The organism is Pseudarthrobacter sp. KH_020_B (assembly GCF_057840185.1).
In genome coordinates, this window is record NZ_CM174506.1 from 906,009 (window position 1) to 1,828,754 (window position 922,746).

Annotated in this window: 805 protein-coding genes, 7 tRNA genes, 3 rRNA genes, 23 pseudogenes and 6 riboswitches (2 of these 844 running past the window's edge); of the genes and pseudogenes, 503 read left to right on the forward strand and 335 right to left on the reverse strand. The window is 65.5% G+C overall.

Annotated features, from left to right (window positions below; all coding sequences use genetic code 11):
* The 11 genes from AC3IT0_RS04345 to AC3IT0_RS04395 all read left to right on the forward strand — a co-directional run.
* Window positions 1-13, forward strand: the final stretch of a protein-coding gene (locus AC3IT0_RS04345; protein WP_489322559.1) for a Gfo/Idh/MocA family protein. Its footprint begins 1,199 nt before the window's first position; only the last 13 of its 1,212 coding nucleotides appear in the window; its start codon lies beyond the left edge, outside the window; the stop codon is at window positions 11-13.
* Between the two features lie 2 nt (window positions 14-15).
* Complete coding sequence (locus tag AC3IT0_RS04350) at window positions 16-1,041, forward strand: LacI family DNA-binding transcriptional regulator (RefSeq protein ID WP_489322560.1); 1,026 nt, start codon at window positions 16-18, stop codon at window positions 1,039-1,041.
* Between the two features lie 75 nt (window positions 1,042-1,116).
* On the forward strand, window positions 1,117-2,049 hold the full coding sequence (locus AC3IT0_RS04355; protein WP_489322561.1) for a hydroxyacid dehydrogenase: 933 nt from the start codon (window positions 1,117-1,119) through the stop codon (window positions 2,047-2,049).
* On the forward strand, window positions 2,046-3,095 hold the full coding sequence (locus tag AC3IT0_RS04360) for a Gfo/Idh/MocA family protein (RefSeq protein ID WP_489322562.1): 1,050 nt from the start codon (window positions 2,046-2,048) through the stop codon (window positions 3,093-3,095). Before AC3IT0_RS04355 ends, AC3IT0_RS04360 begins: the two co-directional genes overlap by 4 nt.
* Complete coding sequence (iolG, locus tag AC3IT0_RS04365) at window positions 3,085-4,098, forward strand: inositol 2-dehydrogenase (RefSeq protein WP_489322563.1); 1,014 nt, start codon at window positions 3,085-3,087, stop codon at window positions 4,096-4,098. Before AC3IT0_RS04360 ends, iolG begins: the two co-directional genes overlap by 11 nt.
* Before the next feature lie 3 nt (window positions 4,099-4,101).
* On the forward strand, window positions 4,102-4,887 hold the full coding sequence (locus AC3IT0_RS04370; protein WP_489322564.1) for an SDR family oxidoreductase: 786 nt from the start codon (window positions 4,102-4,104) through the stop codon (window positions 4,885-4,887).
* Window positions 4,884-5,771 (forward strand): sugar phosphate isomerase/epimerase family protein, encoded by an 888-nt coding sequence (locus tag AC3IT0_RS04375; protein WP_489322565.1) that lies wholly within the window; start codon window positions 4,884-4,886, stop codon window positions 5,769-5,771. The genes AC3IT0_RS04370 and AC3IT0_RS04375 overlap by 4 nt, the downstream gene beginning before the upstream one ends.
* Window positions 5,768-6,793, forward strand: a complete 1,026-nt coding sequence (locus AC3IT0_RS04380; RefSeq protein WP_489322566.1) for a Gfo/Idh/MocA family protein — start codon at window positions 5,768-5,770, stop codon at window positions 6,791-6,793. Before AC3IT0_RS04375 ends, AC3IT0_RS04380 begins: the two co-directional genes overlap by 4 nt.
* Window positions 6,794-6,795: 2 nt before the next feature.
* Window positions 6,796-8,289, forward strand: a complete 1,494-nt coding sequence (locus AC3IT0_RS04385; protein ID WP_489322567.1) for a CoA-acylating methylmalonate-semialdehyde dehydrogenase — start codon at window positions 6,796-6,798, stop codon at window positions 8,287-8,289.
* Window positions 8,290-8,489: 200 nt separating this feature from the next.
* The gene (locus AC3IT0_RS04390; RefSeq protein ID WP_252611423.1) at window positions 8,490-8,792 is read left to right on the forward strand and encodes a DUF4193 domain-containing protein; all 303 of its coding nucleotides are present in this window, start codon (window positions 8,490-8,492) and stop codon (window positions 8,790-8,792) included.
* Between the two features lie 236 nt (window positions 8,793-9,028).
* On the forward strand, window positions 9,029-9,577 hold the full coding sequence (locus tag AC3IT0_RS04395) for an AMIN-like domain-containing (lipo)protein (protein ID WP_489322568.1): 549 nt from the start codon (window positions 9,029-9,031) through the stop codon (window positions 9,575-9,577).
* 106 nt (window positions 9,578-9,683) lie between these two features.
* Here the strand turns inward: AC3IT0_RS04395 and AC3IT0_RS04400 are convergent, their stop codons facing one another.
* The 3 genes from AC3IT0_RS04400 to AC3IT0_RS04410 are packed head-to-tail and all read right to left on the reverse strand — an operon-like array spanning window position 9,684 to window position 13,360.
* The gene (locus AC3IT0_RS04400; protein ID WP_489322569.1) at window positions 9,684-11,225 is read right to left on the reverse strand and encodes an APC family permease; all 1,542 of its coding nucleotides are present in this window, start codon (window positions 11,223-11,225) and stop codon (window positions 9,684-9,686) included.
* A 12-nt stretch (window positions 11,226-11,237) separates the two neighbouring features.
* Window positions 11,238-12,263, reverse strand: a complete 1,026-nt coding sequence (locus AC3IT0_RS04405; RefSeq protein ID WP_489322570.1) for an agmatine deiminase family protein — start codon at window positions 12,261-12,263, stop codon at window positions 11,238-11,240.
* Window positions 12,260-13,360 carry a nitrilase-related carbon-nitrogen hydrolase gene (locus AC3IT0_RS04410; RefSeq protein WP_489322571.1) on the reverse strand — a complete coding sequence of 367 codons (1,101 nt, stop codon included), beginning with the start codon at window positions 13,358-13,360 and terminating at the stop codon, window positions 12,260-12,262. Before AC3IT0_RS04410 ends, AC3IT0_RS04405 begins: the two co-directional genes overlap by 4 nt.
* 213 nt (window positions 13,361-13,573) lie before the next feature.
* Here AC3IT0_RS04410 and AC3IT0_RS04415 point away from each other — a divergent pair, with 213 nt between their 5' ends.
* Window positions 13,574-14,053, forward strand: coding sequence for a Dps family protein (locus AC3IT0_RS04415; RefSeq protein ID WP_489322572.1), 480 nt, complete (start codon window positions 13,574-13,576; stop codon window positions 14,051-14,053).
* A 12-nt stretch (window positions 14,054-14,065) separates the two neighbouring features.
* Here AC3IT0_RS04415 and AC3IT0_RS04420 read toward each other — a convergent pair whose 3' ends face one another.
* Window positions 14,066-15,649 (reverse strand): MFS transporter, encoded by a 1,584-nt coding sequence (locus AC3IT0_RS04420; protein WP_489322573.1) that lies wholly within the window; start codon window positions 15,647-15,649, stop codon window positions 14,066-14,068.
* 66 nt (window positions 15,650-15,715) lie between these two features.
* On the opposite strand from AC3IT0_RS04420, the gene AC3IT0_RS04425 reads away from it, so the two are divergent.
* From AC3IT0_RS04425 to AC3IT0_RS04445, 5 genes are all read left to right on the forward strand, one after another.
* Window positions 15,716-16,255 carry a TetR/AcrR family transcriptional regulator gene (locus AC3IT0_RS04425; RefSeq protein WP_489322574.1) on the forward strand — a complete coding sequence of 180 codons (540 nt, stop codon included), beginning with the start codon at window positions 15,716-15,718 and terminating at the stop codon, window positions 16,253-16,255.
* A 95-nt stretch (window positions 16,256-16,350) separates the two neighbouring features.
* Window positions 16,351-16,448, forward strand: a riboswitch (glycine riboswitch).
* Window position 16,449: 1 nt separating this feature from the next.
* Window positions 16,450-16,595: riboswitch (glycine riboswitch) on the forward strand.
* Between the two features lie 40 nt (window positions 16,596-16,635).
* Window positions 16,636-19,506, forward strand: coding sequence for an aminomethyl-transferring glycine dehydrogenase (gcvP, locus tag AC3IT0_RS04430; RefSeq protein WP_489322575.1), 2,871 nt, complete (start codon window positions 16,636-16,638; stop codon window positions 19,504-19,506).
* Window positions 19,507-19,689: 183 nt separating this feature from the next.
* On the forward strand, window positions 19,690-20,763 hold the full coding sequence (locus tag AC3IT0_RS04435) for a lipid II:glycine glycyltransferase FemX (RefSeq protein WP_489322576.1): 1,074 nt from the start codon (window positions 19,690-19,692) through the stop codon (window positions 20,761-20,763).
* A gap of 85 nt (window positions 20,764-20,848) precedes the next feature.
* Window positions 20,849-22,165 (forward strand): peptidoglycan bridge formation glycyltransferase FemA/FemB family protein, encoded by a 1,317-nt coding sequence (locus tag AC3IT0_RS04440; protein ID WP_489322577.1) that lies wholly within the window; start codon window positions 20,849-20,851, stop codon window positions 22,163-22,165.
* 38 nt (window positions 22,166-22,203) lie between these two features.
* Window positions 22,204-23,691, forward strand: coding sequence for a threonine/serine exporter family protein (locus AC3IT0_RS04445; protein WP_489322578.1), 1,488 nt, complete (start codon window positions 22,204-22,206; stop codon window positions 23,689-23,691).
* A 22-nt stretch (window positions 23,692-23,713) separates the two neighbouring features.
* On the opposite strand, the gene AC3IT0_RS04450 is transcribed toward AC3IT0_RS04445, so the two are convergent.
* Complete coding sequence (locus AC3IT0_RS04450) at window positions 23,714-24,553, reverse strand: siderophore-interacting protein (RefSeq protein WP_489322579.1); 840 nt, start codon at window positions 24,551-24,553, stop codon at window positions 23,714-23,716.
* A 14-nt stretch (window positions 24,554-24,567) separates the two neighbouring features.
* Window positions 24,568-25,338 carry a uracil-DNA glycosylase gene (locus AC3IT0_RS04455; protein ID WP_489322580.1) on the reverse strand — a complete coding sequence of 257 codons (771 nt, stop codon included), beginning with the start codon at window positions 25,336-25,338 and terminating at the stop codon, window positions 24,568-24,570.
* A 114-nt stretch (window positions 25,339-25,452) separates the two neighbouring features.
* On the opposite strand from AC3IT0_RS04455, the gene AC3IT0_RS04460 reads away from it, so the two are divergent.
* From AC3IT0_RS04460 to groL, 5 genes are all read left to right on the forward strand, one after another.
* Window positions 25,453-25,782: a DUF3263 domain-containing protein gene (locus tag AC3IT0_RS04460; RefSeq protein WP_489322581.1), complete on the forward strand. Its 330-nt coding sequence runs from the start codon at window positions 25,453-25,455 to the stop codon at window positions 25,780-25,782.
* Between the two features lie 51 nt (window positions 25,783-25,833).
* The gene (locus AC3IT0_RS04465) at window positions 25,834-26,451 is read left to right on the forward strand and encodes a LytR C-terminal domain-containing protein (protein WP_489322582.1); all 618 of its coding nucleotides are present in this window, start codon (window positions 25,834-25,836) and stop codon (window positions 26,449-26,451) included.
* A gap of 158 nt (window positions 26,452-26,609) precedes the next feature.
* The gene (locus tag AC3IT0_RS04470) at window positions 26,610-26,816 is read left to right on the forward strand and encodes a cold-shock protein (RefSeq protein WP_141139551.1); all 207 of its coding nucleotides are present in this window, start codon (window positions 26,610-26,612) and stop codon (window positions 26,814-26,816) included.
* Window positions 26,813-28,093, forward strand: coding sequence for an ABC transporter substrate-binding protein (locus tag AC3IT0_RS04475; protein ID WP_489322583.1), 1,281 nt, complete (start codon window positions 26,813-26,815; stop codon window positions 28,091-28,093). The genes AC3IT0_RS04470 and AC3IT0_RS04475 overlap by 4 nt, the downstream gene beginning before the upstream one ends.
* Window positions 28,094-28,384: 291 nt before the next feature.
* A complete protein-coding gene (gene groL / locus AC3IT0_RS04480; protein ID WP_489322584.1) occupies window positions 28,385-30,013 on the forward strand; it encodes a chaperonin GroEL in 1,629 nt (542 codons plus the stop codon).
* 88 nt (window positions 30,014-30,101) lie between these two features.
* On the opposite strand, the gene AC3IT0_RS04485 is transcribed toward groL, so the two are convergent.
* Window positions 30,102-31,412 carry an ABC transporter substrate-binding protein gene (locus AC3IT0_RS04485; RefSeq protein WP_489322585.1) on the reverse strand — a complete coding sequence of 437 codons (1,311 nt, stop codon included), beginning with the start codon at window positions 31,410-31,412 and terminating at the stop codon, window positions 30,102-30,104.
* 211 nt (window positions 31,413-31,623) lie between these two features.
* On the opposite strand from AC3IT0_RS04485, the gene AC3IT0_RS04490 reads away from it, so the two are divergent.
* Window positions 31,624-32,631 carry an RNase H family protein gene (locus AC3IT0_RS04490; RefSeq protein ID WP_489322586.1) on the forward strand — a complete coding sequence of 336 codons (1,008 nt, stop codon included), beginning with the start codon at window positions 31,624-31,626 and terminating at the stop codon, window positions 32,629-32,631.
* 20 nt (window positions 32,632-32,651) lie between these two features.
* On the opposite strand, the gene AC3IT0_RS04495 is transcribed toward AC3IT0_RS04490, so the two are convergent.
* The 7 genes from AC3IT0_RS04495 to AC3IT0_RS04525 all read right to left on the reverse strand — a co-directional run bounded on the left by AC3IT0_RS04495 (window position 32,652) and on the right by AC3IT0_RS04525 (window position 40,855).
* Window positions 32,652-32,939 carry a WXG100 family type VII secretion target gene (locus tag AC3IT0_RS04495; RefSeq protein ID WP_056347304.1) on the reverse strand — a complete coding sequence of 96 codons (288 nt, stop codon included), beginning with the start codon at window positions 32,937-32,939 and terminating at the stop codon, window positions 32,652-32,654.
* Between the two features lie 109 nt (window positions 32,940-33,048).
* Window positions 33,049-34,536, reverse strand: coding sequence for a sensor histidine kinase (locus tag AC3IT0_RS04500; protein WP_489322587.1), 1,488 nt, complete (start codon window positions 34,534-34,536; stop codon window positions 33,049-33,051).
* 2 nt (window positions 34,537-34,538) lie between these two features.
* On the reverse strand, window positions 34,539-35,252 hold the full coding sequence (locus tag AC3IT0_RS04505) for a response regulator transcription factor (RefSeq protein ID WP_056346636.1): 714 nt from the start codon (window positions 35,250-35,252) through the stop codon (window positions 34,539-34,541).
* 122 nt (window positions 35,253-35,374) lie between these two features.
* On the reverse strand, window positions 35,375-36,016 hold the full coding sequence (locus AC3IT0_RS04510) for a M23 family metallopeptidase (protein ID WP_489322588.1): 642 nt from the start codon (window positions 36,014-36,016) through the stop codon (window positions 35,375-35,377).
* Window positions 36,017-36,144: 128 nt separating this feature from the next.
* A riboswitch (cyclic di-AMP (ydaO/yuaA leader) is annotated at window positions 36,145-36,315 on the reverse strand.
* 146 nt (window positions 36,316-36,461) lie between these two features.
* Entirely contained in the window at window positions 36,462-38,108 is a 1,647-nt protein-coding gene (locus AC3IT0_RS04515) for a DNA repair helicase XPB (protein ID WP_489322589.1), read from the reverse strand.
* 13 nt (window positions 38,109-38,121) lie between these two features.
* Window positions 38,122-40,611: a helicase-associated domain-containing protein gene (locus AC3IT0_RS04520; protein WP_489322590.1), complete on the reverse strand. Its 2,490-nt coding sequence runs from the start codon at window positions 40,609-40,611 to the stop codon at window positions 38,122-38,124.
* A 10-nt stretch (window positions 40,612-40,621) separates the two neighbouring features.
* Window positions 40,622-40,855, reverse strand: a complete 234-nt coding sequence (locus tag AC3IT0_RS04525) for a hypothetical protein (RefSeq protein ID WP_489322591.1) — start codon at window positions 40,853-40,855, stop codon at window positions 40,622-40,624.
* A 245-nt stretch (window positions 40,856-41,100) separates the two neighbouring features.
* On the opposite strand from AC3IT0_RS04525, the gene AC3IT0_RS04530 reads away from it, so the two are divergent.
* The 3 genes from AC3IT0_RS04530 to AC3IT0_RS04540 are packed head-to-tail and all read left to right on the forward strand — an operon-like array spanning window position 41,101 to window position 43,437.
* Window positions 41,101-41,484 (forward strand): cold-shock protein, encoded by a 384-nt coding sequence (locus tag AC3IT0_RS04530; RefSeq protein ID WP_489322592.1) that lies wholly within the window; start codon window positions 41,101-41,103, stop codon window positions 41,482-41,484.
* 9 nt (window positions 41,485-41,493) lie between these two features.
* The gene (locus AC3IT0_RS04535; RefSeq protein ID WP_489322593.1) at window positions 41,494-42,057 is read left to right on the forward strand and encodes a DUF3027 domain-containing protein; all 564 of its coding nucleotides are present in this window, start codon (window positions 41,494-41,496) and stop codon (window positions 42,055-42,057) included.
* 45 nt (window positions 42,058-42,102) lie between these two features.
* Window positions 42,103-43,437 (forward strand): MFS transporter, encoded by a 1,335-nt coding sequence (locus AC3IT0_RS04540; RefSeq protein ID WP_489322594.1) that lies wholly within the window; start codon window positions 42,103-42,105, stop codon window positions 43,435-43,437.
* Window positions 43,438-43,539: 102 nt separating this feature from the next.
* Here AC3IT0_RS04540 and serC read toward each other — a convergent pair whose 3' ends face one another.
* Window positions 43,540-44,670, reverse strand: a complete 1,131-nt coding sequence (serC, locus tag AC3IT0_RS04545) for a phosphoserine transaminase (RefSeq protein WP_489322595.1) — start codon at window positions 44,668-44,670, stop codon at window positions 43,540-43,542.
* A 277-nt stretch (window positions 44,671-44,947) separates the two neighbouring features.
* Between serC and AC3IT0_RS04550 the strand changes: the two genes are divergently transcribed.
* From AC3IT0_RS04550 to AC3IT0_RS04595, 10 genes are all read left to right on the forward strand, one after another.
* Entirely contained in the window at window positions 44,948-45,643 is a 696-nt protein-coding gene (locus AC3IT0_RS04550) for an iron-dependent transcriptional repressor DtxR (RefSeq protein WP_489322596.1), read from the forward strand.
* Between the two features lie 175 nt (window positions 45,644-45,818).
* Window positions 45,819-46,038, forward strand: a riboswitch (cyclic di-AMP (ydaO/yuaA leader).
* 3 nt (window positions 46,039-46,041) lie between these two features.
* Entirely contained in the window at window positions 46,042-46,866 is an 825-nt protein-coding gene (locus tag AC3IT0_RS04555) for a M23 family metallopeptidase (protein WP_489322597.1), read from the forward strand.
* Between the two features lie 149 nt (window positions 46,867-47,015).
* Window positions 47,016-47,179, forward strand: a riboswitch (cyclic di-AMP (ydaO/yuaA leader).
* Window positions 47,180-47,249: 70 nt separating this feature from the next.
* Complete coding sequence (locus AC3IT0_RS04560) at window positions 47,250-47,924, forward strand: C40 family peptidase (RefSeq protein ID WP_489322598.1); 675 nt, start codon at window positions 47,250-47,252, stop codon at window positions 47,922-47,924.
* 171 nt (window positions 47,925-48,095) lie between these two features.
* Entirely contained in the window at window positions 48,096-48,842 is a 747-nt protein-coding gene (locus tag AC3IT0_RS04565) for an NlpC/P60 family protein (protein ID WP_489322599.1), read from the forward strand.
* A gap of 236 nt (window positions 48,843-49,078) precedes the next feature.
* On the forward strand, window positions 49,079-49,579 hold the full coding sequence (locus AC3IT0_RS04570; protein WP_104062827.1) for an HNH endonuclease: 501 nt from the start codon (window positions 49,079-49,081) through the stop codon (window positions 49,577-49,579).
* A 72-nt stretch (window positions 49,580-49,651) separates the two neighbouring features.
* On the forward strand, window positions 49,652-50,377 hold the full coding sequence (mobA, locus tag AC3IT0_RS04575; protein WP_489322600.1) for a molybdenum cofactor guanylyltransferase: 726 nt from the start codon (window positions 49,652-49,654) through the stop codon (window positions 50,375-50,377).
* Window positions 50,374-50,667: a DUF6457 domain-containing protein gene (locus AC3IT0_RS04580; protein ID WP_489322601.1), complete on the forward strand. Its 294-nt coding sequence runs from the start codon at window positions 50,374-50,376 to the stop codon at window positions 50,665-50,667. The genes mobA and AC3IT0_RS04580 overlap by 4 nt, the downstream gene beginning before the upstream one ends.
* Entirely contained in the window at window positions 50,633-52,069 is a 1,437-nt protein-coding gene (locus AC3IT0_RS04585) for a molybdopterin molybdotransferase MoeA (protein WP_489322602.1), read from the forward strand. The genes AC3IT0_RS04580 and AC3IT0_RS04585 overlap by 35 nt, the downstream gene beginning before the upstream one ends.
* A gap of 126 nt (window positions 52,070-52,195) precedes the next feature.
* Entirely contained in the window at window positions 52,196-53,143 is a 948-nt protein-coding gene (gene fdhD / locus AC3IT0_RS04590; RefSeq protein WP_489322603.1) for a formate dehydrogenase accessory sulfurtransferase FdhD, read from the forward strand.
* 140 nt (window positions 53,144-53,283) lie between these two features.
* Complete coding sequence (locus tag AC3IT0_RS04595) at window positions 53,284-56,319, forward strand: alpha-mannosidase (RefSeq protein WP_489322604.1); 3,036 nt, start codon at window positions 53,284-53,286, stop codon at window positions 56,317-56,319.
* A 353-nt stretch (window positions 56,320-56,672) separates the two neighbouring features.
* Here the strand turns inward: AC3IT0_RS04595 and AC3IT0_RS04600 are convergent, their stop codons facing one another.
* Window positions 56,673-57,410 (reverse strand): hypothetical protein, encoded by a 738-nt coding sequence (locus AC3IT0_RS04600; protein ID WP_489322605.1) that lies wholly within the window; start codon window positions 57,408-57,410, stop codon window positions 56,673-56,675.
* Window positions 57,407-58,153 (reverse strand): hypothetical protein, encoded by a 747-nt coding sequence (locus AC3IT0_RS04605; RefSeq protein WP_489322606.1) that lies wholly within the window; start codon window positions 58,151-58,153, stop codon window positions 57,407-57,409. The genes AC3IT0_RS04600 and AC3IT0_RS04605 overlap by 4 nt, the downstream gene beginning before the upstream one ends.
* Before the next feature lie 253 nt (window positions 58,154-58,406).
* Here AC3IT0_RS04605 and AC3IT0_RS04610 point away from each other — a divergent pair, with 253 nt between their 5' ends.
* Both AC3IT0_RS04610 and AC3IT0_RS04615 read left to right on the forward strand, forming a co-directional pair.
* Window positions 58,407-60,071 carry an ABC-F family ATP-binding cassette domain-containing protein gene (locus AC3IT0_RS04610; protein ID WP_489322607.1) on the forward strand — a complete coding sequence of 555 codons (1,665 nt, stop codon included), beginning with the start codon at window positions 58,407-58,409 and terminating at the stop codon, window positions 60,069-60,071.
* Entirely contained in the window at window positions 60,068-61,981 is a 1,914-nt protein-coding gene (locus AC3IT0_RS04615) for an ABC transporter ATP-binding protein (protein ID WP_489322608.1), read from the forward strand. The genes AC3IT0_RS04610 and AC3IT0_RS04615 overlap by 4 nt, the downstream gene beginning before the upstream one ends.
* On the opposite strand, the gene AC3IT0_RS04620 is transcribed toward AC3IT0_RS04615, so the two are convergent.
* From AC3IT0_RS04620 to AC3IT0_RS04630, 3 genes are all read right to left on the reverse strand, one after another.
* Window positions 61,978-62,397: an NUDIX hydrolase gene (locus AC3IT0_RS04620; RefSeq protein ID WP_489322609.1), complete on the reverse strand. Its 420-nt coding sequence runs from the start codon at window positions 62,395-62,397 to the stop codon at window positions 61,978-61,980. The genes AC3IT0_RS04615 and AC3IT0_RS04620 overlap by 4 nt on opposite strands.
* A 33-nt stretch (window positions 62,398-62,430) precedes the next feature.
* Entirely contained in the window at window positions 62,431-62,907 is a 477-nt protein-coding gene (locus AC3IT0_RS04625) for a DUF6314 family protein (protein ID WP_489322610.1), read from the reverse strand.
* 1 nt (window position 62,908) lies between these two features.
* Window positions 62,909-62,981 (reverse strand) — tRNA-Arg (locus AC3IT0_RS04630).
* Window positions 62,982-63,064: 83 nt separating this feature from the next.
* Here AC3IT0_RS04630 and AC3IT0_RS04635 point away from each other — a divergent pair.
* The gene (locus tag AC3IT0_RS04635; RefSeq protein WP_489322611.1) at window positions 63,065-63,838 is read left to right on the forward strand and encodes a DUF998 domain-containing protein; all 774 of its coding nucleotides are present in this window, start codon (window positions 63,065-63,067) and stop codon (window positions 63,836-63,838) included.
* Window positions 63,839-63,908: 70 nt separating this feature from the next.
* On the opposite strand, the gene AC3IT0_RS04640 is transcribed toward AC3IT0_RS04635, so the two are convergent.
* Window positions 63,909-64,556, reverse strand: a complete 648-nt coding sequence (locus tag AC3IT0_RS04640) for a hypothetical protein (RefSeq protein WP_489322612.1) — start codon at window positions 64,554-64,556, stop codon at window positions 63,909-63,911.
* Window positions 64,557-64,588: 32 nt separating this feature from the next.
* Here AC3IT0_RS04640 and AC3IT0_RS04645 point away from each other — a divergent pair, with 32 nt between their 5' ends.
* The 5 genes from AC3IT0_RS04645 (at window position 64,589) to sucD (ending at window position 71,294) form a co-directional block, all read left to right on the forward strand.
* Complete coding sequence (locus AC3IT0_RS04645) at window positions 64,589-65,434, forward strand: inositol monophosphatase family protein (RefSeq protein ID WP_489322613.1); 846 nt, start codon at window positions 64,589-64,591, stop codon at window positions 65,432-65,434.
* A gap of 104 nt (window positions 65,435-65,538) precedes the next feature.
* Window positions 65,539-68,088 (forward strand): DNA helicase PcrA, encoded by a 2,550-nt coding sequence (gene pcrA, locus AC3IT0_RS04650; protein WP_489323716.1) that lies wholly within the window; start codon window positions 65,539-65,541, stop codon window positions 68,086-68,088.
* 192 nt (window positions 68,089-68,280) lie between these two features.
* Window positions 68,281-68,988, forward strand: coding sequence for a hypothetical protein (locus AC3IT0_RS04655; protein WP_489322614.1), 708 nt, complete (start codon window positions 68,281-68,283; stop codon window positions 68,986-68,988).
* Between the two features lie 222 nt (window positions 68,989-69,210).
* Window positions 69,211-70,380, forward strand: a complete 1,170-nt coding sequence (gene sucC, locus AC3IT0_RS04660; RefSeq protein WP_489322615.1) for an ADP-forming succinate--CoA ligase subunit beta — start codon at window positions 69,211-69,213, stop codon at window positions 70,378-70,380.
* Between the two features lie 11 nt (window positions 70,381-70,391).
* A complete protein-coding gene (sucD, locus tag AC3IT0_RS04665; protein WP_489322616.1) occupies window positions 70,392-71,294 on the forward strand; it encodes a succinate--CoA ligase subunit alpha in 903 nt (300 codons plus the stop codon).
* Window positions 71,295-71,425: 131 nt separating this feature from the next.
* On the opposite strand, the gene AC3IT0_RS04670 is transcribed toward sucD, so the two are convergent.
* Window positions 71,426-71,875, reverse strand: coding sequence for a MarR family winged helix-turn-helix transcriptional regulator (locus AC3IT0_RS04670; protein WP_489322617.1), 450 nt, complete (start codon window positions 71,873-71,875; stop codon window positions 71,426-71,428).
* A gap of 170 nt (window positions 71,876-72,045) precedes the next feature.
* Between AC3IT0_RS04670 and AC3IT0_RS04675 the strand changes: the two genes are divergently transcribed.
* Window positions 72,046-73,260, forward strand: a complete 1,215-nt coding sequence (locus AC3IT0_RS04675; RefSeq protein WP_489322618.1) for an MFS transporter — start codon at window positions 72,046-72,048, stop codon at window positions 73,258-73,260.
* A 169-nt stretch (window positions 73,261-73,429) separates the two neighbouring features.
* On the opposite strand, the gene AC3IT0_RS04680 is transcribed toward AC3IT0_RS04675, so the two are convergent.
* Complete coding sequence (locus AC3IT0_RS04680; protein WP_489322619.1) at window positions 73,430-73,912, reverse strand: SRPBCC family protein; 483 nt, start codon at window positions 73,910-73,912, stop codon at window positions 73,430-73,432.
* Window positions 73,909-74,268, reverse strand: coding sequence for an ArsR/SmtB family transcription factor (locus AC3IT0_RS04685; RefSeq protein ID WP_489323717.1), 360 nt, complete (start codon window positions 74,266-74,268; stop codon window positions 73,909-73,911). The genes AC3IT0_RS04680 and AC3IT0_RS04685 overlap by 4 nt, the downstream gene beginning before the upstream one ends.
* 172 nt (window positions 74,269-74,440) lie before the next feature.
* Between AC3IT0_RS04685 and AC3IT0_RS04690 the strand changes: the two genes are divergently transcribed.
* The 9 genes from AC3IT0_RS04690 to AC3IT0_RS04730 all read left to right on the forward strand — a co-directional run bounded on the left by AC3IT0_RS04690 (window position 74,441) and on the right by AC3IT0_RS04730 (window position 85,097).
* Window positions 74,441-74,845 carry a tautomerase family protein gene (locus AC3IT0_RS04690; RefSeq protein WP_489323718.1) on the forward strand — a complete coding sequence of 135 codons (405 nt, stop codon included), beginning with the start codon at window positions 74,441-74,443 and terminating at the stop codon, window positions 74,843-74,845.
* 184 nt (window positions 74,846-75,029) lie between these two features.
* Window positions 75,030-76,064, forward strand: coding sequence for a 5-dehydro-2-deoxygluconokinase (gene iolC / locus AC3IT0_RS04695; RefSeq protein WP_489322620.1), 1,035 nt, complete (start codon window positions 75,030-75,032; stop codon window positions 76,062-76,064).
* A complete protein-coding gene (locus AC3IT0_RS04700) occupies window positions 76,061-76,984 on the forward strand; it encodes a Cgl0159 family (beta/alpha)8-fold protein (RefSeq protein WP_489322621.1) in 924 nt (307 codons plus the stop codon). Before iolC ends, AC3IT0_RS04700 begins: the two co-directional genes overlap by 4 nt.
* A 6-nt stretch (window positions 76,985-76,990) precedes the next feature.
* Window positions 76,991-78,940, forward strand: a complete 1,950-nt coding sequence (iolD, locus tag AC3IT0_RS04705) for a 3D-(3,5/4)-trihydroxycyclohexane-1,2-dione acylhydrolase (decyclizing) (protein ID WP_489322622.1) — start codon at window positions 76,991-76,993, stop codon at window positions 78,938-78,940.
* 45 nt (window positions 78,941-78,985) lie between these two features.
* Window positions 78,986-80,497: a CoA-acylating methylmalonate-semialdehyde dehydrogenase gene (locus tag AC3IT0_RS04710; RefSeq protein ID WP_489322623.1), complete on the forward strand. Its 1,512-nt coding sequence runs from the start codon at window positions 78,986-78,988 to the stop codon at window positions 80,495-80,497.
* A 146-nt stretch (window positions 80,498-80,643) separates the two neighbouring features.
* Window positions 80,644-81,555: a sugar phosphate isomerase/epimerase family protein gene (locus tag AC3IT0_RS04715; RefSeq protein WP_489322624.1), complete on the forward strand. Its 912-nt coding sequence runs from the start codon at window positions 80,644-80,646 to the stop codon at window positions 81,553-81,555.
* A 66-nt stretch (window positions 81,556-81,621) separates the two neighbouring features.
* Window positions 81,622-82,635 carry a Gfo/Idh/MocA family protein gene (locus tag AC3IT0_RS04720; protein ID WP_489322625.1) on the forward strand — a complete coding sequence of 338 codons (1,014 nt, stop codon included), beginning with the start codon at window positions 81,622-81,624 and terminating at the stop codon, window positions 82,633-82,635.
* A 114-nt stretch (window positions 82,636-82,749) separates the two neighbouring features.
* Window positions 82,750-83,622 carry a sugar phosphate isomerase/epimerase family protein gene (locus AC3IT0_RS04725; RefSeq protein ID WP_489322626.1) on the forward strand — a complete coding sequence of 291 codons (873 nt, stop codon included), beginning with the start codon at window positions 82,750-82,752 and terminating at the stop codon, window positions 83,620-83,622.
* Window positions 83,623-83,654: 32 nt separating this feature from the next.
* A complete protein-coding gene (locus tag AC3IT0_RS04730) occupies window positions 83,655-85,097 on the forward strand; it encodes a sugar porter family MFS transporter (RefSeq protein ID WP_489322627.1) in 1,443 nt (480 codons plus the stop codon).
* Window positions 85,098-85,279: 182 nt separating this feature from the next.
* Here the strand turns inward: AC3IT0_RS04730 and AC3IT0_RS04735 are convergent, their stop codons facing one another.
* From AC3IT0_RS04735 to AC3IT0_RS04745, 3 genes are all read right to left on the reverse strand, one after another.
* On the reverse strand, window positions 85,280-86,302 hold the full coding sequence (locus tag AC3IT0_RS04735) for a Gfo/Idh/MocA family protein (protein WP_489322628.1): 1,023 nt from the start codon (window positions 86,300-86,302) through the stop codon (window positions 85,280-85,282).
* Between the two features lie 106 nt (window positions 86,303-86,408).
* Complete coding sequence (locus tag AC3IT0_RS04740) at window positions 86,409-87,428, reverse strand: sugar phosphate isomerase/epimerase family protein (protein ID WP_489322629.1); 1,020 nt, start codon at window positions 87,426-87,428, stop codon at window positions 86,409-86,411.
* Complete coding sequence (locus AC3IT0_RS04745; protein ID WP_489322630.1) at window positions 87,425-88,612, reverse strand: Gfo/Idh/MocA family protein; 1,188 nt, start codon at window positions 88,610-88,612, stop codon at window positions 87,425-87,427. Before AC3IT0_RS04745 ends, AC3IT0_RS04740 begins: the two co-directional genes overlap by 4 nt.
* Before the next feature lie 154 nt (window positions 88,613-88,766).
* Here AC3IT0_RS04745 and AC3IT0_RS04750 point away from each other — a divergent pair, with 154 nt between their 5' ends.
* The 10 genes and pseudogenes from AC3IT0_RS04750 to AC3IT0_RS04795 all read left to right on the forward strand — a co-directional run bounded on the left by AC3IT0_RS04750 (window position 88,767) and on the right by AC3IT0_RS04795 (window position 98,420).
* Complete coding sequence (locus AC3IT0_RS04750; protein ID WP_489322631.1) at window positions 88,767-89,777, forward strand: LacI family DNA-binding transcriptional regulator; 1,011 nt, start codon at window positions 88,767-88,769, stop codon at window positions 89,775-89,777.
* 148 nt (window positions 89,778-89,925) lie between these two features.
* On the forward strand, window positions 89,926-90,921 hold the full coding sequence (locus tag AC3IT0_RS04755) for a substrate-binding domain-containing protein (protein ID WP_489322632.1): 996 nt from the start codon (window positions 89,926-89,928) through the stop codon (window positions 90,919-90,921).
* Window positions 90,922-90,974: 53 nt separating this feature from the next.
* Entirely contained in the window at window positions 90,975-92,024 is a 1,050-nt protein-coding gene (locus tag AC3IT0_RS04760) for an ABC transporter permease (protein ID WP_489322633.1), read from the forward strand.
* A 13-nt stretch (window positions 92,025-92,037) separates the two neighbouring features.
* A complete protein-coding gene (locus tag AC3IT0_RS04765) occupies window positions 92,038-92,964 on the forward strand; it encodes an ATP-binding cassette domain-containing protein (RefSeq protein WP_489322634.1) in 927 nt (308 codons plus the stop codon).
* Between the two features lie 146 nt (window positions 92,965-93,110).
* Complete coding sequence (locus AC3IT0_RS04770) at window positions 93,111-94,109, forward strand: Gfo/Idh/MocA family oxidoreductase (protein ID WP_489322635.1); 999 nt, start codon at window positions 93,111-93,113, stop codon at window positions 94,107-94,109.
* Window positions 94,106-94,279: a hypothetical protein gene (locus AC3IT0_RS04775; RefSeq protein ID WP_489322636.1), complete on the forward strand. Its 174-nt coding sequence runs from the start codon at window positions 94,106-94,108 to the stop codon at window positions 94,277-94,279. The genes AC3IT0_RS04770 and AC3IT0_RS04775 overlap by 4 nt, the downstream gene beginning before the upstream one ends.
* Before the next feature lie 44 nt (window positions 94,280-94,323).
* A pseudogene (locus AC3IT0_RS04780) lies at window positions 94,324-95,538 on the forward strand (ISAzo13 family transposase); the annotation flags it as partial.
* Window positions 95,539-95,605: 67 nt separating this feature from the next.
* Window positions 95,606-96,472, forward strand: coding sequence for a Gfo/Idh/MocA family protein (locus AC3IT0_RS04785; protein ID WP_489322637.1), 867 nt, complete (start codon window positions 95,606-95,608; stop codon window positions 96,470-96,472).
* Window positions 96,473-96,507: 35 nt separating this feature from the next.
* Window positions 96,508-97,623 (forward strand): Gfo/Idh/MocA family oxidoreductase, encoded by a 1,116-nt coding sequence (locus AC3IT0_RS04790; RefSeq protein WP_489322638.1) that lies wholly within the window; start codon window positions 96,508-96,510, stop codon window positions 97,621-97,623.
* Window positions 97,623-98,420: a TIM barrel protein gene (locus AC3IT0_RS04795; RefSeq protein ID WP_489322639.1), complete on the forward strand. Its 798-nt coding sequence runs from the start codon at window positions 97,623-97,625 to the stop codon at window positions 98,418-98,420. The genes AC3IT0_RS04790 and AC3IT0_RS04795 overlap by 1 nt, the downstream gene beginning before the upstream one ends.
* Before the next feature lie 27 nt (window positions 98,421-98,447).
* Here the strand turns inward: AC3IT0_RS04795 and AC3IT0_RS04800 are convergent, their stop codons facing one another.
* Window positions 98,448-99,470 (reverse strand): LacI family DNA-binding transcriptional regulator, encoded by a 1,023-nt coding sequence (locus AC3IT0_RS04800; RefSeq protein WP_489322640.1) that lies wholly within the window; start codon window positions 99,468-99,470, stop codon window positions 98,448-98,450.
* A gap of 134 nt (window positions 99,471-99,604) precedes the next feature.
* On the opposite strand from AC3IT0_RS04800, the gene AC3IT0_RS04805 reads away from it, so the two are divergent.
* Window positions 99,605-100,645: a Gfo/Idh/MocA family oxidoreductase gene (locus AC3IT0_RS04805; RefSeq protein WP_489322641.1), complete on the forward strand. Its 1,041-nt coding sequence runs from the start codon at window positions 99,605-99,607 to the stop codon at window positions 100,643-100,645.
* 74 nt (window positions 100,646-100,719) lie between these two features.
* Here the strand turns inward: AC3IT0_RS04805 and iolB are convergent, their stop codons facing one another.
* Together iolB and AC3IT0_RS04815 are read right to left on the reverse strand one after the other, a co-directional pair.
* A complete protein-coding gene (gene iolB, locus AC3IT0_RS04810; protein ID WP_489322642.1) occupies window positions 100,720-101,613 on the reverse strand; it encodes a 5-deoxy-glucuronate isomerase in 894 nt (297 codons plus the stop codon).
* Between the two features lie 14 nt (window positions 101,614-101,627).
* Complete coding sequence (locus tag AC3IT0_RS04815) at window positions 101,628-102,368, reverse strand: GntR family transcriptional regulator (protein WP_489322643.1); 741 nt, start codon at window positions 102,366-102,368, stop codon at window positions 101,628-101,630.
* 265 nt (window positions 102,369-102,633) lie between these two features.
* Between AC3IT0_RS04815 and AC3IT0_RS04820 the strand changes: the two genes are divergently transcribed.
* From AC3IT0_RS04820 to AC3IT0_RS04835, 4 genes are all read left to right on the forward strand, one after another.
* Window positions 102,634-103,341, forward strand: a complete 708-nt coding sequence (locus tag AC3IT0_RS04820) for a FadR/GntR family transcriptional regulator (RefSeq protein WP_489323719.1) — start codon at window positions 102,634-102,636, stop codon at window positions 103,339-103,341.
* Window positions 103,342-103,538: 197 nt separating this feature from the next.
* Entirely contained in the window at window positions 103,539-104,924 is a 1,386-nt protein-coding gene (locus AC3IT0_RS04825; RefSeq protein WP_489322644.1) for an MFS transporter, read from the forward strand.
* Between the two features lie 26 nt (window positions 104,925-104,950).
* Window positions 104,951-105,724: an SDR family NAD(P)-dependent oxidoreductase gene (locus tag AC3IT0_RS04830; protein WP_489322645.1), complete on the forward strand. Its 774-nt coding sequence runs from the start codon at window positions 104,951-104,953 to the stop codon at window positions 105,722-105,724.
* A 93-nt stretch (window positions 105,725-105,817) separates the two neighbouring features.
* Window positions 105,818-106,951 carry an LOG family protein gene (locus AC3IT0_RS04835; RefSeq protein WP_489322646.1) on the forward strand — a complete coding sequence of 378 codons (1,134 nt, stop codon included), beginning with the start codon at window positions 105,818-105,820 and terminating at the stop codon, window positions 106,949-106,951.
* Here the strand turns inward: AC3IT0_RS04835 and AC3IT0_RS04840 are convergent.
* On the reverse strand, window positions 106,948-107,286 hold the full coding sequence (locus AC3IT0_RS04840; protein WP_489322647.1) for a YciI family protein: 339 nt from the start codon (window positions 107,284-107,286) through the stop codon (window positions 106,948-106,950). The genes AC3IT0_RS04835 and AC3IT0_RS04840 overlap by 4 nt on opposite strands.
* Window positions 107,287-107,360: 74 nt before the next feature.
* The gene (locus tag AC3IT0_RS04845; protein WP_489322648.1) at window positions 107,361-108,500 is read right to left on the reverse strand and encodes a VIT1/CCC1 transporter family protein; all 1,140 of its coding nucleotides are present in this window, start codon (window positions 108,498-108,500) and stop codon (window positions 107,361-107,363) included.
* Window positions 108,501-108,768: 268 nt separating this feature from the next.
* On the opposite strand from AC3IT0_RS04845, the gene AC3IT0_RS04850 reads away from it, so the two are divergent.
* Window positions 108,769-108,993, forward strand: coding sequence for a hypothetical protein (locus AC3IT0_RS04850; protein ID WP_489322649.1), 225 nt, complete (start codon window positions 108,769-108,771; stop codon window positions 108,991-108,993).
* An 81-nt stretch (window positions 108,994-109,074) separates the two neighbouring features.
* On the opposite strand, the gene AC3IT0_RS04855 is transcribed toward AC3IT0_RS04850, so the two are convergent.
* Entirely contained in the window at window positions 109,075-110,616 is a 1,542-nt protein-coding gene (locus tag AC3IT0_RS04855; RefSeq protein WP_489322650.1) for a sodium:solute symporter family protein, read from the reverse strand.
* Between the two features lie 284 nt (window positions 110,617-110,900).
* On the opposite strand from AC3IT0_RS04855, the gene AC3IT0_RS04860 reads away from it, so the two are divergent.
* From AC3IT0_RS04860 to AC3IT0_RS04910, 11 genes are all read left to right on the forward strand, one after another.
* Window positions 110,901-111,476: a helix-turn-helix domain-containing protein gene (locus AC3IT0_RS04860; RefSeq protein WP_489322651.1), complete on the forward strand. Its 576-nt coding sequence runs from the start codon at window positions 110,901-110,903 to the stop codon at window positions 111,474-111,476.
* A gap of 176 nt (window positions 111,477-111,652) precedes the next feature.
* Window positions 111,653-112,717, forward strand: a complete 1,065-nt coding sequence (gene speB / locus AC3IT0_RS04865; protein WP_489322652.1) for an agmatinase — start codon at window positions 111,653-111,655, stop codon at window positions 112,715-112,717.
* A 5-nt stretch (window positions 112,718-112,722) separates the two neighbouring features.
* Entirely contained in the window at window positions 112,723-114,417 is a 1,695-nt protein-coding gene (locus AC3IT0_RS04870; RefSeq protein WP_489322653.1) for a thiamine pyrophosphate-binding protein, read from the forward strand.
* Between the two features lie 209 nt (window positions 114,418-114,626).
* Entirely contained in the window at window positions 114,627-115,148 is a 522-nt protein-coding gene (locus AC3IT0_RS04875; RefSeq protein WP_489322654.1) for a MarR family winged helix-turn-helix transcriptional regulator, read from the forward strand.
* Window position 115,149: 1 nt separating this feature from the next.
* Window positions 115,150-116,769, forward strand: coding sequence for an MFS transporter (locus AC3IT0_RS04880; protein WP_489322655.1), 1,620 nt, complete (start codon window positions 115,150-115,152; stop codon window positions 116,767-116,769).
* A gap of 280 nt (window positions 116,770-117,049) precedes the next feature.
* A complete protein-coding gene (locus AC3IT0_RS04885) occupies window positions 117,050-118,783 on the forward strand; it encodes an ABC transporter ATP-binding protein (protein ID WP_489322656.1) in 1,734 nt (577 codons plus the stop codon).
* Window positions 118,780-120,852: an ABC transporter ATP-binding protein gene (locus tag AC3IT0_RS04890; protein ID WP_489322657.1), complete on the forward strand. Its 2,073-nt coding sequence runs from the start codon at window positions 118,780-118,782 to the stop codon at window positions 120,850-120,852. The genes AC3IT0_RS04885 and AC3IT0_RS04890 overlap by 4 nt, the downstream gene beginning before the upstream one ends.
* Window positions 120,853-120,899: 47 nt before the next feature.
* The gene (locus tag AC3IT0_RS04895; protein ID WP_489322658.1) at window positions 120,900-121,316 is read left to right on the forward strand and encodes an acyl-CoA thioesterase; all 417 of its coding nucleotides are present in this window, start codon (window positions 120,900-120,902) and stop codon (window positions 121,314-121,316) included.
* Window positions 121,317-121,399: 83 nt separating this feature from the next.
* Window positions 121,400-121,651 (forward strand): PLDc N-terminal domain-containing protein, encoded by a 252-nt coding sequence (locus AC3IT0_RS04900; RefSeq protein ID WP_489322659.1) that lies wholly within the window; start codon window positions 121,400-121,402, stop codon window positions 121,649-121,651.
* Between the two features lie 71 nt (window positions 121,652-121,722).
* Window positions 121,723-123,969, forward strand: coding sequence for an McrB family protein (locus tag AC3IT0_RS04905; RefSeq protein ID WP_489322660.1), 2,247 nt, complete (start codon window positions 121,723-121,725; stop codon window positions 123,967-123,969).
* A 76-nt stretch (window positions 123,970-124,045) separates the two neighbouring features.
* A complete protein-coding gene (locus AC3IT0_RS04910) occupies window positions 124,046-125,296 on the forward strand; it encodes a 5-methylcytosine restriction system specificity protein McrC (protein ID WP_489322661.1) in 1,251 nt (416 codons plus the stop codon).
* On the opposite strand, the gene AC3IT0_RS04915 is transcribed toward AC3IT0_RS04910, so the two are convergent.
* Window positions 125,293-126,948: a sensor histidine kinase gene (locus tag AC3IT0_RS04915; protein ID WP_489322662.1), complete on the reverse strand. Its 1,656-nt coding sequence runs from the start codon at window positions 126,946-126,948 to the stop codon at window positions 125,293-125,295. The two genes, AC3IT0_RS04910 and AC3IT0_RS04915, sit on opposite strands and share 4 nt — an antisense overlap.
* 100 nt (window positions 126,949-127,048) lie before the next feature.
* On the opposite strand from AC3IT0_RS04915, the gene AC3IT0_RS04920 reads away from it, so the two are divergent.
* Window positions 127,049-127,819, forward strand: coding sequence for a response regulator transcription factor (locus tag AC3IT0_RS04920; protein WP_489322663.1), 771 nt, complete (start codon window positions 127,049-127,051; stop codon window positions 127,817-127,819).
* On the opposite strand, the gene AC3IT0_RS04925 is transcribed toward AC3IT0_RS04920, so the two are convergent.
* The 3 genes from AC3IT0_RS04925 to AC3IT0_RS04935 all read right to left on the reverse strand — a co-directional run bounded on the left by AC3IT0_RS04925 (window position 127,792) and on the right by AC3IT0_RS04935 (window position 129,352).
* Complete coding sequence (locus AC3IT0_RS04925; RefSeq protein WP_489322664.1) at window positions 127,792-128,202, reverse strand: Hpt domain-containing protein; 411 nt, start codon at window positions 128,200-128,202, stop codon at window positions 127,792-127,794. The genes AC3IT0_RS04920 and AC3IT0_RS04925 overlap by 28 nt on opposite strands.
* Window positions 128,203-128,469: 267 nt before the next feature.
* Window positions 128,470-128,898, reverse strand: coding sequence for a very short patch repair endonuclease (locus AC3IT0_RS04930; protein WP_489322665.1), 429 nt, complete (start codon window positions 128,896-128,898; stop codon window positions 128,470-128,472).
* A gap of 19 nt (window positions 128,899-128,917) precedes the next feature.
* A complete protein-coding gene (locus AC3IT0_RS04935) occupies window positions 128,918-129,352 on the reverse strand; it encodes a pyridoxamine 5'-phosphate oxidase family protein (RefSeq protein ID WP_489322666.1) in 435 nt (144 codons plus the stop codon).
* 463 nt (window positions 129,353-129,815) lie between these two features.
* Between AC3IT0_RS04935 and AC3IT0_RS04940 the strand changes: the two genes are divergently transcribed.
* The 3 genes from AC3IT0_RS04940 (at window position 129,816) to AC3IT0_RS04950 (ending at window position 132,433) form a co-directional block, all read left to right on the forward strand.
* Window positions 129,816-130,244 (forward strand): DUF6318 family protein, encoded by a 429-nt coding sequence (locus AC3IT0_RS04940; protein WP_489322667.1) that lies wholly within the window; start codon window positions 129,816-129,818, stop codon window positions 130,242-130,244.
* A 16-nt stretch (window positions 130,245-130,260) separates the two neighbouring features.
* Window positions 130,261-131,217, forward strand: a complete 957-nt coding sequence (locus AC3IT0_RS04945) for a PKD domain-containing protein (protein ID WP_489322668.1) — start codon at window positions 130,261-130,263, stop codon at window positions 131,215-131,217.
* 142 nt (window positions 131,218-131,359) lie between these two features.
* On the forward strand, window positions 131,360-132,433 hold the full coding sequence (locus AC3IT0_RS04950) for an alkene reductase (protein WP_489322669.1): 1,074 nt from the start codon (window positions 131,360-131,362) through the stop codon (window positions 132,431-132,433).
* A gap of 204 nt (window positions 132,434-132,637) precedes the next feature.
* On the opposite strand, the gene AC3IT0_RS04955 is transcribed toward AC3IT0_RS04950, so the two are convergent.
* Window positions 132,638-132,934, reverse strand: coding sequence for a hypothetical protein (locus tag AC3IT0_RS04955; protein WP_489323720.1), 297 nt, complete (start codon window positions 132,932-132,934; stop codon window positions 132,638-132,640).
* Between the two features lie 137 nt (window positions 132,935-133,071).
* On the opposite strand from AC3IT0_RS04955, the gene AC3IT0_RS04960 reads away from it, so the two are divergent.
* Window positions 133,072-135,534: a Tex family protein gene (locus AC3IT0_RS04960; protein ID WP_489322670.1), complete on the forward strand. Its 2,463-nt coding sequence runs from the start codon at window positions 133,072-133,074 to the stop codon at window positions 135,532-135,534.
* A 43-nt stretch (window positions 135,535-135,577) separates the two neighbouring features.
* Here AC3IT0_RS04960 and AC3IT0_RS04965 read toward each other — a convergent pair whose 3' ends face one another.
* The 4 genes from AC3IT0_RS04965 to AC3IT0_RS04980 form a co-directional block, all read right to left on the reverse strand.
* Window positions 135,578-137,020, reverse strand: coding sequence for an HNH endonuclease signature motif containing protein (locus AC3IT0_RS04965; RefSeq protein WP_489322671.1), 1,443 nt, complete (start codon window positions 137,018-137,020; stop codon window positions 135,578-135,580).
* A gap of 138 nt (window positions 137,021-137,158) precedes the next feature.
* Window positions 137,159-138,019, reverse strand: coding sequence for an NAD-dependent epimerase/dehydratase family protein (locus AC3IT0_RS04970; protein WP_489322672.1), 861 nt, complete (start codon window positions 138,017-138,019; stop codon window positions 137,159-137,161).
* Window positions 138,020-138,175: 156 nt separating this feature from the next.
* Window positions 138,176-138,967 (reverse strand): nuclease-related domain-containing protein, encoded by a 792-nt coding sequence (locus AC3IT0_RS04975; protein ID WP_489322673.1) that lies wholly within the window; start codon window positions 138,965-138,967, stop codon window positions 138,176-138,178.
* Between the two features lie 115 nt (window positions 138,968-139,082).
* The gene (locus tag AC3IT0_RS04980; protein ID WP_489322674.1) at window positions 139,083-139,997 is read right to left on the reverse strand and encodes an MSMEG_6728 family protein; all 915 of its coding nucleotides are present in this window, start codon (window positions 139,995-139,997) and stop codon (window positions 139,083-139,085) included.
* Between the two features lie 251 nt (window positions 139,998-140,248).
* Between AC3IT0_RS04980 and AC3IT0_RS04985 the strand changes: the two genes are divergently transcribed.
* Window positions 140,249-140,788: a hypothetical protein gene (locus AC3IT0_RS04985; RefSeq protein ID WP_489323721.1), complete on the forward strand. Its 540-nt coding sequence runs from the start codon at window positions 140,249-140,251 to the stop codon at window positions 140,786-140,788.
* Window positions 140,789-140,943: 155 nt separating this feature from the next.
* Here the strand turns inward: AC3IT0_RS04985 and AC3IT0_RS04990 are convergent, their stop codons facing one another.
* On the reverse strand, window positions 140,944-141,606 hold the full coding sequence (locus AC3IT0_RS04990) for a transglycosylase family protein (protein WP_489322675.1): 663 nt from the start codon (window positions 141,604-141,606) through the stop codon (window positions 140,944-140,946).
* Between the two features lie 289 nt (window positions 141,607-141,895).
* Between AC3IT0_RS04990 and AC3IT0_RS04995 the strand changes: the two genes are divergently transcribed.
* From AC3IT0_RS04995 to AC3IT0_RS05010, 4 genes are all read left to right on the forward strand, one after another.
* Window positions 141,896-142,960 (forward strand): adenosine deaminase, encoded by a 1,065-nt coding sequence (locus AC3IT0_RS04995; protein WP_489322676.1) that lies wholly within the window; start codon window positions 141,896-141,898, stop codon window positions 142,958-142,960.
* Between the two features lie 240 nt (window positions 142,961-143,200).
* Window positions 143,201-144,106, forward strand: a complete 906-nt coding sequence (locus AC3IT0_RS05000) for a pullulanase X25 domain-containing protein (RefSeq protein ID WP_489322677.1) — start codon at window positions 143,201-143,203, stop codon at window positions 144,104-144,106.
* Between the two features lie 99 nt (window positions 144,107-144,205).
* Complete coding sequence (locus tag AC3IT0_RS05005) at window positions 144,206-144,751, forward strand: YceI family protein (RefSeq protein WP_489322678.1); 546 nt, start codon at window positions 144,206-144,208, stop codon at window positions 144,749-144,751.
* A gap of 5 nt (window positions 144,752-144,756) precedes the next feature.
* A complete protein-coding gene (locus tag AC3IT0_RS05010; protein ID WP_489322679.1) occupies window positions 144,757-145,101 on the forward strand; it encodes an acylphosphatase in 345 nt (114 codons plus the stop codon).
* Here the strand turns inward: AC3IT0_RS05010 and AC3IT0_RS05015 are convergent.
* The 3 genes from AC3IT0_RS05015 to AC3IT0_RS05025 all read right to left on the reverse strand — a co-directional run bounded on the left by AC3IT0_RS05015 (window position 145,088) and on the right by AC3IT0_RS05025 (window position 151,307).
* Entirely contained in the window at window positions 145,088-146,293 is a 1,206-nt protein-coding gene (locus AC3IT0_RS05015) for an MFS transporter (RefSeq protein ID WP_489322680.1), read from the reverse strand. The two genes, AC3IT0_RS05010 and AC3IT0_RS05015, sit on opposite strands and share 14 nt — an antisense overlap.
* A 41-nt stretch (window positions 146,294-146,334) precedes the next feature.
* Window positions 146,335-150,021: a TM0106 family RecB-like putative nuclease gene (locus AC3IT0_RS05020; RefSeq protein ID WP_489322681.1), complete on the reverse strand. Its 3,687-nt coding sequence runs from the start codon at window positions 150,019-150,021 to the stop codon at window positions 146,335-146,337.
* Between the two features lie 89 nt (window positions 150,022-150,110).
* The gene (locus tag AC3IT0_RS05025; protein ID WP_489322682.1) at window positions 150,111-151,307 is read right to left on the reverse strand and encodes a TerC family protein; all 1,197 of its coding nucleotides are present in this window, start codon (window positions 151,305-151,307) and stop codon (window positions 150,111-150,113) included.
* A 137-nt stretch (window positions 151,308-151,444) separates the two neighbouring features.
* Here AC3IT0_RS05025 and AC3IT0_RS05030 point away from each other — a divergent pair, with 137 nt between their 5' ends.
* Window positions 151,445-153,772 (forward strand): FdhF/YdeP family oxidoreductase, encoded by a 2,328-nt coding sequence (locus AC3IT0_RS05030; protein WP_489322683.1) that lies wholly within the window; start codon window positions 151,445-151,447, stop codon window positions 153,770-153,772.
* 104 nt (window positions 153,773-153,876) lie between these two features.
* Here the strand turns inward: AC3IT0_RS05030 and AC3IT0_RS05035 are convergent, their stop codons facing one another.
* Entirely contained in the window at window positions 153,877-154,206 is a 330-nt protein-coding gene (locus AC3IT0_RS05035; protein WP_489322684.1) for a DUF6457 domain-containing protein, read from the reverse strand.
* 206 nt (window positions 154,207-154,412) lie between these two features.
* On the opposite strand from AC3IT0_RS05035, the gene AC3IT0_RS05040 reads away from it, so the two are divergent.
* The gene (locus AC3IT0_RS05040; RefSeq protein WP_489322685.1) at window positions 154,413-155,600 is read left to right on the forward strand and encodes a serine hydrolase domain-containing protein; all 1,188 of its coding nucleotides are present in this window, start codon (window positions 154,413-154,415) and stop codon (window positions 155,598-155,600) included.
* Window positions 155,601-155,664: 64 nt separating this feature from the next.
* Window positions 155,665-156,012 carry a GNAT family N-acetyltransferase gene (locus AC3IT0_RS05045; protein ID WP_489322686.1) on the forward strand — a complete coding sequence of 116 codons (348 nt, stop codon included), beginning with the start codon at window positions 155,665-155,667 and terminating at the stop codon, window positions 156,010-156,012.
* 28 nt (window positions 156,013-156,040) lie between these two features.
* Here the strand turns inward: AC3IT0_RS05045 and AC3IT0_RS05050 are convergent, their stop codons facing one another.
* Window positions 156,041-157,225, reverse strand: coding sequence for a metallophosphoesterase family protein (locus AC3IT0_RS05050; protein ID WP_489322687.1), 1,185 nt, complete (start codon window positions 157,223-157,225; stop codon window positions 156,041-156,043).
* Between the two features lie 144 nt (window positions 157,226-157,369).
* On the opposite strand from AC3IT0_RS05050, the gene AC3IT0_RS05055 reads away from it, so the two are divergent.
* Window positions 157,370-157,837: an SRPBCC family protein gene (locus AC3IT0_RS05055; protein WP_489322688.1), complete on the forward strand. Its 468-nt coding sequence runs from the start codon at window positions 157,370-157,372 to the stop codon at window positions 157,835-157,837.
* Window positions 157,838-157,867: 30 nt separating this feature from the next.
* Window positions 157,868-158,383, forward strand: a complete 516-nt coding sequence (locus tag AC3IT0_RS05060) for a hypothetical protein (RefSeq protein WP_489322689.1) — start codon at window positions 157,868-157,870, stop codon at window positions 158,381-158,383.
* 76 nt (window positions 158,384-158,459) lie between these two features.
* Here AC3IT0_RS05060 and AC3IT0_RS05065 read toward each other — a convergent pair whose 3' ends face one another.
* The 3 genes from AC3IT0_RS05065 to AC3IT0_RS05075 are packed head-to-tail and all read right to left on the reverse strand — an operon-like array spanning window position 158,460 to window position 161,592.
* Window positions 158,460-159,968: a tripartite tricarboxylate transporter permease gene (locus AC3IT0_RS05065; RefSeq protein ID WP_489322690.1), complete on the reverse strand. Its 1,509-nt coding sequence runs from the start codon at window positions 159,966-159,968 to the stop codon at window positions 158,460-158,462.
* Window positions 159,968-160,615, reverse strand: a complete 648-nt coding sequence (locus AC3IT0_RS05070) for a tripartite tricarboxylate transporter TctB family protein (protein ID WP_489322691.1) — start codon at window positions 160,613-160,615, stop codon at window positions 159,968-159,970. Before AC3IT0_RS05070 ends, AC3IT0_RS05065 begins: the two co-directional genes overlap by 1 nt.
* Window positions 160,612-161,592 (reverse strand): Bug family tripartite tricarboxylate transporter substrate binding protein, encoded by a 981-nt coding sequence (locus tag AC3IT0_RS05075; RefSeq protein WP_489322692.1) that lies wholly within the window; start codon window positions 161,590-161,592, stop codon window positions 160,612-160,614. The genes AC3IT0_RS05070 and AC3IT0_RS05075 overlap by 4 nt, the downstream gene beginning before the upstream one ends.
* A gap of 195 nt (window positions 161,593-161,787) precedes the next feature.
* On the opposite strand from AC3IT0_RS05075, the gene tcuA reads away from it, so the two are divergent.
* Together tcuA and AC3IT0_RS05085 are read left to right on the forward strand one after the other, a co-directional pair.
* Complete coding sequence (gene tcuA / locus AC3IT0_RS05080) at window positions 161,788-163,281, forward strand: FAD-dependent tricarballylate dehydrogenase TcuA (RefSeq protein ID WP_489322693.1); 1,494 nt, start codon at window positions 161,788-161,790, stop codon at window positions 163,279-163,281.
* A 51-nt stretch (window positions 163,282-163,332) separates the two neighbouring features.
* Window positions 163,333-164,022, forward strand: a complete 690-nt coding sequence (locus AC3IT0_RS05085) for a GntR family transcriptional regulator (RefSeq protein ID WP_489322694.1) — start codon at window positions 163,333-163,335, stop codon at window positions 164,020-164,022.
* 5 nt (window positions 164,023-164,027) lie between these two features.
* Here AC3IT0_RS05085 and AC3IT0_RS05090 read toward each other — a convergent pair whose 3' ends face one another.
* Window positions 164,028-164,345 carry a hypothetical protein gene (locus AC3IT0_RS05090; RefSeq protein WP_489322695.1) on the reverse strand — a complete coding sequence of 106 codons (318 nt, stop codon included), beginning with the start codon at window positions 164,343-164,345 and terminating at the stop codon, window positions 164,028-164,030.
* A 200-nt stretch (window positions 164,346-164,545) separates the two neighbouring features.
* On the opposite strand from AC3IT0_RS05090, the gene AC3IT0_RS05095 reads away from it, so the two are divergent.
* Together AC3IT0_RS05095 and AC3IT0_RS05100 are read left to right on the forward strand one after the other, a co-directional pair.
* Complete coding sequence (locus AC3IT0_RS05095) at window positions 164,546-164,875, forward strand: ArsR/SmtB family transcription factor (protein WP_489322696.1); 330 nt, start codon at window positions 164,546-164,548, stop codon at window positions 164,873-164,875.
* Complete coding sequence (locus AC3IT0_RS05100) at window positions 164,865-165,842, forward strand: TIGR03086 family metal-binding protein (protein WP_489322697.1); 978 nt, start codon at window positions 164,865-164,867, stop codon at window positions 165,840-165,842. Before AC3IT0_RS05095 ends, AC3IT0_RS05100 begins: the two co-directional genes overlap by 11 nt.
* Here the strand turns inward: AC3IT0_RS05100 and AC3IT0_RS05105 are convergent.
* Window positions 165,829-167,007, reverse strand: coding sequence for a glutamate--cysteine ligase (locus AC3IT0_RS05105; RefSeq protein WP_489322698.1), 1,179 nt, complete (start codon window positions 167,005-167,007; stop codon window positions 165,829-165,831). The two genes, AC3IT0_RS05100 and AC3IT0_RS05105, sit on opposite strands and share 14 nt — an antisense overlap.
* Window positions 167,008-167,312: 305 nt before the next feature.
* Between AC3IT0_RS05105 and AC3IT0_RS05110 the strand changes: the two genes are divergently transcribed.
* Window positions 167,313-167,693: a VOC family protein gene (locus tag AC3IT0_RS05110; protein WP_489323722.1), complete on the forward strand. Its 381-nt coding sequence runs from the start codon at window positions 167,313-167,315 to the stop codon at window positions 167,691-167,693.
* A 168-nt stretch (window positions 167,694-167,861) separates the two neighbouring features.
* On the opposite strand, the gene AC3IT0_RS05115 is transcribed toward AC3IT0_RS05110, so the two are convergent.
* A complete protein-coding gene (locus AC3IT0_RS05115) occupies window positions 167,862-168,299 on the reverse strand; it encodes a nuclear transport factor 2 family protein (protein WP_489322699.1) in 438 nt (145 codons plus the stop codon).
* Between the two features lie 130 nt (window positions 168,300-168,429).
* Here AC3IT0_RS05115 and AC3IT0_RS05120 point away from each other — a divergent pair, with 130 nt between their 5' ends.
* The 3 genes from AC3IT0_RS05120 to AC3IT0_RS05130 all read left to right on the forward strand — a co-directional run bounded on the left by AC3IT0_RS05120 (window position 168,430) and on the right by AC3IT0_RS05130 (window position 170,547).
* Complete coding sequence (locus AC3IT0_RS05120; protein ID WP_489322700.1) at window positions 168,430-169,314, forward strand: alpha/beta fold hydrolase; 885 nt, start codon at window positions 168,430-168,432, stop codon at window positions 169,312-169,314.
* 13 nt (window positions 169,315-169,327) lie between these two features.
* The gene (locus AC3IT0_RS05125; RefSeq protein WP_489322701.1) at window positions 169,328-169,834 is read left to right on the forward strand and encodes a GNAT family N-acetyltransferase; all 507 of its coding nucleotides are present in this window, start codon (window positions 169,328-169,330) and stop codon (window positions 169,832-169,834) included.
* Window positions 169,835-169,911: 77 nt separating this feature from the next.
* A complete protein-coding gene (locus AC3IT0_RS05130) occupies window positions 169,912-170,547 on the forward strand; it encodes a hypothetical protein (RefSeq protein ID WP_489322702.1) in 636 nt (211 codons plus the stop codon).
* Window positions 170,548-170,595: 48 nt separating this feature from the next.
* Here the strand turns inward: AC3IT0_RS05130 and AC3IT0_RS05135 are convergent, their stop codons facing one another.
* Window positions 170,596-171,234: a hypothetical protein gene (locus tag AC3IT0_RS05135; RefSeq protein WP_489322703.1), complete on the reverse strand. Its 639-nt coding sequence runs from the start codon at window positions 171,232-171,234 to the stop codon at window positions 170,596-170,598.
* Window positions 171,231-171,938 carry a hypothetical protein gene (locus AC3IT0_RS05140; protein ID WP_489322704.1) on the reverse strand — a complete coding sequence of 236 codons (708 nt, stop codon included), beginning with the start codon at window positions 171,936-171,938 and terminating at the stop codon, window positions 171,231-171,233. The genes AC3IT0_RS05135 and AC3IT0_RS05140 overlap by 4 nt, the downstream gene beginning before the upstream one ends.
* Window positions 171,939-171,997: 59 nt before the next feature.
* On the opposite strand from AC3IT0_RS05140, the gene AC3IT0_RS05145 reads away from it, so the two are divergent.
* From AC3IT0_RS05145 to AC3IT0_RS05155, 3 genes are all read left to right on the forward strand, one after another.
* Window positions 171,998-172,654: a TetR/AcrR family transcriptional regulator gene (locus AC3IT0_RS05145; RefSeq protein WP_489322705.1), complete on the forward strand. Its 657-nt coding sequence runs from the start codon at window positions 171,998-172,000 to the stop codon at window positions 172,652-172,654.
* 69 nt (window positions 172,655-172,723) lie between these two features.
* On the forward strand, window positions 172,724-173,059 hold the full coding sequence (locus tag AC3IT0_RS05150; RefSeq protein WP_111908677.1) for a cupin domain-containing protein: 336 nt from the start codon (window positions 172,724-172,726) through the stop codon (window positions 173,057-173,059).
* A 46-nt stretch (window positions 173,060-173,105) separates the two neighbouring features.
* Window positions 173,106-174,053, forward strand: a complete 948-nt coding sequence (locus tag AC3IT0_RS05155; RefSeq protein ID WP_489322706.1) for a 2-hydroxyacid dehydrogenase — start codon at window positions 173,106-173,108, stop codon at window positions 174,051-174,053.
* A 16-nt stretch (window positions 174,054-174,069) separates the two neighbouring features.
* On the opposite strand, the pseudogene AC3IT0_RS05160 reads toward AC3IT0_RS05155, so the two are convergent.
* Window positions 174,070-174,348, reverse strand: a pseudogene (locus AC3IT0_RS05160) (hypothetical protein); the annotation flags it as partial.
* 274 nt (window positions 174,349-174,622) lie between these two features.
* Here AC3IT0_RS05160 and AC3IT0_RS05165 point away from each other — a divergent pair.
* The 7 genes from AC3IT0_RS05165 (at window position 174,623) to AC3IT0_RS05195 (ending at window position 181,464) form a co-directional block, all read left to right on the forward strand.
* A complete protein-coding gene (locus AC3IT0_RS05165) occupies window positions 174,623-174,889 on the forward strand; it encodes a type II toxin-antitoxin system Phd/YefM family antitoxin (protein ID WP_489322707.1) in 267 nt (88 codons plus the stop codon).
* Window positions 174,873-175,148, forward strand: a complete 276-nt coding sequence (locus tag AC3IT0_RS05170) for a type II toxin-antitoxin system RelE family toxin (protein WP_489322708.1) — start codon at window positions 174,873-174,875, stop codon at window positions 175,146-175,148. Before AC3IT0_RS05165 ends, AC3IT0_RS05170 begins: the two co-directional genes overlap by 17 nt.
* Window positions 175,149-175,347: 199 nt before the next feature.
* Complete coding sequence (gene fdhA / locus AC3IT0_RS05175; RefSeq protein ID WP_489322709.1) at window positions 175,348-176,559, forward strand: formaldehyde dehydrogenase, glutathione-independent; 1,212 nt, start codon at window positions 175,348-175,350, stop codon at window positions 176,557-176,559.
* A gap of 460 nt (window positions 176,560-177,019) precedes the next feature.
* Window positions 177,020-177,691 carry a hypothetical protein gene (locus tag AC3IT0_RS05180; RefSeq protein ID WP_489322710.1) on the forward strand — a complete coding sequence of 224 codons (672 nt, stop codon included), beginning with the start codon at window positions 177,020-177,022 and terminating at the stop codon, window positions 177,689-177,691.
* Between the two features lie 300 nt (window positions 177,692-177,991).
* On the forward strand, window positions 177,992-178,900 hold the full coding sequence (locus AC3IT0_RS05185; RefSeq protein ID WP_489322711.1) for an ABC transporter ATP-binding protein: 909 nt from the start codon (window positions 177,992-177,994) through the stop codon (window positions 178,898-178,900).
* Window positions 178,900-180,519 (forward strand): ABC transporter permease, encoded by a 1,620-nt coding sequence (locus tag AC3IT0_RS05190; RefSeq protein ID WP_489322712.1) that lies wholly within the window; start codon window positions 178,900-178,902, stop codon window positions 180,517-180,519. Before AC3IT0_RS05185 ends, AC3IT0_RS05190 begins: the two co-directional genes overlap by 1 nt.
* A gap of 69 nt (window positions 180,520-180,588) precedes the next feature.
* Window positions 180,589-181,464, forward strand: a complete 876-nt coding sequence (locus tag AC3IT0_RS05195; RefSeq protein WP_489322713.1) for a potassium channel family protein — start codon at window positions 180,589-180,591, stop codon at window positions 181,462-181,464.
* A gap of 84 nt (window positions 181,465-181,548) precedes the next feature.
* Here the strand turns inward: AC3IT0_RS05195 and AC3IT0_RS05200 are convergent, their stop codons facing one another.
* The 7 genes and pseudogenes from AC3IT0_RS05200 to AC3IT0_RS05230 form a co-directional block, all read right to left on the reverse strand.
* Window positions 181,549-182,055, reverse strand: a complete 507-nt coding sequence (locus AC3IT0_RS05200; RefSeq protein WP_489322714.1) for a methyltransferase family protein — start codon at window positions 182,053-182,055, stop codon at window positions 181,549-181,551.
* Between the two features lie 32 nt (window positions 182,056-182,087).
* A complete protein-coding gene (locus AC3IT0_RS05205; protein WP_489323723.1) occupies window positions 182,088-182,456 on the reverse strand; it encodes an alpha/beta fold hydrolase in 369 nt (122 codons plus the stop codon).
* Window positions 182,431-182,910 (reverse strand): annotated as a pseudogene (locus AC3IT0_RS05210) (alpha/beta fold hydrolase); the annotation flags it as partial. The gene AC3IT0_RS05205 and the pseudogene AC3IT0_RS05210, both read right to left, overlap by 26 nt.
* A 181-nt stretch (window positions 182,911-183,091) precedes the next feature.
* Window positions 183,092-184,111, reverse strand: a complete 1,020-nt coding sequence (locus tag AC3IT0_RS05215) for a siderophore-interacting protein (RefSeq protein ID WP_489322715.1) — start codon at window positions 184,109-184,111, stop codon at window positions 183,092-183,094.
* Window positions 184,108-184,995 carry an ABC transporter ATP-binding protein gene (locus AC3IT0_RS05220; RefSeq protein ID WP_489322716.1) on the reverse strand — a complete coding sequence of 296 codons (888 nt, stop codon included), beginning with the start codon at window positions 184,993-184,995 and terminating at the stop codon, window positions 184,108-184,110. The genes AC3IT0_RS05215 and AC3IT0_RS05220 overlap by 4 nt, the downstream gene beginning before the upstream one ends.
* Window positions 184,992-186,086, reverse strand: a complete 1,095-nt coding sequence (locus tag AC3IT0_RS05225) for a FecCD family ABC transporter permease (protein WP_489322717.1) — start codon at window positions 186,084-186,086, stop codon at window positions 184,992-184,994. The genes AC3IT0_RS05220 and AC3IT0_RS05225 overlap by 4 nt, the downstream gene beginning before the upstream one ends.
* Window positions 186,083-187,117 carry a FecCD family ABC transporter permease gene (locus AC3IT0_RS05230; protein ID WP_489322718.1) on the reverse strand — a complete coding sequence of 345 codons (1,035 nt, stop codon included), beginning with the start codon at window positions 187,115-187,117 and terminating at the stop codon, window positions 186,083-186,085. Before AC3IT0_RS05230 ends, AC3IT0_RS05225 begins: the two co-directional genes overlap by 4 nt.
* Before the next feature lie 146 nt (window positions 187,118-187,263).
* Between AC3IT0_RS05230 and AC3IT0_RS05235 the strand changes: the two genes are divergently transcribed.
* A complete protein-coding gene (locus AC3IT0_RS05235; RefSeq protein ID WP_489322719.1) occupies window positions 187,264-188,280 on the forward strand; it encodes an ABC transporter substrate-binding protein in 1,017 nt (338 codons plus the stop codon).
* Window positions 188,281-188,304: 24 nt separating this feature from the next.
* Here the strand turns inward: AC3IT0_RS05235 and AC3IT0_RS05240 are convergent, their stop codons facing one another.
* The 3 genes from AC3IT0_RS05240 to AC3IT0_RS05250 are packed head-to-tail and all read right to left on the reverse strand — an operon-like array spanning window position 188,305 to window position 192,465.
* The gene (locus tag AC3IT0_RS05240) at window positions 188,305-189,126 is read right to left on the reverse strand and encodes an alpha/beta fold hydrolase (protein ID WP_489322720.1); all 822 of its coding nucleotides are present in this window, start codon (window positions 189,124-189,126) and stop codon (window positions 188,305-188,307) included.
* A gap of 54 nt (window positions 189,127-189,180) precedes the next feature.
* Window positions 189,181-189,777 carry a dihydrofolate reductase family protein gene (locus AC3IT0_RS05245; RefSeq protein ID WP_489322721.1) on the reverse strand — a complete coding sequence of 199 codons (597 nt, stop codon included), beginning with the start codon at window positions 189,775-189,777 and terminating at the stop codon, window positions 189,181-189,183.
* A 21-nt stretch (window positions 189,778-189,798) separates the two neighbouring features.
* The gene (locus tag AC3IT0_RS05250) at window positions 189,799-192,465 is read right to left on the reverse strand and encodes a PEP/pyruvate-binding domain-containing protein (protein ID WP_489322722.1); all 2,667 of its coding nucleotides are present in this window, start codon (window positions 192,463-192,465) and stop codon (window positions 189,799-189,801) included.
* 605 nt (window positions 192,466-193,070) lie between these two features.
* On the opposite strand from AC3IT0_RS05250, the gene AC3IT0_RS05255 reads away from it, so the two are divergent.
* The 3 genes from AC3IT0_RS05255 (at window position 193,071) to AC3IT0_RS05265 (ending at window position 194,995) form a co-directional block, all read left to right on the forward strand.
* Complete coding sequence (locus AC3IT0_RS05255; RefSeq protein ID WP_156380336.1) at window positions 193,071-193,214, forward strand: hypothetical protein; 144 nt, start codon at window positions 193,071-193,073, stop codon at window positions 193,212-193,214.
* 117 nt (window positions 193,215-193,331) lie between these two features.
* The gene (locus AC3IT0_RS05260) at window positions 193,332-193,718 is read left to right on the forward strand and encodes a hypothetical protein (RefSeq protein WP_489322723.1); all 387 of its coding nucleotides are present in this window, start codon (window positions 193,332-193,334) and stop codon (window positions 193,716-193,718) included.
* Window positions 193,719-194,083: 365 nt separating this feature from the next.
* Window positions 194,084-194,995, forward strand: coding sequence for an aminoglycoside phosphotransferase family protein (locus AC3IT0_RS05265; RefSeq protein WP_489322724.1), 912 nt, complete (start codon window positions 194,084-194,086; stop codon window positions 194,993-194,995).
* A 51-nt stretch (window positions 194,996-195,046) separates the two neighbouring features.
* Here AC3IT0_RS05265 and AC3IT0_RS05270 read toward each other — a convergent pair.
* A pseudogene (locus tag AC3IT0_RS05270) lies at window positions 195,047-195,214 on the reverse strand (ArsR family transcriptional regulator); the annotation flags it as partial.
* Window positions 195,215-195,606: 392 nt separating this feature from the next.
* Here AC3IT0_RS05270 and AC3IT0_RS05275 point away from each other — a divergent pair.
* Window positions 195,607-197,934: a PEP/pyruvate-binding domain-containing protein gene (locus AC3IT0_RS05275; protein ID WP_489322725.1), complete on the forward strand. Its 2,328-nt coding sequence runs from the start codon at window positions 195,607-195,609 to the stop codon at window positions 197,932-197,934.
* 95 nt (window positions 197,935-198,029) lie between these two features.
* Here the strand turns inward: AC3IT0_RS05275 and AC3IT0_RS05280 are convergent, their stop codons facing one another.
* Window positions 198,030-198,545 (reverse strand): alpha/beta fold hydrolase, encoded by a 516-nt coding sequence (locus tag AC3IT0_RS05280; protein ID WP_489322726.1) that lies wholly within the window; start codon window positions 198,543-198,545, stop codon window positions 198,030-198,032.
* 527 nt (window positions 198,546-199,072) lie between these two features.
* The gene (locus AC3IT0_RS05285) at window positions 199,073-200,839 is read right to left on the reverse strand and encodes a hypothetical protein (RefSeq protein WP_489322727.1); all 1,767 of its coding nucleotides are present in this window, start codon (window positions 200,837-200,839) and stop codon (window positions 199,073-199,075) included.
* Between the two features lie 146 nt (window positions 200,840-200,985).
* On the opposite strand from AC3IT0_RS05285, the gene AC3IT0_RS05290 reads away from it, so the two are divergent.
* Complete coding sequence (locus tag AC3IT0_RS05290) at window positions 200,986-201,150, forward strand: toxin-antitoxin system HicB family antitoxin (RefSeq protein WP_489323724.1); 165 nt, start codon at window positions 200,986-200,988, stop codon at window positions 201,148-201,150.
* A gap of 13 nt (window positions 201,151-201,163) precedes the next feature.
* Here AC3IT0_RS05290 and AC3IT0_RS05295 read toward each other — a convergent pair whose 3' ends face one another.
* The gene (locus AC3IT0_RS05295) at window positions 201,164-202,741 is read right to left on the reverse strand and encodes a serine hydrolase domain-containing protein (RefSeq protein WP_489322728.1); all 1,578 of its coding nucleotides are present in this window, start codon (window positions 202,739-202,741) and stop codon (window positions 201,164-201,166) included.
* Between the two features lie 247 nt (window positions 202,742-202,988).
* Here AC3IT0_RS05295 and AC3IT0_RS05300 point away from each other — a divergent pair, with 247 nt between their 5' ends.
* Window positions 202,989-203,309, forward strand: coding sequence for a GYD domain-containing protein (locus tag AC3IT0_RS05300; RefSeq protein WP_489322729.1), 321 nt, complete (start codon window positions 202,989-202,991; stop codon window positions 203,307-203,309).
* An 87-nt stretch (window positions 203,310-203,396) separates the two neighbouring features.
* Here the strand turns inward: AC3IT0_RS05300 and AC3IT0_RS05305 are convergent.
* Window positions 203,397-203,525 (reverse strand): annotated as a pseudogene (locus AC3IT0_RS05305) (ArsR family transcriptional regulator); the annotation flags it as partial.
* A gap of 120 nt (window positions 203,526-203,645) precedes the next feature.
* Between AC3IT0_RS05305 and AC3IT0_RS05310 the strand changes: the two are divergent.
* Together AC3IT0_RS05310 and AC3IT0_RS05315 are read left to right on the forward strand one after the other, a co-directional pair.
* Window positions 203,646-203,999, forward strand: a complete 354-nt coding sequence (locus AC3IT0_RS05310) for a helix-turn-helix transcriptional regulator (protein WP_489322730.1) — start codon at window positions 203,646-203,648, stop codon at window positions 203,997-203,999.
* 238 nt (window positions 204,000-204,237) lie between these two features.
* Entirely contained in the window at window positions 204,238-204,600 is a 363-nt protein-coding gene (locus AC3IT0_RS05315) for a hypothetical protein (protein WP_489322731.1), read from the forward strand.
* 40 nt (window positions 204,601-204,640) lie between these two features.
* On the opposite strand, the gene AC3IT0_RS05320 is transcribed toward AC3IT0_RS05315, so the two are convergent.
* From AC3IT0_RS05320 to AC3IT0_RS05390, 15 genes and pseudogenes are all read right to left on the reverse strand, one after another.
* Entirely contained in the window at window positions 204,641-205,396 is a 756-nt protein-coding gene (locus tag AC3IT0_RS05320; RefSeq protein ID WP_489322732.1) for an ArsR/SmtB family transcription factor, read from the reverse strand.
* Between the two features lie 53 nt (window positions 205,397-205,449).
* Window positions 205,450-205,764 (reverse strand): TetR-like C-terminal domain-containing protein, encoded by a 315-nt coding sequence (locus tag AC3IT0_RS05325; protein WP_489322733.1) that lies wholly within the window; start codon window positions 205,762-205,764, stop codon window positions 205,450-205,452.
* Between the two features lie 136 nt (window positions 205,765-205,900).
* Window positions 205,901-206,026: pseudogene (locus AC3IT0_RS05330) on the reverse strand (hypothetical protein); the annotation flags it as partial.
* A complete protein-coding gene (locus AC3IT0_RS05335; RefSeq protein ID WP_489322734.1) occupies window positions 206,019-206,783 on the reverse strand; it encodes a tyrosine-protein phosphatase in 765 nt (254 codons plus the stop codon). The gene AC3IT0_RS05335 and the pseudogene AC3IT0_RS05330, both read right to left, overlap by 8 nt.
* A gap of 304 nt (window positions 206,784-207,087) precedes the next feature.
* Window positions 207,088-207,174, reverse strand: a pseudogene (locus tag AC3IT0_RS05340) (ArsR family transcriptional regulator); the annotation flags it as partial.
* Window positions 207,162-208,226: a DUF4862 family protein gene (locus AC3IT0_RS05345; protein ID WP_489322735.1), complete on the reverse strand. Its 1,065-nt coding sequence runs from the start codon at window positions 208,224-208,226 to the stop codon at window positions 207,162-207,164. The gene AC3IT0_RS05345 and the pseudogene AC3IT0_RS05340, both read right to left, overlap by 13 nt.
* Window positions 208,227-208,239: 13 nt before the next feature.
* Complete coding sequence (locus AC3IT0_RS05350; protein WP_489322736.1) at window positions 208,240-209,190, reverse strand: sugar kinase; 951 nt, start codon at window positions 209,188-209,190, stop codon at window positions 208,240-208,242.
* On the reverse strand, window positions 209,187-209,600 hold the full coding sequence (locus AC3IT0_RS05355; protein ID WP_489323725.1) for a bifunctional 4-hydroxy-2-oxoglutarate aldolase/2-dehydro-3-deoxy-phosphogluconate aldolase: 414 nt from the start codon (window positions 209,598-209,600) through the stop codon (window positions 209,187-209,189). Before AC3IT0_RS05355 ends, AC3IT0_RS05350 begins: the two co-directional genes overlap by 4 nt.
* Window positions 209,501-209,872, reverse strand: coding sequence for a hypothetical protein (locus AC3IT0_RS05360; RefSeq protein WP_489322737.1), 372 nt, complete (start codon window positions 209,870-209,872; stop codon window positions 209,501-209,503). The genes AC3IT0_RS05355 and AC3IT0_RS05360 overlap by 100 nt, the downstream gene beginning before the upstream one ends.
* Before the next feature lie 81 nt (window positions 209,873-209,953).
* Window positions 209,954-211,345, reverse strand: a complete 1,392-nt coding sequence (locus tag AC3IT0_RS05365) for an MFS transporter (RefSeq protein ID WP_489322738.1) — start codon at window positions 211,343-211,345, stop codon at window positions 209,954-209,956.
* Between the two features lie 76 nt (window positions 211,346-211,421).
* On the reverse strand, window positions 211,422-212,474 hold the full coding sequence (locus AC3IT0_RS05370; RefSeq protein ID WP_489322739.1) for an NAD(P)-dependent alcohol dehydrogenase: 1,053 nt from the start codon (window positions 212,472-212,474) through the stop codon (window positions 211,422-211,424).
* A complete protein-coding gene (locus tag AC3IT0_RS05375; RefSeq protein WP_489322740.1) occupies window positions 212,471-214,003 on the reverse strand; it encodes a mannitol dehydrogenase family protein in 1,533 nt (510 codons plus the stop codon). Before AC3IT0_RS05375 ends, AC3IT0_RS05370 begins: the two co-directional genes overlap by 4 nt.
* A 3-nt stretch (window positions 214,004-214,006) precedes the next feature.
* Entirely contained in the window at window positions 214,007-215,224 is a 1,218-nt protein-coding gene (manD, locus tag AC3IT0_RS05380) for a D-mannonate dehydratase ManD (protein ID WP_489322741.1), read from the reverse strand.
* Window positions 215,221-216,201 (reverse strand): 2-hydroxyacid dehydrogenase, encoded by a 981-nt coding sequence (locus AC3IT0_RS05385; protein ID WP_489322742.1) that lies wholly within the window; start codon window positions 216,199-216,201, stop codon window positions 215,221-215,223. The genes manD and AC3IT0_RS05385 overlap by 4 nt, the downstream gene beginning before the upstream one ends.
* 2 nt (window positions 216,202-216,203) lie before the next feature.
* Window positions 216,204-217,193 carry a LacI family DNA-binding transcriptional regulator gene (locus AC3IT0_RS05390; RefSeq protein WP_489322743.1) on the reverse strand — a complete coding sequence of 330 codons (990 nt, stop codon included), beginning with the start codon at window positions 217,191-217,193 and terminating at the stop codon, window positions 216,204-216,206.
* A 313-nt stretch (window positions 217,194-217,506) separates the two neighbouring features.
* On the opposite strand from AC3IT0_RS05390, the gene AC3IT0_RS05395 reads away from it, so the two are divergent.
* From AC3IT0_RS05395 to AC3IT0_RS05405, 3 genes and pseudogenes are all read left to right on the forward strand, one after another.
* Window positions 217,507-218,685, forward strand: coding sequence for a methyltransferase (locus AC3IT0_RS05395; RefSeq protein ID WP_489322744.1), 1,179 nt, complete (start codon window positions 217,507-217,509; stop codon window positions 218,683-218,685).
* A 59-nt stretch (window positions 218,686-218,744) separates the two neighbouring features.
* A complete protein-coding gene (locus AC3IT0_RS05400) occupies window positions 218,745-219,422 on the forward strand; it encodes a hypothetical protein (protein WP_489322745.1) in 678 nt (225 codons plus the stop codon).
* A gap of 10 nt (window positions 219,423-219,432) precedes the next feature.
* A pseudogene (locus tag AC3IT0_RS05405) lies at window positions 219,433-219,606 on the forward strand (MFS transporter); the annotation flags it as partial.
* 31 nt (window positions 219,607-219,637) lie between these two features.
* On the opposite strand, the gene AC3IT0_RS05410 reads toward AC3IT0_RS05405, so the two are convergent.
* The 3 genes from AC3IT0_RS05410 to AC3IT0_RS05420 form a co-directional block, all read right to left on the reverse strand.
* Entirely contained in the window at window positions 219,638-220,057 is a 420-nt protein-coding gene (locus AC3IT0_RS05410) for a hypothetical protein (protein ID WP_489322746.1), read from the reverse strand.
* Between the two features lie 258 nt (window positions 220,058-220,315).
* Window positions 220,316-221,263, reverse strand: a complete 948-nt coding sequence (locus AC3IT0_RS05415) for an Ltp family lipoprotein (RefSeq protein ID WP_489322747.1) — start codon at window positions 221,261-221,263, stop codon at window positions 220,316-220,318.
* 325 nt (window positions 221,264-221,588) lie between these two features.
* Window positions 221,589-222,353 carry a FadR/GntR family transcriptional regulator gene (locus AC3IT0_RS05420; RefSeq protein WP_489322748.1) on the reverse strand — a complete coding sequence of 255 codons (765 nt, stop codon included), beginning with the start codon at window positions 222,351-222,353 and terminating at the stop codon, window positions 221,589-221,591.
* A 95-nt stretch (window positions 222,354-222,448) separates the two neighbouring features.
* On the opposite strand from AC3IT0_RS05420, the gene AC3IT0_RS05425 reads away from it, so the two are divergent.
* From AC3IT0_RS05425 to AC3IT0_RS05455, 7 genes and pseudogenes are all read left to right on the forward strand, one after another.
* Window positions 222,449-223,327, forward strand: a complete 879-nt coding sequence (locus AC3IT0_RS05425; protein WP_489322749.1) for a carbon-nitrogen hydrolase family protein — start codon at window positions 222,449-222,451, stop codon at window positions 223,325-223,327.
* A gap of 9 nt (window positions 223,328-223,336) precedes the next feature.
* Window positions 223,337-224,686, forward strand: a complete 1,350-nt coding sequence (locus AC3IT0_RS05430; RefSeq protein ID WP_489322750.1) for an APC family permease — start codon at window positions 223,337-223,339, stop codon at window positions 224,684-224,686.
* A gap of 46 nt (window positions 224,687-224,732) precedes the next feature.
* Window positions 224,733-225,512 (forward strand): carbon-nitrogen hydrolase family protein, encoded by a 780-nt coding sequence (locus AC3IT0_RS05435; RefSeq protein WP_489322751.1) that lies wholly within the window; start codon window positions 224,733-224,735, stop codon window positions 225,510-225,512.
* A gap of 19 nt (window positions 225,513-225,531) precedes the next feature.
* Window positions 225,532-225,942, forward strand: a pseudogene (locus tag AC3IT0_RS05440) (hypothetical protein); the annotation flags it as partial.
* Entirely contained in the window at window positions 225,939-227,303 is a 1,365-nt protein-coding gene (locus tag AC3IT0_RS05445) for an MFS transporter (protein WP_489322752.1), read from the forward strand. The pseudogene AC3IT0_RS05440 and the gene AC3IT0_RS05445, both read left to right, overlap by 4 nt.
* Window positions 227,304-227,657: 354 nt before the next feature.
* Complete coding sequence (locus AC3IT0_RS05450) at window positions 227,658-228,917, forward strand: GmrSD restriction endonuclease domain-containing protein (RefSeq protein ID WP_489322753.1); 1,260 nt, start codon at window positions 227,658-227,660, stop codon at window positions 228,915-228,917.
* A 46-nt stretch (window positions 228,918-228,963) separates the two neighbouring features.
* A complete protein-coding gene (locus AC3IT0_RS05455) occupies window positions 228,964-229,635 on the forward strand; it encodes an excalibur calcium-binding domain-containing protein (protein ID WP_489322754.1) in 672 nt (223 codons plus the stop codon).
* Window positions 229,636-229,924: 289 nt separating this feature from the next.
* Here AC3IT0_RS05455 and AC3IT0_RS05460 read toward each other — a convergent pair whose 3' ends face one another.
* A complete protein-coding gene (locus AC3IT0_RS05460; RefSeq protein ID WP_489322755.1) occupies window positions 229,925-230,881 on the reverse strand; it encodes a lipid kinase in 957 nt (318 codons plus the stop codon).
* Between the two features lie 276 nt (window positions 230,882-231,157).
* Between AC3IT0_RS05460 and AC3IT0_RS05465 the strand changes: the two genes are divergently transcribed.
* Window positions 231,158-231,445, forward strand: coding sequence for a hypothetical protein (locus AC3IT0_RS05465; RefSeq protein ID WP_489322756.1), 288 nt, complete (start codon window positions 231,158-231,160; stop codon window positions 231,443-231,445).
* 617 nt (window positions 231,446-232,062) lie between these two features.
* Here the strand turns inward: AC3IT0_RS05465 and AC3IT0_RS05470 are convergent.
* From AC3IT0_RS05470 to AC3IT0_RS05485, 4 genes are all read right to left on the reverse strand, one after another.
* Window positions 232,063-232,689, reverse strand: coding sequence for a 4Fe-4S single cluster domain-containing protein (locus AC3IT0_RS05470; protein ID WP_489322757.1), 627 nt, complete (start codon window positions 232,687-232,689; stop codon window positions 232,063-232,065).
* Window positions 232,686-233,480: a ComEA family DNA-binding protein gene (locus AC3IT0_RS05475; protein ID WP_489322758.1), complete on the reverse strand. Its 795-nt coding sequence runs from the start codon at window positions 233,478-233,480 to the stop codon at window positions 232,686-232,688. The genes AC3IT0_RS05470 and AC3IT0_RS05475 overlap by 4 nt, the downstream gene beginning before the upstream one ends.
* A gap of 220 nt (window positions 233,481-233,700) precedes the next feature.
* A complete protein-coding gene (locus tag AC3IT0_RS05480; protein WP_489322759.1) occupies window positions 233,701-234,129 on the reverse strand; it encodes a hypothetical protein in 429 nt (142 codons plus the stop codon).
* 5 nt (window positions 234,130-234,134) lie between these two features.
* Window positions 234,135-235,760: an AAA family ATPase gene (locus AC3IT0_RS05485; RefSeq protein ID WP_489322760.1), complete on the reverse strand. Its 1,626-nt coding sequence runs from the start codon at window positions 235,758-235,760 to the stop codon at window positions 234,135-234,137.
* Window positions 235,761-236,152: 392 nt separating this feature from the next.
* On the opposite strand from AC3IT0_RS05485, the gene AC3IT0_RS05490 reads away from it, so the two are divergent.
* On the forward strand, window positions 236,153-236,482 hold the full coding sequence (locus AC3IT0_RS05490; RefSeq protein WP_489322761.1) for a DUF4234 domain-containing protein: 330 nt from the start codon (window positions 236,153-236,155) through the stop codon (window positions 236,480-236,482).
* Between the two features lie 86 nt (window positions 236,483-236,568).
* On the opposite strand, the gene AC3IT0_RS05495 is transcribed toward AC3IT0_RS05490, so the two are convergent.
* Both AC3IT0_RS05495 and AC3IT0_RS05500 read right to left on the reverse strand, forming a co-directional pair.
* The gene (locus AC3IT0_RS05495) at window positions 236,569-238,239 is read right to left on the reverse strand and encodes a thiamine pyrophosphate-binding protein (protein ID WP_489322762.1); all 1,671 of its coding nucleotides are present in this window, start codon (window positions 238,237-238,239) and stop codon (window positions 236,569-236,571) included.
* Window positions 238,240-238,359: 120 nt separating this feature from the next.
* On the reverse strand, window positions 238,360-238,863 hold the full coding sequence (locus AC3IT0_RS05500) for an Lrp/AsnC family transcriptional regulator (RefSeq protein ID WP_489322763.1): 504 nt from the start codon (window positions 238,861-238,863) through the stop codon (window positions 238,360-238,362).
* A gap of 93 nt (window positions 238,864-238,956) precedes the next feature.
* Between AC3IT0_RS05500 and hisC the strand changes: the two genes are divergently transcribed.
* A complete protein-coding gene (hisC, locus tag AC3IT0_RS05505; RefSeq protein WP_489322764.1) occupies window positions 238,957-240,066 on the forward strand; it encodes a histidinol-phosphate transaminase in 1,110 nt (369 codons plus the stop codon).
* A 43-nt stretch (window positions 240,067-240,109) separates the two neighbouring features.
* Window positions 240,110-241,522, forward strand: a complete 1,413-nt coding sequence (locus tag AC3IT0_RS05510; protein ID WP_489322765.1) for an amino acid permease — start codon at window positions 240,110-240,112, stop codon at window positions 241,520-241,522.
* Window positions 241,523-242,279: 757 nt separating this feature from the next.
* On the opposite strand, the gene AC3IT0_RS05515 is transcribed toward AC3IT0_RS05510, so the two are convergent.
* Together AC3IT0_RS05515 and AC3IT0_RS05520 are read right to left on the reverse strand one after the other, a co-directional pair.
* Window positions 242,280-243,101 carry a reverse transcriptase family protein gene (locus AC3IT0_RS05515; protein ID WP_489322766.1) on the reverse strand — a complete coding sequence of 274 codons (822 nt, stop codon included), beginning with the start codon at window positions 243,099-243,101 and terminating at the stop codon, window positions 242,280-242,282.
* 505 nt (window positions 243,102-243,606) lie between these two features.
* Complete coding sequence (locus tag AC3IT0_RS05520) at window positions 243,607-245,076, reverse strand: phosphoribosyltransferase-like protein (RefSeq protein WP_489322767.1); 1,470 nt, start codon at window positions 245,074-245,076, stop codon at window positions 243,607-243,609.
* A 230-nt stretch (window positions 245,077-245,306) separates the two neighbouring features.
* On the opposite strand from AC3IT0_RS05520, the gene AC3IT0_RS05525 reads away from it, so the two are divergent.
* Window positions 245,307-248,444, forward strand: coding sequence for a DEAD/DEAH box helicase (locus AC3IT0_RS05525; RefSeq protein ID WP_489323726.1), 3,138 nt, complete (start codon window positions 245,307-245,309; stop codon window positions 248,442-248,444).
* Window positions 248,445-249,058: 614 nt separating this feature from the next.
* On the opposite strand, the gene AC3IT0_RS05530 is transcribed toward AC3IT0_RS05525, so the two are convergent.
* The 7 genes and pseudogenes from AC3IT0_RS05530 to AC3IT0_RS05560 all read right to left on the reverse strand — a co-directional run bounded on the left by AC3IT0_RS05530 (window position 249,059) and on the right by AC3IT0_RS05560 (window position 257,845).
* Window positions 249,059-250,933 carry a GmrSD restriction endonuclease domain-containing protein gene (locus AC3IT0_RS05530; protein WP_489322768.1) on the reverse strand — a complete coding sequence of 625 codons (1,875 nt, stop codon included), beginning with the start codon at window positions 250,931-250,933 and terminating at the stop codon, window positions 249,059-249,061.
* A gap of 294 nt (window positions 250,934-251,227) precedes the next feature.
* On the reverse strand, window positions 251,228-251,542 hold the full coding sequence (locus AC3IT0_RS05535; RefSeq protein ID WP_489322769.1) for an IS110 family transposase: 315 nt from the start codon (window positions 251,540-251,542) through the stop codon (window positions 251,228-251,230).
* Between the two features lie 294 nt (window positions 251,543-251,836).
* A complete protein-coding gene (locus AC3IT0_RS05540; RefSeq protein ID WP_489322770.1) occupies window positions 251,837-252,979 on the reverse strand; it encodes a hypothetical protein in 1,143 nt (380 codons plus the stop codon).
* A gap of 168 nt (window positions 252,980-253,147) precedes the next feature.
* On the reverse strand, window positions 253,148-254,914 hold the full coding sequence (locus AC3IT0_RS05545; RefSeq protein ID WP_489322771.1) for an IS1634 family transposase: 1,767 nt from the start codon (window positions 254,912-254,914) through the stop codon (window positions 253,148-253,150).
* A gap of 58 nt (window positions 254,915-254,972) precedes the next feature.
* Window positions 254,973-255,473 carry a hypothetical protein gene (locus AC3IT0_RS05550; RefSeq protein WP_489322772.1) on the reverse strand — a complete coding sequence of 167 codons (501 nt, stop codon included), beginning with the start codon at window positions 255,471-255,473 and terminating at the stop codon, window positions 254,973-254,975.
* A gap of 252 nt (window positions 255,474-255,725) precedes the next feature.
* Window positions 255,726-256,377: pseudogene (locus tag AC3IT0_RS05555) on the reverse strand (DeoR/GlpR family DNA-binding transcription regulator); the annotation flags it as partial.
* Window positions 256,378-256,468: 91 nt separating this feature from the next.
* Window positions 256,469-257,845, reverse strand: coding sequence for a GAF domain-containing protein (locus AC3IT0_RS05560; RefSeq protein WP_489322773.1), 1,377 nt, complete (start codon window positions 257,843-257,845; stop codon window positions 256,469-256,471).
* Window positions 257,846-257,935: 90 nt separating this feature from the next.
* Between AC3IT0_RS05560 and AC3IT0_RS05565 the strand changes: the two genes are divergently transcribed.
* Window positions 257,936-259,726 (forward strand): NAD(P)/FAD-dependent oxidoreductase, encoded by a 1,791-nt coding sequence (locus AC3IT0_RS05565; RefSeq protein ID WP_489322774.1) that lies wholly within the window; start codon window positions 257,936-257,938, stop codon window positions 259,724-259,726.
* 342 nt (window positions 259,727-260,068) lie between these two features.
* Here the strand turns inward: AC3IT0_RS05565 and AC3IT0_RS05570 are convergent, their stop codons facing one another.
* Entirely contained in the window at window positions 260,069-260,866 is a 798-nt protein-coding gene (locus AC3IT0_RS05570) for an FxLYD domain-containing protein (protein ID WP_489322775.1), read from the reverse strand.
* A 281-nt stretch (window positions 260,867-261,147) separates the two neighbouring features.
* On the opposite strand from AC3IT0_RS05570, the gene AC3IT0_RS05575 reads away from it, so the two are divergent.
* Window positions 261,148-261,669, forward strand: coding sequence for a hypothetical protein (locus AC3IT0_RS05575; protein WP_489322776.1), 522 nt, complete (start codon window positions 261,148-261,150; stop codon window positions 261,667-261,669).
* A 185-nt stretch (window positions 261,670-261,854) separates the two neighbouring features.
* On the opposite strand, the gene AC3IT0_RS05580 is transcribed toward AC3IT0_RS05575, so the two are convergent.
* Together AC3IT0_RS05580 and AC3IT0_RS05585 are read right to left on the reverse strand one after the other, a co-directional pair.
* Window positions 261,855-263,078, reverse strand: coding sequence for a neutral zinc metallopeptidase (locus tag AC3IT0_RS05580; RefSeq protein ID WP_489322777.1), 1,224 nt, complete (start codon window positions 263,076-263,078; stop codon window positions 261,855-261,857).
* Between the two features lie 331 nt (window positions 263,079-263,409).
* On the reverse strand, window positions 263,410-263,577 hold the full coding sequence (locus AC3IT0_RS05585) for a hypothetical protein (RefSeq protein WP_489322778.1): 168 nt from the start codon (window positions 263,575-263,577) through the stop codon (window positions 263,410-263,412).
* 125 nt (window positions 263,578-263,702) lie between these two features.
* On the opposite strand from AC3IT0_RS05585, the gene AC3IT0_RS05590 reads away from it, so the two are divergent.
* Complete coding sequence (locus tag AC3IT0_RS05590) at window positions 263,703-264,215, forward strand: alpha/beta fold hydrolase (RefSeq protein WP_489322779.1); 513 nt, start codon at window positions 263,703-263,705, stop codon at window positions 264,213-264,215.
* Window positions 264,216-264,357: 142 nt separating this feature from the next.
* Window positions 264,358-264,780, forward strand: a complete 423-nt coding sequence (locus AC3IT0_RS05595; RefSeq protein ID WP_489322780.1) for a hypothetical protein — start codon at window positions 264,358-264,360, stop codon at window positions 264,778-264,780.
* Window positions 264,781-264,801: 21 nt separating this feature from the next.
* On the opposite strand, the gene AC3IT0_RS05600 is transcribed toward AC3IT0_RS05595, so the two are convergent.
* A complete protein-coding gene (locus AC3IT0_RS05600; protein WP_489322781.1) occupies window positions 264,802-265,371 on the reverse strand; it encodes a hypothetical protein in 570 nt (189 codons plus the stop codon).
* A 298-nt stretch (window positions 265,372-265,669) separates the two neighbouring features.
* On the opposite strand from AC3IT0_RS05600, the gene AC3IT0_RS05605 reads away from it, so the two are divergent.
* The 3 genes and pseudogenes from AC3IT0_RS05605 (at window position 265,670) to AC3IT0_RS05615 (ending at window position 267,391) form a co-directional block, all read left to right on the forward strand.
* Complete coding sequence (locus tag AC3IT0_RS05605) at window positions 265,670-266,140, forward strand: DUF6416 domain-containing protein (RefSeq protein ID WP_489322782.1); 471 nt, start codon at window positions 265,670-265,672, stop codon at window positions 266,138-266,140.
* A gap of 24 nt (window positions 266,141-266,164) precedes the next feature.
* Window positions 266,165-266,682, forward strand: a pseudogene (locus AC3IT0_RS05610) (helix-turn-helix domain-containing protein); the annotation flags it as partial.
* Between the two features lie 56 nt (window positions 266,683-266,738).
* Window positions 266,739-267,391, forward strand: a pseudogene (locus tag AC3IT0_RS05615) (S8 family serine peptidase).
* A gap of 144 nt (window positions 267,392-267,535) precedes the next feature.
* Here AC3IT0_RS05615 and AC3IT0_RS05620 read toward each other — a convergent pair.
* Window positions 267,536-268,111, reverse strand: coding sequence for a hypothetical protein (locus tag AC3IT0_RS05620; RefSeq protein WP_489322783.1), 576 nt, complete (start codon window positions 268,109-268,111; stop codon window positions 267,536-267,538).
* 2 nt (window positions 268,112-268,113) lie between these two features.
* Complete coding sequence (locus AC3IT0_RS05625; protein ID WP_489322784.1) at window positions 268,114-268,827, reverse strand: hypothetical protein; 714 nt, start codon at window positions 268,825-268,827, stop codon at window positions 268,114-268,116.
* Window positions 268,828-269,044: 217 nt separating this feature from the next.
* On the opposite strand from AC3IT0_RS05625, the gene AC3IT0_RS05630 reads away from it, so the two are divergent.
* Window positions 269,045-269,248 carry an antitoxin MazE-like protein gene (locus tag AC3IT0_RS05630; protein ID WP_058929780.1) on the forward strand — a complete coding sequence of 68 codons (204 nt, stop codon included), beginning with the start codon at window positions 269,045-269,047 and terminating at the stop codon, window positions 269,246-269,248.
* On the forward strand, window positions 269,245-269,571 hold the full coding sequence (locus tag AC3IT0_RS05635; RefSeq protein WP_489322785.1) for a type II toxin-antitoxin system PemK/MazF family toxin: 327 nt from the start codon (window positions 269,245-269,247) through the stop codon (window positions 269,569-269,571). Before AC3IT0_RS05630 ends, AC3IT0_RS05635 begins: the two co-directional genes overlap by 4 nt.
* A 136-nt stretch (window positions 269,572-269,707) precedes the next feature.
* Here AC3IT0_RS05635 and AC3IT0_RS05640 read toward each other — a convergent pair.
* The 5 genes and pseudogenes from AC3IT0_RS05640 to AC3IT0_RS05660 form a co-directional block, all read right to left on the reverse strand.
* A pseudogene (locus AC3IT0_RS05640) lies at window positions 269,708-270,353 on the reverse strand (alkaline phosphatase D family protein); the annotation flags it as partial.
* A gap of 479 nt (window positions 270,354-270,832) precedes the next feature.
* Entirely contained in the window at window positions 270,833-275,125 is a 4,293-nt protein-coding gene (locus AC3IT0_RS05645) for a PKD domain-containing protein (protein ID WP_489322786.1), read from the reverse strand.
* A gap of 508 nt (window positions 275,126-275,633) precedes the next feature.
* On the reverse strand, window positions 275,634-276,614 hold the full coding sequence (locus AC3IT0_RS05650) for a metallophosphoesterase family protein (RefSeq protein ID WP_489322787.1): 981 nt from the start codon (window positions 276,612-276,614) through the stop codon (window positions 275,634-275,636).
* Window positions 276,615-276,634: 20 nt separating this feature from the next.
* Window positions 276,635-277,963: a DUF4241 domain-containing protein gene (locus tag AC3IT0_RS05655; RefSeq protein ID WP_489322788.1), complete on the reverse strand. Its 1,329-nt coding sequence runs from the start codon at window positions 277,961-277,963 to the stop codon at window positions 276,635-276,637.
* Window positions 277,964-278,111: 148 nt separating this feature from the next.
* Window positions 278,112-278,834 carry a hemerythrin domain-containing protein gene (locus tag AC3IT0_RS05660; RefSeq protein ID WP_489322789.1) on the reverse strand — a complete coding sequence of 241 codons (723 nt, stop codon included), beginning with the start codon at window positions 278,832-278,834 and terminating at the stop codon, window positions 278,112-278,114.
* A 312-nt stretch (window positions 278,835-279,146) separates the two neighbouring features.
* Here AC3IT0_RS05660 and AC3IT0_RS05665 point away from each other — a divergent pair, with 312 nt between their 5' ends.
* The gene (locus tag AC3IT0_RS05665) at window positions 279,147-279,884 is read left to right on the forward strand and encodes a hypothetical protein (protein ID WP_489322790.1); all 738 of its coding nucleotides are present in this window, start codon (window positions 279,147-279,149) and stop codon (window positions 279,882-279,884) included.
* A 25-nt stretch (window positions 279,885-279,909) separates the two neighbouring features.
* Here AC3IT0_RS05665 and AC3IT0_RS05670 read toward each other — a convergent pair.
* Window positions 279,910-280,095: pseudogene (locus tag AC3IT0_RS05670) on the reverse strand (alkaline phosphatase D family protein); the annotation flags it as partial.
* A gap of 118 nt (window positions 280,096-280,213) precedes the next feature.
* Between AC3IT0_RS05670 and AC3IT0_RS05675 the strand changes: the two are divergent.
* Both AC3IT0_RS05675 and AC3IT0_RS05680 read left to right on the forward strand, forming a co-directional pair.
* On the forward strand, window positions 280,214-281,269 hold the full coding sequence (locus tag AC3IT0_RS05675) for a 2,3-butanediol dehydrogenase (protein ID WP_489322791.1): 1,056 nt from the start codon (window positions 280,214-280,216) through the stop codon (window positions 281,267-281,269).
* Window positions 281,270-281,343: 74 nt separating this feature from the next.
* Window positions 281,344-282,603, forward strand: coding sequence for a S8 family serine peptidase (locus AC3IT0_RS05680; protein ID WP_489322792.1), 1,260 nt, complete (start codon window positions 281,344-281,346; stop codon window positions 282,601-282,603).
* Here AC3IT0_RS05680 and AC3IT0_RS05685 read toward each other — a convergent pair.
* The 3 genes from AC3IT0_RS05685 to AC3IT0_RS05695 all read right to left on the reverse strand — a co-directional run bounded on the left by AC3IT0_RS05685 (window position 282,558) and on the right by AC3IT0_RS05695 (window position 285,035).
* A complete protein-coding gene (locus tag AC3IT0_RS05685; protein WP_489323901.1) occupies window positions 282,558-282,764 on the reverse strand; it encodes a hypothetical protein in 207 nt (68 codons plus the stop codon). The two genes, AC3IT0_RS05680 and AC3IT0_RS05685, sit on opposite strands and share 46 nt — an antisense overlap.
* Window positions 282,727-284,223, reverse strand: a complete 1,497-nt coding sequence (locus AC3IT0_RS05690; RefSeq protein ID WP_489322793.1) for an APC family permease — start codon at window positions 284,221-284,223, stop codon at window positions 282,727-282,729. Before AC3IT0_RS05690 ends, AC3IT0_RS05685 begins: the two co-directional genes overlap by 38 nt.
* A 404-nt stretch (window positions 284,224-284,627) precedes the next feature.
* Window positions 284,628-285,035 carry a cupin domain-containing protein gene (locus AC3IT0_RS05695; protein ID WP_489322794.1) on the reverse strand — a complete coding sequence of 136 codons (408 nt, stop codon included), beginning with the start codon at window positions 285,033-285,035 and terminating at the stop codon, window positions 284,628-284,630.
* Window positions 285,036-285,514: 479 nt separating this feature from the next.
* On the opposite strand from AC3IT0_RS05695, the gene AC3IT0_RS05700 reads away from it, so the two are divergent.
* The 3 genes from AC3IT0_RS05700 to AC3IT0_RS05710 all read left to right on the forward strand — a co-directional run bounded on the left by AC3IT0_RS05700 (window position 285,515) and on the right by AC3IT0_RS05710 (window position 288,052).
* Window positions 285,515-285,895: a cupin domain-containing protein gene (locus AC3IT0_RS05700; RefSeq protein WP_489322795.1), complete on the forward strand. Its 381-nt coding sequence runs from the start codon at window positions 285,515-285,517 to the stop codon at window positions 285,893-285,895.
* 72 nt (window positions 285,896-285,967) lie between these two features.
* Window positions 285,968-287,368, forward strand: coding sequence for a trimethylamine monooxygenase (locus AC3IT0_RS05705; protein WP_489322796.1), 1,401 nt, complete (start codon window positions 285,968-285,970; stop codon window positions 287,366-287,368).
* A 96-nt stretch (window positions 287,369-287,464) separates the two neighbouring features.
* Window positions 287,465-288,052: a TetR/AcrR family transcriptional regulator gene (locus AC3IT0_RS05710; protein WP_489322797.1), complete on the forward strand. Its 588-nt coding sequence runs from the start codon at window positions 287,465-287,467 to the stop codon at window positions 288,050-288,052.
* Between the two features lie 135 nt (window positions 288,053-288,187).
* On the opposite strand, the gene AC3IT0_RS05715 is transcribed toward AC3IT0_RS05710, so the two are convergent.
* Window positions 288,188-289,198 (reverse strand): Gfo/Idh/MocA family protein, encoded by a 1,011-nt coding sequence (locus AC3IT0_RS05715; RefSeq protein ID WP_489322798.1) that lies wholly within the window; start codon window positions 289,196-289,198, stop codon window positions 288,188-288,190.
* Window positions 289,199-289,364: 166 nt separating this feature from the next.
* Between AC3IT0_RS05715 and AC3IT0_RS05720 the strand changes: the two genes are divergently transcribed.
* Complete coding sequence (locus tag AC3IT0_RS05720; protein WP_489322799.1) at window positions 289,365-290,621, forward strand: S8 family serine peptidase; 1,257 nt, start codon at window positions 289,365-289,367, stop codon at window positions 290,619-290,621.
* Window positions 290,622-290,693: 72 nt separating this feature from the next.
* Here the strand turns inward: AC3IT0_RS05720 and AC3IT0_RS05725 are convergent, their stop codons facing one another.
* A complete protein-coding gene (locus AC3IT0_RS05725) occupies window positions 290,694-291,146 on the reverse strand; it encodes a DUF6036 family nucleotidyltransferase (protein ID WP_489322800.1) in 453 nt (150 codons plus the stop codon).
* Window positions 291,136-291,681 carry a hypothetical protein gene (locus AC3IT0_RS05730; RefSeq protein WP_489322801.1) on the reverse strand — a complete coding sequence of 182 codons (546 nt, stop codon included), beginning with the start codon at window positions 291,679-291,681 and terminating at the stop codon, window positions 291,136-291,138. Before AC3IT0_RS05730 ends, AC3IT0_RS05725 begins: the two co-directional genes overlap by 11 nt.
* A gap of 196 nt (window positions 291,682-291,877) precedes the next feature.
* Here AC3IT0_RS05730 and AC3IT0_RS05735 point away from each other — a divergent pair, with 196 nt between their 5' ends.
* A complete protein-coding gene (locus AC3IT0_RS05735; protein ID WP_489322802.1) occupies window positions 291,878-293,104 on the forward strand; it encodes an ATP-binding protein in 1,227 nt (408 codons plus the stop codon).
* 41 nt (window positions 293,105-293,145) lie between these two features.
* On the opposite strand, the gene AC3IT0_RS05740 is transcribed toward AC3IT0_RS05735, so the two are convergent.
* The 4 genes from AC3IT0_RS05740 to AC3IT0_RS05755 are packed head-to-tail and all read right to left on the reverse strand — an operon-like array spanning window position 293,146 to window position 299,897.
* A complete protein-coding gene (locus AC3IT0_RS05740; RefSeq protein ID WP_489322803.1) occupies window positions 293,146-294,432 on the reverse strand; it encodes a Wadjet anti-phage system protein JetD domain-containing protein in 1,287 nt (428 codons plus the stop codon).
* Entirely contained in the window at window positions 294,413-297,838 is a 3,426-nt protein-coding gene (locus tag AC3IT0_RS05745; protein ID WP_489322804.1) for an ATP-binding protein, read from the reverse strand. The genes AC3IT0_RS05740 and AC3IT0_RS05745 overlap by 20 nt, the downstream gene beginning before the upstream one ends.
* A complete protein-coding gene (locus AC3IT0_RS05750; RefSeq protein WP_489322805.1) occupies window positions 297,835-298,458 on the reverse strand; it encodes a DUF4194 domain-containing protein in 624 nt (207 codons plus the stop codon). Before AC3IT0_RS05750 ends, AC3IT0_RS05745 begins: the two co-directional genes overlap by 4 nt.
* Complete coding sequence (locus AC3IT0_RS05755; protein ID WP_489322806.1) at window positions 298,455-299,897, reverse strand: DUF3375 domain-containing protein; 1,443 nt, start codon at window positions 299,895-299,897, stop codon at window positions 298,455-298,457. The genes AC3IT0_RS05750 and AC3IT0_RS05755 overlap by 4 nt, the downstream gene beginning before the upstream one ends.
* 871 nt (window positions 299,898-300,768) lie before the next feature.
* On the opposite strand from AC3IT0_RS05755, the gene AC3IT0_RS05760 reads away from it, so the two are divergent.
* Together AC3IT0_RS05760 and AC3IT0_RS05765 are read left to right on the forward strand one after the other, a co-directional pair.
* The gene (locus AC3IT0_RS05760) at window positions 300,769-302,202 is read left to right on the forward strand and encodes a DUF6531 domain-containing protein (protein WP_489322807.1); all 1,434 of its coding nucleotides are present in this window, start codon (window positions 300,769-300,771) and stop codon (window positions 302,200-302,202) included.
* Window positions 302,203-302,614: 412 nt separating this feature from the next.
* Window positions 302,615-304,105 (forward strand): hypothetical protein, encoded by a 1,491-nt coding sequence (locus AC3IT0_RS05765; RefSeq protein ID WP_489322808.1) that lies wholly within the window; start codon window positions 302,615-302,617, stop codon window positions 304,103-304,105.
* Here AC3IT0_RS05765 and AC3IT0_RS05770 read toward each other — a convergent pair.
* Together AC3IT0_RS05770 and AC3IT0_RS05775 are read right to left on the reverse strand one after the other, a co-directional pair.
* Window positions 304,090-305,304: pseudogene (locus AC3IT0_RS05770) on the reverse strand (ISAzo13 family transposase); the annotation flags it as partial. The gene AC3IT0_RS05765 and the pseudogene AC3IT0_RS05770 sit on opposite strands and share 16 nt — an antisense overlap.
* 184 nt (window positions 305,305-305,488) lie before the next feature.
* Window positions 305,489-306,700, reverse strand: coding sequence for an IS4 family transposase (locus AC3IT0_RS05775; protein ID WP_489322809.1), 1,212 nt, complete (start codon window positions 306,698-306,700; stop codon window positions 305,489-305,491).
* A gap of 51 nt (window positions 306,701-306,751) precedes the next feature.
* Here AC3IT0_RS05775 and AC3IT0_RS05780 point away from each other — a divergent pair, with 51 nt between their 5' ends.
* Both AC3IT0_RS05780 and AC3IT0_RS05785 read left to right on the forward strand, forming a co-directional pair.
* Window positions 306,752-307,459, forward strand: coding sequence for an RHS repeat-associated core domain-containing protein (locus AC3IT0_RS05780; RefSeq protein WP_489322810.1), 708 nt, complete (start codon window positions 306,752-306,754; stop codon window positions 307,457-307,459).
* Window positions 307,449-308,333, forward strand: coding sequence for a leucine-rich repeat domain-containing protein (locus tag AC3IT0_RS05785; protein WP_489322811.1), 885 nt, complete (start codon window positions 307,449-307,451; stop codon window positions 308,331-308,333). The genes AC3IT0_RS05780 and AC3IT0_RS05785 overlap by 11 nt, the downstream gene beginning before the upstream one ends.
* A gap of 396 nt (window positions 308,334-308,729) precedes the next feature.
* Here the strand turns inward: AC3IT0_RS05785 and AC3IT0_RS05790 are convergent, their stop codons facing one another.
* From AC3IT0_RS05790 to AC3IT0_RS05805, 4 genes are all read right to left on the reverse strand, one after another.
* Window positions 308,730-309,449: an IS110 family transposase gene (locus AC3IT0_RS05790; RefSeq protein ID WP_489322812.1), complete on the reverse strand. Its 720-nt coding sequence runs from the start codon at window positions 309,447-309,449 to the stop codon at window positions 308,730-308,732.
* An 88-nt stretch (window positions 309,450-309,537) separates the two neighbouring features.
* Window positions 309,538-309,930, reverse strand: a complete 393-nt coding sequence (locus tag AC3IT0_RS05795; RefSeq protein WP_489322813.1) for a type II toxin-antitoxin system VapC family toxin — start codon at window positions 309,928-309,930, stop codon at window positions 309,538-309,540.
* Window positions 309,927-310,193: a type II toxin-antitoxin system Phd/YefM family antitoxin gene (locus AC3IT0_RS05800; protein WP_489322814.1), complete on the reverse strand. Its 267-nt coding sequence runs from the start codon at window positions 310,191-310,193 to the stop codon at window positions 309,927-309,929. The genes AC3IT0_RS05795 and AC3IT0_RS05800 overlap by 4 nt, the downstream gene beginning before the upstream one ends.
* A 47-nt stretch (window positions 310,194-310,240) precedes the next feature.
* Window positions 310,241-311,023 carry an alpha/beta fold hydrolase gene (locus AC3IT0_RS05805; RefSeq protein ID WP_489322815.1) on the reverse strand — a complete coding sequence of 261 codons (783 nt, stop codon included), beginning with the start codon at window positions 311,021-311,023 and terminating at the stop codon, window positions 310,241-310,243.
* Window positions 311,024-311,261: 238 nt separating this feature from the next.
* On the opposite strand from AC3IT0_RS05805, the gene AC3IT0_RS05810 reads away from it, so the two are divergent.
* The 3 genes from AC3IT0_RS05810 (at window position 311,262) to AC3IT0_RS05820 (ending at window position 313,748) form a co-directional block, all read left to right on the forward strand.
* Entirely contained in the window at window positions 311,262-311,465 is a 204-nt protein-coding gene (locus AC3IT0_RS05810) for a cold-shock protein (RefSeq protein WP_024365339.1), read from the forward strand.
* 127 nt (window positions 311,466-311,592) lie between these two features.
* On the forward strand, window positions 311,593-312,285 hold the full coding sequence (locus AC3IT0_RS05815) for a hypothetical protein (RefSeq protein WP_489322816.1): 693 nt from the start codon (window positions 311,593-311,595) through the stop codon (window positions 312,283-312,285).
* A 35-nt stretch (window positions 312,286-312,320) separates the two neighbouring features.
* Window positions 312,321-313,748, forward strand: coding sequence for a plasmid pRiA4b ORF-3 family protein (locus tag AC3IT0_RS05820; protein WP_489322818.1), 1,428 nt, complete (start codon window positions 312,321-312,323; stop codon window positions 313,746-313,748).
* On the opposite strand, the gene ctaD is transcribed toward AC3IT0_RS05820, so the two are convergent.
* Together ctaD and AC3IT0_RS05830 are read right to left on the reverse strand one after the other, a co-directional pair.
* Entirely contained in the window at window positions 313,648-315,399 is a 1,752-nt protein-coding gene (gene ctaD / locus AC3IT0_RS05825) for an aa3-type cytochrome oxidase subunit I (RefSeq protein WP_489322819.1), read from the reverse strand. The two genes, AC3IT0_RS05820 and ctaD, sit on opposite strands and share 101 nt — an antisense overlap.
* A 94-nt stretch (window positions 315,400-315,493) precedes the next feature.
* On the reverse strand, window positions 315,494-316,228 hold the full coding sequence (locus AC3IT0_RS05830) for a FadR/GntR family transcriptional regulator (RefSeq protein WP_489322820.1): 735 nt from the start codon (window positions 316,226-316,228) through the stop codon (window positions 315,494-315,496).
* A gap of 189 nt (window positions 316,229-316,417) precedes the next feature.
* Between AC3IT0_RS05830 and AC3IT0_RS05835 the strand changes: the two genes are divergently transcribed.
* Together AC3IT0_RS05835 and AC3IT0_RS05840 are read left to right on the forward strand one after the other, a co-directional pair.
* Window positions 316,418-316,981 (forward strand): gluconokinase, encoded by a 564-nt coding sequence (locus AC3IT0_RS05835; protein ID WP_489322821.1) that lies wholly within the window; start codon window positions 316,418-316,420, stop codon window positions 316,979-316,981.
* A 50-nt stretch (window positions 316,982-317,031) separates the two neighbouring features.
* Window positions 317,032-318,435 carry a GntP family permease gene (locus AC3IT0_RS05840; RefSeq protein WP_489322822.1) on the forward strand — a complete coding sequence of 468 codons (1,404 nt, stop codon included), beginning with the start codon at window positions 317,032-317,034 and terminating at the stop codon, window positions 318,433-318,435.
* A 104-nt stretch (window positions 318,436-318,539) separates the two neighbouring features.
* Here AC3IT0_RS05840 and AC3IT0_RS05845 read toward each other — a convergent pair whose 3' ends face one another.
* Both AC3IT0_RS05845 and AC3IT0_RS05850 read right to left on the reverse strand, forming a co-directional pair.
* Window positions 318,540-319,244 carry a hypothetical protein gene (locus AC3IT0_RS05845; protein ID WP_489322823.1) on the reverse strand — a complete coding sequence of 235 codons (705 nt, stop codon included), beginning with the start codon at window positions 319,242-319,244 and terminating at the stop codon, window positions 318,540-318,542.
* A 145-nt stretch (window positions 319,245-319,389) separates the two neighbouring features.
* Window positions 319,390-319,767 (reverse strand): TfoX/Sxy family protein, encoded by a 378-nt coding sequence (locus AC3IT0_RS05850; protein ID WP_489322824.1) that lies wholly within the window; start codon window positions 319,765-319,767, stop codon window positions 319,390-319,392.
* 177 nt (window positions 319,768-319,944) lie between these two features.
* Between AC3IT0_RS05850 and AC3IT0_RS05855 the strand changes: the two genes are divergently transcribed.
* The 3 genes from AC3IT0_RS05855 to AC3IT0_RS05865 all read left to right on the forward strand — a co-directional run bounded on the left by AC3IT0_RS05855 (window position 319,945) and on the right by AC3IT0_RS05865 (window position 322,448).
* A complete protein-coding gene (locus AC3IT0_RS05855; RefSeq protein ID WP_489322825.1) occupies window positions 319,945-320,592 on the forward strand; it encodes a DUF6318 family protein in 648 nt (215 codons plus the stop codon).
* Between the two features lie 54 nt (window positions 320,593-320,646).
* On the forward strand, window positions 320,647-321,558 hold the full coding sequence (locus AC3IT0_RS05860; RefSeq protein WP_489322826.1) for a hypothetical protein: 912 nt from the start codon (window positions 320,647-320,649) through the stop codon (window positions 321,556-321,558).
* Window positions 321,559-321,629: 71 nt separating this feature from the next.
* Complete coding sequence (locus AC3IT0_RS05865) at window positions 321,630-322,448, forward strand: SDR family NAD(P)-dependent oxidoreductase (RefSeq protein WP_489322827.1); 819 nt, start codon at window positions 321,630-321,632, stop codon at window positions 322,446-322,448.
* A gap of 22 nt (window positions 322,449-322,470) precedes the next feature.
* Here the strand turns inward: AC3IT0_RS05865 and AC3IT0_RS05870 are convergent, their stop codons facing one another.
* Complete coding sequence (locus AC3IT0_RS05870; protein ID WP_489322828.1) at window positions 322,471-323,088, reverse strand: FMN-binding negative transcriptional regulator; 618 nt, start codon at window positions 323,086-323,088, stop codon at window positions 322,471-322,473.
* A gap of 4 nt (window positions 323,089-323,092) precedes the next feature.
* Entirely contained in the window at window positions 323,093-324,085 is a 993-nt protein-coding gene (locus AC3IT0_RS05875) for a DMT family transporter (protein WP_489322829.1), read from the reverse strand.
* Between AC3IT0_RS05875 and AC3IT0_RS05880 the strand changes: the two genes are divergently transcribed.
* The gene (locus AC3IT0_RS05880; protein ID WP_489322830.1) at window positions 324,084-325,496 is read left to right on the forward strand and encodes an aminotransferase-like domain-containing protein; all 1,413 of its coding nucleotides are present in this window, start codon (window positions 324,084-324,086) and stop codon (window positions 325,494-325,496) included. The genes AC3IT0_RS05875 and AC3IT0_RS05880 overlap by 2 nt on opposite strands.
* A gap of 13 nt (window positions 325,497-325,509) precedes the next feature.
* Here the strand turns inward: AC3IT0_RS05880 and AC3IT0_RS05885 are convergent, their stop codons facing one another.
* Entirely contained in the window at window positions 325,510-326,061 is a 552-nt protein-coding gene (locus tag AC3IT0_RS05885; RefSeq protein WP_489322831.1) for a dihydrofolate reductase family protein, read from the reverse strand.
* A gap of 233 nt (window positions 326,062-326,294) precedes the next feature.
* Here AC3IT0_RS05885 and AC3IT0_RS05890 point away from each other — a divergent pair, with 233 nt between their 5' ends.
* A complete protein-coding gene (locus tag AC3IT0_RS05890; protein ID WP_489322832.1) occupies window positions 326,295-326,756 on the forward strand; it encodes a hypothetical protein in 462 nt (153 codons plus the stop codon).
* A gap of 3 nt (window positions 326,757-326,759) precedes the next feature.
* On the opposite strand, the gene AC3IT0_RS05895 is transcribed toward AC3IT0_RS05890, so the two are convergent.
* The 12 genes and pseudogenes from AC3IT0_RS05895 to AC3IT0_RS05950 form a co-directional block, all read right to left on the reverse strand.
* The gene (locus AC3IT0_RS05895; protein ID WP_489322833.1) at window positions 326,760-327,671 is read right to left on the reverse strand and encodes a GGDEF domain-containing response regulator; all 912 of its coding nucleotides are present in this window, start codon (window positions 327,669-327,671) and stop codon (window positions 326,760-326,762) included.
* Window positions 327,668-331,168: a PAS domain-containing hybrid sensor histidine kinase/response regulator gene (locus AC3IT0_RS05900; RefSeq protein WP_489322834.1), complete on the reverse strand. Its 3,501-nt coding sequence runs from the start codon at window positions 331,166-331,168 to the stop codon at window positions 327,668-327,670. The genes AC3IT0_RS05895 and AC3IT0_RS05900 overlap by 4 nt, the downstream gene beginning before the upstream one ends.
* Window positions 331,169-331,267: 99 nt before the next feature.
* Window positions 331,268-332,593, reverse strand: a complete 1,326-nt coding sequence (locus AC3IT0_RS05905) for an MBL fold metallo-hydrolase (RefSeq protein ID WP_489322835.1) — start codon at window positions 332,591-332,593, stop codon at window positions 331,268-331,270.
* A 38-nt stretch (window positions 332,594-332,631) separates the two neighbouring features.
* The gene (locus AC3IT0_RS05910) at window positions 332,632-334,773 is read right to left on the reverse strand and encodes a putative bifunctional diguanylate cyclase/phosphodiesterase (RefSeq protein ID WP_489322836.1); all 2,142 of its coding nucleotides are present in this window, start codon (window positions 334,771-334,773) and stop codon (window positions 332,632-332,634) included.
* 133 nt (window positions 334,774-334,906) lie between these two features.
* Window positions 334,907-336,310, reverse strand: coding sequence for a UDP-glucose dehydrogenase family protein (locus tag AC3IT0_RS05915; protein ID WP_489322837.1), 1,404 nt, complete (start codon window positions 336,308-336,310; stop codon window positions 334,907-334,909).
* Entirely contained in the window at window positions 336,307-337,476 is a 1,170-nt protein-coding gene (locus AC3IT0_RS05920; protein WP_489322838.1) for a glycosyltransferase family 4 protein, read from the reverse strand. The genes AC3IT0_RS05915 and AC3IT0_RS05920 overlap by 4 nt, the downstream gene beginning before the upstream one ends.
* An 88-nt stretch (window positions 337,477-337,564) precedes the next feature.
* Complete coding sequence (locus AC3IT0_RS05925) at window positions 337,565-337,813, reverse strand: hypothetical protein (RefSeq protein WP_489322839.1); 249 nt, start codon at window positions 337,811-337,813, stop codon at window positions 337,565-337,567.
* On the reverse strand, window positions 337,806-339,239 hold the full coding sequence (locus tag AC3IT0_RS05930) for a flotillin family protein (protein ID WP_489322840.1): 1,434 nt from the start codon (window positions 339,237-339,239) through the stop codon (window positions 337,806-337,808). The genes AC3IT0_RS05925 and AC3IT0_RS05930 overlap by 8 nt, the downstream gene beginning before the upstream one ends.
* Window positions 339,240-339,369: 130 nt before the next feature.
* A complete protein-coding gene (locus AC3IT0_RS05935; RefSeq protein ID WP_489322841.1) occupies window positions 339,370-340,188 on the reverse strand; it encodes an HNH endonuclease in 819 nt (272 codons plus the stop codon).
* 125 nt (window positions 340,189-340,313) lie between these two features.
* Window positions 340,314-340,646, reverse strand: coding sequence for a ferredoxin (gene fdxA / locus AC3IT0_RS05940; protein WP_489322842.1), 333 nt, complete (start codon window positions 340,644-340,646; stop codon window positions 340,314-340,316).
* 6 nt (window positions 340,647-340,652) lie between these two features.
* Window positions 340,653-341,267, reverse strand: a pseudogene (locus tag AC3IT0_RS05945) (aldehyde dehydrogenase family protein); the annotation flags it as partial.
* 267 nt (window positions 341,268-341,534) lie between these two features.
* The gene (locus AC3IT0_RS05950) at window positions 341,535-341,993 is read right to left on the reverse strand and encodes a DUF4383 domain-containing protein (RefSeq protein ID WP_489322843.1); all 459 of its coding nucleotides are present in this window, start codon (window positions 341,991-341,993) and stop codon (window positions 341,535-341,537) included.
* Window positions 341,994-342,111: 118 nt separating this feature from the next.
* On the opposite strand from AC3IT0_RS05950, the gene AC3IT0_RS05955 reads away from it, so the two are divergent.
* The 8 genes from AC3IT0_RS05955 to AC3IT0_RS05990 all read left to right on the forward strand — a co-directional run bounded on the left by AC3IT0_RS05955 (window position 342,112) and on the right by AC3IT0_RS05990 (window position 349,443).
* Window positions 342,112-342,312, forward strand: a complete 201-nt coding sequence (locus AC3IT0_RS05955; protein WP_489322844.1) for a hypothetical protein — start codon at window positions 342,112-342,114, stop codon at window positions 342,310-342,312.
* Between the two features lie 165 nt (window positions 342,313-342,477).
* Window positions 342,478-342,873 carry a hypothetical protein gene (locus tag AC3IT0_RS05960; protein WP_489322845.1) on the forward strand — a complete coding sequence of 132 codons (396 nt, stop codon included), beginning with the start codon at window positions 342,478-342,480 and terminating at the stop codon, window positions 342,871-342,873.
* A 239-nt stretch (window positions 342,874-343,112) separates the two neighbouring features.
* Window positions 343,113-343,418, forward strand: coding sequence for a heavy-metal-associated domain-containing protein (locus AC3IT0_RS05965; protein ID WP_489322846.1), 306 nt, complete (start codon window positions 343,113-343,115; stop codon window positions 343,416-343,418).
* 62 nt (window positions 343,419-343,480) lie between these two features.
* On the forward strand, window positions 343,481-345,607 hold the full coding sequence (locus AC3IT0_RS05970; RefSeq protein WP_489322847.1) for a copper-translocating P-type ATPase: 2,127 nt from the start codon (window positions 343,481-343,483) through the stop codon (window positions 345,605-345,607).
* Window positions 345,608-345,706: 99 nt separating this feature from the next.
* The gene (locus AC3IT0_RS05975; RefSeq protein WP_489322848.1) at window positions 345,707-346,186 is read left to right on the forward strand and encodes a hypothetical protein; all 480 of its coding nucleotides are present in this window, start codon (window positions 345,707-345,709) and stop codon (window positions 346,184-346,186) included.
* Window positions 346,187-346,329: 143 nt separating this feature from the next.
* Entirely contained in the window at window positions 346,330-346,932 is a 603-nt protein-coding gene (locus AC3IT0_RS05980) for a DUF305 domain-containing protein (RefSeq protein WP_489322849.1), read from the forward strand.
* An 83-nt stretch (window positions 346,933-347,015) separates the two neighbouring features.
* Window positions 347,016-347,894: a F510_1955 family glycosylhydrolase gene (locus AC3IT0_RS05985; protein ID WP_489322850.1), complete on the forward strand. Its 879-nt coding sequence runs from the start codon at window positions 347,016-347,018 to the stop codon at window positions 347,892-347,894.
* Window positions 347,895-348,126: 232 nt separating this feature from the next.
* A complete protein-coding gene (locus AC3IT0_RS05990) occupies window positions 348,127-349,443 on the forward strand; it encodes a cell division protein PerM (protein WP_489322851.1) in 1,317 nt (438 codons plus the stop codon).
* A gap of 31 nt (window positions 349,444-349,474) precedes the next feature.
* On the opposite strand, the gene AC3IT0_RS05995 is transcribed toward AC3IT0_RS05990, so the two are convergent.
* Window positions 349,475-349,903, reverse strand: a complete 429-nt coding sequence (locus AC3IT0_RS05995; RefSeq protein ID WP_489322852.1) for a hypothetical protein — start codon at window positions 349,901-349,903, stop codon at window positions 349,475-349,477.
* Between the two features lie 39 nt (window positions 349,904-349,942).
* On the opposite strand from AC3IT0_RS05995, the gene purN reads away from it, so the two are divergent.
* Window positions 349,943-350,509, forward strand: a complete 567-nt coding sequence (purN, locus tag AC3IT0_RS06000) for a phosphoribosylglycinamide formyltransferase (protein WP_489322853.1) — start codon at window positions 349,943-349,945, stop codon at window positions 350,507-350,509.
* Window positions 350,510-350,541: 32 nt separating this feature from the next.
* On the opposite strand, the pseudogene AC3IT0_RS06005 reads toward purN, so the two are convergent.
* A pseudogene (locus AC3IT0_RS06005) lies at window positions 350,542-351,756 on the reverse strand (ISAzo13 family transposase); the annotation flags it as partial.
* A 438-nt stretch (window positions 351,757-352,194) separates the two neighbouring features.
* Between AC3IT0_RS06005 and AC3IT0_RS06010 the strand changes: the two are divergent.
* Complete coding sequence (locus AC3IT0_RS06010) at window positions 352,195-352,890, forward strand: hypothetical protein (RefSeq protein WP_489322854.1); 696 nt, start codon at window positions 352,195-352,197, stop codon at window positions 352,888-352,890.
* 69 nt (window positions 352,891-352,959) lie between these two features.
* Here AC3IT0_RS06010 and AC3IT0_RS06015 read toward each other — a convergent pair whose 3' ends face one another.
* Window positions 352,960-354,312, reverse strand: a complete 1,353-nt coding sequence (locus tag AC3IT0_RS06015) for an MFS transporter (protein ID WP_489322855.1) — start codon at window positions 354,310-354,312, stop codon at window positions 352,960-352,962.
* Window positions 354,313-354,453: 141 nt separating this feature from the next.
* Here AC3IT0_RS06015 and purH point away from each other — a divergent pair, with 141 nt between their 5' ends.
* Window positions 354,454-356,139, forward strand: a complete 1,686-nt coding sequence (purH, locus tag AC3IT0_RS06020) for a bifunctional phosphoribosylaminoimidazolecarboxamide formyltransferase/IMP cyclohydrolase (protein WP_489322856.1) — start codon at window positions 354,454-354,456, stop codon at window positions 356,137-356,139.
* Between the two features lie 254 nt (window positions 356,140-356,393).
* Here the strand turns inward: purH and AC3IT0_RS06025 are convergent, their stop codons facing one another.
* Window positions 356,394-357,359 carry a trypsin-like serine peptidase gene (locus AC3IT0_RS06025; RefSeq protein ID WP_489322857.1) on the reverse strand — a complete coding sequence of 322 codons (966 nt, stop codon included), beginning with the start codon at window positions 357,357-357,359 and terminating at the stop codon, window positions 356,394-356,396.
* A 244-nt stretch (window positions 357,360-357,603) separates the two neighbouring features.
* On the opposite strand from AC3IT0_RS06025, the gene AC3IT0_RS06030 reads away from it, so the two are divergent.
* Window positions 357,604-357,828, forward strand: coding sequence for a hypothetical protein (locus AC3IT0_RS06030; protein ID WP_489322858.1), 225 nt, complete (start codon window positions 357,604-357,606; stop codon window positions 357,826-357,828).
* A gap of 226 nt (window positions 357,829-358,054) precedes the next feature.
* On the forward strand, window positions 358,055-360,274 hold the full coding sequence (locus tag AC3IT0_RS06035) for an NADP-dependent isocitrate dehydrogenase (protein WP_489322859.1): 2,220 nt from the start codon (window positions 358,055-358,057) through the stop codon (window positions 360,272-360,274).
* Window positions 360,275-360,396: 122 nt separating this feature from the next.
* On the opposite strand, the gene AC3IT0_RS06040 is transcribed toward AC3IT0_RS06035, so the two are convergent.
* The 11 genes and pseudogenes from AC3IT0_RS06040 to AC3IT0_RS06090 all read right to left on the reverse strand — a co-directional run bounded on the left by AC3IT0_RS06040 (window position 360,397) and on the right by AC3IT0_RS06090 (window position 372,898).
* Window positions 360,397-360,861 carry a hypothetical protein gene (locus AC3IT0_RS06040; protein ID WP_489322860.1) on the reverse strand — a complete coding sequence of 155 codons (465 nt, stop codon included), beginning with the start codon at window positions 360,859-360,861 and terminating at the stop codon, window positions 360,397-360,399.
* Window positions 360,858-362,072, reverse strand: coding sequence for a serine/threonine-protein kinase (locus tag AC3IT0_RS06045; protein WP_489322861.1), 1,215 nt, complete (start codon window positions 362,070-362,072; stop codon window positions 360,858-360,860). Before AC3IT0_RS06045 ends, AC3IT0_RS06040 begins: the two co-directional genes overlap by 4 nt.
* A 270-nt stretch (window positions 362,073-362,342) precedes the next feature.
* A complete protein-coding gene (locus AC3IT0_RS06050; protein WP_489322862.1) occupies window positions 362,343-363,308 on the reverse strand; it encodes an LPXTG cell wall anchor domain-containing protein in 966 nt (321 codons plus the stop codon).
* Window positions 363,309-363,393: 85 nt separating this feature from the next.
* Window positions 363,394-363,999 carry a hypothetical protein gene (locus tag AC3IT0_RS06055; protein ID WP_489322863.1) on the reverse strand — a complete coding sequence of 202 codons (606 nt, stop codon included), beginning with the start codon at window positions 363,997-363,999 and terminating at the stop codon, window positions 363,394-363,396.
* A 490-nt stretch (window positions 364,000-364,489) separates the two neighbouring features.
* Window positions 364,490-365,560 carry a Gfo/Idh/MocA family protein gene (locus AC3IT0_RS06060; protein WP_489322864.1) on the reverse strand — a complete coding sequence of 357 codons (1,071 nt, stop codon included), beginning with the start codon at window positions 365,558-365,560 and terminating at the stop codon, window positions 364,490-364,492.
* A gap of 34 nt (window positions 365,561-365,594) precedes the next feature.
* Window positions 365,595-366,284 carry an ABC transporter ATP-binding protein gene (locus AC3IT0_RS06065; protein ID WP_489322865.1) on the reverse strand — a complete coding sequence of 230 codons (690 nt, stop codon included), beginning with the start codon at window positions 366,282-366,284 and terminating at the stop codon, window positions 365,595-365,597.
* A gap of 2 nt (window positions 366,285-366,286) precedes the next feature.
* Window positions 366,287-367,323: pseudogene (locus AC3IT0_RS06070) on the reverse strand (ABC transporter permease).
* Between the two features lie 216 nt (window positions 367,324-367,539).
* Window positions 367,540-368,637, reverse strand: a complete 1,098-nt coding sequence (locus AC3IT0_RS06075; RefSeq protein WP_489322866.1) for a substrate-binding domain-containing protein — start codon at window positions 368,635-368,637, stop codon at window positions 367,540-367,542.
* Between the two features lie 50 nt (window positions 368,638-368,687).
* Window positions 368,688-369,971, reverse strand: a complete 1,284-nt coding sequence (gene mmsB, locus AC3IT0_RS06080; RefSeq protein WP_489322867.1) for a multiple monosaccharide ABC transporter permease — start codon at window positions 369,969-369,971, stop codon at window positions 368,688-368,690.
* Between the two features lie 48 nt (window positions 369,972-370,019).
* Entirely contained in the window at window positions 370,020-371,576 is a 1,557-nt protein-coding gene (mmsA, locus tag AC3IT0_RS06085) for a multiple monosaccharide ABC transporter ATP-binding protein (protein ID WP_489322868.1), read from the reverse strand.
* A gap of 131 nt (window positions 371,577-371,707) precedes the next feature.
* A complete protein-coding gene (locus AC3IT0_RS06090; RefSeq protein ID WP_489322869.1) occupies window positions 371,708-372,898 on the reverse strand; it encodes an ROK family transcriptional regulator in 1,191 nt (396 codons plus the stop codon).
* 207 nt (window positions 372,899-373,105) lie between these two features.
* Between AC3IT0_RS06090 and AC3IT0_RS06095 the strand changes: the two genes are divergently transcribed.
* A complete protein-coding gene (locus AC3IT0_RS06095; protein WP_489322870.1) occupies window positions 373,106-373,900 on the forward strand; it encodes a carbon-nitrogen hydrolase family protein in 795 nt (264 codons plus the stop codon).
* 11 nt (window positions 373,901-373,911) lie between these two features.
* Here AC3IT0_RS06095 and AC3IT0_RS06100 read toward each other — a convergent pair.
* Window positions 373,912-375,520: pseudogene (locus AC3IT0_RS06100) on the reverse strand (PucR family transcriptional regulator).
* Window positions 375,521-375,679: 159 nt separating this feature from the next.
* Between AC3IT0_RS06100 and AC3IT0_RS06105 the strand changes: the two are divergent.
* A complete protein-coding gene (locus AC3IT0_RS06105) occupies window positions 375,680-377,218 on the forward strand; it encodes an amino acid permease (RefSeq protein ID WP_489322871.1) in 1,539 nt (512 codons plus the stop codon).
* Window positions 377,215-378,909: a flavin monoamine oxidase family protein gene (locus AC3IT0_RS06110; protein WP_489322872.1), complete on the forward strand. Its 1,695-nt coding sequence runs from the start codon at window positions 377,215-377,217 to the stop codon at window positions 378,907-378,909. Before AC3IT0_RS06105 ends, AC3IT0_RS06110 begins: the two co-directional genes overlap by 4 nt.
* On the opposite strand, the gene AC3IT0_RS06115 is transcribed toward AC3IT0_RS06110, so the two are convergent.
* From AC3IT0_RS06115 to purU, 3 genes are all read right to left on the reverse strand, one after another.
* Entirely contained in the window at window positions 378,906-379,424 is a 519-nt protein-coding gene (locus AC3IT0_RS06115; RefSeq protein ID WP_489322873.1) for a gamma carbonic anhydrase family protein, read from the reverse strand. The two genes, AC3IT0_RS06110 and AC3IT0_RS06115, sit on opposite strands and share 4 nt — an antisense overlap.
* An 82-nt stretch (window positions 379,425-379,506) precedes the next feature.
* Window positions 379,507-380,166, reverse strand: coding sequence for a class I SAM-dependent methyltransferase (locus tag AC3IT0_RS06120; RefSeq protein WP_489322874.1), 660 nt, complete (start codon window positions 380,164-380,166; stop codon window positions 379,507-379,509).
* Window positions 380,167-380,176: 10 nt separating this feature from the next.
* Window positions 380,177-381,037 carry a formyltetrahydrofolate deformylase gene (gene purU / locus AC3IT0_RS06125; protein WP_056347250.1) on the reverse strand — a complete coding sequence of 287 codons (861 nt, stop codon included), beginning with the start codon at window positions 381,035-381,037 and terminating at the stop codon, window positions 380,177-380,179.
* Window positions 381,038-381,294: 257 nt separating this feature from the next.
* On the opposite strand from purU, the gene glyA reads away from it, so the two are divergent.
* Together glyA and AC3IT0_RS06135 are read left to right on the forward strand one after the other, a co-directional pair.
* Window positions 381,295-382,593: a serine hydroxymethyltransferase gene (glyA, locus tag AC3IT0_RS06130; RefSeq protein ID WP_489322875.1), complete on the forward strand. Its 1,299-nt coding sequence runs from the start codon at window positions 381,295-381,297 to the stop codon at window positions 382,591-382,593.
* An 8-nt stretch (window positions 382,594-382,601) separates the two neighbouring features.
* Window positions 382,602-383,495, forward strand: coding sequence for a bifunctional methylenetetrahydrofolate dehydrogenase/methenyltetrahydrofolate cyclohydrolase (locus AC3IT0_RS06135; RefSeq protein ID WP_489322876.1), 894 nt, complete (start codon window positions 382,602-382,604; stop codon window positions 383,493-383,495).
* Window positions 383,496-383,580: 85 nt separating this feature from the next.
* Here AC3IT0_RS06135 and AC3IT0_RS06140 read toward each other — a convergent pair whose 3' ends face one another.
* A complete protein-coding gene (locus AC3IT0_RS06140) occupies window positions 383,581-384,021 on the reverse strand; it encodes a CHRD domain-containing protein (protein ID WP_489322877.1) in 441 nt (146 codons plus the stop codon).
* A 150-nt stretch (window positions 384,022-384,171) separates the two neighbouring features.
* Here AC3IT0_RS06140 and AC3IT0_RS06145 point away from each other — a divergent pair, with 150 nt between their 5' ends.
* The 5 genes from AC3IT0_RS06145 to AC3IT0_RS06165 are packed head-to-tail and all read left to right on the forward strand — an operon-like array spanning window position 384,172 to window position 388,262.
* Window positions 384,172-384,735 carry a hypothetical protein gene (locus AC3IT0_RS06145; RefSeq protein ID WP_489322878.1) on the forward strand — a complete coding sequence of 188 codons (564 nt, stop codon included), beginning with the start codon at window positions 384,172-384,174 and terminating at the stop codon, window positions 384,733-384,735.
* A gap of 10 nt (window positions 384,736-384,745) precedes the next feature.
* A complete protein-coding gene (locus AC3IT0_RS06150) occupies window positions 384,746-385,579 on the forward strand; it encodes an exodeoxyribonuclease III (protein WP_489322879.1) in 834 nt (277 codons plus the stop codon).
* Window positions 385,580-385,599: 20 nt separating this feature from the next.
* Entirely contained in the window at window positions 385,600-386,643 is a 1,044-nt protein-coding gene (trpS, locus tag AC3IT0_RS06155; protein WP_489322880.1) for a tryptophan--tRNA ligase, read from the forward strand.
* Between the two features lie 4 nt (window positions 386,644-386,647).
* Complete coding sequence (locus tag AC3IT0_RS06160; RefSeq protein ID WP_489322881.1) at window positions 386,648-387,259, forward strand: 2'-5' RNA ligase family protein; 612 nt, start codon at window positions 386,648-386,650, stop codon at window positions 387,257-387,259.
* Between the two features lie 37 nt (window positions 387,260-387,296).
* Entirely contained in the window at window positions 387,297-388,262 is a 966-nt protein-coding gene (locus tag AC3IT0_RS06165) for a YihY/virulence factor BrkB family protein (RefSeq protein WP_489322882.1), read from the forward strand.
* Here AC3IT0_RS06165 and AC3IT0_RS06170 read toward each other — a convergent pair.
* From AC3IT0_RS06170 to sdhC, 5 genes are all read right to left on the reverse strand, one after another.
* Window positions 388,219-388,989 carry an alpha/beta hydrolase family protein gene (locus tag AC3IT0_RS06170; protein ID WP_489322883.1) on the reverse strand — a complete coding sequence of 257 codons (771 nt, stop codon included), beginning with the start codon at window positions 388,987-388,989 and terminating at the stop codon, window positions 388,219-388,221. The two genes, AC3IT0_RS06165 and AC3IT0_RS06170, sit on opposite strands and share 44 nt — an antisense overlap.
* Window positions 388,990-389,083: 94 nt before the next feature.
* Window positions 389,084-389,866, reverse strand: coding sequence for a succinate dehydrogenase iron-sulfur subunit (locus AC3IT0_RS06175; RefSeq protein ID WP_058929685.1), 783 nt, complete (start codon window positions 389,864-389,866; stop codon window positions 389,084-389,086).
* Between the two features lies 1 nt (window position 389,867).
* Window positions 389,868-391,667 (reverse strand): succinate dehydrogenase flavoprotein subunit, encoded by a 1,800-nt coding sequence (gene sdhA, locus AC3IT0_RS06180; protein WP_489322884.1) that lies wholly within the window; start codon window positions 391,665-391,667, stop codon window positions 389,868-389,870.
* Between the two features lie 104 nt (window positions 391,668-391,771).
* Window positions 391,772-392,233 carry a succinate dehydrogenase hydrophobic membrane anchor subunit gene (locus AC3IT0_RS06185; protein ID WP_489322885.1) on the reverse strand — a complete coding sequence of 154 codons (462 nt, stop codon included), beginning with the start codon at window positions 392,231-392,233 and terminating at the stop codon, window positions 391,772-391,774.
* A 3-nt stretch (window positions 392,234-392,236) separates the two neighbouring features.
* Entirely contained in the window at window positions 392,237-392,572 is a 336-nt protein-coding gene (gene sdhC / locus AC3IT0_RS06190) for a succinate dehydrogenase, cytochrome b556 subunit (RefSeq protein WP_056347392.1), read from the reverse strand.
* A gap of 300 nt (window positions 392,573-392,872) precedes the next feature.
* Here sdhC and AC3IT0_RS06195 point away from each other — a divergent pair, with 300 nt between their 5' ends.
* The 24 genes from AC3IT0_RS06195 to AC3IT0_RS06310 all read left to right on the forward strand — a co-directional run bounded on the left by AC3IT0_RS06195 (window position 392,873) and on the right by AC3IT0_RS06310 (window position 417,987).
* A complete protein-coding gene (locus tag AC3IT0_RS06195) occupies window positions 392,873-394,006 on the forward strand; it encodes a mannose-1-phosphate guanylyltransferase (RefSeq protein WP_489322886.1) in 1,134 nt (377 codons plus the stop codon).
* Window positions 394,007-394,093: 87 nt separating this feature from the next.
* Window positions 394,094-395,293 (forward strand): amidohydrolase, encoded by a 1,200-nt coding sequence (locus AC3IT0_RS06200; RefSeq protein WP_489322887.1) that lies wholly within the window; start codon window positions 394,094-394,096, stop codon window positions 395,291-395,293.
* 304 nt (window positions 395,294-395,597) lie between these two features.
* Window positions 395,598-396,032 (forward strand): MarR family winged helix-turn-helix transcriptional regulator, encoded by a 435-nt coding sequence (locus AC3IT0_RS06205; protein ID WP_489322888.1) that lies wholly within the window; start codon window positions 395,598-395,600, stop codon window positions 396,030-396,032.
* A gap of 45 nt (window positions 396,033-396,077) precedes the next feature.
* Entirely contained in the window at window positions 396,078-396,509 is a 432-nt protein-coding gene (locus AC3IT0_RS06210; protein WP_489322889.1) for an organic hydroperoxide resistance protein, read from the forward strand.
* Window positions 396,506-397,528: an NADP-dependent oxidoreductase gene (locus tag AC3IT0_RS06215; RefSeq protein WP_489322890.1), complete on the forward strand. Its 1,023-nt coding sequence runs from the start codon at window positions 396,506-396,508 to the stop codon at window positions 397,526-397,528. The genes AC3IT0_RS06210 and AC3IT0_RS06215 overlap by 4 nt, the downstream gene beginning before the upstream one ends.
* A 298-nt stretch (window positions 397,529-397,826) precedes the next feature.
* Window positions 397,827-398,933, forward strand: a complete 1,107-nt coding sequence (locus tag AC3IT0_RS06220) for a BMP family lipoprotein (protein ID WP_489322891.1) — start codon at window positions 397,827-397,829, stop codon at window positions 398,931-398,933.
* A gap of 178 nt (window positions 398,934-399,111) precedes the next feature.
* Window positions 399,112-400,749, forward strand: coding sequence for an ABC transporter ATP-binding protein (locus tag AC3IT0_RS06225; protein WP_489322892.1), 1,638 nt, complete (start codon window positions 399,112-399,114; stop codon window positions 400,747-400,749).
* Complete coding sequence (locus AC3IT0_RS06230; protein WP_489322893.1) at window positions 400,742-402,109, forward strand: ABC transporter permease; 1,368 nt, start codon at window positions 400,742-400,744, stop codon at window positions 402,107-402,109. The genes AC3IT0_RS06225 and AC3IT0_RS06230 overlap by 8 nt, the downstream gene beginning before the upstream one ends.
* Window positions 402,106-403,431, forward strand: a complete 1,326-nt coding sequence (locus tag AC3IT0_RS06235; protein ID WP_489322894.1) for an ABC transporter permease — start codon at window positions 402,106-402,108, stop codon at window positions 403,429-403,431. Before AC3IT0_RS06230 ends, AC3IT0_RS06235 begins: the two co-directional genes overlap by 4 nt.
* A gap of 57 nt (window positions 403,432-403,488) precedes the next feature.
* The gene (locus AC3IT0_RS06240) at window positions 403,489-403,860 is read left to right on the forward strand and encodes a cytidine deaminase (protein WP_489323727.1); all 372 of its coding nucleotides are present in this window, start codon (window positions 403,489-403,491) and stop codon (window positions 403,858-403,860) included.
* Entirely contained in the window at window positions 403,835-405,148 is a 1,314-nt protein-coding gene (locus AC3IT0_RS06245) for a thymidine phosphorylase (protein ID WP_489322895.1), read from the forward strand. Before AC3IT0_RS06240 ends, AC3IT0_RS06245 begins: the two co-directional genes overlap by 26 nt.
* A gap of 5 nt (window positions 405,149-405,153) precedes the next feature.
* Complete coding sequence (locus tag AC3IT0_RS06250; protein ID WP_489322896.1) at window positions 405,154-405,804, forward strand: DedA family protein; 651 nt, start codon at window positions 405,154-405,156, stop codon at window positions 405,802-405,804.
* Window positions 405,805-405,887: 83 nt separating this feature from the next.
* Window positions 405,888-406,616, forward strand: coding sequence for a DedA family protein (locus AC3IT0_RS06255; protein ID WP_489322897.1), 729 nt, complete (start codon window positions 405,888-405,890; stop codon window positions 406,614-406,616).
* 39 nt (window positions 406,617-406,655) lie between these two features.
* Entirely contained in the window at window positions 406,656-407,807 is a 1,152-nt protein-coding gene (locus AC3IT0_RS06260; RefSeq protein WP_489322898.1) for an adenosine deaminase, read from the forward strand.
* Between the two features lie 61 nt (window positions 407,808-407,868).
* A complete protein-coding gene (locus AC3IT0_RS06265; RefSeq protein ID WP_489323728.1) occupies window positions 407,869-408,468 on the forward strand; it encodes a MazG nucleotide pyrophosphohydrolase domain-containing protein in 600 nt (199 codons plus the stop codon).
* Between the two features lie 132 nt (window positions 408,469-408,600).
* A complete protein-coding gene (gene eno, locus AC3IT0_RS06270; RefSeq protein ID WP_489322899.1) occupies window positions 408,601-409,881 on the forward strand; it encodes a phosphopyruvate hydratase in 1,281 nt (426 codons plus the stop codon).
* A 135-nt stretch (window positions 409,882-410,016) separates the two neighbouring features.
* The gene (locus tag AC3IT0_RS06275) at window positions 410,017-410,682 is read left to right on the forward strand and encodes an FtsB family cell division protein (RefSeq protein ID WP_489322900.1); all 666 of its coding nucleotides are present in this window, start codon (window positions 410,017-410,019) and stop codon (window positions 410,680-410,682) included.
* Window positions 410,683-410,710: 28 nt separating this feature from the next.
* Window positions 410,711-411,382 (forward strand): DUF501 domain-containing protein, encoded by a 672-nt coding sequence (locus AC3IT0_RS06280; RefSeq protein WP_489322901.1) that lies wholly within the window; start codon window positions 410,711-410,713, stop codon window positions 411,380-411,382.
* Window positions 411,379-412,326 (forward strand): Ppx/GppA phosphatase family protein, encoded by a 948-nt coding sequence (locus AC3IT0_RS06285; RefSeq protein WP_489322902.1) that lies wholly within the window; start codon window positions 411,379-411,381, stop codon window positions 412,324-412,326. Before AC3IT0_RS06280 ends, AC3IT0_RS06285 begins: the two co-directional genes overlap by 4 nt.
* 34 nt (window positions 412,327-412,360) lie before the next feature.
* Window positions 412,361-413,737, forward strand: a complete 1,377-nt coding sequence (locus AC3IT0_RS06290; RefSeq protein ID WP_489322903.1) for a S8 family serine peptidase — start codon at window positions 412,361-412,363, stop codon at window positions 413,735-413,737.
* A 38-nt stretch (window positions 413,738-413,775) separates the two neighbouring features.
* Window positions 413,776-415,275 carry an NAD(P)/FAD-dependent oxidoreductase gene (locus AC3IT0_RS06295; protein ID WP_489322904.1) on the forward strand — a complete coding sequence of 500 codons (1,500 nt, stop codon included), beginning with the start codon at window positions 413,776-413,778 and terminating at the stop codon, window positions 415,273-415,275.
* Between the two features lie 108 nt (window positions 415,276-415,383).
* Window positions 415,384-416,328 carry an N-acetyltransferase gene (locus AC3IT0_RS06300; RefSeq protein WP_489322905.1) on the forward strand — a complete coding sequence of 315 codons (945 nt, stop codon included), beginning with the start codon at window positions 415,384-415,386 and terminating at the stop codon, window positions 416,326-416,328.
* A gap of 20 nt (window positions 416,329-416,348) precedes the next feature.
* A tRNA-Leu gene (locus AC3IT0_RS06305) sits at window positions 416,349-416,422 on the forward strand.
* Between the two features lie 224 nt (window positions 416,423-416,646).
* A complete protein-coding gene (locus AC3IT0_RS06310) occupies window positions 416,647-417,987 on the forward strand; it encodes an ABC transporter substrate-binding protein (protein ID WP_489322906.1) in 1,341 nt (446 codons plus the stop codon).
* Between the two features lie 120 nt (window positions 417,988-418,107).
* Here AC3IT0_RS06310 and AC3IT0_RS06315 read toward each other — a convergent pair whose 3' ends face one another.
* From AC3IT0_RS06315 to AC3IT0_RS06330, 4 genes are read right to left on the reverse strand one after another with little or no spacing between them, the layout of a single operon-like run.
* On the reverse strand, window positions 418,108-418,881 hold the full coding sequence (locus AC3IT0_RS06315; RefSeq protein WP_489322907.1) for an ABC transporter ATP-binding protein: 774 nt from the start codon (window positions 418,879-418,881) through the stop codon (window positions 418,108-418,110).
* A complete protein-coding gene (locus AC3IT0_RS06320) occupies window positions 418,878-419,870 on the reverse strand; it encodes an ABC transporter ATP-binding protein (protein ID WP_489322908.1) in 993 nt (330 codons plus the stop codon). Before AC3IT0_RS06320 ends, AC3IT0_RS06315 begins: the two co-directional genes overlap by 4 nt.
* Window positions 419,867-420,838, reverse strand: coding sequence for a branched-chain amino acid ABC transporter permease (locus AC3IT0_RS06325; RefSeq protein WP_489322909.1), 972 nt, complete (start codon window positions 420,836-420,838; stop codon window positions 419,867-419,869). Before AC3IT0_RS06325 ends, AC3IT0_RS06320 begins: the two co-directional genes overlap by 4 nt.
* Before the next feature lie 12 nt (window positions 420,839-420,850).
* A complete protein-coding gene (locus AC3IT0_RS06330) occupies window positions 420,851-422,131 on the reverse strand; it encodes a branched-chain amino acid ABC transporter permease (protein WP_489322910.1) in 1,281 nt (426 codons plus the stop codon).
* A 499-nt stretch (window positions 422,132-422,630) separates the two neighbouring features.
* Between AC3IT0_RS06330 and AC3IT0_RS06335 the strand changes: the two genes are divergently transcribed.
* Window positions 422,631-423,530, forward strand: coding sequence for a Bax inhibitor-1/YccA family protein (locus tag AC3IT0_RS06335; RefSeq protein ID WP_489322911.1), 900 nt, complete (start codon window positions 422,631-422,633; stop codon window positions 423,528-423,530).
* Window positions 423,531-423,629: 99 nt separating this feature from the next.
* Here the strand turns inward: AC3IT0_RS06335 and galK are convergent, their stop codons facing one another.
* Both galK and galT read right to left on the reverse strand, forming a co-directional pair.
* Window positions 423,630-424,796 (reverse strand): galactokinase, encoded by a 1,167-nt coding sequence (gene galK / locus AC3IT0_RS06340; RefSeq protein WP_489323729.1) that lies wholly within the window; start codon window positions 424,794-424,796, stop codon window positions 423,630-423,632.
* 35 nt (window positions 424,797-424,831) lie between these two features.
* Window positions 424,832-426,004, reverse strand: a complete 1,173-nt coding sequence (galT, locus tag AC3IT0_RS06345; RefSeq protein ID WP_489322912.1) for a galactose-1-phosphate uridylyltransferase — start codon at window positions 426,002-426,004, stop codon at window positions 424,832-424,834.
* A 152-nt stretch (window positions 426,005-426,156) separates the two neighbouring features.
* Between galT and AC3IT0_RS06350 the strand changes: the two genes are divergently transcribed.
* Genes AC3IT0_RS06350 through AC3IT0_RS06365 form a run of 4 tightly spaced genes read left to right on the forward strand, consistent with a single transcriptional unit; the run spans window position 426,157 to window position 430,377 of the window.
* Window positions 426,157-427,116 carry an aldose 1-epimerase family protein gene (locus AC3IT0_RS06350; protein WP_489322913.1) on the forward strand — a complete coding sequence of 320 codons (960 nt, stop codon included), beginning with the start codon at window positions 426,157-426,159 and terminating at the stop codon, window positions 427,114-427,116.
* Window positions 427,117-427,156: 40 nt separating this feature from the next.
* The gene (locus tag AC3IT0_RS06355; RefSeq protein ID WP_489322914.1) at window positions 427,157-428,470 is read left to right on the forward strand and encodes an AI-2E family transporter; all 1,314 of its coding nucleotides are present in this window, start codon (window positions 427,157-427,159) and stop codon (window positions 428,468-428,470) included.
* A gap of 42 nt (window positions 428,471-428,512) precedes the next feature.
* Complete coding sequence (gene ilvA / locus AC3IT0_RS06360; RefSeq protein WP_489322915.1) at window positions 428,513-429,751, forward strand: threonine ammonia-lyase; 1,239 nt, start codon at window positions 428,513-428,515, stop codon at window positions 429,749-429,751.
* Window positions 429,752-429,759: 8 nt separating this feature from the next.
* The gene (locus AC3IT0_RS06365; RefSeq protein WP_489322916.1) at window positions 429,760-430,377 is read left to right on the forward strand and encodes a rhomboid family intramembrane serine protease; all 618 of its coding nucleotides are present in this window, start codon (window positions 429,760-429,762) and stop codon (window positions 430,375-430,377) included.
* 51 nt (window positions 430,378-430,428) lie between these two features.
* On the opposite strand, the gene greA is transcribed toward AC3IT0_RS06365, so the two are convergent.
* Together greA and AC3IT0_RS06375 are read right to left on the reverse strand one after the other, a co-directional pair.
* The gene (gene greA, locus AC3IT0_RS06370; protein WP_056343498.1) at window positions 430,429-430,923 is read right to left on the reverse strand and encodes a transcription elongation factor GreA; all 495 of its coding nucleotides are present in this window, start codon (window positions 430,921-430,923) and stop codon (window positions 430,429-430,431) included.
* Window positions 430,924-431,074: 151 nt separating this feature from the next.
* On the reverse strand, window positions 431,075-431,533 hold the full coding sequence (locus AC3IT0_RS06375) for a DUF4307 domain-containing protein (protein WP_489322917.1): 459 nt from the start codon (window positions 431,531-431,533) through the stop codon (window positions 431,075-431,077).
* Window positions 431,534-431,681: 148 nt separating this feature from the next.
* On the opposite strand from AC3IT0_RS06375, the gene mca reads away from it, so the two are divergent.
* Both mca and AC3IT0_RS06385 read left to right on the forward strand, forming a co-directional pair.
* Window positions 431,682-432,587 carry a mycothiol conjugate amidase Mca gene (mca, locus tag AC3IT0_RS06380; protein ID WP_489322918.1) on the forward strand — a complete coding sequence of 302 codons (906 nt, stop codon included), beginning with the start codon at window positions 431,682-431,684 and terminating at the stop codon, window positions 432,585-432,587.
* A 115-nt stretch (window positions 432,588-432,702) separates the two neighbouring features.
* Complete coding sequence (locus AC3IT0_RS06385; protein WP_489322919.1) at window positions 432,703-433,062, forward strand: hypothetical protein; 360 nt, start codon at window positions 432,703-432,705, stop codon at window positions 433,060-433,062.
* A gap of 40 nt (window positions 433,063-433,102) precedes the next feature.
* Here AC3IT0_RS06385 and trhA read toward each other — a convergent pair whose 3' ends face one another.
* Entirely contained in the window at window positions 433,103-433,825 is a 723-nt protein-coding gene (trhA, locus tag AC3IT0_RS06390; RefSeq protein ID WP_489322920.1) for a PAQR family membrane homeostasis protein TrhA, read from the reverse strand.
* Between the two features lie 154 nt (window positions 433,826-433,979).
* On the opposite strand from trhA, the gene AC3IT0_RS06395 reads away from it, so the two are divergent.
* Window positions 433,980-434,741, forward strand: a complete 762-nt coding sequence (locus AC3IT0_RS06395) for an isoprenyl transferase (protein WP_489323730.1) — start codon at window positions 433,980-433,982, stop codon at window positions 434,739-434,741.
* Window positions 434,742-435,015: 274 nt separating this feature from the next.
* Window positions 435,016-436,446: an RNA 5'-3' helicase PhoH2 gene (phoH2, locus tag AC3IT0_RS06400; RefSeq protein ID WP_489322921.1), complete on the forward strand. Its 1,431-nt coding sequence runs from the start codon at window positions 435,016-435,018 to the stop codon at window positions 436,444-436,446.
* 198 nt (window positions 436,447-436,644) lie between these two features.
* Here the strand turns inward: phoH2 and AC3IT0_RS06405 are convergent, their stop codons facing one another.
* Together AC3IT0_RS06405 and AC3IT0_RS06410 are read right to left on the reverse strand one after the other, a co-directional pair.
* Complete coding sequence (locus tag AC3IT0_RS06405) at window positions 436,645-437,292, reverse strand: GNAT family N-acetyltransferase (protein ID WP_489322922.1); 648 nt, start codon at window positions 437,290-437,292, stop codon at window positions 436,645-436,647.
* Window positions 437,293-437,374: 82 nt separating this feature from the next.
* The gene (locus tag AC3IT0_RS06410; RefSeq protein WP_489322923.1) at window positions 437,375-438,169 is read right to left on the reverse strand and encodes a hypothetical protein; all 795 of its coding nucleotides are present in this window, start codon (window positions 438,167-438,169) and stop codon (window positions 437,375-437,377) included.
* A 59-nt stretch (window positions 438,170-438,228) separates the two neighbouring features.
* On the opposite strand from AC3IT0_RS06410, the gene AC3IT0_RS06415 reads away from it, so the two are divergent.
* A complete protein-coding gene (locus AC3IT0_RS06415; protein WP_489322924.1) occupies window positions 438,229-438,786 on the forward strand; it encodes a prepilin peptidase in 558 nt (185 codons plus the stop codon).
* A gap of 248 nt (window positions 438,787-439,034) precedes the next feature.
* Here AC3IT0_RS06415 and AC3IT0_RS06420 read toward each other — a convergent pair whose 3' ends face one another.
* The 3 genes from AC3IT0_RS06420 to AC3IT0_RS06430 all read right to left on the reverse strand — a co-directional run bounded on the left by AC3IT0_RS06420 (window position 439,035) and on the right by AC3IT0_RS06430 (window position 441,837).
* Window positions 439,035-440,456, reverse strand: a complete 1,422-nt coding sequence (locus AC3IT0_RS06420) for a class II fumarate hydratase (RefSeq protein WP_489322925.1) — start codon at window positions 440,454-440,456, stop codon at window positions 439,035-439,037.
* 76 nt (window positions 440,457-440,532) lie between these two features.
* A complete protein-coding gene (locus tag AC3IT0_RS06425; RefSeq protein WP_489322926.1) occupies window positions 440,533-441,147 on the reverse strand; it encodes a carbonic anhydrase in 615 nt (204 codons plus the stop codon).
* A 9-nt stretch (window positions 441,148-441,156) separates the two neighbouring features.
* Window positions 441,157-441,837, reverse strand: coding sequence for a DUF4245 domain-containing protein (locus AC3IT0_RS06430; RefSeq protein WP_489322927.1), 681 nt, complete (start codon window positions 441,835-441,837; stop codon window positions 441,157-441,159).
* 220 nt (window positions 441,838-442,057) lie between these two features.
* Here AC3IT0_RS06430 and glpX point away from each other — a divergent pair, with 220 nt between their 5' ends.
* A complete protein-coding gene (glpX, locus tag AC3IT0_RS06435; RefSeq protein WP_181037131.1) occupies window positions 442,058-443,080 on the forward strand; it encodes a class II fructose-bisphosphatase in 1,023 nt (340 codons plus the stop codon).
* A gap of 63 nt (window positions 443,081-443,143) precedes the next feature.
* Here the strand turns inward: glpX and AC3IT0_RS06440 are convergent, their stop codons facing one another.
* The 6 genes from AC3IT0_RS06440 to AC3IT0_RS06465 all read right to left on the reverse strand — a co-directional run bounded on the left by AC3IT0_RS06440 (window position 443,144) and on the right by AC3IT0_RS06465 (window position 449,970).
* The gene (locus AC3IT0_RS06440) at window positions 443,144-444,073 is read right to left on the reverse strand and encodes a hypothetical protein (RefSeq protein WP_489322928.1); all 930 of its coding nucleotides are present in this window, start codon (window positions 444,071-444,073) and stop codon (window positions 443,144-443,146) included.
* A gap of 190 nt (window positions 444,074-444,263) precedes the next feature.
* On the reverse strand, window positions 444,264-445,238 hold the full coding sequence (locus AC3IT0_RS06445) for a lipid II:glycine glycyltransferase FemX (protein ID WP_489322929.1): 975 nt from the start codon (window positions 445,236-445,238) through the stop codon (window positions 444,264-444,266).
* A 3-nt stretch (window positions 445,239-445,241) separates the two neighbouring features.
* Window positions 445,242-446,492 carry a mannose-6-phosphate isomerase, class I gene (gene manA, locus AC3IT0_RS06450; protein ID WP_489322930.1) on the reverse strand — a complete coding sequence of 417 codons (1,251 nt, stop codon included), beginning with the start codon at window positions 446,490-446,492 and terminating at the stop codon, window positions 445,242-445,244.
* Window positions 446,493-446,577: 85 nt separating this feature from the next.
* Window positions 446,578-448,233, reverse strand: coding sequence for an LCP family protein (locus AC3IT0_RS06455; RefSeq protein ID WP_489322931.1), 1,656 nt, complete (start codon window positions 448,231-448,233; stop codon window positions 446,578-446,580).
* A 10-nt stretch (window positions 448,234-448,243) separates the two neighbouring features.
* Complete coding sequence (purE, locus tag AC3IT0_RS06460; protein WP_489322932.1) at window positions 448,244-448,825, reverse strand: 5-(carboxyamino)imidazole ribonucleotide mutase; 582 nt, start codon at window positions 448,823-448,825, stop codon at window positions 448,244-448,246.
* Complete coding sequence (locus AC3IT0_RS06465) at window positions 448,822-449,970, reverse strand: 5-(carboxyamino)imidazole ribonucleotide synthase (protein WP_489323731.1); 1,149 nt, start codon at window positions 449,968-449,970, stop codon at window positions 448,822-448,824. Before AC3IT0_RS06465 ends, purE begins: the two co-directional genes overlap by 4 nt.
* A 219-nt stretch (window positions 449,971-450,189) precedes the next feature.
* On the opposite strand from AC3IT0_RS06465, the gene AC3IT0_RS06470 reads away from it, so the two are divergent.
* Window positions 450,190-450,762 (forward strand): GtrA family protein, encoded by a 573-nt coding sequence (locus AC3IT0_RS06470; RefSeq protein WP_489322933.1) that lies wholly within the window; start codon window positions 450,190-450,192, stop codon window positions 450,760-450,762.
* Window positions 450,763-450,787: 25 nt separating this feature from the next.
* Here AC3IT0_RS06470 and AC3IT0_RS06475 read toward each other — a convergent pair whose 3' ends face one another.
* Window positions 450,788-451,486, reverse strand: a complete 699-nt coding sequence (locus AC3IT0_RS06475; RefSeq protein ID WP_489322934.1) for a TIGR03089 family protein — start codon at window positions 451,484-451,486, stop codon at window positions 450,788-450,790.
* Between the two features lie 413 nt (window positions 451,487-451,899).
* Between AC3IT0_RS06475 and AC3IT0_RS06480 the strand changes: the two genes are divergently transcribed.
* From AC3IT0_RS06480 to AC3IT0_RS06490, 3 genes are read left to right on the forward strand one after another with little or no spacing between them, the layout of a single operon-like run.
* The gene (locus tag AC3IT0_RS06480) at window positions 451,900-452,445 is read left to right on the forward strand and encodes a WhiB family transcriptional regulator (protein WP_185262954.1); all 546 of its coding nucleotides are present in this window, start codon (window positions 451,900-451,902) and stop codon (window positions 452,443-452,445) included.
* 29 nt (window positions 452,446-452,474) lie between these two features.
* On the forward strand, window positions 452,475-455,807 hold the full coding sequence (locus tag AC3IT0_RS06485) for a glycosyltransferase family 2 protein (RefSeq protein WP_489322935.1): 3,333 nt from the start codon (window positions 452,475-452,477) through the stop codon (window positions 455,805-455,807).
* Window positions 455,800-457,392 (forward strand): DUF5719 family protein, encoded by a 1,593-nt coding sequence (locus AC3IT0_RS06490; RefSeq protein ID WP_489322936.1) that lies wholly within the window; start codon window positions 455,800-455,802, stop codon window positions 457,390-457,392. Before AC3IT0_RS06485 ends, AC3IT0_RS06490 begins: the two co-directional genes overlap by 8 nt.
* A 4-nt stretch (window positions 457,393-457,396) precedes the next feature.
* Here AC3IT0_RS06490 and AC3IT0_RS06495 read toward each other — a convergent pair whose 3' ends face one another.
* The gene (locus AC3IT0_RS06495; RefSeq protein ID WP_489322937.1) at window positions 457,397-457,912 is read right to left on the reverse strand and encodes a metallopeptidase family protein; all 516 of its coding nucleotides are present in this window, start codon (window positions 457,910-457,912) and stop codon (window positions 457,397-457,399) included.
* A gap of 121 nt (window positions 457,913-458,033) precedes the next feature.
* Between AC3IT0_RS06495 and AC3IT0_RS06500 the strand changes: the two genes are divergently transcribed.
* The 4 genes from AC3IT0_RS06500 to AC3IT0_RS06515 all read left to right on the forward strand — a co-directional run bounded on the left by AC3IT0_RS06500 (window position 458,034) and on the right by AC3IT0_RS06515 (window position 461,503).
* Window positions 458,034-458,423: a DUF3499 domain-containing protein gene (locus AC3IT0_RS06500; RefSeq protein WP_489322938.1), complete on the forward strand. Its 390-nt coding sequence runs from the start codon at window positions 458,034-458,036 to the stop codon at window positions 458,421-458,423.
* Window positions 458,424-458,501: 78 nt separating this feature from the next.
* Window positions 458,502-458,726 (forward strand): Trm112 family protein, encoded by a 225-nt coding sequence (locus tag AC3IT0_RS06505; protein ID WP_489322939.1) that lies wholly within the window; start codon window positions 458,502-458,504, stop codon window positions 458,724-458,726.
* The gene (gene ahcY, locus AC3IT0_RS06510; protein WP_489322940.1) at window positions 458,723-460,201 is read left to right on the forward strand and encodes an adenosylhomocysteinase; all 1,479 of its coding nucleotides are present in this window, start codon (window positions 458,723-458,725) and stop codon (window positions 460,199-460,201) included. The genes AC3IT0_RS06505 and ahcY overlap by 4 nt, the downstream gene beginning before the upstream one ends.
* Before the next feature lie 63 nt (window positions 460,202-460,264).
* Window positions 460,265-461,503: a L,D-transpeptidase gene (locus AC3IT0_RS06515; RefSeq protein ID WP_489322941.1), complete on the forward strand. Its 1,239-nt coding sequence runs from the start codon at window positions 460,265-460,267 to the stop codon at window positions 461,501-461,503.
* Here the strand turns inward: AC3IT0_RS06515 and AC3IT0_RS06520 are convergent.
* Window positions 461,500-462,300, reverse strand: coding sequence for an RDD family protein (locus tag AC3IT0_RS06520; RefSeq protein ID WP_489322942.1), 801 nt, complete (start codon window positions 462,298-462,300; stop codon window positions 461,500-461,502). The genes AC3IT0_RS06515 and AC3IT0_RS06520 overlap by 4 nt on opposite strands.
* Before the next feature lie 68 nt (window positions 462,301-462,368).
* Here AC3IT0_RS06520 and AC3IT0_RS06525 point away from each other — a divergent pair, with 68 nt between their 5' ends.
* Both AC3IT0_RS06525 and AC3IT0_RS06530 read left to right on the forward strand, forming a co-directional pair.
* The gene (locus AC3IT0_RS06525) at window positions 462,369-463,361 is read left to right on the forward strand and encodes a stage II sporulation protein M (protein ID WP_489322943.1); all 993 of its coding nucleotides are present in this window, start codon (window positions 462,369-462,371) and stop codon (window positions 463,359-463,361) included.
* Window positions 463,362-463,484: 123 nt separating this feature from the next.
* Window positions 463,485-464,588, forward strand: a complete 1,104-nt coding sequence (locus AC3IT0_RS06530; RefSeq protein ID WP_489322944.1) for a TIGR01906 family membrane protein — start codon at window positions 463,485-463,487, stop codon at window positions 464,586-464,588.
* Between the two features lie 56 nt (window positions 464,589-464,644).
* Here the strand turns inward: AC3IT0_RS06530 and AC3IT0_RS06535 are convergent.
* Both AC3IT0_RS06535 and AC3IT0_RS06540 read right to left on the reverse strand, forming a co-directional pair.
* Window positions 464,645-466,066: pseudogene (locus tag AC3IT0_RS06535) on the reverse strand (AMP-dependent synthetase/ligase); the annotation flags it as partial.
* Between the two features lie 65 nt (window positions 466,067-466,131).
* A complete protein-coding gene (locus AC3IT0_RS06540) occupies window positions 466,132-467,790 on the reverse strand; it encodes a dolichyl-phosphate-mannose--protein mannosyltransferase (RefSeq protein ID WP_489323732.1) in 1,659 nt (552 codons plus the stop codon).
* A gap of 69 nt (window positions 467,791-467,859) precedes the next feature.
* On the opposite strand from AC3IT0_RS06540, the gene rsmI reads away from it, so the two are divergent.
* Entirely contained in the window at window positions 467,860-468,819 is a 960-nt protein-coding gene (rsmI, locus tag AC3IT0_RS06545) for a 16S rRNA (cytidine(1402)-2'-O)-methyltransferase (protein ID WP_489322945.1), read from the forward strand.
* 173 nt (window positions 468,820-468,992) lie between these two features.
* Window positions 468,993-470,492, forward strand: coding sequence for an NAD-dependent succinate-semialdehyde dehydrogenase (locus AC3IT0_RS06550; protein WP_489322946.1), 1,500 nt, complete (start codon window positions 468,993-468,995; stop codon window positions 470,490-470,492).
* 79 nt (window positions 470,493-470,571) lie between these two features.
* Here the strand turns inward: AC3IT0_RS06550 and AC3IT0_RS06555 are convergent, their stop codons facing one another.
* Genes AC3IT0_RS06555 through AC3IT0_RS06565 form a run of 3 tightly spaced genes read right to left on the reverse strand, consistent with a single transcriptional unit; the run spans window position 470,572 to window position 475,581 of the window.
* Window positions 470,572-473,058 carry a transglutaminase TgpA family protein gene (locus AC3IT0_RS06555; protein ID WP_489322947.1) on the reverse strand — a complete coding sequence of 829 codons (2,487 nt, stop codon included), beginning with the start codon at window positions 473,056-473,058 and terminating at the stop codon, window positions 470,572-470,574.
* Entirely contained in the window at window positions 473,055-474,458 is a 1,404-nt protein-coding gene (locus AC3IT0_RS06560) for a DUF58 domain-containing protein (RefSeq protein WP_489322948.1), read from the reverse strand. Before AC3IT0_RS06560 ends, AC3IT0_RS06555 begins: the two co-directional genes overlap by 4 nt.
* 13 nt (window positions 474,459-474,471) lie before the next feature.
* A complete protein-coding gene (locus tag AC3IT0_RS06565) occupies window positions 474,472-475,581 on the reverse strand; it encodes an AAA family ATPase (protein WP_489322949.1) in 1,110 nt (369 codons plus the stop codon).
* 229 nt (window positions 475,582-475,810) lie between these two features.
* On the opposite strand from AC3IT0_RS06565, the gene AC3IT0_RS06570 reads away from it, so the two are divergent.
* The 6 genes from AC3IT0_RS06570 to AC3IT0_RS06595 all read left to right on the forward strand — a co-directional run bounded on the left by AC3IT0_RS06570 (window position 475,811) and on the right by AC3IT0_RS06595 (window position 483,834).
* The gene (locus tag AC3IT0_RS06570) at window positions 475,811-477,385 is read left to right on the forward strand and encodes an IS1182 family transposase (protein ID WP_489319853.1); all 1,575 of its coding nucleotides are present in this window, start codon (window positions 475,811-475,813) and stop codon (window positions 477,383-477,385) included.
* A 212-nt stretch (window positions 477,386-477,597) separates the two neighbouring features.
* Entirely contained in the window at window positions 477,598-478,521 is a 924-nt protein-coding gene (locus AC3IT0_RS06575) for a TatD family hydrolase (protein WP_489322950.1), read from the forward strand.
* Between the two features lie 259 nt (window positions 478,522-478,780).
* Entirely contained in the window at window positions 478,781-479,953 is a 1,173-nt protein-coding gene (locus AC3IT0_RS06580; RefSeq protein WP_489322951.1) for a resuscitation-promoting factor, read from the forward strand.
* A gap of 184 nt (window positions 479,954-480,137) precedes the next feature.
* The gene (gene rsmA / locus AC3IT0_RS06585; RefSeq protein ID WP_489322952.1) at window positions 480,138-481,010 is read left to right on the forward strand and encodes a 16S rRNA (adenine(1518)-N(6)/adenine(1519)-N(6))-dimethyltransferase RsmA; all 873 of its coding nucleotides are present in this window, start codon (window positions 480,138-480,140) and stop codon (window positions 481,008-481,010) included.
* Window positions 481,007-481,969 carry a 4-(cytidine 5'-diphospho)-2-C-methyl-D-erythritol kinase gene (locus tag AC3IT0_RS06590; RefSeq protein ID WP_489322953.1) on the forward strand — a complete coding sequence of 321 codons (963 nt, stop codon included), beginning with the start codon at window positions 481,007-481,009 and terminating at the stop codon, window positions 481,967-481,969. The genes rsmA and AC3IT0_RS06590 overlap by 4 nt, the downstream gene beginning before the upstream one ends.
* 38 nt (window positions 481,970-482,007) lie before the next feature.
* Window positions 482,008-483,834: an ABC-F family ATP-binding cassette domain-containing protein gene (locus tag AC3IT0_RS06595; protein ID WP_489322954.1), complete on the forward strand. Its 1,827-nt coding sequence runs from the start codon at window positions 482,008-482,010 to the stop codon at window positions 483,832-483,834.
* 869 nt (window positions 483,835-484,703) lie between these two features.
* On the opposite strand, the gene AC3IT0_RS06600 is transcribed toward AC3IT0_RS06595, so the two are convergent.
* The gene (locus tag AC3IT0_RS06600; protein ID WP_489322955.1) at window positions 484,704-485,348 is read right to left on the reverse strand and encodes a TetR/AcrR family transcriptional regulator; all 645 of its coding nucleotides are present in this window, start codon (window positions 485,346-485,348) and stop codon (window positions 484,704-484,706) included.
* Between the two features lie 148 nt (window positions 485,349-485,496).
* On the opposite strand from AC3IT0_RS06600, the gene AC3IT0_RS06605 reads away from it, so the two are divergent.
* From AC3IT0_RS06605 to sufU, 9 genes are all read left to right on the forward strand, one after another.
* Window positions 485,497-485,568: transfer RNA gene (locus tag AC3IT0_RS06605), tRNA-Gln, on the forward strand.
* A gap of 128 nt (window positions 485,569-485,696) precedes the next feature.
* Window positions 485,697-487,175 (forward strand): bifunctional UDP-N-acetylglucosamine diphosphorylase/glucosamine-1-phosphate N-acetyltransferase GlmU, encoded by a 1,479-nt coding sequence (gene glmU / locus AC3IT0_RS06610; protein WP_489322956.1) that lies wholly within the window; start codon window positions 485,697-485,699, stop codon window positions 487,173-487,175.
* The gene (locus AC3IT0_RS06615) at window positions 487,175-488,155 is read left to right on the forward strand and encodes a ribose-phosphate diphosphokinase (RefSeq protein WP_489322957.1); all 981 of its coding nucleotides are present in this window, start codon (window positions 487,175-487,177) and stop codon (window positions 488,153-488,155) included. Before glmU ends, AC3IT0_RS06615 begins: the two co-directional genes overlap by 1 nt.
* Window positions 488,156-488,383: 228 nt before the next feature.
* A complete protein-coding gene (locus AC3IT0_RS06620; RefSeq protein ID WP_489322958.1) occupies window positions 488,384-488,968 on the forward strand; it encodes a 50S ribosomal protein L25/general stress protein Ctc in 585 nt (194 codons plus the stop codon).
* Between the two features lie 80 nt (window positions 488,969-489,048).
* The gene (gene pth / locus AC3IT0_RS06625) at window positions 489,049-489,639 is read left to right on the forward strand and encodes an aminoacyl-tRNA hydrolase (protein ID WP_489322959.1); all 591 of its coding nucleotides are present in this window, start codon (window positions 489,049-489,051) and stop codon (window positions 489,637-489,639) included.
* A 118-nt stretch (window positions 489,640-489,757) separates the two neighbouring features.
* Entirely contained in the window at window positions 489,758-492,496 is a 2,739-nt protein-coding gene (locus tag AC3IT0_RS06630; RefSeq protein ID WP_489322960.1) for a LuxR C-terminal-related transcriptional regulator, read from the forward strand.
* A 79-nt stretch (window positions 492,497-492,575) separates the two neighbouring features.
* Window positions 492,576-495,203, forward strand: a complete 2,628-nt coding sequence (locus AC3IT0_RS06635) for a LuxR C-terminal-related transcriptional regulator (RefSeq protein WP_489323733.1) — start codon at window positions 492,576-492,578, stop codon at window positions 495,201-495,203.
* 387 nt (window positions 495,204-495,590) lie between these two features.
* Window positions 495,591-496,916, forward strand: coding sequence for a SufS family cysteine desulfurase (locus tag AC3IT0_RS06640; RefSeq protein ID WP_489322961.1), 1,326 nt, complete (start codon window positions 495,591-495,593; stop codon window positions 496,914-496,916).
* Window positions 496,917-496,940: 24 nt separating this feature from the next.
* Window positions 496,941-497,390, forward strand: a complete 450-nt coding sequence (sufU, locus tag AC3IT0_RS06645) for a Fe-S cluster assembly sulfur transfer protein SufU (RefSeq protein WP_489322962.1) — start codon at window positions 496,941-496,943, stop codon at window positions 497,388-497,390.
* Window positions 497,391-497,432: 42 nt separating this feature from the next.
* Here sufU and nhaA read toward each other — a convergent pair whose 3' ends face one another.
* From nhaA to AC3IT0_RS06660, 3 genes are all read right to left on the reverse strand, one after another.
* Window positions 497,433-498,746 (reverse strand): Na+/H+ antiporter NhaA, encoded by a 1,314-nt coding sequence (gene nhaA, locus AC3IT0_RS06650; protein WP_489322963.1) that lies wholly within the window; start codon window positions 498,744-498,746, stop codon window positions 497,433-497,435.
* A gap of 71 nt (window positions 498,747-498,817) precedes the next feature.
* Window positions 498,818-499,039: an SCO4848 family membrane protein gene (locus tag AC3IT0_RS06655; RefSeq protein ID WP_489322964.1), complete on the reverse strand. Its 222-nt coding sequence runs from the start codon at window positions 499,037-499,039 to the stop codon at window positions 498,818-498,820.
* Between the two features lie 4 nt (window positions 499,040-499,043).
* Window positions 499,044-499,541 carry a DUF2505 domain-containing protein gene (locus AC3IT0_RS06660; protein ID WP_489322965.1) on the reverse strand — a complete coding sequence of 166 codons (498 nt, stop codon included), beginning with the start codon at window positions 499,539-499,541 and terminating at the stop codon, window positions 499,044-499,046.
* Window positions 499,542-499,759: 218 nt separating this feature from the next.
* On the opposite strand from AC3IT0_RS06660, the gene mfd reads away from it, so the two are divergent.
* Window positions 499,760-503,440: a transcription-repair coupling factor gene (mfd, locus tag AC3IT0_RS06665; protein WP_489322966.1), complete on the forward strand. Its 3,681-nt coding sequence runs from the start codon at window positions 499,760-499,762 to the stop codon at window positions 503,438-503,440.
* A 6-nt stretch (window positions 503,441-503,446) separates the two neighbouring features.
* On the forward strand, window positions 503,447-504,268 hold the full coding sequence (locus AC3IT0_RS06670) for a metal-dependent hydrolase (protein WP_489322967.1): 822 nt from the start codon (window positions 503,447-503,449) through the stop codon (window positions 504,266-504,268).
* A 102-nt stretch (window positions 504,269-504,370) separates the two neighbouring features.
* Here AC3IT0_RS06670 and AC3IT0_RS06675 read toward each other — a convergent pair whose 3' ends face one another.
* The 6 genes from AC3IT0_RS06675 to nirB all read right to left on the reverse strand — a co-directional run bounded on the left by AC3IT0_RS06675 (window position 504,371) and on the right by nirB (window position 511,399).
* Entirely contained in the window at window positions 504,371-504,616 is a 246-nt protein-coding gene (locus AC3IT0_RS06675; RefSeq protein WP_489322968.1) for a hypothetical protein, read from the reverse strand.
* Window positions 504,617-504,668: 52 nt separating this feature from the next.
* The gene (gene deoC, locus AC3IT0_RS06680; RefSeq protein ID WP_489322969.1) at window positions 504,669-505,394 is read right to left on the reverse strand and encodes a deoxyribose-phosphate aldolase; all 726 of its coding nucleotides are present in this window, start codon (window positions 505,392-505,394) and stop codon (window positions 504,669-504,671) included.
* Window positions 505,395-505,495: 101 nt separating this feature from the next.
* On the reverse strand, window positions 505,496-506,356 hold the full coding sequence (locus tag AC3IT0_RS06685; RefSeq protein ID WP_489322970.1) for an FAD-dependent oxidoreductase: 861 nt from the start codon (window positions 506,354-506,356) through the stop codon (window positions 505,496-505,498).
* Window positions 506,357-506,562: 206 nt separating this feature from the next.
* Window positions 506,563-507,717 carry a uroporphyrinogen-III synthase gene (locus AC3IT0_RS06690; RefSeq protein ID WP_489322971.1) on the reverse strand — a complete coding sequence of 385 codons (1,155 nt, stop codon included), beginning with the start codon at window positions 507,715-507,717 and terminating at the stop codon, window positions 506,563-506,565.
* A gap of 14 nt (window positions 507,718-507,731) precedes the next feature.
* Window positions 507,732-508,766, reverse strand: coding sequence for a uroporphyrinogen-III C-methyltransferase (gene cobA, locus AC3IT0_RS06695; RefSeq protein ID WP_489322972.1), 1,035 nt, complete (start codon window positions 508,764-508,766; stop codon window positions 507,732-507,734).
* Window positions 508,767-508,768: 2 nt separating this feature from the next.
* On the reverse strand, window positions 508,769-511,399 hold the full coding sequence (gene nirB, locus AC3IT0_RS06700; protein ID WP_489322973.1) for a nitrite reductase large subunit NirB: 2,631 nt from the start codon (window positions 511,397-511,399) through the stop codon (window positions 508,769-508,771).
* Window positions 511,400-511,662: 263 nt separating this feature from the next.
* On the opposite strand from nirB, the gene nirD reads away from it, so the two are divergent.
* On the forward strand, window positions 511,663-512,025 hold the full coding sequence (gene nirD, locus AC3IT0_RS06705) for a nitrite reductase small subunit NirD (RefSeq protein ID WP_489322974.1): 363 nt from the start codon (window positions 511,663-511,665) through the stop codon (window positions 512,023-512,025).
* Window positions 512,026-512,136: 111 nt separating this feature from the next.
* Here nirD and AC3IT0_RS06710 read toward each other — a convergent pair whose 3' ends face one another.
* Window positions 512,137-513,957 (reverse strand): phospho-sugar mutase, encoded by a 1,821-nt coding sequence (locus AC3IT0_RS06710; protein ID WP_489322975.1) that lies wholly within the window; start codon window positions 513,955-513,957, stop codon window positions 512,137-512,139.
* Window positions 513,958-514,069: 112 nt separating this feature from the next.
* Between AC3IT0_RS06710 and AC3IT0_RS06715 the strand changes: the two genes are divergently transcribed.
* Entirely contained in the window at window positions 514,070-514,558 is a 489-nt protein-coding gene (locus tag AC3IT0_RS06715) for an RrF2 family transcriptional regulator (protein WP_489322976.1), read from the forward strand.
* Window positions 514,559-514,589: 31 nt separating this feature from the next.
* Here the strand turns inward: AC3IT0_RS06715 and AC3IT0_RS06720 are convergent, their stop codons facing one another.
* Window positions 514,590-515,408: a purine-nucleoside phosphorylase gene (locus AC3IT0_RS06720; protein ID WP_489322977.1), complete on the reverse strand. Its 819-nt coding sequence runs from the start codon at window positions 515,406-515,408 to the stop codon at window positions 514,590-514,592.
* Window positions 515,409-515,535: 127 nt separating this feature from the next.
* On the opposite strand from AC3IT0_RS06720, the gene AC3IT0_RS06725 reads away from it, so the two are divergent.
* On the forward strand, window positions 515,536-516,951 hold the full coding sequence (locus tag AC3IT0_RS06725) for an NAD(P)H-quinone dehydrogenase (protein WP_489322978.1): 1,416 nt from the start codon (window positions 515,536-515,538) through the stop codon (window positions 516,949-516,951).
* 23 nt (window positions 516,952-516,974) lie between these two features.
* The gene (locus AC3IT0_RS06730; RefSeq protein WP_489322979.1) at window positions 516,975-517,160 is read left to right on the forward strand and encodes a PspC domain-containing protein; all 186 of its coding nucleotides are present in this window, start codon (window positions 516,975-516,977) and stop codon (window positions 517,158-517,160) included.
* 25 nt (window positions 517,161-517,185) lie between these two features.
* Here the strand turns inward: AC3IT0_RS06730 and AC3IT0_RS06735 are convergent, their stop codons facing one another.
* The 5 genes from AC3IT0_RS06735 to AC3IT0_RS06755 form a co-directional block, all read right to left on the reverse strand.
* On the reverse strand, window positions 517,186-517,881 hold the full coding sequence (locus AC3IT0_RS06735; protein WP_489322980.1) for a hypothetical protein: 696 nt from the start codon (window positions 517,879-517,881) through the stop codon (window positions 517,186-517,188).
* 271 nt (window positions 517,882-518,152) lie between these two features.
* Window positions 518,153-518,677, reverse strand: coding sequence for a hypothetical protein (locus AC3IT0_RS06740; protein ID WP_489322981.1), 525 nt, complete (start codon window positions 518,675-518,677; stop codon window positions 518,153-518,155).
* Between the two features lie 366 nt (window positions 518,678-519,043).
* Window positions 519,044-520,606 (reverse strand): FAD-dependent oxidoreductase, encoded by a 1,563-nt coding sequence (locus tag AC3IT0_RS06745; protein WP_489322982.1) that lies wholly within the window; start codon window positions 520,604-520,606, stop codon window positions 519,044-519,046.
* Window positions 520,603-522,828: a molybdopterin oxidoreductase family protein gene (locus AC3IT0_RS06750; RefSeq protein WP_489322983.1), complete on the reverse strand. Its 2,226-nt coding sequence runs from the start codon at window positions 522,826-522,828 to the stop codon at window positions 520,603-520,605. The genes AC3IT0_RS06745 and AC3IT0_RS06750 overlap by 4 nt, the downstream gene beginning before the upstream one ends.
* A gap of 1 nt (window position 522,829) precedes the next feature.
* The gene (locus AC3IT0_RS06755) at window positions 522,830-524,305 is read right to left on the reverse strand and encodes an MFS transporter (RefSeq protein ID WP_489322984.1); all 1,476 of its coding nucleotides are present in this window, start codon (window positions 524,303-524,305) and stop codon (window positions 522,830-522,832) included.
* A gap of 271 nt (window positions 524,306-524,576) precedes the next feature.
* Here AC3IT0_RS06755 and AC3IT0_RS06760 point away from each other — a divergent pair, with 271 nt between their 5' ends.
* The gene (locus AC3IT0_RS06760) at window positions 524,577-525,989 is read left to right on the forward strand and encodes an MFS transporter (protein ID WP_489322985.1); all 1,413 of its coding nucleotides are present in this window, start codon (window positions 524,577-524,579) and stop codon (window positions 525,987-525,989) included.
* Window positions 525,990-526,136: 147 nt separating this feature from the next.
* Here the strand turns inward: AC3IT0_RS06760 and AC3IT0_RS06765 are convergent, their stop codons facing one another.
* From AC3IT0_RS06765 to AC3IT0_RS06800, 8 genes are all read right to left on the reverse strand, one after another.
* Complete coding sequence (locus tag AC3IT0_RS06765) at window positions 526,137-526,868, reverse strand: glutamine amidotransferase (RefSeq protein ID WP_489322986.1); 732 nt, start codon at window positions 526,866-526,868, stop codon at window positions 526,137-526,139.
* 43 nt (window positions 526,869-526,911) lie between these two features.
* Window positions 526,912-527,352 (reverse strand): YybH family protein, encoded by a 441-nt coding sequence (locus AC3IT0_RS06770; protein WP_489322987.1) that lies wholly within the window; start codon window positions 527,350-527,352, stop codon window positions 526,912-526,914.
* A 20-nt stretch (window positions 527,353-527,372) separates the two neighbouring features.
* Window positions 527,373-529,193, reverse strand: a complete 1,821-nt coding sequence (locus AC3IT0_RS06775; protein ID WP_489322988.1) for an acetyl/propionyl/methylcrotonyl-CoA carboxylase subunit alpha — start codon at window positions 529,191-529,193, stop codon at window positions 527,373-527,375.
* A 129-nt stretch (window positions 529,194-529,322) separates the two neighbouring features.
* Window positions 529,323-529,997, reverse strand: a complete 675-nt coding sequence (locus AC3IT0_RS06780; protein WP_489322989.1) for a Maf family protein — start codon at window positions 529,995-529,997, stop codon at window positions 529,323-529,325.
* 180 nt (window positions 529,998-530,177) lie between these two features.
* A complete protein-coding gene (locus tag AC3IT0_RS06785; RefSeq protein WP_489320393.1) occupies window positions 530,178-531,176 on the reverse strand; it encodes a transposase in 999 nt (332 codons plus the stop codon).
* Between the two features lie 32 nt (window positions 531,177-531,208).
* A complete protein-coding gene (locus tag AC3IT0_RS06790; protein WP_489320394.1) occupies window positions 531,209-531,613 on the reverse strand; it encodes a hypothetical protein in 405 nt (134 codons plus the stop codon).
* Window positions 531,614-531,711: 98 nt separating this feature from the next.
* Window positions 531,712-534,237 carry an MMPL family transporter gene (locus AC3IT0_RS06795; protein ID WP_489322990.1) on the reverse strand — a complete coding sequence of 842 codons (2,526 nt, stop codon included), beginning with the start codon at window positions 534,235-534,237 and terminating at the stop codon, window positions 531,712-531,714.
* A 1-nt stretch (window position 534,238) separates the two neighbouring features.
* Window positions 534,239-534,919 carry a TetR/AcrR family transcriptional regulator gene (locus tag AC3IT0_RS06800; RefSeq protein ID WP_489322991.1) on the reverse strand — a complete coding sequence of 227 codons (681 nt, stop codon included), beginning with the start codon at window positions 534,917-534,919 and terminating at the stop codon, window positions 534,239-534,241.
* Window positions 534,920-535,080: 161 nt separating this feature from the next.
* On the opposite strand from AC3IT0_RS06800, the gene AC3IT0_RS06805 reads away from it, so the two are divergent.
* A complete protein-coding gene (locus AC3IT0_RS06805) occupies window positions 535,081-535,650 on the forward strand; it encodes a hypothetical protein (protein ID WP_489322992.1) in 570 nt (189 codons plus the stop codon).
* Between the two features lie 66 nt (window positions 535,651-535,716).
* Here AC3IT0_RS06805 and AC3IT0_RS06810 read toward each other — a convergent pair whose 3' ends face one another.
* The 4 genes from AC3IT0_RS06810 to AC3IT0_RS06825 form a co-directional block, all read right to left on the reverse strand.
* Window positions 535,717-537,180, reverse strand: a complete 1,464-nt coding sequence (locus AC3IT0_RS06810) for a dicarboxylate/amino acid:cation symporter (RefSeq protein WP_489322993.1) — start codon at window positions 537,178-537,180, stop codon at window positions 535,717-535,719.
* Between the two features lie 166 nt (window positions 537,181-537,346).
* A complete protein-coding gene (locus tag AC3IT0_RS06815; RefSeq protein WP_489322994.1) occupies window positions 537,347-539,032 on the reverse strand; it encodes a DUF885 domain-containing protein in 1,686 nt (561 codons plus the stop codon).
* Window positions 539,033-539,041: 9 nt separating this feature from the next.
* The gene (locus AC3IT0_RS06820) at window positions 539,042-539,266 is read right to left on the reverse strand and encodes an acyl-CoA carboxylase subunit epsilon (RefSeq protein ID WP_489323734.1); all 225 of its coding nucleotides are present in this window, start codon (window positions 539,264-539,266) and stop codon (window positions 539,042-539,044) included.
* A 77-nt stretch (window positions 539,267-539,343) separates the two neighbouring features.
* Window positions 539,344-540,927, reverse strand: a complete 1,584-nt coding sequence (locus AC3IT0_RS06825) for an acyl-CoA carboxylase subunit beta (RefSeq protein ID WP_489322995.1) — start codon at window positions 540,925-540,927, stop codon at window positions 539,344-539,346.
* A 235-nt stretch (window positions 540,928-541,162) separates the two neighbouring features.
* On the opposite strand from AC3IT0_RS06825, the gene AC3IT0_RS06830 reads away from it, so the two are divergent.
* The 20 genes from AC3IT0_RS06830 to AC3IT0_RS06925 all read left to right on the forward strand — a co-directional run bounded on the left by AC3IT0_RS06830 (window position 541,163) and on the right by AC3IT0_RS06925 (window position 572,330).
* Entirely contained in the window at window positions 541,163-542,065 is a 903-nt protein-coding gene (locus AC3IT0_RS06830; RefSeq protein WP_489322996.1) for an SDR family oxidoreductase, read from the forward strand.
* Window positions 542,066-542,133: 68 nt separating this feature from the next.
* Complete coding sequence (locus tag AC3IT0_RS06835; RefSeq protein WP_489322997.1) at window positions 542,134-543,042, forward strand: biotin--[acetyl-CoA-carboxylase] ligase; 909 nt, start codon at window positions 542,134-542,136, stop codon at window positions 543,040-543,042.
* Window positions 543,035-543,634, forward strand: coding sequence for a PH domain-containing protein (locus AC3IT0_RS06840; protein WP_489322998.1), 600 nt, complete (start codon window positions 543,035-543,037; stop codon window positions 543,632-543,634). Before AC3IT0_RS06835 ends, AC3IT0_RS06840 begins: the two co-directional genes overlap by 8 nt.
* Window positions 543,624-544,748 (forward strand): adenylate/guanylate cyclase domain-containing protein, encoded by a 1,125-nt coding sequence (locus tag AC3IT0_RS06845; protein ID WP_489322999.1) that lies wholly within the window; start codon window positions 543,624-543,626, stop codon window positions 544,746-544,748. Before AC3IT0_RS06840 ends, AC3IT0_RS06845 begins: the two co-directional genes overlap by 11 nt.
* A 237-nt stretch (window positions 544,749-544,985) precedes the next feature.
* The gene (locus tag AC3IT0_RS06850; RefSeq protein WP_489323000.1) at window positions 544,986-551,114 is read left to right on the forward strand and encodes an Ig-like domain-containing protein; all 6,129 of its coding nucleotides are present in this window, start codon (window positions 544,986-544,988) and stop codon (window positions 551,112-551,114) included.
* A gap of 52 nt (window positions 551,115-551,166) precedes the next feature.
* A complete protein-coding gene (locus AC3IT0_RS06855) occupies window positions 551,167-552,138 on the forward strand; it encodes an AAA family ATPase (protein ID WP_489323001.1) in 972 nt (323 codons plus the stop codon).
* Between the two features lie 50 nt (window positions 552,139-552,188).
* On the forward strand, window positions 552,189-553,520 hold the full coding sequence (locus AC3IT0_RS06860) for a DUF58 domain-containing protein (RefSeq protein WP_489323002.1): 1,332 nt from the start codon (window positions 552,189-552,191) through the stop codon (window positions 553,518-553,520).
* Window positions 553,517-556,000: a transglutaminase TgpA family protein gene (locus AC3IT0_RS06865; protein WP_489323003.1), complete on the forward strand. Its 2,484-nt coding sequence runs from the start codon at window positions 553,517-553,519 to the stop codon at window positions 555,998-556,000. Before AC3IT0_RS06860 ends, AC3IT0_RS06865 begins: the two co-directional genes overlap by 4 nt.
* The gene (locus tag AC3IT0_RS06870) at window positions 555,997-557,421 is read left to right on the forward strand and encodes an RDD family protein (protein WP_489323004.1); all 1,425 of its coding nucleotides are present in this window, start codon (window positions 555,997-555,999) and stop codon (window positions 557,419-557,421) included. Before AC3IT0_RS06865 ends, AC3IT0_RS06870 begins: the two co-directional genes overlap by 4 nt.
* Window positions 557,418-558,320 (forward strand): PP2C family protein-serine/threonine phosphatase, encoded by a 903-nt coding sequence (locus AC3IT0_RS06875; RefSeq protein WP_489323005.1) that lies wholly within the window; start codon window positions 557,418-557,420, stop codon window positions 558,318-558,320. Before AC3IT0_RS06870 ends, AC3IT0_RS06875 begins: the two co-directional genes overlap by 4 nt.
* Window position 558,321: 1 nt before the next feature.
* Window positions 558,322-559,986, forward strand: a complete 1,665-nt coding sequence (locus tag AC3IT0_RS06880; protein WP_489323006.1) for an FHA domain-containing protein — start codon at window positions 558,322-558,324, stop codon at window positions 559,984-559,986.
* The gene (locus AC3IT0_RS06885; RefSeq protein WP_489323007.1) at window positions 559,983-561,758 is read left to right on the forward strand and encodes a protein kinase domain-containing protein; all 1,776 of its coding nucleotides are present in this window, start codon (window positions 559,983-559,985) and stop codon (window positions 561,756-561,758) included. Before AC3IT0_RS06880 ends, AC3IT0_RS06885 begins: the two co-directional genes overlap by 4 nt.
* 61 nt (window positions 561,759-561,819) lie before the next feature.
* The gene (locus AC3IT0_RS06890; RefSeq protein WP_489323008.1) at window positions 561,820-562,524 is read left to right on the forward strand and encodes a hypothetical protein; all 705 of its coding nucleotides are present in this window, start codon (window positions 561,820-561,822) and stop codon (window positions 562,522-562,524) included.
* Window positions 562,521-566,966: a type VII secretion EssC family protein gene (locus AC3IT0_RS06895; protein ID WP_489323009.1), complete on the forward strand. Its 4,446-nt coding sequence runs from the start codon at window positions 562,521-562,523 to the stop codon at window positions 566,964-566,966. The genes AC3IT0_RS06890 and AC3IT0_RS06895 overlap by 4 nt, the downstream gene beginning before the upstream one ends.
* Window positions 566,967-567,088: 122 nt before the next feature.
* Complete coding sequence (locus AC3IT0_RS06900; RefSeq protein WP_489323010.1) at window positions 567,089-567,652, forward strand: hypothetical protein; 564 nt, start codon at window positions 567,089-567,091, stop codon at window positions 567,650-567,652.
* A 240-nt stretch (window positions 567,653-567,892) separates the two neighbouring features.
* Complete coding sequence (locus tag AC3IT0_RS06905; RefSeq protein WP_489321766.1) at window positions 567,893-568,156, forward strand: WXG100 family type VII secretion target; 264 nt, start codon at window positions 567,893-567,895, stop codon at window positions 568,154-568,156.
* A gap of 163 nt (window positions 568,157-568,319) precedes the next feature.
* Window positions 568,320-570,554 carry an NAD-dependent DNA ligase LigA gene (gene ligA / locus AC3IT0_RS06910; protein ID WP_489323735.1) on the forward strand — a complete coding sequence of 745 codons (2,235 nt, stop codon included), beginning with the start codon at window positions 568,320-568,322 and terminating at the stop codon, window positions 570,552-570,554.
* Window positions 570,551-571,369, forward strand: a complete 819-nt coding sequence (locus AC3IT0_RS06915) for an inositol monophosphatase family protein (protein ID WP_489323011.1) — start codon at window positions 570,551-570,553, stop codon at window positions 571,367-571,369. The genes ligA and AC3IT0_RS06915 overlap by 4 nt, the downstream gene beginning before the upstream one ends.
* A gap of 26 nt (window positions 571,370-571,395) precedes the next feature.
* Entirely contained in the window at window positions 571,396-571,908 is a 513-nt protein-coding gene (locus tag AC3IT0_RS06920) for a GNAT family N-acetyltransferase (protein WP_489323012.1), read from the forward strand.
* A gap of 38 nt (window positions 571,909-571,946) precedes the next feature.
* Window positions 571,947-572,330, forward strand: coding sequence for a RidA family protein (locus AC3IT0_RS06925; RefSeq protein ID WP_489323013.1), 384 nt, complete (start codon window positions 571,947-571,949; stop codon window positions 572,328-572,330).
* A 94-nt stretch (window positions 572,331-572,424) separates the two neighbouring features.
* Here the strand turns inward: AC3IT0_RS06925 and AC3IT0_RS06930 are convergent, their stop codons facing one another.
* Together AC3IT0_RS06930 and AC3IT0_RS06935 are read right to left on the reverse strand one after the other, a co-directional pair.
* Window positions 572,425-573,087 carry a response regulator gene (locus AC3IT0_RS06930; protein WP_489323014.1) on the reverse strand — a complete coding sequence of 221 codons (663 nt, stop codon included), beginning with the start codon at window positions 573,085-573,087 and terminating at the stop codon, window positions 572,425-572,427.
* On the reverse strand, window positions 573,080-574,825 hold the full coding sequence (locus AC3IT0_RS06935; RefSeq protein WP_489323015.1) for a sensor histidine kinase: 1,746 nt from the start codon (window positions 574,823-574,825) through the stop codon (window positions 573,080-573,082). The genes AC3IT0_RS06930 and AC3IT0_RS06935 overlap by 8 nt, the downstream gene beginning before the upstream one ends.
* A gap of 164 nt (window positions 574,826-574,989) precedes the next feature.
* Between AC3IT0_RS06935 and AC3IT0_RS06940 the strand changes: the two genes are divergently transcribed.
* The 5 genes from AC3IT0_RS06940 to AC3IT0_RS06960 all read left to right on the forward strand — a co-directional run bounded on the left by AC3IT0_RS06940 (window position 574,990) and on the right by AC3IT0_RS06960 (window position 580,784).
* Window positions 574,990-576,462: a CitMHS family transporter gene (locus AC3IT0_RS06940; RefSeq protein ID WP_489323016.1), complete on the forward strand. Its 1,473-nt coding sequence runs from the start codon at window positions 574,990-574,992 to the stop codon at window positions 576,460-576,462.
* Window positions 576,463-576,607: 145 nt separating this feature from the next.
* Window positions 576,608-576,904 (forward strand): Asp-tRNA(Asn)/Glu-tRNA(Gln) amidotransferase subunit GatC, encoded by a 297-nt coding sequence (gatC, locus tag AC3IT0_RS06945; protein ID WP_056348187.1) that lies wholly within the window; start codon window positions 576,608-576,610, stop codon window positions 576,902-576,904.
* Between the two features lie 2 nt (window positions 576,905-576,906).
* Window positions 576,907-578,466 carry an Asp-tRNA(Asn)/Glu-tRNA(Gln) amidotransferase subunit GatA gene (gatA, locus tag AC3IT0_RS06950; protein WP_489323017.1) on the forward strand — a complete coding sequence of 520 codons (1,560 nt, stop codon included), beginning with the start codon at window positions 576,907-576,909 and terminating at the stop codon, window positions 578,464-578,466.
* Complete coding sequence (gatB, locus tag AC3IT0_RS06955; protein WP_489323018.1) at window positions 578,466-579,974, forward strand: Asp-tRNA(Asn)/Glu-tRNA(Gln) amidotransferase subunit GatB; 1,509 nt, start codon at window positions 578,466-578,468, stop codon at window positions 579,972-579,974. Before gatA ends, gatB begins: the two co-directional genes overlap by 1 nt.
* Window positions 579,975-580,184: 210 nt before the next feature.
* A complete protein-coding gene (locus AC3IT0_RS06960; protein WP_489323019.1) occupies window positions 580,185-580,784 on the forward strand; it encodes a hypothetical protein in 600 nt (199 codons plus the stop codon).
* Between the two features lie 81 nt (window positions 580,785-580,865).
* On the opposite strand, the gene AC3IT0_RS06965 is transcribed toward AC3IT0_RS06960, so the two are convergent.
* Entirely contained in the window at window positions 580,866-581,780 is a 915-nt protein-coding gene (locus AC3IT0_RS06965) for a LysR family transcriptional regulator (protein WP_489323020.1), read from the reverse strand.
* A gap of 136 nt (window positions 581,781-581,916) precedes the next feature.
* On the opposite strand from AC3IT0_RS06965, the gene tdh reads away from it, so the two are divergent.
* The 5 genes from tdh (at window position 581,917) to AC3IT0_RS06990 (ending at window position 587,581) form a co-directional block, all read left to right on the forward strand.
* Window positions 581,917-582,963 carry an L-threonine 3-dehydrogenase gene (tdh, locus tag AC3IT0_RS06970; protein WP_489323021.1) on the forward strand — a complete coding sequence of 349 codons (1,047 nt, stop codon included), beginning with the start codon at window positions 581,917-581,919 and terminating at the stop codon, window positions 582,961-582,963.
* Between the two features lie 8 nt (window positions 582,964-582,971).
* Window positions 582,972-584,168: a glycine C-acetyltransferase gene (locus AC3IT0_RS06975; RefSeq protein WP_489323022.1), complete on the forward strand. Its 1,197-nt coding sequence runs from the start codon at window positions 582,972-582,974 to the stop codon at window positions 584,166-584,168.
* Between the two features lie 160 nt (window positions 584,169-584,328).
* Complete coding sequence (locus tag AC3IT0_RS06980; protein WP_489323023.1) at window positions 584,329-585,456, forward strand: NAD(P)/FAD-dependent oxidoreductase; 1,128 nt, start codon at window positions 584,329-584,331, stop codon at window positions 585,454-585,456.
* A 12-nt stretch (window positions 585,457-585,468) separates the two neighbouring features.
* Window positions 585,469-586,680 carry an imidazolonepropionase gene (gene hutI / locus AC3IT0_RS06985; protein ID WP_489323024.1) on the forward strand — a complete coding sequence of 404 codons (1,212 nt, stop codon included), beginning with the start codon at window positions 585,469-585,471 and terminating at the stop codon, window positions 586,678-586,680.
* A gap of 112 nt (window positions 586,681-586,792) precedes the next feature.
* Entirely contained in the window at window positions 586,793-587,581 is a 789-nt protein-coding gene (locus AC3IT0_RS06990; RefSeq protein WP_489323025.1) for a DeoR/GlpR family DNA-binding transcription regulator, read from the forward strand.
* A gap of 18 nt (window positions 587,582-587,599) precedes the next feature.
* Here AC3IT0_RS06990 and AC3IT0_RS06995 read toward each other — a convergent pair whose 3' ends face one another.
* Complete coding sequence (locus AC3IT0_RS06995; RefSeq protein ID WP_489323026.1) at window positions 587,600-588,256, reverse strand: histidine phosphatase family protein; 657 nt, start codon at window positions 588,254-588,256, stop codon at window positions 587,600-587,602.
* Window positions 588,257-588,424: 168 nt separating this feature from the next.
* Between AC3IT0_RS06995 and AC3IT0_RS07000 the strand changes: the two genes are divergently transcribed.
* The gene (locus AC3IT0_RS07000) at window positions 588,425-589,204 is read left to right on the forward strand and encodes a CPBP family intramembrane glutamic endopeptidase (protein WP_489323027.1); all 780 of its coding nucleotides are present in this window, start codon (window positions 588,425-588,427) and stop codon (window positions 589,202-589,204) included.
* A 120-nt stretch (window positions 589,205-589,324) separates the two neighbouring features.
* On the opposite strand, the gene AC3IT0_RS07005 is transcribed toward AC3IT0_RS07000, so the two are convergent.
* Window positions 589,325-589,963, reverse strand: a complete 639-nt coding sequence (locus AC3IT0_RS07005) for a VOC family protein (RefSeq protein WP_056348211.1) — start codon at window positions 589,961-589,963, stop codon at window positions 589,325-589,327.
* A 154-nt stretch (window positions 589,964-590,117) separates the two neighbouring features.
* Window positions 590,118-590,232, forward strand: a riboswitch (SAM riboswitch).
* A gap of 11 nt (window positions 590,233-590,243) precedes the next feature.
* On the opposite strand from AC3IT0_RS07005, the gene metX reads away from it, so the two are divergent.
* Entirely contained in the window at window positions 590,244-591,359 is a 1,116-nt protein-coding gene (gene metX / locus AC3IT0_RS07010; protein ID WP_489323028.1) for a homoserine O-acetyltransferase MetX, read from the forward strand.
* A gap of 98 nt (window positions 591,360-591,457) precedes the next feature.
* On the opposite strand, the gene AC3IT0_RS07015 is transcribed toward metX, so the two are convergent.
* Genes AC3IT0_RS07015 through AC3IT0_RS07025 form a run of 3 tightly spaced genes read right to left on the reverse strand, consistent with a single transcriptional unit; the run spans window position 591,458 to window position 594,141 of the window.
* Entirely contained in the window at window positions 591,458-591,991 is a 534-nt protein-coding gene (locus AC3IT0_RS07015; RefSeq protein ID WP_489323029.1) for a hypothetical protein, read from the reverse strand.
* 13 nt (window positions 591,992-592,004) lie between these two features.
* Window positions 592,005-593,246 carry a winged helix DNA-binding domain-containing protein gene (locus tag AC3IT0_RS07020; protein WP_489323030.1) on the reverse strand — a complete coding sequence of 414 codons (1,242 nt, stop codon included), beginning with the start codon at window positions 593,244-593,246 and terminating at the stop codon, window positions 592,005-592,007.
* A 46-nt stretch (window positions 593,247-593,292) separates the two neighbouring features.
* The gene (locus tag AC3IT0_RS07025) at window positions 593,293-594,141 is read right to left on the reverse strand and encodes an SGNH/GDSL hydrolase family protein (RefSeq protein ID WP_489323736.1); all 849 of its coding nucleotides are present in this window, start codon (window positions 594,139-594,141) and stop codon (window positions 593,293-593,295) included.
* Window positions 594,142-594,236: 95 nt separating this feature from the next.
* Here AC3IT0_RS07025 and AC3IT0_RS07030 point away from each other — a divergent pair, with 95 nt between their 5' ends.
* A complete protein-coding gene (locus AC3IT0_RS07030; RefSeq protein WP_489323031.1) occupies window positions 594,237-594,887 on the forward strand; it encodes an alpha/beta hydrolase in 651 nt (216 codons plus the stop codon).
* A gap of 86 nt (window positions 594,888-594,973) precedes the next feature.
* Here the strand turns inward: AC3IT0_RS07030 and AC3IT0_RS07035 are convergent, their stop codons facing one another.
* Window positions 594,974-595,207, reverse strand: a complete 234-nt coding sequence (locus tag AC3IT0_RS07035; RefSeq protein ID WP_489323032.1) for an RNA-binding S4 domain-containing protein — start codon at window positions 595,205-595,207, stop codon at window positions 594,974-594,976.
* A gap of 33 nt (window positions 595,208-595,240) precedes the next feature.
* On the opposite strand from AC3IT0_RS07035, the gene AC3IT0_RS07040 reads away from it, so the two are divergent.
* The 3 genes from AC3IT0_RS07040 to AC3IT0_RS07050 all read left to right on the forward strand — a co-directional run bounded on the left by AC3IT0_RS07040 (window position 595,241) and on the right by AC3IT0_RS07050 (window position 598,799).
* Window positions 595,241-596,254, forward strand: coding sequence for a DMT family transporter (locus tag AC3IT0_RS07040; protein WP_489323033.1), 1,014 nt, complete (start codon window positions 595,241-595,243; stop codon window positions 596,252-596,254).
* Between the two features lie 128 nt (window positions 596,255-596,382).
* A complete protein-coding gene (locus AC3IT0_RS07045) occupies window positions 596,383-597,768 on the forward strand; it encodes a glycine--tRNA ligase (protein WP_489323034.1) in 1,386 nt (461 codons plus the stop codon).
* Window positions 597,769-597,770: 2 nt separating this feature from the next.
* Window positions 597,771-598,799, forward strand: coding sequence for a GNAT family N-acetyltransferase (locus AC3IT0_RS07050; protein ID WP_489323035.1), 1,029 nt, complete (start codon window positions 597,771-597,773; stop codon window positions 598,797-598,799).
* A gap of 57 nt (window positions 598,800-598,856) precedes the next feature.
* Here AC3IT0_RS07050 and AC3IT0_RS07055 read toward each other — a convergent pair whose 3' ends face one another.
* Window positions 598,857-599,681 (reverse strand): DUF1295 domain-containing protein, encoded by an 825-nt coding sequence (locus tag AC3IT0_RS07055; RefSeq protein WP_489323036.1) that lies wholly within the window; start codon window positions 599,679-599,681, stop codon window positions 598,857-598,859.
* Window positions 599,678-600,418 (reverse strand): alpha/beta hydrolase, encoded by a 741-nt coding sequence (locus tag AC3IT0_RS07060; RefSeq protein WP_489323037.1) that lies wholly within the window; start codon window positions 600,416-600,418, stop codon window positions 599,678-599,680. The genes AC3IT0_RS07055 and AC3IT0_RS07060 overlap by 4 nt, the downstream gene beginning before the upstream one ends.
* A gap of 82 nt (window positions 600,419-600,500) precedes the next feature.
* Here AC3IT0_RS07060 and AC3IT0_RS07065 point away from each other — a divergent pair, with 82 nt between their 5' ends.
* The 6 genes from AC3IT0_RS07065 to AC3IT0_RS07090 all read left to right on the forward strand — a co-directional run bounded on the left by AC3IT0_RS07065 (window position 600,501) and on the right by AC3IT0_RS07090 (window position 606,823).
* On the forward strand, window positions 600,501-601,964 hold the full coding sequence (locus AC3IT0_RS07065) for a YibE/F family protein (protein ID WP_489323038.1): 1,464 nt from the start codon (window positions 600,501-600,503) through the stop codon (window positions 601,962-601,964).
* Between the two features lie 74 nt (window positions 601,965-602,038).
* Window positions 602,039-603,217 (forward strand): tRNA dihydrouridine synthase DusB, encoded by a 1,179-nt coding sequence (gene dusB, locus AC3IT0_RS07070; protein WP_489323039.1) that lies wholly within the window; start codon window positions 602,039-602,041, stop codon window positions 603,215-603,217.
* Window positions 603,201-604,499, forward strand: a complete 1,299-nt coding sequence (locus AC3IT0_RS07075) for a deoxyguanosinetriphosphate triphosphohydrolase (RefSeq protein ID WP_489323040.1) — start codon at window positions 603,201-603,203, stop codon at window positions 604,497-604,499. Before dusB ends, AC3IT0_RS07075 begins: the two co-directional genes overlap by 17 nt.
* Before the next feature lie 52 nt (window positions 604,500-604,551).
* Window positions 604,552-606,498, forward strand: coding sequence for a DNA primase (dnaG, locus tag AC3IT0_RS07080; RefSeq protein ID WP_489323041.1), 1,947 nt, complete (start codon window positions 604,552-604,554; stop codon window positions 606,496-606,498).
* Window positions 606,499-606,552: 54 nt separating this feature from the next.
* A tRNA-Asn gene (locus AC3IT0_RS07085) sits at window positions 606,553-606,625 on the forward strand.
* A gap of 125 nt (window positions 606,626-606,750) precedes the next feature.
* Window positions 606,751-606,823: transfer RNA gene (locus AC3IT0_RS07090), tRNA-Asn, on the forward strand.
* 52 nt (window positions 606,824-606,875) lie between these two features.
* Here AC3IT0_RS07090 and AC3IT0_RS07095 read toward each other — a convergent pair.
* From AC3IT0_RS07095 to AC3IT0_RS07105, 3 genes and pseudogenes are all read right to left on the reverse strand, one after another.
* Window positions 606,876-607,283: a hypothetical protein gene (locus AC3IT0_RS07095; protein ID WP_489323042.1), complete on the reverse strand. Its 408-nt coding sequence runs from the start codon at window positions 607,281-607,283 to the stop codon at window positions 606,876-606,878.
* 84 nt (window positions 607,284-607,367) lie between these two features.
* Window positions 607,368-607,556, reverse strand: coding sequence for a hypothetical protein (locus tag AC3IT0_RS07100; protein WP_489323043.1), 189 nt, complete (start codon window positions 607,554-607,556; stop codon window positions 607,368-607,370).
* Window positions 607,557-607,572: 16 nt separating this feature from the next.
* Window positions 607,573-608,825: pseudogene (locus AC3IT0_RS07105) on the reverse strand (multidrug effflux MFS transporter).
* Between the two features lie 158 nt (window positions 608,826-608,983).
* Here AC3IT0_RS07105 and AC3IT0_RS07110 point away from each other — a divergent pair.
* From AC3IT0_RS07110 to AC3IT0_RS07135, 6 genes are all read left to right on the forward strand, one after another.
* Window positions 608,984-609,838 (forward strand): phage holin family protein, encoded by an 855-nt coding sequence (locus tag AC3IT0_RS07110; protein ID WP_489323044.1) that lies wholly within the window; start codon window positions 608,984-608,986, stop codon window positions 609,836-609,838.
* 41 nt (window positions 609,839-609,879) lie between these two features.
* Complete coding sequence (locus tag AC3IT0_RS07115; protein WP_489323045.1) at window positions 609,880-610,503, forward strand: CDP-alcohol phosphatidyltransferase family protein; 624 nt, start codon at window positions 609,880-609,882, stop codon at window positions 610,501-610,503.
* Entirely contained in the window at window positions 610,503-611,411 is a 909-nt protein-coding gene (locus AC3IT0_RS07120) for a DMT family transporter (protein WP_489323046.1), read from the forward strand. The genes AC3IT0_RS07115 and AC3IT0_RS07120 overlap by 1 nt, the downstream gene beginning before the upstream one ends.
* Window positions 611,412-611,536: 125 nt before the next feature.
* Window positions 611,537-612,733 carry a glycosyltransferase gene (locus AC3IT0_RS07125; protein ID WP_489323047.1) on the forward strand — a complete coding sequence of 399 codons (1,197 nt, stop codon included), beginning with the start codon at window positions 611,537-611,539 and terminating at the stop codon, window positions 612,731-612,733.
* A 158-nt stretch (window positions 612,734-612,891) separates the two neighbouring features.
* Window positions 612,892-612,968, forward strand: a tRNA-Ile gene (locus tag AC3IT0_RS07130).
* Window positions 612,969-613,151: 183 nt separating this feature from the next.
* Window positions 613,152-614,342 carry an acyl-CoA dehydrogenase family protein gene (locus tag AC3IT0_RS07135; protein WP_489323048.1) on the forward strand — a complete coding sequence of 397 codons (1,191 nt, stop codon included), beginning with the start codon at window positions 613,152-613,154 and terminating at the stop codon, window positions 614,340-614,342.
* A gap of 47 nt (window positions 614,343-614,389) precedes the next feature.
* On the opposite strand, the gene AC3IT0_RS07140 is transcribed toward AC3IT0_RS07135, so the two are convergent.
* Complete coding sequence (locus AC3IT0_RS07140; protein ID WP_489323049.1) at window positions 614,390-614,887, reverse strand: M23 family metallopeptidase; 498 nt, start codon at window positions 614,885-614,887, stop codon at window positions 614,390-614,392.
* A gap of 403 nt (window positions 614,888-615,290) precedes the next feature.
* Between AC3IT0_RS07140 and rpsB the strand changes: the two genes are divergently transcribed.
* The 6 genes from rpsB (at window position 615,291) to AC3IT0_RS07170 (ending at window position 620,307) form a co-directional block, all read left to right on the forward strand.
* Window positions 615,291-616,193 carry a 30S ribosomal protein S2 gene (rpsB, locus tag AC3IT0_RS07145; protein ID WP_056348267.1) on the forward strand — a complete coding sequence of 301 codons (903 nt, stop codon included), beginning with the start codon at window positions 615,291-615,293 and terminating at the stop codon, window positions 616,191-616,193.
* A gap of 129 nt (window positions 616,194-616,322) precedes the next feature.
* Window positions 616,323-617,159 carry a translation elongation factor Ts gene (gene tsf, locus AC3IT0_RS07150; RefSeq protein ID WP_489323050.1) on the forward strand — a complete coding sequence of 279 codons (837 nt, stop codon included), beginning with the start codon at window positions 616,323-616,325 and terminating at the stop codon, window positions 617,157-617,159.
* Between the two features lie 127 nt (window positions 617,160-617,286).
* Window positions 617,287-618,024, forward strand: coding sequence for a UMP kinase (gene pyrH / locus AC3IT0_RS07155; protein ID WP_489323051.1), 738 nt, complete (start codon window positions 617,287-617,289; stop codon window positions 618,022-618,024).
* Window positions 618,025-618,149: 125 nt separating this feature from the next.
* A complete protein-coding gene (frr, locus tag AC3IT0_RS07160; protein WP_489323052.1) occupies window positions 618,150-618,707 on the forward strand; it encodes a ribosome recycling factor in 558 nt (185 codons plus the stop codon).
* Window positions 618,707-619,630 (forward strand): phosphatidate cytidylyltransferase, encoded by a 924-nt coding sequence (locus tag AC3IT0_RS07165; RefSeq protein ID WP_489323053.1) that lies wholly within the window; start codon window positions 618,707-618,709, stop codon window positions 619,628-619,630. Before frr ends, AC3IT0_RS07165 begins: the two co-directional genes overlap by 1 nt.
* 92 nt (window positions 619,631-619,722) lie before the next feature.
* A complete protein-coding gene (locus AC3IT0_RS07170) occupies window positions 619,723-620,307 on the forward strand; it encodes a DivIVA domain-containing protein (protein WP_489323054.1) in 585 nt (194 codons plus the stop codon).
* 37 nt (window positions 620,308-620,344) lie between these two features.
* Here the strand turns inward: AC3IT0_RS07170 and AC3IT0_RS07175 are convergent, their stop codons facing one another.
* From AC3IT0_RS07175 to AC3IT0_RS07190, 4 genes are read right to left on the reverse strand one after another with little or no spacing between them, the layout of a single operon-like run.
* On the reverse strand, window positions 620,345-621,811 hold the full coding sequence (locus AC3IT0_RS07175) for a sodium/solute symporter (RefSeq protein WP_489323055.1): 1,467 nt from the start codon (window positions 621,809-621,811) through the stop codon (window positions 620,345-620,347).
* A gap of 7 nt (window positions 621,812-621,818) precedes the next feature.
* Complete coding sequence (locus tag AC3IT0_RS07180) at window positions 621,819-622,166, reverse strand: DUF485 domain-containing protein (protein WP_489323056.1); 348 nt, start codon at window positions 622,164-622,166, stop codon at window positions 621,819-621,821.
* Entirely contained in the window at window positions 622,163-622,888 is a 726-nt protein-coding gene (locus AC3IT0_RS07185; protein WP_489323058.1) for a LytR/AlgR family response regulator transcription factor, read from the reverse strand. Before AC3IT0_RS07185 ends, AC3IT0_RS07180 begins: the two co-directional genes overlap by 4 nt.
* 46 nt (window positions 622,889-622,934) lie before the next feature.
* A complete protein-coding gene (locus AC3IT0_RS07190; RefSeq protein WP_489323059.1) occupies window positions 622,935-624,125 on the reverse strand; it encodes a sensor histidine kinase in 1,191 nt (396 codons plus the stop codon).
* Between the two features lie 179 nt (window positions 624,126-624,304).
* Between AC3IT0_RS07190 and AC3IT0_RS07195 the strand changes: the two genes are divergently transcribed.
* The gene (locus tag AC3IT0_RS07195) at window positions 624,305-624,685 is read left to right on the forward strand and encodes a DUF485 domain-containing protein (RefSeq protein ID WP_489323060.1); all 381 of its coding nucleotides are present in this window, start codon (window positions 624,305-624,307) and stop codon (window positions 624,683-624,685) included.
* Window positions 624,682-626,298, forward strand: a complete 1,617-nt coding sequence (locus tag AC3IT0_RS07200; protein WP_489323061.1) for a solute symporter family protein — start codon at window positions 624,682-624,684, stop codon at window positions 626,296-626,298. Before AC3IT0_RS07195 ends, AC3IT0_RS07200 begins: the two co-directional genes overlap by 4 nt.
* 103 nt (window positions 626,299-626,401) lie before the next feature.
* Here the strand turns inward: AC3IT0_RS07200 and AC3IT0_RS07205 are convergent, their stop codons facing one another.
* From AC3IT0_RS07205 to AC3IT0_RS07220, 4 genes and pseudogenes are all read right to left on the reverse strand, one after another.
* A complete protein-coding gene (locus tag AC3IT0_RS07205; protein ID WP_489323062.1) occupies window positions 626,402-626,989 on the reverse strand; it encodes a hypothetical protein in 588 nt (195 codons plus the stop codon).
* Between the two features lie 6 nt (window positions 626,990-626,995).
* Window positions 626,996-627,169, reverse strand: a pseudogene (locus AC3IT0_RS07210) (DUF4383 domain-containing protein); the annotation flags it as partial.
* A 166-nt stretch (window positions 627,170-627,335) separates the two neighbouring features.
* Complete coding sequence (locus AC3IT0_RS07215; protein ID WP_489323063.1) at window positions 627,336-627,911, reverse strand: hypothetical protein; 576 nt, start codon at window positions 627,909-627,911, stop codon at window positions 627,336-627,338.
* Window positions 627,912-628,051: 140 nt separating this feature from the next.
* Entirely contained in the window at window positions 628,052-628,525 is a 474-nt protein-coding gene (locus tag AC3IT0_RS07220) for an Lrp/AsnC family transcriptional regulator (protein WP_463860475.1), read from the reverse strand.
* 195 nt (window positions 628,526-628,720) lie between these two features.
* Here AC3IT0_RS07220 and pdhA point away from each other — a divergent pair, with 195 nt between their 5' ends.
* The 3 genes from pdhA to AC3IT0_RS07235 are packed head-to-tail and all read left to right on the forward strand — an operon-like array spanning window position 628,721 to window position 632,210.
* Window positions 628,721-629,830, forward strand: coding sequence for a pyruvate dehydrogenase (acetyl-transferring) E1 component subunit alpha (gene pdhA, locus AC3IT0_RS07225; RefSeq protein WP_489323064.1), 1,110 nt, complete (start codon window positions 628,721-628,723; stop codon window positions 629,828-629,830).
* Entirely contained in the window at window positions 629,830-630,840 is a 1,011-nt protein-coding gene (locus AC3IT0_RS07230; RefSeq protein ID WP_489323065.1) for an alpha-ketoacid dehydrogenase subunit beta, read from the forward strand. The genes pdhA and AC3IT0_RS07230 overlap by 1 nt, the downstream gene beginning before the upstream one ends.
* Before the next feature lie 8 nt (window positions 630,841-630,848).
* Complete coding sequence (locus AC3IT0_RS07235; protein WP_489323066.1) at window positions 630,849-632,210, forward strand: dihydrolipoamide acetyltransferase family protein; 1,362 nt, start codon at window positions 630,849-630,851, stop codon at window positions 632,208-632,210.
* A 112-nt stretch (window positions 632,211-632,322) separates the two neighbouring features.
* On the opposite strand, the gene AC3IT0_RS07240 is transcribed toward AC3IT0_RS07235, so the two are convergent.
* Complete coding sequence (locus AC3IT0_RS07240; protein ID WP_489323737.1) at window positions 632,323-632,982, reverse strand: SACE_7040 family transcriptional regulator; 660 nt, start codon at window positions 632,980-632,982, stop codon at window positions 632,323-632,325.
* Window positions 632,983-633,183: 201 nt separating this feature from the next.
* Here AC3IT0_RS07240 and AC3IT0_RS07245 point away from each other — a divergent pair, with 201 nt between their 5' ends.
* The 7 genes from AC3IT0_RS07245 to AC3IT0_RS07275 are packed head-to-tail and all read left to right on the forward strand — an operon-like array spanning window position 633,184 to window position 641,159.
* Complete coding sequence (locus tag AC3IT0_RS07245) at window positions 633,184-634,791, forward strand: carboxyl transferase domain-containing protein (protein ID WP_489323067.1); 1,608 nt, start codon at window positions 633,184-633,186, stop codon at window positions 634,789-634,791.
* Between the two features lie 7 nt (window positions 634,792-634,798).
* Window positions 634,799-637,003: an acetyl/propionyl/methylcrotonyl-CoA carboxylase subunit alpha gene (locus AC3IT0_RS07250; RefSeq protein ID WP_489323068.1), complete on the forward strand. Its 2,205-nt coding sequence runs from the start codon at window positions 634,799-634,801 to the stop codon at window positions 637,001-637,003.
* 2 nt (window positions 637,004-637,005) lie between these two features.
* A complete protein-coding gene (locus AC3IT0_RS07255; protein WP_489323069.1) occupies window positions 637,006-638,169 on the forward strand; it encodes an acyl-CoA dehydrogenase family protein in 1,164 nt (387 codons plus the stop codon).
* A gap of 20 nt (window positions 638,170-638,189) precedes the next feature.
* On the forward strand, window positions 638,190-638,984 hold the full coding sequence (locus AC3IT0_RS07260; RefSeq protein ID WP_489323070.1) for a CoA transferase subunit A: 795 nt from the start codon (window positions 638,190-638,192) through the stop codon (window positions 638,982-638,984).
* Window positions 638,985-638,986: 2 nt separating this feature from the next.
* Window positions 638,987-639,754 carry a CoA transferase subunit B gene (locus AC3IT0_RS07265; protein ID WP_489323071.1) on the forward strand — a complete coding sequence of 256 codons (768 nt, stop codon included), beginning with the start codon at window positions 638,987-638,989 and terminating at the stop codon, window positions 639,752-639,754.
* The gene (locus tag AC3IT0_RS07270; protein WP_489323072.1) at window positions 639,751-640,323 is read left to right on the forward strand and encodes a MaoC family dehydratase; all 573 of its coding nucleotides are present in this window, start codon (window positions 639,751-639,753) and stop codon (window positions 640,321-640,323) included. Before AC3IT0_RS07265 ends, AC3IT0_RS07270 begins: the two co-directional genes overlap by 4 nt.
* Window positions 640,320-641,159, forward strand: coding sequence for an HpcH/HpaI aldolase/citrate lyase family protein (locus AC3IT0_RS07275; protein ID WP_489323073.1), 840 nt, complete (start codon window positions 640,320-640,322; stop codon window positions 641,157-641,159). Before AC3IT0_RS07270 ends, AC3IT0_RS07275 begins: the two co-directional genes overlap by 4 nt.
* Window positions 641,160-641,172: 13 nt before the next feature.
* Here AC3IT0_RS07275 and AC3IT0_RS07280 read toward each other — a convergent pair whose 3' ends face one another.
* Window positions 641,173-642,639: a lipase maturation factor family protein gene (locus tag AC3IT0_RS07280; protein ID WP_489323074.1), complete on the reverse strand. Its 1,467-nt coding sequence runs from the start codon at window positions 642,637-642,639 to the stop codon at window positions 641,173-641,175.
* A 46-nt stretch (window positions 642,640-642,685) separates the two neighbouring features.
* Here AC3IT0_RS07280 and AC3IT0_RS07285 point away from each other — a divergent pair, with 46 nt between their 5' ends.
* The 9 genes from AC3IT0_RS07285 (at window position 642,686) to AC3IT0_RS07325 (ending at window position 650,449) form a co-directional block, all read left to right on the forward strand.
* The gene (locus AC3IT0_RS07285; RefSeq protein ID WP_489323075.1) at window positions 642,686-643,432 is read left to right on the forward strand and encodes a TSUP family transporter; all 747 of its coding nucleotides are present in this window, start codon (window positions 642,686-642,688) and stop codon (window positions 643,430-643,432) included.
* A 34-nt stretch (window positions 643,433-643,466) separates the two neighbouring features.
* Window positions 643,467-644,651 carry a 1-deoxy-D-xylulose-5-phosphate reductoisomerase gene (dxr, locus tag AC3IT0_RS07290; RefSeq protein WP_489323076.1) on the forward strand — a complete coding sequence of 395 codons (1,185 nt, stop codon included), beginning with the start codon at window positions 643,467-643,469 and terminating at the stop codon, window positions 644,649-644,651.
* Window positions 644,652-644,669: 18 nt separating this feature from the next.
* Complete coding sequence (locus AC3IT0_RS07295; protein WP_489323077.1) at window positions 644,670-646,001, forward strand: M50 family metallopeptidase; 1,332 nt, start codon at window positions 644,670-644,672, stop codon at window positions 645,999-646,001.
* A gap of 48 nt (window positions 646,002-646,049) precedes the next feature.
* Window positions 646,050-646,745, forward strand: coding sequence for a hypothetical protein (locus tag AC3IT0_RS07300; protein WP_489323078.1), 696 nt, complete (start codon window positions 646,050-646,052; stop codon window positions 646,743-646,745).
* Window positions 646,746-646,832: 87 nt separating this feature from the next.
* Window positions 646,833-647,498: a MarR family transcriptional regulator gene (locus AC3IT0_RS07305; protein ID WP_489323079.1), complete on the forward strand. Its 666-nt coding sequence runs from the start codon at window positions 646,833-646,835 to the stop codon at window positions 647,496-647,498.
* Complete coding sequence (locus AC3IT0_RS07310) at window positions 647,495-648,034, forward strand: hypothetical protein (RefSeq protein ID WP_489323080.1); 540 nt, start codon at window positions 647,495-647,497, stop codon at window positions 648,032-648,034. Before AC3IT0_RS07305 ends, AC3IT0_RS07310 begins: the two co-directional genes overlap by 4 nt.
* 55 nt (window positions 648,035-648,089) lie before the next feature.
* Window positions 648,090-648,383 (forward strand): YciI family protein, encoded by a 294-nt coding sequence (locus AC3IT0_RS07315; RefSeq protein WP_489323081.1) that lies wholly within the window; start codon window positions 648,090-648,092, stop codon window positions 648,381-648,383.
* 46 nt (window positions 648,384-648,429) lie between these two features.
* Window positions 648,430-649,596, forward strand: coding sequence for a flavodoxin-dependent (E)-4-hydroxy-3-methylbut-2-enyl-diphosphate synthase (ispG, locus tag AC3IT0_RS07320; protein ID WP_108600185.1), 1,167 nt, complete (start codon window positions 648,430-648,432; stop codon window positions 649,594-649,596).
* Window positions 649,559-650,449 carry a GNAT family N-acetyltransferase gene (locus tag AC3IT0_RS07325; protein ID WP_489323738.1) on the forward strand — a complete coding sequence of 297 codons (891 nt, stop codon included), beginning with the start codon at window positions 649,559-649,561 and terminating at the stop codon, window positions 650,447-650,449. The genes ispG and AC3IT0_RS07325 overlap by 38 nt, the downstream gene beginning before the upstream one ends.
* Before the next feature lie 33 nt (window positions 650,450-650,482).
* Here AC3IT0_RS07325 and AC3IT0_RS07330 read toward each other — a convergent pair whose 3' ends face one another.
* The 3 genes from AC3IT0_RS07330 to AC3IT0_RS07340 all read right to left on the reverse strand — a co-directional run bounded on the left by AC3IT0_RS07330 (window position 650,483) and on the right by AC3IT0_RS07340 (window position 652,715).
* The gene (locus tag AC3IT0_RS07330) at window positions 650,483-651,031 is read right to left on the reverse strand and encodes a TetR/AcrR family transcriptional regulator (protein WP_489323739.1); all 549 of its coding nucleotides are present in this window, start codon (window positions 651,029-651,031) and stop codon (window positions 650,483-650,485) included.
* A 143-nt stretch (window positions 651,032-651,174) separates the two neighbouring features.
* The gene (locus AC3IT0_RS07335; protein WP_489323740.1) at window positions 651,175-651,918 is read right to left on the reverse strand and encodes an ABC transporter permease; all 744 of its coding nucleotides are present in this window, start codon (window positions 651,916-651,918) and stop codon (window positions 651,175-651,177) included.
* Between the two features lie 8 nt (window positions 651,919-651,926).
* Window positions 651,927-652,715, reverse strand: coding sequence for an ABC transporter ATP-binding protein (locus tag AC3IT0_RS07340; protein ID WP_489323082.1), 789 nt, complete (start codon window positions 652,713-652,715; stop codon window positions 651,927-651,929).
* 449 nt (window positions 652,716-653,164) lie between these two features.
* Here AC3IT0_RS07340 and AC3IT0_RS07345 point away from each other — a divergent pair, with 449 nt between their 5' ends.
* From AC3IT0_RS07345 to AC3IT0_RS07355, 3 genes are all read left to right on the forward strand, one after another.
* The gene (locus tag AC3IT0_RS07345) at window positions 653,165-654,973 is read left to right on the forward strand and encodes a proline--tRNA ligase (RefSeq protein ID WP_489323083.1); all 1,809 of its coding nucleotides are present in this window, start codon (window positions 653,165-653,167) and stop codon (window positions 654,971-654,973) included.
* A 9-nt stretch (window positions 654,974-654,982) separates the two neighbouring features.
* Window positions 654,983-655,777: a sulfite exporter TauE/SafE family protein gene (locus tag AC3IT0_RS07350; RefSeq protein ID WP_489323084.1), complete on the forward strand. Its 795-nt coding sequence runs from the start codon at window positions 654,983-654,985 to the stop codon at window positions 655,775-655,777.
* Between the two features lie 65 nt (window positions 655,778-655,842).
* Entirely contained in the window at window positions 655,843-657,240 is a 1,398-nt protein-coding gene (locus tag AC3IT0_RS07355; RefSeq protein WP_489323085.1) for a pyridoxal phosphate-dependent decarboxylase family protein, read from the forward strand.
* Between the two features lie 43 nt (window positions 657,241-657,283).
* Here AC3IT0_RS07355 and AC3IT0_RS07360 read toward each other — a convergent pair whose 3' ends face one another.
* The 3 genes from AC3IT0_RS07360 to AC3IT0_RS07370 form a co-directional block, all read right to left on the reverse strand.
* Complete coding sequence (locus AC3IT0_RS07360) at window positions 657,284-658,297, reverse strand: aminoglycoside phosphotransferase family protein (protein ID WP_489323086.1); 1,014 nt, start codon at window positions 658,295-658,297, stop codon at window positions 657,284-657,286.
* Between the two features lie 14 nt (window positions 658,298-658,311).
* Window positions 658,312-659,040: a VIT1/CCC1 transporter family protein gene (locus tag AC3IT0_RS07365; RefSeq protein ID WP_489323087.1), complete on the reverse strand. Its 729-nt coding sequence runs from the start codon at window positions 659,038-659,040 to the stop codon at window positions 658,312-658,314.
* Window positions 659,041-659,127: 87 nt separating this feature from the next.
* Window positions 659,128-660,306, reverse strand: coding sequence for a DUF4439 domain-containing protein (locus AC3IT0_RS07370; protein WP_489323088.1), 1,179 nt, complete (start codon window positions 660,304-660,306; stop codon window positions 659,128-659,130).
* Between the two features lie 106 nt (window positions 660,307-660,412).
* Here AC3IT0_RS07370 and rimP point away from each other — a divergent pair, with 106 nt between their 5' ends.
* The 5 genes from rimP to rbfA all read left to right on the forward strand — a co-directional run bounded on the left by rimP (window position 660,413) and on the right by rbfA (window position 666,360).
* The gene (gene rimP / locus AC3IT0_RS07375; RefSeq protein WP_489323089.1) at window positions 660,413-661,027 is read left to right on the forward strand and encodes a ribosome maturation factor RimP; all 615 of its coding nucleotides are present in this window, start codon (window positions 660,413-660,415) and stop codon (window positions 661,025-661,027) included.
* A complete protein-coding gene (nusA, locus tag AC3IT0_RS07380; protein WP_489323090.1) occupies window positions 661,027-662,007 on the forward strand; it encodes a transcription termination factor NusA in 981 nt (326 codons plus the stop codon). The genes rimP and nusA overlap by 1 nt, the downstream gene beginning before the upstream one ends.
* Before the next feature lie 188 nt (window positions 662,008-662,195).
* Window positions 662,196-662,558, forward strand: a complete 363-nt coding sequence (locus AC3IT0_RS07385; protein WP_489323091.1) for a YlxR family protein — start codon at window positions 662,196-662,198, stop codon at window positions 662,556-662,558.
* Window positions 662,559-662,710: 152 nt separating this feature from the next.
* Window positions 662,711-665,605, forward strand: a complete 2,895-nt coding sequence (infB, locus tag AC3IT0_RS07390; RefSeq protein ID WP_489323092.1) for a translation initiation factor IF-2 — start codon at window positions 662,711-662,713, stop codon at window positions 665,603-665,605.
* Between the two features lie 245 nt (window positions 665,606-665,850).
* A complete protein-coding gene (rbfA, locus tag AC3IT0_RS07395) occupies window positions 665,851-666,360 on the forward strand; it encodes a 30S ribosome-binding factor RbfA (RefSeq protein ID WP_489323093.1) in 510 nt (169 codons plus the stop codon).
* Between the two features lie 77 nt (window positions 666,361-666,437).
* Here rbfA and AC3IT0_RS07400 read toward each other — a convergent pair whose 3' ends face one another.
* Window positions 666,438-667,535 (reverse strand): ScyD/ScyE family protein, encoded by a 1,098-nt coding sequence (locus tag AC3IT0_RS07400; protein WP_489323094.1) that lies wholly within the window; start codon window positions 667,533-667,535, stop codon window positions 666,438-666,440.
* A 181-nt stretch (window positions 667,536-667,716) separates the two neighbouring features.
* Between AC3IT0_RS07400 and AC3IT0_RS07405 the strand changes: the two genes are divergently transcribed.
* A complete protein-coding gene (locus AC3IT0_RS07405) occupies window positions 667,717-668,202 on the forward strand; it encodes a nucleoside deaminase (protein ID WP_489323095.1) in 486 nt (161 codons plus the stop codon).
* A gap of 12 nt (window positions 668,203-668,214) precedes the next feature.
* On the opposite strand, the gene AC3IT0_RS07410 is transcribed toward AC3IT0_RS07405, so the two are convergent.
* Window positions 668,215-669,381 carry a pyridoxal phosphate-dependent aminotransferase gene (locus tag AC3IT0_RS07410; RefSeq protein WP_489323096.1) on the reverse strand — a complete coding sequence of 389 codons (1,167 nt, stop codon included), beginning with the start codon at window positions 669,379-669,381 and terminating at the stop codon, window positions 668,215-668,217.
* 69 nt (window positions 669,382-669,450) lie between these two features.
* Here AC3IT0_RS07410 and truB point away from each other — a divergent pair, with 69 nt between their 5' ends.
* The 10 genes from truB (at window position 669,451) to AC3IT0_RS07460 (ending at window position 679,470) form a co-directional block, all read left to right on the forward strand.
* Window positions 669,451-670,419, forward strand: coding sequence for a tRNA pseudouridine(55) synthase TruB (gene truB / locus AC3IT0_RS07415; RefSeq protein WP_489323097.1), 969 nt, complete (start codon window positions 669,451-669,453; stop codon window positions 670,417-670,419).
* A gap of 2 nt (window positions 670,420-670,421) precedes the next feature.
* Entirely contained in the window at window positions 670,422-670,775 is a 354-nt protein-coding gene (locus AC3IT0_RS07420; RefSeq protein ID WP_489323098.1) for a hypothetical protein, read from the forward strand.
* Window position 670,776: 1 nt separating this feature from the next.
* Window positions 670,777-671,235, forward strand: a complete 459-nt coding sequence (locus AC3IT0_RS07425) for a hypothetical protein (protein ID WP_489323099.1) — start codon at window positions 670,777-670,779, stop codon at window positions 671,233-671,235.
* Between the two features lie 142 nt (window positions 671,236-671,377).
* Complete coding sequence (locus AC3IT0_RS07430; RefSeq protein ID WP_489323100.1) at window positions 671,378-672,361, forward strand: bifunctional riboflavin kinase/FAD synthetase; 984 nt, start codon at window positions 671,378-671,380, stop codon at window positions 672,359-672,361.
* A 40-nt stretch (window positions 672,362-672,401) separates the two neighbouring features.
* The gene (gene kynA, locus AC3IT0_RS07435; protein WP_489323101.1) at window positions 672,402-673,256 is read left to right on the forward strand and encodes a tryptophan 2,3-dioxygenase; all 855 of its coding nucleotides are present in this window, start codon (window positions 672,402-672,404) and stop codon (window positions 673,254-673,256) included.
* 8 nt (window positions 673,257-673,264) lie between these two features.
* Window positions 673,265-674,512 (forward strand): kynureninase, encoded by a 1,248-nt coding sequence (gene kynU, locus AC3IT0_RS07440; protein WP_489323741.1) that lies wholly within the window; start codon window positions 673,265-673,267, stop codon window positions 674,510-674,512.
* A 239-nt stretch (window positions 674,513-674,751) separates the two neighbouring features.
* Window positions 674,752-675,021 (forward strand): 30S ribosomal protein S15, encoded by a 270-nt coding sequence (rpsO, locus tag AC3IT0_RS07445; protein ID WP_056348417.1) that lies wholly within the window; start codon window positions 674,752-674,754, stop codon window positions 675,019-675,021.
* A gap of 248 nt (window positions 675,022-675,269) precedes the next feature.
* The gene (locus AC3IT0_RS07450) at window positions 675,270-677,522 is read left to right on the forward strand and encodes a polyribonucleotide nucleotidyltransferase (protein WP_489323742.1); all 2,253 of its coding nucleotides are present in this window, start codon (window positions 675,270-675,272) and stop codon (window positions 677,520-677,522) included.
* Between the two features lie 111 nt (window positions 677,523-677,633).
* Window positions 677,634-678,977, forward strand: a complete 1,344-nt coding sequence (locus AC3IT0_RS07455; RefSeq protein WP_489323102.1) for a M16 family metallopeptidase — start codon at window positions 677,634-677,636, stop codon at window positions 678,975-678,977.
* A gap of 31 nt (window positions 678,978-679,008) precedes the next feature.
* Window positions 679,009-679,470, forward strand: a complete 462-nt coding sequence (locus tag AC3IT0_RS07460) for a DUF1579 domain-containing protein (RefSeq protein WP_489323103.1) — start codon at window positions 679,009-679,011, stop codon at window positions 679,468-679,470.
* 115 nt (window positions 679,471-679,585) lie between these two features.
* On the opposite strand, the gene AC3IT0_RS07465 is transcribed toward AC3IT0_RS07460, so the two are convergent.
* Window positions 679,586-679,867, reverse strand: coding sequence for a hypothetical protein (locus tag AC3IT0_RS07465; RefSeq protein ID WP_489323104.1), 282 nt, complete (start codon window positions 679,865-679,867; stop codon window positions 679,586-679,588).
* A 208-nt stretch (window positions 679,868-680,075) separates the two neighbouring features.
* On the opposite strand from AC3IT0_RS07465, the gene AC3IT0_RS07470 reads away from it, so the two are divergent.
* Window positions 680,076-681,215 carry a helix-turn-helix transcriptional regulator gene (locus AC3IT0_RS07470; RefSeq protein ID WP_489323105.1) on the forward strand — a complete coding sequence of 380 codons (1,140 nt, stop codon included), beginning with the start codon at window positions 680,076-680,078 and terminating at the stop codon, window positions 681,213-681,215.
* 138 nt (window positions 681,216-681,353) lie between these two features.
* On the opposite strand, the gene AC3IT0_RS07475 is transcribed toward AC3IT0_RS07470, so the two are convergent.
* From AC3IT0_RS07475 to moaA, 3 genes are all read right to left on the reverse strand, one after another.
* A complete protein-coding gene (locus AC3IT0_RS07475) occupies window positions 681,354-682,901 on the reverse strand; it encodes an HNH endonuclease signature motif containing protein (RefSeq protein WP_489323106.1) in 1,548 nt (515 codons plus the stop codon).
* Between the two features lie 189 nt (window positions 682,902-683,090).
* Complete coding sequence (locus AC3IT0_RS07480; protein WP_489323107.1) at window positions 683,091-683,357, reverse strand: MoaD/ThiS family protein; 267 nt, start codon at window positions 683,355-683,357, stop codon at window positions 683,091-683,093.
* Between the two features lie 4 nt (window positions 683,358-683,361).
* Window positions 683,362-684,492 (reverse strand): GTP 3',8-cyclase MoaA, encoded by a 1,131-nt coding sequence (gene moaA / locus AC3IT0_RS07485; RefSeq protein ID WP_489323108.1) that lies wholly within the window; start codon window positions 684,490-684,492, stop codon window positions 683,362-683,364.
* A gap of 250 nt (window positions 684,493-684,742) precedes the next feature.
* Here moaA and AC3IT0_RS07490 point away from each other — a divergent pair, with 250 nt between their 5' ends.
* The 7 genes from AC3IT0_RS07490 to AC3IT0_RS07520 all read left to right on the forward strand — a co-directional run bounded on the left by AC3IT0_RS07490 (window position 684,743) and on the right by AC3IT0_RS07520 (window position 690,396).
* The gene (locus AC3IT0_RS07490; RefSeq protein WP_489323743.1) at window positions 684,743-686,275 is read left to right on the forward strand and encodes a molybdopterin-dependent oxidoreductase; all 1,533 of its coding nucleotides are present in this window, start codon (window positions 684,743-684,745) and stop codon (window positions 686,273-686,275) included.
* A 23-nt stretch (window positions 686,276-686,298) separates the two neighbouring features.
* Window positions 686,299-687,543, forward strand: coding sequence for a molybdopterin molybdotransferase MoeA (locus AC3IT0_RS07495; protein ID WP_489323744.1), 1,245 nt, complete (start codon window positions 686,299-686,301; stop codon window positions 687,541-687,543).
* On the forward strand, window positions 687,531-688,025 hold the full coding sequence (gene moaC, locus AC3IT0_RS07500) for a cyclic pyranopterin monophosphate synthase MoaC (protein ID WP_489323109.1): 495 nt from the start codon (window positions 687,531-687,533) through the stop codon (window positions 688,023-688,025). The genes AC3IT0_RS07495 and moaC overlap by 13 nt, the downstream gene beginning before the upstream one ends.
* Window positions 688,022-688,579: a MogA/MoaB family molybdenum cofactor biosynthesis protein gene (locus AC3IT0_RS07505; protein WP_489323110.1), complete on the forward strand. Its 558-nt coding sequence runs from the start codon at window positions 688,022-688,024 to the stop codon at window positions 688,577-688,579. The genes moaC and AC3IT0_RS07505 overlap by 4 nt, the downstream gene beginning before the upstream one ends.
* Entirely contained in the window at window positions 688,569-689,030 is a 462-nt protein-coding gene (locus tag AC3IT0_RS07510) for a molybdenum cofactor biosynthesis protein MoaE (protein WP_489323111.1), read from the forward strand. The genes AC3IT0_RS07505 and AC3IT0_RS07510 overlap by 11 nt, the downstream gene beginning before the upstream one ends.
* 112 nt (window positions 689,031-689,142) lie before the next feature.
* Window positions 689,143-689,913, forward strand: coding sequence for a 4-hydroxy-tetrahydrodipicolinate reductase (gene dapB / locus AC3IT0_RS07515; RefSeq protein WP_489323112.1), 771 nt, complete (start codon window positions 689,143-689,145; stop codon window positions 689,911-689,913).
* A 3-nt stretch (window positions 689,914-689,916) separates the two neighbouring features.
* Window positions 689,917-690,396: a hypothetical protein gene (locus AC3IT0_RS07520; RefSeq protein ID WP_489323113.1), complete on the forward strand. Its 480-nt coding sequence runs from the start codon at window positions 689,917-689,919 to the stop codon at window positions 690,394-690,396.
* Window positions 690,397-690,457: 61 nt separating this feature from the next.
* Here AC3IT0_RS07520 and AC3IT0_RS07525 read toward each other — a convergent pair whose 3' ends face one another.
* Entirely contained in the window at window positions 690,458-691,693 is a 1,236-nt protein-coding gene (locus AC3IT0_RS07525) for a heparan-alpha-glucosaminide N-acetyltransferase domain-containing protein (RefSeq protein ID WP_489323114.1), read from the reverse strand.
* Between the two features lie 259 nt (window positions 691,694-691,952).
* Here AC3IT0_RS07525 and AC3IT0_RS07530 point away from each other — a divergent pair, with 259 nt between their 5' ends.
* Genes AC3IT0_RS07530 through AC3IT0_RS07540 form a run of 3 tightly spaced genes read left to right on the forward strand, consistent with a single transcriptional unit; the run spans window position 691,953 to window position 695,389 of the window.
* Window positions 691,953-693,101, forward strand: a complete 1,149-nt coding sequence (locus AC3IT0_RS07530; RefSeq protein WP_489323115.1) for a site-specific integrase — start codon at window positions 691,953-691,955, stop codon at window positions 693,099-693,101.
* Complete coding sequence (locus AC3IT0_RS07535) at window positions 693,088-695,025, forward strand: tyrosine-type recombinase/integrase (RefSeq protein WP_489323116.1); 1,938 nt, start codon at window positions 693,088-693,090, stop codon at window positions 695,023-695,025. The genes AC3IT0_RS07530 and AC3IT0_RS07535 overlap by 14 nt, the downstream gene beginning before the upstream one ends.
* Window positions 695,015-695,389, forward strand: a complete 375-nt coding sequence (locus tag AC3IT0_RS07540) for a DUF6262 family protein (RefSeq protein WP_489323117.1) — start codon at window positions 695,015-695,017, stop codon at window positions 695,387-695,389. The genes AC3IT0_RS07535 and AC3IT0_RS07540 overlap by 11 nt, the downstream gene beginning before the upstream one ends.
* Before the next feature lie 82 nt (window positions 695,390-695,471).
* On the opposite strand, the gene AC3IT0_RS07545 is transcribed toward AC3IT0_RS07540, so the two are convergent.
* The 4 genes from AC3IT0_RS07545 to AC3IT0_RS07560 all read right to left on the reverse strand — a co-directional run bounded on the left by AC3IT0_RS07545 (window position 695,472) and on the right by AC3IT0_RS07560 (window position 700,544).
* Window positions 695,472-697,475, reverse strand: coding sequence for an ABC transporter ATP-binding protein/permease (locus AC3IT0_RS07545; RefSeq protein ID WP_489323118.1), 2,004 nt, complete (start codon window positions 697,473-697,475; stop codon window positions 695,472-695,474).
* A gap of 3 nt (window positions 697,476-697,478) precedes the next feature.
* Window positions 697,479-698,630, reverse strand: coding sequence for a hypothetical protein (locus tag AC3IT0_RS07550; RefSeq protein ID WP_489323119.1), 1,152 nt, complete (start codon window positions 698,628-698,630; stop codon window positions 697,479-697,481).
* Between the two features lie 70 nt (window positions 698,631-698,700).
* Window positions 698,701-699,564, reverse strand: coding sequence for a hypothetical protein (locus AC3IT0_RS07555; RefSeq protein ID WP_489323120.1), 864 nt, complete (start codon window positions 699,562-699,564; stop codon window positions 698,701-698,703).
* Between the two features lie 326 nt (window positions 699,565-699,890).
* The gene (locus AC3IT0_RS07560) at window positions 699,891-700,544 is read right to left on the reverse strand and encodes a ScbR family autoregulator-binding transcription factor (protein WP_489323121.1); all 654 of its coding nucleotides are present in this window, start codon (window positions 700,542-700,544) and stop codon (window positions 699,891-699,893) included.
* Window positions 700,545-700,624: 80 nt separating this feature from the next.
* Between AC3IT0_RS07560 and AC3IT0_RS07565 the strand changes: the two genes are divergently transcribed.
* The gene (locus AC3IT0_RS07565; protein ID WP_489323745.1) at window positions 700,625-700,996 is read left to right on the forward strand and encodes an NAD-dependent epimerase/dehydratase family protein; all 372 of its coding nucleotides are present in this window, start codon (window positions 700,625-700,627) and stop codon (window positions 700,994-700,996) included.
* A gap of 335 nt (window positions 700,997-701,331) precedes the next feature.
* A complete protein-coding gene (locus AC3IT0_RS07570) occupies window positions 701,332-701,679 on the forward strand; it encodes a hypothetical protein (protein WP_489323746.1) in 348 nt (115 codons plus the stop codon).
* On the opposite strand, the gene AC3IT0_RS07575 is transcribed toward AC3IT0_RS07570, so the two are convergent.
* Window positions 701,676-703,352, reverse strand: coding sequence for a hypothetical protein (locus AC3IT0_RS07575; protein ID WP_489323122.1), 1,677 nt, complete (start codon window positions 703,350-703,352; stop codon window positions 701,676-701,678). The genes AC3IT0_RS07570 and AC3IT0_RS07575 overlap by 4 nt on opposite strands.
* A gap of 124 nt (window positions 703,353-703,476) precedes the next feature.
* Here AC3IT0_RS07575 and AC3IT0_RS07580 point away from each other — a divergent pair, with 124 nt between their 5' ends.
* The 9 genes from AC3IT0_RS07580 to AC3IT0_RS07620 all read left to right on the forward strand — a co-directional run bounded on the left by AC3IT0_RS07580 (window position 703,477) and on the right by AC3IT0_RS07620 (window position 715,516).
* A complete protein-coding gene (locus tag AC3IT0_RS07580) occupies window positions 703,477-705,051 on the forward strand; it encodes an IS1182 family transposase (protein ID WP_489323123.1) in 1,575 nt (524 codons plus the stop codon).
* A gap of 202 nt (window positions 705,052-705,253) precedes the next feature.
* On the forward strand, window positions 705,254-706,000 hold the full coding sequence (locus AC3IT0_RS07585) for a carbon-nitrogen hydrolase family protein (protein WP_489323124.1): 747 nt from the start codon (window positions 705,254-705,256) through the stop codon (window positions 705,998-706,000).
* A gap of 125 nt (window positions 706,001-706,125) precedes the next feature.
* Complete coding sequence (dapA, locus tag AC3IT0_RS07590) at window positions 706,126-707,034, forward strand: 4-hydroxy-tetrahydrodipicolinate synthase (RefSeq protein ID WP_489323125.1); 909 nt, start codon at window positions 706,126-706,128, stop codon at window positions 707,032-707,034.
* Window positions 707,035-707,074: 40 nt separating this feature from the next.
* A complete protein-coding gene (locus AC3IT0_RS07595) occupies window positions 707,075-708,766 on the forward strand; it encodes a ribonuclease J (RefSeq protein ID WP_489323126.1) in 1,692 nt (563 codons plus the stop codon).
* 625 nt (window positions 708,767-709,391) lie between these two features.
* Window positions 709,392-710,768 carry a group II intron reverse transcriptase/maturase gene (gene ltrA / locus AC3IT0_RS07600; RefSeq protein ID WP_489323127.1) on the forward strand — a complete coding sequence of 459 codons (1,377 nt, stop codon included), beginning with the start codon at window positions 709,392-709,394 and terminating at the stop codon, window positions 710,766-710,768.
* A 105-nt stretch (window positions 710,769-710,873) separates the two neighbouring features.
* Window positions 710,874-713,777, forward strand: coding sequence for an FtsK/SpoIIIE family DNA translocase (locus AC3IT0_RS07605; protein ID WP_489323128.1), 2,904 nt, complete (start codon window positions 710,874-710,876; stop codon window positions 713,775-713,777).
* A 9-nt stretch (window positions 713,778-713,786) separates the two neighbouring features.
* Window positions 713,787-714,422 carry a CDP-diacylglycerol--glycerol-3-phosphate 3-phosphatidyltransferase gene (gene pgsA / locus AC3IT0_RS07610; protein ID WP_489323129.1) on the forward strand — a complete coding sequence of 212 codons (636 nt, stop codon included), beginning with the start codon at window positions 713,787-713,789 and terminating at the stop codon, window positions 714,420-714,422.
* Between the two features lie 9 nt (window positions 714,423-714,431).
* Window positions 714,432-714,911 (forward strand): CinA family protein, encoded by a 480-nt coding sequence (locus AC3IT0_RS07615; RefSeq protein WP_489323130.1) that lies wholly within the window; start codon window positions 714,432-714,434, stop codon window positions 714,909-714,911.
* Window positions 714,912-715,063: 152 nt separating this feature from the next.
* Window positions 715,064-715,516, forward strand: coding sequence for a helix-turn-helix domain-containing protein (locus AC3IT0_RS07620; protein WP_111906474.1), 453 nt, complete (start codon window positions 715,064-715,066; stop codon window positions 715,514-715,516).
* 74 nt (window positions 715,517-715,590) lie between these two features.
* On the opposite strand, the gene AC3IT0_RS07625 is transcribed toward AC3IT0_RS07620, so the two are convergent.
* The gene (locus AC3IT0_RS07625; RefSeq protein WP_489323131.1) at window positions 715,591-716,160 is read right to left on the reverse strand and encodes a MarR family winged helix-turn-helix transcriptional regulator; all 570 of its coding nucleotides are present in this window, start codon (window positions 716,158-716,160) and stop codon (window positions 715,591-715,593) included.
* A gap of 41 nt (window positions 716,161-716,201) precedes the next feature.
* On the opposite strand from AC3IT0_RS07625, the gene AC3IT0_RS07630 reads away from it, so the two are divergent.
* The 6 genes from AC3IT0_RS07630 to dapF all read left to right on the forward strand — a co-directional run bounded on the left by AC3IT0_RS07630 (window position 716,202) and on the right by dapF (window position 721,861).
* Window positions 716,202-716,426 carry a DUF3046 domain-containing protein gene (locus tag AC3IT0_RS07630; RefSeq protein WP_463917474.1) on the forward strand — a complete coding sequence of 75 codons (225 nt, stop codon included), beginning with the start codon at window positions 716,202-716,204 and terminating at the stop codon, window positions 716,424-716,426.
* A gap of 235 nt (window positions 716,427-716,661) precedes the next feature.
* Window positions 716,662-717,720 (forward strand): recombinase RecA, encoded by a 1,059-nt coding sequence (gene recA / locus AC3IT0_RS07635; RefSeq protein ID WP_489323132.1) that lies wholly within the window; start codon window positions 716,662-716,664, stop codon window positions 717,718-717,720.
* Between the two features lie 175 nt (window positions 717,721-717,895).
* Window positions 717,896-718,399, forward strand: a complete 504-nt coding sequence (locus AC3IT0_RS07640) for a regulatory protein RecX (RefSeq protein WP_489323747.1) — start codon at window positions 717,896-717,898, stop codon at window positions 718,397-718,399.
* Between the two features lie 60 nt (window positions 718,400-718,459).
* On the forward strand, window positions 718,460-720,007 hold the full coding sequence (gene miaB / locus AC3IT0_RS07645; RefSeq protein WP_489323133.1) for a tRNA (N6-isopentenyl adenosine(37)-C2)-methylthiotransferase MiaB: 1,548 nt from the start codon (window positions 718,460-718,462) through the stop codon (window positions 720,005-720,007).
* Window positions 720,008-720,010: 3 nt separating this feature from the next.
* A complete protein-coding gene (gene miaA, locus AC3IT0_RS07650; protein WP_489323134.1) occupies window positions 720,011-720,907 on the forward strand; it encodes a tRNA (adenosine(37)-N6)-dimethylallyltransferase MiaA in 897 nt (298 codons plus the stop codon).
* A gap of 9 nt (window positions 720,908-720,916) precedes the next feature.
* Window positions 720,917-721,861, forward strand: a complete 945-nt coding sequence (gene dapF, locus AC3IT0_RS07655) for a diaminopimelate epimerase (protein ID WP_489323135.1) — start codon at window positions 720,917-720,919, stop codon at window positions 721,859-721,861.
* Here dapF and AC3IT0_RS07660 read toward each other — a convergent pair.
* Window positions 721,842-722,456, reverse strand: coding sequence for a class I SAM-dependent methyltransferase (locus AC3IT0_RS07660; RefSeq protein WP_489323136.1), 615 nt, complete (start codon window positions 722,454-722,456; stop codon window positions 721,842-721,844). The two genes, dapF and AC3IT0_RS07660, sit on opposite strands and share 20 nt — an antisense overlap.
* 440 nt (window positions 722,457-722,896) lie before the next feature.
* On the opposite strand from AC3IT0_RS07660, the gene hflX reads away from it, so the two are divergent.
* Complete coding sequence (gene hflX, locus AC3IT0_RS07665; RefSeq protein WP_489323137.1) at window positions 722,897-724,462, forward strand: GTPase HflX; 1,566 nt, start codon at window positions 722,897-722,899, stop codon at window positions 724,460-724,462.
* Complete coding sequence (locus AC3IT0_RS07670; protein ID WP_489323138.1) at window positions 724,455-726,512, forward strand: ATP-dependent DNA helicase; 2,058 nt, start codon at window positions 724,455-724,457, stop codon at window positions 726,510-726,512. The genes hflX and AC3IT0_RS07670 overlap by 8 nt, the downstream gene beginning before the upstream one ends.
* A 48-nt stretch (window positions 726,513-726,560) precedes the next feature.
* On the opposite strand, the gene lexA is transcribed toward AC3IT0_RS07670, so the two are convergent.
* Window positions 726,561-727,307 (reverse strand): transcriptional repressor LexA, encoded by a 747-nt coding sequence (gene lexA, locus AC3IT0_RS07675; RefSeq protein WP_489323139.1) that lies wholly within the window; start codon window positions 727,305-727,307, stop codon window positions 726,561-726,563.
* Between the two features lie 349 nt (window positions 727,308-727,656).
* Here lexA and AC3IT0_RS07680 point away from each other — a divergent pair, with 349 nt between their 5' ends.
* The 8 genes from AC3IT0_RS07680 to AC3IT0_RS07715 all read left to right on the forward strand — a co-directional run bounded on the left by AC3IT0_RS07680 (window position 727,657) and on the right by AC3IT0_RS07715 (window position 733,962).
* Window positions 727,657-728,097 (forward strand): LysM peptidoglycan-binding domain-containing protein, encoded by a 441-nt coding sequence (locus tag AC3IT0_RS07680; RefSeq protein WP_489323140.1) that lies wholly within the window; start codon window positions 727,657-727,659, stop codon window positions 728,095-728,097.
* A 78-nt stretch (window positions 728,098-728,175) separates the two neighbouring features.
* Window positions 728,176-729,294, forward strand: coding sequence for a histidinol-phosphate transaminase (locus AC3IT0_RS07685; RefSeq protein ID WP_489323141.1), 1,119 nt, complete (start codon window positions 728,176-728,178; stop codon window positions 729,292-729,294).
* A gap of 82 nt (window positions 729,295-729,376) precedes the next feature.
* The gene (hisB, locus tag AC3IT0_RS07690) at window positions 729,377-730,003 is read left to right on the forward strand and encodes an imidazoleglycerol-phosphate dehydratase HisB (protein WP_489323142.1); all 627 of its coding nucleotides are present in this window, start codon (window positions 729,377-729,379) and stop codon (window positions 730,001-730,003) included.
* Complete coding sequence (gene hisH / locus AC3IT0_RS07695) at window positions 730,000-730,731, forward strand: imidazole glycerol phosphate synthase subunit HisH (RefSeq protein WP_489323143.1); 732 nt, start codon at window positions 730,000-730,002, stop codon at window positions 730,729-730,731. The genes hisB and hisH overlap by 4 nt, the downstream gene beginning before the upstream one ends.
* Window positions 730,732-730,890 carry a hypothetical protein gene (locus tag AC3IT0_RS07700; protein WP_489323144.1) on the forward strand — a complete coding sequence of 53 codons (159 nt, stop codon included), beginning with the start codon at window positions 730,732-730,734 and terminating at the stop codon, window positions 730,888-730,890.
* A 58-nt stretch (window positions 730,891-730,948) separates the two neighbouring features.
* A complete protein-coding gene (priA, locus tag AC3IT0_RS07705) occupies window positions 730,949-731,695 on the forward strand; it encodes a bifunctional 1-(5-phosphoribosyl)-5-((5-phosphoribosylamino)methylideneamino)imidazole-4-carboxamide isomerase/phosphoribosylanthranilate isomerase PriA (protein WP_489323145.1) in 747 nt (248 codons plus the stop codon).
* 9 nt (window positions 731,696-731,704) lie between these two features.
* Window positions 731,705-732,601, forward strand: coding sequence for an SseB family protein (locus AC3IT0_RS07710; RefSeq protein WP_489323146.1), 897 nt, complete (start codon window positions 731,705-731,707; stop codon window positions 732,599-732,601).
* Between the two features lie 56 nt (window positions 732,602-732,657).
* Window positions 732,658-733,962, forward strand: a complete 1,305-nt coding sequence (locus tag AC3IT0_RS07715) for an MFS transporter (protein WP_489323147.1) — start codon at window positions 732,658-732,660, stop codon at window positions 733,960-733,962.
* 179 nt (window positions 733,963-734,141) lie between these two features.
* Here the strand turns inward: AC3IT0_RS07715 and AC3IT0_RS07720 are convergent, their stop codons facing one another.
* On the reverse strand, window positions 734,142-734,528 hold the full coding sequence (locus tag AC3IT0_RS07720) for a DUF1844 domain-containing protein (protein WP_489323148.1): 387 nt from the start codon (window positions 734,526-734,528) through the stop codon (window positions 734,142-734,144).
* Between the two features lie 387 nt (window positions 734,529-734,915).
* Between AC3IT0_RS07720 and infC the strand changes: the two genes are divergently transcribed.
* The 4 genes from infC to AC3IT0_RS07740 all read left to right on the forward strand — a co-directional run bounded on the left by infC (window position 734,916) and on the right by AC3IT0_RS07740 (window position 737,788).
* Entirely contained in the window at window positions 734,916-735,965 is a 1,050-nt protein-coding gene (gene infC, locus AC3IT0_RS07725; protein ID WP_489323149.1) for a translation initiation factor IF-3, read from the forward strand.
* Between the two features lie 116 nt (window positions 735,966-736,081).
* Window positions 736,082-736,276: a 50S ribosomal protein L35 gene (rpmI, locus tag AC3IT0_RS07730; protein ID WP_009358635.1), complete on the forward strand. Its 195-nt coding sequence runs from the start codon at window positions 736,082-736,084 to the stop codon at window positions 736,274-736,276.
* Window positions 736,277-736,395: 119 nt separating this feature from the next.
* On the forward strand, window positions 736,396-736,845 hold the full coding sequence (rplT, locus tag AC3IT0_RS07735) for a 50S ribosomal protein L20 (protein ID WP_489323150.1): 450 nt from the start codon (window positions 736,396-736,398) through the stop codon (window positions 736,843-736,845).
* A 49-nt stretch (window positions 736,846-736,894) separates the two neighbouring features.
* Window positions 736,895-737,788 (forward strand): TrmH family RNA methyltransferase, encoded by an 894-nt coding sequence (locus AC3IT0_RS07740; protein ID WP_489323151.1) that lies wholly within the window; start codon window positions 736,895-736,897, stop codon window positions 737,786-737,788.
* A gap of 76 nt (window positions 737,789-737,864) precedes the next feature.
* Here AC3IT0_RS07740 and AC3IT0_RS07745 read toward each other — a convergent pair whose 3' ends face one another.
* A complete protein-coding gene (locus tag AC3IT0_RS07745) occupies window positions 737,865-738,140 on the reverse strand; it encodes a GlsB/YeaQ/YmgE family stress response membrane protein (RefSeq protein ID WP_489323152.1) in 276 nt (91 codons plus the stop codon).
* 250 nt (window positions 738,141-738,390) lie between these two features.
* Window positions 738,391-739,599, reverse strand: a complete 1,209-nt coding sequence (locus AC3IT0_RS07750; protein ID WP_489323153.1) for an MFS transporter — start codon at window positions 739,597-739,599, stop codon at window positions 738,391-738,393.
* A gap of 67 nt (window positions 739,600-739,666) precedes the next feature.
* On the opposite strand from AC3IT0_RS07750, the gene AC3IT0_RS07755 reads away from it, so the two are divergent.
* Window positions 739,667-740,125, forward strand: coding sequence for a (deoxy)nucleoside triphosphate pyrophosphohydrolase (locus AC3IT0_RS07755; protein WP_489323154.1), 459 nt, complete (start codon window positions 739,667-739,669; stop codon window positions 740,123-740,125).
* A gap of 40 nt (window positions 740,126-740,165) precedes the next feature.
* Window positions 740,166-740,483 (forward strand): ATP-binding cassette domain-containing protein, encoded by a 318-nt coding sequence (locus AC3IT0_RS07760; protein WP_489323155.1) that lies wholly within the window; start codon window positions 740,166-740,168, stop codon window positions 740,481-740,483.
* A gap of 75 nt (window positions 740,484-740,558) precedes the next feature.
* Here the strand turns inward: AC3IT0_RS07760 and AC3IT0_RS07765 are convergent, their stop codons facing one another.
* The 3 genes from AC3IT0_RS07765 to AC3IT0_RS07775 all read right to left on the reverse strand — a co-directional run bounded on the left by AC3IT0_RS07765 (window position 740,559) and on the right by AC3IT0_RS07775 (window position 742,962).
* Window positions 740,559-741,686 carry an Rv2578c family radical SAM protein gene (locus AC3IT0_RS07765; RefSeq protein WP_489323156.1) on the reverse strand — a complete coding sequence of 376 codons (1,128 nt, stop codon included), beginning with the start codon at window positions 741,684-741,686 and terminating at the stop codon, window positions 740,559-740,561.
* Window positions 741,687-741,820: 134 nt separating this feature from the next.
* The gene (locus AC3IT0_RS07770) at window positions 741,821-742,477 is read right to left on the reverse strand and encodes an SIMPL domain-containing protein (protein WP_489323157.1); all 657 of its coding nucleotides are present in this window, start codon (window positions 742,475-742,477) and stop codon (window positions 741,821-741,823) included.
* 2 nt (window positions 742,478-742,479) lie between these two features.
* On the reverse strand, window positions 742,480-742,962 hold the full coding sequence (locus AC3IT0_RS07775; protein WP_489323158.1) for a hypothetical protein: 483 nt from the start codon (window positions 742,960-742,962) through the stop codon (window positions 742,480-742,482).
* 202 nt (window positions 742,963-743,164) lie between these two features.
* Between AC3IT0_RS07775 and pheS the strand changes: the two genes are divergently transcribed.
* From pheS to AC3IT0_RS07790, 3 genes are read left to right on the forward strand one after another with little or no spacing between them, the layout of a single operon-like run.
* Window positions 743,165-744,226, forward strand: coding sequence for a phenylalanine--tRNA ligase subunit alpha (gene pheS, locus AC3IT0_RS07780; RefSeq protein WP_489323159.1), 1,062 nt, complete (start codon window positions 743,165-743,167; stop codon window positions 744,224-744,226).
* A 2-nt stretch (window positions 744,227-744,228) separates the two neighbouring features.
* The gene (pheT, locus tag AC3IT0_RS07785) at window positions 744,229-746,772 is read left to right on the forward strand and encodes a phenylalanine--tRNA ligase subunit beta (protein ID WP_489323160.1); all 2,544 of its coding nucleotides are present in this window, start codon (window positions 744,229-744,231) and stop codon (window positions 746,770-746,772) included.
* 33 nt (window positions 746,773-746,805) lie between these two features.
* The gene (locus tag AC3IT0_RS07790) at window positions 746,806-747,513 is read left to right on the forward strand and encodes a 4'-phosphopantetheinyl transferase family protein (RefSeq protein WP_489323161.1); all 708 of its coding nucleotides are present in this window, start codon (window positions 746,806-746,808) and stop codon (window positions 747,511-747,513) included.
* A gap of 28 nt (window positions 747,514-747,541) precedes the next feature.
* On the opposite strand, the gene AC3IT0_RS07795 is transcribed toward AC3IT0_RS07790, so the two are convergent.
* The 4 genes from AC3IT0_RS07795 to AC3IT0_RS07810 form a co-directional block, all read right to left on the reverse strand.
* Window positions 747,542-748,921, reverse strand: a complete 1,380-nt coding sequence (locus AC3IT0_RS07795; RefSeq protein WP_489323162.1) for a M1 family metallopeptidase — start codon at window positions 748,919-748,921, stop codon at window positions 747,542-747,544.
* A 52-nt stretch (window positions 748,922-748,973) separates the two neighbouring features.
* A complete protein-coding gene (locus AC3IT0_RS07800; RefSeq protein ID WP_489323748.1) occupies window positions 748,974-752,834 on the reverse strand; it encodes a Pls/PosA family non-ribosomal peptide synthetase in 3,861 nt (1,286 codons plus the stop codon).
* 185 nt (window positions 752,835-753,019) lie between these two features.
* Complete coding sequence (locus AC3IT0_RS07805; protein ID WP_489323163.1) at window positions 753,020-753,982, reverse strand: quinone oxidoreductase family protein; 963 nt, start codon at window positions 753,980-753,982, stop codon at window positions 753,020-753,022.
* A 171-nt stretch (window positions 753,983-754,153) separates the two neighbouring features.
* Window positions 754,154-755,245 (reverse strand): fatty acid desaturase family protein, encoded by a 1,092-nt coding sequence (locus AC3IT0_RS07810; RefSeq protein WP_489323164.1) that lies wholly within the window; start codon window positions 755,243-755,245, stop codon window positions 754,154-754,156.
* 172 nt (window positions 755,246-755,417) lie between these two features.
* Here AC3IT0_RS07810 and argC point away from each other — a divergent pair, with 172 nt between their 5' ends.
* The 9 genes from argC (at window position 755,418) to AC3IT0_RS07855 (ending at window position 765,077) form a co-directional block, all read left to right on the forward strand.
* Window positions 755,418-756,449 carry an N-acetyl-gamma-glutamyl-phosphate reductase gene (argC, locus tag AC3IT0_RS07815; protein WP_489323165.1) on the forward strand — a complete coding sequence of 344 codons (1,032 nt, stop codon included), beginning with the start codon at window positions 755,418-755,420 and terminating at the stop codon, window positions 756,447-756,449.
* Window positions 756,446-757,612 (forward strand): bifunctional glutamate N-acetyltransferase/amino-acid acetyltransferase ArgJ, encoded by a 1,167-nt coding sequence (argJ, locus tag AC3IT0_RS07820; protein ID WP_489323166.1) that lies wholly within the window; start codon window positions 756,446-756,448, stop codon window positions 757,610-757,612. The genes argC and argJ overlap by 4 nt, the downstream gene beginning before the upstream one ends.
* 43 nt (window positions 757,613-757,655) lie before the next feature.
* On the forward strand, window positions 757,656-758,612 hold the full coding sequence (gene argB / locus AC3IT0_RS07825) for an acetylglutamate kinase (RefSeq protein ID WP_489323167.1): 957 nt from the start codon (window positions 757,656-757,658) through the stop codon (window positions 758,610-758,612).
* 107 nt (window positions 758,613-758,719) lie between these two features.
* Window positions 758,720-759,943: an acetylornithine transaminase gene (locus AC3IT0_RS07830; protein WP_489323749.1), complete on the forward strand. Its 1,224-nt coding sequence runs from the start codon at window positions 758,720-758,722 to the stop codon at window positions 759,941-759,943.
* A complete protein-coding gene (gene argF / locus AC3IT0_RS07835) occupies window positions 759,940-760,974 on the forward strand; it encodes an ornithine carbamoyltransferase (RefSeq protein ID WP_489323168.1) in 1,035 nt (344 codons plus the stop codon). Before AC3IT0_RS07830 ends, argF begins: the two co-directional genes overlap by 4 nt.
* A complete protein-coding gene (locus tag AC3IT0_RS07840) occupies window positions 760,974-761,504 on the forward strand; it encodes an arginine repressor (protein ID WP_489323169.1) in 531 nt (176 codons plus the stop codon). Before argF ends, AC3IT0_RS07840 begins: the two co-directional genes overlap by 1 nt.
* Before the next feature lie 42 nt (window positions 761,505-761,546).
* Window positions 761,547-762,752: an argininosuccinate synthase gene (locus tag AC3IT0_RS07845; RefSeq protein WP_489323170.1), complete on the forward strand. Its 1,206-nt coding sequence runs from the start codon at window positions 761,547-761,549 to the stop codon at window positions 762,750-762,752.
* 6 nt (window positions 762,753-762,758) lie between these two features.
* Complete coding sequence (argH, locus tag AC3IT0_RS07850; protein ID WP_489323171.1) at window positions 762,759-764,198, forward strand: argininosuccinate lyase; 1,440 nt, start codon at window positions 762,759-762,761, stop codon at window positions 764,196-764,198.
* A 141-nt stretch (window positions 764,199-764,339) separates the two neighbouring features.
* A complete protein-coding gene (locus AC3IT0_RS07855; protein WP_489323172.1) occupies window positions 764,340-765,077 on the forward strand; it encodes a maleylpyruvate isomerase family mycothiol-dependent enzyme in 738 nt (245 codons plus the stop codon).
* A 2-nt stretch (window positions 765,078-765,079) separates the two neighbouring features.
* On the opposite strand, the gene AC3IT0_RS07860 is transcribed toward AC3IT0_RS07855, so the two are convergent.
* Entirely contained in the window at window positions 765,080-765,601 is a 522-nt protein-coding gene (locus tag AC3IT0_RS07860) for a methylated-DNA--[protein]-cysteine S-methyltransferase (RefSeq protein WP_489323173.1), read from the reverse strand.
* On the reverse strand, window positions 765,598-767,124 hold the full coding sequence (locus tag AC3IT0_RS07865; RefSeq protein ID WP_489323174.1) for a DNA-3-methyladenine glycosylase 2 family protein: 1,527 nt from the start codon (window positions 767,122-767,124) through the stop codon (window positions 765,598-765,600). The genes AC3IT0_RS07860 and AC3IT0_RS07865 overlap by 4 nt, the downstream gene beginning before the upstream one ends.
* 78 nt (window positions 767,125-767,202) lie before the next feature.
* On the opposite strand from AC3IT0_RS07865, the gene AC3IT0_RS07870 reads away from it, so the two are divergent.
* Window positions 767,203-767,853: a DNA-3-methyladenine glycosylase gene (locus AC3IT0_RS07870; protein WP_489323175.1), complete on the forward strand. Its 651-nt coding sequence runs from the start codon at window positions 767,203-767,205 to the stop codon at window positions 767,851-767,853.
* Here the strand turns inward: AC3IT0_RS07870 and AC3IT0_RS07875 are convergent.
* The gene (locus AC3IT0_RS07875) at window positions 767,823-768,458 is read right to left on the reverse strand and encodes a GNAT family N-acetyltransferase (RefSeq protein ID WP_489323176.1); all 636 of its coding nucleotides are present in this window, start codon (window positions 768,456-768,458) and stop codon (window positions 767,823-767,825) included. The two genes, AC3IT0_RS07870 and AC3IT0_RS07875, sit on opposite strands and share 31 nt — an antisense overlap.
* A 153-nt stretch (window positions 768,459-768,611) precedes the next feature.
* Between AC3IT0_RS07875 and AC3IT0_RS07880 the strand changes: the two genes are divergently transcribed.
* From AC3IT0_RS07880 to AC3IT0_RS07955, 16 genes are all read left to right on the forward strand, one after another.
* Window positions 768,612-770,840 (forward strand): HelD family protein, encoded by a 2,229-nt coding sequence (locus AC3IT0_RS07880; RefSeq protein WP_489323177.1) that lies wholly within the window; start codon window positions 768,612-768,614, stop codon window positions 770,838-770,840.
* A 79-nt stretch (window positions 770,841-770,919) separates the two neighbouring features.
* On the forward strand, window positions 770,920-772,233 hold the full coding sequence (gene tyrS, locus AC3IT0_RS07885; protein ID WP_489323178.1) for a tyrosine--tRNA ligase: 1,314 nt from the start codon (window positions 770,920-770,922) through the stop codon (window positions 772,231-772,233).
* A 501-nt stretch (window positions 772,234-772,734) separates the two neighbouring features.
* Window positions 772,735-774,260: ribosomal RNA gene (locus AC3IT0_RS07890) — 16S ribosomal RNA — on the forward strand.
* A gap of 490 nt (window positions 774,261-774,750) precedes the next feature.
* Window positions 774,751-777,891: ribosomal RNA gene (locus AC3IT0_RS07895) — 23S ribosomal RNA — on the forward strand.
* Window positions 777,892-778,111: 220 nt separating this feature from the next.
* Window positions 778,112-778,228 (forward strand): 5S ribosomal RNA (gene rrf / locus AC3IT0_RS07900).
* Together the 16S, 23S and 5S rRNA genes form the textbook arrangement of a ribosomal RNA operon.
* 517 nt (window positions 778,229-778,745) lie before the next feature.
* Window positions 778,746-780,656, forward strand: a complete 1,911-nt coding sequence (locus tag AC3IT0_RS07905) for a tetratricopeptide repeat protein (protein ID WP_489323179.1) — start codon at window positions 778,746-778,748, stop codon at window positions 780,654-780,656.
* A 6-nt stretch (window positions 780,657-780,662) separates the two neighbouring features.
* Window positions 780,663-781,652: an HAD-IIA family hydrolase gene (locus AC3IT0_RS07910; protein WP_489323180.1), complete on the forward strand. Its 990-nt coding sequence runs from the start codon at window positions 780,663-780,665 to the stop codon at window positions 781,650-781,652.
* Between the two features lie 9 nt (window positions 781,653-781,661).
* Complete coding sequence (locus AC3IT0_RS07915; protein ID WP_489323181.1) at window positions 781,662-781,892, forward strand: hypothetical protein; 231 nt, start codon at window positions 781,662-781,664, stop codon at window positions 781,890-781,892.
* Between the two features lie 2 nt (window positions 781,893-781,894).
* A complete protein-coding gene (locus AC3IT0_RS07920) occupies window positions 781,895-782,707 on the forward strand; it encodes a TlyA family RNA methyltransferase (RefSeq protein WP_489323182.1) in 813 nt (270 codons plus the stop codon).
* Between the two features lie 13 nt (window positions 782,708-782,720).
* Window positions 782,721-783,746 carry an NAD kinase gene (locus tag AC3IT0_RS07925; protein WP_489323183.1) on the forward strand — a complete coding sequence of 342 codons (1,026 nt, stop codon included), beginning with the start codon at window positions 782,721-782,723 and terminating at the stop codon, window positions 783,744-783,746.
* A 3-nt stretch (window positions 783,747-783,749) separates the two neighbouring features.
* Entirely contained in the window at window positions 783,750-785,489 is a 1,740-nt protein-coding gene (gene recN, locus AC3IT0_RS07930) for a DNA repair protein RecN (RefSeq protein WP_489323184.1), read from the forward strand.
* An 88-nt stretch (window positions 785,490-785,577) separates the two neighbouring features.
* Window positions 785,578-787,323 (forward strand): CTP synthase, encoded by a 1,746-nt coding sequence (gene pyrG, locus AC3IT0_RS07935; RefSeq protein ID WP_489323185.1) that lies wholly within the window; start codon window positions 785,578-785,580, stop codon window positions 787,321-787,323.
* 25 nt (window positions 787,324-787,348) lie between these two features.
* Window positions 787,349-788,011, forward strand: coding sequence for an NUDIX domain-containing protein (locus AC3IT0_RS07940; protein WP_489323186.1), 663 nt, complete (start codon window positions 787,349-787,351; stop codon window positions 788,009-788,011).
* The gene (gene xerD, locus AC3IT0_RS07945; protein WP_489323187.1) at window positions 788,011-788,994 is read left to right on the forward strand and encodes a site-specific tyrosine recombinase XerD; all 984 of its coding nucleotides are present in this window, start codon (window positions 788,011-788,013) and stop codon (window positions 788,992-788,994) included. Before AC3IT0_RS07940 ends, xerD begins: the two co-directional genes overlap by 1 nt.
* Window positions 788,995-789,215: 221 nt before the next feature.
* Window positions 789,216-790,130 carry a sigma-70 family RNA polymerase sigma factor gene (locus tag AC3IT0_RS07950; protein ID WP_489323188.1) on the forward strand — a complete coding sequence of 305 codons (915 nt, stop codon included), beginning with the start codon at window positions 789,216-789,218 and terminating at the stop codon, window positions 790,128-790,130.
* 50 nt (window positions 790,131-790,180) lie between these two features.
* A complete protein-coding gene (locus AC3IT0_RS07955) occupies window positions 790,181-790,666 on the forward strand; it encodes an 8-oxo-dGTP diphosphatase (RefSeq protein WP_489323189.1) in 486 nt (161 codons plus the stop codon).
* A gap of 119 nt (window positions 790,667-790,785) precedes the next feature.
* Here the strand turns inward: AC3IT0_RS07955 and AC3IT0_RS07960 are convergent, their stop codons facing one another.
* The 4 genes and pseudogenes from AC3IT0_RS07960 to AC3IT0_RS07975 form a co-directional block, all read right to left on the reverse strand.
* On the reverse strand, window positions 790,786-791,925 hold the full coding sequence (locus AC3IT0_RS07960; protein ID WP_489323190.1) for a bifunctional 2-methylcitrate synthase/citrate synthase: 1,140 nt from the start codon (window positions 791,923-791,925) through the stop codon (window positions 790,786-790,788).
* 35 nt (window positions 791,926-791,960) lie between these two features.
* Window positions 791,961-792,866: a methylisocitrate lyase gene (gene prpB / locus AC3IT0_RS07965; protein WP_489323191.1), complete on the reverse strand. Its 906-nt coding sequence runs from the start codon at window positions 792,864-792,866 to the stop codon at window positions 791,961-791,963.
* A 33-nt stretch (window positions 792,867-792,899) separates the two neighbouring features.
* Window positions 792,900-794,420: an MmgE/PrpD family protein gene (locus AC3IT0_RS07970; RefSeq protein ID WP_489323192.1), complete on the reverse strand. Its 1,521-nt coding sequence runs from the start codon at window positions 794,418-794,420 to the stop codon at window positions 792,900-792,902.
* A pseudogene (locus AC3IT0_RS07975) lies at window positions 794,413-795,073 on the reverse strand (GntR family transcriptional regulator). Before AC3IT0_RS07975 ends, AC3IT0_RS07970 begins: the two are co-directional and overlap by 8 nt.
* 173 nt (window positions 795,074-795,246) lie before the next feature.
* Between AC3IT0_RS07975 and AC3IT0_RS07980 the strand changes: the two are divergent.
* From AC3IT0_RS07980 to AC3IT0_RS07990, 3 genes are all read left to right on the forward strand, one after another.
* A complete protein-coding gene (locus tag AC3IT0_RS07980) occupies window positions 795,247-797,145 on the forward strand; it encodes an AMP-binding protein (protein WP_489323193.1) in 1,899 nt (632 codons plus the stop codon).
* A 234-nt stretch (window positions 797,146-797,379) separates the two neighbouring features.
* Window positions 797,380-798,969, forward strand: a complete 1,590-nt coding sequence (locus AC3IT0_RS07985) for an NCS1 family nucleobase:cation symporter-1 (protein ID WP_489323194.1) — start codon at window positions 797,380-797,382, stop codon at window positions 798,967-798,969.
* A gap of 42 nt (window positions 798,970-799,011) precedes the next feature.
* On the forward strand, window positions 799,012-800,109 hold the full coding sequence (locus tag AC3IT0_RS07990; protein ID WP_489323195.1) for a pyridoxal-phosphate-dependent aminotransferase family protein: 1,098 nt from the start codon (window positions 799,012-799,014) through the stop codon (window positions 800,107-800,109).
* An 18-nt stretch (window positions 800,110-800,127) separates the two neighbouring features.
* On the opposite strand, the gene AC3IT0_RS07995 is transcribed toward AC3IT0_RS07990, so the two are convergent.
* Window positions 800,128-800,841 (reverse strand): response regulator, encoded by a 714-nt coding sequence (locus tag AC3IT0_RS07995; protein WP_489323196.1) that lies wholly within the window; start codon window positions 800,839-800,841, stop codon window positions 800,128-800,130.
* The gene (locus AC3IT0_RS08000) at window positions 800,838-802,478 is read right to left on the reverse strand and encodes a sensor histidine kinase (protein ID WP_489323197.1); all 1,641 of its coding nucleotides are present in this window, start codon (window positions 802,476-802,478) and stop codon (window positions 800,838-800,840) included. The genes AC3IT0_RS07995 and AC3IT0_RS08000 overlap by 4 nt, the downstream gene beginning before the upstream one ends.
* 141 nt (window positions 802,479-802,619) lie before the next feature.
* Between AC3IT0_RS08000 and AC3IT0_RS08005 the strand changes: the two genes are divergently transcribed.
* From AC3IT0_RS08005 to AC3IT0_RS08050, 10 genes are all read left to right on the forward strand, one after another.
* A complete protein-coding gene (locus tag AC3IT0_RS08005) occupies window positions 802,620-803,966 on the forward strand; it encodes a cation:dicarboxylate symporter family transporter (protein ID WP_489323198.1) in 1,347 nt (448 codons plus the stop codon).
* 246 nt (window positions 803,967-804,212) lie between these two features.
* Entirely contained in the window at window positions 804,213-805,112 is a 900-nt protein-coding gene (locus AC3IT0_RS08010) for a ParA family protein (RefSeq protein ID WP_489323199.1), read from the forward strand.
* Between the two features lie 6 nt (window positions 805,113-805,118).
* The gene (locus AC3IT0_RS08015) at window positions 805,119-805,931 is read left to right on the forward strand and encodes a segregation and condensation protein A (RefSeq protein WP_489323200.1); all 813 of its coding nucleotides are present in this window, start codon (window positions 805,119-805,121) and stop codon (window positions 805,929-805,931) included.
* 35 nt (window positions 805,932-805,966) lie between these two features.
* Window positions 805,967-806,590 (forward strand): SMC-Scp complex subunit ScpB, encoded by a 624-nt coding sequence (gene scpB, locus AC3IT0_RS08020; RefSeq protein ID WP_489323750.1) that lies wholly within the window; start codon window positions 805,967-805,969, stop codon window positions 806,588-806,590.
* A 108-nt stretch (window positions 806,591-806,698) separates the two neighbouring features.
* Window positions 806,699-807,943, forward strand: coding sequence for a pseudouridine synthase (locus AC3IT0_RS08025; protein ID WP_489323201.1), 1,245 nt, complete (start codon window positions 806,699-806,701; stop codon window positions 807,941-807,943).
* 3 nt (window positions 807,944-807,946) lie between these two features.
* Window positions 807,947-809,056, forward strand: a complete 1,110-nt coding sequence (locus AC3IT0_RS08030) for a prephenate dehydrogenase (protein WP_489323202.1) — start codon at window positions 807,947-807,949, stop codon at window positions 809,054-809,056.
* Window positions 809,056-809,769 carry a (d)CMP kinase gene (gene cmk / locus AC3IT0_RS08035; protein ID WP_248761688.1) on the forward strand — a complete coding sequence of 238 codons (714 nt, stop codon included), beginning with the start codon at window positions 809,056-809,058 and terminating at the stop codon, window positions 809,767-809,769. The genes AC3IT0_RS08030 and cmk overlap by 1 nt, the downstream gene beginning before the upstream one ends.
* Before the next feature lie 31 nt (window positions 809,770-809,800).
* Window positions 809,801-810,493 (forward strand): lysophospholipid acyltransferase family protein, encoded by a 693-nt coding sequence (locus tag AC3IT0_RS08040; RefSeq protein ID WP_489323751.1) that lies wholly within the window; start codon window positions 809,801-809,803, stop codon window positions 810,491-810,493.
* The gene (gene der, locus AC3IT0_RS08045) at window positions 810,490-812,040 is read left to right on the forward strand and encodes a ribosome biogenesis GTPase Der (protein ID WP_489323203.1); all 1,551 of its coding nucleotides are present in this window, start codon (window positions 810,490-810,492) and stop codon (window positions 812,038-812,040) included. Before AC3IT0_RS08040 ends, der begins: the two co-directional genes overlap by 4 nt.
* 147 nt (window positions 812,041-812,187) lie before the next feature.
* A tRNA-Pro gene (locus AC3IT0_RS08050) sits at window positions 812,188-812,264 on the forward strand.
* A 169-nt stretch (window positions 812,265-812,433) separates the two neighbouring features.
* On the opposite strand, the gene AC3IT0_RS08055 is transcribed toward AC3IT0_RS08050, so the two are convergent.
* A complete protein-coding gene (locus tag AC3IT0_RS08055; RefSeq protein WP_489323204.1) occupies window positions 812,434-813,303 on the reverse strand; it encodes an Fpg/Nei family DNA glycosylase in 870 nt (289 codons plus the stop codon).
* A gap of 4 nt (window positions 813,304-813,307) precedes the next feature.
* Entirely contained in the window at window positions 813,308-813,943 is a 636-nt protein-coding gene (locus tag AC3IT0_RS08060) for a hypothetical protein (RefSeq protein ID WP_489323205.1), read from the reverse strand.
* A 118-nt stretch (window positions 813,944-814,061) separates the two neighbouring features.
* Here AC3IT0_RS08060 and gcvH point away from each other — a divergent pair, with 118 nt between their 5' ends.
* The 5 genes from gcvH (at window position 814,062) to AC3IT0_RS08085 (ending at window position 817,145) form a co-directional block, all read left to right on the forward strand.
* Window positions 814,062-814,445: a glycine cleavage system protein GcvH gene (gene gcvH / locus AC3IT0_RS08065; protein WP_489323206.1), complete on the forward strand. Its 384-nt coding sequence runs from the start codon at window positions 814,062-814,064 to the stop codon at window positions 814,443-814,445.
* Window positions 814,446-814,590: 145 nt separating this feature from the next.
* A complete protein-coding gene (locus AC3IT0_RS08070; protein ID WP_489323207.1) occupies window positions 814,591-815,067 on the forward strand; it encodes an FHA domain-containing protein in 477 nt (158 codons plus the stop codon).
* Between the two features lie 23 nt (window positions 815,068-815,090).
* On the forward strand, window positions 815,091-815,807 hold the full coding sequence (gene ftsR, locus AC3IT0_RS08075) for a transcriptional regulator FtsR (protein ID WP_489323208.1): 717 nt from the start codon (window positions 815,091-815,093) through the stop codon (window positions 815,805-815,807).
* Window positions 815,807-816,310: a bifunctional nuclease family protein gene (locus tag AC3IT0_RS08080; protein WP_489323209.1), complete on the forward strand. Its 504-nt coding sequence runs from the start codon at window positions 815,807-815,809 to the stop codon at window positions 816,308-816,310. The genes ftsR and AC3IT0_RS08080 overlap by 1 nt, the downstream gene beginning before the upstream one ends.
* Window positions 816,311-816,548: 238 nt before the next feature.
* Window positions 816,549-817,145, forward strand: coding sequence for a MerR family transcriptional regulator (locus tag AC3IT0_RS08085; protein WP_489323210.1), 597 nt, complete (start codon window positions 816,549-816,551; stop codon window positions 817,143-817,145).
* A 113-nt stretch (window positions 817,146-817,258) separates the two neighbouring features.
* Here the strand turns inward: AC3IT0_RS08085 and AC3IT0_RS08090 are convergent, their stop codons facing one another.
* Window positions 817,259-818,080, reverse strand: coding sequence for a ParA family protein (locus tag AC3IT0_RS08090; RefSeq protein ID WP_489323211.1), 822 nt, complete (start codon window positions 818,078-818,080; stop codon window positions 817,259-817,261).
* A 301-nt stretch (window positions 818,081-818,381) separates the two neighbouring features.
* Here AC3IT0_RS08090 and AC3IT0_RS08095 point away from each other — a divergent pair, with 301 nt between their 5' ends.
* Entirely contained in the window at window positions 818,382-821,783 is a 3,402-nt protein-coding gene (locus tag AC3IT0_RS08095) for a pyruvate carboxylase (RefSeq protein WP_489323212.1), read from the forward strand.
* 81 nt (window positions 821,784-821,864) lie between these two features.
* Here AC3IT0_RS08095 and AC3IT0_RS08100 read toward each other — a convergent pair whose 3' ends face one another.
* Window positions 821,865-823,673, reverse strand: a complete 1,809-nt coding sequence (locus tag AC3IT0_RS08100; RefSeq protein ID WP_489323213.1) for an AMP-dependent synthetase/ligase — start codon at window positions 823,671-823,673, stop codon at window positions 821,865-821,867.
* 178 nt (window positions 823,674-823,851) lie between these two features.
* On the opposite strand from AC3IT0_RS08100, the gene AC3IT0_RS08105 reads away from it, so the two are divergent.
* Window positions 823,852-824,940, forward strand: coding sequence for an ROK family glucokinase (locus AC3IT0_RS08105; protein ID WP_489323214.1), 1,089 nt, complete (start codon window positions 823,852-823,854; stop codon window positions 824,938-824,940).
* 10 nt (window positions 824,941-824,950) lie between these two features.
* On the opposite strand, the gene AC3IT0_RS08110 is transcribed toward AC3IT0_RS08105, so the two are convergent.
* Genes AC3IT0_RS08110 through AC3IT0_RS08120 form a run of 3 tightly spaced genes read right to left on the reverse strand, consistent with a single transcriptional unit; the run spans window position 824,951 to window position 827,203 of the window.
* Window positions 824,951-825,598 carry a hypothetical protein gene (locus AC3IT0_RS08110; RefSeq protein ID WP_489323215.1) on the reverse strand — a complete coding sequence of 216 codons (648 nt, stop codon included), beginning with the start codon at window positions 825,596-825,598 and terminating at the stop codon, window positions 824,951-824,953.
* Window positions 825,591-826,385 (reverse strand): alpha/beta hydrolase, encoded by a 795-nt coding sequence (locus AC3IT0_RS08115; protein ID WP_489323216.1) that lies wholly within the window; start codon window positions 826,383-826,385, stop codon window positions 825,591-825,593. Before AC3IT0_RS08115 ends, AC3IT0_RS08110 begins: the two co-directional genes overlap by 8 nt.
* Window positions 826,382-827,203: an alpha/beta hydrolase gene (locus AC3IT0_RS08120; protein ID WP_489323217.1), complete on the reverse strand. Its 822-nt coding sequence runs from the start codon at window positions 827,201-827,203 to the stop codon at window positions 826,382-826,384. Before AC3IT0_RS08120 ends, AC3IT0_RS08115 begins: the two co-directional genes overlap by 4 nt.
* A 111-nt stretch (window positions 827,204-827,314) precedes the next feature.
* Between AC3IT0_RS08120 and AC3IT0_RS08125 the strand changes: the two genes are divergently transcribed.
* Both AC3IT0_RS08125 and AC3IT0_RS08130 read left to right on the forward strand, forming a co-directional pair.
* Window positions 827,315-828,094 (forward strand): lysophospholipid acyltransferase family protein, encoded by a 780-nt coding sequence (locus AC3IT0_RS08125; protein WP_489323218.1) that lies wholly within the window; start codon window positions 827,315-827,317, stop codon window positions 828,092-828,094.
* 71 nt (window positions 828,095-828,165) lie between these two features.
* Entirely contained in the window at window positions 828,166-829,557 is a 1,392-nt protein-coding gene (locus AC3IT0_RS08130) for a class II 3-deoxy-7-phosphoheptulonate synthase (protein ID WP_489323219.1), read from the forward strand.
* Between the two features lie 52 nt (window positions 829,558-829,609).
* Here the strand turns inward: AC3IT0_RS08130 and pknB are convergent, their stop codons facing one another.
* Together pknB and AC3IT0_RS08140 are read right to left on the reverse strand one after the other, a co-directional pair.
* Entirely contained in the window at window positions 829,610-831,682 is a 2,073-nt protein-coding gene (pknB, locus tag AC3IT0_RS08135; protein ID WP_489323220.1) for a Stk1 family PASTA domain-containing Ser/Thr kinase, read from the reverse strand.
* Window positions 831,683-831,795: 113 nt separating this feature from the next.
* On the reverse strand, window positions 831,796-833,199 hold the full coding sequence (locus AC3IT0_RS08140) for a lytic transglycosylase (RefSeq protein ID WP_489323221.1): 1,404 nt from the start codon (window positions 833,197-833,199) through the stop codon (window positions 831,796-831,798).
* Window positions 833,200-833,439: 240 nt separating this feature from the next.
* Between AC3IT0_RS08140 and AC3IT0_RS08145 the strand changes: the two genes are divergently transcribed.
* On the forward strand, window positions 833,440-833,793 hold the full coding sequence (locus AC3IT0_RS08145; RefSeq protein WP_489323222.1) for an Rv2175c family DNA-binding protein: 354 nt from the start codon (window positions 833,440-833,442) through the stop codon (window positions 833,791-833,793).
* 59 nt (window positions 833,794-833,852) lie between these two features.
* Here the strand turns inward: AC3IT0_RS08145 and AC3IT0_RS08150 are convergent, their stop codons facing one another.
* Complete coding sequence (locus AC3IT0_RS08150) at window positions 833,853-834,947, reverse strand: polyprenyl synthetase family protein (RefSeq protein ID WP_489323223.1); 1,095 nt, start codon at window positions 834,945-834,947, stop codon at window positions 833,853-833,855.
* The gene (locus AC3IT0_RS08155; RefSeq protein WP_489323224.1) at window positions 834,944-835,471 is read right to left on the reverse strand and encodes a hypothetical protein; all 528 of its coding nucleotides are present in this window, start codon (window positions 835,469-835,471) and stop codon (window positions 834,944-834,946) included. The genes AC3IT0_RS08150 and AC3IT0_RS08155 overlap by 4 nt, the downstream gene beginning before the upstream one ends.
* Before the next feature lie 140 nt (window positions 835,472-835,611).
* On the opposite strand from AC3IT0_RS08155, the gene dinB reads away from it, so the two are divergent.
* The 23 genes from dinB to dnaE all read left to right on the forward strand — a co-directional run bounded on the left by dinB (window position 835,612) and on the right by dnaE (window position 862,558).
* A complete protein-coding gene (dinB, locus tag AC3IT0_RS08160) occupies window positions 835,612-836,769 on the forward strand; it encodes a DNA polymerase IV (protein WP_489323752.1) in 1,158 nt (385 codons plus the stop codon).
* Between the two features lie 263 nt (window positions 836,770-837,032).
* Complete coding sequence (locus AC3IT0_RS08165; protein ID WP_489323225.1) at window positions 837,033-837,407, forward strand: DUF3040 domain-containing protein; 375 nt, start codon at window positions 837,033-837,035, stop codon at window positions 837,405-837,407.
* 395 nt (window positions 837,408-837,802) lie between these two features.
* Complete coding sequence (gene mraZ, locus AC3IT0_RS08170) at window positions 837,803-838,231, forward strand: division/cell wall cluster transcriptional repressor MraZ (protein ID WP_489323226.1); 429 nt, start codon at window positions 837,803-837,805, stop codon at window positions 838,229-838,231.
* A 169-nt stretch (window positions 838,232-838,400) separates the two neighbouring features.
* Window positions 838,401-839,393: a 16S rRNA (cytosine(1402)-N(4))-methyltransferase RsmH gene (gene rsmH / locus AC3IT0_RS08175; protein ID WP_489323227.1), complete on the forward strand. Its 993-nt coding sequence runs from the start codon at window positions 838,401-838,403 to the stop codon at window positions 839,391-839,393.
* A complete protein-coding gene (gene ftsL, locus AC3IT0_RS08180; protein WP_489323228.1) occupies window positions 839,390-840,097 on the forward strand; it encodes a cell division protein FtsL in 708 nt (235 codons plus the stop codon). Before rsmH ends, ftsL begins: the two co-directional genes overlap by 4 nt.
* A gap of 56 nt (window positions 840,098-840,153) precedes the next feature.
* Entirely contained in the window at window positions 840,154-841,956 is a 1,803-nt protein-coding gene (locus tag AC3IT0_RS08185; RefSeq protein WP_489323229.1) for a peptidoglycan D,D-transpeptidase FtsI family protein, read from the forward strand.
* Between the two features lie 89 nt (window positions 841,957-842,045).
* Window positions 842,046-843,686 carry a UDP-N-acetylmuramoyl-L-alanyl-D-glutamate--2,6-diaminopimelate ligase gene (locus AC3IT0_RS08190; RefSeq protein ID WP_489323230.1) on the forward strand — a complete coding sequence of 547 codons (1,641 nt, stop codon included), beginning with the start codon at window positions 842,046-842,048 and terminating at the stop codon, window positions 843,684-843,686.
* A gap of 6 nt (window positions 843,687-843,692) precedes the next feature.
* A complete protein-coding gene (locus AC3IT0_RS08195; protein WP_489323231.1) occupies window positions 843,693-845,159 on the forward strand; it encodes a UDP-N-acetylmuramoyl-tripeptide--D-alanyl-D-alanine ligase in 1,467 nt (488 codons plus the stop codon).
* Complete coding sequence (gene mraY / locus AC3IT0_RS08200; RefSeq protein ID WP_489323232.1) at window positions 845,156-846,265, forward strand: phospho-N-acetylmuramoyl-pentapeptide-transferase; 1,110 nt, start codon at window positions 845,156-845,158, stop codon at window positions 846,263-846,265. The genes AC3IT0_RS08195 and mraY overlap by 4 nt, the downstream gene beginning before the upstream one ends.
* Window positions 846,247-847,824, forward strand: coding sequence for a UDP-N-acetylmuramoyl-L-alanine--D-glutamate ligase (gene murD, locus AC3IT0_RS08205; protein WP_489323233.1), 1,578 nt, complete (start codon window positions 846,247-846,249; stop codon window positions 847,822-847,824). The genes mraY and murD overlap by 19 nt, the downstream gene beginning before the upstream one ends.
* Before the next feature lie 2 nt (window positions 847,825-847,826).
* Window positions 847,827-849,200 (forward strand): putative lipid II flippase FtsW, encoded by a 1,374-nt coding sequence (gene ftsW / locus AC3IT0_RS08210; protein WP_489323234.1) that lies wholly within the window; start codon window positions 847,827-847,829, stop codon window positions 849,198-849,200.
* Window positions 849,201-849,206: 6 nt separating this feature from the next.
* Window positions 849,207-850,307 carry an undecaprenyldiphospho-muramoylpentapeptide beta-N-acetylglucosaminyltransferase gene (murG, locus tag AC3IT0_RS08215; protein ID WP_489323235.1) on the forward strand — a complete coding sequence of 367 codons (1,101 nt, stop codon included), beginning with the start codon at window positions 849,207-849,209 and terminating at the stop codon, window positions 850,305-850,307.
* Entirely contained in the window at window positions 850,304-851,680 is a 1,377-nt protein-coding gene (gene murC, locus AC3IT0_RS08220) for a UDP-N-acetylmuramate--L-alanine ligase (protein WP_489323236.1), read from the forward strand. The genes murG and murC overlap by 4 nt, the downstream gene beginning before the upstream one ends.
* Window positions 851,673-852,596, forward strand: coding sequence for a cell division protein FtsQ/DivIB (locus AC3IT0_RS08225; protein WP_489323237.1), 924 nt, complete (start codon window positions 851,673-851,675; stop codon window positions 852,594-852,596). The genes murC and AC3IT0_RS08225 overlap by 8 nt, the downstream gene beginning before the upstream one ends.
* Window positions 852,597-852,783: 187 nt before the next feature.
* Complete coding sequence (gene ftsZ, locus AC3IT0_RS08230) at window positions 852,784-854,016, forward strand: cell division protein FtsZ (RefSeq protein ID WP_489323238.1); 1,233 nt, start codon at window positions 852,784-852,786, stop codon at window positions 854,014-854,016.
* Window positions 854,017-854,024: 8 nt separating this feature from the next.
* Window positions 854,025-854,714 carry a purine nucleoside phosphorylase YfiH/LACC1 family protein gene (locus AC3IT0_RS08235; RefSeq protein WP_489323239.1) on the forward strand — a complete coding sequence of 230 codons (690 nt, stop codon included), beginning with the start codon at window positions 854,025-854,027 and terminating at the stop codon, window positions 854,712-854,714.
* On the forward strand, window positions 854,707-855,447 hold the full coding sequence (locus tag AC3IT0_RS08240) for a YggS family pyridoxal phosphate-dependent enzyme (protein WP_489323240.1): 741 nt from the start codon (window positions 854,707-854,709) through the stop codon (window positions 855,445-855,447). Before AC3IT0_RS08235 ends, AC3IT0_RS08240 begins: the two co-directional genes overlap by 8 nt.
* A gap of 88 nt (window positions 855,448-855,535) precedes the next feature.
* Complete coding sequence (locus AC3IT0_RS08245; protein WP_489323241.1) at window positions 855,536-856,066, forward strand: cell division protein SepF; 531 nt, start codon at window positions 855,536-855,538, stop codon at window positions 856,064-856,066.
* A 120-nt stretch (window positions 856,067-856,186) separates the two neighbouring features.
* Window positions 856,187-856,474, forward strand: a complete 288-nt coding sequence (locus tag AC3IT0_RS08250) for a YggT family protein (RefSeq protein ID WP_489323242.1) — start codon at window positions 856,187-856,189, stop codon at window positions 856,472-856,474.
* A 177-nt stretch (window positions 856,475-856,651) separates the two neighbouring features.
* A complete protein-coding gene (locus tag AC3IT0_RS08255) occupies window positions 856,652-857,347 on the forward strand; it encodes a DivIVA domain-containing protein (protein ID WP_489323243.1) in 696 nt (231 codons plus the stop codon).
* Between the two features lie 93 nt (window positions 857,348-857,440).
* The gene (gene lspA / locus AC3IT0_RS08260) at window positions 857,441-858,031 is read left to right on the forward strand and encodes a signal peptidase II (protein WP_489323244.1); all 591 of its coding nucleotides are present in this window, start codon (window positions 857,441-857,443) and stop codon (window positions 858,029-858,031) included.
* Complete coding sequence (locus tag AC3IT0_RS08265) at window positions 858,024-858,950, forward strand: RluA family pseudouridine synthase (protein WP_489323245.1); 927 nt, start codon at window positions 858,024-858,026, stop codon at window positions 858,948-858,950. Before lspA ends, AC3IT0_RS08265 begins: the two co-directional genes overlap by 8 nt.
* Window positions 858,951-859,000: 50 nt before the next feature.
* Complete coding sequence (gene dnaE / locus AC3IT0_RS08270) at window positions 859,001-862,558, forward strand: DNA polymerase III subunit alpha (RefSeq protein ID WP_489323246.1); 3,558 nt, start codon at window positions 859,001-859,003, stop codon at window positions 862,556-862,558.
* A 10-nt stretch (window positions 862,559-862,568) separates the two neighbouring features.
* On the opposite strand, the gene AC3IT0_RS08275 is transcribed toward dnaE, so the two are convergent.
* Complete coding sequence (locus AC3IT0_RS08275) at window positions 862,569-863,066, reverse strand: flavin reductase family protein (RefSeq protein WP_489323247.1); 498 nt, start codon at window positions 863,064-863,066, stop codon at window positions 862,569-862,571.
* Window positions 863,067-863,226: 160 nt separating this feature from the next.
* Between AC3IT0_RS08275 and AC3IT0_RS08280 the strand changes: the two genes are divergently transcribed.
* From AC3IT0_RS08280 to nrdR, 3 genes are all read left to right on the forward strand, one after another.
* Entirely contained in the window at window positions 863,227-863,760 is a 534-nt protein-coding gene (locus AC3IT0_RS08280; RefSeq protein WP_489323248.1) for a hypothetical protein, read from the forward strand.
* Window positions 863,761-863,769: 9 nt separating this feature from the next.
* Window positions 863,770-865,146 (forward strand): histidinol dehydrogenase, encoded by a 1,377-nt coding sequence (gene hisD / locus AC3IT0_RS08285; protein WP_489323249.1) that lies wholly within the window; start codon window positions 863,770-863,772, stop codon window positions 865,144-865,146.
* A gap of 152 nt (window positions 865,147-865,298) precedes the next feature.
* Window positions 865,299-865,805: a transcriptional regulator NrdR gene (gene nrdR / locus AC3IT0_RS08290; RefSeq protein ID WP_489323250.1), complete on the forward strand. Its 507-nt coding sequence runs from the start codon at window positions 865,299-865,301 to the stop codon at window positions 865,803-865,805.
* Window positions 865,806-865,875: 70 nt separating this feature from the next.
* Here nrdR and ppgK read toward each other — a convergent pair whose 3' ends face one another.
* Window positions 865,876-866,679: a polyphosphate--glucose phosphotransferase gene (gene ppgK / locus AC3IT0_RS08295; RefSeq protein ID WP_489323251.1), complete on the reverse strand. Its 804-nt coding sequence runs from the start codon at window positions 866,677-866,679 to the stop codon at window positions 865,876-865,878.
* Window positions 866,680-866,736: 57 nt separating this feature from the next.
* Complete coding sequence (gene map / locus AC3IT0_RS08300) at window positions 866,737-867,615, reverse strand: type I methionyl aminopeptidase (RefSeq protein WP_489323252.1); 879 nt, start codon at window positions 867,613-867,615, stop codon at window positions 866,737-866,739.
* 120 nt (window positions 867,616-867,735) lie between these two features.
* Here map and AC3IT0_RS08305 point away from each other — a divergent pair, with 120 nt between their 5' ends.
* Window positions 867,736-867,900 carry an SPOR domain-containing protein gene (locus AC3IT0_RS08305; protein WP_489323253.1) on the forward strand — a complete coding sequence of 55 codons (165 nt, stop codon included), beginning with the start codon at window positions 867,736-867,738 and terminating at the stop codon, window positions 867,898-867,900.
* A gap of 133 nt (window positions 867,901-868,033) precedes the next feature.
* Window positions 868,034-868,609 carry a YceI family protein gene (locus AC3IT0_RS08310; protein WP_489323254.1) on the forward strand — a complete coding sequence of 192 codons (576 nt, stop codon included), beginning with the start codon at window positions 868,034-868,036 and terminating at the stop codon, window positions 868,607-868,609.
* Window positions 868,610-868,689: 80 nt separating this feature from the next.
* Here AC3IT0_RS08310 and panB read toward each other — a convergent pair whose 3' ends face one another.
* Window positions 868,690-869,595, reverse strand: coding sequence for a 3-methyl-2-oxobutanoate hydroxymethyltransferase (panB, locus tag AC3IT0_RS08315; protein ID WP_489323255.1), 906 nt, complete (start codon window positions 869,593-869,595; stop codon window positions 868,690-868,692).
* Between the two features lie 264 nt (window positions 869,596-869,859).
* Here panB and glnA (AC3IT0_RS08320) point away from each other — a divergent pair, with 264 nt between their 5' ends.
* The 4 genes from glnA (AC3IT0_RS08320) (at window position 869,860) to AC3IT0_RS08335 (ending at window position 875,254) form a co-directional block, all read left to right on the forward strand.
* Window positions 869,860-871,200: a type I glutamate--ammonia ligase gene (gene glnA, locus AC3IT0_RS08320; RefSeq protein WP_489323256.1), complete on the forward strand. Its 1,341-nt coding sequence runs from the start codon at window positions 869,860-869,862 to the stop codon at window positions 871,198-871,200.
* A gap of 6 nt (window positions 871,201-871,206) precedes the next feature.
* A complete protein-coding gene (locus tag AC3IT0_RS08325; RefSeq protein ID WP_489323257.1) occupies window positions 871,207-874,218 on the forward strand; it encodes a bifunctional [glutamine synthetase] adenylyltransferase/[glutamine synthetase]-adenylyl-L-tyrosine phosphorylase in 3,012 nt (1,003 codons plus the stop codon).
* Between the two features lie 65 nt (window positions 874,219-874,283).
* Window positions 874,284-874,727, forward strand: coding sequence for a VOC family protein (locus tag AC3IT0_RS08330; protein ID WP_489323258.1), 444 nt, complete (start codon window positions 874,284-874,286; stop codon window positions 874,725-874,727).
* The gene (locus tag AC3IT0_RS08335) at window positions 874,706-875,254 is read left to right on the forward strand and encodes a GNAT family N-acetyltransferase (protein ID WP_489323753.1); all 549 of its coding nucleotides are present in this window, start codon (window positions 874,706-874,708) and stop codon (window positions 875,252-875,254) included. The genes AC3IT0_RS08330 and AC3IT0_RS08335 overlap by 22 nt, the downstream gene beginning before the upstream one ends.
* Before the next feature lie 268 nt (window positions 875,255-875,522).
* On the opposite strand, the gene glnA (AC3IT0_RS08340) is transcribed toward AC3IT0_RS08335, so the two are convergent.
* A complete protein-coding gene (glnA, locus tag AC3IT0_RS08340) occupies window positions 875,523-876,947 on the reverse strand; it encodes a type I glutamate--ammonia ligase (RefSeq protein WP_489323259.1) in 1,425 nt (474 codons plus the stop codon).
* 284 nt (window positions 876,948-877,231) lie between these two features.
* Here glnA (AC3IT0_RS08340) and AC3IT0_RS08345 point away from each other — a divergent pair, with 284 nt between their 5' ends.
* Window positions 877,232-877,669 carry an RDD family protein gene (locus tag AC3IT0_RS08345; RefSeq protein ID WP_489323260.1) on the forward strand — a complete coding sequence of 146 codons (438 nt, stop codon included), beginning with the start codon at window positions 877,232-877,234 and terminating at the stop codon, window positions 877,667-877,669.
* A 70-nt stretch (window positions 877,670-877,739) separates the two neighbouring features.
* Here AC3IT0_RS08345 and AC3IT0_RS08350 read toward each other — a convergent pair whose 3' ends face one another.
* From AC3IT0_RS08350 to lipB, 4 genes are all read right to left on the reverse strand, one after another.
* Window positions 877,740-878,096, reverse strand: coding sequence for a DUF3817 domain-containing protein (locus AC3IT0_RS08350; protein WP_489323261.1), 357 nt, complete (start codon window positions 878,094-878,096; stop codon window positions 877,740-877,742).
* A 100-nt stretch (window positions 878,097-878,196) separates the two neighbouring features.
* Window positions 878,197-878,949, reverse strand: coding sequence for a DUF4191 domain-containing protein (locus tag AC3IT0_RS08355; protein ID WP_489323262.1), 753 nt, complete (start codon window positions 878,947-878,949; stop codon window positions 878,197-878,199).
* 87 nt (window positions 878,950-879,036) lie between these two features.
* Complete coding sequence (lipA, locus tag AC3IT0_RS08360) at window positions 879,037-880,044, reverse strand: lipoyl synthase (RefSeq protein WP_489323263.1); 1,008 nt, start codon at window positions 880,042-880,044, stop codon at window positions 879,037-879,039.
* On the reverse strand, window positions 880,041-880,709 hold the full coding sequence (gene lipB, locus AC3IT0_RS08365) for a lipoyl(octanoyl) transferase LipB (RefSeq protein WP_489323264.1): 669 nt from the start codon (window positions 880,707-880,709) through the stop codon (window positions 880,041-880,043). The genes lipA and lipB overlap by 4 nt, the downstream gene beginning before the upstream one ends.
* A 137-nt stretch (window positions 880,710-880,846) precedes the next feature.
* On the opposite strand from lipB, the gene AC3IT0_RS08370 reads away from it, so the two are divergent.
* A complete protein-coding gene (locus tag AC3IT0_RS08370) occupies window positions 880,847-882,730 on the forward strand; it encodes a serine/threonine protein kinase (protein WP_489323265.1) in 1,884 nt (627 codons plus the stop codon).
* A gap of 42 nt (window positions 882,731-882,772) precedes the next feature.
* Here AC3IT0_RS08370 and AC3IT0_RS08375 read toward each other — a convergent pair whose 3' ends face one another.
* Window positions 882,773-883,666 carry a TIGR01777 family oxidoreductase gene (locus AC3IT0_RS08375; protein ID WP_489323266.1) on the reverse strand — a complete coding sequence of 298 codons (894 nt, stop codon included), beginning with the start codon at window positions 883,664-883,666 and terminating at the stop codon, window positions 882,773-882,775.
* Between the two features lie 74 nt (window positions 883,667-883,740).
* Here AC3IT0_RS08375 and AC3IT0_RS08380 point away from each other — a divergent pair, with 74 nt between their 5' ends.
* The gene (locus tag AC3IT0_RS08380; protein ID WP_489323267.1) at window positions 883,741-887,259 is read left to right on the forward strand and encodes a S41 family peptidase; all 3,519 of its coding nucleotides are present in this window, start codon (window positions 883,741-883,743) and stop codon (window positions 887,257-887,259) included.
* A 101-nt stretch (window positions 887,260-887,360) separates the two neighbouring features.
* On the opposite strand, the gene AC3IT0_RS08385 is transcribed toward AC3IT0_RS08380, so the two are convergent.
* From AC3IT0_RS08385 to AC3IT0_RS08410, 6 genes are all read right to left on the reverse strand, one after another.
* The gene (locus AC3IT0_RS08385; RefSeq protein WP_489323268.1) at window positions 887,361-887,789 is read right to left on the reverse strand and encodes an OsmC family protein; all 429 of its coding nucleotides are present in this window, start codon (window positions 887,787-887,789) and stop codon (window positions 887,361-887,363) included.
* Between the two features lie 200 nt (window positions 887,790-887,989).
* Window positions 887,990-888,340 (reverse strand): hypothetical protein, encoded by a 351-nt coding sequence (locus AC3IT0_RS08390; protein ID WP_489323269.1) that lies wholly within the window; start codon window positions 888,338-888,340, stop codon window positions 887,990-887,992.
* Window positions 888,341-888,502: 162 nt separating this feature from the next.
* On the reverse strand, window positions 888,503-890,212 hold the full coding sequence (sucB, locus tag AC3IT0_RS08395) for a 2-oxoglutarate dehydrogenase, E2 component, dihydrolipoamide succinyltransferase (RefSeq protein WP_489323270.1): 1,710 nt from the start codon (window positions 890,210-890,212) through the stop codon (window positions 888,503-888,505).
* Window positions 890,213-890,335: 123 nt separating this feature from the next.
* On the reverse strand, window positions 890,336-891,718 hold the full coding sequence (gene lpdA / locus AC3IT0_RS08400) for a dihydrolipoyl dehydrogenase (protein ID WP_489323271.1): 1,383 nt from the start codon (window positions 891,716-891,718) through the stop codon (window positions 890,336-890,338).
* 282 nt (window positions 891,719-892,000) lie between these two features.
* A complete protein-coding gene (locus AC3IT0_RS08405) occupies window positions 892,001-893,527 on the reverse strand; it encodes a leucyl aminopeptidase (RefSeq protein ID WP_489323272.1) in 1,527 nt (508 codons plus the stop codon).
* A gap of 11 nt (window positions 893,528-893,538) precedes the next feature.
* Window positions 893,539-893,763, reverse strand: coding sequence for a hypothetical protein (locus AC3IT0_RS08410; RefSeq protein WP_489323273.1), 225 nt, complete (start codon window positions 893,761-893,763; stop codon window positions 893,539-893,541).
* A gap of 24 nt (window positions 893,764-893,787) precedes the next feature.
* On the opposite strand from AC3IT0_RS08410, the gene AC3IT0_RS08415 reads away from it, so the two are divergent.
* The 4 genes from AC3IT0_RS08415 to AC3IT0_RS08430 all read left to right on the forward strand — a co-directional run bounded on the left by AC3IT0_RS08415 (window position 893,788) and on the right by AC3IT0_RS08430 (window position 899,065).
* Window positions 893,788-894,726 carry a proteasome assembly chaperone family protein gene (locus tag AC3IT0_RS08415; RefSeq protein ID WP_489323274.1) on the forward strand — a complete coding sequence of 313 codons (939 nt, stop codon included), beginning with the start codon at window positions 893,788-893,790 and terminating at the stop codon, window positions 894,724-894,726.
* 70 nt (window positions 894,727-894,796) lie between these two features.
* The gene (locus AC3IT0_RS08420) at window positions 894,797-896,146 is read left to right on the forward strand and encodes an MFS transporter (RefSeq protein WP_489323275.1); all 1,350 of its coding nucleotides are present in this window, start codon (window positions 894,797-894,799) and stop codon (window positions 896,144-896,146) included.
* 93 nt (window positions 896,147-896,239) lie between these two features.
* Window positions 896,240-897,502: a DUF4192 domain-containing protein gene (locus tag AC3IT0_RS08425; RefSeq protein WP_489323276.1), complete on the forward strand. Its 1,263-nt coding sequence runs from the start codon at window positions 896,240-896,242 to the stop codon at window positions 897,500-897,502.
* Between the two features lie 264 nt (window positions 897,503-897,766).
* Entirely contained in the window at window positions 897,767-899,065 is a 1,299-nt protein-coding gene (locus AC3IT0_RS08430) for an RNA polymerase sigma factor (RefSeq protein ID WP_489323277.1), read from the forward strand.
* Window positions 899,066-899,240: 175 nt separating this feature from the next.
* Here AC3IT0_RS08430 and AC3IT0_RS08435 read toward each other — a convergent pair whose 3' ends face one another.
* The gene (locus tag AC3IT0_RS08435; protein WP_160670061.1) at window positions 899,241-899,462 is read right to left on the reverse strand and encodes a DUF7455 domain-containing protein; all 222 of its coding nucleotides are present in this window, start codon (window positions 899,460-899,462) and stop codon (window positions 899,241-899,243) included.
* 257 nt (window positions 899,463-899,719) lie between these two features.
* On the opposite strand from AC3IT0_RS08435, the gene AC3IT0_RS08440 reads away from it, so the two are divergent.
* Complete coding sequence (locus AC3IT0_RS08440; protein ID WP_489323278.1) at window positions 899,720-901,828, forward strand: DNA gyrase/topoisomerase IV subunit B; 2,109 nt, start codon at window positions 899,720-899,722, stop codon at window positions 901,826-901,828.
* A gap of 148 nt (window positions 901,829-901,976) precedes the next feature.
* Here the strand turns inward: AC3IT0_RS08440 and AC3IT0_RS08445 are convergent, their stop codons facing one another.
* Window positions 901,977-903,002, reverse strand: coding sequence for a M56 family metallopeptidase (locus AC3IT0_RS08445; protein ID WP_489323279.1), 1,026 nt, complete (start codon window positions 903,000-903,002; stop codon window positions 901,977-901,979).
* A gap of 6 nt (window positions 903,003-903,008) precedes the next feature.
* Window positions 903,009-903,395 carry a BlaI/MecI/CopY family transcriptional regulator gene (locus AC3IT0_RS08450; RefSeq protein WP_489323280.1) on the reverse strand — a complete coding sequence of 129 codons (387 nt, stop codon included), beginning with the start codon at window positions 903,393-903,395 and terminating at the stop codon, window positions 903,009-903,011.
* Window positions 903,396-903,656: 261 nt separating this feature from the next.
* On the opposite strand from AC3IT0_RS08450, the gene AC3IT0_RS08455 reads away from it, so the two are divergent.
* The 3 genes from AC3IT0_RS08455 to cydD are packed head-to-tail and all read left to right on the forward strand — an operon-like array spanning window position 903,657 to window position 909,794.
* Window positions 903,657-905,249: a cytochrome ubiquinol oxidase subunit I gene (locus AC3IT0_RS08455; protein ID WP_489323281.1), complete on the forward strand. Its 1,593-nt coding sequence runs from the start codon at window positions 903,657-903,659 to the stop codon at window positions 905,247-905,249.
* A 22-nt stretch (window positions 905,250-905,271) separates the two neighbouring features.
* The gene (gene cydB / locus AC3IT0_RS08460; RefSeq protein ID WP_489323282.1) at window positions 905,272-906,321 is read left to right on the forward strand and encodes a cytochrome d ubiquinol oxidase subunit II; all 1,050 of its coding nucleotides are present in this window, start codon (window positions 905,272-905,274) and stop codon (window positions 906,319-906,321) included.
* A gap of 5 nt (window positions 906,322-906,326) precedes the next feature.
* Window positions 906,327-909,794, forward strand: coding sequence for a thiol reductant ABC exporter subunit CydD (gene cydD / locus AC3IT0_RS08465; RefSeq protein ID WP_489323283.1), 3,468 nt, complete (start codon window positions 906,327-906,329; stop codon window positions 909,792-909,794).
* 60 nt (window positions 909,795-909,854) lie between these two features.
* On the opposite strand, the gene AC3IT0_RS08470 is transcribed toward cydD, so the two are convergent.
* Window positions 909,855-910,373 carry a DinB family protein gene (locus tag AC3IT0_RS08470; RefSeq protein WP_489323284.1) on the reverse strand — a complete coding sequence of 173 codons (519 nt, stop codon included), beginning with the start codon at window positions 910,371-910,373 and terminating at the stop codon, window positions 909,855-909,857.
* 9 nt (window positions 910,374-910,382) lie between these two features.
* A complete protein-coding gene (locus AC3IT0_RS08475) occupies window positions 910,383-912,893 on the reverse strand; it encodes a DNA gyrase/topoisomerase IV subunit A (RefSeq protein ID WP_489323285.1) in 2,511 nt (836 codons plus the stop codon).
* Between the two features lie 111 nt (window positions 912,894-913,004).
* On the opposite strand from AC3IT0_RS08475, the gene AC3IT0_RS08480 reads away from it, so the two are divergent.
* From AC3IT0_RS08480 to AC3IT0_RS08490, 3 genes are read left to right on the forward strand one after another with little or no spacing between them, the layout of a single operon-like run.
* Window positions 913,005-915,689: a bifunctional acetate--CoA ligase family protein/GNAT family N-acetyltransferase gene (locus tag AC3IT0_RS08480; RefSeq protein WP_489323286.1), complete on the forward strand. Its 2,685-nt coding sequence runs from the start codon at window positions 913,005-913,007 to the stop codon at window positions 915,687-915,689.
* 42 nt (window positions 915,690-915,731) lie between these two features.
* On the forward strand, window positions 915,732-916,478 hold the full coding sequence (locus tag AC3IT0_RS08485; protein WP_489323287.1) for a DUF5998 family protein: 747 nt from the start codon (window positions 915,732-915,734) through the stop codon (window positions 916,476-916,478).
* 1 nt (window position 916,479) lies between these two features.
* Entirely contained in the window at window positions 916,480-917,724 is a 1,245-nt protein-coding gene (locus tag AC3IT0_RS08490; protein WP_489323288.1) for an alkaline phosphatase family protein, read from the forward strand.
* Between the two features lie 4 nt (window positions 917,725-917,728).
* Here the strand turns inward: AC3IT0_RS08490 and sepH are convergent, their stop codons facing one another.
* Window positions 917,729-919,111, reverse strand: coding sequence for a septation protein SepH (gene sepH / locus AC3IT0_RS08495; protein WP_489323289.1), 1,383 nt, complete (start codon window positions 919,109-919,111; stop codon window positions 917,729-917,731).
* A 184-nt stretch (window positions 919,112-919,295) separates the two neighbouring features.
* On the opposite strand from sepH, the gene AC3IT0_RS08500 reads away from it, so the two are divergent.
* Window positions 919,296-919,595 carry a DUF4193 domain-containing protein gene (locus tag AC3IT0_RS08500; RefSeq protein ID WP_489323290.1) on the forward strand — a complete coding sequence of 100 codons (300 nt, stop codon included), beginning with the start codon at window positions 919,296-919,298 and terminating at the stop codon, window positions 919,593-919,595.
* A 10-nt stretch (window positions 919,596-919,605) separates the two neighbouring features.
* On the opposite strand, the gene AC3IT0_RS08505 is transcribed toward AC3IT0_RS08500, so the two are convergent.
* Window positions 919,606-920,094: a DUF3093 domain-containing protein gene (locus AC3IT0_RS08505; RefSeq protein ID WP_489323291.1), complete on the reverse strand. Its 489-nt coding sequence runs from the start codon at window positions 920,092-920,094 to the stop codon at window positions 919,606-919,608.
* Between the two features lie 115 nt (window positions 920,095-920,209).
* Here AC3IT0_RS08505 and dut point away from each other — a divergent pair, with 115 nt between their 5' ends.
* The 4 genes from dut to AC3IT0_RS08525 all read left to right on the forward strand — a co-directional run bounded on the left by dut (window position 920,210) and on the right by AC3IT0_RS08525 (window position 922,699).
* Window positions 920,210-920,752 (forward strand): dUTP diphosphatase, encoded by a 543-nt coding sequence (gene dut / locus AC3IT0_RS08510; RefSeq protein WP_489323292.1) that lies wholly within the window; start codon window positions 920,210-920,212, stop codon window positions 920,750-920,752.
* 105 nt (window positions 920,753-920,857) lie between these two features.
* Window positions 920,858-921,595 carry a DUF3710 domain-containing protein gene (locus tag AC3IT0_RS08515; RefSeq protein WP_489323293.1) on the forward strand — a complete coding sequence of 246 codons (738 nt, stop codon included), beginning with the start codon at window positions 920,858-920,860 and terminating at the stop codon, window positions 921,593-921,595.
* A complete protein-coding gene (locus AC3IT0_RS08520) occupies window positions 921,588-921,950 on the forward strand; it encodes a single stranded DNA-binding domain-containing protein (RefSeq protein WP_489323294.1) in 363 nt (120 codons plus the stop codon). Before AC3IT0_RS08515 ends, AC3IT0_RS08520 begins: the two co-directional genes overlap by 8 nt.
* On the forward strand, window positions 921,947-922,699 hold the full coding sequence (locus AC3IT0_RS08525; RefSeq protein WP_489323295.1) for a DUF3159 domain-containing protein: 753 nt from the start codon (window positions 921,947-921,949) through the stop codon (window positions 922,697-922,699). The genes AC3IT0_RS08520 and AC3IT0_RS08525 overlap by 4 nt, the downstream gene beginning before the upstream one ends.
* Here the strand turns inward: AC3IT0_RS08525 and AC3IT0_RS08530 are convergent.
* Window positions 922,666-922,746, reverse strand: partial view of a potassium channel family protein gene (locus tag AC3IT0_RS08530; RefSeq protein WP_489323296.1) — the final stretch only. Its footprint extends 669 nt past the window's final position; the window shows 81 of its 750 coding nt (coding positions 670-750); its start codon lies off the right edge, out of view; it ends in the stop codon at window positions 922,666-922,668. The genes AC3IT0_RS08525 and AC3IT0_RS08530 overlap by 34 nt on opposite strands.

A 922,746-nucleotide genomic window follows, 5' to 3' on the forward strand; every position in this document is an offset into this window, starting at 1 on the left:
GGCGCGGGTCTAGCCATGGCCATTGCATCCGCCCGGCGGCCAACGATCAAGGACGTGGCCGAACGCGCCGGCGTATCAAAGTCCCTGGTTTCCCTGGTTCTGCGTGACTCTCCCCGGGTCAGCGCGGAACGCCGCCAGCGGGTGCTGGAAGTCATGGAGGAGATGGGCTACGAGCTCAACATGGCAGCCAGGTCACTGGCAACACGCAGCAACGGAACCATCGGTGTGCTGGTCAGCGACCTGCACAACCCCTGGGCCTTCGACGTCGTCGACGCCGCCCGGCCGGTGCTGGAAGAGGCCGGCCACACCGTGCTCTTCAGCGCGGTCACGGCGTCGGCGTCGGCCGGGGGGGTGGACCTGTCCATCCTCCAGGCCTTCCGTGATCTGCGCGTAGCCGGTCTCCTCGTGATCGGAACCGTCCCGGACAAGGCTCCGTTCAGCCGCGTTGTTTCGGGCGGATCGGTGGTGTTCGCCGGCGGAGGTCCGGACTACATCGACACAGCCGATGTGGTCCGAAGCGACGATGCCCACGGCATCTCCATGGTGGTGGACCACCTTGTCGCCCAGGGCCACGAACGCATCGCCCACGTGGGTGGGCTCGGCGGTTCCGTCGGGGCGGCGCGCGTCATCGGCTACACCGAGGCCATGGAAAGCCATGGACTCGGGCGGAACATCCACATCGTTGAAGCCGACTTCTCGCAGGAATCCGGGTACGTTGCAGCCCAACGGGCGCTCGGAGCGTCCGGCCGGCTGCGGCCCACGGCCCTGGCCTGCATCAACGATTTGGCGGCACTCGGAGCGATGACGGCAGCCGATGAACGCGGACTTCAGGTCGCGATCACGGGGTACGACAACATCTCGCTCGGCGCCATGCCCCGGCTCGGGCTGACTACTGTCGATCCGGACAGTTCCGGTATTGGCGTCGCGGGGGCAAAAACGCTCCTTCAACGCATCGAGGACCACGACTTCGGCGGCGGCTTTGTCCACCGGCCCATCGAGCCCGAACTGGTCGTCCGCACGTCCAGCCTCCTCGGCCTCTAACCCACCACCCATACAGTCACCCCGCGGCACCCCAAGCCGTTGCGGGAGTGCACCCCCACATCTTCAAGGATGACGATGGCTTCCATAACCACACCCCAGACAGTCGTAGCTCTCGGCAGCGTAGAGGCCGGCCTGGTCGAACCGATCCTGGCCCCGCACCAGCAAATGATCCACAACCCCACGGACGAGGACCTCGCCCGCGCCGATGCCGCCATCGTCCGCGCCGCGTACCGCGTGGACCGCGAACTCCTGGACCGCATGCCAGCACTGAAAGTGATCGCCAGGACCGGCGTCGGTACCGACCTTGTCGACGTCGCCGAGGCGAACCGCCGCGGCATCCCCGTGGTCATCACGCCTGGAAGCAACACTGCGTCCGTCGCCGAAGGGGTGTTCTCCCACCTGCTGGCACTCGTCAAGAAACTGTCCATGTTGACCTCGCTTGTCAGGGAGGGCCGCTGGGAGGAACGGTCAGACGTGGCCGTCGGCGACCTGGAAGGATTCACCCTGGGCATCATCGGATACGGACGCATCGGGCGCCGGGTCGCCCGGATCGCCGAGGCCTTCGACCTCAACGTCCTGGCCTTTGATCCGTTTGCCGACGTACCCGCCGCCGTCCGCTGCGAAACTGTTGATGAGTTGATGAGCCGGAGCGATTTCGTCACCCTGCACGTGCCGTTGACACCGGAAAACCACAACATCATCAATGCCGAGCGCCTGGCGCTGATGCCGGCCGGCGCCGTCCTCATCAACTGCAGCAGGGGCGGGTTGGTGGACCTGGACGCAGCCCAGGACGCCCTTGCCTCCGGGCAGCTGGCCGGACTCGGACTGGACGTCTACGATCCCGAACCGCCAGCCCACCACCCCGTCTTTGATCACGAGAACGTCGTCCTGACGCCACACCTGATGGGGTTCACCCGTCAGGGAATGGTCCACACGGTCCGTGACGCCGCTAAGGGCGCCGTGGAGGTCCTGGCCGGCCGCTCGCCGGCGGCGGTGGCCGCGCCATGACGGTGCGGATCGGCGTCATCGGAGCCGGCGTTATGGGCAGCGACCACGCCCGCACCCTGCAGGGCAGCGTCTCAGGGGCAACCGTGACCGCCATTGCCGACCCGGTCCAGGACCGGGCGCGCGCCCTGGCCGCGGAAACGGGTGCCCGCTGCTTCAGCTGGGCCGAAGAACTCATCGCCTCACCGTTTGTGGACGCTGTCCTGATCGCCTCCAACGACAGCGCACACGCCGAACAGGTTATAGCTTGCCTGGAGCACGGTAAACCGGTTCTCTGCGAAAAGCCCCTGGCGCCAACGGTCCAGGAATGCCAGGACCTCGTTGACCGGCAGAATGCCATCGCCGCAGGAATTCCGCTCATTTCGGTGGGCTTCATGCGCCGCTTCCACCCCGCCTACCGCGAACTGAAAACCCTGTTGGCGGAGGGCGCCATCGGCCAGCCGCTGATGGTCCTGAGCTCGCACCGCAACAGCACATGCCCGCCCGGCGGAAACTCGGCCGCCACCATCACCAACTCGGGCATCCACGAAATCGACATCACCGCCTGGCTGCTGAATTCACCCATCGAATCCGTCAGCTGGCATGCCCCGAGGTCCACCGCCCTGGACACCAGCAGGCAGGATCCGCAGGTGCTGCACCTGCGCACAGCAGACGGAGTCCTGACGGCCGTTGACCTCTTCCTGAACGCGCATTACGGCTACGACGTGCGCTGCGAAATCGTTGGAGAACTGGGCACAGTCGAGCTCGCACGGCCGCACCTGACCACAACCAGCCGGGCACTCACGGAATCAAAAACCTATGCGGCTGACTGGAGACCCGTCTTCGCCGACGCCTACCGGCTGCAATCCCAGGCGTGGGTGGACGCCCTGATCTCGGGAACCCGGCCCCCGCTTGCCACCGCCGAGGAAGCCCTCGCCGCGGCCCGCGTGGCGCAGGCCCTGGTGGATTCCATGAACAGCGGCGGCGCCACCATGACTGTCAATAACCCAGCCGCAGGCGAACCATTCGCCGGCGGAACACACGAAAGGACCCTCACCCATGTCCGCTGACCGACCACTCAAGGTTGCACTCTTCGGATCCGGCCGTATCGGCCAGGTCCACGCCCGCAATATCGCCGACCACCCTGACCTGGAACTGGCATGGATCGCGGACCCGTTCATTAAGGGCGCCCAGGCGCTCGCCGCCACGACCGGAGCGCAGGCCGTCGAAACCGCTGATGAGGTTTTCGCCAACAAGGACCTGGACGCCATCATCATCGGGTCCCCGACGAGCACCCATGTCGAGCTGATCTCCCGGGCGGTCGCCGCCGGCGTCGCCGCCCTGTGCGAAAAGCCCATCGATCTGGACATCGACCGCGTCCGCGCGTGCCGGGACCAGATCCGCGGCACCAGCACCCCGCTGATGCTCGGGTTCAACCGGCGCTTCGACCCGAACTTCGGCTCGCTGCGCGCACGGGTTGAGGCCGGCGAAATCGGGCGCCTGGAGCAGCTGACCATCATCAGCCGCGACCCCGCCCCCGCGCCCAAAGAGTACATCCTCACGTCCGGCGGGATCTTCCGGGACCAGAGCATCCACGACCTGGACATGGCCCGCTTCTTCGTCCCGGACATCATCGAGGTCTCGGCCACCGGTTCGAACCTGTTCTGCGACTACATCGAAGAGGCCGGGGACTTCGATTCGGTGGTCATCAACCTGCGGGGACGCGGCGGCGAGCAAATCACCATCATTAACTCCCGCCACAGTGCCTTTGGCCACGACCAGCGGCTGGAAGCCTTCGGCAGCGAAGGCCTGCTGACCGCCGGCAACATGACCCCGACCACCGTGCGAAAGTACACCGCCGCAGGCACCGAAGAGTCCGACCCCTACCTGCCGTTCTTCCTGGAGCGCTACGGCCAGGCCTACCGCAACGAGCTGGACAGCTTCGCCAAGTCCATCCGCTCCGGCACGGCGTGCAGCCCCGGCTTCGACGACGGCGTGATGGCACTCGTCCTGGCCAACGCGGCCGAAGAGTCCGCCAGGTCCGGCCGTGTCGTCAAAATCGGGAAAGAGTAAGGCATGAACAGCCCGCTCCTTAAGGACAAGGTTGTACTTGTCAGCGGCGGCACCCAAGGGCTGGGCGCCGGCATTGCCAGGCGGGCGGCGGCCGAAGGCGCCGCCGGCGTGGCAGTGACCGGGCGCAATGCCGACTCCGGTGAGCAACTGGCGGCCGAACTGACGAAGTCCGGCGTCGCCGCACGTTTCATCAAAACTGACCTCGCCGACGTCGAACAGGCCCGTGCCTCAGTGCTGGACACGATCTCCACGTTTGGCAGGATCGACTGCGCGGTCAACGCCGCCGGCCTGACAACCCGCGGAACCATGCTGGATACAACACCGGAACTCTTCGATGCGCACATCGCCGTCAACCTGAAGTCGCCGTTCTTCATCATGGCCGAAACGATCAAACACCTCACGGCACGCGGAGCATCCGGCAGCATCCTGAACGTCATCTCCATCGCCGAACTCGGCGGCCAACCCTACCTGGCCCCGTACGTGGCGGCGAAGGCCGGACTGGCCGGAGCCACCCGGAACGCGGCACACGCCCACCGTTGGGACAAGATCCGCATCAACGGTCTCGACATCGGCTGGACCGCCACGGAGGGCGAAGCGGAAACGCAGCGAAAATTCCACGGCGCGGGGGATGACTGGCTGGAGAAGGCCAACGCATCCGTGCCCATGGGCAAACTCGGACAGGTTGACGAGATTGCCGAATTTGTAGTTTTTCTCCTCTCCGACAGGAGCGGGGTAGTCACCGGCTCAGTCATCGACTGGGATCAAAACGTTTATGGAGGATCAGATTGAGCAACATCACCAGCCGCCTTGCCGCCGCCCCCATCTCGTGGGGCGTCTGTGAAGTCCCCGGATGGGGCCACCAGCTGGAGGCCAGCCGGGTGCTGTCCGAAATGACAGACCTGGGCATCGCCGCCACGGAATTCGGCCCGGCGGGATTCCTGCCCGAGCAGGCGGCCGAACGCGCAGACGTCCTCAAGCGGCACAACCTCCAGGCAATCGGTGGCTTCTTTCCGATCCTGCTGCATGACCCCGCGAAGGACCCGCTGAAAGCGGTGGCGGCAGAGCTGGACGCCTACGAAGCAGCGGGCGCCGGCGTTATGGTCCTGGCTGCCGAGACCGGGGTGGACGGCTACGACCAGCGCCACGAACTCGACGCCGAGGGCTGGAACCTCTTCGGCCGCAACCTCGACATCATCGTCAAGGCTGCCGCGGACAAGGGCATCCAGGCAGTGGTCCACCCACATGTCGGCACCATGATTGAGTCCACATCGGATGTCAACCGGGTCCTCAACGACACCGCAGCCAACCTTTGCCTCGACACCGGACACCTGCTGATCGGCGGGACAGACCCCGGCCAGCTTGTCCGGGACTACGCCTCACGGATCGGCCATACCCACCTCAAGGACGTGCGCAAAGCCATCGCCAGCCGCGTCCAGTCCGGTGAGATCTCCTACACCGACGGCGTGAAGTCCGGCATGTACGTGCCGTTGGGACAGGGCGACGTCGGCATCGCCAGCATTGTCAGCCACCTCCTCGACAGCGGCTACGACGGCTGGTTCACCATGGAACAGGACACCATCCTCGAAGGTGTCCCCTCCGGCGACGGCCCCGTAGCGGACGTCCGGCAGTCCGTGGCCTTCCTGCGGGCCCTGGAAGTGGAGCTCTCGCAATGAGCGCTGTGCGCTGGGGCATCCTGACAACGGCCCGGATCGCCCAGGACAGGTTCCTGCCGGCGATGCGAAAGGCCCGCAACGCCAGCGTTTTTGGAATCAGCAGCCCCAACGGACGTGCCGCCGAGGTCGCGGAACGCTTTGGGATCCCGGAGGCATACACATCCCATGAGGATCTCCTGGCCGACCCCAACGTAGAGGCCGTCTACCTTCCCTTCCCCAACGGGCTTCACGCCGAATGGATCATTGCGGCCGCCGAGGCGGGCAAGGACATCCTGTGTGAAAAGCCGCTGGTGGGAAGTGCCGAGGATTACGCCCGGGTGGTGGAGGCCTGTGAGCGGAACAACGTCAGCATGATGGAAGCCTTTATGTACCGGTTCCACCCGCAGCACCAGAAGGTCCGGGAGTTCATCGACGCAGGGCGGATCGGCCGGATTGTTTCGTTGCATGCGCGCTTCCATTTCGTTATGGACCGCACAGCCGGCGAAGTCCGGCTGCAGACCGGCCTGGAAGGCGGCGCTGTCAACGATGTCGGCTGCTATGCCATCGACATCATGAACATGGTTATGGGACGGGCGCCCATCAGCGTGTATGCGAAGGGGACCAGCCCGTCCGACCCCGTGGAAACCAGCGTGGCAGGCATCCTTGACTACGACGGCGTCATCGGAACCTTCGATTGCGGCTTTGAAGGACCTCGTACCCACACGCTCCAAATCATCGGAACCGAAGGCCAGATCACGCTCGACAAAGCGTTCGATCCGGACCCGGACGAAGCAGCTCGGGTCACGGTGGGACTCCGCGACGGGCGCTCCGAGGTCTTCGACATCCATGAGGACCAGTTCAAGTTGGAGATCGAAAGGTTCAGCACGTGGGTGCGAAGCGCACGCCACGAAGTGGTCCACCGCGAACTTACCGAGCAGAACCTCGCCGTCCGGCTGGCCGTGCATGAATCCCTGGCCTCCGGGCTCCCGCGCACCGTCACGCCTGTGCACCCCGTCGAACACCGTTTACTACAGGAGCAATAACCATGACCACCATCAATCACTTCATCCGGGGAGCGGAAGCCGCAGGCTCCGGAACCGGGACCAAGCCCGTCTACAACCCGGCCACCGGCGCAGTCTCCGCGGAGCTGCGCCTGGCCACCCGGGAAGACCTGGACGCCACCGTCGCGGCAGCCCGTGCCGCCGCCGATTCCTGGGGCGATATCTCCCTGGCCAAGCGCACCGCCGTCCTGTTCAAGTTCCGCGAGCTTGTCGCGTCCCACGTTGACGAGCTCGCCGAACTGATCACCGCCGAGCACGGCAAGGTTCTCTCCGATGCCAAGGGCGAGATCGGCCGCGGCCTGGAGGTCATCGAGTTCGCCTGCGGCATCCCGACGCTGCTCAAGGGAGAGTACTCGGACCAGGTCTCCACCGGCATCGACGTCTTCTCCTTCCGCGAACCGATCGGCGTGGTAGCCGGGATCACCCCGTTCAACTTCCCCGTGATGGTGCCGCTCTGGATGGCTCCGATGGCCATCGCCACCGGCAACGCCTTTATCCTCAAGCCCTCCCACCGGGTTCCGTCCGCAGCGATGCTGCTGGCCAAGCTGTTCAAGCAGGCGGGCCTGCCCGACGGCGTTTTCCAGGTCCTGCACGGCGACCGCGAGGTTGTCTCCGGTCTCCTGACCCACCCGGACGTCGACGGCATTTCCTTCGTCGGATCCACCCCGGTTGCCAAGCACATCAACGAGGTAGCCACTGCGCACGGCAAGCGGGTCCAGGCCCTCGGCGGTGCGAAGAACCACGCCATCGTGTTGCCCGACGCCGACCTCGACAATGCGGCAGACCACCTCGCCGCCGCCGCCTTCGGCTCCGCCGGCCAGCGCTGCATGGCGATCTCTGTGGCTGTCGCCGTCGGCGACGCCGCCGATCTTCTGGTCAAGAAGGTCGAAGAGCGTGCCCTGGCAGTGAAGGTCAAGAACGGCACCGAGCCCGACGCCGACATGGGTCCGGTGATCAGTTCAGATTCCAGGAACTTCATCGTCAGGACCATCGCCGAGGCCGAGGCCGCGGGCGCCGCGATGGTGGTGGACGGCCGCGACCTGGTGGTCCCCGGCCATGAGGAAGGGTTCTGGGTTGGCCCCACGGTCATCGACCACGTCAAGACCGAGATGACGGCCTACACCGAGGAAATCTTCGGACCGGTCCTGGTGGTGGTCCGCGTTGAGGACCTGGACGCTGGAATTGCCCTCATCAACGCCAACCCGTACGGCAACGGCACCGCGATCTTCACATCGTCAGGAGCGGCGGCCCGGAAGTTCCAGCGCTCCGTCGACGTGGGTATGATCGGCATCAACGTCCCGCTGCCGGTTCCCGTGGCGTACTACTCCTTCGGGGGCTGGAAGGCCTCGCTGTTCGGGGATAAGCACATCTACGGCCCGGAAGGTGTGTCCTTCTACACCCGCGGCAAGGTAATTACTTCGCGCTGGCCCGAAGCAAGCCACGCCTCCGGCGCCTCGTACAACTTCCCGTCCAACTGACCCCACCACACACGATCGATTGCTCCGTAGCCGCCGTTTTGAGCGTCCAAAAGGGCGTTTACGGAGCAGTCGATGCGGGGAAAAGGACAGGACGCAATTTTCCTGGTTGCCCAGTGTTGCCCAAGTAGCGGCATAATGACCTAAACTGCTTCACTGAGGCGCCTGAAATGGTGCCGTGCAGCGACGAAAGTGAACACGCCATGGCTACCGATTACGACGCTCCACGCAAGACTGACGACGAGGCCTCCGCCGAGTCGCTTGAGGCGCTGCAGGCATCCCGCAGCGGCAGTGCCCAGACCGCAGTCATCGACGTTGAGGAGACCGACACCGCCGAAGGCATCGACCTTCCCGGAGCCGATCTCTCCGGCGAAGAGCTGACCGTGATTGTGGTTCCCGAACAGTCCGATGAGTTCACCTGCTCCTCCTGCTTCCTGGTCCGGCACCGGTCCCAGATTGCACGCGAAAAGAACGGCCTGAAGTACTGCATCGAGTGCGAAGGCTGAACTCCCGACGCCGGCGCTCCGGTGAGGCGCGCCGGCGTCGTTATTATGCATAACGGCAGGGTGCAGAAACGGTGTTAATAGCGTTTCGATGGCCCCGTTAAGTGCTTCAGAATTACGCCCGCGTGACCGGAAGCAAGGCCGTTTAACGGTTCCGCGCCGAAGCGGCAACAACCCTTTTGAGAGGCCCCGGAGGCTCATACGCTTGAGCTACCTAATCACTCGAAGGGTGGCCCACAATGAAAAAGATTCATACGTGGCTGACAGTCATTTTGATGGCTGTCGGATTGGGTTTCCTGGCTCCGGGGCCCGCCTCGGCAACCACATCCTATTGCGGGCTCGTCTGGGGGTCACTGGCTGAATCAGACCGTGACATGAGCACCGCATCCGTCACCAACGTCCGGACGGGGCAGCACTACTGCTTTGACCGGATGGTGGTTGACCTCAACGGCCCTGTTGCCGGCTACACGGTCCAGTACGTACCCATGGCGGTACAGGACGGTTCAGGTTTTGGCATCCCGCTGCGGGGTGGCGCGTTCCTCCAAGTCACGGTGAACGCACCGTCCCACGACAGCAACTACGAGGAGACGTACAAGCCGGCGAACAAGGCCGAACTTACTAACGTTTCAGGATACCAGACCTTCCGTCAGTTGGCTTACGCAGGCAGCTTCGAAGGCTACACCAGCATCGGCCTCGGCGTCCGTGCCCGGCTTCCGTTCCGGGTCTTCACCCTGGACGGCCCCGGATCCGGATCGCGCATGGTGGTGGATGTAGCGCACTTCTGGTGACCCGCGGTTCGCTGCCGAACCGCAGTTGAGACAGGATCAGGAAACCGAAACAGCGCCCTGCCCGGAGACTTTCCGGGCAGGGCGCCGTGCTGTGCTGTGGGGGCAGCTACTCCGGGACCACCAGCGCGGGGGTATCCCGGCGGATCGTCTCGCCGCGGAAGAAGCCGGGGCGGAGGCGTGCCATGACCACCATGAGCACGGCCCCGAGCAGCAGGATCCCGATGCCCAGGATAAACACGAGCCCCACGCCGCCGATTTCCGAGCCGCTGCCGAACTCCGGATCCCAGCTGTCCACAGCGGTCTGCAGGAACACCACGAACAGGCCTACGCCGCCCAGTACCGGGCACAGGAGCCGCAGGACGAAGTTGCGGACGCTGCTGAACACGCTCTCCCGGAAGTACCAGGAGCAGGCGATGGCGGTCAGGCCGTAGTAGAAGCAGATCATCAGGCCAAGGGCCAGGATGGTGTCGTTGAGGACGTTCTCGCTGATGACGTGCATGACGGCGTAGAACCCGGCGGACAGGACGCCGGCCGCGACGGTGGCGAAGCCCGGCGTCGAGAACTTCCTGCTCATGTGGGCGAACGGCGCGGGCAGCGCCCCGTAGTGCGCCATGGCCAGCAGGCTGCGCGACGGCGAGGTGAACGTCGACTGCAGCGAGGCCGCCGAGCTGGACAGCACCGCGAGGGACATCAGGATGGCGAACGGTCCCATGACGGGGGAGGCCAGCGCCGTGAAGACGTTGGCGCTGTTTTCTTCGTTGTTCAGGCCGATCCCGGTATCCCCGACGCCGGCGAACATCATGGTGGCGATGGTGACTACCAGGTAGATGCCCAGGACGACGACGGCGGTGAGCGTGCCGGCGAGGCCGGCGGTCTTCTTGCCGTTGGCCGTCTCTTCGTTGACGGTCAGGCAGACGTCCCAGCCCCAGTACACGAAGATCGACAGGGAGATGCCGGCGGCGATCTGCCCGAAGGTCTCGATTTTGGTGACGTCGAACCACTCCCAGCTGAACGGGATGGCAGTCTCGGACGTGGACCAGTTGGCGAAGGCCATGGCCACGAACAGGCCCAGGACCAGCAGCTGGAAGCCCACCAGCCCGTACTGGACGATCTTGGTGGTGTGCAGGCCCCGGTAGCTGATCCACACGGCCAGCGCCACGAACACGAAGCACGTGGCCACGTTGAGCGGCTTGTTGGCGGCGAGATCCGCGAGTTCCGGGGCGCCCGTCAGCTGCGCCAGGAACAGGTAGAAGAAGTCCACCGCCACGCCGGCCAGGTTGGACAGGACGATGACGTTGGCCGCGAGCAGTCCCCAGCCGCCCATCCAGCCCACCCACGGCCCGAACGCCTTGGTCACCCAGGTGAACGTGGTGCCGCTGTCCGGCGAATCGGCGTTGAGTTCGCGGTAGGCGAGCGACACCAGGATCATCGGGATGAAGCCGATGAGGAAGATGACCGGCAGCTGCAGTCCGGCCGCGTTGACGGTGGGGCCGAGCGCGCCGGTCAGCGTGTAGGCCGGCGCAACGGTTGAAATGCCAAGGACGACGACGGCGAGGAGGCCCAGCTGCCCGGCCTTCAGTCCCTTGCCGGATATGTCGTGCGACGTGCCGGCGGCCGTTTTGCTGTCCTGGCTGATTGTTTGGATCATGGTGGGCCCTTTCTACGAGGCAGCAGGCTGCTGTTGGGTGATGCAGTGGATGCCGCCGCCGCGGGCGAACAGTTCGCGGGCGTCGATGCCGACCACGCGGCGGCCGGGGTAGGCCTCCGCCAGGATCTGCAGCGCCTTGTCATCGTTGGGGTCCCCGAACGTACAGGCGATGACGCCGCCGTTGACCACAACGTGGTTGATGTAGCTGTAGTCCACAAATCCTTCGTCATCCCAGAGCACTTCAGGGGCGGGGACTTCGATGATGTTCCACTCGCGTCCGGCCGCGTCCCTCGTGGTGCGGAGGTGCTCGATGATGTCGCGGCTCACCTGGAAGTCCGGGTGGCGGGGGTCCTGCTGGGAATGCACCAGCAGTGTGCCGGGGGAGGGGATGGCGGCCACGATGTCCACATGACCGCGTGTGCCGAACCGTTCCGAATCCCTGGCCAGCCCGCGGGGGAGCCAGACCACCTGGGTTGCGCCGATGGTCCGGGCGAGCTCGGCTTCCACGTCCTCGCGGCTGAGTCCGGGGTTGCGGCCCGGATCCAGCTGCACGGTTTCGGTCACCAGGACGGTTCCCTGGCCGTCCACCTGGATGCCGCCGCCTTCGTTGACCAGCGCGGACGCGATGTGCGTGGCGCCGGCGCGGGTTGAGACCTCGCCGGCGATCAGCGCGTCCTTGTCCCAGCGCGCCCAGTCCTGGGCGCCCCAGCCGTTGAAGACCCAATCGACGGCGCCGAGGCGTCCGTCCTCACCGAGCACAAAGGTGGGGCCGATGTCCCGCATCCACGCATCGTTGAGCGGGGCGGCAAGCACCTCGACGTCCGGGTGCAGATAGCGGGCGGCCATGCCGACGTCGTCGGGGTCCACCACCACGGTGACGGGCTCAAATTCGACGGCGGCGTTGGCCACCGCTGCCCAGGTGGACCGGGCAGCGTGGGCAGCTTCCTCCGTGTCGCCCAGCGTGTAGCCGCCAGTGGGAAAGGCCATCCACAGCCGCTCCTGCGGAGCGGTTTCGGCAGGCATGCGCCACGTGTTCATGCGGTCACTTCCTGACCGGTGATTGAGCCTGAGGCCACGACCGCAGGGTTCCCTGGCCGAGCTTGCGAGGTTAGGGGGCGGGTGGGGAGCGAAATCCCCGCTTCTTCCCCGCCCAGCGGCTGGTCACGTCGTACGGGTTCCGCGAGCCGGCCATACGTATCGGGGCGGCGCGTGGCCAGGAAGGGGAAGAGTGTCAGCCAGTCCCGCCGCTGGCCCAGGTCCAGGTCTGCCACCAGCACTGCGGAGGCATTGCGCGGGGCCTGCACCAGAACGCGGCCGTACGGATCGGAGATGAAGGAGGAGCCGTAAAAGTTCAGTGTTCCTTCATCGCCCCAGCGGTTGGGCGCCACCATAAAGAGCCCGTTGGCGATGCCGTTGCCGACAATCACCTGCTGCCACAGTGGCTGGGTGTCGAAATCCGGGTGGTCCGGCTCAGAGCCGATGGCCGTGGGGTAGACCAAGATCTCTGCGCCACCGAGGGAGTAGAGCCGGGCCACCTCCGGAAACCATTCGTCCCAGCAGGTGGGCATGCCCAGCCGGGCGCCGCCCAGTTCCGCAGGCGCATGGACCTCGTAGGCATCCGCTGCCGCGGGCCCCTGGCGGAAGAACTTGTCTTCGTAGTAGCCGGCCGTGACCGGGATGTGGAGCTTGTGCGTCCGGGCCAGCAGTTCACCTTCGGGGGAAACCAGGATGGCGGTGTTCAGTCCCAGGCCGTCGTCGCTGCCGTCAGGGTTCTCCGCCTGCTGGTACAGCGAGGCATGGACAGCCACGCCGTGGCGACGGGCTGCCTCGGCAGCAAACCGGAAGGTGGGACCGGTGAGGAGGTCCTCAGCGGTGTCCGACGGGCGGACGCCGGCAGCCTGGTTGTTTTCCGGGCGCGTGTCCGCGGGGTAGCGGGAAAGGGTGAGTTCGGGCAGGAAAACGACCGAGGCACCGAGCCTGGCGGCCCGGCCGATTCCTTCATCGAGTTCGGCCTGCAGGACGGCAGTGTCGGCATGCCAGCGGTGCTGCACAACGCCTACCCGAAGGGCAGGGCGGACGGACGGCGTTGTCCGGGCCAGGGAGGTGGGGGAGTCGAGGCAGGAAATTTCAATCATGGGCTTACTTCCAGTGAGACGACCGTCACTAAATGAATGACGTTCATTTAGTATGGAGGGTAGACGGCCTTCGCGCAACGGTTTAAATGAATCCCGTTCTTTTATGACGCTCCGGCGACATTAATAAGCTCGCTGGGAAATTTGCATCCGGCCTGCAGCGATCGAGACCGCGGCTGATAGCGTCGGCGTTACTGGACCAATCGAGGAGGATTCATGAAAGCTTCACCGACCCTGACCAACAACCTGCAGGCCGTCCTGGCGGACCTGATCGAGCTGCACCTCCAGGGCAAGCAGGCGCACTGGAACATTGTGGGGACCAACTTCCGGGACCTGCACCTGCAGCTGGACGAAATCGTGGACGCCGCCCGGCAGTTCGCGGACGATATGGCCGAGCGGATGCGCGCCCTCCACGCCCTGCCGGACGGCCGCAGCGCCACGGTGGCCAAGTCCACGTCCCTGGCCCAGTTCCCCGGGGGCCTCATCAACACCAAGGACGCCATTGAGCGGATCGTTGCCGCGCTTGAGGCTGCCGTGGGCACCATGCGCAAGGTCCATGACGAAGTGGACGACGAGGATCCCACCACCGCGGACCTGCTCCACGAATTCATCGCCAAGCTGGAGCAGTACGCGTGGATGGTCAACGCGGAGACCATGAAGGCCTCCGCCAGCGTCACCGCCCCTGACGCCAAGTAGGCACCGTCAGTCCTAGTCCGCCGTCGGAACTTTCCGGAGTACGACGGCGGCAAGGACTGCCGCGCCCGCCATCAGTACCAGCGCAATTGCCGCAGTGGTGTGGACGCCCGAATCAAACGCCAGGCGTGCTGCGCCGCGGAGCGCTTCGGCCAGCGGAGCCGGCAGGCTGACGGACAGTTCCACAGCGCCCGCCAACGTCTCACCCGCGTGGTGCACCGCCGTTCCATACGCAGTTTCTTCCACACCGGCCGGCATGAGGAGATTGCGCTGGTAGGAAGCGGTCAGGATGGAGCCCAGCACTGCCGTCCCCAGCAGGGATCCCACCTCATACCCCGTTTCCGAGATGGCGGCCGCCGCTCCGGATTTCTCCGCCGGCACCGAGCCCAGGATGAGGTCATTGGAAATGGTTTCCGCTGTGCCCACGCCCAGGGCGAGGATCAGGAGCGCGGCCAGCAGGAGGGCCGGGCCGGAGCCGTGATCACCGAAGACTACGATGCCGTAGCCGGTGGCGCTCATGGCCAGGCCGCTCGCCACCACAAAGCCCGGACGCACTTTCCGGACCAGCGGCACCACTGCCAATCCGGCCACCACTGTCGCTACCAGGGCCGGGATCATGGCTATTCCGGCGGCCGACGGCGTCATCCCGTCCAGGAGCTGCAGGTGCTGGGCGAGGAACAGGATAAAGCCGTTGAACGAGAACAGGGCCAGCACGTTGGCCGTGATGGCGGTGCTGAAGACCCGGTTGCCGAACAGGGACATGTCCAGCAGGGGGCTGGCCAGCCGCTGCTGGCGGCGGACAAAAACGACGCCCATGGCGAGGCCAAAGGCCACGAACCCCACCGGGGCGGCCCCGAAACCTTCGGTCACCAGCTCCTTGATGCCGTACACAACGGGCACCATCACCAGCAGGGACAGCGCGATGCTGGGCACGTCCACCCGTCCGGGGCGCGGATCCCTTGATTCAGGGATGAAGGCCGGGCCGAGCACCAGCAGGGGCAGCATGATGGGCACGGCGACCAGCAGGATGGCGCCCCACCAGAAATGCTCCACCAGCCAGCCCCCGAAGATGGGACCCAGCGCTGCGCCACCGGAGAAGCCAGCGGCCCAGATCGCAATGGCAAGGCGGCGCCGGTTAGGGTCCGGAAAAATGTTGCGGATCAGCGACAGGGTGGACGGCATCAGCATGGCGCCGAAGAATCCCAGCGCCGCCCGTCCCGCAATCAGCCACTCGGCGCTGGGGGCGAAGGCCGTTGCCGCCGAGACCACGGCAAAGCCGACACTGCCGGTCAGCAGGAGCCGGCGCCGCCCGATCCGGTCACCCAGGCTGCCCATGGCAACCAGCAGCCCTGCAAGCACCAGGGGGTAGGCGTCCACGATCCACAGCAGCTGGACGCCGGTTGCCTCCAGGCTGCTGGCGATGGCCGGAAGCGCAAACGTCAGCGCGGTGTTGTCCACCGCAACCAGGAGCACCGGAAACATCAGCAGGGCCAGCGCGAGCCAGTCGCGCCACGGCGCCCGGGAGGGCCCCGATGGCCGCAGGCCTGCGGGGATGGGTGTGCTGTGCGTGTTCTGGTTGGACTGTGCGGACAACGTCATGCGGATAACTGTACCGTCTGGACGGTATAGTTAAGAAATCGCCGCCCAGCATGCATGATTGAAGCCATGCCCAGAAAACCCGTAGCCCGAGATGCAGTGCTCGACGCATTTGAAGAACTCCTGATTGATGTGGGGGAGCGGGCTGCCACGTTGGACGCGGTGGCCAAGCGGGCCGGGGTGTCCAAAGGTGGCCTGCTGTACCACTTCCCCAATAAGGAAGCGCTGATCGCCGCCATGCTTGAGCGCCTGGACCGCTTGGCTGTGGAAGACCTTGAGGTCATGGCCGGTGCGGCTGAAGGTGCGGCGGCGTACTTCATCCGTTCCTCGCTCTGGTCCGATACGCCGATGGACCGCTCCTTCGTGGCCGCCACCCGGCTGGCCGAGGTGGCGCATGACGGTGCGCGCCGGAGATTTGCCGCCATCCAGCAGCAGTGGCTGGACCTGATCGCGGCCGACGTCGGCCAGGCCATGGCCAAGGCCGTCCTGTATATGGGGGATGGGCTGTACTTCAACGCCATGTGGGAGAGCGGCCCCACAGGGAACGGCGGGGGTAGGCACAGCGACGTTGAGGAGCTCCTTGCCGCCGTGGAGCGGCTGCGCGGCTGAACCCCGACGGCTTCATTTGCCCGGCGGCCCGGGGCGTAGGAGAATTGGACATCGTGGCGACCATCTGCGGCCGGCACAAAATCTGAATATGCCTTTGATCTGCGGCGGGAGAGTTCTGTTAGTAGGTACAACAGGCGCCGTAGGAGCAAATCCTCCCCAGGAATCTCTCAGGCCCACGTACCGCCGCGGCCAGGCAACTCTGGAAAGTGGCAGGCCGTCCGCCTGAAGCGTCCCGGATCACTCCGGAATGTCAGGACCGCTGTGCCCACCGACGGTGCAAGCGCAGCCTAGCGGAAGCAGGCTGCGCGGAAACTCTCAGGTCCCAGACAGAGCGGGGAGGAACCCGAGTCGATGTGGCGTACCCTGCGCCCGCCTTAGTAATGGAGTTCCTTGTGAGTGTTAATTCGGCCTCGGCCACTTTCGTTGACCGGCATATTGGCGCCCGCCGCCAGGCCGATACCGACTCCATGCTTAAGGCAGTCGGCTACGGCACTGTGGACGCGCTGGTGGATACTGCCGTCCCCAACGGCATCCGGCAGGATGTGGCCCTCCGCCTCAAGGACGCCCTGAGCGAGGTTGAGGTCCTTGCGGAGCTGCGGAAGCTCGCGGGCAAGAACAAGACGGCTGTGCAGATGATCGGCCAAGGCTACTACGACACCGTCACCCCCGCCGTGATCCGCCGGAACATCCTGGAGGCCCCGGCCTGGTACACCGCCTACACGCCGTACCAGCCCGAAATCTCCCAGGGCCGGCTGGAGGCGCTCCTGAACTTCCAGACCATGGTCCAGGACCTCGTAGGACTTCCGATCGCGAACGCTTCCCTGCTGGACGAAGCCACCGCGGTGGCCGAGGCCGTCCTGATGATGCGCCGGGCGAACAAGAACAAGGCCGCCCACGACGGCAAGACCGTCCTGGATGCTGACTGCCTGCCGCAGACCATCGCGATCGTGAAGGGCCGCGCCGAGGCCCTCGGTTTCGAGGTGGAGGTCGCTGACCTCTCCGCCGGGCTGCCCGACGGCGTCATCAACGGCATCGTGCTCCAGCAGCCGGGCGTGTCCGGCCGGGTCTTCAACCACGCCGACTTGATTGCCGCGGCCAAGGAGCGCGGCGCCCTGGTCACCGTTGCCGCCGACCTGTTGGCGCTGACGCTGATCACCCCTCCCGGGGAGCAGGGCGCGGACATCGCCGTCGGTTCGACCCAGCGTTTCGGTGTGCCGCTGTTCTTCGGCGGACCGCACGCCGCGTACATGGCGGTGGCCAAGGGGCTGGAGCGGTCCATGCCCGGCCGCCTCGTCGGCGTGTCCAAGGACGACGCCGGTGTCCCCGCGTACCGTCTGGCGCTGCAGACCCGCGAGCAGCACATCCGCCGTGAGAAGGCCACGTCCAACATCTGCACCGCGCAGGCCCTGCTGGCCATCGTCTCCTCCTTCTACGCCGTTTACCACGGCCCCGACGGCCTCAAGGCAATCGCCGAGACCACACACCGCCACGCTGCAACCATCGCCGCGTCCCTGAAGGCGGCCGGCCTGGACGTCCTGCACACGAGCTTCTTTGATACCGTCACGGTTTCCGTGCCCGGCAAGGCTGCCGCCATTGTTGCCACCGCGGAGGCCAAGGGCATCAACCTGCGCCACATCGACGGCGACACGGTCGGCGTGTCCGCCGACGAAACCACCACCCCGGCCATCGTTGCCGGTGTGCTGGAAGCCTTTGGTGCCACGGCGGTGGGCGCGGACGCCGGCCCTGACACTGGGTTCGCGCTGGATGCCGCCGTCGAACGCTCCTCCGGTTACCTGCAGCACCCTGTGTTCAATACCCACCGTTCCGAGACGCAGCTGCTGCGCTACATCCGCCGGCTGAGTGACCGCGACCTGGCGCTGGACCGGACCATGATCCCGCTGGGTTCGTGCACCATGAAGCTGAACGCCACGGCCGAGATGGAAGCCATTTCCTGGCCGGAGTTCGCCTCGATCCACCCGTTCGCCCCGGATTCCCAGACCGTGGGCTGGCGCGAACTCATCACCGATCTCGAAGACCAGTTGACGGAGATCACGGGCTACGACCAGGTGTCCCTGCAGCCGAACGCCGGTTCGCAGGGCGAGCTCGCGGGCCTGCTGGCGATCCGCGGCTACCACCTGTCCCGCGGCGATGACCAGCGCACGGTCTGCCTGATTCCGGCCTCGGCGCACGGCACCAACGCCGCCTCCGCTGTCCTCGCCGGCATGAAGGTAGTTGTCGTCGCCACCGCACCTGACGGCAGCATCGACCACACCGACCTGTACGCCAAGATCGAGGCCAACAAGGACGCCCTCTCGGCGATCATGATCACCTACCCATCCACGCACGGTGTCTATGACGCTGATGTCCGCGAGGTGTGCGATTCGGTGCACGCCGCCGGTGGCCAGGTGTACGTCGACGGTGCCAACCTGAACGCGCTTGTGGGCCTGGCGCAGCCGGGCAAGTTCGGCGGCGACGTTTCGCACCTGAACCTGCACAAGACCTTCTGCATCCCGCACGGCGGCGGCGGCCCCGGTGTAGGCCCGGTTGCGGCCAAGGCGCACCTGGCGCCGTTTATGCCGGGTAACGCGGCTACCTGGACCGAAGGCAATGACGTCCCGATCTCCGCCTCACGGTTCGGCTCCGCCGGTGTCCTGCCGATCTCCTGGGCATATGTGAAGCTCATGGGTGCCGAAGGCCTGACCGAGGCCACGAAGTCGGCGCTGCTGGCAGCGAACTATGTTGCAGCGCGGCTGAACGAGTACTTCCCGGTCCTCTACACGGGCGAGGGCGGGCTGGTGGCGCACGAGTGCATCCTGGACCTCCGCGACCTGACGGCGAAGACCGGCGTCACCGCCGAGGACGTGGCCAAGCGCCTGATCGACTACGGTTTCCACGCCCCCACCCTGGCGTTCCCGGTTGCCGGCACGCTGATGGTGGAGCCCACGGAGTCCGAGGACCTGGTGGAGATCGACCGTTTCATCGACGCGATGATCACCATCCGGAAGGAGATCGACCAGGTGGCCAACGGCGACTTCACCGTGGAGAACAGCCCGCTGCGCCACGCACCCCACACCGCGTCCGCCGTCGTATCTTCCGACTGGACCCGTCAGTACCCGCGTGAGCAGGCCGCGTTCCCGGTCCACCACCTCAAGCAGGACAAGTACTTCCCGCCGGTCGGCCGCATCGACGGCGCAGCAGGGGACCGCAATCTGATCTGCTCCTGCCCGCCCCTGTCCGAGTTCGAAGACTAACGGTGGTTGAGCCGGGCCCACGACCGCAGGGTTCCCTGACCGAGCTTGCGAGGTTAGGGAGCGGTTGGGGAGCGAAACCCTGGATCTCGACAAGCTCGATCACCGGGCCGGCGGGGACCTGCCGCCCCAACCGGAGGCTTTAGACTTGTGGCTACGCAACCCCTGAGATTGGACACGGCCCCCTTGCGAGAATTCACCGCCCGCTTTGCCACAGCGGAGGAAATTGAGAACTGGGACAAGCACGTCACGGCCAACCCGAACGGCGGCAACATGCTGCAGTCTGCCGCCTACGCGTCCGTGAAGAACGGCAGCGGCTGGACCGCCCGCTTCCTGGTCCTGGAGTCTGCCGGAACCGCCAGCTACAACCTGGTGCTGGAGAAGAAATTCCCCATGCTGGGCCGCCTGTGGTACCTGATCAAGGGCCCTGACCTGGGTGCCGTCGAGGACCTCAAACCGGTCCTGGACGCGTGCGCCGCATTCGCCCGGAGCCGGAAGCTCAACGTCTTCACCATCAAGATTGAACCTGATATCGTGAGCGCCCCGGAAGCCCGGGCACAGCTCGCCGCCGCCGGCCTGGTGAAGGCCCCGAACATCCAATCCAATGACTCCACCGCGCTGCTGGGCATCGCGGCACCGGAGAACCAGGTGTTCCGGTCCATCTCCTCCCGCGCCCGCAACGCGGTCCGCCGGGCAGAACGCGAAGGCTGCGCGGTGGTGCAGCAGGAGCCAGGCCCGGAAACGTACCGGGCGCTGTATGACCTGATGGCGGACACCGTGAACGCCAAGGGTTCCATGCCGCTGCGCAGCCTCGAGTACTACACCCGGTTCTGGGACGAATTCTGCAGCCGCGGCCAAGGCAGCTTCTTCTTCGTTTATGAGGACGGCAAACCCAGTGTGGGAGCCTTTGTGATCAACTACGGATCCAAGGCAACCTACAAGGACGGCGGCTCCACCCAGAACAGGAAGCAGTACGGCGATTCGCACCTGGTCCAGTGGTCAGCCATCCGAAGAATGCAGGAACTCGGGTGCACCGAGTACGACTTCTGCGGGACGCCGTCGGCTGACCGGATCAAGGACAAATCCCACAACCTGTATGGCATGGGCATGTTCAAAACGAGCTTCACCAAGACGGTCACGGACTTCGTCGGCTGCTACGACTACGTAGTTTCTCCCATCAGGCATGCCCTGTGGGTCAAGGGCGCGGAACGGATCTTCCGCCGGCTCGAAACCGCACGCACCGGCCAGCAGTTCTACTGACCGCCCACCAGCCACGCTCACCATCCACACCACGACGGCCAGCGCATGCCCAGGCAGCGGCGCAGCCATAGATGAGGTTATTTCCGTGAATCCAACCAAGGCCGGCACCGGACTCGAGTTCGGCGTCCTCAGCGATGCCGAGTTCGAATCCTTCGCCCTCAACCACCCGCAAAACAGCTTCATCCAGTCCGCCGACTTCACGCGCTTCCAGCGCGCCCGCGGACAGGCAGTGGAACTGTTCGGTGTCAGGCGCGACGGCGATCTGGTCGCCGCCGGGAAGCTGATCTACACCACCAACCGCTGGGGCTACAAAGTGTGCGAGTGCGCCAAGGGCCCCCTCCTGGACTACACGGACCCCGCCCTGGTGCGTGACGTCGTCGGACTTCTCAAGGAACGTGCCGCGGAACGCAAGGCGGCCGAACTGCGGATTTCGCCGAACCTGACGTACATCGCCCGCGATGCCGACGGCGCCGAACACCCCGAGATCGTGGACAACAGGCCGCTCGTTGCGGAACTGGCCGGCCTGGGTCTTGAACACCAGGGCTCGGAGATGAACTTCGCCAACGTGAACTGGATGTTCATCAAGCAGCTCGGCGGCGTCCCGGACGCAGAGGAGCTCATCATGGGCACCAGCTACCGGACCCGGAAGGCCATCCGGAAGGCGGAAAAGAACGGTGTGTTCCTGGAGCAGGCCACCCTTGAAACCCTCGACGAGTTCTACAACGCGCTGAGCATGGCCGGGGACGAGAAGGGCTTCTTCTACCGGGAGCGCGAATACTACGAGCAGCTCCTGCGGACCACCTCGGCCGAGTTCACCAAGCTCATGATGGCCAAGATCGACATCCCCGCGTACCGGAAGTCCATCACCGAACGCCTGGAAGCGGAATCCGCGTCCGCGGCCGAACTCCGCCGTGAGGTTGAAGAGACCGGCAGCAAAAAGAAGGCCAACCGCCTCAAAGTAGTCCAGGACCTCGTGGACAGCTACGAGCGCAGCCTCAGGGACATCGAGCGGTTCCCGGACTCGGTGGGTGTGGCAACCGTGGCCGCCATCCACTTCGTCTGCTTCGGGGACGAGGTGGTCTGCGTTATCGGCGGCACCAAGCAGGACTACATCTACTTCAACGGCGCCACGTCCCTGTACTGGGGGATGATGCTGCACGCGCTGGAGAAGGGCTACTCGCGCTACAACTTCTACGGCACCTTCGGCATCCAGGGGCAGGACGAAGAAGGCCACGGCGGCTACGAGTTCAAGAAGGGCTTCGGCGGCGACGTGGTCCAGCTGCTGGGTGACTTCGTGATGCCCGTGCGGCCGGTAGCCTTCCAGACCAACCGCCTGGTCCGCGCGGCCATCGCCGCGGCCCGCACCCTGCTGGGCAAACTGCCCCTGAAGCGCCAGGCCTGACACCAATCCACGAACTGCCATAAGGGAGGAGCACCAAGGTGAACGATCGACCTGAAAATCCACGGCGCAGGCCTCCCACCGACGGTTTGCCGAAAACCGAGCCGCTGACACCCTCCCAGCTCCGCCAGGATGTCGCGGCCAAGAGGATGCTGCGGCGCCTGGTACGCGGGGAGAACCCGCCGACGGCGCCACTAAGCATTGTGGACAGGCTCGCCGGCAGCCCCTACGCCAACCCCATGATCCAGGTGGGAGGCGTGGACACCTCCGCACGCAAGACCCTGGACTTCTCCCTGCACCTGGCCGAGACCATGTTCCGGTACGGGGCAGGCGCCCTGGAGGTGGAGACCAGCATTATTGCCGTCACCGCGGCGCTGGGGCTGAAAAACATCGAAGTGGACATCACCAACCAGTCGGTGGCCATCAACTATGCGCCCAAGGACCAGACGCCCATCTCGCTGCTCCGGGTGGTGCGGTCCTGGACCAATAACTATGCCGGGCTGGCCAAGGTCCACCGGCTGGTAACGGACATCGTGGCCGGGGGAGTGGGCCGCGATGAGGCCATCCGCCGGCTGGACGAGGCCATCACCAGCCCCAAACCCTTCCCGCGCTGGATGGTCACCATAGCCTTCGGCGTGTTCGCCGGAGTCTTTGTGGGCGTGCTCGGCGGAGGCCCGGCGTCCTCGGGCATTGCCTTCGTGGCCAACATCGGCGTCAGCCTGCTCGCCCGCCAGCTGGGCCGGTGGCGGGTTCCGGACTTCTTTACGACGGCGGCATGCTCCTTCGCCGTCACGCTCACCGCGCTGCTGTTGTGGCGCTTTGACCTCACGAACGCACCGGCGATTGTAGTGGTGGGCGGAATCCTCCTGCTCCTGCCCACCGGGCGGCTCGTCTCCTCGGTCCAGGACGCCATCAACGGCTTCCCTGTGACCGCTGCGGGCCGGTTCCTGTCCACCTTGCTGACTTTCGGCGCGATTGTGGCCGGGATCGCCGTGGCCTTCGTAGTGGGCGCGATGACCGGAATGCAGCAAATTGATGTCACCGAGACGTTCCCGCCTGCCTACGACCTCTGGGTCCTGGTGATCTTTATCGCCGTGGCCGTGATGGCCATCGGTGTGACGGAGCAGACCTCGTGGGAGCTCCTGCTGCCCACCGCAGGCGTGGGCGTGGTGGGCTATTTTGTGCTGTTGGGTGCCTCGTCCCTCGGCGTCGGTGACCGGTTCTCGCCGGCGCTCGCCGCCGTCGTGATTGGCCTGCTGGCGCGCGTGGTGGCGCTGAAGATGGGCGCTCCCCAGTTGGTGGTGGCCGTCCCGGCGGCCCTGATCCTACTGCCCGGGCTGACCATTTTCCGGTCCATGTATGTGCTGACCATCGAGGAATCCGAAATCATCTTCGGCGCCGGCGGTATGCTCAACGCCGGCGCGATCGTCCTGGGCACGGCCGGCGGCATTGTCCTCGGCGACACCCTGGCCAGGCCGCTGACACGCAGCCTGGCCAGCAACGAACGCCGCCGCGCCCGGCGCCGCTAGGTACTGCTCAGATTTTCCCTGCTTAGATCTTCCCGACGGGCAGTTTTTTCTCGGCCTGGAAGTCGTCCTCCACCCGGCCCTGGGCCCAGTAGCCGGACAGTGAAACCTGGCTCCGTTCAAGGCCGCGCTGGACGAAAAACACGTCCCGCAGTCTCTTCATGTAGCCGCGCTCGCCGTGGGCAAAAACGTCAACCCGGCCAGCGGGCCACTCGGCGTCGGCCACCGCTGAAATGAGGAGGTCCCCGAAGCCCGCAGGAGCGCCGTTGCGGCGGAGCCAGGTCACCTGGAGCCCCGCCGGGGAGCCGATGGGCTGGACGTCGGCATCGCTGTCCACCTCGACAAACGCCAGGCCACGCGCTTCCGCCGGCAAGGATTCGATGGCGGCGGCGATGGCGGGAAGTGCGGCTTCATCACCGGCAAAAAGGTACCAGTCGGCGTCGGGCGCCGGGTTGTACGCGCCGCCCGGGCCGGTAAAAGTGAAGGCGTCGCCGGGCTGCGCGGCAGCCGCCCAGGGACCGGCCAGCCCCTCGTCGCCGTGGATCACAAAGTCGATGGCGAGTTCCTGCGCCTCGGTGTCCACCCAGCGGACCGTGTACGTGCGGGTGTAGGGCCACTGCTCGCGGGGCATGGTTTCGCGGATGGTCCACAGGTCCAGGGGCTGGGCATAGTCAACGCCGGGCTGTGGGAAGACAATTTTGATGTAGCGGTCCACGAAGCTGTTGTTCACGTAGGCGGCAAAACCTTCGCCGCCGGCCACGATCCTGACCATGTGCGGCGAGAGTTCCTCCCGTCGAATGACCGTGAGATCGATCTGCGGACGTGTCTTTTTCGTGGCGTTGGTGGCGGCCGGAAGAGTGCTCATAAGGTAACCCTAAGCTAAGGAACCGGGGGGAGGTCCCAGGTTACGCCCGGGCAACCCTGGTCCTGCAGCAGCCGGTTGACGGTGCTGAAGGGCCGGGAGCCGAAGAACCCGCGCGACGCCGACAACGGGCTGGGGTGGGCGCTGGACACGGCCGCCGCGCCCGACAGGAGCGGGCGGACATTCTCCGCGTCCTTGCCCCACAGCAGCGCCACCAGCGGCGCCGGGCCGCCGTCGGACGTGCGCCGGTTGGCAACCGCGGTGACTGCCGCCGTCGTGATGGCCTCCCAGCCTTTGCCGCGGTGGGAGCCGGCGGCCCCGGCGCGGACGCTCATGACCCGGTTCAGCAGCAGGACCCCTTGGCTGGCCCAGGCGGACAGGTCGCCGTGGACGCGCGCGGGAAGGCCCAGATCGGCCTCCAGCTCGCGGTAGATATTCGCCAGGCTCCGCGGGATGGGGCGGGTCCGCCCGTCAACGGCGAAGGACAGGCCGATCGCGTGGCCCGGCGTCGGGTAGGGGTCCTGGCCCACCACCAGGACCTTCACACCGGCCAGCGGCTGCCGGAAGGCGCGCAGAACGTTCGACGGCGCCGGCAGGACTTGGTGCCCCGCGGCAACTTCGGTGGCCAGGAAGCCCAGGACGCCGCGCAGCTCACTCTCCAAGGGGCCCAGCGCCTCCGCCCAGTCGGCGGCCATCAGCTCACTGAGCGGCAAGGCGGCAAGCTCGGCAAAGCCAACGGCCTCCGCCGGGTCCGCCGTCAGTTCGAACAGCGCGTCAGAATCAAACACGCTCCCATTCTCGCAGGGTTACCGGCCGCTGCAGCCGGGGCGCAAATGACAATGATGTTATTCACGCCGTAACATGGGAGGAGACTTTCTACTCAACCAGCGAAGGGATGTGCCGTGGCGGAGCCTGCTCGGGAACATATGCCGGAGCCGGAGGAGCGCGGCACTTTGCTAGCGGATTTTGCGCTCCGCGACTCCCCATTAAGCGAGCGCGACCAGCAGATGCTGGCATTGGAGCGGCAATGGTGGAAGTACGCGGGGGCCAAGGAACAGGCCATCAGGGAGCTGTTCGATCTGTCCGCGACCCACTACTACCAGCTGCTCAACGCCCTCATCGACACCGAGGCTGCACTGGCCCACGACCCCATGCTGGTGAAGAGATTGCGTAGACTACGTACGTCGCGTCACCGGGCACGCACTGCACGACGCCTGGGTTCCGACGCCTGACCACGCTCGTGCTGAGCCATCAGCAGCAATCAACAAGGACGTCTCCCCACCATGACCAAATACGCTCGGGATGAATTCGATAAGGTTCCGGAGTCCGCCTCGCGGCAGGGCGTCCACCGTGCGGCCTCGGCGCCTGCCCGCCGCAAGCTGTGGCCCATCCTCGCGGTGGGGATTGTGGCATTGGCCATCGGAGTGGTGTCCTTCCTGATCCTTCCCAAGCTCGGGTTCACCCAGGCCGGCAGTGAAGCCTCCACCAGCCTGGAATCACCCGCGGCGCCCGAGGCAAGCGCGGCACCGTCGGCCACCACCGAATCTTCCGCGGACCCGGAGCCCTCTGCGAGCGCCGACGCCGAGCCCAGCGCTTCGCCCAGCAACATTCCCTCCGCGGTTGGGCTGGACAAGACCCAGGGCGTGGCCATCTACAACGCCGCCGGTACGGCCGGGCTCGCCGGACGCATCAGCTCGATGGTCCAGGCCGATGGCTGGACGCTGGGCCAGGTGGGGAACTGGGGCGGCGCACCGCAGCAGACATCCGCAATCTTCTATGCAGGACCGGCGCAGAAAGCCAACGCCGAAGCAGTCTCCGAACTCCTAAGCATCCCTACCCTGGTGGAGAGCCAGGAGTTCCAGGTTCCGCTGGTTGTTGTCCTGGGCCCGGACTACCGGTGACACTTCGGCGGTTACGCCTGAATAACTTTTGGGCACCGGAGCGGCCGTGTGGCTCGGCCCGCCGGTTGGCTTGTCGCTAGAGTGATTTCAGGCTTCGGTCCGTAACAAGCGGCACACTTCCGCCGGGGACCGACGGCACGACGGAAAGAGTGGACATCATGGCATTGGGAACGGTTAAGTGGTTCAACGCCGAAAAGGGCTACGGCTTTATTACGGTGGACGGCTCCGGGGACGATGTCTTTGTGCACTGGTCAGCCATTGAGGGCGAGGGCTACCGGGCCCTGGATGAGGGACAGCGCGTCGAGCTTGAAGTCGGCGAAGGCGAGAAAGGCCCGCAGGCAGAAAACGTCCGGCCCGCGCAGTGACCTCCCGCAGTTTGCGTTCAATAATCCTCCGCTCAGCTACAGGCACGGCACTCCTGGTGGCACTGGCCGGCTGTGTCGGAGCCGGCGGCAACGCCCGCGTTGAATCCGCTGAAGCATCCGGTGACGGCACGCTGCGGATCGGGCTGATCCAGGACAGCACAGGGGAGCAGGCCTTCCTCAACGACTCGCAGCTCGCCGCGGCCCAGCTTGCCATCAAGGAGATCAATGCGGCCGGCGGTCACAAGGGCAGGCCCGTCGATCTGGTGGTCGGCGACGGTGATGGAACGGATGCCCAGGCCAGGAATCTGGCCTCAGCCAAGGTTGATGCGGTCATTGGACCCACGGATTCGAGTCACGCGGCCGCCGCCATCGACGTCCTCTCGGCTGGCCGCGTCCCGCTCGTCTCGCCGGCCAACTCCGCTGCCGGCCTGTCCCGCTACAAGAGCGGCGGCTATTACTTCAGGACGGCGGCGGCGGACGTTGCCCAGGCCTCGGTGCTGGTGAAACTCGCCAAGGACGGCGGCGCAAAGAGCCTTGCCGTGGTCCATCAGGAGAGCGCCTACGGCAAGGACGTAGCTGCCGCGGTGGCCGGCGCTGCCAAGAACGCAGGCCTGGAGACTGTCTCCACCACCGCATTCAAGCCCGGCGCCGCCGGGAACGCCGCCGCCGCTGCCAAGGCCGCCACGCCTGACGCAGTGGTGCTGATCGCCAGGGACGACGCCCAGGGCGCCATCGCAGAACTCAATAACGCGGGACTTTCGGGCAAGCGCATCATCCTGAGCGACGGTGCCTTCGCCCAGTACGGTTCGGGGCTGGGATCCAAGGCCCTCGACGGCGCGCGTGCAGTGGTGCCTGGTGTGCTGCCGTCCGCGGACTTCCAAGCCCGCCTTGTGTCGGTCAACCCAGCATTGAAAGACCTTTCGTTCGCCGCGGAGACCTACGACGCCGTGAACCTCGCGGTCCTGGCGGCAGCGAAGGCTGACGACGATGCCGGCCGCTCCATCGCCGCGAACCTGATCGCCGTGTCCGGCGGGACAGCTCGCAGTCAGCCCGGCGCGCAGGCCACTGGCCCGGCCACCAAGCCGTGCCTGTCCTACCCCGACTGCCTCGCGGCCCTGAAGACCGGAGCGGACATTAATTACGACGGCGAATCGGGGCCGGTTGCCTTCGATTCCAACGGTGACATCACCACGGCCAACTACATGGTGTTCACCTACGGCGCAGACAACAGGGCAGTGCTCAGCGGCCGTGAGGCGGCAGGGCGGGCCACCGGCTGATCGCCGGTGGCGAACGGGCTGCCCTGACAAGGCGATTTGCGGGACCTTTCGCTTGCACTCTCACCTAGGGAGTGCTAATTATTGACTTAGCACTCCTACGTACCGACTGCTAAAGCAACGTCCGGTTTATCCGGCAGCGGAGCTTGGCGGCGGTCGTGGAGCGAGAGAAATACCTAGCTGGAGTGAGATCCCCAGCCGCGGCATACAGAGGCCGCCGGTGAAGGATCGTCCGTCGCGGGCACTGCAGTGAGGTTCATTCTTAACGACTGTCCCGAAAGGACTACTGCCGTTATGGCCAAGATCATTGCATTTGATGAAGAGGCACGCCGCGGTCTTGAGCGGGGCCTGAACATCCTCGCCGACGCCGTCAAGGTCACCCTCGGCCCGCGTGGACGCAACGTCGTCCTCGAAAAGAAGTGGGGCGCCCCCACGATCACCAACGATGGTGTTTCCATCGCCAAGGAGATCGAGCTGGACGACCCTTACGAAAAGATCGGCGCCGAGCTGGTCAAGGAAGTTGCCAAGAAGACGGATGACGTCGCGGGCGACGGCACCACCACGGCTACCGTGCTGGCCCAGGCCCTCGTCAAGGAAGGCCTGCGCAACGTTGCGGCCGGCGCTGACCCGCTGTCCCTCAAGCGCGGCATCGAGAAGGCTGTAGCGGCCGTCACGGTTGAACTGCTGGCCTCCGCCAAGGAAATCGAAACCAAGGAAGAGATTGCGGCTACGGCTTCCATCTCCGCCGGTGACGACGAAATCGGCGCCCTGATCGCTGAAGCCCTGGACAAGGTGGGCAAAGAAGGCGTTATCACCGTCGAGGAGTCCAACACCTTCGGCCTGGAGCTCGAGCTCACCGAAGGCATGCGCTTCGACAAGGGCTACATCTCGGCCTACTTCGTCACCGACACCGATCGCCAGGAAACGGTCCTTGAGGATCCCTACATCCTGATCGTCAACTCCAAGATCTCCAACGTCAAGGAACTGGTTGCTGTCCTGGAAAAGGTCATGCAGTCCAGCAAGCCGCTGCTGATCATTGCCGAGGACATCGAGGGCGAGGCCCTGGCCACCCTGATCGTCAACAAGATCCGTGGCACGTTCAAGAGTGTTGCCGTCAAGGCTCCGGGCTTCGGCGACCGCCGCAAGGCCCAGCTGGCCGACATCGCTGTCCTCACCGGTGGCCAGGTCATCGCCGAGGAAGTCGGACTCAAGCTGGAGACCGCCGGACTGGAACTCCTGGGACGCGCCCGCAAGGTTGTTGTCACCAAGGACGAGACCACCATCGTTGAAGGTGCCGGCGACGCCGACCAGATCGCTGGCCGCGTTTCCCAGATCCGTGCCGAGATCGAAAACTCCGATTCGGACTACGACCGCGAGAAGCTGCAGGAACGCCTGGCCAAGCTGGCCGGCGGCGTTGCAGTCATCAAGGCCGGTGCCGCAACCGAAGTTGAGCTCAAGGAACGCAAGCACCGCATTGAGGACGCTGTCCGCAACGCGAAGGCTGCTGTTGAAGAAGGCATCGTCGCCGGTGGCGGCGTTGCACTGATCCAGGCCGGCGCCAAGGCGTTCGCCAACCTGCAGCTCCAGGGTGACGAAGCAACGGGCGCCAACATCGTCCGCGTTGCCATCGACGCCCCGCTGAAGCAGATCGCCTTCAACGCCGGCCTCGAGCCTGGCGTTGTTGTCGACAAGGTCCGCGGCCTGCCTGCAGGCCACGGCCTGAACGCAGCAACCGGCGAGTACGTCGACCTGCTTGCTGCCGGCATCAACGACCCCGTCAAGGTAACCCGCTCTGCCCTGCAGAACGCGGCTTCCATTGCCGGACTGTTCCTCACCACCGAGGCCGTTGTGGCCGACAAGCCGGAGAAGCACGCTCCGGCCATGGGCGGCGGCGACGACATGGGCGGCATGGGCGGCTTCTAGTCCCCAGCGCCCGGAATACGTTCCGCGCAAACCAAAATGCGGCCCCCTCCACTGGAGGGGGCCGCTTTTTTGTTTTTGCCTGGCTCCGTTACTTGCGGGCCGTGGCCAGCATTCCTTCGACTTCCTTCTTGAACGCTTCGGCCGCCGCCTGCGGAGTCATCCGGTCGTAGAGGACTTCATCGGTGAACCGTTTGATGACGTTCTGGACGCTGCCGGCACCCACCGGCGGGACGGGAGGCGCGTCGGCGATATCCGGAGCGATGTCCTTCAGGAAGGCCACCACGGTGGTGTCTGCCGGCTTGAGGTCCGGGGTGATGCCCTCGACGATCTCCGAGTTGCTGGGCACTCCGCGGTCTGTCATAAGGATGGCGCCCGCCGCGGGGCTGTTGGCCAGGTAGTCGATAAAGGTTGCGGCTGCCTCCGGGTGCTTGGACCGTGACGACGCAGACCAGAACATGGTGGGCTTGTAGTACATGCCGTTAGCCGCAGACTTCCCGCCGGTGCTGGGGGCGCGGAGCATCTTGATACTGCTGCCCGTGGTGGTTTCCAGCGATCCCAACTGGTTGGTCCACCACCAGGCCATGCCTACCCGGTTGGTGCCGAACAGGCTCTCCTCAAGGCCTGCGCCGGAGTCTTCGGTGGCCACCGTGGCAGGCGGGCTTGCCTGGGAGTCACGCTGTTCCTTCAGCCGCTCCCAGAACGAAGCGGCCGTAGCGGTGTCGAAATCCAGTTTTCCGTCCTGGGAGTAGAGGTTCTCGCCGTGCTGCCGAAGCCAGATAATGAGGTCAGCCTCGTTGCTGCCATAGGCTGCGCCGTAGCTCTTCCCGTTACCGGCCGCGCTGAGTTTCGCGGCGGTGTCCATGAAGTCGTCCCAGGTCCACGTGGTGTCGTCGGGGACGGGAACGTTGGCAGCCTCGAAGACCTTGGTGTTCGCCATGATGACGTACGCGTTCTTCCCGGTGCTCAACCCGTACTGTGCGTCGTCGTATTGGCCAGACGCCAGTGATTCCTTGTCCAGCTTGGAGGTGTCGATCCCGCCCTGTTTGGACAGGTCCAGCAGCGCCCCGCGGCCACCGTATTCGGCGATGTATTTCTGGTCCATCTGGATGACATCCGGTGCGTCATTGGCGGCGGTCGTGGTGGCCAGTTTGTCCCAGTAGCTGGCCCATTCGCCCGGCTCGGATTCGATCTTGATGTTGGGATGTTCCGCCTCGAACGCGTCGATGACTCGCTCTGTTTGGGCGTTCAGGTACTCATTGCCCCACCAGGCGAACCGCAGCGTGACTTCGTCATTTTCGCTGGAGCCTGCGGGTGCGCCGCAGCCTGTGGCAAGCAGTGAAACAGCGACGGCGACTGCGCCGAACTGTAATCTCCTGCGGCTGATGGCCCGAATCTTCATTGATGTGCCTTCCTCAAAAGGGTGGAGGTCCACCCCGCGCGTGTCCCCGTGACGGCGTCGGTGCCGGTGGGGAAGCCTCGACTGAGAAAGCGCTTTCCCGGTCAGGATTCCGATTCTTCCGCGCTTCGACTTCGGCGTCAAGACTTTTCGGTAAGCGGTTTCCCAAAGGCTGGCTGAACCGGTTGTCGGCGCCATCTGGCAGGATGGTTCCGTGACAATTACTGCAGCGGCCGACGGTTCGGCTTTAGGAAATCCCGGCCCGGCCGGTTGGGCCTGGTATGTAAACGACGACTGTTGGCGCGCTGGGGGATGGCCGCACGGCACCAACAACCAGGGCGAGCTGATGGCCGTCCTGGACCTGTTCCGCGCCACGGCCCACGTCCCGGAGGAGGACCTGAGGGTCCTGTGCGACAGCCAGTACGTGATCAACTCCATCACCAAATGGATGCCGGGCTGGAAGCGCAAGGGCTGGCGCAAGGCCGACGGCAAGCCCGTCCTGAACGTGGAGCTGCTCAAGGAAATCGACCGGGAAATCGCCGGCCGGAAATACACCTTCGAGTGGGTCAAGGGCCACGCAGGCCACGACCTCAATGAGGCCGCCGATGTCCGTGCGCGTGACGCCGCCACCGCGTACCAGCAGGGTGTGGCTGCCCGTTCCGGCCCAGGATTCGCAGGAGCCCCGGCAGCAGGCGCCCCGGTCGCGGTCAGCCCTGTGGCGGTCAGCCCCGCGGCCGCCAGCACAGCCGGCGGTGCTCGCTCAGACGGTCAGGGCTCGTACGGCCAGGACCTCTTCAACCAAGGCCCCTACGACGAGCCGGACCTCTTCAGCGAACTGGAGAGCGACTCCTTCGCCCCGTCGGAGTCCGCCGGGGCTGAGGCCAGCCCCGAAGCGATCGTCGAGGCCCTCGAACGTGAATTGTCGGGCCCGGACATCCGTGGCGACATCGGCCGCATCGGCGTCCTCCTGCACCCTGATTTTATGGAGATCGGAACCTCGGGCAGGGTATGGACCCGTGACGCCACGATGATGGCGCTGGAAGAGGAACCGGGCCAGCACACTGAACTGGAGATCCTGGGTGCGGACCGCATCGGGACCAGCGCGATCCTGCTGACGTGCCGTAGCTACTCGCGCTCCGGCACGGCTCTCCATAGCTCACTGTGGGTCTTGGACGGCAACAGATGGCGGCTCCGCTTCCGCCAGGGGACGCCGGAGGCTTAGAGGCCATTTCGGCTGCGGACTCAGCTGAAGCGCTGGGTGTTGCCCTGCTCGGCCTGGGCGTAGGTTGAGGCTGCCGATGCAAGAGCCATGTTGATGGATGCCAGCGACGCCTCCACCTTGCCCTGGGTGAGTGTCCACTCGGTCACCAGGGCCTGGAAGTTGTTGGCCGCCGAACCCCGCCAGGTGGACTGCAGTTCGTCGAGGCCGCGCTTCATGGCCTGGACGTCCGAGCTGATCCGGTCCACGGTTGCTTTGACGTTGGCCGACTTGAGCTGAAGGAGTTCGGTGTCGACGGAAATGATGCTCATGGCTTGCTGCCTCTCGAAGTAGTGGGACAGCATCTGCTGCCCGCCCGGCTGCTCCGGGCCACTACAGCGAGCCTACGGACCGGCACTGCCCGCCCGCCACGCTCCGTGGCTATATGTGGATAACCTTGCCATTGCCGTGGCTTCCGTCCAACGGAGCCGCATCGGTGGCGTCGTCCCGGACAGGCAGGCTGACCACCAGGGTGGCCCCGCCGCCGTCGGTCTTCTCCAACCTGACGGACCCGCCGTGCGATCCCACAATGGCGGCCACAATCGCGAGCCCCAGGCCGCTGCCGCCGGTCTCACGCGTCCGGGACGTGTCCGCGCGGTAGAAACGCTCGAACACCTTGGACGCGTCCTCTTCGGAGATGCCGGGGCCGTGATCACGGACCTCGATCACGGCGATCGGCTTCCCGCCGTCGGAGGTCCGGACCCCGACGGCGAGTTCGATCGGGCTGCCGTCCGGCGTGTAGCGCAGGGCGTTCCCTACGAGGTTCCCCACCACCTGTCGCAGTTTTGCTTCGTCACCGAGCACCGGTGCGGGGGCGGGCGGATCGTCGCCAAGGCCGGTCAGGGAGATGGGGCGTGAGCGGTCGCTTGCCTGCGTGTCCACCACTGCATCGTGGGCAACCAGCTGCAGGTCAACGGGCTTTTGCTGGAGCGGGCGCTGTTCGTCCAGGCGCGCCAGCAGGAGGAGGTCCTCCACCATTGAACCCATCCGTTTGGCTTCACTTTCGATCCGCCCCATGGCCGTGGCCACGTCCTCGTCGGTGTCCAGGGCACCGTGGCGGTAGAGCTCGGAGAACCCCCTGATGGTCACGAGCGGCGTACGCAGCTCGTGGGAGGCGTCGGCCGCGAACCGACGCATTCTGCCCTCGGAGGCTGTCCGGGCGGCGAAGGCGGTCTCGATATGGGCCAGCATGGCGTTCAGCGAGCTGCCGAGCCGCCCCACTTCGGTGCCGGGATTATCGACATCCACACGCCGGGAAAGATCGCCGGCGGCGATGGCAGCTGCGGTCTTTTCCACCTTGGCCAGCGGCCGGAAGGACCGGGACACGGTCCAGCTGGCAATCAGGGAGGCCAGCAGCAGGGTGAGCAGGCCGACGCCGGTGACCACCAGGGTGGCGTGCTTGAGGACGTCATCGACGCTTTGCAGCGGCAATCCGATCACAACCACGGCAGGACGGCCGATATAGAGCACGGTGACAGCGACCACTCGCCAGTTCTGACCGTCGGTGCCGCGCACCTGGTAAGGACGCGCGCCCCGGTCCTGGGCCTCCTCGACGGAGATGGTTGAGATGTCGGGGCGCTCATCCGGATCGCCGCCCAACAGCTGGGGGTCCTCACCAGGGGTGTAAAGAATCAGGGAGTAGTCCGTGGGAACCATCGGGTTGGTGGGTGCCTGCAGCTGGGTGAACGAGCGCTGCTTGCTGGCGAGGTCGACGGCGGCGTACAGCTTGTCATCCACCTGTGCCTGGAGGTAGCTGTGCAGCAGCGTCAGGGTTCCGGCGCCGGTCGCAGTCAGCGCAACAATCAGCAGTGCCATGATCATGGCCACCAGCTGGGACCTCAGTGAGGCCGATTTCCACCGCTGCAGCAAGATCAGCGCTTCTCGGCCGTCCGGAGCACGTAGCCCACTCCGCGTTTGGTCTGGATCAGGGCCGGTGCGTCCGGATCAATGTCCACCTTGCGCCGGAGGTAGGAGATGTAGGACTCCACGATCGAGGCGTCGCCGTTGAAGTTGTACTCCCAGACATGGTCCAGGATCTGGGATTTTGACAGCACCCGGTTGGGGTTCAGCATGAGGTACCGGAGGAGCTTGAATTCCGTGGGGGACAGTTCAATCACGGTGCCGCCGCGGCGCACCTCGTGGGCGTCGTCGTCGAGCTCCAGGTCGTCCACCCGGATCACGGCATCGTCGTCGTCGAGCAGGGGCTGCGTGCGGCGCAGGACCGCGCGGATGCGGGCCACCACCTCGTCCAGGCTGAACGGCTTGGTGACATAGTCATCCCCGCCCACCGTGAGGCCGGTGACCTTGTCCTCGGTGTCGTCCTTCGCTGTGAGGAACAGGACCGGGAAGTGCTTGCCCGAAGCCCGCAGCTTGCGGGTGACGGTGAAGCCGTCCATGTCCGGCAGCATCACGTCCAGCACCGCCAGATCGGGCGCGTGGAGCTCGGCGGCGGCCAGCGCGTCACGGCCGTTGGCGGCAGAGACCACCTCGAAGCCTGCGAACCGGAGCGAGGTGGACAGCAGCTCGCGGATGTTGGGTTCGTCATCAACAACTAGCAGCTTGGCTTCTGGGCCGGTCTTCTTCATGCTCCCATCATGCTCCCAGAATCTGTGAGTTTTCTGGATGGATGGTGGGTGTTCCATGGATTCTCGATGCGATCGGCTGCGAGCCCTCTGCCCGGACTTACGCGGGAGCGGGGAAGCTTCGCTCAGATAAAGGTGGCCGGGTCGACGGTTTGGTCATTGACCATAACCTCAAAGTGGAGGTGGTTTCCGGTCGAGTTCCCGGAGCTGCCCACTCCGCCGATCTGCACGCCCTGGGCGAGGGTCTGCCCGACGGAAACACCGATGGTAGCCAGATGGTTGTAAGTGGTTTTCAGGCCGTTGCCGTGGTCCACCACAATCCTGTTCCCGCCGCCATACTGGCTCCATCCTGCTTCGGTCACTGTCCCTGCGCCAGCGGCGAGCACGGGTGTGCCCGCCGCCGTGGCCACGTCCACCCCTGTGTGCAGTTCACCGGCTGCGCCGGTCACGGGGTTGCCTCTGTATCCGAAGGGAGAGTTGACGTTCATCGCGGCAAGTGGCTCCCGCAACCCCGTGGCCGGTGCGGCTGGTGCTGGTGGAGCCTGGACCGGCCCTGACGACTGGGCCGCGATCGCCGGAGAAGGTTCCGGCGCGGGTGCGGAGCTGACCTCGGGACGGTCAAACGCCAGGCCGGCGTCTGCATCCGCTGCGGGCTGTGCGGCTGCGGAGGATTCTGATGCGGCAGGACGAGCGGCCAGCAGGCCGGGGTCCGCCTGCGCTGCGGACAGTGCGGTCACGGCAATCAGTCCCGTGACCGCGGCTGCCACACCAAGCTGCTGTCCGCGGCTTCCCCGGGTTGGCTCGGTAAGGACAGCTGCACGGCGGCGGCCCCTGTTCGGCGAAGACGGGGAAACGGCACGGCGGAGGCCGTGTTTGAGGTGGGAAAGCAAAATGTGGGTCCTCTCGGCGCCGGCGAAGTTAGCTGTCGGATTCGGACGAGTGGACTGTCCGGCCTTCCCTGCTGGACGCCTCACGGGCGTTCTCTCACAGGGCCGGCTTCACCCCAAGGTGCACCATGGCACCGTCTATGGGTCCTCCGCCCCCGCCTGGAGACTGAATGTTCATGGGGCGCCGGCGGGGTTTGGCGAAGCGGCCACACGCATGCCCGTTGAAAGCATGTATTCCATCAACCCTAACCAACGACGCGCAAAAGTTACAAATTCGTTATCAAGAGATCAGCGTGCGCAGCTGTTAGGCCGGCTGGAAATGTGGTCAGCCCGCCGTATCCACATCCTTGGCGTCCATGATCCGGTAGGCATACCCCTGCTCTGCCAGGAAGCGCTGGCGCTTAGCCGCGAAATCCTGGTCCAGGGTGTCCCGCGCCACCAGCGAGTAGAAGCGGGCCGCCCGGCCGTCCTTCTTGGGGCGGAGCAGCCGGCCCAGCCGCTGGGCTTCCTCCTGCCGCGACCCAAAAGAACCCGAGACCTGGATGGCCACCGAGGCCTCCGGCAGGTCGATGGAGAAGTTGGCTACCTTGGACACCACCAGGGTGTTCACGTCGCCGGCGCGGAAGGCATCAAAGAGTTTCTGCCGTTCCTTGACGGACGTGTCGCCCTTGATAACGGGAGCCTGCAGGCGCTCGCCGATCTCATCCAGCTGATCGATGTATTGCCCGATCACCAGCAGCTGCTCGCCCACGTGCCGGGCCACCAGCTGTTCCACGATCAGGGTCTTGGACTCGGACGTGGCGCACAACCGGTACTTGTCCGCGTCCTCGGCCATGGCATAGGCCACGCGTTCGTCCCGGGGCAGGTCAATGCGGACCTCCACACAGTCCGCGGGGGCGATGTAGCCCTGGGCTTCGATGTCCTTCCAAGGCGCGTCGTAGCGTTTGGGCCCGATGAGGCTGAAGACCTCGCCTTCGCGGCCGTCCTCGCGGACCAGCGTGGCGGTGAGGCCCAGCCGGCGGCGGGCCTGCAGGTCCGCGGTCATCCGGAAGATCGGCGCCGGCAAGAGGTGCACTTCGTCATAGATGATCAGGCCCCAGTCGTGACCGTCCACCAGTTCCAGGTGCGGGTACAGGCCGCCGCGTTTGGTGGTGAGGACCTGGTACGTGGCGATGGTGACCGGGCGGACCTCCTTGACCGCGCCCGAGTACTCGCCGATTTCATCCTCCGTCAGGGACGTCCGCTTGAGCAGCTCATCCTTCCACTGCCGGGCTGCCACCGTGTTGGTCACCAGGATCAGCGTTGTGGTGGAGCTCGTGGCCATGGCCGCGGCACCCACCAGCGTCTTGCCCGCCCCGCAGGGCAGCACCACCACGCCGCTGCCGCCGGCCCAGAAATTCTCGGTGGCGAGCTGCTGGTACGGGCGAAGCTTCCAGCCGTCCTCGTTCAGGGCGATCAGGTGGGGTGTGCCGTCCACGTAGCCGGCCAGATCCTCCGCCGGCCACCCGATTTTCAGGAGCAGCTGCTTGAGCTGGCCGCGCTGTGAGGAGTGGACCACAATGGTTTCGCCGTCGATCCGCGGCCCGAGCAAGGGCTGGATTTTCTTGGACCGGATGACCTCCTCCAGCACCGGGTAGTCGTCCGTGCGCATCACCAGGCCGTGCTGCGGGTCCTTCTCCAGCCGCAGCCGCCCGTACCGGGACATGGTCTCTTCGACGTCGATCAGCAGCGAATGCGGCACCGGGAACCGCGAGTATTTGAGCAGCGTGTCCAGGACCTTCTCCGCGTCCAGGCCGGCGGCGCGTGCATTCCACAGGCCCAGGGGCGTCAGGCGGTAACTGTGCATGTGCTCGGGGGCGCGTTCCAGTTCGGCGAAGGGGGCGATGGCGTGGCGCGCCTCGGTGGCCAGTTCGTGGTCCACTTCGAGCAGGATGGTCTTGTCACTTTGGACGATCAGCGGGCCGTCGTTCACGCGGGGGAGTCCTTCACTGGCGCAGTTCTTCTGCGGCCTCAATATCGATAATGCGGTGGATGGAGAGCACTCGCTCGGTTTCCTTGGCAGGATCGAAGACCCTGACGCGTCCGCCGTTCACGGAAAGGGGAACAACTGTCTCCAGGCAGGAATTCCCCTGGCTGTCCACCACGTTCATGCTCACGCGCTGCTTGAGCCGGATAGCCCGCTGCAGGGTCTCCAGCCCAAGCTGGGTCGCAGCTTCGCCGGAGCCAGGCACCGCGCCTGTGTGGTTTCCGGAGGCTTCAGGCCGCCTGTTCCGCAGGACGGCCAGCTGCGCGGCGACGTCGTCCTCGGCGGGTGCGGTCCGCGGTGCCGTGTAGACGGGGCGGGCGCTGCCGGGAACACTTGTGGTGCGGCGGAGCCGGACCACTCCGGGCTCGGACTGGTCCACAGACGGCGAGAGGCCCAGCCCGCGCAGGACCTGGGCTGTTTCCTTTGGCGGAGCAGTGGAGATCAGCACCGTGGGCGCAATCCGGGCCAGTCCCAGGCCGGCCGCCTTGGATTCCGCTGCCAGTTCCAGCACCGTTGCCTCATCGTCGCTTTGGATAAAGCTGGCGGCCGTTCCCACCCGGAGCCGGCCGTGCCGGGACGCGGTGTCCTCCACCAGGTATTCCAACGGTTGGGGCACCGCCGTGGCCGAATGCTCACGCAGGAACTCCAAGAGGCTCGACGCGTCGTGCCCGGCGTCCAGCGCCCGACGAACCGACTTGGCGGAGAACCGGTAGATGGTGGCGGGCCCCTGCCCCTCGGCGTCGGCCATCACCAGGAGTTTTTCGGCCAGCTCCGGAGCCAGGTAGCCCGGGGCAACTGCGGTCAGGTCCGCCTGGAGCAGGACGTGGTTCAGCGCCGCAGGCAGATGCTCGCCCAGGATGCCCAGGGCTTCGTCCGGGTTGTCTTCGGCAATGGCGCTGCCGAGCTGACTCAACGCACCGGACCCGATCAGTCCCAGCAGCTCCGCTTCCGCCAGCACACCCCTGATCAGGGAACTGAACCGCCGGGCCATCCGCGGCTGCGTCCATTCAGCCCGTTGGAGCACGGCCGCAGCATCCAGGACCGGTGCCGTGCCGTCCGCCGCGGCAGCCTCCTGGGTGAGCTCCTCCAGAATTTCCAGGATCCGCTTCCTGACCACCGGGGCGTCCGGCCGCTGCGCCTCGGCTGAAAGGGCATTAACGGTGTTCCCGGCCAGGGCACGGTGCGCGGTGGGGACGCCGCTGGGGCCGTTAACCGGCTGACCCACCAGCGAGGGCACACGCTCACTCGCGAGCCAGGCGTTGACCAGCCACAGCCACTGCTCCTGGCGGGGGAGGGCCAGCCATTCCAGCTGCGGGGGCTGCACCCAGGAGGACGAGTCCACATCAAGGCGCAACAGGCCGGAGAGGGCGCTGAGCTCCAGCAGCAGGCCCGCCCGGTGCTGGTCGATGCGCAGCGTCTCGGCCAGCCGCTTCATTTCCCGGACACCCACGCCGCCGCTGCGCAGCGTAGCCAGCGGCTGTTCGCGGACGGCATGGAGGAGATCACCCACCAGCCGGAGGGTTTCAGCGATGGCGCCCAGCGCCGCGTTCCGGCGAAGCGCAGCGGTGGTGCTGCCCAGCTCCGGAACCGGCGGGGACAGGGAGAAGTCATTGATGATGGCCCCGCCACGCAGCGACAGCCCCACGCTGTGCGGCAGTTCCACGTGTGCGGCGTCCAGGGGGACCAGCAGGCCGCGGGCCAGGAGCCAGTCAACGGGCCCGACGTCGGCGCCCTGGTTCGTGACCGACGCTTTCCGTTGCGCCTGGGGGACGGCACCCATGGCCCAGTTGCGGAATTTGGCGAGCAACGCCGTCGTGCGTTCCGGGGCCCCGGCCAAAGCCTCGCCGAGTGCCTCGGGAGAGGACGTCCAATGCTGCAGCGCGAGCGCTGCCTCCATGGGGGTGGTGGCGTTCTGGATGGAGACGCCGCTGCGGTGCAGCTCGGCTACGAGCTGGACTGCCCGCTGGGCAAACGCGGGCTGAAGCCTGACCAGTTCGGTGTAGCTGCGCCCCAGCCCCGCAGGATAGATTCCCACCACGTCCTTGAGGCTTCCCACCGGCAGGTAGTAACGCTGCCGGTGGGCCGAAGCCACCGTTCCATGCGGCGGCACTGCCCGGTGCACCAACGCCAGTTCCTGGAGCGAGGCCAGGATGCGTTCCAGCGCCGCCACCGTGGACCCTGCAATGAGTTTCCGGACGCCCGCCGCAGATGCGCTGTGCTCGGTGTCCGTGTTCGTGCAGAGGTGCAGGGTTTCCAGCACCTGCATCTGCGGCCTGTTAAGCCGCTCGAGCGCGCGCTGGACGCTGACCCGCGCGCTTGCCCGGGCGGCCAGGGCGGAAAAGTCAGGAACTGCGGGGGACATAAGGTCCGGCCGCGCCGCGAAAAGCGCCCGCAACGAGTCATCGCTGCGTGCTTCCAGTTCTTTGCTGAGCGCGCGGATAAGGGACATCAGTCCAACGTTACCGTCCGCTGGACTTTCCTGCCCGGCGCCGGCCGGCCACGCTGTCCAGGACCAGGAAGAGCATCAGAAGGAACGCCACAGGCAACCCGTACAGGGCAGTGGCGGTGACCCAGGCGGGAGCCGCGGAGCCTGCGAAGGCCAGGGCCATGACGGCTCCTACCGCCACGAGGGAAAACATGGCAACAACCGCTGCGCAGATCATCAGTGGGCGCCGGTATCGCGAGGGTGTCATACAGGTAACGCTAACAGCCGGGCGGCCGGTGGTGGCGCCACAGGCAGCCGTGAGCCGCGGGCGCACAGCCGCGGCAGGCGGCAGGACGAAGGGTGCGTGAAAGCAGGATTCCGGGCCCCGGCAGGATAACCTTGAGGAACAGACCAACACGGTCCGTCGCTGTCATACCCTGGACCCGCACATCAGTGCGGATGCGGTGACGGAGGGCCGTGTCAGAAGAGCTCAGAACGAAGAAGGTTGATTACGTGCCTACCGGCAAGGTCAAGTGGTATGACAAGGAAAAAGGCTTCGGATTCCTCGCAGGCGAGGACGGCCAGGAAGTCTTCCTGCCCAAATCATCGCTGCCCGAAGGCATCACGGAGCTGAAGGCCGGCACCCGGGTTGAGTTCGGCGTTGCCGATGGCCGCAAGGGTGCACAGGCCCTGGGCCTGCGCATCCTGGACAAGACGCCGTCCATCGCCAAGGCCAAGCGGCCCAGCGCCCGGGACCTCGCGCCGCTCGTCCAGGACCTGGTCAGCGTGCTGGACAACCTCTCCGGAACCCTGTCCGCGGGCAAGTACCCGGAAGGCAACAAGGGCAAGGCCATCGCGGCTGCCCTGCGTAAGGTTGCCGACGAGCTGGACGTCTAGGCCTTGGCCATGAACGCGGAAGCTGAACAGCCGGGCACCACGGCAGCGGAGAAGGCGGGCCCCAAAGCCGAGGCCAAGCGCCGTACCGGCGTGCCCGTGTGGCGTACCGGAAAGCCGGATGCCTTCCTCGCGGCTGCCGTCGGCGAAGCACGAACCGCCATCGAAGGCATCACGGCGGCGTCGGACATCGGTGCGCACCTGGCGGCCAAAAGTGAGGGCGACCGCCTGGTCACACACCTCTTCGAATCAAAAATGGCCGGGTACCACGGCTGGCAGTGGTACGCGGTCCTGACCCGGAACTCCCGCTCCAAGGTGGTCACGGTCAGCGAGCTTGGCCTCCTGCCGTCGGAGGACTCCATCCTCTCCCCGGAGTGGGTGCCGTGGGCCGAGCGTGTCCGCCCCGAGGACGCGCAGACTGCAGAGGAAGAGGAGTCACCCGCGGCGGAGGCCCTCACTGCGGAGCCGGACGCTTTGCAGGCCGAGGCTGACACTCCCGGGTCCGAAGACGAGGACGAAGAATCCGAAGACTCCGAAGAATCGGACGACGACGACCCCGCCGGCGAGGCTGACTAAGCAGTTGACAATGCGCAGGGTTGAAAACCACGAAGGCCGGAACTGATGTCCACCTTCAAATCCCTGCACATCCTCAACTACCGGATCTGGTTCCTCGGCGCGCTGGTTTCCAACATCGGAACCTGGATGCAGCGGACGGCCCAGGACTGGCTGGTGTTTGACCACCTCACCGATCACGACGCCGGGGCCATGGGCATCACCATGGCACTGCAGCTGGGGCCACAGCTGTTCCTCGCACCGGTGGCCGGCCTCGTGGCGGACCGGTACAGCCGCCGGCAGCTGCTCATCATCACGCAGTCGATGATGGCCCTCCTGAGCACCGGCCTGGGCGTCCTGGTGGTGCTCGGCGCCGGCCAGCTGTGGCACGTTTACGGCTTCGCCCTGCTGCTGGGCATGGTCTCAGCCCTCGATGCCCCGGTGCGGCAGACCTTCGTATCGGAACTCGTGCGGGACGACTACCTGCCCAACGCTGTGGCCCTGAACAGTGCCTCCTTCAACGTCGCCCGGATGATCGGGCCCGCCGTGGCCGGCGTCCTCACCGTGGCGGTCGGTCCCGGCTGGGTGTTCCTGATCAACACCTGCACCTTCCTGGCCATGCTCCTGAGCCTGTGGAAGATTCCGACGGCGTCCTTGCGGCAGCTTCCGCGCGCGGCGCCGGGCAAGGGCCGGATCCGGGAGGGGCTGCGCTATGTGCGGTTCCGGCCGGACATTGTGGTGGTCCTCGTGGCCGTGTTCATCGTGGGAACACTCGGGCTCAATTTCGTGCTGTTCATCGCCGCGATGGTGGGCACGGAATTCGGGCTGGACGCCAGCGCCTTCGGGCTGATGAATTCCATCATGGCCATCGGTTCCGTGGCAGGCGCGCTGCTCTCCGCCGGCCGCGGTAAGCCCCGGTTGCGGATGATCTTCGGCGCGGCGGCCGCCTTTGGCGTGACCTCGGGACTGGCCGCGCTTGCCCCGGACTACTTCTGGTTCGGCGTCGCGCTGGTGCCGGTGGGCCTGTTCGCGATCACCATGATGACCAGTGCCAACGGCTACGTCCAGACCACCACCGATCCCGTCATGCGGGGCAGGGTCATGGCCCTGTACATGGCCATCTTCATGGGCGGCACACCCATCGGCGCCCCACTTGTGGGATGGGTGGCCAACGTCGCCGGCCCCCGGTGGTCACTTGCCGTGGCGGCAGCCTCCGGGATCATCGCCGCCGTGATCGGAATGATCTGGATCATCCGCGCCCAGCAGCTCCGGCTCACCTTCAACCGGCGCGCCCGCGGCCTGCGGTACTTCGGTGTGGTCTCCCACCTGGGCGTCCAGCAACCGGGGGACAACGCAAACGGCGCCGCCCGGGACGAAAACCCGGACGACGCCGTCGGACGCTGACAACTGGCGTCACCACAAACCTGGCGCCACCACAAAACAGCGCGAACGGACACTTGGGGCCCCGGTTCCTGGGCCTCAAGTGTCCGTTCGCGCCCGGGGGAGCTACTTGCGCAGTTCGCCCACCACGTAGTCGATGCTTGCCAGCAGCGCGGAGACGTCAGCCGGCTCGATGGCCACAAACGTGGCGATCCGGAGCTGGTTGCGGCCCAGCTTGCGGTACGGCTCGGTGTCCACGATGCCGTTGGAGCGCAGCACCTTGGCGATCGCGGCAGCATCGATCGAGTCGTCGAAGTCGATGGTGGCGATGACGTTGGACCGGTCCTCCGCCTTGGCCACAAACGGGGTGGCGTACTCGGAGGCCTCGGCCCAGGAATAGATCCGGCCGGCGGAGTCAGCGGTGCGCTTGCTGGCGAAGTCGAGCCCGCCGTTGCTGTTCAGCCACTGGACCTGGTTGTCGAGGGTCACCAGGGTGGAGAGCGACGGCGTGTTGTACGTCTGGTTCAGCCTGGAGTTATCGATGGCGGTCTGGAGGTCCAGGAAGTCCGGGATCCAACGGCCGCTGGCCTTGACCCGGGCGGCGCGTTCCACCGCGGCGGGGGAGAAGAGGCCCAGCCACAGGCCGCCGTCGGACGCGAAGTTCTTCTGCGGGGCGAAGTAGTAGACATCGGCTTCGGAGACGTCCACGTCCAGGCCGCCGGCCGCTGAGGTGGCGTCCACCAGGACCAGGGAACCGGCGTCGGCTCCCACAACGCGCTTGACCGGAGCTGCGACACCGGTGGAGGTTTCGTTCTGCGGCCAGGCGTAGACGTCCACGCCGGCCTCGGCGGCGGATACCGGGCGCGTGCCGGGCTCGGACTTGATGATGGAGGAGGCGTCCAGGAACGGGGCCTTGTTGGTGGCTGAGGCGAACTTGGAGCCGAACTCGCCGAACGACAGGTGCTGGGCCTTCTTCTCCACCAGGCCGAAGCTGGCGACGTCCCAGAAAGCGGTGGAGCCGCCGACGCCGAGGACCACTTCATAGCCCTCGGGGGCCCGGAAGAACTGGCTGAGGCCGTCACGGACGGAGCCTACGAGGTTCTTGACCGGAGCCTGGCGGTGGGAGGTGCCCAGGATGGTCCTGGACGCCGCCGAGAGTGCTTCGAGCTGCTCCGGCCGGACCTTGGACGGTCCTGCGCCGAACCGTCCATCCTTTGGCAGGAGTTCGGCAGGAATAGTGATGCTGGTTTCGCTCACGGGGGCTCCAATTTCGGCATGGACGTGGCTCACGTCCGGACGGTGGGGTGGCCGGTAGTCGGCGGTGACTGCATAAGGACCTCCTTTATTCTGCCCGAACCCTCGATTGGGCGGGAACCGGCGCCGTCATAAGTCCGGCCAATGAGACCATTTGTCCCCGCCCGGGGATTATCCAGACAAATTCAAAATAGGCTAAGCTTTTTAGCGGACCTCGCCGCTGCGCGGGACGCGATACGGTGGGACAACGCAAGGTACTGCGCTCGAGGAGCTGAGCTGGATGACGGATCTGATCGATACTACGGAGATGTATCTTCGGACCATTTTGGAGCTTGAAGAAGAGAACATCGTTGCTCTTCGCGCACGCATCGCCGAACGGCTGAGGCATTCCGGGCCCACGGTGTCCCAAACCATCGGCCGGATGGAACGCGACGGACTGGTGGTGGTCTCCGGAGACCGTCACCTGGAGCTGACCGAAGCCGGACGGAAACGCGCCACGGAAGTGATGCGCAAGCACCGGTTGGCGGAACGGCTTCTGGCGGATGTGATTGGCCTGGACTGGGCCTACGTCCACGATGAAGCGTGCCGCTGGGAACACGTGATGAGTGAACGCGTTGAGCAGCGCATCTACGAATTGCTCAACCATCCCACCGAGTCCCCGTACGGCAACCCCATTCCCGGGCTGGCCGCCCTGGGCGGACCCGCGCCTGCGCTCCCTGACGCTGGTGTGATTAATCTCCTTGATGCGATGCAGGGCTACGGGCCGGCGTCGAGCGTGACAGTCAGCCGGCTGGCTGAGCCCATCCAGGTGGAACCTGAGCTGCTGGTCCAGCTGGACGAAGGCGGGATCAGGCCCGGTGCCTCGGTGTCCCTGGAGCGCGTGGGGGAGTACATTTCGGTGCGGGTTCCGGGAATAGAAGGGGCGCTCGAGCTGCCCCCGGAAGTGGCATCCCACGTCTTTGTGTCCGTCCGCTGACGGGGGCGGCAGTCTCCCGCTAACAGGACGGCGGCCCCCTTGTGGTGCCGCGCCGTAGCGCAGTGACGCCAGTTCCGCAAAGATAACGGAATTGTTACTGTCCAAGTTAATCACCTATAGTTGCAACTCAGCGTCGATACAAAAGCGTTACCTGATCCGGAGCCGAGCTCTGCCAGCGGATCAGGTGCACGAGTCACCAACTGGCAGAGGCGGGGGAACCACAACCGGCAGTCGCAAGACTGCCTTGGGGTGAAGTCCGTCAGCAGCAAGCCTCTTCCAGCGAAGGATCCTCACGGGATATCTCTGCGCCAAAGTGCTTGTTACGGCGGACCGGGTCTTTGAACTCTCTGACCCGAATCCGACAGCTAACTTCGCAGGCTATCCAGAGAGGAACATTCTTGACCACGCAATACTCCAGGGGCCGCCGTCGCGCGGTGGGTCCCGCTTCGGCGCCCAGAGTGGCCGAGGATTTCACCGCGGAGAGGCCCCGCGACCCACAGCGGGAAGCACGCCGCCGCCGGGGACCATTCCGGCAGATGACGGATTTCGCCGCCGCCAGTGGCCTCGGCCAGAAGGCGGGCATCGCTTTGGCAGCCACAGGCCTGGCACTCACCGTGACGGTTCCTGTGACCGGCCCCGTGATGGCCACGCCGGCACCCGGCCAGCCGGCGTCAGCCGTTTCCGCTGCTCCGCAGCCCGAAGTTACTGCCGAAGCCGCCGCCCAAATTGATTTCAGCCGCTCGTCCGTGGTTACCCAGGGTGATCCCGACGGCAAGCTGAAGCAGCTGCTGAGCGCCCAGTCCGCGGGATCCATTACCCGCGCCGCCTCTGCCGGAAGCCTCGGCTCGCCGCTGGCCCAGCTGGCTACGGCCTCACCCTTCGGATTCCGGATCAGCCCCATCACCGGCGGTTCCGGCGACTTCCACCGTGGCCAGGACTTCATGGCACAGTGCGGAACCTCTGTCCTGGCTGCTGCCAGCGGCACCGTGACCTTCGTGGGCTGGCACCAGTACGGCGGCGGCAACCGCGTGGTGGTGGATCACGGCAATGGCCTTGAAACCACGTACAACCACCTCTCCTCCGCCAGCGTCAGGGTAGGCCAGACGGTCAGCCGCGGCGACGTCGTAGCCCTCAGCGGCACCACGGGCGCTTCCACGGGCTGCCACCTCCACTTCGAGGTCCAGATCAACGGCGAAGTCGTTGACCCCACCGGCTGGCTCTGATTCAAAATGATGGCAAACTCTCAAATCGCAGCGACATGCCGTGACCTGAATGTGACATTGGCTCGGAACTCCTGTAACGTCTAAAGCGCGTCAACTTTTCCGAAGTTGACGTTCTTGAGTGGATTGCCTAGCTCTGCCACCGCTCAAGGTCCGTTCGCATGACATCGTCTGGCAGGGGCGGGGGAACCAATTTTGGTCTTCGAATTTTGAAGGCCTTGGGGTTAAGTCGCAAAGCTTCCACCGTGAAGCAGCGCGGCCGGGTGACTCCCATCCGAATCCGACAGCTCACCTCGCAGGCATTGGGAGAGGCTACCTTCGTGTCTTCACGCCATACTTCTGCGCGTCACCGCGCACAACCGGTTCGCACTAACCCCTTGGGCTCCGTGTCCAAGGCCGTCAGTGCCAACGCCGGGACCGTAGGTCGCCAGGCTGCTGTTATCGCAGCTGCATCAGGTCTGATCCTGAGCATGGGGCTTCCGGCCAACGCCGCGGACACCACCGCCGGCGTATCCGCCTCCAGCGAGTCCGGTTCCGCGCAGACGGCACTTGCCGTAACTGCCGCGCCCACGGCTACTGTTTCCTTCGAACGCCCCGTTATCAAGACGACGCCGGCGCCGAAGGTTGAGACGGTCCGTGCGCAGTCCACGGCCTCCGAAACCGGGGCCCAGGGTGCTGCCGCAACCGAGGCCGCGGCCTCCAAGCTCGCGGACACTGTCTCCTCCGCTGCCGCTTCGGGTCTGGCAGCACTTGCCTACACCGGTATCGGCCACCCCTACCTCTGGGGCGGCACCACTCCCAATGGCTGGGACTGCTCCGGCTTCACCCAGTGGGTCTACGCCCAGGCCGGCATCAGCATTCCCCGCACCAATGCCTGGACCGCCATGCGGCCCACCGCCACACCGGCTCCCGGTGACCTGGTCATGCAGAATGGCGGCGCACACGTTGGCATCTACGTCGGCAACGGCATGATGATCAGCGCACTGAACCCGTCCCAGGGCACGCTGCTCCACTCCGTGGCATCCACGGGCGGCGGATCGTTCTTCACGATGGCCCCGTAGTTTCCTCCAATCCAGCAGTTCCGCAGCCCTGTGCTGCCGGAACCGTTTCTTCGCGAGAAACTCTTCGCTAAATCCCCGTTCGGGGCGTGCCGGCGTACCCCCAAGATGCCGGCGCGTCCAAAGCCCTTGGGCTGCCCACGCGGTCCTGAGGAAAACGAAAGAGAGAAATTAATGACTACACGCGCAACTGTTGCACGGCACCGCGCCGAGGTCGCCAAGACCAACTCGCTGGCTGTCATTGCCAAGGCTGTCGGCGACAACGCCGGCGGCGTGGGCCGTCAGGCAGCGGTTATCGCTGCTGCTTCCGGCCTTGTCCTGACCAGTGGTATCGCTGCGAACGCTGACACCGGCGTCCAGCGTGAAGCTGCTTCCGCTTCGAACCTTGAGGTTGAGGTTTCCGCCCCCGCCATCATTTCGGCTGCTTCCACTATTGCCATCTCCTACGAGAAGCCCGCCGTGACCACCACGCCGGCTCCGGTTGAGGCTCCCGCACCTGTTGTTGAAGCTCCGGCTCCGGCTCCGGCTCCGGCCAAGGCCGCTGCCACCGTCAACGTAGCGGCGGCCGCTCCGAAGGCGCCGGTTGCTGCCAGCGGCAAGGGCCAGGCCATCCTGTCCGCCGCGTACGCCCAGCTGGGTGTTATGCAGGACTGCACCATGCTGGTAACCAACGCCCTGGCCGCCGTGGGCATCAACTACCACGGCTGGCCTGCAGGCTACCTGTCCCTGGGACAGACCGTGAGCGCCGCCGAGGCCCAGCCCGGCGACCTGATCTACTACGCCGACGGCGGCGCGGGCGTGGCCCACATTGCCGTATACGCCGGCAACGGCCAGGCAGTGCACGGCGGCTACAACGGCAACCAGACCGTTGTCTTCAGCGCCAACGTTGGCTCAGGACCGGTCTTCATCCGCGTGTCCTAGCAGCTGACTCAGCCTTCGAAGGACCCTCGCCTCACGGCGGGGGTCCTTTGCTGTCTGCGGGCTTTTTGCACGGATCCGGACGGCTGCCTGGCCCGACACGTGACCGCGGCCACGTCCGGGATTAGTTGATCCCGGGATTCTTTGTTTACTCTTGTGGTGTCGATCCATAGCCCGGATATGCCGGGGGCAGCCGGCCCTCGTGCCCCTGACGGGTGCGGCCACAAAGAGGTACGTGCATGCGCACTCTCGTTCTGAATGCTGGATATGAACCGCTGGCGGTAGTCACCTTCCGCCGGGCGCTGGTGCTTGTGCTCACGGGCAAGGCCAGTGTCATTGCCGAGGGCGATGATCCTGTGGTGGGACCGCAGGAGATTCTGGGCCGGCCGTCAGTGATTCTCCTGAACCGCTACATCCGCCCCAGATACAACCAGGGGACCGCAGTCAGCCGCCGCGGAGTCCTGCGGCGGGACGGTCACCGGTGCGCGTATTGCGGCAAAGGTGCCCACACGATCGACCATGTGCAGCCCAAATCACGTGGCGGCGCCGACTCCTGGGAGAATCTGGTGGCCGCGTGCCTCCGGTGCAACAACACCAAGGGCGACCACACGCCGGCTGAAATGGGCTGGAAGCTCAGGTTTGTCCCGGAACCACCGCATGGCACCATCTGGCAGATCAAGGAACTTGAGAAGCCCACGCCGGCCTGGGATCCCTTCCTGCTGCCGGAACGGGCCGCCTGACCGGGCCGTCTGACCGGCCGCCTGAAGTCCAGCCCCGCGCGGTATTCGAGCCCGCGCGGTTAAGCTAGGAGGGTGGACGCTGACCCCCTCGACTTCGATGCCGTCATCCTCGCCGGCGGCCGTTCGTCGCGGCTCGGTGGTGTGCCCAAGCAGAGTCTGATGTACGACGGCGACTCCCTGTTGCGCCGCTCCGCCACCGCTGCCGGGGGAGCCCGGGCCGCCGTCGTGGTTGGTCCGGAGGCCGGGAAAGTGCCTACTGGGGAAGTCCCTGCCGGGTTTCTCCGCTGCCGCGAAGAACCGCCGTTTGGCGGTCCGGCGGCCGCCATCGCGGCCGGGCTCGCAGCCCTGGCCGCTGCGGGCGGCAACCGCCCCGGTCTGACGCTGGTGCTGGCCTGCGACATGCCCAACGTGGGGCAGGCGGTGGCGGCGCTGAAGGCTGCGTTGCGCTCAGGAGGCCCCGCCGCCGGGAAACACTCCGCCGGAACGCCGGCAGGCTTGGAGTCGGACGGCGTGGTGGCGGTCTCGGACGATGGCCGCCGCCAGCCACTGGTCGGTTTTTATAGCACGGCCGCGCTACAACGTTCCGTGGCGGAACTGGAAAGCACAGGACGCTTAATCAACGGTTCGGTGAGGGCACTCCTTGCTAGTCTGGACGTGCAGCTTGTCGCCGTTCCGGCCGGCTCCACGGCCGACGTGGACACCTGGGACGATGCCGCCGCACTTGGAGTAGCCGGCCCGGATCCCCTAGCCGGGCTCCGGGGCAACACCGCCGCAGATGAATTGGGAGGCAGAGCGTGAAAAGCCAGGACGAGACGCTGGAAGAGTGGTGCAGGGCCTTGCTCCAGGCGTATGAACTGGAGGACGTCCAGATCGACGTCAACACCATCCTGTCGCTGGCCGGCGTGGCAGCCCACTCAGTGGTTCGCCCGGCCGCCCCGCTCACCACCTTTATTGCCGGTTTCGCCGCCGGCCTGGCCGCGGGATCGGGACAGGCCACTAACGCCGCTGCCATGACCGCCGCCATGGACCGTGCCCGCACCCTTGCCGCAGACTATGACGCGGAATCCGCCGGAACCCCCGTCGAATGACTCCCGTTCAGTGACCGCCGCTCCCGGCGACGCATCCGAAAACCCCCAGCAGGAGACAGCCCCGGCAAAGCACCTTGCCCACACCTGGGACGAGGCTCGCAAAGCCGCCTTTGACATCGCAACGCCGATTCCGCCGGGCCGGGTTCCCCTGGGCCAGACCCTGGGCAGGGTCCTGGCCGAGGACATCACCGCGCTGCACGACATGCCGCACTATGCGTCGTCTGCGATGGACGGCTGGGCCGTCAACGGCAGCGGCCCGTGGATCGTGGCGGAGGCTGGCCAGCGGCTGGCACCGCACCAGGCCAGTCCCATTGTCACCGGCGGACTGATCCCGCCCGGCGCCAAAGCGGTCCTGCGCAGCGAAAGCGCCGTGCTTGGAACGGACGACGACGGCCTGCCGCTGCTGATGACCGGCGGCACCGCCCGCCCCGGCGAACCCGGGAACGGGCAGCATATCCGCAAGGCGGGGGAGGAAGCTGAAGCGGGGGAGGTGCTGGTCAAGGCCGGCGTAACACTGAACCCGGCCCACCTGGCGGTCGCGGCCCTGGCCGGTCATGATGACCTGCTGGTCCAGGGCAAGCCGGTGGTCAAACTCCTGCTGACCGGCTCCGAAGTTGTGGCCCAGGGGTTGCCGGTCCCCGGACAGGTCCGGGACACCTTCGGCCCGCAGCTCGCGGCCGTTGTGGAAATGCTCGGCGGCATCGACGGCGGCCAGGAACGGATCGGCGACTCCTATGCGGAGTGGCTCGACGGCCTGGCCGACCTCCCGCCCGAGGTGCCGGACCCCTCCGCGCTGCCGGCCGACGTCGTAATCACCACCGGCGGCACCGGCCGCTCGGACACCGACCACCTCCGCCGAGCGGTGGCGGAACTGGGTGGCCGGCTGGTGATCGATGGCATCGCCATGCGCCCCGGCCACCCGGCTGTCCTGGCCGAGCTCCCCGACGGGCGCTTTGTCCTTGGCCTCCCCGGGAACCCCCTGGCCGCCATGATGGCATTGTCCACGGTGGGCGAACCGCTGCTGGCCGCGCTGGGCCACGGCACCATGCCGCCGGTGCAGGAGGTCCCGTGCGGCACCACGCTCGAACCGGAGCCGGGCCGGACCAGGCTGATGCCCTTCCGCCTGCTGTACGGGATGGCCTCACCGGCCAAGCACACGGGGCCCGGGATGATGCGCGGGCTGGCGTCGGCGCACGGGGTGATGGTTGTTCCGCCGCATGGCGTGCAGCTGGGCGAACCCGTCCCGGCGTTCGCCTTGCCGTGGGGGCCGCCGGTGCCCATGCCTGAGCAGCCGGGTACCAAGCCCAAGGGCCGGCCCGCCGCCAAGGCAGCGACCCGGGCGGCAGGCAAGGATGCTTCGAAGCCCGCCGGCCCGGTGGACTGGAGTGCCCTGCTGGGGTAGGCGCCGTGCTGCGGGGTCACAGACTCCGCAGGCCCGCCCGTGGTGCGATGATGGACTTATGAACAGTCCCAACCGGCAGGTCCGGAACGTCCACGGGGTCCTGCGAAACAGTCGGGCAGGCGGCTGATGGGGCGGGTGACCCAGCGCCGCAAGGTGCACAAATACGTCCTGGATGGCTCGGCGAATGCCCTTGAGTTCCCGGTGCGCCACCGCGAAGACGTCCTGGCTGTCGAAGAGCCGCTGGAAATCCGGATCGGCGCGCTGTCGTTTTCAGTGACCATGCGGACGCCCGGGGACGACTTTGACCTGGTGGCCGGCTTCCTGGTGTCCGAGGGGATCATCTGGGCTCCCGAGCAGCTGGTTTCACTGCGGTTCTGCGCCGGCGAGGACGAAAACGGCGTCCAGACCTTCAATGTGGTGGAAGCCCAGCTGCGGCCCGACGTCGAACTCCCGGCGAAGGGACGGAACGTCTTCACTTCAAGTTCCTGCGGTATCTGCGGCACGGACTCGATCGAGGCAGTGCGCAAGTCCTCCCATTTCAGCCCGGCGGCGGATCCGTTGACCGTACCGGCCGACGTTTTGGCTTCCCTGCCCGGGCGGCTCCGCGAAGCCCAGGACGTATTTGACGTCACCGGCGGAGTGCACGCCGCGGGCCTCTTCCGCATAACGGACGACGGCGGCGTGCAGCTCTTGTGCCTCCGCGAGGATGTGGGACGCCACAACGCCGTGGACAAGGTGGTGGGCTGGGCACTGCGGGAGCGGTTGCTTCCGCTGACCGGGCTGGTCCTTCAGGTCTCGGGCCGCGCGTCGTTTGAACTCGTCCAGAAAGCAGCATTGGCGGGCATTCCCGTGCTGGCGGCGGTGAGCGCGCCGTCGAGCCTGGCAGTGGAGCTGGCGGAGGCCAGCGGCATGACCCTGGCAGGTTTCAGCCGGGGCACCAGCCTGAATATCTACGCCGGGCAGGGCAGGATCACGCTGCCCGCGGCACCGGTTCCCGCGCCGGTTGCCGTGCAGGTTCCCGCGCCGGTTCTTGGGGAGGCCACGGCGGAGGAATGCGCGAAAGTGCCGGGATAAAAACGGCGCGAGCACCTTCGGGTGAAGATTTCCGGTGACGCTTGGCTATTGAGCTACTAGCCGGTAGATTTTATCCATCGATTGGACGCGTTTGGTCCGGATTCGAGTACTCCAGTTTCAAGCACCTAAGAGGGTTTACATTGCATGACGACCGCCGGATCACCGAAGTCCGCCTGGACCGGTTTGTCCGCGAGCGGATCATTCCCGCCGTTTACGCCCGCACCGTTCCCCTGAACCTGAGCAGCTGGGATGCGCCCGGCGAACCTGTGTCCGTGATGGAAGCCTTGCGGAATAACTTCGCGCCGCAGGAACACGGTGCTGCCTGGGGCCGCCCGTGGGGAACCAAGTGGCTGCGCCTGCAGGGCGATGTCCCGGAGGCGTGGGGCACCGGCCCTGACACCGCGGTGGAAATCGTGGTGGATCTCGGCTTCATCAACGAAGCCCCGGGCTTCCAGTGCGAGGGAATCGCCTGGCGCCCCGACGGCACCATCATCAAGGCCATTTCGCCCCGGAACCAGTACATTCCCCTGAAGCTCCTGGGCAGCGGCATGTCCGTCGACTTTTACGTTGAAGCGGCCGCCAACCCGGACATGGCGCAGGGCTGGACCTTCGCCGCCACACCGTACGGGGACAAGGCAACGGCAGGCACGGCACCGCAATACCGGCTGGGCAGGATCGCCATCGCCGAACTCAACCAGACGGTCTGGGAACTCCAGCAGGACATCTGGACGCTCGCCGGGCTGATGCACGAACTGCCCCCGGAGCAGCCGCGGCGCCATGAGATCCTCCGCGCGCTGGAGCGCATGATGGACCAGATGGATCCCGACGACGTCCCCGGCACCGCCGCAGCCGGGCGGGCAGCCCTGGCCGAGGTCCTGTCCAGGCCCGCCTACGCTTCCGCTCACCAGTTGGTGGCTACCGGCCACGCCCACATCGATTCCGCGTGGCTCTGGCCGGTGCGCGAAACCATCCGCAAATGTGCGCGGACGTTCTCCAACGTGGTGGCGCTTATGGATGAGGATCCGGGCTTTGTGTTCTCCTGCTCGTCAGCCCAGCAGCTGGCCTGGATGAAGGAGTACTACCCGGAGCTTTTCGGCCGGATCCGGGAGAAGGTCAAGGCCGGGCAGTTCGTCCCGGTGGGCGGGATGTGGGTCGAGTCGGACACCAACATGCCCGGCGGTGAGGCCATGGCCCGGCAGTTCATTGAGGGCAAGGGCTTCTTCCTCGACGAGTTCGGCGTCGAATGCCGCGAAGCCTGGCTTCCGGATTCCTTCGGCTACTCCGCGGCCCTGCCACAGATCGTCAAGGCGGCAGGCAGCCGCTGGTTCCTCACGCAGAAGATCTCGTGGAACCAGGTCAACCGCATGCCGCACCACACCTTCAACTGGGAAGGCATCGACGGCACCCGGCTGTTCACGCACTTCCCGCCCGTGGACACCTACAACGCCGAGCTCAGCGGACGCGAGCTGGCGCACGCCGAGCGGAACTTCCGCGACCACGGCCGCGGCAACACCTCGCTCGTCCCGTTCGGCTACGGCGACGGCGGCGGCGGGCCCACGCGTGAAATGCTGGCGGCCGCCAGCCGCACCGCAGACCTCGAAGGGTCGCCCAAAGTCCGCGTGGGTTCCGCCGAGAGTTTCTTCACCCACGCAGAGGACGAGTATTCCTCCCTGCCCGTCTGGGTGGGGGAGTTGTACCTGGAACTCCACCGCGGCACGTACACCAGCCAGGCCCAGACCAAACGCGGCAACCGGCGCAGCGAACACCTGCTCCGCGAGGCCGAACTCTGGTGTGCCACCGCTGCTGTCCGCAGCGCCGGCTCCTTCGAGTACCCGGCGGCCGAGCTGAAGCGGCTCTGGCGGCTGGTGCTCCTGCAGCAGTTCCACGACATCCTGCCCGGCAGCGCCATCGCCTGGGTCCACCAGGACGCGGAACGTAACTACGCCGCCATCAGCGCCAGCCTCGAAACCCTCATTGGGCAGGCAGCGGCCGCACTCCTCGGTGACGGTTCGCGGACCTTCCTGCTCAACGCCGCACCGCATGCGCGCAACGGTGTTCCGGCCTTGGCTGCCGCAGAGCTTTCGCCGGCGGGCCAGCCGGTCCAGGCGACCGCCGTGGACGGCGGATATGTGCTGGACAACGGCATCATCCGGGCAGTCCTGGACGCCGATGGCCTGATTGCTTCCCTCACCGACTACGCCACCGGACGCGAAGCCATCGCGTCCGGAGCACGCGGCAACCTGCTGGAACTGCACCGGGACACCCCCAACGAGTGGGACGCCTGGGACATCGATGAGTTCTACCGCCGCAACGTCACCGCCCTCACGGCGGCGCAGGCCATCCGGCTGGAGCACGCCGGAACCAGCGCCGTTGTGGTGGTGGAAAGGATCGCTGGCTCGTCGCCGCTCACCCAGCGGATCACGCTGGATGCCGGCAGCGGCTCCCTCACCATCACCACGGCCGTGGAGTGGCAGGAGAGCGAGAAACTGCTCAAGCTGGGCTTCCCGCTGGACGTCAGGGCGGACCGCTCCGCCTCGGAGACCCAGTTCGGGCATGTCTTCCGTCCCACCCACGTCAACACCTCGTGGGAGGCCGCCAAGTTCGAGATCTGCGCGCACCGCTGGATCCACGTGGCCGAGCCCGGCTACGGCGTCGCGATTTCCAATGCGGCCACCTACGGGCACGATGTCACCAGGAGCGTGCGGGATTCCGACGGCGGGACCACCACGGTGGTGCGCCTGTCCCTGTTGCGGGCGCCGAAGTTCCCGGACCCGACGGCGGACCGGGGCCATCAGGAACTGACCGTGACCATCCGCCCCGGCGCCGGGATCGCCGAAGCTGTGGAGGAGGGGTACCGCATCAACCTTGCACCCCGACTGGTGCAGGGCGCCCGCGGTGTGGAGCCGCTGTTCGCCGTGGACAACCCGGCCCTGGTCATCGAGGCGGTCAAGCTTGCCGAAGACGGCTCGGGTGATGTTGTGGTCCGCCTTTATGAGTCCCTGGGGCAGCGGTCCGCCGGCGTGCTCACGGCCAACTTCCCGGTCACGGCCGTCCAGGCCACGGACCTGCTGGAGCGGGCCATCGAAGCGCCGGGCGTCAACACTGCCGCAGCAGAGCAGTCGGTGGAGCTGTCGCTGCGCCCGTTCCAGCTGGTGACCCTGAGGTTCGCGCTGTAACACCCTGTTCCACCGGGATCCGGTTACTACTCATGGGTTACTACTCATCGATTGCTCCGTAACGGCCGTTTTGCGGGCCCAAAAGGGCCTGGGCCCACGCCGGCAGGGTTCCCTGGCCGAGCTTGCGAGGCGAGGGTGCCGGTGGGGAGCAATCGATGGTGGTTGGTGGGACTTGGCCGTTAAATGGCTGAGTGGGGGCGGTCCCCAACGGCCCGCCACCACTCATCCCCCCAAAGAATGCAAAGACTCAACAGGCCGGCGTCCAAGAATCTATCCCCGTTCGCAAACGCCCGCCCCAACTTCACACATTCATGATTGTGCCATGACTAATGATTTTGTGAAAGACGTGAAAGTTACTTTGCGGTAGAAGTCCTTTGCCGCAGGCCGCTCCGCCGGTGCCGGACACTGGCCACGGCGATTAAAGCCAGGCCAACAACAAAGCAAAGAACCGCCGTGTAGTTGATCAGGAACGTCGCTGCGCCCCAGCTGGTCGGATAGAACGGGAAGAGCAGCGTTAGCGCGATGGCCACCGATCCGGTGCCCAGCAGGACGGCGGCGATGCGAACCAGGGCGGGCAGCGTGCTGCGGACCGCGCGCACCATGGCCGGCAGCAGGATCAGCGAAACGTACGCCGGATAGGCGCGGCCGGCGGCCCCGTAGTACTCAACCAGGAGACCGTTCCCGGCACCCTGGCCCGACAAGGAAACCAATCCCACGGACGAACCGGCAGTGTCCATCATGAGGAAGACACCCACCACGATCAGCGATGTCAGCGCCAGGACGGCCGTCCCGATCCGTCCGGTCAGCAGCCGGTAGGCGTCGTCGGCCCCAAAGCCCCGGGTGACGCGGACGCCCACGAAGAAAATAGCGGCGAAGATGACAAAACGGAGCAGGAGGTTGGCCACATTAATGCCGCCGAGCACCTGGTCGATGGCAAGGTACGGCGCCTGGATGCTGAGCAGAATGGCCAGGGTCATCAGCGCAAAGATGTAGAAGAGTGTCCGGTTCTTCCCCCTCACGGCACTGGGAACGCGCGCAGCGGCCACCAGGCCGCAGACAGTCAGCGTGGACCACTGCAGGATTTCGATCATCCCAGGTTCTCCCAGATCTTTTCGGTTTTCTCGTGGTCATGTTCCTGCCGGCGGAGGGCTCTGCCGAGTGTCTGCAGCCGCTCGCCGGCCAAGGTGGTGAGCTCGCCGTCGGACAGGCTGTCCAGGGCAGCCTGCCGGGCTCCGGGAGGCCAGCCGGCCTCCGCCTCCGTGACCAGCCCGGTGGCCACCAGGCCGCTGGCCGGGCCGACGCCGGCGGCAAGGGAGGTGGCAACCGCCAGTTCAGGAGCGAGCCGGTTTGCGGTCAGTTGCGCCGAATAGTTCTGCGGAGCGATTCCGGTGGCGGCGGAGACACGGTGCCGCAGTTCGCCGTCGTCGATCGCCTCCACCCAGTTCTTGACCGAGGTGGCGTGCGGGGGCGGTTCCAACGCGGACGAACCTGCCGGCGCGGGAGCCGCGGGCACGCCGCCCGGGTCCGCGGCGGAACGGGCCAAAACTGCCCGCAGGAGGTCCGGGGTGGAGATCTGGCTGACCAGTTCGGACCTGGTGGGTGGGTGCGGGGCCGCGAGCTGGCTGTAGGCATCGAAGGCCGCCAGCGCCGAGACGGGATTGACGTTGTACGCCCGGCTGATGCTCACCACTGTTGCCTCTGCCACCTTGCCCCGGACAAGCTGCTGGGCCAGCGTGGTTCTCTTGATGCCGGATACTCGGCAGATGTCGGACGTGCTCGTGTGGGGGGCGATGCCGTACAGCCAGCGCTGGAACGCTTTGGCAGGAATGGGCATATCGGCTCTCTGCTGAACGGATGATTGCTTTTCGATTTTAGCCTGATCTGCCGCGGGCGGGTTTGGCGCGGCGTGCTGGGTCGACTATGCTTGATGGTCGAGCCCGTTGGTCCGTACACCCCCCAAGTCCGGACCGGCGGGCTCTTTAGTGCCCCGGCACTTTTCGGGGCGGCACATTGCGGATTCACCGCAGTTTCGGGCCGATTCAGGCGGGCTCCTCCGGCCGGGCGGCAGCGAGAGGATGGACCAACCTATGACTGCAACCCTTGTTGCCAAAGATCTTTCCGGCGGCCACGACCACCGGACGCTGTTCGACAAACTTTCCCTCACGGTGGCCCCCGGCGACGTAGTGGGTGTGGTGGGCGCCAACGGCGCGGGCAAGTCCACCCTGCTGCGCCTCCTGGCCGGTGTGGACCAGCCCCAGGGCGGCAGCGTCAGCCTCGCCCCCTCCGATGCCTTTGTGGGTTGGCTGCCGCAGGAACACGAGCGCGTGGCTGGCGAGACTGTGGCCGGCTACATCGCCCGCCGGACCGGCTGCGCCCAGGCGACCGTGGAGATGGAGTCCACCGCAGAGGCTCTGGGCTCCGGCGCGCCGGGAGCCGACGACGCCTACTCCCTGGCCTTTGACCGCTGGATGGCCTCGGGCGCGGCAGACCTCGACGAACGCATCCCGCCCGTCCTGGCCGACCTCGGGCTGGACACCGGCGCGGACGCTCCCATGACCGGGCTCTCCGGCGGCCAGGCCGCCCGCGTGGCCCTTGCTGCGCTCCTGCTCAGCCGGTTCGATGTTGTGCTGCTGGACGAGCCCACGAACGACCTCGACCTGGCAGGGCTCGCCAAACTGGAGGCCTTTGTCCAGGGCCTGCGCGGCGGTGTGGTGCTGGTGTCCCATGACCGCGAGTTCCTGGCCCGCTGCGTGACCACCATCGTGGAACTGGATCTGGCGCAGAATTCCGTGGCAGTGTACGACGGCGGCTACGAGGCCTTCCTGGAGGAGCGCGCCGTGGCGCGGCGCCACGCCAGGGAAAAGTTTGAGGAGTTCGCCTCCTCCAAGGCGGACCTGGTCTCCCGTGCCCGCACCCAGCGCGAGTGGAGCTCCCAGGGTGTCCGGAACGCCATGAAGAAGAGCCCGGACAATGACAAGATCCGCCGGGCCGCCAGCACCGAGTCCTCGGAAAAGCAGGCCCAGAAGGTCCGGCAGATGGAATCCCGGATTGCCCGGCTGGACGTAGTGGAGGAGCCGCGGAAGGAATGGCAGCTGCAATTCACCATCGGCCAGGCGCCCCGCTCCAGTGCGGTGGTGGCCACCCTGCGTGACGCCGTCGTGCATCAGGGCGACTTCACCCTGGGTCCGGTGAACCTGCAGCTCAACGCGGGGGAGCGGATCGGCATCACCGGCCCCAACGGAGCCGGCAAGTCGACGCTGCTGCGCCTGCTTCTGGGCGTGCAGGCACCCGACGCCGGGAACGCCGCCATGGGCGCCTCGGTGGCCATCGGCGAAATCGACCAGGCCCGCGGACTGCTGGCAGGCCACCTCAACCTTGCCGACGCCGTCGAAGCCGTCCTCACGGACCTGACATCGGCGGAGGTCCGCACCCTGCTGGCCAAGTTCGGGCTGAAAGCGGACCACACCACCCGCCCTGTGGATTCCCTGTCGCCGGGGGAGCGCACCCGCGCTGCACTGGCGCTGCTGCAGGCGCGTGGGGTGAACCTGCTGGTCCTGGACGAACCCACCAACCACCTGGACCTGCCCGCCATCGAGCAGCTGGAAGAGGCGCTGGGAAGTTATGAGGGCGCTTTGCTGTTAGTAACCCATGACCGGAGGCTGCTCGAGAACGTTCAGCTGGATGTCCGGTGGAATGTGGACAACGGAACGGTAACTGAACTGATGACAGACGCAACGGAGCACCAGCGATGAGCATGGACGGCGTCGCCTGGCACTCCCTGTACAACATTTCCCGGGCCAAAAACGGCTCCAGGCCCTTCTCCAAGGCCACCCTGAAACGCGTTCTGGGGTTTGCACGCCCGCACCGGACAAAACTGATCGCCTTTGTGGCGCTGTCCATTGTGATGGCGTTCCTGGCCGTAGCCACGCCCGTGCTGGCCGGCCAGGTGGTTGATGCCATCGTGGCCAAGGCGGGCACGGAGGAAGTGATCCGGCTGGCGCTGCTGATCGCCGTGGTGGCCGTGGCCGAAGCCGGCCTGGGACTGGTCAGCCGCTGGCTTTCGTCCACCATCGGCGAAGGCGTGATCGTGGACCTGCGCACCAGGGTCTTTGACCACGTGCAGAAGATGCCCATCGCATTCTTCACCCGCACCCGCACCGGCGCCCTGGTCAGCCGCCTGAACAACGACGTCATCGGCGCGCAGTCCGCCTTCGCCGGCACACTGTCCGGCGTGGTCAGCAACGTGGTGGCACTGATCCTGACGCTGATCGTCATGCTCGGGACGTCCTGGCAGGTCACCGTGCTCGCCATGATCCTGCTGCCGATCTTCCTGATCCCGGCCCGCCGGATGGGCTCCAAGCTCGCGGACCTGCGGCGTGAGGCCGCGAACCACAACGCAGCCATGGGCACCCAGATGACCGAGCGGTTCTCCGCGCCGGGCGCCACGCTCGTGAAGCTTTTCGGCCGGCCGGATGAGGAATCCCGCGAGTTCGCTGTGCGTGCCGGCCGGGTCCGGGACATCGGCGTCCGCACGGCCATGCTGCAGTTCACCTTCGTCACCGCTCTGACGCTGGTGTCCGCGCTCGCGTTGGCCCTGGTTTACGGCCTGGGCGGCTGGCTGGCCATCGGCGGGCAGCTCGCCGCGGGCGACGTCGTGGTGCTGGCGCTGCTGCTCACCCGCCTCTACGCCCCGCTCACCGCCCTCTCCAACGCCCGCGTGGAAATTATGAGTGCCCTGGTCAGCTTCGAGCGGGTTTTCGAGATCCTGGACCTCAAGCCCCTGATCCAGCAGAAGCCCGACGCCGTGGCCATCCCGCCGGGACACGTTTCGGTGGAGTTCGACGACGTCCGCTTCGCCTACCCCTCCGCGGACAAGGTCTCGCTCGCCTCCCTCGAGGAAGTGTCCACGCTGGACACCCGCGGCGGCGAAGAGGTGCTGCACGGCATCAGCTTCCGTGTGGAACCCGGGCAGACCGTCGCCCTGGTGGGTTCCTCGGGTGCCGGAAAGTCCACTATCGCGCAGCTGCTTTCCCGGCTGTACGACGTCGATTCGGGCGCCGTGCGGCTTGGCGGCACTCTTCCCGGCACCGGACTGGACGTCCGGGATACCACCTTCGACTCGCTGCGGGACACCCTGGGCATGGTCACCCAGGACGGGCACCTGTTCCACGAGTCCATCGCCTCCAACCTCCGGCTCGCACGCCCGGACGCCACCGAAGAGGACATGTGGGACGCCATCCGGCAGGCCCGCCTCGAGACCATGATCCGGTCCCTGCCCGACGGCCTGGACACCGTGGTGGGGGAGCGCGGCTACAGGCTCTCCGGCGGTGAACGCCAGCGCCTGACCATCGCACGGCTGCTGATTTCCCAGCCCCGGGTGGTCATCCTGGACGAGGCCACGGCCGCACTTGACTCCACCAACGAAGCCGCCGTGCAGGCCGCCTTGGGCGCCGCACTTGAGGGGCGCACCGCCGTCGTGATTGCCCACCGGCTGTCCACCATCCGGGCCGCCGACGTCATCCTTGTGGTGGAGGACGGGCGGATCGTGGAACGCGGCAACCACACCGACCTGCTCGCGGCCGAGGGACGGTACGCCGAGCTGTACCACACGCAGTTCGCCGAGGCCACGGCCGTGGCAGCCGAAGCCGTTCCGGAGTACTAGCGGCGGAGTGCGGCCAGTTCCGGCAGGATGTGGTCCGTCAGGAGCGGGGCGAGGTCCGCGGGCAGCAGCGCGCCCCGATCAAGGGCCGCCAGGTCCAGCCAGCGGATCTCGGCGATCTCAGCCGACGGGTGCGCCGTCCAGGTTCCGGGTGCCGTGAACACCGTGGCCTCGATGTCCGTGGCGGCCTCGTTGGCGGCGTCGGCGATCCAGACTCCCATCAGCTCCAGCTCGGCCGGATCCACCACGATCCCCACTTCCTCCTGAAGTTCCCGCGCAGCAGCGTGGACGGCGGATTCACCGGCTTCGGGCTTGCCGCCCGGGTGCATAAACATGCTGGTACCGCGCTTGCGGACGGTCAGGAGCCGGCCGGCGTCGTCGAAGACACAGACGGCGGAGACAACAATGCGGGCTTTCACGGCTTCGAGCCTAGCCTGTTCGGGCCTGCCACTTCAGGGCTTTCGCTGCAGGGCGGACGTCAGCAGCAGGTCCTTGCGCGGGCCGGTCACATCCCACGTGTAACTGAACGTGTCCGGGCCTTCGTAGGTGTAGGCCACGCGGTACGTGTCGGGATCGCACCAGTGCTGGTCCAGGTTGGCCTCCGGCGTGAAACTCATCCGGTGGAAGGGCCGCCCGTCGGCAAAAAACACGTCCAGGGCGTCGTGCCGGTCGGCGGGTTTCAGGAGGTATTCACGGGTGGCGGGGCCGGTGAAAGTCGGCCAGCGCATGGTGCCTTCCTCGCGGAGGGCCAGGCCGCCGTCGTCCGCGGGGGAAAAACGTACGACGCCGGAAAAGGTTCCGTGGGTGCCGGCCGCCCGGTCCAGCAGCTGCCGTTCAACGCCCCAAGTCCCCTCAACGGGCAAATTCCCGGCCGGCAAAGGGCCGAGCAGGTAGGCGCGGAGGTAGAACTCCGGTGAAGGAAGATTCAAGTGCCCTCGATTGGAATCGAACCAACGACACCGGCTTTAGGAGAGCCGTGCTCTATCCACTGAGCTACGAGGGCGCGTATCCGTTGTTCCGGCAGGGCCGGTCCGTCCGGACACGGATACAAGCATACAAGGTGGGAGGCCGTACTACGCTCTTGGCATGAGATCAGCCCCGACGTCCGCCTCCGCCGTGGCCTACCTCCCGGATACGGCCTCCATCCGCCAGTACATCGGCGCCTGGTCCGTCCTGAGTGTCCTGCAGTATTTTGTGGCGGAAGCTGCAGTGATCGGCGCGTGGGCCGGCCCACAGCCCTACGACCGCCGGACCGGCTACATCAGCGACCTCGGCGCAGTCCACTGCGGGATCTACGACGGACGGGACGTCTGCTCGCCGCTGCATTGGCTGATGAACGCCTCGTTTGTGGTCCAGGGACTGGGGATGCTGCTCGGTGCGCTGCTGCTGGGTTCGGGGCTGCTGTGCGTCGCCGCAAGGGCCGGGGCGCGGGTCCAGCCAGGCCGCAGGAAACCTTGGCTGGCGGCCGTCTTTGTCCGTGTGCTTACAGGTACCGCCGGCGCAGGGACCATGATCGTGGGCCTGGTGCCGGAGGATGTCGGCTCCGGCTGGCACTTCGTGGGCGCGCTGATGTACTTCCTTGCCGGCGCGTTGGCGTTGCTGCTGCTGGGCGCGTTGTGGCTGCGGCAGACGCCCCTGGGATGGTTCGTCCTCGTGTGCGGGCTCGTGTCCCTCGCCGCGCTGGTAACAGGCGGACTGACAGGCCTGGATGTTCCGGAACCGGGCACCCTGGAGCGGCTGATGGGCTATCCGGTCACAGTTGGAGTGGCAGCTGCTGGCCTGGTGATCGCCCAACGGGTGCACCGGCACCGCATGGAGCGGCGCCTTCACCCATCGATTGGTCCCCACCGGGCCCCCTAGCCTCGCAAGCTCGGCCAGGGAACCCTGCCGGCGTGGGCCCTAGCACCGGTTAGAGCGCTCAAAAGGGCCGCTACGGAGCAGTCGATGAAGAGTTTGTCGCCTGGCCTCGCCGCACGTTCAGGAACACCGCCGCCGCCCCGGCCAGCAGGCTGAGGACAAACAGCACCCACCCTGCAACGGTGAGTGTGGACGCCAGGGCGACCTGGCCGGCGTCGACCGTTCCCGAGGCCAGCGCGGCATCGACGGCGACGTTGCCCCACAACCGGACCACAACGAACAGCAGCGGGACGGCCCAGAGGACCCAGCGGAGGGACTTGCGGGCAACGTTGGTCCCGATCAGCAGCAGCCAGGTGAAGCCGAAGATCAGCGGGAAGAGGGTGCCCGCTGTCTTGTGGACGTAGTTGAGCTGGCCTCGGGCGTCGTCGTCCATGGCGGCGTTCAACTGGCCGACATAGCCGGCGTCAAAACCGCCCACCAGGGAGTCCGGCATGGCCAGGCCGCCGGAGAGCTGGGTGAGCTGTTGCAGCGTGAGCAGGTGGACGTACCAGAACAGGAACAGGCTGACTACAACGCCTGCGATGAGGATCAGGTTGGTGTTGTTCTGGGCCTTCTGCGGCGAACGGCTGGTGGTGGGGTTGATGACCGGCGGGAGGCTGTGCTGCGGGACAGCCGCCTTGGAGCCGTGCTTCTTGATCCGCTGCGCTGGGGTTTTGGCCATGGCACCATTATCCCGCCACCTAAACTGGGTCCATGACCACTGGCCGGCACAGCGCCCTTGAACTTGACCCCGCCCTGGACGACTATCAGCTGGCAGCCGCGCTGGTGCGCGAAGCCGGGCAACTGGCGCTCCTGATGCGCATGGCCGGGCTGCAGTCCCAGCAGAAAACCTCCATCTCCGACGTTGTGACCGCCGCGGACCACGCCGCCGAAGCCTATGTGCTGGAGCAGTTGCAGCGCTGCCGGCCGGAGGACGGCATCTTGGGGGAGGAGGGCGCCTCGGTAGCCGGCACCAGCGGCCGCACCTGGGTGATCGATCCCGTGGACGGCACCTACAACTTCCTGCACGGATCCACGTACTGGTGCTCGGCCCTCGCGCTGAAGGATTCGTCCGATGTGCTGCTCGGCGCGATCTTCCAGCCCGAGGAGGACAAGCTCTGGCTCGGCGGCACGGCCCACGCCGCCACGCTGAACGGTGAGGTGCTGACCGCCTACAAGGACACGGGCGCTGTCGAGGACGGCATGGCGCGCAACGCAACCGCACTCGCCGAACTTGGCGCGGCCACCTACATCCACCCCACCTGGCTGATGGATCCGCTCTGCGCCATGCCCTGGCACGCTGCGGCCACCTCCGCCGCGGCGCTGCGGATGTTTGGCTCCGGGTCCTGCGACCTGGGCCGGGTGGCCGATGGCCAGCTGGGATGCTGGTTCCAGCACAGCTGCCCGGAATGGGACTGGCTGCCGGGCAAGGCGATCGTGCGCGCCGCCGGCGGCGCCACGGACTCGGTCCGGATCAACGGCCTGGACTGGTTTATGGCGGGAGGCACGACGGCGGTGCGGGAGTTGCGTGCCGCCCTCGAGTCGGGCTCGGTGGCCTGAGTCCGGGCCGGCTTTTGCGCGCTTCCGGGGTTGGGCTGGCGGTGTTATCCACAGGCTGGACCTGACTGTCAGTCCCACCGCCTAGACTTGTAGGCACCATGGATATGTTGTTTGACCCGTACTCTGACGGACCGTTCAAGGCCGCCGCGCCAGCCTCCGCCCGCACGAAGTCGCGCCCGGAAGGCCTTGCCGCGGCCGCCGAATTCGGTGGTGGCGGGCCCGGCAGCGGACCGGGCGGCGGTTCCGTTGGCAGCCCGGGCGGCTGGGCCAACCAGCAGCCGGCTCATGACGGCAACGGCGAGCCGGCCCACCACCGGCCCAATGCCGAGGAGCTCCTGCAGGGGCTTAACCCGCAGCAGGAGGAGGCCGTTAAGCACGCCGGCGGTGCCCTGCTCATTGTGGCCGGCGCCGGCTCGGGCAAAACCCGTGTCCTCAGTAACCGGATCGCCTACCTTATTGCCACCCGCCGTGCGCATCACGGTGAGATCCTGGCCATCACGTTCACCAACAAGGCCGCCGCCGAGATGCGGGAGCGCATCGCTGCGCTGGTGGGTGGACGGGCCAAGATCATGTGGATCTCCACGTTCCACTCGTCCTGCGTGCGGATCCTGCGCCAGGAGGCCGCCAACGTCGGCCGGAAGCCGAACTTCTCCATCTACGACTCCGCGGACTCGCTGCGGCTGGTCATCCAGGTCTCCAAGAGCCTGGACCTGGACCCCAAGAAGTTCGCGCCCAAGGCCATCCAGCACAAGATCTCCGCACTCAAGAACGAGCTCATCGACGCCGATTCCTACGCGTCCTCCGCGAACTACAACGATCCCTTCGAGTCCGCGGTGGCTGACGTCTTCAAGGGCTACACCCAGCGGCTGCGCCAGGCCAATGCCATGGACTTCGATGACCTCATCGCCGAGACGGTCTACATGTTCCGCGCCTTCCCGGCGCTCGCCGATTCCTACCGGCGCCGGTTCCGGCACGTCCTGGTGGACGAGTACCAGGACACCAACCACGCCCAGTACGCGTTGGTCCGCGAGATTGTGGGTGAGGGTCCGGGGGCGTCCGAGCTCACCGTCGTCGGCGACTCCGACCAGTCCATTTATGCCTTCCGCGGCGCCGACATCCGCAACATCGTCGAGTTCGAAAACGACTATCCCGAAGCCCTCACCATCAAGCTGGAGCAGAACTACCGCTCCACCCAGAACATCCTCAGCGCGGCCAACTCCGTGATCTCGCGCAACCCGAACCGCCCCGACAAGCGGCTGTGGACTGCCGAGGGCGAGGGGCACAAGATCATCGGCTACGTGGGCGAGAACGAGCACGCCGAGGCCCAGTTCATTGCCAAGGAGATTGACCGGCTCCAGGACGAGGACAACCTCCGCCCCGGTGACGTTGCCATTTTCTACCGCACCAACGCGCAGTCCCGTTCCATAGAGGATGTGCTGGTCCGGGTTGGCCTGCCGTACAAGGTGGTGGGCGGCACCCGGTTCTACGACCGCAAGGAAATCAAGGACGCCCTCGCGTACCTCCGCGTTCTGGTGAACCCGGACGACGACGTCAACCTGCGCCGGGTGCTCAACGAACCCAAGCGCGGCATTGGTGACCGCGCCGAGGGTGCCGTGGCCGCACTGGCCGAGCGCGAACGGATGTCCTTCATGGCCGCCGCCCGGCGGGCTGAAGAGGCTCCCGGCATGGCCACCCGTTCCGTCAACGCCGTCCTTGGCTTTGTGAAACTGCTGGACGACCTCGCAGAGGTTGCCTCCGGTTCGGGTGCCGCCGCCGCGCTGGAGGCCGTCCTGGAACAGACCGGCTACCTGGCCGGGCTGCGTTCCAGCACTGATCCACAGGATGAGTCCCGCGTGGAGAACCTGGCGGAACTCGTCGCCGTCGTACGTGAATACGAACAGGAGAACCCGGAAGGTTCCCTGGAGGCCTTCCTGGAACAGGTGTCGCTGGTGGCAGACGCCGACCAGATCCCGGACGCGCCGGGGGCCGACATCGACGCCGCCGTGGCGGAAGCCAAACGCCTGGGCGTGGTCACGCTGATGACCCTCCACACCGCCAAGGGGCTCGAATTCCCGGTGGTGTTCCTGACCGGCATGGAACACGGGCTGTTCCCGCACCAGCGCTCGGCCACGGACCCCAAGGAACTCGCCGAGGAACGCCGGCTGGCCTACGTGGGCCTGACCCGCGCACGCAAGCGCCTCTACGTCACCCGGTCCGAAGTCCGCAGCATGTGGGGCCAAAGCCAGTACAACCCGGCCAGCCAGTTCCTCGAGGAAATTCCGGCCGAGCTGCTGGACTGGAAACGCGAAGGCACCAGCCGGCAGTCCGGCGGATGGGGGAGCAGCGCGTCGATCGGCTCCAGCCGTTACGGCGGATCCTTCTGGGGCGCCGGCACGTCCCGCGGTGCGGCCGCCGACTCCTCGGCGGGCTTCAACGCGGACGTTCCCGCCGCCATCGCCAAGAACCGGGTCCAGCCGCAGAAGGAGATTGTGGCCGTCAGTGTGGGCGACAAGGTCAACCACACCAGCTTCGGCAACGGCACGGTGCTGGCGCTGGAAGGCGCCGGGGACAAAACGGTGGCCAAGGTGAAGTTCAGCGTCGGCGAGAAGCGTCTCCTGCTCCGGTACGCGCCGCTCACGAAGCTCGACGCCTAGCCACGCTTTCCCTTGTCCGGGCACGCCGAGTCCCGCCGTCGTGGGCCACTTTGAACGACTTAACCCGGAAAACCGGCCGAAGCGGCGGCGTGTCCGAGCCGAAGTGCCCCATTTAGGCCGGACGAGCGGCCCAAGACCAGCCGGGAGTCCGCGGGCAGGCGCCCGACGGCCGGAAGCCGCCGCCGGGGCATAATGGAGGCCATGCGACGGACTGTATTGGGGATCCTGGCCGCCCTCTTCGTGTTGACGGGCACGGCCTGCAGCATCACCACCGAGGACCCGGGCTACGTGGCTCCGCCGCCGCTGCCGGCCATGGAGCACCTGGAACAGGCAGCGCCGGCCGACCCCGCCGCGTTCACGGCCAGCGGGGACGTCCTGTCCTTCATCACGGAGGACCGGAACATTGTGTGTTCCCTGACGTCGGCCCGCGGGGAACACCTTAACCTCCCGTATGAGTCGAACGGCTTCACCGACGCGGCCAACAACAAGCTCGCCACCGTCCCCGTGGCGCACTGCGAGCTTGCCGGTTATCCCAAGCCCGCCGCGGGCGACATCAAGGACGACTGCGCCGGCACCGGCCTGGGCTACCTCGGCGGAGCGGCGCTGCTCAGCCCGGACAAGGCAACGTACGGGGAGTGCCGTTCCGGCGTCTCACAAATGGAGGCAGCCTACGGACCCAAAGGAAATAAGAGCGGCCCGCTGGCGGAACTGCAGGTCCTCGCCGAGGGCCAGAACCTGGAACGGAACGGCCTGCGCTGCTCGGCCTATAACGGTGGGGTGGCATGCGGAAACGTCTCGGCAGGCGTCGGATTCTTTGTGGCCCGGGACCGCTACGAACTTATTTCCAAGGAACTGGCAACACCCTCCCCGGCAGCCCCGGAGGCCTCAAAAACCCCGTAATCTAGGCGTTTTTCTACGCTTCATAGAATAGTGTCGTTACTCACATAAGCGGTACTGTGGAACGGGCCGGTCCTCTGAGAGGACTAGAGTTCCGAATGGAGCATTGCGCTGTGGGGCCCGTTTCCGGACTGGTCGCAGGCGCAGGCAATCCGCAGCCCGGTCATCGTCTTCGGCGGTGCCCGACTGTACAGAAACTACTTCGACGTAGAAGGACACTAAACCGTGGACCTGTTTGAATACCAGGCGCGCGATATGTTCGAGGCGCACGGTGTACCCGTGCTTGCCGGCATCGTGGCGTACACCCCAGAAGAAGCAAAGGCAGCTGCCGAGAAAATCGGCGGCGTAACTGTCGTTAAGGCCCAGGTCAAGGCTGGTGGCCGCGGTAAGGCTGGCGGCGTCAAGGTTGCCAAGACCGCCGATGAGGCGTTTGAGCACTCCACCAACATCCTGGGCATGGACATCAAGGGCCACACCGTTAACAAGGTGATGATTGCCCAGGGTGCCGACATTGCCGAGGAGTACTACTTCTCCGTCCTGCTGGACCGGGCCAACCGCAACTACCTGGCCATGTGCTCGGTAGAAGGTGGCATGGAAATCGAACAGCTCGCCGTCGAACGCCCTGAGGCGCTCGCCAAGATCGCCATCGATCCCGCTGTGGGCATCGACCAGGCCAAGGCTGACGAAATCGTCGCAGCTGCAGGCTTCGCTGAGGAACTGCGCGGCAAGGTCGCCGCCGTGATCCTCAAGCTCTGGGACGTTTTCAAGAAGGAAGACGCCACCCTCGTGGAGGTCAACCCGCTGGTCAAGACCGGCGCCGGCGACATCGTGGCACTGGACGGCAAGGTCTCCCTCGACGAGAACGCCGACTTCCGCCACGCCAAGCACGCCCTCCTTGAGGACAAAGACGCTGCAGATCCGCTCGAGGCCAAGGCCAAGGCGCAGGACCTGAACTACGTCAAGCTGGACGGCTCCGTTGGCATCATCGGCAACGGTGCAGGCCTGGTTATGTCCACCCTGGACGTTGTTGCCTACGCCGGTGAAAACCACGGCAACGTCAAGCCCGCCAACTTCCTGGACATCGGCGGTGGAGCTTCCGCCGAGGTCATGGCTGCCGGCCTCGACGTCATCCTGGGCGACCCGCAGGTCAAGTCCGTGTTCGTAAACGTCTTCGGTGGCATCACCGCGTGTGACGCCGTCGCCAAGGGCATCGTTGGTGCGCTGGCCGAGCTGGGCCACTCCGCGAACAAGCCGCTGGTAGTCCGCCTCGACGGCAACAACGTTGAAGAAGGCCGCCGCATCCTGGCCGAGGCCAACCACCCGCTGGTTACCCTGGCCGCCACCATGGACGAGGGCGCCGACAAGGCCGCCGAGCTCGCCAACGCAGCTAAGTAAAGGGACGCACCATGTCTATCTATCTGAACAAGGACTCCAAGGTCATCGTCCAGGGCATCACCGGCGGCGAAGGCACCAAGCACACCGCCCTGATGCTGAAGGCCGGCACCAACATTGTTGGTGGCGTCAACGCCCGTAAGGCCGGCACCACGGTCCTGCACGGCGAGACCGAGATCAACGTTTTTGGCACCGTCAAGGAAGCCATTGCCGAAACCGGGGCGGACGTCTCCATCGTCTTCGTCCCGCCGGCATTCACCAAGAACGCCGTGGTCGAAGCCATCGAGGCAGGCATCGGCCTGGTCGTTGTCATCACCGAAGGCGTGCCGGTCCAGGATTCCGCCGAGTTCTGGGCACTGGCCCAGGCCACGGTTGACGCCGACGGCAACCAGGTCACCCGCATCATCGGCCCGAACTGCCCCGGCATCATCACCCCCGGCGAAGCCCTGGTTGGCATCACGCCGGCCAACATCACGGGCAAGGGCCCCATCGGCCTGGTTTCCAAGTCCGGAACCCTGACCTACCAGATGATGTACGAACTGCGCGACTTGGGCTTCTCCACCGCCATCGGCATCGGCGGCGACCCCGTCATCGGCACCACGCACATTGACGCCCTGGCCGCGTTCGAGGCTGACCCCGAGACCAAGGCGATCGTCATGATCGGCGAAATCGGTGGCGACGCCGAAGAGCGTGCCGCCGACTACATCAAGGCCAACGTCACCAAGCCCGTTGTTGGCTACGTTGCCGGCTTCACCGCTCCCGAAGGCAAGACCATGGGCCACGCCGGCGCCATCGTCTCCGGTTCCGCCGGAACCGCCCAGGCCAAGAAGGAAGCCCTTGAGGCTGCAGGCGTGAAGGTCGGCAAGACGCCGTCCGAGACCGCCAAGCTGCTGCGCGAAGTTTACGCAGCGCTCTAGCACCAGCACCAAACAACGCGGGGTCACCTGCCGTCCGCTGGGACGGCAGGTGGCTCCGCGTTTTTTGGTTAAGTACGACGGCGGACGGTCACCTTCATCTGGAAGGTGACCGTCCGCCGTCGTACTGGAAACTACGCGTTCGCGTGGAGCCGGGGGAGTGCGTCCACCAGCGCGGCCAGCTCGGGAATCTCCTGGGCCTCGGCCAGGGCGCGCTCCAGCGTGGCGTCCTGGACGGGCCGGGTTTCCTCCAGCAGGGCGATGCCGCTGGGCGTTAGCTCGGTGTAGATGCCGCGGCGGTCGTCCGCGCAGAGGATCCGCGTCAGCAGAGCGCGGTCCTCAAGCCTGTTGACCAGCCGGGTGGTGGCACTGGCGCTGAGGGCGGTGGCGCGGGCCAGCTGCTGCATGCGCATATGCCAGCCGTCCTGCCGGCTGAGCGCGTCCAGCACGGTGTATTCCACCACTGACAGCTGTGATTCGGCCTGGAGGGAGCGTTCCAGCTCACCTTCGATCAGGCCGTGCAGCGCCGCGAGCGTGCGCCAACCCTGTGCCCGGACCTCCACGGCGTCGTCCTTGATGCCCATCTGTCTTTCCTCTCGCGGGTGCCCCGGACGCCTGGCGGCGTGGTTCAGGGCACAGTCCCATAATAGTTGCTTGCGCGATGTATCTGCTTGTGCAACAGTAAATAACGCGTCTGCAACTAATAGCTTACGCGTCCTATCTCATTCCGTACAGTTTTCAAAGGAGCATCCCCATGCCCATTGGCCTGATAGCCCTCGCCCTCGGCGGGTTCGGCATCGGACTCACTGAGTTCGTGATCATGGGCCTGCTGCCCGAGGTTGCCGCCGACTTCCAGGTCAGCGAGGCCACGGCAGGCTGGCTGATCTCCGGCTACGCCCTCGCCGTTGTCGTCGGCGCATTGGTGCTGACCGCCGCGGTGACCCGCTTCGAACGCAAGCCCGTCCTCGCCGTCCTGCTGGTGCTGTTCATCGCCGGCAACCTGGCCTCCGCCATCGCCCCCGACTACGGGATGATGATGATCGGGCGGATCATCGCCGCCCTGGCGCACGGTGCCTTCTTCGGGATCGGCGCCGTGGTGGCCGCGGACATGGTTGCCCCCACGAAAAAGGCCGGCGCCATCGCCACTATGTTCACCGGGCTCACCGCCGCCAATGTGCTGGGCGTGCCATTCGGCACCATGCTGGGACAGGCTGCGGGCTGGCGCTCCACGTTCTGGGCCATCACCGTCATAGGAGTCATCGCCCTGGCGGGAATCCTCGCGCTGGTTCCGAAGTCCGGCCACGGCGACACCACGCCCGGAACCCTGCGCAGTGAACTGCGCGCCTTCCGTTCCGGCCAGGTGTGGCTCTCCATCCTCGTCACGATCCTCGGCTACGGCGGTATGTTCGGCGCCTTCACGTACATCGCCTTCACCCTCACGGAGGTCTCCGGCTTCGCCGCCTCCACAGTTCCCTGGCTGCTGATCGTCTTCGGTGTAGGCCTCTTTATCGGCAACACCATCGGTGGCAAGGCCGCGGACCGCAACGTGGACCGCACGCTTATCGTTGTGCTCTCGGTGCTGGTGGTTGTGCTCGTCGGCTTTGGCCTGACTGCCGGCAATCAGGTGCTCACCGTGGCCTCGATCGTCCTGATGGGCGGCTTCGGATTCGCCACCGTGCCGGGCCTGCAGATGCGTGTAATGAAGTACGCCTCCAGCGCGCCCACCCTCGCCTCCGGCGCCAATATCGGCGCGTTCAACGTCGGCAACGCCCTCGGCGCCTGGCTCGGGGGAGTGACCATCACGGTCGGACTCGGCTACACCTCACCCATCTGGGCCGGAGCCGGCATCACCTTGCTGGGGCTCGTGGTGATGATCATCGCCGCGGCCGGAGCTAAGCGGGCCGTTCGGCAGACGTCCCCCGACGCTGGCCGACGGGTGGCTCCAGAACCCGTCGCGGTCCTTCGCTGACCCTGCCGCACCGGAAGCGGCCCGGTGGTTGGGCTTGTCGAAACCCGACGGGCCGGGCCACCTGGTCTTGTCGGGTTCGACCACCGGGTCTTGACCACCAGTACGACGGCGGCCGGTTACCTTCTCCAGGAAGGTAACCGGCCGCCGTCGTACTCGTTTAGGGCCTGTCCTAGACCTTGGCGCCGGTGAGGAGTTCGTCGAGCCGCTCGTAGCCCTCGGTCATGCCGCCTTCCATGCCGGACTGCGCCATGCCGTCGCGGGCCTCCTGGCTGGGGTAGACGGAGTGGCCCCGGATGCGGGACCGGCCGTTGCCGAGGTCCTCGAAGGTGAGGAACTCGATGCTGACGATGTCGGGGTAGCCGCCGAACTCGAAGGTCTGGATGGCAAATTCGTTCTCGCGGACGGTGTGATAGACGCCGCTGAATTCGTAAGCGACGCCGTCGGGCCCGGTGTGCAGGTAGCTGTAGCTGCCGCCCGTCCGGAAATCGAACTGTTTGATTTCCATCTTCAAGCCACGCGGGCCGAGCCACTGGACGATAAGGTCCGGGTCCTTGTGCGCGCGGAAGACGTCCGCGACCGGGAAGTCGAACTCCCGCTCGAAGTCGATGAAGGGGAGTCCTTCAGGAATGGTGAGGTTCAGTGGATTGCTCATGATGATTCCTTTAGGTGGTTGCCGCCGTTCGCGGCACTGGATCTGAGCACGGCGTCCAGGCTGCGGAACTGCTCTTCGTGGACCAGCCGGTACTGGTCGATCCACGCTGTGAGAGCCTCCAGCCGTGCGGGATTCAGGTGGACGGGCCGGCGCTGGGCTTCCCTGCTTCGGGTGACGAGCCCTGCCTGCTCGAGGACCTGGATATGCTTCGAGACCGCCTGTTTGGTGATCGCGAAGGGCTCCGCCAATTCATTTACTGTGGCCTGCCCGCCGCTGAGCCGGGCGATGATCCGCCGCCGCACGGGGTCGGCCAGGGCCATAAAGGCCGAGTCCAGGGTGCCGTCGTCGGGGTTCATCGTGGTGCAGACCCTTTCTTTGATCATTAATCAACCAATTCGTTGATCAACTACTTGGTTGTTTAACCATAACGCCGATCCCGCCTCGACGGAAGGGGTATGTGGGGATTTTTCTTGCGGGCCATCTCTGTAGTTTGTTAGTATGTCAGGACAAGCTATAGGAGAGATGAAAATGCCACTGGTTCGAATCGATGTTAATCAAGGTCGCAGCGCCGAGGAGTTGCAGCGCTTGAGCCGGGGCATCCATGACGCGATCCTCGCGGAGTATGCCATCCCCGAGCGGGACTACTTCCACGTTCTCACGGAGCACCCGCTGGGCCAGATTGTCGCCCAGGATGCGGGACTCGGCTTCGAGCGCACCCCCGATGTGGTGATGGTCCAGATCTTTACGCAAGGTGGCCGGAGCCAGGCGGCCAAGCAATCCCTTTTTGCGGCGATCGCCGACCGACTGGCGGAACTTGATGTCGCCGGTGAGGACGTGTTTATCGGATATGTCGAGAATACGGCGGGTGACTGGTCGTTCGGCTTCGGGCGGGCGCAGTATGTCACGGGTGAACTGGCGGTTCCCCGGAAGTGATCCTGAGCGCCAACTGGGCGCTTATGCAGGTTGTAAATATGTCAGTACAAACCTTTGACAGGACAATGATTCTAGGGCAAGGTAGTGGTTGTGGTCCCGCTCACGGGGGCCCGGCCAGGAACCCGAGCTCTAGCACTTGCTGTACACGGGTATGGAGCTCAAACCAGAAAGGTCCGCGATTACCGTGACCCACGAACTGCTCACGATCGGGCGCATCAGTGTCGATATCTACCCGAACGACATCGGGGTGGACCTGGAGGACGTGACGTCCTTCGGAAAGTACCTCGGAGGTTCCCCGTCCAACGTGGCCGTGGCCGCGGCGCGGCATGGCCGCAACGCAGGCGTGATCACCCGCACCGGCGACGACGCCTTCGGGAAATACCTCCACCGTGAACTGCGCAAGTTCAACGTGGACGATACATTCGTTACGCCGGTGAAGGAATGGCCCACCGCGGTGACGTTCTGCGCCATCATGCCGCCGGATGATTTTCCGCTCTACTTCTACGGGCGTTTCCCCACGGCGCCTGACCTGCAGATCAACGCCGCGGAACTGGACCTGGCTGCCATCCGTGACGCCGGGATCTTCTGGTCGACGGTGACCGGACTGTGCCAGGAGCCCAGCCGCGAGGCGCACCTGGCCGCCCATGCTGCCCGTCCGCGGACCGGTCTGAAGGAAGGCCAGTACACCATCCTGGACCTGGACTACCGGCCCATGTTCTGGGCCTCCGAAGAGGAAGCCCGCGCCGAGGTTGCCAAGATCCTCCCGCACGTCACGGTGGCTATCGGCAACGACAAGGAATGCGCCGTCGCCGTGGGCGAAGGATCCCCTGACGAGCAGGCCGACCGGCTGCTGGCCGCCGGCGTCGAGATCGCCGTCGTCAAGCTCGGGCCGGAAGGGGTGATGGCGAAGACCCGCACCGAACGCGTTGTCTCCGCGCCGGTCCCGGTGCAAACCGTCAACGGCCTCGGCGCCGGCGACTCGTTCGGTGGGGCCTTCTGCCACGGACTGCTGTCCGGCTGGCCGCTGGCACAGGTCCTGGATTACGCCAACGCCGCCGGCGCCATTGTGGCCTCCCGCCTTTCCTGCGCCGACGCCATGCCGACGCCGGCGGAAGTCACCTCGCTGCTGGCCGAACGCGGCCGCCTGGCACCCGCCCTGGCCGGTGCCGCAGCCTCACGCCCGTCCCACACCACCGTTTCCGAAGGAGCAGCGTCTTGAGCGCCAACGACGATCCCCGCCGCTACCAGCACCTCAGCGCCCTCCGGCTCGAAGACCCCGACGCCGTTGCCCGCGCCGCAGCCACGCGCCGCCGCCATCCGGGGCTGAAGTATGGTGTGCAGAACTTCATCGTTGCCGCAGACCACCCCGCCCGCGGAGCCCTCTCCGTGGGAAACGATCCGGTGGCCATGGCGGACCGCCGCGATTTGTTGGACCGCCTGCAGATCGCCCTGGCAAACCCCGCCGTGGACGGTGTCCTCGCCTCCCCGGACATCATGGATGACCTGCTTCTCCTGGGGGCCCTGGAAGGCAAACTGGTCTTCGGCTCCATGAACCGCGGTGGCCTGGCCGGGCTCGTCAACGAAATCGATGACCGCTTCACCGGCCACACCGCCGAGGCCCTGGACGCCCTGGGCGCCGACGGCGGCAAGATGCTGACCCGGATCTGCCTCGGCGACCCGGACACCGCCTCCGCCCTGGAAGCCACGGCGCGGGCCGTCGACTCCCTCGCCGCACGCAGGCTGATCGCCATGGTGGAACCGTTCCTCTCGGTCTGGCAGAACGGCAAGGTCCGCAACGACCTCAGCCCGGACGCCGTCATCAAGTCCATCGCGATCGCCCAGGGCCTGGGCTCCACGAGCGCCTATACCTGGATGAAGCTGCCCGTGGTAGCCGAGATGGAACGCGTCATGGCAGCCACCACGCTGCCCACCGTGCTCCTCGGCGGAGATCCGGAAGGCACCCAGGATGAGGTCTTCGCCAGCTGGCAGGCTGCCCTGGCCCTGCCCGGAGTCCAGGGCCTCACCGTGGGCCGGACGCTGCTGTACCCGGCCGACGGCGATGTTGCCGGTGCTGTCGCCACCGCCGCCTCGCTGCTCAAGACGCCCGTGCTGCAGTCATCAGCGAAAGTATCGGAGTAAAGCCTCATGGGAACAGCAACACGCAGAATGACGGTGGCCCAGGCCGTCGTCGAGTACCTTTCCAAGCAGTACACGGTGGACTTGATCGGGGGCGTGGAGTACCGGGAACGGCTGATTCCGGGCATGTTCGGCATCTTCGGCCACGGCAACGTTGCCGGCGTCGGGCAGGCCCTGAAGCAGTACCAGCAGCTCGATCCGACGATCATGCCCTACTACCAGGGCCGCAACGAGCAGGCCCAGGCGCACCAGGCCGTGGGCTACGCCCGGCACACCCGCCGCCGCCAGACGTTTGCCATCAGCACCTCGATCGGTCCGGGATCCTCGAACCTCCTCACCGGTGCGGCACTGGCCACCACCAACCGCCTTCCGGTGCTGCTGCTGCCCAGCGACACCTTTGCCACCCGCGCCGCGGACCCGGTCCTGCAGCAGCTCGAGCAGCCCTACGCCTACGACATCACGGTCAACGACGCCTTCCGGCCGCTGTCCAAGTTCTTTGACCGGGTGACCCGCCCGGAGCAGCTGTTCTCGGCGTTCCACCACGGCCTCCGGGTCCTGACGGATCCGGCCGAAACCGGGGCCGTCACCATCTCGCTGCCGCAGGATGTCCAGGCCGAGGCCTTCGACGTGCCCGAGGAGTTCCTCGCCGAACGTGAATGGCGGATCCGCCGGCCCGACGCCGACGAAGCCGACATCCGCCGCGCCGCCGAGGCCATCCGGGCCGCGAAGCGCCCGCTGATCATCGCCGGCGGCGGTGTCCTGTACGCCTACGCCAACGAGGAACTCGCTGCTTTTGCCGAGTTGACGGGCATCCCGGTGGGCAACACCCAGGCCGGCGTCGGCGTCCTGCCCTGGGACCACAAGTTCTCGCTCGGCGCGGTCGGCTCCACCGGCACGACGGCGGCGAACGCCATCGCTGCCGAGGCGGACCTGATCATCGGCATCGGTACCCGCTACGAGGACTTCACCACCGCCTCGCGGACCGCGTTCCAGAACCCCGACGTAAAGTTCATCAACATCAACGTCGCCGCCATCGACGCATACAAGCACGGCACTTCGCTGCCGATCGTGGCGGACGCCCGCAAGGCACTGGTCAAGCTGAACCAGGCCCTGGGCGGCTACCGTATCGGAGCGGACCTCGAAGCGAAGATCGCGGCGGAGAAGAGGCGCTGGAACGCCACGGTGGACGAAGCCTTCGACACCCGCTTCACCCCGCTGCCGGCCCAGAACGAGATCATCGGCGCCACGTCCCGGGCCATGGACGCGGCCGACGTCGTCATCTGCGCGGCGGGCTCCCTGCCCGGTGACCTGCACAAGATGTGGCGCGTCCGGGACCCGTTCGGCTACCACGTGGAATACGCGTACTCCTGCATGGGCTACGAGATTCCTGGCGGGCTGGGCGTCAAGCGCGCCGCGCTGGCAGAAGCCGCGCGCGGTGGCGAGCAGCGCGACGTCGTCGTGATGGTGGGGGACGGCTCCTACCTGATGATGCACACCGAACTGGTCACCGCCGTCGCCGAACGCATCAAGCTGATCGTGGTCCTGATCCAGAACCACGGCTACGCCTCCATCGGATCCCTCTCCGAGTCCCTCGGTTCGCAGCGTTTCGGCACCCAGTACCGGGCGCTGAACGAGGAGCAGCACAGCTTCGACGAAGGCGAAACCCTCCCGGTGGACCTGGCCCTGAACGCCGAAAGCCTCGGCGTGAAGGTGATCCGGATCGAACCGGGGGAGAAGGTCATCGCCGAACTCGAGCAGGCCATCAGGGACGCCAAGGCCGCGCCTGAACGCGGCGGGCCCATCCTGATCCACGTTGAATCCGACCCCCTGCTGGACGCCCCGAGCTCCGAATCATGGTGGGACGTTCCCGTCTCCCAGGTTTCAGACCTCGACTCCACGCAGCAGGCCTTCAAGACCTATACCGACCACAAGAACCGCCAGCGCAAACTGCTCGGCTGATTTCCCAGACACACAGCCCCCCACAGACTAAGGAAGTCCAACACCATGTCAACGACGACCGTCACCACCACCATCAACCACTTCATCAACGGGGCCGAAACCGCCGGCGTTGGCACCCGCACGCAGCCCGTTTACAACCCGGCTACCGGCGCTGTGTCCGCGGAGCTGCGCCTGGCCAACCGTGCGGACCTGGACGCCACCGTCGCAGCCGCCCGCGCCGCCGCCGATTCCTGGGGCGACATCTCCCTGGCCAAGCGCACCGCAGTGCTGTTCAAGTTCCGCGAGCTCGTTGCCGCCCACGTGGACGATCTCGCCGAACTGATCACGGCCGAGCACGGCAAGGTCCTCTCGGACGCCAAGGGTGAGATCGGCCGTGGCCTGGAGGTCATCGAGTTCGCCTGCGGCATTCCGCAGCTGCTCAAGGGCGAGTACTCCGACCAGGTCTCCACCGGCATCGATGTCTTCTCCTTCCGCGAGCCGCTCGGCGTGGTTGCCGGGATCACCCCGTTCAACTTCCCGGTGATGGTGCCGCTGTGGATGGCCCCGATGGCGATCGCCGCCGGCAATACGTTTATCCTCAAGCCCTCCGAGCGCGACCCGTCCGCCTCGATGCTGCTGGCCAAGCTCTGGAAGCAGGCGGGCCTGCCCGACGGCGTGTTCCAGGTCCTGCACGGCGACAAGGAAACCGTGGAAGGGCTCCTGACCCACCCGGACGTGGACGGCATCTCGTTCGTAGGCTCCACCCCGATCGCCCAGTACGTCCATGAGACCGCCACCAAGCACGGCAAGCGCGTCCAGGCCCTGGGCGGGGCGAAGAACCACGCGATCATCATGCCCGACGCCGACCTGGACAACGCTGCCGACCACCTCGCCGCCGCCGCCTTCGGCTCCGCCGGCGAACGCTGCATGGCGATCTCCGTGGCGGTCGCCGTAGGCGATGCCGCAGAGCTGCTGGTCAAGAAGGTCGAAGAGCGCGCCCTGGCCATCAAGGTCAACAACGGCACAGCGCCCGACGCCGACATGGGCCCGGTCATCACGCCCGCCGCCAAGGAACGCATCGTCAAGATCGTCACCGAGGCCGAAGCCGCCGGCGCGGCCATGGTGGTGGACGGCCGAGAACTGGTGGTCCCGGGACACGAGGAAGGTTTCTGGGTTGGCCCCACGGTCATCGACCACGTCAAGACCGAAATGACTGCCTACACCGAGGAAATCTTCGGACCGGTCCTGGTGGTGGTCCGCGTCGAGGACCTGGACGCCGGCATCGCCCTGATCAACGCCAACCCCTACGGCAACGGCACCGCCATCTTCACCTCCTCCGGCGCGAACGCCCGCAAGTTCCAGCGCTCCGTGACCGTGGGCATGATCGGCGTCAACGTCCCGCTGCCGGTCCCGGTGGCCTACCACTCCTTCGGCGGCTGGAAGGCCTCGCTCTTCGGCGACAAGCACATCTACGGCCCCGAAGGGGTCTCCTTCTACACCCGCGGCAAGGTAGTTACCTCCCGCTGGCCCGAGCCCACCCACGCCTCGGGTGCCTCGTACAACTTCCCCTCCAACTGACCCCACCGCCTCCCTAGCCTCGCAAGCTCGGCCAGGGAACCCTGGCGGCGTGGGCCCACCCACCTACCACGATCGATTGCTCCGTAACCGCCGTTTTGAGCGTCCAAAAGGGCCTTTGCGGAGCAATCGATGCAAAGGATTGAGCAATGACAGAGAACAAGCTGATCATCGGAACCGCGCCGGACTCGTGGGGCGTGTGGTTCGCGGATGACCCGAAGCAGACCCCGTGGGAACGCTTCCTCGACGAAGTGGCCGAATCCGGCTACAAATGGATCGAACTCGGTCCGTACGGGTACCTGCCGAACGATCCCACACGGCTGGCCGAGGAACTCAAGGCCCGCGACCTGAAGGTCACCGCGGGAACGGTCTTCACGGCTTTCCACCGCGGCGCCAAACAGTACGACGAGGCCTGGGAGCCGGCCCGCAAGGTGGCCGAACTGACGGCAGCCATGGGTGGCGAGCACATCGTGGTCATTCCGGCCATGTGGCGCGACGACGTCACGGGAGAGGCAGTCGAAAACGGGGAACTGACCGAGGAACAGTGGGCTGATCTGTTCGCCGGCCACAACCGCATGGGCAAGGTCCTGCTGGAGGACTTCGGCCTGAAGCAGCAGTTCCACTCACACGCCGATTCGCACGTTGGTGCGCAGCAGGACATCGAGACCCTGCTGGCCGCGACGGACCCCGAATACCTGAACCTGTGCCTGGACACCGGCCACGCCGAGTACTGCGGAGCGTCCAGCCTGGAGCTGATCAAGAACTTCCCGGACCGCATCGGCTACCTGCACCTGAAGCAGATCAACCCGGACATCCTGAAAAAGGTCAACGAAGAAAACATGACCTGGGCAGCAGCCAACCTGGCCGGCGTGATGACCGAGCCGCCGAACGGCCTCCCGGACCTGCGCGCCGTCATCGAAGCCGTGGAGGAGCTCAACCGCCCCATCTTCGGCATCGTGGAACAGGACATGTACCCGGTCGCCTTCGACGTGCCGATGCCCATCGCCAAACGAACCCGCAACTACCTGCTCTCCTGCGGCTCCCGCACGCGGGTCCAGTAGCCCGCGACAGCTAGCCCCCGATACACAGCCCCTGATACATAGCACCCGATACTAAAGGACAGAACAATGACTGACATTCTCCGCGTTGCCGTCATCGGCGCAGGCCGCATGGGTGCGGACCACATCAAGCGCCTCAGCACGCGCATCCACGGCGCCGAAGTGGCCGCCGTCGTCGACGTTGACCTTTCCCGGGCGCAGGCCGCCATCGAAGGGATCGACGGCGCCGTGGCCCTGGCCAGCGCCGACGAGGCGCTCAACAACGGCGACGTCAACGCCGTGCTGATCGCCACACCGGGCTTCCTCCACGAGGAAATCCTCTACAAGGCACTGGAGAAGGGTTTCCCGACCCTCTGCGAAAAGCCCCTCACCCCTGACGCCGAAAGTGCGTGGAAAGTTGTCCAGGCCGAAACGGCGCTCGGACACAAGCGCATCCAGGTGGGCTTCATGCGCCGCTTTGACGCCGAATACGCCGCCCTGGGCTCCGTCATCCGCGACCGCGAACTCGGCGAGCTGCTGATGCTCCACCACCAGCACCGCAACCCCACCACACCCGCCGGCTTCACCAACGAAATGCTCATCAACGACTCCGTAGTCCACGAGTTCGACGCCATCCGCTTCTTCACCGGCGAGGAAATCACCTCCGTCCAGGTCCGCCTGGGCAAAGCCACCCGCAACGCCCCGAACGGCCAGCACGATCCGCAGCACGTCCTGCTCGAAACCGAATCCGGCGTCCTGGCCGACGTCGAGATCTACGTCAACGCCAAGTTCGGCTACCAGGTGGCAACGCAGGCCTCCTTCGAGGACGGCATCGTGAGCATCGGCGGCGACGCCGGACCCTACGTCCAGTCGGCCGGCCGTTGGGGCGGGTCGGTTACCCCCGGCTTCGAGGAGCGCTTCGGCGCGGCGTACGACGTCGAGGTCCAGGCCTGGGCGGACGCTGCCCGCCGCGGCGAAATCGGCGGCCCCACCGCCTGGGACGGCTACGCAACCGCAGCCTGCTGCGAGGCCGGCGTCGAGGCCCAAAAGTCGGGCGAAAAGGTCAAGGTCCAGCTCAACGCCAAGCCGGACCTCTACAGCTAAGCCCCGCCCGCACCAGAAGTTTTTGTCCAGATAATGCGACTTTGAGGCCCTTTTCGGCGCATTATCTGGACAAAAACTCGGTTTGATCACTGACTCATTCACAAAGGAGTGACCATGAAAATCGCCCTGGACCCCACCCCGTTCCACCACAGCCACAGCCTGCTGGAATTTCCGCGCGTGGCCGCCGATCTCGGTTACAAGTACCTGCAGCTGACCCCGCATGCGGACATGATCCCGTTCTACAACCACCCCAAAGCCGACGACGAGCTCGTGGCCCAGATGAACAAGGCGTGCAAGGACGCCGGCGTCGAAATCGCGTCCGTTCTGCCGGTCCTTCGCTGGTCGGGTCCGGACGAGGATGCCCGCGAGGCAGCGGTCCGCTACTGGAAGCGCGCCATCCAGATTGCCGTGGACCTCGGTGTCAGCACCATGAACACCGAATTCAGCGGCCGCCCCGAGAAAGCCGAAGAGTCCGAGCGCGCCTTCTACCGCTCCATGGAAGAGCTGCTGCCGATCATCGAGCGTGAAGGCCTTGATGTCCTGATCGATCCCCACCCGGACGACTTCGTCGAAGACGGCCTGGCCGCCATCCGCGTCATCCGCGGGCTCAACTCGCCCAACATCGGCATGGTCTACGTGGCCTCACACTCGTTCCACATGGGCAACAAGCCCCTGGAGATCATGCGGGCCGCGGGGGACAGGCTGCGCCTGGTCCACGTCTCGGACACCATGGACCACCATGCTTCCCACGGACTGCGCTATATCACCAACCCGCCCGGAAACGCCGTGCGTGTGCACCAGCACCTGAAGATCGGCGACGGCGACGTCAACTGGGACGAGTTCTTCGCCGGGCTCAAGGAAATCGGCTTCCTGGACAAGGACAACACCGTGATGGTGTCCAGTGTCTTCGCCGAGGACGACAACGCCGAGGACGTGTCCCGCTACCAGCTGGAGACGATGCGCAACTACGTCGCACAGGCCAAGTAGTGGCGGCGAATACGGACCTAAGCAAAGGAACCATGACGAATCCCGGCACAGTCCAATCGGATGCCCCCGTCAGCACCAAGCAGAAGAACCCGGCCACGCCGGCCAACCCGAAGAAATTTATGCGGAAGGTGGCGCTCTTCTCCACGTTCGGCGGACTGCTGTTCGGCTACGACACAGGCGTCATCAATGGAGCCCTGCCGTTTATGCAGCGGGACCTTGGCCTCACACCGTTGACCGAAGGGCTGGTCACGTCCACGCTCCTGTTCGGTGCGGCCTTCGGCGCCATCAGCGCAGGCCGGCTCTCGGACGGCTTCGGCAGGCGTAAGACCATCATGGGCCTGGCCCTGATCTTCGTCGTGGCCACCATCGCCTGCACTATCTCGCCGAGCACGGAACTGCTCATCGCGGCCCGGACCTTCCTGGGCCTGGCCGTGGGCGGCGCCTCCGTGATAGTCCCCGTGTACCTCGCGGAAATGTCACCGGCGGCCCAACGCGGCCGCATCGTCACGCAAAACGAGCTGATGATCGTCACCGGCCAGTTCCTGGCCTTCACCTTCAACGCGGTGCTGGGCAACCTCTTTCCCGAAGAAACGCACGTCTGGCGCTGGATGCTGGTGATCGCCACGCTCCCTGCCGTCGTCCTGTGGTTCGGGATGCTGGTCCTGCCGGAGAGCCCGCGCTGGCTGGCGTCGGCCGGCCGCTTCGGGGCCGTCCTCGAGGTGCTGCGCTCCACCCGCGCCGCCGACGACGTCTCAGCGGAGTTCGACGAGGTCCGGCAGGCGGCCCGCGAGGATTACCAGGCCCGGCTGGGCACCTTCAAGGACCTCACCGTTCCGTGGATCCGCAGGATCTTCGTGGTGGGCCTGGGCATGGCCATCATCAACCAGATCAGCGGCGTCAACGCCATCATGTACTACGGGACGTCCATCCTGTCCTCGTCCGGGTTCGGCGACCAAGGCGCCCTGATTGCCAACGTCCTCAACGGCGTCACGTCCGTGGCGGCCGTGATCGTCGGCATGTATCTGATGACGCGGGTGCCCCGCAAGCCCATGCTGATCGTGGGACTGTGCGGCACGGCGTCGTCCCTGACGGCCATCGCGGTCATCTCCATGGCGCTGCCGGAGAGCACGCTGCGCGGCTACCTGGTGCTGCTGTTCATGGTGACGTTCCTGGCTTCCATGCAGGGCTGCATCGGCACCGTCACGTGGCTGACCATGTCCGAGATCTTCCCCATGCACGTCCGCGGCATCGCGATGGGCATCTGCGTCTTTGTGCTGTGGATGGTCAACTTCCTGATCGGGTTCTTCTTCCCGCAGATGGTCTCGTGGATCGGTGTTTCGGCGACGTTCTTCATCTTCGTGGCACTGCAGCTGGGTGCCATTGTCTGGGTCAAGCGCGTCGTTCCGGAGACCAAGGACAAGTCCCTGGAGGAGCTGGAGCACCTGTTCAAGGAGCGCTCAGGCGTTTCCGTCTAAGGTGATGCAAAAACCACGATGACGCAAAAACGCCCGACGCCGGCCGGCGTCGGGCGTTTCTCCTTGTCCCCACTGGGTGCGGGGCCGTGGACGCTCTCTCACTTCCTGCAGGAAAATCCCGATCCCTCTCTCACCCGGTGAGAGAGGGATCCGGGAAAACGTGCAGGAAATGAGAGAGGGTGCTAGAGTGCGATCACCGCGTTCTCCAGCGCACTGCGGCGGGCCGCATCCAGCACCTCCAGCGTCCGGATTCCGTCCGTCGCCGGAACGGGTTCAGGGCCGTCGCCGCGGACCGCGCGGGCGAACTCGGTGTAGAAGCCGGCGTAGTTCCCCTGCGCCGAGGCAATGGCCCCGCGGCCGTCCTTCGTGGACAGCGTGCCCCAGTTTTCGGGCGCGTCAATGCCCCACGTGGCCGGTTCCTGAATCGGGCGGCGGCCCAACATCAGAGCCTCCGCCTGGACATCGGCGCCGGAAGCGATGTAGCTGCCGCTGCTGCCGTAGGCCCGCAGCTCCCGGGTGGTGGAGTGGTTGAGTTTGCTGGCGGACACCGTGGAAACGGTTCCGGACGCATGCGTCATAGTGACCACGAAGCCGCAGTCCGTCCGCACGCCGAAACGGTCCGTCCAGTCCAGGGTCGCGTGAACGTGGCTCGCCGGTCCCAGCAGCCACAGCATCTGGTCAACCAGGTGGCTGCCCAGGTCGCGAAGGAGTCCACCGCTGGCACCAAGTTCGAGGCTGTCAGCGCTGTCCTGGTCCATGGTCGAGTGCACCCGCCACGTCTCACCCAGCTTGCCCGACGACAGGACTTTGGCGAGCGTGAGGATATCCGCGTCGCGGCGGCGGTTGTGGTAGACGTTGAGGACAACGCCGGCCCGCGCGGCGGCCTCGACCAGTTCACGCGCAGCCTGCGCATTCGGGGCGAAGGGCTTGTCGGCCACCACGTGCACGCCTGCTTCGATGGCTTCCATCACCAGGTCATGGCGGGTGTGCGGCGGCGTGGTGATGGTCACCGCGTCCACGCCGGCGTCGAGCATTTCGGCCAGGCTCCCATGGACCAGCAGGCCCGGGAAGTCTGCCTCGACCTGCGCCCTCTTCGCTTCCGAGCGGGCCACGATGCCAACCAGGTCGATGCCATCCGCCGCTTCGATGAACGGGGCATGGAAGTACCTGCCGCCTGCTCCGTATCCGACAATGCCAATACGCATGTTCGTTTCCTTCCCTGTCCGGTGCCCGGCGTCGAAGTCGTCGAAACCGTGCAGGGTCGCCGGAAAATTCCGGCGACCCTGCAGCGTTCCGGCGAGTTCGTGGTTGCTAAGCCGTGAGGTTCAGCGATGCCCTGAGCGCGGCGTCCGCATCCCGCAGCACCTTGGCCGCCACCTGCAGGCCTTCGATCCGGCCCAGTGAAACGTCCTCGTGCTCGATGTTGACCAGCATCTCCGGGTCCACCTCGTGCAGGGCCCGGAGGAACTCGGTCCAGTAGGCGGTGTCGTGTCCGCGGCCCAGGGCTACGAAGTCCCAGGCGGAGTTCTTGGGCCATTCGTTGGCCCACTCGTCGCCGCCGAGGTTGGTGCGGTTTTCCTCCGGCGCGAGCCGGCGGAAGCTGTTGTCCAGCACGCCGTACAGCGCGGCGTTTTCGGTGTTCACGCGGACATCCTTCGCCGCTGCCTGGAAGACGAGCGGCCCGAGTTCGCGTACCACGGCGACCGGATCCATCTGCTGCCAGAACAGGTGGGAGGCATCCAGTTCGACGCCGACATGTGTTGCGTTGGTCAGCTCGATCAGCTTGTGGACATCGGCAGTGTTGAAGACGAGGTTCTGCGGGTGCAGTTCGAGAGCCACCTTGACGTCGTGGTCAGCCGCCAGGCGGTCGGTTTCCTTCCAGAACTCTGCAGCCACGCCCCACTGGTAGTCCAAGACGTCCAGTGCCGCCGAATTCCAGGCGTTGACCACCCAGTTGACGGTGGTGGCGCCGGGCTCGCCGCCGGGCAGGCCGGACATGGTGACTACGCGGTTCTGGCCGAGTCGGCTGGCCAGGCGGATGGAGCGGCGGATGTCCTCGGCGTGCTTCTCGCCGATCTCACGCTTGGGGTGCAGCGGGTTGCCGTTGCAGTTGAGGCCGGCGATGGAGACGCCGGTCCCTTCGAAAATCGCCAGGTAGTCGTCCCGGGCAGCGTCGCTTTCCAGAATCTGGTCCATGGTGGGAACGTGAACGGCGGGGAGGAAGCCGCCGGTGTTGATCTCGATGCCGGTGAGGCCGAGCTCGGCAATGACCTTCAGTGCTTCGGGAAGCGGACGGTCATGCAGGATCGCGTTGTAGACACCGAGCCTCATAGCGTGATCTTCTTTCCGTTGTTGAGCGCGGATTCGGTGACGGCGCCGAGCAGCTCCATGTTGCGCACGCCTTCGTCGAACGTGGCGCAGCGGGGGAGGGACTCTTCTTCGCTGAGGCCGGCCACCTCTTCGAGGAACGCGCGGGCCTGGTAGCCGAACGCGTCATTCTGGCCGAAGCCGACTTCGGGGGCGTCCATGGCGAGGCCACCGGCGATGTAGGGGTGCCCCGGGCCGAGGATGACCTGGCGGTAGCCGTTCTCGTTGCCGGAGCCGTCGTTGAGGAACAGCTGGATTTCGGCGGGGCGGCGCTGGTCAAACTTGGCGGCACCGTTCTCGCAGAACACCTCGAAGTTCAGGCTGTTGGCGTGTCCGGCCGCAACCCGGGAGACCTCAAAGCTGCCGGCACCCGTGCCGAACTCTGCGTTGAAGGCGGCGTAGTCGTCGTTCTCGACGGCTTCGAAGGTGTCGCTGACGGCTACGTGGTCGTGGCCCATAACGGCCGCGAGCGGCAGGGGCCGCTTGTCGATCACGGTGCTGAGGCTGCCGCCGGTGATCGACTTGATGTCGCCACAGAGGAACTCGGAAATGTATGTCAGGTGGCTTCCGACGTCGGCGAGGGCACCTGAGCCGGGGCCGCCCTTGTAGCGCCAGCTCATGGGAGCGGCGGGGCTGAAGCCGTAGTCGGTCCAGTAGCGGCCGCTGAAGTGCAGGACGTTGCCAAGGACGCCGTTGCGGATGAGGTCCCGGATGTAGGCGATGCCGGGGGTGCGACGGAACGTGAAGCCGATGCGGGCGATCGTGCCGCCGGCCTCGGCCGCGCGGGCTGCCTCGGCCATGGCGCGGGCGTCTGCCAGGGAGTCGCTCAGCGGCTTTTCGCAGAGCACGTGCTTGCCGGCAGCGAGCAGGCCCTCCACCACTTCGCGGTGGAGCGAGTTGGCGATGACCACGCTGACGACGTCGATGTCATCGGCTTCGGCGATTGCCTGCCATGACGTGTCGTTGCGTTCGTAGCCGAAACGGCGGGCGGCCAACGAACCGAATTCGGCGTTGACATCGCCGATCGAGACCAGGCGCACCGGGGGAAGCACCGGGCTGTAGAGGGCAGACGCGGTGCGGTACGCGGCAGCGTGGGCCTTGCCGGCCATGCCTGCACCGATGACGGCGACGCCTAGGCTTTCAGCCATTGATTTCTCCTTTGAAATTCAGCCGCGGCGGGAAGGTCCAACGGCATTTTGTAGCGCTACAATTTAGTGCGTTGGAACTGAGCGTATCCATGTATGTATGTCCTGTCAATCACCCGACGGATATCCTCAAGGGCAGACACGAAAGGCGCCTCCCATGACGTTGAACAGCCCCAAGACACGACGCCCCACGATCTATGACGTAGCGAAGCAGGCGGGCGTCTCGCCGTCGTTGGTTTCACTCGTCCTGCAGAATCCCGCGAGGGTGAGCGACAAGCGCCGCGAAGCCGTCCAGGCGGCGATCTCGGACCTCGGATACCGCCCCAGCCGGGCCGCCACCACGCTCGCCAGCACCCGCACAAAAAGCATCGGCCTGGTCATCGACGACTACCGGAACCTCTGGTTCGTCGATCTCCTCAGGGGTATGGAATCGGTCCTCTCGGACCTTGGCTACCAGGTGATGCTGGCCGACTCCCGTCCCGGCGAGAACCGCATCAAGGAAGCCACGGACGGGTTGCTGGCCATGCATGTCGACGCACTGGTGATCGCGGCGGAGCCCAGCGAATCCATGCTCGCCAAAACCTGGGTTCCCACGGTGGTGGCCGGATGGCGCAAGGGCGTCCCTGCCGGCGCCGACCTGATAACCAACGACGACGACAGCGGGGGCGCCATGGCCGCCAGCCACTTGCTGGGACTGGGCCATACCCGCATCGGCCACCTGTCAGGGTCCGACGGCGCATCAGCACACCGGCGCGCCGGTTTCCGGCTGCGGATGGAGGAGGCCGGCGTCGACGTTCTGATCGCAGAGTCCGGTGGAACATCCGAAGAGGATGGCTACACCTCGGCATGCTGGCTTCTGGACCACCATCCGGAGACCACAGCCATCTTCGCAGCCAATGACACCATGGCATTGGGCGCGTTCGCTGCAATCAAATCGCGGGGACTCTCGGTGCCCGGGGACATTTCCGTGATCGGCTACGACAATTCGCCGCTTGCCAAGTCCCGCTACCTCGACCTGACCTCTGTGGACAACCGAAGCGACGTGGTGGGCGTCGACGCCGCCCGAACATTGCTGGCGCGCCTTCAGGACCCAGCGATTGGACCTCGGCAGAAGCTGATCGAGCCCGTCATGGTTGTTCGCAGCACCACGGCGCGGCCGGATTCCTAGGCGCTGCGGGTGAGACCTTTACGTTAAAACATCCTAATGTCAGGACAAACTATTGACAAAGTGTGAGCTGATTCACCATGATCTGAGTAGAGGGCCTTGAGCTCCTGCAGAGTGGCAGGGCCGGAACCCTTATCAAAGGAGATAAATCGTGAAGAAGTTTTCCTGGCGGAAGACAGCCCTGGTAGCGGCAGTCGTTCCCATGATGGCACTCAGCGCCTGCTCCAGCACGGGCGGCAGGCCGGCGGACACCGGCAACGCCGGCGGCGGAGGACAGGTCGCCACGACGGACCGGATCAAAATCGCTTTGATCGCCCATGCCCCCGCCGGCGACACATTCTGGGACACCGTCCGCAAGGGCGCCGAGGAGGCTGCGGCGAAGGACAACGTTGAGCTGCTGTACACCTCCGATCCGGAGGCCGGCCGGCAAGCCCAGCTGATCGAGCAGGCCGTCGACCAGAAGGTGGATGGCATCGCCGTCACCCTGGCAACGCCGGAGGCCTTGAAGGGTGCGCTGAAGAAGGCCGCCGATGCGGGCATTCCGATTGTCAGCTTCAATGCCGGCGAATCGGCCTCCGCGCAGCTCGGAGCGTTCACCCACTTCGGGTCCAACGAGCAGCTCGCGGGCCAGGCCGTGGGCACAAAGCTCGCAGAGGGTGGATTCAAGCACCCGGTCTGCGTAATCCAGGCGCAGGGGCACGTGGGCCTGGAAGCCCGGTGTGCGGGTGTGAAGTCCAAGGTACCCGGGACTGAAATCCTGTACGTCAACGGTGCCGACATGACCTCCGTTGAATCAACGGCAACCGCCAAGCTGCAGGCTTCCAAAGACGCCGACGTGATCATCGGCCTGGGTGCCCCGATCACGCTGACCCTCCTGAAATCCGTTTCCACCGCCGGCAGCGCCGCCAAGGTTGCCAGCTTCGACCTGAACAAGGAACTGGCCCAAAAGGTCTCCGACGGCAGCGTGCTGTTCACCGTTGACCAGCAGCCGTGGCTGCAGGGCTACAGCGCCGTGGATGCGCTGTGGCAGAACAAGCGCGGCGGATTCAAGCTCGGCGGCGGGCAGTCTGTCCTGACCGGCCCGGCCATCATCGACCAGTCCAACGCGGCCGAAGTCCTGAAGTTCGCCGAACAGGGCATCCGCTAACAGCCCGCTGGCCGGGCCGGCCTAGCGCCGGCCCGGCAGCAAGGAGAATCATCATGACCATGACCCAGCCCAAGCTCAAATTACCGGCGATTGATGAACGCGTCGCCAAGCGCAGCCCGTTGCAGAAGCTCCTCAGCCGGCCCGAAGTCGGTGCCCTCGTGGGCGCCATCGTCCTGTTCGTCTTCTTCGCGTTGGTTTCCCCGACGTTTACCCAGCCCAACGCCTTGGCCACCATTCTGTACGGCAGCTCCACGATCGGGATCATGGCCGTGGGGGTGTCCCTGCTGATGATCGGCGGGGAGTTCGACCTTTCCACCGGCGTGGCCGTGATCTCGTCCGCGCTGACCGCCTCGATGTTCAGCTGGTACTTCACCACGAATGTCTGGGTCGGGGTGCTCCTGGCCCTGCTGGTCTCTTTGGCCATCGGCTACATCAACGGCTGGATCCTGATGAAGACCAAGCTGCCCAGCTTCATCGTCACCCTGGCCACCTTCCTGATGCTGACCGGCCTGAACCTGGGCCTTACCCGCTTGATCGGCGGCTCCGTGTCATCGCCGTCCATCTCCGTCATGGACGGCTTCGACTCCGCCCGCGCAGTGTTCGCCTCCTCCGTCACTATCGCCGGCATCGACGTCAAAATCACGGTGTTCATCTGGATCGCGCTCGTCGCCGTGGCCACCTGGGTGCTCATGCGGACCCGGGTGGGCAACTGGATCTTCGCCGTCGGCGGGGATGAGAACGCGGCGCGCGCCGTGGGCGTCCCGGTCAAGGCCACCAAGATCGGGCTGTTCATGGGAGTGGGTTTCTGCGGCTGGATCCTGGGGATGCACAACCTGTTTGCTTTCGACACCGTGCAGTCCGGTGAAGGTGTTGGTAACGAGTTCCTGTACATCATCGCCGCGGTCATCGGCGGCTGCCTCCTGACCGGCGGCTACGGTTCCGCGGTGGGTGGCGCGATCGGCGCGTTCATCTTCGGCATGGCCAACAAGGGCATCGTCTACGCGCAGTGGAACCCGGACTGGTTCAAGTTCTTCCTGGGCCTGATGCTGCTGCTGGCCACCATCGTTAACCTCATCGTCAAACGCCGCGCGGAACTCAAGTAAAGGGGCCGGAGAAATGAATGCCAACGAAATCGACCAGCAAACGCTGCTCCAGAACGAAACAGATCCCCTCACGCACACTCCGGTCCACTTGCTCTCCCTCGAGGGGGTGGGCAAGCATTACGGCAATATCATTGCGTTGAGCGATGTCACGATGGCTGTGGACAACGGCCGCGTCACCTGTGTCCTGGGTGATAACGGCGCCGGTAAGTCCACGCTGATCAAGATCATTGCCGGCCTGCACCAGCACGACGCCGGGGTCCTGAACATCATGGGTGAGGAGCGGAAGTTCACCTCGCCCCGTGACGCGCTCGACGCCGGGATCGCCACGGTCTACCAAGACTTGGCCGTTGTGCCGCTGATGCCGATCTGGCGGAACTTCTTCCTCGGCTCGGAGCTGACTACCGGTTTTGGCCCGTTCAAGAGCCTGGACGTCGAGAAGATGAAAGCCATCACGCTCAAGGAACTGGCTGAGATGGGTATCGACCTCCGCGATGTGGAGCAGCCCATCGGCCAGCTCTCCGGCGGTGAGCGCCAGTGTGTGGCGATCGCCCGGGCGGTGTACTTCGGTGCGAAGGTGCTGATTCTGGATGAGCCGACGGCGGCGCTGGGGGTGAAGCAGTCCGGTGTGGTGTTGCGGTACATCCTGCAGGCCCGCGACCGTGGCCTGGGGGTTATCTTCATTACCCATAACCCGCACCACGCCTTCCCTGTCGGGGACCGGTTCCTGCTGCTTAAGCGCGGCAAGTCGATCGGCTACTACGACAAGAAGGACATCACCCTGGACGAGCTGACCGCCCAGATGGCCGGCGGCGCCGAACTCGCCGAACTCGCCCACGAACTCGAACAGCTCGGTGGCCACAGCGACATCGTCAAGGAAGTCAAGAACGAAGTGGCCGAGGTGGCAGAGACTGCCGCGGCGGGCGGCCCGAAACACGCCTAGCAGCGCCAGCCGAAGGGGCCCGACGGCGCACTGCCGGCGGGCCCCTGGCATGCGCCCCTGCCTTGCGCCCTTGCCTTGCGCCCTTGCCTGGCCAGGGGCAGCCAATAAACGACGTACAGAATCACGATGGACAGGACAGGACCAACATGACGATCCGGGTAGGCGTCATCGGCGCCGGAATCATGGGCGCAGACCACATCAGGAACCTCTCCACCACCATCGGCGGCGCCGAAGTCACCTTTGTGGCAGACCTCGACGCCGGCCGTGCCGCGGCCGCGGCGCCTCTGTCCGCCCGCATCACCACGGATCCCTCCGAGCTGATCAACTCCAGCGAGGTGGACGCCGTCGTGGTTGCCTCCCACGACTCCACCCACGCCGGGCTGGTGCTGGAATGCTTCGAGGCGATGACCCCGGTGCTGTGCGAAAAGCCGCTGGCACCCACCCTCCTGGAAAGCCTCGAGGTGGTAGCGGCGGACGCCGATATTGTGGCCGCCACGGGAGCATCCCTGCTCTCATTGGGCTTTATGCGGCGCTTTGACCCCGGCTACGTGGCTCTGCGCCAGTCCGTGCAGGACCGCGTCCAAGGCGAGCCCCTGATGGTCCATTGCACCAGCCGCAACACCGCCGCCGGCCCGGGCACCACTGCGGAATCGGCCATCACGAATTCGGCCATCCATGAACTGGACATCGTTCCCTGGCTGCTGGACTCGCCGATCACGGAAGTGTCCTGGCAGGCCGGACGGAGCTCATGCCATGCCGAGGGCGGGCTGCAGGACCCGGCTTTTATGATGCTCCGCACCGCCGACGGCACGCTGACCACCCTGGAGCTGTTCCTGAACGCCCGGTACGGTTACACGACGCGCTGCGAGGTTGTCTCGGAGCTCGGCACCACCGGCCTGAACGAATCCGCGCTGCTGGGCATCCAGCAGGAAGGCATCAACCGGACGGGAATCCCGGCGGACTGGCGCCCGCGCTTTGCCGACGCGTACCGGCTGCAGCTGCAGGCCTGGATCTCAGCGCTGGACCAGGGGGAACAGCCACCGTTGGCCGGGGCGCAGGACGGCCTCAACGCCTCGCTCGTGGCCCAGGCCCTGGTCCAGTCCCTGCACAGCGACGGCGCCTACACGAAAGTGAGCTACTCATGAATACTGCCGAGCTTCCAGCCTCCCGGGTTCCAAGTTCACGCGACGCCCCCGTGCTGCGATGGGGGATTATGGGACCCGGCTGGATCGCCGAAAAGTTCACCGAATCCGTTCAGGCACACACGGGCCAGGTGATCGCCGCCGTCGCGTCCCGTTCGCTTAGGACACGCTGATAAATAAGTGCGTCTACTAGCGGTTTTTGGTGGGATGATGGTGTATGCCTATTTCCACTGAAGCCGTCGAGGCCTTGCGCGCAAAGTTCGATGCGATCCTGCCGCACCTCGACGAACGCTCAACTCGTCTTTTGTTGGCAGCGGAGGCGCGTTCCCTGGGCCACGGCGGGATTGCCGCGGTCGCCCGGGCGTCCGGGGCTGCGCGTTCCCGGGTCCAGCAGGGCGTCGCCGAGCTGGAGGCCGGCGAGGCGCCGCTGGGCCGTGTCCGCAAGCCCGGTGCGGGGCGAAAGACCCTGGTGGAGAAGGACCCGGGCCTGGTCCCGGCCCTGCTGGAATTGGTGGAGCCCACCCGCCGCGGGGACCCCGAATCGGCACTGTCCTGGACCACGCTCTCCACCGCGAAGCTTGCCGCCGAACTGACCGGCAGGGGGCACCCGGCGGGCGCGGAAACCGTGGCGAAACTGCTCAAGGACAACGGCTTCAGCCTGCAGGCAAACGCCAAGACTCTCGAAGGCGGCCAACACCCGGACCGCGACGGCCAATTCGGCTACCTCAACGACCAGGCCGCCGGGCACCTGGACGCGGGCCAGCCGGTCATCAGCGTCGACACCAAAAAGAAGGAACTCGTCGGCCAGTACAAGAACAACGGCGCCGAATGGCGTCCGGCCGGAGAGCCGGAACAGGTCAAGGTCCACGACTTCATCGACAAGGAACTCGGCAAGGCCAACCCCTACGGCGTCTACGACGTGGGAACGAACACCGGATGGGTCTCGGTGGGCACCGACCACGACACCGCAGCCTTCGCCGTGAACACCATCCGCTCCTGGTGGAACACCGCCGGCCAACCCGCCCACCCGCAGGCGAACCGCCTGCTGATCACCGCCGACGGCGGCGGATCCAACGGCTACCGCACCCGGCTCTGGAAGACCGAACTCGCCGCCCTGGCCGCCGAGACCGGCCTGGAAATCACCGTCTGCCACCTGCCCCCGGGCACCAGCAAATGGAACAAAATAGAGCACAAGCTCTTCTCCCACATCTCGATGAACTGGCGCGGCCGGCCTCTGTCCAGCCACGAAGTCATCGTCAACTCCATCGCCGCGACCACCACCAAAACAGGCCTCACCGTCCGGGCCGAACTCGACACAGGACAGTACCCCACCGGCGTGAAAATACCAGACCACGAAATGACCTCACTAGAGACCAGCGGAACCCTGAACAGACACGAATGGCACCCCGAATGGAACTACACCCTCAAACCAGGCGACACACCAACTAAATAATCAGTGCGTCCTTAGCCGGTCCAAAGCCTTCGCGGACGCTTTTGACGTGCCTGCGGCCTACGACAGCTATGAGGAGCTGGCCGGCGCCCCGGACATCGACATCATCTACGTCTGCACACCACACAACTTCCATCACCAGTGCGCCCTGCTCGCCCTCGAGGCCGGCAAACACGTTCTGATCGAAAAACCGATCGGCCTCAACGCGGAGCAGGCGCGGGACATTGCCCAGCGGGCCGAGGCCGCCGGAGTGTTCGCCGCCGAGGCCATGTGGAGCTTTTTCCTGCCGAAGTTCGACGTGATCCGGCAGATCCTCGACGCCGGGACCCTGGGCACCGTCACTACGGTGTTCGCAGAATATGGCGAACACTTCGAACGCGGCCACCGGATCTTCGACCCGGCACTCACCGGCGGCCCGCTGCTGGACCTGGGCACCTACCCCCTGGCCCTGGTCACCGAGGTCCTGGGCCTGCCCGAACAGCTGCACGCCATCGGCCAGCCCCATGAATCCGGGGTCAACGCCCAACTCTCTGCCATCATGCAGTTCGGCAGCGGCGCCCAGGCGGTGGTGAACACCCACGTGCACAACTTCACGCCCACGTCCGCCACGATTGTCGGTTCCGAGGCCACGCTGACCATCGACGGCCCCTTCAACATGCCCGGTGGCTTTGAGGTCCGGTTCCCGGACGGGACCAGGCTGCGCCACAACGAGCCGGCCGGCGGCCACTTCGAAGGATTGCACTACGAGGCCTCGGCTGTGGCCCGCGCGGTGGCCGCCGGAGAGAGTCAGGTGAGCCAACGGCCCCTGGCAGCGTCCATCCGCACCTTGGCCGTGGCCGACGAGATCCGCCGCCAGCTGGGAGTCGTGTTCCCAGGCGAAGAGACGTTGGCGGACGAGGACGCGGCACGGCTCTGATTCATTTTTGTTTTGACAATCGAAAGGACGGGCCAATGGCCTACATCGAACAGCACTCCGCAGGACTCTCCGCACCCGTGAAGGTCGGGCTCATCGGCTCCGGCTGGATGGGGGCGTTCCATGCCGAAAGCATCGCCCACCGCGTCCCGGGCGCTATCCTGGCGGCCATCGCCGACCCCAATGTGGAGTCCGCGGAGGCGCTGGCACGCACGCTGGGCACTGCAAAGGTCACGGCCGACGCCGCGGACATCCTGGCCGATCCGGAGATCGACGCCGTGGTGATCGCGAGCCCGGCCCGCTTCCACTCCGCCCTGATCACCCAGGCCGCCGCCGCGGGGAAGCACGTCTTCTGCGAGAAGCCCGCGGGCCAAGGCCTGAACGAGCTCGATGCCGCGCTTGCCGCCGTTGAAAAAGCCGGCGTGCATTTCCAGATCGGCTTCAACCGACGCTACGCGGACGACTTCCAGGCCGCCAAGAAGGACCTCGCGGCCGGCATCGCCGGGCAGCCGCAGCTCCTGCGCTCGCTGACCCGCGACCCCGGGACCGGAAGCATCCCGAACGCGGCCAGGGTCCCCGCGTGGACGGTCTTCCTGGAAACCTTGATTCACGACTTCGACACCCTGAACTGGTTCAACGAAGGCGCCGAGCCGGTGGAGGTCTATGCCGTGGCCGACGCCCTCGTGGAACCGGAGCTGCGCGATCAAGGCTTCCTGGACACCGCGGTGGTGACAATCCGCTACAGCAATGGCGCCATCGCCGTGGCGGAAGCAAACTTCAGCGCCCTGTACGGGTACGACATCCGCGGCGAAGTCTTCGGTTCCAAAGGCATGGTCCAGGCGGGCCGCGCCACGGAAACGGCGGCCCGGCGTTACACGGCGAAGGGACTGTCCGCCGAAACCCCGCGGCTCAACGTTGAACTCTTCCGGCAGGCCTACACAGACGAACTGGCCGACTTCGCCGGTGCGGTGCGTGCGCGGCGCGACGGCATGCCGCCGTCGTCGTCCGACTTCACCCTCACCCCGGGCGGCGCAGATGCCCGCCGCGCGCTGGCCATGGCGCTCGCGTGCATCGAATCGGTCAAGCAGGGCGGCCCGGTGGCTGTGGCCGCTGCCCCTGTGGCGCTCCGTGACGACGCCAGGGCCGGCGTCTGATGCGGCTGGCCGTCTGCGCGGAAATGGTCTTCACGGATCTGCCGTTTGTGGAACGGGTGCAGCGGATCCACGACGCCGGATTCGACGTAGAGATGTGGGACTCCAGGGGCAAGAACCTGGCCGCGCTCAAGGCCACCGGCGCGGTGTTCTCCTCCATGACTGGGTACACCTCCGGAAGCCTGGTGGACCCCGACACGGCCGACGACGTGGTGCGGACGGCCGAGTCGCTGATTCCCACCGCCCTGGAGCTCGGCGTCAGCCGCATGGTGGTGCACTCCGCGGAGCTCATCGATGGCCAGGCGGCCCGCCCCCTCTACCGGTCCACCGGCCGCATGTGGAGCACCGGGGCGCGGACCCTGGAACGACTCGGCAACTTGGGGGCGAAGTATGGGGTGACGTTCTGCCTGGAGAACCTCAACACGATCCTGGACCACCCCGGCATCCCGCTCGCCCGCGCCAAGGACACCCTGGCGCTCGTGGAAGCAGCCGGACACCCCAACGTGAAGCTCATGCTGGACCTGTACCACGCACAGCTGGGCGAGGGGAACCTCATCGAGCTTGTGCGGACCGCGCTGCCGCACATCGGCGAAGTCCAGGTTGCCGACGTACCGGGCCGCTGCGAACCCGGAACCGGGGAGATCAACTACCGGGCCGTGGCCAGGGCGCTCGCGGACGCAGGCTACGAGGGGACGGTGGGTATGGAAGCCTGGGCCAGCGGCGACGACCAGGAAGCCCTTGCGGCTTTCCGGGCGGCGTTCACGGTGCAGGACGCCAGCGTCCAGATCGCCTCGGCATAGGCGTGCCGTTCAGGGGTGGCGTGCCGTTCAGGCGTGAGGGGCGGCGGTGCTGCCCCTCACTTCCAGCATCGGCACCAACAGTTCGTCTGGGGGCAGCGTGCTGCCGGGCTCCAGTCGTGCGATCAGGAGTTCGGCCGCCCGTTGCCCGGCGGCGAAACTGGCCGTGTCCACGGAAGTCAGGCTGATCCGGCGCAACCGCGCCAGCGGGGTGTTGTCGTAGCCGGCCACCGAAAGATCGGCAGGAACGGCGAGCCCGCATTCCTCGGCAGCCGAGAGAACCCCCAGTGCCGCCATGTCGTTGACAGCGAACACCGCTGTGGGCCGGTCATCACCTGACAGCAGCTCGAGTGCGGCACCGTGGCCGCCCTCTTCGCTTAGGTCTCCCGGCACGGTCCGGATGAACTCCGCCAGGCCGGCGGCCCTCATCTCCGCTTCATACCCTCGACGGCGGGCAATCCCGACTGCGGTGGCCGGTGCCCCCACATGGGCGATGCGGCGGTGCCCCAGCGCAATCAGATGGGCCACCGCGAGGCGGGCCCCGGCGTCGTCGTCGTTGGTCACGACGGTGACGTTGGCACCAGGGCCGGTGGGCGCTCCCAGCGCGATGGTTGGCACCTGCAAGGCTGCTGCCGTCAGGCCGGGGCTCTCCGGCATGGTCCCCACCAGCACCAGGGCCTCGATATTCATCTCCAGCAGTTTCTTCAGCAGGGATTCGCCGCTGCGGCTGTCCATGCGGAAGTCGCCCATCAGCATCTGCAGGCCGCGCTCGTTGAGAGTGCTGTTGAGCCCTTCCACCGCGCTGACGAACCAGGGGTTCCGCATGTCGTTGAGTACCACGCCCACGGTGCGGCTCCGCGATTCGCCGAGGGCCCGGGCGGCCGCGTTCGGCCGGTAGCCGAGTTCCAGGACAGCATGCTCGACGGCGGTGCGCTTGGCCGCGCTGACGTAGCCCGTACCACGCAGCACGAGGGACACCACCGATTTGGACACACCCGCGGCGGCGGCCACGTCCAGGATGGTGGCCGCGCGTTTGCGTTCAGGGGCAGTCACAGCGTCCTCCAGTTTGTTAATACAAAGTCTTGACTCCGTATGCGGATTCACCTACTCTAGCAAGACAATGATGGAACGTTCCAACATTGTTTGTCTGCCCGGATTCCGAGGCCGCTACTGCATGCGAGGGAACTATGAAAGATGTAATTCTGGGTCTTATCGGAGTGGGGCGCATTGGCGTTATGCACGCCAACAACATCGCCGCACTCAACGGCGTCCTCAACCCGGAGGGCATCAACGTCAAGCTGCTGCTCACCGACGTCGCAGAGGACCACGCAAGGAACATCGCGGCCGGCCTCGACGCCGAGTTCCTGCCCTCCGTGGACGAGCTCATCGCCGCCGGGGTGGACGGGCTGGTCATCGCCACGGGGACCGGAACCCACCCCGACCTGATCAAGGCGGGCGTGGACGCCGGAATCCCGGTCTTCTGCGAAAAGCCCGTGGCCATGAACGTGGCGGACGCACTGCCGGTGCTGGACTACATCCGCGCCAACAGCGGCGTGGTGCAGATCGGCCACCAGCGCCGCTTTGACCACGGCTACCTTGAGGCCCGGCGTGCCTACCAAGCGGGCGAGCTGGGGTGGATCCACTCCCTGCGCGCCGTCACGTGCGACATGGTGCCGCCGCCCGTCGAGTTCCTCGCCGGCTCCGGCGGACTGTTCCGCGACTGCTCCGTCCACGACTTCGACATCCTGCGTTGGCTGACCGGCCGCGAGATCGTCGAGGTCTACGCTAAGGGCTCCAACAACGGAGACCCCGCCATCGGCGCAGTGGGAGACGTGGACACGGCGCTGGCCTTGGTCACGTTCGACGACGGCACCGTGGGTACAGTGTCAGCCACCCGCTACAACGGGGCCGGCCACGATGTCCGCCTGGAAATCCAGGGCTCCAGCCGTTCGCTGATGGTTGGGCTCGATGAGCAAACGGCCATGGCATCGGCCGAAGCCGGGATCGCCTTCCCCGCCGGGCAACCCCACAGGACCTTCGCCGAGCGCTTCGACCAGGCGTACCGATCCGAAATGGCCGCGTTCGTGGAGCTGATCCTGGGCCGCCGGGAAAATCCCTGCACCCCGGAGGACGCCGTGGCCGCGTCCCGCGTGGCTGACGCCGCCCAGGAATCACTGGCCACGGGCGTCCCGGTCAAGGTGGTGCTGGCCGCGGCCAAGGCTGGCTGACCCAACCGTGCCAAGCAAAACGCCCCTCCGGACCAGTTCCGGAGGGGCGTTCTTGGTCAATAGGCTCTTGATCCCTACGCCGTGAACGGCAGCCGGGGATCGATGTCCTGCCCGTCCCAGGTTTTCCGGACCCAGCCGTGGTGCGGGTCGTCGCTGATGAGCCATTCGCGGACCGGGCCGGGGCCGGCCATCACGTTCAGGTAGTAGAGGTCGTAGCCCGGGGCCGCCATGGCGGGGCCGTGCCAACCGTAGGGGACCAGCACAACGTCCCCGGTGCGGACCTCGGCGGCCACGTCGATGGGACGCTCATCCGAGGCGTACACGCGCTGGTAACCGATGGCGTCGGCGTCGGCAGGTGCCCCGGAACCGGCGGCCACCTGCGTCTCGAAGTAATAGATCTCCTCGAGGTTCGTTTCGCCGTCCTTTTCCTCATCGTGCTTGTGCGGCGGGTAGGAGGACCAGTTTCCGGCGGGCGTGAGGACTTCACACACGATGAAACGGTCAGCCTCGAGGGCCGCGGGCGTGCCGAAGTTGTGGACCTGGCGGGAGCAGTTGCCGGCCCCTCGCAGTTCCACGGGTGTCTCCGCCGCCGTGACCAGTCGCGTTGGGTAGGAGGCTTTGGCCGGAGCCGTGGCGACCGCCACCCGACCACCGTCGGACGAACTGATGGTGACGGCGCGGCCCGTGCCCGAGTACAGCACGTCGCTGGGACCGTGGAACACGGACGCCCGCCCCTTCAGGACGTACTCCTGACCGTCCACGGAGACGGTGAAGGAGCCGTTGAGCGGGACCACTATCCGCTCCTCGTCCGCTGCGGGGAGCACGACGGCGGCACCTGCAGTTAAGGTGGCCACCTTCAGGCCCGTATGGGCCCAGCCGTCCACGGCCAGGGTTGAATCGGAGGTTCCGAGCGAGATGTCCCAGCCGCCGTCGGCGGCGCTGCCCAGGGGGTAGACCCAGTTAGTCATAGATATTCCTTGCGCTATCGCTGTACGAGTGTCATTTCAAAGCTGTACGAATCGGCCCGGTACACGTGGTGTCCGGTTTCCACGCGGCGGCCGGCGTCGTCTGTTGCGGTGCGCTCCATGGTGACCAGGGCGGAATTGACCTCGGCCTCCAGCAGGCCCGCCTGGTATTCATTGGCGATCATCGCGCCGATTCTTTGCGAGGCCAGGCGGAAGTTGACGCCTCCGCGGCGGAGAATGGCGTAGAGCCCCTCCGAAGCCAGCATCGCTTCGTCCATGCTCGCGATGTCGTCGCGGACCCAGTTCTCCATCAGGGCAAGGGGCTTGCCGCCCACTTTCCGCAGGCGGGTGAAGTGGTAAACCTTGGACCCTGCCGGGAGTTCGAGGGTGGCGAGCGTCGCTGCGTCGGCCTCCATGTGGGAAAAGGTCAGCACCTGGGTGGTGGGCTTCTTGCCGTTGTTGGAGAGGTCATCGAACAGGCTTGAGAGCTCCAGGGGGCGGCGGACCTGGCTGGAGACCACCTGGGTGCCCACGCCGCGCTTGCGGACCAGCAGGCCCGAGCGGACCAGTTCATCCATGGCTTTGCGCATGGTGGGCCGCGAGAGGTTCAGCTGGGCCGCGAGATCGATTTCGTTCTCCAGCCGGCTGCCGGGTTCCAGGATTCCGCTGTGGATGGCGGCCTCGATGCCCTGGACCACCTGGTGATACAGGGGTACGGGCGAGGAACGGTCGATGATGAGACCAAGTTGATTCGCCACTAGATATTCCTCGTTCCATGCCGGAAGCTGGTGCCCTCCCGGGGCTCGGGAGGGTATCCATGTCCTAGTATGTTCGCTTGATAGGACATACTGCCTTTGTTGATAATATCAGTCGAATTTTGGCGGTCAAGACTAAAGGCGGGGGGCGCACTGAGACGCCGCTTCAACTTGTATTGAGGCTGGCGGGGGTCCCGGTCCGTGCGGCGGCTTCTGTAATGTGGATGGCATCGGGAGCACAAAAGCAGGACTGAAGATGGGAAGCGCGATGGGCCGCAGGACACTTGTTGACGACCTCGTCGACGGCCTGCTCGACGATATCCTGGACGGCAAACTGCGGCCCCACGAAGCCTTGCCGCCCGAGGCTGACATCGCAAAGGCCTACGACGTCAGCCGCCTCACGGTGCGTGAGGGGCTCAAGGCCCTGCGGGCGCAGAACATTCTCTACGTTAAAGCCGGCCGCGGGACCTTCGTCAACCCGACCGACAACTGGACCGGCCTGGATGCGATCTTCAAGGCCGCTTCGCACGGCAATGGGGCGGAGCAGGTCGCAGTGGGGCTGATCGAGATGCGGCGCATGGTGGAGACCGGGGCCGCTGCGCTCGCGGCCAAACGCCACACACCCGAGCATGCCCAACAGATGCGCGAGTGCATTGCGGATATGAAGCGCTTCCATGATTCCGGCGACCTCGATGCCTTCGTGGCGGCGGACATCGCCTTCCATGACGAAGTGCTAAAGGCCTCCGGCAATCCATTTATCCGGGCGCTTTTCGCGCAGCTGGGTCAGCTCCTTTATGTGAAGCGGCGTGAAACGTCGGCCGTCGAAGAAATCCAACTGCACGCCATCGACTACCACCAAAAGGTCATGGATAGCATCCTCAGCGGCGAGGCCGAGCTGGCCCGCCGCACCATGGACGAACATATGGACCAGACATACCGGGACTACGAACGCTACGTGCACAACGCAGCATCCTGACGTTGCAGCCCGCATGCAACAGGTCTTGACGTAATCCACATCACTAACCTAAGCTTTTTCTCAGTTCTTCAATCAGATGTCTGACATCTGACTCAAATCGCATTGACCCCGTTCCCCATTTGGACGGGCCCCAAAATATCCGCACGGATAGCCGCCACCACCGCCGGTGCCGGACTCCGTTAGACAGAAGGTCGAAGATGACTTCACTCTCCTTAAAGTCCCCAGGGCTCGGCGAGCTGGGCGAGCGTACGCTCCGCAAGGTGCGCCGCCGCGTAATGCCGCTGATTGTCCTGCTCTACTTCATCGCGTATCTTGACCGCAACAACGTGGGCTTCGCCAAGCTGACCATGAGCGAGGACATCGGCCTGACCGCCGCAGCCTACGGTCTTGGCGCCGGCATCTTCTTCCTGGGCTATGCGCTCCTCGAGGTGCCCAGCAACGCAGGCATGTACCGCTACGGGGCCCGCAAATGGCTGGCCCGTATCCTCATCACCTGGGGGATCTTCGCCACGGGCATGTGCCTGGTGAACGGCGAAACCACCTACTACGTCATCCGGTTCCTGCTCGGAGCCGCGGAAGCAGGTTTCTTCCCTGCCATCCTCTTCTACCTGACCCTGTGGTTCCCTGCCGCTCAGCGCGTCACGGTACTGGGCATCTTCATCCTCGCCCAGCCCATCTCCAACGCCCTCGGCGCCCCGGTCTCCGGACTGCTGCTCCAGATGGACGGCATCATGGGCCTTCATGGATGGCAGTGGCTCTACATCATTGAAGGCATCCCGGCCATTCTCCTGGGCGTGCTGACACCCATCCTCATGACGGACCGGCCCCGCGACGCGAAGTGGCTCAACGCTGACGAACGCGAATGGCTTGTCAACACCATGGATGCCGAACTGGCAGCCAAGTCCACCGGCCGCAGCCACAACTTCCTGGCCGGCCTCAAGGACAAGCGGACCCTGACCTACTCTGCCCTGTACTTCGGCCTGGTCTGCGGCATTTACGGACTGGGTCTCTGGATGCCCACCATCGTCGCCGCCTTGGGCAAGTTCTCCACCGCCCAGGTCGGGTTCATCGTTCTCATTCCCTACTCCGTGGCAGCAGTCTTTGTGTTCCTCTGGAGCAAGCGTGCGGACAAGACCGGAAAGCGTGCCTGGCACAGTGCGGTCAGCATGGTCCTTGCCGGCATGGGCCTCCTTGCCGCAGGCTACCTGCTCCCGGTCAACCCCATACTGGCCCTCATTGCCCTGACCGCCGCGGCCATGGGCATCTACGGCGCCATCGCCCCGTTCCTGTCCATGCCGTCCGCGGCGCTCACCGGGGCGGCCGCTGCTTCCGGCCTCGCCCTGATCAACTCACTGGGTAACCTCGGCGGTTTTGTGGCCCCCTACGCTGTCGGCCTGCTGAATGACGCCACGGGCAACAACCAGAGCGGCCTGCTGTTCCTGTCCTTCTGCCTCTGCGTCACGGCGGTTGCCACCTACCTTTACGCACGCAAACGCCCCGAAGGCGATGCCGCGCTGGATCCCGCAGTTGCCGCGACTGCCGCCGTGACCCCTGATTCCACGCAACCCGCCAAAATCTCCTGATCCCGAAATCACTGAAGGAAAAACCAATGACTAGCAGCACTTTCCCCTCCGAACGCACAGTCGTCCTGACCGGCGCCGCATCGGTCCGCGGCATCGGCCGCGCCGCCGCTGACCGGATGGCCAGCGAGGGATGGTCCATCGCCATCCTCGACATCAACGCGGAGGACGCCAAGGCAGCCGCCGCGGAGATCGGCTCCAACCGTGCGGTCAAGGCCATCGGCGTCGGAGCCGACGTGTCCGACGAAGCGTCCGTTGACCGTGCGATCACCGAGATCGAAGCCTCGATGCCGCCGATCGTTGCGCTCGCCAACCTCGCCGGGATCAGCTCCCCGACGACGTTCATGGAAACCACCGTGGAGGAGTGGGACAAGGTGTTCGCCATCAACATGCGCGGAACCTTCATCGTTTCCCAGCGGGTCCTCAAGGGCATGATCGAGCGCAAGCTCGGGCGCATCGTCAGCATCTCGTCGATCTCCGCCCAGCGCGGCGGCGGCACGTTCTCGAAGGTTGCCTACAGTGCCACCAAGGCCGGAATCCTCGGGTTCACGCGCGCCCTGGCCCGCGAAGTCGGCGAGTTCGGGATCACGGTCAATGCGATTGCCCCGGGCCCGATCGACACCGACATCATGGGCGGAACCCTCACCGATGAGCGCAAAGCACAGATGTCCGAGGGCATCATGATGGGCCGCGTCGGCACCCGTGAGGAAGTGGCGGCCCTGATCGCCTTCCTCCTTGGCCAGGACGCGGGCTACATCACCGCCGCCACCTACGACATCAACGGCGGCCTCCAGGTTTCCTGACCGGGAACCGGACCCAGGCACGAGGGCACCCCCTCTCCGGCGGGGGTGCCCTCGTGCCGTGCCGGAGCCTCGGCCGAAGTCTAGGCTGGGACTATGAATCCCTCCGGCGGCGTGGTCCCCAGCCCGCGGACCCTTGAGGTTGAGAGCCTGGACACCTTCGACCGGCTGGTCGCTGCCGGCGCGGTGGCCATGCACGGCTGGCACGCCCAGTCCGTGGACCTGCGGGGCCGGACGGCAGCGCTTGAGGCGCTGGACGTGGAAGGTGCCATTTTCCTGGGCTGCACTTTCGACCAGCGCGTCGAAGAGGGGCTGCGTCGACGCGGCGCACTGATCTTCCCGAAGTTGCAGGGTGTGCCGTTCGATGCTTACCGGGCGCGGCTCTATACGCCGCAGGAACTGTACGCCGGCCTGGAAAACTCACCCTATGAGGAGCTGCCTGACGCCCTGGTGTATCACTGGAGCATCAGCCCGGGGCAGCGCAATCGGCTGGACGCCACCCTGGCCTCGGCGCTGCATGACCACGCCATCGGCGACGCCCTGGACGAGTTCACGCATTCGGCCCCCTACGCCGGCCGCACCACCGTGGGCGTGATGGGCGGACATGCCGCCCAGCGTGGCACCCCGGACTTCGCTCAGGCAGCCGAGCTGGGCAGGCTCCTGGCGCAGAGCGGGCGGATGGTGGCAACCGGCGGCGGTCCGGGTGCCATGGAAGCGGCCAACCTCGGCGCGTATCTTAGCCACATTCCGCACGCGGAGTTCACGGCGGCGCTGGCCGGCCTTGGATCCGTCCCCGGCTTCCGCCCCTCGGTGTCCGCGTGGGCACGCGAGGCGGCCGCCGTCGTCGAACGCTATCCCGGCGGAACGCCGTCGCTGGGCATCCCCACCTGGTTCTACGGGCATGAGCCGCCGAACTACTTTGCCACCCACATCGCCAAGTACTTCGCCAACGCCATCCGGGAGGCGATCCTGCTGGAATTGTGCGACGGCGGCATCATCTTCCTGCCGGGAGCGGCCGGTACGGTGCAGGAAATTTTCCAGGACGCCTGCGAGAACTACTACAGCGCCCGCGAAGCCGTGACGCCGATGGTGCTGGTGGGTCGGCAGCACTGGGAGGACGAGTATCCTGCGTGGCCCATGCTCCAGCGGCTGGCTGCCGGACGGACCATGGAAGACCGGATTTTCCTGGTGGACAGTGTGGACGAGGCGCTCGCGGTCCTGGGCGGCTAGCTCGCCGGGTCGTACATGAACTCGCGGAGCTCCTGCGAGCAACGGCAGGCCACCGCGATTTTCCTCGCCCACTCGACCGCATCCTCGCGCGTCGGCAGCTCCAGCACGGTGAACCCACCCTTGAGTTCGGAGCCCGGATAGATCTCGGTGCTCACCGACCCGCCGGCGGAGACAAGCACGGGATCGACTTCCTCCGCGATCCCACCGCCGAATACGTAGACGCCGGCAGCCTTCGCCTCCTCGATCACGGCGTGGGATTCGGCGAAGACGATCGGGAACTCCTCGTCGGTGAGCACCATGGCTTCGCTTGGGAAGGAGATGAGGTATTTGGTCATGTGTCGATAGTGCCCCGCGGGCGGGTCGGACAGCAACAGTTGTGGATAGTCCCGCGGCAGGCGGTTGGCGGGTGTTAGCCCACCACGGTGCCGAAGGCCAGCCCCAGCACGTAGGTCACGGCGGCGGCGCCCAGGCCGATGCCCAGCTGGCGCAGCCCGCGCGTCAGCGGCGACGTCCCGGACAGCAGGCCAACGATTCCGCCGGTGGCCAGCAGCGCCATTCCCACCAGTACTGCGGCTACCACGAGGGCGGTCAGACCGGTCAGGCCGAACAGGAACGGCAGGATGGGGACCACCGCGCCGGAGGCGAAGAAGCAGAAGCTGGAGAGCGCCGCCCCCCATGCGGTGCCCACGGCCTCGTGCTGGTCTTCCGCCTCCGGCAGCTCGGGCTGGAGCGACAGGCTGGGATCGCAGTCGCAGCTCAGCAGCCCCATGCGTTCGGCCACGCGGTGTTCGGCCGCTTCGTGGGACATCCCGCGCGCCAGGTAGACGAGCATCAGTTCGTTGTGCTCGATGTCCAGCTTCGGGGCGGCGGCGAGGGTGATCTGGGTGGGCTGGGTGGCGGCCAGGAGCTCGCGCTGGGACCGCACGGAGACAAACTCGCCCGCGGCCATGGACATGGCACCGGCGAGCAGCCCTGCCACACCGCTGAGGAGAACCACACCGCTGGCCACTCCGGACGCGGCCATGCCCACCACGAGCGAGAGGTTGCTGACCAGGCCATCGTTGGCGCCAAAGACGGCGGCACGGAAGGTCCCGGCGAGCCGGTTGCGGCCGCGGGTTGCCAGGCCGCGGACCACTTCTTCGTGGATCTGCTCATCCGCTGCCATGGCGTCTGTGGCGTTGGGTTCCATGCCGTAGGGGGAGCGGCCTTCAGCGCGCTGGGCCAGGGCCAGGACGAAAACGGAGCCGAAATGGCGGGCCAGGAAGCCCAGGAGTTGGCTGCGGAGGGACGCCGGCCGGGACTTTTGGGCGTGGTCGCCGAGGAGTTTGAGCCAGTGGGCCTCGTGCCGTCCTTCGGCTTCGGCGAGGGCCAGCAGGATGGCGCGCTCTTCGCCGTCGCGGTTCTGGGCGAGATCGCGGTAGACGGCGGCTTCTGCGCGTTCGTCCGCCAGGTACTGGCGCCACCGGCGGATGTCGGCCGGTGTGGGCTGCGGCGCGGACGGACTGGGTTCCGCCGGCCGGGCTTGGCTGGGTTGGGGGTGCTGAGACACGCAAGGCTCCTGTGCTGGATGGGCATGGTACGGCCCCATTGCCTGGCCCAGTTTACCGCGGAATTCCGCGGATTTTCGGCTGGCTGCCCTCACTGCGGAGTTTAGGTTTCCCTCAAAATATGGTGGTCCGCCGGGTGTGCCGGGACGGGTTGCGGTGGCCCTTGACCGGACCCACCGGCGGTGCTGTGATGAAGGAGTGGCGCCCGCCCGCGCCCACCGACGGCGCCCACCGACAACGCACGTCAGGCGAACAAACGGAGGTCGAACCATGAGCACCACCGGACAGCACCCGGACATGCCGCACCTGGAATCCGTTGAATCGGATCCAGCTTATGACTACGCCGAGGACGTACCGGTCCGCATAGACGACTGGGACGCCGAGGACGAATTCCTGGACGCCGAAGAAGCGGTGGTTCCCGCGCCCGCGGCAGCAGTCGACGCCGAGGAGCGCGTGGTTCCCCTCGATGAGGACGAGTTCCGCGGAACGGAATAGAACGTACGACGGCGGCACTCCGGTTCGCCGGGAAGCGAACGGGAGTGCCGCCGTCGTACTTAACTCGGTGAAGCTGCTGGCTCAGTGGGTCGAGTGGCTGGCGACCGGGTGGGCCTCCATGGGCAGTTCTTCGGTGACCGCTCCGGCGACCCGCTTCTCCCAGGCCTCGCGGACCTCGGGGTCCGTGGGCGGCGTGAGCAGTGAGATCACGATGTAGGTAACCAGCGAGGCGCCGAGGCCCCAGTAGATGGGTTCGTTGGCGTAGACGCCGTCGGCGCTGGGGATGACTCCGACGGCGTACATGATCAGCAGGGCCAGGGTCAGGACCGAGCCAACGGCCATGGACCAGGCGGCTGCGATGCCGGTGCCGCGCTTCCAGACCAGGCCGCCGAGGATGGCCACCAGCAGGCCGCCCACCAGGATGTCGTAGGCGATGGTCAGTGCCACCACGACGTCCTGCGCCGCCATGGAGATCAGCACGGCCACGATGCCCAGGCCCAGGACCCAGTAACGGTTGGCCTTGACGTCGTGCTCGGGGTTTTCGGTGTCGTCGGTGTTGATCGTCTTGCCGAACCAGCTGGCCACGAACGGCACCACGTCGGCACGGGCCACCGTGGCAGCTGCGATCAGGGCGCCGGAGGCGGTGGACATCATGGCGGCGACTGCGGCGGCCATGACCAGGCCGCCGATGCCGATCGGCAGGAGCTGGGTGGCGACCTCGGCGTAGACAACGTCCTTGCCGAGGTTGGCGACGTCGATGTCGGGCAGGGCCACGCGGGCGGCCAGGCCGATCAGGGCACCGGCGACGCCGTACAGGATGCAGTAGACGCCGGCCGTTGCGCCGCCCCAGCGGGCCACGGTGGGGGTCTTGGCGGTAAAGACGCGCTGCCAGATGTCCTGGCCGATGAGCAGGCCGAGGGTGTAGACCACGAAGTACGTGATGATGGTCTGCAGCCCGATGCCATCAAGCTGGAAGAAGCTGGCGTCAACGCGGCTGCGGATGCCGTCGAAGCCGCCGGCGGCGTTGAGCGTGAACGGCAGCATCAGGGCGAAGATGCCCACGGTCTTGATGATGAACTGCACCTGGTCGGCCAGGGTGATGGACCACATGCCGCCGATCGTGGAGTAGACCAGGACGATGGCGCCGCCGACGGCGATGGCGAGCCAGCGCTCCCAGTCGAACAGGACCACAAAGATGGTGGCGTAGGCGCCCGTGGAGGTGGCGCAGAGCATCAGGGTGTAGGCCAGCATCACTATGCCGGAGGTCTGGGTGGCGCGCTGGCCGTAGCGCAGGCTGAGCATCTGGGAGACCGTGTAGATCTTCAGCCGCTGGATGGTGCCGGCGAAGAGCAGGCTCAGGAGGAGCACACCCGCGCCGATGGCAACCACAAGCCACATGCCGGAGATGCCGAACCTGTAGCCCAGGCCGACGCCGCCGACGGTGGAGGCACCGCCGAGGACGACGGCGGCCATGGTGCCGGTGTAGAGCAGGGGGCCGAGGCGGCGGCCGGCAACCAGGAAGTCGCTGTTGTTCTTGGTGCGGGACTTGCCCCACCAGCCGAAGGCCAGCATGGCAATGAGGTACACCACCACGATGGCGATGTTGACGAAGTTAGCGTCCATTTGGGGCTCCTTGGAGCTGATCTGCAGTGTGTCTGGAATCCCGGCGGCGCTGCTGGGGAAGCCGGTATTCCGCTGCTCTTGTGGAATTGGGAGGAAGAGTTCCTCAAATAGTGCCTCACAGGCAACACTTGTTGCCCAGAAGCGTATGCTGTGACCGACGCAACAGTCAAGATCGGCCACACCATCTGTTGTTCGCCGCGGCGCTCGCCACGTCACGCGGGCCGGCTGGCCATTAGGATTGCTCCAGAGATGGGGCCGCACCGCCGGCCATGAAAGGTCCGCACATGAAGGCACTGCCAGTTGAGCCGAGCAACGTTCCCGTTGCCATCGGTTCCCGAATCCGTGCCGCCCGGCAGTCCCAGCGGCTGACCATCGAGCAGGTTGCCGACGCCACCGGCTTGACCAAGGGCTTCCTCAGCCGGGTGGAACGTGACCTTACGTCGCCGTCGGTCGCGTCGCTGGTGACCCTGTGCCAGGTCCTGTCCATCTCCATCGGCGATTTGTTTGTGGCCCCGGAAACGCACCTGACCAAGCGGAACGACGGGCCCCGCATCTCCCTGGGCGGCGAAGGCATCGTGGAGCGGCTGCTGACTGCCCGTTCCGAACGGCGCATCCAGATCATCCAGGCCGTCATTGAGCCCCACGGCCGCGGCGAGGCTGAGCTCTACGCCGTGGACTGTGACGTGGATGTGCTCCATGTGATCAACGGACGCATCCGGCTGATCCTGACCAACGAGGAATACGAGCTCAGCACCGGCGACACCGTGACCTTCCCGGGCCGCGAGCCGCATACGTGGGTCAATCCCACCGACGATGCCGTCGAGGTTCTCTGGGTCCTGGTCCCCGCCGCCAGCCGGTAGCCCCTCTCTCCCCAAGTAGGTAGCAGTAAGTGTCGTTTTGAGCGCTCAAAACGACACTTACTGCTACCTACTTGGGCCCTCGTTGCATGTTTTGTAAACACTTGATGCGCATTAGGAAACTTCCGGCTATGATGGCTGTCACACCCGCCGATCAATCCTCGAAGGAGAGGCTCATTTTGAAAGAGCTGCGCATCGAAGCCAACGGCAACCTTGGCCCCATCGATTCATCCCGTATCCCGCGCTATGCCGGCGCTGCAACCTACGCCCGCCTGCCGCGCCTGGACCAGGTGGCCAAGGCTGACGTGACGGTGGTGGGAGTGCCCTTCGACTCGGGTGTTTCGTACCGCCCCGGCGCCCGGTTTGGCTCCAACCACATCCGCGAGGCCAGCCGGCTGCTCCGCCCGTACAACCCCGCCTGGGACGTCAGCCCGTTCGAAAACATCCAGGTGGCTGACGCCGGAGACATGGCCGTCAACCCGTTCAACATCAACGAAGCCATCGAAACCATCCAGCAGAACGCTCTGGACCTCACCGCGGGCGGCAGCAAGCTGGTGACGCTCGGCGGGGACCACACCATCGCCCTGCCCCTGCTCCGCGCGGCCGCCGAGCGCGCCGGCGGACCCATCGCCATGCTGCACTTCGACGCCCACCTGGACACCTGGGACACCTACTTCGGCGCCGAATACACCCACGGCACCCCGTTCCGCCGCGCCGTTGAAGAAGGCATCCTGGACACCGAAGCGATCAGCCATATCGGCACGCGCGGCCCGCTCTACGGCAAGAAGGATCTCGACGACGACCAACGCTTCGGGTTCGGCATCGTCACCTCCGCGGACGTCTACTACCAGGGTGTCCTGGAGACCGTGGCCAAGGTCCGCGACCGGATCGGCAACCGCCCGCTGTACATCTCCGTGGACATCGACGTCCTGGACCCCGCACATGCGCCCGGTACCGGAACCCCGGAGGCCGGCGGCATCACCAGCCGTGAACTCCTGGAGATCATCCGCGGCTTCCGCGGCATGAACCTGGTGGGCGCCGACGTCGTCGAGGTGGCTCCCGCCTACGACCACGCCGAAATTACGGGCGTGGCAGCCAGCCATGTGGCCTATGAACTGGTCACCCTGATGGCGGACAATGCTGTTGAAGGTGACCGTTTCGGGACAGCCAACGGCTACGCCGCCCAAGCTCTCGGCCAAGAAGCCCGCCAACCTGCCGGTTTCGCCGCCGGACCCAAGGAGTAGCCACCATGATTGATTTCGATCCGGGCACAGCAGCCCCTACCAGGGGGACCAGCCAGCGCAACGGCGGGGACCTCGTCGTCGAAACCCTTGAAGCGCTCGGCGCCAAGACCGTCTTCGGCATCCCGGGCCAGCACGCCCTCGGCCTGTTTGATGCCATGGGCCGCGGCAACCTGCACTTCGTCTCTTCCCGTGTGGAGAACAACAGCGCCTTCGCCGCGGACGGGTATTCCCGCGCCACCGGTGAAGTGGGTGTGCTGTTCCTGTCCACCGGACCCGGTGCGCTGACGTCCCTCGCCGGCCTGCAGGAGGCCTACGCCACGGGTGTGCCCATGGTGGTGGTGGCCAGCCAGATCCCGCTCGAGGGACTCGGCGCCCGCCGCAAGGGCATGTTGCACCAGCTCGATGACCAGAAGGCCTCGGCCGCGAACGTCACCAAGAGCCAGCGCCTGATCCAGCACGCGTCGGGAATCCCTTCGGCCATCCAGGACGCCTGGACTGAAGCCATCTCTTCGCCGCAAGGCCCGGTCTGGCTGGAAATCCCGCAGAACGTGCTGCTGGATCCCATCATGGTTCCGCCGGTGGAGGACGCGCTCGCCGAAGCAGCGGACAACCCGCCCCGAGTGGAACTGGTCCGGGAAGCAGTGAAATGGCTGTCGACGGCGGAACGTCCCGCCATCATCGCCGGCGGCGGTACCCGGCGGGGCCGGGCCGAAAAATCGCTGCTCTCGATTGCCGAAAAGCTGCGGGCACCGGTCATCTGCACCCCTGGCGGCAACGGCGCCTTCCCGTGGACCCATGAGCTCTCGCTGCAGTCGTGGATCGAGGACCGGCATATGACGGACCTCCTGGAAGATGCCGACGTCCTGATTGTCATCGGCTCGTCCCTCGGTGAAGTCACGTCCAACTACTTCACGTTCGCGCCCCGCGGCCGCATCATCCAGATCGACGCCGAACCGCGCGTCCTCGAATCGAACAGTCCCGGCCTGGGCATCCGTGCCGACGCCGGCCAGGCACTCAGCGCCCTCGACGAGGCCCTGGTTGCGCCCGTCGACACCACCCGCAGCTGGCACGGGACCGCCCCGGAAGACCTGGTGAAGGACGCCCTCGCCAAGGTTCGCGCGCGGCTGGAATCGCAGGACCTGGGCAAAGAGCTGAAGTTCATGTCCGACATCCGCGAAGCCGTCCCCGCGGACATGCAGACCTTCTGGGACATGACCATCTCCGCGTACTGGGGCTGGAGCTGCTGGGACGCACGGCAGGGCCAGTTCCACTCCGCCCAGGGCGCCGGCGGCCTGGGCTACGGCTTCCCGGCGGCCATCGGCGGCGCCGTCGGGCTGGAAACGCTGGGCAAACCCGGCCGCGTGCTTGCCGTGTCCGGTGACGGATCATCCATGTACTCCATTTCCGAACTCGCCACCGCCAAGCAGCACAACATCCCGGTCACCTGGCTGATCGTGGACGACGGCGGCTACGGCATCCTGCGCGAATACATGGTGGGTGCGTTCGGCAAGGCCACGGCCACCGAGCTCGCGAGGCCCGACTTCGTCAAGCTCGCCGAAGCCTTCGGTGTGCCGGCGACGCGAGTGGCCCCCGAGGATGTCGGGGACGCGCTCAAGGCGGGCTTCGCGGCGGACGGACCCAACGTCGTCGTGGTTGAAACGCTGCTGAAGATGTTCGGCCCCACCCACCTGGACGGCTGAACACCCAGCACCAAAGCACCCGCTTCACCACAGCCCCCCGATTCACTACAGCGCGAAAGGACACTTGAGGCCCCATTCCAAAGGGCCTCAAGTATCCTTTCGCGCTTTTGTTGTCCGGTGTGTGTGCCGCATCGCGCCGTCTTTAGTTTCCCAAAGCAACCATTTGCGGATATGGTTGCCTTAGGCAAACAAAAGAGGAGAGTTTGATCATGGCAGTCACCCCGGACACCGCAGCGGACCTTGTCTACCGCATTTTCGACCTCCAAAGGGTGGTCCGCTGTGTCGCCGCGGCGAGCTTCCGCGGACAGGACACCGGGGTTGCACTGCAGGGCGTGCTCAGGTTCGTGGGGGAGGGGGAATCCCGTGCCACGCACCTGGCGGAGCGGCTCGGCGTCAGCGCCCCCGTCCTCAGCCGCCATATCGCGGACCTTGAAGAGCAGGGTTACGTCATCCGGCGGCAGGATCCCGACGACGGCCGCGCCCAGTTGGTTGCCCTGTCGCCGGCCGGCGCGGACAAGCTCCGGAAGGTCGAAGAGCGCCGCACAGCCACGCTGCAGGAGTACCTCAGTGATTGGAACCAGGAGGACGCCGAAGATACGGCGCGGATCCTGACCAAACTCTCGGCGTCCCTCAAGCATTCAGCCCGAGCACATGCAGTCCGGGCACATTCAGTCCCGGCACTTCCAAACGCGGCAACGGCCGCCGCAACCCAGAACCTCCAGGAGCACTGATATGTCGAGCCAACCCGCCGCGCCGCCCTTGGCGATGACCCACCGCCAGATCATGGAAGCCCTGACCGGGCTCCTCGCGGCGTTCTTCACCGCCATCCTCAGCAGCACCATCGTGGCCAACGCGCTGCCCACCATCATGTCCGATCTGCATGGCACGCAGACCGACTTCGCGTGGGTGATCACGGCCGCCCTGCTGGCCAACGCCGTCACCACCCCCATCTGGGGCAAGCTGTCCGACCTCTTCAACAAGAAGCTGCTGGTCCAGCTGAGCATCGTCATCTTCGTGGCCGGCTCGGTCATGGCCGGACTCTCCGAGACCATCCCGCTGCTGCTCACCGCACGCGTTATCCAGGGCGTGGCCATGGGTGGACTCACCGCACTGGCGCAGGCCATCATCGGCACCATGATCCCGCCGCGGGACCGCGGCAAATACTCCGGCTACATGGGCGCCGTGATGGCGGTGGCCACTGCCGGCGGACCGCTGCTGGGCGGATTCATCGTGGACAGCCCGCTGGGCTGGCGCTGGACCTTCTTCGTCTGTGTGCCGCTCGCCGTCGTCGCGCTCATCCTGCTCCAGATCACGCTGAAAATCGAGCACATCAAGCGCCACGTCCAGATCGACTGGCTTGGCTCCATCCTGCTGACCTCCGGTGTCAGCCTGCTCCTGATCTGGGTTTCCTTCGCCGGCAACCCCGCCTACTACGACTGGGTCTCCTGGCAGTCGGCCGCCATGGTGGGCGGCGGCGTGGTGCTGCTGGCCCTGCTGGTGCTGGTGGAGTCCAAGGTGGAGCAGCCCATCATCCCGCTGAAGATCATCTCCGAACGCACCACCGCTTTGGCCATCATCGCTTCAGTGGCCGTGGGCATCGCGATGTTCGGTTCAACCACCTTCCTGGGCCAGTACTTCCAGGTGGCCCGCGGCGCCACGCCTACCGAAGCCGGGCTCCTGACGCTTCCGATGATCGCCGGCAACCTGACAGGCTCGGTCGTTTCCGGTCTGCTGATCAGCCACACCGGCAAGTGGAAGGGCTACCTGATCGGCGGGTCCATCCTGCTGATCGGCGGCCTGGGACTGGCCGGCACCATGGACCACACCACCGAACTGTGGCAGGCCGGGCTCTCCACCGCAGTCCTGGGTGTGGGCCTTGGCATGCTGATGCAGAACCTGGTCCTGGCGGTGCAGAACACGGTCCGGGCGTCCGACATCGGGTCGGCCAGCGCGTCTGTGGCATTCTTCCGTTCGGTGGGCGGCGCGATCGGTGTGTCCGTGCTCGGGGCCGTCCTCAGCAGCCGGGTCAGCGAACTCGCCACGCAGGGCCTGGCAGCGGCCGGCATCCCGGTGGCGGGCGGGTCGGTCGGAGCCAGCATGGACCTCGTTGATATGCCTGCACCAGTGCGCGAGATCATGCGTGCCGCTTACGGCGACGCCACCGCCGAGGTGTTCCTGATCTCCGCCGGCGTTGCGGTGATAGCCCTGATCTCGGTCCTCTTCATCAAGGAACGCCCGCTGCGGCGCACCGTTGACATCCAGCCGGAGGCTGCTGTCGCGGAAAACGCAGATGCCGGGGAAAGCACAGACACTGAAAGCACGACGCCGGAACTCGCCTCCGCGAGCCGCTGACCTGAGTTCCCGCTGACCTAAGCGCCGGCGGCTGACCTGGGCCCGCCCCGACTAAGCGCGAAGGGACACTTGAGGCCCCGTGGATCCAGGGCCTCAAGTGTCCTTTCGCGCAGGTGGGTGGTGGGGAACATGTGGGGGAGTACGCCGATCGGATGATCTTTGCCGTAGATGTTTCGCCCGGGCAACGGATTTCGTAGAGTAGGTAGCCTGAGAAATGTCAGCCCCGTCTGTTACTACTTATCCTCATCATTTCGCGCTCTCTTCCTAAGGATTCACGGGCATGCTCCTCACCCTCATTCGGCGCTACTCCAAACCGTATATGCCATACATCGTGGCCGTCGTTGTGTTCCAGCTGGCGTCCACCATCGCAGCGCTCTACCTTCCCAGCCTCAATGCCCAGATCATCGATGAAGGCGTCTCCCGCGGGGATACGGATTTCATCTGGCGCACCGGGTCCGTGATGCTGCTGGTGGCCATTGTCCAGGTGGGCACCGCCATCGCCGGCGTCTACTACGGCTCCAAAACGGCCATGGCCGTGGGCCGCGATCTGCGCCGCGGCGTGTTCCGCAAGGTCACCAGTTTCTCCGCCAAGGACGTGAACACGTTCGGCGCCCCCACCCTCATCACCCGCGGCACGAACGACGTCCAGCAGGTCCAGATGCTCGTGCTGATGGGCCTGAACTTCATGGTGGCCACCCCCATCATGTGCATCGGGGGCATCATCATGGCGCTGCGCGAGGACGTCAGCCTGTCGTGGCTGGTCTGGGTGTCCGTGCCCGTACTGATCGTTGTGGTGGGCTACCTGGTGGTCCGGCTGATGCCCCTGTTCCGTTCCATGCAGAAGAGGATCGACCGCATCAACGCCGTCCTTCGCGAGCAGATCATCGGCATCCGGGTGGTCCGCGCCTTTGTCCGCGAACCCTATGAAACGGAGCGTTTCGGCGTTGCCAACAAGGACCTGACCGACGTCTCCCTGAAGATCGGTGCGTTGTTTGTCCTGATGTTCCCGGCCATCGGCATGATCCTGCACCTGTCCACGGCCGCGGTGCTGTGGTTTGGCGGCCAGCGCGTGGATTCAGGCGAGATGCAGGTGGGCGCCCTGACCGCGTTCCTGCAGTACCTGCTCCAGATCCTGATCGCCGTTATGATGGGCACGTTTATGGCCATGATGATCCCGCGCGCCTCGGTCTGCGCGGACCGCATCGGTGAAGTGCTCGACGTCGAACCCTCCATCCACGATCCCGAACGTCCCGAAACTCCCGCCACGCTGGCCGGGGTAGTGGAGTACCGGAACGTCACCTTTGCCTACCCCGGTGCCGAGTCGCCGGTGCTGAGCAACATCAGCTTCACCGCCAAGCCGGGCGAGACCGTTGCCATCATCGGTTCCACCGGTGCAGGCAAGACCTCGCTGCTGGCCCTGCTGCCGCGCCTCTACGACATCGCCGAGGGCGAAGTCCTCCTGGACGGCGTCTCCGTCAGGAACCTGGACCGGGCCGAGATCACCAAGCGCGTGGCCCTGGTACCGCAGCGGCCGTACCTTTTCTCGGGCACCATCGAGCACAACCTGCGCTTCGGCAAGACCGAAGCCACGGACCAGGAACTCTGGGACGCGCTGCAGATTGCCCAGGGCGAGGGCTTTGTCCGCGAGAAGAAGAACGGACTGAACGCCCGCATCGCGCAGGGCGGCACCAACGTCTCCGGCGGCCAGCGGCAGCGGCTTTGCATCGCACGGGCGTTGATCACCAAACCCAAGGTCTACCTCTTTGACGATTCATTCTCGGCACTGGACGTGGCAACCGATGCCAGGCTCCGTGCAGCGCTGAAACAGACCACCGCCGACGCCACCGTGATCATCGTGGCCCAGCGGATCTCCACCATCACCGACGCAGACCAGATCCTGGTCCTGGACAACGGCCGGATCGTGGACCGCGGAACGCATGAGGAACTCCTGGAAACATCACCCACCTACCAGGAAATTGTTGAATCCCAGCTGAGCGTGGAGGAAATGGCATGAGCGCCGGAAAGAAGGTTTCGACAGGCTCGACCACAGAAGCGCCCGATACAGGCACCGGCACCGCAACCCCGGAGGACCCGTTGGAGGACGACGATTTCTTCGAGGAGGAATACAAGCCCTCGGAGGCTGACGGCGACATGTTCGGCGGCATGCCCGCCAAAAAGGCCGAGCACTTCTGGCCCTCGGCGAAACGCCTGATGGGGCTCCTGAAGCCGGAAGCTGTGGGCATCTACGCCGTAGTGGCCCTGGTGGTTGTCTCGGTGGTCCTGAACGTCATCGCCCCCAAGATCCTGGGCCAGGCCATGGACGTCATCTTCGGCGGCGTGGTGGGCAAACAACTGCCCGCAGGCGCCAGCAAGGACGAGTTCGTTGAAGGCCTGCGCCAGCAGGGTCAGGACAACTTCGCGGACATGGTGTCCCGGATGGAGCTGGTTCCGGGTACCGGGATCAACTTCCAGAAGCTCTCAGTCCTGATCGCCGTCGTGCTGCTGATGTACTTTGTGGCCAACATCTTCCTCTGGCTGCAGGGCTACGTGCTGAACCGCATTGTCATGAAGGTGATCCGTAGGCTCCGGGACGACACCGAAAAGAAGCTGAACCGGCTCCCGCTGAACTACTTCGACACGCGCCAGCGCGGCGACGTCCTCTCCCGGGTGACGAACGACGTCGACAACGTCCAGCAGGCGCTGCAGCAGGCCTTCGCGCAGCTGATCAGCTCGCTGCTGACCGTCATCGGCGTCGTCATCATGATGTTCATCGTGTCCTGGCAGCTTGCCCTCATCGCCCTCGTTGCGCTGCCGCTGTCCGGTGTGGCTGCCGGCCTGATCGGCTCGCGCAGCCAGAAGCTCTTCGTCGCCCAGTGGAAGAACACGGGCGAGCTGAACGGCCAGATCGAGGAATCCTTCTCCGGGCACGACCTTGTGCGGGTCTTCGGCCGTGACGCTGACATGCTGGAACGCTTCGAAGAGCGGAACGAGGCCCTCTACAAGGCCAGCTTCGGAGCCCAGTTCGTCTCCGGCATGATCTTCCCGGTCATGCAGTTCGTTTCCTACCTCAGCTATGTGGGCATCGCCGTTGTGGGTGGCCTCCGGGTTGCCTCTGGCTCGATGTCCCTCGGCGACGCCACGGCGTTCATCCAGTACTCGCGCGAGTTCACCCAGCCGCTGGGCCAGATGGCCGGCATGGCCAACATGCTGCAGTCCGGCGTGGCGTCCTCGGAGCGCGTCTTTGAATTCCTCGACGCCGATGAGCAGGACTCCGAGACCGCCACCGAGCACCTGCCGGCCAAGACCGACGGGCACGTGGAGTTCAAGGGCGTCACGTTCAGCTATTCCGAGGACAAGCCGCTGATCGAAAACCTGTCCTTCACGGCAGAACCCGGGCACACCGTGGCAATTGTTGGTCCCACCGGGGCCGGCAAGACCACCCTGGTGAACCTCGTGATGCGCTTCTACGAGCTCAACTCAGGTGCCATCACCCTGGACGGCGTGGATGTCACGCACCTGAGCCGGTCCGAGCTGCGGTCCAAGGTGGGCATGGTGCTCCAGGATGCGTGGCTGTTTGGCGGGTCCATCTACGACAACATCCAGTACGGCAACCTTGACGCCACCGAGGAGCAGGTCATGGCAGCCGCCAAGGCCACCTTCGTGGACCGCTTTGTGCGGGCCCTGCCGGATGGCTACGACACCGTGATCGATGAGGAAGGCAACAACGTCAGCGCCGGTGAAAAGCAGCTGATCACCATCGCCCGCGCGTTTGTGGCCAACCCGTCGCTGCTCATCCTCGATGAGGCCACGAGTTCCGTGGATACACGCACCGAGCTGCTGGTCCAGAAAGCCATGGCGGCGCTGCGGACGGACCGGACCAGCTTTGTGATCGCCCACCGGCTCTCCACCATCCGCGACGCCGACACCATCCTGGTGATGGAGAACGGCAAGATCGTGGAGCAGGGCAACCACAAGACGCTGCTGGCGGCTGAGGGTGCTTATTACCGGCTGTACATGTCCCAGTTCGCCGGTTCAGACGTTGAAGAATTCGTTGTGGACGATTCGACGGCGGTCCACAGCTGAGCGCGGAGGGCGGCGGACCACCCCGGCGCATCGAGGTCCTGGTCCCGATGCGCTGGGGTGACATGGACGCCTATGGGCACATCAACAACGTCCAGATTGTCAGGATGCTCGAGGAGGCCCGGATCACCGCGTTCGGGCCTCCCCGGGGCACCGGCCTGCCCGGCATCGAGCCGGAGGTGTCGCTCTTCAACGACGTTCCGGAGGGGACCCTGGCGCTGGTGGTGGACCACAAGATCCGCTACGTCAGGACGCTGGAATACCGCAATGTCCCGGCGGTGGTCCAGGTGTGGATCGGCGCGGTGAAGGGCGCCAGTTTCGACATCCACTACGTCGTGCAGGACCCGGTCACCCGGGAGGACTGCGTCCGGGCCAGCAGCCATCTGGCGTTTGTGGACGAGGCCTCCGGCCGCGTCCTGCGCCTGACGCCGGAGCAAAAGGAGCGGCTCGCGCCGTTTACTTTTTGAACTGTGAATGACGTGCCTGCGCACCCGTTGCGCAGGCACGGCGCACGCCGGAAACTGGGAATATCCACTAAGGAGCGTTGACCATGACCAAGAAACCCAAGAAAACCTGGAAAGAGATGTCACCGGCGGCACGGGCGGGATTCGTGGTCGTCGGGATAGCGCAGGTGTCGCTGATGCTGGCCGCCCAGCGCGACATCTCCAAGCGCCCGGCCAACCAAATCAACGGGCCAAAGGCGGCCTGGCGGGTGGCCGCCCTGATCAATTTCATTGGGCCGATGGGCTACTTCATTCTGGGTCGCAAGCGGCCCGGAGCCGGACTCGGAGCGGCTAAATAGCAGGCCTCGGATCTGCACACCGTCAGGGTCCTTGGAGCAGGCACCCAGCTTGAGCCTGTAAATTTGTACCCATGACCCCAAATCCCAAGACTGCCATGCACCGCGCCCTCGGTGTCTCAAAGGAGATCGAGGACGCGGCCTGGTTTGTGCTGGGTCCGGGCCTGCAGGGCAAGCCGTCCGCCCTGGACGGGAACACCCTGACCTGGACTGCGGAGGCCGCGGCAGAGCTGCTGGAACGCCTGGACCGGGGAGCCGCGGATGCCAAGGCGCCCATGATGACCAACCTCCGGCAGAACCTCGAGGACGCCTCCCGGGAGGCCAAGCAGCTGGCCGTTGAGCTGCTCTTCCTTCAGTCGCTGCCCCTGGCGCACGAGGTCAAGTCGCTCAAGGTCAAGCGTGCCCGCGTGGCGGAGGCCGCGTCCTGGCTGGAGACAGCGCAGGAGCCGCCGCTGGAGCTGCCCGAGGAACTCTACAAGGGCATGACGGACCATGGCGTGATCCGGGACCGCACCGCCGAATTCAACTGGACCATCTGGGACCACCTCAAGTGGCTCTGCCGGTTTGTGCAGCATGTGGACCAGCAGATTCCGGCCGCCATCACCAAGGCGCTGAAGGACCCGCTGAAGTTCCACGAGCTCGCCGCGGGCACCCCGGGGGACCAGCCCGCCATCCGCCGCAGCATCGAGTACCTGGCCTGGCCCAGCTACTTCGAGCCGGTAGTGGCGGACGTGGAGCGGCAGGAAATCCGTGACGCCTTCGCCTCGCTGGTGGGTGGGGCCAAGGGCGATTCGGACGAGGAAATCACCGCGGACATTAACCGGATCCGCCTGCACCTGGATGAACAGGCGGGCCAGCGCATCGACTGGTACGCCCGCCAGCTGGTCAGCCAGTGGCGCAAAGTCGGGGACCCCGGACGCCGCGCGTGGCTGCTGCGTACCCACAGCGACAACGCTGAACTCCTCGCCGCGTGGCAGGACGAGGAGAAGGTGACGCTCGACGTCGAACATCTCCGCCACCTGGACCCCGGCGTGACCGCGGGGCTGGTGCAGCACGCCGTGGACGAGGATTACAAGCACCTGGGCTACGTGGAGCGGGAGGACACCAAAACGGCGGTGTTCGCCTTCCTCACCGTCATGAAGCCGGGCGACCTGGTTCTGTTCCAGCACGCCGGCACCGTGCGGCTGGGCGTGGTGCTGGGCGAGCCCGAGCACAATGACGACAACCGCCGCCTGCGGCGCAAGGTGCGCTGGCTGGACGACGACGGCCACGCCACCGCAGACCTGCCCCGTCACGTCCAGCGCCAGCTGGCCACGTCGGGGATCGTTGTTGACGTCACCAGGGTGGTGCAGGCGCTCCAGGCGCTCGTGCCGGCCGAGGCGGAACCGGAGGACGACGACGCCGACGCGCCTGCCGCCGTCGTACCCCCTGTGCAGGAGGGTTTCCGCCCGCTCAGCCGCGACTTCGCGGATTCGCTGCACATGGACCTGGAGCCGCTGCAGGAGATCGCGGAACTGCTGGAGGAGAACCGCCAGCTGGTCCTGTACGGGCCGCCCGGAACGGGCAAGACGTACCTGGCCAAGCACCTCGCGGCGGAACTGGCCCAGGACAGCACGGACGAGCGGGTGAAGCTGGTGCAGTTCCACCCGTCGTACGCGTATGAGGACTTTTTCGAGGGCTACCGGCCGGACAAAACGGACGAGGGCCAGGTGTCCTTCAAGCTCGTGGCGGGACCGCTGCGCCGGCTGGCCGAGGAAGCCGCCAAACCCGGCAACGAAAAGAAGCCCTACTTCCTCATCATCGACGAAATGAACCGCGCCAACCTGGCCAAGGTGTTCGGCGAACTGTACTTCCTGCTGGAGTACCGTGACGACCGGATCTACCTGCAGTACAGCCCCAACGAGCCGTTTACGCTGCCGGACAACCTCTACATCATCGGCACCATGAACACCGCGGACCGGTCCATCGCCATGATGGATGCCGCCATCCGGCGCCGGTTCGCGTTCATCGAGCTGCACCCGCAGACGGAGCCCGTGAAGGGGTCGCTGCTGCGGTTCCTGCAGGCGCGGGACCTCGACACCACGCCGGCGCTGCTGCTTGATGCCCTCAACACCGCCATCGACGAGTGGGACCGGGACCTGATGATCGGCCCGTCGTACTTTATGAAGACGGCCGCGCAGACGCCGGCGGGGCTGCGCCGGATCTGGAAGTACGAGCTGATGCCTTTGCTCGAGGAGCACTATCACGGACAGCTGACCCGGGCGCAGCTGGAGGAGCGGTTCGGGCTCGAGCAGCTGCTGGGACGCCTTGTTACCGGCTAAGCCAACCCACACTCCCGCGCACGGCGGCGGATCGTTGGGCGGCGCCGCACGGGGTGGCGCTGCGTTAGGCGGCGCGGTGCACGGCGGTGCCGCGCAGCGCGGCAGTGGCCAGGCAACCCGCCATCTGGTCCTCGACGAGCTGTCCAAGGGCACCGTGGAACGCCTGGATGCCGCCAGTGCGACCTTCGTGAACGCCAGCGGGCTGGCCAAGGCCTCGCCGATGGGCATGGGCTTGTACCGGATCGAGCCCGCGGGCAAGGTGGGGTCGGTCCGCACGGCCACCCTGCAGCTGGATGTGCGCCCCAAGGACCGGCTTGGGCTGAGCAGGCTGCTGTTCCTCCTCAGCTATGCCGGCAACCAGGGCTTCCGGGCCGATTCCGTGGCGGCCGCCGAGGACCGCGAACTCTGGAGCGCGCTCGCGGAATCCCTCGCCCAACTGGCAGAGCGTGCCCTGGGACGCGGGGTGTTGCAGGGATACCTCACCGTTGATGAGTCCCTCCGCACCGTCAAGGGCCGCATCCGGATCTCCGACCAGATCTCCCGCCGCCCCGGCATGCTGGTGCCGCTGGAAGTGTCCTACGACGAGTTCACCGAGGACATCGCCGAAAACCGGATCCTGCGCGCCGCGCTGGAGCGGATGGGCCAGGTGCCACGGGTCCACCCCGAGGTGCTGAGCCGCCTGCGTCAGCTGAAGGGAAAGCTCGACGCCGTCACCCGCCTTCCAGCCGGTGCGCCCCTGCCGCCGTGGACTGCCAGCAGGATGAACGTCCGCTACCAGTCAGTGCTGCGCCTCGCTGAGCTGATCCTGAAGAATGCCTCCGCGGAGGCTGGGGAGGGGAAGCAACAGACGGCGTCGTTTGTGGTGGACATGGCCCAGGTGTTCGAGGACTTTGTGGGCACGGCGCTCCGCGAGGCCATGGCGGCATATCCGGGGGAGATGCGGCTGCAGTACAACGCTCTCCTCAGCGAAGCTGTCCACGATTCCGACAGGCTGTCCGTGCGCCCGGACGCCGTGCACCTGCTGGACGGACGCCCCGTGGTGGTCTACAACGCAAAGTACAAGGCCGCCGCTGACCTGGGAGCATCCCTGACCGCCGACCACTACCAAATGCTCGCCCACTGCACCGCCCTGGGTGTGCCCACCGCCTGGCTGATCTATGCGGGGGCGGGCGAAATGAAACTGCGGCGGATCCTTAACACTGACATCGACATTGTTGAGTTTCCGCTCGATCTGTCCCTGCCGCCGTCGGACATCATGGCAGCGGTAGCGGACCTGGCCCGGCAGTCCTGGGGCGAAGTTGCGAGGGCTGCCCGCGCCGGAACCTAGACCGGCACCCGGAACGTAAATGTGGTGCCCTGGCCCAGTTTGCTTTCCACCTGGATGGTTCCGCCGTGGGCTTCCACGATTGCCTTGCTGATGGGCAGGCCCAGGCCCACGCCGGGAATGGCTGTCCGGCGGACGTTGCTGGTCCGGAAGAACTTGGCGAACACGTGGGCCTGGTCATCGGCGCTCATGCCCATGCCGGTATCGCTGACGCGGCAGGCGACCTGGCCGCCGTCGTGCTCCAACGACACCACGACGTTGCCGCCGTCGGGCGAGTATTTGATCGCGTTCGAGACAAGATTGTCCAGTACCTGGGAGATGCGGGGGCCGTCCACATGGGCCTCCAGCCTTGCTGGTATTTCGGTTTTCAGCGCCACGCGGGAGGCGTCAGCCCGGGGCATCGCGGCGGACACGCTGGCCCGCACCAGTTCAGCGACGTCCACGGCGTGCGGGGTCACGATCAGTTGCCCGTTCCTGGTGGCGAGGAGGTCGGACACCAAGGTGAGGAGCCGTTCTGAATTGCGCTTGATGATGTTCAGCGGTTCCAGTTGGTCGTTGCCGGGATCGTCCTCCAGGAGAAGTTCCACGTAGCCCAGGATGGAGGTCAGGGGAGTCCTGAATTCGTGGGACACACTGGAGACGAAATCATCCTTGGCGGCCAGGGCGTCCACCAGGTCTGTCACATCACTGAACACGATCACCGAGCCGGCGAACGTCCCGTCCGTGTCCTTCATGGCTCGGGCGCTGGTGGTGATGGCCCGCTGCTGCTTGCCTGAGCCCAGCCAGACCAGATAGTCCGTGAACGTCTCGCCCAGGACGGCCCTGCGCACGGGGCGGTCTGCGACCGGGACAGGGGTGATGCGGTCTGCACCGAAGACCAGTAGCTGGGACTCGTTCGGATCGTCGATGTCCTTCGGGCGGGCAAGTTCGTGGTTGGCGCGCTGTTTCCGGTTCATCAGGATGTCGTGGCCGTCTGCGTCGACGGCGAGGACGCCCAGATGCACGGTGTCAAGAACGGAGTTGAGCAAGGCTTCCTGCCGCCTGGTGCTGAGGAGGCTGGCCTGGAGTTGCTCGTCCTTCTCTTCCAGGTTCCGCTGCTGCCGCATCATGCTCAGGGTCAGGACACTGACTGACACGCCGATTCCCAGCATCATGACAGGGACGAGGAGGGACTTGACCAGGCTGGGGCCAGATACGTCTCCGCGAATCACCAGCGGAACCCAGATGATGGCCAATGGACCGAAGAAGGACAACCACAGGGAGGCTCGCGGCCAATAGCCCGAGGCGCACAGCCAGATGACGGGGAAAACCGCCAACAAGCTGATGCCGGTCAGGCCCTCCTGCCCGCCCTCCCTGCCCAGGGCGATGGAGGTAAAGTCCAAGAGCGGGATGACCAGGAAGCTGGTGTAGGGCAGGCGGTCCCACGGCACGAAGTAACACAGAGCCATGATGGCCACCTGGGAAACGAGGAAGGCCACAAAAAGCGGGTTGTCCATCGTCCCCGGGAAGAATGCCCCCATCAGGAATGCCGTCAGCAGGGTGGTGGCGAACAGCGGCGCCTGGCTCATGACCACCCTGTCCGTCAGCCGGTGTTCATGGAAGGGCCGCCGGAAAAACTTGAGGAGACCCGTGGCCCACGTTACGGGTTCACTCATGAACGGCGGCCTGAAGCGGGAGGATAGGGGAGTGCATACCAGCAGGATATCGGCAGCGGGCTATACTTCTCACGTTGTCAAGCTGGCGGAGGGGGCTGGTATGAGTGAAGCGCGGGTGGGTCTGGTCATCGAGGATGATCAGGACATACGGGAGTTAGTACGCACGGTACTGACGCAGGCGGGTTTTGACGTTACCGTCGCGGGCAGCGGCTCCGAAGGGGTTAAGGCTGCGAGGGCGTTGAATCCAGACGTCATAACGCTGGATTTGGGACTGCCGGATATTGACGGATTCGAAGTCTCTCGCCAGATCCGCGAGTTCTCGGACGCCTACATCGTGATGCTCACGGCTAGGGCTGAAGAACTTGATACTTTGATCGGTCTTGAGTCCGGTGCCGACGACTACCTCACCAAGCCGTTCCGCCCCCGGGAACTCCGCGCGCGGATCGCGGCGATGATGCGCCGCCCCCGGGCGCTACCGGACGCGGCGGAGAGCGCTCCCGTTTCTGATCGCCCGGCGGACGCCGTTAGTGCCAGCGGAAACGGTCACTACAGCCACAACGGACTGGATCTGAATTACGCCTCACGGTCGGTCACTGTGGACGGCCAGGAGCTCAACCTGACCCGGACCGAATTCGAACTCCTGTATGCCCTGCTCGAGGCGGGACGGACGGTCCGGACCAAATCGGATTTGGTGCGCCGGCTCCGGGACGAGGATTACGACGTCGGAAGTTACATCAGCGAGGCGGACGAACGTTCCGTGGAGGTGCACATGGGCAACCTCCGGAAGAAACTTGGTGATTCACCGCAGCAACCGCGCTGGCTGCAGACGGTCCGCGGCGTGGGCTACCGGCTGGCGCCGGGCGAGCGCTGAGCCTGGAGCCTGTGCAGGGTCTGGCGGCTGCACAGGTTGATCGGCCGGAGGTAGTTGACGGCCAGCTGGGGCAGCGCAACGGACGGTTCTGCCCGCGGTGACTCTTCCCGGATGGAGCGCTCAAGGTCCATGGCCAGGCCCGCCAGCCGTTCTGCGCCCACCATCTGGCTCGATGTCTTGAGGCTCAGGATCGCGTCCACGGCACCGTCCATGTCGCCGGTGGTCAGAGCCAGCCGCAGCTTGCCGATCCGGAGCGGTAGGCAGTCGATGAAGTTCCCGACGAAGACACTGCAATAGCCCTCGTCCTCGTCGAGTTCGACCCGCAGCCGGTCAAGGACGGAGGGATCTACCAGGGGGCGCCCCGCGTCGTCGGATGGTGCCATTTCCGTCCCTTCCGCTCGCGCCTGCCGCCCTGGTAGGGGGCTGTGACGTGGGTTTGTGTCCACTTTCAGAGTAAATCTGTTCCCTGGAGGTGCAGCCGTTCGGGACAAGGACTGCGGGATTCCTGAGGAGACTGCGGGTTTTTCATAGGAGTTCATCTTTGCGGGCACCGATCAATTCGCGAGGCGGCAAAGGCTCAAGATTGACTCAACTTCCGGGCGGCGTTTCTTGCCTGCCTTGGGGTTGCCTTCCGGCGGTTTGCCAGGCGCCTATTTGCCTGCGCCGAGGAACTCCACCAGGTGGGCTTCGAGGGTGGAGCTGTCCTTCAGCTCGCACTCCCACACGGTGAGCACCTCCCAGCCGGCGGCCATCAACTGTTGCCGCTGGTCGGCGTCGCGGTTTTTGGTGCGGGTACGCTTGGCCTCCCAGAAGGCGGCATTCGCTTTGGGCGCGTGCTGGCCTACCCGGCAGTCGTGGAAGTGCCAGAAGCAGCCGTTGATGAAGATGACCTTACGCCGGCCGGCGAATACCAGATCGGGGCGGCCGGGCAGGCGGCTTTGGCCGGCCCTGCCGTGCAAGCGGTAGCGGTAGCCTTTGGCGTGGAGGAGGCGGCGCACCAGCAGTTCCGGCTTGGTGTTCTTGCCCCTTATGCGGGACATGTTCCAGCTGCGTTGCTCGGGAGTGAGCCTGTCCGCCATGATTCCAGCCTGGGAGCTCCTAGATTTCGCGCTCCGGCTGGTCGCCGAGCTCGAAATGGCGGCCGCTGACGGACGTAGGCACGATCTCCACGTAGAAATCCTTCAGCGTCGGCACCCAGGATTTCAGGCCCAGCTCTTCGACGGCGGCGAGCTCCGCTGAGTTGGTCAGGACGCGCGCCGTTCCTCGCAGCACCACCGACCAGGCTTCGTCCGAGAGGACGCCGTCCGTTTCAAGCAGCACCCTGGAATTGATGGTGAGCTGCGCCAGCTTGTTGCCCGGGGCGGTGCGGAGGTAGATTTTCCGGTCCGAGGCGAGGTAGTTGACAGGGAAAATATCCGGCTCGCCGGCAACGGAAACCACCAGCCGGCCGTGCCTGGCAGCTTCCAGGAGTTTCCAGGACTGCTCGTCGTCGAGCTCCAGAACGGGGTTGCCATCTGCGTGCGTAAACATCATGCAGCCCATTCTTCTACGATCGGTAGAAGAATTCTAGGGGCTGGGCGTGGGAATTCGGTGCCCGAGGGCGGGGAGGGCGATTGTCCGCGTGACTTTTTATTGGTCCTTGGCGGTGGTAGAACCGATGGCGGGTGGCTGTGGATAACTTTCATCGCTCAAATGTGTCCTGGGCTACCCTTAAGGTCATTGTTCGGAGCGAGGCGTCTTGAAACTATCGGGGGATTAGCTGCCCATGACATCGCACATCACTTCCACTTCGCGGCGTTCGCGCATGCATGTTATTGCTGCTGTTGCCGCGTCTGCTTTGATTTTGACCGGATGTAACTCGGGTGGCGACCCCAATAGCGGTGGCACATCGTCCGCATCTCCGTCACAGGCCGCTAGTCCAAGCGCAACGCCGACCCCGACGGCGACTCCTGCGTATGTGCCCGCTTCGGCTAGCGGCCGGGCTCAGAATGTCCCGGTGCCGGTGCTGCCTGAAGTTGCGAAGACGGAGACAAAGGAGGGGCTCGAGGCGTTCGCTCGCTATTGGTACTCGACCTTGAGTTACGCCTACGAGACTGGAGACCTGGCGCCGCTCACGGCTGTGACCGGTGGTGGCTGTGCCAACTGTGAGTCGGCGAGGGGTGTAATAACAAACTGGTACGTCGATGGACGATGGCTCGAAGGGGGCAAGATTGTCACTCCTGCCATAGAAACAACCTTCAAGGTGGCGGCAGACGGGAATTACCAAGCAATCGCACAGGTTCAGCAGTCCCAGCTTCGCGCCTTCAGGGCAGATGGAAGTATGTCCGAGTCGGCCGTACCCTCCTCAGATGTCGCTCAGATTTTCATGGCGATTTACTCATCGGCCGGCTGGCAGCTGGTGGACGTCCAACGATTGAACGGCTAATTCGACGATGCCGCGAATGAGCTGGATACTGCGCAGACTGGTAATCGTCATCAGTCTTCTTGGAGTCCATTTGACCGTCGGCGCGGCCGCCTCAGCATCGGAGACACCCCCGCCACAACCGCCTATTGCGCCGAGCGACACCCTGCTGGGATTTGCCCCGGGCGGAATAGGAGTAAGTCATTGGGTTGTAAATCCGGCAACGGGAATTTTTGAGCAGAGTACGGATTCGGTCTCTACGGACCCCAATCAATACAAATACGAACTCCAATGCCACCTCGGTGGTGGAGACTTCGATTCAGTGTGTTTACGAGACCAGATTGAATGCCGGAACGGGCCGGAAGGCAACGAGGACGGCATTCCAGTCGTCTGGCTGAGCGCACCCAGAGGCATCGCGAATCCTGTATGGTCACACCACTCCGGACCCACTTGTCTCTACGATGCTCGGCCCGAGGACCTCCTTCCGCGAATAGCAGCCCAGATCCAGCAGCAGTTCGAGAGCCTTCCGATTAATGCGGGAACGGTCGTCGCTCAGCCCAGCCCCAACACGCTCCGCGGGGCCGAAACGAACTTCTATGCCGATGCCTCCGAACAGCAGTTTGACGTGACGATGCTCGGGCAGCAGGTGCATGTTGTCGCGACGCCGGTTCAGTACACCTGGAATTACGGCGACGGAACCGTTTTCGGCCCACAACCTTCCATGGGCGGGCCGCTGCCGCAGGACCGCTGGGGTGAGAAGACCCGAACGAGTCACGTCTACGCGGACACAGGAGATTTCCAGGTTGTCCTCACTACGTCCTTCCAAGGCACGTATTCCGTGAACAACGGACCGCCGCTGCCCATACCGGGCCAGGGCCAGTTCAGCGCACCACCGCAGCCCATCAGCGTGTGGCGGTCCATCACCCGGAACTACGCCGACGACTGCAACGAGAACCCGCAGGGTCAAGGGTGCCCTGGCGTCGCATCGCCAAGATAGCAGTCGGCAGGGGATCGGTACCTCGCAACCGGGAAATCCAGCCAAGCCACCCGCAGAGAGTGATCCCCGACTCCATCGGAATACTTGCACGCGCCGCGCAGTTGGGCACAGCAGTACCAATTCACCTCGAAAGGAACTGCGCATGCTGTTTTCCCCCTTGACTCTTGGCGAGCTTGAACTGCCCAACCGCCTGGTAATGGCGCCCCTGACCCGTCTCCGCTCAGGCGAGGACGGTTTGCCAGGTCCGCTGGTCGTGGAGCACTACCGGCAGCGGGCATCCTTGGGACTCATCGTCAGCGAAGGCATCTACCCGAGCCCCGCCGGACGCTCCTACCCGGGTCAGCCCGGTCTCGTTACCGCGGAGCAGATTGCCGCCTGGAAGAAGGTCACCGACGCGGTGCACGCTGAAGGCGGCCGGATCTTCGCCCAGATCATGCACGGCGGACGGGTCTCCCATGCGGACATCACCGGCGGCCACCCCATCGTGGGCCCGAGCGCCATCGCCATCGAGGGTGAGGTCCGCACCCCGTCCGGCAAGCAGCCGTATCCCGTCCCGCACGCGCTGACCATCGGCGAGCTGCCCGTAGTTATGCAGGAAATCGTCACCGGCTCGATCAACGCCATCGAAGCGGGATTCGACGGCGTGGAACTGCACTCGGCCAACGGCTACCTGCTCCACGAATTCCTGGCCCCGAACTCCAATGTCCGCAACGACAGCTACGGCGGTTCGCCGGAAAACCGGGCCCGCTTTGTGATCGAAACGGTCAACGCCGCAGTGGCCGCCGTGGGTTCGAGCCGCGTGGGCATCCGCATCTCGCCCGAACACAGCGTCCAGGGCATCGCCGAAACGGATGCGGCCGATGTCCGCGCCACTTACGAGGTTCTGGTGGATAGCATCGCGCCGCTCAACCTCGCCTACGTCAGCATCCTGCACCACGAGCCCACGAGTGAGCTCGTCCAGGACCTCCGGGCGCGCTTCAACGGCACGTTCCTGGTCAACTCCGGTTTCGGCACCATGACCACGAGGGAGGAAGCAACCGCGTTGGTGGCCGACGGCCATGCAGACGCTGTTGTGGTGGGGCGCCCCGCCATTGCAAACCCGGACCTCGCGCGTCGCTGGAAGGAAAGCCTTCCAGTGAACGAACCGGACCCGTCGACCTTCTACGCAGACGGCTCCGTAGGCTACACGGATTACCCCGCGTACAGCGCCCAGTAGGTGCCTCGGCCCGAGATTAACGACGACGGCGGCACCCGGCTTGGGTGCCGCCGTCGTTGGCTGCTCGGTGTGCTGTCCCGGCAGCGTGTGCCAATTAGCCATCCGACGGCTGTTTGGCCACGTTCAACGGTGGCCCGCTCAGGTTCACAGGAACTGAGCGGTAATTGATATGATACTCCAGCGAATGGATTATCGCTAGGAAAACTAGAGAAATGCTTCCCGGCCCGTTCCTTCGCGCATCACCAGCTTGTCGTCCTGAATGGAAACGAGCAGGCTTTTGGGCTTTCCGCTGACTTTGGTAATGGCTTTCAGGCCGCGGTTGGTGACTTCCACTCCCACCTGCGCCCCTTTCGCCGGCAGCTCCACGGATGCTTCGTAGGCTTCTCCCAGCAGCGGGTTGGTGGACACCCCCATGTCGCGGCGGACCTCCTTGCCGTTGACCATGACGGTGATGTTGGCCTCGTCGAATCCTTCCTGAAAGACGATGAGCAGTTCCCGCATGGTGGCCTCTTCCTCGAAAGTGATTGCCTGTGACCGCATATCAACTACAGCACTTCGCGGCCCGGATCGGAATACCCGGTTGGCTGTCCGGCAGGGCGCCGCTGGAGACCGCCAAGCCCGTAGGGCAAAATGTTCAGGTGACCCAACTCCCGCACGTCCCGTCCGCCCCCGCGTCTGCCCCAACTCCGGACAGCGCAATCCACGCCCAGATCGCCGCCGAGCTTGGCGTGAAGGTCTGGCAAGTCAAGGCTGCAGTGGACCTGCTCGACGGCGGGTCCACCGTTCCGTTCATCGCCCGGTACCGCAAGGAAGCCACCGGTACGCTGGATGACACGCAGTTGCGCGAGCTCGACGAGCGACTGCGCTACCTCCGCGAACTCAAGGACCGCCGTCGTACTGTCCTCGAAGCGATAGCCGCGCAGGGGCAGCTGACCCCCGAACTGCAGGCAGCGATCCTCGCCGCGGACACCAAGTCCCGGCTGGAGGACATCTACCTTCCGTTCAAGTCCAAGCGCCGCACCAAGGCGCAGATCGCCCGGGAAGCGGGGTTGGAGCCGCTCGCCGATGCGCTGCTGAAGCGGCCCGACCTGGATCCGGAGCACGAGGCGGCCAAGTACCTGAATACCGAACACTCCATCGATGACGCGGCCGCCGCTCTCGCCGGCGCCCGTTCCATCCTGGTCGAGCGGGTTGCGCAGGATCCGGACCTCGCCGCAACCCTGCGCGAGCGGTTGTGGACGCAGGGGCGAATGGTGTCGCGGGTCAAGAAGGGCAAGGAGGCCGACGGGCAGAAGTTCTCCGATTACTTTGAGTTCGCCCAGGCGCCCACCGGGATGCCCTCGCACCGCGTGCTGGCGCTGTTGCGCGGTGAGAAGGACGGCGTCCTGGAGTTGGATCTCGCCGAGGCGGATCCCAACGACGACGACGCCCTGGCCGCCGCGCGTGCCCGTTACGAATCCGCCGTGGCCAGGTGCCTCGGGGTTGCCGACCGCGGCCGTCCCGCCGACGCGTGGCTGATCCAGACCGCTCAGCTTGCCTGGCGCTCGCGGGTGCTGGCCCGGCTGACTGCCGACCTCCGGGGTCGGTTGTTCACTGCCGCCGAGGACGAGGCTGTCCGCGTGTTCGCCGCGAACTTGCGCGACGTGCTCCTGGCCGCACCTGCCGGAAACCGCGCCACTCTTGGGCTGGACCCGGGACTGCGGACAGGCGTGAAAGTTGCCGTCGTGGACGGCACAGGCAAGGTGGTGGCCACCGACACTGTGTATCCGCACGCGCCTGCCAGGAAGTGGGACGAGGCCCTGGCCACTCTGGTCGGGCTCGCCCGGAAACATAACGTGGAGCTCGTGGCCATCGGCAACGGCACAGCGTCCCGGGAGACGGACAAGCTCGCCGCGGAACTGATCAAGCTGCTGCCGGCTGCGGGGACGAGACCGCAGAAACTGGTGGTCTCCGAGGCTGGCGCGTCGGTGTACTCCGCGTCGGCACTGGCCTCGGCGGAGCTGCCGGGCATGGATGTTTCTCTGCGCGGGGCAGTCTCCATCGCGCGGCGGCTGCAGGACCCGCTGGCGGAATTGGTGAAGATCGATCCCAAGTCCATCGGCGTGGGGCAGTACCAGCATGACGTCACGGCGTCGAAGCTGGACCGCAGCCTGGACGCCGTGGTCGAGGACTGCGTGAACGCGGTGGGTGTTGACGTGAACACGGCGTCGCCCGCGCTGCTGAGCCGGGTTGCGGGCGTCGGACCATTGCTGAGCGAGAACATTGTGGCGTACCGGAACGAACACGGGCCCTTTGCCAAGCGCAGCGAACTGAAGAAGGTGCCCCGGCTTGGTGCGAAGGCGTTCGAGCAGTGCGCTGGCTTCCTGCGGATCATCGGGGGAGCCGAACCGCTGGACGCCTCGAGCGTGCACCCCGAGGCGTATCCGATTGCCCGGAAAATCCTGGTGGCCGCGGGCTCCGCGCCGGCGTCGTCCCTTGATCCCGGCGCCTTCGTTGACGGCACGTTTGGTTTGCCCACGGTCCAGGACATCCTGGCGGAGTTGGACAAACCCGGCCGCGACCCACGACCCGCCTTTGCCGCGGCGACGTTCACCGAAGGCATCGAGAAGATCTCCGACCTCAAGCCAGGCATGGTGCTTGAGGGGACGGTCACCAATGTGGCCGCGTTCGGCGCATTTGTGGACGTTGGAGTGCACCAGGACGGCCTGGTGCACGTGTCCGCGCTGGCCAACCGCTTTGTCTCCGATCCCCGCGAGGTGGTGAAGTCCGGGCAGGTAGTCCGCGTGAAGGTGCTGGAAGCCGATCCGGAGCGGAAACGGATTTCGCTCACGCTAAGGCTCGACGACGAACCGTCGCCTTCGGGTGGGCGCGCGCAAGGCGGGCGTTCGGAAGGGGGGCGTCCGGCCCAACGGCGGCGGGACTCCAGTGGGGGCGACGCTGCTGGGCAACTCGGATCCGGGGCGCCGAGCACCGGTAATAGGAACGAATCGACTTCGAAGTCCGCTCCGAAGTCTTCAGGCAGTCGACCGCCGGTTCCGGCTCCGTCGCCTGCTAACACGGCCATGGCGGAGGCGCTCCGGAGGGCTGGCCTCGGCAAATAGCCACGTGCTGACCCGATAGTCGGCAATGATGCCGCGGGCCAGCTTACGGCGTTAGGACAGGACTCCATCCGGGCGCCGCTGGGTTGGAACGATCGGCCATTTCCTGAAGAGGATCTAGCCAGGATTCGGGCCAATCTGGTGGTTCCCAGTCGGGGTGTTCGCTGGCGTAGTGCCGTCCGGTGGGTGATGTCCAGCCGGGTGGTTCGTTTTTGGTGGCCGGGGTGGGGGTCCAGCCGGTGGTGTGACGGAGTCTGTGGTGGCGTGGACATGGAGACCCGAGGTTCGATATCCCGGTGGTGCCTCCGTGTGCCCAGGCGAGGATGTGGTCTGCTTCGTTGTCCAACGATTGGTTGCTGCATCCGGGGAACGGGCATTTTCCATCCCGTAACCGGAGCCATTGCCGTTGGGCTTTGGTGACGCGGTAGCTGGTCCGCCCGATCTCGAGCGGTGCGCCGTCGCGCGGGTCGGTCAGGACGCGGTGGAAGGATTCGGCACCGTCGGCGATCAGGTGGCGGGCCATGGACGGAGGGATCGGGCCGTAGCCGTCGAGCATGGCCGGCTCCTCGGTGAGGCCCAGCAGCGACATCACAGGAACCGTGACAAGGACCTGCGCCCGCGGCGAGGGAACACCATCAGCAAGAGCGCTGCCCATTTCACCACTCCCATCACCGGTGCCGCCGAGGAGCCAGGTGGCGATGGTGTCGGCGCGGAGCTGGGTGAGGGTTCGCCCTTCGTCCGGGCCTTGGAGGGCGCGGGCGGCGGTGGTGGTGCGGTCCCAGATCCCGGCGGCCTGATCGGCGGGGAGGTAAGCGGAGAGCCAGGCCATGCCGTCGCGGTCCGGGGCGTACTCCACCCGGCGGTCGGCCATGCTGCGGGTGTGGCGTTTTTCGATGCTGACCGGGTGGTGGCGCTCCCGCCAGGTGCGGGCCTTGTGCCGGAACCTCCCGGGGATGAGCTCACCGGCAGGACCCCGTGCCGGGTTGGGCGCGCCGGGGTCCAGGAAATGCGCCTCAAGCGCTTGGGCACCGGCGGGGTCGAGGTTGGTGGTTTCGTCGACCATGATCCTCGCGTGCTGCCACGAGATCGTGCCGGCCTGGAGAGCCGAGAACGTTAACGGCAGGGCCGTGGTCAGGACGTGCGATTCGCCGAGCAGGGCACCGGCACTGCGTTCGCTGACTGTCAGGGCACACGCGACCTCGGCGACCACGGCCATCTCCTGCCCGCGGTTGTCCTGCGGCGACTGGGCCTGGCCCGCAAGGACTTGGGCGGCGTCGGCATAATCGGCTACCGCATGGACCTTCAGGGCCGCCAACTTCGCCTCCCCGCGGCCAACTTCAGCCAGCACCTGCAGGGCCATCTCAGCCCGTCGGCGCAGCGGATCAGCACACGGAATCGAGGCATCGGCGGATTCACGGAGCACCACAGCAAGGTCGGTAAAGGACACCGCAAGTGCCTCCGCCGTCGCCACAGCTGCTCTGCTATCCATACCCAAATCATGCCGGGAGGGTCTGACAATGGCGGCGAGGCTGAATGGCTATGTGGATAACTCCGGTAAAGTACGGGCGGGGCGGCGTCGGGGCTTAAGTGTCCGTTCGCGCAGCGCTGGAACTTCGGTTGAGAGGGGCTATTGGTGGCGGATTCCGGTGCGGGCCAGAACGGCCCGGTATCCTTCCCGGAACGTCGGGTAGGTAAACACGAGCCCGGTCCCACGGAGCAGCGCATTGCTACAGCGTTTGTTTCCGCCGCGGGCCTCGCCAGCCGCTCCAACGGGCGGTTCCGGATATCCCATTTCCAACGCCAGGAACCGCAGCACGTCCCCAAGTTCAACGGGAGAGTTGTCCACACCGACATATACCGGCGCAGGCATAGCTTCCGTGGAGACCAAGTGGACGACTGCCGCAGCTGCATCATCCCGGTGGATCCGGTTGGTGAAGCGCGGCTCGTCGGGAACCACCGCAGTCCCGCCCCGGACCTGGTCAATCAGCCGGGTCCTGCCAGGACCGTAGATCCCCCCGAGTCGCAGCACCACGGGCGAAGTAGCAGTGCCACGCAACCGCGACACCAGGAGCTCCTCCGCCTCGAGGAGGATAAGTCCGGCGAAACCCCCAGGTGCCGCCGTCGTACTCTCATCCACCCAGCCACCGCCGGCGTCCCCGTAGACAGCGGTGGAGGATACTAAAAGCACCCGGCGCGGCGTCACGCCGTCGCGCTCCAGGGCGTCCAGGACGTGCGCCAGCCCGTCCACGTAGGCGGCACGGTAGGCGGCTTCGGAGGGTGAATCGGCGGCAACGGCCACGACGACGGCGGTGGTGTCCGCCGGGACAGCAGGCAGGTCCGTAGCGCCCAGGTCCGCCGCCACTCCTTCAATTGCAGAGGGCAGCTTCTCGGGCGAACGGCGCCAGCCCACCACCCGATGCCCTGCCGCGGCGAAGCGCAAGCCCGCTTCGGTGCCAAGATCGCCGCAGCCAGCTAAGAGAATCGTCATGGAGAAAGTCTGCCATTCCGCCGTCGTACTCGTATTCGCGGTTCAGTCAGGGCCCTGGAAGGGTGGAAACTACCACCGGCGTGGGAATCGGGACTCGCTGCGGCTGGGGCGCAAGTTGCGAGAGCACATTGGAAAGCACGCCGAGGGCGAAAACAATCAGTGCCAAACGGAAGAGCACCCCCAGGCAACTCGGTCTTTTCCTGCGTGCAGACTTTGGCCGAGCGCTAACTGGAGGGCGTATGGTGCGCGGTTCGTCGACGGGGTCACGTGCAGTGCGCCAGCCTGCCAAGGATGTGGCAGGGCTCGAAGTAGGTATGAAATCCGAAGGCCCAGTCGGAACGTTTCCAGTGGTAGCAGCGGTGGACTCGAGGTTCCAGCAAGCAGGTTCGTCAGATATTGGTGAATGGCTTCGACTGTGTTCGCATCAAGCACGGCAGGGACCGAACCTATGGCGCGGCATAGGGTGTCGATGCCCTGGATCCTCGCACCGTTCGCGGTGGCGCCTTGCAAATCGGGCTGTCCAACCATGCACAGCCACGCTTGAACGTAGCGGCGGTGCTGCGGTTCCAGGAGGGCCGCCACCGCTGAGCACTGCTCCACCACCCCGGCGGCTTCCCGCTCACGGGAGTATCCGTTTTGCCGCAGGACGCCGTTCCGGAGATGGATGTCGCCGGACCAGTTCTTCGCATCGATCACGATGACGCCGCCCGGGCCTACCAACACATGATCCAAATTGGCTTTGGGCCGTCCTGGCCAATGCACGTCGTGAAGGACCATCCAGCCCTGCGGCTGAAGCGTTTCCAAGATCGCCGCAACTCGGGCTTCACCGGCGGCGCCCGCGGCCCACGCCCGTTCCGCCCGTTCTGCGTAGTCGAGCTGGCGTCGAAGTTTGGCCGCTCGTTCCGCAGCGATCCGCGCCTGCTCAGCAGCGCCGTCGCCTGCCCCCATTTTCGCCCCCAAAGCTATTGGTGCTCGCTGCCAGCACTCAAGGATCACTGTAAGGGTAAAATTGCGCGGGCGCGCATGAGGCGTCCTCAGTGTCGCGAGACCCCGGCGTGGCCGCTCAGGGAGCGGGAACCGGGAAGAACACCCGGGGGTCCTGCAGGAGCGCAGGGTAATCGAACGCGGACCGTTCGATGACCTCGGTGACGGTGAAGTTGCGGCCGAACCGGCCGTCGTCGAGCGTGATGGGGCGGCCATGTACCTGCCCGACAGCGAACTTGCTGCCGTCCTCGAACGAAACCGCCACGGCGGTCTTGCCGGGGAGGGTGGCGAAGGCTTCCTCCTGCGCCTGGCGCTTCCGCGTGGGCTTCTTCACGAGCTGCTTGGGCGGCAGCTTGCGCGGCTGCTTGGACGGGCGGCGGGAGCCGTCGTCGACGTACACGGGGGAGTAGCCGTCATCGGGAGCGCCGGGGGCCACAGTGCCGCCTCGGCGGATCGGCGGCAATGCCACGGTGTCCAGCGTCTGCGGATCGATTTCGGCGTGCGGGTCGCGGAGGATCCAGAGGATGTCGCCCTCGGGTTCTGCCGGGTAGAACTCGTGCTTGGGCTCAGGCCAAATGAAGTCCAGGTCCAAGTCAGCGTCAGGGAACACGGCCTTGTAGAACTTCGGTTCCTTGCGGAGCAGCTTCGCGCGGTGGCTGAGGTGGAAATCAGGGTTGCCGAGCCACTCCGGCAGCGGGATCTTGGCCGCGTAATCCGGGTGTGCCGCCTGGGGCGCGAACTCGGTGATGTTGGCGCGGGTGTTGTCGGCGTGGCCGCGGTTGGTCCACTCATCCACCATCGCGAGGCCGTACATGGTGAGCGCCGGAACGTGGCCCATCCACATGCGGACGGCGGGGTGGTCCAGCCAGCCGTACTCGGGAATCACCAGAGCCCGGAGGGTCTGCAGCGCCTCGACACGCTGCTTGCCAAGCCTGGCGGTGTCCAGTGCTGCGGCGCTCTGCCGGAAATCGGGATACGGAAGGAAGGTTTGCATCCCTTCAGTCTGACGGCATGCGGCGGATGTGCCAATTACAGTGCGCGGCGCCACACGGGCTGGATCCGGCGGCAACACCATCAAGCGTGACGGCGCAGCGGAATAGTTCACATAGTGGACCGATGCATACAGCGCGTGCCGCTAACCACTAAGATCGCCGAAACGCCCCACCGTCCTGGAAGCCCCCAATGACAATTTCACCTAAAGTGACCGCCGGTTCAACGCAGCCGTTTGTGCCCAAGTTCGGGCAGATGCTTGATCCGGAGGCCAAGGGCATCCTGGTCCTTGATGAATTTACCCTTGACCCGGCCGCGGCACGCCACGACCAGCACGGCTTTCGTGCGGCCATGGCCTCCGTGGCCCTGACCCTTCGCCGGATCGTCGCGCTGCGGATCGTGATCGCGCTCGTGGCCATCGGCAACCTGCCCCTGTTCCTGATGTCCAGCGGCTGGTGGATCTACGCCGTGTCCCTCGCGTTGGTGATTGGCGTGCACCTCGCCGTCTCCTGGCTCAACAAGCACGAGCCCAAGATCCGCCAGCGCCACTCGCTTGAGCTGCATCTGCACCGCGAGAAGAGCGCCAACTACCGCAAGGTCCGCGACGCCGTGAAGTACATGATCGACACCCCCAGCCGCATGAACGAGCACCTTTACCTTGAACTGCTGGCGGCCAAGCGGGTGGCGCTGAACCTCGCCCACGGCACGGTGGCCCTGCTGGACACCACCGACGACGCCGCGTGGAAGGTCCGCATCATCCGCGAGATTCCGGCCGTGGCCAAGGCAGCAGCCTAAGCGCGCAGAACACAACAACGGACGACGCCGGAGCTCCCCCGTGAGGGGCGCTCCGGCGTCGTTGTTTCCCGGGGTTGTTGCTGCCGGGTTTTTGTTGTTTCCGCGGGCCGTCGTTCTTGGGGAAAGGGGCGGTTCCCGCGGAAAGTGTTGAAGCGTTAGGCGGGAAGCTGGAGAACCTGCCCGGAGAACACGAGGTCCGGGTTGGCAATGGTGTCCACGTTGGCGTCCGCCAGGCTCTGCCAGCCGCCTTCAATGCCAAGCTTGTCGGCAACGGTGCTCAGGGTGTCGCCGGGCTCAAGCGTGTAGGTCTCGCCACTCAACTCCACGGGCGCGGCGTGCTGCGGAGCCGTCACGGCATCCGTCGGGACCGGCACGGCGGGGGCCTGCTCCACCGGCGCCTGGATGGGCGCACTCTGGACTGGCGCACTCTGGACTGGCGCGCTCTGCGGAGTCACCGCCGTCGTGCCCCCTCCACCGCTCAGGCCAAGCTGCGCGGCGCAGGACGGCCACGCGCCCCAGCCCTGCGATGCCTGGACCTGTTCGGCCATGGCGATCTGCTGCTCACGGCTGGCGTCGGCCGCGGAACCGGTGCCGCCGTAGGCCGCCCACGTGCTGGCGCTGAACTGCAGACCGCCCGAGTAGCCGTTGCCGGTATTTGTGGCCCAGTTTCCGCCGCTTTCACACTGTGCCAGAGCGTCCCAGGTTGCGCCGTCGGTGGCAGCGTTGGCCGCGGTGACGGAGAGTGAAAGGCCGGCCGCGGAAATGGCGGCGACGGCTACTCCACGGCGTGCGGCAGTACGGATGGTGTTGTTGTTCATGGTGTGATGCTCCTGAAGGCCACCAGCGCTCGGTCCGTCCCCGGAGGTTATTGCGCCACTGCCCGCCCCTGACGATATAGAGGTCAATTTTCGGTGTCTGCCGGCCGGGCAGTTCTGGTGGAGGCAGCACCGGGCATTCATTCACCCGCTTGGCGGGCATACGTTTCACGCTAGGACATCGCCCGACCGTTATCAAACCGAGATGATTTCTGGTGGTCTGCTGGTGATCTCCTGATGGCAGCCGTCGGCAGGGAAGGCGCCGGCCGGCTTGCGGGCATATCCTGACCGGATGAACATCTCTGCGGACGGAACCGCCGTGCCCGAAACTGAAGCGGCCGCCACTGAAACTGAAGCAGCCCCGCTGGAAGAAGCCGCGCGGCTCATGCCCGTGGCGGAACTGCACCTGCATATTGAAGGCACGCTGCAACCGGAACTGATCCTCGAACTGGCCGAACGCAACGGCATCACCCTCCCGTATTCCGGGATCGAGGAGCTCCGGGGGCTGTACGAGTTCACGGACCTGCAGTCGTTCCTGGACCTGTACTACGCCAACATGGCGGTGCTGCAGACCGAGCAGGACTTCGCCGACATGACTCGCGCCTATCTGGCCCGCGCCGCCGCAGCAGGTGTCCGGCACGCGGAGATCATGATGGACCCGCAGGCCCACCTGTCCCGCGGCATCAGCCTGGAAACCTGCGTCAACGGCGTGGCTTCGGCCCTGGCCACCTCCCAGGAAGACTTCGGCATATCCACGCTCCTGATTGCCGCGTTCCTGCGGGACCTGTCCGAGGAATCCGCGCTGGAAGTCCTGGACGGTCTGCTGACCATGAACGCCCCCATTGCGGCTATCGGCCTGGATTCGGCCGAGGTGGGCAATCCGCCGGCCAAGTTTGAGCGGCTGTTCGCCAAAGCCCGCGAAGCGGGCCTGCGGCTGACCGCCCACGCAGGCGAGGAGGGGCCGCCGTCGTACATTACCGACGCGCTGGACACGCTGGGAGTGGAACGGATTGACCACGGCATCCGCTGCATGGAGGACCCGGATCTGGTGGAGCGGCTGGTGGCGGACCGGATTCCGCTGACGGTGTGCCCGCTCTCGAACGTCCGGCTGCGTGCCGTGGACACCCTGGCGGACCATCCGTTGCCGGCCATGCTCGCCGCCGGGCTCAACGTCTCCGTGAACTCGGATGATCCGGCCTACTTCGGCGGGTATGTGGATGACAACTTCTCCCAGCTGAAGGCCGTTTTTGACCTTTCGGACTTCGACAGGGCCCGTCTGGCGGCCAATTCCATCCATTCGTCGTTCGCCTCCGAGGAGCGCAAAGCCGAGCTCCTGGATGAACTGAACGGCGGGTAGCTCCGGTCCGCCGGGCTCGCTACACTGGTGCGCGAGCGCGTGCGGGAGAGTTCGGCGATACCCGGGATTTTGTGCGCCAGGGTTGAGTAAACAGCCCCCTAGCCGAGACTCCTGCCTCACTTTTGCTGTAATCCGCGTCATAGTCGGTCATGACACGGAGAGTTAACCAATTCAAGTCGCGCGATTTAACACGGTCTTGGCAGGATGCCTAGTGACAGATCGCATTACGCAAGGGGAATCATGGCCAAGTCCATCGCAGATAACACCGACCTCCGACTCAAGACAGTGCTGCACGTCCTGACCGAAGGCGTCTGGTCCGGCGGTTCACTCAATGCCGGCGAGGTCCTGGCGGAAGCCACCGCGCGCGTGCCGTTCAGTGATCACGAGGCCACGCTGCTCAGCGGCGGCATCCCGCGCGGGCACAAGACGCTCACGTCCGCCACGGCGAAGCTGGTGAAGGCCGGCTGGCTGGTCAAGGGCCGTTCCGGCTGGACCATCACCGATGACGGCATGCGCGCCACGGTGGCCTTCCCCGATGCGGATTCCTTCGCGGCAGCGCTCGACGCCGGCACTCCTGTTCCTGCCGACGTCGCCATTCCGCCGGCACCGGCACCCGCACCGGCGGTCAAGACGGCACCCGCAGTCAAGAGTGCGCCCGCCAAGAAGGTGCCGGCGAAGCGGACTCCCGCTAAGAAGGCCGCCGACGCCGTCGAGAAGGCAGCCAAGGCCATCGAGGATGCCGTGGAGCCAGTGGTCAAGGCCGTCCGCTCGCGCAAGGCAGCGCCAAAAACTGTGGCTAAGGCAGCGCCCAAGGAAAAGGCAGCGGCTCCTGTGGAGACTTTCCCGCAGCCTGAGGCCGTGGCGGTTGCCGGGGACTTCAACACCATCCTGGGCGCGCCGGAGAACTGGGCCCCGCAGTACGACGAAGCCCAACTGACGCTCGATGCCCTGGACCAGCTGTGGAAGATGAGCGCCGATCTTCCCGCCGGCGCTTACACCTTCAAGATCGCCCTGAACCGGTCGTGGGACGAGAACTACGGCGCGTTCGGCACGTTCGATGGCCCCAACCACGAACTGCACCACGACGGCGGCACGGTCACCATCCGCTACGACCACCGCACGCGGGACATCACCATCAACAGCTGACATGCGCAGTATCTGGACAAAAACTCCGGAGTGAAGCAATGTGGAAACCGGTCGTCCTGGCCGGTTTCCACACCACTGTTTCCACCAAGGAGATGCAACGTGACCCTACCTTCAGGCCTTAGCTCAGGCGTCTGGACCCTGGACATGTCCCACAGCGAGATCGGTTTCACGGTCCGCCACGCGGGCATCAGCAAGGTCCGCGGACGTTTCACGGACGCCTCGGCCGAAGCCCGCGTTGGCCATTCGCTGGCCGACGCTTCGCTTCACGCCACGGTCAAGACGGCCAGCTTCGATTCCGGCGACGCCAACCGTGACGGACACGTCAAGGGGGCTGACTTCTTCGATGTGGAGGAGTACCCCGAGATGACGTTCCGGGCCACGTCAGCGGAGGGCGACGGCGAGGATTACACGCTCACGGGCGATCTCACCATCCGCGGAATCACTAAGCCGGTGGAGCTGGAGGTCGAGTTCACCGGGGTAGCCGTGGACCCGTTTGGTGCCACCCGCGCAGGATTCTCCGCGGAGTGCGAGATCAGCCGCAAGGAGTTCGGCCTGACCTGGAATGCTGCCCTGGAGGCCGGTGGCCTGCTGGTCAGCGACAAGGTCAAGATCAACGTCGAAGCAGCGCTGGTTAAGCAGTCCTGACTGCCATGGGATTTTCCTGGCGCCGGGATGACTCCGGCCGGGACAACCCTGGCCGGGAGAATCTTCGCCGGGATAACGGCGATATCCGGCTCTCTGCCCGCGTCTTTGGCGTGGTGCAGGGGGTCGGATTCCGTTTTTGGACGATGGGCAAGGCCGACGAACTGGCCCTCAAAGGCGTGGTGAAAAACCTCGACGACGGCTCGGTGTCCATCGTGGCCGAAGGGCCGGCGCAGCAGATCCAGAAGCTCCTGGACTGGCTGAGGTCGGAGAACGCCCCCGGCCGCGTGGAACGGGTGGAGGAATCCCTCTCCGCCGCCGACGGATCGTTCCAGGATTTCAGGGCCCGCTGACGCGTTCCTTCGGCCCCGGCGGGTAGGCGTGCCGCCGTCCGGCGAGGATCAGCACAAACGCGACGACGGCGGGAATGGCGGCGGCGATCGGGATCAGGAGCGGCCCCGCGATGGTGAGGGCGGCCGCGCCGAACATCGCGCCGACCATGATCCCGATCTGGATGGTCAGTACCGTCAGTCCGTTGGCGGCGTCCCTGTACTCGCCGCCGGCACGGAGGATGGCGGACTGGTTGTAAATGCCCATCGCGCCGATGCCTGTGCCCCAGACCAACATCAGGACCAGGTTTACCGGCAGCGCCAAGGCTGGCAGGACGCTTCCCACCAGCGGGAGCAAGGCCAGGGACACTACAACGCCGGCGACCGTGATCAGGAGCCAGCGTCGCGGACGGGAATCCACGGTGATGCCGGCGATCCAGATGCCCACCAGCCCGGCAACACCGAGGACACTGATGGACAACGGGATGCTGAAGTCGGGCAGCCGGACCTCGCGCAGGAACGGCGCAATGTAGGTGAACAACGCGAAATGTGCCATGAGCATCAGGGGCCAGCCAACGGCGACGGCCTTCACGCCCGGCTGGCCGATGGCCTTGCGGATGGATGGGTGCGGAGCATCGGGGATGCGCCGCACCGGGGGAAGCAGCCAGACGGCCAGGAGCGCCAGCAGCACCCCGGAGGCGGCCAGGACCAGGAACGCCGCGCGCCAGCCGAGGAGGTTGCCCAGCGCGGTGCCTACCGGGGCGCCGATGGCCAGCCCCAGGCTGTTGCCGCTGAACACGATGGCCAGCGCCTTGCCTACTTTGTGGGCGGGGACGATCCGGGCCACAAACGGGGCCATGGCGGACCACAGCAGGCCGTGGGCAATACCGCCCACCACCCGTGAACCCATGGCGGCACCGAAATCGGAGACGATGGCCACCAGCGCGTTGCTGGCCGCGAAGAAGAGAATCAACGCGATGAGCAGGTAGTGCCGCGGGACCCGCGACAGCAGGAGCGACAGGGGGATAACGGTGACCACGATGATGGCCGCATAGCCCGCCGTCAGGTACCCGGCGGTCGCCTCGGAGACCCGGAAGTCGGCGCTGATCTGGGGCAGCAGGCCGGAGGGCAGGAGTTCGGTGGTGATGGCGGTGAAGCCGATGGCGGCAAGGACTATCAGGGCGCCGACAGGCAGCCTGTTGCTCTGGGATGTCACCCCCCGAATTTACCCTGCTTTGAGTCTGAGAACACGGTTTCTCAGGGTGTTGCGCGGCTGTGAGTACGCGCACTATGAATGCCCGCGCTGAGGCCGATGAAGGCGCCAAGTTCCTCAAGCACTGCCGGTTTGGACGGCATGTAGTTGGTGAGCTCGGGGGAACGGATGATGACGGCCCGCCACTGGCCGCGCGACACGGCCACGTTGATCCGGTTCCGGTTCAGCAGGAATTCGGCTCCGCGCGGAGCTTCGGCGACCGCGGAGCAGGCCATGGACACCAGGACAACCGGCGCCTCCTGGCCCTGGAACTTGTCCACGGTGCCCACCCGGACACCCGGCAGGCCGGCGTCGTGCAGGGCCTGCCGGATCAGCTGGACCTGGGCGTTGTAGGCGGCCACCACCAGGATGTCTTCCGGGTTCAGGGGCCTGGCGGGCTTGTCGTCGCCGGGAAGCCACTTCAGGCCGATATGCCGCTGGGCCTGACGGACCACCTCGGCAGCTTCCTCGGCGGAGGACTTGGTGTTCCCGTTGTGGTCCACAAAGACTGTTTCCACTCCGGCCGGCAGTTCCGCGAGGCTGCGGAGGGATGCCGCCGGCGCAGCTTCGAGCTTTCCGTCGTAGCTGAGGACGGACACGGCGCGGCACAGGTCCGGGTGCATGCGCCAGCTGTCCGCCAGGAAGTAGCCCAGTTCGCCGGGGAGCGTGGCGTGCCCGGCAGCGAGCCAGCCGAGGGCGGATTCGTCCACGGGCTCCGGGTGCGAGCCCTGCGTGACCTGCGGCAGCTGCTGCGGGTCCCCGAGGAGCAGGAGGCGCTTGGCGGCGCGGGCCACGGCCAGGGTGTTGGCCAGCGAGAACTGGCCGGCCTCGTCGATGACCAACAGGTCCAAGGACCCTGCGGGGACGGACTTGCCCGTCATGGTCCAGGCGGTGCCCCCCACCAGGCAGCCGCCGGGGGAGCCCAGCAGGGCCGCAACGTCGTCGTCGGACGTGCGGTGCCACAGCACGGGATGCGGAGCAGCCAGCTTCTTCGCCACCCGCGCCGGATCCACGCCGGCGGTTTCGATCGCGGTGCAGAGCATGTTCTCCACCACCGCGTGGGACTGCCCAACCACCCCGATCTTCCAGCCCTGTTCCACCAGCCGGGCAATGACATGCGAGCCGACGTAGGTCTTGCCCGTCCCGGGAGGGCCCTGCACCGCAAGGTAGGAATGATCGAGGTCCAGCAGCGAGGCGGTAATCGCCGTGACGTAGTCCGCCGCACCGGAGCCGTCCTTGCCGACGGCGGCGGGAGCGGGCAGGGACCGGAAGCGCGGCGGCACCTTCCGCAGGATGTCGACGCCGGGATGTTCCGGAAGCACGGGCACGGAGGCGCCAACACTCTGGGCCAGTTCAGCCAGGGCGGCTTCGATGCTGGCAGTGCGGATCGGCTGGTCCTCGGTGAGCGCCACGGGAATGTGCGGGTAGGCGGGGACCTTTCCTGTTTCCCGCTCCTCGATGGTGATCATGGTCTGGCCGGCAACCCGCGGATGGTCCTCCACGGCAGTGACCAGCGTGCCGAACGTGAAGCCACGGCCCGTGGGGCTTCCCACGGGATCGTCCAGGCCGTCAGGGAGCGGGGAGTCGTAGAGCCGGCACCAGGTGCTCCCGGGCTTGAACTCCGAACCTTCGCTCATGACTCCGGTCAGCCTCAGCGTGCGGGTGCGCATCCGGGCCGACGGCTTTGCGAGCTCCCAGTCCGTCAGTATTTCCGCGGTATCCACCACAAACACGTTCCGGTGCTCAGACCAGTGGTCGATTTCGGACTCGGTCCGGTCGAAGTGCTCCCACCAGAACTGCTTGCGCTCGCGGCGGTGGTATCCCGTGGCAGCGGCCACCATGGCGATGGCCCGTTCGTCGTTGGTCCACGGCCGGTTGTCAGGGAGGCTGGCAAGGTAGTCCTGCAGGCGGCGCTCCTCCGGCGTTGGCTCGGGTTCCGGAATCGGGGGCGCGGCAGCAACAGCGGACGACGACGGCGCCGGCCGCCCGCCGTCGTCGGACGTTCCGTCCTCTTGCAACGGGCGCAGACCCAGCAGCCAGTCGCGCAGGCGGAGGGTGGAGAGGCAGTCGTACTCGTTGTAGTCGGAGATGGAGGCCAGGATGTGGGCGGCCGTGGCGGCGTCGCCTTCGTCCCGGGCAGCGCAGTAACCGGCATACGCCACCACGGAGGCTCCGGCGTCCTTGACGTCCCCGGAGCGGAGGTTGCTTCCCATGTACAGGGGCTCAAGCTTCTTGATGGAGTAGGACGGTTCGGAGATCCGGAGCGAATGCCGGGCGGTGGCATAGAGGTCCACGAGGAGCCCTTCGCGGAGCCAGTTGTCCACAATGTCCTCGCCGGCGAGATGCGTGACGGACAGGTTCCGGAGCGCCGATTTTTCGTAGGCGGCGTAGTGGTAGACATGCATGTCCGGGTATATGGCGCGGCGCTCTTCCACGTAGGCGAGGAAGTCCAGGAAGGCCTGCCGCTCCTCGTTGCGCGAATGCGCCCAGAAAGGCCGGAACACGGGCTTGCCCGCTGCGAGGGCGTCAGGAGCGTCACCGTCAAACACAGGCGCCTCGATGACGCCGAACAGGTACTCCAGCCCCCATTTGCTGGTGGCGGGGTCCTGCCAGAGCGGATCGCCCTCGAAGTCGAAGAAGATGTCGCCGGGACTCGGCTGCGGAATCCCGGCCAGGGCATTCTCCGGCAGCACCTTGAACGTGACGGTGTGCTCCTCGCCGTCCATAGCGAAGGTGCGGGATCCGTCCGGAACGTCCCGGCCCAGCTGCATCCTGGCCTGGTCGCGGAGCCTGGCCACCGAGCCGGTGGCCTTGCCCGGCGGGAGATCGGCCAGTGCGTCGATGGTGGTGATGTGATCGGCGATGAGTTTCTTCCGCCGGAGGGTGGTCATGCCGCCCACCATCAGGAGGTCGCGGTGGGCCTGGACCTGCTCGGCACAGTAGTTGCAGCGCCCGCAGGACGCGACGCCGGGCTGTTGCCACTGCACCGCCGAACCGGCCTCCCGGTGGGCGGCGGTCAGGGCGCGGAAGCGGTCGCGGCGCTCGCGGTAGACCGGCAGCAGGTCCGGCAGGGAGTGGTGGCTGCGGACGTAATCGCCGTCCACCACGGCGCCCAGCACCAGCGTGACCCGGGGCGACGGGTCCAGGCCCATGCCGATCAGTTGGTCGCCGTAGGCGGCAAGCTGCAGGAGCGCGCCTACCTTGGCGTGCCGTGCCAGCTTGGTGTCCCACACCTCGTAGCGGCCCGTGTTTCCGGTTCCTGCGGCCTCGTTGACGATGAAGTCCGCGTAGCCCAGGAACTCGCCGTCGAAGAAGGTTGCCTGGAAGACGACGTCGGCCCCGGACCGGAGTGCGAGTTCCGTTTCCGCGTGCTTGGCCAGCAGCTCGCCGCGCGTATTGTCCCCGCGCTCGATCGAGTACACGCCGGCGCCGCGTCCGGCGTCCCATGCGCCGTACTGCGCGATCAGGCCGGCCAGGACCTTGGCCTCGTGCTGGTCACCGAGCGCCCCGGCACGGCGCTGCATTTCGTCGTCGGGAAACTGTGCCTTGGGGGACCGGCCCAGTTTCTCGTCCAGGATGCGGAGCGTGCGGTACTCACAATCGCTGGCGGCCACCAGATCGCTGGCCGAAAACACCAGGTCCTGCGGCGCACCGGAACTGGAATCCACGCTGGCTGGATCGAGCAGAAACACGGGGCCTCCCCATTGACGTGCCTGGCCGGAGGATAGTTCCCCTGACGCTGCTTTGAATTTAGCAAGAGGGGCTGACAATCACGCCCTGGCTACTCCTGCGCTGCCCGCACCTGGGCTTGGTCGTGCTCGGTGTGGGCTTTGCGGAGGAGCTCCAGGAATTCGGTTTCGTTGTGGATGAGCCGTTTGTACTTCTCCGGCAGGCTGCGGATCTGGTCTTCCTCCCGGACCATCCGGGCGAACAGCTTGTCCCGCTCCGCCATGTCCGTTTCATAGTTGAGGTCCAAGTATTCGGTGGCGTGCCGTTTGGCGCCGGACACCGCGTTCTTGGCCTTGCCTTTGGGGCTGAAGATCGAGGCCACGACGGTGACCGCCAGGACGCCCAGGATCACGGTCAGGGACACGCCGGTGCTGACTTCGATGACGTTGACATGCTGGCCGTCGTTGATGAACGGCAAATTGTTCTCGTGCAGGGCATGCAGCACGAGCTTCACGCCGATGAAGCCGAGGATGGCCGCAAGGCCGTAAGAGAGGAAGATCAGCCGGTCCAGCAGGCCGTCGATCAGGAAGAAGAGCTGGCGCAGGCCCATCAGCGAGAACGCGGTGGCCGTAAAGACGATGAAGACGTTTTGGGTGAGGCCGAAGATGGCGGGGATGGAGTCCAGCGCAAACAGGATGTCGGTGCCGCCGATGGCCACCATCACCAGGAGCATCGGGGTGAGGACGCGCTTGCCGTTCTCCATCGTGAACAGTTTGTCGCCGTCGTAATGGGCCGACGCCGGGAGGTACTTTTTGGCGAGCCGTACCACCAGGCCCTCGGAGTCTTCGTCGTGACTGTCCGGCTTGAGCAGGTTCCCTGCGGTGATCAGCAGGATCAGGCCGAAGATGTAGAACACCCACGCAAAACTGTTGATCAGGGCGGCGCCGAGGAAAATGAACGCCGTCCGGGCGATCAGCGAGAAGACGATGCCGAAGAGCAGCACCTTCTGCTGGTCCGCGCGGGGAACCTTGAAGCTGGCCATGATGATCAGGAACACGAACAGGTTGTCCACGGACAGGGCCTTCTCCGTGATGTACCCGGCGAAGTACTCGGTGCCCATGGTGGTGCCGCCGAACAACAGCACCCCCAGGCCAAAGAGGAGGGCGATCCCCACATAGATGGAGGACCAAATGGCCGATTCCTTCAGTGTGGGGGTATGGGCCTTCCGGACATGGAAGAAGAAATCGAAAGCCAGCAGGCCGACGATTCCCACGATGGTCAGGGTCCAGACAAACGGAGGGACGTCCATCTGTCCACCCTACCTAGGCGTTTGCGGTTAGTCCTGCTTGACTTGGATGAGACCCTCAATAGGGGTGGACTGGACCGTCACACAGCGCTGAAAACCGGTGTATTGCCGGTGTGAGCCTGAACCGAGGAGAGTGCAAGGTGGTACGCAAGAACCCGCACGTGGAAGAGGCCAACGAGGCTGACATCGAGGTCAGCGGCCACCCGAAGACGTGGGCCGCCGGCGTCCCGGGCGTCTACCACTCGTTGGAGCCGGCCGTGCAGCACATGGGCGCGGTCAGGGCCGTGAAAACCCTGCTGGCTCTGAACCAGAAGGACGGCTTTGACTGCATGAGCTGCGCGTGGCCGGACCCCGGGCACCGGAAGACGTTTGAGTTCTGCGAAAACGGCGCGAAGGCTGTCACCTGGGAGGCCACTCCGGTGGTGATCGGCTCCGAATTCTGGGCTGCGAATCCGGTGAGTGAACTGCGGCAGCGGTCCGAGTACTGGCTGGGGATGCAGGGGCGCCTCACCGAGCCCGTCCACAAGCCCGCGGGGGAGGACCGCTACCGGCCCGTCAGCTGGGAGCAGGCCTTCACCATCGTCGCGGACAAGCTCAAGTCACTCCCGAGCCCGGACCAGACCGCTTTCTACACCAGCGGCCGGACCTCCAACGAGGCCGCGTTCCTCTACCAGCTGTTTGTCCGGGCCTACGGGACCAACAACCTGCCGGACTGCTCCAACATGTGCCACGAGTCCTCGGGCTGGGCCATGGGCCAGACCATCGGGATCGGCAAGGCCACCATCTCCTATGATGACTTCGCCAAGGCGGACCTGATCATCGTGATGGGCCAGAACCCGGGCACCAACCACCCCCGGATGCTGACCGCCCTGGAGGAAGCCAAGGAGGCCGGAGCCAGCATCGTGGCCGTGAATCCGCTGCCGGAAGCGGGCCTGATGCGCTACAAGAACCCGCAGAAGGTCAAGGGGATCATTGGTCGCGGCACCGAAATCGCCGACCAATTCCTGCAGGTCCGCATCGGCGGGGATATGGCCCTGCTCCAGGCAGTTTCCAAGCGGGTCCTGGATGCCGAGGCTGCGAATCCCGGAACCGTGCTGGACCACGCATTCCTGGCCGAACACTGCCAGGGCCTGGCGGAACTCCGCGAGCATCTGGCCCAGCTGGACGAGGCTGCCGTGCTGGTGGCCACCGGCCTGCGGAGCGAAGAGATCGACGAGCTCGCGGACCGCTACCTCAGGGCCGAGAAGGTGATCATCACCTGGGCCATGGGCATCACCCAGCACAAGAAGGGTGTGGCCACCATCAAGGAGATCATCAACCTCCTGCTGCTCCGCGGCAACATCGGCAAGCCCGGCGCCGGTGCCTCACCCATCCGCGGGCACAGCAACGTCCAGGGTGACCGCACCATGGGCATCTGGGAGCAGATGCCGCCGGCATTCCTGGACGCCCTCGGCAAGGAATTCAGCTTTGAACCGCCGCGCGAACACGGCGTGGACTCCGTGGAGACCATCAGGCAAATGCGCGACGGCGGCATCAAGGTTTTCGTGGCCTTGGGCGGTAACTTCGTGGGAGCCATTTCGGACACCCACGCGGCGTTCGCGGCGATGGAGAACACGGAGCTGTCGGTCCAGATTTCCACCAAACTCAACCGCTCGCACACCGTCACGGGGGCCGAGGCGCTGATCCTGCCCACGATGGGCCGCACGGAGATCGACATGCAAGAATCCGGTCCGCAGTTTGTGTCCGTGGAGGACACCGTCTGCGCAGTCCACGCCTCACACGGAACAGTGCGGCCCGTGGCCCCGGACCTGCTGTCCGAGGTGGCCATCGTCAGCAGGCTGGCCCAAAAAGTGGTGGGTGACTCCGTGCAGGCGGACTGGGCCGGGTTCGAGAAAAACTACGACCTCATCCGGGACCACATCTCGCACGTAGTCAGCGGCTGCGAGGACTACAACCAGAAGATCCGGCAGGACGGCGGCTTTGTGCTCCCGAACGGGCCCCGGGATTCGCGGACGTTCACCACCCCGACGGGCAAGGCCATGCTCACCGTCAACGAGCTCGAACATATGGAGCGGCCCGCCGGAACGCTGATCCTGCAGAGCATGCGCTCGCACGACCAGTTCAACACCACCATCTACGGCAACAACGACCGCTACCGGGGCATCAAGAAGGGCCGCGAAGTGGTGTTTGTCAGCCCCGGGGACCTCGTCGAACTGGGACTCAGCGACGGGCAGCACGTGGATATCCACGGCGTGTACCAGGACAACGTGGAGCGGGTGCTGCGGAATTTCCGGGTGGTCTCGTACCCCACGGCGGCCGGTTGCGCGGCAGCCTACTACCCTGAGGCAAACGTGCTGGTGCCGCTGGACAGCGTGGCCGAGGGCAGCCAGACGCCGGCGTCGAAGGAAGTGATCGTAAGGCTGGAGCCGGTAGCTGTGCTGGTTGAGGAACCGACCGCCGCGGGATAGCGGCTACCCGTGGTTGAGTCGGCAAAAGCGGCCGTGGCCCGCATAAGCGGTGCTGGCCAGCACCGCTTATGCGGGCCAGAACCGCTGATGGAGACCAGGGCCCCCTACTGACCGGTGTCCGCCCAGCCTCCAGCCGCCGGGCCGCCGTCGTGCCCGTCTTCGCAGAGCCGGAAGGCGACGTCGGCCGCTTGGGTGACTGCCGCCGTCGACTCGGCCTTGGACCCGGCGCTGCCGTTGCCGGCGGCGAGCCCGGCGGCGTATCCCACCAGGAACGTCGTAACCGGTGCGGCCGCATGGATCACCGAGCCGGCAGACTTCCTGGCCAGGTCAAGGAGGAGCTCCTGATCCACGTCCAGGTCCAGGATCTGCAGTGCCTGCGTCAGTCGTTGCGTCCACTGGTCCAGGACCTGCGCTTCGTTCTCGTCAACAGCCATGTTCACTCCTAAGTTCCCGGTTCTAGTGGGCGGCAGGGGGAGTCCTTGCCCGATGCCCACGACACTACAAGGCCTGGGCGGCTGCGTCACCGGCCTGCCGCAGCATCCTTGACACTCCCATTGGCCCTGAGGAACATCGAAAGTGCCGGCGCAGCTGGCGGTCTCGTGGGAGTCCAGTTGCGGACCGGCCCCCGAAGGGACGTGGGATGCAGGCAGGCGTTCATGGTTTCAGCTCCTCGCGCCTGGCGGCCGCCGTGGCAGCGGCCGCGCTGGTGGCCTCATTGGCAGGCTGCACCAGTGCCTCCGATCCGCCGGATCAGCGGTCCCCGACCCTTCAATCCTCTCCGGCGACGGCTACGGCCCCGAAGCCGCGGGCCTTCGTTGCCGTGCTGGAAAAGTACAGCCAGGACGTGCGCGCTGCTGGAGCTACAGCGGTCATCATCCAGTTGAAGTCAAGGGTGGGGGATTGGTCATCGGCCGAGGGCGTCCGAAGCCTTAAGAACCAGGATCCCGTGCAGTTGAGCGACCAGACGCACATTGGTGACATCACCACCACCATGGTGGCTGTGTCGGTCATGAAGCTCGTTGAGGAAGGGAAAATCCAGCTGGATGACCCCATCCAGAAGTACCTGCCGGACTTCGAGAGCATCATCAAGCCGCCCGGACCCATCACCATCCGCAGCCTGCTCAGCCACCGGTCCGGCATGCCCGACTACTGGGTATCGCCCATCCACATAGGGGATGGACCCTTCACGCATGAGCAACGTGTGTCGTTCATTGCGGCCATGCCGTGGACCGGGGGATCGGGCAGCCTGTTCAGCTATTCCGCCACCAATTATTCGGCGCTGGCCCTCCTCGTCGAGACGTTGCGGGGCGAGGACATCGGAGCGGTCATTCACACCGACAACGTGGAGCCGTTGGGGCTGCAGGACACGCTCATGACCGGTGGCTACCCGGGTCCGCAGCGGATGGTCCACGGCTACACCCGGACGGAACCCGGCGAACTGGAGGACAATGCTCTGGTGCCGTTCCACAACGGTTCCCCCGACACCGGAATGATTTCCACGGTCCCCGAACTCAACACCTATTTCGCGGCGCTACAGAAAGGGACCCTGCTGGCGCTCCAAAGCGTGGCGGAGATGCATCAGCCGAAATACGAAACGTTCGGCCTTGGTCTGGTCCGGCGGTACGACTCGTGCTCCAACCATGACTATTTCGGCCATGTCGGGGTGGTGCGGGGATACGCGGCGCTTGCGTTGATCAGCGCGGACGGGTCCCGGCAGGTGGCCATGGCGGTTGCCCGTGAACCGGTCCCGGACCTGGTTGGTTTCGATGACTGGCGGTCCCTTGAGATGTCCGAAGCAGCCGTGAACGCGCTCAATCTGGCCTGCTAGACGACGAAATAAGGACGGGGGTCCCAACGTTAGGCTGTACCAGAAGCCGAACCGAGGAGACCCCGTGCACGATGTCACCATCCGCCACAACCCTGAGCGGCAGCGCTTCGAAGTGCTGACCGGCGGGAACGTCATTGGTAAAGCCGTGTACAAGGAGTACGACGACGGCGGCTCACCGCAGCGGATTTTCTACCACACCGTGATCAAAGAGGAATACGGCGGCCAGGGACTCGCGGGCAAGCTCGCCAAGGTGGCGCTCCAAGAAACGGTTGACCAGGGCCGCAGCATCGTCCCGGTCTGCCCCTTCATCAAGAAGTACCTCCGCAAGCACCCGGAGTATGCGGCGGCTGCGGTGGCCACCACGCCGGCGCACCTGGAATTCCTGAACGCCGCGCTGGCCGCCCGGGCCTGATCCGCCGGGCGGCCGATGCTAACGTCCCCTACAGCTGCCGCGCATCCAACGGCTGCGGAACGATCGGCTGGTCATTGGCCGTCAGGTCGATGCCCATGTCCTTGGCGAATACCAGCCGCGTGTCCTTGTAGATTCCAGGGTGGTTCTCATCCAACTCAAAGACGCGTGCCCCGCGCAGGCGGTTCCGCTCAGCGCCGGAGAGCCCGTAAGCACCGAATCCGGTTCCGGGCGCATAGCCGAGCTGCACGCCGTAGTAGTTGCCCACGTAGGTGTTGACGTGGTCGTGGCCCACAAAGTAGCCGAGGACGTCTCCGCGCTCCAGGAAGGCGCTGAACAGGCCGGAGTTGATGGGGCCGGGGCACTCGTCCTCGTTCCGTTCGCCGACGATGTTGTGCTTGGTGAGGGCGCGGGCCTGATCCGCGTCCGTCCGCGAGTCGAGGCTGGCGAACCACATGTTGCGGTGCTCGTGGAGCGCGATGTGTCCCCACATGAGGGAGGGGACCTTCTTGCCGTACTTCTGCTCGGTGGCGATCGACAGGTTGCGGTACCAGGTGACCTGGTCCATGCGTACCCAGTCCCAGTCGGGGTAGCCTTCGAAGTTCTGCCCGTTGATGGCGTCCGGGGCGTACCGTCCGGTGTCGATGAGCCACAGTCCGAAAGCCGGTGCCGTGGACTTGGCGGACTGCACCAGGAGCAGCGAGTTCGAAGTGCCGGTGAGGCCCGGCGTGGAATCGCCGTTCATGTTGAAGTCGTAGGTCTGGAGGAACTGCAGCATCTTGGCCTCGCTCATGCCCGTCCGTGCTACGGAATCCTCGTCATGGTTGCCGAAGGTGATGGCCCACGGGATCTGCCGGCGCTCCATGGGCTGGACCACATGGTTGAGTGCCTGCTTGACCTCCAGCTCAGAGTCGCAGCCGCCGTTGATCACATCGCCGTTGATCACCACGAAGTCCGGCTTCTCCGCGTCCAGGGTCTTGTCCATGAGCTCGATGGTGCGGCGGTCCGTCTGCTCGTCGTCCTGGGTGTCGTTGAACTGGACCACTTTGAAGCGGCCGTCTGGGCGGAAGGCGAGGGCGGCCTTGGGTGCCTTCGCCCCCGGCGCCGCGTGGCTTCCGGCCGCCGCGGCCACTGTGAGTCCCAGCGCGCCAAGCGTCCCGGCGACAGCCAGCGCTGCCCGTCGGCTGAGGTTGTGCTGGGGGAGTCCGGTGGTCATCGTTGCCTCTTTCTCTGGTGCGGCCGTACTTCCGGCCGTCGATCCTGTGACAGTAGGCAAGCCAAGTTTCGGGTTCCGGAACACTTGGTGAACGCCGCATGCGGGACCCTCTGAATCTCAGCTCCATCCGCCTATGATTGCGGCATGTCATCATACGAAGTCACTCGCAGCGCCCTCATCCCTGCCCCGGCGGAAGACGTCTTTCCGCTGGTCAACAGCTTCCTGGAATGGACCAAATGGTCGCCTTGGGAGAACGTCGATCCGGAATTGAACCGCTCGTACTCGGGCAACGACGCCGGGGTGGGGGCCAAATATGCGTGGAGCGGCAACCGCAAGGCAGGCAGCGGAAACATGGAAATTGTCGAGTCGGACTTTCCCCGCAGCATCAAGGTCCGGCTTGAGTTCACCAAGCCCTTCAAGGCTGTGAATCCCACCACTTTCACGTTCGCACCGGCCGACGGCGGCACCCAGGTCACGTGGCGGATGACCGGAGAGAACAAGGGGCTCGCGAAGATTTTCGCCATGATTGTGAACATGGACAAGATGGTCGGCGGCGACTTCGAGCGCGGACTCGCCTCACTCGCAGACGCCGCGAAGGCCAACAAAGCCTGACCCGGCGCGGCTGGCGCCGGCGCTTGCCTGGTGTCAGCCGTTGAGGATTTGCTCGCGCCGAAGGTCGGCGTGCCCGCAATGCTGGGCGAACTCCCGCAGCACGTGCAGGTATCCCCGAAGTATTGCAAGCAGGCTCCCCGGCGCAATGCGCGGCTCGCTGGAAGGCCCGACGCCGGCCGCTCACCCATGGTGCTCACCCCGCCGCGCGCCTATGGTGAGGTCATGTCTGATTCCTTTTCGTCCTTCGTGGACACCTTCAAAAACATTGGCGTCACCAAGGCATATGGCCCGGCCGTCCAGGTGGGCGGTGAAGAAATCGTCCCCGTTGCCTTGGTGTCCTTTGGGTTCGGGGGAGGCGGCGAAGCTGGCGACGGTGCCTCCGGCGGGGGTGGCGGCGGGATGGTGCTGCCGCTGGGTGTGTACCGGAGTGTCGGCGGCCGCGCGGGGTTCCGTCCCAACACCGTGGTCACCTTGATGTGCCTGGTCCCTGTGATCCTGGCGGCCGGCGCCGCTGCGGGCCGTGCCATCCGCGCCGCTCGGTCCTAGCCGTAGGGAGCCCCTGCCCTCGACGGCCCAGTGGGTAGTTGAGATGCAAGGACTCCCTTTTGGTGGGGTCCCGTAATCAGGCTTTCCGGCTGGCCCGGTGGCGGAGGTGTTGGACGGCGCTAAGGGCGAGGGCGCCGGCAAGGACCAGATACAAAGTCACGGTGATGGGGCTGTCCACCAGGATGCCCAGGTCCCCCTCGGATACTGCCAGTGCTCGGCGCAGTTCGGTCTCCGCCATCGGCCCCAGAATCACTGCGATCAGTACTGGTGCCAGTGGGATGTTGTAGCGGCGCATCAGGAATCCGACGAGTCCGATGGCGATCAGCAGCCAGAGATCAAGCACCGCGGAGCTCACCGCGTAGACGCCGAGCATGGAGAAAACGGTGATGCCGGCGTAGAGGTAGTGCTTGGGGATGCTGAGCAGCTTGGCCCAGACGGACGCGAACGGAATGTTGATCATCACCAGGATCACCAGTCCGATGAACAGCGAGGCCAGCAGCGCCCAGACCAGATCTCCGCTTCGTTCGAAGAGCAGGGGGCCGGGCTGCATGCCGTACTGCTGGAATGCGGCGAGCATGATGGCTGCGGTGGCCGACGTCGGCAGTCCCAGTGCGAGCAGGGCTCCCATGGCAGTGCCGGCGGTGGCGTTGGCCGCGGCTTCAGGAGCGGCCAGGCCGCGGATGGAGCCGGTGGTGCCGAACTCGGGATCGTTCCGGCGCTTGGCCAGCTGCTTCTCGGTGCCGTAGGCCAGGAAGGTGGGCACTTCTGCGCCGCCGGCCGGGATCAGCCCGAACGGGGCGCCAAACGCCGTGCCGCGGAGCCAGGCGGGCAGTGCCTTCTTGAAATCGGCGAGGTTAAGCCGTGCCCGGCCCTTGGTCTCGATTTGAGTGGCTGCCGGGTGGCGGTGGATGCGGGACGCGATGTGGAACACCTCGCCGAGTGCCAGCAGCCCCACCGTGATGACGATGACGGAGATTCCGTCGAAGAGCTGCGGCATGCCCAGGGTGAACCGGGCGGTGCCGCTGGGGCCGTCGATTCCAACGAGGGCGAGGGCGAGGCCGATTCCCAGGGCCGCGATGCCGCGGATCACGGATTCGGAGACGACGGCGGAGATGGCCAGGAACGCGAACACTGCCAGGGCGAAGTACTCGGCCGGTCCGAAGACGGTGGCCATTTTGACCAGGGTCGGCGCGAAGAAGACCACCAGGGTGGTGGCGATCAGGCCGCCGATGAAGGCGCCGATGGCGCAGGTGGCTAGGGCCTTGGCGGCGTGCCCGTTCTTTGCCATCCGGTGGCCCTCGAACGTGGACGCGATGGCGGACGAGTGGCCCGGGGTGTTGAGCAGGATTCCGGACGTGGAGTCACCGAAAAGGCCGCCGAAATAGATGCCGGCGAACATGATAAACGCTGCCGTCGGCTCCAATGAAAACGTCACAGGCAGCAGCAATGCCACCGCCATGGCGGAGCCAAGCCCGGGAAGGACGCCGACGGCGGTGCCCAGGATTGCGCCGATCAGCACCCACAGGAGGTTGATGGGGGTCAACGCGCTCGCGAAGCCGCCCATCAGGAGTTCGAGCTGTTCCATTAGAAGATCCCTCCCACAATGCCGGAAGGCAGGCTGAGGCCCAGCCCGGCGCCAAAGGCCAGTTGAGTAATTGAGGAAAAGAGCAGGCCAACACCGATGTCGAAGACCTGGCGGCGACTGCCGAGGGCGTAGGCAACAACCCAGAACAGCAGTGCGGCGCTGATGATCCAGCCCAGTGGGTTGAGCAGCAGGACAAAAGCCACGACGCCGGCCAGCAGCAGGCCAACAGTCCGCCAGTCCGAGTAGGTCTTCCAGGTCTTGGCCGGCGCCAAGGATTCCCTCTCTTCGCAGGCTTCATCCTCTTTCTTCCCCACATGGCCGAGGTCGTGAAGCATGTCCGGGGAGAACTGCCCGTGTCCGGGGTGAATGGAGTTGTCCGGGACCTTCGGTGAGCGAAGGATCTGGATGGCCAGGAGGGTAGCTACGAGGTAGAGGACGATGCACACGATAATGGGGAAGAACTGCGGTCCGGGGGCTGACTTGCCCTGCACATTCATGGTCGCAGTTCCCACGGTGAGGAAGATGGCCACGGCGTACAGCACGGCGACCACGACGAATTCACTGCGACCGGTCCCGAAGCCTGCTTTTGTTTGGCTTTGCGGCGCAGTAGCGGATCTTGTTTCTTGCTGGTGATGGGTGAGGCTCATAGGCCGAGGTCCTTTACGATTTCTTGGGCCGTTGCAACTTCGTTGTTGATGAACTGTTCGAATTGTTCGCCGGTTGAAAAGGTGTCCGTCCAGTTGTTGCGCTTCAGGGCTTCCTGCCAGTGGGCGCTGCTGCGCATCTCGGTGACGATCTTGATGAACTCCGCTTTCGCTTCGTCCGTGATGCCGGGCGCCGCCACAAACCCTCGCCAGTTGGACATTGCCGCGTCAACGCCCTGTTCCTTGAAGGTGGGAACGTCCACGCCCTCGAGCCGCTCTTCCGAAGAGATGGCCAGCGCCCGCAGGGTTCCCGCTTCGATCTGGTCACTGACTTCGTTGTAGCCGGACATGCCGGCGGACGTGGTGTGGGACAGGAGGGACGTCAGTGCCTCTCCGCCGCCAGAGTAGGCGATGTAGTTCAAATCCTTGGGATCCACCCCTACGGTTTTGGCTACCATCGCGCTAAGCAGGTGGTCAATGGAGCCCAGGGAGCCGCCGCCGATCGAGGTTCCCCCGGGATCCTTCTTCCAGGCGGCCAGGAAATCATCGAGGGTTTTGAACTCGGAATCGGCGGGGACCACCAGCGCCGCATAGTCATCGGCCAGCCGCGCGATGGGAACAACATCGGCCATGGACTCCGGATTGTCGCCGAGTTCGATGGCACCCACCATCACGCCACCTGTCGCCAGGAGGGCGTCTTCGCGTCCCGGAGTCTGTACGAACTGGCTCAGGCCGATGGTCCCGCCGGCCCCGGGCACGTTGATCACCTGGGCGTTATTGACGACGCCGCCGCTCTTGAGTGCCTGCTGTCCTTCGCGGGCAAATCCGTCCCAGCCGCCGCCCGGGGCCGCGGGAGCGATCAGCGTGAGTTTGTTCCTGGCCGTGCTCGTTCCACCGGCGGTGCCGGCATTAACGAACGCAAGCGCGGCGATGACGGCCACGACCAGGCCGAACACGGCATTGCGTAGGGGATTTTTCATGGTTCTCGTTCCGTAACGACGTTGTTGTGCGGGGCGAAAGTACTTGGCTTCGAATCGAATACCGTTGTACACAATGAAATACAGTTATACCTGTGATGGCAGTCACCGGCAAGTTTTCGGCTTGCGGAACCTTCTTGCGTCCATTGAATACGTTTGTATACAGTTGGATCCATCAACCCAGTGAAAGGACAGCCAATGTCGATCGGTAATGGAGCCGGACCGCGGATTGCGGACAGCGTTGACGTGATTGTGGTGGGCGGCGGGAACGCCGGTTTTACGGCGGCGCACGCTGCAGCGGAGCGCGGGCGGCGCGTTGTGCTGCTGGAAAAGGGCGAGAAGGACATGGCCGGGGGCAACAGCTTCTATACCGCCGGCGCCACGCGGATCGTTCACAATGGGCTGGACGACCTGCAGGGCCTCGTGGAACCGGATGAGCGGCACGGCCTCACCGTGGTTCCCCCCTACGGTGCCGAGGAATATGCATCAGACCTGGAAAAGGTCACCGAGGGCCGGAACGACCCCGCGCTGACGGAGGTTCTCATCGCGGAGAGCCAGTCCACCCTTCGGTGGCTCAATGGCCTGGGCCTGAAGTACCGACTGATGTATGAGCGTCAGGCGTATGAGCGCGCCGACGGGTCCTACCTCTTCTGGGGCGGCCTGCACGTGGGTAACGTGGGCGGCGGCGAAGGCCTGATCGAGGACCACACCCGCGTTGCCGGCGAGCTCGGCATCGATGTCCGCTATGGCCACGCGGCGCAAAGCCTCATCGTCGAGAACGGGCGAGTTGCCGGCGTCGTAGTCAAAACCGCTGAAGGTGAGCTGCACCTGACGGCAGAGTCCGTGATCCTCACTGCCGGCGGTTTCGAGTCCGACCCCCAGTGGCGGCGGGAGCACCTGGGCGAGGGCTGGGAAAACGCCAAGGTCCGGGGAACCCCGTACAACACCGGTGACATGATCGCCGCAGCCCTGGCGATCGGCGCCACCAAGGGCGGCGACTGGAGCACGTGCCACAGCGTCCAGTGGGATGCCTTCACGGCAACCAACGAGAGCAACCGCGAACTCACCAACCGGCTGACCCGGCAGAGCTACCCGCTGGGCATCATCGTGAACACCGACGGCAAACGTTTCCTGGACGAGGGCGCGGACTTCAGGAACTACACCTATGCCAAATACGGCAAGGAAATCCTCAAGCAGCCCGGATCCGTGGCCTACCAGATCTTCGACGCAACCCTGCGCCCGATGCTGCGCAGCGAGGAATACGACATGCCCGGCATCTCCGTTGAGGTCGCGGACACCATCGAGGACCTCGCCGCCAAGATCGGCCTGGACCCGGAGAGCCTGGCCAAGACCGTGACGGACTTCAACAACTCCATCGACCGCTCCGTCCCATTCGATCCCACCATCAAGGACGGCCGGAGGGCCGCGACCGAGCTGGTCAAGAGCAACTGGGCCGCCCCCATCGAAGCCGGGCCGTTCTACGCCTACGGCGTTACCTGCGGCATCACCTTCACGTTCGGAGGCATCAAGTCGGACACCCACGGCAGAGTCCTGGACGCCGGCGGCGAGCACATCGAAGGACTGTTTGTGGCAGGGGAAATGCTCGGCGGACTGTTCAGCGTCAACTACCCGGGCGGCACCGGCCTTGCAGCAGGGTGCGTCTTCGGCCGACGGGCAGGCGTTCTGGCGTAAAGTTCCTTTCGAACAAGCACGAATTACTCCCAGGCATCAAGGACCCCTCAAGTGACGGAAACAGCAACCCCACGCATTGACGGAGAGAGCATCTTCCGGACCCTGCGCAGCGAAATCCTGTCCGGAGTGCACCAGCCTGGGACTGCTATTCGAGAGACGTCACTTGCCACCCGTTTCGGCGTCTCCCGGACACCCGTCCGGGAGGCGCTGTCCCGCCTGCAGCAGGAAGGGCTCCTGGAGCGCGTGGCCAGGGGCCTGGAGGTTCCCCAGGTTGACCCGCAGCAGGTCATCCAGATCTATGACATGCGCATCCTCCTTGAGGAAGAGGCGGCACGTCAGGCGGCCCGATCCCGGCAGTTCCCGGACCTGATGCGGCTTGAGGCCTTGCTCCAGCGGGACCGTGAACTCCACGAACCAGATGACCACACCCGCATCACTACCAACCTGGAGTTCCACGCCGCCGTCTGGAACTGCGCCCACAACCCTGTCCTGAGGGACCTGCTGGACCGGCTGTCAACGCACCTCATCCACGCACCCCGGTCCACGCTCTCCACGGGGAACCGCTGGGCCGAATCGCTGGATGAGCACGAGGCCCTGGTCCATGCCATCGAGCAGCAGGACAGCGATGCCGCCGGAAAAATCGCCCGGAGTCACATGGAAACGGCGCGGACCCTTCGTCTGCAGCTGCTCCGGGAGACGGCCCTGCAACAACCGCTGAGCACGAGCAGTACCCGCCGCTAAGGCACCTAACCGGACGCGCGCCGGTTGCGGGCCTGGCGCGCCAGCCGGATGAACCCATAGACAAATACGGCCTCGATCAGCACCATCAGCCCGAGCAGCAGCCACTGCCCCTGGGTGATGAAGACCACGGCGCCGGTGAGGACCAGCGTGGTGCCGAGCGCCAAAGCGTACACGGCGAAGCCGAGGGCCACTTTGGCGCTGCGCACACCCGTCCGGAAGCCAAAGCCCACCGGTTCGCCGCCGGGATAGCCGGCCACGCGGTCCGGGACGGCGGGCTTGAGCCTGTCGAATTCCGCCCAGGGGTCCGGGTCCTGATTGCTCATGCCTCCATTATCCCGCGCTTCGCGGCCCACCCGCCGCCGACTGATTCTGCTCAATCATTCGGGGGCGGCATGCGGGCCGCCCCGGAAATCCAGCCCTGGCGACCGGATGGAAGCGGATGATTGAGCAGAATCCGACGCGAGGCCCAGAGCGCGCGGGCTTGCTCTTGCTTAATGCGTTAGCCGCCGCTAACGTATCCATCGTGCCTGACCTTCTCGAAACTGCCGCGGAACCGAACAGGCGCCGCCTGCTCCAACTGCTGGCCCGGGGCGAGCAGTCCGTCACTGAACTGGCGGCTAACTTTGCCGTCAGCCGGTCCGCGATCTCCCAGCACCTGCTGTTGCTGGCCGACGTCGGGCTGGTTCGGGCCAGGAAGGACGGACGCAACCGGTACTACAGTCTCGACTCCCGGGGCATGAAAAGTCTCAGGGAATCCCTGGACATTTTCTGGACCGACGAACTGGATTCACTGGTGGCCGAGGCCACCGCCCTGCAGCATCCAAATCTCAAGGAGAACCCTGATGACCATTGACAAATCCGTCTTCATTCCGGTCGACCCGGACACTGCCTTCGCCCTGATCACCCGGCCGGAACGGTTGCGGCGCTGGCAGACGGTCGCGGCGCGCGTGGACCTCCGCGTGGGTGGCGAGTACCGCTGGACCATCACGCCGGGGCACTCCGCTGCGGGCACGTTCACGGAGATCGAGCCCGGCAAGCGCGTCGTCTTCACGTGGGACTGGGAGGGCTCAACGGCCCCTGCCGCGGATGCCTCCACGGTCACCATCACGCTGGAGAGTGTCGACGGCGGGACCAACGTCCGCCTCGTCCACGAGGGCCTCAGCCCGGAAGCTGCAGCCGGCCACACCGAGGGGTGGAACCACTACTTCGAGCGCCTGGTCACGCTGACTACAACGGACGACGCCGGCGCTGACGATTGGGCGGCGGCTCCGGATCCGCTCACGGAGCTTGTCAGCGCCGAGGTCACGCTTGCGATTGTTCAGCGTGTCCTGCGGACGCTGACACATGCTGACACGGACAAGCCGACGCCGTGCGAGGACTTCAGCGTTGCCGGACTGGTGGAACACCTGGTGGGCTCCATTACGGGAATCGGCAAGGCCCTGGGTGTCGCCGTCGTCGATCAGCCGGATGCTGCGCCGGAAGTCCGCGTCGCTGATGCCGCCCAGCCCACGCTGGAAGCGTTCCAGGCCCGCGGCCTGGAGGGGACCATCGACATGGGGTTCGCGGAGCTGCCGGCCCCGACCGTGGCCAACATCCTGAACCTGGAATTCCTGGTCCACGCCTGGGACTTCGCGACGGCCACGGGCCAGGACCTGGACGTTTCGCCGGTGCTGTCCGACTACGTCCTGGGCCTGGCACACAACACCATCAGCCCGCAGATGCGCGGAAAGAGCTTCGCCGACGAAACCCTGGTGGAAGAATCCGCGGCAAGCATGGACCGGCTGGTGGCATTCACCGGCCGCCAGGTCATGGCCGACTGATCGCCGAGGCTGGCCCATGGCCGGCGACTATGAGTGATAGGTCAACCGGGGTGATCGGCTCGTAGATAGCGGGTTCCTGGTGGGTAACCACGACGGCGTCGCTCACCACGTCTGCCAGCCTGCCGTGGCGCGCGTAGGCCTGCCGCTGCAGCCTGGCGCCGGTTCCGTTGGCGAAGATCCGGTGCAGGGATTCCTCGACGTAGGCTGCATCGCCCGCCTCGACCAAGGCGTCGCGGACATGGTTGTGGAGCGCGGCGATGACATTGCGTGCGGACTCCGGCTTGTGGGTCAGCGGGTGGAGCATCTCGCCCTGGATTCCCCACCGGCTGGCCAGCCAGGCCCCCTGGCGCAGGATGATGGCCGGAACCAGGTCCGGGGCCAGCCCGGATTTCCATTCCCGGGCAGCGGTCTCCACCAGGCCCCGCACCAGGGCGGCGATCAGGGCGGTGTCGCGGGGATCGAGGCAAACGTCGGATACCCGGATCTCCACGGTGGGGTGGCGGGCGGAGAGGCGGGCGTCAAAATCAGGGTTGTTGACGACGCCGGTGCCGGCTAGGTCCGCTACCCGCTGGTGGTAGGCCTGCGCCGAGCCGAAGATTTCCGTTGGCCCGGCCGAGGACCACCGGTTCCAGGCCTGCGTGCGGAAGCTCGCGTAGCCGGTGTCAGTGCCGTTCCAGAACGGGGAATTAGAGCTCAACGCCATCAGCGGCGGCAGCCAGGACCTGATGCGGTCCAGGATCGCGACGCCTTCCTCATCGGAGTCGACGGAGACATGGATGTGGCATCCGCAGGTCAGCTGCTCACGGGCCGTGAGGGCGAACTTTTCCAGCAGTGCGTCATAGCGGGGGTTGCTGGTGGAATGTGGTGTCACCGCCAGCGGGGAGGTGGCAAGCGCTGCGATCCTGGCGCCCGCTTTTCGGGCGAGTGAGTCCGCGAGCGCACGGCCGGACAGGATCTCGGCGGATAGCCCGCTCAGGCTGCTGTGCGGGTGGGTGATCATTTCGATCTGTTCCTGGTGAAGCTCGACGGCGAGCGTCGGGTGCGTCGAAGCGCCTGCCGGCTCGCCGGGGTCCTGGAGACGCAGCAGGTCTGCGGCCAGAGGCAGGGGACTGCCGTTTGAGGGATCAACGATCAGGAATTCTTCTTCAACACCGAAAGTACGCACTTCCTAAGTGTGGCCGAGAAAAGCAGCCCCATTCGCCACACTTGTTCCCGGCATCCGGAAGGGCCGCCCGAAGCGGCTGAAATCCCCTATATCCGCGAGTGCCCTTTCAGTTCCATAATGGCCACATAGGCTTCGGGGACCCTCGCGCCGATGATGGCTGGCGCGGCGCATGAGGGTCCCAGGTGGCCGCTCCGGCACTTGGCGCAACGGGCGGCCACGCGGTACCGGACAACGAGGTTCCGGAGCCGCCACCGGGGGAGAGCATCGCCACCAATGCGGGAAACCAAGGCACAAAGGAAATCATCATGCTCAAGGATTTAACTGTCATGGCTGTCCTCCCTGCGAAGGACATCAACAGGGCGAAGGATTTCTACAGGGACAAGCTGGGGTTGGAACCTTCCGAATCCATGGAGGACGAAAGCGTGTTGTACCGCGGCGGCAACGGTACCAGCTTCCTGATTTACCAGACCGAGAATGCGGGGTCAGCCAAGAACACCCAGATGGGCTGGGACACGGACGACCTCGACCGCGACATGGAGGAACTGCGGGGCCGCGGCGTCGTCTTCGAAGATTACGACCTACCCGGCCTGAAGACGGAAAACGGCGTTGCGGACGACGAATGGGGAAAGGGCGCCTGGTTCCTGGACAGCGAAGGCAACATCCTCAGCCTCGCCCAGCGCAAGTAACCAGCCAGCGGGCCTGATGGCAACACTGATTAGCGCAGCAACGGGCCGCACTTGCCGCGAAGGCAGGTGCGGCCCGCGCGCGCCACGCTCCGTCGTCCGGGCAGCCAAGCACCTCTCCGTCTTCCCGTTTTCCCCGGCGGGGATTGACGCCGTCGGGCCGGCGTTTGGTCAGTGTTTGGGCAAGGACTCGGGGAGCAGTCCGAGCTGTCCGAGGAACTCCATCTGGTCGAAGTAGAAGTGGTGGCTGGTGATTTCGCCTCCCTCGACCCTGGCGACGTCGCAGCTTCTGACCCTGAGCTCCTTGCCGCTGGCCGGGAGGCTTTCGCCGGTGGGCAGGCTCAGCGGCCCGGTGTTGGTTCCGGCCACGAAGCCCTCATCAATAGCCACGTCCCCAGCTTCATGTTTATCGGAGTACTCATACCTGACGTTCGGGATGGCTTCCCAGAACTTGAAGAAGTAGTTGGTGATGGCGTCACGCCCGGTGAGCTCGCCTTCATCAGGAGTGAAGGCCACGGCGTCAGCGGCGTAGCACTTCGCCAGGGTTTCCTTATCCTTTGCTGTCATGGCCGTGGTCAGACGGTCCATGACCTCGCGTGCCTGTCCCATTTCGACCTCCATTTGTTCAGGGCGGCCTGACGGAAGCGCGGGCCGCTTCGTGGTTTTGGCCTGCTGGTGCAAGGGCCAATTTAAGTACACGTCCGCCGTGGAGGAGTGTCAACGAACGGGGGTACCCTCTGTGAATACGGCCGAGGAAGAGGAATCCATGGACGCGGTTGAGGCAGTTCTCCATGACGGGTCAACCATCCCCGTCACCCTTCAGGGAGACGGACCCGCCGTCCTCCTGCCGGTCAGCCTGGCGCCGCACACGGCGGCGGAGGCGGAGACGCTGCGCCAATGGGGCGGGGACCCTGACTTGGGATCAAACCTCATCAACGGGCTGGCACCAACCAACCGGGTCATTGCGGCCGATTACGAAGCGCACCGCATGGCCCACCCGGCGCCGCAGACGCTTACCCCGGGGAACATTGCCGTCGACTTCCTAGCCATCGCGGACGCTGTCGGAGCGGACGCGTTCGCCTACTACGGATACTCCTGGCTGGCGCTGAGCGGCCTGCAGCTCGCACTCCGCACCGACCGACTGCGGGCGCTCGCCATGGGTGGGTTCCCGCCGCTGGAGGGTCCGTACCGCAGCATGCTGGCGGTCACCCGGGCCGCGCATGCCATGTCGGTGGAGACGGCCGGCGAACCGGCCGGCCCGATCCCCGAACCCGAGCCCGGCGACTGGGATTCGGTGTCGGTCCAGGCCACCAAGGCGCAGACGCAGCAGTTTGTCACCCTGTACGAGGCGCTGCAGGACTTTGACGATTCGGCCGCAGCGCTCCCGGCAGACCTTGCCAAACTCGCGTTCGCCGGCGCCGAGGACCAGATCGACTACAAACCGGTCTGGGGCGGCGTGCTGGTGGCCATCGGGGAGCCGCTGGCAAGGCATCAAGCGGTCCTGACCAAGGCCGGGTGGGACGTCCGCGTCCTGCCGGGCCTGGATCACATGGGCGCGATGCACAGCGCCGTGGCGCTGCCCATCCTGACCGACTGGCTGCAGCGGACGGGTTGGGTCAAGTAGCTAGGCTGGGGCCATGGACTTTCTTATCCGGCAGGCCACTTCCGTGGACGCTGAAGCGGTGGTACGCATGCACACCCACGCCCACGAGGAGACCTATGCGGACCAGCTGTCGGCGAACTTCTTCCGCATCCGGAGGGCCGCCATCCCTGAACGAGTGGAACGACGTCGGCCATTCCTGGCCGGCAGCGACCCGCGGATCATCGCCCTCAACGCCACCCATGAAGTGGTGGGCTTCGCCGACGCGGGTCCCGGACGGGACGACGACGGCCCCGAGGCGCTGGAGCTGTATTCGCTGTACACACTCCGGCGGACGCACGGCAGCGGACTGGGGGCCGCGTTGCTGAGCGCGGCCATCGGGGAAGGGGCGGCCTATCTCTGGGTGCTGCAGAGCAACCCCCGGGCGCTGGCCTTCTACGCCAAACATGGCTTTCGTCCCGATGGTGGGAGCAGGCTGCTCCCACCGGAGCTGGAAGAGCTGCCCGAATTCCGTATGGTCCGTTCTGCGCGGGCCGGGTCATGAGCATGCGTGCAGGGTCTTCGCCGGCTAAAGGGTCCTTACCTCGCTGGGCCAGGATCGCCGTCGCCGTTTATCTGCCCGTGACGGTTGCCGTTGTTGGCGTTGCGCTGCTCGCCGGCGCCTTCGACCTGGATCTGGATACAACGGTCCGGGAGTGGCTGATGCGGGCTTTGGTGATTCTGACGCTGCCCGTTTCGGCGGCGTATTTCGCCGTAGGACTCCTCTTTGAATCCTCGGGTCCGCCAGCGTCGGGCGGGTTGAGCCCGACGGCGGTCCTTTACTATCTGGGGTACCTCGCCCTTGCGGTGGTCAACGCAGCGCTCTTCCGGTGGATGATCCTGAGTGTCCGGAAACCGGTGCCAGCCGCGGCCGCGGTCGCTCTGCCTCGGGATCCGGGAGTGACAATTCACGGGGTGGTCACCCGGAACGTTCGGAACCTCTGGTGGACGGTTCCCCTGGCAGTTCTGCTGAGCCTGCCGCAGTGGCTCGTGGCGGGTTTTGCCTGGTGCGGGATCAGCGGCTGCAGCGGTGGAGGATTCGGGGTGTCCACCGGGACAGAATGGTTGGGGGTCACAATGAGCGTAGTGAACGGGTTCATCTTCACGGTGGCCGTGTTTGCAGTCCGCTGGCTATATCCCACGCGGAGACGCGCCCTCATTGCCCTGGCCGCCGGAACGCTGTTCGGGCTTCTGGGTGCTGCAGTCACTCACGGCTGAACGCCGAGAAGACGGCGGCGTGTTTGAGTTCCCCCGTTACCGGACGGACTACCGGACCGCGCCGGATTCGGGTTGGCCGGTCCGCTCTGAAGGGGCCCGGTCCGCGACTGTGACGATGGGCCGGTGCGGGATCGACGAGGCGAGGGCAAGCACAACAACGAACGACGTGGCCAATACGGCAACCCAGGCGCCGCGCGGTTCGGTGAGGGCGAGCCCAGGGCCCGCGATTCCGGGTCCGGCCAGCGCGAGTGCTACGACGAGTGCTGCGCTGACCAGGCCGCAGAGCAGCCTGCCCCAGAGCGGGCCGCGACGCGAGAGGGCGTAACCGCCGCCGAGCGCCATCAGGGCGGTGGCGATCGCACCTCCGCCGAGTCCTTGGGTGAGGAGGGCGGCGATCGCGCCGGGCATCAGCAGCGGGGCGATGGCAAACGCGAGTGGTGCAAGGGCGAGCCAGCGCCATCCCGGCCGGCCGCCGGTGCGCCGGATAGCTTCGGCCCAGCCCAGCAGTCCGCCCGCAACGGCTCCCGGCAGGAGGAGCGCGCCGAAGGTCCCCCACCATCCAAAGGTGGATGCCGGCCCCGCGAGCTCCACCATGTAGGCGCGGAAACCCGCGGCCCAGGCTATCCCGCAGGTTGTGCCGATCGCTATGAACGTGGCACTTCGAGCGCCGAAGGAGTAGGTGTTCACGGTGTTCGTCCTGGCTCAGGAGCCGGCTTGGGCAAGGGGTGCTCGCCCCGGTCCGGCGTTCCGGCCTCGGGGTTTCTCCGCATGGTGCCCTCGGCGTGCCTTAGCAGCGCCCAGCCCAGGGCCGCGAAGAGAAGCATCCAGCCGGCTATCGCAAACCTGGCGCCAACGAATGACAGTGCCAGGGCCGGGAGCATGGGCACAAAGACCCACACGCCCAGTGCGAGCGGAATCCAGCGCTGCCAGCCCTGCCAGACTTTGGCCTTCAGGACGGTGATGCCTTCCACCACCAGGGCGGCACCGAGCAGAAGGCTGAAGACGCCATATGCTGCGCCAAGCAAACCTACGAGAGCCGAGTCCTTGGTGTCGGGGGCGGCCGCAATGGCCGCGAGTTCCGTCACTGCGAACCCGAACATGGCGGCGGCGGCAACGAGATGTCCGATGCGTGCAGGAGTGCTTTGACCCAGCGCTCCTGTCCACCACAGGGCAAGCAGGCCGAGCAGGAGGCCCACATGCTGCAGGGCGAACCACACCTGAATGGCGGTGAAGGCCGTGACGTTCAGCGGGTAGCTCCATTGATTCTCGGGTACCGCGGGCTGAACGAAGGCTAAAAGGACCCCCGAGGCTACACCGAGAACCGCGGCCCAAAAGCAGAGCATGCCAGCGGTACGGATGGTGAGGAAAGAGTGCTGGTTCTGCGTTTCCATGACACATTCCTTAGGCTATGGATTTCACTGTAGTAATGCTCTAGTGAGATACTCCAAATATGGACCCGGAGACACAGCCCGTCAAGAGCATCCGCAGGAAGAAGGCGGACACCACGAGGCTCAAGATCATTCAGGCGGCGCACCAGGAATTTATTGCCCGCGGGTTCCATGGAGCCACCATGGCGGGCATCGCTGCCCGTGCGGGGGTGGCCTCACAGACCGTGTACTTCGTGTTCCATACAAAGCCGGAACTGATCAGTGCCGTCATTGACGCCGCGGTCCTGGGTGATGAGGATCCCCGCCCGCCGCAGGCCCAGCCTTGGTGGGAGGAAATGATGGCCGAGCCCGGCGCGGTGGAGGCCCTGCGGATCTTCATCCGTGGCGCCGGCGAGGTTTTTGCGCGCGCCGCGGCTATCGCCGAGGTACTCCGCGCGGCGGCCCTCACTGACGATGAGGTGCGCCGGACGCACCAGTACCACGAGAACCTTCGCAGGGACGGGTTCGGTCAGGTCCTGGAGATACTGGCGGCCAAGGCGCCTCTCCGTGATGACCGGTCATTCGATGAGCTGACCGACGCGTTCATGACGGTTTACGGCGACAGCACCTACAACCTGCTCGCCGCCGAGCGCGGGTGGAGCCATGATCAGATCATGGCGTGGCTCTGTGACGTCCTTCCCGGGATGCTCCTTACCCACTCGGTTGCCGAAGGCAGTTGAGGCTGAAAGGCCGCGCCATGGCAGGCTCCGGCCCTCGGCAAGCCAGAAAATCATGGGTACGGTTGCCTCATGCAGAAGATATCGATCGATGCCCTGGCCCGTCAGCAGATCGCGGCCGCAGTTGCGGCACCCAGCGGGCGGGCGGCCGACACGGCGTTCGGCGGGCATGAGAAGAAACTGCGCCAGACCGTCATGGCCTTCCGTGCCGGCACGCAGCTCAGCGAGCACCAGAACCCCGGCGAGGCAACCGTCTACGTGCTGAAGGGATCGGTCTGGCTGAGGGCTGGCGGGGAGTCGTGGCAGGGCAAAGCAGGGGACCTCCTGATCGTCCCGGACGGGCTGCACAGCCTTGAAGCGGAAGAAGACTCGGCGGTGCTGTTCACGGTGGTCAAGACCGACCGCTAGCGCCGGGGCTGGTTAACTGTCAGGTGAGTCGAAAGAAGGAGCACCCATGCCCGCTTTGCCCGCATCACCGAAACTACGGGTGAGTCTGCCCAGCCAGAACCTGATGGACGCACTTGAGCCGTCCGCCGGCGTCGAACTCTTCCTGTGGAACCTGACCGGCCCGGCGCCGGCAGAGCAGTTCGACATTGTGGTGCCGCCCTACATGGGCGGGCCGGAGGCGCTGACGGCGCTGGACTCCGTGGACGTGGGGCTGGTGCAGAGCCAATCGATCGGGTACGACGGCGTCGAGGCAGTTCTTCCCGCGGGGTGCCGTTTTGCAAACGCGGCCGGAGTGCATGAGACGTCGACGGCGGAACTTGCGGTGGGCATGATGATTGCCAGCCAGCGTGGGATCCCGGACTTTGTTCGGAACGCGGCGACGGGGACCTGGGACAACTCCCAGCGCCCCAGCCTTGCCGACCGGCGCGTGCTCCTGGTGGGATACGGGGGAGTGGGGCAGGCGATCGAGGCCAGGCTGCTGCCGTTCGAGACCGAGGTGACGCGGCTGGCCAGCCGCGGCCGCGACGATGAACGCGGCAGGATCCACGGGATTGATGCCCTGTACGAGCAGCTGCCGCTGCACGACATTGTGGCGGTCAGTGTTCCCCTGAGCGAGCAAACCACGCACCTGGTTGACGCCCGGTTCCTGGCAGCGATGCCCGACGGCGCGCTGCTGGTGAACGTGGCGCGCGGGCCGGTGGCTGATACCGACGCCCTGCTGCGCGAGACGTCGTCCGGCAGGCTCCGGGCTGCCTTGGACGTGACGGACCCGGAGCCGCTGCCGCGCGACCATCCCCTGTGGACCGTGCCGGGAGTCCTGATTACCCCGCACGTGGGCGGGGCGAGCACGGCCATGCTGCCGCGGATGGCGCGGCTGATCCGGACGCAGATCGGGTTGCTGCAGGCCGGGCAGGAACCGGTGAACGTGGTGCTGGGGGAGGTAGCCGGGCGGTAGCCGTCGTCAGCGGGCTTCAGCCGTCGAACAGGCCCCTCACGTCGTCCGCAGTCAGTGCTGAGGCGAACATCGCGTCGTCGTCCAGAACGGCGGTGAACAGCTTGGCCTTCCTTTCCTTAAGCGCCATGACTTTCTGCTCAATGCTGTCGTTGGCCACCAGCCGGTAGACCATGACGTTCCGGTTCTGGCCGATCCGGTGGGTGCGGTCCACGGCCTGCGCCTCTGACGCGGGGTTCCACCAGGGGTCCAGCTCGCCCCACTCCAGACGCAAACCGTTGACGCCGTTTTTGAACGAGGTTTTGGTCCGATAGGGGGTGTTGCGGTTGCCCTGGACTTTGCCTTTCAGCACCAGATCCTTGGGATTCCACTCGACGCTTGAGACGGCGCCCTTGCGTGAGTAGGTCCGCCCCCGGTTCATTGAGGTAGCACCCACAAGGGAACTGATCACGGGATCGGCGAGCTGTGGCGGGTGCGTCGAAGTCACTGGTTGAGGGTACCGGCCGGGTCAAGCTGCTCAGGTTGCCTCCGGAACCGCGGACTGCCGCATGGCTAAATTGTACAATTTAGCCATGACTGATGTCAGTGCAACAGTGGCGAGGCAGCGATGGGCTGAAACCTTGGATTCTGCGCGCCGGGAACCTGTCCGCGTCCTGAGCCATGGCCGGGTCGTGGCAGTGGTCATGGATCCGGAATTGGCGGAGCGGGCCCTGCAAGCGTTGGAGGATGCGGAGGACATGGCCGCGGCTGACCGCGCCCTGGCCGCAACAGACGCCGGAGAACCGACGTACTCGCTGAAGGATGTGGCGGCGGAACTGGGCATTGAACTTGGCGGATAGCCGCCATAAAGTCCTGTTATCCGGCGAAGCCCGCTTGCAGCTGCAAAAATTTGACCGCCCCGTGCAGACGTTCCTGCTCAACGCCCTTAACCTGCTTGCTGAGAATCCCCGGCCCGCCGCCGCCAAGTCTTTGGTGGGCAGGCCGGGGCAGTTGCGCGTCAGGGTCCGTGATTACAGAATCATCTATCAAGTCAGAGATCAGGAACGGATCGTTTTGGTGCTCTCGATGGGACATCGACGCGATATCTATGGCAAATAGCCCCGGCAGGGAGCAGATAGGGGTTTCGGGCTATGGACTCCTTCGGACCGGCGTGCCTAGACTGGCCGGACCTCCAACTCCAGGAAAACATCCAGCTGCTCAAGCAACGGGCAGGCCCTGCACCTGGGGGATCCATCGCAACACTTCACAGTTCACGGCGGCGCCACGAAGGCGTGCCGTGCTGACAAGAGGAGCACTGATGACCGGGAACAAAGCCGTTGCCTTCAAGGAACCGGGCAAGGTCGAACTGATCGACATCGACTATCCAAGCTTCGAACTCAAGGACGGACCGGGCGTCAACCCGGCGAACGTGGGACGCACGGTACCCCACGGGGTCATCCTGAAAACCGTGGCCACCAACATCTGTGGTTCGGACCAGCACATGGTCCGCGGGCGCACCACCGCCCCATCAAACCTGGTGCTGGGGCACGAGATTACCGGCGAAGTGGTGGAGGTGGGTCCCGGCGTCGAGTTCATCAAAGTGGGGGACATCTGTTCGGTGCCCTTCAACATCGCCTGCGGCCGCTGCCGGAACTGCAAGGAACGCAAGACCGGGATCTGCCTGAACGTCAATCCGGACCGCCCGGGGAGCGCCTACGGTTACGTGGACATGGGTGGCTGGGTGGGTGGCCAGGCCAACTACGTGCTGGTCCCGTACGCGGACTGGAACCTGCTGAAGTTCCCGGACAAGGACCAGGCCCTGGAAAAGATCATGGACCTGACCATGCTCTCGGACATTTTCCCCACGGGCTACCACGGCGCCGTGACGGCCGGGGTGGGCGTCGGCTCTACCGTGTATATTGCCGGCGCCGGGCCTGTTGGCCTCGCCGCGGCTACCAGCGCGCACTTGCTGGGTGCCGCCGTCGTGATTGTGGGGGACTTGAACGAGGACAGGTTGAAGCAGGCGCGCAGTTTCGGGTGCGAAACCATTGACCTGAGCAAGGGAGGCCCGGCGGAGCAGATCGAGCAGATCCTGGGCGTCCCGGAAGTGGACTGCGGCGTGGACGCGGTGGGCTTCGAAGCGCGCGGCCACGGCCACGACGCCAAGGAGGCGCCCGCCACGGTGCTGAACTCGCTGATGGAAATCACCGCGGCCGGCGGTGCGCTGGGCATTCCCGGGCTGTACGTCACCGGCGATCCGGGCGGCGTGGACGAGGCTGCCAAGAAGGGTGCGCTGAGCCTGAGCCTGGGTACCGGCTGGGCCAAGTCGCTCAGCTTCACCACCGGACAATGCCCGGTGATGAAGTACAACCGGCAACTGATGATGGCCATCCTGCATGACAAGGTGAGCATCGCCAAGAACGTGAACGCGAAGGCGATCAGCCTGGAGGATGCGCCCAAGGGCTACGCCGAGTTCGACGCCGGTGCAGCCACGAAGTACGTCCTCAACCCGAACGGATACCTCAGCTAAGCCCCGGCCCGGGCTGCCGCCGTCGGGAACCACGACGGCGGCAGCCCGGCTTGGGAGCGCCGCTCGCCTCAGGGGGCAGGCTTCTACGGCGGCATCGAGGTCGGCCCAGACGGCGGTGATGCTGGTCATGATGCTCCGGCGCCGTTCCTCGGAAACCTGGCCGCTGCCGGCTGCAGAGGCCACGGGCGCCTCCGTGTGATCGTTTGCGGCCGCTGCCTGGCTCACGTCGAGCAATGTATACCTAAAATCATAAGGTCAATTACTATATTGGCCACTCCGGGTGAGGCCAGCCATCACCGGATGGCCGTCGAAATCCGGAATCGGCGATGTGGTGCATTCTCAAGGAACCGGCGAGTGGTGCCCTCATCGCCCCCATGACTCACGGGCATATACTGAGTTTCCAGCACCGCGACTCCGGTGGGAGGGAGCCCGGCGTGGCACCTGCTGCAGGAGGCTCCTCATGTCTATCCAGGCCCAGCATTCGCTTCGCGCAGGCGTCGTGGCGATCGCGCCAGTGATCCTGCTCGCCGCTCTCAGTTACCACCCGTACCTGCCCGGCCTACCGCCGAACATCGATGCGTTGGTTGCGGAGGTCACCGCCGACCCGACGCGCTGGGGGGTTGTGCACTTGGCGTCGGGAGTCGCTTCAGCAGTCTTGGCCGTGGCATTCCTCGCGATCAGAAGTCACCTGCACGAGCTGGGCGAAGACCGCTGGAGCGCCGCCGCGCTGCCCTTCGTCGTCATCGGCAGCACGTTGTACGCGATGCTGCCAGGAATGGAATTCGCACCGCTCGCCGCGAGTGAAGCGGGCGGAGACGTCGGGGCGGCTCAAGTTGCCCTGCTCCGATGGTTCATCCCGCTGCTGATCGCCGCGGCGGTCATATTTGCTGTCGGGATGGTCGGCTTTGCCATCAGTGTCTCGCGTAGCGGACTGCTGAGCCCTTGGCTTACCTGGGTCGTCGTCGTGGCGCTGCTCGTCATGGCCCTGTCGCGCGTTGTCCCGCTGTCCGCCGTCCAGTTCTACCTCCACGGTGTCGCCGCTCTCGTGGCCATGCTGCCCATTGCGTACAGCATGTGGAAGCATCCGACAACATCCGTCCCTGACACCCAGCGTGCCGTGAAGTCGACCTGACTAGCACTGACGTGCGCTGGCCTTGACCCTCGCGCGGACGTTCTCGAATTTCTTGGAGAAGCCCATCCACCAGCGGGCCAAAATGGCCCGGAACCAGGCCCAAGCGGACGAGTTCATCCAACGGTTCAACGCACAGCCGCGTCGGGCCTTCGCCGGTAGCTCTTCCCTGGCGGGTTGGCCGGACATAGGCTGTGGATCGGAGAGCCGGGAAGCCTGGTCGGCCCGCGGGAAGCTGTACCCGCGGAACGCCAAGGCAGCCGCCTCGGTCGTTATCGCTGGACCGAGGGAACGGAACCCACCATGACATCAGCAACTGAACCGGTCATTGACGCCACCCTGCTCGTGAAGACTTTCGGCAGGACCCGGGCACTGGACAACCTTGATCTGCGCGTTGGTCCGGGCGAGGTCCACGGGTTTCTTGGTCCTAACGGCGCTGGCAAATCAACAACCCTCAGGGTGCTGCTCGGGCTGATCCGTCCGACATCGGGAACCGTGCGTGTCTTCGGGCTGGATCCCTGGCGGGACCCGGTCCGGATCCACCGGGACGTCGCCTACGTTCCCGGGGACGTGAGCCTTTGGCCGAACCTCTCCGGCGGGGAAGTCATTGACCTGCTCACCGGACTGCGCGGCGGATCCGATGAGCGGCTGCGCCGGGAACTGATCGACGAGTTCGAATTCGACCCGAGGCGCAAGGCCCGGACGTATTCCAAGGGAAACCGGCAGAAGGTGGCACTGATCGCGGCGTTCGCTCGCCCGGCCCGCCTCTATCTGCTCGATGAGCCCAGCGCCGGCCTGGACCCGGTGATGGATTCGGTGTTCCGCCAGCAGGTCCGGCGCGTCAGCGTGGACGGCGCCACTGTTCTGCTCTCCAGCCATATCCTCAGCGAAGTCGAGCAGCTCTGCAGCCGGGTGACGATTATCCGCTCCGGCCGGGCCGTGGAATCGGGGACACTGGCTGAGCTGCGGCATCTGAAACTCACCCATTTCAGGCTCGAGGGCGCTGATGCTGCCCTGTTTGCAGCCCTGCCCGGGGTACAGGGGGTTCTGACCGACGGGGACGTGGTCGAGTTTGATGTAGACCTAGCGGACTTTGCCCCGGTTTTGGAAGCGGTCGCCGCGTCCGGGATCAGCGGACTGATCGTCTCGCCGCCGTCGTTGGAGTCCCTGTTCCTGAGCCACTACAGCGATTCCAAGGGGCAGGTGCGCTGATGTCCGGAGTCATGGCTCTGCTGTTGGTTCAGGCGCGCAGGGACCGGATGGTGCTGCCAGCATGGATTCTGGGCATCGCTTTTCTGGGGTTTGCCATCGCCGGGGCGGTTGCCACGGAATTCGCAGACGAGGCCGAGCGGGCGGCGATCATGGGAATGTCCACGGCGAGCCCGGCGTTCCGGTTCATCCGCGGACTGCCCGACGGCACCAGTATCGGAGCTTTGGTGTTCTTCCAGGGCTATGCCTTCACCGCCGTGCTCGCGGGATTAATGAGCACGTTCCTGGTCATCCGGCATACCCGCGCCGATGAAGAGCTCGGATGGGCAGAGCTGGTCGGGTCCGTACCGGTCCGGCGCGCGGCGTCGTTGACGGCAACCCTGATCCTGGGCGGGGCAGCGAACCTCGTGCTGGCCCTGTGCGCGGCCGCCGGTTTCGCCGCCGCCGGGCTGCCAGGACCCGGGGCCCTCACGGCTGGGGCCTCCGTCGGCGCGGTCGGGGCGTTCTTCGTGGCCACCGCCGCGGTCATGGCGCAGATCATGCCCTCAGGACGGGCCGCCAACGGAGCAGCCGCCGGCCTGGTCGGTGTAGCCTATTTCCTTCGCGGCATCGGCGACGCGTTCGGCACCCCGGGCGCCGATCTGACCCATGTCACCAGCGGATGGGTATCGCTTCTTTCGCCCATCGGATGGGGCCAACGCTCCCGGCCCTTCACTGCCGCTGATCCCGCACCACTGCTGGTGCTGACCGTGGCGGCCACCGTCCTGGCCGGTGCGGTCATGGTGCTCAGGAGCCGAAGGGATCTGGGCGCCAGCCTGCTGCCCGAACGCGCGGGCCCGGAACGCGCCGGGGCCGGGGGCGCTTCGTTCCTTGGCCTTGCCTGGCGCCAGCAGCTGCCCACCCTGATCGGCTGGTCCTTCGCCGCAGCCCTCCTGGGCGGCATCGCTGGGGGCATCGGGCCCGCGGTCAGTGACGTGATTGGCGGCAATGACTCCCTGCGGCAGCTGATCAACCGGCTCGTCCCGGGCGCCCGGGCAGGGATGATCGATGTCTTCACCGCCGCCTTGCTGGGCATCGCCGGTGTCCTCGCCGCAGCCGCCGGCATCCAGTCGGTGCTGCGGCTCCGTGCAGAAGAAGCCGACGGCCGGGCCGAACTTCTCCTTGCCGCACCCAGAATCAAGGCCCGGTGGCTTGGCGCGAACCTGGTCCTCGCCGCCTCCTCGACAGTCGTCGTGGCAGTCGTCGCCGGGACCGCAGCCACCATCGGTCTTGCACTGGCCGGCGCGGAAAACGATCCGCCACGCCAGCTGGTCGGCGCCGCTTTGGCGCACGTCCCGGCCGCCGTCGTCTTCGTCGCGGCAACCGCGGTCCTCTTCGCGGCGGCACCCAGAGTCAGTATTCCACTGGGATGGGGCATGCTGGCCGCCGGCCTGGTCCTGGGCCAGTTCGGTGAACTTCTGCGCCTGCCTGCCTGGCTGCAGTACGCGAGCCCTTTCCGTCACTCCGCGGCGATGCCCGTCGAAGCGTTCAACCACGCACCTGCCCTGACCCTGACCATCATCGCCCTCGCCGGGGCGGGGATCGCTGCCTACCTGCTCCGGCGCCGTGACCTCACCGCGTGATGCCGACCGCAGAGGCGGCACCGGCTGCATGCCTTCATGGCGCACCTTGATTCCGTCCTAAGGTGAAGCATGGACTTTGCGGACGTTGTGGTGACGGTCATTGGTGCGGGACTGATTCTGCTGATGGCCGCAGATGTCTTTCACACGCTCCTCTATCCTCACGGCACGGGACCCGTGTGCAGGATGATCATGCGTGCACTGTGGCTCCTGTCCCGACGATTCGCCGGCCGGGCCTCCACTGTCGCTGCACCCGCCGCCATGGCGGCAGTGATCGGTGCCTGGGCGTCCTTGTCCATCATGGGATGGGCCCTGGTGTATTTACCGCATTTACCGGACGGGTTCGTCTACGCAGAGGGCGTCCCCCACGGAGGGGACCTTGCCGAGGCCGTGTATATCTCGATGGTCAGCCTCTCCACGGTCGGTTACGGTGAGATAGTTCCGGCGGCGCCATTACTTCGGTTCGTCGTCGCTGCGCAGGCCGTCACGGGCTTCGGGTTGCTTACGGCCACGGTCTCCTGGATTCTGCAGACGTACCCCGCCCTCAGCCGGCACCGTGCCCTTGCCCACGGGCTGAACCTGTTCAGGCAGGCCGCCGGGCCGCAGGGCATGTCGACGTTGGAACCCGGACATGCCGCTGCCTTGCTCGAATCTTTCGCCAGAAGTGTAGCCACGGTCAGCATGGACCTGCTGGCGTTCAACGAAACGTACTACTTCCACGAAGCACAGCAGAGAGGATCACTGCCGGCCACTGTCGCCTATGCGCACCAAGTGGCCTCAGAAGCGCAGGCAAGCACGAACATCGACCTGCAATTCGCCGGACGGATGATGCACGCGGCCTTGGATGACCTAGCCGAGGTCCTCCGCGGAAAATTCGGACACACCGGCCAAACCTCCTCAGAAGTGTTCCAAAGCTACGAAAGACATCACCGACACCGCCGGAACTGAGGCAGTACCGCCCGCGATGCCCGTTGAAGACTTCTCTTGCCGCTACATGACAACCCGCTCTGGACAGCCCCTGTCCCATTCAGGTCAGCACGAGTTTGCGGGCAATGCATCTGCTGCATTGTGCATCATCGGGAACCCGAGGTAGCGCGGAACCCTTTCCGCGTAGTCAGCGTAGGACTGTTGGAAGAGCTCGGCCAGCATGGCCTCTTCACCGAGGACAAAGCGATGTTCCACAAGCAATTCGGCCGGCAGTGTCGCGAGGACCCAGGATGAACCGGCCAAGGTTCCCGCGCCCAGTTGGATGAGCCACCAGCCGACATACATGGGATGGCGGGTGATTGCATACGGGCCGGTGATGACCAGCTCCGCCGGCCGCTCCAGCCCGAAGGGGCCCGCCGAGCGGCGTCGCCGTTCAGCCAGGGCCCAAAGATTCAGGCCGACGCCGGCGAGCACCAGTCCCGCCCCCGCCATCCGGTGGAGAGAGCGGGAGCCGGGAAGCGGCATTGGGCGGACCCGGTCAAGGAGGAAATCCAGGGCCAGCGCGGCCACGACAGGCAGCGGCAGCGGGAGGTTGTCGTAAACCTCCGTCAACCGCCTGGCTGGCGAGCTTGCAGAGCAGGCCGTCACAGTATGTCCAACGGCGTGCGGGCGTCAAAGAGGGAGCGGAAGAACGCCGTCGTATCGTCTGCCACCAGATCCGGGCACTCCCACAGCACCATATGTCCCACCTCGGGATAGACCGTCAGCGCCGAGCCGGGGATCCGGGCGGCCAGGGTTTCCTGGTCGCCGCGTGGCAGCAGGCTGTCCTGGGCGCCCCACAGGATCAGCGTGGGGGCGTGGATGGTTCCCGATTCCGTGGGTGGTGTGGCCTCGCACAGTCCGTTCAGGATGGCTTTCCAGGCGCGGGCGGGGCATCCGGAGGCCGTCGCGGACGCGGTCCTCGATGTACCACAAGGGAACCTCGTGCAGCAGGGGAAACCAGGCCAGCGAATCCCGGACCCAGTCCTCGTCGAGGGGGTCGGTCAGGCGGTCCACTTCGTCGGCGAAGGGTGCCCGCCCGTGAAGGTTCAGGGGACAGCCCACCAGCACCAGCGCAGCGACCTTTTGCGGGTGGGCAACCGCCAGCTGCTGGGCAACGTAGCCGCCGCTTGAGGAGCCGACGACGGCGGCACTCGGCACGTTGAGGGAGTCCAGGATCGCTGCGGCGTCCTCAGCCTGTTCCGCCAAGAAGTAGCCGTCCTCCGGTTTGTCCGCCTCGCCTTGTCCGCGGAGGTCCGGGGCGTAGACCCTGAAGCGGGTCAGCAGGGGAATGAGGCGGTCAAAGCTGCCGCGGGATTCGCCCCATGCGTGCAGCAACAGCACCGGTTTTGCGTCGGCGTCGCCGTGGACGATGCACGGTACCGTGATGCCGGTGCGGAGTGTGAGGTCGAGGACTTCGGAGTCCATAGAATCAGGTTACGCTTGGGGCTTTGGGGTCTACGAGGCTTTGACGAGGCGTCTCAAGCGCTCCCACGGAAGCTGGTTCGCGGTCTGCGCGGGTGGCACCCACCCCTTGCGGACGCCGGCTGCCAGGGGGCCATAGCCAGCCGCTCGCCGTCGTGCCCCTCGGCGCTGTGCGCCTGAGCGCTCAGCGCTGCGCCGTGCCTTGCTTCCAGTAGCCCATGAAGGCGACTTGCTCGCGGTCGATTCCGCACTCGCGGACCAGGTAGCGCCGCAGGTTGGTCACGAGTGTCGACTCACCGGCGATCCAGGCATAGAACGGCGCGTCGCCGCGCTCTGCGCGCTCGGCCCCCTGGCCGAATAGCCCCCGGTACTGGGGTGTGTCCCACACGAGCACGCGCTCAGGACCGACGTCCAGCGGCTCCGATGCGGCGACCACACGGTCGACGACGGCGGGGCCCGGCGCACACAAGGGGGCCGGGACGGCCCGGCGCACGGCATCGGCGAGTAGCGCGCCGTGCGGGTTCCCGCGCCGCTCGAGCCAGGTCACCTTGGCTGCTGCCCCGGTGGGGAGGTCCTCGATCATGGCAGCGTCGGGGACCTCAATGATCGCCTCGGCCAAGAGCCCGGCGGGCAGGTCGCGGAGGATTCCCGCGATCGCGGGCAGGGCAGTCTCGTCTCCGGCCAGGAGGACGTGCCGCGCCCGGCCCGGCGCGAACTCGATCCCCGCGCACTGGCCCGCCGAGGCGCTGGGGCCCACGATGAGCGCGGGGTCACCGATCCGGATGCCCCGCGCCCAGCGGGCCGCGGGCCCCTGGGGGCCGTTCGGATGCAGGACGAAGTCGACGTCGATCTCCGGGTATGCCTCGTCGAGGTGTGCCTCGCGCACAGTGTAGCTGCGCAGTTCGCCGCGCTCTGCTTCCGGCAGGCGCAGCCACGCTTGCCGCCACGAGCGGCCGGGGTCCTCGGAGTCGCGGCATTCCAATGCTTTTGCCCGCGGAAGGGACCGTCCGGGCGAGGGGATCACAATCTTGATCCGCAGGTCCCATGTGGCGCCGTTGTCGGTGGCGAAGCCGAGCAGGCTCGTTCCCCCGAACGTGATGCGGCGCAGGCGGGGACCCAGATCGCGGATCGCGGTCACCGAGAGCGGGAACGGCTTGACTGACTGCGCGGCCAGGCGGCTCACGGCGATGACCGGGCCGGTCATGGCCTGGCCCCTCCCATGCCGGCCCCTAGCGCTACGGCGCCCGGCTCTGCAGCGCTCTTGACGCGGCCCGCGCCGAGCGGCACCACATGCGGACGGCCCTCCGACGGTTCACGGATGACATCGGCCCGAAGGCCGAAGACATCCCAGAGGAGCTCCGGTGTGACGACATCCGACGGCGGCCCCTCCGCAACGATCCGGCCATCCCGCATCGCGATGATCACGTCCGAGTACCTCGCCGCGAGGGAGATGTCGTGCAGCACCATGACCACCGTGCGCCCCGTGTCCTGGTTCAGCCCCCGCACGAGCTCGAGGACGTCCACCTGGTGGGCGAGGTCGAGGTAGGTGGTTGGCTCATCGAGGAGCATGAGCTCTGTCTCCTGGGCGAGGATCATCGAGATCCACGCCCGCTGGCGCTGCCCGCCCGAGAGGTCCTCCAGCGGGGTCGCCGCGAGGTCGGCGATGTCCGTCGCCGCGAGCGCGTCCACAATCGCACCTTCATCACTGCGGGAGAACTGTTGGTACCAGCGCTGCCGCGGGTGGCGCCCCCGGGCAACGAGTTCGCCCACGGTGAGTCCGCTCGGCGCGTGCGGCGTCTGGGGGAGGATGCTCATCCGCTGCGCTATGGCCCGCGACGACATAGCCGCGACGTCGCCGCCGTCGAGCGCCACGCGCCCCCCTTGCGGCCGCAGGAGCCGTCCCAGTCCGCGGAGGAGGGTTGATTTTCCGCAGCCGTTGGGCCCGATGATCGATGTCACGGTGCCGCGGGCGAACGCGACGTCGAGGCCTGGTATGACCGTGCGCCCGTCGAACCCCAGGGTGAGGCCGTGCGCGGCGAGGTGGGCGGCCTCGTCGTCCACTGCTGTGGGTCCGGGCGCGGTGGTCATGGGATTCTCCTCTGGCTGCGGAACACAAGGGCGATAAGGACGGGGGCGCCGAGCACTGTGGTGAAGACGCCGACGGGAAGGGCGTGCGGCAGGAAGAATCCGGCCACCAGGTCGCTCAGCACCACGAAGGCGGCTCCGAGCAGGGCGGTGAGCCCGAGCGAGGGCACTACGGTCCGCCCCGCGAAGCGTGCCGCGAGCGGGCACAGGAGCGCGACGAAGGCAACGGGCCCGGCGAGGACGGTTCCGACGGCTGCGAGGAGAACGGCGAGCACCAGGAGCAATGGCCGGCTCCGCCCCAGCGGGAGGCCGAGGCTGCGGGCGGTGTCGTCGTCGAACGCGCTGAGGAGGAGCCACCGGCCGCATGCCCCGGCCACTGCGAGGAGCGGCACCGAGGCGAGGAGCGCAGGCACGACGGCTCCCCAGTCCTTGCCGTTGAGCGAGCCCATCATCCAGGTGAGCGCCTGGGAGGCATTTGTCACGTCCCCCAGGGTGAGGAGCCATGTGGTGATACTGGTGGCGAGGCCGGCGGCACCGAGGCCGACGAGCACGAGGCGCATGCTGTCGAAGCCCTGCTGGGCGCGCCGGTAGGTGAGCAGGAACACCGCGGTTCCGGTGCCGAGGGCCCCCACTGCAGCCGCGACGGGCATGCCGACGGCGGCGGCCAAGCCGCTGGCACCGCCGTGCCCTGCCCCGGCCATCACGAGGACCGCCACCGCGCCGGTCGACGCCCCGGCGGTCACCCCCAGGACTTCGGGCGTCGCAAGCGGGTTACGCGCGACCGTCTGGGTGAGGCCGCCCGCGACGGCGAGGCATGCCCCGGCAACGGCGCCCGCGATGGTGCGGGGGAGCCGGAATTCAAGCACGGTCAGTCTGACGGCGCGCGGCAGCGTGGGATCGTCCATGAAGGCGGCGAGCACCTGTGAAAGCTGGACGGGCCTTCCGGCCAACATGAGATGACCGGCAACGGCTGCGAGCAGGAGCACCAGCGCCGCGAGACTGAGCCATGCGATGCGCGGCAGGAGCACGAGGGACGCCGTCCGCACGCGGACCACGCGGGACCCCGGAGCGAGGAGTCCGGGCGCCCCGCTCACAGGGTCACCAGCCGGCGGCGGCGGGCGAGATAGATGAAGAACGGCGCGCCGACGACGGCGAGGACGACGCCGACCGGCAGCTCGCCCGGGCGTGCGATGACCCGCCCGGCGGTATCGGTGAGGAGAAGGAGCGAGGCCCCGAACAGCGCGCTCCCGGGGATCTGCCAGCGGTAGTCTGCTCCGACGAGGCCGCGGACCGCGTGCGGGACGAGGAGGCCCGCGAACGCGAGCGGGCCCGCGAGGGTTACGGAAGCCGCCGCGAGAACGGCGAGTGCCGCGAGACCGAGGATGCGTGCCCGGGCCACCGAGACGCCAAGCGAGCGGGCGGTGTCGTCGCCGAGAGCGAGGGCGTTCAGCGGGCCGATGTTGGCCACTGCGAGTACGAGGCCGACGATGATGAGCGGCACGAGCTGCGGCAGCAGGGCACCGCGGGCCGCCACCGATCCCAATTGCCAGAAGCGGAGAGTGTCCAGCGCCGCGTCACTGCTGAGGACGATGAGCGAGACAACGCCTCCGGCAAGCGCCGAGACCGCGGCCCCCGCGAGGACGAGGGTGAGCGGAGTTGCACCATGGCGGCTTGCCGAGCCGACGGTGACAACCAGTGCGCAAGCAATGACGGCGCCGGCGAAGGCAAGTCCGGCCTGGGCGTAGGTGCCCGTTCCGGCGGCGCCGGGGAGCAGCGATCCCGCGACGATCGCGAGGGCGGCTCCCGGATAGATGCCGAGCAGGCCGGGGTCCGCGATGGGGTTGCGCGTCTGGCCCTGCGCCAGGCAGCCGGCCACGCCCACGCAGGCTCCGACGGCGAGTGCATTGAGCGTGCGCGGCCACCGAAGCTCACGGATGGCAATGTCGGTGACCGAACCGTCGGGGACGAAGACGGCATGAACAAGCTCTTCGAAACTTGTGGGGCGGCCCCCGAATGCAAGGCTCAGCGCTAGGGAGCCCACGACCACAAGAACGCCCAGGACGAACCCGGCCACGGGCACCTTGCCGGCCCCTGGGGCCCGCAAGGCAGAGACGTTTACAGACACAAGATCCTCAAAATACGTAATTACGGCAGACAAATTATGCGTATTTCAAACACGCCCGGTACAGTCTACGGCAGTGAGGCAAGGCTTGCCTTATACGGCCAGGACTGGCCCCCCACACGCACCTGTTACCGCCTTGAAGGACATCCATGAAACGTCTCCGATTCACCCGCTCAGCGGTTGCCGCTGCGGCCACCGCCAGCCTCCTTGCGCTCACCGCATGTGGGGGCCAGACTGCCGCTGCACCAGCTGCGCCGTCTGCAACGAGCACTGTTGAAGCCCAGTTCCCCAAGACCATCGAGCACGCGCTTGGAACGGCCGAGCTGACGTCCGTGCCGAAGCGCATCGTGACGCTCGACCCCAGCTACACCGATGCCGCCCTCGCGCTCGGTGCCGACGTCGCGGGTTACGTGATCTACCGCAAGGGCGATGCCGCGTTCCCGTCCTACCTCGGGGACGTGAGCGCCCAGACCAAGAACGCCGCGAATCTTGGCTCCCTCGCCGAGCCGAGCCTTGACAAGATCCTCGAAGCGCAGCCGGACCTCATCATCTCGGCGAAGGTACGCCACGAGGCGCTCTACCCTCAGCTTGCAAAGATCGCCCCCACCATCATGTCCGTCTCCACCGGCCCGACGTGGAAGCAGAACATCGTGATGCTGGGCGGTGCGCTCGGCAAGAAGGACAAGGCCGAGCAGATCATCCAGGCGTACAAGGACCGCGCCAAGAAGGTCGGTGAGGCGATCCTCGCCAAGAACCCGGGCCTGACGTACTCCTACGTCCGCTTCGCGGGCGAAGACACAGCGCGCCTTTACTCAAGCACGTCCTTCTTCGGCGAGATCATGACTGACGCCGGCATCCCGCGTCCGGCCGGGCAGCCGGACTCGACGGAGAAGATCTTCGTGCCGCTCTCGCAGGAGCAGCTCCCGGCCGCTGAGGCAGGCCTCATCATCACGTCCGCGTTCGGCCAGAATTCCGGCGAGGGAGAGAAGTCCCGCGCCCAGATGGAAAAGTTCATGGCCAACCCGCTGTGGGGCACGCTCAAGGGCGAGGTCCTGAACGCTGATGACATGGTCTTCGCCAGCTCGGTAAGCCTGCAGGGCGCGAACGCGGTCCTCACCAAGCTCGCCGAGAAGTACGGCGTGGACCCGCACCTGCCGAAAGCCTGACGGCTCGATACGCCTGAGTCTGTTTCAGGGGGCTGCCGTCCCGCCGGTAGTGGACCCGAGGGAGGCGAGAAACGCCGTCGTATCTTCTGCCACCTGATCCGGGCACTCCCACAGCACCATATGTCCCACCTCGGGGTAGACCGTCAGCGCCGAGCCGGGGATCCGGGCGGCCAGGGTTTCCTGGTCGCCGCGTGGCAGCAGGCCGTCCTGGGCGCCCCACAGGATCAGTGTGGGGGCGTGGATGGTTCCCGATTCCGTGGGTGGTGTGGCCTCGCACAGTCCGTTCAGGATGGCTTTCCAGGCGCGGGCGGGCATTTTGAGACCGTCACGGATGCGGTCCTCGATGAACCAGGCGGGTACCTCGTGCAGCAGGGGAAACCAGGACAGGGAGTCCCGGACCCAGCCCTCGTCGAGGGGGTCGATCAGCTGGTCCACTTCGTCGGCGAAGGGTGCCCGCCCGTGGAGGCTCAGGGGACAGCCCACCAGCACCAGTGCAGCGACGTTTTGGGGGTGGGCAACCGCCAGCTGCTGGGCAACGTAGCCGCCGCTGGAGGAGCCGACGACGGCGGCACTCGGCACGTTGAGGGCGTCCAGGATCGCTGCGGCGTCCTCAGCCTGTTCCGCCAGGGAGTAGCCGTCCTCCGGTTTGTCCGCCTCGCCTTGCCCGCGGAGGTCCGGGGCGTAGACCCTGAAGCCGGTCAGCAGGGGAATGAGGCGGTCAAAGCTGCCGCGGGATTCGCCCCATGCGTGCAGCAGCAGCACCGGTTTTGCGTCGGCGTCGCCGTGGACGAGGCACGGTACCGTGACGCCTGTGCTGAGCCTGAGATGCCGGACTTCGGAGTCCATAGATTCAGGCTACGCCGCGTGCCGCTCTCGGTTTACCCCACGCCGCTCAGCCCGTCAGCGGATCACCCGGTAGCGCACGTGGGTGACGAGGCCGGTGCCGCTCACTTCCGTGGGCTCCAGCGTGAGGTTCGCGACGCCGTCGAGCAGCCGTTCGCCGGCTCCCAGGAGCATTGGCGATGTGTGGAGCCGCAGCTCGTCGATCAGGCCAGCCGACAGGTATTGCTGGGCGGTCTTTGCTCCGCCGGCAATGGCCACGTCCTTGCTACCGGCGGCCTCCCGCGCCTGGGCCAGCGCCGATTCGATCCCGTCGGTCACGAAGTTGAACGTGGTGCCGCCCTGCATCTCCAGGGGCTCGCGTGCATGATGCGTGAGCACAAACACCGGTGCGTGATAGGGCGGCTCCTCACCCCACCATCCCCGCCAGTCTGCATCCCACACCCCGGGGCCGGGTCCCGCGAACATGTTCCGCCCCATGATGAAGGCACCGGCCGCGAGGATGCCTTCGATCGCTGCCGCATTGGCCTCGCGTTCCTCGAACTGCCACCGGTGCAGGAGCTCCCCGCCCTCGCCCAGAGGTTCCGTCCGGCTTTGGTTCGGGCCTGCGAGGAAGCCGTCGAGGGAGATGGTCAGATCGCACGTGACTTGGCTCATGCGCCCCATACTGCCACCCGGTCACGGCCCCTGTGTAGGGCCCGTCTGTTCGATGGTGACGGTGCCGGCGTCGCCATCCACGCGGATCTGCTGACCGCTGGTGAGCCTCTGGGTGGCCACTCCGGTGCCGAGCACGGCCGGGATGCCGTACTCCCGGGCCACGATGGAGCTGTGGCTCAACGGGCCGCCCACATCGGTCACCACGGCGGAGGCCATGGCGAACAGCGAGGTCCAGGCCGGAGTGGTGACGCGGGCCACCAGCACCTCGCCGGGTTCCATCAGGGCAAAATCCCGGGGCCCCCTCAGGACGCGGGCCGGAGCGGTGACCCGGCCCGCGCTCGCGCCGGTGCCCTTGATGATGTCGCCGGGCTGGTGCTGCGAGCCCGCGGGCATCATGGACCCGAAGGCCTTCTCCATCCACCGGCTCTCCGGGAGCAGCTGCGGTGCAGCGGCCTTCACCTGGCCCCGCCACAGCATCTTGCGCTCCTCGACGGCGGCGGCGCGGACGGGCCCGGCGGCTCCGGTAATGGCCACTGCCGCCGATGCGCCCGGCGCGGCCAGGCCGAACTCGACGGCGCTGTGCAGCTCCTGGTGCCGCAGCCAGAACACGTCGGCGGGCTCGGCGATGACGGCGGAGTCCACCAGCCGCTGTCCGAGTTCGAGCAGCATCCGCCGCAGCAGCGGCCACGCCAGGCCGACGTCGGCCAGCGCGTCTTCGCGGATCGGTGCGGTGTTCTGGGCCCAACGGAGCACACGGAGGAACGCGGCCCGGCGGCGCGGCCCGAGCCGGGCGCTGATCCGGCCGGTTTCGATCTCCCGGCGCTCGGCCGACAGCCGCTGCCGCTCGTGCGGGTCAGCACCTTGCCCCCGCAGGTAGAACTTGACCGCATCCAGCAGCGCTGACGGATCGTCGGCAGGCACCGGGCTGGCGAAGTCCAGGTTGTACACCGCATGGCCGAACCGGCCCACGTGGTCCTGGAATCGGGGACGCCACTGCTGCCACAACCGCTCAGCGAACCCGGCAGGCGGGAACCCCGTGCGCTGGGACTCGGCCAACGCCGTCGTCGGTTCATGCAGGATGGCAGAAGCCAGCCCGGGGACGCTGCGGGCCCACGCTGCGAGGTCGTACAGCGATTTCTCCGCCCGGATGGGTTCGCTGTCGTAGCCCAGGATGAACGTCAGGGCGGGCGGATCTCCTTCGCGCCGGACGACCTTATCGTAGTAGGCCCCGAAGGAGATTTCGCTCATCGCGGCGAGCGGAATGACTGACTGCACGGCTGTGTAGTACACGGTGCCGGCGTCCAGCAGCGCCTGCACACCCTCCAGCAGTTCCACACCCGTGCGCTCCGCGACGGGCTTCGCAGACCAGTCTTTGATCACCTGTTCGTAGCGGGGATGCGAAAATTCGCGCCAGCCGGCCACCCCCATGTGCGCTTTGCCGCGGGCCAGCGCGCCTACCGCGGTCAGCGCCTTGCCCATCACCCGCATCATTCCCGAGGTGCGGTAGTAGTAATAGGCGTAGCCGTTGATGGTGGGCAGTCCCACGTCGCCCTCGCGGATGACGTTCTTGCCCACGGCCTCGGCAAGCAAGGCTCTGACCGACCGGGCCACCGAGCCGTCAATGAGGTCGGCGAACAGCGGAGAAAGCGGGTCGGGCAGCTGTTCCACGATGCTCGCCCGGAAGTACATCCCCTTCGGATACGGCACGGGCCAGGTGTCCGGGGTGTCGGCCGACGGTTCGGGCAGCGCGGTGATGGGCCGGGACTGCAGGATGAAGAACGCGTCACCGGTCCGCGCCCACTCGATGTCCTGCGGTGCCCCGAAGTGATCGGCGATCCGGGTTCCGTGGGCGGCCAGTTCGGCTGCCGCATGGTCATCCAATACGGGCTGACGACGGCGGTCCGCCGGCACCGGTTGCTCCCGGGTGCCGTTTTCCGCGTAGACAGTTATGACCGCTTTGTCAGCTGTCCGTCGCGACAGCACAGAGCCCGTCCCGGCGTCGACTACGAGGTCATCCGTGGTGACCGTGCCGCTGACCACGGACTCGCCCAGGCCCCACGCGGCGCTGATCACGGTCTGGTCGCGACGCCCGTTGGCCGGATTGGCGGTGAACATCACCCCGGCGGCCTCGGATTCGACCATCCGCTGGACCACGACGGCGAGGCGCACCCTGTCCGGTCCGATGCCTTCGCGGGCCCGGTAGGCCATGGCCCGCGCCGTCCACAGGGAGGCCCAGCAATCGATGACCGCCGCGGACAGCGCCTCGGCCCCGCGGACGTTCAGGTAGGTTTCCTGTTGCCCGGCGAAGCTTGCCGAGGCGAGGTCCTCGGCCGTGGCGGAGGAACGCACCGCGACGGCGGTGTCCCCGCCGCCGAGAAGCCCGTAGGCAGCGCCGAGTTCCGCTGCGATGGCGGCCGGCATGGTGCCGCGGGTGAACAGGGCGCGGATCCGCTGCGAGGCGTCCGCGTAGTCCTGTGGCGTGGCCTGCGGCGGCAGGGTTGCGAGTTCCTGGATGCCCGCCTCGAGGTGATTGGCCTCCACAAAATGCGAATACGCTGCGGTGTTCAGCACAAACCCCGGGGGGACCGGCAGCCCGGCCTGGATGAGGCCGCCCAGTCCCACGGCCTTGCCGCCGGCCACGGCGATGTCGCCTCGCCCCACATCGCCCAAGTTGTTGACGAAAGTCATGACGGCGCGTCCTTACTGCCCGGCTGGGGCTCCTGCAGCGAACTTGGTTCTCCACATACTGGCACTGCCGCAGACGAGAGGCCATAGACTCGGGGGCATGTCAGCTCATGGGGGATGCAGCCTGTTCGTTGTGGCCGCTCTGGCCATTTCGCTTGCGGGGTGTGAGTACAGCGGCCCGGATGAGCAAACGGCTCAACCGACCTTCCCAGTCTTAACGCCGCAGCCCCGGTCCTTCGAGGAAAACGCCGATGAAGTAGTGCGTCTGCTCGGGGCGCCCGCATCGGATCCCGGGATGCCGTCGGAGGCAGAGCCGGCCGGGAAGCTTTCCCTTGTCCTGGCGCCCGGAGACTATGTGGTCACGGGCGCCTGTGCCGGCGTCTACGGGGCCAAGCTCACCATTGTGAAAGCGACGGGGTGCCGGAAGCGTCGAAGGTCGCATGTAACGGGCAAGTGTTCACCGCGTCCGTGCTGCTGCCCACCGCGGGAGTGGACCTGACCATGAGCCCGGGCGGTGGCCTGGACGCCCGCTTCGCCTACAAGTTCGTTCCGACCGCATAGCCGTGTCTTTGGATTCACTCCCGCCGTGGTCCACATAAGCTCGATACATGGGCAAAAACCAGCACAGCGAGTTGGAAGGGCAGACCTCCATCAACGAACTGCTCGACAAGCCCATCGGCGACACCCACATCCAGCTGGTGCTGCCCATCCATGTCCAGCTCCGGCCGGGGGAGTTCCGCCGGGTTTCCTGACGCCGTGGAAGGCGACCACAAGAAGTACGACGGCGGCGCTTGGGCCGGGTACCGTAGGCCGCCTCCGCGCATGAGACAGGCACTCACCGAAATCCGAACAAACCGACAGGGACAACCATGACCTACGTGCGAAAGCTGACCTTCAACCTCAGAGTGCGTGGGCTAACGGAACCTGAGATCGCCGATGTACTTGATGAGGTGCGGGCACACGAGGCCGCCGCCGGGACTCACGCGGAAGCCGAATTTGGCACGGCCGAGGAGTACGCGAAGCAGTTTCCCAAGAAGAAGAGGCGGACATGGGGAGGCATCATCACGCTGGTGGGCTTAGGGATAGCGATCGCCTACGTCCTCGTTGTGGTCCTGCTGATGCTCCTCGTCAGGATCGACATTCGCGAGTTCGTCGGCCCGGTAACGCTCCTGCCGGCCACCGGGGTGATCCTCGCCAGTGTCCTGGCCGGGGTTCCTGACCGACTACTTTCAGCCGGCGAAGAGCTCCCGCGCTAAGTTCTCAACGAAGATCGTCCGCGGTGGAGGCGAGTTTTCCAGGCTCTTAGCGGACCTTCCTGACTTTCAGGCTGCGTCTTCTCGCCGGAGTTCCAGAGGTCTGGTCCGCGATCCGGCGGAGGCGGCGCCAGCGGATGCCGTTACGGAGGTGGGCCTGGTCCGTGGGATGCGCTGGATGTACCGGCCTCGATGCACTCCTACGGCGCCGAGTCTGAAGGATAACGACCACCGTCACGCCCAGCCACGCGAATGCTGCCCCGATGACGAGGAAAACCGCCGGGATCGTGTCCATGATCAAGTTTAGATCCGAATCCGTAAGTGCACTTACTAAACTCGGGCACCTGGCCTGTGTTTGAGTTAGAGACATGGCCTCGATACATGCGGACGAAGTTAACCTCGATGAAGAGATAGTCCGTCGACTCATTGATCACCAGTTCCCGGATTGGGAGCACCTGGCCCTCTCGCCTGCTGGGGAAGGCACAGACAATCGCATGTTACGCCTGGGTGATGATCTGGTGGTGAGGTTGCCGCGTACGTCCGGCACCGCAGCCGATGTGGCCAAGGAACAGAAATGGCTGCCGCGCTTTGCGCCGCACCTTCCGCTCAGTATTCCCGAGCCTGTCGCCATCGGCAGGCCAGATGAAAGCTACCCGTTCCCTTGGTCGGTCTACCGGTGGGTCGACGGTACAGAGTTGAACCCGGACGGTGAGCAGGATCTATCCCGGCTCGGCCGGGACTTGGCTGGCTTCGTCCGCGACCTCCACAGCCTCGACCTCATGGGCGCACGGCGGGTGGAGCCGCTGTTGTCGTACCGTGGCGGCAGTCTGCAGGACCTCTCCACCGGGACGTTAGAGAACCTCGATGCCTGCCGCAGAATAGGAGGACTCCACTTGGATCTCGACCGCCTGCAGTCCATCTGGCAAGCGGCGATGGAACTCGATGAACCGCAGCTTTCGCACACCTGGATGCACACCGACCTCAAGCCCTCCAACCTCCTGGTCCGAAACAGCGTGCTGGTGGGCGTGGTCGATTTCGGCGGCCTCTCGGTCGGTGCTCCGACCTGCGAGCACGCCGCGATCTGGGATCTCCCGGCCGAAGCCAGGCATGCGTACGCCGAGGAACTGGGCCTCGACAAAAACACGCGGATGCGCGCTCGTGCCTGGGCGTTGGCCATCTCGCTGTCGGGGGTTCCCTATTACTGGTCCACCTGGCCGGACTTTGCACAGGAATGCGTTCGCAGGCTTCAACTGATTCTGCGGGACACGGACGAGGTGTAACGCCGAGACCCGGCAAGTATCCCGATAAAACGGATCGGTTTACGGAACGCCTCAGGTGTACATCAGGGAGCCGGGGGTGGTGAGTTTTTCGCCGGTTTCCAGCCAGGTCTTCAGGCCGGAGAGGATCATGGGCCAGCCGCCGTAGAGCTGGTCGTTGGCGCCTTCGCGGAGCTGGTCGTGGGTGACGGTGAGGTGGCAGGAATCGGCGACCGGTTCGACGGCTTCGCCCACGCCAACTGCAACGAACCCGACAAAGTCCGCCTGCCTCACGGCTGCTGAGACGCGCCAGTACAACAACCAGTCCTGGGTTTGCACCATGGGCAGCGATCAGCGCCTGGTGTGGATGACGGAGGCTGACTCCAAACGGGTTGTGGCCGAAAAGCTGCGGAAAAGGCTGCGGCGGACAAGGCAGCATCCACGGCATTACACATGGGACGCTAAGTGCGGAACCCTTCCGGTTTGGACAACGATTCGGGAAGCCACGCTGCTGGTGTGAAAATCCTGGGCCTACAAGAGACTGAAGGATCCACCCTACAGAATGGATCCGTTGCGTGGCATTCTGGTCGTGTGGGAAGTCAACGGAGCCTTCCCTTTGCGGGAAGGGTCAGGACATGAGAACCGTCGCAGCACTTAAGGATCTCCAGCCCGCCGACCCCGCCCTCTGGGGGAGAAAGGCAGCCGCACTCGCCCGCCTTGCGAAGGCTGGCGATTTCAAGATCCCCGCCGGGATCGTCCTCTCCGCCGACGGCACGGACTTCACACCGGAGGAACTCGACCTGGCGGACAGGTCAGTCCGCGACTTCCTCGGGGACGTCGACCTCGCCGTCCGCTCCTCCTCCAGCGACGAAGACACCGCAGAGGAGTCATCAGCCGGTAAATACACAACAGTCCTCGGAGTGCGGGGCAGGGACGCGCTGGCCGCAGCCGTCCGGGATGTCCTGGACTCCGCGGACGGCGCGCCCATGGGAGTTCTCATCCAGGAGCTTGTCCACGCGGACGCTGCCGGGGTGGCATTCAGCGTCAACCCCGTCAGCGGTGCCAGGGACGAGGCGATCGTGAACGCCGTGCCCGGGCTCGGCGACCGGCTCGTCTCCGGTGAGCTCACCCCGCAGTCATGGACCGTGAAAGCCGACGGCACCGCCTACAGCGACGACGCCACCGACGCGATCAGCCCGGATGATGCCCAACGCATCGCCGAGCTCGCGCGGAAGGTGGAAGCCGCCGAAGGCGCTCCCCAGGACATCGAATGGGCCCTCGCCGGCGGGCAGCTCTACCTGCTGCAGGCCCGACCCATCACCACGCTGGTGGAACCGGTGCAGGTGCCGGTCATCGTGCCGCACGGGTACTGGGAACGCGAAACCACCCATGCGGCCACCCCGTCCACACCGATGACAGCCTCGATCGTGGACATCACCCCCGGCATGCAACAAATGGCCGAGCGCTTCGGTCTCATTGCGCAGTTCGACTTCCGCGAGATCGGCGGCTGGACGTACATGGGGATGCTCCCGCTGGGGATGGAGCCCCGAAGCGACAAGACCCCGCCCCTGCCGGGCTGGGCGCTGGCCCTGATCCTCCGCCTGGTGCCTGAGGGACGGCGCCGCATCCGCGCCGCACGGCAGCAGCGCGAAGAGGACCTCACCATGCGCGTCGTCGACGAATGGAACGACGGCCATGTGCACCGGCTCCGCGCGCGGATCGAGAGCCTCAGGGACAAGGACTTAGGTGGCCTCACTAACGGACAGCTGGCCTCCCATCTGGCCGCGATACGCGAGTTCCTGGCCGAAACGGTGCCACTGCACTTCCTCACGTCCATGCCCCAGTTCCTCGAGACGACTCGTCTCGAGTTCTTCTGCGAGGAGCACCTCGGGTGGGACTACCCCGAGGTTCTGAACCTGCTGGCTGGCACCTCCGAGATGTCCTCCGAGCCGGCCAGGGAACTTCGCCGCCTTGCAGACCGAAGACTCGATCCGGCGTCGAAAGAGCGGGCCTTGGAGGAGTACCGGCGCGTCTATGGCGCACGAGTTCTCTCCATCGAGCTTGCCGAGCCAACTTTTGGGGAGTGCTCCGGGCTCATCGCCGCGCAGCTCGAAGCTATGGAAGGCGCCAGCAGGGGCGACCCGGCGTCGGAGCAGCGGCGGCTGCGCGAGGAGACCGCGGCCCGGGCACGAACCCAGCTGAACGGCCAGGCGCTGGAAAGATTCAACACCCTGCTGGAGCGTGCCCTCCGGGCCTACCCGCTCAGGGAACACAACGTCTTCTACACGTTGGACTCCCCGTTGGCGCTCGCGCGGTACGCGGTCCTCGAAGCTGGCCGCAGGATGCAGCGCGCCCGTGCGATCACGGCGGTCGATGACGTCTTCTACTCCACTGCGGATGAAGTCCAGGAGTGGCTGGGCGGCAAGTCCGGGGACGTGCGAACCGCCGTCCGGCGCAGGCGCGGCGAACGTGCCTGGATCCTTGCCCATCCCGGACCGGCGAGCTACGGGACGCCCCCGCCGCCCCCTCCGAACACCAGATGGCTGCCTGCCGATGTGCGCGAAATGATGGAGCTGATGATGCGCGCCGGCGAGCGGATAGTCGCACCGGAAGAGAGCTCCCGGGCACAGGCGGCGGACCAGGGCATCCTGAGGGGCACACCGGCGTCGTCCGGGACTTACACGGGTTCGGCACGCATCATCGCCAGCGAGCGGGAGTTCTCCCGGATCCAGCCCGGCGACGTGCTCGTCTGCCCAACCACGCGGTCCTCCTGGTCGACGGTTTTCGCAACAATCGGCGCTGTCATTACCGACGCCGGCGGCGCCCTGTCCCACCCGGCGATCATCGCCCGCGAACAGCGGATCCCCGCTGTAGTCGCCACGGGCAACGCCACGAAGATTATCCGCGACGGGGCCCTAGTCACGGTCAATGGAACGACTGGGGCGATCACTCTCCACAACTGACAGCCCTTGGCCTGTCCTTTCAGCACGAGGGGTGCCCGGAACCCGCCGAGGGCGGTTCCCCAGGTAGAGGTCGACGACGGCCCTTACGTCACCCATCAAAGCAAACTGTTTGTGCCCTTGTGGATGCCAGTTATTTGGAACTCGCTGGGGCCCCTGCATCCGCTCACAGGGCCGCGCGGAGCGCCGCTGCACCGGCCGGCGTAGCGGGGCAGGCTCAGGCATGGATTCGCCAGGACCAGGCTCGCCAGCCTTTTCGGCGTCCGGAGGGCATACCCGGTCGCGATGATCGTCCCCCACGACTGGCCGAGGAGGTGGACCGGGCCCAACGCGAGGCCGTCAAGGATCCTGCCCAGCTCGTCAACCAGGCGTTCGTTGTTCCACATTTCGATTTCGTCGGGAGTATCCGATTTTCCCGCACCCAACTGATCGTAAAAAACCACTGGCCGCTCATCGGCCAGGGCTTCCAAAGGTTCAAGATAGTCTTGGGTGGCACCTGGGCCGCCGTGAACAGCGACCAGCGGTGTGGCATGGCCGTCACCGACGACGCGGTACCAGACACTGCCACCGGGAACCTTCAGCCGGCCCTCCCGAACATCTACTCCAGCGGGCATGATCCACCCCGAAAATGAGTAAGTCAGCGCGAGCAGCGCCATCTTCTTCCGATTAGACTCCCGATCTGCCAGCCGGTCAACGACGTGATGCTGGGCCGGATCAGGGTGGCCTGCTGGCGGGGGAACGGTCCTCAAACGAGGGACCTGAGGAACGCCGTCGTATCCTGTGCCACCTGCTCCGGGCACTGGTTGCGGCTGAGCCGGGACCGGTGCCGGTGCGCCCTCCTGGATGCCGTCGTCGGCCCGTACGATTCGGCAGCGCTCTGATTGGTGGAGGACACCTTGAGCGACGGTGCCAAAAGTGGCACCATTGCTTTGCACTCATTACTTTGGCGAGCCAAGATCTGGCACTGGCAGCCACAACGCAATCTTCAAGATGCCATGGGAGGGTGATCCCAGAATCAATCTTCAAAACAAGCATGGCAAGGCGAAGCCCTACCAGGTGAAGCAAGCCATAGCCGCCATCGATCGGAGTAAGGAGAACTAGCGTTCCTTGGGGGTCAGAACTTTGATGTTTGTCTTGAGTTTTAGGCAGCGTTTTTCATCCGGGCGTCGTCGATGTAGCCGTTGATGTGGCGGTCGATGGTGGCCAGGGCCTGACGTAGTGGTGCCGGTGCCGGCGGTTTGTCGGCGGCCAGCAGTGGTCGCAGGAGCCGGTTGTGGACCTTGGTGTAGAACAGGGCAACGCGTTGGCCCTCGGCCGTGAGAATGTAGGTGTTGCTGTGTGGCCGGCGTTCGATGAGTCCGTTGCGGCGCAGGCGTGCGAGGTCGTAGCTCATTTGGTTGGCGCTGTAGCCGCTGTCCAGCAGATGGTTCACCCGGGCACGCAGGCTCCGATGGGTGAATCCGAGGGCGGTGAGGCTGATACATAAGGCGCCGAGCAGGGCCATGACCCGTGGATCGCCGAACCGCAAGGCCGCGGCCCTCCTGCCATCCTCGGTGAGGGTGGACTGTGCGACCCGCTCAAAGGCTGGGCTCGCAAGGACACAGCCCTGCCCGACACGTTCAGTATCGAGCAGGCGGGCGTTGATGTCACGGGCTTTTGTCTGCAGCTCGTCCAGATGTTCCAGGCGGCGGTGGCAGCGTAGGTCATCGGGCGAGTTCACGACGGTTTCGATACGCAGTGCGCGGCCGTCTTTGAGGTATTGCTTGACGCGGGAGTGTTTGTAGAACGCGTTGACGGTGACGTCGGTATCCCGGGTGACAATTTTTGTCTTGCAGAGTCCGGGGTCGGGCGGGCGTCCGGGGCGGCTGTGGGGCGCATGCCCGGTGAAGATCAGCTCGACGCTGTCGGGTCGGCCGATATCGAGGTTGTCCGCGACGAGTGCCTCGAAGAAAGCGCGGGCTCGGCGGGGCGCGTCAAAGACCAGGGTCCTGGAGATCTCGATCTGGCGCATGGACAGTTCCCACCAGTACCCGGCGTCCGCGTCGTGATCGGTCAGCGGCAGCGGCAGCACGGCGAGCCAGCGCTGGAAGAAGACCTCGATGGTGCCCGGGCCGAGCCGGTCACAGATCTCCTGCAGCGCCTGCGGATCCTCGCAGGTTGCGAACCCGTTGGACAGGGCGGTGAAGGCGATCCCGGCCTTCACGGCTTGGCGTTTGGCCCACTCGTGGCCGTTGACCCAGACCTTGATCGGATACGGGAAGTAGGCGGACACCTTGATGAATGCCGGACCGAAGTCGGTGTCCCAGAGATAGAAGTAGAAGCACGTGACCCGCCGGTCTGCCTTGTGGAAGCCGAAGCACGGGATTCCGTTGGTGCCCTGGCGTTGGGTCGAGGCGAAGACGTTCTGGTATTCCTGGGCCACGCCGATCGCGGCGACCCCGGACCGGCCGGTCCTCTCCTGGGCGGTCAGGTGCCGGCGCATCACGTCTATCTTCCGGTCTTCCTTGGCGAAGCGGATCAGCGGGATGTGGTTGTCCTCGGCGAAGGAATTCACTGAGCGGCGGAAGTTGGTGCCGATCTTTTCCAGGATCGCCGGGGAAGGGATCCGATAGCCCAGATGCCTGGTCATGAACGAAACGACCTGGCCACCGACCTGCAGGGTCGGGACGTAGCCGTTGAGATAGATCCGGTCCAAGCACTGGACGTCCAGGGCCACGTGGCCCTCGAGGACCTCATTGACACCAACCACCACAATCACCGCATCCCCTAAGCGCGCCTCCGATACCACCAGAATGCACCGCAGCAGACCGGGCGTCATCAGCGACAGCCAGCCACCCACCTCGGCGGTCAGAGGCGTAGCCTCACTGGATGTCCACTCGAAATGTATCCGCTCCGTCCAAAGTTGCACAGTACCGTTACTCAGTGCAGTGGTCACCAGAGGACGAGGAGTTCGTCGCCAGTGTCCTCGAGTTCCCTTCGTTGTCGTGGCTGGACGAGGATCAGTTCGAGGCTCTCCGTGGCATCGAACGTTTAGTGTCCGCTGTGATTGAGGAAATGACCCAGTCTGGCGAACCAGTGCCTCAGCCCATTTCCAGCCAAACATTTAGCGGCAGGCTCAACCTTCGGGTATCCCCTGAGCTACACCGAAAGCTGGCGATGGAAGCCGCAAACCACGGAGTTCCTCTGAATAAGTACGCAACGGAGCTTTTGACGGCCTGAGGGAACCGGCCGGTTACAACGAACGCTTAGCCGTAAGAATTTTCTGCAGCAGCCAGACCGAGCGCGGAATCGGCCAGAGGAGCGCCAACGCGAGCACCGGCACCAGCGAGATGCCGACGTCGGGAAACTGGCGGATGATGACGAAAAGGTGTGTGTCGAACCGGGCGGGGGCGTAGACGAGGCACAGCCAAAGGGCGAACCCGTCGAGGACGAGAGCCGCGGCGCCCCACGCCAAAGGACCCCACCGAGCCAGGGATCGAGCCCGCCGCCGCACCAAAAACCGGAGCGCCAGCCACAGGCTCACCAGCTCCGCCAGCAGCAGCGCCATCGCCACCGCCCAGCTGTACCGCTGGAGCCAGTCCTCGAATACGACGGCGGGGACGGGGGAGTGCCCGTGGAGAATCCGCAGGATGTTGGTGTCGATGGCCTTGAGCCTCGACGGGGCAGCGGTGTCGTTGCCGTTGATGACCAGGGCGACGCCGAGCCCCGACTCCGGAACCATGGCCAGGTAGGTGTGGCTGTTGCCCCATTCGCCCTGATGCTCCACGAGCCGCGGCAACGCCTCCTCCGGGACGGGCTGCGCCGCGGGATCGGCGGACTCCACGAGCGGCCGGGTGAACCACCCCATGGCATACCCCTTGGACCCGTCTACCTGCACCCGGGGCTCGAACATCGCCGCCACGCTCCCGGGCTGGAGGATCCGGGCATCGCCGTACCGCCCGCCGTCGAGCAGTGCGATCAGCTGGTGTCCCAGGTCCTCGGCCGAGGCGAAGAGGGTGGACGACGGCATGCCGGTGGTGGGTGCCGGCACGTCAGTCTGGCGCCAGAACGAGCCGAACCACAGCGAGTAGCCGGCGGCGGCGTTGTCCGCGCGCGCGGCGGTCCGCGTCGGATGGCTGTGCGTCATCTCAAGGGGCCCGAAGACGTGCTGCTTCAGGTAGTCCCCGAACGGCTGGCCGGAGACCGTCTGGACCAGGAGGCCCAGGATGTTGAAGTTGGCGCTGGCGTAGTGGAAGGCCGCGCCCGGTTCGCCGGCCAGCGCGGAACCTGCCAGGGCGCGGACCCCTTCTTCGATGGCCTCTGGGCCCTGCGCGTCGGAGGCTTCGAAGGCGGTGTCTTTGGACGACATGCCGCTGGCCTGGTGGAGCAGGTGGCGGATCGTGATGGCGTGCGAGCGGGTGTCGTCCAGGGTGAACCAGGGCAGGTAGGTCCGAACCGGCTCATCGAGCTGCAGCCGGCCGGCCTCCACCTGCTGCATCACGGCGATGGCCGTGAGGGACTTGCTGGTGGAGGCGAGCAGGACCGGCGTCTGGGCGGTCATCGGCCGGCCGGAATCGTCGGCGCGGCCGAACGCGGCGGAGTGCACCTGGACGCCGTCACGCACGACGGCGATGGCGGCGCCGGGAATCCCGAGGGCGTCGATCTGCTCCCGCAGGAAGCCATCCAGCGCGTCGTACGTCTGCCCGGGATCCGCGGGTTCTGTGGCTGGCGGGCGGGCCGGGTCCGGTGCCGGCGTGGTGGCGCCTCCGAGGACCCCTACGGCCACGAGGCACAACAGGAGGCAGCGCGCTGACCAGGAAATAGTTCGCATGCCCGTACCTGCACTTCGGCTGACCGTCCCTTCACGGTATGGCGTTGCTGAAAAGAAAACAATGCATGCCTGCCGGGCGTGGGCGGACGCTCAAACGGCAGTTTGCGGAAGGTGTTGTCAGTGCTCGGGCCGTGGGCCTACGCTGTGCCCACGGCCCCGCTCGGGGACCGGCCAGGATCCACCCCTCGATGGGTATCAGGCACACGCTGGGATGCCGCGTCCTGGACATTACGGGACAGGAATGACCATGACCAAGTATCTGTTTGAAGCAAACTACGTGGGCGACGGAATCAAGGGACTCATGCGCGAAGGCGGAACCAAAAGGCGAGAAGCGCTGGTGGAGGCGCTCAGTTCCGTAGGAGGATCGCTTGAGAGCTTCTACTACGCCTTCGGGGACACTGACGTCCTCGGCGTCTTGGATGTGCCGGACCAGGCGGGCGCAGCAGCCCTTTCGCTGATGATCAACTCCACCGGCAACGTGGACGTGCGCTTGAAGCCGCTCATGACGGTGGAAGATATTGACGAAGCGGTCAAAAAGACTCCGTCATACCGTGCTCCGGGGCAGTAGAGCGCACGGCACCTGGCCAGCGGGCCGCCGTCGGGAATTACGACGGCGGCGCCCGGGTTGCGCGCCGCATGTCGCCTTAGGGTGACGGTGGCAGGAGTTGCCCACCGGTTCGATCTCCCAGGTGATGCGGGAGGTGCCCTCGGCCTTGACGTCCTCGCCCCAGAGCGCAGTCATCGTCTGGACGAGTTTGCGGGGCGGGTCCACTTCGATGTTGTCCTCGCGTGCGGCGGCCCGGGTCGGATGGCTGTGGGCCATCTCCAGGGGCGTGAGGACGTGCTGCTTCAGATACCCGCCCCGTCACGGTACGGCGGCAGCCGGGTTGGGTGCCGACGGTGCGTGACCGGTCATGGTGAAGATCGTGAACATTTCAGAAGTAGCTACGAATGTTCACTATTTTCAACATTTGGTTCTCATGCCTGTTGTGGTGAATATATGGAACATCCGGCTGAAACTCCGTTCTTCCGCGCCATGGATTCGAAATCCTTTGGCGCGTCGGTCCGTAGCGCGCGTCAGGAGCGAAAGCTGACGCAGAGCGGCTTGGCCGAGCTCATCAACGCGAGCCGTCACACCATCGTCCGCCTGGAACAGGGCGAGAATGTTTCCTTGGAGACGGCTATCGCGGCGGTGCGGGCCCTTGAGCGGGACATTGCCCTTATTCCGCGGTTTTCACGTTTGGACGTCAAGCAGTGAGGCGGAATGAGCGGCTGGCCGTCTGGCTGCATGGCCGGCGGATTGCCTGGCTCACGGGAACGTCGTTGCGTCCGCGGCTTGACTACCTCCCGGCAGGTTCGGGGGATTGCGTCTGCGGCAAAGTACGATCAGTCGACCGCGGCACCGTCACGCCTCGCGCAAGTGGCAGCGATCGCGTCGACGCACAGCCGAAATGCTGCTGCATTCAAGATTGAGTTGTTGAAGGCTGTGGCATTCAATGTCCTCATCGGCAACGGTGACGCCCATCCCATCGGTGCTGATCCGGGAAACGGGCGAGGTGCAGTTAGCGCCCCTTTATGATGCCGCGCCGACGCTGCTGCTCTATGCTCGCAGCTCCAATGCAGGGCATTCAGTGGCCGGTCAGGCCCGGCTGAACTACATCACCCTGGACCATCTTGTGAGGGAGGCTGGCAGTTGGGGGATGGACGTCGAGGAAGCCCGCTCCGCCGTAACGGGCCTCCTCGTTGCCGCGGCGGAGGCGCATACGTCGGTTCCCGAGCGCCTCGCGCACCTGCCCGCCGTGGTGGCCGCTCGCGCCGAAGATCTCATTGCTGGCAGCTCGGCACGCAGGCAGCTGTAATCGGACCAGGCGGCGCCCGGGTTGGGCGCCGCCGGCTGACTCAGGTATACATGAGGGAACCCGGGGTGGTGAGCTTTTCACCGGTTTCCAGCCAGGTCTTGAGGCCGGAGAGGATCATCGGCCAGCCGCCGTAGAGTTCGTCGTTGGCGCCTTCGCGGAGCTCGTCGTGCGTGACGGTGAGGTGGCAGGAATCGCCCACCGGTTCGATCTCCCAGGTGATGCGGGAGGTGCCTTCGGCCTTGACGTCCTCGCCCCAGAGCGCGGTCATGGTCTGGACGAGTTTGCGGGGCGGGTCCACTTCGATGTTTTCGCCCTCGCCCAGGAGCGCTCCGCCGGCCTTCGGATTGCCCATCTCGAAGCGGCTCCCCGGTGTCCAGTCCGACTTGATGCTGTTGCCGAACTGGTATTTGCTGCGGATATCGCTGTCCGTGATGGCTTCCCAGAGCCGTTCCGGCGTGGTCTTGATGTAGATTTCGAAGATCTTTTCCATGGGACTTTCCAATCTGGATTTAAGGTCGCTGAGGGCAGCGGCCCATGGTTGTGCATATTTGCTGACCCAGCGGTCGTGGACCAGCCGGATGGGCACCGGATTCAGGAAATGCAGCTTTTCGCGGCCACGACGGCGGGTGACCACCAGTCCGGCTTCCTCAAGGATCCTGAGGTGCTTCATGATCCCGAAACGGGTCATGTCGAACCGGGCCTCCAGCGCGCTCAGCGTCTGCCCGTCCTCGCGGAAGAGCTCATCGAGCAGCTCCCTGCGGGTGGGGTCGGAGAGTGCCTTGAATACGGCGTCCACGGTTCAAGAATAGGTGACCGTTTGGTCACATGTCAATGGTTTTGTGACCGGATTCAGGACCGCTTCATCGCCCCTTCCCACACCAGCTTCACCGCTGCCCGGGCCCGGGTCCGCGCTTCCTCGGCATCGGACGGGGCCCGCACTACGAACTGGTAGTAGTACATGCCGTTGATGAGGTCGATCATGGCTTCGATATCGACGTCGGGCGAGAGCTCCCCGGTCTCGATGCAGTGCCGGATCTCGGCGGCCACGGGCTCGCGGCGCCGGGAAACGTGCCGGTTCCAGGACAGCACGCGGAGCTGTTCGTTCTTCAGACCCATGGCCACGCGCTTCTTGACCAGGGTCCCCACACGATCCTCGAGGGCCACCGACGCTTCCTCGTGGGCGTTCAGAATCGTCTCCAGGCTCGAGGCGCCGCGCTTCAGTTCGATCCCCGAACGGACGCTGTCCAGGGCCGCCGTACAGCGCGGCCCGGCTGACGCCGGACCGTTCAGTGATGGCGGAGATCGTCACGTCGCGGGTGTCCCGTTCGAGCAACAGGTCCACGGCAGCGGACAGCACGGTCGTCTCCAGCGACGTGTCACGTGGCCTCCCGGGGCGGCGGTCCGATTCCGACACAACCTCAAGCATCGGCGGCCACCAGCCTGCCGCGGAGCTGCGCGATCGTGGCCTCGCCCAGGCCGGCCCGCCGCACCGGCTCCAGCACACTTCCGTGGCGTTCGATCAGGATTCGCTGCATCGCATCCATGGAGGCCGAATGTGCGCCCATCATGGCACCCTGTTCAGTTCCCTCGCCGATGGCGGACTCCGGCATCAGCCCGCCCATGATCGCCCGCAGCCGCGGGAACAGCCGCGGCAGTCGGGTGGAAGTCTCGGCATAGTCGGCGGAAATGGGCTCCTGGGTGGCGCCCAGGGCAGAAAGTACGACGGCGGCGAACACGCCCGTGCGGTCCTTGCCGGCCGCGCAATGGAAAACGGTGGCTCCGTCGGCCATGGCCACCAGTGTGACGTCCAGAGCGAGCTGACCGGCCTGGCTTTCCAGGAGGTTCGCGTACCAGGCACCCACCTGTTGCGGCGTAGTCGAGGCGGACATGAGCTCCCGGTCGATGTCCTCCGGGGCAGCCACAGAAGCCGTCAAGGCCAGGTGGTGGTGGTTGACACCCGGCGCCGTGAGGGGGCCACGGCCCGTGAACAGCACCTCCTCCGGTGAACGGAGGTCGATGACGTGCCGGACGCCGTCGTCCACCATTTGCCGGGCGAAAGCAGCCGGCATGACGGAGACGTCATCGCTGCGCAGCAGCACGCCGGTGCGGGTGATGCCGCCGTCGACGGGCAGGCCGCCGAGATCCCGGAGGTTGACACCGGTACTCAGTACAGTGGTCGCCAAGACGGTGGACAGGGTGCGGGAGTCGTTTCCGATGTTCCGGCAGCGCCGGCTGTGGTCAGGACTGAGCCCCGTAGCAACTGCGCAAATCAGCCATGCAACCGAACAAAAAGTTGACGCTGGCATAGTTGAATGCTGCACCCGGTTCGCCGGCCAGCGGAGCATCCGCTAGGGCCCTGACCCCTTCTTCGAGAGCCTCCGGGCCCTGCGCGTCGGAGGCCTCGAAGGCCGGTTCCTTCGAGGCCATGACGCTGGCCTGGTGGAGCGGCGCGGCCGAAATAGATCGGGGTGGTACGGCGGTTACCCTTTAGGTGTCCATGAGTGAGCCAGGGGCGGTGAGCTTTTCGCCGGTTTCCAGCCAGGTCTTCAGGCCGGAGAGGATCATCCGTTCGCCGGGGCTCCGGCAAGACGCGGTCGGCTTGGCGAGCCCTGCTGCACCGCGGCCAGGGTCTGCGAGATGACGCTGACCCGCTGATCCACACTGGCGTTCGGCGGAGCTGCCACTTTGATTGCGTGGAAGCCTGTTTCCGGCAGCGTACCAGCGGCCTGCAGGCACTCCTCGATCCGGTCGGGGGTCAGCAGCGAGGCGGGCTCCAGGAGGTGGTGGTCCGAGGGGCCGTTGGAGCCCTCAGCGCCGGCACCGGCAGTAGCCGGCGGGACATGGATATCGTCCCAGGCCTCGCCGAACCTCGTGTCCACGCTGGCGCATCCGGAAAATACAACGCCGCGCAGAAGGCCACGATCACGGAGGTAGGCGATATGTTCGCCGGCGGCTTCAGGCCGTCGCTGCTCAATGACAGACCGGCCCCAGTTAATCACAATGCCCGTCGATTTCCCCGTGGCCTCGTTGGCCCGTTGAACCGCTTCGGCCTCCGCTTCCAGGCCAAGGAACCCCTTGGCCGGCGCCTGGCCTGGCATCAGGGCGTCGCAGTGCTCCAGGACGAGGCGGGCGCCGGCCGTGTCCCAGTCAGACAGTTCGATCAGCGACGCTTCCAGGGCAACGGCGGACGCGGCATCCCTGACCGCTACGGGGGCGGCGTGCAGTTCCAGGGCTACGACGGCGGGCCTCCCCAGGTGCTCGTTTAGCCGCTTCACCGCGTCCAGCGCTTCCTTGACGAAATCCAGGGCTGACCTTCGCCCGGACACGGAAGTTGAGGCAAGTCCAAAGCTCTTGTCGGCCTGAAGCCTGGCCATGGTCCCGGGGATCGTCGTCACCACAAAGCGGGCATCCTCGGGGAGCTGTCGCAGAAACCAGGCCTCGTCGTCTTTGTGCAGCTCCCCCGTGAAGGGAACTTCCAGGCCGGCCACACCGTCCAGGGCAAGGACGGAAGCCAGGAACCTCCCTTCGGCACCGGGATCCCACCCGGTGAGGCTTGGCGCGGCGGCATAGGCGCCAACGAAATAGGGGGTTTGGTCCCCGATTGTTTTAGTCATCATCGTCTCCATGGTGTGCGGGCTCTTAGCGGCTTACAGGTTCGCGCGCCTGGAGCATGGGTAGTTCGTGCCGGCGGGGGAGGCCTTCCCAGTCTCCCGGGACGAGGCAGGCGAACGCCCCGGTTGCTGCTGCGGTTTTGAGCCTGTCCTGCGGCCCGCAGCCGGTGACGAATTCGGCCAGGTATCCGGCGACGAAAGCATCACCGGCACCCACAGTGTCTACGGCGTCAACGGTGACCGCTGCCTGGCGGAATATCGTGCCATCAATCAGGGCAAGGGCGCCGTCTGCGCCGAGCTTGATGACAGCCTGGCCTGGCCCCAAAGCAGCTATTCGCCGGGCCAGCTCCTCCGGCTCGCCGGCGCCGACTGCTATTGCGGCTTCATCATCGCCGGCGAACACGATGTCAGCGAGCGGGATGATGTCCCGGTAGACGCGTCGTGCACCTTCGGCGGACCACAGATTGCCACGGTAGTTCAGGTCAAAAGAGACCGTCACGTTTTGGGCTCTTGCCGTGTCCACGGCATACCTGAGGGTTGCCTCCGCCTGCGGGGAGAGTGCGGGGGTGATGCCGCTGACGTGCAGCAGTTCAGCTCCGGAAATGAGTTGTTCGTCAATGTCTTCCGGCGTGATCCGGGATCCGGCACTGCCGGCGCGGTAGTAGCTGACGCGTTGGGTGGCTGGCGTCCGGCGTTCCTTGATCATCAGCCCGGTAGGGGCGGACGGGTCGACGGCGACACGAACGTCGACGCCTTCGGCCCGGATTTCCCGCTCTACCAGGTTGCCCAGGGAGTCAGCTCCTACGCGTCCGCACCAGACGGCCTGCACGCCGAGCCGCTGGAGGCCGATGGCGACGTTGGATTCGCAGCCGCCGATGCCCAGGCTCAGTGTGGAGGCGTGGGCGAGGGGGCCGATCTGGTCAGTACGCATCAGCGCCATGGTTTCCCCGAACGTGAGCACGTATGGCGCGGCGTTCACCGGCTTCCTCCGAGCTGGCCTGCGGTCTGGTCGACCAGGTCACGGACCCGCCGTGCCCGCGCCGTGAGCTCCTGCAGGTCGCCGCCCTTGAAAGCATCGCCCAGCAGCGGCCCGCCCAGACTGACCGCAAGTGCTCCGGCCTGGATCCAAGCGGGGACGTCGTCGATGTCCACCCCGCCGGAAGGGATGACCTGGATATCGGGAAAGGGCCCGCGGAGCTGTGAGACGTAGCCGGCACCCACGGTGGAGGCTGGAAAGACCTTGACGGCGGTGGCGCCCAGTTTCCATCCGGCGTGGAGTTCGGTGGGCGTCAGGCCGCCCGGGTAGACGGCCACGCCGCGGCGGACGCAGGCGGAAATAATGTCAGGATCGGTGACGGGGGTGACGATGTAGGCCGCGCCCAGATCCAGGGCGGTTTCGGCTTCGTCTGCAGCGGTGACGGTTCCGACGCCGATTTCCAGGCATCGCCGAACCTCTCCTGCAGGCGGGGCAGTTCGTCCCAGACCCCTGGAGTGCTCAGGGTCAGTTCGATGCTCAGTACGCCGCCGCGCTGGAGTGCCTCGATGATCGGGGCGTACTCCGAGGCATGGGAGGCACGGAGTACGGCAACCACCCGCGTTGCGTTGAGGATGGAGGATGGGGCCGGGCGGAAAAGAATGCCTTGGTCGTTGAGGCGCTGCATGAATAGTTCTTTCTGGTGGTCAGGTGAGCAGTGGTGACGTGCCCGACGGCGGCGAATGCCGCCGTCGGGCAGTCAAGAGGTCTACTTGACGTGCTGTGCCACGGTTGCATCCGTCATGGCTGCGTTCGCTTGGCTGACCGCGTTGTTGGCCGGCTTCGCATCTTCCGGGTCGGTGAGGTCGCGGTCGAGAGTCTCGGGCGTCATCCTGGTCGCGATGAAGCTAACGAGCATCACCAAGGACATATAGATGGCCACCGGGATCCATGAGTTGCTGAACATTGCCAGGAGTCCGGCGCAGATCATCGGGGCGATGCCTCCACCAATGATTGAAGCGAATTCACGTCCCAAGGTGACGCCGGCGTAGCGGTAGCGGCTGCCGAAGATTTCCGGGAAGTAGCTCATGTGCACGCCCACAACCCCCTGGCAGGCCAGCATAAAGCCGACAACCATCACCAAAATGATGGCCACGGGCGATCCGGTGGTAAGAAGCATGAAGGCGGGTGCGGGGAAGAGAACAAGCGCTCCAGTGATGAGCGAGACGACGCGCCGGCGGCCGATCTTGTCCGACAGCATTCCGAAGGCCACGGCCGCCACACCGCCGCAAAGTGCACCGATCAGGAGCACCTGAGGGATGAATTTGCGGTCCACTCCGACGATTGAGATCAGATAGGTCGCCATGAAGACCTGGATAGTGTACGACTGTGCGCTGACGCCGAACGTCATCATCGTTACCCGAAGTACGTTGGCTTTGCCGAACTTCGCGACCTCCTTGAGCGGAGCGGGGGGTTCTTCACGGGTCCGCTTGATCTCTTCGAAGACCGGGGATTCATCCAGCTTGCGCCGGATGACCATGGCGGCAATGGTGACGAAGATACTGGAGAGGAAGACAAGCCGCCAGCCCCAGTTCATCATGTCGTCGGGGGCGAGTGCCTGGGCGGCCATCCAAACGAGCGCGCCAAGTGCGGTTCCGGCTGCGGCGCCCACCATGATCAGGGATGCCATCTTGCCTCGCGTGCCGAGACGGGCGGATTCAGTGAGGAGGGTGGCACCGCCGGACTGTTCTGCGCCAGCTCCAAAGCCTTGGCCCGCCCGGCACAGAACAAGGAGGACCGGAGCCCAAACGCCAATCTGGTCGTAGGTTGGCAACAGGCCGATGAGCAACGTGGCACCGCCCATGATTAACAACGTAGTGACGAGGACCCACTTGCGGCCGAGACGATCACCGAAGTGTGAGAAGAAGATTCCGCCGATGGGGCGGGCCAGGAATCCAACCGCGAATGTGCTGAAACTTGCGATCATGGCGACGGCCGGGGATTCGTTGGGGAAGAAAAGCTCGCCGAAGACGAGAGCTGCCGCCGTCCCATAAATGACGAAGTCATACAGTTCGAGTGTTGTCCCTATGAGGCCGGCAAGAGCTGCCTTACGGACCTTACTTTGATCAAGTTCCTTGTGTGGAACGTGTGCTGTGGTCATGTCCATACTCCTTTGAATGGATGCTGCGTGGGCCGGCCCTCGGACTGGGCGCGGACCGGTCTGAAGCCGTAATTTTTCAGTAGGTGATGAGTACTTTGAGGTTGCTGGGGTCCGCCGCGGGGGCGGTGAGCGCTGCCACGGCTTCTTCCAACGGGTAGGTGGCGGTGATGATGGACGGCAGGTCCACGGTTCCCGATGAGGCGAGTTTGATTGCTGTCGGGAATGCGTTGGCGTAGCGGAAGGCGGTGACGAGATCGATTTCGTAGCGCTGGAGGAAGCCGAGCGGAATTCCGTCCACGGTGGGCCGGGCCTGGCCGACGACTGTGGCACGAGCTGCCGGCGCCATGGTCTGGATGCCGGCAGCCAAGGCGTGCGTGTTGCCGGAGCATTCGATCAGGCGGTCCATGTTTGTCAGGTCCAGAGGTGCCGTGGCCGTGTTTATGGTGCGGGTCGCGCCGAATTTGGAGGCTAGGGCGAGGCGGTCATCGTTCACGTCTGTCACCACGATCTCTGATGCACCTTTGGCGGCAGCAACCTGGGACACAAGCAACCCGATGGGGCCCGCGCCGGTGATGAGCACGCGGTGCCCGGCCTGGATCTGGGCGCGTTCCACTGCCCAGACGGCGACGGCGAGCGGTTCGATCGCGGCTCCGATTTCGGCGGGGATCGCAGCGGGCAGTGCGTGGACGGCAGCTTCAGGAACCACCACGTGCCGGGCAAAGAGCCCATCGGTGGGAGGTGAGCCGAAGCAGGTTCCTGCGGGGCAGAGGTTGTACCGGCCTGAAAGGCAGGTGGGGCAGTTTCGGCAGGGAAGCGCCGGTTCGATGACGACGGCGGTGCCCGCGGCGACGATGGCGTCAGAACCTGCGGCGATGACCACTCCTGCGCCTTCATGCCCCAGCACCGTTGGCTGGGTGAGGACATTGGTGCCGTTGCGGCCGTCGGCGTAGTAGTGCATGTCGGAGCCGCAGATGCCACCGGAGCGCATCTCCACCAGGACGTCGGTGGGGCCGAGGGGCCGCAGGGACTTGTGTTCAATGCGGATGTCCAGCGCGCCGTGCAGGACGGCGGCCTCGGTGGTAGTGGGAAGTTCGGTCCGCGCGCCAGGCGCGAAGGTCTGGGTGGTCATGGTGTGCTCCGCGTGGTTTGGAGGGAAGAAGCATGGGGGCGGGAAGGTGTGCCGGCCTCGGTGATCGCGGCGCTGGGGCCGTGGGCGTGCAGTGTGTCGATGAGTTCGCCTGTGCGTTTGATGAAGGCCGCCCGGCCGGCCAGTTCGTCGCCGAGGAGGTGGTGGCCGGCGAGGACCCGTTCTGCCAGTTCCTGGCCGGAGCGTGACTGGCCTGCCAAGGTTGAGAGCAGTCCGCGGGCCGGGTCTTCCATGGCGGTGGCCTGTGGGCCTGGGTCAAACCCGTTGAGCGGTGCGATGCAGGTCAGGTACGCGGCTGTAGTGAGCGCCAGCAGTTGCGGCATGTCTCCGTTGTCCAGCATCTGCAGCGCCGGAAGCGGGATCCGCTGGCGGAGTTTGACGGATCCGTCGGAGCCCACCTGGCTGGTCCGGTGGCCCAGGGCGGTGTTCCGCCAACGGGAAAAGAGCTGCTCCTCATAGGCGTCGACGTCCACCCCTGCCGGCACCGCGACGCTGGGAAGGTATTCGTTCCGCAGTACCGAGCGGGCGGCCAGTTCGATGTGGGTGTGGGCGACGGAGTCCGGGATGGTGACAGCGCCGGCGAGTGCTCCGACGTAGGCGATCAGCGAGTGGGTGCCGTTAAGCAGCCGGACTTTGAGCTGTTCGTAGCCGGCGACGTCGTTGGAGAACACGGCCCCGCCGGCCTCCCAGGCCGGGCGCCCGGCGATGAAGTTGTCCTCCACGATCCACATGGTGAACGGCTCGGCCGGCACGGGGATGAGGTCCGTGTAGCCGGCCTGGGCCGCAACGAGGTTGCGGTAGTGGTCCGTCGTGGCCGGCACGATCCTGTCCACCATGGAGGACGGAAATGTGGTGCAGTTGTCGATGAAGGCCAGGGTTTCGGTGGCTTCGGCGGGGGAGAGGAGTGTGGCGAATTCGCGGACCAGCCGCTGGGTGTGGTGACCGTTGTCCGCGAGGTTGTCACAGCTGAGGATGGTCACGGGCTCCGCGTGGGTCCTGGCCCTGTGCTGCAGGCCGCGGACGATCTGTCCGATGGGCGTCCGGGGCGGACCTGCGATGTCGAGGTCGTGCCGGATGGCAGGGTCCCGCAGGTTCAGTGAGCCGGTGGCCGGCGTGTAGCGGTAGCCGTTTTCAGTGACTGTCAGGGAGACGATGCGCGTCGCGGCGTCGCCGATGACCTGAACCACCCGGTCCGGGTTGCCGGCCGCCGTAAAGGCGTCCGTGTGGACGCGGGGAACCGAGAACTTTGAACCAACAGGCGAGATCTCCACCACCGTGTACAGCATGTCCTGGGCGTGCATGGCATCCGGGATGGCTGAGGAGCGGCTAGAGACTCCGATGATGCCCCAGTCTCCGCCGTGGGATGCAACGGCGGCGTCCGTGTAGACGGCCTGGTGGGCACGGTGGAAGTTGCCAAGGCCCAGATGGACGATGCCGGGAGCCGGGGCGGCCTGGCGCCGCAGGATTCCAGGCATGGCGGCAGAGAGCGGGGGAATGCTGGCGGGATTCATGGGCTACCAGTCCTTCATGGAGCCGTCGAGCTCCCGGGCGATGGGCAGGTACGCCTGCTTGTAGGGGAAGCGGGCTGCTGCGGCCTCGTCCACGTGGACTCCGAGGCCGGGCTCATCTCCGGGGTGCAGGTAGCCGTCCTCGAAGCGGAAGCTGGACTGGAAGACTTCGGACACGATGGGGTCGTAGCCCATGTATTCCTGGATGGCGAAGTTGCTGGTAGCCAGGCCCAGGTGCAGAGACGCTGAGAGGTTGATGGGGGAGACGTCGGAGGGGCCGTGGGGGGCGCCCTTGATCTGGTAGACCTCGGCCAGCGCCAGGATTTTGCGGACGTGTGAGATGCCTCCGGCGTGGACGACGGCGGTGCGGATGAAGTCGATGAGCCGTTCGGTGATGAGTAGCTCGCAGTCCCAGATTGTGTTGAAGACTTCGCCGATGGCCAGGGGGATGGTGGTCTGCTGGCGAAGGGTGCGGAGCAGCCGCTGGTTCTCGGCCGGGGTCACGTCTTCGAGCCAGAACAGGTCCACGTCTTCCAGGGACCGGGCGAGTCGGGCGGCTTCGGTGGGGTTGAGGCGGTGGTGGACGTCGTGGAGCAGTTTCAGCTCGGGCCCGACATGCTCACGGACCGCGGAGAGGATCTTGGGGGCGTGGCGCAGGTAGGCGTAGGTGTCCCAGTCCTCCTCGATGGGTCCGGCGCCGCGGCCTGCGGGCTCGTAGCTGGCGGCGCCCTTGGTGACGCCGTAGACCTTGTCCAGGCCGGGAACGCCGGACTGGGCGCGGACGGCCCGGAAGCCCTGCTCGCGGCGCTTGTCCACGGAGTCGAGGAGCTCTGGCAGGTCCCACCCGGTGGCATGGGTGTAGGTGAGGATTTTGTCCCGGGCCGCGCCGCCGAGCAGCTGGTACACCGGAACGCCCAGGGCCTTGCCCTTGATGTCCCACAGCGCGAGGTCGATGGCACCGATGGCGGCCATGGTGACGGGCCCGCGGCGCCAGTAGGCGCCCCGGTAGAAGTACTGCCAGGTGTCCTCGATCCGATCGGCGTCCCGTCCGAGCAGCGCCGGGGCCAAGTGGTCCCGGAGGTAGCTGGCGACCGATAGTTCGCGTCCGTTAAGGGTGGCGTCTCCCCAGCCGACGATGCCGTCGTCGGTGGTGATCTTCAGGGTGACGAAGTTGCGGCTGGGGCTGGTGACCAAGACGTCGACATCGACGATTTTTCGGGTCATCGTGAAATCACCACGTTCTTCAGGGCTTCGTTGTTGGACAGCCGGGTGATGTTTTCGGCGATCTCGAGGGCGCGGCCGCGGAAAGTTTCGGCGGTGACGCCGGAGGAGTGCGGGGTCATGATGATGTTGTCGAGCCGGTCAAACGGCAGTGCGGATGGCACGCTCCGCCCATCAGTACCGGGGTACTGGTACCAGACATCGACGGCGGCCCCTGCGATCTTGCGGTCCTTCAGGGCTTCGTAGAGCGCTGCCTCGTCAAGGACAGGGCCGCGGGCAACGTTGACAACCTGGCCTTTCGGGCCGAGGTTTTCCAGTTCCTCGGTACTCACCAGCGCCGTCGTTTCGGCACTCAGCGGGATGCTGATGAGGAGAATGTCGGATTCACTGAGCGCCTCGTTGAGTCGGTCGGTGGTCCCGGCCCAGCTCAGGCCGTTCGCCTGAGGGTCCACAGTGCCGCTGCGGGTGATCGCGATTCCTTCGGCCCCGAACGCCTGAAGGAGCTTCCATGCGGCGCTGCCAATGTGGCCAAATCCCAGGAAAGTAACAACCGCCCCGCGGAGTGTCTCCGGCTGGGGGATGTCCCGTGAATACACCGAGGAGGCCCAGATGCCGCTGCGGAGGGCGGCGTCCTGGCCAAGCAGGTTCCGGCGGAGTGCCACCAGTGCAGCCGCGATGTACTCGGCGATGGAGCCTTCGTGGTGGAACGTGTTGGCGCACACCGCGCCTGCCGGGAGGGCATCGGCTTCGATGCCGTCGTAGCCTGCACCGGCCACATGCACCAGTCGAAGATTGGGGGCCTGTGTTCCCATGGCTTCGGTGAACTTGGGTCCTACATAGACGTCGGCGTCTTTAAGGTCAGTAAGGACCGAGTGCTCATTCCAGCTGTCGTGCCAGGAGGTGAGGGCGCCTGCGGGGAGCGCTGCCTCCAGGGTGGCCCGCTGGGGCATCAGGTTGGGGTCGGCAATGACGATTCTCATGGTTACTTTCCTTGGAGGGCGTGGTTTGCGGTGCGTGCGGCGAAGGTGGAGCCGCGGACTATGAGCTGTGAGCTGAGGTGGACGGCCTCGGTGGCGGACTGCTTTCCGCCGATTTGTTCGAGTAGAAGTTCGAGGGCGAGGGAACCGCTTCGGCCAATCGGGACGCGCACCGATGTCAGGCCGGGCTCCGCGGCTGCGGCAATGTCAAGGTCATCGATACCCACAACGCTGATGTCTTCGGGGCAGTGGCGTCCGAGGGTGCGGGCTCCGGCCAGCATGCCGATCGCCACGAGGTCGTTGTAGGCGATCACCGCAGTGGCGCCGCTGGCGACAACCGACGCCGCGGCGGCAAGGCCGCCGTCGACCGTGGCATTCTGGTTGCCGACAGTCACCAGCTCGATGCCCCAGTTGTCGCAGAACCTGCTGATCGCGGCGAGGCGCTGGCCGTTCGCCCACGACGACGCCGGGCCGGGAATGTAGGCGAGCTTCCGGTGGCCCAGAGCGTGGAGGTGTTCCACGGCCTGGCGGAGACCTTCGCCGGCTTCCATCAGCACGCGTGCCGCATGGTCGGCCTCGCCGTTGATCACCACAAGGGGTGTGGTGCCCGCCAGTTGGTGAATCTGGTTCGACGGAAGGCGGGGCGAGCAGAGGATGATGCCGTCAACGCCGGTGGTGAATGACTCGAGGTGGTCACGTTCCCTGGTGGAGGATTCAGATGTGTCCGCCAGCACCATCCGGTGCCGCCCGTGCCAAGCCTGGTCCTGGATGGACTTTATCAGTGCCGCGAAGACGGCGTTGGAGATGTCGGGAACAATGACGCCGAAGGTACGGCTGCCGGAGAGGCCGGGCACCTCATAGCCAAGCTGCAGTGCAGCATCGACCACTTTTTGGCGTGTTTCGGAGGCTAGTCGGCCCGGGTCGCTGAACGCCCTCGACGCCGTCGCCAGCGATACACCCGCGAGCTTTGCGACGTCCGTGAGTTTGGCCGACATGGATCCTCCAGTTGCTTCGTTGAAACCTTGCCTCATAAGTATGGAAAGAGTTGTACAACATTGTCAAGCGTTTTCCATGATTCACGTCACAGCGCGGTGTGCGGTGTCGGTCGGCGGGTGGCGGCCACGGCACCCCTGTATCCTGACAATGTAGGTTCAAGGGCTCCAGCGGCCATAGACCAAGCTCGGTTCGCGGCCGGATGACGGTCTGGAATTTTGGGCCGTAGCCTTGGATGTCGTGGAATCGCCGCCCGCAATCGTCAGTCTCCGATCCGCCCCGGACTCTTGGAATGGATCATTTATCAGTACCGACATGCCAGCTCCCGTGGGACTCCCGACGTCGGTCATCAAGCCCTCGCGCACAGCTGCGGTGGATGAACGCGCCCCCGTGACCTGGGCCGAGGCTGGTGTCAGCATGACCGCGCGCTGGCGTTCGGCGAACGGCAGGTCGGCGCCGACGCGCGTCGAAGTGGTCACAGACTCCCTCACGGCCGATGAGGCGAACCGGATGGCGTCACAGGGGACCGCGATGCTCTGGCACGGTGACTTCCATAACGCGCGGCAGATCCTCAACGCCATGGACCGGCGGGTGAGCGCCGGAAAGAAAAAGTTCGCAGGATCTCCGGCCGATGGGTTCTACCGGCATCGCCAGTCCCGCTCGCATCGTGCGCGCATTCTCGGCCTGCTGCTGATTCCTCTTGAGCCGGGCCCTGTGGTGCCGCTGCGCCGTGCACCGGATATCCGGGAGGCCGCCGCTGAAGCGTACGGCGATATCGGCGAATCTTCCGTTGTGTCCCTGCATGAGCTTGTCGGGGCAATTGGCGCCCACGAGTGGCGACGGAATGGCGTCTACGTCGATGCCCTGCAGGGCCGCATCCACCCGCACTATGGCACGTTCTTCCCCACCCGGAGTGAGTATGTGGATCTCGTGGCCGCCGCGCCGCTGCCCTCTGACACGCTGGCGTTCGACGTCGGAACCGGCACCGGGGTGCTCGCTGCCGTCCTCGCGCGCCGTGGCGTCCACCGCGTGGTAGCGACGGACAATGAACCGCGGGCCATCGCCTGCGCCGGTGAGAATTTCCGGAACCTCGGTGTCCAGGACCGTGCTGAGGCCGTCCTGACCGACATGTTCCCGCCCGGACGGGCGCCGCTCGTTGTGTGCAACCCGCCCTGGATTCCGGCCACGCCGCATTCCACCCTGGACAACGCCGTCTACGACCCCGGGAGCAGGATGCTGTTCCGCTTCCTGAACGAACTCTCCGACCACCTGCAGCCGGGCGGTGAGGGCTGGCTTGTGCTCTCCGACCTGGCCGAGCGCCTTGGCCTGCGGTCGCGTAACGATCTGCTGGCCGCCATCGAGGCGGCTGGGCTGAAGGTGATGGAACGGCTCGACACCAAGCCGACGCATCCGAAGGCATCGGACCGCAATGATCCTCTGTTCGAGGCGCGCTCGGCCGAGGTCACATCCCTGTGGCGGCTTGTTCCGAGATAGCCCGGCGCACGCCGGACACTTGGGTTTCAGCGGGCCGGCGCAGGTGGGACGATGAATCTGTGGGCCCCTTCTTCGATTTTGTCAGCCACTACTGGTGGCTTGTCTTTCCGTTGAGCGCCGTGATGGGCGGGTGGGCCCGGCAGTGGTCCAAAGCGAGCGAACGCCGCCACCTCCGCCGGGTGGAGCTCTACAAACTCAAGAACCAGTCGGTGCAGGCCGAACAGGCCAGCCAGGCGGCGGTCCTCTCGCTGGTGGCAGCGCACGACGCCGTGAACCGGCGGTGGCTGGAATATGAGCTTGACGTGGGGAAACTCATCGATTTTCCGGTCATGACGGATGTACGCGAACCCCTCACGGTCGCCTTCCTCCGGGCCAAGCGGGAGGCTGACGGTTTGCGCCCGGCCAAACCGGAGGAGATTACGACGGCGGCCCGGCTGGCCGAATACCGGGCGGCCGTGCACAGCTACGAGCTGGCGTTCGACGTCGCGGAGCGGGAAGCTAAGGGGATCAGGGACAGCAATTTCACGGGGCCCGAACGCCAGCGGTTGGCGACGGCCCGGAAGCTGCTCAACATCGCCTCGGACAGTGCCGCCACCCCGGCGGAGCGGCAGACGGCCTACAAGCGCGCCCGGCGGGAGCTGGACGGGCTGATCGTCCTGCCCGAGGCGACGCTTGCCGCCCTGGAGGAGAGGATCGCCGGGGAGCTCGACCCGCCGCACGCCGCGGATACCGATTGACGCAGGCGCCTGGGTGAATACCTCGTTCTACCTCGCGTCCGCGGCCGGACAGCCGCTTATGGGCAGGCTCGCGGACCGTTTCGGGCCGCGGCGCCTGTTCACGTTCGGGATGGCACTGGTGGCGGTGACCTGTGCGCTGGCTCCGTTCGCGCCCAACTTTGCGCTGGTCTGCGTGGCCCGCGCGCCGTCGTGATGGCGGTGCCCCCCCGGGGGGATTACTTCGTTACGTGAACAACCACTGCCTTCTCGACGGCTTGTACCGCCCCGGCGTTGTCGATTCCTGTAACTGTCCAGTTGCTGAGCAATAGCACGGTCTTGCCAGTGTCAGAGTTGTAGACGACCTTTTTGAAGCCCAAAGCCGATAGCTCGTCATCAAGCGCCTCCGCATTCATTCCTGCAGCGTTGGCCGGGATTGCGGCAGTCGCTGGAGCAGCAGGAGCCGGCACTGGGGCTGCCACAACGGCAGGAGCAACAGGTTGAGCTGTCACCGTGGCGGTCGCCGTTACGGTCACTGTTGCCGTTGCCGTCTGAGTCACGGTTTGGGTGACGGTGGGAACTGCCTGCGGTGAGCCCGCGCAGCTCGAAAGGGCCAAGCACAGGAGCGCGCCGCTGGCCAAATTTGTGGTGATTTTCAAACTAATTCTCCCTTGAATGTGTTGGCAAATTTGAATGCTCTGTTGCCGCGCCCTTTCCCGTTCGGGCACTGTTGGACCTCTGCACACGCCCTTGACCAAACGAATAACCATCGGAGATGGAATTCATGAACCCGTTGATGTCCCCCTGGACAGCGCCCAGGGGGCATTTGGGCTCAAATGGCAGCGGATATTTCGGTTGCGCACGTCCGACGGCGGCATCGGCGCTAAAGCCTTTGGGCGCTGAACTGAACCGGCCCGCTAGAGGCCCGTCGTGCTCACTCCGTACTCGGCCTGCTCCGGGGTGAAGCCCTCGTAGAGCAGTTGCTCGACCAGCCCACTGCGCGAGAAGGAGCTGAAGTCCAAGTAACTCTTGGCGGATTTGGCCGCCTGCGCGTTCCAGTCGACTGTTACTCGGTCCACAGCCCATGTCGCATCTTCGGTCGAATATTTCTCGTATTCGAGTTGATGGATCAGACCGGGACGCGAGAAGGCACTGAAATCGAGGTAGTCACCAGCGGCCCGCAGAGCATTCTGCTGGCTGACCGTACCCCTCGTGGCTGCGGCCTCAGCCTCTGCAGCAGCCTTAGCTGCTGCGGCGTCAGCCTCAGCCTTGGCTTTGGCAGCCGCGTCAGCTTCGACTTTTGCTTTGGCCGCTGCGTCGGCCTCAGCCTTAGCAGCAGCATCGGCCTCAGCTTTTGCCTTAGCCGCCGCATCAGCCTCAGCCTTGGCTTCTGCAGAGGCTTCAGCTTCAGCAGCAGCTACGGCCGGATCCTGGGTGGGCGTTGGTGTGGCAGATGCGGTCTGGGCTGCCGTGGCGACCTTGGGAGTGGAAGCAGCGGGCGCAATCGAAGGGGCAGAGCCCGCCCGGGCCGAGTTGACGACGATGCTGAGGAGAATGACAACGCCGGTGACGATCAGGGCGATCTTCCTGTGCCTGTCGTAGCCTTCCAGCGGAAGTCCCTGCTTGTCGCGGGTCCTATTGGTAAGCACGAGAATCAGATCAATCAGGGCCCAAATGCCGAGGCCGCCGAAGGTGACCAACTTCAGGATGCCGGTGCCCACCTTCCCAAGGTAGAAGCGGTCAACGCCGAGTACGCCAAGGAGTAGCGAGAGCAGCCAAGTCGTTAGGAACGACTTGTTGCTTACCGGCGGTTGACCATAGCCGTAGTTCGGGGGATAGGGGGCAGTGTAGGGTTGCTGGCTCATGAGAGTCCTTTCATAGGACACCTGACCGACGTGCGATGCGAAGCGTGCGGGGTTGGGTGCGGTGATGGACGCGCATGGAGGAAATGGAGCGCGGCGCGCAAAGGCGGTACACCGCACAATCCGACAAATACAAGAATCTTCGCTTCCCCCAATAGCGTCAAAGTCATTTAATTAGATCCGAGAAAACGCCGCCATTTTGGTTCCTAGGAGAAAACTGCGCGAATCTTGATTATCAATTGATGCTTTGTGGTCCCCACCAGCCACGCCCCGCGGTGACATTCGCATTAGGTATTTTTTGCCGAAGGATGTGGCCAATCGCCGCGCATTAGTCAGTCGTCGCGTTGGCTACGCCCTTGGCCAGGCCCATAAACATCGTCCGGTGCAGGATGTCCACGTGCTTGCGGGAGACCTCCACGGCCTTCTGGACATCGCCGGCGCGCAGGGCTGCCACGAGCTCGACGTGGTCGCAGTTCGATTTGTGCAGCAGTTCGATGGGGTAGGGAATGAAGTACTCATAGAGCTCGGCCAGCGCCTCGTGGTAAACCTCGACGGCGGTCCCCAGCCCTGATGCCGTGCCCACCAGCTGGTGGAACTGCTCGTCTGCCTGGTGGTAGTCGGACCAGTCCGAGGACTCGGCCATGTCCCGCGTCAACCGGTCCAGCTCGTTCAGCTGTTCAGCCGTGGCGTTGACCGCTGCATAATGCGTCACGGCGCATTCGAACAGCAGCCTGCGGTCCACCAGCCGGTTCACGGCCCGGGACTCGGCCGGTGATGCGGAGAGTTCGGCCAGTACGCTCTGCGGAGGCTCATCCGCCACGAAGGTTCCGCCGGCCCGGCCCCGACGGCGGACCACCACGCCCTGCTCGGCCAGGCTCGCCAGCGCGCGGCGGGCGGTGATAGGGCTGACCGACAGGCCCAAGGCCACGTCCTCCTGGTCGGGCAGGCGCTCGCCAGGTTTCAGCAACCCCAGGGAAATCGCCATGCCGATCCGCAGGCGCACGGCGTCGATGGCGCTGCGCCGGTCGATGCCGGCCAGCCTGCCGGCGCCGATGGGCGAAGGCTCGGCGGTGTCCTCCAACTGACGGGTCATATCCGCTACTTTACGGCCCAAACCTGCCTCTTCCCATAATTGGATCATTCTGATCTAATATTAGTCAGATCACATCCCCAACGCGGAGATAACCCATGCAACGCATCCTTCCCCTCATCGCTGTCCAGGCCCGGCCCCGGCTCATCGGCGAACCTGTCTCGGCCTTCGCGGACGAGGTCAAAGCAGCCCTCGCCGCCCAGCCGCACAGCAAGCTGGTCGTCTTCCCCGAGCTGCACCTCTTCGGCGACCAGGACCCGGACCTGCAGCGCACCGAGATGCTCCAGGCCTCCGCCGAACCGCTGGACGGTCCCCGCGTTAGGGAACTACGGCAGCTCGCCGCGGACCTCGGCATCTGGCTGGTCCCGGGCAGCGTGTGCGAGCGCGGCCCGGAAGGGCAGCTGTTCAACACCCAGCTGGTCCTTTCCCCTCAGGGGGAGCTCGCCGGCTACTACCGGAAGGTCTTCCCATGGCGCCCCTTCGAGCCCTACGACCCCGGCGACAGGTTCACCACCGTGGACCTGGCCGGCGTCGGCAGGGTGGGCCTGAACATCTGCTACGACGCATGGTTCCCGGAGGTCTCCCGCCAGCTCGCCTGGATGGGCGCCGAGGTGATCCTCAACGTCGTCAAAACCACGACGCCGGACCGCAAGCAGGAGCTGGTGCTGGCCAAGGCCAACGCCATCGTGAACCAGGTCTTTGTGGTCAGCGTCAACTGCGCCGGCCCCACCGGGAAAGGCCGGAGCATCATCGTGGACCCGGAGGGCAACACCCTCGCCGAGGCCCCCGACGACGCCCCCGTGCTGCTGACCGCGGAATTGGACTTTGCCGCCGTCGGACACGTCCGCACGCACGGCACCGAGAACCTCAACCGCCCCTGGTCGCAGTTCCGCGAGGGGGAGGCCGCCGTCGAACTTTCCGTCTACCAAGGCCGGATCAACCCGGCCACCTGGACACCGCCGTCCTACAAGCCGTAAGGAAACACCGTGACAACAACCCTCACCCGCACGCTGAAACTGCCCTCCCTGGTCCTCTTCGGCCTGGCGTACCTCACCCCGCTGATCGTCCTGGGAATCTTCGGCATCATCGCCGAAACTACCGGCGGCGCAGCGCCGGCCGCGTACCTCGTGGCGCTCGTGGCCATGCTGTTCACCGCACACAGCTACGGCCGGATGGCCATCGCCTACCCTGTGGCCGGCTCCGCCTACACCTACGTCCGCCGGTCCATCGATTCCCGGGTGGGGTTCCTGGTGGGCTGGGCCGTCCTGCTGGATTACCTCTTCCTGCCCATGGTCATCTGGCTCATCGGCGGCTCCTACCTGAGCGCCCAGTTCCCCGGAATCCCCATCGGACTCTGGATCGTGGGCTTCATCCTCATCACCACGCTGCTGAACATCCTGGGCATCAAGGTGGCGGACAAGGCCAACTACGTGCTGATGGCGTTCCAGCTGCTGGTCATTGTGTTCTTTGTCGCGCTGGCCATCGGCAACGTGGTGTCCACCGCCGGTGCCGGGGGACTGGCCAGCAGTCAGCCGTTCTTCAACGACACCGCCAGTTTCGCCACCATCTCCGCCGGGGCCGCGATCGCCGCGTACTCGTTCCTGGGGTTCGACGCCGTCACCACACTCACCGAGGAGACCATCGAACCGCGCAAAACCGTGCCGCGCGCCATCATGCTGGTGGCGCTGATCGGCGGCGGCATCTTCGTGGCGGTGTCCTACGTGACCCAGCTGGTCCATCCAGGCGGCGTGTTCGAGGACTCGGCCTCCGCGGCCAGCTCCATCGCCCTGCAGATCGGCGGGCAGCTGTTCGGTGCCGTGTTCCTGGCCGGCCTGGTGGTGGCGCAGTTCGCCTCCGGCCTCGCCGCGCAGGCCAGCGCCTCCCGTCTGCTGTACGCGATGGGCCGCGACTCCGTCCTGCCCAAGGCCGTCTTCGGCAGGCTCAGCGAGAAGTTCCACACCCCGGTAGCGAACCTGGTCATCACCGGCATCGTGGGCCTGATCGCGATCTTCCTGGACGTGGCAACCTCGACGTCGTTCATCAACTTCGGTGCCTTCACCGCGTTCACGCTGGTGAACGCCTCGGTGGTGTTCCACTTCGTGCGCCAGCGCCGGGTCGGGCAGCAGCTGAACCCCATGTCCTACGTGGTGGTCCCGGTGGTCGGAGCCATTATCTGCGCCTACCTGCTCTCCCAGCTGGACAGTAACGCCATTACGCTGGGAGTGTCCTGGCTGGTGCTGGGCGTGGTGGTCCTGGCTCTGATCACCCGCGGTTTCAAGGCGGCGCCGCCGGAGATGACGGCCACGGAAAAGGCGTCGGTCGAGTCGGCCGCCTGACCCTGACAGTCTGTACCAGGCCGCTGAGCCGAGGAAAGGAACAGCCGTGAGGATTGCGCTGGGGCAGCTGGAATCGGGCGCCGACATCCAGGCCAACCTCGCCGCGATCGACCGGTTCGCCGCAGAGGCAGCGCTCGACGGCGCCGGGCTGGTCGCCTTTCCGGAGTACGCCACTTACGAGAAGAAGAAAGTGGACGCGACATTTCCGGAGGTGGCCGAGCCGCTGGACGGCGCGGTCTGCCAGGAGCTCGCCGGCATCGCCCGCCGCCACCGCATCGCTCTGGTGGCGGGCGTGGTGGAAACGTCGGAGGAGCCGGGCAGGGCGTACAACACCCTGGTGGCTTTCGGGCCCGACGGCGGCCGGCTGGCTTTCTACCGGAAGATCCACCTTTTCGACGCGCAGGGCTTCGGGGAGTCGACGTTCATCAAGCCCGGGCCGTCCACTGCCCCGGTGGTGTTCGAGCACGGGGGAGTGCGGTTCGGCCTGATGACCTGCTACGACCTGCGGTTCCCCGAGCTGGCCAGGTCACTTGCCGACGCCGGCACCCAGGTTCTGCTGGTCTGCTCGTCGTGGGTGCCGGGCACCCATAAGACGGAGCAGTGGTTGGCGCTGAACGCGGCGCGCGCCATTGAGAACAGCGTTTACGTGGCAGGGGTGTGCCAGGCGCCGCCGGTCTCCGTGGGCCGGAGCGTGCTGGTCGATCCCATGGGTGTTGTTGAAGCTGACCTCGGCTTAGAGCCTGGCGTCCGGGCGGCCAACGTCTCGCTTGAGACGGTGGCCAGAGTGCGGGAGTCGTTCCCAATGTTCCGGCAGCGTAGGCTGTAGAGCACAAGTATTGCGGTGCGATTTTGAGCTTGACGTGGGGAAACTCATCGATTTTCCGGCCACACCGGAGGAGATGACGACGGCGGCCCGGTTGGCGGAATACCGGGCGGCCGTGCACAGCTTCGAGCTGGCGTTCGACGTCGCCGAGCGGGAAGCCAGGCGGATCAGGGACAGCAATTTCTCGGGGCCCGAACGCCAGCGGTTGGCGACGGCCCGGAAGCTGCTCAATATCGCCTCGGACAGTGCCGCCACCCCGGCGGAGCGGCAGACGGCCTACAAGCGCGCCCGGCGCGAGCTGGATGGGCTGATCGTCCTGCCCGAGGCGACGCTTGCCGCCCTGGAGGAGAGGATCGCCGGAGAGCTCGACTCGCCACACACCGCGACTAGGTTCGTGACCCGAAGCAACCATGCGCCAGACTTAGGGGCGTGACGAACAAACCCCGTCCCGGCCTCGCGATCGCCGCGCTCAGCCTCGGCACCGCCCTGAACCCGCTGAACTCGTCCATGATCGCCGTCGCGCTGGTGGTTCTGCGGGAGGATTTCGCGCTCGACGTCGCCACCGTCACCTGGGTGATCACCTCGTTCTACCTCGCGTCCGCGGCCGGACAGCCGCTGATGGGCAGGCTCGCGGACCGTTTCGGGCCGCGCCGCCTGTTCACGTTCGGGATGGCACTGGTGGCGGTGACCTGTGCGCTGGCGCCGTTCGCGCCCAACTTCGCGCTGGTCTGCGTGGCCCGCGCGCTCATGGCTGTGGGGACGGCGACGGCGTACCCGTCCGCCGTCGTGATGGTCACCGAACTGAGCCGGCTGGCGAAGCTGCCGCCCACCCGCCCGCTGGGCCGGATCCAGATGGCGAATACGTCGGCGGCCGCGGTGGGACCCGTCGTCGGCGGTTTGCTGGTGAGCCTGCTGGGCTGGCAGGCGCTGTTCGCCGTCAACGTGCCGCTCGCGCTGCTGGCGCTGATCGTGGTGCACCGGGTGGCGCCGACCGATTCCGGGCGCGAAACCGGGAAACTCTCAACCCTGATCCGGGACTCCGACATCCCCGGCATCCTGGCCTTCGTCGCCTCACTGATGCTCGCGATGATGGCGCTGCTGAACGTGATGCCGGGATACCGGTGGTGGCTGCTGGGCGCCGGGACCGTCATTGCCGCGCTGTTCGCGTGGCGGGAGCTGCGCTTCCGCCCGCCGTTCCTCGACCTGCGGCTGCTCGGCAGGAACCGGCCGCTGCTGCTCGTGTATCTGGTGTTCGTGGTCTTCAGCGGCGTCTACTACTTTGCGTTCTTCGGCCTGCCGCTGCTGCTGCAGGAGGCGGGGCATTACGACGCCGGGCTGGTGGGCCTGCTGATGCTGCCCCTGGCGGCCATGTCCGTGGTGGTCACCCCGGCGACGGTACGGCTGATTGAGCGGTTCGGCGTGCGTCCGGTGCTGATCGGCGGTGTGCTGATCCTGCTCGCTGCCTCCGGCGGGCTGGGGGCGTTGACGCTGTCCCTGTGGCCGCCCCTGGTGTTTGTGCTGACCGCGCTGATGGGTGTGCCGTACGGAGTGGTGAGCACGGCGTCGAACCAGGGCCTGTACGTGTCCGCCCGGCCGGAGGAGAGGGGGGTGGCTGCCGGTATTTTCCAGACCTGCCGCTACCTGGGCGCCATCACGGCGACGGTGCTGATCGGTGTGCTGTACGGGCCCGGAGTGAACCAGGCGAACTGGGGGCTGATGGTCCTGGTGATGCTGGGGCTGGGCGTCGTGGTGCTTGGGTTGGCGGTGGCGTGGAAGCGGAAGCCGGGGGTTTAGGTACCGCGGCCACCCTAAGGGGAACTCCAATTTCGATGAGTAATTCCATTTATTAAGAAGTGGACTACCAGTTTCATCCGGTTCCTCAAGATGGGCTCAAGACCCAATCAAGGTTGGCGCAGTTATGACCAATATTGCGTCCCGGTGGCAACCTGAGAAATAGACTCCTAATGAAATAATTATCGATGGAGTAAAAAGGCCCGGCCAATTGCCGGGTCTTTGTTTTTGGGGGAAACGATGTCGAATTATGAGTCTCTTTTGGGCTCGGCGCCTTACGCTCCGGGACCGGCACCGAAGCCGCCGCGGAAGCCACGCGTTGGGACCTTTGTTGTCGGCGGCATCACTGCCCTGTTCATGATTGTTGGGGCGATCAGTGGAGGCCTTGGCGGCGCGCTGATCGTCCTGGCGATCTCGGCTGCACTGACAGGTCTCTACGTTCTTGCGACCGGGCGGCGGTCGTGGGCGTGGCTTCCGGCCAAGCGGAAAGCCGGCGGGATCGCCGTTGCCACGGCGTTCGCGCTGTTTATCGCCGGTTCTGTCGCGCTGGCCCCCGCCTCTTCAGAGGACTTGCAGTCGGCATCTTCGGGGAACGCCGCTTCGGCCGCCTCCGCGAAAGCGAGCGCGACCGCCTCGGCCAGGCCGACGCCGTCCACTCCCACTGCCCAGGAAACCGGCGCTCCGCTGGATCCGGAGGCGGCGAACTCGCTGGCGCAGGGCGTCAGCGCAACGGCGCCGAAAGCCCAGCCCGCGTTCGCAACCAAGGCGATCGACCTGCTGGCCACCCTGCCCATCAAGGGCCGGGCGCCTAAGACGGGTTATGACCGGGCGCTGTTCGGCCAGGCCTGGGCCGACGTGGACCGCAACGGCTGCGACACCCGCAACGACACCCTGAAGCGCGACCTGACAGGCATCACCTACACGAACAGCGTCCCGTGCAAGGTGCAGTCGGGAATCCTGGCTGACCCTTACACCGGCACCACCATCAACTTCCTCCGCGGCTCAGCCACCAGCACCGCTGTGCAGATCGACCATGTTGTGGCGCTCAGCGACGCTTGGCAAAAGGGTGCCCAGCAGCTCACCACGGAACAGCGGACAGCGTTCGCCAACGATCCGCTGAACCTGCAAGCGACGGACGGCCCCACCAACATGAAAAAGGGCGACGGTGACGCCGCCACCTGGCTGCCGCCGAACAAGGGCTTCCGGTGCGAGTATGTCGCCCGCCAGATTTCGGTGAAGGCGACTTACAGCATGTGGGTTACTCAAGCGGAACACGACGCGATGGCCAGGATTCTTGCTGACTGCGCCGGCCAGTTGGCGCCGACGAATGAGCAGGCGCCCGTGGTTGCCGCTCCTGTGCCGGTTGCATCCCAGCCCGCTCCGGCTCCTGTTGCGCCGGTTCCGGCGGCGCCGGCTCCCGTTGTTGTGGTGCCCGCTCCAGCGCCGGCGGCGCCCGCACCGGTTGTACCGGCCCCGGCTCCCGCCGTTCCCGCGGCTGTCTACTACGCCAACTGCACCGCCGCCAAGGCCGCGGGCGCCGCACCAATTTACGCGGGGCAGGCCGGCTACCGCTCGGCGCTGGACCGCGATGCCGACGGTGTGGCCTGCGAAAGCTAAACCCGTTCCATCACTCACCCGTTTCAAAACTTTCCAAGGGGGAAAAATGAAAAAGACTCTTGCACTGATTGTGCTTACCGGCCTCATGCTGACTGGGTGCGGTGGCAAACCGACGGAAGCTCAGCCGACAGCCGCCGCAAATGCAGTGGCTGTGGAACAAGTCACGGTTCCCGGCGTGCTGGTCGTGACCCTGGACAAAGCCACGGATCAACTGGAAGACCTCGGGTTCGAGGTCGAGGCCGTGGACACTGTCGACGGCAAGTCGATCTTTTCAGAGAAGAACTGGCAGGTGATCTCCCAGGACCCCATCGAAGGCGCGCAGGCGGTAAAGGGATCCACCGTGGTCCTCGGCGTCAAGTCACTTGAAAAGATTGCGGCTGAGAAAGCGGCGGCCGACAAGGTGGCAGCAGAGAAGGCAGCCGCGGAGAAGGCGGCAGCAGAGGCAGCCGCGGCAGCAAAGGCTGCGGCCGACAAGGCCGCGGCTGATGCGGCTGCGGCTCAGCAGGCGGCCAAACAGGCTCCAGTTCCCGCTGCGCCTGCCCCGGCACCCGCTCCGCTTGTGCCTGCGCCGGCTCCCGTCGCGCCGGCACCGGCGGCCGTTTCCTACGCCAACTGCACAGCTGTGCGAGCGGCAGGTGCGGCGCCAATCTATGCCGGCACACCGGGATATGGGACGCACCTCGACAGGGACCGCGACGGAATCGGGTGCGATAAGTAGGCAGATCGAAAGCCATGCCGCGGATACCTTTCACCTGGAAGGTATCCGCGGCTGTCGGCTTTACATGAAGCGCTCGGCCACGGCCAGGTGCGGGCCCGGTGCAGGCGCGCGCCGACTTCATCCGCTGAGCATGACCGGCAGCATCACACCGCTGGACTTCCCGGAAACTTCTTGAGTAGCCTAACCGGGGCACTTTGACGCGCACACGCCGCGGATTGAGCCGTTTCGGGGCCGGGTCACCGTCAATGTGCCCCACGACGTTTGCTGCTTTCCTGGCAGTGGCCGCTTCTTAAACGGACGGCCAGTCCGCGGCGCCCGGTCCGTCGAACAGCGCACTGGTGCTGCTCTGCGGCACCACCACGTGGACGGCGTTGCGCTGGACGGTGAAGTCGGTGGGCGTGGTGGCCGCGATCTCGCCGTCGAGGTTCACCGGCAGCGGCGGGTCGGTGACCAGCCGGACACTCCGGGTGGTCAGGTGGTACACCCGGTCGTGTTTGATGAAGCTTCCGTCCTTGAGCAACCGCGCGATGCTCACGTGCTCCCGGAGCGGCCCCGCCACTATGGCATAGATGTCGAGGGTGTGATCATCGATCCCTGCCGTGGGGGAGACCGTGTTGCCGCCGCCGTAGTGCCTGCCGTTGCCGACGGCCACCTGCAGCAGGTCGTCGAGCTCCAGCGGCTCGTGGTCCCCGTCGGGGAACTCAAGGCGGGCCCGGAACGCCTTGTGCCGGGCATAAGCCGTTAGCGTGGCGATGCTGTACGCCAATGGCCCGACGTACCGCTTCAATCGGGGGCTGAGAGCTTCCGTGACAGACACCGACAGGCCCACGGACGCGACGTTGAGGAAGGGCTCACCGTTGGCCCGGCCGAGGTCGATGTCCACCACCTTGCCTTCTGCGATGGTGGCGCACGCCTCGGCAAGACTGTTCGGTATCTCCAGCGTGCGGGCGAAGTCGTTGGCGGTGCCCAGCGGAAGAACGCCGAGCACAACGTTGGTGCCGGCAACCCGGCCGGCAGCGTAGGACACAGTCCCGTCGCCGCCGCCGACAACCACCAACTCGTGCCCGTCCGCAAGCACTCGATCGAGCGTCCCGGCCAGGTCTGCCCCGGACAGCACGTGATGCACGGCGGAGATGGGCACGCCTGCCTTGCGCATCGTGTCCACAGCTAGTTCGTGGGTCGCCCCTCGGCGTGATCCGGCGTTGATCACAACGGCGGCAGAGCGTGCGTCCCGGGCAGCTTTCATGTGGGCCATGTTAGGTGGTGGACCTGTGAATTCCCCTAGCCCGCCACCGTTCGCAGTCATCCGTAGGTGCCTTGCGTAAACGTGAGCCTTCCCACCTTATTCTGAGTAGCTCACGATAACCCTGTAAAGTTAGATACAGGCCACCGTAGCCCTTGAGTACCGCACCGGTGAACATACCCGGGCCAGCGGGGCAAGCGACACAACGCGCAACCGCCCTCCTGCTTGAGCGGCACAAGAACCTGTATGGCCCTCATCCCGAAACCCCACGGAGAACCCATGACTTTGCTGACCGAACGCCCCGAAACCTCCTCATCCACCACCGAAACCACCCTTAAGGCCGCTACCGCTAGCACTGTCTTTGACACCGCAGTGCGCGGCGGCAGCTACGTGACTCTCCCCGCCGGCAGCGTCCCCGTCGGCGTCGAGGGCAGCTATGTCACCGTCGCTGGCGCCCGAAACCTGCCCCCCGTCACCCGTGGCAGCTATGTCACAGTCGACGGCACTCCCGTTGTTGCCGCCGGCGTCATCGAGGGCAGCTACGTAACGTTTCCAACGGCGGCCTAGGGTCCAGCGCCCTGCGGGGGATAGCACCTCCGCCGGGCATAAAAGGAGGCCGACGGCGACACTGGGTGTCGTCGTCGGCCTCCTTTTTCGTGCCCTTGGGGAAAGCGCCTGCGCGCGGCTTGACATAGGTCCGGCCTGCCGGGCCCGCGGGACGCACCCGCTCGCGGCAGAGGGCCCGGTGTCCACCAGATCCTCGGGCCGCTCCAGCTGAAAGGGACCCGCCGATCGCCGTCCACGTTCAGCCAGGGCCCAGGCATTCAGGCCGGCGCCGGCCACCACCAGTCCCGCACCCGCCATCCTGTGAACGGAACGGGGGCCCGGAAGCGGTGCGGGCCCGAGCCGTGGAAGGAGGAGATCAAGGGCCATCGTGGCCACGAGTGGCGCCGGCAGCGGAAGGTTCTCATAGACCGCCTTCACGCGTCCGCCACGATGCGCAGGGAACTGCCGTCGGCTGCCATGGGGTCAGGGTTCGCCGCTTGAGACGGGCGGGCGCGTGCCGTTGATTCTTGACAGTCCTGCCTGGCCCATGCAAGCCATCATCGTCCTGTTGGCGGCGTCCGTTTGTAGGGTTGCGCCTTTGGTGCGCCGACGTCGGCCGGCCTCGCACTGACGTCGTTCTATTCCGAGGTCGCCCTTCGTGCTTTTCTTCTCGTTCCCGTTGCTTCGAGCAGGTTTCTCAGGTCGCTCATGTCGAGGAATCCGGCAACATCAATAGAACCATCAGGGCGGACGCGTACATCAACGCGGTTGGCGGCAATTTCAGGGCGATAAGAGCTGTACCGATCGGATAGGTGGATGAAGCGTTGGTTGGTGGAACCGACCAACGCTCGGTCTTTTTCCTGATTCCATGCCTGATAGGGGCCGTCGACGAGCAGATCGATCGCGGCAAGGAACTTCTTGGTGTCTTGGCCCCTGTGCCTGAGTGTCTCGTACTCGTAGCCGGAGAAAGCGATAACTCCGAGCCCTTGTTCCTGTGCCTTCCTGGCCAGCTTCGCTCCAGCGGCAGGCTGGTCAAAGGGTTCACCGCCGATGAGAGTAAGCCCCTCGACTCGGCCGCCTACGGCACCTAGAACAATGTCACTGACCGTCATGTCGCTTCCGCCGGTCGAACTGAAGAGGTGAGGGTTGATGCACCCTGTGCAGCGGATGCTGCAGCCCTGGAACCAGATGGCGCTGCGCAACCCCGGTCCTTCGGCGGTTGTCCCGTGCAGGACCCGGGCAACGCGCAGCATGTCGGTGGTCAAAGGTCGAGTCGACGGGCCGCTTGGTTGGCATTTCGCCGGGTGGGCTGTGGCGGGGCCTGATCCGCCGCGCTGACGCCGCCCCCGAAGGCAAGCTTTTGCCGGTGCGGGATCAGAAGGTGCGGCTGTACTTGGGCCTGGGACATGAGCTGTTCAAATGAAGTGAAATGTCCTCGACTTGTCCGTGCCTCCACAATACGTCCGGCGGTGGAGTAGTCGATGCCCAAGGCGGCGAGGTCGTGGGTCGATGCGGAGTTGACGTCAACGGTGGCCAACGGCGCATTTTGAGGAATTGGGAAGTGGGCCGGCGGGGCGGGTTGGGCAGCGGGCGCGGGAGTTGCAGGGACGACAGACCTGAAGGCGGCCGCCGCGGCGGCGTGGGGGTCAGGAACTGGGTGGGTGTTGACCGGGGGAGCGGAGCTGCCAGCCTGGGCGTACCACTTGGTGTCGCCCGAGTGGGCCTTCCACACCAGCCACTTCCGGTTCATGATGATCGATAGAACGACTCCGGCGACGAACGTAGAGAACCAAATCCATCCCCAGATGGTGTTCGCCGTGGAGGTGACGGGTGCTTCCTTCGTGCCACTGTCAATGAATCCGCTCGCCACCATAAGACCGAGTCCCAGGACGAGAAATCCGACGCCCATTTGGATCCAGAGCTTGTTCTTGGATTTCACCCCGCGGATGAGGAATCCGACGCCTGTAAGGAAGCCGAAGGAAATAATACTCCAGAGGACTCCGGTGCTGTTGCGCATGCGCCACGTACGTGAACACAGTTTTTCTTCGGGCGTCATCGTCCGTTGTCTCCTTCGTGCTGTAGTTGTTGAGTTGCATCTTCTTGGGTGGTGGCGGCCTCGAAGTATGCAGGTGTCAGGCGGGAATCCGCGATGACTGCGTCAGGCAGGAGGGCTTGAATAGCTGCTAGTTCGTCCGCACACTTCGGGCCAGGCCCACTGGCTTCAGCTGTGATGGATCCAGAGGCTGAAACGGTGACGGTTATGGTCATCTTTTGCATCATGTCGCCTGTTCGAAAACGAGTTGGACTTCGCCGTTGGCCGTGGTCTGCGAGACCAGGGTCATCCCCATCTCGTGGGCCCGTGCGTGAAGAGACGCAACTGTTCTCTGTTGTAGTAGCGCTCCCGCGGTCATGTCCAGAGCAGCCAACATGTTGTCCGTGTCTTCGCCGTTGTCGCCATCGACTCGCCCGAGGAAGACTTCGCCGACCCGCTGGAAAGTGATCCGGCCGTAGGGGCTGACACCGGTGATGCGACCGTCCACTGCGCTGAGGCTGGTGGCTCCCATGCCCAGGAGTGCGTCGTGCAGTAGCTGTTGATCAGTAATGCGGGTGGTCTTGCACTTTTCGCAAAGATCGGTGCTGCTCGCTTCTCGTATGGCGGCAATGGCGGCAATTCCGAGTGGGATAAGGAGGACTTCGAGACTCATGGACTTTAATCTCCAAAATCGATCTGTCGACCACCGCGCCAAGAGTTTACGTCTGCAGGCGCTGCCGACCCACTAGTGGAGTAATCACCCCTGGAACTGGTCGAAGTTGCTGCCACGGCACGCTGTGAAGCCCAGTCTCGGACTCCCTTGATTTGTTCCGCTTGGGTGACCGACAAGGGAACAGTGTTGGTGATCGCCCTGCGGAGGTCCTTTTCGTTAAGGCGCCTACGCTCTGAAAATGCCTCGAAGCAGGCACTGACTGCTGCTTCGGCGATCTCTGCCCCTGAAAAACCTTCCGTATGTTCCGCAAGGAAGCCCAACGAGTCGTTGTTGATCTCGAAATCGCCAGTGGCTTCAGATCCCGTCGTAAGCCTCTTTTCGAGCTGGATGCGCCAAATATGGACCCGTTCCTCTCTGGTCGGCAGGTCGACGAAAAAGATCTCGTCGAAGCGGCCCTTGCGGAGGAATTCTGGTGGAAGGGTATCGATCTTATTTGCGGTGGCGATAACGAAGACCGGGTTCTTTTTCTCCTGCATCCATGTCAGGAATGTGCCGAAGACTCGCTGACTGGTTCCGGAGTCTCCGCTGCCGCTCGAACCGAAGCCTTTCTCGATTTCATCGATCCACAGAATAGATGGGGAGACCGCTTCCGCCAGCCTGAGCGCTCCCCGCATGTTCTGTTCGCTGGAGCCCACGAGACCGGAGAAGACGCGGCCGACGTCAAGGCGAAGTAGGGGCAGTCCCCAGAGCGTGGCCATACAGGTCGCGGTGAGGCTCTTGCCGCAGCCGGGGATGCCGGTGATGAGAACACCCTTTGGTGCTGGGATGGACCAGCGCTGTGCTTCGGGCAGCCAGGAACCGTTCCGCTTCTCCAGCCATTTCTTCAGATTTTCCAAGCCCCCGACATCGTTCATCGTGCCCTCTGGCGTGATGAATTCCAGCAGCCCCGACTTCCTAATGGTCTGGCGCTTTTCGTCTAGGACCAACGCGATATCCGAAGCGTCGAGCCTACGATCTGAGGCGATAGCGCGAGCGAAGGCGTTTTCTGCCTCGCCCAGGGTCAGACCCTGTGCTGCCTGGATGAGCCTCTGGCGATCGTCCGTGCTCAGGTCAACGACGATGGACGCGGCGTTCGCGCTGACAATCTCATCCAGGACACCCTCGATTTCCCCGGCTGTCGGCAAGGGAAGATCAACAACGGTTACTTCCTTCTCCAGATCCGCTGGCAACGTCAGGGCCGGCGAAACGATGATGAGGGTGTGCGGGACTTCTCCGGTACGGAAGGCTGTCGCGGCGTCCTGGACTGCCCGCACCATCGTTGGCTCCGCCGGACGCCCCTGCGACCCCAAGAAGTGGTGGAGGTCGAAGAACACGAAGATGGTGGGTTCTGGTGTCTTCGTGGCCTCGACGAGGGCCACATCCGGCGCGGTTGGCTTTCCCGCTTGCCCAGGTGCGTGCAGTCCCTTGGAAACCGTGTAGGCAATGACCCTGCGTTGACGCCGAATATCCGGGCTGACAGCCACAGCTTCAGCAGCAGCGATCACCCTGTCACCTTCGTGGGTTTCCACGAGAAGGATCGGATGCCGGGCCCGGATCAGCTCTACCAGAGTGGCACCGAACTTCAGCGGCATTTTTGAATTCATATTGGCCCCCAACATTACATTTGTCACAACTGGACGAAGCATATCCCAGCCGACCACAACGAGTGGCGCTTCCAACCGGTGTGAATGCCCGGTGTCCGCCGGTAAATTGCTCACGAAAGCACTTGCGGGTGACTGCTGGTTGAAAGGACGCTGGACGCTGCGCCTCTGAGGAACGGACCGGAAATCACCTGATCAGCGACTTAGGACAAGTCGCCCAGACTCTGCAATATGACGCACTGCGCAGGTTTGCCTCAAGATTGCCCTAGCTTTGCCCTCGGCGGTGATTGCCCCGGATAGTGTCCCTTTGGGGGAAATCGACGACGCCGTGATGCGCCAGAGGTGTTACTCCGACCGTTCCACGAAATGTGTCTAGGAGAACCATGAAATACCGCAGCATTGCAGCGCCGCTACTCTTGCCCATCGTTACTTTCGGAATCTACTCCTTGGTTTGGAGTGTGAAAACGAAAAATGAAATGAATAAGTACGGTACCGCTATACCCACCGCATGGTTGCTGCTCGTGCCCATTGCCAACATCGTCTGGCTGTGGAAATACTCAGTGGGTGTCGAGGTTTTCACGCGTCGAGGCCTGGGGCGTCACGCGGCGTTTTGGTTGATACTCCTTCTCGGTACCATCGGCCCCGCAATCGTCCAGCACGAGTTCAACCGAAAGATCGCACCGTCCGCGGTCACCGTTCCTGTTACCGCCTGACACGGCGTGCCCTGAGACCGGGATAAAGAGAACTGAATCGGCCCAGCACGACGTAACCGTGCTGGGCCGTTGACCTTTGAATTCCGTTACCCCGCCACCGCCGCCTTTGCCTCCTGCTTGGCCGCCATCCACTCGCTCAGCCACGGGGCCCGGACGCTCGACGTGATGCGGCAGTCGGCCACGAAGGTCCCCCTCGCACCGGCGTCGATCCAGTCCGTGAGCGCGGAAAGGTCCGCCAGCGAGCGGATGATCGCCGACTCGGCGCCGAGCGCGCGGGCGATGCCGCTGAAGTCCACCTCGGGGATCAGCATGGGCTTTTCGGTCAGGCCCTGGGAGCCGTACTGGTGGATTTCGGCTCCGTAGGCGGCGTCGTTGTAGATCACCACAACGGCGCTGCTGGCCGCCCCGATCAGCGATTCGAGGTCGGACAGGCCCATCAGGAAGCCGCCGTCGCCGGAGGCCAGCACCAGGGTGCGGCCGTCCTCCACGGCGCGGGCCGCCCCGACGGCGCTGGCAAGGCCCAGCCCGATGGCCTGGTAGGCGGTCCCCACCATGACCAGGTCCTGCGGCCGTGGAATGTTCCAGTACATAGGTGCCCAGCCCACGAAGTGCCCGCCGTCCTGGACCACCGTGCGGCGCTCCGGCAGCACGGCATCGAGTGCCGCGGCAAGGGAACGCGGGTCCAGCCGGCCGTCCACGGTTTCCGCGGAACCTGCCTGGTGGCCCGGTCCTTCGGCCAGACGCTTGCGGGCTTCCGCGCGCCACGCATCCGAGCGGGCGTCCGCCGAAGCGCCCTCATCCAGCATCCCGAGGAGGCGTCCCGCGGCAGACTTCACGTCAGCGCTGACGAACGTATCCACCCGGGGGTGCGTCGGCTGCAGGGCGGCATCGATCTGGATGACGGTGCTGTCCGGGCTGAGCAGGTGCCCGAACCGCATGGTGAAGGGGCTCAGGCTTGCCCCGGCCACGAGGACCACATCGGCTTCACCCATGAGCCCGGCCGCGGTGTCCGTGCCGAAGCCGCCCGCGACACCGAGGTACCCCTCGCCTTCGAGAAGGTTGAGCGCCAGAGCGGTGCCGGCGGTCAGCGCGCCCATGCGGTCGGCGAGTTCCCGGAGTTCCGGGCCGGCGCCGGCGAGATGCGCACCGCGGCCGGCGAGGATCAGCGGCCGCTTCGCCCCGGCGAGCAGGCGGGCTACCTGCCCAAGGCCGCCGTCGACGTCGTCCATCACCTGAGGTGCCAACGGCGCCGGAAGTTCCTCGTCCGCAGCCTCGAGGGCCGCGAGGTCGTAGGGAATGGCAATGACGACGGCGGTCCGCTTGGTGAGCGCGTACTCCACCGCCTGCTGCGTGATGGAGCCTGCGGCGTCGCGGGTGACGGTGAAGGTGGCCGCGCCGAGGCCCGCGGCGATTGCTGCCTGGTCCACGTCCTGGGGCCGGGCGCCGCTGGTGGGAGCGTCGCCGGTGACCAGCACGACGGGGATTTGTGCCTGGACCGCCTCTGCGAGGGCGGTGAGTGCGTTGGTGTAGCCGGGGCCGTAAGTGGTGGTGCCCGCGGCGAGACGTCCTGACGTTCGGTAGTAGGCGTCGGCCGCGGCGATGGCGGCGCCTTCATGGCGGACGGGGGAGAAGCGGAGGCCCAGCTTTTCCGCGGCGTCCAGGAAGTAGACGTTGCCGTTGCCCATCACGCCGAAGACATCGCTGAGATAGCTGCTGAGAACCTGCGCCACGCGGCCGGAGACGGTGAGAGTAGTCATGCAGGAATCTTGTGGGCTGGTTCACAGATAGGCAAGAGAGGCAAATTTGATTGGGATATTTGGCAGGACGATGCGGTAATTAGTGAAAATATGCCCACCTGTGGCGTGCATCACCCGCGCTTAGGTGGAAGGGCGGGTTTCCTGCTCGGTGAGCCGGCTCAGGAGTCCGTCGTAGCGGGGCGGCATGAGTTCCAGCACGGAAATGGCCGTGCTGGTCCGCTGGATTCCCTCGATTTCGAGGATCTGGTTGGTGATGCGGTAGAGGTCGGCCGTACTGCGTGCCACCACCTTGGCCATGAGGTCCGCGTCCCCGGTGGTGGCGTGCACCTCGATGACCTCCGGAATCGCGGCGAGCCCGTCTTCCACCGCACCTGTCCGCGTCTGGCTGATGGACAACGAGAGGAAGGCCATCAGGTCATAGCCAAGGGCGGCGGGGTCCAGTCTCCGGCTGAAGGAGCGGAGGGCGCCGCTGCGCTCGAGCCGGGCCAGCCGCGCGTGGACCGTGTTCCGCGCGACGCCGAGCGTCCTCGAGAGGGCCAAGGCGCTGGCTTCGGGATCCTTATCGAGAGCCAGGATGATCCTGCCGTCGAGGGAATCCACGGTGCGGGGGTTCGGGATGGTCATATTTTCACCACAGACAGTAGATGTTGAGCAGAAGTCCCAATGGGTTGAGGGTATCTTGCATTGTGGGCCGGATCACAACCATGATCGGTGCTCATGACCCGTGATCAGCTCCTGACCGCACCGGACACCGCGCTTCCCACCCTTCGTGGCGCGGTGGCCGGACTTCCGCCCTACGTCCCGGGCCGGCGCAGCGCCGGCCTGGACATCGCAGCCCTCGCCAGCAACGAAAGCCACTACGAGCCACTGCCCGCGGCCGCCGCTGCGGTGGCCGCGGCGGCAGGTACGATGAACCGCTACCCTGACAGTGCCGCCGTCGAACTCCGTGAACGGATTGCCCGCCACCTCGGTATCACGGCCGAAGAGGTCGCGGCGGGACCCGGCAGCGTCGGCGTCCTCCAGCAGATCATCACCGGACTTTGCGACGCCGGGGATGAAGTGATCTTCGCGTGGCGCTCCTTCGAGGCCTACCCCATCCTGATTGAGCTTGCAGGCGCCCGGCCGGTCCGCATCCCACTGGACGACGCTGAGGGCCACGACCTCGGTGCCATGGCCGCGGCCGTCACCGCCAGGACGAAGGTGATCCTGCTCTGCACCCCCAACAATCCCACCGGCGTGCCGATCAGCCATGACCGCATCGAGGCCTTCCTGCAGTCCGTGCGCTCCGACATCCTCGTGGTGATCGACGAGGCCTATGTGGAATACGCCGAAGCGGGCAGCGGCCCCGATTCCCTGGCGCTCTACCGCCAGCACCCGAACGTCTGCATCCTGCGCACCTTCTCGAAGGCGTACGGGCTCGCCGGCCTGCGCGTGGGATACGCCGTGGCGGCGCCGGCCATCGCTGAGGGACTGCGCCGCACCGCCCTTCCCTTCTCCGTGAGTGCGCTGGCGCAGAAGGCGGCCATCGCGTCGCTGGACGCCGGGGAGGAGATGGAAGCGCGGGTCGACGGCGTCAGGCAGGAGCGCGCCCGGATGGCCGCGCAGCTGGAAGCCCAGGGCTGGAAACTGCAGCCGAGCCAGGGCAACTTCCTGTGGATCCGTGCGGACGAGCACCTCCAGGCGAGGCTGGTGGACGCGTTCGACCGCGCGGGCATCCTGGTCCGGGCGTACCAGGGCGACGGCGTGCGGATCACCGTTGCCGCCCCCGCCTCCAACGACCGTGTGCTCCGGCTCCTGGAAGCCCACGCGGCCTCAACAATCGACTGACCTGAAACCCCAACCCGTTCCACCTACAACCAGAGGACTCCCCATGGAACAACAGACAAAGACGTCTGGCCGCGCCCTCGGCGCCGCACTCAAACCCCGTCAGCTCACCATGATGGGGCTCGGAAGCGCCATCGGCGCGGGCCTCTTCATCGGCTCCGGCGCCGGCATCCAGGCCGCCGGCCCGGCCGTACTGATCTCCTACCTCGTGGCCGGCACCCTCATCATCCTGGTGATGTGGGCTCTCGGCGAGATGGCCGCCGCCAATCCGGACAGCGGTGCCTTCTCCGTCTATACCGCCAAGGCCTACGGGCCGGTGGCCGGTGCCACGGTGGGCTGGCTGTGGTGGCTGCAGCTTGTGGTGGTCATCGCAGCGGAAGCGCTCGGTGCGGCAGGCCTGCTGGCCACCATTTTCCCGGCTCTCCCGGTATGGCTGATGGCCTTCGTGTTCATCGTGGTGCTCACCGCTGTGAACCTCACCAGTGTGAAGAACTTCGGCGAGTTCGAGTTCTGGTTTGCGCTGCTCAAGGTGGCGGCAATCGTGGCGTTCCTGGCTGTGGGCGCTGCCCTGCTCTTCGGCTGGCTGCCGGGGGTGCAGTCGCCGGGCCTGTCCAACTTCACCGGTGCCGGCTTCGCACCCAGCGGTTTTGCCGGTATTGCCACGGCACTGTTCGTTGTGGCCTTCGCGTTCGGCGGCACCGAGATCGTCTCCGTGGCGGCAGCTGAGACCGCCGAGCCTGCCCGCAGCGTGAAGAAGGCAGTCCGGACCGTGCTCTGGCGCATCCTGGTCTTCTACATCGGCGCCATCTTCGTGATTGCGGCCGTTGTTCCCGTCGGTTCGGCGGGGCTGAAGAGCCCGTTCGCCGCGGTGCTGGACGCCGCCGGCATGCCCGGTGCGGCCACCGCCATCACCCTAGTGGCCGTGGCAGCACTGCTCTCCGCCCTCAACGCCAACCTTTACGGTGCCTCCCGGATGGCGTTCTCCCTCGCCGAGCGGGGTGAAGCGCCACGCCTGCTTGCTTCCGTGTCCAAGGCCCGGGTTCCGGTGGTCGCGGTCCTGGCCAGCGTCGCCTTCGGTGTTGTCACGGTAGTGCTGGAGCTCGCCTTCCCCGAAAAGGTCCTTCCCGTCCTGCTCAATATTGTGGGCTCGACCTGCCTGCTCGTGTGGACGTCAGCGCTCCTCGCCCAGCTCGCGCTGCGGCTCCGCGCCGACCGCGAGGGAACGGAGCTTCCCCTGCGGATGCCCGGCTTCCCGTGGCTCACGTGCTTTGGCCTGCTCATCCTCGCGGCAATCTTCACGGTGGGCTTCATCGGCGAGGATTCCCGGCCCCAACTGCTGAGCACCTTCGGGCTCGTGGCGCTTCTGGCGGTGGCGAACTGGCTTCACCACCGTTCCGGCAAGGTTGCGCCGGTTGTCGAGTCTTCGGAGCGTGCCAAGCAGTCGGTGCTAGTCGACTGAACAGGGGCTGGTAGGGCTCTACTGGTTCGGTGCAAGCGAAGGGCGCGTCCGGCTTTGGCCGGCCGCGCCCTTCGCAATGCATGCCGGGCTTGGCGATGTTGCCGGGCTAAAGGCGGTTTTCGAGGCAGCCGGTTGGAGATTTCCGCGCTGATTCATTTCTACGCGTGGCCGAGGACCCGCTCCGGGTTTCGAAGAATAAGACCGATAGGCAACTGGGATCGAATGTGGCCCTGAAGCAAAATGCGTTGGTCGGGGAATCACGGGGTTCGTGCAGGAAAGCGGCACCAAGCGGTGTGAGGCTCTGACATAGGCCCTCGGTTCCAGAGGAGGATCGCTAGAGAGCTTCTACTGCTCTTTGGTTACACCGACGTCCTTGGCGCTTTTGAGGTGCCGGACGATGCAAGTGCTGTGCTGCAGCCAGGCCGCTGCTGATCAACTCGACGGAGAACGTCACCGTCCGTCTGAAGCCGCTCCTGACTGTGGAGGACATCGACGAAGCCGTAAGGAGGAGACGACCTACCGGGCTCCGGAACAGTAGGGCAGTTGGCACTATGGCCAGCGGGCCGGGCGCGGGGGCATTCAGCTTCGGCGAGGGCGTAGTTGTTCAAGCTCTTGCGATATAGGGAGCAGTTTGCGGTCCCGCCGTCTTTCTTACGTCGGCCGTTGCTGTTTGGGCGCAACCATCGCGGCTCCGGCGTGGCTGGCCTGGCTGCCCCTCACCCGAAGGCAGTCGCGGGAGTCGGGTTCCGCAAGCCGATCAGACGTCAGGAACACCTGCCATTTCCAGCCGAGAACGTACTTCAGAGGCGAACGAAGGATCTATGTAAGCGGAGTACGCATAATGACCCCAAATAAAACTTATGAATTCGAGATCGGAATGAAATCCTCTTGACATGGCATGTGCGGAAAGTCCGAATTCTTCGATTCCGTACAAGTGCGCTCTGATATGGCTCTTATAGTTTCGATTCAACCAGATGCCTTCCTGACCTACACACAAGCCGAGCATGCGAAACTCGTGCGACTTGGGAATAATGCGCGTCTTGTTGCGATTGAGGCTGAAGCCGGCTTCGCCGACGGCCCGTTCGATTTCCGCAAGGATGGTCCCGCCTTCGCTTCGAACCAAAGGATTCGGCCATGAAAAAGAAATATCGTCAGCATAACGGGTCACAACACCTCCCCGCTTTAGGGCAATTTCAGTCAAGAGACTATCTAATTCCCGGCACAAAAGGTTGGAAATCTTACCGCTCGTTGAGGCGCCCTGCGGAAGTCGTCCTTCTTTGAGGAATTCGTAAGGGACGCCACGGTCATCCGGTCCTCGAAGAGTGACCTCATGGCCCACGGAAGTTATAAGCGCCATTTCGAGCGCCAGAAGCTCCGGATACCCCAGTCTTGCGAAAATTGAATAGACGCGTCGGGATCCAATAGATCCAAAGAAGTCCTGAATGTCGACATGGATCATGGCCCTGGCGCCAATGTGACGACGAGCGGCCTGGGACGTGTTACGGCCCGGCTCAAAGGCAAACGATAAATCGGAGCTGGCATCCCTAGGCAGGCAGTTTTGGAGGATTGCGCGCTGCAAGGACTTCAATTGTGGAGAAGGCTCGTGGATCGTTCGGAAGCCTAGGCCTGACCGCTTGACCAGTTTCCGCGACGTGTAGTGAGCACGATGGTTAAAGATCACATCCCGGGCCGCCTCATAAGGCACCTTTCCTATGACACACAAGTGGGCGAGTGTATAGACGGGAACCACGTTGTGCGTCAAGCACGCGTGATCCACCGTCTTAATTTCCCTCAGGAGGTTGGCAGATCCAGCTCTGGATGTAAGTTCTCGAGCATAGGCGTGGGGTGAGACATTTCCTACCATTGGTTTCCCTCATGTCGGCGAAATTCCAATTGAATTTCGTCGGCTTCGATCTGTGTCTGCTATATATCTGGTTATTCAGCGCCGGCATGAAGCACCTATACACGAACGCAAGTCAAATTGACGCACGTTTTGATGATTCATACAGCTGAACCCCGAGAACGGGGCCGTTTTGGCACCCCGTCTTCAGATCGCGTCATCCAAATTGGATGACAAACTAGGTTTACCGCACCCCACGCAAAGACTGAGGGTAGTAGACGACATCGCGTCCGTCAACATGACGCTTCAAATAGCGTTTGGCGGAAGCGAAATCTGAGTAGGTGCCCTTCGACCCAAACCGCTTGACTATACTGCTGCCCTTACTGGTTGGAACGAAGTCGGCGGTGAGCCAGTCAAGTTCTATCAGCATCGATAGGGCTTTATGGAACTTGAAATAAGAGATTTCCATAGAACGTAAGGCATGGCTTTTACTGAAACCCGCCATGGCGAACAATAGGACTCGCCACTCTATGTCCCCTTTTACACTTGATCGGTTGGCAGCCTGAACTAATTTATGTTTTCTTAGTGCGCTAAGAAAGTCGGACTCCGACAAATCCGATCTTCGTGCGCTTGGAGCATGATCGAGGATGTAATCCGCGAGATCATTCGGGACTATCTTTGACGAAAAGAGGGGGCGGTAACTAATGGATTTTGCCGGTATGTACAAAAAGTCCGGGACATTATTTTGACACGATGATCCGAGCAGGACTGTCCGCGAAGCGGTTTGGCCGAATCCCAGTCCGCCGCTTTGCTTCTTTTTTTGCGGGTCTCCATATCGCGCGAAAAAGTCGAGGAGTCCCCCTCGAATATTGTCATCTTCAATCTCAAAGAATGACTTTGTATTTCTAAGATAGTCGATGTGCAAGCGGATTGATCGCAATCCTTCAACATCGGCTGCGAGGTCTTTGCTAATCAACGGCGTTGCTGCCGCCCAGTCTTGGACAGCTGAAATGCCTTGTGCGGTGGCAGTCCACGCGATAACTTTAACTTTGATTCGGGTAGAAAGCAGTGGACCCGTAATGCGAGACAGAAGCACCGAACCTAGAAAATCTATGATTTGCTGACCGGATCCTATATTATCGGTCAGCAGTATTAGGTCGAGGGGATCATTTGAACGGCTCAAGGCCGCTATATCTTCTCTACCTTTTACTATTGGCGACACCAACTTCAAATTCTCTGATATTGCCTTAATCCGCGAGTATTCATTCCTTATGACTAGATCCAAGTACTTCTCTGAACCTGATTCTTCATCTCTAACTTCTGAGGGATGATAGTTCCCATACAGGCTGCGGGTCGGCTTGTTCTTGCGAGAAATGGGGCCGATGAGGGATTTAATTTTTCGTTGGGCCTCTTCAGAGGCAGTTAGCGCTGACGACAAACCGGTAACTTCAAGAGGCATTACGCAGGCAGGCTGGTCGCTAGCGGACTCACGCAGGAAACGTTCTAAGTCCTCTTTTGAAAGAACCGATTCAATCAGTATTTTGGATTTCGTTCTGAAGGACTCGTCTACCGCGTCGGCCAGTGCTCCGGAGAGATCGTGTTTGACTTCATCGGTGGTTACGAAATGTAGATGCTCCAGAGCGAGAACAGCTAAGGAGCGCTCTGGATCGGGGAACTGGGTGAGCCAGGTTGCGACCGACGGAATCTTGAGCATGTGGCAACTCTAGTCAATGCGGACTTTGAGCCCACAGCAGGGGTCGTTTCGCGAGCATTATAGGTGAGTCTCGTCGTGGAAACGCGGTCAAGCTGCCATCGGTAGTATGGCCCAGAGAGAGCCTCGGGCACGGAGGAGTAAGGTCTGCGGAGCGCCTCTCGTTGAAACAGGAAGCCATCCCTTAGCCTTGCGCAGTGACCGACTTCGAGAGGGGAGCGGCGGCAGGACCGCTGCCCGATGGCTTGTACGAACTACTAAACACTGATGCACTCGGCGCGCGCCTGAACCAGATAGCGAATATCAAGTCGATCTTCACTGATATAGATCACGAAGACACCCCGGAGATACTCTCCCGTCATGTTGCAGATGCTGTCCGCGAGGCACTGAAGACCGCCAGGCCAGCAGACAGAGTCAACTTGGCGAACCGCTTGCTCCAAGTGCTACAGAACCACGACCGCATTGCTCCGGGCCCCACCCAGCTTCAGTCCCTCTACCGCCCGGACGCTCTCAAACGCCGGCAACTCCGCCGTCCCACAACCAAGCTCAGTGACTCTGCGCTGCTGACCAACAGCAAGGACGAGCCGAATCTTGCCGCGGAGCTCCGGGCCGAGATCGAGTCCGCCAACACCGTCGACCTACTCTGCGCCTTCGTACGCTGGACCGGCCTCCGCCTTCTTCATCCGGCACTGGAGCAACTCAAGGAACGCGGCGCCAAGCTCAGAGTCATCACCACGACCTATATGGGCGCCACGGAACGCCGCGCCATCGACGAGCTCGTCAACCGCTACGGCGCCGAGGTGAAAATCAACTACGAAACCCAGGCCACCCGCCTACATGCCAAAGCCTGGCTATTCCGCAGGAACTCCGGCTTCTACACTGCCTATGTCGGCAGCTCCAACCTCAGCCAGGCTGCGCTGCTGGATGGCCTGGAATGGAACGTCAGGCTCAGCTCAGTTGGCACGCCCACTCTCCTGCAAAAGTTCGAGGTCACCTTCGACAGCTACTGGGAGCAGCGCGCATTCCAGAGCTACGATCCGGAACGCGACGGCGAAAAGCTGGATGCAGCATTGGAGCGCAACGGCGGCAGGCGCACCGCAGCGCCGGATGCAGCCACCGGGCTCGAAGTCCAGCCGTACCTCCACCAAGAGGAGATGCTTGAAGAGCTGGAAGCCGAGCGGCTCAAAGGTTTCAACCACAACCTCCTGATCGCCGCCACGGGCACGGGGAAGACAGTTATTGCTGCCCTGGACTACAAACGCTTGTGTGAGGCCGCCGGCCGCGATCTGAAGCTGCTCTTCGTCGCCCACCGGCAGGAAATCCTCAAACAGGCAATGCGCACCTACCGTGATGTCATGCAGGACGGTGCCTTTGGCGAACTCTATGTGGGGGACCACAAGCCGAAGGACTGGAAGCACATCTTCGCCTCCGTCCAGTCGTTGTCCTCGCTAGGCATCGAACAGCTGGAACCGGACTTCTTCGACGTCGTCGTCATAGATGAATTCCACCACGCCATGGCGCCCACTTACCAACGCCTGCTGGACCACCTGAAGCCGCAGCAACTTCTCGGACTGACGGCTACGCCGGAACGCGGCGACGGGGTCGACGTCGCCAAGCAGTTCTTCGACGGGCGCACCGCCAGCGAGCTCAGGCTGTGGGACGCCCTGGACGCTGACCTGCTGGTGCCGTTCCACTACTTCGGCGTCTCGGACGACGTCGACGTGAGCCAGCTGGAATGGAAGCGCGGCACCTACGACACAGCCCAGCTCAGCAACCTCTACACCGGCAACGACGCCCGCGCTGCCAAGGTGATCCGCGAACTCCGCGACAAGGTCACCAGCACCGACCAGATGCGGGCCATCGGCTTCTGCGCCTCGGTTCAGCACGCCCACTACATGGCCGAGGTGTTCAACCGCGCCGGCATTGCCTCCGTCGCCGTCGATGGCAGCATCAACGACGCCGACCGCGCAGCCGCCCTGGAGCGCCTCCGCCGACGGGAAGTCAACTGCATTTTTGCCGTCGACCTTTTCAACGAAGGTCTGGACCTGCCGCAGGTGGACACCATCCTGCTCCTCCGGCCCACGCAGAGCGCCACAATATTCCTCCAGCAGTTGGGGCGGGGACTGCGCCGTGCGGAGGGCAAGGCGGTCCTGACGGTCATGGACTTCATCGGCCAGCAGCGGCGTGAGTTCCGCTTCGATCTGCGCTACCGGGCGCTAACCGGCTACGGGCGCAAGGAGCTGGAGAAGGCAGTGGAGGACGAGTTCCCCTACCTGCCGTCGGGCTCCCAGATCGTCCTGGACCGGGTGGCGCAGAAGGTGGTGCTGGACAACATCAAGGCACAGCTGCGCTTCAACCGGGCACAGCTGGTCCGGGACATCGCCTCCTATGCGGAGACCGAGCTGGAGGCCTATCTGGAGCAGTCCGGGAACGATGTGAAGTCGATCTACCGATCGACCAAGGACTCGTGGACCGGCTACCTTCGCCAGGCGGGGCTAATAGAGGGCCGGGGATTGAGCTTGTCGAAATCGCCCGTGGAGGAAATCCTCAAGGGCCAGCTCGTCGACCAAGCGGAACCAGATGAGAAGAAGCTGCTGGGCCGGATGGCTGCGCTCATCCATGTGGATGATCCGGAACGCGCCGAGGCGTACTCGATGCTGGTCGACCCCAATGCGCCCCGCTACGCGGAACTTGGGATGCGCGAGCAGACTTTCGCCCGGATGCTGTTCTACACCCTGTGGGACAACGGCGGCGGTTTTCAGACGTACGACGCTGGCCTGGAGTACCTGCGCGGCTACCAGTTTGTGTGCAGCGAGATCCGCCAGATCGTGAAGCTCGGGGTGGCCGCGTCGAAGCATGCTGCTAAGGGCTTAGGGGTGGGCCTGCAACACGTTCCGCTGCTGTCGCACGCTACCTACCGGCGTGAAGAGATCCTGGCGGCCCTGCAGTACGGTTCACTGGAGCTCGGCAAAAACGTGCAGCACCGTGAGGGCGTGGCCTGGTGCCCGGCAACGTCCACTGACGCCTTCTTCGTCACGCTCAACAAGGACGATAAGAAGCACTCGGCGACGACGATGTACAAGGACTATGCCATCAGCCCAGAGTTGTTCCACTGGGAATCGCAGAACGCCACTTCACCCGGAAGCCCGACTGGGCGACGGTACCTGGACCGGGCGTCGCACGGCTCGAAGGTCCTGATCTTCACGCGGGACACAGCGGACGACGAAACCGGCCTGACCGTTCCCTACACGTGCCTCGGGCAAGTGGATTACGTGCAGCACGCAGGCGAGAAGCCGATTGCTATTACGTGGAAGCTGCACCGGCCCATGCCCGCGGACGTTTATGCGACCGCAGCGGCGGTGGCTCAGTGAACTCGATTGCCAGGAATGCCCACTGTGTGAAAAACCTGTCGGCGTGCTTGCTGACAACGCCAGTATTCCTAATCACACGAGTCCGCGAGACCGCTTTTGTTCGGCATCCGGACGATCATTATCCGCGGTGGAGGAACAAATGAAACCCGTAGTCATCGAACCTGAACCGGACAAGCCAATAAAGATGGGTCGTTGCCCAGCCTGCAGGAAAAGCAGCTACTTTCTGGGCCGTCAACCCTCCTGCCGGCACCTAGGTGGATGACAGGGGCCGCCGTGCTCCGGTGGAGGCCGGGAGGCAGAACGAGTCCGCATTCGAGGCCGGTTTCGGCCGAACTATGGCTTACCGGAATTCGGCACAACGAGTGTTAGAGCGGCGCCTTCCTCATCGCAGGGAACCGGAAGGCGTCGCTCGTAGATCGAATGGTCGTCAGCCCACACATGCATGCATAGGGGGCTACGCACCGCGTCTTCCAGTTCTTGCAAAAACACATCGGTCTGGACCGGTGCAGCGTGCCCCGGGCCCACGGGACAAAGTTTCCGGTGCCGCCGAGCTCTGCAGTCCGCCCTGCATATCGATGCCACGGGGCGCTCGCCAACGCCGTGCGCTTGGCCCACTACTTTGTTGGAGACTCTTTCATGGATGATTCGCGTGGAAGAACAAGATGTAATTCTGGTATTTCTCCATTGGCAAGTAGGTCTGCGAGCTTTCGCACCGACCGGGCCCGGTCGCGAAGAAAAATCCGATAGGCAGGATCTACGGCTTCGTGAAGGTCTGAATCAGAAACTCCGGCGTAAGGTCCCTGATTCAGATTTTCAAAATCTACCAAATGTGATCGCAGCCGTTCGCGTATCTCGTTTTCATTAGTCCAACTAATACGATCTTTAAGATATGCGATAGGGTCTTTGCGGCCTATGGTTCGGTTTGTTTTCGTTGAAATTAGGGCGCAGTTGAGAACATTCCAGCTATTGATGGATGCGTCGGACAGGAGTTTGTCTGGGAACAAATGATGGTATTCGCGATTCTGGATGCTGGTATAGGATGCTACCGAGTCATCAGCAAAGTCCCGCCCACCGAAATACAATGATGCATTGAGGATGGCTCGTGAGAGGGATTCCTTTTTTGTAGGCCAGCCGGCTCCAAGGAGTTGATCGATGGTGGCCAACGGATGGGCGGACCTGTCCAGGGCAGGAACCGAGGATAGCTGGTCCGATGTGAACTCCTGGGCGAATGGTTTTTCGTCCGTTACCAGGTCCTTTATTGCCTTGAAGTCCGCAAGCGACCTAGTAGACGTGGTCTTTGCATATCGGTCACTGAAGAAGCTGGACCAAAGGTACCGCCGCAAAAGCCGGTGATCGCGAGCTACCCGGTCGCCGTGCGGGTTGGAGTAAAAAAGAGTAGCCGCTATGACCGGCAGAACTGCATATGTAGGAAGTCGTTTCTCATCAAATACCTTCTCCCTCGTAAGAAAATCAGTCATCCGGCCAAAAGCAATTTGCAATTGAGGCCAATTTTCAACCATGCGTTTCTTGTCCAGTTCAATAAAGCCAGCTATAATGGGCGGTTTTTCCTGGATGAGTGCGGATGCGGAGAGGACTAAGTTCTCAAGACTGCCGTATCGCTCGAGTGCAGGCGCGGCCAGTCGCAATTCGTCAACGAGACGATGAAGAGAAATTCCGGCAGCATCCTCAACCTCTGCAACGACGACATCGTACATTGTCAGCGGTTTGCTATTGGTGTTCATGTTGATGAAAACCCTTAGCGCAACCTCCTTGGGCGTATCCTCAGGGAGGGCCAAATAGGGCAGATTGAAATGAGTGACAGTTGATCGCAGTTTGGTAAGGAGGTGGTTCAGATTGTCCTTTGCCGGTTCCAGCATCTCAAAGGCAGCCAACCGCTCTTCAGCTGTCCCTTTGGGATCTGGACGGAGTCTTGCTAGAGCTTTGGCAGTCCAATCTTTGATCTCGTGGTCAATGTCCATCGGGCTCAGTAGCCGCACCGGAATCAGTCCTCTTTGGTAACACTCAGAAGGGTCCTCCACCCATCGGGGCATTTTCAAACCTTGTTTGTTTCGCCAAGTCCTGTACCCGCGAACTGACAGCTCACCGTGTTCTTCATCAGGGGAGGTATCAAGCTGCGGTGCGTGAACGAAAAAAGTGTCCCGATCGTAGTTGTCATGTAGGGCTCTCCAAAATGCAGTTAGGCGCTGTTGCCCGTCCAAAAGATGCATCGTCGTCGGCGACGGTGAGTAGGGCTCTGCAGTGGCGAGGAATCGCGATTCGAAAGCTTCCTTACCCGAGACACGCAGAACTAGTGCTACGCCTAGGGGAAGGTTCTTTACCACTGTGTCCAACAAGCTTTGGATGCGGCGCGCGTCCCAGGCCTGATGGCGCTGGAACCGCGGCAACTTCACCTGCCCGGTCTGAATAACGCCAAACCATTCGGACAGGGATAGGTCGTGAGCCTTAGTTGAAGGTCGCGTGTGTGACACTGCTTATCCCTTTTCCATTTGCGCTGCTACCGATCTAAGCCCCCGCTAGGGCCTCTGTTTTAGACAGCATATAGACCCGATGGAAACGAGCTGCTTGTTGCCGGGGAAGTAGCAGCCCAGCCAAAGCTCGATTTGTGGACGCTGAGGCGACGGCCATCAAATTTGTGCGGTCAGGGTGCGCGGACTTTCGGACTTGTGTTCCTCCACCAGAGTCCTGCGGTAACGGGCGAAATCACGCAGTTCCCGGATCGGCGGCGGCACGAACGACGGCCTATCCAAGCCATGCTCGACCAGCTACGCGATCCACGCCGAATCGGCGACGTCAGTCTTACGCCCGGGAACATTCTTCATGTGCGCCGCATTCAGCAGCCAGACCTCTGGAGTCCGATCCTCCAGCAGGTAGAACACCGGCTTCCAGTACACACCCGTGGATTCCATCCCCGCCCGGGTCACGCTCTGAGCACCCAGCCAATCGCCTAAATCAATCAGCCCGGCGGTGTTGGTGGAAAAGGTGCAAGTCTCCTGCTCGCGTTTCCCCGTTGTTGCAGGCCGCCTGACCGTGTCCCGGTGGACATCGAGCCCGGCGCAATATTGAACGATCTCCTCCATCGCCGTCCTCCTCCATATATGCCGCTTGCAACGTGTTCGCCGGAGGGAGGCCGTCAGTCAAGGACTCTGAAGTTCGGGCTCTAGGGCAGCACGACCGGGTGCCCACGGCCTTCCACGCCACACGATTTTCCGGGCTCACAGGCACCAAGGCCATCGACGTCCAGCCCGGCGAGCCCACAACCAGAATGCCCCCGAGCCAGCACGGAGGAAGAGGGGACCAACTCGGATTCTCATCCGCCCAGGTGCTGCCGCGGAGCTGCATCATGCTCACTATTTCAGTTGGCGTTCCTGGCCCTATTTTCGGCTGGCGTTAACAGGAGGGGCGTCAGCAGCGGCCGGCCGACTAGCGATATCATCTAGCAGACGTATTGTGGCTAAGTAGGTCCAAAAGACCCAGTCAAGAAATTCGTCGCCGAAGTCCGCTTTTTGGGCTTTGTCCCTGTGGCGAATGGTGAATTGGTTGGCTATGCGGAACAGGTCGGATTCATCACCAGCGGAGATTTTCCGCTGGATGATGCGGCGCTTTGGTTCCATCTCTCCGGCTAAAAGCGCGACCGCCGCTCGCTTGTCCACAATCGTGGCATCACGACTTCGGTACATCCTCACTGCATGGGCAACTTCATCCCGTGGGTTATTGGCGCGTTGGGTTACTTGTTCTGCCGCTAAGGCGTTCAAGGGCGATCTGAAACGCCGAACTAAGTGCCCTACTTCTTCACCTGAAGATCCCAAATGGAGCGGTACCTTGTAGCCCGCCAGCAGCGCGTTCACCCTCCACCGATATACGATCTGTCCTGACCTGGCGTTGAAGTTGTCATAGTGCAGGCCGCAATCGTTGAAGCTGTGATACCAGGTTGTCCTTGGCCTCTGCGCTTGATGGTGGAAGAACTCTATGAGCGAGTAGAGGGCCGGCTCTGGAAGGGCATCGGCCTGCTCATTGGTCAACGGCCAGGGTATCTCCAACTTCGTTGCTCGCCGAATTTCCGTGGCTGTATCTGGCCCGTCGCTGTAGTCGTCAACGCAGTCAAAGGGAAGAGTGCGCGGGAAGTACCCTGTTTGCCTCATCTGTTCTATGAGGTCAAGGAAAGCTCGGGGAAACGAAAGTCCTAGGTCGGCGTCAAGCGGCGATAGTTCCTTGGCATTTCTTTCCGCCCAGAAGATCGGCTGCTTGTACGGCTGTAAGCGCGATTCGTCTTCGATGAGAGCCGTGAACCACGTGCGGGCATCTTCCTCGGCCGTTCCCATCGCTGTCCATGCTTTCGCCGAGACGTTGAACCTAGAGTCGAAGAATTCGGCGACTGCTGGGTCTTGATAGGTCTCACGCAGCAGGTGGGCGACTTTGTTCGTCCAGTTTTCTGATCCGAAGTCCTGCAGGATGAGCTGTGCCTCCCATCTGAAGAGAGGCAGCGGCCATCTGAGAGCGTAAACCGGATCGATCATAGAAAGAACACTAGTGCCGCCGGGCGGCGCTACACTCTGTCGGACGCTTCCTCAGGAACCTCCTGGTCGTGGTGGGGAATCGTGCCTAAACCGAAGTTACGTCTGTCGTGACGTGCGAAATCCCCGCGTTGGCGGGGATTTCGCTGTTTCCGGGGTTCCTCCTTCTGTCTACTTCAGTGTCAGCGGGACGTTCTGGCCGATCAGGTCGAAGGCCTTGTGCTGGGTGGGGGTGGGCACGGCCAGGGTGGGGATCAGGGGCGCGGTCTCCTCGGCGCCGTAGCGGATGTCGTTGCGGGTCAGGGTTCCCAGATGGTCCAGCAGGGAGCGGAAGCTGTAGGCGGGTTCCCCTGTGCCGGTGGTGCGCCTGGAGGCTTTGAGCGCGGCGGCCTCGGAGCGGCGGGCGGGGGCGACGGGATCGGCCGGCTCCGGTCTGTTCTCGTCGGTGAACGTCAGCGGTGCCCAGGCTTTCCGCAGGTGCCAGGTCAGGTAGGCAGCGAGCATGCAGATGAACACGTGCGCCCGTACCCGGGTTTCGGTGTAATGGTGGATCGGGCGCAGATCCAGGTCGATGGACTTGATCGAGCGGAAGTCGCGTTCGACGTTCGCCAGGGATTTGTAGGTCGCCACGACCCTGGCCGCGTCCATCCGGGTGTCCGGGATGGTGGTGCGGATGATGTAGATTCCGTCCAGGGCTGCTTCGGCGGTGATTTGTTTCTCGTTGCGGGCGTAGGCGAACGAGGTGTCGCCGATGGTCAGGGTGTAGTGCTTTTCCATCTTGTATCTGCCGATGACCTTGCCGGCGCGCACGCCGATCTTCCCGGCGTCCTTGATGCGCCCGGCTTCGGCGGCGGCGGTGATCTTGGCCAGTTCCGCATCGGTGGCTGCGAGCAGTGCGGTGCGTTTGCGGGCCCGTTCGGCGGCCAGGAGCGGGTTGCGGCAGGCGATGAGGCGTTCGCCCGGATAGTCCGGGTGGGTGATCTCGGCCAGGTTCTGCTCGTCGAACAAGCTCATCTGCAGGGGCCCGTCGTCGGCGGCGAGGGCCTGGATCGCCGGGGCGCGCAGCGCGGTGACCCAGCCGAGGCCGCCGAGTTCCTTGAGCTGTTCGATCCGGGCGGAGGTGATCATGCCGCGGTCTCCGACCATCACCATGTCCGCCAGTCCGTACCGGGTTTTGAAGTCCGTGGCGAGGGCCTCGAACGCGGCCGGGTCCGCGGTGTTCCCGGGCACGACGCGCACGGACACGGGCCGGCCGTCCGGGTCGGTGAGCAGCCCGTACTCGATCTGTTCGAGGCCTTTCTTCCCGTCCCGTGAGTAGCCGCGGGCCGCGAGCGGGCAGTGGTGCCCGGTGACCCAGGACGAGGACAGGTCGAACAGCGCGAGCTTCTCCGGGTTGGCCTCCGGGGAGAGGTGTTTTTGGGCCAGGGCCTTCTCGATTCGTTCCTGCCGGTCGGAGAGCCAGTCCATAGCGGCGTATACCTCGTCCGTCGTGGCGCCGGCGACGCCGAGGTCTTCGGCGAGGGTCGTGTCGGCCCACCAGCGGGTGGTCGCCAGCTTCGAGCCCGGCCGGCAGACCCGGGCAATCACCAATGCCAGGGCAAGATCCCGCTGCCCGGACGCCGGCCCGAGCAGAGCAGGCAGGCCGAGGGCTTTGGCCTGGGCGTGCACCGCGGCGACGTGGCCGTGCGGCAGGGACCGGGTGATGGTGGCCACGGCGTCCGCGGGCACCAGCTGGCGGCCCTTGAGTCCGGCGTCGATGAAGTCGACCACATGCTCGGGCAGGGCCGAAAGGTTCGCGACGGTTTCGTTGCGGACTTTCCCATCCTCGCGGTAGGTCCGGCGCAGGTACGCCGACCGGTAGGCGCGCTCCTGGCCATGCTTGTCCGTATGGGACTTCGTCACTCTGACTACATGAACCGCTCCGCCTCGCTTCGCCATGACAACAGTTTAGAGCGATTTGTACTGCCAGCCTGAAACGACACGACAATTATTCTGACTACACGAAACGGCACAAAACGGGCCTCTCGCCCGGAAACTCAACGAGTCCGGACGAGAGACCCACGTAACTTCGGCCTAAACGGGCCCGAACGTTTAGGGCCATTCCCAACCTTTTGTGATTTACGGCATCCCAGACAAAACGTACGGTCCTGCCACCCTGGATCATCGTCTTGTAGGAGATCTCAACCGCTGCGTGACCAGAAGCGTTAGGGAGCAAAGCGACTTTTACAGTGGGGTCGTTGCGGGTCATTTCTCCGAGGACCACAGGTAATCTGGCGCGGGATTGGGAGGTTCCTGCATACGGCTGAATCTCAACGTTGAAGATCGGCGCGTCACCAATCTTCTGAATCTGAATTAGGGCGCGCCCATCGCGCACAGCACTACCCACATGTAGTCCTGCGGCGCGGCGCGCATCCCGGCGATTATTTATCTGCAATACGAATCCGGCAGCGGCCACCACCAAGGCCGCCAATGGCACCCAGTCCTTCAGATCATCCATCAATTGATATTAGCGGTGCCGACGCCTGCAGGGCTCGCCTTCGACGGGAACCGCTGCGCCAAAAGGCTCCTCAATCCACATGTAGATATCCACGACCCCGCGTAGTCGGGCAGGAGGACCATACTTGTCTGGTGGATGTGCCCTTCCGGGGCCTTCCCCCCTAACAAGACTCCCTTTGTTGACGAAGCCAACTGGACGTCTGCGACGACGAGGTTTCGACAGGCTCGGTTTCGGCGAGCTCAATTGACGGGCTCAACCACCGGCCAGGACAACTTCAACCCCGGAGTCCCGGAACTTCTTCACCTGGGCGGGGTCGGCGCCGTCGTCCGTCACCAAGGTCCAGGGCAGCGCGAGCCGGGCCCAGGCGTGGAACGGCCGCAGGCCCAGCTTGGACGAGTCGGCCAGCACATACACAAGATTGCCGGGCCGGGCCATGAGTTCCTTGAGCCTGGTCTGGGTGTGGTCGGCCTCGCAGATGCCGTCCTCGGCGGTGACGGCGTCGGCGCCGAGGAACACGCGGTCAAAGCTCATCCGTTCCAGGGCGGCCTCGGCGAGCGGGCCCACGAAGCTCTGGCTCAGGCTCCGCAGCCGGCCGCCCAGGCAGTCCACCTCGATGCCCTCTGACTCGGCGAGTTCCTGCATGGTGTTGATGCCCGGCGTGGTCACGGATAACCGATCAAAAGCGCGCAGTTCGTGGGCGAGGGCACCCACGGTGGAGCCGGCGTCGAGCAGGATGTTTTCCCCGGGCCGGATCACGGATGCCGCCCAGCGGGCGATGGCGTGCTTCTGCTCAAAGGCCTCGCCGGTGCGCTGCCGCAGCGACGCCTCAGGGTGGGCGCCCAGGGCCATAGCGCCGTCGGCTTCGGCCCACGGTGGAGGCGGTCACCTCGAACCGAACGAGCAGCGAATTTGGTTTCGACAAGCTCAACCATCGGGGTCTCGACGGGCTCAACCACCGGGTTTTTAACAGGTTCAACCACCGAGGGCAGGCTCAACTACCGAGAGCGGCGGACGCCCAAAACGTCAGATATCGCGCATCCCCGCGCCCCACCAGCCGCCCCAGGGCCTCGACTGCCTCCGAATCCGCGGAGCCCATGTCCGTGGACAGCCAGCGGATTAGGAGCCCGGCGTCGCCGCCGGACCGGACTGCCGACCCGACCGCGAGGTCTAGCTGGTCCCGGAGCAGCTGGACGGCCAGGGCCCCCGGAGCGGCTGAGCAGGGGAGCGCGGTAAGCGTCGAGCGCCTCGGCCACCTGCCCGTCGTACAGCAGCCGCAGCACCCGCCCCGAGTCCGAACAGCCAGCGAGACCGGCGACGAACCGGTAGGGGTTCGACTCCACCGCATCGCCCAGCATCGACCGGACCCGGAACATCTCCGTACGGATGGCCTGCGGCGTGCCCGCATCGCCATAGAGCTCATAGGCCAGTTCCTCTGCGCTCCACCCTTTGGTGCGTGAATCAAGCAGCGCCAGGATCTCCGCCCGGCGCAGCGTCAGCGGGACACGGCTGCCGTCCCGGAACACCGCGGCAGGCCTGTCGCCGAGCAGCTCCAGCGACTCAACGGCCGTGACTGGCCGGCGGGCGGCCTGCCGGGAGGCACTCCGGGCAGGTGAGGCACTCACGGACGTCCCGCCGTCGGGCGTTCCCAAAAGGGCCTCGGCCACCCGGACCGCGCAGCGCACCATCCGCAGCGTGTCTGTGCTGATGGTGTCCAGCGGTCCGGACACATCGAGCACGCCCAGCAGCCGGCCCGTGGCCGGGTCCGTGATGGGCGCCGCCGTGCAGGCCCACTCATGGTGGGTGCGGACCAGGTGCTCGGCGGAAAACAGCTGCACCGGCCGGCCGGTGACCAGCGCCTCGCTGATGGCGTTGGTGCCGATGCCGGCCTCGGACCAGTCCGCCCCTTCGGAGAACTCCAGCCGGTCCGCCCGCCGCAGCACGTCCGGGCTGCCCACCCGCCACAGGATCTCGCCGCGGGCATCGGTCAGCACCAGCAGGTGCCGGCCGGAACTGGAATCGTCGGCCAGCAGGTCGTTGAGCGCCGGCATGACCTGCTGCAGCCGGTGCTCCCGCCGCAGCCCCAGGACGTCGGAAACGTCGTGCAGGTGCCGCGGGCTGTGCTGGTCCGGGCTGATGCCCAGGGCCATGGAACGGCGCCACGAATCCGCCAGGTCGTTCGGGATCTCCGGACGCGGGACGCCGGAGATGACCAGTTCGTGGGCGCGGCGCAGGGCACGCGAGTACTTTGCCGGGTCCGAAAACCTTAGGCCGTAGTCCAAAACAGTGTCCTCCTCACCGGCGGCGTCCTTGCCGGCAGTGCCCGTGTAACGCGGTTGAAACCCCCACTGCGTTGCAATGGTGATGCAGCTCACGCCCGTCCCAGCATATCGCAGGGGATTCCCGCGGGACGGGGCCGCCGGGACCACCAGACACACGGACCATACGCACACAAAGGAGTGGACATGACCGAAACACCCACCGCAGCCGCGCAGGCCTGGCTGACGGAGCTGGATACCGCCCTGCAGCGGCGCGACGTGGACGCCGCCGTCGGGCTCTTCGAGGACGACAGCTACTGGCGCGACTTCGTGGCGTTCACCTGGAACCTGAAGACGCTGGAAGGCAAGGCCGACATCCGCCAGATGCTCGAGGCCACGCTGGACCACGTGCAGCCGTCTAACTGGGCGCTGGCGGAGGACGCCACCGGCGACGCCGGCACCACCGAAGCCTGGATCACGTTCGAAACCGGCGCCGCCCGCGGCTACGGCCACCTCCGGCTGCGGAACGGCAAATGCTGGACGCTGCTCACCACCATGCAGGAGCTGAAGGGCTTCGAGGAGAAGAAGGGGACCCGCCGCGAGAAGAGCGTGGCGCACGAGATCATCAAGGGCCGCCGCTCCTGGCTGGAACAGAAGGAGGAGCGCGAGGCGCGGCTCGGCTACGAGGAGCAGCCCTACACGGTCATCATCGGCGGCGGGCAGGGCGGCATCGGCCTCGCGGCCCGGCTGCGGCGCCTGGGCGTCCCCACCCTCGTCATCGAGAAGAACCAGAAGCCGGGCGACTCCTGGCGGAACCGCTACAAGTCCCTGCACCTGCACGACCCCGTCTGGTACGACCACATGCCCTACCTCAAGTTCCCCGACGACTGGCCCGTCTTCGCCGCCAAGGACAAGATCGGCGACTGGCTGGAGCACTACACCCGGATCATGGAGCTGAACTACTGGGGCGGCACCGAGTGCCTGGGCGCCGAGTTCGACGACGGCACCCAGGAATGGGTGGTCAGCGTCGTTCGTGACGGGGAGCCTGTGACCCTCCGCCCCAAGCAGCTGGTGTTCGCCCTGGGCGTCTCGGGCTACCCGAACATTCCCGCGTTCGACGGCGCGGGGTCCTTCCTGGGGGAGCAGCGCCATTCCTCGCAGCACCCGGGCGGCGGAGACTGGACCGGGAAGAAGGCGGTGGTGATCGGCTCCAACAACTCCGCGCACGATATCTGCGCGGACCTGTGGGAGCACGGCGCCGACGTCACCATGGTGCAGCGGTCCTCCACCCACATCGCCCGCAGCGAGTCGCTCATGGACCTGGCCCTGGGTGACCTGTACTCCGAGAAGGCTTTGGCGGCCGGGGTGACCACGGAGAAGGCCGACCTGCTGTTCGCGTGGCTGCCCATGCGGATCCTGCCCGAGGCGCAGGTGCCGGTGTACCAGGAGATGGCTGAACGGGATGCCGAGTTCTACTCCCAGCTGGAGGCCGCGGGGTTCGACCTGGACTTCGGCGTGGACGGGTCGGGCCTGTTCGTGAAGTACCTGCGGCGCGGCTCCGGCTACTACATCGACGTCGGCGCCTCCCAGCTGATCATCGACGGCCGGGTGCAGCTTCGCTCGGGGGAGGTTTCCAAGATCACGGGCAACGCCGTGGTCCTTGGCGACGGGACCGAGCTGGAAGCCGACCTGATTGTCTACGCCACCGGCTACGGCTCCATGAACGGCTGGCTGGCGGACCTGGTCTCTCCCGAAATCGCGGACAAAGTAGGAAAATGTTGGGGGTACGGCTCCGACACCCCGAAGGATCCGGGCCCTTGGGAGGGGGAGCTGCGCAACATGTGGAAGCCCACTAACGTGCCCAACCTCTGGATCCACGGCGGCAACCTGCACCAGAGCCGGCACTACTCGTCGTACCTGGCCCTGCAGCTCAAGGCCCGGATGGAAGGGCTGGAGACGCCGGTGTACGAACTGCAGGCGAGCCACCACACGCGGTGACTCGGTGGTTGAGCTTGCCGAAACTCTGGTTCCGGCAGCCTCAACCGAGGAGCGAAACCCCAGCGCCAGCTCCTGCATGGTGTTGATGCCCGGTGTGGTCACGGAAAGCTGTTTAAGCCCCGCAGTTCGTGGGTCAGGGCACCTACGGTGGAGCCGGCATCGAGCAGGATGTTCTCCCCGGGCTGGACGCCGCCCAGCGGGCGATGGCGTGCTTCTGCTCGAACGCCTCGCCGGTGCGCTTACGCAGCGACGCTTCCGGGTGGGCGCCCAGGGCCATAGCGCCGCCATAGGTGCGTTCTTGTGACCCTAAGTTTCCCCGCCGGACGGTGTCGAGGCTGGCGCTTACAGTGGCCCGTACCCCGAGACTCCAACCAAGAACGTAGGACACGGTTCGTCGTAGAAGTCCACCTGGAAGGTCACACTCTGTCCGGCAGCCAGGTCGGCATCGGGCGAGGCGTATCCGGTTTGGCTGCCCAGTAGCGAGCCCCCCTCGTCGAAGCAGGTAACGTGAACTCCATAGGGTCCATTCAGCTTGTTTTTGGACGTGTTGGTTGCCTTTCCAGTGACCGAGGTCCCCACGGCGTTGGCTTGGTTGACCGCTAGATCCTGGAAGTAGGGGTCACCTTCAAGCGGCTCTGAAGCAACCGTGAATTCGAGCTTTGTCGTTGCCGGCAGTTTTGCGTCAAAGAAGACGTAACCCAGAGAGACACCGCCGGCTGGCACTACCGCAGGGGAGAAGCCCTGGCTACGGCCGGAGGCCAGGATCTTGCCGGTTTCATCCATGGCGGCCCCGGTGACCTCGACACTGGTGATCGTCTCATCTGTGCCGTTACGCACTGCGACGGGCAGGGTCACGAGTCCGGCGGAATTTACCTTTATGGGGGCGGAGGCCACGACATCGACCTTCCCCGCTCCACCAGCCGGGAAGACGGGCGTGGCGTTACCGGCGAGCCATCCGGCCGCGATGGCGTCGGCCGTTGTTCCCATCTTCACTTCGGCCGCTGTCGTTGCCGGTGCTGCCGACTCTGTGCTGCTGCCGGCGGCGGTACCGCCGCCGGTCTGAGTGGCTGATGCGCCACATCCGCTAGCCGCTAACGCCAGCAGTGCTGCCGCCGCGACGGCACCCAAACGCTTATTCAATGTGTCCCCCTGGAGTGCTTGCTGCCCGTGTCTTCATCGACGGCGGACAGGATGATCTGTACGGGTAATTAGTACACGAACTGGGGCAAAGCACGGCATTCCGCTGTTCCATGACGATCCGCGGCCACCTGGGGGCGGAATTGTTCTGGATCTTGACCGGCTCAAAGCGTTTCGCTGCAGATACCAGCGCCCATGCCCGTCCCAGCCGACCACCGATTCCTAAAGTGTCCTACGGAGCGTCACAGCCGACCCTGACACGCACGGCCCCTAAGATCGGATCTATGCGAAAACATCTAGTCGCACTTGGGGTGGCGGCAATCATCCTGGCCGGCTGCGCGGCCCCCTCAACCCAGCCGGCAGCAACGACTGCGCCGCCAGCAGTCCCTCCAGCATCTGCTACACCGACACCCACTCCGACTCCCACCGAAGCCGCTGACGCAACCGCGGTCGCTTCGGAGCTCAAGGCCAAGGTCCCCAGCATCACCGGGATCACCACCGTCACCGAGGAGCTGGACAGCAACAAGCTCCTTGGCCGGTCCAACCAGTACACCTCGGCAGTGTGGATTGCAGATGCAGGCGCAACCCCGGGTGAGACCGGCATCGACAGCGGCGCGGTGGTGGAAGTGTTCGCCAACGAGGCCGAGGCGACGGCCCGCTCCGAGTACATCCAAGGGATCTTGAAGAAGGCAGGACCTGCCTTCGGCACCGAGTGGCATCACCAGAAGCGCAACGTCCTCCTGCGCGTCAGCGGGGTCCTGAGCCCCAGTGTCAACGATCAGTACAAGGCCGCCGTCGGCTCGTAACCATGTCCCGCCGAACTACAGAAACCCTGCACAGGATTACGTGCAGGGCTTCTGTAGTTTCTACGCCGTCACTGGAACTCGGCTGAGGGTGGTGGTGGCGGTGACCTCGAACCGGGCCGAGCGGTCCGTCCACCAAGGGTAAATGAGGTTGTTAACCTAATGATGCGTGACGAGCACCGTAGTAATTACAGTGGAAGGTTGCCTTCGAATGTAGCGGAGAAGTCTGCTTCTGGATTGGGCCCAGAAACGGTGACTTTTACGGTGGATCCTGCGTCTTCTGGAACCACAGCTCCCACCAGAATCGCGACTGTCTCCCCGGGCTGAAGAATCGGCAGGGAACTACGGCCCAGAACCCCGTCCGGGTCCGGCACCAGTTCACCGACTGCGCCTGTATCACCGTATTTGACAATTGGCTTAGACATGTGGCCTGCATCAAAGGGGTTGACGCTGCTGTTGCTTACTTTGATCTCAAATATGACAGCTCTTCCGGGAGCAGCCGTTGCAGAAACAGGAGTCAGTTCCCTGTAGCCCGATGTTCGCACAGATACGGAAATGCCGGATTCATAGGTTAGAAACGTCCCCAGACGGGCTGGCTTGAGATCTGGGATACAAGCGGACAGGCCGTGGAGACGTCCCTGATCAAAAGAACCGATTCTTTCGAATGGGTCGCCGTGGTCTGCACTACTTGTCCATGAGGTTTCGTCCGCCAAGGTGCTGAGGGCGCTCGCCAGCTCCTTTTGATCGCCGGACTCGAAGACCAAGTCTCCATCCGCAGCGGCACCGAAGAGGGTGGCACCGGCCAGACAGTCAGCCTGCAATTCCGAGGCAGTGGACGTGAGTGATTTGCCAATTCGAGCTTGGATGGCATGGCCCCATTCATGCGCAATGACGAGGTACGGCCAAGAGTCCCCGTCTTTGTAGCCACGAGCCATCAACTCCGTATCCCAGGCCACAAAATCCTGCGGTTGGCAGTACACCGCATTGTCCTCGGGCAGCTGCTGGCTTCCACAGAATGGTGAAGCAGATGATGCCCCGTCGTAAGTGCCAACGATCTTCGGTGCCACGTACTTGCCCGGAAAGTACTCAGCCCAGTGGCGCGACCAATACTTGTTCACGACGCGCTGAGCGGTGTTGATTTCTGCCGAGAGAGCCGGTGGCAGACCGGCCTTGGTTGAGGGCGGTGTGACGGGTCGGACGGTAGCGGGCGTCCCTGTAGCAATCGGTGGAGAAAGGACACGAGGAACCTTCGCTGAATTCCCAGATGCAGTGCTGACCCTATTGCTGTCTACCCCCACCCAAGCCGGTTGTGCTGCCACGACCACTCCTAGGAAGATCGCGGCGAGTCCAACGGTCACCACGACCGCTATCAACGCGAGACGCCAGCGGCCAGCTCTCCTTTCTTCAACCATGGGTGAAGACTAACGGACAGCAGGCCAAATTGAATTTATGCGACGCTGCATTGCCGAACCCTAAGTCGCCATGTCCCGTGCACTCTCGAAATCATCTGTTGCCCCCAAAGATCTAGCCATTGCCAACGCACGGAAGGTTGAGTCCTTCGAAACCGGTGACTGAGTAGTCGGGCCTGTCTAGGCCCAGTGCCGGCAGGCTCAACCACCGGGACCTGGTTCCTTTCCTTGACGGCGCTACAGGCTGAGAGGAGTCTTTATCGCACGGCACTTCCAGCCAGAAGTGCGCCTGAAGCAGCAACATCAGGAGGCCCTCGGGGTTTTGGATACTTCCTCAGTGATGGTGGAGACCCTTCTCGGACCCCTCAGCGTGCGCGGGGCCGGCACGGGCGCCCCGGCGGTCCTGTGGCACAGCCTGTTCGTTGACTCCAGCACGTTCGACGGCGTCCTGCCGGACCTGGGTGCTCATCGCGAACTTGTCGTGATCGACGGTCCCGGGCACGGCGGCAGTCCCGGGCCGCGTAGGCGCTACACACTGGAGGACTGCGCCACAGCGGCAACCCAGATCATCGATGCGCTGCACCTCCAGGGCCGGTGGACTGGGTGGGCAACGCCTGGGGAGGTCATGTGGGAATCGTCTTTGCGGACAACTACCCGTGCCGCTGCAGGACGCTCACCACTATTGGTACGCCGCCGTATCCGCTCACCGCGTCGGAGCGCAGGCAGAACGCCCTGCTCGTCTACCTGTACCGGGTCGTGGGGCCGCGGCCTTTCAGCCGGATCATGGTGGAGGCGTTGGCGGGCAAGGGAGTGGCTACCACCGCCCCGCAGGCTGCGGCCGTGGTGAAGGCGGCTTTTGTGGCCGGGGACCAACGCGGAAAATACTGGGCCATGCAATCAGTGATGATGCACCGCCCCGACCTCCGCCCGGTTCTGCCCCGCCTGCAGATGCCCGTCCTGATGCTGGCAGGCCGCGACGATGCACTGCTCGACGCGGGGGAGGCCGAACGGGCGGCCCTGAGCGCTCCTGACGGTCGCTTCGGACGGGTGACCGGAGCTGGCCATGTCGCCCCGCTTCTGGTGGCCCGGCGTGAAGTCACCGAGCGCGTCCTGGCGTTCTGGTCCGAACACCACGGATGAGAGCCGCGCCGGTGATTTCTATAGAGCCCGACGGCGGCGCGCACCTGGGTGCGTGCCGCCGTCGTCAGCGTGAAACCATTGCCCAGTTTCCTCGGGTGGCGGTACGCTCTTCGTCCCGGCCGTGCCCCTGGAAGGATCAATCATGAATGCCCTGGCTTCAGTCTCGCTGGCGCAGCTGATTCTCCAGGTCATCGGGGCCGGTAAGGCAATCCGGGACGGGATCCCTTACGACGTCCCCATTGGCCGGGGCAAGCCCGAGGACGTGGCGCGCGACATGTGGGGCGTGGGCAGCGGGCTGTCAGCGCCGTGGCATACGCTGGCCGTCCATGCGGCAGGGACCGCTCTGCTGATTGCCAGGCCGCGGCCGTGGGTTAGGCGGGCGGTTGGGTGGCTGGGTGCCGTGTATTACATCTTCGGCATCCTGTGGGAGCGGATCACGCGGGAGTCGTTCCGGCATCCGGACCGGGAGACCACCCCGCTGATCGCTTCAGGACTGGCACTGTCTGTTGCCATGGCGCTGCTCGGTCTGCCCGGACGAAAGCAGCGCGCTGACGCCCCACGTTGACCTCTACGGCCATTGGTGTTTTCAGAAGTGGTGTGCACAAATGTCAGTACCCGGCTGCACAGCCGTTCCTTGTGCATATGCGGGATCCGCATCGCTTCCGGTCCAGACAGCACCGCCTCCAGGGCAGGGCGTCACCTCGAACGCCAGGCCATCACGCTGGGCCCGCAGGTGGCGCCCGTCATCCTCGACGACTTCCCAGCCCGCCTCTGGCAGCGCTGCACGATAGTGCTGCAACACATCGACGTCTTCTGAGATCGCAAACCAGCGGGCACAGCCGCCGACACCACTGATGCCGCCGCCGCTGTAAAGGCCAATGTGTTCGATGGAATCGAACGCCTGCTGGGACTCACGGTCCGCAGTGGCCATGGGCTCATCCGTGCCCTCGGTCACGCATTGCGGAGCGGAGTCGAACTTCTCGGTCTTCTGCCCCATCGCCAAGGGGGTGACAGCGAGCATCCCGAGGAGCATGAGGATCGGGATGGCCCCGGCCGTCAGCCGCATCCACAGTCGTGGCGAGAGCACCAGGCCGATCACGGCAACCACCGCGACCAGACCAAGCGCCAATCCGGCGGGCCGGCCGTCAACCCCCACGTAAGCCCCTCGAACGCGGTATCCGTGACAGTGCCATACACGGCCGTGAAACCGTAGTGGACCAGCACAGCCAACAGAGCCAGTCCTGCCTCTATGACGAGCAGCACCGCAGCAGAAACGACTCGGCCGGTCATGGGCATGGCTCATTGTAGGTTCCGCCTGACCTGCTGTACATGGGTCGACGCTCGCAGCGCCCTCGGCCCTGTTGCAAGATATGTTGCAACCCCTCTTGACGCCCGCGCTTCTTGCGAGCAAACTTGAATCACCAACCTCTCTTGTAACCTATCTTGGAGTTGAAATGTTTATTCCGATCACCGTCCACGTCCCGGAACACCGCGTTGAGGAGTTCTACATCCGTTTTGGAGAATTCCTCGCCGACGTCCCCGATCCGGATGCGCCCACGCGGCTGCCGTCCGGGACCGTCCCTTCCTGGGTTGAGGCCGACGAAGCTCCAGCAATCGCCGCGACCCTATGGGAGAAGATCTCGCCGCAGGGACAAGGAGTTCTCCTTCACTTGATCCGGGCGACCGGTGACGAAACCGCGCACTTCCTTCCAGAGGAGATCGCCAAGGCGATCTCGCACCCGAAAGGCGCGTCGGGCGTCGCAGGCACTCTCGGTGGCGTGGGGAAGGCCATACGTCGCGCGGGGCTTCCGATGTACACCACCCCCAAGGGCCATTCCTGGCACTACATCTGGGATTGGGACGGTCAGCGCTACTCCATGACCCCCGAGGTCGCCCGGCTCTTGCGCACGGCAGCCGATAACTGACGGCAACGAACCTTCCATGAGGACTTGCACCTCACCGAGGAGATCGACGTCGCCAGCCTGATGAGCGAGCTCGGCATGACGGAGTACATCCGGCGGCGGCGCATGACCGTCGCCGCAGCCGATGTCATAGGAGAACGCGACCTGTTGGGGACTGCGGTGCGCTTCGGCTATGGCTCCATCGAAGCATTCAACCGGGCGTTCCGGGCGGTGCATGCGTCAGCCCCGCCGAAGTGCGCAGGGACGGTGGCCCCCTTCGGACACAACCACAGCTCAGGTTCCGCCTGGCGATAGAAGGAAATACCACCATGGATACCCGCATCACCGATCAACCGGCCTTCCGGCTCGTTGGCCACGCGGCCCGCGTACCGCTCATTCAAGAAGGCCCCAACCCGCACATCCAGGCGCATATCGCGTCGCTGCCCGAAGCGGAGCACCTTCGCCTTAAGACGATGAGCAACACCGAGCCCGCCGGACTGCTTCAGGTGAGCGCCGACGTCGACCCCGACTACACCGAGGGCAGCGAGCTGACCTACCTGCACGGCGGGCCAACTTCACCAACGGGGAAACTGGGGACGACAACTACGGCCACGGCACCCACGTGGCCGGCATCGTCGCCGCCAGCCACGACACCGTGGGGGTGGCCGGGACGTGCCCGGGGTGCACCATTCTGGACGGAAAAGTGCTGAACGACAGCGGGATCGGATCCAGCTCAAGCCTTGCGAACGGCATCAACTGGGCGGTCAGCAATGGCGCGAAGGTGATCAACATGAGCCTTGGAGTGCGGGCGTCACGCACCCTCGAAACTGCCGTCAACAACGCATGGGCCCGGGGCGTGGTGCTCGTCGCCGCGGCAGGCAACGGCGGTACCAGACCAAGATCTACCCGGGCGCATACCCCAACGTCATCGCCGTGGCCGCTACCGACAACTTTGACGCCAAAGCATTGTTCTCCACCTACGGCGCCAGCTGGGTGGACATCGCAGCACCCGGAGTCAACGTCTACTCGACGTTCCCCAACCACAAGTTCGTCCTTGAGGGGCAGTACAACCGGTCACGGGGTTACGACGTCGGCAACGGCACCTCGATGTCCTCATCGATCGTCGCTGCCACGGCCGCCCTTGTGTGGAGCAGGAACACTGGCGCTACCAGTGCGGTGGTCCGGGACAAGGTCGAATTGACGGCGGATGCTATTTCTGGCACCGGAACGTACTGGAAATATGGCCGTGTGAACGCTGACAAGGCCGTCCGGTAGTCATTGTTCGGGGGTCGCGTACCGCGTCTTGCGGAAGCGCTAGGGCCGGCTCACCCGGGCCGGCCGCATCATGGATCATGTCAAAGGCGTTCGCCTGTCGAGGCCAGTAATGCTCATATGACGTGATGCAGGGTTGGGTGAGGCTCAGTTCCGAGGGGAAGCGCCAGGGTCTGCGGTGACTGCCTCGAGCAGACGGTCGAAGCTTTCCACTCCGTAATCGGGCGGCGTGGCTGCCAGCACGACGTATGTGGTGGTGATCGGTTTCATGATGGGTTTTGCATGCTTCGAGGGCTTCGGTGAAGTATTCCGAATGACTTTGAGCTCCAGACCAGCTACCCCGTTCACAGACAGCGGCCTGGTTTTGCCAGTGACGAGCAGCAAGCGCAAATCGTCAGCCCCGAGTTGGGCAGCGCTGTCGACGGAGAGTTCGTGGAGTACTTCGTTCACAGACGCGGTCACCCCCTGGAGAAATGCCCGCTCTCGAGCACTCCTGGCGAGGATGCTCAGTGCCGTGAAAGTGGTTGCAAACATAGCCACGAACAACACCACGGCGGACACGTCCCTCAGGCCAGGAATCACGAGCATCAGGAGGAAGCACAGGGCGAGTCCCACCACCGATAACTTGCCGAATAAAGCACCCGCTCCGTCGTCTGGCCTCCCAGTCCACTCCTTGTCAGTGAAACTGCAGACGACCCGGTGCTTAGTTTGTGGGTTCTTCATGATCAGTTCCCTTTCACCTCCAGCAGGGCCTCGGCAAGAATAATGGCCTCCCGGGCCTCACGGAGGCTGTCACGAAGGCCGGGGTCGGGGACGCCGAAGCTGAGATTGTCGGCGGAGACCGACAGGTCCGCGGCGATTTTGCTGAGATTCTCCCGCTCCTGGGCGATCCTTCTCGATGACGCTAATTTGACCGTGCTCTTGTCCAGTTCAACAAGCGCCGCGTTGATGTGGTCCCGGCGCGCCCGGATCCCGCTGCACACCTGCTGGAGCCGCTGCGCGCGATTGCTGAACATCTGCTCCATCTTCAGGGCAACCTCATGGAGTTCGCTGAGGCTCCGGTAGGTCCGGGCCTGCTGCTTTGCGGCTTGGAGGTTGAGGAGCTGACGGACTCGAGTGCGTCGCTGACCCCAAAACTCGACGCCTGCGTTGTTCTGGTCTAAGAGGAGTCCGGCGGCGTCCAGGGCCGCGCTCAGGGCATCCCGACGGGGAGTGAGCTTGGCGGCCGCTGATTTCAACCGGCCGATGAACTCGCCATAGTTGTCGAGCGGTACCGCAACCGCGTCGTCCCTGCCGGCCAACTGAACGGAGGGGCTGGCCAGGGGTTCATTTGCGGGCGTTGGAGATCCCTCCGCTGCTCCGATCCTGGGCGGGTTGGCAGGCATCCGCGGCGGGACAGGTCGTGGGTCGCGACCGGACTCAGGTGCGCTGTTGCTCATGAGTAGCCATCCCATTCATGATCAATCACGGAGCAGGAGCGTGATGCGCGCGCCTACTTGTGAATAGTCATTCTAAAGCTCGAGGCTGCCGTTGTCTCCGGCAGGGGATTGACAGCCCAACCGCCGGGTTTCGACGGGCTCAAGGACGCAGCCGCGACTGTCGTCAGGGCCGTTGTACTTTTGATTAGAGCGGACGCGTTACATGTAACATTGACCTATGAGCGTACGGGATCGCGTTGCACGCCACAGGCTCGCCATGCGCGAGCGTGGCTTCCGACAGATTCAAATGTGGGTGCCGGACGCACGCACGGAGGAATTCAAGCGTGAAGCGCGCCGGCAAGCCATGGCAGTTGCCGCCGCAGACCGCGCCGGTGACGACCAGGATTTCGTTGAGCAAATTTCGGAAGACTGGCCGGAGTGAATCGAGGCGAGCTGTGGACGGTCTCAGGCCGAACAAATGCGCAAAAACCAAGGCCAGCACTGATCATCCAGGATGACCTGTTTGCGGCGTCAAAGTCGATCACCCTCCTGCCCTTAACGTCGCAACTGACGGACGCCCCACTGCTGAGGCTGACGGTTGAACCCGGCCAACTCACTGGCCTGGAGCGCGTAAGTCAGATCATGGTGGACAAGCTGACCACGGTGCGTCGCGCCAACGTTGGCCAGCGAATGGGGCGAGTGGATGCCAAGACCATGGTCGCAGTCGAGCAGTCGTTGGCCGTCTTTCTTGGTCTGGGACGCTGACTCACACACCTGGTGTTGTAGGTTCAATGGCTAGGTCTCGGCGGGGACGACGCCATGACGGCGCTCCTCGATTCGGCCGAATACTTCGTCCAACCCGGCGGGAGGTAGCCGACGTCGTGCGGTGGTTTCGACGGGCTCAACCACCCACCAGCCCCGGCGCGCCGTCGTGGATCGCGAAGGAGGCCTTCGTGCTGACGGGGGATCCCGGCGTCGTGACGTAGTCCAGCACTCGGAAGTCAGCGGTCATCGCGTCCTTGGTGATGCGGGTGGTCACGTAGCCGCGGTTGTCGTTGTAGAACTTCAGGTGCGGGTTCCAGGCCATGGTCGGATCGGTGGTGGAGCCTGTGCCGTTGCCGGTTGACGTGATGGAGGTGCAGACCAGTTCCGAGCCGACCACGGGGGAGGCGGGGTCCTTGTAGTCGACCTTGATGTCGTTGGCCCAGTTGCGGTGCACGTCGCCGGTGAGGACCACGGCGTTGCGACGTTGGCGTCCACCCAGCCCCGGGTGGAGCGGCGGCGAAGCCGTCCCATCCGTCCATGGAGACGTCATCGATCTCCGGGGCCTGGTTGCGGTCCGTTTCGGCGAAGTAGACCTGCTGGCCCAGGATGTCTCAGCGCTGGGTGGAGTTCTTGAAGCCGGCCAGCAGCCACTTCTCCTGCTCGGCGCTGGTGATGGTGCGGTCCTCGGCGAGGCGTTCGGTGACGTTCTTTTTCCAGCCGTCGCCCTCGAGCTGGTCGTCGCGGTACTGCCGGGTGTCCATCATGTGGAAGTTGGCCAGCTGCTGGAGAGCTCATCCACGAGGTCCGCGAAATCCGCAGCATCACCGATACGGCCAACGCCAGCTCATCAGGCACGCCCTCAACCGCGGCTTCAGCCAGAGCGAGGCACTGCAGCCGGCCCTCAGCCGCCCCGCCCTTAAAGGCGGTATGCCCGTCGCTGACAGGCCTGCGGATGGCAGAAAAGCCGGCGGCAGCACCGCCGTCGGACTTTGTGCTGCCGAAAGCAGCCGCAGCATGCATGCTGGCTCGGCTCAAACCGGAGCTCGTGCCTGGGGTGACAAACCCGCCGGCGGCAGCACCGGCGTCGCAATTCATGCTGCCGAAGGCGGCTGAGGCTTCCGAAGCTCCAGGCGAACCGGAAGTAGGGCTAAGCAGCACCGCGGCATGCGTCCCAAGAGCCAAGCACCCGGTCCCTCCAAGCGCAGGGGTGGGCAGGCTGGCCGCCCCTGCATCCGCACCATCGAACCGCGCGATTCGAGGATCAGAAGCGCGACGCCGTCCCGGAGCCGGAGGGATTGCGTCCGAGCGGGACTCCGCTCGTGTCCGTCGCGATGCCCGATTGTCCGCTCGCTGTCCCCTGGTATGAGGGAATGCCGGCGATGACGCCCGTGGCGGGGGTACCGCTCTTCAAGGCTCCGAGTGTGATCGTGAGGGTCTTGCCGTCCGCGCTCAGCGAGACGGAGGACGCCCCGCGCGTGCCCGTCCCCTTGAAGGTGAGGTTTCCGCCGCTGCTCGTGGTGTAGTGGGCGCCGAGGTTGACGGTGCCGAAGTTGTTTGCCGTGCAACCCGTCGAGAGGGTCAGGGTGTCGTTGGGGGCGGAGGTGTTGCGGCTGATCAGCACGCTGACGTTGTTGCCACTCTGGGTCCACGGCCCCGTGGTGCTCGTCCAGGTGCTGCAGAACGAGCTCGGGCTCATCGGCTCGTTGAACACGACCACGATCTTGTCGTTGATGTCCGCTTTACCGGCGGTTCCGCCGTTCTGGAGCGTGACGGACACGACCCTCGGGCCGATGCGGCTCGTCGTCGTCGTCACGGTGCTGATGTTGCCGTAGACGTCCGTGGCCTGGGCCGAGAACGTGACCAGGCCCGAGTTGAGTTGGCTCAGGTTCATCGACGCGGACCAGTTTCCCGAGCCGTTCGCGGTTGCCGTGGCCGATAGGCTGTGATTCCCCGAATCGGTGGCCGTGAGCGCCACGGCTGCCCCTGGATCGGAGGTCCCCGCGAATGGCACGGCGGTCAGCGTGTCGCCCGTGATCTGGGACGGCACGCTCGTGAACTGCGGTGCCGTTGCGGTGGTCTTCTTCGTTCCGGTCTGCGCTGCGGACGCGCCGGTGTTGCCGGACGTGTCCGTCGCGGTTGCGGTGTATGTGAGCTGGCCGTCGCTCAGGCTCGTCAGGTTCAGTGCCGTTATGGACCAATACCCGGTTCCGGTCGCGGTCGCGGTCGCGGTGACGGTGTGAACGGCATCGGTGTCCGTGATGTTGAGCGTGACGGTCGCGTCGGCGTCGGCGCTGCCGCTGACCGTCGCGTACGTGACGGTCGCGGCGGTGACTGTGGCGGGTGCCGTCAGTGTCGGTTCGGCGGGGGGCGCGGTGTCCTTGGGGACCGTTGCCGTCGTCGCGGGGCTGACGTTGCCCGCCGTATCGGTTGCGGTTGCGGTGTATGTGAGCTGGCCGTCGCTCAGGCTCGTCAGGTTTAGTGCCGTTATGGACCAATACCCGGTTCCGGTCGCGGTCGCGGTCGCGGTGACGGTGTGAACGGCATCGGTGTCCGTGATGTTGAGCGTGACGGTCGCGTCGGCGTCGGCGCTGCCGCTGACCGTCGCGTACGTGACGGTCGCGGCGGTGACTGTGGCGGGTGCCGTCAGTGTCGGTTCGGCGGGGGGCGCGGTGTCCTTGGGGACCGTTGCCGTCGTCGCGGGGCTGACGTTGCCCGCCGTATCGGTCGCGGTGGCGGTCAGGGTCACGGTGCCGTCGTTGAGGCTCGAGACGTCGAGTGTCGGAAGGGACCAGGCTCCCGTCGAGCTGGCCGTGGCCGTTCCGCTCACGGCATGGCCCGCACCGTCGGACGCTGTGACACTCACGGTGCTCGCGGCCTGAGCGGTGCCGGAGATGGGCACGGCCGTGACGTTCGCAAGGTTGACGACGGAGGATGCGTCCATCGTGGGCGCCGGCGGTGGTGCCGGGCTGACCGTGATGGTGGAGCTGGTCGTGCTTGAGCCGGTGTCGTTGGTGGCGGTCAGGGTTGCGGTGTAGGTTCCGGCGGTGGTGTAGGTGTGGGCCGGGTTCTGCGCGGTGGACGTGCTGCCGTCGCCGAAGTCCCAGGACCACGACGTCGGCGCGTCGGTGGAGGTATCGGTGAAGGCCACGTCCAGCGGCGTGGTGCCGGAAGTGGGGGTGGCCGTGAAGGAGGCAACGGGCGGTGGTGCCGGGTTGACGGTGATGGTCGTGATGGTCGTGCTTGAGCCGGTGTCGTTGGTGGCGGTCAGGGTTGCGGTGTAGGTTCCGGCGGTGGTGTAGGTGTGGGCCGGGTTCTGTGCGGTGGACGTGCTGCCGTCGCCGAAGTCCCAGGACCACGACGTCGGCGCGTCGGTGGAGGTGTCGGTGAAGGCCACGTCCAGCGGCGTGGTGCCGGAGGTGGGGGTGGCCGTGAAGGAGGCAACGGGCGCCGGCGGTGGTGCCGGGCTGACCGTGATGGTCGTGATGGTCGTGCTTGAGCCGGTGTCGTTGCTGGCGGTCAGGGTTGCGGTGTAGGTTCCGGCGGTGGTGTAGGTGTGGGCCGGGTTCTGCGCGGTGGACGTGCTGCCGTCGCCGAAGTCCCAGGACCACGACGTCGGCGCGTCGGTGGAGGTGTCGGTGAAGGCCACGTCCAGCGGCGTGGTGCCGGAAGTGGGGGTGGCTGTGAAGGAGGCAACGGGCGCCGGCGGTGGTGCCGGGCTGACCGTGATGGTCGTGATGGTCGTGCTTGAGCCGGTGTCGTTGGTGGCGGTCAGGGTTGCGGTGTAGGTTCCGGCGGTGGTGTAGGTGTGGGCCGGGTTCTGCGCGGTGGACGTGCTGCCGTCGCCGAAGTCCCAGGACCACGACGTCGGCGCGTCGGTGGAGGTGTCGGTGAAGGCCACGTCCAGCGGCGTGGTGCCGGAGGTGGGGGTGGCTGTGAAGGAGGCAACGGGCGCCGGCGGTGGTGCCGGGCTGACCGTGATGGTCGTGATGGTCGTGCTTGAGCCGGTGTCGTTGCTGGCGGTCAGGGTTGCGGTGTAGGTTCCGGCGGTGGTGTAGGTGTGGGCCGGGTTCTGCGCGGTGGACGTGCTGCCGTCGCCGAAGTCCCAGGACCACGACGTCGGCGCGTCGGTGGAGGTGTCGGTGAAGGCCACGTCCAGCGGCGTGGTGCCGGAGGTGGGGGTGGCTGTGAAGGAGGCAACGGGCGCCGTATCACCACGGTCGTAAGAGTGCCAGTACCGGTTTGTGGCGTTCACATCGGCGAGCACCAGCAGATCGCTGTTGGCCGTGCCCCGCGCCGCACTGTTGAGGTTCTGCTTCGTTGACGTCACGTTGTGGACATACTGGTCGGCGTCGACGATACGAGCCGTCTTCGTCGCGGTGGTGAAGTTGATGTTATTCAGCGGCGTGGACTTCTCGTAGATCGCACCCCCCGAAGTGGTGCAGACACCAGCGTTCGTTGTGCCACTCGGCTTCGGATAGGTAGCGAAGGTACGCAGCCTCTGCGCGAACTCATCAATCAAGACGATCACCCGGTTCGGGCACTCCGAGACAGTCGCGATCGGGTGCGCCGACCAGGTCGTGCCATTCAATGCCAACAGCTGGATCAGCGGCTGGGGCGCGGACGTGAAGGACGTCTTGACGGCGGCGAAAACCCGGCCGCCCGAGGAGTCCAGCCACTTCAAGTTCATATGGTCATCGCTGCTGCCCTGCCCCGACACCGCCGCCACAGGCGCGCTCCAGTCGGTGTCCGACGCTCCATCGACGTGGTAGCTCCAGTACATGCCGTCCGTGGCGTCACCGACCTCCCGGCTCCACATCAGACCCATCTTGCCGGGTCCGAACGCGATCACAGCCGACGTGTCGTCCACAGACACGTTGCTCAACGACGCAGGATGCGGGAACGGCGTGCCCCATGTTGTGCCGTCCGTGCCGGTGACGTTCAGATAGATCTTGTTACCCTGCTGCCAGGTGGCCCACACCCGACCAGTCGAGTCCTTATCGATGGTCAGGGTCTCAACCTTGTAGTTGTTGATGTTTGTAGAGGACAGCAGCGAGTAAGTCTTGGTACTCGAGTTGTAGCTGTAACTTCGCATCGTCGTCGGGAAGTTCGGCTCAGCCGGCAGGGTGTCGGCGACGAACCGATAGCTCGCCACATACAACGTCGTCCCGTCCCACAACACGTCATGATGAGTGTTCGCCCGCGTGTCCGTCGCCACACCCGTATCGACCCACGAGCTCGCCGCGGCATTGAACCGGAAGATATGAAAATCCGAGCTGGCAGTGTCCCACAGGTTCCCCCACCAGAGCCCGTCGTTGAACCACAACCCGCTCGTCGCCCGCTTCGTACCCGTCGGCGTCCCCGTCCCCGAATGCGACGGACCCTCAACCCCAACATCACCCTCAGCAGCCGACGCCGCAACCGGCACCACCAGAACACCACCCAGCGCAAGCAGCAGCGCTGTCAGCAGTGCATGGAACCGCAGATTCCGCGACCCGCGTAGAACGTCGATCCCCTGGGCGAATGCCGTGATAACCGCGAGCAGGGTCTTTCTCATGGTCTCTTCCAATCATGAGCCGATGTGGACGCCGGTAGCTTGTTGTGGTGGCGACGGTGAGACCAAGCCGCGCCGATGCGGGCTTTTCCGGCGGATAGTGGATTCTTCGGTTGCCGCCGCTGATTTCAACTCGTGTGATCTCTGTTTCGCGAGGCGATGGTTTCTGATTCTTCTCCCTTCGATTTTTGTCACGACGCTTCCATCGAGTGTTTCGATGTTATTAAGGCCAAATGAGATTTGGTCAGTGTATGCCCGAGACAAGAGGCCAACCAGCGTGGTGAGGGGCTTCCCTGTACTCGTTTTCTCGCAGGCGCTACCCGTCTTTCAACCCGGACTACCCGCTCTTGGCTCAGGACCCAAGGCCGGATTATCTGGCGGTCCGGCGCCCACCCGCTACACCGGCTGGCTCTCCTGACTCGCCCACGCCCTCTCAGGCGCGCAGACCGCAGGGAGCCAAGCCCTGGCCCGCCGTGGGTGATGACAAGGAGTCGGAGTGGCGGCCAGGGGACTACGGTGCGGAACGCGTACCTGCGTCCGTGCCCGGCCCCGACGTTGGAACGAAGTTCCAGTCGAAAGACCCGTTGTCTCGAAGTGTCATCCGAAGGAACCCGTGAGTGTCGCTGAACCGCTTCACGATGTACGACGGACTGCTAGTGAAGGAGCGGAGATCGATACCTCCCGTGGAAACCTGGAACGCTGTCATCCCGTCACTGACGCACTGGTCAGCGTTGTTCACCGGACATGACCGTTCGTAGTTGTGCTGTGACCCTGACAGGGTCAGACGGACCCGGTGCTTCCACATCACGTCGATCCACGGCTTGTGGTCAGCGGCCCGCTCATGTTCGTTCGTGTTCGACGTGAAGTAGGGTTCGTGGTATGCGACTGCCAGGTGCTTACCCGCCGCCCTAGCAGCAGCGAGGTCGTTGTCCAGCCACGTCGTCAACGCCCGAGCCTGCGTGGGGTTGTACCGCCAGTGCGCGGACGACAGGAACGCGAAGTGCCAGTTCCCGAAGTCCTTCGAGTACGGTTCCCCGTTCCCGATGAACCCACGCTGCTGGTTGATCGCAGCCTTTTCCGGAGACCCCGGGCATTGGCCATCCATGAACTTGTCGAGGTCTTCGTTGCGGCCGGGTTGCCAGTCGTGGTTGGGGGCGGACACCCAGTACAACTTGGGCATCGTGCCACCCCACAGCGGCGTCCAGTACTTCACGTAGTCGTCGCAGTACGCGGTGTCGTACTGGAAATCCCCGAGCCCTAGGAACGCGTCGATCTCGTTGTTCTGCACGAGCCCGGTGATCGCCGCACCGTTCAGACCGGACGGGCTATCAGGCGCAGAGGTCTTGACGCCGTTCATGTCACCGACAGCGGCGATCCGAACATCAGGCGGCTCCGGAGCGCTGGCGCAACCCGCGACGGAGACCGCCAGAAGGGCTGCGGCGGTTGCGGCCACCCGCCGGAAGGATCTGAGACGAGGAAGTGCTGACTGCATCCGATAGCCCTTTCGAGAAGTCAGATGTGTCGGTACCCGAGGTACTCGGTGACCTCGAGGACGGAGCCGGGCGGAGGCGGCCCGTCCGGGTTCCACGTCCTGCTGGAGATGCCTCCCGTGATGAAGGTGCCCAGATGGTCTCCGTCCAGAAGGAGCGCGCCGTCCGGTGCCAGCACCCGGAGGCCGGTGATGTCCTCACCCCTGCTGCTGACGACGAACGACCCGTCATCCGCGGTGATCTGCAGTTCGTGACCGGCGAGTTCAGGGGTGCTGACGGGGCCGGGTTGGAACGGCACGCGGCTGGTGCGAAGGATGTTCTCTGCGAGCACCCGGAAATCGACAACGAGCGAGGTGAGGCTGCCGTCGGCGGCCAAACCCCAGTAGCACGGGTAGGTCCCGTCGCCGTACCCGCTCGTCACCATGACCGCATCCACTACCTCGCCGGCGAGACCAAACATTGTGCCCGGTGTGTCCATGAGCCGTTCCACGTGCTCTTGAAACATCGTCTCGACGCGCTGGGCTTGGCACTCCACCAGCGACCCGACGTCGAGGATGGCCACGTTGCCGGCATCGACCCCTACCCCGTGCGTGCCGTCGGTGAACGCGGCGGGATGCCAGCTGACCGCTGGCGCCTCAGAGAGCAACAGCCGTACCGCGACCGTCACGTCCGCCACCGTGGCAACTTCGACGGCATACGTCCCCGGCATGATCCGCCGCGCCAAGGGGACAAAGTGCTCGTCAACCGAACCCAAGTCCAAGACCGTGAGCACCCCGGAGGCGCAGGTGAGCTTGCCGAGGTGAAGGACCTCGAGCGGCGCCGGTTCGCCGAACGGTGCGACCACCCGGCCCGCCGTAAACAATCCCGGCAGGTCGAGTTCCAGGTGGGCTGGCAGGTCCGGCAGGGCGGCGTCGGGTGTTGCACCCTGCAAGAGCGCCTCGGCCCGGGGCGGATCGATCAACGGTGAGCCGGGCGGGTCGAGGAAGGTGGAGAGTTGGGAGATCCGCCAGCCGTCATCGCCCCGCAGCAGCCGGTACTCGTAGTAGAAGGTGGTGGTCCCTGCCGCTTGGATGACCGAGCGGACCGTCGCCGTGTCCTCCACGACCTCGACCCCGGTGATCTGCTCGGCGGACGGGTCATGCGCGGGACTGGAAGACAGTGCACCCTCCTGGCCGGTGCGGACTCCCGGGGTGCAATGGGTCGCGACGACGTCCGCCAACTCGTCGGCCCAGGCTTGGAACACCGCAGGGTCGAAAGAGAACATGCCCGGCGACTTGCCGGACCGCTGCCACCTCGTGTGGAAATCGGCCACGAAGGCCTCGATTCTGCCGCGAACCTCGTCCTGAGTCATGCGACACATCCTACGGCCACACGGTGACCCTTCTCGTGGACAGACACGATGTGCTGGCAAGGCATCAGCGGTGGCGCGGCTGGCAGAAAAGCTGGCCGCCCGCCGTCGTTATTTGACTACTCGCGGTCCATGCACACGATCATGGCCTTTACAGTTCGGGAATCGCGCGCCCCGGGAAGAGCGTCGAGTACTGCCGGCGATACATCCGCCGTCCGACGAGGCGATAGCCAACGCGGGCCGCTGCAGGCATTTCCTTGAAGAATTCCTCCCGCTCACCGGGCGGATTCGTGGCCAGCACCATCCCGAGGTAGGCGACCAGGAACTTCATGCTGAACTGGCTGGACCCGTGCTCTGCGGCCACAGTCAGTTCCTTTGCGGTCAGTACTTTGTCCACCGCTGGCATCACCTCCGTTACCTCACGGCGCAAGTGCACTTTAAGGACAGCCGACAGGTCCTCATACCGCTCAGCGAGGTCGTCTCGGGCCTCTGCCTCAGCAGTTTCCATCCAGCGCAATCGGACCGGCTCGATGTTCTCAAGCCGGCGTGCGACCTGCCGATGCTGCTCAAGCATCTGCTCAACGTGCAACGCACATGCCGGTGCCCGTTCCGCAAGCTGCGGGTACATCAGCAGGTCCTCGCCCTCGTGGTGGACGTGGAGGATCTTGTCGAAGTTCCCAAGCACTTCTCCCACGTATGCGGCGCGGGCTGTTTCGCCAGGCCCGGCGGAGCGCACTAGGCCGGGCGCCTCGTCATACGCCCAAAGAAACACACGGTGAACACGCCGCATGGCAGCCGACCCGGTGCAGAGGATGGGTCCCGGTGGCACAGGAGCTGCGGTCTCGCCAGGGTGGATGGTGAAGAAGTCGGTCATTCGATGGCCCCTTACGGTCGTCATGCGAGACCAGGACCTCACCCCGGCAGCATCGTAGCGTTTTGCCCTCATGCCACACAATGGCCCCACCAATTGTGGAGGTCCATCCATCACCCGGAGACGGCGGCGGGGTGCCGGCAGGAAAGCCGGCCACCCCGCCGTCGTTCTTGGGTTTCGACTTTCCATGCTGAGTGTTCGTCGAGGGGGTTCAGGTTCAGGCCCGACTGCACTACCTTTCTCCTATGGCCATGGGCAAGCAACGGTGCTCTGACCCCCTGCAGGAATTTCTACTCAGAAGGAGTGGGAAAGGTCATGAATCAACGAACCAAAATCTTCTTTGCTCTCGTCGTCTTGTTGCTGGTTGTTGGCGGGGCGGCACTTTTTTCCGTCGACAACACAAAAAGGAGCAGGGCCGCGGAGTACACCCCGCAGATCAACCCTGCCGATTTCACCACCGAAATTACCAATAGATACTTTGCCCTCCCCGTCGGCAAAAAAATGATTTACGAGACCACCGAGCAAGGAACCGTCACCGAGCGGATTGAAATCGAAATCCTGCAGGAGACCAAGACCATAGAGGGCTTTGAGACGGTCGTCTATCTGGATAAGGAATACAAGAACGGGCAGCTCGTAGAGGAAACCCGGGATTACCTGGCACAACACAAAAACGGTGACGTGTGGTACTTCGGCGAGGACGTGAACAACTACTGGAATGGGATGTTGCTGAACCACTCCGGCAGCTTTCTCCACGGAAAAGATGGGGCAAAAGCCGGCATCTGGATGAAGGCCGAGCAGCGCACCGGCGATTCCTACAGGCAGGAATTTTACGTTGGTCATGCAGAAGATATGCGGGACACCGTCGCTTCCGGCGAGACCGTCTCCACGAAAACCCGCACCTACACTGACTGCATCAAGGTTTACGACTGGACGCCGCTTGAAAAGAATTCCCGGGAGCATAAATATCACTGCCCGGAGGTCGGTGCCCTCGTCCTAACCGAGGACCTGCAGACAGGACGCCGGTCAGAACTCGTGAATGTTGTCCAGCCCTAGCCCGTACTCCCGGGTTTCGACAGGCTCAACCTCCGATAAGCCCCGGCGCGCCGTCTTGGATCGAGAAGGAGGCCTTCGTGCTGACGGGGGATCCCGGCGTCGTGACGTAGTCCAGCACCCGGAAGTCAGCGGTCATCGCGTCCTTGGTGATGCGGGTGTTCACGTAGCCGCGGTTGTCGTTGTAGAACTTCAGGTGCGGGTTCCAGGCCAGCCGTATTTGACCCTACCGAACCTCCGGATCCGGTGCGAGGATGATCGGATGCGGCCCGGCTGCCTGAGGACCCGGGCCCTGCGAGGACATTCATGTTCACCGAAGGGAAGGATCCATCATGAAGGCAGCACGTTTCCATGGCCGCGAGGACATCCGCATCGAGGATATTCCGGAGCCGGAACTCCGGGCCGGAGCAGTGAAGATCGACGTCGCGTGGTGCGGTATCTGCGGCAGTGACCTGCACGAATATCTGGAAGGCCCCATTTTCGTCCCCGCGCCGGGACATCCGCACCCGCTCTCCCACGAGGAGGCGCCGGTGACCATGGGGCACGAATTTTCCGGGACTGTCTCTGCACTCGGCGAAGGTGTGGAGGGGCTTGCGGTGGGGGACAACGTCGTCGTCGAACCCTATTTCGTGGACGGCACCTGCGACATGTGCCAGGCGGGCAGCTACCACCTGTGCCGGCAGATGGGCTTTATCGGGCTTTCCGGCGGCGGGGGAGGCCTCAGCGAGACGGTGGTGGTGGACAGGCGGTGGGTGCATCCCATCGGGGACATTCCCCTGGATGAGGCGGCCATGATCGAGCCGCTGTCCGTGGCGCACCATGCCGTGGCGCGCAGCGGCGCGAAGGCCGGCGATGTTGCCCTGGTGGGCGGGTCCGGGCCCATCGGGCTGCTGACCGCCGCCGTCCTCAAAGGCATGGGCGTGACCACCATCATCAGCGAACTCACCGCGGCGCGGAAGGAGAAGGCCATCTCCAGCGGGGTGGCCGACCACGTGCTTGACCCCAGCCAGGAGAACGTTCCGGCGCGGGTGCTGGAACTCACCGGCGGCACCGGTGCGGACGTCGCGTTCGAATGCGCGGGTGTGAACGCGGTGCTGGACACAATGCTCGACGCCGTCCGGCCTGGGGCCGTTGTTGTCAACGTCTCCATCTGGGGTGCTCCAGCCACCGTGGACATGCAGAAGCTGGTGCTGAAGGAGATCGACCTCCGCGGCACCATCGCCTACGTCGGGGACCACCCGGCCGTGATCAAGATGGTTCAGGAGGGCAAGGTGGACCTGAAGCCGTTCATCACCGGCAGGATTGCCTTGGACGACCTGGTGGAGCAGGGCTTCGACACCCTCATCAACCACAAGGACACAGCGGTCAAGGTGCTGGTGCATCCCTAGGGCCGCGGCCAGTTCCCCGAAGTGATAGTGCACTGGCCCTGTTCAGCGGGCTCGGGTTCAACCAAGATAACCAAATGAGAAAACTTCTTACAGCTGGTTTCGCGGCGGCGATGATGGCGTTCGGCGGAATCACCGTGGCCACGCCGGCCACGGCAGCTCCCCAGACATCACACGTCGCGGGGCAAATCCTCGTAAAGTTCCGCGACGACCGCGCGGCAGCAGGCGTCCTTCGCCAGCACGGGCTCAGCGAGGGCCCGGGCATCGGCAGCACGGGCGCCCGACTGATCAAAGTCCCGGCCGGCAAGGAACTTCAGCTCATCAGCGCCCTCAGCCGGAATCCCGCCGTCGAGTACGCCGAACCGGACGAGGTTGTTACCGCCGCTACCGATGGTACTTACTTCGAGCGCCAGTACGCCCTGCACAACGTTGGCCAGTCATTCACGAACACCTGGGGCACGCTGACCATAGCCGGCGGCGACGCGGACGCTGATGTGGACGCCGTCGAAGCGTGGGCGGTCACCAAGGGTGGCGGCACCAGGGTGGCCATCATCGATTCAGGCGTGGCGATCGACCACGAGGACATCTCGCAGAAGGTGGTTGCCCGGGCCAACTTCAGCGACAAGGTAATCCGGGCAGGTCATCCTGAGGACTACGACGGATATGGCCATGGCACGCACGTGGCCGGCATCGTTGCCGCCGCGGACGACAACACGATTGGTGTTGCCGGGGTGTGCCCGGAGTGCACCATCCTGGATGCCAAAGTGCTCAACGACGCGGGGACCGGTTCCTCCTCGCGCATCGCCAACGGCATCAACTGGGCCGTCAACAACGGCGCCAAGGTCATCAACATGAGCCTGGGCCAGCGCGTTTCCAACCGGACGCTCGAAGCTGCCGTCAACAACGCCTGGAATGCAGGCGTGGTGATCGTTGCGGCAGCCGGCAACGCCGGTACCCAGGCCAAGATCTACCCGGGCGCGTATCCCAACGTTATTGCCGTGGCCGCAACCGACAACAGGGACGCCAAAGCATCCTTCTCGACGTACGGCAAGTGGGTGGATGTCGCGGCGCCCGGGGTCAACGTGTACTCGACGTTCCCGAACCACTCCTTCGTCCTGGGTACGCAGAACGGCCGCTCCATGGGTTATGACATTGCCAGCGGTACCTCGATGGCTTCACCTATCGTCGCCGCTGTTGCCGCGCTCGCCTGGAGTTCACATGCCGGAGCCACGAAAACGTCGGTCCGGGCAAATATCGAAGCAACCGCTGATGACATTGGTGGCAACGGCACCTACTGGACGTACGGCCGTGTGAACGCGTACGACGCCGTGCGGTAGTTCGCTGCCTTGGCCAGCCGGAGCTCGTGGTTGTGGAGGTCCGGGTCGGCGACGGGCCCCCTTGCTGGAGTGCCGCCGTCGTAATCCGCTACGACGACGGCGACCCGTCCTGCACCGTCGATGTCACCTGGAAGTTGGAACCGTTTCCAGGTCTTCGGCATCGTTATCTGAATCGTTGGCCAAAGAGTCGGCAGCGGCTGCTTCGTTGTTCCGGTGCCCCGATTCGCGCTGGGAATAGAACCAGATGGGTATGTAGAGCGACAAAACGAGGAAGCCGAGCCAGGTTGAGGTCCAGCCAATCTCCTGGCTATTGAGGTAGACCACGCCGATCAGGCACAGAGGCAGGTTGAACAGGCCAAAGATCATGGCGACATTTTTCCAGCCCTTGGGCGCCTTGAAGGGTCGTTCCAGATTGGCGAAGGCCGGGTGCTTTTTGGCTCTGACGTAGGCGAAGAGGCTGATGCCGTTGGCACAGGTGTAGCCAATGGCGGCGGCCGCAAGAATTGCAGCCAGGGATCCCATGGAAATCAGGACCATGTTAAAGGCCGCGGTGACCAGCAAGGCGATAAAGGGAGTTCCGTGGCGATTCGTTTTGCCGAAGACCTTGGGAAGGTTGCCTTCCGTGGTCATGGAGTGCAAGGCCCGGGACGATCCCAGGTAAGCCGTTTGGATGATCAGGATCATGGCGGCGATCAGCATGATGATGGTGATGATTGAGCCGGCTTCGCCAAAGACAGCCTGGGCCACTGGAATCAGAGGCGATACAGGCTCCGCCATCACACCTTCAACACCAAGCACGCCGATTACTGAAGCCTGCACCAGTACGTACGAGAGGAAGCAGATGATGCCGCAGGCAAACAGTGCTTTCGGGACATCTTTGGAAGGGTTTTTGTATTCAGGGGCGTAGATGGCTGCCGTTTCCCAGCCGCAGGCACTCCACTGTGCGATCGCAAAGATGCCGAAGAGAATGAGGATGTGGTGCATGTCCCAGGCCCAGTCAGTGGGCCACCAGTTGCCGGTGATGTTGGCAAAGTCGACATGTCCTGTGGCAAAAGGCGCCACTGCCAGGATAATCAGCGGTATCAGGGATACGGCCGCCAGGATGTAGCCCAGGATGGCGCCATCCTTAAGTCCGAACCAGTTAACGATGAACAGTCCGGTGAAGATCAGCAGGCCTGAGATTAATGCGAGCTGATACTCGGTAAAGGTCTCGGCCAGAACCGGGAACAGCCCATGCAGGTAACCGCCGACCAGGATGGCGAAGATCGCCAGGACCGGGTTCCAGGCAAACCAGTAGCTCCAGGCGGAGAAGCCGCCGATCAGCTTGCCCTTGTCGTACTTGCCCTTGTAGTTTTCGGTGCGGAAGACATGCTGCGCGAAACCTGGCAGGCCGGAGGCCTTGGGAAAGGTGGTAGCCATCTCAGCATAGGCAGCGTTCTGTATGAAACCCTGGATGACCGACAACCCCCAGACCAGGATTGCTGCGGCAGCCATATACATCGGCAGGTAGCCCAACGATGGCAGTATCAGCAAGGGGACGCCAAGTGCTATGGCCAGGCCCTGCTTCCAGTTGATCGACCTTTCCAGGTGGCCAACGCCATCCGAAATATTTTTACTCATAACAGTCTCCTTAGACGACAAGCGTCTGGTCTTTTAGTGTGAATAACTAGATTCGTGAGTCTGAAGTGGCTGCGAGATGCATGCCATTCCGCGCGGTATATACCACCGTGAAAGGACGTGGAAATCCGATGCATGCGCGCGCATATGGACAGGCCCGTACATTCGTACATTGGAATCTTCAAACGTTGGAGGCTCGACTAACCCTGCAACCGCGATCTGCAGTTGCATGTATTACCGCAGGCGGGTATGAATTCTGGCGCGTGAATGTCCGCGCATGATTCGCAGAAATGCAGAAGCACTTGTGTCGTCTAGAATCGTCAGTTCGGTCGAACTGGTGTGGCGGATTTGGCCGAAGGTGGCGTGCAGGCGTCTCACCTGGAGCGACCGTGCATCAGTCTAAAAGCTCAGATTTCGTAGTATCGGAAGGAGTGCGACTCCGCGCCATCGGGGTTGGGGCCGTAGACGGTGACCATCCGGGCGTAGACGGGCGCCCAGTATCGGCCAAGTTGTCCGGGATTTACGCGTGCTGAGTCACCGGGCCTCAGGATGACAGTCTTGCCTTCACTCTCGACGTAGAGCTCGCCTGCCACGACGAAGTTCGTTTCGGAGTGGGGGTGGAAGTCTTCCCAGCCGCAGGCTTCCAATTCCCATTCCGAGAGTATGAAGTCCTCCCATCGGCCTACGGGATCCGCGTTGATAAACCGGCAGCGCAATCGCGGCCATTCGTCCTTCATGACCTTCATGGACTTCGCTGACCAGAGGTCGATCGTTTCCCCCGTCGTCAATGTCGGGGAGTGGGTGGCTGTGGCCATAGTCTTTCACCGTTCTTCAGTTGGAAGCCTGCTTAGGGAACTTTCGGTGAATCAAAAATCAGTTGCATCAACGTGATGTGGATCACGGATTTGAATACTTTGACATTGACAAGCGTCCCAGTCAAGGGTCCATGAGAAGGAATGTGGAACGTCCCCAGGCCTCGGATCCGAGCGTCAGCTCCCAAAAGAATCTCGTAGGAAACTTTTCCTGAACGATTGACTTGCACGGCCGTTCATGTGAAAGTCGGTGGACGAACAAACGTGATTCACTTCACACTGGTACAGCTCAAGGTGGAGCTCAACCGGTCCGTTGGAATCATGAATGTCGGATTTGCAGCCATTCCTCCCGGAGCCATAACCCGGTTTCAGAGGTCGCCTTCAATGCACTCCCTTATGCGCCAGAAGCGCCATCCCTCTGGCTATTTATGCCCTAAATGAACAGTTCTGAAGAACTCATCACCCAATTCACAGGAGAGACCATGGAAACCACCCTCGTAGGCACATTGAGCAAGGCCGGATCCATCCACAAGGTAGAAAACGGCTTCATCGGACTGCCGTCGATGAACGAGCCTGGGACGGTCGCTGCGATCGGCGACTCCCTTCACAACCCGGCCGGGTCGGTCATGTGCGCCGGCTTCTTCGAGCTGAAGGCCTCCGAACCCTTGGTGTACACGTACACCTACGACGAAATGAAGGTCGTCATCAAAGGTGAATTCATCCTCACGGACCAGACCACGGGCGACGTGACGCACGCGAGGGAACGCGATGTGCTGTTCTTCCCCAAGGGCACCACCGTCAAGTTTGAGACCCCTGAGTACGGCCTGGGGTTCTTCGCCGGCGACCGCACCTTCGCACCCTAGGACCACCCAGCGCAACCTAACTCACAACGCCGCTCATCGGCGGCCCATGAAATTTTGGAAGAGGAGAGCAGCATGACACTTCGAGTCGGAATTATCGGTGCAGGCCCCAGCGGAATGGCACAACTGCGGGCATTCGAATCAGCACGCCAAAAAGGGGCCGAAATCCCCGAAGTCATGTGCTTTGAGAGGCAGGACGAATGGGGCGGTCAGTGGAACAACAGCTGGCGTATTGGGCTGGATGCCCACGGCGAGCCGGTTCACTCCAGCATGTACCGCCACCTATGGTCCAACGGGCCCAAGGAGTGCCTGGAGTTCTCGGACTATTCCTTTGACGAGCACTTTGGCCGTCCCATTTCTTCCTTCCCTCCCCGCGAGGTTCTCTTCGACTACATCAAGGGCCGCGTGGAGAAGTCCGACGTCCGCAAGTACGTCCGCTTCAACAGCGTTGCGCGGCACACCAGCTACAACGCGGCCACCCAGGAATTCACGCTGACGGTGGAGGACCTCAAAACCAACCTCACCGAAACCCATGTGTTTGACAAGCTGGTGATTGCGACCGGACACTTCTCCGTCCCTTCAGTCCCTGAGTTCAAGGGCATCAAAACTTTCCCGGGTGAAGTCCTGCACGCCCATGATTTCCGCGGAGCCGAGCGGTTTTATGGCAAGAAGTTGCTCATGATCGGCAGCAGCTACTCCGCAGAGGACATTGGCATGCAGGCCCACAAGATGGGTGCGGCGTCCATCACCCTGAGTTACCGCACCACGTCTATGGGCTATGACTGGCCGGAAAATACGGTGGAACGCCCGCTCGTCACCCACTTCGAAGGCCGCACCGCACACTTTAGTGACGGCACCCAAGATGACTTCGACGCCGTCGTGCTTTGCACCGGATACCAGCACAAGTATCCGTACCTTCCCAGCGAGCTGTCACTGAAGTCGTCGAACGTGCTCTACCCGGGCAACCTCTACAAGGGCGTGGTGTGGCAACAGAACACCAACCTCTTCTACCTGGGTGCGCAGGACCAGTACTACACATTCAACATGTTTGACGCGCAGGCCTGGTTTGCCCGCGACGTCATGACTGGCGTGGTTGAGCTGCCGTCCCTTGCCGAGCGCCAAAAGGACATCGCTGCCTGGCTTGAGCGCCAGGCCGTGCTGCCACATCACGATGCCGAGGCCGATTTCCAGACGGACTACCTGCGGGAGCTCATCGAGGCCACGGATTACCCGTCCTTCGATCTGGACGCTGTTTGCCAGTTGTTCAAGGACTGGATGCACCACAAGGAGACGGACATTCTGGGATACCGCGACATGCTCCACCGCTCCGTGGTCACCGGCACAATGGCGACCAAGCACCACACCCGCTGGATCGATGCCATGGATGACTCCATGAAGCGGTATTTGGAAGGCCCCTCGCAGGATGTGGACACCGGCTCGCCTGCCGCAGTGGACGAGATCCTGGCCGCCAGGTAACTAGAGGGTTTTGGCGCTCCGGACCGTATCCTGGCTGTTGCATCGACAGCCGGGATACGGTCTTCGGCGGTAACCGTGGAGAGTGGGGAGTGGTCTATGCGGGTATCCGCTTCGGAACGAAAAGAACAGCTGATTGCAGCCACCGTTGAAATCATGCGCCGTGAGGGTGTTCAGTCGGTGACTATGCGGGCCATTGCCAAGGAGGCTAATGCTCCGCTGGCTACGGCTCATTACTGCTTCAGCGATAAAGACGAACTCATGGACAAGGCCGCCGAGGCTTGGTTAAAGAACCTGAGCCGTTTTTCCAGCGACGTCCCGGTCCATCTGGGTCTGCGTAAGGCTGTGGAACAAGTGGCCGAAGGCTACTGGCGCGCATTGGAGGAAGAGCCGGCCAGCATACTTGCTGAGATCGAACTCATTCTGTGGGCAACACGCAATGCCGCCGTCAGCCCGCTGGCTGCGAAAATTTATCCCGCCTATGAAGTGGAGTTGGGAAACATATTTTCTTCCGCCGCCCAGAGCAGCGGGGATCAGTGCCTCATAGGCTTTGCCACGCTAGTGAGGCTCTTTCTGATGATTTACGACGGAGCGGCCATTCAATACATGACCGACCCGAAGGCTCGCGATCACAGCGCCCAGTTTTTTATGATGGTTGATGCACTCCTGATCAAAGCCGGTGTCTAGGGCGGGTCTCCTCCGACGGGCGAAACAGCCGCGACCTCAACCTCAACCCCTGTGTCCTGGAGCTTCGGCACCGGACCCGGGTCGGCGCCGTCGTCCGTCACCAAAGTCCACGGCAGTGCGAGCCGCGGTCAAAGCTTATAGTCGGCCTGGTTCAGGCGCCCCGTCTTGTTTCCGCGCCGCCTCGTCGATCGCTTCCAACACCCGCGCGTTGTTTGCCGCATCCGTGAGATCGTAGCGGAGCGGCGTACCGTTCAGGACGCTGCCCGCGAAGTGTTCGCCCATCCGTACGAAGTGGTTTTCGCCCTTGAACTTGTGATAGACAGTGTCCTGCCCGAAGTGATGCTCCTCCAGGACCGAATCCTCCACCAAGAGCCCGAAAGGATTGTCGAGGTAGAGCCGGCCCTCGGTGCCCGTGAGTTCCAAAAAGTTGCGGCGCTCGAGGTTCACTCCCGTATCAAAAAGCGCGGTTGCGCTGCCGGGAAAGCGCAGCATGCCCGCAATGCTGGTGTCGATTCGACCTCCGTCGTTGGCATCGCGGTAGTTGCCAAAGGCGGCGACGTGAACCGGCTCCTGAGCCGTGACCATCCGGCTCATGTTGACGCAGTAGCACCCCGTATCGAAAAGTGCGCCGCCGCCGAGCCCGGTATACCAGCGGATGTTGTCGTCGCCGCCCGCATCGAAGGAGTGAGCGACGTGGACAAATGTCAATTTGCCCACCGCATTGGCCGCGAGCAGCTCTTGAAGCTTCTCGAAACGCGGGTGAAAACGGTACATGAAGCCCTCTAAGACTTTGAGCCCGGTCTCGTCCGCCTTGCGCGTGATCTCCTCGCACTCGGCGGCGCTCATCGCCAAAGGCTTTTCACAGAGGACGTGCTTGCCTGCGTCCAAGGATTTAAGAATCCACTCGACGTGCAGTGCATTAGGCAGCGCAATGTAGACAGCGTCGATGTCAGGGGCAGCGAGCAGCGCCTCATAAGAGCCAAACGCCTGTGGTACGCCGTGCTTGTCGGCGTACTCCTTAGCCTTTTCCTCGGTGCGGGAAGCGATACCTACGACCTCACCATTTTTCGTTTCCTGCAACGCCGGAACTGTCTTGCGGACGATGCGGGCGGTGCCCAGGACGCCCCAACGCAATTTCTCGCTCATTGAATTCTCCTTTTTTCACAACCTACCAAGCATTCGTAGGGTTCTGCGGCTACCAAGCGCTGATATGTAGATCACCGTCAAGAGGCATAGAACCACCGACGGGATCAATCACCGGCAGCCACTATCCAGGTGGGGCAGGCGGGCGCAAGATACCCCTATGAAAAGAATGGCGATAGCTAGTTTCGCGGCGCTGGTCCTGGGGTTTGGCGCAATCACCTTCGCAGTCCCGGGCAACGCGGCCACCCAGTCCCCGCACATCGCAGGGCAAATCATGGTCAAATTCCGCGACGCCGGCGCGGCGGCCGGCGTACTGCGCCAGCATGGCCTCGGCGAGGGCGCTGGTATCGGCAGCACCGGTGCTCACCTCATCAAAGTACCGGCCGGTAAAGAACTTCAACTCATCGGAGCCTTAAGCCGGAATCCGGCGGTTGAGTACGCCGAGCCGGACCAGCTCGTTACTGCCGCTACAGCTGACCACTATTTCGATCGCCAGTACGCACTGCGAAACACTGGTCAAGCATTTACGAACACCACCGGTTCGGTGGCTGTGGCCGGGGGCAAACCGGACGCCGATATCGACGCCGTCGAAGCGTGGGGCATCACCACCGGCAGCGGCATTAGGGTCGCCATTCTCGATACAGGCGTGGCAAGCGGCCACCCCGACATCGCACCAAAGGTTGTTGCGCGCGCGAACTTCAGTACTGCAGCAACCAGTGAAGACAAGTACGGCCACGGCACCCACGTGGCCGGCATCGTTGCCGCCACCGCCAACAACACGATTGGTGTTGCCGGCGTGTGCCCGGCTTGCACCATCTTGGATGGCAAAGTTCTCAATGACAGCGGATCAGGCTCCACCTCACACATTGCGTCCGGCATCTACTGGGCCGTCAGCAACGGTGCGAAGGTCATCAACATGAGCCTCGGACAGCACCTCCCCTCACGAACTCTCGAGACTGCTGTCAAATACGCATGGAAGAACGGTGTTGTCATCGTTGCCGCAGCTGGTAACGGCGGTACTCAGACCAAGCTCTACCCAGCGGCATATCCCAACGTTATTGCCGTCGCCGCAACCGACAACACCGACGTCAAAGCCTCCTTCTCAACCTACGGCGCCAAGTGGGTGGATGTCGCAGCGCCCGGTGTCGACGTCTACTCGACCTTCCCGACCGGCAGCTTCGTCATCGGGGAGCCGCCGGACGGCCGCTCCCCGGGGTATGACATCGCCAGCGGTACCTCCATGGCGGCACCTGTCGTCGCCGGCGTTGCCGCGCTTGCCTGGGGCTCCCAGGCTGACGCCACGAACGCATCAGTCCGCGCAACGGTCGAATCAACCGCCGACAAAATTGCCGGCACCGGAAGTTACTGGGCACATGGCCGCGTGAATGCTTGCAACGCCGTCGGCGGGCATTGTCCTTTGCCATGACGGGACTGCAGGACTGGGAAACCGGGAATGGCTCAGCGGCCTTGTCCGGTCAGATCTGGAATGCGCTCCGGACTAACGAAAGACAAGGCCGTGTTCAAGGAGTGGACCGACGAAGAGATGGTCCTTCGCCCTGGCGGCGATGAGTTTGGCGACGCAAAGATCGTGGGGCTCCAGACATAGCCCGGTTCGGCCGAGGGTGTTGGCGTTGTTGACCTTGACCAGGCGGTGCTCCCAGCCTGCTGGGAGCACCGCCGTATCCCGGCCGACGCCCTGGACGTAGAAGCCGTGAGTCTCATGGAAGTGGGACATTTCGCCGATGACGGCGTCCAGTTGAGTGGCCAGTGACTGGGCATCGTCGTCCTGCAATGGGGCGATGTCGACTTCTTCGGACCGCGTTGCCTCGGCGGGTAGTTCGTCCTCCGTGAAGGACCCAAGAATGGCCTGGCTGCCGATGATGAAGACAGCATCCTGCCGGATGATTTCTGTTGCCGCGCGGATCGCGTGCTCGAGTTCGCTACGCCGCACGCGCTGCCTTATGTATGGCGACCAGCCGCTCCTCCTGGGTGAGTACGCCAGCGAACGGCGTCATCTGACGAAGGTCGATTCCGCGTTCATCGGGCCGCAGCATGACATCCACGAGTCGGTTGAGATCAGCGCCGTTGACCAGCGCAGTCCACTCTGCGATCCAGCCTCGGGCGTGAGTATCGCCAGCCCGAGACGCCATCTTCTGCAGATTGGTTCTTGCTTTGCTGAGCACCGGCTGGGGATCTTCGCGAACTTTTTCGGCCACGGCACGGTGCAGCTCGTACGACACTCGGTCTTCACGACGGGTTAGGTGCGGCCGGCTTTCCTTGGCTTTTTCGAGCAGGCGCTGGCTCACCGAGGGACTTACGCCGATGACCTCTGCGATTTTACGGACGGACATCCCCTCCGCCGAAAGCGCGAACACCGCTTCGGCTCGCCGGCCGGAGGCAGCAATCATCTCAAGACGGGACTGTTCAGCTGCCACGGCAGCATCCTTGGCTTTGCGGATGAGCTCACCCGTCAACGTTGCTGACATATTTGTATCCTACCCCCATACTGTCGTCGCCATCTGCCTGGCCATCGCGGCAGGGGCCTTCCTCTTCGCCCTCATCGCCGCGTTCTCCACGCGACTTCACATCGCTCCGACCCGTCCTCGGCCAGCAGGCTTTATTGACTTTTCGAGACTTTATTAGAATTGAATAAAGTAAGATAATTCTTGTAAGATCGTTCAGATGGACCCCGTTAACAACCCTTACACCCCCAATGCGGGCGCTACTCCGGAAATTGTCATCGGACGTGATGAGTTCCTGAACGACTTCCGCGTGCTCTTGCGCAGACTCGACCGAGGCCGGACGGATCAGTCCATGATCGTTACCGGGCTTCGGGGGGTGGGGAAGACAGTCCTGTTGGGAGAGTTCCGCCAGATCGCCGAAGAGTTCAAATGGAAGGTTCTGGAGCTGGAGGCCAGCAAGCACGACGACGGTCATTTCCGTCAAACAGTGTATTCACAACTCCGGGCGGCACTTTTCCAGATTTCTCCGAAGGCAAAATGGGGAGAGAAAGCCAGAAAGGCCGCCCAGGTCCTGCAGTCCTTCGGCCTGTCCATCGATCCGTCATCCGGCGCACCTACTCCGTCTCTGGATGTGGCCCCTGCCGAAGGGTTCGCGGATCACGGGAATCTGAATATGGACTTGACTGACGTTCTCGTCTCTATAGGGGAGGCCGCCAAGGAGCACGGGACAGGGCTGGTTCTCTTGTTCGACGAAGTCCAGTTCCTGAGCCAAACGCAGTTGGAAGCCATGATCCAGGCCATCCACAAGACAGTGCAAAGAAAACTGCCGGTAACTTTTGTTGGTGCCGGACTGCCCCAGATCGCGGAGCTGGCGGGCGATGCTAAATCCTACGCCGAGCGGCTCTTTAAGTTCCCAAAGATCGGATCGCTTGACGTTGAAGATGCGGCGAAGGCTCTGGCTGAGCCCGCTCATCTTGAACGCGTCGATTTCACCGACGACGCACTGGTCCGGGCGTTCGAGCTGACTGAGGGCTACCCGTACTTCGTGCAGGAGCTGGGCTACCAGGTCTGGGCGGCGGCGGACGGTGATGTCATCACTCTCGAAGATGTTGAGGACGCGAAGGACGCATACGAAGCAAAGCTGGACTCCTCATTCTTCCGAGTCCGGCTGGACAGGGCCACGCAGCTGCAGATCGCCTACATGCGAGCCATGGCGCAGCTGGGTCCTGACTCCCAGAAAGCCGCGGATGTGGCCGCAGTTATGGGTCGTGAATCCACTCAACTGGCTCCCACACGCTCAGAGCTCATCAACATGGGTTTGCTTTACACTCCATCGCACGGTTACGCGGGATTTACGGTGCCTCACTTTGATCGTTTTATGCTTCGGGCTGTGCCGGACTTGGACGTTCCCCCGGTCCAGAAGCGGCGTGCGAGGCCGAAGGAATAACGACGTGATTCGGTGGGCGGGGCGTCGACGGTTTGACCGGCTCAGCCACCGGGTTTCGGCAGGCCCAACCACCGAGTTACCCAGTCCCAACGGATCAGCTCCTGCTCCAGCCTGACCGCTGTGCCGAAGGCGTCATTGCGGAGTCTGTCATAGAGCGCGGACTCATCAGACGTCAGCCGGCTAAGCGAAGCCTTCGACGGCGACGGCTCGTTGACCCATGCATCGCGGTGGGCCAACAGCGTGGCCTCGTCCATCAGCACGCTCGCCACATGCGGGTGGACCGCGCGGAGCTGGTCCAGAATCCGGAACCCGTGCGTGTCCAGATCGCCCCAGTACAGGACCTCACAGTCACGCAGCCACCCGGCGTCCCGCAGCGATGAGAACCCATAACCGCCGCCATAAATCGCCAGCGTGTCCGGGCGGTCGGGGAGGGCCAGGAAGTTGACCAGGTTCTCCGTGATCAGCACCTTGGTGACGGGCAGGCTCAAAGTACTGAACGCTTCAGCGGTCACGGTCAGGTCCCGCGCGTGGCCCAGCAACGGCACGGCAGGATCCAGCAGGCGGAACCTGACCAGCTCCGGCGGATGCAGGAAACCGTGTCCCGCGGCGAAGCGTGCCGCGGGCGTCCGGGCCGGCATCTGCCCCAGCAGCGATCCAGGCTCCGCGGGCACGTCTGGAAGGGGCTCCACGGATTCAACCGCGGTGCTCACGGCATCCGCCCGCAGCGCCGCTGCCAGCTCGCTGATCACCGCCCTGTGGTTCTCGATGAACTTGGTGTGCACACCGGGAAGGCTCAGTTGCCGGACGTAGATCCCGGGCTCGGGATTGTCCCGCAGCCACAGGGCCACCCGGGCTGCGGTCAATGCGTCGGCCCCGAGTTCCAGCAGCTTGAGCGGCCGCTTCAGCGCCCACCCGCGGAAAGACGCGTGCAGCGATGCCAGGCCCCCTGCGATCTCCACGAACCGGGCCGCCTCCTTGGCCTTGCCCGCAAACGCGATCTCATCCTCCACAGCGGCGAAGACTGCCGCCGACGGCAGCTGGTTGGCCCCTACCGTGGTGCGCCCCACTTCGGCGGTCTCCAGGCTGAACGGCCCGACGCCTGCGAACAGCTCAGTCGCCCACGCACTCGCCGCAGCGTAGTCACTCCGGAGCGTCGCCGCCGTCGGACGTTTCAGTGGACGACGGCGGGGGTACAGTCCGCCGGGTTCCAGCACCTCGCGCAGCAACGCACCGCTGCCCCAGGCCTTCAGTGACTGCGCCCGCAGGTCAGCCAGCGTGGTCCAACCCTGCGCCCGGCCAGTGGTGCCGTCAGCCGGCACGTCGGGCACGCTCGTCCCGGTACTCCTGGATGGTCATGTTCCGCAGCTGCGAATCGTCGCCGTTGGTGTTGGCCACGAACCCCACATGGGAGACAAAGGGTTCGATGACGTGGATCTTCTGCAGGGGAGTGACGATCAGCAGCTGCAGCTTCATCCGCTGGAACAGCTCCAGCCCGTACCGGGCCGACTCGTCGGAGCCGCGGCCGAACGCCTCGTCAATGACCACAAACCGGAAGCTTCGCCCGCTGCCGGCGTTCTTGCCGGCGCCCTTGCCGGACGCCAGCCCGAACTGGAACGCCAGGGCGGCCGCGAGGATCGTGTAGGCGAGCTTCTCCTTCTGCCCGCCGGACTTGCCGCCCGAGTCCGTGAAGTGTTCAAACTCCTCGCCGGTTTCGGTCCACTTTTCCGAGGCGGAAAACGTGAACCAGTTCCGGACGTCCGTGACCTTGGCGGTCCAGCGCTCGTCGAGGGTGGTGTAACCGTCCCGGCCCCGGAACCGCTCGATCAGGCGGGCCACCTGCAGGTACTTCTGCTCGGAGTACTGGTCATCGTCGCCGATGGTGCCCTCCGAACAGGCCCGCAGGTCCTGGCCGAACTGCCGCACATCCAGGTCGGTGCTGTTCTGGTGCTCCAGCTGGATGTGCCGGCCGGCGTTGTACTCAATCCCGGCCAAGGAGAGGTTGATTTCGCCGATCCGGTTCACGATGTCCTGCCGGCGGCTGTCCAGGAACGCGTTGAACGCCACCACCTCGTGGATGGTGTTCTGGTTCAGGGATTCCTTGAAGTGGGCCTCGAAGCGGGGGAGATCGTTGCTGACCAGCTGCTCCAGCAGTTTGCCGAACTCGCCGGCGGACTCCAGGGCAGCGTCGATCTCCGTGGTCTCGTTCGGGTACTTGTTCCGGAACTCAGCCATCAGCCGCACGGTCTTCTCGGCGGCCCGGGCAATCTGCTTGGACAGTGCGTCGATCGTGTCGGTCAGCCCGGACCGGACGGCACTTTCCACGGTGCCGGTGTTCTTGTAGGTCAGCGGTTTGCCAGCCAGGTCCGCGGCGGCGAGCCGGGCGACGGCGGCCAGCACGCCGCCGTCGTCCGTCAACGGTGTCTCCCGCAGGACGTCGCGGCAGTCCGCGATCGCCTCCACGATGTCCTTGGCGGCGCCCTCGTTGGAGCCGATCCGGCGCTGGACATCATCCGCGCGCACCTGCAGGCGTTCGAGCTTTCCGGCGAGCTCGGCCTCCTTCGCCGTCAGCTGCCGCAGCACATCGCTGGTGGACTCCAGCTGCGCCTTCTCCGCCTTGAGCTCCTCGATGCGGCGTGCGGTGAGCTGCCAGCTGAGCTCGGCGAAGTCGGACACCGCACCGACGATGCCCAGCTGCTGGTTCTGCCGGCCGATGGCGCCCAGGGAATCGTTGACCCGCGACAGCTGGCCGGCCACAACAGCGAGCTGGCCCTTGACCTCGTCCTGTTCGGCCCGGAAGCGGCTGATCTTGTCCAGGTTGTCCCAGCCCAGGACGTAGTTCCGCCGGTCCGCGAGGTCCTGCCGGTCATCCTTCTCGTGCCGGCCGCGGCCGCCCTTGAGCTGGCCGTTGGCGGTCAGCGCCTTGGAACGGCGGCGGAAGTCTTCCAGGGTGTCGCAGCAGAAATAGTCGAAGCGGCTGCTGAGCTCGTCCAGCAGGAAATTGCGGAACGGCGTCCCCTGCTTGATGGCGATCTTCGCGGCCAGCGTGCCCGCCTCGGCCGGCTTCGGGGCGTACGATTCGCCGATCTTCAGGTACACCAGCCGGCCGCGCAGGTTGTTGCCGTCCACCCAGCCGCTCACCGCCGCGTAGTGCTCCGCCGGCACCAGCAGCGACAGCGCAAAGCCGCGCAGCGTGCGTTCGGCGGCACCTTCCCAGGCCGCTTCGCCGTCGCGGACGCGCAGCAGTTCGCCGGCGTAGGGCAGCTCGGATTCCTGGATGCCGGTCCCGTCGCACAGCCGACGGCGGAGCTCCACCTGGGGGCGCGGCAGCAGGTTGGGGCGCGCCTGCAGGCTGGTCAGCTCCGCGGCGATATCGCTGGCGCGGCCGGTGAGCACCGTCCGCGTCATGGTCAGTTCCGTGCGGCTGTCCTGCACTTCGTCGGCGGTGGCGGCGAGTTCCTTTTCGACGTCGGCCAGCCGGGCCCGGTTGGCGTCGAACTGCACGCGGTCCGCCGGCGCCTGCAGACCCAGGTCCGCCGCGGCTTCGGCGTACTTTTCGAAGCGCACCCGCTGCGACCGGGACTCCTCGCCCAGCCGCGCAGCCTCGGCCTCGATGGCGGCCAGCCTGCCGCCGCCGTTGCTGCGGATGTCCTCCTTGACGGCGGCCAGGTCCAGGCGGAGCTGGGTGATTTCGGTGGCCAGCTTGCCGCTGTCCTCCTGCAGCCGGAGTCCGGTGTTCTGCAGCTCCGCCTGGTGCTCGATGCTCAGCTGCAGCTTCCGGTCCGTGAACCACGGGTGCAGCTGGTCCCGCTGTTGCCGCGCGAATTCGTCGTCCCGGCTCAGGGCGGTGTGCTGGGCGGCGCCCTCGGTGATGGGCGTGAGGAGGGCGATCTGGTCCTTGGCGCGCAGGACGGCGTCGTGGGCCTTCTTCAGGTCGTCGAAATGGTGGATGAGGTTGCCGATCCGGGCCTCGACGTCGTCTTCCTCGAGCATGTTGGTGCGCACGAAGTTGGTGATGTTCTCCACCTGCTTCATGGACACCGTGCGGTGGAAGAGCTCCATGGCCTGGTTGCCGCTGATGCCGAACTGGCGCTTGAAGGCCGCCGCGTACGGGTCGAAGGTTTCATGGATGGACGCCCCCGCAGCCCGGAGCTGCTTCTTCAGCTTTGCGGGGTCCTGGCCGAAGTTGGCGAAGTCCCCGGCGATGGACTGCTCGCCCTCCGTCAGCGAGTAGAAGCGGTTGGGCTGGCCGGCCTCCTGGGTGGCCCAGAGGGTGATGCCCAGCGTAATTGATTTACCCAGGACGGCATTATGGAAGACGCCCAGGACCACGGTGAGCTTGCCGGTCCCGCGCAGGGCCACCGGTTTGGAGTATTCGCCGCCGGCGCTCCGGGTGCTCTTGTGGAAGCCCCGCACATACGACATCAGGGTGCGTTCCTTCTTCTGCGCGCCGGCTGCCTTGTTGTACTCGATCCTGTTGGCCGGCAGCAGCAGCGTGGTGATGGCATCCACCACGGTCGACTTCCCGGAGCCGATGTCGCCGGTCAGCAGGCTGTTCGAACCGTCCAGCCGGAAGGTCCGTACCTCCTGATGGAAGGTGCCCCAGTTGAGCAGCTCCAGTCGGTGCAGCCGGAACCCCGGGGGAGTACCGGCGTCGTCCGCTTTTTCATCCAGGCTGAACAGCATCTCCTGCTGGTCAGCCCCGCCTTTAACAGCAGTGGCCGTCTCGGTGGTCATGTGCGGTCCTCTCCCTTACTGCCGGCGCCGGTTCCGCTGAGCGAGGCGCGGTAGTCGGCCAGCCGCGCGTCGAATTCCTCCAGCCACTGGGCATCCACGTATGCCTTCAGGATCCGGGCGACCTCGTACGTGCCCGTCTGGCCGCGCAGTTTCCGCAGGAAGCCCAGCTCCACCACCTTCTTGATGTTGGTGCCGAGCTGGTCCAGGATCCGCGCCTCGTTGCTGGATTCGGGCAGGAAGACGGCCACCATGTCCGCGATGTCCTGCTCGGTCATGATCAGGCGCAGTTCGCTGCTGTTGGTGTCGAATTCGAGCATCCGGCCGCGCAGGAGCGCCAGGAGGAGGCTGACGTTGAAGGTGAGCGGGCGGCGGGGGATCAGGCGCGGCAGCGTGCCGTCCGGATCCTCGCGGGATTTCAGGAACGCGTAGCCCTCGGACTCGTCCAGGATCAGGTCAAGGCCCAGGACGGCCACGTAGTCGCGGACATGGGAGGACAGGCCCAGCAGCGACTGCCAGGTCTTCTCGTCCGTCTCGGCGTAGACCACGCCTTTGAAGAGCTTGGTGACGACGCCGGGAAGTTCCTCCGGCGTGTGTGTTTGCGGTGCGTCTGTGCTGGTCATGCTGGCCTCACGAAGATGATCTGTTCGACGGTGGCTTCCCGGATGCTGCCGTCCGGGAGCTGCCAGGACAATTGCTGTGACTCGTCCGGGTTGATGGAGGCCCAGTCCGATTCGGTGGCGAGCTGGTAGTAGGCAACGATCTCGGCCAGTCCCTGGGACAGCGGATGCGCCGCCGCTACTTCGCCGAGGGTGGCCTGCTCGGCGCCGGCCAGGACGTCGTCGATATTGGACTTCAGCCGTTCCGTGTCCACATGGAACTGGCTGAAGAGGGCGCCGGCGTCCACTTCTGTGTCGTTTGCCGCCACCACGATGTCGTCCACCATGATCCGCCGGCTGGGCTCATACAGCGGCCGTTCGAAGGGGAGGGCGACGTCCACGGACTGCGCCGCGATCTCCATAAAAACGCCCGACGGCGGCACCTCCCGGGTGCCCAGCGCACCGGATTCGATGCTCCGGACGAGCTGCATGATGCGCTTGTTCTCCAGGAACACCTTGTCGTCCAGGAGCCGGCGCATCTGCTGCGACAGCTGGCGGACTGTGGCCTGGGTCTGCTCGACGGCGGGCAGCCAGTCCTGGTGCAGGTTGGTCACGGCGTGCAGGTTGTCCAGTTTGGCCAGGGCGTCGATCTGCGTGGCCCGTTGCAGCAGGTCCCGCAGCTCCGTGCGCAACTGCGGGGACATCAGGTAGTCCCAGAAGCCCTGGAACGTGCGGCCCTGGAGGGAGCCGCTGATGTCCTGCTGGTTGGCGAAAATGGAGGCCAGCAGTTCGCCCTGGGTGCCGTCCCACGTGGCGATCTGCTCGCGGACCTGCCGGTCCAGCTTCCGGAAATTCTGTTCCACCTCACGGAAGTCGGAGAGCAGGTCCTTGGCCAGGGTGGTCAGCTGCTGGAAGTGGTCCAGGGCTTCCGGCGCAGTCATCACGCGGATGTTGCCGTCCTTGATCCGCTGCATCTCGGCGTCGATCCCGTCCCGCTGGCGCTGGAGCTCGGCCAGCCTGACCTCCGGATCGGTTTCGGACTGCTGGACCAAGGCCTTCAGCACGGCGAAGATGCTGGTCAGCCTGGACTGGGTGGCCACAAAGTCCCGCCCGCTCAGAGTCTCCACCCAGCGGACCACGTCCTCGGCGGCTGCGGTGAGATCGTAGCGCGGCTCGTCCTGGCCTGGGACGTAGTATTTCCGCAGCCAGGCCCGTTCCGGGGCGGCCCACTCGTCCAGGTATTCCCCGGCCGGCCGGGGGTACTTGTCCTCACCGTAGACTTCCCGGAGGCTGAACAGGACGTCATCGAGGTGGTCAATGAGCTCCTGCCGGCCGATGTCCCGCTGGTTGGGCCCGGTGAAGGCCTTGATGAAGAAACTGACGGCCAGCGGGGCGTTCTGGGCGCGGAGCAGCGACCACCCTGCGTGGTTCTCACGCAGTGCGTTGATGGCGTAGAAATCCATGGTGTCCTCGGTGCGGGGGCTGTTGTTCCTAAGCTACACGGGGCAGCGACAATTTCCGTGGGGGCCAACCTCCCGGACTACCTGAAGCGCGCCCACAAGGCGACGCACCGACGACGGTGACGTGGAATCCCTTGCCAACCCGGATGAAGTATGCAACTCGGGTTTTGACAAGTCATCGGTAAGCCCGAGGAGCCCCTGGAAAGCCGGTCACAGCGCGATGGGCCTCTGCGTTTGACCCTTGCCAGAGGTGCGCGTGAGAGGTTCTCAGATGTGCGCACTAGAGCGGTGCGCGGATTCTTTCTGCAGCTGGGCGCCTTTGTGGCACTTGCGCAGGTTTGGCGCAGGATTGTCCAAGTTTTTGCGAAGTTCCGGCCATTGCGGGAGAAGTATTGGCAGGCTCAAGCGCAGGCCGCTGTGAGGTGGCCCACTTGGCGGTGGGATATTTTCGTATCCGCCGGGACGAGCGGCTTCTTTGGGGGAAGAACCAATGCTTAAATCCAGAAAACTCTTTCGGCTTGTTCGGCGGGCTTGTTCCGGGGTCCTTATCCCTGTGATTGCCGCAGCGGTTCTCATCGCCGGGGGCTCACTTGGACCGTTATCGGCCGAGGCGTCAGCGGCGGTAGTAGCCAGCCGGGATGCTGTGCCTGTGAAGACCGCGCCGGCAGAGCCGACACCGCCCGCCGCGGAAGAGCGTGTTGTTGAGCCTGCTCCGGAGAAGGGCAAACCGGCCTAGAAGACAAAAGGTCCGCTCACGCCGGGGAAGAAGTCGGACTCACCTGCGGGTGAGGTGGCTCCGATGGTGGTGTCCGGACCGGATGTCCTTGAGGCAGTCAGCGTGGTAGCAGGGCCCTCAAGTTGCAGTAGTGCACCGGTGAACAGCGGCGCCCGGGTCTACGTGTGCGGCACGTTTTATATCAGTCCGGGATTCTATGATGCCGAGGGGAACCCCCTGTACCTATCGGGCGCGGTCGGCCTGGGCTTGACTGACGCTTGTGGCAACGTGGTTGTGGACGGCGCTCCGATGTGGTTTTGGGGCGGGATTCATTTTTCCGGGCCGGGATATTTTCGGTGGTCCTCCGCCAGCACGTTGCGTGGTGACACCCCCAATCACTGTCTGGGTACCTGGACCGCGGACTTCACTGTGATTCAGAGCTTTCCTGACGGGCAGCAGCTGACTGCGAGTATCCGGCAGAATGTGACCGTCCTTCCGGATGCTCCTGGTTATGAATGGCCCGTCGGCCAAACATACGGCGGAACAGCACCGATGCATGCTCCCCAGGCTGACCCAGTTAATTCGTTCACAGGCGCTTTTTACGATCACCTGCCAGCAGACGTGTCGTTGTCCGCTCTGGGCGCTCCTCTGTCGATGGCAAGGTCCTACTCAAGCGACGTCGAGAGGGTCGGGGCTCACGGCCGCGGATGGTCACACGCGTACGATTCCGGGCTAAGCGTAGATGCGGCCAGCGGGGCAGTCACTCACCACGATGCCAGCGGCTCGATCCGCGTATTCACTCCCGAATCAGGCGGGGGGTATAAGTCACCGCCAGGCGTCAGGGAAAAGCTCGCGCGGACTGCTGCCGGCTGGGAAATTACAACACCGACGCTGGCAAAGCTTGGCTTTGACAGTGCGGGCATGCTGATCACCATTCGCGACCGCAATGGCCAGGGCACTGATTTGGGCTACGTCAACGGCCTGCTGAGCACAGTAAGCGGCAGTGGACGATCACTGACCATCTCCTGGAACGGGGAGGGGAACAGAATTGTCGGTGTGGCCGGCAGCGACGGGCGGCGTGTTGAGTACACGTACGACAGCGACGGTAACCTGAGCTCGTTCGTCAACGCCGCCGGGAAAAGGACCAATTATTCCTATGACGCCTCCCAGCGCCTGATCTCAATTCAGGATCCCAACGGGAACTATCCGGTCCGCCTTTCTTACGGTGCAGTGTCGGGACGGGTTGAAAAACAGTACGACGCGCGCCGTGGGCTCACCGTGTTTGAGTGGGACGGTGCTACCACGACCTCCACCGTCACGGACCCGATGGGGAACAAGTCAGTCGACAAGTACGCCAACGGTTACCTCGTCGAACAGGTGGATGGAGCCGGGCGCAGCACAAGGTATAGCTGGAATGAGAACGGCACCGTGCGCCGGGTGACGAACGGGGTTGGTCAGACCACCCAATTCGGTTACGACCAGGCTGGGAATCTTCTCCAAAGAATATCGCCGGACATCAACCGGGACCAACGGAAACGCGCGCACGGAACGGTACACGTACAACGGGTCCAACGACCTGACTTCCAGCACTGATTTCAACGGCAACGCCACGTCGTATGCCTACGACACCAACGGCAACCTGACAACCGTGACCAGGCCTGCGATAGCGGCAGGGGCCGGCACCGTAGTCAGTCTTTCCAATACGTACAACGCCAACGGTACGTTGGCCAGCAGTACCGACGCGGTCGGGAAAACGACGCGATACTCCTACAGCCCCGAGGGTGACCTGACTGCCGTCACGTCGCCGGGCGGCCAGGTATCCACGTCCTTCTACGACGGGGCCGGTCGCCTGACTGCAACGGTAGGGCCCAGGGGAAATATCGCCGGGGCTAACCCGGAATCGCACCGCACAAGTTTCACACTGTCTCCCACGGGGCTGGTCTTGTCAGTGCGGGATCCGCTAGGGAACACCACGACAAACTCATTCGATGACGCTGGTCGTCCTGTGACAACGACGGACGCAAGGGGGCATACGACGACGTCCACTTATACGGAGGACAACAAAACAGCAGCGGTGCAAGGCCCTGACCCCGCGGTGCCGCCGACTCGTTTCACGTACGACGCGAACGGCAATGTAGCGACGAAAACGGCGCCTGGCGGCAAGACCACCACCTACACCTACACCGCCGCTAACCAGACGCAAACCGTCACCTCAACCGGGTCCGGTGTTTACCGCTACACCTATGACTCGGCCGGAAGGCTCTCAAGCCAAACCAGCCCCTCAGGAAAGATCGCGACCTTCACGCATAGCTCCATCGGAGGTATCGCCAGGATTACTTACAGCGACGGCACCCCCGAAATATCCTTCACCTACGATCCGAATGGCAACCGGACCAAGATGATCGACGGGACGGGCACAACCAACTACACCTACAACGCTCTGAACTTGCTTGGCACCGTCACCAAAGGAACTGACACATGGAGCTACGGATACGACAACGCCGGCGCACTTGTCGGGCGGACCTTTCCTGGATCCCCTGCCCAACAACTGACCTACGACGCAGATGACCGTCTGACCAAGGTCGGCGCCGGCACCAGCACGATCTCCTCATACTCCTACGACATGGCAGCAGGAGCAACAACGACACACCTACCGGGTGGGGTCGACAACACACTCTTTGTCGACAACGCAGGGCAACCCTCACGAACAAGGACAGCGAAGGGCGCTTCGGTCATCAGCGAAGACGCCTACCAGCTTGATCCCAACGGTAACCCTTTCCGGATTACCAACAAGGACGGAAGCGTCACCACTCATACCTACGACCCCGGCAACCGCCTCACTGAGGTTTGTTATGGGACCACTACCTGCGCGGGGGCCACCGACTACATCAGGTGGGCTTATGACGGTGATGGGAACCAACTGGAAGAGAAGCGGCCCGCCGGTACGACGACATATGCCTACAACGCGGCAGGGCACCTGACGTCACGCCAGAGCGGCGCAGCTGCAACGACGTACAGCTACGATGCGGACGGTAACCTGCTCACAGATGGAACCAACTCCTACGCATGGAGTGCCGCCGGTCAGCTCACCAGTGCCGGGGGCTCGAAGCCGACAACATTCACCTATGACGGGGACGGCCGCCGAACCACCAGCGCAGTAGGAAAGACGGCGACCGAGTTCGTTTCCGATCCCACGACCGGCTCTCTCGTGAGCGAACGCAGCAACGGCAAGACCCTGCGCCAATACACCTATGGCACCGGGTTGGTCGGGATGGTGGCCGGGCAGGCAAAGTATTCCTACGCCACCGATGCTCTTGGCTCCGTGCGCGCGGTTCTTGATTCATCAGGTGCTCAACAGCTGACCTACGCCTATGAGCCCTATGGCGCGATCAAGAGCTCAACTTCCAGCGGCAGGTCGGCGCCGGCTAACCCCAATGCCGTTTACTTAGGACGCACTGATTATTTAGTTGGTGTGTCGCCTGGTTTGAGGGTGTAGTTCCATTCGGGGTGCCATTCGTGTCTGTTCAGGGTTCCGCTGGTCTCTAGTGAGGTCATTTCGTGGTCTGGTATTTTCACGCCGGTGGGGTACTGTCCTGTGTCGAGTTCGGCCCGGACGGTGAGGCCTGTTTTGGTGGTGGTCGCGGCGATGGAGTTGACGATGACTTCGTGGCTGGACAGAGGCCGGCCGCGCCAGTTCATCGAGATGTGGGAGAAGAGCTTGTGCTCTATTTTGTTCCATTTGCTGGTGCCCGGGGGCAGGTGGCAGACGGTGATTTCCAGGCCGGTCTCGGCGGCCAGGGCGGCGAGTTCGGTCTTCCAGAGCCGGGTGCGGTAGCCGTTGGATCCGCCGCCGTCGGCGGTGATCAGCAGGCGGTTCGCCTGCGGGTGGGCGGGTTGGCCGGCGGTGTTCCACCAGGAGCGGATGGTGTTCACGGCGAAGGCTGCGGTGTCGTGGTCGGTGCCCACCGAGACCCATCCGGTGTTCGTTCCCACGTCGTAGACGCCGTAGGGGTTGGCCTTGCCGAGTTCCTTGTCGATGAAGTCGTGGACCTTGACCTGTTCCGGCTCTCCGGCCGGACGCCATTCGGCGCCGTTGTTCTTGTACTGGCCGACGAGTTCCTTCTTTTTGGTGTCGACGCTGATGACCGGCTGGCCCGCGTCCAGGTGCCCGGCGGCCTGGTCGTTGAGGTAGCCGAATTGGCCGTCGCGGTCCGGGTGTTGGCCGCCTTCGAGAGTCTTGGCGTTTGCCTGCAGGCTGAAGCCGTTGTCCTTGAGCAGTTTCGCCACGGTTTCCGCGCCCGCCGGGTGCCCCCTGCCGGTCAGTTCGGCGGCAAGCTTCGCGGTGGAGAGCGTGGTCCAGGACAGTGCCGATTCGGGGTCCCCGCGGCGGGTGGGCTCCACCAATTCCAGCAGGGCCGGGACCAGGCCCGGGTCCTTCTCCACCAGGGTCTTTCGCCCCGCACCGGGCTTGCGGACACGGCCCAGCGGCGCCTCGCCGGCCTCCAGCTCGGCGACGCCCTGCTGGACCCGGGAACGCGCAGCCCCGGACGCCCGGGCGACCGCGGCAATCCCGCCGTGGCCCAGGGAACGCGCCTCCGCTGCCAACAAAAGACGAGTTGAGCGTTCGTCGAGGTGCGGCAGGATCGCATCGAACTTTGCGCGCAAGGCCTCGACGGCTTCAGTGGAAATAGGCATACACCATCATCCCACCAAAAACCGCTAGTAGACGCACTTATTTATCAGCGTGTCCTTAGGTATTTTTGGTATTCGTTTGAGCGGCCAGGTGGACATTTTTCGTTTGACGGCGCGGGGGACGGTTCGTTGCCGGCGTGGTGGCAGGAGTTCGTGAAGGATTTCCCGGCAGAAGATGGTGAAGGCTTCAGCCAGTTTGTGAGGGGGAAAAAGCCGGGCGCCCGGCGAGGGATCGCCGCGCGGCCCGGAGGGTGCGTGTGAAGGAAAAGTGCAGGGGGTCTTCGTCGAATTCCGCGGCGACGGTGCCGATCAGGGACCGGATCGCGTAATGCGTGCAGAGGTAGCCGTAGATTTCCTGCAGCACCCCGTCGGGTGTTTTCGAGCGCAGGACGACGTCGGGGCCGCGCTGGTGGGTTTTCAGTTCGCCGAAACTGGACTCGATTTCCCAGCGGCGGGCATAGAGCCCGGCCAGGTCCTCCGCGGGGGCGGCGGCCGGGTCCAGGATGGTGGTGATCAGCAGGAATTTGCTGACCTCCTCCCCGGTGGTGACCTCGTATTCGATCACCCGGACCGGGATCCCGTTGGTGTCCTTGGCCCGGTCCTTGCTGCTCGGATAAACGGCCGAGCGGTAGGACCCGTCCTCGAACTCCTCAACAACGGGCAGGACGCTGTTGGCTTTCATCCGCCACAACAGCGCCGCCCCCGTGGCGGCACCGTCCTTCCACGCCGGGTAGGAGAAGAACCCGCGGTCGGACATCAACAACATGTCCTTGGCCACGTCCGCGAGCAAGGCCGGATACATGTCGTGCTCGGACGTGTTGTAGCCGGAGACCACCGCGGAGAAAACAGCATGCGTGCCGCACTCCACCAGGCCCAGCACACGTGCCTGCGGGAACGCGCTCTTGAAGTCCGTCTTCGTCCCCGGCCGCCCGTAGGCTTTCTCGTTCGCGGGAGTATCGGCCAGATCCAGGGTGGTCCCATCCACGGACACCAGCCGCCATTCCCTGTAGAACCCGGAACCGCCCGGGGCCGCGATCGGCTTCGCGACCTCGGCGAACAACGCCACCATCACCGATGACCCCAACCGGGTCCTCGCCTTGTAAATCGCCGCTTTCGTCGGCATCGTCCACTCACGGAACCGGCCCGTCAGCCACTCCATCCCGGCCAGCAACGACCGCATGACCTCCTCATACGAACCGGACGAAAACAACGCCAACGCCATCACGTAATAGACCATCAACCGCGACGGCAACAACCGATTCCGCTGCTCCAACGCCCCCGAACGCCCGATCACCGCGTCGACCACCTCTGCAGGGAAAGCCCGAGTCAACACCCCAAGAGAAACGTGGTCACTCAACCGCTCCGGACCCTCCGGGGTCACCCATCCACTACGCGCCATGCCGAAAGATTAACACACCTGTGCTAAGTAAACGGCATTGCGGCTAACCCGATGCAATTTCTGGGCGCGTACAACGCAGGTAACCAGTACCTGTTGAGTAACCGCCAATATGACCCTGCGGTGGGACGCTTTCTCTCTCCCGATCCAGCAGCTGCACCTGGCACCGGATATGGGTATGGAAATGCCAACCCCATGGGCTACGTCGATCCTCTGGGGCTGGACGGAGAAGATTGGCGCTCCGTTACCAACGGCATTTCCACCGGCATCGCCATCGCGGCAGGTGCCATAGCCCTCGGCTGCACTGTGGCGGTCATCTGTCTTCCCGCCGTGCCGATTGCGGGCGGTATTTCTCTAGTGGCCGGCGCCGTCAGCCTGGCAACCGACGACACGACTGTCGGTTGTTTTTCGGGTAAAGGCTCCTGCGCCGCCGCCGTCCTCGGAGCGGCGCTGCTCCCTTTGGGAGGGATCGGAAAGATTGGCAAAGGCGTTTACGTAGTAAACGCAAGTAAAGGTCGTTACGTCGGGCAGTCGGGAAATATCACGGCGCGACTGCAGCAACACGTCAGGAGTGGCAAGTTTACCCCGCAAGAGGCCGCAACTGCCCAAAGAATCCCTGTCTCCGGAGGCAAAACGCAGCGTGAGATTATGGAGCAACAAGAAATTGACGCCCGAGGCGGAGTGGGCAACCTGCTAAACCTAAACAACCCAGTCGGGCCGAAACGTTTTGGACTGATGCCAAACCAACCCTATGGACGGTGATTTCGTGCACGAGAGAGACTACGAGCTTCATGACGTTGAAGCGGGGACGGATCTAGTCGTCAAAGGACGCTGGAGTGAGTCGGCGGCCACGATTCTTCAGGACGGCCATGCCGATGGCTTGGTGCTCAATTACGCTAAAGGATTTAATGAACCGGACCTGCGATTCCTTGAGTCATGGCCGATCAAAAGGCTGATCATTCTCGACAGATCGATCCGCGACCTTTCGCCGATCTACCGCCTCTCGGCAACTCTACGAGAACTGAGCATTCAAACGTCGCCTGCTGCAATCTTGGATCTAGAGCACTTGCCCGATCTGACGAGAGTCGGTGCCAATTGGAGCCAAATCCGGGATACCATCCGCACCCTGGCGAATCTCAGTCATCTGTTTCTGCTCAACTTTGATTCTGCGGACCTGACGGTTTTCCGATCGAACAGGGCTCTCAAGAACATCCAGATGAAAGACCGCCCAAAAATTGAATCCTTGAAGGGATTCAGTGAGCTTCAGATGCTGGTAGACCTCGGCATCTTCCTCGCTCCAAAACTGAAAGACCTGGATGATCTGAAGTCCGGCAACGATAGGTTGCACACACTGCAGCTCGAAGGCTGCCGCGGTATAACAAACCTCGAACCAATATCGCATCTGACAGGATTGAAATTCCTCAACGTCAGCGACTGCGGAGACCTGGCATCCATTAGGCCGATCGCAGCCCTCAAGCGACTCGAGGAGTTATACCTCTACGGGACGACGAAAATCTTGGACAACAACCTAGACCCCTTACTGCAACTCCCGCATCTTCGTGAAGTGCGGATGCAATCGCGACGCACGTATAGGCCAGCTTTGGCTGAAGTCATCGCCTCGTTGGGTCAGTCCTAAACCATATGGGGATTGTAAATGGCCGTACCCGGTTATGCTCACCGTAGCCCGGATCCCTGCTGGCCCAATCAGCCATCGACCGGCTCACCCAAGGCGCCCACACCCTCGTCATCGAGGGCCCCTCCTGGCGCCAACGCGCCCGAAAACCGGCGCGCCACCCCCGGGGAAACAAGGAGACCCACAATGCTAAATAGCACTTACACGTGGTCCCATACTCGTGGCAACGCGGTGGTCCCATCCCGCTGGCAAGCGACATTTCGTGGCTTTGCTGGATTTTGATGAGGATGGGATGAATTTCGCGGCAGACGTAGCGTTTGAGTAGCCGCATGGCCTCGCGTTTGCTTTTCCCTCGTGCCAGGGATTTGGCCATGTAGTCCTTGGTGGCTTGATGGCCCTTCAGACGGCTGACAATGATGCGGTGGAGGGGCGGCGTTGCCTTGCCGGTTTCCTCCCCTGTTCAGCCGGTGCCTGTTCGTTTTCCCGGAGGAAGCGGGGGATCGGAGCCGCGCCGCAAAGGTGGGCGAGGGCTGATTCGCTGGTGATCCGGTCGACGTTCTCCCCAGTCACGGTCAGCAGTGCCGCGGCAACGTCGGGGCCGACCCCGTGGACGGCCAAAAGCTCCGGGGCGTAGTCCTTGACCAGGGCGTCGTAGTCCTTCACCAGGGCGGTGGCTTCGGCCTGCAACGTCAGATGCCTGGTCCCGAGTGCCTTCAGGGCCGTCTTGATGTGTCGGGTCACCAGGTCATCAGCCTTGAGCGCGCGCAGGCGCGTGCAGGCCCGGGAAAGCGGCTTGCCCGTCAGGCCGTCGAGCTTCTCACGCAACGTTTCCGGGGCGGAGACCAGCAGCCCCTTGAGTTGGTTCATCGTTTCCGTGCTCTGCTTGATGACTAACCGCTTGGTTGTGTGCAGGACCCGGATCGCCTCGACGTGGCCCTCCCGGGTCTTCGGGACCGTCGTGGCGCGCTGGGCGAGCATGGCCCGGGCCGCGGAATACGCATCAATCTTGTCCGTCTTGCCCCGCAAGCGCCGCTCCTGCTTATCCGGGGCAATGACGTCAACGACCTCGATGCCGGCAATCCAGTGACGGGGACCGGGCTGGCCGACGCATCGAGACAAAGACAGCCAAAGCGTCAGACAGGCTCTGAGTCAGACCAACCCGACCCCCACATCAATCATTACTGACAGGCTCAACCACCGGGCGCTCTCAGCCACCGGGTGACAGGACGTTGAGGCCTGCATCGACCGCCGCCGATAGGAGTTCCTTGTCATAGACCACCAGAACGTCGGACTGCAGCCGGATGGCTGTAGCCAGATGGATGGCAGCGGCGCTGCTGAGCCTGCCGGGCAGGGCTGCCGCATACATAAGGTCCGAACGGGCAAGATCGACCAGGTTGATGGCTCCCAGGACCGTATTGACGGGCCCGCCGGGAAACCCGCGGCGATGGGCCGCGCAATGAAGCTCCGTATAGAGCAGCATCGACGCCACCAACTTGTGGCCTTCGGCGGCGGCTGCTGAGAGGTATTGGGCGGCCGCGGATGATTCCGTCTCTTCGACCACCAGTTTGAGGACAGCCGATGTGTCCAGATAGATGATCAACGGTCCCCGCGGAGGTCGGCCAGGATCTCAGCCGTGCCGGCTTCGGACGTGGCGCGCGGAACTGCCAGGAAATCAACAGGACCCTTGGCGGCAGGGTGGACCTGTCCCGCCAGAAGCAGGCGCTCAAAAGGTGATGCCGACGGCGGGATCAACGTCGCGGCTACTTCGCCGTTGTTGGTGACGTCGATGGTTTCGCCGTTCTTCACGCGCTCCAGGATCTTGCTGCTCTGGTTGCGCAGTTCGCGGTGTGGAATGGTTGTCATGGTTACCTCCGTAGCAATCGTAGCAACTGCGGGGGGTTTCGGCAGGCTCAACCACCGTGGGTTTCGGCAGGCTCAACCACCGCCTGCGCCCAGTGCCGCCGGAGCATCTCCGCCAGCCGCTCAGGCTCGATCCGGTGTGGCGGGTCGAAATGGTGGCGTTTGGGGAACATCTCCAGGTGGAAGTCCGGGAAGAACACCCGTGACAGCCGGCTGGCAATCTCGCCGTAGTCATCGGGGTTGCTCAGGCCGCCGAGGGCAAAAAAGACAGGCTGGCGGAACGCGGCCAAACGCGCCCGCTCCAGGTCGTAGTTTTTGAAGGTCCGCAGGAACGCCCTGATACCCGCGGGCCGTTTGGCCATCCAGGGCGGCGGCGGATCCGGCGGCGGCGGAAGGACGACGTCGGGCTTAACTCCCAGCTTCATGAAGGCGGGCATGAACTGCTCCGGCGGGAGTGTTTCCAGCTGCTCATACTTCTTCCAGAGCTCCGCATGGGCAGGGCTCCAGTCCCAGTTCCCGGCCCAGGCTGGCTCCAGCAGCGCCAGGCTCAGCAGCCTGTCAGCGTGCTTGGCAGCGAACGCCAGCGCCGCAGCGCCGCCACCTGAGTAGCCCGCCAAGTGGAAGGTCTCCCATCCCCGGTCGGCGGCTTCGCGCAGCACGCCGTCGATCTCCGTGTCCAGGCTCCAGTCCGGCGGCGGCTGATCGTCCGCGTAGAGCTCGAGATCCTTGGTGATTGCCTGGACATCCGGCCCGAGGGCTGCGATGAGTTCGCCGAAGGCGGCCTGGGCGGGGAGTACGGCGCCCGGTAGAAGAATCGCCCGAATTGGTCCCATGGGAGAACGCTACGCCTGGGTTTCGGCAGGCTCAACCACCGGGGCCTGGTGGCCGGTGGTAAAGAGTGTTCCGAATCTCCTGTAGTGTTGATCCTGTTGTTGTGTTTATGCAGTTGGTAATTCAGGCAGTACGCGCGGTCGAAAGTCCGCGTCTTTCTGAAGTAGCGGTTTTGAACACCCCACACCGGAGGACCCGAAAGTCGGGACTTTTCCTCCACCTTCACGAAGGACAAAAATAATGGCTACTGGTACCGTCAAATGGTTTAACGCTGAAAAGGGCTTCGGCTTCATTTCCCCCGATGACTCCTCACAGGACGTTTTCGCTCACTACTCCGCGATCGCCTCTTCCGGCTTCCGCTCACTCGAAGAGAACCAGAAGGTTTCCTTCGAAACCGAGCAGGGCCCCAAGGGTCCCCAGGCCGTCAACATCCAGGCACTCTAATTCCTTAGAGATTCTGGGGCCTTAGGGTTTCATTTTCAAAGCAGGGCCGGTCACTTGACCGGCCCTGTTTTTGTTAACCCAGGTGTGCTGATCGCATCGTTCCCTCACAGAGAGGCCGCGCGCTTACGTGCCAATATCAAAACGCCCACTCAGTCCGCTGATCCGAAAGTACCTCAATGCCAGCCGCTCCGCCCAGGCAGAGGCCAGAGGCCTTGGCGAGCTTAAACCGGTGGAGCCCGCCGCCCGCCGGGACGGGGCGCCCATGCTGGGCGATGACCAGGTCTACGTGATGAAATACGGGACGGACTACCACACGGCGTGGTGCCAGGTGGTGGCCGACTTCTGGGGCCAAGCCCCCAGGAGACTGCTCGTGACCCTATTGGCCGCCGTCGGGGAGCGGACGCGGTGCACGGAATGCGACCGGCACGCGAAGGCAGCCAGGGCGTCGGCTGCGCAGGCACAGCACGTCCATACTCAGCCACCCACCCCGGAACCCGCACCGCATGACGCCGTGATCCCGCTGAAAGTTATGGGGCTGGCCCATGGAGTCCTCTTTCTGGCGGCGGAGCACGAGTATCGGGAACGCCTTCAGGAAACAGCCGTGGAGCGGGCAACCCCGCTGTGGGTGGACGGGCGGCGTGACGGCATGGTTGTCCGGCTGGACTTCTCCCACGACGAACCACTCGTGGTGGTCCAGATGGACCCCCGCGCTACGTTCCGGAATGGTCCGTACCAGGTGCGCCTGCGTCATCCGCTGCGGCGGGCGGCCACCAAACCCTACGCGGTTGAGTGTGTTGAGTCCGTTGAGCCTGCACTATGACGGATCCCCGGCCGCACTCTGGCAGGATGGCACGCATGCAACTTTCCGGAACCGTCCCCGCCATCGATCTGCGGATCAGCATCACGGACACCGAACCGTTGATCTGGCGAAGGCTGCAGGTCCCCGTGACGCTGACGGTTCCCGAGTTCCACCTCGCTGTCCAGGCCGCCTTCGGCTGGGAAAACAGCCACCTCTACGCCATCCGCTGCGTGGACCGCGCCGGAAAGCCGCGGGAGATTGTGGGTCCCCACGACCTCACGGAAGACCTCGACGCAGAGCCGGCCTCCGGCGTCGTACTTTCCGAACTGCTGGATGCCCAAAAGCCGGGAACCGCACTGGAATACGAGTACGACTTTGGCGATAGCTGGACGCATCACGTGGAGGTGCTTGGTTCAGCGGACCTTCCGGCCGGGGAGCTGCTGTGCGTTGATGGCGCCAACCGCGGACCCGTGGAGGACTCCGGCGGGCCGCACGGCTACCAGCGACTGCTGCAAATCGTCGCGGACCCGGAGCATCCGGAACACTCGGAGGCGAGGTACTGGATCTTCGGTGTGACGGGCGAGTACGGCAGCCACTTCGAACCCGCCAAGTTCGACCGACCGGCCGCCAACCGCAAACTCCGGCTGCTCAGCCTCCAGTGGTGGCCGCAGCCCCTCACCGACGAGGAGCGCGACGCCGTGCTGCTGCCGGTCCGCTGGCTGATGGAAAACGGCGCACCGGACGGCCTGGAACTCACCAAGGACGGCTACCTGAAGCCCGCCATGGTCAAGCGCGCCATGGACGAGCTCGGCTGGAGCGATCCCATCATGGGCAAGGGCAACCGCGAGACGCATGCACGGCCGGTCCTCGAGCTCCGGCTGCACCTCATCGACTGGAAGCTCCTGCGGAGGTTCAAAGGCAGGCTGGTGCTCACGCCGCGCGGAAAACGCTGCCTGGAACGGCCCGCGGAGCTGTGGGACTACCTCGTGGACGCCGTCGGCCGTCAGGAGCACGACGCCGTCCGGCTGGTCACCCGCGTCCACACGGACTGGCACCTCAGTGGCACCGCGCCCACGTGGAAACCGCGAGATGGAGGCGATCCGCGGCGCCATGCTGGCCGCCGGGTTTGTCACCCGGTCCGGCCATCCCATCCCGGACGACTGGGTCAGCGACATCAACCAGGTGGTGCGGCGGAACCTCAAATGCCTGCACCTGACGGCGCCCAAAGTGGAGCATCGCGGCCGGGCACTGCTGACCGACGGCGGCGTGAAGTTCCTGCTGGCAGTCCGGGCTGTTGGGCGGTCGGGTTAGTCCCCACCCGCTCCCTGGCCTCGCAAGCTCGGCTAGGGAACCCGGCGGGCGTGGGCCCAGGCTTAACTCGGGTCACTCGTCAGGGTTCGGATTGCGTACGTCCTTTTCGCCGATATCCGCAGCACCCAGAGCGGCCGCGGCATGGCTGTGCGTGGTTTCGTGATGGGTGCTGAGCTCCGGGTGGTGGAGGTCCAGGGCAGGACGTTCCGAACGGATCCGGGGCAAGGACATGAAGTTGTGCCGCGGCGGCGGGCAGGACGTGGCCCATTCGAGCGATGCGCCAAAGCCCCACGGGTCATCCACCTCAACGCGCTCCCTGCTGCGCCACGTGATGTAGACGTTCCAGAAGAACGGAATCGTCGACGCGCCGAGAAGGTACGACGAGATGGTGGAGAACTGGTTCATCCAGGCGAAGTTGTCCTCCACCAGGTAGTCCGCGTAGCGGCGGGGCATGCCCTTGACCCCCAGCCAGTGCTGGATCAGGAAGGTCCCATGGAAGCCCAGGAACAGCATCCAGAAGTGGATCTTTCCGAGGCGCTCGTTGAGCATCCTGCCGGTGAATTTTGGCCACCAGAAATAGAAGCCTGCGAACATCGCGAACACCACGGTGCCGAACACCACGTAGTGGAAGTGCGCCACCACAAAGTAAGAATCAGACACGTGGAAGTCCAGCGGCGGCGAAGCCAGGATGATCCCGGTCAGGCCGCCGAAGAGGAACGTGATCAGGAAGCCGAGGCTCCACAGCATCGGAGTCTCGAACGTCAGGGACCCCCGCCACATGGTGCCGATCCAGTTGAAGAACTTCACGCCGGTAGGTACTGCGATCAGCATGGTCATGAACGCGAAGAACGGCAGCAGCACCGAACCGGTCACGTACATGTGGTGCGCCCACACGGTCATGGACAGGGCGGCGATGGCGATGGTGGCGTAGACAAGGCCCTTGTAGCCGAAGATCGGTTTGCGGCTGAAGACCGGGAAGATCTCGGACACGATGCCGAAGAACGGCAGCGCGATGATGTAGACCTCGGGGTGGCCAAAGAACCAGAACAGGTGCTGCCACAGAACGGCGCCGCCGTTCTCCGGATCATAGATGTGGGCACCGAACTTGCGGTCGATCCCCAGGGCAAACAGTGCGGCAGCCAGCGGCGGGAATGCCATGATCACCAGGATGGACGTCACCAGGGCGTTCCAGGTGAAGATCGGCATCCGCCACATGGTCAGGCCCGGGGCGCGCATGCAGATGATGGTGGTGATGAAGTTGACCGCGCCCAGGATGGTGCCGAAGCCGGACAGCGCCAGGCCGAAGACCCACAAATCACCGCCGATGCCCGGGCTGAACGTTGTGTTGTTCAACGGGGCGTAGGCGAACCAGCCGAACGATGCCGCGCCCTGCGGGCTGATGAAGCCCGAGACGGCGATGGTGGAGCCGAAGAGGAAGAACCAGAAAGCCAGCGCGTTCAGCCGTGGGAAGGCGACGTCGGGGGCGCCGATCTGCAGGGGCATGATGACGTTCGTGAAGCCGGCGAACAGCGGCGTGGCGAACATCAGCAGCATCATGGTGCCGTGCATCGTGAACAGCTGGTTGTACTGCTCCTTGGTCTGCAGGACCTGCATGCCGGGTTCGAAGAGCTCGGCCCGGATCAGCAGGGCCATAACGCCTGCCAGCAGGAAGAACACAAACGAGGCGATCAGGTACATGTACCCGATGACCTTGTGGTCGGTGGAGGTCATCCAGCTGACCACCATGGCGCCTTTGCGCCGCGGTACTACCGCAGGAGCAGCGGTTGAGGCAGTCCCTATTCGTGAATGTCCGGTGATGGCCATCTTTCACCTCACAGATACTTCTGTACGGCATGTATGGGCCCTTTGCATGAGCCCCTAATTGCAGGCTACTCACTAACGCGGCGTCCCGGAAGAGTCAGTGCAGGCCCATCGCGTTCCGGACCTCGTTCAGGATGTGGTGGACGGCGGTCTCCGCCCCCACCGCGTCGCCGCGGGCCACTGCCGCCGCAACATCCTCATGGGCCTGCAACGCTTCGTTCCGCGGTTTGAAGGGCATCAGCCCCTGCTGGGTCCGGCTGGTGAGGACCTCGGCCACCATGCCCTCCAGTGCAGAGAACATCTCGTTGCCGCAGCTGTGGAGCAGCAGGCGATGGAACTCGATGTCCACGGCCAGGAACGCCTGAAGTTCCCCGGCCTCGCCCAGGCGCCGCAGTTCTGCCGCCAATGACACCAGCTTGGCGCGTTCGGCAGCACTTGCCCTGCGGGCGGCACCGGCAGCTGCAATGGGCTCGACGGCGATGCGCAGCTCCGTGAGGCTGCTGTACTGCTCGGCGCGGTTGCCTGATGCGAGCCGCCACCTCACCAGCTTGGGATCGTAAAAGTTCCAGAGCCCGCGCTCCTGCACAACGATGCCCACGCGGCGCCGAGAGTACACGACGTTCATGGATTCGAGCACTTTCATGGTGTCCCGGGCCACGGTGCGGGAAATCCCGTACTCCTGCTGGAGGCCCTCCAGCGTGAGCCGGCTGCCCGGTGGGAGGCTCCCGGATGCGATGGCGATGCCAACCGCCTCCAGAACGCGTTCATGCATCGCGGGGGAGGCCCCGCCGTCGTGCGCGTCATACGCGTGGTCCGTTGTCGCCGTCGACATGTTCCCTGCCTCTCTCTGCGCCGCAGCGCACTCACAGGATACCGAAGATTAAGGCAAAGGTATGACTTGTGACACTCAAAGATAGTATTTATGGTGCCAAATGGTGATACCTTATCTCGGGCGCACTTCACAGCTGTGCGCGGCGAGATTCTTCCTTTAGCCAAAGACGTCTTCACCGGAGGTACCAACATGCAGAATCCAGCCACACACCTGGTGGTGATGGGCGTTGCCGGGTCCGGCAAGTCCACCATTGCGGCAGCGCTTTCCCAGCAGCTTGGCTGGGCCTGTGCCGAAGCGGACGAGTTCCACCCCCAGTCCAACATCGACAAAATGACCCAGGGCATTCCCCTCCAGGACGAGGACCGCTGGCCCTGGCTGCAGGAAATCCAGGACTGGATGACCGCCCATGCCGCAGCGGGCAAGAGCACCGTGCTCACCTGTTCCGCGTTGAAGCAGGGCTACCGCCAGCTGCTCTCCGAAGCGCAGGGCCGGGTCCTGTTCATCCACCTCGACGGCGGCGCCGACCTGATCGGCCGGCGCATGCAGGGCCGCGAAGGCCACTTCATGCCGCCCACGCTCCTGCCCAGCCAGCTGGCCACCCTGGAACCGCTGACCGGCAACGAACTTGCCGCCGGCAGCCTCCGCCTGGACATCTCCAACTCCCCGGCGGAGATCGTCGCCGCCGTGCTGGCTGGCCTCACGCTTCCCGCGGCTCTGGCGCCGACCGCCCGCCTGGAGCCCAGCGCCAGCTGAGCTGGCCCGCTTTCCCCAACACCTCATTAGTTCTGTTTCAAAGGAGAACCATGGTCATCGAAGGATGGACCCAAACGCTGGGCGCAGGCCCCCTGCTGCTCATCGCCGCGGCATCGATCGCCGTACTGCTGTTCCTGATCATCAAGCTGCGGATGCACGCCCTCGTGGCCCTGATCGTGATCAGCCTCGCGACCGCATTCGCCACCGGGATCCCCGCCAATAAGGTGGTGCCGGTGCTGATCGACGGCTTCGGGACCACCCTGGGCACCGTGGCGCTCCTCGTGGGCCTGGGCGCCATGCTGGGCCGCATCGTTGAGACCAGCGGCGGCGCCAAGGTGCTGGCCGACTACCTGATCGGCGTCTTCGGCGAAAAGCGTGCCCCTTTCGCCCTGGGCCTGGCCTCCCTGATCTTCGGCTTCCCCATCTTCTTCGACGCCGGCCTGGTGGTCATGCTGCCCGTCGTCTTCGCCGTGGCCCACCGCCTGGGCGGGGGAGTGCTGCGTTACGGCCTCCCCGCCGCCGGTGCGTTCTCCGTGATGCACATCTTCCTGCCGCCGCACCCGGGCCCGGTCTCCGCCGCCGCCTTCTTTGATGCCAACATCGGGCTGGTCCTGATCGCCGGCCTCCTCACCGCCATCCCCACGTGGTATGTCACTGCCTACCTGTTCGGCCTGTGGACCGGCAAGAAGCTGGTCCTCCCGGTGCCGGAAATCCTGGGCCACGCCAGCGCCGAAGCCGAATCCCACCCGCCGCGCTTCCGCACCATCATCGGCCTGCTGCTCCTGCCGTTGGTCCTGATCTTCATCAACACCGGCCTGAACACCCTTGCCTCGTCCGGAGCGCTCTCCGAGGCAGTCCGGAACGAGCAGTGGTTCCAGGTCCTGCGCACCATCGGTGAAACCCCGGTGGCCCTGCTGATTGCCGTCCTGGTGGCCGTGTTTGTCCTGGGCGCCCGCCGCGGCAAGGACGCTGGCGCCATAGAGAAGCTGCTCGAATCCTCGCTGGGCCCGGTCTGTTCGGTCATCCTGATCACCGGCGCCGGCGGCATGTTCGGCGGCGTGCTCCGTGCTTCCGGCATCGGTGCCGCACTGGCCGACGTCCTGGGCAACCTGGGCATCCCGCTGATCCTGGCCGGCTTCCTGATCTCCGCCATCCTGCGCATCGCCCAGGGTTCGGCCACCGTGGCCCTGACCACCACCGCCGGCCTGATCGCCCCGGCCGTGGCCACCGCCGGACTGACCGGCATGCAGATCGCCGCGCTGGTTATCGCTGTGGCGGCCGGCTCCGTGGTGGTCTCCCACGTCAACGACTCCGGCTTCTGGCTGGTGGGCCGCTTCTTCGGCATGGACGTCAAGACCACCCTGCGGACCTGGACCGTCATGGAAACCCTCATTGGCGTGATGGGCTTCGCCATCGCTGCGGCCATCTTCCTGCTCGCCGGCGTGGCGGGTTAGCGCTCTGACTCCAGCCACGGCTGACTGAAGTACGACGGCGGGGCGTCCAGGAAAATTCTGGCCGCCCCGCCGTCGTCGTACTGCGGGTGCTGATTTTTCGGTCGTTAGCGGCGTTCGAGCACCCCGCAGACTGCCGGATCGGTGGCTTCCGCGGGCAGGCTGGCGTTCAGTTCGCTGGCGCCTTCGGGATCACTGAAGTTGTAGGTGCCGTTGCCGTCGTAGTCCAGGCCATGGATCACCAGGACGCCCTCACCGTCGCGGATCGCATCGGCAATCTGCTTGGCGGTACCCCTACCTCCGTTGCCCGGGTAGCCTATCCCGGTGACGTCCGTGAACTCGATGTTGCTGCGGCTGTAGTCATAACTGCCATCCGCGGAGACCGGGAACCGGCCCACGTCCAGGAAGCTTGCGGGGGAGGTGTCGCCGGTGGTGTTCAGCGACACCACCAGTGGTCCGTACGCCGGAATGCCTTCCACGGTGTTGACGCGTCCATCATCATTGCTGTCAAGGGCAATCGTGGGGCATTCGTTGAGTGCCTGCTCGCCGTAGTGGATGTGCTGGGCGTGCGGCGCGTCGGGCGTGAGGCCGTGCGCGTGCACATCAATGTGCTCGATCTTCTGGTTCTTGACGACGGCGGTGGCGGTACCGGACGCGCCTGATCCGTTCAGCTCCGTCAGGGTCGCGTGAAGGGTGACGGATTTGTCAGCCGCTTTCTGGCTCTCGGCAATCACAGGTCCGACCCCCACGGTCCCGGCTGCCAGCAACGCCACGGCGGAAACCCCTATGGCCAACTTTGGAATTCGTTTCACTGTCCACTCCTCGGTCAATGGCCAGGAAGGGTAGTCTCTCCGACCACCTGATATTCGAAGCACAGCAGTGTTTGGATGGGTGGACTCTCGTCTTTTGTTTTGACATGATCCCGAACTGGGGGCCGCTGATGCAGCTGTTGGACGGCTACTTGCGCGGTTTGGCTGCCTTGGGCGCCTTCGGCGGGAGCCCCGCGACGTACTCGAAGGCCTTCTCCACCCAGGCGCTTGCGCGCGCGTCATCGCCCTCGCCTTCGGCGTTCCACACCTCCGGCAGCCCGGTGTAGCCGCCCATGGGCCGCTCCGCCGGGCCGAACGGGACGGTCCGCTCGGTGCTTTCAAGCACCTGCCGGTCGGCGTCGGAGAGCTTCACCCCGATGGTGGAGCCGAACAGTCCGGCGAACATGTTGCCGTTGACAAAGGCGCCCAGGTTGCCGAACATCGGCTTGACCACCACCTCGGGGTGGTCCGGCACTACTGAGCGGAAGCGCTCCTTGGCTTCGTCGGACGCTTTGGCCATCTCCATGTCGCTATCTCCCAGGGTTGCGGTGTGATTCCTTGTGCAGCTTATGCCCGCTCGGGTGCCGGGGACAGGACCGGTGACCGCGTGGCCCTGTGGATAACTTCTTCGCTTATCTTGGGGCTCGGGTAGTCTGGCTGGAGCGAGCTTCTCCATTGTCTAGAGAAATGTCTGGGGACATCTATGACCACGCTGCCGGTTAATTCCGCGCGCTTTCGTCTTACCGTAGTGGCTGCTTTGGCGGCGTGCACGCTCGCGTTGGCGGGGTGCCAGGGCGGCGGTCCACCACCTGGCACTACGGAGACTACGACGGCGGCGGCGACGCCCAGCGCAACCCCGATGCCTGCTCCTACGCTGACCGCCGTCTACAAGCCGGCGGACGCGCAGGGGAAGGCGCAGAACGTTCCCGTTCCCGTGAAGCCGCCGCTTGCTGATGAGAACTCAAAGGCCGGGCTTGAGGCCTTTGTGGGGTACTGGTTTGCCCTGCTGAACTACGGCTACGAGACGGGTGACTCTTCGGCGTGGGAGCAATTGACTAAACCAGGCTGTGCGTTCTGTGACAACGTGAAGACTGCGATTGCAACTGGCTACAAGACCAACCGCTGGCAGGTGGGTGGCCGAATCTCGACGCCATCTATTGAAGCAAAAATGGTCGAAGGCTCTTCGACGCAGCAGGTTGTGGTGCAGGTGAATCAGGAATCAATCGAGTTCTACAAAGCCGATGGCAGCATTGGGCGGGAGCCGGAGCCCGGTTCAAACACTGCCTCAGTTGTCATAGCCTCTTATATGGGTGGTGCTTGGTCTGTTTCGGACATGCACTTGCTTCAGTAGGTGAAAATGACGGCGTGGACAAGGGTCGCACTCCCATTTATCGTCATTCTGCTCATGGTGTTACAGCCGTCCGGTGCGCAGGCAACTTCAACTACGACAACAACCGCTGCCGACGACGGAGACTACGGCGGTTCGGGGAACTACCAGGGGTCAGGGCTCCAGGCGATCGTGTGGGTCGTCGATCATGCAACTGGACAGATGCTCCCCGCGCCTCCAGGCCACGTCCCCGAGGACCCAAACCACTACAAGTACGAGATTCTCTGCCAAGACGCAGTGAACGGCTCGTGTGTCCAGGACATGATGATGTGTCCGGACCGGGGCGACGGCCAGGCCGGCACGTATGTCCAGTGGATGGTGGCGCCGAGGGCCATCTCTGATCCAGCGTGGGGGACCTGGGTTCCGCTGAACGGGCCCACCTGCCTCTACGACGAGAACCCCGAAGACCTCCTCCCGGCTATCGCCGCCCGGATCCAGCAGGACTTCCAGAACCTTCCCATCGCCCCGGCCACCTTGACCGCGCAGCCGAGCCCGCACACCCTCAGGGGCGCCGAGACCAACATCTTCGCGGATGCGCACGCCCAGGAATTCGAGGTCACCATCCTTGGCCAGCGCGTCCACCTGGTGGCGACACCCATCGAATACACCTACAACTACGGCGACGGCACAACGCTTGGGCCGACCCCCACCGCCGGCGGACCGCTGCCCCAGGACCGGTGGGGCGAGAAAACGCGGACCAGCCACGTCTACCAATCGACCGGTGATTTTGCCCTCTCAATAGTGACGTCATTCCGTGGCACGTACTCCGTCAACGGCGGCCCCAACCTGCCGGTCCCCGGAACCGGCCAGTTCGCCACCCCGGCCCAGACAGTTCAAGTGTGGCGGTCCATCACCCGCAACTATGCCGATGACTGCCTCGCAAATCCTGCCGGCGAGGGCTGCCCCGGATGGACCGACCCGAGTACATAATGCCCGCAGGGCTAGGCTGGCAGGAGTCCGCACTCACCTCCCAGGTTCCCACCCCAACCAAAGGACACCCCTTGACCCAACGCACCATCGTGATCACCGGCGCCAGCGACGGCATCGGCGCGGCAGCCGCGCGGACGCTGACGCAGGCAGGCGACCGGGTGGTCGTCGTCGGCCGTTCCGAGGAGAAGACGCAGGCCATCGCGAAGGAGCTGAACGCCGACTACTTCGTCAGCGACTTCGCCGACCTGGACCAGGTCCGCACGCTCGCCGCGCAGTTGAAGGACGACTACGAGCGGATCGACGTCCTGGCCAACAACGCCGGCGGCATCATGGGCAAGCACCAGCTCACCGTGGACGGCAACGAGTCCACCTTCCAGATCAACCACCTGGCGCCGTTCCTGCTCACCACCGAGTTGATGGACGTCCTCACCGCCAGCAGCGCCAAGGTCATCAACACCGCGAGCGCGGCCAACGGCTTCGGCAAAATGGACCTCTTCGACCTCAAATCGGAGCACACCTACTCCACCAACCGCGCCTACGGCACGGCCAAACTCGCCAACATCCTCTTCACGTCCGAGCTGCACCGCCGTTTCGGCGAGCAGGGAATCACGACGGCGGCGTTCCACCCGGGCGTGGTCCGCACCAACTTCGCGGCAGAGTCCACCAGCCCCATGCGGCACGCCTACAAGACGCTGCTCAACCGCTTTATGCTCACCCCGGACCAGGGCGCCGACACCCTCCTCTGGCTCAGCAACGGCACCGCCGGCACCGACTGGATCTCCGGCGCCTACTACGCCAAACGCGGCCTGGCCAAGGCCAACGGCCAGGCGTACGACGCCGAGCTGGCGCAGGGTCTGTGGGAGGCCAGCGAGGCGCTCGTCGCCCGCTGAGCCATTCCAGACCTGGAGCGGGTCAGCGTGCCCGCTCGACGTCGGAGGCGCTTTCTGCATCCCCGCGGGCGCTGAGTCCTGCGACCACGCCGTCAACATCCGCTGCGGATCGGTTCTGGCTCAGCTTGGTCTTCGCCTCGATCCTGGTGATGACCAGTTCGATGCCCACGATCGCGCGCAACTGGCCCGAGATGTAGCGTTCCGGCGCGTCGTCCACGCTCCACGGGTGCTCGAAGTCCGCCTCGTTGACGTTGGTCAGCCGCCTGACCTGGCCGGCGAGCCAGGCAGGGTCATCATGGATCACGAGTTGGCCGTACACGTGCGCCGTGGAGTAGTTCCACGTGGGCACAACACGTCCGTGCTCGGCCTTGGACGCATACCAGGACGGCGAAATATAGGCGTCCGCGCCCTGAATGATCATCAGGGATTCCCCGATGGCCGGTTCGGAGCACTGCGGGTTGTTCCTGGCGACGTGCGTGTGCAGCGCGCCGTGCTCGCCCACCGAGGGGTCGTAGACAAAGGGCAGCAGAGTGGCGATGAGGCCCTGGGAGGTCATGGCGACCAAGTTGGCGGCGCCCGGCCGAGTCAGCAGTTCCTGAATGGCGTCGGGGCTGGCTTCAAAATGGGCTGTGGTGTACATGGTGCTAATCCTTTACAGGCTCGAGCTGCTTTGTGGCGTGAGGGACAGCAGGGTGGGGGACTGCGGGCTGAGGCGGCGCCGGCTTGAGCCTGACCCGGACCGCGGCGCCCGCGCAGAGGATGACGGCCAGGCCGCCGACGATGGTGCTCCACGTCAGCGACTCACCGAGCAGGAGGCCCGCCCAGCAGATGCTCAGCACGGGCTGCACCAGCTGGATCTGGCTGACCTGGGCCATGGGGCCGGCGGCCAGGCCCCGGTACCAGGCGAAGAAGCCCAGGAACATGCTGACCACACCGAGGTACGCAAAGGCCAGCCACTGCACCGGCGTGCCTGTCGGCGGCTGCTGCGCCACGGACACCGCCACCATGATCACCATCAGCGGCGACGCCAGCACCAGCGCCCACGACACCGTCTGCCAGGCACCGAGCTCGCGGGCCAGCAGGCCGCCCTCCGCGTAGCCGATGGCCGCGGCCACCACTGCGCCCAGGAGCAGCAGGTCCGCCGAGTGCAGCTGCCCGAATCCACCGGACTGCATGGACGCGAAGGTGATGGCCGCCAGCGCACCCACGCCCGTGATGAGCCAGAACGCCGGGCGCGGACGCTCTCGCCCCCGAAGTACTGCAGCCACTGCCGTCGCGGCGGGCAACATTGCGATCACGACGGCGCCGTGGCTGGCCGGCGTTGTGGTGAGTGCAAAGGACGTCAGTAGGGGAAACCCGACGACGATGCCGCCGGCCACCAACGCGAGGCGGACCCACTGCGTGCCGCGGGGGAGTCGCTGCCGGGTGAGGGCGAGTGCGAAGGCGGCGAGGATGGCGGCGACCACTGCACGGCCGGACCCGATGAACAGCGGGGCCAGGCCTGCGACGGCCACCTTGGTGAACGGCACCGTGAAGGAGAAAGCCGCTACTCCGAGGAGGCCCCACCAGAGTCCCGTTGGCTGGCGGGACGGTACCACTGGCCGGATAAGTGTAGTAGCGCTACTATTGTCTCTCATGAACAACGATAGCAGTTCCCGGATTGTGGCGCACCTGAAGAAATGGATTTCCTCGGCCGCTCCCGGTGCCAAGCTGCCGTCCACGCGGTCGCTGGTGGCCGAGTACCAGGCCAGCCCCGTTACAGTGCAGAAGGCCCTGCAGACGCTCACGGGGCAGGGGCTGATCGAGAGCCGGCCCGGCGTCGGGACTTTTGTGCGGGCCGTCCGCAGCGCCCGTCCGTCCGACTACGGCTGGCAGACGGCGGCCCTCCGTTCCCCGCTGGCACCGCCGCCCCCGGCCTCCAGCACCATGCGCAACGTGGCCAACGATGCCATCTCCTTCCACTCCGGCTACCCGGACCGCGAACTCCTGCCCGAGCGGCTGGTGCGGGCAGCCATCGCCCGGGCAGCCCGCGGTGACGCGGCCTTGTTCCGTCCGCCCGCAGCCGGAATGCCGGAACTGCAGTCGTGGTTCGCGCACGAACTCGGTGCCTCCACGCCGGCCGGGACCACCCCGCCGAACCCGAGCGACGTCGTCGTACTCCCCGGAAGCCAAAGCGGGCTCAGCTCCATCTTCAGCGCGCTCGCGGGCCGCGGACAGCCGCTGCTGATGGAATCGCCGTCCTATTGGGGCGCCATCCTGGCCGCAGCGCAGGCCGGCGTGCGCGTTGTCCCGGTGCCCAGCGGACCGGATGGTCCGGACCCGGCGGAACTGGCCCGCGCCTTTGATGAGTCCGGCGCGCGGCTCTTCTACGCGCAGCCCAATTACGCCAACCCCACCGGCGCGCAGTGGTCAGCTGAACGGCGCGAACAGGTCCTGGACGTGGTGCGCGCGAAGGGGGCGTTCCTTGTGGAGGACGACTGGGCGCACGATTTCGGCATCTCCTCCAACCCCGTGCCCGTCGCCTCCCGCGACGACTCCGGCCACGTGGTCTACCTGCGCTCGCTGACCAAGAGCGTCTCGCCGTCGATCCGCGTCGCCGCGGTCATCGCCCGCGGCCCGGCGCGGGAGCGCATCCTGGCGGACCGGGCGGCCGAATCGATGTACGTCAGCGGGCTGCTCCAGGCGGCAGCGCTCGACGTCGTGACGCAGCCCGGGTGGCAGACGCACCTTCGCAGCCTCCGCCACCAGCTCGAGTCCCGCCGCGACCTGCTGGTTACCAGCCTGCGCCAGCACGCCCCGCAGGCGCACATCGAGCAGGTGCCCAAGGGCGGCCTGAACCTGTGGGCGCGGCTGCCCGACGGGACCGACCTCGAACGGCTGACCCGCGACTGTGAAACCGCCGGGGTGATCATCGCCGGCGGCAACGAATGGTTCCCGGCCGAGCCGGCAGGCCCGTTCATCCGGCTTAACTACTCGGGCACGAATCCGGGAGCATTCCCGGAAGGCGCCCGGATCATCGGTCAGGCAATAGAACGCAACGGGGCCTGAGCCGAGGCGATCCCTATTCGCCCAGCAGTCCGTAGGTGCTGACGACGTTGCCTTTCGTGGTCCTGTACTGGTCCTTCAGTCCGAGCCGCGTCACGGGGTCGCCGTCCTGGAACAGCTTCCGGCCGCTGCCGGCCACCACGGGGTGCGTGATCAGGGTGAGCTCATCCAGCAGCCCGGCGAACAGCAATTGGCGCACCACGGAAATGCTGCCGGTCACGGCGATCTCGCCGCCGTCGCGCTCTTTCAGGCCGGCCACGAATTCCTCCAGCGGGCCCTCGATCAGGTGGGAGTTCTGCCACTCAAGCGGCTCCGTCAGCGTCCGGGAGGCCACGAACTTCTCTACCGGGTTGATGAATCCGGCGAAGTCCTCGTCCACGGACGCCGTGGGCCAGTAACCGGCCCACTCCTGGTAGCTCACCCGGCCCAGCACCACGGTGTCCACGCTTTCCATCATGCGGGTCAGAGCCTGGCCGAGGTCGTCGTCGAAGCTGTCGAATTGCCAGAGGAATGGGTCTGAGACCACGCCGTCAACGGAGTGGAACAGGCCGGACGTGACTTTGCGCATGGGATCCTCCAAGGTCAGGGGCGGTTGTCATCCACGGTATTGGCTGTGCCCGCAGCAGGGAAGCCCCGGCCGGTGGTTGAGCCTGTCGAAACCTGGATCCCGACGGGTCTCAGCCTGGCCGCCGTTAGGTTCGTCACCACCGCCTGCGTGTTGCGCAAATCCGTGGGCCTGCAGCCGCATACTGGTGTTCATGCGGCCTCTCACCGCACCCCGGCCAGGCAGGAGGAAAATGCATGGAAACCCTGAAGAAGATCGTACGCAACCAGTACTTCCCCGCGGCCGCGGTGCTGACGGCGGTGTTGCTTTTCTGGATCATCGCCATGTTCGGCGGGCTCTCCCTGCTGAACAACAACCAGCCGCCCATGGCCACCCTGACGTGGATGCTGTTCGTCTATGCCGCCGCTGTCCTCACGCCGCTGGCAGGCATCCTGGCCGGTGTGGACCTGGTCCGCCGCTGGCGCCGCAACCGCATGTACGCGTCGGTTGACCTGGTGCAGGACGAGACCGCAGAGTACGAGACCGCGCAGGACGAGCAGGTTCAAGAGCCCGCCGAGCCTGAAGCCCCCAAGCAGTCCGCCCCGAAACAGCCCGCACAGCACCACCCGGTAACCCAGCAGCAGCCGCTCAAGCATCCCGTGCAGCAGCCAGCCAAGAAGCAGCCGGGTCAGACCAAGCAGCGCAAAAAAGCCGCGTAGCCGCTACTGCAACGCCAGCTCCACCCGGTTCCGGCCGGCCGCCTTGGCCGCATAAAGCGCGGCGTCGGCCTCGCCCAGGAGCGTGTCGGCGTCGGCCCGGTGTTCGGCGGTGAACGCGGAAATCCCGGCGCTCAGCGTCAGCTGCCCCAGCGGATCCCCGGAGTGCACAATCTCCAGCTCGCGCACGGTATCCAGCGCCCGCTCCATAAAGGCCTTGGCGCTCAGCTGTGACTGGTTCGGCAGCACCAGCAGGAACTCCTCGCCGCCGTACCGGTACACGCCGTCGGTCTTCCGCGCCGCACCCACCAGCGCCCCCGCCACGGCCCGCAGCGCGAGATCGCCCGCCTGGTGCCCGTAGATGTCGTTGTAGCTTTTGAAGTTGTCCACATCGCACATGGCCACGCAATACCCCTCCGTGTACCGCTGGCTGCGCGCATGCAGCTGCTCGAGGTCCTCGGAGAGCTTGAGCCGGTTGTGCAGGCCGGTCAGCGGATCGGTCCGCGCCTGCTGCGACAGCACCTTCCGGTAATGCGCCAGATCAGCGTGCAGCGTGGTCACCCGGAGCGCCACAAGGAGCCGCGCGTGCAGGACAAACGGGTCCAGCGGCTTGGTGACGTAGTCGTCCGCCCCGGCTTCGAGCCCGGCGAGCACATCGTCCCGGGACCCCTGCGACGTCAGCAGCACGATGTACGTATACAGGTCCGCCCCGCGCGCCCGGATGGCCCGGCACAGCGCCAGCCCGTCCATCCCCGGCATCATCCAGTCCGTCACCACAACATCGGGCTGGTGCTCCAGATACAGGGCCCACGCCTCGTCACCGTCCGCCGCCGTCAGGCAGTCATGCCCGGAGCGTTCGACGGCGGCGCGGGCCACCAGGAGCGAGCCCGGATCGTCATCTGCCACCAGGACTTTCACTGTGCCACCTCCAGCGCTAGATCGAGTTCAAAGTCCACACGCACAAGCTCAGCTTCCAGCCGGCTGAGCAGCAGCCGGCCGCCGTCGTGCTTTCCGCTGCGTCCCATGTCCTCCAGCTCGCCGCACAGGCCTGCGACGGCGGTAGCTCCGATGTTGGCGGCGGCACCCTTCAGGGCGTGCGCGGCCTGCGCCAGGGCTGGCCCGCCGCCGTTGTGCAGGGCTTCGCGCAGCGCCGCGAGCCGCGCGGGAACGTCCTTCCGGAACGCCTCCGTCGTTGCGGGCAACAGGCCCAGGCCGTCCTCGGGGCCGAGATCGCGAAGCATGGCCAGCCGGTCCGCATCCAGCGCCGGCGGACGTCCACCGGTGACGGCCAGCAGCTGGGGAGCCTCCTGCTGGGGAGCCTCGTGCTGGGGAGCCTCGTCCAACGGGGGTGCCTCCAGCTCCTGCGGCGAAGAAATCTGTGGCGCCTGTTCGGGGACCCAACGGGAGAGCGCGGCTTCAAGCTCGGCGGCGTCCACCGGCTTGGAGAGGTAATCGTCCATCCCGGCGGCGAGGCAGCGTTCCCGGTCCCCGTCCAGGGCGCCGGCGGTCATCGCGATGATCGGGAGATGACCGGGCCCGCCGTCGCGCCGGCGGATGACGCGCGTGGCCTCGAATCCGTCCATCACGGGCATGTGGCAGTCCATCAGGACGGCGGCGTACCTGGTCTTTGCAGTGGCGGCCACGGCCTCGGCGCCGTCGGCCACCACGTCCACCGCGTAGCCGAACTTAGTCACCGTGGCGCGGGCCACCAGCTGGTTCACCTCGTTGTCCTCCACCACCAGGATGCGGCCCCGTGATGGCCCCTGACGGGACGTCCCGGCGGAGGAATCAGCGGACGGCCCCGGGGACGGCTCAGCGTCGGACAGCCGGCTGGCCGCAGAGGGCGCCGGTGCATGGTGTTCGCTCGTGGACATCAGCCGGACCAGACGGTTGTAGAACTCGGAGCTGCGGACCGGTTTCATGAGCCATTCGCGGACTCCTGCGTCCGCGATGTCGGCCGCGTTGACCTGCATGGTGGACGTGAGCATGATCAGCTCGATGTCCGCCAGTGCGGGGTCGGCCTTTAGTTCGCGGGCCAGCTCAAGGCCATCGGTGTCCGGCATACAGAGATCCAGCACGGCCAGGTGGAACGGCACCCCGGCAGCCGCGGCTTCGTGGGCGCGGGCCAACGCAGCGCGGGCATCCGGCACCGCCTCCGGCTGCAGCCTCCAGCCGCGCAGCTGGGATTCCAGCACCAGGCGGTTGGTGGCGTTGTCGTCCACCACCAGGACGCGAAGCCCGGTGAGGAAGCCGGCGGCGGGCACGGGATCGGTGGACGGCGGGGCCACGGGCACGGGGATACGGAACCAGAACGTACTGCCCTCTCCGGGAGCGCTGTCCAGCCCGATCTCGCCGTCCATGGCTTCAGTGAGCCTGCGGCAAATGGCCAGTCCCAGCCCGGTGCCGCCATAGCGCCGGGTGGTGGAAGCGTCCGCCTGCGAGAAGGACTCGAACAGCCTGGCGTGGTGCGAGGGGTCGATGCCGATGCCGGTATCGCGGACTTCGAAATAAACCATCGCGGTGGCCCCGGGCTTCGCATCAGGTGTTTCCGTCTTGACCCGGATGGACACTTCACCGCCTGCCGTGAACTTCACGGCGTTGGACGCGAGGTTGAGCAGGATCTGGCGGATCCGGCCGGAATCACCGTGCAGCCGGGCCGGAACGTCCGGTTCGCAGTAGGCGATCAGCTCCAGGTTCTTGGCCTGCGCGGGCTCGGTCAGCAGGCCGGCCACTTCCTCCACAAGCATGCGGGGATCGAAGGCGCGGACATCCAGGTCAACCTTGCCGGCTTCCAGTTTGGAGAAGTCCAGGATGTCGTTGATCAGGGACAGCAGCGCCTCGCCGGCGCCCTTGACGCCTTGGGCGTACTGTTTCTGCGTCTGGTCCAGCGGCGTCTCCAGCAGCAGTGCGGTCAGCCCCACCACGCCGTTCATGGGCGTCCGGATTTCATGGCTCATGGTGGCTAGGAACTCGGACTTGAGGCGGCTGGATTCCAGCGCCGCTTCCCTGGCTGCCTTCAGCTCCAGTTCGGCGGCCCGGCGCAGCGTGATGTCCCTGGCGATGACGGCGATCCCGCGGACTGTGGTTCCTTCACGGATGGGGGAAATGGTCAAGGACACGGGGATGATGGCGCCGTCTTTCCGCAGGTGTTCGGTTTCGAAGCTCACGGCCTCGCCGCCGTCGCGGAGCTGCTCGAAAACCGCGTCGTCGCCGTCCGTGCTGCCCGGCGGCAGGAGGAAACGCGCGTCCCGGCCGATGGCTTCCTCGGCCGTGTAGCCGTACTGATGCTGCGCCCCCGGGTTCCAGCTGGTGATGACGCCGTCGGGTGTGGTGCTCAGGATGGCGTCCGTGGAGGAGTTCACGATCGCGCCCAGGCCCTCCAACTCAGCCGTCCGGGCCGCCACCTCCTGCTCCAGCCCGGTGGTCAGGGTGAGGTTCTCGATGATGATCAGCACCTGGCGGACCAGGATGAGCGCCACGGTGACCCTGGCCACCACCAGCAGGAAAAAACTCATCTCGTGCACATGCGGGCCCGCCACCACCATCACGGCCGCCAGGATGGGTGCGTAGGGGAGCAGCTCCAGGGCCAGCGCATACGCCCTGCGGTCCGGCCGCGGGTTTTCGGCATAGGGGAGAAGCGGTGCCAGCGCGATCAGGAGGAAGGCGATGATCCAGCCCAAGGCGAGCGGTGAACCGGTGACTCCCGTGACGCCGTCGTACGTCAACCGCACGTAGGTGGTGTCGGTGACGGTGAGGACCAGCAGGCCGCCGCCGAAGCACAGCCACGGCAGCCGCTCGCCGGGCTGCCGGCGCATCCCCAGGACCAGCACCAGCGACGTGATGATCACGTCCACCACGGGGTAGGCCATGGTGGTGAGCCTGGTCAGGAGGTCGCCCGCGGAGCTGATGGCCGGGCCCAGCGCCACGTACCAGCTGATCGCCAGGACCGAGCCCGCGATGACTGCCGCGTCCAGCGCTGACCGGAGCAGTCCAACCCGGGTGGTGCCGCCGGGCCGCTTAAAGCTGAAAAGGGCGACAGCGGCCGGCACCGAGTACCCCACGAACCCCACATCCGCCAGCGACGGGAAGGGGTAGATGTGGTTGTTGGTCAGCCCGAAGTACGTCCAGACAGCCATGCCGGCGGCCCAGACATAGGCAGCCACCGACATCAGGGTCCAGGCGCGTGCGTTCACGCCGCCGCGCAGCGCCGCCCGGCCGCAGCTGAAACCGGCCAGCAGGGCGGCCACAAGAACGGAGAAATCGCCGGCCACCATGGCCGCGGGAGTGCCGCTGTTGGCAGCAAAAAAAGCTCCAAGTATACCCAGCACCACGGCGACAGGCACCACCAGCCAACCCAGCCTGGCCGTGCTCCTCACCGTGGCGGGCCGTTGCTCCAGGAGACCATTCTGAGACACGCGGATCCCTCCCCATAGGTGCGCCCGTCACCCGCAAAACCTGAGACCGGGCCGCCCGAGACCTGGGCGAAGACGCATCCCTATGATATCCCTCACAGGTCAAGAAGGACCGTACTTCGCGTCCACATGAACCACCTGCCGGCCCGCGCGCTGCAGCAGGCTCGTCGCCACCCCGGAACGGTATCCCGAGGCGCAGTGCACCCACACCGTACCCGCCGGAATCTCGGCCATCCGCCCCAGCAGCTCATGCAGCGGGATGTTGACCGCCCCGGCGACGTGGCCGGCGTCGTACTCCTCCGTCCGGCGCACATCGAGCACCACGTCGCCGGCACTTCGTCCGTGCAGCATTTCGTCCCAGCCCACACGCGGATAATGCACGACGGCGGTGCCCGGCGCGAGTGCCGACGGTTCCGTTCCGAGGGCGGCGTCGGGGGAGTCGATGCCGATGCGGGACAGGTCCCGGATGGCCTTTTTGACGTCCTCCTCTGTTCCCACCAGGGTCAGTTTTTGGTTCCAGGGCAGGACCCAGCCCACGTAGGCGGTGAAGCTGGAACCGCGGCCGTACTCGAAACTCACCGAGCCCTGCAGATGGCGGCTGGCGAAGGCCACCCGGTGGCGCAGGTCCACCACCCATTCGCCGTCCGCGAGCCGGCGGCTGAGCTCTGTTGCGTTCAGGGATTCCGGCACGGTGAGGTCCGCCGGTCCCGGACCCTGCCGGTTTGCCGGGGCCATGTGCGCGTAGTAGGACGGGTAGGCGGTCAGGTTGTTGATGAGCTCGCGCACGAAATGGTCCTCGTCGGCATCCGTGAACGCGTGGTTGGTTTCCTGCTCCTGGGCGATGGTGGAGGAAGGGGCGCTCGACGGTGGCCCGGACGAACAGAACGAGCCGAACCCGTGCGTGGGGTACAGGGCTGCGTCCGGCTTGGCCTCGGCGGCCAGGCGGCGGACCGAGGAGTACTGGGCGTGGGTGAGGTCCTCGGTGTCCTCGTCCCTGACCAGATCAGTCCGGCCCACCGACCCGTAGAGCAGGCTGCCGCCGGAGAACACCGCCTGGTCCTCGCCATCGCTGACCACGTAGCTGAGATGGTGGTGGGTGTGGCCGGGCGTGGCCACGGCTTTCACGGTGAGCCGGCCCACCTGGACTGTGCCGCCGTCGGCTATTGGCTGGTGTTCAAACGCGACGCGGTCATTTGCGCTGACGAGGTACTCGGCACCGTGCGCGCGGGCGAGGATGAGCCCCCCGCTGAGGTAATCGTTGTGCAGGTGGGTTTCGGCAACGTGGGTGATCCGGACGTTGGCTTCCGCGGCCGCGGCCTCCACCCGGTCCGTGTCCCGCTGCGGATCGATGACCAGCGCCACCTGCCCGTCGTGGACCAGGTAGCTGCGGTCCCCGAGCGGCCGCGTTTCGATGACAACGACGTCCATAGGTTCATTGTCCTCGCGAGGCCTGATTTTGGCGCGGGTCAGGCGGTTGTTGGCCGCCCGGCTGCCAGCGCTGCCAGGGCTCCTTCCGCCTGCCTGCCGGCCAGTTCCAGCCGGTGCCCGGGCTCCGGCTGCGAGAACAGGTACCCCTGCAGCGAATCGCAGTCCAGTGCGGTCAGATAATCGGCCTGCGCGGCCGTTTCGACACCTTCGGCGGTGACGGTCAGGCCGAGGCTGTGGGCCATGTTGATCATGGAGCTCAGGATGGGCAGGCGTTCCTCTCCTGTCAGCACCATGGACACAAACGTGCGGTCGATTTTCACCGTGTCCACCGGCAGATCCTGCAGCCGGCCCAGCGACGAATAGCCCGTGCCAAAGTCATCCAGCGCCACCCGGACGCCAGCCTCGCGCAGCTTGCTGAGCTGCTTGAGCAGGCCGCAGTCGGGGTCGAAAATTACACTCTCGGTGACTTCCAGGACCAGCTGGTAGGCGCCCACTCCATAGGCAGCGGCCAGGCGGAGGACGCCGTCGGCAAAAGCCGGTTCCTGCAGCTGCACGCCGGACACGTTGACCGCAAGCGACCGCGACAGGTCCTCGCGCAGCCACGGCGCCAGCTGCATCAGGCTGAGCCCCATCACTTCGTTGCCGATTTCGCCGATCAGGCCGCTGCGCTCCGCCATCGGGATAAAGACCGACGGCGGGATGCGCTCGCCGGCGTGGTCCCAACGCGCCAGGGCCTCGAACTGGACCGTGAGCCCGGTCCGTGGGGAGACAATCGGCTGGAAGGCCACCGAGATCTCGCCGCGGGCGACCGCGAGCTGCAGGCCCGCTTCCATCTCCGTCCGCTGCACCAGGGCAATCATCATGTCCGGATGGAAGCGCAGGAAGCGGTTCTTGCCGGCAGCTTTGGCCGCGTACATGGCGATGTCCGCCTCACGGAGCAACTCGGAAGCAACCATCGTTTCCTTGCCGATGGAGGCGAGCCCCAGGCTGAGGCTCGGCCGCAGCGCCCTGCCGTTGATGGTCACGGGCACGTGCAGGCACCTGACAATGCAGGCGGCAATGGCTTCGGTATCGGGGCAGGCCGTCAGCAGCACCACAAACTCGTCGCCGCCCAGGCGGGCCACCACATCCGCCGTAGGGACGCAACCGCGGAGCCGGCGTGCCACTTCCAGCAGCATGTCATCGCCGGCCTGGTGGCCCAGGATGTCGTTGACTTCCTTGAAATCGTCCAGGTCAATGAGCAGGACGTCCACTGTCTTCAGGCGTGGTTCTTTGAGCGCCGCAGCAAGGGACTGGTTGAACACCGCCCGGTTGGCCAGTCCGGTGAGCGGATCCTGGAAAGCCAAGGCGCGCAGCTGTTCCGTCTGGGCCGCCAGGTCAGTCAGGGCCTGCTCGGCCTGCTCCTGCGCCTGCCTGCGCGGAGTGACATCCCGGAAGCTCCACACCCGGCCCGCGATCCTCTCGCCCACGCGCTGCGGCCGCGAATACCTTTCAAACGTCCTGCCATCCTTGAAGTCCAGCACGTCGTGGCTCTCCGCCCCGGGGCTCTCCACAACCTCGGCGATCCTGGCCATGAAGGCCTCCGGATTCGCAACCTGGGAGAGGATCAGCCCCATGACCGGCTCTTCACTGTCGCCGTCCACGAGTTCAGGCGGAATGCCCCACATTTTCAGGAACTGGTCATTGAACCCGGCCACACTGCCGTCGGAGCTGATGACCAGGATGCCGTCGGCGGTGGATTCGAGGGTGGCAGTCAGCAGTGACATGGCCTCGCGGAGGTCAGCGTCAGCTCCCTTGCGGTGTTCCGTGCTCCGGACGGAGACAAGCAAAACCTGGGAGCCGCCGTCGTCCAGCAGTGAGCCGGCCACCTCGGCGGCGAACTCTGTGCCGTCCCGGTGCAGTCCGTAGACTTCCCGCGGCGGCAGCGGTTCATCGGGCTGCGCCTGCAGGTGCTCCTGAAGCAGCCTCGTTTCGTTCCGGAACCCCTCCGACAGGAGCAGCCAGTGGTCGCTGCCCATCAGCTCATCGCGTGTGTAGCCGAAGAGCCTGCTGGCCGCCGCGTTGGCCATTTTGATGGTGCCGTCCGCATTGACCGCTATGAGCGCGTCCGGGCTTGCATCAAAAAACGCGCCGAACTCCGACCCGCTTAAACCCTTGTCCTGCCGCCTGGAACCCCCCATGCGCTACCACCCCCTCGCACATCATAAAGTGCAGGCGGGGATCGTGGAACGAAAATGCGTGACTTTTGAGAGGCCCCTGGAAATGGAAGCCCGGGAATCCGCGCTTCTGCTGATCCGCGGCGGTGGAAACAGGCTAAGAGTTACGCATTCCCGTCAGCCCGGCCCCGGAAGCGACACTGACAGCGGCACCGGCGTTTTTGCCCGCCCTGCCCAGCCCGCGGACCACCCAGCCCTCCGCTTGCCAGGTAGCGGCGTCGAGCACGTTCCTGGCGTCCAGGATCACCCGCCGCCGCACCAACCCTCCCGCGACGGCAGGGCTCAGGCGCAGGTACTCGTCCCACTCAGTGAGCAGCAGCACCAGCTCCGCGCCGTCCAAGGCCCGCGTTGCGGAGGCTTCGAACCGCAGCTGCGGATACCGCAGCCATGCGTGGTTCACTGCCTTCGGATCGGTCACCGTCACGTGCGCGCGGGCGGCTGCCAGCCGGGCCGCGACATCCAGGGCGGGGGAGTCGCGGATGTCATCGGTCTCGGGCTTGAAGGAGGCTCCGAGGATGGTGATGGCGCGTCCGGCGAGCCCGCCGCCGCACAGTTCCGTGGCCAGGGAAACCGTCCGGGCCCGCTGGCGGACGTTGATGGCATCCACCACACCCATCCAGTCGTTCACCGGGTCCACGCCCAGTGCGGCGGCCTGGCTGCGGAGGCTGCGGATGTCCTTGGGCAGGCACCCGCCGCCGAAGCCCAGCCCGGCATGCATGTAGCGGTTGCCGATCCTCGGGTCCATGCCCATCGCTTCGCTGAGTTCGGCCACGTCCGCGCCGGACGCGTCGCACAGTTCGGAGATAGCGTTGATGAAGCTGACCTTCGTGGCCAGGTACGCGTTGGCGGCCGACTTGATCAGCTCCGCCGTGGCGAAGTTGCACACCAGGCGCGGGATGCCGGCGTTCAGCAGCGGCTCATAGACGGCATCCAGCGCGGCCGTCACCGCGCGCGGCGCCCCTGTTTTGGGGTTGAAGGCCGCGGCTCGTCCGCCCGCCACACCGTAGACCAACCGGTCCGGCACCAGCGAGTCCTTCACCGCGGTGCCCTGCCGCAGGAACTCCGGGTTCCAGCCCAGCTGCACGTCCGGCCGCCCCGCAAGGACGCCCTGGAGCATGTCCACAGTGCCCACGGGCACCGTTGATTTACCGACGACGACGGCGCCCCTCGCCAGGTGCGGGAGCAGCGCCTCGGTGGCGGCGACGAGGAAGGTGAGGTCGGCGCCGTCGGACGTCTTGGACTGCGGCGTCCCGACGCACAGGAAGTGGACCTGGGCGCCGGCGGCAGCGGCGACGTCGGTGGAGAACGTGAGGCGGCCGGTGCTGCGTCCGTCGCGGAGCAGTTCGTCCAGGCCGGGTTCGAAGAAGGGGGCCTGGCCGCGGCCCAGCTGGTCCACTTTTGTCGCGTCCACGTCGACGCCCACCACCGTGTGGCCCATGGACGCGAGCGTGGCGGCGTGCACGGCGCCGAGATAGCCGCAGCCGATCACCGATATTTTCACAGGGACGCTCCACTCTTGGTTGGTACTGGCTCAACCACCGGTGCGCCGGTGATTACTGATCGGTAGTGACGCACCAGCTCGGCGCTGAGCACAGGCCACGTCCGGGCCTGGACCGAGGAGTGCGCCGTCGTGGCGAACGCGCGCCGCTTGGCGTCGTCGCCCATCAGGTCCATCACCCGGGCGCGGAAACCGGCCAGGTCGCCGGGCTGGTACAGCCAGCCCGTGCGGGAGTTTTCCACCAGGTCCAGGGGCCCGCCGCGGCCCGTGGCCACCACCGGCACGCCCGATGCCATGGCCTCCTGGATGGTCTGGCAGAACGTCTCGAACTCGCCGGGATGGACAAAAAGGTCGAACGACGCCACCGCCTTCGCCAACTCCTCGCCGCAGAGGAACCCGGTGAACACGGCGTCCGGGAGGGCTTCCTGCAGGGCGGACTTTTGGGGTCCGTCGCCCACAATCACCAGCTTGGTGTTGGGGACGTTGGCGAGGGCGGCCAGGTCCTCCACCTGTTTTTCGATGGCCAGCCGGCCGACGTACCCGATGATCCGCTCACCGCCGGGGGCCACCGTTGCCCGCCACCCGGCGTCGCGCTTTTCCGGCGAAAACCGCGCGGTATCCACACCGCGCCGCCACATGTCCACGCGCGGAATCCCGCGGCCGCGCAACTGGTTCAGCGCGAAGGTGGACGGCACCAGGGTCCGGGTGGCCAGCAGGTGGATGTTTTCCACCCGGTTCCACGCCCAGTTCTCCAGGAACGGCACACCGTACCGTGCGGCGTAGCTGGGAACCTCGGTCTGGTAGATGGCTATGGTGGGGATCCCCAACTGATGCGCGGCCTGCACAGCCCGCCACCCGAGGATAAACGGCGATGCGAGGTGGACGATGTCCGGCGCGTAATCGGCAAGGATTCGCTTGACCCGGTACACACCGCCCATCGCCACTCGCACGTTGGTGTATCCCGCCAGCGGAACCGCGGGAACCCGGTGCACCTTCGCGCCGTGAACCACCTCGGCCGGTCCCACAAGATCTGCGACGGCGTGGGTTGACGGGGCAATGACCAGGACGTCGTGGCCCTGGCCCTCCAGGTGCTCAAGCACCCGCAGGATGGAGTGGGTTACCCCGTTCATCAGCGGCAGGAATGACTCGGCAACAATTGCGATCCTCACCCCTCAACGGTGGGCGCGGCGCCTGTCGGTGCGGGGTCGCCCGGGTAGAGGGGAGGGAAAGGTTGGGTTAACAGATCAGCGCTTGGGGTCAGCCGTTATCGCCGTGCCGCAACACATCCGGGAGTTCGTCCACATAGACCGTTTGCGGCGGCTCGAAATAGATGACCAGCACTTCGTCGCCGACGGCGAAGACGCTCGTTTTATCGAAGGGGTGGGCATGGAAGGCGTTGGTGCCGCCCAGGTAGGGCAGCATGACCTCGCCGAGGGTTCCGGGCCCAATGCGCCCGGTCACGCGGCCGATCTTGCCGGTAAGGCTCCGGTCAACGTTTTTATGCATCGGGGGCTTTCGCGGGGCGCTTACCTTCCCGGCTGTGCTTCAGCGCAGAGGACAAGGCCGGAAGGTAGTCGCCCACCTGCGCCAGGATGCCGCCCAGCATCTTGTTGACGCCCTCGCCGCCGTTCAGCACGGTCATCTGGCCCACGTGGGAGAAAGGCTCGGCCGCTGCGGCGATGATGGCCGGCATGTTTTCGGCCAGCTGCTGCGAAATGACGGCGTCCTGGTTGGTCCCGAGTGCTTCGGCCCGCGCCTTGATGCCCTCTGCCTCGGCCAGCGCCTTGGCCTTGATGGCCGAGGCCGCGGCGTCACCGCGGGCCCGGGTGGCAGCGGCTTCGGCCTCGCCGGTGACCTTCGTGGCTCCGGCCGCGGCCGCCGCGGCCGTGGCGTTCGCCTGGGCCTGCAGCTCCGTCCGGCGGGCGTTGGCCTGGGCCTCAAGTTCCGTGCGGCGGGCCAGCGCTTCGGCGGCGCTGATGTCTGCCGCCTTCTGGCCCTCCGCGTCTGTGCGCTTGGCGTACGCCTTGGCGTCGGCGGGCTTCCGGACCGTGGTCTGGAGCTTCTGCTCCTCCCGGTCCGCCTCAAGCTTGGCCACTTCCGTTTCCTGGACGACGACATGCTGCCGCGCCGTCGCATCCGCCAGCGGTCCCGCCTGAGCGGCCTCGGCTTTGGCCCGCTCGGCATTCGCCTGCGCCACCGACTGCCGGATGGCCGAAACGCTCTGCGCGTCCGCGATCATGGCAGCCGCCTCGGCCTCCTTCTCGGCGGCCTCACGGTTCCGCGTGGCCTCCGCGATCCGGGCCTCCATTTTGACCTGGGCGATGTGGGGCTTGGCGATGTTCTGGATGTATCCCGTGGGGTCCTGCAGGTCCTTGATCTGCAGCGAATCCACCACCAGCCCCAGCTTCTCCATTTCCACTCCGCTGGCGCTGCGGACCTGGGACCCCATCTTGTCCCGTTCGCGGATGATCTCTTCAACGGTCATGCTTCCGATGATGGACCGCAGGTGGCCCTCAAAGACGTTGTAGACCTGGCTTTCCATTTTGGCCTGCTGGCCCAGGAAACGCCTGGCCGCATTTGCGATAAACGGCGGGGCGTCACCAATTTTGTAAATTACCACGCCTTCCACAATCACCTGGATGCCCTGCCAGGTCACGCAGGAAACCTTAAGCTCCGTTTCATTCAGCGTCAGGGAAAGCGTGCGGACGGTCTGCAGGCCCGGAAAGACCAGGGCGCCCTTTCCGGTGACAATCTTGAAGTCCATTCCGGCCCGGGTTTCCAGGGTTCCGCGGGTCAGGCCGGAGATGATCAGGGCCTCGTTGGGCTCCGCCACTTTCCACATCAGTTTGATGGCACCCCACACAACGCCGACCACCAGTATTGCCCCGATAATCGCGGCAAGAATCGGGAAGAATGCTGACAGATCCGGCATGACGAGGTCCTTTCGCGCGTGCGGAACAGGCCGTGCCGGTATTTCGTGTCTCCAATTCCGGCCAGCCGGCCAGCTGTTGTAGACAGTCTGGTTGGCGCCTGCCCAAGAGTCCAGAGCGCGGGCTGTTTGATTATGTGCCGAGGATCTCGCGGGCAACCCGCTGGGCCTCGATCTCCTCAGGGGCAACTGTGGTTCCGCGGAGGAAACCGGCGGTGGCCATGATTTGCCGCAGCTCGGCTTCCGTGCGCGGCTGGTTCACCCCATGGTGGGCCATGGCGTGGCAGTTGGCGCACAGCGGAACCAGGTCCGTGAGCGGGTCCAGCTGGTAGCCGCCGCCGAGTTGGGCCGGGGGCACCACGTGGTGGACGTCGATGAAGTCCTTGCCGAGCTCCCCGTACGCCAGCTCGAAGGAGAACCCGCAGGCCGCACAGCTGCTGCCGCGGTGTGCGATACACGCCCGCCGGGCCTCGGCGTCGTGCTCGTAGCGGTTGGCGGTGACACGGACGACGGCGGCCTCCGGGTAGGTGCCGGGCGCTGGCTGGGTTGGGTCTGGTCCTTGCGCCGGCCCGTGAGCGGCCCAGAGCGCTCGGATCGCTGCCGCATCGCGGGGATCCAGAGCCATGCCTTCGATTTCGGTACTGTTCCACCCGACGTCGGCCACTGCCTCGGTGAGGACCGCGGCGGGCACCTGATCGCCCAGGGGAAGGACGGCGTCGAACGCCACCTGCGCGATGAACTCGGGCTGCCCCGAGAGGACCACGCCATGGCCGATCAGGCCGGGACCCTGTGCCCCCAGCACGAGGAACCACACATCCGTGCCGGCGGCAACGCTCCGGCCCAGGTTCCAAGGCTCCAGATGCAGGCCGGTCACGGCCACGTGTTCAACAACAGCCGCGTAGTTCCAGCGGTTCCAGCGGGCCGGATCCCAGCCCAGGATGATGTCGCTCATGGGGCCATTGTTGCAGGCTCAATGGCCGGTGACGCTTTTGGCGCGAACGGACACTTGGGGCCCTGGATTCCAGGGCCCCAAGTGTCCGTTCGCGCCGGCGGGTGGGGCTTAAGTGTCCGTTCGCGCTAAGTGGTGGCGGGTTCAAGCACCGGCTCGGCGGCCGCGATGACCGGGTGGTCGCGGCCCAGGTTCCCGAGGCCGGCGGCGCCCTGCGGGGATCCCAGCTCGTCGAAGAACTCCACGTTGGCCCGGACGTAGTCGGCCCATTCATCCGGGACGTCGTCCGAATAATAGATCGCCTCCACGGGGCACACCGGATCGCATGCCCCGCAGTCCACGCATTCGGACGGGTGGATGTAGAGCGAGCGTTCGCCTTCGTAGATGCAGTCCACCGGGCATTCCTCGATGCACGCCTTGTCCTTCACATCCACGCACGGTTGCGCGATCACGTACGTCACGGCTGGCTACACACCCGTGTAGACGGTCTTGCCCCAGGTGAAGAAGTCCAGCGCGGACCGGCCCTGCTCGCGGAACGTGTTGGTGGAGGAGTCCTTCACACCGCCAAAGGGCACGTTCAGGTCCAGGCCCGCCGTCGGCCGGTTGACCTTGATCACGCCGGCCTGGGCACGGGCGGCGAAGTCGGTGGCGCACGCCAGCGAGTCGGTGCAGATGCCGGCGGTCAGGCCGTGCCGGGAGTCGTTGATGGCTGCCAGCCCGGCCTCGTAGTCGGCCACTTCGAGCACCGTCACCACCGGGCCGAAGATCTCCTCGGTCACGGCGGCGTCGTCGAACGGGAGCTCGGTGAGCACGGCGGCCGGGAAGAAGAGCGCGCCGGCGGGGTCGCCGTCGTACGTTCCGTGCAGGAGGGTGGCACCGCGCTCGACGGCGGTGCGCACGGCTGCCTGGTCCTGCTCGAACTGCTGCCGGCTCACCACGGCCCCCATCCGGACGGTGCCCGACCCGCCGACGTCGAGGCCGTCGCCTGCGGTGTACGCCCCGGATTCCTCCGTGAGTGCCTCGAGGAACGCGGCACGGACGCCGGGCGTGACGTAGACGCGGGACGCGGCGGTGCACGCCTGGGCACAATCAGATGATTCTTCGAAGAAAGCTACGCGGGCATCTTGACATGATTCCCCGGGCGGTTCTTCCTAAGTAAAGTGAAAAAATTTACAGAAGTGCGGGCCTCAAGTGACCGTTCGGGCTGGCCCCGCACCGCCGTCGGGCACAAAGAAGCCGGTGCAGCTGTTCGCGGAACGCGGCAACTGCACCGGCGAGTAGGACGAAATTCAGAACTTATGGATCATTTCTCATTCGCGGCTCCTGTATCCCGGCCTGTCATTTCCGGGCTATTTCCTCTCGCCGGACATGTTCCTGGAGAACAGCCAGCCAGCAGCTACCATCGCTACGCCCAGCACCAGGTGGGTCCAGTTGTCAGCCATGTTGAACGACAGGAAGTTGGCCGCCGAGTCAACGCCGACACTGAGCCCGTAAATGCTGAGGATGATGTACAGCGCGCCTGCTCCGATGAGGAAGTTCCGTGCGCCATGTTCGGTCCGGGACATCGCCCAGCCCGTTGCGCCGATGGCCAGCTGCACAATATTGAGCAGCATGGACACCTGGAACAGCCCAAGGAACATTGCATGGGAATCAGGTCCCAGGAACATCAATTCGCTGTACTGTGTGGTGACGCCGGGGATAAAGCCCAGGACACCCACCAACAACAAGAGGATACCTACTCCCATGCCGGCATTCTGGACGTCTGCGCGCCCAAAATGAACGTGTGCATGTGGGGATGCGGTAGTCATTTTTTCTGCCTCCAACCACTGATTGCGGACATTCCAATTTTACGGCGGACCTGCGGAAAAAGCGCCGGATCGGGCCCGGATGGGGACATCTGCCCAGCGACAGAATTGGGTGCTTCTGTTGGACTGGGGCGCGGACGAGGCGCCCGGACAGACTGAACGCCCGACGACGGCGCCATCACCGGCGGCGGCCGTCCCGCCGTCGTCGTCGGCTGCTTTGCCGGGAACTTCGCCGGGCATGCCGCCGGTAACTCCCGCGGGCCGTCCGCTGAACCGCGCGGAGGAACTCCTGCCACAGGTGGATGTGAAGCCGTGGCGGTGAGTTGGCGACCATCGTTGTGCGTCGACCGGAGTTGCCCTGGGGTTCCGGCACAACCGGGTCCTGGCCAAACTCGGAATCAAAGGGCCGGATCCCGGCGCGTTCAGGAACCCTTGAACGCGCCCCGTGAGGGGAGCATCCTTAAAAATCCCAGGCAGAGGAGTCACTATGAACCATGCACCTCAGAACGGCGGATCCGGCGCAACCGCCGGCATCCTCGCCGCCCTCACCTACATCGACAACGTCGGATTCCACGGCATCGCCACCAACCTCACCGGCCCCGCACCCAAGATCGACCGCAACTGGACCAACCTGATCCGCAACGCCGGCATCGCCGTCGCAGCCACGACCTGGCCCGACGACATCCACGCCCAGGCCCAGACGTTCACCACCACGGCCGCAAACCTCATTGCCGCGCTCGAACAACGGGACACCACCACGACAAAAGAACCCGCACGCGAACTCCACCTCGCCTACCACGCCCTCAGCGACGCAGGCTGGCAACACCTCGCCAACCTTGCAGGGATGGAAGTCAAAGGACACCGCCACCAGCACTCCGGATAGAGCAGCCGATCCTTGTCCGAATCCGCGTGATCGTCCCTGCCGGAAGGCTCAAGACTTCCCTATTGACGCACTGCCCAGCTGGCGGTTCCAGTGGTTGACCTCTTGCCCAATATACCCCCATGGGGTATATTGGCCGTGTTGTCAGTGAAGTGGTATGTCCCGGAGGGCTGCTTTGTTCCCTCCTTCACGGCCGTTCAACCCCAGCACCCATCGCACCTTCTGCAAGTAATGGAACTGACATGCAAACATCACCACGTACGGAACTGCCCTTAACCACCTCCGGATCGGGCTGCAGCTGCTGCTCCACTGGTGCCAGCCAAACTCCAGGGGAGAAGGCCGGTGTCGAGTACGGCCTGGAAGGCCTGACCTGCGGGGGCTGCGTGGCCAGCGTTGAACGGGCCGTCAACGCGGTGGACGGCGTGGAGGCCGCGACCGTTGAACTCGTCCCGGGCGGGGTTTCCCGCCTGAGCATCACCGGATCGGCCGAACCTTCCGAGGTCGGGGATGCCGTCACGTCGGCTGGATACAGCCTGACCAGCAGTTAGCCCGAACCCGCTCGGCCTGCGCCGCCTCGTGCGATGCCGCGGCCGTAACTGGAGGAGCACTCATGGCAGAGCACACTCATCACCACGACCATCACCCCGCACCGGTTCCCGAGGTCGGCCCAGGGCAAACAACAACAGCGCATCAGCACCACGCCCACCCGCAGGGTCACGACGTCGGGGACGATCATGCCGTGCACAGCCACGGTCAACACGCCGGGCACAGCACGGCAATGTTCAAGGACAGGTTCTGGCTCACCTTGGCACTGTCGGTGCCGGTCGTGTATTTCAGCCCGATGTTCGGACACCTCCTCGGGTACATGCCTCCGGAGTTTCCGGGCTCGGCCTGGATCCCGCCCGTCCTCGGGACGGTGATCTTCCTCTACGGGGGTCAGCCGTTCCTTAGAGGCGGGCTGAATGAACTGAAGTCCCGACAGCCGGGGATGATGCTGCTGATCGGCATGGCCATCAGCGTCGCGTTCGCCGCGTCCTGGGCCACCAGCCTGCGCATCGGGAACTTCGATCTGGACTTCTGGTGGGAACTGGCGCTGCTGGTGGCCATCATGCTGCTCGGGCACTGGATCGAGATGCGCGCCCTCGGCTCGGCGCAGGGCGCCCTGGACGCCCTGGCGGCGCTGCTGCCCGACGAAGCGGAACGGGTCACAGACGCCGGTGTGGAAACCGTCCCCATCTCCGAACTCAGGGCCGGGGATATCGTCCTGGTCCGTTCCGGGGCCCGGATGCCGGCCGATGGCGCCGTCGTGGACGGGCAGGCGGAGTTCGACGAATCCATGATCACCGGTGAATCCAAAACCGTGCTGCGCGCCAAGGGCGACCCGGTCGTGGCCGGGACCGTTGCCACCGACAACAGCGTCCGGGTCACGGTCACGGCTGTTGGGGACGACACGGCCCTGGCTGGCATCCAGCGCCTCGTGGCCGAAGCGCAGGCCTCGTCTTCGAAGGCCCAGGCCCTCGCGGACCGGGCCGCAGCGTTCCTGTTCTACTTTGCGACCATCGCCGGGGTCATCACCTTCATCGCGTGGACGCTGATGGGGAGCCTGCCCGACGCCGTCACGCGCACCGTGACCGTGCTCGTGATCGCCTGCCCGCACGCCCTGGGATTGGCCATTCCGCTGGTCATCGCGATCTCCACAGAACAGGCCGCCCGGGCCGGTGTGCTGATCAAGAACCGGGTCGCGCTGGAGCGGATGCGCAGCGTCGACGTCGTCCTGTTCGACAAGACCGGCACCCTGACGAAGGGAGAACCCGAGGTCAGTAACGCCGCCACCGTCGAGGGCGGCGGCACCGATGAGCTGCTCGCATTGGCCGCAGCAGTCGAATCCGACAGCGAACACCCCGTGGCCCGCGCCGTCGTCCGGGCAGCACGCGGCAAGGGCCTGCACATCCCGCCGGCCACGGGTTTCACGTCAATGACAGGCCGGGGCGTGCGCGCGATGGTCAACGGCCGTAGTGTCCAGGTCGGTGGCCCGGCGCTGCTGCGCGAACTGGGGCTCACGGAGCCGGAATCCCTGGCAGCGTCCACCAGCGAGTGGATGGGCCGCGGCGCCGCCGTGCTGCACGTCATTGACGGCGACAAGGTTCTGGGCGGGGTCAGCCTTGAGGATGCCATCCGGCCCGAGTCCCGGCAGGCCGTGGCAGCCCTGCAGAGCAGGGGCGTCAAGGTCGCGATGATCACCGGTGACGCCGCGCAGGTAGCGAAGGCGGTGGGTGCCGAGCTGAACATCGATGAGGTCTTCGCCGAAGTGCTTCCGGCCGACAAGGACAAGAAAGTCGCCGAACTGCAGGCCCGCGGCCTGAAAGTGGCGATGGTCGGGGACGGGGTGAATGACTCCCCGGCACTGGCCCGCGCCGAAGTCGGCATCGCCGTCGGTGCCGGCACCGACGTGGCCATGGAATCAGCCGGGGTGATCCTGGCCGGCAACGACCCACGGGCCGTGCTGTCCATGGTGGACCTGTCCAGGGCAAGCTACACCAAGATGTGGCAGAACCTTGTGTGGGCCACCGGGTACAACGTCATCGCCGTACCCCTGGCCGCCGGAGCCTTGGCGTTCGCCGGGATCGTCCTCTCCCCGGCCGCCGGCGCGGTCCTGATGTCGGCCTCCACGATCGTGGTCGCACTCAACGCCCAGCTGCTCAGGCGCGTCAAACTGAACCCGTCCCAGGTTCGTTGACCCCACAGGCCACCGGCATCGGCGCAACCAGCCCCACCCGGGATGGCGCGCCGGTGCCGGTAGCCTAGAAACAACCAGCACGCAGGAAGGAGGTCCGTCATGGCCGCACAACGCACCATGGCCGAATCCACCCTGCTCAGCGCCGGCCTTCTGGCCGCAGTCCTCGCGCTCATCGCCGGGATACTGGGCATGCACGTGCTGACCGGCACCCATTCGCTGCACGCGGCCGCGACCGTGTCCGGGGCAGACGCTGCCGCTGCCGCTGCAAGCCCCGGGGCCTCCGGACATACCGGCCATGGGGCCGCACCGCAGGAAACTGCCGCGCTGCAGGAACCGCGTGCCTTGAGTGGTGCCGCCTCCCCGGCGCAGTGCTCCTGCTCAGGGAACTGCTCGAGCCAGCACGCCATGACCGCCTCCTGCATCCCCTCCGTGGCAGCAGGTGGCCTCTCTGCGCCCCCGGCAAACGACACCGCCTCAATCGCGGCGCGGGTCCAGGCCCCAACCACCATGAACCAGGGCCTTTGGTCCTACCGCCCCGGCAGTCCTTCACCGGGTGAATTGTCCATCAGCAGAACGTAGACACAATGTCGGCCCGCGCCCTGCCCGGGCTACCTCCCTGGTAGACGACAGCCTCCAGTGGCTGTCGGACGCTCCGCTGTTGCACACCCACCCTTTGCGGGCGCCTGCGCGCCCCTCCAATTCCTTTGAAGGACCTGACACTCATGAACACGAAGAAGTTTTTGCCCCTCGCCGCCACTTCCATCGCAGCGGCCATCGCCCTCGCCGGCTGCGGAACCGGTAATTCGGGATCGTCCGGGACGTCCGCACCGGGTATGCACCACGGCAGCTCATCCAGCCCGGCCGCGGCCGCGGACCATAACGCAGCGGACGCCACGTTCGCCCAGATGATGATCCCGCACCACGCCCAGGCCGTTCAGATGAGCGAGGTGATCCTGAAGAAGCAGGACATTCCTGCTGAGGTCACAGCCCTCGCTACCCGGATCAAGGAGGCGCAGGGTCCGGAAATCGAAAAAATGACCGGCTGGTTGACGGGCTGGAACGAGTCAACGCAGATGCCCACCGGGCACAGCATGGAAGGCATGATGGGCGCCGACGACATGACAAAGCTGGAGGCAGCCCAGGGGGTTGAAGCAGCGAAGCTCTTCCTGACCCAGATGATCGCCCATCACGAAGGTGCCGTGACGATGGCCAAGACCGAGAGCACGGACGGCAAGGATGCAGAGGCGGTCAAGCTCAGTGAAGACATCGTGAGCGCACAGGAAGCCGAGATCCAGGAAATGCAGACGCTGCTGGCCACCCTCTAGGCAGCGCTACCGGCCGCCGGTCCCGTCCCCTGTCGGCGGGACCGGCGCCCCGCATACCCGAATTCCCCAACCTGGAGGTTCCCATGCAATTTTTCACCCCCGCGACATCCCGCACCGGAGCGATTGTTTCCGGCGCCGCCCTCATCTTCGCCTTGGCCGCCTGCACACCGGCCAGCCCGCCGACGTCCGCAGCTCCGTCCACCCATCGGACCGACAAGGGCCTTCCCAGCAGCCATGTCCACGGACTGACTGTCAGCGGCGACACCGGCCTGGTGCTTCTGGCCACCCACGATGGGCTGTTCGACGTAACAAAGCAGCCCGCCAGCAAGATCGGCGGCACGAACGACCTGATGGGCTTCACCGCCGGAAAGGATGGCGTCTTTTACGCCTCCGGCCACCCCGGCGCGGGCTCGGACCTGCCCAACCCCCTGGGGCTGATCAAGTCCACCGACGGAGGCCGGACCTGGGAGCAGCTCTCACGGCAGGGCAAATCCGACTTCCACGCCATGGCAGCCACAAGATCCGGGATCGTCGCGTTCGACGGGGAACTGCGCAGCAGCCCCGACGGGAAGACCTGGAACACCGTAGCCGCGGTGTTCGCACCTGCCGTCCTGGCCGGGCACCCCGACAGCGACACCGTACTGGCCACCACCACGGACGGCATCCAACGCTCCACCGACGGCGGCGCCACCTGGACGCTCGATAAGTCCGGCCCGGTGATCCAGTACGCTGCCTTCGCAAAGCCTGCCGAAGCGGCCGGAGTTGCCCCTGACGGTATCACCTACTATTCGGCCGACGCAGGTGCGACCTGGACCAAGAAGGGCCGGATCGACGGCGAAGTCCTGGCCATAGCGGCCAGCAAAGACGCCGACGGGAACATGCGGATCTGGGCTGCGACACCCGACGGGATCGTTGTTTCCGCGGACGGCGGCACGAGTTTCCACCCCGCGGACGCCGCCTGAAACAGGAGCCACCAGGGGTTGAATCCGCCGGAGACCGGCGGGAAGGCCGGAGCATGAAAACTGCCTTGGCCAATGCCTCAGGAGACGGCCGACCGGCAATCAAACCAAGGCATGGCGACCGGTAGGCACGCCGTCATTCAGAGTCGAATAGTGAACTTTCGAGTAGACGTCGCGACCAGGAGAGCCTGTCGAAGCCCGGTCCGGCGGCCCGGCCGTGACACCATGGGACACGATGAAACTGCGCGCTGATCAGACCGGAGACCGTGGCCTTCCCATGCCCTTGTGGCTGCAGGGAGCTCTCGAAACGGCGCAGGCTGCCGTCATCTCCGCGCTCCTCGCGGTGGTTCCCATTGTGGCCGTCTGGGCCACCGCTGGCTTCCAGGACGCCGCGTTTGATGCCTTGGCCCGTCTCGCCGGCCAAGGCTGGCTGCTGATTCACGGCGTGCCGCTCGAGCTCGCCGTCGTGTCCGGCGAGGCAGGTGCCGCCGGCAATTCAGGCTCCGGCCTGATGACCCTGGTGCCCCTCGGCCTGACCCTGATCCCGTTCCTCCTCGCCTGGCGTGCGGGGCGGCGCCTGGCCAGGGCCTCCTATACGGACCAGCTGTGGCAGGCGCTGCTTGGATCCTGGGTGGTCTACTCGGCATTCGGCGCGGCCACCGGCTTTGTGTGCCGCACGGCCGACGTCGTCATTAACATCTGGTTCGCGATGCTCATCCCGCTGATCCCGTTCGCCCTTGGCATGGTGATCGGCGCCCGCCGCGAGGCAGGCTCGTGGAGCCGGCTGATCGGCGTCGACGCGGTCGATTGGATCTCGCGCACCAGCCAGCATTCCCGCTGGGCCGGCTCCTATTTGGGGTCCGCGGCGAAGGCGGGCTGCGTGGCTCTTCTGGCATCGCTTGCGCTCGCGGGTGTGCTCCTGGCGGTGGACCTCTTTATCCACTGGAACCTCGTAATTGCCGTCTATGAAGCGCTCGACGCCGGCGCGGTAGGGGGTGCGGCGCTCACCATTGCGCAGCTTGGGTATTTGCCCAACCTCGTGGTTTTTGCGCTGGCATGGGTCTCCGGCTCGGGCTTCGCCCTGGGCGCGGGCTCGCAGGTGGGTCCGCTGGGCACGGCCACCGGGCCGCTGCCGTCCATCCCGGTCTTCGCCGCCATCCCGTCAGGCCCGCTGGACTACGGGTTCGTGGCGCTGGTGCTGCCCGTTCTGGCGGGTATCCTGGCCGGCTGGTGGTTCCTGCGCGAAGGCGAAAACCACTTCGACGAGTGGCTCTCCATCAAAATTGGCGCGCGCTGGTTCACGGCCACGGTGTCCACGCTGGCCCTCGGCGCGCTGGTCGGGGTTGTATCCGGGCTGCTGGCCGCCGGACTGGCCTGGCTGGCCCGCGGCTCCGCCGGACTGGGCCGCCTCACCGCCATCGGACCCGACCCCTTGTGGATGGGACTCTGGATTGCCGCGGAGGTGGGCATCGGCGTCGTAATCGGTTATGCGGCTGGACCGTGGCTGGAACGCCAGCAGCACGTGGATGAGGAAGCGGAACTGGCCCGCTGATCTTCCGTTGCTGTTGCTGCTGGCGTGGTTGCTACGGGAGCCCCGGCAGCGAGCTTTCCAGCTGGACCCGGCAATTGGAGAGCGCCTGGTCGGTGATGGCCAGCCGCGAGCAGGTCTGGAAGTCCTGGACCTGGCGGAAAAACAGGGCCGTCGCCAGGATAACCAGCAGCATGATCAGCGACACCACCAGCCCCGAGATGGTGCCGAACAGGACCAGCCTTGACTCCTTGAGCCTGGCCGACCGGACCAGCAGGAGGACACCCAGCACAAAGCTCGCGGCGGTCAGGATACCGGTGAGCCAGAGGTAGCTGACGTCGAGCTGGTAGACGAAGAAAGCGCCCAGCACGGTGACAATGAAGATCCGGAACAGATTGCGGGTTTTGGCGAGCGAGCTTTTGGCGTCGTCGCTGAGCGGCGGTTTGGTCCGCTGTTGGCCAGCCGGTTCCGGGGTGTTGTTCATGTTTTCCAGCCTACGCGAGCGTGCCCATAAGCTAGACCCATGCGCATCGTAGTCCTCGTTTCCGGTACCGGGTCCAATCTCCAGTCAGTCATCGACGCCGTCAAGGCAGGGGAGCTGGACGTGGAAATCGCAGCGGTGGGTGCCGACCGGGAGGGGACCTACGGCGTCGAACGCTCCTCGGAAGCCGGGCTGGAGACGTTTGTGGTCAACTTCAACTCCTTCCCCACTCGCGAGGAATGGGATGCCGCACTGACCGCCCGCGTCGCTTCCTACGCCCCGGACGTGGTGGTCTCATCCGGGTTTATGCGCATCGTCAGCGCCGATTTCATCAAGGCCTTCCACGGCAAGTACCTCAACACGCACCCCGCCCTGCTGCCTGCTTTCCCCGGCGCCCACGGCGTCCGCGATGCCATGGCCTACGGCGTGAAGGTCACCGGCTGCACGGTGCACTGGGCCGACGCCGGGGTGGACACCGGGCCCATCATCGCCCAGGAAGCCGTCACGATTGAACCGCGGGACACCGAGGAATCCCTGCACGAACGCATCAAGGTGGTGGAGCGCCGCCTCCTGATCAACACCCTGGCCACCCTCGCCGCCGCCTCCTAAGGACGCACTGATTATTTAGTTGGTGTGTCGCCTGGTTTGAGGGTGTAGTTCCATTCGGGGTGCCATTCGTGTCTGTTCAGGGTTCCGCTGGTCTCTAGTGAGGTCATTTCGTGGTCTGGTATTTTCACGCCGGTGGGGTACTGTCCTGTGTCGAGTTCGGCCCGGACGGTGAGGCCTGTTTTGGTGGTGGTCGCGGCGATGGAGTTGACGATGACTTCGTGGCTGGACAGAGGCCGGCCGCGCCAGTTCATCGAGATGTGGGAGAAGAGCTTGTGCTCTATTTTGTTCCATTTGCTGGTGCCCGGGGGCAGGTGGCAGACGGTGATTTCCAGGCCGGTCTCGGCGGCCAGGGCGGCGAGTTCGGTCTTCCAGAGCCGGGTGCGGTAGCCGTTGGATCCGCCGCCGTCGGCGGTGATCAGCAGGCGGTTCGCCTGCGGGTGGGCGGGTTGGCCGGCGGTGTTCCACCAGGAGCGGATGGTGTTCACGGCGAAGGCTGCGGTGTCGTGGTCGGTGCCCACCGAGACCCATCCGGTGTTCGTTCCCACGTCGTAGACGCCGTAGGGGTTGGCCTTGCCGAGTTCCTTGTCGATGAAGTCGTGGACCTTGACCTGTTCCGGCTCTCCGGCCGGACGCCATTCGGCGCCGTTGTTCTTGTACTGGCCGACGAGTTCCTTCTTTTTGGTGTCGACGCTGATGACCGGCTGGCCCGCGTCCAGGTGCCCGGCGGCCTGGTCGTTGAGGTAGCCGAATTGGCCGTCGCGGTCCGGGTGTTGGCCGCCTTCGAGAGTCTTGGCGTTTGCCTGCAGGCTGAAGCCGTTGTCCTTGAGCAGTTTCGCCACGGTTTCCGCGCCCGCCGGGTGCCCCCTGCCGGTCAGTTCGGCGGCAAGCTTCGCGGTGGAGAGCGTGGTCCAGGACAGTGCCGATTCGGGGTCCCCGCGGCGGGTGGGCTCCACCAATTCCAGCAGGGCCGGGACCAGGCCCGGGTCCTTCTCCACCAGGGTCTTTCGCCCCGCACCGGGCTTGCGGACACGGCCCAGCGGCGCCTCGCCGGCCTCCAGCTCGGCGACGCCCTGCTGGACCCGGGAACGCGCAGCCCCGGACGCCCGGGCGACCGCGGCAATCCCGCCGTGGCCCAGGGAACGCGCCTCCGCTGCCAACAAAAGACGAGTTGAGCGTTCGTCGAGGTGCGGCAGGATCGCATCGAACTTTGCGCGCAAGGCCTCGACGGCTTCAGTGGAAATAGGCATACACCATCATCCCACCAAAAACCGCTAGTAGACGCACTTATTTATCAGCGTGTCCTAACACCCCGCCCCACCCAACTGACTGGCACTTAACGTCCTCATTCGCGGTTTTCACGACGTTGTCTGCCAGTCAGATGCGTGCGGATGATCCGTCCTGTGGATAACTTCTCAGCAGCGGCGAAGAATTTGCAACCATGAGGAATGAGAAATCCTCGCCCCCTACCCATTGAGCTAACCGCAGTGCCCTTCACCGTCTACGAAGCCGCAGCCGCAGGGGTCAGCGCAGGGCGCTTGAGGTATCGCGGGCTGAGCATCCCCAGCCGTGGCGTGCGTTTGCCGGCTCAGCTGGCAGCCGTGGACCCTCTTGCCAAGGTCCGTCCCTATACGATCGTGACTCCGTTTTCGGCAGCCTCCCACGCGACAGCGTTCACGTTGTGGGACTTGCCAGGATTTCTCCCCGGCAGCGACCACGGAAGGATCCACATCTCGCGTCCGGACACGATGGCGATTGTGCGTCGCACCGGAGTGGTTGGGCATGTTGGGCAGTTCTTTGCCGACGAAATTGTCACCCTCAACGGTCTGTTCATCACGTCCCGGACCCGGACGTGGCTGGACTGCGCCCGGAAGATGAGCATTGACGACCTGACTGTGGTTGCCGATCATCTGCTGAGGATTCCCAGGCTTGATTTCGAGGGCAGATCCGAGCCCTACGCAACGCCGGCCGACCTTGCAGAAATGCTCGATCGACACAAGGGAACGCCCGGCATTCAAAAGGCAAGACTTGCCCTGGAGCAGGCACGGATCGGGTCCGACTCCGCTCCGGAAACCAAACTGCGGCTGGCACTGGAGTACCGCGGGCTGCCCGAACCGCAACTGAACGTTCCCCTGGAACTGGGCGCCGGCGTCGTACGTCAACCCGACCTCGCCTATCCGGAACAAAGAGTGGCAGTCGAGTACGACGGCGAAGGCCATTCCGAGACGGCGCAGATCGTCCGGGACATTGCCCGCGAGGAGGACTTTGCCCGGGCGGGATGGTCGATGGTTAGGATCTCCAAACGGCATATGGAGAACGACGCCCGCGCCGCCGTCGCCAAAGTCCGTTCAGCGATGGTGAACCGCGGCTGGTCGCCCAAGTGACTGGCACTTAACGTCGTGAAAAGCGCGAATGACGACGTTTAATGCGAGTCAGTTGGGAGGGCCGGCGCGCTACTCAAGCCGGCGCTGCTTGGTCTCCGGGGAGAAGAACGCCATCCACAGCACGGCCACCAGCACCAACCCACCGGCGAGGGCGAAGGACGTGGCCAGGCCCAGCTCCGGCCAGAAGTAGTTCGCGAATATCAGGGGCCCAAAACCAGCTCCCAGCCGGGAGAACGTTGAGGCCCAGCCGAAGCCGCTGCCGCGAAGCTCCGTGGGATACAGCTCTGCCACATAGGCGTAGAGCACCGGGATGGCTACCTGCACCACAAAGCCGAACACCAGCAGCCAGAACACCGCCGCCGTGGGGATGTCCACCACAATCGCCACGATCACCAGGGTCAAGGCGGACAGCGGGCCGGTAATGGCCAGGATCCATTTGCGGCCCACCCGCTCCACCAGCAGCGCGGCAACAACCACACCCAAGAGCCCCACAGCCGCCATGGACGCCGTGGTCACAAACGCCTTGTATTCGGCGAAGCCCGCGCCGATCAGGATCCGCGGCATCCACGTCAGGGACAGGTAGTAGACCAGCAGGATGCTGAAGAACAGGGCCCATGCCGCGGTGGTGATCTTCCAGTTGAACGCCCACACCAGCCGCAGCTGATGCCAGGCGCTGCCGGCGGAGAGCCGCGGAACTTCCTGCGCGTCGGGCAGGCTGTAGGCGAGCGGTTCGGCGCCGGTGGCCACCACGAGGTCGTCGATGACCTTGGCTGCTTCCTCACGCCGGCCTTTGCGGATGAGGAACAGCGGAGATTCCGGAACGCTGCGCCGGACCCAGAACACCAGGAGCGCGGGCAGCACCATCACCAGCATGGTCAGCCGCCAGTCGCCAAAAATGCCCACCAACGCAGCTGACACAAAGCCGGCAAGGGCCGCGCCCACCGGCCACCAGCCGTCCATTGCGGTGAGGACCTTCCCGCGCTGCTTGCGGGGAGTGAACTCACCCACCAGCGCGTAGTCCACGGGAATGCAGCCGCCCAGACCGAAACCTGCCATAAACCGGAACACGCAGAACCAGATGAAGTCGGGGGAGAAGGCGCCCAGGACGGTGAAGAGCGAGAAGATCAGCAGCGTGGCCGTGAACGCCTTCTTGCGGCCGATGGTGTCCGCGATGGTGCCCCACACAAACGCGCCCAGGGCCATGCCGATCAGGTTCGAAGTCCCCACCCAGGCCACTTCGCCGGGAGCCAGGGCCCAGTGCGTTGAGAGCAGCGGGATGAGGATGCCGTTGAGCGTCACGTCCCAGGCATCGAACATAAAGCCGAGGCCGCCGATCACGAAGATCCTGCCCTGGACTTTCCAACGCCAGGGCAGTTCCTGGACCACCTGTTCGCCGCTGGGCACAGTGGTGTAAGTATTCATCGCAGCCTCCTGTGAAAACTCTAGCCGTGCCCACTGACGTTCACACTGCGGCCGGGAGGCGGGCCAACCGCACAACACGATAAACTGGGCCCATCCCCACCAACCGCGGCACTGTTCCGCGAGATCAGACGGAGACTTTTTGTGAGCGTCACGCAGCCTGACCGTGTATCCATCGACCGTGTTCCCATCCGCCGGGCGCTGATCTCGGTTTACGACAAGACCGGTCTGGAGGATCTCGCCAAGGGCCTGCACGCAGCGGGCGTGAAGATCGTCTCCACTGGTTCCACGGCCAAGAAGATCGCCGCGGCCGGCATCCCGGTCCAGGAAGTCGAAGAAGTCACCGGTTCCCCGGAAATGCTGGACGGCCGCGTCAAGACCCTGCACCCGCGCGTCCACGGCGGCATCCTCGCGGACCGCCGCGTCCCCGCGCACATGGAAACCCTCGCAGGCATGGAGATTGAAACCTTCGACCTGGTGGTTGTAAACCTCTACCCGTTCGTTGAGACCGTGAAGTCCGGCGCCGCGCAGGACGATGTCGTTGAACAGATCGACATCGGCGGCCCCGCCATGGTGCGCTCGGCAGCGAAGAACCACGCCGCCGTCGCCATTGTTGTTGACCCCACGTTCTACGGCTCCGTGGTCACCGCCGCCGCTGAAGGCGGCTTCGACCTGAAGACCCGACGGCGGCTGGCCGCCAAGGCGTTCGCGCACACCGCGTCCTACGACAACGCCGTGGCCACATGGACTGCCAGCCAGTTCCTGGACGAAGACGGCGACGGCGTCATCGACTGGCCTGCCTACGCCGGCCTGTCGCTGGAGCGCTCCGAGGTCCTCCGCTACGGCGAAAACCCGCACCAGCAGGCCGCGCTCTACGTGGACAAGGCCGCCCCGGCCGGCATCGCGCAGGCCGACCAGCTGCACGGCAAGGCCATGAGCTACAACAACTTCGTCGACGCCGACGCCGCCCTCCGCGCCGCGTTCGACTTCGCCGAGCCCGCCGTCGCCATCATCAAGCACGCCAACCCGTGCGGTGTTGCCGTCGGTTCCGCTGATGCTGCCGACCCGATCGCCGACGCCCACGCCAAGGCCCACGCCTGCGACCCGGTCTCCGCGTTCGGCGGCGTCATCGCTGCCAACCGCACAGTCACCGCCGCCATGGCCGAGACCGTTGCCGGCATCTTCACCGAGGTTGTCATCGCCCCGGCCTTCGAGCCGGAAGCCGTGGAGATCCTCGCCAAGAAGAAGAACATCCGCCTGCTGGCCCTGCCCGAAGGCTACGACCGCTACCCGGCCGAAATGCGCCAGGTATCAGGCGGTGTGCTGGTCCAGATGAGCGACAAGGTGGACGCCGACGGCGACAACCCCGCCAACTGGACGCTCGCCGCCGGCGAAGCCGCTGACGAAAAGACCCTCGCGGACCTGGCCTTCGCGTGGACCGCGTGCCGTGCGGCCAAGTCCAACGCCATCCTGCTGGCCAACCACGGCGCCGCCGTGGGCATCGGCATGGGCCAGGTCAACCGCCTCGACTCCTGCAAACTCGCCGTCGAGCGGGCCAACGCGCTGGGCGTTTCGGTGGAGTCCGACGTCGAAGGTGCCGGCGGTGCGTCAAACGCCGACGCGACTGGCGCACCCGAGCGCGCCCGCGGCGCCGTCGCAGCCTCAGACGCGTTCTTCCCGTTCGCTGACGGCCTGCAGATCCTGATCGACGCCGGCGTCCGTGCCGTGGTCCAGCCGGGCGGTTCCGTCCGGGATGAGGAAGTCGTAGCCGCGGCCAACGCGGCCGGCGTCACCATGTACTTCACGGGTGCCCGCCACTTCTTCCACTAAGAAACGTCGACGGCGCCTGTCCCTGATGGGGGGACAGACGCCGTCGGGCCTTAACGGGCAGCTAGGAAGGACGTGGTGCCGGGTCCGCGCCCCGCTGCATGAGGCGCGGACCCCCTTCCGGAAGCCGAAGCTCCCGGGGCTTGGCGTCGGCCATTCGCTGTTTGGTCCAGTACTCGAGGATCTCCTCGTGGGTTTGGGCCGATTTGCTGTGGCTGACGGTTCCGTTCCCGGAGTCCTCGTCAGGCGAGGATTTCCTAGGCTGCTGCGGCAATGTCGTAGGTCTCCCTGATGGCGGCGCCCCAGTATGGGCCGTACATCACCGGTGCCGGGGTGTAGCCGTAACTGTTGATGGAGTTCTGGAAGCCGTCGGAACCGCTGCCGATGAACCAGGGGCCACCGGAAGAGCCGCCGGTCATGTCGCACGGGATGCCCTGGGTATTGAACTGCTGGTTGTTGGTGTCTTTGGTGGCCGTGCCGGTGCAGCTCCAGAGCCGTTCGCCGTTGAAGGGCTTGGCGGCAGGATAGCCGTGGGAGGTGTAGTTAAGGCCGCGGTCTTCATTGAATGCCACGCCGGAGCCCCCGACGACGTCGGTCAGGAACTCGCCGCCAAGCTGATTCATGACCGCAAAGCCGGTGTCATAGCTGATGTCCCCGGAGTCCTCCCACTGGGCGGTTGTGTAAAGCGCCTTGGCTGTCCAGGTTCCGTATGGCCTGGCGCCATTCTCGTAGGCCGGTACAAAGACGAAATTGGTGGCGAACGCGTCGGGTCCTTCATTAACACAGTGCCCGGCCGTCACCACTGTGCTCTTGTTCCCCGAGGCCACGGCATTTCCGGAGCAGACGTAGTTTGAGCCGCCGAGGGTGAAGAATACCTTGCCGATGTGGTCCACCGGGGTCGCAGCCTTGGCGATGGTTGGCTTGCCGCTGGTCCCCTTCACCTTGGTTTTTGGTCCCTTTTGCACCGTGGCCTCGCTGGAGGTGTTGCCGCGATCCAGTGCCTTCCCGGCGAGGACGTCGCCGGGAATCGCGGCGCGCATACGCTCTTCTGTCCAGTAGTCCGCAGCGCCGGTGCCGTCAACGGTTGCGCTGGCAACTGATGGCGCTGCTTTATCGTCCGACGCCGATGGGGCAGCGTGTGCGCCCCCGGCGCCCACCAGCGCCAAGATGGCAGCTGCCGAGAGGCTCAGGAGGCCGGCAGCAACGGACCTGGTACGCGTCATTGTTTTCCTGTCTAAAACTGGGTGAAGGCGTGCCCAAGAGAACCCACCGCGTGACTCATGTAACCTATCGAGGCATGACAATTTTGTAAATAGTAGTGACGCATCAAGTATGGTCCGCCAAAACGGCCCGGATCTGCTGGAAGCTGTGCGCCGCTCTGGTAAAAACCGTTGCCGAAGGGTATTTTTCTCTATACAGTGACATGTCCGATCTGGGCTCCGGACTCTTAACGAATTGGGGTCCCTCGTGAGTGCTTTCTGGAAGTCCGCCAAAAAGTCCGCCGTGAACGGCAGGCATGTTACCGCCGACAGCGGCAAAAGTGCCGCCCCTGACGTCGAGTCCTACGCTGCAGCCGTTCAACTGCGCGACGTCGACCCCGTCCATTCGTTCACAGCGACCGAAGAGTTGCGGCGTCAGGACGCCAAGTACGTGCAGCTCTGGCCCAGTGACATTCCGCACAAGCGGCGCTGACCGAACGCACACCTGAGCCGGCTCTGCCGGAAGTAGCCCCCGACGGCGGCTGGCCGCCCGGGGTGCGCTCCGCCGTCGGGCGTTCCGCCATGCCCCAATCCGCTGTAATGCAGGGCCACCCGACCGTCCCGGTAGGGTTCAAAGCCGTGTCCTCGGGTAAGTTAGGGGAGGTGAAATAGAACAAATTTCCAAAAAAATCAGCCGACCTCCAGGGAGACGCCCGCGCATGTCCAAGATTATCTATACCCACACCGACGAAGCGCCGATGCTGGCTACGTATTCGTTCTTGCCGATCATCGAAGCGTTTGCTTCGACCGCAGGTGTGGAGGTGGAGACCCGTGACATTTCGCTCGCAGGGCGCATCATCTCCGTGTTCGGTGACTACCTCACCCCGGAACAGCAGATCGGTGACGCCCTTGCTGAACTCGGTGAACTGGCAAAGACGCCGGACGCCAACATCATCAAGCTGCCCAACATCAGCGCTTCCATCCCGCAGCTGAAGGCCGCCGTGGCCGAGCTCCAGGGCCAGGGCTACAACCTCCCCGATTACCCGGACAACCCCTCCTCGGACGAGGAAACGGCCATCCGCTCCCGTTACGACAAGATCAAGGGCTCCGCCGTGAACCCGGTCCTGCGCGAGGGAAACTCGGACCGCCGTGCGCCGCTGTCCGTCAAGAACTACGCCCGCCAGAACCCGCACTCCATGGGTGCCTGGTCTGCGGATTCCAAGACCAACGTTGCCCATATGACCGCTGACGACTTCCGCGCGAACGAGAAGTCCGTGGTCATCGGGTCCGCCGGCACCATTGCCATCCAGCTGGTCCGCGAAGACGGCTCGGTCAAGGTCCTGAAGAAGGCCTTCCCCGTGCTGGCCGGCGAAGTCATCGACGGCACTGTTATGCGCGCCGCGGCGCTGGACGAGTTCCTGGCAGCCCAGGTAGTCCGCGCCAAGGAAGAGGGCGTCCTGTTCTCCGCGCACCTGAAGGCCACCATGATGAAGGTCTCGGACCCCATCATCTTCGGCCACGTGGTCAAGGCCTACTTCTCCGAACTGTTCGAGACCTACGGCAAGCAGCTCACCGCCGCCGGCCTGAGCCCCAACAACGGCCTGGCCGCCATCCTGAGCGGCCTTGAGGAACTGCCGGAGGACGTCCGTGAAGGCGTGAAGGCGCTCATCCAGAAGGGCCTCGACGACGGCCCGGCCCTGGCCATGGTGGACTCGGACAAGGGCATCACCAGCCTCAACGTGCCCTCCGACATCATCGTGGACGCTTCGATGCCCGCCATGATCCGCTCCTCCGGCCACATGTGGGGCCCGGACGGCCAGGAAGCCGACACTCTGGCTGTCCTTCCGGACAGCTCCTACGCCGGCATCTACCAGGTTGTTGTGGACGACTGCCGCGCCCACGGCGCCTTCGATCCCACCACCATGGGCACCGTCCCGAACGTCGGCCTGATGGCCCAGGCCGCCGAGGAATACGGCAGCCACGACAAGACGTTCGAGATCCAGGAAGCCGGCACCGTCCAGATCGTGGACGGTTCCGGAGCTATCCTGATCGAACATGAGGTTGCCCCGGGTGACATCTGGCGCGCCTGCCAGACCAAGGATGCCCCCATCCGCGACTGGGTCAAGCTGGCCGTCACGCGCGCCCGCGCCTCCAAGACGCCTGCAGTCTTCTGGCTGGACGAGACCCGCGCGCACGACACCAACCTCATCGCCAAGGTCAACGAATACCTCAAGGACCACGACACCGAGGGCCTGCAGATCGAAATCATGTCCCCGGTGAAGGCCACTGCCTTCACCCTGGAGCGCATCCGCAAGGGCGAGGACACCATCTCGGTCTCCGGCAACGTGCTCCGCGACTACCTCACGGACCTGTTCCCTATCCTGGAACTGGGCACCAGCGCCAAGATGCTCTCGGTTGTTCCGCTGATGAACGGTGGCGGACTCTTCGAGACCGGCGCTGGCGGATCTGCCCCGAAGCACGTCCAGCAGCTGCTCAAGGAAAACCACCTGCGCTGGGACAGCCTGGGTGAATTCCTGGCTCTGGCCGTCAGCTTCGAGCACCTGGCCACCACCACGGACAACGCCCGCGCGCAGGTCCTGGCCGACACCCTGGACAAGGCCACGGGAACCTTCCTGCTGGAAAACAAGTCCCCGAGCCGCCGCGCCGGCGAGCTGGACAACCGTGGCAGCCACTACTTCCTCGCCCGCTTCTGGGCCGAGGAACTGGCCAAGCAGACCGAGGACGCGGAGCTGGCGGAATCGTTCGCGGCTGTGGCCAAGGAGCTTTCCTCCAACGAGGACACCATCGTGGGCGAACTGGCCGCGGTGCAGGGCTCAGCGGTGGACGTCGGCGGTTACTACCGTCCGGACGAGGCCAAGGCCTCCGCCGTGATGCGTCCGTCCGCCACGCTGAACAAGGTCATCGCGACCCTGAACTAAGCGGAAACGAACGTTGGGAGGCTGCGCCCCGGGAAACCGGGGCGCCGCCTCTTCTCGTCTAGGCGACGGGACCGGATGAAGCTCGGGTGAGTCAATACACGGATGGGCCGTCCGTCTGCCCGTCAGTCGTCGTCCTGGCCTTTGCCTTTACTACCCTTGCCGTCGGTGGGCGCGGGAGCTGCCGGAGTGGGGGTCACCTTGGCGGCTTCAGCCGCAGCGGCGTCCGCCTCAGCCTTCGCTGCTGCGGCGTCGGCTACGGCCTTGGCCGCCGTCAGGTCTGCGCGGACGGCAGCGGTGGCCGTCATGATGCTGCGCCGGCGTTCCTCCGAAACCTGCCCGGTCCCCACGGCGCGGGCCAGATCTGCCTCGAGGCTATCCAAGGCTGCCAGTCCGCCGGCGGCGTCATTAATGGCTGCGGCCTGGCTGACGCCGAGGACTCGTTGCTGGAGTTGCCGGGCGGTGTCGCGTTGAAGGCCGGACCCGGCAGGACCGCACCCGGCCAGGGAGCCTGCGAGCAGAACCGCGGACGCAGCTGTCAGGCCTTTCGCAGCTGCAGCACGCCAGCGGATACTCTGGGCACGGCTCATGGTTCCACGCTCTCCTGAAGTTCCTTGAGGTGGTCGCCCAAGGTGCCGGTGACGGCGGGGTAAGGAACGACGTCGGGCGTTGGCTGAGGTGCCAGGCTGAAAGTCAGCGCCGTTGCGGCTGCTCCAGCGGCGAGCACGCCCAACGCGATAACCGTCCAGAACCGCCTTCCGGCGTGGCGGAGACGGGACAAGTCCGGGACCCAGCCGCGCGAGCCGGAACCGCTGGCGACGTCCGGTTGGCTCCTGCTGGCCCGGCCTGCCGGCAGGTCTGATTCCGCGGTGATGGCGATCGACGGCTGCCTGAACGGCATGGCCGGGAGCACTCGGGTGGTCTCCGGTGCGAGCTCGCCCGGTGCGGACACCGGTGATACCAGGGCCTGACGCAGAACGGATTCAACCTCGGCCGCGGTAGGGCGTTTCAGCGGTTCGATGGCAGTCATGGAACGGATCAAATTAGCCCACTCCGCCGGAACCTCAGCAGGCACCTCCGGCGCCCGGTGCAACCGGGCTACAGCGGATTCGACCGCGCTGCCCGGGAACTCAACGGTCTGCTTGACGCATTCCAGCAGTACCAGACCCAGCGAGTAGATATCAGTGGCGGGCGACAGGGGAGAACCCATGGCCTGCTCCGGACTGAGATACGCGGCCGTCCCCACCATGGTTCCCGTGGCGGTTAGCGGGGCTGAATCCGCCATCCTGGCGATGCCAAAATCCGTGAGTTTGGGTCGCAAAGGTTCACCCGGACGGATCTGCACCAGCAGGATGTTGCCGGGCTTGATGTCACGGTGGATGATGCCCAGGCTGTGCACGTAGGCCAGCGCGTCAGCTACGCCGGCCCCGGTGACTGCAAGCTCGTCCAAGGGAACGGTACTGTGCCTGATCCGGCTTCGGAGGTCCTGGCCCTCCACGAGTTCCATGGTCAGGAACGGGCGAGGTTCGTCCAGGACGCGCGTATCGATGCCTGCGTCGAACAGCGTGACCAGGCTGGGATGGTTGAGCGTCGCCAGCAGCTGGATTTCGGCTTCCTGGCGCTTGAGTTCGTTGGCGTCCGGTGCCTGGGGGGCAAAGAGTTTCAGGGCGACATCCCGGCCCAGGTTTTCATCCCGGGCGCGGTAGACGGATGACATGCCGCCGCGGCCGATGACCTCTCCCAGCCGGTACCGTCCGCCGAGCACTTCATTCCTGATGGAGCTAGGCGAATCCGCCACCATGACCAGTTCCTCCCGGTGCGCTGCGGCACTATTCGTCCTCAATAATACCGGCCGGTAGCGCATCCCTCATGCCGTCTGCCGGCACACCGGCGGCCCGGCTGAGAAGTGAATGGGACTTTCTCAGCCGGACCTCCGGTCACAAGGGACAAGTGCTGGTAGCTTAGCTCTCCGGTGACCACCTCCTATTCGTAAAAGCCGGCTCTGCCGCGAACGGCGGAGCCTGTGCGTTGACGGTCTTAGGCGTCGCAGTCCGCTGAGTGCAGAATCCCATTAGGCCTTCCGGCGCCGCTTGAGCATCACCAGTCCGGCAAGCAGCAGGATGATGGCGAGGGGGATCAATGAAGCATCCATGCCCGTCTTGGCGAGCGTGGCTGTGCCGCCCTGGCCTGTGGTGCCGCCGGTGCCCGTGGTGCTGCTGGTGGTGCTGCCTGCAGCGGATACCGAACCCGTGGTGGTGCCGGCAGGCACAACGCTGATACCGGTTGTGCCAGCTCCCGTAGTTCCTGTAGTTCCGGTTCCCGGGTCCGTGGTTCCTGTAGGTCCGGTTCCCGGGTCCGTGGTGCCGGTAGTTCCGGTACCTGGGTCCGTGGTGCCGGAAGTTCCGGTACCGAGGTCCGTGGTGTCCGTGTCACCGGTCGTGCCGGTTCCCGGGTCCGTGGTGTCCGTGCCGGGCGTTTCCGTACCCGGGGTTCCACAGCCACCCGTGCCGCCGCCGATGATGACGCATGCAGCAATATCAACATTCGCGTCGTCAAGGTTGCCGGTGTCCAGGCCCAGATCGATATCAACAACGGTATCCAAGCCGCCGTTGGTGCCGTCGAGGAGGTTGCCTCCGAGGTTGACGTCGGCTGCTGCGGCTACGTCGGCGGTGGTTCCGCTACCGTCCGTGCCGCCGAGGACGTTGTCGCCAAGGCCAGCGTTGACGTCGACGACGGCGGCTACGTCAGCGGTGGTGCTGTCGGTCCCGCCGCCGTTCGTGTTGCCGAGAAGGCCGTCGCCAAGGCCAAGATTGAGGCCGACTACAGCGGCGACATCCGCTTCATCTGACGTCGTTGAGCCACCCAGCAGGCCCAACGACGTCGTGTTGGCGGATGTCGCCGCTGAGACCAGAGCGGATGCCGAAAGTTCCGGTCCGCTAGTTGTTGCATCCGCGGCACTGGCCGCGGTGGCGCCGAAGGCTAATAGCCCGCCGGCAAAGAGGGTGCTAAGCAGCCCCCTGCGAAGGTTGCAATGCATGATGATGTCTCCAGACAAGTTGTCGTGGGGCGCTGTTGGGCACCCTTAGGCCGTGTCTGCCCATGAAAAGGGCAGCCGGGGGCAACTAGTCAGGAGAAGAACCGGGGTCGAACGACACCGGTGAAGGGGCATGCTGAGATGATCCGCCGATGGGGAAGGATCCCGGAATCGGAAGGTCAAAACCGAACTCGTCCAGCCAGGCAGCGGAGCCTGAGGCGCCGGAGGGCGATGCGCCGCTCCCGGCTCCCGAAGCAGGCCCTGCCGGGGCCGGAGCCGGTGGCGTGGAAGGATCGGCGGTCCAGGAGTCTTCTGCCGGGGCTGCGTGCATTTCTGTGCCGGCCGGAACCGGCAGCGACGACATTCCCGTATCGGACAGCAGGGCCTCGGAAGTGCCGGGGGAGTTAGCTGTGTTGTGCCCTGAAACAGCGGTTGCTGCAGCGGGGGCCGTCGAGATATCCCGGGAAACAGCACTCTCTGCAAGCGGCAGCAGCCCGGGCAGCGTGAGCGGTGAGGACGCAACGGTCGTATCTACCAGATCCACTACGGGCTTCAGGACAGGCTCAAGAACCGGTATGGCATCCGTGAGCGGAGGGGCGACTGTCTCAATCAGGTCTTCTGCAGCGGTGTCCACTACTGCGGCGACGGGGACGGCCACGGCCGAAACGGTGCCCGCCGGGACAACGCTGTTCATCACAGGCACTGCCGCTGCCAGCTGATCCGCAGCACCCGCCACACTTCCTACAACAGGCTGCAGAAGCCCAGACGGAGAGTGGACCGGAGCGCTGGATTCCAGCGGAGGAGCAACGGCGCTGGTCAGCGGAGCTGAAAGGGACGAAACAGATGAAGCGACGCCGCCCAGCAGGGAACCGGATTCGGTTGAAGAGTCTGCCGTCGCGGCGGAAGCGGAAAGTGTCAGCCAGGTAGCGGTCACGGCTCCTGCGAGGAGAAGCGGCCGGAGTGCACGCCAAGGCGAACGAACTTTAGCCATGCGTACCACCCCCAGTACCGTTGAGACCTAACGATTTCAACAGCGTAAGACTCTCGCGTGCAGGAAGTCTAGGGAAATGGAGAATAAATCAAGCAAACTTACTAATTTGTCACTCGATTATCGACAACCAAGCGAAAAGTGTCAAATCAATTTACAAAAAAGTCATAGGCCTGGAGGCAAAGGCCATTCCCCTTCAGTGGGCATCATTCGGGTAGCTGACGCCCAGCTGCCCGCGAACTCCGTCAAAGAGCCGCATTGTCTTGATGGAATCCTCCAACGGCATGACCGGGCTCTCGGTGAGGCCCTGCTGGATGCAGCGGGTCACCTCGCGCAGCTCGTACGTGTAGCCGATGCCAACGACGTCGAACGTCTCCGTGCGCAGGCCCTCCAGTCCGACGCCGATCACCAACTCTCGTGGATTGTTGATGGACCCCACACTCTGGAGGTACCCCAGGCTGCCTGCCACGGTGGCAGTCCGCGGACCGTACGCCAGGAGCGAGGACGTCAGCTGGGCCTGGGCTCCATGGTTGTAGCCGAGCGTCAGAGCATTCTGGGCGTCCACGCCGTCGTCATTAATGAAACCCGTGGCACTGACGGTCTGTGGGAACCCCAGCGTTCCCACTGCCCACAGCAGCGGATAGACCGAGATATCCAGGAGCGCGCCGCCACCGTCCTGCCTGGCCCACAGCCTGGACGTCGGGGAGTACGGCGCGGGAAAGCCCAGGTCAGCGGTCACCCAGTGCACGTCCCCGAGCTCCCCGGACGCGGCAATCTCGAACGCCCGCTGCATGCCCGGGAGGAAGCGGGACCATACTGCCTCCATAAGGAAGAGCTTCCGTTCCCGGGCGAGTGCGACGAGTTCGCTCGCTTCCCTGCCGTTGATGGTGAACGCCTTTTCGCACAGGACGTGCTTGCCGACGTTGAGCGCAGCGAGCACAATCCGGTGGTGCTGCGCGTGTGGCGTGGCGACGTAGACAACGTCCACCGACTCGTCGGCGAGCAGCCGCTGGTAGCCGGGCACGCCGTCGTCGTCCCCGTACGCCTTGGCGAAACCGTAATCCGCCGCGAAACTCCCCGCCGTGCCCTGTGAGCGGGAACTGACAGCATAGAGCTCGGCATCGGAAAGCAGTGCCAGGTCCTGCGACACCGACCGCGCGATCCCGCCGGTGGCTATGACGCCCCACCGCAGGCGTTTTCCGGTGGCGGACCGGGGGTCCTGGTCGGACTGGCTGGACAACCACGGTGTGGCAATGGGCGCGCTCATGGTGCCCATCCTCTCATCCGGACCGGTGCGGGCGTCAGACCAGGGCGCGCGCCGGTTCTTCCGTCAGCCTGCCCTGCTGAAGCCTGAAGCGGCGGTCCGTCTTGTTGGCCAACGCCTTGTCGTGCGTGACCACAAGGATGGTGGTGTTGTGGTCCCGGCTGAGCGAGCTGAGGAGCTCGATGATGTGGTCACCGGTCTGCTCGTCCAGGTTGCCGGTGGGCTCGTCCGCGAGAATCAGCTTGGGTTCGTTGGCGACCGCCCGTGCAATCGCCACGCGCTGCTGCTCGCCACCGGACAGCCGGTTGATGCGCCGCACCTGTTTCTCCGGGTCCAGCTGCACCTGCTCGAGCAACTCCTTGGCCCGGGAAAGCCGCTCAGCCCTGCGCACCCCCGCGAACTCCATGGGCAGCATGACGTTGTCCAACGCGGAAAGGTTGGGGATCAGGTTGAACTGCTGGAAAACGAACCCGATATCCCGGCGCCGGTACTCGGTCAGCTTGCCGTCCGGCATCCCGGCCAGGCTCACGCCGTTGACGACGACGTCTCCGCTGGTGGGTTTGTCCAGCGCACCGAGGAGGGACAACAGTGTGCTCTTGCCGCTGCCGCTTTTACCGACGATGGACGCCAGAGTGCCCTGCTCCAGAACAAAACTTACGTCGTTAACCGGCTTGATGGTGCGGTCGCCGGAGTTGAAAGTGCGGACCAGGTTCTTGACTTCAATCATGGCTATTCTCCTCGCAGGACTTCGATGGGACGGATGCGTGCCGTGAGCAGCGAAGGGACCAGCGCGCCGATGATGGCAACGCCGAACACCGCTGCGATGCCGGCGGCGATGACGCCGGGGGAGGCACTGGCGGTGACCGAAGTCAGCAGCTGGGAGGCGCCGCCGAGGGGTCCGCCCTGGCCGCCGGGGAAGCCAGCACCGCCGCCCGGCATTCCTGCGCCGCCGGCAGCGCCAGCCATCGCGGCCCCGCGCCCGGTGGCGGTGGCCGCCGTCGTACTCGTGTTGGTGCTGATCAGCGCGGAAGCGACGCCTCCGCTGACAAACGAGGCGACGGCGGCGCCCACCGCGCTGCCCAGGGCCACCAGCACCAGCGCCTCCAGCACGAACTGCAGGCCGATGGTGCGGTTGGGCGCTCCGATCGCTTTGAGGACGCCGATTTCCCGGCGGTGCTCGCGGACCAGCATGACCATGATCAGCAGGATGATCAGCCCGGCCGTGCCCAGGGCTGCGACGAAGACGATGAAGGAGATGTTCTTGACGCTGCCGAGCGAGCTGACGGCGGACTCCAGGCCAGGTTGTTCTTCTCGGCCAGGGTGGTTCCCAGGAGGGCGTTGGCGGACTCAGCCGTGTAGGCGCCCAGTCCGGTGCCTTCGGTGATGATCAGGGCCTTGCCGGTGGTGTCCACTTCGCCGCCGATGCCGGTTGCGGTGATCGGGAGGGAGCGTACCGGCTGCGCGGCGGTGGTTCCGGTGGTTCCGTTTGCGGCCTGGTTCCGGCCGCCGAGAGTGCCGGCGTCGACGGCGGCGGTGAGGCTGGTGGTCAAGGTTGCGGCGGACGCGCCGCCCGGGCCGCCGGCCGGGTTGACGGTCAGGACGGTCCCGACGGACGCGTTCAGCTCCTGGACTTTGGCTCCGACGGCCTGGTTGGCCACCAGCATGGCCAGTGCAAGTCCGATCGCGACGGCCAGGACTGCCACCACCGCAGCTGTTCGGACCTTGTTTCTGAAGGCATTGCCAACACCCCGGGCAAGGACGCTCACTGTACTCCTAGGATCTGGGGCCGGCGGAAGACCGGCATCTGCTCCTACCCTCGCGTCCGGGCCTGTGCAGGAAGACGGCCGAAGCTGTGTTCGGGCTGTGAAAGGCGGCGGGCAGTGAGAGAGCGTTGGGGAAATGGCTGCAGGAAGTGAGAGAGCGTCCGGCAACGCCGAATGCCCCGGCTCCCTGTGGGGAGCCGGGGCATTCTATGTATTCCGTTACTTGGTGAGTGGGCCCAGTACCGGATCGTCCACGTAGGCCGTCTTCACGTTGGCGGCGGTCACGATGACCGGCGGCAGCAGGAAGGCGGGTACGGTCTTCACCGTGTTGTTGTAGGACTTGTCGTCGTTGACCTCAGGCGTTTTGCCTGCCTGGAGATCCTTGACCATCACGATCGCGTGCTCAACGAGCTTGCGGGTGTCCTTGTTGATGGTGGAGTACTGCTCGCCGGCAAGGATGGACTTGACGGATTCCTCCTCAGAGTCCTGGCCGGTGATGACCGGAAGGGGCTTGCCGGCCGCCTTGACGGAGGTGATGACAGCCCGGGCGAGTGTGTCGTTCGGTGACAGAACACCGTCCAACGACGCCGTGCCGTAGGAACCGGTCAGGAGGGTATCCATCCGGCGCTGGGCGTTCTCAGCCTTCCAGTCCTGCGTGACGGCTTTTTCAAACGTCGTCTGGCCGGAGAGGACCTTCAGCGTGCCGTCGTCGATCTTCGGCTTGAGGACCTTCATGGCGCCGTCGAAGAAGACCTTCGCGTTGGCATCATCCGGTGAACCTGCAAGCAGTTCAATGTTGTACGGGCCGGCAGGCGTTTTGGCCTTCATGCCGTCCAGCAGGGCCTGGCCCTGGAGCTCGCCCACCTTGAAGTTGTCGTAGGCCACGTAGTAGTCCACGTTTGCCGTGTTCAGCAGGAGGCGGTCGTAGGCGATGATGGTGGCGCCTGCGTCCTTAGCCTGCTGGAGCTGGGTCCCCAGCTGGGAGCCGTCGAGGGCACCCACGATGATCACCTTGGCACCCTTGGCGATCATGGCGCTGATCTGGTTCTGCTGCTCAGCCACGCCGTTGTTGGCGAACTGGACAGTCGGCTTGAAACCGGCGCTGTTGAGTCCGTCGTTGAACAGCTTCTCTGCCAGCACCCAGTTTTCACTGGTCTTCTTGGGAAGCGCGACGCCGATGGCGGAGTCCTGCGCGAAGCCGCCGGCTCCGCCGGTGGTGCTGGAGGTGCCGGGTTCGGCCCGTCCGCAGGCCGTCAGCGCCAGTGCTGCGATCGCAGCTATCGCTGCTGCCTTTCCTGCTTTACCAATCATTCGCATTTCTTGGTCCACTTTCTCTTTTTTGGTACGGGTTCCGGAACCTGAATCGCTCAGGCTTCCCTGGCGATGGTTTCTTTGGTGGAGGTGGTCTCATCGGGCTGGAGCGGTGTGCCGGGCCCGCCGGACGGACGGTTGAGGTTCTTCATCATCAGCCCGATGATCGATGCCCGGCCCTGCGACTTGTTGTAGACGTCGATGGCTACGGCTACCAGCAGCACCAGACCCTTGATCATGGACTGCCAGTCGGCACCGACGCTGAGGAGCTGCAGTCCATTGTTCAGCACGGCCATGACCAGGCCCCCGACGATGGATCCGATGACGGTACCCACACCGCCCGTCACGGCCGCGCCGCCGATAAAGACAGCCGCGATGGCGTCCAGCTCCCAGCCGGTACCGTCCGAGGGTCCTGCGGAGGTCGACCTTGCCACGAAGATCATTCCAGCGAGCCCGGCGATGATGGACATGTTCATCATGACCAGGAAGTTGATCTTCTTTGACTTCACACCGGACAGCTCGGCCGCGTGGCGGTTGCCGCCGACTGCGTAGACGTGGCGCCCCACCACTGTCTTGGAGGAGATGAAGCCATAGATCAGGACCATCACGGCGAGGATCAGGCCAGGTACCGGGAAGGACGTGCCCGGGCGGCCGGTGGCGAACAGGTAGGTGGCGTAGAGAATCGCGCCGCCGATCAGGACGAGCCGGAGGACACTGACCCAGGTTTCCGAAACTTCCGCTCCGAGCGCCTTGGCGGTGCGCCGACGTCGGACTTCGCTGTAGATCACAAACGCAACGGCGGCAAGGCCGAGGAGCAGCGTGAGGTTGTTGTATCCGGGGATAGGGCCCACCTCCGGGAGATACCCGGCGCCGATGTACTGGAATTCCCGGGGGACAGGAATCGAGTTGGACTGGCCAACGAACTGCTGTGCCCCACGGAAGATCAGCATACCCGCCAGGGTCACAATAAATGCCGGAATGCCGACGTAAGCCGTCCACCAGCCATGCCAGGCACCGATCAGGGCACCAAGGCCCAGGCCAAGCAGGATCGCCAGGAACCAGGGGATGTCCCAGTCCCGCATGGCGATGGCCACCACCATGCCCACGAACGCGGCCACGGATCCTACGGACAGGTCAATGTGTCCGGCGATGATGACCAGCACCATGCCGATGGCGAGGATGAGGATGTAAGAGTTGCCGTTGAAGAGGTTGATGACATTGCCCGGAGTGAGCGTGATGCCACCTGTGAGCCACTGGAAGAGAACTATCAGAGCCACCAAGGCAAAAATCATGCCGAACTGGCGGGTATCGCCACCGAAGAGTTTCTTGAGCGCGTTCATTGTTTTTTCAGTCCTTGTATCTGGAAGGTTCTGGAAGGCTGCAGTGGATCAGGCGGCTTTTCGGGCGGAAGTCATAAGCTTCATCAGGCTTTCCTGGCTGGCTTCCTCTTTGTCGAGAACGCCGGTGATGGCGCCCTCGAAGATGGTGTAGATGCGGTCCGAGAGTCCCAGCAGTTCAGGCAGTTCGGAGGAAATCACAATGACTCCCTTTCCCTGGTTGGCGAGCTGCTGGATGATGCCGTAGATCTCGTACTTGGCGCCGACGTCGATGCCGCGGGTGGGTTCGTCCAGGATCAGCAGTTCGGGGTCAGTGAACATCCACTTGGCCAGGACCACCTTCTGCTGGTTGCCGCCGGACAGCTTGGCGACCCCTTCCTGGACCGACGGTGCTTTTGTCCGCAGTGACTTCCGGTACTGCTCCGCGACCGCGAACTCCTTGTTGGTGTCCACCACGCTGCGCTTGCTGATCTTCTCCAGGTTGGCCGAGACCGTGGTGGTCTTAATGTCGTCGAGGAGGTTCAGACCCAGCGACTTCCGGTCCTCCGTCACGTAGCCGAGGCCTGCATCGATGGCCTGGTGGACACTCTTGAGTGTCACTGCCCTCCCGTCCACGTAAACCTCACCTGAGACGAAGTGGCCGTAGGACCGCCCGAAGACGGATCGGGCCAGTTCGGTGCGGCCGGCACCCATCAGTCCGGCGAATCCCACTATCTCTCCCCGGCGTACAAAGAAGTTCGAGTTCTTGCAGACCATCCGGTCCTGGATCTGCGGGTGGGCCACGTTCCAGTTCTTGACTTCGAAGAACACTTCGCCAATTTTCGGGGTGTGGTCGGGGAAGCGGGATTCCAGGGCCCGGCCCACCATGCCCTTGATGATGCGGTCCTCGTCGACGCCGTCGGCCTTGACATCGAGCGTTTCGATCGACTTGCCGTCCCGGATGATGGTGATGGAATCGGCGATCTGCTCGATCTCGTTGAGCTTGTGGGAAATGATGATCGAGGTGATGCCCTTGCCCTTGAGCCCGAGCATCAGATCCAGGAGGTGCTGGGAATCGGATTCGTTCAGCGCAGCAGTGGGCTCGTCCAGGATGAGGATCTTGACCGATTTGTTCAACGACTTGGCGATCTCCACCAGCTGCTGCTTGCCGACGCCGATCTCCTTGATGGGGGTGTCCGGGTTTTCCCTGAGTCCCACCCGGGCCAGCAGTTCGGTGGACCGGAGGCGCGCCTCTGCCCAGTTGATGACGCCCCGCTTCGTCGGTTCGTTGCCCAGGAAGATGTTTTCCATGATGGAGAGCTCCGGGATGAGTGCCAGTTCCTGGTGGATGATCACGATGCCGGCGTGCTCGCTGGCCCGGATGTCCCTGAACTGCTGGACCTCGTTCTGGTACACGATGTCGCCGTCGTAGCTGCCATGCGGGTAGACGCCGGAAAGCACCTTCATCAGGGTTGACTTGCCGGCGCCGTTCTCGCCGCAGATAGCGTGGATCTCGCCGGCTTTGACCCGGAGGTTTACTTCCGACAATGCCTTGACGCCGGGAAATTCCTTGGTGATGGAGCGCATCTCCAGGATGACCGGGTCAGTGTGCGTGGTGTGGGACGTCATTTGCCCTTACGCCTCCAATGCATGACTTCGTTGTCCGCCCAGCAAAGCGCAGGGGCGTCTGATGAAAAAGTAAACTGGATCACACCCGTTGTCGTCAAGTCTTTAACGCAATTGCGGGGATAACGAAACGGCTACGTACGCCGGATTCCGGCGTGCTGGAACACCAGCGCGGCCGCTCCCAAAGCCTCCGCGCGGTCCCCAAGTGAGGACATCGTCAGTGTGGTGGTCTCGCCGATCACCGGCACTGCATGCCGGATAAGTCCCCGCCGAATGGGATCGAGCAGCAGGTCGCCCAGGCCAGCAAGGGGGCCGCCCACCACGATGACTTCAGGGTTGATCAGGTTCGCTACGTTGCCCAGGGCACGCCCAACCGCCAGTCCTGCATCGTCCACCACCCTGAGTGTTGCGGAGTCGCGCGCCAGGGCCTTGCGCACGATGTCCGCAGGTGTCTGGGGCGGGTCTTCCCCGCGGCCCAGCAGCTCCATCATTGTTGTGGTGGACGCAATGGTTTCCAGGCAGCCACGGTTGCCGCAGCGGCACACGAGTCCGTGCTCGTGAATGGTTGCATGGCCGATTTCGCCGGTAATGCCAACGGTGCCGTAGTACGGTGCGCCGTTGAGGATCAGGCCCGCTCCGATGCCCGATCCGATCTTGAGGAACATCAGGTTGTCTACGCCCGAATGCGGCCCCCACGTGACCTCGGACCACGCGCCGAGATTGGCGTCGTTATCGACGAATACGGGCATTTTGAGGGTTTCTTCAAGATGGTGAAGGATGTTGATGCCCACCCATTCCGGGAGGATGGCGCCCTGCGCCACGGTGCCGGTCCGGCGGTCGATGGGGCCAGGAATTCCGACGCCGGCGCCCACCACCAGGGTCCGGTCCACGCCGCTTTGCTCCAGCAGTTTGTCCAGTAGTCCGACGGCTGCCCGGATGCCTTCCTCGGCCTGGTGGCCCAGCGGCAGCAGGACGGATTCCTCAGCGATCACGTGGTAGCTCAGGGACGCCAGGACCACGCGGAGGTGCCGCCGGCCGAAGTCGATTCCCACGGCCACCGCGCCGTTGCTGTTGAGCCGTACATTCAGCGCCCGGCGGCCGGAACTGGTGATCGGTTCGGTGGACGCCAGGCCCGCATCCTGCATGATCTTGACGATGTTGGAGACCGTGGCGGTGGAGAGGCCGGTCTGGCGTGCAAGCTCGGCCTGGGTGGACGGGCCGCTCATGAGGGTCTCGATGATCCGTTGCTGGTTCAGTTGCCGGAGGGCGGACTGGGATCCCGGATTTTTTGGTTTGCTCCTCGTCGAGCGCGGTGTGGCGGACATGAAAAGAAGATTGCCCTACTTTGACCGTTGTAGTCAAGAAGTTAACGCAAGGAGTCTGTCGGATAAGACGAAATGATGGGACGATCCGTCCGTCCTGTGGCTTTGCCGGTGCAATTGGCCCCGGATGCCGTTCAGATCCGGTGGCTAGGCTGGAAAAACCGGACGCATACTTCCCTGTGGCCGTCCCGATCATGTGAGGTGGAAACAGTGCTGCTGGCCCTGATGCAGGCAAACGCCCGCGTGCTCGACGTCGATGCGAACTGCGCTGCCCTGGATGCGGCGGCCCGGGCGGCCGCCGCGGCAGGCGCAGCAGTCCTGGTCACGCCCGAACTGTTTGCCGTGGGCTATGCCCCGGTGAGGGTCCGCGCGGAGCTGGAGCCTTCCGAGCTCCCCGCAATCAGGGAGTCGCTGGCAGGGATCGCGCGCCGCCACGGGATCGGACTGGTCTACAGCCTCCCGTCAGTCACGGACGGGGGCAGCTGGCACATCACTTCCACGCTCGTGGACGCCACCGGGGGTGAGCTTCTCACCTACGCTAAAGTGCACCTCTTTGGCGATGACGAACGCGCGGCGTTCAGCCCCGCGGAGGCGGGTCCCGCCGTCGTCGATTTCAACGGATTCCGGACCTCAATGGTGATCTGCTACGACGTGGAATTTCCGGAATCGGTCAGGGCCGCCGCGCTGGGCGGGGCAGAGCTGCTCTTGGTGCCGACCGCTCTGGCGCACGGCTTCGAGACGGTTCCCCAGGTGCTGCTCCGGGCCCGCGCGCTGGAAAGCCAGCTGACCATCGCCTATGCCAACCACTCAGGAACCGAGGACGGCTGCGGATTCCTCGGCGGCAGTGTCATTGCCGGACCGGATGGTTCGCTGCTGGCCACGGCGGGACCGGGAGCCGAACTCCTGTTCGCCGAGGTGGATCCGGACGCCGCCCGAAATGCCCGTGACGTGGTGCCCTATCTCCGGGAACGCCGCCCGGAGCTCTACCGGTCCTGGGGCATCTGAGGCATCTGGACCTACCCGTCCTCCAGGCTGTCCACGTACTGCAGGGCAATCCACAGCTCTGCCCGCACCTGGGCGGAGCCAAGGTCGGTGGCCAGCAGGTCGGCCAGTGCGTTGATCTGGCGCCGCACGCTGTTCCGGTGCATCCCCAGGACTTTGGCAGTGGCATCCCAGTTGCCGTTTTCGCCCAGCCACGACTTCAGGACACTGAGTTGGGAGCTGATTCGGTCAGGCTCCTGCGCCAGGATCGGTTCCAGCAGCCGGGCGGCAAGCATGGTGCCCGCGCTGCGGCCCAACAGCCCCGTGACCGACCACGTCACGTCATCCACGCGCACGCTTTCTCCGCTGGCCTGGACGCGGGCCCGCAGCGACGCCGCGCGCTGGTATGCGGCAGGAAGTCCGGCCATTTCCGTCGGATCGCCCACCACCAGGCGCCAGCCCAGTTCCTCCACCTCATGCAGCAGCGTGTCGTCCACCTTGAACCGGGTGACGGCGGAAAACCCGTAGTCCGTCAGTTCCACCATCTTCGTGTCGAACAGCCTGCGCCACTGAAGCAGTTCCCGGACTGGGCCATCCGCGGACGCGGGCGCCGACGCGTCCGCTCGGACGCCCTGAACCACCCGGAGAGCACCGGACCGGGTTCCGGAAACGCTTTGCGCGAGGAGGTCCCTGAGGACGTTCAGTTGCCGGGTTGAGCCGGCGGCCAGGCTCTCAGGGTGCAGCAAGAGGGCCGTTGCCAGCTGGCTGGGGGCGAGCGAACCGCTTGTGCGCTGACGCACCAGCAGTTCCAGCAGCCCCACCACCGAGGACACCACACTGTTCTGCGCCGGGGTCAGCGGCTTGTCCGTGCCCAGGATGAGCGCCCCAAGGGTGGCGTCCTTGGTGCTCCGGAGGGGGTGGCCGAACACCAGGGCTGACCCGTTCGTGGGCAACGAGTCCGTCTCTACGCGCGGGCCGTTTCCAGCCAGCAGCCGCTTCAGCATGGGTTGCAGGGCGGAAGGCTCGACGGCGGCCGCAGGGCTGGTCCCGCCCGTCCGGGCTGCTGCGGCTCGGGCACGCATTCGGCCGTCCGCCCCGAAAAGCTGGGCCCATACCGGAACGCGCTGCGCCAGGGCGGAAAGGAGTTCGTGCTCGGGCCTGGCCGACAGCACTGCCCGCATCAATTGCCGGTTGGTGTCCGCCAGTTGACGGAAGACCCGGGCGTTGCCGGATTCCAGGAGCTGGGAGAACTCCAGGCCGATGGCGGCGAAGGGGACACTGCTGGGGATCTGGACCAGAGTGAGCTGATGCGTTTGGCACGCCGACAGCACGTGGTCCGGGACGGCGTCGAAGTAAGGCTCCAGACCAAATCCCAAGGCTGCGACGCCTGCACCGACCAGCCGCCGGACGTAGGCTTCCGCCCTCTCCTTCGTTCCGCCGTCGTCCTCACGGCAGTCCCGCCGTGAGGACGAACTCCCCGTCCAGCAGGTAGGGCGTGGGATCCTCCAGTTCGCTGGGCTCCACCCAGCGCAGGGGCACGCCCGTGTTGCCGGCGTCGTGCAGGACGGTGAGGTCCCGGGGGAGTGCTGCCAGAAACTGGCCCAGGGTCACCGCATCCAGGTGTTCCGCCGCATCAGGTTGCACGGAGGGACCCCGGGCAGGAGAGTTCAGTACTGTGCATCAGTGGTGCATTACGTCTCATGCTTGAACACTATAGGTCACTTTGCACATGCCTGAGATGCGGCTCACACCCCTACGCTGGGTTGGGGGAAATCGACAACTACTCACGAACGGACGTCAACGATGACTGTGCCAACACTCTCCGGACCGGCCACGGACCGTGCAGCCGGCCGTCCCGGGCTGGGCGCGCAACTGCTGCGCCGGAAACCAATCGGACAGATGGTCAGCGAAGCGGAAAGCGGCCATGGCGGACCGAAACTCGTCCGCAGCTTCGGGGTCCTGCAGCTGACCATGATCAGTGTCGGCGCCACGTTGGGGACCGGCATCCTGGTCATCCTCGGAGAATCTGTTCCCCTGGCCGGACCCGCGATCTGGATCTCGTTCGCCATCGCTGGGTTCGCCGCGCTCCTCTCTGCCGTGTCCTATGCAGAAATGGCCGGCATGGTCCCCGTTGCCGGTTCCAGCTATTCCTACACCTACGCCACCATGGGTGAAGGCATGGCCTGGATCTGCGGCTGGTGCCTGGTCCTTGAGTATGCCGTCTCGGTCGCGGCCGTTGCTGTCGGGGCGGGCCAGTACGTGAACGAGGCCCTGGCCGTGTTCGGGCAGGTCCTGCCCGACGCCGTCTCCCAGCCCCCCGGCGGCGGCGGCCTGGTCAACATCCCTGCCATGGTCATCGTGGTGCTGGCAACCATCCTGCTGGTCCGCGGCGCCAAGGAAAGCGCCTGGATCAACACGTCCATCGTTGTGGTCAAGGTGGGCATTCTCCTCTTCTTCTGCGCCGTGGCCTTCACCGCCTTCAACGCGGGCAACTTCGAACCGCTCCTGCCCATGGGCGCCGCCGGAGTCTCCGCGGCCGCGTCCCGGGTCTTCTTCTCCTACATCGGCTTCGACGCCGCCTCCACCGCCGGCGAAGAAGCCCGCAACCCCAAGCGTGACCTGCCCCGCGCCATCATGCTCTCCATGGTCATCGTCACCACCATCTACGTCCTGGTGGCGGTCGCAGCCATCGGCGCCCGCCCATGGGGATGGTTCGACGGCACCGAAGCGGCCCTGGTGAAGATCCTGGAGGAAACCACCGGCCAGCCGTGGATCGCCCTCGTCTTCGCCGTCGGCGCCGTCCTCGCGATCGCGAGCATCGTGCTCACGGTTCTGTATGGCCAGACCCGCATCCTGCTCTCCATGTCCCGGGACGGGCTCATTCCGAAGGTCTTCGGCCGCATCTCCCGCCGGACCGGCACCCCCGCGGCCGGCACGCTCCTGGTGGGCATCGCCGTCGCAGTCACCGCCGGGCTGGTCCCTCTGGGTGCCCTCGCCGACGCCACCAGCATCGGCACTCTGTTCGCCTTCGCCCTGGTCAACGTGGCCGTGATCTACCTGCGCCGCACCCGGCCCGAGCTGGAGCGCACGTTCCGCGTACCGCTCTTCCCCCTGACCCCGATCCTCGGTGCGCTGATGTGCGCCTACCTCATGGCCAACCTCGGTGCCGACACCTGGGTGACCTTCGGAATCTGGATGCTGGTGGGCCTGGCCGCCTACTTCGGCTACGGACGCCGGAACTCCAGGGTGGCGGCGCTGAGCCACGAGGAATACCGTGAGCTGAGCAGGCCGGAATCCTCAACGCTGTCCACCCCCGAACAATCGAAGGCAGAGCTTTCATGACCGTCGCCACCGAACTCCCGGCCTCAGACCCGTCCAGCACCCAGGCTGGTCCCATCACCATGCTGAACCCCGATTTTCCGTTCAGCTACGACCACTACCTCGCCCATCCGGCAGGGCTCGGCGCGGTTCCGCCGGAGCTGTACGGCACCGAGGTGGCAGTTGTCGGGGCGGGCCTTTCGGGCCTCGTCACGGCGTACGAGCTGATGAAGCTGGGCCTCCGCCCTGTCATCTATGAAGCGGACCAGATCGGCGGCCGCTTGCGGACGGCCGGGTTCCCGTCCGCTCCCGGCGTGGTGGCCGATCTGGGCGGCATGCGGTTCCCCGTCTCGGGCAGGGCTTTCTACCACTACGTGGACCTGCTGGGGCTGGACACCCAGGATTTCCCCAACCCGCTGGCACCCGTCACGTCCAGCACCGTGATCGAACTGGCTGGCCAGAAGTACTACGCCGAGACCGCCCAGGACCTGCCGCCGTTCTTCCGCGAGGTGGCCGATGCCTGGAAGGCCGCGGTGAACGACGGCGCGAAGTTCGTCGAAATGCAGGAGGCCATCCGGGCCCGGGACACGGGCCGGATCAAGGAGCTCTGGAACGAGCTGCTGCCGCTCATGGACGAGCAGACCTTCTACGGGTTCATCGCAGGGAGCGAGTCATTCAAGGAAGCCGGCTTTACGCACCGTGAGGCCTTCGGCCAGGTGGGATTCGGCACAGGCGGCTGGGACACCGACTTCCCCAACTCCATCCTGGAAATCCTCCGCGTGGTCTACACCGACGCCGATGACCAGCACCGGCTCATCAGCGGGGGAGCCCAACGGCTGCCCGAGGCACTGTGGCAGCACGCGCCGTCGGGCATGGCCCACTGGCCGGACGGAACGTCCCTGGCGTCGCTCCACTCCGGCACGCCCCGCGGGGCTGTGGGCAGGATCAGCCGCGATCCCGATGGCGGCCTCCGGATCAGGGAGCGCTGGGGCCGTGAGGCCAGCTACGCTGCGGTGGTGACCACGTGCCAGTCCTGGCTGCTGTCCACCCGCATCCACACCGAGGAGGCGCTGTTCCCGGCGGAACTGTGGACTGCGATCGAGCGTTCGCACTACATGCAGTCATCCAAGACGTTTGTGATGGTGGACCGGCCGTTCTGGAAGGACATCGATCCAGACACCGGCCGTGAGGTCCTGTCCATGACCCTCACGGACCGGCTGAACAGGGCCACCTACCTCCTGGATGACGGCCCGGACAAGCCCGCCGTGATTCTGCTGTCCTACACGTGGAATGATGACGCGCTCAAATGGCTGTCGTTGGACGCCGACGAGCGCGTTGAGCTGATGCTGCACTCGCTCGAGCAGATTTACCCGGGCGTAGACATCGCCAGCCACATCGTGGGCCAGCCCATCACCGTTTCCTGGGAAGCGGACCCCAACTTCATGGGTGCCTTCAAAGCGAACCTGCCGGGGCACTACCGCTACCAGCAGCGCCTCTTCACGCACTTCAAGCAGGACAAGCTGCCCGAATCCCAGCGCGGGATCTTCCTCGCGGGTGACGACGTGTCCTTCACCGCGGGCTGGGCCGAGGGCGCTGTGACCACCGGCCTGAACGCGGTGTGGGGAGTGGTGAACCACCTGGGCGGGACGTCGGCGCCGGGCAACCCCGGTCCGGGCGAACTCCTGGACGCAATCGGGCCTATCAGCCTCGACTAGCCGTGCAGCTCCCGGTGCGCCCGGGCCAGTTCCACGTAGCGGGCGGCATTCTGCTTCACGCCGTCGAACTCCTCGTCGGTGAGTTCCCGCCGTACCTTGGCGGGGACGCCGGCCACGAGTGACCGGGGCGGCACTACCGTGCCTTCCAGGACCACGGCACCTGCCGCCACGAGCGAGCCGGTGCCGATCACGGCGCCGTTGAGCACAGTGGCGCCCATGCCGATCAGGCAGTCGTCCTCCACCGTGCAGCCATGGACGACGGCGGCATGCCCCACGCTGACCCCTGCACCGATGGTGCAGGGGAAGCCCGGATCGGCATGGAGCACCACGTTGTCCTGCAGGTTACTGCCGGCGCCGACGCTGATGGCCGCCGTGTCCGCCCGGACCGACACACCATAGAAGGCACTCGAATCCTCAGCGAGCGTAGCCTTGCCGATGATCGACGCCGTCGGGGCGATGAAGGCGGATGCGTGGACGGCCGGAGTGTTGCCGGCGAAAGTGTGAAGAGGAGCCATGGGCCAAGCCTAGGACATCCGCCCACCCATCTGGCTCGCATTTAATGTCGTTAAAAGCGCGTTTGACGACGTTAAATGCGAGTTACTTGGGGGAGGCGGGGGTGCGGAGGATCAGGAACTGGTAGTGCTGCGTCCACTTCCCGGCGCCCGGGCCGGATTCCTCGCCGTTGCCTTCCGGCCACGTGACAAAATCCTCGATCGCACCATGCCGGCCAAAGACCTGCCGCACCGTCGCGTCGCTGCGCCGGCTGAAGAACCGGCGGGGCTCGACGTCGTCCTCGGGGTTCAGAACCTCGTCATCCTCACCCGACCAGAGGCCGACGGCGATGGGCGCGCTGGGTGCCGTGACGCGCACCAGCTCGCGCAGGACGCCGTCGATATCAGTGGCGGGGACGTGCAGCAGGGTGCTCATGGTCCAGACGGCCGGAAAGGTTCCGTCTGCGAAAGGCAGTTGCCGGGCGCTCGCGACGGACACATCCAGGCCCCTGGACCGGGCCTGCCGGACGTGCTCCTCAGAGAGATCAACGCCGGTGTAATGGATGCCGGCCTGGACAAACTTCAGCCCGTCCTTGCCGGGGCCCGAGCCTATCTCAAGGACGTTATGGCGGCGCTCGGACTTAAGCAGGTTGATGAACTGTTCGCACTGTTCGACCCGCCGGGGCGCCAGCGGATGGTCCCAGCCGGACGCGGCGCGGCGGTTGTAGAACTCGGCGAGACGCTGCTCGCTGCCCGGTTCCTCCATGGCGTCCTCTTTAGTTGAAGACCACGGTCCGGTTGCCGTCCAGCAGCACGCGGTGTTCGGCATGCCATTGGACGGCCTGCGTCAACGTGCGGCCTTCCACATCGCGGCCCATCTGCACGAACTGCTCGGGCGTCCGGGCGTGGTCCACGCGGATGACTTCCTGCTCGATGATGGGGCCCTCGTCCAGCGCGGCCGTGACGTAGTGGGCAGTGGCGCCGATCAGCTTGACCCCGCGGGCGTGGGCCTGGTGGTAGGGCTTGGCACCCTTGAAGGATGGCAGGAACGAGTGGTGGATGTTGATGGCCTTGCCGGTGAGCTCCGCGCAGAGATCATCCGAAATGATCTGCATGTAGCGGGCCAGGACGGTCAGTTCGATGTCGTGCTCGGCCATGAGGGCACGCAGCTTGTCCTCGGCCTGGGCTTTGGTGTCCGGGGTGACCGGGATGTGGTGGAACGGGATGCCGTAGAACTCGGCCAGCCCGGCAAGGTCACGGTGGTTGGAGACGATGGCGGGGATCTCGATGGGCAGGGTGCCGGAACGCTGCTGGAACAGGATGTCGTTGAGGCAGTGCGCCGACGTGCTGGCCATCAGCAGGGTGCGCACCTTCTGGCCCACGGGGTTGAGGCTCCACTGCATGCCGAAGGAGTGGACCACCGGCTCAAGGGCGGCCCGGACCTCGGCCCGGGAGGCCGTCGTCGTTGCTTCCACTCGCATAAAGAAGTTGCCGGTGGCGGGGCTGCCGTACTGCTGCGAGTCCAAAATATTACAGCCTGCCACTAACAGTGCTCCGGCCACGGCGTGGACAATTCCGGGGCGGTCCGGGCAGGACAATGTCAATACGTAAGCTCGGTTCAGCTGCTCTTCAGTCACGACAACAAGCCTACCCGCGCGGCCCGCCCGCGTTTGGTAGTCTGGTGGGGTCGCAACTGGCGTTGGGTGGCTAACCACCAGGGAGTGGCAATCACGAAGACCACGGATCGTACGCCTGGGCCGAGGGTCATGTCTTACCGGAGCTGCACCCTTTATGGACGCGGTTCACTTTCACGCCCTGTCATCAAGGGGCGGTGACGTGCGCCAGCCGGTAGCCTGACCTTAGCAGTGCCCGTATCCCTAGCCAGGAGTTTTTCGTGACTACTACCGCCACCACAACAGCCGCCGTCAGCAACCAGTCGCTGGCCGAGCTTGACCCCGAAATCGCAGCAGTCCTCAACCAGGAACTCGGCCGCCAGCGCGGCACCCTGGAAATGATCGCCTCCGAAAACTTCGCCCCGCGCGCCGTGATGGAAGCCCAGGGCTCGGTCCTGACCAACAAGTACGCCGAAGGATACCCGGGCCGCCGCTACTACGGTGGCTGCGAATACGTGGACATCGCCGAGCAGCTGGCCATCGATCGCGTCAAGGAACTGTTCGGTGCCGAGTACGCCAACGTCCAGCCGCACTCCGGTGCCCAGGCCAACGCCGCAGCACTGTCCGCCATGATCACCCCTGGTGACAAAATCCTGGGCCTGTCCCTTGCCCATGGCGGCCACCTGACCCACGGCATGAAGCTCAACTTCTCCGGCAAGCTCTACAACGTGGCTGCCTACCAGGTGGAACCGGACAACTTCCGCGTGGACATGGACAAGCTGCGCGAGCAGGCTATCGCCGAGAAGCCCCAGGTCATCATCGCCGGCTGGTCCGCCTACCCGCGCCACCTGGACTTCGCTGCCTTCCGCTCCATCGCCGATGAAGTGGGCGCGCTGCTCTGGACCGACATGGCACACTTCGCCGGACTGGTGGCTGCAGGCCTGCACCCGAGCCCGGTGCCGTACTCCGACGTCGTCACCTCCACCGTGCACAAGACCCTTGCGGGCCCGCGCTCCGGTGTGATCCTGGCCAAGCAGGAGTGGGCCAAGAAGATCAACTCCAACGTGTTCCCGGGCCAGCAGGGCGGCCCGCTCATGCACGTCATCGCGGCCAAGGCTGTCGCCTTCAAGATCGCCGGCACCCAGGAATTCAAGGAGCGCCAGGAGCGCGTCCTCGAAGGCGCCAAGATCATCGCAGACCGACTCAACCAGGCCGACGTCGCCGAAGCCGGCGTCTCCGTCCTGACCGGCGGCACCGACGTGCACCTGGTCCTCGTGGACCTGCGCAACTCCCAGCTGGACGGCCAGCAGGCCGAGGACCTCCTGCACTCCGTGGGCATCACCGTGAACCGCAATGCTGTTCCGTTCGACCCCCGCCCGCCGATGGTCACCTCGGGCCTGCGCATCGGCACCCCCGCCCTGGCCACCCGCGGCTTCGGTGCTGCCGAGTTCACCGAGGTGGCAGAGATCATCGCCACCGCACTGAAGGCCGGCTCTGCCACGGATGTCGAGGCACTGCAGTCCCGCGTGGACAAGCTCGCCGCCGATTTCCCGCTGTACCCGCAGCACGAGCAGTGGTAAACGCGTCCATGGCCCAGACCGCCAAGATCCTTGACGGCAGGGCGGCGGCCGCCGCCATCAAGTCCGAGCTGACGGAGCGTATCGCGGCCCTCAAGGCCAAGGGCGTCACTCCCGGCATCGCCACCGTGCTCGTGGGCGCGGACCCGGCGTCGCAGCTGTACGTGTCCATGAAGCACAAGCAGTCCGTGGAGATCGGGATGAACTCGATCCAGCGCGAGCTTCCGGCCGATGCCACGCAGGCACAGGTTGAGGCGCTCATTGACGAACTCAATGCGGATCCCTCATGCCACGGGTACATCGTGCAGCTGCCGCTGCCCAAGCACCTGGACACCGACGCCATCCTCGAGCGGATCGACCCCGCCAAGGACGCCGACGGCCTGCACCCGACCAACCTTGGCCGGCTGGTGCTCAACGTCAACGGTGAGATCACCTCGCCGCTGCCGTGCACGCCCCGCGGTGTCATCGAGCTGCTGGAACGCAACGGCTACAGCCTCGCGGGCAAGCACGTGGTGGTTGTCGGCCGTGGTGTCACCATTGGCCGCTCGATCGGTTTGCTGCTGACGCGGCGTGCCGTGAACGCCACCGTGACACTGACGCACACCGGCACCAAGAACCTCTCGGAGCTGCTGCGGCAGGCGGACGTCATTGTGGGTGCGGCGGGTGTGAAGCACATCGTCAAGGCTGCGGACGTGAAGCCGGGCGCGGCCGTGCTGGACGTCGGTGTCACCCGTGAAACCGACGCCGAGACGGGCAAGAGCAAGGTCCACGGCGACATCGAGCCCGCCGCTGCAGAGGTGGCCGGCTGGATTTCGCCGAACCCCGGCGGCGTCGGCCCCATGACAGTGGCGCTGCTCATGACCAACGTGGTGGAAGCCGCGGAACGCCAGGCGGGCACCGCCTAGTTTCACGTAACAGAGCCCGACGGCGGCCCGCACCTTCACTGAGAGGTGCGGGCCGCCGTCGGGCTTTGCAGTTTGAAACCAGAACCTACTTCAGCTGGCCGCGGACCTCCCCGCCGGGGAAGTTGGTGTTATGCACGTTGACGTAGTAGCTGCGCGGGTTGGCCTCAATGGCGGCCAGCACGGCCGAGTCCGCCGTAGTGCAGGTATCAACCGTCCAGTCCGTACCGCTGCCCACTTCGAGTCCAACAACGACAGGGCCGGCCGCATTGCGGGGCGCGACGTGGATGTGGGCCGCCGTGGCCGCGACGGACAGATCACGGACCGTCAGCGTATAGCAGAGCTCGTTACCGTCGATGGTGTAGCTGAAGGATCCGCCCGCCCCGGTACGGACCGGATCGGCTTCCTGACCGGCGCTAAGCGGAATGGCGGGAGTGCCGCCCGGTTTTGCCACAGCTGGGGCGGAGATTCCCACGAGGGAGACGATGGCAGTGGCCACCGCGACTGTCCTGAACGCGTGACTTTTCATGATTTGTCCTCAGATAGAAACGTGAACTTCCACCCCTAGCGCGTTTCACGGTACGCCGCGGCCCGAGCCTGCACAATAGCGAGCCGGGCCCGCTGTTCGCCGGGGGTGGAAGGGGCCGTGGGGTGCTGCGGCGTTTGAGACAATGGACGCATGCGATCTCTGGGTAACCCTCAATCTCCGTCAGGCCGGTCCAAGGGCGGCTTCTCCATGCTCCGGATCAGCGGCCCGGGAATGATGGTCTTTGTCATCGCCTTCCTGGTCGCCGTGATCTTCGCTGCCAACCAGAACGACGTCGTGGGCTGGGTTGTCGCGATCATCGCCGCCTTCTGGCTCGCGCTCGCAGCGTTCGTGGTGTTCAGCATCCAGAAGGCCGCCAAAAAAGCCGGCGCCAAGCTGACCGAAGCCCAGAACGCCTTCAACAGCGCAGCGGGCCGCGCGCCGTCGTCGTTCTCCGCTGACCACGGCGGCACCCGGGTGGTGTACGAACGGACCGAAGCGGACGAGGTCCGCGACCTCAAGCTGGACCACTCGTTCAAGATTGTCCAGGTGCAGATCCAGGTGGTGGAGAAGGAGCGCGCCAAGGGTGAGGCCGCGGATCAGGACACGATCCGCCGTGCACTGGAGACCATCGAGATCACCGCCACCAACGCCCGGGACATGATCCGCCTTGCCGGCGGCACCGGGGACCCGGTCAGCGGAACCATCATCGACTAGAGTAGTGCGGGTGATCTCGGCATTGAAGAAGGATTACCTTCGCATCGCATCAGTCAACGTCAACGGCCTTCGGGCTGCCTACAAGAACGGCATGGCGGCGTGGCTGGAGCCCCGCGAGGTGGACATTCTCTGCCTTCAGGAAGTCCGGGCGCCTGACGCGATCGTGCGCCAGCTGCTTGGTGATGGCTGGCACATCCTGCACGCCGAAGCCGAGGCGAAAGGCCGGGCCGGCGTCGCCATTGCTTCCCGCGAAGAACCCCTGGACACGCGCAACGGCATCGGCGACGACTACTTCGCCACCGCCGGCCGCTGGGTTGAGGCTGATTTCAGGGTGACCGACGCCGGGGGGAACCCGGTGCAGCTGACCGTTGCCAGCGCCTACGTGCACTCCGGCGAGGTGGGAACCCCGAAGCAGGTGGACAAGTACCGGTTCCTGGATGTCATGAGCACCCGGCTGCCGGAACTCACCAAGCACAGCGACCACGCACTCGTGGTGGGCGACCTCAACGTGGGCCACACCGAGCGTGACATCAAAAACTGGAAGGGCAACGTCAAGAAGGCCGGTTTCCTGCCGGACGAACGCGCCTATTTTGACCGCTTCTTCGGTGAGGACATCGGCTGGAAGGATGTCCACCGGGGCCTGGCGGGCGACATCGACGGCCCCTACACCTGGTGGTCGCAGCGTGGCCAGGCCTTCGATAACGACACAGGCTGGCGTATCGACTACCACATGGCCACTTCGGACCTCGCCGCCGCCGCGTTCTCGGCGGTGGTAGACCGGGCGCCCTCGTGGGACACCCGCTTCTCTGACCATGCCCCGCTGGTAGTGGACTACCGGCTCTAAGCCCCGAAGGTTTTTCTCCCATGACTAGCTCGACTTCCCCGGCGACCAAAAAGCGCATCCTCTCCGGTGCCAAGCCCACAGCGGACTCCCTGCACCTGGGCAACTACATTGGTGCTGTCCGCAACTGGGTGGACATGCAGGCCGAATACGATGCCGTCTTCTTCATCCCGGACCTGCACGCCATCACCGTGGACTTCGATCCCGCAGAGCTCGCCAAGCGCACCCGAGTGGTGGCAGCGCAGTACATTGCCGCCGGCATCGACCCGGACAAAAGCATCTTCTTCGTCCAGTCCCATGTCCCCGAGCATGCCCAGCTCGCCTGGGCGCTCAACTGCATCACGGGCTTCGGCGAAGCGTCCCGCATGACGCAGTTCAAGGACAAGACCCAAAAGTCGGGTACGGACGCCGCAACGCTCGGCCTGTTCGCCTACCCAACCCTGATGGCCGCGGACATCCTCCTGTACCGGACGGACCTCGTCCCGGTCGGCGAGGACCAGCGGCAGCACCTGGAGCTGACCCGGAACCTGGCCCAGCGCTTCAACACCCGCTTCGGCCACACGTTCACCGTGCCGGAAGCCACCATCCTGAAGGCCACCGCCAAGATCTACGACCTCCAGAGCCCGACTGCCAAGATGTCGAAGACAGGCGGGTCGCCGCACGGTTCCATCCAGCTCCTGGAAGACCCCAAGCTCGCCGCGAAGCGCATCAAGTCCGCGGTGACCGACACCGGAACGGAGATCCGGTTCGACGCCGAAGCCAAGCCGGGGGTTTCCAACCTGCTCACCATCTATTCGACGCTTACGGGGAAGTCAGTGGCTGAGCTGGAGGCGGAATACCAGGGCAAGATGTACGGCCACCTCAAGAAGGACCTTGCGGATATCATGGTTGACTTCATCACGCCGCTCCGGGACCGCACCAACGAACTGATGGCAGACCCGGCGGAGCTGGACAGGCTGCTCGCCCGGGGCGCCGACCGGGCCCGGGAGATTGCCGCCGTGACGCTGGGTCAGGTCTATGAGCGCATGGGCTTCCTGCCGTCCTTCAGCCTTGCCGGAGTCCGCTAGCTCGATGTCGGCCGCAAGCAATGTCAGTGACGGAATGAGCGTAGGCGTCATTCTGGGCTTCCCCCCTGCCATCGCCGAGGAGCTTCAACGGTGGCGTGCCTCCTTCGGGGACCCCATGGCGGGGGTCATCCCCGCGCACATCACGCTGGTCACCACCACCCCCACCCAGGACTGGGCAGCCACCCGGGCCCACGTCCGCGACGTGGCGCGGCGGCAGGCCCCGTTTATGGTCACCATCGCCGGGACCGGGACGTTCCGGCCGGTCTCCCCAGTGGTTTACATCAACGTGGAGGACGGCTTCGACTCCTGCGTGGAGCTTCACGAGAAACTCCAGACCGGTCCGCTCCACCGTGAGCTGCCGTTCTCCTACCACCCGCATGTCACCATCGCCCACGATGTTGCTCCCGAAAGCCTGGACGAGGCCGAAACGGTGCTCGAAAGTTACCGGGCAACCTTCCCGGTGGTTAGCATGGGACTTTACGAGCACGATGCCGACGGCATCTGGCAGCTACGGGAAGAGCTGGACTTTGGCACCGAAACTGACGACGACGGCGGGACCCGGGACGCCAGCAGAGCCGCGGACGCCGACGCAAACGGAGCCACCGCTCCCCACTGAACAGGCCCGCCTGCAGCTCGCCGTCATCCGGAAACGGATGGCGTGGGGCAAAGCCAGAAGGTCCGACGGCGGCCCGGTGGCCAGCCTGCTGGCGATGGTCCAGTGGTTGCTTGCCCGCCTTAATGCCTTCCGGCCCATGCGCGCGTGGCAGCACTACAACCTCCAGCACGGCCCCTTGATGAGCGCCGGCATCGGTTTCAACATGTTCTTCTCCATCACGGGCCTGTTGGCCACGGGTTTCTCCGTTGGCGGCCTGGTGCTCCGGGGCCAGCCTGCCCTGCTGGACACCATCATCGGCAGCGTGGCCCAAAGTGCGCCCGGACTGCTGAAGGTGGGCGGCGGAGAAGGGCTGGTTGATCCCCAGGACCTCCTGAACCCCGACGGCCTGGGCTGGACGGCCGTGATTGCAGCCGTGGTTACTGTGGTCACGTCCCTGGGCTGGATCGCCGGTCTCCGGGATGGCCTGCGCGGCGTGGTGCAGCTGCCGCCCCTGAAAATCAACCCGATTGTCCTCAAGCTGCGCGACGCCGGCACCCTCCTGCTCCTGGGAGTTGCCCTGGTGATCAGCGCCGGAGCGTCACTGGTGTTCGGTACCGCGGCCGGCTGGGTCACCGACTACCTGCAGCTGGATCCCGAGGTGGCAGGTCCGCTGACCACCGTGATCAAGATCGGTGTGCCCCTGGCGCTCAACTGGGTCACAGCCGTCATTATGTTCCGGCTGGCCGGTGGCCTCAAGCTCGCCCGGCGGGCGCTGCTGGAAGGAACCATCCTTGCGGCGGTGGGCACCACGGTCCTGCAGGTGTTCAGCACGGAACTGCTGGCCGGGGCTGGACGGAACCCCATCCTGGCGCCGTTTGCCATCATCATCGGGCTGTTGATCTGGTTCAACCTGGTCAGCCAGGTCTACCTGGTGTCCGCCGGCTGGTCCGCCATCCGCGAAGTGGACGAAAGGGCCAGGACTACTTCCCGGCGTCGAGGTATTGGTCGGCCCAGGCGGAGATAATCCTGGCGACCCGGGCTGCCTGGCCCTTGCCGGTCAGCAGGTGGTCACTGCCTTCCAGCGAGACGAAGTTCCGCGGATGGCGCGCCGTCTGGAAAATAGTGCTGGCGTTCTCGATGCCCACAGTGTTGTCCGTGGGGGAGTGGAGCACCATCAGCGGCTTGTGCAGCTGCTTGATGCAGTCCGTGAGGTCTGCCTTCTCCAGGTCCTCCACAAAGTGTTTCCGGATCTCCACTCGTTTGCCGCCGAGGTCCACCTCGGCGCTGCCCTCGCTGAGGATCCTGTCCAGGGCGGCGTCAAAGACGTGGGCCACGTGCTTGGGGGAGAAGGGCGCCCCAACTGTTGCGACGGCGTCGAGCTCGGGGATCTGGCGGGCGGCCGAAAGCACCGCCGCGCCGCCGAACGAGTGGCCCACCAGCAGCGAGATGGACTTCCCGTGGCTGCGCATGAACTCGGCGGCCACCACGGTGTCCGCCACTTTGTGGCTGAAGGAGCCCTCCGACCAATGGCCGGCGGACTCGCCCAGCCCGAGGTTGTCGAAGCGGAGCATGCCGATGCCGGTGTCAGCCAGGGCCTTGCACATCCGGGACGCCGCGGGGCTGTCCTTGCCCAGGGTGAAGCCGTGGGAGAACACACCCCAGCCCCGCACCGGCCCCTCCGGGACGTCGATGATGCCGGACAGGAGCTCGCCGGTGGATCCTTCGAAGCTGACTTTTTCGGAGCGGGACATCGCGTGCTGCTTTCGTTGGTGCCGTCAGGTGTTAAACAACGACGGCGCCCATCCCACCTAAGGTGGGTGACGCCGTCGTAAGCAAGAACCTGAATTAGATCTTACGGGAGAGAATTGCCTGCTTGACCTCGGCAATTGCCTGGGTCACCTGGATGCCGCGGGGGCATGCTTCGGAGCAGTTGAAGGTGGTGCGGCAACGCCACACACCTTCCTTGTCGTTCAGGATTTCCAGGCGCATGTCGCCGGCATCATCACGGGAATCGAAGATGAAGCGGTGGGCGTTGACGATCGCGGCCGGGCCGAAGTACTGGCCATCGGTCCAGAACACCGGGCAGGAGGACGTGCACGCCGCGCAGAGGATGCATTTGGTGGTGTCGTCAAAGCGCTCACGGTCCTCGGCGGACTGCAGGCGTTCCTTGGTGGGCTCGTGGCCCTTGTTGATCAGGAACGGCATGACTTCGCGGAAGGACTGGAAGAACGGCTCCATGTCCACGATCAGGTCCTTCTCCACCGGCAGGCCCTTGATGGGCTCAACGGTGATGGGCTTGGTGGTGTCCAAGTCCTTCAGGAGGGTCTTGCAGGCAAGGCGGTTGCGGCCGTTGATGCGCATGGCATCGGAACCGCAGACACCGTGGGCGCAGGAACGGCGGAACGAAACGCTGCCGTCAATTTCCCATTTGACCTTGTGCAGGGCGTCCAGCACGCGGTCGGTGCCGTACATGGTCACCTTGAAGTCGTCCCACGTGGCGTCCTCGGACACCTCGGGGTTGTAACGGCGGACGCGCAGCGTGACGTCGAACGTGGGGATCTCTCCGCCGCCTCCGATGTGTGCGGGCAGTTCGATCTTGGAGGCTGGCTCAGCAAGTTCAGCGGTCATCTTAGTACTTCCTCACCATCGGCTCGTAGCGGGTAAAGACAACCGGTTTGGTGCCCAGACGGATGCCGGCGATTGCCTCTGCAGAGCCGTCGGCCGGGGCGTGGTCATCCTTGTACGCCATGGAGTGCTTCATGAATTTTTCGTCGTCGCGTTCCGGGAAGTCCTCGCGGAAGTGTCCGCCGCGGGATTCCTCACGGTGCAGGGCAGCCACGGTCATGACCTTGGCCAGTTCCAGCAGGAAGCCCAGCTCAACGGCCTCGAGGAGGTCCAGGTTGAAGCGCTTGCCCTTGTCCTGGACGCTGATGTTCTTGTACCGGGCCTCGAAGGACTCGATGTCCGCCAGGACCTGGTTCAGGGTGTCAGCCGTGCGGAACACCTGCATGTTGGCGTCCATGGTGTCCTGGAGTTCCTTGCGGATTACCGCCACCTTCTCGTCGCCGGTGCCGTTGCGGGCAATGTCCAGCAGCTCGATGGTGTAGGCCTCAGGATCCTCCGGAAGCTCCACGAAGGCAGCCGTCTTGGCGTACTCCGCGGCGGCGATGCCGGCGCGCTTGCCGAACACGTTGATGTCCAGCAGCGAGTTGGTGCCCAGGCGGTTGGAGCCGTGGACCGAAACGCAGGCAACCTCGCCGGCGGCGTAGAGTCCCGGGATGACGGTGTCGTTGTCCTGCAGGACCTCGGTGGTGATGTTCGTGGGGATGCCGCCCATGGCGTAGTGCGCCGTCGGGAACACCGGAACCGGCTCCGTGTACGGTTCCACGCCCAGGTACGTGCGGGCGAACTCGGTGATGTCCGGGAGCTTGGCATCGATGTGCGCTGGCTCAAGGTGGGTCAGGTCCAGGAGGACGTAGTCCTTGTTCGGGCCGCAGCCGCGGCCTTCACGGACCTCGTTGGCCATGGAGCGGGCCACGATGTCACGCGGTGCCAGGTCCTTGATGGTGGGGGCGTAGCGCTCCATAAAGCGCTCACCCTCGGAGTTACGCAGGATGGCGCCCTCGCCACGTGCGGCTTCGGACAGCAGGATGCCCAGGCCGGCGAGGCCTGTCGGGTGGAACTGGAAGAACTCCATGTCCTCCAGCGGGATGCCGCGGCGGAATGCGATGCCCATGCCGTCACCGGTCAGGGTGTGGGCGTTGGAGGTGGTCTTGAAGACCTTTCCGGCGCCGCCGGAAGCGAAGACCACGGACTTGGCCTGGAACACGTGCAGCTCACCGGAGGCGAGGTCATAGGACACGACGCCGGCAACACGCTTCTGCTTGTACGGCGTGCCGTCTTCGCGGACAGCGTCTTCCTCGACCGTCAGGAGGTCAAGGACGTAGTACTCGTTGTAGAACTCCACGTTGTGCTTGACGCAGTTTTGGTACAAGGTCTGCAGGATCATGTGGCCGGTGCGGTCTGCTGCGTAGCAGGCACGGCGGACGGGCGCCTTGCCGTGGTCGCGGGTGTGGCCACCGAAGCGGCGCTGGTCGATCCGGCCTTCGGGCGTGCGGTTGAACGGCAGGCCCATCTTTTCCAGGTCAAGCACGGCGTCAATGGCTTCCTTCGCCATGACCTCGGCGGCGTCCTGGTCAACCAGGTAGTCGCCGCCCTTAATCGTGTCAAAGGTGTGCCATTCCCAGTTGTCTTCTTCGACATTGGCAAGGGCCGCACACATGCCACCCTGCGCCGCACCGGTGTGCGAGCGGGTGGGGTAGAGCTTGGTCAGTACTGCTGTGCGCGCGCGCTGACCGGACTCGATCGCGGCGCGCATGCCAGCGCCACCGGCACCGACGATGACGACGTCGTACTTATGGACCTGCATACTTGGGCGCTCTTTCTCTCAAAATTCGCTATAAAACAACGGGCAGGCGTTGCCTGCACCGCAAAATACAGCCTGCGGCTCACCGCGGGCAGCGGATGAACTGGCTACGCGGGGCAGAAGCCACCGGGTAGCGGAACACCGTCAACCACGGGGCATGGGTTGAAGGTGAAGATCACCAGGGTGCCAAGGACGATGATCACGGTGGTGGCCGCGTAGAGGACGATCTTGAGCCAGAGGCGGGTGGAGTCCTTCTCGGCGTAGTCGTTGATGATGGTGCGGACGCCGTTGGTGCCGTGCAGCATGGCCAGCCACAGCATGGCGAGGTCCCAGATCTGCCAGAACGGGTCAGCCCACTTGCCGGCGACGAAGCCGAAGTCGATGGCGTGGATGCCTTCGCCCACCAGGAGGTTCACGAAGAGGTGCCCGAAGATGAGCACCACCAGCACTACGCCGGACAGGCGCATGAACAGCCAGGCGAACATTTCGAAGTTGCCGCGGCTGGAGCCCGTGCGGCGGTACTGGGGGGAGATCTTGCCGCTGCGCGGGTTTTCGATCGTTGCAGTCATGGCTTAGTGACCTCCGAGGGCGAGGGAAAGGTGGCGGATGGAGAAGCCGACCATCACAACTACCCACAGGGCCAGGACGGTCCACAGCATCTGGCGCTGATACTTGGCGCCCTTCTTCCAGAAGTCGACGGCGATGATCCGCAGGCCGTTAAAGGCGTGGAAGACGATCGCGGCAACCAGGCCCGTTTCACCCAGGGCCATAAGGGGGTTCTTGTAGGCACCGATAACAGCCGTGTAGGCCTCGGGGGACACACGCACCAATGAGGTGTCCAGCACATGGACCAACAAGAAGAAAAAGATCACTACACCGGTAATCCGGTGTCCTACCCAGGACCACATGCCTTCACGGCCGCGGTACAAGGTGCCAGCTGGTTTTGTCGGCACTGATAAACCTCCCTGCAACACAGCGGCGCTGGCATGAGATCCACGCGGGGGGAACGCCTGCTGCGAGAGCAACTCGTAGCTCAGGCCTAAATCTAGGCTTCGCTCACAGCTTATTCAATTTAGGAACTCCTTGGTGACCCGCAATGCGCGGGTTTAGCCTGCGGATGAGACGAATACCACACCATGGCGCACTCGCGGGAGTTGGCGGAGTGTTCTGAAAGGGCAGTTCGCGGCTCGTCAGCTAAAGTAGCCGTGATGAGTACAGACAAAGTGACAAGCCCGGATTCACCCCTGAACCGCTTTATTGCGGTGATCCCGGCAGGCGGAGTGGGGACCCGCCTCTGGCCCCTGTCACGCGCAGCAGCTCCCAAATTCCTTCACGACCTCACCGGGTCGGGCAGCACTTTGCTGCGCGCCACCTACGACCGCCTTGAGCCGCTGGCGGGCAGTCGCGTCCTGGTGGTGACCGGCACTGCACACCGGGCTGCCGTCTGCCGGCAGCTGCCCGAAATCCAGGAGTCGGACCTTGTCCTGGAGAGCGAGCCCAAGGATTCCGGCGCCGCGATCGGCCTCGCCGCCGCCATCCTGTACGAGCGTGACCCGGACACCATCATGGGTTCCTTTGCCGCGGACCACGTCATCAGTCCTGACCACCTCTTCCAGCAGGCCGTCCGCGAGGCCATCCACACAGCAGCCGCCGGCAAGATCGTGACCATCGGCATCAAGCCGACCCACCCGTCCACCGGTTTTGGTTACATCCGCGCGGGCGAGGAACTCAACGTCGCAGGTGCGCCCAGCGCCCAGGCCGTGGTGGAGTTTGTGGAGAAGCCGGACGAGGAAGTTGCCCAGCAGTATGTGGACAGCGGCGAGTATGTCTGGAACGCAGGAATGTTCGTGGCTCCCGTTGCCCTGATGCTGCGGCACCTTGAGGCCAACCAGCCGGAGCTGTTCAAGGGACTGCAGGAAATCGCCCAGGCCTGGGACACCCCCGAACGCGATGCCGTCACGGCCCGCGTCTGGCCCACTCTGCCCAAGATTGCCATTGACTATGCGGTGGCCGAGCCTGCCGCCGCGGCCGGCGATGTTGCCGTTGTGCCCGGCACCTTCCGATGGGACGACGTCGGGGATTTCGCTTCGGTGGGCCGGCTCAACAGTGCCCGGGAAGTCGATGACGTCACCGTTATCGGTGAAGGCGCGCGCGTTTTCACCGAAAACGCCAGCGGCGTGGTGGTTTCGGACACGAAGCGCGTGATCGCCCTAATCGGCATTAAGGACGTAGTCATCGTTGATACGGGCGATGCCCTGCTGGTGACCACCAAGCAGCATGCGCAGCGGGTCAAGGGAGCCGTTGACGCGCTCAAGGCCAGTGGCGACACCGACGTTCTGTAACCCGGTCGGGAGTGTCCAGCCGCGGCACAATCTGTAACGCGCCCGCCGTGATGACGCTATTCCGTGGACGCTCGCTAGAGTAAATGAGTGCGTAATTACACTACTGAAGCCGAGCCCACCGCATTAGTGCGGCCATGGTTGGAACCCCTCCTGCCGGAACTGATCGACTTCCGCCGGGATCTGCACGCGCACCCCGAGCTTTCCTTCAAGGAATTCCGCACCACGGACAAGCTGGTGGAGCGGCTCGAAGCTGCAGGGCTCGCCCCGCGGCGGCTAGAAGGCACCGGCCTTACCGTCGATATCGGAGAGGGGCCCATCGCCACCGCGCTCCGCGGCGATATTGACGCCCTGCCCATCATCGAGGAAACCGGCCTGCCGTTTGCCTCAAAGAACCATGGTGTCACCCACGCCTGTGGCCACGACGTCCACACCGCCGCCATGCTCGGCGTCGCGCTCGTCCTGCAGAGCATGCACGAGGAGTCACCGCTGGGCGGTTCCGTCCGCATCATTTTCCAGCCTGCCGAGGAGACCATGCCCGGCGGCGCACTGTCCTGCATTGAGCAGGGCGTCCTGGACGGCGTGCCGCGCATCCTTGCGCTGCACTGCGACCCGAGGATCGACGTCGGACGCATCGGTACGCGCATCGGCGCCATCACGTCCGCCTCGGACACCATCAAGATCGAGCTGAGCGGCCGCGGCGGCCATACGTCCCGCCCGCACCTCACTGAGGACCTGGTCTTCGCCCTTGCGCAGATCGCCGTCAACGTCCCCGCCGTGCTTTCACGCCGGGTGGATGTCCGCAGCGGGGTGTCCGTGGTCTGGGGCCAGATCAATGCCGGCTCGGCACCCAATGCCATCCCGGGTACCGGTTACATGTCAGGCACCATGCGCTGCCTCGACCGCGATGCCTGGCATGACGCCGGCGAGCTCCTGGATGAAGTGGTGCAGCAGGTGGCCGCGCCCTATGGAGTGGATGTCCATCTGGAACACACCAGGGGTGTCCCGCCGGTGGTGAACTCCGAGGACGAGACGGCTCTGATCGAGGCCGCGGCCCGCGCGGAAATCGGTGAGGGCGCCGTGGTGCTGACGCCCCAGTCCATGGGTGGCGAGGACTTCGCCTGGTTCCTGGCGGAGCGTCCCGGAGCCATGATGCGCCTGGGCACCAAGACCCCCGGCGGAGAAGAGTACGACCTGCACCGCGGTGACTACATCCTGGACGAACGCGCCCTCGGCCTGGGCATCCAGGTCCTCACGGCGGCGGCCCTCCGGACCCTCCGCGACCTCTAGCCCCCTGGCGCGAACGGACACTTAAGCCCACACCTCCCGCGCGAACGGACACTTAAGCCCCCACCTCCCGCGCGAACGGACACTTAAGCCCCCACCTCCCGCGCGAACGGACACTTAAGCCCCCACCTCCCGCGCGAACGGACACTTAAGCCCCCACCTCCCGCGCGAACGGACACTTAAGCCCCCACCTCCCGCGCGAACGGACACTTAAGCCCCCTTGAAACATGGGGCTTAAGTGTTCGTTCGCGCATCCCCTTGGCCGGGTAAGTTGTGCACAATTGAATTGTGGACTATCGTCTAGGGTATGACTGAAGCCCCCCGCCTCGACCGCCAGGTGTGTTTTGCCCTGTACTCAGCGTCCCGCGCGGCAACAGCGGTCTACCGCCCCGTGCTGGAAGACCTCGGCCTGACGTACCCGCAGTATCTGGTGATGCTGGTCCTCTGGGAATCGGAGCCGAAGGGAGTCAAGGAGCTCGGCGAGGAGCTGGGCCTTGACTCCGGGACGCTGTCCCCGCTGCTCAAGCGTCTTGAGGCCATGGGGGTCGTGGAGCGCCGCCGGTCCGGGGAAGATGAGCGCCGTGTTGCAGTCCACCTGACGACGGCCGGACGCTTGCTCAGCAGCAAGGCCAGCGGGATTCCACGGCACTTGGCGGACGCCGCCGGGTTGTCAGCCGATGAGCTGGAACAGCTTCGCACCACTCTGGAAAGGCTCACCGAAGCCCTTCACCGCGCGCACTGAGCGCCCAAGATTTCCGTTATCCACATCCAACAGGACGGACCACCTATGAAGACTCTCTACACTGCCGAGGCCCTGGCTTCCGGCGAAGGCCGGGACGGTAACGCGCGTACCAACGACGGCAAGCTTGATGTCAGCCTGGCCAGCCCCGTAGAGCTGGGCGGTGACGGCAAGGGCACCAACCCGGAGCAGCTGTTTGCCGCCGGTTACGCGGCCTGCTTCCACTCGGCGCTTCGCCTCGTGGGACGCAAGGAGCGTGCAGACCTGACCGACTCAGCCGTCGCGGCCAAGATCCACTTTGGCGCCCTGAGCGACGGCGTGGGCTACGGCCTCGCAGCTGAACTGGAGATCGCGGTTCCGGCCCTGGACCTCGCCACGGCCGAGTCCCTGGTGGCCAAAGCGCATCAGATCTGCCCGTATTCGAACGCCACCCGCGGAAACATGACCGTGGACATCAAGATCCTGGAGTTCGCAGCATGAGCCTGACAACGGCACTTCCAACATCCACCCGGGAAATCCGCCTGGCCTCACGGCCGGTAGGGCGTCCCGTTTCCGAAAACTTCCTGCTGGCAGAGTCACCGCTGCCGGACCTTCAGGACGGCCAGGTCCTGGTCCGCAACCTCTACATCTCCGTGGACCCCTACATGCGCGGCCGCATGAACGACGTCAAGTCGTACTCGGCGCCGTTCGCTCTGGATGCAGCGCTCGACGGCGGCGCCATCGGTGAGGTCATCGCGTCCAGGGCGGAGGGGCGGAAGGTGGGGGACGCCGTCGTCCATCAACTGGGCTGGCGGGAACATGCCGTACTGGACGCAGACGCAACCGCTGCTGCCCGCACGGACCTTGCGCCGGCGTCGGCGTTCCTTGGCGCGCTGGGCATGACCGGACTGACGGCATACGCGGGCCTGCTCAAAGTGGCCGAGTTCAAACCCGGGGATGCCGTATTCGTGTCCGGTGCGGCGGGCGCCGTGGGCTCCCTTGTGGGCCAGATCGCCAAGGCGATGGGCGCTTCCAGGGTCATTGGCAGCGCGGGAACCCCGGAGAAAGTGGCGCGGCTCCTGGAGTTGGGCTTCGACGCCGCGTTCAACTACAACGACGGGCCGGTGCGGGAACTGCTTGTACAGGCCGCAGGACCCGCAGGTATCGACGTGTATTTCGACAACGTCGGCGGCGATCATCTGGAGGCTGCCCTGGCGGTCCTGAACGTGGGTGGCCGCGTGGCCATGTGTGGTGCGATTGCCCAGTACAACTCCACCGAACCCACGCCGGCGCCGCGGAACCTGGCGCTTGCCATCGGCAAACAGCTCACCCTACGGGGATTCCTGGTCAGCGGACAGCGCCAGCACAGCGCCGAATTCTTCGGGAAGATGTCAGCCTGGCTGGCGGACGGAACAGTGCGCTATGACGAGACCGTGGTGGATGGACTGGAGAATGCACCCCAGGCCTTCATGGACCTGCTCGACGGCGCGAACACCGGCAAGATGCTGGTGCGCCTCTAGCCTCCCCCTCCAGCGCGAACGGACACTTGAGGCCCCGCCGGGCGGGCCCCAAGTGTCCGTTCGCGCCTAATGGGAGAGGACGGAACCGCCGACTTCTACTGGTTGGTAACAAATTCTCAACAATCTTCGGGATCCGGCTCCAATGTGGTAGCGGATGTGTTGCAGGCCACTAATGTTGGTTCTATCAGAGCGCTTCGGCGCAGTGCTGCGGACCGTCAGTGAAAACAGAATTTCAGGGTTGAAACAGACACTCATTGAATTCACGTCGTAGCGCATCTCTCTTCATCCTGGAGGAATCTTGAAGACATCACTGCGTGCATACCTTAAGCGCGGTTCAGTTGCTGGCGTGGCCACCATGGGTGCTACCGCACTCCTGCTGACCAGCTGCGGTGCGCCTCCCGAAGCCGGCAGTCCCACAGCGACGGCCACGGACTACACCAGCTGCATCGTCTCCGACTCCGGCGGATTCGATGACCAGTCGTTCAACCAGTCCTCGTATGAGGGCCTGAAGAAGGCTGAAGCCGAGCTGGGCATCAAAGTCAACCAGGTTGAATCCCAGAGCAACAACGATTTTGAGCCGAACCTCCGTGCCATGGTCACCGCCGGCTGCGACCTCACCCTGACCATCGGCTTCCTGCTTGGTGACGCCACCAAGACACAAGCGACGGCAAACCCGGACAGCCACTTCGCGATCATCGACTTCGGCTACAACCCGCCGATCAGCAACGTCAAGCCCATCATCTACGACACCGCCCAGGCTGCCTTCCTGGCCGGGTACCTCGCTGCAGGCACCACCAAGACCGGAACCGTGGCCACCTTCGGCGGCATCAAGATCCCCACGGTAACTATCTTCATGGACGGCTATGCCGACGGCGTGAAGTACTACAACGAGAAAAAGGGCACCAGCGTCAAGGTCCTTGGCTGGGACAAGGCTGCACAGGACGGAAGCTTCACCGGCGACTTCACCAAACAGGACGTGGGCAAGCAGCTCACCCAGAACTTCCTTGACCAGGGCGCTGACATCGTGATGCCCGTTGCCGGTCCGGTGGGCAAGGGCTCCGGCGCAGCCCTGACCGAAGCGAAGGCGGCCGGCAAGGACGTCAAGCTCATCTGGGTTGACTCCGATGGCTTCCTGACTGCACCGGAATACAAGGACATCATGCTGTCCTCGGTCATGAAGCTTATGGGCGAGGCTGTACAGACCGTGGTGAAGGAAGACAAGGAAGGCAAGTTCACCAACACCCCGTACGTCGGCACACTGGCGAACGACGGCGTCCAGTTGGCCCCGTTCCACAGCTTCGACTCCCAGGTCCCAGCCGATCTGAAGTCCGAACTGGACCAGCTCAAGAAGGACATCGTGGACGGCAAGGTTAAGGTCGAGTCTGCGGCAAGCCCCAAGGCTTAGTCTCCCTCGCTAAGGCGCCACCCCCGGATGGTCACTGACTGGCCGGGTGGTGGCGCTTTTCGTTGGAGTTTCGCTCCACGGCGAGACCGCCCACCCGGGACTGCAGGCACTAGGCTGGTGCTGCAGCCATATATCCCGTCCGGTTTCGATTACGGACGCTTCGAGATTGGTCAGAGTTTTGAAACTTGAACTCAGAGGGATCACCAAACGCTTCGGCTCCCTGCTTGCCAACGATCACATAGACGTGGTGGTTGAACCCGGACAGATCCACTGTCTGCTGGGCGAGAACGGGGCCGGCAAATCCACCCTGATGAATGTGCTGTACGGGCTTTACGAGCCCACCGAGGGCGAAATCCTCGTTGACGACAATCCTGTTTCCTTCCGCGGTCCCGGTGACGCCATGGCCGCTGGCATCGGCATGGTGCACCAGCACTTTATGCTGGTGCCGGTCTTCACAGTTGCCGAGAACGTGGCCCTTGGAGCCGAGGCCACCACGGCCGGCGGCTTCCTCAACCTGGAAGTCACGCGCCGCAGGATCAAGGAAATCTCGGACCGCTACGGGTTCGACGTCGACCCGGACGCCCTCGTTGAGGACCTACCCGTCGGTGTCCAGCAGCGAGTGGAAATCATCAAGGCCCTGGTCCGTGACGCCAGTGTCCTGATCCTGGATGAACCAACGGCAGTGCTGACGCCGCAGGAAACCGACGAGCTGCTGGACATCATGCGCCAACTCAAGTCCGGCGGCACGTCGATCGTGTTCATCTCGCACAAGCTGCGCGAGGTGAAAGCCGTGTCGGACACCATCACCGTGATCCGGCGCGGCAAGGTAGTGGGGTCCGCCGACCCAGGCGACTCCACCACGGCGCTGGCCTCCATGATGGTGGGCCGCGCCGTCAGCCTCACACTGGACAAGGCCCCCGCCAAGCCCCTAGAGAAGACCTTCCAGGTCAAGGACCTCACCGTCATCGCTCCGAACGGGCAGCACACCGTTGACAGCATCAGCTTCGATATTGCCCGTGGCGAGATCCTTGCCGTCGCGGGCGTCCAGGGCAACGGCCAGACCGAGCTCACCGAGGCCATCCTTGGTCTGCAGGAGCGCGTCCACGGCTCCATCCTCCTGGACAACGTGGAGCTCGTTGGCCGCAGCGTGAAGGACGTCCTCAATTCCGGCGTCGGCTTCGTCCCGGAAGACCGGTCCGTTGACGGCCTCATCGGCACGTTCTCGATCGCTGAGAACCTTGTGCTTGACCGGTACGACCAGCCGCCGTTCGCCAAGGGCATCAGCATGAGCCCGGCGAAGGTCCTGGAGAACGCGAAATCGCGGATCGACGAGTTCGATGTCCGGACGCCCTCGGGCCTGCTGGCCGCCGGCACCCTCTCGGGCGGCAACCAGCAAAAGATGGTCATGGCGCGGGAACTGTCCCGGCCGCTGCGCCTCTTTATCGCCTCGCAGCCCACCCGCGGTGTGGACGTCGGCTCCATCGAGTTCCTGCACAAGCGGATCGTGGCTGAACGGGATCAGGGCACACCGGTCATGATCATCTCCACCGAGCTGGATGAGGTCATGGAACTCGCCGACCGGATCGCCGTGCTGTACAAGGGCAAGCTGATGGGAATCGTCCCCGCCGGCACCGGGCGCGGTGTCCTGGGCCTGATGATGGCAGGGATCTCCGCGGAAGACGCTGCCGGTGCTGACCACGCCGGCCCGGTGAAAGCTGACACGGCGGCCACTGAAACGCCCCCGGCCGACACGAAGGATGCCCCTGCCGCAGAACGCCGTGCAGCCTCCAGCCCCGAAGGAGGCGACCATGCCTGAAGAGCATCACCCTAAACATGCCGGCCAGCCCGCGAAACCGCACGAACAGAGCGTAGCGGCGGAAGAAACCGCCGCTGTGGTGGCCGTCGACACGGCCGGCGGCGCCATGAGCCCCTCGGCAGTGCCTGCCACCGCCCAAAGCGGGAAACTTCCCGGCGGCCCGGACACCCTCATGCGGAAAATCTTCACCGGCAACGGGATGGTCTCGGTCCTGGCCGTGCTGCTGGCACTGGTGATCGGCGGGCTGCTGATTGCCGCCACGGACGAGCGGGTCAGCACCGCGTCGGGGTACCTGTTTGCCCGGCCCACAGATTTCTTCTCGGCAGTGTGGAACTCCGCCACCCGGTCCTACGTGGCGCTGTTCCAGGGGTCCGTCTTCAACCCCAGAGGTTCCAGCCTGGCCGTCCAGTTCGCGCCCCTGATGGAGACCCTCACGATCGCGACACCGCTGATCACGGCGGGCCTGGGCGTTGCCCTCGCGTTCCGGGCGGGCCTGTTCAACATTGGTGCCCAGGGACAGATCATCATGGCCGGTATCCTCGCGGCCTGGGTTGGTTTTGCCCTGAACCTTCCCCTCGGCCTGCACCTGTTGCTGGTGCTGGTTGCAGGCCTTGTGGGCGGAGCCCTCTGGGGTGGCCTGGTTGGCCTCCTCAAGGCCCGGACGGGTGCCCACGAAGTCATCCTGACCATCATGTTCAACTACATCGCGCTCTACTTCCTGCGGTACTTGCTGAACACGCCGGCGTTCCAGCGGCCGGGGGAGTCCAACCCGATCTCGCCGATCCTGGATCCCACCGCAATCTACCCGCAGATTTTCGGCTCCCAGTACCGGCTGCACCTGGGCTTCGTCCTGGCCATCGCGGCCACCGTCCTGGTGTGGTGGCTGCTGAACCGGTCCACCGTCGGCTTTGAATTCCGGGCCGTCGGGGCCAACCCGAAGGCCGCGCTGACCGCCGGCATCAACGTTTCGCGGTCCACCATCCTGGTCATGGCAATAGCCGGCGCACTCGCCGGCATGTCCGGCGTGGCCCAGGTGGCCGGCACGGAAAAGGTCCTCACGGATGGGGTCGCGGCAACGTACGGCTTTGACGCCATCACGGTGGCGCTGCTGGGGCGTTCGACGCCGTGGGGCACCTTCGCTGCCGGCCTGCTGTTCGGCGCCTTCCGCGCCGGTGCCGCGCAGATGCAGATCCAGACCGGAACGCCCATCGACATTGTCCTTGTGGTCCAGTCGCTGATTGTCCTCTTTATCGCGGCTCCGCCGCTTGTGCGGGCAGTCTTCGGGTTGAACCCCCGCCGCAAGAAGCCGGCCAAGCCCGGGAAGTCCCAGCAGGCAGCAACCACCGGAGGCGCAGCATGAGCGCAACAGCAACATCGCCCCTGCCGGGACGCGGAACGCCCGGAACAGCGCCCGAGGCCAACGAGGCCCAGGCAACATCCGGCAAGCCGGTGCGCTGGAAAACCCCCGTCCTGCTGTCGGCGTTGGGTCTCGTGGCTTTTATTTTCTTTGGCCTGATGGGATCAGCGCAGACCGCAAGGTTCGGAATTTCCACCGGCGGGGATTTTTTCCAGCTTCCCGCCCTTGAAGTTCCTGCGATGGCGGGTGGCATCGTCCTCTCGGTCCTGATGCTTGGGCTTGCGGCCTATGCCGTCTATCTGAAGACCAAGGCCCGGCCCACGCCGGCCTGGCTGACCGTTGCCTTTACGGTGCTGTTTGTGGCAGCCTTCCTGATCTGGGTGGTGGGCGGTGCCCGGACACCCAGCATTTCGCTGGCCGGACTTATCGCCGGTTCGGTCACCCTGGCCGTCCCGCTGGTATTCGGCTCTTTGTCCGGCGTGCTGTGCGAGCGGGTCGGGGTAGTCAACATCGCCATCGAAGGCCAACTCCTGGGCGGCGCCTTCACCGCGGCAATCGTGGCCAGCATTACGCAGAACCCCTTCGTGGGCCTGCTCGCGGCCACTGTGGCCGGCGCGGCGGTGTCCATGGTGCTCGCTCTGTTCAGTATTAGGTACCTGGTCAACCAGATCATCGTCGGCGTGGTGCTCAACGTCCTGGTTTCCGGCCTCACCGGGTTCCTGTTCAGCACCGTGATGCAGGCGGACAAAGCCAAGTTCAACGCACCGCCCGGCCTGGACATCGTCGAGATTCCCGTCCTCTCGGGAATCCCGATCCTCGGCCCCATCCTGTTCAAGCAGTCGCTGGTGGGCTACCTGATGTACGTGGCGGTCATCGTTGTCTGGGTTGGGCTGTTCAAAACCAAGTGGGGCCTGCGGGTCCGCGCTGTGGGCGAACACCCGCAGGCTGCCGACACGATGGGCATCAAGGTCAATGCCACTCGCTTCTGGAACGTGACCCTGGGCGGTGCCATCGCAGGTATCGGTGGCTCGTTCTTCACGCTCGTGGCGATTGACAGTTTCACGAAGGAAATCTCCGGCGGACGAGGCTTCATCGCCCTCGCCGCGCTGATCTTCGGTCGCTGGAACCCCATCGGAGCGTTCTTCGCTGCCCTGCTGTTCGGCTTTGCGGACAACCTGCAAAGCATCGTGACCATCATCGGAACCCCGGTGCCGAGCCAGTTTATGGCCATGCTTCCCTATCTGGTGACCGTGCTGGCCGTGGCCGGGCTGGTGGGCCGGTCCAGGCCACCGGCGGCCAGCGGCATCCCGTACGTGAAGGGCTGAGCCTTGGCCGAGAGGTTCGTAGATTGGAAAGCCCTGGAATCGGCCGCGGTCGCCGCCATGGAACGGGCCTATGCGCCGTATTCGAAGTTCCCGGTGGGGGCGGCAGCCCTCACCGAGGACGGCCGGATCATCAGCGGCTGCAACGTCGAGAATGCCAGCTACGGCCTCACCCTGTGCGCCGAGTGCGCTTTGGTGGGGCAGCTCCACATGAGCGGCGGCGGCCGCCTGGCCGCCTTCTACTGTGTGGATTCCACAGGCAAGGTGCTCATGCCGTGCGGGCGCTGCCGACAACTGCTGTATGAGTTCCGGGCGCCGGGTATGCAGCTCATGACGACGCAAGGCATCAAGGCCATGGACCAGGTGCTGCCCGATGCCTTTGGTCCGGAAATCTGGAGGAACACCGATGACACAAGCAAGCGAACCGTTTGATGCTGTCCAGATCATCAGCATCAAGCGGGACCGGGGCGTCCTGAGCCCGGAGCAGATCGACTGGACCATTGACGCTTACACCCGCGGGGTCATCGCCGACGAACAGATGGCTGCCTTGAACATGGCCATCCTGCTCAACGGCATGGACCGCGTCGAAATTTCGCGCTGGACGGCGGCCATGATCGCGTCGGGTGAACGGATGGACTTCGGCGGCCTCCGGCGGCCCGACGGCGGCGTGAAGGCTACCAGCGACAAGCACTCCACCGGGGGAGTCGGGGACAAGATCACGCTGCCGCTGGCACCGCTGGTGGCAGTGTTCGGCGTGGCCGTGCCGCAGCTGTCCGGCCGCGGCCTTGGCCACACCGGAGGCACGCTGGACAAGCTGGAATCCATCCCCGGCTGGCGGGCGGCCCTGAGCAACGACGAAATGATGGCCCAGCTCCAGGACATCGGCGCCGTGATCTGCGCCGCCGGGGCGGGGCTGGCGCCGGCGGACAAGAAGCTCTACGCCCTGCGTGACGTTACCGGCACGGTGGAAGCGATACCGCTGATCGCCTCCTCGATCATGAGCAAGAAGATCGCCGAAGGCACAGGTTCCCTGGTCCTGGACGTCAAGGTGGGCAGCGGAGCCTTTATGAAGGACGAGGCCCGGGCACGCGAACTGGCCGAAACAATGGTGGCCCTCGGCAAGGACGCGGGTGTGAACACTGTGGCGCTTTTGACGAACATGAGCACCCCGCTCGGCCTCACTGCGGGCAACGCGATCGAAGTGGAGGAATCCGTTGAGGTCCTGGCCGGCGGCGGCCCGGAAGACGTCGTTGAACTTACGGTCCGGCTGGCCGAAGAGATGCTGGCCTGCGCGGGTGTCCACGACGCCGATCCGCGTGCCGCGTTGAAAGACGGCCGGGCCATGGACGTCTGGAACCGGATGATCGAAGCGCAGGGCGGGGATCCTCGCGCCAAGCTGCCGGTCGCCCAGGAATCCGAGGTCATTTTTGCCCCGGCCGACGGTGTCCTGGTGGAGCTCGATGCCTTGGCGGTGGGTGTTGCGGCGTGGCGCCTCGGGGCGGGGCGTGCCCGCAAGGAGGACGCTGTCCAGGCCGGTGCCGGGATCCGCATGCATGCAAAGCCCGGTGCCATGGTCCGCGCCGGCGAGCCGCTCATGACACTGCTCACGGACACGCCGGAGAAGTTCGCACGCGCCAAGGAAGCCCTGGAGCACGCCGTCACGATCGCCCCGGAAGGGGCACGGCCGGCGCAGCAGCTCATCATCGACCGAATAGCATAGGGAGCATGCAAGCCATCAATGAATTCATCCTCGCTGCCGCCGGGCAGCCGTGGGTGCTCCTCCTTGTGCTGGCCTGCTGCCTGATTGACGGGTTTTTCCCGCCTATCCCCAGCGAATCCGTGGTGGTGGGCCTGGCCGCCGTGGCTGCCACCGCGGACGTCCCCAACCCCTGGCTGCTGATGGCCGTCGCGGGCCTGGGCGCATTCTCGGGCGACAACATCGCCTACCTCATCGGACGCCGGGTCGGGACCCGGCGCTGGCACTGGATGCGCGGGCCGCGGATGCAAGGCGCATTCCGCTGGGCAGGGCACGAGCTGAGGAAACGGCCAGCGTCGCTCATCCTCGTGGCCCGGTTCATCCCCATCGGCAGGGTTGCCGTCAACCTCACCGCTGGCGTGACCCACTATCCGCATCTGCGTTTCGTTGGCCTGACAGTCCTCTCCGCCACTCTCTGGGCCTCCTACTCGGTGGGTATCGGGCTGTTCTTCGGCCAGTGGTTTGAGGACAACCATCTGCTGGGCGCGGCCATCGCGATCGTCTGCGCCGTGGGCCTTGGAATCGTGGTGGACCTGGTCATCAACCGCATCCGGGGAAAGGTTCCGGTGGTGGAACGGATGGAGGATCCTGAGGCCAGGGATTCCGGGACCCGAACGTAGCGAACCACGTCCCGGGCATGGGACACTGAAGAGCGATTTACGTCACATCCGGCTTCATCATTTCGTCTAGGAGCAAGACCCGCGTGGAGTTTATTAATGAGGCCGTGCTCCATGCAGCGGGCCAATGGTGGATCTACCCGGTCCTTCTTGTGTTCTTCTTCATTGACGGCTTCGCCATGGTGGTCCCCAGCGAGACGCTGATCGTGGCGCTGGCCGCGTTTTCCCGGCACAGCGGTGAACCGAATCTCTGGATCCTGGGCGCCACAGCACTGATCGGTGCCATTGCCGGTGACAACATGGCCTTTATGCTCGGCCGCAGGATCGGCCTTGACCGCTGGAAATGGATGCGCCGTCCCAAAGTGCAGAAGGCCTTCGGCTGGGCACGGTATGAACTCGAAAAACGCGGCGCCGTCCTGATTTTCACGGCGCGCTACATTCCCTGGGGGCGGGTGGCGGTCAACTATGTTGCCGGCAGCACCGGCTTCGCGCACCGCCGGTTCTTCCTGCTGGACGCCTTCGCCTGCATCACGTGGGTGGGGTACTCCATCGGCATCGGGATCCTGGCCAGTTCGTTCCCCTGGCTCCACCACAACCCGCTGCTCAGCGCAGGCATTGCCGTAGTGTTCGCCATCGTGCTGGGCATCCTGATCGACCACCTCCTGCGCTGGTGGCACAATCACCTGGCCCGCAACGACGCCGAGACTGTGGATGAATGGCTTGACGGCGGCCCGGAAGGGTCCGTGCCCGCGCACACCGGGGCGTCACCGTTGCTGGCTTCCTCCCCGGCTGAGGCGGAGCAGCTCGGGAAGTAGCGGCTGGCATAAGCCGCCCGCCGACCCTAAGGTTGGATGGTGACTGAGCCTATTGTTGACGCCGCCCCTGCCATCGATTTCGACCTGAAGAGCCTGCCTAAGGTTTCGCTCCACGACCACCTGGACGGTGGTCTCCGTCCAGCGACCATCATCGAACTGGCCGAGGCCATTGGCCACAAGCTGCCCTCCACCGATCCTGTGGCCCTGGGCGAGTGGTTCCGCGAGTCCGCGGATTCCGGCTCGCTGGTCCGCTACCTGGAGACGTTCGACCACACGGTCGCCGTGATGCAGACCAAGGAAGGCCTCATCCGCGTCGCCAAGGAATTCGTCGAGGACCTCGCGGACGACGGCGTGGTGTACGGCGAAGTGCGCTGGGCGCCGGAGCAGCACCTCCAGAACGGCCTGTCCCTGGACGAGGTTGTTGACGCAGTCCAGGAAGGCCTCGAAGCCGGCGTGGACGCCGTGACCGAAAGCGGCCGCGAAATCCAGGTGGGCCAGCTGATCACCGCCATGCGCCACGCAGACCGTGGCCAGGAAATCGCCGAACTGGCTGTCCGTCACCGCAACAAGGGCGCTGTGGGCTTTGACATCGCCGGAGCTGAAGACGGCTTCCTCCCGTCCCGGTTCAAAGACGTCTTCACCTACCTCGCCCAGCACAACTTCCCCGCTACGGTGCACGCCGGCGAGGCCGCCGGACTCGAAAGCATCCAGTCCGCCCTCGTGGACGGCCGGGCACTGCGCCTGGGCCACGGCGTCCGCATCGCCGAAGACATCATGGTGGAGTTCGACGACGAAGACGACGACGCCGCGGCGAGCGACGAAGACAGCATCGGCCTGGTCACACTGGGCGACCTGTCCAGCTGGATCCGCGACCGCGGCATCGCCCTGGAGATCTGCCCGTCGTCGAACCTCCAGACCGGAGCGATCGCCGGATTCGGCGAGGGCATCGAGAGCCACCCGCTGGACATGCTGTACCAGCTGGGCTTCAACGTCACCATCAACACCGACAACCGGCTGATGAGCGGCGTCACCCTGACGGACGAGTTCGAGCTTCTCGTGGAAACCTTCGACTACGACCTCGACGATCTGCTGGAGCTCACGCTCAACGCTGCCGAGGCGTCCTTCCTGCCGCTCGAAGAGAAGGAAGCGTTGGTGGAGTACATCAACGACGCCTACGACAACCTTGGCTGAGCCGGCTCCCATCGATCGGCTGGTCGCCGAGGTGGCCCAGCTGCGCGAGCACTGCCCGTGGATGGGAGCCCTCACGCATGCCTCGCTGGTGGAGTACCTGCTGGAGGAGGCCTTCGAGGTTGCCGAGACCATCGAGACCGGCGCGGATGACGCCGAGCTCCGCGGCGAACTGGGCGATGTGCTGCTTCAGGTGGTGCTGCACGCCCGGCTCGCCGAGGAGCGCGGCACGTTCACGTTCGACGACGTCGCGCGCGGGCTGAGTGCCAAGATGGTCCGCCGCAATCCGCATGTCTTCCGGCCCGACGGCACGCTGCAGGACAGCTTCCCTGCCACCGTGGCGGAGATTGTCCTCAAGTGGGACGCCGTGAAGACTGCGGAACGTCCGGAGCGGACGGGGCCTTTTGAAGGGATCCCGGACGCCCTGCCGGCCCTGGCGAAGGCGCAGAAGTTCCTCGACCGGGCCGAGCGGGCAGGATCGGTCCCCAACCACTCCCTAACCTCGCAAGCTCGGCCAGGGAACCCTGCGGTTGTGGGCCCAGGCTCCGAAGAGGAGCTCGGCGACCTGCTGCTCGCCGTCGTCGGCTCTGCACGTGCCAAAGGATTCGACGCCGAACGTGCCCTTCGGGGCGCCATCCGGCGGCAGTTCGCGTCGCCATCATGACGTCCGGGTGATGGATAGGGTTCCGTAACCTGAACCACTCTCGACTAGGCTTGGTCCTGACGAGGACGTCCCAGATTTAACGCTATTTTCCAGCTGTTCGTTCCCCCAAAATCGCCCATAAGGAGCACATCCATGGCGCTTATCGATGCCATCCACGCCCGCGAAATCCTCGATTCCCGCGGAAACCCGACCGTAGAAGTTGAAGTACTGCTTTCCGATGGCCAGATCGGCCGCGCGGCAGTACCCTCCGGTGCCTCCACCGGTGAGCACGAGGCTGTTGAGCTCCGTGACGGAGACAAGGGACGTTACCTCGGCAAGGGTGTCCAGAAGGCCGTTGACGCTGTCATCGACCAGATCGCTCCGGCCCTGACCGGCTTCGACGCCACCGACCAGCGCAGCATCGACCAGGCCATGATTGACCTGGACGGCACCCCCAACAAGGCCAAGCTCGGCGCCAACGCCATCCTGGGCGTTTCGCTGGCCGTTGCCAACGCGGCTGCCGCCTCTGCAGACCTGCCGCTGTACAAGTACCTGGGCGGCCCCAACGCGCACGTCCTGCCGGTTCCGCTGATGAACATCCTCAACGGTGGCTCGCACGCCGACTCCGACGTGGACATCCAGGAATTCATGATCGTCCCGATCGGCGCCGAGACCTTCTCCGAGGGCCTCCGCTGGGGCGTTGAGGTCTACCACAACCTCAAGTCCGTCCTGCAGGCCAAGGGCCTGTCCACCGGCCTCGGTGACGAAGGTGGCTTCGCGCCGAACCTGCCGTCCAACCGTGCCGCCCTGGACCTGATCCAGGAAGCCATCACGAACGCCGGCTACACCCCGGGCAAGGACATCGCCCTGGCGCTGGACGTCGCCTCCTCCGAGTTCTTCAAGGACGGCGCCTACCAGTTCGAAGGCAAGGCACTCTCCGCCACCGAGATGAGCGCCTACTACGCCGAGCTCGTGGCCGACTACCCGCTGGTTTCCATCGAGGACCCGCTGGACGAGAACGACTGGGACGGCTGGAAGACCCTCACCGACGCCATCGGCGACAAGGTCCAGCTGGTGGGCGATGACCTCTTCGTCACCAACCCGGCAATCCTGCAGCGCGGCATCGACACCAAGACCGCCAACTCGCTGCTGGTGAAGGTGAACCAGATCGGTTCCCTGACCGAAACCCTGGACGCCGTTTCCCTGGCCCAGCGTGCCGGTTTCACCACCATCACCTCGCACCGCTCCGGCGAAACCGAGGACACCACCATTGCTGACATCTCCGTTGCCACCAACGCGGGACAGATCAAGACCGGTGCCCCGGCCCGCTCCGAGCGCGTCGCCAAGTACAACCAGCTGCTGCGCATCGAAGAAGAACTCGACGACGCCGCACGCTACGCCGGCCGCAGCGCTTTCCCGCGTTTCAAGGGCTAGTAGCCGCGTAAACCTCTGACCGGTGGCTATGGTTGAAAGACCATAGCCACCGGTTTTTGTTTTAGCCGTCATTGATTGAGCCGGCATCAAGCGCAGAGTTGCGGCCAGAGGCAGGCCGCACGTTTCAGGAGTGTCATGGCTACCCGCCGTCCCAAAGTTCCCAAAGCAGCTTCGAGGCACCAGGCCACCACGGACCCAGCCAAGGAAGGCACCGGCGTCATCCGCGCTGATTTTGGCGGTACAGCCGGCAGCGCAAAGGGCGGGACCAAGGGCAAGGCCGGCCCGGCATCCAGCGCCGGAACGTCCGGAGCGGACACCAAGCTCCCGGCCACCAGAGGGCAGGGCAGCGGCCGCGGCGTGAACACCGCGGGCAAGACGCCGAAGCCTGACACCGCCGAGGATGACACCCAGCCGGTACCTGCCAAGGCGTTCTCCGGCCGCATGCTGGCACTCGCCGTGGTCATGATTGCCATCACCATCATGCTGGCACCCACCGTGAAGATCTTCTTCGACAAACGCGCCGAACTCGCCGCCCTCAGCGCCGATATTGCCGCCCGCCAGGCCGAGCAGGACGGCCTGCGGCAGCAGATCTCGCGGTGGCAGGATCCGAACTACGTGAAACAGCAGGCGCGCGACCGCATTAACATGGTTATGCCGGGTGAATCCGGCTACTGGGTCTTCGGCAGCGATCTGCCGGCCGGAACAAGCAGTAGCCAGACCGCCACAGCAGCACAAGACCCCGCCGATCTGCCGTGGGTGGATTCCCTGTGGGAGTCCATCAGGCGTGCGGCCACAGACTGAACAGCTAGAGGAAGGATGGCCCGTTCCAGTGGAAGAAAACACGGCGACTGCGCCGGAGAAGTCCCGCCAGCCATCAGCACAGGATCTTGAAGTACTCAGCAGGCAGTTGGGACGGCCGGTGCGCGATGTGGTGGAAATCCCGGCGCGCTGCGTCTGTGGCAACCCCCTCGTCGCTGCCACGGCGCCGCGGCTGAGCAACGGGACACCGTTTCCCACTACGTTCTATCTGACGCACCCCGTCATCACTTCCGCGGTTTCCAGGCTGGAAGCTGCCGGGCTGATGAACGACATGAATGAGCGACTGAGCGCCGATGAGCCGCTCGCGGCCGCCTACCGTGCGGCCCACGAGGACTATCTCGGAGCCCGCGCGGCCATTGGCGAGCGTTCCGGCATCGGCGCCGTCCCGGAGATTGACGGCATCTCCGCCGGCGGCATGCCCACCCGGGTCAAATGCCTCCACGTCCTGGTGGGCCACTCCCTCGCGGCGGGGCCCGGCGTGAATCCGCTGGGGGATGAGGCCATTGCCGGCATCAGTGAATGGTGGACAAGGGACCGCTGCTACTGCGACGGCGCCTGGGACACCGCGGGGGAGGCCCCGTCAAAGGATCTCAGCCGCCACGGACCCCAGGGCCTGCCGGAGATCGTGGGCCGGCCCGCGCCCGTCCGCAAGAGCGCAGGCACTGACGGGGCAGGGGTATGACCCGCGTCGCCGCCATCGACTGCGGCACGAACTCGCTCCGCCTGCTCATCGCCGATATCGACCGCAGCAGCGGGACAGCGAAGCTCACCGACGTTGTCCGGGAAATGCGGGTTGTCCGGCTGGGCCAGGGAGTGGACGCCGCCGGCGAACTTGCCCCTGAGGCGCTGGAGCGCACCTTCGCGGCCACTGCGGATTACGCGGCCCTGATCCGCGAGCACGGCGCCGAGTCCATCCGTTTCGTGGCAACCTCGGCCAGCCGGGACGCGCGCAACCGCCAGGTCTTTGTGGATGGGATCCGGGACCTGCTGGGCGTTGAGCCGGAGGTTATCTCGGGCGATGAAGAAGCTGCCCTGTCCTTCGCCGGGGCCAGCAGCGTCCTGCCCATCCTTGACGGCGAGCAGGTATTGGTGGTTGACCTCGGCGGCGGCAGCACGGAGTTCGTCCTCGGGACCGCCGGCGGTGTCACCGCCGCCAAGTCCGTGGATGTCGGCTGCGTCCGCCTGACCGAACGGCACCTGCAGGACGATCCGCCCACGGCCGAGCAGATCGCCGCCGCGGAAGCCGACGTCGACGCCGCCATCGCCCGTGCGGCACTGGACGTTCCGCTGGAACGCGCCACCGCCGTCGTCGGCGTGGCCGGCTCAATCACCACCATCACCGCCCACGCGCTGCGGCTTCCGGAGTATTCACCGGCGGCGATCCACGGCACGGAACTGTCCATCGGCACCATCACCGAGGCCGCCACCGACCTCCTCCACATGACGAGGGGAGAACGTGCCGGACTGGCGTACATGCACCCCGGCCGCGTCGATGTCATGGGCGCCGGCGGGCTGGTATGGCGGCGCATCCTGGAGCGGCTGAATGAACTCACCGCGGGCCGGATCGTCACGGCCACGGCCAGCGAACACGATATTCTTGACGGAATTGCCCTGAGCCTCCACTAACCAGGCCATCAGCCAACCAAGCATGGGAACCCACATGACCAGAGCAACAGCACGGTTCCGCCGGGCCGCGTCAGCTCTCCTGGCGATCACCCTTGCAGGCGTCAGCCTGGCCGCCGGACTGACCCTGGCGCCCGCGGCAACGGCCGACGCCGAACGGGACAAACAGTACTGGCTTGGCGAATTCGGAATTACGAAGGCCTGGGAAGTTTCCAAGGGCGCCGGGGTCAAGGTCGCGGTGATCGACAGCGGCGTTGATGCCCAGCACCCGGACCTGTTGGGCGCCGTCACCGGAGGCTTCGACGTGTCCGGGGCCGGCAGCCCCAACGGGCAGAAGAGCCTGGGGGTCAAGCCTGAACACGGAACCCTGGTAGCCACCATCCTGGCCGGCCGCGGACACCGGCCGGCCGGCGCGACCGCTTCGCCCAGTCCCGGCTCCGCTGCCACCGGCGGACCGGACGGCATGATTGGCGTGGCTCCTGAAGCTGAGATCCTGTCGGTGTCAACGTGGCTGGGATCGGCCAACCCTGCCGGCAAGAGTGATCAGGACCAGATCCCCGAAGCTGTCCGTTGGGCCGTGGACAACGGGGCCAAAGTCATCAACATTTCGCTGGGCAGCGCCACGCCGCAGTGGCCCCAGAGCTGGGACGCTGCCTTCCTCTATGCCGAACAGAAGGATGTGGTGATCGTGGCCGCCGCCGGAAACCGGATAGGCGGCAACCTCCAGGTCGGCGCGCCCGCCACCATCCCCGGCGTCCTCACGGTCGCCGGCCTGGACCGCAAGGGCACAGCGAGCGTCGACTCGTCCTCGCAGGGGATCAGCATCGGTGTGGCGGCCCCGGCCGAAAACCTGCTGGGCGGGCTGCCCGGCGGCGGCTACGCGGAATGGGCGGGAACCTCCGGAGCTGCCCCGATTGTTGCCGGGGTGGCCGCACTCATCCGTTCCAAGTGGCCGGAGATGAGCGCCAAGCAGGTCATCAACCGGATCGTCAGCACAACCAAGGATGCCGGTCCTGCCGGAAAAGACCCGCTGTACGGCTTTGGTGTGCTGAACGCAGAGGCCGCCCTGAAGGACTCCGTCCCGGAAGCCTCCGCCAACCCGCTCGGCTCCATCTCGGACTGGATCCGCGTACACCGGCGCGGCAACCTTGGTGCGCCGGCACCGGTGCCCACCGACGAAGTGGCCAGTGCTGTCCCCACCCTCCCGGAGCCCACTGTGCCCGCGGCGGAGGCGCCCTCACAGCGTGACAGTGCCGTTGGCGCCGCCGTCGTGATCGGTTCAGTGGTCCTCTTTGTGGTGATCATAGGGGCCGCTGCCTTCCAGCTGCGGAGGGCTGTCCGAACCCCCGGAACGGCGCGCGAGGAACCCGATACCGGGGCGTTCCAAACCGCTGATTCAGGCGGCAAGACGTAGTTAGTGAAGATTTTCACAAACTGTTGTATCCTTAAATCATGGCAACCACCCCAGAGCTCCAGGACCGTCCCAGGGTACTCGTCGTCGGCGGCGGGTACGTCGGCCTGTACGTAGCACTCAAACTGCAGAAGAAGATCGCGAATGCCGGTGGCATCGTCACCCTCGTGGATCCACTGCCCTACATGACCTACCAGCCCTTCCTGCCCGAAGTGGCCGGCGGCAACATCGAGGCCCGCCACGCAGTGGTCTCGCACCGCCAGCACCTGAAGCAGACTGAACTCATCCAGGGCAGCGTCACCTCGATCGACCACGCCAACCGCACCGCCGTCGTGGCACCCGCGGACGGCGGAGAGCACATCGAGATCCCCTACTTCGACATCGTGGTGGCCGCAGGCGCCATCACCCGCACATTCCCCATCAAGGGCCTGGCGGACAAGGGCATCGGCCTGAAGACCATCGAAGAGGCTGTGGCCCTTCGCAACAAGGTGCTGGAGCGCCTCGAGGCCGCGTCCACCATCGCGGACCCCGCTGCCCGCGCCAAGGCACTGACGTTCGTGGTTGTCGGTGGCGGCTTCGCCGGCATCGAGTGCATCACCGAAATGGAAGACCTGGCCCGCGCCGCGGTCAAGAACAACCCCCGCATCCGTCAGGAAGAAGTACGCTTCGTCCTGGTTGAAGCCATGGGCCGCATCATGCCCGAGGTCACGGCACCGCAGGCCGAATGGGTTGTGGAGCACCTCCGCAGCCGCGGCATCGAGGTCCTGCTCAACACCTCCCTGGACAGCGCTGAGGGCTCCCTGAAGCTCATCAACCTCCCGGACAAGTCCCTCGCCCAGGAATTCGAAGCCGACACCCTCGTCTGGACTGCCGGCGTGCAGGCCAACCCGATGATCCGCTCCTCCGATTTCCCGCTGGAACCGCGCGGCCGCGTCCGCGTTCTGCCGGACCTGCGCATCGGCGGCGATGAAGGCATCATCGACAACGCCTGGGCCGCGGGCGACATCGCCGCCGTGCCGGACCTCACGGGCAGCGGCCTGCCGGACGGCACCTGCGTCCCGAACGCCCAGCACGCACTTCGCCAGGCCAAGCGCCTCGCCAAGAACCTGTGGGCTTCGCGCTGGGACAAGCCGCTGAAGGACTACAAGCACAAGAACCTGGGTGCTGTGGCCGGCTTCGGCGAGTGGAAGGGTGTCGCCAACATCAGCCTCGTGGGCCGCATCGGCCTCAAGGGCCCGCTCGCCTGGCTGGCACACCGTGGCTACCACGGCATGGCCATGCCCACCATGGAGCGCAAGGTCCGCGTCATCATGGGTTGGATCCTCGCGTTCTTCATGGGCCGCGACACCACCCAGCTGATCGACCTCGACAACCCGCGCGGCGCCTTTGTGGCCGCTGCAACGCCGGCTCCCAAGCCGGCCGCGGCCGCTCCCGCCCCGGCAGCAAGCACACCTGAGGCGCCTGCCGCAGCAGTACAGCCGGGCTCCGCGGCTGCCACCAGCGTGGACGCCAAGGAGTCGGTCACCGCGGACGCCAAGTAAAACTGGCATCCTGACGCAGCATTTGTAACGCCCGACGGCGGCTGTCCCCTTGAGGGGGATAGCCGCCGTTTCGCGTATCCCGCCGGGTGTCCCTTCTAGACTGTCAGCATGACTGGCGAAAAGAACCTCCAGACCCTGCTGGCAACACTGAAACCGGTACTGCGGGAGGGGGAGTACGTCTACGTCCTGTGGCCGCATGGCAGGCCCCTCGAGCCGGGCATCGAAGCTGCCGTGCGTGAGGCTGAGGGCCTGACGGTTGTCCTGCCGCGGGAAGCGGCGGACAGCCTGGGGCTGCACTACGACTTTGTGGCGGCATGGATCACCCTGGAGGTGCACTCGGCGCTGGAAGCTGTTGGCCTGACCGCCGCCGTCGGGAAAGCCCTGACCGACGCCAGGATCAGCTGCAACGTGCTGGCCGGGTTCCACCACGACCACCTGCTGGTGCCGGTGGCGGACGCACCACGCGCCGTCGAGGCCCTCGCTGAGCTGTCAGCCGCCAGCCGGCACCAGCCGCGGCCTGAGCTGCTGCTCCGGAACGAGACGGCTGCGGACCGGGACAAGATCCTTGCGCTGACTGCGGAGGCGTTCGCAGTCTCTCCCGTCACGGGCCTGCCGGTAGACGGGGAGCCCGAAGAGGTGGAAGTGCTCCGCCAGCTCTTCGAATGTGAGGACTACCTGCCGGAGTTCAGCGTGGTGGCGGTGCTCGATGACGAAATAGTCGGCCATGTGATCAGCACACGCGGCTGGGTGGGCGGCTACGGGTTGCTTGGGCTTGGGCCCATCGGGGTTACACCCAGGCTGCAGCGCCACGGGATCGGCACTGCCCTCATGAATGACACCATCGCCCGGGCCAACGCGGCGGGGGAGGGCGGCATTGCGCTGCTGGGCAGCACGGAGTACTACCCGCGCTTCGGCTTCGTCCCGGCTACGAACTTCGGCGTTCTGCCGCCCGACGAAGCGTGGGGCGACCACTTCCAGCTGCTCCCGCTGGCCGTCTGGCCCGGCGGCGTCCACGGGACCTTCCGGTACGCCGGACCGCTTGCGGGCCAATGACGGGATACCATTGACCGGGCGCCCCAGTAGCCCAATTGGCAGAGGCAGCGGACTTAAAATCCGCGTGTTGTGGGTTCGAGTCCCACCTGGGGCACAAATTCTCCCTATGGAGTTCCTCCTGCTGCGCCATGCCGCACCCCCGCGTGACCTCAACAGACCTCTTCCGTTAGTTGATTCCGCATATGCAACGACTGTTATAAGGATGTGACCTCAGTCACTTATATCCGCCGAAGATATGCATTAGCTTGAAGTTAAATCAGGAACACCTGATCATCCGCATCAAAGGCCGTTCGCACCTTTCGATCCAGGAGATTGTCAATGATTTCACTCCCCACGGCGGCACCCCGCGTTGCTAAGCTCACAGCGCTTAGCGTCGGCGTCGCCCTGCTGGCCACTGCCTGTGGTGGTACCTCCACCCCGACGGCGACCACGACAACCAAGCCGGCAGGCCTTTCCTGCCCTGCTCCTTCGGAAGGACTCAAGGCACCCGTGATCCCCGCGTCAGGGACTGTGCCCCCGTCCTCAACCACCACTGACACGCCTCTGAAGATCGGCACCCTGTTGCCGACCACCGGAGCACTGTCCTACCTCGGCCCGCCCGAGATTGCCGGCGTTGAGCTCGCGAAGAATGAAATCAATGCCGCGGGCGGCGTCCTTGGCAAACCAATCGAAGTGACGCACCGGGACTCCGGTGACACCACTACAGATGTCGCCACACAGTCCGTAACCAACCTGCTGGGCCTGGGTGTCAGCGCCATCATTGGTGCCGCCTCCTCCGGCGTTTCCAAGACTGTCATCAACCAGATCACCGGCGCCGGGGTTGTCCAGTTCTCGCCTGCCAACACCTCCGTGGACTTCACCGCGTGGGACGACAAGGGCCTGTACTGGCGGACCGCCCCGTCCGATGTCCTGCAGGGTTCCGTGCTGGGTAACTACGCAGCCTCCTGTGGCGCACAGACACTGGGCATGCTGGTACTCAACGATTCCTACGGCACCGGGCTTGGCAAGAAGCTCAAGGAGACGTTCGAGAAGGCTGGCGGCAAGATCGTCGCCGAAGAGCTGTTCAACGAAGGCGACTCCCAGTTCAGCACCCAGGTGGACAAAGTTATCGCCGCGAAGCCGGATGCCGTTGCTGTCATTTCCTTCGTTCAGGGCAAGAGCATCATCCCGCTCCTGACCGGCAAGGGCATCAAGGCCGAGCAGATCTTCCTGGTCGACGGCAACACCGTTGACTACAGCAAGGATTTCCAGCCCGGCACGCTCACCAAGGCGCATGGCACGATTCCCGGAACTACTGCCGGTGAAGACTTCAGGAAGTCGCTGTTGGCTGTCGATCCTACCCTGAAGGATTTCATCTACGCCGGTGAGAGCTGGGACGCTGCCAACCTGACCGCGCTCGCGGCAGAGGCCGCCAAGAGCACCAAGGGTGTGGACATCGCCAAGCAGCTGCAGGCCGTGTCCAAGGATGGCGAGAAATGCTACAGCTTCGCCAACTGCGTGACGCTGCTGCGCGAAGGCAAGGACATTGACTACGACGGCCAGTCCGGTCCGGTCTCTTTTGCCGACAGCGGGGATCCTTCAGAAGCAACCATCGGTGTGTACGAGTACAAGGAAGACAACAAGATCACCCTCGTCAAGGAAGAGTTCGGCAAGCTGTAAGCCTGTTCCTCCGCTGACAGAGAAGACCCCCGTCCGGTTCACACCGGGCGGGGGTCTTCTCTATGGGTGCCGCTTTGGTGGGACTGACCAGTCCCGGCGGGCCAGTTATTCTTGGTCCCGTCAGTCCTGGTCGGCCAGGGTTCCCAGATAGAGCTGGATGACCTTCGGATCCTTCATCAGGTCGCGTCCGGTGCCCGTGTACGCGTCCTTGCCCTGGTCCAGCACATAGCCGCGATCGCAGATCTGCAGGCAGCGCCGGGCGTTCTGCTCCACCATGATCACCGAGACACCCGCCCTGTTGATCTCGTGCACACGGAGGAAGGTCTCGTCCTGCCTGACGGGCGAGAGGCCCGCCGAGGGCTCATCAAGCAGCAGTACGGCGGGATCCATCATCAGGGCCCGGCCCATCGCCACCATCTGGCGTTCACCGCCGGACAACGAACCCGCGCGCTGCGCGCGCCGTTTGCCAAGTTCGGGGAACAGGCCGGTCACGAAATCAAACCGCTCGGCAAAAGCCTTCGGCTTCTGGAACATCCCCATCTGCAGGTTCTCTTCGATGGTCAGCGCCGCGAACACGTTGTTTGTCTGCGGCACGAATCCCACACCCTGGCTGACCAGCTTGTTCGCCTTGAGGCCGGTGATGTCCTTGCCGCGGACCACCACGGTCCCCGAATGGACTTTGACCAGTCCGAACATTGCCTTCAGCAGGGTGGACTTGCCGGCCCCATTGGGGCCGATGATGCCGATCAGTTCCCCTTTGCGTGCTTCAATGCTGCAGCCGTTGAGGATGTTCACGCCCGGGAGGTAGCCGGCCACAAGGTTCTTTACCGAGACGACAGCGCCGTCGGCGTGCGCCGGACTTGCCGCCGGGGCTGTTGCGCTGGCTGCGCTCATTTTCCGTCCTTCTTTTCGAGTCCCGAGACAACTACTTCCGGGGCGATAATGCCGGCGTTTTCGGTGCCGACGATCGATTCGTCGTCTGCCTCAAGTTCGGCTTCGAGTTCCCTGATGCCTTCGGCGTCGCCGAGGTCCACATCGTGATGGGCGCCGAGGTAGGCGTCAATAACGGCAGGGTCCTTCATAACGTCCGCTGGAGGCCCTTCGGCCACGATCCTGCCTTCCGCCATGACCACGACCCAGTCGGCGATGTGCCGCACCATGTTCATGTCGTGTTCGACGAAGAGCACGGTCATGCCCTCGGATTTGAGGTTTTTAATATGGTCCAGCAGCGACTGGGTGAGGGCCGGATTCACGCCGGCCATGGGCTCATCCAGCATGACGAGCTTCGGCCGGACCATAAGGGAGCGTGCCATCTCGAGCAGCTTGCGCTGGCCGCCGGACAGGGAGGCGGCATAGTCATCCTTCTTGGCGTCCAGCTTGAATTTCTCCAGCAGGACGTTCGCCTGCGCGGTGATTTCCTTTTCCCGGCTTCCCCAGATTCCCTTGAAGAGGGCCTTGGAGAGACGCTCGCCCGGCTGGTCGGCAGCTCCGAGCCGCATGTTTTCCATGACCGTGAGCTTGCCCATGACCTTGGTCAGCTGGAAGGTCCTCACCATGCCCATTCGGGCGACTTTGTAAGGGGAAACGCCCGCGATGCTCTGGCCCTCAAACTGCCACTTGCCGGAGTTCGGGTTGTCGAATCCGGTCAGAAGATTAAACAGGGTGGTTTTGCCGGCCCCGTTCGGCCCGATCAGGGCAGTGATCTTGTGCCTCGGAATTTCGAGATAGTCGACATCCACAGCATTGATGCCGCCGAAGCTCCGCGTGACGTTTTCTGCCACCACGATGGGATCGCGCTTCTTGCAGCCGGGTGCAGTGTCGCCAGCCACGATGGGGCGGGTGTCGGTCATGTAGTCGATGTTCATTTCACGCTGTTCACTCATGCGAATGCCAGCTCCTTCTTATTACCAAAGACGCCCTGGGGCCGGAAGATCATCAGGAGCATCAGCGCAACACCGACAAGGATGAACCGGAGCTGGCCCGCCTGGATGGTGGTCAGCCAGGTGATGATCCCGGACTCGATCAGCCCGCTCAGAATGCCCTGGGTGAGCGAGAGCACCACCCAGAACATCATGGCCCCGATCACGGGGCCGAGGACGGTGGCCATTCCGCCCAGCAGGAGACACGTCCAGAGGAAGAACGTCAGCTCCGTGCCGTAGTTGGCTGGCTGGATCGCGCCGCGGGGAAGCGTGAAGATCATCCCGGCGAAGGCGCCCAGGACACCGCCGATGATCAGGGCCTGCATCTTGTAGGCATAGACGTTCTTGCCGAGCGACCGCACGGCGTTTTCATCCTCCCGGATGCCCTTGAGGACCCTGCCCCAGGGGCTGCGCATCAGCAGCCACACCAGAATGCCGGCAACAATGACCAGCGTCCAACCGACGATCCGGATGAAGAAGTCACGGTTGTTCATGCCCAGGGGGTACGAGCCCGGCGGGAACGGGTTCATCTCGTAGAACCCGCCCTCGAACGCTGCCAGGCCGTTGGCTGAGCCCGTGACCGCCGTCCAGCCGTTGGTGGTGACGAGATACCGGACAATTTCGGCCGCCGCAATGGTGACGATCGCCAGGTAGTCCGCCCGGAGGCGCAGCGTCGGAATGCCGAGGATCATCGCAAAAATCGCTGCTGCGACGATGGCGATGAGCAGGGCCACGAAGAACGGCGCTTTGAACGTCAGAGTGGAGATGGCGAAGCCGTAGGCGCCCACCGCCATGAAGCCTGCCTGGCCGAAGTTCAGCAGGCCGGAGTAGCCAAAGTGGACGGCGAGGCCCAGAGCCGCCAAAGCGTAGGCGGCAGTGGTGGGGCTGATGAGTTCGCCGAAGGCGTTGGAAAGAATTGCTGCAAAATCCATGATTGGTCCTTCCTATCCCACGCGCTCGCGGCGGCCCAGAATGCCTTGCGGCCGGATGAGCAGGACGATGATCATGACGCCTAGGGGTATGACGTATTTGAGGTCTGCGGGTGCCCCGAAGACAGTGGTCAGTTCGGTGAAGATACCAACGACCACGGAGCCAACGAGGGCTCCGAAAACGGTCCCGAGACCGCCCAGGGTGACTCCGGCGAAGATCAGGAGCAGGATCTGCGAACCCATGTTGAACGAGACGCCGGGGCGGTAGTAAGCCCACAGAATGCCGCCGAGTGAGGCGAGCACGCCGCCGACAATCCACACAATGCGGATCACGCCGTCCACATCGATGCCGGAGGCTGCGGCCAGTGCGGGGTTGTCAGCGACGGCGCGGGTGGCCTTGCCGAGCCTGGTCTTCATCAGCACCAGGCCCACGATGATGATGACTACGGCGCTGATGATGAGGGACCACAGATTATTCGGGGAGATGGAAATCGGCCCGAGCTGGATCTCGGCACTTTGAGCGCCAGGAAGCTGCTCGGTACCGCCGCCGAAGTAAAACTGGATGACATAGCGGGCGGCGAGGGCCAGGCCGATGCTGACGATCATCATGGGAACGAGGCCCGTGCCGCGGCCTCGCAGGGGCTTCCACAGCCAGGTGTCCTGCGCGTAGCCCACCAGGCCTCCGCCCAGCAGGGCAACGACGATGGCCAGCCAGAACGGCGCTCCCACGGCATTGAGAACAAAAACCAGGACGGCGCCCAGCGTGACCATCTCGCCGTGGGCAAAGTTGGTCAGGCCCGTGGTGCCGAAAATAAGCGAGAGGCCCACGGCGGCAAGGGCGAGCAGGAGCCCGAAACTTAAGCCCGCAACGAGCCGGTTGGTCAGGTCCTGGGCGAAGTTGCCCTGCTGCACCACGATGCCTTCGCCGAAGGCGAAGATGGTGGTCTGGTTCGAGGTTTGGCCGAACGTCAACTGGCGTGGGTTTTCCTGGCCGTCGGCCAGTTTGATCCCCTCGGGAAGTGTTCCTTCGTCCAGTTCGATTTCGTACGTGCCCGCTTGTGGGACGCTGAGCGACCAGGATCCGTTGGGGCCGGATGTAGTGGACCCCTCGAACCCTTGGCCGGAGACACTGATCTTGACATCGGCCAGGGGAGCCCCGGCGTTGCGGAGGAACCCGCTGATGCTGAACGGCGAGCTGGTGACCGACGGGGATGGTGTCGGAGACGGGGAAGTGGCCTGTGATGCCGGGGCGACGACGAGCAGGATTACCAGGACAGAGGCAAAAACGGCCCCCATCACTCTCAGCAATCCGCCCGGCCGTCTGTGCGGCAGGCCTTTGGGTGTACTTCTCAAAATGAAAATCCTCCACTTGGGGGGGGTGGCCAGGCTGCGCCTTGGCAACCGCTGCAAACGTCACGGGACGGAGGGTGGTGCTCTCCTGCAGGTTGGGGCCTAATTGTGATATCCGTCACCGTGTGTGGCCTATGTTACAGCTCGTCGGGGCCAAATTTTAGGCTGCGGGGAGGCGGTCTGGTAGCGATCGCATAACAACTGCGTCGCAGTCACGGCGCATCGGCAAAGTGTTCGCAAAGAAACTTCTGTTGATCAGCGGTATTCCATTGAGATCGGAGTGGCCCACACGGGGCCCGCGGCGGGGGCGGCCGTCCATCCGGATGCATCACGGTTGGGTTTCGGCGCCATGGATGGGGGAACTTATTGAAGCGCGGGCACGTGGAAATTGGTAACGTGAACCTTAAGTTCAGCAACCCACCCCCTTACTTGGAGGACACCAGCAATGGCACTTGGCGGAAACCCGATCTTCAACGGAAAGAACTTCCGTGGAGCCACCCAGGCACCGCCTGTCCCGCAGGCGCCCTACGGACAGGCACAGTACGGCCAGCAGCCTTACGGCCAGCGGGCTCCCGGCCAGGTCATGGATCCCCGGAACGGTTGGGGCCAGCAGCAGAACATGACCGATGAGCAGCTGCGCCAGATGTACAACCAGCCGGCCGCAGGTCCTGCGGACACCGGCCGGATGACGTACGACGACGTCATCGTCAAGACCGCCGCATGCCTCGGCGTCCTGCTGGCCGGTGCCGCCGTGACCCTGTTCGTGAGCATGGGGCTGGCCAGCATGCTCATGATCGTTGGCGCGCTGGGCGGCTTCGTCCTGGCCCTGGTCAACACGTTCAAGAAGCAGCCTTCGCCGGCCCTGATCCTGGCCTATGCCGGGCTCGAAGGCCTGTTCCTCGGTGGGCTCACCCGCGTGCTCGACCTGATGTACCCGGGAGTCGGCCTGCAGGCCGTCATCGGCACGCTGTCCGTGTTCACCGTAACGCTGCTCCTGTTCAAGAGCGGCAAGGTACGGGCTACGCCCAAGGCCATGAAGTTCTTTATGATCGCCATAGTGGGTTATGGCCTGTTCTCCGTGGTCAACCTGGTCATGATGATGACGGGTATGACGACGGAACCGTTCGGCCTGCGCAGCGGCATTATTGGTGTTGTCATCGGCATCCTCGCTATCGGCCTCGCCGCATTCTCCCTGGTGATGGACTTCACCAGCATCGAAGCCGGTGTGCAGAGCGGTGCGCCGCAGCGCTTCTCCTGGACCGCAGCCTTTGGCCTGACGGTCACCCTGGTCTGGCTCTACGTGGAGATCATCCGCGTCCTGGCTATCCTCCGCGGCGAGGACTGACAACAAACCCGGCGTCCGCCGTCGTAATCTATACGCACGAAGGGCCCCGCCTGATGTATTTCGCATCAGGCGGGGCCCTCTTTTTTGCGGGTGCCCAGGCTACGAAATGCGCATGGCTCCCGCTGCCGGGGTCACGGTGAAGATGTCAGGCGCTGCATAGCCGGCTTCTGCGAAGGAGCGCCCGACGGCGGCGCGCACCTGCTGCTCCGACGTCACCGGGGTGAGCGCGATGGCTGCCCCGCCGAAGCCGCCGCCGGTCATCCGGGCACCGATTGCCCCGTTGGCGCGGGAGGTGGCCACCGCCAGATCCAGCTCCGGGCAGGAGATTTCAAAGTCGTCCCGCATGGAAACGTGGCTGGCGTCCAGCAGCGCACCGATGGAATCGGGGCCCGCACTGGCCAGCAGCTCCACGGTCTGCAGCACGCGGTCGTTTTCTGTCACGATATGGCGCACGCGCCGGTACGTGACCTCGTCCAGGAGGCCGGCTGCTTCTTCCAGGTCCTCCAGCCGGACGTCACGCAGGGCCTTGACGCCCAGGACTTCGGCGCCCAGTTCGCAGGATGCGCGGCGGGAGGCGTAGCCGCCGTCGGCATGGGAGTGGGAGACCTTCGTATCGATCACCAGCATCACCAGCCCTGCGGGTTCTGCGTCGAAGGGAACCAGCTGAACACTTTGGTCGCGGCAGTCCAGGAAGACTGCGTGCCCCTTGGATCCGCGCAGCGACGCCGACTGGTCCATGATGCCCGTCGGTGCGCCGACAAAGTCGTTCTCCGCGCGCTGCGTGGCGAGGACCATCTCCTCGGGTTCAAGCCCGGCTCCCGTCAGGTCATTCAGGGCCGTGATGACCGCACACTCGATGGCGTGCGACGAGGACAGGCCGGCGCCCAGCGGAACGTTGGAATCCAGCAGCAGGTCCACGCCCGGAACGGTGATGCCCTGCTGCTGCAACGCCCACATCACGCCGAGCGGATACTTCGTCCAGCCCTTGGCGGAAGCCGCGGTCAGGGAGTCGAGGTCGGCGGTGACCAGGCCGTGGTCGCCGTAGGTGGACAGGAGCCGGACCGTGGAGTCCGGCCGGACTGCAACAGCCACCCGGGCGGTCCTGTCGATCGCGAACGGGAGCACAAAACCCTCGTTGTAGTCGGTGTGCTCGCCGATGAGGTTAACGCGTCCGGGTGCCTGCCAGACGCCGTCGGGAAGCCTGCCGAACTCCTGCTCAAAGCGGGCGGCCAGGTCCGCGGTGCCAGGTTCCGCCGGGCAGGTCAGCGGGGTCTGGGCAGTCAACGGGTCAGGGGAGGCGCTCACGCGTGTGCTCCTTCAGGCAGGGCCCCCAGAGGAGCGGAGGAAGTTGTGGCAGGGGCGGGGCTGGATTCCGGGACCACGACGGCACGGAGCCGCTCCGCTACGCTTTCGGGGGTGGTGTCATTGATAAAGGCGCCCATGGCGGCTTCGGACCCGGCCAGGAACTTGAGCTTGTCCGCTGCCCGGCGGGGCGACGTCAGCTGGAGGTGCAGGTAGCTGGCGGGCCGCAGGAGGTCATCGAGAGGTGCCTGGTGCCAGGCCGAAATGTAGGGCGTCGGCGTCGGATAAAGGGCATCGAGCCGTTTGAGCAGGTCAAGGTAGACATGCGCCAGTTCGTCCCTTTCCTCACCGCTCAGGGCGGCCAGGTCGGGCACGTGGCGGTGCGGCACGAGATGGATCTCCAGCGGCCAGCGGGCAGCGAACGGCACGTAGGCGCTGAAATTCTCGCCTTCCATCACCATTCGGCTCCCGTCCTCCCGTTCTGCCCGCAGCAGCGAGCCCGTGAGCGTCTGCCGCCCGTCGGACCCATCATAGAACTTGCGTGCGGCCGCTCCGAGGACCCCTGCCCTGGGCGTGACGTAGGGGTACGCATAGATCTGGCCGTGCGGGTGGTGGAGGGTGACGCCGATGTCGGCCCCCCGGTTTTCGAACGGAAACACCTGCTTGATCCCCGGCAGTGTGCTGAGGACTTCGGTGCGGTGCGCCCACGCCTCAACAACAGTCCGGGCGCGGGCTTCGCTCAGGCCACTGAATGATCCCGTGTGCTCGGGCGTGAATGCCACTACTTCGCAGCGGCCGTACGCAGGTCCCGTGGTGCCCCAGGCCGGTGTGGACGCCACTGGCCCCAGGGCCGGTCCCAGCGACGGGAAGCGGTTTTCAAACACCACAACGTCGTAGTCGGGTGCGGGGATCTCGGAGGGGTTGTTCGGCGTGGTGGGACAGATGGGGCACTGGTCGGCCGGCGGGAGGTGGGTGCGGGACTGTCGGTGGGCAGCGACGGCCACCCACTCGTCGGTGAGGGCATCGAAGCGGACTTCGCCAGGCGCGCCGCGCTCGGGCAACGGCCGGTGATCCGTGGTAGTGGCCGCCGTGCGGGGCTTGGCAGTGGCGCCGTCGTCGAAATAGATCAGCTCCCGGCCATCGGCGAGCGTGGTGGTGGTGATACCTGTCATGGCGGGGGTCCTTTGCGTGCTGGTGCCGGCTGGAGCCGGGCGTCCGTTGCCTCGATCATCCCATATTTCGCTCAAAAAAGAATAGTTTCACACAAAAGATAACATTTTGTGGTGGTGGCAGGCTGTCCTTGCCCCCTGTTACGGTGGTGCTCATGACTTCGAGTGCAACCCCGGACGTGAGCTTTCCCGCCGGATTCCAGACCTACGCCACCGGCCGGCAGTACGAACTCCGCAGGGGTGACGCGTTGGCCGTTGTGACTGAGCTGGCGGCCGGCCTGCGGCTTTACAGCCGCGCCGGTGTCCAGCTCACCGAGACCTATGGGGACGCCGAGATTTCCCCCGGCGCGGCCGGGATCACCCTCGCCCCCTGGGCAAACAGGGTGGAGGGCGGGGTCTGGTACCTGGACGGCAAGAAGCAGCAACTGGACATCACGGAGGTTTCACGGAACAACGCCAGCCATGGACTGCTCCGCAACTCCGCCTACAGCCTGGTTGATGAATCGCAATATTCAGTGACCCTCGAGGCGACGGTCTTCCCGCAGCACGGCTACCCCTTCCTGGTGCGGCACCGGGTCCAATACCTTCTCGCGGAGGACCTTGGCCTGGAAGTCCGCCAGACGCTGATCAACGATTCCAACGCGCCAGCGCCGTTCGTCCTGGGCGCCCACCCATACCTGCGTCTGGGCGACGCGGACGTGGACCACCTGACCCTGACGGTCGCCGCCGGCACACGCCTGGTGGCGGACGAGCGCCTGATCCCGCGGAGCTCGGGGCCCGTCAGCGGGGACAGTGACTTCCGCAGCGGCCAAAGGGTGGGGGACCTTGAGATCGATGTGGCCCTCACTGACCTGACGTTCGACGGAGGTGTGGCCCGCCATGTGCTCAGCGCGCCTGACGGCCGAAGTGTCACGTTGTGGCAGGACGAATCCTGCGGCTACGTCCACATCTTTGTGACAACTGAGCTGCCCGGCAGGCGCAGGGCGGTGGCCATCGAACCCATGACGGGTCCGGCCAACGCCTTCAACTCGGGTGACGGGCTGCGGTGGCTTCCGGCCGGGGAATCGTTCACGATGGCCTGGGGGATCGCTGCTGTCCTGGGCGGGGCCGGATAGACGTTTCGCATAAGGGCCGGTGCTGAGGAAGTATTAGGCTATGACGCCAGCCGAGGACGCCACCCCATCCGATTCAACGCCCACAGGCACGGCGCCGGACACGTTCCGGCCGGTGGAAACTGCCCGCCCGGTGCGGGTGCGTGCGGACCGGGAGCTTGAGCAGGACATTCCGTACGGTATCCGGATCGCTGCGTCGTGGGCCTGGCGGCTCGGCCTCATCCTGCTGGTGGGCGGCGCCCTGGTCTGGCTGCTCAGCCGGATCAGCTTCCTGATTATCCCCGTTATGGTGGCCGCACTGCTGGCCGGGCTGCTGAGCCCCGTGGTGCGCTGGCTGCGGAGCAGGCGCCTGCCGAACGGCGCCGCGGTGGCAATCACGGTGGTGGGGTTTATCGGTCTGATCGCGGGCGCCCTCGCCCTGGTGGGCCGCCAGCTGGCCGCAGGCTTCGGGGAACTGTGGTCCCAGGCGCTGACGGGCGTGAGACAGGTCCAGAACTGGCTGGCCGAGGGGCCGCTGCACCTGACGGCGGACCAGATCGACCAGTACCTCAAGGAAGCCTCCGCCGCCCTCCAGCAAAACAGCAGCAGCATCCTCAGCGGCGCGTTGTCCTTCGGCAGCACCGCGGGCCACTTTGCCGCGGGAATGGTCCTGGCCCTCTTCATCCTGATCTTCTTCCTGCTCGAAGGCGACAGGATCTGGGCCTTCCTGGTCCGCCTCCTCCCGAAGAAAGCTCGTGCGGCAACATTCGGCGCCGGCCGCAAAGGCTGGGCTTCCATGGTCAACTACGCACGGATCCAGATGTTTGTTGCGTTTGTTGACGCCGTAGGCATCGGCGTCGGCGCGGCCATCATCGGGGTGCCGCTGGCCCTGCCCCTGAGCGTGCTCGTGTTCATCGGTTCCTTTATCCCGGTGGTCGGTGCCCTGGTGACCGGGGCCATCGCCGTACTCCTGGCACTGGTGGCCAACGGGCCGGTCAACGCCCTGATCATGCTGGCGATCGTGCTGCTGGTCCAGCAGCTGGAGAGCCATATCCTGCAACCACTCGTGATGGGCAAGGCCGTGGCCCTGCATCCGGTGGCGGTCATCCTCTCCGTGGCGGCGGGTTCGTACCTTGCGGGTATCCCCGGCGCACTGTTCTCAGTGCCCATCCTCGCCGTAGCAAACTCCGCGATTCGCTACATCGCGGCCAGAACGTGGGAACATGAACAGGTGCTGGCAACCCCCGGAGGGCCGGTGACGCCAGGCCCGGACCACGATGACTCGATCAGGGATGTCCGGTTCCCGGGCGTCAGGCCCAAGCGCGGCAAGGACGCCGCAGCCAGCACAGAATCAGCCAATCCGGACGCCCAGGCCTGAGCCGGAGCGCCGGAGCCGTATCCACCCAAGGAGAATAAGTCCGTGAACACCCTTGAAACCCTTCCCGTCACGCTGGACGATGTCCTGGAGGCGCAGAAGCTGCTCGAGGGGATTATTATGCGGACCCCGGTGGAGTCGTCACGGGCCCTGGGTGGGATGGTTGGCGGCGACGTCTTCTTCAAGTGCGAAAACCTGCAGCGGGCCGGATCGTTCAAGGTCCGCGGCGCCTATGTCCGCATGGCCAAGCTCTCGGCTGAGGAGAAAAAACGCGGTGTTGTGGCCGCGTCAGCCGGAAACCACGCACAGGGTGTGGCCGTAGCCGCCAAGAGCCTGGGCATCAAAGCCCGCATCTACATGCCGCTGGGCGTAGCCCTCCCGAAACTGGCGGCCACCCGCAGCCACGGCGCCGAAGTGATCCTCCACGGCCACAACGTGGATGAGGCCCTCGCCGAGGCGCAGCGCTACGCCGACGAGTCCGGCATGGTTTTTGTGCACCCCTTCGACAATGTGGATGTGGTGTCCGGCCAGGGAACCATCGGCCTGGAAATTCTCGAGCAGATCCCCAACGTGGACACCGTCCTGATGGGTGTGGGCGGCGGCGGGCTGCTGGCGGGCGTCGCTGTAGCCATCAAGGCCCGGGCCAGGGAGCTTGGGCGGGAAATCCGCATCATCGGTGTCCAGGCCGAAAACGCCGCGGCTTATCCGCCGTCACTGGCCGCCGACGCCCTGGTTCCGCTGAAGAAAGTTTCCACCATGGCTGACGGCATCGCCGTGGGCCGGCCCGGACAGCTGCCCTTCAGCATCATCCGGGAGCTCGTGGATGATGTTGTCACCGTCAGCGAGGATTCCCTGGCGCGGGCCCTGATCTTCCTGCTGGAACGGGCCAAGATGGTAGTGGAACCTGCCGGAGCGGTGGGAGTGGCCGCCTTAATGGACGGCAAGATCGAAAACCCCGGCACCACGGCTGTGATCCTGTCCGGGGGCAACATCGATCCGATGCTGATGCTCAAGGTCATCCAGCGGGGCCTGTCCGCCGCCGGGCGCTACATGACCGTCCGGATGATGCTGGATGACCGGCCGGGTTCGCTGGCCACCATCGCCCGCATCATCGCCGAAAACGATGCGAACGTCACGGGCCTGGACCACACCCGTGTTGGCGGCTCCATCAGCATGGGCGACGTTTCCATCACCGTGAACCTCGAAACCAAGGGCCACGAACATTGTGAGCAGGTCCTCAGCGCCCTGCGTGCCGAGGGCTTCCAGCCCATTGTGGTGCATTAGGAGCAGCCATGCTTGACGCGACAGGGGACGGAAAGCCGCGGAACCGGGAAACCACAGCCTCGCGGGCGAAAGGCGGGCTGTTGGTGGCCGGCGGCTTTGTGGCCGTGCTCTTTGTGATCGAACTGATCAACATGCTGACCCTGCACGCGCTGAACCGGACGTTCGGGCTCCGGCCGCGGTCCGCAGACGGGCTTCTGGACATCCTGACGTTCCCGCTGCTCCACGCCAATCTGAACCACCTGCTGTCCAATGCCCTGCCGCTGATCGTCTTCGGCTTCCTGGTGTTCCTCTCCGGCGTACGGGTGTTCCTGACGGCCCTCGCGTTCAGCTGGCTGGGCTCCGGGCTGACAGTGTGGCTGATTGGCGACGGCGGCATCACAGTTGGCGCCTCCGGCCTGGTTTTCGGGTTGTTCGCCTTCCTCCTGGTGCGGGGTTTCTTCAACCACAGCTGGCGGCAGATCCTGCTCGCCGTGGTGCTGTTTATGGTCTACGGCGGCATCCTGCTGGGGGTGCTGCCCATTATGGGAAGCTACATCTCCTGGCAGGCGCACCTCGGCGGCGCGGCGGGCGGAGTTGTGGCTGCCCTGTTGCTGCGCCCCAAGCACGCAAGAACGCCGGCCCCCTGACGGGGACCGGCGTTGGCCAGGCCTGGTTGGCCTGAAGCGATCGGTGAAGCGTCAGCCTGCGTAAGGCTTGGCGGAGAGGATTTCCACCGTGATGTCCTTGCCGTTCGGAGCCGTGTAGCTGAGCTTGGCGCCCTCTTTGTGGCCGACGATTGCGGCGCCGAGGGGTGACTTCTCACTGAACACGTCCAGGTCCGAGTCGCCGGCGATTTCGCGGGACCCCAGCAGGAATGTCTCTTCGTCGCCTGCGATCCGGGCGACAACGAGCATGCCGGGCTCGACGATGCCGTCGTCAGCGGGGGACTCGCCCACGTGGGCATCCCGCAGCAGGGCCGTCAGCTGGCGGATCCGGGCCTCAATCTTGCCCTGCTCTTCTTTGGCTGCATGGTAGCCGCCGTTTTCCTTCAGGTCGCCCTCTTGCCGGGCAGCTTCAATCTTCTGGACAATCTCCGCACGGCCAGGGCCGGAAAGGTGGTCCAGCTCTGCCTTCAGGCGGTCAAAAGCTTCCTGGGTGAGCCAGGCTGCAGGCGCGCTGTTGGTGGTAGACACGGACTTCTCCTAATGGTCATACATGCAAAAGACCCCGCAACGGTGGCCACTTATGGAACTCAGCAACCAGCTCAGCGGGGTAAAGGTATTGATCCATTGTAGTCAAAACTCTGGACATACCCAACTGGCATGGGGCGCAGGTCACACGGACCTACGTCCCGGCTCCCGGAATCCAGCAATCGTCCACTACACCGGAAACGGACAGGGACTCCGTCCGCAGTGTCACGCGCTGCGAAACTGTCCTACCGCCGTCGGCCGTTCCGTCAGCTTCTCCGGCCGGGATGTCCACTACTTTCCAGCCCACCACGGCGAACTTGGAGTCGAGGGCCTTGACGGCGCACTTGACGGCCGTTCCCGGTTCCCTGGTGACCTGGAAATCAACCTCGGCCGCAGTGGCATCGATGGTGCTGAAGCCGATGTCCTTGAATGTCACGTCAGAGACGGCTGAGGACGTGGAAACCCAGGCCATAAACCCCACTCCGGCCGCCAGGGCCGCTATGGCGATGCCACGTTTGGCCGCACGCGGGAGGGGCTGCTTTTTACTGCCATAGCGATTGGCTAGGCTAGTGTCTGCAGGCGGGGACACGGCGGGCTGATCCTGGGTAGTCACCAGTCCAGTTTAGTTCGGTTCCGGGCCGTGGCGGTCCGGGCCGGATCGGCGCCCCTCCCCGGCACAGCTATGTTGTCCGTCCAGTCATGCAGTCCCCTCAGTCCAGTGGCCGTCACGGCAGCCACAGAAGAATAAGGAGCCGTCCTCGATGACAGCGTCCACCAATACCCCGGCAACGCTGAGGCTGTTAGCCGTTCATGCGCACCCGGACGACGAGTCCAGCAAGGGTGCGGCCACCATGGCCATGTACGCCGCCGCCGGAGTGGAAGTCATGGTGGCCACCTGCACCGACGGATCCCGGGGCGATATCCAGAACCCTGCCATGGAAGGCGAACCGCATCCCAAGCGGGACATGGCAGGGGCGCGCCGGCTGGAAATGGACCAGGCGGCCAGGGTGCTTGGTATCCAGCAGCGCTGGTTGGGATTCACGGACTCCGGGCTACCCGAGGGCGATCCGCTGCCGCCGCTACCGGCCGGATCCTTCGCCGTCCAGCCGCTGGAGCGCGCAGCCGCGCCGCTGGTGCGGCTGGTCCGGGACTTCAAGCCACAGGTGATCGTCAGCTATGACGAAAACGGGGGATATCCGCACCCGGACCACATCATGGCGCACCGGGTGGCAGTGGAGGCATTTGCCGCTGCGGGTGACCCCAGCAGGTATCCGGACGCGGGAGCGGCCTGGGAACCCAGCAAGCTCTACTACGACAGGGCCTTCAGTCCGGACCGGTTCCGCGCCCTGCATTTTGCCCTGGAGGAAGCGGGCCTGCAGTCCCCGTACGCGCAGCGGCTGGCCGCATGGCTGGAAACGGACGCGGAGGGCCACACGCCGCCGCAGGGTGCCCATGCCACCACCACGCAGATCGACTGCGGAGACTATTTTGAGGCCCGCGACGACGCCCTCCGCGCGCACCGGACGCAGGTGGATCCGCTGGGGTTCTTCTTTGCCGTGTCGGCGGAGATGCAGCGCCGCGTGTGGCCGTGGGAAGACTACACCCTGATCGAGTCCAGGGTCCCCGAGGAACTGCCCGAAAAGGACCTTTTCGCCGGGCTAAGATAGAAGCGGCAGCATATTCTATGCCGTGTAGAAAAGCAGTGGGCTGGTCCGGGTCCCGAGGACCCGTGTCCGGAATCCCCGGCCGGCTGCCCATCAGTTTCCACAGAAGGTTTTAACCGTGCATCACTTGCTCCTCGCCCTGACCACCACCCCTTCACCGCTGCCGACGCCCGGCCTGCGTGAGGGTATCTCCGAGGACCAGATCACCCCGGGCCTGTGGGGCTTCATCATGACGGCCTTCTTTGTGCTGGCCACCACGCTGCTGATTGTGGACATGGTCCGCCGCATCCGCCGCGTCCGCTACCGGGCGCAGGTGGAAGAGGAGCGCCAGGCAGCGGCTGAGGCCGCTGACATTGAAGCTGCGGACGACCACGACGGCCTCGGTACTGCCGGGGACACGGATGCTGCCGGCGACAAAGCGGGACTCGATGACAATGGTCAGGGCCAGGCCGCAGACCGGTCCCAGCCCCGCGAATAAAATCGGCCGAACTCCCGCGTTCCTAGCCGGCCTCGGCAGTTCAATTGAGGACTGCGATGGCAATCGCCGTAAAGTGTGCCGCGAACGCCAGGACGGTCAGGGCGTGGAAGAGTTCGTGGAATCCAAAGTGCTCGTAGCTGAAGTTGGGCTTCTTGAGCGCATAGAACACGGCGCCGGTGATGTATAGAATCCCGCCCACGCAGATCAGGACTGCGGCGGGGATGCTGGCCGCGAAGAACTCGGGCAGGTAGAACAGCGACCCGCAGCCAAGCGCAATGTAGATCGGCACGTATAGCCAGCGCGGCGCGTCCGTCCACAGCAGCCGGAACAGCACGCCGAGAATGGCCCCGGACCAGATGACCCAGAGCAGCAGGACCGCCTTGGGCTGTTCCAGCAGCGACCAGGCCAGGGGTGTATAGCTGCCGGCGATGACCAGCATGATGTTGGTGTGGTCCAGGCGCTTGAGGACAATCTTCACACCCGGAGACCAGTTGCCGCGGTGGTAGATGGCACTGATGCCAAAAAGCAGGACGCCGGTGGCAGCGTAGATGGCCGAGGTGATCTTGCGGTCCGTAGTTGGGGCGAGGACCACCAGGACGATGCCCGCTGCCAGGGCCAACGGAGCCGTGACGGTGTGGATCCAGCCGCGCCACTTGGGCTTGAGCATCAGGAGTTCGGCCAGCCGGACGGCGGCGTCGTCCAAGGGGCTGTTGCCGTGGTCCGCCGAGGGCGCGCGGGGGCCGTCAGGAGTCTGGCTGTTCATGGCTTCAGAATATCCTCTCGCCGGATAAGTTACTCATGGGTAACAATCATGACAGGTCATCCGGGAACGTCCCGTCACGCCGGTCCCGGTCCCGGACGGTAGCCTAGGATGTGCAATGCCGTCGAACAGCAACGGAAGTCAGGTGAGTCTCCTCGTGGAATTGCGCGGGTTCCTTTATGGCTTCTACGAGAGGCGGCTGCTCAGCGAGTTGGCCGGCGGCCGCATTCCCAACCATATCGGCGTGATGGTGGATGGCAACCGCCGCTGGGCCAAGCAGTTCAATGCACCCACCAGCCAGGGCCACCAGGCCGGCGCGGACAAGATCCACGAATTCCTCGGCTGGTGCCAGGAGCTTGGGGTCAAGGTGGTCACGCTCTACATGCTCTCCACGGACAACATGAGCCGGTCCAGTGAAGAGCTGGATCTTCTGATGGGGATCATTGCCAACACCCTGGACCGCCTTGACGAGAACGCCAACATCTCGGTCAATGCCATGGGCGCGCCTGAGCTCCTGCCGGACTACCTGGCGGAGCGGCTCAACAAGCTCACCGCCCGCACACCGGTGCGCGAGAAGATCCACGTCAACGTTGCGGTGGGCTACGGCGGACGCCGCGAGATCGTCGACGCCGTGCGCGAGCTTCTTCACGACGCCGTCGCCAAGGGTTCTGACATTTCGGCACTCGCTGACACGCTGTCCGTGGACGATATTTCCCGCTTCCTGTACACGCGCGGCCAGCCGGATCCGGACCTGGTGATCAGAACCTCCGGGGAGCAGCGGCTGTCCGGGTTCCTGATGTGGCAGAGCGCGTACAGCGAGTTCTACTTCTGCGAGGCCCTGTGGCCTGCCTTCCGTAAAGTGGACTTCCTCCGCGCCCTTCGCGACTACGCAGGCAGGCAGCGGCGCTTCGGCACCTGATCCGGCCGGTCGCAGGTTCGGGCCTCTCATCCCCCTCGTCAGCTCCGTTCATCCGGAATTCACAAGCCGGCAACAGGAATCGCCGACGGATGGCACCGGAAATTACTGGGCAGGGATTTACGTTATATCCATCAGCAGGCAAATACGCCGGCTGATCGGGGAGGCCAGTACATGGAGCGAATTTCGCACCGGTTGTATGGGAGGCCGGACCCGGCCTCCAGGCCGAGCCGCCTCACCAATAACAATTCCGGGCGTGCCCGGGGCTGGAGTCGATGTGGCTAATTCTGAACAACTGCCCGAGGCCGTTTTTGACCAGGGACAGAAAGCTACCTCTCGCGCCATGCGAGCCACTTCACAAACCGGTGCAGCAGACGAAACAGATGCGGCCGGTTTTGCTGTCTCCGGAAGGGACGCCACCATTAGCACGTTCGTCATTGACACCTCTGTCCTGCTCTCGGATCCACGGGCGCTGCTGCGCTTCGCCGAGCACGAAGTCATTGTTCCGATCGTTGTCATCACGGAACTTGAGGGGAAACGGCACGACCCCGAACTGGGCTACTTTGCCCGCAAGGCGCTCCGGCTGCTCGATGATCTACGGGTGAAACACGGTGGCTTGAGCAAACCCATCCCCATCGGAAACGAGGGCGGCACCCTCCTGGTGGAGTTGAACCACATTTCCGCCGAGGTGCTCCCTTTGGGTTTCCGCAGTGGCGACAACGACAGCCGCATCCTGGCTGTGGCCAAGAACCTGGCCAATGAAGGCCGGAACGTCACCGTGGTTTCGAAGGATCTCCCGATGCGGGTCAAGGCCTCCGCCATGGGACTCACTGCCGACGAATACCGCAACGAACTGGTCAAGGATTCGGGCTGGACCGGCGTCGCGGAGGTCGAGGCCAGCGAGGCCGAAATCTCCACCCTGTACGGCCACGAGCCGGTCTTTATCCCCGCCGCCGCTGAAATGCCGGTCAACACCGGGCTGGTGATCCTCTCCAACCGGGGCTCAGCCCTGGGCCGGGTTGGCGCCGACAAGCAGGTGCGGCTGGTCAAGGGGGACCGGGACGTGTTCGGGCTCCACGGACGCTCGGCGGAACAGCGGCTGGCCATCGACATGCTGATGGACCCCGCCGTCGGAATCGTTTCGATCGGCGGACGGGCCGGTACCGGCAAATCCGCGCTGGCCCTGTGTGCCGGCCTGGAAGCGGTGCTGGAACGCCGCGAGCATCGCAAGGTGATCGTCTTCCGCCCGCTCTACGCCGTGGGTGGCCAGGAACTTGGCTACCTGCCCGGCTCCGAGTCGGAAAAGATGAACCCCTGGGCTCAGGCGGTCTTTGACACCCTCGGCGCCCTGGTCAGCCAGGAAGTCGTGGAAGAAGTCATGGACCGCGGCATGCTCGAGGTCATGCCGCTGACCCACATCCGCGGCCGCTCCCTGCACGACGCCTTCGTGATCGTCGACGAGGCCCAATCACTGGAGAAGAACGTCCTCCTCACCGTGATGAGCCGGATCGGCCAGAACTCCAAGATCGTCCTCACACACGACGTCGCCCAGCGTGACAACCTCCGCGTCGGCCGGCACGACGGGATCGCCGCCGTCGTCGAAACCCTGAAGGGACACCCCCTCTTCGGCCACATCACCCTCACCCGCTCAGAGCGCTCACCCATCGCAGCCCTGGTAACGGAACTCCTCGAGGGGGCCGAGATCTAGGCTCTTACGGTGTGTGAGGGGCCGTGGTCCAGTCCGTCGGGCCACGGCCCTTCTCCGTCGCTTAGACACCTCCCGCCGCTTCGCTACGGTCGCTGGGCGACCTTCGCGCCGCGGAGGTCGCCCAGCGACCGAAGGGGCCCCTTTGCGTCGTGTCTAAGCGACGGCGAAGGGCCGCTGCCTGAGGAACCAAGCCCCGACTTACTGAGCCCCGAGGAACTTGGCTGCTGCTTCGTGGCCCTTCACTTGGAGGGTCCAGTCGGGGCGTTTGAAAGTTGCGGGGGTGAGGCGCACTTTTTGGACTTCCACGGCCTTGCCGCCCCAGGACTGCCTGTTGGTGCCGTTGAGTTCGTAGCCGAGGGAGCGGGACACACCCAGGGAGGCGGCGTTCCAGGCGGCGGCTTCGGATTCGGCCACCTCGGCGCCAAGCCAGTCGAACGCGTAAAGCGCGACGGCGGCCCGCATCTCGGTGCCGAGCCCTTGGCCGTGGAGGGACTGCTTGAGCCATGAGCCGGTGCTGACGGTCTTGAGGGTGGCAAAGTCCTTGGCACCGATGTCCTGGCAGCCGATGAATTCGTCCTGGTACCAGATGCCCAGGAGCAGGGTCCAGTCCTCGGGCGTGGCCTGGCCGCGGCAGCGCCAGTACCACTGCGCCATGTTGTGCCCTAGGGACTCCGCCGGCAGTTCCGTCCACGGAGTGCTGAAGGGGCTCCGGCCGGGTTCGTGGACTCCGCTGGCGGCCGCTGCAACCGCGGCGGGAATGTCGGCGTCGGTGATGAGACGCAGCACCAGGCGGGGCGTGGTCAGCTCAAGGCCGAAGAGCGGCCAGATGGAAGTCAGCGCGGTCATCAGGGAAGCCTAGCCGACGCCTGGCCACCGAAGCCCGTCAATCGTTTGTTCCGGTCGGCGATGGCCCGAGAAGGACGCGTGATCAGGCCCGGATATCCCAGCTGATGTGGCGGCGGACGTCCGTCAGGTTCATGGACTCGGCCACGAACAGGTCATCCAGCATGTATTCATCCACCGCGAGGATCCGGATCCAGTGCCCGTAATCCGGGGTCGCCGCTTCCAGTGACTGGCTGGCCACGCAGATGCCGGTTTCCAGGTCGATCCGCACGCGGTTGCTGCCGGGCAGGCAGAGCGGAGCGGCAGGATCCGTTGGATGGTAGGACGCGGTAGGCGTCACCGCTGCCTCCAGCGCCGGCCGGCCATCGTGATCCACGCGGCGAACGGCGTCGACCTCCACGGCGTTGGTGCCCGGGAACTCGATCGGGACCGGGGCATTCCCGGCGAGTTCCACGGGATCAAGGGCAGCCGAGAAACGGCCGTTCCCGAAGCCCGGTTCGCCGTAGGCTGCCTCCGGCCGGCGCCTGACCAGGCCGCCGTCGTCGTAAACGGGCGCCACCAGGTGGGGCGGCAACAGCCAGGACTTCCGGGTGGCGCTGACATACAGACCGTCCTTGGAATCGTTGATTCCGGTGGTGCTGTGGAGGACAAGCCGGTCGGCGGTTTCCAGGCGCAGCGCACCAGGCCGGCGCAGCCAGGCTCGGACCAGGGGAGCGGACGGGTCGGGGACGTCGGAAAACGGTTCATCCCAGTATTCAAAGCGCAGGGACTGCCACTTCCAGGGGGACGAACGGCAAAGATTCCGGAACATGGTGGTCAGGTCTGCAGCGGCGGCGCCGCCCTCCGGATCCGGCCGGCGCCTGGTGTCCCATGTCGACATATCCACAGTTTACGCGTGGGCTCTGCGGTGCGGCGCACGAATCCAGTAGCATCCGAGGGGTGATCCGACGACTCGATGGACTGTGGGACGCCACTCCGCTGGCGTTCTGGCTAGTGCTGGCCGCATGCGCCTACTTTTTTGTTATGGCCGTCCGCCTGACGGTTATTGACGTGCGCCACCATCTGCTGCCCAACCGGATTGTCTTCCCGTCCTACGGCGTGGCGGGAGTCCTGCTGCTCGCGGCGGCCGTGGTGCACGTGATTGCCGGTCCTGACGCGCTCCTGGGCTCACCCGACGGTGCTGCCGAGCTCCTGGGGATCCCGGCGCTGCGCATCCTGGCCGGGGGAGCGGTTCTGTGGGCCTTTTATTTTGTCCTGCGGTTGGTTTACCCACCCGGCATGGGCTTTGGCGACGTGAAGCTGGCCGGCGTCCTGGGAATGTACCTTGGCTATCTCGGCTGGGGGCACGTTTTTGCCGGAACCTTCGCGGCTTTCCTTCTGGGTGGCCTGTGGTCCACGGCCCTGCTGGCGGCCCGCCGCGGCACCTTGAAATCTTCCATCCCGTTCGGCCCGTTTATGCTCGCCGGCGCCGCTGCCGCCATGCTGCTCCCCGCTTAGCGCGAGAGGACACTTGTGGCCCCGGACCTCAGGGGCCACGAAAACAGCAGGGGCCAGGTGCTCTGCTTCCAGGTGATGGTCAGGATCAGCGCGAACGGACAGTTGGCGCCCTTGCCGGGCACAACCGCCGTACCACAAAACGGCCGCCCCGCTTCGCGATGAAGGTGGGCGGCCGCCGTCGTATGCGGGGCCTCCGTCGCCGAGGGTTCCCAGGCTGAGCGGAGCGAAGCGAGGGAGGCGGTGGGGACTTATGCCTTGTGCGGCGGGCGCGTCATGGACATAACGTCCAGGGCGGTGTCCAGCTGCTCTTCGGTGACCTCGCCGCGCTCCAGGAAGCCCATGGCGACGACGGTCTCACGGATGGTGAGGCCCTCGGCCACGGCCTTCTTGGCGATCTTCGCCGCGTTTTCGTAGCCGATGTACTTGTTCAGCGGGGTGACGATCGAGGGGGAGGCCTCGGCGAGGAAGCGGGCGCGTTCCACGTTCGCGGTGATGCCGTCGATCATCTTGTCCGCCATGACCCGGCTGGTGTTGGCCAGCAGGCGGATGGACTCTAGCAGGTTGGCGGCCATCACGGGGATGCCGACGTTGAGCTCAAAGGCGCCGTTGGTGCCGGACCAGGCGATGGCGGTGTCGTTGCCGATGACCTGGGCGCAGACCATGATGGACGCTTCGCAGATAACGGGGTTGACCTTGCCGGGCATGATCGAGGAGCCCGGCTGCAGGTCCGGGATGGCGATTTCGCCGAGGCCGGTGTTGGGGCCGGAGCCCATCCAGCGGAGGTCATTGTTGATCTTCATAAAGGAGATCGCGATGTTGCGCAGCTGGCTGGAGCCTTCGATGAGGCCGTCGCGGTTGGCCTGGGCCTCGAAGTGGTCGCGGGCCTCCGTCAGCGGCAGGCCGGTGTCTGTGGCGAGCAGTTCGATGACGCGCTCCGGGAAGCCGGCCGGGGTGTTGATGCCCGTGCCCACCGCGGTGCCACCGAGCGGAACTTCGGCGACGCGGGGGAGGGCGGCGTTGATGCGCTCGATGCCGTAGCGGACCTGGGCCGCGTAGCCGCCGAACTCCTGGCCGAGCGTCACCGGGGTGGCGTCCATCAGGTGGGTGCGGCCGGACTTGACGACGTCCTTGAACTCCACGGCCTTGCGTTCCAAGGACTCGGCCAAGTAGCCGAGGGCGGGGATGAGGTCGTTGATCAGGGCCGAGGCGGCGGCGACGTGGACCGACGTCGGGAAGACGTCGTTGGAGGACTGCGAGGCGTTGACGTGGTCGTTCGGGTGAACAACCTTGTCGCTTCCGGCGGCCTTGAGGGCGCGTGTGGCCAGCTCGGCGATGACCTCGTTGGTGTTCATGTTCGAGGACGTGCCGGAGCCGGTCTGGAAAACGTCGATGGGGAAGTCGCCGTCGTACTTGCCGGCAGCTACCTCATCGGCAGCCGCCGCGATCGCCTTGGCCAGCTCGCCGTCGAGCACCCCAAGTTCTGCATTGGCCTGGGCGGCCGCCTTCTTGACCCGGGCGAGCGCCTCGATGTGCGCGCGTTCCAAGGTCTTGCCGGAGATGGGGAAGTTTTCAACTGCACGCTGCGTCTGTGCACGGTACAGGGCGTTCACGGGGACGCGGACTTCGCCCATCGTGTCGTGTTCAATGCGGAATTCTTCAGTGGAAGTCATGGGGCTAGCTTAGGGCGATCGGGTGCCCGGACTAAAACCGTGAACCGCATGCTACGGGCATTGAATCGGGCTGGGCCTAGACGTCGCCGATCCCGGAAACCACGTTCGCGCGGCCCTCGGCGAGGCTGTAGGAGAGGCCGATCACCGCGGCGCGGCCGTTCTCGATTGCGGCGGAAATCACACGGGAGCTGTCCACCAGACGTTGGGACGTCTGCTTGACGTGCTCCACCACCATGTCGTTGATCTCGTGTTCGCCGTTCCGCATGGACGTCAGCACCGAGGGCGTGATGCGCTCCACCAGGTCCCGCATAAAACCCACCGGCATGTTTCCGGTGTCGACTGCGGACTTGGTGGCACCGACGGCGCCGCAGCTGTCGTGCCCCAGCACGACGATCAGCGGCACCCCCAGCACACTGATGCTGTATTCGAGGGACCCCAGCACGGCGTCGTCGATCACCTGGCCGGCGGTGCGCACCACAAAGGCGTCGCCCAGGCCGAGGTCGAAGATGATTTCCGCGGCGAGCCGGGAGTCCGAGCAGCCGAAGATCACGGCAAATGGGTGCTGGTTTTCCACCAGTGAAGAGCGGCGGGACGCGTCCTGGTTCGGGTGCGACGATTCACCGGCAACAAAGCGTTCGTTGCCTTCGCGCATGCGGCGCCAGGCAAGGGCAGGGGTCAGGTAGGTAGCCACGGGCTTACTTTACGGGGCGGGGCTGGCTGAGGAGGAAACTGTGACGGCCGGGTTGGCTTCCATGGACTGCACGACGGCGGTGGCGAGTTCGGCGAATTCGTCCAGCTGGGCGCTTCCCGTCAGGACAACGGTGGTTCCGCGGTAGTTGAGCACCATGCTCTTCTCGCCTTTGCCGGTGTCACGCAGCTCCCAATCCTGTCCGCCGGCCGCACGTCTTCCCGTCACGGGAGCGCTCTTGGTCTGCTGGACGAGCCAGGTTGGGTTGGACTGGCGGGTTTGGACCAGGGCGATGAAGGACTCGTTCGGGGTCAGGTAGCCAACTTCCCAGGTGGGAACGCCGCTGCCGCTGCCCGACTCCCATCGTGCGTAGTTGGACCTGAACGACTTGCCGGCGTCCGGTGTTACGGGTGTGAATCCCGCCACATCCGTGGCGTGCCGGGCTATTTCGCTGACGTCGATGTTCGGGCGGAATCCGTCGCTTTTCGGGAGGGGATTCATCAGGATGATGGGCAGGAAGGCGGCGATGCTGACCACCAGGGCAATGATCATGCCGATCACGGACGCATTGGCGCGCTTTGCCGCGGCGGCCGGGATTACTGGGCGGACGGGGGCTGCTTCGACCGTGCCTGCGCCGTCGCCTCGTGCTCCGGAGTCGGATGGGTCGGGCCCGGGGCTGGGTTTTTCCTGCATTTCACTCACCCCTCTATAGTCGCCCATATTCACGTGCAACTCACAGTCGGGGGTGTGGCGGGGGACCGGCGGTGCATGTTGCAGGGGGACGTCATGCCACGCCCCGGGGGCGCCGTCACGACTATGATCAGAACCAGAGGAATCACCGCACCGGCTGAATCCGGCCGAGCGGGTCCAATGATCGCCACTCGAAGAAGAGGTTCACGTGTCACCAGCGCCTATGACCCAGCAGTACTCCACGATTTCCCCCTCCCTGGCCGTGGGAATCGACGAGCCAGACCGCAACCTCGCACTTGAGCTTGTCCGCGTCACCGAGGCCGCGGCCATCGCCGGCGGCCACTGGGTTGGCTTCGGCGACAAGAACAAGGCCGACGGCGCGGCCGTTGACGCCATGCGCTCGTTCCTTCACACGGTCCACTTCAACGGCGTTGTGGTCATCGGCGAAGGCGAAAAAGACGAAGCCCCCATGCTGTTCAACGGCGAACACGTTGGCGACGGCACCGGTCCCGAGTGCGACGTCGCCGTTGACCCGATCGACGGCACCCGCCTGACGGCCCTCGGCATCAACAACGCCCTGGCAGTCCTCGCCGTGGCTGAGCGCGGCTCCATGTTCGATCCGTCCGCGGTGTTCTACATGGAGAAGCTCGTCACCGGCCCGGAAGCCGCCGACATGGTGGACCTCCGCCTGCCGGTCAAGCAGAACCTGCACCTGATCGCCAAGGCGAAGGGCGTGAAGGTCAACCAGCTCAACGTCATGATCCTTGACCGCGACCGCCACCGCCCCCTGGTCGAAGAGATCCGCGAAGCCGGTGCGCGCACCAAGTTCATCATGGACGGCGACGTTGCCGGCGCGATTGCCGCAGCCCGCTCCGGCACCGGCGTCGACGCCCTGATGGGCATCGGCGGCACGCCGGAAGGCATCGTTGCAGCCTGCGCCATCAAGTCGCTCGGCGGCGTTATCCAGGGCCGGCTCTGGCCCACAAGCGACGACGAGAAGCAGAAGGCGATCGACGCCGGCCACGACCTGGACCGCGTCCTGTCCACCAATGACCTTGTCTCCAGTGACAACTGCTACTTCGCGGCCACCGGAATCACCGACGGCGACCTCCTCAAGGGCGTCCGCTACTCCAAGGACAAGGTCCTGACGCAGTCCATCGTGATGCGTTCCAAGTCCGGCACCATCCGCTTTGTTGACGGCGAGCACCAGGCCAGCAAATGGGAAGGCTACGCCCGCAAGAACTAAACAGGCTCTTCACCCCGCGTACTCCTGCGCGAACGGACACTTGAGGCCCCGGAACTGTGGGCCTCAAGTGTCCGTTCGCGCATGTTCCCTGCCGCGGTAGCCATTCTGGACGTCCCCGGCACGGTGGCGGGACTGCAGGGCGGCCTTCACAAGCTCGACGACGAAGGGTTTGTCTCCCTCCAGGTCCTCCTTGAAAACCCTTACCTCCATCCAGCCGAGCCGCTCAGTGACGGCCCGGCGCTTGTTGTCGAGCCGCACCTGGCGGGCCTCCGAGTGATGGGCGCCGTCGTACTGCAGTGCCAACCGATGCTGAACGTACGCAGCATCCGGCCAAACCGCGGGCTGCCCCCAGCCATTGCGGATGACATGGTTCAACGCCGGTTCGCCGAGGCCCGTGCGCGCCAGTGCCAACCGCATCTTTGTTTCCTGTGGGGAATCGGCGCCAACCCTGATTTCGTTCAGGGCCAGGCGTGCCGTTTTCATGCCTCTCATCCCCGGATGTGCGGCGATCATACGGTGCAAATCATGGGTTGTGGCCAGTGGCTCTTTGGGCCGGGGAAAGTCTGTTCCGTGGCTGTTAACCACGGAGTCGCCGACGGCGATTAATTCGTCTACGGTGAGCAGATTTGCCAAATCCAGCCAGGTCCGGGCTGGCGACGTGACGCGGACGCCGTCGTGCATTACCACTTCGCCCGGCTTGAACGTCATTCGGTGGCCAACGACGTTCTGGCGCCGGGGTCTGCTGCTTTCCCGCTCCCGCGCCACGTGGATCCGCCAGTCTTCCTGTAGCCACGGGGGCAGCCCTAACTCCCATATTCTGCCGCCCGAATGATGCGTGAGCACCGAGGATTCGTCCAGCGCCGTGTAAGCACGGAGGTTGGCCGGGACACCGGCGTCGCTCTCCAGAGGGATGCGTACACCCCTGGATGGAATAACGACGTCGGGCTGCCGCTGCCGTTTGCGCGACACCCCTAAAGCCGCCGCGGTGGCCAACGTAAACGATCCGGTGAGTAGCTCCTCAGGGAGCGGTGCGAGGCCCATGCTTCAGTGTGCACGCGTCTGGCGATGGCAAAGCCGTTATCCACAGGTTTTGTCCCTGGGAATGCGCGAGAGGACACTTGTGGCCCTGGACAGAGGCAGTGGGCGGGGGCTTAAGTGTCCGTTCGCGCGGAAGGGCGGGGGCTTAAGTGTCCGTTCGCGCCGGGGGCAAGGAGGGGGAGCGGAGGGCACGGAGCCTGTCGCGCAGCTTGCGGGCCAGCTGGTAGGCGTTGTACCGGAGCTTCTGCACGGGGAGGTCCCAGGTGCCGGGGTACGCCACCTCGCGGCCGCCGAAGGACTTCTTGAACGCGGTGAATCCTGCCCACTTATGATCAGGCTGGTCCGCGGGCGCAACACCCCACAGGTCAACGTACTTCAGGCCCCGGTCCTTGGCGTCCGCCATCAGGGTCACCAGAAGCGGTATGCCCGCGCTGAGCTTGCGGTGGGTGTCATCCAAGGCCGCGTGGGCGTAGGTCCGGGTGTCCGCGGAGTCGTAGGCGAAGGCAGCAGCGATCGGCTCCCCGTGCAGTTCGGCGATGAACAGTGTGGCAGCGCCCGCGGGCATGAGGGAGGCTGCGACCTGGGTCAGGTACTCGTCGCTCTGCGGCTTGAAACCGTTCCGCCGGGCCGTCATGTGCAGGAAGTCCAGCAGGATACTGATGTCGTCCGGGTCCTGCGACGTGCGGAACGTGACGCCCTTCTTATGGATGTTCCGGTAGAGGTTCCGGTTCACGGGCTTCATCGCGGCCAGGACGTCCTTGAAGTCACCTTCGAGGTCCACGATCCAGCTGAGTTCAGGCTGCTGGTTCACGGGCGCCGGCTGCAGGCCGCGCCGGCTGAGCTCCGCCGCGGCCGGCATCTCCAGCCCGGCGGACACGGGCTCAATCCGGACAAACACGGCCCCGCACGACCGCGCCGTTGCCGCCAGGGCGGCCAGGGCGGCGTCGAACGCCTCCGCGGAGGATGCCACCGGTCCGTAGGGGGCGTAGAGGACCTTGCCGGCCGGGTTTTTCTCCTCCACGGCCAGGAAGCTCCAGCCCCGGCCGGACTGCTGATGGACAGTGCGGCCCAGCGAAGACTGGACGTCCGCCCAGGCGGGCGTCTGCAGGAAGAATTCCACGGCTCAGGCCTTCAGGGACGTGGTCACGGCGAAAGCAACGGCAGGGGACTCGGCACCGGCCACCGGGTGGACGTTGACCGGTGCTTCCGCGGCGGGCAGGAAGGCGCTGCCACCGCGCGCCAGGTGCAGGTCGCCCTTGGGGGAATCAAGATACACCGATCCGTCAACAACAATGACGACGACGGCGCCCGCCTGGGCCAGCGGCACCGGCTCCGCGCCGGGGGCCAGTTCGATCCGCTGAAGCTGGAACTCCCGGAAGGGCGGCTGGTAGAGCTCCTGGCCAAGGCCGGACACTTCCGGCGTGAGCATGGGGACGGCCACCGGCTGGAATTCGATGGTCCGCAGCAGCTCGGGCACATCGATGTATTTCGGCGTCAGCCCGCCGCGGAGCACGTTGTCCGAGGACGCCATGACCTCAACACCCAAGCCGTGCAGGTACGCGTGCACGTTGCCCGCGGGGAGGTAGACGGCCTCGCCGGGGGCCAGCGAAATCCTGTTCAGCAGCAGCGAAATCAGCACGCCCGGATCACCCGGGTACTTTTCGTTGAGGCTGACCACCGTGGACAGCTCCGCCTGGTACGGTGCCAGCGGAGCGCCGGAGATCAGGGCGGCCGCCACCACCGCTGTGGTGTGGGAGACGTCGTCGCCGCCGTTGATCAGCCGCTCGAAGGCGTTCCTGAGGCCGGCACCCTCGTCCGGGTTGTCCAGGACCTCAAGCAGCTCCACCAGCAGGGGCGGGATGCCGGTTTCCACCAGGTCGAAGCAGGCGGCAAGATGGAGCAGGATCTTCCGGGTTGCTGCCGGCGCCCGGAATCCGCACAACGCTTCGAACGGCGTCAGCGCGAAGATCATCTCGGGCTTGTGGTTGTCATCGCGGTAGTTGCGGTGGGCGGCATCGGGCGCAATGCCTGCAGCATTTTCGCGGGCGAATCCGGCCTTGGCCTGTTCGATGCTGGGATGGACCTGGAGGGACAACGGCAGCGCGGCAGCAAGGATCTTGGTCAGGAACGGGAGCCGCGGGCCAAACTCGGCCACAGATTCGCTGCCCAGGAAATGTTCCGGATCTTCGGCGATCAAGGCATCCAGCCGTGCCACGGAGCCGTCCGCCCGGCGGGCCGTTGAAGGGGCACCGGGGTGGGCGCCGATCCAGAGTTCGGCTTCGGGACGGCCGGACTCGGGGCGTCCCAGCAGCCCGGCGATGGCGGTGGTGGATCCCCAGGCGTAGTCGCGGAGGACGTTTTCAATTTTGTACACAGCCGGTGTCCATTCTTGGTTCAGGTCTACGGAGTCGTGCAGTCACGTGCTGCGGCCGGGTTTTCCAGGCGACGGCGCAGCGGGCCTAGAGCGGCGCGCACTGGCCGTTGGTGGCCACCAGTTCACGCAGCGCCTGTTCGTTGCCTTCGCGCTTGAGCTGGTTCAGCATCGCCTCGGTGATCGGCTCGCCGTCGGGCGTTGTGGTCACCGGGGTGAAGTCCGACGACGGCGGGGCAGTCTGCGCGCGGACTCCACCGGCTGCCAGGAAGGCAGCCGTGGGCAGCTGCGCGGCCGCCTGCAGCCGTCCGCCGGCCGCGGCGGGCTGCACGATGCCGTCGACCGGCGTGGCAGCCTGGGGCTGCCCCGACGCGGAGGCCAGGAGCTGGTCCACCCGGTCGTGAATGATCTCGAAGTCAGGCACGGTGGAGAAGGACGCGTCGAAGTCGGGCGGCCCGATGGTGAGCCGCTTGACCTCCTGCCCCTTGGCCTTCATGGCGAGATCCACGAAACCGCCCAGCTGGGCGGAGGAGATGTTTGAGTCCACAACCTTGGTGCCCGCACTGGCGATGTCCTCAAACTTTGCGAGCAGGGTTGCCGGGTCCAGCTGCTTGAGCATGGCCTGCTGGACGCACTGCTGCCGCTGGATCCTGGCGTAGTCGTCGACGAATTCGCGGGAGCGTCCGTACCAAAGTGCGCGGTCGCCATCGAGTGTTTGTTCACCGGCGGGAATCCAGCCCAAGGGCATGCCATGAGTGCGGGTAACCTCGTCGAAGTAGCCGCTCATGGGAACCCAGCCGCCGGCCTTGATCCGGATCCCGCCCATGGCGTCAATCAGCTTGGCGAAGCCCTCCATGTCCACCAGCACGTAGGCCTGGACCGTGATGCCCAGCGTTCCAGAGACAGCCTCCAGAGTGGCCTGGGCCCCTGGGTCAGCTACTCCGGGGTACAGGTCGGCGTGCTCGTTGGTCACCTCTGTGTTGATGGCATTGATGAGGCATTCATTGCCGCAGTCGTAGCCGTCCGGGTAGACCTGGCGCATGGGCGAGCCTTCGCTGAACTGGGCGTTCTGGAGGTTGCGCGGTACGGAGATCATGGCGGTCTGGCCGGTCTTGGCGTCCACGCTGAGCACGGAGAGGCTGTCCGGGCGCCGGCCCGTGCGGTCGTCGCCGGCGTCACCGCCCATCATCAGGAAGTTGTAGCGGCCCTCCACGGGATCGATCGACGGTCCCGAGGAGAAGATGCTGCCGATCGCGTTGCGGCCCACGTTCAGCAGGTAGGCCGCATACCCAAGGGTGCCGCTGCTCAGGACCAGGGCGAGGACCAGGGCGATGCCGACGGCGGGACGCGCCGCCGGTGCCAACAGGACAGGGCGGATCAGCCGGAGGGTGTTGATGAAGAGGAACGCCCACCCGAGCGCCAGAGCCACCAGGACCAGGATGATCACCAGCGAGGCAAACTGATTGGTGATGATGTTGATCAGGAGCGACCGGTTCACGGCCAACAGCAGCAGGGTGACCGCCAGTAACGCCCAGGCGCACAGGGTGACGCGCAGGGCAATACGGCCGAGCTTGCGGTCGCCGGCCACAATCTGGGCGCTGCCGGGCACCAGAAGGGTCATCAGGACCAGGGCAAAGCCCCGTTTGGTCCGGACGGGGGCGGAGGCGCTGGTCGGATACCGGACAGGATCAGTCATGACCGTGCCGGTTGCTGGCTGCTGCGGTTCGCTTCTGCTTCTGGACATGTCCGGTTCCTTAACGGCTGCCCCGGAGAACACCATTGCTGTCGGCGAAGACTTCGCTGACTTTCTGCCTGAGGTTGGCTCCCTTACGGGTGGCGACGTCGTTGAGTTCCTGGGCAAAGTCCAGGAGATCCGCGCGGAGCGAGGCTGCCAGTTCGTCCGTCCCCGACGCGAGGATCCGGACTGCCAGCAGGCCTGCGTTCCGTGCGCCGGCAATGGACACGGTGGCTACCGGAACGCCGGCCGGCATCTGCACGATGGACAGCAGGGAGTCCATGCCGTCCAGGGTTTTCAGCGGGACCGGGACGCCAATGACGGGCAGGGGAGTGACGCTGGCGAGCATGCCGGGAAGATGGGCGGCCCCGCCGGCTCCCGCGATGATGACCCTCAACCCGCGCTCGTGGGCGGTCTGGCCGTACCGGATCATTTCGGTGGGCATCCGGTGTGCGGAGACCACATCGGCTTCAAAGGGTATGCCGAACTCAGCCAATGCATCCGCGGCCGCCTCCATGACCGGCCAGTCCGAGTCTGAGCCCATGACGAGCCCAACGATGGGACGCGGGCCGGCGCTGCCGGTGGTGGTTTCGGTGGTCATGCGTTCTCCTCGGAAATCCGTGCTGATTCTTCGGTGGGAACCCGGCCGTCGCGGATGATGGCCGCCACCCGGGTTGCGCGTTGCCGGACCGAGTCCACATCATCCGTGGAGGTCCCTACCAGGTTGACATGGCCAATCTTGCGTCCCGGACGCACTGCCTTGCCGTAGCAGTGGACCTTGGCTGCCGGCTCGCTGGCCAGCGCGGCCGGGTAGGCGGAAAACAGATCCTGGTTCTCGCCCCCCAGGAAGTTCTTCATGACCACTACCGGGCCCAGGATGTCGGTGGCACCCAGCGGCAGGTCCAGGACCGCCCGCAGGTGCTGCTCAAACTGGCTGGTGACCGAACCGTCCTGGGTCCAGTGGCCGGTGTTGTGCGGCCGCATGGCGAGTTCGTTGATCAGGAAGCCGACGCCGGAGCCCGGCGTTTCGAAGAGTTCCGCGGCCATCACTCCGGTGACGCCCAGTTCCGTGGCCACGCGCAGTGCCGCGTCTTCCGCGGCCGCTGCGACCTCGAGGGGGATGTCCAGGGCGGGGGCGATGACTTCGTCGCAGACGCCGTCCACCTGGATGGTGTGCACCACCGGCCAGGCCCTCGCTTCGCCGCCCGGGGTCCGCGCCACGAGCGCGGACAGTTCGCGGCTGAACTCAACTTTCGCTTCGGCGAGGAGCGGGCTCATGGCCTCGAACCAGGGGGCAGCCTCTTCGGCTGCCTCGGCGGAGTCGATGATCCGCACGCCTTTGCCGTCGTAGCCGCCGCGGGGCATCTTGAGGACAACGGGCCAGCCGGTTTCGTCGCCGAAGGCCACGAGCGCGGCGACGTCAGCGACCGCAGCCCAGGTGGGGTTTGGAAGTCCCAGGCTGTCGATGGCAGCCCGCATCACCAGTTTGTCCTGGGCATTAACCAGGGCGTCCGGACCGGGCTGGACATTCACACCGGCGGCCAGAAGCGCGCGGAGGTGGTCTGTGGGGACGTGTTCGTGGTCGAACGTCATAACATCCAGGCCGTCCGCGAAGTCGAGGAGTGTCTGGAGGTCCGTGTAGTCACCCACCGGTGAAGTGGACACAGCCGACGCGGCTGAAACGTCCTCCGCCTCAGCCAGGACACGGAGTTCAAAGCCAAGGGCGGTTGCGGCTGGGGCCATCATGCGCGCGAGTTGGCCGCCGCCAACCACGCCGATTACTGGAAAAGTCACATATGCCAGCCTACAGAAGAGCTCACCGGATCCGGGCTTTGGGACGTCGAGGGGCCCGCTTTTCGGGTATTTCGGCCACCACCCTGCACGCCGCGGGGGCCGGTTCACCGATTTCGGTCTAAAATAGACCTCTGGCCGTGTGGCCCATTGAACGGACGGCCATGGAGGGTCATGTTTAGCGCACTTGCAGATCGTATCCGGGGGCTCGCCTCGCTATTTTGGCGTGAAGTGGCCAAGTTCGGAGCCGTGGGCGGTGTGGCCTTCGTCATTGACTCGGCAGTCTTCATCTGGCTGTTCACCGGACCGATGCACGGCAGCGAGGTCTGGGCCAAGGCCTTGGCAACCGTCGTGGCAAGCATCTTCTCGTGGGTTGCCAACCGTTACTGGACGTTCAGGCACCGCAAGCAAGCCAATGTGGCCCGCGAGGCCGCGCTCTTCGCCGTGATGAACGCGGTAGGTCTCCTGATCGCCTCAGGCTGCGTCTGGTTCGCGAAGTACATCCTGGACCTGAACGACAAGCCCTCGCTCTTTATTGCCGGCAGCGTGGTGGGCCTGGTCCTGGGCACCATCTTCCGCTTCTTCGCCTACCGCTTCTGGGTCTTCAACGAAGAACTGGACCAGGAGCCGGAGTTCTCCCACGACCACGAGCTCATCGAGCGGCACCATCGGGAGAAGGCTGCTGCCGTCGCCCAGCACGGGGAGCAGCCGGAGGCAGACTCATCGGAAAGCCGCCGGCAGCCCTGACGCGGGAAGCTATTTGCGCAGGACGCTACTTGCCGTGGATGCGTTCCGCAGCCAGCAGCTTGTCCGTCAGTTCCACATCGGGGTGCGCCAGCACCACTGAACCACCGCTGTGCCACGCGCCGAGCGAGTTCGCCAGCGCAGGCTCCAGCCCTTCGGAGGCCGGGACCAGAAGCCTGACGCCTTCCTCATGTGACGCCGCAAAACCAGTGATCAGGCTTTCGTGGACGTGCCACTGGCCTCCTCCCGCCCGAATGGCACAGCCGGCCGCCGAAGGGTCCGTGTGCGCCATAAAAACGTCACCATGGGAGCGCACCTCGGCGGCGTAGTCGATGACGCCGGCCAGCAGGTCACCCGGCCACCGCATCGCCAGGGCCGGCAGCGCGACGGCTATTACGGCGTCGTACTTCCCCTCAACGGTTCCGGGCCGGTCGGTGACGAGGAGTTCCGCCTTCCCGCCGTCCAGTACTGTTTCCATGCCCAGCTGCCAGGCGGCCAGTGCCCACACCATTGACTTCCAGTGGGCAGGCAGGTCAAGGTTCAGCCGCATGCCGGGCTCTGCGTCGAGTTCGTCCTGCAGCAGATTGCTCGTTTTTGCCACCCAGTTGTCCAGCACACGACCGGAGAGCTCCACGCGCTCGGAGTCCGGGCCGTACCAGGTCAGGCGGGGCGACGTGGCGTGGCCGGAACGCAGGGTGGTCATCAGATTTATCGCCGGGATGCTCATGGCTTTATCTTGCCACGGACGCCGTGGGGTGTCCTTGGCGGGGAGGCCGGGCACGGAGTCCCCTAAGGGTCCCAGCCGGGTCCGGCATAGCTGTGATGTTACTCACAGGAGTTTGTCATCTTATTTGTCTAATTCGGCCTGCGCCTGTATTTTTGGCAGCTATTCAGCGGAAACTTGGCTTTTGGGCCGTCGATGCGGACCGTCAGGCCTCCGGCGGGCCGGGCCTTCGAAAAACTCCCGGGCGTGGCGTGCCAGCGATTGGCCCGGAAAGTTGATTATTATCCCGTCCACGGCTTGACTCCCCACTAGTTACACACGTGTAATTAGATATCGAAAGTCACTGCATAAATACGGGCACACAACCGAGTGTCTAAGTATTCAGGCAGGGGCTGCAACATTTGGGGAGGGTCGCCGTGGGGCAAGCAGAGCGTATCCATGAAGATGCCGTCGTCGCCGGACAGGCAACGGCAAAATACCGCGCACGGGGGGTACCGAGCGACTGGTACGTCGATCCCGCCGATCCCGACGCCGCGGACCGTTACAACCGCAACACCAAAGACTCCCTCCAGGACCAGGCCACAGCCTTCCTGGCGGCGCACGAAGCACTCCTTGACGGCGGTCATGACCAGGACGATGACGACCTGGACCCGCCCATGGAACTGCGGACCCCGGCACAAGGGACAAGCACCCAGCCGGTGTGGATCGGACTGCCGTTCAGGCAGGATTTCGACGACGAAGGCGAACTCGGCTGGCAGACTGATGCATTGTGCGCGCAAACGGATCCGGAAGCCTTCTTCCCGGAGAAGGGCGGATCCACGCGCGACGCCAAGAAGGTCTGCGGTGCATGCAATGTGCGGTCGCAGTGCCTGGAATACGCACTGGCAAACGACGAACGGTTTGGCATTTGGGGTGGCCTTTCCGAGCGTGAGCGTCGGCGGCTAAGGAAGCGAGCAATCTAATTCTTCAGGAAGTACATGTCACTGCCGTTGTGGTGTCCCACAACGGCAGTGCCTATCTGCCCAGAACCCTGGCTGCCCTCGCGGACCAGACCCGGCCGGCGGACTCCCTCATCGGAGTGGACACCGGATCCCGCGACGACTCCGCCGTCCTCCTGGAACGGGCCTTCGGCGCAGCCAATGTGAGCACGTTTCCGCCCGGCAAGAGCGGCATGGGCGGCGCCGTACGCGCCGGGCTCAACACGCACGCGCCCTGGGAAGGCCAGTCCCAGCGCGCCACAACCGAGTGGATCTGGCTGCTTCACGACGATGCGGCCCCGGCGCCGGAGGCGCTGGCCGAACTCCTCAGTGCCGTGGAGCGCGCACCATCCGTGACGGTGGCCGGCTGCAAGCAACTGGACTGGTACGCGGAACGCCAGCTGATCGACGTCGGGCTCTCCACCAGCCGCTGGGCCGAGCGGCTGACCCTGATCGATGCCGATGAACTGGACCAGGGCCAGTACAACGGACGCACTGACACCTTTGCGGTGAACTCGGCCGGCATGCTGGTCCGCCGTGATATCTGGGAGCTCCTGAAGGGCTTCGACCCCGCGCTGCCGGGCACCGGCGACGACGTCGACCTCTGCTGGCGCAACCGCCTCGCGGGGCACCGTGTGGTGGTGGTTCCCACTGCGCGCATGTTCCACGTAGCCCACCGGCCCCATGCCCAGGGAAACGCCTCCGCGGCGCGGAAAGCCCAGGTGCATCTGCGCCTCAAGCACGCCCCGCTGTGGAAGGTGCCCATCCATGCGGTCGGCGCGCTGCTGGGCAGCATCTTCAAACTCGTGCTCAGCATCGCGGTCAAGGATCCCGGGCACGGTTTCTCCCAGCTTGTGGCCACATTCGCTGCCCTGGCCCGGCCCGGTGCCGTGGCAAAGGCCCGCCGGACCGCGGCAAACAGCCGGCGGATCCGGCGGTCCGTCATTAAGAAGCTGCAGACGCCCCGGCGTGAAGTCTGGAACCACCGCCGTTCCCTGATGGAGGCCCTGGGTGCCGACAACTCCACGGCCGATGGCCTGGTCCATGACCCCCTGGCCGACCAGCCCACGGGGGACTCATCAGACGACTTCGCCACGCTGACCACCACAGAACGGGGTTGGGTGGGGGCCGGCGCCATCGCCGCCATCATCATCGCGTCAGCGGCTTCCCTCACGGCGCTCACCGGGCTGTTCCGGGCCGACTCTGTTTCCGGCGGAGGCCTCATTCCGGTGTCATCCACCCTTGGTGAAATCTGGCACCACGCCTCCAGCTGGTGGATTAGCCTGGGGGCAGGGCTGCCGGGCAAGGGCGACCCCTTCGGCTATGTGCTGTGGATCCTTGGCCTGCTCGGCGGGGGAGACGCCAATGCGGCCATGGCCTGGCTCCTGCTGCTCGCCGCCCCGCTTTCCGGCCTGACCGCATGGTTTGCGGCCGGGGGCCTGACCATCCGGCGCCGCTTCCGCCTTGTGGCCGCACTCTTCTGGGCGGCCGCTCCTGCCTTGCAGATAGCCTTGAACCAAGGCCGGGCTGGTGCATTGGTGGCCCACATCATGATTCCGCTGCTGGTCCTGGCACTCCTGCGCGCCACCGGGTCCGCCGTGGGCCACGGACGGTTCATTGTCCCGTCCCCGGATGACCGGCGTTTCACCGAAAAACCGCCCGCACGGCCTGGGATCAACGGCATGCCGTCCTGGACCGCCGCCGCCGCCGCAGGGTTGTCGCTGGGTATTGTGACCGCCTCGGCCCCTTCACTGCTGATCCCTGCCACGGTACTGATTGTGCTCTGCGGGCTGATGCTTGGCCGCCGTGGTCGCACGGTGTGGTGGGCGCTGTTGCCCAGCGCCGCGCTCTTTCTTCCCTTCGGGTTATCCGTCATCGACAGGCCGCGGGCCCTGCTGGCAGACCCGGGTGTTCCGCTGGGATTCGAGGCAGCACCGCTGTGGCAGCAGTTCCTGGGGCAGCCGCTGCTGTTCTCGGCCGAGGGTGGACTTTCCGGCCTTCCGTTCTTCAGCGGCCAGGTCATCCCGTGGGCGCTCATGCTCGCACTGCTGGTAGCCGTTCCCGTCCTGCTGCTTGCCGTGGCCGCCCTTTTCCTCCCGGGTAAGCGCAGCAGGACGGCACGTGTTCTCTGGGTGGCGGCCCTGGTGATCTTCGCAGGTAGCTGGCTCGCAGGGCACGTTGCCACCGGCGTGAATGCCGACACCCTGGTGACTCCGTTCACCGGTCCGGCCGTCTCCGCCGCCGGGTTCGCCCTGCTGGGTGCTGCGCTGATTGGTGCCGAGCGTTTGCTTGATGCCGCGGACCGGGCAGGCTCTCAGAGCACTCGGCGCAACGTTGCCCTCCGCGCCGCGACGGCTCTTGCCATGCTGGTGCTGCTGGCCGGTCCGCTAGCCGGCATGGCGGTGTGGTCGGCGCAGAATCTGCTCCGGTCCTCAGCCGTTGCCCTCCCAGCCGACGTGCCGGCAGGGCCCGCGCTGGGAACGCCGCGGCTGGTGGAGCCAGGCAGCTCCCGGACGCTCCCCGCCACCGCCATAGACCGTGGCACCGGGCCGGAGCAGACACGCACACTGCTGATCAGCACGCAGGAGAACGGCGCCTTTGACGCGGCGCTGATGCGCGGTGCCGGGACCACCTTGGACAGCCTGTCAACGATTGCCGCCGCCCGGAACATCCTGGGCGCGCCCGGCCAGGAGACGCTCAGGGAGGACGACGACGTCACGGCGTCCATCCGCAGCGTGGTGGCCACGCTGGTGGCCGGCCAGGGCGTGGATCCCCGGCCCGGGCTTGAGCGCCTCGGTGCGGGGTTCGTGGTGCTGCGCTCGGCAGATACCGCCGCCCAACTCACGGCCAGCAGGATGGACGCCGTGCCGGGGCTTGTTGCCGTCGGCCAGACGGATGTCGGCTGGCTCTGGCGGATTACGCCGCTGAACCAGCCTGTACTGCAGCCCGCGGACGTTGCCCATCGCGTCAGGATCGTGGACGGTACCGGCGCCACTGTGGCACTGGTGCCTTCCAGATACGACGACGTCGACACCACCGTCGGCGGGGGACCGGAAGGGCGGCTGGTGGTGCTCGCCGAACGGGCGGACCCGGGCTGGAGCGCCTGGCTCGACGGGCGGAAGCTCACTGCCACGACATCCGGCTCGGCCCAGGCTTTCACCTTGCCGGCCTCCGCTGGCCAGCTGACCGTCCGCTACGATGCCCCCTGGGCCCTCTGGTCCGGAATCGCACAGATCACGGTGATCGGACTCACTGTCATGCTCGCCATTCCCATGCCCGCGCGCCGGCCCAACACAGGGCTCTCGAGGGACGAGGGATCTTTGCGTAAGGAACACCAGAATGCATAAGGACGCAGCCCGCAGGACCCCGCGCAAGCAGATGCTGGCAGGCCTGGTCTCGGCCGTCGCGATTGTGGCCGCAGCCGGCGCGGGACTCGCTGCCGCCTCGGTCGCGCCGCAGCCGGCAGGGAGCCGCAGCATCCCGGCCGTGCTGGCTGCTGTTCCTGCCGGCGCCAGTACAGGGGTTTGTCCTGGCCCGGCCCGCCTGCTCGAAGGAACGGAGGCGGGCACGGATCCCCAGTTCAGCCCCGAATCCGCGACCGCCAGGAGCACCGTCACGGGCGCCGTCCTGAGCGCCCCCGGCGGTGTCCTTCCCGGCAGCCGGCTCGCGACCCTTAACGGGACGCCCGCCGTCGAGATCGCCAAGGACGGCAGCCAGGCCGGCCAAGGGACAGGTCCCCAGGACCTGACCGCCGGAGTGCTCGCCGGGCACAGCGTGGATGACGCCACCCTCCTGAGCGCCGACGCCCAGGCAGGCCAGAAGCCCTCAGCCGCCGGTGTTATGAGATTCACTGCCACGGACGGTGACCTGCAGGGCTCGGCGGCGGCCAATTGCCAGCCGCCCGCCAACGACCTTTGGCTCTCCGGTGCCAGCACCACCCTGGGCCGCACATCCGTCCTTGTCCTCAGCAACGCCTCAAGCACACCTGCCACCGTCTCCCTGGAGCTTTTCGGCAGCAAGGGTCAGATCCAGGCGCCGGGCAGCAGGGGGCTGCTGGTCGCGCCGGGAGGTACCCGCTCAATCGTCCTGGCGGGCCTGGCCCCTGGTGAAGCCCAGCTCACGGTCCACGTCCGGAGTGCGGGCGGTCCCGTGGCCGCCGCCATCCAGCAGAGTGTCCTGAGGGGACTGACGCCCGGCGGCGTCGACTTCATTGCTCCGGGCGCCGCACCTGCCGCACGGCAGGTCATGACCGGCGTGGACATCCAGGATGCAGGCGCGGTCTCCGCCCTCACGGGAAACAGCGGCTTCAACGACGCCGGTCCCGCGCTGGGCATCACTGTTCCCGGACCGTCGGACGCGGTAGTGGAGGTCAAGCTCTTCGGCCGGGACGGCCAGAAAGCCCTCCCCGGCGGCGGCGTTGTCACGGCAAAAGCCGGGGCCGTGACCGAGATTTCGCTGGCCGGCGTCCCCGCAGGCCACTACACGGTGTCCACCAGTTCGGACGTGTCGTTTGTGGCCGCAACCCGGGTCACGCGGGGCGTCAACGACGAGAAGGCCTCGGACGTCGCCTGGGCTGCCTCCGGTGTCCGGCTGGGAAGCCAGCATGTGGTGCCCGTGCCCCAGGGCGGTGACCGAATCCTGGTGTTCGGCGTCCTCGAGAACCGGGCCACAGTTTCCTACGCTGCCATCACCGCGGACGGCAAGATCCGCGCGGCCGCCACAGCCGACGTCGCCGGCGGCACCACAACGTCCATCAAGGTCCCCGAGAAGGTGGAGGAGTCGGAGGTGGTGGCGTACGTTGTCTCCGCGTCAGGTGACGCCGCCTACGGCGCGCTGCTCCTGCAGCAGGAAGGCCGTGACGACGTCTCCACCGTGGCCTTTACGCCGGCCGCTTCCGGGCAGGAAAAGGTGCCGGTCTCGCTGGGGTACTGACCGGTCAGTACCGGCGGCGGTAGACCGGATCCAGGGTTTCCGGCGCTACGCCGAGCATTTCGGCGGTGTGTTCCACCACGACGTCGTGCACCAGGTCCTGGAGTTCCTCCCGGCTGGCGCAACCCTGCTCAACCACCCGGCGGTACAGGGTGATCACTGGGCCCTCCTCTGCCGTGGCGGGAGTGTAGGCGCCCATGGGAGGCGGGGCGGCGTCCGCCACCAGTTGCTCCAGCTGCGGGGGTATTTCGTCGACGGCAAACCGGACGCCGTCGAGCGTTTTGCCCCAGATGTCATGGAGCCGCTGCGCGGAATCCAGCACCATGTCATCAAAGCGGTCGGACCGCGTCCGATAACCGGGGTGGGTTGGCAACACCAGTTCCCCGCGCAGGCCGCGGCCGTGGCGGTTCCGCCGGCGCATTACAAAGCTTCGGCCAGGCGTTCCCGAATGCGATTCTGCGGCGCGATCATCCGGGTCAGCCAAACGGACCGTAAAAGCTGAATCATGGTTCGATGACTGCATACCTTGACTGTAAACCCGGGCGCGGAATTACGCGACATAACCCGGGTTTGCGTGCCAGGGCGCGGCGGTCGTTTCGCCAAATACGCCGAACAAGCACGGATACGGAGTAGTCTGTGATGTCGTGGGAGCTATCCGTCAATGTTCAAGGTCAGCCTGCCGTCAATCGGCGGTGGCAACTTTGACGTACGTCTATGCCGATTCCACCGCCGTCCTGGGTCCGCTGGCCACCTACGCCGAGCCGCATTGTTACGATTTGTGCGAGCAGCACGCCGGGTCACTGACGGTGCCCCGCGGCTGGGAAGTGCTTCGCCTGGCGATGCCAACAAGCCCGCAGCCTCCCGGACCGGACGACCTCCTGGCCCTCGCCGACGCGGTCCGCGAAGCAGCGGCCCAGCGGCCCCAGCCGCAGGCCACGCCGGGCCAGCGTGCCTCGCATTCAGTGCTGGAGGCCCCAGCGGGCACCGAAGGCGTCCGCCGGGGGCATCTGCGCGTCCTGCGCAAACCTTCCTGAGGCGGATCTGGCGGTAGGCTGGAACCTGCTAATCAGTCAGCCAACGGCGCAAACGCGCCCCTGTCGGGAGCACCAATCATGCCAAAGATCAGTCCTGAACTGTTGTCCGTCCTCCGCTGTCCCGTGACCGGTTCGCCCCTGGTCCAGGAAGGCGAAGAGCTTGTGTCGACGGCGGCAGGAGACTCGGGCGTGAAGCTGCGCTACCCGATCGAGGACGGTATCCCGCTGCTGCTGCCGCCGGAACTTCTCCAGGCAGCTACCGCCGCCGGCTCGGACCAGCACGACCCCAAAGGAACCCCATGACATTTGACTACAAAGTAGCCGACATCTCGCTGGCCGAAGCCGGCCGCCACCAGATCCGGCTGGCCGAGCACGAGATGCCGGGCCTCATGTCCCTCCGCAAGGAGTTCGGACCCACCCAGCCGCTGAAGGGCGCCCGGATCGCCGGATCCCTTCACATGACGGTCCAGACCGCCGTCCTGATCGAAACGCTCACAGCCCTCGGTGCCGAGGTCCGCTGGGCTTCCTGCAACATCTTCTCCACCCAGGACGATGCCGCCGCAGCCGTCGTGGTGGGCAAGGGAACAGTCGAGGACCCGCAGGGTGTCCCGGTGTTCGCCTGGAAGGGCGAGACGCTGGAGGAATACTGGTGGACAGCCCAGCAGATCCTGGCCTGGCCCGGATCGGACATCAATCCGGAGCTCGGCCCGAACATGATCCTGGACGACGGCGGCGACGCCACCATGCTGGTCCACAAGGGCGTTGAGGTCGAAGCTGCCGGCTCAGTACCGGCGGCAGGCGAAGACGAGTCCGAGGAAGGCCGGATCTTCCTGGACGTGCTTCGCGCCTCGCTGCAGGAAGACCCGCAGCGGTGGACCCGGATCGGGGCCGGCCTGCGTGGTGTCACCGAGGAAACCACCACCGGCGTGCACCGCCTCTACCAGCTGGCCGAACAGGGCAAGCTGCTGTTCCCTGCCATCAACGTCAACGACTCGGTCACCAAGAGCAAGTTCGACAACAAGTACGGCATCCGGCACTCGCTGCCGGACGGCATCAACCGTGCCACCGACGTCCTGATGGGCGGCAAGGTGGCCGTCGTCTGCGGTTATGGCGACGTCGGCAAGGGAGCCGCAGAGGCATTCCGCGGCCAGGGTTCACGCGTCATCGTCACCGAGATCGACCCCATCTGTGCCCTCCAGGCAGCCATGGACGGCTACCAGGTGGCCAAGCTTGAGTCGGTGCTGACCGAAGGCCACATCTTCATCACCACCACCGGCAACAAGGACGTCATCCTGGCCGAACACATGGCCGGCATGCGCGACAAAGCCATCGTGGGCAACATCGGCCACTTCGACAACGAGATCGACATGGCCGGCCTGGCACGGATCCCCGGCATCAAGAAGGTAGAGATCAAGCCCCAGGTGCACGAGTGGGTGCTCGGCACCGGGACCGCGGAAGAGCGCTCCATCATCGTCCTGTCCGAGGGACGCCTGCTGAACCTGGGCAACGCAACCGGCCACCCGTCCTTCGTGATGAGCAACTCGTTCGCCAACCAGACCATCGCCCAGATCGAGCTGTGGACCAAGCGGGACCGGCCTGAAGGCGAACGCGAATACAGCAACCAGGTCTATGTCCTGCCCAAGATCCTGGACGAAAAGGTTGCCCGCCTGCACCTCGACGCCCTCGACGTGGAGCTCACGGAACTCTCCAAGGATCAGGCCGACTACCTGGACCTGGACATCGCCGGACCGTACAAGCCCGAGCACTATCGTTACTGACGCGTGACGCCCCGGGTGCAGACCGCGCCCGGGGTTGTTACGTCCAAGCATTAAGATCGGACTATGGAACCTGTTGTTAAGCCGCGCCGGCAGGGGACCGCCAAGAAGATTCTCTTGGTGGCAGCCGTGTGTGTCCTTGCCGCAACGGGCGGCGTTTTCGCCGCCGTCGCGCCGGGTTTTGCGCGCGGTGGCCTTGAATCCGAAGCCAGCTCCGCAGTAAGGTCCGCACCGGGAGTCGCATCGCCCGTAGTGGCCCCGGTCAAGGTAGACATCACGCCGGCCAACGCCGCAAAGCAGGTGAACCCGGCCACGCCGGTGTCACTCAAGGTGGGCAACGGCCGGATCGAGAGCGTCACGCTGACCAGCACCGCCGGCGAAGTAGTCCACGGCACGTTCGCAGGGGACGGCAGCAGCTGGACTGCGACCGACCCGCTGAAATTCAACACCGAATACAGCTACACGTACGTGGTCACCGACGGGGCGGGCCGCGAAACCAGCACCACAAACTCGTTCAGCACGGTTTCCAGCACACACGAGGCGGATGCCGCCATCTACCCCCTGGACGGGATGAAAGTCGGCGTGGGCCAGCCGCTGCAGGTCATCTTCAGCGAACCGGTGGTCAACCGGGACGCCGTGGAGAAGGCCATCAAAATCACCTCCAGTGCAGGGCAGGCCGGGGCCTTCCACTGGTTCAGCGACACCATGGTCCGCTACCGCCCGGAAGCCTTCTGGGCCGCGAACTCCACCGTCACCATGGACATGCAGCTGTTCGGCGTGGACCTCGGCAACGGCCAGATCGCCAACTTCAACAAGAAAGTCACCGTCAATTACGGCGACAAGCGGGTGGCTATCGCCGACGCCGCCGCACACACGTTCACGCTCAGCGTCAACGACCAGGTAGTGAAAACCCTCCCGGTCAGCATGGGTGACCAGCGCTTCCCGTCAGCGCGTGGCTACGCGGTCCTGATGGAAAAGAACCGTTATGACCACTTCCGGGCGGCCAGCATCGGCCTCAAGCCCGGCGATCCGGCCTACTACGGCGAAGTGGACGTGGAGTATGCCATCCGCCTCACCCTGAGCGGCGCCTACATCCACCAGGCGCTTGAGTCCGCCTACCCGTTCATCGGCAACACCAACGTTTCGCACGGCTGCATCGGGTTCGCTCCCGACGGCGCCGCCTGGGTTTTTGACAACATGACCACCGGCGACGTGGTTCAGATCATCAACACCGAAGGCGACTACGCCGCCGTCGACGACGGCTATGGCGACTGGAACATCCCCTGGGCGGAGTACGACAACTAGGGGCTGAACGGCAGGCGGTCCAACCGCTCTGCCGTGGCCGAGTTCCGGCGCCGGGCCTGCTGCAGCCGCGCCAGTTCGCGGTGACGGCGTTCGGCGGTAACGGCGGCCAGGTACTGGTCCGGGCTGGTTCCCGGGGGCGGCGGCGGGGCCACATGCCCGGCCAGTTCCGTGGCGATCGACGCGGCCATACCGGCGGCGGACAAGGGTGACATGCGCCCGGCCTGCCGGATGAACTGGGCAGCCTGCCGTGCGGTCGCATCCGGAATCCGGCCGATGTCCGCGGCTGTGGCCCAGGCCTGAAGCTGTGGCGGAACAAAGACGCGGACCGGCGCCTCCACCGGCACGCGCCGGCGCAGCGCGTAGGTGCCGGCAAGGATGTCACCCAGCCGCTTGGAGCGGCTGTTGAAAAGGGCGACGCCGATGGCGAGGCCGCCCAGGGTCAGGTAGATTTCCAGGAATCCCGTCAGCCCCCGGATCAGTGCGTGGCGGAACCGGATGGCGCCGCCGTCGTCCCTGACCACCCGCAGGCCGGTAGCCAATTTTCCGAGGGAGAGCCCCCGGGTGAGGGTCTCGACCGCTACAGGGAAAATAACGAAGCAGAACACCACGCTCACCAGCGTCAGTGCCCGCATTGCCGCCTCGTCAAGGTCCTGGCCGGCGGCCGAGACACCCAGGAGGATCAGGACCAGCAGGACGATGTTGAACAGGACATCCAGCAGCAGGCCAAGGGCGCGGGCGGCGAAAGATGCGGCGCGCAGTTCCAGGACAACGGCCTCGCCGGTGATTATCGAACTCAAGCGGATACCCCAATCCCTTGTAACCCATCCTGCGGACGCTCACAGTCTATGGCGGCTAGGCTGTTGCCGTGGATATGGATGCCTTCTCCGCCGCCAACGGGGACAAATGGTCAAGGCTGCACCAACTCGCCCATAAGCGGCGCCTCAGTGGCGAAGAGGCCGATGAACTGCTGCGCCTGTACCAGTCGGCGTCGGCCCACCTGTCCTTCATCCGGTCCATTGCCCCGGAAAGCGGCCTGTCCGCGTCCTTGGCCGCCACCCTGGCCCAGGCCCGGACCCGTTTCACGGGCGCACGGTCCAACGTGATGGCGGACCTGGCCCGCTTCTTCGTGGCTGCCCTGCCGGCGGCCCTGTACCGCCTGCGGTGGCTGACCGTGGCCTGCGGCGCCGCGTTTGTGCTGGTCGCCGCGGCCTACGCGCTGTGGATCGGGACGTCTCCGGAGGCCCTGCGGTCCGTTGCCTCGGAGGCTGCGGTCAGGCAGTACGTCGAGAAGGACTTCATTGATTACTACTCGGAAAATCCTGCGGCCTCGTTTGCGGGGGCCGTCTGGACCAACAACGCCTGGATCAGCGCGCAGGCGGTGGCCCTGGGCATCACCGGCATCTGGGTGCCCATGATCCTGTTCATGAACGCCCAGGGCGTCGGGGTTGCCGCCGGAGTTTTCGCCGCCGTGGGCAAGCAGGATGTGTTTTACAGCTACATCCTGCCGCATGGCCTGATGGAGCTGACGGCTGTTTTTATTGCCTGCGCGGCGGGCTTGAGGATCTTCTGGGCCATGGTGTCCCCGGGACCACGGACGCGGGGACGGGCGGTGGCGGACGAAGGCAGGTCCCTGATCACAGTTGCCCTGGGGCTGGTGCTGGTGCTGTTCGTTTCCGGGTTGGTGGAGGGCTTTGTTACGCCCAGCCCGCTGCCGGTCTGGGCCAAGATCGGGATCGGCCTGGCGGTGCTGGCTGCCTACTGGGTCTACGTCCTGGTGTGGGGACGGCGGGCCTACGAAGCCGGTGAACGCGGCGACCTGGTGGCCGGCGACGCTGGATACAGCGAAATCGCCGCATGAATCCGGAAGCGCCGGGGTGGCTCCTCGCCGTCGTGGAGGAGCGGGCGGTAGGCTCGATATCAGATACACGGCGCTGCCCGGATCAGAGCCGGCGGCGCGGACCCCAACGGAAGTGACGCTGCTGTGAACGACAATTCGCCGACCCCTGCCAAACGCACGGAGCCGCAGCCGGATCCGGACCTGGATACTTCGTCGGACTCGGACGAGCCGGCCTTTGCCTGGATGAATGGCTCCGGCACCAGCACTCCCGAGGCGTCCCCGGCCGTTGGCTCCGGTTCCGGGCAGGGGGGCGTCACCCAGCCCGAAAGCCGCGCCGGACGCAAAGCCGCGGAGGCCGCCGTCGAACCTCCCGCCGCGGTACCTTCCGTGGACGAGTCACTCCGCAAGGAATCGTCAGCCCAGGGCGCCGCCCGAAACGGTGCCCACTTCAGCGAGCCGCTGCCCACGTCCGCGCTGCAGGTCCGTCCGCCGCAGGAGGAAGTGGAGCGCCGCAACGCGGAGCGCGAAAGTGCGGCCAATGCCAAGCCCGTGGCCCCGCGCATCTGGCAAGTCCTGCTGGCCCTTTTCTACCCCGTGATCCTGCTGGTTCTTGCCGTCCGCGCGGTCACCAGCCCCCTGTTTCTGTGGGCCGAGTACAACCGGCCCGGGTTCCCCGGCGACGGGTACGGCTTCAGCACTGACGACCGGATGACGTACGGCTCCTACGCGGTTGACTACCTCAGCAACTGGGCGGGCCCGCGGTACCTGGGTGACCTGGTCAACCGCAGCGGCGCGGACCTTTTCAAGGACGGCGAAGTCAGCCACATGGCCGACGTGAAAGTTGTCATCCTCTCCGCGTTTGGCGGGGGAGCACTCCTGATCGTCCTCAGCATTGTGGCCATCGTGTACCTGCGCCGCCGCAGCACCGGCGGAGTGCGCCGCGGACTGTTCGCCGGATCCATCGTTGCGCTCGCGATCATCCTGGGCCTTGGGGCACTGGCCGTGCTCGGCTGGCAGCAGTTCTTCACCGAATTCCACCGGCTCTTCTTCGCCAGCGGTTCCTGGACGTTCGCCCTGGAAGACACCCTGATCAGGCTGTTCCCGGGCCAGTTCTGGATCGATGCCGGCATTGTCATCGCCGGGCTGGTCCTCCTGGTATCCCTGGTGACGCTCGTCCTCACCTGGCCCACCCGCCGCCGTCGCGGCCTGGCCACGGATGAGCCGAGCGCGGCTGAGGTCCAGCCTTAACCTGAGGCGTAGCCACGAGCAGCTGCCGGTGTTTAGCCGTTTACTTGGGCGGGCTGCTTCTTGCGGCCGGTGATGGTCAGGAAGCCCTCCGGGTCCAGCTCGCCGAGGTCCCCGGTGCGGAAGAATCCATCCACAAAGGCCTCGGCGGTGGCCGCGTCATTGGCGTGGTAACCCTTAAACACACCGATCCCCTTGACCAGCACCTCGCCGTCCTCGGCCACGCGGATGGTGGTGCCCGGCAGGGGGACGCCCACGCTGCCCACCCTGGTCCGGTCGGGCGTGTTGGATGTACAGGGCGCCGTGGTCCCGCTCAGCCCGTAGCCCTCAAGGACCGGGATCCCGGCGCCGCGGAAGAAGTGCGCGTCCTCAGCTGCCAGGGGGCCGGGCGCCGATACCGCGTAGCGGACCCGGCCGCCCAGGAGCCTGCGGAGCTTCGGATACACCAGCCGGTCAAAGACGGCATGCTTCGCCCGCAACGCCAGCCCGGGTCCAATGCCCCCGCCGCGTGCCACGGTGTCCTGTGCCGTGGAGAAACGGATGGCGGCGGCTGACGCAGCCCCGAAAATCCAGGCTTTCCCGGACCCGGCAGCCTGGTGCACGGCGTCCGCCCTGACCTTCTCGAGCGTCCGGGGCACTGCCAGGAGGAACGTGGGTTTGAACCTGCCCAGATCCGCCGGCAGTTCCGCAGGATCGGTGACGTGGCCTACGGTGACGCCGGCATGGAGGCACGCCACCTGGGCGGCGCGGGCGAGCACATTGGCCAGCGGCAGGAACATCACGGTGCGCGCATCCGGTGCCTTGAGGATCTCCGGGAGAAAAGCGACGGCGTTGACGGCCGCGAGCGCAAAGTTGCCGTGGGTGATCACGCAGCCTTTGGGACGTCCGGTGGTGCCGGGGGGATAGACCAGGGACGCGACGTCGTCCAGGCCCGCGGCGGAGCGGTGGCGTTCCAGCTCGGCGTCCGTGACGCCCCTTCCGGCAGCCGCGAGGCTGGCGAGGTCCGGGGCCTCGCCGTCGTCATCCATCCGCACCACGGTGACCAGACGGTCCTTGAACAGGGCGGAGGTCTCCAGGATGCTTGAAATCGTCGCCACCTTGCCGCGGTCCTCGGCGAACACCCGCCGCGCTCCGGCGTCGTGCAGGATCCACTCCACCTGGCCGGGGGACGAGGTCTCGTTGATGGCCACGGTCACGCCCCCGGCGAACCAGATGGCGAAGTCCACCAGCGCCCACTCATAACGCGTGGCGGACATAACGGCCACGGCGTCGCCTGGCTCCAGGCCGCCGGCGATCAGTCCTTTGGCGAGGGCGCGGACGTGGTGCAGGAATTTTTGCGCCGGAACGTCGGTCCAGCCGTTGGGGCCTTTGCGCGCGTAGAGGGCGCGGGCCGGGTTGGTGTCCTCCCTCTGGAGCAGGAGATCGGTGACATTGCTGCCGGGCTCCAGCTCCACCAGGAGTTTTGTGCTTGCTTCTCGCACGGGGGCGTCTCCGTTCCGCTGCCTCAACGCAGTTCGCGGCTGGTCAGGGTCTGATCCATCCTGCCTTAGATCCAGGACGGCATCCACATCCGGTAGCGCCAGTCCTGGTAGGGGATGGTCTCCGCCGTCCACACCGGGTAGAAAAATGCGGACAACAGGACTGCCCCGGCGACGAACAATGCCACCAGGTAGACACCGGACCGCCGGCGCCAGAGCGGGTCGGTGTCCCGGCCCAGGACAAGGCCCAGGCAATACACCAGCGCGAGCACCAGGAAGGGCTCAAAGGAGACGGCGTAAAAGAAAAACATGGTCCGTTCCGGGTACAGGAACCACGGCAGATAGCCGGCTCCTACGCCCGCAAGGATCGCCCCTGCGCGCCAGTCCCGGCGCCCGGCCCACCAGAACAGCAGGACCACCAGCGAAATGGCCGCTCCCCACCAGATCATGGGGTTGCCCACGGAGAGAATGGCTGAGGCGCAGTTGGGAACGTCGCATCCCGGGACGCCCTGCTCCGGTTTCTGGTAGAAGAACGACGTCGGCCGGCCCATCACCAGCCAGCTCCAGGCGCTTGCCTCGTACGGGTGTTCGGAGCCCAGACCCTGGTGGAACTTGTAGGCCTCCAGATGGTAGTGCGCCAGCGAACGCAGGGAGTCCGGCAGCCAGCCCCACCCCGCTGAGGGATTGCTCTGGGCCCACTGGCGGAAGTAGGCGCCCTCGGAACGGAACCAGCCCGTCCAGGTGGCGGTGTAGACCACCACTGCAACCGGGACCATGCTGGCAAAGGCCAGCAGCCCGTCCTTGATGATTCCGCCGCTGACCCAACCGCGGACACCCGCGACGCGCCGTGCATTGAGGTCCCACAGGACCGTCAGCACGCCGAAGGCGGCGAGGAAAAAGAGACCCGACCATTTGGTGCCTATGGCGAGTCCCATGCATACGCCCCCGGCGAGACGCCACCAGCGGATCCCCAGCCACGGTCCCGCCAGCAGTTGGCTGGCTGCGGGCCGGCCCTTGCGGGACACGGCCGCGAGCCGACCGAGCCGTGCGGCCAGCCGTCGTCGTCCGTCATCGCGGTCCAGCAGCAAGGTTCCGAAGGCCGCCAGGAGCCAGAACATCAGGAAGATGTCCAGGAGTGATGTCCGCGACATCACCAGGTGGTGGCCGTCGACGGCGAGCAGCAGGCCCGCGGCGGCAGCCAGCGGCAGTGAGCGGAACAGTCTCAGTGCAATGAGCGTGAGCAGAAGGATGGACAGGGTTCCGGCCAGTGCGGCCGCGAACCGCCAGCCGAAGGGATTATCGGAGCCGAACAGCCACATGCCGCCGGCGATCATCCACTTGCCCACGGGCGGATGGACCACGTACTCGGGAGTGTCCAGGAGGATGGCCGGGTTGCCTGCGTTGAAGGAGTCGTTGGCCTTGTCCGGCCAGGCCCGTTCGTAGCCGCTGACCACGTAGGAGTATGCGTCCTTGACGTAATAGGTTTCATCGAAGACCAGGCTGTGCGGCGTATCCAGCCGGACAAAACGGAGGACGCCGCCCAGCCCTGTGGTCAGGGCAGGCACCAGCCAGAACCAGAGACGCAGCGACGGCGGGTAGTCCCGCCAGCTGCGGGTGCTGCCGATCAGGCGCTCGCGGAGGGCTGCTGCAGAGAAGGCCTCCGCCGGACGGGCGATCCAGGTGCCTCGTGCCGGCAAATTGGTTTGGCCGGCCTCCGCAGGCCGCATGGAGGTCTGCGTCACGAGCCCATGCTACCTTTTGCAGCTTGGGCCGCCTGCCAGCAGTACGCTGGGGGAGTGGACCCTAACCCCAGCACCTTCGCCGATTCCCGCCCTGCAGACCCTGCCGTTGCCGCCGGGGAGGAACCAGCGACGCAGTCGCAGGTGACACCGGACCCGGCTGCAGCGGCACCGGTTGCCGCGGGGCCCGGCCGGATTGTGCTGGCGGCAACGCCCATCGGCAATACCGGCGACGCGTCGGCCCGCCTGATCGAACTCCTGGGGACGGCTGACATCGTGGCAGCCGAAGACACCAGGCGCCTGCACCGCCTCGTCCAGAGCCTCGGAGTCACCGTGGCCGGGCGGGTCATCAGCTACCACGAGCACAATGAGGCCACCAAGACCGCAGAACTGCTGGAGCATGTCCGGTCCGGCAAAACCATGGTTATGGTCACAGACGCCGGCATGCCTTCGGTCTCGGACCCGGGGTTCAGGCTGGTGGAAGGCGCTGTGGCAGCCGGACTTACCGTGACCGCCGTCCCGGGCCCGTCCGCGGTACTGACCGCCCTGGCACTGTCCGGACTGCCCACCGACCGCTTCTGTTTTGAGGGATTCCTGCCCCGGAAAGCCGGCGAACGGGCGTCGCGGCTCGCAGACCTTTCAGCAGAACGCCGGACCATGGTGTTTTTTGAGGCCCCGCACCGCCTGGAATCGATGCTGCGGGCGCTGCGGGAGCGCTTTGGTGCCGAGCGGCGGATCGCTGTCTGCCGCGAGCTGACCAAGACCTACGAGGAAGTCATCCGCGGGACTGTGGGGGAACTGTTGCTGTGGGCCGAGGGCAACGAGGTCCGCGGCGAGATTGCCGTGGTGCTGGGTGGCGCCCCCGAGCAGGCGCCGGGCACTCCCGAGGACCATGTGGCGGCCGTTAACGAGCTGGTGGCCCAGGGAATCCGGCTCAAGGAAGCCGTGGCCGCCGTCGCTGAGGACGTCCGCGTCAGCAAGCGGGAGCTGTACTCGGCGGTCCTCGCGGCACGCTGAGCGAGCGAAACGCCAGTTGTGCAGCTGCACAACGAAATCTCGCGACAGTAGTGCGTCCAGGCGTAGACCCTCTGGCGGCCGCGGCAGTAGTCTGACAGTAAATCAGCCACTACGGCAGGCCGCCCAGGCCCTGCGTCAAGGCTGAACCAAACCTTACTGACGAGGGAGTCATCGTGACTGTCACCGCACAGCCAGCTGTTACCGCGGAGCGCGAAAGCGCGCTGCTGGCCTCTGTTCCCACCGGATTGCTGATCGACGGCGAATGGCGCCCGGCGGCGTCAGGCAAGACGTTCGACGTCGAGGACCCCGCCACGGGCAAAGTCCTCCTCAGCATCGCCGACGCCGGCGCCGAGGACGGCAAGGCTGCTTTGGACGCGGCCGCCGCGGCGCAGGAATCGTGGGCGAAGGTCCCGGCCCGTGAACGTGGCGAAATCCTCCGCCGTGCCTTTGAGCTGGTGACGGCGCGTGCCGACGACTTCGCGCTGCTGATGACCATGGAAATGGGCAAGCCGCTGGCCGAGGCCCGGGGCGAGGTCACCTATGGCGCCGAGTTCCTTCGCTGGTTCTCCGAAGAAGCCGTCCGTGCGTTTGGCCGCTACTCGGTCTCACCCGATGGCAAGTCCCGCCTGCTGGTCACCAAGAAGCCGGTGGGTCCGTGCCTGCTGATCACGCCGTGGAACTTCCCGCTGGCCATGGCCACGCGCAAGATCGCCCCCGCTGTCGCGGCCGGCTGCACCATGGTGCTGAAGTCCGCCAACCTCACGCCGCTGACCTCGCAGCTGTTCGCCGCAGTCATGCAGGAAGCCGGCCTGCCCGCCGGAGTCCTGAACGTCATCCCCACGTCCACGGCAGGCGCCACCACCGGCCCCCTGATCAAGGACCAGCGCCTGCGCAAACTCTCGTTCACGGGCTCCACCGAGGTGGGCCGGCGCCTGCTCGCCGACGCGTCCGAGACCGTCCTGCGGACCTCGATGGAACTCGGCGGCAACGCCCCGTTCGTGGTGTTCGAGGACGCGGACCTGGACGCCGCCGTCGCCGGTGCCATGCTGGCGAAGCTGCGGAACATGGGCGAGGCCTGCACCGCGGCGAACCGTTTCATCGTCCACGAGTCCGTTGCCGACGAATTCGCCGAAAAGTTCGCCGCGAAAATGGGGGTGATGACCACGGCCCGGGGCACGGAGCCGGAGTCCAAGGTGGGTCCGCTGATCGATGCCAAGAGCCGGGACAAGGTCCACGAACTGGTGTCCGACGCCGTGGCCTCCGGGGCCCGGGCTGTCCTGGGCGGCGCCCCGGCCGAGGGCCCGGGCTACTTCTACCCGCCCACCATCCTCACCGGCGTCACCGAAGGCACCCGGATCCTGTCCGAGGAAATCTTCGGTCCCGTCGCACCGATCATCACCTTCGGCACCGAGGACGAAGCGGTCCGCCTGGCCAACAACACCGAGTTCGGTCTGGTGGCGTACGTCTTCACGCGCGACCTGAACCGCGGCATCCGGATGGGCGAACGGCTCGAGACCGGCATGCTCGGCCTGAACGCCGGTGTCATCTCCAACGCCGCCGCACCGTTCGGCGGTGTCAAGCAGTCCGGGCTGGGACGTGAGGGCGGCCTCGAAGGCATCGAGGAGTACCTCTACACCCAGTACATCGGCATCGCGGACCCCTACGCCGGCTGAACGGAACGTCCTCCGGCTGACAGGATTATCCTCCGGTCAGCCGGTTCCCCCGCCCGGAGGTAGCCTCTGCGGCCAGCCGCTATTGGCTGCCCCGCGGCCGGAACAAGCCGCCGCGCGCCCTCGACCAGGAGCGTGCGGCGGCTTGTGCCGTCCGGCGTGCCAGCCTGTTGAGCCTCTTGAAGGGGGCAGCCAGGAGCCAAGCCCACCGGCCCAGAACCGACGGCGGGAGCCAGTCGGCACGGAGGCGCCGGGGGAGCGAGGCGTTGGCACGCAGGGACTGCTGCACCGCTGCGATGCGTGGAGCAATCGCCCCGGTCCTGCCGCGGCCGGCTGTGTCGTGGACAGGCGGGCCGTAGTGCCGGCGTTCGAAGTCGGAGGTAAGGGTGCGGATGGCCTGGTGCGCGGCGTCGTCCATGCCACCGCTTTCGCCGAGCAGCGATGAATGGCGGAGCCGTACGGAATACGTCCGGGCTGTTTCGCTGGATTCCGGGGGCAGACCGTAGTCGGTTCCCAGGTCACGGATTTCGGCCCACGCCAGCGGAATCACGTCCTCCCGCGCCCGGTCCTCGGTGCGGAGCCGCCTGGCACGCCGCCCCATCCTTACCAGCCGCGGCGAGGCTGCCAGGAGGACCAGGCCCAGCGCGGCCGCCGTCCCCAGCAGCCATGGCAGGAGCAGCTGCCCGAGCTCCCCTGCACCCCCGCCTGCACCGGGAAGGGGAACGCCCGTGGTGCTTGGCGTGGGGGCCGGGGCGGTTGCGCCGGGCAGGAGGTCTTCGTTGTTTTCCAGCGAACCGGGGATGCCCGGTGTGCTGGTTTCCGTGGCGTACGAGGGTATAACACCACGCGACGGCGTGGGTTCGAAGGGCACCCACCCCAACCCCTGGAAGTAGAGCTCGGGCCAGGCGTGGGCATCGCGGGCGTCCACCTCATGCTCCGGCAGCGCACCTTGCCCGGCGACTGACACCGTGGAACCGGTGGTTCGGCCCGGCGCGTAGCCAACCGCGATGCGGCTGGGGATACCTTCGAGCCGGGCCATCACGGCCATGGCGGACGAGTAATGGATGCAGTATCCGCTCTTCTGGGTCAGGAAATCGGCCAGCACCGAGAGCCCGTTACCGTCGTAGCCGCCCTGGACAGGTGACTGGAGCGAGTAGGTGAACTCCCCTGAGCGAAGGTACCTCTGGATGGCCATGGCCTTGGCGAAGGGTGTGTCGCTGGAGGACGTCACCGTGTCAGCCGTGCTGCGGACGATGTCCGGGACGTTGCCGGGAACCCTGGTGAAGTCAGCAGGGATTCCCTGCACGGCCTGCGACGACTGTTGAAGGAGGGTGGCCGTGAGCTTTGGCGCCGAGGACACCACAATGTATTGCTGTGCCCGGGTGTTGGTGTTGGATCCCTTGACGGCCAGGGTGGCCGGGTCCCAGGTCCAGGCGCCGTTGAGCCCGCGGATTGATTCCGGCGCGTACGGCAGCGGCAGGTACGGGCTGGTGAAGTTGCCCGTATCCACGGCGGTCACCTGGCGGAGCTGCTCCTCGGCGACGATTTCGTAGCCCGGCTCAAGCTGTCCGGCCACGGGGCGGCGCTCTCCGTCGCGGTCGTCAGGCCCCCAGGATTCGCCGTCGAAATTGTCAACAGTGACGGACCGCAGATACAGCGGCCCGGCCGCGTTGGTGGCATACGTGATCCGACCGCTTCCGGCCGGTGCCCGCAGGCTGTTTCCCAACGTAATCATGGGGTTCAAGCCGGTGCCGGCGCCCCAGGGGTTCAGCCGGGAGCCCTGCGGAAACGTGCCGTGGTCGAAACCGGGGATGGCCGCCGGCACGGCCAGGGTGGCCACCAGCGCCACGGTTCCGGTCAGCACGGCACGCCGCAGCTGGCCGGGATTCCTGCCGCTGTCGGCTGATGTGCGGGCATCCGGAGCAAACCACTGGCTGCAGGCGAGAATCAGCAGGTACCCGGCCACCGTGGCCGTGAAGCCCCAAACCCCCACGCTCTGGGGCTTCACGGTGGCCGGGACCACCAGAATGGCCAGCAGGCCCAGCCCGGTGGTTGCCGGCATGCCAAGCGGCACGGCCAGCGCATCGATGAGGATGACTGTCAGGCCAAGGGCTGCGCAGCTGACCATAACGATTCCGGCGTTGGGAGCCACCGGGGCAGTTTCCGCGAGGACGGTCTCGCTGGCCCGACGGACGAACCTGTCCACTTCGGCCAGGGTTGCGCCCGACGGGATGAAACCGGCAATGCCCGTGCTCCGGAAGAACGTCAGGGTGAGAATCGCGATCAGCGCCGCGAAGCCGCCGGCCGCCACCAGGAGCGGCTGGGCCCGCAGCGCGCGGAGCGTGGCGATGGACAGGCAGACCACCACCACCGTGGTCAAGATGGGCAAGTACCAGGCCCAACCGCGCAGGACACCGTTAAGGGAAATCGCGGCGCCGGCCACGGACAGGGCGACGGCACCGGCCATGGCCCAGGGGTACGCCCCGACCCGGGCCCGTACCGGGACCCGCCCCGGGGTACCTGTGGCGGCCTGCCCGCGTGACGCGTTGCGTTCCGGTGCCAGCGTCACCGACCCACCCCCGCTCCGCGGCGTACATCTGCCGCTGCCGTGGCCGGCGCACTACCACCCTGGTCGAAGTGGGTCCAGGCGTCAGGGACCGGAACCGAGGCTGGCACCGCCACTGCCCGCCAGCCGCCCCGGCGGAGGGCCTCCAACGAGTCCTCGGAATCCGCCGGCCTCTCGGAAACGATGATGGCGAAGGCATTCGCGCCGTAACCCGCCGCCGGCGCGAGGGCCCTGGCCTCGCTCGGAGAGATCCTGCCGAGCACCGCAATAAGGGGCCCCCGCATCCGGTGGGCCGAGAGCTTGTCCATCAGGTGATCATCGAAGACAGCCGGTCCGGTATCCTGGCCACCGTGGTCCCGGGCGGCGTGGTGCGGACCGGACAGCTGGATGGCAGCGAGGCTTTCGGCGATCGATTGGAGCCCGGACACTCCGCTGAACTCTTCCGCCTCCGGTTCCGGTGCGGACGGGGAGCGGAGGAACGCGGGTTCGCCGCGGGGGTCCAGGAGGCGGAGGGCGTAGTTCCGCTCCGAAAGGTGCGTGCAGATGGAGATTGCGGCCACCACAGCCCACTCGAACGTGCCGCTGGTGATCATCTCGTGGCCGTCCAGCGCCGCACTTCCCCCGAAACCGGAGCCGTGCCCCCCGGAAAACGCCGCGAACCGTTGGTCCAAGATGATGGTGGCCTCCGGCGTCGTGACGGATTCCTCCTGGCGCACCATCAGGGCGCCGTGGTGGGCGGTGGCCGCCCAATGCACCCGGCGCATGGGATCGCCCGGGCGGTATTCGCGGGTCATGACGTCATCGTCGCTGGGGTTGGCGCGGGTGCGGGTTGCTGTGATGCCGTCGTTGCCGCGGGCTCCCGCGAGGCCCGTCACGGGAAGCTCGACGGCGGCGGGCGTCACGGTGAGCGTGTCGCCGTCGTCAATTGACCGCCGGTGCAGGGACAACCCGAACGGATCGGTGAACTCGGCAGTTACCGGGCCGATCAGGTACTGTCCGCGTTTGGTGGTGCGCAAATGGTATTCGTACCTGCTGGTCCCGCCCTTTGCTGAGCGGGCGGGGAAATGGAAGGCGGGGGACTCGCCGAACCGTGGCGGCAGCCGTTCCTCCATGATCGCCCGGCCGCCACCGTAACCGGTCCGCGCCACGGCGAGCCGCACTGTGGTGGCGGCGGAGGTCTCCACCGGGGACGGGTTGAACTCGCGGTAAACCTGGAACCGGGGCTTGAGGAGCCTGATCCCGGCGAGCGAAACCAGGGGAAGAACGATGAGCAGGACACTCAGGCTCAGCAGGTCCCGCCGCCCCATGATCTGCGCAGATAACAGGCAGACGGCGCCGGCGGCCAGGAGCCCCCAGCCACGTTGGCTGAACAGGTGCCGGGGCAGTCGGTCACGCAGCGCCATGTGACAGCCCTGCCTAGTGGTTTCGGCGCAATCCGGCCGGCGGGGCCGATGACCTGGCCGGGCTGTTCACGGGGTCCTGGTGCACCGGGAGCCGGGAGAGGACGCCCCGGATGACGCTGTGCGGGGTCTCGCCGGCGCCGGCCGCCTTGCGGTCCAGGATGATCCGGTGGGCCAGCACGGATTCCGCGACGCTGACGACGTCGTCGGGCAGCACAAAATCACGGCCGTCCAGCGCCGCCGTGGCCTTCGCGGCCCGGAGCAGCTGGAGCATGGAGCGCGGGCTGGCGCCCAGCCGGAGCAGGGGGCTTTCGCGTGTTGCCCGGCCAACTGAGACGGTGTATTCCTTGACGGCCTGGGATACGTAAACCTGCTGGACCGTGGCGATCATCGCTGCGACGTCCGCCGCGGTGACCACGGCGGAGACCTTGGCCAACGGGGAGGTTGCCTGATGGGTCTCCAGCATTTCGATCTCGGAGTCCTTGTCCGGGTAGCCCATGGAAATCCGCGCCATAAAACGGTCCCGCTGGGCCTCTGGAAGGGGATAGGTGCCTTCCATCTCGATCGGGTTCTGGGTGGCCACCACCATGAACGGTTCGTCGAGTTTGTACGAGTCCCCGTCCACGGTGACCTGGTGTTCCTCCATGCACTCCAGGAGGGCTGATTGGGTCTTGGCGGACGCGCGGTTGATTTCATCGCCGATGACGATGTTGGCGAACACGGCACCCGGGCGGAACTCGAACAGCCGAGACGCCTGGTTGTAGATGGACACGCCCGTCACGTCCGAGGGCAGCAGATCGGGAGTGAACTGAATGCGGCTGACCGTGCAGTCAATGCTCCGGGCGAGGGTTTTGGCCAGGAGGGTCTTGCCCACGCCTGGCACGTCCTCCAGAAGCAGATGGCCCTGGGCCAGCAACACTGTCAGGGCGAGCCTGGCCGCCTCCGACTTTCCGTCGATGACGGTGTTGATTGTGGCCAGGATCCGCTGGCTGGCCGCGTGGAAGGCTTCCGCGTCCATGGCGGCTGCCTTGTGCCCGTTGAGGTGGCTCACCTGCTCCGTCACAGCGGTAAAGTTCCGGCTGGCAGGCGTTACCTCATTGACGGCGGTGCGGCGGTGAGAGTCCATCTGCAACCTTTCAGCCCGGGGATCACCCGGAGCGGGACAGCAGGCCTGCCTTCGCCCGGCGGCGGGCGTTCGCATCTGTTCGTACCAGCCTACTAACACAACTGCCCTTGCTGACAGAGAGTTCCGGGAATTCTGGGGGGATCCGCCGCCGCTAGGACGGCGCTGAACAATGTGGGTGGGTTGAGGCGCGCCTGCTGGACTTCGGGTCGTGGTCGTTAAGACTGGGTACATGCAAGGTATTGAGGCGGCCCAGCGCGGGTATTTGGATGTGGAGGCACTGGCCGGGGAGTTGTTGGCTCCGGGCGGTGCCTACGCTTTTTTGGCGGAGCATCGGGGCCGGCTGTTTCCGGATTCGATGATGGAGGACCTGTTTCCCTCCCGGCGGGGCCGGCCCTCGATCCCGGCCTCGGTGATCGGCACGGTCCTGGTCCTGCAGGCCCTGGAAGGCTTGTCGGACCGGGCGGCCGCGGAGGCGTTGACGTACGATCTGCGCTGGAAGGCCGCCTGCGGGTACGGGCTGACGGAGGCCGCGTTCCACCCCACCGCCCTGGTCCATTGGCGCAACCGGCTGCGGACCAGCGAGAACCCGCACCGGATCATGGAGGCTGTCGCCCAGGTCATTACCGCCACCGGGGTCCTGGCCGGGCGGCACCGCCGGGCGGTGGACTCGACGGTCTTCCAGGACGCGGTGGCCCGCCAGGACACCATCACCCAGCTCATTGCCGTGATCCGGCGCTTCGGCAAGGCCATGGAGCACGGCGCGACACTCATGGCCGTCCACGCGACCTCCTATGACTACACGCGGGTGGGGAAGCCGGATATCGCCTGGGATGACAAGGAAGCAAAAGACGAACTGATTTCCGGGCTGGTCACTGACGCGCTGGCGCTGCTGGCCGCGGTGGACCCCGCCACCCTGGATGACAGGTCCCCGGAGTATCAGGCGTACGTGCTGCTGGCGCTGGTGGCGGGGCAGGACGTGGAGCCGGCCGAGGGCTCCGACGGCACCGACGGGAGGTGGCGGATCGCCCGGAAGGTCGCCCCGGACCGGATCGTTTCCACGGTGGACACCGAGGCCCGGCACGCGCACAAGTCCCGCTCGGTGATGATGGACGGCTTCAAGGGCCACATCGTCGCGGAGCCGGAGACCGGGCTGTACACCTCCGCGGTGATGACCCGGGCCGCCGGGCCCGGCTCCAGTGACGCGGACGCCGGAATCGTCCTGCTCGGCACGGACCCGACCATGAAAGACGACGCCGTGGACTACCAGGTGCTCGGGGACTCGGCCTACGGTTCCGGTCCCATGCTCGAGACCCTCGATACGGCCGGGCACCAGGGCCTGGTCAAGCCCAAGCCGTTGCGCCCGGCCGTGCCAGGCGGGTACGACCTGGACGACTTCACCCACGACGAAGCAAAGAACACGCTCAGCTGCCCGGCCGGGGAGGTCCGCACGATCAGCCCCCGGGGCAACGTGAACTTCGGCACCGCCTGCAAGGCGTGCCCGCTGCGGGATCAATGCACGAAGGCCAAGGGCGGGCGGAAAGTCGTTATCACCGTCCACCACGCCCGCCAGCGCGCCCACCGCGCCGCCGCCCGCCAGGAAGCATTCAGGCACGACTACCGGGCCTACCGGCCCCTGGTGGAAAGATCCATCGGCTGGCTGGTCGCCGGAGGCAACCGGCGCCTGCGATACCGGGGCGTGGAAAAGAACAACGCCTGGCTGCAGGTCCGCACAGCCGCACTGAACCTTCGGCGACTGCTGAAACTAGGCCTCACCGGCGAAAACGGGGCCTGGGCCCTGGGATAGCACCCAAAATGGGGGGCCGCCCCGGCCCCCGGCCCCGATCCGCGCCGACGGGAGCTATGGACGGCCCGGCAAGGCCCGCAAAATTCATGACCGGAATTCCGGCGCCCGGAATCGATGCCCCCAACGAGCCGCCCAAGGCCCCGGAACGAGTCCAAAAGCGAAACCTGCCGCTCCGAATTGTCCCTTGTTCAGCGCCGTCCTAGGCTTGAGGGATGTGCAATTCGCTGATTCCCGCTGCTTACCGTGCCGCCGGGGCGGACCCTGCAGATGCCGCCGACGCCGCAGCAGATGCCGGGCGGCAGGCACGGCCGCACTATCCGCCGGCGCCGGAGCCTCTACCGGTCCCCGTGATGGACAACCATACGCACCTGGATTTCCCCGATGGCCAGAGCCCGGTGGGCATCGCCGCGGCGTTGGATGCGGCCCAGGCCGTCGGAGTGCAGGGGGCTGTCCAGGTGGGCTGCGACCTGGAGTCCTCCCGGTTCACGGTCCGCGCCGTAGAGCTGGACAGCAGGTTGCTGGGGGCAGTGGCACTGCATCCCAACGACGCCCCGGACTATGCCAGGCGCGGTGAGCTGGAGGATGCGCTGGCGGAGATTGAGCAACTGGCCGCCCATCCCCGGATCCGGGCCATCGGTGAGACCGGCCTTGATTTCTTCCGCACCGAAGGGGAAGGCCTGGCCCACCAGCGTTATTCGTTCCGGCGGCACATCGATATTGCCAAGCGCCTGGACCTGACGCTGCAGATCCATGACCGTGACGCGCACGACGACGTCGTACAGGTCCTGCGCGAGGAGGGGGCGCCGGAGCGGGTGGTGTTTCATTGCTTCTCGGGTGATGAGGCACTCGCCAGGACCTGCAATGCCGCGGGCTGGAACATGTCCTTCGCCGGCACTCTGACCTTTAAGAATGCGGCCAACCTCCGCGCCGCACTGGCGGTGGCGGACCCGGACCTGGTGCTGGTGGAAACGGATGCTCCGTTCCTGACTCCGCATCCGCACCGGGGCCGTCCCAACGCCAGTTATATGGTGCCGTACACCGTCCGCGCCATGGCCGAATTGACAGGAAATGACCTCGCCGAGCTCTGCACCCGGATCAGCGAAAATACCGTGCGGGCGTACGGATCGTGGGACTGATCTTGGCCTCGTCGCATTGCTGGTTACACATACCTCGTATGTAAAATTCTTGGCCGCTTTATAACGCTACGGTTACAGTGGAGAACTATTAGCCGGGGTCGGGGAAGGCCTTCGGATAATTTCACTTCATTCGCAGCAGGACCAGGCAGGGCTTTGATGCCCGCTGCCTGCCGTGAAGAGTGTGGCGGCGCAACGGTGCCCGGAGCTTGTCCCCAGGGTCATGCGCCGGCTATTTCACTGCGTTTTTCCCCGTGCCCGGATGGATCAAAAGTTACGGGCAATCGTGGTCAAGCTCTTCACAACGGACGGCAAGTTCAGTCTTATCAAGGTGGGCACCCAACTGGTGGTGCTGTGTGCGCTGGTGTTGGGCCTCGTGGCCTTCGTCGGAAATAACAAAACCGTTACCCTCAACGTCGACGGAAAAGTGACTTCGGTCCAGTCCTTCGGCGGCACGGTGGGCCAGGTAGTAAAAAGCGCAAACGTAGAACTGAAGCCGGCTGACCGCGTCTCGCCCTCGGCGGACGCCAAAGTGGAGAACGGCACCGTGATCAACGTCAACATGGCCAAGGCCGTGAAGGTCAGCCTGGACGGTTCCGAAAAGACCATCAACACAACGGCGCCGGATGTTGCGGGCCTCGTCACTGAGCTCGGAGTGGCCAGCTCTTCCTCCGTTTCCGTCCCGAAGGACGCCCAGCTCGCTGTGGCCGGATCATTTGTCTCCATCTCCACGCCCAAGACCGTCAGCATTGTTGCAGACGGCAAGGCCTCCACCGCCACCACCACCGCCGGGACCGTCGCCCAGGTGCTGGAGGACGCCGGCATCACCCTCGGCGTCGACGACCGCACGTCCCAGCCGGGCAACGCACACGTAGTCAACAACATGGTGGTTAAGGTCTCCCGGGTGGATACCAGCCAGACCGCAGCCACCACTGAAGATGTTGCCTTCGACAGCATGACCACCGAGAGTGCCGAACTCTTCAAGGGTGAGAAAGAGGTCACCCAGGCCGGCGTGGCCGGCAAGGTGGACAAGAACTTCAAGCTGGTGATGGTTGACGGCCGTGAAGCCTCGCGGACCCTGGTCTCCGAAACTGTTTCCCTGCAGCCCGTGACGGAAAAGGTTACGGTAGGCACCAAGGCAAAGCCGGCAGCCGCCGGAACAAACACCGGCGCCGCGGCCCCGGCCATGATGAACGAGGCCATGTGGGACAAGATCGCCCAGTGTGAGTCCACCGGCAACTGGTCCATCAACTCAGGCAACGGCTACTACGGCGGACTCCAGTTCGACATCCAGACCTGGATCGGCGCGGGCGGCGGCGCCTACGCCCCCAACGCCAGCCTCGCCACCAAGGCACAGCAGATCGACATCGCTAACCGCGTGTACGCACAGCGTGGCCTGCAGCCGTGGGGCTGTGGCTGGGCCGCTACGAGCTAGGAACCGATGAACACCTGCGCCGGCGGCAGCTGACCACAGCCGCCAGGCAAGCAGGAGGCAGCGGCCGGTCCCGGATTATCCCGGGGCCGGCCGCTGCCGTTTAACGGAACCACGCACCGCGTAACACGCATGATCCGCCCGGAAAGCGGATGGCCCGTCACAGCCGCCGGGATAGGATACCTAGGTGACTGAACCGACTGCCGCCGCGCCCGCACCCCTCTTCGGTGCCTCCGACATACGCCGGCTGGCGGAAGAAATCGGCATCCGGCCCACCAAGACACTCGGCCAGAACTTTGTCATCGATGGCAATACCATCCGACGGATCGTCTCCGTTGCCAGCATCGGCCCGGACGAGACCGTGCTGGAAGTCGGGCCCGGCCTTGGTTCGCTCACCCTGGGCCTGCTGGACGCCGCGCAGTCAGTGGTCGCCGTCGAAATCGATCCGGTCCTGGCGGCGAAGCTGCCGGAAACCGTCAAAGCGTGGCGGCCGGAAGCGGCGGGCGCTTTCCACCTGGTCCAGGCGGACGCCATGAAGGTCACATCGCTTCCCGTTGAACCCACCGCCATTGTGGCGAACCTGCCGTACAACGTGGCCGTGCCGGTGGTGCTGCATCTGCTCCAGCACTTCCCCAGCCTGCAGCACGGGCTGGTGATGGTCCAGGACGAGGTGGCTGACAGGCTGGCGGCGGGGCCAGGATCAAAGACCTACGGCGTGCCCTCGGTCAAGGCGGCCTGGTACAGCAGTATGCGCAAGGCCGGGGTGATCGGCATGAACGTCTTCTGGCCTGCGCCGAAGATCCAGTCCGGACTCGTGGCCTTCACCCGGCGGGAACCGCCTGAAACAACTGCCACCCGTGAGCAGGTGTTCGCCGTGATCGACGCCGCCTTCGCCCAGCGCCGGAAAACACTGCGGGCCGCCCTGGCCGGCTGGGCCGGCGGCGCAGCCGAAGCCGAACGCTGCCTCATCGCCGCCGGAGTGGCCCCATCAGCCCGGGGCGAAGTCATCGACATCCACGCCTTCGCCCGGATTGCCGAAGCCCGCGAGGCCGGGTCGTGAAGGCAGCCGCCGGGAAGTTTCCGGCACGGACGGTCCGCGCGAAGGCGCCCGGCAAGGTCAATGTTTCCCTGGACGTGGGACCCTTGCGTGCCGACGGCTACCATTCAGTTGCCAGCGTGTACCTGGCCGTTTCCCTCTACGAGGAAGTGGCTGCCACCAGCACGGAGACGCCGGGAATCACCGTCAGCATCAGCCCTGACAGCACCCTGGACCTGGACGGGGTGCATATCCCGCTGGATGAGAAGAACCTGGCCTACAAGGCCGCAGCCATCATGGCCGATGTCTCCGAGCACTCCACCGGCGTGCACCTTGAAATCACCAAGCGGGTCCCCGTGGCCGGGGGCATGGGCGGCGGCTCGGCCGATGCCGCAGCCACCCTGCTGGCCTGCGATGCGCTCTGGAACAGCGGGCTGTCGCGAGATGAGTTGGCACATCTGGCCGCTGAATTGGGGGCAGACGTGCCGTTCTCCCTCCTCGGCGGAACCGCCGTCGGGCTCGGCGTTGGCGACGACCTTTCGCCGGCACTGGCCAAAGCCCAAACCGACTGGGTCCTCGTGGCGGCGGACTATGGGCTGCCCACCCCCGAGGTCTTCCGCACCCTGGACCGGCTCCGCGACGCCGAAGGACTGGACGTTGCCGAGCCCACAGCGGTGGATCCCAAGATCCTGCAGGCGCTGCGGAGCGGAGACGCCGATGCCCTGGGCCGTGTCCTGGTGAACGATCTGCAGCGGGCCTCCATTGAACTTTCCCCCGCGCTCCGCGATACGCTGGGACGAGGTGAAGCGCTCGGCGCCCTGGCCGGAATCGTGTCCGGTTCCGGACCCACCGTGGCGCTGTTGACGCACAATCCCGCCGCCGCCGAAAACCTGGCGGAGGACCTGCGGCACTACGGGCTGACGGCATTCCCTGTCCACGGGCCCGTGCACGGCGCGCGCATCATCTCCGATACTCTCCTTTAAGAGCCCCCTTCCTTACTGAGCAGCAGAAAGCAGTCCCCTTGGCACACCTTCTTGGCGGCGAAAACCTTACGGTTTCGTACGCAACGCGCACCGTCCTGGACGGCATCACCCTCGGACTCGAGGAAGGTGACCGGATCGGCATGGTGGGCCGGAACGGCGACGGCAAGTCCACGCTGATGCGCCTGCTGGCCATGCGCTCCACGCCGGACTCCGGCCGGGTGACCAAGCGCAGCGAAGTCAACATCGGCTACCTGGACCAGAGCGACGTGCTCGACGGCGACCTCACAGTGGGCGCTGCGATCGTCGGTGACCAGGCCGACTATGAATGGGCCCGCAACCCCCAGATCCGCGAAGTCATGGGCGGCCTGGTGTCCGACGTCGACTGGCATGCCAACGTCCACGCCCTCTCCGGCGGACAGAAGCGGCGGGTGGCGCTGGCCAAGCTGCTGATCGAGGACCATGACGTGATCATGCTCGACGAACCGACCAACCACCTCGACGTCGAAGGTGTCGCCTGGCTGTCCAGGCACCTGAAGACCCGGTGGCGGGCCAACCAGGGCGCCTTCCTGGTGGTCACCCACGACCGCTGGTTCCTGGACGAAGTCTGCACCAAGACCTGGGAAATCCACGACGGCATCATGGACCCGTTCGACGGCGGCTACGCGGCCTACGTGCTGGCCCGGGCGGAACGCGACCGCTCGGCCTCCGTGGTGGAAAGCAAACGCCAGCAGCTCGTTAAGAAGGAACTCGCCTGGCTGCGGCGCGGCGCTCCGGCCCGCACAGCCAAGCCGAAATTCCGGATCGAGGCCGCCAACGCCCTCATTGCCGACGTCCCCGAGCCGCGCGACTCCACAGCCCTGAGCAAGATGGCCACCGCCCGGCTTGGCAAGGACGTCCTGGACCTCGAGAACGTCTCCCTGGATTTCCTGGGTGGCGACCCCGGACAGAAACTCTTCGACAACATCACGCTGCGGCTTGCTCCCGGTGAGCGGCTGGGCCTCGTGGGTGTCAACGGCGCCGGCAAGACCACCCTGCTGAAACTCCTCAACGGCCAGATTGAGCCGTCATCCGGCAAGGTCAAGCGCGGCAAGACCGTGGTCACCGCCGTGCTGACCCAGGAGGTCAAAGAGCTCGACGACGTCTCCGACTTGCGCGTGATCGAAGTCATCGAGCGCGAAAAGCGGTCCTTCAACGTGGGCGGCAAGGAATTCACTGCGGGCCAGCTTGTGGAGCAGCTCGGCTTCACCAACGAGAAGCAGTGGACACCGGTCAAGGACCTCTCCGGTGGTGAGCGCCGGCGCCTCCAGCTGCTGCGCCTGCTGGTGGGGGAGCCGAACGTGCTGATGCTCGATGAGCCCACCAACGACCTCGACACCGACACCCTCGCCGCCGTCGAAGACGTCCTTGACGGCTGGCCGGGCACACTCGTTGTGGTCAGCCACGACCGCTACCTTCTGGAGCGCGTGACGGACCACCAGATGGCGCTGCTGGGCGACGGCAAGATCCGCGCCCTGCCGCGCGGCGTGGACCAGTACCTGGAACTCCGCGAATCCGCCCTGGCCGGTTCCACGATCACCGGCGGCGGCAACCCCGTCACCGGCCCGAGCGGCAGCTCCGCCCCCGCGGCCTCCGGCTCCACCGAGGCCGAAAAGCGCGACGCCCGGAAGGCCAAGAACCGGATCGAGCGCCAGCTGGGCAAACTGGAGCAGCAGGAAAAGAAGATTCACGACCAGATGGTCAAGAGCACCGCAGAATCCGACTTCGATGCCCTGGGAGACCAGAACAAAAAACTTAAGGACCTCGCCACCGACCGCGAAACCCTGGAACTCGAATGGATGGAAGCCCTCGAAGTCCTCGGCGAGTAGGCCTGATCGGCACTCCCCGGGGTGCGGGTTGGGTGCCGCAGTCGGCCCTTCCGCGTCGCTTAGACACGGCACATAGGGAACGCTCCGGTCGCTGGGCGACCTGCGCGCTCCGATGTGCCGCGATGCGCTCCTTTCGGAAGGACCGCCTCCGGCGACGGTGGGCTCGCCTCCCAGCGCGAGGGGTCACTTAAGCCCCTTGGTACCTGTCCCCTCGGGTGTGCGGGCGTGTCACGGGGAGCAGATTTTTGGGTGATGGCCGACGGCGGGAGGCCGAGTTCGCGGGGGAGCGGGACCGCGGGTGGGCCGAAAGCGTGCCGTGCGTGACGCCGTCGTGCGTTGCATGCGGGATTCGGGTCCGCAAGTGTCCTCTCGCGCTTACCGGCGCGAACGGCCGCTTAAGCCCCCGCACCCGGGCGCGAACGGTCACTTAAGCCCCTTGGTACCTTGTCCCCTCGGGTGTGGGGGGCGTGTCACGGGGAGCAGATTTTTGGGTGATGGCCGACGGCGGGAGGCCGAGTTCGCGGGGGAGCGGGACCGCGGGTGGGCCGAAAGCGTGCCGTGCGTGACGCCGTCGTGCGTTGCAGGCGGGATTCGGGTCCGCAAGTGTCCTTTCGCGCTTACTGGCGCGAGGGGCAGTTGCGGCCTCGCGCCCGGGCTCGAACGGTCACTTAGGTGTGTGCTGGCGATCCCTGAACGGAACCTTCGGCAACAGCGGTGCGGGGGACCTTCGTGTAGTCGCGCATCGCGGCGCATCGTGGCGTGGAGGTCGCTCAGCGACCGTAGCGTCACCTGTGTGTCGTGTCAAAGCGACGGCGAAGGGCTCCTGCGCCGCGAACGCAACGCGCGGCTCGCTCTCGCGCACAGGGGGCTTAAGTGTCCGTTCGCGCTGGGTCGTCGGTGCGGAGCCCGGGGTCTTTTTGGAGGCCGGTGAGGCCGTTCCAGGCGAGGTTGACGAGGTGGGCGGCGACCGTGTGCTTGTCGGGCTGGCGGCTGTCCTGCCACCACTGGCCGGTCATGGCCACCATGCCCACGAGCATCTGGGCGTACATGGCGCCGTCCTGGGCGCTGAAGCCGCGGCGGTGGAATTCGTCGGACAGGATGTGTTCCACGCGGGCCGTGACCTGGGACAGCAGGGTGGAGAAAGCGCCTTCGGGCTGCGACGGCGGGGCGTCGCGCATCAGGATCCGGAAGCCCTCCGCGCGGTCCTCGATGTAAGTGAGGAGGGCCAGGGCGGCGCGTTCCACCAGGACCCGTGGTTTACCTTCTTCGGTGAGCGCACCGGTGATCGAGTCCAGCAGGATGTGGAACTCGAAGTCCACCACCTGCGTGTAGAGGCCCTCCTTGGAGCCGAAATGTTCGTAGATGACGGGCTTGGAAACACTGGCGCAGGCCGCGATTTCCTCAATGGTGGTCCCGTCGAGCCCGCGCGCGGCAAACAGGCCACGGCCGACGTCGATCAGCTGGCTGCGCCGCTGTACGCCTGTCATCCGTGTCCGGGGTGGGTTATTGCTCACATTTCCATCATGCCCTAGCACGCTGAGACAGTTGGAACCGGTGGCGCGACAGGAGCCTGGCTGCCGTGATTCCCGCCGATGTCGCGGGCTGCCCTGAAGCCATGGCAAAATAAATACTTGTGCCTTGGCCTTCGCGCCTGTGGCATGGTCCGCCCTGGTGTAATGGCAGCACCCCGGCCTTTGGAGCCGTGGAGTATAGGTTCGAATCCTATGGGCGGAACTGCTGTGCGAAGACCGTCCAGTAGGAGAAGACCGTCCAGTAGGATGGACCCGGTGCCCCGCCGTGGATTTTGGCCGGACAGGCACCGCGCCCAGCGCAACGCGCAACCAAGCAAGGAGAACCCGTACGTGATCCCCGAGACTACCGGCCCAGCCGCCGTCATTGTTCTGGCAGCAGGCGCCGGTACCCGGATGAAATCCCGTACCCCGAAGATCCTGCACGAAATCGGCGGCCGGTCCATGGTGGGCCACGCCCTGCTGGCAGCACGCAGCATTAACCCCGGACGGCTTGCCCTGGTGGTCCGGCACGAGCGGGATCTGGTTGCCCGCCACCTGAAACACCTGGACCCCGAAGCCCTGATCGTGGACCAGGACGATGTCCCCGGCACCGGCCGCGCCGTCGAGGTGGCCGTGCAAGCACTGGACGCCGAGGAAAAACTCGCGGGCACCGTAGTGGTCACTTACGGCGATGTTCCGCTCCTCACGGGCAGCCTGTTGGCGGACCTGGTGGCCACACATGAGCGCGAGGCCAATGCCGTCACCGTGCTCACCGCGCTGCTGGCTGACGCCACGGGCTACGGACGCATTCTCCGCGGTGATGACAGCTCCGTGACCGGCATCCGCGAGCACAAGGATGCAACGGAAACCGAACGCCTGATCCGCGAAGTCAATTCCGGGATCTACGCCTTCGACGCCGATGTCCTCCGTGACGCGCTGGTCCACATCACCACCGACAATTCGCAGGGCGAAAAGTACCTCACCGACGTGCTGGGCCTCGCGCGCCAGTCGGGCGGCCGGGTCGCCGCCGTCGTCACCGAAGACCGCTGGCAGGTGGAGGGTGCCAATGACCGCGTGCAGCTCTCCGCCCTCGGCGCGGAACTGAACCGCCGCACCGTTGAAGCCTGGATGCGCGCCGGGGTCACCGTGGTTGACCCCGCCACCACCTGGATCGATTCCACGGTCACCCTGGACGAGGACGTCCGCATCCTGCCCAACACGCAGCTGCACGGGGCCACCACCGTGGCGAGGGACGCCGTCGTCGGCCCCGACTCCACGCTGACCGATGTCCGCATCGGCGAAGGCGCCAAGGTGACCCGCACGCACGGTTCCGGTGCCGCGATCGGTGCGGACGCCGCCGTCGGCCCCTTCACGTACTTGCGTCCCGGCACAGTGCTCGGCGACACCGGCAAGATCGGCGCGTTCTACGAAACGAAGAACGTCACGATTGGCCGCGGCTCCAAACTTTCCCACCTCGGCTACGCCGGCGACGCCGAAATCGGCGAGGACACCAACATTGGCTGTGGCAACATCACGGCCAATTACGACGGCGAGAAGAAGCACCGCACGGTGATCGGCTCGGGCGTCCGCACAGGTTCCAACACAGTCTTTGTTGCACCGGTCACCGTGGGGGACGGTGCCTACAGCGGCGCCGGCGCGGTGATCCGCAAGGACGTCCCGGCAGGGGCTCTCGTCCTGTCCGTTGCACCGCAGCGCAACGCCGAGGGCTGGGTTGTGGCCAACCGCCCCGGCTCACGCTCGGCGGAACTGGCGCAGGCCGCCTCAGACTCCTCACATACCCCAGCATCGACAGAAGAGGACCAGCAATAATGAACGAAATTACGGCACGCGGCGAGAAGAAGCTGGTGCTTGCCGCTGGGCGGGCGCACCCCGAACTGGCGCGGGAAATCGCCAAGGAGCTGGGTACCGAGCTGCTGCCCGTTGATGCCTACGACTTCGCCAACGGGGAGATTTATGTCCGCGCGGGCGAAAGCGTCCGGGGAACCGACGCGTTCGTCATCCAGGCCCACCCGGCTCCGCTGAACAACCACCTCATGGAACAGCTGATCATGATCGATTCGCTGAAGCGGGCCTCCGCCAAGCGCATCACCGTGGTGTCCCCGTTCTACCCGTATGCACGGCAGGATAAAAAGGGCCGCGGCCGCGAACCCATTTCCGCCCGCCTGGTGGCGGACCTGTACAAGACCGCCGGTGCCGACCGCATCATGAGCGTTGACCTGCACACCTCGCAGATCCAGGGCTTCTTCGACGGGCCCGTGGACCACCTCATGGCGATCCCCCTCCTGGCCGACTACATCCGCACCCGCGTCGCCGCGGACAACGTCACCGTGGTGTCCCCGGACACCGGCCGGGTGCGCGTCGCTGAGCAGTGGGCCGAACGCCTGGGCGGAGCGCCGCTGGCCTTTGTGCACAAGAGCCGCGACCTCACAGTTCCCAACCAGGCCGTCTCCAAGACCGTCGTGGGCCAGATCGAGGGCCGGACCTGCGTCCTGATCGATGACATGATCGACACCGGCGGCACCATTTCCGGAGCGGTCCAGGTCCTGAAGAACGCCGGGGCGAAGGACGTCATCATCGCCGCGACGCACGCTGTCTTCTCCGAGCCCGCGGCTCAGCGGCTGTCCGAATCCGGCGCCCGCGAAGTGGTGGTCACCAATACGTTGCCCCTCACCGCGAACCAGCAGTTCCCGCAGCTGACGGTGCTGTCCATCGCACCGTTGATCGCCCGCGCCATCCGCGAAGTGTTCGACGACGGTTCGGTCACCAGCCTGTTCGACGGCAACGCCTGACCACACTGGGCTGGTGGGGACCGTTTTCCGTAATTGGGCCCGGCGCTGGTAAGCTTTTTGACGATACCTTGGCGAGGGAGAGCATCCGGGAAACCGGACTGCAGGTCTCCGTTATCGACTGGGTCTGAATCTCCCTTCTGGAAGGGCCGCCTCACGGCCGCCCGGCGTTGAAGGTCGTAACAGACCTCCGCCCTTGCTGAACACCTTTAGTCTTCCGAGGAGATACACATGTCTGAGCAGAAGCTCGCAGCAGAAGTACGCACCGAATTCGGCAAGGGCTTCGCCCGCCGCGCCCGCATGGCCAACCTGATCCCCGCCGTCATCTACGGCCACGGCGCCGAGCCGATCCACATCACGCTTCCGGCCAAGGCCACCACGCTGGCAGTCCGCAAAGCCAACGCCCTGCTGTCCCTGGATGTCAACGGCGAAGAGCACCTGGCCCTGGTCAAGGACGTCCAGCGCGACCCCATCAAGCAGATCATCGAGCACATCGACCTGCTGACCGTCATCAAGGGTGAGAAGGTCACCGTGGACATCCCCGTCCACATCGTTGGCGAACTGGCTCCGGGCAGCGTCTTCAACCAGGAACTCACCGTCATCTCCCTTGAGGCCGAGGCAACTCACCTGCCCACCGCAATCGAGGTCGACATCGAAGGCCGCTCCGCGGGACAGCACATCCACGCTTCCGACCTGGTCCTGCCGAAGGGTTCGGTCCTGCTGGCCGACGCCGACGCACTGGTTGTCAACATCTCCGAGGCCCTTGAGGCCGCAGAAGAAGAGGGCGAGGCTTCCACCGAAGCCGCAGCCGAGTAACAACTCCTCCGCTTGCAGCTGTGGCCGGGCCCTGTCGGGGTCCGGCCACAGCCATGTCCGGACCACCTTAGGATTGAATAATGACTGATACCTGGCTGATCGTTGGCCTCGGAAACCCCGGGGCCGAGTACAAGGCCAACCGGCACAACGTCGGCCAGATGGTCCTGGACGAGCTCGCGGGCCGGATGGGCGGCAAGTTCAAAACCCACAAGGCACGCGCCCAGGTGCTCGAAGGACGGCTCGGGATCGGCGGCGCACGGGTGGTGCTGTCCAAGCCGATGAGCTACATGAACGTTTCCGGTGGCCCTGTGGCCGGCCTGGCAAATTTTTACGGCATTGATCCTGACCATGTTGTCGCGGTGCACGATGAGATTGATATTCCGTTCAACACCATAAAGCTGAAATGCGGCGGCGGTGAGGGCGGCCACAACGGCCTCAGGGACATGTCCAAGGCGCTGGCCACTAAGGATTACCTGCGCGTACGGGTGGGTGTGGGTCGCCCTCCAGGGCGGATGGACACGGCAGACTATGTCCTGCGCGATTTTGGCACTGCAGAGCGCAAAGAACTTCCGTTCTTGCTCGATGAGGCGGCCGATGCCGTGGAGATGCTGGTCAGGGAAGGACTGACTGCGGCCCAGCAGAAGTTCCATCCGGCCAGGTCAGACGTTTAGGAATAAAACTTAAAACCGCCTGTCTCTGTTTACCTGCGTGTGCCAAGGGGTAGTCTTCTTCCTAAGCGGGGGAGCGATGGGGCTAATCCCGCTTTAGTGGGATGTAGGGGACAAGTTCATGTCAATCGAGCCACTCAGCTGGGGACGTGGGTCACCGCTCAACGACCTTGAGCTGCGCACCGACGCTGCTGGCATAGCAGAGCAACAGCGGTGGTCCGTGCCCGCGCGGAGCGCCAACCTCGAAACGGTCCGCACGGCCCTGACCAGCCTCGACTCCCTGGGAGTTGTCATCACCGGTGGACGCGGCGTAGGCAAGTCGTCCTTGGCCAGGACAGCCGTCTCCGAGCTGGGGCCGGATATCTGGACATTGCAGCTCCGCAACGGACCGTCGGCCGGCACAACGCCCTACGGTTGCCTGGCCTTCCTGCTGGCGCGGCTTCCCCAGGCGTACATGGGTTCGCCCACAGCCATCCTTCGTGGCATTACATCCCTCATCAAAAGCGATGCCGCCGGGCGCCAGTGTGTCATAACCCTGGACACCGCCGGCAGCATCGATGACATGAGCGCCGGCGTCCTGCTCAACATCCTCCTGACCGGGACCGCCCGCATGGTGGCCGTGGCACCGATGGTCAGTGATCTTCCGGCCGATTTCCACTGGCTCCTCAACGACCGCAGGCTCACCGAGGTCAGGCTGGACAACCTCAATGAGCTGCAGACCCGGCAGGTGCTGCTTTCCCTGCTGGGACACCGCGTGTCGGCCTCCCTGGTCAGCACCTTCCACACCATGGTTGGCGGCAACCCCCTGCTCCTGAAAGCGCTTGTAACCGAGCAGCAGCATTCGGGGAACCTGGTTCTGTCGGACTCCGTCTGGACTCTTCGGGACAAGGTGGTGCTTGATGGCGCGGCAAGCCTCGACGACATCGTGCGGTCCCAGTGGACCCGGAAGTCTCCTGAGGAGCGGGATGTCATCGAGATGCTCTCCTGCGCCCGCAGTGTGGAACTGTTCAGGCTGACCGCCGTCTACGGTGCGGGTGTGGTGGCGGACATGGAGGATTCGGGCCTGCTGGAGATCGACGCTTCGGACAACCGGTGGGTTTCACTGCGTGAAAAGTACCTCGGCGACGTTGTCCGCTCCTGGCTCAGCATCACTCGGCGAAGGGAACTGCGGAGCCTGCTCCTGGGCGGCAAGGAACCTGACCCTGACACGATGACCGTGGAAGAGCTGATGGCGTTCGGCGCCTGGACCCAGGAATGCGAGGCCGAGTTGAGTCCAGCCATGGCGCTGGCCGCTGCCGAAGCCGCAGTGCAGCTCTTTGACCCTCATTTTGCCCTCAAGTATGCCGACACCCTGAAACGGAATGACCCTCAATGGGTGCCTGCCCAGCGACAGAAGGCGGCAGCGTACCTGCTCATGGATCTCCCGGTGCAGGCCATGGCAGCACTGGACGATATTTCCCAGCCGCAGCTGGACAACCTGGACGTTGAGGAGTTCGCCCGGGTGGTCGAGGCCAAATCCCGGGTCATGGTCTGGCTCCCCGCGCACACCGCCCGGGTGCCGGCGCTGCTTCAGACGGCACGGGAGCGGCTGGGCGTGGAGCCAGGAATCGCGAAGGGCTGGCCTGAGCCGCTGGCTGCTGCGGCCAACCGGATCAGCCTGAGCGAATTCGAGTACCAGGCTTTCGTGGGTGACTACGCCGCCGCCTTGCCGGCCCTTGAAGCCGCTGCGGACCCCGGGCAGAATCCGGACACGTGGTTCAGGATGAACTCAGCGGTAATCCTCATGAGCGTCCTGTCCATGACCGGGCGGGAAATGGACGCCCTGAGCCTGATGAGGCAGCTGGGCGGGCAGATCTCGGACGCCGCCGAGATCGTGGGCCTGCGCGAAAAGTTCGCCAGCCGGGCGTACAACGTGCTCCTGATGGCAGGGCAATGGCGCCGGTGCATCGACCTCCTGGATCCGCCTTCCGCGCGCGAGTTCCACCGGCTCCCTTACCGGAGCGCCGCCGCGGAGCTCGCGGCCGGCATCGCCTACGTGTACTCGGGCCGCGGTGCCGTTGCCCTTGATTCGCTGCTCTCGGCCGCTGCACAGCTGGAGCTGCGGCCCGTCCAGAGCATGCTCCGCGCCGCCTATGCTGCCATCGCCTTCGCGTATGCGCAGATCGGCAATGCCGGGCAGTCCCGGAAGTATCTCGACAGGCTGCAACGGACAGCAGGGGCAGCTGACCATGCCGCCCGGAGCCGCACTGAATTCTGCGCGGATATGGCCGCCCGTTGGCTGGGGGACAGCGACGCAGCCACGCGCCTGAAGCAGTCTGCGCGCCGCGACATCGCAGCAGGCACGTTCACCCTTGCCGGGATCAGCCTGCTCGGAGCCACCGTCAACGGCACGGAGGCTGACTTCCGGCTGATGGAACAAGTGGCCGGGCATCGCCAGGGCCCCTTGGCGGAAATTTCGCGGCTGATCGCCGTGGGCAGCCGGACCCGCGACGCCAAAACGTTGCTTGCCGGCGGGGAGCTGGCGGCCACCCTGGAACTGGATGCCGTTGAGGCCCGGTGCATGGCGCTGGCCGTTGACTACGCTCGGCAGGCCGGCGACTCGGTCTCAGCCAGGACCGCACAGGCCCGGCTGGACATCCTCGCAGCCACCGTGGCAAGCCTGCCGATCGTCCCGAGCAGCGGCAGCCCGCTGCTGACCGCCAGGGAGAGGCAGATCGCGCGGCTGGCCGGCCGGGGCTCGTCCAACCGCGACATTGCCGTGGAGATGGGCGTGTCCGTGCGCACCGTGGAAGGCCACCTTTACCAGGTCTTTACCAAGCTCGGAGTAACGTCCAGGGGTGATCTGACTGGACTCGTCTAACGGCCACGCAGCCAAACCGGGAACGCCGTATCGACTGCTCACGGGTCGGCGTGAACCGCTGGACCGGATCTGCAACATCATCCGCAGCCGCACGAGCCAGGCTGTTTTCCTCATGGCGGGCCCGGGCATCGGGAAGTCAACGCTGACCGAAGCCATCACCGATCGGCTTGCCCAGGAGATGATCATTGTTCAGATCCACGGGAGTTCGTCACTGTCCGGCGTTCCCTTTGGAGTCCTGGCGCCCTACACGGCGGAGCTGACGGCCGAGGACTCCGTGTCTCCGGTGGCTGTGCTGCGGTCCGTGTGGAGCTACTTTGAGAAGCTGAAAGCCGGGAGGGATGCCCCTTTGCTCCTGATGATGGATGACGCCCATCATCTGGACGAGGCAACGGCCAGCATTGTGGCCGACATGATCTCCGCCGGCTGGGCCACGGTGCTTGCTGCCGGCAGGCCGCGGCCCGGGCTGCCGCAGCCGCTCGCGCAGCTCTGGTATGACGGCCTGGCTGACCGTGTGGATCTCCGTCCCATGAACCGGGAGCAGGTCGAGGAAGTCCTCTCCCACGCACTTGATGGAACAGTCCCGTCCGGAACCATTGACACCATCTGGAGTGCGTCAGGCGGAAATCCGCGGATTCTTGACGCCCTGCTGCACGATGCCGCAGAGCGGGGCGAACTCGCAAAGCGGAACGGGATCTGGATGCTGCTGGGCCCGTTGCCCGCCGACGGACCCAGGCTCACCGAGGTGGTGGTGACGGACATGCTCCGCCGCAGCCCGGAAGAGCAGGAAGTCCTGAAACTTGTAGCCCTCGCCGGGCCCGTGAGCCGGAAGGTGATCGAGGACATTTTTGGCGCCGAGGTAGTGCGCACGCTGCTGGACCAGCAGATGATGGTGGAGAGTTCCGGCATTCCAGCCGATCTCCGGATCTGGAACTCCGTGTTCGGCGAGTCGCTCCGCACCAGTATCTCGGTGTCCCGGAGCCTGCAGCTGCTTGAAAAGATCCGGGACCAGCTCGGAACCGCTCCCGAAGGGTCTGAGGGCAGAATGAGGGCCGTGGAATGGGCCCTCGAATGCGGATTAAAAATATCCGATCCCGAGCTGCTCGAGGCGGCCGGTACCGCCCTGATCCACTCCCGGAACCGGAGCAGCCGGACGATGGCGGCGAAGGTCGCGGACCCGGCCCTCCTGCCGCAGGCACAGGCCGTCCAGGGACGCGCCTTGTTCAATGAAGGCGACTTCGTGGGTGCGGCCAAGCTTCTGGACGGATGCTGGCTGCAACTGGGGAACGGTGCCTGGGCTGTTCCGGTCCTGATGCTCAGGGCCATGGCTCACCAGGCTCTGGGAACGCCGCTGTCAGTATTCGCGGCCGATTCCCGTGAAGCGCTTCAAAGTGCAGGCGCCACGACGGCTGGCCCGGATGCTGTGCCGCCGGATTCCCAAGAGAGCGCCGGTGTACCGGCCGGGCCCTGGCAGGAGCGCTTGCTGCGCCTGCTGGAACTTTGCGAAGCAGGCAACCACCAGGCCTTGGAGGCCGGGGTCCAGGAACTTCGGCGCAGCCCCGCCGGCGATGCTACGGACGACGCCCTGCGTGCTGTGGGACTGGCGCTGGAGGCCCATTCGTTCGCCTCGGCCGGACGTGCCGTCCAGGGGCTGGACGCCGCATTGCTGGCGGTCTCGGAACTTCCCTCCCTGCAGGGTGGCGTGTTCTTCTTCAATGAATTTGTCCTTGGCCGCCTGGTTGCAGATTACCTGGCCATGGGGGAGTGGGACTCGGCGGAACGGGAGCTGGCGAACTACGCTGCCGGACAGCCGAGGGGTGTTGCCTATTTTAGCGGTAGCCTCGAAGTGCTCCGTGGCTACTCGCTCCTGCGGCAGGGGCGGATGGAACGCGCCTACCAAACGCTGTTGCCGGCGGTGGAGACCCTGAGGCTCAACGATCCGCTGCAGATGTTCCGGTTTGGTTCCGGGCTTGCGTTTTATGTAGCGGCGAGGCTCGGCGACGCCGCCCAGGCCGGCCGGCTTGAGCTGGATTACAAGGATTCCCCGCAGGGCTCCACCGGCTACGGACTCCTTGCAAAGGCGTACGCATCAGCAGCATCGGAGTATGTGGCGCATGACGGAAAGGGCCTGGCGTCCCTCCACACACTGGCCACCACGCCCGAGGTGACCACCCGGGCCGGGACACTTCTGGAGCTTTTGGCTCTCTGCTGGGACCTGGGCGACCATTCGGTGATCCCTTTGGTCCACTCACTGGCGGGGAACGTTGAAGGCCGTTGGGCCGCGGCAATGCTCACGCTGGCGGGGCATTGGGAGTCCGCGGATGCGGAGTCCATCATGGAAACGGCGGTCATGCTTGAAGGCGCGGGATTCGTTAACCTTGCGCGGGAAGCCTACGCGCGGTCGAGCACCGTCCTTGAGAGCTCCGGTGAACGCCGGCGGGCCCGTCAGGCGGTGGCCCTGCGGGAGAAGTGTGACCACGAACTGGGCGAGAGGTTCCGGGAAGGCCACTTCATCGCCGCAGCACCCAGCGTGCATCTCACCCGCCGGGAACAGGACATCGTAGAGCTCGCTGTGCAAGGTCTCACCGACCGGGAGATCGCACAAAGGCTCATGGTGTCCGTACGTACTGTGGAGGGGCACCTGTACCGCACCTACGTCAAACTCGGCGTGCGGAGCCGCGACGAACTGGCTTCAGCCCTTCCGAACTAAGCCTGCCTGCGGACGCGCCTGCGTACGGGCGTCCGGATACGCGTAGCCCCGGCCCAAAAAAGTAGAGTACTGCCTACTCGTGTGCGGAGCATCCGCATGCGATTGACTTAGTGCGGCAGGAAAACACGGAGCCACCAAAACCGCGGACCGGCCAACAGACTTTCAGGCCTCTTTTTGAGCAAAACTTCCGGCCCCCGGGGCTGGATCGAAGCGGGGCCGGCGACGTCAGAGTCTTCTGAGACCGAGACTCTCCCCCCAGCCGTCGCCGGCCCTCACTTCCGCGGGCTGAAGCCCGGAGCTGCTGTGGCGGTTGCCCATCGGGCCGCCGCCACAGTGGTGTTGTGGGACAATTGAGTGTCAATCCATTGGCATCTCAAGGAGTTAGCTTTGGCCCTAGTATCAACGCCTGCCACGCTGGAACGCGCAGTACCGGCCCTGGATAACGCCGAAGTCCTCAGGATTCGAAACGACTTCCCCGTGCTTGGCCAGCTGGTGAACGGCAAGCCCCTGGTATACCTCGATTCGGGCGCCACCTCGCAAAACCCGCTGAGTGTCATCGAAGCTGAGCAGGAGTTTTACGAACAGCGCAACGCAGCCGTGCACCGCGGAGCCCATTTCCTTGCCGTGGAAGCGACAGAGGTTTTCGAAGACGCCCGCCAGACCATAGCGGACTTCATTGGTGCCGGCTATGAGGAAACGGTGTGGACCTCCAACGCCACCGAAGGCCTGAACCTGGTCAGCTATGCGCTGTCGAACGCCGCGCTGTGGGTGGCGCAAGGGCGCGGTGGCGCCCGGCTGAAAGACCTCGCCGTGGGCCCGGGTGACCAGATCGTGGTGACCGAGATGGAGCACCACGCCAACCTGATCCCGTGGCAGGAACTGGCGTTCCGCACCGGCGCCACCCTGCGCTACATCCCCATCGACGACGCCGGTGCCCTGCGGCTGGACATTGCGGCCGAGATCCTGGGAAGCAAAACCAAGGTCCTGGCCTTCACGCACGCTTCCAACGTGTTGGGCACCATTAATCCCGTGCAGGAACTGGTCGCGCTGGGGCGGCGAGCCGGAGCACTGGTGGTCCTGGACGCCTGCCAGTCCGCACCCCACCTGCCGTTGAACGTCAAGGAGCTTGACGTCGACTTCGCCGTCTTCTCCGGCCACAAGATGCTGGCGCCCACCGGAATCGGTGTCCTCTACGGCAAGCAGGACCTCCTGGACGTGCTGCCGCCGTTCCTGACCGGCGGTTCCATGATCACCACCGTGACCATGGAACGGGCCGAGTACCTGCCCGCGCCGCAGCGTTTCGAGGCCGGCACCCAGCGCATCTCGCAGGCCGTTGCCCTGGCCGCCGCAGCCAACTACCTCACGGAAACCGGCCTGGACCGTGTGCACCGCTGGGAATCGGAGCTCGGCCAGCGGATGGTGGCGGGGCTGGAGTCCATTCCCGGCATCCGCGTCCTGGGGCCCGCCGCAGGACAGGAGCGGATCGGCCTTGCCGCGTTCGACGTCGACGGTGTGCACGCGCACGACGTCGGGCAGTTCCTGGATTCGCGGGGCATCGCCGTCCGCGTGGGTCACCATTGCGCCCAGCCGCTGCACCGCCGCTTGGGCCTGACCGCAACCACCAGGGCAAGCGCCTACCTGTACAACACCACCGACGACGTCGACACCTTCCTGGAAGCAGTCGCCGGAGTCCGCTCCTACTTCCGCGTCTGACGCGATCACCGAAGGTAATCCAGCATGAGCCTTGACCAGCTGTATCAGCAGATCATCCTTGACCATTCCAAGGCCCGCCACGGCAGCGGACTGGCGGGTGTCACCGCGCCGGCGGGGGCGTCCACGGGCCAGTCCCACCAGCTCAACCCCGTCTGCGGCGACGAAGTCACGCTGCGGGTGGCTGTGGAAGACGGCAGGGTGGCGCAGATTTCCTGGGACGGCGAAGGGTGTTCCATCTCGATGGCCTCGGCGTCGGTCCTCAGCGAGCTCGCGGAGGGAATGACCGTGGACGAACTCCATTCCGTCATTGGCACCTTCCGCGAAGTGCTCCGCTCGCGTGGGAAGATTCACGCGGATCCCGAGATCCTGGGCGACGCCGCGGCTTTTGAGGGTGTGGCCCGCTACGCCGCGCGCGTTAAGTGCGCGATGATTTCCTGGGTGGCCGCCGAGGACGCCCTGAACCAGGCAGCCTAGGCCTTCACCGGCCGACGCCGGTCCGAAGCCGGCCCGCGGCTGTCAGCCCCGGCGCTCGAAAACGTCCGGGACGCCGTCGCCGTCAGCATCACGCCGTTCCGCCAGTTCCACTGCGCGGTAATGCCGGTTCCGCAGCCGGAGCACCACTGTGGCGAGCAGGGCAGCAACCAGCGATCCCGTGAGGATGGCCACCTTCGCATGGTCATCGTGGGCCGAGCCCGGACCGAAGCTCAGCTCGGCGATCAGCAGCGACACCGTGAATCCCACTCCGGCCAAAAGCGCAAGGCCAGCAACATCGATCCAGGCGAGGCCGTCGTCGAGCTTTGCCCTGGTGGTCTTAGTGATCAGGTAGGTTGTCCCGAACACGCCAATCGCCTTGCCGGCCACCAGGGCAGCCACGATTCCCACCGCCACCGGATCCGCCAGTGCCGACCGGAAGCCGTCGAGGCCGCCCACGGCAACTCCGGCGGAAAAGAAGGCGAAGACCGGGACGGCGAAACCTGCCGAAAGCGGGCGGAGCCGGTGTTCCAGGGACTCGGCCATACCGGAACCCGTCTCACCGCGTTTCCGCGACGCCAGCACCGGCACCGCAAACCCGAGCAGGACACCGGCCACCGTGGCGTGGATACCGGAAGCGTGCACGAGTCCCCAGGTGGCGGCGGCCAGCGGCAGCAACAGGTACCAGCTGCGGACCCTCTTCTGGGCCAGCAGGGTAAACAGCCCCAGCGGGACCAGTGCCGCCAACAGGAAGAGCGGCTGCAGTCCGGACGAGTAGAAGAACGCGATGATACCGATGGCCAGCAGGTCATCCACAACGGCCAAGGTCAGCAGGAACGTCCGGAGGGCCACAGGCAGATGGGTGTTGATGACGGCCAGCACGGCCAGGGCAAAGGCGATGTCAGTGGCTGTGGGAATGGCCCAGCCCCGAAGACTCTCGGCGCCCTGGCCCAGGTTCACCAGCGTGTAGATCATGGCCGGGACTGCCACGCCGCCCACGGCCGCCGCCACCGGAACCACCGCCTTGGATACCTTGCGGAGCTCACCGGAGACAAACTCGCGCTTGAGTTCCAGGCCGGCCAGGAAGAAGAAGATGGCCAGGAGACCGTCCGACGCCCAGTGGCCCAGAGAGAGCCGGAGGTGCCAGGGTTCATAGCCGATTTCAAGGTCCCGCAGGGCAAAGTAGCCCTCAGCCGCCGGCGAGTTGGCCCAGAGGAGGGCCGCGGCCGTGGCCGCCAGGAGCAGGGCACCGCCGGCTGTTTCCAGCCTGAGGATCTTGGAGATCCGCAGGAATTCGGGGTAGCTTGAGCGGCTGAGGACCTTAGCAGCGAAGGCGGGGCGGGAAGGGTGCTTGGCCATGGGTGGCTCCTGGAATTATGGGCTCGACAAAACTGTTGCCGACCAGACTTCCCGGCGCACCTGTGACCAGCCTACCCGAGCAGGCCCATAACCCCGATCACGGCAGTGGCAGCTCCCAGCACCATCGAGATGCTGACCAGCACCACGTGGACAGTGAGGAACTTTGTGGCCTTACCGGCGGCGTCCCGCGCCCTCGGATCCTTCATCACCCGGCGCAGGAACTGCGGCCAGACCACCAGGGACCAGACGCCGGCGATGATCAGGAGCAACGCCGCAAACACGGGGAGCTGCATGGCCCTAGTGGCTTTCGAGCCAGGCCTGGGCCTGCTGCGACTGGATGTTCAGGGCCTTGGACACCATGGGCTCGGCCGCCTCGGCGATCTTGCCGCCCAGGAACGGGACGGAGGAGGTCACATTGCCTTCGAGTTCAATGCGCGTGCTGCCGCCCTCCGCGACAAGCCGCTGGACCGCGGTCACATCAAGGGGGGCGCCGGCGATCTTCAGCGTGATGTTGCTCTGGCGGGAACCGTCGGCCGCGGGGGCGTCCCAGTTCTCCACCTGCGTCACCGTGAGCTTTTCGCCCACGAACTTGCGGGCGATCTCCGGCAGCCGGGTGGTGGGCAGCGTACGGACCGAGGTGGTGCTGAATACTCCGTCAACGTCTCCGGCCACCTCGAAGGACTCCAGTGTGCCGCCAACGAACTGGCTCGTGTGCCGCTGGAAGTCCTCGTTGATAAAAACAGCAGCGACGCTGCCGACGGCGTGCGGAAGGGTAGTGGTTGCACTCAGTGCCATGGGTCCTCCAGTGATGTGTAGGTCAGAACGCTTTTTGCTCCCCACATCCTACGGGGAGCTTTGCGTGTTGGTGGAACCCCGCGCTTGGTCAGCAAGCTTAGCAACGGGGTGCCCGCCAGGCGCCGGGGCAGGGGTAGGCTGGGATGACCCGGGATTCGAAGTGAATTTCGGGTTTTCGTGTTGCCTGCATTTTCATTGAACCCACAGGAGTTTCCGCCATGAGCCCCACTGGCCCGTCCCATCCTGGCCCGTCCCACGCTGGTCCCTCGCTGACCGGGCTTCGCCGTGTCCTGGCAGAAGACCAGACGTTCGCGCGGGTGCAGGCGGAGGCGGCCAGGGGGTTTGACGTCCGGGGCCAGGACTACCAGATCAGCGCGCCGGCCGGACTCCGCGCCGTCCTGCTGGCGGAAATGGCAGACGGCCTGGCCGCCGCTGCCGAAAGAGGAACTCCCGACGGCGGGCTCCCCCCTGTGGTGCTGGCAGTCACCGCTACAGGACGCGAAGCAGAGGATCTGACAGCGGCCCTGCGCGCATACCTGCCGGCCGATGCAGTGGCCGAGTTCCCCAGTTGGGAAACCCTGCCGCACGAACGGCTCTCACCCCGCTCGGACACCGTGGGCCGCCGGTTGTCCGTCCTGCGCCGCCTGGCGCACCCGGAAAGTTCGACGGCGGGCCGGCTGCGTGTGGTGGTGGCGCCGGTCCGCGCGGTGGTCCAGCCGATCGTCGCCGGGCTGGGTGAGCTGGTTCCGGTCACGCTGAAGGTGGGACAGGACATGCCGTTCTCCAGCGTGGTGCGGAGCCTCGCCGACGCCGCCTACGCACGGGTGGACATGGTCACCCACCGTGGTGAGTTTGCCGTCCGTGGCGGCATCATCGACGTCTTCCCGCCCACCGAGGACCATCCCATCCGTGTGGAGTTCTTCGGCGACGAGGTGGACCAGATGCGCTGGTTCGCGGTGGCCGACCAGCGCTCGCTGTCGGCGCCCGGCGTGCATCACCCCACCGAGCTCCACGCCCCGCCCTGCCGCGAAATCCTGATTACGCCGTCGGTGATGTCGCGCGCGGCCACCCTGAAGGCGCAGCTTCCGGCGGCCGCGGACATGCTGGAGAAGATCGCTGGCGGCATCGCGGTGGAAGGCATGGAATCCCTGGCCCCGGTGCTGGTGGACGCCATGGTCCCGTTCGTGGAGCAGCTGCCAGCCGGGTCCATCTCGGTGGTCATTGAACCGGAAAAGGTCCGCAGGCGCGCACATGACCTCGCGGCCACCAACGAGGAATTCCTGGAGGCAGCCTGGTCCACGGCCTCGGACGGGGGCACGGCGCCACTGGACCTGAGTTCGCAGGCGTCGGCAGCGTTGCACTCCGCCAGCTTCCGTTCCCTGGCAGAAACCCGGAGCTTCTCGCTGGCGCATGAGGTGTCCTGGTGGTCCATCACGTCGCTGGCCACTGACGAGGAGCTGCTGCCGGAGATCGACGTCCTGACCCTCCGTGCCCGGGAACCGCGCGGGTACCAGGGTGATGTGGCCGAGATGATGGACTTCATTGGCTCCCACGTCCGGGACCAGTGGCGGATCGTGGTGGCCACGGAGGGCCCCGGCCCGGCCCAGCGCCTGGCGGAACTGTTCCATGATGCCGACATCCCCTGTGCCCGGGTGGACACCCTTGAGAAGGAGCCGCAGGCGGGCATCATCGAGGTGACCACTGCCGCCGTCGGACGCGGTTTTGTCCTGGACAGCCTTAAGCTGGGGCTGCTCACCGAAGCGGACCTGCTGGGACGGACGTCCGCCAGTTCCACCAAGGACATGCGCCGCATGCCGTCCAAGCGGCGGAACGCCGTGGACCCGCTGCAGCTGGTCAACGGCGATTCCGTGGTGCACGAACAGCACGGCATTGGCCGCTTCCTTGAGCTCATCCAGCGCAAGGTGGCCGGCGGCGGAGAGGGCGTCCGCGAATACCTGGTCCTGGAATATGCCCCGTCCAAGCGCGGCGCCCCGGGGGACCGCCTGTTTGTCCCCACCGACCAGCTGGACCAGGTGACCCGCTACGTCGGCGGTGACACGCCGGTGCTCAGCAAGATGGGCGGCTCCGACTGGGCCAGCACCAAGTCCAAGGCACGCAAGGCCGTCAAGGAGATCGCCGGTGAACTGATCCGGCTGTACTCGGCGAGGATGGCCTCAAAGGGCCATGCCTTCGGACCGGACACCCCGTGGCAGCGCGAACTGGAGGAGGCCTTCCCGTACGTGGAGACGCCGGACCAGCTGACCACCATCAACGAGGTCAAGGCGGACATGGAGCGGGAGATCCCCATGGACCGCCTGGTGTCCGGCGACGTGGGCTACGGCAAGACCGAGATCGCCGTCCGCGCCGCGTTCAAGGCGGTCCAGGACGGGAAGCAGGTGGCGGTCCTGGTGCCCACCACCCTGCTGGCCCAGCAGCACTACGAGACGTTCACCGAACGCTTCTCCGGCTTCCCCCTGCGGGTCAAGGCCCTGTCCCGGTTCCAGGGGACCAAGGAAACCAAGGAGACCGTGGAGGGGGTCAAGAGCGGCTCCGTGGACGTCGTCATCGGCACGCACCGCCTTCTCTCCAAGGACTTCGCGTTCAAGGACCTTGGCCTGGTGGTGGTCGATGAGGAGCAGCGCTTCGGCGTGGAGCACAAAGAGGCCCTAAAGAAGATGCGCACCAACGTGGACGTCCTCGCCATGAGCGCAACACCGATTCCGCGGACCCTGGAAATGTCGCTGACCGGCATCCGGGAAACCTCCACGCTGGCCACGCCGCCGGAGGAACGCCACCCCGTGCTCACCTATGTGGGCCCGTACACGGACAAGCAGAGCTCGGCTGCGATCCGCCGTGAGCTGATGCGCGAAGGCCAGGTGTTTTTTGTGCACAACCGGGTGTCCACCATCGAGCGGACGGCGGCGAAGATCCGTGAACTGGTTCCGGAGGCTCGGGTGGAAGTGGCGCACGGGCAGATGTCCGAGAGCCGGCTCGAACAGATCATCGTGGACTTCTGGGAGAAGCGCTTCGACGTCCTGGTGTGCACGACCATCATCGAAACCGGCCTGGACATCTCCAACGCCAACACGCTGATCGTGGACGGGGCCGACAAATACGGCCTCTCCCAGCTGCACCAGCTCCGCGGCCGGGTGGGCCGCGGGCGCGAACGTGCCTACGCCTACTTCCTGTACCCGTCCGAGAAGCCCCTGGGCGAGGTGGCCCTGGAACGCCTCAAGGCAGTGGCCACGCACAACGAGCTCGGCGCCGGCATGCAGCTGGCCATGAAGGACCTCGAGATCCGTGGCGCCGGCAACCTGCTGGGCGGCGAGCAGTCCGGCCACATCCAGGGCGTCGGCTTCGACCTCTACATCCGCCTGGTGGGTGAGGCGGTGGCCGACTTCCGCGGCGACGCCGAGGAAAAGGCCGCCGAAATGAAGATCGAGCTGCCGGTCAACGCCCACCTCCCGCACGATTACGTGCCGGGGGAGCGGCTCCGCCTGGAGGCCTACCGGAAGCTGGCTTCCGCCTTGACGTACGAGGCCATCGGGGAGGTCCTGGCCGAGCTTGTGGACCGCTACGGCGAGCCGCCGCTGCCGGTCCAGAACCTCATCGCCGTGGCCCGCTTCCGGGTGGGTGCCCGCGAAGCCGGCCTGTCCGACGTCGCGCTGCAGGGGAACTTCATCAAGTTCTCGCCGGCGCAGCTGCCGGAATCGAAGCTGATGCGGCTGACCCGGATGTACCCGGGTTCGCAGTCCAAGCCCGCCTTGGACGCGGTGCTGATTCCGAAGCCCAAGACGGCCAGGATCGGCGGCCGCGACCTGCAGGACGCCGAAATCCTGGAATGGGCCAACGGGGTCATCCGCAACATCTTCTCCGACGCACCGCTGGCGGTGAGTTAGAGCTTGATGGGAGGACATCACGCCGCGTCGGGAGCCGCGGCGTGGGTAGCTATTGCCTCAACGGGACCGTACACGCTGGGCTGGTATCCGCTGGACGCAACCGGAATCCTGATCGGCGGGATGGCGACGGCGGGGACGGCGCTGGTGTGCGACTGGGACCACCGGCACAGCACCGTAGCCAACTCGCTGCCGCCGCTGTCAAACGTGATTGCCGTGGGTATTGAGAACGTCAGCGGCGGCCACCGGCAAGGCACCCACTCGGTGCTTGGCGCGGCGTGCTTTGTGCTGCTGGCCATGATGGCCGGCCAGTTCCAGCTGCAGACGGACTGGGGCCTGCTGTCGGTGGGGGCGGGCCTGCTGTGCATGTTCATGATCAACATTGCGGCCAAGGCGCTGAGGCTGTTTCCCAAGTCCGGATTCATCAGCAACTGGATCTTTGCCCTGACCACGGCCGGGCTGGTGACCTGGTTCGCGCCGGAGCAGTGGACGTGGCTGCCGGTATCGATGCTGACCGGGGTAGTGGTCCACATCGTGGGGGACATGATCACCACCGGGGGCGTGCCCCTGCTCTGGCCGATCGTCATCAAGCCGCCGAAGTTCCTCCGGAAGCTGCCGCTGCTCAGCGACGTCTGGAAAGCCAACGGCGCATTTTCCCTGCCGCTGCTGGGCCGCGCTGGTTCCCGGCGCGAGTGGCTGGTCCTGATCCCGGTCAGCGCCTATGCGATGGTGGGCATGTGCGTGGCGGCCTGGTCGTTGGCGAAGGTACACTTCCCGGCGGCCATGGCGATCGGAAAGACCACGGTCAGCCGCCTGCTCGGCGCGGGCTGACGCGGCCTGTACTCAAGCGGCCAATATCCACGCTTCCATGACTTAAAAGGCTGGGGCCCCGGAAGTGATCCGGGGCCCCAGCACTTTGAGTAACGGAGGGTGTTACTTCCCGCCGGCTGAATCGGAGCGACCGGTGATGGTCTGCGGGATCCAGTACGCGAGGAAGAACAGGCCCAGGCAGACGGCCATCGGCCACGGGTTGCCGAGCGTGAGGAAGGACAGGGAGTAGATGGAGCCCAGGAACAGCGCCATCATGGGTACAAACAGAAGGATGCTGCCCAGGAGGCTGTTCTCGTTCTGGGGGGTTTGTACCGTGGCGTTGCCGGACTCTGTGGTCTTGCTGGACATTCTTTCCTCCTCGGCCCCGTGGGGCTCAAACTGTGGCGGCTCCGGGCCGGCGTCAGTAGCTGGATGAACCCTGTTCACCTTTGACGATGGCAATGCCGGAGCTGGCACCAATACGTGTTGCACCTGCAGCTATCATAGCCTGCGCGTCAGCCAGCGAACGTACGCCGCCGGACGCCTTGACGCCGAGATCGGGGCCTACAGTGCGGCGCATCAGGGCGATGTCTTCGACCGTGGCACCCCCGCCGTTGAACCCCGTGGAGGTCTTGACGAAGTCCGCGCCCGCCTCAACGGACGCCTGGCAGGCAAGGACCTTCTGGTCGTCGCTGAGCAACGCGGTTTCGATGATGACCTTCAGGATGGCTCCGCCCGCGTGGACCGCCTCCGCGACGGCAGAGATATCGTCCACCAGTGCACCCTTGTCACCGGCACGGGCTGCCGCGATATTGATGACCATGTCGATTTCGTCCGCGCCGTCCAGCACTGCGCCGCGGGCTTCGAAAGCCTTCACGTCGCTGGGCGTGGCACCCATGGGAAAGCCGATCACCGAGCACGTCAGCACACCGGACCGCTTAAGCGCGGTCTTGACGGTCTTGACCCAGAGGGGGTTCACGCAGACTGATTTGAAGTGGTACTCGGCGGCCTCGGCGCACACTTTGAGGATCTCCGCTTCGCTGGCCTCGGGTTTGAGCAGCGTGTGGTCGATGTAGGAAGCGATGCTGCCCGATGCTGAGACCGTACCGGCTCCACTTTGGTCGGTAGGAGTGGCTGCGTTGCTCATGATGGTCCTTTCCATGTGGCCTTGTGGGCCGCCGGAGCCACGCAGTGCGTGGCTGTTCAGGTGACCATCTTGTCACAGCGGATATCGCGGTGGGCGGACGCCTACGCGGCCGCAGCCACGCGCTCCGCGGCCGATGTTGCGGTCATCAGCTGTGCGGCGCAGGCTCCGGCCGCAGAAGCCGCGGCGACCAGCAGTCCCAGCCGGACGCCGTCGAACGCGGCGGCATCACCGATGGCCCAGATGCCGGAGACCGATGTTCTGAAGTCCTTGCTGATGGCGATTCCGCCGTGGGGGGCGGTAGCAAGTCCGGCGCTGGCGGCGAGTCCATCGCGGGAAACCCGCTCTTCGGCCAGGACAACGAGGTCCCCGTTCATGCTGCTGCCGTCCTCGAAGACAACCCCGGAGGCGGTCAGACCTGAGCCGGCGACGGAGTGCACCACGGCGGCCGGCCGGACCGTTGTGCGGATGGGCCGGACTCCGCGGGCACGCAGCACCGCTTCGGCCTGGCCCGCTGCCGCGCCGGTTCCCACGAGGATCCCCAGTGGCCGCCTGCCCAGTTGCCGCGTCACTTCCTTGACGGCGTCGCCAATCCGGGCGGCGTCGTCGATCGTGGAGTAGCTCAGGCAGCGGCCGGCGCCCGCCACGGGGGAGCTGAAGGGCGCTGATCCGGTGGCGATGACCAGTTCGTCGTAGCTGAGCTCCATGCCGTCGGCGGTGGTGACGGAACGGTTCTCCACGTCGATGAAGCTGGCTGGCTGGCCGAAGCGGACTGATACCTGTGGCAGCTCGGCGAGCTCCAGGAGTGCGGCCGGAGCGTCGTCCCGGTTGCTGAGGACGGTGATAGTCCCGCGGAAGCGTCCGCCGTCCAGCTGGCGGACCAGGGCCTGTGCGGCGGGGCCTGCCCCGGCGATGACGATACGCGGAGCCGGGGAAACTGAGGTGGACGGTGCCGGAGCGGACATGTGCTGGCCCTTTCGCTGGCGGCCGCAGGAGCGGCCGGGAATTCCTGATGAATCCCAGCGTAGGCGGCGGGTTTTTCAGGCGTGTTTCCCCGCTGTTGCTGGGAAAACGCCCTTTGTTCGCCAACGTTTACAGGCCGGTAACAAAGCCCGTGACGCACCTCTCACTCCGCTGTGGAGTGACACAAAGACGGCCGGAGCCCGCGTCACTAGACCCGGATCCGGTAACCCCTCTTGACCACCGTCTCCACCAGGCGGCCGTCCGGCAGCGATGACCGCAGGCGGCTGACAGTCATGTCCAGGGCGTGGACTGAGCCCTTCAGTTCCAGCAGCTCGGACAGCGATTCACGGGAAAGTACGGCCCCACCCGCACCCAACAGGGCGCGCAGCAGCAGCAGCGGCGCAGGCGCCAGCTCAACCTGCTGGCCGTCGACCCGGAGGCTGCGCCCGCGCAGCTCAAGGTTGCCGGACGCGGTGTCCAGCCTCCGCACGTGGTTCAGGGCAAGGTGCTCGCACACCAGGCGGATGAGGGCACCCATGCGGAACCGTTCCGGAACGAGCGGCGAGATACCGGCGTCGAGCAGGGGCTGGGCCGTGACGGGGCCCACCACTGCGGTGGTGACGTTGGTTTTCAGGCTTTCGATGAGCTGCTTGTAGACGCCCATTTCGTGGGCGGTGCTCCACATGGCGTCAACGGCGGGGGCGCTGGTGAAGGTGAGCACGTCCAGGTTGCCGCTGCACACCGCCTCGATGAGGCGCGGAAGCCGGTCTTCGCCGTCGGGCTTTACCCAGCGGTAGGGGGTGACCGTCAGGACCGTGGCGCCGGACATACGCAGCCGTTCCAGCTGCCGGACGTCCGTATAGCCGTGCAGCTGCACGGCCACGGTCTTGCCGCGCACGCCTTCGGCGAGCAGCATGTCCACCAGCGTCGCGGTGGTTTCGTCGCTGCTGATTCCGACGTCGGCCAGTCCGGCCGCGCGGACGGCGCCGCGGGCTTTGGGGCCACGGACGAACATCCGGCATGCCCCGAGGGTTTCCAGCAGCTGCTCACCGATCCCAAAGGAATCGGCTGCTTCGCACCAGCGGCGCATGCCGTACGCCGTGGTGGCGATGCACAGGTCCGGGCGTGCGGCGATGATGGCCTCGGTGTCCTCGATGAGGCGGATGTCCTCCTGCACCGGGGCGATTTTGAGGGCCGGCGCGTGCAGTACTTCCGCGCCGCGGCGTTCCAGGGCTTCGATGAGGTCCCGGGAGCGCCGGTGCGAGGTGACTCCGATGCGGAAGCCCTCCAGCGGGGAGTCCGCAGCCTCCGGCCCGGAGGTCTTTTCAAGCTGGGCGGGCTCAGCGGGTGCCAGTGCGTTCATGGGGGTCAATCCTTTCATGAACCGAGCAGCGAGGCCGCCAGCCGGTCGAGGTCGGCGGCGGCCTCAGCATGCCCGCGGTTGGCTTCCGCCACACGAACCACCTCGCCAATGACCAGCACAGCGGGATTGCTGCACCCGGCAGCGGCGGAGGTGATGGTGCCCAGGTCCGCGATGGTGGTGCGCTGGCCGGGGCGGTAACCGCGTTCGACGACGGCCATGGGCATGTCGGGGCGCATGCCGGCTTTGCGGAGTCCGGCCGCGAGCTGGTGCAGGGTGCCGATGCCCATCAGGACCACAATCGTGCCGCCGAGCCCGGCCAGGTGGGTGTGTTCCTTGTCGGTCAGCGGCGCGTGGCCCGAGACCACGGTGAACATGTGGCTGACCTCGCGGTGCGTGACGGGGATGCCGGCGGCCGCCGGCACGGAGATCGCGCTGGTGACACCCGAGATGACCCGGACGGGCACGCCCGCTGCTACGCAGGAGGCCACTTCTTCGCCGCCGCGGCCAAAGACGTAGGGGTCGCCGCCCTTGAGGCGGACCACGTTGTTGCCGGCGAGTGCGCTTTCCACCATCAGCTTTTCGATGTCGGCCTGGCTTACTTTATGGTGGCCGGGCTTCTTGCCCACATCCACCAGTTCGGCGGAGGTCAGGTCCGGCAGGTCCTGGCACGGAGCCAGCCGGTCGAAGAACACCACGTCCGCGTCGCGGAGGGCCTTTACGGCGGCGACAGTCAGCAGCTCGGTGGTGCCCGGTCCGCCGCCCACCAGGGTGACGTGGCCGACGGGACCGGCGGCCGGCTCGGCCGCCACCGGAATGCCGGTGATACGGCACCGCTCGAGCAGGGCCTCCCAGCCGGGCTGGCCGTCGTCGACCGCGGCGACCAGGAAGGGGCGCTCGGGCAGGGGGCCGTCATGCGCTGCACCCGCAGGGGTGCTGAGGCGGTAGACGACGGCGCCCGCGGCCTCGTAGCGGCGGACCGCCTGGCGTGCGGCGTGGTCGGAGCCGGTGACCAGGACTTCGCGCCCGCTGAGATCAATGCTGAGCTGCATGGCTATACCTCGTTCTCGTCGCGGGGCCGCATGGGGATGGAAGCGCCGATCAGGACCTTGCCTTTTTCTTCCAGGGTGGCAGGGCGCATCTGGCCCCGCTCGTCGGGGACGAAGGTGATGGAGTCATCCTTCTGGTCGGGGGCGTTGACGAAGGAGCGGAACCGGCGCAGGCGCTCGGGGTCCTTCAGGGTGTCCGCCCATTCGTCCACGTAGGTGTCGACGTGCTTGGCCATGGCGGCTTCAAGTTCCTCGGCGATGCCCAGGGTGTCCTTGACCACCACGTCCTCGACGTGCTTGATGCCGCCGTCGAGCTCTTCCTGCCAGCGCGCGGTGCGCTGCAGGCGGTCCGCGGTCCGGATGTAGTACATGAAGTAGCGGTCGATGTACTTGAGCAGGGTTTCGTCGTCGAGGTCCCTGGCCAGCAGCTGGGCGTGGGCCGGGGTGGCGCCGCCGTTGCCGCCGACGTACAGGTTCCAGCCGTCGGCGGTGGCGATCACGCCGACGTCCTTGCCGCGGGCCTCGGCGCATTCACGGGCGCAGCCGGAGACGCCCATCTTGAGCTTGTGCGGGCTGCGGAGGCCGCGGTAGCGGAGCTCGAGCTGGATGGCCATGGCCACCGAGTCCTGGACTCCGAAGCGGCACCAGGTGGAACCGACGCAGGACTTCACCGTGCGCAGGCTCTTGCCGTAGGCCTGGCCGGATTCGAAGCCGGCGTCCACCAGTTCCTTCCAGATTTCCGGCAGCTCCTCCAGCCGGGCACCGAACATGTCGATGCGCTGGCCGCCGGTGATCTTGGTGTACAGGTTGTACTTCTCGGCCACGGCGGCGATGACGCCGAGCTTCTTCGGGGTGATCTCGCCGCCGGCGATGCGGGGGACCACCGAGTAGGTGCCGTCCTTCTGCATGTTGGCGAGGGCACGGTCGTTGGTGTCCTGCAGCGTGCCGCGGCCGGCGTCCAGGACGTAGGCGCTGTTCTGGCTGGCGAGGATGTTGGCGATGGTGGGCTTGCAGATGTCGCAGCCGGCGCCGGTGCCGTACTTGGCCATGATCTCCTCGAAGGAGGTCAGTTCCAGGACGCGGATGGCGTCGAAGAGTTCCTGGCGGGACAGCTCGATGTGCTCGCAGAGTGCCTTGGAGACCTCGACGCCGGACTTGGTGAGCTCGGTTTCCAGCAGCTTCTTGAGCATCGGCACGCAGGATCCACAGCTGGTGCCGGCGCGGGTGCAGCCCTTGAGCTCGCCGAGTTCCTGGACGGGGGCGTTGCCGTCGCAGGCGCCGCAGCCGTTGACGGTGTCGCGGATGGTTCCGGCGGTCACGTTGTTGCAGGAGCACAGGATGGCGTCGTCCGGGAGTTCGGTGTCCGGGGCGTCGCCGCCGCTGGCAGCGCTCAGGTAAGCGCCGGGTTCAGCGGCGAGCTCGCGGCCCAGGAGCGGACGCAGGCTCATGTACGGGGAAGCGTCGCCCACGAAGATGCCGCCCAGGAGGGTCTTGGCATCGTCGGTGGTGACGATCTTCTGGTACACGCCGCGGGCCGGGTCGGCATAGACGATTTCAAGGGAGTGCTCGGTCTTGGCGAACCCGTCACCGAAGCTGGCAACGTCCACGCCGGAGAGCTTGAGCTTGGTGGCGGTGTCGAAACCGGGGAAGGTGGCCTCGCCGCCGTGCAGGCGGTCGGCCACGATCTCGGCCATGGTGTTGGCGGGGGCAACGAGGCCCAGGCACATGCCGCCGAAGTTGGCGACCTCACCGATGGCCCAGATTCCGTCGACCTCAGTGGCGCAGGAATCGTCGATGACCACGCCGCCGCGCTGGCCCAGGCTGAAGACCTGCTCTTCGCCTTCGGCGGCGCGGAAGAGTTCGTCGCGGGGCCGGACGCCGATGGCGACGATCACCATGTCTGCATCGATAATGCGGCCATCGGCCATAAGGACACCGGTGACCTGGCCCTCGTCGTCGGACAATACTTCCGAAGGAAAGACGCCGCCGTGGACTTCGAAGCCCTTGGCCTTGATGAGCCGGCCCATTGCCTGGCCGGCGCCTTCATCCAGCTGTGTGGCCATCAGCCACTGCGAACCGTCGATGACGATCGGATTGGCGCCGAGCTGCTCCGTGCCGGCGGCCGACTCGAGCCCCAGGAGGCCGCCACCGATGGTGACCGCGTTGACCTTGCGGCCCAGCTTTTCCGTGAGCTCGGTGATGGCCTTGTTAATGGCCCACACGTCTTCAAGCGTGCGGTAGACATGTGTGAGCTCATTGCCGGGGATGGGCAGCCGGGCGGCATTCGAGCCGGTGGCAACCACAAGATCGTCGTATTCAAAGATGCTGCCGGCAGCGGTTTCAACCGTCTTTGCGTCGGCGTTGATCTTGACCACGCGCTCGCCGGTCTTCAATGACAGGGCAGTGTGGTCCCACATCGAGGCGGAGCCCAGGGTCAGGTCCACACTGCTGTCCGTCAGTGCCTTGGAGAGCGCCACACGGTCGTAGGGAAGGTGGGCTTCTTCCGTGAGTACTGTGACGTCCCAGCCCTCAAGGCCCCGGGTGTGCATGGCATCGGCGAAGCGGTGGGCGGCGGGGCCGCCACCGGCGACAACGATGCGGCGCGGAGTCTCTGTGGTTGAAGTCTGTTCGGTCACTGTGGGCCTTTCGCATGTGCCGCAGACGGTGTTCTGCGACATTCTCTGACGAGGTATGCATCCAGACTAGGTAGCCGCAGTTTCGCTTCAGTTTCCCAATTGTTTCGTAGGCTTAACTTCTGCATCACGATCACATTTCCGATCGGGTGAGGTCTCTTTTACGCGCCGGACACATTCACTGCACGCCTTTGAAACACCCGTTGCCTAAGTTGTTTGGTACGGCCATAGAGGTGGCCAATCAAGCACGGGGAGAGGAGCCGGACATGACGGCAACACTGGAACTTGGGGCGCTCGCCGCCGACACCGTTACCTGGCACCGGGTCTGCGCCGTGGACGAGCTGGAGCTTGCCTGGGGCGAAGCCGCACTCATTGCGGGCCGCCAGGTGGCGCTCTTCCGGACCGGCCCCGGTGAGGTTTTTGCGGTGGCCCACGAAGATCCGGCCACCGGCGCCCACGTGATGGCCCGCGGCATTCTGGGTTCACGCGGCACGCGCCCCACCATCGCTTCGCCGCTGCACAAAGAGGTCTACGACCTGGAAACCGGCGAATGCTTCGGAACCGCGGCGGTGCGCCTGGAAACGTTCAGCACACGCATTTCCGACGGTTTCATCGAAGTCGCCATCTAGTTCTCGGTCTAAGCCGACAGGCCTTGAGCTGCCCTGCCCCGCATACGCGGTGTGGGCCAGCAACGGTCCTGCGGGGCGGGGCCGTCCTTATGCGAACGGCGGGCGTTAACGTCAGAGCCCGAGGGCCTCGCGGACATCGCCGAGCACATTGTCCAGGGCGGTCCGGGCTGCCTGCCGGGCTTCAGGCAGTTCGGCAGCAGACTCAACCGGGAGAATGACTTCCAGGTAGCACTTGAGCTTGGGCTCGGTGCCGCTGGGCCGGATGATGACCCGGGTCTCGTCCCGGGTCAGATACAGCAGGCCATCGGTGGGCGGCAATTGCTCGCTCCCTTGGGCCAGGTCCACAAAAGTTTCAACAGCGGACGAACCGAACGAATCGGGCGGGCTGACCCGGAGCCGGTTCATCATGGCGTCCAGCAGGCCCAGATCCGCCACCCGGATGCCCAGTTGGTCGCTCGCGTGCAGCCCGTGCTGAAGGTAAAGCTCGTCCAGGGTGTCGAAGATCGTCTTGCCGTCAGCCTTGGCCGCGGCAGCCGTTTCCGCGATGAGGACAGCGGCAGAGATCCCGTCCTTGTCCCGGACCAGCTCGGGCGCAACGCAGTAGCCCAGGGCTTCCTCGTAGCCGTAGACCAGCCCGGGCACACGGGAAATCCATTTGAACCCGGTCAGCGTTTCCTCATGCTCGTATCCTGCCGCGGCGGCGATGCGCGCGAGCAGGCGCGAGGACACAATCGAATTCGCAAACACGCCGGCGGGCTTCCCGCCGCCCGGTTCCACACCGCCCGGCGCGTCCGCACTGCCCGGCGCGTCCGCACTGCCCGGCGCGTCCGCACTGCCCGACGCGTCGTCAGTGCGCGCAGCCAGCCGGGCCACAATATGAGCCCCCAGCAGCGCGCCCACCTCGTCGCCGCGCAGCATGCGCCACACGCCGGTGTCAGGATCCTTGGCCGCCACTGCAGCGCGGTCCGCATCCGGATCGTTGGCCAGGACGATATCGGCGTCGATGCGGGCGGCAGTTTCCAATGCCAGGTCCAACGCACCGGGTTCCTCCGGATTCGGGAAGTTCACCGTGGGAAAGTCGGGATCCGGCTCCGCCTGTTCGGCCACCAGGGTGACATCGGCAAAGCCGGCAGCGTTCAGCACCGCCACGGCAGTTTCGCCGCCAACGCCATGCATGGGGGTCAGGACGATCCGCAGGTCCCGGGACGGGAAGCGGGCCGCATCGGCGAGTGCCGCCGTCGCGCGTTCATAATCCGCCGCAACCGACGGGTCCAGGACCGTCCAGCCGTCGGCGGCAAGCGTGATGGATTCTAGGGCGCCGACGGCATCGATCCGCGCGGCGATCCTGGCGTCGTAGGGCGCCACGATCTGCGCTCCGCGGCCGCTGTCCTCTACTGCATGGCGGCCCAGGTACACCTTGTAACCGTTGTCCTGCGGGGGATTGTGGCTGGCCGTCACCATCACGCCGCCGTCGCAATCGAGGGCACGCACGGCGAAAGCGAGCAGCGGGGTGGGCAGCGCGGACGGCATCAGGAGGGTGTCAATCCCGGCGGCGGTGAAGATGGCGGCCGTTTCCTCGGCAAAGATGTCCGAGTTATAACGGGCGTCATAGCCGACGACGGCGCGGGGCCGGGTCCCGGGGGCGGCCGCACTGACTGCGCCAACCAGGAAGTCGGCGAGGCCGGCGGCGGCGCGGCGCACCACCACGCGGTTCATCCGGTTCGGCCCGGCGCCGAGGGCGGCGCGGAGGCCTGCGGTGCCGAACTGCAGCGTGCCGCTGAAGCTGTCGGCCAGCTCCTGTGACGCTGCCGGGGAGCCCTCCTCCGCGAGCTGCAGCAGTTCAGTGAGCTCTGCGGCTGTGGCGGGATCCGGATCTTTGGCCGCCCATTCGCGGGCTTGGCCGAACAAGGAAGCGGCATCGGAGGACGTCATGCGGTCAACGCTATCGTCATTGCTTCAGGAACTGTGCCTGAACACTCGCCTGTGACAGCGGAAAACAGCGAAATCCTTGCAGTAAATTTTCTGGACAAGTAATGTCGCGAATATGAAATTGGGGCAGGGCGTTGAGTGGGGTCTGCATAGCTGCGTCAATATGTCCTGGACCCCGCCGGGGGAGGCCGTCAGCAGCGCACGGCTGGCCGAGTTCTACAAGCTTCCCGCCGCGTACCTGAACAAGCAGCTCCAGGCCCTGGTGCGGGCCGGGATCCTGACCTCGGTGTCCGGCCCGCGGGGCGGCTTCTCGCTGGCCAGGCGTCCGGACCGGATTTCCGTCCTTGACGTGGTCCTTGCCATCGAAGGAAATGACCATGCCTTCCGGTGCGAAGGCATCGCCAGGGACGCCCCGGGAGCGAGCATGGACGCCGACTACGCGCGCACCTGCCTTATCTCGCAGACCATGCGCCACGCCGAGGTCACCTGGCGGACTGAGCTGTCCCGGCAGAACATTGCCGGGATCGCCCAGTCCATCGAGCGCCGGTTTCCCGATGCCAGGGAGTCCACCGTCCTGGAGCTCGTTGGTCCGCGAAGCGGCTAGCGGCTCAGGGGCAGTGGCCAGGGCCAGGCAGCTAAAGCTTGGCGATGATGCCCGCCAGCAGTTTGGAGATCCGCGGTCCGGCGGCCTGGCCGGACTCGATGACTTCCTGGTGGCTGAGCGGCATTGCGCTGATCCCGGCGGCGAGGTTGGTGACCAGCGAAATTCCGAACACTTCCATGCCTGCGTGGCGGCCGGCGATCGCTTCCAAAGCGGTGGACATGCCCACCAGGTCCGCACCGATCCGCTTGGCGTACTGGACTTCGGCCGGTGTTTCGTAATGCGGCCCGCTGAACTGGGCATAGACGCCTTCTTCCAACGAGGCGTCCACTTCACGGGCGAGGGCACGGATGCGTGAGCTGTACAGATCCGTCAGGTCAACGAACGTTGCGCCTTCCAGCGGGGACGTGGCGGTGAGGTTGATGTGATCTTTGATGAGGACCGGAGTGCCCGGCGTCCAGCTTTCGTTCAGCCCTCCGCAGCCGTTGGTGAGGACCAGGGTTTTGCAGCCGGCAGCGGCAGCGGTGCGGATGCCGTGGACCACGGCGCGGACGCCTTTGCCCTCGTAGTAGTGCGTCCGTGCGCCCAGGACCAGCGCGCGCTTGCCCTCTTTGGTCAGGACGGAGCGGATGGTGCCCACGTGCCCTTCGACCGCGGGGGCGTGGAAGCCCGGGACGGTATCGGCGGTGAGGGTGGCGGTGGTCTCGCCGATGAGGTCGGCGGCTTCGGCCCACCCCGAGCCCAGGACGAGGGCGACGTCGTGGCTGTCCACCCCGGTCTCCTGGGCGATGTACTCAGCGGCGGAGCGCGCGGCGGCGAAGGGGTCCGTGTTCTGGAAGTCTGTATTACTCACTGGTACAAGTTATCGTGCTGTTGCCGCTGTGCACAGCGGCAACAGCGTCGCTGCGGGCCGCGGCCGGCACCGTGACGGGCCACTCTTTATTGGTGGTCCCTGAGCAGATGCGCGAGAATGGTTGATTGTGACTACGCACCCTGATTTCAGCTCGCCCCGGATCGCAATCCTCGGAGGTGGCCCCGGCGGATACGAAGCCGCCATGGTCGCTGCCTCGCTGGGGGCGCAGGTCACCATCATCGAACGCGCAGGCCTGGGCGGCTCGGCCGTGCTGACCGACGTCGTGCCTTCCAAAACCCTGATCGCGACGGCGGATCTGATGACCCGCGTCGGCGAGGCCGGGGAGCTGGGAGTGAAGTTCGACGTCGACGGCGGCGACTTTGTGCCGGTGATGCGGGCAGATCTCAAGCACATCAACGACCGTCTCCTAGGCCTTGCCCGCCAGCAGTCCCGGGACATCACCACCGGTCTGGAACACCAGAACGTCCGCATCCTGCTGGGTTCGGGCAAGCTCGTGGACAGCCAGACCATCGAGGTGGTGACCGCTGACGGCACCGAAATCGTGGAAGCGGACACTATCCTGCTGGCCGTGGGCGCGCACCCGCGTGAACTGCCCACCGCGCGGCCGGACGGCGAACGCATCCTGAACTGGGCCCAGATCTACAACCTCGACGAGCTTCCCGAGGAACTCATTGTGGTGGGGTCCGGCGTGACTGGTGCCGAATTCGCCTCCGCCTACAACGGCCTGGGCTCCAAAGTCACCCTGATCTCCAGCCGTGACCGGGTGCTGCCCGGATCGGACACCGACGCGGCGGAGGTGCTGGAGGAAGTCTTCGAGCGCCGCGGCGTGCGCGTCCTGTCCCGCGCCCGTGCTGAGACCGTCGAGCGGACCGACGACGGCGTGGTGGTCACCCTCGGTGACGGATCGAAAGTCACCGGCAGCCACTGCCTGGTCTGCGTGGGTTCCATCCCGAACACCGCCGGCATCGGCCTTGAGGAGGCCGGCGTGGCCCTCACCGAGAGCGGCCACGTAAAGGTCGACGGCGTCTCCCGCACCACTGCGCCGAACATCTACGCCGCCGGCGACTGCACCGGGGTGCTGGCCCTGGCCTCTGTAGCCGCAATGCAGGGCAGGATCGCGATCGCGCACTTCCTGGGCGACGCCGTGACACCCATCAAGCTGCACCAGGTGGCTTCCAATATTTTCACGTCCCCGGAGATTGCCACGGTGGGTGTTTCCGAAGCCGAGATCGAGTCCGGCAAGTACCAGGGCGACATCATCAAGCTCTCGCTCAAGAGCAACGCCCGCGCCAAGATGCGCAACAACAAGGACGGCTTCGTCAAGATCTTCGCGCGCAAGGGCTCAGGCACTGTCATCGGCGGTGTTGTTGTGGGACCGAACGCCTCCGAGCTGATCTTCGCGATTTCCATCGCCGTGAAGCAGAAGCTGCACGTGGATGACGTCGCCAGTACTTTCACCGTCTACCCGTCGCTGAGCGGGTCCATCTCCGAAGCCGCGCGCCGCCTGCACGTCCGCATGTAAATGAGTTGCGGTAGCGTGGCCGCATGACTACAGCACTGGAGCGGCCGCGCCGCGGAAAAATCATCGGCGGCGTTTGTGCCGCCCTGTCAGCCCGATTCGGGATCCCGAAGTTCCTCGTCAGGCTCGGCTTTGTGATCTTTGGCCTGGTGGGGATCGGTGAGATCGTCTACATCGCGCTGTGGATCATGATCCCGAAGGCCCTGGCCTGAACGTCGAGGATCCCGGCCTCGACGCCTAAGCCAGGGCGTAGGGCGGGACCGTGCTCCCGGCTGCAAACGGGGCGAACCAGCCCTCGATACCCAGCTTTCCGGCGTCGACTTCCAGGAGGTCCGGACTGTCCGAGTAGAGGGCTGGACTATCCGCCTCCTCCAACAGGACTTCCTCGACCTGCGCACGCCAGTCTTCCGCGAGGTCGAGTTCATAGATGTCCTCGGTGATTTCCGCCTGATCGAGCAGGCAGCGGACGGCGAGTTCGGCTGCGAGGCATCCGGGGGCTGTCCAGCCGCGGACCAGCGATGCCGTCACATCGGAAGCGACGACGATGAACCTTTGGGTGAACTTCGCGTCGTAGCTAGCGGCGAACTGAGGCGGCAGCGAGGACAGCACAGAGGACCCGGCGATATCGGACGGAGTGACCGCATCCAGGGCGGTCATGGTCCCCAGATCGCGGAAGAGCTGGTCAACGAGAACGCCCGACGAGTTCCACAGAAGGCCTGCCAGCAGGCGGGTCTGGGTCACAGCTTTCCGCCGGTCGTCGGCCGGTACAGCAGCCATTTCGTCCAAGTCCTCCGGCTCGAACTGCAGCCGCTGTTCCGGCGTCATGTCATCCGGGTGCGGATCAAGGCCCAAGAGTTCCAGGCTCAGTCCGGTCAGTTTCCCAGCGTCGGCCAGCAGTTCTTCGGTGATGTCGTCTTCTTCGTCGGCATTCATGGCCCCGATGCTACCTGCCATCCGTTCCGGGTCCGATTCCGTGACGCGCACATGTCCGGGCTTCCCGATGAGGCGGCAGTCTTTGGGGGTGCCGCTCGCGCCCGCGCCAAGTTGAGATTTCGGGCGCACAGCAATTAGCCGCATGTGGTTACTGAACGGAAAATGCCGCCCTGTTCTGCGGCTCAAGGCGGCGGATGCGGCCTGAATGTTCTCAGAGTATCCGGAGTTTTATCCACTGACTAGATAAATTTTGCTCTAGGTTTTGCAAGCTTTACCTGTGTGGTCTGACGTCAAGGCCGATGGAACTAGGTTTGTTTTCATCGGGACTGGTGACGTTCAGAATGTAGTCGTACTTCCCGTCAGTTCCTGTGGAGTCACAGACAATTGTGCGGCCTATGTCGGTGGCCCGCCGCTGGCATGCGCCTCCTGTCTTCATCTCAAAGCTGACCCCGGAGACCACCGACTCGAGCTGGTCCAAGGTGAGTTCTTTGCCTGCGTTCCAGCGCCGGGAGATGCTGGGGCACGGGTTGGTGCTCATGCAAAGGAACCTTTCCGGGCGCGCAATATCGTCCATCGGCTTCCAGTCCGCAGGAATAGCGAAGCGATCGACGCGTGCGACCAGGTCGGCAGTGACCCTGTCTTCGGCAGCCCGGACCAGAAACAGCGAAGCCGTCAATGCGACAAACAGCACGGTGATGACGGCGATAATGATTGCAGATCTTCTCTTCACTGCGTTCCCCCAAAGCATCAGTGCAGCGCACCAATGACCGGGATGGCCGGGTGGTGCTGAGTGCATCGTATCCTCCGGGACCGGTGAAACCCGGACGAGCTGCTCCTGTCCGCCGGATGAACAGGTCCCGCCGGGCGACGCTCATCGAGGCTGGCTGTGCACGTAGGGTGATTCTCGAACCGTTTCCCGTCGACCTCGGGCTTCACATCCGCTCGGGCGAGTCCTCTGCTAGCTACAACCCGAACCTATTCCCCGGAATCTTGAAGAAGCCGGATTGCCCTCTGCTGGCGGGCCTCGGCCAGGAGTTCTTCAGTGTTGTCGTCGTCATCGGCATTTGTGGCCCCGGTGCTATCTGCCGTCCGGTCCGGGTCCGATTCCGTGACGCATTTGTCGGGGATGCCGGGGTTTCGACAGGCTCAACCACCGGCATTGTCAGGCGGCGGGAGCCGCCTGGAAGTGTTTTTCGATGAGCCCCTTGATGTCTTCGTGGCAGCCGCCGCAGCCTGTGCCGGCGCGGGTTGCCTTGGACACCTCGGCCACCGTGGAGCAGCCTTCGGCCACGGCACCCTGGATCTTGGTGCCGCTGACTCCGGCGCAGCGGCACACAGTGCCAGCCGGATCGGCGGGACCGGACGCGGCCAGCTGGTCCGGGCCATCGAGCCGCAGCAGCAGGGACCTGTCGGCCGGCAGTTCCGCGCCGCGTTCGAACAGTCCCACGAGCTCCGCGGCGGTCCGCGGCATGCCCACGGCCACAAGACCTTCCAGCACTCCGCCGCGGGTGGTCATCTTCACGTAGCGGCCGTGCTCAGGGTCTGCCCACTGGGCGATCTGCAGGCGCGGACGGCCGTCCACGGCGCCCGCGGTGAGCACGTCTTCGTCCCACGGTTCGGCACCGTTGTCGCCGGCCACAGCCATGTTCATGCCACGGGCCTTCAGTACAACCACGCCGGCCTGTTCCTGGGGCAGCTCCTGCAGCGCGTCGGCCTCTTCCTGCGTGCCGGTGGCCAGCAGCGTCAGGTATTCGGCCAGCCATTCGGCCTGCCGCCACCCGGGACCCACCAGGCCGGACGGGCCCTTCGCCGTGCGGCACTCGTTGCAGGCAGGATCCGGGCAGCGGACCTCGGCGCAGTCGCCGATCGCGAAGATGTGCGGCTCGTGGTGGGCCCGCAGCCGGTGGTCCACCAGGATGCCGGTGCCGGTGGACAGGCCGCAGCCTTCGGCCAGCTCGGTCCGGGGACGGACCCCGCAGGAGATGACCAGGAGGTCGCCGTCGATCGCAGAACCGTCGTTGAGCAGCAGTGCCGAGAAACCGCCGTCGGGCGCGTTGTGCTCCACCCCGGTGGACCGGGCGTTGCCGGCCATCCGGACGCCGCACCGGCGCAGGCTGGCCGCGAGGACCGCCCCGCCGCCACGATCGATGTTGCGTCCCAGCGGGTGCGGGCCGTTGTGCACCACGGTGACGGTGGCGCCTTCCTCGGCCGCCGCCAGGGCTGTCTCGAGGCCCAGGACACCGCCGCCCAGCACCACAACGCGTTTGCCGCCGTCGACCGCCTGTTTGAGTACGGCAGCGTCGCGGAGGTCCCGGAGCGCCGTGACGCCCGCCGGGAGGACGGGGGAGGCAGGGTCCGGGTTGATGCCGGTCAGGTTGGGGATGACGGGCCGGGAACCGGTGGCGAAGACCAGCCGCTCGTAGCGGGCCGAGGTGCCGTCGGTGAGGAGTACCTGCTGGCGGGCGCGGTCCACGCGGCGGACCCGCACGCCGAGCCGGACATCCACGCCGTCGGCGGCCAGGGCTGCGACATCGGAAAGTGCCAAGGCATCGGCAGTGGTGCGGCCGACGCCCAGATCGGCCACCAGCACACGGTTGTACGCGGCCTCGGCCTCCTCGCCCACCACTGTCAGGCTGACGTGCCCGTCGCGGACCGCGGGCAGCAGTTCATCGATAAGGCGGGCGGCCACCGGGCCGAACCCAACAATGACAATCTGCTCACTCATGAGGCCTCCGATGTCTGAAGAACGCTGTTCTGAAGTCCGTTGGCCGCAGCCCGGACCCACACCTTGTTGAACTTGAACTCGGGCATCCCGGAGATGGGATCCGTTGCCGCCTCGGTGAGGCGGTTGGCGCTTTCGAGTTCGGGGAAATGGAACGGCAGGAAGACCGTCTCGGGGCGGATCGCGGTGCTGAGCTCTGCCCGGCAGACCACCTCGCCGCGTTCGTTGGCCACCGAGACAAATGCACCTTCGGTGATGCCCATTGCGGCCGCGGCGGCGGGGTGGATCTGCATTTTCGCCTCGGGCTGGGTGGCCAGCAGCTCGGACACCCGCCGGGTCTGGGCCCCGGACTGGTAGTGCTCCAGGAGGCGGCCGGTGATCAGGGTCATGGTTTTCGCGGCCGGGTCCGGGTTGGCGGCCGGCGTACGACGGCGGCGGGGCGTCACCGGGGTCATGACCGCTTTGCCGCCGGCGTGGGCAAACGCGTCCAGGAAGAGCCGGGGAGTGCCGGTGCTGCCCGCGGGGTACGGCCAGTAGGCAGCTTCGCCGCGGTCCAGCATGGCGTAATCAATGCCGGAGTAGTCGGCATGCCCGCCGGCCGAGGCCAGGCGCAGTTCCTCAAAAACCGTTTCCGGATCCTCGCTGTACGTGGACGGGGCCTCAAGCGCTTCGGCGAGCCGGGCCATGATCCACAGCTCGCTGCGTGCGCCCGCGGGCGGCTGCAGGGCGCGGCGGCGGCGCAGGACGCGTCCTTCCAGGTTGGTGAGGGTGCCTTCCTCCTCGGCCCACTGCAGGACCGGGAGGATGAGGTCGGCTTCGGCTGCGGTCTCGGACATAAAGAAGTCGCAGACCACCAGGAAATCCAGGCTGCGGAGCCCGGCGATGACGGCGTTCGCGTCGGGGGAGGCCACAGCGATGTTGGAGGCGTGCACAAAAAGGCACCGGACGCCGTCGGGCTGTCCCAGCGACTTCAGCAGCTGGACGGCGGGCAGTCCCGGACCGGGGATGCTTTCCTCCGGGACGCCCCAGACGCCGGCCATGTGGGCGCGGGCGGCGGGGTCGGTGATCTTCCGGTAGCCGGGCAGCTGGTCGGCCTTCTGGCCGTGCTCGCGGCCGCCCTGGCCGTTGCCCTGGCCGGTGAGGGTGCCGTAGCCGCTGCGGCGTGAGCCTGGCAGGCCCAGGAGGAGGCTGAGGTTGATCGCGGCGGTGGCGGTGTCCGTGCCGTCCACGTGCTGTTCCACGCCGCGGCCGGTGAGGATGTAGCTGCCGCCCTTGCCCGCGCCGTCGGCGAGCCTGCGGGCAGTTTCGCGGATGAGTTCCGCCGGGACGCCGGTGAGGGACTGGACGCGTTCGGGCCAGAACGAGTTGACGCTGCGGACCACGGCCTCGTAGCCGGTGGTGCGTGCCGCGATGAAGTCTTCGTCTGCCAGGCCCTCGTGGATGATCACGTGCGAGAGGCCCAGCAGAAGGGTGAGGTCGGTGCCCGGCAGGGGCTGGAGATGAAGTCCGCCGCCGTCGGCCGTGAACTTTGCCGTGGCTGAACGGCGGGGATCAACCACGATCAGCCCGCCGGCATCGCGGGCGCCCTGGAGGTGTTGCACAAACGGCGGCATGGTTTCGGCGACGTTGGAGCCGAGCATCAGGATGGTGCTGGCGGAGTCCAGGTCTGCCAGCGGGAACGGGAGGCCACGGTCCAGGCCGAAGGCGCGCATCCCGGCGGCCGCGGCGGAGGACATGCAGAACCGGCCGTTGTAGTCGATGCGTGAGGTGCCGAGGGCCAGGCGGGCGAACTTGCCCAGCATGTAGGCCTTTTCGTTGGTGAGGCCACCGCCGCCGAAAACCCCGACGGCGTCCTTACCGTAACGTGCCTGCGTGTCCTTCACGGCGGTGGTGACCAGCGCCAGGGCCTGGTCCCAGCCGATGGGGCGGTGGACGCCGTCGGCTCCCTTGAGCAGGGGTTCGGTGACCCTTCCGGGGTGGTTGAGGAGCGTGGCTGAGGTCCAGCCCTTGCGGCAGAGGCCGCCGCGGTTGGTGGGGAAGTCCCGGCCGCTCACTTCGAGGAGGGGGGCTTTCAGGGGGGCGTCCGCGGCGGCCGGCGGTGCGGCTTCAGCCGGCACGGGGACTGACCCCGGCTCGGAAGCCGGGGTCAGTCCCGCAGGGGATGTGAGCGTCATGGCGCACTGCAGGGCGCAGTAAGGGCAGTGCGTGTCGGCGCTTTTGGTCATGTTAGACGTGTCCCATCGCATTTCGGTTGGCGTTGCGGATGTAGAAGAACCAGCAGACCGCCAGCATCACCGCGTAGGCTCCGACGAATCCGTAGAAAGCCGGGGTATAGGAGCCGCTGGCCGTGTTGGAAGCGTTCAGCACCTGCGGGATAACGAAGCCGCCGTAGGCGCCGATGGCCGAGATCAGGCCGAGGGCCGAGGACGCGAGCCGCTGCGTGGCCACGGTGCCGGCACCCGATTTCGCTGCCCGGCTGGACGTGGCGAAGATGATGGGGATCATCCGGTAGGTTGCGCCGTTGCCGAAGCCGCTGGCGGTGAAGAGCATCAGGAACAGTACCAGGAAGAGCCAGAAGTTCTTCAGCGGCAGGGTCCAGATCATGGTCAGGGTGATGACGGCCATGGAGGCGAAGGCCGCCACGGTCATGCGGGCGCCGCCCATGCGGTCAGCCATGCGTCCGCCGTAGGGGCGGGCGAGTGAACCGACCAGCGGGCCGAGGAAGGCCAGCGAGAGTGCCACGGTGCCGACTCCGATGGAGGAGAAGGCCGGGAAGTAGTCCTTGATGAGCTTGGGGAACACACCGGCGAAGCCGATGAACGAACCGAAGGTGCCGATGTACAGCAGTGCCATGATCCACAGGTGCGGTTCCTTCAGTGCCGCGACCGAGCCGGCCACGTCACCCTTGGCGCTGGTGAGGTTGTCCATGTACTTCCAGGCGCCGAAGGCGGCGATCAGGATGAACGGGATCCACATCCAGCCGGCCATCGGCAGGTTGACGCTGCCGACCGCGAGCAGGGTGATCACAATCGGGACGGCGAGCTGTGCGACGGCGGCACCCATGTTGCCGCCGGCGGCGTTCAGGCCAAGTGCCCAGCCCTTCTCACGTGCCGGGTAGAAGAACGTGATGTTGGCCATGGAGCTGGCGAAGTTGCCGCCGCCGAAGCCTGCAAGTGCTGCCACCAGCAGCATCACACCGAACGGGGTTTCGGGATTGGAGACGCAGAGTCCCATGCCGACGGCGGGAATGAGGAGGAGGAGCGCGGACACGATGGTCCAGTTCCGGCCGCCGAAGCGGGGAACCATAAAGGTGTAGGGGATGCGGAGGGTGGCGCCTACCAGGCTGGGCATCGAGATCAGCCAGAAGATTTCGGAGGTGGTGAACGTGAAGCCGGCTGCCGGGAGCTGGACCACCACGATGGACCAGAGCTGCCAGACCACAAAGCCGAGGAACTCCGCGAAGATGGACCAGTTCAGGTTGCGGCGGGCGATCGTTCGGCCGGCGGACTCCCACTGCTCTTTGTTCTCGGCGTTCCAGTTGGCGATCCAGCGGCCAGGGCGGAATTCAAGGGCGGGGGCGTCGGTTGTACGTGTGGAGCCGGGCTGTGCGCTGGCGGATGTGGACACGCCTTCGTGCAGCGGGTCGGTGTCTATGTCTACGGAATTGCCGGTGCCGGCATTTGCGCTGCGGTCAACAGTCACGGTGTACCTCCTCTTGGGGGATGTTGTTCTTCCAAGGTAGAGAAGGTGCGTTTCACGGACAGTCGCCGTTTGTTAACGCGCTGTGACATTTGCCTATCGGCAGCCGGCCGGCGGCGTGAGGAGAGTTAACGGACCGAAGGATGAGACGCGGGCCACAGGTCCAGATGATGGACCTTTTGTCCATTGACTGGACGGCCGGAACTAATATTGAACTCTAACTACTGCATGCCGGACCCTACCGGGCCCGGCCGGTTCTCAGGAAAGTGTTCATATGTCATCTATGCAAACCACCGCGGAGCAAGGATCCCCCAAGGCGGTGAACTCACGCGGCCGCGTGATTGTGGCCAGCCTGATCGGCACCACCGTTGAGTTCTACGATTTCTACGTCTACGCGACCGCCGCCGTACTGGTCTTCCCGGCGCTGTTCTTCCCCAACCAGAACGAGACCACCCAGCTGCTCAGCTCCTTCGCTGTCTTCGGCGTGGCCTTCGTTGCCCGCCCGCTGGGATCCATCGTCTTTGGCCACTTCGGCGACAAGTTCGGCCGCAAGGGCACCCTCGTGGCCTCGCTGCTGACCATGGGCATTGCCACGTTCCTGATCGGCTGCCTGCCCACAGCGCTCGTCCCGGGCTGGGAATTCTGGGCTCCGGCACTGCTCGTTGTGATGCGCTTCGCCCAGGGCCTCGCCCTCGGCGGCGAATGGAGCGGTGCTGCCCTGCTGGCCACCGAAAACGCCCCGGCCAACAAGCGCGCCATCTACGGCACGTTCCCGCAGCTCGGCGCGCCCATCGGCTTCATCATCGCCAACGTGATCTTCCTGGTGGCCAGCTACGCGCTGACCCCGGCCGACTTCCTGGCCTGGGGCTGGCGCGTGCCGTTCCTGCTCAGCGCCGTCATGGTGATCATCGGCCTGTACGTCCGTCTCAAGCTGATCGAAACGCCTGCCTTCACCAAGGTGCTCGAATCCAAAGAGGTGGCCAAGCTGCCCCTGGCCCGGGTCTTCAAGACCAGCTGGCGTCCGCTCATCCTGGGCACGTTCATCATGCTCGCCACGTACGTGCTCTTCTACCTGATGACCACGTTCACGCTGACCTACGGCACCCGCGCCTCGAGCCTGGATGCCGCCCGGGCCGCCGCCGAGAAGGCCGGCAAACCGATGTCCGAGTCCGCCGCGGCATTGTTTGTTCCCGGTTTGGGCTTCACCCGCAATGACTTCCTCTGGATGCTGATTGCCGGCGTCGTCTTCTTCGGCATCTTCACCCTGGTCTCCGGACCGCTGGCGGAGAAATACGGCCGCCGCAAGATGCTGCTGGCCGTCACCGGTGGCATCTTCGTCTTCGGCCTCCTGTTCGTCCCGCTGTTCAGCGGCGGCTTCGTGGGCACCATGGCCCTGCTGGTCATCGGCTTCTCGCTGATGGGCCTCACGTTCGGTCCCATGGGTGCGCTGCTGCCGGAACTGTTCCCCACCAACGTGCGCTACACGGGCTCCGCCGTCAGCTACAACGTGTCCAGCATCCTGGGTGCTGCGGTGGCTCCGTTCATCGCCGTCGCGCTCTGGGAGCTGGCTGACGGCAGCCCGGTCCTGGTGGGTGTCTACCTGACCGCGATGTCGGTGCTGACGCTGATCGCGCTGTTCGTAAGCAAGGAAACCCGCGACCTGGACTACGAGAACAACGTAGCCTGACGCTCCGCCGTCGGGCGTTCCAGCCCGGTTGCTGACAGAACTGTCCGGCGTGTTCCCCGTTATTCCGGGGAGCGCGCCGGGCATTGCTGCGTCCGGGATGGAGCAACTGGGCAGGAACGGACGACGGCGGGGCTCCAGTTGTCGCTGTCAGTTGGCGTAGCGGGCCGCGAAGTTCTTCAGGATCTTCATGGGCTCCGTGGCGGTGAACCGCCGTGCGTCGGCCATGAGTTCCTCGGCGGACTCCGGCGGGAAGTATCCGGCATGCCGGTAGATGTCGATCCTCGTGACCAGCCCCTCCGCGTCCAGTTCGGGGTGGAACTGTGTGGCGTACATGTTCTGCTTGATGCGGAACATGTGGACGGGGCAGGCCTTGGAGGATGCCAGCAACACTGCGTGGGAAGGCAATCTACTGCAAGCCTCCTTGTGCCCCGTGAAGGCGGTGAAGCGCCGTGGCATCCCGTGCAGGAGCGGATCCGAGAGCCCGGCCTCCGTCAGCTCGATTTCCACGCCGCCCAGCTGTTCGCCAAAGGTCCTGTCGATCACGGCGCCCTGGTGCCTGCCGAGCGTCCCCACGCCGTAGCAGGCGCCAAGAAACGGAAAGTCCTGGGCCACGATCCGGTCCAGGAGCCCGGCCAGTTCCCGCTCCACCCGGTGCTGGGTTTCGCTCTTGTGGTCTGCCGGGTCGCTGGACGTGAAGGGACTCCCGCCCACAATCACACCTGAGAATTCGGCCAGGTCCAGTTGCGGCAGGGGAGCGGCCTCAAGCCGGACACGCCTCAGCTGCGAAGGGGCCAGCCCGCCATACGTCAGGTACGCCTCATACTCTTCCTCTGCGGCGGCGTCTTCAGCCCGGGAGGCAAGGAGGAGGAAAGGCTTCACACGCTAAGTGTGCCTTTCGCCCCAGCTCAACGCCAGAGAGACGTCAGTGGCTGGCAGGCTGCGCCAGAGACCGACGGGACTGCGGCTGTGCGGCCGGGTCTGCGTGGCGGTGGACCAGCTTCCAGTAGCCTTCTTCGCGCCGGAAGATGCTGGTCACGCGGAGCGCGAATTCCTCCGGCGCTGCGGCGCTCTCCAGGCGGGCCCGGAAGTGCTCCGTTTCCACCAGGTACGCCGTGTCGCGTGCCGTGTAGGACGTGATGGTGTCGAACCCGAGCATCTCGCCGTCCTGGAACTGCCGGGACGCCTGGTCCAGCCTGGCCTCCACCTGGGCCCAGCCACGTGCGATGCCGCCGAACGGGTTGGCCAGCGTGACGTCGTCGAGCCTGGAATACAGGTCCTTGACGGCACCGGGATTCCCGCGGGTGATCTCGGGAACCGCCAGGTGGTAGCGGTCTACTTCTTCTTCAAAACTGGGTGCGAGCATGGGGGTGCCTCCGGCAGTGTCTAGTCTTCGATCGTGGCGATGACGGCGCCGGCCGAAACCGTCTCACCGGCCGCTGCGCTGAGTCCGGTGATGATTCCGGAACGGTGCGCGGTCAGGGGCTGTTCCATCTTCATTGCTTCGAGAACCACCACCAGGTCACCCTCGGACACAACGTCGCCGTTGGCCACGGCAACCTTGACGATGGTGCCCTGCATCGGGGACGTCAGCGCGTCGCCGGCGGCGGCCGCAGCCGTGCCGCTCGAACGGAGGCGCTTCTTGGACTTGCCGGCCTTGGTTCCGGAGCCGGAGGCGGAACCCGCCCCGATCGAACCCAGGGAGGCCGGCAGGACAACCTCGAGGCGCTTGCCCCCTACCTCAACCACCACACGCTGGCGCTCACCGGCGTCGCTACCGGCTTCAGCGGTTCCGTCCGGCGTCCAGGCGGGAATGTTGTTGACGAATTCGGTTTCAATCCAGCGCGTGTGGATGCTGAAGGGCCCTTCCGCGGGCGCAAAGGCGGGGTCCGAAACGACGGCGAGGTCGAAGGGGATAACGGTGGGGATGCCTCCCACCACCATTTCCTCCAAGGCGCGCCGCGAACGCTGCAGGGCCTGGGCGCGGGTGGCGCCGGTGACGATCAGCTTGGACAGCATCGAGTCGAAGTTGCCGCTGATGACATCGCCCTGCTCCACACCGGAATCGATCCGGATGCCGGGGCCCGTCGGGTTCTTCAGGGTGGTGATGGTGCCGGGGGCGGGCATGAAGTTCCGGCCCGGATCCTCACCGGTGATGCGGAATTCGAACGAGTGGCCGCGGACCTCGGGGTCGCCGTACCCAAGCTTCTCGCCGCGCGCCAGCCGGAACTGTTCGCGGACCAGGTCGATGCCCGTGACTTCCTCGGAGACGCAGTGCTCCACCTGCAGGCGGGTGTTGACCTCGAGGAAGGAGATGGTGCCGTCCTGGCCCACCAGGAACTCGCAGGTTCCGGCGCCGAGGTAGCCGGCTTCCTTCAGGATCGCCTTGGAGGATTCGTACAGGCGGCGGTTCTGCTCTTCGGTGAGGAACGGTGCCGGGGCCTCTTCAACCAGTTTCTGGTTGCGGCGCTGCAGGGAGCAGTCGCGGGTGGAGACCACCACAACGTTGCCGTGGGCGTCCGCGAGGCACTGCGTCTCGACGTGGCGCGGGGCGTCCAGGAAGCGTTCGATGAAGCACTCGCCGCGGCCGAAGGCTGCTGTGGCCTCACGGACGGCAGAGTCAAAAAGCTCAGGGATTTCCTCGCGGGTGCGGGCAACCTTGATGCCGCGGCCGCCGCCGCCGAAGGCAGCCTTGATGGCCACAGGCAGGCCGAACTTGTCCACGAACTCGAGGATTTCCTCGGCCGACTGCACGGGATCGGCGGTGCCGGGAACCTGGGGGGCGCCCACTTTCTCGGCGATGTGGCGGGCCTGGACCTTGTCGCCGAGGGCGGAGATGGCTTCGGGGGAGGGGCCGATCCAGGTGATGCCGGCCGCGATGACCTTGGCGGCAAACTCGGCGTTTTCGGCGAGGAAGCCGTAACCGGGGTGGATGCCGTCGGCACCGGACTGGCGGGCAACATCAATGATCTTGTCCATCACCAGGTAGGACTCCGCAGCGGTGTTGCCACCCAGGGAGTAGGCCTCGTCGGCAAGCCTGACATGGAGCGCGTCGCGGTCTGGATCGGCGTAGACAGCCACGGAGGCAATGCCCTCGTCGCGTGCCGCGCGGATGATGCGCACTGCGATTTCGCCTCGGTTTGCGATCAGCACCTTGGTGAGGTTCGACTGCACGGGACTAGTGGACTGCTCCAAATTTGCTGACAAGGCGTCTCCTTCTTTCCTTCAGGGAGCCTAGCGCGATTTTGTGGGTTCCGCCGATGTTACTTGCGGTTTCCGCGGGTAAACGGGCGCGGCTTTGTAGGGAACCTACAATTGGCCGGGAAATCGCCGCAATTATTCGGCGGACCACAGGTCCGTGATGCGTACGTTTGCATGCCCGAGGAGACTCCGCAGTGTGGAGACTGACAGCCCGACGACGGCGTGCGGGTCCCCGTCGACCTTGCGGATGAACGCCCCGCCCAGGCCGTCGATGGTGAAGGACCCGGCGCAGTGCAGCGGTTCGCCCGTGGCGATGTACGCGTCGATCTCTTCCGGGTCCATGTCCGTGAAGTGGACCTCGGCGGAGGCGACCGCCCCGAGCGTGGCGCCGGACCCCGGTGCCGTGATGCCGTCGTCGGACGCCCCATCCCCGAACCCGGCATCGGCTGCCGTCGCGCGGCAGTCCACCAGCCAGTGCCCGGTGTGCAGGACCCCGCTGTTGCCGCTCATCCGCAGCATGCGTTCGCGGGCGACGGCGGCCGTGTACGGTTTGCCGTGCGCCTCGCCGTCGAACTCGAAGACGGAGTCGCAGCCGATGACCAGCGAGCCCTCCGCTTCCGGCAGCGCCGCCACCGCTTCAGCCTTGGCGCGCGCCAGCAGCAGCGCGGTATCGTGCGGATCCGTGACGCCGTAGCGGGCCTGGACCGCGTCCTCGTCCACGTCGGAGACCAGCACGGAGTGCCGGATGCCGGCGTCGGCCAGGAGCTTGGTGCGGGCGGGGGACTGGGAGGCGAGGATGAGGCGGGTCACCGCTCCAGCGTAGCTTCATCACCACCCCACCCGACGCTCTCTCACTTTTGGAGCGTTTTTCCCCAACGCTCTCTCACGTTCGGGCCTATAAACCGGAACCCTCCTGCACATCATGTGCAGGAGGGTTCCGCCATTTGGCTTCAAAGGTGAGAGAGCCGAAAGTTGTCAAGCTGTGTGGAGTCACTGGGCTAGTTTTTGGGGTTTTTTGGTCTCGGGCAGGTTGATCCCGACGTATTTGGCGGGGGCCGGTGTGGTGGGTCGTTGGCGGAACCTTCCTGGGTGTCGTTCGTAGTAGTCCTGGTGGACTCTGTCTCGCTTGTCCCAGAGCTCTTTCCAAGAGCCGTCGTGGACTTGTGATGGTGAAAACAGTGCGATACCGGAGTGTTTGTGATCGGTGCTGTACCAGTGCACATAGCCGGTGAGGTACTCCCTGGCGGCCTCGAGATCGTCAAAGATCCGGGGGTAGCCGGGCCGGTATTTCATAGTGCGAAAGCCTGACTCCGAGAAGGGATTGTCGTTGGAGACGTACGGGCGGTTATGGCTGAGTTCCACGCTGTGGGCGGTGAGGGTGTCACGGAGCAGGTTTGATTTCATGGCCGGGCCTGAATCGGCATGCACCATGCGCGGGGCACCGTGCCGGGCGATGGCTGTCTCGAACATCTCCGCGGCGAGGTGGTCGGACTCGCGTTCCTCCACCCGCCAACCGACGATCTCCCGGGAGAAGATGTCCATGATGGAGTACACCTTGAAAACCTTCCCCTGCCACTTGGAATAGACGTCGGTGATGTCCCAAGACCAGACCTGGCAGGGTCCGGTGGCCTTGACCACCGGCTTCTCAACCGAACCACGCTTGCCCCCACGCTTGCGCGGGAAGGTTGGGCGGGCCTGCTGATCCTCGTACCCTGCCGCGATCCGCCACCAAGTGCGGTTGGAGGCGAGCAGCACCCCGTTGTCCCAGGCTGTGGCGAAGGCATGGTCAACGGAGTTGCCCTTCTCCCAACCGGCCAGGATGAGCCCCAGGATCCGGTCGTGATGCGCGGTGCTGATCCGGCATTCGTAGGCCCGGTCGGCCTGGTGGATCGGGTCCTGCACCGCAGGACGGGGATTGAACCGGTAATGCCAGGTCCCGCGCGACACGCCCGCCAGCTCGAGCGCTGTCCGCTGGGAGCCGGTGATCACATGCAGCGCCAGGACAAGACTGTTCTCGGCCGCTATGAATCGTTCTGAGCGCTCGTCGGGGTTGTATCGGGCTCTGGCGCGCTCAACTCGTGCAAGAGCCCTATAGCTTTTCCCAGCGCGGAATTCGTATCCTCCAGCTCCTGGACCCGCTTCCGGAGTTTTTCGACTTCGGCACGGTGGCCAGCCATTTCCTTCGCGCGTGCCTTTTCAAACGCGGAGAGCTCACGATTTGTAGGGACCATGCCTCCATGCTCTCGCGGAATCAGGCCACGGTCGATATCGCCCTGGACCATCATCGTGCGCCACCTGCGGAACGTCCAGTCGGAAATGGACTTCGAGGCAAGCCACTGCTTCCTCGTCCCGTGCGGCTGCAAATAGTACTCATGCATGAACTCACGGATCTCTTCACGCGTAAAACCCTTGTTATCAACGGCCATCGCCGGCTCCTTCAATCAACGGTTAATGAATGACTCACAACCAGCTTGACGGAGAGGGAGCGTCGCCCAAAAATGGCCTAAAGGTGAGAGAGCGTTGCCTAGTGGACGGGCTCGGTCAGCTTCTGCGGCTCGATCTCCAGGCGTTCCAGCCGGGCGCCCTCCACGTCCACATCCGGGAGGATCCTGTCCAGCCACTTCGGCAGCCACCAGGTCTTTTCGCCCAGCAGGTACATCACGGCCGGCACAATGGTCATGCGGACCACAAAGGCATCCAGCAGCACACCGAACGCCATGGCAAAGCCCAGCGGCCGGACCATGGTCAGGTGGCTGAAGATGAAGCCGGCGAACACGCTGACCATGATGATCGCGGCGGCGGTCACCACGGCACCGGCATGGCTGAAGCCGATGCGTACGGCATTCTTGGCCGGGGCGCCGTGCATGTAGGACTCCCTCATGCCGGAGGCGATGAACACCTGGTAGTCCATCGCCAGGCCGAACAGCACACCGATCAGGATGATCGGCAGGAAGCTCAGGACCGCGCCGGGATTGGCGACGTCGAACACACCCCCCAGCCAGCCCCACTGGTAGACGGCCACCACCAGGCCGAACGCGGCGGCCAGGGACAGCAGGAAACCGCCGGTTGCCAGCAGCGGAACCACAATGGAGCGGAACACCAGCAGCAGCAGGATGAGGGAAAGCCCGACGACGATCGCCAGGTACAGGGGCAGGGCGTCACCGAGTTTTGTGGAGACATCGATGTTGCCGGCGGTCTGCCCGGTCAGCCCGATGGTGACCCCCGTTTCGGCGTGGATCTGCGTGCCCCGTTCGCGGAGTTCGCTCACCACCTGCACGGTGCCGGCCTTGGCCGGCCCCTCTTCCGGGATGACCTGGAATACGGCGGTGCGGCGGTCTTCGCTGAGCGCCACCGGAACCGTTGCCACCACGTTGTCCACGCCCCGGATCAGGTCCGCGACGTCATGCTGCAGTTCCTGGGCCTGGGTTTCGTCCAGGCCGGCCGGGAATTCGCCCACCACCACAATGGGCCCGGTGACGCCTTGGCCGAAGCTCCGGGCGGTGACGTCATAGGCCTGGTAGGCCTCGGAGTCCACGGGTTCTGAGCCGCCGTCGGGCAGTGCGAGCCGGAGCTGCGCGGCAGGCAGGGCCAGCGTCCCAAGCAGGAGAACGCCGGCCACGAGCGCCACGACGGGGTGCCTGGTGACCAGGCCGCCCCAGCCCCGGGTGCTCTTTTCCTCATCCTTGGCCTGGTCGGCAACCTCGTGGCCGGCCTCGGCGTTGTGGGCATCGGCCTTGGCCCAGGCCCGCCGGGAAACGATGCGCCGGCCGATCAGGGACAGCAGGGCCGGGGTCAGGGTGAGCGCCACCAGGACGGCCACCGCGACGGTCCCTGCTGCTGCCAGGCCCATCACGCTCAGGAACGGCAGCCCGGGCACCACGAGGGCGGCCAGGGCAATGATGACGGTCAGGCCGGCAAAAAGCACGGCGTTGCCCGACGTTCCGGTGGCGCGTGCCACGGATTCCTCGGGGTCCATGCCGGCCAGCAGCTGGGTCCGGTGCCGGTTGACGATGAACAGGGAGTAGTCGATGCCAACCGCCAGGCCCAGCATCAGGGCGAGCATGGGGGAGATGGAGCTCATCTCGAAGGCGCCGGACAGGGCAAACGTAATACCCACCCCGACACCCACGCCAATGACGGCCATCAGCAGCGGCAGGCCCGCGGCGATGAGCGTGCCGAGCATCAGGATCAGCACCAGGGCCGCCACCCCGACGCCGATGATTTCGGCGGTCCCGAACAGTTCTGAGATGTCTTCGGTGATTTCCTTGCTGGCCAGTGCCGTTACGCCCACCAACGAGGTCTCATGCGCGATGTCCTGCACCTGCTGGCGCACCGCGGGGGTGAGGGCATTGATGGACGTGTTGAACTGCACCTGGGCCACGGCTGCCTGTCCGTCCGCCGAGACGAAGCGGATCCCGCCGGAGGCTTCGGCCTGCCGCTTACCCAGGTCCAGCTTGGCCTTGGCGGTGTCCAATTCCTGCGTGCCGGCGTCGAGCTGTGCCTGGCCCTGTGCCAGGGCAGTCTTTTGTGCTCCGAGCTGGGCTTCGATCATGGCTGCGGTGGCGCCGCCGGCGGCCATCTGCTGCTCCGCGGCACCCAGCTGCGCTGCACCGGCGTCGAGCTCTGCCTTAGAGGCGTCGAGGCGCGCCTGGCCCGCGGTGAGCTGCTGCTCGCCGTCGGCGATGGCCTTGCCTGCCTGGTCCAGCTGGGCCTGTGTGGCGAACGGATCCACCGTGGCCTTGACGTCCGGCAGGTCACCCAGCTCGGTGAGGGCGGCGGTGACGGCGGCGCGGCTCCCGTCGGTAAAGCCGCCTTCCGGGGCCTCAAAGACGATCGTGGCGGAGCCGCCCGACGCTGCCGGCAGTTCCTGCTTCAGCTTGTCCGCGATCCGCTGGGTCTCAGTGCCCGGAATCTGGAAGTTGTTGGACAGCGTGCCATGGAAGGCGGCTGCGGAGCCACCGACGGCCACCAGTGCCGCGAGCCAGAGCGAAATGACCAGCCAGCGGTGGCGGTAGGAGAACTTGCCGAGGCGGTAGAGCAGCAGGGCCATGTCAGAGCCGTTCTTTGAGGTGTGTGGTGGTGGGGGTCGCGGAAGTCTTGGCTGCCGGAACAGGGCTCCCGAAGCCGGAGCCGAGGTGGCCCATGGCGTCGATGAGCAGTTGCCGCAGGACAGCGAGCGATGCGGGGGAGAGGTCGGCGCCGCATTGGGCGAACCACACGTCCATGGCCGCCTTCCCGCAGGAGATGACGGAGCCTGCGAGGGCACGCAGGTACAGTTCGTCGACGACGGCGCCCGTGGTGCCGGCGAAACGTTCCCGCGCCGCGCGGATGATCTCTTCGGTGCAGTGGTCCCACGCCTCAAGTTCGGACCGGGACAGGACCGCGTTGTCCTGGGTAAGGGTGAAGAGTTCAGCCAGGGGCGCCACCGTCATGGGATCGGCAAGCTGCATCAGGGCCGCACGCGCGGATTCGAGGATGGGCTCGTCGGCGGGCCGCTGCCGGAACTGCTGGAGGGCGTTGTCCAGAAAGCCGTGCGTCATGGAGGCCAGCGCGGCCTCGGTGCTGCTGAAGTAGTTGAAGAAGGTGCGGCGCGAGATCCCGGCTGAATCGGCGATGTCTTCCACCGTGAAGTTCCCGGGTCCCTGGGCGCGCAGCAGGGTCAGTGCGGCATCGGTGATGGCTTGGCGGGTGGCGGCTTTGTTCAGCTCACGGCGCGAGAGGAGTTCGGGCATGAAATTACACTACGTGCAAGTTTGCACACTGCGCAAGTTGATTCACAGGAAGATGAAAGGTTCCCGACAGCTGAGCCTGATGCTGCCGCCGGACACTGAAATTGTCCCGCCTGGGACATCATGACCAGCCGTCACCTGACGGCAGATCCAGGAGACAAAGAATGGTACACACAAAGAGAATTGCCCTTGGCCTCACGGCCACCGCGCTGGCCCTTGGCGCCGGGATCGGCGTCGCCGGCATCGCGTCCGCAACCACGACGCCGACGCCCACACCCAGCGCCAGCTCAAGCGCCTCCGCCGACGGGAGCACCGGCACTGCCCCCGCTGAAGGGAAGGGCATGCGCGGTGGCCATGGCCACGGCGGCTTCCGCGGCGTGGACGCAGCGGAACTGGCCACCAAGCTGGGCGTGGACGAGGCCAAGGTGACGGAGGCCCTGAAGGCCTATCGCGAGGCCAACAGGCCCGCCACCAAGCCAACTGAAGGAACCCGGCCGGACCCGGCGGCGAAGCAGGCTGAACTCGCGAAGTCCCTCGCGTCGACGCTCGGCATCGACGAGGCCAAGGTCACCGCGGCGCTGGAAGAGCTGCGCACCGCCGAACAGGCAGATCGCGCCGCGGCTCTGAAGACCCGACTGGACCAGGCCGTCGCCGACGGCAAACTGACCCAGGCCGAGGCTGACGCCGTGACCAAGGCTGTCCAGAACGGAGTCATCGGAGGTGGCGGCCGCTAACAAAAAACACCCCACCCCCTGGACAAGCTCAGGGGGGTGGGGTGTTTCTTTGGCGGGACTGGAGCGTCAGGCCTTCGCGTCGGCCAGTTCGCGTCCGGCCTCCGGCGCTTCAGTACCTCCGGCGATGGCGGAGGGGTCCGCGGCTGAGGAGTCGGCGTCGTCGTCCACAAACGGCGTGCCGTTGCGGGGTGCGTTGTAGAGCGTCTCGTCGAGCATGCCCTGGCGTTTGGCCACGATGGTGGGGACCAGGGCCTGGCCCGCGACGTTGACCGCGGTGCGGCCCATGTCCAGGATGGGGTCCACAGCGAGCAGGAGTCCGACGCCGGCCAGGGGCAGTCCCAGCGTGGAGAGCGTCAGGGTGAGCATCACCACGGCGCCGGTAGTGCCGGCCGTTGCGGCGGAACCGAGGACCGAGACGAGCGCAATGAGCAGGTAGTGGCTGACCTCAAGCTGGACGCCGAAGAACTGGGCCACAAAGATGGCGGAGATCGCCGGGTAGATCGCGGCGCAGCCGTCCATCTTGGTGGTGGCGCCCAGGGGCACGGCGAAGGAAGCGTAGGCGCGGGGAACACCCAGGCTGCGCTCCGTGACGCGCTGGGTCAGCGGCAGGGTCCCGATCGAGGAGCGGGACACAAACGCCAGCTGCACGGCAGGCCAGACCCCGGAGAAGTACTGCTTGACGGACAGACCGTGTGTGCGGACCAGTGCAGGGTAAACCGCAAACAGCACCAGGGCCAGGCCCACGTAGATGGCGAAGGTGAACTTGCCGAGCGCGCCGATGGTGTCCCAGCCGTAGACGGCCGCGGCGTTGCCGATCAGGCCCACCGTGCCGAGCGGGGCGATGCGGATGATCCACCAGAGCACCTTCTGAATGACGGCCAGCGCCGAAGCGTTGAGGTTCAGGAACGGCTCGGCAGCCTTGCCCACCTTGAGGGCGGCGACGCCGATGGCGATGGCGATCACCAGGATCTGGAGCACGTTGAAGCTGATGGACGTGCTGACCGTGGTGGCCGCGGTGGCGCTTTCGGTCACGGTGGAGCTGGCACCCAGGCCAAGGAAGTTCTTGGGGAACAGCCCGATCAGGAAGGACCACCAGTCACCGGACTTGCCGGCGTACTTGGCCTCCTGGGTGATCCCGGTGTTGGCGCCGGGCTGCAGGAGCACGCCGAGGCCGATGCCGATCACCACGGCGATCAGGGAGGTGATGGCGAACCAGAGCAGGGTGTTCCAGGCCAGCTTGGCGGCGTTGGAGACCTGGCGCAGGTTCGAGATCGAGCTCACCACGGCGGTGAAGATCAGCGGAACCACGGCCGTCTGCAGCAGCGAAACGTAGCTGGAGCCGATGGTCTGCAGCGTGGCGCCGAGGCCGTTGGGGGCCTCCTTGGTGCTTCCCGTGTACTTGGCCAGGAGGCCGAGGCCCAGGCCCACAATGAGGGCGGCGATGATCTGGAAGCCGAACGAGCCAGCCCACTTGGGCAGCTGGAAGCCGGTCTTTCCTGCGGATTCGGGGGTGCGGGTTTGAGTGCTCACCAGAACACGCTAGGCCCGGGCTTCTTATCACGGCGAACAGATGTTGAGAAATGTTACGAGGACCAGTCGCCATAACAAGCCGGGAATCCCCGCAGATCCAGCGTCATACAAGGCAATTGTGAAGTTATTCCCGCCCTGGATGTGGCAAGAATCTCACGCGGAGCCGTTACCCGAGCAGCGCTCGCCTGAGGGTGTCGAGGCCGACGGAGCCAACATTCAGTGCCTTCGTGTGGAAGGCCTTGAGGTCGAAGCCGGGCCGGGTTTCGAGGTCGGCGCGGATCTGTTCCCAGAGGCGCTGTCCAACTTTATAGGACGGGGCCTGGCCGGGCCAGCCGAGGTAGCGGGTGAATTCGAATTTGAGCTGGCCTTCACTGATGGGCAGATTCTCTTTGAGGAAGTCGTAGCCCGCGTCCGGGTTCCAGGTTCCGGTGCCCCAGCGTTCGGGGATCTCAAGTTCCAGGTGGACACCGATGTCGAACACCACACGGGCCGCCCGCATCCGCTGCATGTCCAGCATGCCCATGTGGTCGCCGGGATCGTCCAGGTAGCCGAGTTCCTGCATGAGCTTTTCCGCGTACAGTGCCCAGCCCTCGCCGTGGCCGGACGTCCAGCAGATGTTGCGCCGCCACTTGTTCAGCAGTTCCCGTCGGTAGGTGGCGGTGGCCACCTGCAGGTGGTGGCCGGGAACGCCTTCATGGAAGACCGTGGTGGTTTCGGCCCAGGTGGTGAAGGTGTCCTCGCCGGCGGGAACTGACCACCACATCCTCCCGGGTCGGCTGAAGTCATCGGAGGGGCCCGTGTAATAGATGCCACCCTCGTCGGTCGGGGCGATAAGGCATTCAAGCTTCTTCATCACGTCCGGGATCTCGAAGTGCACTCCGGCAAGCTCGGCAACGGCCTTGTCCGACAGTTCCTGCATCCACGCCTTGAGGGCTTCCGTGCCCTTGAGCTGGCGGGCCGGGTCGTTGTTGAGGACGTCCTTGGCCTCCTCGATGCTGGCCCCTGGCTTGATGATGGACGCGACTTTTTCCTGCTCGGCGATGAGCCTGTCGAGTTCCCGGACTCCCCACGCGTAGGTCTCTTCGAGGTCGACGGCGGCGCCCAGGAAGGAGCGCGAGGCCAGTGCGTAGCGTTCGCGGCCGACGGCGTCCTGCTCCGGGGCGGCGGGCAGCAGTTCGGTGCGGAGGAACTCCGCGAGCTCCCGGTAGGCACCGCGCGCAGCGGCAGCACCGGCGTCGAGCCTTTCCTGCGTTTCGCCCGGCAGGGGACCGTCGGCAGTCCGGGCCCCGGCGGCGAGCTTGGCGAAGAAGCCGTCGTCGGCGGCGTATTTGGCGGTCTGCTCAATGACGATGGAGACCTGGCGTTCGGCCGCGACCTTGCCCGCGTCCCGGGCCTGGCGCAGGGATTCGATGTAGCCGCGGAGGGCGCCGGGGACGTTCAGGGCGCGGCCGGCGATGTGCTCCCAGTGCTCAGCGGTTTCGGTGGGCATCAGGTCGAAAATGGCCCGGATGTCCTGAGCGGGGGAGGCGATGTTGTTCAATTCCGCCACATCCCAGCCCGACTCGTGGATTTCCAGCTTGAGGCCCAGCCGTTCCCGCATGGCGTCCAGGGTGACGGCGTCAACGTCGTCCTGGGGCGCCAGGCCCTCCAGGGCAGCAAGGGCCTTGCGGGCTTCCGCCGCGAAACCGGCGATGCCGGCGGGGGAGTAATCCGGGTACTCGGTCTCGTGCCCGGGCAGCCCCAACTCGGTGGCAAGCGACGGGTTCAGGCGGATGAGTGTGTCGGTGTAGTCATCCGCCACGGCATCGATGGCGGAGTGCGGACGGGAGGCAGGGGCGGCTTCGGTAGTCACCCCACGAGCCTAACCCCGGCTCCGCCTCCAGGCGCCGGGTCCCGGCGTCGGGGCGAGCCGCAGCTGCTGGCGGCGCACCCAGTCGCGGGCGGTGGGCTTCCCGGTGGCCACGGCGTCCGCGCTGCCCAGGGACAGCACGACGGCGGTCAGCGCCGCGAGCTCTTCGGCCGACGGTTGCCCTTTGACCACAGAAAGCACGGGGGCCTCGGCGGGGGCATTGGTTTCGCTCCCCAGCCGCTCCCTAACCTCGCGAGCTCGGTCAGGGAACCCGGCGGCCGTGGCCCCAGACTCAACCACCGGCTTTTCCCTGTTCACAGCGGGATGTTCCCGTGCTTCTTGGTGGGCAGGCTCGCCCGCTTGTCGCGGAGGGCGCGCAGGCCCTTGATGATCTGGCCCCGCGTGTCGGACGGTGCGATGACCGCGTCCACGTAGCCCAGCTCGGCGGCCTGGTAGGGGTTCAGCAGCTCTTCTTCGTACTGCCGGATGACCTCGGCGCGCCGGGCCTCAACGTCCCCGCCGGCCTCGGCAACTGCGGCCAGGTCGCGGCGGTACAGGATGTTAACGGCGCCCTGGGCGCCCATCACGCCGATCTGCGCCGTGGGCCACGCCAGGTTCAGGTCCGCGCCGAGCTTCTTCGAGCCCATCACGATGTACGCTCCGCCGTAGGCCTTGCGGGTGATGACCGTCAGCTTGGGGACGGTGGCTTCGGCGTAGGCGTACAGCAGCTTGGCGCCGCGGCGGATGATGCCCTGGAACTCCTGGTCCTTGCCGGGCAGGAAGCCGGGGACATCCACCAAGGTGATGATGGGGATGTTGAAGGCGTCGCAGTTCCGGACGAAGCGGGCCGCCTTCTCCGAGGCGGCAATGTCCAGCGTGCCGGCGAACTGCAGCGGCTGGTTGGCCACGATCCCGACGGTGTGTCCCTCAACCCGGCCGTAGCCGATGATGACGTTGGGCGCATAGAGGGACTGCATCTCCAGGAAATGTGCGTCGTCAACGATCTGCTCGATGACGGTGCGCATGTCGTACGGCTGGTTGGCTGAGTCCGGGACCAGCGCATCCAGGGCGAGGTCGTCGTCGTTGATCTCCAGCTCCTGCTGGTGCTCCAGTACCGGGGCCTCGGAGAGGTTGTTGGACGGCAGGAAGTCCAGCAGTTCGCGGACAAACTCGAGGGCATCGGCTTCGTCGGAGGCCAGGTACGCGGAGGTGCCCGTCGTCGCATTGTGCTGGCGGGCGCCGCCGAGGGTTTCCATGTCCACGTCTTCGCCCGTGACGGTCTTAATGACGTCCGGGCCCGTGATGAACATGTGCGAGGTCTTGTCCACCATCACCACGTAGTCCGTGAGGGCGGGGGAGTAGGCCGCGCCGCCGGCGGACGGTCCCATGATGAGGGAGATCTGCGGCACCACGCCGGATGCGTGGACGTTGTTGCGGAAGATGTCGGCAAACATGGCCAGTGAGGCCACGCCTTCCTGGATGCGCGCGCCGCCGCCGTCGAGGATGCCCACAACCGGGCAGCCGTTGCGCAGGGCGAATTCCTGCACTTTAACGATCTTCTCGCCGTTGACCTGGCTCAGCGATCCGCCGTAGACCGAGAAGTCCTGGCTGTAGACGGCAACGGGACGCCCGTCCACCGTGCCGTAGCCGGAGACCAGACCGTCGCCGAGCGGCTTCTTCTTTTCCATGCCGAATGCGGTGGAGCGGTGCACGGCCAGCGCGTCAAGCTCCACAAACGAGCCTTCGTCCAGCAGGAGGTCCACGCGCTCGCGGGCGGTGTTCTTGCCGCGGGCGTGCTGCTTCTCGATGGCTTCGGGGCCGGAGGGCTGTTCTGCACGGGCCTGGCGGTCGCGGAAATCGGCGATCTTTCCCGCTGTCGTTGTCAGATCGTGGCTCATCAAGTGTCTCCGGCTCTGTAGCAGATTGGTGCTGTAACAATGTGGTGCTGCGTGTGGTGGTAAATGGCAGGTCAGGCGCGGGATTTAAGTAGATTCCACACAAAAGACGAACCCTGCTGGCTAGTCTAATGACGCATCTGCGTGGGACGACTGTAGAAAACCTACAATTTTCCGCACTTTCCAGCGGCCAGCCCTATGTTACTCACCAGTAACATATCTCGGCTACAGTGGAGCCATGACTTCCAGCAACGATGCAAGGTCCACTGCCGCGGCGCCGTACCAGGCTTCCGGATCCCTCCGGGGCCGCACCATTCTGATGTCCGGCGGCAGCCGCGGCATCGGGCTGGCCATTGCCACCCGGGCAGCTCAGGACGGTGCCAATATTGTCCTTATGGCCAAGACCGGCCAGCCCCACGCCAAGCTTGCAGGCACCGTCTTCAGCGCCGCCGCGCAGGTAGAGGCCGCCGGGGGCCAGGCCCTGGCAATCGTTGGGGATGTGCGCCGTGACGAAGACGTGGCAGGAGCCGTGGCGGCCGCCGTCGAACGTTTCGGCGGGATCGACATCGTGGTCAACAACGCGTCCGCGATCGATCTCTCCACTACCGACGACGTGGACATGAAGCGCTACGACCTGATGCAGGACATCAACGTCCGCGGGACGTTCCTGCTGTCCAAACTGTCACTGCCTGCGCTGCGCAAATCGGCCCACGCGCACATCCTGACGCTCTCGCCGCCCCTGAACCTTGACCCCCACTGGGCAGGCAGGCACCTGGCGTACACCGTGGCCAAATACGGGATGAGCCTCACCACGCTGGGCCTCGCCGAGGAACTCAAAGCCGATGGCATCAACGTCAACTCCCTCTGGCCGTGCACCCTCATCGATACGGCGGCCATCCGGAATATGCCCGGCGGCCGGGAAATGGTCCAGGCCGCCCGCGGACCGCAGATCATGGCCGACGCAGCCCATGCCGTCCTGACCGGCGGCAACCTTGCCGGCGTGCACGGGACCGGCGCGAGTGCGCCCAGCGGCAACTTCTATACGGACGAACAGGTGCTCCGGGCGGCGGGTGTCACCGACTTCCGTGCGTACAGCCTCGGGGCAGCGGAAGATCAGCTGGTTCCGGACATATTCCTCTGAGCCGCGGGTTCCAGTCATGTGGCTGCGGGAACAGCCAGCGGCGGCGTCTGAGTCGATAGGATTCAACCATGGATGACTCACGCACCCCAGGAAATCCGTTGAATCGCGGCGCCTTGGCGGACCAGGATTTCCTGGCGGCCACGGGCGTCGCCAAGCTGGTGGTGGTGGACTCCACCGGTTCCACCAACGCGGACCTCCTGCGCTCGGTGACGGTTGAGCCCAAAGAGTGGCCGGACCTTTCAGTGCTGACGGCCGAGTACCAGACCGCTGCCCGGGGACGCCTGGACCGGCGGTGGGATGCGCCGCCGATGAGCTCGGTGTCTGTGTCGGTGGTTCTTCGGCCCGCCAACGCCGAGGGCAGGCCCCTGCCCACCCACACGTATTCGTGGCTGTCGCTGCTGGGAGCGCTGGCGTTGCGGGAGACGCTGCTTGAGACCGCGGGTATTCCGGCCGAGCTCAAGTGGCCCAATGACGTCCTGGTCCGTGGCCGCAAGGTCGCCGGGATCCTGGCCCAGCTGGGGCCCATGGGGGACGGTTCTGTTCCTCCGGTCATTCTGGGGACCGGCCTGAACGTGACTTTGACCGCGGCGGAACTCCCGGTGCCCACAGCGACGTCAGTTGCCCTGGAAGAACCGCTGACTGTTGATCGGACCGTGCTGCTCAAGAGCTACCTCGCCCATTTCGCAGTGCTCTACCGCAGCTTCTGCAATGCCGACGGCGACCCCACCGCCGGGATTGCCGGCGGCCCTTCGCTCCACAAGCGGGTGGAATCCGCGATGGTGACGCTGGGCAAGCAAGTGCGCGCGCAGCTGCCCGGTGACCACGAGATCATCGGGCACGCTTCGAGGCTGGACGAGTACGGCTCACTCCTGGTGGTAGACAAAGACCGCCGCGAGCATGTGGTCACCGCCGGCGATGTGGTCCACCTGCGCCCATGGACCCCGCCGGGGCAGGGCGCCGAAAGCGGCTATGCGTAAAGGCCTCGTGCCGGGCGAGCAGGTCATTACGATCACCCGCCCGCAGCCGAGGAAACTGGCCGGTCCGGCCGCAGCCTTCATTGCGGCGCCGGCCGCTGCAGCCTTTGCCAGTGCCTGGACCGTGCGGGGCGAGGCTACCCGGTTGGTGCCTGTGGTCTCCGCTGACTGGACACCGTGGATCGTCCTTGCATGCGTCGTGGCCGCTGCGTGGATATGGTTGGCATATTGCCTGCCTCGGCTGCTGCGGTGGCAGGCAACCCGGTACATCCTCACGAGCCGGCGGATTGTTGCCCGCTACGGCATGGTGCGGCGCCGGGACGAGCAGGTCAACCTCGCGTCGATCCGCAACGTCACGGTCCACCAGTCGGTGCTGCAGCGCATATTGCGCTCCGGGAATATATCCTTGGAAACCGGGTACCAAGGTGTGGTGAGCATCCAGGACGTCCCGGAAGCCGTACGGTTCCGGGGCTTTGTGCTGGATGCGATCGACGAACTGCCTGCGGGCGGGGACCCGGGGACTGATGAGATATCGGATTACACAGACGAAGCGTTGCCGTGGGAGTTGAGAGAAGGTGGAGACGATGAACGATGAGGACCACCGGGAAGAAGCGGACCTGCCGGCTCCCGCCGTGCCCGAAACCGCCCACCCGGCAACAGGCACACTGTCTCCCGAACGAGTGGCTGCCAAGGCTCTCGAGGCCCGGCTGTTGGGCGGCGAACGGAAACTGCGGCGCCGTGAGGTGGCCGCCGGGGCCGGGCTGTCCCTCCTTTCGGCCCGGAAGCTGTGGCGTGCCCTCGGCTTCCCGAACTTCGGCGATGAAGACGTCGCCTTCACCGAACGGGACCAGGCTGCGCTGTCCACCGTGGTTGACCTGGTCCGCACCGGGGTGCTGACCGAAGAAGCCGCCATCTCCGTGACCCGGTCCATCGGGCAGATGACAGACCGCATGGTGGTCTGGCAGATCGAGGCCCTGGTGGAGGACATGGTCCACGAGCAGGGCGTCACGGACGCAGTGGCCCGCAAGCGCCTGGTGAGGGAGCTGCCCTCCTTGCTGGACGCGCTGGAGGAGATGCTGGTCTATTCGTGGCGGCGGCAACTCAATGCCGGCGTTCAACGCCTCGCCGTGCGGGCCGAGGCCGGCCTGCGGGCCAGCGAAGAAGGCCGCGACGGCGATGAAGACGATGCCCCGCTGCCGCTGGCCCGTGCCGTCGGCTTTGCTGACCTGGTTTCCTACACCAGCCTCTCCCGCCGGATGAATGAAAAGACGCTCGCCCGGCTGGTCCAGCGCTTTGAGAACAAATGCGCCGAGATCATTTCCGTCGGCGGCGGGCGGCTGGTTAAGACAGTAGGCGACGAAGTCCTGTATATCGCCGAAACGCCGGCTGCCGGAGCCGAGATCTCGCTGGCCCTGGCACAGGCGTTCACCGAAGACGAGATCCTGCCGGAAGCGCGCGTGGCGATGGTCTGGGGCCGGATCCTGTCCCGGCTGGGGGACATCTACGGCCCCACAGTCAACCTCGCCGCCCGGCTCACCACGTTGGCGGATCCGGGAACGGTCCTGATCGACTCCATGACTGCTTCCGCGCTGGACCAGGACAAGCGCTTCATTCTCGTCCCGCAGCCCGCTGAAAATGTCCGTGGGTTCGGCGAAATCCATCCCGTGCTCCTGGCCCGCGGACAAGGAAAGGGCCTGGTCCTCGACTAGCGCCAACCGTCCGCACCTATATATCCATTTGATGGTGGATACCGCTATAGTCGGTTGTGCCCGGCTGTAGCCGACCCTGTCGGGACCGACCGGAGGCTTACCTCCCTTGGGAACTTGTCCCCATCGCGGCCGCTGCCATGGTTCGGTAGGCTGGCGCGGGGAACAGAGAGCCCGGTATCGGGTCTTTGGAGGGGGCGCCCTGGGGGGCAGCCACATAATTGAGGGAATAGTAACGCTGTGACATCACTGCTGGGGAAGTTCGGTCTCAAGAAGCGCCACAACAAGATCGTTACCGGGTCGGCCTTTGCCGCCGCCGGGGCGGTGTTGGTCGCCGGCGCGATTATCTATCCGGGGTTCAAGACCACTGAGGTGGAGCTGAACGACGGCGGGGTGTGGGTAGTCAGCAAATCCAAAAATGCGGTGGGTCGGCTGAATTATCCGTCGCGGGTTTTGGATGGTGCGGTCACGCCGGCGAGCACCACTTTCGATATTCTCCAGAACGCCGGGGATGTGTTTGTGGATGATGAGACGGGTTCGACGTTGAACCAGGTTTCTCCGGCGAACATGCGCCTGGGCGGGGACAAGCAGCTGCCGGGTTCGGCGGATGTGAGCTTCGGTGCCGGCGTGATCTCCGTGACGGACGCGGCATCAGGCAAGGTCTGGGCCGTGTCGCCGTCCACCGTTAATGGTTTTGACCAGGAAGCCTCCGAACCTGTGATGGTGGGTTCCGAGGGTCTGGTCTCCGCAGTGGGTACCGATGATCGGATCTACAGTGCCGATCCCAGGTCGGGCGTTGTGACTGTCACGTCGGTGGACGCGAACGGCGAAGTGGTGTCCAGCGACTCGAGTACGTGGGGTGAGCTGAAGGGTGCGGGGGACCTGCAGATCACGGTGGTGGGGGATAAGCCGGTGGTGTTGGATGCCGCCGCCGGGAAGCTGTTCCTGCCGGGCGGTAAGCGGCTGCAGCTGGAGAACGCGCGGGATGCGAAGCTGCAGCAGGGCGGTCCGGCGAGTGATTTTGTGGCGGTTTCGACGCAGAAGGCGTTGCTGAAGCAGCCGCTGGACGGGTCCACGGCAAAAACCTTCACCTTTGATGGTCAGGATGTGCCGGCGGCTCCGGTGCAGCTGGCCGGGTGTGTGCATGCTGCATGGTCCGGGGCGAACAAGTATGTCCGGGACTGTGCCAATGATGCTGATGACAAGAACGTGGACGTGCCTAAGGCGAGTGCGTCGCCGTCGTACGTTTTCCGGGTGAACCGGGACCTGGTGGTCCTGAACGATGTGAACTCCGGGAATGTGTGGCTGGTGAACCAGAATATGCAGCTGGTCAACAACTGGGACGACGTTGTTCCGCCCAAGAACGAGTCCGATGAGCAGGACCAGGAATCGGCGGACAACAACACCATCAACGTCCTGCCCGACCGCACCAAACCGAACCGGCCACCGGAAACCAAACCGGACACCCTGGGCGTCCGCCCGGGCCGGACCACCATCCTCAGCGTCCTGGACAACGATTCAGATCCCGACGGCGACGTCCTGACCGCCGCCGTCGGCGATTCCGGGCCCAAAGCCGGAACGCTGGAGAGCATTTACGGCGGCACCGCGTTCCAGATTTCCGTTCCCGCGGACGCGCAGGCAGGCACCGAGACATTCAACTACAACGCCGCCGACGGCCGGGGACTTTCAGCAGGCGGACAGGTCACGCTCAACGTCGTAGGACCTGATGAAAACAAGCCGCCGGTCTTCAAGCGCGGCGGAGACTCCACCACCATGCTGGTGGAACAGGGCAAAACCGTCAGCCAGAACATCCTCACCGACTGGGTGGATCCCGACGGCGACGACCTGGTCCTGCTCGACGCCAAGGCGGACAACGACCAAGACCAGGTCAAGGTCCGCCGAGACGGACTGCTGACGTTCCAGGACTCCGGAGCCACTGCCGGCAAGAAAAATGTGGAAGTCACCATCTGGGACGGCCGGGCAACGGTCACCGGGAAAGTCGTGGTGAACGTGCAGCCACCGGGTGCCCTGGCGCCGGTGGTCAACGCCGACCACGTCACTGCCGTGGTGGGCCAGGACCTGGTGATCGCGCCCCTGAAAAACGACGTCGATCCAAACGGCGGCGCCCTCCGCTTGGCCCAAGTCGAGGCCAACGGTCCTGCCGAACTCGGCCCCGTCACCGACGGCGGTACCTTCACGTTCCGCAGCACCACTCCCGGTCCCGTCTACCTGACCTACATCGCCAGCAACGGCCCGCAGAGCAGCCAGGGCCTGATCCGTGTTGATGTGGAATCCGGCAAGGACGCCGGTGACCCCGTGGCCGTGCATGACGTTGCGCTGATGCCCACCGGAGGCAGCGTGCTGCTGGACCCGCTGGCCAATGACTCGGATCCTTCCGGCGGCGTGCTGGTGCTGCAGTCCGTGAAACTGCCGGACAACACCACGGCCTCGGTCAGCGTGATCGACCACAGCGTCCTGCGCATCACCGATGTGCTGGGCACCAAAGACCCGTTCCTCTTTGAATACACCATGTCCAACGGCAAGAAGTCAGCCACCGGCAGCGTCTCCGTGGTCCCCGTCCCGGCTCCCGCCGTCGTCGAAGCACCCCAGCCGAAACCTGACGAGGTGAACGTCCGGGTCAACGACGTCGTCACCATCCCCGTGCTGGACAACGACACCCACCCGCAAGGCCAGCAGCTGACTGTCGACCCGGTCCTGCCGCAGGCAGTGGAGGAACTGGACGGCAAGAGCTTCGTCTCCGAAAACAACCTTCGGTTTATCGCCGGGCCGCAGCCCAAGACCGTGCGCGCCATCTACAACGCGGTGGACCCCCAGGGGCAGAAGAGCGCCGCCGCCGTCACCATCCACATCCTTCCCCTGGAAGGAGCCGAGAATTCCCGGCCGCAGCCGCGGAACCTCACGGCCCGTGTGGTGGCCGCCGGAACAGTCCGCATTCCCGTCCCGCTGGACGGCATCGATCCCGACGGCGACTCCGTCCAGCTGACCGGCATCGACAGCACCCCGGCGATGGGAACAGCCACCGTGGGCAGCAACTTCATCGACTTCACCGCTGCCGGCGACGGCGCCGGAACTGACACCTTCCGCTACAAGGTGGTGGACCGCCAGGGCGCCGTTAATACCGGAACCGTGACGGTGGGCATCGCCCCGCGGGGTGAGACCAACCAGAACCCCACCCCCGTCGATGACGAGGTCAAGGTCCGGCCGGGACGGCAGATTGCCGTCGACGCCAGCGGCAACGACACCGACCCCGACGGCGATCTGATACGAATTCTCACGGACGGCATCGAGGCCGACGACGCCCTCCAGGCCACCGTGAGCAAGACCAGCGGCCGCATCATCCTGACCGCTCCCGGCGCTGCCGGGACGGTCAACGTTCGGTACACCATCGCCGACGACCGTGACGCCGCCGCCCAGGCCACCATCCGGGTGGTGGTGGACAACGAGGTTCCGCTGAAGGCACCCATTGCCCGCGACGACCGGGTCACCTCGGCCCAGGCGATGGGCAAGACCGCCGTGGACGTGCCGGTCCTCAAGAACGATGAAGACCCCGACGGCGTCGGCGAGAACCTCAAGCTCAGCACGGAGTCCCTCACCGCTCGCCCCGGGCCTGACGGCACCATGGTTGTGGACCTGACCGAACAGCCGCAGCTGATCCCGTACACCGTCGAAGACGTGGACGGGCAGAAGTCCACGGCCATCATCTGGGCACCGGGGCTGGGCCAGCAGGTTCCCACCCTCGCCAAAGACGAAGTTATTGAGGTCATCGCCGGCCAGTCCGTGAACGTCGAGCTCAAGGAGTGGGTCAAGGTCCGGGAAGGCCGCTCACCGCGGTTGACGCAGACGGACCGGATCAAGCTCATCGGTTCGGATGGCAGCAACCCCGTTTCCGGCGACGGTACGGCGCTGAAGTACACGGCCGGTGTTGATTACGTGGGGCCGGGTTCGCTCAGCTTTGAAGTCACCGACGGCACCGGGCCGGATGATCCGGAGGGACTGAAGTCCACCCTGAGAATCCGCACCAAGGTGCTGCCGGACCCCAACCGCAACAACCCGCCGGAACTCCTGGGCGCGAACGTCGAGGTGCCCAAAGGCGAGTCTGCGGACCTGGACCTGAGCCGGCTTACCTCGGACCCCGACCGGGACGATGTGGACAACATGAAGTACGAACTGGTGGGCGGCAGCCCGGCTAGCTTTAATGCCCGGGTAGACGGCAAGGTCCTCAAGACCTCCGTGGACGGCGCCACTGCCACCGGCACCACCGGTGCGGTCCAGGTCAAGGCCAGGGACTCGCGCGGACTTGAGGCAACGGCCACCTACCAGTTGGCCGTCACGGCCTCCAACCGGTCCAAACCAGTGGCGAACGACGACCTGGAGCCGAACGCGGCGGCGGGGAAACCGGTCACCGTGAAGGTCCTGGCCAACGACGCGAACCCGTTCCCCGAGACCGCACTGAAGATTATTTCCGCATCAACCGAGACGGGACAGGGAGGCGCAACGGTGTCGGGGGACTCGGTGACGGTGACGCCGTCGTCCGGCTTCACGGGGACCATGGTGGTGGCCTACACCGTGGCAGACAAGACCGGAGACGATTCCCGTAACGCCACTGCGCGCATCCGTCTCACCGTTAAGGACAAGCCCCTGGCACCGACTACTCCGCAGGCACAGAGCGTCGGGGACAAGACGGCGCTGCTCAGCTGGTCTGCCCCGGCAGACCGTGGTGCACCCATTACCAAGTACACGGTGTACGGCGAACCCGGCTTCAGGCAGGACTGCCCGGCCAACACCTGCACACTGACCGGGCTGGTCAACAACACGAAGTACCACTTCGAGGTCACCGCGACCAACGAGTTCGGTGAGTCTGACCGTTCCCCGGCCTCCGCCGAGGTCCGGCCGGACGTCAAGCCGGACACCCCGCTGGCGCCTACCCTGAAGTTCGGGGACAAGCAGCTCTCCGTGAACTGGGTGGCCCCGGCCAGCAAGGGCTCCCCGGTCAAGTCCTACGACCTGGAAATTTCACCGGCCCCGCCGGGACAGAACGCCCAGATCCAGAACCTGACAGCGGTGAGCTACGTCTGGAGGGGCCTCCAGAACGGAGTCTCGTACAAGGTCCGCGTCCTGGCTCGCAATGATGCCAAGGATCCGTCCGAGTGGAGCCCGTATTCGGCGGCGGAAGTGCCTGCCGGTGTACCTGCCACTCCTGCTCCACCTACTGCTGCCGAGGCCGGTTCCGTGGGAACCCAAAGCCAGCTGCGTGTCAGCTGGACTGCGCCGAACAACAACGGTGACGCGGTCTCCTCCTACACCCTCACCACGCTGAGGGGCGGGGCAGTCGTTGCCACCCAGCCGGTAGCTTCAGGCACCACCCAGAACGTCACAGTGGACAATTCCGAGTCCAACTACACGTTCACCGTCTCGGCCACCAACAAGGCCGGGACCAGCGGCACCAGCAACCCGTCCGCCCAGATCCGGGCGGCCGGAAAGCCAGGCCAGGTGAGCAGCGGAACGGTGGCGGATACCGGCACCAGCGGCCAGCTCAAGGTCACGTTCACACCGCTCACGCAGGCCCAGCGCAACGGCTCCACGGAAACGGAAATCCGGTACACCTACAACGCAGACGGCAAATCCGGAAGCATCCCGGTTGGCGGCGGAAACATCAACGGGCTGACCAACGGCAGGGACATCGCCGTGACCATCATTGCCACGTCCACCAAGAACAACGTGTCTGGGGACGCCAAAGCCATCGGTACCGGGAACCCCTACGGGCCACCGAATGCGCCCAACGTGGACGGCAGGACCTCGGCCAAGGGTGATGGCCAGGTGCATTGGACCTGGAACAACCCCGCCACCAATGGACGTGCGCTCAACCACTACGAGGTCAGCATGGACGGTGGTGGCTGGCAGAACGTGGGCCAGGCCAACAGCTTCGCTGCCGGCGCCGGAGGCTGGGGCAAGAGCCATACGTTGCGTGTTAAGGCGGTCACTGTGGTGGACGGTCCTGTTGGATCTGCAACCTCCACGTCCGGTGCCGATCCCACCCCGCCGCCGGCGCCGACCAAGGTCCGCGTCAAGCCGAGCGACGTCAACAGTTGCCCTGGGAAGCCGGGAGTCCCGGACCGTTACAGCAATGTGGGTGGGGACGCCCGGTGCGGTTCCAGCGATGCGAACTGGGTCTCCACCTCTGACGGCTGGATCGACAGCGCCTGCTGGATGAACATCTACGGCTCCAGCGAATCGTCCAACCCGGCGTCGTACTACAAGTGGTACCGGATGGACGGCGGTCCCCACGCGGGCTGGTACGTCAAGCTCGCCACGATCGATATCAGCGGTGCGGACGTCGGCAGATGCTGACAGTCCCCACCGCCCCCACCACGACCCGCACCCTAAGAAAAGGACTCACGTCATGACCATGACCACCGAGCAGGCCGAATGGTTTGCAGGCACCTTCGAAAAGCTCGTTGCCAATGTTGGACAGGCGGTCCTGGGCAAGGAACACGTCATCCGGCTGACCTTCACGGCAATGCTGGCTGAGGGCCACGTCCTGTTCGAGGACGCCCCCGGCACCGGCAAGACCATGCTGGCCCGGGCGATGGCCGCCACCGTCCAGGGCTCCAACAACCGCATCCAGTTCACCCCTGACCTCCTGCCCTCGGACGTCACGGGCGTGACCATTTACGACCAGAAAACGCAGAAGTTCGAGTTCCACAAGGGACCTATCTTCAACAACATCGTCCTGGCCGACGAGATCAACCGTGCCTCGCCGAAAACCCAGTCGGCACTGCTGGAAGTCATGGAGGAATCCCGAGTCACCGTGGACGGCGTCACCTACGAAGCAGGCCGGCCGTTTATGGTCATGGCCACGCAGAACCCGATCGAGCAGGCCGGCACATACCGGCTGCCGGAGGCGCAGCTGGACCGTTTCCTGATCAAGACCTCCATCGGCTATCCGGACCACGCCTCGACGGTCCGGCTGCTGGGCGGCGCCAACCTGAAGGACCGCTCCAAGGAAATCTCCGCTGTGATCACCACCCAGGCCGTCGCGGACATGGCCGACCTCGCTGCCACCGTCCATGTGGACACCGCCGTGCTTGAGTACATTTCCCGGCTCTGCGAGGAGACCCGCAACGCGCCGGAGACCCGGCTGGGCGTTTCCGTGCGTGGCGCCATCGCCATGGTCCGGGCCGCGAAGGTCTGGGCCGCGGGCCAGGGACGGAACTTCGTCCTGCCGGACGATGTCAAGGAACTGGCCGCCGTGGTGTGGACGCACCGGTTTGTGATGGATCCGGAGGCTGAGTTCTCCGGTGCCACCCCCGAGGCCGTCCTGGCCCGGGTGCTGTCCGACATCGCGGCACCGCAGCAGCGCGCCGCCGTCTGACGCTCCGGCGGAGTTCCAGACCACTGACCAGCGCGAACAAAGGCACATTTATGTCCAGCAGCACTCCGTTGACCCGGCTTGCTGAACGCCTCCGGCAACCTTTCCGCCGGGACGGCAGACCCACCAGGCTGCATCCCTCGTCCGTCTGGTCCGAGGCCACCAGCACCGCCGCGCTCGCCCTCACCCCGGCGTGGGGGAAGCTCCGTGGCCTGTGGCTGCGCTACGTGTGGCCTGTGCTTTCGGTGGTCAGCGTCCTGGGCTGGTCTGTCCTGGCCGCCTCCATCCTGCTGTGGACTGCCGGCCAGGCCTTCGGCTGGCAGGAGGCCAAAGCCGCGGCCATCGCGGCCTTTGTCCTTTTCCTGATCGCCATCGGGTTCATCCTGGGCCGGTCCTCCTACGGCGTGGTCCTGGACCTTGCCCGGACCCGGGTGTCAGTCGGGGACAGTGCGGTGGGAAGCATCGCCGTCTCCAACACCTCGGCCCGGCCCCTGCTGCCGGCCGCACTGGAACTGCCGGTGGGCAGCGCCACCGCCGTCTTCCACCTGCCCAGGATGAAGCCCGCGCAGGTGCACGAGGACCTTTTCACCATTCCAACCGCCCGCCGCGCCGTCATCGTGGTGGGACCTGTCCGCTCCGTCAGGGCAGACCCGCTGCACCTCCTCCGCCGCCAGGTGCTGTGGACCGAGCCCGAAGACTTGTTTGTGCACCCGAAGACAGTGGCGCTGGCCGGTTCCGCGGCGGGCTTCATCCGCGACCTCGAGGGCATGCCCACCACGGACCTGTCCAGCGCGGACGTCTCCTTCCATGCCCTGCGTGACTACGTCCCGGGCGATGACCGGCGGCACATCCACTGGAAGACCACCGCGCGGACCAACAAGCTGATGGTGCGCCAGTTCGAGGAAACCCGGCGCGCCCACCTTGCCATCTCACTGTCCATCAACACGGACGAGTACGCGTCAGAGCAGGAATTCGAAATGGCCATCTCCGCGGCTGCCTCGATCGGCCGGCAGGCCATCCGCGAGCAGCGCGAGCTGGACGTCCTGACGCAGAAGGGGCCGCTGCGCTGCGAAACCGGGCGAAACATGCTGGACGACATGACACGGATCATCGGGACCCCCATGCGGCGGACCGCCGTCGACCTCGCCCGCACACTGGCCGACACCGTCCCCAACGCGTCGGTGGTCTTTTTTGTGGTGGGCAGCAACGTGACGCCCGCCCAGCTCCGTTCGGCCGCGGCCTCCGTCCCGCTCGGTGTCAGGAGCCTGGCCGTGCGCCTCCAAATCGGTGCCGCACCCGGCCGCGCCAACATTGCGGACCTGACGGTGCTGACCCTCGGCGACCTCGCCGACCTCGCCATCGTCCTCAGAAAGGCGGCCGCATGAGCTCCGCACCGGGCCTCCGGCCTCGCCCGCAGCAGCGGCCGTACGAATCATCGTTCGCCGACGGTCAGCCGGCCTGGCATTATGTGCTCGACGCCGGTGCCCTCACCGTCCTGCTGGGTTTGGGCCTGCTGGGCTTCAGCCTCAGCTTCGGCGGCGACCCCTACTATCTGGTCTCGGGCTTCGGCGGCATCCTCCTGGGCCTCGGCATCGCCGCCGCCAACGCGCACCTGCGCCTGGGTTTGCTGATCACCACAGCCCTCGCGCTGGGCGCGTACCTTGTGTTCGGGGCGCTCCTCGCAGTCCCGGATGCGGCAATTGCAGGTTTTGTTCCCAGCCTTGACTCCCTGCGGACCCTGCTCCTGGGTGTCGTGTTTGCCTGGAAGGACATGCTCACGGTGGGCGTACCGGTAGGGTCTGCCGGCGGCGTCCTGATCGTCCCGTTCCTGAGTTCGCTGCTCACCGCATTGGTTGCCGGCGTCCTCACCTGGCGGCTGAAAACCCCGTACTGGCCGCTGCTTCCCGTGCTGGTTCTCTTCGTCACGGGCATAGCCTTCAGCACCAACGCTGCCTTCCTCACGGTGGAGCGTGGCATCGGACTCACCGTCATAGCGATTGCCTGGGCCACCTTCCGCCGCGACGCGCTGCGGCGCAGCGACACGCGAAAAGTCTCAGTCAATCGTCCGCAGACCGACGCCGCCACAGCCCAGCGCGCCAAGCTCCGCCGGCTGGGCACGGCCGCCGCCGTGATCGCCGCCAGCGTCGCTATTACCGCGGTGGCGGCGCCCCTGGTCATCGCCGGCGGTGACCGCAAGGTCCTGCGCAACGTGGTGGTCCCGCCGTTCGATCCCAAGGATTACATCACGCCCCTTGCAAGCTTCCGGACGTTCGTCAAGGACAAAAAAGACGACACCCTGTTCGTGGTCAAAGGACTGCCCCGGGACGGCAGGGTCCGGCTGGGCGCCCTGGACGCCTTCAACGGCACCAACTACAACATGGACCCCAACGGCTCCGGCAGCTTCAGCAAAGTGGGCGACACCGAATCCATCAATACCCTGGCCGATGCGGCAGGCGTCGTCCCCTCGAACGACTACTCCATAGACATCACCATCGAGGATTACCAGGGCTACTTTGTCCCGGGAGGCCGGAAGACCACCGGCCTGAGCTTTGACCAGGGCGCCTCCGCCGCGGCGTCCGGCCTGTACTTCAACGCGGGCACGGACACCGCAGTGACCACGCAGGGCCTGTCCAAGGGTGATTCCTACAGCGTCCAGGTGTCCGATCCCGTCAAGCTCGAACACGGCCAGCTGACGCAGTACGACTTCGCGAAGATCACGCTGCCGGACGCCGTCGAGGTCCCACCGGTGGTGGGATCCCAGGCCAACGATCTCTCAGCCGATGCGCCCACCGCGATTGACCGGGTCCGCCAGATTGAGGCCCATTTCCAGAAGACGGGAGCCTTCAGCAACGGCCTGGTCGCTGACGGCCAACTGCCCAGCGTCTCCGGCCACAGTTCGTCGCGGATCAGGAACCTGCTGACCGCCAAGCAGATGCTCGGCGACGACGAGCAGTATGCCGTGTCCATGTCGCTGATGCTCCGCCACCTGGGCATCCCGTCGCGTGTGGTCATGGGCTTCTACCCCGATCCGACCAGCCCGGAGAACGGCGCCGGCGAGGTAAAGATCACGGGCAATGACGTCCACGCCTGGGTTGAAGTGGCCTTCGACCGGGTGGGCTGGGTCAGCTTCGACCCCACGCCGCCCAAGGACAATGTCCCCATCCCGCCGGACCCCGAAAACAAGTCAAAACCCAAGCCCCAGGTGCTGCAGCCGCCGCCCCCGCCGCAGGAACCGGCCGATCTGCCGCCGGATTCCTCGCCGGACGCCCTGGACGCCGACGAGAAGAAAAACAATCCGTGGCTTTTCTGGGGTGCGCTCCTCGGGGCCCTGGGCATTGCCCTGATTCCACTGTCTATCCTTGCCCTGCCGCTGCTGCTGATCGCGCTCCTTAAATCACGACGCCGGAAGGCCCGCCTCATGGAGGGACACCCGGCCCAGCGTGTGGGGGGCGGTTGGAACGAGGTGATCAGCCTCGCGACGGATATGGGCGCCGGCATCGACACCCGTGCAACCCGGCGCGAAAGCGCAGGGGTGCTCGCTGAATCGTTCCCGGCCACCGGGCAGACCACCACCATGCTGGCGCACCGTGCGGACGCCTCCATCTTCGGCGCCGGCCAGCCCAGCGAGGAGGAGGTCCGCGAATACTGGACCATCGTGGACGGCTCGTTGAAGGAAATGACCGGGACGTTGGGGTTCTGGCGTCGCCAGCAGGCCCGCTTCTCGCCCCGGTCGCTGCTGGCCGATGGCCGCAACGCCCTTAAGCTGGGTGGCGGCAGGCTCGTGCTGGGCCCGCTGGCGGCTTCCGAGCCTGATGAGTCCACCGTTCTGCGGAACCCTGGCAGGAAGAACCCCACTGAATCATGATGAACGAGGCCGAGCGCTGCCAGCGGTGCCAGCAACTGATCCGGGGCGGCGCCACGTTCTGTCCGGCATGCGGTGCGCCGCTGCCCAACAGGGCAGCACTCAGCGGACGCAACGTGGACCATGCGCAGCGGGCCATGATGGAGCGTGCGGCGGGGCACGCCAGCCAGAATCCCGGTACTATCCCGGTAGTACAAACGGCTCCAGGGGGAGGAACGGGAATGGCAGCCAATCTTGAGCTTGTTCCGGCCACGGCGAGGAAACGGCTCGGCGCGGCAGTGCTCGACTGGCTGGCCCCCGTCGCGGTCCTGGTGGTGACATTCGCCATCGGGTTCGCAGGAATCACCCGCACCCAAAGCGGCGGATTCATCATCTACGACACTGGTTCGCTGGTCCTGTCCGGCGGCATCGGCCTGGGGCTGACGCTGGTTTACATGATGGTCCTGGCGGGCATGGAAGGCCGCTCCGGGAAGACCCTCGGCAACCATGTCATGGGCATTCGCAGCGCTGACAAGGATGGTTACGCCCCCGGCGCCGGGGGAGTGTTCCTGCGCGGCGTCACCACCGGCGCGGGCATCATCCTGACGCTCCTGGCCGCCGTTGCCATCGTCGTTTTCAAATGGTTCGATGTGGCCGTCTTCATCCTCGGCCCGTTGCTTTTGGTCGGCGCGGCGTGGGCCGTACTGGTGGTTGTGTCCAACACCTGGGACCGCAATGGCAGCCTCCGCGGCTGGCATGACTCCGCCGCCAAAACACTGGTGTTCGACGTCAAGGACGGCCGCAACCCCATCACCTCCGGCGGCATCCAGGGCCCCTACAGCTTCGCGCCCCTGGACCTCCCGCCCGTCCAGCAGGTCGCCTCACCTGTGGCCGGGGCCGCAAAGGCGCCGCAGGTTGTGAACGCCCAGGCGCCCGCGGCCCAGCCCGCCGTGCAGCCGTTCGCACCCCAGCCGTACGCACCGCCGTCGTCCGCTCCTTTCCCGGCGCCGCATGCCCCGGCCGCTGCGGTTCCCGCGCCCGCCGCCCAGTTCCACCCCGACGACGACCTCGACCGTACACAGATGCGCGGTGGAGCAGCGTACGCGGCGCCCGTCGCCGTGCTGCGGATAAAACTCGACGACGGCCGGGACTTCCAGCTCGACCGCAACGTCCTGCTGGGCCGCAACCCCGTGGGCCAGGCAGGCGAGCAGCAGGCCCAACTGCTGGCGGTCAACGATCCCGGCCGCTCCACCTCCAAGACGCACCTCCACCTGTTGACCGACGGTGCCGGCATTTGGGTGACGGACCGGAATTCCACCAACGGCAGCGCCGTCACCACGCCGGACGGCCGGCGCACGCCGCTGCAGTCCGGTGTACCCGCATTTGTCAGCCCGGGATCCACTGTCCACTTTGGTGACCGTTCCTTCCACCTAGGACAGGCATGAACTCCCAGCCCGCCAGTGACACAGCTGACGCAGACCACGGAACCGGCCTCAGCCTGAGCTACGGCTACGGCACGGACCGCGGGCTGCGCCGGGAATTGAACGAGGATTCCTTCATCGCCTCGGATCCGGTCTTCGCCGTGGCGGACGGGATGGGCGGACATGAAGCCGGCGAGATTGCCAGCGGCATGTGTGTCCGCGCCCTCGCTGCCATGCCACAGCTCGCCACGGGGGAGCGCAGCGTCACGGCGGCAGTGCTCCAGCAATACCTGCTCCGCGCCGACAGTTCCATCCGCGAGGTGACCGGCGCCCGGGCCGGGACCACGCTCACCGGTGCCGTTGTGGTGGAACAGATGGGCATGCCGTACTGGCTGGTCATGAACATCGGGGACTCCCGTACATACCGGCTGAGCCAAGGGCACTTCGAGCAGGTCAGCGTGGACCATTCGGAGGTCCAGGAACTCGTGGATGCCGGTGAAATCACGCCCGAGCAGGCCACCGTCCATCCCCGCCGCCACGTGGTGACGAGGGCGCTGGGCACCGGGGACGAGACCGAAGCTGATTACTGGCTCCTGCCCGTCGAAGAAGGCGACCGGATCATGGTCTGCTCCGACGGGCTCAATGCCGAGCTGACAGACGAGCACATGTTCCGGATCCTGAGCACCGTGGGCCACCCGCAGGACGCGGTGGATGCCCTGATCCAGGCCGCGCTCCGCAACGGCGGAAGGGACAACGTCACCGTCATTGTGGTGGACGCCAGGAACGTGATGAACGACGGCGGCATCGCCACCACCGCGCCCCGCCCCGCCGCTGATGCGGCAGAGGAGGTCACGCTGCCCCGGGCCACGATTGTTGACGCCAGCCGGCCCGCAGGCCAGGACAACGAAAGAGGGAAACACTGACATGGCCACCGCAACGTACGCCGTAGGCACCTGGCTCGGTGTTGTCCGGGCCAACACGGTGGTCCTCCTGGCGCCCGGAACCCCGCCCGCCCTGGTCCAGTCCCTGTGGGAACTGCTGGCGGACGCCCCGGAAGTCCACGAGGTGCTCCACGCCGTCACCAGCAGCTTTGGCGTTTCCCTGGCGCAAATACCGTCGTTCGGGATAGTGGGTTCCGGTGACGCGCTCCGGATCTTCCTCCGCGGCGATTTGGACCTGACCATGCAGCTGCCCGGCGGCCCCGTGGAACTGAACGGGCGGGACGTCACTACCTGGACGGAGCGCCGCCTGGACACACCCGAGTGGTACCGCCTCACCGCAGCCGGCGACGGCCAGCCCGGGGATGGCCAGGCCGGGAACGTGCTGCCGCTCAGCGAAGGCGTGGTCCTGCTGGAGACGCTGACAGTCTCGCTTGTCGGAACTCAAGTGGACGAAGTGGCGACTCCTGCTGCCACGCCCGCTGAGGCCAAGGCACCCACGCATGACCGGGAGGTCTCGGCCGAAACGGTGATGGGGTTCATGGACGATGACTCCAACTTTGCTGCCGAAACCCCGGAGCCCCCTAGGGAGCTGGAGCCCGAGCCGGACCCGGAACCCGCCGCCCATCCTGATCAGGTCCCGGCCCCCGAAATGACCGGCAGCTACGACCACCTTTGGGAACGGACCGTTGTCCGCCGCATCGAGGACGCAGCAGTCCGGGACGAACCCGGGGAAGACGACAGTGCCCCTGCGGCACCTGTCGACCAGGCTCCGGCACCTGTCGATGCGGCAGAGAGGGAGGCTGCAGGGCAGCCGGATGCAGCGGCCAGCGTGGCTCCCGCCCCGCCTGCCCGCGAACCGGCAGGTCCGGCTCCCACACCGCCTGCTCCCACACCGCCTGCTGCCGCGGCGGCCGCCCGAGTGATCGGCGGACTCATCGACTCGGTCCCGTGGCGGACAGGCGGGAGCGCCCCAGCCGCCCAGGCTGCCCCGCCGTCGAATCCGCCACCGTCGAACCTGCCGCCATTGAATCAGCCCCCGGCGGACGTGCAGGCAGAAGTCCACGCAGGAGGGCCGGCAGCAGACCAGGACGCCTTAGACGGTGACCACGACGGCCACACGATCATGAAGAGCGACCTCGCAGGAATGGCCGCGCATCCCGCCCCGGTTCCGGAGCCGGATTCAGCCGCCGGCCCCATGGTGCTGGCCCGGGTCTGCGGCAGGGGACACGCCAATCCGCCCACCCAGGCGCGGTGTGCTGCCTGCGGTTCGCCGCTGCCCGCCGATGCCGTCCAGGTGGCCCGGCCACGGCTGGGCCGGATGCGCGTCTCGACCGGTGCCCTGGTTGACCTTGACCAGTCACTGGTCATTGGGCGTCAGCCGTCCGTGTCCCGGGTCCAGGGTGGTGTGATGCCGCGGCTGGTCCAGGTGGCCAGCCCCAGCGGCGACATCTCCCGCTCGCACGTCGAAGTGCGGCTGGAGGGCTGGCATGTGATGCTCTGCGATCTCAAGGCCACGAACGGCACGGTCCTGGTCCGCCAGGGCCAGCCGCCCCGCCGCCTGGCCCAGAACGAGATGGCCATCCTGCTCGACGGCGACATCGCCGAATTGGGTGACGACATCTCACTGCGTTTTGAGGAGATTCCTTGAGTTCCAAACGGCCGGTTGCGCCGCCGCCCCACATTCCGGGGTTTACCTACATCAGCCTGCTCGGCTCCGGCGGGTTCTCCGACGTCTACCTCTACGAACAGGACCGGCCACGCCGGAAAGTAGCGGTCAAGGTCCTGTTGTCGGACCTGAAGACTGAGGGGGCCCGGCGCAGGTTCGAATCCGAGGCCAACCTGATGGCCCAGCTCTCCTCGCACCCGTACATCGTGACCATCTTCGAGGCCGAGGTGACCGAGGCTGGTCACTCCTACCTGGCCATGGAGTATTGCTCCAGGCCCAGCCTGGACGTCCGGTACCGCCGTCAGCGCTTCAGTGTTGATGAGGTACTGGCCGTGGGCATCCAGGTGGCTTCCGCCGTCGAAACCGCCCACCGGGCCGGCATCGCCCACAGGGACATCAAACCCGCGAACATCCTGGTGACCGACTACAACCGGCCGGCACTGACGGACTTCGGGATCTCGGGCACCCTGGGCGGCGACGCCGACGACGACGCCGGGATGTCTATTCCGTGGTCACCACCGGAACAGTTCGCGGACGGCCCCGTGGACGGCGTGATGGTGGACGTCTGGGCACTCGGTGCCACGCTGTACACATTGCTGGCCGGCAGGTCGCCGTTTGTGATGCCCGGCACCGATAATTCCCAGCGCGAACTCATCTCCCGGATCACCAGCGCAGCACTCCCGCGCCTGGGCCGGGCCGACGTTCCGGAGTCGCTGGAGCGCGCACTGTCCACGGCGATGGCCAAGTCCGCGGCGTCCCGGTACTCCTCAGCCCACGCATTTGCCCTCGCCCTGCAGCGGATCCAGGCCGAACTGAACCTTTCGGTCACACCCTTCGAGGTACTCGAAGAGCAGCACGTGGAAGACAACCACCCGGACGACGGCTTCGAGGAAACCCGCGTCCGCAGCATCGCGGCCATCGATCCGGAGCGGACCGGCAGCGCCCCTACTTTCCCGGCACGCACCCGGCCGCAACGCCCCGGAACCGGGGCGCCGCCGTCGGGCTTTACAGCCGGCGGATTCCCCCCGGCCCCTGCGGCCTTGGCAGGACCCCGGCCCCAGGTTCCGGGCAACCTCTTCGCCGGCCAGCAGGACAGCCAGCAGGGCGGCGGCTCCCAGGCTGACAGCAACTCCGCTGGGGAGTGGGCCCATGCCACAATGCTCCGCGGCAGTGCACCCGCCGCCGAATACGGCTCCGCGCCGGACGCAACCGTCCAGCGCCCCGGGCTCGTTCCCGCACCGGCGGGACGGGCCGATCCGGAGATCGACGCGACCATCAGCCGTCCGGCCCCGGTCACGGAAACCGCCCCCGAGGCGGCGCCGGACCACGGCAAACGCAACGTATGGCTCGCCGCCGCGGGCGGAACGCTGCTGGTCCTCGCCATCATTGTCGGGATCGTGCTGGCGTCCTCGGCTCCGGCGCCGAAGGTCGAAGTGACCGGCCAAGTCAGCAAACCGCCCGCGGATGCCCTGGACAACGGGACAGTCCCGGACGTCGCGGACCTGGCGGGGACTGTGGACGCCACCGGCAAGGCGACCTTCACGTGGACCAATCCGCAGCCAAAGTCGGGGGACGCCTACAAATGGCGGGTCTATGCGTTGGGCAGCAACGGGGAGTACCAGTCCACCGCCGAGCCAACCGCCCAGGTGGCGTTGAATCCGGCGGAACCCACCTGTGTCCAGGTGATGATCGTCAGGGGCGACGGCGCGTTCTCACCCTTGGAAGAAGACTCGATCGCCTGCATCCGCAAGTGACAGCAGAGCAGACCGGAACAGTTAGTGAACGCGGGCACCGCCCGTCGAGGAGGCACGGAAAATGGGGGATCTAGCAATAGATTTCTGTGGTGAATGGTACGAACCGTCGGATGAGGACATCTTCAACATCGGCCGCGAAGGCGACCTCGAAGTGGACGACAACCCGTACCTCCACCGCCAGTTCCTGCAGGTGGCCCGCTACGACGGAATCTGGTGGCTGAGCAACGTGGGCGGGATGCTGTCCGCCACGGTCGCCGACGGCTCCGGCGGGATGCAGGCCTGGCTGTCGCCGGGGGCGCGAATCCCGCTGGTATTCAGCCACACAAACGTCATTTTCACCGCCGGGCCCACCACATATGAGTTCGCCGTCCATCTCAGGACGCCGTCCTTCCGCCAGGAATCACGCGAGGACGACAGCAACGGCGAAACCACCATCGGCCCCGTGGTCTTCACCGACTCCCAGAAGGCCCTCATCGTGGCCCTGGCCGAACCCATGCTGCGGCGGGAAGGGACCGGGTTCAGCGCCATCCCGTCCTCTGCTGCAGCGGCCAAGACCCTGGGCTGGGCACTGACCCGGTTCAACCGGAAGCTCGACAACGTCTGCGACAAACTTGACCGCGTGGGCGTGGTGGGGCTCCGCGGCGGCGGCGGGAAACTGGCCACCAACCGGCGCGCGAGGCTTGTCGAACACGCCGTCACCTCCCATCTGGTCACCCCCGATGACTTGTACTTACTGGAAAAGATGAGGGGCGTGGACGAAGGATGAGGATCCGGCTGACACTCCGCCGGGACCCGGCGGAAACCAAGGACCTGGCCGTCACCGTTGACGGCCTGGCCACGGTGGCGGATATCGCCACCCAGCTGTGGGCCGCGGACCCCGACCGGAAGGGCTCGCCGGCACCGGAGAACCTATCGCTGCGCATCGACGAGGCCTTTGTGGGCGGCGGCATGCGCGGCAACGTCCTGACCCGCACGGACAACCTGCTGGAATCGGGCCTGCGCCCGGGCTCCGTGGTGTCCCTGACCGAGGTCAGCGAACTCTTCAACGCACCCGGCGGCAACCGCGGACCCGCCGCCGCCACCCTGCGGATCCTTTCCGGGCCCGACGTCGGCCAGGAGTTTTCGCTGCCCTCCGGCACCAGCTACATCGGCCGGGACCGGGACGTGGACATCCGGCTCACGGACCCGCTGACCTCCAAACGCCACGCCCGCATCACCGTGGGCGAAAGCGTGGAGATCGTGGATACAAACTCCGCCAACGGCCTCCTGATGGACGGACTGCCGGTTACCCGGGCCACCCTGAACTCCTCGGACACGGTGACGCTGGGGGAGACCACCGTCACCGTGGTGCCGCTGGGCCGCAACCAGGCGGCAGCGCCGACGTCGCCCCTTGTCGATTTCAACCGCTCCCCGCGGGTGGTTCCCCGCTTTGAGGCGCCCAGGCGCGTGCCCCCCGCCGGACCCAAACGTCCGGACCACCAGCCGTTCCCGTACATCATGCTGATGGCGCCGCTGCTGATGGGCGGCATTATGTTCGCGGTCACGCGGAACGTGCTGTCGGTGGTGTTTATCATGATGATGCCGCTGTTCGTTGTGGGTCACTACGTGGACCACAAGATGCAGACCAGGCGCCAACAGAAGGAACAGCTCAAACAGTTCCGGGAGTCCATGGCTGCGTTCCGGCAGGACATCACCGAACTGCAACACGTGGAACGCGCGGTCCGCTTGCAGGAAGCACCGTCGGTCAGCGACACCGTGGATTCCATCTACAAGCTCGGTCCGCTGCTGTGGACCCACCGCCCCGAGCACACCGGTTTCCTGGGCCTGCGGTTCGGGCTCGGCACCGGTAGATCACGCATCCTGTTCGAGGAACCCAACAGCAACGACACCGAAGCTGAATTCATGCGCGAGATCCAAGACTCCCTGAAGCAGTTCAGGGACATCGAGGGTGTCCCGGTGGTTTCCCAGCTGCGCACCGCCGGGTCCTTCGGCGTGGCCGGTGCCCGGGGCCTGGTTGACGACGTTGCCCGCGGCATGGTCCTGCAGTTCGTGGGGCTGCATTCGCCCGCGGAGGCCGTGGTGACGGCCATTACGTCGGCGCAGTCCCGGCAGCGCTGGGACTGGCTGCAGTGGCTGCCCCATGTGGGCTCCGGCCACAGCCCCCTCAACGGCGACCACCTGGCCGCCGGGTCCGCCAGCGGCTCCTCCCTCGTGGCCAGGCTCGAGGACCTGCTCGACGCGCGGGAAGCCATGGCCAAGCGCTACGGCCCGGAACACCGGGGATCCGTGGACCCTGCCAGGGACGAGATCCCTGCCCCGGTGCTGCCGGCGGTCCTGGTCATCGTCGAGGACGACGCGCCGGTGGACCGGGGCAGGCTGACCCGCCTCGCCGAGCGCGGGCCGGATTCCGGCGTCCACGTGATGTGGGTGGCCACCGACATCCAGGCACTTCCGGCTGCCTGCCGGGACTTTATGGTGGTGGACGGCGAAAACGGCACCACCACCGGGCAGGTGCGGCTGGGACGGCACACGTATCCCGTGAGCTGCGAAAGCCTCGACGCCGACCTGGCCGCCCAGCTGGCCCGGATGCTGGCGCCCGTGGTGGACGTTGGCAAGCCTGTCAGCGACGACTCCGACCTGCCGCGTGCAGTGTCCTACGCCACCCTGATCGGCAAGGACTTCCTGGATAACCCGCAGGCCGTGGCGGAGCGCTGGGTGGAGAACAATTCCGTCCATGCCTCCGCGGTCCCCAACCGGAAGGACAACGGGACCCTCCGCGCGCTGGTGGGTTCCAAGGGCATCGAGCCGCTTTACCTGGACCTGAAGAATGAGGGCCCGCACGCGCTGGTCGGCGGCACCACCGGCGCCGGTAAGTCCGAGTTCCTGCAGTCCTGGGTCATGGGCATGGCTGCGGCGTACAGCCCGGATCGCGTGAGCTTCCTGTTTGTGGACTACAAGGGCGGGGCGGCGTTCGCCGATTGCCTCAGCCTGCCCCACACCGTGGGCCTGGTCACCGACCTCTCCCAGCACCTGGTCCGCCGTGCCCTGACGTCCCTTCGTGCGGAGCTGCATTACCGCGAGCACCTGCTGAACCGCAAGAAGGCCAAGGACCTGCTGGGGCTCCAGCGCGAGGCCGACCCGGAAGCACCGCCATATCTCATCATCGTGGTGGACGAATTCGCCGCGCTGGCCACCGAGGTGCCCGAATTTGTCGACGGCGTGGTGGACGTTGCCGCCCGTGGCCGGTCCCTGGGCCTGCACCTGATCCTGGCCACGCAGCGTCCCGCCGGCGTCATCAAGGACAGCCTGCGCGCCAACACCAACCTGCGGGTGGCCCTGCGCATGGCGGACGAGGACGACGCCACCGACATCCTTGGTGTGCCTGATGCGGCGTACTTCGACCCGTCCATCCCGGGCCGCGGCGCAGCCAAGACCGGGCCCGGCCGCATCCAGGGGTTCCAGACCGGTTATGCCGGCGGCTGGACGACGGAGAAGCCCCAGCGTCCGCAGATCGACATCGTGGAGATGGCCTTCGGGTCAGGGCCCAGCTGGGAGGCGCCCGCCCCGGAGAAGCCCGTCAAGGAAGCTCCGGCCGGCCCCAACGACATCGCCAGGATGACCACCAACATCGTCAGGGCCGCGGAATCGCTGGCCATCCGGCCGCCGCGCAAACCGTGGTTGGACGAGCTGGCCAAGACGTACGACTTTTCCAAGCTCCCGAACCCCCGGACGGACGAACGGCTGCTGCTGGGTGTGGCGGATGATCCTGCCCGCCAGGAACAGCCCACGGTGTTCTACGAGCCGGACCAGGACGGCAACATGGCCGTCTACGGCACGGGTGGCTCCGGAAAGTCCGCCGCCCTGCGCGGCATCGCGATTGCCGCCGCCGTCACGCCCCGTGGCGGGCCCGTGCATATCTACGGGATCGATTGTGGCTCCTCGGGGCTGAAGATGCTCGAAGAGCTGCCGCACGTCGGCGAGATCATCAACGGTGACGACGTCGAACGCGTCGGCCGGCTGCTCCGCCTGCTCCGGGATATCGCCGACGAGAGGTCCGCCCGGTTCGCCGAGGTCAGGGCCTCCACCATCGTCGAGTACCGGACCCTGGCCAACCGCCCGGACGAGAAGCGGATCTTCGTGCTGCTGGACGGCATCTCGGCGTTCCGCGAGACGTACGAATTCAGCCGACTGTCGGCACTCTGGGACATCTTCCTGCAGCTGGCCACCGACGGCCGTCCGCTGGGGATCCACCTGGTGGTCACCGGTGACCGGCCGAACGCGGTGCCGGCGTCGTTGCTTGCCTCCATCCAGCGCCGGCTGGTGCTGCGGCTGACGTCCGAGGACGACTACATGTCCATGGACGTCGCCAAGGATGTCCTCACCAGCTCCTCACCACCGGGGCGCGGCATGCTGGGCGGCTACGAGGTCCAGCTGGCCGTCCTGGGCGGCAACTCCAACCTGGCGCTGCAGGCCCGCGAAGTCCACAAGCTCAGCCAGGCCATGCTGCGCCAGGGACTGGAATCGGCACCGAAAATCCAGCGGCTGCCCGAACAGGTGGACCTGGACGTGCTGCCGGCCGGCAGCCCGGACCTTCCCGTCATCGGCGTCGACGACGAAACCCTGCAGCCGGCCGGGATCATGGCCCAGGGACCGCTGCTGCTGGCCGGTCCGCCAGGGGCGGGCAGGACGGTGGCGCTGGTGACACTGGCGTACGCGCTGCGCCGCTCCAACCCGGACACGGAGCTGGTGTACATCGGCTCGCGCCGGTCCGCAGTGGCGTCGCTGCCGCTCTGGAACCGCTCGGTGGTGGGTGCCGATGACCTGGCTGAGATCATCGAGGACCTGACGGAGCACTCCTCCGGGAACCCCGGCAAGCTGGCCATCTTCATCGAGGGCCTGACCGAATTCACGGATACCGTTGCGGAATCTGGCGTGTCACAGCTCGTGACGGCGTCCATCAAGGCCGACCAGTGGGTCATCGGGGAATCCGAAACATCAACCTGGTCCTCCGCGTGGTCGCTGTCGCAGCCGTTTAAATCCGGGCGCCGGGGCCTGCTCATCAACCCGGGGGACATCGAAGGGGACAGCCTGCTCAACACCTCGCTGGGGCGGGTCAGCCCGGAGTTTATTCCGGGCCGCGGCTACATCGTGGGACGCGGCAAGGCACGCAAACTGCAGATCGCCCTGCCGCCGGAAAACAGGGGCTGAACGCAGGCAGCCCACGGGCCCGTAAATCCAATGGATTTGCGGGCCCGTGGCGAATTGTAGAAGACTACCGGAAACACTAGTTCGCCGCGGAAGGGGTGCCGCGCGCCGTCGAAAAGGTAACCATGATCCGATCCTCATTCGTGCTCCGCGACGTTCCAGTTGCTGCTGCCACTGCGGTGCTGGCGCTTCTGGTTGGCCTTTCCGCGGCGGCTCCTGCGCAGGCCGTAGACGGCGAAACGCCATCGAGTAACTGCGGCCTGATCTGCCTGGATGACAATAAGGGACCTAAGGGCACTCCGACACCATCGCCGACACCCTCGTCGTCGGCCCCAGCGATCGAGCCCCCGGCGCCGCCGCCCGCGCCCGTAGCGCCAGCCCCGGCACCGGTTCCCACCCTCGCCCCGGAACCGAGCGTTTCGCCGGCTGAGGAATCGCCGTCGGCCGCGCCCAGCACCACCATCCCCAGCCCGCCGTCGTCGTCCGCAACCGCGTCCACGGAATCGAACTGGAACAAACCCATCACAAAGTCGGCCAAGCCCACCCAGGCCGCCGCCGTTTCGCGGAACGACGGCTCCGGCCTCTTCGGCGACCCCGGACTGCTGGCCATCATGGGCGGCGTGCTGCTGCTGGGAGTCGCCGGCCTGGCCTTCGCCTGGTGGAGCCGGAACCGCCTCGCCTCACACTGACGCTGTCAGCCCCGACCTTCCCAACTAGGTAGCAGTAACTGTCGTTATGAGCGCTCATAACGACAGTTAGTGCGACCTACATGGGTGGGCGCTGCCGATGGGGAGTGGTGCATGGGCAGCGGTGCCCATCGACAGTGTTTTGGGGCGGGGATAGGTTCTAGGTGATGGATCTTCCGGATCAGCCGGGGGCCGCTGGGGATGCCGATCTGGATCGGATCCAAGACAACGAGGAGAAAACTGATGGCTATTTGGGGCGCAGATGTAGAACAGCTCAGGACTCTGGGCAGCAAGCTGCAGGCCGGTGCTGGCGAGATCGAGCAGCAGCGAGCCAACCTCTCCCGCGTGCTGGACAGCACCAACTGGGAAGGCCCGGACGCCACCCACTTCCGCGGCGAATGGTCGGGCACGCACACCGCGGCCCTGAACCAGGTCATCCAGGCGCTGAAGGATGCCGGCCAGAAGGCCACCAAGAACGCCAACGAGCAGGACCAGGCTTCACGCTAACCGCAGAAGCCCAAACGCGGGGCCCGGATACAGCACAGTGTCCGGGCGCCGCGGCATTTAACGGCCGGGCACGGCGGCGCAGCAGGCGTTTGGGCGCAATGTCGGGGCGGTAGGGCAAGATAGGTCTGTGAGCACAGCACCGGGCCCCGCAGAGGAAACAGCAATCAGCACTGAGGAACTTACCGAGCCGGACGCCGTCCCCGCCGGGTCAGTGCGCGAAGAATACGAAAACCTGACGGATCTGGTCAGGAAGTACCGGTTTGCGTATTACCAGGAGGACGAACCCCTGGTCTCGGACGCCGAATTCGACGAATTGTTCCGGCGCCTGGAGGAGATCGAGGCCCTGCATCCGGAGCTGGTAGCCAATGACTCGCCCACGCAGGAGGTTGGCGGGGAAGTCTCAGCCGCGTTCGCCGCCGTCGAACACCTGCAGCGGATGTACAGCCTCGAAGACGTCTTTTCCCTGGAGGAGCTGGAGGCCTGGATCACCAAGGCTGAGGCTGGCGTCGGCAAGCTGGGGGACACGGCCCAGCTGGCGTGGCTCACGGAACTCAAGATTGACGGCCTCGCGGTCAACCTGCTGTACCGCGACGGAAAACTGGTCCGGGCCGCCACCAGGGGTGACGGAACCACAGGCGAAGACATCACCCACAACGTCCTGACCATCAAGGAAATCCCGACGGAACTGACGGGCACCGGGTTTCCGCCAGAGGTGGAAATCCGCGGCGAGGTCTTTATCCCGTCCAAGGCCTTTGCGGAATTCAATGAGGCACTGATCGAAGCCGGCAAGGCGCCGCTGGCCAACCCCCGGAATGCCGCCGCCGGTTCGATCAGGCAAAAGGATCCAGCGGAAACCGCCAAGCGTCCGTTGCGGATGTTTGTCCACGGCATTGGTGCGCGCGAAGGGCTGGAAACCCTGAGCCAGTCCCAGACCTATGCCGTGCTGGAACAGTGGGGGCTTCCTGTCAGCCCGTACTTCGAGGTTCTCAGGGGCCTGCCGGAGATCCTGGCCTTCATCAAGCGCTACGGCGATCAACGGCACAACCTCATGCACGAAATCGACGGCATTGTGGTCAAAGTCGACGATCTCGCCACCCAGCGTGCCCTCGGCTACACCACCCGCGTGCCGCGGTGGGCGGTGGCGTACAAGTACCCGCCGGAGGAAGTCCACACGAAACTGCTGGACATCCGTGTCCAGGTGGGCCGTACCGGCCGCGTGACCCCGTTCGGGGTGCTGGAGCCGGTGAAGGTGGCCGGTTCCACCGTGGCCCGTGCCACGCTGCACAACCAGGAAGTGGTCAAGGCCAAGGGCGTGCTGATCGGCGACATCGTGGTGCTGCGCAAGGCCGGAGACGTCATCCCGGAGATCGTCGGACCCGTGATGGCGCTGCGCAACGGCCGTGAGGACGAACTGCGCGACTTCGTGATGCCCGCCGAATGCCCGTCCTGCGGCACGGAGCTCGCCCCCTCCAAGGAGGGCGATGTCGATATCCGCTGTCCCAATTCCAGATCGTGCCCCATCCAGCTGACGGAGCGGGTGGCGCACCTGGCCGGCCGCGGTGCCTTCGACATCGAGGCGCTCGGCGGGGAAGCTGCCGTCGCACTTACCGATCCGGCCGAGCCCAAGCCCGGCCCGCTGGTGAGCGAATCGGAGCTCTTCTCCCTTACCGCGGCGGACCTGGAACACGTGCGGATCCTGCGCGAGAAGCGTTCCAAAGGCGTGGGCACCGGCGTCTTCGAGCTGGTCCCGTACTTCTGGACAAAGGCAACCGCCAAGACCCCGTCCAAGCCCACCGCCACTACGAACAAACTCTTCGAAGAACTCACCAAGGCCAAGACACAGCCGCTGTGGCGGGTGCTCGTTGCCCTGAGCATCCGGCACGTTGGCCCCCGGGCCTCACGGGCCCTGGCCACCGCATTCGGCACCATGGACGGCATCCGGAATGCTTCCGAGGAAGACCTGGCCCATGTGGATGGCGTGGGGCCCACCATCGCGGCCGCGCTGAAGGAATGGTTCGCCGAGGACTGGCACGTGGAAATCGTTGACCGCTGGGCTGCAGCCGGGGTCCGCATGGCGGATGAGCGCGACGAATCCACGCCGCGCACGCTGGAAGGGCTGACGATTGTGGTGACCGGCTCCCTGCCCAATTTCAGCAGGGACGAGGCGAAGGAAGCGATCCTCATCCGCGGAGGCAAAGCGGCGGGCTCGGTCTCGAAGAACACCAGTTATGTGGTGGCCGGCGAAAGCGCCGGCACGAAACTGGACAAAGCCGAGCAGCTCGGAATTCCCGTCCTAGACGAAGACGGCTTCCGGGAGCTCCTGGCCAACGGCCCGGCTCCCGCTGCAGAAGTCACGCCCGAAGTCACGTCAACAGAATCAGAAGAGGGAGCCCAATGAGCCACCCGGACCTCAACACCGAACTGCTTGCGGTGGCCACGCAGGCGGCCGCCGCCGGCGCCGCCGTGCTGGCTTCGCGCAACGGCGAGGCGCTGGGCATCAGCAACAAGGGCGACGCCGGCGACTGGGTCACGGCCTTTGATGTCGCCGCGGAGAATGCGGTCCGGGAGGCCATCACCGCGGCACGGCCACAGGACGCCATCACGGGGGAGGAGCACGGCACCACCCGCCCCGCGGCCCCCACCGGCTATCGCTGGTCCATCGACCCGCTGGACGGTACCACCAACTTCATCCGGAACATCGTCTACTACGCCACCTCCGTGGCAGTGGCGGATTCCGACGGCGTCTGGCTGGCCGGCGTGGTCAACGCCCCGGCGCTGGGCCGCGTCTACTACGCTGCCCGCGGCCAGGGTGCGTGGCTGGAAGAAGGCGGCCGCGTGACCCGGCTCCAGGGCCCGGCGCCGGACCGTGCCGGACAGATCCTCGCCACCGGCTTCAGTTACGACCCCGCCATCCGCGCCGAGCAGGCTGCACTGCTGGGCAGCCTGATGGACGGATTCGCCGACGTCCGGCGGCTGGGCTCGGCAGCGCTGGACCTCTGCCTGGTGGCTGACGGGACCCACGACGCCTACGGCGAACGCGGGCTCAATGAACATGACTTCTCCGCCGGTGCGCTGATTGCCGAGGAAGCCGGTTGCTGGGTCCGGCGTCCCCGGCTGGCCAGCCCTCTGGAAGGCGGACCCGCCGACGAGGACAGGCTCGCGGCCTGGACCTGCGCCGGGACCTTGGCGCTGTCCGGCAAGTTTCCGCTGTGACGCCGTTGCGCCACTAACATTGTCAGGTGCAATCGCAAATAACCATCCGACCGGCCGTTGAGGCAGACTTCCAGGCGATCGCCAGGATCACCGTGGACTCGTACCTGGCAGCCGGGTATTTCGACAGCGCGGACCATCCCTATATGCAGCAGATCCAGGATGTTGCCGCCCGCGCGGCGAAGGCCACGATCTGGGTTGCCGAGCGGGGCCGGCAGGTGGTGGGTTCCGTGACGCTGGCCCTGGCAGGCGAACCGTTCGCCGACATCGCCCTGCCAGATGAGCTGGAGTTCCGGATGCTGGTGGTGGACCCGGCGGTGCAGCGCAGCGGCGCAGGCAAGGCCATGGTGGAGGCGATCATTGAGCATGCGAAATCGCTGACGGGGATCACCGGCGTGGCCCTCACTACCGGCGGGACCTGGGAGAGCGCCCATGGCCTCTACCGGAAGACCGGCTTTAAACGGGTCCCCGAGCGTGACTGGCTGATTCCGGGCACCGACATAAAGCTGCTGGTTTACCGGCTTGACGTCCAGCCAACCTAAAGTGGTGCCGACTCATTTTCGGCACTGAAAGGCCCACCATGCGAAAAACATTCGGCACCGGCTCCGTCTGGGAGCAGACCCTCGGCTACTCCCGCGCCGTCCAGGTGGACAACACGCTTTACATCTCCGCAACGGCAGCCAGCGGCGAGGACGGCATTGTGGGCGAGGACTTCTACACGCAGACCCAGTACATCCTGCAGAAGCTCGGCGTGGTCCTGGCCGATGCCGGCTTCAGCTTCGAAGACGTGGTCCAGTCCAAGCTGTACCTGACGGACATCAGCAAATGGGAAGAGGCCGGCCGCGCCCACGGCGAGGTCTTCGGCGAGATCCGCCCCACACTGGCACTCGTGCACGTCCTGCCGTTCCTTGACCCGAAGATGCTCGTCGAAATCGAGCTCGTGGCCCAGAAGAGCGTCAGCTAGCAGGCTCCCACCCGCCCCCCCGCTGCGCGCGAACGGACACTTGGGGCCCTGGAATCCAGGGCCCCAAGTGTCCGTTCGCGCTCGAGGGGGTGTGTTAACTGGCTGGCAGGCTGTAGCGGTGTTCCGGCCGCCCGGTGGTTCCGTAGCGCAGTTGGATGTCGACGGCGCCGTCGTCGGCCAGCGAGGACAGGTACCTTTGCGCCGTGGCCCGGGAGACGCCCACCCGGGTGGCCACTTCCGCCGCCGAATACTGCTCGCCGGCGACCAGCGATTCCAGCACCGCGGCCTCGGTGGCGGAGCGGGGCTTGGCAGACGGCGCGACGTCCCCGGGGATCAGCGCCCGTTTTGCCCGCTCCACTGAGCCCTGGTCCAAAACCCCGGGCTGACCCAGGAGTCTGCGGTACCGGGCATAGGAACGCAGCTGCTGCGAGAGCGACTCGGCCGTAAAGGGCTTCAGCAGGTACCCGAGGGCGCCGCGGCGGAACGCTTTCCGCAGCGACTCGGCGTCGGACGCGGCACTGAGGATCATGGTGTCCACATCCAGCTGCTGCAGCAGGTCGAGGCCTGAGGCGTCGGGCAGGTAGACATCCAGCAGGACCAGGTCCGGGCGGAGGCTGTGGATGGCTTGCAGTGCCAGCGAGGCCGAGCCCACCGGTGCCAGCGCCAGGAACCCCGCCACGGAATCCACATACGCGGCGTGCAGCTTGGCGACGTGGAAGTCGTCATCCACGATCAGCACCCTGAAATCCTCAGGCATCGTCGTCCTTTCCAGCTAAATCCTTGGTCCCGGCGGTTGTCCCCGCCGTCGTGCGTGGCAGGGAAGCCATAAACACGGCCCCGGGTCCGCCCGGCGTCCCCGGCTCCAGCAAGCGGACGTCCCCGCCGCGCCGCCTGGCCAGCTGCCGGGCAAGGGCCAGGCCCAGCCCCTGCCCGCCACTGTTCCGTCCGCCGGCAGCCGCCGGAGCCGCCAATGCTGGGCCAGCGGCGGTCGTAAATCCCTCGGCGAAGACCGCTTCCGCATCCGTCCCGGAGGCCAGCCCGTCGCCGGAATCGGCGACGACGATGTGCAGCGTCCCGCCGTCGTCGTGCGGTTCATCCAGCACCTCCAACTCCACCCAGCGGTCCGGGGCGGAGCCCGCGACGGCGGCGTTCACCGCGTTGTCGATCAGGTTGCCGAGCACGGTGGTCACGTCCTGCGGCTCGGTGACCTGGCCGCGGACCAGGGTTTCGGGGCCGACCCGCAGCCTGACGCCGCGCTCATCGGCCTCCACGCCCTTGGCGCCCACAAAGGCCTGGAGGTAGGGGTCCTGCAGCAGTTCCGCCTGGTCCACCGGGAACTTCAGCGGCCCCGTGGCGGCCAGTCCGGCCAGGTAGTCGCGGGCCTGCTGGTGCTGCCCGATGCTCATCAGGCCGGCGATCGTGTGGAGCTGGTTGGCGAATTCGTGGCGCTGGGCGCGCAGGGCCGTGGACATGGTGCCCACGGCGTCGAGCTGCCGGGTGAGCTGCTGGAGTTCGGTGCGGTCCCGGAGCATCACCACCCAGCCCAGGTCCTCGCTCCGGTGCAGGGCCTTGCGCGCGCTGGCCACCAGGACACTGCCGCCGGCCACCAGCTCAATGGCGTCCGCCTCCGCGGCGTCCGGCCGGGTCAACGCCCTGAGCTGCCCGGGCACGGGAGCGTCGGCCCAGGGCGTTCCGGAAAGGTCCGGCTGCTCCAACAGCCGCTGCGCCGCTGCGTTGAACACGCTGATCCTGCCGTCGGCCGAAACGCCGATGACGCCGTCGTCCACGCCCTGCAAAACGGCCACTTGGTCGTGGACCAGCGTGCTGATTTCCTCAGGCTCCAGGCCCAGCGTCAGGCGCTGGAGCCGCCGCCGCAGCAGGAACGAGGCCAGCACGCCCGCCAGCAGCGCACCTGCGGCGGTCAGCCCCACCGGGCCGACGTCACGCGCAACGCTTTGGCCCACGGTCTCCATGGAGTACCCAACGCTGACCTCGCCCACAACCGTGCCAGTACCGGGTGCGTAAACAGGGACCTTGGCGCCGGCAGACGGGCCCAGCGTCCCGGTGTTCCTGGTGGTGACCTCCTGGCCGGCGAGGGCCTGCGACGGATCGGTGCTGACCTTCTCGCCCAGCCGGTCCGGATCCGGGTGCGCCAGGCGCAGGCCGGTCTCGTCGGTGATCACCACAAACAGTGCCCCTGTCCGGGTCCGGATCGCCTCGGCGGCTGCCATCAGCGGCCCGGCGCGGAGCACGGCGGGCGGGGGAGTGCCCACGCCCGCGCTGATCGCCAGCACGTCAGCCTGCACGGAAGGATCCGCGGCGACGGCGCGGGCCAGCGTCAGGGCCTGGTTTTCCGCCTCGCGGCCCACACGTTCGTAGGTCAGCCAGGCGTGGACGGCGGCGCTGAGCAGCACCACCAGCAGGACCACGCCCAGCTGAAGGAGCAGGGTCTGCGTGGAGAACCGCAAGGGCGGCGTGCGTGCCGAACGCGGCATGGTTCTCCCTTCCTCAGGTATTGGCGTGAGCACAATGCGCAAAATGCTTCGAATAAGCAGTATGCCAATCAATTGAGCCAAAGGCACTGCCGTGACCTCCGCCACCCTAATGTCTGTAGCACGCGTCACACTGCGGTGGCGTTGTTCACAAGAAGGAGCCGGCCGTGCTGGTATTACTTGGATTCGCAATGATCGCGGTATTCATGGTGCTGATCATGACGAAAAAGCTGACGCCAGTACTGGCGCTGATCATCGTCCCCACCGTTTTTGGCCTCTTCGCAGGTGCCGGACTGGGTATCGGGGACATGGTCCTGGAGTCGATGAAGTCGATGACGTCCACCGCGGCGCTGCTGATGTTCGCCATCATCTACTTCGGCCTGATGATCGACGTCGGCCTGTTCGACCCGCTGGTGAAGTTCATTCTCCGCAAGCTGGGCAATGACCCCGCCAAGGTGGTCCTCGGCACGGCTATCCTGGCGGCCGCAGTCTCCCTGGACGGCGACGGCTCCACCACCTTCATCCTCACCACCGCGGCCATGCTGCCCGTCTACCTCCGCCTGAAGATGAGCCCCGTAGTCCTCACCTGCGTGGCCGGCCTGGCCAACGGCACCATGAACATCCTGCCGTGGGGCGGCCCCACGGCCCGCGCCGCCACTGCGCTCCACCTCGACGTCAACGACGTTTTTGTCCCGATGATCCCGTCCCTCATCGTCGGCCTCGTCGTGGTCTTCGGCTTCGCCTGGCTGCTGGGCCTGCAGGAACGCCACCGCCTCCGCGCCACCGCCCCGGAAATCTGGGCTGTGCCGGAAACCGCTGAAGGGCTCGACGGCGGCACGCCGGCCGGCGGCAACGGCGGATCCGGCCGTGGTTCAGGCCACGGTTCCGCACCTGTTCCCGCAACGGGAGGCCCCGCCGTCGGAGGTTCCTCAGTAGCTGTCCTGGAACGCACCGAAACCCTGGTCGAAGAAGACGACGGCGGCCTGGCCGACACCGCCTTGGACCCCAACCGCTCCACGCTCCGCCCCAAGCTGTTCTGGTTCAACCTTGTCCTGACTGTCGCCGTGATGGTGATGCTCGTGGCCGACCTCGTCCCGCTGCCGTTCGTCTTTATGGTCGGCTCGGCCATCGCGCTGGTAGTGAACTTTCCCAACGTCAAGGAGCAGGGCGCGCAGCTGGTGGCCCACTCTTCGTCCATCGTCGCAGTGGTCAGCATGGTCATGGCTGCCGCAGTGCTGACCGGTGTCCTGACCGGCACCGGAATGGTGGAGGCCATGTCCGCGTGGCTGGTCCAGATCATCCCGTCCGAAATGGGCCCCTTCCTGGCCGTCATCACCGGCGTCCTCAGCATCCCCATGACCTTCTTTATGAGCAACGACGCCTTCTACTTCGGCGTCCTGCCGGTGCTCAGCGAGACCGCCGCGCACTACGGAATCAGCGCCGCGGAGATGGCGCGTGCCTCCATCACCGGGCAGCCGTTCCACCTGCAGAGCCCTCTGGTTCCGGCCATCCTCTTGCTCGTTTCGCTGGCCAAGGTGGACCTCGGCGACCACCACAAGAAGGTCCTGTGGCGCACCGCGGTGGTTTCCCTCGTCATGCTTGGTGTGGGAATGCTGACGGGAGCCATTGGGATCGGTTAGTCTGTAGCTGCCTGTGGCTGGCCCTTGTGACCGGGACCACGGCACCGATGTGCCCGTCTGGCGCCCGCTGGGGGTCGTCAGACGGGCACTGACGTTTCCCTACTAGACTGGTTCGGAAAACAATCCGAACTTGCAGGGGAGATCCATGGCTGCGATCAACCGTGACGATGTTGCGCACCTCGCGCAGCTCGCTCACATCGAGATGAGTGCTGAAGAGCTGGACAGGATGGCCGGCGAACTCGCCGTCATCGTTGATTCAGTGAAGTCCGTGAGTGAAGCCGCCGGTGACGACGTCCCGGCAACCTCCCACCCGATCCCGCTGACCAATGTGTTCCGCGAGGACGTTGTGGGCCACACCTTCACCGCGGAGCAGGCACTTTCGGGAGCTCCGGATTCCGATGAGAACCGTTTCAAGGTCCCGGCAATCCTGGATGAGGCATAACCATGACTGACACCAACGAACTCATCCGCCTGTCCGCCGCGAAGCTGGCCGGCATGCTGGCCGCCGGCGAGGTCACCTCCGTCGAGGTCACGCAGGCTTACCTGGACCGGATCGCAGCTGTCGACGGCGGCGAACGCGGCGTGAACGCGTTCCTGCACGTCAACACCGAGGAAGCGCTCGCCGTCGCCGCCGAGGTGGACGCCATCCGTGCCGCTGGCGGTGCCGCGGCCGAGGAACTCCACGTACTTGCCGGCGTGCCGATCGCGGTCAAGGACCTCATTGTCACCATCGGCCAGCCCACCACGGCAGGGTCCAAGATCCTCGAGGGCTGGCACAGCCCCTATGACGCCACGGTGGTCAAGCGCCTCCGCGCCGCCAAAATGCCCATCCTGGGCAAGACCAACCTGGACGAATTCGCCATGGGTTCCTCCACCGAGCACTCCGCGTACGGCCCCACCCGCAACCCGTGGGACCTGGACCGGATCCCGGGCGGTTCCGGCGGCGGTTCGGCTGCGGCCGTTGCCGCTTTCGAGGCCCCGCTGGCCCTCGGCACGGACACCGGCGGATCCATCCGCCAGCCCGGCGCCGTCACCGGCACCGTGGGAGTCAAGCCCACCTACGGCGGTGTTTCCCGTTACGGTGCCATCGCCATGGCTTCCTCGCTGGACCAGATCGGCCCGGTATCGCGCACGGTCCTGGACTCGGCGCTGCTGCACCAGGTCATCGGCGGGCATGATCCGTTTGACTCCACATCCCTGCCCGACCCCTTGGCCGACCTCGTCGCCGCTGCCCGCGTCGGCAACGTCGACGGCATGCGGATCGGCATCATCAAGGAACTCCACGGCGAGGGCTACCAAGCCGGCGTCGAGAACCGCTTCAACGAATCCCTGGAACTGCTGAAGCAGGCCGGTGCGGAAATCGTCGAGGTGTCCTGCCCCAACTTCCAGTACGCCCTCGGCGCCTACTACCTGATCATGCCGTCGGAGGCCTCCTCCAACCTGGCAAAGTTCGACGGCGTCCGGTACGGCCTGCGTGTCCTCCCCGAGGACGGACCCCTGACCATCGAACGCGTTATGGCTGCCACCCGCGCCGCAGGTTTCGGCGACGAAGTCAAGCGCCGCATCATCCTTGGTACGTACGCCCTGAGCGCCGGCTATTACGACGCCTACTACGGTTCGGCCCAGAAGGTGCGCACCCTGGTCCAGCGTGACTTCGAGGCCGCGTTCGCGCAGGCCGATGTCCTGATTTCTCCGACGGCGCCCACCACGGCCTTCAAGCTAGGCGAGAAACTCAATGATCCGCTGGCGATGTACCTCAACGACGTCGCCACCATCCCCGCCAACCTGGCAGGCGTGCCTGGGCTGACCCTGCCCGGTGGCCTGGCTGACGAGGACGGCCTTCCGGTCGGCATCCAGCTGCTGGCTCCGGCCCGCGAGGATGCCCGGCTCTACCGGGTAGGCGCAGTCCTGGAATCCTTGCTTGAGGAACAGTGGGGCGGCCCGCTCCTGGATAAGGCCCCTGCGTTGGTCGAGACCCTTGTTGCAGCCAAGGAGGCAAAATAATGAGCACCGACGCAACCCTGAGCTTCGAAGAAGCCATGGAGAAGTACGATCCCGTCCTGGGGTTTGAGGTCCACGTGGAACTCAACACCAAGACCAAGATGTTCTCCTCCGCGCCCAACGTCTTCGGCGACGAGCCGAACACCAACGTCAACGAGGTGGACCTGGGCATGCCCGGCGTGCTGCCGGTAGTGAACAGGGTCGCGATCGAGTCCTCGATCAAGATCGGCCTTGCCCTGAACTGCAAGATCGCCGAATCCTGCACGTTTGCCCGGAAGCAGTACTTCTATCCGGACACGCCCAAGAACTTCCAGACCTCCCAGTACGAGGACCCAATCGCGTACGACGGCTATCTGGACATCGAGCTCTCGGACGGGACCATCTTCCGAGTGGAGATCGAGCGCGCCCACATGGAGGAGGACGCCGGCAAGCTGACCCACATGGGCGGGGCCGCCGGCCGCATCCAGGGTGCCGACTTCTCGCTGGTGGACTACAACCGCTCCGGCGTTCCGCTGGTGGAGATTGTCACCAAGCCCATCGAGGGTGCCGGTTCCCGTGCCCCGGAGCTGGCCAAGGCCTACGTGGCCGCCGTCCGGGAGATCGTCAAGAACCTTGGTGTCTCGGACGCGAAGATGGAACGCGGCAACGTGCGCTGCGACGCGAACGTGTCGCTGCGCCCGCACGGCCGCGAACGCTTCGGCATCCGCTCCGAAACGAAGAACGTCAACTCGCTGCGCGCCGTCGAACACGCCGTCCGCTACGAGATCCAGCGGCACGCCGCCGTCCTGGACTCCGGTGATCCGGTCATCCAGGAAACGCGCCACTGGCACGAGGACACGCGGACGACGACGTCGGGCCGGGCCAAGTCCGACGCTGACGACTACCGCTACTTCCCGGAGCCCGACCTGGTTCCGATCGTTGCGTCCCGCGAGTGGGTGGAGGAGCTCCGCGCCACGCTGCCCGAGCCGCCGGCCGAGCGCCGCAAGCGCCTGCAGGCGGACTGGTGCTACTCGGACCTGGAATTCCGCGACGTGGTCAACGCCGGCGTAATGGACGAGATCGAGGAAACCATCGCTGCCGGCGCCACCGCCACCGTGGCCCGCAAATGGTGGATGGGCGAGATCGTGGGCCGCGCCAAGAACGCCGACGTCGACCCCGGCCAGCTGGGCGTCCAGCCCGCCACCATCGTGGAGCTGAATCGGATGGTCGAGGACGGCAAGATCAACAACAAGATGGCCACCGCAGTGCTGGACGGCGTCCTCGCCGGCGAAGGCACCCCGGCGGAGATCGTGGAGCAGCGCGGCCTCGCCGTGGTTTCCGACGACGGCCCCCTCCTGGAAGCCATCGACGCCGCACTCGCCGCGCAGCCCGACGTCGCGGACAAAATCCGCGCCGGCAAACTCCAGGCGATCGGCGCGATCGTGGGCGGCGTTATGAAGGCCACCCGCGGGCAGGCCGACGCCGGCCGCGTCAAGGAGCTGATCCTCGCGAAGCTCGGAGTTGAAGGCTAGCCGAGGGCTAAGCCGCCTGTTTTAACCCAACTGGGTCGCAGCAGATGCTGTTATGAGCGCTCATAACGACGTCTACTGCGACCCAGTTTGGCGTTAAGTAGTACTCACATTCCACAGGCCGCAAAGTACCCGTGTTCAGCAGGGCGCCGCGGTTCTACACTAAAGTCCCAGGGCGCCGGAGCCCTGCCTGTGCTGTGGGAGGGAATGGCCATGTCGGTCCAAAAACCGTTGAGAATCCGCAAGGCTTTACTGGCCGGCGCCGTGGCGCTGGCGCTGACCGGCACGGGTGTCGCCATCGCCTGGTCCGCCACGGACACGCCGTCGCCCTCTCCGTCCGCCCCCGCGCCGGGGAAGTCGGACATGGCCCCGGGCAACGAGAAACCGGCCAAGGCCCAGCGCCCGCAGCACCTGCATAGCGAAAGTGTGGTGAAGAAGGCGGACGGGACGTTCGAAACCGTGCTGACCCAGCAGGGCACCGTGGACGCCGTCAGCGAAACCTCGGTCACCATCAAAAGTGAGGACGGCTTCACCCAGACCTACGCCGTCAACGCGGAGACCAGGATCATCAAGTTCCCTGCCCCGGCCGCAGACGGTTCGCCGGCAAGGGGCGACGACGGCAAACGGCTGAAGCGCTCAGAGGTCACCATCGCGGAAATCGCCGCGGGCGAGGCCGTCAGGGTCTCCGGCGTCAAGGACGGTGACAACGCCACCGCCCGGCAGATCGTGGAAGGCGCCGGCACCGGTCCGGGCCTGGGCCATGGAAAAGGAATGGGCAAGGGCCACGGCCACGGTAAGCGATTCCCCAAGTAGCTGGCATTTAACGTCGTCAAAACGCGGAATGGCGACGTTAAATGCGAGTCAGTTGGGCTGGGTGCGTAGCGTTAGTTGGGCCTAGCCGCCCTGTTCCACCAGCCCGGTCATGATCGCCTGCAGCGCCTCGCACACAATCATCACCGAGCGGCGCTTGAGGTTCTCCGGGCGGGCCAGGATGTCGATCCGCCGCCGGGTGCTGATGCCCTCAAGCGGCCGCAGCACAATGCCCGGGTTGAGCACCGGCCGCGCCGTATGCCGCGGCAACAGGCCCACCACACCCCCTGCCGCGACCAGCGCAGCAACGGTGGAGTAGTCGTTGATCCGGTGGACGATGTTCAATTCCTTGCTGGAGACGGCCGCGACAGCAGACAGGACGTCGGCGGGGGAGTACCCGGTGTGGCTGGTCACCCAAGGTTCCCCCACGACGTCGGCCGCGGTGACAGTATCGCGGTCCGCCAAAGGATGCGAGGCCGGGAGGGCAACGTCCAGCGGTTCGTGCGCCAGCGGAATCACCGCCACCCGCTCCTCCGGCCAGCGCGGGCTGTGGTCCATCCTGTGCGCCAGCACCAGGTCGTACCGCGCCGTCAGCGCCGGGAAGTCCTGCTGCGCCACGTCCTCGTCGGAGAGCTGGATCCGCGGCTGGCCGGGCGCGTCCAGCATGCGCGCAAGCGGCGCGAACAGCGCCTGCCCCGCGCTGTGGAAACCGCTGATGGTCACCGTGCCAGCGGGCGAGCCGTGATACGCGCCGATCGCCGTGCGGGCGTCCGCCATGGCACTGACGACGGCGGCACCGGCGTCGGCGAGCACCTGGCCGGCCTCGGTCAGCACCAGGTTGCGGCCCTCTTTCCGCGTCAGCGGCACGTCAACGTTGCGCTGCAGCAGTGCCAGTTGCTGTGACACTGCGGACGGGGTAACCATCAGCGTCTCCGCCACCGCTTTCACACTGCCCAGGGCCCCCAGCTCGCGGAGGATTTCCAGCTGATGAATTTCCATCCACCCAGTCTATGCATTAGTAAAAGCTTCATCGTCGATTGAGAGAAGTCTGCTTGTGCTAATGCTTTGAAATGGCTCTAATGAAGGGAGACCACACCCGCAGGCCGCGGGTCCGCTGCCAACAGTCAGGAAGCCAATGAAGGCACTCTACAAGTCCGGTGCACACGCCGGGTTCGAGCTGGTTGACCGGCCCGAGCCCGAAGCCGGCCCCAACGACGTCAAGATCCGGGTCATGACCACCGGGATCTGCGGCACCGACCTGCACATCCAGTCCTGGGATGCCTGGGCCCAGAGCATGATCGAGGCGCCACTCATCGCCGGTCATGAGTTTTACGGTGAAGTTGTGGAAATCGGCGACGGCGTCCGCGACGTCAAGGTGGGAGACCGGGTCTCCGGTGAAGGCCACGTGGTCTGCGGGATCTGCCGGAACTGCCGCGCTGGCCGCCGCCACATGTGCATCCACACCGTCAGCGTCGGCGTCCAGCGGGACGGCGCCTTCGCCGAGTACGTGGTCATCCCCGAAACCAACGTCTGGGTCCACAACGATCCCTCCATCACCCCGGAGCTCGGGGCCATCTTCGATCCGTTCGGCAATGCCGTGCACACTGCCCTCAGCTTTCCGCTCGTGGGCGAGGACGTGCTCATCACGGGGGCAGGACCCATCGGCCTGATGGCCATTGCCGTGGCCCGCCATGCCGGGGCGCGCAAGATCGCCATCACCGATGTCTCCCAGCCGCGGCTCGAGCTGGCACGCCAGCTGGGCGTGGACCTCGCCATCGACGTCTCCACCACGCGCGTCAAGGATGCCCAGCGTGAACTCGGCATGCGGGAGGGCTTCGACATCGGGATGGAAATGTCCGGCCACCCCACCGCCTTGCCTGAGATGATCAACAACATGAACCACGGCGGCCGCATTGCCATGCTCGGCCTGCCCAGCCAGGACATCACCATCGACTGGGGCAAAGTGGTCACGCACATGCTGACCCTCAAGGGCATCTACGGCCGGGAAATGTATGAGACCTGGTACGCCATGAGCGCCATGCTCTCCTCCAACCCCGTGCTGCACGCCGGCATTTCTGCGGTAGTGACGGACAAGCTGCCCGCCGCAGAATGGGAAAAGGGCTTCGATACCGCCCGCGCCGGCGTCGGCGGAAAAGTTGTCCTCGACTGGACCGAACTCTAAGGAGCACCATGTACACCTCCATCAAGGACCAGCTGCAGGCCGAGCTGGACGACATCCGCACCGCCGGGCTCTTCAAAACCGAACGCAGCATCAACTCCCCGCAGTCCAGCCACATCACGGCTGGGCAGATCGGCCAGCCCGGCGCCACCGTCCTGAACTTCTGCGCCAACAACTACCTGGGCCTCGCGGACCACCCGGACATCATCGCCGCGGCCAAGTCCGCCATGGATGCCCGCGGCTTCGGCATGGCCAGCGTCCGCTTCATCTGCGGCACCCAGGACCTGCACCTGGAACTGGAAGCCAGGGTCTCCAGGTTCCTCGGGACCGAGGACACCATCCTGTTCTCCAGCTGCTTCGACGCCAACGGCGGCGTCTTCGAATCCCTCTTCGGCCCCGGGGACGCCATCATCTCCGATGCCCTCAACCACGCCTCCATCATCGACGGCATCCGGCTCTGCAAGGCCCAGCGGTTCCGCTACGCCAACCAGGACATGGCGGACCTTGAGGCCAAACTCGTTGAAGCGAAGGATGCCCGGCGCAAGGTCATCGTCACCGACGGCGTGTTCTCCATGGACGGCTACCTCGCGCCGCTGGAGGCAATCTGCGACCTCGCCGAGAAGCACGATGCCCTGGTGATGGTGGACGACTCCCACGCCGTCGGTTTTATGGGCCCCACCGGTGCCGGAACCCCCGAGCACGCAGGCGTGTCCCACCGCGTGGACATTTACACGGGAACGTTCGGCAAGGCCCTGGGCGGCGCGTCCGGCGGCTATGTGTCCGGCCGCAGTGAGGTGGTGGCCATGCTCCGCCAGAAGGCGCGTCCGTACCTGTTCTCCAACTCTCTCGCCCCCGCGATCGTTGCCGCCACCATCAAGGCCCTTGACCTCGTTGAGAATTCCGGTGACCTGCGGACCCGGCTGTTCGAGAACGCCCGGCTGTTCCGCCGCCGGATGACAGAAGAGGGTTTTGAACTCCTGGACGGCGAACACGCGATTGTTCCCGTGATGTTCGGGGATGCCGTGATGGCCGCCAAGGTGGCGGACCAGATGCTCCAGCACGGCGTCTTTGTCACCGCCTTCAGCTTCCCGGTGGTCCCGCGCGGCGCCGCCAGGATCCGCGTGCAGCTTTCGGCGTCGCACTCAGCGGACGACGTCGAAGCGTGCGTGGGTGCGTTCGTCGCCAGCCGTGCGGCAGTAGCGGGCTAGGAAAACCCGCCACACCGTGGTTTCGCTCCCCAACCGCCCACTAGCCTCGCAAGCTCGGCCAGGGAACCCGGCGGTCGTGGCCCCGGCTCAACCACCGGTGGTTGAGCCTGTCGAAACCAGAAGGAACGCCGCAACCCGGCAACTCTGCAAGGATGGAGCCATGGCAGCACACTACGACGTCCTGATTGTGGGCGGCGGCATCGCCGGCCTGTCCCTCGCCTCCGCGCTGGCCGGCAGCTGCAGCGTGGCGCTGGTGGAGGCGGAGCAGGAGCTGGCGTACCACACGTCCTCCCGCTCCGCCCGCCAGCTGATTCCGAGTTACGGGCCGGATGTGGTCCAGGAACTCACCGTCCGGACCCTGGAACTGATGGCGGCCCGGGACGCGCAACTGCCCGAGCCGGTCCTGTCGCCGCGGAGTTTTATGCTCATCGGCACCGAGGAATCAGTCCGCGCCGAGGGCAGCGGCCTCATGCGTCCCATCACGCCTGAACGGGCACTGCAGCTGTGCCCTGCGCTGGTACCGGGCTCCTTCTCCGCCGCCGGCCTGGACACCGGATCCTACGGCTGCGATGCCCCGCTGCTCCTGGCCGACCACCGGCAGCGGGCCGCGGCCGCCGGCGCCGACATCATCACCGGCGCCCGGGTCCATTCCGCCCAGCGGCTGGGCTCGGGGTGGGAGATCGGGGCCGGGCAGGAAGCCTTCGAAGCCGGTGTGCTGGTCAACGCGGCCGGCGCCTGGGCCGACGAACTCGCCGTGATCAGCGGCGTGGAGAAGCTCGGGCTGCAGCCGTACCGGCGCACGGCGGCGATTGTCGACGTCGAACATCCCCTGCCCGGGCACAGCCCCATGGTGGCGGCAGCGGACCACACGTTCTATTTCCGCCGGGAGGGCACCGAGGTGCTGATCTCGCCGTCGGAAACGGTGCCCAGCGGACCCGAGGACGCCAGGCCGCGGCCCGGCGATATCGAGCGGCTGATCGTGAAGCTCAACCAGCTGACCACGTTGGGAATCCTCGGAGTTCGGAGCGCGTGGACGGGGCTTCGGACCGAGGCAGCCGACGGCGTCCCGGTAGCCGGTTTCGACGCCGAAGCCCCCGGGTTCTACTGGCTCGCCGGCCAGGGCGGTTACGGTTTCCAGACGTCATCGGCCATGGCGGAGCTCGCCGCCGCGCAGATCCTGGCCGGACAGGGCGTGGGCCGCACCGGGCAGGGCGCCGGTGCGGCCCACCATCCGGCATCCCGGACAACGGAGGCGCTGGCGGCCACGCGCTGGTCCATCCGGCGCTGAACAATGGAACCCATGAGTACCCTGATCACCAACATTGCCGAACTGATGACCCAGGACCTGGAACACCGTGTCCTTAAGAATGCCGCCGTGGTGATCGAGGGCGAACGGATCGCCTGGCTCGGTTCCGCCGCGGATGCGCCGGCGGCCGATGACGCCGTGGACGCCGGCGGCCGGGCCGTGTTGCCGGGCTGGGTGGATTCGCACACGCACCTGATCTTCGCCGGCGACCGCACTGCGGAGTTCGAGGCGCGGATGGCAGGGGAGTCGTATTCGGCCGGAGGCATCGCCGTCACCATGGACGCCACCCGGCGCGCCTCCGATTTCGACCTCACCCGGCTGGCGATGGCGCGCGTGTCCGAGGCCGTGTCGCAGGGCACCACCTACCTCGAAACCAAGACCGGCTACGGGCTGGATGTTGAGCACGAGGCCCGGAGCGCCCGGATCGCCTCCACCGTCGCGGACGAAGTGACCTACCTGGGCGCCCATCTGGTTCCCGCGGGCAGCGATGCGGAGGCCTATACCGATCTCGTCTGCGGGCCCATGCTTGACGCCGTCCGGCCCTACGTCCGCTGGGCGGACGTGTTCTGCGAGGAAGGCGCCTTCACCGCGGAGCAGTCCCGCCGTGTGCTGAAGGCATGCCGCGCGGCCGGGCTGGGGATCCGCGTCCACGGCAACCAGCTCGGCGAAGGTCCAGGCGTGCAGCTGGCAGTGGAACTCGGGGCGGCCAGCGTGGACCACGTGAACTACCTGGCGGCTGGTGATGTGGCGGCGCTGGCGGAAAGCTGGTCCGGCTGGAACCCTGGAAGCGGCACCGGGACCCGCGGCACGGTGGCAACCTGCCTCCCCGCGTGCGATCTTTCCACCCGGCAGCCGCTGGCCCCGGGGCGTGAACTGCTGGATGCCGGTGTGCAGGTGGCGCTGGCCTCCAACTGTAACCCGGGCACCTCGTACACCAGTTCCATGGCGTTCAACGTGGCTACGGCCGTGCTGCAGATGCGACTGAGCGTCCACGAGGCGGTTCGCGCCGCAACGTATGGTGGCGCGCTGGCGCTGCACCGGGAGGCAGGGCACGACGCCGACGGCGCACGGGCGGTGGGTTCGCTCGCCGTCGGACACCGGGCAGACCTGCACATGCTCAACGCCCCCTCAGCCACTCATCTCGCGTACCGTCCGGGCATGCCGCTCACGTACGCTGTGTGGCGGGCCGGTGCGCGGGCACGCTGACCAGGGCAGCACTTTGTGATTGCGAGATGATCATTTGTGCCTGTTATGATCAGATAACGTCATATTTTGGTGACTGTTTGACGCTGAGACTGTTTGACGCTGAGAGGCCCCCATGACCCGCACTGACCGCCTGACGGCCATCCTGGACATCCTCGCCAAGACCGGCCAGGTGGAGGTGGAGGAGATCGTCACGCAGCTTGCGGTCTCGCCGGCCACGGCGCGGCGGGACCTGGACAGCCTGGCCAAGCGGCGGCTGCTGACCCGGACCCGGGGCGGGGCCACCACCGGCGCCCTGGCCTACGACCTCCCCGGGCGGTACAACCGCGACGACCACGCCGAAGCCAAGGAACAGATCGCCCAGGCCGCCTCGGCGCTGATTTTTCCCGGCGCGGTGATCGGGCTCTGCGGCGGAACCACCAGCACGGCCCTGGCGCAGATCCTGGCCACGCGCGAGGACCTCAACGCTCCCGCGAACCAGTCCACACTGACAGTAGTCACCAACGCCATCAACATCGCTGCGCAGCTGGCTGTCCGCCCCAACATCAAAGTCATGGTGACCGGCGGCATCCTGAACCCCCGCTCGTACGAACTGGTGGGCCCGTACACCGACATCATCATGCAGAAGGTGGTCATGGACATCGCCTTTATCGGCGTGAACGGCATTGACCCGGTGGTGGGCCCCACCAACACGGGGGAGGGCGAAGCGTCGGTGAATGCCCTGCTGGCCAGCCGGGCCCGGATCTCCTATGTGCTGGCCGACTCCTCCAAGGTGGGGGTCAGGGCCTTCGCCACCATGGACGGCTACGCGTTCAACCGCCTGATCACCGACTCCGGCATCTCCGCCGAGGACAAGGCGGCGTTCGAAGCCAACGGCACCGAAGTGATTGTGGCCCCGCACTAAAACGGCCGGCAACAACCCCTAGAAGATCACCGGCGGCGCATCCAGGACGGTCTCGTCCACCCGGCGGTCCACCCATTGGCTGAACGGAATATCGAGTTCGTACTTGCCAAGGTCGGTGCGCAGGAGGGTCCGCACGGCGGCATTGTCCGGGTTGTTGAGCGATTCGAAATACTCCACCGACCAGTGGAACCAGCGCATGCAGAACAGCCGCATGGTGAGCCCGTGGGTCACCAGCAAGGTGTTGGGGGCGTAGTCCGGCTTGGACCAGTGGCGGTACAGCGTCTCCATAAAGGATGAGATCCGGTCGTAGACGTCAGAGCCGGATTCGCCCTCCCGGAATCGGTAGAAGAAATGGCCGTAGGCGTTGCGGAGCTCCTTCTGGTCCTCGATGTCGCCGCTGATCTGGAAGTTGGCCCAGTCCTGCTCACGGAGGCGCGGTTCTTCGATCACCCGTTCCGTGAGATTGCCGAGGTTGAGTGCCTTCAGGGTCTGGTGCGCCCGAAGGTACGGGGACACGTAAACGCAGACCTGGCGGCCGTCCAGCTCGCGGCGGATCCGTTCCCCCGCCGCCGTGGCCTGCGCCAGGCCCAGGGGAGTCAGCGGAATCCGGTAGTCCGGGACCCTGTTGTAGATGGACGTATCGACATTGGCCGCGGACTGGCCGTGCCGGATCATGAAGATTTTCCCTGGCGCACTCATAAGCCCCAAGCATAGGTCCCCCCCCACCCGGACGCTCTCTCACTTTTGGCGGGTTTTTGGCGGACGCTCTCTCACCTTGGTGTGCCCCGGCGAGCTGGCCACCCTAATCAGCGAAGAACCAGAAACAACAGGCAAGATGGAACCATGTTGGTTCCCTCCCGCCGTCGGCTGCGGATTGAAGTCTGGATTGTGCTGGGTCTTTCCCTGGGGCAATCCGCCGTCTACTCGGTGGTGCAGCTGCTGGACAAGATGACCCGTGCACCGCTGGCCGAAGGCACGTCCACGCTGAACCGGTCCCAGAGCCCGCGCGAGTACTTCGACCTCACCTACCAGCTGCTGGACATCATTTTCGCCCTGGTGCCAGTGCTGCTGGTCATCTACTTCCTCACGGACCAGCGGCAGTCCGGCGCGGATGGAAGTGCGCACGGCAGTTCGGCCTTCCGGAAGCTGGGGTTCAACTTCGCCCGGCCGGGCCGCGATCTGCTGCAGGGCCTTGGCCTCGCGGCGCTGATCGGAATTCCTTCGCTGGGCCTTTATGCCGCGGGACGTGCGCTGGGGATCACCACTGCCATCATCCCCAGCGCACTCGACGCGTACTGGTGGACCGTTCCGGTCCTGATCCTGTCCGCGCTGCGGCACGCCGTGGTGGAGGAGGTCATTGTGGTGGGCTACCTCTTGGACCGCTTGGGCAAGTTCGGCTGGAGCGTGCCCCTGGCCATCTTCACCAGTTCGATGCTCCGCGGCAGCTACCACCTGTACCAGGGCTTCGGGCCGTTCATCGGCAACGCCGTGATGGGTGTGGTGTTTGCCTGGCTCTACACAAAGACCAGGCGGGTTATGCCGCTGGTCATCGCGCACGCGCTGCTGGACATTGTTGCCTTCGTTGGCTTCAGCCTCTTTGGCCGGGCTGTGGGCCTGGGTTAGGACGGCAGTGGTTCCCGTGCGCCACAGGTGCACTTAGCGGCTTAAAAAGGGATTCGGCCGCCATCGGTGGGTGGCATCATTGGCACCCGCTGATGGCGGCCGAAGTTATTGAGCGTGCAATCAGATGGTGACTGCGCCCGTGGCGGTTTCGAAGGTCACTGACAGGATGCCGGGGGTTCCATGCGGAGCCACCCAGTCAACGGCCACATCTTCCAAGGGCTTCTCGACGGGTTCGCCCAGCCATTCCGTCACGCGTTCAGCGGAACCGGCGATGGTCAGGCAGCTCATCTTGACGTTGCTCTCATAGGCGTTGGACGGGTGCAGGGCGGGGTCGCCCTCCCACTTGAGCATGTACGGGACCTGCGGGTCCGCGATCAGGCCCAGGATGCCGATCTGCTTCCAGACCAGCTCACGGCCGTCCGGGAACTTGCGGTTGCCGTTGACGGCAGCACGGCCCAGGCGGTCTTCGAACGGAGCTAGGTCGTCCACTTCGACGCACCAGCCCATCCAGCCGCCGCCGGCTTCGGAGCGTGCCCGGACGGCCTGCCCGAAGGGAGCCTTGTCCGATGCCGGGTGGTTCAGGACCTCCACGACTTCCAGGTATTTGTGGCCGGCCAGGGGAATGATCATGTTCCGGGTTCCAAACCGGGGGTGCACTCCACCCTTCACGGCTTCAACGCCGAGGGCGGACGAAATACGTTCGGTGGTGGCAACGAGGCCATCTTGTTCACAGGCGTAAGAGACGTGATCCATGCGCATGCCATCATCTTGGCACTTTGTGATCCGGCTCTCAGCTAAGGGTAGCCTTACCGGATTCCTGTTGCGTCACGAGTGGACAGCAGTAGGGCTCCCGCGAAGTCATACCCAGTCACACGCTTAGCAATAGACCGCGGCTGTTCGTACACTCGAAGCAGGTCATGAGTGCCAGCGACAGCCCCGGCTTGCTGGCCGGCAACCCTCGTTCGCGGCGGGGTGCCCCGGGTGAGGACCTGGCCTGCCGGTCAATTGACGGTGGGCAAGCGCGTAGAAAGGTCCTTCCATGACGATTACGATTTCCCGTACCGCAGCACCCGGGAACGGTGTGGTCCGTTACGCCAGCATTGGTGGACTCGAGCTCGAAGCCGGCGGTTACCTCCCGGACGTCACCCTGGGCTATGAAACGTGGGGGACCCTCAACGCGGACGGCTCCAACGCCGTCCTCATTGAGCACGCCCTGACGGGCAGCACACACGTTACCCGCGGCGACAGTGACGAGCCCGGCTGGTGGGAACAGCTGGCCGGCCCCGGTGCGCCGGTGGACACCGACCGGTTCTTTGTGGTCTCCATCAACATCGTGGGTGGCTGCTACGGCTCCACCGGGCCGTCCTCGGTTGCCCCGGACGGCAAGCCGTGGGGGTCACGATTCCCTTTGGTAACGCTGCGGGACACCACGGCGGCTGAGGCCAGGCTGGTTGACCAGCTGGGCATCCCGAGTTGGTACGCCGTGCTGGGCGGCTCCATGGGCGGCGCGCGGGCCCTGGAGTGGGCGGTCACGTACCCGGAACGGGTTCAGCGGTGCGCCGTTATCTCGATCGGCGCCGCCAGCACGGCCGAACAGATCGCGTTCGCCCAGGCGCAGACGCTCGCCATCCGCCAGGACACCAATTTCAACGACGGCGACTACTACGGCGGTCCACTGCCGGAGGACGGCCTGGCCCTGGCACGGCGCATTGCTCACATCACCTACCGCTCCGCCGAGGAATTCCATGGCCGGTTCGGACGGTCGGCCCAGCACCCCGAATCGCCGTTCCAGGCTGCAGCGCTGGGGGAGCGGGGCCGCTACCAGGTGGAAAGCTACCTGGACCACCAGGGCAAAAAGCTGGTGCAGCGTTTTGATGCCAACAGCTACATCGCCATCACGGACGCCCTGATGAGCCATGACGTCTGCCGCGGGCGGGGTTCGCTGGACGAGGCCCTGGGCCGTGCCACCGCCAGGTTCTTCGTGGCTGCCGTCGACAGTGACCGGTTGTACTTCCCGTCCCAGTCCCGTGAGCTGGCCAACGCGCTCCCGGGCGACGTTGACGTCCACGTTATTGAGGCCCCGATCGGCCACGACGGCTTCCTGACCGAGATCGGCCAACTCGGCGTCCAGCTCCGGAACACCTTCCTCGTCTAAAGCGCGAGAGGACACTTGAGCCCCCGCCCTTAAGCCCGAACGGACACTTGAGGCCCCGGAATCGGGGCCTCAAGTGTCCGTTCGCGCTGTTTGAAGGGTCAGCCGTTCATGATGTCGGAGCGGCGCTTCATGTAGTCCTCCATGGCCAGCTCGCCGTTGCTGTACTGCTGGTCCAGTTCGGCCAGCTTCCGGGCTCGGTATCCCTGCGGGCCCGACGGCGGCGGGGGAGTGACGGGGGCGGCAGGCTGCTGTGGTGCTTCCGCGCGCTGCTCGGGCACCGGCTGCCTGTACGGCGGAACAGGCTGCCCGTAGGGCGGGAACTGCTGATCCGCAGTAGGAATCGGCTGCAGGGGCGGCAACGGCTGGCTGGGCGGCAGGGGCTGCGGGCTCATGATCTGGCGGAAGCCGCCGCTCATGTAATCCTGCTGCGTGTAGCCGTCGCGGGGTTGTTTGCTCTGCGGCCCCGGGTACTGTTCGCTGCCCGGGTACTGCCCGCCGCCTGGAAACTGCTCGGGGTAGCGCCCGGAAAAGCTCTGCTCCTGGTTCCGTTTGTTGACGGATTTCCGGTACATCCGCATCGCCATCGGTATCACGAACGCCAGAATGATGATCCAGAAAAACAAGCTGTTCACGGTGTAGCGCCTCTCATATGTGTCCTTCCAGCTTAACCCCGGAGCCCGCACGCGTGGCCTGGATGCCCAGGAAGGCCCCGTACCGGTCCACGGCGTCCTGCACCGCGTTTTCCACAGCGGGGCCCGCGGCAGCGAACAAGCGGATATCCAGCTCACAGCGGCCGGCGAACATGGTGTGCCGCCAGCAGCCGGCCATGCGCCCGTCGAGCAGCACCACGTGCATCGGATCCCCGGCGACCGGGAACGCCGGAGCGCTGCCGCCCAGATAGTGCCGCGTTGCTGAATAGCCCATCACGTATTCGTCGTAGCACTGGATCAGATCGATCCGCGGTCTGGCTGCCGGCATGGCTTTACCGGCCTCGGTGCCGCCGTCCGTATCACCGTCCGTCCCGGCGTCGAAATAATGCACGACGCCGTCAATCGCCGTCGTTGCCAGCGTTTCGGGCGCAGCCGCCAGGGACTGTTGGAGGCCGAGCCGTACGTCGGCCATGGTGAGCCCGGACCAATCGGCGCAGTCCTTGACCGTGGCCGGGCCGCGGCTGGTGAAGTAGCGCCGGACCAGCTCGCTGAGGGCTTCGGTCCGGGTGGGCGGCGTGGCCGGGCCGGCGGGCACGCGCTCGTCAAACAGGGCGTAGGTCTGTTTCAGGGCACCGCCCGGACTGCGCATCGGCGACCCGCTGGCCAGGATCCCGCTGATCTCGGCGTGCATGATCAGGTAGGCAAGCCCGAAGCCGGTGGCCGCGAACCCTTCGTCCTGCAGCCGCGCGGCCAGCTGTTCCCGGGTCAGGTGCCGCCCGCCCCGGACGGCGTCGGCCAGGACTTGCCCGCTCCGGTCGGCGGCGGCGGCATTAATTCCGGTCCGCCGGTACATGCCCGCGTTGCCCTGGTGAAGCCGTGGCGCGGACAAGGCCGTCAGCCAGCGAAGATCCTCGCGGTGCACAAAATGCCAGGTGGGCCGCAGGATATGGGTGCGCAGGATGCGCCCGTCGGACACCGCCTGCTCCACGGCCATGGCGTTGGAAACATCAGAAGAGGCGGCAGCACGACGGGCCGGGGCGCCATCGCCAAGACCGCCGGTCCGTTGCGCCAGGCTCCAGCGGGCGTAGGGAAACTCCTGCGCCTGGACCGCCAGAAGGTGCCGGACAACGTCCGCCGCGGCGTCCAGGCCCGGTCCGCGCAGCCGTTGGGCGTGAAGCCGAAGCCGCACCACCTCATCCGGATCCATGGCTGTCCGGGGCAGCTGTCCCTCGGTCACGCCGGGCCGCCGCTAGCGCCGGGCCGCCGCTCACGCCGGGCCGCCGCTAGCGCCGGGCGTCGGTGGTGCCCAGCGGACCCTCGCCGGATCCCAGCGGAACGCCCGGGCCGAACACAGGGCCCGGCGTCGGGCGTTTTGCGGTGATTCCGTCGCCGGAGGAGCGGTGGCGCAGCCGCCGCACCACCCAGGGGACAAAGTACTCGCGGGCCCACACCAGGTCTTCGGAGCGGGCTGCCCGCCACGTGCGCGCGGGCAGGGGCTTGGGCAGGCGCGGCTCAAGCGTGTGGTTCACGTTCAGCGATTCCAGCACCATGGCGGCGATGGTGTGGTGTCCCAGCGGCGAAAAATGCAGGCGGTCCTCGTCCCACATCTGCGGATCGTTCAGCTGCTTGAGCGACCACATGTCGGCGATGATGGCGTCATGGCGGGTGGCAACGGTGCGGAGGTTCTCGTTGTAGATGGCCACCTTGCTGCGGATCCGTCCCAGGACCGAAGAACCCGTATCCGGACCGTTGAACAGCACCACCGTGGCCCCGCCCATGGCCAGGATCTGGACCACTGAATCAAGTTTTTCGGCGAGGGCGTCGGGGTCGCCGCCGGGCCTGATGAGATCGTTGCCGCCGGCGGAAAGGGTCACCAGGTCCGGCTTCAGCGCCAGGCACGGAGCAAGCTGCTGGTCCACGATCTGCTGCAGCAGCCGGCCGCGGACGGCCAGGTTGGCGTAGGCGAAGTCCGACTGGCCCCGGCCCAGTTCCTCGGCCACCCGGTCCGCCCAGCCGCGGAAGCCGCCGGGGCTCGTTGGTTCCGGATCGCCGATGCCCTCCGTGAACGAATCTCCCATCGCTACATAACGGCTCCAGGGGTGTGCTGCCGTGGTAGTGGGCGGACTCTGCATGGCTTTTGCGTCATTCACGGTCCTATCCTGCCTCCTTGCTCACAAGCTACGCCACCGTAGGTAGTTACCACCGGGTAACTGTAAGAATGGAAACCATGACTGACGCCCAAGTATTTCCCGCCCCTGTTGTTATGTGGTCCCGGCCGGAGGACCAGCGCTCCGGAAAGCCGCTGCTGGTGCTGCTGCACGGCTACGGCGCCAACGAACAGGACCTGCTGAGCCTGGCGGATATGCTTCCCGAGGACTTTGTTGTTGCCTCCCTCCGGGCGCCCCTGGCCACGGGCCCCGGGTTTATGTGGTTCCCCCTGACAGCCTCCATCGATTACACCCTCGACGCCGTCAAAGCTGGAGCCGGTTACGTGCAGGACTGGATTGACACCGTCAAAGCCGGCCACCCATCGGTGACGCTGCTCGGCTTTTCCATGGGAATGGCGATGGCCACCACGCTGCTCCGGCAGCGCCCCGCTGACTATGCCGCCGTCGTCGGGCTTTCCGGTTTTGTGGTCAACGCGGACGGCGACCCCGCCTTCAAGGACGGCGAACTGGACGGCACAGTGCCGCTCTTCTGGGGCCGGGACCAGCAGGATCCCGTGATCACCCCCGACAAGATCGAGTACACCATGGGCTGGGTGCGTGGGCACGTCAAGCTCACCAAGGTGCTCTACACGGGCATGTGGCACGGCATCAACCAGCAGGAAATCGGGCACGTCTCCGAGTTCCTGACGCACGAGGTGCTGAACAAGTAAACGTACGACGGCGGCCGGCGGCATAGTGCCGCCGGCCGCTTGTGCTGTCCTCGCCGGGTGGGGCCCGCTGAATCAGGCCTTCCAAATCAGGCGTCCGGGGCCACAACCCTGACGGTCTGCCCGTTGACGGTGACGGTGTCGCCGTTGTGCAGCTGGCGTCCCCGGCGGTCGTCGATCTCGCCGTTGACCTTGACGAGTCCGTTCTTGATCAATTCGGCGGCTTCCACGCCGTCCTCCACCAGGCTGGCGAGCTTCAAGAGCTGACCAAGACGGATCATGCTGTCGCGGATGGGGATCTCTTCAATGTCCTGGTTGCTCATACAAGTAATAATGCCTGACGTAAGGTGAATCCAATGACCCACACCCCCCGGCTGCCGCGCTTCGCGGGGCTCCCGCTGGCCGTCGGGGCGGGGCTGGCCATTCCTGTCCAGGGCCGGATCAACGGCGCCCTCGGCGTCCGGCTCAACGACGGCATCGCCGCGGCCGTGGTGGGTTTCAGCACCGGCCTGGTGGTGATGATCCTGATCTCCCTGATCCTGCCCAGCGGCCGCGCCGGTTTGGCCAGGATCCTGCCAGCGGTCCGGACCCGGGCGTTCCCACCCGCGTACGTGCTTGCCGGCGGCATCGGCGGCCTGTTTGTCTTCGCGCAGTCCTTTACTGTGGGCGTCCTGGGCGTGGCACTGTTTACCGTGGCCGCCGTAACCGGACAGACCCTGAGCGGCCTGCTGGTGGACCGGCTGGGCATTGGACCTGCCGGAAAAAGGGCGGTGACCGCCATGCGGGTGATCGGCTGCGTGCTGACCGTGGCCGCCGTCGCCTGGGCCGTTTCGCCTCGGTTTGCCGGCACCCTGGGCACGCCGGGCTCGCCGACTGACGGCGCCGGAGGCCCGGAGACGTTGGTCATCCCCCTGATCCTCCCCGTGCTGGCAGGATTCCTGATGAGTTTCCAGCAGGCCATGAACGGAACCGCGACGGTCCACTACGGCACGCCGATCGCCGCCACGCTGGTGAACTTTGTGGCCGGCGCGGTGTTCCTGTGGATTGCGCTGGCCATCAAGGTGGCTGTTTTGGGGCCGGGCAATCCCTTGCCGTCCGAGTGGTGGTACTACCTGGGCGGGCCCATGGGCTGTGTGTTCATCGGCCTGGGCGCGCTGCTGGTCCGCAGCCTGGGGGTGCTGGTGACCGGGCTCGGCATGATCGCCGGGCAACTCCTTGGCTCCCTTGGCCTGGACCTCCTGGTGCCGGCGCCGGGAAGCATCGTGGCACCTGCCACGGTCCTGGGCACCATCCTCACCCTGGCCGCGATTATCCTGGCGACACTGCCCTGGCCCCGCGGAGCGTTCCGCAGGCAGCGGCCGGTAGGCTAGGACACGCAGTTCTCTGCATCTTGATCCTTCGCCCGCCCCGCCCGCACCCAGCAGTGATGCACCCACGTGCAGCGGGGCCAGATACCCGCGGACCGCACCCAGCGGCCCTGTAGAAATTGGAGTCCACCATGGCAGCAAAATCCGTACTCGACCAGGTCATTTCCCTTTCCAAGCGAAGGGGTTTTGTGTTCCAGGCCGGTGAAATCTACGGAGGCTCCCGCTCTGCCTGGGACTATGGACCCCTCGGCGCCGAGCTGAAGGAAAACATCAAGCGCCAGTGGTGGCAGTCCATGGTCCGCGGCCGCGAGGACGTGGTGGGCCTGGATTCCTCCGTCATCCTGCCCCGCCAAGTATGGGAAGCCTCCGGCCACGTTGACGTCTTCTCGGACCCGCTCGTTGAGTGCCTCTCCTGCCACAAGCGCTACCGTGCCGACCACCTCGAGGAAGAGTACGAGGAAAAGAAGGGCCGCCCCGCCGAGAACGGCCTGAAGGACATTGCCTGCGTCAACTGCGGCACGCGCGGCGAATGGACCGAACCCCAGGAATTCTCCGGCCTGCTGAAGACGTTCCTCGGCCCGGTGGCCAGCGACGAAGGCATGCACTACCTGCGCCCGGAAACGGCCCAGGGCATTTTTGTGAACTTCAGCAACGTCCTCACCACGTCCCGCAAGAAGCCGCCGTTCGGCATCGGCCAGATCGGTAAGTCCTTCCGCAACGAGATCACGCCGGGCAACTTCATCTTCCGCACGCGTGAGTTCGAGCAGATGGAAATGGAGTTCTTCGTCGAGCCCGGCACGGACGAAGAGTGGCACCAGTACTGGATGAAGGAGCGCATGTCCTGGTACACCGGCCTGGGCATCCGGGAAGAGAACCTGCGCTTCTTCGAGCACCCGCTGGACAAGCTCAGCCACTACTCCAAGGGCACCACGGACATCGAATACCGCTTCGGCTTCCAGGGCTCGGAATGGGGCGAGCTCGAAGGCATCGCCAACCGCACCGACTTCGACCTCTCCACGCACTCCAAGGCCTCCGGCCAGGACCTGAGCTACTTCAACCAGGCCACCAACGAGCGCTACACCCCGTACGTGATCGAACCGGCCGCCGGCCTGACCCGTTCCTTCATGGCGTTCCTCGTGGACGCCTACACCGAGGACGAGGCACCCAACGCCAAGGGCGGCGTCGACGTCCGAACCGTCCTGCGACTTGACCCGCGCCTGGCCCCCGTCAAGGCTGCGGTGCTGCCGCTGAGCCGCAATGAGGACCTCTCGCCGAAGGCCAAGGACCTGGGCACCCAGCTGCGCAAGAACTGGAACATCGACTTCGACGACGCCGGGGCCATCGGCCGCCGCTACCGCCGCCAGGACGAGATCGGCACCCCGTTCTGCATCACCGTGGACTTCGACACCCTCGAGGACCAGGCCGTCACCATCCGTGAGCGCGACACCATGAGCCAGGAACGCGTGTCCCTGGACAAGGTGGAGGGCTACCTGGCCGCACGGCTGATCGGCGCCTAGCCGTGGCCATCGAATACCGCGAATGGCTTGAGGGCGATGACCTGACGCTGCTGGAAGTCTGGGGCGGCCCGGAGACGGAACTGGCCCGGCAGTTCCGCGGTGCCCTGGCTGTCTCCTCGGCCGGCACGGACGGCACCCCGTGGCGCCGCTGCATCGTGGCCGAGGACGTCATTGACGGGGTCGGCATTCCGGTGGCGGCGGGCGTGGTCTACGAGGCCTCGCTGCACCAGGAGCGGCTGTGGACCTACATCGAAGTGGCGCGCGATCACCGCCGCGCCGGCATCGGTGCCACGCTCCTGACCATGCTGCGGCGCGAAGCCGGGCAGGCGCCGTCGGGAGTTACCAGGCTGCGCGCGAAGGTGCAGCCGGGCACTCCGGGGGCCGCGTTCGCCGAGGTGTTCGGGCTCGCGCCCATCCAGCGTTCCCGGCTGGTGGTGGTGGAGCCGGGCGCCCTGAAGCTGCCCGTGTTCCCTGCGAAGAACGACGGCGGCGGGCTGGCCAACGACGAAAACGCCGGTTCCGACGTCGTGATGGACCTCGCCACCGGCTCGGTTGAGCTGACCGACGTCGTGGGGCGCTATTACACCTCGATCCACGGCTGGGATTCGCCGGGCGTGCTGTCGGTGGGACAGGTGCAGAAGCTGTTCCTGGATGACCTCACCGGCGCCCACGGTGCACTTGTGCTGCGTGCCGAGCCGGAATCCGCCTTCGGCGGCGGGGTTACCCCCAGCAAGAAGGGCCGGATCCGCGCGTTCGCGGTGAGCTATGCGGAGGCGGCCCAGGACCCGACGGCGGAGCCTTCGGCCCAGGGCGCGAAGGCCACGGATGTGTTTGTGGGCCACGAACCCGCGCTGGAAGCGGACGACGCCGCAGCCGCGGTCCGTGACCTGCTCTCGCTCCTCGCGTACCAGCACCCGGTCATGCTGGAACTGGACGATTCGATGACAGCGCTGCGCGCCGCCGTCGAGCCCCTGCTGGAAGCCGGCAAAGCGCGCCAGGCCGGCGCCGAAACGCTGATCGTCTCGGACTGACCCTGCCTCACCCAACTGACTCGCAGTTAACGCTCCCAAATCGCGAAATGGCGACGTTTACTGCGAGTCAGTTGGGGGAGGCCACCGGCGTTTGGGCGGCCACGGGATGAAGCCGCTGGTCGCCTCAACATATTCCCGGTAGCCGGGTCGGCCGGACATCGCCTTTTCCGTCAGGGGCTTCCCGGTCTTCCCGGCCAGCGTCCACACCATCAGGGCCGGGGACAGGATGGCCAGGATGCCCGGCCAGGAGTCCGCGGCGATGAGGAACAGCCCCGTCCAGATAGCCGCGTCGCCGAAATAGTTGGGATGCCGGGTGTACCGCCACAAACCGGTATCCAATACCGTGCCGCGGCGGGCCGGATCCTTTTTGAACCGGGCCAGCTGCCAGTCGCCCACGGTCTCGAATACAAACCCCGTCATCCACAGCAGGACACCGAGCACGGCCACCCAGCCCACAGCGCCGGTGGCGAACATCCCCACCTGCAGGGTCAGGGACACAAAGAACATGACCACGCCCTGCGGCAGGTACACGCGGCGGAGCGCGAACACGTTCCTGGATCCGGGCGCCGGATCCAGCAGGGCCTTGTAGCGTGGGTCTTCATGTCCGTCGCGCGCCCGCCAGCCAATGTGGGCTCCAAGCCGCAACCCCCAGACTGCCGTCAGCAGCAGCAACAGGGCGCGGCGGGTGTCATCGCCCCATCCGGCTGACAGGAACCAGGACACCGCTGCCACGGCGACGAAGCCGGGGCCCCACGCGACGTCCATCACCGAGTGCCGGCCCTGCCGGACGGCCACACCAAACGTCAGCGCCAGGACCGCAAGGACTGCCAGTGCTGTCCAGGGCAGCGACGCCGCGAACTCCGGCCACGGAAACGGAGTCACATGGCCACTTCAGCGGAGGATCCTGGCACCAGCTCAGCCAGCGTTCGCGCGGCCTGGTGTGTGAATCCGATGCGCTCGGCGAAAGCCTTCATCACGAAACCGGTGGCCAGTGCGTGCCAGAGCCGGCCGCGGCGGAACATAAAATGCCCGGCACCGCGCAGCGAAACATACTGCATGGACGCTGCGGTTCCGGTGGCGCGGCGCGCAAACGCCAAGGACTGGGACGGGCTGGTCATATGGTCGCCGGTGCCGTGGACAATCAGGACCTTTCGTCCGGTGAGCGGGGTGGCGGGCGTCTCCGGGCTGAGCCACGGGGCCAGCGCCACCACGGCGTCCACCTGCGGATCGTCGGCGGCACTTATGGCGGTGAGGCCACCCATCGAGTGCCCCACGAGATACACGGGAACCGCGGGGTGCTGCGCGCGGATTTGCTGGAGGGCCCAGCGGGCATCCTGCAGTGCGGACCTGTCCGGCCCGTTCCAGCCCCGCACGCTGTTCCGCAGGGACCACACCGCCAGCCCGTGGTCCTTGCCGGCACGGTGCAGGTGACGGGCGAACGTGACCATGCGCAGCGGGCTCAGGTGGCGGGCATCCACAGGCTCATAGCTGTGGGCCTTGCCCCCGTGCAGGACCAGTGCCACGCCCCGCGTTGTTCCGGAGGCCGCCAGCACAGTGAGTGCCGCCTCCCGCCTCGCTGCGGGTTCGTTGGCGTGGAATTCAGTCCTGCGGTCCGTCACGCGTGGGTCTCCTCCCGGTTCCTGCCATTTACCAACCCTAAGGCGCCGGACGTAGAGTTCAAGGTATGAGGTTCAACTGCTGATGGGCTCCGGTCACACCCACGTTTCAACAGATCATTCGGAGCCGACGGCCCAGGCGATTGCCGCCCGCCGGAAGGCGAACCGCATCCTGGCCGCCGTGCTGGTGCCGCTGACGCTCCTGACCCTGGCGGGCATGGCCATGCTCTGGCCCTCCGGGTCCAAGGACGGCATCTCCCTCGCCAGCCCCTATTCGGCCGCGCCCGGCGTCACGTTCGATACGGGCAAGATCCAGAGCGTCGTCGAAGAAAGCTGTATGCAGGGCTCCATGGCCCCCGGCCAATCCCCGGACCCCAGCGGCCAGCCTGGCCCCGCCGGCTCCGACTGCATGTTTGCTTTCACGGAACCGGACCAGGGCGGCAGCCCCGTCAAAGTAGTGATCAATCCGGAAGTGGCACAATCCCACGGCGTGAAGCCGGGGGACCAGATCAGGTACCTGAACCTTTCCAACGCCCAGGGCGCTGCGGCGTCGCAGGGGTCCCCGGCCTACATCTTCGTTGACTTCGTCCGGACGCTGCCCATCGTGATCCTGGCCCTCCTCTATGCGCTGGTGGTCATCGCGGTGGCCCGCTGGCGGGGGTTCAGGGCACTCCTGGGGCTGGTGGGCGCGTATTTCGTGCTTGCCGGCTTTATGCTGCCCGGGCTGGTGGAGGGCAAACCGCCGCTGCTGCTGGCCCTGGTGGGATCAACGGTGATCATGATCGGGGTACTGTACTTTGCCCACGGCTTTTCCGCGCGGACATCAACGGCGCTGCTGGGCACCATGTTCGGCCTGGCCATCACAGCGCTTCTCGCGGCGTGGGCCACCGACGCCGCCAACCTGGCCGGAGTGGGCAGCCACGACGCCACCACTTTGATCAATACCTCGGCGAACATCTCCATTTCCGGGGTGATCCTGTGCGGCCTCATCATCTCGGGGCTTGGTGTCCTTAACGACGTCACCATCACGCAGTCGTCTGCTGTTTGGGAACTCTACGAGTTGGCCCCCGGCACCAGCGCCCGCAAGCTTTTCACGTCCGCCATGCGGATCGGCCGGGACCACATCGCCTCCACGGTCTACACCATCGCGTTCGCCTACGCCGGCGCGGCCCTGCCCATCCTGATCATTGTGATGCTGTACGACCGGCCGCTGGGGGACACCCTGACCAGCGCGGAGCTGTCCGAAGAAGTCATCCGCACGCTGGTGGGCTCCATCGGCCTCGTCCTGGCCATCCCGGTGACCACCCTGATCGCCGTGCTGGTGGTCAAGGCCACCGGTGTGCGGACGGCGGGTCAGCCAGCCATCGGCGTTCCGGACGGAGGTGGCCACCGCCCCGAAGCCACCTCTGGCGCCGCCTCCATCAACGCGGACGACGTCGACGATACCGGTGCGCTCGCAGCGGCCGCCTTCGAGAGGCGGTCACGGCAGTCCGCGGAAGATTCCGCCGATCCTGCCACCCGGAGGGGGCGCCGGGCGGACCGCGGCTGAACGGCAGCTGAACGAAGCTGCGGACGAAAAAGGGCTCGGCCCACCGATTTGCCCGGCTTTGCGACAATGGACAAGTGACTGTTACCGCAACGCCTCCCGCCCCCAAGCTGGAACTCCCGCCCCTGAAGCTGGGCCCCATCACGGTGGACACCCCCGTGATCCTGGCTCCGATGGCCGGCATCACCAACTCCGCCTTCCGTCGTCTGTGCCGTGAATACGGCGGAGGCCTATACGTGGCGGAGATGGTCACCTCGCGCGCCCTCGTTGAACGAACGCCCGAATCACTGCGCATCATCTCGCACGACGACGACGAAAAAGTACGCTCCGTCCAGCTGTACGGCGTGGACCCCGCTACGGTGGGCCACGCAGTGCGCATGCTGGTCGAAGAGGACCGTGCGGACCACATCGACCTGAACTTCGGCTGCCCCGTACCCAAGGTGACCCGGCGCGGCGGCGGCTCTGCCCTGCCCTGGAAGACAGACCTCTTCACCTCGATCGTCCAGACCGCGGTCAAGGAAGCGTCCAAGGGCAACGTCCCGCTCACCATCAAGATGCGCAAGGGAATCGACGATGACCACCTGACGTACCTCGACGCCGGCCGGATCGCCCGCGACGCCGGTGTCGCCGCCGTCGCGCTTCACGGCCGCACCGCGGCGCAGTTCTACTCCGGCCAGGCCGACTGGACCGCGATCGCCCGCCTGCGCGAAGCCCTGCCGGACATTCCCGTCCTGGGGAACGGCGATATCTGGTCCGCGGAGGACGCCGTCCGTATGGTCCGGGAAACCGGCGTGGACGGTGTGGTGGTGGGCCGCGGCTGCCAGGGACGCCCGTGGCTTTTCGGTGACCTGATGGCTGCCTTCGAAGGAAGCGACGTCCGCCACAAACCGGACCTGGGCAAGGTGGCCGAGAGCGTCTACCGCCACGCCGAACTGATGGTGGAAACCTTCGGCGACGAAGGCAAGGCCCTGCGTGAGATCCGCAAGCACATGGCCTGGTACTTCAAGGGGTACGTGGTGGGCAGCGAACTGCGGACCAAACTGGCGCTCGTGACCAGCCTGGAGATCCTCCGCGAGACCCTGGACCAGCTGGACCTGGACTCGCCGTACCCCGGCGGAGATGCCGAGGGCCCGCGCGGCAGGGCAGGATCGCCCAAGAAGCCGGCATTGCCCAAGGACTGGTTGGAATCCCGCGCCCTGAACGCCGCACAGTCCCAGGACATCTCCGCCGCGGAGCTGGATGTTTCCGGTGGCTGAGACGCGCACTACGGCACAGGCCCTGCCCGGCTACGAGGCCCATGATTCCGCCCGCTGGGTGGAGGAACCGCCCAAAAACAACTACCGCTCCGATTTTGAGCGGGACCGCGCCCGGGTGCTGCACTCCTCGGCCCTGCGCCGCCTCGGCGCGAAAACGCAGGTGGTTGCCCCGGATACGGATGACTTCGTCCGCACCCGGCTGACCCACAGCCTGGAGGTTGCCCAGGTGGGCCGGGAACTGGGCCGCGCCCTGGGCTGCGACCCGGATGTGGTGGACACCGCCTGCCTGAGCCATGACCTGGGACACCCGCCCTTCGGACACAACGGTGAGTCGGCCCTGAACGAAGTGGCACATGCCATCGGCGGCTTCGAAGGCAACGCCCAGACCCTCCGGCTCCTCACCCGTTTGGAGCCCAAGGTCCTGGCCACCGACGGGCGCCCGGCCGGCCTGAACCTCACCAGGGCCAGCCTGGACGCGGCGGCGAAATACCCCTGGTCCGCGCTGAACGCGCCGGTGATCCACGGCCAGCGCACCAGCAAGTTCGGTGCCTACGAGGACGATCTGCCCATCTTCGACTGGATCAGGGAGGGCGCGCCCGAACGCCGCCCGTGCCTGGAAGCCCAGGTCATGGACCTGGCCGACGACATCTCCTATTCCGTGCACGACGTCGAGGACGCGATCGTGGCCGGGCACTTCCAGCTGCGCTGGATGGACAACCCGGACCACCGGGCCCGCGTGGTGGGCTACGCCAAGCAGTGGTACCTCCCGCACAACGACCCCGCCGCGATCGACGCCGCCCTGGCCCGGCTGGAAGCCACGGACGTGTGGGTCCGCGAGGCCGACGGCAGCCGGAAGTCCATGGCCGCCCTGAAGAACATGACCAGCCAGCTGATCGGCCGGTTCTGCCAGAGCGCCCTGGAGACCACCCGCGCCGTCTACGGCCCGGAAAACCTCACCCGGTACAGCGCCGAACTGATGGTCCCGGACGAAACGGTCATGGAGATCGCGGTGATGAAGGGCCTGGCCACCACGTTTGTGATGACCACCGAACACCGCCAGCCCATCTACGAGCGCCAGCGCGAGGTGCTGCACGCGCTGGTCACCGCCCTGAACGCCACGGGAGACCGCCACCTGGAGCCGATGTTCGCGGCCGACTGGCGGGACGCGCCCGACGACGGCGCCAGGCTCAGGGTGGTCATCGACCAGGTGGCATCGCTGACAGACGGCTCGGCGCTGGCAATGTACGAACGGCTTGTGGGGAGCCTGCCCTCGCTGTGGTGACAGACGCCATAGGACGGCCTTCACTGTCGTGCCCCGGGACTAGGATGGCTCTGTGGCTGGCCTGATCAAACGTGAAGACATAGACGAAGTACGCCAGCGCACGGACATCAAGGAAGTCGTTGACGGCTACGTCACGCTCAAGGGTGCCGGGCTGGGAACCTACAAAGGCCTGTGCCCCTTCCACGACGAGCGGTCGCCGTCGTTCACCGTGCGCCCCCAGGTGGGCAGGTACCACTGCTTCGGGTGCGGTGAAGACGGTGACGTCATCGCTTTTGTGCAGAAACAGGACCACACCTCGTTCCATGAGGCCGTGGAAAAGCTGGCTGCCCGCATCGGGTACGAGCTGCGCTACGAAGACGGCGGCACCGGCCCCAACCGGGAGGAAGTGGGCAAGCGCCAGCGGCTCCTGGATGCCCACAAGATCGCCGATGAGTTCTTCCGCGCCCAGCTGCTGACGCCCGGAGCCGCCGAAGGCCGGAACTTCCTGTTTGGCCGCGGCTTCGACCGGGCAGCCTCTGAGCAGTTCGGCGTGGGCTACGCGCCGCAGGGCTGGGACGCGCTGTTGAAGCACCTCCGCGGCCGTGGCTTCACGGACCAGGAGCTCAAGCTGACGGGCATGTTCTCGGAAGGCAACCGGGGCATCTATGACCGGTTCCGCGGCAGGCTCATCTGGCCCATCCGCGACATCGCCGGCGACACCATCGGCTTCGGCGCCCGCAAACTCTATGAGGACGATCAGGGCCCCAAGTACCTCAACACCCCCGAAACCACGCTCTACAAGAAGTCCCAGGTGCTCTACGGGATCGACCTCGCCAAGCGCAGCATCGCCAAGGACCGCCAGCTTGTCGTCGTGGAGGGATACACGGACGTGATGGCCTGCCACCTGGCGGGAATCCCGACGGCGGTGGCCACCTGTGGCACGGCGTTCGGCACTGAGCACATTAAGATCGCCCGCCGCTTGCTGTCCGACGACGGCACCGGGGGAGAGGTCATCTTCACCTTTGACGGTGACGCCGCCGGGCAGAAGGCGGCCCTGCGCGCCTTCGAGGAAGACCAGCGCTTTACCGCCCAGACGTATGTGGCTGTGGAGCCCACTGGCGCCGATCCCTGCGACCTGCGCCAGAGCAGGGGCGACGCCGCCGTGCGGGACCTGATCGCCACCCGCCGGCCGCTGTTCGAGTTCGCCATCAAGGCCACGCTCAGGCGCCACAACCTGGACACCGTGGAGGGCCGGGTGGCCGCGCTGCGGGAATCGGCTCCGGTGGTGGCGCAGATCCGCGACGCAGCCATCAGGCCCGAGTATGCCCGGGAACTGGCCGGCTGGCTCGGCATCTCGGTTGAGGATGTCAGCCGGGCTGTGGGCGTCGCCATGAAGCGTGCCGCCGCGGGCGGGCCGGCTGCGCCGGGGACGCCTTCCACAGCCGGTGCAACGGCCCAGCAGGGTTCCACCCAGGCGGGGGCCGCACAGGCGGGCGGACCGGGCGTGGCGGCCGGCCCGACGTCGGGCGCTGTCCCTTCCTACCAGCGGCCCGACCCCCGGGACCCGGTGGCCTCCATGGAGCGGCAGGCGCTGGAAGTGGCGCTGCAGGAGTCCGCCCTCCTGGGCGGCGGCATCTGGGAGCGCTTCGCGGCCGCACGGTTCGTGACGCCGGCGTTCCAGGCTGTCCACGACGCCATGCGCGCCTCGGGTCCCGGACTGATTAGCGAGCCCCTGCGCTGGGTGGAGCAGGTGATGCACGAAGTCCCGGAACCCCTGCGGCCGCTGGTGTCCGAACTTTCTGTGGTGCCGCTGCCAGCGAGCACCGCTGAAGCCGTCCAGAAGTACTGCAAGGACATTCTGTCCCGGCTGTTCGAGCTTCAGATCACGCGGGTGAAGGCGGATAAGATGGGCCAGCTGCAACGGCTGGATCCGGCAGCGAACCCGGAGGACTTCCAGCGGCTCAACAGGGAACTGATGATGCTCGAGATGCAGCGCCGGGCACTTCGCTCGGACGCCTGAATTGCGCCGATTTCACTCCCTGCGGGGACTTTGCTAGGCTGGTACCCGCTTCATTCCTCCTTAGCTCAATTGGCAGAGCATTCGACTGTTAATCGAAGGGTTGCTGGTTCAAGTCCAGCAGGAGGAGCGCACAATCCCCGTTCCGGGTCTCCGGAACGGGGATTTTTTTATACCCGGGGAGGGTATTTCGTGGTGCAACGCCGCCGATTTCACATTCCCGGGAAACCTTTGCTAAGGTCATACCTGCTTCATTCCTCCTTAGCTCAATTGGCAGAGCATTCGACTGTTAATCGAAGGGTTGCTGGTTCAAGTCCAGCAGGAGGAGCAAACAAACAAAAGATCCCCGGCCTCTCTGTGAGGGCGGGGATCTTTTGCATTCATACAAAGTCCATTTCCACCTGCAGGAACCGCTCGGCCTCGGCGATGGCCGCGTGGAAGGCGTCCTGCTCGGTGGGGAACTTGCGGGGCTCCCGCGGGTGCCACTCATGGGGCGCTGAGTGCACCCGGACGAAGCCGGACGCCGGCGGTGCGTAGAAGATGCCGAAGCGCTGCACAGGCCACTCAGGCGAGGTCTCCGGGGCCACCAGGAGGGCTGCGTTGAAGGCGGCGTTGAACCACTGCGCGATGGGCCGCCGTCGGTCGTCCGTGAAGAGCCCGGCAGCATAGAGGGCTGCGGACTGCTGGCCGGTTTGGGCGCACAGCCGGTCCCACCACATGGGCAGTATGCCTGAGTCGCAACGTTGCCATGTGGCCGGGAGCGGCGAGGAGAACTGCCAGCTGGGCACGGATTTATTTTATCGTGCGAAAGGTCCCGGGCGGCAGGGGTGCGCCCCTCCTCGGTGGCCGGGATTGGTGCCAGGTCCCAACAGCTAGGGGCGGTTCCAGGGGCCCGGGTTGACCCGGTACAGCAGGGCAGCACCTGCCAGCGCGCCGAGGATGATGCCGATGGCGCCACTGCCGAACACGCGCCCCAGGAAGTAACCGGCGACGGCGCCCAGCACCGCCCCGAGGAACAGCCCCCGGGGGTTGCGGTGCGGCCTGCGTTTCGTGGCCTTCATGAATGGACCGGCGTGTTCAGTGGATCGAGGGCACAGTACGCGGCCTGACGACCAGCCAGAGGCCCGCTATCGCCAGCAGGATGCACGCGGCCTGCACGGCGCCCATGGGGGTGGAGCTGGTGATGCCCAGCCACCCGGCCACCGGCGAAACCAGACCGGCCATCAGGAAGGTCGCGGCACCCAGGAGGGAGGCGGCTGTGCCGGCCTTGTCCCCGTGGCTGCTCAAAGCCAGCACCTGGACACAGGGGAACGTAAAGCCTGCGCCCATGATGTAGAACCAGAGCGGAACCATCACGCCCCAGAGCCCCAGGCCGGCCTGGTCAAAGACCACAATCAGCAGGGCCATCAGGAACATCCAGGCTGTGGAGCAGGCAAGGATCCACTGCGGCGGGACAGTACGGATGAGCCTGGAACTGATCTGGACGCCGGCCACGATGCCAAGGGAATTGATGCCGAACAGCAGGCCATATTCCTGCGGCGAGAACCCGAAGATGTCCTGGAACAGGAACGGCGACGCGGACAGATAGGTGAAGAGGCCGGCGAAGTTCATCCCGCCCACCACCAGCAGGCCCACGAAGATCCGGTCTGTGAAGAGAACCTTGTAACGCTGTCCGGCGGTCATGCCGGACAGGCCGCGCTTCTCCGGCGGCAATGTTTCGCGGACCACAAAGAGCGCGGCGATGATCACCAGGGTGCCGTAGCCCGCCAGGAACACAAAGATGCCGGGCCAGGGCATCACCAGGAGCAGCTGTGATCCGATCACCGGGGCCAGGATCGGCGCCAGCCCGTTCACCAGGGCATGCGCGAGAACATCCGGACCATGGCATAGCCGGCGAACAGGTCCCGCACCATGGCCATGGCCACCACGCCGCCGCCTGCGGCACCCACACCCATAAGGACACGGAAGAGGCCCAGGGTGGAGATGTCGGTGGACAGGGCTGCTCCCACGGAGGAGGCGATGTGCAGGGCGGTGGCCAGGATGAGGGGGAGCCGCCGGCCGAACTTGTCGCTGAAGGGGCCCACCACCAGCTGGCCGAGGGCAAAGCCCACGGTGGTGCCGGCCAGGGTCAGCTGGACCTGGGCCTCGGTGACCCCCAGGCTCGCTTCCAGGGCCGGGAACGCTGGCAGGTACAGGTCGATCGTGAAGGGGCCCAGCGCGGTGAGGGCGCCGAGGAGGAGGATGTACAACAGTTTCCGGCGGCGGGTCAGCGAATCGCCCGGATTGGAGTGAGTGGTCACGGAGATCAATCCTAGGCCCGGAAGTTCCATCTTTCCGGGGTTGCAGGCGCGCCGTGCGGCCAACCCGGAAGTTTGCCCTGAACCTGAATGATAGTTTTGGGGCGGGACCGTGCTGCCGCGGGCTCCCATAGGACACGGAAGCCGAACCGACCAGGCGGCAGACTATGCAACAAGTTAGGCGGGAACCGATGAGCGGACGTCACACCGGGCGCACCAGCCAGGGATTGCGGATCACTGCGCTGCCCAAGACGCTGAAACTACTTTTCCGGCTGGCCCCCCGCCAACTCAACGACGAAATCGCCTTCGCCAAGATCGAGCTCAAGCGCAAAGGCATCCAGGTAGGCGTCGCCGCCGCCTTCTTCGCTGTCGCGCTTATGTTTGTGGCGTTCCTGGTGGTTGGCCTGATCGTGGCTGCCATTATGGGCCTGGCCACCATCATGCCGGCGTGGCTGGCCGCGCTGCTCGTCTGCGCCCTGTTCCTGGTCATCGCCCTCATTGGTGCCCTGATCGGCCTCCGCAAATTCAAGCAGGCCATGCCCCTGCTGCCTGCCGAGACCATCCGCGGGATCAAACACGATCTTGGCATCGCCAAGGAAGGCTCTGACTTCAACGCCGCGCTGCTCGATCCGGCCAGCCCGGAGGCTAAAGCCGCGAAGGCTGCCAAGGACGAAGCCGCCGCGAAGGCCAAGGCCGAGAAGGAAGCCAAGGCCGAGGCGCACAAACAGGAATTCCCGCAAGCGTCCGAGCCCGAGCTTCACCGCCGCCTGGAACAGCGCCGGCGCCACCTGGCCCAGGTCCGCGACGAACTGGATACCGAGCTCGACATCAAGCCGCAGGCCTTGTTCCTGCTGGGCGCTGCCAAGGAAAAACTGGGGGAGGGCAAGGCCGCCGTTGAACATGGCGCTGCCAAGGCCAGCCAAAAGTTCGCTGCATTCTCCGAATCCCCGGACGGCGCCGGCCTCCGCTGGAAGCCGCTTGCCGCCCTTGCAGCCTCAGCAACGATCCTTGTGGTGCTCCTGCGCAGGCTGCTGCGGAAGCCCTAACAACGCCACACGTCACACTGGGATCTAAGGAAGGGGGCGGATTGAGGTTCATCGGCGCTGGTGCGCGGCCCGGCCGCCCCCAGGTTGACCACGACCGCGTCTTCACCATCCCCAACGCTCTGACAGTGCTGCGCTTTATGGGCGTGCCGCTCTTTGTCTGGCTGGTTCTGGCCCAGAAGGAATATGGGATCGCCGTTGTGGTCCTGGTGGTTATGGCGGGAACCGACTGGATTGATGGTTATGTGGCCCGCCGCTTCGACCAGGCGTCCAAGCTGGGCCGGGTCATGGACCCGCTGGCTGACCGGCTGGCCCTGATCGCGGTGGCGGTCACCCTGGTGATTGCCGGCGTCGTCCATTGGCTGTACCTGGCCGCTCTCCTGGTGCCCGACACCGTGCTGTTAGTGCTGACACTCTCCTACTTCCGGGGGCACCCCGACCTGCCGGTGAGCCGTGTGGGCAAAGTCCGCACCGGCCTCCTGCTTCTGGGCACACCCCTGCTGGTCATGTCCCGATTGGACACCCCGTACGCCGGGCCGCTCTACATTGCCGCCTGGATCGTGCTGGGACTTGGGCTCGCCGGCCACTGGATTGCGGCGTACAACTATTTCTGGGCCATCCTCCGGAAGGGCCGTCAGCAGTCCCATCACGACGGCGGCACCGCCTGATGGTGTGGGTGGCGGTTCTGCTGGCGGTGCTTGGGGCATTCTGCCTTGCCTTGGGTGCGCAGAGGCAGGGGAGTGCCGTCAAAGCCGACACCGGCGGGCTGGCGCTTAGTTCACACGGCTTCCTCCGCCTGCTCCGCAATCCGCGGTGGGTGCTGGGTCTTCTCCTGCTGTGCGTCGGGATGGGAATGAACGCGGTGGCACTGGTGTCCGCGCCCCTGACGGTGGTCCAGCCGATCGGCGCCATCGCCCTGGTCATCACCACCGTGGTGAACGCCCGCGACCAGGACATCACCATCAACCGGGCCACCATGGTGTCCATCGCGGCCTGCGTGACCGGCTCCGCACTCTTTGTCCTGCTCGCCGTCAACGTGACGCAGGAGAACCACCACGTGAGCCAGGAGGACGAACTGACCATTGTGCTGCTGCTGGCCCTGGCGGTCGGCGTGTTCGGCCCCCTGGCGGTTATGTTCCGGCACCGGATGAGCGCGTTTGTCTATATCCTCGGCGCCGGCGTTCTGTTCGGCTTTGTCGCGGTACTTACACGCATCATCGGCAAACACCTGCTGGATCCGAACGGGCTGGCACTGCTCAATGTCCAGTGGTATTCGGTGGTGGCCATTGCGGCGGCCGGCGGCCTGGGTTCCTGGTTTGTGCAGAGCGCCTACTCAGGCGGCCCACCGGACCTGGTCATCGCCGGGCTGACGGTCATCGACCCGATCGTGGGCATTGCCATCGGCATCGTGATCCTGGGCGAGCTGCGCCCGGACGTCCACGCCGTGATGGCGATTGCCATGGCTACGGCGGCTTCGCTTGCTATCGTGGGGGTGATCGCCCTTTCCAGGCACCATCCCGAGGTCACCAAGCGCAGGAAAGATGCGCGGAAGGCGGCGGGCAGGGCGTCCCACTAGCTTGTTACCCAACCTGCGTACTTTCATTGCCAGCCGATTCCAAGAGGCCCCGGACTACAGTGCCGGCGGCCAACCGGTGCGGCCAGCGACAGCTGCCCGTGCCGTGACCTTCAGGAGCTCCTCACGTGACAACGCCCTCTGACCAGCCTCCCCTGACCATCCTGATTGCCGCGGACACGTATCCGCCCCACATCAACGGAGCCGCCCAGTTCAGCTACCGTCTGGCCAACGGCATGAGCGGTCGCGGCCACAACGTGCATGTGCTGGCCTGCCGTGCGGACAACGGCGCGAGCTTCACCGAGTTCCGCTCCGAGGCCACCGTGCACCGGCTCCGATCCCACGGGGTCTTCACGCACGAGTACTTCCGCATCTGCTTCCCCTGGGAAATCAAGAAGGAGATCGGCCTCCTTTTTGATCGGATCAAGCCTGATGTGGTGCACATCCAGAGCCACTACATGATCGGCGAGCACGTCCTCTACGAAGCGGCGAAGCGGGGCATCAGGATTGTGGCCACCAACCACTTCATGCCGGAGAACCTGAACCCGTTCCTGCCGTTCCCGCAGTGGTTCAAGGACATTATCGGCAAGATCTCCTGGAAGGACATGGGCAAGGTCATGGGCAAGGCTCACGTCGTCACCACGCCCACACCCCTGGCCGCCAAGGCCATGCACCAGCACGCTTTCCTGCACAAGGTACTGCCACTCTCCAACGGCATTGACTCCGCGGCCTATGAGCTGCAGCCCGGCGAAGTGATCGAACCGCACGCCCATCCAACAGTGGTGTTTGTGGGGCGCCTGGCCGAGGAAAAGCACGTGGACGTGCTCATCAACGCTGTGTCCAAGACGCCCGCGGAGCTCAACGTCCATTTGGAAATTGTGGGCGGCGGCGAAGTCCGCTCCGCCCTTGAAGCGCAGGCGGAACGGCTCGGACTGGGGGAGCGGGTGAAATTCCTGGGACTGGCCAGCGATGAAGACCTCCGGGAGGCCTACATCAAGGCGGATCTGTTCTGCATGCCGGGGACCGCCGAGCTGCAGTCCCTGGTGACCCTTGAAGCCATGTCGGCCTCCACACCCGTCCTGTTGGCGGATGCCATGGCCCTGCCGCACCTGGTACGCGACGGCGAGAACGGCTACCTGTTCACACCCAGTGACAGTGACGACCTCGCAGCCAAGATCACGCGGATCCTCCAGCTGCCGGCCGAGGAACGGGCGGCAATGGGTCAGGCCAGCCGGCGGATGGTGGAACCGCACAGCATCGAGGGTACGCTGCAGACCTTCGAGGACCTCTACCGGGGTGCAACCTACGACGACAAAGCCGTCTGACAGCGGCCTGACGGCGGTCCGCTCCCAGCCGCTTGTTTCGGTTACCGTCCCATGCCGCCAATGCGCGCCCGTGGTCCGGAGGACCCGTCCCGGTTTGCTAGAGTGTTTCTGCCCCGCCGAAACCTTAGTCACTGATGGATGATGGTCCGCCGGGGCGTGGGGCTATAGCTCAGCTGGTTAGAGCGCGGGACTCATAATCCTAAGGTCCTCGGTTCAAGTCCGAGTAGCCCTACCAAAGCACCACACCGCAGGAACCAAGCCACAGTGGAACCGCGGCTGACGAACATCGTCGGCCGCGGTTTCTTTCGTTTTCCTGCAATCTGCGGTATGTTACTGACCAGTAACATACCGCTGCCGCTGGTCCCGGCCTGTCCTGCCATGGCTGGCCCGTCCGCTGCTGATCTTTGCGAGGGAACCAATGTCCAAAGCCTCTGTTGACATCAACAACCTTCCGTACGCCGACGGCGACTTCTTCGCCTTCGAGCAGCTTCTCACCGGCAAGGAGCAGGACCGTCTGGCCGAGGTCCGGGGATTCCTGGCCCGCGAAGTCCGGCCGATTGCCGTGGACTGCTGGAACCGCGGCGAGTTCCCCATGGAGCTCATTCCCAAGCTGGCCGAGATTGACCTGGTCAGCCCCGTGCGGCGCCAGGGCTACTCCAACCTGTTTGCCGGCCTGGTCCACGCCGAAGCCACGCGCGCCGATACCTCCATCGCCACCTTCCTGGGCGTACACGACGGACTGTTTACCGGCTCCATCGAAGCCCTTGCCTCCCAGGAACAGCAGGAAGCCTGGCTCCCGGATATCTATTCGCTGAGGAAAATCGGCGCGTTCGGGCTTACGGAGCCCCTGGGCGGTTCCGACGTTGCCGGCGGCACGCGCACCACGGCACAGCGCGACGGCGACACCTGGGTCCTCAATGGCGCCAAGCGCTGGATCGGCAACGCTACCTTCTCGGATTGGGTGGTCATCTACGCCCGGGACCTCGCCGACAACCAGGTCAAGGGCTTCCTCGTGGATACTGGGCTGCCCGGCTTCAGCGCCACCAAGATTGAAAACAAGATCTCCCTCCGGACTGTCCAGAACGCAGACATCGTGCTGGAGAACGTGGTGGTTCCGGACTTCTTCAAGCTGGCGGGCGCCAACAGCTTCCGCGACACCAACAAGGTCCTGAAAGTCACGCGGCTTTCCGTCGGCTGGCAGGCAGTCGGCCAGCAGCTGGCAGCCTTTGACGTGGCCCGCCGCTACGCCGTGGAACGCCACCAGTTCGGCCGTCCGCTGGCGTCGTTCCAGCTGGTCCAAAGCCAGCTGGTGCAGATCCTGGGGAATGCCGTCAGCTCGATGGGCATGATGGTCCGGCTTTCCCAGCTTGAGGACGCCGGCCAGGCCAAGGACGAACAGTCCGCCCTGGCCAAGGCATTCACCACCGCCCGGATGCGCGAGAGCGTGGCGATCGGCCGCAGCCTCCTGGGCGGCAACGGCATCGTGACCGACTTCGAGATGGCCAAGATCTTTGCCGACGCCGAAGCCATCTACTCGTACGAGGGAACCCACGAGATCAACACCCTCGTGGCCGGCCGCGCCATCACCGGGATCTCGGCGATCGTCTAGAGCCGTCAGCCGTCAGCCGTCAGCCGTCAGCCGTCAGCCGTCAGCCGTCAGCCAGGGTCCAGCCGCAGCGGCAGCAGGATGGAGGGGCGGAGGTCCGTGACGAATTCCAGCGGATTGACGTAGGCGTCCCCCCGCCTGACGCCCCAATGGACGCAGGCAGGGGCGCCGCAGTGCCCTGGTTGCAACGTACCGATGGTTTCGCCCTTGGCCACCACGGTTCCGGCCGTGAGTGCGCTGTCGACCGGCTCAAAACTGCTGCGGAGGCCGCCGCCGTGATCGATCGTGATCACGCGGCGGTCCACCACTACTCCCACAAAACTGACGGTGCCGGACGCCGGCGAGGTGACCGGGACGCCGTCGTGCGTTGCCTCAAGGTCCACGCCCCGGTGCCCGCTCATCCACGGCTTGTCCGGCGGATCAAAGGCGCGCAGCACCGCCGGCCGGGGCGGGAGCGGCCACTCCCAGGAGTCGCGCGGCGCTGTGTCCGCGGGAGCCGCCGCGGCCGGGAGCAGAAGCACGGCGGCGAGGACAATTGCTGCTTTCATGAACCCAGCTTTCCGCGCCGGATTCCTCAGCGGGAGTGCCCACTTTGGCCATGTGGAAAACGCCCGCCGCAGGGCCCGGGGTTGTCCTGCGGTTATTGGCTCCTGTTGTACACTTGATGGAGCAGTTTGCTGTGCCCTCAACGCTTGCGTCAGCACGCCTCATTCAGGAATGCGGGGGAGCAGCAGCTGACTACGCGTATCCAGCCTTCCAAATCTGAAGCCCCGGCTTTGTCTGCGGAGGATTGTGTCTCTTGCGGTCAGGACCTAACGGTCCTGATGAGAGTCGCAATGGATGCCAGGAGCACGGCCCGCCTTGGGCCACGCTAAACAACCGTCAACTATTGGCAGGGTAAGAGAGCCTGAAAGGCTCTCTCATGAATGACCTGCCGGAAGGAGCGCCGGCATGCCCGTCGTAACTATGCGCCAGCTGCTTGACAGCGGCGTCCACTTTGGACACCAGACCCGCCGTTGGAACCCGAAGATGAAGCGATTCATCTTCACGGAGCGCAACGGCATCTACATCATTGACCTCCAGCAGTCGCTGTCCTACATCGACCGCGCCTACGAGTTCGTAAAGGCCACCGTTGCACACGGCGGCACCGTACTCTTCGTCGGCACCAAGAAGCAGGCCCAGGAATCCATCGCTGAGCAGGCTACCCGCGTTGGCCAGCCTTACGTGAACCAGCGCTGGCTCGGCGGTATGCTGACCAACTTCCAGACCGTTTCCAAGCGCATCCAGCGCATGAAGGAACTGGAAGAGATCGACTTCGACGACGTCGCCGGTTCCGCGTACACCAAGAAGGAACTGCTGCTCCTTCGCCGTGAACTCACCAAGCTGGAAACCAACCTCGGTGGTATCCGCAACCTGACCAAGGCACCTTCCGTGCTCTGGATCGTGGACACCAAGAAGGAACACCTGGCCGTTGACGAAGCCAAGAAGCTGAACATCCCGGTTGTGGCCATCCTGGACACCAACTGCGATCCTGACGAAGTCGACTTCCCGATCCCGGGCAACGACGACGCCATCCGCTCCGTGAACCTGCTGACCCGCGTTGTCGCCGACGCCGTTGCTGAGGGCCTCATCGCCCGCCACAACCGCGCCACGGGCACCACGGAAGCTCCGGAAGAGCCGCTGGCTGAGTGGGAGCGCGAACTCCTCGAAGGCAGCAAGACTGAAGAAGCTCCTGCCGCTGAGGCTGCTCCGGCTGCTGAAGAAGCTGCCGCTCCGGCAGCCGAAGAAGCAGCTCCGGTTGCCGAGGAAGCTCCGGCAGCCGCCGAGGCGCCCGCCGCCGACGCTGACAAGTAACACAAGTAAATCCGGATTCTCCAGCGCTGCCCGCAGCGCCGGAGCACCTGACAGGATGGCGGCTCACCCGGTGAGCCGCTGTCCTGTCGGTCCGTACACCACATACATTTTCTAGACAGAGGGGTTCACATGGCGAACTACACTGCCGCTGATATCAAGGCTCTGCGCGAGCGCACCGGCGCCGGCATGATGGATGTCAAGAAGGCTCTTGACGAAGCCAACGGTGACGCCGAAAAGGCCATCGAGATCATCCGCATCAAGGGCCTCAAGGGCGCTACCAAGCGCGAAGGCCGCTCCACCGCTGAAGGCCTGGTGGCCGCCAAGGTCAGCAACGGCGTCGGCGTGATGATCGAGGTCAACTGCGAGACCGACTTCGTCGCCAAGGCTGACAAGTTCATCCAGCTGGCTGACAAGGTTCTGGCCGTGGCTGTGGAGTCCGGCGCTGCCGACCTCGACACCCTCCTGGCCATCGAAGTTGACGGCAAGCCGCTGTCCGAGGTTGTCGTTGAAGAGGGCGCAATCCTCGGCGAAAAGGTTGTTGTCCGCAAGCTGTCCCGCATTGAGGGCGGCACTGTTGACGCGTACCTGCACAAGACGTCCAAGGATCTCCCGGCCCAGGTCGGCGTCCTGTTCGCTGTTGACGGTGAAGGCGAAGCCGCTGCCACCGCCGCACACGACGTTGCCGTGCACATCGCAGCGATGTCCCCGAACTACCTGACCCGCGAAGACGTTCCGTCCGACCTGGTCGAGTCCGAGCGCCGCATCGCCGAAGAGACCGCCAAGGCTGAAGGCAAGCCCGAGGCTGCAATGACGAAGATTGTGGAAGGCCGCGTTACGGGCTTCTACAAGGGTGAGGTCCTGGTTGACCAGGCTTTCGCCAAGGACGCCAAGAAGTCTGTGGCGCAGGTCCTCGAAGAGGCCGGCGTCAAGGGCACGTCCTTCGCACGTTTCCGCGTCGGCTCCTAGTCGAATCCGCAAAGGGGTGGCCACTTCGGTGGCCGCCCCTTTTGCATGCACCGGCTAAATGTCCGATGAGACCTTTGGCCGCCCGGCACGATAATCTTTTTCAGAGTTCACCAACGGGAAGGCACCCATGAAAGCCGTCAATTCTTCAAGCCAGCCAGAGAAAAGCAGGCGCCGCGTCCTCCTGAAGTTGTCGGGCGAGGTCTTCGGCGGCGGCAAGCTGGGCGTTGATCCCGACACCGTCCGCGACGTCGCCAAGCAGATCGCCGCAGCGGTCCCTGAAGTGGAAGTTGCCATCGTCGTCGGCGGCGGTAACTTCTTCCGTGGCGCGGAACTGTCCCAGAGCGGCATGGACCGCTCGCGCGCCGACTACATGGGCATGCTTGGCACCGTCATGAACTGCCTGGCGCTGCAGGACTTCCTGGAGCAGGCCGGCGTTGAAACGCGCGTCCAGAGCGCCATCACCATGGGGCAGGTCGCCGAGGCGTACATTCCCCGCAGGGCCATCCGCCACATGGAAAAGGGCCGCGTGGTCATCTTCGGCGCCGGTGCCGGCCTGCCGTACTTCTCCACGGACACAGTGGCCGCCCAGCGCGCCCTGGAAGTCCACGCAGACGTCGTCCTGATGGCCAAGAGCGGCGTCGACGCCGTCTACACCGCGGATCCCAAGAAGGACCCCGCTGCCGAGAAGCTGGACACCCTCAGCTACGACGACGCCCTGCGCCGCGACATCAGGGTCATGGACCAGACCGCCATGACGATGTGCAAGGACAACCGCCTGTCCATGGTGGTTTTCGGGATGGAAGGCGAAGGGAACGTCACCCGCGCCATCCTGGGCGAAAAGCTCGGTACCCTGGTGACCCCGTAGCTGCAGCTAGGATGATCTGAGCACGGTTCCATGCCCGCGTCCGGGCAACAATGGAACCAGTACCACTGAACCAAGCTTGTGCAGGGAACCGGTATCCGGGCTGCACTGATTTCTGAGGAGAGACCGTGATCGAAGAAACCTTGCTCGAAGCCGAAGAGAAGATGGACAAGGCGGTAGAGGTAGCCAAGGAAGACTTCGCCTCGATCCGCACAGGACGGGCAAACCCCGGCCTTTACAACAAGGTCCTGGTGGACTACTACGGTTCGCCCACACCGCTGCAGCAGCTCGCTTCCTTCGCCATTCCGGACGCGCGCACCATCCTCATCACGCCGTTCGACAAGACCGCACTGCGCGACATCGAGCGGGCGCTGAGTGATTCCGAGGTGGGCGCCAACCCCTCCAACGACGGAAACGTCATCAGGATCACCATCCCGGACCTGACCCAGGAACGCCGCAAGGAGTACGTCAAGATCGTCAAGTCCAAGGGCGAGGACGCGAAGATCTCCATCCGCAACATCCGGCGCAAGGCCAAGGAAACGCTGGACAAGCTCGTCAAGGACGGCGAAGCCGGCGAGGACGAAGGCAGCCGCGCCGAAAAGGAACTGGACGGCCTGACCAAATCGCATGTGGACGGCATCGACGAGCTGCTCAAGCGCAAGGAAGCAGAGCTGCTCGAAGTCTGATGAGCCAGGCAGAGCAGGCCCCGACACAAAGGGCGCGCACCCGGGGGAAACAGTTGCGGAGCAATCCGACGCCCAAGGCCGGCCGGAATCTGCCGGCAGCCATTGTGGTGGGCCTGGCCATGCTGATTGGCGTGCTGGGCGGGCTGGTTTTCCTGCCGCTCGGATTCGTGGCTGTCACCACCGGGTTCGCGGTCTTCGGAGTCTGGGAGATCTTCCGCGCACTGGAGGCGAACGGGACCAGGATGCCCATCGTCCCCGTCATGGTGGGTACGGTCGCCATGCCGTTTGCCGCTTATTTCGGCGGTCTTGAGAGCCTGCTTTTCGCCATGCTGCTGAGCTGCGTGGCGGTTCTCCTCTGGCGTTCAGTGGAGAGCCCTGCCGGTTCAGCGAACAGCATCTTTGCCGGCGTGTTCACACTTGGCTGGGTCCCGTTCTTCATCAGTTTCGCCACGTTGCCGCTGCACGCCGTCGGCGTCGCCACTCCGGTGGGTCTCTGGCCTGGCGGGACCGTGCCGCCCGGAGCCTGGCAGGTGGCCGTTATGCTCCTGCTGGTGGTTTCGAACGACACGTTCGGCTATCTCGTGGGCGCGTCGCTGGGCAAACACCCCATGGCCCCGAAGATCAGCCCCAAGAAATCCTGGGAAGGCTTCGCCGGCTCCGTTGCCGGGGCCATGCTGATCGGAATCCTTGCCAGTATTTTCCTGCTGGACAAACCCTGGTGGGTGGGTGTGATCCTCGCCGTGGGCGTCGTCGCAGCGTCCACCGCAGGGGACCTGGCCGAGTCGATGGTCAAGCGTGAACTCGGGATCAAGGACATGAGCAGCATCCTGCCCGGACATGGGGGCGTCATGGACCGCCTGGACTCCATCGTCTTCGCCTGTCCCGTGGCATTTGTGCTGTTCGCACTGGTTGCAGGCGCCTGACACGGCGCCCTCGGACCATCTCCGCCGGACCGCCGGCAGCGCCAATAGACTGGTACGTAACCTGACCCAGCCGAAGCAACAAAGGAACAACAGTGGCACTGGACTTTCAACGGAAAATCCCCGCGTCGTTTGAGCGCGTGCGGGGCAACGAATTCGGGTACAACGCCAAACAGGTGGACCAGTTCCTCCAGCGGGCCAGGGTGGCACTCGAGACGCCGAAGGCCGCCATCCACGCCGTCACCAGCGCCGATGTCCGGGGCGTCTCCTTTGACCCGGTCAAGGGCGGCTACGCTGCCGCCGTCGTCGACGCAGCGCTGGACCGGCTCGAAGACGCCTTCGCCCGCCGCGAACGGGACGAACTGATCGCCGCCAAGGGCGAAGATGCCTGGCTGCGGGAGATCGGCAGCCTCTCCGGGATCCTCCGGGGCCGCCTCCACCGGCCCGACGGTGAGCGTTTCCGCCGCCCGTCAAAAAAGAAGGCCCGCAGTTACAACATCCTGGACGTGGACAATCTTTGCTACGACCTGATCGGCTACCTCGAAGAGGACAAGCCGCTCAGCGTGGACAACGTCCGCCGCGTGGTCTTCCGCCCCGCCGTGGGCAAGGACGGCTACGAGGAGACCCAGGTGGATGCCTTCCTGGACCGCGTGGTTGAACTCATGGCGGCCATCGACTGACTCCGTTGCCTAACCCCGTTGCCGTACGCAGCACGACTCAGCGTTCTGTCACCAACGGCCGTTCGGGAGTGTGCAGCCGGGTCATGACCCGCGCCGTGGTCCGTGGAATCCGGTCCTTCGTGGCGCGTGAGACGAGCACCATCACGGCAAAGGCGGCCGGCACCGTCCACGCCGCCGGCTGGGCCAGCCAGAACGGCGTGCCGGCGGCGCCCAGGACGGTTCCCCACACCATGGCGCCACCGCAGAGGACGCCGCCGGTCACCATTCCGGCGATGGCGCCGGCGTCGGTGAGTCCCCGCCACCAGATGCCCAGCAGGAGCACCGGGCACACGGTGGAAGCGGTAAACGCGAACACCAGGCCCACGCTTCCGGCCAGAGCCAGGGAGTCAGTCATCACGGCAAATCCCAGCGGGACCACAGCGGAGACGACGGCGGCGAGCCGGAATCCCCGCACGTCGCCACCCAGGACGTCCTGGCTGATCACGCCCGCCAGGGAGACCACCAGGCCGGAGGTGGTGGACAGGAACGCGGCGAAGGCCCCGGCCACCACCAACGCTGAGAGCAGGTCGCCGGCGGTTCCACCGATCAGCTGCCCCGGCAGCAGGAGAACCACCGCGTCCGCCTGCCCTGAACGGGCGAGTTCCGGCGCGAACATCCGCCCCACCAGCCCGTAGGCGGTGGGAAACAGGTAAAACACCGAGAGCAGCCCGAGCACAATCAGGGTGGTCCGCCGTGCCGACTGTCCGTCCGGATTCGTGTAGAAACGGACCAGGACGTGGGGGAGTCCCAGCGTGCCGAACAGCAGCGCCACCAGCAGCGAGATGTTCTGGTACGGCCCGGCCGGAGCCAGCCCGGTGGGATTCACGACGGCGGGAGCCACGGCGGCGCTCCCGTCACCGGCGAGCGTAAAAACGATGAACAGGACGGGCACGGCAAGGGCGGTGAGCTTCAGCCAGAACTGGAACGCCTGCACAAACGTAATGGAGCGCATGCCGCCGGCCACAACGGACAGGCACACCACAACCACCACGGCCACGGAGCCCACCCAGGCCGGCAGCCCCGTGGTGATCCGGATGGTCAACGCGGCGCCGTGGAGCTGCGGCACGATGTACAGCCAGCCCACCACCACCACCACAACGCTGGTCACGCGGCGGACTGCGCGCGAATCCAGCCTGGCTTCGGTGAAGTCCGGGATTGTGTAGGCACCGGACCGGCGCAGCGGTGCGGCCACAAACAGCAGCAGCATCAGATAGCCCGCGGTGTAGCCCACCGGAAACCACAGCGCGTCGGTACCGGACAGCAGGATCAGCCCGGCTACGCCCAGGAAGCTCGCCGCCGAGAGGTATTCGCCGCCGATGGCCGAGGCGTTCCACCATGGCCTGACTGTCCGGGAAGCCACATAGAAATCGCCGGTGGTCCGGGAAATCCGCAGTCCGTAGAACCCGATGGCAGCTGTTGCCAGCGAAACCACAACAAGAGCCAGCACACCCACTGCGGGATTCATGAAGTCATCACTCGTCCCCGGCCAGGTCCCGGTAGCGGGCCTCGTTCCGGGCAGCGGTCCGGATATAAAGCCAGGCGCTGAGGCCGATGACGGGATAGATGCCTGCACCGAGCAGGATCCAATCGAACGGGATCCCCGCGACCCGGGTCTCGGCGAGGCCCGGCACGGCTGCGAGCAACGGGAACGCAGACAGGATCAGGATAAAGCCGATGGCCACCACCAGGGCCAGCCGCAGCTGGGAACGGATCAGCGAACGGACGAAGACCTGCCCCACCTCGGATTCCTCCGCCGCCTCGCGGGACTCCCGGGCCGGCCGGGGTGCCGAGCGCGGAGCGGTGACACGGACCCGGGTCATGCCTGCGGCCGGATGCGCGTGGCTTCGAGCTTTTCCCTGACCGTGGGAAGGTGGCGACGGCTGATGGGCAGGCCGGCACCGGCCACCGAGACGCTGGGTTTGTCCGCCGTCAGCTTCATGGACTGCACATGCTTCAGCGCCACCAGGTAGGACCGGTGCGTCCGGATAAACCCGGCCTCGGCCCACTGCTGCTCCAGGTCTGCCAGCGGAACCCGGATGAGGTAGCTGGCATCGGCGGTGTGCAGCCGTGCGTAGTCTCCCTGCGCCTGGACGTACGTGACGTCGTCGCGCCTGATCATCCTGGTGGTGCCGCCCTGGTCAACGGTGATCATCTCGGGGGCGGGGCCGCCGCCGCCGTCGCGCAGCAGCTCGCTGATCCGTCCCACCGTCCGGGACAGCCGCTCGGCCCGGAGGGGCTTAAGGAGGTAGTCCACAGCGGCAAGCTCGAACGCCTCCAGGGCGCAGTCCTCGTCCGCGGTGACAAACACCACAATCGGCGGTTTGCTGCTGCGCGCGATGGCGCGGGCAACATCAAGGCCGGACACCGCGGGCATGTGAATATCCAGGAAGACAGCGTCAATCGTTTCGGTGTTCAGGGCCCGCAGCGCTTCCGTGCCCGAAATAGCCCGGTGGATGACCCCGATCCGGTCATCCTTGCCCAGCAGATAGGCCAACTCCTCCACGGCGGGTAACTCGTCGTCGGCGACGAGGACATTAATCATGGTCCTACATTATCCGCCGGAGGCGGCTGAGATCATACAGCTGGGATCAGGCGTCGTGGCCGGGCTGGGACTTGGGCACGCGCATGGTGATCAGCGTTCCTTCGCCCGGGGCCGTCTCGATCACCAGGCCGTGCTGGTCCCCGTAAACCTGCCGGAGCCGGGCGTCCACGTTGCGCAGCCCCACGTGGTCGCCGTCGTGGTGCCCGGCCAGCATCGACTGGAGCTCGGCAGGGTCCATCCCCACGCCGTCGTCCTCTATTGTCACTTCCGCATAGGCGCCCGAATCATTGGCCGTGATGGTGATGTGGCCCGCCCCTTCCTTGGCCTCCAGGCCGTGCCTGACGGCGTTCTCCACCAGCGGCTGCAGGCTCAGGAACGGGATGACGGTGCTCAGGACTTCCGGCGCGATCCGCAGGCTGACCTGGACGCGGTCACCGAAACGGGCACGCTCCAGCAGCAGGTACCGGTCAATGCAGCGCAGTTCCTCCGCCAGCGTGGTGAAGTCACCGTGGCGCCGGAACGAGTACCTCGTGAAGTCGGCGAATTCCACCACGAGTTCGCGTGCCCGCTCCGGATCCGTGTTGATGAACGACGCGATGGCGTTCAGCGAGTTATAGATGAAGTGCGGACTGATCTGCGCCCGCAGCGCCCGCACCTCGGCTTCCATCAGCAGCGTCCGGGACGCGTCCAGCTCAGCCAGCTCCACCTGGACGGCTACCCAGTCCGCCACTTCGCTGGTGGCGCGGACCAGGCCCGCGCCCGCAGACGGGGCAAACGCCGCCACGGCGCCCACCACGCGTGACCCGGCACGGACCGGAGCGATGACGGCGGCGAGGCTTCCGGAGGCAAGGTCCGAGCCCAGGTCCCGCGCCTGGAGCACCGCGGTCCGGCCGCCGATCAGGACGTCTGCAGCCAAGTCCATCAACCGGGGCTTCAGTTCCTCGGCGGCACCGTCCCAGGCGAGCACGCCGGCCGTATCGGTGATGGCCAGCGCCTCACAGCCCAGCAAGTTCCTTAGCTGCCGGCTCGCCTTGGCGGCGCCCGCCGGATTGAGGCCGGTACGCAGGTGCTGTCCGGCACTGGATGCAGCGTGGAGGGTGTTGTACGTGGCGCGCTCGGCGTCGGTGCCCAGCTCGCGGAAGGACCGGAGCAGCTTGATGCCAACGCCGACGACGACGGCGATCGCCAGGGTGATTACCGCAACCGCGGCGGCAGTCAGGAGTGGGGAGTCCGGCATGGTGCCCAGCGTAGCGCCGGGTGCCGTTAGTCGCAGCATCGTAGCCGTTGAGCGACCGTTCCGGCCATGGCTCTGGAATGGACGCTTGCCGCACCGCAGAGTGATTGCAGTCACATTGTCCGCATCCTGCCCCGCAGGCTGGCCCGTGTGAACCACTCAACTCTCAATGAGGAGGAACGATGGGTAACGATGCCCGGACTCCGGACGCAGCGGCGTCCGTGGACTTCGAACAGGTCCAGTCGACAGCGCAGTTCCAGGAACTGCGCAAACGTCACCGCAGCTTTGTGTTCCCCATGGCCGTGGCATTCCTGCTGTGGTACTTCGCGTATGTCCTGCTGGCTGACTACGCCGTCGGGTTTATGTCCACCAAAGTGTGGGGCAACATCAACATCGGCCTGATCCTGGGCCTGCTGCAGTTCGTCTCCACGTTCGCCATCACCGGCTGGTACGTCAGCTACTCCAACCGGAAACTGGACCCCATCGCGGCGGAGATCCGCAACGAAATCGAAGGCCATGAGTTTGATAAGGACGGCAACATCTTGAGCGGAGTGACCAAATGATCGGGATTGCCGCGGCCGTAGACGTTGCCGACCTCAAAGAAACCACACTGCTCAACATGGGAATCTTCGGCCTGTTTGTCGCCGTCACCATGGTGATTGTGCTGCGTGCCAGCCGGAACAACAAGACCGCCGCGGACTACTACGCGGCCGGCCGCTCGTTCACCGGTTCCCAGAACGGAACGGCCATCGCCGGGGACTACCTGTCCGCCGCATCGTTCCTGGGCATCACCGGCGCCATCGCCATCAACGGCTATGACGGCTTTATGTACTCCATCGGGTTCCTGGTGGCCTGGCTGGTGGCACTCCTGCTCGTGGCCGAGCTGCTCCGGAACACCGGAAAGTTCACCATGGCCGATGTCCTCTCCTTCCGCCTCAAGCAGCGTCCGGTCCGCATCGCGGCGGCCATCTCCACGCTCGCCGTCTGCTTCTTCTACCTGCTCGCGCAGATGGCCGGAGCCGGCAGCCTCATTTCGCTGCTGCTGGGCATCAGTGACTGGGGCGGACAGGCCCTGGTGATCATCGTCGTCGGCGCCCTGATGATCATGTACGTCCTGATCGGCGGGATGAAGGGCACCACCTGGGTCCAGATCATCAAGGCGATCCTGCTGATTGCCGGCGCGGCCGTGATGACCTTCTGGGTCCTGGCCATCTACGGCTTCAACGTCTCCAGCCTTCTCGGTGCGGCGGTTGATACGGCCGGCAACCCGGCTGTCCTGAACCCCGGCCTGCAGTACGGCAAGACCGAGACGTCCAAGCTGGACTTTATGTCCCTGGGCCTCGCCCTGGTCCTGGGAACGGCTGCCCTGCCCCACGTCCTGATGCGCTTCTACACCGTGCCCACGGCCAAGGAAGCCCGGAAGTCCGTGGTGTGGTCCATCTGGCTGATTGGCCTCTTCTACCTGTTCACCCTGGTGCTGGGTTACGGGGCCGCTGCACTGGTTGGCGCCGAAACCATCAAGTCAGCCCCCGGCGGCGTCAATTCCGCAGCCCCCCTGCTGGCCTTCCACCTGGGCGGGCCGCTGCTGCTGGGCTTCATCTCCGCGGTTGCCTTCGCCACCATCTTGGCCGTAGTTGCCGGGCTGACCATCACCGCCGCCGCTTCCTTTGCCCACGACATCTACGCCAGCGTCATCTCCAAGGGCAAGGCCGACGCCGAGACCGAGGTCAAGGTGGCGCGGCGCACCGTGGTGGTCATCGGCGTGATGGCCATCCTGGGCGGTATCTTCGCCAACGGCCAGAACGTGGCCTTCCTGGTGGCCCTTGCCTTCGCGGTTGCGGCATCGGCGAACCTCCCCACCATCATCTACTCGCTGTTCTGGCGCCGGTTCACCACCCAGGGTGCGGTCTGGAGCATGTACGGCGGCCTGGGCTCGGCCATTATCCTGATCGCCTTCTCGCCGGTGGTTTCCGGCCTGAAGACCTCCATGATCCCGGGCGCCAACTTCGCCTTCTTCCCCTTGAGCAACCCGGGCATTGTGTCCATCCCGCTGGCGTTCCTGCTCGGCTGGCTGGGGACGGTGCTGGACAAGAAGCGCGAGGATTCTGCCAAGCAGGCCGAAATGGAAGTCCGCTCGCTGACCGGTGTGGGCGCGGAGAAAGCCGTGGACCACTGATCCGTGGACCGCTGATCGATGGCTAAGTCAGAGAGCCCCTGTGCCGAAGGCATAGGGGCTCTCTGACGTTCCAGCCGGCGGCGACGTTCAAAAGGCGGTGGCGTCAGCGCTGATGGTGGCCCGCCGGCACGGCCGGACCGCCGTGCTGACCATGCGGCACCGCAAACTGGCCGGCTGTGGAAGCGGCGAGTCCCGGCGTCGCGATTCCCGCCACCAGCACGGCCCCGGCGAAGGCGGTGAGCAGCAGGCGGCCCGGGCGGGCAGCGGCGGGCGCCATGCCGCCGTCGTCCTTTCCCCGGAGCCGGCGCCCCTTCAGCCATGCCGCCGACCTGATAATCATCAGCGTCAGCAGGAGCGCAGCGAGGTGGCTGAGGTGAAGGCTGGACGGGGCGCGGCTGTAGGCAAGGGCCGCCACATGCCCCGCGGACGCGGTCAGCAGGAACGCCACGGTCCACCCGGAACCGATAGTCCGTCCGCGGTGCAACGCCAGGACGGTCCACAGGATCAGGGCCGCTCCCCAGCCGCCGGAGACGACCGCGAGGGCTGGCTGCCAGACTTGGCCGGCCATTCCCGGCTCCGCGAGGAGGCTCGAGGAAACGGCCAGGTTCACTGAACCCGCCCCGAATCCTGCGAAGCCGCAGAAGAGCCGGACGGCCGGGGCAGCCCATCCCTCGACCGGCTGGGCAGCCATGGCCGGCTATGCCCGGACGGCTGTTGGGGACTTGTCCATGGACAGGCCAACGCCCAGCAGCAGGACGGCACTGGCCAAGTGGAGAACGTTGTCGGCGCCGTTGAGCGCGATGATGTTCAGCGGCGAGGTCAGCAGGAACAGCCCAAGCACACCGACCAGGAGGTAGACGGCACCGAAGACGGTGGCGACAAGGCGGTTCGGAGAAGTGCGCATGGCCCGAATCCTTCCGGTAAGGCGGGGACGTTATGTCCCGGCCGGACTGCGGGATCCCGGACGGGATCCCCGTGGAAGCAATTCGGACCATGTCCCCGTGTGGATGGGGCGCGGGCTTGGGTTGTGTGTGGCGCTACGCCTGGGGCTTGAGCTTGATGTTGATCATTTTCAGCTCGTCGGTTCCTTCGAAGCGGTACACGAGGTCGATCTTCTTGTCGCCGTCGCAGGTGACGAGGCCGGCCACGTCGGCGGACTTGGTGCCGTTCTCGGTGCTGGCTTTCACTTCGTTGTAGGCGGGCTTGCAGGTGCTGTCCATCTGCAGCGTCTTGATGCCGGCGATGAAGTCCTCCTTGGTCAGCTGTTCATGGAGGGCGGGGTCAAGATAGTCGTCGTAGGCCTGGGAACTGTCGCCGGCGATCACCAGCTTCGTGAAGCTGTCAGCCAGGCCCCGCGCATGGTTGGTGGCTCCGTTGACAACGTTGACCAGGATGAGGACGCCGACCACCGCCAGCACCAAGACACCGCCCACAGTGCCGAGGATGGTCCACAGCTTCCGGCGGCCTCCCGCCGGGGGCTCTTGTCCGGGCAGGCCGAACGGCCCCTCTGACGAGTATTGACCGGGTGCGCCGTACTGCCCGGCGTTGCCCGGCTGCCCCGCCGGTTGCGCGGGCCAGGCCGCCGGCTGGGACGGTTCCTGACGATTGCTCACGAATGGAGCCTTTCCGGCAACGCGCTGGCACTGCCTTATTCGTGGGACCCGCTGAACGGCACCCATGGATTCACCTTGGAACAGCCTATAACCCAGCCCGCCGGGGCTGTGTATCGGGGCAGAAATGAGGACTGCCGCCCCTATGCGTCACCTGATCCCCGCTCCAGCAGCGGCTGGATGCGGAAGGGGATGAGTTCACCCATGGCAAGGGCGGTGTCCGTCCGGTCCACTCCATCGCACGCCAGGATTTTGCCGTTGATCCGGAAGAGGTCCTCGGCGTCCAGGGCCACTACCCGGAGCAGGAGGTCAGCGGATCCGGTGAGGCCGTAGCCTTCCAGGATTTCCGGAATGCCGGCGAGGTCATGGGCCAGCTGTCCCAGTTTCTGCTGCTGGACGTGGACGGAGATGAACGCCATGAGCGGATAGCCCAGTGACACAGGGTTGATCCGCCGTTCAAAGGACAGGAAGACGTGCTTCTTCTCCAGCTGGGCCATGCGCGCCTGCACGGTGTTCCGGGACAGCCCCAGCTTCTGCGCCAACGCCACCACTGTCCGCCGGGGGTCGCGGGCCAGGGCCGAAAGCAGGCGCGTGTCAGTGCCATCCAAAGCTTGCATAATGCGCAACGTTAGCACGGTGAAGGCCCTGCAAACAGGGCATTATGCGCAGTATCTGGCGCGGTGGTTGTACCCATTGAGCATTGTGAGTAGGGTCACAATTATCCGGGGCAACGGCGCCCGGGCGGCCGGCGGCGGGCGGGACCACAAGTCCCCAGGCTCCGGTCAAACGACGTAAGAAGGTTGCGTGCCATCGTGTCTACAGACAGGAACCTGATCCAGCTGATTACCCCGGCAGGGGAGCGGATCAGCCACCCGGAGTTCGATCCCTGGGTGAAGGACATCGGGGATGAGCAATTGTGTTCCCTCTACGAGGACCTGACGGTCATTCGGCGGATCGATGTTGAGGCCACCGCCCTCCAGCGCCAGGGCGAACTCGGTCTCTGGCCCCCGCTGCTGGGTCAGGAGGCGGCGCAAGTCGGTTCCGGCAGGACCCTGCGCGAGGACGACTTTGTCTTTTCCAGCTACCGGGAAAACGGTGTGGCGTACTGCCGCGGCGTGGACGTGACGGACATTACGCGGGTGTGGCGTGGCACTGCCTCCTCCGGGTGGGATCCGTACACCGTGAATATGGCCACCCCGCAGATCATCATCGGCGCCCAGACCCTGCACGCCACCGGTTACGCCATGGGCATCCAGAACGACGGCGCCGACTCGGTGGCGGTGACGTACTTCGGCGACGGTGCCACCAGCGAGGGCGACGTCAACGAGGCCATGGTTTTTGCCGCCAGCTACCAGGCACCCGTGGTCTTCTTCTGCTCGAACAACCACTGGGCCATTTCGGAGCCCGTGCGGTTGCAGTCCCACATCCAGATCGCAGACCGGGCCGCTGGGTTCGGAATTCCGAGCCTCAGGGTGGACGGCAATGATGTGCTGGCCGTGATGGCCGCCACCCGCGTCGCATTGGACCGTGCCCGGCACGGCGGAGGACCCACGTTCATCGAAGCGGTCACGTACCGCATGGGACCGCACACCACCGCTGACGATCCCACCCGCTACCGTGACGCCAACGAACTGGAGGACTGGGCCGCGAAGGACCCCATCCGGCGGGTCAAGTCCCTGCTGGAACGCAAGGGCCTCCTCACCGAGCAGGTCCAGCAGCACGTTCAGGACAAGGCGGAGGCCGTCGCCCGCGAACTCCGTGCGGGCTGCATCGGCATGCCGGACCCGGAGCCCATGGACATCTTCAAGCACGTGTACAGCGAGCCCAACTCGTGGCTGGACCGGCAGCAGGACCACTACGCCCGTTACCTGGCATCCTTCGGCGATCCCGCGGGTGCCACCTCAGAAGAAGGTGCACGCTGATGACCCAGATGACCTTTGCCCGCGCCATTAATTCCGGCCTGCGCAAGTCCCTCGAAAACGATCCAAAAGTCATCCTCATGGGCGAGGACATCGGTACGCTCGGCGGTGTGTTCCGGGTGACCGATGGACTCCAAAAGGATTTCGGCACCCACCGCGTGGTGGACACGCCGCTGGCCGAGTCGGCCATCATGGGCACCGCCGTCGGCCTCGCCTACCGCGGGTACCGCCCGGTGGTGGAGATCCAGTTCGACGGCTTCATCTACCCTGCCTTCGACCAGATCGTGAGCCAGGTGGCAAAGCTGCACTACCGCACGCAGGGGACCGTGAAGATGCCCATCACCATCCGCGTCCCGTTCGGGGGCGGCATCGGCTCACCCGAGCACCACTCCGAGTCGCCCGAGGCGTACTTCACACATACCTCGGGTCTTCGCGTGGTCAGCGTCTCCAACCCGCAGGACGCCCACACCGTGATCCAGCAGGCCATCCTGTCCGATGACCCGGTGCTGTACTTCGAACCCAAGCGCCGCTACCACGACAAAGGTGAAGTGGATGAGGGCATCGATCCACGCACTGCGCTGCCCATGGACTCCGCCCGCGTTGTCACCGAGGGCACGGACGTGACGCTCGTGGCCTACGGGCCGTTGGTGAAGACCGCCAGGGACGCGGCAACGGCGGCCGCCGACGAAGGCATCTCCATCGAGGTCATCGACCTGCGCTCGCTGGCACCCGTGGACTACGCCACCGTGGAAGCTTCCGTCCGGAAAACAGGCAGGCTGGTGGTCACCCACGAAGCCGGCCAGTCCGGTGGCCTGGGCGCCGAAGTGGCGGCCAGCATCACGGAGCGGTGCTTCTACCACCTCGAAGCCGCCCCGGTCCGTATCACGGGGTTCGATATTCCCTACCCGTACTCCAAGCTCGAAATGCACCATCTGCCCGGCCTGGACCGGATCCTCGACGGCGTGGACCGCGCCCTCGGACGCCCGAACTCCCTCAGCGGGTTGGAAGGATGAGCGCCGCCATGATCAAGGAATTCAGGCTCCCGGACCTCGGCGAAGGCCTCACGGAATCCGAAATCCTCAGCTGGAAGGTGGCAGTGGGGGACACTGTGACGCTGAACCAGGTCATCGCCGAGGTGGAAACCGCAAAGGCCGTAGTCGAACTGCCGTCACCCTTCGCGGGTGTGATCACTGCGCTCCATGAAGAGCCGGGAACAATCGTGGAGGTTGGCAAGCCGATCGTCTCTTTCGAAGTAGCGGACGACGGCGGCGCCTCACCTTCGGGGGCTGCGCCGGCTGAGGGGGAGGCGCCCAAACGGCAACCCAACCTCGTTGGGTACGGCGCCGTCGTCGAAAGCTCAGGGCGTCCCGCCCGCCGGGCCCGCAACTTCACAGCGCCGGCGGTTGAGCCTGTTCGTAGTTCGGTGGTTGAGCCTGTCGAAACCGAGACTGCCGGAACGCAGGCCGTTGACACTGAGCGCCCACGCTCCACCCCGCCGGTCCGGAAACTGGCCAAGGACCTCGGCATCGAGTTGGCCGCGGTCGCGGGCACCGGAGCCGGCGGACTGATAACGCGGGAGGATGTCCAGAATTTTGTTGGCGGCGGCGAACTGTCGACGCCGGTGCGCCATCTTTCCGCGGTTTCGGATGCGGCTTCCGCTGCGGGACTGACGAAACAGGGCGGACGGGAAGTCCGCACCCCTATCAAGGGTGTCCGCAAGTTCACGGCGGCCGCGATGGTGGCGAGTGCGTTCACGGCTCCGCATGCGACGGAATTCCTCACGGTGGATGTCACGCCCACCATGGACCTGCTTGCCAAGCTGAAGGCGAGCCGGGCCTTTGCCGGGTACAAGCTCACGCCGCTGACGTTGGTGGCCAAGGCGGTGCTGATCGCGCTGCGGCGGAACCCGTCGCTGAACTCGCGGTGGGAGGAGGCAAGCCAGGAGATTGTGCAGTTCAACTACGTGAACCTAGGCATCGCCGCCGCGACTCCCCGCGGGCTCACCGTGCCGAACATCAAGGACGCGGATACCCTGTCGCTGCTGGAACTCTCCGAAGCCCTCACCGGGCTGACCGAGACGGCGCGGGCCGGGAAGACCGCCCCGGCAGACCTTTCCGGCGGCACCATCTCCATCACGAACATCGGGGTCTTCGGCATCGACGCGGGCACTCCCATCCTGAACCCCGGGGAGGCAGCCATCCTCGCCATGGGGGCCGTGCGGAAGATGCCCTGGGAATTCCAGGATGAGGTGGCCCTGCGCCAGGTCATGACGCTGAGCCTGTCCTTTGACCATCGCCTGGTGGACGGAGAGCAGGGCTCGCGGTTCCTCGCCGACGTCGGTGCCATCCTGGCCGAACCCGGCATAGTGCTCACGATGGTCTAACCCACGACCTGCACGAGCTGCCCTGGCCCGCTTATCCGGTGCTGCCCAGCACCGGTCAAGCGGGCCAGGGCAGTTCTTGTTGCCAGGAACCCCTGAGGGCCCGCCCCTCTTGTCAGGAGGCCTGGGGGGCGTCCACCAGGAGCGCCGCCAGAGCCATGCTCTCAAGAAGTGGCCGGGCCGTTTTGGGCGCAATCTTGCGTCCGTGGTTCCGCACCGAGTGCGGCGTGGAGTTGATCAGGCCGAACGTGGCGTGGGCCCGCATCCTCAGGTCGACGGCGTCGGTGCCCGGATGCAGCAGCGCCAGGACCTCCACCCAAATCTCCACGTAGTTCCGCTGCAGTGCCCGGACCTCGGACTGGTCCTTCTGGGAGAGGTTGCTGAAATCCCGGTCCTGCACGCGGATTACGTCGGGCTTGCCCAGCGCGAACTCCACCTGGAACCCCACCAGCCTGCGGAGCGCCGCGAGAGGGTCCGTGGTTTCGGCAATGACGCGCAGGCCGCCGTCGAGCAGTTCGCGGCTGACGGTGAGCAGCAGGTCTCCCAACACGGCCTGCTTGCCCTGGAAGTGGCGATAGACGGCCGGGCCGCTGACACCTGCTGCGGCGCCCAGATCTTCCAGCGACACCCGGTTGAACCCGTTGCGGGCGAACAGTGCCGCGGCGGCGGCGAGCAGCGCCTGGCGGCGGTTCTCCTTCGCCTGGCTGCGGGGCGTGCCGGGAACCGCCGGCGTTGCCGAAGCTGGCCGGGTTGCCGAATCCGGCTGCTCTGACAGTGCGGGTGTGGACGGCTTGACCGGTCGGGTGGTGGGCACGCTTTTCCTCCTAGGACCAGCAAATTCTAGCAATGCCCCGATGTGTTGGACATCATAGTTAATAGAGACTAACCTGAATTCAGTTACAACGCACTAACTGAGTTGGGTTGCGGCTTTCGCCGGAGCCTTGATGCTTTCAAAGATGAGGAACGGACGCAGTCGATGGAGACCCTCGCCGGCCGGCTTGATGCCGCAAGTGAAGCGTTTGCTGTAAACAACGCCGCGCAGCTCGCGCTCGCCGCCGAGCTCAGGGCCAGGCTGGCTGAGGCCGCGTTGGGCGGGCCGGAGAAGTCGCGGGAGCGCCATGTGGGCCGCGGCAAGCTTCTGCCCCGGGAACGGATCGACCGCCTGCTGGATGATGGCAGCCCGTTCCTGGAGATCGCGCCGCTTGCCGCCAATGGCATGTACAACAACGACTCGCCGGGTGCTGGGGTCATTGCCGGTATCGGCCTGGTCCACGGCCGCCAGGTGCTGGTGATCTCCAATGACGCCACCGTCAAAGGCGGCACCTACTACCCGATGACGGTGAAGAAACACCTCCGCGCGCAGGAGATAGCCCTGGAGAACCGGCTGCCGTGCATCTACCTGGTGGACTCGGGCGGGGCGTTCCTTCCGAAGCAGGACGAAGTCTTTCCGGACAAGGAACACTTCGGCCGGATCTTCTTCAACCAGGCGAAGATGTCTGCCGCGAAGATCCCGCAGATTGCGTCGGTGATGGGTTCCTGCACGGCCGGCGGCGCTTACGTTCCGGCGATGAGCGATGAGACGGTGATCGTGCGGAACCAGGGCACCATCTTCCTGGGCGGTCCGCCGCTGGTGAAGGCAGCCATCGGCGAAATCGTCACCGCGGAGGAACTCGGCGGCGGCGACGTCCACTCGAGGATTTCCGGGGTGACGGACCATCTGGCCGAAAACGACGAGCACGCCCTGCAGATCGTCCGCGACATCGTGGCCACCCTGCCGAAGCCGGCCGCCCCCGCGTGGGACGTGGACACCGCCGTCGAACCCGTTGCGGACCCCGCCGAGCTCTATGGGGCGGTGCCCACGGACGTCAATGCGCAGTACGACGTGCACGAGGTCATTGCCCGGCTGGTGGACGGCAGCAGGTTCCACGAGTTCAAAAAGGAGTACGGCACCACGCTCGTCACAGGTTTCGCCCGGCTCCATGGGCACCCGGTGGGGATCGTGGCCAACAACGGCGTGCTCTTCAGCGAGTCCTCCCTCAAGGGCGCGCACTTCATCGAACTGTGCGACCAGCGCGGCATTCCCTTGGTCTTCCTGCAGAACATTTCCGGTTTTATGGTGGGCCGGGATTCCGAGCAGGGCGGCATTGCCAAGAACGGCGCCAAGATGGTCACCGCCGTCGCCACGGCACGGGTGCCGAAGCTGACGGTGGTGATTGGAGGGTCCTTCGGGGCGGGCAACTACTCCATGTGCGGCCGGGCCTACTCGCCGCGCTTCCTGTGGATGTGGCCGGCGTCCCGCATCTCGGTCATGGGCGGCAACCAGGCGTCCGGTGTTCTCGCCACCGTCAAGCGTGACCAGTACGAAGCGGCCGGCGAGGAATGGTCCGCCGACGACGAGGAAGCCTTCAAGGCCCCGATCAAACAGCAGTACGAGGACCAGGGCAGCCCCTACTACTCCACCGCACGCCTGTGGGACGACGGCGTGATCGACCCCGCGGACACCCGCACTGTCCTGGGGCTGGCGCTCGACGTCGTCTCCCGCACCCCGCTGCCGGAGACCTCCTTCGGCCTTTTCCGGATGTGAGCCAGCCATGACCGTTTCCTCGCCCGCCGTTCCGTCGGCAACCCGGCAGCAGCCCCTGTTCAACACCGTGCTCGTCGCCAACCGAGGGGAGATCGCCTGCCGCGTCATCCGCACCCTGCGTGCCTTGGGCATCCGTTCCGTGGCCGTCTACAGCGACGCCGACGCCGGGGCCCGGCACGTACGGGAGGCTGACACTGCCGTGCGGATTGGCCCCGCCGCCGCCGCAGAGAGCTACCTCAAAATCGAGGCCATCATCCAGGCCTGCCGCGACACCGGTGCAGAGGCAGTCCACCCCGGTTACGGCTTCCTCAGCGAGAACGTCGATTTTGCCCGGGCCCTCGAAGCCGCCCGCATCACCTTCATCGGCCCCGGCGTCGAATCCCTGAACGTCATGGGCGACAAGATCCGGTCCAAGAACCACGTGGCCGGCTATGGAGTCCCGGTGGTGCCGGGCATCGCCGAGCCGGGCATGACCGACACGCAACTCATGGAAGCCGCGGCCGCCGTCGGCTTCCCGCTGCTCATCAAACCGTCGGCGGGCGGCGGCGGCAAGGGCATGCACATCGTGGAACGCCACGAGGACCTCGAAGCCACGCTGGCCACCGCCCGCCGCGTCGCCGCGAGCGCCTTCGGCGATGACACCCTTTTCCTTGAACGGCTGGTCCGCGCACCTCGGCACATCGAGGTGCAGGTCCTTGCCGATAACCACGGCAACGTGATCCATCTGGGGGAGCGCGAGTGCTCGCTGCAGCGCCGCCACCAGAAGGTGATTGAGGAAGCGCCGTCGCCGTTGCTGGAGTCGTTGCACGACGGCGGGGCCACCCGGGCGCGGATCGGGGAGGCCGCCTGCCAGGCGGCCCGCAGCGTGCACTACAGCGGCGCGGGAACCGTGGAGTTCCTGGTCTCCGACGAGGCCCCTGAGGAGTTCTTCTTTATGGAGATGAACACCCGTCTCCAGGTGGAGCACCCGGTGACCGAAATGGTCACCGGCGTGGACCTCGTCGAATGGCAGGTCCGCATCGCCGCCGGTGAGGAACTGACCGTCCGCCAGGACGACGTCGAACTCAACGGTCACGCCGCCGAAGCCCGCGTCTACGCCGAAATCCCGGAGCGGAACTTCATGCCGTCCACCGGGACCGTGCTCCTCCTGGACGAAATGCCAGGTCACGGAGCCGGCAGAATCCGGGTGGACTCGGCCCTGCTGGAGGGGCTCGAGATCTCCTCCAGCTACGATCCCATGATTTCCAAGGTCATCGCGTGGGGCCCGGACCGCACCGTTGCCCTGGACACCCTGGACGCGGCGCTCGCCGGCTACACAGCCCTTGGCATCGACACAAATGTTGAGTACCTGCGGCTGCTGATCAACGACGGCGACGTCCGCGCCGGGCATCTCGACACCGGCCTGATCGAGCGGAAGATGCCGGACTTCGCGTTCCGGCGGATTGATGACGCCGAACTGGTCGCGGCCGCCCTGTTCGCCGTCGTGGGCGGGGAACAGGACCGCGCGGTGACGCCTTCCGGCCCGTGGCAGGCCGGCAACGGCTGGCGCATCGGAGCGCCGGCGCCCCGGCGGATCAGCCTGGGAACGCCCGACGGCGGCATCGCCTCAGTGGGTGTCACAGGCCGTGTGGCCGCCGGTCCCGTCCAGGTCTGCGTCGGCGAGGGGCCCTGGCGTACGGCCTCCCTGCGAATGCCGGGCCGCGGAAGCCTGGTCCTGACCCTCGACGGCGAAACCACGGCGTACTCGTTGGCGCCGGTGTCTTGGGGACCCGGCAGCCCGGACGCGGATAACGCAGGCGGCCCCGCGGAACTGTTCCTCGGCAACCAAGGCTGGTCCTGCCGGCTGGAGGTGCTGACGCGGGAGTCACGGCTCGTCCGCGTGCTCGCCGCTATCGAGCGCGAGGAAGGTACCGCGGACCCGGAGGTCCGCTCGCCCATGCCCGGCACGGTGGTGTCCGTTGCCGTCAGCAACGGCGACGCCGTGGAAGCCGGCCAGGTACTTCTTTCCGTGGAAGCGATGAAGATGGAGCACCAGCTGGTGGCAGAGGTGGCTGGCACGGTCCACATCAGCGTCAAAGCCGGTCAGCCGGTCAAGGCGGACCAGGTGCTGGCAACCATCCACCCTTCGATCACGGATTCAGACACGGATTCACTTCAGGATTCCACCAACGAGTCCAACAAGGATTCCAACAACACAGGCAAGGGAGCCTAGCCATGGCAGATTTTGAACTCAGCGAGGAATACCAGGACCTCAGCGACACCGTCCGGGATTTCGCGGACAACGTGGTGGCGCCGGTCTCGGCCAAGCACGATGAAGAACACAGCTTCCCGTACGAAGTGGTGTCCCAGATGGCCGACATGGGCTTGTTCGGGTTGCCGTTCCCCGAAGAGCACGGCGGGATGGGCGGGGACTACTTCGCCCTGGCGATCGCCCTCGAACAACTGGGCCGTGTGGACCAGTCCGTGGCCATCACGCTGGAAGCAGGGGTCTCCCTTGGTGCGATGCCGGTGTACCGTTTCGGCACCGGGGCCCAGAAGGAGGAGTGGCTCCCGCTGCTGGCTTCGGGCAAGGCGCTCGCCGGCTTCGGACTGACGGAGCCGGAAGCCGGATCGGACGCCGGCGGCACCAAGACCCATGCCCGGCGTGAGAACGGCGGCTGGGTGATCAACGGCAACAAGGAGTTCATCACCAACTCCGGCACGGACATCACGCGCCTGGTCACGGTCACGGCCGTGACGGGCCAAAAGGAGCGCAAGGACGGGACCCTGAAGAAGGAGATCTCCACCATTCTGGTGCCCACCGGCACACCGGGATTCAAGGCGGAGAAGGCCTACAACAAGGTGGGCTGGAACGCCTCGGACACGCATCCGCTGACGCTGAAGGACGTCCGGGTTCCGGAGGCGAACCTGCTCGGCGAGGAAGGCCGGGGCTACGCGAACTTCCTCTCCATCCTGGACGAAGGCCGGATTGCCATCGCGGCGCTGGCAACGGGGGCGGCTCAGGGCTGTGTTGATTTGTCGGTGAAGTACGCCAAGGAACGCAAGGCGTTCGGCCACCACATCGGCAAGTACCAGGCCATCGCGTTCAAGATTGCCCGCATGCAGGCCCGGGCCCATACGGCCCGGCTGGCCTACTACGACGCGGCCGCGAGAATGCTTGCCGGTAAGCCGTTCAAGACGCAGGCGGCCATCGCTAAGATGGTCGCAGGCGAGGCGGCCATGGACAACGCGCGGGATGCCACCCAGGTATTCGGCGGCTATGGCTTCATCAACGAATTCACCGTGGCACGCCACTACCGCGACTCCAAGATCCTTGAAGTGGGGGAGGGCACCACGGAGGTCCAGCTGATGCTGATCGCCCGCGAACTCGGACTGTAACCGGCCTGAAAGGACCAACGATGATCAACAAGGTTGTTGCCAGCGCCGAGGAAGCCATTGCGGACATTCCCGACGGCGCGTCCCTCGCGGTAGGAGGGTTCGGTCTCTGCGGAATCCCGGTGGCCCTGATCGACGCCCTGCACCGGCACGGCACCAAGGACCTGGAAACCGTAAGCAACAACTGCGGCGTGGACGACTGGGGGCTGGGCGTCCTGCTCCGCGACGGCAGGATCCGGCGCACCGTCAGCTCCTATGTGGGCGAAAACAAGGAGTTCGCGCGCCAGTACCTGTCCGGTGAGCTTGAGGTGGTGCTGACCCCGCAGGGAACGCTCGCGGAGAAGCTCCGGGCCGGCGGCGCCGGGATCCCCGCCTTCTACACCAAGGCGGGGGTGGGTACGCAGGTGTCCGACGGCGGCCTGCCGCAGAAGTACGACGCCGACGGCGGCATCGCGATCGCCTCCGCCCCCAAGGAAGTACGGACCTTCAACGATGTGGACTATGTCCTGGAGGAATCCCTGACACCCGACTTCGGACTGGTGCATGCCTGGAAAGGCGACCGCCACGGCAACCTGGTCTTCCACGCCACGGCCATGAACTTCAACCCGCTCTGCGCCATGGCGGGAAAAATCACCATCGCCGAAGTGGAGGAGCTGGTGGATCCGGGGGAACTCGACCCGGAGCACGTCCACACGCCCGGCATCTTTGTCCAGCGGGTGGTGGTTGTACCGGCCGGTGAGAAGCGGATCGAAAAGCGGACTGTGGCCCTTGCACCGGCTGCCGGAACCCAGAGCGCCACCGAACAGGCAGGAGCGTAGCCATGGAGTCCAGCAGCACGCAGGGAGCGCCTCCCCGCCCCGAAGCCGTCCGCCACGAATACCGGCGTGCCGCCGTCGGCCATCAGGAAGGCACCAATCCGGAGGCCAAAGGGTGGACGCGCAACGAACTGGCCGCCCGGGTGGCGCAGGAGCTCAGCAACGGGCAGTACGTCAACTTAGGCATCGGCATGCCCACGCTCATTCCGAACTACATCCCGGCCGGCGTCGAAGTGGTGCTCCACTCGGAGAACGGGATCCTGGGCGTGGGACCGTACCCCAGCGAGGACGCAGTGGATCCGGACCTCATCAACGCCGGCAAGGAAACCGTCACGGTCAACAAGGGGGCCGCGTTCTTCGATTCCGCCTCGTCGTTCGGCATGATCCGCGGCGGGCATGTGGATGTGGCCGTGCTCGGCGCCATGGAGGTGGCGCAGAACGGCGACCTGGCCAACTGGATGATCCCGGGCAAGATGGTCAAAGGCATGGGCGGGGCCATGGACCTGGTGTTCGGCGCCAAGAAGGTGATCGTCATGATGGAACACGTGGACCGCAACGGCAACGCCAAAATCGTGGAACACTGCTCGCTGCCGCTGACCGGCAAGGCCTGCGTGGACCGGATCATCACCGACCTCGCCGTGATCGACGTCGTCACCGAAGGCGGGCGGTCCCGGCTGGTGCTCCGCGAGCTGGCCCCCAACGTCTCCGTGGAGGACGTGGCGGCGGCCACCGGCGCCGAACTGTTCGAAGAGGACCAGGAGCTCACCGTATGACAGCGGACATTCCCCGGGTCATCGAACAGCGTGGCCTGTATTTTGACGAGCTCGAGGAAGGTGTTGTCTACGCGCACCGGCCCGGCCGCACCGTGACCGAGGCGGACAACGTCCTGTTCACCACGCTCACCATGAACACCCAGGCCCTGCACCTGGACGCCGCCTGGAGCGCAGGGCAGCCGTTCGGCCAGCGGCTGGTCAACTCCATGTTCACGCTGTCCACCCTGGTGGGACAGTCCGTATCGCAGCTCACGCAGGGCACCATCATCGCGCAGCTGGGCCTGACGGACGTCTCCTTCCCGCACCCGCTGTACCACGGCGACACGCTCTACACCGGGACAGTGATTACGCAGAAACGCCTCTCGGGATCGCGTCCCGGCCAGGGGATCGTGACCATGCAGCACACCGGCCGGAACCAGGACGGCACCGTGGTGGCGCTGGCCACGCGGAGCTGCCTCATGTGGACGCGAGAGGCCCATGCGGCGCAGTCTTCTGGACAACAGGTGCAGCCTGCAGCAGCTGAAAAGGGGAGCGGTCAGGGCCCCGAAAAGGGGACAATGTCCGTATGACATTTGTGATGGGTCCTGCCCTGCTCTTCTGCCCTGCCGACCGCCCGGAGCGTTTCCCCAAGGCCGCCCAACGCGCGGACGCTGTCATTGTGGACCTCGAGGACGCCGTGGCACCCGCGGACAAGCAGCGGGCCCGCGGCGCGATCCTGGCCCAGTTGGGCGCTGCCGGGGATGGGCCGGAACTTGATCCCAGCCGCACTATCATCAGGATCAACCCGGCCGGCACCGACGAGTTCGAGAAGGACCTGCACTGCCTGGCCCACACGCCGTACCGCACGGTGATGCTGGCCAAGGCTGAGAACGCGGCACAGCTTGAAGCATTGGCGGACTACCACGTCATCGCCCTGTGCGAGACCGCCGCCGGCATCCTCAACGCGCCCGCCATCGCGGCAGCCCCCAACGTGGTGGCACTGATGTGGGGCGCGGAGGACCTCCTGGCTTCCCTCAGCGGCACGTCCAGCAGAACGGACGACGGCGGCTACCGCGCCGTGGCGCTCCACGCCCGGTCCGCGGTGCTGCTCGCCGCACGGGCTTTCGGGAAAGAAGCCGTAGACGCCGTGTACGTCAACATCCCGGACCTTGACGGGCTGGCGCTGGAGGCCGCCGATGCCGCAGCGTCAGGATTCGGCTCCAAAGCCTGCATCCACCCCGCGCAGGCGGCCGTTGTCAGGGGCGCCTACGCCCCGTCCGAGGCCGATGTCGCCGCCGCCACCGAACTGCTGCGGGTCGCTGCTGCTGCCGGATCCGGCGTGTTCCAGCACGAGGGCAAAATGATCGACGGCCCCATCCTCAAGCACGCGGAAGCCACCATCCGCCGGGCCGGCATCCGCTCCTAGGGCCCGCCCCGACTCACCGGCGCCGCCCGCGGGAACCGCCGAGGGACAGCGGCGCGATGGCCTCATAGAGCGGCATCCGGACCCAGCGCTCACCGGTCTCCCGGAACTCCGCCCTGGTGGCGAAACGGTACAGGTAGCTGTTGACACGCACCCAACGCGGCGGATCGCCGTCGAACGGGTCCGCACGGAGAAGCCGCAGCGTCTGCCGGTCCGCCTCCAGCAGCTTCGTGAGGAAGGCGTAAAACCACTCCTCGTGGACCGTGCGCAACGGCAGGAACCACATCAGCCAGTCCAGCCGCAGGTGATACGGCGCCCACTGGCCGGGTAGCCGGCGCACGTCTCCAGGTTTGCCCTTGAACCCATATTCACGCCAGTCCGCCGAGTCCTCAGGTTCCTCGTCCAGGGTGCCCTCCACCACGATCTCGACGCGGTGCCTGGTCACGGTCCCAAAGGCGCCGTACGTGTTGGCCAGCTGCCAGCGGTTGAAACTGGCATTCATCAGCTGCCCTTTGGAGAGCAGGTTGCGCAGCGGCCAGTAACTGAGGACCACCAGCAGCAGCGTGGCCACCAGGGTGATGGCGAGCCAGTAGGGGGGATTGCCGCGGCTGCCTTCCCCAGGATCCCCATCCAGCGGCAGGAACGGCAATACGGCGTGGGCCGCGGGGTCGCTGACCGCGGCGAAGGCCAGCACAATGGCCATCCAGTTAAGCCACGCGAAGTTGCCGCTGCCCACCAGCCACAGCTGGGTGAAGATGACGATTCCGGCTGCGGCGCTTGCCACGGGCTGGGGTGCAAAAAGGAAGAACGGCACAACCAACTGGGCGAAATGGTTCCCCAGGACCTCCAGCCGGTGGAAGGGTTTGGGCAGTAGATGTGCCTGGCGGCTTAACGGCCCCGGCATGGGCTGCGTTTCATGATGGTAGTAGAGGGCCGTCAGGTCACGCCACTCCCGGCCGCCGCGGATCTTGATCATCCCGGCGCCGAACTCCAGCCGGAACACGAGCCAGGCCAGCAGGATCAGAATGGTGCGCGGCGGCTCCGTCTGGTCCGAGCCAAGGAAGGCCACCGTGAACCCGGCCTCCAGCAGCAGCATCTCCCAGCCGAAGCCATAAAACGTCTGCCCCACGTTGACGATCGACATGTAGAGCAGCCACAGGGCCAGAAATGCGATCAGCGGAACCCACGGCGGCCCAAGTTGGGGGATGCCGGCCACCAGGAGGGCGGAAACTGCGAGTCCGGTGGCGCAGACACCACGCAGCAGCCGGTCCGAATAACGCCAACGGAACAGCGTGGGCCGCCGGCGCGCGCTGAAGCCTTCCAGATAGTCCGGAACCGGCAGCAGGCCGCGCTGGCCCAGCAATGCAGGGAACTGGTTCAGGGAGGACAGGAACGCAACAAAGAACAGCGCCGCCACACCTCGCTGCAGCACTTGCCGGGCGAATCCGTACTCCCGCGCATCGAACCAGGAAACCCAGTCCACGCAATCCACGTTACGCCCGGCGACGCGGTCCGCCCACTAGGATCGGATGGTGTTTGCATTGGTGCTCATTGCCGTCGTTGCAGGGGCACTGGCCCAGCGGCTGGCCGGCCTCGGATTCGGCCTTCTCGTCTCTCCCGTCCTCGTGGTGCTGCTCGGACCTTTCGACGGCGTTATGATCATCAACCTGTGCGGCGCAGCCTCATCCCTCCTGATCCTTTCCAGGGTCTGGCGGCATGTGGAGTGGAAGCGCTACTTCGGACTGGCGCTCGCCGCCCTGGCGGGTGTTTTGCCGGGCGCCTGGCTGGCCAGCAACGTGCCCGAAGCGCCGCTGGAGATCTGCATCGGCATCCTCCTCATCATCGCCCTGCTGGCTTCGCAGCGGCTGACCCGCAGCTCCTGGCGCGCCAGCGGGCCCGTCCCCATGGCATCCCTCGGCTTCACCAGCGGGCTGATGAACGCGGCAGCCGGCGTCGGCGGACCGGCCATCACCGCCTACGCCATTGCCACCCGCTGGGAGCAGAAAAGTTTCGGCGCTACCCTCCAGCCCTATTTTGTGACCACCGGCCTGTCGTCCCTGGTGAGCAAGTACGTACTATCCGGAGGACACGTTCCCGGCCTGGACGGCTGGCAATGGCTCAGCATCCTTGCCGCCATGGTGGCCGGAATCATCGCAGGCGATCTGCTGTCCGGCAAGGTCAAACCGGCTTCCGTCCGCCGGATCGTGGTGGCCATCGCCTACATCGGTGCCGTGTCCACGCTGGCCAAAGGTTTCATCGAGCTGGCGGCGGGCTGACCGGACCGCGGGCCGGGTGCGGGATACTTAACCAATGCAGCCTCGCAGAATCGTCCTCCTCGGATCCACCGGTTCCATCGGCACACAGGCGATTGACGTCGTCGACGGCGCTCCGCACCTTTTTGAGGTGGTGGCGCTCAGTGCCGGCGGCGGAAACCTGGAGCTCCTGGCCCGCCAGGCCGTCCACACCGGTGCCGGCGCTGTGGGCATCGCGGCGGGGGATCCGCGGCAGCTGCAGGACCTGATCTCGGAGGCCGCCCGCCTCGCCGGACGGCAGGACTACCGCCCCGAAATCATCGCCGGCCCGGACGCCTCGGCCCGCATCGCCGCTGTTGAGGCGGACGTGGTGCTCAACGGCATCACCGGGTCCATCGGGCTCGCCCCGACCCTCGCCGCCCTGAAGTCAGGTGCAACGCTGGCGCTGGCCAACAAGGAATCGCTGATCGTGGGCGGAGCGCTCGTTAAGGCGGCCGCACGTGAGGGGCAGATCGTGCCGGTAGACTCCGAGCACTCAGCGATAGCGCAGTGCCTGCGCTCCGGCTCCGCGGCCGAGGTGGAAAAACTCATCCTGACAGCGTCCGGAGGTCCGTTCCGCGGCCGGACGCGGGAGCAGCTCCACGACGTCTCCCCGAAGGAGGCCCTGGCCCACCCCACCTGGGACATGGGGCTGATGGTCACCACCAATTCGGCCACCCTGGTCAACAAGGGCCTTGAGCTCATCGAAGCCCACCTGCTTTTCGACGTCCCGCTGGACCGGATCGACGTTGTGGTCCACCCGCAGTCGGTGGTCCATTCCATGGTCCAGTTCGTCGACGGATCGGCCATCGCCCAGGCCTCCCCGCCCGACATGCGCCTGCCCATTGCCTTAGGGCTGGCCTGGCCGGACAGGGTCCCCAAAGCGGCCTCCCCGTGTGACTGGACCAAGGCCACCAACTGGACGTTCGAACCACTGGACTCTGTGGCCTTCCCGGCCGTGGACCTGGCCAAGGACGCCGCCAAGCAGGGGAGCACCTTTCCCGCCGCCTTTAACGCGGCCAACGAGGAAGCAGTCATGGCGTTCCACTCCGGCCGCATCCGCTTCACCGAAATCGTGGACACCATCGATGCCGTCCTCAGCGAACATTCAGGATCCTCCGGGCTGACGCTGGAGTCGGTACTGGATGCTGAAGACTGGGCACGCACGCGCGCCCACGAACGTTTAGCAGTCAGCAGTCTCTAGGAAGCAGCAGATCCACGCATGAGCCCCGTCCTCCTTTTTATCCTCGGCGTCGTCTTTGTGGCGATCGGCATTGCCGTGTCCATTGCGCTGCACGAAGTGGGGCACCTGGTGCCCGCCAAGCTGTTCAAGGTGCGCGTCACCAAGTACATGATCGGCTTCGGCCCCACCCTGTGGTCCAAGCGGAAGGGCGAAACTGAATACGGGGTGAAGGCGATCCCGCTGGGTGGCTATGTGTCCATGATCGGCATGTATCCGCCCAACAAGGAGGACGGCACCGTACGCCCTTCCAGCACGGGCATGTACCAGACGCTGGCCACTGAAGCCCGGTCCATGGCACACGAGGAAGTGGGCCCGGAGGACGCAAACCGCGTGTTCTACCGGCTTCCGGTGTGGAAGAAAATCATCGTGATGCTGGGCGGGCCGGCCATGAACCTGCTGATCGGTGTGGTCCTGACCGCCGTCCTGCTGATGGGCTTCGGCATGGCCATGGCAACCACCACCATCGCCGACGTCTCCAAGTGCCAGGTGGCGGCCGGCCAAACTGTTGATCCCGATTCCCCGGACTGCCAACTGACCCCCGCTGCGGCTGCCGGGCTCCTGCCCAACGACGTGGTCACGTCCTTTGACGGGAAAGCTGTCACCGGCTGGGACCAGCTGACCGACTGGATCCGCGCCTCCGCGGGCCGGGAAGTCAGCATCACCGTGGAGCGCGACGGCGCGCCCGTCACCACTACTGTGACACCGGTGCTTTCCGCCCGCCCCGTCGTCGGCGTGGACGGACGCCAGGCCAAGGACGACGCCGGCACCCTCCTCTACCAGGACGTCGGCTTCCTGGGCATCGGCGCGCAGACCGAACTGGTTCCCCAGCCGGCGTCGTCCGTCCTGCCCATGGCGGGCGAAAACATCAGGCAAGTGGCCGGTGTCGTCTTCAACCTGCCCGCCCGGGTGGTGGGCGTTGCCCAGGCGGCATTCAGCGAGGAAGAGCGCGACCCCAATGGCCCCATCAGCGTGGTGGGCGTGGGGCGCGTGGCCGGTGAAGTAGCGGCCATGGAGGAAGTTCCGCTCCAGTCCAGGATTGGCGCCCTGGTAGGGCTGCTCGCCGGCCTGAACTTTGCGCTCGCGGTTTTCAACCTGATCCCGCTGCTTCCCCTCGACGGCGGCCATGTGGCCGGAGCGCTGTACGAGGGGGCGCGGCGACGGGTGGCCAAGCTGTTCGGCAAACCGGATCCCGGCGCCTTCGACATCGCCAAACTGCTTCCCGTGACTTACGTGGTGGCCGCGTTGCTGATGGGCATGAGCGCGCTGCTGATCTACGCCGACATCGTGAAACCGGTGAACCTGTTCGGCTGACTCCCGCGGGCGCCTGGCTGGGCGGATGTCCCGGATCTACCATGAAACATGGGCACGTTCGCCGGCCAATCGCAGGACACCACCCGCTGGATCAGGGCAGGGTTATGGGCGCTGCCTGTCGCGTGGCTCGTCACCGCCTGGTCCACGCTGGAGCCGCAGCCGGACCAGGCGAAGGACCCTGAGGCCTGGGCCCGTTTTGTCAGCTCCGACTCCTACCAGGCCAGCCATCTTTTCGGCAGCACCGCAGGCACCATCCTGGCCCTCTTCGGTCTCTTTGCCCTGGGCTGTTCCATGGCCAACAGCCGGACGGGACGCCTGGCACTGGCCTCTATGGTCACCGCCGTCGTCGGTGCGGCTTTACTGCTCGTGCCGGCCGTGATTTCCACGTTTGTCACCCCCGCCATCGGAAAGGCATACCTGGGCGGAAACCAGGACGTGATGCAGCTTGAATTCCCGGGGTCCATGACCGGGGCGTTCCTGCTGGGCCTGCTGCTCGCCTTCGTTGGCACGGTGCTGCTGGGGATCGCGGTATGGCGTTCCCACGTGCTGCCACGCTGGGCGGGGGCACTCTGGGCGGCCGGCGCCGTGGTGTTCTACGTCCTGGGCGTTGTCCTGGGGCAGGCAACAACAGGAAGCAGCCTGCCGACGCAAACCGCCGGCGCCGTCCTGATGGCAGTCGCCGGTGGTTGGATCGCCTGGACCGGAACCCGGCAGGCCACGGCGGCGTCTGAGCGGACCGGATGATTCTCGCAAATCAGCCTTTATTGGCTGATATTTAATAATCAGCTATTTTGGATTGATTATGTGTGATCATCTGCGTACGGTTAAGGCATGTTCGTACTGACCATCGACCAGCGCGGCAGCACTGCCGACGTCGACCGCGTTCCCGATCTGATCGCCGCGCTGCGCACCCTCACTCCGGCGCCCTTTGAGCGGTCCGTGGGTGATGAACTCCAGGGTGTTGTGGAACGTGCCGAAGACGTGGTGGAGATCGCCTTGTACGCACTCCGGAGCGGGCACTGGTACGTCGGGATAGGGATCGGGGCCGTGCAGCTCACTCCGGGCGGAAGCCCCAGGGAAGGTTCCGGGAGTGGCTTTGTGGCGGCGCGAAAGGCCGTGGAACTCGCCAAGGGCTCGGCCGGTCAGGTTGCATTGTCAGTGGTGTCCGGCAGTATTGGCCGTGGACGGGAGATGCCTCCGTACGCCAAGAAAGGTGCCATGACCAGTGCAAATGCCCAGGCGGTGCTTCGCCTCATCGGACGGTTGGTGCAGCAACGCACACCAGCTCAGTGGCGGGTGGTGGACCGGTTGCGCGCGCTCCAGGGCGGCGATGGAAAGCATGGCAGCCAGAAGCACGTGGCCCAGGAATTGGGAATCACGGAGCAGTCGGTGAGCCGTGCGGTGCTCAGGTCCGGCTGGCAGGAGGAATGGGCCGCCAGACCTGCCGCGGCCATGCTCCTTGACTACGCCCATTCCCAGATTGAAGGAGCCCGGTGAACGCACTCTGGATCACAGCTGCCCTGCTGGTGGCCGGATTCGCAGGGTGGCCTGTGACCGCACTGGTGTTCCGGCTCGCCAGAACCATTGACGACAAAGCGGACGCGGCCACGAAATCGGACCAGGACGCATCAGCCCAGGATCCTTCAGCCGATGTCACGGTGGACACTGTTTCGGGAACACCGCGGGCTGGTGCGGATCATCACAAAGGCGGGCAAACCGTCGACGGCGAGCTGACCGTGGGTGGCGGCCAGCCGCCGTCGGACGCTCCTCAGCCGGCACCCACGCTGCCGGCCCAGCGGATCCTGCGCGGCGGGGCAATCATCGGAGTCCTGGAACGCCTGGGCGTCTGCGTGGCCATCCTGACCGGACAGCCGGTGGCCATTGCCTACATTGTGGCCATCAAAGGCCTGGGCAGGTTCGCCGAATTGAAGGAGACCCCCGTGGCTGCCGAGCGATTCATTATCGGAACGCTCACGTCCATGCTGTGGGCTGCGGGAACGGCGGCAGTGATCAAGGTGCTGTTCCTGCAGTGAGTCTTGCTGCCTTCCCGGATCGGCGCCAGAGCACGCCTGGGGATAGGGTGTCCTTATGACTGTTTTTGCCGTTGAGTATGTGTACGCCGCCGATTCCTCCGCCGTCCGTGATGACCACCGCCCCGCGCACCGCGCCTGGCTGGCCGGTCTCGCGGACCAGGGCCAGCTGCTGACCAGCGGACCCTACGGTGACGGGGCAGGCGCCCTGCTGATTTTCAAGGTTCAGGACGAAGCCCAGCTGAACGAACTCCTGAAGCAAGACCCGTTCGCCGTCGCCGGCACCATTGCCGGGATCCGGACTACCGAGTGGACTCCCGTGATCGGCCTCCTGGCCGCGCACGCATCCTGATTCCCGGACCCTTTTCACTACCGAAACACCTAATCAAGGAGTCCACGTGACCTCGGTCAGCCTGGGAATGCCGTCAGCACCGCCGCCCGTCCTCGCCCCCCGCCGCAAGACGCGGCAGATCAAGGTGGGTTCCGTTGGGGTCGGTTCCGACTCGCCCATCAGCGTGCAGTCCATGACCACCACGCCCACCACGGACATCAACGCCACCCTGCAGCAGATCGCGGAACTCACCGCCTCCGGCTGCGACATCGTGCGCGTCGCCTGCCCGTCTGCGGATGACGCAGAGGCCCTGCCCATCATCGCGCGCAAGTCCCAGATCCCCGTCATCGCGGATATCCACTTCCAGCCGAAGTACGTCTTCGCGGCGATTGAGGCCGGCTGCGCGGCAGTGCGCGTGAACCCGGGCAATATCCGCAAGTTCGATGACCAGGTCAAGGAAATCGCCCGCGCGGCGAAGGACCACGGCACGTCCATCCGGATCGGCATCAACGCCGGATCGCTGGAGCCCGGCATCCTGAAGAAGTATGGCAAGGCCACCCCGGAGGCCCTCGTGGAATCCGCCGTCTGGGAAGCCTCGCTGTTCGAAGAGCACGGTTTCAACGACTTCAAGATCTCGGTCAAGCACAACGACCCCGTCATCATGGTTGCTGCCTACGAAATGCTGGCCGAGCAGGGCGACTGGCCCCTGCACCTGGGCGTGACCGAAGCCGGGCCCGCCTTCCAGGGAACCATCAAGTCCGCCACGGCCTTCGGGGCGCTCCTGTCCCGCGGCATCGGCGACACCATCCGCGTGTCCCTCTCCGCGCCTCCCGTTGAGGAAATCAAGGTGGGAAACCAGATCCTCCAGTCACTGAACCTGCGCCCGCGCAAACTGGAAATCGTGTCCTGCCCGTCCTGCGGCCGCGCCCAGGTGGACGTTTACACCCTCGCCGAGCAGGTCACCGCAGGGCTGGAAGGCATGGAGATTCCACTCCGCGTCGCAGTGATGGGCTGTGTTGTCAACGGACCGGGCGAGGCCCGCGAAGCCGATCTGGGTGTGGCGTCCGGCAACGGCAAAGGACAGATCTTTGTGAAGGGCGAAGTCATTAAGACTGTGCCTGAGAGCGAGATTGTTGAGACACTGATCGAAGAGGCCATGCGCATAGCTGAAGAGATGGGGGAGGCCGATGGCGAAGATGCTGTCAAGGGTAGCCCCGTGGTTAGCGTCTCATAAAGAGGGCGCCGCGCCCGCGGGAATATCAGTCCGGACCCTCACCGGCGCGGACACCGCTGCCCTGCGGCGCCTTGCGTCGCGGGACCCGGTGGCCAATGTCTTTATCCTGGCCCACCTCCGGGCCGTGGGCTCTGCCGCGCCAACCGCTGGTGGCGCCGGAGTCTTGGGAGTGTTCGACGACGGCATCCTGACGGGCGCGTGCTGGGCAGGGGCCAACCTGGTCCCGGTCCAGCTTGACCCCGAATTTTCCGGGCTTATCGCTGCCGCAGCAAGCGCGTCCGGCCGCCGCTTCGCCTCCGCCTTTGGCCCCGCAGATGCCGTCCTTGCCCTCCATGCTGGGCTTGCTGAACGGGGGCATGCGGCCCATGAGGTGCGGGATGAACAGCCGCTGATGACGCTGTGCGGGCCGCCGTCGGTGGAGCCGAACGCGGATCTGGGGCTTGGCCGGCTGGCCGATTTTGACCGGATCCTTCCCGCCTGCGCCGCCATGTTCGAAGAGGAAGTTGGCTACTCGCCGTTCCTCGGGGGCAAGGAGTTTTACAGCCGCCGCGTGGAAGGCCTCATCCGGCAAGGCCATTCGTTGGCGCACGTCAACGACTCCGGCGACGTTGTGTTTAAGGCTGAGCTGGGAGCTGTGACGGCCGACGTCACGCAGATCCAGGGTGTATGGATGAACCCCGGTTACCGCGGACAGGGTCTGAGCGCCGGCTACATGGCTGCCGTAGTGGAGAAGGCACGCACGCTGGCCCCCGTCACCAGCCTCTACGTCAACGGCTTCAACCTGCGGGCCCGGTCCACGTACGAGCGGGTGGGCTTCCGCCAGGTTGGCACGTTCGCCACGGTGCTGTTCTAGCCTCCAGCTTCAATTCACCGGTCGGTGTGCAGGTCACCCGTCTTGAAGGTCACCCGTCAGGTAGTACTGGACGTTCGGAGCCACGAGCCGGACAACGTCGTCGGGGGAGGCGGACGCGAGCGGTTCCAGCCGCACCACATACCGGACCAGCATCACGCCCACCATCTGCGTTGCCACGAGGTTTCCGCGCATGGCCACTTCCGCGGGCGGTCCGGGAACCCCGGCCATGATCCGGCTGAGGATGGTGGGCTGTACCAGCTCGCGCAGCAGCATCGTCTTGGCCCTGGAGCCGATGGTTCCCCTGAGGAAGGCCACCAGGCTGTGCTGGGCCGGGCTCTCCCACAAGCGCAGCACGGCCCGCACGATCGCTTCGGCCCGGACCTCCGGCGAGTAGTCGTCGACGCCCGCCAGGATTGTCTCCGGGTCGGCCGGAAGTACCACGCTCAGCGCAAAAAGCTCGTCCTTGCCCTTGAAGAAGTGGTGGACCATGGCCGGGTCCACTCCGGTTTCCCGGGCGATCTGGCGCAGGCTGGTCCCTTCGAAACCGTGTTCGGCGAAAAGCCTCCGGGCCGTGTCCAGGATCTGGTCCCTCGTCTCCGTTGCGCCACCGCGTCGGCCCCGCCGGCCGGGACCACCAGGGGCTCCGGGACCACCCGCGGCCGCCGCACCCGCCGCACCCGCCGCACCCGCGGGGTCACCAGCACGCACCGGATCATGGTGTCCGTTCACGCGGTCCGCCGCCGCAGGGTCAACGACGCGAGGACCAGGACCGCCAGGACAATGGCCACGATGACGCCGGCGTCCATCCACAGCTGGTCTGTGGGCTCGGTGTTGGTGGCGATCTCCTGCAGGGCATCCACGGAAAAGGTCAGTGGCAGCACGTTCGACACCGCCTCCAGGACCTCGTTCATCCGGTCGCGGGCCACAAAGAGGCCACAGAGCAGGATCTGCGGCACCACCACCACCGGCATGAACTGCACGGCCTGGAATTCCGTGCGTGCGAAGGCCGAACAGAGCAGCCCCAACGCAACACCAAGAACCGCGTTGATCACCGCAATCATGACCACCAGGCCCGGGCTGCCTTGGATGTCGAGCCCGAAAATCCAGTACGCCACCGCGGTCGCCACCAGCGACTGCAGGGCGGCCATGATGGAAAATGCCAGCCCGTAGCCGAACAGCAGATCGGCCTTGTGGATGGGGGTGGTCAGCAGCCGCTCCAGGGTTCCGGTGGTGCGTTCGCGCAGCATCGTGATGGAGGTGACCAGGAACATGACCACAAACGGGAAGATCGCCAGCATCATCAGGCCCACGCGGTCAAAGGTCCTGGGCACGCCCGGCGGCAGCGTCTCATTCTCGTAGAGGAAGTACACAGCGGTGAGCAGCAGCGCAGGGACCACCAGGATCAGCGCGATGCTGCGGTGGTCATGACGGAGCTGGTCAAGGACCCGCCGGGTGGTGGCCAGCATCATCATCAGGTTCATGGCCGTACCGTCCTTTCGGGGGATGAGCCGGGCGTTTCGGCGGTGTCCTGGATGATGTGCAGGAAGGCCTTTTCCAGATCGGCACTGTGCCCGCGTTGGCTCAGTTCCGCCGGTGTCAGCTGCGCCAGGAGCTTCCCCTCCCGCAGCAGGAGGAGTGATTGGCAATGGCTGGCTTCCTCCATCACATGGCTGGAAACCAGCAGCGTGATCCCGGACTCGGCCATCGACCGGAACCGGCCCCACAGGTCAGCCCGCAGCACCGGATCAAGGCCCACCGTGGGCTCATCCAGGACCAGCAGTCGGGGACGCGCCACCAGGGCGCAGGCCAACGACACCCGGCTCAGCTGACCGCCGGAGAGGTCGCCGGTTTTCTGCCGCGCCTGCGGTTCGAGGCCGACGGCGGCGATCGCCTCCGCTGCTTCGGCCCGGCCCTTGCGGTGCATGGCGCCGAAGTACCGTACGTTTGCCTCGACTGTGAGGTCCGGGTACACGCTGGGGGACTGGGTCACGTAGCCAACCCGGTGTCGAAGATCAGGGTGACCCGCGGGTTGGCCCAGTACCTGAATGGAGCCGATCGTGAGCATCTGGACGCCCATGATGGCCCGCATCAGTGTTGTCTTGCCGCTGCCGGATGGCCCCAGCAGCCCGGTGATCTGGCCCGCGTGGACGGCAAAGTCCAGGCCGCGCAGGACGCGGACTTTTCCCCTGGTGACGTGCAGGGAGCTGGCTTCAATGGCCGCCCTATTGCCGGCGCCGGCCGGGGCGGTAGCTGCCGAATGGGACATTAATGCCTCCGAATGCTGGGAGCCCTCGCTGAATTCACCAGGTGATGAATTCAACCTAGGCCTGCCGAAGGTGGCCGTCAACAACTTTGAATGGAAAAAACCCTTGTCAACGTGTCTGCTATCACATAGGTTCGATCTAGCTGCGCTGGAGTGGGTGGGCGGTCTCACCAGTCCTCACCAGTAATCAACGGCGTAAACGGCAAGAAGAGCCACGCCCGGCCGCAATGACCAGCCCGTATGGGGGCCAGGGGCTTTGCAATGCCGGGCGTGGCTCTTCGCTGTCCCGGCCACAGACGCGGGCACGGCCACAGACACGGACTTCGGCGGCTGGCCTGTGGCCACCGGCGTTCCCGCGGGCATTGGCGTTGCTTGCCGGTAGATTAGTACCCAGAAGAATTTGCCCGGCTCTGCTTTCCAGCAGCTATTCCCCAGAAACGGATAACCCACCCGTGGTCACAAGAATGTCCAAGCTTTTCCTGCGCACCTTGCGTGAAGATCCCGTCGACGCCGAGGTGGCAAGCCACCGGCTCCTGGTCCGGGCCGGTTACATCCGCCGCGCGGCACCCGGCATCTACACCTGGCTGCCGCTGGGGCTGAGTGTGCTGCGTAAGGTCGAGGCCGTCGTCCGCGAGGAAATGGACGCCATCGGGGCCCAGGAAGTCCACTTCCCGGCGCTGCTGCCGCGCGAGCCCTACGAGGCCACCAACCGCTGGACCGAATACGGCGAAGGACTGTTCCGGCTCCAGGACCGCAAGGGTGCCGACTACCTGCTGGCCCCCACACACGAGGAAATGTTCACGCTTCTGGTCAAGGACCTCTTCTCGTCCTACAAGGACCTGCCCCTGAGCCTGTACCAGATCCAGAACAAATACCGCGACGAAGCACGCCCGCGCGCGGGCCTGCTGCGCGGCCGCGAGTTCATCATGAAGGACTCCTACTCCTTCGACGTGGACGACGCCGGCCTGGACGCCAGCTACGCCGCCCACCGTGGCGCCTACCTGAAGATCTTTGCGCGCCTGGGCCTGGAAGTCATTCCCGTTGCGGCCACCGCCGGCGCCATGGGCGGGTCCAAGAGCGAAGAGTTCCTGCACCCCACCGAGATCGGCGAAGACACTTTCGTGCGCTCCGCCGGCGGCTATGCGGCCAACGTCGAAGCCGTCACCACCGTTGTTCCGGCCGACATCGACTTCAGCAACGCCCCTGCCGCCGAGGTCCTCGACACCCCCGACACGCCCACCATCGACACGCTCGTGGCCGCATCCAACGAACTGGCTCCCCGGAGCGAGGCCGACGGCGGCGACTGGACTGGCGCCGACACCCTCAAGAACGTGGTTCTTGCCGTCACCCTGCCCACCGGTGAGCGCCAGCTTGTGGTCATCGGCCTGCCGGGTGACCGCGGCGTTGACCTGAAGCGCGTGGAAGCCAACATCGGTTCCTTCCTGCCCATCGGCGGCGAGATCACGCTCGAAGCAGCCAACGACGACGACCTCAAAAAGCAGCCCCTCATCGTCAAGGGCTACCTTGGACCCGGCCTGACGCTGGAAAATCCCCTGCTTGGCAGCGAAAGCTCAACCAAGCTCCTCTACCTGGTGGATCCCCGCGTTGTCAGCGGCACAGCCTGGATCACCGGGGCCAATGAAGCAGGAAAGCACGTGTTCGGCCTGGTGGCCGGCCGCGACTTCACCTGGGACGGCGTCATCGAGTGCACCGACGTCCGCGCAGGCGACCCCGCCCCGGACGGCTCCGGTCCCCTCGAGACGGCCCGCGGCATCGAGATGGGCCACATCTTCCAGCTGGGCCGCAAGTACGCTGCAGCCCTGGACTTGAAAGTCCTGGACCAGAACGGCAAGCAGGTGGTGGTCACCATGGGCTCCTACGGTGTCGGTGTCACCCGCGCCGTCGCGGCCTTGGCCGAATCAAACCACGACGACAAGGGCCTCGTCTGGCCCCGCGCCGTCGCCCCCGCCGATGTCCATGTCGTGGCTGTCGGGCGCGGCGAGGAAATCTTTGCCACCGCCGAGCAGCTGGCCCTGGAACTCGAGGCCGCCGGCCTGGACGTCATCTACGACGACCGGCCCAAGGTCTCCCCGGGCGTAAAGTTCGGCGACGCGGAACTCATCGGCGTCCCCACCATCCTGGCAGTCGGCCGGGGCCTGGTGGACGGCGTTGTGGAAATCAAGGACCGCCGCACCGGCGAAGCGGAGAACGTGGCCGTGGACAAGGCTGTTGACTATGTGGTCACCGCCGTCCGCAGCTAACCCGCGGCGGTGATTTCCGGTTTCGAGTCGATCCAGCTCACCACCATCATCCTGATTGTGGTGGCTGGATTTGCTGCCGGCTGGGTGGACGCCGTGGTGGGCGGCGGCGGTCTGCTCCAGCTGCCGGCCATGCTGCTGGTACCCGGGATCACGCCGGTCCAGGCCTTGGCCACCAACAAGATGGGGTCTATTTTCGGCACCACCACGAGTGCGGTGACGTACTACGGGCGAGTCCGGCCAGACCTGAAGACGGCTCTGCCCATGGCGGTGATCGCCCTGGCAGGGAGCTTCGGCGGCGCCGTGCTGGCCGCCAACCTCCCGGCCAGCGTGTTCAAGCCAATCATCGTGGTGGCGCTGGTCGCCGTCGCACTTTTTACGGCGCTGAAGCCCAACATCGGTGACATCACCGTGCTGCGGCACGATGGCCGCACACACTACGCAGTGGCGTGCCTGATCGGGGCCGTGATCGGCTTCTATGACGGGCTGATCGGTCCGGGCACCGGTTCCTTCCTCATCATCGCGCTCGTCTCGGCGATGGGCTACGCCTTCCTCGAGGCGAGCGCCAAAGCCAAGATCGTGAACATGGCCACCAACGCAGGCGCCCTCCTGTTCTTCCTGCCCCATGGGTCAATCCTGTGGGGTGTCGGCCTGCTGCTGGGCCTGGCCAACATGGCCGGCGGCTACCTGGGCGCACGGACCGCGGTGAAGCAGGGCAGCCGCTTCATCCGTGTTGTTTTCCTGCTGGTGGTAGGCGCCCTGATCATCAAGCTCGGCGTCGACGTCTGGCAGGAAAACTTCGCCTGACTGGGTAGCCGAAACCCTCCCAGCCGGTATCGCCCGCAGCCCGCGGCCGGGCGTACCATGCAGGTATGTCCGCCGGCGGGGAACCCTATTCGGAAGCATTGTCAGCCGCGGCCCGTCGCGCTGCCGAGTGGCTGGCGAGCCTGCCGGACAGGCACGTCGGGCCCGCGCAAAGCGCCCATGATCTCGCGGCTGACTTCGCCGGACCATTTCCCTCGCAGGGCATGCCTGCCGCAGCTGTGGTTGAGTACCTGGCGGACAAGGCCGAACCGGGGCTGATGGCCATGCCCTCCGGGCGCTTTTTTGGCTGGGTGATCGGCGGGACGCTTCCTGCCGCCCTGGCCGCGGACTGGCTGGTCAGCGCCTGGGACCAGAACTCCGGCCTGCGCTACGCCACCCCCGCGATAGCCGCCATCGAAGAGGGGGCGGGCCACTGGCTGCTGGACCTCCTTGGCCTGCCCGCGGAATCGGACGTCGGCTTCGCCACGGGTGCCACCATGGCCAACTTCACCGGGCTGGCCGCTGCCCGGTGGCGGTTGCTGGCCGATGCCGGCTGGGACCTCGACGGCGAGGGCCTGGCAGGCGCCCCGCGGATCAGGTGCTTTGTGGGCCAGGAGCGCCACGAGACCATTGACCTGGGCCTGCGGTACCTCGGCCTCGGCCGGCCCGTCGAGGTCCCCGCAGATGCCCAAGGCAGGCTGGTCGCCGCAGAGCTGGACCGGCTGCTGTCCGAAGGGTCCGGGCCCGCGCTGGTCTGCCTCCAGGCCGGCAACCTCCACTCCGGAGCCTTCGACCCCTTCGACGCCGCCATCGAGGTTGCCCGGCGGCACGGCGCCTGGGTCCACGTGGACGGCGCCTTCGGGCTGTGGGCCGCGGCCGTGCCCGAGTTCGCGGACCTCACCCGCGGCATGGAGTTGGCCGATTCGTGGGGGACCGACGCCCACAAGACCCTCAACGTCCCGTACGACTGCGGTATTGCCATCGTCAGGGATTCAGCAGCCCTTCGCAGCGCCATGGGCCTGCAGCACACCAGCTACCTGATCCACGACGTCGAAGGCCCGGGCGACCCGTTCGAAAAAGCGCCCGAGCTGTCCCGGCGCGGCCGCGGCGTGCCGGTGTGGGCCGCCCTCCGATCCCTGGGCAGGGACGGCGTGGCAGCCCAGGTCCGCGGGCTCGCCGATGCCGCGTCGAAGATCGGCAGCCGCCTGGCTGAGGTGGACGGCGTCGAGGTACTCAACGACGTCGACTACACCCAGGTGTCGCTCGCCTTTGGGGACGACGCCACCACGCGCGCCGTGACGGCCCGGGTGATCGAGGACGGCAAGGTCTGGATGTCCGGTTCACACTGGCAGGGCAGGGATGTCCTGCGCGTCTCGGTCAGCAACTGGAGCACTGACGCGGACGACGTCGGCACTGCCGTCGAGGCGGTCAGCTCCGCTTTGGCGGCGGTGCGGGCAGCGGGCTGACCGCCCCGCGATAGTCCTATCCCGCCAGGGAGGCGCCGGTCCCTCAGCTGTCGCCCTGCCCCGGCTCAGGCAGGGCGTCCGCCGAGGGGAGACCGTCGAGGGTCCGCCCGGCAAGGGTGCTGGCCACCCAGAGGGACCGCGCCAGATCGCCCTGGTGGCGCGGCAGGGCCGCGTAGGTGAGGGCGTTCTCCACTTCGCGTGCCACTGCCCACTGGCGCGCAGCTTCGGCATCGAGGCCGGCCGCAGCGCTGAAGTCCTGGCAGCGCCGCCTCAACCCACCGGCCGGATCGTTCCGGGGCAAGTCCCCGAGACGGTTCCACAGCAGCGGTGCCACCGCGAATTCCGGTTCGCCGATCATGGGCTGCGGGTCGATGGCGACGAACGCCTCCCCGGGCAGCGCTCCGCTGTTGGTCTGCGGCCGGGCAAGGATGTTCAGGAAATGCAGGTCCGTATGGACCAGGACATCGCGGCCCGAGCGCCGGCCAACAGCGCCGCGGGTCTGGCAGACTTCCAGGGCCGCCTCCAGGAGCCAGCGCGGGAACGGGCGGCCCTGCTGTTCCCAGTCGGCGGGCAGGTCATCGCTCCATTGTTCGGCCCGCCCGGCGATGTGGTCGAATTCCTGCCACTGCGGCCGGCCGTCCGGCACGACGCTCAACTGCCAGACGATGCTGCCCCAAGCGAGCGCTGCCTCATCCAGCGGGACAGTCTGCAGCGAGCAGCCCGCATTCAGCCGCTCCAGCAGCATGGCGCACGTTCCGGCGTCGGATTCCAACAGCCGGACGGCGCCGGAGCCGCCCCACAGCGCCAGCGCATGGCGTTCCACCCGCGCCTCATCGTGGGGAAACGCGATCTTGAGCGCAGCCGGTGTCCCGTCCGTCCGGCGGACAGGGACCACCACGCCGCCGTGGCCATGCCATGGGAGGGCGCCTGTTGCCAGGTCAACAGCCAGGTCCCAATGCTCCAGCCGCCCCTGCACCAGTCCCGGGAGTGAGGAAAGCCAGGCCCGTCCCGCGCTGCTGTGGCTGTAACGAACGCTGAGGGCAGGAGGGATCGGCATCCCAATCCGGACACTCACAGGACGCCGCTTGCGCCGAGCAGGTTGCCGATGGAGAACGTGGCAGCCAAGGCCAAAGCCCCGCCCGCCACTACCCTGGCGGCGGCCCGCAGCTTCGAACCGCCGCCGATCCAGGCGCCCAGCGCCCCGGTGGCAGCGAGGGCCACCAGCACGGCCGCGAAGGTCAGGGGGACCCGGATGTTCTCCGGTGGCAGCAGGATGGCGGCCATCGGCAGGATGGCGCCGGTGACGAACGCAAGAGCTGAAGCAAAGGCTGCATTCCAGGGGCTCACGATGTCTGTTTCGTCGATGTTCAGTTCGGCAGAGAGGTGCGCGCCCAGGGCGTCGTGGGCTGTGAGCTCCCGGGCCACTTTCCTTGCTGTGTCCAGGCTCAGCCCCTTGCCCTGGTAGATCGCCGCGAGTTCCTCCAACTCTTCCTCCGGCTGGTCCTGCAGTTCCAGGCGTTCCTTTTCGATCAGAGCGTGCTGGCTGTCCTTCTGGCTGCTGACGGACACGTACTCGCCCAAGGCCATGGATACTGCTCCACCCACCAGGCCGGCGGTGCCGGCTACGAGGATTGGCCCGGACTGTGTGGTGACGCCGGCGACGCCCACAACGATTGCGGCGACCGAGACGATCCCGTCATTGGCACCGAGCACACCGGCGCGCAGCCAGTTCAGTCGCTGCGCGACGTCGTTTTGGTGGGGCTCATTCTCATGAAGGGCGGGGGCGCCGGCACTGTCCATGCCTCCAGCAAAGCATTAGTGCCCGCGGCTGGCCAGTGTGCCGGAACTGGCCGGTCAGCCGGAGCCGGCCGGTGTGCCGGGCCTTGGCTAAGTATTGCCGGGAAGACGGGCGCTGGTTGGGGAAGTCCCCGGAGATGCAGGCCCCGGAGTCACGGGCCCGGGCAGTGGCGGCAGGAGTGCTTCGTCCAGGACGACGCCAGGGACCGGGCCCGGCGAGGCGCCCCAGTAGACGGTCCGCCGGACCGCCGACTGAAGGGCCAAGAGGGCCCATGCCCGTTCGGGTCCCTCGGTAAGGGCCACCACATCGCCGAGCACCGGAAGTGTCCCTGCCTCCAGTGTTCCCAGCCCCGCTGCAGGGTCGGCCAGGAACGCCTGGGTCAAGGCAAAACCGGGCTGCCTCAGGGGTACCACGGCACAGCGGGACCTGCCCAAGGCCTCCGCCTCGCCCCGGAGGGCGCCGTGCTGGGCCAGGAAGTTCGACGCCGGAGCCGCGGACCCGGAGTTAAGCCTGGTCAGTGCGGCCTGGTACGCGTAGACCAGTTCCAGCTCGCCCTGCACGGCCGAGGCGAAGGCTGAGCCGACGTCCACGCCAGTTGTGGCGTCGGGGACGGCTGCTTCGCTGGCACAGCTGGCGGCGGCTGACGCCGAAACAGGCGTGGTGGGCGCCGGCGATGCGGGGGAGGAGGAGCCACCGCCTGGAAGCGGTGCCAACGCGATCCCGGTCGCCGAGGCCAGGTCCTCAGCGGCCAGGAGCTGGGCAGTACCGGCGCCGGCGAGAAGGCGGGCCATTCCGCCGTCGGCCGTTTCAGCCTCCTGGAGCCGCCGTGCCCCGCTTGCCTGGAGGGCAGCAGCGAGGTCCGCGGTGGTCGACGGTGGCGTGACGGTGGGCAGCGCCGTGGCCAGATCAGCGACGGGGCCAGTAGCAGCGACGTCCCGGGCAGAATCGCTGGCCGCATCAGCCGGCAGCATCAACGCCCGGGCCTGGACAGTCAGCAAAGTCACAACCCGGGCCAAGGCTGCGGCCTGTGGGGCCGTCGCAGCGGCGCCGGCAGTGCCTTCGAGGTCCAGGCCCGCGGCCCTCAGGGTCAGGGAATCCGCGAACGCGGAAGCCCTTGCCTGCTCGGAAAACGGCGGCGCCGCAGGCGGGGGCGGTTCGCGGGGAATGAGCACGAATCCCAGGCTCACCACCAGAAGGGCGGCCAGCGCAAAAACGGCGTACTGGAAATAGCGCCCGTGGCGGCCGGTCTCCTGCGTGTCGTCTTTCACAACAGACCATGTTCTCACGCCTGATGCGAATCTTCGTGCACCACTGCGGCCGGAAAATCGTTAGGCTAGTAGTCACAACATCATCTATTGGAAGGCGGCCGGCATCGTGAGCAATGCAGAAGCCACGACTTCATCAGACGCTACCGGAGCGGGTACCGCTGTTGCTGCGCCCCCCAACAATCCCGAAGCCACCAGGCTCCGGGCGCTCTTGGAACCGGCGGTCCAGGCCAACCGCCTGTACCTCGAGGACGTATCCATCCTGGCCGGATCACACCGCGTGGTCCACGTTGTAGTGGACCTGCCGCAGGAGGAAACCGGCGGCGTAAACCTTGATGTCATTGCGGACATCTCCAGGGTTCTCTCCGACGTCCTGGACAATGACCCCGCAGACGACGGACGCCCGTACGACCTCGAGGTTTCCTCCCCGGGCGTCGCGCGTCCCCTCACCGAAGTCCGCCACTGGCACCGCGCCCGCGGCCGTATGGTCAAGGTCAACGTCATCCAAGGGGACAACGTCACCGGCAGGGTCCAGTCCGTGGATGATTCCGGCGTCACCATCATCCCGGAGATCGCCGTCAAAAAGGGCATGAAGCCCAAGCAGGGCGAGCCCCAGATTCTTCCTTTCGACAGGATCCGTAACGGAAAAGTCGAGATCGAATTCAGCCACCTCGAAGAAGCTGGTCTGGAACCTGAGCACAATGGACCTTCTGAGGAGGCCTGATGGATATTGACATGAGCGCGCTGAGACTACTGGAGCGTGAGCGCGAAATCCCGCTGGACCTCCTGATCCCCACCATCGAGCAGGCGCTCCTGGTGGCGTACCACAAATCGCCCGGCGCCTTCGAGAAGGCCCGGGCCGAGCTGGACCGCAAGAGCGGCCACGTGACCATCTGGGCTGTGGAGATCGACGACGACGGCGCCCCCATCGGGGAGTTCGAGGACACGCCTGCCGGCTTCGGCCGTATCGCGGCGAGCACCGCACGCCAGATCATCCTGCAGCGCCTGCGCGACGTCGAGGACGACAACATCCTGGGCGAGTTCAAGGGCCGCGAGGGTGAGCTCGTCGCCGGCCTGATCCAGCAGGGCAACAACCCGCACATGATCCAGGTCAACCTGGGTTCCGTTGAGGCGCTGCTGCCGCCGCCCGAGCAGGTGCCGGGGGAGAAGTACATCCACGGAAACCGGCTCCGTGCCATTGTGATCGATGTCCACCGCGGCACCAAGGGCCCGTCCGTCACCCTGTCCCGTTCACACCCTGGCCTCGTCCGGAAGCTCTTCGAACTGGAGGTCCCGGAGATCGCGGACCGCTCGGTGGAGATCGTGGCACTGGCCCGCGAGGCCGGCCACCGTACCAAGATCGCGGTCAAAGCCAACACCCAGGGCATCAACGCCAAGGGCGCCTGCATCGGCGAAATGGGTTCCCGCGTCCGCGCCGTCATGACGGAACTGAACGACGAAAAAATCGACATCGTGGACTTCAGCGAGGATCCGGCAACGTTTATCGCCAGTGCACTTTCCCCCTCGCGTGTGAATTCGGTCACCATCGTGGATGAGGCCACCCGCTCCGCGCGTGTCGTGGTCCCGGACTACCAGCTCTCGCTGGCCATCGGCAAAGAGGGCCAGAACGCCCGGCTGGCGGCCAAGCTCACAGGCTGGCGGATCGATATCGTCTCTGACGCCGCCCCGCAGCGCGAAAGCTAAACCGGGTTCCGGGGCGGCAGCCGACTGCAGGTAACTTCGGCCGAAGCCCCGGTTTCGGGCAGAACTGCCCCGAGGGGCTAGAATAAACATGACCGCGCCTAACGGCCGGTATTCGTGTGCCCTGAGTTTTCCCGTTCCGCCGATGTGCGGTGGGGGACTTGGGGCCGGCAGTTATGAACGTCAGGAAGATGCTCACCGTGGCAGAAGTGCTTCACACCGAGGATCAACCGCAGCGTACCTGCATCGGATGCCGGAAAAAGGCACCGCGGTCTGAGTTACTCCGGCTCGTCGCCGAAGGCAGCGGTTCCACCGCAGTGCTGGTAGACGAACGACGCCGGATGGCTGGCAGGGGTGCATGGCTGCACCCCAGCGAAGCGTGCCTGGCCCTGGCGGTCAAGCGGCGAGCATTCGGAAGGGCCCTCAACGGCGCAACCGGGTCCACCGCCGTCGAACGCCGGATCATGGCAGGCAAGCAGGACGCCGGCCCGTTGCAGAAACCCCTGGTAGCTGCAGCAAAAACCGTCCAACCTGAAAGCGGGTCAGAAAACTGATGGAAACCCGATGAGTTCCCAGCGATGAGTGCGCAACGATGACAACTTTGTTGCGCTCTGCAATGGGCCCTGTAGTTGCAACCGCGGCTGGGGCCCGCAGTAAGAAGTAGACGGTTCGTGCCTGGCTCGGTGCGGACCGAGACAGGAGAAATGTGGCCAAGGTCCGCGTACACGAGCTTGCTAAAGAGCTCGGTATTACTTCCAAAGATGCAGTAACCAAACTGCAGGAACTGGGCGAATTCGTTCGCTCCGCCTCTTCAACGATTGAGGCCCCGGTGGTGCGGAAACTCCGCAACGCCTACCCCGACGCAGCTGCGAAGACCGCAGCTCCGGCAGCCGCGCCCAAGGCGCCTGCCCCGTCGGCCGAAACACGACCCGCAGCACCTGCTCCGGGCCCCGCAGCTCCCTCAGCCCCGGCGGCACCAGCTCCTGTGGCTCCGGCTGCACCTGCCGCGGCACCGGTTGCGTCAGCCCCGGCCGCAAGTGCACCGTCCACCGGCGCCAAGCCCGGTGCCCGTCCGGCACCGAAGGCTGAAGCCCCGGCCGCACCGACCCGCGCTGGCGGATCAACCCCGGGTGGTTCGCAGGGCGGCTCCGCACCGCGTCCCGGTGGCCCCCGTCCGGGCAACAACCCGTTCGCCACGTCCCAGGGCATGCCCCGCGGCCGCGGTGGCGACGGAGAGCGTGCTCCCCGTCCGGGTAACAACCCGTTCGCTCCCTCGCAGGGTATGCCCCGCGCGGGTGGCCGTCCCGACGGCGACCGTCCGGGTGGTCCGCGTCCCGCTGCCGGTGCCGGTGGCCCCCGTCCGGGTGGTCCGCGTCCCGCAGCCGGTGCCGGTGGCCCCCGTCCGGGTGGTCCGCGTCCCGCAGCAGGAGCCGGCGGCGCTGGTGGTCCGCGAACCGCGGGAGGGGCCGGTGGAAACCGTCCCACTCCGGGCATGATGCCCAACCGCACTGAGCGTCCCGCACCCGCTGGTGCAGGTCGTCCCGGTGGCGGCGCACGTGGTCCCGGACGTCCGGGTGGCGCACCGGGTACCGGTGGAGCTCCGGGTGCCGGTGGCGGCGCTCCGGCCGGCGGCGGCTTCGGCAAGGGTGGCCGCGGTCGCGGTGGTACCCAGGGTGCCTTCGGTAAGGGCGGCGCAGGCCGTGGCAAGCAGCGCAAGTCGAAGCGTGCCAAGCGCCAGGAACTGGAGCAGATGAGTGCTCCGTCGCTGGGTGGCGTGAGCGTACCCCGCGGCGACGGCAACACCGTAGTCCGGCTTCGCCGTGGCTCGTCCATTACGGACTTCGCCGACAAGATCGAGGCAAACCCCGCAGCACTCGTGACGGTCCTCTTCCACCTCGGCGAAATGGCCACGGCCACGCAGTCGCTGGATGAAGAGACGTTCGCACTGCTCGGCGAGGAGCTTGGCTACAAGCTCCAGGTTGTGTCGCCGGAGGACGAGGAGCGCGAGCTGCTCTCCACCTTCGACATCGACTTCGATGCAGAGCTCGAAGCTGAGGGTGACGAAGACCTCGAGGCACGTCCTCCGGTTGTCACCGTCATGGGCCACGTTGACCACGGTAAAACCCGCCTGCTCGACGCCATCCGCAAGTCCGACGTTATGGCGGGCGAACACGGCGGCATCACGCAGCACATCGGTGCTTACCAGGTCACGCACACCCACGAAGGCGAAGACCGCAAGATCACTTTCATCGATACTCCGGGCCACGAGGCGTTCACCGCCATGCGTGCCCGTGGTGCGAAGGTCACCGACATCGCCATCCTGGTGGTCGCAGCGGACGACGGCGTTATGCCGCAGACCGTTGAGGCCCTCAACCACGCGCAGGCAGCCAATGTGCCGATCGTGGTTGCAGTGAACAAGATCGACAAGGAAGGCGCCAACCCGGACAAGGTCCGCGGCCAGCTGACCGAGTACGGCCTGGTTCCCGAAGAATACGGTGGCGACACCATGTTCGTGGAGGTCTCTGCCCGCCAGAACCTCAATATCGACGAGCTGCTCGAGGCTGTCCTGCTCACCGCAGACGCCGCCCTGGACATGCGCGCCAACCCGAACAAGGACGCCCGCGGTATCGCGATCGAAGCCAACCTGGACAAGGGCCGTGGTTCCGTGGCCACCGTCCTGGTGCAGTCCGGTTCACTGCGTGTCGGTGACACGATTGTGGCCGGTACGGCCCACGGCCGCGTCCGCGCCATGTTCGACGACGACGGCAGCGCACTGACCGAGGCCGGCCCGTCCCGCCCCGTGCAGGTTCTGGGTCTGTCTAACGTGCCGCGCGCCGGCGACACCTTCTTTGTGACAGCTGACGAGCGTACCGCCCGCCAGATCGCCGAGAAGCGTGAAGCAGCCGACCGCAACGCCGCCCTTGCCAAGCGCCGCAAGCGCATCAGCCTGGAAGACTTCGACCAGGCCGTGGCCGATGGCAAGATCGACACCCTCAACCTCATCCTCAAGGGTGACGTGTCCGGTGCCGTGGAAGCCCTCGAAGACGCACTGCTCAAGATCGACGTCGGCGAAGGCGTGCAGCTGCGCGTCATCCACCGCGGCGTTGGTGCCATCACGCAGAACGACGTCAACCTGGCAACGGTCGACAGCGCCGTTATCATCGGCTTCAACGTCAAGCCTGCCGAGCGGGTTGCCGAACTGGCAGACCGCGAAGGCGTGGACATGCGCTTCTACTCCGTCATCTACGCAGCAATCGATGACATCGAGATGGCCCTCAAGGGCATGCTCAAGCCGGAGTACGAAGAGGTCCAGCTGGGCACCGCCGAGGTCCGCGAAGTCTTCCGCTCTTCCAAGTTCGGAAACATCGCCGGTTCCATCGTTCGCTCGGGCATCATCCGACGCAACACGAAGGCCCGCATCAGCCGCGACGGCAAGATCATCGGTGAGAACCTCACCGTTGAGACGCTCAAGCGCTTCAAGGACGACGCCACTGAGGTCCGTACGGACTTCGAGTGTGGTATCGGTCTTGGTTCGTTCAACGACATCACCGAGGGCGACATCATCGAGACCTTCGAGATGCGCGAAAAGCCGCGCGTCTAAGGTTCGTTGCTTTCGCTGGTGGGGCCGCTGGGATTTTTCCGGCGGCCCCGCCCCTTCGCTGGGTGGCCAACGTCTTACGACGTCGGCCACCCAGCTCCGGAAGGCCCGATGCCACTCCCAGGCCGCCGGAAAAAACCCAACGGCGTCCGTCGTAGGCTCGCCTTAGGTGCGTGGCAGAAAACTGAAACGAACGACGCAGCTCACCAGGCCGCCGTCGTACATCCAAAATTTTTTTAGGAGTGGAAATGGCTGATCCCGCACGGGCTGCCAAGTTGGCGCAGCGGATTAAGGTTGTTGTTGCCGAGGCTTTGGGCCGGAAGGTTAAGGATCCTCGGCTGGAGGGCATTACTGTTACCGATGCCCGGGTGACCAATGATCTGCAGCATGCCACGATCTACTACACCGTTTTTGGCGACCAGGCTGTGCAGGCGGATGCTGCCAAGGGCCTGGAGAAGGCCAAGGGTGTGCTCCGCCAGGAGGTGGGGCGCAACGTGACTGTCCGCCTGACGCCGACGCTGGAATTTGTGGCGGACCAGGTCCCCGTCGTTGCCTCGAACCTTGAGGAACTGCTCCGGGCCGCCAAGAAGCGCGACGCCGAGGTGGCTGCGCTGGCCGAAAACGCCAAGCACGCCGGCGACGCCGATCCGTACAAGAGCGACATTCCCGCCGATGTGGAGATCGACGAGGACGACTTCGACGAAGAGGATATTGACCTCACCGACGACGAAGGCCTCGACGAAGACGCCAACAAGTAGCCTCACACGACGAAGGCCCGAACCCGCCCAGCTGGGGTCCGGGCCTTCTTCGTCTGCCGGGCTGTTCCCTGCACTAACTATCTGATACTGGCCTTTAGGACAGTTCCCGCGGTGAGGTCAGCGAAGCTGAAACCGGCTGTGGCATAGAGGGTTTTCCCCCTCAGCTCCACCGCGGCAGGACCATCGACGGCCAGGAACTGTGACTGTTCACGCGTCCAGGCGTCGATCCTGACGATCTCGTTGCCGAACATCGAAGCGGCGTAAACGTCTCCGGTGCGCGACACGGCGATGCCCGTGGGGCTCAGGATGCCATCGGCCCACAGGTGCGTGGCTCCGGTCCACGGGTTGATGCGGAAGATGGCTCCGCGGGCGCCGAGGGACGGATCCTCCGGACCGCCTGGCAGCGACGAGACATACAGCCAGCCGTCGGGGCCGATCTCCACATCCGTGGGTACCGGTTCAAATGCGTAGTCGTGTCCGACAACGCAGGACGGGAAGCCAACAGCCGCGGCAGCCTCTGCAGTGGCTTCCGCCGGACGCGGGGGCAGGACCGCGAGGGTGGAGGTCTCCCCGGTGGCGGCGTTGACCTTAAGGATGGCATTCATCCCGGCGTCGGCCACGAAGACGGTATTGCCGTGAACCGCTGTGGCATAGGGGTGTGAGTCGACCGCCCCGGAGTATTGTGCCGGCGGGAACGGCACCGTAATTTGGGCCAGGCACTCGTCGGTCACGTCGGACCCGAAGCCGTAATCCTGGAATCCGTCCGGGTTGTTCTTACGCTCGTAGGTCGCGAGGTCCACAATCGTACTGACCTCCCCGCGCCTGTCGATTGACTTCAGGTACCCGCCCAGCGCTGCGGGATCTCCGCCGCCTCCCCCGACGCTTTCGACGAAAAACGTGGTGCTGCCCCGTGTCTCAACACCGCCAACGTCCCAACCAGCATTCGTGTAAACGTTGGTCGTTTGCCCGTCATCCTCGATGCGGTCCAGCGTGCCCGCAAAGTTCTGCGTGACGAGGAGGCTCTTGCCGGGACCCAAGGCCAGGCTCAACGGCGTCATCAGGTGCTCCGCCAGGGTTTCGGGTCCAGACGGTTTCTGCGTAGCCGTGGCGGGCGCGACGGGGATGACCATCGCGGCTGCTGCCAGGCACGCGACGATCGGAACCTTCTTGTTCATTGGATCCTCCGGAGTTGACGTACACCCCGTCGCCGGGGCCTGGCCTGAGACCAAGTCAATGAGATCCGAACTACCCCCGGCGCTAGGTTAGTCCCGCGAAAGGGATGACGTCGACGGCATTTCCCCCTAATGTGCCCCCTATCTGAGCCCGCCACCGGCCTGCCATGGCTAAGATCGAGCTATGACCCATGCGAGTGACTCACTGGATGCCACCCGATACCTGGAACAGGCCATAATGCTGGCTGTCCGGAACGTCGCCGACGGCGGCGGCCCGTTCGGTGCGCTCGTGGTGACCCCGGACAGCCGTGTGCATGAAGGCACCAACCGGGTCACCCGGGACAACGATCCCACCGCCCACGCAGAAGTGGTGGCAATCCGCGCGGCGGCCGCAGCCACGGCAAACTTCGATCTCAGCGGCGCCGTGCTTTACACCAGCTGCGAGCCGTGCCCGCTCTGCCTGTCAGCCGCGCTGTGGGCGCGGATTGATCGTGTCTATTTTGCGGCCGACCGCCATGGCGCGGCCGCGGCCGGTTTCGACGACGCCGTGTTCTACGAGTATTTCAACGGCACCCGTCCGGAACTGCTGCCGGTCGCCCAAACCGCCATTCCGACGTCGGACGCTCCGTTTGACGCGTGGCGCAGCAACACCGAACGCAAGGATTACTAACCAGGTGCCGGGTCAGGACTCCTGACGTTCCGGCAGCCGGCCGAGGCCGTCGGCCAAATCGCGGCGGGCACCGCACAGCGCGATCCGCACCCAGCCCTCGCCAATCGAGCCAAACGCGGTTCCCGGCGCGAGCGCGACGCCGGAATCGGACAGGAACCTGCGGGTCCAGCTGCGGACGTCGCCGTCGCTGACGTGGGAGACATCGGCCCACAGATAAAACGCACCCTGTGCACTCAGGTACGGGATTCCCTTGCCCGCCAGCACTGCTGAGGCGGCGTCCCGGTTGGCCCGGTAATGCTCATGGGCGTGACGGACATAGTCCTGCGGGCCTGTCAGTGCCGCGAGCGCGGCATACTGCGACGGCGAGGCTACACAGGAGACAATCGCTTCCATCACGTTGTTCATCTTCTGTTCCAGGCCCGGCGGACAGACCAGGGCGCCGATCCTCAGGCCGGTCAGGCCGTAGGTCTTGGAGAGAGTCAGCGACGTGAACACGCGCGCCTCACCGGGGACGTCGCTGTCGAACCGCGCAGGGCTGATGTGGGGGACATCGTAGGTGAAGGCCTCGTAGCATTCGTCGGAAATGATCCAGAGATCGTGCTTGCGGGCCAGGTCCACAAGTTGCCGGGTCAGGTCCTCGCCGAGGACGGCGCCCAGCGGGTTGGACGGGGAGTTCAGGATGAGCACCCTGGTCCGGTCCGTGATGAGCGCCTCGATGTCCTGGATCCGGGGCTGGAAGTCAAACTCGGGATACAGCGGATAGCCCACCGGCACGGCATTCAGGAGCCGGCTGGTCATGGCGAATGTGGGGTAGCCGGGGTTGGGGATCAGGATCTCGTCACCGGGGGAGAGCAGGAGGCTCATGGCGAGGTGCAGGCCCTGCTGCGCGCCGTCCACCACATACACCCGCTCGGCACCCAGGCTGTTGTTGAGCCCGGCGCGTTCACGGAACCTGGCGGCGAACGCCTCACGGAGGGCCGGGATGCCGGCGTTGGGTGTGTAGTTCGTCTCGTCCCGGTCCAGGCAGGCCATGCCGGCTTCCAGGATGTGGCGGGGGAGCGCGAAGCCCGGCTCGCCGATGCTCAGGACGATGGCCCCGGGGGTATGCCAGGCGGCCTCGGTGATTTCGCGGATCTGGTTGACGGGGACGTCGCGCGCGTGCGCCGCAAGCTCAGGCATGGATGCCATCCTAGCCGCCACCCGCGCTCCTGGGCGGGGGCCGTCGCCAGCGCCGATATACTGGGAAGCGTGCTTTCTGGACTGGTGATAGTGGACAAACCGCAGGGATGGACCAGCCATGATGTGGTTGGTCGGATGCGGCGTATCGCCGGGACCCGGAAAGTGGGGCACGCCGGCACCCTCGATCCCATGGCTACCGGCGTCCTGGTGGTGGGCATCAACAAGGCCACCCGGCTCCTGACCTACATCGTGGGCACGTCCAAGACATACACAGCCACCATCCGGCTGGGCCAGTCCACCATCACCGACGACGCCGAAGGTGACGTGGTTGCCGCCGTCAGCGCCGCCGCCGTCGCCGACGAAGCAATTCACGACGGCGTCGCAGCGCTCACGGGTCAAATCCAGCAGGTGCCCAGCAGCGTCAGCGCCATTAAAGTCAATGGTGAACGTGCCTACGCCCGGGTCCGCTCCGGTGAAGAGGTAAAGCTCGCCGCGCGCCCGGTCACCATCCACCGTTTCGAAGTTCACGCCATCAACCGGGAAGCCGGCGGCGACGTCGTGGACATCGATGTCACGGTGGAGTGCTCCTCCGGCACATACATCCGTGCCCTCGCCCGCGACCTCGGCGACGGGCTGGGAGTGGGCGGCCACCTGACCGCCCTCCGTCGGACCCACGTTGGCCCGTACTCACTGGATCAGGCCCGGACGCTGGAACAGCTCGCCGAGGAGCTTAATGTCCTGGAAATGTCCCAGGCTGCCCGGGCCTTGATGCCCAACCGCGAACTCACGGCGGAGGAGACCACCGAGATTTCCTTCGGACGCCGGATCGCAGCGGGAGCGGAACCAGGCGATCCCGCGGCTGCCACCACTGAGCACCCAGCGGCAGCGTTCGCGCCGGACGGCAGCCTCGTGGCGCTCCTGGCGGACTCCGGAAACTTTGCCAAGCCCGTTCTGGTGTTCGCGCCGGGCAACGGTGCGGCCGAAAAAACTGCGGCCGGAAATAGCGCGCCCGAAGACGCTGCGGGCGGGGACGCCTAGGCATGGACACCTATTTCTACATCATCCTGGTGGTCGGCCTGCTTTCCAGCGGCATCTGCCTCGGTGCAGGCATCCTGAAAAAAGCCCCCAACGATCTCACCATCCTGTCCGTTGCCGCCGTCGAGCTGGCACTTCTGGTTTACCTGGTGGGTTCGATCGTAAGGGTGATCGCGGGCGAACCGATTGCCGGGGAAGCCTGGGAATTCTGGGGATACCTGGCCACTGCGATGCTCCTGCCGCCGGCAGCCGTGTACTGGTCCATTCTGGAACGGACACGCTGGAGCAACTTTGTCCTCGCCGCCGTCGGTCTCACGGCCTTGGTGATGGCCGCCCGCATGAACCAGATCTGGTACTGAAATGGAAGAAGTACGAAACGTGAAAGCACCTCGTTCCGAAGCAACCCTTGCCAAAGCCGGTGGCAAGGACACCCGGAACACAGGCCCCGGACGTCTACTCATCGCCGTCTATGCGGTGTTTGCCATTTCGGCCACCGCACGCGCCGGCTACCAGATCCTGACCAAGTTTTCCGAGGCTCCGCTCGCGTACCTGCTTTCCGCGTTCGCGGCGCTGGTCTACGTTGTGGCAACGGTGTCCCTGGCCAAGCCCGGCCGCACCTGGTTCAAGATCTCGCTGGCCGCCGTCCTGGTGGAGCTTGTCGGAGTGCTGGTGGTGGGGGCGTTGAGCGTGTTTGATTCTGTGGCGTTCCCGCATGAGACCGTCTGGTCCCTTTTTGGCCGGGGGTACGCGTTCATTCCACTGCTGCTGCCTGTCCTTGGACTGGTGTGGCTGTACCGGCGGCGGCCGAACCAGCAGTAAGCCTCATCCGGGCATGTCCGCGCCTGCCATCCAGCTGGCCCGGCGCCGTCCGGCAGCCATCATGAATGCGGGTAATCTTAGAGAGTTCCGGCGCCGGTGCGTTCGGAGAGATGTCAGTTGAAGGCAGTAAAAGGCGAGGGTGATGGTCTACATCTGGAACGATCCGTCCGAAGTCCCGGCGGACTTTGGTCCCTCCGTTGTCACTTTTGGCAACTTCGACGGCGTCCATCGCGGCCACCAGCAAGTGCTCTCCGAGCTCACCCGCTCCGCCCGCCGGAACGGGACCAAGGCCGTCGCTGTGACCTTTGACCCGCACCCGGCCCTGATCCACCGCCCGGAGTCCGCGCCCGAAATGATCATGGGCCTGGAGGACAAGTTGGTGGCGCTGGGGGAGCTCGGCCTCGATGCCATCCTGGTCATGAAGTACTCGCTGAACCTTGCCAGCCTCACGCCTCAGGAATTCGTGGGCCAGGTCTTGGTGGACAGCCTCCATGCCAGCCACGTGGTGATCGGCCACGATGCCCGGTTCGGCCGCGGTAACTCCGGCGACCTCGACACCATGAAGCAGCTGGGCGAAAAGTTCGACTTCGACGTCCAGGTCATCAGCGAGTTCGGCTCGGAAGGATACCCGCTGCATAACGACGGCGGCACGGACCGCCGCTGTTCGTCCACCTGGGTCCGCGAAGCTTTGCAGGCGGGCGACGTCGCTACCGCCGCCTCGGTCTTGGGACGGCCGCACCGTATGCGCGGCGAGGTTGTACACGGTGCAGCCCGCGGCCGCGTGCTCGGGTTCCCCACGGCAAACCTTGCCCACCAAGCCAGCGGGTACATCCCCGCGGACGGAATCTACGCCGGCTGGCTGGTGGACCAGGCCGGAACGCGCTGGCCGGCGGCCATCTCGGTGGGGTCCAATCCCACGTTCGACGGCGTCAGCCGCCAGGTCGAGGCCCATGTGATCGACCGTCCGCACGAGGCCGTGGAGGATTTCGATCTGTACGGCCAGACAGTAGTGGTCGAATTTGCGGCACGGCTCCGCGGCATGGTGGCATACCGTGGGCCGGAGGCACTTGTTGACCAGATGCGTCTGGACGTCATTCAGGCCCACGATCTCCTGGTGCGGCGCTGACCGGGTCCCACCCGCAACGAACACCCAGAGAGGCAGCACAGTGGCCGTCGAGAAGAACACCCGCAAACTGGACAAAGGCATAGTCCGCGATTTCAGTTCCCGGATGAGCTACGCGTCCTACCTGCAGCTGCCTACCCTGCTCAGTGCACAGCAACCAGTCAGCATGCCCGAACACCACGACGAGCTGCTGTTCATCATCCAGCACCAGACCACAGAGCTGTGGCTGAAACTGGTGCTGCACGAGCTCCGCAGCGCCGCGGCCTGGCTGCGCTCAGACGATCTCGGCTCCGCGCTCAAGGGCATCGCCCGGGTCAAGCACATCCAGAAAACCCTGACGGAGCAGTGGTCGGTCCTGGCCACGCTGACGCCCACGGAGTACGCCCAGTTCCGTGGGTTCCTGGGCAACTCCTCAGGATTCCAGTCCAGTCAATACCGGGCCGTGGAGTTTGTCCTCGGCAACAAGAACCGCAAGATGCTGCCGGTGTTCGAATCGGACCCGGAAGCGCACGCCATGCTGGAGGGCCTGCTTAACGCGCCCAGCATCTACGACGAGTTCCTGGCCTACCTGGCCCGGCAGGGCTTCGACGTGCCACAGTCCGTCCTGGAGCGGGACGTCACCCGCGCCCACGAGTTCTGCCCTGAACTGGTTCCGTTGTTCAAGCACATCTACGAAAACGCCGCCGATAACTGGGGCGCCTATGAGGCCTGCGAGGAACTGGTGGACCTTGAAGACAACTTCCAGCTGTGGCGGTTCCGGCACTTGCGCACGGTCCAGCGGACCATCGGGATGAAAGCGGGAACCGGGGGATCCAGCGGCGCAGCCTTCCTGCAGAAAGCCCTTGAGCTCACGTTCTTCCCGGAACTGTTCGCCGTACGGACGGAGATCGGCCAGTGAGCCACGCAATGGGCCCGAAGATGGGAAATCACGACGACGGCGCCCGCCTTGAGCGGGCAGCCCAACTGGATGCCGGGGACCCGTTGGCACGTTACAGGGGCCTCTTCATCGGGACGGACACGGACCTGTCCTACCTCGACGGCAATTCCCTGGGCCGCCCGCTGAAGCGGACGCAACAGGACATCAGCAGGTTCATCGAGGAAGGGTGGGGCGCCCGGCTCATCCGGGGCTGGGATGAGGAATGGCTGGACCTGCCCCAGACCATCGGCGATCAACTGGGCCGTGCGGTCCTCGGTGCAGCTCCGGGCCAGACCGTCATCGCCGATTCCACTACGGTGGTGCTCTACAAACTGATCCGCGCGGCCCTGGCCACCGTGGCTGACCCGGCCCGCACAGAGATCGTCCTGGACACGGACAACTTCCCCACGGACCGCTACCTGGTCGAGGGTATCGCCCGCGAGGAAGGACTCACCCTGCGGTGGATCGAATCCGATCCCTCCTCCGGGGTGACCGTCGAGCAGGTGAGGGAGGCAGCTGGCCCGGCTACCGCCGTCGTACTTTTGAGCCACGTGGCCTACCGCTCAGGCTTCCTGGCCGACCTTCCGGGCATCACGGAAGCTGCACACAGCGCGGGGGCGCTGGTGGTCTGGGATCTGTGCCACTCCGCCGGATCCGTGGAGCTGGGCCTGGACGGGGCGAACGTGGATTTTGCCGCGGGCTGCACCTACAAGTACCTCAACGGGGGACCGGGCTCGCCGGCGTTCGCCTACGTCAACAGCCGGCACCTGGCCGGCCTGAAACAGCCGATCTGGGGCTGGATGGGACGCAAGGACGCGTTCGAGATGGCCGCAGGCTACGAGCCGGCGCCCGGCATCCGGAGTTTCCTCAGCGGCACTCCGGCGATCTTCGGGATGCTGGCCATGCGCGGGACTCTGGACCTCATCGAAGAGGCCGGCATGGCTGCCATCCGGGAGAAGTCCCTGAAACTCACTGCGTACGCCGTGCAGCTGTATGAGGCGTGGCTGGAACCGGCAGGCGTGGAGCTGGCGTCGCCGCGTGAGCCGGAGCTTCGCGGGAGCCACATCACCCTGGATCATCCGGCGTTCCGGAACGTGACGGCGGCGCTGTGGGAACAGGACGTCATCCCGGACTTCCGCGCACCACAGGGGATCCGCGTGGGGCTGTCGCCGCTGAGCACGAGCTTCGCGGAGCTGTTGCGGGGGATGGCCGCCATCCGGGATCAGCTGCGTCGCTGAGCCACAGGCTTTTGGTGACGGCCTTTTGGTGACAGCCCTTGATGACTGGCGCGGCGGCGGCGGCTGTTTCGACAAGATTGCGGCGGGGCCGGTAAACTAAGCGTTGGATCCGGCTGCAGTCCGTGGCGGCTGGTTCCTGCCATGCGTGGAAAGTCCCTGGTTTCCGGGGGATTCCCGCGCGGGCAGACCCGGCAGTGAGTTACTGATTCGGGCCTCACGGCACATCTCTAGGAGTTATTGTGGCACTTGACGCCGCTGTAAAGCAGTCCATCATCCAGGATTTCGCAACGTCCGAGGGCGACACCGGTTCGCCGGAGGTCCAGGTTGCAGTCCTGACTCAGCGGATCAAGGATCTGACTGAGCACATGAAGGTGCACAAGCACGATTACCACACCCAGCGCGGTCTGCTGGCCATGGTTGGTCGTCGCAAGCGCATGCTCACCTACCTCAAGAACACTGACATCACCCGCTACCGTGCGCTCATCGAGCGTCTCGGCCTGCGCCGCTAGTCAGCTTTAAGGGGCGGCCCCTTCCGTGACGGAAAGGGCCGCCTTCTTCAGAAGAAAACTAAACAGGAGGATCAACCGCATCACGCATTCGCGGTCCTCGGTAGTGATCCCCGGGAACGGCTTCGAAGAATGAAGCCCTCGGCCCGTGGGTCTCGATCGATGACCGGGTGCAGTGCAGGCCAGTAGACAGATGCTGGACTGGGTTGATGCGGCTGGGCTCCGTGAAACAAGAAACGGAGGTGACTCTCTTGGAGGGTCCCGAAATCCAGTTCTCAGAAGCAGTCATTGACAATGGCCGCTTTGGCAAGCGTGTAATCCGCTTTGAAACCGGCCGCCTTGCCAAGCAGGCAGCCGGCGCAGCCATGGTGTACATCGACGAAGACACTGCGCTGCTGTCCGCCACCACCGCAGGAAAGCACCCGCGCGAAGGCTTCGACTTCTTCCCGCTGACGGTTGACGTTGAAGAGCGTATGTACGCCGCCGGCCGCATCCCGGGCTCGTTCTTCCGCCGCGAAGGCCGCCCGTCCACCGAGGCCATCCTGGCGTGCCGCCTCATGGACCGCCCGCTGCGTCCGGCCTTCGTCAAGGGCCTGCGCAACGAGGTCCAGATCGTGGTGACCGTCCTGGCCATCAACCCCGACGAGCTCTACGACGTGGTGGCCATCAACGCCTCCTCCATGTCCACCCAGCTCTCCGGCCTGCCGTTCTCCGGCCCGATCGGCGGCGTCCGTGTTGCCCTCGTCGCCGACGAGAACGGCTCGCAGTGGGTTGCTTTCCCCAAGCACTCCCAGCTCGAGAACTCCGTGTTCAACATGGTTGTAGCCGGCCGTGTTGCCGGTGACGACGTCGCCATCATGATGGTCGAAGCCGAAGCAACCGACAACTCCTGGAACCTCATCAAGGAACAGGGCGCAACCGCTCCCACCGAAGAGGTTGTCTCCGAGGGCCTCGAGGCTGCCAAGCCGTTCATCAAGGCACTCTGCGACGCCCAGGCTGACCTGGCCGCACGCGCTGCCAAGCCCACCGTTGAGTTCCCGGTCTTCCTGGACTACCAGGATGATGTCTACGCCGCTGTTGAGTCCGCTGCCGCTGAGAAGCTGGCCGCTGTCTTCCAGATCGCCGACAAGCAGGAACGCGACGTTGCAACGGATTCGCTCAAGGACGAAGTCACCTCTTCCCTGGCCGGCCAGTTCGAAGGCCGCGACAAGGAGCTGTCCGCAGCATTCCGCTCGGTCACCAAGCAGGTTGTGCGCCAGCGCATCCTGAAGGACCAGATCCGCATCGACGGCCGTGGCCTGACGGACATCCGCCAGCTCACCGCCGAGGTTGAGGTTCTGCCCCGCGTTCACGGCTCGGCAATCTTCGAGCGCGGCGAAACCCAGATCATGGGTGTCACCACGCTGAACATGCTCAAGATGGAACAGCAGATCGATTCGCTGTCGCCCGTCACGCGCAAGCGCTACATGCACAACTACAACTTCCCGCCGTACTCCACCGGTGAGACCGGCCGCGTGGGTTCGCCCAAGCGCCGCGAAATCGGCCACGGTGCCCTCGCAGAGCGCGCCATTGTGCCCGTGCTGCCGTCCCGAGAGGAATTCCCCTACGCGATCCGCCAGGTGTCTGAGGCTCTCAGCTCCAACGGTTCGACGTCGATGGGTTCCGTCTGCGCCTCGACGCTGTCCCTGCTCAACGCAGGTGTGCCGCTGAAGGCAGCCGTTGCAGGTATCGCCATGGGCCTGGTCTCCGACCAGGTTGACGGCCAGACCCGCTACGCAGCCCTCACCGACATCCTGGGCGCCGAAGATGCCTTCGGCGACATGGACTTCAAGGTTGCCGGCACCGCCGAATTCGTTACGGCCATCCAGCTGGACACGAAGCTCGACGGCATCCCCGCTTCCGTGCTGGCAGCAGCGCTGAAGCAGGCCCGCGAAGCCCGCCTGCACATCCTGGACGTCCTGAACTCCGCGATCGACACCCCGGATGAGCTCTCCGAGTTCGCGCCGCGCGTCATCGCGGTCAAGATCCCGGTTGACAAGATCGGCGAGGTCATTGGGCCCAAGGGCAAGATGATCAACCAGATCCAGGAAGACACCGGCGCGGACATCTCCATCGAGGACGACGGCACGGTCTACATTGGCGCCACCAACGGTCCGTCTGCTGACGCAGCACGCTCCGCCATCAACGCCATTGCCAACCCGCAGATCCCGGAAATCGGCGAGCGTTACCTGGGTACGGTCGTCAAGACCACCACCTTCGGTGCCTTCATTTCGCTGACCCCGGGCAAGGACGGCCTGCTGCACATCTCCGAGCTGCGCAAGCTGGCCGACGGCAAGCGCGTGGACAACGTTGATGACGTGGTTTCCGTCGGCCAGAAGATCCAGGTGGAAATCACCAAGATCGACGACCGTGGAAAGCTGTCGCTGTCCCCCGTAGTGGCCGAAGAAGAAGGCGCCGAAAGCGTTGACGCTTCCGCCGCAGAGGGCGCTGCCGACTCCGAGTAGTCGCAGTCTCCTGCGCATAACGCATGAATCGGCGGGGCCGGTGGATGATCCACCGGCCCCGCCGCTGTTACGATGGCAGCCAGATCCGGCTGCCGCTCCTGAAAGGCTTCAATGACTGTTGTACCCCTGCCGCTTGAGCAGAACCAGCCCGGCGACACCCTGGTCCACGGCTCCGACGGCGGCTCCGTTGTCCGGCGTTCAGTGCTGCCTGGCGGCGTGCGGGTGCTCACCGAAGCGATGCCGGGCCAGCGTTCGGCAACCATCGGTTTCTGGGTGGGCGTCGGGTCACGCGATGAAGCCCCGGGCCAGCATGGCTCCACCCACTTCCTGGAGCATCTCCTGTTCAAGGGAACCAAGCGCCGTACCGCCTTGGAGATCGCCTCGGCCTTCGATGAGGTGGGCGGGGAGTCCAACGCAGCCACGGCCAAGGAGAGCACGTGCTACTTCGCACGGGTGCTGGACACGGACCTGCCCATGGCCATCGACGTCATTGCCGACATGATCACCGGCGCCGTCCTTGATCCGGCCGAGATGGAGCAGGAGCGCGACGTCATCCTGGAGGAAATCGCCATGGACAGCGATGACCCCACGGACGTTGCGCATGAAAACTTTGTGGCTGCCGTCCTGGGCACCCACCCGCTGGGCCGCCCCATCGGCGGCACTCCCGCCGCGATCCGCGCCGTCGCCCGCGACTCCGTCTGGGAGCACTACCGCCGCTACTACCGCCCGGATGAGCTGGTCATCACTGCCGCAGGGGGCCTGGAGCACGACGTCGTCTGCCGCCTTGTGGTGGACGCCCTCCACACTGCCGGGTGGTCACTTGAACCGGACGCCGCACCGGTGGATCGCCGCTCCACCGAGCGTGCGGACATCACCGGCACCGCCGGGCTGCATGTGATCAAGCGTGCGGTGGAGCAGGCCAACATCATCATGGGCTGCCCCACGATTGTGGCCACCGATGAACGCCGCTACGTCATGAGCGTCCTCAACGCCGTCCTGGGCGGCGGGATGTCCTCGCGGCTGTTCCAGGAAATCCGCGAAAAGCGTGGCCTGGTGTACTCCACCTACTCCTTTGCCTCCTCCTACGCGGACGCCGGCTACTTCGGGATGTACGCAGGGTGCACTCCGTCCAAGGTCCGCCAGGTGCTGGACCTGCTGGGCCTGGAGCTGGACAAGCTTGCCGAAGGCGGGATCTCCGACGACGAGCTGCGCAAGGCAGAAGGCCAGCTCTGCGGCGGAATCGTCCTGGCACTGGAGGACACGGGTTCCCGCATGTCCCGCCTGGGCCGCGCTGAACTGGTGTCAGGTGAATACCAGGACATCGACGAGACGCTGCGGCAGATCAAGGCTGTCACCGCGCAGGAGGTCCAGGAGCTTGCCAGGGAACTGGCAGCCGCGCCGCGGACCGTCACCGTGGTGGGCCCGTTCGAGGAGACCGAAACCTTCGGTCTCTGACCGGCAGGCGTGCGCCCGCCATAATGAACCTATGAACGTTCCGCAGCCGGGCACGGTGCACGCCGTACTGGAGAACTTCCTGGGCCATTGGCGCGGCACCACCCGGCTCGACGCGTCGACCTGGGGGCCCCAGCGCACCGCCTCGGCGGAAATCAGCTACACCAGGGCAGCCGCGGGCTACGCCGTCGTGCAAAGTTACAGGCACACCGAAGCTGATGGCACGCACTTTGAAGGCCACGGCGTTTTTACTGTCGACCGCGACCACAACGACATCCTCTGGTACCACGTGGACAGCATGGGCCAGCCGCCGGGAGCCCCGGTCCGCTGCACGTGGGTGGAGGGTGTGCTGCGGGTCGAGCGCCACAGTGACCGGGGGACTGCCCGCCATACATTCCGCGTGGACAACGGCGTGCTGATCCACACCGCGGAGCTGCGCCTCGGCGACGGCCAGGACTTTGTCCCGTTCATGACCTCCGAGTGCCGCCGCATCTGAACAGTCCCGCCCCTGCGCGAACGGACACTTGAGGCCCTGCCTGTTGGCGCGAGAGGACAGTTAAGCCCCCACCTCTGCGCGAGCGGACACTTGAGGTCCTGCCGAGAACCGACCCTCAGCCTGCTGATTCCAGAATCCTTGTCCGCGGCGCGCCGTTCAAGGCGGGCGCGGCGGAGGGGGAATTCCACACCTTACTCTTCAGGTTCGCCAGCAATTGCTCAGCCTGGGCACGTTCGTTGAAATCGAGTTCCACCACCACGTACTGGGAATCATCCACCGGCTGGGAAATGCGGTGACGGACGACGCCGGACGCGGCGCGGTCCACCGGATCCCGGTCGAAGGCCGCTTTCCACATGCCAAAGTCCTTGATGCCATGTTCGATTTGTAGGGTATACATTCCGGGTTCTCCTTAGAGGATCGCGTCAGTTGATCGCACTTGTTTGCTTCCGTGCTTTTCCTCATCAGTCCTCTGCCGGGAGAATCCGCACGGTTCCGCTGCGTTGCGTACTGTCACGGTAACCGCTGGCCGGTTTGGCGTGTATCCCAGAAATCTGGGGGTCTTGGCAGGAGGCGCCGGTAATGGCGACAGAGCGCATACTGGGGTAATGACCCCCGGCAGGCCCTGGAACCGGAGCCTTGAACGGATCCGGCTCATCGGCGATTCCGCCCCGGATCACCACTCATTACGCGCCGCGGTGCTCGCTGAAGTAGGCCGGGTGCTTCCGTTCAGCGCCTTCGTGTGGCCCCTCGCAGACCCGCTGACGGCGACGGGGATTTCGCCCATGGCCCGGATTCCGTGCCCGGAGCAACTACCGTTGCTGATCCGCCTTAAGTATCTGACGCTGGCGGGTCGGTGGACGCAGTTGGCGACCAGACCGTCGCCCGTGACGACGTTGCTGCGGGAAACTGCGGGCGATCCATCACGAAGCCTGGTGTGGGATGGACTGATGAGGCGCTACGGAGTGACCGATGTCCTGTTCGCAGTGCTGGCGGATAAACACGGGTGTTGGGGTTGGCTTGACCTCTGGCGAACAGATCCGGACGATCCCTTTAGCGTCGAGGAAATGGAATACGTTGGTGACGTGGTGCACGAAGTGACGCCCGCCCTTCGTCGGTCGGTAGCCCGGCAGTTTGCCATGGAACGGTCTCGCGGATCCGACCCCGTAGGACGCCATACTGTCCGTGCGCGGGCATCAGCCACCGGCGGAGGTCCGAGGCCGAACTTGCCTCAGCAGGCTGTGCTGACTCTGGATGCGGACATGGCGGTGGTGGGAGGAACGGCTTCTGTGGAGGAGTGGCTGGGAGTGCTTCAAGCTGGCCCGCGTCCGTTTCAGCGCGTACCGGCCGAGGTCCTCAACGTCGCTGCCCAGTTGCTGGCGCGTGAGGCGGGCGTGGATCGCCATCCTGCGTCTGCCCGTGTGCATGTAGGGTCGGGCCAGTGGGCCATACTCCAGGCCAGCCGGATGGATTCCACAAGCACTGCAGCCATTCCGCCATTGGCTGTCACCATCCAGGCATGCCCGCCGGAGTTGAGGCTTGATATGTTTGCCCGGAGCTTCGGACTGACAACGCGGCAGCGGGAATTACTTGAGCTTGCTGCCAGTGGCGCTGACACCAACTCCATGGCGGCTGCCTTGGGGATTGGGGCCTACACCGTCCAGGATCAGTTCAAACAGATTTTCGACACGTGCGGCGTCCATAGCCGCACGACGTTGTTGGCACTGGCAATGGGAACGGCCCAGTGACCGACCGGCCCAGTGACCGAACCTCTGAAAACCGGGCGCGCCTGATGGGCCCAGCTCAAATGGCTGTCCTTCGCCGACTTGTACTGGACGGCGTTCCGCAGGCACCGGCGGTCCGAGCTGGCCAAAAAACTCAGGCGCCTATTGGGCGCCCGAGGGCCTATCAAGCCAGCCCGGCAGGGGGTCTTCCAGGTGCGCGGCGCGGTCCGGGTAAATCGTGCCTGTGGCGAAGTCCTGGGCCGGTGGCAGGCTAGAGCCCAGCGCAAGGTCGAGTCCTGATTCCAGGTCCGGATCGGCGCCCGTGCCTGCGTCGGGCATGGGGATGTTTGATGGCCACGTCGGTGGTTCCCAGTCGGGGTGTTCGCTTTGGTAGTGGCGTCCGGACGGTGATATCCAGCCGGGTGGTTCGTTCGTGGTGGCTGCTTTGGGTGTCCAGCCGCTCGTGTGTCTGAGCCTGTGGTGCCGGGGACATGGCTGGCCGAGATTTGAGATGCCGGAGGTGCCGCCGTGGGCCCAGGCGAGGATGTGGTCCGCCTCGTTGTCCAAGGACTGGTTGCTGCAGCCCGGGAAGGGGCAATTCCCGTCCCGTAGCCGTAGCCATTGGCGTTGGGCTTTCGTGACGCGGTAGCTGGTCCGCCCGATCTCCAGGGGTGCGCCGTCTCGGGGGTCGATCAGGACCCGGTGGAAGGACTCTGCGCCCTCGGCGATCAGGTGGCGGGCCATGGACGGCGGGATCGGCCCGTACCCGTCCAGCATGGCCGGCTCCTCGGTGAGGCCCAGCAGCGACATCACAGGAACCGTGACGAGGACCTGCGCCCGCGGCGAGGGAACACCATCAGCAAGACCGCTGCCCATTTCACCACTCCCATCACCGGTGCCGCCGAGGAGCCAGGTGGCGATGGTGTCGGCGCGGAGCTGGGTGAGGGTTCGCCCTTCGTCCGGGCCTTGGAGGGCGCGGGCGGCGGTGGTGGTGCGGTCCCAGATCCCGGCGGCCTGATCGGCGGGGAGGTAAGCGGAGAGCCAGGCCATCCCGTCGCGGTCCGGGGCGTACTCCACCCGGCGGTCGGCCATGCTGCGGGTGTGGCGTTTTTCGATGCTGACCGGGTGGTGGCGCTCCCGCCAGGTGCGGGCCTTGTGCCGGAACCTCCCGGGGATGAGCTCACCGGCAGGACCCCGTGCCGGGTTGGGCGCGCCGGGGTCCAGGAAATGCGCCTCAAGCGCTTGGGCACCGGCGGGGTCGAGGTTGGTGGTTTCGTCGACCATGATCCTCGCGTGCTGCCACGAGATCGTGCCGGCCTGGAGCGCCGAGAACGTTAACGGCAGGGCCGTGGTCAGGACGTGCGATTCGCCGAGCAGGGCACCGGCACTGCGTTCGCTGACTGTCAGGGCACACGCGACCTCGGCGACCACGGCCATCTCCTGCCCGCGGTTGTCCTGCGGCGACTGGGCCTGGCCCGCAAGGACTTGGGCGGCGTCGGCATAATCGGCTACCGCATGGACCTTCAGGGCCGCCAACTTCGCCTCCCCGCGGCCAACTTCAGCCAGCACCTGCAGGGCCATCTCAGCCCTTCGGCGCAGCGGATCAGCACACGGAATCGAGGCATCGGCGGATTCACGGAGCACCACAGCAAGGTCGGTAAAGGACACCGCAAGTGCCTCCGCCTTCGCCACAGCTGCTCTGCTATCCATACTCAAATCATCCCCGGAGGGTCTGACAATAACGGCGAGGCTGAATGGCTATGTGCATAACTCTGCGACTAGGAGAACGCTCAAAGCTTCGATCCGAGCTTCCAGCGGGGTCGCTGCAGTTCAGGGCCCGAAGTGTCCCCTCGCGCGCAGTGGTTCTTAGGTGTCCGTTCGCGCTGTTTGCGAGGTGTCCTACCCGCCGGCGAAAGGAGGCAGCACGTCAACCACATCGCCCGGTTTTAACACAGTTGTGCGGTCCCGGACTGCAACCTCGTTGAGCAGGAAACTGCTCCGGGACAGGATGCGTTGCAGGGGAGGAGTGCCGGCAGGCGGTTCGGCGCGGTCCACGGCCACGACTGACTGCAACAAGTCGGCCACTGTTGCCCCTGCAGGGAGGTCGAAGAGCTCCTCTTCCACCCCCGCGGCGGCGCGTGCAGCAGCAAAGTAACGTACGTTCAAGAATTCAGCCTCCGATGGCGCTCATGCTGCGGTCCGGCTGGACAAAGTCCGGTGCGCCGAGACCCGTGTGGTCCATGCCGTGGGCCTTTGGCTTGACCCACATGGCGTCCTGCCAGCGTTCAGCCAGGGCTTCGTCACTGGCGCCCTCCCGCAGCAGACCCAAAAGATCAAACTCCTCACGGGAGAACAGGCAGCTCATAATCTTGCCCTCGGCGGTGATCCGCGTGCGACGGCAGTCTGCGCAGAACGGCTCCGTGACGGACGCGATGATCCCCACGGTACCCAGCACCGGCCCGCCAGCTTCCGGCGCCGGCGCCGCGGCCCCGGCCACCCGGCGTCGTACTTCAAAGCGCTCTGCGGGGGCTCCGTCGCGAGCGCGGGGATCGGGACTCAGCACAAAGTCGCGCGAGAGCAAGTCGCGGATCTCGGCCGCCGTGATCATGTTCCGCCGCGTCCAGCCGTGGTCCGCGTCAAGGGGCATCTGCTCGATGAACCGGAGTTCGTAGCCGCGGTCCAGCGCCCAGGCGAGCAGGGACGGCGACTCGGTGTCGTTGATGCCCCGCATCAGCACGGCGTTGAGTTTGACGGGGCCCAGACCGGCCGCCCATGCGGCGTCCACGCCTGCCAGGACGCGGTCCAGGAAGGGGCGCCGGGTCAGCTTGGTGAAGGTCTCTTCGTGCAGCGAATCCAGTGAGACATTGATGCGAGTCAATCCCGCAGCCTTCAGCGCGGCAGCCTTTTTGTCCAGGCCCACGCCGTTGGTGGTCATGGAGATCGGCAGCTCCGGATGATTGCTTCGCAGGGCCGCAATGATGTCAACCAGGTCTGCCCTGACCAGGGGCTCCCCGCCGGTCAGGCGCAGTTCGCGGACACCGAGCAGGTCCACACCAATCCGGACAATCCGGACGATCTCCTGGGCGGACATGACAGCCTGCTTGGCCAGCCATTCAAGCCCCTCGGCCGGCATGCAGTATGTACAGCGCAGGTTGCACTTGTCCGTCAGTGACAGACGCATGTCCGTGGCCCGGCGGCCGTATTGGTCCAGCAGCCCCGGCGCCACGCCAGCCGGCCGGGCAGGCGGCAGGCCCGGCCCTGCACCTTCCCGGGGTTGCGGCATGCCTAGCTGAACACTCATGAATTCAGGCTACGCCACGTTTACGTCCGGGATCACGCCCATGACGCCCGGGATCCGGTCCATTTGCCGGAAGTCCCCCTGAACGGTGGCGAACCCGGCGCTGCCGGGGGCCCGGCGAACCTATGCTGGAGAGGTGAACAGTTCCCATCCCGTGCAGGAAGTGGCCGACGACGGCGCCACCTCGCCAGGGCGCTCGGGAACCGACGGTGCCGCTCAAGGCAGCCGCCGCTGGGCCGCCGTGTCGGGAGCAGTGGCTGCCGGCGCCGCCGTCGTAATAGGGGAGCTCCTGGCAGGGCTGTTCAGTCCGTCCCTCTCGCCCCTGACGGCAGTAGGCGGGGCCGTGATCGACGCTGTTCCGCCTGGGGTGAAGGACTGGGCGATCTCCCTGTTCGGCACCGCCGACAAGGCAGTGTTCGTGGGCGGGATGCTGCTGGTCATCGTCGCCGTCGGGGCCTTGGCCGGGATCCTGGAACAGCGCAGGCGGTTTTTCGGTGCAGCGGTGATCGCTGTTTTCGGGCTGGTAGGGCTAATAGCGGTCCTAACCCGCGCCCAGATGACCCCCGCCGCGGCTGTCGTGCCATTGGCCGCAGGCCTGTCCGGCGCGCTCCTGCTGGGATGGCTGATCCGCCGGCTCCGCGAAGGATTGCGCGTCGGTGGCGTCGGGGCGCAAAGTGCCGCAAGGACAGAAAATGCCGCGGGGACAGCAACAACCGCCGGGCGGCGCACGTTCCTGCAGGTCTTGGCTGCGAGTGCCGGGGCCACCGCCGTGGGCGGGGTTGTGGCCGCGGTCTGGCGAGGTGCCGCCGCAGGGATCAGCACTGCCCGTGAGAAACTGCGGCTGCCTGCCGCAGCCTCGCAAGCGCCCGCCATCCCGGCCGGCGCCGAGGTGAGCCTGGACGGAATGCAGCCGCTGGTCACACCGAACCGTGACTTCTACCGGATCGACACCGCCCTGATCGTCCCTTCCCTCGACCCCGAAACCTGGGTACTCCGGGTCACCGGGTTGGTGGAACAGGACATTGACCTGAACCTGGCGGATCTGCTGGCCAAGCCCCTGATCGAACGGCACGTGACCATCGCGTGCGTCTCCAACGAAGTGGGCGGGGACCTGATCGGCAATGCCCGCTGGCTTGGCTGGCCGGTGCGGGAACTGCTGGCCCTTGCCCGGCCCCAAGCCGGTGCGGACATGGTGCTGTCCCGAAGCTCCGACGGCTGGACGGCAGGCACCCCGCTGGAGGTCCTCACCGATCAGCGGGACGCCCTGCTCGCTGTGGGGATGAACGGCGAACCGTTGCCGCTGGAACACGGCTTCCCGGTCCGGATGATCGTGCCCGGCCTATATGGCTACGTTTCCGCCACCAAATGGCTCACGGAACTCCGCGTCACCAGGTTCGCGGACGACGTCGGCTATTGGACCCCGCGCGGCTGGTCCGACCGCGGCCCCATCAAAACGTCCTCGCGGATCGACGTGCCCCGCACCGGCCGGCGCGTGGGTGCCGGAACGGTCATGTTCGGCGGCGTTGCGTGGGCCCAGCACACCGGGATCGGCAAGGTGGAACTCCGCGTCAACCGCGGTCCGTGGCAGGAGGCCCGCCTCGCACCCGGGATTTCGCTGGACACCTGGTACCAGTGGCAGCTTGGCATCGAGCTGACGCCGGGCCAGTACGAGGTCCAGGTCCGCGCCACGGACCTCAACGGCGAGCCTCAGGTGGAGGAACGGCGGCCGGTTGCTCCCGACGGGGCCACCGGCTTCCACACGATTAGAGTTGACGTGAATCCATGACGGCCCGGACCGAAGGCAGGACCATGCACAGCCCTCCGCACCAGCACGGCCACACACACCACCAAGCCTGGTCCGTTGCCCTGCACCGCGCCGCAGTCACCGAACTGCTGACGCCCCTGCTGGCCCAGGGACGGACGGAAACGCTGTCACTTCGCGACGCGCTGGGCAAGGGCCTCGCCCAGGACGTGATGGCCCCCCTGAGCCTCCCGCCGTTCGCCAACTCCCAAATGGACGGCTTTGCCGTCAACAGCTTGGACGTGCCCGACGGCGGTGCGGAGCTGCCCGTCGTTGTCCCCGTTCCGGCAGGTGCCGTGCCGGCGGCCCTCGACCGTGGCACTGCCGCCCCCATCATGACGGGAGCCATGATTCCTGCCGGTGCTGACGCCGTCGTGCCCGTGGAACGTGCCGTGCCGGACCGGTTCCCCGCCCCGGGGGAAACAACCACTGTGTGGTTGCCGACGACGGCGGCCGGCACGTTCGTGCGGTCGGCCGGAAGTGATATTGCGGTGGGGGAGCGGGCGCTGTCCGCGGGAACCTTCCTCGGCCCGGCGCAGCTGGGGCTGCTGGCGGCCCTGGGGTTCGCCGAAGTTACCGTACGCAGGCCGGTGACCGTCCTCCTGGCCACGACGGGCGACGAAGTAGTGGAACCCGGCCAGCCCCTGCCAGCCGGCAAGATTTACGATTCCAACGGAACCCTCCTCGAAAGTGCCATGCGCCAAGCGGGCCTGGCCGTGGTGCGCACGGCCATCGCCTCGGACCATCCTGACGAATTCCGGGCACTGCTGCGCAGTAATGGGGGTGCGGCGGACCTGATCGTCACCGCGGGCGGCGTCAGTAAGGGAGCCTACGAAGTAGTCCGCCAGGCCATGGAAGGCCAGTCCACCGAGTTCCTTCACGTAGCCATGCAGCCCGGTGGTCCGCAGGGCATCGGGACCTTCGACGGGGTGCCCTTCCTGGGATTCCCGGGAAATCCGGTCAGCTGCCTGGTTTCCTTCGAAATGTTCCTGCGGCCCGTGCTGGCTGAACTGTTTGGCTCGCCTGCACCGCGGATCCCTGTCCGTGCGCGGCTGGGCCACAGCCTTTCGTCTCCCGAACACAAGCACCAGGTCCGGCGCGGAACCCTCCAGGGGGACGGAACCGTCCGTCTTGAGGGGGGCGAAAGCTCCCACCTTATGCACGCCCTCGCCGGCTCCAACGCGCTGGTGCACGTGCCCGTTGGGGTCTCGGCGCTCGCCGAGGGTGACGAGGTGGAAGTATGGATGCTGTGAATCCAGAACATAGCCAGTCCGCGCTGACCCACCTGCGCCAGGACGGCAGCGCCCAGATGGTGGACGTGTCCGCGAAAGCCGAAACCACCCGGGAAGCCACCGCCATGGCCACCGTCCGCACCACCGGCGAAGTGCTGGGCCTGCTCGGATCCGGCGGGCTGCCCAAGGGTGATGCCCTGGCCGTGGCGCGGGTTGCCGGCATCATGGCCGCAAAAAAGACCCCCGAACTCATCCCGCTCTGCCATCCTTTGCCGCTGTCGAAAGTCACCGTGGACTTCGAGCTCGGAACCGACTCCGTGACGATCCTGGCCACGGTCAAGACCCGTGGGGTCACGGGCGTTGAGATGGAAGCGCTGACGGCGGTCTCCGTGGCCGCCCTCAGCGTGTACGACATGATTAAGGCCGTCGACAAGCACGCCGTGCTGACCGACATCAAAGTGCTGGCGAAAAGCGGCGGCAAGAGCGGGGACTGGACACTATGAGCACTGAGAGCACGTTCCTGCCGGAGCCGCACACGCCTCAGCCCCACCTGCCGGAGCCGCACACGCACGGCGAGGTGCAGGGCCGCAAGGCCGGGGTTGTCATCGCGTCCACCCGGGCTGCGGCTGGCATCTATGAGGATGAAACCGGGCCTGTCATCATCGACTGGCTCACCGAGCACGGCTTCGAGGCCTACCCCGCCATGGTGGTGCCGGATGGCGAGTCCGTTGGCGCGGCGATCCGGGCCCTCCTCACCCAGCATCCCGCCGTCGTGATCACGAGCGGAGGTACCGGTCTCAGCCCCGACGACCGCACGCCTGACGTCACGCTGCCCCTTCTGGACCGGGAAATCCCGGGCATCATGGAGGCCATCCGACAGGCGGGCGCGGCCAAAACTCCGCTGGCGGCCCTCAGCCGCGGCCACGCCGGAGCTGCGGGAAAGACGTTCGTTGTTAACCTGCCCGGGTCACCCAAGGGGGTCATGGACGGCCTGTCCGTGCTGGACCCGTTGATCGGGCACCTGTGCGACCAGTTGGAGGGCGGCCATGGGCACTGAATCGGTTTTCGAAGTGGTCCACGCGGTACTGAGCGCGGAACCCATTTCCGTGGACCAGGCCATCGCTGCAGTGGAGTCTGACACCGCAGGGGCCGTGGTCAGCTTCAGCGGCGTGGTGCGGAATCACGACGGCGGCAAGGCAGTGGAGCGGCTCAGTTACAGTGCGCACCCCACGGCTCACCAGGTGATGGCCGACGTCGTCGCCCGCCTGGCTGCCGAACATGCCGGCGACGGGACCGCCACGCAGCCCGTGCGGATCTGGGCTGCCCACCGCATCGGCATGCTCGAAATCGGAGATCCAGCGCTGGTCTGCGCGGTCTCGGCAGCGCACCGCGGACAGGCCTTTGCCGTCTGTTCCGAACTCGTGGACCGCATCAAGGAGCAGGTCCCCATCTGGAAGGAACAGTTCTTCGCCGACGGCACGGTGGAATGGGTGGGCGCAGGCAGCTGACCCCTGCTGGTCTCCGTTGGCCAGGACCTGCATGGGCGTTCCCGGCCGCGTGCGAGGTAACGCACAGCCTTCGGTTCAATCCCGCACCCGGCCCGACGGTAGGGTTAACTTCATGACCGAACAACTCTCCGTGCCCACCCGCGTGGCTGTCCTGGGCGCCAACGGGCGCATGGGCGCCGAAGCCGTTAAGGCCGTTGAAGCCGCCTCCGACCTCGTGCTCGTAGCCGCCCTGGGACGCGGCGACTCGCTGGACGATCTGGCCACGTCGGGTGCCCAGATCGTGGTGGACCTTACCGTCCCCGAGAGCACCGAAGCGAACGTGCGCTACGCCGTCGAACATGGCATGCACGCGGTGGTGGGGACCACCGGCTGGGACTCCACCCGGCTCGCTGCCCTGGAAGCACTTCTCGCGGAGAACGCGGAAACCGGAGTGCTGATCGCCCCCAATTTTGCCCTCGGCTCCGTGCTGGCCTCGGCCTTTGCCGCCAAGGCTTCCAAATATTTCGAGTCCGTGGAAATCATCGAACTGCACCACCCGGAAAAGGTTGATGCGCCGTCCGGGACCGCTGTCCGCACCGCACAGCTCATTGCCGCCGAGCGCCAGGCGGCGGACGTTCCGCCCAGTCCTGACGCGACCACCAGCGAACTCGCCGGCGCGCGGGGTTGCGACGTTGAGGGAGTCCGCGTTCACAGCGTCCGGCTGCGCGGGCTGGTGGCCCACCAGGAGGTCTTGCTTGGCGGCCCGGGGGAGCAGTTGACATTCCGCCACGATTCCTTTGACCGTGCCTCCTTTATGCCCGGCGTGCTGCTTGGTGTGCGCAACGTTGCCGCGCATCCGGGCCTGACGGTGGGCTTGGACGGCTACCTGGACCTGGGGCTCTAGGCCGTGGGCGAGTTCCTGGCTGTTTTCCGGAAGAACCGCACCAAGATCTGGGTGGGTGCCGTCACGCTCCTGCTGGTCTTCTACCTGGTGGTGTCCTTCCAGCGCTCCGTGCTCTTGTTGATGGACAGCAACCCCGCCGCCAAGGCCATCGGGGCTGCCTATCTGGTCCTCCCCGCCATCGGCGCCTGGGCGATGATCCGCGAACTGCTGTTCGGTGCGCGCACGGAACAGATGGCCAAGGTGTTGGAGGCTGAAGGCGGGCTCCCGGTAGACGAACTGCCGCGCACACCGGCCGGCCGGATCGTCCGCTCGGCGGCGGATCTGGAATTCGAAAAGTACAAGGCCGAGGCCGAAGCGGCACCCGGTGACTGGCGTTCGTGGTTCCGGCTCAGCTGCGCCTATGACGCTGCCGGGGACCGTAAACGGGCCCGCGCGTCCATGCGCGACGCCGTGAAGCTGTTCCGCGGCCGGGTTCCGGCCTAGGTTCCGGCCCAGGCGCCTGCGCGTCGCGGCCCGCGCCGCGGCGGCAGGTCACCGCGCCAGGTTAGCGCGCACCGGCTCGTCCGCCGCGCCCCAGCTGGTTGGCCGCATGGCCCACGAGCTCCAGTGGTCCCCGCCATTTCAGGAGTACAAAGACGATGCCCACGGCTATGGCCGTCGCGGCATGCGCCCAGTACACCCCCTCCTCGGTCCAGCCGGCGGGCAGCGGCTTCAGGTAGAACGCCGAAACCACCCACACATGCGCCGAGTAGAGCGTGAGTGTCATGGCTCCCGCACCGCGCAGCGGCAGCAACAGGTCCAGATCCAACCAGTCAGCCAGCCTGCCGAGCAGGAGGAACACACCCACGACGGCGGCGGCCACGCCGCACGTGTGCACAAGATCCAGGGTGGTGGCCGAATGCGGCGCCGCGGCGGCCAGCCACCACCAGGATCCTTCCTGCCGGATTCCCGTGAGGTTGACCTGGAGGACACTGTCCAGCGGGTAGCCGGGGGCGTTCAGGACTGCCTCCAGCGCGGCCCGGCCGCCCCAGTTCTCCATTGCGGCCGTGCCCAAAGCCTTGGCCAGTGCGGCCACCGCAGTCCCGCCTGCGAGCAGCAGGACAGGAACCATCGCCTTGGTGAGCGCCAGCCGGCCAATGACAAGGCCCACCAGCAGGTATGACAGCCACTGGAACACCGGGTAGTAGCCGGTCAGGAACAGGTCCCCCAGCAGAGGGAAGGGCGTCGAGAGGTCTTCCCAGGACGGGTTGTGACCCAGGTTCAGGGGCGGATTGGCTGCCATAAGCCAGGGTCGGAGCAGATATGCGAGCACCGGGGAAACCACGATCCAGCCGGCGGCCCAGGCGCACAGCGCCTTCAGCTTCAGGCCCAGGAACGGCAGGATGCACAGGAACAGCACCGCGTAGTGGACCAGGATGATCGCAAGGTTCACTTCCAGCCCGCCCAGTGAGAGCCCGACGGCGGCAATCACCAGGGCGCGCAGTGCGATGCCGCGGCGGGCTGCGTTCAGGGCAGTCCCTTCCGGCGGCACCTGCTTGCCGGTGGACAGTGCCAGGCCCACGCCCGCCAACACGGCAAACAGGGCTGCCGCGCGGCCGGAGAAGGTCAGGCCGATCCACGTGGGGGTGAGGTCGGCGTTTGCCTCGAAAGTGGGGAGCAGATGCGTGGCCATCATGCCAAGGAGCGCCAGCCCCCGGGCTGCGTCAATACCGCGGAGCCGGCCCGCGGCCCGTGAGGTTCGAGGCACCCGCGAGGGTCTTGCCGGGGCACGGGACGTCATGAGGCGATGTTCTCACACCAACCTTTGTGGCGGCTGTCAAGAGCCGGCCGGAAACACGGTCTTGTAGACCTTGTGTTCGAATATATGTTTCCTTCAGCCCTTGGCTGGATGTCTTTGACGTAGCCTACGGGCGGCCTACGACAGTCACGCGGGCTTGTGCGAAGCGTTATCTGGAGTGTTGTCCACGAGTTCACGGATCCGTCAATTTGGCCTGTTAGAACGGATGCCGGTCACATGATCCTGATTCCAAGGAGCCGCCATGCCCTGGTCCGTTCAACGAGTGATTCAGCAAGATGGAGAGGAGTCCTGGACCGTCACAGACCCCTCGTACGACGTCGTGGCTCCAGTGGACCGATTTCTTGCCCACCTGGGTGCTGTGGACCGGTCGCCCGGGACCGTCAGGTCCTATGCCTTCGATCTGCGGGACTTCTTCACCTTTCTCGAGCAGTCCCAGGTCCGGTGGCGGGACGTGCAATTGGAGGACCTTGGCCGCTTCGCCAACTGGCTGCGACTCGCTCCCGCCGAGCGATCGGGACAACTGCGGCGCCTGACGGGCCCGGCGGAGCATTGTTCGGCGACGACGATCAACCGCAAGTTATCTGCGGTCGGGTCGTTCTACCAGTTTCATCAGCAACACGGGGCGGCCTTCGAGTTCATGCCGCTGTCGCGCCGGCGTGGCAGCAGTGGATCGTGGAAGCCGTTGCTTGCCCATCTTGGTGGTTCGGCCCGCCTTGGGAAAGAACTAAAGCGGCGGAAGCCGGCCCGGATACCGCGGACGCTCAGCCAGGGTCAGGTCTCCGCAGTCCTTGATGCGTGCGACCACCTGCGGGACCGGCTACTTTTCGCCCTGCTGGCTGGAACCGGGATGAGGATCGGTGAAGCGCTTGGGCTTCGGCATGAGGACATCGACGCCGCTGAGTGCATTGTCAGGGTGCGGTCCCGGCGGAACGCCAACAACGCCAGGGCCAAGACCGGCGACCGTGATATTCCCGTCCAGCCCGGTCTGGTACGGATGTTCGCCGATTACCTGTTCGACGAGTACGGCACGCTGGATTGCGACTATGTCTTCGTGAATCTCTGGTCGGAGCCCGTGGGCCGTCCGATGACGTATCAGGCGGCCCTTGACCTGGTCTCCCGGCTTAGAGCCCGCACGGGGTTTCACTTCACACCGCACCAGTTCCGCCACACATATGCCACGGACCTGCTTCGGCGGAACGTCCCGTCTGAGGTGGTCCAGAAACTGCTGGGCCACTCATCGGTCGCGACCACGATCGACACCTATTCCCACCTCGACATCCGGCACGTGCGGAAGGCACTGGCATCGGCGGGCTGGCTGCCCGACAAGCCAGAGACCGACGGCGATACTTTCGGTCCGAACCAAAAGGGGGCCGCTGATGACCAGACGTGAAGTCAGAGGCGGTCCCACGGGCCCGGGCGACGCCCTGCCACGGATGCGCCTTGCCCTTTCACCCCAATTTGATGCCGCTGTGATTGTCCTCGATGACGCTGACCTGGCGGGAAACCTGTTCCCGCTCTGCAGCATTGCAGGGTGCGTCCGATTCCTCCGCACCAAGCAGATGTGCCAGACGCACCTCTACCGGTGGAACAAACTCGGCCAGCCTGGTCTCGATGAATTCCAGGCATTGTCGGGGCCGGCTACCAGACCTGAAAGGTTGGATCTGGGCGGCTTGCCGGACAGGCTACGCATCGAGCTGGCCTTGGCCATCCAGCTCCTGGCTTCCCAACCCAGGGATCGGCAACGGTTCCGGTCACAGGACCTCCGCAGTCTGCTCAGCACGCTGAGGCAACGGGAGGCAGGGTCGTTACTGAGCCATTCCGGCGACCAAATCACCGAACTCCCGGAGGCTTCGTCGGCGGTACGCCGGGCACACGCGGGACTGTCCTCGGCGCTGGAACATTTTCTGGAACCGCCCAACGCTTCGTCGGAATTCGAGCGCGATGTCTGGCGGCTCGAGGTCATGGGATTCAGGGGCAGGACCGGCCAGCAGGGCAGGTTGCGGTTCAACACCATGCCGCAGCCGTGGCTAAGGCTGCTCGCGAAACGGTTCATACGCTGGCGGATCTCCACCGGCACGAGCTATTCCCAGCTCAACCGGGACATGACAGCCCTTCAACGGCTGGCTGACGCTTTCACCGAACACGCCGGTGCCAACGGCGCAGTGCAGCATTTCACCCGGGAAAGCATCGAGGTCTATCTCAACCTGTTGCTTCGGCTCCGCCTCAGTCCCGCCAGCCGCAGCTACTCCCTGAGCTCGACCGCCTTGTTCCTGCGCGCGGTCCGGGAAAACAATTGGGAACCAACGCTGCCACCATCTGCCGGGATCCGAATGGGAGACCATCCCCGCCGCCCGGCAGCACTGCCCCGGGCACTTCCGGAGTTCGTCATGGCCCAAATCGAAGACCCCAAAGCGCTCGAACAGTTGGAGCAGCCACACCGGCTCATGATGCAAATACTCATCCGCACCGGGCTTCGCCTTTCCGATACATACCGCCTGGAAATCGACTGCCTCCTCACCGACAACCAGAACGCCCCCTACCTGCGCTACTTCAATCACAAGATGTCCCGCGAAGCGACCCTGCCCATCGATGACAAATTGGCCGCCGCGATCACCCAGCAGACACAGGCCGTCCGCGCCGTCATGCCGGAGGCCCTCTACCTTGCCCCTGCTCGAAAGTCCCGAAGTGGGGACCGGCCATGGAACCCCGGAACCGCCGCGGGCCTCATCCAGGTCTGGCAGACGATGATCGGGCTCCATGATGAACAGGGCCATCCGTTCCGCTTCACGGCACACCAACTCCGCCATACCTACGCGACACGACTTATCAACGCCGACGTCCCACAGGAAGTGGTCCGCCGGCTCCTTGACCACGAATCTCACGAGATGACCGCCCGCTACGCGCGGCTGAAGGACGAAACCGTCCGTCGTCACTGGGAACAAGCAACGAAAATCAACATCCACGGCGAAACCATCAGCGCCGGGCAGGATGACACGATCAATGACGCGGCCTGGATGAAAGAAAACCTGGGCCGGGTCACCATGGCCCTGCCCAACGGGTACTGCGGACTGCCACTGCAGCAGGCCTGCCCCCACGCCAACGCCTGCCTGACCTGCCCCGTTTTCGTCACCACCCCTGACTTCCTGTCAGAGCATCTCGACCATCTACGCTCCACGAATCGGCTCATTGCCCACGCCGAGACGGCAGGGCAAACGCGGGTTGTCGAAATGAACCGACGCGTCGCGGCCAATCTGGAAAGCATCATCGGCACTATCCAAAGCGCCGAGGACGGGAGCATCAACGATGCGAACTGACAACACCCATCACCTCCTGGCCGCCGCTCGCCAGCGATCAGAGAAAGCGCGTCAACAAGTGGAGGAGGCGCTCAAGCAACTGGACCAAACCACCCAACCCGCGACCGTCAGCGAGCTAGCCAGAAAAGCGGGAGTGTCACGGTCCTGGCTGTACACCCAGCCGGACCTGTTGGAGCAGCTCCACCAGCGGAAACGACCGGATAGAACGTCGCCGGCGGGGTCGTCTGTTCGGGCGTCCGAGATGTCGATGCACCGGCGGCTTGAACTGGCCCACCAACGCATCCGGCAGCTCACAGACGAGAATCGCCGTCTACAGGAGCGGCTGGCACGGGCGCACGGAGCGCTGCGCGACGCCCGACGCTGACGTTGCCATGATCCCTGTCTCGGTGCACTTGATTGTGCACGGTCCGGGCCTGTGCTCAGGGAATTGAGTGTGGAACGGGGGTTTAATTTCTGATGGCTGTTGCGGGATTTTGCCGGCTGGCCACCCACGCCGGGTAGAGGGAGCTGAGGAGTCCGGCGCAGACCGCGGCGCCGAGGCCGATGAGGGGAAGGCTGCTCGCGAGCACGGGGGTCCATCCTTGGGCGGCGGCGCCCAACAGTGTCCCGGCGATGCCCAGGGCGACGCCAATGGCGCCGCCCATCGAGGAGATGAGGAGTCCTTCGATGATGAAGAGGCGCCCGATGAATCCCCGGCTGGCTCCGATGGCCCGGAGGAGCGCGATTTCCGATGTTCGGGATTGGACGGTCAGGTACATAACTGTGGCTGCGCTGGCGGCGGTCAGGGCGAGGAGTACAGATGAAAGGATTCCGACGAATATGCCAAGGTCATTGGACACCCCGTACCGGAGCGCGTCGAGATCGGCGACGGTTCGAGTCTTGATGCTTCCCGGGCTTGCGGGGTTGAGGGTGATAGGCACGGCGCGGGCGACGGCCGCGGGGAACCCCATCTCCGTTCGTATGATGAGGGAGAGCTGAACGTCCGCGTTATTGGCGATGACACCAGGGCTGACGACGACAGAATTTTCGAGCTGTTGAAACCGGTCGTTTACCTCAAATGAGCCGACCACCGGTACGCGGACCCCGTCTATCCAGACGGCGTATCCGGGGCTGAGGGTCATTCCGTCCTGGACGGGCAGGCCCAGTGCCGTGGCAGCATTCTTGGAGACCAGCGCGACGGGTCCCACGGATGGGTCTTCCAGGAGGTGGGCGCTGGTGGCGGGTGTTACCTGGGTGGTTGCCAGGTTCATGAGGGATGTGGAGGCGCTGGCCAGCCCGATGGCTTGGCGTGGTTCCTGGCCCGTTGGGTGCAACCGGGAAATCCAAGTGTCCGCGGGGTCGACCGTGGCAAGGAATCCTGCGCCGGCCACATGGGGCAGGCTGGTGATCTTGTGCAGGTCCAGGCTCAGCTGCTGACTGGCCGTGTTGAGGAGGGGTGCCGGGTTGTCCAGGTCGACCCGGACTTCATCGAGGGCGGCGGCGGTCAGGCGGTTGCTGATTTGGGCTGATGCGGTTTCGCTCAGTCCTGCCGAGGTCACGAGCCCGCCGATGCCGAGCGCGAAAGCCAGCATCAGCAACAGTGTCCGGACGCCGCGCGTCGAAAGGGCCGACACGGCGGCAAGAACGTCATCGACCAGGCATCCCCACGGGCCCAGTCGTCCGCTTTTCTGTTCGAAGGTGGCGAGGGGTGCCCGGTGGAGTGCCGGGGCCGTTGGCTGGTCAAGGCTGGTGGTGGCGTCCTGAACAATTCTTCCGTCCAGAACGCTGATCCGGCGGGTGGCCGCGGCGGCAACGTCCATGTCGTGTGTAATGATCACCACCGTGGCCCCTGCCTGGTGGAGACTGCGGAGGTGCTCGACAACCTTCTGGCTGTTCTCGGAATCCAGGTTCCCTGTTGGTTCATCGGCAAGGATCAGGGCCGGTGAGGTGGCAATCGCACGGGCTATGGCGACGCGCTGCCGCTCACCACCCGAGAGCAGTTTTGCCCTGGCCATGGTCTTGGCTTCCAGTCCAAGCTGGGTGAGGGCGTCGGCAGCGAGCCGGGTCCGTTCCCGTATGGGGACCCGCTGGACCCGTAGCCCCATGGCGGTGTTGGAAAGGACCGATTCGTCGCCCAGTACGTGTGAGGATTGAAAAATGAATCCGAAGGCTGCCGAGCGGAGATGGTTGAGCTCCTTCTCGTTCATGGAGCCCGTATTCAGGCCCAGCACCTTGTACTCGCCTCCGGTGGGGGTATCCAGTAGGCCCAGGATGTTCAGGAGTGTGGATTTTCCGGATCCCGAGGGGCCCACGATGGCAACGAACTCTCCGGGATGGATGTCAAGGGAGATCCCGTCGATGGTGGGGGCGTCGTTGCCGGGATAGCGTCGGGACACGTCCCTGAGCGAGAGCAGCGGGGAGCCGGGTGCCGGATGCCGGACATCCTCAGCGGCTTGGTCAAGGAGGGTCATTTGTTAGGACACCTTGACCTGATCGCCGGCGTTCAGCTCGGCGCTGATCGCGGCGTAGCCTCCACCGGTTCGCAGGACGTTGACGTCAATACGTTCTTCCACGGCGGCCAGGGCTGGTGAGGATCCGCTGGGGTTTTGGGCTGCAGCGCTTACGCGCCTGGTGACGTAGTGTCCGCTGGCGTCCTCACGGACAGCGATGAGAGGAACGGAGAGGGATGCCTCGGTCTCTCCGACGGTGACTATGGTCGCGGCCTGGCCGACCGGAAGTTCCAGATCGCCTCCCTCTGAGGGGGCCAGAGAGATGGGCTTGCCCGGTTTGGTTCCTTCTTTTCCTTCTTGGAAGGCCCCGATGTTTGCCACGGTGGCCAGGAATTCCTTGGAGTCGAGCCGGACGGAGAGTTTTTGGCCTATCTGGAGGCGGTCTGCCTGGGCGACGTCGGCAGTGAACGCCACGTAGCTGGGCGTCGTACGGATCGTCAGGAGAGGGGTGTCAGCAGCGATTTCGGCTCCCACCGGAGCGGACGTGGCAACCGCTCCACTCGCTGTCGGCATCACCAGAAGCTGCCGGAACGGGATATATGGGATCTTGGCTGCGGAGGCGGGCTGCCCGGCCTTCGATTCGGCCCCGCCAGCGGTGGAATCCTGGGATGGAGCAGGGAGATCGGGCAGGGTGAAGCCTGCGGCAACAAAGAGATCCTTCACAGCATTTAGGGTGAGCTGGTCCACCACACCGCTCGGCTCCACTCGATAGCCGATGCTTCCGAGTGCCGTCTGTAGGGCCAGCACGTCATCGCCCTTGTCGTTGAGCGAGACATCACGGTACAGGGGCAGCGGTCCCGGCAGGAAGAAATACGGTCGACCGGACACCACCCCCGCCAGGCTTCCGGCCGCTACATGGTCCCCAACTGCGAGGGCCTGCCGCACCACAACATTTGGCACGGCATCGGAGGCCACCACAACGCTGACGTCGGTTCCCGCCTGAACCCGGCCCGTAAACGTCACCCGGTCATCGACGACTTTGGTTTCAACCGCCGACCACACATCGATCGGCTGCTGCGCCGATTGAATGGCATCGCGGGGAGGCGCCTGGATGAAACGCCCGGCAAGAAAAGCCGCTGCCAGAAGCAACGCCACCAGCACGGTGACGACAGCCACGCGCAATGGATAGGCGACCCGCCGGGATCGGAACGTCTGGCCGGTGGTGTCCGCTGGCCCTGGTGCCTGCCTACTGGTGGTTTGCAAGGTACTTTTCTGCCTTCGCAACGTATTCCAGATTCATGGACTTTTGTTCGTTGAGCGCTGCCTGCCGTGTTTTGATCAAGCCCTCCTGGTAGCCGGCCTCAATATCTCCCAATTTCTGGGTAAGGGCCGTCTCTTCGTTGCAGGTCGCTTCCTTCACCGCAAGGCGGATCTGCTCCTCCTTCTCCGCCGACGAGGGATTATTCGGATCCGCCATGCCGCGAGTAAGGTCCCTCGTCTGCTGGCTGGACCACGCATCCTCTTCGGGGGGTGCTATCAGCCCGACGTTCTTCAAACACTGCCACCACTCGTCACGATGCACTTTCCACTGCGGATCCTTCTCGGCCAACTTGTGGGCTTCCATCTTGACCTGAAACGTCGCTGGATTGCTGGTGAGTTCATCCGGCGGGGAGAAGGGTTCAAGTTCACTCGCGAGGGACCGGATGCACGAGGTCCTGGCTTCGACCCATGCCGGATCCAACTCACGATATACACCTGGAGGCTCCTCCGCGGCAGCAGGTACCTCATCCGCAGGAACGGACCCGAATCCGTATATGCTGGCCCGCTCAACGTTCCACAACCCGTAGTCACGATCCTCGCTGAGTAGAGACTCCGGGGGGTTGGCGTCGATGACTCCGAGCTCAGCCATGCAGTTGGCGAAGGCAAGCTCGCGGGCCCGGGAAATCGCAGCCCAACCGGCATCCGAGATGTCGTACTCATCCAAAGGCATGATGATCGTGGAAGCCGCCCGGTCCAGCTTGGCGCGCCCCACCCCATCGGTGGCTTCATTGCCGCCGACACCACAACCGGCCATCCACACACTTGCCAGCGCAAGAGTTATCGCAGTCACGCGTTGGGAATTTTTCAATGCTTGGCCCATTTCTGGCTACTAATTACCGTGGTAACGGTTCGCCGGTTACCGATGAAACGTGGTTCACGATTCCACATTTCTCTGTGCGAATCTGCGAGTTTGCGTGCGTCGAACGGTTGTCCAGAAACTGCCGCCCTCCAAGAGTATGAGCGGTCGATTGAAATAACAATACGGATGACCGGTTTGGTTGGCGTAACCAATTGTCCTAATCTCTGACTACCGGCACGGAATTACGAGGGCCGGGGCCTCCATTCAAGCCAACGGAAAGTTTCTGATGCGTGCACTCGTGGGCATCAGACCGACGATCATCGCACCGGAACCGAATATCCGGTGGACACCAGTCCGGACAGTGCCTGCGGGTCCTCCTGGACGTCTTCATGCATGATCCCGGGCAGTAGTAGATGCCACATCTCCTCGATCCGCTGCATGACGTCAGTGCGACCGGTGAGGACCTCGGAAACCATTTGAACCCCGGTGAACGAGGCGACAATATACCTGGCAAGAACTGCCGGGGCCACGGAGGACCGCACCTGCTTCTCTCCCTTGGCCCGGCTGATCAGCTGCTCCATGGTGGCGATCCAATCCTCGTAAGGCCCTTTCACGGGCAGGCCAAAGGTGGTGGCCTCCATCGTGAGCCGGATGCCGGCCCTGACCACCGGCTCGTGGACGAGCTTGAGCCCAAATGCGCGACACATGAGGATCACGGTCACCAGGGCAGGGTAGTGCTCAGAGAGGATGCCCTCACTCTCTGCCACAACCAAGCGATGCTGTTCTTCGATGACCGCCCTGGCCAAGTCGTCCTTCGACTTGAAGTGAAAGTAAAGGGCACCCTTTGTTACCCCGGACGCCTCGGCTACCTGGCTCAAGCTGGCACTGCCGTAGCCGTGCTCCTCAAAGATCGCTGCCGCCCCGGCAATGATCGCCTCTCGCGTTGCTTTTGCTCGATCCTGAAGGACCATAAATGAACCTCAACTCTGGTAATTACGCATGTTCTCACGGCGTTCACCCGTGGGCTTTTTGCAGCGAGCCGGCACCTTGGATGACAAAGGTCCTTCTAATCGGAGCCACCGGTTTCATCGGAAGTCGGATCCTCCAGGCGCTCAGGGCCCGTGACGACGTCTTGGTTTCGATCCTAGCAAGGCGGTCAACCGGAATGGTTTCAGAGGGCTGCCAGGCGATTCACTTCGAGGAAGTGAGGGACGAGGTATCAGTCTTCCGTGCAGTTGGCGGCGCGGATGTCGTGATTAACGCATCCTCGTACGGTGTTCAACGAGGACATGTCAGCGTTGGTCCGCAGGCTTCCCTGAGGCAACCCTCGACCGACGTTCTTCGCAAATTCGGCGAGTTGGCTACGGAAGGCCTCGGTGGTGGGACGTCCGGAAGGACAAACCAATCTTCCGGCCGGTCGTAGCCCTGGTCAGATCAAGGCGTTACCAGATCGTGACGGACAACAGCGTCAGGGCAAGTGTTCAGATGGTCGTCTCTGCGCAGGATTCGCTCATCCAAGGTTTAGTGCCTCGCGCACACGTTTGTCGAGTCAATAGGAGACGGGTGTCCTAGACGTAAAACCCATGCTCCAAGCGGGAAGACACCCCAAGAGCTAATGGGAATATATGTTCGAATAATATGGACACCATGCAAACCCCATCCCAGTCGCGACCGTTTCCGGAATCCCCACCCGCCGGCGGATCGGTGCGCCCCGCCCAGGACGCCGTCTCGGCAGAGCCTGCAGGTCTGATGAAAGCGATGAGCCCGGGAGTGGTGGACTTCCTCTTTCGCCAGCTCGTGGCAGGCCGGCCCCCTGTGGACAGCCAGTGGCAGGACGAAGGAGTCACACTGACCGCCCAGCCGGCGGGGGCAGAGCTGGCCCGCAGGTTGGACGAAACCGACCTCGATGCCCTGACGCCCACGGAACTGTTCCACTACGTCCGGGCGGCCCAGCGGCTCGCGGCCTGGGCTGAGGGGCTGCGGGAGGCCGCGGTGGACCGATACTGCCAGCCAGGGAAGCCGCACGATGGTATGGTTCCCTCGGTCAGGCGCGCATCCCTAGCGTTCCTTGGGGGTCAGAACTTTGATGTTTGTCTTGAGTTTTAGGCAGCGTTTTTCATCCGGGCGTCGTCGATGTAGCCGTTGATGTGGCGGTCGATGGTGGCCAGGGCCTGACGTAGTGGTGCCGGTGCCGGCGGTTTGTCGGCGGCCAGCAGTGGTCGCAGGAGCCGGTTGTGGACCTTGGTGTAGAACAGGGCAACGCGTTGGCCCTCGGCCGTGAGAATGTAGGTGTTGCTGTGTGGCCGGCGTTCGATGAGTCCGTTGCGGCGCAGGCGTGCGAGGTCGTAGCTCATTTGGTTGGCACTGTAGCCGCTGTCCAGCAGATGGTTCACCCGGGCACGCAGGCTCCGATGGGTGAATCCGAGGGCGGTGAGGCTGATACATAAGGCGCCGAGCAGGGCCATGACCCGTGGATCGCCGAACCGCAAGGCCGCGGCCCTCCTGCCATCCTCGGTGAGGGTGGACTGTGCGACCCGCTCAAAGGCTGGGCTCGCAAGGACACAGCCCTGCCCGACACGTTCAGTATCGAGCAGGCGGGCGTTGATGTCACGGGCTTTTGTCTGCAGCTCGTCCAGATGTTCCAGGCGGCGGTGGCAGCGTAGGTCATCGGGCGAGTTCACGACGGTTTCGATACGCAGTGCGCGGCCGTCTTTGAGGTATTGCTTGACGCGGGAGTGTTTGTAGAACGCGTTGACGGTGACGTCGGTATCCCGGGTGACAATTTTTGTCTTGCAGAGTCCGGGGTCGGGCGGGCGTCCGGGGCGGCTGTGGGGCGCATGCCCGGTGAAGATCAGCTCGACGCTGTCGGGTCGGCCGATATCGAGGTTGTCCGCGACGAGTGCCTCGAAGAAAGCGCGGGCTCGGCGGGGCGCGTCAAAGACCAGGGTCCTGGAGATCTCGATCTGGCGCATGGACAGTTCCCACCAGTACCCGGCGTCCGCGTCGTGATCGGTCAGCGGCAGCGGCAGCACGGCGAGCCAGCGCTGGAAGAAGACCTCGATGGTGCCCGGGCCGAGCCGGTCACAGATCTCCTGCAGCGCCTGCGGATCCTCGCAGGTTGCGAACCCGTTGGACAGGGCGGTGAAGGCGATCCCGGCCTTCACGGCTTGGCGTTTGGCCCACTCGTGGCCGTTGACCCAGACCTTGATCGGATACGGGAAGTAGGCGGACACCTTGATGAATGCCGGACCGAAGTCGGTGTCCCAGAGATAGAAGTAGAAGCACGTGACCCGCCGGTCTGCCTTGTGGAAGCCGAAGCACGGGATTCCGTTGGTGCCCTGGCGTTGGGTCGAGGCGAAGACGTTCTGGTATTCCTGGGCCACGCCGATCGCGGCGACCCCGGACCGGCCGGTCCTCTCCTGGGCGGTCAGGTGCCGGCGCATCACGTCTATCTTCCGGTCTTCCTTGGCGAAGCGGATCAGCGGGATGTGGTTGTCCTCGGCGAAGGAATTCACTGAGCGGCGGAAGTTGGTGCCGATCTTTTCCAGGATCGCCGGGGAAGGGATCCGATAGCCCAGATGCCTGGTCATGAACGAAACGACCTGGCCACCGACCTGCAGGGTCGGGACGTAGCCGTTGAGATAGATCCGGTCCAAGCACTGGACGTCCAGGGCCACGTGGCCCTCGAGGACCTCATTGACACCAACCACCACAATCACCGCATCCCCTAAGCGCGCCTCCGATACCACCAGAATGCACCGCAGCAGACCGGGCGTCATCAGCGACAGCCAGCCACCCACCTCGGCGGTCAGAGGCGTAGCCTCACTGGGAGTGCGCTGAACAATTTGGGTGGTTTAAGGCGCGCCTGCTGGACTTCGTGCCGGGGTCGTTAAGACTGGATGCATGCAAGGAATTGAGGCGCCCCAGCGGGGGTATTTGGATGTGGAGGCACTGGCCGGGGAGTTGTTGGCCCCGGGCAGTGCCTACGCGTTTTTGGCCGGGCACCGCTCGGAGCTTTTCCCGGATTCGATGATGGAGGATTTGTTTCCTTCCAAGCGGGGCCGGCCCTCGATCCCGGCGTCGGTGATCGGCACCGTCCTGGTGTTGCAGGCGTTGGAGGGTTTGTCGGACCGGGCCACCGCCGAAGCGTTGACCTTTGATCTGCGGTGGAAGGCGGCCTGCGGGTATGGGTTGACCGAGGCGGCGTTCCATCCTACGGCGCTGGTGCATTGGCGCAACCGCCTGCGGGCCAGTGACAATCCGCACCGTATCACCGAGGCCGTGGCCCGGGTCATCACCGCGACCGGGGTCCTGACCGGCCGGCACCGCCGGGCGGTGGATTCGACCGTGTTTCAGGACGCGGTGGCGAGGCAGGACACCATCACCCAGCTCATTGCCGTGATCCGCCGCTTTGGCAAGGCCATGGAGCGCGGCGCCACGCTGATGGCGATCCACGCGACCTCCTATGACTACACGCGCACGGGCAAGCCGGACATTTCCTGGGACGACAGGGAAGCAAAGGAAGCCCTGATTTCCGGGCTGGTCACTGACGCCCTGGCGCTGCTCGGCGCGGTGGATCCCGACACCTTGGAGGAGGACTCCCCGCAGTACCAGGCGTACGTGCTGCTGGCGTTGGTTTCGGGCCAGGACGTGGAGCCGGCCGAGGGCTCCGATGGCACGGACGGGCGGTGGCGGATCGCGCGGAAGGTCGCCCCTGACCGGTTGGTCTCCACCGTGGACACGGAGGCCAGGCACGCGCACAAGTCCCGGTCGGTGATGATCGACGGGTTCAAGGGACACATCATCGCCGAACCGGAGACCGGGCTCTACACCAACGCGGTGATGACCCGGGCCGCCGGCCCCGGCTCCAGCGACGCGGAAGCCGGGATCGGGCTGCTGGGCACCGATCCGACCATGAAAGACGAGGACACCCGGTACCAGGTGCTTGGGGACTCGGCCTACGGTTCCGGGTCCATGCTCGAACACCTCGATGGGGCCGGGCACGAGGGGCTGGTCAAGCCCAAGCCGCTGCGCCCGGCCGTGCCCGGCGGCTACGACCTGGACGACTTCGCCCACGACGGGTCCAAGAACACGCTCACCTGCCCGGCCGGGGAGGTCCGCAAGATCAGTGAAAAGGGCAACGTGAACTTCGGCACCGCCTGCAAGGCATGCCCGCTGCGGGAGAAATGCACCACGGCCAAGGGCGGTCGCAAGGTCGTCATCACCGTCCACCATGCCCGCCAGCGCGCGCACCGGGCCGCAGCCCGCGAGCCGGGGTTCCGGCATGACTACCGGGCCTACCGGCCCCTGGTGGAAAGATCCATCGGCTGGCTGGTCGCCGGAGGCAACCGGCGCCTGAGATACCGGGGCGTGGAGAAGAACAACGCCTGGCTGCAGGTCCGCACCGCCGCACTGAACCTCCGGCGACTCCTGAACCTGGGCCTCACCGGCCACAACGGGGCCTGGGCCCTGGGATAAGGGCACGTCCCCTGTCCCGGGCCGTCAACGCGCCCCGGGACACCATGGACGGGCTACCACGCCACCAAAAAATTCTTATCCCCGGGCCCGGCCCCAACATTCCCAGGCCGTCAGCGGGCCGCCCAAGGCTCCGAAGAACGGCCCCCAAGCCGAATCCCATCTCTGGATTGCCCCTTGTTCAGCGCACTCCTAGGATAAGTACGTGACTGATGCCCTGACCGTCTCTGCCGTGCAGTACCAGGCGCTGGCAGGCGGGATTGTCCCGAATGTGCAAGAACACGTCCGGCTGATCGAGGATGCCGAATCCCACGGTGCCCGGCTGGTGGTGTTCCCTGAGCTGTCGCTGACGGGGTACAACCTGGCGCTACTGGCCGCTGACGACTCGTGGCTTCAGCATCATGACCCACGCCTGGGCGATCTCCACGAAATCTGCCGCCGGACCGGGATCACTGCCGTGGCAGGGGCTCCCTACCGGGAACCTGATGGCACGCCGCGGCTCGCCAGCCTCGTGATCCACCCCGACGGCACCACCGAAATCGGCTTCAAGACCCACCTCCACGGCCAGGAACGGGAGGTCTTCGCCGCGGGGGACGGTGCACTCATGATCGCGTTGGATGGCTGGAGCATAGCGCTGGCCATCTGCTTTGACGCAGCGGTTCCGGCCCACTCCACCGGGGCAGCCCAGGCCGGCGCGGATATCTACGCCGTTTCGGCCCTGTACACGCAGGCGGAAGAGCGGCGGCTTGGCTTACATCTCGGAGCCAGGGCTATGGACAACCGGATGTTCGCCATCCTGGCAAACCTTGGCGGATCCACCTCGCTGGGTCCCTCCTGCGGCCTGAGCGGGTTCTGGGGACCGGACGGCTTCGAGCTGAAAAAAGCGGCCGGAACCGGCACTGAAGTAATCACCGCCATCCTGCAGAGGAGTACGTTGCGGAAATTCCGCTGACCCCGCGGGAGCCGATCTTCAGTGCGTGCTGACCGTAGTTCGTGGGGCATGGCAGCCCGCTAGTTGACACGGATCACGCTGCCCCCATTGTCCTAACCAGCCGCCGACAGGGTAACGTTTTTTCCATGCCTCACAAATCCGCCACCGCTCCTGCCCTTGGTACGCTCCTGACCGCCATGGTCACGCCCTTCACCAAGGATGGCGCCGTGGACTACAGGCAGGCAGCCGAACTGGCCATCAAGCTTGTGGACGATGGCTGCGACGGCCTGGTCGTCACGGGGACCACCGGCGAAACGTCCACCCTCTCGGATGAAGAAAACCTTGGCATGTTCCGCGCTGTCAAGGAGGCCGTGGGAGACCGCGCCGCCATCATCGCCGGCACCGGGACGAACGACACCGCACACTCGGTGCACCTGTCCCAGCAGGCGGCAGCGCTCGGCGTAGACGGCCTGCTGCTCGTCACGCCGTACTACAACAAGCCCAGCCAGGCAGGCGTCCGCGCACACTTCGAGACCGTCGCGTCCGCAACCGATGTGCCCGTTATGCTCTATGACATTCCGGGCCGCTCCTCCATCGCGATCGAACCCGAAACCATGATCCGCCTGGCGCAGCACTCGAACATCGTCGCCGTCAAGGATGCCAAGGCCGATTTCATGGCGGCCAGCCGGGTGATGGCAGAGACGGACCTGCACTTCTACTCCGGCGACGACGGGCTGATCCTCCCCTGGATGTCGCTGGGCGCCGTCGGACTCGTGGGCGTCACAACCCACGTCGCAACGCGCCGCTTCCGCGAACTGATCGACGCCATCAACGCGAACGACCTCGAAACTGCGCGTAAGATCAACTTCGAGCTGCTGCCCGTCGTGAGGGCAACGATGACCCGCGTCCAGGGAGCCGTTGCAGCCAAACAAATTCTTAAATGGCAGGGAGTCCTGCCCAACTCGATTGTCCGTTTGCCCCTCGTGGAGCCGGACGAAGCCGAGATCGAAACCATCCGCGAGGATTTGGCGGAAGCGGGGCTGGTCTTTTCCTGAAGGCAAGACCAGCACCCTTCCGCCTGGAAAGTAGTGCACTATGACCCAAACCGCCCTTCCCGGCCTTGTCACGCCTCCCCGCCTGCCGCAAGGCACCCTTCGGATCGTTCCGCTGGGCGGCCTGGGGGAGATCGGCCGGAACATGGCCGTGTTCGAAATCGACGGCAAACTGCTCATCGTGGACTGTGGTGTCCTCTTCCCCGAGGAAACCCAGCCCGGCGTTGACCTGATCCTGCCCGATTTCTCCTACATCGAGAACCGTCTCGACGACATCGTGGCCGTTGTCCTGACCCACGGCCACGAGGACCACATCGGCGCCGTTCCCTACCTCCTGCGGCTGCGCGCCGACATCCCCCTGGTGGGCTCACAGCTGACGCTGGCCCTCATCGAGGCCAAGCTGCAGGAACACCGGATCCGTCCGTACACGATGACCGTCGAAGAGGGCCAGGTCGAAAAGTTTGGCCCCTTCGAATGCGAGTTCGTCGCGGTCAACCACTCCATCCCCGACGCTTTGGCAGTGTTCATCCGCACGGCCGGCGGCACCGTCCTGCACACGGGCGACTTCAAGATGGACCAGCTGCCCCTGGACGGCCGGATCACCGACCTCCGGCACTTCGCCAAACTGGGTGAAGAGGGCGTTGACCTCTTTATGTCCGACTCCACCAACGCCGACGTGCCGGGCTTCACCACCGCCGAGAAGGAAATCGGCCCCACGCTGGAACGGCTCTTCGGCCAGGCCACCAAGCGCATCATCGTGGCGTCCTTCTCCTCACACGTCCACCGCGTCCAGCAGGTGCTGGACGCCGCCGCCAAGCACAACCGCAAGGTGGCTTTTGTGGGCCGCTCCATGGTCCGCAACATGGCCATCGCCGCCAAGCTCGGCTACCTCGACGTTCCCGACGGCCTCCTCGTGGACATCAAGAACATCGACAACCTGCCGGACAACCGCGTGGTCCTGATGTCCACAGGGTCCCAGGGCGAACCGATGGCCGCGCTGTCCCGCATGGCCAACGGCGACCACCGCGTCGTGGTGGGCGACGGTGACACCGTGATCCTGGCCTCCAGCCTCATCCCGGGCAACGAAAACGCCGTCTTCCGCATCATCAACGGCCTGCTCAAGCTCGGCGCGGACGTCATCCACAAGGGCAACGCCAAGGTGCACGTCTCCGGACACGCGGCCGCCGGCGAGCTGCTCTACTGCTACAACATCCTTGAGCCGCTCAACGCCATGCCCGTGCACGGCGAGACCCGCCACCTGATCGCCAACGGCAAGATCGCCATCGAGTCCGGCGTCCCCACCGCAAGCGTCATCCTTGCCGACAACGGCACCGTCATCGACCTTAAGGACCACCGCGCAGACGTGGTGGGCCAGGTTGAAGTGGGCTTCGTCTACGTGGACGGCTCCAGCGTCGGCGAAGTCACCGAAGCGGACCTCAAGGACCGCCAGACGCTCGGCGATGAAGGCTTCATCTCCATCATCACCGTCATCAACCGCACCACCGGCAAGGTGGTCTCCGGACCCGAGATCCACGCCCGCGGCGTGGCCGAGGACGATTCGGTCTTCGACGAGATCATCCCGAAGATCAACGCCGCCCTGGAAGAAGCCGTGCTCAACCGCACGGACCACACCACCCACCAGCTCCAGCAGGTCGTCCGCCGCGTCGTCGGCACCTGGGTCAACCGCAAGCTGCGCCGCAAGCCCATGATCATCCCGGTGGTCCTCGAGGCGTAACCAGCCTCATCATCGATTGCTCCGTAGAGGCCGTTTTGGCGTCGTAAAAGGGCCTCTACGGAGCAATCGATGAGACCCCGCCTCCAAGGGAGTCCTAAAGGCCCGGTTCTTCGGAACCGGGCCTTTCGCGTGTACGCCCAGCATGGGCATTTGCTTGGAGGTGTGAGTCCTCTGAAGGAGAAGGTGGTTTAACTTCTAGCCAATGGCAACTGCGTCATCGTGAGGTGGGGTGGGAAGGAAGCCGGAGGCAAATCCCTGCACCGAGGGACACGAACTGCATAGAAGGCATGCTGGTTGGGGTAAGCCGGCACGCGATGGTGAAGCCCGTTCCACCGAAACGGCCAGTGTGTAAATGCGGCGGCGGCAGGGGGAAAGCAAATGTTCTTATCTGGGGAGATCTGTCCCAGTGCGTCACCTGCTTGTTGGGTGGAGCGGTGCGGCTCTAAGGGTCGCGCTGATGGGGCAGAAGTCAGCCGAGGCCATAGTACCGGCGGGAATCATGCATGATTTGCCGGGAAGGGCTGAACGCTGGGAATTGATGATTTGAAGCGGTGCTTCTCGTGTGTTCCACAAGAATCGCAGCCAACCCACGGGAGTGGTGGGACAGAGAGTGAAGGAGCGAACGGTGAATCCGGGATGGCCCCTTTCTGTGCGTAGTGAGGACCCGGCGGGTATCGGGGAGAACATCAGGGATACATCGGATCTGTGGGAGGAAGTTTTCTCCCGGCAGAATCTGATGATCGCGTTGAAACGTGTTGAGCGTAACCGGGGTGCTGCCGGTGCTGACGGGCTGCGCACGGAGGAACTCCGTTCGTGGTGCTTAGGACATTGGACAGAAACCCGGGAAGCGTTGGACGCGGGTACGTATGCTCCGGGCCCGGTTCGTCAGGTGATGATTCCCAAACCTGATGGCGGGGAACGGATGCTGGGAGTACCGTCCGTGCTGGATCGGTTGATTCAGCAGGCAGTCGCGCAAGTCCTTTCCCCGGTCTTTGATCCGGGGTTCGTGCCGATCTCGTATGGGTTCCGGCCGGGCAGAAGCGCCCACGATGCGGTGAAGGTCGCCCGAACGGTGATCGGTCAAGGGTATCGGTGGGTGGTCGAGGTTGACCTGGATGCGTTCTTTGACCGGGTGAACCACGACGTGCTGATGGCCAGGGTTGCGCGGAAAGTGAAAGACAAGCGGCTCTTGAAGCTGATTCGACGCTATCTTGAAGCGGGAATCATGGCTGATGGGGTGCGGCAGCCGACGGAGGAGGGAACCCCGCAGGGGTCGCCTTTATCGCCGTTGCTGTCGAACATCATGCTGGACGATTTTGATCAGGAATTCTGGGCTCGGGGGCACCGCTTCGTGCGGTATGCCGATGACATCAGGGTCTTTGTGAAGTCCAAGAGAGCCGCGGAACGGGTGCTGGAACAGGCGACGAAAGTCCTTGAGACGGGCCTGAAGTTGAGGGTCAACCGGCAGAAGTCCACGATCAATCCAGCGGGTATTGCAACGTTGCTGGGTTTCGGGTTCTACTTCACCAAAACCGGAGTCAGGATCAGGATCGCTCCGAAGGCGTTCAAGCGCATGAAGGACCGCATCAGGGAACTGACCTCGCGTAAATGGAGTATCTCCATGGTCGACCGCATCCAACAACTGAACCGCTACATCCGGGGGTGGATGGGCTACTTCCGGCTGTCACAGACACCGAGGAAGTTCGCCGCCCTTGATGAATGGTTCAGGCGAAGGATGCGCCAAATCCGGTGGAAGGAATGGAAACTCCCGCGAACCCGGGTGGTAAAGCTGCGTAAGCTCGGGATCAGGCCGGATCTGGCCTACCAGTGGGGCAACAGCAGTCGCGCTTACTGGCGAACCGCGGGATCTCCCATCCTCCAACGGGCGCTGCCCAATCAATACTGGGAAGATCAAGGCCTCATTCTCTTTCGCCATGCATGGGATCGTTTTCAACGACCTAGCGAACCGCCGTATGCGAGGCCCGCACGTACGGTGGTGTGAGAGGTGGGACGGGAAACCCGTCCCACCTACTCGATTGGGCAACATGGGGCCCGGAGCAGCCGGAAATCCGCGGAAAACCGGCCCCGTTCCGGTAGCGTGGCATGTATGGCCACTCGTACTACTCCCGCGCCCCGGGGCAATTCCGCCGGCAAACCCGGCAGCACCACGGGCCGCGGCGCCGGGTCCACGGCGCCAAAGACCGGCCGTACCCCCGGACGCTCCAGCACGGCCCGCACTCGCCAGCTTCCCGCCGTCGAACAGCGGCAGCCGTGGCTCCTGCGCGTTGTGGGCGGCGCCTGGCTGGCCGTGGGACATCTGGTCGGCGGGGGAGTCCGCAGGATCGGCTCCGACGTCAGCGACCTGCCGGCCGAGGAACGCCGCGACGGCGAGGCCCTGTTCAACCTTGCCCTGGGCGTCTTCATCGCCACGTTCTCCTGGTGGGGGATGACCGGCTGGTTCCCCGACGCCGTCTACAGCGTGGTCAACGGCACTTTCGGCTGGATATCACTGCTGTTGCCGCTGATGCTTTTTGTGTGTGCCTTCCGGCTCTTCCGGCAGCCCGACGACGGCCGGGGAAACAACCGGGTGGGCATCGGTTTCCTCATTATGACCTTTGCGGGCTGCGGCCTTGCCCACATCGTGGGCGGGCAGCCCACCGTTGCCGAAGGCTTCGACGGCCTCCGCCAGGCAGGCGGGATGCTCGGCTTCCTGGCCGCTTCACCCCTCGCGGCCATCCACTCGGCGGTGCCCGTGGTGGTCTACGGCCTGCTGGCCTTCATCTCACTGCTCATCATTACCGCAACCCCTTTCGGAGCTATTCCGCGCCGGCTGCGGGCAGCCTATGAGCACCTGATGGGCCTGGACCTGCAGGAACCCGGCGACGCCGGGGACAGCCACGACCGCAGCTACCTCGAGGAAACGAAGGCAACCCAGGCGCCGCGGAAGAAGAAGCGGCGCTTCTTCGGTAAGGACGACGAGTCCGACGCCGGGCTGGAAGGCTACGTGGGCGACGAAGCCTTCGAGCACGCCGTCATCGACGACGACGAGGCCGACGCAAAATCGGGCCCCGGACCGCGCCCGGCTCCCGGCGTGCGCCGCCCCACCCCGGCGGAAATCGCCGTCGAGAAAATCAAAGCCGCCCAGGGCCTCGGCGCTGCAGGGAGGGGGGCGGCAGAGGACAACGCCACCGAGGCCATCCCGCTGGTCACACCCGGGATGGTGGCCGCCGGCTCACTCAACGCTGCACCCGCCGCCGCTGCGCAGGTGCCGGCCAAGCCCGTCACGCCCATGCCTCTTCCGGCTCCTATTCCGCAGCGGACCGAGCAACTTTCGCTGGCGGGCGACGTCACCTACACCCTGCCGCCGTCGGACGTTTTGACCCCGGGTTCCATCCCCAAGGAGCGCACCGAGGCCAACGACGCGATCGTAGCGTCCCTGACCGAGACCCTCAACCAGTTCAACGTGGAAGCGCAGGTCACCGGCTTCAGCCGCGGGCCCACCGTCACGCGGTACGAGATCGAACTGTCGCCGGGAACCAAGGTGGAGCGCGTCACCGCCCTGTCCAAGAACATCTCCTACGCCGTGGCCTCCAGCGACGTCCGGATCCTCAGCCCCATCCCCGGCAAGTCCGCCATCGGTATCGAGATCCCCAATACGGACCGCGAGACTGTCTCCCTCGGTGACGTCCTCCGCAGCCAGAACGCGCGCCGGACCGACCATCCCATGGTGATGGGCGTCGGCAAGGACGTCGAAGGCGGCTACGTCGTGGCGAACCTCGCCAAAATGCCCCACCTGCTCGTCGCAGGTGCTACAGGCGCCGGCAAGTCCTCGTTTGTGAACTCCATGATCACCTCGATCCTGATGCGGGCAACCCCGGATGAGGTCCGCATGGTCATGGTGGACCCCAAACGTGTGGAGCTGACCGCCTACGAAGGCGTCCCACACCTCATCACGCCCATCATCACCAACCCGAAGAAGGCTGCGGAGGCCCTGCAATGGGTGGTCCGCGAGATGGACGCCCGGTACGATGACCTCGCCAACTACGGCTTCAAGCACATCGATGACTTCAACAAGGCAGTCCGCGCCGGCAAGGTCCAGCCGCCCGTGGACTCCAAGCGCGTCATCCGGCCCTACCCGTACCTGCTGGTGATCGTCGACGAGCTCGCCGACCTGATGATGGTGGCCCCGCGCGACGTCGAAGACTCCATCGTCCGCATCACCCAGCTGGCGCGTGCCGCCGGCATCCACCTGGTCCTGGCCACCCAGCGACCCTCCGTGGACGTCGTCACCGGCCTCATCAAGGCCAACGTGCCATCCCGCATGGCCTTCGCCACATCCTCCGTCACGGACTCCCGCGTGGTCCTGGACCAGCCTGGCGCCGAGAAGCTCATCGGCCAGGGCGACGCCCTCTTCCTGCCGATGGGGGCCTCGAAGGCCATGCGCGTCCAGGGCGCCTGGGTCACCGAGTCCGAGATCCACAAGGTCGTCGAGCACGTCAAGGGCCAGCTGAAGGCCGTCTACCGCGACGACGTCGCTCCCGAGGCGCAGAAAAAGCAGATCGACGACGACATCGGGGACGACCTCGAAGTGCTGCTGCAGGCCACAGAACTGGTGGTCACCACACAGTTCGGTTCGACGTCGATGCTCCAGCGCAAGCTGCGCGTGGGCTTCGCCAAGGCCGGACGCCTCATGGACCTGCTCGAATCCAGGGGAGTGGTTGGCCCCTCGGAAGGATCCAAGGCACGCGACGTCCTGGTCAAGCCGGACGACCTCGCTGCGGTGCTTGCGGCCATGAAGGGCCAGGACGCGCCGGCTAGTGCTGACTCGCAGACGGCGGCGCTCAGCGACAACGCCAACGCGAACATCGCCCAGGGCGGTTACGCGGAGGACCTCGTGCAGGCGGACCTGGACCAGCGGAGCCAGAACGTCGAGTACTTCGACGGCGCCGACGGCACCTCCGGCGACGACGAAGACGGTTCCGAAGACGCATGGTCACTCACCGGACGGTAGCCTAGGAGGGTGACTAGCCCCGAAGCATCCGCAGCCGGCTCCAGCAGCCCAGGAATCTGGAATCTTCCCAACATCCTGACCATGCTGCGGATCGCCCTGGTGCCGTTCTTCGTCTGGTTCCTCCTCGCCGACGCCCCCGGGCTGAGCAGCGAGTCAGGGCCCTGGCGCTGGGCCGCGGTGGCGGCGTTCGCCGTCGCCATCTACACAGACAAGCTCGACGGCGACATCGCCAGGAGCCGCGGCCTCGTCACCAATTTCGGCAAAATCGCGGACCCCATCGCCGACAAGCTCCTCATCGGCTCAGCACTGGTGATGCTCTCCCTCCTCAATGAGCTGCCATGGTGGGTCACCATCGTCATCCTCGTCAGGGAATGGGGCATCACCGCCCTTCGCTTCTTTGTCATCCGTTACGGTGTCATCCCGGCCTCGCGCGGGGGCAAGCTCAAGACCGTCGTTCAGACAGCCGCGATCTTCCTGTACCTCCTGCCACTCGGCGCACTGGCACCGTGGGTGGTGTGGGTGGCTTTTGCCGTCATGATGGTGGCCGTGCTGATCACGGTATGGACCGGCGTCGAATACGTCATTGAAGCCCTGCGAATCCGGTCACAGGGCAAGCAGTCCGGAAAAACTACAGCTGGCAACTAGGGAGCCGACGTGACCAACCTTCACCACCTGGCGGAACAGACAGTCAAAAAGGCCGTTGAAACGGGCCGCACGGTCGCGACCGCAGAGTCGCTCACCGCGGGAATGGTCAGCGCCGTTCTCGCCGACACAGCCGGAGCCTCAGGCATGCTCCAGGGCGGCGTGGTGGCCTACCAGAACTCCGTCAAAGTTGGCGTCCTGGGCGTTCCGTCAGAGCTGCTGGCCGCGGCCGGATCCGTTGACGGTGCCGTCGCAGCGGCCATGGCGGCAGGGGCCAGGACTGCGCTGCGTGCTGACGTCGGCGTTGCCACCACAGGGGTGGCCGGCCCGGAGGAACATGATGGCAAAGCGGTGGGGACGGTGTTCATCGGGGTTGCCACAGCGGCCGGTGCGTCCTACCTCGAGTACAGCTTCACCGGGAACCGGGCAGAGATCCGCGGACAGGCTTGTGGTGCTGCGCTGGAAAGTCTGATCGCGGCCCTATCTTCCTGAGGCTACCGGGCGTAAAGTTGCCGGGAACAAATCCCGGTGTCCATTAGTTATTACATTGTGTCGCTTCCGGAGAGCGGAGGCGCCTAGGATGAATAAACCACCACGGTTCGCTCCACGGCGGACCGAACTTATGAGGGAGCAAGGCGATACAGATGGTAAAGCAGCCCGTATCCATAAACGGCGTTGTCCGCTGGAAGGATGTGGGCCTCGCCGATCAGGCCAAGAGCGAACAGAAGGAGCGCAAGATGGTTGTACTTCGTCACGAAATCGGTGATGTCCTGCGCGATGTACGCCAGCGCCAGGGACGCACGCTCCGCGAAGTTTCGCACAGTGCCCGTGTTTCCTTGGGCTACCTCAGTGAAGTAGAGCGCGGCCAGAAGGAAGCTTCATCAGAACTCCTCTCCTCAATCTGCTCAGCCCTGGACGTGCCGCTGTCCAGCATGCTCAGGGAAGTCAGCGACCGTGTCGCCGTCGCCGAGGGCGTTGCCGTTCCAGACACCGTTCCCCAGGAATTCTCACAGCGCTACGGCCGCGACCTTGATCGCGATTTGAGCGCTGAACTCAACAACGAACTTTCCAAGGGCCTGCTTTCCGGCGCAAGGTAAGCCGACCGCAGAGCCAGACAGGATGTACCACAAAGCCTCCGGCCATGGGCCGGAGGCTTTGTTGATTGTGGTGGCTATTTTGCAGTGTCGCCGGCGGAGGGGTCCTTCGCGAAGCCGTCGAGTTCAAAGACGGAGTTGAGCTTGGCCATGTATTCGGCGAGGGTCTGAAGTTCCCCGACCGGCCACTCACCCAGGCGCTCACGGAAATCCTGGCGGCGCGCATCCTGGACCTGATGCATCCTTTCCTCGCCCTTTTCGGTGAGGCGGATCGACTGTGCCCGTCCGTCCAGGGGATCAGCTTCCTTGAACACCAGCCCGATGCTTTCCAGGAAGGCGATCTGGCGGCTGACGGAAGGCTTTCCCACGCCGATGTTCTGGGCGAGGTCCGTCAACCGGATGGGTCCTTCGCGCCGGATGACCGCAAGCAAGCCGTAGGCCGCCGGTTCCATGTCCGGGTGCACCTGCCGCGAGAGCTGATGGGACACCGAACGGGCACGCCGCCAGAAGAGACTGATCTGGTGTTCCACGGTGTTCAAGGCTTCATCGACGGTTTCCTTGTCGGTACCTGTCGCCGCAGGGGACGTCGCGGGAAGGCCGGTCTCGGGAAGGCCTGTCGCAGGAGGGCCGTCGGCAGGGTTGCTCATGGCAACAATTCTAGGGTCCGGGACCGTGAGAGACTCTATTGGTGCGGATCAGTGACTATTGGCGGCTTATGGACGACGAATTCGGGGCCGGCTACTCCCGGGTCTTGAGCAGCACCCTGGTCCTTGCCGGGGCCGGCGGGCGCACCGCCGACCAGGCCCTCGCGGCCGGACTGAGCCCCCGTCAGGTGTGGCTGGCCGTCTGCGACGTCCAGGATGTGCCGCCGGAGCGGCGCCTGGGCCGCGACGTCAAACCCCTGCGCGACTGACGCCTGCCACCAAAGCGTCCGCTTTATCCAGGCTCATGTGCGCCCCTTTCTGCGCTGACACGCCGCCGGATCTGTTCGAATATCTGTTCGGGTAAAGCTATGCTCTTCGTAGTGGGTTATCCACATAGGCGATGTCATCCGGCCAGAATGTCAGCGGGTGCCATTAGCGTCAGAGATGACCAAGAAATGGCCGCTGAGGCCACTCCAAAGCGAGAAAGCATTAGAGGTGTGAACCATGGCGGCAGCCCCGGATCGTCAAAAGGCGCTCGACGCAGCGCTGGCACAGATTGACAAGCAGTTCGGCAAGGGCTCGGTCATGCGGCTGGGCGATGAAGTCCGTGCCCCCATCGAGGTCATCCCCACCGGATCCATCGCATTGGATGTTGCGTTGGGAATTGGCGGCCTGCCCCGCGGCCGCGTTGTGGAGATCTACGGTCCGGAATCTTCGGGTAAGACCACAGTGGCCCTGCACGCCGTTGCCAACGCGCAGCGCCTTGGCGGCATTGCCGCCTTCATCGATGCCGAGCACGCCCTGGACCCTGAATACGCCGCCAAGCTGGGCGTGGATACGGACGCCCTCCTGGTCTCGCAGCCGGATACAGGCGAGCAGGCCCTGGAAATCATGGACATGCTGATCGGCTCCGGTTCGCTGGACGTCATCGTCATCGACTCCGTTGCCGCACTGGTGCCGCGTGCGGAAATCGAAGGCGACATGGGTGATAGCCACGTTGGTCTGCAGGCCCGCCTCATGAGCCAGGCGCTGCGTAAGATCACCGGCCGCCTGAGCCAGACAAAAACCACCGCCATCTTCATCAACCAGCTCCGTGAAAAGATCGGCGTGTTCTTCGGCTCCCCGGAGACCACCACCGGCGGTAAGGCCTTGAAGTTCTACGCGTCCATCCGCATCGATGTCCGCCGGATCCAGACCCTCAAGGAAGGTGCCGACTCCGTCGGTAACCGCACCAAGGCCAAGATCGTCAAGAACAAGATGGCCCCGCCCTTCAAGATCGCCGAATTCGACATCATTTATGGCCAGGGCATCTCCCGCGAGGGCGGCATCATCGACATGGGCGTTGAGCACGGCATCATCAAAAAGTCGGGTTCGTGGTTCACGTACGACGGCGACCAGCTGGGCCAGGGCATGGAGAACTCCCGCAGGTTCCTGCGCGACAACCCCGAGCTGGCGACGGAACTGGAGCGCCTGATCAAGGAGAAGCTTGGTGTTGGCGTAGTCAAGCCCGCAGAAGCCGATGCCAAAGACACACCGAAGCTGAAGGCTGTTGACGGCTTCTAGTGACGCCCCTGACCTGACGGCCGGGCAGAACTCCGGATGGCGTGCGGCCGGGCAGGACGACGGATCGGGGCGACGGCAGCGGAGACGGGGCGGCGGACGCCCCGGCTTCGGGCCGGACCGGCCCGATCCGGATGCTGCTGCCATCGCCGCAGACGCCGAACCGGATCCCGCGTCCGTGGCGCGGGCCATTGTGCTCCGGCAGCTGACCAGTTCGGCCAAGAGTAGGCTGCAACTGTCACGGAAACTGGCCGAGCGGAACATTCCAGAGGATGTGGCGGAAGCCGTCCTGGACCGCTTCGAGGAGGTCCGTCTCATTGACGACGCCGACTTCGCCGACATTTGGGTGCGCAGCCGGTCGCAATCTCGGAAGCTCGCCAAGGGGGCCCTCCGGCGGGAACTGGCGGACAAGGGGATTGACGCGGACACAGCCGCCGCCGCGCTGGAACAGCTTTCCGATGCGGACGAGGAAGCGTCTGCCCGGCTCCTGGTGGAACGCAAGCTCAGGGCAGGCACGGATTTATCGGACCGCGCTGAGCGGGACAAGATCACTCGGCGCCTGGCGTCAATGCTGGCCCGCAAGGGCTATCAGCCGTCGCAGGCCTTCCGGATCGTCGGAGAGGTGCTCGACGCACGTGCGGCCGGCCAGGCAGAGCCACCGGACAGCCTGCTGGATCCATAGGCCAGGCCAAGGGGCGTCTCCGCCAACCCGGCAGCCGTAGCGACCCGGTACCCTTAACAGGTGAGTTTGACCATTCCTTCCCCAGCATCCGGTAGCGCCCCGTCACCCGACCCCGCCCTCCAGCAGCCCCGTACGTATCAGGTGCGCACGTTCGGCTGCCAGATGAACGTGCATGATTCGGAGCGGATGGCCGGCATGCTCGAGGACGCGGGTTACGTACCGGCCAGCGGTGAGCAGGCCGACGTCGTGGTGTTCAACACCTGCGCGGTCCGGGAAAACGCTGACAACAAGCTCTACGGCAACCTGGGCATGCTGGCGCCCGTCAAGGCGGCAAACCCCGGGATGCAGATCGCCGTGGGAGGCTGCCTGGCCCAGAAGGACCGCGAGACCATCCTCAAGAAGGCTCCCTGGGTGGACGCTGTTTTCGGCACCCACAACGTCGGGGCGCTCCCGGCCCTTTTGGACCGGGCCCGGCACAACAACGAAGCCCAGCTGGAGATCCTCGAGTCCCTGGACGTCTTCCCCTCCACCCTGCCCACCAAGCGTGACTCGGTCTATTCGGGCTGGGTCTCCATCTCGGTCGGCTGCAACAACACCTGCACGTTCTGCATCGTCCCGGCCCTGCGCGGGAAGGAAAAGGACCGCCGCCCGGGCGACATCCTGGCCGAAATCCAGGCCCTGGTGGATGACGGCGCCATCGAAGTCACCCTGCTGGGCCAGAACGTGAACTCCTACGGCGTGGAGTTCGGTGACCGGCAGGCGTTCTCCAAGCTCCTGCGCGCGTGCGGGGAGATCGAGGGCCTGGAACGGGTCCGCTTCACCAGCCCCCACCCCGCCGCCTTCACGGATGACGTCATCGACGCCATGGCCGAGACCCCCAACGTGATGCCGCAGCTGCACATGCCGCTGCAGTCCGGGTCTGACAAAGTCCTGAAGGACATGAAACGGTCCTATCGGTCCACCAAGTTCCTGGGAATCCTGGACAAGGTCCGCGAGAAGATCCCGCACGCCGCCATCTCCACCGACATCATTGTCGGCTTCCCCGGCGAAACCGAGGAAGATTTCCAGGCCACCCTCGATGTTGTGGAGCAGTCGCGCTTCGCCACCGCTTTCACCTTCCAGTACTCAAAGCGTCCAGGCACTCCGGCCGCGGACCTGCCGGACCAGCTTCCCAAGGCCGTGGTCCAGGAACGGTTTGAACGCCTGACCGCGCTGCAGGACAGGATTGCCGCCGAGGAAAACGCCACCCAGCTTGGCCGCCGGGTAGAGGTGATGGTCACCGCCCATTCCGGGCGCAAGTCCGAAGAAACCCACAGGTTGTCCGGCCGGTCCCAGGACCAGCGGCTCGTGCACTTCTCGGTTCCCGAGGGGGCAGAAGTGCCGCGTCCGGGGGACCTGGTCACCGTGACCATCACCGAAGCCGCAGCCTTCCACCTTGTGGCGGACCCATCGGTGCAGGATTACAGCCTGCGACGCTCCCGTGCGGGGGACGCCTGGGACAGGTCCCAGGCCGAATCGTGCGGCGCTCCCGTGCCCGCTGCCGCAGGCGGCGCCGGTCGGACCGGGGTCTCGCTGGGTATGCCCACGCTGCCGGTCCGGAGCCGCTGACCGGTGGCCCCGCCGTCGGTTATTGCTGTTGTTGGGCCTACGGGGTCCGGTAAATCCGATCTGGCCGTGAACCTTGCCCTGGAGCTGGACGGCGAGGTCATCAATGCCGATGCCATGCAGTTCTATCGCGGAATGGACATCGGCACCGCCAAGATCACGCCGGCAGAACGCAAGGGCGTTCCCCACCACCTTCTGGACATCCTGGACGTCACGGAGGAGGCCAGCGTTTCAGATTTCCAGCAGCGGGCCCGGAGTATCGTCAACGATATCCACTCGCGCGGCAAGCGTGCCATTCTGGCGGGCGGTTCGGGTCTCTACGTGCGGGCTGCCCTCGACGTCCTCGAATTTCCCGGCACCGATCGAGTCCTCCGGCAACGGCTCGAGGCCGAGCTCGATGAAGCCGGCCGGGATGCCCTCCTGGCGCGGCTCCGGGAGGTGGATCCGGTGTCCGCGGGCCGTGTCTCCGATGCGCGCCGGATCATCAGGGCGCTCGAAGTCCACGATCTCACCGGCCGGCCCTTCAGCTCCTTTATGCCCCAGCGTGAGTATTTCCAGCCCGCCGTCCAGATCGGCCTGGCCGTGGACCGAGACGTCCTCCGTGAACGGCTGGCACTGCGCGTCCACAACATGGTGGACCAGGGGCTGCAGGCGGAGGTGCAGCGGCTGGACGCGACCGGTCTCCGCCGCGGCAAGACTGCGCCGCGGGCACTGGGCTATGCCCAGTTCCTGAAAGTGCTCGACGGCGGCTCCACAGTTGCCGAGGCAGCCGAGGACACCATTGTGGCCACCCGGCAGTTCGCCAGGCGCCAGCTCACGTGGTTCCGTGCCGATCCCCGCATCTCCTGGCTGGACTGGCAAGCGCCGTCGCTTGCGGCCCAGGCCGTGGCGCTCAGCCGGTAATCTAGGACTATGGACGCAACTCCCGCAGAGATCACAGAGCCCGCCTTCCGCACGTTGGGCGGACTCCGCTTCTCCAAGGGCCATGGCACAGGCAACGATTTTGTGCTGATCGCTGATCCCGACGGCGTCCACACCATTGACGCAGACCAGGTGGCCGCTCTCTGCGACCGTCACCGCGGAATCGGCGGCGACGGTCTGATCCGGGCCGTCCCCTCCCGGTACCTCCCCGAAGGCCGCGAGCTGCTGTTGAACAGCCCCGAGGCCGAATGGTTCATGGACTACCGCAACGGCGACGGTTCGCTGTCGGAAATGTGCGGCAACGGGGTCCGTGTTTTTATCCACTTCCTGCGTGCCGAGGGCCTGGTAGACCTGCCCGACGGCGGCGCGCTCACCATTGGGACCCGCGGCGGCGTCAAAACTGTGGTCAGGACAGGGGACAGCTACGCGGTGGACATGGGGCCGTGGGCATTCATTTTCCCTGGCGACGCGACCGCCAAAGCCATGGATTCGCTGGTAACCGCGGACGGCCTGGAAGTGCCCCGCCCGGCCCTGTCAGTCAGCATGGGCAACCCGCACACCGTGGTGGCACTGGCGGAACTGTCCGAATTGCAAGCCACCCGGCTCTACACCGCCCCGCAGGTCGATCCGGTGCCCGCCCATGGAACCAACGTTGAATTCGTCGTGCCTTCCGAACCGCTGGTCCACAACGGGATCGGCACCGTCACCATGCGCGTCCATGAACGGGGCGTGGGTGAAACCCAGTCCTGCGGAACCGGCGCGTGCGCCGCCGCCGTGGCCATCCGGCACTGGGCAGGGGCGGAAGCGCCGGACTCCTGGCTTGTCAACGTTCCGGGCGGCGTCGTCGCGGTCAAGTTCTTCGCCGGGGCAGGTGGCCACGAGCACGTCGAGCTCAGCGGGCCCGCCGAGATTGTTGCTACTGGGACGCTTTCCTGACCCGAAGGATCCGGAAGGACTTGGACGTGGACTCCCGGCTGACGGCGAACGATGCATCCAGCTCCGTCGACAGCCAGCGCTGAAGCGAATCCGAGCCCAGGTTCTTCTGGACCACCAGCCACGCGGAGCCGCCCGGCGCCAGCCGGGGCAGCCACAGCTTCAGGAGGCTGTGGAGTTCATCCTTGCCGATCCTGATGGGTGGATTGGACCAGATCGTGTCAAAGCGCAGGTCCGGGTCCACCGCGTCCGGCGTGCTGGCCAGCACGTTGCCCAGGCCCAGCAGGGCCGCATTCTCATTGGTCAGCGTGATGCAGCGTTCATTGATATCCACGGCGTACACCTTGGCATGGGGCGCCCGCAATGCGAGGGTCAGGGCAATCGGTCCCCAGCCGCAGCCGATGTCAAGGAGATTGCCTGTGGGGTCCGGGGCCGGAACCTCAGCTAGGAGCACCGCTGTTCCCTTGTCGATGCCATCGGGGCTGAAGATGCCGCCGGACGTCTGCAGCGTACGTGTCTCGCCAGCCAATTCCACGGTGAGCGGCTTGCGGGTGAACGGCCCGGCGGGCGATGCGCTGAAATAGTGTGCGGACTCCATAACTGGCCAGATTAGTTGGCCGGGGTGGACAATGCGAAACCGCGGCCACCGCTTCTGCTAATCTTGAACCCATGTTCTTGATCTTCGAGTAGCCGGCACGGCCGGTGTCCCTCTGGACGCCGGCTGTCCCGAAGCCGTGCCCCGCAGCGATGCAGGTATTAACCTTCCGCAAGTGCGCCACATAACAGGTCTTTCGTACCTGGTATGCCGCCGGGCAATACTCGAGTGATCTGCCCCCGCCGGTCCCTTGCATTTTGCCCGCGTTCCACCATTCCACGCATCTCCCGGATGCGAAGACTCCCTGCGCGCCACGGTCCTGACCGGCCCGCGCAGCACACCAGGAGGCCCGGATGACTGCAAGCCGTCAGCCCAGCGCGAATACTTCACCACTGACCAACGAACCGCACTATTCTGAAAATGACGAATCTTCAAAGGAGACCATGACCAGCCAGCCAAACACCGGTTCAGATCCAGCAGCCCAGGACATGAGTCCCGAGGAGATCCAAGCTGTCATCGACCGGATTCTCGCCAAGGACGTACCGGCCAGGAACGTGACCGCCGCAGACGGTGACAAGGGCGTGTTCGGCAGGGCTCAGGCGATCTCCCGCTTGGACGATGAACACACCAGCTACGACGGCGACCAGCAGGACCGGGAGGAACGCCGGGCACTGCGGCGCGTGGCCGGCCTGTCCACCGAACTCGAAGATGTCACCGAAGTCGAATACCGGCAGCTGCGGCTCGAACGTGTGGTCCTGGCCGGGCTATGGTCCGAAGGCACCTTGGCAGACGCGGAAAATTCCCTGCGTGAGCTTGCCGCCCTTGCCGAAACAGCGGGCTCGGAAGTCCTGGACGGCTTGGTGCAGCGCCGTGCCAAACCGGACCCGGGCACCTTCCTGGGCTCCGGAAAGGCCCTTGAACTCAAGGAAATCGTGATGGCCACCGGCGCTGACACCGTGGTGGTGGACGCCGAACTGGCGCCGTCCCAGCGCCGTAGCCTCGAGGACATTGTCAAGGTCAAGGTCATTGACCGCACTGCCCTGATCTTGGACATCTTCGCCCAGCACGCCAAGAGCCGCGAAGGCAAAGCCCAGGTGGAGCTGGCGCAGCTCGAATACCTCCTGCCACGCCTGCGTGGCTGGGGTGAATCGATGTCCCGCCAGGCCGGTGGCCAGGTGGGCGGCGCCGGCGCCGGCATGGGCTCGCGCGGACCCGGTGAAACGAAAATCGAACTGGACCGCCGCAGGATCCGCACTCGCATGGCCAAGCTGCGCCGCGAGATCGCGGCGATGAAGCCGGCACGGGAAACCAAGCGGGCCAACCGCCGTCGTAATTCAGTGCCGTCCGTTGCGATTGCCGGTTACACCAACGCCGGGAAGTCATCGCTGCTGAACAGGCTGACCGACGCCGGTGTGCTGGTGGAGAACGCACTCTTCGCCACCTTGGATCCCACCGTCCGCAAAGCCGAGACTTCCGATGGCCTCGGCTACACGCTGGCGGACACCGTGGGTTTTGTCCGTTCACTGCCCACCCAGCTAGTGGAGGCCTTCCGCTCCACGTTGGAGGAAGTGGCGGACGCGGATCTGATCCTGCACGTTGTGGACGTGTCCCACCCGGACCCCGAGGGCCAGATTGCTGCTGTCCGCAAGGTCTTCAGCGAAGTGGATGCCCGCAAGGTGCCCGAGATCATTGTCCTGAACAAGGCCGATGCCGCTGATCCGTTTGTGGTGGAGCGACTCAAACAGCGCGAGCCGCGGCACGTGGTGGTCTCGGCCCGCACCGGCCAGGGGATCGCCGAACTGTTGCGTGCCATCAGTGAAGGGATACCGCGGCCCAGCGTGAAGCTGGAGCTCCTTATTCCCTACGACCGCGGCGACCTGATCAGCAAACTGCACGAGACCGATGCCGAGATCCTGAGCCTGGATCACGGCGAGCACGGTACGCGCGCTTTGGTGATGGTGCGTGAGGGCCTTGCGGCTGAACTGGAATCCTTCATCAACCATGACTGACCTGGTGGCAGGGGAAATTTCCGAGACGGCCGGCGAGCAGTTCGTGATTGAGCTGCTCGACCGCGCCGTCGCCGGGATGGGCGGCCAAAGCCGCGCTGGACAGCACGAGATGGCGCGGCAAGTGGCCAAGGCCATCGAAACCGGCGACCACCTCCTGGTCCAGGCTGGTACTGGTACCGGTAAATCGCTGGCCTACCTGATTCCGCTCATTGCGCACTCGCTCGTGAGTAACAAGCCCACCCTGGTGTCCACAGCAACGCTTGCGCTGCAGACCCAGATTGTGGGGCGCGACCTTCCCCGGCTGCTGAAGACCATCACGCCTGCCCTGGACCGGCCGGTCAAGGTGGCGCTGGTCAAGGGCCGCTCCAACTATGTGTGCCGGCACAAGCTCGAAGGCGGGTTCCCCTCCGAGGAACCCGCCGAGGGCCAGCTGTTCTCCCTCGGAGAAGACACCAGCGTCCCGCATTTCGCCGCTGCCCTGGGCGGGCCCTCGTCCCAGCTGGGGAAAGAAGTGGTGCGCCTGCGCGAGTGGGCGGAAAAAACCACCACGGGAGACCGTGATGAACTGCTTCCCGGTGTAACCGACCGGGCTTGGCGCCAGGTTTCGGTGACGTCCATGGAATGCCTGGGGGCCCAGAAATGCCCCATGGCAGCTGAATGCTTCAGCGAACTGGCGCGCCACAACGCCGCCGAGGCCGACGTTGTGGTCACCAACCATGCCATGCTCGCCGTCAGCGCCTTTGAAGGCCTCGCCGTGCTGCCCGAATACGACGTTGTGGTGGTGGACGAGGCCCACGAACTGCAGGACCGCGTCACCGGTGCGGTGTCGGGGCAGCTCTCCGTGGCAATGGTCCACGCTGCGGCGTCGGGCGCGCGGAAACACACGGCCATCACCGTGGATGCCCTCAACGCAGCCGCCGCCAACCTGGAACTCGCCCTTGCCGGCGTGCCCAACGGGCTGCTCCCGAACGGCCTCAACGACGAACAGCTGGACTGTGTGGACCAGCTGCGCGAGGCCTGCAGGGCTGCGCTGTCCGATTCCAAGGGTGACGGCAGCCAAACGGCCGACGGCGGGCGGCAGCTCGCGCGCTCACGCCTGATGCTGATCCTCGAACTTTGTGAACGGCTGATCGTGGCCCGGGAAAACCGTGAAGTGGTGTGGTTCTCCCGTGCAAGTTCCTTCGATCCGCAGCAGGGCTATGCGCAGCCCGATGAGTCGGCGCCGGCCCTGGTCAACATCGCGCCGCTGAGCGTTGCCGGCAAGCTCCGCGAGGGGCTTTTCGCCGGCCACACCGTGGTGCTGACCTCGGCAACCCTGGCCATCGGCTCGGCCTTTGAACCGGCCGCCGGCGGCTTGGGGCTTGTGGGTGAGGGCGCACCGAGCTGGACCGGGATCGACGTGGGATCGCCCTTTGACTATCCCAAGCAGGGGATCCTCTACGTCGCGGGGCACCTTCCCAAGCCTGGCCGCGGGGCGTCGCCGGAGGCCCTCGACGAACTTGAGGCGCTGATCCGGGCGTCCGGCGGCGGCGCCCTGTGCCTCTTTTCGTCACGCCGTGCCGCGGAGGAGGCCGCCGAGGCAATGCGCCCCCGGCTCGGCCTCAGCATTCTGTGCCAGGGCGATTCCACCATGACGGCCCTCGTGAAGCAGTTCGCGGACGAACCGGATACCTGCCTGTTCGGCACCATGTCACTGTGGCAGGGTGTTGATGTTCCGGGTGGATCATGCCGGCTGGTGGTGATCGACCGCATCCCGTTCCCACGGCCGGATGATCCGCTGATGACCGCACGGTCACGCGCGGTTGCCCAGGCCGGCGGAAACGGCTTTATGGCGGTTTCGGCAACGCACGCGGCCATCCGCCTGGCCCAGGGCGCGGGCAGGCTGATCCGTTCCACCGGAGACAAAGGCGTGGTGGCCGTGCTTGATTCCCGGCTTGCCACCGAGCGCTACGCCGGATTCCTCCGCGCCGCGCTGCCACCGTTTTGGCCCACCACGGACCGGAAGACGGCGTTCGCCGCCCTGGAAAGGCTTTCCGGGAAGGGCGTCTGAGGGGGCGCAGGTCGTAGCGGGCCCTTGTTCTAGACGGACCTTTGTGTCCTAGAGGGACCGCAGGACCGAGACGACCTTGCCCATGATCGTGGCGTGATCGCCCAGAATGGGCTCGTACTGGGTGTTCTGCGGCAACAGCCACGTATGGCCATCGCGTTGACGGAAGGTCTTCACCGTGGCTTCGTCGTCCAGCAGGGCCGCGACAATATCCCCGTTGGCGGCATCGGACTGCCGCCGGACCACTACCCAGTCACCGTCGCAGATGGCGGCGTCCACCATGGAGTCGCCGGCCACGCGCAGCATAAACAGCTCACCCTGGCCCACGAGCTGCCGGGGCAGGGGCATCACGTCTTCCACCACCTGATCGGCAAGGATGGGTCCGCCGGCCGCGATCCGGCCCACCAGCGGCACCATGGCGGTGTCCATGGCAGAGGGAAGTTCGGTGACCGTTCCGCCGATGCCGTGCAGGACTGCGGGCTTGGTTGTCCCGTTGGACTTGGTGGACCCGCCGTCCAGCGTCAGCGGCATCAGGACTTCCATGGCGCGCGGACGCTTGGGGTCCCGGCGGAGGTATCCCAGCTTCTCCAGCTGCGAGAGCTGGTGGGTCACGCTGGACAAACTCGCCAGGCCCACGGTGTCGCCGATTTCACGCATGGACGGCGGATAGCCGTTGTCATTCACCGAGCGCTGGATCGTTTCGAGGATCTTCTTTTGGCGGGCGGTGAGCCCCTTGGGGGTCCGTTGGGGCTGGCGGCGCTGCGGTGTCGCCTTGCCCTCGGCGGCTGGTGCTGCCATGTTCGCCAATGCCTTTCGGTTGCCCGGATCCGCTCCGGCCGCTGGTGCCTGGAACGCCCCGGGGCTGGTGTCGGAGTTGATTGTCAGACCCTGCTGATCAACTACAGAGGTGGTTGTTCTTTGATCCAAACGTAGGCCAGCCGCAGGGCTTTTTCAAACATTTGTTCTAGCGAGTCTCGACAATATTCGTTGATAAGTGCTAAAAATGAAGAAGCAAAGTTCGAACATGTGTTCTACTCGTTGCTTGCGGATTCGAATACTCGAATTTATGGACGGCCCAGGCCAGCACCGGCAAGTGGACGCGGAGGGCGCACCGGGCAGCACAGTATGGTCCAGGAGGGCTCATTTCATGTCAGCTATATCTGCTTCGCAGGACTCGCGTCCGCAGCTTATGTCCGTGCAGGATCTCACCTCGCGGCAATGGTCCGCACGTGTCTCGACGCCGGCTTCGGCGCCCAGGCAGCGCACGGAATCGTTGAAGCCGCTGCGCCTGACCCGCAGGGGCCGGATTGTCCTCATCGGCATCCCGCTGATGATCCTTGCCGCCATCCTGCTTTCGCTGGCAGGTTTCCTCAACGCCCCGGCAAAGGCTGCTGATTCGGCGGCCGACCTGTCGCTGACGCCAACGGTCACGGTCACGGTGCAGGCCGGACAGTCACTCTGGGCTATCGCCGGTGCCGTGGCGCCCGAGCGTGATCCCCGTGATGTCATCGCGGATATTGCCCAGTTGAACAACCTTTCCGCCGGGGGCGTTGTCCCCGGACAGCAGCTCTTCGTCCCCACCAAGTAATGAGCCTGCAGGCTCGGGAGCGTGCCGCCGCAGGCCGTCACATTTTCAGGCCGTCTGCTTCGGACCTAAACTGTTCAGGTGAATGACCAGCTAGAGCGTCTGAACAGACTTCCCCTCCGGAGCAACCTCCGCGGACTGACCCCGTACGGTGCCCCGCAGCTGGATGTGCCCATCCTGCTGAACGTCAACGAGAACACCCATGGCGTGCCTGCGGACGTTCGGGCCGCGATCAGCGTGGCCGTGACGGAAGCCGCTGCAGGCCTCAACCGCTACCCGGACCGTGAGTTCACCGAGCTCCGGGAAGCGCTGGCTGAATATCTCGGCCACGGTCTTGATGCCACCAACATCTGGGCGGCCAACGGGTCCAACGAGGTTCTCCAGCAGATTCTCCAGGCGTTCGGCGGACCCGGGCGCACGGCCCTGGGATTCCCGCCCACGTACTCCATGTATCCGCTCCTGGCCAGCGGCACGGACACCGGGTACATCGTCGGGCAGCGGGCCGATGATTACGGGCTCAGTGCCGAATCGGCCGCGTTGCAGGTGAAGGAGCTTCAGCCCAACATCGTTTTCCTCTGCTCGCCGAACAACCCCACCGGCACGGGCCTGGGCCTGGACGTTGTGGAGGCCGTGTACTCGGCCGGCGAGGCCAGCCAGACCATCGTCATCGTTGACGAGGCCTACCATGAGTTCGCCCACGACGGAACGCCCAGCGCCCTGACGTTGCTGCCCGGGCGGGAGCGCCTCATTGTGTCCCGCACCATGAGCAAGGCGTTCGCCCTCGCGGGCGCCCGCCTGGGCTACATGGCGGCCGCTCCTGAAGTCACGGACGCAATCCGCCTGGTCCGGCTGCCGTACCACCTTTCGGCCATCACCCAGGCAACAGCTCTCGCTGCCCTCCAGCACCGCACCGCACTGATGGCCGACGTCGAGGACATCAAGGAACAGCGCGACCGCATCGTGTCGGAGCTGACCCGCATGGGCCTCAAGCCCGCCGCCTCCGATTCGAACTATGTCTTCTTCGGCGGCCTCGACCGCCCGCATGAGGTCTGGCAGCAGTTGCTGGACGGCGGCGTGCTGATCCGCGACGTCGGCATCCCCGGCCACCTGCGGGTCACAGCGGGAACTGAGACGGAGACCACAGCGTTCCTGACGTCGCTGGAACGCATCCTGGCCAGCCAGGCCAAGCTGCCCGCCTAAACTTGAAGTATCGGTGCCGCCGCGCGGCGGCACATCTCCTTCGCTGACGCATCACCGACTTCGCTTATAAGGACATATGACCATGAGTTCCACCGGATCGAACGCTGCCGAGTCCCGGACCGCACGCATGGAGCGTGCCACCAGTGAATCGTCAGTGCTCGTGGAGATCAACCTCGACGGCACGGGCGTCTCGGACATCGACACGTCTGTCCCGTTCTACGACCACATGCTGACAGCGCTGTGCAAGCACTCGCTCATTGACATGACGGTCAAGGCCACCGGTGACACCCACATTGACGTCCACCATACGGTGGAGGACGTCGCCATCACGTTCGGCGAAGTGCTGCGCACCGCCCTGGGCAACAAAGCAGGCATCCGCAGGTTCGGCGAGGCCACGGTGCCCCTCGACGAAGCACTGGCACACGCCGTCGTCGACGTCTCCGGCCGCCCCTACCTGGTGCACGGCGGCGAGCCTGCCGGGCAGGAGTACCACCTCATCGGAGGCCACTTCACCGGGTCGCTGACCCGCCACGTTTTTGAGGCCATCACGCTTCACGCAGGCATCTGCCTCCACATGAACGTCATAGCGGGCCGCGACCCGCACCACATCGTGGAAGCGCAGTTCAAGGCTTTCGCCCGCGCCCTGCGCGCTGCAGTCGAACCCGATCCCCGCGTGGAGGGAATCCCCTCCACGAAGGGTGCCCTGTGAGCGGCCAAATCCTCCGGGACGGTGCCGTCATCGATCCGGCCGCCAGCAAAAAGCCAGCATCGCCCGAGGGCAAGCCCACGGTCACTGTCCTGGATTACGGTTCCGGAAACGTCCGTTCCGCCGTTCGCGCCCTGGAGCGGGCAGGAGCCGAGGTCATCCTCAGCTCCAAGCCCGAGGACGTGCTGAACGCCGACGGCCTGGTGGTACCCGGCGTCGGCGCGTTCGAGACTGTTATGCGCGAGCTCAAGGCCGTGGACGGCATCCGGCTGATCGGCAGGCGCGTGGCCGGGGGCAGGCCGGTCCTGGCAATCTGCGTGGGCCTGCAGGTCCTGTTCGAGGCCGGGGTTGAGCACGGGACAGAAGCCGAAGGCATGGGGGAGTGGCCGGGCAAGGTGGAACTCCTTCCCGCCGAGGTGGTGCCGCACATGGGCTGGAACACCGTGGACGTTCCGGAAGGATCCAAGCTCTTTGCCGGCGTCGCGGACCAGCGCTTCTACTTCGTCCACTCCTATGGTGTCCAGGAATGGGACTTCGACGTCATCCAGCCGCGGATGGCCGCGCCGCTGGTGACCTGGTCAGAACACGGCGCCCGCTTTATCGCCGCAGTGGAGAATGGGCCGCTCTGCGCCACCCAGTTCCACCCCGAAAAATCCGGAGACGCCGGTGCACGGCTGCTGCGCAACTGGGTAGACGGCCTTCGCAAGCCGGCCGCCACGGACGCCGCCTAGATGTGGTCGATTGTCCTGATGGGCCTCGCCGGCGTCCTGGTGGGCGGCGCCCTGTCCTTCAGGCAGCAGCACAAGCCGCTGTGGACCCAGGTGGGCTTCTACGTCCTGGCCGCAATGTCGCTGCTGGCCGCCTACCTGCTGACGCTTCCTGGAACCTAGCCCCACGCATTGACCAGTTCCGCTTCCACGTCCAACCCAACACCCAAGAGGATTCGAGATGACCACCGCAACCGATCTGCCGGTTCTTGAACTGCTGCCCGCCGTCGACGTCGTAAACGGACAGGCCGTACGGCTGGTCCAGGGTGAGGCCGGCAGCGAGACGAGCTACGGCACTCCGCTGGAGGCGGCCCTCAACTGGCAGGAGCAGGGCGCCGAATGGGTGCACCTGGTGGACCTCGACGCCGCGTTCGGCCGTGGCTCCAACGCCGAGCTGCTCCGTGAAGTAGTGGGCCGGCTGGACATCAAAGTGGAGCTCTCCGGAGGGCTCCGGGACGACGAATCCCTCGAGGCGGCGCTGGACCTCGGCGTGGCCCGCGTCAACCTCGGCACGGCGGCGCTGGAAAACCCCGAGTGGACCCGCAGTGCAATCGACCGCTTCGGCGACAGGATCGCCGTCGGCCTCGACGTCCGCGGAACCACGCTGGCAGGCCGCGGCTGGACCAAAGAAGGCGGCAACCTCTGGGAGGTCCTGGCCCGGCTCGAAGAGGCCGGCTGCTCCCGGTACGTCGTTACGGACGTCACGAAAGACGGCACGCTGAAGGGTCCCAACGTTGAACTCCTGCGCCAGATGGTGGAGAAGACCGGCAAGCCGGTAGTCGCCTCCGGCGGTATCTCCAGCCTGGACGACTTGAAAGTGCTGCGCTCCCTGGTGCCGCTGGGTGTGGAGGGTGCGATCGTGGGCAAGGCGCTGTACGCCGGTGCCTTCACGCTCCCCGAAGCCCTCGACGTCGCCGGACGCCGCTAGGCAGTTTCCGTGGACAGCACGCACAACGCCGACCCGGCAGCGGAATCGCCGCCGCCGCGCCACCTGCCCGGGCACATTGCCGCGGCACTGGCCGGCGCGGGTGGCCGTACTGACTCGGCCGGCCAGCCCTGGGAAGGCCGGAGCCTTGCCGGGGACGACGGCAAGATCCACAACTTCGAGGACGACGACGGAACGGCCGACGCCGGCTACCTCGCCGCCGTCGCGGCCCTGGTTGATGGCAACGGCGACGAAGCGGCAGTGGTCGCTTCGCTGGCCACCGCCCGCGTGTTTATCCCGATCATCGCGCAGCTTGGCGAGGAAGCAGCCGGCGTCGACGGCCTGGCCGCGGACAAGCAGGCGGACATGGCGCTGGTCACCCTGAAGGCTGCCGACGGCCGGACGGCCATGCCGGCCTTCACCTCTGCGGATGCCTTGGCGGCCTGGCATCCCGAAGCCCGGCCCGTGGCAGTGTACGCTGCCCGGGCTGCCCTCTCAGCCGTGGCCGAGGGGGCCGAGTTGCTGGTGCTCGATCCGGGCTCGGAGGTCACGTTTGTGGTCCGGCGGCCCGCAGTCTGGGCGCTGGCCCAACAACGGGACTGGATCCCTTCCTACACTGATGCAGCGGTGGCAGCCGAGATGGCTAAGGCAACAGCCGCCTTCCCCGCGGTACGCCAGCTTGCCCTCCTCCCGGGCTCCGGCGTCGCCGCCCTCACCGGTACGGGTGCCACGCTCTCCGGGGGCGGTGCCGGGCCGGAACTTCAGGTGCTGCTCCACTTGGAGGATGGGTTGGACGCTCCGGCAGTCCAGGACCTGGTGTCCGGGCTCCAGCAGACATGGTCCCGGAATGTATTGTTTGGAGAGCGTGTTGACTCGATCGAAATCAAGTTGCGGCGCGCAGCACAATAGCTGACGGTTGGTGCGGAGATCTCCGGGCTGCCGCGGGCAGACCCAAAGGATTTTCCGTGAACTTCGCTCTTTACCGGGAGCTGCTAGCCCACCGGCCCATCCGGCGGCTGCTGCTGGTCGGCATGATCGCCCGCATCCCCCACTCGGCCGCAGGCATGCTGCTGACCCTGCATATCGTCCTGACCCTGGACCAGGGCTACGCAGCGGCCGGTGCCGCAGCGGCTGTTATGACCATCGGCATTGCAGTTGGCGCACCATGGCGCGGCCGGCGCGTGGACACTGTCGGCCTGCGCAGGGCGCTGATTCCGTCAGTGGTGTCAGAGGCCCTCATCTGGTCCATAGTGCCGCACGTGTCCTACCAGTGGCTGCTTCCGCTGGTCTTCGTCGGCGGCCTGCTGACGTTGCCGATCTTCAGTGTGATCCGTCAGTCGCTGGGCGTCCTCGCTGACGGCGACCAGCGGCGGACCGCTTTCGCGCTGGACTCGATCGCCACTGAGATGGTGTTCATGATCGGGCCTGCCGCCGGTGCCGTTGTGGCCACCAGCGGCTTCACCGTTCTGGGACTCACCGTGGTGGGTGTTTCCACGTCACTGGCCGGATTGTTCCTCATCTGGTTTAACCCGCCTACTCGAAGTGCCACGCTTACAGAGGAGTGCCAGGCACACCAACGCCACGCCGCGGAAGTGGCTGTGGTGTCCGCCGCACCGGCGCACCTCCAGGAAGCAGCGGCAGACCTCGTCCCGGCCGGGGCAGCACGCATCGGGGGCGGGCCGGCGGGGCTGCGCGGCAAGGTGGCCCACAACTTCACCTGGCTCACGGCCACTGTCGCGGCCGTCTTCGCCGTGGCGGCTGGAACCGGCATGGTGCTCAGCGGCACCGATGTTGGCATTGTCGCTGCCCTTGAAACCGGAGGGCACCAGGGCGAAATCGGCATTGTGTTCCTCTTTTGGTGCGCCGCATCGGTGGTCGGCGGGCTGGTGTACGGGGCCATGCACCGTCCAGTTTCGCCGATCCTCCTGCTGCTGGGGATGGCGGCCCTGACCATCCCGATGGGCTTCGCCCAGGACACCTGGACGCTGGCCTTCGTCTCAATCCTTCCGGGCCTGTTGTGCGCCCCCGTCCTGTCTGCCGCGTCCGAGCACGTGGCAGACCTGGTGGCGGAGGACCGCCGCGGCGAGGCGATGGGCTGGTACGGCTCTGCGCTGACTGCCGGGGTTGCGCTCGGGGCACCCCTTGCAGGGATTTTTATCGACGGGATGGGGCCATCCGGCGGATTTATCTCCGTGGGCGTTGCCGGCGTCCTGCTCTGCCTGGTGGGACTGCTGCTCCAGGCCAACCGACGCCGCCGCGCCACCGTCTGAGGCCGAACCGTCCCATCGAGTGCTCCAACACGGCCCTTTTGGACCCTCAAAACGGCGCGTACGGAGCAATCGATGAGACGCGCAGCCCGGCGTGCGGCTGCCTGAACGACGACGGCGGCGGAGGGTCCGTGTGGACCGTCCGCCGCCGTCGTCGTGCTTGTGAAGTTTTGCTGGTGGGGTTAGTTGACAGCGCCGGTGTACTTCTCGCCCGGGCCCTTGCCCGGGGCGTCCGGAATGATGGACTCCTCGCGGAAGGCCAGCTGCAGGGAACGCAGGCCATCGCGCAACGGGCCGGCGTGCTGGGATCCGATTTCGGGGGCCGCTGAGGTCACCAGTCCGGCAAGGGCGGTGATGAGCTTGCGGGCCTCGTCCAGGTCCTTGAGTTCCTCGGCATTGTCCTCGGCGGCGAGGCCCAGCTTGACCGCGGCTGCACTCATCAGGTGCACTGCGGCCGTGGTGATGACCTCGATGGCCGGCACCTCCGAGATATCGCGGATTTGCTGGCTCACGTCTGCCTTGGCGTCCGGGGCCTCGAAAACGTGTGAATTGCTGTCTGGGGTGCTCATACTGGTAAGCTTGTCACAGACCGACTGGATGTCGTTATTTTGCTGTGGAAGGTCCCACCAACGCCTAGCTGCGTTCGGCGGGATATTTTCTGTAGAATGACATGCAGTTTGCAAGCGGAGTTCTCTCCCACCCGCGTCAGCCGTTTTCCCGCCGGAAGCAATTCCGCTAGGAACCAAGGTTGCCGGGTACCGGTCGGACAGTTCCTTCAGGCGATTAGCCTGGGAAGTGCGCACTGCCTCCACGGAGGCCGGTGCATCCGATCATCGAGGCCTTCGATTGCTCCGGCAGTTGGGGGCCTTCTCTATTTGCCGGTGGAATACCACATCAATCACAGGAGCTTTAACATTAGCGAGCCAAGAATCAATGAGCGTATCCGCGTCCCCGAGGTGCGGTTGGTCGGTCCTGCAGGTGAACAGGTAGGAATCGTCCGTATTGACGATGCCCTGCGCTTGGCTGCCGAGTCCGATCTTGATCTCGTTGAAGTTGCACCGCAGGCCAAGCCTCCGGTGTGCAAGCTGATGGACTTCGGCAAGTACAAGTACGAGGCCGCCGTCAAGGCACGTGAAGCACGGAAGAACCAGACCAACACTGTTCTGAAGGAAATCCGCTTCCGCCTCAAGATTGACACCCACGACTACGAGACCAAGCGCGGCCATGCACTGCGCTTCCTCGGTGCCGGTGACAAGGTCAAGGCAATGATCCAGTTCCGCGGCCGTGAGCAGCAGCGTCCGGAAATGGGCATCCGCCTGCTCCAGCGCTTCGCTGACGACGTCGCCGAAGTGGGCGTTGTTGAGTCCAGCCCGCGTATCGATGGCCGCAACATGGTCATGGTTGTGGGCCCGCTGAAGAACAAGGCCGAAGCCAAGGCAGAGGCACGCCGCGCATCGCAGCGTGCAGAGGCCAAGGCGCAGAACGAAGCGAAAGCTACGGGCGGCCGCATCGACGTCTCCGGCGACGACCAGGCACCGCTGACGCAGTCGCTGGCTGACCTTCTTCCGGAAGGTTTCGCCATCACCACGGAGCCGGAAACCGAAGCTCCGGCACTGTCTGAGGCGCCTGTTGAAGCCGCTCCGGAAACCGAAGCCCCTGTAGAGGAAGCTCCGGTCAAGGAAGCCGCCGCGAAGGAAGCTCCTGCAACGGAAACCGCCGCGAAGGCAGCCCCCGTGAAGGAAACCGCCGTCCAGGAGGCGCCCAAGCAGGCAGCCCCGAAGGCAGCCGCTCCTAAGCGTGAGGCTCCCAAGGCAGCACCGGCACCGGTCAAGGCTCCTGCCGCTGCCAAGCCACCCGTAGCAGCTGCTCCGGCTCCGGCCGCCCCGGCTGCTCCTCGGCCGCCGGTGCCGATGCCTAAGCCGATCGCCCGGCCGGCAGCTCCGAAGCCTGCTGCAAGGCCTGCCCCCAAGGCAGCTCCGAAGCCGGCTGGCAAGAAGACTACCTAGTTCAGACCTGCGGGAGGTTATCCTCCTGCAGTACGCAACCAGCATGCCGCCTGCAGGGGTGGCTGCTCGAAAGAACTGCAGACAATGTCTGTGGACACGTAAGGAGATCGGTTCCCATGCCGAAGATGAAGACCCACAGTGGTGCTAAGAAGCGCTTCAAGCTGACCGGCAGCGGCAAGCTGCGCCGCCAGCAGGCCAACCGCCGCCACTACCTTGAGCACAAGTCCTCCAGGCTGACTCGTCGCCTCGCGGGCGACAAGATTGTCTTCAAGGGTGACGCTAAGGTCATCCGGAAGATGCTCGGCATCTAAGTTCCAAGTTCTCTGACTGATGCCACCTGGCAGCAGTCAACTACCAAAAAGGCTTCTCAGGCCAGCCGGTTGCTCCGGCAGTAGATGCTTGGGATCAGAATTTTCGAAGGAGTACGCACGTGGCACGTGTGAAGAGGGCGGTCAACGCCCACAAGAAGCGCCGGGTTATCCTTGAACGCGCAAAAGGCTACCGTGGACAGCGTTCACGCCTGTACCGCAAGGCCAAAGAGCAGCTGCTGCACTCGTTTGTGTACAGCTACGGCGACCGCAAGAAGAAGAAGGGCGACTTCCGCCGCCTGTGGATCCAGCGCATCAACGCTGCGTCCCGCGCCAACGGCCTGACCTACAACCGTCTGATCCAGGGCCTGAAGGCCGCTGAGGTCGAGGTTGACCGCCGTATGCTTGCCGAGCTGGCCGTTTCGGATGCGAACGCATTCGCCGCGCTGGTGAAGATCGCCAAGGATTCCCTGCCTGCTGACACGTCCGCTCCGGCCGTCGAAGCCGCAGCCCCGAAGGCTGCCAAGGCACCCAAGGCCGCAAAGCCTGCCGCTGACGTGGTTGCCAAGTAGCACCCACGCCAGTTCGAGGACTGGTGGCTGAAGCCACTAAGGTTCTTATATGAACGAAACCGGGCGCCCGCAAGACTTTCCACTCTCCAATCCCCGAGCTGATCGGGTGAGGAAGGTGGCACAACTTGCCGGGCGCCCGGCCCGTTTAAAGCGCAGCGAGTTCCTGGCGGAGGGTCCGCAGGCTGTCCGTGAGGCCCTGACGCTGCACCAGAAAAGGATCGCTGCGGGGGAGCCCGGCGTCGTCTATGAGGTGTACGCGAGCGAGGCATGCCTCGACCGGCACCCGGACCTGGAAGCCCTCGCGGAGGGCACTGACGCATACCTCACCACCGACGAAGTGCTGGCCGCGATGGCGGACACGGTAACCCCGCAGGGTATTCTCGCGGTCTGCGGTTTCCTGGACGTGAGCCTTGAGCAGGTCCTCGACGCCGGCCCGCGGCTGCTCGCCGTCCTGTGTCAGGTCCGGGACCCCGGCAACGCCGGCACCGTGCTCCGGGCTGCTGACGCGGCCGGTGCGGACGCCGTCATCCTGACCGCGTCCAGCGTTGACATCTATAACCCCAAGGCGGTCCGTTCCACCGCCGGTTCCCTGTTCCATCTGCCCGTGGTCCTGGGCGCCGATCTTGCGGAAGTGGCAGCAGCCTGCCGGGCTCGGGGGATTGGGATTCTTGCCGCCGACGGCGCCGGTGACGTCAACCTGGATACGCTCCAGGATGAAAACGCCGCCCGCCGGATAGCAGGTACCGGCGTCGACTCGCTGTTCGCACTTGAGGGTCCCACAGCCTGGTTGTTCGGAAACGAAGCGCAGGGGCTGGCCGAAGATGAACTGGCCTTGGCCGATCACCGGGTGGCCGTGCCCGTGTATGGCGCAGCGGAAAGCCTGAACCTCGGCACGGCGGCAACGGTGTGCCTGTATGCGAGTGCCCGGTCGCAGAAGGCGTAACGGCACACTTGATCAAAAGGCAGGGCCCCGGATCCCCGGGGCCCTTGCTGTATGAATCAGATGCGGTTAGGGGTAATCAGGGTGCCCGCGTGCTCTTGCTGCGTCCTGTAATAGCGCCGTAGACGAAGGCGACTACCAGGCCGCCTACGATGGCCAGGATCCAGGTACCCAGATCAAAGAAGGCAAGGTTACCCCCGCCGAACAGGAAGCTGCCGATCAAGCCGCCAACAATCGCGCCGACTACGCCAAGCACGAGACTCGTCACCCAGCCGCCGCCAACCTTGCCCGGCATAATGGCTTTGACGATGGCCCCTACGATGAGGCCGAGAATAATCCAAGCAAGAAAACCCATGTCTCCTCCTTCATATTCGTCGGGATTGATCGTCCCGATTAGTGTTCAAGCTAACATATGGCCCCTCTAATGTCAGCAGGCTTACTGCATGTCAGAGGTGCGTCTTACGCACTCGAACGGTGCGGTTTTTCAGGGCGGAGCCGACTGCGGCGCCAGGAATATCCCTGCTTGTTCCTGAACCTGTGAAGACGAACTCCTTCCTCAGCGCACCGGATGCTTCGGTGAGCCGCTGCCCGCCCGTTCCTCATGGTCAGGCGGCCAGCGGCTTCCTGCGTTCCAGGAGGCCGCTGGTCAGGGCGATGCCAAAGCCCAGGACAGCCAACACGGCCCCCACGAGCGCGGGCGCCACGAAGCCCCAGCCCCAGGCGATCACTACGCCGCCCAGGAAGGCGCCCAGGGCGTTGGCAACGTTGAGCGCGGCGTGGTTGAGCGAAGAGGCGAGGGAGGGGGCGTCCGGCGAGGCATCCAACAGTCGGGTCTGCAAAGCCGGGATCAGCATGGAGCCGGACGCCCCCACCACAAAGACCATCACCAGGGCTGACCAGGGCCAGTGCACAGCCACCGCGTAAACCACCAGGGCGACGGCGATCCCGGGCAGGACCCAGTACAGCGTCCCGATCACTGACTTGTCGGCAAGCCTGCCGCCGACGACGGTTCCCGCCACCATGCCCAGTCCATAGAGCGCCACCACAAGGGGCAGCAACGACGCCGGAATCCCGGCCACCAGGGTCATGGTGTGGGCAATGTAGGTATAGGTCGCGAAGAAGCCACCAAAGCCCACGATGCCGATCAGGATGGCCAGCCATACCTGAAGCCGCTTGAGTGCACCGAGCTCGCGGCGGATGCTGGCGTCAGGATGCGGTGCCTGGTACGGAACGTAGCGCCACAGCAGGATCAGCGTCAGCAAGCCAATGCCTCCTACCAGGAGGAACAGCAGCCGCCAGCCGAAGGCCTGGCCCACCCAGGTGGCCGCGGGCACGCCGATCACGTTCGAAACGGACAGGCCCGCCATCACCATGGAGATGGCCCAACCGCGACGCGTGGGGGAAACCAGGGAGGCGGCGATCACGGCCGCGACCCCGAAGAATGCGCCGTGCGGCAACCCGGCCGCAAACCGGGAAACCAGCATGCTCCCATAGTCGGGAGCAACATAGGACGTGAGGTTGGCCAGCGTGAAGAACATCATGAGCCCGAGCGCGAGGTGCTTTCGCGGCAGTTTGGCACCGACTGCGGCAAGCAGCGGCGCGCCCACCACGACTCCGAGGGCATAGGCGGAAATGAGGTGCCCGGCCTCCGGCGTGCTGATGCCGAGTCCTTGTTCCACCTCCTTCAGCAGGCCCATCATGGTGAACTCGGTGACACCGATTCCGACGCCACCCATTGCCAGTGCGAAAATCGCTGCGCCAACGTGCGGAGTCTTCGCCTTGGACGCGGTGGAGGTTTGGACGACGCTGCTCATGTGCCTGCTTTTCAAAGGGGATGGTGGGGGAAGGCCCGCAAACCATTCTCCCTCATAGACTGGTGCGGTGAGTGGACTGATACAGGTAGTTGGCGGAGCAATAGTGGACTCGTTGACGGAGCCGACGCGCATGCTGGTGGCCAGGCGGACTGCACCGGAGCAGTTCGCCGGGCTCTGGGAATTCCCCGGCGGGAAGGTGGACGCCGGTGAGGAATGCGAGGCTGCGCTGCACCGGGAACTCAAGGAGGAACTGGGCGTAGAGGTCCGCTTGGGGCTTGAACTCCCGGCAGCCGCGGCCACCGGGTGGCGGCTGAACGAGCGGGCCAGCATGCGGCTGTGGTTCGCGGAAATTTCCGACGGCGATCCCCAGCCGCTCGAAGACCACGACCAGCTGAGATGGATCAGCACCACGAACCGTGATGAAGCTCTCAGTCTTCCGTGGATCCCGGCTGACTTCCCGATTGTCCGGGCGCTTCTTGAATCTCTAGGCGCGCCGGTGGGTTCAAGCGCACCCGCTGAATTTTAGGACGCCCCGAGGCCCTCAATTGCCGCGTATGTTCGGTTTTGTGATTCACCACAGCACAGAACTTCTGACGAGCGCCATGATTTCGGCAAGCCGGGTCACCAAGAGCTACGGCTCGGGGCCAGCCCGGGTTCGGGCGTTGGACGACGTCTCCCTGACTGTCCGCCAAGGTGAGATCTTCGGCGTGGTGGGTCAGAGCGGTGCCGGCAAGAGCACCCTGATCCGTGCCATCAATTCGCTGGAGCGTCCCGATTCCGGCAGCGTCACCGTTGACGGCCGTGACATGGCCACCCTGGAAGGGGCGGAACTTCGCTCGGCGCGGCACAACATCCCCGGGTTCAGAAGCTTTACAAGATCCTGACCTCGCAGGACGTGAAGGACTTCCTGCAGGAGAAGTACAAGGGTCTGGTCATTCCGGCCAGCTAAGAATCTGCCCCTAGAACAGGGTGGGCTGCTGACGCGGCCCGGCGGCGGCCGGTTGGGATTCCCCAGCCGGCCGTTCCTGTGCGCTGGCGCGAGTGGACGGGATACTCCCCGCCGGATACTGGGCCTCCTCGCCACGGGGATCGTCCTCGAGGTCACGGTGGCTGAAGCCGTGGCCGCTGGTGAAGCCGTGCCGGTGCTTGAAATAGCGCACTTTTGCGGCAAGCCAGGTGCGGTATTCCTTGGACGCGTACGAGCCTGTGCCGTAGAGGCGCCGGTAGCGGCCAGTCAGTTCCGGATGGTTCCTGGCGATCCACTGCATAAACCATTCGCGTGTTCCCGGCTTCAGGTAGAGGGCACCGGCGGTGACACCCGTGGCACCGGCCGCGGCCAACGAAGCGAACAGGGAATCAAGGGCTTCGTCACTGTCGGACAGCCACGGCAGGATGGGCATCGCCATCACGCCACAGGGGAGCCCGGCATCGCGTAAGCGGGAGACCAGCTTCAGCCGCGCCCGCGGGCCTGGCGTGCCTGGTTCCACGGCTTCCGAGAGTGCCTCATCCGTCATGGCCAAGGAAATGCCAACTCCTACCGGCACCTGGGCGGCAGCCCGCTTTAGGATCGGAATATCCCGGGCGAGCAACGTCCCCTTGGTGAGGATGGACAACGGAGTGCCAGAGTCAGCCAGCGCCGTGATGATTCCCGGCATCAGCTGGTAGCGGCCCTCGGCCCGTTGGTAAGGGTCCGTGTTCGTGCCAAGCGCCACCTGGTGCCGGCCCCAGGACGGCTTTGCCAGCTCCTTCCGGAGGACCTCGGCGGCATTTACCTTGACCACCACCTGGCTGTCGAAGTCCAGCCCGGCGTCAAAGTCCAGGTACGTGTGGCTCTTGCGCGCAAAACAGTAAACACAGGCATGGCTGCAGCCGCGGTAGGGGTTCACGGTCCACTCGAACGGCATCCGCGACCCGGCCACCACCTTGTTGAGCACCGATTTGGCGGTGACCTCATGAAAGGTGATGCCGGCGAATTCGGGGGTGGTCACAGAACGGACCAACCCGGCAAGGGGGAGCAAAGCCGGTGATGGGCCACTTCCGAGGTCATCGGCGGGCCGGGGCATCAGTGCTTGTGCATCCCATCTCATGTCCTCTATTCGAAGATATGTTCGAACTTAAGTCAAGGACCGGACGCCGCGGAAGGCCGCGCGCCGGGCTCACGCCCGGCCGGAGCCGCCGGCCGAGCTCACCGCCGGCCGGAGGCTTGGGCTGGCGGCAAGTGTCAGGCCAGCAGTTCCCACGCCACAGTGACGCTGGCGCTAATGCTCGCGTGGCCGGCTTCCACACTGATGGCTTCGGTGGCGGCGGCGCGCTGGATCCGGGCCACCGGAACCGGCCCGGGCGCATCGGGGTGCTCGGCCACGGACAGCACCGAGCCAAGCCGCGCGGACGCCAGGGAGGCAAACTGTTCGGCCTTGGCTGCGGCATCCTGCCACGCAGCGTCCCGGGCGAGGGAGGAGACGGCTGACTCATCAGAGAAGCCAAGCTCCAGTCCGTTCAGGCGTCCGTCATCGCCGCCGGCGTCTACCGCGGCGGCAATGACAGCCGACGCCGCGCTGACTTGCCGCAGGCGCACGGTGAGCACACTGGAGGCCACATATCCCGTCAACTGCTGACCCCCGCCGTCGCGCCAGACGAACTCCGGCCGGACGTTCAGCCCGGAAGCCCGGATGTCCGCGTCAGCCACGCCGTGCCGGCGGAGCGCGCCGGATACAGCCGCAGACGCTGTTCCCGCATCCGCATACGCGGCGCCCACGCTGTCCCGCCGGCATTCGACGCCCACGGAAATGGTCAGCAGGTCAGGTGGCGCCTCGGCCGTCCCCGTTCCGGTCACGGTGATGGTCCTGGTGCTGGTCCCGGTGTTGGGTTCGCCCGTCATGGTCAGACCTCGATTCCGCCGGCCCCTTGGGGCGCCGGCCTTGGTGTTCTGATGTCAACGTAACCGCCGGCTGCCAGGCCCGCCTGCCGCTCGAAGAAGTTTGCCGACGCCGGATTGCCCGTCCGGAGCTGCGACCAGCCGGCGGCCAGAAAATACAACGGAAGGAAGGGCAGCCCCAGGCAATAGGCGTACTGGCTGCAGTGCTTTTCCTCATGCCCCAGAAGCGCCGGATTGGACGTCAGGTCTTCAGTCCGGATCCGGCAAATGACCACGTTGCCCAGGGTGAAGGCCCCCGCATATGGAATGCGCCACCGGTAACCGGACGCTATGACCAGCCCGCGGGGGCCTCGGCTGACGGCGGTTCCCGCAGCCGCGGCAAGCGCCAGGCCCAAGAGCGTAGTGCCGTTGGCCAGGTTGGCGAGCTTCCGTACCCGCTGCCACGGCGTCAACAGCTGTGCGGCTGCCCGGCCCTGCCCTTCTGTCATGAGGCCATGGTAGCCGGAGCCTTCACTTAGACTGGAGGATAGTGGCCGCCAGTTTTGACCGGTGTGCCCTGACCTGGTCATCGAGTGCATTCATCACGCATGGATTCACGACAATGACCTGCCAGTGACGGATGCGCTGCCGGGAAACCGCGCACGGCTGCACCCCTCACCGGCAGCCCCGACTCGTAGCTAAGAACAGTAGATGACTGAAACTTTGCCGGGCGCCGCCATCCCGAACCCTACGGATGAAGCCGCCATCACTGCCGCTGTAGACCAGGCCATCGCCGCCATTGCCGGCGCAGGCTCCCTTGACGAGCTCAAGGCGGTGAGGCTGGCGCACACCGGTGAGAAGTCACCGCTCAGCCTGGCCAACCGGGAGATCGGCGGACTGCCGAAAGACCAGAAAGCCGTAGCCGGCAAACTCATGGGTTCCTCCCGGGGCCGGGTCAACAAGGCGCTCGCGGACCGCACCGCCGAGCTGGAAGCCGAAAACGACGCCCGCATCCTGCTGGAAGAGACAGTGGACGTCACTGCCGCCCCCCGGCGTCGTCGGGCAGGTGCGCGTCACCCGCTCTCCACGCTGCAGGACCGCGTGGCGGACATCTTTGTGGGCATGGGCTGGGAAATCGCCGAAGGCCCCGAGGTGGAATCCGAGTGGTTCAACTTCGATGCCCTGAACTTCAAGCCGGACCACCCGGCCCGTGAAATGCAGGACACGTTCTTCGTGGAGCCGCCGGAGGCCCACCTCGTGATGCGGACGCACACCTCCCCGGTGCAGGTCCGTTCCATGCTGGAACGCGAGCTTCCGATCTACGTGCTGTGCCCCGGCAAGGTGTTCCGGACCGACGAGCTCGATGCCACCCACACGCCCGTGTTCCACCAGTTCGAGGGCCTGGCCATCGACAAGAACCTGAGCATGGCTGACCTTCTGGGCACGCTGGAGCACTTCGGCCGGCAGATGTTCGGCGACGAGGCGTCCATCCGGCTGCGCCCGAACTACTTCCCCTTCACCGAACCCTCCGCCGAACTGGACATCTGGCACCCGGGCGCCAAAGGCGGCCCGCGCTGGATCGAATGGGGCGGCTGCGGCATGATCAACCCCAACGTCCTCCGCGCCGCGGGCATCGACCCGGACATCTACTCCGGTTTCGCATTTGGCATGGGCATCGAGCGTGCGCTCATGTTCCGCAATGAAGTCGGCGACATGCGCGACATGATCGAAGGCGATGTACGTTTCAGCGAGCACTTCGGGATGGAGATCTAACAGTGCGTATCCCACTTTCCTGGCTGCGTGAATTCGCAGCAGTACCGGCCGGAGCAACGGCCGAAGACGTAATGGCCGAACTGGTCAAGGTTGGCTTTGAGGAAGAAGCGGTCCACCGCCCCACGGACACCCTCCAGGGTCCGGTTGTGGTGGGCCAGGTCCTGAGTATCGTCAAGGAACCCCAGACCAACGGCAAGACCATCAACTGGTGCCAGGTCCGGGTTGTCCCCGAAGGCCAGGAACAGACCCTCACCGGCGACGGCATCGACCCGTCCGGTGTGCAGGGGATCATCTGCGGCGCCCACAACTTCGTGGAAGGCGACAAGGTAGTGGTCACCCTGCCCGGCGCCGTCCTGCCCGGCGACTTCCACATCTCCGCACGGAAGACCTACGGCCACCTTTCCGCCGGCATGATCGCCTCCGTCCGCGAGCTTGGCATCGGTGAGGACCACGACGGCATCCTGGTGCTGTCCCGGATCGGGCTTGATCCGGAAATCGGTACGGACGCCATGGACCTTCTTGGCCTCTATGACCAGGCAGCCGAGATCAACGTGACCCCGGACCGCGGCTACGCGTTCTCCATCCGTGGTGTGGCCCGTGAATACGCCCACGCCACCGGAACCTCGTTCACGGACCCCGCTACCAGGGTCCAGGCCCCGGCAGAACTTTCCGGCGGTTACGGAGTGAAGCTCAACGACGACGCTCCCATCTACGGGAAGCCCGGCTGCGACCGTTTTGTGGCCCGCACCGTCCGCGGCGTCAACGCCACGAAGCCGACGCCCCCGTGGATGGCCTCGCGGCTGCGGCTGGCCGGGATCCGCTCCATCTCCCTGCCCGTGGACATCTCCAACTACGTGATGCTCGAGCTTGGCCAGCCCACGCACTGCTATGACCTGGACAAGCTGTCCGGCGACATCGTGGTCCGGCGCGCTGTGGCGGGGGAGAAGATCACCACCCTGGACGACAAGGAGCGCACGCTCGACGTCGAGGACCTCCTCATCACCGACGGTTCCGGCGCGATCGGCATCGCCGGCGTGATGGGCGGTGCGGCCACCGAGGTGAGCGATTCGACGTCGAACGTCCTGGTGGAAGCCGCGCACTTCGACGAGGTCTCCATTGGCCGTTCCCGCCGTCGGCACAAGCTGCCGTCCGAGGCGTCCAAGCGCTTCGAGCGCGGCGTCGACTGGCACGTGGCGAACATCGCCGCCCAGCGTGTTGTTGACCTCCTGGTGGAACTCGCCGGCGGCGTTGCTGACCAGGCGGGGACCGACGTCGGGACCGCACCGGACGCCGTGACCATAGCGCTGCCGGCAGCCTTCGCCGCCCAGCGGATCGGCATCGATTTCACCGAGGAACAGATCACCACCTCGCTGGTGGACCTCGGCGCAGTGGTGGAAAAGAGCGACGGCGGCTGGACCGTCACCGCCCCCAGCTGGCGCAACGACCTGGAAACCAAGGAAGACCTCTCCGAGGAAATCGCGCGGCTGGTGGGCTACGATAACATCCCCGCCACGCTTCCGGTGGCACCTCCGGGACGTGGCCTGACGCGCGTGCAGCAGCAACGCCGTCGGCTCATCCAGGCCCTCGCCGATGCCGGGCTGACCGAGGTCCTGGCCTACCCGTTCGTCTCCAAGGCGGCCAACGAGACGTTCGGCGTCGCCGAGCAGGGTGCTGCCCGGAGCGCGGTCAAGCTGGCGAACCCGATCAGCGAGGAACACGGCTTCCTGCGCACCTCCATCCTCCCCGGGCTCATCGAGGTGGCGAAGCGGAACTACTCCCGTGGCTTCCGCGACCTGGCGCTCTTCGAATCGGGCCTCGTCTTCCTGCCCGGCGGGACCGTGGGCACACCGTCCATCCCGCCGCTGGGCGTCAAGCCCGCCGACGAGGTGCTGGATGCACTGTACGACGGCGTTCCGGACCAGCCGCTGTACGTCGCCGCTGTCCTCACGGGCCACGATTCACCCGCTGCCGCCGGCCACACGCCGCGCTTGTGGGACTGGTCTGACGCGCTGGACATCGCCCGGCTCGCCGGGGACGTCCTGGGCGTGGAGGTCGTGGTCAGCCAGGGTACGCATCAGGCGTTCCACCCGGGCCGTGCCGCGCAGCTGTCGCTGCGGTCCGGTGAAGTGGTGGGTTACGCCGGCGAGCTGCACCCGAAGCTCCTGGCCGCGCACGACATGCCCGCCCGCTCGGTGGCGCTGGAGTTCAACGCCGATGCCCTGTTCGAGGCAGCCGCGGATGTGATTGTGGCCCGCCACATCTCCACGTTCCCGGTGGCCACCCAGGACGTTGCCCTGGTGGTGCCGCAGGACATTCCCGCGGACCAGGTCCTCGAGGCACTCCGCGAGGGTGCCGGTGAGTTGCTGGAAGACGTGGCACTGTTCGACGTTTACGCCGGCCAGGGGATTGAAGACGGCAAAAAATCGCTCGCCTTCGGGCTGCGTTTCCGGGCAACGGACCGGACGCTGACGGCCGATGAGGCCTCGGCCGCGCGCGAAAGCGCTGTGGCCCTGGCTGCAGAGCGCTTCGGCGCCGTCCAGCGCTAAGCGCCGATCCGGATGCCAGGACCGGGACCAGAGATGGCAGGACCTGCTTCAGAGGTGGCAGCGCTGGCTTTGCCAGTGCCGGTCCTGCTGTCCTGCCCTCCCGGATTACCGGGAGGGCAGGACGCGACGGCGGGCCGCCATCCCGTCATGCTGGGGCCTGCCGAGCTGGCCCGCGCGGCTGCCCTGGCCCCGGGTCCGCGGGCCGTTTTTGTCGCTGGCCGGCGTGCCCTGCGAACGTTCGCAGCGGAACTGCTGGACGTCCCGGCGTCGGACCTCACCACACACTTCAGCTGCCCGCGGTGCGGTACCGGTCCCGAGCTGTCGCACGGCCGGCCGGGCTATACGCTCCGGGGAGAGCCGGTGCCCCTCGCGCTGAGCCTGTCCGGGGCTTCCGGGTGGATCCTGTTGGGCGCCGTTGTAGCGCCCCCTGCCGGCGTCACGATCGGCGTGGACCTGGCGGACCCGTCCGGCACGGCCTTTGAAGGGTTCGACGGCGTGGCCCTCACCGCCGCCGAGCGCGCGGCCCTCGCCGGGCTGGCCGGGCCGCAGCTGCTGCGGGAGCGGGCACGGCTCTGGGCGCGCAAGGAAGCCTGGCTCAAGATGACCGGCGACGGCCTCGCCACCGCCCCGGACACCCTCGATGTGCTGTCCCGCCCGGAAATCCGGGACCTGGACCCCGGCGAGGCGGGGCTCCCGCTCAACTTCCGCGCCGCCGTCGCGGTTTCGCGCACCGGCAGCTAGCGCACCTGCCTGTGAGTGGACCTGCCTGTCAGCGAACGGGCAGCGGCGGAAGGGCTGCCTCGAGCAGCCACGGGTGCAACAGCGCCTCAGTGTCCAGGCCGGTGACCCGGTCCGCGGCGAGGATAAAGGCCGCCGTGGACACGGAACCGTGCCGGTGGGCATCCGTCCAGTCGTGCAGCAGCGCAAAAAATGCCAGGTCGCCGCAGCGGATCCGCAGGGCATGCAGGGCCAGGGCTCCGCGCTTGTAGACGCGGTCATCAAACATCAGCTCCGGCCCGGGATCGCCCACTATGATGTCCTGGCTGCCGGCGGCCAGCTTCCGCCAGGCTGCGGCGGCCCGGTCCGCGACCGGCAGGACGCCCGCTTCCTCGGACCAGATCCACTCCGCGTAGCAGGCGAAGCCCTCGTGGAGCCAGATGTCCGCCCAGGACGCGGCGGTGAGGGAGTTCCCGAACCACTGGTGTGCGAGCTCGTGGGCGATGAGCCGCTGGGATTCCCACTCTTCCGTCAGGTGGTTCCGGCCCAGAATGGAGAGCGTCTGCGCCTCAAGCGGTATTTCCAGCTCGTCTTCGGTCACCACCACCGAGTATTCCGGGAAGGGGTACGGCCCGAAACAGTTGGCAAACGTGCGCATCATCTCAGGCTGCCTCGCCAGGCCTTCACGGGCCGCCTCGACCAACAGCGCCGGGACGGCGGCGAACTGCGGAACCTGCCCGTCCACGGGGAAGGGAGTCAGGGCGAGGAACTCATACCGGCCGATCTGGACCGTGGCCAGGTAGGTGGCCATGGGCTCTGTCTGCTCGTAGACCCAGGTCTCGCGGCTTGCCCGGCTCGTGTGCGAGATCAGGGTGCCGTTACACACGGCCCGGTAATTGGCGTCGGTGGTCACACTGATCCGGTAGCTGGCCTTGTCCCCTGGGTGGTCGTTGCACGGGAACCAGGAGGCGGCACCGTTCGGCTGGCCAGCCACGAGGACGCCGTCGGTGAGTTCCTCCCAGCCCACCTCGCCCCAGAGCCCGCGCCGGGGAGCAGGGTTGCCTTCGTACCTTATGTCCAGCGTGAATTCCTCGTCCGCTGGCAGCGCGGCCTCGGGCACAATGACCAACTGCCCGGCGCGCTGGCTGAACTTTTTTACCCGGCGCCCGCTGAGTTGGATCTTGGTGGCCCGCAGCCCGGTCAGGTCCAGCACCAGGGCCGCCGTCGCGTACCGGGTGACTGCGTTCAGGACCGCACGCCCGCTCAGGCGGTTGCTGCTGAGCTTGTAGTCAAGGTCCAGTTCGTAGCGGCTGACCTTGTACGCGTTCGTGCCATGGCCCGGCATGTAGGGATCAGGTGCGGATGCGCCGTGCTCCGAGGTGCGTGCAGGGCCGTTACTAGCGGCCGTGGGGCTCGGTGCGGGGGAACTCATAAGACGGTCTTTCCGATCAGCGTTGGGCGGCAGGACAGCAGGTGCAGCGGGGCTACCTCGGTTTGGGAGCAGACGCTGCGGGGCCGCTCCAGGGACTCACCGGATTGCCCATCCAATAGGTCGCGGCGGGAACCGATTCGCCCCGCATCACCAGCGACGCCGGTCCTACCGTTCCGCCGCTGCCGATGCTCGCCTGCGGCAGGATGACGCCGTGGGGCCCCATGGTTGCCCCGTCTTCGAGGGTAACAGTGTCCAGGCTCATGACCCGGTCATGGAACAGGTGCGTCTGGACCACGCAGCCACGGTTGACGGTGGAGTTCCGCCCGAGGGTGACCAGGTCCGCCTCAGGAAGCCAGTAGCTTTCGCACCACGTGCCGCGGCCGATCCGGGCGCCGAGCGCCCGGAGCCACCAGACCAGGGCCGGGGTCCCGGTGGCGGCGCGCGCGAACCAGGGGGCGCTGACCATTTCGATAAACGTATCAACCACCTCGTTGCGCCAAATGAACGAGCTCCAGAGTGGGTGCTCGCCGGCCCGGATGCGGCCCACAAGGACCCATTTGGCGACGACGGCGCTGCCCGCGGCCACCGCGCCCGCCAGCAGCATCACCACGCCGCCCAGGGCTGCGGCAATCCCGTAGTTGTAAGTGGCGGCCAGCCAGTCAAGAGCAAGCATCACGGCCGCGGCGATGGAGACGGTGGTTATGACGGGCACGAAGCGGCCCAGCTCCCAGAGGCAGCGTGCAACCTTGAGCCGCAGCGGCGGCTGGTAGGTGCGGGTGTCGTCCGAGGCGATGGCCGTGCGCCGGAGCCGTACAGGCGGGCTGCCCAGCCAGGACGTCCCGGACTTGGCCTTGGCCGGTGTGGCCGACAGGACGGCGACGAGTGAGTTCTTGGGGACATTCCGGCCGCCAGCGGTCATGCCCGAGTTGCCCAGGAAGGAGCGCTTGCCGATCTTCGCGGGGGCAATCCGCAGCCACCCGCCGTCGAGCTCGTAGGAGGCCACCATGGTGTCGTCGGCCAGGAAGGCGCCCTCGCCCACGGTGGTCATCTTGGGGATGAGCAGGACCGTGGAGGCTTCGACGTTCTTGCCGATCTTCGCCCCGAGCAGGCGCAGCCAGACCGGCGTGAAGAGGCTGGCATAAACGGGGAAGAGCAGGTCGCGGGCCATGTCCAGCACACGCTCGGTGGCCCAGACCTGCCAGCCGATCCGGCTGCGGACGCGGTAGTAGCCCTCTTTCAGGCCGATGCCGAGCAACCGGGTGGTGACAAAAACGAGCAGCAGGTTGACGACGAACCACACAAGGGCCGCGGGTGCGAGGGCAAGCAGGAGCTGCGGGACGGCGGCGGAGAGCGATTCACTGCCCTGGATGAAGGCAAAGACCACCAGGGCCGCGGCGGTGGCGGAGACGTAAGGGATCAGGGCCAGCACGGCCGAGGCCACGGCGAATCCGGCGAACCAGAGCCGGCCAATCAGCCGATGCTCTGCGGGAGCGTCCGGCAGGGAGTGCTTGGCCTTGCCCCGGCGCTCGGCCGGGGACCCGGCAACGTGGTGGCCGGCCTTCACTTTGCCGAGGACGGCCGAACCGGGCTCCACCTGGGCGCCGGCGCCGATGGAAGCGCCGGGCATCAGCGTGCTGCGCGCCCCGACGCTCGCGCCGGCGCCGATGTGGATGGCGCCGATATGGACGACGTCCCCGTCGATCCACCAGCCGGAAAGATCCACTTCAGGCTCGATGTTGGAGCCGCTGCCGAGGGAGAGCAGCCCGGTGACCGGCGGCAGCGAGTGCAGCTGGACGTTGTTGCCGATCCTGGCGCCCAAGGCCCGGGCGTAGTAGGGCACCCACGGCGCGCTGGCGAGGCTGATGGCACCGGCGAGGTCCTGGATCTGTTCGACCAGCCAGAGGCGCAGGTGTACGCGTCCGGAGCGGGGGTAGGTTCCAGGCCCCACTTTTCGGAGCAGGAGCCGGGCCGCGGCTACGGAAATCAGCATCCGGCCGGCGGGGGCGACGAAGACGAGCCAGGACGCGGCCACCCACCACCAGGAAACGGTGGGCGCGGCGCTGAAGCCTGCGAACGCGGCCAACACGTTGTTCGCCGCCATTAGGTAGGTCAGCCAGCGCATCCCCACCAGGATGTGCAGGGGAATGCCCATCAGGGTTTGGAAGACCTGGGACTTGAACGCGGTGGGGCGCACTGTCCGTGAAGGCGCAGGTCCGGCGGCCACGCCATCCGGAAGGGACTGGCGGGCCGCATCTATAAGGGCCCCGATCCTGGGTGTGGCATAGATGTCGGCGACCGTGATGGTCGCGTACCGCACCCGGAGGGCCGAGACGAGCTGGGCCGCTGACAGGGAACCGCCGCCGTAGGCGAAGAAGTCGGCGTCGAGGCTGGTCACGGGGCTGCCGAGGACCGCAGCCCACTGCTCCGCTACCCAGGCGGCATCTTCGGGCAGGTTCAACGGTGCAGCATCGGCTTCCGCCGCGCCGCTGCCGGTCAGCGGCCACGGCAGTGCATGGCGGTCCACCTTGCCGCTGGTCTTAGTAGGCAGGGAGTCGACGACGGTCAGCAGCGGAATGAGGGGCGCAGGCAGGCTGGCCGACAGGAGCTCGCGGGCTGCCACCAGGTCCAGGCCAGCATCCGCGGCGGCCAGGTAGCCCACGAGGATCTGGTTGCCGGCACCGGTTGTCCGTACGGCCGCAGCAGCTCCGGCAACATGGGGGAGGGACTGCAGGGCGGCATCAATTTCGCCCAGCTCGATCCGGCGACCACCCAGTTTGACCTGTTCGTCGGCACGGCCCATAAAGATCAGGCCTTCGGCCTCGTAGCGGACCAGGTCGCCGGAACGGTAGGCGCGATCCCAGCCGAAGGACGGCATGGGCGCGTACTTCTCCCGGTCCTTGTCCGGGTCAAGGTAACGGGCCAGTCCGACGCCGCCGATGATCAGTTCGCCGATCTCCCCTTCGCCGACGGGCAGTCCTTCAGTATCCACTACGGCCAGGTCCCAACCGTCCAGGGGCAGTCCGATCCGGACCGGACCGGGGCCACCCAGGGGAGCCGCGCAGGCCACTACCGTGGCCTCGGTGGGGCCGTAGGTATTCCAGACTTCGCGGCCGGGGACGGCAAGCCGCTCCGCGAGCTCGGGCGGGCACGCCTCGCCGCCGAAGATCAGGAGCCGGACGCTCTCCAGGGACTCGGCGGGCCAGAGGGCAGCAAGGGTAGGGACAGTGGACACTGCGGTAATGCCGTGGCTGATGAGCCAAGGACCGAGGTCTGTTCCCGTCCTGACCAGTGCGCGCGGGGCGGGCACCAGGCAGGCGCCATGACGCCAGGCCAGCCACATCTCCTCACACGAGGCATCAAAGGCGACCGAAAGCCCTGCCAGCACCCTGTCCTGCGGGCCGAGGGGTTCCTCGGTGAGGAAGATCCTGGCTTCTGCATCAACAAAGGCGGCGGCGGAGCGGTGCTGGACGGCGACCCCCTTCGGCGTGCCGGTGGACCCGGACGTGAATATCACCCACGCGTCATCGCCGGGCTCGGCGGAACGGCGCTCGGCTTCACCGCGTTCAGCGGGTTCCGGGGAGTCAGGCACGGAGACACCCGCGCCACCGGTGAGCACTGCGGCTACGCCAGCCTCGCCGAAGACGAGCCGTGCACGCTCCTCAGGATCGTCGGCGTCCACGGGAACGTAGGCGGCACCGATGTGCAGGATAGCCAGAATCGAGACATAGAGCTCGTTGGTCCCGGACGGAATCCGCACGCCGATCCTGTCGCCGGCGCCGAGTCCGGCGGCCTGCAGTTCGCGCCCTTTTGCCCGGACTGCGGCCATCAGGTCGGCGTAGCTCAGGGAGCGCCGGCCGTCGTCGAGCGCCGATGCCTCCGGGAATCTGGCCGCCGAGTCCGCCAGGACGGCCATCAGGGTCCGTTCGGGCGTGGCCAGCGCCAACCCGGCCAACTGGGGGCTGTACAGGACATCCGACGGGGATGCTACGACATTCGGCAGATGCTCATTCACGGACGGATTCTGCCCGAACAAGGTGAACAGCAGGTGTCCGCAATTGGTTGAAGGTTCATATTCTGTTCATCCGAACTCCTTGGGGCTCAGGGAACGAGCAGGACCTTGCCCGTGGTACGCCGGCCCTCGAGGTCCTCGTGGGCGCGTCGCGCCTCGGCCAGGGGGTAGGTGGCACCGATCCGGACCTTCAGGCGCCCCTTTTCTGCGGCGGCGAAGATCTCCGCCGACCGCCAGCGGCGCTCCTGCTCATTGAGCAGGAAGTGGGCCAGGGACGGGCGGGTCAACGTCAGCGACCCGCCCGCATTGAGACGCTGCGGATCCACCGGGGGAACGGCCCCCGAGGCTGCCCCGAACAGGACCAGCGTGCCTCTCGTCCGAAGGCAGGAGAGGGAACCGTCAAAAGTGTTGCGGCCCACCCCGTCGTACACCACGTCCACACCCTTCCCGTTGGTGAGCTCGCGGACATGGTGGGGAAAGCCCTCGTAGCGCAGCACGTGGTCGGCCCCGGCACTGCGGGCAAGTTCTTCCTTGGCTGCCGAGGAAACCGTGGTGATGACGCGGGCGCCCCTTTCCTTCAGCAACTGGATCAGCAGCAGGCCGACGCCGCCGGCACCGGCGTGCGTCAGCACGGTGTGGCCCGGTTCGACCTTGAAGGAGGAATTGATGAGGTAGTGCGCGGTCATGCCCTGGAGCGGCAAGGCAGCCGCCGTCAGGTCGTCGACGCCGTCCGGCACCGGAAGTGCCTTGGCCGCATCGAGCACCGCGTAGCCGGCGTAGCAGTTAGTGCCCTCGGCCGTGGCCACCCGGCTGCCGACTGTGAAGTTTTCGATGCCTTCGCCGAGTTCCTCAACCGTCCCCGCGGCTTCCGAACCTGGCGTGAAAGGGAAGGGGACCTGGTACATACCCCCACGCTGGTAGGTTTCGATAAAGTTCACGCCGGCTGTCGCCACTTTGATGAGCAACTGGCCGGGGCCCGGCGTCGGACGGTCCACCTCGGCGAGCTCGAGGACTTCCGGACCTCCGGACTGGCGGGCAACGATGGCATGCATGAAAGGTCTCCTCTCCGGGCGGGGATTTCCCGCGGCCGGTGTCTCTGACCATCCTAGGGATACCGCCACCAACGCAGAAGCGACGGCCGGTAGCCGGCCGTCGCTTCAGACATACGAGGGAGGGGTCAATCGGGGGAGGCCGCGTGACGCGCCTGGTTCTAGCAGCGTGCGCTAGAACCGCCGGGTCACCGTGGCCATGGGGCACTCGAAGTGGCGTCCGGCAGCGAGCCCCACTTCGTTGAGGTAGCGGACGATGATGCCGTAGGACTGCAGCAGCGTGGTTTCCGTGTAGGGAACCTGGTGCTTCTTGCAGTATTCGCGGACGATCTTGGCAGCCTTGTCCAGCTGGGGGCGTGCCATGTCCGGGAAGAGGTGGTGCTCAGCCTGGCGGTTCAGGCCGCCGAGCAGGATGTCCATAAACCGGCCACCGGAGATGTTCCGTGACGTCAGGACCTGGCGGCTGAAGAAGTCCACGCGGCTGTCCGCGGGCAGGACCGGCATGCCCTTGTGGTTCGGTGCAAAGGAAGCGCCCATGTAGAAGCCGAAGACGGCAAGCTGCACGCCGATGAAGGCGAACGCCATTCCCAGCGGCAGGAACGTAAAAGCGAGCACGGGCAGCAGGCTCAGCCGGGCCAGCAGGATGGGAAGCTCTACCCAGCGATGTGTCACCTTGGCCCGGCGGAAGACGAACTTCACCGAATCGATCTGCAGCCCGAGGCCAACCAGGAACAGCAGCGGGAAGAACAACCAGCCCTGCTTGCGGGTCAGGAACGAAAACCGGCCCTGCCGCGTGGCGGCACCTTCGGAGTGGAAGGCGATGGCGCCGGTGGCAATGTCCGGATCCTTGGAAATGACGTTGGGGTGGTTGTGGTGGGCGCCGTGCTTCTGCTCCCACCAGGAGTAGCTCATGCCTGCCACGGAGGTGGCCAGGATCCGGGCGGTCCAGTCGTTGGCGCGGCGGGACGCGAAGATCTGGCGGTGCCCGGCCTCGTGGGCCAGGAAACTCAGCTGTGTGCAGAGGACCCCGACGGCCGCGGCGATAAGGAGCTGGAACCAGCTGTCGCCGATCAGGGCAAAGCCGAACCACGTGGCGGCCATCAGCAGCACGAGGCTGGCAAAGAGCGTGATGTAGAAACCGACGCGGCGCTCCAGCAGGCCTTCAGCCTTGACGGTCTTCAGCAGCTCCGAATAGCTCAGGACCACGGCGTTGGGCTGCCGGACACGCGATTTAGGGCGCTCTGATGTAGGGAAAGTGGTGGTCATGGAGCGGGGCCTCGTAACTGTTTCGGGCAACGCTGCAGCCGACATTCGGACTGCACGGTCAGGATCACCCTCACCCCAGCTTACGTGCCGGTGTCCAATTGCCCTGGGATCGAATCAACGCCGATGCATAAATATCGGGCACACTGAATACTTTTGCTGTAAGATTCAGGGCATGACTATTTCTGTTGCCGTCTCCGGAGCCAGCGGCTACGCCGGGGGAGAAGTCCTGCGGCTCCTGGCGGGACACCCGGACGTGACCATCGGCGCCATCACCGCGCACAGCAATGCAGGCTCCCGCCTTGGCGAGCTGCAGCCGCATCTGCACGGACTGGCCAGCCGCATCCTGGAGGACACCACCGTGGAGAATCTTTCCGGGCACGATGTGGTGTTCCTGGCGCTCCCGCACGGCGCTTCCGCTGAGATCGCGTCGCAGCTTCCCGAAGGCACCGTAGTGATCGACGCCGGCGCAGACCACCGCCTCGAAGATCCGGCGGCGTGGGAAAAGTTCTACGGCTCGGCCCACGCCGGAACCTGGCCCTACGGCCTGCCGGAGCTCCCCGGCCAGCGCGAGGCCCTCAAGGGCGCCACCCGGATCGCCGTGCCGGGCTGCTACCCGACGTCGGCCCTCCTGGCCCTGACGCCCGGGTTCGCCGCCAAACTGCTCCAGCCCGACGACGTCGTGATCGTTTCCGCGTCCGGCACCTCGGGTGCGGGCAAAGCGGCGAAGGTGAACCTGATCGGTTCCGAGGTGATGGGCTCCATGAGCCCATACGGGGTGGGCGGCGGCCACCGCCACACCCCCGAGATTGAACAGGGCCTCTCCAATGCTGCCGGGGAGGGTGTCACGGTGTCCTTCACCCCGACGCTCGCGCCGATGAGCCGCGGGATCCTCACCACTGCTACCGCGAAGGTCAAGCCAGGCACCACCGTGGCGGACCTCCGCCAGGCGTGGGCGGATGCCTACGACGACGAACCGTTTGTCCACGTCCTGCCTGAAGGACAGTGGCCCACCACCAAGTCCGTCCAGGGGTCAAACCATGCTGCCATGCAGTTGGCGCTGGATGAACACACCGGCCGCGTGATTGTGACGTGCGTCATTGATAACCTCACCAAGGGGACTGCCGGCGGCGCCGTGCAGTCCATGAACATTGCGCTTGGCCTGCCGGAAACGGCCGGCCTCAACCTGCAGGGAGTTGCACCGTGACCGTTACCGCCCCCCTGGGATTCCGCGCCGCCGGCGTCACCGCCGGCCTGAAAGCCTCCGGCAAGCCGGACTTCGCCCTGGTGGTCAACGATGGCCCGTCCAAGGCGGCGGCCGCCGTCTTCACCAGCAACCGGGTGGCCGCGGCTCCCGTCCACTGGTCCCGCCAGGTGGTCTCGGACGGCCGCGTGGACGCCGTGGTCCTCAATTCCGGCGGCGCCAACGCCTGTACCGGTCCGCAGGGGTTCCAAAACACGCACAGCACGGCCGAGAAAGTGGCCGCAGTGCTCGGCATTTCGGCGACCGACGTGTTTGTCTGTTCCACCGGCCTGATCGGCGAGCAGTTGCCCATGGACAAGATCCTCCCGGGCGTCGAGGCTGCTTCGGCGGCGCTCAGCACGGACGGCGGGCTGGATGCGGCCAACGCCATCATGACCACAGACTCGGTGCCCAAGTCCGCCCTGTTCATCGGCACGGACGCCGACGGCCAGGAGTTCACCATCGGCGGTATCGCCAAGGGCGCCGGCATGCTGGCACCCGGACTGGCCACCATGCTGGTGGTCCTCACCACTGACGCCTATGTCGAAGCGGAAATGCTCGACGTCGTCCTCCGCGACGCCACGCGCGTCACCTTCGACCGGGCTGATTCGGACGGCTGTATGTCCACCAATGACACCGTGGTGCTGCTGGCTTCCGGCGCGTCCGGCGCCGTCCCGTCCGCGGAAGCTTTTGGTGCCGGCCTGACCAAGGTGTGCGCCGAACTGGCACGCAAGCTGATCGGGGACGCCGAAGGCGCCAGCCACGACATCGCCATCCGAACGTTCAACGCGGCCAGCGAACGGGACGCCGAAACGGTCAGCCGCTCCGTGGCCCGGTCCAACCTGTTCAAGGCAGCCATCTTCGGCAAGGACCCCAACTGGGGCCGCGTGCTCTCCGCCGTGGGCACCACGGACGCCGTGTTCGAACCGGACCAGCTGAACGTCGCCATCAACGGCATCCAGATCTGCCGCAACGGCAGCATCGGCGACGACCGGAACCTGGTGGACCTGGAACCCCGCGAGGTCCTGGTGGAAATTGACCTGCAGTCCGGGGACACCGAAGCCACCATCTGGACCAACGACCTCACGCACGACTACGTCCACGAGAACAGCTCCTACTCAAGCTAGATCCTCGCGCTAATCAACCAGCAACCCTGGAGACACTGCCCGCATGAACACCCAGACCCGCGAAACGACGTCCATGAGTGATGCCCAAAGCAAGGCCGGCACGCTGATCGAGGCCCTGCCCTGGATCCAGCGGTTCGCCGGCACCACCATGGTGATCAAATACGGCGGCAACGCCATGGTCAACGAGGAACTGCGCCGTGCCTTCGCGGAAGACGTCGTGTTCCTGCACCATGTGGGCATCCATCCCGTGGTGGTCCACGGCGGCGGTCCCCAGATCAACTCGATGCTGGCGCGGCTGGGCATCGAGTCCGAGTTCAAGGGCGGCCTCCGCGTCACCACCCCCGAAGCCATGGACGTGGTCCGGATGGTCCTCACCGGCCAGGTGGGCCGCGAACTGGTGGGCCTGATCAACTCCCACGGCCCATATGCGGTGGGAATGTCCGGCGAGGACGGCGGCCTGCTCCGCGCCGTCCGGACCGGCACCGTCATCGACGGTGAGGAAGTGGACCTGGGCCTGGTGGGCGAAGTGGTGGGCGTCAACCCGGAGGGCATCCTGGACATCCTGGCCGCGGGCCGCATCCCGGTCATCTCCACCGTGGCGCCGGAAATCGAGTCCGACGGCGTCGAGACGGCAGCCGGCGATGTCCAGACCACCGGCCAGGTCCTGAACGTCAACGCCGATACTGCGGCCGCCGCACTCGCTGAAGCGCTTGGGGCATCCAAGCTGGTGATCCTCACCGACGTCGAAGGCCTGTACGCCAACTGGCCGGACCGGTCATCCCTCATCTCCTCCCTCACGGCCTCGGAGCTGCGCCAGCTGCTGCCCTCGCTCGAATCAGGCATGATCCCGAAGATGGAAGCGTGCCTCAAGGCCATCGACGGCGGAGTGGAACGCGCGCACATCGTGGACGGCAGGCTGCCGCACTCCATGCTCCTGGAAACATTCACGACCGCCGGTATCGGCACGCAGGTCGTCCCCGACGAAGAGGTAAACGCATGAACGAAACTGTTGGCTTGAGCCCGACCGGCGATGGGGGCCCCGCCCGCTTCGCGGTGCCCGACCACACCCGGGCCCCCATCGCCGGCTCGGCCTCCACAGCTTCCGTTATGACTGGGACGGGGAGTGGGGCGGACTGGCTGGCCCGCTATTCGTCGTCGCTCATGGGCGTGTTTGGCACGCCGCAGCGTGTCCTGGTGCGCGGCGCCGGCTGCCTGGTCTGGGACGCCGACGGTAAGGAATACCTGGACCTGCTTGGCGGGATCGCCGTCAACGCACTGGGCCACGCCCACCCGTTTGTCACGTCCGTGATTTCGAGCCAGCTGGCAACCCTGGGGCACGTCTCCAACTTCTTCACCAGCCCCACGCAGATCGCGCTGGCCGAAAAGCTGCTGGCGCTGACCCAGGCCCCGGCGGGCTCCAAGGTGTTCTTCACGAATTCCGGCACGGAAGCCAACGAAGCCGCCTTTAAGCTGGCACGGCGCAACGGAGCCAGCCCCGACGGCACCACGGGCAAGCGCACCAAGATCATCGCCCTCGAAGGCGCCTTCCACGGGCGCACCATGGGCGCCCTTGCCCTGACCGCCAAGGAAGCCTACCGTGCACCGTTCGAGCCCTTGCCCGGCGGTGTGGTCCACATCCCCTTCGGCGATGTGGAAACCCTGGAAGCAGCCATCGACGAAACCGTTGCCGCCGTTTTCCTGGAGCCGATCCAGGGCGAAGCGGGAGTCCGGCCCCTGCCCCCGGGCTACCTGAAGGCAGCCCGCGCGGCCACCACCAAGGCCGGCGCCCTGCTGATCCTGGACGAGGTCCAGACCGGCATCGGCCGCACGGGCAAATGGCTCGCGTCCGAGGACGCCGGGATCGTCCCCGACGCCATCACCCTGGCCAAGGGCCTCGGCGGCGGCTTCCCCATCGGCGCGCTGCTCACCTTCGGTGAGCCGACGTCGTCGCTCCTGACAGCAGGCCAGCACGGCACCACCTTCGGCGGCAATCCGGTGGCGACGGCGGCCGCACTGGCCACGCTGCACGCGATCGAAAGCCAGCGGGTGCTGGAGAACGTCGCAAAGGTGGGGGACTACCTCCGCGCCGGGCTAACCGCCATCGACGGCGTCACCGAAGTCCGGGGCGTTGGCCTGCTGATCGGCTTCGATCTCGACGCCGATGTGGCCCCCGCCGTGGTGACCGCAGGCCTGGACGCCGGCTTCATCGTCAACAGCCCCGGCCCGCGCACCATCCGGCTTGCCCCGCCGCTGGTCCTCAGCACGGGCCAGGCCGCCACCTTCCTCGCCGCCCTCCCGGCGATCCTCCAGACAGCTAAGGACGCGCAGTGACCCCTGTGGTTTCTTCCGCCGGAACGGCACGCACCACGCGCCACTTCCTCAAGGACACGGACCTCAGCCCCGCTGAGCAGGCCGAGGTCCTGGACCTGGCCATCCGCATGAAGGCAGCACCGTACAGCGTGCAGCCCTTTGCCGGGGAGGGCAACGGCCGTAAAACCGTGGCCGTCATCTTCGACAAGACTTCCACCCGCACGCGCGTTTCGTTCGCCACGGGCATCGCGGACATGGGTGGCAACGCCCTCATCATCAACCCGGGCGAGGCCCAGATCGGCCACAAGGAATCTGTTGAGGACACCGCCAAGGTCCTGGAGCGGATGGTCTCCACCATTGTGTGGCGCACCGGCGCGCACTCGGGCCTCGTGGCCATGGCGGAGAACTCCAGGGTGCCGGTTATCAACGCCTTGTGCGACGACTACCACCCGTGCCAGCTCCTGGCCGACCTGCTCGCGGTCAAGGAACACAAGGGCGAACTCAAGGGCCTCACCATGGCCTACCTCGGCGACGCCGCCAACAACATGGCCAACTCCTACCTGCTGGCGGGCGTCACCGCGGGGATGCACGTGCGCATCGCCGGGCCCGAGGGCTACCTCCCGGCAGCGGAGATCGTTGCCGCCGCCGAGGAACGCGCCGCCCAGACCGGCGGTTCCGTGCTGATCACCACCGACGCCGCGGAGGCCCTCAAGGGTGCCGACGTTGTGGCAACGGACACCTGGGTCTCCATGGGCCAGGAAGCCGAAAAGGAAGCCCGGCTCCAGCTGTTCCGGGAGTACTCCGTCGATGAGGCGGCCATGGCACACGCGGCGGAGGACGCCGTCGTGCTTCACTGCCTGCCTGCCTACCGCGGCTACGAGATTTCTGCCGGCGTCATCGATGGCCCGCAGTCGATCGTGTGGGACGAGGCCGAGAACCGGCTGCACGCGCAGAAGGCCCTGATGGCCTGGCTGATGCACCGGTCCGGGCTCGCCGTCGTCGAAGGCTTGCAGCCTATAGAGGTCGGGCTGGCGCCGGAGGTCGGCAACTAGTGTCCGTCCCGCCGGCAGCGCCGGGCTCCAGCCCGGCCACCAAAACGGCCCGCCAGGCGCGCATCACCGCCATCCTGACGGGTGAATCGGTGCGCTCCCAGGCGGAGCTGGCCGCATTGCTGGCGGACGACGGCGTCCAGGTCACCCAGGCCACGCTGTCCCGGGACCTCGTGGAACTCGGCGCCGTCCGGGTCCGCGGCAAGGACGGCGTGCTGGTCTACGCCGTCCCCGGCGAGGGCGGCGAACGTGCGGCCAAAAGCGGGGTCAGCCAGGAAATCCTGGACGCCCGGCTGGCCCGGCTCTGCAGCGAACTCCTGGTCACGGCGGAGGCCTCGGCCAACATCGCCGTGCTCCGGACGCCGCCCGGCGCGGCCAACTTCCTGGCCCTCGCCATCGACCACTCCGTGATGCCTTCCATCCTGGGGACCATTGCCGGTGACGACACCGTGCTGCTGGTCTCCCGGGATCCGCAGGGCGGGCAAGACCTCGCGGTCCGGTTCCTGCAAATGGCCGAGGACGCCGGGCAATAAGCTTGAAGACAACCAAGAACCAAACAACTAAGGAGCATTTTCGTGACTGAGCGTATTGTTCTGGCCTACTCCGGTGGCCTCGATACTTCCGTAGCCATCGGCTGGATCGGTGAAGCCACCGGTGCCGAGGTCATCGCTGTGGCGGTCGACGTCGGACAGGGCGGCGAGTCGCTGGAGACCATCCGCCAGCGTGCACTGGGCTGCGGCGCCGTCGAGGCCTACGTGGCCGACGCGTCGGACGAGTTCGCCAACGAGTACTGCATGCCGACGCTGAAGGCCAACGCCCTCTACCAGGGCCACTACCCGCTGGTTTCGGCCATCTCGCGCCCGGTGATCGTCAAGCACCTGGTCAAGGCCGCCCGTGAGTTCGGCGCCACCACCGTGGCGCACGGTTGCACCGGCAAGGGCAACGACCAGGTCCGCTTTGAGGTGGGCATCCAGACCCTCGGCCCGGACCTGAAGTGCATCGCCCCCGTCCGCGACCTCGCCCTGACCCGCGACAAGGCCATTGCCTTCGCCGAGGAAAAGGGACTGCCGATCGAGACCACCAAGAAGAACCCGTACTCGATCGACCAGAACGTCTGGGGACGCGCCGTCGAAACCGGTTACCTCGAGGACATCTGGAACGCGCCCACCAAGGACATCTACGACTACACCGCCACCCCGGAGTTCCCGCCGGCCGCGGACGAGGTCACCATTTCCTTCGAGGCCGGCGTGCCGGTAGCGATCGACGGCGTCCGGGTCACCCCGCTGCAGGCCATCAAGGAACTGAACCGCCGTGCCGGTGCGCAGGGTGTGGGCCGGATCGACGTTGTCGAGGACCGCCTCGTGGGCATCAAGTCCCGCGAAATCTACGAAGCCCCGGGTGCCATGGCGCTGATCACCGCGCACAAGCACCTCGAGGACATCACCATCGAGCGCGAGCAGGCCCGCTTCAAGGCCACCGTTGGCCAGCGCTGGGCCGAACTGGTCTACGACGGCCAGTGGTTCTCCCCGCTCAAGCGCTCCCTGGACGCGTTCATCGAGGACACCCAGAAGTACGTCACCGGCGACATCCGCATGGTGCTGCACGGCGGCCAGGCGATCGTCAACGGACGCCGCTCCGAGACCTCGCTCTACGACTTCGACCTCGCCACCTACGACACCGGCGACACGTTCGACCAGTCCATGGCGCGCGGCTTCATCGAGCTGTGGGGCATGTCCGCCAAGGTTGCCTCCGGCCGCGATATCCGCGTCGCAGGAAAGTAAACATCGGTGGTTGAGCCTGTCGAAACCCCGAAGTCCGACGCGACCAACACCGGCGCACTGTGGGGCGGCCGGTTCGCCGGCGGTCCCGCGGATGCCCTCGCGGCCCTGAGTAAGTCCACGCATTTTGATTGGCGGCTGGCCCGCTACGACATTGCCGGCTCCAAAGCGCACGCCCGCGTGCTGCACAAGGCCGGGCTGCTGGATGACGCCGAGCTTGAAGGCATGCTCGCTGCCCTGGGCCGGCTGGATGACGACGTCGCCTCCGGCGTGTACCTTCCGGCCGAGTCCGATGAGGACGTGCACGGGTCACTGGAACGTGGCCTGATCGAGCGCGCCGGCACCCAGCTGGGCGGCAAGCTCCGCGCCGGACGTTCCCGCAACGACCAGGTGGCCACGCTGGGGCGCATGTTCCTGCGTGACCACGCGCGGATCATCGCGCGCGGCGTGCTGGCCACCATCGAGGCGCTGGTGGACCAGGCGAAGGCGCACCAGGGTGTGGCCATGCCCGGCCGCACGCACCTGCAGCATGCCCAGCCCATCCTGCTCAGCCACCACCTGCTGGCCCATGCCTGGGCGCTGCTGCGCGATGTGCAGCGGCTCCAGGACTGGGACAAGCGCGCAGGGGTTTCGCCGTACGGCTCCGGTGCCCTCGCGGGCTCGTCGCTGGGTCTTGACCCGGAGGCCGTCGCGGCGGACCTGGGCTTCTTCTCGGCCACCCACAACTCGATTGACGGCACCGCCTCCCGCGACGTCTTCGCCGAGTTTGCGTGGGTGACGGCCATGATCGGCGTGGACCTGTCGCGTGTTTCGGAGGAAGTCATCCTGTGGGCCACCAAGGAGTTCTCCTTTGTGACCCTGCACGATTCATACTCCACCGGTTCCTCGATCATGCCGCAGAAGAAGAACCCCGACGTCGCCGAGCTGGCCCGGGGCAAGGCAGGGCGCCTGATCGGCAACCTGACCGGGCTGCTGGCCACGCTCAAGGGCCTGCCGCTCGCGTACAACCGTGACCTGCAGGAGGATAAAGAGCCGGTCTTCGACGCCGCCGACACCCTCGAGCTGCTGCTTCCGGCTGTCTCGGGCATGATCGCGACCCTGAAGTTCAACACGGAACGGATGGAGTCGCTGGCGCCGCAGGGCTTCGCGCTGGCCACGGACATCGCCGAATGGCTGGTCCGCCAGGGCGTTCCGTTCCGCGAGGCACACGAGCTCTCCGGCGCGGCCGTGAAGCAGGCCGAAAGCCGCGACGTGGAGCTGTGGGACCTGACGGATGAGGAATACGCCGCAATCTCGGGGCACCTGACTCCGGAGGTCCGCACGGTCCTGTCCACCGAGGGGTCGCTCAACAGCCGCAACTCCCAGGGCGGCACCGCACCCGCCGCCGTCGAACGCCAGCTGCTTGCGCTGGAAGCAGAGCTTGCCGGCGTGCGCGGGTACGCGTCCTAACCCCCAAAACGCTCTCTCACTTTTGAGGCGATTTCAGCCAACGCTCCTGCAGTCAGTGCAGGAGCGTTGGCCGTTTCCGCACCAAAGCTGAGAGAGCGTTGGGCGTTAATGGACGTTAACTCTGTCGGCTACCATGGCGCTATGACTGAGATCACTACTTCAGCACTCCTGGCCGAGCTTCACAAAGCCGCCGACGCCGTGGCCTCCACCGCCGCGACGTTCACCGATGAGGACGTCAAGGCGCCGTCAGCACTACCCGGCTGGACCCGCGGGCACGTCCTGGCGCATCTCGCCGGCATCTCCAACGCCATGGCACGGCAGCTGGAATATGCCGCCCGCGGCGCCACTGTTGAGCTGTACGACGGCGGCCAAGACGGACGCACGAAGGCCATCGAGATGGCCGCCGGCCACAACGCGGATGCTCACCGGGCTGACCTGCATGATGCCCTGGACCGGGCACTGAAAGCCTTTGACACGGTGGAAGCGGTCTCCGGCTGGCAGGCGCCCATTACCTACCGCGGCGGAGTGGTCGTCGACGGCGGTCTTGCGCTGTGGCGTGAACTGGTGATCCACACCGCGGACCTGGGCACTGGTCTCGGTCCCGAGACGTGGAGCCGGAAATTCTGCGAACACCTCTTCGACTTCCTGGCCGCCCGGGTGCCGCCGGGGGACAAGCTGGTCCTGCAGCCACTCGGGCTGCCGCCCGTGACCCTTGGCCTTGGCCGTTCCACCGTCATCAGCGGCATGATCACCGATATTGCCGCCTGGCTGGCCGGCCGTGAACCATCGCTCGGCAGCCTGCGCGCAACAGCCGCCGCGGACGGCGTGGACCTCCCGGAACTGCTGCCCTGGCCCTCCGGGACACCCGCAGCGCGGTAGCCCTATCCGGCTTCGCGGGCCAGCAGCACTTCCTGTGCCTCTCTGGCCAGCAGGCTCTCCTTGATGGCCAGGCCCCAGCGGAAACCGCCCAGGGAACCGTCAGTGCGGATAACCCGGTGGCACGGCACAAACAAGGCTGCCGCGTTGACCGCACAGGCGCCGGCCGCTGCCCGGACCGCCTTCGGATTTCCGGAAAGTTCGGCGTACTCGGTGTACGTCACCGGCGACCCGGGACGCACGGTCCTCAGCACATCCCAGGCGCGGGACCGGAACGGACCCGACTTCTGCCGCACGGGGACGGCCATGGCAGGCGCGGGGTCCCCGGCATAGAACGCTTCAACAGCCCTGGAAATGGGGCCGAGGTCCGTGACCGCCTCCATGTCCGCGGGCCGCAGCTCGGCGTGGATCTGCCCCGTCAGCTCACCCGGCTCGGCGGTCCAGCCCGAGGCCAGGACCACGCCGTCCTGGGCAAGGATGGTGAACGGACCGTCCGGGGTGGACATCACTAGCAATTGGGCTTTCATAGCATCGCTTTCTCTGGAACGGCTCGTACACGTTTGGGGGTTTGGGACTCCGCCGCGGCGCGCCACAGGTGCATAGTGGCGTAGGACCGCCAGGGACTGACCTCGCGGAAATCGGGGCTCAGAGCCGGGCCAGGCGGGTGCCCGCCGCGGCTGTCGTGGCTAGTGATGGCTGGGGCGAGCGCCCGGATGCCGTTTCGCACCGCGGCGTCGTTGGCCAGGAACACGTCCGGCGCACCGAGCACACGCATGGCCACGTAGCCGACGGTCCACGGGCCCACGCCGGGAAGGGGAAGCAGCTTCGCGCCGAGCCCGGGCAGATCGTCCCCGTAGCCAAAATCCAGTTGGCCGCCAGCGAGGGCCGACGCGGCAGAACGGATGGCGTCAATCCGCCGTTGCGGGCCGCGCAGCAGCGAGTAGCCGGTCTCGGCGATTTCGGCCGCGGTGGGAAACAACCGGTCAAGGCCCTCGCCGGGGACTGCGCTGGCACTGCCGGCGGCGGCCAGTTGCGTCAGCGCGGTCCGGGCCGCAGCCACGGTTATTTGCTGTCCGATCATGGCCCGGATCAGCAGTTCCTGCGGGTCCACCGCCCCGGGCATTCTGATGCCGGGCGCCGCGGCAACCGAGGCGGCCAGGCGGGGCTCTTGGGCCAGGGCACTGTCGATGGCTACCGGATCGGCGTCGAGATCGAACAGCCGGCGTACCCTGCTCAGCAGGGCGGGCAGGTCCCGGAGGTCCACCGCACCGATGGTGAGGGTCAGCGGCCGCCCGGGCGCGCCGCCGTCGTACGCCACGCTGAAGCGGGCATCACCATGCGGAAGCCGCAAAGTACGGGCGTACGACGTCGGTGTCCCCGCCTCGATCCCGGGAATCGCCCTGACGGCGAGGAAGGAAAAGATGCCGGGATCGAACGGTTCGCGGTACGGCAGGCTCAACGTCAGCGACGTTGCGGCCGCAGGGGAGCGGTGGTGCCTGGCGGTCGCGCGCAGGGCGGTGGGTGTCATCGCGAAAACCTCCACCATGGTGTCGTTGAACTGGCGGACGCTGCTGAACCCGGACGCGAACGCGATGTCCGCCAGCTTCATCGCCGTGGACACCAACAGGGTGCGGGCGGTCTGGGCGCGGCTGGCCCGGGCCAGGGAAAGCGGGCCGGCGCCGAGTTCGTGGCTGAGGATCCGGTTGAGCTGGCGCGAGGAATATCCCAGCCGGGCAGCGAGGCCCTCCACCCCGTCCCGGTTGATCACGCCGTCGTTGATCAGGCGCATCGCCCGGCCCGCCAGATCCTGCCGGATGTTCCACGCCGGAGTTCCGGGCACCGCCTCCGGGAGGCAGCGCTTGCACGCCCGGTAGCCGGCGTCGTGCGCTGCGGCCGAGGTTTCGTAGAAGGTGACGTTGGCGGCCTTAGGGGTCCGGGCCGGGCAGGACGGTCGGCAGTAAATTCCTGTGGTCCGGACAGCGGTGTAGAACTGCCCGTCAAACCGGGTGTCCCGCGCGTCAATCGCGCGGTAGCGCTGCCAGAAGTCCATGCCCTCCATCCTGCCAGCCAGCGCCAGGGACTGCTAGCGGAAATCGGACACGGCCGTGGTGTTCGATAGAGTCGGACCATGACCGTCAGCCTGAGTCCCGCAAGCCCGGAACAGCTCCGCGAGCTGCTGTCAGGCGACGCCCGGACGGTCGCTCCGCAGCTGCTGGGATCCGTACTGACCCACCACAGCCACGAGGGAACGGTGGCTGTGCGGATCACCGAGCTGGAGGCGTACATGGGTCCTGGGGACTCGTCGCATCCGGATCCCGGCTCCCACACTTTTCGGGGCCCCACGGCCCGCAACGCGCCCATGTTCGGCCCGGCCGGCCACCTCTACGTCTACTTCACGTATGGCATGCACTACTGCGCCAACATCGTCTGCGGCCCGGCGGGCACCGCGTCTGCCGTCCTGCTGCGGGCGGGCGAGGTGGTGGAGGGGCAGCACCTCGCGCTGGTCCGGCGTCCGACGTCGAAATCGGCCCACGACCTGGCGAGCGGCCCGGCCCGGCTGGCCACCACCTTGGCCCTCACCACCGCCGACAGCGGCCGGGATGCGCTGGCTGAGCCCTTTGAACTGCGGCTGCCTGCGGTGCCCGCTCCAGTGTTCAGTTCCGGGCCGAGGGTAGGCGTCTCCGGCGACGGCGGCTCCGCGACGTATCCCTGGCGCTTCTGGCTGCCGGGCGAGCCCACCGTGTCCCGCTACAAGGCGGCGAAGGTGCGCCGGGCATAGTCCGTCCCGCCCGTGTGCTCTCCCGCCAGTGCGAACGGCGCCAAACGGTGCTGGAGTTGCTGCTGCACCGTGGGCCATTCCTGCCCCAGGATCGAGAACACCGCGGAATCCGCACGTGTGCCGTCAGGCGCCAGGCGGTGGCTGCGCAGCACGCCCTCGAACGTTGCCCCCAGCCGTTCGATTGCGGCGGCGCTGCGCACATTGCGTGCGTCGCAGCGAAACCCAACCCGCTGAACCTGCAGGACTTCGAACGCAAAGGCGAGCAGGGCGTGCTTGCTGGCGGGATTTACGTGCGTGCCCCAGAACTGCCGTCCAAAGAAAGTGCCGCCAACTTCCACGCGTTGCTGCGCGGCATCGAACGCATTAAGGGCGGTTGTGCCCAGGAGTGCCCCGGTCCGCTGGTCCGTCACGGCGAAGGCCAGGCTGGCCGGGTCCTCAATCCTGGCCGCAAACAGCCCTGAAAGCTCGTGCGCCGTGGCCGGCAGAGGCGCCGCCATTCCTGCCCACATCGCGGCGTCCACGAAGTCAAACAGCCCTTCGGCATGGTGAGGTGCCAACGGAAGGAGGGAAAGCCCATATCCGGTCAGGACGTTCTCGTGGTGCATTGCAGTATTGAATCACTCACGGGGCGGCGCTGCTACGGATGTGTGCGGCCTGAAAGTGAACATTAGGTGACTTCCGGGGCGGGGGACCGGCGGGCGCGTTAACCGAAATGGTTGTAGAATGGACGGTCTGTCTTTTGCGATAGGGGAACGTTAATGCTCGACGCCGATTTGGCCCACGAACGGAACTATGTTGCCGGCCTGTACGCGCGGCTGGAAGAGCTCCGCACGGAAAAGCGCCTGCAGTTGGCACAGGTCCGCCGGGCCGGTGCCGTGGGCACCATGCAGAATGTTTCCGAACGGGACGCCTTCGCTGCGCTCTACGAGGACCGCCTCGCGCAGCTCGACGCCGTCGATGACCGCTTGGTCTTCGGCCGCCTCGACCTGGATTCCGGTGAGGCCCAGTACATTGGGCGCATCGGCCTGACCACCGATGACCTCCAGCGGCTCATGGTGGACTGGCGCGCGCCCGAAGCCGGGCACTTCTATCAGGCAACGGCGTTTGACCGGCAGGGCGTCCGCCGCCGGCGGCACCTCATTCTGCAGGGCCGGGAAGTCAAGGCCATCGAGGATGACGTCCTTGATGCGGACCTGCTCGCGGATGACGCCTCGCTGCAGGGCGAAGGAGCATTGCTGGCCGCCCTGGACTCCAAGCGCACGGGCCGGATGTCCGACATTGTCGGCACCATCCAGTCCGAGCAGGACCGCATCATCCGGTCCTCCATTTCCGGTGCCCTCGTGGTGCAGGGTGGCCCCGGTACCGGTAAGACTGCTGTGGCACTGCACCGGGCCGCGTACCTGCTTTACACGCACCGGGACCGGCTGAAGACTGCCGGTGTGCTGCTGGTGGGCCCGTCGTCGTCGTTTATGAAGTACATCGAACGTGTTCTTCCCTCGCTCGGTGAGACCGGCGTGGTCATGGCCAGCGTGGGCCGCCTGATGCCGGGGATCAAGGCGGTTGCTGAACCCGAGGCAGAGGTCGCGGCCATCAAGGGGCGGCTGGACATGGTGAAGGTTGTGGCCAACGCGGTGGCGAACCGGCAGCGGATCCCCGCCGAAGACCGCGTCCTGGACGTCGACGGCCGCAAGCTGGTGCTGACGCGGCGGCAGGTAAGCCGTGCGCGCGAACGTGCCCGGTCCACCGGCAAACCGCACAACGAGGCACGCCTGACGTTTATCAAGATTCTGCTCCGCGAGCTGACCGAGCAGATGACCGATCTCGTGGAGGCCGGGAGCATCGGCAACAATGCCGACCGCTCGTATCTCGCCGAAGATGTCCGCACGGCCCGCGACGTCCGGACCGTCCTGAACCTGTGCTGGATGCCGATGACGCCGGAGAAGCTGATCACCGAGCTTCTGAGCAAGCCCGCAGTACTGGCGGCCTGCACACCGAACCTGTCCTTTAAGGAGCAGTCGTTGCTGCTGCGCCCCGCTGATGCGCCGTGGACCGAGGCCGATGTCCCGCTGCTGGACGAGGCCGCGGAGCTTCTTGGCGAATTGGACGCGGCGGCGGGACGTGGCCTTGCCCAGCAGGAGCACGATCGCGCCCGGGACCTTGCCAACGCCAAGCAGACGCTGGTGAACATGGGGGACATGGGTGTCGATGTACTCATCTCCGCCGAGGAGCTCGCCGATCAGAACCAGGAGCGCGAGAACCGCCTGACGGCCGCCGAGCGCGCCACCAGCGACCGCACGTGGGCCTTCGGCCACATCGTGGTGGATGAGGCGCAGGAGCTTTCGCCGATGCAGTGGCGCCTGCTGGTCCGCCGATGCCCGCTGAAATCCTTCACCATCGTGGGCGACATCGCGCAGACCAGTTCAGTTGCCGGCGCCAACTCCTGGCAGGGGGCCCTGGGGCCCATGTTCGGTGACCGCTGGCAGCTGGAGGAGCTGACAGTCAACTACCGGACGCCCTCCCAGATCGCCGAAGCCGCCGCCCGCATGGCCAACGCTGCGGGCCTGGTGGTTTCCGCACCGAAGGCCGTCCGCGAGGGGCGCTGGGCCCCGGTCATCGACAAGGTTGCCCACGGACAGGTGGTGAGCCGTTTGGTGGAGGTGCTCCCGGAGGAACTGGCAGCGCTCGACGGCGGCCTCCTCGCCGTGATTGCCGACGGCGACCTTTTGCCGGCGGCGGCGTCAGCCCTCCGTGCCGTGTATGGCCGGCGCATCGGCAACGGCGCGGGCAGCTACGAACAGGACATCGTGGTCATCAGCCCGCGCGAGGCCAAGGGCCTGGAGTTCGACGGCGTTGTGGTCCTTGAGCCGTCCGTCATGCTCAACCACGAGCACGGCCGGGTGGGCGATCTGTATGTCGCCATGACCCGGCCCACGCAGCGGCTCCGGCTGATCGCCGCGGAAGGCATTCCGGCCGGCATAGAAGGCTGAGCCGGTCCGCTTTGCCCGTTCACGCCCGGCGCCGTTCATTTCGGCGCCGGGCGTCACCGATCCTGCTAACTTAGAAGTCGTGTCAGAACTCAACGATCTCGAATCCCAGCAGAACGACCCCACCTTCGCCAATGTCTGGCAGGAGCTGAAGTGGCGCGGCCTGGTCCACGTTTCCACCGATGAAGAGGAACTGGAAAAGCTCCTCGCCGGTGATCCGATCACCTATTACTGCGGATTCGACCCCACCGCGCCGAGCCTGCACCTGGGCAACCTGGTCCAACTCCTTGTTATGCGCCGGCTGCAGCTCGCAGGCCACAAGCCACTGGGCCTGGTGGGTGGATCCACGGGACTGATCGGCGATCCGCGGCCCACCGCCGAGCGCACGCTGAACACCAAGGACACCGTTAACGAATGGGTGGGCTACCTGCAGGCCCAGGTCCGCCGATTCCTCAGCTTCGATGGCCCCAGCGCCGCCCGCATGGTCAACAACCTCGACTGGACCGCGCCCTTGAGCGCCATTGACTTCCTGCGCGAGATCGGAAAGCACTACCGGGTCGGCACCATGCTTCGCAAGGATGCTGTCGCTTCGCGCCTCAGTTCGGACGAGGGCATCAGCTACACCGAATTCAGCTACCAGATCCTGCAGGGCATGGACTACCTCCAGCTGTTCCGCGACTACGGCTGCATGCTGCAGACCGGCGGTTCGGACCAGTGGGGCAACCTCACCAGCGGCACTGAACTCATCCGCAAGGTTGAGGGTAGGAGCGTGCACGCCATGGGTACGCCGTTGATCACCAACTCGGACGGCACGAAGTTCGGCAAGAGCGAAGGCAACGCCATCTGGCTCGACGCCGGCATGTGCAGCCCGTACGCCTTCTACCAGTTCTGGCTGAACACTGCGGACTCTGACGTTGTGGACCGGCTGAAGGTCTTCACTTTCCTGAGCCGCGCGGAAATCGAAACGCTCGCAGCTGCCGTTGCCGAACGTCCCTTTGCGCGGGAAGGCCAGCGGAAGCTGGCGTTCGAAGTGACGTCCCTGGTCCACGGTGTGGAGGCAACGGAGAAAGTCATCGCGGCGTCTGCTGCACTTTTTGGCAACGGTGACCTGTCCGCGCTGGACCGGCCAACCCTGGAAGCAGCCACGTCGGAGCTTCCGTCTGCCCGCATCCAGGTGGATGGTCTCGGGATCATTGACCTGCTGGTGGCATCCGGCCTGTCGGACAGCAAGTCCGCGGCCCGGCGGACCGTCGGCGAAGGCGGCGCCTATGTAAACAACGAGAAGGTGTCCGACCCGGAAGCTGTCATCTCCGAATCGGAGCTGCTGCATGGCCAGTACCTGCTCCTGCGCCGCGGTAAAAAGAATCTCGCGACCGTCGAAGTCCTGGTCCCGTAGCCCTCCCAAACCCCCAATTCACGCTCCTCCGCAGCCGATTTGCACGGCCGCGGGGGAGCGTGTATTGTTTTCTGAGTCGCCGCCGCTGAGTGGCGACAAACCCCCTTCTCAAGAGAAGCAATTCATCATGTGCAAAGCACGAAAATGATGAAAAGCTTCACTTTCTGATGGGCGGATTCGTTCCACAGAGTGAATATCGGGAAAATAACCCGGATTTGCAAAGTGAATAAGAATGAAATAAGCTATAAACATCGCAGCGAAGAAAAGCGAAACAAAAGAATTCATTGAATATGAATTGTTTCGGGAATTATTCGAATGTGTCTGTTGTTTGAGAACTCAATAGTGTGCCAAGTTTGTTGATACCAATTTATTGTATTGAATTGGTTGAATTTGCCGGGCCCGCCACCCCGTGGTGTGGTCTGGTGTTTTTAGCTGGTTTCAAATTTTGTGCAGCCATTTTATCCTGTTATTTCCGGGGTTGGTGGTTGTGTCTGTTTTTCTTCAACGGAGAGTTTGATCCTGGCTCAGGATGAACGCTGGCGGCGTGCTTAACACATGCAAGTCGAACGATGACCCGGTGCTTGCACCGGTGATTAGTGGCGAACGGGTGAGTAACACGTGAGTAACCTGCCCTTAACTCTGGGATAAGCCTGGGAAACTGGGTCTAATACCGGATATGACTCCTCATCGCATGGTGGGGGGTGGAAAGCTTTATTGTGGTTTTGGATGGACTCGCGGCCTATCAGCTTGTTGGTGAGGTAATGGCTCACCAAGGCGACGACGGGTAGCCGGCCTGAGAGGGTGACCGGCCACACTGGGACTGAGACACGGCCCAGACTCCTACGGGAGGCAGCAGTGGGGAATATTGCACAATGGGCGAAAGCCTGATGCAGCGACGCCGCGTGAGGGATGACGGCCTTCGGGTTGTAAACCTCTTTCAGTAGGGAAGAAGCGAAAGTGACGGTACCTGCAGAAGAAGCGCCGGCTAACTACGTGCCAGCAGCCGCGGTAATACGTAGGGCGCAAGCGTTATCCGGAATTATTGGGCGTAAAGAGCTCGTAGGCGGTTTGTCGCGTCTGCCGTGAAAGTCCGGGGCTCAACTCCGGATCTGCGGTGGGTACGGGCAGACTAGAGTGATGTAGGGGAGACTGGAATTCCTGGTGTAGCGGTGAAATGCGCAGATATCAGGAGGAACACCGATGGCGAAGGCAGGTCTCTGGGCATTAACTGACGCTGAGGAGCGAAAGCATGGGGAGCGAACAGGATTAGATACCCTGGTAGTCCATGCCGTAAACGTTGGGCACTAGGTGTGGGGGACATTCCACGTTTTCCGCGCCGTAGCTAACGCATTAAGTGCCCCGCCTGGGGAGTACGGCCGCAAGGCTAAAACTCAAAGGAATTGACGGGGGCCCGCACAAGCGGCGGAGCATGCGGATTAATTCGATGCAACGCGAAGAACCTTACCAAGGCTTGACATGAACCGGAAATGCCTGGAAACAGGTGCCCCGCTTGCGGTCGGTTTACAGGTGGTGCATGGTTGTCGTCAGCTCGTGTCGTGAGATGTTGGGTTAAGTCCCGCAACGAGCGCAACCCTCGTTCTATGTTGCCAGCGCGTGATGGCGGGGACTCATAGGAGACTGCCGGGGTCAACTCGGAGGAAGGTGGGGACGACGTCAAATCATCATGCCCCTTATGTCTTGGGCTTCACGCATGCTACAATGGCCGGTACAAAGGGTTGCGATACTGTGAGGTGGAGCTAATCCCAAAAAGCCGGTCTCAGTTCGGATTGGGGTCTGCAACTCGACCCCATGAAGTCGGAGTCGCTAGTAATCGCAGATCAGCAACGCTGCGGTGAATACGTTCCCGGGCCTTGTACACACCGCCCGTCAAGTCACGAAAGTTGGTAACACCCGAAGCCGGTGGCCTAACCCCTTGTGGGAGGGAGCTGTCGAAGGTGGGACTGGCGATTGGGACTAAGTCGTAACAAGGTAGCCGTACCGGAAGGTGCGGCTGGATCACCTCCTTTCTAAGGAGCACCTACAGTCACCTTGCCCCGTGTATGCGGGTGTGGAGGGGTTGTCAGGAGTATATGCCCGTTGCGCAGACGCAAGTTCTGCGGCGGGTGCTCAAGGGTGGAATATCAACAAATAGCGGCCGCTTGTTTCTTTCCTCGCCCAGTACGGTGGTTGGTTGTCCTTCGGGATGGCCGTCTCTGCCTGGAACGGTGCGGGATGGGGGTGGGTGGTTTAGTGTTTGGCACACTGTTGGGTCCTGAGGCAACAGGGCCGGGTTTTCCCGGTACTTGTTTGTTTCTGGTTTCCTGGCTGCACCGAGCGCGCACTTTGTGTGTGTGGGGTGTGTGGTATGGGGTTGTTGTTTGAGAACTACATAGTGGACGCGAGCATCTTTTATAAGAAGCAATTTCCAAGAATTATGAACCTGGATCTGTCCGCACTCTTTTGGGGTGTGGGTGGTTTCTGTGGTTCTCTCGAAAATTAGCGTTTTTGATCTTTTGTGGTCAAGTTTTTAAGAGCACACGGTGGATGCCTTGGCATTAGGAGCCGAAGAAGGACGTAGGAATCTGCGATAAGCCTGGGGGAGTCGATAACCGGACTGTGATCCCAGGGTGTCCGAATGGGGAAACCCCGCCAGGGGCGCGAGTCGCCTGGTGACCCGCATCTGAACACATAGGGTGCGTGGAGGGAACGCGGGGAAGTGAAACATCTCAGTACCCGCAGGAAGAGAAAACAATAGTGATTCCGTTAGTAGTGGCGAGCGAACGCGGATCAGGCTAAACCGTTCCATGTGTGATAGCCGGCGGGCGTTGCATGGTCGGGGTTGTGGGACTTTCCATACCAGTTCTGCCGGACTGGTGAGGTGTGATGTGCAGGCATAGGTGAACGGTCTTGAAAGGCCGGCCAGAGAGGGTGTGAGCCCCGTAACCGAAATGTTTTTGTGCCGCCTGGAGAGTATCCCAAGTAGCACGGGGCCCGAGAAATCCCGTGTGAATCTGTCAGGACCACCTGATAAGCCTAAATACTCCCTAATGACCGATAGCGGACCAGTACCGTGAGGGAAAGGTGAAAAGTACCCCGGGAGGGGAGTGAAACAGTACCTGAAACCGTGTGCTTACAATCCGTCGGAGCAGCCTTGTAGTTGTGACGGCGTGCCTTTTGAAGAATGAGCCTGCGAGTTAGTGTTACGTCGCGAGGTTAACCCGTGTGGGGAAGCCGTAGCGAAAGCGAGTCTGAATAGGGCGTTGCAGTGGCGTGATCTAGACCCGAAGCGAAGTGATCTACCCATGGCCAGGTTGAAGCGACGGTAAGACGTCGTGGAGGACCGAACCCACTTCAGTTGAAAATGGAGGGGATGAGCTGTGGGTAGGGGTGAAAGGCCAATCAAACTTCGTGATAGCTGGTTCTCCCCGAAATGCATTTAGGTGCAGCGTTGCGTGTTTCTTGCTGGAGGTAGAGCTACTGGATGGCTAATGGGCCCTACAAGGTTACTGACGTCAGCCAAACTCCGAATGCCGGTAAGTGAGAGCGCAGCAGTGAGACTGTGGGGGATAAGCTTCATAGTCGAGAGGGAAACAGCCCAGACCACCAACTAAGGCCCCTAAGCGTGTGCTAAGTGGGAAAGGATGTGGAGTTGCGAAGACAACCAGGAGGTTGGCTTAGAAGCAGCCATCCTTAAAAGAGTGCGTAATAGCTCACTGGTCAAGTGATTCCGCGCCGACAATGTAGCGGGGCTCAAGTACACCGCCGAAGTTGTGGATTTCAGGCAATAACCCAGCCGGTCCCTCGTGGATCCGGTTCAGGTGTCTGGAGTGGTAGGGGAGCGTCGTGTGGGCAGTGAAGTCGCGGTGTAAACCAGCGGTGGAGCCTACACGAGTGAGAATGCAGGCATGAGTAGCGAAAGACGGGTGAGAAACCCGTCCGCCGAATGATCAAGGGTTCCAGGGTCAAGCTAATCTGCCCTGGGTAAGTCGGGACCTAAGGCGAGGCCGACAGGCGTAGTCGATGGACAACGGGTTGATATTCCCGTACCGGCGAAAAACCGTCCATGTTGAACAGGGGATACTAACCGCCCGAGACCTGCCCGCCCACCCTTCGGGGTGACGTGGGTTTTGGTGGAGCGCGGGACCTGATCCTGGGAGGCAAGCGTATTAACAGGTGTGACGCAGGAAGGTAGCCAAGCCGGGCGATGGTTGTCCCGGTCTAAGGATGTAGGGCGAACGGTAGGCAAATCCGCCGTTCATGATGCCTGAGATCTGATGGGACCCCCTCACGGGGGGATTTGGTGATCCTATGCTGCCGAGAAAAGCATCGACGCGAGGTTTTAGCCGCCCGTACCCCAAACCGACACAGGTGATCAGGTAGAGAATACTAAGGCGATCGAGAGAATTATGGTTAAGGAACTCGGCAAAATGCCCCCGTAACTTCGGGAGAAGGGGGGCCCCAACCTTGAACACCACACGCTGGTGGGAGGGGATCGGGGCCGCAGAGACCAGGGGGAAGCGACTGTTTACTAAAAACACAGGTCCGTGCGAAGTCGCAAGACGATGTATACGGACTGACTCCTGCCCGGTGCTGGAAGGTTAAGAGGACCGGTTAGCCCGCAAGGGCGAAGCTGAGAATTCAAGCCCCAGTAAACGGCGGTGGTAACTATAACCATCCTAAGGTAGCGAAATTCCTTGTCGGGTAAGTTCCGACCTGCACGAATGGAGTAACGACTTCCCCGCTGTCTCAACCATAAACTCGGCGAAATTGCAGTACGAGTAAAGATGCTCGTTACGCGCAGCAGGACGGAAAGACCCCGAGACCTTTACTATAGTTTGGTATTGGTGTTCGGAGTGGCTTGTGTAGGATAGGTGGGAGACGTTGAAGCCCGGACGCCAGTTCGGGTGGAGTCATCGTTGAAATACCACTCTGGTCACTTTGGACATCTAACTTCGGCCCGTAATCCGGGTCAGGGACAGTGCCTGATGGGTAGTTTAACTGGGGCGGTTGCCTCCTAAAAAGTAACGGAGGCGCCCAAAGGTTCCCTCAGCCTGGTTGGCAATCAGGTGTCGAGTGTAAGTGCACAAGGGAGCTTGACTGTGAGAGAGACATCTCGAGCAGGGACGAAAGTCGGGACTAGTGATCCGGCGGTACATTGTGGAATGGCCGTCGCTCAACGGATAAAAGGTACCTCGGGGATAACAGGCTGATCTTGCCCAAGAGTCCATATCGACGGCATGGTTTGGCACCTCGATGTCGGCTCGTCGCATCCTGGGGCTGGAGTAGGTCCCAAGGGTTGGGCTGTTCGCCCATTAAAGCGGTACGCGAGCTGGGTTTAGAACGTCGTGAGACAGTTCGGTCCCTATCCGCTGCGCGCGCAGGAAATTTGAGAAGGGCTGTCCTTAGTACGAGAGGACCGGGACGGACGAACCTCTGGTGTGTCAGTTGTACTGCCAAGTGCACCGCTGATTAGCTACGTTCGGATGGGATAACCGCTGAAAGCATCTAAGCGGGAAGCTCGCTTCGAGATGAGATTTCCATACACCTTGTGTGTGAGAGGCCCCCAGCCAGACCACTGGGTTGATAGGCCGGATGTGGAAGCGAGGACTAACGACTCGTGAAGCTGACCGGTACTAATAGGCCGATAACTTACACCACACACCACCCCGCAAACCTAGTCAAAAGAGGTTTGCACCACGGGGTGGTAAAAAGAAACAAGACTGCTTGCGTCCACTATGTGGTTCCCAAACAACAAACCCGTCCATACGACGGCACGTTGTCCAGGGAACAAAAACACAACAAAATAACAACACCACAATGTTGTAACCACAAAGTTTTCCCACCCCACGGCACAGCCGGCAGGGTGCGGAGCAAGGGTTACGGCGGTCATAGCGTGGGGGAAACGCCCGGTCCCATTCCGAACCCGGAAGCTAAGACCCACAGCGCCGATGGTACTGCACCCGGGAGGGTGTGGGAGAGTAGGTCACCGCCGGAACATCATTACAGGTCGAGAGCCCCCCAACCACCAGGTTGGGGGGCTCTCCCACATTAACCACCACAACCAAAAACACCCCTTCTCACCGGACACACGGCACGCACCCAACCGGCCACCGCCGTCGAACGCTCTCTCACATCCTGCCGTGAATTCCCACACCCTCTCTCACCCCTCACAACCAGCCGCGCATACCAGGCACCCCGCCGACGTCGGAAACTGCTCCCGTGCGGTCGTATGGACACAGGAACTGAGAGAGCGTCGCCTGGAAACCTTCTTTACGTGAGAGAGCGTCCACCGGAAACCCACATTAAGTGAGAGAGCGTTGGCTGGGGGTGTGAACATTCCCACGACGGCGGCCTGGAGGCGGATCCATGTCATCTGTCGGTGGTGTCTCGCCTAGAATTGACTGAGATGTACGGACTTCGAAGCGCTTGATTTTCGGGTGCGTAGGATAACGAAGCACGTAACGAGCGGCTGCGATTGCGCCAGTGGTCGGCTCATAACAGGAGGAATCCACATGGCTGAGCACAACGGCGGCAACCGCGGCGGCAACGACCGCGGTCCTTTCCGCGGCAATAACAACTCCGGCGGCGAGCCGCGGGGTTTCCGCTCCCGCAACGACCGTAACTCCGACGGTCCGAAGCGCGCCCCTGGTTCCGGGGAACGCAAGCCTTTTGGTGATCGTCCGCGCCGTGAAGGTGACGGCGAACGTCGTGCCTTCGGTACTGGAGAGCGCAAGCCCTTTAGCGGTGGCGGAGACCGGAAGCCGTTCACAGGTGGCGGTGAGCGCAAGCCTTATGGTGACCGGGACAAGAAGTCCTTTGGTGATCGTCCGCGCCGTGAAGGTGACGGCGAACGTCGTACCTTCGGCGGTGGCGAGCGCAAGCCCTTCAGCGGTAGTGGGGACCGCAAGCCGTTCAGTGGCGGTGGCGAGCGGAAGCCGTATGGCGACCGGGACAACAAGCCGTACGGTGATCGTCCGCGCCGTGAAGGCGACGGTGAACGTCGCAGCTTCGGTGGCGGAGACCGCAAACCGTTCAGCGGCGGCGGTGAGCGGAAGCCTTATGGGGACCGTGACAACAAGCCGTACGGTGACCGTCCGCGCCGCGAAGGCGACGGTGAACGTCGCAGCTTCGGCGGTGGAGACCGCAAACCGTTCAGCGGCGGCGGTGAGCGGAAGCCTTATGGCGACCGGGACAACAAGTCCTTTGGTGACCGTCCGCGCCGCGAAGGTGACGGCGAGCGTCGTGGCTTCTCCGGCGGCGACAACCGCAAGCCGTTCGGTGACCGCCAGGACCGCGCCCCCCGCAGCTTCGACCGTGGCGATTCCGGCCCCCGCCAGTTCGGCAGGGACCGTCCGGAGGACCGCCCGGCCCGTGTACCCAACGCGCGTGACCTGCGCAGCGCCAACCGCCCCGACCGCGAACGTTCCCCGGAAATCGATGAGGATGTCACGGGTAAGGAACTTGACCGCGCCACGCAGCACCAGATCAAGACCCTGGAAGACAAGAGCGCCGAGTGGGTTGCCCGCCACCTCGTTATGGCCGGACGCCTGATCGACGAAGAGCCCGAGCTGGCTTTCCAGCATGCCCTCGCCGCGAGCCGGCGAGGTGGCCGGCTGGCAGCCGTCCGGGAAGCCGTCGGACTCACCGCCTACGCCGCAGGACACTACGGCGAAGCATTGCGCGAATTCCGGACCTACCGCCGCATCAGCGGTTCGAACGTCCACCTGCCCGTGATGGCAGACTGCGAACGCGGACTTGGCCGTCCTGACCGTGCCCTCGACGTCGTACGTTCCGAGGAAGCCAAAGACCTGGACGCCCCCGGCAAAGTCGAGCTGGCCATCGTGGCTGCCGGGGCCCGGACTGACCTCGGACAGCTGGACGCTGCCGTAGCAGAACTGGAAATTCCTCAGCTGGACCTGAACCGGGCGTTCTCCTACAGCCCGAGGCTGTTCCGGGCGTACGCAAACGCCCTGTCCGCCGTCGGCCGCGAAGACGAAGCGGCAAAATGGCAGAAGCAGGCCGTTGTGGCGGAAAATGCCTTGGGCCTCGGCGTCGATGAGGAACCCGACATCGTGGACCTCGGCTGGGACGAGGAAGAGGAAGCCCGCGAGGAAGCTCAGCGCCGGCGTCTGCTGGAGCGCGCTGCCGCAGGCCCCGAAGCCGCTGCCACCACGCCCGCCGCCCGGACGGAAGAAGCCGCGGACAAGACCGCCGCTGCGGCCGCCGGTGTGGATGCAGCCATCGATGACGTCGAATCGGATTACTTCGAGGCCGATGACGCCGAGTCTGACGAGGATTCCGTCGAATCAGACGAGCTGGAAACCGGCGACGCCGAGCACAGCGAAGAAGTGGATGATGACGGAGCGCACGGCGAAGCAGACGACAGCAACACCGATGGCCACTCTGACGGACGGGACAGCTAGCCCGCTATGACTGAAGTTCCCTTGATTTCCCTGTTCGACGCCCTTTTGGCGGACCTGGACGGCGTGGTCTACGCCGGGCCGCACGCCATCCCCGGCGCCGTGGACTCGCTGCAACAGCTGGAGGGTTTGGGCATTGGCCTGGGATATGTCACCAACAATGCCTCCCGCACTCCGGCGCAGGTCGCCGCGCATCTCCGTGAACTGGGTGCACCGGCAGACGACAACCAGGTGGTCAGTTCCTCGCAGGCCGCGGCCGAACTCCTGGCATCCCTCGTCGCCCCCGGAGCGCGCGTGCTGATCACCGGCAGCCCCGCCCTGGCGCAGGAAATCGACCTGGTGGGACTGACGCCTGTCTACAGCCAGGATGAGGATCCGGTGGCCGTGGTCCAGGGATTCAATCCCGGGATCGGCTGGAAAGACCTTGCCGAGGCGGCGTTCGTGGTGTCGGCCGGAGCACTGTGGATCGCTACCAACACCGATATGTCCATTCCGCAGGCCCGGGGCATGGCCCCGGGCAACGGCACGCTGGTGGCGGCAGTTGCCGCCGCCACCGGACAGACTCCACGGGTTGCCGGCAAGCCGGAGGCTCCGCTCTTCCACGCCGCCGCCAAACGGCTCGCGGCTGACCGCCCGCTGGTGGTGGGGGACCGCCTCGACACCGACATCCTCGGCGGCAACAACGCCGGGTTCGCCACGGTGGCCGTGCTGACCGGCGTCGATACCCGGGAAACCATCCTGGCCGCGCGTACGGCTGAACGCCCGGACTATGTCATCAACGAACTCAGCGACCTCCACCGCCCCTACCCGGCCGTGGACCACACTGACGGAACGCACCGCTGCGGGGACTCCACCGCGCGGGTCAGCGGTGAAACCATCCACATCACCGGCAGCGAAGGTGACCTGGATTCGTGGCGGGCCGCCTGCGCCGCGTGGTGGACCGCGGTCCCTGACGCCGCCCTGCCCACCGAGCCAAAACTCGAGTGGCGCAATCACTAGACTGGTCCAATGACTGAGCTGAACGAAGCGCACCATCCGGAAGCAGCCCAGCCAACGCCGGAATGGCCGGACACAGCTGCACCGGCAACCACCGATCCGTCTGTTGCCGCCTTAGCGGCCGCGCTGGACGGCGTCGAGAAGTTGCCCGTAGCTGAGCATGAAGCCGTTTACAGCGACCTCCACGATGCCCTGCTGCACGCGTTGAACGAAGAGGCCCCAAACGGCGAAGGAGAAGCTTGAGCATGGCACGACTTGACCAGGCGCTCGTCGCCCGCGGCCTGGCCCGGTCCCGGACCCACGCTGCATCGTTGATTGCCGAGGGCAAGGTGAGCTCGGCCGGGCAGATCCTCTCCAAGGCGTCCCTCCAGGTGGACGACGGCAAGGACCTATCAGTCGAGCACACGGAAGAGGACAGCTACGTCAGCCGGGCCGGACACAAACTGGCGGGCGCTCTGGACGTATTCCCGGAGGTCACGGTTGCGGGCAAGAGGTGCCTGGACGCCGGCGCCTCCACCGGCGGCTTCACCGAGGTGCTCCTGCGGCGCGGTGCGGCACACGTGGTGGCGGTCGACGTCGGGCATGACCAGCTGGTCCCGCAGCTCCGCGCCGATGACCGCGTAGCCGTTCATGAAGGCATGAACGTGCGGTACATGGCGCCGGCGGACATCGGCGGACAGGCCGAACTCACGGTGGCGGACCTCTCCTTCATCTCGCTGACCCTGGTGGTCCTGCCCCTGGCCCTGTGCACGCAGCCGGGCGGTGACCTGGTGCTGATGGTGAAGCCCCAGTTCGAGATCGGCAAGGACCGGCTGGGGCGTACCGGCGTGGTCAATTCCGAGCGCGAACGCCGGATGGCCGTGGAAAAAGTGGCCAATGCAGCGCTCGACGCCGGACTGGACCTATGTGGCTTAGCGGCCAGTCCGTTGCCGGGCCAGGACGGAAACGTCGAATACTTCCTGTGGATAAAGCGCAGGATGACCGAAGACCTGCCTAAGATCGAAGAGCGCCTCGCAGCCCTTGACGGATTGCTTGGCCGAATCTGGCCGAACCACTAGAAAGCGGAACCCGATGAGCAGGCGAGTACTTGTCCTTGCCCACACTGGCCGCGAGGAATCACTGAAGGCCGCCTGGGAAGCCTGCGCCCAGCTGCATGATTCCGGCATTGTTCCCGTTATGCAGGAATCTGAGCTGCGCGACATGGAAAGATTCTTCGGCCAGCTCAGCCAACCGGTGGAGATTCTCCACGACCACGTACAGTTGCCGGACGTCGAGCTGGTGATGGTCCTGGGCGGTGACGGCACCATCCTGCGCGCCGCCGAGCTGGTGCGGGAGGTGGACGTACCCTTGCTGGGCGTCAACCTTGGCCACGTGGGCTTCCTGGCCGAGAGCGAGCGGGCAGACCTGGCCCAGACGGTGGAGTGGATTGCCCGCCGCGACTACACGGTGGAAGAGCGTATGACCATCGACGTCCAGGTGTGGGTCCGGGGCCAGAAGATCTGGCACACCTGGGCACTGAACGAGGCCGCGATCGAAAAAGGCAACCGCGAACGCATGATCGAGGTGGTGACAGAAGTGGATGAGCGCCCGCTGACGTCCTTCGGCTGCGACGGTGTGGTGGTGGCCACCCCCACCGGCTCCACCGCGTATGCGTTTTCGGCCGGCGGCCCCGTGGTCTGGCCGGAGGTTGAGGCCCTGGTGATTGTCCCCATCAGCGCCCACGCGCTTTTCGCCAAACCGCTGGTGGTGTCGCCCCGGTCCCGGCTGGCCGTGGAAGTCCTCACCCGCACCGGTGCCCAGGGTGTGCTGTGGTGCGATGGCCGGCGGTCCGTGGACTTGCCGCCCGGCGCCCGGGTTGAAGTGACCAAGTCCGCCACACCGGTCCGGCTGGCCAGGACGCACCAGACGCCCTTTTCAGCGCGGCTGGTCCGCAAATTTGAACTCCCCATTCACGGCTGGCGCGGGCCCGTGCCGCAGTCGGAGACCATCCACACCGGACCCATCCCGATCGTCCGGACGCCGCGGCCCAGGCCGCCGCTCCAGCTTGCCTCCGGCGACCAGCCGGAGGACGAAACCGATCCCGCGACCGCAAAGTGAACCATGCTTGAAGAACTGAGAATCCGCGATCTGGGCGTCATCACCGACGCCACGCTGCCGCTGGGCCCCGGGCTGAGCGTCGTTACCGGCGAAACCGGTGCCGGCAAAACGATGGTGGTCACCGCCGTCGGCCTCCTGCTGGGGGCCAGGTCCGACGCCGGGGCGGTCCGGAGCGGGGCGAAAAACGCCACTGCGGAGGCCGTCCTCAAGCTCGACGCCGGGCATCCGGCTGTTGCCCGTGCAGCGGAGGCGGGTGCCGACGTGGAGGAGTTCGACGGCGGCGCTGAGCTCATCCTCGCGCGTCGCCTCGGTGCGGATGGGCGCAGCCGTGCCTTCCTGGGCGGGCGGGCCGCCCCAGTGGGCGTCCTTGCGGAGATCGGTGAAACCCTCGTGGTGGTCCACGGCCAGTCGGACCAGATCAGGCTGAAGGGGGCGGCCGCCCAGCGCGCCGCCCTGGACAAATTTGCCGGCGATGCACTGGCGGGCCCGATGGCCTCCTACCAGGCGCTCTACAGCCATTGGAAGGCCAGCCAGGCGGAGCTGGAAACCCTGCGCAGCGCCGCCCGCGACAGGCTCCGCGAGGCCGAGTCGCTGGAAGTCGCCCTGGCCGAAATCAGCAATGTGGATCCGCAGCCGGGGGAGGACGAGTCCCTCAAGGCGGAGGCTGTGAAACTGGCCAACGTGGAAGAGCTCAGGATCGCCGCCAACACGGCCCATCAGGCGCTCATCGCGGAGGACTACGGTGACGCGGGCGACGCCACCACCCTCGTGGACGTTGCGAAAAGGACTTTGGAGCACGTGGCCGAGCACGACGCCGAACTGGGATCCGCCGCAGCGCGCCTGGCCGAAGTGGGCTTCCTGCTCAACGACATCGCCACGGAGCTGGCCAGCTACCAGGCCGGCCTGGACTCGGAGGGCCCGGAACGCCTCGCCGAGATCGAGGACCGGCGGGCCGCCCTGGCCACGCTGGTCCGCAAGTACGCCCCCAGCATTGACGAAGTCCTGGTGTGGGCGGAAAATGCCCGGGTCCGCTTCGACGAGCTGCAGGACGACTCCACCAGGATCGAAGCCCTGGACGCGGACGTGGTCCGGACCGAAGCGGAACTGCAGAAGCAGGCTGCCGCCGTCAGTAAGATCCGGGCCAAGGCGGCCAAGGACCTGTCCGGCCGGGTGAGCTCGGAGCTGAAGGCACTCGCGATGGCTGACGCCACCCTGGTGATCACCCGTGAGGCGGCTGCTCAGCTGACACCGCATGGAGCGGACGAGATCGCGTTCCTGCTCCAGCCGCACTCCGGAGCCCCGGCCCGTCCGCTGGGCAAGGGCGCCTCCGGCGGCGAGCTGTCCCGCGTGATGCTGGCCATCGAAGTGGTGCTGGCCGCGGTGGATCCGGTGCCTACGTTTGTGTTCGACGAAGTGGACGCCGGGGTCGGCGGACGGGCCGCCGTCGAAATCGGCCGCCGGCTGGCCATGCTGGCACAGCATGTGCAAGTCCTGGTGGTCACGCACCTGCCGCAGGTGGCAGCCTTCGCGGACCAGCACATAACCGTCACCAAGACATCCGTCAGGGGGGCCGACGGCGGCACCGCCACCGGGTTCACGTCCAGTGACGTTCGCCTCCTCGACGGCCCGGAGCGCGTGCGGGAGCTCGCCAGGATGCTGGCCGGCCAGGAGGATTCAGAATCGGCCCAGGCACACGCCCAGGAGCTGCTGGACGACGCAAAACTGCTGCCGCAGCGGGCCTGACCACCCGAACCACTTGCTCGCACGGCGCCTTGCCCTGCACACTGGATCATTTGGGGATACAGTTCCTGATCGGGGAAAGGCTCATTTGATGATAGGCTCGAATTCCGTGGTGCAGCGATCAAATTCCCGTGTAAATTCCCGGTTCCCGGGCTCGTCCAAGACGACCAAACACATCTTCGTAACCGGTGGTGTGGCGTCCTCGCTCGGTAAGGGACTGACGGCTTCGAGCCTCGGTCACCTCCTGCGGGCACGCGGCCTGTCTGTAACTATGCAGAAGCTCGATCCCTACCTGAACGTGGATCCGGGCACGATGAACCCGTTCCAGCACGGCGAGGTTTTCGTCACCGACGACGGCGCCGAGACGGACCTGGACATCGGACACTACGAGCGGTTCCTCGACGAAAACCTTGAGGGCTCAGCCAACGTGACCACCGGCCAGGTCTACTCCACGGTGATCGCCAAGGAACGCCGCGGCGAATACCTCGGCGACACCGTCCAGGTCATCCCGCATATCACCGATGAGATCAAGCGGCGCATGCGGCTTCCGTCCGAAGGAAAAAACGCGCCGGACGTCATCATCACCGAAATCGGCGGCACCGTGGGCGACATCGAGTCGCAGCCCTTCCTCGAGTCGGCCCGCCAGGTCCGCCAGGACATCGGCCGCGGCAACGTCTTCTTCGTCCACGTCTCCCTGGTGCCCTACATCGGGCCCTCGCAGGAACTGAAGACCAAGCCGACGCAGCACTCCGTGGCAGCCCTGCGCTCCATCGGCATCCAGCCCGAGGCCATCGTGATCCGCTCGGACCGCGAAGTCCCCGAACCCATGCGCGCCAAGATCGGCCGCATGTGCGACGTCGATATCGAAGCCGTCATCGGCTGCCCGGATGCCCCCAGCATCTACGACATCCCCAAGACCCTGCACACCCAGGGCCTGGATTCCTACATCGTCCGCGCCCTGGACCTGCCGTTCAAGGACGTTGACTGGACCAGCTGGGACAAGCTCCTCGAAGCAGTCCACAACCCCAAGCACCACGTGGAAATCGCACTGGTGGGCAAGTACATCGACCTGCCGGACGCCTACCTTTCCGTGACCGAAGCCTTGCGTGCCGGCGGCTTCGCCAACGAGACCAAAGTCAAGATCCGCTGGGTACCGTCGGATGAATGCGAAACCCATGAAGGCGCCGTGGCGTCCCTGGACGGTGTGGACGCCATCTGCGTTCCCGGCGGCTTCGGCATCCGCGGCCTCGAAGGCAAGCTCGGCGCCCTGAAGTACGCCCGCGAAACCAAGCTGCCAGTCCTGGGCCTGTGTCTGGGCCTGCAGTGCATGGTGATCGAATATGCGCGCAACGTGGTGGGCCTCGAGGGCGCTTCCTCGTCCGAGTTCGAGCCGGATTCGAAATACCCGGTGATTGCCACCATGGAAGAGCAGCTGGACATCGTGGACGGCAAGGGCGATCTTGGCGGCACCATGCGCCTTGGCCTGTACGAGGCAAAGCTCGACGACGGCTCGGTCATCGCAGAGACCTACGGGAAAACCACGGTCAGCGAACGCCATCGGCACCGCTACGAGGTCAACAACAAGTACCGCGACCAGATCGCTGCCGAGGGCCTGGTGTTCTCCGGAACGTCGCCGGACGGCAAGCTCGTGGAATTCGTTGAGCTGCCCCGCGAGGTCCACCCGTTCTACGTGGCAACCCAGGCGCACCCCGAACTGAGCTCACGGCCCACGCGGCCGCACCCGCTCTTCGCCGGGCTTGTCAAGGCCGCCCTGGACCACCAGATCGCACAGGACGAGCCGGCAGCCAAGCCGTCGCGCACGGTTGCCGCAAAATAGAACCGAATACGTAGAGGACGGCGCGATGCCCGGCACACCTGAAACCCCCCAAGCTGCACGGCAGGTTTCGGATGCACCGAGCCCGCGCCGTCTTCTGTCTACGGAGAAGGTCTATGAAGGCCGGATCTGGGATGTGGTCAGCGACAGCTTCCAGCTCAGCGAGACAGGGGAGTCCCTGACCCGCGACTACATCGACCACCCTGGCGCCGTGGCCGTCCTGCCCATGAACGATGCCGGCCAGGTTCTGCTGATCAAGCAGTACCGGCACCCCGTGGGCATGGACCTTTGGGAAATCCCTGCCGGCCTGCTGGATGTGGAAGGCGAAGATTTTGTGGCGGGGGCTGCCCGCGAACTCGCCGAGGAGGCGGATCTCGCGGCCGGCGAGTGGAACGTCCTGGTGGACTTCTTCAACTCGCCGGGCTCCTCCAGCGAGGCCATCCGCATCTACCTCGCCCGGGACCTCACGGAAGTGCCGCACCACGAACGCCATGAGCGGACTGATGAGGAAGCCGAGATTGAATTCCACTGGATCGCTTTGGACGACGCCGTGGCCGCGGTCCTGGAAGGCAAACTGCACAACCCGTCCGCCGTCGTCGGAATCCTGGCCGCCGCCGCGGCGAAGGCCGACGACTTCGCCGGATTGCGTCCAGCCGATGCACCCTGGCCTGCGCACCCCAGCCAGCGTTGATGACGGCGGGTACTGAGGCGGAAGCCCCGACGCCCCCCGTCCGGCCACAGACCGCCATCGACCGCGCCATCACCGAGTATCTGCAACACATGGGCGTGGAACGCGGCCTGGCCGCCAACACACTCTCCGCCTACCGCCGCGACCTGGCGCGTTACTCCCGCTACGTGACGTCGGAGGGCTGCCCGGGCCCGGGCCAGATCACCCGCCACCACGTGACGGGGTTCGTGATGGCCCTCAACGACGGATCCGACGGCGGCACGGCCCTTGGCGTCCGGTCTGCCGCCAGGACTGTGGTGGCAGTCCGGGGACTGCACAAGTTCTGGGCACTCGAAGGGATTACGACGACGGATCCCGCCAGCGACGTCCACCCGCCCATGCCGGGCAAGCGGCTGCCCAAGGCCATCAGCGTGGACGAAGTCACCCGGATCCTTGAAGCCGCGGCCACTGACACCGCCACAGGGCTCAGGGACCGCGCCCTGCTCGAATTTCTCTATTCCACCGGGGCGAGGATCAGCGAGGCCGTGGGCCTGGACGTTGACGACATTGCCCTGCACGAGGCCGAAGCCGGACCCGCCGTGGTCCGACTGTTCGGCAAGGGATCAAAGGAACGGCTGGTGCCGCTGGGATCCTATGGGGCGCGGGCTGTGGACGCGTACCTGGTGCGTGGCCGTCCGCTCCTGGCGGCGAAGGGAAAAGGAACGCCCGCCCTGTTCCTGAACGCCCGCGGCGGAAGGATCAGCCGGCAAAGCGCCTGGACCATCCTGAAGGCGGCCGCGGCCAAAGCCAACATCACGAAGGATGTTTCCCCGCACACCCTGCGGCACTCCTTCGCGACGCACCTGCTCGAAGGCGGCGCTGATGTCCGCGTGGTGCAGGAACTGCTGGGGCACGCCTCGGTCACCACGACGCAGGTCTACACCCTGGTCACCGCCGACACGCTCAGGGAAATTTACGCGGCAGCCCACCCCCGGGCGCTGGGCTGACAGCAGGATCCTGCCGTTTCCGAGCCGGAGAATAATTTTCCCGCCTGCGTGTAAGAAACAGGGCATCACAGCATTTCACGCGCGTCTACCGCTACATTGCCTACCGCATCAACGACCTGCCGCGCGCCGAGGAACTGGCGGCGGACGTCTTCAGGATCGCGTGGGAGAAGCAGCCGGCGGAACCGCCCGGCATAGGTTGGCTCCTCGCGACCGCCCGCAAGTTGCTCAGCAACGAGTACAAGGGCCGGCGTCGTCGCCTCGAACTCGTCGAACGGCTGAAGGACCAGGCGCGCAGCGGTGCTCCCCGCTCCAACGATGAACAACAGGCCGCTGTGGCCGATGTCCTGCTGCGGCTCAATGCGCGGGACCGGGAGGTCCTGATGCTGAGCTACTGGGACGATCTGACCACCGCCGAACTGGCACAGACGCTGGGGTGTTCCCCGTCGGCCGCCGCCCGCTCTATCGCCTTTTCTGACGACCCCAGTGTGGTGCCGCTGGCACGGCGCAGGTCCGCGGGCCGGACGGCGGCCCGGGCAGCAGTGGTCACTCTTGCGGCGGCGGCAGTGGTTGGTGCCGTTGTGGTGGCCGGCGGCATGGGGGCGCCGCAGCCGGCGCCCGCGCCGGCGGGCACCTCCAAAGCAACCCCTGCCCCGAGCGCCATCGCCACCGAACCCGCGCCGTCGCCGTCGGCCAGTCCTTCCGCCACCACACCCGCAGTCCTGACAACAGACGGCATCCCGTGCACAGTGGCCAACATTGACCAGCTGCTGCAGACGCAGGCGCCTGCCATCGAGCCGATTCCCGAAGCGGAGCAGCACTACTACACCGTGCTGGGGTGCGCCGACGGCTGGCTGGCCTACTCGATTTCCGACCACGGCGTCAGGGCCCTTCAGCTCGACGGGGGCAACGCCTGGTACCACATCGCCCGGCTGCAGAACGGCCGCTTCCTCTTCGATGTACAGGCGCCGTGGTCCACTGTGTTCAGTTGGAAATTCCAGGCCTTGAACAACGACGTCTCGCAGAACGGCGTGCGGGTTACTGCGCAGGAAGCGATGGACCAGGAATTTGCGCAGAAGGGGATCCCTGTGGAGCTCCGCACGCAGCTTGTGGGGGAAGGCCCGGTGGACGCCGGCTGAGCTCGGAAGCCGCCGGAGATTGCCGGCGGCAAGGCTATAAGGTTGGGGGCATGACGTTTACCCCTGTCACGCTGTGCTTCCTCACCCGGGAGTCCGCCGGTGTGCCACAGGTCCTGCTGGGCCTGAAGAAGACCGGCTTCGGCCGCGGCAAGGTGGTGGGACTCGGCGGCCATGTTGAGCCGGGGGAGACGGACGCCGAGGCTGCCTGCCGCGAAGTGCACGAGGAATCCGGCCTTGTGGTCCGGCAGGAGGACCTGCGCGACGCCGGCGTGGTGATCTTCGATTTCCCGGCCCGGCCGCAATGGAATATGAGCACCCGCCTGTTTGTGGCGGAGCGCTGGGACGGTGAGCCATCCGAAAGCGCGGAGATCCGGCCGGAATGGTTCGACGTCGGCGCCTTGCCTGTGGAGCGGATGTGGCAGGACGCAGAACATTGGCTGCCGCTTGCGCTTGGTGGGTCGTTCTTGCGCCTGACGGTGGTCCTGAACGATGACAACGAGACCGTCCGTGAAGTGCTGGACTACACGACCCGCTGAAGCCGATGCGCAAACGGCGGGCCGGCCACCTTCAAGGTGACCGGCCCGCCGCCGTACGGTTGGGCCCACGCTGGCGGGGGACCCGAACCGAGCTTGCGAGGTTTGGGAGCCGGTGGGGACTACGGCACGTGCCGCTCCTCCACCCCGCTGTATTCGCTCAGCGGGCGGATCAGGGAGTTGCTGGCCGCTTGTTCCATGATGTGCGCGGTCCAGCCGGTGATCCGGCTGGCCACGAACAGGGGCGTGAAGGTCGGTGTATCGAACCCCATCAGGTGGTAGGTGGGGCCCGTCGGGTAGTCGAGGTTCGGCTTGATGGCCTTGGCCTCGTCCATGGCCTGCTCGAGGCCGTTGTACAGCCCCAGCAGCTCCGGGCGGCCGTAGTGGGCGATCATCTTGTCCAGCGCGGCCTTCATGGTGGGGACGCGGGAGTCCCCGTGCTTGTAGACACGGTGGCCGAAGCCCATGACCTTTTTCTTGTGGGCCAGGGCGTCTTCCATCCAGGTCTTGGCGCGGGCGGCGGCTTCGTCGAGGGATTCCTCGGGCCGGATGCCGATCTCGTCGAAGGTGTGCATGACCGCTTCGTTGGCGCCGCCATGCAGCGGGCCCTTGAGGGCGCCGATCGCGCCGGTCACTGCCGAGTGCAGGTCGGACAGGCTGGAGGTGATCACGCGGGCGGTGAACGTGGAGGCGTTGAAGGAGTGCTCGGCGTACAGGATCATCGAGACGTTGAAGGCGTCCACGACCTCCGGGACATGGTCCTCGCCGAACGCCATCCACAGGAAGTTTTCCGAGTAGCCGAGGTCATCCCTGGGCTCTACGAGTTCCTGGCCGCGCCGGCGTCGCTGGTCGTAGGCAACGATCGCCGGCATCGCAGCGAAGAGATCCACGGCCTTGGCCATGTTGGCCTCGGGCGAGGAGTCTTCGGCCAGTGGATGCCGGGCGCCCATAACGGAGGCCGCGGTCCGGCAGACATCCATCGGGTGGGCGGTGGTGGGGATCGTGTCAACGATCTGCTTCACCACAGGATCAAGGGCACGGCCGGCGCGCTCGCGGGCCGAGAATGCGGACAGTTCATCGGGAGTGGGCAGTTCGCCGTTCCACAACAGGAAGGCCACTTCCTCGAAACTGCACTTGGCGGCCAGCTCCTGGACGGGATAGCCGCGGTACAGCAGCGAATTGGTGTCCGGGTTGACCTTGGAGACCGCGGTGTAGTCCACCACGACGCCGGCCAGGCCCTTCTTGATATCTTCAGCAGCCATGCTGAACTCCTTCGTTCTTTCGTGGATCCCGGGTCCTAGCGGACGCCGGGAATTTGGAAGTTGAAAACGCCGGTATCGAAGTGGTTGTAGGCCTCATAGTCCACAAGGTCATAAAGCCGCGCACGGGTGAGCATGTTCTCCACCTGTGCTTCCTGCGACCCTGTTGCCTTGATCGATTCCAGAGTACGCTCTGCTGCGCCCATGGCAATGCGCAGCAGCGTGACAGGGTAAATGACCATGTTGACGCCCACTCCCTGCAGCTGCTCCACGGTGAACAGATCGCTCTTGCCGAACTCGGTCATGTTGGCCAGGATCGGCACGTCCACGGCGTCACGGATGGCCTGGAACTCGGACAGGTCCTTCATCGCCTCCGGGAAGATGGCGTCCGCGCCGGCGTCCACCAGGGCCCGTGCCCGGTCCTTGGCGGCTTCGATCCCTTCGACGGCGCGGATGTCGGTCCGGGCCATGATGAGGAAGTTCGGATCCCGGCGGGCATCCGCTGCGGCGCGGATGCGCTTGGCGGCCGTGTCCAGGTCCACCACGTTTTTGCCGTCCAGGTGCCCGCAGCGCTTGGGGTTGAACTGGTCTTCGATGTGGCAGCCGGCCAGGCCGGCGTTCTCCAGTTCCTGGATGGACCGGGCCACGTTCATGGGCTCGCCGAAGCCGGTGTCCGCGTCCACCAGCGTGGGCAGGTCGGTCATGCGGGCGATCTGCCCGGCACGCGTGGCCACCTCGGTGAGGGTGGTCAGCCCGATGTCCGGCAGGCCAAGGTCATTGGCGAGCACCGCTCCGGAGACGTAAACACCGGCGAAGCCCTTTTCCTCGATCAGCCGCGCCGAGAGCGGGTTGAAGGCGCCCGGGAACTGCTGGATGGTGCCGGACGCGAGCATCTCGCGCAGCGCGATCCGCTTCTGTTCCGGGGTGGTCTTGGAATACAGCATCTGATGCTCCTGTGCGGGGTGGGTAAGCAGGGCTTAGAAGAGGCCGGCGGGTGCGTTGCTCAGGTCGATGACACCCGGGGCGGCGGTGATGTTCAGCTGGTCCAGTTCGCCCGGGCCCAGGTCCGGAAGGCTCTCGGCGGCGGCGAGGAAGCGCTCGATTTCCGCTTCGGCAACGAGGCCGGCCGCCAGGGTGCGGAACTTGTTGATGTACTGCTGGCGGGCGAACGGCCGGGCGCCCAGCGGGTGGGCATCGGCCACAGCGATCTCGTCGGTGATGACCGTGCCGTCGTTCAGGGTGATCCACACGGAACCGCCAAAGGCCTTCTCAGCGATGTCCAGCGAGTGGTAGCGGCGGGTCCATTCGGGGTCTTCCACGGTGCTGACCTTGTTCCACAGCTCCACCGTGTCGGCACGGCCGGCGCGCTCGGGGGAGTAGGAGTCCACGTGGTGCCAGGAGCCGTCCTGGAGTGCCACCGTGAAGATGTACGGGATGGAGTGGTCCAGGGTTTCCCGGCTGGCCGTGGGGCTGTACTTCTGGGGATCGTTGGCGCCGGAACCGATCACGTAGTGCGTGTGGTGGCTGGTCTTGATCAGGACCGACGTCACGTTGGACGCGTCCGTTGCCTCCGGGTGCTCGGCATGCAGCTTGCGGGCCAGGTCGATCCAGGCCTGGGCCTGGTATTCGGCGGAGTGTTCCTTGGTGTACGTGTCCATGATGGCGCGCTTGGCTTCGCCGGCCTCGGGCAGCGGGACCTCGTAGGAGGCGTCCGGGCCATCCAGCATCCAGGCGATCACGCCGTCTTCGCCTTCGTAGATCGGCACGGGGGAGGTCTGGCCGCGCATGGAGCGGTCCACTGCTTCCACAGCCATCTTGCCCGCGAACGCCGGTGCGTGCGCCTTCCAGGTGGAGATCTCACCCTTACGGGACTGCCGGGTGGCGGTGGTGGTGTGCAGCGCCTGGCCAACGGACTGGAAGATCGTCTCGACGTCCAGGCCCAGGAGTGTGCCGATGCCGGCAGCGGCGGACGGACCGAGGTGGGCCACGTGGTCGATCTTGTGCTTGTGCAGGCAGATGGCCTTGACCAGGTTGACCTGGATCTCGTAGCCGGTGGCGATGCCGCGGATCAGGTCCTGGCCGCTCGCGCCGACGTGCTGCGCGACGGCCAGGATCGGCGGGATGTTGTCGCCCGGGTGGGAGTAGTCAGCCGCCAGGAACGTGTCATGGTAATCGAGCTCGCGGACGGCCACACCGTTCGCCCAGGCTGCCCACTCGGGGGAGACACGGTCCGTGATGCCGAAGACGCCGGCGCCCTTGCCGTTGGTGGTCGGTGCGTGGGTCAGAGCCTGGGCCCGGGCAGCCACAATCGGGGCGCGGTTCAGGGAAGCGATGGCCACGGAGGCATTGTCGATGACCCGGTTGATGACCATTTCGGTGACCTCGGGCGTGACCTCCACGGCGTCGGCGGCGACGACGGCGATCTTGTGCGCCAGCTGGTCTTCACGGGGGAGGTTCTCTTCGCTCTTGTAGACGCGGACGTGGTTGAGCTTAACCATGGTGCTCCTTCTTAGTGCTGTGGGTGGGTGGCTTTGACGTGGGAAAGGCTGCGGTGCAGGTGCAGGGTGGTGGCTGCTTCGGCGAGCCTGGCGTTGCCTGCGGCGATGGCCTCCGCGATGGCCGCGTGTTCGACGGCGGCCGCGTTCAGCCGCGGGGCGTCATCGGCAGCGAGCCGGCGGACCCGGACAAGATGGACACGCAGGCTGCGCATCGCCTGGGCGAGGTAGGAGTTGGAGATGGCGGCGTCGATTGCCTCATCCAGCCGGCCCACCAGGGCGTAGTACTCATGCCGGGCGGGATCGGAGTCGCTGATCAGCTCCTGCGCCCGCAGGAGATCGGCATGGAGTTTCTCAAAGACCGCGCGCTCGCCGCGTTCGGCGGCGAGGGCTGCTGCCTTGCCTTCGAGCGTTTCGCGGAGCTCGAACATCTCGTCGATGTCCTCCAGCGAGATGTCGGTGACGACGACGCCGCGGCCGCCTGCCGCCGTCGTCAGTCCTTCTGCGCTGAGCCGGCTCAGCGCCTCCCGGACGGGAGTGCGTGAGACGCCCAGCCGCTCCGACTGCTCCACTTCGGCAAGGACCGTTCCGGGCGCGAGGCGCCATTCGATGATGTCTTCGCGAAGCGTTGCGTAAGCTTTGTCGCTGGCCCGAATGGTGCCTCCCGTCAATCTGTTCATGGACATCAGTGTATACATGAATTGCCGAATTTCCCAGCAAAAGCCAGCGAATCAGCGAAATTTCCGTGGTTGTGTATACATCGGCCTTGTATGCTGCCTGTTGCCCGCATAGCATGGTGGCAACACAGTGACGTGGACGGGAGCCCAAGATGGTCAGCGGAAATTACCGGGAAGCATATTCGCGCAGCATCGAACATAAGGATGTCTTTTGGCTCGAGGCAGCAGGCGGCGTGACCTGGTCCAGGACGCCGGAAACCACTCTTGATGGATCGGCCGCCCCGCTGTTCCAATGGTTTCCCGATGGCATCCTCAACACGAGCTACAACGCCCTGGACCGCCACGTTGAGGCCGGCCGTGGGGACCGGGATGCCCTCATCTACGATTCCGCGATGCTGGGGGTCAAGCGCACGTACAGTTACGCCGAACTGACGGACCTCGTGGCGCGGTTCGCGGGTGTGCTGCGCTCGCAGGGAGTCCGCAAAGGGGACAGGGTGGTCATTTACATGCCCATGATTCCCGAGGCCGCCATCGCGATGCTGGCGACAGCCCGGCTCGGGGCCGTGCATTCGGTGGTCTTCGGCGGATTCGCGCCCAAGGAACTCGCCGTACGCATCAAGGATGCCGGTCCGGCCGCGATTGTGACGGCGTCCGGCGGGATTGAGCCCTCACGCCGGGTGGAGTATCTTCCGGCGGTTGCCGAAGCCCTCGAACTCGCCGGCGCTGGGCAGACGCCCGTCATAGTCAAGGGCCGGGAAGGCTTTGTGCACTCGGCCTCCGAGTATCCGGACTGGCTGGACTGGGACCGGTGCATTGACGCTGCCGCCCCGGCGGAAGCAGTGGACGTCGCAGCAACCGACCCCCTGTACATCCTCTACACCTCGGGCACCACCGGCACGCCGAAGGGCGTCGTGCGGGACAACGGCGGCCATGCTGTCGCGCTCAGCTGGACGATGGCAAACATCTACGACGTGGGTCCGGGTGACGTGATGTGGACGGCGTCCGACGTCGGCTGGGTGGTGGGGCATTCCTACATTGTTTATGGCCCGCTGTTGGCCGGTGCCACTACGGTCCTCTACGAGGGCAAGCCCGTGGGGACGCCCGATGCGGGAGCGTTCTGGCGCGTGGTGCAGGACCACAAGGTCAACGTCCTGTTCACCGCGCCCACGGCCCTGCGCGCAATCCGCAAGGCCGATCCCCGGGCGGCAGAACTGGCCCGGTACGACATCTCCACCCTGCGCACGCTGTTTGCCGCCGGCGAGCGGCTGGACACTGATACGTACCGCTGGGCAGGTGAGGCCCTGGGTGTTCCGGTGGTGGACCACTGGTGGCAGACCGAAACAGGATGGGCTATCTGCGCCAACCCGCGCGGGCTGGAGGACCTGCCCTTCAAGCCCGGTTCACCTACTGTGCCCATGCCTGGTTTTGCGCTGATGATCGTGGACGGCTCCGGCGCGCCGGTGGAACAGGGGGAGGAGGGCAATATTGTCCTCGGGCTGCCGCTGCCTCCCGGCACCCTGACCACCCTCTGGCAGAACGATGAGCGCTATGTCTCCTCCTACTTGGCGGCCTTCGAAGGCAGTTACGCCACGGGCGACAGTGGCTACCAGGACGCCGATGGCTACGTCTTTGTGATGGGCCGCACCGACGACATCATCAACGTCGCAGGCCACCGGCTGTCCACCGGCGCGATTGAGCAGGTCATCGCAAGCCACCCGGCCGTGGCCGAATGTGCCGTGATCGGCGTGGCGGATCCCCTCAAGGGTCAGCGGGCCAGTGGCTACGTGGTGCTCAAGGCAGGGGTGGATCGCGACGAAGCGGACCTGGTCCGCGAGCTGGTTGCCTTGGTCCGGAAGGACATCGGACCAGTGGCCGACTTCAAGCACGCCACGGTGGTCCAAGCCCTCCCGAAGACCAGGTCCGGGAAGATCCTGCGCAAGACGATGAGGCAGATTGCCGACGGCGAAGACTACGTGGTGCCCTCCACCATTGAGGACCCGGAGGTGATCGGGCAGTTGCTGGGCGTGCTCCGGCCGGAAGGCGCCGCTTAGTAGTACCGTCGCGTTAATTCGGGCTCTCTATCGGCGGAATAACCGGACTTGTTGACTGTGATCTGCCCCACAGCTACATTTGTTTCACAAAACGAAATGTCTTTTCCGCACTATGAAATAAAGGTTCCATGGGCGCCACCCGTCCAAGGTTGACGCTCCCCAGCGGCAGCGCCGGTTCCGTCCACACAAGGCCACGCCCAGCAATGCCGTTTCCGTCTTACGGAGGTCTGCATCATGTCCCACCAACACGGTCCCGGCTCGCACGATGAGCACGAGCATGGGCATCCGCATCTGATTGATCCTGAGCCGTGGGGCACCGGGGACCCCGCGGTCGAGGAGATCGTGAGGGGAGAGCCAGCCGCCCTGGTCCAGGTGCCTGCGGGCGTGAGCCCCCGGCTCTACAACGAGGACCTGGCGCCCACCACGCGCAAGGGGCGCACCTGGCACGCCTACAGCATCTTCACACTCTGGGCGAACGACGTGCACTCGCTGGGAAATTACGTGTTTGCCATCGGACTGTTCGCCCTGGGATTGGGCGCCTGGCAGATCATGCTGGCCTTCCTGCTCGGCGCCGTCCTGCTGTTCCTGCTGCTGAACCTTTCGGGGTTCATGGGCGAGCGGACCGGCGTGCCGTTCCCGGTCATGAGCAGGATCGCGTTCGGCATCCGGGGCTCCAATATTCCCGCCATCATCCGCGGCGCCGTGGCCGTGGCCTGGTTCGGCATCCAGACGTATCTGGCCTCGGTGGTGCTCCGGGTGCTGATCCTGGCCCTCGCGCCGTCCCTGGCTCCGCTCGATTCAGACTCGTTCCTCGGGCTCTCCACCCTGGGCTGGATCTCGTTCGTGGGGCTGTGGGCGGTGCAGACGGTGATCGTGAGCTTCGGCATGGAGATGATCCGCAAGTACGAGGCCTTCGCCGGCCCCGTCATCCTGGTCACCATGCTCGCGCTGGCCATCTGGATGTTGGTGGAAGCCGGCGGGACCATCGCCTGGTCCACCGCCGACTCGCTGACAGGCCCCGTCATGTGGGTGCGGATTTTCCAGTCGGCGGCGCTATGGGTGGTTGTTTACGGGACGTTCGTGCTGAACTTCTGCGACTTCACCCGGGGCGCTCCCTCCAGGCGGTCGGTGGTGCGGGGCAACTTCTTCGGCATCCCCATCAACATGCTCTTCTTCGCCGCGATCGTCGTCGTCCTCGCCGGCGCCCAATACAAGATCAACGGAACGGTCATCGAGTCGCCCACCGACGTCGTCAACGCCATCCCGAACACGCTCCTGCTGGTGCTGGCCTGCCTGGCCCTGATCATCCTGACGGTGGCCGTGAACCTGATGGCCAACTTCGTGGCACCCATATACACGCTGGCCCACCTTTTCCCGCGGACGCTGAACTTCCGCCGCGCAGCCATTATCTCCGCGGTGATCGGCCTGGTGATCCTGCCCTGGAACCTGTACAACTCGCCCCTGGTTATCGTCTACTTCCTCGGCGGGCTGGGCGCCCTCCTGGGGCCACTGTTCGGCGTCATCATGGCCGACTACTGGCTGGTCCGTAAGGGCAGGGTCAACATTCCGGATCTGTACTCGGACTCCCCTGACGGGGCGTATGCCTACACCCGTGGCGTCAACCGGAAGGCCGTCATCGCGGGCACACCGGCTGCGGTCGTCGCGCTGGTGCTTGCCCTCGTCCCTGCGTTCACCTATATCTCCGGCTTCTCCTGGTTCGTCGGCGCGATCCTGGCCGCGGTCACCTACCTGCTGATCATGGACCGCCACACGCCGTTCGAGGCCGTCGACGGCGAGCACATCGCCGTCGCACCGAAACACTGACCGGCCCGACAAGGGCAAGAGCCCGCCAACGAAGGAGTTCCAATGCCACAGGCTTTGACGTCGCGGTTCCTGTTCGGTCCGGGACCGAGCAACTGCTACCCGGAAGTGACCGCCGCGTTGGCGCATCCGGTGATTGGGCACCTGGACCCGGTTTTCATCGAACGGCTCGACAACACCTGCGAGGGCCTCCGCACGGTCTGGGGGACTCGGAATGCCCGCACCCTGCCCTTGAGCGTCACCGGTTCCGGCGGCATGGAAGCTGCTTTCGTGAACACCGTGGACGACGGCGATGTGGCAGTGATCGCCGTCAACGGCCTCTTCGGTGAGCGTATGTGTGAGGTGGCCCGCCGCTGCGGCGCGACCGTGGTTCGCGTAGACCACGAATGGGGCACGCCCATCGACGTCGAACGCGTCCTGGCGGCCCACCCGCGACCGAAGGTGATTGCGGCCGTCCACGCCGAAACGTCAACGGGCGTGCTGTCCGACGTCGCATCGCTCGGGCAGAACAAGGGCGATGCGCTGCTAATTGTCGACGCCGTGACATCCATCGGCGGGCTGGAACTCCTTGCAGACGACTGGGGAATCGACGTCGGCTATGCCGGCACCCAGAAATGCCTCGGCGTGCCGCCAGGGCTGTCGCCCTTCACCATGTCGGGTAGGGCCTTCGAGCGCCGGATCAGGAATCCCCGCTCCTGGTACCTGGACGTGGGTCTGCTGGGCGGTTACGTCGGGGCCGCCAGCGGCAGCGGCCGAACCTACCACCACACGCCGCCGGTCACCATGATCGCCGGTCTCGAGGCGGGCTTGCAAAGAATCCTGGCCGAGGGACTGGACGCGGTCCAGGCGCGCCACCGCGCGGCAGGGGCCGCGTTGCAGGCGGGGCTCCAGGAGATGGGACTTGAGCTGTTCGCGGCCGAGGGCCACCGGCTCCCCAGCCTCACCACTGTCAAGGTCCCGGACGGTGTCGACTCCGCGGCCGTACGCCGCTACCTCCTGGAGCACTTCAGCATCGAGATTGGCTCAGGGGCGGGCAAGTATGTTTCCAGCATCTGGCGGATCGGAATGATGGGCCCCAACGCAAGCGCCGCAGCAGTGACTCTGGCGCTGGGGGCCCTCAAAGAAGCCATCTCCTCTGCCTAAGCCACGGACTCTGTAGTGTCAGGGCCGCTTCCAACCATATTCGTTCTCCGGCCGGCCGGGCGTGCCGTAGCGGGGCGCGCGGGAAACGCGGCCGGCGTCGGCGAGGTATTCGAGGTAGCGGCGGGCGGTCACGCGGGACATGCCAAGGGCGGTCATGACCTCCGTGGCAGAAACAGATCCCGAATGCTCTTTGAGGTACGCCTGGACTGAATCGAGAGTGGAGACTGAGAGGCCTTTCGGGAGGGGCAGTTCCGACGGTGCCCGGAGGCTTGCGAAGGCCTGGTCCACCTCGCTCTGTGAGGCGCCGGTCCTGCCGGCGCCGGCCTCCGGGGAGGCCAGCTGCTGCCGGAACAACCGGTAGCTGGAGAGCTTGTCTTCGAACGTGGCAAAAGTGAAGGGCTTGATCAGGTACTGGACCACGCCGATGGCCACGGCACTGCGGACAATCGCCACTTCCCGTACCGCCGTGATGGCAATGATGTCCGCCAGGATGCCTGCCGCACGCATCCGGCGGGCGATGTCCAGGCCATGCAGGTCCGGAAGGTTCATGTCGAGGAGGACCAGTTCCACCGGCTCGCCGGCAGCCGCGAGTTCCGTCAGCAGCCTGAGCGCGGACTGGCCGTCAGGGGCCGTCCCGGCCAGCGTGAATCCTGCCATCCGGCCCACGTAGGCCGCGTGCGCGGCCGAGGCCACCGGTTCGTCCTCAACAACGAGGACGCGGATATCGGTCACTGGAACTGCTCCTCTTTGTCGGTCCCGGCGGCCATGGCCGGCAGGAAGACATGGAAGCGTGCGCCGTCCTTGCCTGTGATGGTCATGGTACCGTCCAGGCGCTGCACCGCCTGGCGGACGAGGGCCAGGCCAATGCCGCGTCCGAACGGACCGGAGGCTTTGGTGCTGAAGCCGTGCCGGAAAATGTCCTCCACGGCGGCGGAGTCCACACCGGAGCCGGAATCCTCCACCGTGATGTCCAGCCCCTCGGCATCGGACTCCACGGTCAGCTCCACCGTTCTGGGAGCCGCACCATCCGCGGCGGCATCGATCGCGTTGTCCAGGAGGTTTCCCAGGATGGTGACCAGGTCCTGGACAGCCAGGCCGGCAACGGACGCGGACCCCTCGGCGGAGAGTATCAGCTTCACGCCGCGTTCATTCGCTTCGGCGGCCTTCCCCATGATCAGGGCGCTGAGGACCGGCTCGTCCACGGAACTCACCATCTCGTCGGTCAGCTGCTGGCTCAGTTCGAGGTCCCTGGTGGCGAATTCCAGGGCCTCCCGGGTTCGCCCCAATTCCAGCAGGGAAACCATGGTGTGCAGCCGGTTGGCGTGCTCGTGGGTCTGGGCGCGGAGGGCGTCGGACAGCGTCCGCATGGTTTCCAGTTCGCTGCCCAGCGATTCGATCTCCGTCCGGTCGCGGATGGTGGCCACGGTGCCGAACACCGCGGGGCGGCGGAGGCCGGGGGAGTCGGGCCCGACGGCCGGGCCCTGGTTCACCACAACGATCCGCGGGCCCGTCAGATGGATTTCATCGTGGGCCGTGCGGCCGGATTCGAAGAGTTCCTTCAGGCTGGGGGCCAGCGGGAGATCGGTCAGGAAGGGCGGCCGCGACGGATCGTCTTCCGAATCGCGGGGCTCCAGTCCCAGCAGCTCGGCGGCTTGATCGTTGTACATCACCACCCGGCCCTTGGTATCGACCAGGATCAGCCCTTCACGCACGGAATGCAGGACCGATTCGTAGTAGGCGAACAGTTGCGCCAGCTGCTCCGGCCCCCACCCCCTGGTCACCCGGCGCAAGTAGCGGCCCAACAGCCAGGAAGCCAAGGATCCGCCCACCAGCAGGGCCAGGCCGAGGGCCAGCAGTGCCGGCAGCCGGCCGGTAATCGCCACGTCCACTGTCCGGACCGTAACACCGGCGGCAACGAGCGCCTTGACGTTCCCCGCGGCATCCTTGACCGGGACGACCGTCCGCACCGACGGCCCCAGCGTTCCTGCCGTGACCTCGGTGAACACCTCGCCACGCAGCGACGCCTCGATGGAGCCGATATACGGCCTGCCCAGCTCCTCGTCTCTGGGATGCGTCCAGCGCGTCCTGTCCGGCGCCATGATGGTGATGAAGTCCGCTCCGGATCCGGCCATGACGTCCAGGGCGTAGGGCTGGAGCAACGCCGTCGGATCCGTTTGGTCCGCGGCCTGGAGGACCAGCGGATTTGCGGCGACGGCGGCCGCAACACCGGTCATCCGCCGTCCGGCTTCCTCATAGCTCCGGTCCCTGGCGTCGACGAACGTAGCGGTGCCCGCAACCGCAATGAAGGCCAGCACAATCAGCAGATTCGCCACGAACAGCCTGCGGGCGATACTCCAGCGGTGGAACATTAAGCACCTCCCATGACCAATATGAACGCAACCGTGAGCTAAGTCACGGTGTGGCCAATGATGGATATCACACCGGACCGACGCGATGAGCCCAGAGAATGCGCCGCAGCGTCTACCAGATTATCCATAAGGAGACACATCATGGCTTCTCAACGAGGAGAGTCGCTCGACACCGTCAAGACGCGGCGCAAGGGCCTGGACAAATCCCACTACCTTTACATTGCCGTCATTGCCGCCGTCATCCTGGGCGCCGTCGTCGGCCTGCTGTTCCCCGAGGTCGGCAAATCACTGAAGCCCCTCGGTGACGGCTTTATCAAGCTCATTAAAATGATGATCGCACCGATTATCTTCTGCACCATCGTCCTGGGCATTGGCTCCATCGCCAAGGCAGCCACCGTAGGCAAGGTGGGCGGCTTGGCGCTGGGCTACTTTGTGCTCATGTCCACCTTCGCCCTGGGCATTGGCCTGGTGGTAGGCAACCTCATCCACCCGGGTGAAGGTTTGAAGCTTGCGGCGTACGACCCCAACAAGAAGGCCGAAGTAGACAGCACCGTCGCCTTCCTCCTGGGTATCATTCCCGGCGATGTACCCGTTCTACCCACGCTCCTCGCCGCCATCCTTGTGGGCTTCGCCCTCCAGAAGATGGGCGCGCAGGGCGCTCCTGTCCTGAAGGCGATCGGCCACGGCCAGGCAGTAGTGTTCAGGATCCTCATCATGATCATGTGGCTTGCTCCGGTGGGCGCCTTCGGTGCCATCGCCGCTGTGGTCGGCGCCACCGGTGTCGCGGCAATCGTGAGCATGTTCACGCTGATGGTCGCGTTCTACATCACCTGCGCACTGTTCATTGTGATCATCCTGGGCGGACTCCTGCAGCTGGTTGCCGGCGTCAACATCTTCAAGCTTATGAAGTACCTGGCCCGCGAGTACCTCCTGATCTTCTCCACTTCCTCGTCCGAAGCTGCCCTGCCGCGCCTGATCGCCAAGATGGAACACCTGGGCGTCTCCAAGCCGGTTGTCGGCGTCACCGTCCCCACGGGCTACTCCTTCAACCTGGACGGCACGGCCATCTACCTGACCATGGCCTCCCTGTTCGTGGCCAACGCCATGGGCACGCCGCTGGACCTCGGCGCCCAGGTTTCACTCCTGGTCTTTATGATCATCGCTTCCAAGGGTGCCGCCGGCGTGACCGGTGCCGGCCTGGCCACGCTGGCAGCAGGACTGCAGGCCCACAAGCCTGAACTCCTGGGTGGCGTTGGCATGATCGTTGGCATCGACCGCTTTATGTCAGAGGCCCGAGCCCTGACAAACTTCACCGGCAACGCCGTGGCCACCATCCTGATCGGCACCTGGGTCAAGGAAATCGACAACAAGCAGGTCGGCGAAGTCCTCTCGGGCCAGGTTCCGTTCGACGAGCGGACCATGATCGCAGGACATGGCGAGCCGGAGGCCAAGGACTCCAAGGCCGAGCCCGTGCTGGTCAACGCCTAGGCGACAGCAGCCGCCGACGTCTTCAGGACACGTCACGGACCGCCCGCACAGCCCCGGCTGTGCGGGCGGTTGCTGCGTGCGGAAGCCTAACCTTCGACCTCTACCAGAAGGTCAAGGCTCAGAATCCACACAATGTCAAGTTCCCTCGAATACCGTGTCGGGGCCTGTAGCCTAGGTGGAAAGCAGGATCGGCGCTGGACTTCCAGCGGCAGGAAAATCACCGTCATCGAAAGTGTGGATAGATACGTGAGCAGCGAACAGGGTTCGGCAACTCTGGAAGGCACGGAACTCGATCTGGAAGACGCCGTGATGGGTCCCACCGGGCGCCCCCACCGCGAATTTCCGGAACCCGCCCCGCTGTCGTCCCACGGTCCCGCGCGCGTGATCGCCATGGTCAACCAAAAGGGCGGCGTTGGCAAGACCACGTCCACCATCAACCTGGCAGCGGCCCTTGCCGAATACGGCCGCAGGGTGCTGTTGGTTGACTTCGACCCGCAGGGCGCGCTGTCCGCGGGCCTGGGCGTCAACCCGCACGAACTGGACCTGACGGTCTACAACGTCCTGATGGACCGCAAGGTGGACATCCGCGACGCCATCCACCAGACCGGCGTCGAAAACGTGGACCTGCTGCCGGCCAACATCGACCTCTCCGCCGCGGAAGTGCAGCTGGTCAATGAAGTAGCCCGTGAGCAGGTCCTGGACAGGGCGCTGAAAAAAGTCGAAGACGATTACGACGTCGTCCTGATCGACTGCCAGCCCTCCCTGGGCCTGCTGACAGTCAACGCCCTGACCGCAGCCCACGGCGTGATCATTCCGCTGATCTGCGAGTTTTTCGCGCTCCGTGCGGTAGCCCTGCTGGTGGAAACCATCGACAAGGTCCAGGACCGGCTGAACCCTGGCCTGCAGGTTGATGGCGTCCTGGCCACCATGTACGACGCCCGCACGCTCCACAGCCGCGAAGTCATCACCCGCCTGGTGGAAGCGTTCGGTGACAAAGTCTTCGAGACGGTCATCAAACGCTCCATCAAGTTCGCGGACGCCACCGTCGCGGCCGAGCCGATCACCAGCTACGCCGGCAGCCACATCGGCGCCGATGCCTACCGCCGCCTGGCCAAAGAGCTGATTTCGCGCGGCGGCGCACCCTAACTAGGCGTGGCCGAGTCCAAACCCGGCTTTGAGGTGCGGCTGGCCAACTTCACCGGCCCGTTCGACCTCCTGCTGGGCCTGATCGCCAAGCACCAGCTGGACATTACCGAGGTGGCCATTGCCACCGTCACTGATGAGTTCATCAAGTACATCAGGAAGCTCCAGAAGCTCGGCGAGGAATGGGCGCTGGATGAAGCCAGCGAATTCCTGGTCATCGCCGCCACCCTCCTGGACCTCAAGGCGGCGCGGCTCCTGCCCGCCGGTGAAGTCGAGGACGATGAGGACATCGCCCTGCTGGAAGCGCGGGACCTCCTTTTTGCGCGGCTGCTCCAATACAAGGCGTTCAAACGGGTGGCAGCCCTGATGGCTGTAACCCTGGAACACGAAGCCAGCCGGTTTCCGCGCCAGGTTGCCTTGGAGGAGCACTTCGCCGCCATGCTCCCGGAACTGGTGTGGAAACACACTCCGGACCAGTTCGCCCGCCTGGCCGGGTCCGCCCTGAAGCCCAAGACACCCAGGCCCACCGAGGTGGGCCTTGCCCACCTGCACGGCAGTGCCGTCAGCGTGAAGGAACAGGCCGAGATCCTGGGGCTCCGGCTCCAGTTGGGGAAGCCGCTGTCGTTCCGTGCGCTGATCGCCGACGCCGATTCCACCCTCGTGGTGGTGGCCAGGTTCCTGGCATTGCTGGAGATGTTCCGGGACCGGGCAGTCTCCTTCGACCAGGTGTCGCCCCTGGGCGATCTCACTGTCCACTGGACGGTGGACGGCCGGGACTGGTCACCAGAAAACCTGAGCGAAGAATACGAGGAACTGTCGTGAGCCAAGAACTACCGGAGCCCGGGGCGGAGCCGGCCATGGACGTCCGGGATCTTCCCGGCGGTGCCAAGGCTGCACTTGAGGCGGTCCTGATGGTCCTGGACCAACCGGCCAGCGCTGCTGAGTTGGCCGCCGGGCTAAACCTGACCGTCGCCGTCGTCGAGCAGTTGCTGGCGGAACTGCAGCGGGAGTATAGCGGCTATACTGTTAAAGCCCCGGACATGGACTGTGCCAGCGATGCTGGTTTCAGCGCCAGCCCCCGGGGTTTTGAATTGCGGAACATCGCCGGTGGCTGGCGGATCTACTCCCGCGCAGACTTCGCCGAGATCGTCGGACGGTTTGTGCTTGAGGGTCAGACAGCCAGGCTCACGCAGGCGGCTTTGGAAACACTGGCTGTCATCGCGTACCGCCAGCCTGTCTCCAGGGCCAGAGTGTCTGCAATTCGAGGAGTCAATGTCGATTCCGTCGTACGGACATTGACCCAGCGCGGGCTGATCGAAGATTCGGGACACGATCCTGAGTCGGGAGCCATCCTCTACCGGACCACGTCGTATTTCCTGGAACGGATGGGAATCGGCTCCGCCGCTGAACTTCCACAGCTCTCACCCCATCTTCCGGGGCTTGAGGGCATCGCGGAGTTCTACGACGCCGACAGAATGTAGGCGGGAAATCCCGCGTGCACACGAATATTCATAAGGGCAGATAATTTCTGCATGGCTGGCTAGGGTTGTTCTTGGACAACCAGCGGGCCAAATAACGAAGGACGGGTCATGACACAGGCGGGACGCCAGGGTTCACCACGTAACAGTTCAGGACGTAACAGTTCAGAACGCAGTTCTGCACAGGGCGGCGCCAGCCGTAACCCTGCACAGGGCGGCAGCGGCCGCCCCAGCGCGGCGGGCGGCGGATTCCGCGCCGGCGCCGGCAAGCGCAACGCCGGATTCGGCGGCGGCGACCGGCCGTACAAGGCCCCGAGGCCGCGCGAGGAGCCATTTGTCGATCCCGGCGATGCCCCGGCGTCGCCACCGGCCGGCCGCGGTGCCTCCGACTGGAAGCCCGCCGGCAGTACCTCGGCGCGCAAGCCTGCAGCCCGCAAGCCGGGCGCCAACAAAGCTCCCGGCACCCCGGGCGCACTCAAGCCCAAGCCCCGCACCGGCAGGCCCGGAGCAGCGGCGTCGCGCGCCTTCGGCAGCGAACGTTTTGGCCAGAACCTTGGCCCCGTGCGCAAGCCTGCCCGCAAGCGCGGACCCCGCGGAGCCGTTCCCCAGTCGGAAATGCACGACGCCGACGGCACCCGCCTGCAGAAGGTCATGGCCCAGGCCGGCGTGGCTTCGCGCCGCGTCTGCGAAGAGATGATCGCGGAAGGCCGGGTGGAAGTCGATGGCCAGGTCGTCACTGAGCTTGGTGTCCGCGTGGACCCCAAGACAGCGGTCATCCACGTCGATGGCCTGCGCATCCAGCTGGATGAAAACCTCGTGTACATGGTCTTCAACAAGCCCAAGGGCGTCGTATCCACCATGGAGGACCCCGACGGACGTCCCTGCATCAGCGATTTTGTGCGGAAGACACACCAGGGCGAACGCCTGTTCCACGTGGGCCGGCTGGACGTCGCCACCGAAGGACTGCTGCTGCTGACGAACGACGGCGAACTGGCCAACCGGCTGACCCACCCGTCCTACGAGGTCCCCAAGACCTACCTGGTCCAGGTCCGCGGCCCGTTCCCGCAGGGAGTCGGCGCCCAGCTCCGGGAAGGCGTGGAACTCGAGGATGGCTTTGCCTCCGTTGACTCCTTCAAGCTCGTGGACTCCACGCCGGGCCACGTGCTGATCGAAGTGATCCTGCACTCGGGCAAGAACCGGATTGTCCGGCGCCTGTTCGACGCCGTCGGGTTCCCGGTCCTGCGCCTGGTGCGCGTCAAGGTGGGTCCCATTGGCCTGGGCGACCAGCGCCAGGGCAGCATCCGCAACCTTGGCAAGCAGGAAGTCGGCCACCTGCTGGCATCCGTAGGACTCTGAGGCATGTCCGCATTTCGCTCCCACGGGCGGGGACACCTCAACGGGCCGGTCGTGGTGATCGGCACCGGCCTGCTCGGTGCCAGCATCGGGCTGGGCCTGCGTGGGCGCGGCGTGCCCGTGTTCCTGTCTGACCCGTCGCCGACCAACCAGGCTGTGGCCGTGGACATCGGTGCCGGCCAGCCCCTGGACCAGCTCGGGGACGAGGCACCGGAGCTCGTGGTGGTGGCAGCACCGCCGGACGTAACCGCCGACGTCGCGGCCCGTGCGCTTGCCGACTACCCGGATTCCGTGGTGGTTGACATCGCCAGCGTCAAAGCCGCCATCCTGGCGGAGCTGGGCGGCCGCGGCGCGGACCTCACCCGCTATGTGGGCACCCATCCGATGGCAGGGCGCGAAAAGTCCGGGCCGGTTGCGGCCCGCGGCGAGCTCTTCACGTCCATGCCATGGGTGGTTTGTCCAGGCCCGGAGTCATCCGCGGCTGCCGTGCAGACTGCGCGTTCCCTGGCCACGGACCTGGGAGCTGTGGTTTCCCAGTTCACTGCCGACGAACACGACGAAGCCGTGGCACTGGTGTCGCACCTGCCCCAGATCATGTCCTCCCTGCTGGCCAGCCGGCTGCAGGGGACGCCGCTTCACGCGCTGTCCCTCGCCGGCAACGGCCTGCGGGACGTCACGCGGATCGCCGCCAGCGATCCCACGCTGTGGGTCCAGATCCTGGGCGGTAACGCGGGCAAGGTCGTGGAGATCCTTTACGGAGTCCGCGAGGACCTGAACCGGCTCATCGGCACGCTCGAGGAACCGCTTGCGCCGGGCGCCAGGCTTGACCTGGCCCAGCTGATCAGCGAAGGCAATGCCGGGCAGGCTCGAATTCCGGGCAAGCACGGTGGCCCGCCGCAGGCCTACTCCTGGCTGACCGTCCTCGTGGATGATCGGCCGGGACAGATCGCGCAGCTTCTCACGGAAATCGGTGAGATCGGCGTGAACGTGGAGGACCTTCGGCTGGACCATTCGTCGGGCCAGAACGTGGGCATGGTGGAACTGTCCGTGCTGCCGAACAAGCATGACCATCTGATCGAAGCACTCAACGACCGCGGATGGCGGGTATTGCAGTAATGACACAAGAACTTCTTGACACTCTTCCGGCCTTGCGCGTCGGCCGGCCCCTGGTGGTTGCTATCGACGGGCCGTCAGGCTCCGGCAAGTCCAGCGTGAGCAAGGAAGTGGCCCGTCGGCTGCACCTTGCCTACTTGGACACCGGCGCCATGTACCGGGCCCTCACCTGGTTCTGCGTCACCAGCGGAATTGACCTCAGTGACGCCGCCGCCGTGGAGCAGGCTTCCCGGGACCTGGTCCTGGAACTGAGCACCACGCCGCGGGAGGAATACGTCCGCGTGAACGGCACCGACGTCACGGACGCCATCCGTGAACCGGCAATTTCGTCGGCGGTCAGTGCGGTGGCCACCACCCTTGGTGCCCGGACCGAACTGATCCGCCGGCAGCGTGAGCTTATTGAAAAGCACCACCGTCGCATCGTGGTGGAGGGCCGGGACATCACCACTGTCGTGGCCCCGGGCGCGGAAGTCCGCATGCTGCTGACTGCCAGTGAGGAGGCCCGGCTTCGCCGCCGCGGCATCCAGCTGGGCGGCACGCAGGATGCGGAGCAGCTCGCCGCCCAGGTCACCCACCGTGACGCCAAGGATTCCACGGTGGTGAACTTCACCCAGGCTGCCGACGGTGTTGTCACCCTGGATTCTTCCGATCTCGACTTCGCCGAGACCGTGGACGCGGCGCTCGTGATCGTCACGAAGGTGCTTAACCGTGACTGACCGCGGCGTGCGGCTTCCCTCCGGCCTGACCATGACCTGGAGCCGGCCCGTCGGCTGGCTCCTGGACCACGTGGTGTACCGGACGTCCGTCACTGGCCGGGACAACGTGCCTACAGGCGGGCCGGTGATTTTTGCCGGCAACCACATCAGTTTCCTGGACGGGCCGGTGATGTTCGGCGCGTCGCCGCGTCCCATGCACATTCTGGTTAAGAAGGAAATGTTCCAGGGTTTGCTGGGCCGGGTCCTTCGGGCCTCCGGCCAGCTGCCGGTGGACCGCTCCGGGGACCGGGCGGCGCTGCTGCTGGGCAAGGACATGCTCGACGCCGGCCGTTGCATCGGGATCCTCCCGGAAGGTACGCGGGGGAGTGGCCAGGCAACGGACATCAACAACGGTGTCGCTTGGCTGGCGCTCAACTCCGGGGCACCCGTCGTTCCGGTGGCGATTCTCGGCACCCGGACGGGCAACGAACACCTTGACACGGTGCCCAGGCCGGGGCGGCGGTTCCACGTCAGCTTCGGCAACGCACTGACCCTCAGCCGAAACCCCGGCGAAACGGGCCGTGCTTCAATGGACAGGGCGGGAATGGAAATCCGCGCTGCGCTTGCGGGGCACGTCCAGGAGACCATTCAACACAGCGGGCAGCCTTTGCCCCACGCGGACCCACCGCTCGAACCAGCAGTAGCCGGGACGCCGGCAGATGACCACTTAAGGAAAGTGTTATGAGCGATACGACTCAAACTTCCGGCCACTCCGGCGCCGGCGAAGACGAATACACGCCCACCGGCACGGACCAGGTGGCCGAGCGGCTGGCTGCCATGGACGACGACGAAGCGGAGATGCGTGCCGCGTCGCTCCGGGCCGGCCTGGATGACTACGAGCTCGACGAGGAAGATGCCGCCCTGCTGAGCGGGGACTACGACGACGAGGACTTTGACGGTCCGGTCAAGCTCGATCCCGTCCTTGCCATCATCGGCCGTCCCAACGTGGGCAAATCCACTCTTGTGAACCGCATCCTGGGCCGCCGCGAAGCCGTGGTCGAGGATACTCCCGGCGTGACGCGGGACCGGGTGATGTACTCGGCACACTGGAACGGGCGCAACTTCACCGTGGTGGACACCGGCGGCTGGGAGCACGATGCCCGCGGCATCCACGCCCGGGTGGCCGACCAGGCCGAAATGGCCGTGGAGCTGGCCGACGCCGTGCTCTTCGTCGTCGACTCAGCGGTGGGCGCCACCGCAACGGACGAGGGCGTTATGAAGATGCTCCGCCGCAGCAAGAAGCCAGTCATCATGGTGGCTAACAAGGTGGACGACTTCGCCCAGGAAGCGGACTCGGCCACGCTCTGGGGCCTCGGCTTCGGCGAGCCCTACCCGGTTTCGGCCCTCCACGGCCGCGGCGTCGCCGACCTGCTCGATCACGTCATGGACACCCTGCCGGAGTTCTCCACGATTGAGGGCCTGGAACGTTCCGGCGGTCCGCGCCGCATCGCCCTGATCGGCCGCCCGAACGTGGGCAAGTCATCGCTGCTGAACAAGCTGGCAGGGTCCGAGCGTGTAGTAGTGGACAACACCGCCGGTACCACTCGTGATCCGGTGGATGAGTTCATCGAACTCGGCGACCGCACGTGGCGCTTTGTGGACACGGCAGGCATTCGCCGCCGCCAACACATGGCGCAGGGCGCCGACTACTACGCCTCCCTCCGGACGCAGGCCGCGCTGGAGAAGGCGGAGGTCGCCGTCGTTCTTCTCGCCGTTGACGAAGTCCTCAGCGAGCAGGACGTGCGAATCCTGCAGCTGGCCATCGAGTCGGGCCGCGCCCTGGTGCTGGCTTTCAACAAATGGGACCTGCTCGACGACGAACGCCGCACCTACCTGGAGCGCGAAATCGAACAGGACCTGGCCCACGTGGCCTGGGCGCCCCGGGTCAACATTTCCGCGCTGACCGGCTGGCACAAGGACCGCCTGGTTCCCGCCCTGGACCTGGCCCTGGAGAACTGGGACAGGCGCATCCCCACCGGCAAGCTCAATGCCTTCCTCGGCGAGCTTGTGGCGGCGCACCCGCACCCGGTCCGCGGCGGAAAGCAGCCGCGCATCCTGTACGGCACGCAGGCGTCCAGCCGGCCGCCGAAGTTTGTGCTGTTCACCACCGGATTCCTGGACCCGGGCTACCGCCGCTTCATCACCCGCAGGCTCCGCGAGACGTTCGGATTCGAGGGCACGCCCATCGAGGTGAACATGCGCGTCCGTGAAAAGCGCGGCAAGAAGCGTTAATTCCGACACGCCGGAGGCGTGCAGGCGGCAAAGTGTCACTTGCACCCTCCGGGATCGTGTAAGCTTTTCAAGGTGGTTCGGCCGGACTGCTGAGTTGAAATCCTAGCTAACATCAGGAGTAAACGCAGCGGAGAACGGCGGAACTAACGGGCTGTAGCGCAGCTTGGTAGCGCACTTGACTGGGGGTCAAGGGGTCGCAGGTTCAAATCCTGTCAGCCCGACCAAAGAAACCACAGGTCAGAGGCCGTTTCCGGAGAAATCCGGAGGCGGCCTTTGCTGTTTAATAGGACATAACGTGGTCCCCGCGGGTTTTCCCCGCCGCCCGGTCAATTCCCCCAGCAATGTCCCGGGGATAAGTCCAGGTGGAGGGGACTCGCCAAAAGTGGACGTCGACTATTTCAGGAACTTCGATGTCCGGCGGTCCGCCAGCACCTTGCCGTGTGTCTGGCAGGTGGGGCAGTACTGCAGCGCCGTGTCCGCGAACGAAACTTCCCGGACAGTGTCGCCACAGACTGGGCAGGCCTCACCGGTCCGGGCGTGGACCCGCATGTGGCTGCGTTTGACGTCCTTAAGTTCACCGGGCGCCTTGCCCTCGGCTTCGGCGAGGGCGGTTCCCAGGATGCTGTGGATGGCGTCGTACAGGACCTGGACGGTATCGCGGTCCAGGGACTTGGCGATGGCAAACGGGGAGATTTTGGCGGCGTGCAGGATCTCGTCGCTGTAGGCGTTGCCGATCCCCGCGATGACGCTCTGGCTGCGCAGGACGCCCTTGATCTGTTGGGAAGTGGAGCCGAGAATTTCTGCCAGCATGTCGGCGTCGAACCCTGCGCTGAACGGGTCCGGCCCCAGTGCCGCGATGCCCGGCACATCCCGGGGGTCGCGCACAATGTACACCGCCAGGCTCTTTTTGGTCCCCGCCTCGGTGAGATCCATGCCATGGGCACCGTCCGGCCCGGTGAACGCCAGCCGCATGGCGATGTGGCCCTTTCCCATCCGGAGCTGCGTGTCGGTGGGGGAGTCCGTGAAGCGGACCCACCCCGCCCGGGCGAGGTGGAAGACAAACGACGGCCCGTCGGTGTCAATGCTGACAAACTTTCCGAACCGCCGCACACCGGCGACGGTGCAGCCCTCCAGCGCTGTGAACGGCGGATCCGCAGTCTTCAGCACGGCAAAGGAAACGACCTGGACCTTCCGCACCACGGCTCCGCGCAGGTGCTCGTCCAGGAAACCGGCCAGGCCTGCAACCTCGGGAAGCTCCGGCATGGCTTTACCTGCGGTCAGCCTGGCCGTCGGTCGCGTCCGGCGCGCCAGGAACAGCGGGCGCCTCGGGAGCAGGTGAGCCGGCCGCGGTACCATTGGCCGCCTTTGCAGCCACGGAACGCTCGGCATCTGCCTTCTTAAGCGCTTTCATCTTCTTGCCCCGCTGCCGCCAGACCCTCCACAGGATCAGGCCAACCACAAAGATCACGACGGCGGCGATGGCCGAGATCTGCGTCCACAACGGGAACCAGGTGGCCTCCGTACCCAGGATCCGCTGACCGTTGTGGGCGGCCTGCGAGGTGCCGAACATGATCCCGGCGGTGAGGAGGTTGGGCGTCGCGATGGCCACGGCGGCGAGGACGATGGTCAGCTTCCAGGGCCAGCCCACGGCTTTGCGCGTGGCCTGCCAGGCCACCAGGAGAGGCACGAACGTGAAAGTGAACCCATAGAACATGCCCACGAGGATGCCGGCCCCAAGATTGCCCTGGACCTGGTTGCGGATCACATTCGCCCACCAGACCGGCAGGACGGCCGCCAAGGCAAAGTACGCGATGACGAGAAGCAGCAACGCCACCGCCACAAAGATGATCCGCGCAGCCCAGTTTGCCTTTTTCCCGGGCGTCTCCTGTGCAGGTACTCTCATGCGTCCCATCATGTCAGAATCCTCCTCGAACGCCCGTGGAGTTGTGCCTATACTTTCAGCGGCGGCTTGTTTACCAGGCCCCGTTGACATTGGTGATTGACCCGATGAAAGGCCCCTGATGAGCAACATTCCCGAAGACCTGTCCTACACCGCAGAGCACGAGTGGGTATCCGCACCAAACGACGGCGTGGTCCGGGTGGGCATCACCGATTTCGCGCAGGACGCACTCGGAGATGTTGTCTATGCCCAGATGCCGGAAGCCGGCACCAAAGTCTCCGCGAACGAGGTGGTGGGCGAGGTTGAATCCACCAAGAGCGTCAGCGATATCTATGCTCCGGTCAGCGGCGAAGTCGTGGCACGCAACGAATCCCTCGATACCGATTCGGCCTTGATCAACTCCGATCCGTACGGTGACGGCTGGCTGATCGAGATCCGGCTCGCCGAAGCTGATGCTGTGGAATCCTTGCTCAGTGCATCCGAGTACGAACAGCAGGTAGGCTGAAGCTAACGGGTTCATCCGGTCCGGCCCACGGGCGTCTTCGCACGTCAGTGGGCCGGATCGGGGCCCGGCAACGGATCCGCGAGGCGAATCCGTCAGGGCAAATGTTGATTGCAGGCGTAGAGCTGCAGCGAAAGAGGAGGAATCCATGGTTGGCCACGAACAGGACCCTGCCGAAGGCGACTACGGCACAGGTGCGGCCAGGGCTTCGGAGACCACCTCGATCCATCTCACTCCCGTCACCGACGGGCCCACCATCGCCCCCAAGCTGTCCACGGAAGAACATTCATCCGTGGAGGCACTGCCGGCGGGTTCAGCACTCCTGGTGGCCCACAGCGGCCCGAACGCGGGTGCCCGCTTCCTGCTTGACTCGGACATCACCACTGCTGGCCGCCATCCGGACGCAGACATCTTCCTTGATGACGTCACCGTGTCGCGGCGCCACGTCGAGTTCCGCCGGACTGCGCGAAGCTTTGAAGTGGTGGATACCGGCAGCCTCAACGGCACCTACGTCAACCACGACCGCGTGGACAGCGTTGAGCTACGGTCCGGGAACGAAGTCCAGATCGGCAAGTTCCGACTCACCTTCTACCTGAGCCCTGCCCGCGCAGCAGGCCGCGCCTGATCCCGGGACATTTGCCTGTGGCAATGGCACAACCGGAACGCCGGGGGCCCCAAGTTCTGAACATCGGGGAAGTCCTCGCGCAGCTCAGCGGCGATTTTCCGGGTATGACCGCGTCTAAGATCAGGTTCCTGGAGGAAAAGGGACTGATCAATCCGCGCCGCACTCCGGCCGGATACCGGCAGTACTCGGACGGTGACGTCGAACGCCTCCGTTTCGTGCTGGCGCTGCAGCGGGACCAGTACCTTCCGCTGAAAGTTATCAAGGACTACCTTGATGCGATCGACAGGGGAGAGCGGCCGGAGAACCTGCCGCCCGGCGTCGTGGTTTCACCGCGGATCGTCTCGGATGAACTGGCGGTGGAGCTGCAGAACCGCGGACGGAAATTCAGCGAGGAACAGCTGCGGACCGAATCCGGCGCCAGCATTGCGTTGCTCCAATCCCTGCTGAGCTTCGGGCTGATCAGCCACAGCAACGGCAAGTTCGACGAGCACGCCCTCCAGGTGGCCCGCGCCTGCGTGCAACTGGAGAGCCACGGCCTTGAACCGCGCCACCTGCGTCCGTTCCAGGCCGCCGCGGAACGTGAATTCGGGCTCGTGGAGCGGGCAGTTGCGCCGCTCGCGTCCCGGCGCGATTCCGCGTCACAGGCGCGGGCTGCGGAAGCGGCCCGCGAAATCAGCGACCTCTGCCTGGTCCTGCACCGGGCACTCGTCCAGGACCGTATCTCACGTATGGACATCTGATGATCGAAGTGGAGATTGTAGGAGTTCGCATCGAACTGCCGTCCAACCAGCCGCTGGTCCTGCTGCGAGAGATCCACGGCGAACGCCACGTGCCCATCTGGATCGGGACTCCAGAGGCAAGTGCCATCGCCCTGGCCCAGCAAGGGGTAGTGCCGCCGCGCCCCATGACCCACGACCTCCTGGTGGACGTGGTGGAGTCCCTGGGCCATTCGGTTGTCAGCGTCAACATTGTGGCGGTTGAGGACAACATCTTTTATGGCCAACTCCAATTCGAAAACGGCACCACCGTCAGCTCACGCGCATCGGACGCCCTCGCGATCGCGTTGCGGGCCAAATGCCGCATCTGGTGTGCCGACGCCGTCATGGATGAAGCCGGAGTCCGCATTACCGAGCATGACGAGGGCGAGGACACGGACCCGGGCCCCACTGTGGACGAGGAACGCGAACTGCGGCGCTTCCGTGAGTTCCTGGACGATGTGGAGCCCGAAGACTTCGATGGCTGAGGTCCCGTTAAGGTTAAAGTTGAGCGTGAAAGTTCCGACACGCCTGCGCCAAGCGGCCTAGATCTTTGACCTTGGGGCGCAGCGGGCCTAACGTCGAAGGTATCAAGCTCCCATTGCTTACAGCAGCCGCGCAGGTCACACTGTAAAAGTACGACCCCCGCGAAATTACATGCATGGACTTCATGCGTGCACCGGCTGAAGCAGTGGTCCCCGGGAGCTTATGACAAGGAGGATCCAGGTGAGTCCCAAAGGCGAAGCAGGCGGGCTGAAACAGCCCACAACGGCTGGTGTGGCTGTGCCCGCGAGCGGTGCCCAGGGCCTCCTGTTTACCGAAGACCTTCCCGTCCTGGACGAGGACGCCGGCTACCGCGGCCCCACGGCCTGCAAAGCTGCCGGCATCACGTACCGCCAACTGGACTACTGGGCACGCACCGGGCTGGTTGAGCCCGCAGTCCGCGGCGCCGCAGGCTCCGGCTCGCAGCGGCTCTACGGCTTCCGGGACATTTTGGTCCTCAAGGTAGTCAAGCGGCTCCTGGACACCGGCGTTTCCCTTCAGCAGATCCGCACGGCGGTGGAACACTTGCGCGAACGCGGCGTGGAGGATCTGGCCCAGATCACGCTCATGAGCGACGGCGCGAGTGTCTACGAATGCACATCCGCTGACGAGGTCATTGATCTAGTCCAGGGAGGCCAAGGTGTCTTCGGCATCGCCGTGGGCAGGGTCTGGCGCGAAGTCGAGGGCAGCCTGGCTTCCCTTCCAAGCGAGCACGCCGTCGAACATTCCTTTCCCGACGACGAGCTGAGCAAGCGGCGTGCGGCCCGCAAGACCGGCTGACACATACAAGGCTGACACAACACCAACAGAAGAGGCCACCCCCGGCAAGCGGGGGTGGCCTCTTTTGCTCGGGCGTGCAACCCTGGCTGCAGCGGAGCGCTGCAGCTCTGGGATTACCGCTGGGTACGGTTCCGCAGGCCGCTTCCGGTCGACAGGAGGTTGACGAGGAGGGCGTCGAACAACGCAGCGGATGTCTTCGCGGATTCGCCGGGCCAGTGGTGCACCGGGTGCGCCGCGCCCTGGATCTGCTGCCAGTTCGCCTGTTCAGGGATGCGCGGGCTCAGCAGCAGGTCACCGAACATTGATTCCATTTCCGCGAGCCGGTACGTGTGCTCGGAGGAGCCCGTGCGCACGCGGTTGGCCACAATGCCCGCGGGGGATAGGTTCGGTGCGAATTCCTGCTTGAACAGCTGGATGGCGCGCATGGTCCGCTCCGTTCCCGCCACTGAGAAGAGTCCCGGCTCGGCCACCAGTGCCACCTTGTCGCTCGCGGACCAGGCCATCCGGGTCAGCCCGTTCAGCGACGGCGGGCAGTCAATGAGGACCAGTTCGTAGCGGTCGGCGCCAGCCAGGACTGCGGCAAGCCTGCGGAGGTCACGGCGGCCAAGGTCGGGGCGGTCGTAGATGCCGGTGTACGCCGAACCCACCGCGACGTCCAGTACGGGCGGTCCGGATCCGTTGGTATGCGCCCGTGCCGTCCAGGAGCTGCCCGCGACGTTCTCTGCCAGTTTGGCCCGGCGGGGGCTCTTGAGCATCCTGCCGATGTCCAGCTGGTCGCCGGCCTGGACCCCCAAGGCAGTGGTCGCGTCCGCATGGGGATCGAGGTCCACCACCAGTGTGGGGATGCCCGCGGCAAGCGCCGCAGACGCCAATCCTGTGGTGACGGACGTCTTGCCGACTCCGCCCTTGAGGCTGCTGATGCTGACTACTTGCACTTGTGAGACCAAAACCTAACGCCGGCTGCCGTGTTGGGGGTAATGTTTGCTCCGGCACTGCCGAAGCCGGCGGCTCGAGCCGCCTTACTCATCATATGTGGCTGCGCCGGTGAATCCCGTCTTATGGGGACGCGGCATGGCACGGCGATGGCATGGGTGGCCCGTTCTGCCAGCCTCCGTCGATGCACGCGGGACATGACGGAAGTTTCTGTGACCGTGGCCACAATGATTTGTATTTCTAAGCGCGGGTCTTAGACACTGTGACCACTTACCGATACACCCGCAATGATGCAGGAGAATTATGTTTTCCAAGATTCTGGTGGCCAACCGCGGCGAAATCGCGATCAGGGCCTTCCGTGCCAGCTACGAGCTGGGCGCCAAGACCGTTGCTGTCTTCCCCAATGAGGACCGAAACTCGATCCACCGCCAGAAGGCCGATGAGGCATATCTGATCGGCGAAGTGGGGCATCCCGTCCGGGCATACCTGGACGTTGCCGAAGTGGTCCGAGTCGCCAAGGAGTCCGGCGCCGACGCCATCTACCCCGGCTACGGCTTCCTTTCGGAAAACCCCGACCTGGCCCGCGCTGCACAGGAAGCGGGCATTACCTTTGTTGGCCCGCCGGCTGAGGTGCTTGAGCTGGCCGGCAACAAGGTGGCAGCGCTGAAGGCTGCCCGTGAGGCCGGTGTTCCGGTCCTGAAATCGAGTGAACCCTCGAAGGACATGGATGAGCTGATCGCTGCGGCCGACGAGATCGGTTTCCCCATCTTCGCCAAGGCCGTCGCCGGCGGCGGCGGACGTGGCATGCGCCGCGTCGACACGAGGGAAGCCCTTCCCGAGGCGCTGCAGGCTGCCATGCGCGAAGCCGATGCGGCATTCGGTGACCCCACCATGTTCCTGGAGCAGGCGGTGCTCCGCCCGCGCCACATCGAGGTGCAGATCCTGGCCGACGCCGAGGGCAACGTCATCCACCTCTTCGAACGTGACTGCTCCATCCAGCGCCGTCACCAGAAGGTCATTGAGATCGCCCCCGCGCCCAACCTGGACGAAGGCATCCGCCAGGCCCTTTACCGTGACGCGGTGAAGTTCGCCAAGGCCCTGAACTACGTCAACGCCGGAACCGTGGAGTTCCTGGTGGACACCGTCGGCGAACGCGCCGGACAGCACGTCTTCATCGAAATGAACCCCCGCATCCAGGTCGAACACACCGTCACTGAGGAAGTGACGGACGTTGACCTGGTGCAGGCTCAGCTTCGGATCGCTTCCGGCGAAACCCTCGCGGACCTCGGCCTCGCCCAGGAGACGGTCCAGCTTAAGGGCGCAGCGCTGCAGTGCCGCATCACCACCGAGGACCCGGCCAACGGGTTCCGGCCCGACGTCGGGAAGATCACCGGCTACCGCTCCGCCGGCGGCGCCGGTGTAAGGCTCGACGGCGGCACCGTGTACTCGGGTGCCGAAATCAGCCCGCACTTCGACTCCATGCTCGTGAAGCTGAGCTGCCGCGGCCGCGACTACCCGGCCGCCGTGGCCCGTGCACGCCGTGCCCTCGCGGAGTTCCGCATCCGTGGTGTATCCACCAACATTTCCTTCCTCCAGGCCGTGCTCGACGACGCCGACTTCATTGCCGGCAACGTCGCCACGAACTTCATCGACGAGCGTCCCCAGCTGCTGAAGGCCCGGGTCTCCGCCGACCGCGGCACCAAGCTCCTGACCTGGCTGGCCGAAGTCACGGTCAACAAGCCCAACGGCGAGCTGACCGTGCACTCGGATCCGGCCGCCAAGCTCCCGGCCGTCGCGGATCGGCAGGCAGCACCGGGATCGCGCCAGCGCCTGCTGGAGCTTGGCCCCGAAGGCTTCGCCAAGGCCCTGCGTGAGCAGACCGCCGTGGCCGTCACCGACACCACCTTCCGCGACGCCCACCAGTCCCTGCTGGCCACCCGCGTGCGAACCCGCGACCTCGTGGCCGCCGGTCCCGCGGTCACAGCCCTCCTGCCGGAACTCCTGTCAGTTGAGGCCTGGGGCGGCGCCACCTACGACGTGGCGCTGCGCTTCCTCGGCGAGGACCCGTGGGACCGCCTTGCCGCCCTGCGGAAGGCCCTGCCCAACGTCTGCCTGCAGATGCTGCTGCGTGGCCGGAACACGGTGGGCTACACACCGTACCCGGAGGAGGTGACCGTGGCGTTCGTCAACGAGGCCGCCGCCACCGGCATCGACATCTTCCGCATCTTCGATGCCCTGAACGACGTGAACCAGATGGCCCCCGCCATCCGCGCCGTCCGGGCCACCGGTACAGCAGTAGCCGAAGTGGCACTGTGCTACACCGGCGACATGCTGAACCCGGACGAGAAGCTCTACACGCTGGACTACTACCTGGAACTGGCCCAGCGGATTGTGGACGCCGGCGCCCACATCCTTGCGATCAAGGACATGGCCGGGCTGCTCCGCCCGGCAGCGGCCGCCAAGCTCGTGGCCGCACTGCGCGAACGCTTCGACCTCCCGGTCCACCTCCACACGCATGACACGGCAGGCGGCCAGCTGGCCACCCTGCTGGCGGCAGTTGACGCCGGCGTGGACGCTGTTGACGTGGCCTCCGCCTCGCTGGCCGGGACCACCAGCCAGCCGTCCGCCTCCGCCCTTGTGGCGGCGCTGGCGCACACCCCGCGGGACACCGGCCTGGACCTGGATGCCGTCAGCTCATTGGAGCCTTACTGGGAGGCTGTGCGCCGCGTTTACGCGCCGTTCGAATCAGGCCTGCCGGGTCCCACCGGCCGGGTTTACAAGCACGAGATCCCGGGCGGCCAGCTGTCCAACCTGCGCCAGCAGGCCATGGCGCTGGGTCTGGGGGAGCGCTTCGAGGCGATCGAGGACATGTACACCGCCGCGGACCGGATCCTGGGCCGCCTGGTGAAGGTCACGCCGTCGTCCAAGGTGGTGGGCGACCTCGCCCTGCACCTCGTCGGCCTCAACGCGGATCCCTCGGACTTCAACGAGAACCCGCAGAACTACGACATCCCCGACTCCGTCATCGGCTTCCTGTCCGGCGAACTCGGCGACCCGCCCGGAGGATGGCCGGAACCTTTCCGCACCAAGGCGCTCCAGGGCCGCAGCATCAAGGTCCGCGACGTTGACCTCAGCCCCGAGGACAGCGCCGCGCTCCAGAGTGATTCCAAGACCCGCCAGAGCACGCTGAACCGCCTGCTCTTCGAGGGCCCCACCAAGGATTACCTCAAGAGCGTGGAGACGTACGGCAACATTTCCGTCCTCGACACCCGCGATTACCTTTACGGCCTGCAGCGCGGCGCCGAGCACGAGATCCAGCTGGCGAAGGGGGTCCGGCTGATCGCATCGCTGGAAGCCGTGTCCGAGCCCGACGAAAAGGGTATGCGCACGGTCATGTGCACCCTGAACGGGCAGTCCCGGCCCGTCGTCGTCCGTGACCGTTCCGTGGTGAGCAACGTCAAGGCCGCCGAGAAGGCAGACCCGGCCCAGCCCGGCCACGTCGCCGCGCCGTTCGCCGGCGCCGTCACCGTGACCGTCAAGGCCGGCGACACGGTCAACGCCGGTGACACGGTGGCCACCATCGAAGCAATGAAGATGGAAGCCTCCATTACGACGCCGGTGGCAGGCAAAGTCTCACGGCTCGCCATTTCAGCGGTGGAGCAGGTCCAGGGCGGGGACCTCCTCCTGGTCGTCGAGCAGGGCTAATCAGTCCAGGCATAAAGGAAGGGCCCTCCCGGCTCGGAAGTTCTACTTCCGCCGGGAGGGCCCTTCCTCTTGCGTTGCCGCTTAGCCGCGCGGCGCGCCGTACATTTCCTCGATGACCGTTTCGAAGTCCTTCATCACCTGGGCCCGCTTTACCTTCATGGACGGCGTCAGGTGGCCGGACGCTTCCGTGAAGTCCGAGGCGACGATCCGGAATGCCTTGATGGCCTCCGCCTGCGACACCGAGGCGTTGGCCTGCGTGATGAGGTCCTGCACCGCGGCTTTGACCACAGGGTTCTCGACGGCTTCGTCAAGCGTGCTGGTGGCGGGGAGTCCGTGCCGCTGGAGCCATCCCGGCAGGGCCTCCTGGTCCAGGGTCACCAGTGCGCCGATGAACGGCCGGTTGTCGCCCACCACCAGGACCTGGGAGACCAGCGCGTCAGCCCGGATCTGGTCTTCCAGCAGGGCCGGAACCACGTTCTTGCCGCCGGCGGTGACAATTATTTCCTTCTTGCGGCCGGTGATCCAGAGGAAGCCGTTCTCGTCGAGCCTGCCGATGTCGCCGGTGCGGAACCAGCCATCGGCAAACGTTTCCGCCATCAGGTCATCGCGCTGGTAGTAGCCGCGCATCACACAGACACCCTTGGCCAGGATCTCGCCGTCTTCGGCGATCTTGACCGAGTTGCCCGGCAGCGGCTTGCCGACGGAACCGATCTTGATCAGGGCAGGCGTGTTGACGGAGATCGGGGCCGTGGTCTCGGTGAGGCCATACCCTTCAAGGATCTGCAGGCCGATGCCCTGGAAGAAGTGGCCCAGCCGTTCGCCGAGGGGACCGCCGCCGGACACAGCATGGGCCACGTTGCCGCCCATGGCGGCGCGCAGCTTGCCGTAGACGAGTTTGTCGAACAGCGTGTGCTTGAGTTTCAGCCCCAGGCCAACGTGCCCGGCCTGGCGGGCTTTGGAGAACGCGATGGCGGTCTCCGTGGCTTTGTGGAAGATCGCACCCTTTCCGCCGTCCTCGGCCTTTGTCAGGGCCGAGTTGTAGACCTTTTCGAAGACGCGCGGCACGGCCAGGATGAACGTGGGCTGGTAGCTCTGCAGGTCAGCGAGCAGGTTCTTGATGTCGGGTGTGTGCGCCACGGTGGCCCCGGCGGCCACGGCCAGCACCGAAATGAACCGTGCAAAGACGTGGGCCAAAGGCAGGAACATGATGGTTTTGGCCTGCTCGTTGACCACATGGCCAAGCAGTGCGAGGGCGTTGTCGGACAGCTCAACGAAGTTGCCGTGGGTCAGCTCGCAGCCCTTGGGCCGGCCGGTGGTGCCGGAGGTGTAGATGAGGGTGGCAACGTCACTGAGCCGTGCCGTTGACCGGCGTGCTTCAAGGTCGGCGTCGCTGACGCCCCGGCCGGCCTCACGGACGGCGTCCAGTCCGCCGCCTTCGAGCTGCCAGACGTGCTGGAGGGCGGTGAGGCCTTCCGAACTGGCTGCCTGCCGGATGATGTCCTCGTGGTGGGCGGCCTCGCCGAAGGCGGCCACGGCCCCGGAGTCTCCGAGGTTCCAGGCAACCTGCGACGGCGATGAGGTCTCGTAGATGGGCACCGAGACGGCGCCGGCGAACCAGATGGCGAAGTCGATGAGCGCCCACTCGTAGCGTGTGCGGGACATAATGCCCACCCGGTCGCCCGCTCCCACGCCGCTGGCCATCAGGCCCCTCGCAAGGGCGGAGACGTCCGCCAGGAAGTCTGTGGCGGAGACGTCCCGCCAGGCGCCTGCGGAGTCCAGCCGCGAGAAGAGCGCCGGGTTGCTGGGCTTGGCTGCCTGCCGAAGCAGAAGATCGGTGATGTTGGTTTCCGGTGGGACAACAACCAGGGGCGGAACACTGAATTCGCGCACTATAGCTCCTTTGATATCCATAGACCCGCACAGGGTATGCCTAAAGACTAATACGCCTGTAACGTGGCCGTGCAGAAACAAACCTACTGGCCAGTAACATATGAGTCAAAGGTGAGTGCGCAGGCCATGGGCCCGGCCTCCGGCGCTGCCCGCCCGGCGCGCCCTAGAATGAAGCACTATGTACCCAACGCCCCCCGGCGAGCCAGCCGCTCCGCTCCGACGTCCAGCCCCCTGGCGGCGGCGGCCGCTGGCCTTGAGGGCCCGGCCCAGGCAGGCGGACACATTCCGCGAGCACCTGCGGCTCGGGCGTAAGGGGCTGGCCATCGGCATCGATATCGGCGGCACGAAGGTCGCTGCCGGCGTGGTGGACGCCGACGGGCGGATCCTGAGTGAGGCCCGGCGGTCCACCCCCGGCAGCGATCCGCGTGCGGTGGAGCAGGTCATCGTGGAGCTCGTGGACGAACTCGGAGCCGGCCACAGGGTCTGGTCAGTAGGCATCGGTGCGGCCGGTTGGATGGATCTCGACGGCGGAACCGTGCTTTTCAGTCCGCACCTCGCCTGGCGCAACGAACCGCTGCGGGCAAACCTCCAGCGCCTCCTGCGCCGGCCCGTGCTGCTGACGAACGACGCCGACGCCGCGGCCTGGGCGGAATGGCGCTTTGGTGCGGGGCAGGGCGAGGACAGGCTGGTGTGCATCACCCTCGGTACCGGCATCGGCGGTGCCATGGTGATGGACGGGCGGGTGGAGCGCGGACGGTTTGGTGTAGCCGGCGAATTCGGCCACCAGATCATCATGCCCGGCGGGCAGCGTTGCGAGTGCGGCAACCGGGGCTGCTGGGAGCAGTACGCCTCGGGCAACGCCCTGGGCCGGGAAGCGAGGATCCTAGCGCGGGCCAATTCGCCGGTTGCCCAGGAATTGCTGGCCACCGTCGGCGGTGACGCGGAGCAGATCACCGGGTCGATTGTTACTGAGCTGGCACTCGCCGGCGATGCGGCCTGCCGCGAACTCCTGGATGAGGTGGGCGAATGGCTGGGCCTGGGATTGGCGAACCTGGCGGCAGCTTTGGATCCGGGGCTGTTTGTGATCGGCGGGGGACTCTGCTCGGCAGGGGACCTGCTGGTGGAGCCGGCCCGTAAGGCGTTCGCCCGGAACCTTACCGGCCGTGGCTTCCGTCCGGCGGCCGGCATCGCGCTGGCAGCGCTCGGACCCAACGCGGGGCTCATCGGGGCGGCCGACCTCTCCCGCGTCAGTAGCCGCATGCGGTGACGGACGCTCCTCAGACGCGGGCGCCGTCGTCGTTCTCGTCTTTTTCCTGGGGCAGCTTCATGATCAGGTAAACCACGGCAAGGATGAACACTGCCACCATGCCCACTATCGCCAGCAGCGGCGCGGACCGCCAGAACATAACGGTCAGGAGCAATCCAACGGGCGCGCCAATTGCGCCGAGCCAGGCAAGCATGGTCAGGGGATCCGTCCCGGCAAGACTGGGCGGTTCTTCGGGAACGAAGTCCCCGGCGTCGCCCTCCACGGCATAGTCACGCGGGCCGAACGCGGCGGTGCCGCCCTGGCCGTAACCGCCGGTCCCCTCGCCGACGTCGGCCTTCCCGCCGTCGCCGGCGACCGGCGTCGCCGCCTGCCGCTCGGCAGCGGACAATTCGGTGGGGGCTGTTCCCGCCAGACCCAGCGGATCAAAGTCGCGGAACGTTGCGGACCTGCCGGACCCGGCCACGGCGTCCGGGCCCGCTGGATCAGGAGTTTCAGCGTCCTTATCCGTGGCGTCAGGGCCAGGGGAGACGGCGATGCCCGGCTCCGCTGTGCCGGGAGGGGCGGCAGGTTTCTCTTCGAGCCGGGCCACAAGGTCCAGCCACACAGCATCGTCCTGGTTTGCGCTCTGGTCCGGTGAGCCGGAGTCGGGCCTATTCATGGGCTATGCCCTCCTGGACCTGGGCTGCTGCCGTGCCGGCAACCACCGCGCGGATGAAGTCGGCGGACCCTCGGAAGATCTCCTCGGCGTCGTTATCAAGCGTTGCCACGTGGTAGCTGTTCTCCAGGGTGGTCAGCGTCAGCGGAGCGTTGGTCAGGCCGCGGCGCAGCGCTGCCACGCTCGTGTCTGAAACTACGTGGTCCACGGTGGATCGGAAGACCCGCACGGGCGCGGTGATGCGGGGGAGCAGCCGGTTGGTGTCCTTGAACATCTTGTTGAGCTCATGGGCCGCGGCTACGGGCGTTCGCGGGTAGGCGCCCTCGTCCATCCCGGGCTTGAGGATGTCGTTGGCAATGGCCGGGGTGCTCTTCAGGACCAGTTTCAGGATGCCAGCCAAGGGCGCGCGGGGATCATCAATCACCAGTCCGGGGTTCACCAGGATCACCCCGGCCACGGGCCGGGTGGCGGCAATTCTCAGGGCCAGGGCACCGCCCATGCTCAGCCCGGCGACGAAGACGTGGTCGCACTGGGAGTCCAGGTCCAGGTAGGCGTCGTCCAGTGCACCGTGCCACTGCGGCCAGCGTGTGCGCGCAAGCTCCTGCCAGCTGGTGCCGTGCCCGGGCAGCAGCGGCATGCGTACGGCGAAGCCGGCGTCGGCGAGCGACTGGGCCCACGCGCGCAGCCCGTGCGGACTGCCAGTGAATCCGTGTGAGAGGACCACTCCGATCCGGGCTCCGTCGCCGTTGGCGGGACTGCTGAAAGGGCTGTGGTCCGGTAGGCCGGTCATGAAGTCTCCGAAGTGGTGTGAGGTGTGGCCGTGGCTCGGGCTGACGGTGCGGTGCTGGGTGTATGGGCAAGGAAGAAGGCGCTGGAACGGGCAAAAATCTCGGGTGCATCAACATCCAGGGTGGCCACATGACCGCTGTTATGCAGGTCCACTACCTCCACCAGGTATGGTCCCAACCGCTCCCGCAACGTGCGGAATGAGGTAGCCGGAACCACGACGTCCGAGCGGGACTTGAACACCTGCACCGGGGCGGTGACCTGGTGCAGGCCACGGGTGGCTGCGCCAAAAAGCTTCTTGAGCTCGTGTACGGCTGCCAACGGAGTCCGCGAGTAGTCACCGTCATTGGTAACTGCCGCCGTCGGCTGTTCCTCCTGGATGGGCACGGTGGTGCGCTGGAAATACTTGAGCACTCCGATGACCCGCACGCGGCGGTCATAGAAGCTGAGGCCGGGATTCACCAAGGAGACGCCGGCAACGGGATGCCTGGCGGCGGTCAGCAGCGCGATGGCGCCGCCCATCGAGAGGCCGGCTACAAAACAGTGCTCTGTCCGGGTGCTCAGCTCCAGGTATGCCGCTTCGAATGTGCCGTACCAGTCACGCCAGTTCGAGCGCGCGAGCTGCCGCCAGTCCGTGCCGTGGCCGGGCAGGAGCGGCACCGACACCGCGAATCCCTGGGCGGCGAGGTCCTCTGCCCAGGGCAGGACGCTGAGCGGGCTGCCGGTGAAGCCATGGCAGATGGCAATCCCGGTGGTGGCATTGGGTCCGTGGCCGGGATAGCTGAAAGCGGCAGGCCGGGGCGCGATGCTGCTTTCTGTCATGACACCATCGTGTCATTGTTCGCGACAAATCTCACTAGAGTAGGGTTGCAGTGAAGTGCCCGCCCGGCCCGACGAAGGGCCGGCCGGCCGGTTTCCGGAGAGGTTCGTCACGTGTTCTATTGGGTCATGAAGAGGATCTTCCTGGGGCCGGTGCTGCGGCTTCTTTTCCGCCCCTGGGTCAAGGGCCTGGACAATGTTCCGGCGCAGGGGGCGGCAATAATCGCCTCGAACCACCTGTCTTTCTCCGACTCCATCTTTATGCCGCTGATGGTCCGCAGGCCGGTGGTTTTCCTGGCCAAGTCCGAGTACTTCACCGGCACAGGCATCAAGGGCAGGCTGACGGCCATGTTCTTCAGGCTCACCAACCAGCTGCCCATGGACAGGTCCGGCGGCGCGGCGTCGGCTGTTTCGCTTAACGCCGGCATGGATGTCCTGACCGGCGGCGGACTGCTGGGTATCTACCCTGAAGGGACCCGCAGCCCTGATGCTCGCCTGTACCGGGGCAAAGTAGGCGTCGCCAGACTGGCCCTGCAGGCGGGTGTGCCCGTGATTCCCGTGGCCATGATCGGCACGGACAAAGTTCAGCCCATCGGCAAACGGATGCCGAATATCCGGCGGATCGGCATGATTTTCGGTGCTCCCTTGGATTTCAGCCAGTACGCAGACCAGGCTGAGGACCGGCTGGTCCAGCGCAAGGTCACCGACGAAATCATGTTCGAGCTGATGCGGCTCTCCGGCCAGGAGTACGTGGACGAGTACGCTGCCGTGGTGAAGCTCCGCCTTACGGGGGCAGCGGCCACCGAGGCCGGCGGCGCTTCCGCGAAAAACGCCGATGCTGACGGCGGTGCTGACGGCACAGATGCCGAAGGCAAGGACCCGGCGGCGGGCTGACTGTGACGCCGCTCTCGGTACGCGTGACGGACAGGTGTCCAGAACCCCGCCGCGCGCATTAGTCTTAGACAGTGACTGAGCTATCTGCAAAACCTGCCTTTTCGCTGTCCAGTACCGCCCAGAGCGGAGCAGCCAACTATCCAGGCCTGGATGATTGGCGGGACCTTCCCGTTTCCCAGCAGCCCAGCTGGCAGGACAAGGACGTTTTCGACGCATCTGTCGGGGAACTTTCCGTGCTCCCGCCGCTGGTTTTCGCCGGCGAGGTGGACATTCTCCGGGAACGGCTGGCGGCTGCGGCAGAGGGCAAAGCCTTCCTGCTGCAGGGTGGCGACTGTGCCGAGACGTTTGAAGCCGCCACGGCGGATAAGATCAGCGCCCGGGTCAAGACCATCCTCCAGATGGCCGTAGTGCTCACCTATGGTGCAGCGATGCCCGTCATCAAGATGGGCCGGATGGCCGGCCAGTTCGCCAAGCCCCGGTCCTCCAATGACGAGACCCGCGAAGGCGTTACCCTCCCGGCGTACCGCGGCGACATCGTCAACGGCTACGAGTTCACTCCTGAGTCCCGCGGCCATGACGCCGGCCGGATGCTCAAGGCGTACCACACCTCCGCTTCCACGCTGAACCTCATCAGGGCCTTCACGCAGGGCGGCTTCGCTGACCTGCGCTCGGTGCACCAGTGGAACAAGGGCTTCACCGAGAACCCCGCTCACGCCCGCTACGAGTCGCTGGCCCGTGACATCGACCGCGCCATCAAGTTCATGGCGTCCTGCGGCGCAGATTTCGAGGCACTCAAGCGGGTGGAATTCTTCGCCAGCCACGAGGCCCTGCTGCTGGACTATGAGCGTGCACTGACCCGCATCGATTCGCGGACAGGGTTCCCATATGACACCTCGGCGCACTTCCTGTGGATCGGGGAGCGCACCCGCGAGCTCGACCACGCGCACGTGGACTTCCTGTCCCGCGTCCGGAACCCCATTGGCGTGAAGCTGGGCCCGTCGACAACCGGCGACAACGCCCTCCGCCTGATCGACAAGCTGGACCCCGAGCGGGAGCCGGGCAGGCTGACCTTCATCACCCGCATGGGCGCGGGCAATATCCGCGAGAAGCTTCCCGCCATTGTGGAGAAGGTCACCGCCTCCGGCGCCAAGGTTCTCTGGGTCACCGATCCGATGCACGGCAACACCGTCACCTCGCCCAACGGCTACAAGACCCGCAACTTCGACGACGTCATTGACGAAGTGCGCGGGTTCTTCGAAGTCCACCACGCCCTGGGCACGGTTCCCGGTGGCCTCCACGTGGAGATGACCGGTGACGACGTCGCCGAATGCCTGGGCGGTGCCGATCCGGTGGACCAGGAATCCTTCCTCGACAAGTACGAGTCGGTCTGCGATCCGCGCCTGAACCACATGCAGTCACTCGAAATGGCGTTCCTGGTGGCCGGGGCGCTGGCCAAGCACTGACCGCTTGACGCGGAGTCGGGCTTCCGCGATGGTGTGGCCGGCAGACCGCCGGCTACACCACCGTGAGGGTTACGACGGAGCCTTCAGGCACTTTCTTCTTCACCGGGTCCTGGTCCCGTACCGTGCCGAAGAAGCCGCCGAGGATATTGTTCACCCGTACCTCGAAGCCCAGTGCGCGCAGCGCTTCCTCGGCTTCCTTGGCTTGCTTGCCGATGAAGCTGGGGACTTCCACCAGCTTGGGTCCATCGGAAATGGTCAGTGTCACTGTCCCGCCCTTTGTCAGGGTGCCGGTCGCGGGCGACTGCGCGGCAACCGATCCCTTGGGCACGTTCCTGTCGTTGACTTTGTCCTTCGCGACATCGGCCTTGAGTCCGGCAGCCTCGATGGCGCTGACGGCGGCGTCCTCGTCCAGTCCGACGACCGACGGAACGGGGATCGGCTGCGGGCCCTTGGAGACGGACAGTGCTACCGGAGTGCCATGGCGCGCAGGGGTTCCTGCGGCGGGATCCTGGGCCAACACAACGCCGGCGGCAACTGCGTCATCAAATTGCTCAGTGACGGTACCCAGCGCCATCTCGGCTTGGTTCAGTGCGTTTTTCGCGTCGTCAAGGGTTCCGCCGGTCAGTTTCGGGAGCTCAAACAGTTGCGGGCCCTTGGAAACAAACAGGGACACCGGCTGGAACTTCCTGGCCTCGGTGCCGGCAGCCGGGTCGGAGCCCACCACGAGTCCGGACGGAACGTCGTCGTCGAAGACGTCGTTGGTACGCGACTGGAACCCCGCTTCGCTCAGCAGCTGCTGGGCCTGGGCCACTGACTTGTTGGCGACCGCCGGAATGGTGCCCGGCGACCCGGGACCCATGCCGAAGAACCAGCCGGCCCCGGTGGCAAGCAACGCGATGATGACCAGGACCACCACCCAGAGGACGCCGCGGCGCCGCGGGTTGCCCTCGCGCAGGCTCCGGACCGGGGTCGCGGCCGCCCGGGACCTTGCCTTCTCGTCCTCCCTGTCCAGCTTGCGCTGGGCGCGTTTGCTGAGGGGGATGGCTGCCGGCACCGCGTCTCGAGCAGCTGGCCTGGACTGCGCATCCGGCCGGTACTGTTCGCCTGGCCGGTAGTCGGCATCCGGCGGATACAGCGCATGCGGAGCGTGCGGAGGGTGCTGTGGCTGCGGCCGGGAGAAGGATGACATCACGGCAGTGGGGTTGTTGGTGCGGGCGATTATTTCTGTGGGGTTCTGCTGCCCTTCCGGGGCCGCGGCCGGAGGCCTGAGGTCCAGCTCGGCGTCTGTGAGGTTGGTCCGGATGTGGCGCAGTTCCTGCAGCAGGGCGTTGCCGTCCACTGGGCGGTTCTCGGGATCGTTTGCGGTGCACCACTGGACGAGTTCATCCACCTCGGCGGCGAGGCCGGGCACCAAGGCCGACGGCGGGCCGACCGTTTCATTCACGTGCTTGTACGCAACCTGGATGGGGACCTCGCCGTCGTACGGCTGCTGGCCGGTCAGCATCTCATAGAGCATGATGCCCACCGAATAGATGTCACTCCGGGTGTCCGCCTGTTTTCCCAGCACAAGCTCGGGGGAGAGGTAACCCACGGTACCGATCAGCGTCCCGGTACTCGTGGACGTCGTTACCGCGCGGGCCAGTCCGAAGTCGCCGATCTTAATCCGGCCGTCGTCGGCGATCAGGACGTTCTCCGGTTTCACGTCCCGGTGGATCAGCCCCGCGGCGTGGGCCGCGCCGAGGCCCTGCACCACCGGATCAATCAGGGCAAGGGCCAGGCGGGGAGGCAACGCGCCTTTGGATCTTATGACGTCCCGGAGGGTGTGGCCCTTGATGTGTTCCATCACCAGATAGGCCGTCTGGCCGTCGTTGCCCTGATCCAGGACCCCTACAACGTGGGCGTGGGAAAGCTTCGCGGCGGCTTTCGCCTCGCGGCCCAGCCTGTCCAGGAATGTCTCGTCGGTGGCGAGGTGGGGATGGAGGACCTTGAGGGCAACATCGCGCTCCAGCCGGAGATCCGTTGCCAGATATACGGTGGACATGCCGCCGCGCGCGAGTTTGGAGCGGACGGCGTAGCGGTTGTCCACCAGCGTTCCAACGAGACGGTCTGTCACATGTTCCTGCACCCTACGATACTAATCCCGCATGGAAAAGGGTCCGAACCGACGTGCGGTCCGGACCCCTTGTCGTTATCCCGTGGGCCGGCTTCAGCAAGCCCGGGGCACCATGGCGCAGTGGCTTAGCCGAAGTTCTTCTGGTGCGCCTTGATGGCGGCTACGTAGGCTTTGGTGTCGTCGTACATGCCGTATTTGCTGACCGAGTACTGGCCCTGGTAGTACCCCGCAATTGCTGTGTCCTGGTCTTTGCTGGTGGCGATTAGCCGCTTGATGATCGCCACGCCGGCTGTTGCGTTGTCGTAGGGGTCCAGCAGGTTCAGCTTCCGCCCTACGAGGTCTGAGGCCCACTGCCCGGAGGACGGGATGACCTGCATGGTACCGATCGCGTTGGCCGGTGACACCGCACGCTGGTTGAAGCCCGACTCCTGATGCGCAAAGGCGAGGGCCAGGGAGGGATCCACTCCCATTTGGCGGGCCGTGTCGGCCACAATGGCGCGCATCTCGGCCCGGGACGGGACGGGAGAGGCGTTCAGCAAGGCCTTGTTCTCGTTGGCAGAGCTCACAACGGCCGCGGGGTAGGTAAAGCCCAGGAAGGTGCTCGGTACCAGCGGCGCGGCGGGGGCCGCCGGGGCGGCCGGGGTGGAGGAAGCGGGCTGCAGGGAGGCGCCGGGAATGACCAGCTTGTTGCCGGGGTAGATGACAGTGGTCATGCTCAGCTGGTTGGCGGCCAGGATGGCGGAGAGTTTGACGCCGTGCCTGGAGGCGATCGCTGACAGGGTGTCGCCGGCCTTGATCGTGTATGAGCCACCGGGAGCAGTCGCTGCGGGTGCCGGTGCAGGTGCGGGAGCCGGCGCTGCGGGAGCGGAAGAAGGCTGGACGGCCGAAGCTGGTGCAGCCGGGGCTGCGGGAGCACCAGCGCCGACCTTGATCTTCTGGCCGGGGTAGATGATGGAGCGCATGTTCAGGTTGTTCCAGCTGAAAACGTCCGACAGGCTGACGTTGTGCCGGGCCGCGATGGCGCCCAGCGTATCGCCGGCCTTTACGGTGTAGCTGCCTCCGGCATTGGCCGGCGCGGCTGCGGCGGGGGCCGCAGGCGCCGGAGCGGGGGCGGAACCCGTGCCCGACAGCTTGATCTTCTGGCCGGGGTAGATGATGGTGTTCGGCTGAAGGTTATTGAGCTTGAGGACCTCGTGGGTGTTCAGTCCGAATTTGCCGGCGATTCCGCTGATGGTGTCACCCCGGGCGATGGTGTACTCCGCAGGTGCCGCCGGCTGCATGGGCTGGAAGACAGCCGGAATAGTTGTGGAAACAGAGGCCGCCGGGATCGTGGCAGCCTTCGCTTCGGTTGCCTGTGCCTTCATTGCGGCGGCAAGGGTTGCCGGTATGGCGCGGGCAGGCGCCTCTGCAGCAGCGGGCTGGGCGAGGGCCAATGACGACAAGACAACCGCAGGAAGCGCCGCCGTGGTGACAGCAATCATGGGCAGGCTCTGCCTGGGGGGCTGCTTTGGCGAGCGGGATGTCGTCATGGAAAGAATCCTCTTTCTTCAACTGCCGGGGCGGGAAATGCGGTGTGAATATTGATACTAGTGTTACTTAAGTTATTGCTGTTACAAATGTGATCTATGTGAATCTCTCACGAAAGTTCGCATAGCACAAGAATTCCGCCCCGCGCGGGATCAAGAGTTTTGTGGAGTGTCGCGTGATTCACGGCAATGGCGGTCAAAGCCGACTAGGCGGCAGGGCTCCGGCCGTGGCAACCTTGATCCGTGAGTAACGTAGAAAGCCTTGTGGGCGAGTGGCTGCCCCTGCCGGATGTCGCGCAGATGTTGGACGTTTCGATTACGAGAGTCCACGGCCTTATTGATGAACGCGCTTTGGCGGCACTGCGGGTCGGGGAGCGGCGGATACGTTCAGTTCCGGCCGCGTTTCTCCTGGACGGCCAGGTCGTGGACAGCCTCAAGGGGACCATTGTGGTCCTGGCGGACGCCGGCTATTCCGACGAGGACCTGATCGTCTGGCTGTTTACCCCCGACGAGTCGCTCCGCGGCCGGCCGATTGATGCATTGCGGGAAGGCCGCAAGACGGAAATCAGGCGCCGGGCCCAGACCCTGGCCTGGTAGCAGCACCAAGGGCCCGGACGACGCCGGGCCCGGAGGTGGCCACGACGCGGACGCCAACGTCACGATGCGCGGCTAACCGTCGCTTCCGCCAGCTTCCGCAGGGCTGTCTTGGGCAGTTCGTCCAGCGGCAGCTGTTCCAGCGCGTCATACGCCGCGGCGCCGAATTCGTTGATCAGCACTTCAGTCGCCTGCAGCGCCCCCGACTCTTCGATGATCCGGCGGATCTCGGCCACATCGGGATCGCCCAGGTCAGGGCTGCCAAGCTTCGCGTCGATAAACGCCGATTCTGCGGTTGATGCCTGGCCCAGCGTGAGGGCAATGAGTACGGTCCGCTTGCCTTCGCGGAGATCGTCACCTGCCGGCTTGCCTGTAGTAACAGGGTCCCCAAAGACGCCCAGGACGTCGTCGCGCAGCTGGAACGCCTCGCCCAGCGGCAACGCGAAGGCCGAGTAGCCACGGAGCAACTCGTCCGGGGCGCCCGCCAAGGCGCCGCCAAGCGCCAGTGGGTGCTCAGTGGAATACTTGGCGGACTTGAACCTGATGATGGACTGTGCCCGCGTCACTGCTCCGGCCCGGTCGCGGACAGGGCCGGCCACTTCCTCCAGGATGTCGAGGTACTGACCCGCCATCACCTCGGCACGCATCAGGTTGAAGATCAGCCGTGCCCTGCTGCCGGCGGCTGCCTCTCCGCCGATGTCCGTGAAGGCCTCCTCGCTGAACGAGAGGCACAGATCCCCGGTGAGGATGGCGGCTGCATGCCCAAACCGCTCGCTGTCCAGCGCCCAGCCCTGCGCGTGGTGCAGCTGGCTGAAGCGGCGATGCACGCTGGGCCCGCCCCGCCGCGTGTCCGAGCGGTCAATGATGTCGTCATGGATCAGCGCCGCTGCCTGGAAAAGCTCCAGGGCCGATCCCGCCGTCACGATTTCCTGGGCGGCCGGCTCGCCGCCGGCCCCGCGCCACCCCCAGTAACACATAAGCGCACGGAGCCTTTTGCCGCCGGTCACCAGGTTGGAAATGGAACCCATGATGGGATCGATATCGGGTGAAATGGCGGCCATGAGGGATTGCCGCGTGGTGAGGAAGTCTGTCAGCTCACCGGCGACGGCGGCGACGAACGCAGTCTGCTCAATCCTTAACTGCTCCGAAACGCTCACTTGGCTGACTCAGCAGCCACGTTGGCGCCGATAGTGAACGTGGAGACACCGGCCGCTTCGACGGCGGCGATGTTGACCGTCTCGGAGTCGTTCCGGACGAAGTCCTTGGAAGCAACGGCGCCCACGGCGTCGCCGGGGACGGCTTTGAATCCCTGCGCCTCCAGGTGCTTTGTGTAGAAATCCACGACGGCGGCAGTCGGGGCGTTGATGCTGGCCACGAGTGCCGCGGTGGCGGGCGTTGACGTCTTGTCAAAGCTGCTTGAAATCACCGTGGCGCTGGGCATCACGGGGAGCAGGGTTTCCGGGAAACCTGCGACGATTGTCCCAACAGTGGCGGAGGTTCCAGGCGACGCCGTCGGGCTTGCGGACGCGGTGATGCTGGCGCCGCCCGACGCTGGCGCGGAGGTAACCGAGGAGGAAGACGTCGCTCCGGGCTCCGCGGGGCTGCAGGCGGCGAGGGCCAGCATTGCGCCCGCGGCCAGTGCCGCTAATCCTGTTGGCTTAAGACTTCTCATGACGGTCACAGGGACTGTCCTCCTGGTGTTGATGCCGGATTCAGCCTCCAGTTTAGTCAGTACCAGCCGATACAATTGCCGGTGTGGGGCCTGAGCGGAACAACCAGTACACCGAAGCGGGTCTTCGTGAGCTCCGGCGTAACTGCATCATGCACGTGGACATGGATGCGTTCTTCGTCTCAGTGGAGCTTCGCACGCGGCCGGAACTCCGCGGCAAACCCGTGATCGTCGGATTTCCTGCGGACCGCTCAGTGGTCCTGTCCGCGTCGTATGAAGCACGCGCCTTCGGGGTGAAGTCCGCCATGCCCATGGTGGTTGCCGCCCGGATGTGCCCAAAGGCCGTCATCATTGAACCGCGCCACAAGCTGTACTACGAGGTTTCCGCCCAGCTGATGGAAATCTTCGAGTCCATTACCGATCTGGTGGAACCACTAAGTGTCGACGAAGCCTTCCTGGACGTTGGCGGCGCTATCCGGCGGTTGGGACCCCCGCGCGCAATCGGTGAACTGATCCGACGCCGGGTCGCTGCCGAACTGGGCATTACAGCCTCCGTGGGCATCGCGGCCAGTAAGTTCGTAGCCAAGATTGCTTCTACGCGTTGCAAGCCGGACGGGCTGTTGCTGATCGGACCCGACGAGACGGTGCCCTACCTCCACAGTCTGCCCGTCGGGGCCTTGTGGGGCATCGGCGCGAAGACCACGGACGTCCTTGCCCGGATGGGCATCCGGACCGTGGCGGATGTGGCGGCCACGCCGGTGTCCTCCCTTAAGAAAATGCTGGGTGCTACCGGTGAACACGTCTACCGGTTGTCGTGGGGGATCGATCCGCGGCCCGTGACGCCCGTGCGGCTCGAGAAGAGCATCGGGGCTGAAGAGACGTTCACCGTGGACACCGGCGATGACGCCCTGATCGCCCGGGAGCTGCTGCGGCTTTCCCATCGGACGGCAGGACGGCTGCGGAGCTCGGGGATGGTGGCACGGACGGTGGCGTTGAAACTGCGCTATGCCGATTTTTCCACCATCACCAGGAGCCGCACTGTCCACACCCCCGTGGACAGCGCCCAACTGATATATGCCGTGGCCATCCAGCTGCTTGAATCATTGGGGAGCCGTCCCATGACCGTGCGGCTTGTTGGCATCCGGGCCGAGCAGCTCGAAGACACCGCCCACACGTCCCTCCAGCTGAGCCTTGACCGCCGGGATGACAACTGGCGGGCAGCAGAACAGGCCCTGGACGAGGTCAGCCGAAAGTTCGGAAACAAGTCCGTCCTCCCCGCCAGCCTGCTGGATTCCGGGAACGGGTCTTAGCAGGACGCCGGCGCCTTGCGTACTTGGTTCAGGGGGTGATGGCCGTCTTTCAGAACGGCCCCCGACAAACTATCCTTATATGTACATAGTTTTCAGTTATTGCCGGACTTCTTGGACATGCTGCAGTTCCAAAGGCCCGCATGCCGGTGTTCGCCTTCCGCCATCGTCGGCGGGGCGGGAACCTCCCGGGCATGTCGGTCGTTATCGGAGCAGTAGTACGGGATGGGACCAGCCCGGACGTTGGCCTACTTAAGGAGGTCGTGATGCCGCTCTCGGAGCACGAACAGAAGCTGCTGGAGCAGCTGGAGAAGCAGCTGCACGAGGACGATCCGAAGTTCGCGAATTCCATGGGTTCGGACCCTGGGCGAACGTGGTCCACGCGTCACATCGTGATTGGGGTGCTCTGCGCCCTCGCGGGGATCGCCCTGCTCCTGGTCGGCGTTACAGTCCAGAACATCTTCGTCGGTGTCCTGGGCTTCGTGGTTATGGGCGGCGGTGTGTACTTCGCCACAATGCGTAGCGCGTCCGGCGGCAAGCAGCGCTCCGCACCGGGTACAGGTAAGTCCGGAAAGCCCCGGAGTTCCTTTATGTCCAGCCTGGAAGAACGTTGGGACGAGCGTCGCCGCGACGACTCCTAAGGCAGTGCCTGCCGGTAAGGCTCCACGGCCATAGGCGCCGTGCTGTCCTCCATTTCCCTCCCTCGGTCAGGATGACCGCAGCAGAAGACCCGCCCCGGCGGGTTTTCTGCGTTTAACCCAGGGGACCGCGGATACGCCGCCCGCGTCAGATGAGAGCCCGACGGCTGCCTGGCGCCGCCGTCGGGCCGTTATGGTTCGAGCCAAATCGGCGCCGGGCCCTCCACTTCCATCCACCTCCTGCCCTCGCGCCATTTGGGGGACATACGCCTGAAGTGGGGGAATATTGGCCTGATTTGCGTTGACTGTGGTGGAAAGTGGAGTAATGTGGAGGACATAAGAGGGTAGTTGCAACACAGGGGATGTGCAGTTCCTGACGGCAGACAGGCGGTGGGCCAGTGTTTCTGGGCACCCACTCGCCACGTCTGGACGAAAAGGGCCGAATTATCCTCCCCGCGAAGTTCCGTGAGGAGCTTGCCAGCGGACTTGTTCTCACCAGGGGACAGGAACGTTGCATCTACGTCTTCAGTGAGCAGGAATTTGCACGTGTCCACGAGCAAATGCGGGAGGCGCCCATTTCCTCCAAGCAGGCCCGGGACTACATCCGCGTCTTTCTCTCTGGAGCCTCGGACGAGGTACCTGACAAGCAGGGGCGCATAACCATTCCGGCCGCGCTCCGGGAGTACGCAGGCCTCGGCAGGGAACTGGCCGTTATCGGCGCAGGAACCCGGGCCGAGATCTGGGACGCCCAGGCCTGGAACGAGTACCTCGCGGAGAAGGAGACCGCCTTCGCCGAAACCGACGATGCCATTCCGGGGATCCTGTGATCACCTGAACGGCCCGGCGGAACCGCTTCTTGAACGAGATCTCCAGCCGCCCATCGGACAGTCAACCTGGCTCACTTCCCCGGAGCCAGGCGGGCAGGACGATAGGCGCGGATGGGGATCTGGCTCAAGAAGTTGCACACCAACACCCACGGCAGGAAAGGACGAAGGCATGAACGATGACCCGAAGCCAACGTCCGAACGCCATGTACCGGTCCTCAAGGACCGGTGCATCAATTTGTTGGCCCCCGGCTTTGAAGCTGCCCGCCTCCGAGGTGAAACCCCCATCGCCATTGACGCGACCCTCGGCATGGGCGGCCACTCCCAGGCCATGTTGGAGCGTTTCCCCGATCTGCACCTGATCGGGATCGACCGTGACGAGGAAGCCCTGGCCCTGGCCGGGGAGCGGCTGGCGCCCTTCGCGTCCCGCACGGACCTGGTCCATGCCGTCTACGACGAAATCGCCGACGTCCTCGAAGACCTGGGCGTGGCGCAGGTTCACGGCATCCTGATGGACCTGGGCGTGTCATCCCTGCAGCTGGACGAGCGTGAGCGTGGCTTCGCCTACTCCTTTGACGCCCCGCTGGACATGCGGATGGACACCAGCCGCGGGCAGACCGCAGCGGATGTGGTCAACAACTACAGCGAAGAGGATCTCGTCCGGATCATCCGGAAATGGGGCGAGGAGAAGTTCGCCGGCCGGATCGCCAACAGGATTGTCGCGGCGAGGACTGTCAAGCCTTTCGCCACCACGGGGGAACTCGTGGAACAGATCCGCTCCGTGGTTCCGGCGGCGGCCGCCAAATCGGGCGGCCACCCTGCCAAGCGGACGTTCCAGGCACTGCGCATCGAAGTGAATGAGGAACTCGACGTGCTGGAGCGGGCTGTTCCTGCAGCCGTCGCAGCAACGGCCCTGGGCGGACGCATCGTGGTGATGTCTTACCACTCCCTCGAGGACAAAATCGTCAAATCAGTTTTCCAGGCTGGCTCCAAATCCTCCGCCCCGCTCGGATTTCCGGTGGAACTTGAGGAACACAAGGCCTTCCTCAAAACCCTGACCAAGGGCACCGAGGTACCCACCGCGGTCGAGATTGCAGAAAATCCGCGCGCGGCCTCCGCAAGGCTGCGGGCCGTGGAACGAATCAGAGCCAGGAGAGAAGCATGAGCACTGCCGCCGTCAAGAACTTCCCGGTCGTCTCCGGCAGCAGCGCCCCGGCAATCAGGTCGCTTTCCTCTGGCACCGGCCGCAGGGAACGCACACCCCTGTCTGTGGTGCGTTCCGCCCCCAAGAAGCGCCGCGCGCCGTTTGTAGTCATGTGTTTCGCCCTGCTCGCCGTTGCGCTCGTCGCCGTGCTGGTTCTGAACATCTCAGTGTCCACCTCCCAGTACCAGCTGGTGGAACTGAGGGGCAAGCAGAGCACACTGACCAAGCAGAACCAGGACCTGACACAGCAGGTCCAAAACTTCGAGGCTCCCCAGAACCTGGCAGCCAAGGCCTCAGAGTTGGGCATGGTACCTTCCACAGTCAAAGGCCAGATCGACCTCTCCACCCTTGCCGTCACGGGCAAGGCCACGCCGGCGGTGAAGGGTGGCCCGGCTGGATCGGTTATCCCTGCTCCAGCCGTCGAGGGAGTCCTCACAGTAGTTCCCCCGCCAACGACCTGGGAGCCGCTGGCGAACCGCAAGCCGGCTGCCAAGGAACCGGCCCCTGCAGCGGCAGCCCCGGCAGCGGCACCTGCCGCCGCAGCATCGCCAGCAGGGGCCCCGCCGGCTGAGGCGCCCGCTCCACCCGCACCTGCCGCGGAGCTCCACGGCGGCTCGGTTCCGGCCCCCGAACAGAAGGCGCCGGGGCAGCGGGGCAACCGCTGAAAAGCGGCCGGTCAGGGACCAAAACACGCAACAAGGCGAGCAGCAAGGGAATCACGGTGGCGCAGAGGACCGGCAAGGCAAAAAGCGGCAAGGCTCCTAACGCCACCAAGCGGCTGCGCCTCGGCCTGGGCCTTATGCTGACGCTGCTGCTGGTGGTGGGTGGCAAGCTCTTCTTCGTCCAAGGGCTCGACGTCGGCGGGATGGCCGCGGCTGCGCTCGACTACCGGATGCGCGAGACTTCCCTCCCTGCCGAACGCGGCAGCATCCTGGACGCCGATGGGACCGTCCTGGCCAACAGCGTGATCCGCTACAACGTTGTGGTGGACCAGCAGTTGAACACCAAGACGGACACTTTCACACGCTTTGAAAACGTGGATGGCAAGGAAAAGATCGTGGAGGTCTCCCGGGAGCAGGGCTGGCGGGAGCTTGCCGCTGCCCTGGGCATGGACCTCGACGCCGTCCGCGAGGCAGTCACCGGCGACCAGCGCTATTACATTGTGGCCAAGGACCTCAAGCCGGACGTGGAGCTCAGGGTCTCGGAACTCAGTATCCCCGGCATCGTCACGGAGGGCGTCAGCAAACGCGTCTACCCGAACGGATCCGTGGCCGGCGGTATTATCGGGTTCTTGCAGGACGGGAGTACCGGCCAGGCGGGGATCGAGCAGACCCAGGACGGGCTGCTGCGCGGCAAGGACGGCAAGCGGCTCTTCGAGATCGGCGCCGATGGTCTCCGGATTCCTGTCGGCGTGGATGAGCTGACACCGCCGGAGGACGGCAAGGACGTCAAGCTCACCCTCAATTCTGATCTCCAGTACTTCGCCCAGCAGGCGATCCAGAGCCAGACGGACAAACTCGGCGCCGAGTGGGGCGTCATCATCGTGATGGACGCCAAGACCGGCAACCTGATTGCCATGGCCGACACCAACGCGCCGGACCCGAACGACCCCGGCAGGGTAGCCGCCAAGGACCGCGGCGTCCGCTCCGTGACCGCTGCGTATGAGCCCGGCTCCGTGCAGAAGATGATCACGGCAGCCGCCCTGATCGAGGAAGGAAAGTCCGGCCCGCTGGACACTTTCACGCTCGGACCTTCATACACAGTGGACGGCCAGACCTTCACGGACTCCTTTACCCATGGCACCGAAGAGCGCACCCTCGCCGGCATCCTGGGCTGGTCCATGAACACTGGCACCGTGGCGGCCGGCTCGCGGCTCACCAAGGACCAAAGGTACAACTGGCTGCAGAAGTTCGGGATCGGCGAAGCTCCCGACATCGGGCTGCCCGCCACCGCCTCCGGCATCCTTACCCCGGCGGACCAGTGGGACGGCCGCCAGGAATACACGGTGCTGTTCGGCCAGGGTGTGTCGCAGTCCACCCTGCAGACGGTCCGTGCTTTCCAGACGATCGCCAACAATGGTGTGATGCTCCAGCCGCGCCTGATTGACGCGTACGTTTCACCGGACGGAACGGAGGAAGCGGTTGCCCCGCAGCCTTCCCGGCAGGTGGTGTCGGACGGCACCGCCCAGCAAGTCCAGGACATCCTGGAAAGCGCGGTGACCGAAGGCCAGATCAAGGACGCCGCGATCGACGGCTACCGGGTGGGGGCCAAGACCGGAACCTCTGAATCGCCGTGCGACGACGGGAAGTCAGGGTTCTGCGGCTACACCGCTTCCATCGTGGGTATGGCACCGATGGACGACCCGCGGTTTATTGTTGAGGTTGTACTGCAGCGTCCGAAGGGCAGCATTTACGGCATCACACAGGGTCCGGTTTTCCGTTCAGTCATGAGCCAGGCCCTGCGCACTTACAACGTCCAGCCGTCCACGGGCGAACCGGCCAGGCTGCCGCAGTACGCCAAGTAGCATCAAGCCAGGCCGCAGTTCCCCCAACGCCCGCAGCGGGAGCAGCCTCCCGCGGGCACGATCCACTAGCACCACCATCGGAGATTCCCTTGTCAGAGCAGAACGCATCAGCCAGCAACGCGGGGGCGGCCGGGGAACCAGCCCCCGCGCGATTCAGGCCCACGGCCGTTGCAGCCGTCCGCCTGGACACGATCGGCGACGCGATCGGTGTGCGGGTCCCGGGCGCCTCCGCTGCCGTCAGCGTCACGGGAATTTCACTGAACTCGCGAACCGTGGAACAGGGCGACCTTTATGTGGCGCTGCCGGGGGCTTCCCGCCATGGCGCTGACTTTGTGTCGCAGGCGGTCGGCAGGGGAGCCGTGGCAGTCCTGACTGACGACGCCGGTGCGCGCGTGCTTGCGCTGTCAGCGGACACCGCCGTCCCCATCCTGGTGGTGGACGGACCGCGCAACGTGGTGGGGCCGCTGTCCGCCATGATCTACCAGAGCCAGCCAACGGCTGGCCGGCCGCTGCGTTTGTACGGTGTGACGGGAACAAACGGCAAGACCACCACCACGTACTTCATCAACGCCCTGCTCCGTGCGCTCGGACAGCAGACCGGCCTGATCGGAACCATCGAAATACTTGCCGGCGGTGAACCGGTTCCCAGCCTCCTGACCACCCCCGAGTCACCGGATCTCCACGGCCTGCTCGCCCTCATGCGGGAGCGTGGACTGGACGCCGCGTCCATGGAAGTCTCCTCCCACGCCGTGTCCTTCCAGCGGGTTGACGGCGTGCTCTTCGACGTTGCCGGTTTCACGAACCTGACCCAGGACCATCTGGACCTGCACGGAACCATGGAGGACTACTTCGCCACAAAGGCGGAACTGTTCACGCCGGACCGTGCCCGCAAGGCTGTGGTGACGGTCGACGACGTATGGGGCCGCAGGCTTGCCGCCACGGCTCCGATCCCGGTCACCACCCTCTCGATGACGCCCTCCGGAGCTCCCGCCGACTGGGCCGTGATGGACACAGCCGCGCGCGGACTGGGAACCGACTTCAGCCTGCAGGGACCCGACGGCGTCAGCCTCAACGTCCACACCGGCCTGCCTGGCAATTTCAACGTGGCCAACGCAGCGCTGGCCACGGTCATGGTCCTGACCAGCGGGCTGGACGCCGCCACCGTTCAGGCCGCCCTGGACCACCACGACCCCTTCACCGTGGCTGTACCGGGACGCATGCAGCTCGTCTCCGAAGAACCGGCGGCCGTTGTGGACTTCGCCCACAACACTGATGCGCTGGCACGCGCGCTGGAAGCGGTCAGGTCACCGCTGCCCGGCTCCCGGGTGATCGTGGTTTTCGGAGCAACCGGACAGCGCGACCAGGGCAAGCGGCCAGCCATGGGGGCCGTCGCCGCAAAGCAGGCCGACATCGTCATCGTCACGGACGACGACCCCCACGATGAGGACCCTGCGGCCATCCGGGCAGACGTGCTGGCGGGCGCACGGTCAGCGCGCGAACAGGAATCGGCGGAGTGTGTCATCGAAGAGGTTTATCCCCGCGACGCCGCCATCCGGCGCGCCGTCGAACTTGCCGGTCCGGAGGACACCATCCTGGTGGCCGGCCGGGGGCATGAGGTCTGGCAGGAAGTCAAGGGGGTCAATCTTGCACTGGATGACCGCGTGGAACTGCGGAACGCCTTGACAGCCAGGGGATTCACCGTTCTCCGACACGACCGGATAGAGTCCTAGACCGAGATGATTGCACTTACTGCGGCGGAAATCGCCGATATCACACACGGCCGCCTGGACGCCGATCCGGGGATCACGCCCCTTTCGGTGGTCACTGATTCGCGGGAGGCTGCCGCGGGGTCGCTGTACGTGGCGAAACCTGGCGAGCACGCCGATGGCCACGACTTCGTTGACGCTGCCTTCAGCCGCGGTGCGGTGCTGGTCCTCGCTGAGCGCCCCGTCACGGGACCGGACGGCACCAACTATCCGGCTGTCCTGGTTGAGGATGCCGTGCTGGCCATGGGCGCGCTGGCCGCCGAAGCGGTCCGTCGGATCCGCCTGGCCCGCTCGGCCGCAGGCGAAGCCCTGACCGTTATCGGAATCACCGGTTCCGCCGGAAAGACCACCACCAAGGACCTCCTCGCCGGCATCCTCACCCGGCAGGCCGCCACCGTTGCCCCGCAGGGGTCCTACAACGGCGAGGTGGGCGTGCCGCTCACCGTCTTCCGCGCCGACAGCGAAACGCGGTTCCTGGTGATCGAGATGGGCGCCACCGGGATCGGGCACATCCGCTACCTGGCCGACATGGTGAAGCCTGACATCGGCGTCGTCCTCGGCATCGGCACTGCCCACGCCGGGGAGTTCGGCGGCGTGGAAAATATTGCCCAGGCCAAAGGCGAACTCTTGGAGGCCCTCGGCGACGGTGGCACCGCCGTCATCAACCTCGACGATGACCGCGTCGCTGCCATGCGCAGCCGCGCAGGCGCCACCGTGCTGGGCTTCTCGGCCGAAGGACGCGCTGATGCCACCGTTCGGGGCGAGAATCCGGACACAAACGCCGAGGGCAACCCGGAATTCGACCTCGTCCTTCCCGGCGGCGAAACAGGCCTGCACGTCAGCAGCCGCCTCATCGGCGCCCACCACACCGGCAACCTCCTCGCCGCAGCAGCTGCCGCGCACGCGGCCGGAGTATCCGGCAAGGACATCGCCGCATCGCTGAGTACACAGTCAGCAGCAAGCCGGTGGCGGATGGAACGCACCGAACGTGCTGACGGCGTGACCATCATCAATGACGCCTACAACGCCAACCCTGAGTCCATGCGGGCTGCCCTGCGCACCCTGGCCGACCTGGGCCGCGGACGGCGCACGTGGGCCGTCTTGGGCGCCATGCTGGAACTGGGACCTGATTCAATCCGTGAACACACTGTTGTGGGCACACAGGTGGTCCGCCTGAACATTTCCCGGCTGGTCGTCGTCGGCCGCGAAGCCCGCGCACTTTACGTTTCCGCCGTCCAGGAAGGTTCCTGGGGCGACGAATGCGTCTTTGCCGAAACCGCCGAGGACGCCTACGTGCTCCTGAACGCCGAGCTTGAGCCCGGCGACCTGGTGCTTTTCAAGTCGTCCAACAGCGTTGGACTGCGGCACTTGGGCGATCGGATAGCATTACCCCCACAATCCACGGAACCCACCGATGAAGGGAGCGAGCTGCTGTGATTGCACTACTTATCGGCGCAGGACTTGCCCTGCTGTTTGCCTTGGTGGGAACGCCGCTGTTTATCCGCTTGCTTGTCCGCAAGAGCTACGGCCAATTCATCCGTGATGACGGACCCACCTCCCACCACACTAAACGCGGTACCCCCACCATGGGCGGCACCGTAGTGGTGGGCGCGGTCCTGCTCAGCTACGGACTGACCCACCTCATCATGTGGCTGATGAATCCGGCCTCCGCCGGCCCCTCGGCGTCGGCCCTGATCCTGCTCTTCCTGATGGTCGGCATGGGGCTGGTGGGCTTCCTGGACGATTTCATCAAGATCTCGCGCCAGCGCAGCTTGGGGCTCGACGCCAAGGCCAAGCTCATCCTCCAGGCGGCGGTAGGCATAGGCTTCGCCATCCTGGCACTGAACTTTCCCGACCCGGACGGCCTGACGCCGGCCTCGACCAAAATCTCCCTGGTCCGTGACATTCCCTGGCTGGACCTGGCCTTCGCCGGCACGGTGGTCGGCGCAATCCTCTTTGTCCTCTGGTCCAACCTGATCGTCACGGCGGCAACCAACGGCGTGAACCTGACGGACGGCCTGGACGGTCTCGCTGCCGGAGCCTCGGTCATGGTCTTCGGCGCCTATACCCTGATGGGAATCTGGCAGAACAACCAGGCGTGTGGATCACCTCGGGAAGCCGGCAGCGGCTGCTACTCCGTCCGCGATCCCCTGGACCTGGCGCTCCTGGCAGCCATCCTGAGCGCAGCCCTCGTGGGCTTCCTCTGGTGGAACACCTCCCCGGCGAAGATCTTTATGGGTGACACCGGGTCATTGGCCATCGGCGGCGCGATCGCCGGTTTCGCCATCCTGTCACGTACCGAACTCCTGCTGGGCATCATCGGCGGCCTGTTCGTCCTGATTACCCTGTCCGTCATCATCCAGGTGGGCTACTTCAAGGCCACCGGCGGTAAACGCGTCTTCAAGATGGCGCCGCTGCAACATCACTTCGAACTCAAGGGTTGGGCAGAAGTCACCGTGGTGGTCCGGTTCTGGATCCTGGGCGGACTCTTCGTGGCAGTGGGCCTGGGTGTCTTCTACGCTGAATGGGTGGTGCTCCTGTGACTGTTTCTTCCCGCCTGGAAAACCTGGTCAGCTGGGATTCTGATTGGGCTGGGCTGCGCGTTGCAGTCACCGGCATCGGAGTCTCCGGGTTCGCCGCCGCAGATACCCTCATCGAACTCGGTGCCCGCGTGGTGGTGGTGGACGCGGCCACGTCCGAGACAGCCAAAGCACAGGCCGACACCCTGAGAATCGTCGGCGCGGTGGATGTGCTCCTGGGCGACGACGCCGTCAACAGGATCCCCAAGATCGATGGCAGCTTCCCCGAGCTCATCGTGACCTCCCCGGGCTGGCGGCCGGACCAGGCGCTCCTCGCGGCCGCTGCACGCGCCCACATTCCGGTCTGGGGCGACGTAGAGCTTGCCTGGCGCCTGCGGGTCCGGGACGGGCACAAAACCGCCGACTGGCTGACCATTACCGGGACCAACGGCAAAACCACCACCGTGGGCCTGACGGCGTCGATGCTGCAGGCCGCCGGCCTGAAGGCCATCGCGGTGGGCAACGTGGGCACCCCCATCCTGGACGCCCTCCGCGACCCCGTGGAGTACGACGTCTTCGCGGTTGAACTTTCCAGCTTCCAGCTGCACTGGGCCGAATCGCTGTCGCCGCTGGCCAGCGTCTGCCTGAACGTGGCTGAGGACCACGTTGACTGGCATGGTTCCTACAATTCCTACCTCGCCGACAAGGCAAAGGTCTACGCGCGGACCCAGAAGGCGTGCATCTTCAACGCGGAGCAGATCGAGACCGAACGCATGGTCGAAGACGCCGACGTTGAGGAGGGCTGCCGTGCCGTCGGCTTCACCACTCTCACGCCGGCCATCAGCATGCTCGGCGTGGTGGAAGGCCTGCTGGTGGACCGTGCGTTTATCGAGGAACGCAAGGACAGCGCCGCCGAGCTGGCGTCGATGGCCGACCTGGGGCAGTTTGCCCCCCGGCACATGGTGGCCAACGCCCTTGCGGCTGCAGCCCTGGTCCGGGCCTACGGTGTGGATGCGAAGGCCGTGCGCCAGGGCATCCAGGATTACGTCCCCGGCAACCATCGCATCCAGCCCGTCGCCAAGGAAAACGGCGTGCTCTGGGTCAACGATTCCAAGGCCACCAACCCGCACGCGGCCGCCGCGTCGCTGGCCACGTTTGAGAACGTGATCTGGATCGCGGGTGGCCTGTCCAAGGGCGTCAGCTACGACCACCTGGTCCGGGACCACGCCGCCCGGCTCAAGGCTGTGGTGCTCATCGGTACGGACACCTCCGCGCTTGCCGACGCCCTGCAGCGACACGCGCCGGATGTCCCCGTGATCACGACGCCGGCGGGCGACACTGAAAACATGCAGACTGCCGCAACGGGCGGAGCCACCACGGGCAGCTCGCCGGATTCCGGTGCGGCCGTGATGTCCCGGGCCGTTGCGTCAGCGGCGCAGCTGGCGGCATCAGGCGACACCGTGCTGATGGCCCCGGCAGCTGCTTCCATGGATCAGTTCTCTTCCTATGCTCACCGCGGCGACGCCTTTATTGAAGCTGTCCGCGAGCTGGTGGAAGGGCAGGCCCAGACCGGCGAGGAGTAACGATGGTCAGCACGCCCACCCGGACGCCGGCCGCACGGCCGCGCGCCGGGAAACCCGCTTCGCCCGCCAAGCCCACCGTCACCCTGCCGGCCAAGATCCGGGGCTGGTACCGGGCCTTCTGGTCCACGCTGGAAGGAACCGGCACCTCCAGGAACGGTTCAACGTACTACCTGATCCTTGGTTCCACGCTGGCTCTGACCGCCATCGGCATCATGATGGTGCTCTCGGCCTCGAGCGTCGAATCCATCGCTGCCGGAAAGTCTCCCTACGGGGACGCCCTGAAGCAGGGGATGTTCGCCGCCATCGGCATCTTCACCATGTTTGTCCTCTCGCGCATCAACGTGGTCTGGCTGAAGCGCCTGGCCTGGCCGGGGCTGGGCGCCGCGCTGGTCCTCCTGGTGCTGGTCCAGGTCATCGGTGACGAAGTCAACGGCAACAAGAACTGGATCGACCTGGGCGGCATCACCTTCCAGCCCTCCGAAGCGTCCAAGCTGACGCTGGCGCTGTGGATGGCCACCGTCCTGGCCAGGAAAGGGAAGCTGCTGCGGCGCTTGGGCCATGTGCTGATCCCTGCCGGGCCGCTGGCCGGTGGCGTGATCGGGCTGGTCCTGCTGGGCAATGACCTGGGCACGGCCATGATCATCATGATGATCACTGCCGCCGCCCTCTTCTTCGCCGGCGTGCCGCTGTACGTATTCGGGTTCGCCGCCCTCGCGGCTGCGGCCGGCACAGCCGTCATGGCCATTACCAGCTCAAACCGCATGTGCCGCATCACCTCGTGGTGGACGGGGCAGTCCTGTGCCGACGGCATTGACGCCAACTACCAGGCCACCAATGGCCTCTATGGGCTTGCCTCCGGCGGTTGGTTCGGCGTGGGCCTGGGCCAAAGCCGGCAGAAGTACAGCTGGATCCCGGAAGCCCACAACGACTTCATCTTCGCCATCATCGGCGAGGAACTCGGCCTGGTGGGCACCGTCGTCGTGCTTGTCCTTTTTGCCATCCTCGGCGCCGCCATCTACCGCGTAGTGGTGGCGCAGGAGGACATGTTCCACCGCGTGCTGGCCGGCACCATCATGGTGTGGCTGCTGGGGCAGGCCACGGTCAACATGGCCGTGGTGACCGGGCTGATGCCTGTGATCGGTGTGCCGCTGCCGTTCATTTCCTATGGCGGCTCGGCACTCCTGATGTCGCTCTGCGCCGTGGGCGTGGTGCTCTCGCTCGCCCGTGAACAGATGGCGCCTGCCCTCCGGCCGAAAAAACTGCTCAAACTCGGCGCCAAGAAGGCCGGGGGAGCCACCGGCCGCAAACCTGCCGGCCGCAACACCGCCGGCCCCAAAATAACCGGCCCGAAAACAACCGCAAGAAAGCGTTCGTAGCACCAGATGACTTCCCAGAACCTGTCCATTGTCCTTGCGGGCGGCGGAACCGCCGGCCATATCAGCCCCCTGCTGGCCATCGCGGCCGCCCTGCGTGCCGCCGCGCCCGGGGCCAGGCTGCTCGCCGTGGGCACACCCGCCGGCATGGAAACCCGGCTGGTGCCCGCCGCCGGCCTGGAACTGGCCACCATCGACCGCGTGCCGTTTCCGCGGAAACCTTCCGTTGACCTGCTCAGGCTGCCCGCACGGCTGGCCGGGGCGGTCCGGCAGTCCGGACGCATCCTCGACGACGCCTCGGCCGACGTCCTGGTGGGCGTCGGTGGCTACGTCTGCACACCGCTGTACCTCGCCGCCCGGCGCCGGGGAATCCCCATCGTGATCCATGAGGCCAATACCAGGCCTGGCCTTGCCAACCGGGTGGGATCGTTCCTGACCCGTCACGTGGCTACCGCCTTCGATACCACGCGCCTGCGGCACGCCCGCCACGTCGGCATGCCGATGCGGACCGAAATCTCCAGCCTCGACCGGGACGCCGGCCGTGCCGCCGCACGCGTTGCCCTGGGCCTGGACCCGAGCACGCCCACACTGATTGTGACCGGCGGTTCCTCCGGGGCCCAGAGCATCAACCGCGCGGTGGCCGCCGCCGTCCAGGACCTTGGCGCGGCGGGAATCCAGACACTCCACATCACCGGCCGCGGCAAGACCGTTTTGGGACCCGACGGCGGCCCGCTCGCCGCACCGGGATACCGGCAGCTGGAGTACGTGGACGGCATGGAACGGGTGTATGCCGCCGCGGACGTGCTGCTGGCGCGGTCCGGCGCAGCCACGGTCTGTGAAGTGGCCGCCGTGGGTGTACCCGCAGTGTTTGTCCCGCTGCCCATCGGCAACGGCGAGCAGGCGCTCAACGCGGCGGGGCTCGTGAACGCCGGCGGCGCACTGCTGGTCCAGGACAAGGCCTTCACCGCGCAGTGGGTGGCGAGCCAGCTCATCCCCCTGGTCACCGACCCCGCCCGCCTTGCCACCATGGCCGCCAGTTCGCGCCGCCTTGGCATCAGAAACGCCGATCAGCGCATGGCTGATCTTGTCCTGGAAGCGGTATCCGCATGATCCCCGCAAGCATCCGCAGCCAGGAGTCCCTGGGCCGTGTCCATTTCATCGGCATCGGCGGCGTGGGAATGTCCGCCGTGGCCCGCATCATGGTGGCCCGCGGCGTCGCCGTCAGCGGGTCCGATGCCAAGGACCTTCCGGTGATGGCGGAGCTGGCTGCCGCCGGCGCGAGGATCGCCGTCGGATACGCCGCAGCCAGCCTGGGCGATGCCCAGACCGTGGTGGCCGGCTCGGCGATCCGTGCGGACAATCCCGAACTGGTGGCAGCGCGTGCCGCCGGGCTGCCCGTGCTGCACCGCTCGGAGGCACTGGCGGCCACCATGGGGGACGACCTCGTGGTGACCGTGGCAGGTACCCACGGCAAGTCCACCACCACGTCCATGATCACCGTCCTGCTCCAGGGTGCCGGGATGGATCCGTCGTTTGCCATCGGTGCCAATGTGCCTGCGCTCGGCGTCAATGCCGCCCACGGTTCGTCAGGGGTCTTTGTGGCCGAAGCGGACGAATCCGACGGGTCCTTCCTGAACTACCGGCCAAAGATTGCCGTGGTCACCAATGTCGAACCCGATCACCTGGACCACTACGGCACCGCCGAGGCCGTCTACGAATCCTTCGACGCCTTTACGGCGCTGCTTCCGGCCGACGGCGTCCTGATTGCGTGCGCTGATGACGCCGGCGCCGCAGCCCTCGCAGAGCGGACGCTCGCACGCGGCAACACGCGCGTGATGCTGTACGGCACAACGGACGGGTCGGACCTGGTACTGCACGACGGCGGCCCGGGTGACGTAGCGGTCTCCTCACCCGCCGGGCGGTTCGCCTTGGACCTGCAGGTCCCTGGCCGGCACAACGCGTTGAACGCCGCCGCCGCCGTCGCCGTCGCGCTGGAGTTGGGGGTCGACGCCGAAGCTGCCGCGCGTGCCCTGGCGCACTTCTCGGGCGCGTCCCGGCGCTTTGAACTGAAAGGGGAGGCGCGCGGCGTGCGCGTCTATGACGACTACGCCCACCACCCCACCGAGGTCCGGGCCGCACTGACGGCTGCACGGTCCGTTGCGGCCGGGCACCGCGTCCATGTCCTGTTCCAGCCGCACCTCTTCTCCCGCACCAGGGAGTTTGCCAGGGAGTTCGCAGAAGCGCTGAACCTCGCAGACACCGCCCTGGTCCTGGATATTTACCCCGCGCGCGAAGATCCCATCCCTGGGGTCACCAGCCAGCTGATTGCCGAACACCTTGCTCCCGGTGGACGCCTGGTGGAATCGGGCGGGGCGGTTGCTGCCCTAACGGACGCCGCCGGGCCCGGCGACATCATCCTGACCGTCGGGGCAGGGGATGTCACGGCCTTCGGACCGCAGATCGTGCAGGCGCTCGGTGGGTAGTCCGCGCCGGCCCACCTACGCCTCGCCGGGCAGGCGGCAGCCTCCTGCGCCGGCGGAACCGGAGGTTATTTCGGCCTCCAAAAGAGCCCCGGAAGCGTACGCGCAGTCTTTGCCCGGCCGTAAAAAGGCCAAGGACGCGGACCGCAAGCGGTCCGCGGACAGGGCATCAGCAGGCAAGGCGCCGACGGGCACCGACAATGTGCTGGCCTTCCCGGAGCCGCCCGGCAAGCGACGCAAGCGGAACATCCTGGTGACCCTGGGCATTGTCCTTGCCCTGGTCTGCGCGCTGCTGGCCGCCGCGATTTTTTCGCCGGTCCTTGCCGTAGGCACCGTCTCGGTATCCGGGACCCGGCTCGTGACCACGGAACAGGTCCAGTCCGCACTGGAACCCCTGAAGGGCAAACCCCTGCCCCAGATCAGCGATGAGGAGGTCAGCCGCCTCCTGGCGCCCCTCGTCCAGATCAAGTCCGTCTCAACCCAGGCACGGCCGCCGTCCGGGCTGGCGGTCCAGGTGCTGGAGCGGGTTCCGGTGGCCCTGGTCAAGCAGGGGGAGCAGTACCAGCTGGTGGATGTGGACGGCGTAGTGCTGGCCAGCCCTGCGGACCCGGCCACGGTGGCCCTGCCCGTGATCGACGGCGGCGCCGGAACCATCGGCAAGGACCTCTTCCAGGCCACCGCAGCAGTCCTCGGTGCACTCCCGCTGGACGTGCTGTCGAAGCTGTCCAACGCCTCCGCCCAGTCCGTGGACGCGGTGGAGCTCAAACTGGTGGACGGTCAGACCATCATTTGGGGGAATGCGGGGGAGAAGGAGCTCAAGGCCAAGGTGCTGGAAGCCTTGCTCAAGGTTCCCGCGGACCCGAAGAACCCCGTGCGCGTGTACGATGTGAGCGCGCCCCGGCATCCCGTGACGCGCTGAACGCTTCATTTACCCGGTATTCCCGCGACACGCGGCTCCGGTTATTGAATGTCCGAACCATAGGAAATAGCGTTCCAGACATGAGTTACTTGACATAACTATAACCTTCAAGTCAAAGGTTAAGGTTCGAAGCTTCAAGCCCGACTCCACAGTTTTCGCAATAGGACACGAACAAGGGACACGTAACGTGGCAGCTCCGCAGAATTACTTGGCCGTCATCAAGGTCGTCGGCATCGGCGGCGGTGGCGTGAACGCAGTCAACCGCATGATCGAGGTCGGCCTCCGGGGCGTTGAATTCATCGCCATCAACACAGATGCCCAGGCGCTGCTGATGAGTGACGCCGACGTCAAACTCGACGTCGGACGTGAGCTGACACGTGGGCTCGGTGCCGGTGCCAATCCCGAGGTGGGCAAGCAGGCTGCGGAGGACCACGCCGACGAAATCGAAGAGGTCATCCGCGGCGCGGACATGGTGTTTGTGACCGCTGGCGAAGGTGGCGGCACGGGCACCGGTGGCGCCCCCGTCGTGGCACGCATCGCCCGGTCCCTCGGAGCGCTGACCATCGGTGTGGTGACCCGCCCGTTCACGTTCGAAGGCCGCCGTCGTGCGGGTTCTGCAGAGGCGGGCATCGACGCCCTCCGCGACGAAGTGGACACGCTGATCGTCATCCCTAACGACAGGCTCCTGTCCATCAGCGACCGCAACGTCTCCGTCCTGGACGCTTTCCGTTCCGCTGACCAGGTCCTGCTGTCCGGTGTCCAGGGCATCACGGACCTCATCACCACGCCCGGCCTGATCAACCTCGACTTCGCGGACGTCAAGTCCGTGATGCAGGGCGCGGGCTCCGCGCTGATGGGCATCGGCTCCGCCCGCGGTGAAGACCGTGCGGTGAAGGCTGCTGAGCTCGCCATTGCGTCGCCGCTGCTGGAAGCCTCCATCGACGGTGCCCATGGTGTCCTGCTCTCCATCCAGGGCGGTTCCGATCTCGGCCTGTTCGAAATCAACGAAGCTGCCCGCCTGGTCCAGGAAGTGGCGCACCCCGAAGCCAACATCATCTTCGGTGCCGTGATCGACGACGCACTCGGTGACGAGGCCCGTGTCACGGTCATCGCCGCCGGTTTCGACGACGTCAAGGCCACCTCTCCTTCCATGGACCAGTCGCAGCCGCACGTTGCACCGCAGCGGCCCGCAGCGGCGCCCGCGCCGGCCCAGGCACCCACCTCCGGTGGCAGCCACGAGCACCGCGTCCAGCCGGTCCACGCCGGAGTCGGCGCGTCAGGCCTGAGCAACTGGGGCCAGCAGCGCCCGTCGGCCGTCCCCGCCGATTCAGGTTTCGACGTCGACCTGCCCTCGGTAGTGGAGCCGGACCTCTCGGGGAACCGCGTCGATGACCTGGATGTCCCCGACTTCCTGAAGTAGGGCCCGGGTTGTTCTATTGGCGGGCTGAGGTCACTGCTGGCGTGAGTGTGGCGTTCACAGACACCCAGGCCGGCAATCTTGCCCTGCATATCGGGGATGACGCCGTTGACGTTCTCCAGCGCCGCGAGGCGTTGGAGAACGCTGCCGGCATGGCCCGTGGCTCCCTCCGGTTCATGGCGCAGGTCCACGGCAACGCCGTGGAAATGATGGAGCCGGCCACGCCTGCGCCGACCGCCGATGCCATGGTGTCGCGGGGGCTGCCGCTTGCGGTGATGGTGGCCGACTGCATTCCGGCGGTACTCGTGGGGGAGGGATCAGGCGGTCCGGTCCTCGCCGCGGTGCACGCTGGCCGCCCGGGGATAGAAAACGGCATTCTCCCGGCGGCAGTGGAGCGGATGCGCTCCGCCGGGGCCATAGGCATCCGTGCCTGGCTGGGCCCGTCAATCTGCGGGCGTTGCTATGAGGTGCCGGCCGAGCTGCGCGCCCAGGTGGCTGCGCACGTGCCGGCGACATGGGCTGCCACGTCCTGGGGCACGCCCGCGCTGGATCTGCCCGCGGGGGCGAAGAGCCAACTTGAAGCTGCCGGCGTCGTCATCGAATATGCGGGTCCGTGCACGCTCGAGAACCACGACCTCTTCTCTTACCGCAGGTCCAACACCACCGGGCGCTTCGCGGGACTGGTGTGGTCGCATGAATGAGGGCACCTTGGAGGACAACACGGCACGGATGGCTGATCTGGCGGAGCGCCTCGCCGCCGTGCAGCGGCGCATTCAGGCCGCCCTCCAGGATTCAGGCCGGGCAGGGGAACAGGCCACGCTGATTGTGGTCACCAAGTTCCATCCCGCCGCGGACATCAGGCGCCTGGCTGCGCTGGGCGTCCGTGACGTCGGCGAGAACCGGGATCAGGAGGCCTCCTCGAAGGCGGCCGAACTGGCAGGGCTCGGACTCAACTGGCACTTCGTGGGGCAGCTGCAGGGCAAAAAAGCGAAATCCGTGGCGAAGTACGCCCATGCGCTCCATTCCGTGGACCGGCTGGCCCTGGTTGATGGCCTGGAGCGTGCCATCGCGGCGGAACAGGATCGGACAGGCCGGGGAGCCCTGGAGTGCTTCATCCAGGTCAGTCTCGACGACGACGCCGGCGCCCACCGCGGCGGCGCGGCCGCGGCGGAGGTACCACTCCTGGCCGAGCGGCTGGCGGCCGCCGCAGGACTGGAACTGGCGGGCGTTATGGCTGTCGCCCCGTTGGGCGCCAGCCCGGAGGCGGCGTTCGAAAAGCTGGCAGCCATCTCGGCGAACTTGGTAGCGGAGCATCCCGGCGCAACGGCCATCTCGGCGGGCATGAGCCAGGACCTGGAAGCGGCCATCCGTTTCGGTGCGACACACCTGCGAATCGGTTCCGATATTCTCGGATCGCGTCCTGACGTGGGGTAGCGTCAAACCCATAGGAAGTGAATGGCGGGGGATTCAATGCTGTCAAGTCATTGGGCGGCCCGCCTACGGACACGATTAGGAGTCGACCATGGCCGGCGCTCTGCGCAAGACAATGATCTATCTTGGGCTCGCCGACGGCGATGAACACTACGAGTCCGAGCACACCACAACACGTAAGGACGAGGACGATTCCGTGGAAGTTGACCGCGAGGAACGCCGTGCACCGGCACCCGTCCGCGATGTCAGCCGCGAATCATCACACGCCCCCGAAGAGGAATACCGCGCACCAGTGACCCCCATCAAGCGTGCGGCCTCGAGCCGCGAAGAACCGTCCGGGCTTCGGCAGATCACCACGATCCACCCGCGGTCCTACAACGACGCCAAGCTCATCGGTGAGAGTTTCCGGGACGGCATCCCCGTCATCATGAACGTAACCGACATGGGCGAAGCGGACGCCAAGCGTCTCGTTGACTTCTCGGCCGGCTTGGTTTTCGGACTCCGGGGCAGCATCGAACGGGTCACCAACAAGGTTTTCCTGCTGTCACCGTCGTACATTGAGGTCATTGGCGATGACAAGAAGGTCAGCGAGACCCAGGCCAGCTTCTTCAATCAAAGTTAGCCCTGAGCTTATTCCGGATGCCAGACAGGTACACCTGTCTGGCATCTGTGCTGAAATAGACAAGAAACATTGGCAGGGCACCGCGGTATCCGGAATGGACATGGAGATATGAGTTAAGTCATGGGAATTGTTTTCGGACTTGTCTATATCGCCCTTTTGCTGTTCTTCGTGGCGCTGATCATCCGGCTGGTCTTTGACTGGGTCCAGATGTTTGCCAGGCAATGGCGGCCGCGTGGTGTTGCCCTCGTGGCGGCCCACACGGTGTACTCGATCACCGATCCGCCACTCAAAGGGCTTCGGAGGGTGATCCCGCCGTTGAGGCTCGGAGGGGTGACCTTGGACCTCGGTTTTCTGGTCCTGTTCATCGCCGTCAGCATCGCGATGGCGGTCATCAGGGGTTTCGCGTAATCTTCGACAAGACCTAGCGGCGCAGGCGAAGTTCCTGGAAATGGAACTCCCTCTGGGGCGCGAAGAAATCTCCGGTTTGACACCCAGTGTTGAATTAGAGGAACCAGACAATATTTAGGTACCGTAGTTTTGACGGCCGGAAGGCCTACTGACTAACTAGACCAATGAGGTGACCAGATGGCTTTGACGCCAGAAGACGTTGTCAACAAGCGCTTTCAGCCGACCAAGTTCCGCGAAGGCTACGACCAGGATGAGGTTGATGACTTCCTGGACGAGATCGTTGTGGAACTCAGGCGCCTGAACCAGGAGAACGACGAGCTCCGCAAGAAGCTTGCAGAATCAGGTTCCGGCGTGCCGGCCAGCTCCGCTGCGTCCGCCCCGGTGGTCGAGAAGGTTCCCGCGCCCGTCAAGGCTGACAAGGTTGAGGCCCCGGCGAAGGCCGAGGTCGAGACGAAAGCTCCCGACGCCGCCAAGAAGAAGGAAGCCGAGCCGGTAGCACCTACTGCAGCCGTCCCGGCTGCCGCGCCCGCCGGAGCCAACGGAAGCACGGTTTCGGCCGAGTCCGCTGCCGGACTGCTCGTCATGGCGCAGCAGATGCACGACCGTCACGTCGCCGACGGTCAGTCCCAGAAGGACAAGATCATCGCCGAGGCCCAGATCGAGGCCAGCAGCCTGGTCAACGATGCCCAGGAGAAGTCCCGCAAGATCCTCGGCGCCCTCGAGCAGCAGCGCTCCGTCCTGGAACGCAAGGTAGAGCAGCTCCGCGGCTTCGAACGCGACTACCGCTCACGCCTGAAGGCCTACATTGAAGGCCAGCTGCGCGACCTTGACGCCCGCGGTTCCGTGGCGGCCCCTGAGGTTGAAGCGAACTAGTTCGTCAAGCACGTATTCTGAGAACCGGTGGCTGAGGATTCCTCGGCCGCCGGTTTTCGGGATTTAACATCGGTTTTACAAAATGAAAGCACCATGACTGACCACCTCGCCGCTGACGCCGCAAACCCCTCTCCTTCATCGGCCCGCCCCCGGCGGGCACTCCTGCTCTCGCTCTTCGCCGGCTTTGCGGTCTTTGCGTACGTCCTGGACCAGCTGACAAAACTGTGGGTGACGTCCTCGATGGTGGAGGGTGAACGCATCCCGGTGCTGCCGCCGCTCCTGCACTGGTACTTCATCCGCAACTCCGGCGCCGCATTTTCGATTGGGGAAAATGTCACCTGGGTGTTCTCCATCATCATGGCCGGCGTCTCCATCGCCATCCTGTTCCAGGTGCGTAAGCTGGGCTCGGCCTGGTGGTCGCTGGCACTGGGCCTGCTCCTGGGCGGGGCCCTGGGCAACCTAACGGACAGGCTCTTCCGGGAGCCCTCGTTCGGCATGGGGCACGTGGTGGATTTCATCCAGCTGCCCAATTTTGCGATCTTCAACATCGCCGATTCCGCGGTGGTCTCGGCCGTGGCCATCATTTGTATCCTCACGCTGAGGGGGATCGCCCTTGACGGTTCACGCCACGTCGCGGCGCCACGGAAAGAGGCGGCGCAGCCGAAGGACACGGACGATGTCTGAGCGTGTGGTGGTCGCCGACGAATTCGGCGGAACGCGGGCGGACGCCGGACTCGCCAAGCTGATGGGGATTTCCCGGTCATTGGCCGCGACCCTCATTGCCGAAGGCAACGTGGTGAGCCGCGGCAAGAAACTCGGAAAGTCCGCGCGGTTGGTTGCCGGCGATGTCCTGGAAGTGACGGTGCCTGAACGACGGGACCCGCTCGAAGTGGTGGAGGAAGTTGTGGAAGGCCTGAAAATCCTGCTGGACGACGACGAATTTGTCGTTGTGGACAAGCCGGTGGGCGTTGCCGCGCATCCTTCGCCCGGCTGGGTAGGGCCCACAGTAGTCGGCGGTCTCGCCGGAGCCGGCTTCCGGATCTCGACGTCGGGTTCTCCTGAGCGGGTGGGGATCGTGCACCGGCTCGACGTCGGCACGTCCGGGGTGATGGTGGTGGCCAAAACGGAGCGTGCCTATACGGCCCTAAAGCGGGCCTTCAAGGAGCGCACCGTGGATAAGGTGTACCACGCGGTGGTCCAGGGGCTCCCGGATCCACTGGAGGGCACCATTGACGCACCAATCGGGCGCCACCCAGGACACGACTGGCGCTTTGCCGTGATCGAAGACGGCCGGCCGTCGATCACGCACTATGAGGTGCTGGAGGCTTTTGGCAAGGCCACCCTGGTGGAGGTGCACCTTGAGACAGGGCGCACGCACCAGATCCGTGTCCACTTTTCAGCATTGAGGCACCCATGCGCCGGAGATCTTACCTACGGGGCGGATCCTCGGCTCGCCGCCACCCTCGGCCTGACCCGGCAGTGGCTCCATGCCCGGCAGCTCGGCTTCGACCACCCGGCAACGGGGGAGCGCGTGACCGTCACCAGCGAATACCCGCAGGACCTGGCCTATGCCCTCGAAGTCCTGGAGTCGGGGGACGCCTAGCTGCTGGGTCGCTGGGCCCTTGGCGGTCCGCCAGCGCTTAGAATAGTGCGGTGACTTCCAGCAATGCCTCGTTCGTCCATCTCCATAACCACACCGAATACTCCATGTTGGACGGCGCAGCCCGCCTGGGTGAGCTCTTCAACGAGACTGAACGCCTCGGGATGCCGGCACTGGCCACCACCGACCACGGGTACCTGTTCGGGGCTTTCGATTTCTGGAAGCGCGCCACGGACCAGGGGATCAAGCCTATTATCGGCGTTGAAGCCTACGTCACCCCCGGCACCGCGCGGACGGACAAAAGCCGTGTCCGCTGGGGCGAGGAACACCAGCGCAAGGACGACATCTCCGGCGGTGGCTCATACACCCACATGACGCTGCTGAGCTACAACAACGTCGGCATGCGCAACCTCTTCCGGGCCTCGTCCATTGGCTCGCTGGACGCAGTCTTCGGCAAGTGGCCGCGTTTGGACCGTGAGCTCCTGAACACATACTCCGAGGGCCTGATCGCCACCACCGGCTGCCCCTCGGGAGAAGTCCAGACCCGGCTGCGGCTGGGCCAGTACCGCGAAGCCCTGGAAGCCGCCTCGGAATTCCGTGACATTTTCGGGGCGGAGAACTACTTCTGCGAACTGATGGACCATGGCCTGGACATCGAACGCCGGGTCACGGGGGACCTGCTGCGGCTGGCCAAGGATCTGAACCTGCCATTGGTGGCCACCAACGACCTGCACTACACGCACGAACACGACGCCAAGGCACACGAGGCACTGCTGGCCATCCAGTCAGGTTCCACGCTGCTGGAGCCAACGTATGACAACGGCGGTTCCCGTTTCGCGTTCTCCGGCAGCGGCTACTACCTCAAGTCCCCGCAGGAGATGCGGGAGCTGTTCAGGGACCACCCGGACGCCTGCGACAACACACTCCTGATCGCCGAGCGCTGCGACGTCTCGTTCAACACCGGCGCAAACTACATGCCGCGGTTCCCCTGCCCGCCGGGCGAGGACGAGACATCGTGGCTGGTCAAGGAAGTCGCCGCCGGACTGGAATACCGGTACCCGGGCGGTGTCCCGGACAAAGTCCGCACGCAGGCCGACTACGAGCTCGAAGTCATCACCTCCATGGGGTTCCCGGGATACTTCCTGGTAGTGGCCGACTTCATCAACTGGGCGAAGAAAAACGGCATCCGCGTGGGTCCGGGCCGTGGCTCCGGAGCCGGCTCCATGGTGGCGTACGCCATGCGCATCACGGACCTTGATCCGCTCCTGCACGGCCTGATCTTCGAACGGTTCCTCAACCCGGACCGTGTGTCCATGCCTGACTTCGACGTTGACTTCGATGACCGGCGCCGGTCCGAGGTGATCGACTATGTGACCCGGAAATACGGCGACGAGCGCGTGGCCATGATTGTCACGTACGGCACCATCAAGACCAAGCAGGCGCTGAAGGACTCGTCCCGTGTGCTGGGTTACCCGTTCAGCATGGGGGAGCAGCTGACCAAGGCACTCCCGCCGGCCGTGATGGCCAAGGACATCCCGCTCGCCGACATCCAGAACAAGGACTCAAAGCGCTACAGCGAGGCCGGTGACTTCCGCCAGCTGATCGCCACTGATCCCGAGGCCGCCAAGGTCTTCGAGACGGCTCTCGGCATTGAGGGGCTGAAGCGCCAGTGGGGCGTGCACGCCGCCGGCGTCATCATGTCCTCGGACCCCATCATCGACGTCATCCCGGTCATGCGGCGCATCCAGGACGGCCAGGTGATCACACAGTTCGACTACCCCACCTGTGAGGGCCTGGGCCTGATCAAGATGGACTTCCTCGGCCTGCGGAACCTGACGATCATTTCCGACGCCCTGGAGAACATCAAGCTCAACCGCGGCCTGGACCTGGACCTGGACAGCCTGGCCCTTGATGACGTGGCCTCGTATGAACTGCTGGCCCGGGGCGACACCCTGGGCGTGTTTCAGCTTGATGGCGGCCCCATGCGGTCCCTGCTGAAGCTGATGAAGCCTGACAACTTCGAAGACATCTCCGCCGTGCTGGCGCTCTATCGTCCCGGTCCGATGGGCGCAAACGCGCACACCGACTACGCGCTGCGCAAAAACGGGATCCAGGAAGTCATTCCGATCCATCCCGAACTCAAGGAGCCCCTTGCTGAAATCCTTGGCGGGACCTACGGCCTGATCGTCTACCAGGAGCAGGTGATGGCGGTGGCCCAGAAACTCGCCGGCTATTCCCTCGGGCAGGCAGACATCCTGCGGCGCGCCATGGGTAAAAAGAAGAAATCCGAGCTGGACAAGCAGTTCGCAGGTTTCTCCCAGGGCATGCAGGACAACGGCTATTCCACGGCCGCCGTCAAGACGCTGTGGGACATCCTGCTGCCGTTCTCCGACTACGCCTTCAACAAGGCCCACTCGGCCGCGTATGGTGTGATCTCCTATTGGACCGCCTACCTGAAGGCGCACTTTGCGCCGGAGTACATGGCTGCCCTGCTGACGTCGGTCGGTGACGACAAGGACAAATCGGCCATCTACCTCAACGAATGCCGGCGCATGGGAATCACCGTGCTCCCGCCGGATGTGAACGAATCCGCGCTGAACTTCACCCCGGTCGGTACCGACATCCGCTTCGGCATGGGCGCCATCCGCAACGTGGGCGTCAACGCCGTCGAAGCCATGGTGGCCGCGCGGGAAAAGGAAGGCGCCTACACATCCTTCAAGGACTACCTCGTCAAAGTCCCCGCGGTGGTCTGCAACAAGCGGACCATTGAATCCCTGATCAAGGCCGGGGCCTTCGATTCCCTCAACCACCACCGGCGCGCCCTGGCGATGATCCATGAAGAGGCCATCGACTCCGTCATCACCCTCAAGCGGAACGAGGCGATCGGCCAGTTCGATCTCTTCGCCGGTTTCGAGGAGGCCGAATCCGAGGCGTCGCTGAGCATCGAGATTCCCGACCTCCCGGAATGGGAGAAAAAGGACAAGCTCTCGTTTGAGCGCGACATGCTCGGCCTGTATGTTTCAGACCACCCGCTACAGGGACTGGAAGGACTCCTCAGCCAGCACGCGGACCAGTCCATCACCTCGATCATCGGCGACGACGGGCCGCACGACGGTGCGATCGTCACCATTTCCGGGATGATCACCTCCCTCAGCCGCAGGATCGCCAAAGCGAGCGGCAACGCCTATGCCCGGGCCGAAATCGAAGACCTCGGCGGTTCCATGGAGGTGATGTTCTTCGGCCAGGTGTACGGCCCTATCGCATCGGTCCTTGCCGAGGACCTGGTGGTGGTGATCAAGGGCCGCCTGCAGCGGCGGGACGATGGTGCCGTGACGCTGAACTGCATGGAACTGTCCGTTCCGGACCTCAGCGAAGGCACCAACGGGCCCGTGCTCATTTCGATGCCCACCCACAAGGCAACCGAGGCCGTTGTCACCGAACTGGGCGATGTCCTCCGGAACCACCGGGGGAACTCGGAAGTCCGGCTGCACCTGCAGGGAGACACCCGGACCGAAGTCATGGGACTCCCCGTCCATCTCAGGGTCAACCCCAGTCCCTCGTTGTTCGGTGACCTGAAGGTGCTCCTGGGCCCAACCTGCCTGGATAACTAGGTTCCGGAAACTAGATCTCGTAGTCCAGCGGGACAGGCTGGCCATAGCCGCCGGAGTGGTACAGGAGCGGCGAACCGTCCTCGCCCACTTCGCCTTCCACAACTTCAACCACAACTACTGCGTTGTTCTCGAAGGAGAGCCGCATCTGGATCTTCCCGATCAGCCAGCCCGCGACGTCTTTGAGGACCGGGACCTCGTGCGGGCCAAGTTCCCAGTGGTCCCCGCCGAACCTGTCCTTGGCGCGCGCGAAACGGTCGGCCAGTGCCTGGTTTTCCAGACCCAGCATGTGGACGCCGAGGTGGGTGGCGTTGGCCACGGCTGGCCAGGAACTTGAACTGCGGGCCATGTTAAAAGTGAACCGCGGAGGCTGTGCGGACAGTGACGCCACTGACGTGGCCGTAAAGCCGTAGGGCTCGCCCTGGTAGTTCACGGTGATGATGGCGACCCCGGCCGCATGCCGCCGGAACATTTCCTTGAAGGTGCCCTCGAACGGGGTTTTGTCTGTCATCTTGAAAGTTGCTCCCTGAAAAAGCAGGCTGAAATGGACTCTTCCTTAAGGGTATTAGTCCCCGCCGGAGAGGGAGCAATCGCTTGACCCGGCACGTCATCTGTCAAGACTGCCCACGTCATCTGATCGGCCGCACCCGACATTTGTTAAGGTTTGTTTCATGAGAGCACACATCAGCCGCCGGTCTTCCCGGCTGCCGTGGAAATGGTTTGCCGCTGCTGCTGCCGGTGGTGTTCCCGTCGGCCTGCTGTGGTGGCTTCTCGCCCCAGGCGGACTGAACCTGATCACCCGCAACCCCGCCCTGGCGGACGGGACCAATCCAGAGGTATGGCTGCTCAGGGACCTCACCCTTGCCGGACTTTGTGTGTTCGCAGGGTGCCTGGTGGCCGTCTTCCTGAGCGATAAAGGCGGCTGCGATGCCCAGGCGGCCTTTCTCTTGGGCGTGGCTGGCGGACTGGGCGGCGCCCTGATCGCGTGGCTGACAGGGACCCTTGCGGGCCAGTTGTGGGGCGGGCACGCAGATACGTCTGTTAATGCCAGCGTCGCGTTCTCGCTCCGGTCCCTGCCCGTGCTTATCCTGTGGCCGGCTGCGACTGCCACGTCCGTGTTTGTCCTGAGCCTGGTGAACCTGCTCAAGAACGGGCCCGGGAGTGCGGGCACGCCGGTAGCCGAAGGCAACGCGCCCGGCGCGTAAAATGGACCGGTGACCATTTCTCCTGAACTTCCTGCCACCCCTCCTGCCGCCGCTGTCAGCTTCCGGACGGTCGACCTTCGGGGCAGGGGCCTGACACTTGCCGGTTTGCGCGCCGCTGTTCCCCGTGCCCGGCAGCACACCGTGGCGGATGCGGAACAAAAGGTAGCGGACATCATCAAAGCCGTCCGCGAGGACGGCTTCACCGCCCTCGGCGACCTGGCACTCCGTTTCGACGGAGTCCAGCAGGTCCACCCGCGCGTCCCGGCGGCCTCGTTGGCCCGGGCGCTGGCGGAGCTGGATCCGGCCGTGCGCGGTGCGCTGGAAGAATCCATCAGCCGCGCCCGGCGCTTCGCGGACGGGCAGCGGCCGCGCGATCTCGACGTCGAACTCGGCGACGGTGCGCTGGTGAGCCAGAACTGGGTGCCGGTATCGCGCGTCGGCTTGTATGTGCCCGGCGGCCTCGCCGTCTATCCGTCGTCGGTCATCATGAATGTTGTCCCGGCGCTGGCTGCGGGAGTGCAGTCCATCGCCCTGGCATCGCCGCCGCAGAAAGACTTCGGCGGCCTCCCGCACCCCACCATCCTCGCGGCAGCGGCCCTGCTCGGAATCGACGAGGTGTACGCCATCGGCGGCGCCCAGGCCATCGCTGCGTTCGCCTACGGCGTGCCGGCAACTGACGCGGGAGCGGCACTGGAGCCCGTTGATGTGGTCACGGGTCCGGGAAACATCTTTGTGGCTACGGCAAAGCGCCTGGTCAAGGGTGTGGTGGGAATCGATTCCGAGGCGGGAACCACCGAAATCGCCATCCTGGCGGATTCAACGGCGCAGCCTGCCTTGGTGGCAGCAGACCTGATCAGCCAGGCGGAGCACGACCCCCAGGCTGCTTCCGTGCTCATCACGGACTCGGAGGACCTCGCCGCGGCGGTGCGCACCGAACTGGACCGGCAGGCGGCCGCCACCAAGCACTCCGCGCGCGTGTGCGAGGCACTGTCCGGCCCGCAGTCGGGGGTTGTCCTGGTGGAGGACCTGGAGCAAGGCATCGCCGCGTGCGACGCCTACGCCGCCGAACACCTTGAAATCATGACCGCTGACGCGCCGGAGGTCGCTGCCCGGATCCGGAACGCCGGGGCGATCTTTGTGGGGGACTACAGTCCTGTCAGCCTGGGCGACTACTGCGCGGGCTCCAACCACGTCCTGCCCACCAGCGGGACCGCGGCGTTTTCCTCCGGACTGAACGTCACCACTTTCCTGCGCGCCATCCAGGTCATCAACTACAGCCGGGCTGCGCTGCAGGAAGTCAGCGGCCACATCGTGAGCCTGTCCGGTGCCGAGGACCTGCCGGCGCACGGTGAAGCTGTGACGGCACGCTTCCGCGAGGCCCACTGACGCTGAAGGTCTGCGGGGCAAGGCTGCAGACACCACTACATGTGGTAATTACAGGATTGTTATTCCGCTACATGTAGTCGTAAACTGAGTGACGGAGAGGTCCGCCGGGGCCGGAAAAATCGGCGCCGGAAGACATCGAGGGAGGGGACACCATGTACTGTCCATTTTGCCGCAATCCGGACTCCCGTGTTGTGGACAGCCGTATGGCCGATGACGGCTCGGCCATCCGCCGCCGCCGGCAGTGCCCGGAATGCGGCCGCAGGTTCACTACTGTGGAAACCACCAGTCTTTCGGTGATCAAGCGCTCCGGGGTGGGCGAACCGTTCAGCCGCAGCAAGGTCATCAACGGCGTGCGCAAGGCATGCCAGGGCCGGCCGGTCAGTGAAGATGACCTGGCGCTCCTTGCCCAGGAGGTGGAGGAGCAGATCCGCGCGTCGGGCGCGGCCGAGATCGACGCCCACGAAGTTGGCCTGATCATCCTCGGTCCGCTGCAGAAGCTTGACCAAGTGGCCTACCTGCGTTTTGCCAGCGTGTACCAGGCCTTCGAATCCCTTGAGGACTTCGAGACCGCCATTGCCTTGCTCCGCCACGAGTCCGTGGAAGAAGGCGCCCAACCCGCGGGTGCGCCCGCGAAGAGCTCCGAAAAGAGCCCCCTGTAAGCTCCGGTGGTGGCCGCGGAGGGGAAGCCGCCGCCACCACCGGCTGCCTCTCGGCGCCGGTCAGTCCCGGTTATTTTGTGAGCTTGTGCTTCACGGCAATTTCGACGGCGGCGCCGACGATCCCGGCCTCATTCTTGAGTTTTGCCGGCACAATCCGGGTGCGCAGTTTGATGTGCGGCAGGTATTCGTCTGCGCGCTTGGAGATGCCACCGCCCACAATGAACAGCTCGGGCGAGAACAGGAATTCCACGTGGGAGAAGTAGCGCTGCAGCAGCACGCTGTATTCCTCCCAGCTCAGTTCGTCCCGTTCGCGGGCCACGGCTGAGGCCTTGCTTTCGGCGTCAAAGCCGTCGATCTCCAGGTGCCCCAGTTCTGCGTTGGGGACGAGGCGGCCGTCGAAGATGAATGCTGAGCCAATTCCGGTGCCCAGGGTGATCACCAGGACAGTGCCATCCACCCCCTGACCCGCACCAAAACGGGCCTCCGCCAGCCCGGCGGCGTCGGCGTCGTTGATGACCTCCACAGGGCGGCCAAGCCGTGCGGTGAACAAAGCATCGATGTCGGTGTTGAGCCAGCTCTTGTCCACATTGGCCGCCGAATGGACCACGCCGTGCTGGATGATGCCGGGGAAGGTGACGCCCACGGGCGAGTCCGCGGCCGGAGCCTCCGGGCGGCTTGAAAGCTCGGCGACCACTTGCGCTACGACGTCGGCTACGGCGTCAGGGGTGGCGGGCTGGGGCGTGGGCACGCGGAACTTCTCACCCAGGAGCTTGCCTTTTTTCAGGTCGACGATGCCGCCCTTGATTCCCGTGCCGCCGATGTCAATACCTATCAGCGGGGCGTTCTTGTGCGACTTCTCGTCCTTCTTGGTCAATGTTGTTCCGTTCGTGGCAGGGCGGGCAGGTCGGCCGGACGGCTGACCGGAAAAAGTTCAGGGGAGCGTGAGGATTTCGGCGCCGGACTCGGTCACCAGCAGTGTGTGCTCAAACTGGGCGGTCCGCTTGTGGTCGCGGGTGACAACGGTCCAGTCGTCTTCCCACATGTCCCATTCGATGGTGCCGAGGGTCAGCATGGGTTCGATGGTGAACACCATGCCAGCCTCGATGATGGTGTTGTAGGCCGGCGCTGCATCATAGTGCGGGATGATCAGGCCCGTGTGGAACGCTTCGCCGACGCCGTGGCCGGTGAAGTCCCGGACCACGCCGTAGCCGAAGCGCTTGGCGTAGGACTGGATCGCGCGGCCGATCACGTTGATCTCGCGGCCCGGGGCCACGGCCTTGATGGCGCGGTTTAGGGATTCCCGGGTGCGATCCACCAGCAAGCGCGATTCCTCGTCAACCTCTCCCACCAGGAAGGTGTGGTTGGTGTCGCCGTGGACGCCGTTGATGAAAGCGGTGATGTCGATGTTGAGGATGTCGCCGTCCTGGACCACCGTGCTGTCCGGGATGCCGTGGCAGATAACTTCGTTCAGCGACGAGCACAAGGACTTCGGGAACCCGCGGTAGCCCAGCGTGGACGGATAGGCCTTGTGGTCCAGCAAAAATTCGTGACCCACTTTGTCCAGCTGGTCCGTGGTCACGCCGGGCTCGATGTGGTTGCCCACCTCAACGATGGCCTGGGCAGCGATCCGGCTGGCGATGCGGATTTTCTCGATGGTCTCGGCGGACTTGATCTCCGAACCGGTGAATTTCTCCGGGCCGGGCCTGCCCACGTATTCCGGACGCGGGATGGACGCGGGAACGGGGAGCTGCGGGCTGACGGTTCCACGGGTGAGGGTGCCGGTGGGTGCAGTCGAGGCTAGGGAAGGCATAGATTGATCATATAAGGCACCGCATTAGGCCAAGTAACTGGAAGCCCCAGGCTGTCCGCATCGACGTTTAGGTTACGTGGATCACGGCCCGGGCCCCGCCAGCCGGAACGAGGAGCACCGATGACTGAGTACTGGTACAACGTAAACACCCACGAGGTGGAAGAAGATGCACTCTCGGACTGGACCCAGCTGATCGGCCCCTACAAAACGCGGGAGGAAGCCGAACACGCCCTCGAAAAGGTCAAGGCGCGCAATGAGGCCTGGGAAAAGGGCGACGAGGACTGAACGGCCGCGGCGCTCCCGCGCGCCGCTGTCGGGCTGTGCGGGCGTTGTGACTCTCCCCAACGGGGACTCCGTCTGCGAGAGTTACTACACGCGTCCGAGCATCGGACCGGTTCGTACCGCAAGGAGGCACACCATGGCCGAACTCAGGCCCGAGTACGCAGGACAGTGGCAATTCGACCCGGCGCACACGCGTATCGGCTTTTCCACCCGCCACGCAATGGTCACTAAAGTCCGCGGAGCTTTCAATGATTTTGAGGGCTCGATCACGGTCGACTCAGAGGATCCCGAACGCTCGAGCGTTGGGCTGACCATCAAGGTAGCGAGCATTGACACCCGCAATGCCGATCGCGATCAGCATTTGCGGACCAACGATTTCTTTGATGCCCCCAGTTTCCCCGAGATTACGTTCGTCAGCGACCGGGTGGATCAGGTTGACGAGGGCCACTTCATTGTCAGCGGAGGCGTGACTATTCGGGGCATCACCCGGGAGATTTCAATTCCCATCGACTTTATCGGCGTCGAACGGGACCCCATGGGCAACCTCCGGGCCGGCTTCGAAGGTTCCCGTCGCATCAATCGCCAGGATTTCGGGCTGAAATGGAACACCACCTTGGACTCGGGCGGGGTGCTGGTGTCGGACAAGATCACCTTGGAGTTCGAGGTGTCCGCCATCAAGGTCGAAGACGGCGCCACGAAGGTTGGCGGGTAAGCTGCCGGCCCGAAGGACGACCAAGACTGACGTGCGAGGGGTCCCTGGTGAGCTTGCGAGCTTGGGGAGCGCGTCAGTCGCTAGAAGGAATGCTCCGGGCCGGGGAACTGGCCTGAACGGACGTCGTCGCCGTACGCCTTCGCCGCGTCACTGAGGGTAGTGCGCAGGTCAGCGTACTGTTTGACGAACTTCGCCATCCGGCCGCCGCGGAACCCGGCCATGTCCTGCCACACCAGCACCTGTCCGGTGGTGGCATTGCCGGCACCGATCCCCACCGTCGGTACGCTGACGGCCGCGTCAACGGCGGCTGCCGTGTCCGCCGGAACCATTTCCATCAGGACGGCAAACGCCCCCGCCTCAACCAGCGCCACGGCGTCGTCAATCAGGCGCTGCGCGTCATCCCCGCGGCCCTGGACCCGGTATCCGCCCAGCGCGTGTTCACTCTGGGGCGTGAAACCGATATGGGCCATCACCGGGACGCCGGCCTGGACCATGGCCCGGACGGTTTCCGCGTAGTATTTTCCGCCCTCGATCTTGACGGCATGGGCCAGCCCCTCCTTGAGGAACCGGACGCCTGTTGCCACGCCCTGCTGCGCCGAGACCTCATAACTGCCGAACGGCAGGTCTGCCACCACCAGGGCGCGCTTGGCGGACCGAGCCACAGCGCGGCAGAGGGGCAGGAGTTCATCCACCGTGACCGGCAGGCTGGTCTCGTTGCCGAATACATTGTTGGACGCCGAATCGCCCACCAGGAGGACCTCGATGCCGGCCTGGTCGAAGATCTCCGCACTGTACTGCTCATAGGCGGTCAGCATGGCAAAGCGTTCACCGTCCCGCTTGGCCTGCTGCAGGTGGTGGATGCGCACCCTGGGTGCAGGCTTCGCGTTCACGTCCGACGACGGCGGCTGCACCGGGGCAGGTCCGTTTCCGTATGGTGCGTGTACTTCCGCGGACGCGCTTGACTCAGAGCTATTGGTTGAGGCCATGGCAAGAGCGTAATGCGGCAGCGGCAGTCCTAGCCAACGTAGAAGGGCCAGCGGACCGTGATCCGCGTCATATTCGGGTGCCCGCACAGGGCATTTTTGCCACCGGCCGGCGCGGCCGTCAATGGGTGCCGTGTTAACGCTGTGTTACGTGCGGCGCCGTCGCCAGCATTGGAGCCGAATGCTTAGTAAAGTGATGGTGAACTGCTGCCGGCCGCCGCTTCCGCGGACCCGGGGCATGAACGATTGACCGGAGAAGAGGCCATCATGGACCGCCAGCAAGAGTTTGTCCTGCGCACAATCGAGGAGCGCGACGTACGGTTCGTACGCCTGTGGTTCACTGACGTCGTAGGTTCACTCAAATCGGTGGCACTCGCCCCGGCCGAGGTTGAAGGTGCCTTTGAGGAAGGGCTCGGTTTCGACGGTTCGGCCATCGAAGGCCTCGCACGCGTGTTCGAATCGGACATGCTGGCACAACCGGATCCGTCCACGTTCCAGATCCTTCCCTGGCGTGGCGAGACCGAACAGACCTCGCGTATGTTCTGCGACATCCTGACTCCGGACGGCGAACCGTCAGCCGCGGATCCCCGCAATGTCCTCAAGCGCACGCTGGCCAAGGCTGCGGACATGGGGTTTACCTGCTACACACACCCGGAGATCGAGTTCTACCTCCTCAAGTCCCAGCAGCCCGGGCCCGACGGCGCGCCGATACCCGTGGACGAGGGTGGCTACTTCGACCACGTTCCCGGCGGCGTGGCGCAGGATTTCCGCCGCACGGCCGTGACCATGCTGGAATCCGTGGGTATTTCGGTGGAGTTCAGCCACCATGAAGCAGGTCCCGGCCAGAACGAGATCGACCTGCGCTATGCGGACGCCCTGCAGACGGCGGACAACATCATGACGTTCCGCACGGTGATCAAGGAAGTGGCCCTCCAGCAGGGAACCTACGCCACCTTTATGCCCAAGCCTTTCACCGACCACCCCGGGTCCGGGATGCACACGCACTTCTCGCTGTTCGAGGGCGACACCAACGCTTTCTATGAGGCTGGCGCCGAATTCCAGCTTTCCAAGACGGCCCGCCAGTTCATCGCAGGCATCCTCAAGCACGCTCCGGAGTTCACGGCTGTGACCAACCAGTTCGTGAACTCCTACAAGCGGCTCTGGGGCGGCGGCGAAGCGCCGAGCTACCTCAGTTGGGGCCACAACAACCGTTCGGCCCTGGTCCGGGTCCCGCTGTACAAGCCCGGCAAGGGCCAGTCGGCCCGCATCGAATACCGCGGCATTGATTCTGCCGCGAACCCCTACCTCGCCTACGCAGTCCTGCTGGGTGCCGGGCTGAAGGGGATCGAAGAAGGCTACGACCTGCCCGCCGCAGCAGAGGACGACGTCTGGTCACTGAGCTCCGCCGAGCGCCGTGCGATGGGCCACGACCCCCTGCCGGCAAGCCTTCACGATGCCATCAGGTCCATGGAGGACTCCGAACTGATGCCGCTGATCCTCGGTGAGCAGGTCTTCGAGCACTTCCTGCGCAACAAACGTGCCGAATGGCAGGACTACCGGCTCCAGGTGACGCCCTACGAACTGCAGCGCAACCTCGGCATTCTCTAGGCGGCGGTGAGCCTCGCACGCCGCCTCATCTCAGCCGGCTTCAGTGACCTGGAGAAGGGTGAGCGCTTCCTGGCTGCCCCGGAACTGGACGGCCTGGACCCGGACAGGATCTTCGCCGGCCTGCAAATGGCTGCCAATCCCGACACCGCGCTGCAGTCACTGGTGCGGCTGATTGAAAAGCACCCCCGTCTCCGGGAGCTGGCGGCGGCCGATCCGGAGGTCAGCGAGCCGCTGTACCGGGTGCTCGGGGCCTCCGAAGCGCTCGGCGAATTCCTCATCCGGCACCCGGAACACCTCGAGGCCTTCGACGTCACGGCCAGTCCCGAGCCGCTTCAGGCAGATCCGGAACAGCTCCGCTCGGTCCTCCTGAAATCCGTCCACGCGGAACCCGGGTCGGCCCGGCCTGTCGCCGGAATGACCGGAACCGACGCCTATGCCGCGCTGCGGTCGGCCTACCGCCGCGGGGTGGTGGACCTGGCGGTCAAGGACATGTGCGCTGCTGACCCGCTGGACTTTATGCCCGCCGTCGGCGCTGAACTCGCTGACCTGGCGGGGGCCGCGATCGAAGCTGCGCTGGCAGTTTCCCGTGCCGAGGCCGCTGAACAGTTCAGCGCCGGGGAGGTGGCCGCCGTTGGCCTGGCCGTCATCGGGATGGGCAAATGCGGAGCGCGGGAACTGAACTATATTTCCGACGTCGACGTCATCTACGTGGTCGACGCCGGCGATCTCGACGACGCCCGTGCCAGTACCATCGGCACAGCCTTGGCCACCGGCATTTCCCGGGCCATCTCCTCCGTGGCACGTGAACCCGGACTCTGGGAAGTGGACGCCAACCTGCGGCCGGAGGGCAAGTCCGGACCCCTGGTCCGAACCCTGGCGTCACACGAAAGCTACTATGCGCGCTGGGCCGAGAGCTGGGAATTCCAGGCGCTCCTGAAGGCGCGGACCATCGCCGGCGACAGGGACCTGGGGGAGCGGTACGAAAACGCGGTGGCCCCGCTGATCTGGAGCTCCGCGGGCCGCGAAGGGTTCGTGGAATCCGTGCAGGCGATGCGGCGCAGGGTCACCGAGCACATCCCGGCGGCGGAGGAACAGCGGCAGATCAAGCTCGGCCGCGGCGGCCTCCGGGACGTGGAGTTCACCGTCCAGCTGCTCCAGCTGGTGCACGGAAAATCCGACGAAACGCTCCGCCGCAGGGATACCACCGCAGCAATAGCGGCACTTTCGGCCGGGGGTTACATCGGCAGGTCCGACGCCGCTGCTTTCGATCACGCGTACCGGTACCTTCGCCTCCTGGAACACCGCATCCAGCTGTTCCAGCTCCGGCGGACACACCTGATGCCCGTCAGCGATGCGGCACAGCGTGCCCTCGCGAAGGCAGTGCTTGGCCCGTTCTCCAATGACAGGCCGCCACCGGCTACGCTGCTGGCCACCTGGCAGAAAACCAAACGCTCAGTCCGCGAACTGCACGAACGTATTTTCTACCGCCCACTGCTCAACACCGCGGCCAAACTCAGCAGCGAGGACGCCAGGCTGACCCCTGAGGCCGCCCAGGGCCGCCTTGCCGCGCTCGGCTATCGAGACCCGCGGGGCGCGATGCGGCACATCGAGGCGCTGACCGCCGGTGTCAGCCGGCGGGCAGCCCTGCAACGCCAGCTGCTGCCCATCCTGCTGGACTGGCTCGCCGAAGGCGTTGACCCCGACGCCGGGCTGCTCGCGTTCCGGCGCGTCAGTGAGGCCCTTGGCACCACCCACTGGTACCTGGGCATGCTCCGGGATTCCACGGCGGCGGCGGAACGGCTATGCAACGTGCTCTCCAACTCACGACTGATTGCGGACCTTCTGGAGGTTTCGCCGGAATCAGTGGCGTGGCTGGGTACCAACAAAGACCTCGTGCCGCTGGGTTTCGAAGCCCAATGGCAGGAGATCACGTCCAAAATGTCGCGGCACTCGGACCCGGAGAACGCCATCAGGCTGATCAGGCTGATCAGGCGCAGGGAGATCCTCCGGATCGCGATTGCCGATTCTGCCGGGCTTCTCAACCAGGACGACGTGGGCGCGGCGCTGGCGGACACCGACCGGGCAGCCGTGCTGGGCGCCCTGCGTGTGGCCGAAGGCATCGTCGCGGCTGACGAGCCGCTCAAGACCGCGATGCTGGTGGTGGCCATGGGCCGCCAGGGCGGCCGCGAGATCGGTTACGGCTCCGATGCCGACGTGATGTACGTACACCGCGCGTTGCCAAGCTATACGGACGAGGAAGCGCAGGAACAGGCGGCCCGGATTGTCGCCAAGGTCTCCAGCCTGCTCACCCAGCCGCTCAAACCGGCCATCATGGCCGAGCGGGTGCTGCAGATGGACGCGGATCTTCGGCCCGAAGGCAAAAACGGGGCCATGGTCCGCTCCTTGGATTCGTTTGCCGAATATTACCGCCGCTGGTCGTTGATCTGGGAAGCGCAGGCGCTGCTGCGGGCCCGGCCCATGGCGGGCGATGACGCCCTGGCCGAGGACTTTCTGGCCCTCATCGACCCGATCAGGTACCCGGAATCAATTTCGGAGCAGGATGTCCGGGAAGTGCGCAGGGTCAAAGCGCGGGTGGAAGCGGAGCGGTTGCCGCGCGGGGCCGATCCGGCACGCCACCTGAAGCTTGGCCGCGGCGGACTGAGCGACGTTGAGTGGCTGGTGCAGCTCCTTCAGCTCCAGCATGCGGCCCAGCACCCGGAACTGCGGACAACCTCCACGGTGGAGGCCCTTGAAGCCGCTGCTTCACTGGACCTGCTCACCGGGCCTGACGCGAAGCTGCTGGCCGACGCATGGCGGCTCGCCAGCCGGATCCGGTCCGCCAACGTCATCTGGAGCGGCAGGGCGTCGGACACGCTGCCGTCCGCACGCGGGGACCTTGAAGCGGTGGCCCGCTGGTGCGGCTACGAACCAGGCAATGCGGCCACCCTTGAAGAGGACTACCTTCGCCTGAGCCGGCAGGCCCGGGCAGTGTTCGAGAAAGCCTTCTACGGTCATTAGCGGCTGCCTGAGGACTTCCCCGGTGCTGCAGACAGCCGCGGCGGTGCGGTGCTAGGTTGGGGGCCATGGCTACGCAAATCTACCTGAACCTGCCCGTGAAGGATCTGAAGCGGTCCGTCGATTTCTTTACCGCACTTGGCTTCTCCTTCAATCCGGACTACACGGATGAAAACGCGACCTGCATGATCGTCAACGACAACGCGTTTGTCATGCTCCTGGTGGAGGGCTTCTTCAAGACGTTCACCTCCAGGGACGTGGCCGACGCCACCAGCTCCACCGAGGCCATCACGGCCTTTTCAGTGGACAGCAGGGAAGCCGTGGACGAAACGGTGCGTAAGGCGCTGGCCGCCGGCGGCACACCGTCGCAAGAGGTCCAGGACTACGGCTTTATGTACAACCACAGTTTCCAGGACCCGGACGGCCACCTGTGGGAAGTCATGTGGATGGACCCTGCCGGTCCATCGGCCGACGTTGGGACTCCCGCCGGATCCGACGGGCAGCCGACCTGAAAACCCGGGTTGATTCCGTCTGGCTCATCGCCCTGGATGACCTCGATGCTGATGCGCTTGCCATCCAGCTCGGTGAGGTGGCCAACCTTGAACTGGGCCCCGGCCAAAGCAGCTTCGTGGGTGACCCGCTCCGCATGGTCCTGGCGGGCCTGGAGGAGGATTCGCGCTTCCCGTATGTCGTGGAGGCCGCGGGCTACGCCGTGGGCGTGCTGACCCTCCAGGCCGGTGCCGCGCGCCTGGCCGGCTGGCCGGACGAGGCTTCCGCCTGGCTGTTGCGCGGTTTCCTGATCGACAGGCGCCACCAGGGGCAAGGCCTCGGGCCGCTGGCGGCAGCGTCCGCGGTGGAGGCCGCCGCGAATCTGAGCGCCAGGCGCGGAACCCGCGAGGCCGGCGTCGTGCTTTCCGTCAACGAAGCCAACCCCGCCGGTCTGTCCGCGTACAGGACCGCCGGCTTTGTGGACCAGGGGCAATACCTGGGCGGCAGTTCCGGACCGCAACGGATCATGTACCGGAGCTTCACGGGATAATCCGTTCAGACACGGCAGCCGGGGCATTGCCTCCGGCTCCGCATTGACCGATCATGTGGATTGGCGGTGTTCTTCAAACCTTGTTGGGGGGAAGGCTTGAAAAGTCTTCGTCTCGGGGAGCACATGCCAGGGGGCTGGCTCCCGGTCTCAGCACGTCTGGAGCCAGTCTCCACCTTAGTGACAAAAAAGTCCGCCCGGTCTGCAGCTTTGATGCTGGCAGCCCGGGCGGACTTTTGGGCGGACTGAACGGGTTCAGCCGCGGATCTGGCTAGACGCCGTAGTAGAGCTCGAACTCGTACGGGTTCGGGCGCAGGGACAGCGGGCGGATCTCGTACTCGTACTTGTACTCGATCCAGGTGTCGATCAGGTCCTGGGTGAACACGCCACCGGCCTGCAGGAACTCGTTGTCCTCGCGCAGGGCCTCCAGTGCCTCTTCCAGGGTGCCCGGAGCCTTCGGGATGTCCTTCGCTTCCTCGGCGGGCAGCTCGTAGAGGTCCTTGTCGATCGGAGCCGGCGGCTCGATGCGGTTGCGGATGCCGTCAATGCCGGCCATCAGCTGGGCAGCGAAGGCCAGGTACGGGTTGGAGGAGGGGTCCGGAGCGCGGAACTCGATGCGCTTGGCCTTGGGGTTGGAGCCCGTGATGGGGATACGGATACCGGCGGAGCGGTTGCCCTGCGAGTACACCATGTTGACCGGAGCTTCGAAGCCCTTGACCAGGCGGCGGTAGGAGTTCACCGTCGGGTTGGTGAAGGCGAGGACGGCCGAGGAGTGCTTCAGCAGGCCGCCGATGTACCAGCGGGCCGTGTCGGACAGGCCGGCGTAGCCCTTTTCGTCGTAGAACAGCGGTTCGCCGTTGGTCCACAGCGACTGGTGGCAGTGCATGCCAGAACCGTTGTCGCCGAAGACCGGCTTCGGCATGAAGGTCACGGACTTGCCCCAGGCGTCGGCCGTGTTCTTGATGACGTACTTGAACTTCTGCAGGTCATCTGCCGCGTGCGTCAGGGTGGTGAACTTGTAGTTGATTTCAGCCTGGCCGGCGGAGCCTACCTCGTGGTGGCTGCGCTCGACCTCGAGGCCTGCCTCATCCAGGGCGATGCACATGGCGTCGCGGAGGTCAGCCTGCTTGTCGGTGGGGGAAACCGGGAAGTAGCCGCCCTTGATGGGGGTCTTGTAGCCGAGGTTTCCGCCCTCTTCTTCACGGCCGGTGTTCCAGTGTGCTTCTTCGGAGTCGATCTTGTAGAAGCTGCCCTCGGGGGAGGACTGGTACTGGACGTTGTCGAAGACGAAGAACTCGGCTTCCGGAGCGAAGAACGCGGTGTCGGCGATGCCGGTGGAGGCGAGGTAGGCCTCAGCCTTTTCGGCCACGCCGCGGGGGTCGCGGTGGTAAGGGTCTCCGGTACGGGGGTTCACGATGGAGAAGTTCAGCGCAAGGGTCTTCTCCATGCGGAACGTGTCCAGGAATGCGGTGGTGACGTCAGGGATCAGCTGCATGTCGGATTCAGCGATGCCCTGGAAGCCGCGGATGGAGGAACCGTCGAAGAGCTGGCCGTTGACGAAGAAGTCCGCGTCGACGCTCTTTGCCGGCACGTTGAAGTGCTGCTGCACACCCGGGAGATCGGTGAAGCGGATATCGACGAACTTAATATCTTCGTCCTTGATGAACTTGAGGACTTCGTCCGCAGTCTTGAACATCTATGCTCCTTACGCATATGTAATATCTGGCTGGCAAGCCAACTGATCCAGCGCAATCCAAAGGGCAGGGAAACCAAGTTTCCCTGCTTGGGAGGTATTGCTTGAAACTGCTATCAGCCTATGGACACGTCATTTCCCGTCAGTGTCCACATTGTTTCGGGCAGGTTACAGAATGCCCTGTTCGGGTTACAGAATTGTCCTGATCAGGTAACGCTATCCGGTGTCCGTAGGGTGGTCCAGCGGTTTCCACTCTGTGGTCGGCGGTGAGTCGGTAAGCTTGGACGGTGGTAGATCGCAATGACATTGGCTCCTGGCTCGGCGGACCGGACACGTCCGGCATCTCAAAGTACCCGGGGGAGCGCCTGGGATTGCCCGAATCCGGTTCCGGCTCCATCGCCCGGGCCGGCAGGCGCATCCTCGCCATCGTCCTTGACTGGGGGATTGCCCTGCTGATCAGCAACTTTGCCTTTGGCGGTGACTCCTGGGCCACGTTGGCGGTTTTCGCCGCGGAACAGATGCTGCTTGTGGGCACGCTCGGTTACAGCATCGGCCACCGCGTGGCCGGGATCCACGTGCTGCGCCTGGGTGGCGGGCCCGCCGGTCCGCTGGCGGCCGTGGTGAGGTCAGTGCTGCTGTGCCTGGTGATTCCCGCCGTAATATTCGATCCGGACCAGCGGGGACTGCACGATAGGGCGATGAATACGGTCCTCGTGCGGCGCTAACAGTAATCAGGAACCTGGCGGCGCCGGTATGCCGGCACCAGGCGGGGCGGTAATACAGGGCGGCGCGGGGTCAGACCCCCGCTGTTTCCTTTGTCCCAGCAGGAACGGCTGCGGCCGGTGTCAGGTAGCCGCGCTTTCCGGCCCAGCGTTCGAACGCGACGGTGGCAAAGGGGAACACCGCTGACAGTCCGGCGAAAAGGGCCACCACGAAGGGCCACCGCTGGAGCCGCCACAGGGCGAGGGCAGCGATGCCGTAGCCCACAAACAGCGCCCCATGGATAGGGCCGGCGATCTCCACACCCAGTTCGGTGGTCTTGGCGATCCACTTGAAGTACATGCCTGCCAGGAGCGCGGCCCAGCTGAAGGCTTCGGCGACCGCCAGGACACGGAAGGCCCGGATAACAAGGGTTCTAACGGGAATCGTCATGTGGCTACTTCCAATCAATGTGCCCGCCTGGTTGGGCGGCGTGCGGCAGACAAAACCGCCCTGATGCCGGCCAAGCCGGAACCAGGGCGGTTCAAGAGTCTTAGCGTCCGCGGTTGGGGCGCGCTTTGTAAGGGTCGATTCCCTTGGGAATCGGGAGGCGGGTGCCCAGCGAGGAAATGCGCTTGGATACCGCATTCACCTCAAGCTTGGTCAGTTCGTTTTTGAGCTTGCCCATCTTCTTGGCCACCTGGCTGATGGGAACCTGTCCCTCGCCGCGGCCGCTTTCGATCATGTGGACCGTGACGTTCGGGAGGATGCGGGCAAGTCGCTTACGCTCTGCATCGAGCATCGGCTTGACGCGGATGGTGGGGCCTTCGCTGACGAGGACGACGCCGGGACGGCCGACGGCGCGGAACACGGCATCCTGCGTGCGCGGGTTGACGGCGACTGGCTGGTCCTCGGTGATCCAGCCGCGCTTCAGCGTTCCCAGTGCCGCGCCTGAGGCTCCGGGCTGGTTCTCGATCTGGGCGAAGGCGGCGCGTTCAGCACGTCGCGAAAGGATCAGCGTGGCGCCCAAGAGGCCCAGCGGAATACCGATGAGCAGGCCGGTGATCCAATTTTCCAGCCAGAAACCCACCAGGAAGCTGACGGCCACAACGCCCAGGAACACCAGCAGCATCAGCCACGGGACCATGGGATCATGGCGGCGGGTCATGCTAAAGACTTCGCCGATCTGCTTGAGCCGGCTGGGCTTCTTGACCTTTGCTTCTTTTGGCTTGCGCGAGAAGAGGCCACGCTTCGGGGCGTCAGCGGCCGCCGGAGTGCTGTTACTGGAATCAGGGGAGTTCGCCATAGTGCCTCAATTCTACGCGATTTAAGCCTGAGGGCCGGACGCCGGAGAATGTCCGGTGCCGGCCCTCAGGGACAACAGAAATACGGCTCAGGAATGTGCGGCGAGCAGTGAGCTGGCTTCCTGGCGGGTGCTGCCGGAGGACTCGATGTGGGCGAGCTGGGCGGGGATTTCCCAGCCCTTCTTGCGCATCGCGGTGGCCCAGAGCCGGCCGGCCCGGTAGGAGGACCGGACCAGCGGCCCGCTCATCACACCGAGGAAGCCGATCTCGTTGGCCTCGTCCTGCAGGTCCACGAACTCCTGCGGCTTGACCCAGCGGTCCACCGGCAGGTGCCGCTCACTCGGGCGGAGGTACTGGGTGATGGTGATCAGGTCACAGCCGGCCTCGTGCAGGTCCCGCAGGGCTTCGGAGATCTCCTCGCGGGTCTCGCCCATGCCCAGGATCAGGTTGGACTTGGTCACCATGCCCTGGTTGCGGCCCTGGGTGATGACATCCAGGGACCGGTCGTACCGGAACGCGGGCCGGATCCGCTTGAAGATCCGCGGCACGGTCTCGACGTTGTGCGCGAAGACCTCGGGCTTGGAATCGCAGATCGCCGCGATGTGCTCGGGCTTGCCGGAGAAGTCCGGGATCAGCAGTTCGACGCCGGTGCCCGGGTTCAGCTCGTGGATCTTCCGGACCGTCTCGGCGTACAGCCACACCCCCTCATCGGCCAGGTCATCCCGGGCCACCCCGGTCACGGTGGCGTAGCGCAGCTGCATGGCCTGGACCGAGCGGGCCACCTTCGTGGGTTCGAACATGTCCACCGGGGAGGGCTTGCCCGTGTCGATCTGGCAGAAATCACAGCGCCGGGTGCATTCGGACCCGCCGATCAGGAACGTGGCTTCCTTGTCTTCCCAGCACTCGAAAATGTTCGGGCAGCCGGCCTCCTCACACACCGTGTGCAGGCCTTCCTTCTTGACCAGGTTCTTGAGCTGGACATACTCCGGACCCATCTGGACCTTCGCCTTGATCCACTCCGGCTTCCGCTCCACGGGTACTGCGGAGTTGCGCTGCTCAACGCGCAGCAGCTTCCGGCCTTCTGGTGCCAGTGTCACAGGAGTGCTCCCTCAGGGCTTGAAACGAGTGCTTCTTCGTGCTTGCGAAATTCTTCCACGAACCGGTCTGCGATATCGCTCGGGGCGATGTTCCTGCCGGTTTCGATGGACATGGTGGTGACGCTGGCGTCGGTGATGCCACAGGCGATGATCTGGGCATAAGGCGCCAGATCATTGTTGCAGTTAATGGCGACGCCGTGCATTGTGACCCCGTCCAGGACGCGGATGCCGATTGCTGCAATCTTCCGGTCCGGGCCCTTGCTGTCAGCCGTGATCCACACGCCGGCCCGTCCCTTGATGCGCTCAGCGTTGATGCCATAGTCAGCCATGACGGCGATCATGACCGCTTCGAGCCGCTCAACGTAGTCGCGGATGCCTGACCGGTTCTTCAGCTTGAGAATGGGATATGCGATCAGCTGGCCGGGGCCGTGCCAGGTCAGCTTTCCGCCGCGGTCCACCGCCACGACGGGCGTGCCGTCCAACGGGCGCTCGTGCTCTTCTGTGAGCTTGCCCGCTGTATAGACGGCGGCGTGTTCAAGGATGAGGACAGTGCTGGGCGCTTCGGCTGTGACAACCTTGCCGTGGATCCCGCGCTGCAGATCCCAGCCGCGTGTGTAGTCAACGAAGTCCGGGGCGAGACCCACCTGTGAAAACTCAAGAGTCATGCCGTCCAGCTTAGACCCCCATCCGCGAGGGGGCCGGGTATAGTGGCGGACCTCTCATGCCACTGACGGATCCAGTGGATGCACCTGGCCTGTGGATAACTTCTGCAGGCATTCCCGGATTCCGCTAGACATGAGTCATGGATCATTTCACTGCCCCCGTGGTTCCCGGGTTCCAGGTGGGCCGCGTGTTGGGCCGCGGCGGGAGTTCAACTGTGTGGCTGGTTACTGAAGAAAGGTCCGGCCGCGAGTTTGCGCTGAAATGCCTTGGTGAGGGGCACCGCGGGGTGGCGGGTCCGGGCGGAGGCAGGGAGCCGGGGACCGACGCCGAGGAGGCCATCCGCCGTGAAATCCGCATTCTTTCGGTCCTTGACCACCAGCACCTCATCAAAGCCCATAATGCCCTCCGTGTTCGCGGGCCGGCCGGATCAGCGGTGGCGGCTGGAGGGGAAATAGGGCTGCTGCTGGATTACGCGCCCGGCGGTTCCCTCGGAGAGCTGGTGGGCAGCAGGGCCAAGCTCACCATCGGGGAGACGGTCACCGTGCTCACCCCTATTGCCCAGGTACTTGGCTACCTGCATGGTCAGGGGTTCACCCACGGTGACGTATCGCCCGGGAATGTCCTCTTTACAGGTCATGGCAAGCCAATGCTGTCCGACGTCGGCATTGCCAGGATGGTGGGTGATGTTTCGGCAGTGCCGGACCATGGCACCCCGGGGTTTATGGATCCGGCACCGGTGGACGCCGTGCGGGCGGGGCTGCAGCCGGAACGCGATGTCTACTCGGTGGCGGCGCTGGGGTGGTACTGCCTCACGGGCCAGCCGCCGCGCCGGACCGCCGCCCGCCCGCCCCTTTCACTCCTGCTCCCTGACGTTCCGGTCGAGCTGGCCGCGGCCCTGGAGGCGGGCCTTAATGAGGACCGGCGGCTGCGGCCCACGGCTGTTGAGTTGGCGACGGCGGTCTACCGCAGTGCCCCGCCGCTGCCGGTGGACCTCGCGTCCTCCGTCCACGCCACGGTCATCCCGCAGCTGCTGACGCGCCGCCGCGTCCCGGACCATCCCGGCGGCGCAGTAAGGAACCGTCTCGGGTCCTGGCGGCGCCGGATCTCGACGTCGCGCTGGTCCGGGCTGGTGGGGGCGCGGCAGGTCCTTCCATTCCCGGGGGAGGATGCGGAGATGCCAGTGGTGCGCGCACCGAAGCTCCGCGCACTGGAGGCCGGCGCACCTGAGGTCGGGGTGCCAGCGGCCGGAAGCCTCGCCGGACCGGTCCAGGCGGTCGACAGTAAGAACCCGGCGCCGCGCGGCAGGCATGCCGTGGAACCTGGCCCACACGATGACGAACCAATCCCCGGTGCGAAGCGTCGGACGGTGGCGTCGCAAAAAGTGGTGGATCCTGGCCCGAACCGGCGCGACGGGATCCCGGGGATGGCCGGACGCAATCGGGGCACGGTGCTGTTGGCGGTGGGAGCGGGTGCGATCCTGGCAGGCGCTATCTGGGCCGCCGGTGCCTTTGGGCCGGACGGGCCGTGGGCGGTGTCCGCCGGACCAGGGGCGGTGGCGGAGAGTGCGGAGACCGGAGAGGTGGACCCCGTGCTCGCCGCCGCAGGAGTCCCGGCCGCCGCCGCGGCTCAGCTGGACTCGGCGGACCCGCTCGAAGCAGTCCGGGGACTGGCCGCGGTGAGGTCGCTGGCCTTCAGCTCCGGCCGGCTGGAGCTGCTGGATCTGGTTAATGCCCCGGGATCGGCGGCCTCCGCCGCGGATGCGCGCCTCAAGGCCGAGCTCCAGGTGTCCGGTCACGTCCTGGCCGGATTCACCAGTGCCGTATCGAACCTGCAGGTCCAGCCCGGCATCTCACCCGGTCAGGTGGTCATCGCTGTCACGTCAGCCACATCGCCCTATGAGGAGAAAGACGCGTCCGGAGCAGTCGTGGCGGCGGGCGCACCGGTGGCCGCCCAGACCCTCCGGCTGGTGCTGGTCTCCGTTGACGGCCGCTGGCGGATTACGGACGTCCTGCCGGGGTCCTGACTGGTGTGCCTCTGAACGTTGGCTCAGCCCATTGGCTCAGACTCAGTGCTTGCCGGCCACCCAAGCGGCGGCCTCGGCCAGTGACGGGTGCTGCCACTGGAAGCCGGCTGCTTCCAGGGCCGCCGGTTCCATCCGCTGGCTGGGAAGGATGAGCTCATTGGCCAGCTGCCCCATAACCAGGCGCAGTGCCGGCGACGGTACGCGGAAAAATGCCGGCCGATGGAGCGCGGATGCCAGCGCGCCGATCAAGGCGTTGACGTCGGCGCTTTCGGGGGCGCAGACATTGACCGGGCCGCGGAGCCCGGAGTCAGCGAGGAACAAAAAAGCTGCGGCGACGTCCGGAAGCGTGATCCACGGCCAGTACTGCCTGCCGTGGCCGAGTGGACCGCCCAGCCCGAGGCGAAGCAGCGGCAGGAGTCGGCCCAGGGCGCCGCCTGCGGGGCTGAGGACAACACCGGTGCGTGGTGTGACCACGCGGACACCGGCCGGTGCCTGATGAGCGGCGGCCTCCCACTCGACGCAGATACGTGACAGAACACCCGAGCCCGGCGACGCGCTCTCCCGGAGCTGGGCGGACCCCGAATCTCCGTAGTACCCGGACGCCGACTGGCTGATGAACGTGCGCGGCGGGTCGTCAAGCGTGGACATGGCAGCGGTCAGGGTGCTGGTGGCAGCCAGCCGCGAGTTCAACAGCTCGTCGATCCGCCGGCGGGTCCAGGGCCTGTCCCCGATCCCGGCACCGGAGAGGTTGATGACGGTGTCGGCACCGGCCAGCGCCGCCGGATCCAGGCGGCGGGCTGCGGGATCCCAGCGGATTTCGGTGGGGGACGACGGTTCGCGACGGACGAGGGTCGTCACGTCATGGCCGGCCTCTCGCAGCGTTGCGGACAAGTGGGTCCCGATTAGCCCTGAGGCCCCGGCAATAACGATGTGCATGATCCATCACACCACGGCCCGCACGCCGTCGGTACCTCCCTCGGACCGTAGCGGGAGTTGACTATGATCGAACGATGACTTCTTCGAGCTACTTCCGGTTTCCGCATGTCCAAGGCGATCTGGTCACGTTTGTGGCAGAGGACGACGTGTGGATCGCACCCCTCAGCGGCGGCCGTGCATGGCGGGTGTCGTCACTGCAGCTGCCCGCCCGCAACCCGCGCTTTACGCCTGACGGCAGGCGGCTGGTCTGGACTGTTATCCAGGGAACCGCCCCGGAAGTGGTCTCGGCGGAGGTGGACGGCGGTGGCTACCGGCAACTGACGTACTTCGGCCACGCCACAACCAAGGTTAAAGGCTTCACCGCGGCCGGTGACGTCGTGGTGACCAGCGCTTTCCGCCAGGCTGAAAGCCGGCACACCTATGCTTACAGCGTCCCGGTTGACGGCGGGTCGGCTGACGAGCTCCCCTTCGGGCCGGTCGAATCCGTGGCCTTCGGTCCCGAAGTGGGGGACGAACGGCCGGTGGTACTGGCCAGCGTGCTCTCACGCGAACCGGCCTGGTGGAAGCGGTACCGCGGCGGCACAGCGGGCAAGCTCTGGATCGACACCGACGGAAACGGGGAGTTCGAACGCCTGGTTCCCCACCTCGACGGAAACCTCGCAGATCCGCTGTGGGTGGACGGGCGCATCGCGTTCCTGTCAGACCATGAGGGATACGGAAACCTGTACTCGGTGCTGCCTTCCGGCGGCGATCTGCGGCGGCACACCGACCACGAGGACTTCTACGTCCGCCACGCCTCCACTGACGGTGAACGGGTCATCTTTGAATCCGCCGGTGAGCTGTGGATCCTGCACGATCTGTCCTCTGCCGCAGTACGGCTGGACATCTCGCTGGGTTCCGCGTCGCAATCGCGCCGCCCGGGCCTGCTGAAAACGTCCAAACACCTGGGCGCGGTGGTGCCGGATGACAGCGGCTCCGCCAGCGCCGTGGAGGCCCATGGAACCATTCACTGGCTCCGTCACCAGGACGGCCCGTCCCGCATCGTCGAGGCCACCCCGGGTGTCCGGGCACGGCTCCCCAGGCCGCTCGACGGCGGCCGCCTCGCTTACGTCGCCGATCACGACGGCGTGGAGGCGATCTACATCAAGGAGATTGCCGCCGCAGTCCCCAACACCGTGGTTCCTGCCGTCACGGCACCCCCGGTGGCCGTGCCCGCCGCAGCCGATCGGGACGAATCGGAAGCGGCACTGCCGCGACCGGTTCCCGCGGCGGCATCCGCAGCGGTGACTGCCGACGTCGTTGTCCCGGTGCGTGATGACTCCCCGGCCGGTGACTCCCAGGCAGGCGAATCCACGGCCGACGCCGCCCACGGCAAGGCGGAATCCGCCGTCAACGCAGGAGCGTACGGCCTGCCCACCCGTATCGCCTTCCCCAAGCCGTCACGCGCCAGCGCCCTGGAAGCGAGCCCCGATGGCCGGTGGATTGCCGTGGGTACCTCCTTCGGAGATATCTGCGTAGCGGACACAGCCACCGGGGAACTGTCCCTGGTCACCAGCATCGGCGAGGGCACTATCGCGGAACTCGCGTGGTCTCCGGACTCACAGTGGCTCGCCTGGTCCGAACCCGTTACCTCGTTCGGTTCCCGGAGCCGGCTCCGGCTGGCCAACGCCGCAGACCTGGCGGGCGGCATCGTCGAGGTCACCGACGGCCGTTTCTGCGACCAATCACCACAATTCACGCCGGACGGGAAGTTCCTGGCCTTCCTGTCCAACCGCAGCTTTGACCCGGTCTACGACGGACACTCGTTCGACCTCTCCTTCCCCAGCCCCATCAAGCCGTATCTGGTGGCACTGGCGGCCACAACGCCGTCGCCGTTTGGCCCCGCTGTTGACCTGGACCCCGCCGCAAGCAGGGACAGCACGGACAGCAAGGATGCAGATTCCGCGGCAGGCGCTGCGCCAGTCAGTGCGGTCCGGGTGGATCCGGCCGGGCTGGCGCACCGGGTCATCGGCGTCCCCGTGCCCCAGGGCAACTACACGGCACTGACGTCAACCGAGGGCGCACTGCTGTGGCTGGACTGGGCCCTGGCCGGCGTCACCGGCGACGGCAAAGCCAGCCAGGAAGACAAGGACGCGCGCCCGAGCCTGGTCCGGTTCGACCTGGCCCGCCGGAAGTCCCTCACGCTGGTGGAAGCCCTGGACAGCTACCGGCTCTCGGGCGACGGCAAGAAAGTGGTGCTGGTCAACGACAAGCAGGTCAGCGTGGTTCCCTCTACCGCCAAGGCGGATGAGGAATCCGGCCAGCTGGTCAAGGTGGACCTGGGCCGCATCCGCGTGATGATGGACCCGCTCAGCGTCTGGGGCCAGGCGTTTGACGAGGCCTGGCGCCTGCAGCGCGATTTCTTCTGGGCCGAAGACATGGCAGGACAGGACTGGGAGTCGATCCACAAGCGGTACCGTCCGATCGTTGACCGGTTGGGGACCCACGACGACCTCGTGGATCTGCTCTGGGAGCTTCACGGGGAACTGGGCACCTCGCACGCCTACGTCCGGCCCACAGCGGTCACGGAAAACGGCAGCAACGGCCAGGGACGGCTCGGCGCAGACTTCGCCTTCACCGCGGCCGGCTGGGAGATCACGCGCATCCTTGCCGGCGAGTCCTCGGACCCGCTGGCCACATCGCCGCTGACCCGGCCCGGCGCAGCCGCGAAGGAAGGCGACGTAGTCCTGGCCATCGACGGCGTGCCACTGTCCGCCACGGTCAGCCCCGCGATGCAGCTGGTGGGCGCGGCCGGACGGGCCGTGGAGCTGACACTACGCAACGGTGCCGGGCATGGAACCGAGGCAGGGGAGCAGCGGCGGATCGCCGTGATCCCGGTCAAGGACGAGGAGCGCCTGCGCTACCAGGAGTGGGTGGCCGCGAACCGACTGACCGTCCGGGAGGCCTCCGGCGGCCGCTACGGTTACCTGCACATCCCGGACATGATGGCCAACGGCTGGGCGCAGCTGCACCGCGACCTGGACACTGAAACTGCCTTGGACGGCCTCATCGTGGACGTCCGCCGGAACCGTGGCGGGCACACGTCCCAGCTGGTTGCGGAACTGATTGGCCGGAAGGTCACCGGCTGGAGCATGCCGCGCGGTGAACGTCCGCGGACCTACCCGCACCACGCCCCTCGGGGGCCGGTGATCATCCTCTCCGATGAATTTGCCGGGTCCGACGGCGACATCATCACCCAGGTCTCCAAGCTGCGGGGGATCGGGCCAGTGATCGGCACACGCACATGGGGCGGTGTGGTGGGGATCGACAACAGGTTCTCCCTGGCCGACGGCACCGGCGTGACCCAGCCGCGGTACGCCACCTGGTTCGGGGGCGGCGTGGGCTGGTCCGTGGAAAACTACGGCGTGGACCCCGACATCGAAGTGCTCTACCCGCCGCACGCTTATGCCGCCGGCAGGGATCCCCAGCTGGAATACGGGATCGGTGCGCTCAAGGAAATGATCCAGGAACTGCCCACCGACAAACCCCCGGTCCGGGAAGGCTACCGTCGCCTGAAGCCCGCACCGCTTCCGGCCCGCCGGCACGGCGAATAGGCCGGCCCGGCACCTACAGAACACAGAAGGCCCTGCCCCTTCCGGCTAGTCCGGGCGGGGCAGGGCCTTCTGTGTCAGCGGCGGTGACGCCGCTTAGTGGGTCAGGACTGCAGCGTCGCGTCCAGGGTGATCTCGATGCTGGCCAGCGCGCCGGAGACCGGGCAGCCGGTCTTGGCCTCGCCGGCGATCCGCTGGAACTCCTCTTCGGAGATGCCGGGAATCTTTGCGGACATTGTCAGGTGGCTGCCCGTGATGCCGGTACCGGGAACGAACGTCACGTCGGCCTTGGTGTTGACTTCCTCCGGAGCATGGCCGGCCTGGGCGAGCATATTGCTGAACGCCATCGAGAAGCAGCTCGCGTGCGCTGCGGCGATCAGTTCCTCCGGGCTGGTCTTGCCCTCGGCCGCTTCGGTGCGTGCCTTCCAGGTAACCTCAAATGTGCCCAGGCCGGAGCTGTCCAGCGTGGTCTGACCCGACCCCGTGATCAGGTCGCCGTTCCATACTGTGTGCGCGGTGCGTGTTGCTGCCATGTCCACTCCTCAAAGTCGGTTCGAACCGGGACCGGCCGTTGCCTGGCCCCGCCGGTTCCAATCCTAGGGATTGAGCGGCGGCAGTGCACAGAGTGTCCGCTCTCAGTGGATTGTGACCGCGTGGGCCAACTGTGATTAACCACGACGGCGCCGCACCCCGGGAAGGGGAGCGGCGCCGTCGTGAGTGGTTCAGCCGGTGATCAGTTCCAGATCGTGGCGATGGCGATGTTAGCCAGGGCCAGTCCGCCAACGCCGTGGGCCAGGCCCTTGCTGATGTCTTCGCCCTTTTTGTATTTGCGGCGGCCGATGAAAGCCAGCACGCCGACGGCCAGGGCGATCGCGAACTTGATGCCCAGCTTGAAGTAATTCGCGTCCATGTCCAGGGACGGGATCAGGCCCATCAGCACGATGCCGGTGATGAGCTGAAGAGCTGCGCCGTCGAACTGCCGGGGGTGGACAGTGGGGGTTTTCATGTTCCCGATCCAGATGCCGACGATCATGGCGGCGCCGACGATGTGAAGGAAGACCACGATGTTGTACACGATAATCATGCGACCAGTCTACGCAGACGTTCTACATCATGTAGTAAGGCCGGCCGCATGATTTGTGTGTCGGCGGAGACCGCGCTGCGCCTTAAACCGCGACGGCGGTGCACGCCTTCCGGTGGTTTCCCACCGGCGGGTGCACCGCCGTCGTGCGGTTCTGGCCTGGGGCTAGAGCCCGAGGTCGGCCTCGAAGGCGCCTTCTTCAAGGCGGGCCTTCAGGGTCTGGAGGAAGCGGCCTGCGTCCGCGCCGTCCACCAGGCGGTGGTCGTACGTGAGGGACAGGTACATCATGGAGCGGATGGCGATCGAGTCGTCACCGTTCTCATCGGCCACCACCACGGGGCGCTTGACGATCGCGCCGGTGCCCAGGATACCCACCTGCGGCTGGTTGATGATCGGGGTGTCGAACAGGGCCCCAACCGAACCGATGTTGGTGATGCTGAACGTGCCGCCGGACAGCTCGTCCGGGCCGATCTTGCCGTCGCGGGTGCGGCCGGCAACATCGGCGATCTTGGCGGCGAGACCTGCCAGGTTCAGGTTGCCGGCGTCGGAAATGACCGGAACCAGGAGACCCTTGTCCGTGTCCACTGCGATCGCCAGGTGCTCGGCGTTGTGGTACGTGATCTCCTGCTTGTCCTCGTCGTACGCAGCGTTGAGCTTGGGGTGCTGCTTGAGCGCCTCGGCCACGGCCTTGGCGATGAAAGGCAGGAAGGTGAGCTTGACGCCGTTCTGGGCCAGGAACGAGTTCTTGGCCTTCAGGCGGAGCTTGGCGACCTTGGTCATGTCCACTTCGTGCACCTGCGTGAGCTGCGTGGAGACCTCCAGGGACTCGCGCATCCGGCGGGCGATGACCTGGCGGATGCGGGGAGCCTTCTGCGTGGTGCCGCGCAGGGAAGAGGCAGCCGGACCGGCCGGAGCGGCAGACGGCTTGGCCGGTACTGCGGCGGGAGCGGCCTTGGCTTCCGCAGCGGCGAGGACGTCCTGCTTGCGGATGCGCCCACCAACGCCGGTGCCGGACAGTGAGGCGACGTCCACGCCGTGCTGGTTTGCCAGCTTCCGGACCAGCGGGGTCACGTAGCCGGACTCGCCGCCGGCAGCAGGCTCGGCTGCCGGTGCCGGTGCTGCAGCGGGAGCAGGTGCCGCCGGAGCAGCCTCTGCCTTGGGAGCAACGGGAGCAGGTGCCGCGGCGGGCGCCGGTGCGGCAGGCGCCGGTGCGGCAGGCGCGGCGGCGGGTGCCGGCGCTGCGGGGGCTGCCGCGCCGGAGCCGATGACGGCGAGGACGGCGCCAACCTCGGCGGTTTCGTCTTCGTTGACCCGGATTTCCTGCAGCGTTCCCGCGACGGGGGACGGGATTTCGGTGTCGACCTTGTCGGTGGATACCTCGAGCAGCGGCTCATCCACTGCAACGGTGTCGCCCACGGCCTTCAGCCAGCGGGTGACTGTTCCTTCGGTGACGCTTTCGCCCAGTGCCGGGAGGGTGACGTCGTGGCTTTCGCCGTCCGAGGCGGCCGGTGCTGCTGCGGGTGCTTCCGCAGCGGGTGCTCCTGCGGCCGGGGCCTCTTCGGCCGGTGCCTCTGCAGCCGGTGCGGCGGGGGCTTCTTCGGCCGGTGCTGCCGCTTCGGGGGCTGCGCCGCCGCCGGAGCCGTCACCGATGCGGACCAGGGGAGCGCCTACTTCGGCGGTCTCGTCTTCGGCAACGAGGATTTCCTCGATGATGCCGGCAATCGGAGAGGGGATTTCGGTGTCTACTTTGTCGGTGGAAACCTCGAGCAGCGGTTCGTCCACCTCTACCCGGTCACCTACCTGCTTGAGCCAGCGGGTGACGGTTCCTTCGGTGACGCTCTCACCGAGGGCGGGCAAGTTAACGGATTCAGACATGTCGTCCCCGTTCTCCTTATTGATCTTTGTGCGGATGATGGCTGGCTTGTTCGAGCTTAGTGCACCCGGCGGGTCACGCCGGGTGCACCAAGCTCTGTTGTCTTGCGGTGCTGCTGGCTGTAATTAGCCGTGAAGCGGGCGACCGGCCAGGGCCATGGCGGCCTCGCCGAGTGCCTCGTTCTGCGTCGGGTGCGCGTGGATGAGTCCGGCAACATCTTCCGGGTAGGCTTCCCAATTGACGATCAGCTGGGCTTCGCCGATCTGCTCGCCGACGCGGGTGCCGATCATGTGGACGCCAACAACAGGGCCGTCCTTTTCGCGGACGAACTTGATGATGCCTCCGGTGCCCAGGATGGCGCTCTTGCCGTTGCCGGCCAGGTTGTATTCCGTGCTTTCAACCCTGTCCTCGCCGAACTTCTCCCTGGCGGCCTTCTCGGAGTAACCCACCGAGGCAATCTCGGGATCGCAGAAGGTGACCTTGGGGACGTTGATGTCGTCGACAACCACGGGCTTGAGGCCGGCGATTTCTTCGGCGACGAAGATGCCCTGCTGGAAACCGCGGTGTGCCAGCTGCACGCCGGGAACGATGTCGCCGACGGCGTAGACGTTGCCGACGCCGGTGTGGAGGCGTTCGTTGGTGATGACAAAGCCGCGGTCAACAGTGACTCCGGCTTCTTCGAACCCGAGTCCCGCCGTGGACGGTCCGCGTCCGACAGCCACGAGCAGAAGGTCTGCTTCGAACGTCTTGCCGTCCACCAGGGTGACCTTGACGCCGTCGTTGTTCTGCTCGACGCCCTGGAAGAAGGTGCCGGTGTTGAACTTGATGCCGCGCTTCTTGAAGGTGCGCTCCAGGACCTTGATGATCGAGGCGTCCTCGTTGGGCACCAGGGACGGCAGGCCCTCGACGATGGTGACGTCCACGCCGAAGGACTTCCAGACGGAAGCGAACTCGACGCCGATGACGCCGCCGCCCAGGACGATGACGCTCTTAGGCACGTAGTCCATCGTGAGGGCCTCGTCAGAGGTGATCACGCGGCCGCCGATTTCGAGGCCCGGAAGGGAGCGGGAGTAGGAGCCGGTGGCGAGGACGATGTTCTTGCCCTTGTAGGCCGTGCCGTTGACTGTGATGGTGTCCGGGGCGGTGAGTTTGCCTTCGCCCTCAATGACGGTGATGCCCTTGCCCTTGATCAGGCCCTGCAGGCCCTTGAACTTACCGGCAACGATGCCGTCCTTGTAAGCGTTCACGGCGGCCATGTCGATGGACTGGAGCTCCACGTTCACGCCGTACTTGACGCCGTCGCGGGCGTGGTCGGCAACTTCTGCGGAGTGCAGCAGGGCCTTGGTGGGGATACAGCCGTTGTGCAGGCAGGTGCCGCCCAGTTTTGCCTTCTCAACCAGACCAACGGTCAAGCCAAGCTGTACGGCCCGCAGGGCTGTGGCGTATCCGCCGCTGCCGCCACCTAGTACCAGGATGTCGAATTCTTGCGCAGTTGCCTGATCGGCCACTTAAACGCTCCCTCGCGTGAACGATGACGCGATCGTGCGCATCATCTGGTCTTGAACTTGTACTGCCGTGATTATGCCAGCAGGCAAGTTCTCGTGCATTTGTGACTACCGGGGTTCACCTTAGCGAACCCCCCCATCCATGCTCCACCTTGGCGCCGCCTTTGTGGGGCGCTTGTGTCGAGTGTCACGCGGCCATGTGGCCAACGGGTCACGGCCGGTTCTGCGGTCGCAGGACAAGCAGCCGCGTGACAACTCAACAGCAGAGGGCGGGTTCCCCTGGGGTCAGACGGCAGCCGCCAGGACGTCTTCCACGTATGCCACCAGGGTGCGGACCGTGCAGCCCGTGCCCTGCTTGTGGGTGTAGCCGTACGGGCTCCCGTTGTTAAAGGACGGGCCGGCGATGTCGATGTGGGCCCAGGGGATCTGCTCCCCGTCCTTGCCCTTGCCCACAAACTCGCGCAGGAAAACAGCCGCGGTCATCATGCCGCCGTGGCGCTCACCGATATTGGCGAGGTCGGCCACCTGGGAGTCGATGCTCGGGCGCAGCTCCTCAGGGAGCGGCATAGGCCACACCAGCTCGCCTGCACGGTCAGCGGCGGCCTTAAGCGGCCCGGTGACGCTGTCCGAGCCCATCACGCCGGCTGTCCTGTTGCCGAGGGCGATGAGCTGCGCACCGGTGAGGGTGGCGACGTCGATGATGGCGTCAGGGTATTCGCGGCTCGCCGCGACGATGCCGTCTGCCATGACCAGGCGGCCTTCGGCGTCGGTGTTCAGCACCTCGACGGTCTTGCCGCCGAACATGGTGAGCACGTCCGCAGGCCGTGAGGCGGAACCGGAGGGCATGTTTTCCGCGATGCAGAGCCAGGCGGTCGCCTTCACCGGCAGGCCAAGTCCTGCGATCGCCAGCACAGTATTAAGGACGACGGCGGCACCCGCCATGTCGCTCTTCATGTCGCCCATGCCAAGGGCCGGCTTGATCGAGATTCCGCCGGTGTCGAACGTGATGCCCTTGCCCACCAGGGCGATTTTTGCGGTGGCCTTTGCGGGGGCGTATTCCACCTTCACCAGGCGGGGCTGGCGGGTGGACCCCTTGCCTACGCCCATGATGCCGCCGAAGCCTTCCTTTTCGAGGCGCTTTTCGTCCCAGACCGTTACCTTGACAGGGAGGCCCTTGGACAGCTCCTTGGCGGCCTCGGCGAAGGATTCGGGGTACAGGTGGCTGGGCGGCTCGTTGACCAGGGTCCGCGTGGCGTTGACGGCTTTGCCGATGAGCCCTGCCCGCGTCAGTGCAGAGCGAAGCGCATCGTTGGCGGCAACGTCCGTGTAGATGACCGCGTTGCGGACCGGTTCCTTCAGCCCGTCGTTGGAGGACCGGTACTCGGTGAAGGAATAGGCTCCCAGGGCGGCACCCTCGGCGACCGCCGCGACATCGGCGACACCCGCCGTCGGGAGCGCGAGGATAACGGTGGGCAGGCCGCCGAGCTGGCGGACGGCGGACCCTGCGGCGCGCCGCAGGGCCTCTTCGGTCAGCGGACGGCCAGGGGCTACTTTGCCGACGCCGGCGAGGACGATAACGCCAGCACCCGTTTCCGGCAGGCCTGGCAGCCGAACGATCTGGTCAGCGGCGCCGGTGACACCCAGAACCTTCAGGGAATCAGTCAGGGCTTCAGCCGATTTCGCGGTCAGCGGGTTTTCAAGCAGGACGGGGCCGTCCGGTCCCTGTCCCACGCCGATGACCACGGCGTCACTGGGCGTCCTCTTCAGATCCTTAGCGAGGGTACTAAGGTTGATTTCAGTATTCTTGACCACGGGGTAAGTCCTCAATTCTCGAAAAGGCTGTTCGCGCTGGTATGGATGTCAGGCGCTAGGCCACGGAAATCCGGCGGCCGTCCGATCGGGACGTTGCCGGGGTGCCGGTAAACCCGTCCGGCAGGCCATTCACGATCGTAGTCGCTGCGGGCCGCGGCAGCTGAATTTCCTGAGACCTGCGCCACACCGGTGGGCGGAATTCCGGGGTGCCCGGCCGCGTTGTACAAGATATCCACCCGACTCCTTGAAAGGACGACGCCGTGCTTGAACGGATTTCCGGTTCCCTGTTGGACCCCGATGCGCTCTATGCGAGCAACATCGAGCTGTTCCACAGCCCGGCGCTCCGCGGGCTGAACCTGGTAATGGGTTTCACCGGCTTTGCCGATGCCGGCCACGTTGTACAGCAAATCAATGCGGAGCTCCTGGACACGCTCGACGCCGAGACTGTGGCGGTGTTCGACGCCGACCAGCTAATCGACTACCGGTCGCGGCGGCCCCACATCTCCTTCGTTGAGGATCATCTGCAGGACTATCAGCAGCCGAAGCTGGCGCTGTACAAGCTAACGGACGGGCTCGGCAGCCCCTTCCTGCTGCTGGCCGGTTTTGAACCTGACCTTCAATGGGAGCGGTTCGCGCGCGCCGTCGTCGGCATTGTGGAAAAACTGGACGTGAACCTCGTGACCTGGATCCACTCCATTCCCATGCCTGTGCCGCACACGCGCCCTGTGGGTGTGACCGTCCATGGCAACCGTCCGGAATTGATCGAGGGTATTTCGGTCTGGAAGCCCACCGTCGACGTTCCGGCGGCCGTGGGCCACATCCTGGAGCTGCGGCTCATGGAAGCGGACCGCAATGTTGCCGGCTACGTGATCCACGTTCCGCACTACCTTGCTGAGGCGGAATACCCGCCGGCCGCGGTGGCCGGGCTTGAGTTCCTCGGTGCCGCGACGTCCCTGATGTTGCCTGCGGACCGGTTGCGCGAAGCCGGGCGGGAAGTTGGCCGCCAGATCGCCGAGCAGGTGGCAGCCTCGGAAGATGTGCAGCAGGTGGTCTCGCGGCTGGAAGAGCGGTACGACGAGAAGGCCGAAGGCACCGTCCGGCGCTCGCTCCTGGCCGATGAAAATGACGAACTGCCCAACGGGGACGCGCTGGGCGCAGCAGTGGAGGCCTACCTGGCCCGCGAGAACCCGCACCCGTAGCCCGGCCCCACGGCGTCCGCCTGGTAGACGCCTGCCCCGGTCAGGGCACCTGCCCGGGCATAATGAGGGGGTGACTGCACCCCGCGCCTGGCTGATCTGGACCATCGGCATCTTCGCCTACCTTGTGGCCGTCTCCCAGCGCACGTCATTCGGGGTGGTGGGACTCGAGGCCACGGAGCGGTTCCATGCCGGCGCGTCCGCCATCTCCTTCTTCACCGTGCTGCAGTTGCTGGTCTACGCAGGACTGCAGATCCCCGTAGGCCTCCTGGTGGACAGGTTCGGCTCGCGCATCATGATCGCAGGCGGAGCCGTCCTGATGGGTCTTGGGCAGCTCCAACTGGCCTTCGCCGACACCATTCCGGGCGGTGTGGCCGGGCGGATCCTTGTGGGCGCCGGGGACGCCATGACCTTTATTTCCGTGATCCGGCTCATTCCCTTGTGGTTCGCGCCCGCCCGGGTTCCGCTGGTGACCCAGCTGACGGGCATGTCGGGCCAGCTCGGACAGCTTTTCAGTGTGCTTCCCTTCGCCTTCGTCCTGCATTCCTTCGGCTGGACCCCCGGCTTCCTGATGCTCGCCGGCATGGCGGGCCTGGCGGTGGTCCTGGTCCTGGTGCTGTTGAAGGACCACCCGCCCGGCGCGCCCGCCCCGAAGGCACAGCAGGGGCTGAAAGCCACGGGCGCCTCGCTCGCGCGGGCCTGGCGCCAGCCGGGTACCCGGCTGGGGATGTGGAGCCACTTCACCATCCAGTTCAGCGGCACCGTCTTCGCCATGACCTGGGGATATCCGTTCCTGATCTCGGGGCAGGGCCTGGATTCCGCAACCGTGGCCGGCCTGATGACCCTGTACGTTGCGGCGGCGATGGCCGTGGGCCCGTTCATCGGGCAGTTCGTTTCCCGCCACCCGCTTCGCCGGTCAACCATGGTGCTGCTCATCGCCGGCGCCACGGCCGCGGCCTGGGCCGCGGTGCTGCTGACGCCTGGCCGCTCCCCGCTGTGGCTGCTGGCGTGCCTGGTGGTAGTCCTGGCCATCGGGGGGCCGGGATCGATGATCGGGTTCGATTTCGCGCGGACGTTCAATCCGGCCCACAGGATCGGCACCGCAACGGGCATCGTGAATGTGGGCGGCTTCATCGCGGCGCTCGTGGCTATTTTCCTGATCGGCCTGGTGCTGGACATCCTGCTGGCCGCCGGCTATTCCGACGGCGTCCTGTACGGGCTCGAACCGTTCCGGATCGCACTCAGCGTTCAGTTCCTGCTGCTGGGGTTTGGCACCGCCATGACGTTTATCTGCCGGCGCAAAGTACGGCGCCAAATGGCCGCGCAGGGCGTTGTGGTGCCACCGCTCCTTCGGGCCATGGCGCGGCAGCGGCGGGCGAACCTGGCACAGCGGCGCCAGCGCGACCGCGCGGGCAAAGACTGACACTTTTCCTGCACAGGCAGGTTTCCAGGGTTGTTATCCACTTGGGGAAATTGACGCTTTCAGCCCCGCAGGCGCTGCGCCAAAGCTGGAGTCATGAAACCTCCAGAACACCTGACCGTCCGAGGCCCTGAAGACATCCTCGGGTTCATTCCGCATTCCCTGGGCTACTGGCCGGCAGACAGCCTGGTTGCGATGACCCTGCAGGGGAACCGGCTGGGAGCAACCCTGAGGCTGGACCTTCCAGGACCGGAAACTCTCGCGGACCCCCGGGGCTACGCCCGCACGGTGCGCGATTATCTCCAGGCTGACCAGAACGCCGATGCCGCCCTGCTGGCCTGCTTCACCAACGACGGCTGGATGGAACCACCTGGAACCTACCGCGGTCTCCTGGACGCCCTGCAGACGGTCCTTGGGGCCGCGGGGATGCCGGTCAAGGACGCCTGGTATGTCGGTGACGCCTTCTGGCGTGATGCTTTTTGCACCGACGCTTCCTGCTGCCCAGCACCTGGCCGTTCTGTTCAGGCGATCCGGGACAGCATGCTTAATGCCGAGATGATCTTCCGCGGCAGCAGCGTCGGGCCCGCGCCGGAGGAAGGGGCGCATCCTCCGCCCATGCTTTCCGGCGAGGACCGGGCAGCCGTCCTTGCCTCTGAGGCAACCTGGGCCGCACAGCTGGACCGGCGCCGGGGGAGCCGGGAGCAGTTCGGCCACCTGATGATCCAGTGGGAGGCCCTGCTGGCCAACGTGCCTGGTCAGGCGCTGCCGGTCAATGACGTTGCTTTCCTTCGCGCGTCGCTCCGGATCCCTGCCTGGCGTGACGCCGTGCTGGTGATGGCCGCCGCCGGTCAGGCGGCTGCCTTGGCGGGTGCAGAGATGTTCGGCATCTTCGATGCCGGCTGCATCCTGGCTCCGGTGGGGCCCGCACTCCCGGGGCCCGCACCTTCCGGACTTCCAGCGTCGGGAGCCGGACTGCCGGACGGGGAGCCAGCCGGACGGGTTGCTACCGGACCCGGTACTCACAGCATGGCGGGCATTCCGGGATATGGCGAAGTCCTGTTGGGGCTGGACCCGGCGGTTCCTGACTGGCACCGGCTTAACAGCCTGGACGCAGTCCTCGAACAGCTGTCGGTGTGCGGTGGCCAGGCCGGTGCAGCCTCGCTGACCGGGCGTGGATGGATCGCGTGGTGCAGGGGTCGGGGATCCTACGCGGCCGCTTACCTTGGCCGCGCCCTGGACGAGGAACAGGGCTACCGGCTCGCGGAACTCATGCTTGAGTTGGTGCGGCGCGGCACGCTCTGCGGCTGGGCTGCACGGAAGGACGCCGCCTGGCGGAAATTCGAACCGGATGCGGCCTGACCGGAATGCCCTGGCCCCGGGAATGGGGGCAGCCTTGAGGTCGGGTTTGGGAAAACCGTGAGACAATGGTTGCCGAGACCCGGTTGGGTCCGTGGATCAAGTGCATGTAATGAAGCCCGGTCGGGAACATTACGGCCGCCCCGTCAGTTCTACTTGTAGACTCTGCCGGCCGTGGTTGCACCTGATATTCATCACGGACTTGACAGGGTCATAGTGGTGTTGCCCGTATGGTGATTCCACAGACCGCCGCTAGAAAGGTTTTCTGTGACCCCGTCTTCCGCGAAGAAGGAACCCGCCGCCCAGGACGATTTGTCCCCTGAGGCGAAGCAGGCTGCAACGAACGCCAAGCGAGCAGCGACGCGGGCAGCCAACAAAGCCGCCGCCGGTGAAGCCGGTTTGGATGGCAAGCCTGAGCCCAAGAAGCGCGGGCCCAAGCCCGGCGCCAAAGCCGCTGCCGAAGCAGCCGGAAAGTCCGCGCGCGGCGCATCGGACGAAGATGAGGACGTTGAGGAGGACCTCGACGACATCAACATCCCCGATGACAGCGAGATCCACGCCGCCAAGGCCGCATCGGCAGCCACGGGCAAGGGCTTCGTCTACTCGGATGCCGACGACGATGACGCCCCTGTCCAGCAGGTGATGTCGGCCGGCGCCACGGCTGACCCCGTCAAGGACTACCTCAAGCAGATCGGTAAGGTTGCGCTGCTCAACGCCGAGCAGGAAGTTGACCTGGCACTCCGGATCGAAGCCGGACTCTTCGCCGAAGAGAAAATCAACGCCGACGACGGCTCGATGGACCCCAAGTTCAAGCGTGAACTTGAGTTCGTTATCCACGACGGCAAGCGTGCCAAAAACCACCTGCTCGAAGCCAACCTCCGCCTGGTGGTCTCACTGGCCAAGCGCTACACCGGCCGCGGCATGCTGTTCCTGGACCTCATCCAGGAAGGCAACCTGGGCCTGATCCGCGCCGTCGAGAAGTTCGACTACACCAAGGGCTTCAAGTTCTCCACGTACGCTACGTGGTGGATCCGCCAGGCCATTACCCGCGCCATGGCAGACCAGGCCCGCACCATCCGCATCCCGGTGCACATGGTTGAAGTCATCAACAAGCTGGCCCGCGTGCAGCGCCAGATGCTCCAGGACCTGGGCCGCGAACCCACGCCCGAAGAGCTGGCCCTCGAACTGGACATGACTCCTGAGAAGGTCGTGGAGGTCCAGAAGTACGGCCGCGAACCGATCTCCCTGCACACCCCGCTGGGTGAAGACGGCGACTCCGAGTTCGGCGACCTCATCGAGGACTCCGAGGCCGTGGTCCCGGCCGATGCCGTGAGCTTCACGCTCCTGCAGGAACAGCTGCACTCCGTCCTGGACACCCTGTCCGAGCGCGAAGCCGGCGTGGTGGCCATGCGCTTCGGCCTGACCGACGGCCAGCCGAAGACTTTAGACGAAATCGGCAAGGTCTACGGTGTGACGCGTGAGCGCATCCGCCAGATCGAATCCAAGACTATGTCCAAGCTCCGCCACCCGTCACGGTCGCAGGTACTGCGGGACTACCTGGACTAGATCAGGACTCAGGCAGCGCGGGTCCCCTGCACTCCCATCAACTTCGGATCGATGGGAGTGCAGGGGACCCGCGCTTTTCTGTCTCCGGCTACATTGTTTGGCCTTAAGGCAAAGAAGAGGACCCCTCCGGCTGGAGAGGTCCTCTTCTTGATGTGTCAGGTTGTGGTGCGCCTGGTCAGTCGACGGCTACGGGAGCCTTCTCGTGAAGCCTGCCCGTCTCATCGTGCCAGTCGGAACTCAACGGCCTCAGCGTAGCCTCGATGGCACGGGCGTGGTGGCCGCAGAACAGCAACTCACCGCCGGAGGACTCGAGTACAACGCGGACATATGCCTGAGCCCCGCAACGATCGCACCGGTCCAGTGCGTTGAGTGTGCGGTCTGCCACTGCTGTTGTCATGTCGGCCTCCTTAGTAGATCTGTATGTCTATATAACCAGTATTCGTACCAATCCCATCGCAAGGACGGGTCAAGTTCGCTGTCCGCGTAGCCACAAGAATCGATCAAGCCGCCCGGTATCGGTCACGGAAGGATAACGAGTGGCCTCGCCCACAGCCCCGGGGAAGTGTGGCAGCCCTCCGTCAGGGGCCGCGCCGACTAGGCTTGATGGAGCGCCCGCAGCGCCAGCTGTTCCGTCACTGAAGGAGTTCACAACCCGTGGCACCAAGTTCTGATTACACCGCCCGGCACCTTTCTGTCCTGGAGGGCCTCGAAGCCGTCCGCAAGCGCCCCGGCATGTACATCGGTTCCACCGATTCGCGCGGCTTGATGCACTGCCTGTGGGAGATCATCGACAACTCGGTGGACGAAGCCCTTGCCGGGTTCGGGCACGACATCAAGATCATCCTGCACGCTGACAACTCGGTGGAAATCCACGACGACGGCCGCGGCATCCCCGTGGACGTGGAACCCAAGACGGGACTCACCGGCGTCGAGGTGGTCTTCACCAAGCTCCATGCGGGCGGCAAGTTCGGCGGCGGTTCCTACACGGCCTCCGGCGGCCTGCACGGCGTGGGCGCCTCCGTGGTGAACGCCCTGTCCGCGCGCCTGGACGTGGAAGTGGACCGCGGCAGCAAGACCTACCAAATGTCGTTCCGGCGCGGCGAGCCGGGGCGCTTCCAGGATCAGGGATCCAAGCTGGACCCGTCGGCTGTGTTCGCGCCGTTTGTGGACGGCTCGGTACTGGACGTGGTGGGCAAGGCGAAGCGTGGTGTGACCGGAACCCGCATCCGCTACTGGGCGGACCGCCAGATCTTCACGCCGGACGCCAAGTTCTCCTACGACGAACTGGCCGCACGGGCCCGGCAGACCTCCTTCCTGGTGCCGGGTCTCAAGCTCACCGTCCGCGATGAGCGCAGGCTGGCCGGTACCCCCGGTGAGGCAGCCGGCCACGAAGAGGTGTTCCACCACGACGGCGGCCTGTCCGAGTTCGTCGAATTCCTCGCCGCCGATCCCGCCGTCACCGACGTCTGGCGGCTGCACGGTTCCGGCAAGTTCAAGGAAACCGTGCCGGTACTCGACGAGCGCGGCCACAGCCAGCTCGCCGAGGTTGAGCGTGACTGCGAAGTGGACGTGGCCCTCCGGTGGGGCATCGGTTATGACAGCACCGTCCGCAGCTTCGTCAACATCATCGCCACGCCCAAAGGCGGAACCCACCAGTCAGGCTTCGAGCAGGCGCTGGTGAAGACGTTCCGGAAAGCAGTGGAGGCCAATGCCCGCAAGCTCAAGGCCGGCAACGACAAAATCGAAAAGGATGACATCTTCGCCGGCCTGACCGCGGTCCTGACGGTCCGGTTGGCCGAGCCGCAGTTTGAGGGCCAGACGAAGGAGATCCTGGGCACCTCCGCCGTCCGCGCCATCGTCTCGAGGGTGGTGGAGAAGGAGATTACCGCGAAGCTGAATTCAGCCAACCGGAACGACAAAGCCCACTCCGCGCTGCTCCTGGAAAAAATCGTCAGCGAGATGAAGTCGCGGATCTCCGCGCGGGTGCACAAGGAAACGCAGCGGCGCAAGAATGCTCTGGAAACCTCGTCCATGCCCACCAAGCTCGCCGACTGCCGGACGGACGACGTCGACCGTTCCGAACTGTTCATCGTTGAAGGCGACTCCGCGCTGGGAACCGCCAAGCTGGCGCGGTCCTCGGACTTCCAGGCGCTGCTGCCCATCCGCGGCAAGATTCTGAACGTGCAAAAGGCCTCCGTAGGGGACATGCTGTCCAACGCTGAGTGCGCTGCGCTGATCCAGGTGGTGGGTGCGGGATCCGGACGCAGCTTCGACATCAACGCGGCCCGGTACGGCAAAGTCATTCTCATGACCGACGCCGACGTCGACGGCGCCCACATCCGGACCTTGCTGCTGACACTGTTCTTCCGGTACATGCGCCCGATGATCGACGCGGGACGGGTCTATGCCGCCGTGCCGCCGCTGCACCGGGTGGAGGTCATCAATGCCGGGCAGAAGGCCAACGAGATGATCTACACGTACTCGGAGGCGGAACTCCACGTGCTCCTGGCCCGGCTGGCCAAGGAAGGCAAGCGCTACAAGGAACCGATCCAGCGGTACAAGGGCCTGGGCGAGATGGACGCCGGACAGCTTGCCGAGACCACCATGGATCCGCGGCACCGGACGCTGCGCAAGGTGGGGATCGAGAACGCCAAGCATGCGGAGGACACGTTCGACCTGCTGATGGGATCCGATGTTGCCCCCCGCAAAGACTTCATCATCGCCGGCGCCTCCAGCCTGGACCGGGAGCGGATCGACGCCTGACGGCCGGGCAGGACCAGCCCTGTTCCATCGATTGCTCCCCACCGGCTCCCTTACCTCGCAAGCTCGGCAAGGGAACCCTGCCGGCGTGGGCCCAGTGCCCTTTTGGGCGGTCAAAACGGCGCTTACGGAGCAATCGATGGGCCGCCCGTCAGCCCAGCAGGCCCGGCACAATCAGCAGGGCGGTGGGCACGGCCAGGAGCAGGGCGGAGCCGGCAAGCACCATCCCGCGGGCGGCGGCAGGCAGTTGCGGCTCTGGGGACAGCAGCCGGCTGACCCGGGAAATAGTGGTCCGGGCGGAACCTGAGACGGAGCCGGCGGGCGCCTCAAGCCCGTCCAGGGCAAAGCTGGGGTGCGCGGACGGCACGCCGGCGGCCGAAATGCTTCCAGTCAGACCCGCCCCCGTACCCGGAGCCATACCTCCGCCGGGTCCGCTGGCAACAATGGCGATCGCCTTGATGAGCGTGGCCTTGCTTTCCGTCTTCAGCGCGACGTCGTCCGCCAGCATTTCGATGAGCGAGTTCACCGCCTCCTGCGCGAGTCGGGTGGTGGGCAGCCAGGGGAGCGCCTGGCGCCACGCGGCAAAGGCCCAAAGCAGGAGATGGTGGCGCTGGTTGAGGTGGGCATTCTCGTGGCTCAGGACGGCCCGAAGTTCAGCCGGCTCCAGGGCGGCCATCAAGCCGTCCGAGAGTACCGTGACGGAGCGGGCCCCGCCCGGCAGGCAATAGGCAACAGGTGAATCGTGGCTGATAACCACCGTGCGGGCAGCATCGGCGGACGGGGCGGCCAGCAGGGCCAGGAGTTCCCGGTGCCGGCGCCGCTGCCGTTCGATCTTGTAGTACGTCAGCAAGAGGGTGAAGACCAGGTGGGCGGTGAGCAGCGCCGCCGCGGACAGGGCGAACAGATGCCAGAAGCCCAATGCCGTGGTGGGCGCGTTGAAAAGAACCATGTCCGCCAGCCCGCGAAGCCCGGAGATGAGGTTGTCCCCGATCGGTTCGAGCCCGTAGACCAGCATGGCGCCGATCATGGACAGGCCGCCCGCCAGTGCTATGGCCTGCCACAGCAGCATGGCCGTGAACGGAGACCGGGCAGGCCAGGAGGCACGCGAAAGCAAGATAGGCACTGGCCACGCCAGGACTATCGCGAGGACCGCCAGCAGGTACGAGGTCCAGAACATGGTCCGCTAGATGTGGCCAAGCAGCTTGCGCAGTGTTTCCGCTTCACTGTCCGTCACAGAGCCGATGAACCGTGCCAGCACGGCCTCACGGTCAGGCGCTGAGCCCAGCACTTCATGCATCAGCTCGGCAGTGTGGTCTTCCCTGCTGGAAACGGCCTGGTAGCGGTGCGGCCGCATACCGCGTTCCCGCTCAACAAGGCCCTTCTTCTCAAGACGTGAGAGGACGGTCAGGACCGTTGTGACGGCAAGCTCCTTGCCCTCATGCCCGGCAGCATCCCCGTTTGCCTCGGTGGTTGTTGCCAGTCTGTCGCGCAGTGTATTCGCGGTGGCTGCCCCGTGGCCCGCCCAGAGCAGATCCATCACTGCCCGTTCCAGTTCGCCAAGACTTGCCATTGCAATACATCCTTCGATTCCCCGCACCGGGCCGTGACGGCCGCGGTGACTGCACTAAGCGCTACAGATACATAAATAAATTTACCTGTTTTCCGCCTGAGTTTCTACGTACGGTAGAACACTCGGCGCGCCGTGGCCTTGTGGGAGCCACTTCCAAGTGGAACTGTTGGTTTACAGTGCCTGTCGCATTGTTCTACACTCTGTAGAAGTCAAAGTTCTACGAATCGTAGAAGAGTTGAACCGCCAACCCGAGGGACTGCTGTGGAAGCTCTGGAAATCGCACGCTGGCAATTCGGCATAACTACCGTCTACCACTTCATGATGGTGCCCCTCACCATAGGACTGGGCCTGGTGGTGGCCGTGATGCAGACGCTCTGGCACCGCACCGGCAAAGTGGAATACCTCCGGATGACCAAGTTCTGGGGCAAGCTCTTCCTGATCAACTTCATCATGGGCGTGGCCACCGGGATTGTGCAGGAGTTCCAGTTCGGCATGGCCTGGAGCGAGTACAGCCGCTTCGTCGGAGACGTGTTCGGAGCGCCGCTGGCCCTGGAGTCGCTGCTGGCCTTCTTCGTTGAGTCCACGTTCCTGGGCCTGTGGATCTTCGGCTGGAAGCAGCTGAAGCCGGGCATCCACCTGGCCTGCCTCTGGGTGGCCGTGGTGGGATCGGTGTTCTCCGCCTACTTCATCATCGTCGCCAACAGCTGGATGCAGCATCCGGTGGGCGCGGAAATTATAGACGGCCGGCCGGTGATGACGGACGCCTGGGCTGTGTTCACCAACAACACCGCGCTGGTGGCCTTTCCGCACACCCTGATGGGGGCGCTGGCCGTTGCCGGTGGCTTCCTGCTGGGCATCGCCTGGTACCACCTGTGGCGCAGGCGCACGGACGGCATCGATACCGTCGGTGCTGACGGGAAAGTCATTCCCGGCGAAGCGGCCATCCCCGGCCGGGACCGGACCGATTACAAAGTGTGGATCCGCTCGTTGCGGATCGGTGCCGTCGTGGCCATGATCTCGTTCGCCGGCACCGCCCTGACCGGCGACCTGCAGGGCAAACTGATGTTTGAGCAGCAACCCATGAAGATGGCCGCTGCCGAGGGCGCCTGCCATGACGGCACCGGGTTCTCCGTACTGAGCGTCGGGAACCTTGGCTCCAAGAACTGCGATGAGATTGTTGCCCTGATCGAGGTTCCGGGCATCCTCTCTTTCTTGGCCAATGGCGACTTCACCACGGAGGTCAGGGGCGTCAACGGACTCCTGGACCAGTACAAGGCCGACTACGGAACCCACCTCCCGGACAGCCCGATCTACGGTGAGCGGGCCGGCCAGGAGATCGAATACGTCCCGGTTATGGAAGTCACCTACTGGGGCTTCCGGATGATGATCGGCTTCGGCGGGCTTGCGGCGCTGGCCGCGCTCATCGCGCTCTGGGTAACGCGGAAGGGCACCGTGCCTGCATCCCCGTGGCTGATGCGCCTGGCTGTGTTCGGCATCCTTGCCCCCTTCGGCGCCAACGCCGCCGGCTGGATCTTCACCGAGATGGGCCGGCAGCCGTTTGTGGTGGCCCCCAACCCGGACCTGAACGGCATCGACCAGGTGTTTATGTTCACCGCGGCGGCCGTCTCCCCGGGAGTCTCCGCCGGCGAAGTGCTGACATCTCTGATCGTCCTCACCGCCGTCTACGCCGCCCTGCTTGTGGTTGAGGTCAGGCTCCTGGTCAAGTACATCCGCGGCGGTGTGGTGTCCGCGATGCCGGAACTTGCCCACACCCCGGCCGACGACAACGAGGACGCCAACAAGGGCCCGGGCAATGGCAAGCCCGCCGACGACGTTCTGGCATTCGCCTACTAAGAAGAGCAGAGGATACTCAAGCATGGAACTCCTGCCCACCATCTGGTTCATCGTCATCGCGGTGCTGTGGACCGGTTACCTCTTCCTTGAAGGCTTTGACCTCGGCGTCGGAATGCTGATGACGCTGTTCGCGCGGAACAACACCGAACGCCGGGTCCTGCTGAACACCGTCGGCCCGGTCTGGGACGGCAACGAGGTCTGGCTGATCACGGCGGGTGCCGCAACGTTTGCGGCGTTCCCGCTCTGGTACGCCTCGCTGTTTTCCGCCCTCTACCTCCCGCTCCTGGTGGTGCTGGTGGCCCTGATCTTCCGCGCCGTGGCGTTCGAATACCGCGGCAAGGTGGACGCCGATGGCTGGCGTGCCCGGTGGGACTGGGCCATTGCCCTGGGGTCCTTCTTTGCCGCGTTCGGCGTCGGCGCCGCCCTGGCCTTGACCACCACGGGCTTGCCGCTGAACGCGAACGGTGACCGCGAAGGCGGTGCGTTCGCCTGGTTCAGCGGCTACGCCGTGCTGGGCGGGCTGGCCGTGGTGGGGTTCTCCCTGCTGCACGCGCTGGCGTTTCTCGCGTTGAAGACCGACGGCGACGTGCGCCACCGCGCGCGCCGCTGGTTCGTCCGGCTGCTTCCGGTCCTGCTGCTGCCCCTTGCGGGCTGGGCACTCATCATCCAGTTCCTGGAAGGCAAGCCGTGGACGTGGGCGGCCGTGATCGTGGCCGTGGTGGCCGCGGCAGCGGCATGGTTCCTGGCGCGGCGGGGGTCCGAAGGCCGGGCGTTTATGGCGATGGGGGTCTTCCTCCTCCTCGGCAGCGCGTCAATCTTCGGAGCGGTGTTCCCGGTGGTGCTTCCCTCCACCCTGGATCCGGCGTTTGACCTCACCGTTGCCAACGCGTCGTCGTCCGATTACACACTGGGGCTTATGAGCGTGGTCGCCGCCGTTGGACTGCCCCTCGTGGTCACCTACCAGGCGTGGACCTACTGGGTGTTCCGGCGTCGGGTCAGCGCGTCCCACATCCCCGCGGCCCACAGCTTCCTGCCGGCCATTGCCGTCAGGGCCTTCACCACGAAGGGCTGACCCGCGTGCGCCCAGACTTTCCGGCCGGACCGGCCACCCGCTCCGCCATCTACTGGCTTGGCCTGCTGGCAGCACTGAAGGCGCTGTCACTGGTCCTGATGGGGCAGGCCGTGGCCGCCATGCTCGCGGGGCTGGCCACCGGAAACGGGTCCTGGCCCGAGCAACTGCCGTGGGGCCTGGCGGGAGTTGTCCTGAGGTCCGTCACCGTCTGGGCCCAGGGCATCGCCGCGCGCCGCGCCGCGCTGGGCATCAAGGAGGAACTCCGCGCGGAACTGCTGGCCCGGGCCCTGCGGAACGGTGCACGCAGCACCGGCCCGGCCGATGGCGGGCTGGCCGTACTGGGCACGCGAGGGCTGGACGCGCTGGACAGCTACTACACGCAGTTCCTACCCGCGCTGGTGAACTGTGCCGCGATCCCGCTGCTGCTCGGGGCACGGATCCTGTTCACCGACTGGGTCAGCGCGGTGGTGATTGTCCTGACGGTTCCACTCGTCCCGCTGTTCATGGTGCTGATTGGCCGCTACACCGAGGACCATGTCCGCGAGGCCCAGGAAACCCTGACCCGGCTGTCCGCGCACATGCTGGAGCTGGCCAAGGGCCTGCCCGTCCTGGTGGGCCTGGGCCGTGCCACCGCGCAGCGCAAGGCCCTCGAGGAGATCTCGGAGGAATACCGCGCCCGGACCATGGGGACGCTGCGCACCGCGTTCCTGTCCGCACTGGCGCTGGAACTGATCGCCACGATTTCCGTAGCGGTGGTAGCCGTGTTCATCGGCGTCCGCCTGGTGCACGGCGACATGCCGCTCGAGGCCGGCCTCCTGGCGCTGATCCTGGCGCCGGACTGCTACCTGCCACTGCGCGAACTGGGCACCGCCCACCATGCCAGTGATGACGGCCGGGCGGCCCTGGCCGAGACCAGGAAAATCACTGACGCGCCCGAGCCGCGGCCGCTGCCAACACAGGAAAGCGAAGCTGCCGCGGACGACGACGGCAGCCGGGGTTCCGTGCCCGGGCCCGGGGGAGTGACGGTCACCGGCCTCAGCGTCACGTACTCCGGACGGTCCGCCCCCGCCGTCGGGCCCTTAACCTTCACCGCCCCGCACGGGCTGATCACCGCCCTGGACGGCCCCAGCGGCGCCGGCAAAAGCACTGTCCTGGGCGTGCTGGCCGGGACCGTCGGGGACGGCGGCGGAACCACGGTGTCCGGCAGCCTCTCCGGACTGGACCGCGATGCAATCGCCTGGGTTCCGCAGCATCCGGTCATGGTGGCGGACTCCGTGCTCGACGAAGTCCTGCTGTACCTTGGCGGCGGAATGGGCCGTGACACTCCGGCCGCAGCCGAGGCGGCAAAGGATTGCCTCGCCGCAGCGGCGGCCGGGCACCTCGCCGGCCACCATCCGGCCGAACTGAGCCCGGGCGAGCTGCGGCGCGTTGCGCTGGCCCGCGGCCTGGCACGCATCAGGTCGGGGGCCACCGTTCTGCTTCTCGACGAGCCCACCGCACACCTTGACGCGGTGTCGGCGGTGCTGGTGCAGGACTCGATCCGTGCGCTTCGCGGCCAGGTCACCGTTATCCTGGTGGCCCACGACCAGCAGACCCGCGAGCTGGCCGACCACGTGGTGCCCGTATCGGTCCAGGGCATCACAGCGCCGACTGACCCCTCAGCGACGACTCGAACCGGCGCCGGGACCGTGGCCGCCGTGGAGCAAGAGCATGCCCCGGAAACTGCCGGGCCCCGTCCGGCGAAGGCGCAGAACTCCGCGGCCACGCACCCCAGACCAAGCGGGACGGCCCGCCTCCTGGCCGGCCTGCTGTCACCGGTGGCCGGCCGGTTCACCGGTGCCGCGGTGGTGGGCACTTTTGCCGCCATTTTCGCCGTGGCACTGTCCGGACTCTCCGGCTGGCTCATCATCAGGGCCAGCGAACAGCCGCCTATCCTGTACCTGCTCACTGCCATCGTCGGCGTGAGGTTCTTCGGGATCGGGCGCGCCGTCCTGCGCTACTGGGAACGGCTCCTGCTGCACGACGCCGTCTTCGGGGCCCTCACCCGCCTGCGCGGCCGGCTCTGGGAATCATTGAGCCGCAAGGCACTCTCACTCCGGCGGCTCCTGCAGGGAGGCAACGTCCTGGGCACGGTGATTGACGACGTCGACACCGTCCGCGACCTGCTGCCGCGGGTTGTGCTGCCGCCCGTCACGGCGCTGGCCGTGGCCGGTTCAGCGCTCGCGGCAACCGCGCTGGTGGCCCCTGCCGCGCTGCCGGCGGTTGCCTTGGCAGCAGCGCTCAGCCTGTTCGTGGCGCCGGCCGCCGCCCTGTGGGGGGACCGCCGCTCGGCCACAGCGGAACAGAGCCTGCGGGCAGGCGTCCTGCGCCGCACGTCCGCTGCGCTGGATGCCAGGGCCGAGCTGCACGCGAACGGCATCGCGGGCACCGTCCTGGACGCGTTGCGGGTCGAGGACCGCTTGGCCACCCGGGCATCGCAGCGGTCCGCCTGGGCCGAAGGCCTCGGCCAAGCCATGACCGTCGCAGCCTGCGGCACGGCTGCTGTGGCTGCTGCCGTGCTGACCGCACCGCAGGTGCTGGCAGGAACCATGGAGCCCGCAACCGCCGCGGTTGTTGTCCTGCTGCAGCTGGCGCTGGGGGAACCGTATGCAGCGATGACGACGGCGGTGCGCCAGTACCCGGCGCTCCGCAGCGTTATGCGCCGGGTCGCGGAGTCAGGCGTGCTGGACGGCGATGCCACTGAAGCCGGGCACGGCGACGGCCTGCACATTGTCCCCGCCCGTTCCGGCGCAGCCGCGGGCGTTGAACTGGAAAGCGTCGGAGCGGCGTGGCCCGGCGGAGAACCGGTGTTCTCCGCGGTCTCCGCAACGGCCGGACCAGGCACCTGGCTGGCGGTCACCGGACCGTCAGGTGTGGGGAAATCCACGTTGCTCGCCGTCCTGCTGGGATTCCTGCCCGCCGCCACCGGCCGGGCAACGGTCACCGGGACGGCGGCCTGGTGCCCGCAGGAGGCACACCTGTTCGACTCGACGCTGCGGGGCAACCTGATGCTGGGCGTCCCCACAGCGGAGGCGCTGCCGGGTGTGTCACCTGTCCGCGGCGACGTTGACGGTGACGCCCGGCTGGGAGCGGCGTTGGCCGCCGTCGGCCTCAGCGCCTTGGTGTCGCGGCTGCCGGCCGGACTAGATACCCGGATCGGGCCGGGTGGTTCCTTCCTCAGCGGCGGCGAGCGGCAACGGCTGGCCGTGGCGCGGACCCTGCTGACGGGGGCCGAGGTCATTCTGCTCGACGAGCCCACGGCCCATCTGGACGCGCAGGCGGGACGGGAAATGCTGGCAGATCTCCGTGCCGGCCTGAAGGACCGCACAGTGGTTATGGTGACCCACAATCCGGCGGACATCCGGCCGGATGACGCCCGGCTGGAGCTCTCGGCAGTTTCCCGGACGGGCGCGGCTGCCTCGCTGGTGGGTTGAGTCCGGCAGCCTGAATTCAGCGTGCGCTGCCCAGCCCTCCGTGGCTCAGCCGCCTACTCCTCAGCCGTCCACATCGTGGAGGTGATGGACGACGTCGTGCAGGAAGTACTGCGCCAGCGTCAGGACCGTGAATTCGGAGCCGTTGCTGCGCAGGCCCCGCCGCCCCCACTCTGCCTCCCGGACGCCGGCGAAGGACTCGGCGACCTGCTTGCCCTCGGCCGTCAGTTCGGCGCTGACCACGGCGGGATCGGCGTTGGCGTAGTCCTTTTCGACGGCAGTGCGGTCCTGGTCCCAGTTCTCAAATTGGGCGCCGTCGGCCTCGAGCATAAGGTTCAGCCGCTGGTCGAACAGCGCAAAGACGTCACGGACGTGGCAGGCGTATTCCAGTGCCGACCACGTCCTGTCATCCGGGCGTTCGGCAACCTCAGGCCGGCGGAGGACGGCCCGCCAGCGCGGCAGCATGTTCTCCACGGTGCCAGGCACCGTGGCGGGTGTGACGGTGGACGCGTCGAAGGAGCACTCGGGGCAAGGCCGGGACAGGACCCAAGTCCAGTCCTTTTCATCAGGAATGATAGGCATGGCAGCAGTCTAGGACGGATCGCTCCAGGCCATGGCCGGACCCACCGCGTCCACTGCCTGGGACAGCGGAATCCCCGAGCCGTCCCGCCGGCCGTGCTCCTGCGGCAGCGACCTGGCAATGCCGGCCAGAGATGAGGCCTTCGCAGGTCCATGCCCGGCCCACGCCAGCAGCAGCGTGTCTTCGCCCTTGAGGAACCGGTGAGCGCGGACGCCGGCTGTTGCACGGCCCTTGGCAGGGTATTCGGCGAAGGCCGTCACCTTCGCGGCCCCCGGCGCGGTGCCCGGCAGGGCTGCGTTGGTGCCGGCAATGGTAACCACGACGGCGGCGTCGTCGGCGGCGGTAACCGCCCCGAAGAACAGCACCTGGTCCCCGGCGCCGAGCTTGATGCCCACCATGCCGCCGGCCGTCCTGCCCTGGGCCCGGACGTTGGCGGCACCGAAGCGGAGTAACTGCGCCTCACGGGTGAGGAACACCAGATCGGTCTCCTCAGACTGGGCCGGCGCCACACCCACCACCTCGTCCTTGTCCTTGAGCGCAATGACTTCCCAGTCCTCGCGGTTCAGGGGGTAATCGGGCTGGACCCGCTTGACCACACCCTGGACGGTGCCGATGGCAAGGACTTCATCCAGCGGGGCGAACGCCACCAGCGTTTCACCCTTCAGCAGCGTGATGAAGTCCTTGGCCGGGACACCGCCGGAGAGGTTGGGCAGGCCGGACATCGGCGGCAGCACCGGCATGTCCATGACCTGGAGCCGCAGCATCCGCCCCTGGGAGGTGACCGAGGCTATTTCCCCACGCGCCGAGGTCTTGACCACCGAACGGAAAACGTCGTGCCTGGCCCGCGGCCCGGACTCGGCGAGGGGCTCCTGGTTGGACGTGCGTGCGATCTGGCCCGACGCTGTCAGGATGGCCCAGCAGGGATCGTCCGCGATCTCCAGGGCGAGCGGCGCGGCTTTGCCTTTGCCGTTTGGGGTAGCCGCCAGGGCTGCCGCCACGGTGGGGGAGACGGCCTCGGATTCGAGCAGGACAGTCCGCCGTGGTGTGCCGTATTTCTCGGCTATTTCGCCGAGCTCAGAGGATACAAGGCCACGCAGCCGCTCCTCGGAGCCGAGGATTGCTTCCAGCTCCGCGATCTCGCGGCGCAGTTCCTCCTGCTCCTTTTCCAGCTCGATGCGGGAGTACTTGGTCAGCTGGCGCAGCCGCAGTTCCAGGATGTAGTTGGCCTGGATCTCGGAAAGATCGTAGATGGACATCAAACGGACCCGGGCCGCCGCCACTTCATCCGAGGAACGGATGATCTGGATGACCTCATCGATGTCCATGATGGCGATCAGGAGGCCCTCCACCAGGTGCAGGCGGTCCTTCTTCTTGCCCAGCCGGAACGACGTCCGCCGGCGCACCACATCGATCCGGTGCTCCACGTACACGGAGAGCAGCTTCACCAGGCCGAGGGTCTGCGGCTGGCCGTCCACCAGGGTCACGTTGTTGATGCCGAAGGAATCCTCCATCGGCGAGAAACGGTACAGCTGCTGGAGCACGGCGTTCGGGTTGAAACCGTTCTTCAGCTCAATGACGAGGCGCAGGCCATGCTGGCGGTCCGTCAGGTCAACGATGTCACTGATCCCGGTCAGTTTTTTGCTGTTGACCGCATCCTTGATCTTCTCGATCACCTTCTCGGGGCCCACCATGTACGGCAGCTCGGTGACCACCAGGCCGGTGCGCCGGGCCGAGAGCTGCTCGATCTCAACCTTCGCCCGCGTCTTGAAGGAACCGCGTCCGGTGGCGTAGGCGTCCCGGATACCGTCCAGGCCCACGATCCGCCCGCCCGTTGGCAGGTCCGGCCCGGGCACAAAGCGCATGAGGTCTTCGAGGGTCGCATCCGGGTGGGCGATCAGGTGCCGGGCGGCGGAGATGACCTCCACCAGGTTATGCGGGGCCATGTTGGTGGCCATGCCGACGGCGATGCCCGTGGCGCCGTTGACCAGCAGGTTGGGGAACGCGGCCGGGAGGACATCGGGCTGGGTCAGCTGGTTGTCGTAGTTGGGGACAAAGTCCACCACGTCTTCGTCGAGGTGGTCCGTCAGCGTCAGGGCCGCCGCCGCGAGCCTGGCCTCCGTGTACCGGGGTGCCGCCGGGCCGTCGTCGAGCGAGCCGAAGTTGCCGTGGCCGTCAATCAGCGGCAGGCGCAGCGAGAAGTCCTGGGCCATCCGGACCATGGCGTCATAGATGGCAGTATCGCCGTGCGGGTGGAGCTTGCCCATGACCTCGCCCACCACACGGGCGCTCTTGACGTGGCCGCGGTCCGGGCGCAGGCCCATCTCGGACATCATGTACAGGATCCGGCGCTGGACCGGCTTGAGCCCGTCCCGGGCGTCAGGCAGGGCCCTGGAGTAGATCACCGAATACGCATACTCCAGGAAGGAGCCTTCCATCTCGGACGTGACATCGATGTCCACGATGTTCTCGACGAAATCCTGGGGTGCGTCCCCGGCAGGGGCTGGGCTTTGGCGGCGGGCCATGGGGCTGGTGGATCCTTCTGGGTTACTCGTGGTGCTGTGGTCTGGGCGCAGGTGTGGAGGATAACTCCGGGCACACGGCCTGCGCCGCCAGTTTGTGGTTAGGCTAAGCCTATGGTGGATCAGCCCGGGGACGGCGAATATCCGGAACATTGGGAAGCCGATGTCGTGCTCCGTGACGGCGGAACAGCCCATCTGAGGCCCATCCACCCCAGCGATGCGGACGCGGTCCAGGCTTTCCATGCCGGGCAGTCGCAGAACTCAATCTACATGCGCTTCTTCGCGTTCAAGGCACGGCTGTCCAGCAAGGAGCTCAAACGCTTCACCGAAGTGGACTACCAGGACCGGGTTGCGCTGGTGATCACCTTCGGCGGCGAAATCCTGGGGATCGGCCGCTACGACAGGCTGGATGACCCCCTCGAGGCCGAAGTTGCGTTCAATATCGCCGACGCCCACCAGGGCAGGGGCATCGGTTCAATCCTGCTCGAACACCTTGCCGCGGCGGCCCACGAAAACGGGATCCGCCGCTTCAGCGCCGAAGTGCTGCCGGAAAACCGCAAAATGCTGATGGTGTTCGCCGATGCCGGCTACGACGTCAAACGCCACTTCGACGACGGTGTGGTCAGCCTGGAGTTCAACATCGACCCCACCGAAAAGTCCCGGGCGGTGATGGAATCACGGGAGCACCGCGCCGAGGCGAGAAGCGTCCGGGACCTGCTGGCGCCGTCGTCCATTGCCGTCATCGGTGCGAGCCGCAAGTGGGGGACTGTGGGGTACCAGCTGCTGGAACACATCATCGAAGGCGGTTTCGCCGGGCAGGTCTACGCCATTAACCCGGAGGCGCTGGAGCTCGCCGGAATGATGTCCTTCGGCCGGATTGCCGAGGTCCCGGAGCCGGTGGGGCTGGCCGTGGTCGCCGTCCCCTACGAAGAGGTCGCCACCGTGGTTGACCAGTGCGCCGCGGCCGGGGTCAAAGGGCTGGTAATTGCCTCCGCAGGCTTCGCGGACGACGGCGAACGCGGCCTCGCCCGCCAGCGCAACCTGGTCCGCAAGGCCAGGGCCAACGGCATGCGGGTGATCGGGCCCGCGTCCCTGGGGATCGTGAACACGCATCCCGGCGTGATGCTGAACGCCTCCATGGCACCCACCCTGCCGCGTCGCGGGGGCCTGGGCCTGTTCAGCCAGTCGGCGGCCATCGGTGTTTCCCTCTACGCGGCGTCACACCGCCGCAGGCTGGGCCTGTCCACGTTCCTGTCGGCGGGCAATCGTGCGGACGTCTCCGGCAACGACATGATGCAGTTCTGGGAGGACGACGCCGACACAACCGCGGTGGGCCTCTACCTGGAGTCGATCGGGAACCCCCGAAAATTCTCCCGGATCGCCCGGCGGCTCGCCCGCACCAAGCCCGTGGTGGTGGCCAAATCTGAAACCATGGGCCTGCGGCTGCCGCCCGGCCACGCCGTCAGGACTACCCAGGCACCCGCCGGCGCGCTGGACGCCATGATGCGCCAGGCCGGCGTCATCCGAGTGGAGACCATCGAGCAGCTGATGGACATCACCCAGATAGTGTCCGGCCAGCGGCTCCCGGCGGGGCCAGGGCTCGCCATCTTCAGCAATTCCCTGGCGCTGGGGAAAGTGGTGGCGGACAGCGCCGAGGCACACGGCCTGAGCGTGGATGGCATCACCACGGACGTGGATCTCGACGCCGGGATGTCCCTGGCGCTGCCGGCCCTCCGCCGCAGCCTCCAGGACACACTCGCCTCGGACGCCGTCCACGCCGTGGTGGCCGCGCTGCTGCCGGTGCGTGGCCTGACGGTGGACCATATCGCCGAGGTCCTGGCCGAATGCTCGGCCGCCGCCGGAAAACCGGTAGTCGCTGCCTTCACCGGCATCCTTGACCCCTCCATCTACGTGGAGGGCATGGTGGGAGGTGCGGGACGGACAGTGCCGTGCTTCTCGAACGCCGGTGCGGCTGTGGCGGCCCTCGCCGCCGTGGTGCGCTACGCGGAGTGGGTGGCACGGGACCCCGGCCACTTTGTCCAACCCGAAGGCTGCAACCCGGAAGGCGCACGGATCCTGCTCGATCAGGTGCTCCACGATGTCCACGGGGAGCAACTCAAGACCCTCGATCCGGCGTCCGCGGCCCAGCTGCTGGCCCACTACGGCATTGCGGTGCTGCCGTCCGCAGGTTTCGACTCAGAAGACGAGGCAGTTGCCGCCGCCGCCAGGCTGGGCTGGCCGGTGGCGCTGAAAACGACAGACCCCGCACTTCGCCACCGCCTGGACCTGGGCGGAGTCCGGCTCGACATCGAGGACCCGGAGTCGCTCCGCCGCAACATCGTGCAGATGCGGCGCTCGCTGGCGCCCTACGGTTCGCCGGCCCTGGAGGTGCAGTCCATGGCCCCGGTGGGCCAGGCGTGCACGTTCCGGGCCATTGAGGATCCGCTGCTGGGCCCTGTGGTCTCCTTCGGGCTGGCCGGGGACGCGGTCAACCTGCTCGATGACTGGGCGCACCGCGTGCCTCCGCTGTCCGCCGCCGACGTGAAGGACTTCATCCGTGGACCCCGGGCGGCGCGCAAGCTCTTCGGCTACCAGGGCCTTCCTGCCGTCGATATCGACGCGCTCGAGGAACTCGCCGGCCGGCTGGCCTGGATGAAGGACAACCATCCGGAAATAGCCCTGGTGGAGTTCAACCCTGTCCTCTGCGGAACCCAGGGGGTGTCCATCCTGGCCGCGGATATCCGGATCGGCAACGCGGCCCAGCGCACGGACAGCGCCCGCCGGGCCATGCTGGGCTGACCGCGGTTAGCAAGTCCCCGGCCGATCTGTGAAAATGGGGTAATGAGCTCACAGCCTTTCAAGTCGACGCCATCCACGCCCGGCACTGACAACCAGGCAACCCGCCCCCACAGCTCTAACAGCCACACACCGCAGGCCCAGAGCCTGGACGGCGCGCTCCAGAAGGCGGGCTTCTACCCGCCCCTGGTGACCGACGTCGTTGATGACGCCCTGGACGGCCGCGAGTGCCTGGCCCACCTGGTGCACCTGGAAACCCACTTCGACCGGGCCGAAGTCCGCCGCCACATCACCGTGCTGGTCCTGACCTCGGACATGCTGGTCATCACCCACGTGGACGACCAGCAGCTCGATGACGCCGGCGAACAGATCGTCGCCCAGGTTTCCACCGAATCCGTGCCAGTCGCGCAGATCCGCTCCGTGGTCCTGAGCTACATGTACTCCCAGCCGCAGGACTACAAGCCCTCGGACCCGGTCCGGGAAGTCACCCTCGCCATTGCCTGGTCCGGCGGCCAACGGCTGGACATGGGGCCCGCGAGCTGCGGAGACCCGCAATGCGAGGCAGACCACGGCTACAGCGGCACCATTGCCCAGGAGGACATCGTCCTGCGGATCAGCGCCGAAGCCGACGGTCCGCAGGCCGTCCAGGACGCCAAACTCTTCGCCCGTGCCCTGCGGGCAGTGAACACCGGCTCCACGACTCCCGTGCCGCACAACGGCCAGACACTCCAGCCCCGGCCGCGGACGGGTGTGTTCGGAAACAGGCTCAGCCGCGGGCACCAGCAGCGCTGAGATGCCGGAGCACGAAAAAGCATCAGTCTCCTCAGCCGCTTCCCCAGGGGGTTCCCGAGTGGCCGCCCGGCAGCTGAGGACGCCGCCCGCGCCCGCCTTTGGGCGGCGGTCCGTCGCGGACGTCCTCACCAGCGCGGCTGCCAGCCTCGGGGTGGAGGGTTTCACGAACTCCCTCGGCCTTCCGCCGGCGTCGCGCGTCTGCGTGGTCCTGGCCGACGGCCTGGGCCGGAACCTGCTGAAACAAAAGTCTGCCCACACACCCTTCCTGCGCTCCGTGATGCAGTCCGGCCAGGGGGACGTCCCCGTCTGGCTGGATTCCACGTTCCCCTCAACCACGGCCGCAGCCCTGGCCAGCTTCGGCACCGGCCTCCCGCCCGGCCAGCACGGAATGGTGGGCTATGACGTCCTGGACCCGGACCAGGACAAAGTAGTCAACATGCTCGGCAACTGGGATGCCAAGGTGGACCCCGCTGAGTGGCAGCCGTTCCCTACCGTCTTCGAACGCGCCGCCGAATCAGTTAACGTGACCACGGTCAGCCTGCCGCAGTTCGGCACCTCACCCATGACCCAGGCGGCCCTCCGCGGCGGGAATTTCGTCTCAGCCGTGACGTCCCACGCCCGCACGGAAGCCGCCGCCGAAGCCATGGACACCGCCGGACGGTCCCTGATGTACTTCTACGTCAACGAACTGGACAAGGCCGGCCACCGGCACGGCTGCCAGTCTGAAGAGTGGGAACACCAGCTCGAAGAGCTCGACGCAACCGTCAAACGGCTCAACGCGTCGCTCCCGGCCGGGACCACCGTGCTCCTCACCGCGGACCACGGGATGCTCGACGTCCCGGAGCAGCAGAGGATCGACTTCGCCGCGGACGCGTCGCTTGTTGACGCCGTGCGGCATACGGCCGGGGAGCCCCGGATGGTCCACCTCTACCTCGAGGATCCGGCAGATGCCTCGGGCCGGGACCGCTTGTTGGGTGCGTGGCGTGCCCGTTTCGGCGACAGGATCTGGGCCTTTACCCGGGAGGATGCCATCGCCGCCGGACTGTTCGGGACGCTGCGCCCCGCCGTCGGGCCCCGGATTGGCGACATCATGATTGCCGCACGCGACGCCCTGGCCCTCTACGACACGCGCCGCGGGCGCCCCGCCGCCATGGAGGTGGTAGGCCAGCACGGCTCGCTGACCAAAGCGGAACGCGAAGTACCGCTGCTGTGCTTTACGGCCGAAGGCAGGACACGCCGTCGCTGAGGCGTCAGTCCCGCTTGGTCCCGAAGACGATCTCGTCCCAGCTGGGAACCGTGGACCGCTTCGGTTTTGCGGGCTGCCGTTCAGGCTGGTCCGCGTCGTGGTCGTGGTGCTGGCCGGATCCTGCGTCTTCGGTGCCGGCCGCGTAGGCTGCCCGGCGCGGGCTTCCGCCCAGCAGTTCGTCCAGGCCCACGTTCGGCCCGGGACGTCCCGGCCCTGACTCTCCGGGGGCACCCTGTCCGGCGGGGCGAAGCGGCGACGCCACGATGGTGATTTCCCTAGTGTCAGTGCTGACGCCGTCGTGCAGTTTCAGGACGTCATCATCCTCTGAGTCCCGGTGCGGCGGGATGAGGCTCAGGCGGGACAACATTGACGGCCGTGCGTCACGCTTGCGGGTGAGGGGATCGGCTGCGGCGGCAGGCGCGGCGTCGTCCGGCGCGGACTCGTCGGGGGCTGCCTCCGGGGCTTCCGGCTCGTCGCGGTACCGCTGTTCCGGGGAGTCCCGCTCCGGGATCACCTCGGAGGGACGCGGATGGGCGGCGGGCACGCCGTGGGTCAGCAACAGTGCCAGGGCGTCGTCCGCGTCCTCATCGACGCCGAGGCGCTGGCCGCGGCGTGAACGAAGCATGTCGAGGAGACCGTCGGATTCCCTGGCCTGGGGGACAGCCTGCGGACCCGTCAAATTGCGGGCGGCCGCCGCAGCTTCGGCGTCGGTTTCAAAGTCAAACGGCCGGTCCGAGACGGCAGTGAGGCGGCGGGCCGGGACGGGACCGTCCAGCGGCTCCAGCTCGCTGAGCTGCTGGGCCCAGCGGTTGGCGTTCTGCAGCGACTTACGGACCGGACTGAAAGTCCACTGCGCAGGCGGCTCTTCGCCGATGCCGGAGGTGCCGTCCTTCTTGGTTTCAAAGCGGGCCACTACGGTCCAGTTGCCATCCTGGCGCCGCCACGAATCCCATTCCACGGTGGAAGGTTCAACCCCGTGAGCTGAGAGCCGGTGGTTGACCATGTCGTTGAGGGAAGCCGGGTTGTCGCCAAAAATGGAGCGGTACGCGTCATGGCCGGGGGAGGGCGAAGCCACTTCCACCTTCCGCGCCTGTTGCGCTACATACTCCCGCTCGGCAAGGACAGGGCCCTCATACCGCTCGACTTTTGCGAGGGGAAGCCCGGAAAGCTCAGCCACGTCCGCAGCGGTGGCACCGCTGCGGATCCGTGACTGGATGTCCCTCGGAGACATGGCAATGGGCGCAGCCGCAGCAGCGCTCTTCGCCGAAGACCGGCTGGCCGCCCGCAGTGCTTCATCGATCGGCAGCTGGAACATCTCGCCGCCGGCACCGCTCAACAGGAGATGCTCCCCGTCGTCGTGTACGCCTACAAGCCGTAGATCCTGCATACAAATCCTCCACCCTGGCATTACTATCAATCGAAACTCTGCCACCCACCGGCACGCTTTTGGGTTAGGAGCGAGGGCGCGCCGCGATATTCCGGCACTTTCGGACACCGGGGCACAAACAGGATGTGTCCGGCGTTATCAAGGGTGTCACCCGCTGACAGGAAAGGAACGGAGTTAAGCCGAGATGGCCACCGACTACGATGCGCCACGAAAATCCGAAGAAGACCTCACCGAGGATTCGCTGGAGGATCTGAAAACCCGGCGATCAGATAACCCGACGGCCGCCGTTGATGTTGACGAAAGCGATCTCGCCGCAGGCTACGAGCTTCCCGGGGCGGACCTGTCCGGCGAGGAACTGCTGGTTCTGGTGGTGCCTCCACAGGCGGACGAGTTTACGTGTTCCTCGTGCTTCCTGGTCCGGCACCGTTCGCAGATTGCGCGGGAAAAAGACGGCCGCTTCTACTGCAAGGAGTGCGAGGGCTGATCCGGGGTGGCTATTTCCGCGACAGCGCGGCAGTGAGTTCCTCAGGCCGCCTGGACGAGGTCAGCCAATAGGGGGTCCGGTCCGACGGGTCGGTGATTTCGATCCGCACCACCGGGTCGATCCAGCCACGGATGCACAGGTACGCGAGGCCGTTGAGCCGCGGACCCCGCTGGGCCGTGGCGTCCTTGCCGCGGAACGCCGCAACTTCGCCGACGAAGCGGCGCTCTATGGTGGCGCGCCCTACCGTCAAAGCGTCACCGGTGACCATGATGGTTGGAGTGGACAGCACCAGCAGGACAGCCATGATCGTGAACAGGACGCCGGCGGCCGTATAGCCCGCCCCCATGCTGATTGGGGCGAAAACGAGGATGCCGGCACCGGAGATCCCCGCCGCGATGACCCAGATCCACACGTTCGGCCACAGCCTCTCCCGGAAAACTGCCGGGGTGCCGGCGGAGGGGGCGTCAGGGACGGGCGCGGTGGAGCTGGATTCGGGCATGCCACCAGCTTTCCACCTTTGGCTGGCTATTTCATCTTGGGCCCATCCTGCCTTGGCCTGCGGTGTCCCGTTGAAGCTAGGACGGAACCGCGGCTGGGCGTTAGAGTGAGTGACTGTGACTGACGAACTTGCCACTGTTGAAACCGTTCCTGACAATGAGCTGGCCGGCTCTGCACCGGATACCGCCGCAGCCTACAGGGCCCCGACGCTGCAGGTGCAGCTGAAAATGCTCGACGCCGGGCTGGAGGCACCGTCGTATGCCCACCCTGGCGATGCTGGGGCTGACCTGCGGGCCCGGGACGATGTGGTCCTTGCGCCGGGGGAGCGGAAGCTGGTGGCTACCGGTGTTTCCATCGGGCTGCCGGACGGCTTTGTAGCCCTGATCCATCCGCGCTCCGGCCTGGCCACGAAGCACGGGCTGACTATCGTCAATGCGCCCGGCACCGTGGATGCGGGTTATCGCGGGGAAATTTCCGTGACCCTCCTCAATACCGATTCCAGGAACGTCATCGAGCTGCGGCGCGGCGATAGAATTGCACAGATGGTGATCCAGCGGGTGGAGTACGCGCAGTTTGTCCCCGTCAACGAATTGGGCGAATCGGTGCGGGGAGCCGGCGGATTCGGATCCACCGGCGGCTTCACCTCGCCAAACGCCTGACACCCGCCGACGGCGGCAACCAGCGGTGGTTGCCCGCGGCAGTTAAGACTTCCGACGGGACCACCGGGCCGGCGAGTCACTTTCACAACTAAGGAGACAAACCCCATGGTTTTTGGGCTCGGCAGGAAATCCAAGAAGGACCAATCGGCCGACCCGGATTGGTCCCAGGCAACAGCAGAATCAACGGATTCCGCTGACGAGGCCGCGGCGGACACCGGGCGGCGGGTCACGGGCCCCTTTGATGTTTCCGAGGTCTCCAGCCGCGACGGCTACGTTGACCTGGGCGCGCTGCTGATCGCCCCGAGCGAGGGCCTGCAGCTCCGGCTCGAAGTTGAGGAAGCCACCCAGCGCGTTGTCGCCGTGACCATGGACCTGAACGGCTCCAGCCTTCAGCTGCAGGCGTTCGCAGCACCCAAGACCGAGGGGCTGTGGGACGAGATCCGCGAACAGATCGGTCAGTCCGTGGGAAGCCAGGGCGGACAGGTCGAAGAAATCCAGGGTGGCTTCGGAACCGAACTCATCGCCAAACTGCCCGCCGGTGCACAGGACGGCAGCCAGGGCTACCGGGTGGCGCGCTTCATCGGCATCGACGGTCCGCGGTGGTTCCTGCGCGGCGTCCTGGGCGGCGCGGCAGCTATGGAGCGCGAAGCTGCGGCACCCTTGGAGTCACTTTTCCGCAAGATTGTTGTCATCCGGGGCGACAGTCCCATGCCGCCACGGGACCTGCTTCAGCTGCGGCTGCCCAAGGATGCCAGTGTCACCCCGCCGCCTGCTGCCCCTGAATTCAATGGCCCCGAACTCAAGGGCCCCGAGCGTGGTCCGGAAACCACCCAGATTGGCTGATTCCCGCCAACGTCCCCCGGAGTCCTCCCCGGACGAGGGGATGCCGGTCAGCCGGCTGCCGGAACGGGGGAGGGTGGTGTGCCACGGGCACATCGAGTCGGTCACCTACATGCCCGCGGACCAGAACCCGGCCTTCACCGCCATTGTCTCGGACCCCGACATTCGTCAGTCCGTCGCCAAGCCGGCCCAGGGAACGGGCGGCCGCTTGCGCGTGGTCTGGCTGGGGCGGCGCAGGGTGCCGGGCATCGAGGCCGGGACCGAAGTCCGCCTTGAGGGCATGCTGTCCCAAAGCCACGGCCTGCCCACCATGTTCAATCCACGCTACGAAATACTTTCCCGCCAGGAGCACGAATGACCTCGCCCCAGCAGCCCGAGCCGGCCAAACAGCCCGAGCCGTCCGCCGTAAACGGTCTTGCCGAGGGCTACGCAGCCAAAGCAGGCCTGCACCGCACTCATGACGGCCGGATCGATGTCCTCAAGAGCGCCGGCGGAATCCAGGGCATCGCCGAGAGCATTGTGCCCGGTCTGGTTTTCCTGATCACGTTCACGATTACCCGGGACCTGACCGTGGCGCTGGTTGCTGCGCTGGCGTCGGCCGCAGCCTTTACGGTTGCCCGTCTTGTCCAGCGGCGCCCGTTGACCCAGGCTCTGGCCGGAGTGGTGGGAGTGGGCATTTCTGCCTGGCTCGCCAACACCACCGGAAAAGCGGAAGATTTCTACCTTCCGGGTTTCTTCACAAACACCGCCTATATTCTGGCGCTGGTGATCTCCATCGCGATCAAGTGGCCGGTGGCGGGCCTGTTGTTCGGCTTCATCCGCAACGAAGGCCTTGACTGGCGCAAGGACCCTGTCCGCCTCAAGGCCTACCGCCTGGGCACATGGATCATCGTGGCGGTCCTGGTCCTGCGGCTGGTGGTCCAGGTTCCCCTGTACCTGATGGGGGCGGAGGGGCTGGCCGCCCTCGCCACCACTCGCCTGATCATGGCGGCCCCGCTGTACATCCTGGGCGTCTGGATCGCCTGGCTGGTCACGCGGCCGGTACCGGCGGACGCCGACACCCCGCCGTCGGATCAGCCGTCGAAGCCGTCGTCCTCCGGCGCCTGAGCTTCGGCAGGCTGCACGCCTTCGCGCTTGCGGGAGGGCTCCTCCGG

Coding starts and splice junctions, on each gene's coding strand:
- AC3IT0_RS05165 (WP_489322707.1), top strand. CDS start 174,623: ATGACTGATGTCAGTGCAACAGTGGCGAGGCAGCGATGGGCTGAAACC.
- deoC (WP_489322969.1), bottom strand. CDS start 505,394: ATGAGCAACGCAGCCACTCCTACCGACCAAAGTGGAGCCGGTACGGTC.
- AC3IT0_RS07230 (WP_489323065.1), top strand. CDS start 629,830: ATGACCCAGATGACCTTTGCCCGCGCCATTAATTCCGGCCTGCGCAAG.
- AC3IT0_RS05365 (WP_489322738.1), bottom strand. CDS start 211,345: ATGACCACAGCACACGTTCCACACAAGGAACTTGATCAAAGTAAGGTC.
- ctaD (WP_489322819.1), bottom strand. CDS start 315,399: ATGGCCATCACCGGACATTCACGAATAGGGACTGCCTCAACCGCTGCT.
- AC3IT0_RS06215 (WP_489322890.1), top strand. CDS start 396,506: ATGAGCCTGACAACGGCACTTCCAACATCCACCCGGGAAATCCGCCTG.
- AC3IT0_RS04685 (WP_489323717.1), bottom strand. CDS start 74,268: ATGAACCCCGACGACGGCACCCTGGACTCGGCCTTTATGGCCCTGGCC.
- AC3IT0_RS06175 (WP_058929685.1), bottom strand. CDS start 389,866: ATGACCGCTGAACTTGCTGAGCCAGCCTCCAAGATCGAACTGCCCGCA.
- AC3IT0_RS04765 (WP_489322634.1), top strand. CDS start 92,038: ATGAATGCCAACGAAATCGACCAGCAAACGCTGCTCCAGAACGAAACA.
- AC3IT0_RS06840 (WP_489322998.1), top strand. CDS start 543,035: ATGCGTAAAGGCCTCGTGCCGGGCGAGCAGGTCATTACGATCACCCGC.
- AC3IT0_RS05295 (WP_489322728.1), bottom strand. CDS start 202,741: ATGCGAACTATTTCCTGGTCAGCGCGCTGCCTCCTGTTGTGCCTCGTG.
- AC3IT0_RS06845 (WP_489322999.1), top strand. CDS start 543,624: ATGAACGATGAGGACCACCGGGAAGAAGCGGACCTGCCGGCTCCCGCC.
- AC3IT0_RS06860 (WP_489323002.1), top strand. CDS start 552,189: ATGTCCAGCAGCACTCCGTTGACCCGGCTTGCTGAACGCCTCCGGCAA.
- AC3IT0_RS05180 (WP_489322710.1), top strand. CDS start 177,020: ATGTCTATCCAGGCCCAGCATTCGCTTCGCGCAGGCGTCGTGGCGATC.
- AC3IT0_RS05660 (WP_489322789.1), bottom strand. CDS start 278,834: ATGACCGACTTCTTCACCATCCACCCTGGCGAGACCGCAGCTCCTGTG.
- AC3IT0_RS06210 (WP_489322889.1), top strand. CDS start 396,078: ATGAAGACTCTCTACACTGCCGAGGCCCTGGCTTCCGGCGAAGGCCGG.
- AC3IT0_RS07045 (WP_489323034.1), top strand. CDS start 596,383: ATGGCAGCAAAATCCGTACTCGACCAGGTCATTTCCCTTTCCAAGCGA.
- AC3IT0_RS05695 (WP_489322794.1), bottom strand. CDS start 285,035: ATGGCCACAGCCACCCACTCCCCGACATTGACGACGGGGGAAACGATC.
- AC3IT0_RS06420 (WP_489322925.1), bottom strand. CDS start 440,456: ATGACTTCCACTGAAGAATTCCGCATTGAACACGACACGATGGGCGAA.
- dapB (WP_489323112.1), top strand. CDS start 689,143: ATGACCGAACAACTCTCCGTGCCCACCCGCGTGGCTGTCCTGGGCGCC.
- AC3IT0_RS04975 (WP_489322673.1), bottom strand. CDS start 138,967: ATGGGGGCAGGCGACGGCGCTGCTGAGCAGGCGCGGATCGCTGCGGAA.
- AC3IT0_RS05775 (WP_489322809.1), bottom strand. CDS start 306,700: ATGGCGCGTAGTGGATGGGTGACCCCGGAGGGTCCGGAGCGGTTGAGT.
- AC3IT0_RS07790 (WP_489323161.1), top strand. CDS start 746,806: ATGGCAGGACCTGCTTCAGAGGTGGCAGCGCTGGCTTTGCCAGTGCCG.
- AC3IT0_RS08255 (WP_489323243.1), top strand. CDS start 856,652: ATGGCTTTGACGCCAGAAGACGTTGTCAACAAGCGCTTTCAGCCGACC.
- AC3IT0_RS07335 (WP_489323740.1), bottom strand. CDS start 651,918: ATGATGCTGGCCACCACCCGGCGGGTCCTTGACCAGCTCCGTCATGAC.
- priA (WP_489323145.1), top strand. CDS start 730,949: ATGACCACCGCAACCGATCTGCCGGTTCTTGAACTGCTGCCCGCCGTC.
- AC3IT0_RS04655 (WP_489322614.1), top strand. CDS start 68,281: ATGGAGGCCATGCGACGGACTGTATTGGGGATCCTGGCCGCCCTCTTC.
- nrdR (WP_489323250.1), top strand. CDS start 865,299: ATGTACTGTCCATTTTGCCGCAATCCGGACTCCCGTGTTGTGGACAGC.
- AC3IT0_RS04740 (WP_489322629.1), bottom strand. CDS start 87,428: ATGAGGCTCGGTGTCTACAACGCGATCCTGCATGACCGTCCGCTTCCC.
- AC3IT0_RS07960 (WP_489323190.1), bottom strand. CDS start 791,925: ATGGCTGCTGAAGATATCAAGAAGGGCCTGGCCGGCGTCGTGGTGGAC.
- AC3IT0_RS08115 (WP_489323216.1), bottom strand. CDS start 826,385: ATGACCGGCCTACCGGACCACAGCCCTTTCAGCAGTCCCGCCAACGGC.
- AC3IT0_RS07295 (WP_489323077.1), top strand. CDS start 644,670: ATGAGCCCCGTCCTCCTTTTTATCCTCGGCGTCGTCTTTGTGGCGATC.
- dapA (WP_489323125.1), top strand. CDS start 706,126: ATGCCTCACAAATCCGCCACCGCTCCTGCCCTTGGTACGCTCCTGACC.
- AC3IT0_RS06310 (WP_489322906.1), top strand. CDS start 416,647: ATGATTTCACTCCCCACGGCGGCACCCCGCGTTGCTAAGCTCACAGCG.
- AC3IT0_RS05620 (WP_489322783.1), bottom strand. CDS start 268,111: ATGAAGAACCCACAAACTAAGCACCGGGTCGTCTGCAGTTTCACTGAC.
- AC3IT0_RS04640 (WP_489322612.1), bottom strand. CDS start 64,556: ATGGCCAAAACCCCAGCGCAGCGGATCAAGAAGCACGGCTCCAAGGCG.
- AC3IT0_RS07235 (WP_489323066.1), top strand. CDS start 630,849: ATGATCAAGGAATTCAGGCTCCCGGACCTCGGCGAAGGCCTCACGGAA.
- AC3IT0_RS07355 (WP_489323085.1), top strand. CDS start 655,843: ATGTCCGCCGGCGGGGAACCCTATTCGGAAGCATTGTCAGCCGCGGCC.
- AC3IT0_RS05490 (WP_489322761.1), top strand. CDS start 236,153: ATGAAATACCGCAGCATTGCAGCGCCGCTACTCTTGCCCATCGTTACT.
- AC3IT0_RS07275 (WP_489323073.1), top strand. CDS start 640,320: ATGACATTTGTGATGGGTCCTGCCCTGCTCTTCTGCCCTGCCGACCGC.
- AC3IT0_RS08040 (WP_489323751.1), top strand. CDS start 809,801: ATGACCTGGAGCCGGCCCGTCGGCTGGCTCCTGGACCACGTGGTGTAC.
- gcvH (WP_489323206.1), top strand. CDS start 814,062: ATGAGCAACATTCCCGAAGACCTGTCCTACACCGCAGAGCACGAGTGG.
- AC3IT0_RS04355 (WP_489322561.1), top strand. CDS start 1,117: ATGGCTTCCATAACCACACCCCAGACAGTCGTAGCTCTCGGCAGCGTA.
- mmsB (WP_489322867.1), bottom strand. CDS start 369,971: ATGAACGCGCTCAAGAAACTCTTCGGTGGCGATACCCGCCAGTTCGGC.
- AC3IT0_RS08380 (WP_489323267.1), top strand. CDS start 883,741: ATGACTTCTTCGAGCTACTTCCGGTTTCCGCATGTCCAAGGCGATCTG.
- AC3IT0_RS07560 (WP_489323121.1), bottom strand. CDS start 700,544: ATGGTCCTTCAGGATCGAGCAAAAGCAACGCGAGAGGCGATCATTGCC.
- AC3IT0_RS07205 (WP_489323062.1), bottom strand. CDS start 626,989: ATGGCTGCCCAGCCGGTCGAGGGATGGGCTGCCCCGGCCGTCCGGCTC.
- pcrA (WP_489323716.1), top strand. CDS start 65,539: ATGTTGTTTGACCCGTACTCTGACGGACCGTTCAAGGCCGCCGCGCCA.
- AC3IT0_RS06025 (WP_489322857.1), bottom strand. CDS start 357,359: ATGACGCGTACCAGGTCCGTTGCTGCCGGCCTCCTGAGCCTCTCGGCA.
- cydB (WP_489323282.1), top strand. CDS start 905,272: ATGGAACTCCTGCCCACCATCTGGTTCATCGTCATCGCGGTGCTGTGG.
- AC3IT0_RS08250 (WP_489323242.1), top strand. CDS start 856,187: ATGGGAATTGTTTTCGGACTTGTCTATATCGCCCTTTTGCTGTTCTTC.
- AC3IT0_RS04520 (WP_489322590.1), bottom strand. CDS start 40,611: ATGTCCCTTATCCGCGCGCTCAGCAAAGAACTGGAAGCACGCAGCGAT.
- AC3IT0_RS05110 (WP_489323722.1), top strand. CDS start 167,313: ATGCTCAAGGATTTAACTGTCATGGCTGTCCTCCCTGCGAAGGACATC.
- iolB (WP_489322642.1), bottom strand. CDS start 101,613: ATGACTAACTGGGTCTACCCCCTGGGCAGCGCCGCCGACGGCGGCTGG.
- AC3IT0_RS06055 (WP_489322863.1), bottom strand. CDS start 363,999: ATGAACAGCGTTGTCCCGGCGGGCACCGTTTCGGCCGTGGCCGTCCCC.
- manD (WP_489322741.1), bottom strand. CDS start 215,224: ATGACCCGAAAAATCGTCGATGTCGACGTCTTGGTCACCAGCCCCAGC.
- recA (WP_489323132.1), top strand. CDS start 716,662: ATGGCGGCAGCCCCGGATCGTCAAAAGGCGCTCGACGCAGCGCTGGCA.
- AC3IT0_RS08525 (WP_489323295.1), top strand. CDS start 921,947: ATGACCTCGCCCCAGCAGCCCGAGCCGGCCAAACAGCCCGAGCCGTCC.
- AC3IT0_RS05220 (WP_489322716.1), bottom strand. CDS start 184,995: ATGACCACCGCGCCCGGACCCACAGCAGTGGACGACGAGGCCGCCCAC.
- AC3IT0_RS06795 (WP_489322990.1), bottom strand. CDS start 534,237: ATGGCCCTGCTGCTCTACCGCCTCGGCAAGTTCTCCTACCGCCACCGC.
- AC3IT0_RS07775 (WP_489323158.1), bottom strand. CDS start 742,962: ATGACAGAAGGGCAGGGCCGGGCAGCCGCACAGCTGTTGACGCCGTGG.
- mca (WP_489322918.1), top strand. CDS start 431,682: ATGACAGCGTCCACCAATACCCCGGCAACGCTGAGGCTGTTAGCCGTT.
- AC3IT0_RS06515 (WP_489322941.1), top strand. CDS start 460,265: ATGGAACCTGTTGTTAAGCCGCGCCGGCAGGGGACCGCCAAGAAGATT.
- AC3IT0_RS07420 (WP_489323098.1), top strand. CDS start 670,422: ATGGACACCTATTTCTACATCATCCTGGTGGTCGGCCTGCTTTCCAGC.
- AC3IT0_RS05025 (WP_489322682.1), bottom strand. CDS start 151,307: ATGGACGTCCCTCCGTTTGTCTGGACCCTGACCATCGTGGGAATCGTC.
- AC3IT0_RS04895 (WP_489322658.1), top strand. CDS start 120,900: ATGCGCTGGGGTGACATGGACGCCTATGGGCACATCAACAACGTCCAG.
- prpB (WP_489323191.1), bottom strand. CDS start 792,866: ATGCTGTATTCCAAGACCACCCCGGAACAGAAGCGGATCGCGCTGCGC.
- galT (WP_489322912.1), bottom strand. CDS start 426,004: ATGACAGGTATCACCACCACCACGCTCGCCGATGGCCGGGAGCTGATC.
- AC3IT0_RS06880 (WP_489323006.1), top strand. CDS start 558,322: ATGGCCACCGCAACGTACGCCGTAGGCACCTGGCTCGGTGTTGTCCGG.
- AC3IT0_RS07660 (WP_489323136.1), bottom strand. CDS start 722,456: ATGGAGTCCGCACACTATTTCAGCGCATCGCCCGCCGGGCCGTTCACC.
- AC3IT0_RS05485 (WP_489322760.1), bottom strand. CDS start 235,760: ATGCCGCTGAAGTTCGGTGCCACTCTGGTAGAGCTGATCCGGGCCCGG.
- argB (WP_489323167.1), top strand. CDS start 757,656: ATGAACACCCAGACCCGCGAAACGACGTCCATGAGTGATGCCCAAAGC.
- AC3IT0_RS04775 (WP_489322636.1), top strand. CDS start 94,106: ATGAATACTGCCGAGCTTCCAGCCTCCCGGGTTCCAAGTTCACGCGAC.
- AC3IT0_RS05975 (WP_489322848.1), top strand. CDS start 345,707: ATGGCCGCACAACGCACCATGGCCGAATCCACCCTGCTCAGCGCCGGC.
- AC3IT0_RS05520 (WP_489322767.1), bottom strand. CDS start 245,076: ATGCTCAAGATTCCGTCGGTCGCAACCTGGCTCACCCAGTTCCCCGAT.
- AC3IT0_RS04370 (WP_489322564.1), top strand. CDS start 4,102: ATGAACAGCCCGCTCCTTAAGGACAAGGTTGTACTTGTCAGCGGCGGC.
- AC3IT0_RS07110 (WP_489323044.1), top strand. CDS start 608,984: ATGAGCGGACGTCACACCGGGCGCACCAGCCAGGGATTGCGGATCACT.
- AC3IT0_RS07505 (WP_489323110.1), top strand. CDS start 688,022: ATGAGCACTGAGAGCACGTTCCTGCCGGAGCCGCACACGCCTCAGCCC.
- AC3IT0_RS05195 (WP_489322713.1), top strand. CDS start 180,589: ATGGACTTTGCGGACGTTGTGGTGACGGTCATTGGTGCGGGACTGATT.
- AC3IT0_RS06715 (WP_489322976.1), top strand. CDS start 514,070: ATGAAATTGGGGCAGGGCGTTGAGTGGGGTCTGCATAGCTGCGTCAAT.
- AC3IT0_RS05685 (WP_489323901.1), bottom strand. CDS start 282,764: ATGCCGAAGACCTGGAAACGGTTCCAACTTCCAGGTGACATCGACGGT.
- AC3IT0_RS05265 (WP_489322724.1), top strand. CDS start 194,084: ATGGCCTCGATACATGCGGACGAAGTTAACCTCGATGAAGAGATAGTC.
- AC3IT0_RS06630 (WP_489322960.1), top strand. CDS start 489,758: ATGTCAATCGAGCCACTCAGCTGGGGACGTGGGTCACCGCTCAACGAC.
- AC3IT0_RS04790 (WP_489322638.1), top strand. CDS start 96,508: ATGGCCTACATCGAACAGCACTCCGCAGGACTCTCCGCACCCGTGAAG.
- AC3IT0_RS06960 (WP_489323019.1), top strand. CDS start 580,185: ATGTCGGTCCAAAAACCGTTGAGAATCCGCAAGGCTTTACTGGCCGGC.
- ftsW (WP_489323234.1), top strand. CDS start 847,827: ATGGTCAGCACGCCCACCCGGACGCCGGCCGCACGGCCGCGCGCCGGG.
- AC3IT0_RS05960 (WP_489322845.1), top strand. CDS start 342,478: ATGAACCATGCACCTCAGAACGGCGGATCCGGCGCAACCGCCGGCATC.
- AC3IT0_RS04925 (WP_489322664.1), bottom strand. CDS start 128,202: ATGGCACCATCCGACGACGCGGGGCGCCCCCTGGTAGATCCCTCCGTC.
- AC3IT0_RS06355 (WP_489322914.1), top strand. CDS start 427,157: ATGACGCCAGCCGAGGACGCCACCCCATCCGATTCAACGCCCACAGGC.
- AC3IT0_RS05315 (WP_489322731.1), top strand. CDS start 204,238: ATGTCCTCATCGGCAACGGTGACGCCCATCCCATCGGTGCTGATCCGG.
- AC3IT0_RS07180 (WP_489323056.1), bottom strand. CDS start 622,166: ATGACCCGGGTCCGTGTCACCGCTCCGCGCTCGGCACCCCGGCCGGCC.
- iolD (WP_489322622.1), top strand. CDS start 76,991: ATGGGAACAGCAACACGCAGAATGACGGTGGCCCAGGCCGTCGTCGAG.
- AC3IT0_RS05050 (WP_489322687.1), bottom strand. CDS start 157,225: ATGACCACCGGACTCCCCCAGCACAACCTCAGCCGACGGGCAGCGCTG.
- AC3IT0_RS06090 (WP_489322869.1), bottom strand. CDS start 372,898: ATGTCCGCCACACCGCGCTCGACGAGGAGCAAACCAAAAAATCCGGGA.
- AC3IT0_RS06165 (WP_489322882.1), top strand. CDS start 387,297: ATGGCGTGGGGCAAAGCCAGAAGGTCCGACGGCGGCCCGGTGGCCAGC.
- AC3IT0_RS05630 (WP_058929780.1), top strand. CDS start 269,045: ATGAGCGTACGGGATCGCGTTGCACGCCACAGGCTCGCCATGCGCGAG.
- AC3IT0_RS06170 (WP_489322883.1), bottom strand. CDS start 388,989: ATGTCCCGCTCCGAAAAAGTCAGCTTCGAAGGATCCACCGGCGAGCTC.
- AC3IT0_RS07465 (WP_489323104.1), bottom strand. CDS start 679,867: ATGTATACCCTACAAATCGAACATGGCATCAAGGACTTTGGCATGTGG.
- AC3IT0_RS05645 (WP_489322786.1), bottom strand. CDS start 275,125: ATGAGAAAGACCCTGCTCGCGGTTATCACGGCATTCGCCCAGGGGATC.
- AC3IT0_RS05360 (WP_489322737.1), bottom strand. CDS start 209,872: ATGCAGCGCCTCAACGACCAAGGCATTCTTTTCCGCCCGGCCCCATCC.
- AC3IT0_RS06730 (WP_489322979.1), top strand. CDS start 516,975: ATGACTACAGCACTGGAGCGGCCGCGCCGCGGAAAAATCATCGGCGGC.
- AC3IT0_RS07455 (WP_489323102.1), top strand. CDS start 677,634: ATGACTGTTGTACCCCTGCCGCTTGAGCAGAACCAGCCCGGCGACACC.
- AC3IT0_RS07920 (WP_489323182.1), top strand. CDS start 781,895: ATGGCACGACTTGACCAGGCGCTCGTCGCCCGCGGCCTGGCCCGGTCC.
- AC3IT0_RS05625 (WP_489322784.1), bottom strand. CDS start 268,827: ATGAGCAACAGCGCACCTGAGTCCGGTCGCGACCCACGACCTGTCCCG.
- AC3IT0_RS06330 (WP_489322910.1), bottom strand. CDS start 422,131: ATGGGGGCCGTTTTTGCCTCTGTCCTGGTAATCCTGCTCGTCGTCGCC.
- AC3IT0_RS06580 (WP_489322951.1), top strand. CDS start 478,781: ATGGATCAAAAGTTACGGGCAATCGTGGTCAAGCTCTTCACAACGGAC.
- AC3IT0_RS06875 (WP_489323005.1), top strand. CDS start 557,418: ATGAACTCCCAGCCCGCCAGTGACACAGCTGACGCAGACCACGGAACC.
- AC3IT0_RS05255 (WP_156380336.1), top strand. CDS start 193,071: ATGGGCAAAAACCAGCACAGCGAGTTGGAAGGGCAGACCTCCATCAAC.
- AC3IT0_RS07000 (WP_489323027.1), top strand. CDS start 588,425: ATGTTGGTTCCCTCCCGCCGTCGGCTGCGGATTGAAGTCTGGATTGTG.
- AC3IT0_RS06285 (WP_489322902.1), top strand. CDS start 411,379: ATGACCCGCGTCGCCGCCATCGACTGCGGCACGAACTCGCTCCGCCTG.
- AC3IT0_RS05375 (WP_489322740.1), bottom strand. CDS start 214,003: ATGAATCCCGCCAGCATTCCCCCGCTCTCTGCCGCCATGCCTGGAATC.
- AC3IT0_RS06615 (WP_489322957.1), top strand. CDS start 487,175: ATGAACGAAATTACGGCACGCGGCGAGAAGAAGCTGGTGCTTGCCGCT.
- lspA (WP_489323244.1), top strand. CDS start 857,441: ATGACTGACCACCTCGCCGCTGACGCCGCAAACCCCTCTCCTTCATCG.
- trhA (WP_489322920.1), bottom strand. CDS start 433,825: ATGAACAGCCAGACTCCTGACGGCCCCCGCGCGCCCTCGGCGGACCAC.
- AC3IT0_RS06320 (WP_489322908.1), bottom strand. CDS start 419,870: ATGAGTGAACAGCGTGAAATGAACATCGACTACATGACCGACACCCGC.
- AC3IT0_RS07410 (WP_489323096.1), bottom strand. CDS start 669,381: ATGCCTGAGCTTGCGGCGCACGCGCGCGACGTCCCCGTCAACCAGATC.
- AC3IT0_RS07265 (WP_489323071.1), top strand. CDS start 638,987: ATGGAGTCCAGCAGCACGCAGGGAGCGCCTCCCCGCCCCGAAGCCGTC.
- AC3IT0_RS04535 (WP_489322593.1), top strand. CDS start 41,494: ATGAACGCGGAAGCTGAACAGCCGGGCACCACGGCAGCGGAGAAGGCG.
- AC3IT0_RS06790 (WP_489320394.1), bottom strand. CDS start 531,613: ATGGCCGTTGATAACAAGGGTTTTACGCGTGAAGAGATCCGTGAGTTC.
- AC3IT0_RS04855 (WP_489322650.1), bottom strand. CDS start 110,616: ATGGACGCTAACTTCGTCAACATCGCCATCGTGGTGGTGTACCTCATT.
- AC3IT0_RS05925 (WP_489322839.1), bottom strand. CDS start 337,813: ATGCATAAAAACGTTGACCGGAGCCTTACCGGCAAGATCGGCCGCGTG.
- AC3IT0_RS06855 (WP_489323001.1), top strand. CDS start 551,167: ATGACCATGACCACCGAGCAGGCCGAATGGTTTGCAGGCACCTTCGAA.
- AC3IT0_RS06145 (WP_489322878.1), top strand. CDS start 384,172: ATGCGATCTCTGGGTAACCCTCAATCTCCGTCAGGCCGGTCCAAGGGC.
- AC3IT0_RS06470 (WP_489322933.1), top strand. CDS start 450,190: ATGTTTAGCGCACTTGCAGATCGTATCCGGGGGCTCGCCTCGCTATTT.
- der (WP_489323203.1), top strand. CDS start 810,490: ATGAGCGATACGACTCAAACTTCCGGCCACTCCGGCGCCGGCGAAGAC.
- AC3IT0_RS05480 (WP_489322759.1), bottom strand. CDS start 234,129: ATGAGTCTCGAAGTCCTCCTTATCCCACTCGGAATTGCCGCCATTGCC.
- AC3IT0_RS04885 (WP_489322656.1), top strand. CDS start 117,050: ATGCTCCTCACCCTCATTCGGCGCTACTCCAAACCGTATATGCCATAC.
- AC3IT0_RS08350 (WP_489323261.1), bottom strand. CDS start 878,096: ATGACGATTCCCGTTAGAACCCTTGTTATCCGGGCCTTCCGTGTCCTG.
- AC3IT0_RS06250 (WP_489322896.1), top strand. CDS start 405,154: ATGCAAGCCATCAATGAATTCATCCTCGCTGCCGCCGGGCAGCCGTGG.
- AC3IT0_RS05215 (WP_489322715.1), bottom strand. CDS start 184,111: ATGACCGGCCCGGTCATCGCCGTGAGCCGCCTGGCCGCGCAGTCAGTC.
- AC3IT0_RS08245 (WP_489323241.1), top strand. CDS start 855,536: ATGGCCGGCGCTCTGCGCAAGACAATGATCTATCTTGGGCTCGCCGAC.
- AC3IT0_RS06430 (WP_489322927.1), bottom strand. CDS start 441,837: ATGCAGGAAAAACCCAGCCCCGGGCCCGACCCATCCGACTCCGGAGCA.
- dxr (WP_489323076.1), top strand. CDS start 643,467: ATGCAGCCTCGCAGAATCGTCCTCCTCGGATCCACCGGTTCCATCGGC.
- AC3IT0_RS05115 (WP_489322699.1), bottom strand. CDS start 168,299: ATGGGACAGGCACGCGAGGTCATGGACCGTCTGACCACGGCCATGACA.
- sucB (WP_489323270.1), bottom strand. CDS start 890,212: ATGTCTGAATCCGTTAACTTGCCCGCCCTCGGTGAGAGCGTCACCGAA.
- AC3IT0_RS06740 (WP_489322981.1), bottom strand. CDS start 518,677: ATGCACTCAGCACCACCCGGCCATCCCGGTCATTGGTGCGCTGCACTG.
- AC3IT0_RS06245 (WP_489322895.1), top strand. CDS start 403,835: ATGACACAAGCAAGCGAACCGTTTGATGCTGTCCAGATCATCAGCATC.
- AC3IT0_RS05720 (WP_489322799.1), top strand. CDS start 289,365: ATGGCGATAGCTAGTTTCGCGGCGCTGGTCCTGGGGTTTGGCGCAATC.
- AC3IT0_RS05545 (WP_489322771.1), bottom strand. CDS start 254,914: ATGGCGAAGCGAGGCGGAGCGGTTCATGTAGTCAGAGTGACGAAGTCC.
- AC3IT0_RS06240 (WP_489323727.1), top strand. CDS start 403,489: ATGGAACGGGCCTATGCGCCGTATTCGAAGTTCCCGGTGGGGGCGGCA.
- AC3IT0_RS06065 (WP_489322865.1), bottom strand. CDS start 366,284: ATGATTGAAGTCAAGAACCTGGTCCGCACTTTCAACTCCGGCGACCGC.
- AC3IT0_RS07035 (WP_489323032.1), bottom strand. CDS start 595,207: ATGAGCAACCAGGACATTGAAGAGATCCCCATCCGCGACAGCATGATC.
- AC3IT0_RS04990 (WP_489322675.1), bottom strand. CDS start 141,606: ATGAACAACAACACCATCCGTACTGCCGCACGCCGTGGAGTAGCCGTC.
- AC3IT0_RS04900 (WP_489322659.1), top strand. CDS start 121,400: ATGACCAAGAAACCCAAGAAAACCTGGAAAGAGATGTCACCGGCGGCA.
- AC3IT0_RS05090 (WP_489322695.1), bottom strand. CDS start 164,345: ATGAGCAATCAGGACCCGGACCCCTGGGCGGAATTCGACAGGCTCAAG.
- AC3IT0_RS07425 (WP_489323099.1), top strand. CDS start 670,777: ATGGAAGAAGTACGAAACGTGAAAGCACCTCGTTCCGAAGCAACCCTT.
- hflX (WP_489323137.1), top strand. CDS start 722,897: ATGACCAGCCAGCCAAACACCGGTTCAGATCCAGCAGCCCAGGACATG.
- AC3IT0_RS06455 (WP_489322931.1), bottom strand. CDS start 448,233: ATGTCCAGAAGCAGAAGCGAACCGCAGCAGCCAGCAACCGGCACGGTC.
- AC3IT0_RS04465 (WP_489322582.1), top strand. CDS start 25,834: ATGACCAAATACGCTCGGGATGAATTCGATAAGGTTCCGGAGTCCGCC.
- AC3IT0_RS07670 (WP_489323138.1), top strand. CDS start 724,455: ATGACTGACCTGGTGGCAGGGGAAATTTCCGAGACGGCCGGCGAGCAG.
- AC3IT0_RS07855 (WP_489323172.1), top strand. CDS start 764,340: ATGACTGAGATCACTACTTCAGCACTCCTGGCCGAGCTTCACAAAGCC.
- AC3IT0_RS07120 (WP_489323046.1), top strand. CDS start 610,503: ATGGTGTGGGTGGCGGTTCTGCTGGCGGTGCTTGGGGCATTCTGCCTT.
- AC3IT0_RS05905 (WP_489322835.1), bottom strand. CDS start 332,593: ATGGACGTCGTTGTCATCGAAACGCGGCCGCTCGGGGACCGCAGCTAC.
- pyrG (WP_489323185.1), top strand. CDS start 785,578: ATGATAGGCTCGAATTCCGTGGTGCAGCGATCAAATTCCCGTGTAAAT.
- AC3IT0_RS07750 (WP_489323153.1), bottom strand. CDS start 739,599: ATGAGCAGCGTCGTCCAAACCTCCACCGCGTCCAAGGCGAAGACTCCG.
- AC3IT0_RS07800 (WP_489323748.1), bottom strand. CDS start 752,834: ATGGCCGTCCTGGCGGACTCGGCGGCCAGATTCCCGGAGGCATCGGCG.
- AC3IT0_RS08515 (WP_489323293.1), top strand. CDS start 920,858: ATGGTTTTTGGGCTCGGCAGGAAATCCAAGAAGGACCAATCGGCCGAC.
- AC3IT0_RS06040 (WP_489322860.1), bottom strand. CDS start 360,861: ATGAGCCGTGCCCAGAGTATCCGCTGGCGTGCTGCAGCTGCGAAAGGC.
- AC3IT0_RS07745 (WP_489323152.1), bottom strand. CDS start 738,140: ATGGGTTTTCTTGCTTGGATTATTCTCGGCCTCATCGTAGGGGCCATC.
- AC3IT0_RS04720 (WP_489322625.1), top strand. CDS start 81,622: ATGACTGACATTCTCCGCGTTGCCGTCATCGGCGCAGGCCGCATGGGT.
- AC3IT0_RS06620 (WP_489322958.1), top strand. CDS start 488,384: ATGTCTGAGCAGAAGCTCGCAGCAGAAGTACGCACCGAATTCGGCAAG.
- AC3IT0_RS07810 (WP_489323164.1), bottom strand. CDS start 755,245: ATGACCACCACTTTCCCTACATCAGAGCGCCCTAAATCGCGTGTCCGG.
- AC3IT0_RS08445 (WP_489323279.1), bottom strand. CDS start 903,002: ATGTTCTGGACCTCGTACCTGCTGGCGGTCCTCGCGATAGTCCTGGCG.
- AC3IT0_RS07185 (WP_489323058.1), bottom strand. CDS start 622,888: ATGATTAATGTCCTCGTCGCCGACGACGAGTTACCCGCCGTGGAGGAG.
- AC3IT0_RS06805 (WP_489322992.1), top strand. CDS start 535,081: ATGGTACACACAAAGAGAATTGCCCTTGGCCTCACGGCCACCGCGCTG.
- AC3IT0_RS06995 (WP_489323026.1), bottom strand. CDS start 588,256: ATGATCCGGCACGGCCAGTCCGCGGCCAATGTCGATACGTCCATCTAC.
- AC3IT0_RS04390 (WP_252611423.1), top strand. CDS start 8,490: ATGGCTACCGATTACGACGCTCCACGCAAGACTGACGACGAGGCCTCC.
- AC3IT0_RS08240 (WP_489323240.1), top strand. CDS start 854,707: ATGAATGAGGGCACCTTGGAGGACAACACGGCACGGATGGCTGATCTG.
- AC3IT0_RS04735 (WP_489322628.1), bottom strand. CDS start 86,302: ATGCGTATTGGCATTGTCGGATACGGAGCAGGCGGCAGGTACTTCCAT.
- AC3IT0_RS07915 (WP_489323181.1), top strand. CDS start 781,662: ATGACTGAGCTGAACGAAGCGCACCATCCGGAAGCAGCCCAGCCAACG.
- AC3IT0_RS06490 (WP_489322936.1), top strand. CDS start 455,800: ATGCATAAGGACGCAGCCCGCAGGACCCCGCGCAAGCAGATGCTGGCA.
- AC3IT0_RS07065 (WP_489323038.1), top strand. CDS start 600,501: ATGGGCTCCGGTCACACCCACGTTTCAACAGATCATTCGGAGCCGACG.
- AC3IT0_RS06935 (WP_489323015.1), bottom strand. CDS start 574,825: ATGCCGCGTTCGGCACGCACGCCGCCCTTGCGGTTCTCCACGCAGACC.
- AC3IT0_RS07620 (WP_111906474.1), top strand. CDS start 715,064: ATGGTAAAGCAGCCCGTATCCATAAACGGCGTTGTCCGCTGGAAGGAT.
- AC3IT0_RS04415 (WP_489322572.1), top strand. CDS start 13,574: ATGAAAGCTTCACCGACCCTGACCAACAACCTGCAGGCCGTCCTGGCG.
- AC3IT0_RS05185 (WP_489322711.1), top strand. CDS start 177,992: ATGACATCAGCAACTGAACCGGTCATTGACGCCACCCTGCTCGTGAAG.
- AC3IT0_RS08060 (WP_489323205.1), bottom strand. CDS start 813,943: ATGAGAGTACCTGCACAGGAGACGCCCGGGAAAAAGGCAAACTGGGCT.
- AC3IT0_RS07510 (WP_489323111.1), top strand. CDS start 688,569: ATGGGCACTGAATCGGTTTTCGAAGTGGTCCACGCGGTACTGAGCGCG.
- AC3IT0_RS04690 (WP_489323718.1), top strand. CDS start 74,441: ATGCCACTGGTTCGAATCGATGTTAATCAAGGTCGCAGCGCCGAGGAG.
- AC3IT0_RS07075 (WP_489323040.1), top strand. CDS start 603,201: ATGTTTCCGGTGGCTGAGACGCGCACTACGGCACAGGCCCTGCCCGGC.
- AC3IT0_RS04635 (WP_489322611.1), top strand. CDS start 63,065: ATGAGATCAGCCCCGACGTCCGCCTCCGCCGTGGCCTACCTCCCGGAT.
- AC3IT0_RS06185 (WP_489322885.1), bottom strand. CDS start 392,233: ATGACTGCAACGATCGAAAACCCGCGCAGCGGCAAGATCTCCCCCCAG.
- AC3IT0_RS08475 (WP_489323285.1), bottom strand. CDS start 912,893: ATGGCCCGCCGCCAAAGCCCAGCCCCTGCCGGGGACGCACCCCAGGAT.
- AC3IT0_RS08305 (WP_489323253.1), top strand. CDS start 867,736: ATGACTGAGTACTGGTACAACGTAAACACCCACGAGGTGGAAGAAGAT.
- AC3IT0_RS07540 (WP_489323117.1), top strand. CDS start 695,015: ATGCGAACTGACAACACCCATCACCTCCTGGCCGCCGCTCGCCAGCGA.
- AC3IT0_RS07575 (WP_489323122.1), bottom strand. CDS start 703,352: ATGACGCCCGGTCTGCTGCGGTGCATTCTGGTGGTATCGGAGGCGCGC.
- AC3IT0_RS05745 (WP_489322804.1), bottom strand. CDS start 297,838: ATGACCACCGAGACGGCCACTGCTGTTAAAGGCGGGGCTGACCAGCAG.
- nirD (WP_489322974.1), top strand. CDS start 511,663: ATGACGGCAACACTGGAACTTGGGGCGCTCGCCGCCGACACCGTTACC.
- xerD (WP_489323187.1), top strand. CDS start 788,011: ATGACGGCGGGTACTGAGGCGGAAGCCCCGACGCCCCCCGTCCGGCCA.
- pheS (WP_489323159.1), top strand. CDS start 743,165: ATGACTGAAACTTTGCCGGGCGCCGCCATCCCGAACCCTACGGATGAA.
- AC3IT0_RS04645 (WP_489322613.1), top strand. CDS start 64,589: ATGACCACTGGCCGGCACAGCGCCCTTGAACTTGACCCCGCCCTGGAC.
- pth (WP_489322959.1), top strand. CDS start 489,049: ATGACTGATACCTGGCTGATCGTTGGCCTCGGAAACCCCGGGGCCGAG.
- AC3IT0_RS06835 (WP_489322997.1), top strand. CDS start 542,134: ATGGATGACTCACGCACCCCAGGAAATCCGTTGAATCGCGGCGCCTTG.
- AC3IT0_RS05540 (WP_489322770.1), bottom strand. CDS start 252,979: ATGATCGATCCGGTTTACGCTCTCAGATGGCCGCTGCCTCTCTTCAGA.
- AC3IT0_RS08505 (WP_489323291.1), bottom strand. CDS start 920,094: ATGCCCGAATCCAGCTCCACCGCGCCCGTCCCTGACGCCCCCTCCGCC.
- AC3IT0_RS05750 (WP_489322805.1), bottom strand. CDS start 298,458: ATGACCAGCACAGACGCACCGCAAACACACACGCCGGAGGAACTTCCC.
- AC3IT0_RS08310 (WP_489323254.1), top strand. CDS start 868,034: ATGGCCGAACTCAGGCCCGAGTACGCAGGACAGTGGCAATTCGACCCG.
- AC3IT0_RS07325 (WP_489323738.1), top strand. CDS start 649,559: ATGCTGTCAAGGGTAGCCCCGTGGTTAGCGTCTCATAAAGAGGGCGCC.
- eno (WP_489322899.1), top strand. CDS start 408,601: ATGGCGCTTATCGATGCCATCCACGCCCGCGAAATCCTCGATTCCCGC.
- AC3IT0_RS05240 (WP_489322720.1), bottom strand. CDS start 189,126: ATGGACTCCGAAGTCCGGCATCTCAGGCTCAGCACAGGCGTCACGGTA.
- AC3IT0_RS04985 (WP_489323721.1), top strand. CDS start 140,249: ATGCTTGATCCGGAGGCCAAGGGCATCCTGGTCCTTGATGAATTTACC.
- AC3IT0_RS04715 (WP_489322624.1), top strand. CDS start 80,644: ATGACAGAGAACAAGCTGATCATCGGAACCGCGCCGGACTCGTGGGGC.
- AC3IT0_RS08030 (WP_489323202.1), top strand. CDS start 807,947: ATGTCCGCATTTCGCTCCCACGGGCGGGGACACCTCAACGGGCCGGTC.
- ftsR (WP_489323208.1), top strand. CDS start 815,091: ATGGCACAACCGGAACGCCGGGGGCCCCAAGTTCTGAACATCGGGGAA.
- ftsL (WP_489323228.1), top strand. CDS start 839,390: ATGAGCACTGCCGCCGTCAAGAACTTCCCGGTCGTCTCCGGCAGCAGC.
- AC3IT0_RS05500 (WP_489322763.1), bottom strand. CDS start 238,863: ATGACCATCCCGAACCCCCGCACCGTGGATTCCCTCGACGGCAGGATC.
- AC3IT0_RS04410 (WP_489322571.1), bottom strand. CDS start 13,360: ATGATTGAAATTTCCTGCCTCGACTCCCCCACCTCCCTGGCCCGGACA.
- AC3IT0_RS05605 (WP_489322782.1), top strand. CDS start 265,670: ATGTTTATTCCGATCACCGTCCACGTCCCGGAACACCGCGTTGAGGAG.
- AC3IT0_RS07905 (WP_489323179.1), top strand. CDS start 778,746: ATGGCTGAGCACAACGGCGGCAACCGCGGCGGCAACGACCGCGGTCCT.
- AC3IT0_RS07980 (WP_489323193.1), top strand. CDS start 795,247: ATGGTCAGCGGAAATTACCGGGAAGCATATTCGCGCAGCATCGAACAT.
- AC3IT0_RS06575 (WP_489322950.1), top strand. CDS start 477,598: ATGTGCAATTCGCTGATTCCCGCTGCTTACCGTGCCGCCGGGGCGGAC.
- AC3IT0_RS07570 (WP_489323746.1), top strand. CDS start 701,332: ATGAGCCCGGGAGTGGTGGACTTCCTCTTTCGCCAGCTCGTGGCAGGC.
- AC3IT0_RS05985 (WP_489322850.1), top strand. CDS start 347,016: ATGCAATTTTTCACCCCCGCGACATCCCGCACCGGAGCGATTGTTTCC.
- AC3IT0_RS08470 (WP_489323284.1), bottom strand. CDS start 910,373: ATGCCTATCATTCCTGATGAAAAGGACTGGACTTGGGTCCTGTCCCGG.
- AC3IT0_RS05235 (WP_489322719.1), top strand. CDS start 187,264: ATGAAACGTCTCCGATTCACCCGCTCAGCGGTTGCCGCTGCGGCCACC.
- AC3IT0_RS06405 (WP_489322922.1), bottom strand. CDS start 437,292: ATGACCGCGCTGACTTCCATCTGGCCGCTCTTCGGCCTTGAGCTGACC.
- AC3IT0_RS05840 (WP_489322822.1), top strand. CDS start 317,032: ATGGTCATCGAAGGATGGACCCAAACGCTGGGCGCAGGCCCCCTGCTG.
- AC3IT0_RS04425 (WP_489322574.1), top strand. CDS start 15,716: ATGCCCAGAAAACCCGTAGCCCGAGATGCAGTGCTCGACGCATTTGAA.
- AC3IT0_RS05910 (WP_489322836.1), bottom strand. CDS start 334,773: ATGGGGGGTTCCAGGCGGCAGGACAAGGGTTTAAGCGGGTCGGAGTTC.
- rpmI (WP_009358635.1), top strand. CDS start 736,082: ATGCCGAAGATGAAGACCCACAGTGGTGCTAAGAAGCGCTTCAAGCTG.
- AC3IT0_RS07625 (WP_489323131.1), bottom strand. CDS start 716,160: ATGAGCAACCCTGCCGACGGCCCTCCTGCGACAGGCCTTCCCGAGACC.
- AC3IT0_RS04350 (WP_489322560.1), top strand. CDS start 16: ATGGCCATTGCATCCGCCCGGCGGCCAACGATCAAGGACGTGGCCGAA.
- AC3IT0_RS04750 (WP_489322631.1), top strand. CDS start 88,767: ATGACGTTGAACAGCCCCAAGACACGACGCCCCACGATCTATGACGTA.
- AC3IT0_RS06205 (WP_489322888.1), top strand. CDS start 395,598: ATGACTGAAGCCCCCCGCCTCGACCGCCAGGTGTGTTTTGCCCTGTAC.
- AC3IT0_RS08080 (WP_489323209.1), top strand. CDS start 815,807: ATGATCGAAGTGGAGATTGTAGGAGTTCGCATCGAACTGCCGTCCAAC.
- AC3IT0_RS07700 (WP_489323144.1), top strand. CDS start 730,732: ATGTGGTCGATTGTCCTGATGGGCCTCGCCGGCGTCCTGGTGGGCGGC.
- AC3IT0_RS05495 (WP_489322762.1), bottom strand. CDS start 238,239: ATGACTACTCTCACCGTCTCCGGCCGCGTGGCGCAGGTTCTCAGCAGC.
- AC3IT0_RS06410 (WP_489322923.1), bottom strand. CDS start 438,169: ATGTCGACATGGGACACCAGGCGCCGGCCGGATCCGGAGGGCGGCGCC.
- AC3IT0_RS07720 (WP_489323148.1), bottom strand. CDS start 734,528: ATGAGCACCCCAGACAGCAATTCACACGTTTTCGAGGCCCCGGACGCC.
- AC3IT0_RS04550 (WP_489322596.1), top strand. CDS start 44,948: ATGACGGATCTGATCGATACTACGGAGATGTATCTTCGGACCATTTTG.
- AC3IT0_RS07025 (WP_489323736.1), bottom strand. CDS start 594,141: ATGCAGAGTCCGCCCACTACCACGGCAGCACACCCCTGGAGCCGTTAT.
- AC3IT0_RS04405 (WP_489322570.1), bottom strand. CDS start 12,263: ATGAACACGTGGCGCATGCCTGCCGAAACCGCTCCGCAGGAGCGGCTG.
- AC3IT0_RS08110 (WP_489323215.1), bottom strand. CDS start 825,598: ATGAATAGGCCCGACTCCGGCTCACCGGACCAGAGCGCAAACCAGGAC.
- AC3IT0_RS04565 (WP_489322599.1), top strand. CDS start 48,096: ATGACTACACGCGCAACTGTTGCACGGCACCGCGCCGAGGTCGCCAAG.
- AC3IT0_RS08055 (WP_489323204.1), bottom strand. CDS start 813,303: ATGCCGGAGCTTCCCGAGGTTGCAGGCCTGGCCGGTTTCCTGGACGAG.
- AC3IT0_RS06560 (WP_489322948.1), bottom strand. CDS start 474,458: ATGGCGCTGCGTGACCGACTGCCCCGGCACCTGTTCAGCCAACGTGGC.
- AC3IT0_RS06105 (WP_489322871.1), top strand. CDS start 375,680: ATGACTGTGCCAACACTCTCCGGACCGGCCACGGACCGTGCAGCCGGC.
- AC3IT0_RS05655 (WP_489322788.1), bottom strand. CDS start 277,963: ATGACTCAGGACGAGGTTCGCGGCAGAATCGAGGCCTTCGTGGCCGAT.
- AC3IT0_RS07880 (WP_489323177.1), top strand. CDS start 768,612: ATGCTCGACGCCGATTTGGCCCACGAACGGAACTATGTTGCCGGCCTG.
- AC3IT0_RS04770 (WP_489322635.1), top strand. CDS start 93,111: ATGACGATCCGGGTAGGCGTCATCGGCGCCGGAATCATGGGCGCAGAC.
- AC3IT0_RS04760 (WP_489322633.1), top strand. CDS start 90,975: ATGACCATGACCCAGCCCAAGCTCAAATTACCGGCGATTGATGAACGC.
- AC3IT0_RS07870 (WP_489323175.1), top strand. CDS start 767,203: ATGACCGTCAGCCTGAGTCCCGCAAGCCCGGAACAGCTCCGCGAGCTG.
- AC3IT0_RS05535 (WP_489322769.1), bottom strand. CDS start 251,542: ATGGAGGAGATCGTTCAATATTGCGCCGGGCTCGATGTCCACCGGGAC.
- AC3IT0_RS05780 (WP_489322810.1), top strand. CDS start 306,752: ATGCAATTTCTGGGCGCGTACAACGCAGGTAACCAGTACCTGTTGAGT.
- AC3IT0_RS08195 (WP_489323231.1), top strand. CDS start 843,693: ATGATTGCACTTACTGCGGCGGAAATCGCCGATATCACACACGGCCGC.
- AC3IT0_RS04505 (WP_056346636.1), bottom strand. CDS start 35,252: ATGAAGAAGACCGGCCCAGAAGCCAAGCTGCTAGTTGTTGATGACGAA.
- AC3IT0_RS07740 (WP_489323151.1), top strand. CDS start 736,895: ATGAACGAAACCGGGCGCCCGCAAGACTTTCCACTCTCCAATCCCCGA.
- AC3IT0_RS05000 (WP_489322677.1), top strand. CDS start 143,201: ATGGCCAAGTCCATCGCAGATAACACCGACCTCCGACTCAAGACAGTG.
- AC3IT0_RS04905 (WP_489322660.1), top strand. CDS start 121,723: ATGACCCCAAATCCCAAGACTGCCATGCACCGCGCCCTCGGTGTCTCA.
- AC3IT0_RS05415 (WP_489322747.1), bottom strand. CDS start 221,263: ATGAGCCAGCAACCCTACACTGCCCCCTATCCCCCGAACTACGGCTAT.
- AC3IT0_RS05550 (WP_489322772.1), bottom strand. CDS start 255,473: ATGGATGATCTGAAGGACTGGGTGCCATTGGCGGCCTTGGTGGTGGCC.
- AC3IT0_RS04930 (WP_489322665.1), bottom strand. CDS start 128,898: ATGGCGGACAGGCTCACTCCCGAGCAACGCAGCTGGAACATGTCCCGC.
- AC3IT0_RS07470 (WP_489323105.1), top strand. CDS start 680,076: ATGACCCCCGGCAGGCCCTGGAACCGGAGCCTTGAACGGATCCGGCTC.
- AC3IT0_RS05820 (WP_489322818.1), top strand. CDS start 312,321: ATGCAACTTTCCGGAACCGTCCCCGCCATCGATCTGCGGATCAGCATC.
- trpS (WP_489322880.1), top strand. CDS start 385,600: ATGACTAGCTCGACTTCCCCGGCGACCAAAAAGCGCATCCTCTCCGGT.
- AC3IT0_RS04680 (WP_489322619.1), bottom strand. CDS start 73,912: ATGAGCAATCCACTGAACCTCACCATTCCTGAAGGACTCCCCTTCATC.
- AC3IT0_RS05075 (WP_489322692.1), bottom strand. CDS start 161,592: ATGAAAAATCCCCTACGCAATGCCGTGTTCGGCCTGGTCGTGGCCGTC.
- AC3IT0_RS06475 (WP_489322934.1), bottom strand. CDS start 451,486: ATGAGCATCCCGGCGATAAATCTGATGACCACCCTGCGTTCCGGCCAC.
- AC3IT0_RS04495 (WP_056347304.1), bottom strand. CDS start 32,939: ATGAGCATCATTTCCGTCGACACCGAACTCCTTCAGCTCAAGTCGGCC.
- AC3IT0_RS04915 (WP_489322662.1), bottom strand. CDS start 126,948: ATGAGTGAACCCGTAACGTGGGCCACGGGTCTCCTCAAGTTTTTCCGG.
- AC3IT0_RS07795 (WP_489323162.1), bottom strand. CDS start 748,921: ATGAGTTCCCCCGCACCGAGCCCCACGGCCGCTAGTAACGGCCCTGCA.
- AC3IT0_RS06900 (WP_489323010.1), top strand. CDS start 567,089: ATGATCCGATCCTCATTCGTGCTCCGCGACGTTCCAGTTGCTGCTGCC.
- AC3IT0_RS05665 (WP_489322790.1), top strand. CDS start 279,147: ATGAATCAACGAACCAAAATCTTCTTTGCTCTCGTCGTCTTGTTGCTG.
- AC3IT0_RS05260 (WP_489322723.1), top strand. CDS start 193,332: ATGACCTACGTGCGAAAGCTGACCTTCAACCTCAGAGTGCGTGGGCTA.
- AC3IT0_RS04485 (WP_489322585.1), bottom strand. CDS start 31,412: ATGAAGATTCGGGCCATCAGCCGCAGGAGATTACAGTTCGGCGCAGTC.
- AC3IT0_RS05755 (WP_489322806.1), bottom strand. CDS start 299,897: ATGGATTTCTACGCCATCAACGCACTGCGTGAGAACCACGCAGGGTGG.
- AC3IT0_RS06930 (WP_489323014.1), bottom strand. CDS start 573,087: ATGCCTGAGGATTTCAGGGTGCTGATCGTGGATGACGACTTCCACGTC.
- AC3IT0_RS05565 (WP_489322774.1), top strand. CDS start 257,936: ATGACCGAAACACCCACCGCAGCCGCGCAGGCCTGGCTGACGGAGCTG.
- ahcY (WP_489322940.1), top strand. CDS start 458,723: ATGACATTTGACTACAAAGTAGCCGACATCTCGCTGGCCGAAGCCGGC.
- nhaA (WP_489322963.1), bottom strand. CDS start 498,746: ATGGCCAAGCACCCTTCCCGCCCCGCCTTCGCTGCTAAGGTCCTCAGC.
- rsmH (WP_489323227.1), top strand. CDS start 838,401: ATGAACGATGACCCGAAGCCAACGTCCGAACGCCATGTACCGGTCCTC.
- AC3IT0_RS04920 (WP_489322663.1), top strand. CDS start 127,049: ATGAGTGAAGCGCGGGTGGGTCTGGTCATCGAGGATGATCAGGACATA.
- sdhA (WP_489322884.1), bottom strand. CDS start 391,667: ATGCAGGTCCATAAGTACGACGTCGTCATCGTCGGTGCCGGTGGCGCT.
- sepH (WP_489323289.1), bottom strand. CDS start 919,111: ATGCAGGATCTACGGCTTGTAGGCGTACACGACGACGGGGAGCATCTC.
- AC3IT0_RS04805 (WP_489322641.1), top strand. CDS start 99,605: ATGAAAGATGTAATTCTGGGTCTTATCGGAGTGGGGCGCATTGGCGTT.
- AC3IT0_RS04420 (WP_489322573.1), bottom strand. CDS start 15,649: ATGACGTTGTCCGCACAGTCCAACCAGAACACGCACAGCACACCCATC.
- AC3IT0_RS06925 (WP_489323013.1), top strand. CDS start 571,947: ATGCGAAAAACATTCGGCACCGGCTCCGTCTGGGAGCAGACCCTCGGC.
- AC3IT0_RS08435 (WP_160670061.1), bottom strand. CDS start 899,462: ATGACAACAGCAGTGGCAGACCGCACACTCAACGCACTGGACCGGTGC.
- AC3IT0_RS05190 (WP_489322712.1), top strand. CDS start 178,900: ATGTCCGGAGTCATGGCTCTGCTGTTGGTTCAGGCGCGCAGGGACCGG.
- groL (WP_489322584.1), top strand. CDS start 28,385: ATGGCCAAGATCATTGCATTTGATGAAGAGGCACGCCGCGGTCTTGAG.
- lexA (WP_489323139.1), bottom strand. CDS start 727,307: ATGGCAGCACCAGCCGCCGAGGGCAAGGCGACACCGCAGCGCCGCCAG.
- AC3IT0_RS07030 (WP_489323031.1), top strand. CDS start 594,237: ATGACTGACGCCCAAGTATTTCCCGCCCCTGTTGTTATGTGGTCCCGG.
- AC3IT0_RS04570 (WP_104062827.1), top strand. CDS start 49,079: ATGCGCACTCTCGTTCTGAATGCTGGATATGAACCGCTGGCGGTAGTC.
- AC3IT0_RS06465 (WP_489323731.1), bottom strand. CDS start 449,970: ATGATGGCCCCAGCCGCAACCGCCCTTGGCTTTGAACTCCGTGTCCTG.
- sufU (WP_489322962.1), top strand. CDS start 496,941: ATGAGCCTTGACCAGCTGTATCAGCAGATCATCCTTGACCATTCCAAG.
- fdhA (WP_489322709.1), top strand. CDS start 175,348: ATGACCGGGAACAAAGCCGTTGCCTTCAAGGAACCGGGCAAGGTCGAA.
- AC3IT0_RS04710 (WP_489322623.1), top strand. CDS start 78,986: ATGTCAACGACGACCGTCACCACCACCATCAACCACTTCATCAACGGG.
- AC3IT0_RS08500 (WP_489323290.1), top strand. CDS start 919,296: ATGGCCACCGACTACGATGCGCCACGAAAATCCGAAGAAGACCTCACC.
- AC3IT0_RS08120 (WP_489323217.1), bottom strand. CDS start 827,203: ATGACAGAAAGCAGCATCGCGCCCCGGCCTGCCGCTTTCAGCTATCCC.
- AC3IT0_RS06135 (WP_489322876.1), top strand. CDS start 382,602: ATGGCCCAGACCGCCAAGATCCTTGACGGCAGGGCGGCGGCCGCCGCC.
- AC3IT0_RS04890 (WP_489322657.1), top strand. CDS start 118,780: ATGAGCGCCGGAAAGAAGGTTTCGACAGGCTCGACCACAGAAGCGCCC.
- AC3IT0_RS06290 (WP_489322903.1), top strand. CDS start 412,361: ATGACCAGAGCAACAGCACGGTTCCGCCGGGCCGCGTCAGCTCTCCTG.
- AC3IT0_RS06235 (WP_489322894.1), top strand. CDS start 402,106: ATGAGCGCAACAGCAACATCGCCCCTGCCGGGACGCGGAACGCCCGGA.
- AC3IT0_RS07430 (WP_489323100.1), top strand. CDS start 671,378: ATGGTCTACATCTGGAACGATCCGTCCGAAGTCCCGGCGGACTTTGGT.
- glnA (WP_489323259.1), bottom strand. CDS start 876,947: ATGTTCAAGACTGCGGACGAAGTCCTCAAGTTCATCAAGGACGAAGAT.
- AC3IT0_RS06300 (WP_489322905.1), top strand. CDS start 415,384: ATGACTGGCGAAAAGAACCTCCAGACCCTGCTGGCAACACTGAAACCG.
- AC3IT0_RS04600 (WP_489322605.1), bottom strand. CDS start 57,410: ATGATCGAAATCCTGCAGTGGTCCACGCTGACTGTCTGCGGCCTGGTG.
- AC3IT0_RS05970 (WP_489322847.1), top strand. CDS start 343,481: ATGGCAGAGCACACTCATCACCACGACCATCACCCCGCACCGGTTCCC.
- AC3IT0_RS08355 (WP_489323262.1), bottom strand. CDS start 878,949: ATGGCGAACTCCCCTGATTCCAGTAACAGCACTCCGGCGGCCGCTGAC.
- dapF (WP_489323135.1), top strand. CDS start 720,917: ATGGACGCAACTCCCGCAGAGATCACAGAGCCCGCCTTCCGCACGTTG.
- AC3IT0_RS05345 (WP_489322735.1), bottom strand. CDS start 208,226: ATGGAGACGATGATGACTAAAACAATCGGGGACCAAACCCCCTATTTC.
- AC3IT0_RS04970 (WP_489322672.1), bottom strand. CDS start 138,019: ATGACGATTCTCTTAGCTGGCTGCGGCGATCTTGGCACCGAAGCGGGC.
- AC3IT0_RS08095 (WP_489323212.1), top strand. CDS start 818,382: ATGTTTTCCAAGATTCTGGTGGCCAACCGCGGCGAAATCGCGATCAGG.
- AC3IT0_RS07340 (WP_489323082.1), bottom strand. CDS start 652,715: ATGTCCCATTCGGCAGCTACCGCCCCGGCCGGCGCCGGCAATAGGGCG.
- AC3IT0_RS07910 (WP_489323180.1), top strand. CDS start 780,663: ATGACTGAAGTTCCCTTGATTTCCCTGTTCGACGCCCTTTTGGCGGAC.
- AC3IT0_RS06570 (WP_489319853.1), top strand. CDS start 475,811: ATGCAAGGTATTGAGGCGGCCCAGCGCGGGTATTTGGATGTGGAGGCA.
- AC3IT0_RS04830 (WP_489322645.1), top strand. CDS start 104,951: ATGACTAGCAGCACTTTCCCCTCCGAACGCACAGTCGTCCTGACCGGC.
- AC3IT0_RS05800 (WP_489322814.1), bottom strand. CDS start 310,193: ATGACAACCATTCCACACCGCGAACTGCGCAACCAGAGCAGCAAGATC.
- AC3IT0_RS04870 (WP_489322653.1), top strand. CDS start 112,723: ATGATTGATTTCGATCCGGGCACAGCAGCCCCTACCAGGGGGACCAGC.
- AC3IT0_RS05710 (WP_489322797.1), top strand. CDS start 287,465: ATGCGGGTATCCGCTTCGGAACGAAAAGAACAGCTGATTGCAGCCACC.
- iolG (WP_489322563.1), top strand. CDS start 3,085: ATGTCCGCTGACCGACCACTCAAGGTTGCACTCTTCGGATCCGGCCGT.
- AC3IT0_RS07805 (WP_489323163.1), bottom strand. CDS start 753,982: ATGCATGCCATCGTTGCCCGCCAGTCCGGAGGTCCGGAAGTCCTCGAG.
- AC3IT0_RS04585 (WP_489322602.1), top strand. CDS start 50,633: ATGACGCGGAATCCGCCGGAACCCCCGTCGAATGACTCCCGTTCAGTG.
- tcuA (WP_489322693.1), top strand. CDS start 161,788: ATGTCGATCGGTAATGGAGCCGGACCGCGGATTGCGGACAGCGTTGAC.
- AC3IT0_RS07360 (WP_489323086.1), bottom strand. CDS start 658,297: ATGCCGATCCCTCCTGCCCTCAGCGTTCGTTACAGCCACAGCAGCGCG.
- murC (WP_489323236.1), top strand. CDS start 850,304: ATGATCCCCGCAAGCATCCGCAGCCAGGAGTCCCTGGGCCGTGTCCAT.
- AC3IT0_RS05070 (WP_489322691.1), bottom strand. CDS start 160,615: ATGAGCCTCACCCATCACCAGCAAGAAACAAGATCCGCTACTGCGCCG.
- AC3IT0_RS07315 (WP_489323081.1), top strand. CDS start 648,090: ATGACTGTTTTTGCCGTTGAGTATGTGTACGCCGCCGATTCCTCCGCC.
- lipB (WP_489323264.1), bottom strand. CDS start 880,709: ATGACTCTTGAGTTTTCACAGGTGGGTCTCGCCCCGGACTTCGTTGAC.
- AC3IT0_RS05390 (WP_489322743.1), bottom strand. CDS start 217,193: ATGTCGGCCAAACTCACGGACGTCGCAAAGCTCGCGGGTGTATCGCTG.
- AC3IT0_RS04825 (WP_489322644.1), top strand. CDS start 103,539: ATGACTTCACTCTCCTTAAAGTCCCCAGGGCTCGGCGAGCTGGGCGAG.
- moaA (WP_489323108.1), bottom strand. CDS start 684,492: ATGAGTGTTCAGCTAGGCATGCCGCAACCCCGGGAAGGTGCAGGGCCG.
- AC3IT0_RS05250 (WP_489322722.1), bottom strand. CDS start 192,465: ATGACTTTCGTCAACAACTTGGGCGATGTGGGGCGAGGCGACATCGCC.
- AC3IT0_RS05145 (WP_489322705.1), top strand. CDS start 171,998: ATGGACCCGGAGACACAGCCCGTCAAGAGCATCCGCAGGAAGAAGGCG.
- AC3IT0_RS08330 (WP_489323258.1), top strand. CDS start 874,284: ATGGCTACGCAAATCTACCTGAACCTGCCCGTGAAGGATCTGAAGCGG.
- AC3IT0_RS06735 (WP_489322980.1), bottom strand. CDS start 517,881: ATGAATGCCGACGAAGAAGACGACATCACCGAAGAACTGCTGGCCGAC.
- AC3IT0_RS07535 (WP_489323116.1), top strand. CDS start 693,088: ATGACCAGACGTGAAGTCAGAGGCGGTCCCACGGGCCCGGGCGACGCC.
- AC3IT0_RS08280 (WP_489323248.1), top strand. CDS start 863,227: ATGAGAGCACACATCAGCCGCCGGTCTTCCCGGCTGCCGTGGAAATGG.
- AC3IT0_RS06745 (WP_489322982.1), bottom strand. CDS start 520,606: ATGAGTGAGCAGATTGTCATTGTTGGGTTCGGCCCGGTGGCCGCCCGC.
- AC3IT0_RS08490 (WP_489323288.1), top strand. CDS start 916,480: ATGCCGGAGCACGAAAAAGCATCAGTCTCCTCAGCCGCTTCCCCAGGG.
- AC3IT0_RS07260 (WP_489323070.1), top strand. CDS start 638,190: ATGATCAACAAGGTTGTTGCCAGCGCCGAGGAAGCCATTGCGGACATT.
- AC3IT0_RS04840 (WP_489322647.1), bottom strand. CDS start 107,286: ATGACCAAATACCTCATCTCCTTCCCAAGCGAAGCCATGGTGCTCACC.
- AC3IT0_RS05935 (WP_489322841.1), bottom strand. CDS start 340,188: ATGAGCGACATCATCCTGGGCTGGGATCCGGCCCGCTGGAACCGCTGG.
- argC (WP_489323165.1), top strand. CDS start 755,418: ATGACTATTTCTGTTGCCGTCTCCGGAGCCAGCGGCTACGCCGGGGGA.
- AC3IT0_RS07680 (WP_489323140.1), top strand. CDS start 727,657: ATGTCAGCTATATCTGCTTCGCAGGACTCGCGTCCGCAGCTTATGTCC.
- AC3IT0_RS07385 (WP_489323091.1), top strand. CDS start 662,196: ATGCTCACCGTGGCAGAAGTGCTTCACACCGAGGATCAACCGCAGCGT.
- AC3IT0_RS07860 (WP_489323173.1), bottom strand. CDS start 765,601: ATGAAAGCCCAATTGCTAGTGATGTCCACCCCGGACGGTCCGTTCACC.
- AC3IT0_RS07135 (WP_489323048.1), top strand. CDS start 613,152: ATGTCCAAAGCCTCTGTTGACATCAACAACCTTCCGTACGCCGACGGC.
- AC3IT0_RS08370 (WP_489323265.1), top strand. CDS start 880,847: ATGGATCATTTCACTGCCCCCGTGGTTCCCGGGTTCCAGGTGGGCCGC.
- AC3IT0_RS06160 (WP_489322881.1), top strand. CDS start 386,648: ATGTCGGCCGCAAGCAATGTCAGTGACGGAATGAGCGTAGGCGTCATT.
- AC3IT0_RS05930 (WP_489322840.1), bottom strand. CDS start 339,239: ATGCCGGATCTGTCAGCATTCTTCCCGATTCTTGCCGCGATTATCGGG.
- AC3IT0_RS07190 (WP_489323059.1), bottom strand. CDS start 624,125: ATGCCGGACTCCCCACTCCTGACTGCCGCCGCGGTTGCGGTAATCACC.
- AC3IT0_RS04725 (WP_489322626.1), top strand. CDS start 82,750: ATGAAAATCGCCCTGGACCCCACCCCGTTCCACCACAGCCACAGCCTG.
- AC3IT0_RS04400 (WP_489322569.1), bottom strand. CDS start 11,225: ATGATCCAAACAATCAGCCAGGACAGCAAAACGGCCGCCGGCACGTCG.
- AC3IT0_RS06750 (WP_489322983.1), bottom strand. CDS start 522,828: ATGACCAAAAGCGCCGACACGCACTGCCCTTACTGCGCCCTGCAGTGC.
- AC3IT0_RS07925 (WP_489323183.1), top strand. CDS start 782,721: ATGAGCAGGCGAGTACTTGTCCTTGCCCACACTGGCCGCGAGGAATCA.
- AC3IT0_RS08485 (WP_489323287.1), top strand. CDS start 915,732: ATGAGCTCACAGCCTTTCAAGTCGACGCCATCCACGCCCGGCACTGAC.
- AC3IT0_RS04610 (WP_489322607.1), top strand. CDS start 58,407: ATGACTGCAACCCTTGTTGCCAAAGATCTTTCCGGCGGCCACGACCAC.
- AC3IT0_RS07100 (WP_489323043.1), bottom strand. CDS start 607,556: ATGAAGGCCACGAAACGCAGGCCGCACCGCAACCCCCGGGGGCTGTTC.
- AC3IT0_RS06890 (WP_489323008.1), top strand. CDS start 561,820: ATGGGGGATCTAGCAATAGATTTCTGTGGTGAATGGTACGAACCGTCG.
- AC3IT0_RS05455 (WP_489322754.1), top strand. CDS start 228,964: ATGAAAAAGACTCTTGCACTGATTGTGCTTACCGGCCTCATGCTGACT.
- AC3IT0_RS06965 (WP_489323020.1), bottom strand. CDS start 581,780: ATGGAAATTCATCAGCTGGAAATCCTCCGCGAGCTGGGGGCCCTGGGC.
- AC3IT0_RS05595 (WP_489322780.1), top strand. CDS start 264,358: ATGAATGCCCTGGCTTCAGTCTCGCTGGCGCAGCTGATTCTCCAGGTC.
- AC3IT0_RS07830 (WP_489323749.1), top strand. CDS start 758,720: ATGACTGGGACGGGGAGTGGGGCGGACTGGCTGGCCCGCTATTCGTCG.
- AC3IT0_RS05280 (WP_489322726.1), bottom strand. CDS start 198,545: ATGCCCGCTGGAGTAGATGTTCGGGAGGGCCGGCTGAAGGTTCCCGGT.
- AC3IT0_RS07175 (WP_489323055.1), bottom strand. CDS start 621,811: ATGAATCCCGCAGTGGGTGTGCTGGCTCTTGTTGTGGTTTCGCTGGCA.
- AC3IT0_RS06690 (WP_489322971.1), bottom strand. CDS start 507,717: ATGAACGCACTGGCACCCGCTGAGCCCGCCCAGCTTGAAAAGACCTCC.
- AC3IT0_RS06670 (WP_489322967.1), top strand. CDS start 503,447: ATGGGAGGACATCACGCCGCGTCGGGAGCCGCGGCGTGGGTAGCTATT.
- AC3IT0_RS05290 (WP_489323724.1), top strand. CDS start 200,986: ATGACCCAGTCTGGCGAACCAGTGCCTCAGCCCATTTCCAGCCAAACA.
- glnA (WP_489323256.1), top strand. CDS start 869,860: ATGGACCGCCAGCAAGAGTTTGTCCTGCGCACAATCGAGGAGCGCGAC.
- AC3IT0_RS05140 (WP_489322704.1), bottom strand. CDS start 171,938: ATGGAAACGCAGAACCAGCACTCTTTCCTCACCATCCGTACCGCTGGC.
- AC3IT0_RS06120 (WP_489322874.1), bottom strand. CDS start 380,166: ATGGAGGAACCGGGCAGCGAGCAGCGTCTCGCCGAGTTCTACAACCGC.
- AC3IT0_RS05100 (WP_489322697.1), top strand. CDS start 164,865: ATGACCATTGACAAATCCGTCTTCATTCCGGTCGACCCGGACACTGCC.
- AC3IT0_RS05065 (WP_489322690.1), bottom strand. CDS start 159,968: ATGGAACAGCTCGAACTCCTGATGGGCGGCTTCGCGAGCGCGTTGACC.
- sdhC (WP_056347392.1), bottom strand. CDS start 392,572: ATGTGGTCCTGGGTAGGACACCGGATTACCGGTGTAGTGATCTTTTTC.
- kynU (WP_489323741.1), top strand. CDS start 673,265: ATGGGCCCGAAGATGGGAAATCACGACGACGGCGCCCGCCTTGAGCGG.
- AC3IT0_RS05475 (WP_489322758.1), bottom strand. CDS start 233,480: ATGACGCCCGAAGAAAAACTGTGTTCACGTACGTGGCGCATGCGCAAC.
- AC3IT0_RS05730 (WP_489322801.1), bottom strand. CDS start 291,681: ATGTCAGCAACGTTGACGGGTGAGCTCATCCGCAAAGCCAAGGATGCT.
- gatC (WP_056348187.1), top strand. CDS start 576,608: ATGGCTGCGATCAACCGTGACGATGTTGCGCACCTCGCGCAGCTCGCT.
- AC3IT0_RS07770 (WP_489323157.1), bottom strand. CDS start 742,477: ATGACGGGCGAACCCAACACCGGGACCAGCACCAGGACCATCACCGTG.
- AC3IT0_RS05995 (WP_489322852.1), bottom strand. CDS start 349,903: ATGAACAACACCCCGGAACCGGCTGGCCAACAGCGGACCAAACCGCCG.
- AC3IT0_RS05885 (WP_489322831.1), bottom strand. CDS start 326,061: ATGCGCAAAGTCACGTCCGGCCTGTTCCACTCCGTTGACGGCGTGGTC.
- pyrH (WP_489323051.1), top strand. CDS start 617,287: ATGAAAGCCGTCAATTCTTCAAGCCAGCCAGAGAAAAGCAGGCGCCGC.
- AC3IT0_RS06315 (WP_489322907.1), bottom strand. CDS start 418,881: ATGAGCGCAGCCAGCGCAACAGCCCCGGCGGCAAGTCCGGCGCACGCC.
- AC3IT0_RS07220 (WP_463860475.1), bottom strand. CDS start 628,525: ATGCAAGCTTTGGATGGCACTGACACGCGCCTGCTTTCGGCCCTGGCC.
- AC3IT0_RS07970 (WP_489323192.1), bottom strand. CDS start 794,420: ATGGTTAAGCTCAACCACGTCCGCGTCTACAAGAGCGAAGAGAACCTC.
- AC3IT0_RS05650 (WP_489322787.1), bottom strand. CDS start 276,614: ATGCAGTCAGCACTTCCTCGTCTCAGATCCTTCCGGCGGGTGGCCGCA.
- AC3IT0_RS05370 (WP_489322739.1), bottom strand. CDS start 212,474: ATGACCACCCAGACCTTCGCGCCTGGCGCGCGGACCGAACTTCCCACT.
- AC3IT0_RS04360 (WP_489322562.1), top strand. CDS start 2,046: ATGACGGTGCGGATCGGCGTCATCGGAGCCGGCGTTATGGGCAGCGAC.
- AC3IT0_RS08005 (WP_489323198.1), top strand. CDS start 802,620: ATGGCTTCTCAACGAGGAGAGTCGCTCGACACCGTCAAGACGCGGCGC.
- rpsB (WP_056348267.1), top strand. CDS start 615,291: ATGCCCGTCGTAACTATGCGCCAGCTGCTTGACAGCGGCGTCCACTTT.
- AC3IT0_RS04385 (WP_489322567.1), top strand. CDS start 6,796: ATGACCACCATCAATCACTTCATCCGGGGAGCGGAAGCCGCAGGCTCC.
- AC3IT0_RS04965 (WP_489322671.1), bottom strand. CDS start 137,020: ATGGATAGCAGAGCAGCTGTGGCGACGGCGGAGGCACTTGCGGTGTCC.
- moaC (WP_489323109.1), top strand. CDS start 687,531: ATGGATGCTGTGAATCCAGAACATAGCCAGTCCGCGCTGACCCACCTG.
- AC3IT0_RS07955 (WP_489323189.1), top strand. CDS start 790,181: ATGACGTTTACCCCTGTCACGCTGTGCTTCCTCACCCGGGAGTCCGCC.
- AC3IT0_RS05805 (WP_489322815.1), bottom strand. CDS start 311,023: ATGGGACCAATTCGGGCGATTCTTCTACCGGGCGCCGTACTCCCCGCC.
- glpX (WP_181037131.1), top strand. CDS start 442,058: ATGACCCAGCAGTACTCCACGATTTCCCCCTCCCTGGCCGTGGGAATC.
- gatA (WP_489323017.1), top strand. CDS start 576,907: ATGACTGACACCAACGAACTCATCCGCCTGTCCGCCGCGAAGCTGGCC.
- AC3IT0_RS07400 (WP_489323094.1), bottom strand. CDS start 667,535: ATGAACAAGAAGGTTCCGATCGTCGCGTGCCTGGCAGCAGCCGCGATG.
- AC3IT0_RS05035 (WP_489322684.1), bottom strand. CDS start 154,206: ATGGCTGTTGACGAGAACGAAGCGCAGGTCCTGGACCAGTGGACGCAA.
- cobA (WP_489322972.1), bottom strand. CDS start 508,766: ATGCAGCTCAGCATTGATCTCAGCGGGCGCGAAGTCCTGGTCACCGGC.
- AC3IT0_RS08265 (WP_489323245.1), top strand. CDS start 858,024: ATGTCTGAGCGTGTGGTGGTCGCCGACGAATTCGGCGGAACGCGGGCG.
- AC3IT0_RS04950 (WP_489322669.1), top strand. CDS start 131,360: ATGCTGTTTTCCCCCTTGACTCTTGGCGAGCTTGAACTGCCCAACCGC.
- sucD (WP_489322616.1), top strand. CDS start 70,392: ATGTCTATCTATCTGAACAAGGACTCCAAGGTCATCGTCCAGGGCATC.
- AC3IT0_RS07460 (WP_489323103.1), top strand. CDS start 679,009: ATGAACGTTCCGCAGCCGGGCACGGTGCACGCCGTACTGGAGAACTTC.
- AC3IT0_RS05425 (WP_489322749.1), top strand. CDS start 222,449: ATGCAACGCATCCTTCCCCTCATCGCTGTCCAGGCCCGGCCCCGGCTC.
- AC3IT0_RS06035 (WP_489322859.1), top strand. CDS start 358,055: ATGTCCAAGATTATCTATACCCACACCGACGAAGCGCCGATGCTGGCT.
- AC3IT0_RS04470 (WP_141139551.1), top strand. CDS start 26,610: ATGGCATTGGGAACGGTTAAGTGGTTCAACGCCGAAAAGGGCTACGGC.
- AC3IT0_RS05980 (WP_489322849.1), top strand. CDS start 346,330: ATGAACACGAAGAAGTTTTTGCCCCTCGCCGCCACTTCCATCGCAGCG.
- AC3IT0_RS04995 (WP_489322676.1), top strand. CDS start 141,896: ATGAACATCTCTGCGGACGGAACCGCCGTGCCCGAAACTGAAGCGGCC.
- AC3IT0_RS06655 (WP_489322964.1), bottom strand. CDS start 499,039: ATGCAGCTCCCCGTGTTTGCGGCGTTGCTCCTGATCATCGCCGGCGTC.
- AC3IT0_RS07300 (WP_489323078.1), top strand. CDS start 646,050: ATGGGCACGTTCGCCGGCCAATCGCAGGACACCACCCGCTGGATCAGG.
- AC3IT0_RS06045 (WP_489322861.1), bottom strand. CDS start 362,072: ATGGTGGCGGATTCGCCTAGCTCCATCAGGAATGAAGTGCTCGGCGGA.
- AC3IT0_RS05275 (WP_489322725.1), top strand. CDS start 195,607: ATGAGAACCGTCGCAGCACTTAAGGATCTCCAGCCCGCCGACCCCGCC.
- gatB (WP_489323018.1), top strand. CDS start 578,466: ATGAGCACCGACGCAACCCTGAGCTTCGAAGAAGCCATGGAGAAGTAC.
- AC3IT0_RS05680 (WP_489322792.1), top strand. CDS start 281,344: ATGAGAAAACTTCTTACAGCTGGTTTCGCGGCGGCGATGATGGCGTTC.
- AC3IT0_RS05850 (WP_489322824.1), bottom strand. CDS start 319,767: ATGGAGATGGCCAAAGCGTCCGACGAAGCCAAGGAGCGCTTCCGCTCA.
- AC3IT0_RS07545 (WP_489323118.1), bottom strand. CDS start 697,475: ATGACCCTCCTTGACCAAGCCGCTGAGGATGTCCGGCATCCGGCACCC.
- AC3IT0_RS05580 (WP_489322777.1), bottom strand. CDS start 263,078: ATGGTTGAAGAAAGGAGAGCTGGCCGCTGGCGTCTCGCGTTGATAGCG.
- recN (WP_489323184.1), top strand. CDS start 783,750: ATGCTTGAAGAACTGAGAATCCGCGATCTGGGCGTCATCACCGACGCC.
- AC3IT0_RS04525 (WP_489322591.1), bottom strand. CDS start 40,855: ATGACACCCTCGCGATACCGGCGCCCACTGATGATCTGCGCAGCGGTT.
- AC3IT0_RS07565 (WP_489323745.1), top strand. CDS start 700,625: ATGACAAAGGTCCTTCTAATCGGAGCCACCGGTTTCATCGGAAGTCGG.
- AC3IT0_RS05705 (WP_489322796.1), top strand. CDS start 285,968: ATGACACTTCGAGTCGGAATTATCGGTGCAGGCCCCAGCGGAATGGCA.
- AC3IT0_RS06975 (WP_489323022.1), top strand. CDS start 582,972: ATGTACACCTCCATCAAGGACCAGCTGCAGGCCGAGCTGGACGACATC.
- AC3IT0_RS06685 (WP_489322970.1), bottom strand. CDS start 506,356: ATGTCCGCTCCGGCACCGTCCACCTCAGTTTCCCCGGCTCCGCGTATC.
- tdh (WP_489323021.1), top strand. CDS start 581,917: ATGAAGGCACTCTACAAGTCCGGTGCACACGCCGGGTTCGAGCTGGTT.
- AC3IT0_RS05890 (WP_489322832.1), top strand. CDS start 326,295: ATGGAAACCCTGAAGAAGATCGTACGCAACCAGTACTTCCCCGCGGCC.
- hisC (WP_489322764.1), top strand. CDS start 238,957: ATGACCCGTGATCAGCTCCTGACCGCACCGGACACCGCGCTTCCCACC.
- AC3IT0_RS04380 (WP_489322566.1), top strand. CDS start 5,768: ATGAGCGCTGTGCGCTGGGGCATCCTGACAACGGCCCGGATCGCCCAG.
- AC3IT0_RS05810 (WP_024365339.1), top strand. CDS start 311,262: ATGGCTACTGGTACCGTCAAATGGTTTAACGCTGAAAAGGGCTTCGGC.
- AC3IT0_RS05040 (WP_489322685.1), top strand. CDS start 154,413: ATGCAGGCAGGCGTTCATGGTTTCAGCTCCTCGCGCCTGGCGGCCGCC.
- AC3IT0_RS07865 (WP_489323174.1), bottom strand. CDS start 767,124: ATGGACTTCTGGCAGCGCTACCGCGCGATTGACGCGCGGGACACCCGG.
- fdhD (WP_489322603.1), top strand. CDS start 52,196: ATGGGGCGGGTGACCCAGCGCCGCAAGGTGCACAAATACGTCCTGGAT.
- AC3IT0_RS05055 (WP_489322688.1), top strand. CDS start 157,370: ATGTCATCATACGAAGTCACTCGCAGCGCCCTCATCCCTGCCCCGGCG.
- AC3IT0_RS06825 (WP_489322995.1), bottom strand. CDS start 540,927: ATGAGCCACGATCTGACAACGACAGCGGGAAAGATCGCCGATTTCCGC.
- AC3IT0_RS05125 (WP_489322701.1), top strand. CDS start 169,328: ATGGACTTTCTTATCCGGCAGGCCACTTCCGTGGACGCTGAAGCGGTG.
- AC3IT0_RS07765 (WP_489323156.1), bottom strand. CDS start 741,686: ATGAGATGGGATGCACAAGCACTGATGCCCCGGCCCGCCGATGACCTC.
- AC3IT0_RS04820 (WP_489323719.1), top strand. CDS start 102,634: ATGGGCCGCAGGACACTTGTTGACGACCTCGTCGACGGCCTGCTCGAC.
- AC3IT0_RS08425 (WP_489323276.1), top strand. CDS start 896,240: ATGAAACCTCCAGAACACCTGACCGTCCGAGGCCCTGAAGACATCCTC.
- AC3IT0_RS07250 (WP_489323068.1), top strand. CDS start 634,799: ATGACCGTTTCCTCGCCCGCCGTTCCGTCGGCAACCCGGCAGCAGCCC.
- AC3IT0_RS07530 (WP_489323115.1), top strand. CDS start 691,953: ATGCCCTGGTCCGTTCAACGAGTGATTCAGCAAGATGGAGAGGAGTCC.
- AC3IT0_RS07495 (WP_489323744.1), top strand. CDS start 686,299: ATGCACAGCCCTCCGCACCAGCACGGCCACACACACCACCAAGCCTGG.
- AC3IT0_RS04540 (WP_489322594.1), top strand. CDS start 42,103: ATGTCCACCTTCAAATCCCTGCACATCCTCAACTACCGGATCTGGTTC.
- AC3IT0_RS06990 (WP_489323025.1), top strand. CDS start 586,793: ATGACCCGCACTGACCGCCTGACGGCCATCCTGGACATCCTCGCCAAG.
- AC3IT0_RS07140 (WP_489323049.1), bottom strand. CDS start 614,887: ATGAAAGCAGCAATTGTCCTCGCCGCCGTGCTTCTGCTCCCGGCCGCG.
- AC3IT0_RS08165 (WP_489323225.1), top strand. CDS start 837,033: ATGCCGCTCTCGGAGCACGAACAGAAGCTGCTGGAGCAGCTGGAGAAG.
- AC3IT0_RS06830 (WP_489322996.1), top strand. CDS start 541,163: ATGACTTCCAGCAACGATGCAAGGTCCACTGCCGCGGCGCCGTACCAG.
- AC3IT0_RS06140 (WP_489322877.1), bottom strand. CDS start 384,021: ATGAAAAGTCACGCGTTCAGGACAGTCGCGGTGGCCACTGCCATCGTC.
- AC3IT0_RS07990 (WP_489323195.1), top strand. CDS start 799,012: ATGCCACAGGCTTTGACGTCGCGGTTCCTGTTCGGTCCGGGACCGAGC.
- AC3IT0_RS05010 (WP_489322679.1), top strand. CDS start 144,757: ATGGGATTTTCCTGGCGCCGGGATGACTCCGGCCGGGACAACCCTGGC.
- AC3IT0_RS04450 (WP_489322579.1), bottom strand. CDS start 24,553: ATGAGCACTCTTCCGGCCGCCACCAACGCCACGAAAAAGACACGTCCG.
- AC3IT0_RS08140 (WP_489323221.1), bottom strand. CDS start 833,199: ATGACGACATCCCGCTCGCCAAAGCAGCCCCCCAGGCAGAGCCTGCCC.
- AC3IT0_RS06905 (WP_489321766.1), top strand. CDS start 567,893: ATGGCTATTTGGGGCGCAGATGTAGAACAGCTCAGGACTCTGGGCAGC.
- AC3IT0_RS05785 (WP_489322811.1), top strand. CDS start 307,449: ATGGACGGTGATTTCGTGCACGAGAGAGACTACGAGCTTCATGACGTT.
- AC3IT0_RS04935 (WP_489322666.1), bottom strand. CDS start 129,352: ATGATGTTTACGCACGCAGATGGCAACCCCGTTCTGGAGCTCGACGAC.
- AC3IT0_RS06335 (WP_489322911.1), top strand. CDS start 422,631: ATGGCACTTGGCGGAAACCCGATCTTCAACGGAAAGAACTTCCGTGGA.
- AC3IT0_RS07305 (WP_489323079.1), top strand. CDS start 646,833: ATGTTCGTACTGACCATCGACCAGCGCGGCAGCACTGCCGACGTCGAC.
- AC3IT0_RS06710 (WP_489322975.1), bottom strand. CDS start 513,957: ATGACGTCCTCCGATGCCGCTTCCTTGTTCGGCCAAGCCCGCGAATGG.
- AC3IT0_RS05855 (WP_489322825.1), top strand. CDS start 319,945: ATGACCACGCTGCCGGTTAATTCCGCGCGCTTTCGTCTTACCGTAGTG.
- AC3IT0_RS07270 (WP_489323072.1), top strand. CDS start 639,751: ATGACAGCGGACATTCCCCGGGTCATCGAACAGCGTGGCCTGTATTTT.
- AC3IT0_RS06895 (WP_489323009.1), top strand. CDS start 562,521: ATGAGGATCCGGCTGACACTCCGCCGGGACCCGGCGGAAACCAAGGAC.
- AC3IT0_RS05950 (WP_489322843.1), bottom strand. CDS start 341,993: ATGACTACCGCATCCCCACATGCACACGTTCATTTTGGGCGCGCAGAC.
- AC3IT0_RS04395 (WP_489322568.1), top strand. CDS start 9,029: ATGAAAAAGATTCATACGTGGCTGACAGTCATTTTGATGGCTGTCGGA.
- AC3IT0_RS05690 (WP_489322793.1), bottom strand. CDS start 284,223: ATGAGTAAAAATATTTCGGATGGCGTTGGCCACCTGGAAAGGTCGATC.
- panB (WP_489323255.1), bottom strand. CDS start 869,595: ATGGCCTCAACCAATAGCTCTGAGTCAAGCGCGTCCGCGGAAGTACAC.
- AC3IT0_RS05715 (WP_489322798.1), bottom strand. CDS start 289,198: ATGAGCGAGAAATTGCGTTGGGGCGTCCTGGGCACCGCCCGCATCGTC.
- AC3IT0_RS05870 (WP_489322828.1), bottom strand. CDS start 323,088: ATGTACACCACAGCCCATTTTGAAGCCAGCCCCGACGCCATTCAGGAA.
- hisB (WP_489323142.1), top strand. CDS start 729,377: ATGAGTTCCACCGGATCGAACGCTGCCGAGTCCCGGACCGCACGCATG.
- AC3IT0_RS07040 (WP_489323033.1), top strand. CDS start 595,241: ATGACCCACACCCCCCGGCTGCCGCGCTTCGCGGGGCTCCCGCTGGCC.
- map (WP_489323252.1), bottom strand. CDS start 867,615: ATGCCTTCCCTAGCCTCGACTGCACCCACCGGCACCCTCACCCGTGGA.
- AC3IT0_RS07285 (WP_489323075.1), top strand. CDS start 642,686: ATGGTGTTTGCATTGGTGCTCATTGCCGTCGTTGCAGGGGCACTGGCC.
- AC3IT0_RS04675 (WP_489322618.1), top strand. CDS start 72,046: ATGCCCATTGGCCTGATAGCCCTCGCCCTCGGCGGGTTCGGCATCGGA.
- AC3IT0_RS06115 (WP_489322873.1), bottom strand. CDS start 379,424: ATGGCTCCTCTTCACACTTTCGCCGGCAACACTCCGGCCGTCCACGCA.
- AC3IT0_RS06275 (WP_489322900.1), top strand. CDS start 410,017: ATGGCTACCCGCCGTCCCAAAGTTCCCAAAGCAGCTTCGAGGCACCAG.
- AC3IT0_RS05150 (WP_111908677.1), top strand. CDS start 172,724: ATGCAGAAGATATCGATCGATGCCCTGGCCCGTCAGCAGATCGCGGCC.
- AC3IT0_RS05300 (WP_489322729.1), top strand. CDS start 202,989: ATGACCAAGTATCTGTTTGAAGCAAACTACGTGGGCGACGGAATCAAG.
- AC3IT0_RS06060 (WP_489322864.1), bottom strand. CDS start 365,560: ATGAGCGCGCCCATTGCCACACCGTGGTTGTCCAGCCAGTCCGACCAG.
- AC3IT0_RS08385 (WP_489323268.1), bottom strand. CDS start 887,789: ATGGCAGCAACACGCACCGCGCACACAGTATGGAACGGCGACCTGATC.
- AC3IT0_RS06050 (WP_489322862.1), bottom strand. CDS start 363,308: ATGCATTGCAACCTTCGCAGGGGGCTGCTTAGCACCCTCTTTGCCGGC.
- AC3IT0_RS05675 (WP_489322791.1), top strand. CDS start 280,214: ATGAAGGCAGCACGTTTCCATGGCCGCGAGGACATCCGCATCGAGGAT.
- AC3IT0_RS08450 (WP_489323280.1), bottom strand. CDS start 903,395: ATGGCAAGTCTTGGCGAACTGGAACGGGCAGTGATGGATCTGCTCTGG.
- AC3IT0_RS06325 (WP_489322909.1), bottom strand. CDS start 420,838: ATGGATTTTGCAGCAATTCTTTCCAACGCCTTCGGCGAACTCATCAGC.
- AC3IT0_RS06195 (WP_489322886.1), top strand. CDS start 392,873: ATGAGTACAGACAAAGTGACAAGCCCGGATTCACCCCTGAACCGCTTT.
- AC3IT0_RS07595 (WP_489323126.1), top strand. CDS start 707,075: ATGACCCAAACCGCCCTTCCCGGCCTTGTCACGCCTCCCCGCCTGCCG.
- AC3IT0_RS06265 (WP_489323728.1), top strand. CDS start 407,869: ATGGGAGCCCTCACGCATGCCTCGCTGGTGGAGTACCTGCTGGAGGAG.
- AC3IT0_RS08480 (WP_489323286.1), top strand. CDS start 913,005: ATGGTGGATCAGCCCGGGGACGGCGAATATCCGGAACATTGGGAAGCC.
- AC3IT0_RS07365 (WP_489323087.1), bottom strand. CDS start 659,040: ATGGACAGTGCCGGCGCCCCCGCCCTTCATGAGAATGAGCCCCACCAA.
- cmk (WP_248761688.1), top strand. CDS start 809,056: ATGACACAAGAACTTCTTGACACTCTTCCGGCCTTGCGCGTCGGCCGG.
- AC3IT0_RS04860 (WP_489322651.1), top strand. CDS start 110,901: ATGAAGGCACTGCCAGTTGAGCCGAGCAACGTTCCCGTTGCCATCGGT.
- AC3IT0_RS06350 (WP_489322913.1), top strand. CDS start 426,157: ATGACTTCGAGTGCAACCCCGGACGTGAGCTTTCCCGCCGGATTCCAG.
- AC3IT0_RS06980 (WP_489323023.1), top strand. CDS start 584,329: ATGGCAGCACACTACGACGTCCTGATTGTGGGCGGCGGCATCGCCGGC.
- AC3IT0_RS08105 (WP_489323214.1), top strand. CDS start 823,852: ATGTACCCAACGCCCCCCGGCGAGCCAGCCGCTCCGCTCCGACGTCCA.
- AC3IT0_RS04615 (WP_489322608.1), top strand. CDS start 60,068: ATGAGCATGGACGGCGTCGCCTGGCACTCCCTGTACAACATTTCCCGG.
- scpB (WP_489323750.1), top strand. CDS start 805,967: ATGGACGTCCGGGATCTTCCCGGCGGTGCCAAGGCTGCACTTGAGGCG.
- AC3IT0_RS07255 (WP_489323069.1), top strand. CDS start 637,006: ATGGCAGATTTTGAACTCAGCGAGGAATACCAGGACCTCAGCGACACC.
- gcvP (WP_489322575.1), top strand. CDS start 16,636: ATGGAGTTCCTTGTGAGTGTTAATTCGGCCTCGGCCACTTTCGTTGAC.
- AC3IT0_RS05420 (WP_489322748.1), bottom strand. CDS start 222,353: ATGACCCGTCAGTTGGAGGACACCGCCGAGCCTTCGCCCATCGGCGCC.
- AC3IT0_RS07200 (WP_489323061.1), top strand. CDS start 624,682: ATGATCGGGATTGCCGCGGCCGTAGACGTTGCCGACCTCAAAGAAACC.
- AC3IT0_RS07005 (WP_056348211.1), bottom strand. CDS start 589,963: ATGCGCATGGATCACGTCTCTTACGCCTGTGAACAAGATGGCCTCGTT.
- AC3IT0_RS07605 (WP_489323128.1), top strand. CDS start 710,874: ATGGCCACTCGTACTACTCCCGCGCCCCGGGGCAATTCCGCCGGCAAA.
- AC3IT0_RS05385 (WP_489322742.1), bottom strand. CDS start 216,201: ATGAGAATCGTCATTGCCGACCCCAACCTGATGCCCCAGCGGGCCACC.
- rbfA (WP_489323093.1), top strand. CDS start 665,851: ATGGCTGATCCCGCACGGGCTGCCAAGTTGGCGCAGCGGATTAAGGTT.
- AC3IT0_RS06505 (WP_489322939.1), top strand. CDS start 458,502: ATGCCAAAGATCAGTCCTGAACTGTTGTCCGTCCTCCGCTGTCCCGTG.
- AC3IT0_RS06915 (WP_489323011.1), top strand. CDS start 570,551: ATGAGCCACCCGGACCTCAACACCGAACTGCTTGCGGTGGCCACGCAG.
- AC3IT0_RS04670 (WP_489322617.1), bottom strand. CDS start 71,875: ATGGGCATCAAGGACGACGCCGTGGAGGTCCGGGCACAGGGTTGGCGC.
- purN (WP_489322853.1), top strand. CDS start 349,943: ATGCGCATCGTAGTCCTCGTTTCCGGTACCGGGTCCAATCTCCAGTCA.
- AC3IT0_RS05860 (WP_489322826.1), top strand. CDS start 320,647: ATGGTGTTACAGCCGTCCGGTGCGCAGGCAACTTCAACTACGACAACA.
- AC3IT0_RS08070 (WP_489323207.1), top strand. CDS start 814,591: ATGGTTGGCCACGAACAGGACCCTGCCGAAGGCGACTACGGCACAGGT.
- AC3IT0_RS06110 (WP_489322872.1), top strand. CDS start 377,215: ATGACCGTCGCCACCGAACTCCCGGCCTCAGACCCGTCCAGCACCCAG.
- AC3IT0_RS05835 (WP_489322821.1), top strand. CDS start 316,418: ATGCAGAATCCAGCCACACACCTGGTGGTGATGGGCGTTGCCGGGTCC.
- AC3IT0_RS05245 (WP_489322721.1), bottom strand. CDS start 189,777: ATGAGCCAAGTCACGTGCGATCTGACCATCTCCCTCGACGGCTTCCTC.
- AC3IT0_RS06675 (WP_489322968.1), bottom strand. CDS start 504,616: ATGTCCAGCAAGACCACAGAGTCCGGCAACGCCACGGTACAAACCCCC.
- mfd (WP_489322966.1), top strand. CDS start 499,760: ATGAGCCCCACTGGCCCGTCCCATCCTGGCCCGTCCCACGCTGGTCCC.
- AC3IT0_RS04880 (WP_489322655.1), top strand. CDS start 115,150: ATGTCGAGCCAACCCGCCGCGCCGCCCTTGGCGATGACCCACCGCCAG.
- AC3IT0_RS04605 (WP_489322606.1), bottom strand. CDS start 58,153: ATGCCCATTCCTGCCAAAGCGTTCCAGCGCTGGCTGTACGGCATCGCC.
- AC3IT0_RS05395 (WP_489322744.1), top strand. CDS start 217,507: ATGCCAGCTCCCGTGGGACTCCCGACGTCGGTCATCAAGCCCTCGCGC.
- AC3IT0_RS06660 (WP_489322965.1), bottom strand. CDS start 499,541: ATGGCACTGAGTGCAACCACTACCCTTCCGCACGCCGTCGGCAGCGTC.
- AC3IT0_RS07940 (WP_489323186.1), top strand. CDS start 787,349: ATGCCCGGCACACCTGAAACCCCCCAAGCTGCACGGCAGGTTTCGGAT.
- mmsA (WP_489322868.1), bottom strand. CDS start 371,576: ATGACGTCCCACACCACGCACACTGACCCGGTCATCCTGGAGATGCGC.
- AC3IT0_RS04955 (WP_489323720.1), bottom strand. CDS start 132,934: ATGCGGGAACTGCTCATCGTCTTTCAGGAAGGATTCGACGAGGCCAAC.
- AC3IT0_RS05880 (WP_489322830.1), top strand. CDS start 324,084: ATGAACAACGATAGCAGTTCCCGGATTGTGGCGCACCTGAAGAAATGG.
- AC3IT0_RS04835 (WP_489322646.1), top strand. CDS start 105,818: ATGAATCCCTCCGGCGGCGTGGTCCCCAGCCCGCGGACCCTTGAGGTT.
- AC3IT0_RS05510 (WP_489322765.1), top strand. CDS start 240,110: ATGGAACAACAGACAAAGACGTCTGGCCGCGCCCTCGGCGCCGCACTC.
- AC3IT0_RS06495 (WP_489322937.1), bottom strand. CDS start 457,912: ATGCAGTCATCGAACCATGATTCAGCTTTTACGGTCCGTTTGGCTGAC.
- AC3IT0_RS07165 (WP_489323053.1), top strand. CDS start 618,707: ATGAGCCAGGCAGAGCAGGCCCCGACACAAAGGGCGCGCACCCGGGGG.
- AC3IT0_RS06230 (WP_489322893.1), top strand. CDS start 400,742: ATGCCTGAAGAGCATCACCCTAAACATGCCGGCCAGCCCGCGAAACCG.
- AC3IT0_RS05155 (WP_489322706.1), top strand. CDS start 173,106: ATGCCCGCTTTGCCCGCATCACCGAAACTACGGGTGAGTCTGCCCAGC.
- tsf (WP_489323050.1), top strand. CDS start 616,323: ATGGCGAACTACACTGCCGCTGATATCAAGGCTCTGCGCGAGCGCACC.
- AC3IT0_RS07985 (WP_489323194.1), top strand. CDS start 797,380: ATGTCCCACCAACACGGTCCCGGCTCGCACGATGAGCACGAGCATGGG.
- AC3IT0_RS06865 (WP_489323003.1), top strand. CDS start 553,517: ATGAGCTCCGCACCGGGCCTCCGGCCTCGCCCGCAGCAGCGGCCGTAC.
- AC3IT0_RS05965 (WP_489322846.1), top strand. CDS start 343,113: ATGCAAACATCACCACGTACGGAACTGCCCTTAACCACCTCCGGATCG.
- AC3IT0_RS05450 (WP_489322753.1), top strand. CDS start 227,658: ATGATTGTTGGGGCGATCAGTGGAGGCCTTGGCGGCGCGCTGATCGTC.
- AC3IT0_RS06870 (WP_489323004.1), top strand. CDS start 555,997: ATGATGAACGAGGCCGAGCGCTGCCAGCGGTGCCAGCAACTGATCCGG.
- AC3IT0_RS05875 (WP_489322829.1), bottom strand. CDS start 324,085: ATGAGAGACAATAGTAGCGCTACTACACTTATCCGGCCAGTGGTACCG.
- AC3IT0_RS06800 (WP_489322991.1), bottom strand. CDS start 534,919: ATGCCCGAACTCCTCTCGCGCCGTGAGCTGAACAAAGCCGCCACCCGC.
- AC3IT0_RS07475 (WP_489323106.1), bottom strand. CDS start 682,901: ATGGATAGCAGAGCAGCTGTGGCGAAGGCGGAGGCACTTGCGGTGTCC.
- AC3IT0_RS05700 (WP_489322795.1), top strand. CDS start 285,515: ATGGAAACCACCCTCGTAGGCACATTGAGCAAGGCCGGATCCATCCAC.
- AC3IT0_RS04745 (WP_489322630.1), bottom strand. CDS start 88,612: ATGGCTGAAAGCCTAGGCGTCGCCGTCATCGGTGCAGGCATGGCCGGC.
- AC3IT0_RS06295 (WP_489322904.1), top strand. CDS start 413,776: ATGGCAACCACCCCAGAGCTCCAGGACCGTCCCAGGGTACTCGTCGTC.
- AC3IT0_RS04875 (WP_489322654.1), top strand. CDS start 114,627: ATGGCAGTCACCCCGGACACCGCAGCGGACCTTGTCTACCGCATTTTC.
- AC3IT0_RS04850 (WP_489322649.1), top strand. CDS start 108,769: ATGAGCACCACCGGACAGCACCCGGACATGCCGCACCTGGAATCCGTT.
- AC3IT0_RS07405 (WP_489323095.1), top strand. CDS start 667,717: ATGACCCATGCGAGTGACTCACTGGATGCCACCCGATACCTGGAACAG.
- AC3IT0_RS07580 (WP_489323123.1), top strand. CDS start 703,477: ATGCAAGGAATTGAGGCGCCCCAGCGGGGGTATTTGGATGTGGAGGCA.
- AC3IT0_RS08275 (WP_489323247.1), bottom strand. CDS start 863,066: ATGACAGACAAAACCCCGTTCGAGGGCACCTTCAAGGAAATGTTCCGG.
- nusA (WP_489323090.1), top strand. CDS start 661,027: ATGGATATTGACATGAGCGCGCTGAGACTACTGGAGCGTGAGCGCGAA.
- AC3IT0_RS07195 (WP_489323060.1), top strand. CDS start 624,305: ATGGGTAACGATGCCCGGACTCCGGACGCAGCGGCGTCCGTGGACTTC.
- metX (WP_489323028.1), top strand. CDS start 590,244: ATGACGATTACGATTTCCCGTACCGCAGCACCCGGGAACGGTGTGGTC.
- AC3IT0_RS05830 (WP_489322820.1), bottom strand. CDS start 316,228: ATGTCGACGGCGACAACGGACCACGCGTATGACGCGCACGACGGCGGG.
- AC3IT0_RS07245 (WP_489323067.1), top strand. CDS start 633,184: ATGGAGACCCTCGCCGGCCGGCTTGATGCCGCAAGTGAAGCGTTTGCT.
- AC3IT0_RS04730 (WP_489322627.1), top strand. CDS start 83,655: ATGACGAATCCCGGCACAGTCCAATCGGATGCCCCCGTCAGCACCAAG.
- AC3IT0_RS04795 (WP_489322639.1), top strand. CDS start 97,623: ATGCGGCTGGCCGTCTGCGCGGAAATGGTCTTCACGGATCTGCCGTTT.
- AC3IT0_RS04980 (WP_489322674.1), bottom strand. CDS start 139,997: ATGCAAACCTTCCTTCCGTATCCCGATTTCCGGCAGAGCGCCGCAGCA.
- AC3IT0_RS06075 (WP_489322866.1), bottom strand. CDS start 368,637: ATGCGAATGATTGGTAAAGCAGGAAAGGCAGCAGCGATAGCTGCGATC.
- AC3IT0_RS05735 (WP_489322802.1), top strand. CDS start 291,878: ATGGACCCCGTTAACAACCCTTACACCCCCAATGCGGGCGCTACTCCG.
- AC3IT0_RS08000 (WP_489323197.1), bottom strand. CDS start 802,478: ATGTTCCACCGCTGGAGTATCGCCCGCAGGCTGTTCGTGGCGAATCTG.
- AC3IT0_RS06565 (WP_489322949.1), bottom strand. CDS start 475,581: ATGGACTCTCACCGCCGCACCGCCGTCAATGAGGTAACGCCTGCCAGC.
- purE (WP_489322932.1), bottom strand. CDS start 448,825: ATGACCACCGAAACCACCACCGGCAGCGCCGGCCCGCGTCCCATCGTT.
- AC3IT0_RS08390 (WP_489323269.1), bottom strand. CDS start 888,340: ATGATTATCGTGTACAACATCGTGGTCTTCCTTCACATCGTCGGCGCC.
- AC3IT0_RS07525 (WP_489323114.1), bottom strand. CDS start 691,693: ATGACGTCCCGTGCCCCGGCAAGACCCTCGCGGGTGCCTCGAACCTCA.
- AC3IT0_RS05465 (WP_489322756.1), top strand. CDS start 231,158: ATGACTTTGCTGACCGAACGCCCCGAAACCTCCTCATCCACCACCGAA.
- AC3IT0_RS05990 (WP_489322851.1), top strand. CDS start 348,127: ATGAAACTGCGCGCTGATCAGACCGGAGACCGTGGCCTTCCCATGCCC.
- AC3IT0_RS05460 (WP_489322755.1), bottom strand. CDS start 230,881: ATGAAAGCTGCCCGGGACGCACGCTCTGCCGCCGTTGTGATCAACGCC.
- AC3IT0_RS06365 (WP_489322916.1), top strand. CDS start 429,760: ATGCTTGACGCGACAGGGGACGGAAAGCCGCGGAACCGGGAAACCACA.
- AC3IT0_RS04945 (WP_489322668.1), top strand. CDS start 130,261: ATGAGCTGGATACTGCGCAGACTGGTAATCGTCATCAGTCTTCTTGGA.
- AC3IT0_RS06540 (WP_489323732.1), bottom strand. CDS start 467,790: ATGCGGCCTGCGGAGGCCGGCCAAACCAATTTGCCGGCACGAGGCACC.
- AC3IT0_RS05575 (WP_489322776.1), top strand. CDS start 261,148: ATGCGAAAACATCTAGTCGCACTTGGGGTGGCGGCAATCATCCTGGCC.
- murG (WP_489323235.1), top strand. CDS start 849,207: ATGACTTCCCAGAACCTGTCCATTGTCCTTGCGGGCGGCGGAACCGCC.
- AC3IT0_RS08025 (WP_489323201.1), top strand. CDS start 806,699: ATGACACAGGCGGGACGCCAGGGTTCACCACGTAACAGTTCAGGACGT.
- murD (WP_489323233.1), top strand. CDS start 846,247: ATGGGTGGTGCTCCTGTGACTGTTTCTTCCCGCCTGGAAAACCTGGTC.
- dinB (WP_489323752.1), top strand. CDS start 835,612: ATGCACGTGGACATGGATGCGTTCTTCGTCTCAGTGGAGCTTCGCACG.
- AC3IT0_RS07875 (WP_489323176.1), bottom strand. CDS start 768,458: ATGCACCACGAGAACGTCCTGACCGGATATGGGCTTTCCCTCCTTCCG.
- AC3IT0_RS06770 (WP_489322987.1), bottom strand. CDS start 527,352: ATGCTCGCACCCAGTTTTGAAGAAGAAGTAGACCGCTACCACCTGGCG.
- hutI (WP_489323024.1), top strand. CDS start 585,469: ATGAGTACCCTGATCACCAACATTGCCGAACTGATGACCCAGGACCTG.
- AC3IT0_RS08375 (WP_489323266.1), bottom strand. CDS start 883,666: ATGCACATCGTTATTGCCGGGGCCTCAGGGCTAATCGGGACCCACTTG.
- AC3IT0_RS06760 (WP_489322985.1), top strand. CDS start 524,577: ATGTCATCTATGCAAACCACCGCGGAGCAAGGATCCCCCAAGGCGGTG.
- AC3IT0_RS06015 (WP_489322855.1), bottom strand. CDS start 354,312: ATGAATACTTACACCACTGTGCCCAGCGGCGAACAGGTGGTCCAGGAA.